Origin of the sequence: Mucilaginibacter rubeus (assembly GCF_003286415.2) — a bacterium.
Classification (GTDB): domain Bacteria; phylum Bacteroidota; class Bacteroidia; order Sphingobacteriales; family Sphingobacteriaceae; genus Mucilaginibacter; species Mucilaginibacter rubeus_A.
This window is the reverse complement of sequence record NZ_CP043450.1, coordinates 4,094,673-5,017,418: the sequence shown is the minus strand read 5'-3', so window position 1 is coordinate 5,017,418 and position 922,746 is coordinate 4,094,673. Positions and strand designations below refer to the sequence as shown.

746 protein-coding genes, 8 tRNA genes and 3 pseudogenes (2 of these 757 running past the window's edge) are annotated in these 922,746 nt (G+C 42.9%); 457 read left to right on the top strand and 300 right to left on the bottom strand.

Annotation, left to right across the window (positions count from 1 at the left end; translation table 11 throughout):
* Positions 1-1,476, top strand: the 3' portion of a protein-coding gene (locus DEO27_RS19785) for a hypothetical protein (protein ID WP_112572883.1). It extends 93 nt beyond the left edge of the window; only the last 1,476 of its 1,569 coding nucleotides appear in the window; its start codon lies beyond the left edge, outside the window; the stop codon is at positions 1,474-1,476.
* 660 nt (positions 1,477-2,136) lie between these two features.
* Positions 2,137-2,439, top strand: a complete 303-nt coding sequence (locus DEO27_RS19780) for a hypothetical protein (RefSeq protein ID WP_146750057.1) — start codon at positions 2,137-2,139, stop codon at positions 2,437-2,439.
* 167 nt (positions 2,440-2,606) lie between these two features.
* Here DEO27_RS19780 and DEO27_RS19775 read toward each other — a convergent pair whose 3' ends face one another.
* The gene (locus DEO27_RS19775; protein ID WP_112572887.1) at positions 2,607-3,008 is read right to left on the bottom strand and encodes a hypothetical protein; all 402 of its coding nucleotides are present in this window, start codon (positions 3,006-3,008) and stop codon (positions 2,607-2,609) included.
* A gap of 428 nt (positions 3,009-3,436) precedes the next feature.
* Between DEO27_RS19775 and DEO27_RS19770 the strand changes: the two genes are divergently transcribed.
* The gene (locus DEO27_RS19770; RefSeq protein ID WP_112572890.1) at positions 3,437-5,242 is read left to right on the top strand and encodes a glycosyl hydrolase family 28-related protein; all 1,806 of its coding nucleotides are present in this window, start codon (positions 3,437-3,439) and stop codon (positions 5,240-5,242) included.
* A gap of 64 nt (positions 5,243-5,306) precedes the next feature.
* Here the strand turns inward: DEO27_RS19770 and DEO27_RS19765 are convergent, their stop codons facing one another.
* Positions 5,307-5,768, bottom strand: a complete 462-nt coding sequence (locus DEO27_RS19765) for a helix-turn-helix domain-containing protein (RefSeq protein ID WP_112572892.1) — start codon at positions 5,766-5,768, stop codon at positions 5,307-5,309.
* A complete protein-coding gene (locus tag DEO27_RS19760) occupies positions 5,746-6,372 on the bottom strand; it encodes an AAA family ATPase (protein ID WP_223818000.1) in 627 nt (208 codons plus the stop codon). The genes DEO27_RS19765 and DEO27_RS19760 overlap by 23 nt, the downstream gene beginning before the upstream one ends.
* 442 nt (positions 6,373-6,814) lie before the next feature.
* Here DEO27_RS19760 and DEO27_RS19755 point away from each other — a divergent pair, with 442 nt between their 5' ends.
* Complete coding sequence (locus DEO27_RS19755) at positions 6,815-7,387, top strand: REP-associated tyrosine transposase (protein WP_112572896.1); 573 nt, start codon at positions 6,815-6,817, stop codon at positions 7,385-7,387.
* Positions 7,388-7,517: 130 nt separating this feature from the next.
* Positions 7,518-7,721: a DNA-directed RNA polymerase subunit alpha C-terminal domain-containing protein gene (locus DEO27_RS19750; protein ID WP_112572898.1), complete on the top strand. Its 204-nt coding sequence runs from the start codon at positions 7,518-7,520 to the stop codon at positions 7,719-7,721.
* 41 nt (positions 7,722-7,762) lie between these two features.
* Here DEO27_RS19750 and DEO27_RS19745 read toward each other — a convergent pair whose 3' ends face one another.
* The 4 genes from DEO27_RS19745 to DEO27_RS19730 all read right to left on the bottom strand — a co-directional run bounded on the left by DEO27_RS19745 (position 7,763) and on the right by DEO27_RS19730 (position 12,134).
* On the bottom strand, positions 7,763-8,695 hold the full coding sequence (locus tag DEO27_RS19745) for a bestrophin family protein (RefSeq protein ID WP_112572900.1): 933 nt from the start codon (positions 8,693-8,695) through the stop codon (positions 7,763-7,765).
* A gap of 31 nt (positions 8,696-8,726) precedes the next feature.
* Positions 8,727-9,218 (bottom strand): hypothetical protein, encoded by a 492-nt coding sequence (locus DEO27_RS19740; protein WP_112572902.1) that lies wholly within the window; start codon positions 9,216-9,218, stop codon positions 8,727-8,729.
* Positions 9,219-10,089: 871 nt separating this feature from the next.
* Positions 10,090-11,454, bottom strand: coding sequence for a sensor histidine kinase (locus tag DEO27_RS19735; protein WP_112572905.1), 1,365 nt, complete (start codon positions 11,452-11,454; stop codon positions 10,090-10,092).
* A complete protein-coding gene (locus DEO27_RS19730) occupies positions 11,451-12,134 on the bottom strand; it encodes a response regulator transcription factor (protein WP_112572907.1) in 684 nt (227 codons plus the stop codon). Before DEO27_RS19730 ends, DEO27_RS19735 begins: the two co-directional genes overlap by 4 nt.
* A 443-nt stretch (positions 12,135-12,577) precedes the next feature.
* Here DEO27_RS19730 and DEO27_RS19725 point away from each other — a divergent pair, with 443 nt between their 5' ends.
* Positions 12,578-13,561 carry a hypothetical protein gene (locus DEO27_RS19725; RefSeq protein ID WP_149301879.1) on the top strand — a complete coding sequence of 328 codons (984 nt, stop codon included), beginning with the start codon at positions 12,578-12,580 and terminating at the stop codon, positions 13,559-13,561.
* A 240-nt stretch (positions 13,562-13,801) separates the two neighbouring features.
* On the opposite strand, the gene DEO27_RS19720 is transcribed toward DEO27_RS19725, so the two are convergent.
* A complete protein-coding gene (locus DEO27_RS19720; RefSeq protein ID WP_112572911.1) occupies positions 13,802-16,939 on the bottom strand; it encodes a DUF2723 domain-containing protein in 3,138 nt (1,045 codons plus the stop codon).
* Positions 16,940-17,152: 213 nt separating this feature from the next.
* Between DEO27_RS19720 and DEO27_RS19715 the strand changes: the two genes are divergently transcribed.
* The 8 genes from DEO27_RS19715 to DEO27_RS19680 all read left to right on the top strand — a co-directional run bounded on the left by DEO27_RS19715 (position 17,153) and on the right by DEO27_RS19680 (position 26,244).
* Positions 17,153-17,223, top strand: a tRNA-Gln gene (locus DEO27_RS19715).
* Positions 17,224-17,387: 164 nt separating this feature from the next.
* On the top strand, positions 17,388-18,332 hold the full coding sequence (locus tag DEO27_RS19710; RefSeq protein ID WP_112572913.1) for a ribose-phosphate pyrophosphokinase: 945 nt from the start codon (positions 17,388-17,390) through the stop codon (positions 18,330-18,332).
* 188 nt (positions 18,333-18,520) lie between these two features.
* Positions 18,521-19,105 carry a 50S ribosomal protein L25/general stress protein Ctc gene (locus DEO27_RS19705; protein ID WP_112572915.1) on the top strand — a complete coding sequence of 195 codons (585 nt, stop codon included), beginning with the start codon at positions 18,521-18,523 and terminating at the stop codon, positions 19,103-19,105.
* A gap of 272 nt (positions 19,106-19,377) precedes the next feature.
* On the top strand, positions 19,378-19,938 hold the full coding sequence (gene pth, locus DEO27_RS19700) for an aminoacyl-tRNA hydrolase (protein ID WP_112572917.1): 561 nt from the start codon (positions 19,378-19,380) through the stop codon (positions 19,936-19,938).
* A gap of 104 nt (positions 19,939-20,042) precedes the next feature.
* Positions 20,043-22,478 (top strand): outer membrane beta-barrel family protein, encoded by a 2,436-nt coding sequence (locus DEO27_RS19695; RefSeq protein WP_190295144.1) that lies wholly within the window; start codon positions 20,043-20,045, stop codon positions 22,476-22,478.
* A gap of 114 nt (positions 22,479-22,592) precedes the next feature.
* Positions 22,593-25,064 carry a TonB-dependent receptor domain-containing protein gene (locus tag DEO27_RS19690; RefSeq protein ID WP_190295142.1) on the top strand — a complete coding sequence of 824 codons (2,472 nt, stop codon included), beginning with the start codon at positions 22,593-22,595 and terminating at the stop codon, positions 25,062-25,064.
* 108 nt (positions 25,065-25,172) lie between these two features.
* Complete coding sequence (locus DEO27_RS19685; protein WP_112572923.1) at positions 25,173-25,523, top strand: Spx/MgsR family RNA polymerase-binding regulatory protein; 351 nt, start codon at positions 25,173-25,175, stop codon at positions 25,521-25,523.
* Between the two features lie 193 nt (positions 25,524-25,716).
* The gene (locus DEO27_RS19680; RefSeq protein WP_112572925.1) at positions 25,717-26,244 is read left to right on the top strand and encodes a transposase; all 528 of its coding nucleotides are present in this window, start codon (positions 25,717-25,719) and stop codon (positions 26,242-26,244) included.
* An 88-nt stretch (positions 26,245-26,332) separates the two neighbouring features.
* On the opposite strand, the gene DEO27_RS19675 is transcribed toward DEO27_RS19680, so the two are convergent.
* Positions 26,333-27,295 carry a phytanoyl-CoA dioxygenase family protein gene (locus DEO27_RS19675; RefSeq protein ID WP_112572927.1) on the bottom strand — a complete coding sequence of 321 codons (963 nt, stop codon included), beginning with the start codon at positions 27,293-27,295 and terminating at the stop codon, positions 26,333-26,335.
* 264 nt (positions 27,296-27,559) lie between these two features.
* Between DEO27_RS19675 and DEO27_RS19670 the strand changes: the two genes are divergently transcribed.
* From DEO27_RS19670 to DEO27_RS19660, 3 genes are all read left to right on the top strand, one after another.
* Positions 27,560-29,554, top strand: coding sequence for a M1 family metallopeptidase (locus tag DEO27_RS19670; protein ID WP_112572929.1), 1,995 nt, complete (start codon positions 27,560-27,562; stop codon positions 29,552-29,554).
* A 182-nt stretch (positions 29,555-29,736) separates the two neighbouring features.
* On the top strand, positions 29,737-30,579 hold the full coding sequence (locus DEO27_RS19665; RefSeq protein WP_112572931.1) for an oxidoreductase: 843 nt from the start codon (positions 29,737-29,739) through the stop codon (positions 30,577-30,579).
* 287 nt (positions 30,580-30,866) lie between these two features.
* Positions 30,867-31,184 (top strand): hypothetical protein, encoded by a 318-nt coding sequence (locus DEO27_RS19660; protein WP_112572934.1) that lies wholly within the window; start codon positions 30,867-30,869, stop codon positions 31,182-31,184.
* Positions 31,185-31,195: 11 nt separating this feature from the next.
* On the opposite strand, the gene DEO27_RS19655 is transcribed toward DEO27_RS19660, so the two are convergent.
* On the bottom strand, positions 31,196-31,930 hold the full coding sequence (locus tag DEO27_RS19655) for a LytR/AlgR family response regulator transcription factor (protein ID WP_112572936.1): 735 nt from the start codon (positions 31,928-31,930) through the stop codon (positions 31,196-31,198).
* Positions 31,927-33,042, bottom strand: coding sequence for a sensor histidine kinase (locus DEO27_RS19650; protein ID WP_112572938.1), 1,116 nt, complete (start codon positions 33,040-33,042; stop codon positions 31,927-31,929). Before DEO27_RS19650 ends, DEO27_RS19655 begins: the two co-directional genes overlap by 4 nt.
* Positions 33,043-33,281: 239 nt before the next feature.
* On the opposite strand from DEO27_RS19650, the gene DEO27_RS19645 reads away from it, so the two are divergent.
* The gene (locus tag DEO27_RS19645) at positions 33,282-33,593 is read left to right on the top strand and encodes a hypothetical protein (RefSeq protein ID WP_112572940.1); all 312 of its coding nucleotides are present in this window, start codon (positions 33,282-33,284) and stop codon (positions 33,591-33,593) included.
* Between the two features lie 885 nt (positions 33,594-34,478).
* On the opposite strand, the pseudogene DEO27_RS32025 reads toward DEO27_RS19645, so the two are convergent.
* The 5 genes and pseudogenes from DEO27_RS32025 to DEO27_RS19625 form a co-directional block, all read right to left on the bottom strand.
* Positions 34,479-34,544 (bottom strand): annotated as a pseudogene (locus tag DEO27_RS32025) (hypothetical protein); the annotation flags it as partial.
* Positions 34,538-34,987, bottom strand: a pseudogene (locus DEO27_RS32020) (ATP-binding cassette domain-containing protein); the annotation flags it as partial. The pseudogenes DEO27_RS32020 and DEO27_RS32025, both read right to left, overlap by 7 nt.
* A 129-nt stretch (positions 34,988-35,116) precedes the next feature.
* Positions 35,117-35,947 (bottom strand): outer membrane beta-barrel protein, encoded by an 831-nt coding sequence (locus DEO27_RS19635; RefSeq protein WP_112572946.1) that lies wholly within the window; start codon positions 35,945-35,947, stop codon positions 35,117-35,119.
* 33 nt (positions 35,948-35,980) lie between these two features.
* Positions 35,981-36,775, bottom strand: a complete 795-nt coding sequence (locus DEO27_RS19630; protein WP_146750058.1) for a hypothetical protein — start codon at positions 36,773-36,775, stop codon at positions 35,981-35,983.
* Positions 36,765-37,334, bottom strand: coding sequence for an RNA polymerase sigma factor (locus DEO27_RS19625; protein WP_112573023.1), 570 nt, complete (start codon positions 37,332-37,334; stop codon positions 36,765-36,767). Before DEO27_RS19625 ends, DEO27_RS19630 begins: the two co-directional genes overlap by 11 nt.
* 156 nt (positions 37,335-37,490) lie before the next feature.
* On the opposite strand from DEO27_RS19625, the gene DEO27_RS19620 reads away from it, so the two are divergent.
* Both DEO27_RS19620 and DEO27_RS19615 read left to right on the top strand, forming a co-directional pair.
* The gene (locus DEO27_RS19620) at positions 37,491-37,670 is read left to right on the top strand and encodes a type II toxin-antitoxin system VapB family antitoxin (protein ID WP_091166939.1); all 180 of its coding nucleotides are present in this window, start codon (positions 37,491-37,493) and stop codon (positions 37,668-37,670) included.
* Positions 37,670-38,074: a PIN domain-containing protein gene (locus tag DEO27_RS19615; protein WP_112572950.1), complete on the top strand. Its 405-nt coding sequence runs from the start codon at positions 37,670-37,672 to the stop codon at positions 38,072-38,074. Before DEO27_RS19620 ends, DEO27_RS19615 begins: the two co-directional genes overlap by 1 nt.
* Before the next feature lie 4 nt (positions 38,075-38,078).
* Here DEO27_RS19615 and DEO27_RS19610 read toward each other — a convergent pair whose 3' ends face one another.
* From DEO27_RS19610 to hemC, 8 genes are all read right to left on the bottom strand, one after another.
* On the bottom strand, positions 38,079-38,612 hold the full coding sequence (locus DEO27_RS19610) for a CopD family protein (RefSeq protein ID WP_112572952.1): 534 nt from the start codon (positions 38,610-38,612) through the stop codon (positions 38,079-38,081).
* A gap of 200 nt (positions 38,613-38,812) precedes the next feature.
* Positions 38,813-39,838, bottom strand: a complete 1,026-nt coding sequence (gene hemE / locus DEO27_RS19605; protein ID WP_112572954.1) for a uroporphyrinogen decarboxylase — start codon at positions 39,836-39,838, stop codon at positions 38,813-38,815.
* A gap of 119 nt (positions 39,839-39,957) precedes the next feature.
* Positions 39,958-40,521: a hypothetical protein gene (locus DEO27_RS19600; RefSeq protein ID WP_112572956.1), complete on the bottom strand. Its 564-nt coding sequence runs from the start codon at positions 40,519-40,521 to the stop codon at positions 39,958-39,960.
* The gene (locus DEO27_RS19595; RefSeq protein ID WP_090529686.1) at positions 40,521-41,228 is read right to left on the bottom strand and encodes a response regulator transcription factor; all 708 of its coding nucleotides are present in this window, start codon (positions 41,226-41,228) and stop codon (positions 40,521-40,523) included. Before DEO27_RS19595 ends, DEO27_RS19600 begins: the two co-directional genes overlap by 1 nt.
* A gap of 14 nt (positions 41,229-41,242) precedes the next feature.
* Entirely contained in the window at positions 41,243-42,118 is an 876-nt protein-coding gene (locus tag DEO27_RS19590) for a sensor histidine kinase (RefSeq protein ID WP_112573025.1), read from the bottom strand.
* Positions 42,119-42,204: 86 nt separating this feature from the next.
* Complete coding sequence (gene hemL / locus DEO27_RS19585; protein ID WP_112572958.1) at positions 42,205-43,572, bottom strand: glutamate-1-semialdehyde 2,1-aminomutase; 1,368 nt, start codon at positions 43,570-43,572, stop codon at positions 42,205-42,207.
* A 167-nt stretch (positions 43,573-43,739) separates the two neighbouring features.
* Entirely contained in the window at positions 43,740-44,711 is a 972-nt protein-coding gene (gene hemB / locus DEO27_RS19580) for a porphobilinogen synthase (RefSeq protein WP_112572960.1), read from the bottom strand.
* 162 nt (positions 44,712-44,873) lie between these two features.
* Entirely contained in the window at positions 44,874-46,448 is a 1,575-nt protein-coding gene (hemC, locus tag DEO27_RS19575) for a hydroxymethylbilane synthase (protein ID WP_112572962.1), read from the bottom strand.
* A 381-nt stretch (positions 46,449-46,829) separates the two neighbouring features.
* On the opposite strand from hemC, the gene DEO27_RS19570 reads away from it, so the two are divergent.
* Together DEO27_RS19570 and DEO27_RS19565 are read left to right on the top strand one after the other, a co-directional pair.
* Positions 46,830-49,199 carry an ABC transporter permease gene (locus DEO27_RS19570; RefSeq protein ID WP_112572964.1) on the top strand — a complete coding sequence of 790 codons (2,370 nt, stop codon included), beginning with the start codon at positions 46,830-46,832 and terminating at the stop codon, positions 49,197-49,199.
* A gap of 51 nt (positions 49,200-49,250) precedes the next feature.
* Positions 49,251-49,781, top strand: a complete 531-nt coding sequence (locus tag DEO27_RS19565; protein WP_112572966.1) for a hypothetical protein — start codon at positions 49,251-49,253, stop codon at positions 49,779-49,781.
* A 120-nt stretch (positions 49,782-49,901) separates the two neighbouring features.
* Here the strand turns inward: DEO27_RS19565 and DEO27_RS19560 are convergent, their stop codons facing one another.
* The gene (locus DEO27_RS19560; RefSeq protein WP_112572968.1) at positions 49,902-50,348 is read right to left on the bottom strand and encodes a hypothetical protein; all 447 of its coding nucleotides are present in this window, start codon (positions 50,346-50,348) and stop codon (positions 49,902-49,904) included.
* 214 nt (positions 50,349-50,562) lie between these two features.
* Here DEO27_RS19560 and DEO27_RS19555 point away from each other — a divergent pair, with 214 nt between their 5' ends.
* Both DEO27_RS19555 and DEO27_RS19550 read left to right on the top strand, forming a co-directional pair.
* A complete protein-coding gene (locus DEO27_RS19555) occupies positions 50,563-51,624 on the top strand; it encodes a sensor histidine kinase (protein ID WP_190295140.1) in 1,062 nt (353 codons plus the stop codon).
* 8 nt (positions 51,625-51,632) lie between these two features.
* The gene (locus DEO27_RS19550) at positions 51,633-52,355 is read left to right on the top strand and encodes a LytR/AlgR family response regulator transcription factor (protein ID WP_223817999.1); all 723 of its coding nucleotides are present in this window, start codon (positions 51,633-51,635) and stop codon (positions 52,353-52,355) included.
* 318 nt (positions 52,356-52,673) lie between these two features.
* Here DEO27_RS19550 and hemA read toward each other — a convergent pair whose 3' ends face one another.
* A complete protein-coding gene (gene hemA / locus DEO27_RS19545) occupies positions 52,674-53,900 on the bottom strand; it encodes a glutamyl-tRNA reductase (protein WP_112572970.1) in 1,227 nt (408 codons plus the stop codon).
* Positions 53,901-54,068: 168 nt separating this feature from the next.
* On the opposite strand from hemA, the gene DEO27_RS19540 reads away from it, so the two are divergent.
* From DEO27_RS19540 to DEO27_RS19520, 5 genes are all read left to right on the top strand, one after another.
* Positions 54,069-54,458, top strand: a complete 390-nt coding sequence (locus tag DEO27_RS19540; RefSeq protein ID WP_112572972.1) for a MauE/DoxX family redox-associated membrane protein — start codon at positions 54,069-54,071, stop codon at positions 54,456-54,458.
* A 156-nt stretch (positions 54,459-54,614) separates the two neighbouring features.
* Positions 54,615-56,141, top strand: a complete 1,527-nt coding sequence (locus DEO27_RS19535) for a carbon-nitrogen hydrolase family protein (RefSeq protein ID WP_112572974.1) — start codon at positions 54,615-54,617, stop codon at positions 56,139-56,141.
* A gap of 237 nt (positions 56,142-56,378) precedes the next feature.
* Positions 56,379-57,209 (top strand): alpha/beta hydrolase family protein, encoded by an 831-nt coding sequence (locus DEO27_RS19530; RefSeq protein WP_112573030.1) that lies wholly within the window; start codon positions 56,379-56,381, stop codon positions 57,207-57,209.
* Positions 57,210-57,287: 78 nt separating this feature from the next.
* Positions 57,288-58,286, top strand: a complete 999-nt coding sequence (locus DEO27_RS19525) for an MBL fold metallo-hydrolase (protein ID WP_112572976.1) — start codon at positions 57,288-57,290, stop codon at positions 58,284-58,286.
* Positions 58,287-58,422: 136 nt separating this feature from the next.
* The gene (locus tag DEO27_RS19520) at positions 58,423-59,034 is read left to right on the top strand and encodes an RDD family protein (RefSeq protein WP_112572978.1); all 612 of its coding nucleotides are present in this window, start codon (positions 58,423-58,425) and stop codon (positions 59,032-59,034) included.
* A gap of 11 nt (positions 59,035-59,045) precedes the next feature.
* On the opposite strand, the gene DEO27_RS19515 is transcribed toward DEO27_RS19520, so the two are convergent.
* Positions 59,046-59,861: a hypothetical protein gene (locus DEO27_RS19515; protein WP_112572980.1), complete on the bottom strand. Its 816-nt coding sequence runs from the start codon at positions 59,859-59,861 to the stop codon at positions 59,046-59,048.
* A gap of 144 nt (positions 59,862-60,005) precedes the next feature.
* Between DEO27_RS19515 and ispG the strand changes: the two genes are divergently transcribed.
* On the top strand, positions 60,006-62,078 hold the full coding sequence (gene ispG, locus DEO27_RS19510) for a (E)-4-hydroxy-3-methylbut-2-enyl-diphosphate synthase (protein ID WP_112572982.1): 2,073 nt from the start codon (positions 60,006-60,008) through the stop codon (positions 62,076-62,078).
* A 183-nt stretch (positions 62,079-62,261) separates the two neighbouring features.
* On the opposite strand, the gene ilvA is transcribed toward ispG, so the two are convergent.
* The 12 genes from ilvA to ilvD all read right to left on the bottom strand — a co-directional run bounded on the left by ilvA (position 62,262) and on the right by ilvD (position 75,934).
* Positions 62,262-63,512 carry a threonine ammonia-lyase IlvA gene (ilvA, locus tag DEO27_RS19505; protein WP_112572984.1) on the bottom strand — a complete coding sequence of 417 codons (1,251 nt, stop codon included), beginning with the start codon at positions 63,510-63,512 and terminating at the stop codon, positions 62,262-62,264.
* A gap of 2 nt (positions 63,513-63,514) precedes the next feature.
* Positions 63,515-64,681, bottom strand: a complete 1,167-nt coding sequence (locus DEO27_RS19500) for a 2-isopropylmalate synthase (RefSeq protein ID WP_112572986.1) — start codon at positions 64,679-64,681, stop codon at positions 63,515-63,517.
* A 142-nt stretch (positions 64,682-64,823) separates the two neighbouring features.
* Positions 64,824-65,579, bottom strand: a complete 756-nt coding sequence (locus tag DEO27_RS19495) for a methyltransferase domain-containing protein (RefSeq protein ID WP_112572988.1) — start codon at positions 65,577-65,579, stop codon at positions 64,824-64,826.
* Between the two features lie 188 nt (positions 65,580-65,767).
* The gene (locus tag DEO27_RS19490; RefSeq protein WP_146750059.1) at positions 65,768-66,157 is read right to left on the bottom strand and encodes a hypothetical protein; all 390 of its coding nucleotides are present in this window, start codon (positions 66,155-66,157) and stop codon (positions 65,768-65,770) included.
* A 15-nt stretch (positions 66,158-66,172) separates the two neighbouring features.
* Positions 66,173-67,243 carry a 3-isopropylmalate dehydrogenase gene (leuB, locus tag DEO27_RS19485; protein WP_112573032.1) on the bottom strand — a complete coding sequence of 357 codons (1,071 nt, stop codon included), beginning with the start codon at positions 67,241-67,243 and terminating at the stop codon, positions 66,173-66,175.
* 57 nt (positions 67,244-67,300) lie between these two features.
* On the bottom strand, positions 67,301-68,107 hold the full coding sequence (locus DEO27_RS19480) for a methyltransferase domain-containing protein (RefSeq protein WP_112572992.1): 807 nt from the start codon (positions 68,105-68,107) through the stop codon (positions 67,301-67,303).
* 69 nt (positions 68,108-68,176) lie between these two features.
* Positions 68,177-68,767 (bottom strand): 3-isopropylmalate dehydratase small subunit, encoded by a 591-nt coding sequence (leuD, locus tag DEO27_RS19475; protein ID WP_112572994.1) that lies wholly within the window; start codon positions 68,765-68,767, stop codon positions 68,177-68,179.
* 133 nt (positions 68,768-68,900) lie between these two features.
* Positions 68,901-70,319, bottom strand: coding sequence for a 3-isopropylmalate dehydratase large subunit (gene leuC, locus DEO27_RS19470; RefSeq protein WP_112572996.1), 1,419 nt, complete (start codon positions 70,317-70,319; stop codon positions 68,901-68,903).
* Positions 70,320-70,447: 128 nt separating this feature from the next.
* Positions 70,448-71,506 (bottom strand): ketol-acid reductoisomerase, encoded by a 1,059-nt coding sequence (gene ilvC / locus DEO27_RS19465; protein WP_091213120.1) that lies wholly within the window; start codon positions 71,504-71,506, stop codon positions 70,448-70,450.
* Positions 71,507-71,722: 216 nt separating this feature from the next.
* Entirely contained in the window at positions 71,723-72,325 is a 603-nt protein-coding gene (ilvN, locus tag DEO27_RS19460) for an acetolactate synthase small subunit (RefSeq protein WP_112572997.1), read from the bottom strand.
* 22 nt (positions 72,326-72,347) lie between these two features.
* Positions 72,348-74,084 carry a biosynthetic-type acetolactate synthase large subunit gene (ilvB, locus tag DEO27_RS19455; protein WP_112572999.1) on the bottom strand — a complete coding sequence of 579 codons (1,737 nt, stop codon included), beginning with the start codon at positions 74,082-74,084 and terminating at the stop codon, positions 72,348-72,350.
* Between the two features lie 143 nt (positions 74,085-74,227).
* On the bottom strand, positions 74,228-75,934 hold the full coding sequence (ilvD, locus tag DEO27_RS19450; RefSeq protein ID WP_190295138.1) for a dihydroxy-acid dehydratase: 1,707 nt from the start codon (positions 75,932-75,934) through the stop codon (positions 74,228-74,230).
* A gap of 706 nt (positions 75,935-76,640) precedes the next feature.
* On the opposite strand from ilvD, the gene DEO27_RS19445 reads away from it, so the two are divergent.
* A complete protein-coding gene (locus tag DEO27_RS19445) occupies positions 76,641-77,420 on the top strand; it encodes a Fic family protein (protein ID WP_112573001.1) in 780 nt (259 codons plus the stop codon).
* 110 nt (positions 77,421-77,530) lie between these two features.
* Entirely contained in the window at positions 77,531-77,755 is a 225-nt protein-coding gene (locus tag DEO27_RS19440; RefSeq protein WP_112573003.1) for a hypothetical protein, read from the top strand.
* Positions 77,756-78,019: 264 nt separating this feature from the next.
* Here the strand turns inward: DEO27_RS19440 and atpC are convergent, their stop codons facing one another.
* The 3 genes from atpC to DEO27_RS19425 form a co-directional block, all read right to left on the bottom strand.
* Positions 78,020-78,271: an ATP synthase F1 subunit epsilon gene (atpC, locus tag DEO27_RS19435; RefSeq protein ID WP_091174059.1), complete on the bottom strand. Its 252-nt coding sequence runs from the start codon at positions 78,269-78,271 to the stop codon at positions 78,020-78,022.
* An 83-nt stretch (positions 78,272-78,354) separates the two neighbouring features.
* Positions 78,355-79,860, bottom strand: a complete 1,506-nt coding sequence (atpD, locus tag DEO27_RS19430) for a F0F1 ATP synthase subunit beta (RefSeq protein WP_112573005.1) — start codon at positions 79,858-79,860, stop codon at positions 78,355-78,357.
* 174 nt (positions 79,861-80,034) lie between these two features.
* Complete coding sequence (locus DEO27_RS19425) at positions 80,035-81,021, bottom strand: NAD(P)H-quinone oxidoreductase (RefSeq protein WP_112573006.1); 987 nt, start codon at positions 81,019-81,021, stop codon at positions 80,035-80,037.
* A 658-nt stretch (positions 81,022-81,679) separates the two neighbouring features.
* Between DEO27_RS19425 and DEO27_RS19420 the strand changes: the two genes are divergently transcribed.
* Positions 81,680-82,492: a GGDEF domain-containing protein gene (locus DEO27_RS19420; protein WP_146750060.1), complete on the top strand. Its 813-nt coding sequence runs from the start codon at positions 81,680-81,682 to the stop codon at positions 82,490-82,492.
* 75 nt (positions 82,493-82,567) lie between these two features.
* Here the strand turns inward: DEO27_RS19420 and DEO27_RS19415 are convergent, their stop codons facing one another.
* Positions 82,568-84,970: an ABC transporter permease gene (locus DEO27_RS19415; protein ID WP_112573010.1), complete on the bottom strand. Its 2,403-nt coding sequence runs from the start codon at positions 84,968-84,970 to the stop codon at positions 82,568-82,570.
* A gap of 198 nt (positions 84,971-85,168) precedes the next feature.
* On the opposite strand from DEO27_RS19415, the gene DEO27_RS19410 reads away from it, so the two are divergent.
* The 4 genes from DEO27_RS19410 (at position 85,169) to obgE (ending at position 87,561) form a co-directional block, all read left to right on the top strand.
* Positions 85,169-85,630, top strand: coding sequence for a redoxin domain-containing protein (locus DEO27_RS19410; protein WP_112573013.1), 462 nt, complete (start codon positions 85,169-85,171; stop codon positions 85,628-85,630).
* Between the two features lie 62 nt (positions 85,631-85,692).
* Positions 85,693-85,766: transfer RNA gene (locus DEO27_RS19405), tRNA-Arg, on the top strand.
* 97 nt (positions 85,767-85,863) lie between these two features.
* Positions 85,864-86,442 (top strand): adenylate kinase, encoded by a 579-nt coding sequence (locus DEO27_RS19400; protein ID WP_112573015.1) that lies wholly within the window; start codon positions 85,864-85,866, stop codon positions 86,440-86,442.
* Between the two features lie 111 nt (positions 86,443-86,553).
* Positions 86,554-87,561: a GTPase ObgE gene (gene obgE / locus DEO27_RS19395; RefSeq protein ID WP_112575031.1), complete on the top strand. Its 1,008-nt coding sequence runs from the start codon at positions 86,554-86,556 to the stop codon at positions 87,559-87,561.
* On the opposite strand, the gene DEO27_RS19390 is transcribed toward obgE, so the two are convergent.
* Together DEO27_RS19390 and DEO27_RS19385 are read right to left on the bottom strand one after the other, a co-directional pair.
* The gene (locus DEO27_RS19390) at positions 87,554-89,125 is read right to left on the bottom strand and encodes a hypothetical protein (RefSeq protein ID WP_112575032.1); all 1,572 of its coding nucleotides are present in this window, start codon (positions 89,123-89,125) and stop codon (positions 87,554-87,556) included. The genes obgE and DEO27_RS19390 overlap by 8 nt on opposite strands.
* Before the next feature lie 28 nt (positions 89,126-89,153).
* Positions 89,154-89,705 (bottom strand): WcaF family extracellular polysaccharide biosynthesis acetyltransferase, encoded by a 552-nt coding sequence (locus DEO27_RS19385; protein ID WP_112575033.1) that lies wholly within the window; start codon positions 89,703-89,705, stop codon positions 89,154-89,156.
* A 351-nt stretch (positions 89,706-90,056) separates the two neighbouring features.
* Here DEO27_RS19385 and DEO27_RS19380 point away from each other — a divergent pair, with 351 nt between their 5' ends.
* The gene (locus DEO27_RS19380) at positions 90,057-91,160 is read left to right on the top strand and encodes an MraY family glycosyltransferase (protein WP_112575034.1); all 1,104 of its coding nucleotides are present in this window, start codon (positions 90,057-90,059) and stop codon (positions 91,158-91,160) included.
* Between the two features lie 90 nt (positions 91,161-91,250).
* A complete protein-coding gene (gap, locus tag DEO27_RS19375) occupies positions 91,251-92,258 on the top strand; it encodes a type I glyceraldehyde-3-phosphate dehydrogenase (RefSeq protein WP_112575035.1) in 1,008 nt (335 codons plus the stop codon).
* A 15-nt stretch (positions 92,259-92,273) separates the two neighbouring features.
* Here gap (DEO27_RS19375) and DEO27_RS19370 read toward each other — a convergent pair whose 3' ends face one another.
* Positions 92,274-92,924 (bottom strand): hypothetical protein, encoded by a 651-nt coding sequence (locus DEO27_RS19370; RefSeq protein ID WP_112575036.1) that lies wholly within the window; start codon positions 92,922-92,924, stop codon positions 92,274-92,276.
* A 198-nt stretch (positions 92,925-93,122) separates the two neighbouring features.
* On the opposite strand from DEO27_RS19370, the gene DEO27_RS19365 reads away from it, so the two are divergent.
* The 4 genes from DEO27_RS19365 (at position 93,123) to DEO27_RS19350 (ending at position 97,219) form a co-directional block, all read left to right on the top strand.
* Positions 93,123-93,557 carry a GNAT family N-acetyltransferase gene (locus tag DEO27_RS19365; protein ID WP_112575039.1) on the top strand — a complete coding sequence of 145 codons (435 nt, stop codon included), beginning with the start codon at positions 93,123-93,125 and terminating at the stop codon, positions 93,555-93,557.
* Between the two features lie 101 nt (positions 93,558-93,658).
* Positions 93,659-94,849 (top strand): phosphoglycerate kinase, encoded by a 1,191-nt coding sequence (locus DEO27_RS19360; protein ID WP_112575040.1) that lies wholly within the window; start codon positions 93,659-93,661, stop codon positions 94,847-94,849.
* A gap of 130 nt (positions 94,850-94,979) precedes the next feature.
* The gene (locus DEO27_RS19355) at positions 94,980-96,695 is read left to right on the top strand and encodes a GMC oxidoreductase (RefSeq protein ID WP_112575037.1); all 1,716 of its coding nucleotides are present in this window, start codon (positions 94,980-94,982) and stop codon (positions 96,693-96,695) included.
* A 140-nt stretch (positions 96,696-96,835) separates the two neighbouring features.
* Positions 96,836-97,219: a GNAT family N-acetyltransferase gene (locus DEO27_RS19350; protein WP_112575038.1), complete on the top strand. Its 384-nt coding sequence runs from the start codon at positions 96,836-96,838 to the stop codon at positions 97,217-97,219.
* 123 nt (positions 97,220-97,342) lie between these two features.
* Here the strand turns inward: DEO27_RS19350 and DEO27_RS19345 are convergent, their stop codons facing one another.
* Positions 97,343-98,572 carry an endo-beta-N-acetylglucosaminidase H gene (locus DEO27_RS19345; protein ID WP_223817998.1) on the bottom strand — a complete coding sequence of 410 codons (1,230 nt, stop codon included), beginning with the start codon at positions 98,570-98,572 and terminating at the stop codon, positions 97,343-97,345.
* Between the two features lie 391 nt (positions 98,573-98,963).
* Here DEO27_RS19345 and DEO27_RS19340 point away from each other — a divergent pair, with 391 nt between their 5' ends.
* From DEO27_RS19340 to DEO27_RS19325, 4 genes are all read left to right on the top strand, one after another.
* On the top strand, positions 98,964-100,835 hold the full coding sequence (locus DEO27_RS19340; RefSeq protein ID WP_112575004.1) for a CocE/NonD family hydrolase: 1,872 nt from the start codon (positions 98,964-98,966) through the stop codon (positions 100,833-100,835).
* Positions 100,836-100,931: 96 nt separating this feature from the next.
* Positions 100,932-101,357, top strand: a complete 426-nt coding sequence (locus DEO27_RS19335) for a hypothetical protein (RefSeq protein WP_112575003.1) — start codon at positions 100,932-100,934, stop codon at positions 101,355-101,357.
* Positions 101,358-101,502: 145 nt separating this feature from the next.
* On the top strand, positions 101,503-103,965 hold the full coding sequence (locus DEO27_RS19330) for a TonB-dependent receptor (protein ID WP_112575002.1): 2,463 nt from the start codon (positions 101,503-101,505) through the stop codon (positions 103,963-103,965).
* A 55-nt stretch (positions 103,966-104,020) separates the two neighbouring features.
* Positions 104,021-105,253: a PepSY-associated TM helix domain-containing protein gene (locus DEO27_RS19325; RefSeq protein WP_190295137.1), complete on the top strand. Its 1,233-nt coding sequence runs from the start codon at positions 104,021-104,023 to the stop codon at positions 105,251-105,253.
* A gap of 195 nt (positions 105,254-105,448) precedes the next feature.
* On the opposite strand, the gene DEO27_RS19320 is transcribed toward DEO27_RS19325, so the two are convergent.
* Positions 105,449-106,756 (bottom strand): alkaline phosphatase family protein, encoded by a 1,308-nt coding sequence (locus tag DEO27_RS19320; RefSeq protein WP_112575000.1) that lies wholly within the window; start codon positions 106,754-106,756, stop codon positions 105,449-105,451.
* A gap of 110 nt (positions 106,757-106,866) precedes the next feature.
* Positions 106,867-107,478, bottom strand: coding sequence for a GNAT family N-acetyltransferase (locus tag DEO27_RS19315; protein ID WP_112574999.1), 612 nt, complete (start codon positions 107,476-107,478; stop codon positions 106,867-106,869).
* 305 nt (positions 107,479-107,783) lie between these two features.
* On the opposite strand from DEO27_RS19315, the gene DEO27_RS19310 reads away from it, so the two are divergent.
* From DEO27_RS19310 to DEO27_RS19235, 16 genes are all read left to right on the top strand, one after another.
* On the top strand, positions 107,784-108,245 hold the full coding sequence (locus tag DEO27_RS19310; protein ID WP_091213347.1) for a division/cell wall cluster transcriptional repressor MraZ: 462 nt from the start codon (positions 107,784-107,786) through the stop codon (positions 108,243-108,245).
* Positions 108,242-109,144: a 16S rRNA (cytosine(1402)-N(4))-methyltransferase RsmH gene (gene rsmH, locus DEO27_RS19305; protein ID WP_112574998.1), complete on the top strand. Its 903-nt coding sequence runs from the start codon at positions 108,242-108,244 to the stop codon at positions 109,142-109,144. The genes DEO27_RS19310 and rsmH overlap by 4 nt, the downstream gene beginning before the upstream one ends.
* Positions 109,141-109,551, top strand: coding sequence for an FtsL-like putative cell division protein (locus DEO27_RS19300; RefSeq protein ID WP_112574997.1), 411 nt, complete (start codon positions 109,141-109,143; stop codon positions 109,549-109,551). The genes rsmH and DEO27_RS19300 overlap by 4 nt, the downstream gene beginning before the upstream one ends.
* Entirely contained in the window at positions 109,541-111,640 is a 2,100-nt protein-coding gene (locus DEO27_RS19295) for a penicillin-binding protein (protein ID WP_112574996.1), read from the top strand. Before DEO27_RS19300 ends, DEO27_RS19295 begins: the two co-directional genes overlap by 11 nt.
* A complete protein-coding gene (locus DEO27_RS19290; protein ID WP_112574995.1) occupies positions 111,637-113,097 on the top strand; it encodes a UDP-N-acetylmuramoyl-L-alanyl-D-glutamate--2,6-diaminopimelate ligase in 1,461 nt (486 codons plus the stop codon). Before DEO27_RS19295 ends, DEO27_RS19290 begins: the two co-directional genes overlap by 4 nt.
* 29 nt (positions 113,098-113,126) lie before the next feature.
* On the top strand, positions 113,127-114,368 hold the full coding sequence (mraY, locus tag DEO27_RS19285) for a phospho-N-acetylmuramoyl-pentapeptide-transferase (protein ID WP_112574994.1): 1,242 nt from the start codon (positions 113,127-113,129) through the stop codon (positions 114,366-114,368).
* A gap of 93 nt (positions 114,369-114,461) precedes the next feature.
* Entirely contained in the window at positions 114,462-115,853 is a 1,392-nt protein-coding gene (murD, locus tag DEO27_RS19280) for a UDP-N-acetylmuramoyl-L-alanine--D-glutamate ligase (protein ID WP_112575007.1), read from the top strand.
* Positions 115,854-115,943: 90 nt separating this feature from the next.
* Complete coding sequence (locus tag DEO27_RS19275; protein WP_112574993.1) at positions 115,944-117,128, top strand: FtsW/RodA/SpoVE family cell cycle protein; 1,185 nt, start codon at positions 115,944-115,946, stop codon at positions 117,126-117,128.
* Positions 117,129-117,210: 82 nt separating this feature from the next.
* Complete coding sequence (gene murG / locus DEO27_RS19270) at positions 117,211-118,359, top strand: undecaprenyldiphospho-muramoylpentapeptide beta-N-acetylglucosaminyltransferase (RefSeq protein ID WP_112574992.1); 1,149 nt, start codon at positions 117,211-117,213, stop codon at positions 118,357-118,359.
* Positions 118,360-118,413: 54 nt separating this feature from the next.
* Entirely contained in the window at positions 118,414-119,772 is a 1,359-nt protein-coding gene (murC, locus tag DEO27_RS19265) for a UDP-N-acetylmuramate--L-alanine ligase (protein WP_112574991.1), read from the top strand.
* Positions 119,765-120,628 carry a cell division protein FtsQ/DivIB gene (locus tag DEO27_RS19260; protein ID WP_190295135.1) on the top strand — a complete coding sequence of 288 codons (864 nt, stop codon included), beginning with the start codon at positions 119,765-119,767 and terminating at the stop codon, positions 120,626-120,628. The genes murC and DEO27_RS19260 overlap by 8 nt, the downstream gene beginning before the upstream one ends.
* Position 120,629: 1 nt before the next feature.
* A complete protein-coding gene (gene ftsA, locus DEO27_RS19255) occupies positions 120,630-121,973 on the top strand; it encodes a cell division protein FtsA (protein WP_112574990.1) in 1,344 nt (447 codons plus the stop codon).
* A gap of 130 nt (positions 121,974-122,103) precedes the next feature.
* Positions 122,104-123,711 (top strand): cell division protein FtsZ, encoded by a 1,608-nt coding sequence (gene ftsZ / locus DEO27_RS19250; protein WP_112574989.1) that lies wholly within the window; start codon positions 122,104-122,106, stop codon positions 123,709-123,711.
* A 395-nt stretch (positions 123,712-124,106) separates the two neighbouring features.
* A complete protein-coding gene (locus DEO27_RS19245; RefSeq protein ID WP_112574988.1) occupies positions 124,107-125,351 on the top strand; it encodes an aminotransferase class I/II-fold pyridoxal phosphate-dependent enzyme in 1,245 nt (414 codons plus the stop codon).
* Positions 125,352-125,615: 264 nt separating this feature from the next.
* Positions 125,616-127,052 (top strand): glycoside hydrolase family 125 protein, encoded by a 1,437-nt coding sequence (locus tag DEO27_RS19240; RefSeq protein ID WP_112574987.1) that lies wholly within the window; start codon positions 125,616-125,618, stop codon positions 127,050-127,052.
* Positions 127,053-127,366: 314 nt separating this feature from the next.
* On the top strand, positions 127,367-127,546 hold the full coding sequence (locus tag DEO27_RS19235; RefSeq protein ID WP_090529881.1) for a histone H1: 180 nt from the start codon (positions 127,367-127,369) through the stop codon (positions 127,544-127,546).
* 201 nt (positions 127,547-127,747) lie between these two features.
* Here DEO27_RS19235 and dapA read toward each other — a convergent pair whose 3' ends face one another.
* From dapA to DEO27_RS19215, 4 genes are all read right to left on the bottom strand, one after another.
* Complete coding sequence (gene dapA / locus DEO27_RS19230; RefSeq protein WP_112574986.1) at positions 127,748-128,644, bottom strand: 4-hydroxy-tetrahydrodipicolinate synthase; 897 nt, start codon at positions 128,642-128,644, stop codon at positions 127,748-127,750.
* Between the two features lie 232 nt (positions 128,645-128,876).
* Positions 128,877-130,715 (bottom strand): UbiD family decarboxylase, encoded by a 1,839-nt coding sequence (locus DEO27_RS19225; RefSeq protein WP_112574985.1) that lies wholly within the window; start codon positions 130,713-130,715, stop codon positions 128,877-128,879.
* 47 nt (positions 130,716-130,762) lie between these two features.
* Positions 130,763-132,067, bottom strand: a complete 1,305-nt coding sequence (locus DEO27_RS19220) for a M16 family metallopeptidase (RefSeq protein ID WP_112574984.1) — start codon at positions 132,065-132,067, stop codon at positions 130,763-130,765.
* A 13-nt stretch (positions 132,068-132,080) separates the two neighbouring features.
* Positions 132,081-133,448 carry a M16 family metallopeptidase gene (locus DEO27_RS19215; protein ID WP_112574983.1) on the bottom strand — a complete coding sequence of 456 codons (1,368 nt, stop codon included), beginning with the start codon at positions 133,446-133,448 and terminating at the stop codon, positions 132,081-132,083.
* Between the two features lie 153 nt (positions 133,449-133,601).
* Between DEO27_RS19215 and DEO27_RS19210 the strand changes: the two genes are divergently transcribed.
* From DEO27_RS19210 to DEO27_RS19200, 3 genes are all read left to right on the top strand, one after another.
* Positions 133,602-134,438 carry a sulfite exporter TauE/SafE family protein gene (locus DEO27_RS19210; protein WP_112574982.1) on the top strand — a complete coding sequence of 279 codons (837 nt, stop codon included), beginning with the start codon at positions 133,602-133,604 and terminating at the stop codon, positions 134,436-134,438.
* Between the two features lie 103 nt (positions 134,439-134,541).
* Positions 134,542-134,925, top strand: coding sequence for a DUF1634 domain-containing protein (locus tag DEO27_RS19205; protein WP_112575006.1), 384 nt, complete (start codon positions 134,542-134,544; stop codon positions 134,923-134,925).
* A 44-nt stretch (positions 134,926-134,969) separates the two neighbouring features.
* On the top strand, positions 134,970-135,194 hold the full coding sequence (locus DEO27_RS19200; protein WP_112574981.1) for a KTSC domain-containing protein: 225 nt from the start codon (positions 134,970-134,972) through the stop codon (positions 135,192-135,194).
* On the opposite strand, the gene DEO27_RS19195 is transcribed toward DEO27_RS19200, so the two are convergent.
* Positions 135,191-137,635 carry an outer membrane beta-barrel family protein gene (locus tag DEO27_RS19195; RefSeq protein ID WP_112574980.1) on the bottom strand — a complete coding sequence of 815 codons (2,445 nt, stop codon included), beginning with the start codon at positions 137,633-137,635 and terminating at the stop codon, positions 135,191-135,193. The genes DEO27_RS19200 and DEO27_RS19195 overlap by 4 nt on opposite strands.
* 286 nt (positions 137,636-137,921) lie before the next feature.
* Between DEO27_RS19195 and DEO27_RS19190 the strand changes: the two genes are divergently transcribed.
* The gene (locus DEO27_RS19190; protein WP_112574979.1) at positions 137,922-139,238 is read left to right on the top strand and encodes an alpha/beta fold hydrolase; all 1,317 of its coding nucleotides are present in this window, start codon (positions 137,922-137,924) and stop codon (positions 139,236-139,238) included.
* Between the two features lie 111 nt (positions 139,239-139,349).
* Here the strand turns inward: DEO27_RS19190 and DEO27_RS19185 are convergent, their stop codons facing one another.
* Positions 139,350-139,820, bottom strand: coding sequence for a DinB family protein (locus tag DEO27_RS19185; protein WP_112574978.1), 471 nt, complete (start codon positions 139,818-139,820; stop codon positions 139,350-139,352).
* Between the two features lie 101 nt (positions 139,821-139,921).
* Here DEO27_RS19185 and DEO27_RS19180 point away from each other — a divergent pair, with 101 nt between their 5' ends.
* The gene (locus DEO27_RS19180; RefSeq protein ID WP_223817997.1) at positions 139,922-141,703 is read left to right on the top strand and encodes a DUF885 domain-containing protein; all 1,782 of its coding nucleotides are present in this window, start codon (positions 139,922-139,924) and stop codon (positions 141,701-141,703) included.
* An 86-nt stretch (positions 141,704-141,789) separates the two neighbouring features.
* Here the strand turns inward: DEO27_RS19180 and DEO27_RS19175 are convergent, their stop codons facing one another.
* The gene (locus DEO27_RS19175; RefSeq protein ID WP_112574976.1) at positions 141,790-142,032 is read right to left on the bottom strand and encodes a hypothetical protein; all 243 of its coding nucleotides are present in this window, start codon (positions 142,030-142,032) and stop codon (positions 141,790-141,792) included.
* A 154-nt stretch (positions 142,033-142,186) separates the two neighbouring features.
* Here DEO27_RS19175 and DEO27_RS19170 point away from each other — a divergent pair, with 154 nt between their 5' ends.
* Complete coding sequence (locus DEO27_RS19170; protein WP_112574975.1) at positions 142,187-143,104, top strand: DUF6263 family protein; 918 nt, start codon at positions 142,187-142,189, stop codon at positions 143,102-143,104.
* Between the two features lie 46 nt (positions 143,105-143,150).
* On the opposite strand, the gene DEO27_RS19165 is transcribed toward DEO27_RS19170, so the two are convergent.
* The 3 genes from DEO27_RS19165 to DEO27_RS19155 form a co-directional block, all read right to left on the bottom strand.
* On the bottom strand, positions 143,151-143,501 hold the full coding sequence (locus DEO27_RS19165) for a hypothetical protein (RefSeq protein ID WP_112574974.1): 351 nt from the start codon (positions 143,499-143,501) through the stop codon (positions 143,151-143,153).
* A 19-nt stretch (positions 143,502-143,520) separates the two neighbouring features.
* Positions 143,521-144,117: a TNT domain-containing protein gene (locus tag DEO27_RS19160; protein ID WP_112574973.1), complete on the bottom strand. Its 597-nt coding sequence runs from the start codon at positions 144,115-144,117 to the stop codon at positions 143,521-143,523.
* A gap of 157 nt (positions 144,118-144,274) precedes the next feature.
* Complete coding sequence (locus DEO27_RS19155; protein WP_112574972.1) at positions 144,275-144,904, bottom strand: TNT domain-containing protein; 630 nt, start codon at positions 144,902-144,904, stop codon at positions 144,275-144,277.
* A gap of 152 nt (positions 144,905-145,056) precedes the next feature.
* Here DEO27_RS19155 and ligA point away from each other — a divergent pair, with 152 nt between their 5' ends.
* The 5 genes from ligA (at position 145,057) to DEO27_RS19130 (ending at position 153,876) form a co-directional block, all read left to right on the top strand.
* Positions 145,057-147,072: an NAD-dependent DNA ligase LigA gene (gene ligA / locus DEO27_RS19150; protein ID WP_112574971.1), complete on the top strand. Its 2,016-nt coding sequence runs from the start codon at positions 145,057-145,059 to the stop codon at positions 147,070-147,072.
* A gap of 442 nt (positions 147,073-147,514) precedes the next feature.
* Positions 147,515-149,965 carry a DUF5686 and carboxypeptidase regulatory-like domain-containing protein gene (locus tag DEO27_RS19145; protein ID WP_112574969.1) on the top strand — a complete coding sequence of 817 codons (2,451 nt, stop codon included), beginning with the start codon at positions 147,515-147,517 and terminating at the stop codon, positions 149,963-149,965.
* 350 nt (positions 149,966-150,315) lie between these two features.
* Positions 150,316-151,014 (top strand): hypothetical protein, encoded by a 699-nt coding sequence (locus DEO27_RS19140; protein ID WP_112574968.1) that lies wholly within the window; start codon positions 150,316-150,318, stop codon positions 151,012-151,014.
* Positions 151,015-151,147: 133 nt separating this feature from the next.
* On the top strand, positions 151,148-152,527 hold the full coding sequence (locus DEO27_RS19135) for a M16 family metallopeptidase (RefSeq protein WP_223817996.1): 1,380 nt from the start codon (positions 151,148-151,150) through the stop codon (positions 152,525-152,527).
* 17 nt (positions 152,528-152,544) lie between these two features.
* Positions 152,545-153,876 (top strand): M16 family metallopeptidase, encoded by a 1,332-nt coding sequence (locus DEO27_RS19130; RefSeq protein WP_112574967.1) that lies wholly within the window; start codon positions 152,545-152,547, stop codon positions 153,874-153,876.
* A gap of 156 nt (positions 153,877-154,032) precedes the next feature.
* Here the strand turns inward: DEO27_RS19130 and DEO27_RS19125 are convergent, their stop codons facing one another.
* Positions 154,033-155,178: an AI-2E family transporter gene (locus DEO27_RS19125; protein WP_223817995.1), complete on the bottom strand. Its 1,146-nt coding sequence runs from the start codon at positions 155,176-155,178 to the stop codon at positions 154,033-154,035.
* A gap of 378 nt (positions 155,179-155,556) precedes the next feature.
* Positions 155,557-157,038 carry a glycine--tRNA ligase gene (locus DEO27_RS19120; RefSeq protein ID WP_112574965.1) on the bottom strand — a complete coding sequence of 494 codons (1,482 nt, stop codon included), beginning with the start codon at positions 157,036-157,038 and terminating at the stop codon, positions 155,557-155,559.
* A 1,007-nt stretch (positions 157,039-158,045) separates the two neighbouring features.
* Here DEO27_RS19120 and DEO27_RS19115 point away from each other — a divergent pair.
* The 12 genes from DEO27_RS19115 (at position 158,046) to DEO27_RS19060 (ending at position 175,494) form a co-directional block, all read left to right on the top strand.
* On the top strand, positions 158,046-158,711 hold the full coding sequence (locus DEO27_RS19115) for an FAD-binding oxidoreductase (protein ID WP_112572720.1): 666 nt from the start codon (positions 158,046-158,048) through the stop codon (positions 158,709-158,711).
* A gap of 306 nt (positions 158,712-159,017) precedes the next feature.
* Positions 159,018-161,609, top strand: a complete 2,592-nt coding sequence (locus DEO27_RS19110; protein ID WP_112572718.1) for a gliding motility-associated C-terminal domain-containing protein — start codon at positions 159,018-159,020, stop codon at positions 161,607-161,609.
* A 431-nt stretch (positions 161,610-162,040) separates the two neighbouring features.
* The gene (locus tag DEO27_RS19105; RefSeq protein WP_112572715.1) at positions 162,041-164,710 is read left to right on the top strand and encodes a gliding motility-associated C-terminal domain-containing protein; all 2,670 of its coding nucleotides are present in this window, start codon (positions 162,041-162,043) and stop codon (positions 164,708-164,710) included.
* Between the two features lie 398 nt (positions 164,711-165,108).
* Entirely contained in the window at positions 165,109-165,816 is a 708-nt protein-coding gene (locus tag DEO27_RS19100; RefSeq protein ID WP_091173745.1) for an ATP-binding cassette domain-containing protein, read from the top strand.
* A gap of 36 nt (positions 165,817-165,852) precedes the next feature.
* The gene (locus tag DEO27_RS19095; protein WP_112572713.1) at positions 165,853-166,362 is read left to right on the top strand and encodes a hypothetical protein; all 510 of its coding nucleotides are present in this window, start codon (positions 165,853-165,855) and stop codon (positions 166,360-166,362) included.
* Between the two features lie 70 nt (positions 166,363-166,432).
* Positions 166,433-167,023 carry an outer membrane beta-barrel protein gene (locus DEO27_RS19090; protein WP_112572711.1) on the top strand — a complete coding sequence of 197 codons (591 nt, stop codon included), beginning with the start codon at positions 166,433-166,435 and terminating at the stop codon, positions 167,021-167,023.
* A gap of 579 nt (positions 167,024-167,602) precedes the next feature.
* Positions 167,603-169,999, top strand: coding sequence for a gliding motility-associated ABC transporter substrate-binding protein GldG (gene gldG, locus DEO27_RS19085; protein ID WP_112572734.1), 2,397 nt, complete (start codon positions 167,603-167,605; stop codon positions 169,997-169,999).
* A 33-nt stretch (positions 170,000-170,032) separates the two neighbouring features.
* Positions 170,033-171,157, top strand: a complete 1,125-nt coding sequence (dnaN, locus tag DEO27_RS19080) for a DNA polymerase III subunit beta (RefSeq protein WP_112572709.1) — start codon at positions 170,033-170,035, stop codon at positions 171,155-171,157.
* 114 nt (positions 171,158-171,271) lie between these two features.
* Complete coding sequence (locus tag DEO27_RS19075; RefSeq protein WP_112572707.1) at positions 171,272-171,973, top strand: DUF4397 domain-containing protein; 702 nt, start codon at positions 171,272-171,274, stop codon at positions 171,971-171,973.
* Between the two features lie 8 nt (positions 171,974-171,981).
* On the top strand, positions 171,982-172,722 hold the full coding sequence (locus DEO27_RS19070; protein ID WP_112572706.1) for a DUF4397 domain-containing protein: 741 nt from the start codon (positions 171,982-171,984) through the stop codon (positions 172,720-172,722).
* 45 nt (positions 172,723-172,767) lie between these two features.
* Entirely contained in the window at positions 172,768-173,421 is a 654-nt protein-coding gene (locus tag DEO27_RS19065; RefSeq protein WP_112572704.1) for a DedA family protein, read from the top strand.
* Between the two features lie 222 nt (positions 173,422-173,643).
* Entirely contained in the window at positions 173,644-175,494 is a 1,851-nt protein-coding gene (locus DEO27_RS19060) for a sialidase family protein (RefSeq protein WP_112572702.1), read from the top strand.
* 139 nt (positions 175,495-175,633) lie between these two features.
* Here the strand turns inward: DEO27_RS19060 and DEO27_RS19055 are convergent, their stop codons facing one another.
* The 7 genes and pseudogenes from DEO27_RS19055 to DEO27_RS19030 all read right to left on the bottom strand — a co-directional run bounded on the left by DEO27_RS19055 (position 175,634) and on the right by DEO27_RS19030 (position 183,016).
* Positions 175,634-177,001: a vWA domain-containing protein gene (locus DEO27_RS19055; RefSeq protein WP_112572700.1), complete on the bottom strand. Its 1,368-nt coding sequence runs from the start codon at positions 176,999-177,001 to the stop codon at positions 175,634-175,636.
* Between the two features lie 3 nt (positions 177,002-177,004).
* A complete protein-coding gene (locus DEO27_RS19050) occupies positions 177,005-177,952 on the bottom strand; it encodes a hypothetical protein (RefSeq protein WP_223817994.1) in 948 nt (315 codons plus the stop codon).
* A gap of 81 nt (positions 177,953-178,033) precedes the next feature.
* Positions 178,034-178,240, bottom strand: a pseudogene (locus DEO27_RS32015) (hypothetical protein); the annotation flags it as partial.
* 48 nt (positions 178,241-178,288) lie between these two features.
* Positions 178,289-179,116: a LamG domain-containing protein gene (locus tag DEO27_RS19045; protein WP_112572698.1), complete on the bottom strand. Its 828-nt coding sequence runs from the start codon at positions 179,114-179,116 to the stop codon at positions 178,289-178,291.
* 386 nt (positions 179,117-179,502) lie between these two features.
* Positions 179,503-180,462 (bottom strand): zinc dependent phospholipase C family protein, encoded by a 960-nt coding sequence (locus tag DEO27_RS19040; protein WP_112572696.1) that lies wholly within the window; start codon positions 180,460-180,462, stop codon positions 179,503-179,505.
* 34 nt (positions 180,463-180,496) lie between these two features.
* Positions 180,497-182,170 carry a MutS-related protein gene (locus DEO27_RS19035; protein ID WP_112572694.1) on the bottom strand — a complete coding sequence of 558 codons (1,674 nt, stop codon included), beginning with the start codon at positions 182,168-182,170 and terminating at the stop codon, positions 180,497-180,499.
* A gap of 87 nt (positions 182,171-182,257) precedes the next feature.
* Positions 182,258-183,016, bottom strand: coding sequence for a class I SAM-dependent methyltransferase (locus DEO27_RS19030; protein ID WP_112572692.1), 759 nt, complete (start codon positions 183,014-183,016; stop codon positions 182,258-182,260).
* A 246-nt stretch (positions 183,017-183,262) separates the two neighbouring features.
* On the opposite strand from DEO27_RS19030, the gene rpsT reads away from it, so the two are divergent.
* Positions 183,263-183,517 (top strand): 30S ribosomal protein S20, encoded by a 255-nt coding sequence (gene rpsT, locus DEO27_RS19025; RefSeq protein ID WP_112572690.1) that lies wholly within the window; start codon positions 183,263-183,265, stop codon positions 183,515-183,517.
* Between the two features lie 84 nt (positions 183,518-183,601).
* Positions 183,602-184,300 (top strand): RadC family protein, encoded by a 699-nt coding sequence (radC, locus tag DEO27_RS19020; protein ID WP_112572688.1) that lies wholly within the window; start codon positions 183,602-183,604, stop codon positions 184,298-184,300.
* A 21-nt stretch (positions 184,301-184,321) separates the two neighbouring features.
* On the opposite strand, the gene DEO27_RS19015 is transcribed toward radC, so the two are convergent.
* A complete protein-coding gene (locus tag DEO27_RS19015; protein WP_112572687.1) occupies positions 184,322-184,768 on the bottom strand; it encodes a DUF1572 family protein in 447 nt (148 codons plus the stop codon).
* 222 nt (positions 184,769-184,990) lie between these two features.
* Between DEO27_RS19015 and pheT the strand changes: the two genes are divergently transcribed.
* The 7 genes from pheT (at position 184,991) to DEO27_RS18980 (ending at position 195,986) form a co-directional block, all read left to right on the top strand.
* Positions 184,991-187,390 carry a phenylalanine--tRNA ligase subunit beta gene (gene pheT / locus DEO27_RS19010; RefSeq protein ID WP_112572685.1) on the top strand — a complete coding sequence of 800 codons (2,400 nt, stop codon included), beginning with the start codon at positions 184,991-184,993 and terminating at the stop codon, positions 187,388-187,390.
* A gap of 124 nt (positions 187,391-187,514) precedes the next feature.
* Positions 187,515-187,805: a hypothetical protein gene (locus DEO27_RS19005; protein WP_091173696.1), complete on the top strand. Its 291-nt coding sequence runs from the start codon at positions 187,515-187,517 to the stop codon at positions 187,803-187,805.
* Positions 187,806-187,826: 21 nt separating this feature from the next.
* Complete coding sequence (locus DEO27_RS19000; RefSeq protein WP_090529762.1) at positions 187,827-188,117, top strand: cell division protein ZapA; 291 nt, start codon at positions 187,827-187,829, stop codon at positions 188,115-188,117.
* Between the two features lie 243 nt (positions 188,118-188,360).
* Positions 188,361-189,926 (top strand): ribonuclease Y, encoded by a 1,566-nt coding sequence (gene rny, locus DEO27_RS18995; RefSeq protein ID WP_112572683.1) that lies wholly within the window; start codon positions 188,361-188,363, stop codon positions 189,924-189,926.
* 63 nt (positions 189,927-189,989) lie between these two features.
* Complete coding sequence (locus DEO27_RS18990) at positions 189,990-190,523, top strand: DUF962 domain-containing protein (protein ID WP_112572681.1); 534 nt, start codon at positions 189,990-189,992, stop codon at positions 190,521-190,523.
* A 314-nt stretch (positions 190,524-190,837) separates the two neighbouring features.
* The gene (locus DEO27_RS18985) at positions 190,838-194,116 is read left to right on the top strand and encodes a TonB-dependent receptor (protein WP_112572679.1); all 3,279 of its coding nucleotides are present in this window, start codon (positions 190,838-190,840) and stop codon (positions 194,114-194,116) included.
* Positions 194,117-194,420: 304 nt separating this feature from the next.
* On the top strand, positions 194,421-195,986 hold the full coding sequence (locus tag DEO27_RS18980) for a hypothetical protein (RefSeq protein WP_112572677.1): 1,566 nt from the start codon (positions 194,421-194,423) through the stop codon (positions 195,984-195,986).
* Between the two features lie 66 nt (positions 195,987-196,052).
* Here the strand turns inward: DEO27_RS18980 and DEO27_RS18975 are convergent, their stop codons facing one another.
* Positions 196,053-197,807: a lysophospholipid acyltransferase family protein gene (locus DEO27_RS18975; protein WP_112572675.1), complete on the bottom strand. Its 1,755-nt coding sequence runs from the start codon at positions 197,805-197,807 to the stop codon at positions 196,053-196,055.
* 74 nt (positions 197,808-197,881) lie between these two features.
* Here DEO27_RS18975 and DEO27_RS18970 point away from each other — a divergent pair, with 74 nt between their 5' ends.
* The 46 genes from DEO27_RS18970 (at position 197,882) to rfbD (ending at position 245,334) form a co-directional block, all read left to right on the top strand.
* On the top strand, positions 197,882-198,751 hold the full coding sequence (locus DEO27_RS18970) for a helix-hairpin-helix domain-containing protein (RefSeq protein WP_112572673.1): 870 nt from the start codon (positions 197,882-197,884) through the stop codon (positions 198,749-198,751).
* A complete protein-coding gene (locus tag DEO27_RS18965; protein WP_112572671.1) occupies positions 198,748-199,275 on the top strand; it encodes an adenine phosphoribosyltransferase in 528 nt (175 codons plus the stop codon). Before DEO27_RS18970 ends, DEO27_RS18965 begins: the two co-directional genes overlap by 4 nt.
* Positions 199,276-199,473: 198 nt before the next feature.
* Entirely contained in the window at positions 199,474-199,614 is a 141-nt protein-coding gene (locus DEO27_RS31505; RefSeq protein ID WP_190295133.1) for a hypothetical protein, read from the top strand.
* 169 nt (positions 199,615-199,783) lie between these two features.
* Positions 199,784-200,965 (top strand): acyl-CoA dehydrogenase, encoded by a 1,182-nt coding sequence (locus tag DEO27_RS18960; protein WP_112572669.1) that lies wholly within the window; start codon positions 199,784-199,786, stop codon positions 200,963-200,965.
* A gap of 572 nt (positions 200,966-201,537) precedes the next feature.
* Positions 201,538-204,741: a SusC/RagA family TonB-linked outer membrane protein gene (locus tag DEO27_RS18955; protein WP_112572667.1), complete on the top strand. Its 3,204-nt coding sequence runs from the start codon at positions 201,538-201,540 to the stop codon at positions 204,739-204,741.
* Positions 204,742-204,755: 14 nt separating this feature from the next.
* Entirely contained in the window at positions 204,756-206,255 is a 1,500-nt protein-coding gene (locus DEO27_RS18950) for a SusD/RagB family nutrient-binding outer membrane lipoprotein (RefSeq protein ID WP_112572665.1), read from the top strand.
* A gap of 162 nt (positions 206,256-206,417) precedes the next feature.
* The gene (locus DEO27_RS18945) at positions 206,418-206,702 is read left to right on the top strand and encodes a hypothetical protein (RefSeq protein WP_112572663.1); all 285 of its coding nucleotides are present in this window, start codon (positions 206,418-206,420) and stop codon (positions 206,700-206,702) included.
* 66 nt (positions 206,703-206,768) lie between these two features.
* On the top strand, positions 206,769-207,197 hold the full coding sequence (locus DEO27_RS18940) for a hypothetical protein (protein WP_112572662.1): 429 nt from the start codon (positions 206,769-206,771) through the stop codon (positions 207,195-207,197).
* A 100-nt stretch (positions 207,198-207,297) separates the two neighbouring features.
* Positions 207,298-207,489, top strand: a complete 192-nt coding sequence (gene rpsU, locus DEO27_RS18935; RefSeq protein ID WP_022833144.1) for a 30S ribosomal protein S21 — start codon at positions 207,298-207,300, stop codon at positions 207,487-207,489.
* Between the two features lie 80 nt (positions 207,490-207,569).
* Positions 207,570-208,481, top strand: a complete 912-nt coding sequence (locus tag DEO27_RS18930) for a tyrosine-type recombinase/integrase (RefSeq protein WP_112572660.1) — start codon at positions 207,570-207,572, stop codon at positions 208,479-208,481.
* Between the two features lie 12 nt (positions 208,482-208,493).
* Complete coding sequence (gene hpf / locus DEO27_RS18925; protein ID WP_091213553.1) at positions 208,494-208,841, top strand: ribosome hibernation-promoting factor, HPF/YfiA family; 348 nt, start codon at positions 208,494-208,496, stop codon at positions 208,839-208,841.
* A gap of 243 nt (positions 208,842-209,084) precedes the next feature.
* Positions 209,085-209,157, top strand: a tRNA-Thr gene (locus DEO27_RS18920).
* A 66-nt stretch (positions 209,158-209,223) separates the two neighbouring features.
* Positions 209,224-209,304 (top strand) — tRNA-Tyr (locus DEO27_RS18915).
* Positions 209,305-209,443: 139 nt separating this feature from the next.
* Positions 209,444-209,516: transfer RNA gene (locus tag DEO27_RS18910), tRNA-Gly, on the top strand.
* 84 nt (positions 209,517-209,600) lie between these two features.
* Positions 209,601-209,672, top strand: a tRNA-Thr gene (locus DEO27_RS18905).
* 60 nt (positions 209,673-209,732) lie between these two features.
* Positions 209,733-210,920: an elongation factor Tu gene (tuf, locus tag DEO27_RS18900; RefSeq protein ID WP_090528682.1), complete on the top strand. Its 1,188-nt coding sequence runs from the start codon at positions 209,733-209,735 to the stop codon at positions 210,918-210,920.
* An 84-nt stretch (positions 210,921-211,004) separates the two neighbouring features.
* Positions 211,005-211,075: transfer RNA gene (locus DEO27_RS18895), tRNA-Trp, on the top strand.
* 18 nt (positions 211,076-211,093) lie between these two features.
* The gene (gene secE / locus DEO27_RS18890; protein WP_112572730.1) at positions 211,094-211,288 is read left to right on the top strand and encodes a preprotein translocase subunit SecE; all 195 of its coding nucleotides are present in this window, start codon (positions 211,094-211,096) and stop codon (positions 211,286-211,288) included.
* Positions 211,289-211,305: 17 nt separating this feature from the next.
* A complete protein-coding gene (nusG, locus tag DEO27_RS18885; protein ID WP_112572658.1) occupies positions 211,306-211,848 on the top strand; it encodes a transcription termination/antitermination protein NusG in 543 nt (180 codons plus the stop codon).
* Between the two features lie 193 nt (positions 211,849-212,041).
* Complete coding sequence (gene rplK / locus DEO27_RS18880) at positions 212,042-212,482, top strand: 50S ribosomal protein L11 (protein WP_090528676.1); 441 nt, start codon at positions 212,042-212,044, stop codon at positions 212,480-212,482.
* Between the two features lie 28 nt (positions 212,483-212,510).
* A complete protein-coding gene (gene rplA, locus DEO27_RS18875; RefSeq protein ID WP_091213558.1) occupies positions 212,511-213,209 on the top strand; it encodes a 50S ribosomal protein L1 in 699 nt (232 codons plus the stop codon).
* 2 nt (positions 213,210-213,211) lie between these two features.
* Positions 213,212-213,730 (top strand): 50S ribosomal protein L10, encoded by a 519-nt coding sequence (gene rplJ / locus DEO27_RS18870; RefSeq protein ID WP_090528670.1) that lies wholly within the window; start codon positions 213,212-213,214, stop codon positions 213,728-213,730.
* Between the two features lie 67 nt (positions 213,731-213,797).
* The gene (gene rplL / locus DEO27_RS18865) at positions 213,798-214,181 is read left to right on the top strand and encodes a 50S ribosomal protein L7/L12 (RefSeq protein WP_022833154.1); all 384 of its coding nucleotides are present in this window, start codon (positions 213,798-213,800) and stop codon (positions 214,179-214,181) included.
* A gap of 230 nt (positions 214,182-214,411) precedes the next feature.
* Positions 214,412-218,215, top strand: a complete 3,804-nt coding sequence (rpoB, locus tag DEO27_RS18860; RefSeq protein WP_112572655.1) for a DNA-directed RNA polymerase subunit beta — start codon at positions 214,412-214,414, stop codon at positions 218,213-218,215.
* Positions 218,216-218,325: 110 nt separating this feature from the next.
* On the top strand, positions 218,326-222,615 hold the full coding sequence (rpoC, locus tag DEO27_RS18855) for a DNA-directed RNA polymerase subunit beta' (protein WP_112572653.1): 4,290 nt from the start codon (positions 218,326-218,328) through the stop codon (positions 222,613-222,615).
* Positions 222,616-222,840: 225 nt separating this feature from the next.
* The gene (locus tag DEO27_RS18850) at positions 222,841-223,152 is read left to right on the top strand and encodes a DUF3467 domain-containing protein (protein WP_112572651.1); all 312 of its coding nucleotides are present in this window, start codon (positions 222,841-222,843) and stop codon (positions 223,150-223,152) included.
* Positions 223,153-223,450: 298 nt separating this feature from the next.
* A complete protein-coding gene (locus DEO27_RS18845; protein ID WP_223817993.1) occupies positions 223,451-224,128 on the top strand; it encodes a polysaccharide biosynthesis/export family protein in 678 nt (225 codons plus the stop codon).
* 189 nt (positions 224,129-224,317) lie between these two features.
* A complete protein-coding gene (locus DEO27_RS18840) occupies positions 224,318-226,705 on the top strand; it encodes a GumC family protein (RefSeq protein ID WP_112572647.1) in 2,388 nt (795 codons plus the stop codon).
* A 50-nt stretch (positions 226,706-226,755) separates the two neighbouring features.
* Entirely contained in the window at positions 226,756-227,718 is a 963-nt protein-coding gene (locus DEO27_RS18835) for a glycosyltransferase family 2 protein (protein WP_112572645.1), read from the top strand.
* Positions 227,719-227,748: 30 nt separating this feature from the next.
* Positions 227,749-228,426 carry a cytidylyltransferase domain-containing protein gene (locus DEO27_RS18830; protein ID WP_112572643.1) on the top strand — a complete coding sequence of 226 codons (678 nt, stop codon included), beginning with the start codon at positions 227,749-227,751 and terminating at the stop codon, positions 228,424-228,426.
* A gap of 22 nt (positions 228,427-228,448) precedes the next feature.
* A complete protein-coding gene (locus tag DEO27_RS18825) occupies positions 228,449-229,384 on the top strand; it encodes a phosphoglycerate dehydrogenase (RefSeq protein WP_112572642.1) in 936 nt (311 codons plus the stop codon).
* Positions 229,385-229,388: 4 nt separating this feature from the next.
* Complete coding sequence (locus DEO27_RS18820; RefSeq protein WP_112572641.1) at positions 229,389-230,126, top strand: SDR family NAD(P)-dependent oxidoreductase; 738 nt, start codon at positions 229,389-229,391, stop codon at positions 230,124-230,126.
* Positions 230,127-230,178: 52 nt separating this feature from the next.
* On the top strand, positions 230,179-231,612 hold the full coding sequence (locus tag DEO27_RS18815) for a hypothetical protein (protein ID WP_112572640.1): 1,434 nt from the start codon (positions 230,179-230,181) through the stop codon (positions 231,610-231,612).
* 8 nt (positions 231,613-231,620) lie between these two features.
* Positions 231,621-232,895: a hypothetical protein gene (locus DEO27_RS18810; RefSeq protein WP_112572639.1), complete on the top strand. Its 1,275-nt coding sequence runs from the start codon at positions 231,621-231,623 to the stop codon at positions 232,893-232,895.
* A gap of 14 nt (positions 232,896-232,909) precedes the next feature.
* A complete protein-coding gene (locus tag DEO27_RS18805) occupies positions 232,910-233,431 on the top strand; it encodes a serine acetyltransferase (protein WP_112572637.1) in 522 nt (173 codons plus the stop codon).
* Positions 233,432-233,438: 7 nt separating this feature from the next.
* Positions 233,439-234,560: a hypothetical protein gene (locus DEO27_RS18800; RefSeq protein ID WP_112572635.1), complete on the top strand. Its 1,122-nt coding sequence runs from the start codon at positions 233,439-233,441 to the stop codon at positions 234,558-234,560.
* Positions 234,557-235,513, top strand: coding sequence for a glycosyltransferase family 2 protein (locus tag DEO27_RS18795; protein WP_112572633.1), 957 nt, complete (start codon positions 234,557-234,559; stop codon positions 235,511-235,513). Before DEO27_RS18800 ends, DEO27_RS18795 begins: the two co-directional genes overlap by 4 nt.
* A 193-nt stretch (positions 235,514-235,706) precedes the next feature.
* Complete coding sequence (locus DEO27_RS18790) at positions 235,707-236,825, top strand: glycosyltransferase family 4 protein (protein ID WP_112572631.1); 1,119 nt, start codon at positions 235,707-235,709, stop codon at positions 236,823-236,825.
* Between the two features lie 2 nt (positions 236,826-236,827).
* Complete coding sequence (locus tag DEO27_RS18785; RefSeq protein ID WP_112572629.1) at positions 236,828-237,823, top strand: NAD-dependent epimerase/dehydratase family protein; 996 nt, start codon at positions 236,828-236,830, stop codon at positions 237,821-237,823.
* A 124-nt stretch (positions 237,824-237,947) separates the two neighbouring features.
* On the top strand, positions 237,948-239,696 hold the full coding sequence (locus DEO27_RS18780) for a right-handed parallel beta-helix repeat-containing protein (protein WP_190295131.1): 1,749 nt from the start codon (positions 237,948-237,950) through the stop codon (positions 239,694-239,696).
* A complete protein-coding gene (locus tag DEO27_RS18775) occupies positions 239,693-240,451 on the top strand; it encodes a WecB/TagA/CpsF family glycosyltransferase (protein WP_112572625.1) in 759 nt (252 codons plus the stop codon). The genes DEO27_RS18780 and DEO27_RS18775 overlap by 4 nt, the downstream gene beginning before the upstream one ends.
* A 98-nt stretch (positions 240,452-240,549) precedes the next feature.
* Positions 240,550-241,665 carry a GDP-mannose 4,6-dehydratase gene (gene gmd / locus DEO27_RS18770; RefSeq protein ID WP_112572623.1) on the top strand — a complete coding sequence of 372 codons (1,116 nt, stop codon included), beginning with the start codon at positions 240,550-240,552 and terminating at the stop codon, positions 241,663-241,665.
* 4 nt (positions 241,666-241,669) lie between these two features.
* Entirely contained in the window at positions 241,670-242,617 is a 948-nt protein-coding gene (locus tag DEO27_RS18765) for a GDP-L-fucose synthase family protein (protein ID WP_112572621.1), read from the top strand.
* Between the two features lie 10 nt (positions 242,618-242,627).
* Positions 242,628-243,521, top strand: a complete 894-nt coding sequence (locus tag DEO27_RS18760) for an SMP-30/gluconolactonase/LRE family protein (protein ID WP_112572619.1) — start codon at positions 242,628-242,630, stop codon at positions 243,519-243,521.
* 354 nt (positions 243,522-243,875) lie between these two features.
* Positions 243,876-244,430, top strand: coding sequence for a dTDP-4-dehydrorhamnose 3,5-epimerase (gene rfbC / locus DEO27_RS18755; protein ID WP_112572617.1), 555 nt, complete (start codon positions 243,876-243,878; stop codon positions 244,428-244,430).
* Between the two features lie 40 nt (positions 244,431-244,470).
* Positions 244,471-245,334: a dTDP-4-dehydrorhamnose reductase gene (gene rfbD, locus DEO27_RS18750; RefSeq protein WP_262714147.1), complete on the top strand. Its 864-nt coding sequence runs from the start codon at positions 244,471-244,473 to the stop codon at positions 245,332-245,334.
* A 127-nt stretch (positions 245,335-245,461) separates the two neighbouring features.
* On the opposite strand, the gene DEO27_RS18745 is transcribed toward rfbD, so the two are convergent.
* From DEO27_RS18745 to cysD, 5 genes are all read right to left on the bottom strand, one after another.
* Positions 245,462-246,640 (bottom strand): FimB/Mfa2 family fimbrial subunit, encoded by a 1,179-nt coding sequence (locus tag DEO27_RS18745; protein ID WP_146750052.1) that lies wholly within the window; start codon positions 246,638-246,640, stop codon positions 245,462-245,464.
* Positions 246,641-247,869: 1,229 nt separating this feature from the next.
* The gene (locus DEO27_RS18740) at positions 247,870-248,889 is read right to left on the bottom strand and encodes a hypothetical protein (protein WP_146750051.1); all 1,020 of its coding nucleotides are present in this window, start codon (positions 248,887-248,889) and stop codon (positions 247,870-247,872) included.
* Positions 248,890-248,941: 52 nt separating this feature from the next.
* Positions 248,942-249,874: a hypothetical protein gene (locus DEO27_RS18735; RefSeq protein WP_112572607.1), complete on the bottom strand. Its 933-nt coding sequence runs from the start codon at positions 249,872-249,874 to the stop codon at positions 248,942-248,944.
* A 359-nt stretch (positions 249,875-250,233) separates the two neighbouring features.
* The gene (gene cysN / locus DEO27_RS18730) at positions 250,234-251,475 is read right to left on the bottom strand and encodes a sulfate adenylyltransferase subunit CysN (RefSeq protein ID WP_112572728.1); all 1,242 of its coding nucleotides are present in this window, start codon (positions 251,473-251,475) and stop codon (positions 250,234-250,236) included.
* 58 nt (positions 251,476-251,533) lie between these two features.
* Positions 251,534-252,439: a sulfate adenylyltransferase subunit CysD gene (cysD, locus tag DEO27_RS18725; RefSeq protein WP_112572605.1), complete on the bottom strand. Its 906-nt coding sequence runs from the start codon at positions 252,437-252,439 to the stop codon at positions 251,534-251,536.
* A 275-nt stretch (positions 252,440-252,714) separates the two neighbouring features.
* Here cysD and rfbA point away from each other — a divergent pair, with 275 nt between their 5' ends.
* Complete coding sequence (gene rfbA, locus DEO27_RS18720; RefSeq protein WP_112572603.1) at positions 252,715-253,578, top strand: glucose-1-phosphate thymidylyltransferase RfbA; 864 nt, start codon at positions 252,715-252,717, stop codon at positions 253,576-253,578.
* A 4-nt stretch (positions 253,579-253,582) separates the two neighbouring features.
* Here rfbA and miaA read toward each other — a convergent pair whose 3' ends face one another.
* From miaA to DEO27_RS18690, 6 genes are all read right to left on the bottom strand, one after another.
* A complete protein-coding gene (gene miaA / locus DEO27_RS18715; RefSeq protein ID WP_112572726.1) occupies positions 253,583-254,500 on the bottom strand; it encodes a tRNA (adenosine(37)-N6)-dimethylallyltransferase MiaA in 918 nt (305 codons plus the stop codon).
* 92 nt (positions 254,501-254,592) lie between these two features.
* Positions 254,593-255,258: an IS1096 element passenger TnpR family protein gene (locus tag DEO27_RS18710; protein ID WP_112572600.1), complete on the bottom strand. Its 666-nt coding sequence runs from the start codon at positions 255,256-255,258 to the stop codon at positions 254,593-254,595.
* 41 nt (positions 255,259-255,299) lie between these two features.
* A complete protein-coding gene (locus DEO27_RS18705) occupies positions 255,300-256,712 on the bottom strand; it encodes a CCA tRNA nucleotidyltransferase (protein ID WP_112572598.1) in 1,413 nt (470 codons plus the stop codon).
* Positions 256,713-257,082: 370 nt separating this feature from the next.
* A complete protein-coding gene (locus DEO27_RS18700) occupies positions 257,083-257,652 on the bottom strand; it encodes an L-threonylcarbamoyladenylate synthase (protein ID WP_112572596.1) in 570 nt (189 codons plus the stop codon).
* Positions 257,645-258,772, bottom strand: a complete 1,128-nt coding sequence (locus DEO27_RS18695; protein WP_112572594.1) for a glycosyltransferase family 4 protein — start codon at positions 258,770-258,772, stop codon at positions 257,645-257,647. The genes DEO27_RS18700 and DEO27_RS18695 overlap by 8 nt, the downstream gene beginning before the upstream one ends.
* Before the next feature lie 140 nt (positions 258,773-258,912).
* Positions 258,913-259,728, bottom strand: coding sequence for a 2,3,4,5-tetrahydropyridine-2,6-dicarboxylate N-succinyltransferase (locus tag DEO27_RS18690; RefSeq protein WP_112572592.1), 816 nt, complete (start codon positions 259,726-259,728; stop codon positions 258,913-258,915).
* A gap of 559 nt (positions 259,729-260,287) precedes the next feature.
* Here DEO27_RS18690 and DEO27_RS18685 point away from each other — a divergent pair.
* Together DEO27_RS18685 and DEO27_RS18680 are read left to right on the top strand one after the other, a co-directional pair.
* Entirely contained in the window at positions 260,288-260,482 is a 195-nt protein-coding gene (locus DEO27_RS18685; RefSeq protein ID WP_112572590.1) for a hypothetical protein, read from the top strand.
* A 147-nt stretch (positions 260,483-260,629) separates the two neighbouring features.
* Positions 260,630-261,046 carry an RNA-binding S4 domain-containing protein gene (locus tag DEO27_RS18680; protein ID WP_112572588.1) on the top strand — a complete coding sequence of 139 codons (417 nt, stop codon included), beginning with the start codon at positions 260,630-260,632 and terminating at the stop codon, positions 261,044-261,046.
* Between the two features lie 139 nt (positions 261,047-261,185).
* On the opposite strand, the gene DEO27_RS18675 is transcribed toward DEO27_RS18680, so the two are convergent.
* Together DEO27_RS18675 and DEO27_RS18670 are read right to left on the bottom strand one after the other, a co-directional pair.
* The gene (locus tag DEO27_RS18675) at positions 261,186-261,665 is read right to left on the bottom strand and encodes a nucleoside deaminase (RefSeq protein WP_112572586.1); all 480 of its coding nucleotides are present in this window, start codon (positions 261,663-261,665) and stop codon (positions 261,186-261,188) included.
* Positions 261,666-261,784: 119 nt separating this feature from the next.
* Positions 261,785-262,381: an OmpH family outer membrane protein gene (locus tag DEO27_RS18670; protein ID WP_112572584.1), complete on the bottom strand. Its 597-nt coding sequence runs from the start codon at positions 262,379-262,381 to the stop codon at positions 261,785-261,787.
* A gap of 316 nt (positions 262,382-262,697) precedes the next feature.
* On the opposite strand from DEO27_RS18670, the gene DEO27_RS18665 reads away from it, so the two are divergent.
* The 3 genes from DEO27_RS18665 to gyrB all read left to right on the top strand — a co-directional run bounded on the left by DEO27_RS18665 (position 262,698) and on the right by gyrB (position 266,349).
* Entirely contained in the window at positions 262,698-263,381 is a 684-nt protein-coding gene (locus DEO27_RS18665) for a hypothetical protein (RefSeq protein ID WP_223817992.1), read from the top strand.
* Positions 263,382-263,386: 5 nt separating this feature from the next.
* Complete coding sequence (locus DEO27_RS18660) at positions 263,387-264,127, top strand: PEGA domain-containing protein (RefSeq protein ID WP_112572582.1); 741 nt, start codon at positions 263,387-263,389, stop codon at positions 264,125-264,127.
* 263 nt (positions 264,128-264,390) lie between these two features.
* Positions 264,391-266,349, top strand: a complete 1,959-nt coding sequence (gene gyrB, locus DEO27_RS18655; RefSeq protein ID WP_112572580.1) for a DNA topoisomerase (ATP-hydrolyzing) subunit B — start codon at positions 264,391-264,393, stop codon at positions 266,347-266,349.
* A 147-nt stretch (positions 266,350-266,496) separates the two neighbouring features.
* On the opposite strand, the gene DEO27_RS18650 is transcribed toward gyrB, so the two are convergent.
* From DEO27_RS18650 to DEO27_RS18640, 3 genes are all read right to left on the bottom strand, one after another.
* On the bottom strand, positions 266,497-266,958 hold the full coding sequence (locus DEO27_RS18650; protein WP_223817991.1) for an aspartyl protease family protein: 462 nt from the start codon (positions 266,956-266,958) through the stop codon (positions 266,497-266,499).
* 109 nt (positions 266,959-267,067) lie between these two features.
* Positions 267,068-269,350: a BamA/TamA family outer membrane protein gene (locus tag DEO27_RS18645; RefSeq protein ID WP_112566997.1), complete on the bottom strand. Its 2,283-nt coding sequence runs from the start codon at positions 269,348-269,350 to the stop codon at positions 267,068-267,070.
* Between the two features lie 4 nt (positions 269,351-269,354).
* Positions 269,355-274,526 (bottom strand): translocation/assembly module TamB domain-containing protein, encoded by a 5,172-nt coding sequence (locus DEO27_RS18640; protein WP_112568095.1) that lies wholly within the window; start codon positions 274,524-274,526, stop codon positions 269,355-269,357.
* Positions 274,527-274,738: 212 nt separating this feature from the next.
* On the opposite strand from DEO27_RS18640, the gene dnaE reads away from it, so the two are divergent.
* Positions 274,739-278,323: a DNA polymerase III subunit alpha gene (gene dnaE / locus DEO27_RS18635; RefSeq protein WP_112567000.1), complete on the top strand. Its 3,585-nt coding sequence runs from the start codon at positions 274,739-274,741 to the stop codon at positions 278,321-278,323.
* A 123-nt stretch (positions 278,324-278,446) separates the two neighbouring features.
* On the opposite strand, the gene DEO27_RS18630 is transcribed toward dnaE, so the two are convergent.
* A complete protein-coding gene (locus tag DEO27_RS18630; RefSeq protein ID WP_112567003.1) occupies positions 278,447-278,857 on the bottom strand; it encodes a winged helix-turn-helix transcriptional regulator in 411 nt (136 codons plus the stop codon).
* A gap of 132 nt (positions 278,858-278,989) precedes the next feature.
* Here DEO27_RS18630 and DEO27_RS18625 point away from each other — a divergent pair, with 132 nt between their 5' ends.
* The 3 genes from DEO27_RS18625 to DEO27_RS18615 all read left to right on the top strand — a co-directional run bounded on the left by DEO27_RS18625 (position 278,990) and on the right by DEO27_RS18615 (position 281,592).
* Entirely contained in the window at positions 278,990-279,754 is a 765-nt protein-coding gene (locus DEO27_RS18625) for an SDR family oxidoreductase (RefSeq protein ID WP_112568097.1), read from the top strand.
* A 489-nt stretch (positions 279,755-280,243) separates the two neighbouring features.
* Positions 280,244-280,564 carry a thioredoxin gene (gene trxA / locus DEO27_RS18620; RefSeq protein ID WP_090531998.1) on the top strand — a complete coding sequence of 107 codons (321 nt, stop codon included), beginning with the start codon at positions 280,244-280,246 and terminating at the stop codon, positions 280,562-280,564.
* A 107-nt stretch (positions 280,565-280,671) separates the two neighbouring features.
* Complete coding sequence (locus DEO27_RS18615; RefSeq protein ID WP_112567006.1) at positions 280,672-281,592, top strand: DUF58 domain-containing protein; 921 nt, start codon at positions 280,672-280,674, stop codon at positions 281,590-281,592.
* A gap of 281 nt (positions 281,593-281,873) precedes the next feature.
* Here DEO27_RS18615 and DEO27_RS18610 read toward each other — a convergent pair whose 3' ends face one another.
* Both DEO27_RS18610 and DEO27_RS18605 read right to left on the bottom strand, forming a co-directional pair.
* Positions 281,874-283,193 (bottom strand): sensor histidine kinase, encoded by a 1,320-nt coding sequence (locus DEO27_RS18610; RefSeq protein WP_112567009.1) that lies wholly within the window; start codon positions 283,191-283,193, stop codon positions 281,874-281,876.
* 13 nt (positions 283,194-283,206) lie between these two features.
* Positions 283,207-283,884: a response regulator transcription factor gene (locus DEO27_RS18605; RefSeq protein ID WP_091221836.1), complete on the bottom strand. Its 678-nt coding sequence runs from the start codon at positions 283,882-283,884 to the stop codon at positions 283,207-283,209.
* A 199-nt stretch (positions 283,885-284,083) separates the two neighbouring features.
* Between DEO27_RS18605 and DEO27_RS18600 the strand changes: the two genes are divergently transcribed.
* On the top strand, positions 284,084-285,523 hold the full coding sequence (locus tag DEO27_RS18600) for a glycoside hydrolase family 130 protein (protein WP_317132968.1): 1,440 nt from the start codon (positions 284,084-284,086) through the stop codon (positions 285,521-285,523).
* A 323-nt stretch (positions 285,524-285,846) separates the two neighbouring features.
* Complete coding sequence (locus DEO27_RS18595; protein WP_112567015.1) at positions 285,847-286,515, top strand: hypothetical protein; 669 nt, start codon at positions 285,847-285,849, stop codon at positions 286,513-286,515.
* Here DEO27_RS18595 and DEO27_RS18590 read toward each other — a convergent pair.
* Complete coding sequence (locus tag DEO27_RS18590) at positions 286,512-287,192, bottom strand: phosphatase PAP2 family protein (protein WP_112567018.1); 681 nt, start codon at positions 287,190-287,192, stop codon at positions 286,512-286,514. The genes DEO27_RS18595 and DEO27_RS18590 overlap by 4 nt on opposite strands.
* Positions 287,193-287,271: 79 nt before the next feature.
* On the opposite strand from DEO27_RS18590, the gene DEO27_RS18585 reads away from it, so the two are divergent.
* Together DEO27_RS18585 and DEO27_RS18580 are read left to right on the top strand one after the other, a co-directional pair.
* Positions 287,272-289,206 carry an amino acid permease gene (locus DEO27_RS18585; protein ID WP_112567021.1) on the top strand — a complete coding sequence of 645 codons (1,935 nt, stop codon included), beginning with the start codon at positions 287,272-287,274 and terminating at the stop codon, positions 289,204-289,206.
* A 5-nt stretch (positions 289,207-289,211) separates the two neighbouring features.
* Positions 289,212-289,625: a DUF5655 domain-containing protein gene (locus DEO27_RS18580; RefSeq protein WP_223817990.1), complete on the top strand. Its 414-nt coding sequence runs from the start codon at positions 289,212-289,214 to the stop codon at positions 289,623-289,625.
* 179 nt (positions 289,626-289,804) lie between these two features.
* Here the strand turns inward: DEO27_RS18580 and DEO27_RS18575 are convergent, their stop codons facing one another.
* Complete coding sequence (locus DEO27_RS18575; protein ID WP_112567024.1) at positions 289,805-291,754, bottom strand: KUP/HAK/KT family potassium transporter; 1,950 nt, start codon at positions 291,752-291,754, stop codon at positions 289,805-289,807.
* A 197-nt stretch (positions 291,755-291,951) separates the two neighbouring features.
* Between DEO27_RS18575 and DEO27_RS18570 the strand changes: the two genes are divergently transcribed.
* From DEO27_RS18570 to DEO27_RS18515, 12 genes are all read left to right on the top strand, one after another.
* Positions 291,952-292,467, top strand: coding sequence for a T9SS type A sorting domain-containing protein (locus DEO27_RS18570; RefSeq protein ID WP_112567027.1), 516 nt, complete (start codon positions 291,952-291,954; stop codon positions 292,465-292,467).
* 226 nt (positions 292,468-292,693) lie between these two features.
* The gene (locus DEO27_RS18565; protein WP_112567030.1) at positions 292,694-293,305 is read left to right on the top strand and encodes a fumarylacetoacetate hydrolase family protein; all 612 of its coding nucleotides are present in this window, start codon (positions 292,694-292,696) and stop codon (positions 293,303-293,305) included.
* Positions 293,306-293,307: 2 nt separating this feature from the next.
* Positions 293,308-295,029, top strand: a complete 1,722-nt coding sequence (locus DEO27_RS18560; RefSeq protein WP_112567033.1) for a M23 family metallopeptidase — start codon at positions 293,308-293,310, stop codon at positions 295,027-295,029.
* A 15-nt stretch (positions 295,030-295,044) separates the two neighbouring features.
* A complete protein-coding gene (gene bcp / locus DEO27_RS18555) occupies positions 295,045-295,506 on the top strand; it encodes a thioredoxin-dependent thiol peroxidase (RefSeq protein ID WP_091221880.1) in 462 nt (153 codons plus the stop codon).
* Between the two features lie 52 nt (positions 295,507-295,558).
* Positions 295,559-296,404, top strand: coding sequence for a transketolase (locus DEO27_RS18550; RefSeq protein WP_090531971.1), 846 nt, complete (start codon positions 295,559-295,561; stop codon positions 296,402-296,404).
* 102 nt (positions 296,405-296,506) lie between these two features.
* Positions 296,507-297,472 carry a transketolase family protein gene (locus DEO27_RS18545; protein ID WP_112567036.1) on the top strand — a complete coding sequence of 322 codons (966 nt, stop codon included), beginning with the start codon at positions 296,507-296,509 and terminating at the stop codon, positions 297,470-297,472.
* Between the two features lie 31 nt (positions 297,473-297,503).
* Positions 297,504-298,058, top strand: a complete 555-nt coding sequence (locus DEO27_RS18540) for an RNA polymerase sigma factor (RefSeq protein ID WP_090531966.1) — start codon at positions 297,504-297,506, stop codon at positions 298,056-298,058.
* Positions 298,059-298,121: 63 nt separating this feature from the next.
* Positions 298,122-299,153, top strand: coding sequence for a hypothetical protein (locus tag DEO27_RS18535; RefSeq protein WP_146749957.1), 1,032 nt, complete (start codon positions 298,122-298,124; stop codon positions 299,151-299,153).
* Positions 299,154-299,169: 16 nt separating this feature from the next.
* Complete coding sequence (locus tag DEO27_RS18530; RefSeq protein ID WP_146749958.1) at positions 299,170-299,676, top strand: hypothetical protein; 507 nt, start codon at positions 299,170-299,172, stop codon at positions 299,674-299,676.
* A 330-nt stretch (positions 299,677-300,006) separates the two neighbouring features.
* The gene (locus DEO27_RS18525; RefSeq protein ID WP_112567045.1) at positions 300,007-301,200 is read left to right on the top strand and encodes an aspartate aminotransferase family protein; all 1,194 of its coding nucleotides are present in this window, start codon (positions 300,007-300,009) and stop codon (positions 301,198-301,200) included.
* A gap of 667 nt (positions 301,201-301,867) precedes the next feature.
* On the top strand, positions 301,868-304,144 hold the full coding sequence (locus DEO27_RS18520) for a glycosyltransferase family 4 protein (protein ID WP_112567048.1): 2,277 nt from the start codon (positions 301,868-301,870) through the stop codon (positions 304,142-304,144).
* A gap of 1 nt (position 304,145) precedes the next feature.
* The gene (locus DEO27_RS18515; RefSeq protein WP_112567051.1) at positions 304,146-305,153 is read left to right on the top strand and encodes a glycosyltransferase family 4 protein; all 1,008 of its coding nucleotides are present in this window, start codon (positions 304,146-304,148) and stop codon (positions 305,151-305,153) included.
* A gap of 149 nt (positions 305,154-305,302) precedes the next feature.
* Here DEO27_RS18515 and DEO27_RS18510 read toward each other — a convergent pair whose 3' ends face one another.
* The 6 genes from DEO27_RS18510 to yihA form a co-directional block, all read right to left on the bottom strand.
* Positions 305,303-307,006 carry a M3 family oligoendopeptidase gene (locus DEO27_RS18510; RefSeq protein ID WP_112567054.1) on the bottom strand — a complete coding sequence of 568 codons (1,704 nt, stop codon included), beginning with the start codon at positions 307,004-307,006 and terminating at the stop codon, positions 305,303-305,305.
* A 232-nt stretch (positions 307,007-307,238) separates the two neighbouring features.
* Positions 307,239-308,165: an NAD-dependent epimerase/dehydratase family protein gene (locus tag DEO27_RS18505; protein WP_112567057.1), complete on the bottom strand. Its 927-nt coding sequence runs from the start codon at positions 308,163-308,165 to the stop codon at positions 307,239-307,241.
* A 254-nt stretch (positions 308,166-308,419) separates the two neighbouring features.
* Positions 308,420-309,025 carry a Crp/Fnr family transcriptional regulator gene (locus DEO27_RS18500; RefSeq protein ID WP_112567060.1) on the bottom strand — a complete coding sequence of 202 codons (606 nt, stop codon included), beginning with the start codon at positions 309,023-309,025 and terminating at the stop codon, positions 308,420-308,422.
* Entirely contained in the window at positions 309,013-309,867 is an 855-nt protein-coding gene (locus tag DEO27_RS18495; RefSeq protein WP_112567063.1) for a UbiA-like polyprenyltransferase, read from the bottom strand. The genes DEO27_RS18500 and DEO27_RS18495 overlap by 13 nt, the downstream gene beginning before the upstream one ends.
* Positions 309,868-309,906: 39 nt before the next feature.
* Complete coding sequence (locus DEO27_RS18490) at positions 309,907-310,200, bottom strand: endonuclease domain-containing protein (protein ID WP_223817989.1); 294 nt, start codon at positions 310,198-310,200, stop codon at positions 309,907-309,909.
* 568 nt (positions 310,201-310,768) lie between these two features.
* Entirely contained in the window at positions 310,769-311,413 is a 645-nt protein-coding gene (gene yihA / locus DEO27_RS18485; protein WP_112567066.1) for a ribosome biogenesis GTP-binding protein YihA/YsxC, read from the bottom strand.
* Positions 311,414-311,561: 148 nt separating this feature from the next.
* Here yihA and DEO27_RS18480 point away from each other — a divergent pair, with 148 nt between their 5' ends.
* On the top strand, positions 311,562-312,050 hold the full coding sequence (locus DEO27_RS18480; RefSeq protein ID WP_112567069.1) for a VOC family protein: 489 nt from the start codon (positions 311,562-311,564) through the stop codon (positions 312,048-312,050).
* Between the two features lie 216 nt (positions 312,051-312,266).
* Here the strand turns inward: DEO27_RS18480 and DEO27_RS18475 are convergent, their stop codons facing one another.
* Both DEO27_RS18475 and DEO27_RS18470 read right to left on the bottom strand, forming a co-directional pair.
* Positions 312,267-313,004 (bottom strand): DUF1080 domain-containing protein, encoded by a 738-nt coding sequence (locus DEO27_RS18475; RefSeq protein WP_112567072.1) that lies wholly within the window; start codon positions 313,002-313,004, stop codon positions 312,267-312,269.
* Positions 313,005-313,027: 23 nt separating this feature from the next.
* A complete protein-coding gene (locus tag DEO27_RS18470; protein ID WP_112567075.1) occupies positions 313,028-314,398 on the bottom strand; it encodes a Gfo/Idh/MocA family protein in 1,371 nt (456 codons plus the stop codon).
* 206 nt (positions 314,399-314,604) lie between these two features.
* On the opposite strand from DEO27_RS18470, the gene ubiE reads away from it, so the two are divergent.
* The 6 genes from ubiE (at position 314,605) to DEO27_RS18440 (ending at position 319,329) form a co-directional block, all read left to right on the top strand.
* The gene (gene ubiE / locus DEO27_RS18465; RefSeq protein ID WP_112567078.1) at positions 314,605-315,336 is read left to right on the top strand and encodes a bifunctional demethylmenaquinone methyltransferase/2-methoxy-6-polyprenyl-1,4-benzoquinol methylase UbiE; all 732 of its coding nucleotides are present in this window, start codon (positions 314,605-314,607) and stop codon (positions 315,334-315,336) included.
* Positions 315,333-316,067 carry an outer membrane beta-barrel protein gene (locus DEO27_RS18460; RefSeq protein ID WP_112567081.1) on the top strand — a complete coding sequence of 245 codons (735 nt, stop codon included), beginning with the start codon at positions 315,333-315,335 and terminating at the stop codon, positions 316,065-316,067. Before ubiE ends, DEO27_RS18460 begins: the two co-directional genes overlap by 4 nt.
* Before the next feature lie 251 nt (positions 316,068-316,318).
* On the top strand, positions 316,319-317,077 hold the full coding sequence (locus DEO27_RS18455) for an SDR family oxidoreductase (protein ID WP_112567084.1): 759 nt from the start codon (positions 316,319-316,321) through the stop codon (positions 317,075-317,077).
* Positions 317,078-317,225: 148 nt separating this feature from the next.
* Positions 317,226-317,675, top strand: coding sequence for a GatB/YqeY domain-containing protein (locus DEO27_RS18450; RefSeq protein ID WP_091221950.1), 450 nt, complete (start codon positions 317,226-317,228; stop codon positions 317,673-317,675).
* Positions 317,676-317,892: 217 nt separating this feature from the next.
* On the top strand, positions 317,893-318,666 hold the full coding sequence (locus tag DEO27_RS18445) for an alpha/beta fold hydrolase (protein ID WP_112567087.1): 774 nt from the start codon (positions 317,893-317,895) through the stop codon (positions 318,664-318,666).
* The gene (locus DEO27_RS18440) at positions 318,667-319,329 is read left to right on the top strand and encodes a CBS domain-containing protein (protein ID WP_112567090.1); all 663 of its coding nucleotides are present in this window, start codon (positions 318,667-318,669) and stop codon (positions 319,327-319,329) included.
* 116 nt (positions 319,330-319,445) lie between these two features.
* Here DEO27_RS18440 and DEO27_RS18435 read toward each other — a convergent pair whose 3' ends face one another.
* The gene (locus DEO27_RS18435; protein ID WP_112567093.1) at positions 319,446-320,108 is read right to left on the bottom strand and encodes a response regulator transcription factor; all 663 of its coding nucleotides are present in this window, start codon (positions 320,106-320,108) and stop codon (positions 319,446-319,448) included.
* 273 nt (positions 320,109-320,381) lie between these two features.
* On the opposite strand from DEO27_RS18435, the gene DEO27_RS18430 reads away from it, so the two are divergent.
* From DEO27_RS18430 to DEO27_RS18345, 18 genes are all read left to right on the top strand, one after another.
* Positions 320,382-321,263, top strand: coding sequence for an NAD kinase (locus tag DEO27_RS18430; RefSeq protein WP_112567096.1), 882 nt, complete (start codon positions 320,382-320,384; stop codon positions 321,261-321,263).
* Between the two features lie 9 nt (positions 321,264-321,272).
* Positions 321,273-322,058, top strand: a complete 786-nt coding sequence (locus DEO27_RS18425; RefSeq protein ID WP_112567099.1) for a DUF6089 family protein — start codon at positions 321,273-321,275, stop codon at positions 322,056-322,058.
* Between the two features lie 174 nt (positions 322,059-322,232).
* A complete protein-coding gene (locus tag DEO27_RS18420) occupies positions 322,233-322,751 on the top strand; it encodes an ExbD/TolR family protein (protein ID WP_112567102.1) in 519 nt (172 codons plus the stop codon).
* A 372-nt stretch (positions 322,752-323,123) separates the two neighbouring features.
* Positions 323,124-323,864: an isoprenyl transferase gene (locus DEO27_RS18415; protein ID WP_112568101.1), complete on the top strand. Its 741-nt coding sequence runs from the start codon at positions 323,124-323,126 to the stop codon at positions 323,862-323,864.
* A 63-nt stretch (positions 323,865-323,927) separates the two neighbouring features.
* Positions 323,928-326,480 carry an outer membrane protein assembly factor BamA gene (bamA, locus tag DEO27_RS18410; RefSeq protein WP_112567105.1) on the top strand — a complete coding sequence of 851 codons (2,553 nt, stop codon included), beginning with the start codon at positions 323,928-323,930 and terminating at the stop codon, positions 326,478-326,480.
* Between the two features lie 16 nt (positions 326,481-326,496).
* Positions 326,497-327,027 (top strand): OmpH family outer membrane protein, encoded by a 531-nt coding sequence (locus DEO27_RS18405; protein WP_112567108.1) that lies wholly within the window; start codon positions 326,497-326,499, stop codon positions 327,025-327,027.
* Positions 327,028-327,075: 48 nt separating this feature from the next.
* Positions 327,076-327,588, top strand: a complete 513-nt coding sequence (locus DEO27_RS18400) for an OmpH family outer membrane protein (protein ID WP_112567111.1) — start codon at positions 327,076-327,078, stop codon at positions 327,586-327,588.
* Positions 327,589-327,811: 223 nt separating this feature from the next.
* Complete coding sequence (locus tag DEO27_RS18395; RefSeq protein ID WP_112567114.1) at positions 327,812-328,324, top strand: OmpH family outer membrane protein; 513 nt, start codon at positions 327,812-327,814, stop codon at positions 328,322-328,324.
* Positions 328,325-328,390: 66 nt separating this feature from the next.
* The gene (murI, locus tag DEO27_RS18390; protein WP_112567117.1) at positions 328,391-329,239 is read left to right on the top strand and encodes a glutamate racemase; all 849 of its coding nucleotides are present in this window, start codon (positions 328,391-328,393) and stop codon (positions 329,237-329,239) included.
* Positions 329,240-329,432: 193 nt separating this feature from the next.
* Entirely contained in the window at positions 329,433-330,503 is a 1,071-nt protein-coding gene (gene nuoH, locus DEO27_RS18385; protein ID WP_112567120.1) for an NADH-quinone oxidoreductase subunit NuoH, read from the top strand.
* A 127-nt stretch (positions 330,504-330,630) separates the two neighbouring features.
* Positions 330,631-331,221: a NuoI/complex I 23 kDa subunit family protein gene (locus DEO27_RS18380; RefSeq protein ID WP_112568103.1), complete on the top strand. Its 591-nt coding sequence runs from the start codon at positions 330,631-330,633 to the stop codon at positions 331,219-331,221.
* A gap of 26 nt (positions 331,222-331,247) precedes the next feature.
* The gene (locus DEO27_RS18375; protein WP_223817988.1) at positions 331,248-331,766 is read left to right on the top strand and encodes an NADH-quinone oxidoreductase subunit J; all 519 of its coding nucleotides are present in this window, start codon (positions 331,248-331,250) and stop codon (positions 331,764-331,766) included.
* The gene (nuoK, locus tag DEO27_RS18370; protein ID WP_112567126.1) at positions 331,763-332,068 is read left to right on the top strand and encodes an NADH-quinone oxidoreductase subunit NuoK; all 306 of its coding nucleotides are present in this window, start codon (positions 331,763-331,765) and stop codon (positions 332,066-332,068) included. Before DEO27_RS18375 ends, nuoK begins: the two co-directional genes overlap by 4 nt.
* Before the next feature lie 93 nt (positions 332,069-332,161).
* Positions 332,162-334,222: an NADH-quinone oxidoreductase subunit L gene (nuoL, locus tag DEO27_RS18365; protein ID WP_223817987.1), complete on the top strand. Its 2,061-nt coding sequence runs from the start codon at positions 332,162-332,164 to the stop codon at positions 334,220-334,222.
* Positions 334,223-334,227: 5 nt separating this feature from the next.
* The gene (locus DEO27_RS18360; RefSeq protein WP_112567129.1) at positions 334,228-335,832 is read left to right on the top strand and encodes a NuoM family protein; all 1,605 of its coding nucleotides are present in this window, start codon (positions 334,228-334,230) and stop codon (positions 335,830-335,832) included.
* Positions 335,833-335,840: 8 nt separating this feature from the next.
* Positions 335,841-337,820, top strand: a complete 1,980-nt coding sequence (locus DEO27_RS18355) for a DUF4139 domain-containing protein (RefSeq protein WP_112567132.1) — start codon at positions 335,841-335,843, stop codon at positions 337,818-337,820.
* A gap of 7 nt (positions 337,821-337,827) precedes the next feature.
* On the top strand, positions 337,828-339,321 hold the full coding sequence (locus tag DEO27_RS18350) for an NADH-quinone oxidoreductase subunit N (protein ID WP_112567135.1): 1,494 nt from the start codon (positions 337,828-337,830) through the stop codon (positions 339,319-339,321).
* 95 nt (positions 339,322-339,416) lie between these two features.
* Positions 339,417-340,724: an ammonium transporter gene (locus DEO27_RS18345; RefSeq protein ID WP_112567138.1), complete on the top strand. Its 1,308-nt coding sequence runs from the start codon at positions 339,417-339,419 to the stop codon at positions 340,722-340,724.
* Between the two features lie 403 nt (positions 340,725-341,127).
* Here DEO27_RS18345 and DEO27_RS18340 read toward each other — a convergent pair whose 3' ends face one another.
* On the bottom strand, positions 341,128-343,125 hold the full coding sequence (locus DEO27_RS18340; protein WP_112567141.1) for a KUP/HAK/KT family potassium transporter: 1,998 nt from the start codon (positions 343,123-343,125) through the stop codon (positions 341,128-341,130).
* A gap of 313 nt (positions 343,126-343,438) precedes the next feature.
* Between DEO27_RS18340 and DEO27_RS18335 the strand changes: the two genes are divergently transcribed.
* The 4 genes from DEO27_RS18335 (at position 343,439) to DEO27_RS18320 (ending at position 348,785) form a co-directional block, all read left to right on the top strand.
* Positions 343,439-344,047: an alpha-ketoglutarate-dependent dioxygenase AlkB family protein gene (locus DEO27_RS18335; RefSeq protein ID WP_112567144.1), complete on the top strand. Its 609-nt coding sequence runs from the start codon at positions 343,439-343,441 to the stop codon at positions 344,045-344,047.
* Between the two features lie 378 nt (positions 344,048-344,425).
* Positions 344,426-346,405 carry an amidohydrolase family protein gene (locus DEO27_RS18330; RefSeq protein ID WP_190295129.1) on the top strand — a complete coding sequence of 660 codons (1,980 nt, stop codon included), beginning with the start codon at positions 344,426-344,428 and terminating at the stop codon, positions 346,403-346,405.
* A gap of 23 nt (positions 346,406-346,428) precedes the next feature.
* Positions 346,429-346,788 (top strand): hypothetical protein, encoded by a 360-nt coding sequence (locus DEO27_RS18325; RefSeq protein ID WP_112567150.1) that lies wholly within the window; start codon positions 346,429-346,431, stop codon positions 346,786-346,788.
* An 89-nt stretch (positions 346,789-346,877) separates the two neighbouring features.
* Positions 346,878-348,785, top strand: a complete 1,908-nt coding sequence (locus DEO27_RS18320) for a class II glutamine amidotransferase (protein ID WP_112567153.1) — start codon at positions 346,878-346,880, stop codon at positions 348,783-348,785.
* A gap of 248 nt (positions 348,786-349,033) precedes the next feature.
* Here the strand turns inward: DEO27_RS18320 and DEO27_RS18315 are convergent, their stop codons facing one another.
* Positions 349,034-349,690, bottom strand: coding sequence for a LysE family translocator (locus DEO27_RS18315; protein WP_110587194.1), 657 nt, complete (start codon positions 349,688-349,690; stop codon positions 349,034-349,036).
* A gap of 167 nt (positions 349,691-349,857) precedes the next feature.
* Between DEO27_RS18315 and DEO27_RS18310 the strand changes: the two genes are divergently transcribed.
* Together DEO27_RS18310 and DEO27_RS18305 are read left to right on the top strand one after the other, a co-directional pair.
* Positions 349,858-351,492, top strand: coding sequence for an MFS transporter (locus tag DEO27_RS18310; RefSeq protein ID WP_112567156.1), 1,635 nt, complete (start codon positions 349,858-349,860; stop codon positions 351,490-351,492).
* Positions 351,493-351,583: 91 nt separating this feature from the next.
* Positions 351,584-352,054 carry a deoxycytidylate deaminase gene (locus DEO27_RS18305; protein WP_112567159.1) on the top strand — a complete coding sequence of 157 codons (471 nt, stop codon included), beginning with the start codon at positions 351,584-351,586 and terminating at the stop codon, positions 352,052-352,054.
* Between the two features lie 63 nt (positions 352,055-352,117).
* Here the strand turns inward: DEO27_RS18305 and cmk are convergent, their stop codons facing one another.
* On the bottom strand, positions 352,118-352,795 hold the full coding sequence (gene cmk, locus DEO27_RS18300; protein WP_112567162.1) for a (d)CMP kinase: 678 nt from the start codon (positions 352,793-352,795) through the stop codon (positions 352,118-352,120).
* Between the two features lie 71 nt (positions 352,796-352,866).
* Here cmk and arfB point away from each other — a divergent pair, with 71 nt between their 5' ends.
* Positions 352,867-353,277, top strand: coding sequence for an alternative ribosome rescue aminoacyl-tRNA hydrolase ArfB (gene arfB / locus DEO27_RS18295; protein ID WP_112567165.1), 411 nt, complete (start codon positions 352,867-352,869; stop codon positions 353,275-353,277).
* Positions 353,278-353,437: 160 nt separating this feature from the next.
* Here the strand turns inward: arfB and DEO27_RS18290 are convergent, their stop codons facing one another.
* A complete protein-coding gene (locus tag DEO27_RS18290; protein ID WP_112567168.1) occupies positions 353,438-354,397 on the bottom strand; it encodes a lipid A deacylase LpxR family protein in 960 nt (319 codons plus the stop codon).
* A gap of 406 nt (positions 354,398-354,803) precedes the next feature.
* A complete protein-coding gene (gene lon, locus DEO27_RS18285) occupies positions 354,804-357,278 on the bottom strand; it encodes an endopeptidase La (RefSeq protein WP_112567174.1) in 2,475 nt (824 codons plus the stop codon).
* Positions 357,279-357,646: 368 nt separating this feature from the next.
* On the opposite strand from lon, the gene DEO27_RS18280 reads away from it, so the two are divergent.
* Positions 357,647-358,297 carry a tetratricopeptide repeat protein gene (locus tag DEO27_RS18280; protein ID WP_112567177.1) on the top strand — a complete coding sequence of 217 codons (651 nt, stop codon included), beginning with the start codon at positions 357,647-357,649 and terminating at the stop codon, positions 358,295-358,297.
* Positions 358,298-358,317: 20 nt separating this feature from the next.
* Here the strand turns inward: DEO27_RS18280 and DEO27_RS18275 are convergent, their stop codons facing one another.
* Complete coding sequence (locus tag DEO27_RS18275) at positions 358,318-358,884, bottom strand: hypothetical protein (protein WP_112567180.1); 567 nt, start codon at positions 358,882-358,884, stop codon at positions 358,318-358,320.
* The gene (gene gpmI, locus DEO27_RS18270) at positions 358,871-360,394 is read right to left on the bottom strand and encodes a 2,3-bisphosphoglycerate-independent phosphoglycerate mutase (RefSeq protein ID WP_112567183.1); all 1,524 of its coding nucleotides are present in this window, start codon (positions 360,392-360,394) and stop codon (positions 358,871-358,873) included. Before gpmI ends, DEO27_RS18275 begins: the two co-directional genes overlap by 14 nt.
* Before the next feature lie 195 nt (positions 360,395-360,589).
* On the opposite strand from gpmI, the gene DEO27_RS18265 reads away from it, so the two are divergent.
* The 6 genes from DEO27_RS18265 to DEO27_RS18240 all read left to right on the top strand — a co-directional run bounded on the left by DEO27_RS18265 (position 360,590) and on the right by DEO27_RS18240 (position 365,695).
* A complete protein-coding gene (locus DEO27_RS18265) occupies positions 360,590-360,988 on the top strand; it encodes a DUF4783 domain-containing protein (RefSeq protein ID WP_112567186.1) in 399 nt (132 codons plus the stop codon).
* Between the two features lie 170 nt (positions 360,989-361,158).
* Positions 361,159-362,004, top strand: a complete 846-nt coding sequence (gene nadC, locus DEO27_RS18260; protein WP_112568107.1) for a carboxylating nicotinate-nucleotide diphosphorylase — start codon at positions 361,159-361,161, stop codon at positions 362,002-362,004.
* A gap of 103 nt (positions 362,005-362,107) precedes the next feature.
* Complete coding sequence (gene plsY / locus DEO27_RS18255; protein WP_112567189.1) at positions 362,108-362,758, top strand: glycerol-3-phosphate 1-O-acyltransferase PlsY; 651 nt, start codon at positions 362,108-362,110, stop codon at positions 362,756-362,758.
* A gap of 5 nt (positions 362,759-362,763) precedes the next feature.
* A complete protein-coding gene (locus DEO27_RS18250) occupies positions 362,764-363,564 on the top strand; it encodes a M48 family metallopeptidase (protein WP_112567192.1) in 801 nt (266 codons plus the stop codon).
* A 51-nt stretch (positions 363,565-363,615) separates the two neighbouring features.
* Positions 363,616-364,347: a YqjF family protein gene (locus tag DEO27_RS18245; RefSeq protein ID WP_112567195.1), complete on the top strand. Its 732-nt coding sequence runs from the start codon at positions 363,616-363,618 to the stop codon at positions 364,345-364,347.
* Between the two features lie 550 nt (positions 364,348-364,897).
* Positions 364,898-365,695 (top strand): DUF3050 domain-containing protein, encoded by a 798-nt coding sequence (locus tag DEO27_RS18240; RefSeq protein WP_112567201.1) that lies wholly within the window; start codon positions 364,898-364,900, stop codon positions 365,693-365,695.
* A gap of 207 nt (positions 365,696-365,902) precedes the next feature.
* Here DEO27_RS18240 and DEO27_RS18235 read toward each other — a convergent pair whose 3' ends face one another.
* Positions 365,903-366,739 carry an aminotransferase class IV gene (locus DEO27_RS18235; RefSeq protein ID WP_112567204.1) on the bottom strand — a complete coding sequence of 279 codons (837 nt, stop codon included), beginning with the start codon at positions 366,737-366,739 and terminating at the stop codon, positions 365,903-365,905.
* Positions 366,740-366,812: 73 nt separating this feature from the next.
* Positions 366,813-367,850: an RluA family pseudouridine synthase gene (locus tag DEO27_RS18230; protein ID WP_112567207.1), complete on the bottom strand. Its 1,038-nt coding sequence runs from the start codon at positions 367,848-367,850 to the stop codon at positions 366,813-366,815.
* A 75-nt stretch (positions 367,851-367,925) separates the two neighbouring features.
* On the opposite strand from DEO27_RS18230, the gene DEO27_RS18225 reads away from it, so the two are divergent.
* Complete coding sequence (locus DEO27_RS18225; RefSeq protein WP_112567210.1) at positions 367,926-368,816, top strand: 1-aminocyclopropane-1-carboxylate deaminase/D-cysteine desulfhydrase; 891 nt, start codon at positions 367,926-367,928, stop codon at positions 368,814-368,816.
* Between the two features lie 3 nt (positions 368,817-368,819).
* On the opposite strand, the gene DEO27_RS18220 is transcribed toward DEO27_RS18225, so the two are convergent.
* The gene (locus tag DEO27_RS18220) at positions 368,820-370,832 is read right to left on the bottom strand and encodes a PAS domain S-box protein (RefSeq protein WP_112567213.1); all 2,013 of its coding nucleotides are present in this window, start codon (positions 370,830-370,832) and stop codon (positions 368,820-368,822) included.
* Between the two features lie 350 nt (positions 370,833-371,182).
* Between DEO27_RS18220 and lat the strand changes: the two genes are divergently transcribed.
* Both lat and DEO27_RS18210 read left to right on the top strand, forming a co-directional pair.
* Entirely contained in the window at positions 371,183-372,514 is a 1,332-nt protein-coding gene (gene lat, locus DEO27_RS18215) for an L-lysine 6-transaminase (RefSeq protein WP_112567216.1), read from the top strand.
* Between the two features lie 223 nt (positions 372,515-372,737).
* Entirely contained in the window at positions 372,738-373,175 is a 438-nt protein-coding gene (locus tag DEO27_RS18210; protein WP_112567219.1) for a hypothetical protein, read from the top strand.
* A gap of 100 nt (positions 373,176-373,275) precedes the next feature.
* On the opposite strand, the gene bshB1 is transcribed toward DEO27_RS18210, so the two are convergent.
* Genes bshB1 through DEO27_RS18195 form a run of 3 tightly spaced genes read right to left on the bottom strand, consistent with a single transcriptional unit; the run spans position 373,276 to position 375,140 of the window.
* Positions 373,276-374,001, bottom strand: coding sequence for a bacillithiol biosynthesis deacetylase BshB1 (gene bshB1 / locus DEO27_RS18205; protein WP_112567222.1), 726 nt, complete (start codon positions 373,999-374,001; stop codon positions 373,276-373,278).
* Between the two features lie 13 nt (positions 374,002-374,014).
* The gene (locus tag DEO27_RS18200; RefSeq protein ID WP_112567225.1) at positions 374,015-374,521 is read right to left on the bottom strand and encodes a glutathione peroxidase; all 507 of its coding nucleotides are present in this window, start codon (positions 374,519-374,521) and stop codon (positions 374,015-374,017) included.
* A 4-nt stretch (positions 374,522-374,525) separates the two neighbouring features.
* Positions 374,526-375,140, bottom strand: coding sequence for a DUF4294 domain-containing protein (locus DEO27_RS18195; protein WP_112567228.1), 615 nt, complete (start codon positions 375,138-375,140; stop codon positions 374,526-374,528).
* A gap of 109 nt (positions 375,141-375,249) precedes the next feature.
* Between DEO27_RS18195 and DEO27_RS18190 the strand changes: the two genes are divergently transcribed.
* The 6 genes from DEO27_RS18190 to DEO27_RS18165 all read left to right on the top strand — a co-directional run bounded on the left by DEO27_RS18190 (position 375,250) and on the right by DEO27_RS18165 (position 383,211).
* A complete protein-coding gene (locus tag DEO27_RS18190) occupies positions 375,250-377,472 on the top strand; it encodes a RelA/SpoT family protein (RefSeq protein ID WP_112567231.1) in 2,223 nt (740 codons plus the stop codon).
* A 134-nt stretch (positions 377,473-377,606) separates the two neighbouring features.
* Positions 377,607-378,074 carry a Fur family transcriptional regulator gene (locus DEO27_RS18185; RefSeq protein ID WP_112567234.1) on the top strand — a complete coding sequence of 156 codons (468 nt, stop codon included), beginning with the start codon at positions 377,607-377,609 and terminating at the stop codon, positions 378,072-378,074.
* A gap of 6 nt (positions 378,075-378,080) precedes the next feature.
* Positions 378,081-378,383: a DUF6922 domain-containing protein gene (locus DEO27_RS18180; protein WP_112567237.1), complete on the top strand. Its 303-nt coding sequence runs from the start codon at positions 378,081-378,083 to the stop codon at positions 378,381-378,383.
* Between the two features lie 42 nt (positions 378,384-378,425).
* The gene (locus tag DEO27_RS18175) at positions 378,426-379,703 is read left to right on the top strand and encodes an adenylosuccinate synthase (protein ID WP_112567244.1); all 1,278 of its coding nucleotides are present in this window, start codon (positions 378,426-378,428) and stop codon (positions 379,701-379,703) included.
* Positions 379,704-379,911: 208 nt separating this feature from the next.
* Positions 379,912-381,186, top strand: coding sequence for an anthranilate synthase component I family protein (locus tag DEO27_RS18170; protein WP_223817986.1), 1,275 nt, complete (start codon positions 379,912-379,914; stop codon positions 381,184-381,186).
* A gap of 66 nt (positions 381,187-381,252) precedes the next feature.
* Positions 381,253-383,211: a M1 family metallopeptidase gene (locus DEO27_RS18165; protein WP_112567249.1), complete on the top strand. Its 1,959-nt coding sequence runs from the start codon at positions 381,253-381,255 to the stop codon at positions 383,209-383,211.
* Positions 383,212-383,420: 209 nt separating this feature from the next.
* Here the strand turns inward: DEO27_RS18165 and fmt are convergent, their stop codons facing one another.
* Entirely contained in the window at positions 383,421-384,338 is a 918-nt protein-coding gene (gene fmt / locus DEO27_RS18160; protein ID WP_112567256.1) for a methionyl-tRNA formyltransferase, read from the bottom strand.
* A 32-nt stretch (positions 384,339-384,370) separates the two neighbouring features.
* Positions 384,371-385,612: an exo-beta-N-acetylmuramidase NamZ domain-containing protein gene (locus DEO27_RS18155; protein WP_112568111.1), complete on the bottom strand. Its 1,242-nt coding sequence runs from the start codon at positions 385,610-385,612 to the stop codon at positions 384,371-384,373.
* A gap of 86 nt (positions 385,613-385,698) precedes the next feature.
* Between DEO27_RS18155 and DEO27_RS18150 the strand changes: the two genes are divergently transcribed.
* Entirely contained in the window at positions 385,699-386,919 is a 1,221-nt protein-coding gene (locus DEO27_RS18150) for an ABC transporter permease (RefSeq protein WP_112567263.1), read from the top strand.
* A gap of 1 nt (position 386,920) precedes the next feature.
* On the opposite strand, the gene DEO27_RS18145 is transcribed toward DEO27_RS18150, so the two are convergent.
* The 5 genes from DEO27_RS18145 to mazG form a co-directional block, all read right to left on the bottom strand.
* Positions 386,921-387,673, bottom strand: coding sequence for an outer membrane beta-barrel protein (locus DEO27_RS18145; RefSeq protein WP_112567268.1), 753 nt, complete (start codon positions 387,671-387,673; stop codon positions 386,921-386,923).
* Positions 387,670-389,199: an outer membrane beta-barrel protein gene (locus DEO27_RS18140; protein ID WP_112567272.1), complete on the bottom strand. Its 1,530-nt coding sequence runs from the start codon at positions 389,197-389,199 to the stop codon at positions 387,670-387,672. The genes DEO27_RS18145 and DEO27_RS18140 overlap by 4 nt, the downstream gene beginning before the upstream one ends.
* On the bottom strand, positions 389,192-389,746 hold the full coding sequence (locus DEO27_RS18135) for an RNA polymerase sigma factor (protein WP_112567276.1): 555 nt from the start codon (positions 389,744-389,746) through the stop codon (positions 389,192-389,194). Before DEO27_RS18135 ends, DEO27_RS18140 begins: the two co-directional genes overlap by 8 nt.
* A 175-nt stretch (positions 389,747-389,921) precedes the next feature.
* A complete protein-coding gene (locus tag DEO27_RS18130) occupies positions 389,922-390,350 on the bottom strand; it encodes a hypothetical protein (protein ID WP_112567280.1) in 429 nt (142 codons plus the stop codon).
* Positions 390,351-390,427: 77 nt separating this feature from the next.
* Positions 390,428-391,231 carry a nucleoside triphosphate pyrophosphohydrolase gene (mazG, locus tag DEO27_RS18125; protein ID WP_112568113.1) on the bottom strand — a complete coding sequence of 268 codons (804 nt, stop codon included), beginning with the start codon at positions 391,229-391,231 and terminating at the stop codon, positions 390,428-390,430.
* A 139-nt stretch (positions 391,232-391,370) separates the two neighbouring features.
* Here mazG and DEO27_RS18120 point away from each other — a divergent pair, with 139 nt between their 5' ends.
* A complete protein-coding gene (locus DEO27_RS18120; protein WP_112567283.1) occupies positions 391,371-392,201 on the top strand; it encodes a hypothetical protein in 831 nt (276 codons plus the stop codon).
* Between the two features lie 6 nt (positions 392,202-392,207).
* Here DEO27_RS18120 and mnmD read toward each other — a convergent pair whose 3' ends face one another.
* The 4 genes from mnmD to DEO27_RS18100 form a co-directional block, all read right to left on the bottom strand.
* Positions 392,208-392,885 (bottom strand): tRNA (5-methylaminomethyl-2-thiouridine)(34)-methyltransferase MnmD, encoded by a 678-nt coding sequence (mnmD, locus tag DEO27_RS18115; RefSeq protein WP_112567286.1) that lies wholly within the window; start codon positions 392,883-392,885, stop codon positions 392,208-392,210.
* Positions 392,886-392,996: 111 nt separating this feature from the next.
* Positions 392,997-394,343, bottom strand: a complete 1,347-nt coding sequence (locus DEO27_RS18110) for an MBL fold metallo-hydrolase (protein ID WP_112567289.1) — start codon at positions 394,341-394,343, stop codon at positions 392,997-392,999.
* Positions 394,344-394,459: 116 nt separating this feature from the next.
* Positions 394,460-394,906 (bottom strand): DUF1569 domain-containing protein, encoded by a 447-nt coding sequence (locus DEO27_RS18105; RefSeq protein ID WP_112567292.1) that lies wholly within the window; start codon positions 394,904-394,906, stop codon positions 394,460-394,462.
* 153 nt (positions 394,907-395,059) lie between these two features.
* Positions 395,060-397,135 (bottom strand): M13 family metallopeptidase, encoded by a 2,076-nt coding sequence (locus DEO27_RS18100; RefSeq protein ID WP_223817985.1) that lies wholly within the window; start codon positions 397,133-397,135, stop codon positions 395,060-395,062.
* A gap of 825 nt (positions 397,136-397,960) precedes the next feature.
* Between DEO27_RS18100 and DEO27_RS18095 the strand changes: the two genes are divergently transcribed.
* Both DEO27_RS18095 and DEO27_RS18090 read left to right on the top strand, forming a co-directional pair.
* Positions 397,961-400,609, top strand: a complete 2,649-nt coding sequence (locus DEO27_RS18095) for a valine--tRNA ligase (protein ID WP_112567295.1) — start codon at positions 397,961-397,963, stop codon at positions 400,607-400,609.
* 90 nt (positions 400,610-400,699) lie between these two features.
* Positions 400,700-402,511: an ATP-binding protein gene (locus DEO27_RS18090; protein ID WP_112567298.1), complete on the top strand. Its 1,812-nt coding sequence runs from the start codon at positions 400,700-400,702 to the stop codon at positions 402,509-402,511.
* Between the two features lie 538 nt (positions 402,512-403,049).
* On the opposite strand, the gene DEO27_RS18085 is transcribed toward DEO27_RS18090, so the two are convergent.
* From DEO27_RS18085 to DEO27_RS18075, 3 genes are all read right to left on the bottom strand, one after another.
* Positions 403,050-404,861 (bottom strand): glycoside hydrolase family 2 protein, encoded by a 1,812-nt coding sequence (locus DEO27_RS18085; RefSeq protein WP_112567300.1) that lies wholly within the window; start codon positions 404,859-404,861, stop codon positions 403,050-403,052.
* A gap of 68 nt (positions 404,862-404,929) precedes the next feature.
* Positions 404,930-405,256 carry a hypothetical protein gene (locus tag DEO27_RS18080; protein WP_149301878.1) on the bottom strand — a complete coding sequence of 109 codons (327 nt, stop codon included), beginning with the start codon at positions 405,254-405,256 and terminating at the stop codon, positions 404,930-404,932.
* A gap of 141 nt (positions 405,257-405,397) precedes the next feature.
* The gene (locus tag DEO27_RS18075) at positions 405,398-405,850 is read right to left on the bottom strand and encodes a type I restriction enzyme HsdR N-terminal domain-containing protein (RefSeq protein WP_112567303.1); all 453 of its coding nucleotides are present in this window, start codon (positions 405,848-405,850) and stop codon (positions 405,398-405,400) included.
* A gap of 136 nt (positions 405,851-405,986) precedes the next feature.
* Here DEO27_RS18075 and holA point away from each other — a divergent pair, with 136 nt between their 5' ends.
* The 5 genes from holA (at position 405,987) to DEO27_RS18050 (ending at position 409,913) form a co-directional block, all read left to right on the top strand.
* The gene (gene holA / locus DEO27_RS18070; protein ID WP_112567306.1) at positions 405,987-407,009 is read left to right on the top strand and encodes a DNA polymerase III subunit delta; all 1,023 of its coding nucleotides are present in this window, start codon (positions 405,987-405,989) and stop codon (positions 407,007-407,009) included.
* Positions 407,010-407,029: 20 nt separating this feature from the next.
* Entirely contained in the window at positions 407,030-407,413 is a 384-nt protein-coding gene (locus tag DEO27_RS18065; RefSeq protein WP_112567310.1) for a hypothetical protein, read from the top strand.
* Between the two features lie 280 nt (positions 407,414-407,693).
* On the top strand, positions 407,694-408,260 hold the full coding sequence (cysC, locus tag DEO27_RS18060; protein WP_112567313.1) for an adenylyl-sulfate kinase: 567 nt from the start codon (positions 407,694-407,696) through the stop codon (positions 408,258-408,260).
* A 23-nt stretch (positions 408,261-408,283) separates the two neighbouring features.
* The gene (locus tag DEO27_RS18055) at positions 408,284-409,114 is read left to right on the top strand and encodes a sulfotransferase (RefSeq protein ID WP_112567316.1); all 831 of its coding nucleotides are present in this window, start codon (positions 408,284-408,286) and stop codon (positions 409,112-409,114) included.
* A gap of 211 nt (positions 409,115-409,325) precedes the next feature.
* Complete coding sequence (locus DEO27_RS18050) at positions 409,326-409,913, top strand: hypothetical protein (RefSeq protein WP_146749959.1); 588 nt, start codon at positions 409,326-409,328, stop codon at positions 409,911-409,913.
* A gap of 139 nt (positions 409,914-410,052) precedes the next feature.
* Here DEO27_RS18050 and DEO27_RS18045 read toward each other — a convergent pair whose 3' ends face one another.
* Positions 410,053-411,915 (bottom strand): ATP-binding protein, encoded by a 1,863-nt coding sequence (locus tag DEO27_RS18045; protein WP_112567322.1) that lies wholly within the window; start codon positions 411,913-411,915, stop codon positions 410,053-410,055.
* A 409-nt stretch (positions 411,916-412,324) separates the two neighbouring features.
* Here DEO27_RS18045 and DEO27_RS18040 point away from each other — a divergent pair, with 409 nt between their 5' ends.
* The 3 genes from DEO27_RS18040 to DEO27_RS18030 are packed head-to-tail and all read left to right on the top strand — an operon-like array spanning position 412,325 to position 414,944.
* Positions 412,325-412,732 carry an EVE domain-containing protein gene (locus DEO27_RS18040; RefSeq protein ID WP_112567325.1) on the top strand — a complete coding sequence of 136 codons (408 nt, stop codon included), beginning with the start codon at positions 412,325-412,327 and terminating at the stop codon, positions 412,730-412,732.
* Complete coding sequence (locus DEO27_RS18035) at positions 412,729-413,850, top strand: carbohydrate-binding family 9-like protein (protein ID WP_112567328.1); 1,122 nt, start codon at positions 412,729-412,731, stop codon at positions 413,848-413,850. The genes DEO27_RS18040 and DEO27_RS18035 overlap by 4 nt, the downstream gene beginning before the upstream one ends.
* A 5-nt stretch (positions 413,851-413,855) precedes the next feature.
* The gene (locus DEO27_RS18030; protein WP_112567331.1) at positions 413,856-414,944 is read left to right on the top strand and encodes a family 10 glycosylhydrolase; all 1,089 of its coding nucleotides are present in this window, start codon (positions 413,856-413,858) and stop codon (positions 414,942-414,944) included.
* A gap of 176 nt (positions 414,945-415,120) precedes the next feature.
* Here DEO27_RS18030 and DEO27_RS18025 read toward each other — a convergent pair whose 3' ends face one another.
* The 9 genes from DEO27_RS18025 to DEO27_RS17990 form a co-directional block, all read right to left on the bottom strand.
* Positions 415,121-415,570 carry a MarR family winged helix-turn-helix transcriptional regulator gene (locus tag DEO27_RS18025; RefSeq protein ID WP_112567334.1) on the bottom strand — a complete coding sequence of 150 codons (450 nt, stop codon included), beginning with the start codon at positions 415,568-415,570 and terminating at the stop codon, positions 415,121-415,123.
* 57 nt (positions 415,571-415,627) lie between these two features.
* Positions 415,628-415,804: a DUF5522 domain-containing protein gene (locus DEO27_RS31500; protein WP_190295122.1), complete on the bottom strand. Its 177-nt coding sequence runs from the start codon at positions 415,802-415,804 to the stop codon at positions 415,628-415,630.
* Positions 415,804-416,742 carry an MBL fold metallo-hydrolase gene (locus DEO27_RS18020; RefSeq protein ID WP_112567337.1) on the bottom strand — a complete coding sequence of 313 codons (939 nt, stop codon included), beginning with the start codon at positions 416,740-416,742 and terminating at the stop codon, positions 415,804-415,806. Before DEO27_RS18020 ends, DEO27_RS31500 begins: the two co-directional genes overlap by 1 nt.
* A complete protein-coding gene (gene coaE, locus DEO27_RS18015) occupies positions 416,742-417,338 on the bottom strand; it encodes a dephospho-CoA kinase (protein WP_112567340.1) in 597 nt (198 codons plus the stop codon). The genes DEO27_RS18020 and coaE overlap by 1 nt, the downstream gene beginning before the upstream one ends.
* Positions 417,338-418,288 (bottom strand): YbbR-like domain-containing protein, encoded by a 951-nt coding sequence (locus tag DEO27_RS18010; protein ID WP_112567343.1) that lies wholly within the window; start codon positions 418,286-418,288, stop codon positions 417,338-417,340. The genes coaE and DEO27_RS18010 overlap by 1 nt, the downstream gene beginning before the upstream one ends.
* 163 nt (positions 418,289-418,451) lie before the next feature.
* The gene (yajC, locus tag DEO27_RS18005) at positions 418,452-418,778 is read right to left on the bottom strand and encodes a preprotein translocase subunit YajC (protein ID WP_112567346.1); all 327 of its coding nucleotides are present in this window, start codon (positions 418,776-418,778) and stop codon (positions 418,452-418,454) included.
* Positions 418,779-418,794: 16 nt separating this feature from the next.
* Positions 418,795-419,235, bottom strand: coding sequence for a DUF1573 domain-containing protein (locus DEO27_RS18000; protein WP_112567349.1), 441 nt, complete (start codon positions 419,233-419,235; stop codon positions 418,795-418,797).
* Positions 419,236-419,244: 9 nt separating this feature from the next.
* A complete protein-coding gene (nusB, locus tag DEO27_RS17995) occupies positions 419,245-420,192 on the bottom strand; it encodes a transcription antitermination factor NusB (protein ID WP_112567352.1) in 948 nt (315 codons plus the stop codon).
* A 58-nt stretch (positions 420,193-420,250) separates the two neighbouring features.
* Complete coding sequence (locus DEO27_RS17990; protein WP_112567355.1) at positions 420,251-421,336, bottom strand: Glu/Leu/Phe/Val family dehydrogenase; 1,086 nt, start codon at positions 421,334-421,336, stop codon at positions 420,251-420,253.
* 144 nt (positions 421,337-421,480) lie between these two features.
* Here DEO27_RS17990 and DEO27_RS17985 point away from each other — a divergent pair, with 144 nt between their 5' ends.
* From DEO27_RS17985 to DEO27_RS17970, 4 genes are all read left to right on the top strand, one after another.
* Positions 421,481-422,035: an antitoxin Xre/MbcA/ParS toxin-binding domain-containing protein gene (locus DEO27_RS17985; RefSeq protein WP_112567358.1), complete on the top strand. Its 555-nt coding sequence runs from the start codon at positions 421,481-421,483 to the stop codon at positions 422,033-422,035.
* Entirely contained in the window at positions 422,032-422,493 is a 462-nt protein-coding gene (locus DEO27_RS17980; protein ID WP_112567361.1) for an RES family NAD+ phosphorylase, read from the top strand. Before DEO27_RS17985 ends, DEO27_RS17980 begins: the two co-directional genes overlap by 4 nt.
* A 355-nt stretch (positions 422,494-422,848) precedes the next feature.
* Complete coding sequence (locus tag DEO27_RS17975) at positions 422,849-424,636, top strand: ABC transporter ATP-binding protein (RefSeq protein ID WP_112567364.1); 1,788 nt, start codon at positions 422,849-422,851, stop codon at positions 424,634-424,636.
* 373 nt (positions 424,637-425,009) lie between these two features.
* Positions 425,010-425,342, top strand: coding sequence for a DUF3276 family protein (locus DEO27_RS17970; protein ID WP_090528014.1), 333 nt, complete (start codon positions 425,010-425,012; stop codon positions 425,340-425,342).
* 89 nt (positions 425,343-425,431) lie between these two features.
* Here DEO27_RS17970 and DEO27_RS17965 read toward each other — a convergent pair whose 3' ends face one another.
* Positions 425,432-425,929: a DUF5362 family protein gene (locus DEO27_RS17965; protein WP_112567367.1), complete on the bottom strand. Its 498-nt coding sequence runs from the start codon at positions 425,927-425,929 to the stop codon at positions 425,432-425,434.
* A gap of 92 nt (positions 425,930-426,021) precedes the next feature.
* Positions 426,022-427,392, bottom strand: coding sequence for a magnesium transporter (mgtE, locus tag DEO27_RS17960; protein WP_112567369.1), 1,371 nt, complete (start codon positions 427,390-427,392; stop codon positions 426,022-426,024).
* Positions 427,393-427,630: 238 nt separating this feature from the next.
* On the opposite strand from mgtE, the gene ychF reads away from it, so the two are divergent.
* Positions 427,631-428,734, top strand: coding sequence for a redox-regulated ATPase YchF (gene ychF, locus DEO27_RS17955; RefSeq protein WP_112567372.1), 1,104 nt, complete (start codon positions 427,631-427,633; stop codon positions 428,732-428,734).
* Positions 428,735-428,985: 251 nt separating this feature from the next.
* Here the strand turns inward: ychF and DEO27_RS17950 are convergent, their stop codons facing one another.
* The 3 genes from DEO27_RS17950 to DEO27_RS17940 all read right to left on the bottom strand — a co-directional run bounded on the left by DEO27_RS17950 (position 428,986) and on the right by DEO27_RS17940 (position 432,239).
* Complete coding sequence (locus DEO27_RS17950) at positions 428,986-429,792, bottom strand: helix-turn-helix domain-containing protein (protein ID WP_112567375.1); 807 nt, start codon at positions 429,790-429,792, stop codon at positions 428,986-428,988.
* A gap of 388 nt (positions 429,793-430,180) precedes the next feature.
* Complete coding sequence (locus tag DEO27_RS17945) at positions 430,181-431,065, bottom strand: oxidoreductase (protein WP_112568117.1); 885 nt, start codon at positions 431,063-431,065, stop codon at positions 430,181-430,183.
* A 358-nt stretch (positions 431,066-431,423) separates the two neighbouring features.
* Positions 431,424-432,239, bottom strand: a complete 816-nt coding sequence (locus tag DEO27_RS17940) for an SDR family oxidoreductase (protein ID WP_112567381.1) — start codon at positions 432,237-432,239, stop codon at positions 431,424-431,426.
* 76 nt (positions 432,240-432,315) lie between these two features.
* Here DEO27_RS17940 and DEO27_RS17935 point away from each other — a divergent pair, with 76 nt between their 5' ends.
* The 3 genes from DEO27_RS17935 to DEO27_RS17925 all read left to right on the top strand — a co-directional run bounded on the left by DEO27_RS17935 (position 432,316) and on the right by DEO27_RS17925 (position 435,386).
* Positions 432,316-432,678, top strand: coding sequence for a winged helix-turn-helix transcriptional regulator (locus DEO27_RS17935; RefSeq protein WP_112567384.1), 363 nt, complete (start codon positions 432,316-432,318; stop codon positions 432,676-432,678).
* A 79-nt stretch (positions 432,679-432,757) separates the two neighbouring features.
* Positions 432,758-434,146 carry a sulfatase gene (locus DEO27_RS17930; protein ID WP_112567387.1) on the top strand — a complete coding sequence of 463 codons (1,389 nt, stop codon included), beginning with the start codon at positions 432,758-432,760 and terminating at the stop codon, positions 434,144-434,146.
* Positions 434,147-434,561: 415 nt separating this feature from the next.
* Positions 434,562-435,386, top strand: a complete 825-nt coding sequence (locus DEO27_RS17925; protein ID WP_112567390.1) for a helix-turn-helix domain-containing protein — start codon at positions 434,562-434,564, stop codon at positions 435,384-435,386.
* Between the two features lie 22 nt (positions 435,387-435,408).
* Here the strand turns inward: DEO27_RS17925 and DEO27_RS17920 are convergent, their stop codons facing one another.
* Complete coding sequence (locus DEO27_RS17920; RefSeq protein WP_112567393.1) at positions 435,409-435,900, bottom strand: DUF6265 family protein; 492 nt, start codon at positions 435,898-435,900, stop codon at positions 435,409-435,411.
* A 191-nt stretch (positions 435,901-436,091) separates the two neighbouring features.
* On the opposite strand from DEO27_RS17920, the gene DEO27_RS17915 reads away from it, so the two are divergent.
* Positions 436,092-436,520, top strand: coding sequence for a pentapeptide repeat-containing protein (locus tag DEO27_RS17915; RefSeq protein WP_112567396.1), 429 nt, complete (start codon positions 436,092-436,094; stop codon positions 436,518-436,520).
* An 89-nt stretch (positions 436,521-436,609) separates the two neighbouring features.
* On the opposite strand, the gene DEO27_RS17910 is transcribed toward DEO27_RS17915, so the two are convergent.
* Positions 436,610-438,487, bottom strand: a complete 1,878-nt coding sequence (locus DEO27_RS17910) for a M1 family metallopeptidase (RefSeq protein WP_112567399.1) — start codon at positions 438,485-438,487, stop codon at positions 436,610-436,612.
* A 142-nt stretch (positions 438,488-438,629) separates the two neighbouring features.
* Between DEO27_RS17910 and DEO27_RS17905 the strand changes: the two genes are divergently transcribed.
* The gene (locus DEO27_RS17905) at positions 438,630-438,866 is read left to right on the top strand and encodes a hypothetical protein (RefSeq protein ID WP_112567402.1); all 237 of its coding nucleotides are present in this window, start codon (positions 438,630-438,632) and stop codon (positions 438,864-438,866) included.
* Positions 438,867-439,084: 218 nt separating this feature from the next.
* Here the strand turns inward: DEO27_RS17905 and DEO27_RS17900 are convergent, their stop codons facing one another.
* Positions 439,085-439,846, bottom strand: a complete 762-nt coding sequence (locus tag DEO27_RS17900) for an NUDIX hydrolase (protein ID WP_112567405.1) — start codon at positions 439,844-439,846, stop codon at positions 439,085-439,087.
* Positions 439,847-440,035: 189 nt separating this feature from the next.
* Between DEO27_RS17900 and bglX the strand changes: the two genes are divergently transcribed.
* The 9 genes from bglX (at position 440,036) to DEO27_RS17855 (ending at position 461,168) form a co-directional block, all read left to right on the top strand.
* On the top strand, positions 440,036-442,342 hold the full coding sequence (bglX, locus tag DEO27_RS17895; protein WP_112567408.1) for a beta-glucosidase BglX: 2,307 nt from the start codon (positions 440,036-440,038) through the stop codon (positions 442,340-442,342).
* A gap of 935 nt (positions 442,343-443,277) precedes the next feature.
* A complete protein-coding gene (locus DEO27_RS17890; protein WP_112567414.1) occupies positions 443,278-446,526 on the top strand; it encodes a SusC/RagA family TonB-linked outer membrane protein in 3,249 nt (1,082 codons plus the stop codon).
* A gap of 28 nt (positions 446,527-446,554) precedes the next feature.
* The gene (locus DEO27_RS17885) at positions 446,555-448,324 is read left to right on the top strand and encodes a RagB/SusD family nutrient uptake outer membrane protein (protein ID WP_112567417.1); all 1,770 of its coding nucleotides are present in this window, start codon (positions 446,555-446,557) and stop codon (positions 448,322-448,324) included.
* A 79-nt stretch (positions 448,325-448,403) separates the two neighbouring features.
* Positions 448,404-452,018 carry a VCBS repeat-containing protein gene (locus DEO27_RS17880; protein ID WP_112567420.1) on the top strand — a complete coding sequence of 1,205 codons (3,615 nt, stop codon included), beginning with the start codon at positions 448,404-448,406 and terminating at the stop codon, positions 452,016-452,018.
* A 10-nt stretch (positions 452,019-452,028) separates the two neighbouring features.
* On the top strand, positions 452,029-453,351 hold the full coding sequence (locus DEO27_RS17875) for a vanadium-dependent haloperoxidase (protein ID WP_112567423.1): 1,323 nt from the start codon (positions 452,029-452,031) through the stop codon (positions 453,349-453,351).
* 15 nt (positions 453,352-453,366) lie between these two features.
* The gene (locus tag DEO27_RS17870) at positions 453,367-454,932 is read left to right on the top strand and encodes an FG-GAP repeat domain-containing protein (RefSeq protein ID WP_112567426.1); all 1,566 of its coding nucleotides are present in this window, start codon (positions 453,367-453,369) and stop codon (positions 454,930-454,932) included.
* 19 nt (positions 454,933-454,951) lie between these two features.
* On the top strand, positions 454,952-456,505 hold the full coding sequence (locus DEO27_RS17865; RefSeq protein ID WP_112567428.1) for an FG-GAP repeat domain-containing protein: 1,554 nt from the start codon (positions 454,952-454,954) through the stop codon (positions 456,503-456,505).
* Positions 456,506-456,857: 352 nt separating this feature from the next.
* Positions 456,858-459,647, top strand: a complete 2,790-nt coding sequence (locus DEO27_RS17860) for a glycoside hydrolase family 2 protein (protein ID WP_112567430.1) — start codon at positions 456,858-456,860, stop codon at positions 459,645-459,647.
* A gap of 210 nt (positions 459,648-459,857) precedes the next feature.
* Complete coding sequence (locus tag DEO27_RS17855) at positions 459,858-461,168, top strand: flavin monoamine oxidase family protein (RefSeq protein ID WP_112567433.1); 1,311 nt, start codon at positions 459,858-459,860, stop codon at positions 461,166-461,168.
* Between the two features lie 52 nt (positions 461,169-461,220).
* Here DEO27_RS17855 and DEO27_RS17850 read toward each other — a convergent pair whose 3' ends face one another.
* From DEO27_RS17850 to DEO27_RS17835, 4 genes are read right to left on the bottom strand one after another with little or no spacing between them, the layout of a single operon-like run.
* On the bottom strand, positions 461,221-461,529 hold the full coding sequence (locus DEO27_RS17850; protein WP_112567436.1) for a type II toxin-antitoxin system RelE/ParE family toxin: 309 nt from the start codon (positions 461,527-461,529) through the stop codon (positions 461,221-461,223).
* Positions 461,522-461,749, bottom strand: coding sequence for a hypothetical protein (locus tag DEO27_RS17845; RefSeq protein WP_112567439.1), 228 nt, complete (start codon positions 461,747-461,749; stop codon positions 461,522-461,524). Before DEO27_RS17845 ends, DEO27_RS17850 begins: the two co-directional genes overlap by 8 nt.
* Positions 461,750-461,784: 35 nt before the next feature.
* Positions 461,785-462,963 carry a glycosyl hydrolase family 8 gene (locus tag DEO27_RS17840; RefSeq protein WP_190295120.1) on the bottom strand — a complete coding sequence of 393 codons (1,179 nt, stop codon included), beginning with the start codon at positions 462,961-462,963 and terminating at the stop codon, positions 461,785-461,787.
* A gap of 25 nt (positions 462,964-462,988) precedes the next feature.
* Positions 462,989-463,942, bottom strand: coding sequence for a LysR family transcriptional regulator (locus tag DEO27_RS17835; RefSeq protein WP_161964356.1), 954 nt, complete (start codon positions 463,940-463,942; stop codon positions 462,989-462,991).
* A gap of 89 nt (positions 463,943-464,031) precedes the next feature.
* Between DEO27_RS17835 and DEO27_RS17830 the strand changes: the two genes are divergently transcribed.
* From DEO27_RS17830 to DEO27_RS17820, 3 genes are read left to right on the top strand one after another with little or no spacing between them, the layout of a single operon-like run.
* Positions 464,032-465,435: a TolC family protein gene (locus tag DEO27_RS17830; protein ID WP_112567448.1), complete on the top strand. Its 1,404-nt coding sequence runs from the start codon at positions 464,032-464,034 to the stop codon at positions 465,433-465,435.
* 18 nt (positions 465,436-465,453) lie between these two features.
* Positions 465,454-468,699 carry an efflux RND transporter permease subunit gene (locus DEO27_RS17825; protein WP_112567451.1) on the top strand — a complete coding sequence of 1,082 codons (3,246 nt, stop codon included), beginning with the start codon at positions 465,454-465,456 and terminating at the stop codon, positions 468,697-468,699.
* The gene (locus DEO27_RS17820; protein ID WP_223817984.1) at positions 468,692-469,819 is read left to right on the top strand and encodes an efflux RND transporter periplasmic adaptor subunit; all 1,128 of its coding nucleotides are present in this window, start codon (positions 468,692-468,694) and stop codon (positions 469,817-469,819) included. Before DEO27_RS17825 ends, DEO27_RS17820 begins: the two co-directional genes overlap by 8 nt.
* A gap of 202 nt (positions 469,820-470,021) precedes the next feature.
* On the opposite strand, the gene DEO27_RS17815 is transcribed toward DEO27_RS17820, so the two are convergent.
* The 7 genes from DEO27_RS17815 to DEO27_RS17785 form a co-directional block, all read right to left on the bottom strand.
* Positions 470,022-471,452, bottom strand: a complete 1,431-nt coding sequence (locus tag DEO27_RS17815; protein WP_112567457.1) for a serine hydrolase domain-containing protein — start codon at positions 471,450-471,452, stop codon at positions 470,022-470,024.
* A gap of 101 nt (positions 471,453-471,553) precedes the next feature.
* Positions 471,554-472,096, bottom strand: coding sequence for a hypothetical protein (locus DEO27_RS17810; protein WP_112567460.1), 543 nt, complete (start codon positions 472,094-472,096; stop codon positions 471,554-471,556).
* A gap of 16 nt (positions 472,097-472,112) precedes the next feature.
* Positions 472,113-473,045: an aspartate carbamoyltransferase catalytic subunit gene (locus DEO27_RS17805; protein ID WP_091163068.1), complete on the bottom strand. Its 933-nt coding sequence runs from the start codon at positions 473,043-473,045 to the stop codon at positions 472,113-472,115.
* A 170-nt stretch (positions 473,046-473,215) separates the two neighbouring features.
* Positions 473,216-473,764, bottom strand: coding sequence for a bifunctional pyr operon transcriptional regulator/uracil phosphoribosyltransferase PyrR (gene pyrR / locus DEO27_RS17800; protein ID WP_090531558.1), 549 nt, complete (start codon positions 473,762-473,764; stop codon positions 473,216-473,218).
* Between the two features lie 211 nt (positions 473,765-473,975).
* Entirely contained in the window at positions 473,976-474,371 is a 396-nt protein-coding gene (locus tag DEO27_RS17795; RefSeq protein ID WP_112567463.1) for an ACT domain-containing protein, read from the bottom strand.
* 231 nt (positions 474,372-474,602) lie between these two features.
* Positions 474,603-476,567 carry a 30S ribosomal protein S1 gene (gene rpsA / locus DEO27_RS17790; RefSeq protein ID WP_112567465.1) on the bottom strand — a complete coding sequence of 655 codons (1,965 nt, stop codon included), beginning with the start codon at positions 476,565-476,567 and terminating at the stop codon, positions 474,603-474,605.
* A gap of 242 nt (positions 476,568-476,809) precedes the next feature.
* Complete coding sequence (locus DEO27_RS17785; RefSeq protein ID WP_112567468.1) at positions 476,810-477,484, bottom strand: hypothetical protein; 675 nt, start codon at positions 477,482-477,484, stop codon at positions 476,810-476,812.
* Positions 477,485-477,645: 161 nt separating this feature from the next.
* Between DEO27_RS17785 and tyrS the strand changes: the two genes are divergently transcribed.
* The 3 genes from tyrS to DEO27_RS17770 all read left to right on the top strand — a co-directional run bounded on the left by tyrS (position 477,646) and on the right by DEO27_RS17770 (position 480,035).
* Positions 477,646-478,929, top strand: coding sequence for a tyrosine--tRNA ligase (tyrS, locus tag DEO27_RS17780; protein ID WP_112567470.1), 1,284 nt, complete (start codon positions 477,646-477,648; stop codon positions 478,927-478,929).
* Between the two features lie 159 nt (positions 478,930-479,088).
* On the top strand, positions 479,089-479,583 hold the full coding sequence (locus DEO27_RS17775) for an antitoxin Xre-like helix-turn-helix domain-containing protein (RefSeq protein ID WP_112568119.1): 495 nt from the start codon (positions 479,089-479,091) through the stop codon (positions 479,581-479,583).
* Complete coding sequence (locus tag DEO27_RS17770) at positions 479,583-480,035, top strand: RES family NAD+ phosphorylase (protein WP_112567472.1); 453 nt, start codon at positions 479,583-479,585, stop codon at positions 480,033-480,035. The genes DEO27_RS17775 and DEO27_RS17770 overlap by 1 nt, the downstream gene beginning before the upstream one ends.
* 119 nt (positions 480,036-480,154) lie before the next feature.
* On the opposite strand, the gene DEO27_RS17765 is transcribed toward DEO27_RS17770, so the two are convergent.
* Positions 480,155-480,871, bottom strand: coding sequence for a PH domain-containing protein (locus DEO27_RS17765; protein ID WP_112568121.1), 717 nt, complete (start codon positions 480,869-480,871; stop codon positions 480,155-480,157).
* Positions 480,872-481,018: 147 nt separating this feature from the next.
* Entirely contained in the window at positions 481,019-482,005 is a 987-nt protein-coding gene (locus DEO27_RS17760; RefSeq protein ID WP_112567474.1) for an acyl transferase, read from the bottom strand.
* 216 nt (positions 482,006-482,221) lie between these two features.
* Between DEO27_RS17760 and DEO27_RS17755 the strand changes: the two genes are divergently transcribed.
* Together DEO27_RS17755 and DEO27_RS17750 are read left to right on the top strand one after the other, a co-directional pair.
* Positions 482,222-482,701: a DUF1203 domain-containing protein gene (locus DEO27_RS17755; protein ID WP_112567476.1), complete on the top strand. Its 480-nt coding sequence runs from the start codon at positions 482,222-482,224 to the stop codon at positions 482,699-482,701.
* A 97-nt stretch (positions 482,702-482,798) separates the two neighbouring features.
* Positions 482,799-483,479, top strand: a complete 681-nt coding sequence (locus tag DEO27_RS17750; RefSeq protein ID WP_190295119.1) for a lipid-binding SYLF domain-containing protein — start codon at positions 482,799-482,801, stop codon at positions 483,477-483,479.
* 57 nt (positions 483,480-483,536) lie between these two features.
* Here DEO27_RS17750 and DEO27_RS17745 read toward each other — a convergent pair whose 3' ends face one another.
* The 4 genes from DEO27_RS17745 to DEO27_RS17730 all read right to left on the bottom strand — a co-directional run bounded on the left by DEO27_RS17745 (position 483,537) and on the right by DEO27_RS17730 (position 487,529).
* Entirely contained in the window at positions 483,537-483,875 is a 339-nt protein-coding gene (locus DEO27_RS17745; protein ID WP_112567480.1) for a hypothetical protein, read from the bottom strand.
* Positions 483,876-483,882: 7 nt separating this feature from the next.
* Positions 483,883-486,318 (bottom strand): penicillin acylase family protein, encoded by a 2,436-nt coding sequence (locus tag DEO27_RS17740; protein WP_112567482.1) that lies wholly within the window; start codon positions 486,316-486,318, stop codon positions 483,883-483,885.
* 30 nt (positions 486,319-486,348) lie between these two features.
* On the bottom strand, positions 486,349-486,927 hold the full coding sequence (locus tag DEO27_RS17735; RefSeq protein ID WP_112567484.1) for a thermonuclease family protein: 579 nt from the start codon (positions 486,925-486,927) through the stop codon (positions 486,349-486,351).
* Between the two features lie 251 nt (positions 486,928-487,178).
* Positions 487,179-487,529 carry a VOC family protein gene (locus tag DEO27_RS17730; protein WP_112567486.1) on the bottom strand — a complete coding sequence of 117 codons (351 nt, stop codon included), beginning with the start codon at positions 487,527-487,529 and terminating at the stop codon, positions 487,179-487,181.
* 165 nt (positions 487,530-487,694) lie between these two features.
* Here DEO27_RS17730 and DEO27_RS17725 point away from each other — a divergent pair, with 165 nt between their 5' ends.
* Positions 487,695-488,846, top strand: coding sequence for a DUF3095 domain-containing protein (locus DEO27_RS17725; protein WP_112567488.1), 1,152 nt, complete (start codon positions 487,695-487,697; stop codon positions 488,844-488,846).
* A 77-nt stretch (positions 488,847-488,923) separates the two neighbouring features.
* A complete protein-coding gene (locus DEO27_RS17720) occupies positions 488,924-489,184 on the top strand; it encodes a (2Fe-2S) ferredoxin domain-containing protein (RefSeq protein WP_112567490.1) in 261 nt (86 codons plus the stop codon).
* Between the two features lie 222 nt (positions 489,185-489,406).
* On the opposite strand, the gene DEO27_RS17715 is transcribed toward DEO27_RS17720, so the two are convergent.
* Both DEO27_RS17715 and DEO27_RS17710 read right to left on the bottom strand, forming a co-directional pair.
* On the bottom strand, positions 489,407-489,937 hold the full coding sequence (locus tag DEO27_RS17715; RefSeq protein WP_112567492.1) for a ferritin: 531 nt from the start codon (positions 489,935-489,937) through the stop codon (positions 489,407-489,409).
* A gap of 133 nt (positions 489,938-490,070) precedes the next feature.
* Positions 490,071-490,430: a hypothetical protein gene (locus DEO27_RS17710; protein WP_112567494.1), complete on the bottom strand. Its 360-nt coding sequence runs from the start codon at positions 490,428-490,430 to the stop codon at positions 490,071-490,073.
* A 639-nt stretch (positions 490,431-491,069) separates the two neighbouring features.
* Between DEO27_RS17710 and DEO27_RS17705 the strand changes: the two genes are divergently transcribed.
* The 9 genes from DEO27_RS17705 (at position 491,070) to DEO27_RS17665 (ending at position 505,667) form a co-directional block, all read left to right on the top strand.
* On the top strand, positions 491,070-492,932 hold the full coding sequence (locus DEO27_RS17705; RefSeq protein WP_112567498.1) for a glycoside hydrolase family 13 protein: 1,863 nt from the start codon (positions 491,070-491,072) through the stop codon (positions 492,930-492,932).
* A 45-nt stretch (positions 492,933-492,977) separates the two neighbouring features.
* On the top strand, positions 492,978-493,628 hold the full coding sequence (gene pgmB / locus DEO27_RS17700; RefSeq protein WP_112567500.1) for a beta-phosphoglucomutase: 651 nt from the start codon (positions 492,978-492,980) through the stop codon (positions 493,626-493,628).
* A 129-nt stretch (positions 493,629-493,757) separates the two neighbouring features.
* The gene (locus DEO27_RS17695) at positions 493,758-496,067 is read left to right on the top strand and encodes a glycoside hydrolase family 65 protein (protein WP_112567502.1); all 2,310 of its coding nucleotides are present in this window, start codon (positions 493,758-493,760) and stop codon (positions 496,065-496,067) included.
* A gap of 95 nt (positions 496,068-496,162) precedes the next feature.
* Complete coding sequence (locus tag DEO27_RS17690) at positions 496,163-497,881, top strand: alpha-amylase family glycosyl hydrolase (RefSeq protein ID WP_112568123.1); 1,719 nt, start codon at positions 496,163-496,165, stop codon at positions 497,879-497,881.
* A gap of 270 nt (positions 497,882-498,151) precedes the next feature.
* Positions 498,152-499,531, top strand: a complete 1,380-nt coding sequence (locus DEO27_RS17685; protein WP_112567504.1) for an MFS transporter — start codon at positions 498,152-498,154, stop codon at positions 499,529-499,531.
* Between the two features lie 98 nt (positions 499,532-499,629).
* Complete coding sequence (locus tag DEO27_RS17680) at positions 499,630-502,107, top strand: glycoside hydrolase family 31 protein (protein WP_112567506.1); 2,478 nt, start codon at positions 499,630-499,632, stop codon at positions 502,105-502,107.
* Between the two features lie 232 nt (positions 502,108-502,339).
* Positions 502,340-502,645, top strand: coding sequence for a GIY-YIG nuclease family protein (locus tag DEO27_RS17675; RefSeq protein ID WP_317132967.1), 306 nt, complete (start codon positions 502,340-502,342; stop codon positions 502,643-502,645).
* Between the two features lie 441 nt (positions 502,646-503,086).
* Positions 503,087-505,369, top strand: coding sequence for a 1,4-alpha-glucan branching protein GlgB (gene glgB, locus DEO27_RS17670; protein ID WP_112567508.1), 2,283 nt, complete (start codon positions 503,087-503,089; stop codon positions 505,367-505,369).
* Positions 505,370-505,475: 106 nt separating this feature from the next.
* A complete protein-coding gene (locus DEO27_RS17665) occupies positions 505,476-505,667 on the top strand; it encodes a hypothetical protein (RefSeq protein ID WP_112567510.1) in 192 nt (63 codons plus the stop codon).
* Positions 505,668-505,669: 2 nt separating this feature from the next.
* Here the strand turns inward: DEO27_RS17665 and DEO27_RS17660 are convergent, their stop codons facing one another.
* Both DEO27_RS17660 and DEO27_RS17655 read right to left on the bottom strand, forming a co-directional pair.
* Positions 505,670-506,227 (bottom strand): STM3941 family protein, encoded by a 558-nt coding sequence (locus DEO27_RS17660; RefSeq protein ID WP_112567512.1) that lies wholly within the window; start codon positions 506,225-506,227, stop codon positions 505,670-505,672.
* Between the two features lie 461 nt (positions 506,228-506,688).
* Positions 506,689-507,465 (bottom strand): DUF6348 family protein, encoded by a 777-nt coding sequence (locus tag DEO27_RS17655; protein ID WP_112567515.1) that lies wholly within the window; start codon positions 507,463-507,465, stop codon positions 506,689-506,691.
* 633 nt (positions 507,466-508,098) lie between these two features.
* Here DEO27_RS17655 and DEO27_RS17650 point away from each other — a divergent pair.
* The 5 genes from DEO27_RS17650 to DEO27_RS17630 all read left to right on the top strand — a co-directional run bounded on the left by DEO27_RS17650 (position 508,099) and on the right by DEO27_RS17630 (position 514,146).
* Complete coding sequence (locus DEO27_RS17650) at positions 508,099-510,516, top strand: ABC transporter permease (RefSeq protein WP_112567517.1); 2,418 nt, start codon at positions 508,099-508,101, stop codon at positions 510,514-510,516.
* A 628-nt stretch (positions 510,517-511,144) separates the two neighbouring features.
* Positions 511,145-512,050, top strand: a complete 906-nt coding sequence (locus tag DEO27_RS17645; protein ID WP_112567519.1) for a helix-turn-helix domain-containing protein — start codon at positions 511,145-511,147, stop codon at positions 512,048-512,050.
* Between the two features lie 51 nt (positions 512,051-512,101).
* Entirely contained in the window at positions 512,102-512,827 is a 726-nt protein-coding gene (locus DEO27_RS17640; RefSeq protein WP_112567521.1) for an SDR family oxidoreductase, read from the top strand.
* 368 nt (positions 512,828-513,195) lie between these two features.
* Positions 513,196-513,711, top strand: coding sequence for a GNAT family N-acetyltransferase (locus DEO27_RS17635; protein WP_112567523.1), 516 nt, complete (start codon positions 513,196-513,198; stop codon positions 513,709-513,711).
* A 6-nt stretch (positions 513,712-513,717) separates the two neighbouring features.
* On the top strand, positions 513,718-514,146 hold the full coding sequence (locus tag DEO27_RS17630; protein ID WP_112567525.1) for a MarR family winged helix-turn-helix transcriptional regulator: 429 nt from the start codon (positions 513,718-513,720) through the stop codon (positions 514,144-514,146).
* A gap of 498 nt (positions 514,147-514,644) precedes the next feature.
* Here the strand turns inward: DEO27_RS17630 and gap (DEO27_RS17625) are convergent, their stop codons facing one another.
* Genes gap (DEO27_RS17625) through pfkA form a run of 3 tightly spaced genes read right to left on the bottom strand, consistent with a single transcriptional unit; the run spans position 514,645 to position 517,489 of the window.
* Positions 514,645-515,640 carry a type I glyceraldehyde-3-phosphate dehydrogenase gene (gene gap, locus DEO27_RS17625; protein WP_112567527.1) on the bottom strand — a complete coding sequence of 332 codons (996 nt, stop codon included), beginning with the start codon at positions 515,638-515,640 and terminating at the stop codon, positions 514,645-514,647.
* 6 nt (positions 515,641-515,646) lie between these two features.
* On the bottom strand, positions 515,647-516,495 hold the full coding sequence (locus DEO27_RS17620; RefSeq protein ID WP_112567529.1) for a hypothetical protein: 849 nt from the start codon (positions 516,493-516,495) through the stop codon (positions 515,647-515,649).
* Positions 516,496-516,502: 7 nt separating this feature from the next.
* Positions 516,503-517,489 carry a 6-phosphofructokinase gene (gene pfkA, locus DEO27_RS17615; RefSeq protein WP_091211996.1) on the bottom strand — a complete coding sequence of 329 codons (987 nt, stop codon included), beginning with the start codon at positions 517,487-517,489 and terminating at the stop codon, positions 516,503-516,505.
* Between the two features lie 129 nt (positions 517,490-517,618).
* Here pfkA and DEO27_RS17610 point away from each other — a divergent pair, with 129 nt between their 5' ends.
* Entirely contained in the window at positions 517,619-518,311 is a 693-nt protein-coding gene (locus DEO27_RS17610; protein WP_371328320.1) for an NUDIX hydrolase, read from the top strand.
* A gap of 916 nt (positions 518,312-519,227) precedes the next feature.
* On the opposite strand, the gene DEO27_RS17605 is transcribed toward DEO27_RS17610, so the two are convergent.
* Both DEO27_RS17605 and DEO27_RS17600 read right to left on the bottom strand, forming a co-directional pair.
* The gene (locus DEO27_RS17605; RefSeq protein ID WP_112567531.1) at positions 519,228-520,088 is read right to left on the bottom strand and encodes an N-acetylglucosamine kinase; all 861 of its coding nucleotides are present in this window, start codon (positions 520,086-520,088) and stop codon (positions 519,228-519,230) included.
* Positions 520,089-520,416: 328 nt separating this feature from the next.
* On the bottom strand, positions 520,417-521,346 hold the full coding sequence (locus tag DEO27_RS17600; RefSeq protein ID WP_112567533.1) for a Nif3-like dinuclear metal center hexameric protein: 930 nt from the start codon (positions 521,344-521,346) through the stop codon (positions 520,417-520,419).
* A 110-nt stretch (positions 521,347-521,456) separates the two neighbouring features.
* On the opposite strand from DEO27_RS17600, the gene DEO27_RS17595 reads away from it, so the two are divergent.
* From DEO27_RS17595 to DEO27_RS17580, 4 genes are all read left to right on the top strand, one after another.
* Positions 521,457-522,638 (top strand): glycosyltransferase family 87 protein, encoded by a 1,182-nt coding sequence (locus DEO27_RS17595; RefSeq protein ID WP_112567535.1) that lies wholly within the window; start codon positions 521,457-521,459, stop codon positions 522,636-522,638.
* A 276-nt stretch (positions 522,639-522,914) separates the two neighbouring features.
* On the top strand, positions 522,915-523,880 hold the full coding sequence (locus tag DEO27_RS17590) for a glycosyltransferase family 2 protein (protein ID WP_112567537.1): 966 nt from the start codon (positions 522,915-522,917) through the stop codon (positions 523,878-523,880).
* A complete protein-coding gene (locus DEO27_RS17585; RefSeq protein WP_112567539.1) occupies positions 523,861-524,667 on the top strand; it encodes a polysaccharide deacetylase family protein in 807 nt (268 codons plus the stop codon). The genes DEO27_RS17590 and DEO27_RS17585 overlap by 20 nt, the downstream gene beginning before the upstream one ends.
* Before the next feature lie 141 nt (positions 524,668-524,808).
* A tRNA-Arg gene (locus DEO27_RS17580) sits at positions 524,809-524,882 on the top strand.
* 144 nt (positions 524,883-525,026) lie between these two features.
* On the opposite strand, the gene DEO27_RS17575 is transcribed toward DEO27_RS17580, so the two are convergent.
* Entirely contained in the window at positions 525,027-525,479 is a 453-nt protein-coding gene (locus tag DEO27_RS17575; RefSeq protein ID WP_146749960.1) for a hypothetical protein, read from the bottom strand.
* A 772-nt stretch (positions 525,480-526,251) separates the two neighbouring features.
* Here DEO27_RS17575 and DEO27_RS17570 point away from each other — a divergent pair.
* The 4 genes from DEO27_RS17570 (at position 526,252) to DEO27_RS17555 (ending at position 534,728) form a co-directional block, all read left to right on the top strand.
* Positions 526,252-529,506 carry a SusC/RagA family TonB-linked outer membrane protein gene (locus DEO27_RS17570; protein ID WP_146749961.1) on the top strand — a complete coding sequence of 1,085 codons (3,255 nt, stop codon included), beginning with the start codon at positions 526,252-526,254 and terminating at the stop codon, positions 529,504-529,506.
* Positions 529,507-529,528: 22 nt separating this feature from the next.
* On the top strand, positions 529,529-530,965 hold the full coding sequence (locus DEO27_RS17565) for a RagB/SusD family nutrient uptake outer membrane protein (RefSeq protein WP_112567543.1): 1,437 nt from the start codon (positions 529,529-529,531) through the stop codon (positions 530,963-530,965).
* A gap of 12 nt (positions 530,966-530,977) precedes the next feature.
* Positions 530,978-532,183 carry a TlpA disulfide reductase family protein gene (locus DEO27_RS17560; protein WP_112567545.1) on the top strand — a complete coding sequence of 402 codons (1,206 nt, stop codon included), beginning with the start codon at positions 530,978-530,980 and terminating at the stop codon, positions 532,181-532,183.
* A gap of 235 nt (positions 532,184-532,418) precedes the next feature.
* Positions 532,419-534,728 carry a sensor histidine kinase gene (locus DEO27_RS17555; RefSeq protein ID WP_112567547.1) on the top strand — a complete coding sequence of 770 codons (2,310 nt, stop codon included), beginning with the start codon at positions 532,419-532,421 and terminating at the stop codon, positions 534,726-534,728.
* A 43-nt stretch (positions 534,729-534,771) separates the two neighbouring features.
* Here DEO27_RS17555 and DEO27_RS31495 read toward each other — a convergent pair whose 3' ends face one another.
* Entirely contained in the window at positions 534,772-534,927 is a 156-nt protein-coding gene (locus DEO27_RS31495) for a hypothetical protein (protein ID WP_190295117.1), read from the bottom strand.
* 431 nt (positions 534,928-535,358) lie between these two features.
* Here DEO27_RS31495 and DEO27_RS17550 point away from each other — a divergent pair, with 431 nt between their 5' ends.
* Both DEO27_RS17550 and DEO27_RS17545 read left to right on the top strand, forming a co-directional pair.
* The gene (locus tag DEO27_RS17550) at positions 535,359-537,092 is read left to right on the top strand and encodes a glycoside hydrolase family 71/99-like protein (protein WP_146749962.1); all 1,734 of its coding nucleotides are present in this window, start codon (positions 535,359-535,361) and stop codon (positions 537,090-537,092) included.
* A gap of 283 nt (positions 537,093-537,375) precedes the next feature.
* Positions 537,376-537,993: a phosphatase PAP2 family protein gene (locus DEO27_RS17545; RefSeq protein ID WP_112567551.1), complete on the top strand. Its 618-nt coding sequence runs from the start codon at positions 537,376-537,378 to the stop codon at positions 537,991-537,993.
* A gap of 377 nt (positions 537,994-538,370) precedes the next feature.
* On the opposite strand, the gene DEO27_RS17540 is transcribed toward DEO27_RS17545, so the two are convergent.
* The 3 genes from DEO27_RS17540 to DEO27_RS17530 form a co-directional block, all read right to left on the bottom strand.
* A complete protein-coding gene (locus tag DEO27_RS17540; RefSeq protein WP_112567553.1) occupies positions 538,371-538,751 on the bottom strand; it encodes a putative quinol monooxygenase in 381 nt (126 codons plus the stop codon).
* A gap of 415 nt (positions 538,752-539,166) precedes the next feature.
* On the bottom strand, positions 539,167-540,288 hold the full coding sequence (locus tag DEO27_RS17535) for a TlpA disulfide reductase family protein (protein WP_112567555.1): 1,122 nt from the start codon (positions 540,286-540,288) through the stop codon (positions 539,167-539,169).
* 487 nt (positions 540,289-540,775) lie between these two features.
* Positions 540,776-540,994 (bottom strand): hypothetical protein, encoded by a 219-nt coding sequence (locus tag DEO27_RS17530; protein WP_146749963.1) that lies wholly within the window; start codon positions 540,992-540,994, stop codon positions 540,776-540,778.
* Between the two features lie 12 nt (positions 540,995-541,006).
* Between DEO27_RS17530 and DEO27_RS17525 the strand changes: the two genes are divergently transcribed.
* Positions 541,007-541,543: a pirin family protein gene (locus DEO27_RS17525; RefSeq protein WP_112567558.1), complete on the top strand. Its 537-nt coding sequence runs from the start codon at positions 541,007-541,009 to the stop codon at positions 541,541-541,543.
* 266 nt (positions 541,544-541,809) lie between these two features.
* Here the strand turns inward: DEO27_RS17525 and DEO27_RS17520 are convergent, their stop codons facing one another.
* Positions 541,810-542,040 carry a hypothetical protein gene (locus DEO27_RS17520; RefSeq protein ID WP_112567560.1) on the bottom strand — a complete coding sequence of 77 codons (231 nt, stop codon included), beginning with the start codon at positions 542,038-542,040 and terminating at the stop codon, positions 541,810-541,812.
* Between the two features lie 128 nt (positions 542,041-542,168).
* Between DEO27_RS17520 and DEO27_RS17515 the strand changes: the two genes are divergently transcribed.
* Positions 542,169-542,492, top strand: a complete 324-nt coding sequence (locus DEO27_RS17515; RefSeq protein ID WP_112567562.1) for a hypothetical protein — start codon at positions 542,169-542,171, stop codon at positions 542,490-542,492.
* Positions 542,493-543,040: 548 nt separating this feature from the next.
* Here DEO27_RS17515 and DEO27_RS17510 read toward each other — a convergent pair.
* From DEO27_RS17510 to DEO27_RS17480, 7 genes are all read right to left on the bottom strand, one after another.
* Positions 543,041-545,881 carry a M16 family metallopeptidase gene (locus tag DEO27_RS17510; protein ID WP_112567564.1) on the bottom strand — a complete coding sequence of 947 codons (2,841 nt, stop codon included), beginning with the start codon at positions 545,879-545,881 and terminating at the stop codon, positions 543,041-543,043.
* Positions 545,882-545,929: 48 nt separating this feature from the next.
* A complete protein-coding gene (locus tag DEO27_RS17505) occupies positions 545,930-546,508 on the bottom strand; it encodes a TlpA family protein disulfide reductase (protein ID WP_112567566.1) in 579 nt (192 codons plus the stop codon).
* A gap of 6 nt (positions 546,509-546,514) precedes the next feature.
* Positions 546,515-547,687: a DUF4369 domain-containing protein gene (locus DEO27_RS17500; protein ID WP_112567568.1), complete on the bottom strand. Its 1,173-nt coding sequence runs from the start codon at positions 547,685-547,687 to the stop codon at positions 546,515-546,517.
* 16 nt (positions 547,688-547,703) lie between these two features.
* A complete protein-coding gene (locus DEO27_RS17495; RefSeq protein WP_112567570.1) occupies positions 547,704-549,173 on the bottom strand; it encodes a RagB/SusD family nutrient uptake outer membrane protein in 1,470 nt (489 codons plus the stop codon).
* Positions 549,174-549,184: 11 nt separating this feature from the next.
* Positions 549,185-552,838, bottom strand: coding sequence for a SusC/RagA family TonB-linked outer membrane protein (locus DEO27_RS17490; RefSeq protein ID WP_112567572.1), 3,654 nt, complete (start codon positions 552,836-552,838; stop codon positions 549,185-549,187).
* Between the two features lie 114 nt (positions 552,839-552,952).
* Complete coding sequence (locus DEO27_RS17485) at positions 552,953-554,074, bottom strand: FecR family protein (RefSeq protein ID WP_112567574.1); 1,122 nt, start codon at positions 554,072-554,074, stop codon at positions 552,953-552,955.
* A 292-nt stretch (positions 554,075-554,366) separates the two neighbouring features.
* Entirely contained in the window at positions 554,367-554,960 is a 594-nt protein-coding gene (locus DEO27_RS17480) for an RNA polymerase sigma factor (RefSeq protein ID WP_112567576.1), read from the bottom strand.
* A gap of 852 nt (positions 554,961-555,812) precedes the next feature.
* Between DEO27_RS17480 and DEO27_RS17475 the strand changes: the two genes are divergently transcribed.
* The 10 genes from DEO27_RS17475 (at position 555,813) to DEO27_RS17430 (ending at position 566,692) form a co-directional block, all read left to right on the top strand.
* Positions 555,813-556,217 (top strand): nuclear transport factor 2 family protein, encoded by a 405-nt coding sequence (locus DEO27_RS17475; RefSeq protein ID WP_112567578.1) that lies wholly within the window; start codon positions 555,813-555,815, stop codon positions 556,215-556,217.
* 340 nt (positions 556,218-556,557) lie between these two features.
* Positions 556,558-557,487 carry a sensor histidine kinase gene (locus tag DEO27_RS17470; protein WP_112567580.1) on the top strand — a complete coding sequence of 310 codons (930 nt, stop codon included), beginning with the start codon at positions 556,558-556,560 and terminating at the stop codon, positions 557,485-557,487.
* 17 nt (positions 557,488-557,504) lie between these two features.
* Entirely contained in the window at positions 557,505-559,433 is a 1,929-nt protein-coding gene (locus tag DEO27_RS17465) for a sigma-54 dependent transcriptional regulator (RefSeq protein WP_112567582.1), read from the top strand.
* Positions 559,434-559,585: 152 nt separating this feature from the next.
* Positions 559,586-560,320 (top strand): peroxiredoxin family protein, encoded by a 735-nt coding sequence (locus DEO27_RS17460; protein ID WP_112567584.1) that lies wholly within the window; start codon positions 559,586-559,588, stop codon positions 560,318-560,320.
* Positions 560,321-560,574: 254 nt separating this feature from the next.
* Positions 560,575-561,486: a VOC family protein gene (locus tag DEO27_RS17455; RefSeq protein WP_112567586.1), complete on the top strand. Its 912-nt coding sequence runs from the start codon at positions 560,575-560,577 to the stop codon at positions 561,484-561,486.
* Positions 561,487-561,666: 180 nt separating this feature from the next.
* Entirely contained in the window at positions 561,667-562,128 is a 462-nt protein-coding gene (locus tag DEO27_RS17450) for a nuclear transport factor 2 family protein (protein WP_112567588.1), read from the top strand.
* A gap of 574 nt (positions 562,129-562,702) precedes the next feature.
* Positions 562,703-563,614, top strand: coding sequence for a sensor histidine kinase (locus DEO27_RS17445; protein ID WP_112567590.1), 912 nt, complete (start codon positions 562,703-562,705; stop codon positions 563,612-563,614).
* A gap of 13 nt (positions 563,615-563,627) precedes the next feature.
* Positions 563,628-565,562, top strand: a complete 1,935-nt coding sequence (locus tag DEO27_RS31945) for a sigma-54 dependent transcriptional regulator (protein ID WP_112567592.1) — start codon at positions 563,628-563,630, stop codon at positions 565,560-565,562.
* A 42-nt stretch (positions 565,563-565,604) separates the two neighbouring features.
* Positions 565,605-566,189: a Crp/Fnr family transcriptional regulator gene (locus DEO27_RS17435; RefSeq protein ID WP_112567594.1), complete on the top strand. Its 585-nt coding sequence runs from the start codon at positions 565,605-565,607 to the stop codon at positions 566,187-566,189.
* A gap of 125 nt (positions 566,190-566,314) precedes the next feature.
* Positions 566,315-566,692, top strand: coding sequence for a hypothetical protein (locus DEO27_RS17430; protein ID WP_112567596.1), 378 nt, complete (start codon positions 566,315-566,317; stop codon positions 566,690-566,692).
* A gap of 5 nt (positions 566,693-566,697) precedes the next feature.
* Here DEO27_RS17430 and DEO27_RS17425 read toward each other — a convergent pair whose 3' ends face one another.
* From DEO27_RS17425 to DEO27_RS17415, 3 genes are all read right to left on the bottom strand, one after another.
* The gene (locus DEO27_RS17425) at positions 566,698-567,075 is read right to left on the bottom strand and encodes a VOC family protein (protein ID WP_112567598.1); all 378 of its coding nucleotides are present in this window, start codon (positions 567,073-567,075) and stop codon (positions 566,698-566,700) included.
* A 182-nt stretch (positions 567,076-567,257) separates the two neighbouring features.
* Complete coding sequence (locus DEO27_RS17420) at positions 567,258-567,872, bottom strand: Crp/Fnr family transcriptional regulator (protein ID WP_223817983.1); 615 nt, start codon at positions 567,870-567,872, stop codon at positions 567,258-567,260.
* 85 nt (positions 567,873-567,957) lie between these two features.
* Positions 567,958-568,785: a nitroreductase family protein gene (locus DEO27_RS17415; RefSeq protein WP_223817982.1), complete on the bottom strand. Its 828-nt coding sequence runs from the start codon at positions 568,783-568,785 to the stop codon at positions 567,958-567,960.
* On the opposite strand from DEO27_RS17415, the gene DEO27_RS17410 reads away from it, so the two are divergent.
* From DEO27_RS17410 to DEO27_RS17380, 7 genes are all read left to right on the top strand, one after another.
* A complete protein-coding gene (locus DEO27_RS17410; protein ID WP_112567600.1) occupies positions 568,747-569,808 on the top strand; it encodes a transporter in 1,062 nt (353 codons plus the stop codon). The two genes, DEO27_RS17415 and DEO27_RS17410, sit on opposite strands and share 39 nt — an antisense overlap.
* Before the next feature lie 230 nt (positions 569,809-570,038).
* Positions 570,039-571,118, top strand: a complete 1,080-nt coding sequence (locus DEO27_RS17405) for an alpha/beta hydrolase (protein WP_112567602.1) — start codon at positions 570,039-570,041, stop codon at positions 571,116-571,118.
* Between the two features lie 22 nt (positions 571,119-571,140).
* Complete coding sequence (locus DEO27_RS17400) at positions 571,141-572,133, top strand: alpha/beta hydrolase (RefSeq protein WP_112567604.1); 993 nt, start codon at positions 571,141-571,143, stop codon at positions 572,131-572,133.
* 544 nt (positions 572,134-572,677) lie between these two features.
* Positions 572,678-573,535: an SDR family oxidoreductase gene (locus DEO27_RS17395; RefSeq protein ID WP_112567606.1), complete on the top strand. Its 858-nt coding sequence runs from the start codon at positions 572,678-572,680 to the stop codon at positions 573,533-573,535.
* A gap of 51 nt (positions 573,536-573,586) precedes the next feature.
* On the top strand, positions 573,587-574,582 hold the full coding sequence (locus tag DEO27_RS17390; protein WP_112567608.1) for a VOC family protein: 996 nt from the start codon (positions 573,587-573,589) through the stop codon (positions 574,580-574,582).
* A 30-nt stretch (positions 574,583-574,612) separates the two neighbouring features.
* Positions 574,613-575,671 carry an alpha/beta fold hydrolase gene (locus DEO27_RS17385; protein ID WP_223817981.1) on the top strand — a complete coding sequence of 353 codons (1,059 nt, stop codon included), beginning with the start codon at positions 574,613-574,615 and terminating at the stop codon, positions 575,669-575,671.
* 233 nt (positions 575,672-575,904) lie between these two features.
* Positions 575,905-576,123 carry a hypothetical protein gene (locus tag DEO27_RS17380; protein WP_146749964.1) on the top strand — a complete coding sequence of 73 codons (219 nt, stop codon included), beginning with the start codon at positions 575,905-575,907 and terminating at the stop codon, positions 576,121-576,123.
* 135 nt (positions 576,124-576,258) lie between these two features.
* On the opposite strand, the gene DEO27_RS17375 is transcribed toward DEO27_RS17380, so the two are convergent.
* The 4 genes from DEO27_RS17375 to DEO27_RS17360 form a co-directional block, all read right to left on the bottom strand.
* Positions 576,259-576,600 (bottom strand): hypothetical protein, encoded by a 342-nt coding sequence (locus DEO27_RS17375; RefSeq protein ID WP_112567610.1) that lies wholly within the window; start codon positions 576,598-576,600, stop codon positions 576,259-576,261.
* Between the two features lie 74 nt (positions 576,601-576,674).
* Entirely contained in the window at positions 576,675-577,433 is a 759-nt protein-coding gene (locus tag DEO27_RS17370) for a hydrolase (protein ID WP_112567612.1), read from the bottom strand.
* A 292-nt stretch (positions 577,434-577,725) separates the two neighbouring features.
* Entirely contained in the window at positions 577,726-578,754 is a 1,029-nt protein-coding gene (locus DEO27_RS17365; protein ID WP_112567614.1) for an LLM class flavin-dependent oxidoreductase, read from the bottom strand.
* 188 nt (positions 578,755-578,942) lie between these two features.
* Positions 578,943-579,635, bottom strand: a complete 693-nt coding sequence (locus DEO27_RS17360) for a Crp/Fnr family transcriptional regulator (RefSeq protein WP_223817980.1) — start codon at positions 579,633-579,635, stop codon at positions 578,943-578,945.
* A gap of 361 nt (positions 579,636-579,996) precedes the next feature.
* Here DEO27_RS17360 and DEO27_RS17355 point away from each other — a divergent pair, with 361 nt between their 5' ends.
* From DEO27_RS17355 to DEO27_RS17345, 3 genes are all read left to right on the top strand, one after another.
* Complete coding sequence (locus DEO27_RS17355; RefSeq protein WP_112567618.1) at positions 579,997-580,920, top strand: cytochrome P460 family protein; 924 nt, start codon at positions 579,997-579,999, stop codon at positions 580,918-580,920.
* Position 580,921: 1 nt separating this feature from the next.
* Entirely contained in the window at positions 580,922-581,395 is a 474-nt protein-coding gene (locus tag DEO27_RS17350) for a hypothetical protein (protein WP_112567620.1), read from the top strand.
* Between the two features lie 306 nt (positions 581,396-581,701).
* Entirely contained in the window at positions 581,702-582,091 is a 390-nt protein-coding gene (locus DEO27_RS17345) for a hypothetical protein (RefSeq protein ID WP_146749965.1), read from the top strand.
* 126 nt (positions 582,092-582,217) lie between these two features.
* Here DEO27_RS17345 and DEO27_RS17340 read toward each other — a convergent pair whose 3' ends face one another.
* Positions 582,218-584,530: a sensor histidine kinase gene (locus DEO27_RS17340; protein WP_112567624.1), complete on the bottom strand. Its 2,313-nt coding sequence runs from the start codon at positions 584,528-584,530 to the stop codon at positions 582,218-582,220.
* Positions 584,531-585,135: 605 nt separating this feature from the next.
* Here DEO27_RS17340 and DEO27_RS32010 point away from each other — a divergent pair.
* The gene (locus DEO27_RS32010) at positions 585,136-585,582 is read left to right on the top strand and encodes a Crp/Fnr family transcriptional regulator (protein ID WP_410505401.1); all 447 of its coding nucleotides are present in this window, start codon (positions 585,136-585,138) and stop codon (positions 585,580-585,582) included.
* A gap of 60 nt (positions 585,583-585,642) precedes the next feature.
* On the opposite strand, the gene DEO27_RS17330 is transcribed toward DEO27_RS32010, so the two are convergent.
* Together DEO27_RS17330 and DEO27_RS17325 are read right to left on the bottom strand one after the other, a co-directional pair.
* Positions 585,643-586,017 carry a hypothetical protein gene (locus DEO27_RS17330; protein ID WP_112567628.1) on the bottom strand — a complete coding sequence of 125 codons (375 nt, stop codon included), beginning with the start codon at positions 586,015-586,017 and terminating at the stop codon, positions 585,643-585,645.
* Between the two features lie 296 nt (positions 586,018-586,313).
* A complete protein-coding gene (locus DEO27_RS17325; protein ID WP_112567629.1) occupies positions 586,314-587,207 on the bottom strand; it encodes an AraC family transcriptional regulator in 894 nt (297 codons plus the stop codon).
* 888 nt (positions 587,208-588,095) lie between these two features.
* Between DEO27_RS17325 and DEO27_RS17320 the strand changes: the two genes are divergently transcribed.
* The 7 genes from DEO27_RS17320 to DEO27_RS17290 all read left to right on the top strand — a co-directional run bounded on the left by DEO27_RS17320 (position 588,096) and on the right by DEO27_RS17290 (position 602,378).
* Entirely contained in the window at positions 588,096-591,371 is a 3,276-nt protein-coding gene (locus DEO27_RS17320; RefSeq protein ID WP_223817979.1) for a SusC/RagA family TonB-linked outer membrane protein, read from the top strand.
* A gap of 10 nt (positions 591,372-591,381) precedes the next feature.
* The gene (locus DEO27_RS17315) at positions 591,382-593,292 is read left to right on the top strand and encodes a RagB/SusD family nutrient uptake outer membrane protein (RefSeq protein WP_112568137.1); all 1,911 of its coding nucleotides are present in this window, start codon (positions 591,382-591,384) and stop codon (positions 593,290-593,292) included.
* Between the two features lie 21 nt (positions 593,293-593,313).
* Positions 593,314-594,555, top strand: a complete 1,242-nt coding sequence (locus DEO27_RS17310; protein ID WP_112567631.1) for a DUF4959 domain-containing protein — start codon at positions 593,314-593,316, stop codon at positions 594,553-594,555.
* A 9-nt stretch (positions 594,556-594,564) separates the two neighbouring features.
* A complete protein-coding gene (locus DEO27_RS17305; protein WP_112567633.1) occupies positions 594,565-595,785 on the top strand; it encodes a DUF4998 domain-containing protein in 1,221 nt (406 codons plus the stop codon).
* A gap of 198 nt (positions 595,786-595,983) precedes the next feature.
* Positions 595,984-598,128, top strand: a complete 2,145-nt coding sequence (locus DEO27_RS17300; RefSeq protein ID WP_190295435.1) for a glycosyl hydrolase family 95 catalytic domain-containing protein — start codon at positions 595,984-595,986, stop codon at positions 598,126-598,128.
* 24 nt (positions 598,129-598,152) lie between these two features.
* Positions 598,153-600,147 carry an SGNH/GDSL hydrolase family protein gene (locus DEO27_RS17295; protein WP_112567637.1) on the top strand — a complete coding sequence of 665 codons (1,995 nt, stop codon included), beginning with the start codon at positions 598,153-598,155 and terminating at the stop codon, positions 600,145-600,147.
* A gap of 35 nt (positions 600,148-600,182) precedes the next feature.
* Positions 600,183-602,378 carry an alpha-galactosidase gene (locus DEO27_RS17290; RefSeq protein ID WP_112567639.1) on the top strand — a complete coding sequence of 732 codons (2,196 nt, stop codon included), beginning with the start codon at positions 600,183-600,185 and terminating at the stop codon, positions 602,376-602,378.
* 308 nt (positions 602,379-602,686) lie between these two features.
* On the opposite strand, the gene DEO27_RS17285 is transcribed toward DEO27_RS17290, so the two are convergent.
* Positions 602,687-603,199, bottom strand: a complete 513-nt coding sequence (locus DEO27_RS17285; protein ID WP_146749966.1) for a TIR domain-containing protein — start codon at positions 603,197-603,199, stop codon at positions 602,687-602,689.
* 689 nt (positions 603,200-603,888) lie between these two features.
* Between DEO27_RS17285 and DEO27_RS17280 the strand changes: the two genes are divergently transcribed.
* Positions 603,889-604,467, top strand: coding sequence for a hypothetical protein (locus DEO27_RS17280; protein ID WP_112567643.1), 579 nt, complete (start codon positions 603,889-603,891; stop codon positions 604,465-604,467).
* A 430-nt stretch (positions 604,468-604,897) separates the two neighbouring features.
* Here the strand turns inward: DEO27_RS17280 and DEO27_RS17275 are convergent, their stop codons facing one another.
* The gene (locus tag DEO27_RS17275) at positions 604,898-605,365 is read right to left on the bottom strand and encodes an Lrp/AsnC family transcriptional regulator (RefSeq protein WP_112567645.1); all 468 of its coding nucleotides are present in this window, start codon (positions 605,363-605,365) and stop codon (positions 604,898-604,900) included.
* A 166-nt stretch (positions 605,366-605,531) separates the two neighbouring features.
* On the opposite strand from DEO27_RS17275, the gene DEO27_RS17270 reads away from it, so the two are divergent.
* The 9 genes from DEO27_RS17270 to DEO27_RS17235 all read left to right on the top strand — a co-directional run bounded on the left by DEO27_RS17270 (position 605,532) and on the right by DEO27_RS17235 (position 615,251).
* A complete protein-coding gene (locus DEO27_RS17270) occupies positions 605,532-606,611 on the top strand; it encodes a PLP-dependent cysteine synthase family protein (RefSeq protein ID WP_112567647.1) in 1,080 nt (359 codons plus the stop codon).
* 12 nt (positions 606,612-606,623) lie between these two features.
* The gene (locus tag DEO27_RS31750) at positions 606,624-607,070 is read left to right on the top strand and encodes a protein-disulfide reductase DsbD domain-containing protein (protein ID WP_112567649.1); all 447 of its coding nucleotides are present in this window, start codon (positions 606,624-606,626) and stop codon (positions 607,068-607,070) included.
* 306 nt (positions 607,071-607,376) lie between these two features.
* A complete protein-coding gene (locus DEO27_RS17265) occupies positions 607,377-608,774 on the top strand; it encodes a protein-disulfide reductase DsbD family protein (RefSeq protein ID WP_112568139.1) in 1,398 nt (465 codons plus the stop codon).
* A 504-nt stretch (positions 608,775-609,278) separates the two neighbouring features.
* The gene (locus tag DEO27_RS17260; RefSeq protein WP_190295115.1) at positions 609,279-611,735 is read left to right on the top strand and encodes a histidine kinase dimerization/phosphoacceptor domain -containing protein; all 2,457 of its coding nucleotides are present in this window, start codon (positions 609,279-609,281) and stop codon (positions 611,733-611,735) included.
* Positions 611,736-612,180: 445 nt separating this feature from the next.
* Entirely contained in the window at positions 612,181-612,750 is a 570-nt protein-coding gene (locus DEO27_RS17255; protein WP_112567653.1) for a Crp/Fnr family transcriptional regulator, read from the top strand.
* A gap of 72 nt (positions 612,751-612,822) precedes the next feature.
* Positions 612,823-613,236, top strand: coding sequence for a DUF4267 domain-containing protein (locus tag DEO27_RS17250; protein WP_112567655.1), 414 nt, complete (start codon positions 612,823-612,825; stop codon positions 613,234-613,236).
* A 3-nt stretch (positions 613,237-613,239) separates the two neighbouring features.
* Positions 613,240-613,707 carry a DUF1772 domain-containing protein gene (locus DEO27_RS17245; protein ID WP_112567657.1) on the top strand — a complete coding sequence of 156 codons (468 nt, stop codon included), beginning with the start codon at positions 613,240-613,242 and terminating at the stop codon, positions 613,705-613,707.
* Between the two features lie 231 nt (positions 613,708-613,938).
* Positions 613,939-614,841 carry a VOC family protein gene (locus DEO27_RS17240; RefSeq protein WP_112567659.1) on the top strand — a complete coding sequence of 301 codons (903 nt, stop codon included), beginning with the start codon at positions 613,939-613,941 and terminating at the stop codon, positions 614,839-614,841.
* Positions 614,842-614,855: 14 nt separating this feature from the next.
* Positions 614,856-615,251: a VOC family protein gene (locus tag DEO27_RS17235; RefSeq protein WP_112567661.1), complete on the top strand. Its 396-nt coding sequence runs from the start codon at positions 614,856-614,858 to the stop codon at positions 615,249-615,251.
* A gap of 49 nt (positions 615,252-615,300) precedes the next feature.
* Here DEO27_RS17235 and DEO27_RS17230 read toward each other — a convergent pair whose 3' ends face one another.
* Positions 615,301-616,800, bottom strand: coding sequence for a hypothetical protein (locus DEO27_RS17230; protein WP_112567663.1), 1,500 nt, complete (start codon positions 616,798-616,800; stop codon positions 615,301-615,303).
* A 133-nt stretch (positions 616,801-616,933) separates the two neighbouring features.
* Here DEO27_RS17230 and yiaA point away from each other — a divergent pair, with 133 nt between their 5' ends.
* Positions 616,934-617,401 carry an inner membrane protein YiaA gene (gene yiaA, locus DEO27_RS17225; protein WP_112567665.1) on the top strand — a complete coding sequence of 156 codons (468 nt, stop codon included), beginning with the start codon at positions 616,934-616,936 and terminating at the stop codon, positions 617,399-617,401.
* A gap of 225 nt (positions 617,402-617,626) precedes the next feature.
* On the opposite strand, the gene DEO27_RS17220 is transcribed toward yiaA, so the two are convergent.
* The 4 genes from DEO27_RS17220 to DEO27_RS17205 all read right to left on the bottom strand — a co-directional run bounded on the left by DEO27_RS17220 (position 617,627) and on the right by DEO27_RS17205 (position 621,877).
* Positions 617,627-619,210: a GMC family oxidoreductase gene (locus DEO27_RS17220; RefSeq protein ID WP_112567667.1), complete on the bottom strand. Its 1,584-nt coding sequence runs from the start codon at positions 619,208-619,210 to the stop codon at positions 617,627-617,629.
* A 144-nt stretch (positions 619,211-619,354) separates the two neighbouring features.
* Positions 619,355-620,143, bottom strand: a complete 789-nt coding sequence (locus DEO27_RS17215) for an alpha/beta fold hydrolase (RefSeq protein WP_112567669.1) — start codon at positions 620,141-620,143, stop codon at positions 619,355-619,357.
* Positions 620,144-620,353: 210 nt separating this feature from the next.
* Positions 620,354-621,307 (bottom strand): alpha/beta fold hydrolase, encoded by a 954-nt coding sequence (locus DEO27_RS17210; protein WP_112567671.1) that lies wholly within the window; start codon positions 621,305-621,307, stop codon positions 620,354-620,356.
* 153 nt (positions 621,308-621,460) lie between these two features.
* A complete protein-coding gene (locus tag DEO27_RS17205; RefSeq protein WP_112567673.1) occupies positions 621,461-621,877 on the bottom strand; it encodes an acyl-CoA thioesterase in 417 nt (138 codons plus the stop codon).
* Positions 621,878-622,098: 221 nt separating this feature from the next.
* Here DEO27_RS17205 and DEO27_RS17200 point away from each other — a divergent pair, with 221 nt between their 5' ends.
* Both DEO27_RS17200 and DEO27_RS17195 read left to right on the top strand, forming a co-directional pair.
* Complete coding sequence (locus DEO27_RS17200) at positions 622,099-623,013, top strand: alpha/beta fold hydrolase (RefSeq protein WP_112567675.1); 915 nt, start codon at positions 622,099-622,101, stop codon at positions 623,011-623,013.
* A 153-nt stretch (positions 623,014-623,166) separates the two neighbouring features.
* Entirely contained in the window at positions 623,167-624,582 is a 1,416-nt protein-coding gene (locus DEO27_RS17195; protein ID WP_112567677.1) for an aldehyde dehydrogenase family protein, read from the top strand.
* 120 nt (positions 624,583-624,702) lie between these two features.
* Here the strand turns inward: DEO27_RS17195 and DEO27_RS17190 are convergent, their stop codons facing one another.
* The 4 genes from DEO27_RS17190 to DEO27_RS17175 all read right to left on the bottom strand — a co-directional run bounded on the left by DEO27_RS17190 (position 624,703) and on the right by DEO27_RS17175 (position 628,132).
* A complete protein-coding gene (locus DEO27_RS17190) occupies positions 624,703-625,311 on the bottom strand; it encodes a LytR/AlgR family response regulator transcription factor (RefSeq protein ID WP_112567679.1) in 609 nt (202 codons plus the stop codon).
* Positions 625,312-626,006: 695 nt separating this feature from the next.
* Positions 626,007-627,278, bottom strand: coding sequence for an epoxide hydrolase family protein (locus tag DEO27_RS17185; protein WP_112567683.1), 1,272 nt, complete (start codon positions 627,276-627,278; stop codon positions 626,007-626,009).
* A 134-nt stretch (positions 627,279-627,412) separates the two neighbouring features.
* Complete coding sequence (locus DEO27_RS17180) at positions 627,413-627,826, bottom strand: hypothetical protein (RefSeq protein ID WP_112567685.1); 414 nt, start codon at positions 627,824-627,826, stop codon at positions 627,413-627,415.
* A gap of 6 nt (positions 627,827-627,832) precedes the next feature.
* The gene (locus DEO27_RS17175) at positions 627,833-628,132 is read right to left on the bottom strand and encodes a hypothetical protein (RefSeq protein ID WP_112567687.1); all 300 of its coding nucleotides are present in this window, start codon (positions 628,130-628,132) and stop codon (positions 627,833-627,835) included.
* Positions 628,133-628,370: 238 nt separating this feature from the next.
* On the opposite strand from DEO27_RS17175, the gene DEO27_RS17170 reads away from it, so the two are divergent.
* On the top strand, positions 628,371-629,618 hold the full coding sequence (locus DEO27_RS17170; RefSeq protein WP_112567689.1) for an MFS transporter: 1,248 nt from the start codon (positions 628,371-628,373) through the stop codon (positions 629,616-629,618).
* A 114-nt stretch (positions 629,619-629,732) separates the two neighbouring features.
* On the top strand, positions 629,733-630,164 hold the full coding sequence (locus DEO27_RS17165; RefSeq protein ID WP_112567691.1) for a Rid family detoxifying hydrolase: 432 nt from the start codon (positions 629,733-629,735) through the stop codon (positions 630,162-630,164).
* 23 nt (positions 630,165-630,187) lie between these two features.
* Here DEO27_RS17165 and DEO27_RS17160 read toward each other — a convergent pair whose 3' ends face one another.
* Positions 630,188-630,646 carry a hypothetical protein gene (locus DEO27_RS17160; RefSeq protein WP_112567693.1) on the bottom strand — a complete coding sequence of 153 codons (459 nt, stop codon included), beginning with the start codon at positions 630,644-630,646 and terminating at the stop codon, positions 630,188-630,190.
* A 437-nt stretch (positions 630,647-631,083) separates the two neighbouring features.
* On the opposite strand from DEO27_RS17160, the gene DEO27_RS17155 reads away from it, so the two are divergent.
* From DEO27_RS17155 to DEO27_RS17140, 4 genes are all read left to right on the top strand, one after another.
* Entirely contained in the window at positions 631,084-631,872 is a 789-nt protein-coding gene (locus DEO27_RS17155; protein ID WP_112567694.1) for an alpha/beta hydrolase, read from the top strand.
* Positions 631,873-632,080: 208 nt separating this feature from the next.
* Positions 632,081-635,164: a sensor histidine kinase gene (locus DEO27_RS17150; protein ID WP_112567695.1), complete on the top strand. Its 3,084-nt coding sequence runs from the start codon at positions 632,081-632,083 to the stop codon at positions 635,162-635,164.
* A 51-nt stretch (positions 635,165-635,215) separates the two neighbouring features.
* Positions 635,216-635,863, top strand: coding sequence for a response regulator (locus tag DEO27_RS17145; protein ID WP_112567696.1), 648 nt, complete (start codon positions 635,216-635,218; stop codon positions 635,861-635,863).
* A 121-nt stretch (positions 635,864-635,984) separates the two neighbouring features.
* The gene (locus DEO27_RS17140; protein ID WP_112568141.1) at positions 635,985-637,319 is read left to right on the top strand and encodes a glycosyltransferase; all 1,335 of its coding nucleotides are present in this window, start codon (positions 635,985-635,987) and stop codon (positions 637,317-637,319) included.
* 218 nt (positions 637,320-637,537) lie between these two features.
* On the opposite strand, the gene DEO27_RS17135 is transcribed toward DEO27_RS17140, so the two are convergent.
* Positions 637,538-638,233 (bottom strand): response regulator transcription factor, encoded by a 696-nt coding sequence (locus DEO27_RS17135; RefSeq protein WP_223817978.1) that lies wholly within the window; start codon positions 638,231-638,233, stop codon positions 637,538-637,540.
* 302 nt (positions 638,234-638,535) lie between these two features.
* Here DEO27_RS17135 and DEO27_RS17130 point away from each other — a divergent pair, with 302 nt between their 5' ends.
* From DEO27_RS17130 to DEO27_RS17065, 14 genes are all read left to right on the top strand, one after another.
* Entirely contained in the window at positions 638,536-639,135 is a 600-nt protein-coding gene (locus DEO27_RS17130; RefSeq protein ID WP_112567698.1) for an RNA polymerase sigma factor, read from the top strand.
* Between the two features lie 81 nt (positions 639,136-639,216).
* A complete protein-coding gene (locus DEO27_RS17125) occupies positions 639,217-640,359 on the top strand; it encodes a FecR family protein (RefSeq protein WP_190295114.1) in 1,143 nt (380 codons plus the stop codon).
* 77 nt (positions 640,360-640,436) lie between these two features.
* Positions 640,437-643,811 (top strand): TonB-dependent receptor, encoded by a 3,375-nt coding sequence (locus tag DEO27_RS17120; RefSeq protein ID WP_190295113.1) that lies wholly within the window; start codon positions 640,437-640,439, stop codon positions 643,809-643,811.
* Between the two features lie 8 nt (positions 643,812-643,819).
* Positions 643,820-645,250, top strand: a complete 1,431-nt coding sequence (locus tag DEO27_RS17115; RefSeq protein WP_112567702.1) for a RagB/SusD family nutrient uptake outer membrane protein — start codon at positions 643,820-643,822, stop codon at positions 645,248-645,250.
* Between the two features lie 54 nt (positions 645,251-645,304).
* Positions 645,305-647,563 carry a sensor histidine kinase gene (locus tag DEO27_RS17110; RefSeq protein WP_112567704.1) on the top strand — a complete coding sequence of 753 codons (2,259 nt, stop codon included), beginning with the start codon at positions 645,305-645,307 and terminating at the stop codon, positions 647,561-647,563.
* Positions 647,564-647,895: 332 nt separating this feature from the next.
* The gene (locus DEO27_RS17105; protein ID WP_112567705.1) at positions 647,896-649,278 is read left to right on the top strand and encodes a sigma-54-dependent transcriptional regulator; all 1,383 of its coding nucleotides are present in this window, start codon (positions 647,896-647,898) and stop codon (positions 649,276-649,278) included.
* A 112-nt stretch (positions 649,279-649,390) separates the two neighbouring features.
* Complete coding sequence (locus DEO27_RS17100) at positions 649,391-650,578, top strand: sensor histidine kinase (protein ID WP_112567707.1); 1,188 nt, start codon at positions 649,391-649,393, stop codon at positions 650,576-650,578.
* Between the two features lie 156 nt (positions 650,579-650,734).
* A complete protein-coding gene (locus DEO27_RS17095; protein WP_223817977.1) occupies positions 650,735-651,574 on the top strand; it encodes an AraC family transcriptional regulator in 840 nt (279 codons plus the stop codon).
* Positions 651,575-651,592: 18 nt separating this feature from the next.
* Entirely contained in the window at positions 651,593-652,390 is a 798-nt protein-coding gene (locus DEO27_RS17090; RefSeq protein ID WP_112567709.1) for an SDR family NAD(P)-dependent oxidoreductase, read from the top strand.
* A 253-nt stretch (positions 652,391-652,643) separates the two neighbouring features.
* Positions 652,644-654,296: an ATP-binding protein gene (locus tag DEO27_RS17085; RefSeq protein ID WP_112567711.1), complete on the top strand. Its 1,653-nt coding sequence runs from the start codon at positions 652,644-652,646 to the stop codon at positions 654,294-654,296.
* A 45-nt stretch (positions 654,297-654,341) separates the two neighbouring features.
* A complete protein-coding gene (locus tag DEO27_RS17080; RefSeq protein ID WP_112567713.1) occupies positions 654,342-654,791 on the top strand; it encodes a response regulator in 450 nt (149 codons plus the stop codon).
* Positions 654,792-654,840: 49 nt separating this feature from the next.
* Positions 654,841-656,304, top strand: coding sequence for a hybrid sensor histidine kinase/response regulator (locus tag DEO27_RS17075; protein ID WP_112567715.1), 1,464 nt, complete (start codon positions 654,841-654,843; stop codon positions 656,302-656,304).
* Positions 656,305-656,451: 147 nt separating this feature from the next.
* Entirely contained in the window at positions 656,452-657,249 is a 798-nt protein-coding gene (locus tag DEO27_RS17070; RefSeq protein ID WP_112567716.1) for a carboxypeptidase-like regulatory domain-containing protein, read from the top strand.
* 851 nt (positions 657,250-658,100) lie between these two features.
* Positions 658,101-660,248, top strand: coding sequence for an alpha-L-fucosidase (locus DEO27_RS17065; RefSeq protein ID WP_146749968.1), 2,148 nt, complete (start codon positions 658,101-658,103; stop codon positions 660,246-660,248).
* Between the two features lie 224 nt (positions 660,249-660,472).
* On the opposite strand, the gene DEO27_RS17060 is transcribed toward DEO27_RS17065, so the two are convergent.
* Positions 660,473-661,423 (bottom strand): Smr/MutS family protein, encoded by a 951-nt coding sequence (locus DEO27_RS17060; RefSeq protein ID WP_112567720.1) that lies wholly within the window; start codon positions 661,421-661,423, stop codon positions 660,473-660,475.
* 151 nt (positions 661,424-661,574) lie between these two features.
* On the opposite strand from DEO27_RS17060, the gene DEO27_RS17055 reads away from it, so the two are divergent.
* The gene (locus DEO27_RS17055) at positions 661,575-662,081 is read left to right on the top strand and encodes a DUF892 family protein (RefSeq protein WP_112567722.1); all 507 of its coding nucleotides are present in this window, start codon (positions 661,575-661,577) and stop codon (positions 662,079-662,081) included.
* A 278-nt stretch (positions 662,082-662,359) separates the two neighbouring features.
* The gene (locus DEO27_RS17050; protein ID WP_112567724.1) at positions 662,360-664,225 is read left to right on the top strand and encodes a M1 family metallopeptidase; all 1,866 of its coding nucleotides are present in this window, start codon (positions 662,360-662,362) and stop codon (positions 664,223-664,225) included.
* Between the two features lie 69 nt (positions 664,226-664,294).
* On the opposite strand, the gene DEO27_RS17045 is transcribed toward DEO27_RS17050, so the two are convergent.
* The 3 genes from DEO27_RS17045 to DEO27_RS17035 form a co-directional block, all read right to left on the bottom strand.
* Positions 664,295-664,681, bottom strand: a complete 387-nt coding sequence (locus tag DEO27_RS17045; RefSeq protein ID WP_112567726.1) for a YtxH domain-containing protein — start codon at positions 664,679-664,681, stop codon at positions 664,295-664,297.
* 187 nt (positions 664,682-664,868) lie between these two features.
* Entirely contained in the window at positions 664,869-665,063 is a 195-nt protein-coding gene (locus tag DEO27_RS17040; RefSeq protein WP_090533335.1) for a cold-shock protein, read from the bottom strand.
* A 121-nt stretch (positions 665,064-665,184) separates the two neighbouring features.
* A complete protein-coding gene (locus tag DEO27_RS17035) occupies positions 665,185-666,321 on the bottom strand; it encodes a GAF domain-containing protein (protein WP_112567728.1) in 1,137 nt (378 codons plus the stop codon).
* Positions 666,322-666,788: 467 nt separating this feature from the next.
* Between DEO27_RS17035 and DEO27_RS17030 the strand changes: the two genes are divergently transcribed.
* Complete coding sequence (locus tag DEO27_RS17030) at positions 666,789-667,439, top strand: HAD family hydrolase (RefSeq protein WP_112567730.1); 651 nt, start codon at positions 666,789-666,791, stop codon at positions 667,437-667,439.
* A gap of 80 nt (positions 667,440-667,519) precedes the next feature.
* Complete coding sequence (locus tag DEO27_RS17025; protein WP_112567732.1) at positions 667,520-668,284, top strand: hypothetical protein; 765 nt, start codon at positions 667,520-667,522, stop codon at positions 668,282-668,284.
* A 122-nt stretch (positions 668,285-668,406) separates the two neighbouring features.
* On the opposite strand, the gene lysA is transcribed toward DEO27_RS17025, so the two are convergent.
* Both lysA and DEO27_RS17015 read right to left on the bottom strand, forming a co-directional pair.
* Positions 668,407-669,576: a diaminopimelate decarboxylase gene (gene lysA, locus DEO27_RS17020; protein WP_112567734.1), complete on the bottom strand. Its 1,170-nt coding sequence runs from the start codon at positions 669,574-669,576 to the stop codon at positions 668,407-668,409.
* A gap of 123 nt (positions 669,577-669,699) precedes the next feature.
* Positions 669,700-671,010 (bottom strand): aspartate kinase, encoded by a 1,311-nt coding sequence (locus DEO27_RS17015; RefSeq protein WP_112568145.1) that lies wholly within the window; start codon positions 671,008-671,010, stop codon positions 669,700-669,702.
* Between the two features lie 282 nt (positions 671,011-671,292).
* Here DEO27_RS17015 and DEO27_RS17010 point away from each other — a divergent pair, with 282 nt between their 5' ends.
* From DEO27_RS17010 to DEO27_RS17000, 3 genes are read left to right on the top strand one after another with little or no spacing between them, the layout of a single operon-like run.
* Positions 671,293-671,838: an RNA polymerase sigma factor gene (locus tag DEO27_RS17010; RefSeq protein ID WP_112568147.1), complete on the top strand. Its 546-nt coding sequence runs from the start codon at positions 671,293-671,295 to the stop codon at positions 671,836-671,838.
* Positions 671,819-672,091, top strand: a complete 273-nt coding sequence (locus tag DEO27_RS17005; protein WP_112567736.1) for a hypothetical protein — start codon at positions 671,819-671,821, stop codon at positions 672,089-672,091. The genes DEO27_RS17010 and DEO27_RS17005 overlap by 20 nt, the downstream gene beginning before the upstream one ends.
* A gap of 12 nt (positions 672,092-672,103) precedes the next feature.
* A complete protein-coding gene (locus tag DEO27_RS17000) occupies positions 672,104-672,799 on the top strand; it encodes an ATP-dependent Clp protease proteolytic subunit (protein ID WP_112567738.1) in 696 nt (231 codons plus the stop codon).
* Positions 672,800-672,903: 104 nt separating this feature from the next.
* Here DEO27_RS17000 and DEO27_RS16995 read toward each other — a convergent pair whose 3' ends face one another.
* The 5 genes from DEO27_RS16995 to DEO27_RS16975 all read right to left on the bottom strand — a co-directional run bounded on the left by DEO27_RS16995 (position 672,904) and on the right by DEO27_RS16975 (position 677,694).
* Positions 672,904-673,776, bottom strand: coding sequence for a creatininase family protein (locus DEO27_RS16995; RefSeq protein WP_112567740.1), 873 nt, complete (start codon positions 673,774-673,776; stop codon positions 672,904-672,906).
* 106 nt (positions 673,777-673,882) lie between these two features.
* A complete protein-coding gene (locus DEO27_RS16990; protein ID WP_112567742.1) occupies positions 673,883-675,748 on the bottom strand; it encodes an ATP-binding protein in 1,866 nt (621 codons plus the stop codon).
* Between the two features lie 213 nt (positions 675,749-675,961).
* On the bottom strand, positions 675,962-676,663 hold the full coding sequence (locus DEO27_RS16985; RefSeq protein WP_112567744.1) for an NUDIX hydrolase: 702 nt from the start codon (positions 676,661-676,663) through the stop codon (positions 675,962-675,964).
* Between the two features lie 167 nt (positions 676,664-676,830).
* Positions 676,831-677,253: a secondary thiamine-phosphate synthase enzyme YjbQ gene (locus DEO27_RS16980; RefSeq protein WP_112567746.1), complete on the bottom strand. Its 423-nt coding sequence runs from the start codon at positions 677,251-677,253 to the stop codon at positions 676,831-676,833.
* Positions 677,254-677,358: 105 nt separating this feature from the next.
* Positions 677,359-677,694 (bottom strand): hypothetical protein, encoded by a 336-nt coding sequence (locus DEO27_RS16975; RefSeq protein ID WP_146749969.1) that lies wholly within the window; start codon positions 677,692-677,694, stop codon positions 677,359-677,361.
* A gap of 156 nt (positions 677,695-677,850) precedes the next feature.
* Between DEO27_RS16975 and DEO27_RS16970 the strand changes: the two genes are divergently transcribed.
* Positions 677,851-678,261: a VOC family protein gene (locus DEO27_RS16970; protein WP_223817976.1), complete on the top strand. Its 411-nt coding sequence runs from the start codon at positions 677,851-677,853 to the stop codon at positions 678,259-678,261.
* A gap of 2 nt (positions 678,262-678,263) precedes the next feature.
* On the opposite strand, the gene DEO27_RS16965 is transcribed toward DEO27_RS16970, so the two are convergent.
* Positions 678,264-678,659: a hypothetical protein gene (locus DEO27_RS16965; RefSeq protein ID WP_121809328.1), complete on the bottom strand. Its 396-nt coding sequence runs from the start codon at positions 678,657-678,659 to the stop codon at positions 678,264-678,266.
* A 142-nt stretch (positions 678,660-678,801) separates the two neighbouring features.
* Here DEO27_RS16965 and DEO27_RS16960 point away from each other — a divergent pair, with 142 nt between their 5' ends.
* From DEO27_RS16960 to DEO27_RS16945, 4 genes are all read left to right on the top strand, one after another.
* Positions 678,802-679,740, top strand: a complete 939-nt coding sequence (locus DEO27_RS16960) for a sugar phosphate isomerase/epimerase family protein (protein WP_112567752.1) — start codon at positions 678,802-678,804, stop codon at positions 679,738-679,740.
* A 51-nt stretch (positions 679,741-679,791) separates the two neighbouring features.
* Positions 679,792-680,004: a hypothetical protein gene (locus tag DEO27_RS16955; protein WP_112567754.1), complete on the top strand. Its 213-nt coding sequence runs from the start codon at positions 679,792-679,794 to the stop codon at positions 680,002-680,004.
* An 82-nt stretch (positions 680,005-680,086) separates the two neighbouring features.
* Positions 680,087-681,043: a TPM domain-containing protein gene (locus DEO27_RS16950; RefSeq protein ID WP_112567756.1), complete on the top strand. Its 957-nt coding sequence runs from the start codon at positions 680,087-680,089 to the stop codon at positions 681,041-681,043.
* 47 nt (positions 681,044-681,090) lie between these two features.
* Entirely contained in the window at positions 681,091-681,342 is a 252-nt protein-coding gene (locus DEO27_RS16945) for a hypothetical protein (RefSeq protein ID WP_112567758.1), read from the top strand.
* Between the two features lie 29 nt (positions 681,343-681,371).
* Here the strand turns inward: DEO27_RS16945 and DEO27_RS16940 are convergent, their stop codons facing one another.
* Positions 681,372-681,761, bottom strand: a complete 390-nt coding sequence (locus DEO27_RS16940; RefSeq protein WP_112567760.1) for a response regulator — start codon at positions 681,759-681,761, stop codon at positions 681,372-681,374.
* Positions 681,762-682,021: 260 nt separating this feature from the next.
* The gene (locus DEO27_RS16935; protein ID WP_112567762.1) at positions 682,022-682,375 is read right to left on the bottom strand and encodes a hypothetical protein; all 354 of its coding nucleotides are present in this window, start codon (positions 682,373-682,375) and stop codon (positions 682,022-682,024) included.
* 222 nt (positions 682,376-682,597) lie between these two features.
* Between DEO27_RS16935 and DEO27_RS16930 the strand changes: the two genes are divergently transcribed.
* Both DEO27_RS16930 and DEO27_RS16925 read left to right on the top strand, forming a co-directional pair.
* Complete coding sequence (locus DEO27_RS16930) at positions 682,598-683,692, top strand: acyltransferase family protein (RefSeq protein WP_112567764.1); 1,095 nt, start codon at positions 682,598-682,600, stop codon at positions 683,690-683,692.
* 287 nt (positions 683,693-683,979) lie between these two features.
* Positions 683,980-684,561 (top strand): RNA polymerase sigma factor, encoded by a 582-nt coding sequence (locus tag DEO27_RS16925; protein ID WP_112567766.1) that lies wholly within the window; start codon positions 683,980-683,982, stop codon positions 684,559-684,561.
* A 24-nt stretch (positions 684,562-684,585) separates the two neighbouring features.
* Here the strand turns inward: DEO27_RS16925 and DEO27_RS16920 are convergent, their stop codons facing one another.
* The 5 genes from DEO27_RS16920 to DEO27_RS16900 form a co-directional block, all read right to left on the bottom strand.
* The gene (locus tag DEO27_RS16920; RefSeq protein WP_112567768.1) at positions 684,586-685,386 is read right to left on the bottom strand and encodes an SDR family NAD(P)-dependent oxidoreductase; all 801 of its coding nucleotides are present in this window, start codon (positions 685,384-685,386) and stop codon (positions 684,586-684,588) included.
* 145 nt (positions 685,387-685,531) lie between these two features.
* Entirely contained in the window at positions 685,532-686,359 is an 828-nt protein-coding gene (locus DEO27_RS16915; RefSeq protein ID WP_112567770.1) for a helix-turn-helix domain-containing protein, read from the bottom strand.
* Between the two features lie 57 nt (positions 686,360-686,416).
* Positions 686,417-687,463 (bottom strand): SDR family oxidoreductase, encoded by a 1,047-nt coding sequence (locus DEO27_RS16910; RefSeq protein ID WP_112567772.1) that lies wholly within the window; start codon positions 687,461-687,463, stop codon positions 686,417-686,419.
* A 107-nt stretch (positions 687,464-687,570) separates the two neighbouring features.
* Entirely contained in the window at positions 687,571-689,958 is a 2,388-nt protein-coding gene (locus tag DEO27_RS16905; protein ID WP_112567774.1) for an ABC transporter permease, read from the bottom strand.
* A 214-nt stretch (positions 689,959-690,172) separates the two neighbouring features.
* On the bottom strand, positions 690,173-692,599 hold the full coding sequence (locus DEO27_RS16900) for an ABC transporter permease (RefSeq protein WP_112567776.1): 2,427 nt from the start codon (positions 692,597-692,599) through the stop codon (positions 690,173-690,175).
* A 302-nt stretch (positions 692,600-692,901) separates the two neighbouring features.
* Between DEO27_RS16900 and DEO27_RS16895 the strand changes: the two genes are divergently transcribed.
* From DEO27_RS16895 to DEO27_RS16865, 7 genes are all read left to right on the top strand, one after another.
* Positions 692,902-694,113, top strand: a complete 1,212-nt coding sequence (locus DEO27_RS16895) for a FecR family protein (RefSeq protein WP_112567778.1) — start codon at positions 692,902-692,904, stop codon at positions 694,111-694,113.
* A gap of 228 nt (positions 694,114-694,341) precedes the next feature.
* Complete coding sequence (locus DEO27_RS16890) at positions 694,342-697,872, top strand: TonB-dependent receptor (RefSeq protein ID WP_223817975.1); 3,531 nt, start codon at positions 694,342-694,344, stop codon at positions 697,870-697,872.
* 15 nt (positions 697,873-697,887) lie between these two features.
* Positions 697,888-699,747, top strand: coding sequence for a RagB/SusD family nutrient uptake outer membrane protein (locus DEO27_RS16885; protein WP_223817974.1), 1,860 nt, complete (start codon positions 697,888-697,890; stop codon positions 699,745-699,747).
* A 34-nt stretch (positions 699,748-699,781) separates the two neighbouring features.
* Positions 699,782-702,619 (top strand): SusC/RagA family TonB-linked outer membrane protein, encoded by a 2,838-nt coding sequence (locus DEO27_RS16880; protein ID WP_112567784.1) that lies wholly within the window; start codon positions 699,782-699,784, stop codon positions 702,617-702,619.
* 23 nt (positions 702,620-702,642) lie between these two features.
* Positions 702,643-704,328 (top strand): RagB/SusD family nutrient uptake outer membrane protein, encoded by a 1,686-nt coding sequence (locus DEO27_RS16875; RefSeq protein WP_112567786.1) that lies wholly within the window; start codon positions 702,643-702,645, stop codon positions 704,326-704,328.
* Between the two features lie 79 nt (positions 704,329-704,407).
* Complete coding sequence (locus tag DEO27_RS16870) at positions 704,408-705,439, top strand: DUF1735 domain-containing protein (RefSeq protein ID WP_112567788.1); 1,032 nt, start codon at positions 704,408-704,410, stop codon at positions 705,437-705,439.
* 343 nt (positions 705,440-705,782) lie between these two features.
* Positions 705,783-706,751: an alpha/beta fold hydrolase gene (locus tag DEO27_RS16865; protein WP_112567790.1), complete on the top strand. Its 969-nt coding sequence runs from the start codon at positions 705,783-705,785 to the stop codon at positions 706,749-706,751.
* Between the two features lie 8 nt (positions 706,752-706,759).
* Here the strand turns inward: DEO27_RS16865 and DEO27_RS16860 are convergent, their stop codons facing one another.
* Positions 706,760-707,929: a hypothetical protein gene (locus tag DEO27_RS16860; RefSeq protein WP_146749970.1), complete on the bottom strand. Its 1,170-nt coding sequence runs from the start codon at positions 707,927-707,929 to the stop codon at positions 706,760-706,762.
* A gap of 309 nt (positions 707,930-708,238) precedes the next feature.
* Here DEO27_RS16860 and DEO27_RS16855 point away from each other — a divergent pair, with 309 nt between their 5' ends.
* The 8 genes from DEO27_RS16855 (at position 708,239) to DEO27_RS16820 (ending at position 721,748) form a co-directional block, all read left to right on the top strand.
* The gene (locus DEO27_RS16855) at positions 708,239-710,737 is read left to right on the top strand and encodes a glycoside hydrolase family 9 protein (protein WP_112567794.1); all 2,499 of its coding nucleotides are present in this window, start codon (positions 708,239-708,241) and stop codon (positions 710,735-710,737) included.
* A 3-nt stretch (positions 710,738-710,740) separates the two neighbouring features.
* The gene (locus DEO27_RS16850; protein WP_112567796.1) at positions 710,741-712,309 is read left to right on the top strand and encodes an AGE family epimerase/isomerase; all 1,569 of its coding nucleotides are present in this window, start codon (positions 710,741-710,743) and stop codon (positions 712,307-712,309) included.
* Between the two features lie 645 nt (positions 712,310-712,954).
* Positions 712,955-713,545, top strand: a complete 591-nt coding sequence (locus tag DEO27_RS16845; protein ID WP_112567798.1) for an RNA polymerase sigma factor — start codon at positions 712,955-712,957, stop codon at positions 713,543-713,545.
* Positions 713,546-713,623: 78 nt separating this feature from the next.
* Complete coding sequence (locus DEO27_RS16840; protein WP_112567800.1) at positions 713,624-714,646, top strand: FecR family protein; 1,023 nt, start codon at positions 713,624-713,626, stop codon at positions 714,644-714,646.
* A gap of 218 nt (positions 714,647-714,864) precedes the next feature.
* Complete coding sequence (locus DEO27_RS16835) at positions 714,865-718,323, top strand: TonB-dependent receptor (RefSeq protein ID WP_112567802.1); 3,459 nt, start codon at positions 714,865-714,867, stop codon at positions 718,321-718,323.
* Positions 718,324-718,341: 18 nt separating this feature from the next.
* A complete protein-coding gene (locus DEO27_RS16830; protein ID WP_112567804.1) occupies positions 718,342-719,838 on the top strand; it encodes a RagB/SusD family nutrient uptake outer membrane protein in 1,497 nt (498 codons plus the stop codon).
* 105 nt (positions 719,839-719,943) lie between these two features.
* A complete protein-coding gene (locus tag DEO27_RS16825) occupies positions 719,944-721,176 on the top strand; it encodes a cytochrome c3 family protein (protein WP_190295112.1) in 1,233 nt (410 codons plus the stop codon).
* A gap of 215 nt (positions 721,177-721,391) precedes the next feature.
* Positions 721,392-721,748, top strand: coding sequence for a hypothetical protein (locus DEO27_RS16820; RefSeq protein WP_112567808.1), 357 nt, complete (start codon positions 721,392-721,394; stop codon positions 721,746-721,748).
* Between the two features lie 407 nt (positions 721,749-722,155).
* Here the strand turns inward: DEO27_RS16820 and DEO27_RS16815 are convergent, their stop codons facing one another.
* Together DEO27_RS16815 and DEO27_RS16810 are read right to left on the bottom strand one after the other, a co-directional pair.
* Positions 722,156-722,575, bottom strand: a complete 420-nt coding sequence (locus DEO27_RS16815; protein WP_112567810.1) for an OsmC family peroxiredoxin — start codon at positions 722,573-722,575, stop codon at positions 722,156-722,158.
* Between the two features lie 112 nt (positions 722,576-722,687).
* The gene (locus tag DEO27_RS16810; protein WP_112567812.1) at positions 722,688-723,758 is read right to left on the bottom strand and encodes an NADH:flavin oxidoreductase/NADH oxidase; all 1,071 of its coding nucleotides are present in this window, start codon (positions 723,756-723,758) and stop codon (positions 722,688-722,690) included.
* A 214-nt stretch (positions 723,759-723,972) separates the two neighbouring features.
* Here DEO27_RS16810 and DEO27_RS16805 point away from each other — a divergent pair, with 214 nt between their 5' ends.
* Both DEO27_RS16805 and DEO27_RS16800 read left to right on the top strand, forming a co-directional pair.
* Positions 723,973-724,509: a GNAT family N-acetyltransferase gene (locus tag DEO27_RS16805; protein ID WP_112567814.1), complete on the top strand. Its 537-nt coding sequence runs from the start codon at positions 723,973-723,975 to the stop codon at positions 724,507-724,509.
* Between the two features lie 61 nt (positions 724,510-724,570).
* Positions 724,571-725,140, top strand: coding sequence for a hypothetical protein (locus tag DEO27_RS16800; RefSeq protein WP_112567816.1), 570 nt, complete (start codon positions 724,571-724,573; stop codon positions 725,138-725,140).
* A gap of 143 nt (positions 725,141-725,283) precedes the next feature.
* Here DEO27_RS16800 and DEO27_RS16795 read toward each other — a convergent pair whose 3' ends face one another.
* The 4 genes from DEO27_RS16795 to DEO27_RS16780 form a co-directional block, all read right to left on the bottom strand.
* Positions 725,284-726,171, bottom strand: a complete 888-nt coding sequence (locus DEO27_RS16795) for an alpha/beta hydrolase (protein WP_112567818.1) — start codon at positions 726,169-726,171, stop codon at positions 725,284-725,286.
* A gap of 88 nt (positions 726,172-726,259) precedes the next feature.
* On the bottom strand, positions 726,260-727,144 hold the full coding sequence (locus DEO27_RS16790; RefSeq protein WP_112567820.1) for an alpha/beta hydrolase: 885 nt from the start codon (positions 727,142-727,144) through the stop codon (positions 726,260-726,262).
* Between the two features lie 18 nt (positions 727,145-727,162).
* Positions 727,163-728,125, bottom strand: a complete 963-nt coding sequence (locus tag DEO27_RS16785) for an MBL fold metallo-hydrolase (protein ID WP_112567822.1) — start codon at positions 728,123-728,125, stop codon at positions 727,163-727,165.
* Positions 728,126-728,476: 351 nt separating this feature from the next.
* Positions 728,477-729,571, bottom strand: coding sequence for an AI-2E family transporter (locus tag DEO27_RS16780; RefSeq protein WP_112567824.1), 1,095 nt, complete (start codon positions 729,569-729,571; stop codon positions 728,477-728,479).
* A 271-nt stretch (positions 729,572-729,842) separates the two neighbouring features.
* Here DEO27_RS16780 and DEO27_RS31490 point away from each other — a divergent pair, with 271 nt between their 5' ends.
* Positions 729,843-730,019 carry a DUF6496 domain-containing protein gene (locus DEO27_RS31490; RefSeq protein ID WP_190295111.1) on the top strand — a complete coding sequence of 59 codons (177 nt, stop codon included), beginning with the start codon at positions 729,843-729,845 and terminating at the stop codon, positions 730,017-730,019.
* Positions 730,020-730,077: 58 nt separating this feature from the next.
* On the opposite strand, the gene DEO27_RS16775 is transcribed toward DEO27_RS31490, so the two are convergent.
* From DEO27_RS16775 to DEO27_RS16725, 11 genes are all read right to left on the bottom strand, one after another.
* Positions 730,078-730,590, bottom strand: coding sequence for a hypothetical protein (locus DEO27_RS16775; protein ID WP_112567826.1), 513 nt, complete (start codon positions 730,588-730,590; stop codon positions 730,078-730,080).
* A 16-nt stretch (positions 730,591-730,606) separates the two neighbouring features.
* Positions 730,607-732,703 (bottom strand): M48 family metallopeptidase, encoded by a 2,097-nt coding sequence (locus tag DEO27_RS16770; RefSeq protein ID WP_112567828.1) that lies wholly within the window; start codon positions 732,701-732,703, stop codon positions 730,607-730,609.
* A complete protein-coding gene (locus DEO27_RS16765; RefSeq protein WP_112567830.1) occupies positions 732,704-733,681 on the bottom strand; it encodes a Gfo/Idh/MocA family protein in 978 nt (325 codons plus the stop codon).
* Between the two features lie 985 nt (positions 733,682-734,666).
* On the bottom strand, positions 734,667-735,659 hold the full coding sequence (gene mgrA / locus DEO27_RS16760; protein ID WP_112567832.1) for an L-glyceraldehyde 3-phosphate reductase: 993 nt from the start codon (positions 735,657-735,659) through the stop codon (positions 734,667-734,669).
* Positions 735,660-735,831: 172 nt separating this feature from the next.
* Entirely contained in the window at positions 735,832-737,163 is a 1,332-nt protein-coding gene (locus tag DEO27_RS16755; RefSeq protein ID WP_223817973.1) for a bifunctional folylpolyglutamate synthase/dihydrofolate synthase, read from the bottom strand.
* Positions 737,164-737,287: 124 nt separating this feature from the next.
* On the bottom strand, positions 737,288-738,106 hold the full coding sequence (locus DEO27_RS16750; RefSeq protein WP_112567834.1) for an energy transducer TonB: 819 nt from the start codon (positions 738,104-738,106) through the stop codon (positions 737,288-737,290).
* 206 nt (positions 738,107-738,312) lie between these two features.
* Positions 738,313-738,714, bottom strand: a complete 402-nt coding sequence (locus DEO27_RS16745; RefSeq protein ID WP_091219820.1) for an ExbD/TolR family protein — start codon at positions 738,712-738,714, stop codon at positions 738,313-738,315.
* Entirely contained in the window at positions 738,711-739,424 is a 714-nt protein-coding gene (locus DEO27_RS16740) for a MotA/TolQ/ExbB proton channel family protein (protein ID WP_112567836.1), read from the bottom strand. The genes DEO27_RS16745 and DEO27_RS16740 overlap by 4 nt, the downstream gene beginning before the upstream one ends.
* Entirely contained in the window at positions 739,421-740,485 is a 1,065-nt protein-coding gene (locus tag DEO27_RS16735; RefSeq protein ID WP_112567838.1) for an SPOR domain-containing protein, read from the bottom strand. Before DEO27_RS16735 ends, DEO27_RS16740 begins: the two co-directional genes overlap by 4 nt.
* A 40-nt stretch (positions 740,486-740,525) precedes the next feature.
* On the bottom strand, positions 740,526-742,400 hold the full coding sequence (locus DEO27_RS16730; RefSeq protein ID WP_112567840.1) for a hypothetical protein: 1,875 nt from the start codon (positions 742,398-742,400) through the stop codon (positions 740,526-740,528).
* A 28-nt stretch (positions 742,401-742,428) separates the two neighbouring features.
* Positions 742,429-745,521 carry a tetratricopeptide repeat protein gene (locus tag DEO27_RS16725; protein ID WP_112567842.1) on the bottom strand — a complete coding sequence of 1,031 codons (3,093 nt, stop codon included), beginning with the start codon at positions 745,519-745,521 and terminating at the stop codon, positions 742,429-742,431.
* A 322-nt stretch (positions 745,522-745,843) separates the two neighbouring features.
* On the opposite strand from DEO27_RS16725, the gene DEO27_RS16720 reads away from it, so the two are divergent.
* The 3 genes from DEO27_RS16720 to DEO27_RS16710 all read left to right on the top strand — a co-directional run bounded on the left by DEO27_RS16720 (position 745,844) and on the right by DEO27_RS16710 (position 748,058).
* Entirely contained in the window at positions 745,844-746,890 is a 1,047-nt protein-coding gene (locus tag DEO27_RS16720; RefSeq protein ID WP_112567844.1) for a hypothetical protein, read from the top strand.
* A 215-nt stretch (positions 746,891-747,105) separates the two neighbouring features.
* Positions 747,106-747,612, top strand: coding sequence for a GbsR/MarR family transcriptional regulator (locus tag DEO27_RS16715; protein WP_112567846.1), 507 nt, complete (start codon positions 747,106-747,108; stop codon positions 747,610-747,612).
* Between the two features lie 74 nt (positions 747,613-747,686).
* Complete coding sequence (locus DEO27_RS16710; protein ID WP_112567848.1) at positions 747,687-748,058, top strand: hypothetical protein; 372 nt, start codon at positions 747,687-747,689, stop codon at positions 748,056-748,058.
* A gap of 71 nt (positions 748,059-748,129) precedes the next feature.
* Here DEO27_RS16710 and DEO27_RS16705 read toward each other — a convergent pair whose 3' ends face one another.
* Together DEO27_RS16705 and DEO27_RS16700 are read right to left on the bottom strand one after the other, a co-directional pair.
* Positions 748,130-748,477 (bottom strand): PleD family two-component system response regulator, encoded by a 348-nt coding sequence (locus tag DEO27_RS16705; protein ID WP_262714145.1) that lies wholly within the window; start codon positions 748,475-748,477, stop codon positions 748,130-748,132.
* Between the two features lie 1,103 nt (positions 748,478-749,580).
* On the bottom strand, positions 749,581-749,937 hold the full coding sequence (locus tag DEO27_RS16700; protein WP_112567852.1) for a response regulator: 357 nt from the start codon (positions 749,935-749,937) through the stop codon (positions 749,581-749,583).
* Positions 749,938-750,288: 351 nt separating this feature from the next.
* On the opposite strand from DEO27_RS16700, the gene DEO27_RS16695 reads away from it, so the two are divergent.
* The 5 genes from DEO27_RS16695 to DEO27_RS16675 all read left to right on the top strand — a co-directional run bounded on the left by DEO27_RS16695 (position 750,289) and on the right by DEO27_RS16675 (position 755,622).
* Positions 750,289-751,605, top strand: coding sequence for a gluconate:H+ symporter (locus DEO27_RS16695; RefSeq protein ID WP_112567854.1), 1,317 nt, complete (start codon positions 750,289-750,291; stop codon positions 751,603-751,605).
* Positions 751,606-751,619: 14 nt separating this feature from the next.
* Positions 751,620-752,432 (top strand): alpha/beta fold hydrolase, encoded by an 813-nt coding sequence (locus DEO27_RS16690; RefSeq protein ID WP_112567856.1) that lies wholly within the window; start codon positions 751,620-751,622, stop codon positions 752,430-752,432.
* A 108-nt stretch (positions 752,433-752,540) separates the two neighbouring features.
* On the top strand, positions 752,541-752,891 hold the full coding sequence (locus DEO27_RS16685; RefSeq protein WP_112567858.1) for a glycine zipper domain-containing protein: 351 nt from the start codon (positions 752,541-752,543) through the stop codon (positions 752,889-752,891).
* 145 nt (positions 752,892-753,036) lie between these two features.
* Positions 753,037-754,254 (top strand): hypothetical protein, encoded by a 1,218-nt coding sequence (locus DEO27_RS16680; protein ID WP_112567860.1) that lies wholly within the window; start codon positions 753,037-753,039, stop codon positions 754,252-754,254.
* A gap of 129 nt (positions 754,255-754,383) precedes the next feature.
* Positions 754,384-755,622, top strand: a complete 1,239-nt coding sequence (locus DEO27_RS16675; RefSeq protein WP_223817972.1) for a multidrug effflux MFS transporter — start codon at positions 754,384-754,386, stop codon at positions 755,620-755,622.
* A gap of 127 nt (positions 755,623-755,749) precedes the next feature.
* Here the strand turns inward: DEO27_RS16675 and DEO27_RS16670 are convergent, their stop codons facing one another.
* Complete coding sequence (locus DEO27_RS16670; protein ID WP_112567862.1) at positions 755,750-756,157, bottom strand: lipocalin family protein; 408 nt, start codon at positions 756,155-756,157, stop codon at positions 755,750-755,752.
* 162 nt (positions 756,158-756,319) lie between these two features.
* Complete coding sequence (locus tag DEO27_RS31485) at positions 756,320-756,481, bottom strand: hypothetical protein (RefSeq protein WP_190295110.1); 162 nt, start codon at positions 756,479-756,481, stop codon at positions 756,320-756,322.
* A 288-nt stretch (positions 756,482-756,769) separates the two neighbouring features.
* On the opposite strand from DEO27_RS31485, the gene DEO27_RS16665 reads away from it, so the two are divergent.
* On the top strand, positions 756,770-758,659 hold the full coding sequence (locus DEO27_RS16665) for an SPFH domain-containing protein (protein ID WP_112567866.1): 1,890 nt from the start codon (positions 756,770-756,772) through the stop codon (positions 758,657-758,659).
* A 525-nt stretch (positions 758,660-759,184) separates the two neighbouring features.
* Here the strand turns inward: DEO27_RS16665 and DEO27_RS16660 are convergent.
* From DEO27_RS16660 to DEO27_RS16650, 3 genes are all read right to left on the bottom strand, one after another.
* Complete coding sequence (locus tag DEO27_RS16660; protein ID WP_112567868.1) at positions 759,185-759,739, bottom strand: DUF1572 family protein; 555 nt, start codon at positions 759,737-759,739, stop codon at positions 759,185-759,187.
* A gap of 94 nt (positions 759,740-759,833) precedes the next feature.
* Entirely contained in the window at positions 759,834-760,331 is a 498-nt protein-coding gene (locus DEO27_RS16655; RefSeq protein ID WP_112567870.1) for a hypothetical protein, read from the bottom strand.
* On the bottom strand, positions 760,315-760,779 hold the full coding sequence (locus DEO27_RS16650) for a hypothetical protein (RefSeq protein WP_112567872.1): 465 nt from the start codon (positions 760,777-760,779) through the stop codon (positions 760,315-760,317). Before DEO27_RS16650 ends, DEO27_RS16655 begins: the two co-directional genes overlap by 17 nt.
* 247 nt (positions 760,780-761,026) lie before the next feature.
* On the opposite strand from DEO27_RS16650, the gene DEO27_RS16645 reads away from it, so the two are divergent.
* A complete protein-coding gene (locus tag DEO27_RS16645) occupies positions 761,027-762,190 on the top strand; it encodes an acyltransferase family protein (protein WP_112567874.1) in 1,164 nt (387 codons plus the stop codon).
* Between the two features lie 448 nt (positions 762,191-762,638).
* Here the strand turns inward: DEO27_RS16645 and DEO27_RS16640 are convergent, their stop codons facing one another.
* Genes DEO27_RS16640 through DEO27_RS16630 form a run of 3 tightly spaced genes read right to left on the bottom strand, consistent with a single transcriptional unit; the run spans position 762,639 to position 765,253 of the window.
* Positions 762,639-763,628, bottom strand: coding sequence for an MlaD family protein (locus DEO27_RS16640; protein ID WP_112567876.1), 990 nt, complete (start codon positions 763,626-763,628; stop codon positions 762,639-762,641).
* 30 nt (positions 763,629-763,658) lie between these two features.
* Complete coding sequence (locus DEO27_RS16635; protein ID WP_112567878.1) at positions 763,659-764,432, bottom strand: ABC transporter ATP-binding protein; 774 nt, start codon at positions 764,430-764,432, stop codon at positions 763,659-763,661.
* An 11-nt stretch (positions 764,433-764,443) separates the two neighbouring features.
* Positions 764,444-765,253, bottom strand: coding sequence for an MlaE family ABC transporter permease (locus DEO27_RS16630; protein WP_112567880.1), 810 nt, complete (start codon positions 765,251-765,253; stop codon positions 764,444-764,446).
* A 505-nt stretch (positions 765,254-765,758) separates the two neighbouring features.
* Here DEO27_RS16630 and DEO27_RS16625 point away from each other — a divergent pair.
* The 11 genes from DEO27_RS16625 to DEO27_RS16575 all read left to right on the top strand — a co-directional run bounded on the left by DEO27_RS16625 (position 765,759) and on the right by DEO27_RS16575 (position 786,033).
* Positions 765,759-769,877 carry a hybrid sensor histidine kinase/response regulator transcription factor gene (locus DEO27_RS16625; protein ID WP_223817971.1) on the top strand — a complete coding sequence of 1,373 codons (4,119 nt, stop codon included), beginning with the start codon at positions 765,759-765,761 and terminating at the stop codon, positions 769,875-769,877.
* A gap of 828 nt (positions 769,878-770,705) precedes the next feature.
* Complete coding sequence (locus tag DEO27_RS16620) at positions 770,706-773,867, top strand: SusC/RagA family TonB-linked outer membrane protein (RefSeq protein WP_112567884.1); 3,162 nt, start codon at positions 770,706-770,708, stop codon at positions 773,865-773,867.
* 18 nt (positions 773,868-773,885) lie between these two features.
* A complete protein-coding gene (locus tag DEO27_RS16615) occupies positions 773,886-775,550 on the top strand; it encodes a RagB/SusD family nutrient uptake outer membrane protein (protein ID WP_112567886.1) in 1,665 nt (554 codons plus the stop codon).
* 7 nt (positions 775,551-775,557) lie between these two features.
* Positions 775,558-776,718, top strand: a complete 1,161-nt coding sequence (locus DEO27_RS16610) for an IPT/TIG domain-containing protein (protein ID WP_162996800.1) — start codon at positions 775,558-775,560, stop codon at positions 776,716-776,718.
* Positions 776,719-776,777: 59 nt separating this feature from the next.
* Positions 776,778-777,323: a hypothetical protein gene (locus DEO27_RS16605; RefSeq protein WP_146749971.1), complete on the top strand. Its 546-nt coding sequence runs from the start codon at positions 776,778-776,780 to the stop codon at positions 777,321-777,323.
* Between the two features lie 85 nt (positions 777,324-777,408).
* On the top strand, positions 777,409-778,287 hold the full coding sequence (locus DEO27_RS16600) for an AraC family transcriptional regulator (RefSeq protein WP_223817970.1): 879 nt from the start codon (positions 777,409-777,411) through the stop codon (positions 778,285-778,287).
* A 246-nt stretch (positions 778,288-778,533) separates the two neighbouring features.
* On the top strand, positions 778,534-780,366 hold the full coding sequence (locus DEO27_RS16595) for a sodium:solute symporter family protein (protein WP_112567894.1): 1,833 nt from the start codon (positions 778,534-778,536) through the stop codon (positions 780,364-780,366).
* Positions 780,367-780,377: 11 nt separating this feature from the next.
* Positions 780,378-781,574: a glycosidase gene (locus DEO27_RS16590; protein ID WP_112567896.1), complete on the top strand. Its 1,197-nt coding sequence runs from the start codon at positions 780,378-780,380 to the stop codon at positions 781,572-781,574.
* A 281-nt stretch (positions 781,575-781,855) separates the two neighbouring features.
* A complete protein-coding gene (locus DEO27_RS16585; protein ID WP_112567898.1) occupies positions 781,856-783,079 on the top strand; it encodes an AGE family epimerase/isomerase in 1,224 nt (407 codons plus the stop codon).
* Entirely contained in the window at positions 783,076-784,833 is a 1,758-nt protein-coding gene (locus DEO27_RS16580; protein ID WP_112567900.1) for an alpha-L-arabinofuranosidase, read from the top strand. The genes DEO27_RS16585 and DEO27_RS16580 overlap by 4 nt, the downstream gene beginning before the upstream one ends.
* Positions 784,834-784,908: 75 nt before the next feature.
* Positions 784,909-786,033, top strand: a complete 1,125-nt coding sequence (locus tag DEO27_RS16575) for a glycoside hydrolase family 26 protein (RefSeq protein WP_112567902.1) — start codon at positions 784,909-784,911, stop codon at positions 786,031-786,033.
* Between the two features lie 55 nt (positions 786,034-786,088).
* On the opposite strand, the gene nhaA is transcribed toward DEO27_RS16575, so the two are convergent.
* The gene (gene nhaA, locus DEO27_RS16570; RefSeq protein ID WP_112567904.1) at positions 786,089-787,390 is read right to left on the bottom strand and encodes a Na+/H+ antiporter NhaA; all 1,302 of its coding nucleotides are present in this window, start codon (positions 787,388-787,390) and stop codon (positions 786,089-786,091) included.
* Positions 787,391-787,424: 34 nt separating this feature from the next.
* Here nhaA and DEO27_RS16565 point away from each other — a divergent pair, with 34 nt between their 5' ends.
* Complete coding sequence (locus tag DEO27_RS16565; RefSeq protein ID WP_112567906.1) at positions 787,425-787,775, top strand: hypothetical protein; 351 nt, start codon at positions 787,425-787,427, stop codon at positions 787,773-787,775.
* Here DEO27_RS16565 and DEO27_RS16560 read toward each other — a convergent pair.
* The 3 genes from DEO27_RS16560 to DEO27_RS16550 form a co-directional block, all read right to left on the bottom strand.
* A complete protein-coding gene (locus DEO27_RS16560; protein WP_112567908.1) occupies positions 787,738-788,976 on the bottom strand; it encodes an MFS transporter in 1,239 nt (412 codons plus the stop codon). The genes DEO27_RS16565 and DEO27_RS16560 overlap by 38 nt on opposite strands.
* A 197-nt stretch (positions 788,977-789,173) precedes the next feature.
* A complete protein-coding gene (locus DEO27_RS16555) occupies positions 789,174-789,875 on the bottom strand; it encodes a hypothetical protein (RefSeq protein ID WP_112567910.1) in 702 nt (233 codons plus the stop codon).
* A 117-nt stretch (positions 789,876-789,992) separates the two neighbouring features.
* Positions 789,993-790,703 carry a DsbA family protein gene (locus DEO27_RS16550; protein WP_223817969.1) on the bottom strand — a complete coding sequence of 237 codons (711 nt, stop codon included), beginning with the start codon at positions 790,701-790,703 and terminating at the stop codon, positions 789,993-789,995.
* A 210-nt stretch (positions 790,704-790,913) separates the two neighbouring features.
* Here DEO27_RS16550 and DEO27_RS16545 point away from each other — a divergent pair, with 210 nt between their 5' ends.
* Positions 790,914-792,152: a DUF3179 domain-containing (seleno)protein gene (locus DEO27_RS16545; RefSeq protein ID WP_112567914.1), complete on the top strand. Its 1,239-nt coding sequence runs from the start codon at positions 790,914-790,916 to the stop codon at positions 792,150-792,152.
* A gap of 12 nt (positions 792,153-792,164) precedes the next feature.
* On the opposite strand, the gene DEO27_RS16540 is transcribed toward DEO27_RS16545, so the two are convergent.
* From DEO27_RS16540 to DEO27_RS16505, 8 genes are all read right to left on the bottom strand, one after another.
* Positions 792,165-792,458 carry a hypothetical protein gene (locus tag DEO27_RS16540; protein ID WP_121809395.1) on the bottom strand — a complete coding sequence of 98 codons (294 nt, stop codon included), beginning with the start codon at positions 792,456-792,458 and terminating at the stop codon, positions 792,165-792,167.
* A 239-nt stretch (positions 792,459-792,697) separates the two neighbouring features.
* Positions 792,698-792,919, bottom strand: a complete 222-nt coding sequence (locus tag DEO27_RS16535) for a heavy metal-binding domain-containing protein (RefSeq protein ID WP_112567918.1) — start codon at positions 792,917-792,919, stop codon at positions 792,698-792,700.
* A 3-nt stretch (positions 792,920-792,922) separates the two neighbouring features.
* Positions 792,923-794,371, bottom strand: a complete 1,449-nt coding sequence (locus DEO27_RS16530) for a PepSY-associated TM helix domain-containing protein (RefSeq protein ID WP_112567920.1) — start codon at positions 794,369-794,371, stop codon at positions 792,923-792,925.
* A gap of 2 nt (positions 794,372-794,373) precedes the next feature.
* Entirely contained in the window at positions 794,374-796,731 is a 2,358-nt protein-coding gene (locus tag DEO27_RS16525; protein ID WP_112567922.1) for a TonB-dependent receptor, read from the bottom strand.
* Between the two features lie 287 nt (positions 796,732-797,018).
* Positions 797,019-797,390: a hypothetical protein gene (locus DEO27_RS16520; protein WP_112567924.1), complete on the bottom strand. Its 372-nt coding sequence runs from the start codon at positions 797,388-797,390 to the stop codon at positions 797,019-797,021.
* Between the two features lie 137 nt (positions 797,391-797,527).
* Positions 797,528-797,884: a hypothetical protein gene (locus tag DEO27_RS16515; RefSeq protein WP_112567926.1), complete on the bottom strand. Its 357-nt coding sequence runs from the start codon at positions 797,882-797,884 to the stop codon at positions 797,528-797,530.
* Positions 797,885-798,053: 169 nt separating this feature from the next.
* Positions 798,054-798,416, bottom strand: a complete 363-nt coding sequence (locus DEO27_RS16510) for a glycoside hydrolase (protein ID WP_112567928.1) — start codon at positions 798,414-798,416, stop codon at positions 798,054-798,056.
* 118 nt (positions 798,417-798,534) lie between these two features.
* The gene (locus tag DEO27_RS16505; protein WP_146749972.1) at positions 798,535-798,891 is read right to left on the bottom strand and encodes a glycoside hydrolase; all 357 of its coding nucleotides are present in this window, start codon (positions 798,889-798,891) and stop codon (positions 798,535-798,537) included.
* Positions 798,892-799,185: 294 nt separating this feature from the next.
* Here DEO27_RS16505 and DEO27_RS16500 point away from each other — a divergent pair, with 294 nt between their 5' ends.
* Positions 799,186-801,405, top strand: a complete 2,220-nt coding sequence (locus DEO27_RS16500) for a putative Ig domain-containing protein (RefSeq protein ID WP_112567932.1) — start codon at positions 799,186-799,188, stop codon at positions 801,403-801,405.
* 188 nt (positions 801,406-801,593) lie between these two features.
* Here the strand turns inward: DEO27_RS16500 and DEO27_RS16495 are convergent, their stop codons facing one another.
* The 9 genes from DEO27_RS16495 to DEO27_RS16455 all read right to left on the bottom strand — a co-directional run bounded on the left by DEO27_RS16495 (position 801,594) and on the right by DEO27_RS16455 (position 812,877).
* The gene (locus DEO27_RS16495) at positions 801,594-802,502 is read right to left on the bottom strand and encodes a hypothetical protein (protein ID WP_112567934.1); all 909 of its coding nucleotides are present in this window, start codon (positions 802,500-802,502) and stop codon (positions 801,594-801,596) included.
* 137 nt (positions 802,503-802,639) lie between these two features.
* Positions 802,640-803,083, bottom strand: coding sequence for a hypothetical protein (locus DEO27_RS16490; protein ID WP_112567936.1), 444 nt, complete (start codon positions 803,081-803,083; stop codon positions 802,640-802,642).
* Positions 803,084-803,212: 129 nt separating this feature from the next.
* Positions 803,213-804,250 (bottom strand): fatty acid desaturase, encoded by a 1,038-nt coding sequence (locus tag DEO27_RS16485; protein ID WP_112567938.1) that lies wholly within the window; start codon positions 804,248-804,250, stop codon positions 803,213-803,215.
* Positions 804,251-804,380: 130 nt separating this feature from the next.
* Complete coding sequence (locus tag DEO27_RS16480; RefSeq protein WP_112567940.1) at positions 804,381-805,382, bottom strand: YncE family protein; 1,002 nt, start codon at positions 805,380-805,382, stop codon at positions 804,381-804,383.
* Positions 805,383-805,438: 56 nt separating this feature from the next.
* On the bottom strand, positions 805,439-808,531 hold the full coding sequence (locus DEO27_RS16475; protein ID WP_112567942.1) for an efflux RND transporter permease subunit: 3,093 nt from the start codon (positions 808,529-808,531) through the stop codon (positions 805,439-805,441).
* A 168-nt stretch (positions 808,532-808,699) separates the two neighbouring features.
* Positions 808,700-809,626 (bottom strand): efflux RND transporter periplasmic adaptor subunit, encoded by a 927-nt coding sequence (locus tag DEO27_RS16470; RefSeq protein ID WP_112567944.1) that lies wholly within the window; start codon positions 809,624-809,626, stop codon positions 808,700-808,702.
* A gap of 1 nt (position 809,627) precedes the next feature.
* Positions 809,628-810,875 (bottom strand): TolC family protein, encoded by a 1,248-nt coding sequence (locus DEO27_RS16465; RefSeq protein WP_112567946.1) that lies wholly within the window; start codon positions 810,873-810,875, stop codon positions 809,628-809,630.
* A gap of 77 nt (positions 810,876-810,952) precedes the next feature.
* Entirely contained in the window at positions 810,953-812,200 is a 1,248-nt protein-coding gene (locus DEO27_RS16460) for a sensor histidine kinase (RefSeq protein ID WP_112567948.1), read from the bottom strand.
* Positions 812,200-812,877, bottom strand: a complete 678-nt coding sequence (locus DEO27_RS16455; protein WP_112568155.1) for a response regulator transcription factor — start codon at positions 812,875-812,877, stop codon at positions 812,200-812,202. The genes DEO27_RS16460 and DEO27_RS16455 overlap by 1 nt, the downstream gene beginning before the upstream one ends.
* A 157-nt stretch (positions 812,878-813,034) precedes the next feature.
* Between DEO27_RS16455 and DEO27_RS16450 the strand changes: the two genes are divergently transcribed.
* Together DEO27_RS16450 and DEO27_RS16445 are read left to right on the top strand one after the other, a co-directional pair.
* Positions 813,035-813,448, top strand: a complete 414-nt coding sequence (locus DEO27_RS16450; protein WP_112567950.1) for an EamA family transporter — start codon at positions 813,035-813,037, stop codon at positions 813,446-813,448.
* A 146-nt stretch (positions 813,449-813,594) separates the two neighbouring features.
* Positions 813,595-816,081: a TonB-dependent receptor domain-containing protein gene (locus DEO27_RS16445; RefSeq protein ID WP_112567952.1), complete on the top strand. Its 2,487-nt coding sequence runs from the start codon at positions 813,595-813,597 to the stop codon at positions 816,079-816,081.
* A 158-nt stretch (positions 816,082-816,239) separates the two neighbouring features.
* Here the strand turns inward: DEO27_RS16445 and DEO27_RS16440 are convergent, their stop codons facing one another.
* The gene (locus tag DEO27_RS16440; protein WP_112567954.1) at positions 816,240-816,887 is read right to left on the bottom strand and encodes a DUF47 domain-containing protein; all 648 of its coding nucleotides are present in this window, start codon (positions 816,885-816,887) and stop codon (positions 816,240-816,242) included.
* 291 nt (positions 816,888-817,178) lie between these two features.
* Here DEO27_RS16440 and DEO27_RS16435 point away from each other — a divergent pair, with 291 nt between their 5' ends.
* The 7 genes from DEO27_RS16435 (at position 817,179) to DEO27_RS31480 (ending at position 825,501) form a co-directional block, all read left to right on the top strand.
* A complete protein-coding gene (locus tag DEO27_RS16435; RefSeq protein ID WP_112567956.1) occupies positions 817,179-817,385 on the top strand; it encodes a hypothetical protein in 207 nt (68 codons plus the stop codon).
* Between the two features lie 117 nt (positions 817,386-817,502).
* The gene (locus tag DEO27_RS16430) at positions 817,503-819,902 is read left to right on the top strand and encodes a carboxypeptidase-like regulatory domain-containing protein (protein WP_112567958.1); all 2,400 of its coding nucleotides are present in this window, start codon (positions 817,503-817,505) and stop codon (positions 819,900-819,902) included.
* 273 nt (positions 819,903-820,175) lie between these two features.
* The gene (locus DEO27_RS16425; RefSeq protein WP_112567960.1) at positions 820,176-820,691 is read left to right on the top strand and encodes a DUF2911 domain-containing protein; all 516 of its coding nucleotides are present in this window, start codon (positions 820,176-820,178) and stop codon (positions 820,689-820,691) included.
* A gap of 135 nt (positions 820,692-820,826) precedes the next feature.
* Positions 820,827-821,942, top strand: coding sequence for a DUF3810 domain-containing protein (locus tag DEO27_RS16420; protein WP_112567962.1), 1,116 nt, complete (start codon positions 820,827-820,829; stop codon positions 821,940-821,942).
* A gap of 444 nt (positions 821,943-822,386) precedes the next feature.
* Positions 822,387-824,624, top strand: coding sequence for a penicillin acylase family protein (locus DEO27_RS16415; protein ID WP_223817968.1), 2,238 nt, complete (start codon positions 822,387-822,389; stop codon positions 824,622-824,624).
* A gap of 26 nt (positions 824,625-824,650) precedes the next feature.
* Entirely contained in the window at positions 824,651-825,139 is a 489-nt protein-coding gene (locus DEO27_RS16410; RefSeq protein ID WP_112567964.1) for a hypothetical protein, read from the top strand.
* 224 nt (positions 825,140-825,363) lie between these two features.
* A complete protein-coding gene (locus DEO27_RS31480) occupies positions 825,364-825,501 on the top strand; it encodes a hypothetical protein (RefSeq protein ID WP_190295109.1) in 138 nt (45 codons plus the stop codon).
* Between the two features lie 156 nt (positions 825,502-825,657).
* On the opposite strand, the gene DEO27_RS16405 is transcribed toward DEO27_RS31480, so the two are convergent.
* Together DEO27_RS16405 and DEO27_RS16400 are read right to left on the bottom strand one after the other, a co-directional pair.
* Positions 825,658-825,930 (bottom strand): GIY-YIG nuclease family protein, encoded by a 273-nt coding sequence (locus tag DEO27_RS16405; protein ID WP_262714144.1) that lies wholly within the window; start codon positions 825,928-825,930, stop codon positions 825,658-825,660.
* 52 nt (positions 825,931-825,982) lie between these two features.
* The gene (locus tag DEO27_RS16400; protein WP_112567968.1) at positions 825,983-827,116 is read right to left on the bottom strand and encodes a glycosyltransferase; all 1,134 of its coding nucleotides are present in this window, start codon (positions 827,114-827,116) and stop codon (positions 825,983-825,985) included.
* An 86-nt stretch (positions 827,117-827,202) separates the two neighbouring features.
* Between DEO27_RS16400 and DEO27_RS16395 the strand changes: the two genes are divergently transcribed.
* Entirely contained in the window at positions 827,203-828,186 is a 984-nt protein-coding gene (locus DEO27_RS16395; protein WP_112567970.1) for a sugar phosphate isomerase/epimerase family protein, read from the top strand.
* A gap of 323 nt (positions 828,187-828,509) precedes the next feature.
* The gene (locus DEO27_RS16390; RefSeq protein WP_112567972.1) at positions 828,510-828,947 is read left to right on the top strand and encodes a DoxX family protein; all 438 of its coding nucleotides are present in this window, start codon (positions 828,510-828,512) and stop codon (positions 828,945-828,947) included.
* Positions 828,948-829,071: 124 nt separating this feature from the next.
* On the opposite strand, the gene DEO27_RS16385 is transcribed toward DEO27_RS16390, so the two are convergent.
* The 5 genes from DEO27_RS16385 to DEO27_RS16365 all read right to left on the bottom strand — a co-directional run bounded on the left by DEO27_RS16385 (position 829,072) and on the right by DEO27_RS16365 (position 834,592).
* A complete protein-coding gene (locus DEO27_RS16385) occupies positions 829,072-829,338 on the bottom strand; it encodes a UBP-type zinc finger domain-containing protein (protein ID WP_112567974.1) in 267 nt (88 codons plus the stop codon).
* A 23-nt stretch (positions 829,339-829,361) separates the two neighbouring features.
* Entirely contained in the window at positions 829,362-831,023 is a 1,662-nt protein-coding gene (locus tag DEO27_RS16380) for an FAD-dependent oxidoreductase (protein ID WP_112567976.1), read from the bottom strand.
* Positions 831,024-831,076: 53 nt separating this feature from the next.
* The gene (locus DEO27_RS16375) at positions 831,077-832,495 is read right to left on the bottom strand and encodes an ATP-binding protein (RefSeq protein ID WP_112567979.1); all 1,419 of its coding nucleotides are present in this window, start codon (positions 832,493-832,495) and stop codon (positions 831,077-831,079) included.
* Positions 832,496-832,775: 280 nt separating this feature from the next.
* The gene (locus DEO27_RS16370; RefSeq protein WP_112567981.1) at positions 832,776-833,522 is read right to left on the bottom strand and encodes a LytR/AlgR family response regulator transcription factor; all 747 of its coding nucleotides are present in this window, start codon (positions 833,520-833,522) and stop codon (positions 832,776-832,778) included.
* Positions 833,519-834,592: a sensor histidine kinase gene (locus DEO27_RS16365; protein WP_112567983.1), complete on the bottom strand. Its 1,074-nt coding sequence runs from the start codon at positions 834,590-834,592 to the stop codon at positions 833,519-833,521. The genes DEO27_RS16370 and DEO27_RS16365 overlap by 4 nt, the downstream gene beginning before the upstream one ends.
* Positions 834,593-834,876: 284 nt before the next feature.
* Between DEO27_RS16365 and DEO27_RS16360 the strand changes: the two genes are divergently transcribed.
* The gene (locus DEO27_RS16360) at positions 834,877-837,726 is read left to right on the top strand and encodes a TonB-dependent receptor (protein ID WP_112567985.1); all 2,850 of its coding nucleotides are present in this window, start codon (positions 834,877-834,879) and stop codon (positions 837,724-837,726) included.
* Positions 837,727-838,035: 309 nt separating this feature from the next.
* Here the strand turns inward: DEO27_RS16360 and DEO27_RS16355 are convergent, their stop codons facing one another.
* A complete protein-coding gene (locus DEO27_RS16355; RefSeq protein WP_112567987.1) occupies positions 838,036-839,304 on the bottom strand; it encodes a hypothetical protein in 1,269 nt (422 codons plus the stop codon).
* Positions 839,305-839,437: 133 nt separating this feature from the next.
* Here DEO27_RS16355 and DEO27_RS16350 point away from each other — a divergent pair, with 133 nt between their 5' ends.
* The 10 genes from DEO27_RS16350 to DEO27_RS16305 all read left to right on the top strand — a co-directional run bounded on the left by DEO27_RS16350 (position 839,438) and on the right by DEO27_RS16305 (position 851,400).
* Complete coding sequence (locus DEO27_RS16350) at positions 839,438-840,319, top strand: AraC family transcriptional regulator (RefSeq protein ID WP_112567989.1); 882 nt, start codon at positions 839,438-839,440, stop codon at positions 840,317-840,319.
* 346 nt (positions 840,320-840,665) lie between these two features.
* Complete coding sequence (locus DEO27_RS16345) at positions 840,666-843,086, top strand: ABC transporter permease (protein ID WP_112567991.1); 2,421 nt, start codon at positions 840,666-840,668, stop codon at positions 843,084-843,086.
* 301 nt (positions 843,087-843,387) lie between these two features.
* Entirely contained in the window at positions 843,388-843,720 is a 333-nt protein-coding gene (locus tag DEO27_RS16340) for an L-rhamnose mutarotase (protein WP_112567993.1), read from the top strand.
* A gap of 12 nt (positions 843,721-843,732) precedes the next feature.
* Positions 843,733-845,085, top strand: a complete 1,353-nt coding sequence (locus tag DEO27_RS16335; protein ID WP_112567995.1) for an alpha-L-fucosidase — start codon at positions 843,733-843,735, stop codon at positions 845,083-845,085.
* Between the two features lie 48 nt (positions 845,086-845,133).
* A complete protein-coding gene (locus DEO27_RS16330) occupies positions 845,134-846,795 on the top strand; it encodes a UxaA family hydrolase (protein ID WP_112567997.1) in 1,662 nt (553 codons plus the stop codon).
* Between the two features lie 246 nt (positions 846,796-847,041).
* Positions 847,042-847,806: an SDR family NAD(P)-dependent oxidoreductase gene (locus DEO27_RS16325; protein ID WP_112567999.1), complete on the top strand. Its 765-nt coding sequence runs from the start codon at positions 847,042-847,044 to the stop codon at positions 847,804-847,806.
* Between the two features lie 13 nt (positions 847,807-847,819).
* A complete protein-coding gene (locus DEO27_RS16320) occupies positions 847,820-849,109 on the top strand; it encodes an alpha-L-fucosidase (protein WP_112568001.1) in 1,290 nt (429 codons plus the stop codon).
* A gap of 12 nt (positions 849,110-849,121) precedes the next feature.
* Complete coding sequence (locus DEO27_RS16315; RefSeq protein ID WP_112568003.1) at positions 849,122-849,973, top strand: fumarylacetoacetate hydrolase family protein; 852 nt, start codon at positions 849,122-849,124, stop codon at positions 849,971-849,973.
* Positions 849,960-850,790, top strand: a complete 831-nt coding sequence (locus tag DEO27_RS16310; RefSeq protein ID WP_112568005.1) for an amidohydrolase family protein — start codon at positions 849,960-849,962, stop codon at positions 850,788-850,790. The genes DEO27_RS16315 and DEO27_RS16310 overlap by 14 nt, the downstream gene beginning before the upstream one ends.
* Positions 850,791-851,193: 403 nt before the next feature.
* A complete protein-coding gene (locus DEO27_RS16305) occupies positions 851,194-851,400 on the top strand; it encodes a hypothetical protein (protein WP_090528232.1) in 207 nt (68 codons plus the stop codon).
* Positions 851,401-851,488: 88 nt separating this feature from the next.
* On the opposite strand, the gene DEO27_RS16300 is transcribed toward DEO27_RS16305, so the two are convergent.
* The gene (locus DEO27_RS16300) at positions 851,489-851,986 is read right to left on the bottom strand and encodes a DinB family protein (protein ID WP_112568007.1); all 498 of its coding nucleotides are present in this window, start codon (positions 851,984-851,986) and stop codon (positions 851,489-851,491) included.
* Between the two features lie 648 nt (positions 851,987-852,634).
* Here DEO27_RS16300 and DEO27_RS16295 point away from each other — a divergent pair.
* The 5 genes from DEO27_RS16295 to DEO27_RS16275 all read left to right on the top strand — a co-directional run bounded on the left by DEO27_RS16295 (position 852,635) and on the right by DEO27_RS16275 (position 856,506).
* Complete coding sequence (locus DEO27_RS16295; protein ID WP_112568009.1) at positions 852,635-853,432, top strand: HipA family kinase; 798 nt, start codon at positions 852,635-852,637, stop codon at positions 853,430-853,432.
* Positions 853,419-853,793: a DUF3037 domain-containing protein gene (locus tag DEO27_RS16290; protein WP_112568011.1), complete on the top strand. Its 375-nt coding sequence runs from the start codon at positions 853,419-853,421 to the stop codon at positions 853,791-853,793. The genes DEO27_RS16295 and DEO27_RS16290 overlap by 14 nt, the downstream gene beginning before the upstream one ends.
* Before the next feature lie 189 nt (positions 853,794-853,982).
* A complete protein-coding gene (locus tag DEO27_RS16285; protein ID WP_112568013.1) occupies positions 853,983-854,477 on the top strand; it encodes an SMI1/KNR4 family protein in 495 nt (164 codons plus the stop codon).
* 223 nt (positions 854,478-854,700) lie between these two features.
* Positions 854,701-855,546: a ThuA domain-containing protein gene (locus DEO27_RS16280; protein ID WP_223817967.1), complete on the top strand. Its 846-nt coding sequence runs from the start codon at positions 854,701-854,703 to the stop codon at positions 855,544-855,546.
* Positions 855,547-855,654: 108 nt separating this feature from the next.
* Positions 855,655-856,506, top strand: a complete 852-nt coding sequence (locus DEO27_RS16275) for an alpha/beta hydrolase (RefSeq protein ID WP_112568015.1) — start codon at positions 855,655-855,657, stop codon at positions 856,504-856,506.
* Here DEO27_RS16275 and DEO27_RS16270 read toward each other — a convergent pair whose 3' ends face one another.
* From DEO27_RS16270 to rhaT, 5 genes are all read right to left on the bottom strand, one after another.
* Entirely contained in the window at positions 856,507-857,289 is a 783-nt protein-coding gene (locus DEO27_RS16270) for a polysaccharide deacetylase family protein (protein WP_112568017.1), read from the bottom strand.
* A gap of 64 nt (positions 857,290-857,353) precedes the next feature.
* Positions 857,354-858,739, bottom strand: coding sequence for an FGGY-family carbohydrate kinase (locus DEO27_RS16265; protein ID WP_112568019.1), 1,386 nt, complete (start codon positions 858,737-858,739; stop codon positions 857,354-857,356).
* 4 nt (positions 858,740-858,743) lie between these two features.
* The gene (locus DEO27_RS16260) at positions 858,744-860,018 is read right to left on the bottom strand and encodes a TIM barrel protein (protein WP_112568021.1); all 1,275 of its coding nucleotides are present in this window, start codon (positions 860,016-860,018) and stop codon (positions 858,744-858,746) included.
* A 275-nt stretch (positions 860,019-860,293) separates the two neighbouring features.
* Positions 860,294-862,414 (bottom strand): bifunctional aldolase/short-chain dehydrogenase, encoded by a 2,121-nt coding sequence (locus DEO27_RS16255; RefSeq protein WP_112568023.1) that lies wholly within the window; start codon positions 862,412-862,414, stop codon positions 860,294-860,296.
* Positions 862,415-862,466: 52 nt separating this feature from the next.
* A complete protein-coding gene (rhaT, locus tag DEO27_RS16250; RefSeq protein WP_112568025.1) occupies positions 862,467-863,546 on the bottom strand; it encodes an L-rhamnose/proton symporter RhaT in 1,080 nt (359 codons plus the stop codon).
* A 260-nt stretch (positions 863,547-863,806) separates the two neighbouring features.
* Between rhaT and DEO27_RS16245 the strand changes: the two genes are divergently transcribed.
* On the top strand, positions 863,807-865,300 hold the full coding sequence (locus DEO27_RS16245; RefSeq protein WP_112568027.1) for a gluconokinase: 1,494 nt from the start codon (positions 863,807-863,809) through the stop codon (positions 865,298-865,300).
* Between the two features lie 121 nt (positions 865,301-865,421).
* Here the strand turns inward: DEO27_RS16245 and DEO27_RS16240 are convergent, their stop codons facing one another.
* Positions 865,422-866,060: a phosphatase PAP2-related protein gene (locus DEO27_RS16240; RefSeq protein ID WP_112568029.1), complete on the bottom strand. Its 639-nt coding sequence runs from the start codon at positions 866,058-866,060 to the stop codon at positions 865,422-865,424.
* Positions 866,061-866,205: 145 nt separating this feature from the next.
* Here DEO27_RS16240 and DEO27_RS16235 point away from each other — a divergent pair, with 145 nt between their 5' ends.
* From DEO27_RS16235 to DEO27_RS16140, 20 genes are all read left to right on the top strand, one after another.
* Positions 866,206-866,622 carry a MerC domain-containing protein gene (locus DEO27_RS16235; RefSeq protein WP_112568031.1) on the top strand — a complete coding sequence of 139 codons (417 nt, stop codon included), beginning with the start codon at positions 866,206-866,208 and terminating at the stop codon, positions 866,620-866,622.
* A gap of 214 nt (positions 866,623-866,836) precedes the next feature.
* Entirely contained in the window at positions 866,837-867,283 is a 447-nt protein-coding gene (locus DEO27_RS16230; protein ID WP_112568033.1) for a Fur family transcriptional regulator, read from the top strand.
* Positions 867,280-868,092 (top strand): N-acetylmuramoyl-L-alanine amidase, encoded by an 813-nt coding sequence (locus tag DEO27_RS16225; RefSeq protein WP_112568035.1) that lies wholly within the window; start codon positions 867,280-867,282, stop codon positions 868,090-868,092. Before DEO27_RS16230 ends, DEO27_RS16225 begins: the two co-directional genes overlap by 4 nt.
* Before the next feature lie 157 nt (positions 868,093-868,249).
* Entirely contained in the window at positions 868,250-870,562 is a 2,313-nt protein-coding gene (locus DEO27_RS16220; protein ID WP_112568037.1) for a family 20 glycosylhydrolase, read from the top strand.
* A gap of 237 nt (positions 870,563-870,799) precedes the next feature.
* Positions 870,800-872,230 carry a serine/threonine protein kinase gene (locus DEO27_RS16215; RefSeq protein WP_112568039.1) on the top strand — a complete coding sequence of 477 codons (1,431 nt, stop codon included), beginning with the start codon at positions 870,800-870,802 and terminating at the stop codon, positions 872,228-872,230.
* 18 nt (positions 872,231-872,248) lie between these two features.
* The gene (locus DEO27_RS16210) at positions 872,249-873,214 is read left to right on the top strand and encodes a hypothetical protein (protein WP_112568041.1); all 966 of its coding nucleotides are present in this window, start codon (positions 872,249-872,251) and stop codon (positions 873,212-873,214) included.
* 90 nt (positions 873,215-873,304) lie between these two features.
* The gene (locus DEO27_RS16205; RefSeq protein ID WP_112568043.1) at positions 873,305-874,732 is read left to right on the top strand and encodes a PP2C family protein-serine/threonine phosphatase; all 1,428 of its coding nucleotides are present in this window, start codon (positions 873,305-873,307) and stop codon (positions 874,730-874,732) included.
* 3 nt (positions 874,733-874,735) lie between these two features.
* Positions 874,736-878,812 carry an FtsW/RodA/SpoVE family cell cycle protein gene (locus DEO27_RS16200; RefSeq protein ID WP_112568045.1) on the top strand — a complete coding sequence of 1,359 codons (4,077 nt, stop codon included), beginning with the start codon at positions 874,736-874,738 and terminating at the stop codon, positions 878,810-878,812.
* A 25-nt stretch (positions 878,813-878,837) separates the two neighbouring features.
* Positions 878,838-879,629, top strand: coding sequence for an FHA domain-containing protein (locus DEO27_RS16195; RefSeq protein WP_112568047.1), 792 nt, complete (start codon positions 878,838-878,840; stop codon positions 879,627-879,629).
* Positions 879,630-879,896: 267 nt separating this feature from the next.
* Entirely contained in the window at positions 879,897-880,832 is a 936-nt protein-coding gene (locus DEO27_RS16190) for a ring-cleaving dioxygenase (RefSeq protein WP_112568049.1), read from the top strand.
* Between the two features lie 4 nt (positions 880,833-880,836).
* Positions 880,837-881,460 (top strand): alpha/beta hydrolase, encoded by a 624-nt coding sequence (locus DEO27_RS16185; protein WP_112568051.1) that lies wholly within the window; start codon positions 880,837-880,839, stop codon positions 881,458-881,460.
* Between the two features lie 284 nt (positions 881,461-881,744).
* Positions 881,745-882,329 (top strand): RNA polymerase sigma-70 factor, encoded by a 585-nt coding sequence (locus DEO27_RS16180; RefSeq protein WP_112568053.1) that lies wholly within the window; start codon positions 881,745-881,747, stop codon positions 882,327-882,329.
* A gap of 125 nt (positions 882,330-882,454) precedes the next feature.
* A complete protein-coding gene (locus tag DEO27_RS16175; protein ID WP_112568055.1) occupies positions 882,455-883,615 on the top strand; it encodes a FecR family protein in 1,161 nt (386 codons plus the stop codon).
* 270 nt (positions 883,616-883,885) lie between these two features.
* On the top strand, positions 883,886-887,236 hold the full coding sequence (locus DEO27_RS16170; protein ID WP_190295108.1) for a TonB-dependent receptor: 3,351 nt from the start codon (positions 883,886-883,888) through the stop codon (positions 887,234-887,236).
* A gap of 50 nt (positions 887,237-887,286) precedes the next feature.
* A complete protein-coding gene (locus DEO27_RS16165; protein WP_112568059.1) occupies positions 887,287-888,783 on the top strand; it encodes a RagB/SusD family nutrient uptake outer membrane protein in 1,497 nt (498 codons plus the stop codon).
* A 301-nt stretch (positions 888,784-889,084) separates the two neighbouring features.
* Positions 889,085-891,727 (top strand): alpha-L-rhamnosidase, encoded by a 2,643-nt coding sequence (locus tag DEO27_RS16160; protein WP_223817966.1) that lies wholly within the window; start codon positions 889,085-889,087, stop codon positions 891,725-891,727.
* A 14-nt stretch (positions 891,728-891,741) separates the two neighbouring features.
* Complete coding sequence (locus DEO27_RS16155) at positions 891,742-892,902, top strand: acyltransferase family protein (RefSeq protein ID WP_112568063.1); 1,161 nt, start codon at positions 891,742-891,744, stop codon at positions 892,900-892,902.
* 21 nt (positions 892,903-892,923) lie between these two features.
* The gene (locus DEO27_RS16150) at positions 892,924-895,191 is read left to right on the top strand and encodes a beta-N-acetylhexosaminidase (protein ID WP_112568065.1); all 2,268 of its coding nucleotides are present in this window, start codon (positions 892,924-892,926) and stop codon (positions 895,189-895,191) included.
* 172 nt (positions 895,192-895,363) lie between these two features.
* Complete coding sequence (locus tag DEO27_RS16145; RefSeq protein ID WP_112568067.1) at positions 895,364-897,670, top strand: glycoside hydrolase family 3 N-terminal domain-containing protein; 2,307 nt, start codon at positions 895,364-895,366, stop codon at positions 897,668-897,670.
* A 4-nt stretch (positions 897,671-897,674) separates the two neighbouring features.
* Positions 897,675-899,849 (top strand): GH92 family glycosyl hydrolase, encoded by a 2,175-nt coding sequence (locus DEO27_RS16140; protein WP_112568161.1) that lies wholly within the window; start codon positions 897,675-897,677, stop codon positions 899,847-899,849.
* Between the two features lie 121 nt (positions 899,850-899,970).
* On the opposite strand, the gene DEO27_RS16135 is transcribed toward DEO27_RS16140, so the two are convergent.
* The 4 genes from DEO27_RS16135 to DEO27_RS16125 form a co-directional block, all read right to left on the bottom strand.
* Positions 899,971-900,738, bottom strand: a complete 768-nt coding sequence (locus DEO27_RS16135) for a VOC family protein (RefSeq protein WP_223817965.1) — start codon at positions 900,736-900,738, stop codon at positions 899,971-899,973.
* A 3-nt stretch (positions 900,739-900,741) separates the two neighbouring features.
* Positions 900,742-900,939 (bottom strand): SRPBCC domain-containing protein, encoded by a 198-nt coding sequence (locus DEO27_RS31745; RefSeq protein WP_223817964.1) that lies wholly within the window; start codon positions 900,937-900,939, stop codon positions 900,742-900,744.
* Entirely contained in the window at positions 900,936-901,256 is a 321-nt protein-coding gene (locus DEO27_RS16130; protein ID WP_112568069.1) for an ArsR/SmtB family transcription factor, read from the bottom strand. Before DEO27_RS16130 ends, DEO27_RS31745 begins: the two co-directional genes overlap by 4 nt.
* Positions 901,257-901,591: 335 nt before the next feature.
* Positions 901,592-903,835 carry a sodium-translocating pyrophosphatase gene (locus DEO27_RS16125; protein WP_112568071.1) on the bottom strand — a complete coding sequence of 748 codons (2,244 nt, stop codon included), beginning with the start codon at positions 903,833-903,835 and terminating at the stop codon, positions 901,592-901,594.
* 158 nt (positions 903,836-903,993) lie between these two features.
* Here DEO27_RS16125 and DEO27_RS16120 point away from each other — a divergent pair, with 158 nt between their 5' ends.
* Positions 903,994-905,460, top strand: a complete 1,467-nt coding sequence (locus DEO27_RS16120) for an APC family permease (protein WP_112568073.1) — start codon at positions 903,994-903,996, stop codon at positions 905,458-905,460.
* Positions 905,438-906,844: a D-alanyl-D-alanine carboxypeptidase/D-alanyl-D-alanine-endopeptidase gene (gene dacB, locus DEO27_RS16115; RefSeq protein WP_112568075.1), complete on the top strand. Its 1,407-nt coding sequence runs from the start codon at positions 905,438-905,440 to the stop codon at positions 906,842-906,844. Before DEO27_RS16120 ends, dacB begins: the two co-directional genes overlap by 23 nt.
* 28 nt (positions 906,845-906,872) lie before the next feature.
* Here the strand turns inward: dacB and DEO27_RS16110 are convergent, their stop codons facing one another.
* On the bottom strand, positions 906,873-907,739 hold the full coding sequence (locus tag DEO27_RS16110) for a restriction endonuclease (RefSeq protein WP_112568077.1): 867 nt from the start codon (positions 907,737-907,739) through the stop codon (positions 906,873-906,875).
* 216 nt (positions 907,740-907,955) lie between these two features.
* Here DEO27_RS16110 and DEO27_RS16105 point away from each other — a divergent pair, with 216 nt between their 5' ends.
* On the top strand, positions 907,956-908,357 hold the full coding sequence (locus DEO27_RS16105; protein ID WP_112568079.1) for a hypothetical protein: 402 nt from the start codon (positions 907,956-907,958) through the stop codon (positions 908,355-908,357).
* A 254-nt stretch (positions 908,358-908,611) separates the two neighbouring features.
* On the opposite strand, the gene DEO27_RS16100 is transcribed toward DEO27_RS16105, so the two are convergent.
* From DEO27_RS16100 to DEO27_RS16090, 3 genes are all read right to left on the bottom strand, one after another.
* The gene (locus DEO27_RS16100) at positions 908,612-909,073 is read right to left on the bottom strand and encodes a lactate dehydrogenase (protein ID WP_112568081.1); all 462 of its coding nucleotides are present in this window, start codon (positions 909,071-909,073) and stop codon (positions 908,612-908,614) included.
* Positions 909,074-909,157: 84 nt separating this feature from the next.
* Positions 909,158-910,201, bottom strand: coding sequence for a response regulator (locus tag DEO27_RS16095; RefSeq protein WP_112568083.1), 1,044 nt, complete (start codon positions 910,199-910,201; stop codon positions 909,158-909,160).
* On the bottom strand, positions 910,201-911,385 hold the full coding sequence (locus DEO27_RS16090) for a PAS domain-containing sensor histidine kinase (RefSeq protein ID WP_112568085.1): 1,185 nt from the start codon (positions 911,383-911,385) through the stop codon (positions 910,201-910,203). The genes DEO27_RS16095 and DEO27_RS16090 overlap by 1 nt, the downstream gene beginning before the upstream one ends.
* 186 nt (positions 911,386-911,571) lie before the next feature.
* Here DEO27_RS16090 and DEO27_RS16085 point away from each other — a divergent pair, with 186 nt between their 5' ends.
* The 5 genes from DEO27_RS16085 to DEO27_RS16065 all read left to right on the top strand — a co-directional run bounded on the left by DEO27_RS16085 (position 911,572) and on the right by DEO27_RS16065 (position 921,054).
* Entirely contained in the window at positions 911,572-912,813 is a 1,242-nt protein-coding gene (locus DEO27_RS16085) for a YdcF family protein (protein ID WP_112568087.1), read from the top strand.
* An 11-nt stretch (positions 912,814-912,824) separates the two neighbouring features.
* A complete protein-coding gene (locus tag DEO27_RS16080; protein WP_112568089.1) occupies positions 912,825-913,703 on the top strand; it encodes a hypothetical protein in 879 nt (292 codons plus the stop codon).
* A 379-nt stretch (positions 913,704-914,082) separates the two neighbouring features.
* The gene (locus DEO27_RS16075) at positions 914,083-917,364 is read left to right on the top strand and encodes a SusC/RagA family TonB-linked outer membrane protein (RefSeq protein WP_112568091.1); all 3,282 of its coding nucleotides are present in this window, start codon (positions 914,083-914,085) and stop codon (positions 917,362-917,364) included.
* A 22-nt stretch (positions 917,365-917,386) separates the two neighbouring features.
* Entirely contained in the window at positions 917,387-918,919 is a 1,533-nt protein-coding gene (locus DEO27_RS16070) for a RagB/SusD family nutrient uptake outer membrane protein (protein ID WP_223817963.1), read from the top strand.
* A 56-nt stretch (positions 918,920-918,975) separates the two neighbouring features.
* Positions 918,976-921,054, top strand: coding sequence for a glycoside hydrolase domain-containing protein (locus DEO27_RS16065; RefSeq protein ID WP_112568093.1), 2,079 nt, complete (start codon positions 918,976-918,978; stop codon positions 921,052-921,054).
* Positions 921,055-921,106: 52 nt separating this feature from the next.
* Here the strand turns inward: DEO27_RS16065 and DEO27_RS16060 are convergent, their stop codons facing one another.
* The gene (locus DEO27_RS16060) at positions 921,107-922,279 is read right to left on the bottom strand and encodes an IS4 family transposase (protein WP_112576068.1); all 1,173 of its coding nucleotides are present in this window, start codon (positions 922,277-922,279) and stop codon (positions 921,107-921,109) included.
* 149 nt (positions 922,280-922,428) lie between these two features.
* Between DEO27_RS16060 and DEO27_RS16055 the strand changes: the two genes are divergently transcribed.
* Positions 922,429-922,746: the start of a glycerophosphodiester phosphodiesterase family protein gene (locus tag DEO27_RS16055; RefSeq protein WP_112575140.1), read on the top strand. The gene runs 537 nt beyond the window's last position; 318 of the gene's 855 nt are visible here — the first part of the coding sequence; it begins with the start codon at positions 922,429-922,431; the stop codon falls past the right edge of the window.

Genomic DNA, 922,746 nt, shown 5'->3' with positions numbered 1-922,746 from the left:
TACTATAACCAGGAGAGCCTGTTTTATATCGAAAAAACCAAAATAGTGTTTGAAGGGCTTGGCAACCGCCTTAAGGTAATGGGCCTCACTGCCCCGCTGTTGCCCTTTTACTCCACGTTTATATTTTCATCAATAAACAGTTACCTGGCGCCGGTAATAGCATCGGCAATAGGTACGGCAGGTTTGTTCTACCTTATTTCGCGTTCGTTTTTAATCAGGGTGAAGGATGATTTTTACCTGTTTATGGTAGCCATTCTGTTTGTGCTGCACCCTGGTATTATTTATATGGCCTGCTCGGGCAAAGCCATTTACCTGGTAGTTACGTTTTTGTACCTGTTTTTCCTTAACCTGCTTAAGTTTTACCGCTCCAATACCACGTTTCACGTATCGGTAGCCAGTATGTGTTTGGTAACGCTTATTTTTTGCGATTATCGCTTTATCTGGCTTACGCTGTTCTTTATTCCGCTGGTGTTGTCTATAACGCTGGCCAGCCTTAACCTGGGCGAAAAGGAATCCATTTTCAGGTTGTTCATGAGCTTTAACAGTCCCTCGTTAAGGCGTAAGCTCATCAATAAAACCTTTGCCATTTACGTGATATTGTTTATACTGCCAATAGCGTCATTGATATGCTACAAGCTGCTTAACCAAACCCACGCCAGCGATCTTAATTACTTTATTGAAAGTCCGCTGGCTACCTGGAATGTGTTGGTTGATAAGCTTAATTACGATACCGTATCAACCGCGGTAAACTACCAACTACCCGAACTCAGCATCCTGATATCATTAAGGGTAATTTATTTTTGCCCGCTCATTTTGTTTGGCATGTACCTGCTGCGCGAAAGTACCTACCAGGTGCTAACCGTTATTACGCTGTTTGCCTTTGTAGAGTTTTTGCACATTAAGTACGATAAGCTGTTCCTCACTTACCAGTATTACCTGATCTTTTTGTTTGTGTCGTTACTGTGCATGGTATTTAAGGTGCATACCATCAAAAACAAGCTGGCAGTTAAATTAGGACTTGCCTTTGTTATTGTATTGCAGCTATATACAGGCTATATTTTTTTAACCCATTCGCTAATTACCGACGAGCGCCGCTTTATTACCACGCTAAACCGCCTCAACCCAAATACCGATCAAAGCGAAAGCAAGGAGATGGCAGAGTATATCAACAAGCTGCCCGATGAAACGCACATCCTGATGGACGATGCCGTATCATACCCCATTGTAGCATTTACCAATAATGTAAAAAAGCTAACCCTGCCATACCAGCTTGATACGTTCCTGTCGGCCATTGAAACCCCATACAAATACGACGACTATATCCTGATAGCCACCCCTAAAAACCCATTCACCGGCTACACGCAGCTCAACGACAGATACATCCCCGAAATCCGTAGGCTAAACAGCGGCGTAAACTACAAACGCGTTTACGAAACCGATAGCTGGATTTTGTATAAGGTGGTATCGTTGCAGTAAGGGGGAGTGGCAGTGAGCAGTGGCAGTGGGCAGTAGTTTTTTAGTAGCAGTGGTGGCAGCAGTTGCCCTGGGCAAAGAAATTCCCCTCTTGAGAGGGGGCGCGGTGGAAATGCGCGGTAGCAGGGGTGTGTCTATACGCGCGACAGGTAAACGCTTTGATCTGCAAGCGGCTTAGCGAATGGGATTTACAACTTGTCATGGGTAGCCGTAAACACCCGTTTTACGTTATTATCCTGGGTGCAAAGGCCTGTCATCCTGAGCCTGTCGAAGGACGCGCGCAGAGGCCGTGCCCGCCATGCTTCGAGGGCCTCAGCATGACACCCGTTGTAATATCCACCACAACCCCTTAACCCCGAAATCAAAAATCCCTATTCCGAAATTAAAACAATGGCGTTGCCTGCGGCCCGGGCTTTACACTCCAAATCCTCGCCCCGGGCATTGCGCGCGAAGGCCTGTGCGGGCTGTGGGTTTTCCGTTGCAATCCCTAACGCGGCCCATGCTCAGAGGCCGAAGGAGGGGGGAATACAATTGCCGGCTTTGTTTACCGCTTAGCCCTGCATGCAGGCCACAAGGTACAACCTTGCGGTAGCGTTTTTGATTTTTTGCTACCGCAAGGCTGTGCCTTGTGGGCTATTTGCTAAGTGTTAAATTTGTATGGATATGAAGAAAATACTTTTAGTAGGAGGACTTGCTTTACTGTTCTTTATAATAGCAATTTATTCCTACAATAATTTGGTTCGAAAAAATTTTCCATTAGCATTTAATGGTAAGGTGCAAAACGTTGTCTATAGCGTTAAAGGTGAACCAACGGTTTCGATCAATAATAAAACTTTTATTCTTCCTGTGAACCTGTGGAATTTTAATCACAAAATTGAAAAAGGGGATTCATTGATTAAGTTTAAAGACTCGATGGTTGTCAAATTAATAAAAAGTAGATCAGGACAAGCGATACTGTTTAAATAGATAGCAAGCGGCTCATGATTGACAAAGAATGAATTACAGCTATTAAAAATTGGGGGTGCAACAACTGTATCGTCCTAAAAAAAGTTTACAGATTAAATGCTTGCGATAGCATGACGAAAAACATCTCCTACCTCTCAACCCCGAAATCGAAAATCCCAATTCCGAAATCAAATGAGTTTATCCGTCCGCTTCGGGGATGGGTATCTGTGAGACATTAGTCGGACACCTTGCTTCCTAAATCGTTCCGGACCTAAAGTAAGCCGTTCCATCGCCTTAATGCTATCGTGCGTATTAATTATAAACCTTGCAGCATCCACATTATCACAGCATATACTGCCGAGGCCGCTGTTGCTAATGCCCACATCGTTATATCCGTTTCTGTAAACATGCCTTATAATAAACTCGGCAGGCGAAAGCCATTCGGGCAAATCGGTAAGTTTGGCGGCCACCTTGCAGTTAATAAGCCTGATATTGGGGTTATCATCTTCGGTGGTTATTGAATACAATACTGGTATACAGGCCGATTGCCCTCTGCTAAGGTCGGTTACTACCCATGCTATTTTTTCCACGTGCAAAATTATTGTTTGGTTTACTTCGTAAAAAATGCTAAAAATATTAGTAATTTTACAACTCAAATCTTATCTTTTTTATGGACCTGAATACTATAGCAACTATTGGCAACCAGAAAACCATTAAGCTGTCACTAAAAAGTTGGCAACGGTTTATTCATACTTCTGTATTACACTTAATGTGGACCCCAATCAAAACAAGTTTCTGGAAAACTTGCCCGGGCTATGTCAACTCTCAAAGCATAACCCGGTACGCAGAAAGCCGAAGCAATCTGATATATTATGTTAACAATTTAATAATATGAGCTGCGTGAATGCTATAAACCCTTTAAATAACTTACACAATAGAATCATATTCACCAGCGTGGTAAACAGCAGTCGATACGTTCAATCGTAAATCTTTAAATCTTAAAATAAATCTTAAATCTATGACAACAATTGCAAATTATGGTGTGCTTACAACCTACGTGTACACACCAGGTAATGAATCTGTTTTTCTTCTGGGCTATTATTCAACTGGAGATGGAGGCGAAGGTCTTTTTAATTGGGATACATCAGGAAGCCATTCTGCAGATGGCGGAACTGTTGTTGGCAGTGGCTCGGGCAAATGGGTAAGACAATATGAAGGTGCCATGAATGCCAGGTGGTTTGGTGCAAAAGGTGATGGTATTGCTGATGATAGAATTACTTTAACTAGTGCTATTACCGCTGCCAAGCTTGCCAATAAATCCTTATTTATACCAGCAGGCACATATTCTATACAAACTGTACAAGCTGGAACTACAACAAGTATACAGGTTAACGGAAGCAGTGCGGTTGATGGATTGGAGCTTTTGGGAGAAACAGGGACAAAAATAACTTCGTCTGTGACCCCCGCTGATGGTAGCGGTAATACACTTTTGAGGTTTCAAGACCAATTCATGAATGTTAAGATAATGAATATAGAATTCGAGAGCACCCATGGGCTAACTACAGGCTCTACTCATTGTATTGGGCACAATGGTAATGGAACGAGAACCGGCACTCAAATAATTGACTGTAGTTTTACAGGATTTAGCCAGGCGTTGTTTATTAATGGCTCAGAACAATTAGTTGTAAACAGGTGCAAATTTTATTCGCCACTTGGACATAATAACGCACAAACCAATAGAAGCCCTGCAGCTTATATTCTTTTTACTGATAACGACAATGGTGTTAACATTAACCCGACTATTACAGAATGCTATGCTGAAGGATTTAGCGGTACGGTTGATAGTTCATTTCCCGGGGCGCTTGACGGGTTTATTTTTGGCAACCCAAGTGGTGCGGTAATTGCTTTAAATACCATGAAGAATTTTTCGCAGGAAGCGATATTTATTCAACCTAATACCTTTACCACCAACAGACCAACCTTTATTATTAATAACACCATACAATATGATCTTTCTGCCGGATCAGGGTATTACGGTATCAGATGTGATGCCAGCAATATTGATATTAGCAACAACACAATCATTAATGAAAATTATGGTATTCTTTGTCGTGGAGCGGAAGCAACGGATCCATATAAGCAAAAATTTACCAATTTGCGGATTTCGAACAACGATATAAATATTTCTCCAAACGCTACGCTTGCACAACGGGCTGTTTATATACAGGGAAACACCACAGGAAAAACTGATAATTTTATCGTATCAAACAATCACATTACCTTAAGTGGGGTTACATTAACAAATACCATTAATTTGATCACCATTGCCGATTGCGAAAAATCTATAATTGATAAAAACACGGTTAGTATTACAGGCACTACCGGAATGGATGCAACTCATCAACTGAATATTTATGCATTACTCAATAGTAATGATTCTGTAGTATTTGGTTCGTTGGATATTTCAGGGAGCTACAGCAATCTTTTTACGTACGGTACCGGAAGCAATACTAATATCACATCTTTAAACCCTACAAAAGGAAATGTATTATTTAAAAATGCTTCATACACTGTACTTGCCACCGATTTTTCCATTCAGGAAACATCTTCATTAGTGATTTTTGCCGATGCAACTCCGGCAGGCCTCACTATCACTCCGCCGGTTGGAGCAGCCTTTGCAGGTTACAAGATTGCAGTTATAAAAACAGATTCAACCTCAAATGTAGTTACAGTAGCCAATGTTACGGGTACGAATACCTTAACTGCACAAGGGCGATTAGATTTCGTTTTTAACGCTACGACTAACACCTGGTGGACAATATAATTTCTGTATAACTAACAGCGTAAAAGATCGGGAGAGATACTCCCGATCTTTTTTATTATTCGATTTACAACCGCCCATTCAACATCCTATTCACACTCCCCACGCTCATGCCAAGCCGTTCGGCTATCTGCCGCTGGCTTAAACCTTCATCGCTTAATTTTTTAGCTTCGAGGTTCATACGTTCGCGCTCTTGTCTGGAGGTATCGCGCAGGTGGTTTTTCTCGCAATCCTTACCCGTAAAAATAAACTTTAAAAAGCCGTTGTGCCGTTCCAGCTGGGCAAGGCATATATTATCGGCACCATAAGTTTCGGCCGTGCTGCGCTGCTTAATCTGCTTTAAGTACCGTTGGCCGGGGGCGGAGTGGCTCTCGCCCATGGCAAAGGCGCTGTCGTAAAAATTGATGAGCATTTTACTGCCCTGCAAATCGTTACGACTAAGCGGCAGGCGTGGGTTACGCTTGGGGGTATGGGCCAGCACCAGGATGCTGATACCGTGGCGGGTTTTAAGCTTTTTCAGTTCCTTCATCAGGGTGAGGGCAGCCCCGGCGCTCTCGGTTCCGTTGCGCAGGCAGGTAATGTTCAATAATGAGCACTTCAGCGCCGGTACGCTTAATGCCCCGCGTTAAAGCCTCAATCACATACTTATCGAGCTTTTGGTAGTGCGAGCTGGCACGGTTAAACTGGTTGTATTCGCCGCGGTAAAATTCGGTGGCAAAATGATAGCGGTTTTGTCCGTCGGTATAACGTTGTTCAAACTGCTTGCCGCTAAGCTCAAAATCAATATACAATACCGGCGAGGCGTCGGCCCCAAGCGCAAAAGGAGCAATAGGTTCACCGCGACTAATGCTGTCGGCCAGTTGTACAGCCAGCAGACTTTTGCCCATATTGGTATCGGCAAACAGAATGCACAACTCGCCCTGCAACCAAAAGTTGCCAAACAGCATCTGCGGCGTTTCGTGTTCGGTTTCCATAACCATCCACTCATTGGCCGGGTAAATATCAAATAGCTCAACCACGGCATCCGGGTCCGAGAACACAATCTGCCCCTTACGCGCGGCTGCATCCGCCATATCCCTCACATGCTTTTGAATCATTTGAACAACCAAAGGTTTCTCCGAAGTATGGTACATAAAAGTTATCGCCCCGTCCCGCAGATCAAGCAGGACAATCCATCGCTATTTGCCGCAAACCTGCCGGCAATCATGAAGGGCACTCAAATTTATCTACTAAAAAGTCCGCGGTTGGTGGTGCTATTTTGTCAGTGTTCAATTTTTAAAAACGAGGTGTTCAATGTTTTTTAAATAGGTATTGTAAGTGGTTGATTATCAATAGTAATTTGTTTAGATGATATTTTTGAACAGGCTTGTTGGTTTGTAAGTTATTGATTATCAGATGTTAAATTTTGGAGCAAAATGCAAAGTGTTTACACTTTTAAAAATTGAACAGCGAGGTTTGCAAGAGATTATATGAGTGTTTTTATTTTTTTTCTTGCGCTCGTTTGCAACGAGCGCTTAACATGGTCTTGCGATTGCATCGCATGATCGTTAATTTAGCCTAAACCTCTTTTTCACAATGTCACATCAATACAGGGTCAGAAACCATGAAGAAATTCATTTTATAACTTTTACGATAGTAGACTGGATTGATGTATTTATACGGCCCGGTTACAAGCAACTTATTATTGACTCACTTATTTATTGTCAGAAAAATAAAGGTCTTGACATATACGCATTTTGTTTGATGAGTAATCACCTGCATTTGTTAGTATCCGCTGTAGCGCCCAACAGGTTACCCGACATTGTGCGCGACTTTAAAAAGCATACCAATAAACAGATCATCAAGCTCATTGAAACAGAAAATGAAAGTCGCAGAGATTGGATGTTATATCGGTTCAAGTACCATGCAAAATTTGACGACCGTATACAAAATCATAAAGTATGGCAAGATGGTTATCATTCGATTGAATGCGACCGGGAAGACATACTTTTCCAAAAATTAGATTACATTCATGACAATCCGGTCAAAGCAGAGATTGTAAGCTATCCTGAACATTATATTTATAGTTCGGCGGCTAATTATGCCGGGCAACCGGGTTTATTTGAAGTTACCTTATTGGAAAGAGGCTTTATAACTGTAAGCTTTTAGTTTGCTTACGTTACAAACGTAAGCCCATGTTAAGCGCTCGTTACAAACGAGCGCAAGAAGTTGCATTGCTGTATGACGTGGCTTTTATTAATTTGATCATTAAATTTGATCATCAATTAAACCGTTTGTTATGAACACTGAAGAATTAAACAGCCCCTTTGGTAAACTGGGTAACCCGGCCCGGCGTGCGTTGGCCAATGCGGGTATTACATCGTTGCTTGAGTTATCAAAACTAACCGAGAAAGAGTTTTTGCATTTGCATGGCGTGGGCAAAAGTTCGGTGCCTATAGTGAAGGAGAAAATGAAAGAAGAAGGTTTAGGCTTTAAGGAATAAATAAGTGAACCCCTGTGCCTTCCCGCACAGGGGTGTAAAGCTTACAGTATATAATACACGTTTGCTTTAGCGGCAACAGGTTGAACTGCTGCCTTTTCACTCTCATGTTTATCGTTAAGCATCTGCTTCAAATCGCGTTCAATGGTTTGCGAAATGGCAGTTGTTGGGGTGTCTGTTGGTTTGCTTTCAAATGGGTCTTGCAGATGAATAGCCATTTTTTCTACCAGTAAAAATGCAGCTGCTATAGCTATGATCAGCGGTACTTCAAACATACCGAAGAATTCGATAAGGCCGAAGGGCAGCAGGATAATAAACAGGTACAGGCAAAAATGAATGTATAAGCTATACGTAACCGGGAACACCGTGTTCTTGATCCGCTCGCATTTACCCATGGCATCGCACAGGCGGGTAAGCGTACCATCTATCTGCACTTGCTGATAATCATTAAGCCATCCGTTTTTGTAGGCCAGCTTCAGGTCGAGCCCGTGCAGTTTTAATAGGCTGTTAGGTACGTTGCTGAAACGATGGGTAAACTTCACTTCTTCGTCAACTAACAGATGGGCGTTTTTGGCGTAAGGATCTTGCTTGCGCAGCGACTGGCTTAAGCCGTAGCACCAGGCTATCTGGCGGTAAACAAAGCGCTTTTTGAAACCTTCTATTTCTTCGCAAGCGTCATCGCCGCCATCTAAAAAGCTGATCAGCTCGCGGGTAAGCGATCTCGAATCGTTCACAATAGCTCCCCAAATACTGCGGGCTTCCCACCAGCGGTCATAAGCCTGGTTTGAGCGGAAGGCCAGCAACAATGATATGATGGTTGCCAGTATGGCCGGAACAGCAATAGGGATTGAAATGCGGTATTCAGGGAAAAAGCGATGGAACAGGGCGATAGTTATGGCATAACCGGCAACAAGTAAAAGCTCGTTCTTGATTTTTCCCACCACATACTTTACCGGGATATTTTCTTTTAGTAACATAGATAAATGTTTTAAATGATATTAATAAATATTAAACCTCCAGAAGCTCATGCTCTGCTTCGTTCTTAACTACGGTTAAAGGCTGTTTAACCTCAGTTTTAATGGTAACTATCTTATACCCGCTTCGTTGCATGAGTATAGTAGGGTCGAAACTGTTGGGTGTTAGCCTTGCGTAGCTATGATTTTCGGGCATGGCAATCAGTTCGGTTTCTTTTGCCTCGAGATAGTTTTTGAATACGGCTACTGTGTTGCCATAAAAAAAGTCGGGCGTAATGTTTTCTATCTGATCTGCATAGTCGTTTTTCAGCATGGTGCAACCCGCGTAAAAATCGTCGTCAATCAGTTGGTATTCCCGGCTGCGGCGGGATAGCAATAACAGGTCGGATATAGAGTCGGATAGTTGCAGGAAGTGAACAAGCGATATATTCAGTTTTTGCTTTGAATAGCGCTCGGCTAAAACAGGTATAATGTTTAATGATGATAAGGTGAAATCAGACGGGATAATGATGTTTAATGTTTTCATGATGATACCTTTTTTGTGTTTACTACTGTTTGTTGATACAATAGTAGGTACCGGGCATTAAAGCGGTTTAAGAAAGAAATTAGAATGTGATTAGAATTGATTTTTGTTGCATCACCACCGCGTCATTGCGAGGCACGAAGCAATCGCGAACTGTACAGAGGGATTTGCATAGCTGCGCTGTAAGCTGGGGATTATTGATTATAGTTTGCTTTTTACAGGTATTAATGAGCACCCTTCAGCCGGTTATCTTAGTGTTTTATAAAAACGTATTTGTGAGTTATTACCTATTAAGTTTTCGTTTTGTGACTATGGGCGTTGCCTCCGGCCCGTGCTATCCGCTCATACTGCACAGGCATTATCCACAAGGCCGGTATCCGCTACTATCACTAACGCGACCCCCGCACAAGTAAATGTGCATGGCGTATACATCAGGATCCTCTGCGAGAGACCTTAATGAGACGTTAAGATCCTTCGTGCCTGCCCACGACATAATTAAAACCGGATGTTTTTCGCAGCAGATCAGCTTCGGGTGAAAACGGGCAGAACAATGTAGGGAATGTGTGGCTGCAGGGGCATAGCGAGTTTTTGCAGAAGCTGGGGATAGGGCGAATCGGGGCAAAATAATTGCAGCCCGTGGTTCTGTTCGTTTTGCAGGGCAAAGGCCGGGCGGCGGGTTGGAGGGAAGGATGAGCGCAAAGAAGCCTTTCTGCTGTAAGCCTTTTTGGATACTTTTGTGGCGACAAAAGTATCTGGCCCTCGCGCGGCCAAGAGCGCGACGATGTAAATTCATTACAACAACAGTCGTTACCTGCCTCTGTGCGATTATTAATATTATAATTTGTTTTTATAGGCATTAATGAACTCCCTTTTTCTACGCCTTATAAACCGGCAGCATCACCCTGATCTCGGTGCCTTCGCCCTCTTTAGAGATAATGCCGATATTACCCTTATGCAGCCTTACAATATTCAGTGCCAGCGGCAAACCTACACCATGCCCCTCATACTTGCCCGTGTTTGACGCGCGGAAAAATGGCTCAAAAATATGCTGCACATCGCTTTCGGGGATGCCTATGCCCTGATCTTTTATGCTGAAGATGATGCTGTTATTTTCGGTATACACCCTAAGCGTTACAGGCTTGTTTTCAGAATATTTACAGGCATTAAGGCCTATATTACTTATGGCCAGTTTAAGCAGGTTGATGTTTCCTTGTGTTACCAGGCTATCCACATCATCGGGTAGCGACGAAAAATCGATGCTGAGGTTATTGGTGGGGATGATATGGTCAACAGCATCTTTTACCATAAAGGCCAGCTCATCGGCACGTATCTGTTCCCAATTCTGCTTTTTACCATCGAAACCACTTTGAGCCAGGCCTAATAAACTGGTGATAATATCCTGCAAGCTTTGGGTGCCTGTCAGGATTTCTTTAAGGTTTTTATGCAGATCGGCCCCCGGTGTATCAATGTTTTTGAGCGAAAGTTCGGCTTCGCCCTTAATGATAGCCAGCGGGGTACGCAACTCATGCGAGGCATTGCTGATAAAGTTATTCTGGGTTTCAAAGGCGGTTTCCAGCCTGTCGAGCATGTTGTTAAACGTTTGGGTAAGCTCGGCTATCTCATCTTTACCGCTGTAATCTTCCAAACGCAAGTGCAGGTTGCTTGCTGTGATGGTATTTACCTTTTTTATGATTTTGCGTACCGGTTTAAAGGTATGGTATGAAAACCGGCGACCGATGATATAAACTATAAGTATCGAGGTAAGGAAGCAGATGATTAACACCTGTTCAAGGTCATTAAGTTCGCTTAGGCCCGATGGGTTGGTTGCCGAAACAACAATAATGGCGTCACCCTCCGGAAAGCGGAATATATTACCCGCATAAAATATGTTATCGGCTTTAAACCTTGATTTTCCGTTGTAGAGGATATTATTTATCAGTTCGCGGGGAACGCCTTTTACAGTTTTGCCTTTGGTATAAACTTCGGGTTTAATAACGTACTGCTTTTCGGCAATGAGGCGTTCAAGATAGCGCTGCCTGATCTCCTTGTACATACCAAGGCTGTCGCGGTCATTAAGGTGATGGATTTGGGATGAGATGTTTACCCGGGTTTCAAGCCGTTTATAAAAATCATCAAAAGTAAACTGATGTACAAAGTAAAAAACAGCGCTGCTCAATATCAATATTACCGATACTGTTAGCCCAAAAAACAGCAGCGCTACTTTTTTCTGAATGGTCATGCGGCGTTATTTTTTAAAATATAGCCCATGCCAATAACCGTGTGGATAAGCTTGTTGTCAAAATCCTTATCCACCTTTTTGCGAAGGTAGTTGATATACACATCAACCACATTGGTACCCATATTAAAATCAATGTTCCAAACGTGCTCCAGTATTTCGATGCGGCTAAGCATGTGGTTTTTGTTTTTAGCCAGAAACTCCAGCAGGCGGTATTCGGTGGCGGTAAGGTCGATGATCTTATCGCCGCGTTTAACCGATTTTTCGTCGCCGTTGATGACCAGGTCGGCAATTTGGATCACGTTTGCCGGTTGCGCAAGATTTGAATTGCGACGGGCGAGGGTACGGATGCGAGCGTTAAGCTCGGCCAAACTGAAAGGTTTAACCATATAATCGTCGGCACCGCTGTCAAGGCCTACCACCACGTTTTCGGTAGTGCCCAGGGCGGTAAGCATGAGTATGGCAGCGTTTTGGTTGGCCTGCCGCAACCGTCTGCAAACCTCAATGCCATTAATGCCGGGTAGCATAATATCCAGAATGATCAATTGAAAATCCATTTTCATGGCCATATCCAGCCCGGTTGTACCATCAAGGGCAACACTTATTTCGTGACCTTCGGCAGTAAGGTCGCGCTGGATAATGGATACCAGTTTGGGTTCATCTTCAATTAACAGGATCTTCATTGTGGCAAATATATATTACGCTTAGTATAAACAATAAATAAGCATGATGTTTTAGTTAAACTCAACAGGAATACCGGCATTTTTTCAACTTCGACCAGTTATTGGCAAGCTACTGTATCAGCACTTCTGTCCGCAAGGTACCGCCCCCGCTACCGGACGGACACCATCCTTATAAACTTCAACCACTTATGTGATGTTTTAGTTAAACTGATCAGGAATATCGTTAAATTAAAGCGATATTAATTGTAAACCCACTCATGCCTAATCCTTTCAAAATCATCAGTAACGCAGCTTACCTTATGCTACTTTTAGGCATATTAGGCTGCCATCATGAAAGCAAGCCGATACATAAAAAGCCGCCTAAAAAAGCGGTTAAGGCAAAAGCAAAGGAATATGTAGAGGTTAAATACGCCGAGCCGCAGCTTATTGCTTTTTTTGATAGCGTGGGTAGGTTGCCTGTTGAGCCTTTAGCTAATAGTGCTGCTTTTTGGGCTGATTCTGTTTTTGAGAATTTTACTGAGCCGATGAGCAGGGTGCTGTCTGATGCTGATTTCACGTTATTGAAAAGCTGCATACGTAAGGGGATGATAAAACCAGTTGATGCCAGAAGCATATTTGGCGAACTGAAAGTTGATAGCACCTGTACAGCGAAAGGGCTGTTTGATTCTGTTAAAAAAGGGAATGTTTATTTGCAATATTATCCTTTCGGCGGTAATAAAAGCAAGTTTGACGAATTTGGAATATTAGTAGGGGATGCGGGACATTGCGACAGCTCAGAACTGTATTTTTTTAAGGGTAATAAAATAATAGCAAAGCAAAGTGGCTACAGTAGGTATACTGATAATGTGCAATACTTTAAAAATGTGGATGGCGAAAGTATAGTTTACCGGCGAATGGAATTTAATGAGGGTTCGGGTATTTGGTGGTTTAATTCTTTCTTCTATAAATACGATGGCGATAAATTAATTCCTGTATTAAATGAATTGAAGAATTCAAACTTATTACAGCCTTCTCCATGGGGGATACGTGAGATATGGCTGGAATCGACCATTCAACATACTAACCCTTTAGTCATGAAAGTAGTTTATCACCAACAATTTCAGGATACCACCGAATTTGATCATTATGAAGCTGACCCTAAACGGGGACCTATGATAGTTAATGATTCAACATTGGTAAAATATACCTGGAATGCGCAAACAAAAAAGTTAGAAGCGCAGCTTGAGTCATCTAAAATAAACACGCCTCAGGTATTGTCATACTACCTTGTTGATAATGAGCTTTTGTTTATAAATGCCTATCATCAGAGGTTGAAAAAGATGATGCTCAACAAAAAAAAGAAAAGATATATACTTCACTATTTGAATAATATAAAGAATTATCAAAACGAACCTCCTGAACACCTAAGCATAAATGATACTCTGTAAATATCACTGGTCGAAGTTTAGCGAAGCGTAACTTCGTCCTAAAACCCCGGAAGCATTCTGCTTCCGCAATTCCGGTTAAAATTTATTTCAAATAGTATTCAGATAAAGGCACTCAAGCTGAAAGCTTGGACTATTTTAGGACGAAGTTACGCTTCGCTAAACTTCGACCAGTATAAAGACCGCTAAAAACAAAAAATGCCCGCTCATTGGCGGGCATTTTCAAAATATCAAAGAAGCAATCTATCTCTTCCCTGTCACCCCAAATTTCTTTTCAAAGCCACTCAGTTGCGCACTGAATTTGTTGAACAGTTGCGGCTGCTTGTATTGCTTGCTAAATTCAACCAGGCCACCCAGTATCTGCATAGAATATTGCAGATCGCGGTTTTCGAGGTTGGTTTCGCCCTTTTGCAGCAGGGCATAGCTGTAATTAAGCTGATTGTTTACATAATCATCAACCAGGTTAGCCAGTTTGTTGCCTAACGGAATATCGTTTAAACGGTAAGCGTTTTCGATCATGTAATATTTACGTACCGCAATCTCCAACGAGTTAATGGTGGTTGGCATTACCTCATCATATTTCTTCAGCACTTTACGGGCCGAATCAGGTTTACCTGCTTTTGCAAGGTCATCGGCCAGGGTTGAGTAAAGCCTGGTGATAAGCGGGTAAAACATCGTCATTGATTCATGATCAAGGTAGCTGGCGTTTTTCATATTGCCCCACCTGTATTTGGTCATCATGTTTTCGTACATTTTACCGGTATTGCTGGCTTCAAGCGGCCCAACAGCTGTATCCGGTTTCAGCGGCAATAAACGATACGCAAAACCTTCGTTATACATATACTTATCCAGACCAATCATGTTGCTGTTTGGCACGGTAACCGAAAAATAAATAGGGCGTTTCCAATCATTATGGGTCAGGATATCCATCATGGCCAATACATCTTTAGTAACATAACGACCGCTAAATGTCCAGTCCATTTCAGGGGCTATCTTGTCTTTATCGGCTGCTGCCACGGTGCCTGTTTTAACAACCTCATCGGCATTAACCGTTAATTTGAATTTGTTGGTTGGCAGATAGTTGGCAACATCACCGTTATTGTACTCAACCATAGCTTCTTTTTTGTCAGAAGTGATAAAGTCAAAAACATCTTTTAGCTCGGTTGCTTCGGGAATCTTCTGGTCGTTGAAATAGATCACATCGCGTACACCGGGTTTAAACTTATCGTTAGTCATGCTGATAGGCAATGGTTCCGACTCGTTCATCTTATTTTTCATACCGCGGATGTACCAGTCGGTACCCAGCAAGCTCAGGTTTACGATACGTACATCCGGACGGACGTTTTCAACCTCCTGAATGTACCAAAGCGGATAGGTATCGTTATCGCCATAAGTAAACAAAATAGCATTTGGCGCGCATGAGTTAAGGTAATTGTAAGCCATATCATGCGGGGTAAGCTTGGTTGAGCGGTTATGATCGTCCCATTCCTGGTTAGCCATCAGTAAAGGAGCGGCAACTAAACAAACTACTGTAGAGATGATGGCGCTTACCCTTGCATTCAGTTTTTTACTCAACACATCGGCAATACCTATCACGCCCAAACCTATCCATATTGCAAAGGCATAGAAGGAGCCTGCATAAGCATAGTCACGCTCACGAGGCTGCAGCGGATCCTGGTTCAGGTAAAGTACAATGGCTAAACCGGTGCAAACAAACAGGATGGCCACAACACCGGCTTCGCGCTGATTGCGGGCAAAATGAAATACCGCGCCAAAAAGGCCTATGATAAGCGGTAAAAAGAACAGGCGGTTATAGCTTTTGCTTTCGGTAACCGAGTAGGGAAGGGGCTTGCCGAAATCCCATCCGCTGATCCACTCGCCATCGGCTCCGGAGCCAAGGCTTTGGCCGTCAAGGTCATTAGAACGACCAACAAAGTTCCACAAGAAGTAACGGGTGTACATCTGGTTAATTTGCCATTTAGCAAAAAAGTTAATGTTTGAACCGAAGGTTGGATGCTCGCTTTCGCCAAGGCCTGTCCATTCACGGTAAAATTCCGGGTGACCAGGTTTATCGCTAAACATACGCGGGAATATGGTATTGCGGTCGTAAACCGTATTTAATTTTTTACCTGCAACCTCATATTTAGTTGCACCGCGACGGTAAATATTAGCACCCTCGGTTTGTGCTGTAGCTTCCGAATCAAAAAACTGACCGTACAATAATGGGGTATCGCCGTACTGGTCGCGGTTAAGGTAGCTGTTCAGGGCGAAGGCATTTTCCGGGTCGCTGTTGTTAAGGTTAGGGTTAGCTTTTGCACGTACCACGATCATCACAAATGAGCTGTAACCAAACAGGATAAATAGCAGGCAGATCAAAAAGCTGTTGAGTGCAAAACGCTTTTCGCGGATTTTTACACCATACTCTAATAAGGCTAAAATACCTACGCTTACTATCAGGCCAATAATACCGCCGCTTATACCTAATATCAGAACAAAGCATGCCGCCGCTAAAATAATGGCAGGTTTAACAGGGTTTATGGTGTAATAAATACCCGCTACAATAGTGATGATCAATAAAATAAAGAATACCACAGCGCCGCTGCCAAAGCCCATGCCCAGGGTATTTACAAAAAGCAGATCGGAAAAAGCCGCGCCTTTTACGGTGTATTGTATCACTCCCCAAAGTACAAATGCCAGTGCCACAACGCTTGCCAAAAAGGTAAGCAATGTACCTTTGGTAGTAACGCTTTTAGCCTTGCGGAAATAGATCACCAGGCCAATAGCCGGGATTACCAGCAGGTTTAATAAGTGGATGCCTATAGAAAGGCCCATTACATAAGCGATAAAAACTATCCACCTGTTGGCATGAGGTTCATCGGCATGGGCATCCCATTTCAATATAGCCCAAAATACTACGGCAGTACAAAGCGATGATTGCGCGTAAACTTCAGATTCCACCGCCGAAAACCAAAAAGTATCCGACCAGGCATAAGCCAAAGCACCTACAAGGCCCGAGCCAATGATCAGGATCAGGTTGGTGTTGTTAAGTTGCTCCTCTGTTTTAACCAAAAGTTTTTTGGCGAGGGCGGTAATGGTCCAAAACAGGAACATGATAGTAGCGCCGCTTGCCAGTGCCGATGCCATGTTGGCCCAATAGGCCACTTTAGTATTATCCCCCATAGATAACAGGGTGAATACTTTGCCTATCATGGTAAATAATGGGGCTCCGGGTTGGTGAGCTACCTGTAAGCGATAGATACAGGCAATAAACTCGCCGCAATCCCAAAAGCTTGACGATGGCTCAAGGGTTAAAATGTAGGTTACTGTGGCAATAATAAAGGCTACCCAGCCAAATATATTGTTGAGTTTTTTGTAATTCATGTTTGAATGCTATATAAAAAACAGGATTAATGCAGCCGAAAATAACAAAACTATTGGGATGTTGCCATCAAAAACGGGCTTTTGAAGCGTGTTTGAATTTTATTTTGCTGTATTTGAGGTGTTAATGAATTTTTTTAAAATTCTATTTTGACTTTCAAATCTTAGCGCTATATTTGCATTCCTTTTCGGGGAGTAATACAAACCAAAGGAGATTGCCTGATAGTATAATGGTAGTACGACGGTTTTTGGTACCGTTTGTCTAGGTTCGAATCCTGGTCGGGCAACAATAAAAATTCGGATTTCGGATTTTCAATTTCGGATTTATTCTGATTGGAAAACTTGAAATCCGAATTGTGTTTTAAGGCGTTTGTGAAGCGGGAAGGCCTTATTTTAATAAGGCAGAGTAATCAATCCGAAATCGAACATCCGAAATTCAAAATCAAAGAAAATGCCCTTACAATTTAACCCGGTTAAATTATTTACAGGATCAGGCTCGCCGGAGCTTGCGCGTCTGATAGCTGATGCATATGGTCGTGAATTAGGAGAAGTTGTAATATCGCGTTTCAGCGATGGTGAATATCAGCCGCATTTTAACGAATCTGTAAGGGGGAGTGATGTTTTCCTGATCCAGTCTACCCATCAGCCTACCGATAATTTAATGGAATTACTCATGATGATTGATGCCGCCCGTCGTGCATCAGCTCATTATGTAACCGCCGTTATACCTTATTTTGGTTTGGCCCGTCAGGACAGGAAAGATAAACCACGTGTTGCCATTGGTGCAAAGCTGGTAGCTAACCTGTTGGTTGCAGCCGGTATTAACCGTATCATGACCATGGATTTGCACGCAGCGCAAATTCAGGGCTTTTTTGATGTTCCGGTTGATCACCTGGATGCTTCTATCATTTTTGTGCCTTACATTAAAAGCCTTGGCTTAGGTCACCTTACCATTGCATCGCCTGATATGGGCGGTTCATACAGGGCCCGTAGTTTTGCCAAGTTCTTTAACGCCGAAGTGGTAATTTGCGACAAACGCCGTAAACGCGCTAACGAAATTGAAGCCATGACACTGATAGGCGATGTTACCGATCAGGACATAGTATTGATTGACGACATCTGCGATACTGCAGGTACATTGGCAAAAGCAGCCGGACTTATCATGGAGCGTGGTGCACGCAGCGTACGCGCCGTTTGTACACACCCGGTATTATCAGGTAAAGCATATGAAACTATCGAAAACTCGGCGTTAACCGAACTGATAGTTACAGATACTATACCGCTGAAACAACAAAGCTCAAAAATAAAGGTACTTTCAACTGCCGAACTGTTTGCCAAAGCGATAAGCAACGTAAACGAACACGGTTCGATAAGTACCTTGTTTAAGGTGGAATAGTAGGTAGTTCATGGTTGATGGTTCATAGATCATAGTGAACATTTATCATGGAAAATAAAAAAGAATAAAGTAATTGGGAAATTAGGCCATGAACAATGATCTATGAACCATGAACTAAAAAAGGCTTTGTGGAAAGTAGAACAATGATCTATGAACCATGAACTAAATAAATAAACAAATAAATAAAAATGAAATCAATTGCTATTAGCGGTTCTCTAAGAGAGAACGTAGGGAAAAGAGACGCGAAAGAGCTGCGTTACAATGGCCAGGTGCCTGCAGTTCTTTATGGTGGTGCTACCCAGACCCACTTCTATGTGTCCGCAGCTGATTTGAGAGCCGTAGTTTACACTCCGGTTGTTCATTTCATCGATCTTGAAATTGCTGGTGTTAAATCACAAGCTATCATCCAGGACATTCAGTTCCACCCACTAACTGAAAAAATCACTCACGTTGACTTTTTATTGTTAGACGAGAAAAAACCTATCTCTATCGAGATCCCTGTTAAATTAACCGGTACTTCTCCAGGTGTAAAAGTAGGTGGTAAACTGGTTCAAAAATTAAGGAAACTGCGTATCAAAGCGCTTCCTAAAGATCATCTTGATGCTATTGAAGTAAGCATCGAGTCTTTAGAAGTTGGTAAATCAGTAAAAGTATCTGATATTAAATTAGATAACTTAACTATCACCAACGCTAAAGAAGATACCATTGTTTCTGTAACTACCTCACGTGCTTTACGTCAGGCAGAGCAAGAAGCAGCTCAAGGTAAAAAATAATTTTGCTTAGCAAATTATCAAAACAGCGATAGGGAAACTTATCGCTGTTTTTGTTTATTTTGAAATAGAAAACGGCGAGGCTTTTTTAAAAGCGTAGGCTTGTGCGATTCCCCTCTTGAGAGGGGAGGAGGGGTGTGTTCTTCAGCATAATGCATAACACACCCCTGCTACCGCACCGCCAGGCGCACCCCCTCTCAAGAGGGGAGCCAAAACCAAGCCCGTTCAATAATAATTAATCAAATTTCTCCGCTGATTAGCGGAGCCAGGGGCTTATGAAATATTTAATTGTAGGTTTAGGTAATATTGGTCCGGAGTATGCGGATACCAGACATAATATAGGTTTTATGGTATTGGATGAACTGGCTAAGCAGGAGGGAACAAGGTTCCAAAACTCGCGCCTGGCTTATTATACCGAGGTATCGTTCAAAAGCCGTACCCTTTGCCTTATTAAACCTACTACTTATATGAACCTGAGCGGAAAGGCCCTGAGCTACTGGATGAAGGATCTGAAAATTCCGGTTGAGAATGTTTTGGTTATCGTAGATGACCTTGCCCTGCCGCTGGGCACCCTGCGTTTGAAACCTAAAGGCAGTGCCGCCGGGCACAATGGCCTTAAAAATATTGAGGCAGTGCTTGGCAATAGCAACTATGCGCGGTTGCGTTTTGGTATTGGCGATAATTACCCCAAAGGTCGTCAGGTTGATTTTGTACTTAGTGCTTTTGATAAAGATGAACAGCCCGAACTTCCCGCACTTATTGATCGCTCGATAGAAATGGTAAAGAGTTTTGCTACCATAGGTACCGAACTTACCATGACACGTTACAATAAGTAACATGGCTGTTACAAACTAATATTTTAGTTAAATTCCCGTTCAAATCATGATTCGCGTTGTAACGCGGCATGATGTTCTTACGTCTTGTAAACCTAAATAACCTTATGAAACAAATCTTACTAACGGTACTTTGCTGTTGCTTTTCCACGCTCTTATTTGCTCAAACAAAAACTCCCGCTGCTCCGGCAGTTCCCAATATTATTGTAAAAGGTATTATCATTGATTCGGCAATAAACAAACCAATGGGTTATGTTACTGTTGCCCTGCAGGATGCTGCTACCAAAGCTCCCGTAAAAAGCACCCTGGCAAAAGACGACGGTAGTTTTGAACTGAAAGCACCCGAAGGTAAAACATACCAGTTGGTAGCTGTATTTATAGGTTACGCAACTAAAACCATCGCGGTAAAGCTTACCGGTAATACATTTAACGCGGGCAGGATCCTGCTTTCGGCATCAAGCAAGCAATTGAAGGAGGTTACCGTTACCGCGGTAAGGCCCGTAATGAAACAGGAGGTTGACCGACTGAGCTATGACGTACAGGCCGACCCGGAAAGCAAATCTATCACCGCTTTGGATATGATCCGTAAAGTGCCGTTGTTGTCTGTAGATGGAAGTGATAATATTAAGCTCAGAGGTAACGATAACTATAAGATCCTGATCAACGGTAAAGAATCGGCCATGATGGCGAAAAATCCGTCGGACGTATTAAAATCGATGCCGGCTGCCAATATTGAAAAGATAGAGGTGATCACTACTCCTCCCGCAAAATATGATGCCGAAGGTTTAGCGGGTATCATCAACATCATTACCAAAAAAAATGCCGACCAGGGTTATAACGTAAATATTAACACCGGTTACAACAATGTTTTTGGCGAACGCGCTAATGTGAACGTAACTGTTAAGCAGGGCAAGTTTGGTTTTAGCGGCTACGCTGGATACAATCACAGGCCGGTGCAAACTTCAACTTTTGAAAACATTAGCAACTTTTATCATCCGCCATCATCACTTAGCCAAACCGGTACAAGAGGTAACGGAGCCAATAACGTTTATGGTAGCGGAGAGTTAAGTTATGAAATTGACAGCCTTAACCTGATTACCGGTATGTATGATTTTTATGACGGTAAGGGTAAGCAGCAAAACAACCAGGTTACCAGTATTAAGGATAGCGTTGACGCGGTTACCCAGTTTTACCGCTTATTTAATGCCGGAACCAGCACTTTTCACGGGTCGGATTTAGGCTTGAACTACCAGATAGGTTTCAGGAAGTATAAAGACCAATTGCTTACCGTATCTTATAAATACAATAACAATAATAATGGCCAAAACAATGGTGCTACTGTAGCTGCCGACTCCATTGGTAAAGCACCTACCGATTACAGGCAGTATAATAAATCGGGTTCAAAGCAGCATACTTTCCAGCTCGATTATATTCAGCCCCGCAAAGTATTAACGCTTGAAGCCGGTGGTAAAATTATTTTAAGGGATAACTACAGTAACTTTTTTACCGACCTGAAACAGTCTGACGGAAGCTATAAAACCGATGATAGCCAAACTAATGATTTTACCTACAATCAGGATGTTTACAGCTTGTACAACTCATACTCGGTAAAGCTTAGTAAATGGGCTTTTAAAGGTGGCTTGCGATTGGAGCACACCAAAGTAAATGCCGATTTTTCAACTACTAACAGTACCGTTAACCAGAATTACAATAATCTTGTTCCATCGGTATCTATTCAACGCTCGTTAAAAAGCAGCAGCCTTACCTTAGGTTATACCCAACGGATCCAGCGCCCGGGCATTTACCAGTTAAACCCTTATACCGATAGGACAAACCCACAATACGTTAACATGGGTAACCCTAATTTGAAAGCCGCGGTTACCAATAACTTTGAGCTGGGATACAGCAATTTTGCCAAAGGTTCCATTAACTTAAGCACCAATTACTCGTTTGCCAATAATACCGTGCAAAACCTGGCACGAGTTGATTCGGCAGGGGTAACCACCAATACTTACGATAACGTAGGCTCCAACAAAAACTGGGGCTTTGATGCTAATATCAATTATCCTATCACCCCCAAATTAAATGTAAATATTAATGCCGAGTTGTTATTTGTATGGCTTAAGGGTTACTATAATGGTTCGTTATACAAGAACAGCGGTAACCAGGGGCATGTTTTTACCTATACCAGTTACAAGTTTGATGGCGGTTACCGCGCGGGTGTAAACATAGGTTACGACAGCCGTTATGTATTGTTGCAGGGAAAGGATAATTATTACTTCTTCAGCTCCATCAGCGGAACCAAAACCATGTTTAAGGAAAAGGCTACCTTATCAGTAAATGTTAACAATCCCTTCAAAAAATTCAACAAACTCGACTTCTACACCAAAACTCCCGACTTTGATACTTACACTGCTAACAACAACTTTTACCGCACCATTAACGTGAGCCTGAGCTACAAATTTGGCAGGCTTAACAGTAGCATTAAGAAAAATCAACGTGGTATTAACAACGATGATACCAGCAGCGGAAGCCGCAATTAAAAAATATACAATTAACCCGTTGGGTGACAGAAATAAACGTTAAAAAGTGTTAAACGCATATTTTTCGCTGTCACACACGGGTATCTTAAACGTCTTATGACCAAAATCGCAATTATGAAACAATTTCTACTAACAGTGCTATGCTGTTGTGTCACGGGCATGGTGATGGGGCAGGCAGCAACACCGGCACCTGTTCAAAATATAACAGTTAAAGGTATCGTGATAGATTCGGCAGCCAACAAACCATTGGGGTATGGTACGGTGGCCTTGCAGGATGCCGCTACCAAAGCGCCCGTAAAAAGCACACTCGCCAAAGATGACGGCAGCTTTGAACTGAAAGCACCCGAAGGTAAAACTTATCAGTTGGTTGTTGCTTCGGTTGGATATGCAACTAAAGTACTTCCTGTAAAAATAACTGGTAAAACGTTTGATGCCGGACGCATTTTGGTAACAACATCAAACAAGCAGCTAAACGAGGTAACCATCACAGCCGTAAGGCCGGTAATGAAGCAAGAGGTTGACCGCCTTAGTTATGACGTGACTGCCGACCCTGAAAGCAAGGCCATTTCGGCATTGGATATGATGCGTAAAGTGCCCCTTTTAGCGGTAGATGGTGACGATAACATTAAACTGAAAGGCAGCGGCAAATACAAGATATTGATTAACGGTAAAGAGTCGGCATTGATGGCCAAAAATCCATCGGATGTGTTGAAGGCTATGCCTGCTACCAATATCGAAAAAATAGAAGTGATCACTACGCCGCCGGCAAAATACGATGCTGAAGGCTTGGCCGGTATCATCAATATCATTACCAAAAAAAATGCCGATCAGGGTTATAACGGCAGTGTCAACATGCGTTATAACAGTGTATGGGGGCCGGGTTATAACCTGAACATGACGGCTAAGCAAGGTAAGTTTGGTGTTTCGGGTTATGCCGGTTTTGGTAATCAGAAACGTAATACCAATACATCAAGCATAAAACAAACTTTCTTTAATCCCGAGTCAGAGATCCTGCAAACGGGAGAAAACTCGTTTGGCGGTAAATATCGCTATGCCAATGCCGAGTTGAGCTATGAAATAGACACCCTGAACCTGCTTACCGGCTCGTTTGAATACTTTCATGGCGAATTTGACCAGGATGGCTCACAACGGTCGGCTCAAACAAATGCAGCCGGTGCCCTTACCCAGGGATATAACCTGTTGAGCAACGGCTACAATCACGATCAGGGCCTCGACGCGTCTATCAACTACCAACTGGGCTTTAAAGGACATAAAGATGAGTTGCTGACTTTATCGTACAAATACAGCTACGGGCCAAGCAAAAACTTTACTGATAACCAATTTTCGGAGAGGGTTAATTATTATAACGCCCTTCAGCCCGATTTCAGGCAGTATAATAATGCCGGTAACCGTGAACATACATTCCAGTTAGATTATGCCTACCCGTTAAAAAAAATCAGTATTGAGGCCGGTGGTAAAGTTATCCTCCGTAACAACTTCAGCGATTACAGGCGTGAGGATAAAGATTCAACGAGCTCTGTTTATAACGTGAATGCCGGGCAAACCGGTGAGTTTGATTATCACCAGGATGTGTACAGTGCCTATAACTCGTACCAGTTAAAATTTGATAAATGGACAGGTAAGGCCGGTGTACGTTTAGAACATACCCAGGTAAGCGCTGTGTTTACGGGTACGCCGCTTGATAAAAACTATAACAACCTTATTCCGTCGGTATCTATCCAGCGCTCGTTGAAAAGCAGCAGCATTAGCTTAGGCTTTACCCAGCGTATTCAAAGGCCGGGTATTTACCAGTTGAACCCTTTTATTGATAAATCGAACCCTAAATTCATCAGTACCGGTAACCCGGATCTGAAACCTGAACTGAACAATACTTTTGAATTAAACTACAGTAATTTCTCAAAAGGATCTATCAACGTAGGTTTGAGTTATGCATTCTCTAATAACGCCATCCAGAATGTGACCAGCCTGATTCAAAACAACATGGGCGATCATATTGATACGGTTACTTTTACTACTTACCAAAATCTGGGCAGCAACCGCTCGTTAGGATTAAACCTCAATACCAATATTTCCATTACTAAAAAGTTTACGGTTAATATCAACGGACAAATTTCACATATCTGGCTAAAAGGTACCTATAACGGCCAGTTTTATAAAAATGATGGCTATACAGGTAACGCTTTCGCCAACATCGGCTATAAGTTTGACGGTGGCTACCGTGTTGGTTTGGATGCTGGTTTCTTTAGCGGCGATGTTACCTTACAGGGTAAATCAAGCAATTTTATTTATAACTCTTATGTTGTTTCAAAAGAGTTCCTGAGTAAAAAGCTGACAGTATCCTTAGTGGCCAACAACCCATACAGCAAGTACCGTACTTTCCGGTCGACTACCCACACAGTTGATTTCGATCAGGAATCGTTATATCATAACCGCTACCGCCATTTCGCTATCAGGCTTAACTATAAGTTTGGTAAGCTGAGCAGCGATATTAAAAAGAACCAGCGCGGTATTAACAATGATGATACCAAAGGCGGCGGCAAAAGCAGCAGCGGTGGCAATGGATAATTGTTAACAGATATTTGTTAGCAAGCTGTTCAAAGTCTCCGGACTTCGAACCAATAAGCCTGTAGTTACAAACTACAGGCTTATTGGTTTAATCAGTAAATTTACCCCATGAAAGTTTACGGAATAACCAATTGCAATACAGTAAAAAAAGCCCTCGACTGGCTTAAAGAAAATAAGGTAGCTTACGATTTTCAGGATTTTAAAAAGCTGGGTGTAAGCACCGAAAAGCTACAGGAATGGGATACTAAGGCCGGCTATGAAAAGTTCATGAATAAACAGGGCCTCACCTGGAAACAGCTTGATCCCGCTGTTAAAGAAAGCATTAAAACTAATACTGATGCGCTGCAATTATTACAGCAAAAAACCAGTATGATCAAACGCCCTGTTATTGAAGATAATGGTTTCCTTTTCTTCGGCTTTGATGAAAAGGTTTATGCTGATCATTTTTTGGGGAAGTAATTTAATTGGGGTAGGGTTCATGTTATGAACGCCTAATAAAAAGCAAGTCATTACAGCTCCTGCAATGACTTGCTTTTCTTTAATTCATTATTCCTTTTTGAATACCGCTCCGCCGTTGTTGGTGTTGTCACCAACAACTAACCGTCATGCATAATATTAACTCAATTAAATTCGGTCAGGTATCTAAATGTCTATGGACAAAATAAACTTTGATTATCACCCGCAATTCTTTACGGCGACAATTTTAGAATGGAGGCCATTGTTAACGGAGGATGTGTATAAGGATATTATTATAAAAAGTTTGTTGTTTCTAAAAAACGAAGGAAGCATAATTATTTATGGTTTCGTGATAATGCCTAATCATATCCATTTGATATGGCAGATACAGGATGGGCATACTCGTGATTTAGTTCAGATGCGTTTCTTGAAATTTACTGCTCAGCAAATGAAATTCAGGCTATTGGATACTGATGACGATAGGTTATCCTTATTTCTTGTTAATGCTAAAGATAGGAAATATCAATTTTGGGAACGGAATTCATTGAGCATTGATCTATGGAGCCCCAAAGTTTTTATGCAGAAATTAGATTATATACATAACAACCCTTTGCAGGACAAATGGAAATTGGCTCAATACCCGGAAGATTATAGATATTCATCTGCAGGATTTTATCAGAAAGGTGTAGATGAGTTTGATTTAGTTACTCATTATGCCGGATAGGTAGTTGTTGGTGACAACACCAACAACGGCAGGAAGACCTATAAAAAGCAAGTCATTACAGATACTGCAATGACTTGCTTTTCTTTAATCATTTTTCTTTTTTGAATACTGCTTTGTATAACAGCTTAAGCAGGGCTTTCTTATCCCGGGTTGGGTTAAATATATATTGGGTTTTATTTACCCTTAAATAATCAATTTTTTCGCCGTTATAATTCGGTACAACTTTTTCGCCGGTTGCAATGTTGGTAATGTTATTTCTTAAGAAAAGCTCATCGGTAACCATGTTGCTTAGCATGGGGGTGTAGTAATAGCAATCCTCAAAAAAGTAATGCGTCACCTGCGACCATCTTGATGAACCTTCCTTTAAAACCGGCATACCGCCATGCAGGATATTGCTCGACCAGATTAGCATATCACCCTTTTTCGCGTGAAAAATTTTCCTTTCAAAAGGGCTTACCTTTACTATTTCTTCTATAAAGTCTTCGTATTCATTATAATTGTCATAGTTGTTGCTGGTGGCATTTTCTTTAATTTGAGCAAAATTGTATTCAGGTAAACGGTGTGAACCCGGGTAGTAAAATAGAGGGCCGTTTTCGTCATTTATATCTTCCAGAGCTACCCAAACACCACACATAAACTTGGCCGGTAACGAGCTAAAGTGGATGGTATCAGAATGGGCGAGTTGTTGTGTACCCTCACTAAAATTTAATGTTTGAAAGGGAATAGGCTTCCTGCCATATAAAGTTTCCAGCAATTTAAGGAGGGGAGGGTAAGAAGCTAAATCTTTGCAAGGTTCTGAAACCTCCCAAAAATCCTGGACCCGGGTTTTGGTGCGATGCGTTTTTATAGGGAAGTTGGTGTCGAAAGCCTTATTTTCTGTTTCTTGTTGAACTTTATCAATAAGGTCGGCAGGGAAAAAGTTGCTTAATGCCGTAAAGCCATTTTCGTGATAATCAATACACAGTTTTTTTTCTTCGGCACTTAGATTTTTTGTCTCGAGGATCTTATAAAAAAACGGCGATTCGATCCAGGGGAAGTTCGATTTGATCATAGGTAATTAGGATGGTTATGGTTATTTATTTTTTAACCTTTACGTTTTCTATGGCACAAACGTAACATAAAAAGTTAAAGTATATGTTTTGAAATAATAATTAGACCTGCCGATGATAGACAACTTCTGGTTAAATCTACTTTACATATAGATATTGCTGACGAATTAAATTATTTAATAAAACCGTAACAATCGTTTTACCAGTCCCTTGCATTTACCTAATTTGTAGTATACTTGTTCTTTTACTCAATAGATTGACTGAACATGAAATTAAAACTGATGGCAGGTTGCAGCCTTGCCTTTATGTTGGCCGCGAGCGCCACTTACGCGCAACAGCCAGCGCCTCCCACCACTACAACACCCGCCGGATCTGTTTATGATTATCACGAAACTTTTGGTCCTGGGTTTTATACTAAAAACGGTACCGAATTTCGCGCAGCAAGCGGAGAACCAGGATATAAATACTGGCAAAACCGTGCCGATTATCAGTTGGCTGCCAAACTGAACGATCAAACCAATGAAATTACCGGTTCAGAAGTTTTAACTTACACCAACAATAGTCCGCAAACATTAGGTTTTATGTGGATGCAACTGGATCAAAACTTGTTTAAGCTTGATTCACGTGGTACTGCCATTGTTCCGCCTGCGGGTAGCCGCAACTGGGGCCGTGGCGAAGCATTTGACGCCGGTTATAAAATTAAGTCGGTTAAAGTTGCAGGCCTGAAAGGCGAGTATGTTGATGTGAAGTTCCTTATCACTGATACCAGGATGCAGGTTTTCCTTCCAAAGGAAATTGCAGCCAACGGTGGCCAGGCTAAATTGAAAATTGAGTATTCATTCGTTTCTCCAAACTACGGATCAGACCGTATGGGTTACTTGCAAACTAAAAATGGTAAAGTTTATACCATTGCACAGTGGTACCCACGCGTATGTGTATATGATGATGTAATGGGCTGGAACACCTTACCGTACAGCGGTCCGGGCGAGTTTTACCTGGAATATGGTGACTTCGATCTGAACATTACTGCTCCTGCAAACCACATCGTTGTGGCATCTGGCGAATTATTGAACCCACAGGAAGTATATACCCCTGAACAATTGAAACGCTGGGCAGCCGCCGAAAAAAGCGAAAGCACGGTGATCATCCGCTCGGCTAATGAGGTTACCGATCCAAAATCACGCCCTGCCGGTAAAGCCGAATTAACCTGGCACTTTAAAATCAAAAACGCGCGTGACGCATCATGGGCTTCATCTGCCGCGTTTATTGTTGATGCTGCAAAGATGGATTTGCCAAGCGGTAAAAAATCAACCGCGATTTCAGCTTACCCGGTTGAAAGCGATGGTAACGATGCATGGGGCCGCTCAACCGAGTATGTAAAAAAATCTATCGAGTATAACTCGTCAAAATGGTTTGAGTACCCTTACCCTGCTGCTACAGCAGTTGCCGGTATTGTAGGTGGTATGGAATACCCTGGTATCGTTTTCTGCGGATCTAAAGCTAAAAAAGCAAGCCTTTGGGGCGTTAACGACCACGAGTTTGGCCATACTTGGTTCCCGATGATTGTGGGTTCAAACGAGCGTATGTACGGCTGGATGGACGAAGGTTTCAACACTTTCATCAACACCCTGTCTACAGCTAATTTCAACAATGGCGAGTACAAAAGCACCCGTGTGCCTGATATGCATGCCACTGGCAGTAACTTCACCAGGCCAGATCTTGAGCCTATCATGAGCCAGCCGGCCAACCTGAAAGAAAGAAATACAGGTACCCTGCTTTACTCAAAACCAAGTGCTGGTTTAGTATTACTGCGTGAGCAGATTTTAGGCCCTGAGCGTTTTGATTTCGCGTTTAAAACGTACATCAACCGCTGGGCATTTAAACACCCAACTCCTGACGACTTTTTCCGCACTATGGAAAATGCTGCCGGCGAAAACCTGCAATGGTTTTGGAGAGGCTGGTTCCTGAACGACTGGCGTTTAGATGTTGCCGTGAGCGATGTGAAATATGTTGATAACGATCCGACTAAAGGCGCGTTGATCACTTTAGATAACCTGGGTAAAATGGCAATGCCGGTTATCCTGGAAATCAAAACCAAAAGCGGTAAAGTTGAGCGTATGAAACTTCCGGTTGAAATCTGGGAACGTTACGCGTCATGGACATTCAAATATCCATCAACCGAAGAAATTGAATCGGTTACTTACGATCCGGACAAAGTATTGCCTGACTACAATCAGGACAATAACGTTTGGAAAAAATAACTTCTTTCTAAATTCCATTAAAGGGAGAAGATTTCGAAGAAACGGCGGTGAGTTAAAAACTCATCGCCGTTTTTTGTTGGTTATATCGGGGATTTTGGACGGCTATAGTGTAACAATGAAGTTCAGCTGACAAACAATTACGGCTGCTACTGTTAATTTTACAATATCAAACACAAACTATTATGAAAAACAAAGTATGGTTAATAACAGGCTGCTCAACCGGTTTCGGCCGGGAACTGGCAAAACTTGTTTTACAGCTGGGTTATAAAGCAGGTGTTGCTGCCCGTAATACCGATGATGTGAAGGACATTGTTGAAGGTTATCCTGAAACCGCGGTAGCATTAAAACTTGATGTAACAAAGCCAGAGGAAATTAAAGCTGCTGTTGAAACCGTTACGCAGAAATTCGGCACTGTTGATGTATTAGTTAACAATGCCGGTATCGGTTATTTCGGCGCTATTGAAGAGAGCGAGGATGAGGAAGTACGCCGCATGTTTGAGATTAACTTTTTTGGCCTTGCAGCCATGACCAAAGCTGTATTGCCAATTATGCGCGCTCATAAAAGCGGACATATACTTAACATAGCTTCTATTGGTGGATTGGTTGGTTTCCCTGCAGTAGGTTTTTATAATGCTACTAAATTTGCTGTCGACGGGTATTCTGAAGCCTTGGCTAAAGAAACAAAACATTTAGGCATCAAGGTTACAGTTATCGCTCCAAGCGGTTTCCGTACCGATTGGGCAGGCAGATCAGCTAACAACAGCAAAATTGTTATCGATGATTATAAAGAAACTGCGGGTACCAACAAAAACAATATCCGTGGCTACAGTGGCAAACAACCCGGCGATCCGGAACGTGCTGCCAAAGCTATTGTTGATGCTGTTGAAGCCGAAAATCCGCCGTTACGTTTGTTGTTAGGTAAGGCGGCCTTGAAAGGCGCACGTAACAAGCTTCAGGAATTACAAAAGGATTTTGATACCTGGGAAGCAACTACGGTAGGTGCTGATTTCCCTGAAGGGGAATAAAGGTTTTACTTTAACCTTTACAGATTTAAATATCTTCTTCATTTTAAAAATCCCCTCTTGAAAGGGGGCGCGTAGGAATGAGTGGCAGCAGGGGGGTGTTTCTGCATGCGATAAGCAAAGCACAGTAACACACCCCTCCACCCCTCTCAAGAGGGGAATCACACAATTCCGCGCTTTTTTCATATGACGTGGACAACCTACTAATGTCTGAATTCAAGCCATAGACGATTAAACCTATATTAGGTCTTCAGTTTTTCGTAAATTACATTCATAAAAAACTGAAACTCATGGGACTGATTGTAATTGTAGCTTATAAGCCCAAACCGGGCAAAGAGGAAGCACTTAAACAATTAATGAAAACGCATCTACCGCGTCTTAAACAGGAGGGTTTGGTAACCGACCGTGAATCTATCATCATGGAAGCAGCTGATGGTACCATCATTGAAGTTTTTGAATGGTTAAGCGCCGAAGCTATTGCCAATGCGCATAGCAATAAAGCCGTGCAGCAAATGTGGGGAGAATATGCCGAGGTGTGTGATTACGTTCCTTTAAACACGCTGAAAGAAGCCGGCGATATGTTTGCCGGGTTTAAGCCTGTTAATTGAGGTAACACCCTTTACCCCATTTGCAGCCGTTCGCTCTTTAGTTTCTTCTGCACGTCCTGCTTATAATTGCGACCGATAGGCAACTCATACCCGGCAACATCTATACTATAGGCATAAAAAGAATCTATTTTGTTGAGCGCAACTATAAATGAGCGGTGAATGCGTACAAACCTGTTTTCGGGCAGCATTTCTTCCAACAAGCTGATCTTTTGCCGTGTGATATGCGTCTGATTATTTACGGCCACTACTTTCACATAATCGCGCAGGCTTTCTATCCATAGAATATCATTGATATTTACCTTGATCGTTTTTCTATCTACCTTCAAATAAATGAATGTATGCGCATCGCTTACCGGCTCCTCATGAGTGATCAAGGGTTTACTCTTATGCTCGTTAAGCTGGTAAATTTTATCAACTGCCCGCAAAAACCGTTCGAACGAAATAGGTTTGAGCAGGTAATCAACAGCGTTTAATTCAAAACCGTCAAGTGCATATTCGCTGTAGGCTGTGGTGAATATTACCTTGGGCGGATTCTTTAGGCTTTTCAGCAAATCTGTTCCTTTTATTCCAGGCATCTGGATATCGAGGAACATCAGGTCGATAGGTTTTTGTTGTAGCAGCCTGAAAGCCTGGATACCATCGGTACAAGTGGCGGTAACCTCCATTTCGCCGAAGCGCGCAAGGTAGTTTTTCAACACCTCAATGGCATGGGGCTCATCATCAACTATGAGGGTACGTATTTTCATGCGGTTATCATTTGTTGTGTTGCGGATTGTTTTACGGTTTTCAGATCGAGATCGAGCGCCACAAAAAAAGTATCATCTTCGTTTACAATCTTCAGCCGTGACGAATGAGGATAAAGCAGGTCGAGCCTTTTGGTTACATTTTTTAAACCGATATGCCCGGGCGTATTGCTTGTATCAACAGGATGATCGGGTTTGCTGTTGGCTACCTTTAGCTTAAAATGGTTTAACGTAACACTTATATCAATATTGATCCAGGTAGCGCCAACTTGCTCGCTGGTGCCATGCTTAAAAGCGTTTTCAATAAAAGGCAATATCAGCAGCGGTGCTATGGTTTTATCCTTCAAATTACCGGTTATGGTAAAGTTTATATCTATGCGGTCTTCATACCGGAGCTTTTCCAGTTTTACGTACTGCTGCATCATAAACACTTCCTTCTCTAAAGGAACTTCATTATCGGAGCATTCATAAAGCATATATCTTAACAGATCTGATAGCCCGATGATAGCTTGTGGTGATTTTGGCGAGTTGTTAAGACTTAAAGAGTAAAGGTTATTAAGCGTGTTAAATAAAAAGTGTGGATGTATCTGGGCTTTCAGCGCATTGAGCTCGGCTTCCAAAGCGGCTTGTTTGCGCTCATACCACATTTTAAACAGCTTAATTGCAATCACAAAACCCGTAAACAGGTTGGTACCTTTAAACGAATTTACCAGGCTTTGTCCGTCCATTAACTGCTCAAAAAACGGACGCTGGGTCGATGCTATATAACCGGCATCGGTAACATGCATCACCCGGATGAGGTAAGGAGCAACAAAAAAGATCCCGATTGTGCGGCTGATGAACATACAAGCAAACACCAGCGGGATCAGCATCAGGAAAAACATCACATAGCGCTTTTCAAAAACATATTTGGGGATCAGCCAATAGGCAATGGCATAATAATAAGCAATTTGTATAGGCATATACAAAACGTTATTACGCATGGAAACCCAAAAGTTGGTTTGGAACGAATAAAGTGTCGTGATGAAAAACGATACAATCACCCAAAATATCACATGCTGCCAAAAACGCGGCAGCCTGACATTGTTGAGTATGATATCGAAGCCATTATTCATAATGCTAATTTACTGTAAAACAGTTTAATTGAATGATTTCTTAACCAGAAGTGCGACAAACGGCAATCAACTAATGACGAACAGCCGGGAAGAAGGCAGTTACCATCGCTTTCTACTGTCGAAAGTTTATTCGTCGTGTTAAAATGCAGTTTATCGTAACTGGAAGGTAGTGTGCATACATTGCTTTTATACCATTTTAAAGCCGCTTAATTTTAGTTTATAAATTAAAAAATAACGCCATGAAGAAGTTAATTATCACAATTTGCATCCTGGCATTTGCAGCAGCTGCAGTGCAGGCTCAGAATAAAATAACAAATACACACGGTTTTTGGGTGGTAGAACACAACGTTGATTTACCCCGTGTACAAACCGTTAGATTTTATAATGATAACAATAAGCTGATGTACGAGGAAACGGTTTACAACAAGCTCAATATCAAAAGGAAAAGGACCCGCCTGGCGCTTGATCAGATATTGGACAGACTAAATGAGCGCACCGCATATATCGAAAACAAAAACCTGGTAATGCTAAGCCTTAATTTAAGGAATTAAGATTTTTTTAAATATACGTTTAAGAAAACCGGTAGCCAACGCGAGGTATGGCGCCGGTTTGTTTTTTACCACCGTTTTGTCTTTCCGCTTTCCGTCGGCAGGTAAGCTTCGGGTGAAAGCGAGCAGAACAATGGTGGGCTGTGTGGCTGTAGGGCATAGCAAGTTTTTGCAGAAGGAAGGCAATGAGCGAGCGAAGCAGGGCAAAATAATTGCAGCCCGTGGTTCTGCCCGATTTGCAGGGCAAAGGCCCAGAGCGTAAAGAAGCCTATCTGCCGACTTGATTTTTGGTTCTTTTTATCAAGAAAAAGAACAAAGCCAACCCGCGGCGATTGAGCGGGCCAATGATATCGTATACAGCTAAATTTGTTGTTTATCTTGAAGTCCCGCTAACAGGGTTAATATTCCAGGTATTTCTCCACCCGGACGGCTACCGAATCTCCTTCAGCATATTTCCCTGTTTCTTCGCTCAAAACCCGTAGGATAATATCACCATGCTCAAGGATCAGATCTTCATAAAAACCTTTAAATAATACCTGTTTAACAACCCAACTGCGGGTAGCCGCTATTAATTTGATTTTGATATGTTCAGGGTAAATAACCGCGTATTCTTTTGATAATTCAATGCCGCAGAGTTTTGCTTCAGCAGCATTAAGTACGTTGCAGTTGCTGAGCAACTGGGCGGTATAAAGAAATTTAGGATGTTTATATAGCGCTTTCGGATTACCGTGCTCAACTATTTCACCTTTGTTGAGTACAATAAGTTCGTCGGCCATTGAGAGTACTTCGGCTGGATCGTGCGATACCATGATTACCGTTAAGCCGGTTTCTTTAACAATCTGCCTGATATCATGCTGTAAACCTTCCCTGAATGACGTATCAACCTGGTTAAAGGGCTCGTCGAGCAGTAATACTTCTGGGTGGGTGATAATGGCGCGCGCAATGGCTACACGTTGTTTTTCGCCACCGCTCAGATCGGCAACCCGCTTATCAGCCATAGCAAACATATTAAGTTGCTTTAGTACCCTTTCGGTTTTTTCTTCTTTAGCTTTAAGATTGGTTGCGGGGAGCATGGCCGCTACGTTATCCCAAACTTTTGCAAAAAGGTTGAGATCATCGGTATGCTGGGTAACCATTTTCATGGCGTCATGACCGGGGATCAGCTTCTCTTCTGGCCCCCAAATGCGTTCGCCCTTAAAATAAACTGTACCCTCATCAGGAGAAAGTAATCCGTAAAGTAACCGAAGTAAAGTGCTTTTACCGCTTCCGCTTTCGCCAATAATCGCGGTGATCTTGCCCTGTTCTATAACCAATCCGGTCTTTTTTACACCGGATTGCTGTTTCCCAGGATATATTTTACTTACGGCAACCGCCTGCAAAAAAGGAATATCTGACATCAAGGGCAAAGATAAACGTTTGAACCATGATTTGCCTGATTTAAGGATTAAAGGATGGAGCAGGTCATTTACCTATCATGATAATCCTTAAATCCTAAAAATCATGGTTCAGCATAATGGTTCAGGAGCTTAAAAACCAAATGTTAACCCAAACGAGAAGTTCCTCAGACCTTTTTGATCGGGACTGTTTTCAAACATATCGTTGAAGTAATATTTGGCATACAGGCCCATAATACCGTAACCCATGCGTACAAACACCCCTTTGCGAAGTTTGGCAAAATGGTAATCATCATTAAATTTCTGCTTACCATTTTCTTCACTGATCTGTTTTACGCGACCGTTTAGCAAGATCCCGATCTCCGGACCTGCAACTAACCTGAAGTAATTTCCGCGGTCGTCTTCATGGCTACGGTAGTAAAAGGATAGGGGGATACGCAAATAGCTTGATGAAAAACGGTTTTTGCTGTAATGGATACTGTCCTGTACGTAGGTTAAAACAGGGGCGTTACGCTGTATGGTAATATCATTACGCAGGCGGATATGCGTCCAGTCGAACCCGCCGGAAACATAGATCTTGAAAGCGCTGTTAAAACGGTAACCAAATTGCAGCACATCAAAACCAAAATTGCTGGTTTTCCACTGGCGATAGCTCAGGAACTTATTTTTGTCAGACAGGGTAAAGCTGCCGTTATCCACCAAAGTAGCAAAGCCAAGGTCGATCCTTGAAAAGGTTACACCGAATGAAAAGCCAGGCGCTTTGTGAGCATGGTAAGCGGTATCGGACCTGTCATTGTTAATATTAACCTGTGCCACATCATCACCAAAGCCAAGCTTTACTTTGACGTGCTTTTTATGGGTGGTAGTGTCTGTAGCGCTTTGTGAAGAATCGGCTGGGGTGCTTTGGGCGAAAACAAAACTCGCAGCAAGGCACATTATGATGGTAAAAGTCAGGCGTTTCATATTATTGTGGTATAACTATCGTTCGCTAAAATATTATTTGTCTTTGTCTTTTTTTACTTTAATAAAGCCGAGGTTTAAGCCGGTAATGGTGGCATCGTCTTCATCGGTATTGCTAAATTCAATCACTTTGTCTTTACGTTTATCAACAGCGGCAATTACCACATTAAAAACATCGCCGAGGCTACGGATCCGATGTTTTTTAACAGGTTTTGCAGTTGCCGGAGCAGGCTGTACAGGTGTTTGGGCTATTAACACGGGCTGTGTTTTTTCGCTGTTGATAAGGGTTGCCTTTGGGCTGATCTTTGTTGTTGTATCCGGGGCGGCGGTTTTAACAACATGATAATCTGCGGCAGGGTCGCTTGCAAATAAAGGTTCACCTTCATGGGCGATTACAGGTGGTTGAGCAGAGGTTGCTGGCTGTGGTATGGCTGGCGTCAAATTGTTTTTTGATTTAATTTTCCTGGTTTGTGCAATGTTGTTAACTGGTGCTATAACCGGATTTGCAGGTACTTTGTTTTGGGCCGGGGTTGGAGGCACCACGGGCTCAATTTTAACTGCTACAGGCTGTTTTATTGGTTCATGTGTTTTAGCTATTTCTGTTGAATGATGCTTGTCGTTATCCTTAACCGGCTGCTTAGGAATAAACAGGAGCCCCGCGGTAATCAGCAATATTACACCAGCTGCCGCGCTTAGCAATGGCAATAATATTCTTTTACGCTTATCGGCGTTTAACTCGGTGCTGATATCCTGCCACACCCGGGCCGATGGTTGTATTTCCAGGTTATCAAGCTTTTGTTGAAACAGCCTGTCCAGTTCCTTATCCTGCATATCCATAACTTTTGCCCTCCATTTTAGCAATTTGTTCTTTCAATATTGTACGAGCCCTTGATAGCTGCGATTTAGAGGCACCCTCGGTAATGCCAACAATTTCTGCTATCTCCTTGTGTGAATAACCTTCCAGCGCGTAAAGGTTAAACACTATCCGGTATCCCGGCGCAAGTTGCTGTATCATGCCCATCAGCACCTTTGCATCAAGATTGGCCGCGGCCAGGGGATTAACAGACGGCTCATGCCCTGCCTCTTGAATATCAATTACCTGCATCATTTTGTGATGTTTACGATAATACTCAATTGAACTGTGAACCATAATGCGCCTAACCCACCCCTCGAATGATCCGTCACCCCGGTAATCATCCATCTTTTTGAACACCCTTATAAAACCATTTTGCAACATGTCTTCGGCCTCCATGCGGTCGGTAGCGTAGCGCATGCATACCCCCAGCATTTTTGAGGCAAACTGTTTATAAAGCAGTTCCTGCGCCTTTCGCTCGCCGGCCCGGCAGCGGTCTATCAATTGCTGAATGGTATATTTAGGTTCCAAAAACATCATTTATAAGTAAGATGGTAGAGTGATGTAAATGGTTGCATGGTGGTGTAAATATTTTGATAAATAGTTTCAGTGGTAGAAAATCGAGTTAAATAGAAATGTAAGAATAGATATTTTATTTGATGCTTTTGTGTATATTTATTAAAATTTGTGTGTATGAGGACGAATGTAGATATTAATGATGAGCTAATAGCTAAGGCTCAGAAATTGGGTAATATAAAAACGAAAAAAGCTGTAATTGAAGAAGCTTTGAAATTATATGTAACAATCGAAAATCAAAAGAAGCTTGCTGAATTATGGGGAAAGGTTGAACTTGATGATAAGGCTTTTGAATAATGGACATCATTTTGGTAGATACGTCCGTATGGGTCAATTTTTTTAAAGGAATTGAAACAGAATCGAGCAAATACTTGAAGAATAATCTTGCGAATATTGTAGTAGCAACATGCCCTACAATAGTACAGGAAATCTTGCAAGGTATTGTTTCTGAATCAGAATTGAGGAAAGTAAAATCTTACTTTGATAGTATGACAAAATTGGTTGAAGATCCTTATAAAATTACTGTTCAAGCGGCAACTTTATATAGGGATTTGAGAAGAAAAGGGGTTACCATTCGTAAAGCCAATGATTGCTTGATAGCTTTATATGCAATAAATAATAAGATAGCTTTACTCCATGACGATAAAGATTTTCACTTTATAGCCCAGAACTCAACTTTAAGAACAGTAGAGTTCAATTAGCCTTTTATTTCTTCTCCCTATACCTTTTATAAATCTTAACGGCGATCATCAAAATCACACCTAAAGAAACTATTCCTACTACGCCAAACACCCAGCTTAAAGTATCTTTTTTTACAGCGAGGAAAACAATGGCAAATAGAAAAATGGTTGCGAGTTCGTTCCAAAGGCGTAACTGGTTTGACGTCCATTTGAAAATGCCTTTACGCATTTGTTTTATTTTGGATTCGCAAATGTGATGATAGCCTACCAGGCCAATTACGAAAGCCAATTTGATATGCAGCCATGGCATTTTTAACCATGCCGGATATAAATACAGCATGGTACAACCCGCCAATATGGTAAGCAACATGGATGGTTTGGCTATAACGTTCCATAGCCTGCTTTCCATAATTTCAAATTGTTTGGAGAGAATGGTGCGCTCGGGTTCGGGTTTATCCTGTGCTTCGGTATGATAGATAAACAGGCGCACAATATAAAACAGCCCCGCCATCCAGCAGACTACAAAAATGATGTGTATAGCGAGAAAGTATTGGTACATTTGCCCCCCGGCCCCCTAAAGGGGGAGTTTTTTAGCGTTAAAATTACTGGCGATTAGAATCCCCTTTTGAGAGGGGAGCTATAGAAAAGAGCGTTAGCAGGGGTGTGTTTCGTCCGCGTTCTTATCGCCTGGTTAACACAACCCTACACCCCTCTCAAGAGGGGAATCGCACTTCCCAGCCCTCGCCGGATTATTTATTCTTAGTTTCTGTATTCTTTTATCACTTCCACCGCGTACTTCACATTATCAAACGGGATATCAGGCATAATGCCGTGACCCAGGTTAAAGATGAAGCCATTTTCGCCTTTCATACGGTCGAACAGGCGATAGATGCGTTCTTTAATTACTTTTTTATCGGCATAAAGAATATGCGGATCAAGGTTGCCTTGCACCGCTACGCCTGCCGGTAAACGTTTTTTGATATCTAACAGATCAACATTCCAGTCGATTGAAATTACATCCGGTTTAGCTTCGGCCATTAACGGTGCGAAAACCGAACTGCCTTTACAGAAAGAGATCACCGGGATATCTTTACGGTTTAGCTTGCTGATGATCTCGGCAATATAACGGTGACTAAATTCTTTATAATCATCCCATGCTAAAGCCTGTGCCCAGCTGTCAAAGATCTGTACTGCATTTACACCAGCTGCAATCTGCATATTCAGGTAATCTGCTGTAACAGTTGCTATTTTTGATAAGAGCTGATGGGCCATTTCCGGCTCATTGTGCAGCATTAATTTGGTGCGTTTAAAATCTTTTGATGATCCGCCTTCAACCAAATAGCTCATTACGGTAAATGGCGCTCCTGCGAAACCGATCAAAGGAATACGACCTGCAAGACGTTGCTGAATAACTTTGATAGCATTGCCAACATATTGAAGTTTGTCCAATACATCTGTTTGCAGGTTATCAATATCTGCCTGTGTACGTACCGGATTAGCAAACAGCGGACCAACGCCTGCGTTAAAGCTCAGGTCGCCGCCCATGGCTTCGCCTGTTACCAGGATATCTGAAAATAAAATTGCACCGTCAATTCCCAACAGGTCAACCGGTAGCATGGTAACATCGGCAGCAATCTCCGGTGTTTTACACATTTCAAGGAACGAGTATTTGTTTTTAATGTCCCAATACTCTTTCATAAAGCGGCCTGCCTGCCTCATCATCCAAACCGGCGGGCGTTCTGTTTGCTCCGAAAATGCCGCTTTTATTAATAACGAATCTCTCATATTTTGGTTAGATACAAGAAGTCAAGAATCAAGAGCCAAGAAGATAACGTGTTTCTTCCTAATTCTTGCTTCCTGACTCTTGCCGTCTTGTTTTCTTACTTCCTTGTCTCCCGACTTTTTTATCTTGAATCCTGTCTCTTAAAGTCTTGACTCTTCTTTCCTGGCTCTTTTTTCAATTCCTGCTGAAGGCGGCTTATCACCTCCTTCATTTTGGCGGTTATTTTTTCTTTGTGCTTTTCGGCTAATTGCAGGTAGGCTTTGGCTTTTTCAAGGTTGCCGCGCCTGATGCTGATATTAGCCACGCTAACTAAGGCGGCTACGTGATCATTAACCGAACGTAAAGGGTACTGTGCCGCAATTTCATAATGTTTCTCGGCCTCCTCAAACTCCTGCCTTTGCAGACATAAACCGCCGTATATAAACTCATAATATCCCCTGCGGTTTTTGCTGAGCCATTCGGGTTTCATAATCTCCTTTAGTGAGGCAGCTGTTTTGTCATAATCCTTTACATGAAAATGTTTGGATGCAACAATTAAAGTACCCTGTCTGAAATAATCCCAGATAAGCAGGATGATCATCATTGCCGCTACTGCTGCAAGCTCATAAACACGGAAATACATCAACACACCTAACGACAGCAGAAATATAAACGCAATGAAAATACGTATCCTGTTACTGAACATTAATGCTGGTTATCGGTAAATTTATAGCCTACACCGCGGATAGAGTGAAAATAAACCGGGTTTTTAGGATCTGGTTCAAAATACTTGCGGAAGGTTAAGATAAAGTTATCGATAGTACGGGTTGACGGATAAACGTCATAGTTCCAAACGGTTTCCAGGATCTGCTCACGTGATACGGCGTCATTACGGCGCTCAATCAACAATTTAAGCAACATGGTTTCCTTTTTGGTAAGGGCGGTAATTGAGCCATCTTCATTAACAAGTTCAAACGAGTTAAAGTGGATGGTTTTATCGCCAATCTTATAGCTGTTAAACTCTTTCAGGTCTTCACCTTTCAGGCTGCGTTTTACCAGGTTGTTCACCCTTAAAATAAGTTCCTCAAGGTTAAATGGTTTGGTAAGATAATCGTCAGCTCCTTTTTTCAGACCCGAGATCTTGTCCTCATTGGTGTTTTTTGCCGTAAGGAACATGATAGGTACTTCTGTATTTTCAAGCCTGATGGTTTCCGCAACAACGAAGCCGTCAATTTCGGGCATCATTACGTCAAGTATTACCAGGTTAAAACGCTCTTCTTTAAACAGTTGTAAAGCTTTTTTGCCGTTTTTAGCCGGAGTTACCTTGTAGCCTTCCAGCTCAAGGTTAAGCTTAATTGCTTCTAACAAATGCTCTTCGTCTTCGGCCAATAAAATCCTTTTTTTGTTTGGCATGCTCATATTCTAATTTAGGTTAATCCAAATGTAACTTCAAAAATACTACCAGCAGGGCGGTTATCCTTAACCCTGATGCTGGCCTGGTGTTTATCCAACACCTCCTTAACAATATAAAGGCCCAGTCCGGTGCCTTTAGTGTTACGGGTTTCTTCGCTGCCTACGCGGTAAAAGCGATCAAAAATGCGCGTCTTTTCCTCGTCGGCTATACCGATACCATGATCGGCTACCTGTAAATAAACTTTATCATCTTTCGAAAACAGCTTTACCCCCACAGATGAGCATGGGCTTGAATATTTCACAGCGTTTTCTATCAAATTGGTCACAACCGATGTAAGGGCAAACTTATCGCCAACAATCTCAACCTTAGGTTCTATCTCAGCTTCGATGATCTGCTGGTTGCAATCGCATTTGGTGATCTGCAGGCGGTTAACAATGCTATCAACCAAAACCGAAAGATTAAAGCTTGCCTTAGGAAAGCTGTATGAGCGATTTTCTATTTTAGACGCCAGCAGCATGTTTTCAACCATATCATCCAAGCGTTCAACGTCGTTTAACGATTTGTCGATAAAATCAAGGATCTGCTCCCTGCTCAGTTGCCTCTTTTGAATGGTTTGCAGCAGGATCTTGATAGATGCCAGCGGCGATTTCAATTCATGCGTTACCGAAAGCAGGAAGTTTTTTTTCTGCTCTTGCAGTTTACGTTCTTTGTTAAAAGAACGGTGCAGGTTGATTGCGCCAATTAAAAATACGGCAACAAACATGGCCCCTTCGCCCAGGATCATGCCAGTGCGACGCGGTTGCAGCGTAACCAGCATATAGCCCCACCATACCAGTTCGGCAACGGCATAGGTGATAAGCGCGTAAAAAATAACAAATGACTTTTTCATTCGAGTTTTCAGTTTGCGGTTTGCTGTTGGCAGTATTTTTTCAGTTTGCATATTCAATTGCAAACTGCCTACCGGCAACTGCCAACTTATTTACCGTTAAATACTAAATCTAAACTATCAAATATAGCACGTTTTGTTTTCTCCAGGTCAATCTTGGTATGTGCCGATGATATAAAACCAACCTCGTAGCCCGACGGACCTAAATAAATGCCCCGGTTAAGCAACTCGCGGTGGAATTTCTTGAATTTTTCCATGCTTGAAGCATCAATATCTTCGGCTTTACGAATATACTCTTTATCTGTAAAAGCAAACCAAAATATAGAGCCTATGCCAAACACTTTGAATTTATAATTACGAGCCGTAGCAAAACGCTGAATTGCTTCTACGAACTCTTCTGTTTTATTGTTCAGATCTCGGTAAAAGCCTATGCGCAAAAGCTCGCTAAGCTGGGCGATACCGGCACCCATAGCAACTGGATTACCTGATAATGTACCTGCCTGGTAAACCGAACCCTCTGGCGAAATATTGCTCATAATTGCCGCCGATGAGCCATAAGCACCCACAGGCATACCACCACCGATAATTTTACCATAGGTGATGATATCAGGTTTGATCTGGTAGTAACCGGCCGCGCCTTCAAAGCCAACACGGAAGCCTGAGATCACCTCATCAAATATCAGCATAGTGCCATTTTGAGTACAGATATCGCGCAGGTATTGCAGGTATTCTTTTTCCTGCAATAGCAGGCCGTTGTTTGCCGGTACAGGCTCAATAATTACAGCCGCAATCTGGTCTTTAAACTCTTCAAAAGCTTTAGCCAAAGCTTCTTTATCATTAAGCGCTACCACAATGGTTTCGTCGGCAACTGATTTAGGTACACCGGCAGATGAAGTTTCGCCGAAAGTAACCAATCCAGAACCTGCTTTTACCAATAAGGCATCGGCGTGACCATGATAGCAACCTTCAAATTTTAATATCTTATCGCGTTTGGTATATCCTCTGGCTAACCTGATGGCCGACATTACAGCCTCAGTACCCGAGCTCACAAAACGAATTTTTTCAATAAACTTATTGTTTTTCAGGATAAGCTCGGCCAGTTCATTTTCCAGCGCGGTAGGAGCACCGAAGCTCATGCCGTTTTGCATTACCTCGATAACTTTTTCCCTTACTTTGGCATTGTTGTGGCCAAGGATCAGTGGTCCCCATGAGCAGCAGAAGTCAATGAACTCATTGCCATCCGCATCCCAGATATGGCTGCCATCACCTTTTTGAATAAACAGCGGCGTGCCATAAACAGACTTAAAAGCCCTTACCGGCGAGTTTACCCCACCTGGAAAGTAAGTCTGGGCCTTAGCATAAAGCTCGGCCGATTTTTCACGACTGATATCGGGCTTGCCCGTTGTATTTACCGGTTCATCCTCTGCAGAAAACATCTTTTTTATTGAATCGAACATATTGTAAGCTTAAAGCTATTTTTTTCAAAACCGTCATTGCGAGGAACGAAGCAATCGCGAACTATACAGGGCGGAACTGCTTATTGGGGATTGCTTCGTGCCTCGCAATGACGGTTATTTTAATATTTTAATTTCCTAACCTCTTATCTCTAACCTCTAATCACTAACTACAACCACTTATTCTCCAAAACCTCTTTGGCATGGTAAGTTAAAATAGCAGTAGCTCCGGCACGACGGATGCTGGTAAGCACCTCGGTGATGGCACGTTGCTCGTTTAGCCAGCCACGTTGTATAGCGGCTTTGATCATGGCATATTCGCCACTTACGTTGTAGGCAGCAACAGGCAGTTCGGTATTATCTTTTATCAGCTTAATAACGTCAAGGTAGGGCAGGGCTGGTTTTACCATCAGGAAGTCCGCGCCTTCAATCTCGTCCAGTTCAGCCTCAATCAGGGCTTCGCGCTGGTTGGCGGGGTTCATCTGGTAGGTTTTTTTATCGCCAAATTTAGGTGCCGAGTTAAGGGCGTCCCTGAACGGGCCATAAAAAGCGCTGGCATATTTAGCGGAATACGACATGATAGACACATTGGTAAAGCCGTTATCATCCAAAACATTGCGGATGTAACCCACACGACCGTCCATCATATCTGATGGGGCAATGATATCAGCACCTGATTGTGCGTGCGCCAAAGCCATCTTGCCTAAAACGTCAAGCGTTTCATCATTCAGGATCACGCCGTTCTCTACAATACCATCATGTCCGTCGCTGCTGTACGGATCCATCGCTACGTCGGTAATTACGCAGGCTTCAGGGAAGTTTTTCTTTACCTCGCGAATAGCACGTAAATAAAGGCTTTCATCACGGTAACTTTCAGTAGCGAACTTGTCTTTCAGTTCTTCGGAGATATTTGGGAACAGGTCAAAAGATTTTAAGCCCAGTTTAAGGCAGCTTTCAATTTCGCGCAGCAGGTTATCAATAGAATAACGGAAAATGCCCGGCATTGAGGCCACTTCACTTTTCTGGTTTACGCCGTCAATAATAAACAGCGGGAAAATCAGGTTAGCAGCGCTAACATGTGTTTCCTGCACCATCTGGCGTATCACTTCGCTTTTACGATTCCTTCTTGGTCGTTGTAACATATTTACTCATTATGTCATTGGGTCACTATGTCATTGCTCGTCGCCTTTAAAAAAGACTGAATAACCTACTACTCAACAACGTTTTGTAATGTCATTGAATCATAAGGGCATTGTTCGTCATTAAAAAAAATGACTCAATGACCAAATGACTCAATGACGTTTTTAAAGTCCAAACACTGCCTCTGCCAGCCCAACTTCGTCGGGTGAGTAGGGGAGCGTGTATTTTACACCCATTTCGTCAAATTTTTTGCCGGTTGATTTACCTATGGCCACCACCTTTTGATATGGGTCCAGCAGGTTATCGGCAAAGTAGGCCTCTACGTTTGATGGGCTGGTAAACACCATCACATCGGCACCGCTGGCTTCTACATCTTCTTCCAGTACAGTTTCGTAAACCGGCAAGTCGATTATCTTGGTATCGGCAGATAAGCCTTGTTGTATGCTCCTCATTGGGCTTTCGGCACCCGGGAACAGTACGATTTTGCCGTTGGCCAGTTTGGCAAATTCTTCAGCAACTTCGGCGGTATCAGTACCTTCCCCAACATAGTCGGTAAAGTGACCTTTACGGCGAAGCATTTCTTCGCTGCCACTGCCCATTACCCCAAATTTCACTTTTTTAGGGAATTGAGGGTTTAACTGGAAAAAGTATTCAACAGCATTTTTGCTGGAGAAGAATACCCAGTCGATATTTTTTAATATGTATGAGTCAAAGCGGGTGATTACGGGCACAGTACGGATCAGTGAACGATCTTCAATTGCAATGCCGTGTTTTTCAAGCGCTTTGCGGAAGTAGCTTTGTTCGCCAAGCTCACGCGAAATAAATACGCTTGCAGGGTGTTTACGACCTTTCGCAAATTTAGCTACTACTTTTTCTGCCAGGCCTTCAGTAGTCGGCGCTTCTAAAAATAACCTGTCAGGAAACTCATCGCCTTCGTTGGCTTTAGAGGTAAATACCTGGAAAAGACCATCTTCCTTACGGCAATAACAACCCAAAGGCAAGTGGCAGCCACCGCCAAATAATTTCAATACGGTACGCTCAACAGCAAGCTCTTCGGCAACATTGGTATGATGCAGTGCTTGCAGGGCTTCAAAAAGCTCATGGTCGTTTTCGCGGATCTGGATAGCCAGCGCGCCTTGTGCAGGTGCCGGAATGAGCTCAACCGGGGTGATCTCTTCCACATGAAACTCGCTCAGGTCAAGGCCTAAACGGGTAACGCCGGCTTTAGCCAGCATAATAGCATCATATTTTTCATCGCGGAGCTTACCAATACGGGTGGGCACGTTACCGCGAAGATCTTCAATTTCAAGGTCGGGGCGATGGGCCAATAGCTGCGCTTTGCGGCGGTTTGACGATGTGCCCACAATGGCGCCATATTTAACAGATAGCTTTTGGTGCACATCAACGCAATCTTTCAAGATCAACAACAGTTCAGCCGGATCTTCCCGTTCTGAAACTGCTGCGATAATGAGTCCCGGAGGATTTTCGGTTGGCAGGTCCTTATGTGAGTGGACCGCGATATCTATAGTGCCTGCAATTAATTCTTCTTCTAATTCTTTGGTAAAAAAGCCTTTACCTTCCAGCTTATCAAAGCTGAGGTTCAGGATACGGTCGCCCTGGGTTTTAATGATCTTTAACTCGACGGTAATGTTAATGGCAGCAAGGCTGTCTTTAACGAAATTGGCCTGCCATAAAGCCAATTCGCTGCCACGGGTTCCTATAATCAGTTTTCTGTCCAAAAGAATGAATGTTTTACAGCTGCAAATTTAATTTTTTATGCCGATGATAAGGCACAACAACATAACGAATTATTGTTAATTGCAACAAAATGACTGTAATGTGTGGGTTAGGTGCAGTGTAAAATTACCTTGCATATCGCATAGACGGCAAACAAGTCCCGCGCCCGGATATTTGTGCGGTGAAAGGATCATAATCGTCGTTGCCGACTGCCGCTGTATCGGGCAAAAACGCACACCGGTTGTAACGTTTCCGAACGATATAATAGGTTGTGTTTATTTAAATTATTGTTTATCAGTATTTTAAATAGATGGCATGAGTTTTAAGTATTCAGCTGTATTAAATAAAGGTTTAAGTTTAACATCTCTGCAATTAACATACCTATGTTCAAAACATATTTTAAACTGGCTTACCGGAATATTTTAAAAGACAAGGCATATTCTATTATCAATATATCGGGTTTAGCGATAGGACTTGCCTCAAGTATCCTGATTTTGCTTTGGGTGCAAAATGAATTGAGTTACGATAAATTTAATAAAAATGCCGCGCAGATTTACCGTATCGACAGTGATTTTGGCGATTCTAAAACGGCGGCAAGTTCGGCAGGAATGCCCTTTGGGTTAAAAGCGGAGATACCTGCTGTTAAAAACGCTGCCCGGTTGTACCCGGGTTTTCCTTCTGTTTTATTTGATGTTAACAACCGGAAATTTCAGGAGGAGCATGTTTTTTACGCTGATCCGGGATTTATGGATATATTTTCATATCCTTTAATAAAGGGCGATCGTGCCACGGCTTTGAACCTGGCCAATGGTGTTTTAATAACACAAGATATTGCTACAAAATACTTCGGGAAAGAGAATCCTATTGGAAAAATAATCCGAAAAGATAACAAAGATAACCTGGTTGTAACGGGTGTTATGGCCAATATTCCGGGCAATTCCGATCTGCAATTTGACATTCTGCTTCCAATGGCTTTGATTGCTCAAACCAACAACGATCTGAAAAATAATGAATGGAGCAATTTTAACTTTTATGGGTATGTTCAATTAGATGAAAATTTCGATCCCTCTTCAGCTAACATAGCTAAACTTGAAACACAAGTTGGTCAGATTTTTCATAAACATAGCCCTGATACCAAGGCAACATTTAAATTACAAGCCTTAACCCAAATACATCTTGCTCCTGAAAGATTAGGAGATTCGCCGGGGCACGGGAATTCACAGTATGTAAGCATCTTTTTTGTGATTGCCATATTGATACTTGTTGTAGCCTGTATCAACTTTATGAACCTGGCTACCGCGCGCTCAGCACGAAGAGCTAAAGAAATAGGCTTACGCAAGGTTGCAGGTGCTGTGCGCGGCCAACTGGTGATTCAGTTTTTAAGTGAATCGATATTTATTGCTTTTCTTTCCCTTTTGCTTGCGCTTGTTATCGTTCGTATGTTTTTGCCGGTGTTTAATGGTCTGGCTAACAGGAAGCTCGTCATTAATTTGTCGGACGCGAAACTTTGGTTTAGTCTTGCCGGTATTGCATTGGTAACCGGTATCATCTCGGGTAGTTATCCGGCCTTATTTCTTTCAGGATTTAACCCCGTTAAAGTGCTTAAGGGGAATATGAAGTCGATGGGAGGTAATTTGTTTTTCAGGAATACTTTGGTCGTAGTTCAGTTCATGGTATCTATTGTATTGCTGGTGGGTACGGTAGTTATCTATAATCAGCTTAAATTTATTAGGGACAGAAACCCAGGTTTCGAGAAGGCTAATCTTTTATATATGCCAATGACAGGTGAGATGTGGCATAAGCAGGAGGCTTTGAAAAATATATTGAGACAAACCTCGCTTACGAGCGATTTTACCACAATTACCGATTTGCCAACTGAACTTGGCGGCTGGACACTTAATGTGCAGTGGAATGGCAAAGATCCGCGTTCGCAAATGTCTGTCCCGGTAATGGCTGTCGACGGAGATTTTACGCGCACCTTCAGAATAAAATTAGCCGCCGGCCGCAGTTTTTCATCGGCTTTTAAAACCGACTCGAATAATTATATGATCAACGAAAAAATGGCGAAGGTAATGGGCCTTAATGCAAGCACTGCTGTAGGCAAACCATTAGCGGTTTGGGGCAATAAGGGTACAATTGTTGGAGTTGTAAAAGATTTTAATTTTAAGCCCGTTCAGCAAGCCATTGAGCCTTTGGTTATACCTTTTAATAAAGTTGGTGGCTATGTGGTGGTACGGACATTGCCTGGAAAAACCGAGGCTACTATTAAGATTTTATCAGTAATTAGCCAGCAACTAAACCCGGCCTATCCTTTCAAATTTGATTTTATTGATCAGGAGCTATCCAAACTTTACAAAGGTGAACAGCAGATGGGTAATATCTTTAACCTTTTTTCAGGTTTGGGTATCTTTATTTCCTGCCTGGGTTTATATGGTTTATCGGCATTTATGGCCGAGCAGCGCACCAAAGAGATTGGCGTGCGTAAAGTATTAGGTGCATCTGTAGTAAACCTGGTTTATTTACTATCATCAGGGATTACGAGGTTAATCCTCATTGCCATAGTGATAGCTATCCCGCTTTCCTGGTACGCGGCAAATAGCTGGTTATCGGGTTTTGCTTACCACATCAACGTGGGTTGGACCGTGTTTTTCGTAGCCTCTGTAGCCGCGTTAGCAATCGCCTGGATCACGGTGGGCTATGAATCTGTAAAAGCCGCTACGGTTAATCCGATAAAGAGTTTAAGGACGGAGTGATGGTGTGCTTATTAATGTTAACTTAGTTTAACAATTAAGCCGTATATCACAATGCTCCTGGCGAAAAGACTCAGCCTTTTATTAATAATACTTAGCCTGGTTTTTCCTGGAACAGTTCGTTGCCAGGTGCAGGATAGTTTAAAGAAGCTGGCAGGTAAATATATACAGGCCAAACTTGATAGTGCTACAACAATTGAGCTTCAGGAAAAATTGTTTAATGCCGGGAAAAGCGCCGTCCCTTTTTTGATCGACAAAATTGACTGGAACGAGAAACTTGTTTTTGGTGAGAAAGATGATTTCCAATCATCGTTTGCTAATCTCAAACGCCGCGATTATGTTGGTCTGTGGGCCATGTACTTAATCGAGCATATTCAGAAAGGGAGTTTAAACGGAAAGCCGGATGAAACTGTAGAGATAATATTTTATAAGCATCTGCAACTGGAGTATACCGATATGAAAGAGATGAAGGCTTTATATCAAAAATGGTGGGACAGGAATAAGTATAAATCTCCTGCTCAGTTAGCAAAAGAATGGAAGAACGATAAACGCCCTTTATCAGGTTCGTTTTATTATTGGAAATGATGGTGAACCAATGATTAGTGCCGGGCTTATAAAGCCCTTGGTATTTGAACTACCCAAATAAAGGCCTGCTACATATTGTTGTTGATGGATACAATATGTAGCAGGCAAATAACCATGTCTTTACTTCAGCATTGCCAGCATCTCGCCATTAGGTCGCTCGCGCGATGTATAATGTAAACTGAGTTCATGATTGTTATTCTTCTTTTCCAGCTGCAACAAGTCTTTTACGGGTACCACCATAGCAAAATCAGAGGCATCGGCAAAGTCCCATTTTTTCAATGTGTTACCCTTTTCGTCCTGAAGGGTAAGGCTGCGCCCTGTACCCGGGCCTTTGGTTTGGCAATGGTTATACTTAATGCGCAGCTCATCGCCCTCATTTGCCTTAGTGAGTTGTAATACTCTTAAATTAAGGGGCTGGTTTACGTATTGTTTCAGGATGAGCTTGTTGTTTAAGTAGATCTCGTAACCGTCCAGCCCAAATTTGCTTGCGAACCCCGATTCGGTAAAACTTAGCGTTATCAGCGTAAATAATCCTATAAACGCCTGATAAAATTTGATGTGTTTCATGATTAAAAAGTTTTAAATGAAATACTTATTTGTTTGTGCATGCAATATTAAGGCAACCGGAAATGAGGCCGAAAATTAGTAGACCAACAACCTGAAAAATAGATATCAGCCCTTTTATCCGTATCTTCCTCTATTATTTGCGCAGTTTGTCGATATAATTTTGCGGGCGAAATGCTTTTAGTTTCTTTTATGCTAAATGATATGAAACATCAAAATGGATGCGTTGGATAAACCACTTAAACTGCCGTTTTCAAAACGTAAGGTTACGTTAAGACATATCTTAATGCATGGCGCTTATTGGGTGCTGATCACCGGCTTTTTTATTTACGAGAAGAGATACCTCATATATAAAGCCAGTATGCCTTACTTTGTGGCCTGCGTTACCGGGCGTATCGTATTGCTTATTATTATCGCTTATCTTAACCTGCAATACTTTTTACCCCGGTACCTGTTAAAAAGACGATATCTGGCTTATTTTGCAGCAATCATCCTATCGGTTATTGGCTACTTAACCGCGCAAAGCCTGTTCGATTTTTACTTATATGGTTATGTAGTTGGCCCCATGCGTAACAGCAACCTGGTCGAATCGTTATCCTACAACTTTTTCAGCACACTATGGTACCTGGGCTTAATGCTCGCGCTAAAGTTGAGCATGGACTGGTATGGGCAGCAGTTGGTTATTCAGAAAATTACCGTTGAAAAGCTAAATGCCGAGGTTAATTTTCTGCGGGCGCAGGTAAACCCGCATTTTCTGTTTAATATCCTGAATAACCTTTATGCCCTGACGCTTAAAAAATCAGAACTCGCCCCGGATGTAGTACTGAAACTATCAGAAATGATGGAATATATGCTGTATGACAGCACCGGTGAAAAAGTACCGCTGGGAAAAGAGATCGGCTACCTCCATAATTACATGGAACTGGAGCGCTTGCGGTTTAGCGATGAGGCAGCCATAAATCTGAATATTAATGCTGAACCAAACGGATACGAAATAGCTCCTTTGCTTTTGTTGCCGCTGGTTGAAAACGCTTTTAAGCACGGACTGGGTAAGCAAACTAAGGGCGGCTGGTTAAAGGCGGACATCGCCATGGAGGGACATACGCTGGAGTTTATTATAGAAAATGCCAAGCCAGTTTTAATGATTGGCCATACTAAAGGCGGCATTGGTCTTGATAATTTGCGGAAACGGCTGGACCTGCTTTATCCGAATAGGTATACGCTGCTGCTGGAAGATAGAAAAGATACCTTTTGGGCAAAACTGTTAATTGATTTATAATAGAGATAATGGAAGCCTTGCTGAAATATGTGGTAGTAGATGATGAGCCGCTTGCGCTTGAAATATTGGATAGTTACCTGGAAAAAATTGATCACGTACATTCGGTATTCTTGTTTAGTAACGCGGGTGATGCGCTGCGGCATTTGCAAGATCATCGGGCCGATGTGTTGCTGTTGGATATTGAAATGCCCGAAATGACTGGCATCCAGTTTCTGAAAACGCTGGCAGATCCACCGGTGACCGTTTTTATTACAGCTTATCGTAACTACGCTTTTGAAGGCTATGAACTGGGCGTAATTGATTTTTTGCTGAAACCGATACCTTTTAAACGTTTTGAGCAGGCTATTAGCAAAATCAAAGAATTTCTATTGCTGAAAGCACAATATGACCATGCGGAGGAGCTTTTATCTGACAAGAGCACCGATTTTATTTTTGTTAAAAGTGGTGTTCAGCGTATTAAGCTTTATTTTAATGAGGTTACACACATCCAGGGGTTAAAAGATTATGCTATAATTTATACAAGCAAAGAGAAGATCCTGTTAAAAGGATCGATCAAGGCGATGTTGGATATTTTCCCACCGAAACGTTTCGTCCGGGTTCATAAATCTTTTATTGTATCTATTAATAAAATAACTCGTTTAGAAAGTAACCGTATTATTTTGAGTGGCCAGGAGATTCCGATTGGAAGGAATTTTAAGGATGATCTGGAACAGGTCTTATCGGCACGATAAGGAGGGCATTGGCTGGTTGAAGTTTAGCGAAGCGTAACTTCAACCTAAAATAAGGCAAGCATTCTGCTTGCGTGTCTAATATCTAAAGTTGTTGTTTACACCTGGCTTGCAGGTAACAAGATATATCCAGATACAGGGCTGGTTAAGCTGAAAGCTTAAACCATCTTAGGACGAAGTTACGCTTCGCTAAACTTCGACCAGAGATAAGGATTTCTCCTCGTGCCTCGTTCGAAATGACATTTTTTTTAAATGCATATCGATATCTTAAAACAAGATTCTTAAAGAAAATTTTTAGTGCTTGGTTGCAAAATACTTCAATCAATTTTCATTGATCAATATATCCTTCGCCATGATCATGGGTACACTGATATATTTTTTCTCCATGTAGTTGATCACCTTTTCTAAAATCTCGCGTGATTGCTCATCCAGGCCCTGTACCTCGTCGGCAAAAACGGTGTTGATGGCATTGTTGCGGATCTCTTTGATTTTTTCAGGTACCTGGCGCATGGCTACTTCAATACGGCGCTGTTTAAGCTGCTGTACAAACTCGGCAATGTTTTGCTCAATAATAGCTTCGGCGTGTACCAGTTCGTGGTAACGTTCCTGCAGGTTCTTTTTGGCAACCTCGTTAAGGGAATGTACTTCGATAAAGTTAACCGGGAATTGCTCCAGTACTTCGGGAGCGGTATCGTTAGGGATGGCAAGGTCAACTATGGTTTTCCTGCCTGTTTCGCCGTTTAACAGCGATTGGTAAATCTCGGTAGTGATGATAGGCTCAACTGCAGATGTGCAGGTGATAATAGCATCAAAACCTTTATTGTAGGTTTTCAAAGCTTCCAGGTCAAAGGCCTCACCACCTAAATCGGCAGCTAATTTTTCGGCATTGGCCACAGTACGGTTAAATACCGCGAAGTTTGAAAATTTATGTTTTTGAAGATATTTGGAAATGTTGCGGTTGGTTTCGCCTGCACCGATGATGAGGATTCGGGCATTTGAGCAAAGATTAAGGTCTTTAAGCTTGCGGTAAGCCAGCGATACTACCGAGATTGGGTTTTTGGAGATGTTGGTATGTGTGTAAACCTCCTTGGCTGTTTTTACCACGCAATTCATGATCATGCGCATGGCATCGCCGGTTAGGCCAGCCTCTTTGCAATGTTCATATGCTCTGCGTAACTGGGCAAGTATTTCCTTTTCGCCCACGATCAAACTCTCTAACGAACAAGAAGTACGTAACAGGTGAACCATGGCTTCCTGATCTTCATAAATAGACGCGCTATTCATGAAAGTGCTCAACGAATCGTGGCAAAGCTCTGTGTTAAAGGCTTCTATGAATTTTTTGGCAAAATCCTTATCAACCGCTTGTGGGGTTGTCATCACAAACTCGACACGGTTACAGGTAGCCAGGTAAAAAATTTCGGGGATGTTAAACTGCTCTTTAACCTGCGCAAGTTTATCTGTCAGATTTTCCTGGCAAACCACCAATCTACCCAATTCCTTCAGTTCAATCTGTTTGTGCGTAAAAGCTATTACCTTTAGATACTTCAAAGCAGTTTTAAAATTTGACCGAACAAAAGTATCACTATTCGGCACATCCTATGTCAACACTTTGTCAAACAGGCTTATTTGGAATGGTTATAAATTATAAAAACGGCTTGCTTTGCAGTATTTAAACTGTTTTGTGGTGCGTATAACAAAATATTTGTAAATTAAATCATGAATAAGTTTAAAAAAATAAGCCTGATAATACTTATAGCATTTTACGTGCTTGCCGGCCTTAACCACTTCCGCGATCCTGGTTTTTACTACGCAGTAATGCCTCATAACCTGCTATATCCGAAAGCGTTAAATATGGTGGCGGGTGTTGTGGAAATAACGCTTGGTTTATTACTTATCTCAACAAAAACAAGGTATTGGGCGGGCTGGGGCATTGTGCTTATGCTGATTGCCTTTCTGAGCGTGCATATTGGGATGATATTTGACGCGCCTTTTAAGGTTGAGGGGATGACAATTACGCCTTTTTTCGCCTGGCTCAGGCTCGCGGCACAATTTGTACTGATCTATTGGGTTTGGTGGCATACCAGCGATCGCGAAAAATTACTTTAAACCAATTGAGCTTTTGGATGTTGGGAGTACAGTGATGGGGTAGCTTGTTGGTTTGCCCTGCACTGCAATAAACAAACTTTGTCTTGTTGGGCGTTTGAAACACCTCGTTCGAGACAGTTCAGCATAACATAAAAATACTGATCGTAACAAAAAACTATGGATCTGCAAAGTGTAGAACTACGTAACCTGGAAGTACAGGATTATCAGGAACTTAAAAAGTCGATGAAGTCGGCTTATATGGATATGGATGAGGACTATTGGGATGCCAATTCCATCAAAAAGCTCATCAAACTTTTCCCTGAAGGACAGATCTGTGTAACCGTGAACGATGTGGTAGTCGGCTGTGCGTTATCTATTATTGTTGATTATCAAAAATTTGGGGATAACCACACCTATAAGCAAATTACAGGAGATAGCACCTTTAAAACCCATAACGAAAAAGGTGATGTGCTTTATGGTATCGATATTTTTATACACCCCAATTATCGTGGTCTTCGTTTGGCGCGCCGCCTTTATGAAGCACGGAAGGCACTATGCGAAAAGCTAAACCTAAAAAGTATTATAGCTGGGGGACGCATCCCCAATTATCAGAAATATCAGAACGAGCTTACGCCACGACAGTATATCGACAAGGTGAAATACAAGGAGATTTATGATCCTACACTATCGTTCCAGCTATCTAATGATTTTCACGTACGTAAAGTACTGAAAAACTACCTGCCGGAGGATAGCCGTTCAAAGGGTTTTGCTACGCTTATAGAGTGGAACAATGTTTACTATGAAGAAGTAAGTGATGCTATTAATCATAAAACGGTAGTGCGTATTGGGCTGGTGCAGTGGCAAATGCGCTCTTATAATAATATCAGCGAGTTGCTTAAACATGCCGAATACTTTGTTGACGCGGTGAGCGACTACCAGGCCGATTTTATTCTGTTCCCTGAGTTATTTAACACGCCGCTCATGGCCGATTATAACCACATGGATACGGCCAAGGCCATGCGCGAGCTGGCAAAATATACCCAGCAGATTGTTGAGGAATTTGGCAAACTGGCCGTATCCTATAACGTAAATATCATAGCGGGCAGCATGCCTAAAATTGATGAAGAATCGTTGTATAACGTATCCTACCTGCTGCGCCGCAACGGTAGCATGGAGGAGGTTTACAAGATCCACCCAACACCATCTGAAATTAGCTCATGGGGCATCCGTGGTGGTGATGAAGTGAGGGTGTTTGAAACCGATGCCGGTAAAATAGGCATTCTGATCTGTTATGACGTGGAGTTTCCGGAACTGTCGCGCATTATGGCCGGGCAGGATATGCAAATCTTGTTTGTACCCTTCCTTACCGATACCCAAAACGGATACAACAGGGTTAAGTTTTGCGCGCAGGCCCGTGCCGTTGAAAATGAATGTTATGTGGCTATAGCCGGCTGTGTTGGCAACCTGCCTAACGTAAATAATATGGGAGTGAGCTACGCGCAATCGGCGGTATTTACACCATCTGATTTTGGTTTCCCAACCAATGGTATTCAATCTGAAGCCACACCTAATACCGAGATGATTGTGATTGCTGATGTTGACCTGTCGTTATTGGACGAGCTGCATGAATACGGCAGTGTGCAAAATATCAAAGACAGGCGCACGGATTTGTATAATATCACTTTTAACGGGAAAAGGGTGTAGGGAAACAATATTACAAAAAGCGTCATTGCGAGGTACGAAGCAATCCCAGATAAGCAAATCCGCTCTGTATAGTTTGGGATTGCTTCGTACCTCGCAATGACGCTTTCTTTTGAATAGCTTGTGTTTTTCATTGCCGGTGGCTTTAGCCAACGGATCGGGTTAGCAAAGAAGGGCTTTAGCCTAATTACTTCAGACTGCTCCCGAAATAATATCCCGGTTAATACTAACTTAGCCGCCATGATCAGGAAAGATAATTTTACCCTTCCCGGCGCTAAAGGCCGACCAATGCTTATTGATGTTACCTATGATGATGCTTTTAAAAATGCGCCACTGGTAATTTTCGCTCATGGTTTTAAGGGCTTTAAAGATTGGGGTACGCATGATCTGCTGGCCCGGTACTTTGTCAAAAATGGCTTCCGTTTCCTGAAATTCAATTTTTCGCATAATGGCACAACGCCTGCACATCCTCAAGATTTTGCAGATCTGACTGCTTTTGCAGATAATACCATCTCTATCGAACTGGAAGACCTGGATACCATCATTGATTTTGCCTGCAGCGGCGCGAGCATACCCGTTGCCGATGGCGTATACCTCATTGGCCATAGCATGGGTGGCGGTATAAGTATCATCAAAACAGCCGAAGATGCGCGGATCAAAAAATTGGTGAGCATGGCTTCCATATCCGGTTTCCGTAACCTTTGGCCTAAACAGATAGAGCCCCAGTGGCGACTGCAGGGGGTTTTTTACTTTGAAAATAAACGCACCGGTCAGCAAATGCCTGTCAAATCAACCTTGTTGGATGATCTGGATAATAACCCGATTAGGTTAGATATTTTAAAGCAGGCCGCTAAAATCACCCAGCCATGGCTCATCATTCATGGTGATGCCGATCCTACGGTACCGGTTAGCCATTCGCAGCAGTTGCACGAAGCTAATCCTGCTGGCCAATACATCGTACAAAAAGAGGCCGATCATACTTTTGGCGGTTTGCACCCTTTTGATGGGGATGTTTTGCCTGCTCCGTTAATTGAGTTTTGCGATACAGCAATATCATTTTTAAGTAAATAAAGGTACCGGACATTCAACCAATCGTAACTTTTTTGCGTTACTTATATCATACCTGTTTTAAGTACTATAATTGCTGTTATGAGTTTACCCGCATCGCGAAAAAAAGGACAAAAATATCAAAATACTATACCTACCGACGAGGCTGGCTTTGGCAAAATGATTCCCATTTTGAGGGAATATGTGAATAACAAAGCCGAGAATACGCCTAAAAAAACTTTAGGTCCGTTTAAAACAGATCCATCGGTTTACAATACGCCGCCCGCATCTGGTTTGCGTATCACCTGGATTGGGCACTCCAGCATCCTGATTGAGATAGATGGAAAACGCATCCTTACCGATCCCGTTTGGAGCGACAGGGTTTCGTTTTCGCAATCATTTGGGCCTAAGCGGTTTTTTAAACCGCCTATAGCTCTTGAAGACCTGCCACCGCTGGATGCCGTGATCCAGTCGCATGACCATTATGACCATTTGGATAAAGCTACGATCAAGTTTTTTGCCGATAAAAATATTCCTTTTTTCTGCTCGGTGGGTGTGGCCCAGTATTTAACCCGCTGGGGTATGGCTGCCAATTTTATCACTGAAATGGATTGGGGTGATAGCGCGATGATCGGCAATGAAATTGTTCTTACTTCAACGCCATCCCGGCATTTTTCTGGCAGGGGGATTACCGGGAGAAACGAAACGCTTTGGTCGTCATTTGTGATTAAAGGCCCTGAACATAATATTTATTTTGGTGCCGATTCGGGATATTCGCCCGAGTTTAAAGCAATAGGAGAGGCTTTTGGTCCGTTTGATTTAACCATGCTTGAAATAGGCGCATATGGAAAATTCTGGCCCGATATTCACATGGGGCCGGATAATGCGTCTAACGCGCATCTTGATCTGAAAGGTAAACTGATGATGCCCATCCACTATGGTACATTTAACCTGGCCCCGCATGCCTGGTACGAGCCTATTGAATGGTTGGTACCTATGGCAAAACAAAAACATATCAATTTATTTGCCCCCAAACCTGGCGAACCGACCGAGGTAAAAGGCGCTTATAATTCTGATTGGTGGAAGGAATATCTATCTTAGAGGGATAAAAACACAAATAGAATATGTCACTGCAAGCGAAGCGTGGCAATCGCACAGAGGCAAGCCGGCCCTGTATAGTATGCGATTGCTTCGTCGTTCCTCCTCGCAATGATATGGTTATGTAATAGATCGCCTCATGTCCCAATCCTACATATTAGTCATTAACGGTAAACCCGAAGGGCCATTTACCATCCCCGAGCTCAAAACGCGCGGCATCAAACCCGGCGATTTTGTTAAGACCGATGACATGGTGGATTACAAGGAAGCCCAGGAAATTACCGAGTTACGGGAACTGTTCGGCTTTGCCCGGCCAAAGCTGCTCATGCAATATTACGGCAGCTTTGATCAGCGCTGGCTGGCATCAGCGCTTGACTGGTTTATAGTGTTTGGGGTATTTGTAATGCTTGCGGCTGCGGCGGTGTTCCTGTTCGTTACTGATAAGCAGGCCCGCATCTATACCTCTATCGGTATTATTGCTTTTACACCCATTGGCAAATTTATTTATCATGTGGTAATGGAAAGCTCGGTTAAGCAAGCTACTTACGGTAAGCAAATGCTTAATATAAAAGTAGTGGATATGGATGGCAACCGGATCAGCGTTGGAAAGGCGATCGGTCGTAACCTCGCCAAGTTATTTTCAGTATTAACCCTTTTTATCGGTTACTTGATAGCGTTTTTTAATAAGCAGCAACAGTGTTTACATGATATGATTGCCGGGACTTTGGTGATTAAAGATAGGTTGATATGATGGGTTTGAGCTTACTTTTGCTTTACCAATTTGTACTTTAATTTATCCAGAATCAATAAAGACGAATCTGCGTTGGGTTTGGTATCATAAAGCTTCAGTGTATCGCCATCAAACTTAAATGAGTAGCTGGCATGATGTTTTATATCATTCCTAAATCCGATCTCGTCAAGATTATCCATTGCGTCCGAGTTAAGGTCGATGTTTATGGTGTAGTTTTTAAAGCCACGAAATCCTTGCACTTTGCCATCAATACTAAACATTACCACGGAATTTGCTGTGGAATCTTGTAAATTATAGGTTCCGGCAATAAGCACCTTATTAATCAGGCGGTACATCCCATCTGCAATTTGCATTATCTCTTTGGAGTTTGCCCTGATAAATGGAGTGGTTTTAATCTGACCCTTATTATTAGGATAATAAACAGTTATGATAGTATCACCGTGATCAACAGTAGCACAAAGTTCGCCTGCTCCAAATATTAACGACGAAGGCCGCTTCCCTTTCTTAAATGATAACGTAACGTCACTTCCGTCATGATTATCCCAGCCAACGGGTACAATAATACTATCGCCTTTCATGTCTGCGGTATTGATGCTAAAAGATGATATGCCGTCAGCTTCTTTCACTGCCGCCAATGGCGATCTTGTTTTTGCCACCTTATCAATATAGGTCTTGTTTACCCAGGTGCCTTGCAGTAGTGGCTTGAATTTTTTAATGAGTAAATTAGAGTTTCCGGCATCTGCATCTATCGAAGCATTGTCTTTTTTAGTATTACTCTTGCACGAAAAGATGAAACAAAGCGTAATAAGCAAAATATAGTTTCTCATTGTGAAGAGATAAAGGTTTTATTTAGCTAAAATATATAAATTCAATTTAAAGTGATTGACTTTACTATGAATTTATCGTTTACATGCAGGTAGCCTAATCCCAACATATTCACTAAATTTGCATTATATTAATTTCCATCACTGATGAATACTGATGCTGTTAAAGTGCTGCCCGGTCGTTATTGTAACTCATTAACCGAATATTCGCGTTTTATTACCCGCGAGGTTAATATCGGCGATATACCTATGGGCGGGAATAATCCAATCCGCATACAAAGCATGACCACTACCGATACCATGGATACCATTGGTACGGTTGAGCAAACCATTCGTATGGTTGATGCCGGTTGCGAGTATGTGCGGATCACAGCGCCCAGCATTAAAGAGGCCCAAAACCTGGCCGAAATTAAAAAGCAACTTCGCGCCCGTGGCTATACAGTGCCATTGGTTGCTGATATTCACTTTACCCCAAATGCTGCCGAGGTAGCTGCCCGCATAGTTGAAAAGGTGCGTGTTAATCCCGGTAACTATGCCGATAAAAAGAAATTTGACCAGATAGATTATACCGACCTGGAATATCAGGGCGAACTGGAACGCATTCTCCAAAAGTTTGCGCCGTTAGTAAAAGTGTGTAAAGAATATGGCACTGCCATGCGTATCGGTACCAATCATGGTTCGCTGAGCGACAGGATCATGAGCCGTTACGGCGATACCCCACAAGGTATGGTTGAATCGGCCATGGAATTTATGCGGATGTGTGAGCAACTCAATTACTATAACCTCGTGATCTCAATGAAATCGAGCAACCCGCAGGTGATGGTACAGGCCTACCGTTTACTGGTTGAAACTATGGTTGCAGAAGGCATGAACTATCCGCTGCACCTTGGTGTGACTGAAGCCGGCGATGGTGAAGACGGCCGCATTAAATCTGCCGTAGGTATAGGAACGTTATTGGAAGATGGTCTCGGCGATACCGTGCGTGTATCCCTAACCGAAGAGCCTGAAGCCGAAGCCCCGGTTGCTATTGAGTTGGTTCGTCGCTATTCTTTGAGGGAAAAGGCGAAAGGCGAAAGGCAAAAGGCCGAAGCTTTAGGTGAAGATAAAAATATTTCGCCTTTAACATTTGACATTTCACCAGCTCAACATAATCCATACGAATACAAAAAACGCGAAACCTACGAGGCCAACGCTTTTATAGGCGGACATTTGGTGCCGAGGGTAGTGGTTGACTTATCGAAAAAGAACCTGAAAGATCCGGCTGTGTTGAACGAAGCAGGCTACCTGTACTCGCCGCTGCTGGATAAATATAACATGGCCGAACAATCAGTTGATTTTGTTTACCTGGCCGATGAATTGCCTTCGTTTACTTTACCAGGCAACTTAAAGCAGCTTTATAATTACAATACCTGGCTTAAACTGGCCGATAAAACCAATTGCCACCCTGTATTTACCCTACAGGAATATATTGGCGATGTCGACCGGTCTTCAAAACTAAACTTAGTAAGGTTGCAGCCAGCTGATATTGACTCAGATGCTTTCGGATCTATCCAGTTGGATAATTCGCTGGTGCTGGTGCTCGAAACCGAGGCCCTGCACGGTATGGCTGAGCAACGCGCTTTCTTCTTTAAAATGGAAGAGCTTGGTTTGGATGTGCCGGTGATTGTGAAGAGAAGCTATTTATTCGAGTCCGGAAGTCCGGAAGTCGGAAAGTCCGAAAGTGAAGTTGATCTCAAATCTCAAATCTCAGATCTCACATCTAAATTACAACTCTACGCTTCAACCGATCTTGGCGCTTTATTGGTTGATGGTTTTGGCGATGGTATCTGGATAGATGCTCCTGAACTACCTACTAATGTAATTACCTCTACCGCTTTTGGTATTTTGCAGGCTACCCGCTCACGTATCTCCAAAACAGAGTATATTTCCTGCCCAAGCTGCGGCCGTACATTGTTCGATCTGATGGTTACTACCCAGATGATTCGCAGTCGCACAAGTCACCTTAAAGGATTGAAGATTGGTATCATGGGCTGTATCGTAAATGGCCCCGGCGAAATGGCCGATGCCGACTATGGTTATGTTGGCTCAGGTACCGATAAAATCACCCTTTACCGTGGTAAGGAAGCCGTGAAGAAAAATATTAGTTCGGCCAATGCGCTTGATGAGTTGATCAATATCATTAAAGGGGATGGTAACTGGATTGATGTGGTGCAGGAGTAATTTCTGAATCAGAATTTACAGAATTTTAGAATTTACAGAATAAAAAAGAGGCCTAAAACTTTCAAGTTTTAGGCCTCTTTCATCTCCACCACGTCATTGTGAGGCACGAAGCAATCCCCGATTGGCAGAGCCACTCTGTATAGTTTGGGATTGCTTCGTGCCTCGCAATGACGAGCGGGAGACTCACACCAAATACTCAAACAAAGTCTGGTCTTTATTCAATTCAATAACATTGAAACGGTGCGCGTGCATCCGTTGCAACAGGGCAGGGTAGTCCTCAGCATTTTTTAGCTCGATGCCTACCAGTGCCGGGCCGTTTTCTTTTTCATTCTTTTTAATGAACTCAAAACGGGTAATGTCATCACCAGGGCCTAATACACTATTTACAAATAACTTCAAAGCCCCCGGACGTTGCGGGAACCTTACGATGAAGTAATGTTTTAAACCTTCGTACAGCAGCGATTTTTCTTTGATCTCCTGCATGCGGGCAATATCGTTATTACCACCGCTGATAATGCAAACTACCTTTTTGCCTTTGATTTGCTCTTTGCAGGCATCAAGCGCGGCTACAGATAATGCACCGGCCGGTTCAACTACAATAGCATCCTCATTATAAAGTTTGAGTATGGTGGTGCATATTTTACCTTCGGGTACCAGCAGCATATCGTTCAGGATATCTTTACAGATATCATAGGTTAACGCGCCAACACGTTTAACAGCGGCGCCATCAACAAAACGGTCTATTTCATCTAATGTAATAGGTTTACCATGGTTTATGGCACCCAGCATTGATGGGGCACCTTCCGGCTCAACGCCTATCAGGTGAATGTTCGGAACGTTATTTTTAAGATAGGTACCTGTGCCAGAAGCAAAACCGCCACCGCCAATAGGCATGATTGCAACTTCAATGTCCGGCAGGTCCTGCAGTATTTCAACACCTACGGTTCCCTGGCCTTCAATAACGCGGTAGTCATCGAAAGGAGGGATGAAAGTCATCTGGTGTTTTTCGGTATAGGCAAGGGCTTCGGCCAGGCAATCATCAAAGGTATCGCCGGTAAGCACAATCTCTATATTACCGTTGCCAAACATGGCGGTTTGTTTAACCTTTTGCTTAGGCGTTATTTCGGGCATAAAAATTACACCCTTAATATTTTTTTTGTTGCATGAAAAAGCTACGCCCTGGGCATGGTTACCCGCACTGGCGCAAACTACACCGCGGCTCAACTCATCGTCATTTAACTGACTGATCATGTTGTACGCGCCGCGCAACTTGTATGAACGCACAACCTGCAGGTCTTCGCGTTTTAAATAAACATCACACTCATATTTTGCCGAAAGACCGGCGTTATATTGCAGCGGGGTACGTTTCACAACGTCCTTTATCCGCTGGTATGCCGCTTCAAAATTAAGCCGGCTTTTTGTATCAGTTTCCATTGTTAATTTTTTACCAGTCGGTGCGCCATAAGGCCTTGCAAATCCTGGTCATTTATGTCAAGCTTACTATCAGCAAGCGTTAAAAAGTTATTGTAAACAAAAGCAAGTTCTTCCTTATCCAGCGTATATCCTAAACGCTCCAGATGGAATTTCAGAGCATGCCTGCCGCTGCGCGCGGTTAGCACTATTGTGGCGCTCGGAAAGCCTACATCTTCAGGGCGAATGATCTCGTAGTTTTCACGCATTTTCAGGAAGCCGTCCTGGTGAATACCTGAGCTGTGGGCAAAGGCATTGGCACCTACAATAGCTTTATTAGGCTGTACCGGCATACGCATTTGTGTGCGGATCATCTGGCTCAGTTCATAAAACTTTTTAGAGTCGATGTTAGTATGCAAGCCTAAAGTTTGGTGTGTTTTCAGGATCATCACCACTTCTTCGATAGAAGTGTTACCTGCACGCTCGCCAATACCGTTAATAGTACCTTCAATTTGGCGGGCACCGTTTTGTAAGCCGGCTATAGAGTTGGCGGTAGCCAAACCAAGGTCATTATGACAATGTACCGAGATAATAGCTTTATCAATATTTTTAACGTTCTCTTTCAGGAACTTGATCTTGGCACCGTACTGATCTGGTAAGCAGTAACCGTTGGTATCCGGAATGTTTACCACAGTTGCACCGGCGGCAATAACAGCCTCAACCATCTGGGCCAGGTAAACCACATCGGCCCTGCCAGCATCTTCGGCGTAAAACTCAATATCCTCAACAGATTTCTTAGCATATTTAACCGCTTCAACAGCGCGCTCTAAAATCTCTTCGCGGGTACTGTTAAATTTATGCTTGATGTGCATATCAGACGAACCGATACCCGTATGGATCCGTGGACGTTTGGCATATTGCAGAGATGCTACAGCTGCGTCAATATCACCTTTGTTAGCGCGGGTAAGCGCGCAAACAGTAGGCTCTTTAACAGCTTTTGAAATTTCAACAACGCTTTGGAAGTCGCCCGGACTTGAAACCGGGAAACCTGCTTCAATAATATCCACGCCCAGTAGTTCCAGTTCCTTAGCTATCTCAATCTTTTCGGGGGTTGTTAACTGGCAACCCGGTACCTGCTCGCCATCGCGAAGCGTGGTATCAAAAACATAAACGCGGTTGGGATCGTGTAACATATCTTTTTATTTTGATTTGAGATGTTGGATAGGAAATTAATGCCCTTATCCTTCATCGGTGTTTATTTCTTTGTTTTTTTATCAAAAAGCAAAATTCAAGTTAGAGAAAAAAATCTCATATCTCAAATCTCACGTCTCCTATCTATTCTTTTACTGCAATAAACCGTAACCTTTTGTAGTCGGCATACCATTCGCCGTTCTCATTATAAAAAGGTTCAAGCTTTTTGGTGATCTCGGCCAGGATCTGTTGTTTTTCGTCATCCGGGATACCATCTAAAAATTGAGCGCCAAACATGGTGATCCATTTGGCTACACCCTGTTCACCATCCTGAAGCGCGGTTTTGCGGTCATAGTGGATAACATACGTTACCCTGAAACCATGCTCTTCCAGTTTGGTGGTATATTCGCCTACCGATGGAAAATACCAAACTTTTACATCGGCTTTTTCATGGTAACCATGATTATGAAGCACCTGTTTAGTAGCTTCTATCAGGCGTTCAACATTGCCTTTGCCACCCATTTCGGCAACAAAACGCCCGCCTTTTTTGAGGCTGTTAAACACACTACGAATTGCGCCGTTAGCATCAAGCACCCAATGCAGGGCAGCGTTTGAAAAAACAGCGTCGTATTTTTCGTCGGTAAAGAAATCGGCAGCGTTTTCAACTGCGAAATCAACATCCGGGTAAAGTTGTTTAGCCTGGGCTATCATTTCGGGCGAGTAATCGGTACCTTTTACTACCGCACCTTTATCTTGTATTTGTTTGGTTAAATGGCCTGTACCGCAACCCAGATCAAGGATGTGCTCACCCGGTTTCACATCCAGAAACTCCAGCACATCTTCCCCGTATTTGAATACGAAGGCATGCTTTTGGTCGTACAAATCAGCGTTCCATTTCATATTTCTTAGATTACACCGATGCTTTTGATTACACCGATTATTTTTGTAATTCCCTCCCTTGGGAGGGGTGCGGCAGATTGTGTAGTGGCAGGGAGGGGTTTCTGCAACATGCATACTTTCCGCACGCTTATCTAACCCCTTCCTCCTCCTTCCCCAGGGAAGGAATCGCACTTGCCCGCGCTTTTATTTTATCCGGTTACCTCGTTAGAGGTAATTGATATTTTTTTGTTTCTAAAGTGCAATGCGATATAAACTACTGCACTCACCACAAACAAGCTGTTAACCCATATCACTTTACCAATGGCATCTGCCGAAGCAGCGGTTACAACTATTACCGCCAGGCTCAGGGCTATAATTACCCATAGCATCAGCTTGCTGTTTGAGCGGATGATGGCATAAACTCCGGCTACCTGGGCTGCTATTGCGAACAGCAATACCAGGTTTTCGAGCTTTTCATTATCATCCATGCTCATGGCCATCAGCACCTCGATAAAGGCAAATGTCCCTCCTCCGTTATTGGCTCCGTAGCCACAAAAGAGGAACAAGATCATCATGAAGATGCTGAACTTAGTCATCATGACAATGGCTGTCTACTATAAATATTCAAGCACTTTTTGGCCCATTGCCGTAGTGCCTAAGATTTTAGCTTTGTCGGTATTGGCATCTGCTATATCGCCGGTACGGTAACCGTCTTTCAGCGTTTCATCAATGGCGTCGGTTATCTTTTTAGCTTCCTCTTTAAGGCCGAAGCTTATTTCAAGCATCAGTGCTACTGATAAGATAGAGGCCAGCGGATTTGCTTTATCCTGACCGGCGATATCATGTGCCGAACCGTGGATAGGCTCAAAAAATCCTGTGCCATCACCTACCGAAGCTGAAGCCAGCATACCCATTGAGCCTGCAATTTGCGACGCTTCGTCGGTTAGGATATCACCAAAAAGGTTAGCGGTTAATACCACATCAAACTTTTTAGGGTTTTTAACCAACTGCATGGCCGCGTTATCAATAAACATGTGCTCGGTTTCAACATCCGGATATTGTTTGGCAATTTCCTGTACCACCTCGCGCCATAAGCGTGAAGCCTCCAATACGTTTGCTTTATCAACAGAGCATAACCTTTTACCACGTACGCGGGCAGCCTCGTAAGCTTTGATTGCTATACGCTCAACTTCGTAACGTGAATAGATCATCAGGTCAGAAGCGGTGTTACGATCTTCGCTGCGTTTTTTCTCGCCGAAGTAAACGTCGCCGGTTAACTCGCGGAAGAAAAGGATATCCGTACCTTTCAATATTTCGGGCTTAAGGCTTGACGCATCCAAAAGCTCATCAAACAACATAATAGGACGCAGGTTGGCGTATAAACCAAGCTCTTTACGGATCTTTAATAATCCCTGCTCCGGACGTACTTTGGCCGACGGGTCATTATCATATTTGATGTGACCGATAGCGCCAAACAGGATAGCATCGCTTGCTTTAGCTTTAGCCAGAGTTTCGTCAGGCAGCGGATTGCCGGTTGCCTCGATACCCGCATGGCCCATCAGGGCTTCGTCAAAAGTAAATTCGTGGCCAAAATCCTGACCGATTTTTTCTAAAACTGCTTTACCCCAAGTGGTAACCTCCGGGCCTATCCCGTCGCCGGGTATTACTAATATATGTTTTTTAATTCCCATAACCCTAATCTCTGCCAGAGGCAGCGGTTTTTTGTTTTATAGATGTTTTATTTATTCGGGTTTTACGCCGCATACTTCTTTTAGTTTCATCACCATTTGCTCGGCTTCATTTTCTACCCAGTTGGTGTACTCATCAATAGCCAGCAAGCGCGATTCATCATCAATATAGCCTTCCTCAACCATTTGCTTTGACTGGGCTACTTTTGCCCAGATGCCTGCTTTGCCTTCAAAGTTATATTCGCCTTTTTGATAAACCTCATCGGCATTAAATACTTCGATATTGGCAAAACCTGCTTCCTGCAAATATTCGGGCAGATCTTCGGCAATGTGGTTGTTCATACCGGCATCGCCCCGCCACCTTAAAAAAGTAGCGTAAAAGCGCTGCATGCTTACCGGTGGTTGCGGCTGCCATTGTAAAGCCTCGTGGTTATAATCCAAAATGGATACTGTGCCACCTGGTTTTAACAGCGAATACATTTTCTTTAAAGCCTCAACTGGATTGCTCAGCCATTGTAACACACGGGCCGAAACGATGAGGTCGTACTTTTCTTCAGGCTCAAAGCTGAACAGATCAGTGTAGATCAGTTCCAGGTTTTGAACCGAAGCGTAAGTCTCCTTACCGCTCTGGATAAAATATTCGGTATTGTCAATGCCCGTAACATGACCGCTTTCGCCAACTAACGCGGCAATATCTTTGGAGATAGCGCCCGTGCCACAACCCACATCCAGCACTTTCAGGCCAGGCCTGAGCAGGGGGGCAAGGGTTGCATAATCATTCGCTAAACTCCGTTCGTCGAATAATTTGGCGGTACCTTTACCTTCTCGCTGAATTACTTTATTGGTTGTTGACTGGTTCATTAGTTCATTTGTTCAATGGTTCATTAGTCTGGTCGGGTTTCTGACCCTTCGCCTTTAACCTTTCAGCTTTTACCTTACAGATTCAAACTCCTCAATCTTGCCTTTTTGGCTCAGGATGTAGTCGATATCATCATAGCCGTTTATCAGGCAGGCTTTTTTGTACGGGTTGATCTCGAAGCTTTCTTTTTCGCCGGTTGATGAGATGGTGATGGTTTGGCTTTCCAGGTCGATCTCTATCTCAGCTTTATGGTCGGCATAAACGGCGTCGAAAATCTTTTTCAGAAAATCTTCGCTCACTTGCACCGGTAGTAAACCGTTGTTAAGGGCATTGCCTTTAAAAATATCAGCAAAAAAGCTGCTCACTACCGCGTCGAAACCATAATCAGATATGGCCCATGCAGCGTGCTCACGACTACTGCCGCAGCCAAAGTTTTTACCGGCTACCAGTACTTTACCGCTAAAGGTTGGGTGGTTGAGTACGAAATCAGCTTTAGGATTATCGTTTTCATCAAAACGCCAGTCGCGGAATAAATTATTGCCAAAGCCATCGCGGGTAGTAGCTTTCAAAAACCTTGCAGGAATAATCTGGTCGGTATCGATATTCTCGATAGGCAAAGGCACTACGCTGGTTTGGATGTGTTTAAATATTTTAGTTGCCATTTTGTTTTTCTACTTTATGTCATTGCGAGGAACGAAGCAATCGCGAACGCTGTAGGTTCGCTCTGTACAGTATGCGATTGCCGCGCTACGCTCGCAATGACATACTGGTTTTCGCTCTTTTTAATGATGGTTATTAACCTACCAACTCCTCTTCGTTTAAAAACTGACGTATATCCGTAACCACACCTGTAATAGCGCTTGCTGCCGCGGTTAGGGGGCTGGCAAGGAAGGTACGGCTGTTTGGTCCCTGGCGGCCTTCAAAGTTGCGGTTTGAGGTTGATACGCAGTATTTACCTGCCGGTATCTTATCTTCGTTCATGCCAAGGCATGCGCTGCAACCTGGTTCGCGGAGCGGGAACCCGGCTTCGTTAAATATTTTATCAAGGCCTTCGGCAATAGCCTGCTGCTGTACTTGTTTTGAGCCGGGAACTACCCATACAGTAACATTATCGGCCTTGTGTTTACCTTTTACAAACTCGGCAACCTGGCGCAGGTCTTCAATGCGCGAGTTGGTACAGCTGCCGATGAATACATAATCAATTGGTTTACCCAATAGCGTTTCATCATCGTGCAGGCCCATGTAATCAAGGGCTTTTTTGTATGATCCCTGTTCTTTAGCTTCAAATGAAGCAGTTTCAGGAACGTGTTGTGTAACACCGATGCCCATACCCGGATTGGTTCCGTAGGTGATCATCGGCTCAATATCTTCGGCTTTAAAGGATAATACTTCATCAAACTGAGCGTCAGCATCAGAGTATAAAGTTTCCCAGTAAGCAACTGCTTTATCCCACTCTTCGCCTTTAGGGGCAAATTCGCGACCTTTTACGTAGTTGATGGTGGTTTCGTCGGGAGCAATAAGCCCGCACCGTGCACCCATCTCGATACTCATGTTGCAGATGGTCATGCGGCCTTCCATGCTCAGCGAGCGGATGGTATCGCCTGCATATTCAACAGCATAACCGGTACCACCGGCAGCCGAGATATGCGCAATGATGTAAAGGATAATATCTTTGGCGCCAACGCCTTTTTGTAATTTGCCGTTCACTTCAATTTTCATGCGTTTTGGGCGCGACTGAAGTAAACATTGCGTAGCCAATACCTGCTCAACCTGCGATGTACCAATACCAAAGGCAATGGCACCAAAAGCGCCGTGGGTTGAAGTGTGACTGTCGCCGCAAACATAAGTACCACCCGGACGGGTGATGCCCAGCTCGGGGCCTATAACGTGAACGATACCCTGGTACGGGTGGCCTAAGCCATATAGCTCAACACCAAACTCTTTACAGTTTTTGGTGAGCATATCTACCTGGTAGCGTGAAAGTTCTTCTTTAATGGGTAAGTGCTGATCAATGGTTGGAACGTTGTGATCGGCAGTGGCCACAGTTTGTTTTGGCCTGAAAACGGGTAAGCCTCGCTGACGCAAACCATCAAATGCCTGCGGACTGGTTACCTCGTGAATGAAATGTGTATCGATGTACAAAATATCCGGGAACCCCTCGCTGCTGCTGACGACGTGCGCATCCCAGATCTTATCAAATAATGTTTGTCCCATTTTATTTTAGTTTTAAGTGGCAATAGCAGTGTTGTTGTTAGTTTTTAAGTGGCAGTAGCAGCTGCAGTTTATGTCCTGCTACTAAAAAATTGCTGCTGCCACTTTCAACTGCTACTGCCACTAAATTATTAAGCTTCTACAACCTGGTTTTCAGGACGTAAGCTGCGTACGGTTTTGCCTGCTTGCCATAATTCGCTTTCGCGTAATTCTTTCAGTTCGGCATCCAGTTTTTCGCGGTAATCTGGCTGGCTATTTGAATCGATAGAACGTTGTGATTCTTTACCGGTAGCAACACTTTCGTAAAGCTCTTCAAACACAGGTTTAGTAGCGTCACGGAATTTTTTCCACCAGTCAAGTGCACCACGTTGAGCAGTAGTTGAACAGTTTGCGTACATCCAGTCCATACCGTTTTCAGCAACAAGCGGCATTAATGATTGGGTAAGCTCTTCAACAGTTTCGTTAAATGCTTCAGATGGTGAGTGACCATGGCTACGTAATACATCGTACTGAGCAGCGAAGATACCTTGAACGCAACCCATTAAAGTACCACGCTCGCCGGTTAAATCGCTGTATACTTCTTTTTTGAAGTTGGTTTCGAATAAGTAACCGCTACCTACAGCGATACCTAAAGCGATAACACGATCAAATGCTTTACCGGTAGCATCCTGGAAGATAGCGTAGCTTGAGTTTAAGCCACGGCCTTGCAGGAACATACGACGTAATGAAGTACCTGAACCTTTAGGAGCAACCAGGAACACGTCAACATCAGCAGGAGGCACAATGCCTGTTTGCTCGTTGAAAGTGATACCAAAGCCGTGAGAGAAATAAAGGGCTTTGCCTGGAGTTAAGTGTTTTTTAACAGTTGGCCATAACGCGATCTGGGCTGCATCGCTCAATAAGTAGCAAATTACAGTTCCTTTTTCTAAAGCTTCTTCAATTTCAAAAAGGGTTTCGCCCGGTACAAAGCCATCGCTGATAGCTTTATCCCAAGTTTTGGTGCCTTTACGCTGACCAACAATTACGTTGATACCGTTATCTTTTTGGTTCAGGGCCTGGCCCGGACCTTGTACACCGTAGCCAATTACCGCTACTACTTCATCTTTTAATACTTCCTGAGCTTTTGATAAAGGGAACTCTTCGCGGGTTACTACGTTTTCTTCAGTGCCGCCGAAATTTAGTTTTGCCATTGTTTTTTGATTTTTGTGATTTCACCGATTGCGGGCGATTTCACCGATTTTATTGTATTAGTAATTTAAGTTTTTGTTTCTTTTTATTAATCCCGTCATTGCGAGGCACGAAGCAATCCCCGATAAGCAGATCCGCTCTGTATAGTTTGGGATTGCTTCGTGCCTCGCAATGACGTTTTTTATAAGCTTTCGGCTTTCAGCCTTAAGCTTTGTGCTTTACATCGTAAACACCTTCTCGCCCTGGTTCAGGTATTCGTTTTCGATTACCTCTTCGCCTGGTTCGAGCCTTTCAAATTCGCGCAGTTTGCTGTTAAAGCCTTCGCTATCTTTAATGATAGCAACGCGGGCGCTGCGTACAAACTCAATCAGGCCATAAGGTTGTAATATGCTGATCAGGTTATCGGTTTCCTCGCGGTGACCGGTGGTTTCAAACACCGTGTAGTCCTTACGGATCACTACCGCGCGTGCACCGTTTTCGCGTAATAAACGCTCAACGCTAACCTTTTCGGCAATTACATCGGTTGATACCTTATATAACGCTAATTCCTGCCAAATCACATCTTCGTTGGTGTGATAATATGCTTTTAACACCTCAACCTGTTTTTCAATCTGGCGGGTAAGTTTACGCACTACCTCTTCATACTCGTTAATCACGATATTGAAGCGGTGAATACTGTCAATCTCCGACGGAGAAGTATTCAAGCTGTCGATATTGATTTTACGGCGCGTAAATATAATAGCTATCCTGCTTAATAAACCAATTTGGTTTTCGGTATATATGGTGATGTTAAATTCCTGTTTTTTTTCTGCTTCGCTCATGATTTTGTCTTTTTTAGAGGGCTTACTTTAACCTGATCTCGCTTACACTGCATCCTTGTGGTACCATCGGGAATACGTTATTCTCTTTGGTAACCATTACTTCCAAAAGGAATGATCCCGGCGTGTTTAGCATTTCATTTAATGCTGCAGTCAAATCTGCGCGATCATCAACTAATTTGCCCGGTATGCGGTATGCTGCGGCTAATGCCACAAAATCCGGACTTTGAATATCAACAAATGAGTAACGGCGCGAATTGAACAGCTCCTGCCATTGCCTTACCATGCCCAGGAAACGGTTATTAAAGATGATAATCTTTACATCGATACCGCTTTGCATAATAGTACCCAATTCCTGGCAGGTCATCTGGAAACCTCCATCGCCAATAATAGCTACTACTGTACGATCCTGAGCGCCAAATTTAGCGCCTATAGCAGCAGGCAATGCAAAGCCCATAGTGCCTAAACCTCCGCTGGTAACGTTGCTGCGGGTATTGTTAAACTTAGCGTAACGGCAGGCTACCATTTGATGCTGACCTACGTCGGTCACAATAACGGCTTCACCTTTGGTGATCTCGTTAAGTTGTTTGATCACCTCGCCCATGGTCATTTCAGGCGTGGTTGGGTTAAGCTCGTTATGGATAACTGCTTCAACTTCCTGACGGGTGTAGTCGTTAAACTTAGCCAGCCATTCAGTGTGTTCTTTCTTTTCGATGGCTTTGGTCAGCAACGGAAGTGTTTCCTTGCAATCGCCCCAAACCGGTACGGTTGATTTTACGTTTTTGTCGATCTCGGCAGGGTCGATATCCAAATGAACAACTTTAGCCTGTTTTGCATATTTATCCAGACGACCGGTTACGCGGTCATCAAAACGCATACCTATCGCGATCAATACATCGCACTCATTGGTTAATACGTTAGGGCCGTAGTTGCCATGCATACCCAACATACCTACGTTTAACGGATGGTCTGACGGGATAGCGCCTGCGCCAAGCACTGTCCACGCTGCAGGGATACCGCTTTTTTCAACAAACGCTTTAAATTCCTGCTCGGCACCGCCCAAAATAACACCCTGACCAAACAGGATGAAAGGTTTTTGAGCGCTATTGATCAGCTCTGCAGCCTGTTGAATGTATTGCGGGCGAACAATAGGTTTCGGCCTGTAGCTGCGGATATGATCGCATGGTTTGTAACCTGCAAAGTCAAATAGCTGAATCTGCGCGTTTTTGGTAATGTCAATCAATACCGGACCTGGCCTGCCGCTGCGGGCGATATAAAATGCCTTGGCAATAACTTCCGGAATTTCGGTAGCATCAGTTATCTGGTAGTTCCATTTAGTAACCGGGGTAGTGATGTTGATCACGTCGGTTTCCTGGAAAGCATCGGTACCTAAAAGGTGCGCGAATACCTGACCTGTAATACAAACCAATGGTGTGCTGTCAATCTGGGCATCGGCCAAACCTGTTACCAGGTTGGTAGCACCCGGACCGCTGGTGGCAAATACCACGCCCACTTTGCCCGAAGTACGTGCATAGCCTTGGCCTGCGTGAATGCCGCCCTGCTCGTGGCGTACCAGTATGTGGTTCAGTTTATCATTGTAATCAAACAAAGCATCATAAATTGGCATAATAGCGCCACCCGGATAACCAAAAATGGTATCGGTACCTTCGGCTATTAATGCTTCCAATAATGCTACCGATCCTGAAACATTTACGGTTTCGGCGGCGGCGGGTGCGGTTAGTGTATCTTGTGCAACTTCCATACCTGTATTTTTTTATGTTTATAGCACATTTTGAGGGTGCTAAATTGATTTTACTCTATCTTTCTCTAATTTGCTAAAATGAACGCGTTTAGTTTGTGTTCACTTTATTCATGGCTTTTTTAACAAGCCATTTTGTTCATTAATTATTCGTCGGTAACGCAGCCTTCAGCAGCGGTAGTTACGTTTTTAGCGTAACGGTATAACACACCCTTGGTAACCTTCAGCGCCGGTTTTTGCCATGCGGCACGGCGTGCGGCTATTTCTTCTTGCGGCAGCGAAACGTTTATCTTATTTGCAACAGCATCAATCTCAATTATATCATCGTCTTTCACCATCGCTATAAACCCGCCATCGTAAGCCTCGGGCGTGATGTGACCGACGACGAAGCCGTGCGTACCGCCACTAAAGCGTCCATCGGTAATTAATGCTACTGAGCTACCCAAACCTGCACCAAATATGGCCGAAGTTGGTTTCAGCATTTCGGGCATGCCCGGGGCGCCTTTAGGGCCTACGTTACGAATTACCACAACATCGCCTTTTTTAACACGGCCGCTCTGGATACCGGCAATCAGTTCAAACTCGCCGTCAAATACACGGGCCGGGCCGGTGAAACGCTCACCCTCTTTACCTGTGATTTTCGCAACGCTGCCACCTTCTGCAAGGTTTCCGTACAGGATCTGCAGGTGACCGGTAGCTTTGATTGGGTTTTCAACAGGTTTGATGATCTTTTGAGCTTCAAATTCCAGTGCAGGGATGTCTGCAAGGTTTTCGGCAATGGTTTTGCCTGTAACAGTGAGGCAATCGCCATGCAGCCAGCCTTGCTCCAAGCAATATTTCATTACAGCCGGAACGCCGCCAATATTGTGCAGGTCTTCCATCATGTATTTACCGCTTGGCTTCATATCGGCCAGTACCGGGATACGGTTACTTACAGTTTGGAAATCATCTTGAGTTAATTTAACATCAACGCTTTTAGCCATTGCAATAAGGTGCAATACCGCGTTGGTTGAACCGCCCAGTACCATGATCACAACAATAGCATTTTCAAATGCTTCGCGGGTCATGATGTCTGATGGTTTAATATCTTTCTCTAACAATACCTTAATGGCTTTACCGGCCGCAAGGCATTCTGCTTTTTTCTCTTCGCTTAATGCAGGGTTTGATGACGAATATGGCAAGCTCATACCTAATGCCTCGATAGCTGCGGCCATAGTGTTTGCAGTGTAAATACCACCACAGGCACCTGCGCTTGGACAAGCGTTTTTAATTACGCCCATGAAATCAACATCATCTATCTGGCCGGCAATTTTTTTGCCTAAGGCTTCAAATGCTGATACTATGTTCAGGTCTTCACCTTTCCAGTGGCCCGGTCTAATGGTACCACCGTAAACCATGATTGACGGACGGTTTAAGCGGCCCATAGCCATTATAGAACCAGGCATGTTTTTGTCGCAGCCAGGCAGGGTAATTAAACCATCATAATATTGAGCACCGGTAACAGCCTCAATTGAGTCGGCAATGATATCCCGGCTTACCAATGAGTAACGCATACCCTCGGTACCGTTGCTCATGCCATCGCTTACGCCAATGGTGTGGAAAATGAGGCCCACCATATCTTCATCCCAGATACCTTGTTTAACCAGTTTTGCCAGATCGTTAAGGTGCATGTTGCAGGTATTACCATCGTAACCCATGCTGGCCACGCCGACCTGTGCTTTGCGCATATCGTCGTCGGTTAAGCCGATCCCGTAAAGCATAGCCTGTGCTGCAGGCTGCGTTGGGTCCTGGGTAAAGGTTTTGCTATACTTGTTCAATTCTATAGCCTTGGTGGTATCTGATGATGAACTCATTTTATTAATTATGTAGACAGTTTTAGTACTTTAATTTTGTTGATGATACAGGTTTACTTGGTATCGAAAATCAATATATGTAAGGTAGCCATCGCATCAGGTAATAGCAATAGCCGCCACGGATTTTTTGAAATAAGAATTATATTTTAATTATTAATTATTTAAAAAATTTTATTCTGTTAAATTAAGATATAAAGATATAAAATATTTAATGAAATATACCAAAGTTCAAAACGGTATTCGGTATGTTTTTTATGCATGCATAGTAAGTTGTCGATTTTCTGCCTGAAATGGGAAAAAGGAGGAGTGAAGTTAAGAAAAATAGGCTTGCACTCGCAGCTTTAAGCATCTGCGCTTAAACGATAATAAATAGGGGTGTTCACGCTCCTGGGGGATAGTAAGCGTGGAAGCTTGACCTGCATTAGTTTTTAAATTCCTCTCTTGAGAGGGGCGCGGAGGATAGCGTGGTAGCAGGGGTGTGTTTATACGTTGGTCTATCCAAGCAGAAACACACCCCTACACCCCTCTCAAGAGGGGAATCGCACGATCCCCCGTTTTTGTTTTTCAAGTCAATAGTTATCAAACTGGCGCTTAAATACAGGTGCTTATTACTCTTGTTATATTATAAAGTATCTACATCACGAAATTATTCCAATTTAGAAATTGATAAAAGTAAGACGTAGCTTTGTTATTAGTTATTCTCCGCATGAAGGATCTCGCTTTTGAAATCTTACCCGTTGATTTGTTGGATGATTATCTCCGGCAGGTGCCTCAAACTGTGCTTCAAAGTTTTGAGCAATTAGCGGATAGTGAACTATCTACAAATACCTTTAGTTTTTATACAGCTCTCTCGGCAGTTTACTCATCTAAGATTGAAGGAGAGGATATTGAGCTTGATTCGTTCACAAAGCATAAAATGCTTGGTGTTCAATCTTTACCGAAATATATCCAGAAAGCAGATGATCTGTACGAATCATATCGGTTTGCCAAAAAGGCTAAACTCAATTATCATTCAGTTCAGGAAGCCCACCGTTTGCTTACCAAGCATATCTTAAAGGAAGACCGCCGCGGGCAATTACGCACCGGCAGCATGCTGGTAACAGCGCCGGACAGAAAGGAAGAATATATAGCCTGCTCTCCGGGCCTGATAAAGGAAAAGCTTGAAATGCTTTTTAATGATATCAACCTGCTGCTAAAAACAAAGTTAATCGCTACTGAAGTATTCTTTTGTGCAGCTATGCTGCATCTGGTATTTGTAAAGATCCATCCTTTTGAAGATGGTAACGGGCGCATGGCGCGTTTATTAGAAAAATGGTTTATAGCAGAAAAGCTTGGCCCGAAAGCCTGGTTTCTGCAATCAGAAAAATACTACTATGATCATCATCAGGATTATTACCACAACATCAGGTTGCTGGGGCTTGAGTACGACCTGTTGGATTACTCGGCTGCTTTACCTTTTTTGCTAATGTTGCCTGATTCTTTTTAGCTTATTTTATTCTGGCTGTTTAAAGAAAGTGCCTGATCCTGAATTATAAAAATAGGATTTGAATTTATTTTTTTTATACCTTTATACTAATCTAAATCTTATCAGCCTGAATGAAAAAACTCCTGCTTGTAGCCCTGCTGTTTTTGACGGTAAATCTTTCTGCCCAAACAAAAAAGAAACCCGTTGAAACAACTTCTGTAAGTAAGTCTGCTTTTATTTCTGCTGTTAAGACTACTATCGTAATTAAAGGAAACATTAAAAATTTTATTGGTGATATAGCCGGTATCCCGCATTATGTAACCATTGGGTGCCGATGGAAAAATAGGGGAGAATAACAGTGCAAGGCTGTTTTACGGTGATGCGCTTATTGCCTGGGCCTGACAAGGCATTGAAATAATATTTATAAACGTCGTCATGTATTGTGAGGTACGAAGCAATCCCCAGGGCAATTACAGGGTAGTTTTTTGCATGGGCCACTCTGCTAATAGGAGATTGCTTCGTACATTACAATAATGATGTTTACGTATAACCCCGGAAAAAGGGTACAAAAAAGCCCGGATAAAACTTATCCGGGCTTTTTAATTTTTAATAAATACCGCTTATTTGTGCTGAATGCCTTCGGCTAAAACAGTTACTTTATTGTTTAATGCTTCTACAACACCGCCTTTAATAAAAAACACTTCTTCTTTAGCTGCACCACCGCGTACGGTAAGTTTGCCATCCTGAAGGGTGGAAATAATAGGGGCGTGGTTGTTCAGTATTTCAAATAATCCCAAAGCACCAGGTAAGGTTACCGAGGTGGCCTCGCCTTCGTAAACTTTTTTATCGGGAGTAAGAATTTCTAATGTCATAGTTTAATGTGCCTATGTGCAGATATGCAGATGTGCAGATGATGTTTTAATTTGCACATCCGCACACTTGCACATTTGCATATTTATGAATTAGCCTCAGCTAATAATTTTTTGCCTTTTTCAATAGCATCGTCAATGCTGCCAACTAAGTTGAAAGCTGCTTCAGGGTACTCATCAACTTCACCGTCCATGATCATGTTGAAACCTTTGATGGTATCTTTAATGTCAACCAGTACACCTTTTAAGCCGGTGAACTGCTCGGCAACGTGGAACGGCTGTGACAAGAAACGCTGAACACGACGAGCGCGTGATACAACTAACTTATCTTCTTCAGAAAGCTCGTCCATACCCAAGATGGCGATGATATCCTGAAGCTCTTTGTAGCGTTGTAAAGTTTCTTTAACGCGTTGAGCGGTATTGTAGTGCTCATCACCTAAAACAGCTGGGCTAAGGATACGTGAGGTTGAATCCAAAGGATCCACCGCAGGATAAATACCAAGCTCGGCAATTTTACGTGAAAGTACGGTAGTAGCATCTAAGTGGGCGAAGGTTGTAGCCGGCGCCGGGTCAGTCAAGTCATCCGCAGGTACGTAAACGGCCTGTACTGAAGTGATTGAACCACGTTTGGTTGAAGTGATACGCTCTTGCATGGTACCCATCTCGGTAGCAAGCGTTGGCTGGTAACCTACCGCTGATGGCATACGACCTAATAGCGCTGATACTTCTGAACCTGCCTGGGTAAAACGGAAGATGTTGTCGATAAAGAAAAGGATATCACGGCCTTTACCATCTTCATCACCATCACGGAAATACTCGGCAATAGTTAAGCCTGAAAGGGCCACACGTGCACGTGCACCCGGCGGCTCGTTCATCTGACCGAACACGAATGTTGCTTTTGAATCTTTCATGGCTTCGGTATCTACTTTAGATAGATCCCAGCCGCCTTCTTCCATTGAATGCATGAAAGCGTCGCCATATTTTATAATGCCTGATTCAAGCATCTCACGTAAAAGGTCATTACCTTCACGTGTACGCTCGCCAACACCTGCAAATACAGATAAACCTGCATAAGCTTTCGCGATATTGTTGATCAGTTCCTGGATCAATACTGTTTTACCTACACCGGCACCACCAAACAGACCGATTTTACCACCTTTTGCATAAGGCTCTAAAAGGTCGATAACTTTAATACCTGTAAAAAGTACTTCAGTTTCGGTAGATAGGTCTTCAAACCTTGGAGGGGTTGCGTGAATAGGACGACCATTTGATTTGTCAAGATCAGCGATACCGTCGATAGCATCACCTACCACGTTAAATACGCGGCCTTTGATGTTGTCGCCTACCGGCATTTTGATAGCAGCTTCGGTATCTAAAACCTTCATACCGCGTAACAAGCCGTCAGTCGAGTCCATCGCGATAGCACGTACACGGTCTTCGCCTAAGTGCTGCTGAACCTCTAAAATAACTTTTTGGCCATTGTCTTTAGTGATCTCTAACGCGTCATAAATTTTAGGAAGATGAGCGTCATCAGCGAAACTTACGTCAACTACCGGACCAATGATCCTTGAAATTTTTCCAATGTTTGGCATATATAACCTGGTGTTTTTTAAAAAATGCTTTTACTGAACAGCCACATACATCATTTGTAACAGGAATGTATAAGATGCTATTTCAGAGGCGCAAAGTTAAGATTTCTATCCAATTATTTAAATAGTGTACTAAGTTTTTTAAAGGATAATTTCAACATTGTTAATTGTTTGCCTTTATTGCGCAAAAGTCAATACAATTTTGCCCGTATGAGCGCTACTTTCCATCAGTTTATGAGCTTCGGAAGCCTCTGCCGCATCGAAAGTTTTATACACTATGGGGCTGATTTTTCCTGATGAAAGCAATGGCCATATTTTTTGTTCGAGGTTTTGGGCAATCGCGGCTTTAAATGCAACCTCACGGCTTCTTAACATGGAGCCTGTAATGATGAGCCTTTTCGCCATCACTTTAGCCAGGTCAAGCTTCACTTCGCGGCCATTCATGGCGTTGATCATCACCAGTCGGCCTTCAATAGCCAACGAATCGATGTTGCCCGGCATATAGTCGCCGCCAATCATATCCAGGATCACGTTAACACCAATGCTATGAGTAAGCGATTTGATCGCATCTTTAAAGTCGGTTGTTTTATAATTGATGGCCTTATCCGCGCCGAGCTGCTCGCAGAAGCTGCATTTTTCATCGGAGCCGGCTGTTACATAAACGGTGCTGCCCAAAGCTTTGGCCATTTGAATGGCCGTAACACCAATGCCACTCGATCCGCCGTGTACCAAAAGTGATTGGCGGGGTTGGAGCTTGCCACGATCAAATACATTGCTCCACACGGTAAAAAATGTTTCGGGCAGTGAAGCAGCCTCAGCAAAGCTTAAGTTAGCAGGCACGGGCAGGCATTGGCCTTCGGGTGCTTTGCAATATTCGGCATAGCCGCCACCTGTAATCAAGGCACAAACCTTATCGCCTGGTTTCCATTGGATAACGGCATCGCCCACTTCGACAATTACACCTGCCACTTCCAGTCCGGGGATATCTGCAGACGCTCCGGCAGGCGGGGGGTAGTTCCCTTTGCGCTGAAAAATATCGGGCCGGTTAACACCTGCCGCCATTACTTTAATCAGTACTTCGTCGGCTCCATATTGGGGTTTGGGCCTTTCGGCAAGCTGTAAAACTTCCGGGCCGCCGGGTTGAGTAATTACTATTGCTTTCATTTTGTTAAATATCAGCATTAGTAGGAGTTATTTGACTTTTATGTCGACATTCATTTAGAGTAATTATACAAGCATATTAAACAATAGTATTAATTAAATTGTATAATTAAATTAATTGAGTTAAATTTGTTTGTTATTAAATTTTAATAACAAGAAAGCCCCCGGAGTCATTACCTCCGAAGGCTTAAAATACAATGGCTTCGACGCCTCTAATGGAACTCAGACCTCTGATATGATATCGAAAGCTAAAAAGGCCTTCTTGTTGTATTGGAGGTTTTCCTTTGTATCTATAACAAATGTAGATAAACATATCCGTTTCCAAAAATTTCCTCCTAATAATATTAGCTAAATATGCGTTTTTAGCAACACTTTATTGTGGTACTTTACTTTTTGCTGACTAATTATAAATTTAGTTTAATAGTGTTTCAAAAAGACACAGGTAGCCGATGCTCTATTTGGCCTGCCCTTCATAATTGCGCAAGGAAAATATCTTATTCTTATAGCTATAAGCTGGATATAGGCTTCGGATTAAAACTAATTGTTATAAATTTATATCATCTTAAATTATTAGAAAGTTTGATTGTTTAACAGCTCAAATATCGTGGAACCCCGAAAACTCATAACATCACTCGGAGTAATACTGACAACTATTACCGGTGTGATTTTATTTTTTACAGAGTTTGATAAAATTAAAGGTTTCTTTTTTCCTGCCGGGATAGCTATCAGTGTTCCCTTGTATGTTTTTTCGTTATTGGGTATTGGTATATTGGTGTTTTACAGCGTATATATCTTTTATTTCAAAGAAGTTACCAGTCATAAAAAAACCAAAACCGAATTGGAAAATGTGAAGGCGCTATTACTGGATTCGGAAAGAATGCGCTTGATTGATTTTGTGACCGGAATAGCCAATCAGGAAAAATTCAAAATAGATATCCAAAACAGGCCCAAAGAATTATTTCATCTGATCTTGATAGACTTAGATGGTTTCGGGGAAATAAATAAAAAGCAGGGTTTTCAGAAAGGCGATGAAGTGATCAGGACTATTGCTCAGGACCTGTTTGCCAGGATGAGGAGGGATGAAGAAATCTACAAAAGAGATTATAAGCTTGAAAATAACTTCATGAAACGCATCTACCGAAAATATACAGGGGGCGATGAATTTATTTTTCTGATAAAAGGTCCGCAATATGAGTCTGTTGGTTTTTTAGCGAGGATTCAAAAGCAGTTGGAAGAGCTTAATACTGAATCTCCTGTTTTTTCAAGTTACAAAATAACCTTTCACGGCGCTATCGTGCCACTATATCCGTCAGATACCTATGAGCAAGCTTATGATAAGTTGCAAAGAGGGTTTGTGCAGGCCGCGGAAGAAAGTAACGGGCTACGGGTGTATTGGGATAAAAGTGAAGAAGATACATTTGTGAAATACAAATCTTTGTATGATAATGCAAGAAGGATTTTTAAGATCCAATAATTGGGGAGATGTTAGTTTGCTGCCCGTACTGCCACTTTTTACATAGGCACATAAGCAAAAACAACCCTATATTACTTAATCCCCATCCCTCAAACTCTGAACCGGGTTGGCAGCGGCGGCCCTGAATGATTGCAGGCTGATGGTAGCAAAGGCAATTAGTATCGCTCCCGAACCAGCTAATATCACCATCCACCATTGGATATTTTGACGATAAGCAAAACCCTGCAACCATTTATTCATGGTTAGCCACGCCAATGGCGCCGCTATGGCGAATGATATGATCACCAGTTTTACAAAATCTTTTGATAGCATGGTTACAATAGCGGTGATGCTTGCGCCCAGCACTTTCCTGATGCCAATCTCCCGGTTGCGTTGCTCGGCCGCGTAAGCTGCAAGGCCGAACAGGCCAAGGCAGGCAATTACAATGGCTAAGCCTGTAAACGTTATAAAAAGCTGCCCCATACGTTGTTCCGTACGATATAGGGCGTCAAAATCGGCATCCATAAACGAGTAATCAAAATGTTCATTGGGCGCAATTGTTTTCCAGGTTTTTTCTATCCCGGCCATCAGGGCCGGCAGGTTATGGGTGTTTACGCGGATACTTAAACGAGCCAGCCAGTCGTTATCAAGAGTCATCACCAACGGGGTAACATTATCACGCAGCGAACTGAAATTGAAATCTTTTACTACACCTATCACATGATATTTTTTGAGGTCTTTCGCGGTACCTGTGGTAATGGTTTTACCATTGGCGTTATCGCCATAGCCAAATACCTTTGCCGCAGTTTCATTAATAACCATAGCTGTCGAATCGGTTCTAAACTCACCGGAAAACCCGCGACCTGTTTTCATTTGCATGCCCATGGTGCCGATGTAGTCTTCGTCTATTTTCCAGAACTGGGTAGATTGCCCTTCTTGCTTCTCGCCCGGCGATACATAGTTTAAAACCTTGTTGTTGGCAGTAGGTAAAAAGCTGGTTAGGGTGGCATTAACAACTCCGGGTAACTTTTTAATTTCCTGTTTTAGTAGTTCGGGGTGTTCAAGTGTGTTAACATTGTTGAGAATAAGCACCTGATTGCGGTTGAAGCCGAGATCTTTATTCTGGATATAATTAAGCTGGTTATAAATAACCAACGTACCTATCACTAAAAATATGGAGATAGAAAACTGGAAGACCACCAGCGTACTCCGGAAAGCCCCGCCTTTAAAACCCGTTGAGATTTTTCCTTTTAAAACGTTAATAGGCTGAAACGCCGAGAGGAAGAAAGCAGGGTAAGAACCAGCTAAAATGCCAACGATGATGACAATGCTTAACAAGGCAGGCAGTATCCAGGTTGCAGTTTGAGCGTTTATGGCTAATTGTTTGTTTGATAAATGATTGAATAATGGGAGTAAAGCCCAGGCAGCGAGTATCGCTATAACGGCTGCCGCAAAGGTTACGATCAGCGATTCTGCCAGGAACTGGAAAATGAGGTGACTGCGGGATGAACCTAAAACTTTACGCACACCAACCTCGCGGGCGCGGTTGGCCGAGCGGGCTGTGGACAGGTTCATGAAGTTAATGCAGGCCAGCAGCAGGATAAAAATCGCTACCGCTGCAAAAATGTAAACGTACTGACTATTACCATTGGCACCCAGTTCCATTACCCGGTTTGATTTAAGGTGGATATCTGTCACCGGCATCAGGCTCAGCTTAAAATAATTGCCGCCTGCGGTAAATTTGCTGTAGTTCATGGTGCTTGAACCTTTGAGGCCCTCTTTCATCACGGCATTAAGCTTTGATTCGAGGCGGGGAACATTTGAATTGGGTTTAAGCAGCACATAGGTGGCAAAGGCGGTTAACCTATTCCACGGAGCATCATTGCTAACCGGCCCGGCCGACAGTAAAAAGTTGGCCCTGAAATGTGATTGTACCGGCATATCTTTCATTACCCCGGTTATTTTGAGCGGTGTGCTGCTTGTTACCAAAAACAGAGTTTGCCCAACTACATTGACGCGGTTAAAATATTTTTGAGCCATCGACTCGGCAATGACCACCGTGTTGGGCTCTTTTAAAGCCGTTTTTGCATCTCCGGAAAGTAGGGGAAGGGTAAATACATCGAAAATATTGGGCTCGCTGTAAAAAGTTGAGCCGTCTTCCCGCACAATTTCATCACCTTTTTTGAATCGGATATTTAAGGCTGGTGTAATGCGCACTGCTGTTTCAACTTCGGGGCATTCGGTTTTTAAAACGTTGGCAACCGGGATGGCGGTTATGGCATATTCGGTAAGCGTACCGCTAAACTTTAGGTCGGTATTTACCCGGTATACACGCTCGTGTTTGGTGTTATACCGGTCATAACTTAATTCATCTACCACATAAAAGGTAATAAGCAAGCAAATGGCCAAGCCCAGTGCCAGGCCTAAAATATTGATGAAAGTGAATCCCTTATTTTTAAGCAGACTGCGAAAAGCGGTTTTAAAATAGTTCCTGATCATAGCATAAAAGGTTTATGTCATAAAGTTATAACTAAATTTTTAGTTATACAAGGCGGTTAACTAATTGTTTAGTTTTAGGATTGTTTAATCAGGCTTTATATAAAGGAGGCAGGCATTAAACATCTTAATGTTAAAAAAGAATATGAGTTTACTTAACTCGTTTTATTTTCCTTTTTTTGTCACAAACAAGCAAATACTATGTCATTACAAATTGGCCAGCCGGCCCCTCAGTTTATTTTAATTTCATCAGCATTAAAAAGTGTTTCATTGGCCGATTTTAAAGGTCGCAAAGTGGTTATCCATTTCTTTCCTCTGGCTTTTACGGGTGTTTGTACCACGCAGCTTTGCACCATGCGCGATAGCTTTGGCTATTATGACGGCTTAAACGCTACCATATTGGGTATTTCTGTTGATTCGCCTTTTACCCTGGCTAAGTTTAAAGAAGAGAACAATTATCAGTTCGATCTGCTTTCTGATTTTAACAAAGATGTATCTACTGCTTACGGCGCCATTTACGACCAATTTGTTATGGGACTTAAGGGCGTAGCCAAGCGCGCAGCCTTCGTAATTGACGAAGAACAGAATATCATTTACGCTGAGGTTCTTGAGGATGCCGGACAGCTGCCTGATTTTAAAGCTATTGCAGAAATTGTAAAATAATTTTGAATAAAAATTTGCAACGAAAGTTTTAAAACCTATCTTTGCATTCCATTTCGGAACAGGCACTCGTAGCTCAATTGGATAGAGCATCTGACTACGGATCAGAAGGTTAGGGGTTCGACTCCCTTCGAGTGCACAACAAAGCCTGCAGCCCGGGATTTTTCCACCGCAGGTGCAAATTAACTGTAAGCCTTTCTGTTGTATTACCGAAAGGCTTTTAATTTATCAAGAGCATGCTAAATCTGGTTTTGTTTGGCCCTCCCGGAGCCGGGAAAGGTACTCAGTCGAAAAAACTTATTGAAAAATACGATTTGATCCACCTTTCAACTGGAGATTTGTTACGTGGCGAAATTGCACAAGGTACTGAGTTAGGTTTGGAAGCCAAAAAACTGATGGACGACGGAAAACTCGTTCCGGATGCTGTAGTTATTGGCATGATCAGCAATAAGCTTGACGCTAACAAAGACGCTAAGGGTTTTATTTTTGACGGCTTCCCGCGTACAGTTGCGCAGGCCGAAGCTTTAGATCAATTACTGGAATCAAAAGAATCTGCCATTTCGGGTATGATAGCACTTGAAGTTGGTGATGATGAATTGGAGCGCCGCTTGTTGGAGCGTGGTAAAGAATCTGGCCGCCCGGATGATGCCAACCCCGAAGTGATCCGCAAACGCATTAAAGAATACAATGACAAAACCGCTCCTGTAGCTGGTTTTTATCAACAACAAGATAAGTTTACAAGTATAAACGGTGTGGGCTCGGTTAATGAGATCTTCGCCGAAATTGTTGATGTGAACGAATCATATAAAAAATAGTCTTAAAGTCTTAAGACCGAAAGTCAGTAAAGTCCGCAAGTTAGGAACGTTAAAAATTCTTAATTTTGCGGACTTTACTGACTTTCGGACTTTCCGTCTAAATCAAAAATTATGTCTCAGGGTTCAAATTTTGTTGATTATGTAAAAATCTGTTGCCGCTCGGGCCACGGAGGTGCCGGTTCTGCCCATTTGCACCGTGATATATTAACTTCAAAAGGTGGTCCTGATGGCGGTGATGGCGGCAGGGGCGGCCATGTTATTGTTAAAGGTAACGCCCAGTTATGGACTATGCTGCACCTCAAATATCGTAAACACGTAATTGCAGGTGATGGCGATTCGGGAGGTAGCTCATTACGTTCGGGCAAAACCGGTCGCGACGAAATATTGGAAGTTCCCCTTGGTACAACTGTAAAAAATGCCGAAACCGGTGAAGTGCTTTTTGAGATAACGCAAGACGGCGAAACAAAAATTCTTACTCCGGGTGGTCGTGGTGGTTTAGGTAACTGGCATTTTAAAACATCAACATTACAAACACCTCGTTTTGCCCAACCCGGCGAAGAGGGCCGTGAAGACTGGAATATCCTTGAGCTTAAAGTATTGGCCGATGTTGGTTTGGTAGGTTTCCCAAATGCGGGTAAATCAACCCTGCTTTCGGTAGTTTCTGCTGCTAAGCCCGAAATTGCCGATTATGCCTTTACTACACTGGTGCCTAATTTGGGTATAGTGTCATACCGCGGAGGCCGTTCATTTGTAATGGCCGATATCCCGGGCATTATTGAAGGTGCATCGCAGGGAAAAGGTTTAGGACTTCGGTTTTTAAGACATATCGAACGTAACTCGGTATTGTTGTTTATGGTACCTGCCGATACATCACGTAGCATCAAAGAAGAGTATGACATATTACTGCGCGAATTGGAAGAATACAACCCCGAACTAATGCACAAGCCCCGTGTGCTGGCTGTAACCAAAACCGATATGCTTGATGATGAATTGCAGGCCGAAATGAAAAAGGAGATCCCTGATGGCATCCCCTTTGTATTTATATCATCTGTGGCCCAGAAAAATATCGATCAGCTAAAAGACCTCCTTTGGAAAGAGATCAATGCCAGCGTTATTTAGCTTCCCACAAAATATAATCGTTACTCAGCATCGTCATTTTAAAGCCCTTATATCCCGGAAAGCATTTGCGCATAATGGTTGATTTTGGGCCGAGATAATTGGATGGTAACACAATGTATAACGGGCCGGCGTGGCCTTTGTATACATAATCATCATAATCAATTGCTACTTCGGGGCCGATATCTTCAACCGTTATGGTACGGTTATGTTCAATCTCGAGGCTCAGATCAGGGCTGTTGAATACAAAAATGGCATTGGTGTTTTGCTTATCCAGGTTGCGGATATAATTTAACGATGGCTGATCAATAAAAAGCTGCGCTATTCCTGAATACCCTCTCGCGCTGATATTTTTATTTTGGAAATAGCTCGGTACAAAATATTTATAGCTTGAATAGGCTATTACAAAGCACACAAAATAAAACAGGTATTTGAAGCCTCTTTGCAGTTCACTTACCAGGTAAATGATGCCCGGAGCGGCAATAAGTCCTATTAATCTTAAGTGCCTTGCCTCGTATGAGATATTGGCCTGCCTCAGGAATGATTGCCCAAAAAACAGCACCGCTACCACATAAAACACTGTTAATAGCAGTGCGTAGTGTTTGTACGGTACTTTTTTCACAACAAACCTGATCAATAAAATGCTCAATAAAGCGCAAACCAATACAATTATTACACCCCAAACGTAGGAGAACATAGGCGTATCGTCATGGAACAGCAGTCCGTTGGTTAAATCATCTATAGAAAAGGCTGTTAATATTGGCGATGCCAGCGGAAAGCCAAAAGTTTCCCAGGCCAGCTTGACGCTCCCGTGTACTGTTGATGGGTTGCCGCCCTTAGAAAGGTAAAAATGATTGATGGTAAGTAATGAAAGTATCGCGGGGATACTTATCCAGATGCCGTTTTTTATCCAGGTAACAATGTCTTTTGTTCCTACAGAAAACCTGATCCATAAAAAGCAGCAGGCAGCCGCCAGCATCCATAAAAATGATGATTTACAAATAAAGCCAATGATGCCGGCAGCAAACAGAAATACCGCCATTTTCCAACTGATTTTTTCAAAGGCAACGCATCCGTATAAAAACCAGCCTGTATATCCTAAAAGCAATACCTCGCCTCCGTTATAAAATACATAAGGTGTAAAAAACGATACCTGGATAAATATGAACAGCACGCTTAAGGCCGATATCATAGGCGTAAAGCCGGCCTTTTTAAAGAAGTAGTAAAAGCCAAAAATTCCCGATAACGAAAATAACAGGGTTACTATAGAGGAAGCCCGCCCGGTATTCACGCCTAAAATCAGCTTAAAAAAATAAGGTACCAGGTATTGCCCCGGCGACCACCACGCTAAAAATTCAGATGTGTTTTTGCTGATATCGTTTTGGTCGGGTTTTACGCTGATATTAAAAGCCGAGCCCAGCTCCATTGAGCGCATTACCTGGAAGCCTTTGCTTGGGTCGGGGTAGATGGCTGCCGGGGCGATGATCAGCATGATGCCCATAATGAAAACAATCCCGCTGATAACCAATAAAATGATTTGGTGGGCTTGTAGTTTTTGTTTCAGCATATAATTATTTTAAGCAGATGACATATAGTTAACTGATTTCGCGTGTCCGGATCTTTACCGCTGGGTTACCCTGGTAAATACCGTACGCGTCAAGATTGTTTGTGGCGATGGAGCCACTGGTAAGTACCGCGTGCGATGCTGCTGTTACGCCCGGGTTTACCATGGCTCCGGCACAGATCCACACCCCATCTTCCAAAATTATGCCTTTGGTTATTAAGTCAAAGGATTTTTTCTTGTAATTGTGGCTGCCGGTTAGTAATATCGCCCCCTGCGACAGGCACACATTTGCCCCGATATCAATCAGCACCAGGCTATCTATCCATACGTTTTCGCCAACCCAGGTTTCATCGCCTATACGGAGGTTCCATGGATATTTGATATTTACGCAAGGTTTAATAGTAACGTGCTTTCCTATCCGTGCTCCAAACAGTTTCAGACAAAATACCTTAAATGCGCTTGAGGGTATAATGCTGGTTTTAAAAAATACAGCATTAAAATAATACCATAAAACGCGTTTTAAAACATTGCCGCCAGGATTATAAGGATAGTTATTATAGATTGAAAGGTCTGTTTTTAACATCTGCGGCGCTAAGCTTGTCGTTACGTTTAGCCCAAATATACAGGCTAAGCGCTATAATAGTGCAGGGAATGATATTAAATATGGCAGGATGGTCAATCACAGGGTTGACCTTTTATCTTAACGAGTTATAAAAAAAGCAAATGACAGATTGAACGATAAAGTCTCCCACACTGATTTGAAGGCAATATGCTGAAATGTTGTGTTTTGCAGGTTTTAGCTATAGTATTAAAGTTGTTACCAGAAAAATCTTAATTCTTTTAATCATTAGTTAACCTTTTCCGGTCGTCTTCGTATAAAGGCTTTATAAACCCTTAAATGAATAGACCGGTCACTAAAACACATTTATAGCATATGCTTGAATTTCTACGCTCTTATCATTTTGTTTATAATGTGCTCATAGTCGTATTTTCAACACTGGTAACACTGCTATGTATACCTTCAATTTTACATGTTGCGCGTGCCCGCCATTTGTATGATGATGTTGGCCATTTCAGGAAACAGCATGATCAGGGTATTCCGCGTTTAGGCGGCGTAGCCATTTTTGTGAGTTTTACCATTACCGCTTTATTATTCAGCATTATTGATAAAGCGCTGCCGGTTAGTTACCTGCTAACAGCTTGTATCATTTTGTTTGCCATGGGATTAAAGGATGATTTGTCGGGAGTTAATTCCAGTACAAAGTTCTTGATCCAGTTTGTAGTTGCCGCTATATTGGTTATCCCAGGAGATATCCGGATCAGCAGCATGTATGGTGTGTTTGATATTTTTGCCCTGCCATATATTCCGAGTGTAATACTGTCTATATTGGTTATTATGCTTGTCATCAATTCATTTAACCTTATTGATGGTATTGACGGATTGGCTGCAACCACAGGCATTATTGCCAACAGCACTTTCGCCGCGCTGTTTATTTATATGCAACAGTACGAGCTGGCTGCAATTTCACTTGCTATGGTGGGTGCGGTACTTGGTTTTTTACGTTTTAATATAACCCCTGCTAAAATATTTATGGGCGATACCGGAGCCCTGCTTATTGGCTTGGTAACGGCAGTAATGGCTATTAAATTTATTGAGCTAAGTAAGATCTCAACAGTTAAATTACCTTTTATATATACAGCTCCGGCCTTAATTGTTGCCATACTTATAGGTCCTGTTTTTGATACCCTCAGGGTTTTTACTATCCGTATCTTAAACGGAAAATCGCCGTTTGATGCAGACAGGAACCATATCCATCACCGCATATTGAAAATAGGTTTAACACATCTGCAAACCACTATGGTTTTAGCGTGTCTAAACCTTGTTTCGATAGTAATGGTGTTAATTTTCAATGGTTTAAATAACTCTTTACTTATCGTATTGATATTTTTATTATCGCTATCCTTTAACTGGGCGATCACTTATTTTATCCGTTTAAAAAGACGCGGGTTCCTGATGTTCCGCAATTTTGGCGATTGACGGTCAATTGTAACCTGCAGGTAGTAATCATACAAACCTGGAAATTAACCATCCATCTTCATTAACTTTGTTGCACTATAATACTTTGCGATGAAGATAGCTATAAACGGGTTTGGCCGCATTGGCCGTATATTTTTAAGGAACATTCTATCGCACCCCGAAATACAGGTGGTTGCTATAAATGACCTTACCGACACGCAAACTCTTGCCCATTTATTTAAGTATGATTCTGTTCACCGCGGATTTAAAGGCGAGGTTAGCGCTGATGATAACGGCCTTATCATTAACGGTAACCACATACAGGTACTTGCCGAACGGGACCCGCTTAACTTACCCTGGAAAGCGCTGGATATCGATCTGGTTATCGAATCTACCGGTAAATTTACTTCCAGAAAAGGCGCCGAAGCCCATTTAACAGCCGGGGCACGGCAGGTTATCATATCTGCCCCTTCAACAGATAAAAATGTACCCACTGTTGTGCTTGCAGTGAATGACGGGCAGGTTGACCTTCAGTCGCCGATATTGTCAAACGCTTCATGCACAACCAACAACGTTGCCGCGATGGTGAAAATACTGGACGAAAACTGGGGTATTATTGATGGTTATATTACGACTGTGCATTCCATGACCGGCGATCAGAACTTGCATGACGCTCCACATAAAGACCTGAGACGGGCACGTGCCGCGTCTGCCTCTATCATACCTACAACCACAGGTGCTGCCAAAGCCATAACAGCTATATTCCCGCATTTAGACGGACGGTTGGGTGGTGCCGGCATTCGTGTACCGGTGCTTAATGGTTCGTTAACAGATTTTACCTGCAGCCTTAAAAAGCAACCTACCATAGCCGAAATTAACGAGGCTTTTAAACAGGCGGCTGATGGGCCAATGAAAAACGTACTGGAATATACTGAAGATCCGATTGTGTCAACAGATATACTGGATAACCCGCATAGCTGCGTTTTTGATGCGCAACTAACCTCTATAGTAGGAGGGCTTGTAAAAGTTGTTGGCTGGTATGATAATGAAATGGGCTACAGCAGCCGATTGGCCGATTTGGTAGTTCAGATAGCCGAATTGAAAAAGCAGCCGGCCTAAGCCGGCTGCCTGCAATTATTTATTGTAAACAACTTTAGCGGTTGTAGATGTGGCATCGGTGTTTTTGCCGTTCATATAGTAATATGAAGAAAAGCCAATCACATCAGTAGTTTGTTTCAGAATATTATTTTGTGCTTCAATAGCAAGGTCTTGCTGTTTATAGGCTTTTGAAAATTTTATTGCCCTTTCTAATACCAGTTTGGTAAGCTGTTTACCATTAACAGTTGAGGTTGAAGCCGATTTTATAACCACATTGTTAAGGTTATCATCAAGATAGTTGGTTGCTACCTGGTTATCTTTGTTAACAGTAGTAAAGTCAAAATTGGCCAGTCCTGATTTTGAAAAATCCTCCTTGAAATGTACTGCTGATGACTTCTGATAATCATCAGCGTTTAGAATCAAATTAACAGTTTCGGTATAATTTAGATAAAGCGTATTGTCGCTTACCTTGGTAGTTACTATTTGGTCGGCTATGTCAAGCTTTACAGTACCGGCTGCCGGAATGCTTGCATCCGTATTTGAACCGGTGTTTGTACCTGAGTCTGAGCCGGTATTGGTGCCTGTATTTATACCCGTAGCACCTTTTGTTACTTCGGGTACGATATCAGTTTTTTTACAGCTGGCGAAAACGGTGATAAGGAAAATGTAGGTAATATATTTTTTCATTTTTGTTGTGTTGCTAATTTTCTTCTTTCAGAGGCAACAACTATGCCTTACTCCCGATTTGTTTAATAGTAAGTAATAAGAAAATCCTTTTAATTGAAGGTTGGGGTTAGTGGGCGAGGCAGCGAAACATTAACCTGCAGTTATTATTTTTATGGGATAAAAATTCCCCATTCGGGGAAAATTGCCAATTTTGCGGCTATGGTCAGGTTTATTAATGTTGATGAGTTGCTTCATGTACGCAACGAAGTACTGCGTGAGGGCAGACTCACCCTTGATGAATGCCGTTTTCCTTCAGATAATGTCGAAGGCAATTTTCATCTTGGTTATTTTGTTGATGATGAGCTGGCATGCGTGGCTTCTTTTCACCCCCAAAGCTATGGTGAATTTAATGGTATGGGTTACCAATTGCGTGGTATGGCAACCATTGAAAAATACAGAGGAAAAGGTTTCGGCAACCAGCTGGTTAACTTTGCCCTGGTATACCTGCGCGGGCAAAAGGCAGATTACCTGTGGTGCAACGCCCGTAAAAGCGCGATACGCTTTTATGGTGGCCTTGGCTTTGAGATTGTTTCGCCCGAATTTGAGGTGCCGGGCATAGGGCCTCATCATGTAATGTATGTTAAAATAAGATGAAATTTCGGCGGAATGAAACAGCTTTTTTCCATTTTAGTTAAGTATTTTGAATTAAAATGCTCAATTTGCGCCCGTTCATAACAAATGACCCTTTAATAGATATGAAAACAATAGATCAAATTAGTTTTGCCGGCAAAAAAGCCCTCATCAGGGTTGATTTTAACGTGCCTCTTGACGAGAATTTCAATATTACCGACGATAACCGTATGACGGCAGCTTTGCCAACCATTAAAAAAATATTAAAAGATGGTGGTAAAGTTATCCTGATGTCGCACCTTGGCAGACCGAAAGATGGTCCTACTGATAAATATTCTTTAAAGCATATCGTATCTCATTTGTCAGATCTGCTTGGTCAGCAGGTTCAGTTTGCTGATGATTGCATCGGCGAGCAGGCTGTTGAAAAATCAAAAGCGCTTGGTAACGGCGAGGTTTTATTATTAGAAAACCTTCGTTTTTATAAAGAAGAAGAAAAAGGTGATGTAGCCTTTGCCGAAAAATTATCAAAATTAGGTGACATATATGTGAATGATGCATTCGGCACTGCTCACCGTGCTCACGCTTCAACTGCTATCATTGCCCAGTTTTTCCCTGAGGCTAAATACTTCGGTTACCTGATGGCCGCCGAATTAAACAATGCTGAAAAGATCCTGAACAACGCACCTAAGCCTTTTACAGCTATTATGGGTGGTTCAAAAGTATCTGATAAAATTGAACTGATTGAGCGTTTGCTTGATAAAGTTGATAACCTGATCATTGGCGGTGGTATGGCTTATACCTTTGCTAAAGCTGATGGCGGTAACATTGGTACTTCATTGGTTGAGATGGATAAACTTGATCTTGCATTAAGCTTAAGGCAAAAAGCTAAAGACAAAGGTGTAAACCTGTTGTTGCCTTTAGATAACATTATTGCTGATGCATTTTCAAATGACGCTAACACTGATATAGCTAAAACCGGCGAAATAAAAGATAACTGGATGGGCCTTGATATCGGTCCGGAAACTGTTGCTTTATTCAGCAAAGTAGTTGAAGAATCAAAAACCATTTTATGGAACGGCCCGATGGGGGTTTTTGAAATGGAGAAATTTTTAGGTGGTACTAAAGCCATTGCCGAAGCGGTAGCTAAAGCTACTGAAAACGGTGCATTCTCACTGATTGGTGGTGGTGATTCTGCCGCTGCGGTTGCTAAATTTGGCATGACCGATGAGGTAAGCTACGTATCAACCGGTGGTGGTGCTTTGCTTGAGTACATGGAAGGTAAAGAATTACCTGGTGTAAAAGCAATAAACGACTAATACATACTAAAACGAACAAAAAAAGCTCCGGTGACGGAGCTTTTTTTGTTTACAGGCCATCAACTTATTCTTTATAATTATTTAACTTCAAATTGAGTTTTTTCAATATTGTCTTAACCAATTATAAAGTATGGTCAACATTAACTCCGGAGGGACGGCTCAACACACTTTTGATGCTATCGTCATCGGGTCGGGCATTAGCGGGGGATGGGCGGCCAAAGAGCTTTGCGAAAAAGGGTTAAAAACGCTGGTGCTGGAACGCGGCCGGAATGTTACGCATTTAAAAGACTATCCAACCGCTACTAAAAATCCCTGGGATTTTCCTCATCGCGGACATTTACCTGAGGCGATAAAAAGCGAAAACCCAATAGCCGGAAAATGTTATGCTTTTAGCGAGGCCACAACTCACTTCTTTGTTAAAGATAAAGAGCATCCGTATGTTCAGGAAAAGCCCTTCGACTGGATTCGCGGGTATCAGGTAGGCGGGAAATCATTGCTCTGGGCCCGGCAAACCCAACGCTGGAGTAAGTTTGATTTTGAGGGCCCGGCAAGGGACGGATTTGCTACTGCCTGGCCTGTTAGTTACCAGGATATTGCACCATGGTATAGCCATGTAGAGCTATTTGCAGGAATTGCCGGCAACAAGGACGGCCTGGAAACACTGCCCGACGGAGAGTTTTTACCACCCTGGGAAATGAATGTAGTTGAAAAGCATATTCAAAATAGGATTATGGATGCATATAAAGACCGATACGTTGTTATCGGAAGATGCGCCCATTTAACCAAGCCGCAGCCCATTCATTTACAACAAGGCCGGGGCCAATGCCAGGCCCGTAGTTTATGTGAGCGAGGTTGTCCGTTTGGCGGATATTTTAGCTCAAATTCTTCAACCTTGCCATGGGCTGCAAAAACCGGTAATCTTACACTCCGGCCTGATTCTGTTGTGCATTCTATTATATATGATGAACAAAAGGGAAAGGCAACCGGCGTCAGGGTTATAGATGCACATACCAAAGTAGCAACCGAATATTATGCCCGCATCATTTTTGTAAATGCTGCCACCTTAAATTCCAATCTTATTTTACTGAACTCAAAATCATCCAGGTTTCCAAACGGATTGGGAAATGATAATGATTTGCTGGGCAGGTATATCGCCTTTCATAATTACCGAGGATCATTAACAGCAACTATCGACGGATACCTGGATACCTATTATTATGGCAGAAGGCCTGCGGCGGTTATGATGCCAAATTTCAGAAACGTTTATAAACAGGAAACCGACTTTTTAAGGGGATATATGACGTTTTACACCGCCACCAGAAGTAGCTGGGGCCATGCTGTTGGTGGCGATCAGATTGGAGCAAACTATAAAAAAAATATCGCTGAACCCGGAGGCTGGAGCGTATACATGATGATGCAGGGTGAAACAATTCCGAAGGCTGCGAATAGGGTGAGCCTAAGTAAAGACCAAAAGGATGAATGGGGGATACCATTATTATCAGTTTCGGTAGATTATGACGATAACGATGTAAAATCATTGAATGACTTTTTGCAGCAGGGAGCTGAGATGCTCGATAAGGCCGGTTGTAAAAATATAGCCCCTAATGATAGCAAGCAGGCGCCAGGGCTGGATATTCATGAAGTGGGAGGGATAAGGATGGGAACCGATCCGCGAACATCATTGCTAAACAAATGGAACCAGCTGCATGCATGCCCGAATGTGTTTGTAACCGATGGGGCTTGTATGACATCTACCGGAACTCAAAACCCTTCGCTAACTTTCATGGCCCTAACGGCAAGGGCCGCAAATTACGCGGCAGATGAATTGCGGAAAAACAATATATAGTTTTTTCGATAATTTGATGTGCTGTAGGCTTAATAAGGAAGCGAAGCGTTTCGGTCTTCAATAATTAATAAACAGTATTTTCGCTGGTCTTGAAATCAAATAATTTACATATCCGGCCATTTAATGAAGCAGATCGTGATATGCTTAGAGAAATCTACCTGCTTTGCCGGATCCAGGTTTTTCATTGGGCGGATAGTGCCTTATTTACATTAAACGATTTTGATGCTCATACAAAGGACGAAGATATTTGGGTAGCCGAATGCGATGATGAAATAGCAGGCTTTATGACTGTTTGGTCGCCTGATGCTTTTATTCATCATTTATACGTTGATGCTGCTTATAGGGGAAGAGGTATTGGCAAGGCCCTGCTGGATTTGGCAGCTCAAACTTATCCTTCGCCGCTCAGTTTAAAATGCCTTGTTAAAAACGAGGCAGCGTTGCAATTCTACCGGGCTTTGGGATGGCAAGTTGTGGAAGAAGGCCACGATGCTTTAGGCAATTATTTTTTAATGAAAAGCGTATAATAAAAAGGCGTTTTCGGATAGAAAACGCCTTTTTATTATACGAACGGCTATCCGAAGTCTCTGACTTCGGATAATTATGCTTGTAGTCTTCAGACTACAGTGCCGGGTATCGTTCCGGAAAAATTATTGAATTTTAACAGAAGTTACCACATCATTCGCGTTAGGCGATAGTGTGGTGAAATTAGGTGTATTTGCGGTCCGTGTCCATGACGTACCTGTCGAATTATCGTTCGAATACATCGTTACCGTCCATCCTGTCGGGATTTTCATTGATGAAGCCCAGTTATCTACAAAACCATAAGCCTGCAGTTGGGCAAGGGTATAGGTACCTTTAGGTATGGCGCTTGTAACTGTGCCCGCGTAATTGATATCCTGGTAAAAAGTTACGCCTGTAGTACTTGTTCCTGTATAAACTGTAGGCTTACCGTACAGCGCGTTTGATACGCTTGTCAGGTAAGTGTGCGAGTCGGCATTGGGAAGGTTGTAATATAGGTAAATGCCATAGTTGTTGTTGACTGTTTGTGTAGCCAATGATGCTGCAGTTGATGAGCTGGTGCTTTGAATATCAATAGCTGCAGGGCCAAGGTTGGCAGCAGTTAATCCCGGAACGTTTGGAACTGAGTAGGTGCCATAGATAGCGTTCCAGCTATAGTTTACCTGCGAGCCAACAGTTACACCGTTATAGCTTAAGCGTGAAGCAGCCGGGCCATAGTAATAAAAGGAAATTATTTTGGTAGGCATCAGATTGCGAAGCGCGGTAACCAAATAAACAAACGAGCTTGCATTTGGCTGCCCGGTACCATTGGTGCCATAATCGGCATATTCATCGTCAAAGTCGATACCATCCAGTCCGTAAGTAGTAACCGCGTTACTAAGTTGCTGAGCGAAATCATTTGCGGCGGCCTGAGTTGGAAAATTGGAAATACCTGCCCCCTGGTGATTACCCAAAATAGACAATAGTACTTTAATACCTTTAGCCTGTAAGCTTTGAATGTAAGTGGCTTTGTTGTTAAGTACATTGGTTACCTGCGGATTAAAGTACAAAACTGCCTTTTGAGTACCAGTATCATAATTGATATTGGCCGCGAATATGATAGCGATATCAAAAAGCTGTTGCCCGGTTGACAGAGTGTAGTTGCCCACATTACGAATGTCGTTGTTGTTTACTTCCACATAGCAAACACCTTTTGGCCCGGCTACGCCAATGGCATTAGTGCTTAGTTTTGAAGAGCCACCGGCTGCGTCGGCTGGTAGCGCGGCTTTTTCCTTTTTACAGGCGGACGTGACAAGCATTACAACACCGAGTAAGGCGGTCAGTGTTTTTGCAAGGGGCAGATTAAGGTTTGTTCTCATAATTGTTGTGTTTGTTAAATTGTTTATAAAAGATAAATTGTTTTAGCATTTTGGTTCGCGTAACGTCAGCCCATAGCACGGCCATAGGGATTTACTATCTCTTAAAAAAAGCTGTTTAAAATATTTAGGTTACCGCCGCGTTTTAGGTCCCCGCGTTGGTGTTATATCGGTTCAAGTGTATAGACCATTAAACGGGGGAAATTGCCTACAGGTTTTAATTATTATTTTATAAAAAATCCACCATAGTTAATAAAAGTATTTTTTACACTTATTTTTAACTTTAACAAAAACCTTTATTCTGTAACAAAAAAGCGGCTTTTATTAAATTAGGGTATCGCCTGTTGTCCTTTTTATTTTATTCGGCTACATTTGATTGACTGACAAAAAATTTATGAAGAAAACTTTACTGCTCGCTTTTTGCCTTTTGCTTTCCGCATTAGGTATTTACGCTCAGCCCAAAGGGCCCGATGCCGATTATATCAAAGCCAATTACCAGAAATACGAATACCAGATCCCGATGAGGGACGGTAAAAAACTATTTACCTCGGTATATGTGCCAAAAGATCAATCGAAAAAATACCCCTTCATGATGGACAGGACCCCATACAGTGTTGCACCTTACGGTACAGAACTGTATAAAGGCAGTCTTGGCCCATCGCCTCTGTTTGCCCATGATGGTTATATTTTTGTTTACCAGGATGTACGTGGCCGCTGGATGAGCGAGGGTATCTACGAAGAAATGACTCCGGAAAAGGAGGATCATAAAACCAATAAGGATGTTGACGAAGGAACCGATACTTATGATACCATTGATTGGCTGCTGAAAAACATCCCGAACAACAATGGCAAAGTAGGGGTATGGGGCATTTCATATCCGGGCTTTTATACCACAACGGCTTTGTTAAGCCGTCACCCGGCTTTAGTTGCAGCGTCACCGCAGGCTCCGATTGCCGATTTGTACCGTGATGACGCGTTCCATAATGGCGCGTTTATGCTGGTTGCCAACTTTGGTTTTTATCCCGGCTTTACCAACAGACAGGATGATAAACCAACCCAGCGTCGCGGCAAAGGCTTTGATGCCGGTACCGAGGATGGCTATGACTTTTTTATGAAGATGGGTTCGATGAGAAACTCAAATGTTAAATATTATAAGGATACCATTCGCCTATGGAACGAAATGCTTGATCACCCTAATTACGATCAGCATTGGAAAGATCGTAACGTGCTTTATCATCTGCATGACATCAAAACTGCGGTATTGGTAACAGGTGGCTGGTATGATGCCGAAGATTTATATGGCGCTATCAATACCTATAAAACATTGGTAAAGGAAAATCCTAAAACCCCGGTTTACTTTGCCATGGGGCCGTGGGTGCATGGTGGCTGGGCGCGTGGCGAGGGCGATCATCTGGGCGATGTTGGCTTTGGCGGTTCTACCGGTCCGTTTTACCGTGAAAAAATTGAGTTCAATTTCTTTAGTCATTATCTAAAAGGTACTGCAGATTTCGACCTGAAGCCTGTATCTACCTTTGAAACCGGTGTTAACGAGTGGAAAACATATAACACCTGGCCTCCAAAAGAAGCCACCGAGAAAAACCTGTACCTGCTGCCGGGTGGCAAATTATCATTTACCGCACCAACCGCTGTAGCCGATAGTCATGACGAGTTTGTATCAGATCCTAATAAACCAGTGCCCTTCATCAACAGCATTGATATGGATATGAAGCGCGAGTATATGACCGCCGATCAGCGGTTTGCATCACAGCGTCCGGATGTGCTTAGCTATGAAACTGGTCTGTTAGATAAGGATATAACTATTGCCGGTAATATCTGGGCTAACCTTAAAGTTTCAACCACGGGTACCGATGCCGACTGGGTAGTTAAAGTAATAGATGTTTATCCTGATTCGACAAAAAATACCAAATGGGCAGGTAAAGATGTTTACCTGAGCGGTTATCAGCAAATGGTACGCAGCGAAGCTATGCGCGGTAAATTCCGTAATGGTTTTGATAAACCTGAGCCTTTTGTGCCCGGTAAAGTAACGTCGGTGAACTTTGAGCTGCAGGATGTGCTGCACACTTTCAAAAAAGGCCACAAAATCATGGTGCAGGTACAAAGCACCTGGTTCCCGCTTATCGACAGGAACACACAACAGTTTCAGGATATTATGAAAGCTAAGGATACCGACTTTAAAAAAGCCACTCATAAGGTTTATACTTCAAAAACAAACCCGAGCTATTTAAAGGTTAGGGTTATTGAATAAAATACTGCAATGTAAACGTAACAGCCTCATGTATTTGATGGGGCTGTTACGTTTTACACCATGGCGCCGTAAAGGTTATTAGTTAAACCTATAACCATGTACAAATACATTATCTTTTTTATGGTAGCGGCAGTCTTATCAGGCTGTAAAAAACATAACCAGCAAGCGGGCTGCCCAAGCCAGGCCTGCACGCAGGAATTTGCTTCAATAACCGTGCACTTTGTTACCAAAGATGGCCTGCCTACACCAGGTAAAAATGTAACTGTGATAAATTTGCGAACTCACGAGGCTATAATTGCCAAAGGTAACGGTGGTGCTGTTGTACCATCTATCGGTCCTAACTTATTTACTATTGCTACTGATAATAATAAAAGTGAATTTTCGACTGAAGGCGATGATGTTGAACTTACTGCAACTGACGTAGTAACCAATATTACCAAGACCGCCACTTTTAAAATTTCGGGTGGATGTAATTGTCATATCTCTAAAGTATCCGGCCCGGATAAAATAGTTTTCAATTAATAGTTTCCTCAATTAATTAACGGCTGCGTAATAATCATTGCGCGGCCTTTTTGCATTTACTGTTATTTAAACTAATTATAAATAAAACTTGCAGAGAGGAAGTCTTTTTATATTTTTGCGCTTAATTAGACTTAATCTAAATAGAATGTTAAATAACCTTTACTACTCCCTGCGCACAATCCCTTTTTTAATTTTATTCCTGTTTTTAAATGTATCGGTACTGAAAGCTGAAGACGAAGGCAATAACGGCAAAATAACCGGTGTTGTTAAAACCAGCGATGATAAACCGGCTTCATTTGTAAATGTTGCCATTAAAGGATTAAACAAAAGTACTACCACTACCGACAACGGATCCTTTGCCTTCCATAACGTTAAACCAGGCACTTATACCCTGGTTACTTCATATGTAGGCACCAAAACCGAAGAGCAAACCGTAACTGTTACCGCAAATAAAACTACTGTGGTATCTTTTAAACTTAATGAAAGTTCGGCCCAGTTAGATGAGGTTGTGGTTTCATCAACCAAAACCATCAACCGAAAAAAACTAAACATTGGCAAAATGAACGTATCGCCAATGGATCTGCCTCAAAGCGTTACCGTAATAGGCCGCGATGTGCTTGATCAGCAACAGTCATTACGTTTGAGCGATGTTATTAAAAACGTTAACGGCGTATACCTGTATAGCAGCCGTGGTAATACCCAGGAAACTTTTGGCGCCCGCGGTTATAACTTCGGAAGCAACAACATGTTTAAAAACGGTTTCAGGGTTAACTCTGGCGTTGTGCCTGAGATCAGCTCGCTGGAGCGGGTAGAGGTACTAAAAGGAAGTGCCGCGTTATTATACGGAAACGTTGCACCCGGCGGTATCCTGAATATGGTGACTAAAAAACCTTTATTTGAGCAGGGCGGCCAGGTATCCATGACCTATGGCAGCTATGACCTTTATCGCCCATCGTTTGATGTTTACGGTCCTATATCTTCCAAATTAGCTTATCGAGTAAACGGTACTTATGAAAATGCTAAAAGCTACCGTGATAATGTAAAATCAGAAAGGGAATATATCAACCCATCATTCCTGTATAAAATAAGCGATAAAACAACTTTGATTGTTGAGGGCGATTATCTTAACTATGATTTTACCCCCGATTTCGGAACAGGACAAATCAACAACGTTATTGCCAAAGTGCCGCGTAACAGGTATTTAGGTGCCTCATGGTCAACCGGTAATACCAAACAAACTACAGCTACGGCAACTATTAACCATCAGCTCAATAGCCTTTGGCAGTTAAGCGGTGGTTTTTCATACCAGCATTTTAACCGCCAATACCAAACAACCGAGCGTGTATTGCCAGATGCCAATGGCGATTGGGGCCGTACCCTAAACAGGGCTAAAACGCTTGAAGATTATTATACAGGACAATTCAATATTACCGGCCAGTTTAACACAGGTGCTATAAAACACAATATTTTAGCCGGTGTTGATGCCGATTGGTATCGTAATAATGCTTATACCTATGTTGCTACTGTAAATAAAGTATCAAGCTATCTTGATCAAAATAATGCGCCACAAAACGCAATTTATGACAAGATCAACATTTTTGACCTTGATAAATACACGCTTCGCACTGATAAACCACAGATGAATCCGTTTTATAGCATTTTGACGCCGACCAATCGTTTTGGCGCTTATGCCAATGACCTGATCAGTTTATCTGAAAAAGTTAAAGTACTTGCAGGTATTCGCTGGTCATATCAATATGTATCACCAACATCGGTTAGCAATTATAACACACTTGCTACCGCAACTCAGGCAGCCGGTAAAGAAGATAAAGCATTTTCACCGCGCGTGGGTGTAGTCTATAAACCAATAGCCAATACCGCCCTGTTTGCAAGCTACTCTAATTCATTTGTAACCAATACCGGTACTGATATAACTAACAAGCCGCTCGATCCTTCAATGATCGATCAGTATGAAGTTGGTGTTAAAAACGATTTCCTGAATGGTAACCTGTCGGTAAACGTAACAGCTTATCGCATTAAAAATAATAACCTGGCCCAAACAGCACCATTTGCTGCTGATGGGGTTACACCTAACATCAATACCAACATTAAAGTACTAAGTGGTGAAACAAGGAGTGATGGTGTGGAGCTTGATATCGCCGGTCACCCGGTAAAAGGCCTGGACGTATTGGCCGGTTATAGTTATACCAATGCCAAGTACACTAAAACCGGAACCGCGGTTGGCAGCAACATAGCGGGACAGCCATTGTTGAATACTCCAAAGCATACCGCCAACACCAGCGTATTTTATACTTTTTATAATGGCGATTTAAAAGGCTTTAAAGTTGGTGCATCGGTTTATTACCTGGGAGATCGTGTTGCGGGTAATGCAAATACAGTAGGCCAAACCCAAACTATATCAAGGTTAGTTAATGTACCGGGCTTTACCACGGTTGATGCTTCGGTAGGTTATACTTATAAAAAGATCTCTATTATAGGTAAGATCTCTAATATTGGCAATGTGCTTAATTACAATGTGCACGAAAACTATAGTATTAACCCTATACCGCCAAGGCAGTTCTTAACTACATTGAGTTATCGATTTTAATTAATTGAATTTAACCGGGCATGGGAACATGCCCGGTTTTTATGCTTATAAACTGATGAAAGTATTTTTCCGCACCATCCACCTCTACTTAAGCCTTGCGGCAGGAGTAATCATTTTTTGCTCGTGCTTAACCGGTACCATGCTGGTTTTTGAAAAGGAAATTCAGCAGGCACTTAATCCGCAGCGGTATTTTGTAAAACCCCAGGATAAAAGGCTGCCGATATCTGCGCTGACTGCAGGCGTTTTAAAGCAAATTCCCAAATCAAAACTGGCAACTGTCACTGTTTATGAGGATCCTGAGCGTACTGTAGAGGTGGCCCTTATTGTACCCGAGAAGAAGGATAAGAAAGCAGTTGGTGCTCCCAAAGCCGAAAAACATGCCGGCGCGCATGCCAAAAAGGATGCTAAGCCAAAAGAAGCGGAACGCTCAAACCTTACCGCTTTTGTAAACCCGTATACCGGGCAAATAGTTGATCAGTTTAACCGCAGGCAAACTTTTCTGTATTCGGTAGAGATGTTTCACCGCTATTTACTGGGCGGCAAAAATAGCCTGGGCGATTGGGTGATCAGCCTCTCAACCTTATTTTTTCTGTTGATTTTGATAACCGGTGTAATACTTTGGTGGCCTAAAACCAAGGTTATTATGAAGCAGCGTCTTAAAATAAAATGGGGCGGCAGCGGAAAGCGTTTAACACACGATCTGCATATCGTTACCGGTTTTTATACTTCTATATTTTTGATCATCATTTCGGCCTCCGGCTTGGTCATGACCTTTAAATGGGCAAACAGTACTTTGTTTTTCCTTACCAATTCAAAAGTTGTTGCCAAAGAAGATATCAAAACCCCGCTTTCAGTCTATCAGTCGGGCGTTACTGCTATTTCACCTGAAGCTGCTATTGGCGCTTTAGATAGTAAAATAACCGATGCCGAAAATTTCACTATCCGTTACCCGAAGGATACAGCAGCGGTTTATACTTTTAATGTGCTCAAAAAAGGTTCGGTTGAACTGGCTACCGATACTTATTATATTGACCAATACAGCGGTAAAATAGCAGGTTCAGCTTTATATGCTAATAAAAGCCTCGGCCAGCGCATCAGAGGTGTTATTAAACCCATTCATACAGGTTCTATTTATGGCTGGCCTACTCAGGTTTTAGCCTTTTTGATCACCTTGGTTTCACTCATTTTCCCGGTAACCGGTGTAATGATGTGGCTTAACCGTACGAGCAAGAAAAAGAAAAAACAGGTTCGTAGCAGGTCGAAGGTATTGCCTGTTGAGGTTGCTTAAGTAAGAAAACGTAAGCATATAATAAAGTCACGTCATTGCGAGGTACGAAGCAATCCCCGATCAGCAGATTCACCCTGTACAGTTCGGGATTGCTTCGTACCTCGCAATGACGTTATATTAAAGTTATTACACTTTAACTCCTTCCAGTGATGGTCTCCTTGATAAAGTAACGGTGCGCTGCAGCTTATATATCGCTTACTTCAACAACCCCGCCGGAATTTTCCCATCCACCTTTGGAAAAGGTATACCCAGGAGTTTAACCATAATCGGCGTCATATCGCGCAGGTTCATTTCTTCTATCACTGCACCTTTACGGATGCCTGGTCCGTAAGCTATTAGTCCGGTGCGGATATTTTTTGTATCAGGAAAATGGCCGTGTGTGCCTCCTTTGCCAGGCTTCACGGCATTGCCTGTAATGGCTGAGCTAAATGCAGCGTCGTGTTCTCCGGTAATAGCAAAAGCAACATTCGGGTTATAGCCACCTTTATCTAATTGTTCCCTGCTGATGATGCGGTAATATTGCTTCACGCTATCGGGTTGCGCTTCCAGTATTGTTTTTACTTTATTGGCTGTAGCTTTATCAGCAGGATTTTTCAAGTACAGGTAGGCAGATCCGCCAACTGCATTAAATTGCGCTTTCCAGTCGCCGGTTTTCAGGTCGTTGATTAATCCGGCTTCTTTCAGCCACACGTTAGGCGAAATCGTTTTATTTACATCATAAAACCCGTGGTCGCCGCCAATAAGCAATACGGTGCTTTCCCATATACCGGCAGATTTCAAAGCATCAATGATAATGCCCACCGCGGCATCCGCGTCGGCTACAGCTTCCTGTACCCTTGCCCCGGAACGTCCTTCGGCATGCTCTGCTCCATCGACAGAAAATACGTGAATGGTCATCAATTCAGGCTTGCTTTTTTTGATCACGTACGCGGCAATTTTGGCAATGTTCTGATTTTTTCCTGCATCTATTTTGTCGACACCGCCAAACACTTCTTTTTTTACTTCGGCATAAAAACCCTGCGGTAAAGAATACTGCTCACGAACCGCGTCGCCCAGGCTACCTATATCCGGGATGTTGTAATCGACAGGCGCATTGGCAGATACCGGCCAGTAAAGTGAGGCAACGGTCATGCCTTTGTCTTTGGCAGCTTTCCAGATGGTAGGGGCATGGATGGAACTGTCCTGCCAGTAAGGCTGTTGTGGTGCTCCGTCTGGCGTAAATACGTTGTTGTAAAATATGCCATGCTTTGCGGGCTGTACACCGGTAACTATGGTAGTATGCGAAGGATAGGTCATAGATGGGAACACGCTGTTTACGCCTTTGGCGTAGGCACCCTCTTTCATGAGCGCGTGAAGGTTAGGTGTTTGCCATTCGCTGTCAAGATAAAAATCCGGGCGAAACCCATCGATGGTTACGAAGATAACGTGTTTGGCAGTTTGCGCCATTATTTGTCCTGTTGTGATAAACAGGGCGAGTAATGCTAAGGATAATTGCTTTTTCATGGTAGATATGTAGAGTTTCCGGGGAGTTAAAAGCATTTAGCAACCGGAATGAAACGGCGGTAAAAGTGCTCGTAATTTTGTTAACTCCCTGTGAAGTTATAGTTACGTAATCAGCCTAACGGCTCCCTGACCATGATCCAGTAAGGGTAGCCGGTAAGCGGCTCAGCTACTTCTTTTGTTGTTTTATACCCCATCCGCTCATAAAATCGGATGTTGCGTGGGGTGAATGTTTCAAGGTAGGTCGGTATCCCGTTTTTGTCTGTTTCGTTAAGTACTTCCGTTAACAGGCCAGCGCCCAGTCCTTTGCCCTGGTAATCGGGCTTGATCCCTGCAATTGATAAATACCAGGCATCTTGCAGTGTTACGTCAAGCTGTTCGCTCATAAACGAAACAATGGTTTGGTATGCATTGAGCGAGGTTTCGCCCATGTATGTTTTTATAAAATCTTTCTTTTGCAGGCTCTTTTCGTTTTCGGTGACCGGGTCTAAGGGCTTACTCCAGATGGCAGCGCCATAAGGGACGTCTCCGGCAATGGTTAAGCGGCCGTACTTTTCAGCTTCTGTCATGGAATAATCCATGTATCTCATCAATATTTCCTGCTTTTCCTGCTCGCTGCCGGTAATATCGCGTAACAATTCTATGTAAAAAGGGTCGGGGATGAGGGCTTCGTATAGGGCCGAAGCCAGGTCCTGGTATTTATAGGTATACATGTAGTTTGTCATATTCAACGGCTTAATATACAAAATATTAGTCCGGCAGGCTCAGGCAAGCAGTTGTAGTTTGCCGGTGTTATGCTTTCGTGATAATTGGTTTTTTCTCCCACTTTTTAATCTCCCAGTATTTATAGCTAAAACCCGATGTAACTATCTGTCTATTAGTGGATTTTATAGAGGGTGAAATTTCTGAAAAACTTTAAAAAACATAAAACAGAGCCGTCTAAAAATTGTTGAAAACTTTTAGTGGGGGAAAGTGGTAGAAAGTGGTAAAAGTATTTACTTTTACGTTACAAAATTGCCCAAGTCATACAATGTCGTTTTTAACCGGTGAATTTGAGTGTAAGCTTGATCCTAAATTTAGGATGATGATCCCGGCTGGCCTTAAGAAAAAGCTTCCTGAACTGGAATCTGAAGGCCTGGTGATCAATCGCGGGTTCGAAAAGTACCTTGTCATATACACTAAAAAGGAATGGGATAAACGACTTGAAGATTTGAGCAAACTTAATGAATACGAAGAGGATAATATAGCCTTTATACGATATTTTACCCGTGGTGCCACCGAGCTTATGCCTGATGCTGCCGGTAGGGTATTGTTGCCGAAATTCCTGTTGGAATATGCGGGTATAAAAGGTGACGTTGTGCTGGCTTGCCAGTTAAATAAAATTGAGGTTTGGGATGCCGAAGCGCACCGCAAACTGATGGATGATGAGCCAAAAAGCTTTAGCGCACTGGCTAAAAAAGTAATGGGCGGTAAAAATAAGGAGCAGGAATGAGTGAGTACCATGTACCGGTAATGCTGAAGGAGTGTATTGATGGGCTGAATATTGATCCGGACGGTACTTATGTGGATGTGACTTTTGGAGGTGGCGGGCATTCGCGCGAGATATTAAAACACCTGGGGCCAAAAGGCAGGCTGATCGCTTTTGATCAGGATGCTGATGCGCAGCGGAATATTATTGATGATGAGCGTTTTGTTTTTGTAGATCAGAATTTTAGATATCTCAAAAACTTTTGCCGTTTACATGGTGCTATCCCTGTAAATGGTATACTGGCCGATCTGGGTGTGTCATCGCACCAGTTTGATGAGGCCGATCGCGGGTTTTCCATCCGGTTTGATGCCGAGTTGGATATGCGCATGAACCAGTTGGGCGAGCTGACTGCTAAGGATGTGGTAAATAATTATTCGGTTGCCGACCTGCACCGGATTTTTGGCATTTACGGAGAAATTCAAAATGCTAAATCATTGGCCGAAACCATTGCTACAGCAAGGTTAAATGTGCCTATAATTACCATTGCTGATCTGAAAAATGTGATCAGTAACCGCATCCCTAAAGGAAAAGAAAATAAATACCTGGCACAAGTGTTCCAGGCATTAAGGATAGAGGTTAACCAGGAGCTGGAAGCATTGAAAGATTTTTTAATGCAATCGGCAGATGTTTTGGCAATTGGCGGCAGGCTGGTAGTAATGTCATACCACTCGCTGGAAGACAGGCTGGTAAAAAACTTCATAGCCAAAGGCAAGTTCAGTGGCGAGGTGGAGAAAGACCTTTATGGAAACGATAATAAACCGCTTGATGCTGTAAGCCGCGGGGCTATAACGGCATCGGCAGAGGAGATAACCAAAAATAATAGGGCACGGAGCGCTAAATTAAGAATAGCTGTAAAAAAATGACCAATCGTTTACGTACAGAAATTCAGGAGGAAGAAGAAGTAGAAGAAGTTGTTGAAGAAAGGCGACCTGCAAGGGAATTGCCCGATAACTTTTTTACGCAGCTTTTCACCAAAGGCTTTCTTACAACCGAGAAGGCCACCAATGCTTTGCCCTTTGTTTTGTTTTTAGCCTTTTTAGGTATGGTGTACATTGGTAACATGCACTATGCCGAAAAATCGGTACGCGAAATTGACGCGCTTACTAAGGAGGTTAAAGAGTTGGGCTGGGATTATAAATCGACTAAGGCCGATATGGCATTCAAAAGCACGCTTACCGAAGTGGCCAAGCGTGCAGATACATTGGGTTTGAGTCAGTCGGTTGATCCGCCGGGAAAAATAACAGTGAAGGAGGTGGCAGATGGGAATTAGGACTAACATACTGGCCAGGGTTTATTTAGCCTTTGGTCTTGTTTTGCTTTTGGCCATTGCCGTTGTTGTGCAGCTTTGCCGCCTGCAATATGTTCAGGGCGACAAGTGGAAAGCTATGGCTGCCGATCTTTCTGCTCAATATCAAACTGTTGAAGCTGCAAGGGGCAATATTTTTTCTGTTGATGGAAGTCTGCTGGCTACTTCGGTACCAGAGTACGAATTGCATATGGATATGCTGGCCGGTGGTATTGCATCAGATACGGCATTTAATAATAATATAGACCTGCTGGCTGCAAAGCTGTCGGGTATGTTTGGTGATAGGTCTGCAAGGGATTATTCACGCATATTGCGTGAGGCCCGCAGGGATAGCTCACGTTATGTGCTCATCAGGCGTAAGGTTTCATACCAGGATTTGAAAAAGATCCGTCAGTTCCCGGTGTTTAACATGGGTAAGTACAAAGGCGGATTGATCGTTATTCAGAAAAATAAAAGGATCCTGCCATTCCAGTCGCTGGCGGCACGTACCATCGGTTACAAAAACGAAAACGTTAAAAACCCGGTTGGTTTGGAAGGAGCTTATGCTTCATATATCAACGGCGAAAGCGGCAGGCGTTTAATGCAGCGGATTCCGGGCGGCATCTGGATGCCGGTTGATGACGATGATGAAGTAGCACCTAAAGACGGCGCTGATATCATTTCAACCATCAATGTAAACTTCCAGGATGTGGCACAGGATGCATTGAAGAAACAACTGGTAAAAAGCGCTGCCGATCATGGCTGTGTGGTGCTGATGGAGGTATCAACAGGAGAGATCAGGGCAATTGCCAATTACACACGCACTAAAGATGGCGATTACAAGGAGCAGATGAACTACGCTATCAGTAACGCCATCGATCCGGGTTCAACCTTTAAGCTGGCATCGTACATGACCATGCTCGATCAGCATAAGATTGATACCAGCACCATAGTTAATGCCGAGGGTGGTAAATATAAGTTCCCGAAAGGGCCAACTATTACCGATACCGAACATGATAATTATGAAATGTCGGTTAGGCGTGCTTTTGAGGAGTCATCAAACGTGGCTGCGGCAAAACTGGTTGATAAGTTTTACCATAATAACCCATGGCAGTACATCAATAAGCTGTACAGCTATCATCTGAATGAAAAGCTTGGGCTTCAAATTCAGGGTGAAGGCAGGCCGGTAATAAAAAATCCGTCAAACCGCAGCTGGAACAAAAATTACAGTTTGCCCGAGATGGCTTACGGTTACGAAATGAATATCACGCCGCTGCAAATGCTGGCTTATTATAACTCGGTAGCTAATAACGGTAAAATGATTGCTCCGCTGCTGGTTCGTGAGATCAGGAGATTGGGTAATCCTATTGAACAGTTTCAGGCAAGGGTTATTACCGAGCAGGTTTGCTCGGAGGCTACTTTAGGTAAAGTAAGGGGTATGCTTGAAGGTGTAGTGATGAATGGTACCGGTAAAAATGTTATTAAAAACAAGCTTTACAGCGTGGCCGGCAAAACCGGAACAGCGCAGGTGGCCAACGGAACCAAAGGCTATAAGGATAAAAAATACCAGGCTTCGTTTTGCGGTTATTTCCCTGCCGATCATCCTAAATACTCGATGATTGTGGTGATCAATAACCCAACACAAGGCGATTACCTGGCGGCGAAGGTTGCCGGTCCGGTGTTTAGGGAAGTGGCAGACAGGGTTTATGCCAATGATCTGGATATTAACCAGAATTCACAGACCCATTATGTAGGCAATACGGTATTGCCGCAGGTGAAACAAGGTAATATGAAAGCCTTGAAAAAAGTTTATTCAAAACTGGGCGTTAAACCTTTGTACGCGTCGGCCAATAGCACGGTTGATACGAGCAATGGTATTCCGTTTGAGGAAGTAAAATATAAAAATGGTACTGTGCCGGCGGTAACGGGCATGGGACTTAGCGACGCGTTGTACGTAATGGGTAACGCGGGTTATAAGGTAACTGTACGCGGAAGCGGTGTAGTTGCCAATCAATCGGTTACCGGTGGAAGTGTTATACCAAAAGGATCACGAATTTTATTAGAGCTGCAATGAGGTATTTAAGCGATGTAATTGATGGACTGGCCTTCACTGAGTTGCAGGGAAGCGCCGATGTGGAGATCACAGCGATTGCTTTTGATTCAAGAAAAGTAATCCCGGGGGCGATGTTTGTTGCTGTTAAAGGTACTGTTGTTGATGGACACGATTATATCGATCAGGCCATTAAAAAAGGTGCTGTAGCGGTAATTTGCGAAGACCTGCCTGCTCATACCACCGGCGAGGTTGATTTCCTGATGGTGGCCGATTCGGCTGTGGCCTTAGCTCTTGTTGCTGCTAACTTTTACGATAATCCATCGGCTAAATTAAAATTGGTTGGAGTAACAGGCACTAATGGCAAAACCACTATCGCTACGTTGCTTTACCAGTTGTTCCGCGATTTGGGATATAAATGCGGTTTACTATCAACTGTTGAAAACCAGATCAACGGCAAGGTGATCCCATCAACCCATACTACACCAGATCCGGTTGAGCTGAACAATCTGCTGGCCGAAATGGTGGACAGCGGCTGCGATTATTGCTTTATGGAAGTAAGCTCGCATGCTATTTCACAAAAACGCATCGAAAGTTTGGTTTTTGCAGGTGGTGTGTTCACCAACTTAACGCATGACCATTTAGATTATCATAAAACCTTCCTGAGGTATTTGAATGCCAAAAAGGAATTTTTTGACGGCTTGCCGAAAGAGGCTTTCGCGCTTACCAACAGCGATGATAAGAATGGTAATGTAATGCTGCAAAATACGGCGGCGCATAAAAAAAGTTATGGCCTTAAAACCATGGCCGATTATAAGGCCCGCATCCTCGAAAATCAGTTCAGCGGTTTGCTGCTGCAAATTGACGGCGAGGAAGTATGGTTTAAAATGGTGGGTACATTCAATGCATACAACCTGTTAGGGGTTTATGCTACTGCTATGCTGCTTGAACAGGATAAAGCTAAAGTGCTTACCAGCTTAAGCAAACTGACCGGTGCCGAAGGCCGATTTGAATATATAACCGCGCCAAACAAAGTAGTAGGTATAGTTGATTATGCCCACACACCGGATGCTGTACAAAATGTGTTGAGTACTATTCACGATATCCGCAAAGGAAATGAGAAAGTGATCACGGTAATTGGCTGCGGCGGCGATAGGGATAAAACCAAACGCCCCATTATGGCCAAAACAGCCTGTGAGTGGAGTGATAAAGTGATCCTGACATCAGATAATCCGCGTACCGAAGATCCGGCGCAGATCATCAAAGAAATGGAAGAAGGTGTTGATCCGGCATTTAAAAGACATACGGTAAGCATTATCGACAGGCACGAAGCAATCAAGACCGCCTGTATGCTGGCTAACCCCGGTGATATTATCCTGGTAGCGGGCAAAGGGCACGAAAAATACCAGGAAATAAACGGAGTGAAAAACCACTTCGACGATATGGAAGAATTGGAGAACCGGTTTAAAGATTTGGTATAAGAAGATACTATTAGTAAAAGAGAAGAGCAATGTTGTATTACCTGTTTAACTACTTAAGCAAAAATTACAGTATCCCCGGGATAGGTGTATTTCAATACATCACCTTCCGGATGGCGATGGCTGTAATTACATCATTGCTGATCACTACGGTTTATGGCAGAAGGCTGATTGATTACCTGCGCTTTAAACAGGTTGGTGAAACCGTAAGGAATTTGGGACTGGAAGGGCAGATGCAAAAATCGGGTACCCCTACAATGGGTGGTGTCATCATTTTGCTGGGTATTTTAATACCAACGCTGCTGTTTGCCAAGCTGGAGAACGTTTATGTGATCCTGATGATAGTTACTACCGTTTGGTTAGGCGCTATCGGCTTTTTGGATGATTATATTAAAGTATTTAAAAAGAACAAAGAAGGTTTAGCGGGAAGGTTCAAGATCATTGGTCAGGTTGGTTTGTCGCTTATTGTTGGGTGGACGATGTATTTCAACAGCAGCATCATCATCCGCCAGGAAGTGGTTTTGCCGGTGAAGGACGATGCCCCGGTTGAGTTTCATATGAAACGTAATACCCCGGTTTATACGCAGGATGTGCATTCTACCAAAACAACCATGCCGTTTTATAAAAACAATGAATTTGATTACGCCAAGGTGTTAAAGTTTTTAGGTAAAGGTTATGAGCAATATGCGCTTGTGGTGTTCCTGTTTTTTGTGATCCTGATCATCACGTTTATATCAAACGGAGCAAATATAACCGATGGCATTGATGGCCTGGCGACGGGTACTTCTGCTATTATAGGCATCACGCTGGCTATACTGGCTTATGTATCGGGTAACACGGTTATTGCCGATTACCTGAACATTATGTACATCCCTAACTCGGGCGAGCTGGTAGTTTTTGCCGGTGCTTTTGTTGGTGCGTGCGTAGGCTTTCTATGGTATAACTCATACCCGGCACAGGTATTCATGGGCGATACCGGCAGTTTGGCCATAGGCGGTATCATCGCGGTGTTTGCTATCATGATCCGCAAGGAACTGATGCTGCCGCTGTTGTGTGGTATTTTCCTGGTAGAGAATTTTTCGGTAATTATCCAGGTGTCGTGGTTTAAATACACCAAAAAGAAATTCGGCGAGGGCAGGCGTGTGTTTTTAATGGCCCCGCTTCATCACCACTATCAGAAAAAAGGGTTCCATGAAGCAAAAATTGTTACCCGCTTCTGGATCATTTGTATCATACTGGCGATAGTTACGGTGATAACGTTGAAGCTTCGTTAGAGGTTAGTGATTGAAGATTAGAGGTTAGGAAAGAAGAAATTGGAAAATGGAACCGGTGGAGTGAAAAACATCGGTGAAATCAAAAAAGTAAAAATGGATCAGGACAATAAAATATCAAACCAATCAACTCCCTCTCCTTCGGATGGGGCTGCGAGGTTAGTTATCCTCGGTGCAGGAGAAAGCGGTGTTGGTGCTGCATACCTTGCGCAGCAGCAAGGCTTTGATGTTTTTGTGTCGGATTTCGGTGGCATTGCCGATAACTATAAAAAACAGCTTGAAGATTGGAGAATTCCTTTTGAAGAGAAACAGCATACAGAAGAACTTATCATGAACGCGGCCGAAGTGGTCAAAAGCCCCGGTATTCCGGATAAGGCACCGATCATCAAAAAGCTGCACGAAAAGGGAACGCCTGTAATATCAGAGATTGAGTTTGCCGGGAGGTACACTGATGCAAAGATCATTGGTATAACAGGTTCAAACGGTAAAACTACTACTACCAGCCTAACCTACCACATTTTAAAAGATGCGGGGATGAACGTTGGTTTGGCAGGCAACATAGGCAAAAGCTTTGCTTACCAGGTTGCTACCGAAAAGTTTGACTGGTATGTGCTGGAGCTAAGCAGCTTTATGCTTGACGATATGTTCAGGTTTAAGGTTGACATAGCGGTACTACTAAACATCACACCCGACCATTTGGACAGGTATGACTATAAACTGGAAAACTATGCCGCATCCAAATTCAGGATAACGCAGAACCAGACTGTAGCCGATTATTTTATTTATTGTGCCGATGATCCGGAAACAATAAAGGGAATGAAAGAGCGAACGTTCGGGGCACAGCTGTTGCCATTTTCCATACAGCAAAAATTTGAACCGGGCGCATACCTGGATAACAACGACAATATTGTCATTAACACAACACAAGAACATTTTACAATGTCAATTCAAGATTTAGCCCTGCAAGGCAAACACAACATTTACAACTCCATGGCATCGGGTATTGTAGCAAAGGTGTTGGAGCTGCGTAACGAAACGATGAGGGAGAGCATGGGCAACTTTAAAAGCATTGAGCACCGCCTGGAGTTTGTTGCCAATATCTCCGGCATCCGCTTCATTAACGATTCAAAGGCTACCAATGTTAACTCAACCTGGTACGCTTTGGAAAGCATGACCAGCGATGTAGTGCTGATCTTAGGTGGTGTTGACAAAGGAAATGATTACACTATGCTTAATGATCTGGTTAAGCAAAAGGTAAAAGCCATTGTGTGTTTAGGTAAAGACAATAAACGCATTCACGAGGCTTTTGACGATATGGTTGAAATTATAGTAAATACATCATCGGCCCAGGAGGCTGCAACTGTGGCTTATCACCTGGCAACCAAAGGTGATACGGTATTACTGTCGCCGGCCTGCGCCAGCTTCGATCTTTTTAAAAATTATGAAGACCGTGGCGATCAGTTCAAAGCGGCAGTGAAGGAATTGTAAAATAGTTCATAGTTGATAGTTCATGGATCATAGTGAAAAAATCTAAGCCATGATCTATGAACCATCAACCATGAACCAAATAAAAAAGAAATGCATAGGATATTAAACAACACAAAAGGAGATCGCTGGATATGGCTCATAGTCATATTGCTTTCTGTTATATCCTTGTTGGCGGTATATAGCTCGGTGGGTACGCTGGCATTTAAGCAGGGTAAAGGAGTTGAGATCATTCTCATGAAACACGTGTTTATGATAGTGGGAGGTATAGCGCTAATGTATTTTTCGCATAAGCTTGATTACCGCTATTATGCAGGTATCTCTAAGGTGATGATGATCGTAACCATTCCGTTATTGTTGTATACGCTGGCTTTTGGTAGTCATATCAACAACGCAAGTCGCTGGATAGCCATCCCCGGAACCGGGTTAAGCTTCCAGACTTCGGATTTGGCTAAGCTGGCATTAATTACTTACCTGGCCCGTACATTATCGCGCAAGCAGGAAAATATTAAGGATGTTAAAGAATCCTTTTTGCCTATCATGGGCTCGGTTTGCGTGGTGTTTATCCTGATTGCGCTGGCCAACCTTTCAACAGCCTTGATGCTGTTTGGGGTTAGCATATTACTATTGATCATTGGCCGTATCAGTATCAGGCAAATAGCCATCACTTGCGCTGCAGGCTTTATATTGTTACTGGGCGTTATATTCCTTGGTCCGAGGCGGCATACTTACGTATCGCGTATGAAGGTGTTTATGCATCCCGAACTGGCGAAGGCTGATAAGTCCTTCCAGAGCGACCATGCTAAAATTGCTATCGCTACAGGTGGTTTATTTGGCAAGGGCCCCGGGAACAGTACCGAGAGAAATTACCTGCCCGAATCATACTCCGATGAAATTTACGCCATTATTGTTGAAGAGTATGGTTTGGTAGGTGGTATAGTTGTAGTGGGGATCTATGTGTTCCTGCTGTATCGATGTATCAAGATTATAACCAAAGCACCAAAAGCCTTTGGGGCCTTACTGGCCTGTGGTTTAAGTTTCAGCTTAACTATACAGGCTTTTGCCAATATGGCTGTAGCCGTTGGTTTGGGGCCGGTAACAGGTGTGCCGTTGCCGCTGGTGAGTATGGGGGGTACTTCGATATTGTTCACCAGTATAGCCTTTGGGATTATCCTGTCGGTAAGCAAGGATATTGAAGAGCCTAAAAAAGATAAAACTATAAAAGAAGATAACGCAGGGCCGAATAAAATTATAGTAGGAGAGATCAGGACGGCGTGAGCCGCCCCCTAACCCCCTAAAGGGGAAATGATTGAGATGGTTATATAAACGTTAACAAAAAGTGACAGATAAAAGCAAGGATATGAAAGACGCAACTCAAAAGCACTCCCTTCAGGGGGCGGGGGGGGCGTCGCCGCGTATCATCATCAGCGGTGGCGGAACAGGAGGACATATCTTCCCGGCTATCTCTATTGCCAATGCTTTAAAAAATATTGATCCCAATACCGAGATTCTGTTTGTAGGCGCTAACGGTCGTATGGAAATGGATAAAGTTCCGGCGGCGGGTTATAAAATTATCGGTTTGGATATCCAGGGGATTCAGCGTGGTTCCATTGTCAAAAACCTGATGTTCCCTGTCAAGCTTGCCAATAGCGTGCGCAAGGCTATCAAAATCATTAAAGATTTTAAACCTGATGCCGCGGTTGGTGTCGGCGGATATGCTTCAGGGCCGCTGTTATATGCCGCGTCGCTAAAGGGGATTCCATACCTCATACAGGAGCAAAACTCGTACGCGGGTATTACTAATAAATGGTTAGGCAAACACGCCCAAAAGATCTGCGTGGCCTTTGATGGTATGGAGAAGTTTTTTCCTGCCGATAAAATCATAAAAACCGGTAACCCCATCCGTAAGGATGCCGTGAACATTGCCGGTAAACATATGCAGGCTTTGGAGTTGTACCATTTGTCGCACTTTAAAAAAACGATACTGATAACCGGTGGCAGCCTTGGGGCACGTACGCTGAACAATAGTATCATGAATGGTATTGATAAACTGCTGGCTGCCGATGTACAGGTGATATGGCAAACCGGCAAGTTTTATTATAAAAGCATCATCGAAAAGCTGGGCGAAAACTATCACCCCGATCTGCAGATCAGGGAGTTTTTAACCCGGATGGACCTGGCTTATGCCGCTGCCGATGTTATTATATCAAGGGCAGGGGCCGGCACTATTGCCGAGTTGTGCGCCATCAAAAAGCCGGTGATCCTGGTGCCTTCGCCCAATGTGGCTGAAGATCATCAAACCAAAAACGCTTTGGCCCTGGTACATGAAAACGCGGCCGTTTTTGTGGCCGACCGGGACGCCGAAGCAAAGCTGGTTGACAGGGCGCTTGAATTATTTGAAGACCGCGACCTGCAGAAAAAATTGAGCAATAACATTGGTAAAATGGCCATGCCAAATGCCGATGAAGTTATAGCAAAGGAACTTATCCAAATAATAAGTAACAATTAAGATGATGGTCCTCCTCTTCCAAAGGGAGGAGGGCCTTTTTTAAACAAATTGAAAATGGAACTGCACGACATAAAAAGAGTTTATCTCATAGGCATAGGCGGCATCGGTATGAGCGGCCTGGCACGCTATTTCCATCATTTGGGTTGCATTGTTTGCGGATATGATAAAACGTCGACTGATTTAACAAACCAGTTGCACAACGAAGGCATCCAGGTTGTTTTTGAAGACCATGCGGATTATATCCCGATGAGTTTCCAAAAGCCGTGCAGCGATACGTTGATCATTTATACGCCTGCGGTGCCAAAGGATTCACATATCGTTAATTATTTCAAAAGTCACGGCTTCGAGTTGTTCAAGCGTTCGCAGGTTTTAGGTTTGATCAGCAAAAGCTCGTTCACCATCGCTGTTGCCGGTACGCACGGCAAAACTACCACCTCAACCATGGTAGCGCATTTGCTAAAGGCATCGGGCAATGATTGCTCGGCTTTTTTGGGTGGTATTTCATCAAACTACCAAACCAATGTGCTGTACGGTAAAAACAATGTAATGGTGGTTGAGGCCGATGAGTATGATCGCTCGTTCCTTACGCTGTTTCCTGATGTGGCTATCATTACATCAATGGATGCAGATCACCTGGATATTTATGGCGATCACGCGCATCTGACCGAATCGTTTAAGCTATTCGCCTCGCAGATAAAACCGGGCGGTACGCTGGTGCACAAAAATGGTTTGCCGTTAGATGGTGGTTATACTTACGCTTTTGAAGATGAAACTGCCGACGCGCATGCTTCAAACGTGAGGATCATTGACGGCGATTTTTACTTCGACTACAACAGTGCCGCGGTAAATATCACCGATATAAGAATGGGTATAGCAGGCACTCACAACGTGGAGAATGCTGTAGCTGCCATTGAAGCTGTGTTGAAGCTGAATATTTCGCCTGAAAATATTAAAGCGGCGCTGGCATCATTCAGAGGTGTTAAACGCAGGTTTGAATACATTGTTAAAACACCGGAGCATATCTACATTGATGATTATGCGCATCACCCTGAAGAATTGAGGGCATGCATATCATCAATTAAGAGATTATATCCGGCTAAAAAATTAACGGCCATATTTCAGCCGCATTTATTTACCCGCACCCGCGACTTTGCCGATGGTTTTGCCGAAGTGCTGGACATGGTAGATGAGCTCATATTGCTGGAAATTTACCCGGCGCGCGAATTGCCGATAGAAGGAGTTGACTCGCAGATGCTGCTTAACCGTATGCATTTGCAAAATAAAAGGATATTAAGTAAGGAGGCCGCGGTAGCTGCGATAGCTTCCGAAAAACCTGAACTATTGTTAACAGTAGGAGCCGGTGATATTGATACGCTGGTGCAGCCATTAAAACAAGTATTAAGTAATGAATAAAAAACTCATTTGGAAGCGCCTGCTGATAGGTTGTGCCTGGGTAATATGCCTTGGTGGCCTTGTGGTGCTCATGAGTTTTATTGAAACAAAAAAAGCGGATGTTAGGTGTACTTCGGTAAATGTGAGCATTCCTGGCGGTCAGTATTTTATTGACAAGCAGGAAGTTGATCACATTATTGAAGTTACCAGTCACTCGCTGGTAGGCAGACGTGTCGAGAATATTAATATCCAGGAGCTGGAGGATAAGCTTAAGGCTAACCCTTTTATTGAGTTTGCCAAGGTTTATACCGAAATGGACGGGGTATTAAGGGTTGAGGTAAGTCAGCGCCAGCCGATACTGCGGATCATGAACCGTTATGATATGGATTTTTATGTAGATCAGCATGGTTTAAAAATTCCGCTATCATCAAACTTTACCGCAAGGGTATTGGTGGCAAATGGTTTCATTGACGAGTTGTTTACTAACCGTGTTGATTCATTGCATACCAGGTTGGCGAAAGATTTGTTCAGGGCAGCAGATTATATCCGTAAGGATTCGCTTTGGGACGCGCAGATAGCACAGATGTATGTGAACAACGAGCGTGAGATTGAACTGATCCCGAGGGTAGGCAACCAAAGGATCCTGATAGGTAACGCCGACTCGCTTAACGTGAAGCTGAACAACCTCCAGGCTTTTTACAAGCAGGTGTTGCCAAAGGTAGGCTGGAATACTTATAAAGTGATCAATGTAAAATATACCAACCAGGTTATTGGTATAAAAAATGAAAATATAAAAGCAGATTCGATTAAAGCGGCTAAGACTGCCAAAGAGGATTCGCTCAGGACGAAAAGGGATACATCTCAAATTAAATTGTAATATGGACAAAAGCTCAACTCAGGAAAAAAGTTCGCCAATTGTAGTAGGATTGGATATCGGGACTACCAAGATATGTGCCATTGTCGGGCGCAGGAGCAAGAACGGGAAGATTGAGGTTTTAGGAATTGGCAAGGCCGAATCTGCCGGCGTAACGCGCGGTGTGGTTTCAAATATAGATAAAACAGTACAGGGCATTCATCAGGCGGTGGATGTAGCAGGATCGCAATCAAATGTGGAGATCAGGGTAGTGAACGTGGGTATTGCGGGTCAGCACATTAAAAGTTTACAGCACCGTGGTTTAATCACCCGTCGCGATCTGCAATCAGAGATCGGTCGTAAAGATATTGATAAACTGATAGAGGATATGTATAACCTGGTAATGCCTCCGGGCGAGGAGATCATCCACGTATTGCCGCAGGAATTTACGGTAGATAATGAGCCGGGTATCAAAGACCCTATTGGTATGGCGGGTGTTAGGCTTGAGGCTAACTTCCATATTATATCTGGTCAGGTAACCGCTATCAAAAACATTGTAAAATGTGTTAACAAGGCCAGCCTGGAAAGCCAGGAACTGATCCTTGAGCCGCTGGCATCTTCAGAATCTGTTTTGAGCGAAGAGGAAAAAGAAGCCGGTGTGGTTTTGGTTGATATTGGTGGCGGCACTACCGATGTGGCTATCTTCCACGAAGGCATCATTCGCCATACAGCCGTTATCCCTTTCGGCGGTAATAGCGTAACTGAGGATATCCGCGAAGGCTGTTCTGTAATGCGCAACATCGCGGAGCAATTGAAAGTAAGGTTTGGATCTGCCCTGGCCGATGAGAACAAGGAAAATGAGATAGTATGTGTTCCGGGTTTACGTGGCAGGGAGCCTAAAGAAATTTCGGTGAAAAACCTGGCTTATGTAATTCAAGCCCGTATGGAAGAGATCGTAGAGCATGTTTACTACGAGATCAAATCATCAGGCTACGAGAAAAAGCTGATTGCAGGTATCGTGATAACCGGTGGTGGCGCACAGCTGAAACACTTGCGTCAGTTGGTTGAGTTTGTAACCGGTTTGGATTGCCGTGTGGGTTACCCTACCGAGCACCTGGCTAAAAACGAAGTGTTGCCAAAAGGAACATACGAAGAATTGCAAAGTCCGACTTTTGCTACCGGTATTGGTTTGTTGATTAAAGGTATCCAGAAAATGGAATACATGAATGAAGCGATCCCTGCTGAAGTAAAAACGGCTAAGCCAAAATTTGATACAAAAAGTAAAGAAGGTGGTTTGTTAGACAGGCTGCTGAAAAAGAGTATAACATTTATTAAGGATGACATTAAGGATGAGGACTTTCTGAAATAATATTTATTCACAAGGGTTAAACTTATTCACATTGCTCACAAATGTGGATAAACCTTGTTGAAAAAGTGTTATTATTACGATGGTAAAATCTAATGTTGGGTTGAATTACATATAGCTGAAAACGAAGATTATGCATTTTGAAATGTTAAAAGAAAAATCGTCAATCATCAAGGTAATTGGTGTTGGCGGTGGTGGTGGTAACGCGGTAAACCATATGTACAGGCAAGGAATTACCGGTGTTGATTTTATAATATGCAACACTGATGCCCAGGCATTGGAGCTGAGCCCTATACCTAACAAGGTGCAATTAGGTGCCAGTTTAACCGAGGGCATGGGTGCAGGCTCAATACCCGAAGTAGGCAAAAATTCGGCTATTGAAAATATCGACGATATTAAACAGATGTTGGGCGTTAATACCAAAATGTTGTTCATTACAGCTGGTATGGGCGGTGGCACGGGTACAGGCGCAAGCCCTATCATTGCCAAAGCAGCGCGCGAAATGGATATATTAACGGTGGGTATCATAACCACACCTTTCTCTTTTGAAGGTAAACGCCGTAAAATGCAGGCTGATGCAGGTTTGGAAGAACTGCGTAAGTATGTCGATTCGTTCCTTGTGATCTCGAATGACAGGCTTCGCCAGATTTTCGGTAACCTGACCATGAGCTCGGCATTTGCACAGGCTGATAACATATTGACCACGGCAGCCAAAGGGATAGCCGAGATCATCACCTTACCGGGTTATATCAACGTCGACTTTAAAGATGTGCGCACGGTAATGAAGGATAGCGGTGTATCTATCATGGGCAGCTTTAGCGCCGATGGTGAAAATCGTGCTCTTAAAGCCGTTGAAGGTGCATTGGCGTCGCCATTGTTAAAAGACAATGAAATTGAAGGCGCAAGGTATATATTGCTTAACATCAGTTCGGGCCTTAAAGAGGTTACCATGGATGAGATCAGCGTAATTACTGATTACATCCAGGAAGAAGCCGGTTTAGCTGCCGACCTGATCTGGGGTAACTGTATCGACGAAAACCTGGGCGAGCAATTATCGGTAACTATCATTGCTACCGGTTTCCAAACTAAAGATGAGCGCGAAAAAGAAAACAGCAACAAGAAAATAGTTTCGATGCTGGTTCCGGAAGAACCTCAACCAGTGCGCCCGGTTAATGAGTTTATTAAACCTGTTAAAGCGGATGCTCCTGCCGAGCCTTATGCTAAAGCCCCTAAAGAGGATGCTAAACAAGCCGGTTTATTTGACATGTTTGCCGGTAGCCGCCAGGAAGAACCTGCTGTTGTGAGACATAGCTTAATGCATGAAGATTTGGAGGCTGATAATGAGCCGGATACTGCTGGTTTTACTTTTAAAATGAGCGAACCGGTAAGCTACGAGCAACCTGTAAGGGAACAACCACGCATGCCGGAACCCGAGCCAGAGCCTACTCCGGCACCGCAACCGGTTGGTGCTGATGACAACAAAACCAACGAATCGATAGAAGAGCAGTTGAAAAAATCGCGCGAGCGCATTATGAGGCTGAAAGACCTGAGCATGAAGCTGCGTACAGGTAATATCCAGGAGTTGGAAAATGTACCGGCTTATAAACGTAAAGAAATAGCATTGCAGGATACCCCTGCATCTGACGAAAGCCAGATTTCACGTTTTTCCCTGATGCAGGATAGCGAAGGTAACGTGGAGATTAGGAATAACAATTCTTACCTGCACGGGAACGCGGACTAAAAGAGTCAGGACTTTTAGAGTCAAGAAGTAAGAAGAAAATGGAAAAACCACAATAATTGAATGGGAGATCAACAAAAGAATTACATCTGAGCGTTGATCTCCCTTTTTTTGTTTGAAGCCCAATAAGCTGCATGAAAATGAACAACCGTCATTGCGAGGTACGAAGCAATCCCCGATAAGCAGGTCTGCCTTGTATAGTTTGGGATTGCTTCGTACCTCGCAATGACGGTTTGAGATCTATTTTCCAAAGTCTTGAATCTCACCATCTTGGTTCTTGACTCTTAATATCTTGCTTCTGTTCTCTCAGGTTATAACCTATTCTAAAAAGTTATAGCTATTGTTTGAAGGTGTTTTTACGGCTATATTTGCATTTAAATTTATAAAAACAATTCATTTTGGATTTATTTGATAAAATAACAAAAAGCTTAGGTGGGCCGATAGGGCAGCACCAGAAGTGGTCGCATGGTTATTTTTCTTTTCCTAAACTGGAAGGCGAAATAGGCCCTCACATGCAGTTTAATGGAAAAGAGCATTTGGTTTGGAGCCTTAACAACTATCTTGGCTTGGCTAACCATCCCGAAGTAAGACAAGCCGACGCGCAAGCCGCCGCAGATTACGGTATGGCTTACCCAATGGGCGCGAGGATGATGTCAGGGAACTCAATCCATCACGAGGAGCTTGAGAATGGCTTAGCCCAATTCGTTGGTAAACAATCGGCCTTTTTGCTTAACTACGGTTACCAGGGTATGGTATCTATCATTGATGCTTTGGTTGACAGGAATGATGTTATTGTTTATGATGCCGAATCGCACGCTTGCATTATTGATGGCGTACGTTTACATATGGGTAAACGCTTTGTTTATCAACATAACGATATCGAAAGCTGTGAAAAACAGCTGGAGCGTGCAACCCGTTTAACAGAACAGACCGGCGGTGGTATATTACTTATTACCGAAGGCGTTTTTGGTATGTCGGGCGCGCAAGGCAAGCTTAAGGCAGTTGCCGATCTTAAAAAGAAATTTAATTTCCGTTTATTGGTTGATGACGCTCATGGTTTTGGTACTATGGGGAAAACAGGTGCCGGCACACATGAAGAGCAGGAATGTATGGATGAGGTGGACGTGTACTTTGCTACCTTCGCCAAATCAATGGCCGGTATTGGTGCTTTTGTAGCTGCCGACCAGGATATCATCCACTATCTGCGCTATAACATGCGTTCTCAAACATTTGCCAAAGCATTACCAATGCCAATGGTTTTAGGTTTGAAAAAGCGTTTCGAAATGTTGAAAACCCAGCCAGAGCTTCGCGAAAAACTATGGTTAATTGCAAACACTTTGCAAGCCGGTTTAAAAGAACGTGGCTTTGACCTGGGTGCTTCAAACACCATGGTTACCCCGGTATTTTTAAAAGGCGACTTATTTGAAGCGACAGCACTAACCCGCGATCTGCGTGAAAACTATGGTGTTTTCTGTTCGATAGTGGTTTACCCGGTAATCCCTAAAGGATTGATCGTGCTAAGGTTAATCCCAACAGCATCACATAGCCTGGAAGACGTACAGCGCACCCTTGACGCCTACAGCGCTATCGGCGAAAAGCTGAAAGCTGGGTATTACAAAGAGAACAAACTGGAAATTGCCTAACAGCATTTGATGATATATTTAAAAGCCCCGGAGATATCCGGGGCTTTTTTTGTGTTTTAGAATCTGATGTAGAGACGCATTATATGCGTCTCCCGTGAGCAAGGCCGCTATAGTAAATAGACACGTAGTTGCTTGTCCTGGCGGAGACGCATGTGATGCGTCTCTACATTTAAAAACCTTGATAAAACGTTTTCTAAATTATTTTAGCAAGCTTTTTTGTTTAACTAAAACCTTTTCTATTTTTACGGCTACCATATCAAAACCATGAAATTAACCAGACGACATTTTATAAAAATTAATAGCGTTGCAGCAGCCGGCATCGGCTTAGGTGTAACCCCGGTATTTGCTTCAGCTGTGGCCCCTGCCTTTGAAAGCCAACGCCCGAAACTTGCCGACCGTAAATTTACCAGCAAGGCTGTTGAAGCCATCATTAAAAAAGTTAAAGCCGATATCAAAGACCCTGAAGTTGCCTGGCTTTTTGAAAACTGCTATCCCAATACTTTAGATACTACGGTAAACTATTCTGAAAAAGACGGTAAGCCGGATACTTTCGTGATTACTGGCGACATCAATGCTATGTGGATGCGCGATTCATCGGCACAGGTTTGGCCGTACCTGCCGCTCATTAAAAATGATCCGGCATTGAAGAAATTAATCCAGGGTGTGCTGAGCCGTCAGGCTAAATGCGTGATCATTGATCCGTATGCAAACGCCTTTAACGAAGGCCCAACCGGTAGTGAGTGGGATAGCGACCGTACTACCATGAAGCCCGAGTTACACGAGCGTAAATGGGAGATCGACTCACTTTGTTACCCTGTAAGGTTGGCTTACAACTACTGGAAAATCAGCGGCGATACCAGTTTCTTTGACGAAAATTGGCAAAAAGCAGGTAAGATCATCCTGGCTACCTTTAAAGAGCAGCAACGTAAGGACGGTAAAGGTCCGTACTTTTTCCAGCGTAAAACCGAAACACAAAGCGATACTGCCCCTAACAGGGGGTATGGTAACCCGATTAAACCAGTTGGTTTGATCTGCTCTATCTTCCGCCCGTCGGATGATGCTACTATCTATCCATTCCTGATCCCGTCAAACTACTTCGCGGTAGCAAGCTTAAATCAAATGGCCGAAATGTACAGCACTATCGGCCATGATAATGCTACAGCTGATGCCTGCAAAACCTTGGCAGCAGAGGTTCAGGCGGCACTTAAACAATACGCGGTTGGACATCATCCGCAATTTGGACAGGTGATTCCGTTTGAAGTTGATGGTTATGGGAACCAGTTGTTCATGGATGATTCAAACGTGCCGAGCTTGTTGGCTTTACCATATCTTGATTCGGTAAAGGTTGATGATCCGTTATACCAAAGCACCCGTAAGTTTGTATTGAGCGATAGCAATCCTTACTATTTTAAAGGCACAGCTGCCGAAGGTATTGGCGGTCCGCACGTAGGTATTGGCTATATCTGGCCAATGGCAATTATTATGCGTGGCATCACTTCAACCGATAAAGCGGAGATTGTACAGTGCATTAAATGGCTGAAAAGCACTCATGCGGGCACCGGTTTCATGCACGAATCATTCAATAAAGATGATGCAAAGGACTTTACCCGTAAATGGTTTGCCTGGGCTAACACTTTATTTGGCGAATTGATACTAAAAGTGCACGAACATTACCCAGATATACTGCAGCAGACTTTTTAAACCTGTAAATATATTAATACCTGAAAGTATTTTAAATACTATGTTATAGTTGTATAGATAGCTATAGATATTATTTATACTTCGATATGATTTGTATTTTAATTATTAATCAAACTTATTTTAAAATATAAGTTTGATTTAAACTTTTTAATAGAAAATAAGAGGTGGCTCATAAATAGAAACCGGCAAAAATGTGGAAAAAAACCACTGTTAAGGCCGTATTTTTTGGCTTCAAAAGTTTTTAATTAACAAAAAACATTTTAGCTTAGCTTTAATTAAAACAATAAACCTCAAAATTTAAAAGGAGTAATTAAATGAAAAAATTTACTGAAGTAAAAGAGCTTGTAGCTGCTTTAGAGGCTGATGCCGACAAATTCTACAACAAAGGAAACAGCGCTGCCGGTACACGTGTACGTAAAGGCATGCAGGATCTAAAAAACCTGGCACAGGCAATCCGCCTTGAAGTTCAGGAAGCTAAGAATAAAGAAGCTTAGTAAGATTTTTTATCATCTTATTCCAATAAAAAACCCGGTCCATGGACCGGGTTTTTTATTTTATGTGGGATTTTGAAAAGTACCGCACAAAAGAAACGTCATTGCAAGGTACGAAGCAATCCCAAACTATACAGGGCGGACCTTCTAATCGGGGATTGCTTCGTGCCTCGCAATGACGCTTGTTGGGAAATCTGTATAAGGTTACGCTTTTACCGCTACCGGGGCAAGCTTTTTAAGTTCAGTTGCAATAGCATCGGCAGTTTTTTCGCTTACCTGTACCAATGGTAACCTAACAGTATCACCACAGATGCCCAATTGCTTTAAAGCGGTTTTAACACCGGCAGGGCTACCTTCGGTAAACATTAAGCGGGTAAACTCTATCAGATCAAAATGTGCAGCATGTGCGCCTTTGTAATCGTTATTAAGTAAAAGCCTAACCATGTCAGATAACTGACGCGGAAGGGCATTGCCAATAACAGATATTGCACCAACACCACCTAAAGCCATCATTGGTAAAGTAACCGGATCATCGCCCGAAATAAACAGGAAACCTTCAGGTTTATCACGCATCAGTTGGTTAAACAGATCGAAATTGCCTGATGCTTCTTTGATACCGATAATGTTTTTAAACTCTTTTGCCAGGCGTACCGTTGTTTCGGCGCTAACCGTGCTGCCTGTACGGCTTGGTACATTATATAATATTATAGGCAATTTACTGTTTAGCGCAATTGCTTTATAATGCTGATAAATGCCCTCCTGGGTAGGTTTGTTATAATGCGGACTTGCTGAAAGTATAGCATCATAACCATCAATATCAAATGATTTTATTTGTTCAACAACTTCATGAGTATTATTACCGCCTATACCGGCCACCAGGCCAACGCGCTTATTTACCACTTCGGCAGTGAAAGCCCAAACCTGCTTTCGTTCGGCCTCGCTCAATGTGGCGCTTTCGCCGGTTGTACCTAACGATACCAGGTATTCCACCCCGCCATCAATCAAATGTTCAATCAGGTTTCTCAACCCGTCGTAGTCAATTTGACCATCCGCATGAAAAGGGGTTACCATAGCTACCCCTGTTCCGTAAAATATATTCATGAGTAAAATTAAAAGGATGCTAATATAGTGATTAGTGATTGGAGATTAAGGTTTTATTAGAGGTTTATTTTGGGGAAAAGTGCCTTGGTTGAGTTTAAAGTTGGATTTTGGGTGGGGAATTGCATTTTAACGCATCCGTCATTGCGAGGCACGAAGCAATCCCTGATGAGCAGGGCCGACCTGTATAATTTGGGATTGCTTCGTGCCTCGCAATGACGCGGTGGAGATATTATCAAATCACCCCAAATAATGAGCCGCCTTTTTCGCCAAGCTTATCAACTGTTTTTTCCACCTCGGGCACACGTTCAAGCACAGGGGCGTGATGTGGTTTTATCCGGGCATCTATAATCAACGTACCTTTACAGCCCCAATGTTTGTGCTCGGTAAAGCTGCCAACCCCATAAATATCATGCGACGGGTTGCTGCGGGTAAAGGTTACCCATACAAAATTATTGATAGTTTGCGCCGCGAAGCCTGCGTCGTCGCAAAGTACCATTAATGGTAAGCCGGTGAGGTCTTCGTCCTGCAGGCTATATTCAAGAATACTGATAACATTATCGATATCCTTGTGATTTACATGCTTGGGGACTTCAACCATCAGCACGCCGGGCATAGCCATTTTGTAGCCGGTTATAGGGCGGGGGAGGTTGAACCAGTCGGGCAATTCAGTCCATAGTTCACGTTTAATATCCCCGGCAGCGGTAACGGCTAATTTACTGCCGGAGTTAAGACCTTCGCCACTATAGTCGAGGGTGTCAATGGTAGTATTAGTGTGAAAATGCAGGTCGCGGGTAAGGTCAATCCTTTGCAGGATGTGTTTCAGGAAACCGCCGATGTCGTTAACATTCAGTTTAGGATCGTCCTCATGCGCCGCAATAAAGAGGTATTTGGCAAGACTTAACTGACCTTTACCCAATATATGATTGGCGATAGTAACTATCTCCTGCGGCTTGCGCTCTTTAAGGTAAGGAGTGTACCGTTCGCTGCCAATGGCGAAGAGCAGCGGGTGAACACCCGCGGCATCAACCGCGTTAACCGCATGAAGGCCAGGAATCTCCTTAGGAATGGCCGAGCCGGTAATTTCATGGATGAGCGCCCCAAAGCTGGTGTCCTCCTGTGGCGGGCGACCAACCACAGTAAACGACCAAACGGCATCTTTACGGTGATATACGTTGTGCACTTTCATCAATGGAAAAGGGTGTACCAGGCTATAGTAACCCAAATGATCACCAAAAGGCCCTTCCGGTTTATTTTCGTGCGGCATAACTGTGCCGGTGATCACGAAATCGGCATCTGCCGAAATACAAAAACCTTCATTGTCATAAAAATACCGGAAACGGCGATTGCCTAATGCGCCGGCAAAGGTCATCTCTGATAAACCTTCGGGCAGGGGCATTACCGCGGCTACTGGATGTGCTGGAGGTCCTCCTACAAATATGCTCACTTTTAACGGCTGTCCTTTGGCATTGGCTTTGGTTTGATGCACGCCTATACCCCGGTGGATCTGGTAATGCAAGCCAATCTCCTGGTTTTGAATATAATCATTGCCGGCCAGTTGGATGCGGTACATACCCAGGTTGGCGTTCATGATACCTGGCTGATCTGCATCTTCGGTATATACCTGCGGCATGGTAACAAATGGGCCGCCGTCCATTGGCCAGTTTACAATCTGCGGAATATCGCTGATATTACATTTGCCAAATTTTATGGGCGCGCCTGCACCGCTTTTCATAGGCAATGCAGAAAGGGCTGTTAAACCAACACCCGCATATTTAAATGGGTTTTTTATCGCTTTTATCGGGTCGTTCTTGATATCAACTAAAATCTTGATCTTTTCGAGCGTGTCCCTGAAAATAAACTTTGACCTGTCGAGGGTGCCGAAAAGGTTAGACACGGCCGGGAATTTACTGCCCTTTACGTTCTCAAATAATATAGCAGGCCCTTCGTTCTCAAATACGCGTAAGTGTATCGCTGCCATTTGCAGGTAAGGATCCACTTCTTCCTTAATACGAATAAGGTGGCCTTTTTTTTCGAGATCGGTAATGCAGGCTTGTAAACTTGAGTAACCCATGAGCAACTAAAATATATTAATTGGCCAAAAGTAAACAATAGTTCAATTTAATATGCTGGAATCTTGAAGCCCTCAATCGCGTCGGGGTTGCCAAGAAATGTCCATCTTAAACCAACAATATAAGTATTTAAAGCTTTAGCAACCTGGTCTGTTGTGGCCATATATACCAACTGCGGAAAATCGTCGGCATACTGCCATCCGCCATTTATTTCGGCCAGGCCAAGCCGGTTAGTAACCGATGCCGCGCTCTGATCATTAATAAAATTACTGATCAGGAAGCCGTTCTTAATCCGGGTAAGCCATTCATTATTAACACCTGTCGCTTGTAGATTTTTTAATATGTTGAGCATGGCGGGAATAGCTTCCTGCGGTTTGTCGGTACTTAAATGCATATGTGCAAAAGGCATTTGGTATGACCATGTGGAGGCGCTTGGATCATAAGCCAATCTGCGTTGGTTGCGTAATTCATAGTAAAGGGTATTGGCCAAAGCCGAGATCCCTAACCTGAACGGAACATTATCGGCACTATTAACTGCCGGTGAGTTCATGATAGCCGATATATAATTGGTTGGCAGGTCACGTCTTTCACCAACCAGTTTATTATCTGTCCAGGCCGGAGAAGGGTAATCAGGCTTTGCATAAAACGCCGATGGCATGTTACTGAAGGAAGCCAGTACCTTTTCAAATATCTCCTGCTTGGTTAAATTACCTACAACCACTATGAATATCTTGTTTTTATTTAACAGGGTTTTATAGTACTCTTTTAAATCGGCTGCTGTTAAGTTGCGTAAGGTAAGTTCGTTGCCTTCGGGCTGTGTGGCATAAGGTGTTCCGCTAAAGGCATTTTGCATTTGTAACTGCTCCAACCTGGTATCGGGATAAGCCTGGGCATTTTTAGTTTCTGAAATCAATTTAGTTTTTAGCAGTTCAACCTGTTGGTCTTCAAATACCGGGTTCATAATGGCCTCGGTAAACAGGTCCCAGGCCTGATTCAGGTATTTGGAAACAGTGTTGACTTGTACATAACCACAATCGTATGACGAGTTGCCGTTCATAAAAATCTCGTATTTATCAGCAGTGTCTTTTAAGGCCGAAGAACTGTATTTTTTAGTACCGCAATCAGTAAGCGATTGCAGGGTAAGGGTTTCGATACCCGCTTTGTTAGGCTTGTAATTGGTTACGCCACCACGGTAATACATGCGTACGTTAACTACATTTTTAGGGCTGGGTTTAAAAATTACTTTGATGCCGTTCACGTCAAATGAGGTTGCTGTTGGAGCTGCTGGCACCTGGGCAAAAGTTGCAGAAAGGCCGGTGAGCAATAATATGATGGATAAAATAGCTTGTTTCATGATAAAGTTTGAGTTAATTGGCCTTGAAAAAATCGTCTGCGTTAACCTGTGCTTTTAAATCGGGATTGATTAGCAAGCCGGCGCAATATGGTTTTGCTTTAATGTATTTGCGTACATAGGCTTGTACATCGGCTTTGGTTATCTTGTCTATTTTATCATTATAAGTAAAGTGATAATTGAGGGATGCAGATGCCCACCAGAAAGTTAGCGTTTGTACGTATTGCGTGGTGATCTCGGCCTGTCGTTCCTGGCTTATCTGAAGTTTTCGTTTGGCAGTCTGGATTTGCTCGTCGGTAATATAATCGTCGGTATCAAACAAGCTGATCTGTTTTTTTGCCTCGTCCAGGCATTCTTTAATTTTTTGCGGGTTGGGCTGTATGTAAAACGAGATTTCGCCGCCGTGTGCCAGTGTAAGGTAATTAAAGTTGATTTCCTGGGCCAGGCCTGTTTCAACAAGGGCTTTACTCAATTTTGACGATCGCTGGGTAAGTATATATGAAAAAATATCGGCAGCATAGGTTGAGGGAATATCATGCCGCGTATCGGGGCCCTGCCAACCCATATAAATTGACGGTATGGTTGCCAGGTTGGATTCTGTGATAAAATAGTCGGTTTTTTTGAGTGGTTCAAACTCCGGTACTATCCACTTTTTTAAAGGGCTAACAGCCGAAGCCTGCCAACTGCCAAACAACGGTGTTACCTGTTTGAATATAGCATCATGGCTTACTTTGCCTGCAACTATGAGTATGGCATTATTAGGATGGTGATATTTTAGCTTTACCGAATCAACCATGCTTAACGTAGCTGCATTTATGGCATCGCGCGTGCCAATGGCAACTTTTCGGTTGGCGAGTTTACCCCATAAGTGCTGTAGTATAGCTAAGTTAAATTTGAATGATGCTGATGATTCTTTCTGTGTTAACTGGGCAAGTGTAATGGTTTTTTCACGTTCAAGTTCTTCATTATTAAGTACCGGAAAACGAATAGCCGAATTCATATACTTTAACCCTTCTTCTATATTAAAACTTGGGAGCGTAAAAAAGGAACTGCCATATTCTTGCTGCACAGTGCTGTTTTTTTGAGTGCCTAATACACTTGTACGATAACCAACCTGCTCGGCATTACCATAGTCTTTATTGGCTTTGAAAAGCATCATCTGATACAAACCGGTAAGTCCGCTGTATTTTATGGGTTCTGTAAAGGCACCGGTTTTAAACGCTATGGCAACTGTTGCTAACGGAACGCTGTTGTCTTCAACTACCAATACCGTGAGCCCATTTTGCAGGGTTTTTACAAACATGTTTGCGGGGATTTTGACCTGGGCCAATGCAGGTATCGAAGTTGTGAAGAGTAATAATAAAACGTAAATTTTCTTTATCATGGTTAACGCCGATAAGGTTTTTAAAGGTTAAAATAATAAAAGAAATTTACTCGGTATAAATTTATTGCCGAAGGCGGCAAAATGTTCTGTTAACTTAAAAATTGAATCATCCTAAGAAAGTAATCCGTACTTTAGCGTCATTATTATTCCCCTATGTCGGTTACCATACTTACGCTTATTATACTTGTTGGGTCGTACTTAGCGGGTTTATTGGGTTCATTAACGGGTTTAGGCGGAGGTGTTGTTATTATTCCGCTGCTTACCATTTTACTTGGTGTTGATATTCAGTATGCCATAGGCGCATCACTGGTATCAGTAATTGCTACCTCTTCGGGTTCGGCGGCGGCTTATGTTAAAGAGGGGATAACCAATATCAGGTTGGGGATGTTCCTGGAAATAGCTACCACCATAGGCGCTATGGTAGGCGCGCTGATAGCGGTTTATATCCCTACAAATTTCATCGCCATTTTATTTGGTGTTATCCTGATCCTGTCGGCGGTAATGTCATTAAAAAAGAAAGCCGAGCATATTCATCAGCAAAAAAGCGTACTGGCCGAAAAGCTGAAGCTTAATGGTAGTTTTCCTACTCCGGCGGGCGCTGTTCCTTATACTGTAAGAAATGTTGGCGGCGGTTTTTTCATGATGCTTTTTGCCGGAGTGATATCGGGCTTACTTGGCATAGGCTCAGGAGCGCTGAAGGTTTTGGCGATGGACGGGATTATGCGGATCCCTTTTAAGGTATCAACCACTACCAGTAATTTTATGATAGGGGTTACCGCTGCTGCAAGCGCGGTAGTTTACCTGCAAAGGGGTTATATCGACCCGGGACTTTCCATGCCGGTTGCCATAGGTGTTTTATTAGGGGCTTTAAGCGGATCAAAAATATTGGTGCATACCTCATCATCCGGATGGCTGCGTGTGGTTTTTGCCGTGGTGGTTACGTTTTTGGCGTCGCAAATGATATATAAAGGAATTACTGGTAATATATAGTCATTAGGTCATTGCGTCATTAAGTCATTTTTTTATGACGTTGAATACAATGGCTGTTCGACATGATGAGAAGAAATGACTTAATGACCAAATGATTGAAAAAATGACTAAAAAGTTCAAAGATACCGATATGCAGGCCGTGATAGGCTGGATACTGCGCGCAGGGGTGCTGGTATCAATGAGCGTTATTTTTATTGGTGGGGTTATTTACCTGTACCGTCATGGGTATACGCATGTTGATTACAGCAAATTTGTTGGTGTACCCGATTTTGTGAGTAATCCGGCCGGAATCATACATGGCATAATTACATTACGCGGGCGGGCAATTATACAGGCCGGGATAGTGCTGCTGATAGCCACGCCGGTTATCAGGGTGGTATTTTCGGCTATTGGTTTCATCATGGAGAGGGATTTCCTGTACACCGGCATCACTATGCTGGTACTGCTTATTATTCTGGCAAGTATGATAAGCGGCCATGCCGGATAATATTTTTGAAAACTTTTTTGTATTTATTATAGTATATATAATAAATGCAGAGACGCCCCGTACAATCATCGGCTTTAAGCAGCGTTGGCTATGACCCGGACGCCCGGATCCTGGAACTTGAATTCAGGGAAAATGGTGGTGTATGGCAGTACTTTGGTTTTCCTTCCGCTACCTTCAAAAAATTCATTAATGCCGAATCGTTGGGGAATTTCTTCGCTACCCGTATAAAAGGCAAATACCCCGAACTAAAAGTAAAGTTCGCGCATTAATTTCCGGTGCGGCGGCGCTCATCATCATTTCCAGTATTGCGCTTATTGGCCGATTTAATGGTGCTTTTACCAAAACGATAACTAAAATTAAGCCTCACAATGCGGGTATCGCGCTTGTTAACTTCCGAAAGATCGATGTTTTGGTAAACGGCTCTGTTGCGCCCCCTGTCTGTATTAAAAATATCATTCAGCGTTAGTTTAAGGGTAGCCCGCTTATCTAATATTTGCTTGCTGATACCGGCATTTACAGCATAGCTGGCCTTTAATTCATTGATGCCGTAAATGGTTGGGGTTTCATATCTGCCGGATAATTCGCCGAGCAATGTACTTGTGATAACAAAGTTTTGTGTGCTGCCGAAAATGATATCTTGCTTGCCCCGGTTAAAATCGCCATTGCGGGCATAGGCCTTGTAGCGTACGTAAATGGCATCAAGGTTAAAACTGGCCGACCACCATTTGGTGAACTGCACAGGTGCGTAAAACGAAGCGCCGTAAACAAATATCTGCCCAAAGTTTTTGCGATAGGTTACATTAACCTTGGTAGAGTCGTTTTGGTAATAAACCGGGAAATCATAAGCATCGTTTGTAACGGTATAATATAGTTCGGTCGAAAAAGTCTGATCGTACGTATGCGATATTTGTATGGTATTGGTGTATTCGGGTTTTAGCTGGGGATTACCTGCGCGATAGTCATATAGGTCGGTGTAGTACAAAAATGGGTTGATATCCTCATAAAGCGGCCTGTGGATGCCTCGATTGTAACTGATGCCAATGATATTCTTTTTATCAGCCTCGTAACTTATTTGCGCCTGCGGAAAAAGGTTGAAATAATTATAAGTGTTTACATCCGGTGTGTCATCATTTAATCCCCATGATTTGCCAGTTGCATGAGTATTTTCGGCGCGCACGCCTGCCGTAATATCCCATTTCCCTATTTTATTAACATAGTTCATATAAGCAGCGCTCACTGCTTCTGAATACAGGAACCTGTTGCTGAAATTTTCGTCGGGCAGATATCTGCCACTTACTTTTGGGCCAAAAATAAGATTATTGTTACTCCGCGCATTATTGTATTTGATGCCGACCTCTAATCGAGAAGTTTTATTCAGCGGATTTACAAAGTCCATTTTTGATGTCCAGATATGGATATCCGATGGCGAAAGGTTTTCCAGGTCCAGATCATTGCGGTAAGTATTGCCTGCCGGAGTGAAAAAGCTATTGGTAATAAACTCATTTGAATGGCGCTTATACGTTGAATAATTACCATCTACCGAGATACTTCTGCCGGTTTTATCCAGCACCGCGTTATAATTGATATTGTAATTTAAATAGCTGCTGCCCCTGTCAAGGTTTGATTGCGCCCTGATAATTGAGTCGAGCTTACTTTGATTGCGGATGTACAGATCGTTGTTTTTCGCAAAATCATCTTTCCTGATAATGCCGCTTACCAAAAAGCCTATGGTCTGCTTTGTGTTGATGGAATAATCGGCGCCTAACTTAAAGTTGTGGTTCCGGGTTTTCTGAATGTTATTATAATCAACATCGTAGTTGCTCAGGATATCGTTATAAGTAATGTTCCGGTTGGTGGTAATAGTGCGGGTGCCTTTGTTGTTATCGTAAGTGTAATTACCAAAAATATTGAGCTTGCTGGTGCGGTTGTTGAAAACGATACCGGCCGTACTTTTATAATACTTGCCGTAGCCTGCCATGGCTGTAATTGTTCCGTTTGTACCCAGATTTTTGCCTTTTTTTAGAATGATATTGATAATGCCTCCACCAGATGCATCATATTTTGCCGATGGGCTACTGATCATCTCAACCTGATCAATAGTGCTGCTTTGCATACTGCGGAGCAGGCTGGTAAGGTCATCGCCGGTAAGGTTGGTAGGTTTACCATCTATGGTGATTAACGCGGCTTGCCTGCCGTTAATGCTCAAGGTTTCATTACTGTTAACCCTAACCCCCGGCGATTGCCTCAGGATATCAAATGCCGAATTACCCTCGGCCAGGATACTGTTTTGCACGCTTAATACAATTTTGCCGGGTTTAACCTCGATATAAGGTTTCCTGGCCACTACTTTAACTTCCTGCAGCTGGTTATCCGAAAGTTTTAAAATAATATCCCTGGTAATTGTTTTTTGACCTGCAGTTACTTTGTATGGCCCTGTATAAACTTTAACATAACCTATTTTACTAATGAGTATGATGTAACTATCGGGTTGAAGTCCTGTAAACTCAAACTGTCCATTTTTATTTACCAGGTTTGATTTTAGGATGGAGGAGTCGGCGGCAGAAAGTAAAACGGCGGTCGCGGCTTCTGCTGTCTGGTTATTTTCAGTTAAAACCTTTCCCTGTATTATTGAGGATTTTGTTTGGGCAAAAGAAAAACAATACATTCCCGTCAGGAATGCAAAAAAAAAGCCTGCTGTTAAACCCCTCATTAATCAGTAGATGTAGAAATTTGCTATAGTTTAAAAATTTATAAAATGTACCGCAATATAATACAATATATATTAAACTATATGTATTGTATTGATATTTTAACGTTATAATATAAAATAATGTTGCAACATGAGTATTGAATTGTAAGGGTAAAAGGTTTTATGCCGGTGTAGTAATATATTGTTTGCAAAAACGCCCACAATAGCATAAATAAACAAAACAACCTGATTTTTTCTTTATTTTCGGCCTCGGTACATCATCGCACTGTATATTGACCATTATAACATGAAAAAAATTTATCTGTTTATATTAGTTACCTGTTTTGCGGGTAAATTGTTTGCGCAAACTCCTCCTGCCAATTATGCCACGGCTTTAAATAAGTTTAAGCAGCTATATAACAATAACCAACCCGACAGTGTTTACAGCATGTTTGGGCCCGAAATGATGAAGGCACTTTCTCAAGCCGACTTCAAAAGCACCACCGTGCAGTTAAAAACGCAGTTAGGCTCACTATTGCAGGCAGATCTGGAAAGCTATGAAACTCCTATAGCGCACTATAAAGCTACATTTCAAAAAGCTGTTTTTTTATTAAACATCTCGTTAAATGCTGACAATAAATTTACAGGGCTTTCATTAACACCATACAAGGCAGAAAACAATGCTACAGCATCAACTTCGGCTGGTAGTACAGCTTTGGCAACCGACCCTTCTTTAGTTGAATCTCCTGTAACTGTTAAAACTTTGCTGGGTTCAATATCAGGAACCTTAGCTATGCCAAAGGATGCAAACGGAAAAGTACCATTGGTATTGATCATTGCAGGCTCAGGCCCTACGGACAGGGACGGCAACAGTCCTAAATTGGGCCTTTATGCCAATATTTATAAAATGATCGCTAATGAGCTGGGCAAAAAGGGTATAGCATCATTACGTTATGATAAACGTTTGGTTGGTAAAAGCACTACTTCAATCAAAGAAAACGAGATCAGGTTTGAAGACTATGTGGAGGATGCCGCAGCCTTGCTTAACATGTTTACTGCCGATGAAAGATTTTCGAGGGTGATTATACTCGGGCACAGCGAAGGCTCATTGGTGGGTATGATGGCTGCTTATGATGAGCCTATAAAAGGCTTTATATCAGTAGCCGGTGCAGGCGATTCGGCCGATAAGATCCTGACCGAGCAGATGAAATCACAGCCAGCTTTTATATCTGACGGATTTAACCGCATGCTTGACAGTTTGAAACGCGGTAAAACAACTGACAATATCGACCCTGCACTGTACTTTATTGCCAGGCCAAGTATCCAGAAATACCTGATGTCGTGGTTCAGGTACAATCCGCAGCGCGAGATCAGGAAAGTGAAAGCACCGATATTGATCATCCAGGGAACAACAGATTTACAGGTAACTGTTGGTGATGCCGAGAAACTGAAAAAAGCAAAATCAGACGCGATACTTGATATTATCCCTAACATGAACCATGTGCTGAAAGAAGCCCCAGCAGATAAGGAAAAGAATAAGGCTACCTACAATGAACCCGACCTTCCGCTGAAACCGGAGTTTGTTACGGCGATAACTAATTTTGTGTTGAAAACAACGAGATAATATACAAAAAACCATGTCATTGCGAGCGAAGCGTGGCAACCGCACGGAGGCATATTCGCCCTGTAAAGCATGCGATTGCTTCGTTCCTCGCAATGACACGATAATAATTTCTTACCAAGCTCCCAACAACCTCCTGATCACAATGATCTCGGCAATGTGATAGGCATTGTGATCTGCAGCCTGTAATGCCTCACGAAGAATAGTTTGCCCATCGCCATGAAGGATTTTTCCATAGATATCCCCGGTTTTGACCAATTCAATTAGTTCATTCAGGTCGTCGTCAATTTGTTTTAGGCTGTTATTCCAGGTTTGGTCATCTTGTGGCTCAAGTTCTTTTGGCCAGTAAGCCTCCGGCCATTTTGGTGATTGATGATTTCCATCCTTACTAAACTCCAGCATATCCCATTGCGCTATCCGGATATGTTCAACCAATTGCCATATGGTATACGGGAGTTTATCAACCTTAGCTCCGCGAAGTTGTGGTGACAGACCGTCAACTGCCTTTTTTAAATCGGCATGGGCGTTACCGCCTTGCAATAAATGGATGATTTCATCGACTAAAATCGTATGTTCATTATTCATAGGTAAATCAAATGTTTGATAAAGTAACAAATTCGTCGCCGGTTTGATTTATTTGGCTTAAATGTTTTAAGTTTATGCTTCATTGTAAAACCCCATCAGTTGTGATCAGAAATATATTCTTAAAATTAACACTCGCCGTTGTTTTATTTATGGTAGCCTTTACCGGTTGTAAAAAAGAGGGGGGAAGCGGTACCGGTCCGCTTTTGGGTAAGGATGATGCCGCTTTTCTGAAATATGAGAATACATTTCTGGATAATTTCTGGAAGCTGAACCCCGATTGGGCTACATCGGCAGGATATCATAAATATGATAGTTTAATGGTGATCCCTAACGATCAAAGCCGCGATAAACTGGTAACCTTCGCCAAATACCAGGTAGATTCGTTAAGCCGCTTTGAAGTGAATACGCTGTCAGAAGCTAATAAGATAGATTACAAGATTCTCCAAAACCAGCTTGAATACGTGCAATGGCAGGTTCGTCAGCTAAAACAGTACGAGTGGGACCCATCATCATACAATGTTATAGGTACGTTTGCTTACATCCTGAATGAGCATTACGAGCCATTGCCTAAACGTCTGCGCCATTTTTATCAGCGCATGTCATTCATTCCGCAGTATTACAAGGAAGCCGAAAAACAGATCAAGAATCCGGTAGTGGAGCTTACCAGCCTGGCTATTGAGCAAAATCTGGGCGGCATGGATGTAATAGGAAAAGATTTTGCCGATTCGCTCAAGAAAACCAATATCCCTAAAGCCGAACAAAAATTAATGACCGACAGGGCTGCCCAAAGCGTTGTTGCTATTAAAGCATATGCCGACTGGCTAAAAGCACTGAAGAATGATCATCCAAGAAGTTTCAGGTTGGGCAAAGATTTGTATGAGGATAAGTTTAAATACGAGATTGTAGCATCTAACACTGCCGATAAGATTTACAATGCTGCGGTTGAACGTAAGAAATTCATTCACCGCGAAATGGGTAAGATCAGCAAGCAGCTTTGGCCCAAATACTTTGTTAAACAAGCCGCTCCTGCCGATAGTTTGCTGATGATAAGCCAGCTGATAGATACGATATCAACTAAACACGTTAAGCCTGAAGATTTTCAATCATCAATTGAGCAAATTATTCCTAAGCTTAACGCCTTTGTAAAATCTAAAGACCTGTTAACACTTGATCCGTCAAAACCATTGATTATCCGTAAAGAGCCGGGTTATATGGCCGGTGTAGCAGGTGCATCTATGAGCGGGCCTGGTCCGTATGATAAAAATGGTAACTCATACTACAACGTAGGCAGCCTTTCTGGTTGGAGCAAGGAAAAAGCCGAAAGTTACCTGCGCGAGTACAATAACTATATTTTACAGATTCTGAGCATCCATGAAGCTGTGCCAGGGCATTATGTGCAGGGTGTATATTCAAACAAAGCACCAAGCATTATTAAAGCGGTATTTGGTAACGGCGCTATGGCCGAAGGCTGGGCGGTATATACCGAGCAAATGATGCTGGAAAATGGCTTTGGCAACAACGAGCCCGAAATGATGCTGATGTGGTACAAATGGAACTTACGCTCGGTATGCAATGCTATATTGGATTACAGCATACACAGCGGTAGCATGACCAAAGATGAGGCTATTAAATTATTAACCCGCGAGGCATTTCAGCAACAGGCCGAAGCCGATGGTAAATGGAAGCGTGTTAGTGTAACCAGCGTACAGCTTACCAGCTATTATACCGGTTATAAAGAGATTGTTGATTTAAGGGATGCCTATAAAGTAAAAATGGGCGATAAGTATAAACTGAAAGAGTTTAACGAAAAGTTTTTGAGCTACGGCAGTGCCCCTGTTAAATTTATAAGGGAAGCCATGCTGGCCAAAACCAGCGGAAATTAATTGATAGTCCATAGGTATAAACTCATGGACTATGAAACCATGAGTTTATTTCCTTATGAACTATCAAAAATCTTTTTATTAACAGCTTAGGCGTAGTGGTTTTTTATCTGGTGCTCAAGCTGGGTCATCACGTTTTTCTTCAGTTTGCCCTTGTAGCAGGTGCAGCATCCCTCGTTCAGGTTAAGCTCGGCAATTGTTTTACCCTGGTACACTACGCGGAAATTCCCGGCTTCGTTGGGTAAAATGGCCAAAATACGTTCATCTTCTCCCGAAAAATTGATAAGCACATGAAACTGGTGCTGTGGCATAAATGCTATCTGCTGTAACATAAAACCTCTCCTTCGTAAAATTAGGTGTGTGAAAAAAAATAAAGAGTTGAGCGTAGTATAAAGTTAACGAATTTGTTTTTAATTAATTGTTAGGAATTTTCAGTTTTTTGCGAGATATATTATAATATATTTAGCGCTTACATCTTTGCATACTATGAAGAAGATTTTGTTGGCTGGCGCGCTGGCTATGATGGTATTTGCAGGTTATGCCCAAAAGGTAAAACCGGCACTGAAACTGGTTAAAGGAAACACCTATTACCTGTCAACCCTGGCACATTCGGTTGTAAAGCAAACTATAAACGGGCAGCTTAACAATATTGATATGACCATTGAAGGCAAAATGTCATTCAAGGTGCTTAATGTTGATTCGTTGTATTACATGGAGGTTAATTACACCAAAGTAGGTATGAATATGCAGTTACCTAACGGTAATGTAGCTTTTAATTCTGACGATAAGGATACTACCAATATTATGGCACGGATCATGGCAGGCATAACCAATAAGCCGTTTACCGCTACGTTAAGCAAAAGCGGCAGGATCAGGTCGATTGAGAATGCCGAGAATATGATCACATCCATGATAGATGGTTTTAAAGAAGTTCCGGCAGATAAGAAGGAGCAATTAAAAACTCAATTGAGCCAATCATTTGGTTCCGGGGCGCTTAAAAGCAATCTGGAAATGGCTATGTCCGTCCTTCCGGAGGTATCGGTTGTTAAAAACGATAAGTGGACAATAAAAAATAACCTGCAGGGGGCTATGAGCGCTAAAATGGTTTCGGTTTATCAACTGATGGATATTACGCCGCAAAGCTTTGTAATTCATGGCAACGCCACTATCGAAACCGATAATACCGCTGGTTACAAAACAGTTGGAAACTTACCCATGAAATACAACATGAAAGGAACTATGGTATCAGATGTTGTTGTTGATAAAGCTACCGGCTGGATCTCAAGCTCAAAGGTTAAACAAAACATTGATGGCGCGGTAGAAATAAAGGATAGCCCGCAGGTGCCGGGCGGTGTAACTTTCCCTATGAGTGTGGTAAGCGAGACCTCAACTACAGGTCATTAATTAAACACATAAAAAAATCCCTGCCGAAACCGACAGGGATTTTTTATTATTTTCCGGGATTATAGATCCAAACACCTTCAAGGTAAAGCTTATACCGGGTGGGTTGAAATTCGCCATAGGCAAAAACAATTATCGCGTCTTCCTTTTTTGCGTAATAAAGCCTGAGCCTATCGCTGCCCTGGTAAAGGTTAAGGAAGCCACCGGGGGTAAAGCCGGCTGTTTTTATTATGGTATCGAAATCACCAGGGGTAAGTATCTTTTGCAGATCTTCAAAATTGTTATTGGCAAAATCACTGAACTTTATGCTTCCGGCTGGCAGACTGAAAGATTTATGCACTGCCTCTTCTTCATCTCCATCAAATAATAATGATTTTGTTACTTCATATTTTGTGATCATATTTTAATATATATCGTTTTTACTGTTTTACTTCTTCAATGAAACCACCGGCCTTAAGGTCATTAACAGTGGCTGGTACTTCATACTGTATACCTAAGCCTGGTTTGCCAAACCATGGGATGATTTTGCCTTCCCTTACTTTGGCTATCGGTTTCAGTATCTTATAAATTTTATAGGGCTTGCTCAGGGTGTTATCCGGCAAAGCACGCATGGGGAAAGGTACACCTTTTGGCGATACAAAGGTGCCTTTATCCTGAAAAGCGCCTGAATCATCTGTGTAGCCGCCATAACGGTCTATCAGCACGCCTTTTTTAAGGGTAATAATGATCAGGTTTACAGCACCGCGGTTTGGTGGCCAACCGCCGTTAAGGTTGTTCCTGGTGAAGAATTTTTCAAGGTCATCCCATTTCTCTGTTTTGAAGAACACCCAGGCCGAATCGGCAAGTGGCTTTTTGGTGCTGTCGGCGAAATCGGCTACGGAGCTTTTAAAATCTTCGTAGGTAACGCCACGTACCGGCAGGTGGTGTGCCTTTGCAGCATGATGTGGTTTGGTTTGCGCTGTCGCCAAAAAAGGCATCAGCATTACGGATAGGATCAGCAGTTTAAGTGTTTTCATTCGATGTAGTTTTTTGTTGGATAAAACTACATTACCCGGTGCTTTTATGAAAGGGTATTTATGTATTTATTTTATTCATATTATATGTTAGATAATAAACTGAACAAGAGTGGCTCTGCCCAAAATAGGCAAAGCCACTGTCATGATAGCATTGGGTTTAAAGCTTTTTTTCCAGAATTGAACCATCGGCTTTTAATGTTTCAATTGTTGCGCCATCTGATAATCTGAATTGTACGCCTTGACCTGGCTGTTTACTCCACGGAATAGTTTGCCCTAATTTGGCATGGATATCTTTTTTTATTAGATATCTTTTGTAATATTTATTGTCGTTATTTTCCTGTGGGATAGAGCGTTGTTCAAAAGGTATACCAGAGGGAGCTACGAAATCGCCGTTTACATCGCTGAAATTACCTAAGTCGTCATATTTGCCACCGTACCGATCAATCAACCATCCGGCTGGAAGTATGATATCTACTTCTTCTGATATTGCACCATAATTAGGTGGAAATTTTATTTCGAGGTTTTTGAACAGCGTGTCAAGTTTTCCCCATGCCTCATTCTTCCAAAGTGTCCACGATAAAAGGACGAGTTTTTTAGGATATTCGCTGTTTCGAAATTTCTTAACAGTGTATCTAAAATATTGATAGCTTACACCTCTCGTAGTAGAAGTATCCGATTCAGCGGAATACGATTTTAAAAGATTTTCGGTATAGTCATTTAATTTCTGAGCATTTACCAGGAAAGGCATAAGCAGCATTCCCAATAGCAGGAGGTTTAGTTTTTTCATGGTTTTAAGGTTTTATATAAAGTTAACAACCATTTAGAGCTTTTGGGAATATTTTCTTGATTTTTATATGTTATTTTATTGCTTATCAGTTTGTTGCAGCGTTTTGGATTGTTTGAAAAAAACGAATAAAGGAAATTATTACCTTCGTACCTATGTCATCAGCTGAAGCAAAGAAACAAATAGAGGCATTAACAGCCGAACTTAAACAGCACAATTACAACTACTATGTGCTGGCTATGCCAACCATTTCTGATTTTGATTTTGATAAAAAACTGGAGCAGCTTAACAAGCTCGAAAAGGAATACCCGGAATTTGCCGACCCGGATTCGCCAACACAAAGGGTAGGCGGGGATATTACCAAGGAGTTTGTAACGGTTAGGCACCGATGGCCAATGCTGTCGTTAGGTAATACTTACAATGAGCAGGAACTGCTTGATTTTGATCAGCGTATCCGTAAAGCCATTGGCGATAATTTTGAGTATGTATGCGAGCTTAAGTTTGACGGCCTGAGTATGAGCCTTACCTATGAGGACGGCAAACTGGTACGCGGTGTTACCCGTGGCGATGGCGTACAGGGCGATGAGGTAACCACTAATATTAAAACTATCCATACCATACCAAAGCGTTTACACGAAGGTGAAGGCTATCCTGCTTACTTTGATATTCGTGGTGAGGTGTTTATGCACCGTAAAGCTTTTGACAGGCTTAATAACGAACGCATTGAAAACGGAGAAGTGCCTTATGCCAATCCCCGTAATTTTGCTTCGGGTACCGTAAAAATGCAGGACTCGGCCGAGGTAGCTAAACGCCCGCTTGATTGCTTCCTGTACTTTCTGTATACCGAAAAACCATTATTTAAAACCCATTGGGAAAGCCTGCAGGCTGTTAAAACCTGGGGTTTCCATACCAATGAGCATAGCGAGCTTTGCCCGGATATTAATTGCGTAATGGAGTTTATTAATAAATGGGATAAGGAGCGCTTTAATCTGAGCTATGATATTGATGGCATTGTTATTAAAGTAAATAACTACTCGCAGCAGCAGGAGCTTGGCTTTACCGCCAAATCGCCACGCTGGGCTATCTCCTATAAGTTTAAAGCCGAAAGGGTGGAGACCGAACTGCTTGAGGTAAGCTACCAGGTTGGCCGTACAGGTGCCGTTACCCCGGTTGCCAATTTAAAGCCTGTGCTGCTTGCCGGTACTACGGTAAAGCGTGCTACGCTGCATAATGCCAATGAAATTATCCGTTTGGATTTACATGAGGGCGATACTGTTTTTGTTGAAAAAGGCGGCGAGATCATTCCTAAGATCATCAGCGTAAATCCCGAAAAGCGGAAAGCCGATGCCGTTCCTGTTATTTACCGTACTACCTGCCCTGCTTGCGATACCCCGCTTGAACGTAAAGAAGGTGAAGCCGCGTTTTATTGCCCTAACGATGAAGGTTGCCCACCGCAGATTGTTGGCAAAATGCAGCATTTCATCGGGCGTAAGGCTATGAATATTGATGGTTTGGGCGATGAAACTATCGAAACCCTGTATAATAAAGGATTTATTAGTCATATCAGCGATATCTATGAACTGCATACCCATGCCGCCGAGTTAAAGCAGATGGGCCGCTTTGGCGAAAAATCTATCAATAACATGCTGGAGGGTATCGAGGCATCTAAAAAAATGCCTTTCGAAAAAGTGTTGTTTGGTTTAGGGATCCGCTATGTGGGTGAAACGGTAGCCCGTAAGCTGGCGTTCCATTTTAAGTCGATTGATAAGTTGATGGCAGCATCGGTTGAAGAACTGACTGCTGCCGAAGAAATAGGCGAACGCATAGCCCAAAGTATCACCGAATATTTTGCAGGTGATATCCATCGCCAGGAAATACAAAAGCTTAGGGAGCAGGGCCTGCAGTTTATAGCCGAAGAAAAAGAAGTGGTACTGGCCAGCGAAAAGCTCGCCGGGATGAACTTCATTATCTCGGGAACGTTCGAAAAATTTTCGCGCGATGAGCTGAAAGATATCATTGAGCAAAATGGTGGGAAGATTTTGAGCAGCATTTCGGCTAAACTTAATTACCTTGTTGCCGGCGACAATATGGGACCTGCAAAGCTCGAAAAAGCCAATAAACTTAACATCCCCATTATTGGCGATGATGAATTAATTGCGTTAATAAATTAACATCTGTGTTTGGTTCATTTTATTCATTGGGTTAAATTTTTACTTTTTTAACTCAAAAATTAGTTACTTTGTAGTACCCAAAGGGCCCCCCATAATTAATTAAACGTACTATGTCCGAATAATTTGCTATGGATAAATTTATACAGATACAGCCGAATATTTTTTGTGAACCGTGTAAGGATTGTGGTGAAAGGCCAGTAATACAACAGGTTAAAGGGAAGTTTGTAGTGAGATGCCCTAAAAATAAATCACACTACCAAACAAAGTCAGGTTTGGTTGATATCAACGACTGGAACCTTAAAAATAAACAGCATCCGCCTCTTGGCAATAAAGAAACTTCAAAGAAAAAGGCATCCTAACCGGGTGCCTTTTTACATTATTTAACAATTTGGGGCTGTAACAATCAATTAATAAACTTCATCTTAGCATAAACATCTGCTAAATGAAGCAAGCCCTAATCGCGCTATTTTTACTCCTTAATTTTTCCTCATACGCCCAGCAATTCAGCATTAGCGGTAAAATAACCGGCGACGACGGTAAGCCCATTCCTTTCGCTTCTGTATTTATAAAAAATACCACTACCGGCGTATCTGCCAATAGTGAGGGAACGTACTTGTTGCGTTTAAATGGCGGCAGGCAAGAGATCCAATACAAGGCGGTAGGTTATGCCCAGCAAAGTAAGATTATTGACCTTGCTGCCAACCAGGTGATCAATATCAGCCTGCAAACAGAAACTTACCAGCTTAATAATGTTACCGTACATGCCGGGGGCGAAGACCCTGCCTACGCCATTATGCGTAAGGCTATTAAGAAGCGCAAAACCTACCTTAACGAAGTAAAGGCTTACACCTGCGATATCTACATTAAAGGCCTGCAAAAACTATTGGCAGCGCCTAAAACCTTTATGGGTTTTGATGTGCAAAAGGCTACTAACGAGGCCGGGCTTGATTCAAACCGCCGCGGGATAGTTTATCTTTCCGAATCAGAATCAAAATACAGTTTTATCAGGCCCGATAAGGTTCATGAGGAGCAGGTATCCTCAAAGGTGTCGGGCCGTAACAGGGCGTTCAGCTTTAACCGGGCGTCGGATATGGCGGTTAACTTTTACCAGAACTATGAAACCTGGCAGGGCATGAGCAACCGCCCGCTGGTATCGCCTGTTGCCGATAATGCCATGTTTTATTATAACTACAAATACATAGGCACATCGGTAGAAAACGGCGAAACCATTAACAAGATAGAGGTAATGCCCAAACGGGCGCACGACCCATGTTTTGAAGGGGTTATTTATATTTTGGATGATAGCTGGCGTATTTATGGCCTGCAGCTTTACATCACTAAAAAGGCTAACATCAATTTTGTTGATACCCTTAAAGTTAATCAGCAGTTTTTCCCGGTGAACGACAAGGTATGGATGACATCATCCATTAAGTTTGAATTTACAGGAGGCTTGTTTGGTTTTAAACTGGGCGGCTATTTTATCTCGATCTATAAAAACTACAACCTTGATCCTGATTTAAACAAATCCGATTTTAACGAGGTACTCCGGATTACCAAAGGCATCAGCAAAGATACCGCCTACTGGAGCCAGGCTCGCCCAATACCGCTTACCGGTGAGGAGGTTACCGACTACACCAATAAAGATAAACTCGCCAAAAAACGCGAATCAAAAGAATACCTCGACTCGCTGGATAAAGCCAATAATAAATTTAAGCCGGTAAACCTGCTCTTTACAGGTATCAATACCCGCAACCGCTATAAAAAAGAATATTTTCATTACGATCCCATCATCGGGGCCCTGCTTTATAACACAGTAGAAGGTTTGGCCATTGATTACGGAGCATCGTACAGTAAGCTGATAGATACGGTTAATAACCGATATTTTATGCTGAACGGTAAGGTGCGTTATGGTTTCGCCAATCATTTGCTAAACGGATCGGCAGGTGTGGCTATCCCGGTTATGCAGCGGTTTACGCTGGGTTTAAGCGGAGGATCGGATGTGGTAGATCTGAATAATCTGGCCCCGATGTCGACTTTTGTGAATACGGTTCATAGCCTGCTTTCACAGCAAAACTTTAAGAAATTATATCAAAAGCAATTTGCATTGGCATCGCTTTCGGGCAGGGTAACCGGTGGTTTGCGCGGTAGCGCTTCGGTTGAATGGGCTAACCGCAAAGCGTTATTGAACACGGCTTCGTTCAGTGTTTTTGATCCGCACTCGCACCAGTTTGATTCAAATAACCCGTTTGATCCTAATCATAATACGCTCTTGTTTCCCGAAAACCAGTCGTTCACGGTAAACCTGCAGGCCAGTTATGATTTCAGCAACCGATATGAAACCTACCCGTCGGGCAGGCGTTATCTGCCATCAAAATATCCAACCATCAGTGTAAATTATACCAAAGGCATCAGCAATGTGTTAGGCTCAGATGTTAACTATGATAAGATCAGCGCGGATATCTCCAAATCAGATATCAGTATGGGCTTTTATGGCAGCAGCTCGTTCTTTATTGGTGCCGGTAAGTTTTTGAATACCAAAAGCGTATTCTTTCCCGATTATTTTCACTTTGCAGGTAACGAGGTGCTTTCATACAAACCAAGGCTAAACCGCTTCCTGATGCTGGATTATTACGATTTCAGCACTCCGGATAAATACATAGAAGGGCACTTTGAGCACAACTTTTCCGGCTTTATTACCAATAAGCTCCCGCTCATCCGCAAGTTTAAACTCCAGGAGATCATCGACGTGAATTACCTGTACACGCCTACACTTAAAAACTACACCGAGCTTGGTTTCGGTCTGCAATACCTTAATATCCGGTTGATGTATGGTGTATCCTATAATGGCGGCACCGAGGCAAAATCGGCGATAAGGTTGGGGATAAGTCTTTGATTTAGGTGAGTAGTTGGTTTTTGGGTGAATGCTTGTGCGACCAATATAACTTTATCAACTACTCATCTAATCAACCATTCACTTAATCAACTCTTGTGCGTCCGTCCGTTTAGGGGAGTAAGACATTTTACGGCCAACAGGTGGACAAAAATAAAAAGCGTCATTGCGAGGAACGAAGCAAACCCCGACTTTACAGAGTGGCTATGCATGTGCCCCTGTACAGTTCGCGATTGCTTCGTGCCTCGCAATGACGGATTGGATAATGATAGCACCCCCTCCAAAAATCAACGAAATCAACGTAATCAAAAATCACCAGCATTAAATTCAAATCAACGGTTTACCTTTGCCACATGATCAAGAATATCTTTCCCTGCTTAATAATCATGCTTGTGGCTTTTGGCTGCACTAAAAAGAATGTACCGCATTACACCATATCAAGGGTTACCAAATCAGATACTGCTACCAGTCTTACCGTTAAAATTGACGGCAGGCTTAAATGGGCCGAGCTGTTGAGTATAACTTCGCAAATTAAGGCTGATAGCGCTAAGCTGAGCAACCTGCAGCTTAACTTTTTACTGCCGGGCCATAATGATAAAAGTACCGGTGCCAATACTTTTTATGCTGTAGCCCGCTATCCAAAGGGCGATAACGTTACCATGCAGGATACCACTAAAGATGCTGACGGAAATACTGTCAGGTTAAACATCACAGGTATCTCGGCCGAGAAAGCTAAATACCTGCTGGGCTTAAACCCAACCGATTTGGATGGAAAAAACATCATTGGCCGGTTCATTGATGATAATAACCATACCGTTATTGTGCCATTTACTGATATGGCAGGCGGTAAAAAGGAAACTTATATTATTGAGCTGGATACCACCGGCACTGTAGTATCGCGCACTATACCGCTTATGGATAACCGCGATGGCGTTGAAAAACTGCATGTAAGCCAAAGTGGCGACTATATCACCATAAAAGATAGTGTACTTACCCAATACGCTGCCCATGATATGGGTTTGCCTTATAATAGTATTAAAGCCGGTATTTAATTGCCGGTTTGCAAATATGCCAAAATCACCACAGGCTTAATTTGATGTTAAAAAATTGGGGATAAGCGGTTAAATCATTCATTTGTTTGAGATTATACCGATATATTTATAGTGTTAAAAATATTGTAAATATATGAACCGAAATTTTATCAAAATTTTTGCATTAGGCGTAGCCGCGGTATTTAGTGCCTGCATGGCTACTGCCCAGGTGAGGCTGCCGGAAGGCTACTTCCTTAAAACATTGCCAAACGGGCTGGATGTGCTGGTTATAGAAAACAGCAAAGTGCCTTTAACCACTATCGAAATAGCTGTTAAAAACGGTGCTTATACCGAAGGCCCTGAGTACAGCGGTCTGTCGCACTTGTTTGAGCACATGTTTTTTAAAGCTAATAAGGACTATCCAACCCAGGAGAAGTTTTTGAAACGCACGCAGGAGCTTGGCGCCATCTGGAATGGTACCACCAATACCGAGCGTGTAAACTACTTTTTTACCTTTGACAGGGATAGCCTTAAAGCGGGTTTAAAGTTCATGAACGCTGCTATCCGTTTCCCTATTTACCGCGAGGAGGATATGAAGAAGGAGCGCCCTGTGGTTGACGGCGAGTTTCAGCGTGCCGAAAGCGACCCGGGTTTCCAGCTTTGGTATGGTATGCAGCAAAAGCTTTGGGGCGATCTCATCACCCGTAAAAACCCTATCGGTATCCACGAAGTGATCAACACGGCTACGCCCGAAAAAATGATGATCATTAAGGATAAATACTATTTCCCTAATAACAGCTTGCTTACTATATGCGGCGATGTTAAGCATGACAATGCCTTTGCCCTTGCCGAAAGCATTTTTGGCGACTGGGCCAACAGTGGTTTCGATCCGCAAACCAAGTTTCCCATCCCGGCATTTAAGCCTTTAACCAAGCCCGAGTATTTTGTTAAAGAAACAACCATTGCCCAAACCCCATACATGGAGTTTACCTGGCAAGGCCCTTCATATCCAACAGACTCTGCCGGTACGGTTACTGCCGATGTGTTTTCGACCATTGTGGGTTTAAACTCATCAAAACTACAGCAAGCTTTGGTTGATAAAGGTTTGGCCAGCGGTGTTTATGTAAACTACACTACAAGCCGTTATGTAGGCCCTATTGATATTTTTGTGGTTCCTAACCCCAACAAGCTTAAAGAGTGCTATACCGAACTCATGAACCAGGTAAGCATGTGGAACAAGGATGATTACTTTACCGACGAGCAAATGGCTACCGCTAAAGCTATCCTGCACCGTAATGATATCCACGCTAAAGAAAAACCTTCATCGTTACCAAGCCAGATCAGCTACCAGTGGTGCAGCACCTCGTTTAACTTTTATACCGATCTGGATGCCAACTATCAGAAAGTTACCCGTGCCGATATTAAAAAGTACCTGGAAACTTACATCGTTGGCAAACCATACGCTGCCGGGTTGATCATAGCGCCTGAGTTAAATAAAACAGTAAACGCGGCTTCATTTTTTGCAGCCAAGTAATTTAAAACTACCTCATCATGATGAAAAAATATATAATTGCCCTGCTGGTAGCAGCGGCTATAGGAAATACCGCTAAGGCGCAAAAACAGGCCTATGAAACCACGGTAGATGGCGTAAAGGTTATTGTACAGCCAAGCGGTAACGATATTGTTGAGATCCAAACCATTATAAAAGGTGGTGTGCAAAACTACCCGGCTACCAAAGCGGGTATCGAATCGTTGGCCATGAGCGCCCTTACCGAGTGCGGTACCTTAAAGCACGATAAAAACAGCTTTAAAGATGAGCTGGATAAGGTAAGCGCCACCGTTTACGGCAGCAGCAACAAAAACTACTCGGTAGTGCGCATGAACTGTATTAAAGGCGACTTTGACGTGGTTTGGCCTTTATATGTTGAGGCTATTACCCAGCCTAAGTTTGATGAGAAAGAGTTTGCCCGCATTAAGCAGGATGCCATCAACAACATTAAGCAGGAAGACTCGCAGCCCGATAACGCTATTGATAAATATGCCGATAAGGTAGCCTTTGCCGGTACCAACTACGCTAAAGACCCAAGCGGAACAGTGCCTATTGTTACAGCCTTAACCCCGGCCGAAACCAAGGCTTATTACCAGTCGATATTAACTAAATCACGTATGGTGATTGTTGTGGTTGCCGATTTGGATCAGGCTGCTATTGAAGGTAAGGTAAAGGCGATGCTGAGCGGTATTAAACAAGGTTCGGCTTTCGCGTTCAAGAAATCTACCTTCCGTACCGAGAAAAACAGTATCGCCGTTGAAAAACGCGATCTGGCTACCAACTATGTTGAAGGTATTGCCAGCGGTCCTGCTGCCGGTACGCCCGATTTTAACGCCTTTAACGTAGCTATGCGCATTTTCTCGAACATGCACTTTTTAGAGGTACGTACCAACAACGGCTTATCATACGCGCCTCAGGCATGGTTTAGCGCCGGTCAAACATCAACAGCCCGTTTCTCGGTATCAACCACCGAGCCCGATAAATACATTGCCGTATTTGATAAACTGGTCGAAAAAATTAAACGCGAGGGCTTTAAAGCCGATGACGTTGCCGACATGAAGGTTACTTACCTTACCGGTTTCTACTATAAAAACGAAACCAACAGCGCCCAGGCATCGTCAATAGCAGCAAACGAAGTATTGCACGACAACTGGAAACGTTCACTAACCATGGTTGACGACGTAAAGAAGCTAACCCCGGATGACGTAAGCAACGCCTTCCGCAAGTATATCAACAACATAGTATGGGTATATCAGGGCGATCCTAAAAAAGTAAACCAACTGCTATATATCAACGGAACGCTGCACAATGGCGATAACCCGGTGATGCATTAATTTTTTAGGAGGTGAAAGGTTAAAGGCGAAAGGTAAAAGGTAGCGCACTCGCGTGGAATCTTTAATTTAGGCAAAAGGTGAAAGGCGAAAGGTAAAAGGTAGCGCACTTGCGTGGAATCTTTTATTTTTTGCCTTTCGCCTTTTACCTTTTACCTTTCACCTTTTACCTTTCGCCTCCCCCTCCGGTAGCACCGCTTTTTTCCTTGTTCTGCTCCAGCCGGGGCCTTTTTGTCTGGTGGGGAGGGTATCGCCGAGGAGTTTTCCCCATGGTTTGAGGGTATCTATCCTGTCGAAGATGATTTTGAGTACTGCCACAAAGGGGATAGAAAGGAACATGCCCGATAATCCCCAGAGCATGTTGCCCAGCAATACCACCACAATAGATATCAGCGCGTTGATCTGCACTTTTGATGATACTATGCGCGGCACCAGGATATTGTTATCAATAAACTGGATCACCATATAAGCAATGATCACCCCTAATTGCGTGCTGTAACCATCTTTAGTTACCGTGGCCATCAGCACGGGCAAGGCAATAGCTATGATACCGCCAATGTAGGGCAGCAGGTTAAGGATAGCACCGATAACGCCTATCAGGATGCCATATTTAACACCTAACAGCATCAATGCCGCCGAGTTCATGATAGCTACTATCAGCATCTCAATCAATAAACCCTGTATATAGCTCTGTATGGCTGTTTTGGTTTCTTTAAGCACCTCGGCAACCTGTTTGGAGTTTTCTTCAGAAAATACCTCGAACAGGAAATTAAGGATCAGTATTTTATAAAACAATATCAGGAATACATACACAGGCACAACAAATACCAATCCAAAGGTGCTCAGCACATTGCCCAGTGTACGCCCAACCAGCGCCTGGCTGTTATCCATAGCATCTTTAATAAGCTTATCTTGCTTTTGAACAGAGTAGTTGAAAGTAGTGGCAACCCAATCTTTAAAGGTGATGAACAGCTCGGCAAACTTCTTTTTAAGCATAGGCAGCGAGTCGCCAAACTGGATGATTTGGGTAGAGAGGAAATAGAACAATCCCGCCAGTAAAACAGCGCCGAGCAGCATGGCTAAGCCTATGGCTAATATCTTGGGTACCTTACGCTCTTCCAGCCAGTTGGTTACCGGGTTTAGCAAAATGGCAATAAAAGCGGCAAAGGCCAAAGGGATCATGACATCTGCCAGTTGGGCAAACACATAAACCAATAAAATCAATCCGAAAAGTATAACGGTACTTTTAAGGTAAAAGGGGTATTCTTTAACAGCAGGCATTGATGCAGGGGGTTTATCACTCAAAGGAACAAGATAAGCAATTGTTTGCTTCGCAGATAATTAGGCTGGTTTTATGCTGATTGGGTGTCCGTCCGTAAAGGGGAGTAAGGGTGATGATGGACTGGGAGTGGACGGGAAAAAGAAAAATTCCCCTCTTTAGAGGGGGCGCGGAGTTGCGAGCGGGAGCAGGGGTGTGTTTATACTGCGTTTATTTTCTGGCGATGAAACACACCCCTCCACCCCTCTCAAGAGGGGAATCGCGCTATGCCCCCGCTTTTCTCCTCGCAAACAAAAAACGTCATTGCGAGGTACGAAGCAATCGCGAACTGTACAGGGCGAACCTGCTTATCGGGGATTGCTTCGTGCCTCGCAATGACGCGGTGGAGATTTTTTTGAAGCTACTTACGCCAGCACATTCCTCCAGCTAACCTGATCGCCTATGATCTTGTCAAGCTCATCGGCAGGAACACGTTCCTGGGCCATGCTGTCGCGGTAACGGATGGTTACGGTGTTATCTTCTAAAGTCTGGTGATCTACAGTGATGCAGAAAGGTGTACCAATAGCATCCTGACGACGGTAGCGCTTGCCTATAGCGTCTTTTTCTTCGTACTGTATGTTGAAGTCAAGCTTCAGTTTATCCATGATCTCGCGGGCTTTCTCTGGCAAACCATCTTTTTTGGTAAGCGGGAAAATAGCGGCTTTAACCGGTGCCAGGCATGGGTGCAGGCGTAACACGGTACGGCTGTCTTGCTTGTCTTCGGTGCTCAGGTCTTCCTCTTCGTAAGCGTTGATCATGGTAAGCAGGAACATCCTGTCTAAACCTATTGATGTTTCAATTACGTAAGGGATATAGTTGCCGTATGGCTTGCCTGTTTCAGGATCAACCTCCGGATCAAAGTATTGCATTTTTTTGCCCGAAAACTCCTGGTGCTGACTTAAATCGAAATTCGTGCGGCTGTGGATCCCTTCAACCTCTTTAAAGCCAAACGGAAACTCAAACTCAATATCATAAGCGGCATCGGCATAATGGGCCAGTTTGGTGTGCTCATGGTAACGGTATTTAGCGGCATCGGTACCCAGGGCAAGGTGCCATTTTAAGCGGGCCGCCTTCCACTGGTCAAACCACTCTTTTTGTGTGCCGGGGCGAACAAAGAACTGCATCTCCATTTGTTCAAACTCGCGCATGCGGATGATGAACTGACGGGCAATAACCTCGTTACGGAAAGCCTTACCAATTTGCGCTATACCGAAAGGGATTTTCATCCTGCCCGATTTTTGCACGTTTAAGTAGTTTACAAATATACCCTGAGCGGTTTCGGGGCGAAGGTAGATGGTATCGGCATCATCAGCTACAGCGCCCATCTGGGTGCTGAACATGAGGTTAAACTGGCGTACATCTGTCCAGTTGCGGGTACCGCTTATAGGGTCGGCAATTTCGTGTTCAAGGATCAGTTCTTTCAGGCGCGGCAGGTTTTCGGCTTTCAAGGCCTCATCCATATCGTGCTGTAGTTTTTCGGCCTTATCGGTTTTGCCGTCTTTGCTGTAGCGCTCTATTTTATCTTCCAGCAACTGATCGGCACGGTAGCGTTTCTTTGAATCTTTATTGTCGATCATCGGGTCGCTGAAGCCATCAACGTGACCACTTGCTTTCCAGATCTTAGGGTGCATAAATATGGCCGAATCAATGCCCACAATGTTATCATTCATTTGCACCATGGCTTTCCACCAGTATGTTTTGATGTTGTTTTTAAGTTCGGCGCCGTTTTGGCCGTAATCATAAACTGCACTTAAGCCATCATAAATCTCGCTGGAAGGGAACACAAAGCCATATTCTTTGGCGTGTGAAATAACATTTTTAAAAAGTTCGTCGGTTGATTTGCTCATAATAGCTGCAAAGATAATTTTTGATTTCGGAATTGAGAATTTTTTAGGGGGTGCAATCCTCACGGCGTCATTGAGGTAGGAAGCAATCCATTCACCACGGCGTCATTGCGAGGCACGAAGCAATCCCCTACTTACAGAGCAGCTATGCAAGTACCTCTGTACAGTTCGCGATTGCTTCGTGCCTCGCAATGACGTGGTGGTGTAGCGTCATTGTGTCCGTCCGTCTCCAGGTGCCCGTTGCTAATATTCGGCGCGAACACCCGAGGGCTTGTCCATTTATGATTTTAGGAGTTGGACTCAACCAGACGGACGGACGTACAGATATGTTGCGAATGGTTCTTTAATATAAAGAAATTTCTGTATATTTGTATTGCCGAATATTATCTCCAATAATAAGGCTGTCCATCATTGTCCATCAGGAGGAGTGTTACCCCCCGGCGGACGGACAGGTCAATCCAGTTCGGTTTACCCACTCATATTCTACAGGTCGGTAGCATCCGCTTACGGTCAAGGTTAATATTAATATACTAATATTAGCTAATGGAGGGGTATTTTCTAAAAGCGTCATTTCTTTTTTTTACGTCATCGTCATTTTTAAAATAAGCGTCATTGCGAGATGCGAAGCAATCCCCTACTTACAGAGTAGCTATGCAAGCACCTCTGTACAGTTTGCGATTGCTTCGTACCTCGCAATGACGTTGCGTTGAGCTATGCAAGTACCTCTGTACAGTTTGCGATTGCTTCGTGCCTCGCAATGACGTGGTGGTGAGTTAGGCAAGTACCTCTGTACAGTTTGCGATTGCTTCGTGCCTCGCAATGACGTGGTGGTGAAAATTGCTTCGCATCTCGCAATGACGTATTCAGTTCACAACTGCTTCCTGCCTTATTATGTCGCAGTGTTGAGTTAATTTCTCTCCCATTTGTAAATCACCTGCAATTATTAACATCAAATAAAACTATTAACCGTTTGCTGCATTAATATTGTTAAACCAATAACACGCAAAGCCATGGAACAGATAGTGAAAATACTTTCGGCAAAATATGTTACCCATAATGTAAGGCAGTTCAGGCTTGAAAAACCATCGGGCTATGGCTTTATACCTGGGCAGGCTACTGAGCTATCTATCAATACCGAAGGATGGCAGGATGAAAAACGACCGTTCACCTTTACCTGCCTTAATAGCGATGATTACCTTGAGTTTACCATCAAAACCTATACCGACCATAATGGCGTTACCAATCAGTTAAGTAAGCTTAACGTTGGCGATGAGGTTATTATACGTGATGTTTGGGGTGCTATTGAGTATAAAGGCGAGGGGTACTTTATTGCAGGAGGTGCAGGCATAACACCATTTTTGGCAATATTAAGGCAGCTCAATAATGATGGCGCCATAGGCAATAATAAACTGTTTTTCTCAAACCGAACCGATAAGGATATTATTTTGGGCGATGAACTGAAAAGCATACTTGGCGAAAATGCTCACTTCAGCATCACCAATCAAAAGGATAGCATGTACGATCAGCGACGTATTAATGCCGATTTCCTGAAAGCCGAAGTAAAAGACTTTTCAAAACATTTTTACGTATGCGGTCCTGATGCTATGGTTGAAGAGATCAGCAGTTTATTAAGCGATCTGGGAGCTGATACCGAATCGGTAGTATTTGAGCGATAGTTAAAAAAGCGTCATTGCGAGGCACGAAGCAATGACGCAGAGGTGAAGATACCTCGTACCTGGCAATGGCTGTGCGTCCGTCCGTCTGGGTGAACCCAACTCCCGGAAATTGAAAGCAGACAGATGCGTCCCCCTGTGGTTCCTGTCCGTAAGTGCAACGGGCATACCTTTCCGGACGGACGACATCGGTCAATACTCCGTTTTTTTACAGCGTTTAAATCCAACATCTTGCATCTTTTCTACGTATGAAGTAAAGGTTAGTTTTTACAAGCTTTTACTTTGACACCGTATCTCATCAGAATAATAATGTACCGGATGTTTTCCGTTGCACGAATCACTGCGTTTCTGCTTGTTTCGCTAAGTTTTTATGCTCCAAATTTATTTGCCCAGGCACCCGTTATAAAATATACAACGCCGCATCTATATAAGATCAATAAGCCTATAACGCCTTTAGTACCTGCTAATACAGGTGGGGCGGTACCTGCAACCATTTACGGGCAGGTGAGTATTAAGGCTGGGCGTGGTATTTTCGGCTATTTTAGTACGGTGACGGGTGTTGCTGCTGATAAGAATGGGAACGTATTTTTTGCAGATTGGAATACTAATAAAATTTATAAAATAAACGCAGCGGGAAGTTTATCGGTAATAGCCGGAAGTGGAGCTACCGGGTGGAACGATGGATTAGGCCCCAAAGCATCTTTTAACCAGCCCGATGCACTGGTTTTGGATGCTGTAGGTAATTTATACGTTGGCGATCAGTCAAATAACCTGATCAGGAAAATAACACCTGCAGGTTTAGTAACCACGCTTGCCGGTACACCAAATGGGGTTGGTGCTACAAATGGTACAGGTTCAAACGCTACGTTTAATGGCCCAAGGGGTATGGCTGTAGATAATGCCGGAAATGTTTATGTTGCTGATGAGGCAAACAACCTGATCAGAAAAATAACGCCTGCGGGTGTGGTTTCTACGTATGCGGGTAGTGGTGCATCCGGGGCGGAAAATGGAGCTTCAAACTCAGCCTCATTTAACACGCCAACAGGTGTTGCGTTAGATACTGCGGGTAACCTGTATGTTTCCGATTCGGGAAATAACATGATCAGAAAAATAACGCCTGCAGGGGCGGTTTCTACAATAGCATCGGGGTTTGATTTTCCGCGCGAACTTAGGGTAGATGGCACGGGCAATATTTATGTAGCTGAGCAGGGGCGTAATTTTATAAAAAGAGTAAGCCCCTCTGGCGCAGTAGCAATTGTAGCCGGAACAGGCAGACCTGATGCCAGCGGTGTTAAAAATATCGAATTTAACAGCCCCATTGGATTGGCCCTGGACGGAAACGGCAATCCATATGTTGGCGAAGGTGGCGGTGATGTTATAAAGATTGTGCTAACAGGCTACACCATTAACCATGTTCCATTGCCTTCGGGGCTGGTATTTGATCCTAAAACAGGCATTATTTCGGGTAAACCAACCGTATTGTTTCCGCCCGCCGTTTACACTATAACGGCCTACAATAGTTATGGAAGTAGCACAACTACCATAACCATTGGGGTAGCCGGGTCGGTTACGCCCCAGTCCTCGGTTATTACTTTTTCGTCTCCTGCAATTGTTAACATAGATGTTGATGATATCCTGCATCCTAATGCTACCAGTACCAATGCCGTAACACCAATCACCTATACCAGCAGCAACCCTGCTGTAGCCATTGTGGGAGCCGATGGGCGAATTAAGGCGGTGGCACCCGGTACAACTGTTATTACTGCTCATCAGGCCGGCAATGATGACTATACCGCCGCCGAACAGGTGTCCCAAACATTTACCGTGATGAAAAATCAGGAGATCACCTTTCCTACACTGGCCGATAAACCTACCTGTAGTGCTGATTTTGCGGCAGGGGCAACAAGTTCCAATTCCACCATTTCGCTTACTTATGTAAGCAGCAATACAGCGGTTGCCACGGTTTCGGCAACAGGTATTGTTCATATCGTTGGGGCGGGTTCTGCAACTATTACAGCATCGCAAAGCGGCAACACCTTGTATAATCCGGCTACGCCTAAGTCGCAATTGTTAACCGTTACTCCCCCGGTTTTGCCGTCGGTAACCATATCACCAACGGGGGTGTTGGGAGGCTGCGATGGCCTGGAGGTTAAGTACACTGCCGATGCTCAAAATGCCGGTAATAATGCAACCTATCAATGGATGGTAAATGGTCAAAACAGTGGCGATCATTCCAAAACTTTTACCAGCAGCGCATTACACACAGGCGATATCATTACCTGCGTGGTAATTAATAATGACGGATGTGTACCGCTAACTTCGCCGGTATCTAACGAGGCTACCATCAAAGTTGATCCCTCTGCTACGCTTACCCTAACCATCAGCTCATCAGTTAGCGGCACAATTACTTCGGGGGCACCGGTTACCTTTACGGCTGTATCTCCTAATACATTAAATAATCCTGTTTATCAATGGTATGTTAACGGGCAAACCGTGGGCACCAACAGCGCTACATTTACCAGCAAAACTTTAGCAAATGGCGATGTAGTTAACTGTAATATGACCTCGGGAGGCAAGTGTATTGCTAACCCATTGGTAAATTCAAATACCATTACGGTTGCAGTTATAGTTCCTGAAAAAGTTATAATACCCAATGTATTCACACCTAACGGCGATGGGCATAACGATAACTGGTATATTGTCGGGTTGCAGTCAAATACCCAATGCATTGTAAACGTTTATAACCGTCGGGGTGTCATCATATATCACTCGGTAGGCTATCCGCGTCCCTGGGACGGTACCAGCAATGGTATAACAGTACCTGCCGGAGCGTACTACTACATGATAGATACAAAAAACAGCAGCGGAAAGCTAACCGGGGAAGTAACGGTGTTGAGGTAGGGGGGAGTGGTTGGTTTTTGAGTGAGTGGTTGGTTATCGATAGAGAAAAGCGAGGCATAGCGCGATTCCCTCCCCCGGGAGGGTGTAGGGAGGGGTTTCAGCGTAATGCCTGGGCGTTGCAAAGGCGTATAAACCCCTCCCTGCCAAATCACAACCAAACACACCCCTCCCAAGGGAGGGAATATTAATAATTCCCCCTGTACAGTTCGCGATTGCTTCGTGCCTCGCAACGACGGGTTGTAAAGGGAGTAGCTAAGCAAATGCCCCTGTCTGCCCTCGTCCATCACCATTCGTGTTACCCCTTTACGGACGGACACCCGGATCTCAACTGATTCAGCGGCATTCTTATATCTCATATCTATTTCAGGTATCAGGTAAAAAGCTTAATTTTCGCCAGCTTTTACTTCATCACTTATCTGATCAAAACAATAATGTACCGATTGTTTTTTGCTTTACGAATTACTGCGTTTTTGCTTGTTTCGTTAAGCATTTATACTCCAAATCTATTTGCCCAGGCACCCGTTATAAGCTATACAACACCACACACGTATAAGGTTAATGCGTCTATAACGCCTTTAGTGCCAACTAATATAGGAGGGGCGGTACCTTTTAATGCTTATGGCGAGGTAAGTACCTTAACCGGGCTTGGAGGTCCCGGAGGGTTGATTAACGGGCCGGTTGCAATTGCCAAATTTAATGGCACACGTGATGCAGCAGTGGATGACCAGGGAAATATTTACGTAGTTGACGATAATAATAGAATAAGAAAAATTACCCCGGCAGGTATTGTAGAACCTTTTGCCGGAAGCGGCGCAATTGGTTTTGTTAATGGTACGGGTGCAGCAGCAAGTTTCGCCTACCCAACGGCAATTACTGTTGATAATAATGGTAATGTGTATGTATGTGATAATAATAACCACGCTATCAGGAAAATTACGCCTGCCGGGGTAGTAACTACAGTTGCCGGTAATGGAACTATAGGGTTTTCAGATGGTTTGGGAGCAGCGGCTATGTTTCATACGCCTTGTGGTATCACCGTTGACGCCGCCGGCAATCTATACGTTGCAGATCAGTTTAATAACGCCATCAGAAAAATCACACCGGCTGGCTTGGTCACTACTATGGCCGGAAATGGTAGTTACGGCGCGATAAACGGAACGGGTAGTGGCGCCACTTTTTCTCAACCTGTTGATGTAGCTGTAGATGCTGCCGGGAACGTGTTTGTTGCCGACGAAGGAAATAGCCTGATACGAAAAGTTACACCAAATGGTGTTGTTACTACGGTTGCAGGTAGAGGTTCATCAGGATTTGCCGATGGTGTTACAACATCAGCCGTTTTTAGCTTTCCTTCCGGGATTGTTATTGATGCCGCTGGTAACTTATATGTTGCCGATGCTGTTTACAATCAGCGTATCAGGAAAATAACTCTCGACGGAATGGTCACAACTTTGGCGGGCAATGGCAATATCGGTTTTACCAATGGCATAGGTACTTCAGCAACGTTTTCTTACCCATATGGTATAGGTATTGATAAAAATGGAAATTTATATATAGCAGATTGCGCAAATTCGGCTTTTAGGAAAATTGGGATAACGGGCTATACCATTGATAAGCCATTGCCGGCAGGTTTGGTATTTGATGCCAAAACGGGCACTATTTCGGGTACGCCAACTGCTCTATCGCCGCCTACGGTTTACACTATAACAGCCTACAACGGGAGTGGCAGCAGTAAAACTACAGTAAATATACAGGTAGCCGATATTGCATTGTTACCATCGGTTATTACTTTTCCGCCTCCTATGGTTGTTTACATTGATGCCGATAATATATTACATCCCGACGCCACCAGCACCAATACTGACCCCGAAACGCCAATCACTTATACCAGCAGCAACCCCAATGTGGCATATGTAGGGCCCGACGGGCAAATTCATGTAATAGCTCCCGGTTTAACTACCATTACGGCCCACCAGGCGGGCAACGAAAACTATTCGCCCGCCGTTCCTGTAGCTGTGCCATTTAACATTACCCAGGATCAGGTGATCACATTCCCGGCCCTGGCAGTTAAAACCACCTGTAGCTCTGATTTTCCGGTAGGGGCAACAAGCTCTAATAACACTATTCCGCTTACTTATGTAAGCAGCAATACGGCGGTTGCCACGGTTTCAGCCACAGGCAATATTCATATAGTAGGGCTTGGCTCTGCAACTATTACAGCATCGCAAAGCGGAAACAATTTGTATAACGCCGCGGTGTCTAAGTCGCAACCGTTAACCGTTAGCCCTCCGGTAATGCCATCGGTAACCATATCGCCGCCGGGTGTAATGGCCGGGTGCGATGGCATGGAATACACATATACAGCCGATGCGCAAAACGCGGGTAATAATGCAACCTACCAATGGATGCTAAACGGGCAAAACAGTGGTGATCATTCCAAAACTTTTACCAGCAGCACATTACAAACCGGCGATATTATTACCTGTGTAGTTATAAATAACGATGAATGTGTACCACTAACTTCGCCGGTATCCAATCAGGCTACCATAAAAAACAGCGCATATACTACCCTTTCGTTAAGCATCAGTTCATCAGTTAGCGGTACAATTACTTCAGGTACTCCGGTTACTTTTAAGGCGCAACCATCAAATGTGCAGGATAACCCTACATATCAGTGGTATGTTAACGGGCAAACCGTTGGTACCAACAGCGCTACATTTACCAGCAATACTTTGGCCGATGGCGATATGGTTAGCTGTGATATGGCTTCGGGAGGTATGTGCATTGTTAACCCATTGGTAAATTCAAATGTGATTACAGTAGCTGTAATAGTACCCGAAAAAATTATAGTACCAAATACATTCACGCCCAATGGCGATGGGCATAACGATACCTGGTATATCCCCGGCTTGTTGTCATACACCAACTGCATCGTAAATATATATAACCGCTATGGCGCCATCATGTACCGCTCGGTAGGGTACCAGCACCCCTGGGACGGCACTGCCAACGGCAAAACCGTACCTGCCGGTGCGTATTACTATGTAATAGATACAAAAAGCACCAGCGGAAAGCTGAGCGGGGAAGTGACGGTGTTGAGGTAGGGGGCGGTGAATGGGTGAGTGGTTGGTTAGGTATGAGGCACTCTTCACTACCACATGATTGCTTCATGCATCAAAATAAAAACGTAAGGGATTGTGCGATTCCATCCCCTGGGAGGGTGTAGGGAAGGGTTTCAGCGAGATATTGGGAAGATGCAAAGTAGTATAAACCCCTCCTCGCCAACACTCATCTCTGTCGCACCCCTCCCAAGGGAGGGAATAAAAATTCATCCGTGTACTTATGTTTCCTCAATGATACGGTAGAGCGTGTGCGTCCACTGCACGTCCATCACCCCCAGTGGTTCCCCTTTCCGGACGGACACTCGCAATCTCATATCTCACGTCTCAAATTCTCACATCACATGCCCCACATCTCAAATCTAAAATCTATTTTTACAGCCATGAGTATCAGTGTTGAGGCATTAACCAAGGTTTATGGCGTACAAAAGGCTGTTGATGGCATTAGTTTTACTGCCCAGCCGGGTGTATTGGGCTTTTTAGGGCCTAATGGCGCAGGTAAATCAACCACCATGAAAATCCTTACCGGCTTTATTCCGCAAACATCGGGTACTGCATCGGTATGCGGGTTTGATGTGGCTAAACAACCGCTTGAGGTTAAACGCCGCATAGGTTATCTGCCCGAAAGTAATCCGCTGTATACCGATATGTATGTTAAAGAATCATTGGGCTTTGTTGCGGGTATCCATAAAATTCATGAGCCTGCCAAACGCATTGCCGATATCATTGAGCAAACAGGCCTCGGCCCCGAGCAGCATAAAAAAATAGGGCAGCTATCAAAAGGTTATCGCCAAAGGGTAGGGCTGGCGCAGGCCATGCTGCATAACCCTGAAGTACTGATATTGGACGAGCCAACTTCCGGCCTCGATCCTAATCAGTTAATTGGTATCCGCCAGTTAATCCTCGATCTGGGTAAAACCAAAACCATTGTACTTTCAACCCACATTATGCAGGAAGTTGAAGCTGTTTGCAGCCAGGTTATCATCATTAATAAAGGCACCATTGTAGCCAACGATACCTTACAGCAACTCCGCAAAAACAACGGAGGTAAATCGCTGGAGGAGGTGTTTATCAGCCTTACCAATAATTAAAGAAGATCTAAAGCAATATCGTATTTTCGGCCCGTTATGAAAAAACTGTTATTGCTGCTGCTTATTCTCCCCGCTCTTAAAACCTATGCCCAGGATGCACCGAAACCTTCAACCGCTTTTAATGCGGGGATTGAGTTTGGTATTCCATCTCGCAGTTTGTATAATGTGGGTGTTGGGGCATCGCTTAAACTGGAGCAGCCGATAGTAAGCCCGGTAAGTTTGACGCTAACCGCAGGTTTCAATAGTTTTTTTCGTAAAGATTCTCCTTTTAGCAACGGCCACTCGGGTGGCGATATTTTTGTGCCCCTTAAAGCCGGGCTAAGATACAGTGTTAGTTCCGGCGTTTTCCTGGAGGCCGAGGCTGGTAGTGCTGTCGAACTTAATTATGATGAGCGTAAGCTGTTCGCCTTTTCCGTTGGACCTGCAATTCTGATCCCTACGGGTACTGATAACCGTAACTTTGAATTGGGCCTGAGGTACGAAAGCTGGTCGGCCCATACATTGCAGCAAACGGCTATCAGGTTTGCTTACCGCTTTGGCCGATAATAATATTTTTGTAGCGATATATTGCTGAAAAGCGTATCATCGTTAAATAACACCTGTAATCTTATACAACATGACTAACAAACCTATCCGCATCACATTCATTTTATTATTTACTGTATTTTCATTTGCCGCTAAAGCCCAGCGGGGCAAACAAACATCGTTAAGCATAGGGTCTGGAATAATTGCGCCGCTTAATATGAATAATCGCAATGATAGCGGCACCGACATTAATATAAATTCCGGCTTTAGCATTAACTTGACGATGGAAAAGCCCATAACTGAAACCCTGCATTTTACAGCAGCTACCGGCTTGGTTTTTACCGAATCAAACGCAGATTATTTATTTTCAAGTAGTTCGTCAAATGTTTTTTACGATAACAGCTATCATAATCTTTACGTTTACCTGCCGGTAACTGCAGGCTTAAAATATTACTGGGCAAAACACTTTTATGTAAATGCCGAAGCCGGCAGCGCTTTCAGTATCAATAGCAGGGCCCGTACCTCGTTTATTTATGCGGGCGGGGCAGGAGCTGTTGTACCAATAGGTCCGCATCATGGGCTTGATTTTGGTTTGCAGTTTGAAAGAGGCTATAAAAATACCGATTACGACCACGCCATCAGTCAGTTGGTGTTAAATGTGGCTTATAAATATAGGTTTTAGGCTTTTGTAATTGTCCAACTGTTGTCTGCAGATGTTGGATTCCCGGAGCGGACGGACGTTTTAATATTTAATACTGAAAGTTCAAGCATGTTTAAATCCCCCCTCTTGAGAGTAATAGCCCGTGAAAAGGCAGTCATAAGGTTTTAATTTTAAGAGTGGGGATTGCGCGATTCCCTCCCCTGGGAGGGTGTAGGGAGGGGTTTCATCGACAGGTTTATTCACTAAATGACGTATAAACCCCTCCCTGCCAATACGCAATCCTAACGCACCCCTCCCGGGGGAGGGAATTGTCGGTACGTGGGCTATTACTCTTCTGCAAGTTCAAGCGTCTCTCGCTTGAACTGTGTTTTAGCAGGAGCGTCCACGCTCCCGATTTAAAGTAAGCGTGGACGCTTACCTTAATTTTGATTCAAGCGAAGACGCTTGAACCTGCAGAGACGCTTGAAGCTGCGAAAGAAAAAAATAACTAAATCCGAAATCGAAATTCCGAAATCCGATATCCTGTACCCGATATCCAAACGCACTTTGCTTTGGCGCAATATTGTTGTAATTTCGGCGCTTAACACAATATATTATAACGTGCTGAGCATCCTTAAAAAAGAAATAATATCATACCTGAGCTCGTTGGTGGCTTGTGTTACCATAGGTGTATTTTTACTGGTGCTGGGTTTGTTTTTATGGGTATTCCCCGAGTCGAGCATATTGGAATATGGTTACGCCGGCCTCGAAGGCTTGTTTAGCACAGCGCCATACCTGTTCATGTTCCTGATCCCGGCCATTACCATGCGCTCTCTTGCCGAGGAGCGGAAAGAGGGTACTTTTGAGCTGCTGTTTACCCGCCCCTTAAAAGATTGGGAAATAGTGCTGGGCAAATACCTGGCCTGTTTATTAATAGTGCTTTTTGCTTTGCTGCCAACACTGGTTTATTACTACTCGGTTAGCGCGTTGGGTATGCCGCAAGGGAATATCGATACCGGGGCGGTAATAGGTTCATACATCGGTTTGTTTTTGCTGGGCGCTGTATTTGTGGGGATAGGTTTGTTTACTTCATCGGTCACCAAAAATCAGATCATCGCTTTTACTATCTCCGTTTTCCTGTGTTTCTTTTTTTACAGCGGGTTTGATTCTATCAGTCAGCTGTTATCCCTGCAGGATCTGGGATTGCAGAATTTAGGTATCACCCAGCATTATGATTCGGTAAGCCGTGGCGTACTGGATACCCGCGATCTGGTTTACTTTATCATCACTACCGGTATTTTTATATGGCTTACCCTGTTTGTACTGGCAAAGCAACGCCAGGCAGGTTTAGGTAATGCTACGATGATAGGCATACCCCTGGTATTGTTTGTTTTGGCGATGTTATCGGCATTCACCTTCACCCGTTTTGATTTTACTGCCGAAAAACGCTTTACCCTTTCGCCCATCAGCACGCAAATTATGGATAAGCTGCAAAAACGTGTAAAGGTGGTGGTGTATTTACAGGGCGATAACCTGCCGGGCGGTTTTAAACGCCTGCAAAGTGCCACCCGCGATATGCTGAGTGATCTGCAAGCTTATAGCCATGGCAAAATCCAGTTTGAATTTCGTGACCCCTTGAAGGGTTTAAATAATGATCAGCAAAACGAGGTGATCCAGAACATGGCTGCCGAAGGTGTTGAGCCAACAAACCTGAGTGTTAAAACCGATAATGGCGTAACGCAAAAGCTGATATTTCCATCGGCATTGGTATCGGCAGGAGGGAAGGATATCCCGGTAAAGCTGTTATTAAGCCGTATTGGTCTTTCGCCCGATGAAGTGCTGAATAACTCTATCCAAAATCTTGAATACGCTTTTTCATCAGCCATAAAAAAAGCCGATGCCGGCGGGCGACCGCAAATAGGTTTCACCGAAGGGCATCATGAACTAACCGACTTGCAACTGAACGACGCTATGAAAACGCTTAGCGAAGGTTTCCAGGTAGGCAGGGTAGACCTCAGCGCTATTTCCTTTGCCGATCTGCAAAAGATCAAATTGCTGGTAATAGCCAAGCCCGATCAAAAGTTTAGCGAGGTAGAGAAATTTAAACTCGACCAGTATATCATGTACGGAGGCCGGGTATTATGGGCAATAGACCAGGTAAGCGCCGAACTGGATAGCCTCAGAGGGCATGGGGGCGAACAACTGGCTTTCGCCAAGCAGCTTAACCTCGATGATCAGCTTTTTCGTTATGGCATCCGCATTAACTATGATCTGATAGCCGATATGAACTGCTCGCAGATACCGGTAAGTACCGGCAACGTGGGCGGGCAGGCGCAGATACAGATGCTGCCATGGTTATATTACCCGGTATTTATTCCGCTGAGTAAACACCCGGTAGTGAAAAATCTGGATGGTATCAGCAGCGAGTTTGCAAGTTCTATCGATATCCTCGATACCAAAAATGTTAATAAAACGGTGTTGCTGACATCATCGCCCTATAATAAAAAGCTAACCGCCCCGCACATATTATCATTGCAGGCCCTGGAGCAGGAGCCAAACCCTAAGGAGTTTCAAAGTACACCTAAAATAACCGGCGTACTGTTAGAAGGCCGTTTTACCAGCGACTGGCAAAACCGTCCGCTGCCCGAAGGCTTAAAAGAGCAGATTCCTGTACTATCACAAAGCGAGCCTACAAAAATGATAGTGATAAGCGATGGTGATATTTTAAAGAACCAGGTAGGTAACGATGGTTCGCCATATCCGTTAGGGTATGATCATTATACGCATCAAACTTACGGTAACAAAAATCTGCTGCTCAACATAGCCGATTACATGACCGATGATTCGGGCCTGATAGCCTTGCGTACCAAGGAAATTAAGATCCGCCTGCTTGATAGGGCGCGTATTCGGAGCGAAAAAATGTATTGGCAGTTGGTTAATAACATTGTTCCGTTGGTATTAGTGTTAATATGTGCTATTTTTCAACATTATCTCCGCAGGCAAAAGTATGCCCGTTAAATTTTATATTTTTGATTGCTTAATTACAACCACATGAGATTTATTGTTTCTACCTCAACATTACTCAAACAACTGCAAGCGGTGAGCGGCGCATTGAGCAGCAGCACTGTGTTGCCTATATTGGAAAACTTTTTGTTCGAGATAAAGGATGGGAACTTGACCATTTCTGCTACCGACCTGCAAACCAGCATGACCACCTCTTTGCCTGTTGAGGCTAAAGAAAACGGCAGGATTGCTATCCCGTCGCGTATATTGTTAGAGACCCTGAAATCGTTACCCGAGCAGCCTGTTGCTTTTTCGGTTGATGATAAAACCTTCGCCATTGAAATTAACGCTGGTGATGGTAAATACAAACTGAGCGGCGAAAACGGTGAGGATTTTCCTAAGATCCCGGTTGTTGAAAACGCTTCATCGGTAAACCTGCCTGCTTCTGTTTTAGCCGAAGCTATTAACAAAACCATTTTTGCGGTAAGTAATGACGAGTTGCGCCCGGCCATGACAGGTGTATTCTGCCAGCTTACCACATCGGCACTTACCTTTGTATCAACCGATGCGCACAAACTGGTAAGGTACCGTCGTAAAGATGCCAAAGCAGCAAGCACAGCATCATTCATTTTACCTAAAAAAGCTTTAACCCTGCTTAAATCATCATTACCAAGCGATGATGTTAACGTATCGGTTGAATATAACAACACCAGCGCTTTCTTTAAGTTTGGCAACATTAACCTTGTTTGCCGTTTAATTGATGAGCGTTACCCGGATTATGAGGCTGTTATTCCTCAAAACAATCCTAATAAATTAAACATCGACAGGCTTACCTTCCTGGGTTCGTTAAACCGTGTGGCTATTTACGCTAACAAAACCACCCACCAGGTAAGGCTAAAAATAAATGGCAGCGAGTTAAATATCTCGTCAGAAGATATCGACTTCGCTAACGAAGCTCACGAGCGCCTGAGCTGCCAATATGAAGGCGAAGACATGGAAATTGGCTTCAATGCAAGATTTTTAATAGAAATGTTAAAGAACTTAAGCTGCGAAGAAGTATCTTTGGAAATGTCGACTCCAAACCGTGCGGGCTTATTGTTGCCACAAGGCGGAGATGAGAATGAAGATGTGCTGATGCTGGTAATGCCGGTGATGCTCAATAGCTATGCTTAAGTGTAAACTTAAATTATAAATCCAAAACTAAGTCCGGTAACATAAAACCGGACTTTTTTTGTTCAGCACCCGATACCAAAAGTTACACTAAGCAGTTATAGCATATAATTGTATATGAAGATAAAGGTTAAAGTTTTATTGATGATTGCCGCGGCGGCAGGTTGCATAGCATCGTGCAAAAAAAATAATGATAAGCCCGATGCAGTGGATTCATCAACATCATCATTAAACGTAATCAACGCCACATTTAATAATGTTAATGTTTACCAGAACGGTATCCGCATCAACAATACAACAACTTTTTATCCCGGAGGCACATTAGGCTATATTCTGGTAAAAGCCGGAACACAAAATTATTCGGTTAAGTTAGATGGGCCAAGCAACCCTAATCCACTGTTCAGTTTGCCGTTGACACTCAGTAAAGATTCGGTGTATTCATTTTACATAGCAGGTAATACTGCCGATCAGGTATTTAAAACTACCGACGTCATAGCTGGAGATACAAGCAAGGTACCATCAGCCAAAATCAGGTTTGTAAATGCTTCGCCAGACGCGGGAAATATTAGCGTGCATTTTGAAGGGACAACTAATAAAGTTGCCGTAGATACCGAAAAAGTAAGTAACCTTGCTTTTAAAGCCACCTCTACTTTTTATTTAGTGGCGCCGGGAGAACACAATATGGCCATGCATTCGGCCGCGTTTCCGGGTACTATTGTTAGGGATACGGTGCAGCTGGTAGGTGGTAAGGTGTATACCTATTATGGTTTTGGTAATAAAAGTGCCGGCCTGGCAACAGGTTTGTTCACTAATCAATAATTACATTAATGGTTAATAAAAATAAAAGCAAGGTCCTGGTTTCGTTTTTTGCAACTGTGATAGGCGTCCTTTTTTTATGCGGGGTATCATCATGCGGCAAGGGAGGGAACGCGTCGTCGGTAGGCCTCAATACCCAGTTTCAGATAGTTAATTTAAGTCCCGATATTCAGCCGGTATATCTTTATCAGCATTATATCAGGTATAGCTCAACTACATATACGTATCCTAACAGCTCGGGGTATTTTTATCTTTCAACATTGGAAGCGCCTTTACAGTTACGAACTGCAACTACTGCACCTACAATTTTGCTTCAGTTTGATAATACGCTCAAAGCCAACCGGAAATATACCATGTTTGTAACCGGTTACCGGAAGGACAGTTCTTTTGTCAGTTCGTTTATATTATCTGACAGTACCAGTTTGCCGCCTATAGGTAAAGGAAAAGTTAGGTTTGTGCATACTTCTCCTGGTACAGCCGCCCTTGATTTGAGGGCAAATGATACGCTTATGGTAAGCGGCACCACGTTTAATAAGGTTACCCCCTATTACGATCTTACTGCCGGTAACTATAACTTTACCATCAGGGCAACGCGTACCCCTACCAAAATTGAAACAACCCTGCAAAATATAACTATACAGGACGGACGCGCTTATACCATTTATACCAAAGGTGTTGTTGGCGCTGCCGATTCATTGGCCTTTGGTGCCGGTGTACTCACTAATAATCTGCTAAGTAAGACACTTCAGTAGCGGCTTTCTGTTTAATATTTATATTTTTGGGCAAAATTTACGCCTGTGGAAGTAATAAAAAGCATCATCGACTTTATACTGCATATTGACAAGCACCTGGTACAAATCACCAGTGCTTACCAGGGATGGACCTATCTCATCCTTTTCCTGATCATATTTGCCGAAACTGGCTTTGTTGTAACTCCCTTTTTACCCGGCGATTCACTGTTGTTTGCAGCCGGTGCTTTAATTGCAGGTGGCAGCTCTGGTTTAGATATCTGGTTGCTGGGTATTATACTTATTGCAGCTGCATTTATAGGTAATACCGTAAATTACCTTTTAGGTAACTACCTTGGCCCCAAGGTATTTAAGGAAGAAAATAAGATCCTGAAGCTGGAATACTACCTTAAAACCAAAGCATTTTTTGACAAACACGGCGGCAAGGCGGTAATATTTAGCCGTTTTATGCCTATCATCCGTACCATAGCACCTTTTGTTGCCGGTGTTGGCAGGATGCCTTTTTTACGCTATAGCCTTTATAACATCATCGGCGGCGCATCGTGGATCATCGTATTCCTGTTTGCAGGTTACAAATTAGGCCAGGTAGATATCATAGCTAAAAACTTCTCATTGGTGGGAGTAATTATTATCCTGATATCAATATTGCCTCCAATTTTTGCCGCTGTAAAAGGACGCGCTGCTAAAAATCCGACTGCTTAGCCGCAAATTTAAGCTGGTCGTTATAGCTATATAAAAATAAGTTTATTGTTTTATTAAATTTAAGATTCTGTGACTGAATTAAATAAGGAAGCTTTATCTTTGATATTGTTAGTAATACACCCCCTATATTAATTAATAACTCTGTAAACGAAAGATATTTGTTTATGGCCGAAGTTTTATTGATTGAATATTGAGTGTATTTATAAGAATATATAAGATTTAATGAAACACTCTTTACGAATCCGCCTTATCATCTCTTCCTTGTATTTTATTTTAGCTGTTTTTGGTTGCAAAAAACATGAGATGGCTAATGCTCAAACGCCTTCATCTCCGGGTAATCCTGTTGCTGATAGTCTTTCCTTTATACCCGACATAAATGCCGAAGATTTTATAGATCAAAGATCTATTACTTTAGGTAACATCATTTATAAGGCCCCGTATCTCGATCAGCCTTATATTGTTCAAGCCAGGGATAGCTCATGGATTTGCGTATTTACTACTGGTCGTGGTGCCGAAGGCACCCCCGGGCAGCATGTTATGAGTAGTAGAAGCACCGACCTGGGAAAAACATGGGGCCCAGCCGTTGATATCGAACCATCCTCTGGCCCGGTAGCTTCCTGGGCAATTCCCTATATAACTGCTTACGGGAGGATATACGTTTTTTACGATTATAATGGAGACAATATTTCAGAATTAAATGGCAAGCATATAAAAAACGATCTTTTAGGATGGTATTGTTATAAATATTCTGACGATATGGGGCAAACCTGGTCTGATAGGTACAGGCTTTCCATAAAAAATACACTCGTTGATAATAACAATAATTTTAAAGGTCAGGTACAAATGTTTTGGGGGATTTGTAAACCAATACACTCTACAAATGGTTTATTATTTTCGTACACAAAAATTGGTGCATATATAAGTGACCGGGGTGAAGGTTGGTTGGTTAATTGCCCAAATATCGAAACAGAGAAAGATATTAATGCCTTGCAATGGAATATTTTACCAGGCGGGGATGTGGGAATAAAAAACCCAACCTGGTCTCTTCAAGAGGAACACAATCTCGTGCAGTTGAGTAATGGCAGCTTATATTGTGTAAACCGTACGTATTTGGGCTTTCCTGGTTTTGCAATTAGTACAAATTTAGGTACCTCCTGGAATACGCCGGCGCCTATGCGTTATGGTAACGGAACTCCCAGCGACCGCATATTCAAGCATCCAACTGCCTGCCCGAGAATATTTAAGTGCTCAAACGGAAAATACTTATTCTGGTTTCATAATTATGGAACTCCTGGATATAACAACAGAAATCCTGTTTGGGTATCGGGTGGAATTGAAAGAAACGGAACTATCTGGTGGTCGGAGCCCGAGATCCTTTTATACAGCGGCAATGTAAATGAAGGCATGAGCTATCCGGATTTAATAGAGCAGGAGGGTAAATATTTCATTACAGAAACTCAGAAAAATACAGCAAGGGTACATGAAATTAGTCCTCTGCTCCTGAACGATCTTTGGTATCAGCGTTTTAGAAAAGAGAAAGTAACCAGAGGGCTCATAAATGAATATGAGGCTCCCAATGACTTAACGCTGCCATCTAATAATAAGTTTTTCCCAAGTCTGGAAAACAATGGTGGCTTTACTGTAGATTTTTTTGTTACGCTTAATAATCTAAATTCAGTAGGGCATATTTTAACAAATAGTACAGGTAATGGCCCGGGTTTGGATATTGCTACAACAAATAACGGAACTATTGCTATCTCCTTGAATGACGGTGTTAAAAGTGTTAGTTTAGAAACTGACAAAGGCACCATCGTTCCAAATAAGCTTCATCACGTTGCCTTTGTTGTTGATGGGGGAGCAAACATTATTATGGCAATGGTAGATGGAAAACTTTGCGATGGTGGAGCGAATGCTCCTGCCGGTTGGACAAGATTTTTTGGAATTAATAACATAAATACCGATTCGCCTGTTACGTTCGGTAAAAATCTGGACGGTACAATATCTAATTTAAAGATTTATTCAAGGGCTTTGCGCACATCAGAATTAGTGTCTAATTACCGGGCAGCTAAATAAGCTGTTAAACGGTCAGCGATTATTTATCCCGAGATTACTCCAAGAAATTATTAAAAATACTTCAAGAATAAAAGCCGGAACCTGGATTTAGATCAATCCGGGTTCCGGCTTTTGCATATTAAACGGAAGTTTGGTTTATTCAATCACCATCGGTAACTACTACGTTAAAACGATGAGTCCTTGAAAACGGGGTTTTAGACTTGTCAGAAAATCCTGTTACCTCCAGTTCAACCGTGTAGCTTCCGGCCTCATGGGTTTCATGTATTGTACCCGAATAGCCGCCATGCTTTGCTTCTGTCAGTACAGCACCACTTTTCAGGTGTGGTAAAAGGTCTTCTTCATTTTCATTTAACCGCTGCTTGTAAAGCAGATCAAGCTTCGCCAAATCCGGATATTGTATTGTATCCATTGTTTCATCAGACAGCTTTATTGTTTTAAGCTGGGCGGCATAAGTTTTTAAGGCACTTTGCTGACTGAATTTAGGACGGGTAATAACTGCATGTACATGTTGCCCTGTTATAGGTTTGCCGTCATCGGTTAAATGCGCGTGATAGGTAATGGGCTGCCCTTTGCGTACAGCCGCCGGGGCATCAACTGTGAGCTGAAGCGGGGCCGCATTGCCTGATGGTGCATATTCAAAGGCGCCGCCTGTTAAACCCTGTGGAGTTGTACCTCCGTACATGATCTGGATGTACCACAGGCCTACGGCCGGGTTAGGGATGTTAAACACTACGTAGGCTCCCCCCTGTAAAGTAGGCATTGGCGTAATTACCACACCGGCCGGGGTTACCAGTGTTACACTTAATTGATTAAGCCCGGGCTGGCCATTTGTGAAGGTGTATTTAGTATCGCTCCATACAACCGAAAACTGTCCGACATCGTTACCTGCAGACACGGTAGCAGGAATCATCAGGTAATCGTAGGCCTGTGCTACTTTATACCCGTTGGCAAGCAATTGTGCCGAAGGGGTTTGTGCCCTGATCTGGTTATAAATCTGCATCATGTTGTACACATATGGCGCATAGTAATATTGCCCACCGCTTTGGGTAGCAATTTGCTGCATCAGGTTTTGGTCAGATGACGGCCCCATAGCACAAGAATACACAGGTGGGGTTCCGGCTGGTAAGGGCAAGGGATTGGTGCCGCAGTTTTGATAACCATCAGATAGCAAAACCAAGCCTTTGTTTACACCGGAGGGGGCACTGGAAAGCATGTTTACTGCTGTTTGAAGCCCACCTCCCATATTGGTGCAGCTCCCGGTAAAGTTAAGATTTTGTACGGCAGCGGCGGCGGCAACTGGTACGGTTAGGTTTTGATCAACCTGCGTTAGATTATAAGTTACTCTGCCGCTAACATCGTAAGAGGCAACTCCGATATAATCGCCCGGCAGAGCGTTATTCAAGAATGCTTTTGTATCTATAACAGTAATTGCAACGTAGTTGTAATAGGTCATACTATTTGAAGTGTCTACTATAGGTATAGCGACAATAGGTGTTGAAGTCGGCATGGCTTATGAATTAAAAGAAGGTGAAACTTTGGTTGATTGAAGAAGTTGTCCGCATGCGGTATTGTATTTAAGTGAAAGTATGGTAAGCTGAGTAGCCCATACAATAAAGCCGGCAAGTATGGCTGCCGCCTCAAGGCCTGTTACAATAGCTATCACTTTGCGGAGGATCCAGAATAAGGCATACCATCCTGCAGATGTCAGTACGAATTTGATGATAGTCCACATTAGTCCCTGCTGATATACTACACCAACAAACCCGATAGCAGCGGTAGCGCTGATTGCTTTTCCGGCCATTGAGCTCATCGCGTTCATTACCGTTTGGTTTGCACGCAGCAGGTTATAAATGCGGGTGGCTATATTGCCGGTAGTAGGCGCCAGCCCCACAGCCTGCAGGAAACCTACAGTAAGTGCGAAGATGAATTGGATCCACCACAACGTACAATCTGATTCAGCACCTACGGCCCCTTCATAAACAAGCATATCCGCTTTTACGCCGTGGTAAATAATGCGGGTTATGCCATTGGTGTCGGTTCGGGTAAAAACACGGGATAAGTTGGCATTTTCATCAAACATTTGCCTGGCCTTTTCATAGGCGTTATCAAACTGCTGACGAAAACCTTCGGTTGCCGGGCCTCCATTTTTACTGCCAAACCATTCCTCGAACTGTGCCCAGCTTTCTTCTTTATGATCTTCGGTAAATACCTGGGGCTGGTTGCTAAATAATATGTCTGTTGGCGGCGGTACCGGTGTTTCAACGTTTTGATTAAGATAGATGGCATTGATGGATTGTGGTATTCCCAAAAGTGCAATCTGCTCGGTGGTTAAAACGTTTACGGTTTGGAGTTGCTGTACAGCACCGTTATCCAGCTCCAATGTCGATTTATCGGTGGTATCTATAGGAGGGTTAACGGTAAAGTCAAAATTGGAAATTAAACGGTTGTCGGTTATCACATCGTTATACATCCATTGAACAATTTCCGATTGCTCAAGGCATACATTCCAGATCCGGAGGTTTTGAATAGAACCGTTAAAATTATTGATAATATTTCCATTCGAGTCGTACTGAGCGCCAACGAGTACATGCCCGTTCGGAACTGCAGTAACCGGCGAAGGAAAATAATCGATAGCCTGAAGGTTGCCATTTACGTACAGGCTCAGTGCCTTAACATCGCTGTCGTAGCTAAGCGCGAAATGATAATAGCTAAGCGGTAATACAGATGCGGCTGATGATAAAGAGATGGTGTCGCTGTTGCGCTGGCCTGTAACCTGGTTGTTTTGATAGCTTACCTAGTATTCCCATGCGCCGTTTAATCCATAGCTTAGTAAAATGCCGTTGCTGCTGCTGCCAGGGAAAAACCATCCTTCAATGGTGTAAGGTGCATTTCCGGAGATGCTGTATTCGGGGAAGGAGCCGCAATCAACATAACCATCTGCTCCCAATACCACCGATGGAACGTTAAATGCGTATTGTACATTGTTTTTGAAGTTAAGGGTTATATTGTTACCTGAACTGTCAACTCCCGGCATTTCGGAAAAGTCGCTGTAAAAGATAAGGTTTGGATTTTGGACGGCGCTGTAATTATTTACCTGTACCGAATCATTAAGGATATCTTCAGCATCGCGAGTGCTGTTCCAGATCATGATCCGGCCAATCTGGCCCTGTAGGTACCAGATCGGGCTGCCCTGTTGCATTACAGCGCCCAACAGTACATTGGTACCATTAGTTGGCAACGTTCCTGAAAAATTGCTTTGTGCAACAGCTACGCCATCTACATATAGTGATAAGCTGGATGTTGTACTGTCAAATACCGAGGCCAGGTGGTGCCATTCGTTAACAGTGATAGGTAAGGTGGATTTGATCAGGTATGGAGCAATGCCTACATAGGCATAAACATAACCCGATTCAAGAAATAATTGGTACTGTCCGCCAACCGCATTGTCGACATTTCCTACTACAGATTGAAATCCGTTCAGGCTCGATACATTTACCCAGGCCTCCAGTGTAAAGGAGGTTAAATTGTTAAGTACGGTTGGTGTACCGCAATCAACATATGCGGTGTTTCCGAGTTGCAGCACACTCGATGCCCATCGTGGTGCTAAAGTTAAGTTTGCCATAAGATAATAGTTTATAGATGTAAATATTTAGTGATAAAAAACGCAGTCACTTGATATGGTCTCCTGCTTACTTTAAATCTTCTTCCAGGCTTTTGGCCTGAAACGACAAGGAGGGAGGTCAAATCAACTTCCTGATTGATTTAACTAAGTTAGGAGGGCTGTAAACCGGCTTATAGCGTATAAATACCTAATGGAGAAACTGCGTATTAGTACCGTGATAATGCAAAATGAGGTAATTAAAGAATGAACTTTTAAGAGTTGATCGCGTTATCACGTCACGATTGTTTCAGTGATAGTCGGTGTTATCTTTTCGCTGTTTTAGCGAAGTTTATTTTGAGGAATGTAGAGGAAGATAAGAGGGGAGAGGTGCTGTTTTTTAGCGTTAATTATTTTATTACCGGTGCTTTGCCTGAACGGTACAGTGCTTCTTCTTGCAGGAGTTTTGTTTTTTGCTCATTGCTTAAAGGCGTAGCGATAAGCTTATCCAGGTCCGGTTGCCCGGCATCAACCCAGGCCGAATACCAGAAACTGCCTACAGAAAGTATGGAGGCACGCATTTGCCTTGCAACCATTCCTTTCAGCATTTTATGGTAAGCCTGGCTGTAGGCTACGGAGTAATCGCTGATCTGCCTTTTGCCGTGCTGCACCAATTCGTATTTTTTATCCTGCGGGTAGGCTTTGTTTAGCATGCGCTCAAAACGCAAAACAGTATCCACACGTTTATAGGTAGCCTTGCATATACGGAAAGCCTCGTTAAGCGGGTTATCAATATACCGGGCTTTGCCAACATAATAATTATAATGATCGGCGAACAATTCGGGCAAACGGCTTTCCCAAAGGGCATGAATGCCGGTTTGCCCGGAAAGCTGACCATTGTAGTTTTGGGTTAAGTGCAGGGGTACATGGGCATCGGCAATATAATGCCCTAAATATGCCGAGGCATTAAGTATATCGATGGTATCATGCGCTTTGAAAGCTCGCACCAGCCGGTAATATTGGTATTGGATAGCCCAGGGAACGGTGCCGTATTTAATGATGGTATCTTTAGGGTATTTGGCTACCGCATCCTTCCATTTTTTAGGCATGGCCTCAAATGGTTTTTTGCCATAACGGTCGGCATCAAAGAAATGGCGGGGCGCTTCTGATGAGTCAACATAGCGGCGTTTGTCGGGGCTCACAGCATGTTCTGTTATATAGTCGATATTGGCCCTGTAAAAGCCCGACATGGTCTTAGGTAGCGTGAAAACAGCCAACCGGTTAATGCGGTAATGCGCAAAGAACCCCCATGATGAGCATAACATGATTAAACAGATTCCTGTTATGCTTAAAATAATACGGCGGTTCATGGGTTAAAGATGCAATTTAAAGGGGAGTTTTAAATTACAAATTATACTTCTTCCGCAATTGGCTGCTTACTTTATTGGCATCATCAATGATACTCTCCGGGAAACCTACGCCTTTTAAAACCGCTATGCCATTTCTGTTTTTAAGCAGGCCCTCTTTAATTTTATAATCAAATACCAGCCGGTCATCACCTATCACTTCCTCAAACGAGAAAACTTTATAATCGCTGCCTAACAACTCGGCCAGCTCCAGATCATGTGTTGATACAAACACAAAACTTTGGTTTTGGATAAAATAGCTTAATACAGCTTTGGCAGCTGCTATCCGCTCAATGGTGTTGGTTCCTCGGAAAATTTCATCAATAATCACCAGGCTGTTTACGGGCTTACTGGCTATAGTTTGCGAAACTATATTTTTTACAGCCATTGCTTCGGCCTGGAAATAGCTTTTATTATCACCCAGGTCATCGGCCATATCAATGCTTGTAAATATTTTAAGTGGAGGCGCCTGGTATACTGTAGCAAAACTGGTGTTAATAGTTTGCGATAGCAAGGCGTTAATTGCAATAGCCCTGATGAAAGTGGTTTTACCCGACATGTTAGAGCCGGTCACCAGAATGCCCTGTGTATTATCAATGGAGATAGAATTTGATACACAGTTTGGAATAAGGGGATGATAAAGATCGTTAATAACAATATTGACGTTACCCGTTGTTATTTGTGGCTTGCAATAATGCACCGCCCCCTCACGTACAGATTGGATAGAAATAGCTATGTCCACCTCGGCTACCGCTTCATAAATAACCTTAATGTCATCCAGGTATTTGTTCACTTTGCCGATGGATTTGATAAATACCAGCGGCTCAATAAGCAGGAACATTTTCAGCCATTCGGTAACAAGATAATAGATATCGGTTGGGTCGATGGCTGCCTTATTTTGCAGGGTTATATAGTTCAGCGACTTTTTGAGTTTGCCCATATTAACCATGCTGGCGCGCGTATGTTCATCATCCCGAAGCAGGTTGTGATTTTTAAGCCAGTTTGCAACCCGGAATAAAATCAGCAGCTGTGGTAATGAATGCGTGTAATTAAGCATTTGGGTTTTATTGCTGTAATGAATAACAACATTGGTTATCATTAATACCAGCAATAGTATAAACATAAACTGATTAGGAACTATAAAAAGGCTGAAGGCCACGCCAATGATCAAAAATGGCGCTATGTTGATATAAACATTGCCGAGAGCAGGGAAAATGGAATAATGGGGCTTTTTGAAAAGTTCGGGTAAATAATAGGCGTCATTACTGCCCAATTCCGATAGTTTAAGCTCGGTTTGCTCTCTTAGCTCTCTGTTGGTTGTGGCAAGATCGATTCGTTGCTCAATCGTTTCAAAATAATCTTCCGAAATTTGCGGCGAACGAAGTTGTTTGTATAAGTATTGCTGACCTGGTTTTGAGTTTGTTCGGTCGATATATTCAAATACGCTATCGATATCCAGGTCACTTGCGGTGTCTGTTGAGATCTCGTTTGAGCCCTTATAGGTTGTTAAATAGTTGCTGATCGGTTTGAAATTCCTGCTCGCAATTATGGGTTTTCCCCAGCGTTGTTTAATCTTAGCAAGTTTCTTTTTTTGTTGTGCTTTGCTTTTTAAATGGCTTATTAAAATAAATATGAAGGGCAGTAATATTATAATGATGATCCAGTATATCATGTTTAAAAGTGGTATTTATAAGCTATGTTTTGCTTATTAGATAACACCTGCACACAATTGTTTCACCAATACGAAATAATGCTCAATTTATAATTTACCCGAATATACTTTGGTATCGTAATTAATTACAATAACCCCATCGTGCTGAAATTTATGAAAAAGCGCCTGTAAATCATTGATCATCGGCTGGTAACCCGCATCGTCGCGCGTAGGCATGTATGATGATGACAGCAGTCTGCCTTTCAGGCCTTCAAAATCAAATACCTGTTTATTGGTAAAGATTTCCAGATGAACGGGTTCCGGGGTAAAAAACGCTTCAATATCCTCAGTATCGATATTGCGGTGATCAACCTTTACATAATCGTTGCCATGTTTTATGATAAGCTCATCATACTCCTGTTCAAAAGCCGATGTTGTTTTTCTTTCATTCCAGATAAGTGCAACGATGCCATCCGGCTTTAAGATTCTTTTAAACTCGATGCGGGTTTTTTTTGCGTCAAACCAGTGAAAGGCCTGTCCGGCTATAATGGCGCTAATTGTATTGTCTTCAATGCCTGTGTTTTCGGCTGTGCCGTTTTTGGGGATAAAGCCGTGGTATGAGCCTAACAATTCGATAGCTTTTTCGCGCATCTCGAGGTTGGGTTCAACGGCAATTACCCGGTAGCCTTTATTCAGGAATAAGGCAGTAGATATACCTGTGCCGGCTCCAATGTCTGCAATAAGTTTGTCCTGGGTCAGGTTATAGGTGTCATGTAAAAATTTAACAATTTCGGCAGGGTAGCCGGGGCGATATTTTACATAATCTTCAACCCGGTTGCTAAACCTGGTGGTGCTGTTGATAACCATGATGCGATAACTTTAGCTATTAATAACGCTGCAAAAATCAATGTGTTGTATGAACACTTTGTAAACCTTACGTTAATAGCTTATTAAAAAAGGGTATGGCGGAGGTTGTAAGGTAATAGATAATCCTGCACATTATCAATTCAATTACTTCAAAATATAAATCAAAAAACCATTTGCATATTAAATTTAATCGCCCTATATTTGCAGTCCTTAAAATAAGTAGAAAAGAATAACAAGCTATACGAGATGGCAAATCATAAATCATCATTAAAAAGAATCAGGGCAAACGCTGCGAAGCGTCTGCGTAACAGGTACCAGGCTAAAACAACCAGGAACGCTATTAAAAAATTAAGAAACACTACTACCAAAGCCGATGCAACTGCATTGTTAGGTAAAGTAATTTCTATGCTTGATCGTTTGGCTAAAAAGAACGTTATTCACAAAAACAAAGCTTCGAACAATAAATCAAAGCTTACTAAATTTGTTAACGGCTTAAGCTAATCTTAGCTATTTAAAATATACTAAGGGGATAGTGTACCAACACTGTCCCTTTTTTTGTTTGGTGCTTTTTCATACTTTCAGGGCGTGGAAAACTACGAAAGCAAGATCAGTATCAAATCATGGGCCGAGGAAGATCGCCCGCGGGAAAAACTAAGCGGACAAGGGCGTCGTGCCCTTACCGATGCCGAACTGATAGCGATATTGATTGGCTCGGGCAGCCGTACCGAAACAGCGGTTGAATTAAGCAAACGCATTTTGCACCACTATGATAACGACCTCAATAAACTGGGTAAGGCCTCAATAACCGAGCTATCCAAATTTAAAGGAATAGGAGAGGCTAAGGCTATATCTATTATAGCGGCGCTTGAAATCGGTCGCCGTCGGAACGAATCTGAATCGGGGGCCATTGAGGTGATTACTTCGAGCAGGGATGGTTATAATATTATGCGCAGGCACCTGATGGATTTGAACCATGAAGAGTTCTGGATTATACTATTAGGGCGTTCCAATAAAGTATTAGGAAAAGAATTGATTAGTAAGGGCGGGTTATCGGCAACGGTGTGCGATCCTAAAATCATTTTTTATTCGGCCCTGCAATACCAGGCCAGCGGACTAATCCTCGTCCATAATCACCCGTCTGGTAACCTGAAACCCAGTAACGAAGATATCCAACTTACCAAAAAAATAAGCGCCGCAGGCCGGATGCTTGACATCGGCGTGTTTGACCATTTAATTATTACCGATGGTGGCTATTTGAGTTTAGCCGACGAAGGGATGATGTGATTGAAGGTGTGCAAATTATAGTCAATTATCCAGCAGCCGGCGATGGTAGTTTATTTGACCCAAATGGTAGCTTAAATGCATGGCAAGGTGAACAAAAAAGTATTCGGTAGATGCATCTTTTAGGATTATTTCAGCCGGGTATTTTTCGTTCAACTGATTCTCTGAAATCATATCGAAGGTTTTTTCGATCATAAGGATCGTGCTTTTTATTTTATCCACCAATTCTGAGCGCGGTACATCTTTTAACGCAAATTCATCAACGCGGTTTCTTACATAACCGGTTTTTCCAAATTCTGCACCGATATAGGTATTAAGGTTGCCAACCAAATGTAAACAAAGGTTGCCCGCAGAATTTAATATACTCTTTTCAATATGCCAGAGCTTCGTCTCGTTTTGGTAAGCTTCTATTTCCTGCTTTAATTTTTCAAGGTCACGGATGATCAATGCTTTGAGCGTATCTTTTATCATAGTTTGATGGAAATGGTTGAAGTTTATTCCGGGAAAATCTTTGGATTAACAATGCAATGTAAGTTATTTTATAATTGATTGCCAAGATTTCGATTCAGGGTTTAGCTTTATTTGTTGAGCAAGTAACATTGGTTTGTATAATCAAGAATCATCTTAAATCTGCATATCTACCAACCCCACATCCGAAATCTTTATATCTTTGCCGATTATCATTTCGGAATAATGAAAATATCTTATAACTGGCTTAAAGAATTTATTGATACTGATAAAACGCCTCAGGAAATTTCAATCATCCTTACCGGAACCGGTTTGGAAGTTGAAAGTCTGGAGAAAGTACAAGCCGTTCCAGGCGGACTGGAAGGCCTGGTGATTGGCTACGTAAACGAATGTGTTGACCATGCCAATTCTGACCACCTGCATGTTACTAAGGTTGATGTTGGCACCGGCGAAGACCTGCAGATTGTTTGCGGTGCTGCTAACGTAGCTGCCGGACAAAAAGTAGTGGTTGCGGTAGTTGGCTCAACAGTTTACCCAACCAGCGGCGAGCCTTTTGCTATCAAAAAATCGAAGATCAGGGGTGAAGAATCTCACGGGATGATCTGCGCTGAGGATGAGATAGGTTTGGGAACCAGCCATGCGGGTATTATGGTATTGCCGGAAGATGCGCCTGTAGGTACTCCAGCTAAAGAATATTTCAAGCTGAACGACGATTACATGTACGAGATTGGCTTAACCCCTAACCGTGCCGATGCGGCTTCGCATTTGGGTACTGCAAGGGATATTGCCGCTTTTCTGAAAATAGGTATTCACAAGCCCGATGTAAGCGCTTTTAAAGTTGATAACACAAGCCGTACGATTGAGGTTATTGTGGAAAACGAACAGGCTTCACCGCGTTATTCAGGTTTAACCATCAGTGGTGTTGAAGTTAAAGAATCACCACAATGGTTAAAAGAGCGTTTGGCTGTTATCGGCATCCGTGCTATCAATAACATTGTGGATGTTACTAATTACGTGCTGCATGAGCTTGGACAGCCGTTACACGCTTTTGATGCCGATGAAATAACCGGCGGCAAGGTATTGGTAAAAAACTATGCCGAAGGCACCGTATTCAAAACACTTGATGAGGTTGACAGGAAGTTATCTGCCGATGATCTGATGATTGGTAATGCTGAAGAAGCAATGTGTATAGCCGGTGTATTTGGCGGCGCGAAATCGGGTGTTAAGGAATCAACCAAAAATATTTTCCTGGAGAGTGCCTACTTCAATCCGGTATCTGTTCGCAAAACCTCAAAAAGGCATGGCTTAAAAACCGATGCTTCGTTCAGGTTTGAGCGTGGTACCGATCCGGATATGACCGTTTTTGCATTAAAACGTGCTGCATTGTTGATTCAACAGGTGGCGGGTGGTCTGGTATCGTCAGAAATTTCTGATCATTATCCGGCTCCGGTTGCACCCTTCGCTGTAGAGATCACTTATAACACCATCGATAAATTGATTGGTAAGAAGATTGGCAATGATGAGATCAAAGGTATCATCACGGCACTTGATATTAAGATAGTGAATGAAACTGCGGATTCGCTATCGTTACAAGTACCGCCATACCGCGTGGATGTTACCCGCGATGTGGATGTGGTTGAAGAGATCCTGAGGATTTATGGTTATAATAACATCGAGATCCCTACCCAGATCAGGGCATCGTTAAATAACTCTACCCGGCCGGAGAAAGATACTGTTCAAAATCAGTTATCTGATTTGCTGAGCGCGAATGGATTTAATGAGATCCTGGCTAACTCGCTTACCAAATCTGCTTATTCGGATAACCTGGATACTGCTGTGAAGATCCTAAACCCGTTGAGTAGTGATCTTGACGTAATGCGTCAAACGCTGCTATATTCAGGTTTGGAAGCCATTGCTTATAACCAGAACCGCCGGAGCTCAGATTTGAAATTTTATGAGTTTGGCAAAGTGTATAAACTGGAAAATGATAAATACATCGAAACCCAGCGTTTCAGTATTTTTATTACAGGGGCTAATGCCGGCGAGCAATGGAACCAAAAATCGAAACCTGTATCATTCTACAATATCAAGGCTGTAGTTGATGGTGTTTTACAACGCCTGAACATCAGTAACTTCACTGTTGAGGATGCAACCTGCAAAAAAATGTCGTTTGGCATTCAATACATGCTTAATGGTAAGCAATTGGTAAAATTTGGTTCGGTTGCTGGTACTTCATTGAAAAAGGCTGATGTTGATAAAGAGGTGTTCTACGCCGATTTTAATTTCGATCTTGTATTGACCGCCATTCGTAAAAATAAGATCGTTTTCCAGGAGGTTTCAAAATTTCCGGCTGTAAGGCGCGACCTTTCTATGCTGATAGACCAAAGCGTATCTTTTGGTCAGTTGAAACAAATTGCCCTGCGTACCGAGCGTAAATTGCTGAAGGAAGTTGATGTGTTTGACGTTTACCAGGGCGATAAATTGCCTGCAGGTAAAAAGTCATATGCCTTAAGTTTCATTATCCAGGATATCGAAAAAACGTTAACGGATAAGGCAATTGATTCTATTATGCAGAAATTAATTTATAATTTAGGAAAAGAAGCCGGAGCGGAAATCAGGAAGTAATTCGGATTTCGGAATTTCGATTTCGGATTTGGTGGGGATGTTGAATTATTTAATTAATAAATTAGTATTTCAATTATTGCAGAACTCACCAATTCATTAATTCAATAATTCACTAATTAAAAAGATGCCTTCTTTAGCAGAGCAGTTAAATAAAATTGTAGATAAAACCGAGCGCCTGATTGAACTGTGCGCTGCTTTGCAGGAAGAAAATGATCTTTTAAAACTGGAAAGCGAGGCGCTTACAGTAGCCCTAAATGCCAGTAAGGCTAAGACAAAAGAACTGGAAGAAAAATTAAAAGTTGTTAAAGTTGCCAAGTCTTTTTCTGAAACAAATGAAAAAAGTGTTGACATTAAGCAAAAAATTAACGACTTTGTGCAGGAAATAGATAAGTGTATTGTATTATTGAAAAAATAGTACAAAAAGTGAAAAGCTCAAATGGGAGAAATCTCAATAAAAATAAATATTGCTGATCGTGTTTACCCCTTAAAGGTTAACATGGAGGAAGAAGAAATAATACGCAGGGCGGCTAAGCTGATCAACGACCGGATAAAAGAATATCAAGAAAATTATGCGGTTAGGGATAAGCAGGATTTACTTTCAATGTGTGTATTGCATTATGCTACATCATCATTGAAGGCTGAAAAGAAAGTTACCGTGGAGGATACCGAGGTAACAGAAAAAGTTTATCATTTAGATCATTTGTTGACCGAATTTTTTTCGAAGTAATAAACGTTCTTTACATAATATACAAGAGCACATTAAGATTTAACCGCAGTTAAATTTTAGGTTTCACTATTAAAAACTTAACGCTTCAATATTAAGCGGATCAAGAGGCATGCGTTAGTTGCGATTAACGTTAACCAACCCATGGTCCCCAATATCCGAAATGAAGTTTTAAATACATGATACTTAAAAGTTAGTTGCGGTTTTTTTATTTACATACATATATACAACACCACCAAACCTAAAATGGACATATTACTATACGTTATCATCGGCCTGCTTGTAGGCGCCATCATTGGCGTTTTAATTGGCCGCTTCCTGCTTCGAAAGCTTTTCAAAGACCAGGAAGCCTCAGCTCAGAATAAAGTGAAAAAGATTTTAAAAGATGCTGAAAATAATGCCGAGATCCTCAAGAAAAACAAACTGCTTGAAGCAAAAGAGAAATTTTTGCAGATGAAAGCTGAGCACGAGCAGGAAGTTAACAATAAAAACAACGCTGTAAACCAGCGCGAAAACAGCGTAAAACAAAAGGAGCAATCATTAAATCAGCGCCTGGAAAATGTTAACCGCAAAGAGAGCGAGCTTGATAATACCCGCAAAAACCTTGAGAAACAAACAGAGGTAGTAGTTAAAAAACAGGACGAAGTTGAGCACCTGAAAAACCAGCACATCCAGCAACTGGAAACCATCGCCGGCTTATCTGCCGATGATGCTAAAAACCAATTGGTGGATACCCTGCGCGAAGAGGCCCGCACAAAAGCCATGATCCAGATCAAGGATATTGTTGATGAGGCTAAGCTTACTGCTACAAAAGAAGCTAAGAAAATAGTTATTCAAACTATTCAGCGTACTGCTACTGAAAGCGCTATTGAAAATACAGTATCTATTTTCAACATCGAAAACGACGAGATCAAAGGCCGTATCATTGGCCGCGAAGGGCGTAACATCCGTGCTTTGGAGGCTGCTACCGGTATTGAGATCATTGTTGATGATACCCCGGAAGCCATCATTTTATCAGGTTTTGACCCGGTAAGGCGCGAGATTGCCCGTTTGGCAATGCACCGTTTGGTTACCGACGGCCGTATTCACCCTGCCCGCATTGAGGAGGTGGTTGCCAAAACCAAAAAGCAAATTGAAGAAGAAATTGTTGAAATAGGTGAGCGTACTGTGATCGACTTGGGTATTCATGGTTTACACCCTGAACTGATCCGTATGGTTGGCCGTATGCGTTACCGTTCATCATACGGGCAAAACTTGTTACAGCACTCGCGAGAGGTGGCAAATTTTTGCGCTACTATGGCCGCTGAGTTAGGCCTTAATGTAAAACTTGCTAAACGTGCCGGTTTACTTCATGATATTGGTAAAGTACCTGATGATAACCCGGAGTTGCCTCACGCTATTTTAGGTATGCAACTGGCCGAAAAATATAAGGAACATCCGGAAGTTTGTAACGCTATTGGTGCTCACCACGATGAAATTGAGATGACCTCAATGCTGTCACCAATAATTCAGGCTTGTGATGCTATCTCAGGTGCACGTCCTGGTGCCCGTCGCGAGGTTGTTGAAAGTTACATCAAGCGTTTGAAAGAGTTGGAAGAATTAGCGCTTTCATATCCGGGTGTAGAGAAAACCTTTGCGATACAGGCAGGCCGCGAACTGCGTGTTGTTGTTGAGAGCGAAAAGATCAGCGATGCGCAATCAGAAGTATTGGCTGCTGATATTTCAAACAGGATCCAGACAGAAATGACTTATCCAGGTCAAATTAAAGTTACCGTTATCAGGGAAACCCGTTCGGTAGCATTTGCCAAGTAATCATTATAAAATTAAACAGCACCCTTCCGGTACAAAGCCGGAGGGGTTTTTTATTTTTACAGCGTGGCAACAAAAACAAACAACAAACAGAAAGCAACGGTAAATATTGATGAACGCCTGGTTGATCAATATTTTAGGGAGTATCAAGAAGCTCACCAGGATGAGGTTAACAGTATGATACATTATATCTGCATCCCAACTTTAACGTTTAGCCTCTTTGGATTGATCTGGGCTATCCCTTTTCCGCATTTGGGCTTTTTAGGAATCTACAACGGATATTTTAACTGGGCTTCATTTGTGATAGCTATTGCCATCTATTTCTATTTAAAGCTATCGCCAATTATATCTTACTTTATCTTATTTATTTTATTGGGGTTTAGTTACGGTATAATGGAACTGGTAGCCTGGCAACAAACGGGAGGGCCTGCTATGTGGCTGTTATGTGTTTCTATATTTATTCCTTCTGTAAGCGCGTTGCTCATAGGCAATAGCCGCGAACCGGAATTTGCAAAAAACAAACTCAATATCAAATCATTGGCTATAGCACCGGCATACCTGCTGAATCAATTGCTTAATAAGCTGAGAATCAAAAGTTGATCTTATCCTATTGCTTATTAAGTATTTGTTAAAAACCTAACTATTGTTAGTTCGGCAGATTGACTTAATAGCGTCAGGTTTTTAGTCTTAATGTGCATAGTTGTGTAATTTATGCTCAATCTATAGTTGCAGAAAATTTAACATTATGCCATAGGGTTGTTTTTTATGTTGTTTATAATCAGCATGTTATGTTTTTATTCGAAGGCTTTCATGTTAAGCAAAAAAGAAATTATTAAGCAGTTGTTAATATAATAATCTGGTGTTAATGTAAACTTAACATTGTCTGGGCAATTTTGTGCAATAAAAAATCACAAATGAAAAAGCTCTACTTCATTATTTTAACACTAATAATTATTGGGGTTGGGGGCGTTGCAAACGCTCAGATCACCACCTCGGTACTTAATGGTAAAGTTACAGATCAGAAAGGTGCTACCCTTCCGGGTGTTACCATTACTGTATTAAATACCAGCACAGGTACCAGGTATGGCGCTCAAACCAATGCCGAAGGCCGCTTCTCGGTTAATAACATTAACCCGGGTGGTCCTTACACTGTAACCGCTACTTTTATCGGTTATAAAAAAGACGAAAAAAGTGACCTGACACTTCAATTAGGCAACGCTACTTTAAACTTTATCCTGCAGGATGAAACTACTACGCTGCAAGAGGTTAAAGTAAAAGCATCTGCAGGGCCTGCTAAAACAGGTGCAAGTACCCGTATCGGTCAAAACCAGATCCGTACTGCTCCTTCAATTAACCGCAGCTTGCAGGATTTAACCAGAAATACCCCCCAAAGTAACAATAACTCATTTCAAGGTACCAACTTCCGTTACAATAACGTAACGCTTGATGGTGCTATCAACAATGACGCTATTGGTTTTAGCCCTTCATTGGGTGGTCAAACCAACGCTTCAGGTCAGGTAGGTAGCAGTACCCGTACAAGCCCAATCTCTCTTGACGCTATCCAGGACATCCAGGTTTATGTTGCTCCTTACGATATCAAAATCGGTAACGTATTAGGTGGTAGTATCAACGCTGTAACCCGTAGCGGTACAAATGATTTTAGCGGCGCTGTTTATGGTTACGGCCGTGGTTCATTTATGGTTGGTAAAAACAATGTACCAGCAAACTTGGGTGGCGATGGTTCAAAACTTACCGATTTTCATGATTACCAAACCGGTATCCGTTTAGGTTTCCCTATCGTAAAAAATAAATTATTCTTCTTTACTAACGAAGAGCTTGCACGCAGGCAGGATCCGGTTATCCGTGGATTGGATCACAATGGTTCGGCTAACATCTTAAGCCAGGCCGATGGTGATAAATTGGTTGCCGCATTTAAATCGTTTACAGGCGGTATTGATCCGGGTACTTACAACAACACTACGATATTTTCTAACTCAAACAAGTTTTTTAACCGTTTGGATTGGAATATCGACGATCACAACCAGTTAACTTTACGTAACAATACTATCAGCTCAAAAGCAACAAATTTAGAGCGTGACCAACAAAACTTCCGTTTCAGTGGTATTGATTATACCTCTCACAACAACTCAACATCAACAGTTGCTGAGTTAAAATCAAGGTTTTCTGGCGACTTAAGCAATAGCTTAGTATTAGGTTATTCTGCTGTTCATGACTACCGTGACCCTAACTCAAACCCAGCGTTGCCGCAAATTGAGATCACCGGCCGTACTCCGGGTACAACTATATTTATGGGTACCGACCGTGAGGCCGCTATTTTTGATATGCACCAGAAAACTGCTGAGTTTACCGATAACTTAACCTTGACAAAAGGAAGGCACACGTTTACATTTGGTACGCACAACGAGTTTTATAATATCACTTATAACTTCGTAAACGCATGGAACGGTCGTGTTGCTTATAGCAGCATCGAGAATTTTGTCAATAACAACCCTTCTCGTGTACGTGCTAACTTTAACTATATAAACAATACTCGCGACTATATCTTAGCAAATCCTTCAGCTAAGTTTAAAGTTAACTTGTTTAGCTTCTACGCACAGGATGAAATCCAGATAACAGACGCTTTCAAATTGACAGCAGCTATTCGTTTGGATTATGCAGACGTACCTAATAAACAACCACTGAGCGATAAAACTACTAACGCTACAGTTGACCCTAACTACGGTAATACGTTTACTTACACCAAGCCAAAAGATATCAAACAAAATTATCTTGGTAATGCAGAGATCAACCCACGTGTTTCATTTAACTATGATGTGTTAGGTGATCAAAGCGTTATATTACGTGGCGGTAGCGGCTTCTTCACTGGCCGTGTTCCTTTCGCATGGTTTGGTTATTCATTTTATAATAACGGTACTACTTATGGTGCTTATGATAACCAGCCGTCAAAATCAAATACTCCTTTTGTTGCCGGTTCTAACCCTGTTCAGGCACCTGCCAACGGTGGTTTAAATTTTGTTAATCAGCAAAATTTCAATACCTCATCTGCAGGTAAAACTCAGGTCGATTTGATCGATAATAACTTCAAAATGCCACAGGTATGGAGAAGCAGTTTAGCGGTTGATTATACAACTGATAACCAATGGAAATTCACTGTTGAAGGTATCTACACTAAAGTTATCCACGATTTGAAATTCCAGCAGGTAAATACTACCGACCAGGTAACTTATTATCCTTATGATACACAGCATTTACAGCCAATCTTTGTAAATAAAGGTGTTAATGCTACATATACAAACGCTTATCTGTTATCAAACACAAGCCAGGGCTACCGTTACAGCACTACAGCGCAGGTAGGTAAATTTACCCAGTTTGATTCACAGAGTGCCTTGAATTTCTCAGTTGCCTATACTTATGGCCATTCAAAAGATGTTACCAATGGTATCCGTAACTCAATGGAGTCAAACTGGCAGCTTAACCAGGCTTTAAATCCTAACAACCCAGGTTTAGCTAACTCAAACTTTGATATCCGTAACCGCATCGTATCAAACGTTAACTTTAAACATGATTGGGATGGTGCTCACAACTATACTGCTAACTTTACTTTCTTCTTTAGCGCGCAATCAGGTAATCCATATACCTATGGTTTCTACCCAAGTGCTATCGATGGTACTGGTCAGCAAGTTAGCTTAGCTTACATTCCTAACAGGGGTGAAACTGCTAAATTCTTCCAGGATATTGTTGGCGGACAAACAGCAGTTCAGCAAGCAGCAGCTTTTGATGCCTTTATCGATGGTGATAAATACCTGAGCACTCGTCGTGGTAAATTCACTGAGCGTAACGGCGCGTTCACTCCATGGAATAACGACCTTGACTTCCGTTTCACTCAAGACTTTAAATTTGGTGGTGGTAAGCACAAACAGATGATCACTTTTACTTATGACATCATCAACCTTACTAACCTGTTAAACAAAAACTGGGGCCGTTACTACTTCTCAGCTAATACTTATAACTCAACTGCAAGTGTAGGTTTATCTCCAAAAACAACTCCTTCGTTTGCAAATGCGTCAAGCACTTATCCAACTTACACATTCCAGAACCCTGGTGTGCCGTACTCAGTTGATTTGTTTTCTTCACGCTGGCAAATGCAATTTGGTGTACGTTACAGCTGGTAATTGTATAACAAAACATAGTTAATAACAAAAGCGCCCTGTCGGTATTCGGCAGGGCGCTTTTGTTGTTTATAGAGGATTTTTAATTATTTAATATATGTTATAATCTTTTTATTTGAGACGATGATAATTCTTTTATGTTAATATTGTTGTGTGTTTTTTATCTTTTGAGTAATTTTTAATTGTGTTTACTGTTTATGTTTCTTTTTAGGAAATAATTAACAATTATATAATATTGGAATATGCGTATTTGTTGTCTTATTATGTATTTTTATAATATATAATAAACCAATATTCACAAATCTGTATGAAAAAACAATTAAAACCGATTTATTTTTTGATTTTAATAGCTATTGTGTTATTAAATAGCTGTAAAAAGAACCCAGTGGAAGATTTGAAGAAATTTGACAATAATTCTTCAAAGAAAACTTTAGGTGTAAATGCTATAACGCCTTATAATTTTAATTGGGAAGTAGGTGATTACATGCCTGCACCAACCGGAACGTCGATTTTGAAACCATGGGCAAGTGGATCAAATCAGTCATTTCCACTTCTTTATGCTACCGATATAAAAGCTACCGATGGTTGGCAATTAGTTTACAATACTTTTAATACAACGCAGTTGACACCTCCTTTATATTTTGTTTTATATAACAGGTATAGGGGAGTTTTAAGAGCTTATTTTTACTTGAGCCCAATTACCCCTATACCGAGCAGTAATATTATACATACTTTGGTACAACGGGCAGCAAACAACGCACATGTACTCAGTTATTCGGCCGCCAACGCTGTTGATTTGAATGCAACCAGTAATACAACCTCATTGGCACAGCCTTTTAAAACCACCGCTACCGGCACGTGGTATGCTGCAGAATTTGAAATGGCTTACGATCCTAATGTTGGTACGAAGGACGCTGGCAGCAATTTGATGAGCTGGGAAGTTAACTCTATCAATGTGAGCAACCTAACCCTTAATGGTACATCTCAAGGTAGCATAACAGGCACAATAGCTCAACCTGCACCGCCTTCACCAGGTATGTTTGGAAGTCTTTTAAGCGGTGCGTTAGAAGTTGGGGGCTTAGCCGCATTAGGGCCAATAAAAGAGGGCGCGACGTCGCTGCTTAAATCGGCGCTCCATGACGCTTTGAAATCTGGATTGAGCGGGTCTGTGAAAAATGTTTCTAACGGAATTTTTGGTGGGGTAGCGGGTGCCGACAGCACCAGGCAATATGTTCACCTGACTACTAATACTACTTATACATTTACAGGGGCTTCTACAGACGTTTATTCATTGGCCAATATGAGTATGATTATACCTGGTAGTAAAAATCAGGAGAGCACAACAGGTTATGTGCCGTTATATCCTTCTCCGTTGGGTTTGATGACCTTATCGGCAGCGCCAACTGCTCAATTGGTTTATCTTCAATACAGTTGGGGGCATTTTCCTGTTGCGCAGCTCAACCCTAACTCTTACAATATTGTTTGGAATCAATCTATCATTAATAACACTTCAACAGGGGCAACTATTGCTAATCTTAAACAAGAAATTATTAGTTATGAAAATACTAATGATGATGGCACAGATCAGCCCTGGCCAGTTGGTTCAGAATACGACGGAGCTAATCGTTATGTAAACCTCGGTTATCCGAGCCCAAGTAATAATAATTATTTTGCGATACGTACAGTTAACACATGCTATGGCTGCGATTTTAGTAATTCTGAGGCATGGGCCACTTTTACGATAGGACAAAAAATGCCAAACCATGTGCTAAGGATTTCTTTTGATGTTGTTCCTAATAATGGAACGCCTAAAATTAAAATTGTCAAATCCTTTAACATCACATTGTCGGGTGTTACAACTATAGACGGATAACATCAATTAAAAAAAATGCCCTGCCGGTACCGGCAGGGCATTTTTTTTCGTTTTTCTTTTTGAATATTATAAATTTTTCCCGAGCTTATCCAATATATCCTGTGGTACTTTTTCAAGGTCGAGTACCAGGAAGCCATCAAGGCAATCGGCGAACTTAGGGTCGATGTTAAAGCTGATGATCTTTGCATTAAGAGCAATATACTGACGAAGCAATACCGGCACTTTCATGTTACGGGTTTCCACTTCAGATATCAGGTTATCGAGGCCTTTAAAGCTGTCTTCGCCGGCCATGAGCAGGTCGGTATCAATTTTGGCAAAATCAACCTTAAATTTTTTGCGTGGTTTAACGTACTGCGCCATTTCATGATCAAAGTGATTGCGGTTGATATAATCGACAATAAGTGATTTCGAAAATTTAGAGAACGAGTTACTGATACTTACAGGGCCGATCAGGTAACGGTACCTCGGGTTATCGATCAGGAATTTCAGGATGCCTTTCCACAACAGGAACAGCGGCAGTGGTTTAGTCTGGTATTCTTTACGGATCCAGGAACGGCCCAGTTCAAGGCTGCGGCGCAATACCGGGATAAATTGCGTTTTAAGCTTAAACAGCTCATTAACATAAAAGCCCTTTTTGCCCACGCTGTAAAAGATCTCATCCCCCAAACCAATGCGGTAAGCCCCTACAATCATTTTGGCTTCAAAATCCCAGATAAACAGGTGATGGTAATAAATGTCATACTCATCCAGGTCGATGCTTTTATTGGTGCCTTCGCCCACCTGCCTGAAAGTAATCTCCCTTAAACGGCCAATCTCGCGGATTACGTTCGGAATGGTTGAGGTGGGAACAATAAATACTTCGTAGTTTTTTTCGGTCCAAACCTTGTAATTTTCCCTTAGCGGCTCTATTTCCTTTTCAAGGATGGCACTGTCAATTTCAGGAGCAATTTCTTCAGCGTCACGTTTAATTTTAAACAGGTTACGTGGGCTAAAGATTTTCTTTTCTTCTTCCAAGCCGGTGCCTAAAGCATAAGTACGGGCACGCAAAAAGTTAAGGAGCTTTGTACTGTTAGTATAATCCGGAATTTCGGTTACGTTGATAGGCTTGCCTATGCGTAACTTAATAGTATGGCCATGCTTGTTAAATAGTTCTGATGGCAGTTTGGCTGTACGTAGAGTAGGGTGCAGCAAACTCAGGAAGTTAAATAATAAGCCATTATTGCCATGGAAATAGATTGGCACAACCGGTACTTTGGCTTTAGCTATGATTTTTCCCACAACGGGGTGCCACATGCGGTCGGTTACCTGTTTTTGTTCTACTTTAAAGGTTGATACCTCGCCGGCAGGGAAAATACCTATCGGCGTACCCTGGTTTAGTAATTCAAGGGTGTTTTTTAAACCGCTTATGCTTGATGAATGTTCAACGTTTTCAAACGGGTTTACGGCAATAAAATAATCGGCAAGATTTGGGATTTTTTTGAGTAGAAAGTTGGCCATCAACTTCGAGTCGGGACGGGCCATGCAAAGGATTTTTAACAGCACCATGCCTTCAATACCCCCGTAAGGATGGTTGGCTATGGCTACAAAGCTTCCCTCTTTAGGTATGTTGCGCAGCTCGCGCTCGTCAAATTCAATGTCGATGCCGCATCCCTCTAATATAGCGTCAACAAACTCAGGCCCTTGCTTGGGTTGCGCCTGTGCAAACAGGTCGTTTACCTGGTTTATCTTCATTAACTCCATCAATAAAGCGGCCAGGCCCGGCATTTTCAACTTATCCAGTTTGGTGGCTTTGGCAAACTCTTCGGTGGTTATAACTTTCATTGTTTATAAGCAGTATGTTTTAACAAATAAATATCCTAAATTTTTATTTAATTTAACGGCAGGAATGTATATAAATGAGCCCGCAACTTAAAAGCTATCTGTCCATCACAAAAAAGGAGTGGAACGGAATGGTAGTGTTGATTATTTTAATAGCGATGGTTTTGTTGGCCCCCTATGTATTCCTGGCAAACCACAAAGATAATACAATAAATTTTAAGGCTTTTGATAAAGCAGTAGCCTATGCCAATAAAACGGGCGATCTCATAGCTGATGAGCATACTTCAGCAGCAAATCACACAACGTTACCCATTACTCTTTTTAAGTTTAACCCCAATAATTTAGCTGTTACAAGCTGGATAAAGCTTGGCCTTACAGAGCATCAGGCACAGGTAATTAAACATTACGAAGAAAAAGGTGGTCGGTTTTTTACCAGGGGAGATGTGCAAAAAATGTATAGTATTAGTCCAACAGAGTATAAGCGTCTCGAGCCTTATATTGATTTGCCTGATGGCCCGGCCTTGCACATCAATAAGGTTAAGCCGGGCGAAGTAGTTGATATCAACAGTGCCGATTCAGCAAGGCTTACCATGATCCACGGAATAGGTCCCGCGTTTGCCCGTCGTATTGTTCGTTATCGTCAGCGGGTTGGCGGCTTTTACAGCAAGGAGCAGTTAAAGGAAGTTTATGGCCTCGATCAGGAAAAGTACGACCAGATAAAAGACGAGGTTGCGGTAGATGGCAGGCATATTATCAAAGTGAACATTAACAGAGCTACTTTTAATGATCTCAGGCGTTTTCCATATATGAGCTTTAAGCAGATGGATGCCATTATTGCTTACCGCGATGAGCATGGTAATTACAATACCTTGACCGATCTGAAAAATATTGCCATACTTAATGACGGAATTTTGCGTAAAATTGGGCCTTATTTAGTTTTCAAATGATAGCTCAGCAAATAAAAGCAGCCATAAGGGATATTCCCGATTTTCCGAAACCAGGAATTATTTTTAAAGATATTACCCCCATACTTAAAAACCCTGAGCTGTGCGAAAACATTGTTGACGCTTTTGTTGAGCAGTTAAAGGGTACCCGTATTGACGTTGTGGCAGGAATTGAAAGCAGGGGCTTCCTGTTTGGGCTTACGTTAGCTACCAAATTAGGTGTGCCTTTTATTCCAGTGCGAAAGGCCGGCAAGCTACCGTTCACCATAAAACAAAAAGCATATAAACTGGAGTATGGTACCGCGACTATCGAACTGCATACCGATGCCTTTGAACCGGGCCAACATATATTATTGCATGACGATTTGCTCGCAACCGGCGGTACCGTAACCGCGGCAAGTGAACTTATAAAAGAAATGGGCGGTATTGTTGCCGGTTTCTCCTTTGTAGTTGGGCTCGGTTTTCTGAATGGAAGAGAGCGCATAACGCCTATTTGTGATAAGCTGGTTGTGCTGGCCGATTATTAAGCAGTATTTTCATTATATATAAGATTCCCGCGTTAGGGATGGAAGCGGATACCGGCCATGCGCCTAAGGCCTGTGCAGTATGAGCGTACAGCCCGGGCTGAAGGCAACGCCATGAATATGTGTATTTATAGCGATGTTAGGTAAATAATTATATGTATTTATCCGGGTTGATAAATCGAGCACTCTTGTATTAAATTTATGGGGATTGAACAGAACGAATCTGGAATGCCCGAATGGCAGGTAGATATTATAAGGGAACGTGTTGAGAGTTACAATAATGACCCGAAGCAAATTCTTGATTTTAACGATGCGATGGATGACATCGAAAACAATTTGTAAGATTTCCTGAAAAATATTTTCCACCAATTTTTCTACCCCAAAACCACCCTATTTAAACTAAACCTATAATTCATACCCAATACCAAAGCGTTCTTGATTTGCAGGCTTTTACGGGCAAACCAATGTCATTTTTTATACGTTATTTTGTTAGTAACCAATTATAAAATGTATGGATGCGATGTTGACTGATACCCCTCATACCGATGGGTATAATTTTGCTATGAACGAAAATCAGCAAATGGTAGGCCAGATGGCCAAAGACTTTGCCGAACGCTATATTAAACCTCATGTAATGGAGTGGGACGAGGCCCAGCACTTTCCTATCGACTTATTTAAGCAACTGGGCGAGCTTGGCATGATGGGTGTTTTTGTGCCCGAACAATACGGTGGTTCTGGTTTCGGATATTTTGAATATGTAACCGTAATAAGTGAGATAGCCAAAGTTTGCGGCGCTATAGGTTTATCTGTTGCTGCGCATAATTCGCTTTGCACAGGTCATATCCTTGCTTTCGGTAATGAAGAACAGAAGCTAAAATGGTTGCCTAAACTGGCTACTGCCGAGTGGCTTGGTGCCTGGGGACTTACCGAGGCCAATACCGGGTCAGACGCGTTGGGTATGAATACCACCGCTGTTTTGGATGGTGATCATTATGTTGTTAATGGTTCTAAAAACTGGATAACTCATGGTAAATCGGGCAATGTTGCCGTGGTGATGGTACGCACCGGCAACAAAGGCGACTCGCACGGTATCTCGGCTTTGGTGATTGAAAAAGGTACGCCAGGATTTACCCATGGTAAAAAGGAAAACAAACTGGGGATGCGCGCTTCAGAAACTACCGAACTTATTTTTGATAACTGCCGTGTGCCTAAAGAAAACCTGCTGGGTGTTGAGGGTGAAGGTTTTAAGCAAGCTATGAAAGTGCTGGATGGTGGTAGGATTTCGATAGCGGCGCTGTCGTTAGGAATTGCTAAAGGGGCCTTTGATGCTGCCGTGGCTTATGCCAAAGAACGGCACCAGTTTGGGCAGCCGATAGGCAATTTTCAGGGGATAGCATTTAAACTGGCCAATATGGCTACTGAAATAGAAGCCGCAGAACTGTTAATTATGCAGGCTGCCGATTTAAAGAACAGGCATTTGCCGGTAACCAAACAATCGGCTATGGCTAAATATTTCGCCTCTGAAACGGCGGTTCGTACAGCTACAGAGGCCGTGCAGATCTTCGGCGGATATGGCTATACCAAGGATTTCCCGGTTGAGAAATTTTACCGCGATGCCAAACTCTGTACAATAGGAGAGGGGACAAGTGAAATTCAGAAAATAGTGATCAGCAGGGAAGTGTTGAAAGGTTAGTAAACGATCAAAAAGGCCTGGCAGTTGATAATTTTACAATCGTCAACTGTCAGGCTTTTGTCATTTAGTGTGCGGTTAAAGACCATTTATGGTGGTTTTTATCACGTAAATATATTGTTACATCGATTTTTTAAGCATCAAAACATGATTTTGGTAATGTTTTTTAATGCTTTTTCAGGGAAATAATTTCTTCTTAGGGGCGGTTTCGCCGGGCTTTTTCGGCCAAAACTGACGCGGTTTTATGCGTCTTGGTACCTTAATTTTTCTATTTAACTTCTCGTTGCAGTTAATTTTATTGCAGTTTGATATACAGACGCTTATAAAGCAAATTAGGAAAATGCCTCGCGCATTTTCCTAATTTATAATTAACAATATTAACTGACTTATTACCGGCCGGATCTAATCGGCCATGTGGTATTAACGTTGGCAAAGGTAATTTCTTGTTAGTTATTTCCTAAAACATTCTCTATGGTTAAATAAATTCCTGTAAAGGAAATATTACATTCTGCTGTTGTTTTATTTTACCCTTCTATATTAAGTTTGCCATCTTAACTATTAGCTAAATTTTTTCTATGAAAAAACGATTACTACTAATTTTGTGCAGTTTCGTATTCGCTGTAACACAGCTTTTTGCGCAAAATCACACTGTTACCGGCACGGTAACAGCCAAAGAGGACGGTCTTCCTCTGCCGGGTGTATCGGTTAAAATAAAAGGTACAACAACCGGTACCCAAACTACCGTCGACGGTAAGTTTTCACTCAGCGTTCCTAACAACGCAGTATTATCATTCAGCTTTATCGGTTATGCCACTCAGGATGTTCCTGCCGGAGCTTCAGCAAACCTTAAAGTGGTTTTAGAAGCCTCAAGCCATGGGCTTAATGAGGTAGTTGTAACCGCCTTAGGTATCTCAAGGCAGCAAAAATCAATAGGTTATGCTGCACAACAGATTAAGGGCGATGACCTTACGGTTACCAAGCAATCTGACCTTAACACTGCTCTTGCCGGTAAAATTGCAGGTGTACAGGTGTTAGGCGGTTCTGGTGCAAAATTTGGTACCTCAACTATCCGTATCCGTGGTGTTAACTCATTATCAGGCGCTAATCCTATTTACGTGGTAAATGGTGTTGTTACTGATGCTAATGCTATCAACAATGACGACATCGAATCGGCAACGGTGCTTAAAGGCCCCGCTGCTACAGCTCTTTATGGTCAGCGTGCATCTGAAGGTGCGGTTGTTGTTACCTTAAAAAAAGGTGTTGATAAAGGAGTAGGAGTTTCGTTGAATCAATCAACAACTTTCGAAAAAGTATACCAACTGCCAGAGTATCAAAATGAATATGGTGGTGGTACCAGCACGCAGTGGGATACTTACACTTATGATCCTGCAAATGGCTCTCCTGCTTCGTTTGCTAAATTCAACGGCGTAAAAATTTACGATTATGGTGTGGATGAAAGCTGGGGTCCTAAAATGGATGGCACCCTTTATGCTCCATGGTATTTCTGGGATCCTTCAAATCCAGACTTTGGCAAGCTAAAACCGTTTGTGGCCCAGCCAAACAACGTACGTGATTTTTACCGTACAGGTGTTACCTATAACACTAACGCTGCGTTTTCAAAAGCTTCTGACAACTATAATTTCAGGGTATCATATACTAACATCGATCGTACAGGTATTACTCCTAACAGCGCTCAGAAACGTAACAATGTTGGTTTAAACGGCGAACTTAAATTAACCAAGAAGTTAACTGTAAGCGCCAACTTTAACTTTTCGCAAATCAACTCAAATAACGTACCTCAGGAAGGTTACGGTACACAAACTGCCGGTTCATTTAGCCAGTGGTTTCACAGGGATGTTGAAATCAGCAAACTTAAAAATTACAGAAGAGCTGATGGTACCTATACTTCATGGAATATTACCGGTCCGGATGATTTAACGCCGCACTACTGGGATAACCCTTATACCGAAGCTTATGTGAATACTTCGCTATCAAACAGCAATCGTGTGTTTGGTAACTTAACAGCTACTTACCAGTTTACTAAAGATCTTTCTTTGTCGTTAATTGCCAGGGAAGATTTGTTAAACCGTGATGATAACTCAAGGGTTGGCTCAGGTACTATCAACACCGATTCATATTCACAAAGCCAGTATACCTACAAAGAAAATAACTATGTAGCTAACTTAGCATATAGCCACAACTTTAAAGACCTTTCTGTAAAAGCAGGTTTATATGCCGAAACACGTCAGGACCGTTACCTGTATACAGGTGGTAATACCAATGGCGGCCTTGCTATTCCTGAATTGTACTCGCTTGCAAACTCTTTGAACGCGCCTACATCTATCAGCTACAACGGCTTATCAAGGGTAAATAGCTACTATGGCTACACTTCATTCGGTTACAAAGATTTCTTGTACCTTGATTTTAACGCCCGTAACGATATTTCATCAACCTTGCCAATAAACAATAATTCATATTGGTACGGTGGTTTATCTGGCTCATTTGTGTTTACCGAGCTAATGCCTAAAAATGACATTCTTAGCTTCGGTAAATTGAGGCTTTCTGCTGCAAAATTAGGTTCGGATGCTGCTCTTTATTCAATTTATCAAACGTACAACTTAAGTACTACACCGTACAGCCCTACTAAAACAGGTAGCTCACCGGTACAGACAGTACCTAATACATTACCTAATGCCGACTTGAGGCCATCACTTTCAACTTCGTATGAAATTGGTACCGAATTGCGTTTCCTGAGAGACAGGGTTAAATTTGATTTCAACTACTATACCCGTTCTCAAAAGGATCAGATCCTGCCATTGCCTATCAACGGTACATCTGGTTACTCAACTGCAGTAATCAATGCCGGCCAGATCAGGAACAGTGGTATCGAGATCAGCCTTGGTGGTACCCCGGTTAAATCAAAAGACTTTACCTGGAATACTGATTTCAACATTTCATTTAACAGGAATAAAGTTATATCACTGTACCCTGGTTTAAATAACCTGAAAGTTACTCCTGATGGTTTAGGTGGTTATACTGCATCTGGCGGTAACCAGGCTGCCGGTACACAAAGCTTTGGCTTTGTTGGTTCGCCAAGCTTTGGTATTAACGGTATTGTTGGTAAATCTTATGGTCAAATTATTGGCTCTGGTTTTACCCGCGACAAAAACGGAAATATCATAGTTGGTGATGACGGTTTACCTATTGTAAACAGCACAGTTAACTTGGGTAGCATGCTGCCAAGCTACACTGGTGGTTTTACCAACTCTTTCAACTACAAAAACTTCATATTAGCTTTCTCTCTTGATTTCCAGAAAGGCGGCAAATTTGTGTCAGTTACTCAACAAAACTTAAACGGTTCTGGTTTGGGTATCGAAACTGTAGGCAACAATGCTAAAGGCAATCCAAAACGTAACTCAGTTGCCGATGGTGGTGGTGTTTTAGTAGCGGGCGTTCATGAAGATGGCACTCCTAACACAACTTATGTTGAAACCCGTACTTTGTATGAGCAGGCATATAGCCAGATTTGGGAAAAATGGACTTACGATGCTTCTTACATTAAATTAAGGGAAGTTAGCGTCGGCTACTCGTTCCCTAAAAAGATGCTGGGTAAATTACCATTCCAAACTGCTTATTTCGGCATAACTTCTCAAAACCCATGGATGATCTATTCTAAACTTAAAGGTGTAGATCCATCTCAATTGCAAACCTCTTTCTACGAAGGTGGTCAGTTACCAAACACAAGAAACTTAGGGTTTAACATCAAGTTAACGTTCTAATTAGCGCACAAATCATGAAAAGAATATCTAATATTAGTAAATATATAGCTGGGGCGGGTATGATTATCCTTGCTTCGTGCAAAACCGGCGGCGACGTAAATGTTAGCCCTAACCAATCGCCTAACGTGCAGTCGGGCTATTTGTTAACCAGCGCCCTTCAGTACCTTGGAGGTGTTAGCGGTGCAGGCGCTACTACCAATATCAACTCTTTTACAGGCGAACTGTATTCACAATACCTGGCAGAAACTTTTTATACCAATGAATCATTGTTTTCATTGAAGCAATATGATTACCAGGGATATTATACCGGCCCGTTAAAAGACCTTAAAACAATCATCGACGTTAATACCGATCCGACAAAGAAAAGTCTTGTGGCTATCACAAAGTTTGGTTCAAACGCTAATCAGATAGCCTCGGCCCGTATTCTTAGCGCTTTTATTTTCCTTACTGTTACTGATAGGTGGGGCGATATACCATATTCACAGGCTTTAAATGGCAAATCAAATCTTTCGCCTGCATTTGATGCTCAAAAAGATGTCTATGCGGCATTGATGAAAGAACTTGACGAGGCGCAAGCTCAGTTTGATAGTGGTGCCGCAATGCCTGCACAACAGGATATCTTATTTGGTGGTAACCTTACTAAATGGAAACATTGGGCAAATTCATTGCATGCTATTATGGCATTAAGGCTTTCAAAGGTTGATCCAAACACAGGCAAAGCTGAGTATGCTAAGGCTGTAGCCGGCGGTTTAATGACTTCTAACAGCGATAACGCTGTTTATGCCTACCTGGCCGCTCAAACTAACGAGAACCCTTATTTTACAAACTACCGTAACCGTTATGATTATGCGGTAAGCAGTTTAGTTGTTAATACGTTAACTACCCTGAATGACCCGAGGTTGCCTGTTTACGCTGCTCCGACTGTATCAAATACATATGTAGGTTTACCTTATGGTACGTATGGTGATGCCTTAGGTAATTACAGCAAAGGAACACGTAGCAAACCAGGTAACATCTCTTTAATCGGCTTAACCGTATCTAATCAGGGATCGCCAACTGTATGGACATCATATGCCCAAATCATGTTTACACAGGCAGAAGCTGCCCACCTTGGCTGGATAGCCGGTGGTGACGGCGCCGCTGCTGATTACTATAATAAAGGTGTAGCTGCATCATTGGAACAAAACGGTGTTAGTACTACTAACGAATCCGCTTATCTTGCGCAGGCAGCAGTTCAGTTTTCGGCTGCAACAGCTATGGACCAGATCATGACCCAAAAATGGATTGCCGGTTTCTTAGGCAATGGTTGGGAGTCATGGGCAGAGTACCGTCGTACAGGTTTGCCTAAATTGCTTGATCCGGTTCCTGGTTCATTAAGCCCGGGCCAGAAAATTCCACGCAGGCAACAATACCCGCAAACAGAAAGTGATCTTAACACCGCTAATTACAATGCTGTAATAGCCCGTCAAGGTCCGGATGCACTTAATACAAGGGTATATTGGGATAAACAATAATTATTCAACCCAAAGTACATTTAAAAAACAACAAAGGCTGCCATTGGCGGCCTTTGTTGTTTTTAGCAGATTGCTTCAAAAGCGGGGCGTGGTGGATTTAATACTATTTAACAAACAGTATTCATTAAATAAGCTATCTTAGTTTAATGTGATAAACCTGTCATGTATTTTAAACCTATCCTGTTCTCGTTTATTTATCTTTTTTTTCTTAATCAGACTATTGCCCAGGAGAAGCACCCAGAGGGAGTTGAATTGAGCAAGTTTATCAAAGAAGGCGCCGGGTTATATCAAAGGCAATTCATTATACCATACGCCCCAATCGGCACTTGTACAGATTCAAATTATAAGAATGCGAAATTAATTCGCACAGGATGGGATGATGGAATATTTAAAACCAACCCTGGCTATTACAGGTATGATCTTGCAAGTACTGTTCCGGTAGGGTAGGCAGCGCTATCAGAAGCCGACAGAGAGATGTTTGTAATAAGTATTAATCAAGACTCTGTCAGGCAAATGAAAGATACAGTATGCTATACCGATGGCAAGTTTCACAGATGCCTTTACGGGATAATTCCGGTGGCTTTAAGCAATCAATCTACTGATACATTAAAGTATATTAATATGTCATGCTTATGGATAGATGTTTTTAAAACTAATGCAGAAAACGTAAAACTTCTACGCACCGCCTTGATGGAAGAGTGTTGGAAAAATAATCCTGCTGTTTATGGGGTTGCACCTGGCCAACAAAATGTATTTTATATACCGGTAGGTTTTTTAACGGACACAGGTAAAGGGGAATTATTTATGCCAAAAGTGTTTAAAATAGGAATGAGCTTATACAGATATATTGAAGGTGCGCGGCTTCCTGTAGATATACGCTGGTTAACGCTCCGCCGGGAAACAGATAATGTGATATGGAGCAATGAGATTGCTGTGCGGTAGCTATCTGAGTTTAAGTTAAAAATAATTCCTGCTCTCTCTTTGATATTCAAAACATTGTGATTATCTTTGCCCTCCCTTGAAAGGAGGTATTTTAGGAATTATGATCATTATTAACGTAAAAGACGGCGAATCATTAGATAAAGCATTGAAACGCTTCAAAAAGAAATTCGAAAAAACAGGTGTTTTAAGAGAACTACGTAGTCGTCAGGCTTTCGAAAAAAAATCTGTAACCCGTCGTCATGTTGTTAAACATGCTATCTACAAACAAGGTTTGAATCAAGAAACTGTTTAATTGTAAAATTTTATAGTTTTCTTAACACTATATTAAAACTATTTGTACATTCATAATCCCGGATGTATAAATAGTTTTTTATGTTTTTAGAGCGTTTTATCCAGTACATCAAGTATGAAAAGCGGTATTCAGTCCATACTGTGTCCGCGTATCAGTCAGACCTGGATCAGTTTGTGCGCTTTTTAAACAATCCCGGCGGTGCCAATCCTGGGTCCGAGCCGGTTATCACCCATCCATCGCAGGTAAGCTATCATGACATCCGTAACTGGATGGTTGAACTTCTTGACCAAAAACTTACTGGCCGTTCGGTTAACCGGAAAATGGCTACGCTGCGCAAATACTTTAAATTTTTATTGCAGGAAGGCATTGTTGAAACTAATCCAACATCGCGCATTCATTCACAAAAAATTGCAAAAACCCTGCCTGTGGTGGTTGAAGACGCCCGGCTAACAAAAATGTTAGATAGTGATGACGTTTTTACAAACGACTTTCCGGGGCTGCGCGATAAGCTTGTTATTGAGATGTTGTTTGGCACCGGTATACGCCTTGCCGAATTGTTAGGCATTAAAGAACAGGATCTTAACCTTGATGGGGGAGTAGTGAAGGTATTGGGGAAACGTAATAAAGAACGTATCATCCCTATCAATAATGAGCTGAAGATCCTGCTGCCCCAATATTTGGAGTTAAAGAAAAATCAAAATTTTAATAACAATTCCTTTACATTTATCGTTACAAATAAAGGAGCCGATGCTTATCCGAAATTGATTTATTTAATAGTGCAGAAATATCTCTCCAACATATCAACTCAAAATAAACGGAGCCCTCACGTGCTCAGGCACACGTTTGCAACCACCATGCTAAACAACGGGGCCGACTTAAATTCAATTAAAGAACTTTTGGGTCACGCTAACCTCAGTGCCACCCAAATTTACACGCACAACTCAGTTGAACGACTAAAATCTATTTATAAACTCGCCCATCCAAAGGCTTAAAAAGGAGGAAACATGAAAATTACAGTGCAGTCAATTCATTTCACCGCAGACAGGAAACTTTTAGATTTTATTCAGAAAAAGGCAGATAAGCTTGATACGTTTTATGATCATATTATTAGCGGTGAAGTTTACTTAAAGCTTGAGAATGTGGAAGATGAATGTAATAAGATAACGGAGATCAAATTATTGCTACCAGGAAACCAGATCTTCGCTAAAGAGAAATGTAAGAGTTTTGAGGAAGCTACCGACCTGGCAGTTGAGAGCCTGAGGAAGCAAATTGAGAAGCATAAACAAAAGAAAGCCATTGCTGATGCTACGGCCAAAAAAGCTGTTTTAACGGCAGCAGAGGACGGTTTTTAGTGATATAGAGGGGCTTACATCAAGTCAAATTCGGCAGGTTTTTAGCCTGCCGAATTTTTTTTATAAAAAATTTTGACGTGGTGTTATTTTTTGTAGATTTGCAGTCCCTTTCGGGGAGGTATTTAACGCCTCAAAAAAAAGTTAAAATAGTTCTTTAAAATATCAAAAAGCTTATTACTTTTGCGCTCCGTTACCGAAAGCCACACACGGTTTAAAATAACGAAAAGGCAAATTTAAATATAAGCCTCCTTAGCTCAGCTGGTAGAGCAACTGACTTGTAATCAGTAGGTCATTGGTTCGATCCCGATAGGAGGCTCAGTTTTTTTCGGAAAGATGATGTTTAGCTTCAATTTTGGACATTGTTAATCCGGGATAAACTACTGGGGGGATACCAGAGCGGTCAAATGGGACGGACTGTAAATCCGTTGCTTCGGCTACGAAGGTTCGAATCCTTCTCCCCCCACATATTAAGTAGGCAGTTTATAGTTCGCGGTTAGTATAAAGCTAACGGGATTGTAAACTGCTGACTTGATTAAGGAGGTTTGAGGAATGGACTTTTAGTACTTAGAAGGTATAAAAAAAACAAACCAAAAGCTTAACAAGCGGAAGTAGCTCAGTTGGTAGAGCGATAGCCTTCCAAGCTATAGGTCGCGAGTTCGAACCTCGTCTTCCGCTCGGTTGCAGATAGCAGTAGGCCGTAAGCAGTAAAGTAACTGCAAGCAAACAACTGATAGCTGTAAACTAAAAAAAAGAAAATAAGCCGACGTAGCTCAGGGGTAGAGCACTTCCTTGGTAAGGAAGAGGTCATGGGTTCAAATCCCATTGTTGGCTCGGTGTTATTGAAACATTACATATAAAGTTAAAATTAACCTACAAAATAATTTATAGATCATGGCAAAAGAAAAGTTTGACCGCAGTAAACCGCACTTAAACATCGGTACAATCGGTCACGTTGACCACGGTAAAACAACCCTTACCGCAGCTATCACTAAAGTTTTGGCTGATGCAGGTTTATCAGAAGCTCGTTCATTTGATTCAATTGACTCAGCTCCTGAAGAAAAAGAACGTGGTATTACCATCAACACTGCCCACGTTGAATATTCAACAGCTAACCGTCACTACGCACACGTTGACTGTCCAGGTCACGCGGATTACGTGAAAAACATGGTTACTGGTGCTGCCCAAATGGACGGTGCAATCATCGTAGTTGCTGCAACTGATGGTCCGATGCCACAAACTCGTGAGCACATCCTGTTAGCTCGTCAGGTAGGTGTACCTGCACTTGTTGTTTTCATGAACAAAGTTGACATGGTTGATGATCCGGAATTATTAGAGTTAGTAGAAATGGAAGTTCGTGAATTATTATCATTCTACGAATTCCCAGGTGATGATATTCCAGTTATCCAGGGTTCTGCATTAGGTGGTCTTAACGGCGATCCTACCTGGGTTGGTAAAATCATGGAATTGATGGACGCTGTAGATAGCTACATCCCAATTCCTCCACGTTTGACAGATCTTCCTTTCTTGATGCCTGTTGAAGACGTGTTCTCAATCACTGGTCGTGGTACTGTTGCTACTGGTCGTATTGAGCGTGGTGTAATCAACTCTGGTGAGCCAGTTGATATCTTGGGTATGGGTGCTGAGAACTTGAAATCAACCGTAACTGGTGTTGAGATGTTCCGCAAAATCCTTGACCGTGGTGAAGCTGGTGACAACGTAGGTTTATTGTTACGTGGTATTGAGAAAACTGATATCCGTCGTGGTATGGTTATCTGTAAACCAGGTTCAGTAACTCCTCACACCGATTTCAAAGCAGAAGTTTACGTATTATCAAAAGCAGAAGGTGGCCGTCACACTCCATTCTTCAACAAATACCGTCCGCAATTCTATTTCCGTACCACTGACGTTACTGGTGAGATTTCATTAGAACCAGGTGTAGAAATGGTTATGCCAGGTGATAACGTTACAATCACTGTAAAGTTGATCAACGCTATCGCAATGGAAAAAGGCTTACGTTTCGCTATCCGTGAAGGTGGTCGTACCGTAGGTGCTGGTCAGGTAACTGAAATCTTGAAATAATTGATATTTCAATAAAAGGTTAATTTGAAAACATAAGTTTAGCCTTCAACGGCAAACTTATGTTTTCTTATTATAAAATAACACACGGGAATAGTTCAACGGTAGAATAGAGGTCTCCAAAACCTTTGATCAGGGTTCGAATCCTTGTTCCCGTGCTTAAGCACAATATAAAAATGGCAGGCGTAGCTGAATATATTAAAGAGTCATACATCGAGTTAACCGAGAAGGTTACCTGGCCTACATGGCGCGAGCTGCAAAGCAGCGCTGTTTTGGTATTGGTTGCCGCTGTAATTATTGCGCTGGTTATCTTAGGTATGGACCAGATCATTAATTATTTGCTTAAACTGTTTTACACATCACTAACATAATATCAGGGGAGAAGCAGATGAGTGATCAATTGAAATGGTATGTAGTTAGGGCTATTAGTGGTAAGGAAAAAAAAGTTAAACAATATATCGATGCCGAAATTAGCCGTTTGGGCATCGGTCATTTGGTACCACAGGTATTAATACCTACTGAAAAGTACTACCAAATGCGCGATGGAAAGAAGATAGCCAAAGAGCGTAACTACTTTCCAGGCTATGTGTTGATGGAAGCTGTTTTAGATGGCGAAACCGAGCACATTATTAAAAACATAAACAGCGTAATAGGTTTCCTGGGTGATAAAGCCGGAAATGCTATCCCGCTTCGCCAGTCAGAAGTTAACCGTATTTTAGGTAAGGTTGATGAGATGAGTGCCCAGGGTGAAACTATGAGCGTACCTTACTATGTTGGTGAGGCTGTTAAAGTTATGGACGGGCCTTTCAATGGTTTCAGCGGCGTTATCGAAGAGGTTAACGAAGAGAAAAAGAAACTGAAAGTAATGGTAAAGATATTCGGGCGCCGTACGCCGCTTGAATTGAATTACATGCAGGTAGAAAAAGAATAGTTTTTTTATCATCAGTACCCGACTGGAAGGCGGGTATTATCACATGATAAATTAACAGGTAAAATATTAAATACAAAAGGTTTAAATATTAAGAAAGCGTTAAATAAGCTACATTGATATCAAACCATAAAAATCTTAAATGTTACTAAGCTTCCACGTACTAACATTGAGTTTATAATTAAAGTAAATTAAAATGGCAAAAGAGATCGGTGCAATGGTTAAGCTGCAAGTTAAAGGCGGCGCCGCAAACCCATCACCACCAATTGGCCCTGCATTGGGTGCAAAAGGTGTGAACATCATGGAGTTTTGCAAACAATTTAATGCACGCACCCAGGACAAAGCTGGAAAAGTATTGCCTGTTTTGATTACTGTTTATGTTGACAAATCATTCGAATTTATCATCAAAACCCCTCCCGTTGCTATCCAGTTATTGGAAGCTACCGGTTTAAAGAGTGGTTCTGCTGAGCCTAACCGTAAAAAAGTTGCCAGTGTTAACTGGGAACAGGTTGAGACTATAGCAAAAGATAAAATGGTTGACTTGAACGCGTTCACAGTTGAATCGGCCATGAAAATGGTGGCAGGTACTGCCCGCAGCATGGGAATTACCGTATCAGGTACAGCTCCCTGGAATTAATTAATTTATACAAATCAGTTTAAAGACAGTGGCAAGATTAACAAAAAATCAAAAAGTGGCACTCTCCAAAATTGAGGCAAACAAATCGTACACATTAGAAGCTGCATCAGCTTTGGTAAAGGAATTAACCTTAACTAAATTTGATTCATCAGTTGATATAGACGTTCGTTTAGGTGTTGACCCGCGTAAAGCCAATCAAATGGTGCGTGGTATTGCAACATTGCCTCATGGAACCGGTAAAACTGTACGTGTATTAGTACTTTGTACTCCTGATAAGGAGCAAGAAGCTAAAGACGCTGGTGCAGATTACGTAGGTTTGGATGATTATATTGCCAAGATTGAAGGCGGATGGACTGATGTTGATATTATCATCACTATGCCAAGTGTTATGGCTAAAGTTGGTCGTTTGGGTCGTATTTTGGGCCCGCGTAACTTAATGCCAAACCCTAAATCAGGTACAGTTACCCCAGAAGTTGGTAAAGCTGTAACTGAGGTAAAAGGTGGTAAAATCGATTTCAAGGTTGACAAAACCGGTATCATCCACACCTCAATAGGAAAAGCATCTTTCTCTGCAGATAAAATTTATGAGAATGCATTAGAAGTATTGCAAACAATCTCTAAATTAAAACCTTCTGCAGCAAAAGGAACATATTTCAAGAGTATTCACATCTCTTCAACTATGTCGCCAGGAATTACAGTTGAAACTAAATCAGTAGCGGGGATCTAATCATGAATAAAGAAGAAAAATACGACCTTGTTGTAGCCCTTACTGAGCAAATCAAAGAGTATGGTAATTTTTATATCACTGATACCTCTGATTTAACTGTAGCCAAGATCAACAATATCCGCCGTAAATGTTTCGAAAATGACATTACAATGCAGGTAACTAAAAATAGCTTGATCAAAAAAGCTATGGAAGCTGCTGGCGGTGATTTCAGCCCGATATATGATGTGTTGAAAGGTTCATCATCAATCCTTTTCTCAAAATCAGCAACTGCACCTGCAAAGCTGATCAAACAATTAAGGAAAACAGGTGAAAAACCAATCTTAAAAGCAGCTTATATTGATTCGGCAGTATTTATTGGTGATAACCAACTGGATACTTTAACCAAGCTGAAATCAAAAGAACAATTGATCGGCGAGATTGTTGGCTTACTTCAATCACCTGCCAAAAACGTTCTTTCTGCTCTTCAGTCAGGCGGAACTACAATTGCAGGCCTCGTAAAAACATTACAGGAAAGAGGTTAACGAACGCCTCCATAATAAGGTTCGATAATAACAAACAAAAAGCATTAAAAGTAAAAATTTAAATAAAATGGCGGATTTAAAAGCGTTTGCTGAACAGTTGGTAAACTTAACAGTAAAAGAAGTAAACGAATTAGCTCAAATATTAAAAGACGAGTATGGTATTGAGCCTGCTGCTGCTGCTGTAGCAGTTGCTGCTCCTGCTGCTGACGGTGGCGACGCTGCTCCAGCTGCTGCTGAGCAAACTGCATTTGACGTTATCCTGAAAGAAGCTGGTGGCGCTAAATTAGCAGTTGTTAAATTAGTAAAAGACTTAACTGGCCTTGGTTTGAAAGAAGCTAAAGATCTTGTTGACGGTGCACCAAAAGAACTTAAAACTGGTGTAACTAAAGAAGAAGCTGAATCTTTGAAAAAACAATTAGAAGAAGCCGGAGCAGTAGTTGAGGTTAAGTAATTTAACCTACTAAAATATAGCATCAAGACTCCGACCATATTGGTCGGGGTCTATTGCTGTTTATAAAGGTTTGGATGAAGAAGATAATAGATATGAGATATGAGATATGAGATCTTCTTCCTGCAGGTTTAACAGGAACACAGATCTTCAAAACATATTTTTTAGTCTCAAATCTCACATCTCAGATCTCACATCTATCAAGTTTATTAATAAACTAAAATTTAAATACCTTGGCAAACAATAATAATCAAAGAGTAAACTTTGCAACCAGCAGAAAGGTACTTGATTACCCTGATTTTCTGGATGTTCAGTTACAATCTTTCCAGGAATTTTTTCAATTGGAAACCACTTCCGACAACCGTTACAAAGAAGGGCTGTTTAAAGTGTTTGCCGAAAACTTTCCTATTTCAGATTCAAGAAACATCTTTGTCCTGGAGTTTCTTGACTACTTTATTGATCCGCCACGTTATGATATACAAGAGTGTATCGAACGCGGATTAACTTACAGCGTACCGTTAAAAGCCAAGCTTCGCCTGTCATGTAATGATGAGGAGCACGAAGACTTTGAAACAATTGTACAGGACGTATACCTGGGTACTATCCCATACATGACGCCAAAAGGTACATTTGTTATTAATGGTGCTGAGCGTGTAATTGTATCACAGTTACACCGTTCGCCAGGTGTGTTCTTTGGTCAGAGCCGCCATACCAACGGTACAAAATTATACTCTGCCCGTGTTATCCCTTTCAAAGGTTCATGGATTGAGTTTGCTACAGACGTTAACAACGTGATGTACGCTTATATTGACCGTAAAAAGAAATTCCCGGTTACTACGTTACTTCGTGCCATTGGTTATGACTCTGATAAGGATATATTAGAGTTGTTTGAACTGGCCGACGAGGTTAAAGTAAGCAAATCTGGTCTGAAAAAATATATCGGCCGTAAGCTTGCTGCAAGGGTTCTTAAAACCTGGATCGAAGACTTTGTGGATGAAGATACCGGTGAGGTAGTTTCTATCCCTCGTAATGAGATCATCCTTGAGCGTGAAACCTTACTGGAAGACGACCATATTGATATGATCATCGACTCTGGCGTTAAAACTATCATCCTTAATAAGGAAGATGCTTCAACCAGCGGTGATTACACTATTATATACAATACCTTACAGAAAGATACTTCCAACTCTGAGAAGGAAGCGGTTGAGCACATCTACCGCCAGTTACGTAACGCTGAACCACCTGATGAAGAAACAGCACGTGGTATCATCGACCGTTTATTCTTCTCAGATAAAAGATATGACCTGGGTGATGTGGGCCGCTACCGCATCAACCGCAAGCTTAAATTAACTACCTCTGAAGATACAAAGGTGTTAACTAAGCAAGATATCATCGCCATTGTTAAATACTTGATCAAATTAATCAACTCAAAAGCCGAGGTGGATGATATCGATCACTTATCAAACCGTCGTGTACGTACCGTAGGTGAGCAGCTGTATGCTCAGTTTGGTGTAGGTTTAGCACGTATGGCCCGTACCATCCGTGAGCGTATGAACATTCGTGACAACGAGGTGTTCACACCAACCGATCTGATCAACGCGCGTACATTATCATCTGTGATCAACTCGTTCTTCGGAACAAACCAGTTATCACAGTTCATGGACCAAACCAATCCACTGGCAGAGATCACGCACAAGCGTCGTCTGTCAGCCTTAGGCCCCGGCGGTCTGTCGCGTGAGCGTGCAGGTTTCGAGGTTCGTGACGTTCACTACACCCACTACGGTAGGTTGTGTACTATCGAAACTCCGGAAGGCCCGAACATTGGTTTGATCTCTTCACTTTGCGTACACGCCAAGATCAACAACTTAGGCTTTATCGAAACTCCGTACAAACGTGTGGTTGAAGGTAAAGTTATGGTTGACGAGCCGGTTATCTATTTATCTGCCGAAGATGAAGACGGTAAAACCATTGGCCAGGCAAACGCGGTGTATGATGACAAAGGTGAGTTTGAATTGCCACGTGTAAAAGCACGTTTCGAGGGTGACTTCCCGGTTATCGAGCCAGAGCGTCTGGACTTGATGGACATCGCTCCAAATCAGATCACTTCTATCGCGGCTTCGCTGATTCCGTTCCTGGAGCATGATGACGCTAACCGTGCATTGATGGGTTCAAACATGCAACGCCAGGCCGTACCATTGTTACGTCCTGAAGCGCCGATTGTTGGTACCGGTTTGGAAGGCCGTGTGGCAAAAGACTCTCGTACCCTGATCAACGCCGAAGGCGATGGTGTGGTTGAGTATGTTGATGCTAACGAGATCCGTATTAAATATGACCGTAATGAACTTGATCGTTTGATCTCGTTTGAAGGAGATAGCAAAAGCTACCGCTTAACCAAGTTTAAGAAAACCAACCAAAGCACCACCATGAACCTTAAGCCTATTGTTAAAAAAGGCCAAAGGGTTGAAAAAGGTGAGGTACTTTGCGAAGGTTACGCTACCCAAAATGGCGAGCTTGCATTAGGCCGTAACCTTAAAGTAGCGTTCATGCCTTGGCAGGGATATAACTTTGAGGATGCGATTGTAATTTCTGAGCGTGTTGTATCGCAGGATATATTTACTTCAATCCACGTTGAAGAGTTCGAGCTTGAAGTTCGTGACACTAAACGCGGTGAGGAAGAGTTAACACCAGATATCCCTAACGTATCGGAAGAAGCTACCAAAGACCTTGACGAAGACGGTATCATCCGTGTTGGTGCCGAGGTTAAAGAAGGCGACATCCTGATTGGTAAGATCACCCCTAAAGGTGAATCTGATCCTTCTCCGGAAGAAAAACTGTTACGTGCTATCTTCGGTGATAAAGCAGGCGACGTTAAAGATGCTTCATTGAAAACCCCACCGTCAATCGCCGGTGTTGTTATCGATACCAAATTGTTCTCTCGTGCTAAGAAAACTTCAAAAGCTGAAGAAAAAGCACAGTTAGAGAAATTGGATACAAGGCATGAAAAAGCTGTAAAAGATCTGAAAAATACCTTGATCGACAAGTTATTTGAGATCGTTAACGGTAAAACTTCGCAAGGCGTTTACAACGTTTACAAAGAGTTACAGGTTCCTAAAGGTGTTAAATTCACCCAGAAAATATTAGTTGAGCTTAATTACGACAATATTAACCCAACTAAATGGACTACTGATGACGATAAAAACGATCAGATCAAGATCCTTCTTCATAACTTCAACATTAAGTACAATGAAGAGCTGGGTGCTTACCGTCGTGATAAATTCGCTATCAGCGTGGGTGATGAGCTTCCATCAGGTATCGTACAAATGGCTAAAGTTTACATCGCTAAAAAGCGTAAGCTTAAAGTAGGTGATAAAATGGCCGGTCGTCACGGTAACAAAGGTATTGTTGCACGTATTGTACGTGACGAAGATATGCCTTTCCTTGAAGACGGAACACCGGTTGATATCGTGTTGAACCCGCTGGGTGTACCTTCACGTATGAACTTGGGTCAGATCTACGAAACCGTATTAGGCTGGGCCGGTAAAGAGCTTGGTGTTAAATTCGCTACTCCTATCTTCGACGGTGCAAGCCACGAAGAAGTAGAAGAGTGGATCAAGAAAGCCAACTTACCAGAATCAGGCCGTACTTACTTATACAACGGTTTAACAGGTGACCGTTTTGATCAGCAAACTACTGTAGGTATTATCTACATGCTGAAATTAGGTCACATGGTTGATGATAAGATGCACGCCCGTTCAATCGGACCGTACTCGTTGATCACTCAACAGCCATTGGGTGGTAAAGCACAATTCGGTGGTCAGCGTTTTGGTGAGATGGAGGTTTGGGCACTGGAAGCATTTGGTGCATCAAACATTCTGCAGGAGATATTAACCGTTAAATCGGATGATGTTATCGGCCGTGCCAAAACATATGAGGCTATTGTTAAAGGTGAAAACCTGCCAACGCCATCAGTTCCTGAATCATTCAACGTATTGGTTCACGAGTTACGCGGCTTAGGTTTGGATATCACATTAGAATAAGGTTAAAGCTTAAAGGCTAAAGGTGAAAGGTTAGGACAGGTTCCGAAACCTTTTACCTTTCGCCTTTTACCTTTCGCCTAAAAATTACCTTTAAAAAATCAAAGTAGACTATGTCTTACAAAAAGGATAATAAAATCAAAAGTAACTTTACCACCATTACCATCAGTTTAGCCTCTCCTGAGTCTATCCTTGAGCGTTCAAGCGGTGAAGTTTTAAAGCCGGAAACCATTAACTACCGTACTTACAAACCTGAGCGTGATGGTTTGTTCTGCGAGCGTATTTTTGGTCCGGTTAAGGATTATGAGTGCCATTGCGGTAAATACAAACGTATCCGTTACAAAGGTATCGTGTGCGACCGTTGCGGTGTTGAAGTAACCGAAAAGAAAGTACGTCGTGAGCGTATGGGCCACATCAACCTGGTGGTGCCTGTTGCGCACATCTGGTACTTCCGCTCATTACCAAACAAAATAGGTTATTTATTAGGCCTGCCTACAAAAAGGCTTGACCTTATCATATACTACGAGCGTTACGTAGTTATACAGCCAGGTATTAAAGAAGCAGACGGAATCAACAAAATGGATTTCCTTACTGAAGAAGAATACCTTGACGTATTAGATACCCTTCCAAAAGAAAACCAGTACCTTGACGACAAAGATCCTCAGAAATTTGTTGCCAAAATGGGTGCCGAGGCCTTGGAAGAATTATTAAAACGCCTTGACCTTGATGAATTATCATTCAGCCTGCGTCACCAGGCAGCTAACGAAACTTCTCAGCAACGTAAAAACGAAGCTTTAAAACGTTTGCAGGTTGTTGAAGCTTTCCGTGATGCTAAAACCAGGATCGAGAATAACCCTGAGTGGATGATCGTTAAGATCGTTCCGGTTATCCCACCTGAACTGCGTCCGTTGGTACCATTGGAAGGTGGCCGTTTTGCTACTTCAGATTTGAATGACCTTTACCGTCGTGTAATTATCCGTAACAACCGTTTAAAACGTTTGATCGAGATCAAAGCACCAGAGGTGATTTTACGTAACGAGAAACGTATGTTGCAGGAAGCTGTGGATTCGTTATTCGATAACTCACGTAAAGTTAACGCGGTAAAAACTGAAGGTAACCGTGCTTTGAAATCACTTTCAGATATCCTGAAAGGTAAACAAGGCCGTTTCCGTCAAAACTTATTAGGTAAACGTGTGGATTACTCTGCGCGTTCGGTAATTGTTGTAGGTCCTAACCTTAAATTACACGAGTGCGGTTTACCAAAAGATATGGCAGCCGAGTTGTTTAAACCATTTATCATCCGCAAAATGATTGAGCGTGGTGTGGTTAAAACAGTAAAATCTGCCAAAAAGATAGTTGACCGTAAAGACCCATTAGTTTGGGATATTTTGGAAAACGTGTTGAAAGGACACCCTGTATTACTAAACCGTGCGCCTACGCTGCACAGGTTGGGTATCCAGTCGTTCCAGCCAAAACTGGTTGAAGGTAAAGCGATCCAATTGCACCCATTAACCTGTACAGCATTCAACGCGGATTTTGACGGTGACCAGATGGCCGTTCACGTACCACTTGGTAACGCGGCAATTTTGGAAGCCCAGATCCTGATGCTTGCTTCGCACAACATCCTTAACCCTGCCAACGGTACACCTATTACTGTACCATCTCAGGACATGGTGCTTGGTTTGTACTACATAACCAAAGGCCGTAAAACCGACGAAACACGCGTGGTTAAAGGACAAGGCTTAACTTTTTACTCTGCAGAGGAAGTAATTATCGCTTATAACGAGAAAAAACTTGACCTGCATGCATTTATCAAGGTTAAAGCTTTGGTTAAAGAGCGCGATGGCAAAATCGTAAATAAAATTATTGATACTACTGTAGGCCGCGTGTTGTTTAACCAGCATGTACCTGTAGAAGTAGGTTATATCAATGAGCTGCTTACCAAAAAATCACTTCGTGATATCATTGGTGAGGTAGTGAAAATCACCGGTATGGCACGTGCCGCCCAGTTCCTTGATGATATTAAGGAGTTAGGCTTTAAAATGGCATTCCAGGGTGGTTTATCATTTAACCTGAAGGATATCAATATCCCTGCAGAAAAAGTAACCCTGATTGATACAGCTTCTAAGCAAGTTGATGAGGTAATGAACAACTATAACATGGGTTTCATTACCAACAACGAGCGTTACAACCAGATCATCGATATCTGGACACGTATCAACAACCGCTTAACTGCTAACGTAATGGACATCCTGAGCAACGATAACCAGGGCTTCAACTCTGTTTACATGATGCTTGACTCAGGTGCCCGTGGTTCTAAAGAGCAGATCCGTCAGCTTGCAGGTATGCGTGGTTTGATGGCGAAACCTCAGAAATCAGGTTCAGGTGGCGAGATTATCGAAAACCCGATCCTTTCAAACTTTAAAGAAGGTTTGTCGGTATTGGAGTACTTTATCTCAACCCACGGTGCTCGTAAAGGTTTGGCGGATACGGCGTTAAAAACAGCGGATGCTGGTTACTTAACACGTAGGTTGCATGACGTTGCCCAGGACATGATTGTTGGTGAGGTTGATTGCGGTACTTTAAGAGGTATCTACACAACTGCACTGAAAGATAACGAGGATATTGTTGAGCCATTATATGACCGTATTTTAGGTCGTACTACGCTTCATGATGTTCATGACCCTATCACTAACGAACTGTTAGCAGTAGCCGGTCAGGACATTACCGAAGAGGTTGCCAAAAAGATCGAGAATTCTCCGTTAGAAGGTATCGAGATCCGTTCGGTATTAACCTGCGAAAGCAAACGTGGCGTATGCGCATTGTGCTACGGCCGTAACCTTGCAAGCGGTAAACGTGTGCAAAAAGGCGAGGCTGTTGGTGTAATCGCAGCACAGTCAATCGGTGAGCCGGGTACACAGTTAACACTTCGTACATTCCACGTGGGTGGTACCGCGTCAAACATCGCGGCTGAATCTCAGATCAACGCTAAGTTTGATGGTATCATCGAGTTTGAGAACGTACGTACTGTAACTTATGAAACTGCTGAAGATGGTGCTGTTGATGTGGTATTAGGCCGTTCGGGCGAGTTCCGTATCATCGAAGCCGGAAGCAATAAAGTAATTGTTACCAACAACATTCCATACGGTTCATACCTGTATGTGAAAGATGGTAGCAAGATCACCAAAGGCGACCGTATCTGTTCATGGGATCCGTACAACGCGGTAATTATCTCTGAGTTTGCAGGTATTGCCCAGTTTGATGCTGTATTGGAAGGTATCACTTTCCGTGAAGAATCTGACGAGCAAACAGGCCACCGCGAAAAAGTGATCATCGATACCAGGGATAAAACAAAAAACCCTGCTATCCAGATTGCCGATAATAAAGGGAACATCATTAAAGGATATAATATCCCGGTAGGCGCCCACATCGCTGTTGATGAAGGCGACAGGCTGCAAACAGGTCAGGTTATTGCTAAAATTCCTCGTTCAACCGGTAAAACGCGAGATATTACAGGTGGTTTACCACGTGTAACCGAGTTATTTGAAGCACGTAACCCTTCAAACCCTGCTGTAGTAACTGAAATTGACGGTGTGGTAACTTTAGGTGGTGTTAAACGTGGTAACCGCGAAATTACAATCGAATCAAAAGACGGCCAGGTTAAAAAATACCTTGTACCACTTTCAAAACACATCCTTGTACAGGATAATGACTTTGTTAAAGCTGGTATGCCATTGTCAGATGGTTCAATTTCACCTTCAGACATCCTTGCTATTAAAGGACCTGCGGCGGTACAGGAATACCTTGTTAACGGTATCCAGGAAGTTTACCGCTTACAGGGTGTGAAAATTAACGATAAACACTTTGAAGTTATCGTTCACCAGATGATGCAGAAAGTATCTATCGAAGATGCGGGCGATACCCGTTTCTTAGAGCGTGAAGCTGTTGACGGATGGGATTTCATGACCGAGAATGATGAAATTTACGACAAGAAAGTTGTTACTGATCCGGGTGATTCAACTACGTTGAAATCTGGCCAGATAGTTTCATTACGTCGTTTACGCGATGAAAACTCGGTATTGAAACGCCGCGACCTTAAACTGGTTGAAGTGCGTGACGCCATCCCAGCAACATCGAGCCCGATATTGCAAGGTATCACCAGGGCGTCGTTAGGCACCAAGTCGTTTATCTCGGCAGCATCGTTCCAGGAAACTACCAAAGTACTGAACGAAGCAGCTATCGCAGGTAAAAAAGACAACATGCTTGGCCTGAAAGAAAACGTTATCGTAGGTCACTTAATACCTTCAGGTACCGGTTTACGCGAATACGAAAATATCCGTGTAGGTTCACAAGAGGAGTTTGACCGCCTGATGGCTTCAAAAGCAGAAGAGTTGGAAGCTTAATTGCCAGCTACTTAAATAATTTATTAAGCCTCCCGGTTATCCGGGAGGCTTTTTTTATGATTATTTTTAAAATAGTTAAAACAAAAGCGAAATACTTCTGTTCTACGTTCGGCACTTTGAAAGCATAATGTAGGATGGAATATATTCTTAAAAGCTATATTTGCCGCAGCATTTACCGCGCAAAAAGACAGTTAGCGAAGAACGTCTTTTTGCTAATTTAGTAGCATGGAAGAACAAAATGAAAATCAGCTCAATATTGAGCTATCAGAAGAAATTGCAGAAGGTGTCTATTCAAACCTTGCTATTATCACTCACTCAACCTCTGAGTTTGTATTAGATTTTATCAGGGTTATGCCCGGTGTTCCGAAAGCCAGGGTAAAATCGCGGATTATACTGACTCCCGAACACGCCAAACGTCTTCTTTCGGCATTGCAAGACAACATCGAAAAGTATGAATCTATTAATGGTCGTATCAAAGTACAGCCCGACCACCCTGGTTTTCCGATGAATTTTGGTGGCACAATGGGGCAGGCATAATTTTCAATATTATATTAAAACGCACTTTTGATTAATAAAAAGTTATGCTAAAGGCGGTTTTATAAAAAAATTAATAAAAGTGTGTTGCATTTGAGAAAAAAGTGTATATATTGCAACGTTTTTAAACTTATACCTATAAAAACATGGGAGTCCTAATTTTATGAGAAAAATTTTTCTATATAACTCGTATCTGGTTTTATTCCTTTTTGTAATTTCTTTTAGCTTTTTTTCTTGCGATACGACAAAAAAAGTAAAATATTTTCAAGATATCCCTGATTCCGGGCGTTTGAATACGATCTTGAAGTCTGAGTATATTGAACCTACGATCAAGGTTGATGATATTTTAAATATCTTCATACAAACAATTGATCCACAGGCAACTATATCCATAAACGCAGCTAATGTGCCACTTAGTACCTCTGGCTCGGTTTCAACTCCGGCGTTGAATACTGTAACTCCTACCGGTTATTTAGTGAATAAAGAAGGCTTTATTGAGTTGCCTGTTTTGGGGAAATTGAATGTTTTGGGGTATACTACATCTCAATTGCGAGACAGTATAACTAAAATAGCGGCCGCAAAATATTTTAAGGATCCAACGGTGATTGTAAGGTTTGCAAATTTCAGAGTAAACGTTACCGGGGAAGTATTGAAGCCTGGTCAGTATGTTATGCCAAATGAAAAGGTTAGTATCATAGATGCGTTAGCCATGGCCGGTGATCTGACCATTTATGGAAAACGCGAAAATGTGTTGTTGATAAGGGAGAATGCCGATGGCACGAAGACACCATACAGGGTGAATTTGACCAGAAGTGACATTATGAGCGCTCCGTATTACTATTTAAAGCAAAATGACGTAATATATGTTGAACCACGGAAAGCAAAATCCGATGCCAATGATGCATCGCAGGCCAGGTATGTTACTATAGCCGCATCTCTACTATCAATTTTGATAATACTTGCTACCAGGCTTAAATAAGCAACGTAATCTTATAAACCCCTAAAATATTTGCTAATTGAAAAGATAGTAATCTTGAAATGTTTGTAGAAGAAATGGCACTGTAGCCAGGTTATTTACAAACTGATTCCGGATTTACGATCTGTGAATGCTTTTTTAGGGGATTTATTAACTACTATAATTCACACTATTTACCAGAAGATTTAATTTATGGCGAATTCGGATCAGGCACTTGATCAGGCTTTAGGAAAAGAACAAAGTTTTAATGTTAAGAAACTCGTAGGTAACTTTCTGGGTCATTGGTATTTATTTCTGCTAAGCACTCTTGTTTTTGTAGCACTTGCTGTTATGTTTGCAAGATACAGTACTCCTTCTTATAAGATAAACAGTAAGATCACCATCGATGACGGATCATCAGGAGGTGCGTTAACCGGAAAATCTGGTGCTAACTCGTTAATGGATTTTTCCGATCTGTTGGATATGTCCAGTAACGCTTATAACGAGATCGATATATTAAAATCAAGAGCTTTAATGACCAGTGTTGTTAATGATTTGAATTTAAATGTAACAATCTTTAGAAAGGGAAAGATAAATGCAATTGAATTATACGACGAAGCTCCTTTTAAAGTAAAGCTAATACCCAGAATAGACTCTATACAACTAAGGAATTATGACGTTGACTTAGTAGGCGAGAAAATTCATATTAAAAATGGTAAAGACGATGTTGATACAACAGTTAATTATAACACTAACGTTGTGTTGCCTCAGTTTGTACTTGTTTTTACTAAGGTACCGGGTGTTGCAATTTCGGGAACCGAATATAAGCTTCTTTTACAATCCATTGATGATAAGGTTGAATCAATTAGTAAAGGACTTGACGTTGATTTAACAGACAAAAAAAGTACAACTTTAGCAATCACGCTTCAGTACTCAAATTCAAAAAAGGGCGAGGCCATTTTGAAGAAGATGATGGAGTTGTATTTGAAGGGAAATCATGAAAATAAAATAGCGATAGCAGATAGTACTTTAGCCTTTATACAAGACAGGTTATCGGTGGTTAGCCAGGAATTAACCGGCGTTGAAAGTAAATTTGAGAAGTTTAAGGAGCAAAACGGTCTTGCAAATGTGCAGGCTCAAGGTGAGGCGCTTATAACCAACGTTACGGAGTATGCTAATAAATTGAATGAACAAGAGATTCAATTAACATTGGCAGATGATATTTCAAAATATATCAGCGATCCGGCAAATAGGAAAATTATACCTAATACTGTTGCTATTCAAGACCCGGTATTTATTGCTGCTATTCAAAAGTATAATGAGTTATTAATTAACAGGGATAATTTGATGCTTTCTTATAAAGAAGGTAACCCTGTAATACAAAATATAGATGCGGAAATAAACAGCGTTAGGAGTACATTAGTTAAGAGTTTTGATAATTATAAAAAGAGTTTGGTTGTAATAATAAAACAACTGAAGCAAAATAATTCGACACTAAATGGCAAAGTTGGAAATATACCAAAGCAAGAACGTGTTTATCTTGACTTTTCGCGTCAGCAGGATTTGAAACAGCAATTGTACTTATACCTGTTGCAAAAGAAGGAAGAAACCGCTATATCAAAAACCTCAACGCTTTCAACTGCTCGAATAATTGATCCGGCTAAGAGTGATTATTTACCATTTAAGCCGAGCAAACCATTGGTATATGCTATTGGCCTGATATTAGGTTTATTAGTTCCCGTAGCTTATTTGTACGGTAAAGAGTTATTGAACATAAAAATTGTTAATAAGGACGACATTTTATCCAATACCAAGATCCCTGTAGTTGGCGAGATAGGTAACAATCAAAATAATGATTCTTTGGTAGTTGGAACAAATTCAAGATCCGTTATATCGGAAGAGTTCAGAGCCTTAAGAACAAACCTACAATTTGTATTGAAGCCTGGACAACCGAGTGTGATCATGGCAACCTCAAGTATGAGTGGTGAAGGTAAGTCGTTTATTTGTACCAATTTAGCCAGTGTAATAGCATTGAGTGGAAAAAAGGTGGTGTTGATTGAATTGGATTTGCGTAAACCTAAGTTATCAAGTAACCTTGGCTTGAGCAACGACCACGGGTTTACCAACTACATGGTTTCTGAAAACATGAATATAGATGATATAATTAAGCCTACGTTCTTTTCTCAGGATTGCTTTATTATATCATCCGGCCCGATCCCTCCAAATCCTTCAGAACTTTTGTTGGATGAAAAGCTGGGCTTAATGATTGAATACCTAAAAAAGAAATTTGATTATATCATCATTGATAGTGCTCCAATCGGGCTTGTATCCGATGCTCAACTTATAGAAAAGCACGTAGATGTGGCATTATATATTGTTAGACAAGAATATACCCTCAAATCTCAGCTAAATATTATTAATGATTTGGTAAATGGTCATAAATTCAGGCGGGCCTTCCTTGTTATCAATGATATTAAGACTAAAAAAGGTGGTTATTATGGTTACGGCTATGGTTATGGCTATGGTTACGGCTATGGCTATGGTTATGGAGAAGAACCAAAAGATGCTGGTTTCTTTAGTAGGCTTTTTAAAAGGAAGTAAAACCGTCTGCAAATGTTTATTAACAGATAATTGGTTTAAAAGTACAATGCATGTCCCCTATTTGCACCTTAATTATTCGTTCATATAATGAACAGAAACACATAGGAAAATTACTCGAGGGTATAAAGAAGCAATCTATTTATAACCAAGTCGAGGTAATTTTGGTTGATTCTGGTTCGACAGACCAAACCGCTGCTATAGCGCGGGAGGCTGGTGTAACGGTTGTAAATATTAATCCTGAAGATTTCTCTTTTGGACGAGCATTGAACGTAGGTTGTAAACATGCTAAGGGAAAGTTTCTTCTGTTTGCGAGCGCACACGTATATCCTCTTTATACTGATTGGATCGAAAAGATGGTTAAACCCTTCGAAAAAGAGAAGGTTGCTTTAACGTACGGGCGACAGGTAGGAAATGAAATAACAAAGTATTCGGAAGAGCAATTGTTTAAAAAATGGTTTCCTGATAAGTCAAACTATGATCAGAAAATCCCTTTTTGCAATAACGCGAACGCCATGATCAGGAAATCGCTTTGGGAAGAGCTTCCTTACGATGAAGAATTAACAGGCCTGGAAGATTTGGATTGGGCTACCAAGATAATGCAAAAAGGACACGCCATAGCTTATGAAGCCACGGCTACAATAGTTCACGTGCATGAGGAAACACCAGCCCGCATAAAAAACAGGTACCGCAGGGAAGCTGTAGCATTGAAAAATATCTATCCAGATGAAAAGTTTAACTTTTTTACCTTTTTAAGATTATCGATTGGTAATATCTGGTCAGATTCGGTTCATGCTTTACATGATGGTAAGTTCATAAAGGAGTTTAGGTTTATTGTCATTTTCAGAACGTTACAGTTCTGGGGAACATACAAAGGTTACAGGCAGCAAGCTGTACCTGATGAAACCCTTAGGATGCGTTTTTATTATCCCAACGATTTTAAAGATAAGCTCTTTAAAAAGAAAACAGAGAAGGTTACATCCAATCTTGGCGAGAAGATAGTTTATAGCTCGTAGTTTCTAATTGAAAAAATAACTAACAAAGATATGTCTGCATATAAATTAACAGCAATTATACCGATGCGTCATTCCAGTGAAAGGGTTCCTGGAAAAAACTACCGCGATTTTGCCGGTAAACCTTTGTTCCACTACGTTGTTGAGGCAATGTTAAATTGCCCTTTGGTGGATAAGGTTGTTATTGATACAGATAGCCCTATCATTATCGAACAAAGCGCTAAGGCATTTCCGCAGGTATTGGTGTTGGAGAGGCCTGAGCATCTAAGGGATGGCAGCATCCCGATGAATGATGTTTTGTTGAATACCATTAACCAGGTGCCTTCTGAATTTTATTTGCAAACACACAGCACAAACCCCATTTTATCAACAAAAACCATTACAGAGGGTATTCAGAAGTTCTTCTCTTTATATCCGATGTATGACTCATTATTTTCGGTAACACGTAAACAGGTAAGATACTGGGACCCGTTAGCAAGGCCAATAAACCATAACCCGAATATTTTATTGCGTACCCAGGATTTACCTCCAATTTACGAGGAAAACTCTTGTATGTATTTGTTTACTAAAGAGATACTTGAAAGAAAACATAACCGCATCGGTGACAGGCCGTTTTTATTTGATATGCCTGAGGTTGAAAGCCAGGACATTGATGTTGAACTTAATTTTATAATGGCCGAGTTGCTTTATAAAAACCTTAATAAGATATAAATCTGTAATCCCCCTTATAAGAATGAAAGTATTAGTAACATGCCCTCCAATGCTTAGGGCAATTGATCAACTCAGATACCTGTTTGAAGAAAAAGGAATTGAGCTAATAACCCCTAACGTTGTACAAGTACTTACTGAAGACGAATTGGTTGAACTTGTACCTACAGTTGATGCCTGGATTATCGGTGATGATCCGGCTACAGAACGTGTATTCACTGCAGGTAAAGCAGGGAAACTTGTTGCTGCTGTGAAATGGGGAGTAGGTGTTGATAACGTAGATTTTAAAGCTTGTGAAAAGCTTGGTATACCTATTTCAAATACGCCAAGAATGTTTGGTAATGAGGTTGCTGATATGGCCCTTGCCTATTTTACAGGTTTGGCACGCGAAAGCTACCTTGTTGACAGAGAGGTAAGAAAGGGAAACTGGATTAAGCCTCCGGGTATGTCACTTGAAGGAAAAACTGTAGCCCTTATCGGTATTGGTGATATAGGATTGGCAACTGCACGCAGGCTTAAAGCGTTTGACGTGAAGATTAATGCCTATGATCCGTTTACGAAGCTAACACCAGCTGAGGCTAATGTTGATGAAATACTTGCTTTCCCTGACAAATTGGGCGATGCTGATTTTGTTATCCTTACCTGCGCATTAACCCCGTCTAACTACCATCTTATAAATAACGATTCTATTGGTCAGATGAAGGACGGTGTGATAATTATAAACGTTTCGAGAGGGCCGCTTATTGACGAAAAGGCATTAACTGAAGCTTTGCTTTCAGGTAAGGTTAAATCTGCCGGATTGGACGTTTTTGAAGTGGAGCCACTACCTGCCGACAGTCCATTACGTCAGTTTGAGCAATGTATTTTTGGTACCCACAACGGCTCTAACACAAAAGAAGCTGTGATCAGGGCCAGCTTGAAAGCTGTAGATTTACTATTTGGCTATTTAAATATCAAATAATTTAATGGATAAGAAGACAGTTTTAATAACAGGCGTTTTAGGCGGTATCGGTAGCCAGCTGGCACGTACTTTTAGCGAAAACAACTATCGTGTTATAGGACTTGACCTGGTAGATGAGCCATCTCCTTATTGCGAGAAATTTATCAGGTTTGATTTAAACAGATATTGTGCAGATCCGGATTATAAAAGCCATATGGAAACAATCCTGAATAAGGAAGTTCCTGAACTTTTTGTCCTGATAAATAATGCCGCTGTACAAATATTAAGCAGTCTTTCGGAAGTTAAGATTCAGGATTGGAATCAAACCCTTAATGTGAATTTAACCGGGCCACTTATGCTAAGCCAACTGTTTTTAGATAGGCTTGAGAAATCGCAAGGTTCTATTATTAATATAGCAAGCATCCATCATCAGCTTACAAAAAAGAGGTTTTTAGCATATGCTACTTCAAAAAGTGCGCTTGTTGGCTTAACAAAGTCGCTTTCGGTTGATCTTCAGGGTAGGGTTAGGGTAAATTCAATTAGCCCTGCAGCCATTGACACCCAAATGCTGAGAGACGGATTTAATAACGACGAAACAAAAGTTAAACAGCTTAATGAATTACATCCAAGCCAGCGCATAGGTAAACCTCAGGAGGTTTCTCAATTGGCTTTGTTGTTAGCAGAAGATAAGCTCGGCTTTATTAATGGCGCTAATCTTAATATTGATGGCGGTATAAGTAACGTTTTGAAGGATCTGGATTAGTTGTTTGATTTTTTTTATTGATATCTACTGAGATATAACTCTATATATAAATATGCTGAAGCGCGCGTGGAATTCTCCTACTTTAATGACTTGGTTGAGCTATTCAACCAAGACACTCACACTATTTGGGGTTTTACCGCTAATCTTAAAGCAGTTTTCATCAGGTGATGTTGTTTTGTGGTATTTATTTTCTACAATAATTTCATTACAAGCCATTGCCGATTTTGGCTTCAGGCAGACATTTTCGCGGGTAATTTCATACGCTTATAGTGGCGCAACCGACATAGGTATCCTTTCGGGGAGCAGCTCTGAGGCAACTATAGAAAGTCAGGAGGTTAATAAAAAGCTGTTGTCGAGTATTGTTTCAACCATGAAAACAATATATGTGTGGTTAACAGCTTTTGCGTTTGTTGCAATGGGGATTTTTGGCACATGGTCAATGGTAAAGCCGGTTGGAGGTGCAGCTAATGTTCATCAGGCCTGGTGGTGCTGGGTGATTGTGTTACTGGTATCATGTATAAGTTTTTACGGGAAAATCTATATGAATTTTCTGGAAGGCTTATTTAAAATTGCATTGGTAAGACGAATAGAAACGCTTACCTCGGTAGGTAGTATAATAACAAGCATCATTGTTTTATTTATAGCACCATCGTTATTGAACCTGGTTATTGTTAATCAATTGTGGGTAATGGTGGTAACTATAAGGGACTGGTATCTGTGTCGCAAAATAGATGACGGACTTTATAAGGAAGTCTCAGTTAAGGAACCTTTTAATAAAGAGATCTTCGCTAAGATATGGCAACCCGCCTGGCGTAGCGGAATATCCGGTTTTATGTCGGCCGGATTAACTAATTTAACGGGTGTTGTATATGCGCAGTTTGGTTCTGTTGAAGCAGTTGCTTCTTATTTGCTTGCTTTACGTATCATAAATCAGATCAGGGATATTTCCATGGCCCCTTTTTACAGCAAGCTGCCGTTATATGCTATGCTTAGGGTTAAAAACGACATGAAAAACCTGGTGAAGATTATTACCAAAGGAATGTTTTTAAGCCATATGGTTTTTATCATAGGCTTTATAATAGTAGGGTTATTTTCTGATTATCTGCTGAAAGCAATTCACAGTCAGACACAGTTTGTAAGTCAGCCATTATGGATTATGCTTGGATTAGCATATTTTATAAATAGATATGGAGCCATGCACATGCAGGTTTATTTATCTACGAATCATATCATATCTCATATTGCAGACGGCGTTTCTGGTATTTTATATGTTGTTTCAACGCTAATATTAACTCACTATGTTGGTATCTACGCCATTCCTATTGGCATGATTATCGGCTATCTTGGTTTTTACTCGTGGTATGCAGCTATATATTCATACCGATCAATCAACATCAACTTTTGGACTTTTGAGAAGCAAACTACATTATTACCGCTTTTGGTGACAACTGTTTACATTCTTATTGTTTGGCAATATCACATATAGTACCCCCTATGACAACAATTTTTTTTAAAAACGGTATCGATCAGGTAATCAAACTCATTGAAAGCATCGAAAACAGTACAGCGTTTTGGTATTCCCCTGGTTTGCTATCATATGAATACCTGGATGATGCGTTAGTTATAACTGAGCTTCAAATTGAAGAAAGTATCTTTAACGATTTTAAAAAAGATTACCCGCGTCTTATAGCTAAATATCCGCATAGTACCTTTAAAGGTACAAATACTTCGGCACCGGTTGCGCCAAGCAAGATAGCGCTTTATGCATCAAGCGATACCATTGTTAAATCGTATAAACCGCTATTGGGTAGTTTGAATATTGACAGTGACGTGTATTGTTCGCCGATAGAAAATGCTTTGCCGGCCGCTCAAAAACTTGGGATTAAAGCAACCGTTGCTAAGCATTCAATCTCGCCTCGCAATTACTCTCTGCTTGTAGTAGCAAACGATTGGGGATTTCGTGAACGAAAGTTCAGTCTTGATTTTATGAAAAATGGAAAAAATGCTGTTTGCATACAGGAATCAAGTATTGATTTAAGACCAGTAGACGGTAGAATGCGTACGTGTAGTTTCCCCATTTTTCAGGGTACAGCTACGCTCGAAAACATAAGCGTAAAAAATAAGATAAGTGCCGTAATAGGTAACCCACGCTTTGAGGACTTAAAGCCTGCCCCCGCTCCGGATTATGAAAAGGCTCTGATTAACGTAAATTTTACTTACGGTATTTTTGAGGAAGTTCGTAATTCATGGGTGAAAGATATAGTTGATGTTTGTACAGATCTTAACATTGATTACTTGCTTTCTCAACATCCACGTGATGCAGGTGTTTTTGAAAACTACAAGGTGGAAAAATCTAATCCACTAAGTGTTCATGACTCTATCCGGAATTCATCGGTGCTCATATCGAGATTTAGTGCATTGTTAACCGAGGCCATTTGCCTTGGACGGCCGTCTATATATTATAATCCGCATGGAGAAAATATGGGCTACAAATTTGAGGCTGATAACAAAATGTTTTTCGTTGCAAAAAATAAGGAAGAATTGCTGACAGCATTACAAACTATAAGGGAACTGAAAACCAGCAATACCACAGTTGATTCTCAGTTCCTGTTTAAACACCTGGGTAATACCACCGCCGGAAAGGCCTCTAAATACATCGGTCAGGCGTTAAAAGATGTTGCAGGATTTCCTTTATTAAAAAAAGTAACCTTTTATGATAGAATGATCGCTTCTTTAAAACTATACAAGCGCACATACATAAAAGCATAAATTAAAGTATTGTCATGAGGTTACGCGAAACACTAAAAAAGGATATTAAAGCAAACAAGGGTAACCGAAAAGGCCAGTTTGTAGTTTGTTTTTATAGGATTAGTAGCATGTATTACTTTTCTGAAAAGAAATGGGTTAGGATTTTATCTTATCCTGTTGGCAAATTTTATAATTGGATTTTTATATGGATAATAGGCATTGAGTTGCCTATAAACACTAAAGTCGGGGCCGGCTTGCAAATTTGGCATGGCTCAGGTTTGGTTGTAAATTTTGAAAGTGTGATAGGTGAAAATGTATTGTTACGTCAATCAACTACGATAGGTAATAAATATTACGGCTCAAAATGCCCTCGTATTGGAAACAATGTTGATATTGGGGCACATTGTGTAATTATAGGTGACGTTGAAGTGGGAGATAACAGTGTAATAGGCGCGGGAACAATAGTTACTAAATCTATCCCTGCAAATTCTGTAGCTTACGGTAATCCCGTTAAAATAAAGCCTAATTTACGTGTAACAGATCAAGAGGTTAAATAATAGACGAATGAAAATAAGTATTCGAAATACTGATATCAATATTTTACTTTTTTTCCTGCCGGCTATTACCTGCTTGTTTTTTTTTGTAAATGCTGTTAGCCACGGTAATATTCAAATCGGGTCATATTTTAATCTTGCCCTTACTCTTTTTCTTTTTAATAAATTTTTTAGGGCAGACAAAAATGTCGTTCTGGTTAGTGGCTCAATTTTGGTTACCGCTTGTTTGGCATATTCGGTTCTGCTTGGAACGCCAATAAACTCAAGCTTTTCCTACATCGTTATATTTTTTAATATAATATTTGCCTTTAATTATTTACCCAAATGCGATTATTCTCAAGTTGATCTTAAAAAATTCCGAAAGCATCTTACATGGTTTGTAATAATTTTCATTGTTTTTTATGAACTATCGGCGCCGTTTGCACAAAATAAGAATTCGGAGGAAGAATTTTATGATGTGCACCGCGTATATAAAGAGGGCTTCGTAATCTCACATATTGCCTGTTATTATCTTGGCGTTGCCGGATTCTTCCTGTATTTATTACGGAGACGTTTGGTAGCATTACTTATTTGGGCGTATGCTGTAAGTCTGGGAGCTCGTATAGGGTTAATATATGTGGCTATTGCCATTGTCATAATAGCTTTAAAAAGCTTGCCGAAGGTTTTTAACCTGGTAGCAAGATATAAGTATTTTATTGTACTCGTAATAATTGTTATAACAACTATAGCAGCGCGGATTACCATAAGCAAGATAGGTATAGAAGGGCTTATGGTGTTCACTTCAGGAAGAAGTCTTTTTTGGTTTAAAGCGATTTCACAAGTCGCGGATGACGGTTTAAGTTTTATAAACATATTTGGACGGGGACCTAAATATTCAAATACTTACAATAAACAGTATTTCGGTTTGGATATTTGGATGCATAATGATTTTATTGATATCCTTTTCAATTTAGGTTTTGCGGGCCTGATAACGTATTTGAGTAGCTTTTATAATTATATAAAGCAGAGCCGGACGTTGTTTTTATTGTTTGTCTTTTTATTCACCGCGTTCTTTAATGGTTTCTTGCTCTATGACGCTTTGTTTATTATAGTCCTATCAACCTTATTTTCAAAAAAAAATATCACTACATGAAAAATGAACCTCTTGTTTCGGTACTTATACCAACCTATAACGTTTCTGAGTTCATTGATGAAGCAATAGAGAGTATTTTAAACCAGACTTATAAGAATTTGGAGGTCATTATAGTTGATGATGGCTCTGGCGACGAAACATACCAAAAATTACAGATACTTGAAAAGGCAGATAGTAGGATCAAATTGTTTAAAAACCCCACCAATCTGCGCATTGCCGAAACATTAAATTTTGCTTTGAGCAAGGCATCTGGCCAGTATATAGCCCGTATGGACGGTGATGATATAAGCTTGCCCGAACGAATCGAAAAACAGGTAAGTTATCTTATTGAACATCCTGAAATTGATTTGCTGGGTTTACAGGTTATAGCTGTTGATGAGGCAGGAGTAGAAATAAAGCGGCTTAAATTTAGCACCGATCCTGCAATATCAAGAACGCTTATTGAGTATTTTTCTGCAGTACCGCATTTTTGGATTGCTAAAAAGTCGGTTTATGATACAGTTGGCAATTATCGGATTGCTACTGCCGAAGATTATGATTTCCTTTTAAGGATGGCTACGCTGGGTTTAAAGTTTTGTAACCATCCCGAATTTCTGTATAAACAGAGGATAAGGGGAGGAAATACAACTACTGCCAGTGGCCTGGTTCAGCGTAAGTATATGAGCTACATAAGAGAATTATATAGAGAGCGCTTAAAAAGCGGACAGCCTAATGATTCTTATTCAGATGCTGAACTTTTGAAACGGAAAAATACCGGTAACGTTGAACGCTCTTTGTTTAATTTTTCTAACAAGTTCATGTTTAAGTTTGGGGTATATATACAGCAAAACAAGATGAAAGCCGCTTTATATTTCATTTTGGCTATGGTATTTAGCCCCATTCACCAGGGACGATATTTTTTGAATAAAAATAAATACAATCAGATATTACGTGCGCAAGCTGGAGCTAATTAAAGCTTTTTGTAGGTAAATAATTAAGATTGAGTTTAACAATAAATATATTAAGGCGGGGGAGCTGAACTAAGACAGCCATCCATGTCTTTTCAACTTCTGTTAAATTTCATAGTGGCGATATAAAGCTACACAACATAACATATTAGTATTAGCTGGTAGCCCCGGATAATTAAAGTTCAACTGTTTAAATCTGATGTCAAAAAAAGACCTACGTATTCTGGTAATCGGACAAACGCCACCGCCATTCGGTGGTCAGGCCATGATGATAGAATACATGCTAAATAATAAATATGAAGGAGTACAAATGTATCACGTACGAATGTGCTTTTCAAGAGAAATGAACGAGCGTGGAAAGATATCGTTGTATAAGATAACCCATATTTTTTGGATTATAAAGCAAGCCTATCTTTTAAAATTTAAGTATAAAATTGACGCACTATACTATCCACCAAGTAACTCGCCAAAGGTGAGCGTACTCCGCGATATTATATTATTATTGTTTATTCGCCCGATTTTTAAAAAGACTATTTTTCATTTTCATGCGGCCGGTATAATGGAAGAAATTCCTAAAATGAATCCCATTATAAAAATGCTGGCACTGATAGCCCTAAAAAAGCCAGATTTAGCAATCACAAGTTCGGTATTCAACCCGCAGGATGGAGTTTTTCTGGAGGCGAAAAGAAATGTAATAGTTCCTTTAGGTGTTCCGGACGAATATCCTCAAAATTTAGCTGCACTACAGACTGACCTACCAGAGATAAAAATATTATTTGTAGGCCTTTTGAATTCTACCAAAGGTGAAGGGGTGCTTTTGGAAGCTGTGCACCAATTGCATGAACAAGGATACAAAATACAATTGCAGATAGCAGGTAAATTTGAAAGCGAGGAATATCGGGAAGCTTTCTTTGCCGACGTAAAAAAATATGGTGTTGAAAATAATGTAGAATATCTTGGAATTATAAAAGGAAAGGAAAAAGAAAAGGCCTTTTGTAATGCGGATATTTTTTGTTTCCCAAGTTACTTTGTGTCGGAATCATTTGGAGTGGTGTTGCTTGAGGCTATGCAATATAAGCTACCCATTGTGGCAACAAGGTGGCGAGGTATTCAAAGCATAGTTGAAGATGGTAAAAGCGGCTATTTAGTGGATATAAAAAATGCAACACAGGTTGCCGCGAAAATCAAGATACTTATAGACGATCCGGAATTCAGGAAAACTATGGGTGATTATTCCCGGGAGGTGTTTTTACAAAAGTATACCATAGAAAAATATATTGAGAATTTAAACGAATCATTTTTGTTAATCAACGATTAAGTATGAACATATTAATAACCGGCGCATCTGGATTTATCGGAACCAATCTAATTGATTTTTTACACGCAAAGGGATTTAACAAAATTATTAATTTTGATAAAGTAAAACCAACAAACCCGCTGCATGTTAAACTTTGGGAGTCAGGGAATATCATGGACGAATCAAGATTAACCGAGGTATTTGAAAAATACGAGCCCGAAATAGTTATCCATTTGGCTGCCAGAACGGATACATTGAGTGATAACCTGGAAGATTATATCGAAAATCACGAAGGTACGCAGCATCTTTTAAACGTTATAAAAAAGACACCGTCGATAAAGCAAGCCATAATTACGTCTACTCAGTATGTATATAAATCCGATGAGAAGCCGTTCCCTTCTGCTGATAACGAGTTTAAACCACATACTATTTACGGCCAAAGTAAAGTTTTAACAGAGCAATACACACATAATGCCAACCTTGCGTGTAATTGGACAATTATAAGGCCTACTAATATCTGGGGGCCATGGCATATGCGTTATCCTAATGAGTTGTGGAAAGTTATTGATAAAGGTATATACTTTCATCCTGTTAAGCACGAAGTGATCAGGACATACGGCTATGTTAAAAACATCGTGCACCAGATTTATCAGATAATGATTGCGGCTCCGGAAGTTGTAAATCACAAAATGTTTTACGTGGGGGATCCTTCTATCGATTCTTACAAATGGTTGAATGAACTTTCATTGCAACTAACCGGTAAAAAGATAAAAAGATTGCCGAAATTTATATTTAAAGGTATAGCAATCTGTGGAGATGTACTAAGAACCTTAAAAGTACCGTTTCCATTATATTCAAAGAGATTTAAAAATATGGTTGAAGATTACCCGGCACCTACAGAAATTACTGTTGAGCTATTTGGTCAGGCCGAGCCGGATCTGAGCAAAAACGTAGCTGAAACTGTACTTTGGTTAAAGGGAGAGGGTAAGCCATATTTTGAATATTGGAAAAGTAAATAAAGCTATTATGAAAAAGGCACTCTATATTATTATCGGTCTGTTTATTATTACAAACAGCTGTTTTGCTCAGCAAGTAACGAAATGTTATGTTTCTTTAAATGGATCAGATGATAATCCGGGGTCTTTGAATAAGCCATTTGCAACAATTTATAAAGCCCAGCAGTACATAAGGGCGGCTATAGCCCAGGGACAAAAAGGCAGTTACCAGGTTATATTTAGAGGCGGCACGTACAATCTTACCAAGCCCTTAACTTTTGACGACCGAAACGATATTGATTCATCAAGCTCGATAGAGTTCACCGCTTTTAGCAACGAAAATGTGGTTTTGAGTGGAGGTAGAACATTAACCGGAAGTTGGGCAAAAACCGCCGACCCTCATATATGGAAACTTAATTTGCCGGCTGCTTTTAATGATAACTCATCTTTTCAATCTCTTTTTAAAAATGGGAAACGGTTAAAAAGGGCTGCTTCTGACACCTTGTTTACCCAGGGGCCCGCACCTGAGTTTGCAAACTCGTACAAGGTTTTTGATTTTAAGGCATTGAGCAGGCTGGTAAAGGACTCATTGAACGTGTTTTGTGCTTTCAGTTATTCTGGAACTGATTTAGATAACCTGAAGGATATAGCAGCAGCCGACGTTATAATTTATAATAGCTGGGAAGCATCCTGGCTTCGGGTATATAAAGTTGATAAGGCAAGAAAGGTAATTTATTTTAGGAATCCATCTGCTTACCCTGTTGGTTTTTATCAGCCTCACATGCGGTATGTAATTGAGAATTCTTTAGATTATTTGGATAAACCGGGTGAATGGTATTTCGATTCGGCAAATAAACAAATATTATATTATGCTGCAACAGGTGAAGATCCTAATAAAGCAACCTTTATTGCTCCTGTTTTAGATCAACTTGTTGCTGCCAAAGGCAATGCAGGCATTAACAGGTATGTATCGAATATTAAATTTTCTAATATTAATTTTAGTTATACCAAATCGGCTTGGGGGGTTAATTTGAATCAGCAGGCATATGGTTATAAAGCCATGTTGGCAGGTTTCAAAAAAAATAATTTGCAAAAATACCCGTGGATGGACCTTAATGTGGGCTTTTCGGCTTCACAAATGGCTCTTGATTGTGGTGCTGCAATCACATTGGAGGTTTGTAAGAATTGGTCGTTCGATAATTGCTCATTTACCCATTTAGGTAATTATGCGGTTGGCATATTAAATTACTCCAGCAATAATTCTATAACAAAGTGTTCTATAAATGATGTAGGCGGCGGCGGCGTTATGATTGCCTATAATAATCTCGGTGGTAAAAGAACAGATGTTCCTGACAACATATCGCCCACTGCCAATAAAGTTATCAATTGTACAATTACCAATTGCGGGCTGGTTTTTCCATCAGGCGTGGGTATTGCAGTAGTTCAGGCAAATCATAGTTTGATAAGCAAAAATTTAATATCAAATTTGCCCTATTGCGGCATAAGTGTAGGTTGGACATTTAGTGCTACCGATGATAACTACACTTCTTACAACATTATACAGTACAATAACATACATGATGTGTTGCAGGCATTAACCGATGGTGGTGGTATTTATACCCTGGGTAAGCAGGTCGGCGCTGTTTATAAAGGTAATTATATCTATAATATATATAGAAACAAGAATGCTACAGGAGCACATTGTAATGGATTTTTCTTTGATGAGGGATCTTCAAGTTTAAAACTGGATAGCAACGTTGTATTCAATGTTAAAGATGAAGCGATGAGATTTAATAAAACAGATGTGTCAAAAATTTCACGTGGATTTAATTCTTTGGAAAGGGTTAACAGCAGCAGTACCCTGAAGAGTGAGATTTATAAAAAAATCATAAAGTGAAAAAACGAACTTTCATTTCATTAAAAATTTCGGTTGGGAAGTATAGCGAGTTTATAAATGAAATTATAGACCTGGCGCTTCTTAAAAAATCATCATATGTATGCGTTGCAAATGTTCATATGTTAATAGAGGCCTACAATGATGATAATTTTGCCGATGTAGTAAATAACGCTGATATAGTTACCCCTGACGGAATGCCCTTGGCATTAGCCATTAAGTTTAAGTATGGTACAAAGCAGGACAGGGTTGATGGCATGAGTTTGTTGCCCGACTTGATAAAAGAGGCTACTCAAAAAGACGTTTCGGTTTATTTTTACGGGGGAACCGAAGAAGCCATTAAACAAACTAGGGATTACCTTGACCAACATTACCCCAATCTTCGGGTTGCCGGAATGTACTCGCCGCCTTTCCGCCCTTTAACTTCTGATGAAGAAGAAGTTATAGTAAAAAATATAAATGATTCCGGTGCACAAATATTGTTTGTAGCATTAGGATGTCCTAAACAGGAAAGGTGGATGGCATCTATGAAAGGACGTGTTAACTGTGTTATGGTTGGCATAGGAGGGGCATTACCTGTGTTTGTTGGATTGCAAAAGCGGGCTCCTGTGTTTTTACAAAAGCTAAGCCTTGAATGGTTATTCCGTTTATTTCAAGAACCCAAACGCTTATTTAAGCGATATTTTCTCACTAATACACTTTTTATATACCTGGTAAGCAAAAAGGGTTTGAAGCGAATTTTTATAAAAAACAATTAATTTTAAAATTGATTGTTGAATTGTGGAATTTTTGCAATATTTTTATGGAAACTTCTGTTTATTTACTTTTTTGTTAATCGTACATCTCGAAATCACTAATGAAAAAAATTGCCTTATTAACAGGTGTAACCGGACAAGACGGTGCATACCTTACAGAATTACTTTTATCTAAAGGATATGAAGTTCACGGTATAAAGCGCCGTAGCTCTTTATTTAATACCGATAGGATTGATCACCTATACCAGGATCCTCATGAAACCAATGTAAGGTTAACGCTACATTATGGAGACTTGAGCGATTCTACAAACTTAATTCGCATAATTCAACAGGTACAACCGGATGAAATTTATAACCTGGGTGCTATGTCTCACGTTAAAGTGAGCTTTGACACTCCTGAATATACCGCAAATGCTGATGGTATTGGTACCTTACGCTTGCTGGAGGCGATCCGCATCCTTGGTCTTGAGAAAAAAACCAAAATATATCAGGCTTCAACATCTGAGCTTTATGGTTTGGTTCAGGCTGTTCCTCAATCTGAAACAACTCCGTTTTATCCACGTTCGCCTTATGCTGTAGCAAAAATGTATGCTTATTGGATTACAGTAAACTATCGTGAAGCTTACGGCATTTATGCTTGTAACGGTATCTTGTTTAATCACGAAAGCCCGCTGAGAGGTGAAACTTTCGTAACCCGTAAAATAACCCGTGCAACCGCTAAAATTGCTATGGGCTTACAGGATAAATTGTATTTGGGGAACCTGGATGCTCAGCGCGACTGGGGCCATGCCAAAGATTACGTTGAAGCAATGTACCTGATATTACAACAGGAAACACCTACTGACTATGTTATTGCAACAGGCGTAACAACACGCGTACGCGAATTTGTTCGGATGGCTTTTGCAGAGGTAGGTATAACAATTGAGTTTAAAGGCGAAGGTGTTGACGAAAAAGGATACGTAGTAGCTTGTGAATCACCAGATTTTCAGGTTGAAATTGGTAAGGAAGTAGTAGCGGTTGATCCAAAATATTTCCGCCCAACAGAAGTAGAGTTATTGATTGGTGATCCAACAAAATCAAAAACATTACTTGGATGGTCGCCTAAATATGATTTGAAAATGTTGGTTGAAGATATGATGAATGCCGACGTTGATCATTTCCGTAAAGAAAAATTATTAAAAGAATCTGGCTATACTATTAAAAATCAATTTGAATAATTTGATGGAAAAAGATGCCAAAATTTATATTGCAGGCCACCGTGGTATGGTTGGCTCTGCAATATATCGTAAACTCGTAAAAGAGGGGTATAGCAATTTCATTACCCGTACATCAGATACACTTGATTTAAGGAACCAACAGCAGGTAGCAGACTTTTTTGAGGTTGAAAAGCCCGATTATGTATTTCTTGCTGCGGCAAAAGTTGGAGGTATCGTGGCAAACAATACTTATCGTGCCGAATTCTTGTACGATAACCTTCAAATCCAGAATAATGTAATTCACCAATCATACCTGAATGGGGTTAAGAAACTGATGTTTCTTGGCTCAAGCTGTATTTATCCAAAAATGGCACCGCAGCCATTGAAAGAAGAGTACTTGCTAACAGGTTTATTGGAAACAACTAACGAGCCTTATGCAATTGCAAAAATTGCAGGTATAAAAATGTGCGACGCGTATCGTGCGCAATATGGTTGTAATTATATTTCGGTAATGCCTACCAATTTATATGGTTACAATGATAATTATCATCCGCAAAACTCACACGTTTTACCGGCTTTGATACGCCGTTTTCACGAGGCAAAGGAACAGGGGTTGCCTGATGTTACCATTTGGGGTACAGGATCGCCTAAACGCGAGTTTTTGTTTGCCGATGATCTTGCTGAAGCGTGCTACTACTTGATGCTCAATTATGACGAAGAAGGTCTTGTAAATATTGGCACCGGCGAAGATGTTTCCATCAAAGAATTAGCACTTTTGATTAAGGATATCATAGGATACACCGGTGAAATCAAGTTTGATACTTCTAAACCTGATGGCACGCCTCGCAAGTTGATGGATGTATCCAAACTGCACAGTAAAGGTTGGAAACATTCTATCGAATTGGAAGATGGCATTAAAATGGCCTATCACGATTTTTTGGATAAAACTAAAGCCGACCTTATAAAAAGCTAAGCAAGGATAGATGAGTACTATTATTGATGCCACCGTTGCTTTAAAAGTAAACGCGAAGTTGGGCGAAGGCTCGATATGGAGTGTTGAAAACCAAAAGTTGTACTGGGTTGATATTGAAGGCAGATGCTTAAATGTTTTTAACCCTGTTACCGGCGAAAACAAAGTATTTGATGTTGGCCGGCGAATTGGCACAGTGGTACCTGTAACTAAGGATACTGTTTTAACTGCTCTTGAAGATGGTTTGGCAACAGTAAATCTTGAGAACGGTGCCGTTGACTATATCCTGAATACCGAAATTCATAAAGAACATAATAAGCGATTTAATGATGGTAAATGTGACCCTCATGGTCGGTTTTGGGTTGGCACTTTATCTATGGATGGTGTCAGTAATGTGAGTTCACTGTATTCCGTCGATAATGGGCTTGATCTTAAGGAACAAGTTAGCCAGGTGTCAATATCAAACGGTATAGCATGGAATGCCGATGGTTCAAAAATGTATTATATCGATACCCCGACAGGAGAAATCGTACAATATGACTTCGACTCAAAGCACGGCAATATTTCAAATAGGAAATTGATCTTAAAAATAGCCGAAGAGAACGGCTATCCTGATGGAATGACTATTGATAGCGAAGGATTATTGTGGGTTGCTTTATGGGATGGATTTGGTGTGATCAGGGTTGATCCATCAACCGGAAATATTTTGCAGAAGATCAATATCCCCGCGCCTAAGGTAACTTCATGTGCTTTTGGAGGGCCAAATCTCGACCAGTTGTACATTACTTCGGCAAGTGTTGAAATGTCGACCGGGGAGTTGGAACAATATCCGCTAAGCGGCTCAATATTTGTTGCAGACTTAGATGTTGCGGGCGTACCGGCCAATTACTTTAAATTCCTGAACTAAACAGGGTATTTGTATTTAATTTATAAATTTTCCTAAATATTGTTATCCTTCCTGTTGGTTGGGTAATTTGAAGCGAAAGGCTGATAGTTAATATTAACCCTTTCGCTATATTTTTTTAAGATAGTGCAACAAATTGCCAGTTTTTAAGTATAAGCTTTAAATATGGCTATTGGGTGAGTTTAGTTGATACCGGGCATTTTAGCGCTTCGTATCATCTTTTAAGCTCTCCTGTAAGTATAATTTTTTTTTGATTGTATTTCTGTGATATTTGAATAAAAAACACAATCGTATGCTCCTAATTAGCTGTTATCTATTTAATATCGGGCTTATTGGGAGTTTATCTTTATAAACACTATGACTATAATACCAACCCCGCTCGAGGGATGCCTGATCATAAAACCACGTATTTTTAATGATGACCGTGGTTACTTTTTTGAATCTTTTAACCAGCAGCGATTTGCTGAGGCTACAGGCTTCAATATTTCTTTTGTACAGGATAATCAATCATATTCAACAAAGGGTGTACTACGTGGCCTTCATCTGCAAAGGGGCGAATTTTCACAGGCTAAACTGGTGAGGGTAACTAAAGGTGCGGTATTGGACGTAGCTGTTGATCTGCGTAAAGGTTCGGCAACTTATGGCCAGTATTGCAGCGTGATCTTATCAGAAGAAAATAACGAACAGTTTTTTATACCAAGAGGGTTTGCACATGGATTTATTGTGTTGAGCGATGAAGCCGTGTTTCAATATAAATGCGATAATTATTATGATAAAGCGTCGGAAGGCGGCTTGCACTATGCCGATCCCGACTTAAATATCGACTGGCAACTAAGCGGCAGTGATGTGCTGGTGTCGGACAAAGATATTGAGCTGCCCTTTTTAAAGGATGCTCCTGATTTTGGTTTTTAACCCTATCTTCCATAAGTCAAAAAAAATAACACGAAGTAAAATGCAAAACATCATTGTATTCGGTGCATCCGGACAATTGGGTAACTGTTTAAAAAAAGTGGCAGAAGAAAAAGGGATAAATTATATCCATTTTTTGCCAGAAGACGAGGCTAATATTCTTCGCGAAGACCTGCTTGATATAGTTTTTGAAAAGTATAAACCAACTTTTGCTATCAATTGTGCTGCCTATACAGCTGTAGATAAAGCCGAGGACGATGTTGACCTTGCGCGTGCCATTAATAAAACAGGGGCCGCTAACCTGGCTAAACAATGTAAAACTTACGGTACTGTCCTTGTACAGATCTCGACAGATTTTGTTTTTAAAGGAGATGTGGCGTTACCGCGTACGGAAGAGGATGCTGCTGACCCTATTAGCATATATGGCCTTACCAAGTTGGAAGGCGAACAGGATATCACAGCAATTATTGATCAATACTATACCATCCGTACAAGCTGGTTGTATTCTGAATATGGCAACAATTTTGTAAAAACCATGTTGAAGCTTGGGGCCGATCGGGACGAGCTTAAGATCATTGCCGACCAGGTTGGTACCCCAACCTATGCTATTGACCTTGCAGGTGCTATTCTTGATATAATTAAGTCAGATAAAAAGGCTTATGGCATTTATCACTACAGTAACGAAGGGGTAACTTCATGGTATGACTTTGCCAAAGGCATTTTTGATATTTCGGGTACCAATGTTAAAGTATTCCCGATCCGTACTGCAGAGTTTCCAACAAAGGCACAGCGCCCTGCCTTTTCGGTGATGGATAAGGCTAAAATCAAATCCACATTCGGGATGGAAATACCGTATTGGAGAGACAGTTTGGAAGTCTGCATCAAACGATTATCGGATACACAATGAATTCCTTGAAAATGCAAGCTTTTTAACAGCGCTAAAAAGATATTTTTAAAATAAAAGAGGCTCCCTGCACGGGAGCCTCTTTTATTTTGTTCTCTCAGGAAACCTGCTTTTTGCTATGGATTTGTCTTTAAAAAGATCTGTTAATGGTGGTACTATTCCAGCTTGTATCTGCAACCAAATGAAAACCGTTGCCCGCTGGTTTACCGGCACCCCCAAATAAATTGCCGGTTAAAACTGTTTTTTTATTAGGTAAGCAGCTTACGTTTGGTATAGTTAACGAGGCAATATCAGGCGAAAGATTATTGATTGTTGTGCCAGATGAGCAATAAATTGATTGGGTTGAAGAAGGCATAGCCAAAAAAACTCCGGTATTAAAGCTGTAGTTAATTTTACCGATATCGGTCGGGGTTAAAAAACTGTAAGTCTCATATGTGTTAAGTGTTATTGTTTTAGGGGTACCACTACCTATGTAATACTTTTCACCTATAGAGGAAATTTCAAGCGCTAAAGTTTTTGCATTTGCAGGTATCGCATCTTCTATAACCACCTGCACCTGTGACGTTATCCTATCTAAACTGACATTTATAGACCCGGTTTGCGGAATGGTTAATGCTAACTTTTTATAAAAAGCATCTTTGTTAAAATTGGTTATGTAACCAGTGGGAGTATCGTTGCTTTTATAAAGCAGGATATCGGTACTTAATTTGTGTAGATAAGCATACTGACCACCGGTTTCACCACCAAACCAAGTGTAATCTGTTGATAAAACTAAGCCGGTTTTACCCGCAGCAACAACGGCTGTGTAATTCCCATAATTTAATGTGTCTGTAAAAGAGCCAAACCCACTATCTGTTGATAATTTCTTGAGTAAATGTACGAAGGTCCCATCCGGATTATAAATTGCTAAATACATCACATCAACCTGATCGGTAAGCGCATTGGTAGCAGTGCTATTGGTTTTTAATGAATTGACTTTGAAATCACTTGTTTGCTGTGAAAAGCCCACGTTAAAGGTAATTACGTGTTGTTCTTTATCCGGTTTAGGATTGCTATTGTCAGAGCTTTGCTTTTTGCAGGATAAAATAACCATACAAGTTAGCGCAAGGCCTAAAAGAGATCTTTTCATTTTTTTTAATTTAAGTTTATCACTTAATGATTTTACCGTATTGCAATTTGCTTTAATAATGGATAATAATAGGACTTGGGTCCCAGTCATTATTAATACTAATGGTGAACGGTCCAATGGCGCCATAGTTAAACAACTTGCCCGATAATATGGTCCTTGTGTTTTTTTGGCAGGTGACATTGGAAAGAATAATACCAGAACTTACCAGGCTTTGATTCGCATCGTAACAGGTGATTTTTACCGTAAACGGACTCGAAGTATTGGCCATAATACTGGTTATTTTAAAGTTGGGCTTTCCTTTCGCGGCATCAGGAATGACAGTGGTAAGCGTCATTGCGGACGCATAATCAAGGTTTTCAGTAGCAATAAAGAATCCAGTATACTCTTTGCTTATTTCAACAACAATTGTTTTAGCATTAGCCGGTATAGCGTCTTCAATATTAATTTGTAATTGCCCAACTATTCTGTTCAACGTTATATCCTGGTTGATGTCTCCGGATACAGTTAATTGAAATTTATCGAAAAATGTATCCTTCCATAATGGCTGATAAGAAGCATCTTTTTTATAGTTTAAATACATCCGGTCATTATATTGGAATCCTGTTAAACCGGCAGCAATAGAAATGGTATAAGTACCGGCGGGCAAACGATCTGAAATGACACCGAAGTTACTGGCAGTAGAATCGATAGCTATGCTATGAAATATTGAAGGAGTACCATTTCTATCAGGAACTAAAACAAAGTATTTTATAACTTTAAAATAGTCGGCGGTAATAGGTGTGGGCGTGGCATTTGTTTGTAAGCCGTTTGTTTGTGTTTTTTTGCCGGCCGTGTTTTCTATGGATTGTGTAAAACCATTCAGCCCCAATTTTACATTATATTCTTTAGCATTAGGGTCTGTAACAGGGTGATGGTCCTTTTTACAGGAAAATGCAAAAAAATACACACCAAGCAAAAAAGGTAGATATTTTTTCATAAGGTTAAGTTTTTTTCAAAGTTAAATTTAATTTATAAAGTATACTAACTAATTTTAAATTAGCCGGTTGCGGTAGCATCTAAACTGCAGGAATCATTTATTTGATTAAAGACAAAGAATAGCACAATAGTATTCATGCCTTTTGATTTATTCTATCCAAGTAGGAGTACAGGGTATGATTGAAGCGAGGCTACTTCAAAATTCTATTAATATTTGAGGCAAAAAAATGAACAAAAATAGCTGAGTCTAAAATATAGATTAGCTCGGAACGGTTCTTAATAAAGTAAAAGAGGCTCCCTAAGTAAGGAGCCTCTTTTACTTTGGAATATTTGCTTTTTTACTATTTCCTAAAATAGGAATTTGAGCTTATGAAATCTTTTATGGTATTTTATAACAACAACCTGCTTTTCTTTTGCCTTGCGGTGTTTTTACATTAAAAAGGTTTACTTACAATTGTACTATTCCAACTTGTATCTGTAACTAAATGAAAACCATTGCCGACGGGTTTACCCGCCCCACCAAATAAATTACCTGTTAAAACCGTTTTTTTATTGGGTAAGCAGGTTATATTGGGTGCAGTTATTGAAGCAATATCCGGGTTAAGGCCGTTGTCTACCCCGCTGTTATTGATTGTTACGTCAGACGAACAAACAATAGTTTGGGTTGACAAAGGTATGGCCAAAAAAATGCCCGTATTAAAACTGTAATTAGTTTTACCAATATCGGTCGGAGTTAAAAAACTGTAGGTATAAATTGTGTTACGGAATGTTGTTTGAGGTGCACCGCTGTTTACATAAAACATACTGGCTACGTAAGAAATCTTAAGTTCCAGGGCTTTTGCCTTTGCCGGTATCGCATCTTCTACAACTACTTGCTCCTGCGAGGTTATCCTGTCTAAATTAATAGTTAAAGCCGCGGTTTGCGGGATGGTTAATGCTACTTTTTTGTAAAAAGCATCTTTGTTAAATAGGGTTGGGCCAATCACGGGACCGGTTTCTGATCCATAAATCAGAACGTCAGTGCTTAAATTGTGTTCTACAAAGAAACCACCGGTTTCTTTACCAACCCAATGATATTCTGGTGTTAAAGATAACCCTGTTTTCCCGGCAGCAAAAATAGCTGTGTAATTTCCATAATTTAGTGTGTCAATAAAAGAGCCAAAACCATTATCTGTTGATACTTTTTTGAGTATATGTAACAGGCTTCCATTCGTATTATAAATTGCCAAATACATTACATCAGCCACATCGGCCAACGCCGTGGTGGCCGTCGTACTATTGGTTTTTAAGGAATTGGTTTCTAAATCACCCGTTTGCTGTGAAAACCCCACATTAAAAGTAACTACGTGTTGTTCTTTAGTTGGTTTAGAGGGAGTATTGGTATCAGAGCTTTGCTTTTTGCAGGATAAAACAACCATACAAATTAGCGCAAGGCCTAAAAGATATCTTTTCATTTTTTTAAATTTAAGTTTATCACTTAATGATTTTACTGTATTTATGTAGGCTTTAATAATGGGCAACAACAGGGGTTGGATCCCAATCGTTATTAATACCAATAGTAAACGGATCAGTGGTGCCATAGTTAAACAGTTTACCCGATAATATCGTCTTCGTGTTTTTCTGACAGGTAACATTGGGGACAGTGACTCCTGAGCCCACCGCGTTTTGATTAGCATCGTAACAGGTTATTTTTACCGCAAACGGAGTCGAGGTATTGCCCATAAGACTGGTTATTTTGAAGTTGGGCTTTCCTTTCGCGGCATCCGGAATGACGATAGTGAGCGTCATTGAGGACATCTGGCCGGATTTTTCAGTACCGATAAGATATTGACGAGATTCATCGCTTATGTTAACAATAATTGTTTTGGCGTTGGCCGGGATAGCGTCTTCAATATTAATTTGTAATTGCGCAACTATTCTGCTCAGCGTTACATCCTGGTTGATGTCTCCGGATACAGTTAATTGAAATTTATCAAAAAATGTATCCTTCCAGAATGGTTGATAAGAAACATCTTTTGTATAATATATCTGTTTGGGATTACTGTTACTGAATTGAAGGCCCGCTTTACCAGCCGCGACAACAACGGTATAAGTACCGGCAGGTAAGCGATCTGAAATAACGCCGAAGTTGCTGGCTGTAGAATCGATTACTATGCTATGAAATATGGGGCCTTCCTCGCTGTAATCACCAGGGCCAAAAACCAGATACCGGACTACTTTTAAATAATCGGCGGTAACAGGTGTGGGTGTTGCATTGGTTTGTAAGCCGTTCGTTTGTGTTTTTTTGCCGGCCATGGTTGTAATGGATTGCGTAAAACCATTGAGGCCAAATTTTACGTCATATTCTTTTGCATCAGGATCTGTACCGGGATGATGATCCTTTTTACAGGAAAATGCAAAAAAATATACACCAAGCAAAAGAGGTAGATATTTTTTCATAAGGTTAAGTTTTACTCAAAGTTAAATTTAATTTATAAGGTATGCTAACTGATTTTAAATTAAATAGTTGAGGAGGTGTCTAAACCGAAGGAATCACTCCGGCTTTTTATTTACTCTCCTAAAGTAAGAGTAAGCTGTATGGTAGAAGCGAGGTTGCCTCAAGAATTTTATTATAAATAGGGGGAAATCTGAATCTAAAATAAAGCTCAGCTCAGAACAGCCCGCGGTAAAATACTATGATAATAAAAAAAGCGATCAGGTAAAACTCATCTTTTACCTGATCGCTTTAATGACTTTTGCATTTTTAAGAAGAGATTTTTTAATTGTATCCCCTTTAAGAGTCTGGCTTTGGCCGTAGTTTACAAAAATGTACCCGCCGCCACAGTTTCATTGGTTGATTCATCAACCAGGATCAATGAACCGGTAATTCGGTTTTTGCGATACTCGTCAAACACTACCGGTTGGGTAGTGCGTAAACGTATCTTCACCATTTCGTTCATCTTGATATCGGTATTTTCTTCCTGCTTTTCAAGTGTGTTGATATCCAGCTTATAATAAACCTCTTTGATGATCGACATTACTTCGCGCGTGGTAGTTTTAAGGTGGTATTTTGCCCCCGGGCGCGGTCCGCGTGTTGCCATCCAGCAAATCATGGCGTCAAGGTCCTGGCTTACCTGTGGTTCGCTGTCATCTTTTACAATCATATCGCCACGACTTACGTCAATGTCATCCTCTAAAGTAATAGAAACCGACATCGGCGCGAAAGCTTCCTCAACCGGGCCCGAATAGGTATCGATAGATTTAATGACTGATGTTAATCCCGATGGCAATACGGTTATCTTATCGCCAGGCTTAAAAATGCCTCCGGCTATACGCCCTGCATAGCCCCGGTAATCATGATATTCATCAGCATGCGGACGGATCACTGTTTGTACAGGGAAACGTGCGTCTGAGTGGTTTTCATCACTGGCAATATGGATAGTTTCCAGGGTATGCAACAAGCTCTCGCCTTTGTACCATGGCATATTTTCTGAATCGTTTACTACATTATCGCCGGCCAAAGCGCTCATGGGTACAAAACGGATATCTTTAACATCAATTTTGGCTGCAAATGCCTCGTATTGCTCAACTACTTTGTTAAAAGCCTCTTCACTGTAATCAACCAGATCCATCTTGTTTACGCAAACAATAATGTGGGGGATCTTTAACAGTGAAGCAATGAACGAGTGGCGGCAGGTTTGCTCAACCACACCTTTGCGCACATCAATAAGTACAAGTGCAAGGTTAGCAGTTGATGCGCCGGTAACCATGTTACGAGTATATTGGATATGACCCGGAGTATCGGCAATAATAAATTTGCGTTTAGGGGTTGCAAAGTAGCGGTAAGCAACATCAATAGTGATGCCTTGTTCACGCTCAGAGCGTAGGCCATCGGTTAACAACGATAAATCAACATGCTGAAGACCTTTGCGTTCGCTTGATTGTTTTACAGCCTCCATCTGATCTTCAAAGATGGATTTTGAATCGTATAGCAAGCGCCCTATAAGGGTACTTTTTCCATCGTCAACACTACCGGCTGTAGTAAAACGTAATAATTCCATTGTGGTGGTATGTTTTTTGCTCCGGGCATTGGGACCCAAAGGCTTATTGAATCAAATTTTAAAAATAACCTTGCTTTTTCCTGTCTTCCATTGAAGTGTCCGAGCGTTTGTCATCACTGCGGTTACCACGTTCGGTACTGCGGGTGGCCGATACTTCGGCAACTATCTTCTCCAGCGTGTCGGCATCAGATTCGATACCGCCGGTGATGGTGATATCGCCGAGGGTACGGAAACGCATCAACTTGTTTTCGATAGTCTCACCTTCGCGAAGCTGTAAAAACTCAGAAGCAGGCAGCCAGGTATTATCGCGGTAAACGGCATCACGCTGGTGTGCAAAGTATAAAGAAGGTATGGCTATGTTTTCCTGTAAAATATAGTTCCAGATATCCATCTCAGTCCAGTTGCTGATCGGGAATACACGGAAGTGCTCGCCCATACGCTTGCGGCCGTTGAAGATATTCCAAAGCTCGGGACGCTGGTTTTTAGGGTCCCATTGACCAAATTCATCGCGGTGGCTGAAGAAACGCTCTTTAGCGCGTGCTTTTTCTTCATCACGGCGGGCACCGCCAATGGCTGCATCTATTTTATGGTTTTCAATGGCATCAAGCAGAGTTACTATCTGCAACTCGTTGCGGCTGGCATTAATACCGCTTTCTTCAACTGCGCGGCCTTTATCAATTGATTCCTGAACCGAGCCTACAATAAGTTGTACGCCAAGGTTTTCAACCAGCTTATCCCTGAATTCCATGGTTTCCGGAAAGTTGTGGCCGGTATCAATATGAATGAGGGGCATAGGAATTTTGGCAGGCCAGAATGCCTTTTTTGCCAGGTGTGTTACAACAATAGAGTCTTTCCCGCCCGAAAACAGGATGGCAGGACGATCAAACTGCGCAACCACTTCCCTGATAATGTAAATGGCTTCCGATTCTAATTCCTGCAGATGAGTAAGATAATATTTATGCATGTTACCGATAAAACACTGCTAACCCCACCTAAGTAGTAGAGTTTTGCATTTAAACTGCAATTATACGCAATTATGGCAACTATCATGCTATCTATTTGGAATTTAACTTTTGTGTTTTATTATAGCAATCAGGCATAAATTAAACAAAGCGGTAATATTTTACGTAAACCATAAAGCTGAAAAAAATATTTATTTTAGCTGTAGGTAATTGAAGGATTTTAGCAATAATTATAACATATCACGTTTATAGGCATACCAAAAAAACATACATATTTATGAAAGGAATTATTTTAGCGGGCGGTTCAGGTACACGTTTATACCCTATAACCAGGGCCATAAGCAAACAATTGATGCCTATTTACGATAAGCCGATGATCTATTATCCGCTGTCTGTTTTGATGCAGGCCGATATTAAGGAAATATTGATTATCACCACTCCGGAAGATAATCCGGGGTTTAAACGCCTGTTAGGAGACGGTGCTGAACTTGGGTGCAAGTTTGAATATGCAATACAGGAAAAACCCAATGGCCTTGCCCAGGCTTTTGTAATAGGCGAGCAGTTTATTGGCGATGACAAGGTAGCCCTGATATTGGGGGATAACATATTTTACGGTACCGGCTTTGCCGAACTGATCCGCAGTTTCAATGATGTTGATGGTGCTGCCATCTTCGCTTATCATGTAGCAGATCCGGAGCGTTATGGTGTGGTTGAATTTGATGCTGAATTTAGAGCGTTATCAATTGAAGAAAAGCCACTTCAGCCTAAATCAAAGTTTGCTGTGCCGGGTCTTTACTTCTACGACAACTCTGTGATCCAAATAGCCAAAGATCTTAAACCATCTCCGCGTGGCGAATACGAAATTACCGACGTAAACAAGTTTTACCTTGAACAGGGTAACCTGCATGTTGGCGTAATGGATAAAGGTACGGCCTGGCTTGATACAGGAACCTTTGATTCACTGAGCGATGCTACCGAATATGTGCGTGTGATTGAAAAACGCCAGTCCACAAAAATTGGCTGTATAGAAGAGGTTGCTTATCGTCGTGGATTTATCAATGATGACCAGCTGCGGTTATTGGTTGAGAAGTATATCAAAAGCGGTTACGGAAAATACCTGCAAAGCTTATTGCCGCAATAAACATTTATGCCGGTGTTTCTATTGTTTTGATCATTTGGTCAATGACATTTGGGGCACCGGCATCAAACCAGATAAAATCTTTATCTTTTCTGAACCAGGTAAGCTGCCTTTTGGCAAAGCGCCTGGTATTTTGTTTTATGAGTAACAGTGCCTCATCAAGGCTTATTTTCCCGTCGAAGTAATCGAAAATTTCGGAATAGCCAACTGTATTTAAAGCATTCAAATAGCGATAGGGCAGGAGGGATTGTACTTCCTGTACCAGTCCTTGTTTAACCATGAGGTCAACACGGAGGTTGATACGCTCGTATAGCTTTTCGCGCGGCATATCAAGCATCAGTTTAATTACATTAAAAGGCCGTTTGTTAACTGTTGCGTTGCGATAAGAGGAAAACGTTTTACCCGAAGTTTCAAAAACCTCTAAAGCCCGGATGATGCGTTGGGGGTTATTCAAATCAACCTCGTTATAATAATCAGGGTCAACCTGTTTTAGCTTTTTTTGTAATACCTCGAGGCCTTTTTCTTCAAGCTCGAGGTTTAGTTTTTCCCGCACAGCCGTATCGGCCACAGGCAAATCATCGAAGCCTTCGCAAATGGCTTTAATATACAGGCCCGAGCCCCCGGCGAGAATCACCTTGTTGTGTATTTTAAAAAGTTCGTCTAAAAGTGCAAGTCCCTGCTTTTCAAAATCGCCGACAGAAAAACTTTCAGATATTGAGTGCGAATTGATAAAATAGTGTTTGGCCGCAGCTAATTCGTTTTCATCGGGCTTGGCGGTACCAATACTCATCTCCCTGAAAAACTGCCTTGAATCTGCCGAAACTACAGCGGTATTGAAATGTTGCGCCAGTTTAATAGCTGCTGCTGTTTTACCCACAGCGGTAGGCCCGGCAACTACTATAAGGGTTGGGATGGAAGTGTTCATAGATGATGATTCATAGTTCATAGTACGGAACCTAATTGAAAAGTGGTTTAGGAAATACCATAAACCATCAACTATGAACCATCAATTAAAATTTAATAGTCGTCGCTGTTGCCGCGGCCTGGTCTTTCATCGTCATCAAAGCCTTCATCATCACTAAACTCGTTGCCAAACTCGTCTTCCTCTTCCTCCTCATCGCTATGACCGCCGCTTTGTTTTTCTTCCGGTAGATCATCGCTATCGGTAACTTCTGAAAAATCTTCGGCATCTTCAGGATTAAAGGCCATCTCGTTCAGGAAGTCAAAGTCTTCGGTAGTAGGAGGTAGGATGGTAGGGTTAAAGGCGTTGCCAAATTGTTTAGGAGCTTCACCAACTGATTTTACAACAGCAGGGTAGCTTGTGGCTGCGTTTTCATCAAGAATGATCTTAAGCAATTCGACATGAAAATCGAATGGGCGATCAAAATTAAATGTATAGTAAAATTTCTGGTGCGGATCATCAATAAAGCTTAACAGTTTTACTTTATTCATTAATGACACGCCCCGGTCAATACGTCTTTGATTGGGCAGGTAAGTAATTTCTTCACCTTTGGTCCACTGATCGTTGCTGATATAAAATGATGACGGAAATTCCGGATTGTAGCCGGTTGACTGATGAATTGCGCGGTGAAGGTCTTCGAAAGTTTGGTTTGATTTTACATCAATTTCTCTCGTAACGTCATCGTAGTCTTCAAAAGTAACCCTGAACCTGTATACTGCCATTGCTTATTGTAGATTTTGGACAAAAATAATAATGTTTTAATTTAATTTGGGGTAGTCACAACTTTTAAGCCAATTTCAAGGCCCTTTGCAATTGTGAATGTTAAGGCAGCCTCGCGGTTGTTGGGGATTTCGCCTTCCAGTATGGCTTCACGGATCTGATTTTTGATTATGCCAACCTCGCGCCCTTCTTTTATACCAAATATGGTCATGATATCGTTACCGGTAACTGGTGGCTGCCAGTTGCGGATGCTGTCGCGCTCTTCAACATCTTTTAGTTTTTGTTGAACAAGCTCAAAATTGTTACGATATTTTTTTACCTTATATTCATTTTTGGTGGTGATGTCTGCTTTACACAACAGCATGAGCCCTTCAATGTCGTCTCCTGCCTCAAAAAGCAAACGCCGTACAGCCGAATCGGTAACTATTGATTGTGAGAGCACTATGGGCCTCAAATGCAATTGTACCAATTTTTGAACCTGCTTCATTTTTTCATTAAGCGGCAGTTTAAGCTGAGCGAAGATCTTGGGCACCATGCGCGCGCCGCGGTCTTCATGGCCGTGAAAGGTCCAGCCGTGGCCCGGTTCAAAACGTTTGGTGGCCGGTTTGGCTATATCATGTAAAATAGCTGCCCAGCGTAGCCAAAGGTCGTCGGTAGTTTCGCAAATGTTATCAAGTACTTGCAGGGTATGGTAAAAGTTATCCTTATGGCCTTTACCATCTACATAATCAACGCCGTAAAGCGCTGTCATTTGCGGGAATATCTTGTGCAGCAGCCCGGTATCAAACAGATAATTAAAACCGATGGATGGCACCGGCGATAGAATGATCTTGTTCAGTTCATCGGTAATGCGCTCCTGCGATATAATGCTGATCCTGTCGGCAGTGTTTTTAATAGCTTCAACGGCAATATCGTCAATCCTGAAATTAAGCTGCGTGGCAAACCTGATGGCCCGCATCATGCGCAACGGATCGTCAGAAAAAGTTTCATTGGGGTTAAGCGGTGTGCGGATCAATTTGTTTTCCAGATCGACAATACCATTGAAGGGATCAAGCAATTCGCCATAGGTGTCTGGGTGAAGCGAGATAGCCAGTGCGTTGATGGTAAAATCCCGGCGTTTCTGGTCGTCTTCTAAAGTGCCGTTCTCCACAATAGGCTTGCGCGAATCACGGCGATACGATTCCTTACGGGCGCCTACAAATTCGACCTCAAGGTCGCGGTATTTGAGTGATGCGGTACCGAAGTTTTTATAAACCGCCAGTTTAACTTTAAGCGTGCTGGCAACTACTTCGGCAAATGCGATGCCGTTACCGATAACAACAATGTCAATATCTTTTGATGGGCGGTTCAGGAAGATATCGCGTACAAAACCACCTATAGCATAAGCCTGTACATTTTGTTCGCCCGCCAAACGGGATATTACAGAAAATACGGGATGCCTGAGGTGTTGCTGCATAGTTGGATGCTTAAAAACGCTAATAAGGGTACAAAGGTAAGATTAATTGGTAACTATGCTTTGTAAAGTCAAAAGTCTTAAGTTAAAAGTGTTAAGAATTGGCCTTTTAAGTTAAAAATGGAGTTGCAACCGGAGTCGCAAACTCCGGGCATAATTATCGGAAGTTAAAACTTCTGACAGTGGTCTGATAGTAACGGCAGGGGTTAACAGGGTTAACACTATTGGGATTATTAACATTTAAATAATTTATTATCAATTATTTAAATGTTAATAGGGGTTACGCGAAAGATTTTATAAAAATGTTTCTGTTAAAAGATATTTTCAAAAATGCCTTTTAACTAATCACTAATCTCCAACCTCTAATCTCCCGTTAACGGCGCAAAAACTCAAACCGGCCATCGGGTGCCAGTTTCATAATAGTTGATGGCGTTTTGATTTCTTTACTATGTTGCTCCAAATCAACAACGTAATCAACACCATCAATAATTTCCTGGTCTATCTGTGAAAAATACTGTGGCGAAGGTTTCCCGCTGATATTGGCCGATGTTGACACCAATGGTTTGCGTAAACGCTGAATCAGTTGTTGGCAAAACGGAGTATCTTTTACAACCCTGATTCCTACGCTGCCATCTGTAGCGATTAAAGCCGGTGAAATATTTTTAGCGCCAGGCATTACCAGTGTTAACGGGTTTTCGGCATACTCAATCAACTCAAAGGCCAGCGGATTTACTTCGCTGATATAACTTTCCAGCTTGTTTTCGGTATCCAGCAAAATGATCATGCTTTTAGCCTCATCACGCTGTTTAAGTCGATAAATTTTTTGAATGGCCTCGGTATTGGTGGCATCACAGCCTATACCCCAAATGGTATCGGTAGGGTAAAGGATAATGCCGCCTTCCTGTACTACTTTTAAAGCTTTGGCTACTTCGTCTTTAATCATGGCTCAAAATATTTTGATAAAGCCGCATTAACTGCCGGCTTAGTTTATCTTCAGTAAAATTGGTTGCGTAAGCGCAACCTTTAGTTATCATGTTTTGCCGCAATAAATCATTGGCAAGTACGCTGTTTATTTTTTCGGCCAGACCGGCATCATCATCCGGGCTAACGTACAAGCTATCTGGGCCGCCGGCTTCTTTAAGGCATGAGCCCGTTGTAGCTATAGCCGGGACGCCTGAGTTGAGTGCCTCTAATATCGGGATGCCGAAACCTTCGTACCTGGAAGGGTAAACAAATACCGATGCCAGCTGATAAACAGCAGGTAATTCTGCAAAAGTAACGTCTTTTAAAAATATTACCCTTTGGTTTAAATTGCTGGCTGTTAAATAAGCTTTAACCTGTTGGGTATATTGGGTTTCTTTACCAACAACAACCAAAGGTATATCATCGACTACGTTTTTTAAAGCTTTGACAATTAACAATAGATTTTTGCGCTCTTCGATAGTACCTACACTCAATATATAGCTATCAGGCAAATTGTATTTTTCTTTTACGGTCAATTTTTGCTCAGCTGTCTGTTCAATTGCAAAAGCAGGGTCGCATCCCTGGTAAATAACTTCGATTTTTTGGGGATCGATGCCGAGCAGTTCAATTACATCATCTTTTGTTTTTTGACTTATGGCGATGATCTTATCCGCAACCAGGCAGGCGTGTTTTACCTTGGCCAGGTAAATACGGTAATTAACCGGGCCAAATTGTTTAGGGTAACGCATGAAGATAAGATCATGTATGGTAACAACCGACCTGATGTTTGTTTGCCCAATACCTGAAGGAAGCTCATGACTTAACCCGTGGTATAATTCAATACCATCGCGCTTAAGATCTTTAATAATGCCTTTACTGCGCCACCATGAAGTAAACCATTTGCTTTGTGGCGTAACGATTTGAATGTTGGGATAACTGCCAATGAAATTAAGCCGGGAATTGGCTTTTGCTTTTGGCGTATATAGGTATAAAATGTTTGACAGATTGAGCGATGCGATGCCTTTTAATAGCCAGCGGCTGTAATTACCTAAGCCGGTATTATTATAAAAAGCCCGTTTAGCATCGTATCCTATCTTCATGTTTTAGATATGGGATGTGAGATATGAGACGTGAGATAATCAGTAATGTCTCTCTGGTAGGTATATCAGATGTGAGTTGAGCTTATTGTTTATTCAAAATCTCATATCTCATATCTCACATCTGATATCTCATATCTATATTAAACCGCTACGTTATTTTCACGCAGGGCGTCATTCAACGACGTTTTTTTATCGGTTGACTCCTTACGCGTACCGATGATCAGGGCACAAGGCACCTGGTATTCACCAGCAGCAAATTTTTTGGTGTATGATCCCGGAATTACTACCGAGCGGGCAGGTACACGGCCTTTATACTCAATAGGAGTGCTGTGGGTAACATCAATAATTTTGGTTGATGCTGTTAATACCACGTTTGCACCTAATACTGCTTCGTGTTCAACATGTACGCCTTCAACAACAATGGCGCGTGAACCTAAAAAGCAGTTATCTTCAATAATAACAGGAGCAGCTTGTAATGGCTCTAAAACACCACCAATACCAACACCACCACTTAAGTGGACATGTTTGCCAATCTGCGCACATGAACCAACAGTAGCCCAGGTATCAACCATGGTACCTTCATCAACATAAGCGCCGATGTTTACATACGATGGCATCATGATAACACCTTTAGCCAGGTGAGCTCCGTAACGGGCAATACCGTGAGGTACCACACGGACACCGGTTTGTTTGTAATCGGTTTTGAGTTTCATTTTGTCATGAAAAACAAAAGGACCGGTTTTAATTTCTTCCATCTGCCTGGTTGGGAAATACAGAACAACCGCCTTTTTAATCCACTCATTTACATGCCAGCGTGAGCCAATTGGTTCGGCCACACGGATTTCGCCTTTATCCAACCGGTCTATAACGGTTTCGATGGCGTTGGTATATTCATTGTAGTTAAGCAGGTTCCTGTCCTCCCAGGCCTCTTCAATCAGTTTTTTGAGATCTTGCATTGGTGAAATTAAACTTTTGGCAAATTAAAGGATTTTTAAGGAAATATGTTTGATTTTAAAAGATTGAATGTATGATGAATGAAACGCATTGGGGTTAAAAGATTCAGCGCTATGGCCACATTAATCATTAATACTTAAACCGGATCGCAACGCATTGAAACTCGATTTTGATGTTATATGAGCGATATTTTGAGAAAACTGTGGGTATATTTGACTGATTGCGTATAATAATTTGATTGTCAGTGTATTGGTTTACACATAGGTATACAAAATCCGGACAATCAGTTAACAGCATATAAAAAAACGTTAAGTAAGCCTTAATTTTATATAAACGAAAACCAACGTTTAAACTAATTAGGTGTCAAAAGCCTTCCGGACAGCGAGTGTCGGGGAGGCTTACTTGTTTTAGCGACATAGTATTTTCGGGGAGATAAGTTATAAAACCGGTAAACATTGATGCGTTATTTAGCGTATAAGAGTTTTCTTTAAATAGTAAGAAATTACTTTATTGAATTTTACCTTTTAATTTATCACTATTAATCCCCCACTCCCCCAACGTATGAGCCATCTTGCGTCATTTGCTGTTATTTTGCTTGGATTTGCATTGCTGCTTATTTTAGGTGTTTTGTTTTTTGGTACGCTTAAAAGTATCAAAAAACGCTATTACCCCACCTGGAAATTTCCTGATTATATAAGCGTTGGTTATGCCGAATATCTTTATCGTAAATTCATAAAAAGAGACCTGCCTAAATAAGTTATTGAATTTATTAGCTATTAAGGCTTGCTTACTACGGCGAGCTATGGCGAAGCCATGCAAAATTTTTAGATTTGAGGCTTAATCCTGCGAGGAGTAACAGTTACCAGTTGGCCGGCAGGTTTATTAAGGAAAGGGACTGATAAAATGGGCGAAAAAGAGAAGCTAAGAATAGATAAATACTTGTGGGCCATTCGTGTTTTTAAAACCCGTACGCTGGCCTCTGATGCCTGCAAAGCCGGGCGCATAAAATTGGATGGTAAAAACATCAAACCATCATACGAGGTGAAAATTGGTGATGTTTATCACGTTGCCAAAGGTATTGAACGTAAAGTGGTAAAGGTAACCGGCCTGCTCGAGAACCGGGTTGATGCCAAAACCGCTGTGAATTTTTATGAAGATATAACCCCGGTTGAGCAAACTCAGGCATTTAAATCCATGTTCCATGCTCCGGTACTGAAACGCGACCGCGGCACCGGCCGCCCTACCAAGCTTGAAAGGCGTGAGATTGATGACTTGAAAGATAACTTTTTTGAAGAGCAGGAAGAAGAGAACCAGGATTAAGCGGATTTTCGGGATTAATGGATTTTGATTTGCAAATGTGACCGTTAAATTGGATATAACGCTGAGCAATTCAAAATTCTGCCCATCTGATAAATCCTTCTAATCCCGGTTCAGACAAGATGTTCTCGCCAAATCCTGGTTAATAATGTTCCTTATGCTCGGTAGTTTCCCAAAGCTTAAAGGCGGTTTGTGCTTCCTCCCTGAGTATTTGTACAAAAGGTACCCTGCGTTTTTCCATAGTGCAGCCCAGTTCGTCATAAATAAAATGATCGTCGAAGCCTATGGCAGCGGCATCCGCTTTTGTATTGGCGTAGTAAATTTTATCAATGCGGGCCCAGTAAATAGCGCCCAGGCACATAGGGCAAGGTTCGCAGCTGGTATAAATTTCACAGCCGGCTAAATTATAGGTCCCCAACTCCTGGCAAGCCAGGCGAATCACCGAAACTTCGGCATGCGCGGTAGGATCATTAGTGGGTACAACACGGTTGGCGCTGCGGGCTATAATCATACCATCTTTAACTATAACAGCCCCAAAAGGGCCGCCTATGCCGCGCTTTACATTGTCTTCGGCCAGCTCAATGGCTATGCGCATAAATTTTTCGTGTGCCGTGTTTTCCATATTGTCCTAAATTAAAAAACCTCAACCGAAGTTGAGGTTCTAATTTGAAAATGTGACAATTTGATAATTTGAAGATGATATTAATTTTTAATAGCATATCATCAAAATTTTCAAATGTTTTATTTTTTGTCTTTAGCGTAAGCGTCGTTCAGGCGTTTAGCAACATCAAGCGTGACGTCTAAAGAAGGATCGCCATATAATACAGTTGGGTTAGCTTTTGAAAAAGTTAATACCATTTTATAGCCTTTTTCTTTAGCATAAGCTTTTACAAAATCGGCGATTTTGTCATACAACTTAGCATTCTCAGCAGCTTGTTCGTTTTGAAACTCAGCACCGGCATTTTGTGAGTAGGTTTGCAGTTCCTGTTGTTTACGCTGTAACTGCTGTTCTGTAGCCTGACGCTGATCGGCAGGCATGGTAGCCTGGTTTTTTTGGTACTCAGCAACCTGGCGTTGAAAAGCCTGGCCGCGGTTTTGCAAATCAGTTTGTGAAGCTTTGCCTTTATCTTCCAAACGTTTTGAAAGATCTTTAAAGTAATCGTATTTGTTCAGTAAAGAATCTGAATTTACAAAAACGATAGTTTCTTTATCGGGTGTTGCTGTAGTTGAAGCAGCAGCCGGTTTATCGGCAGTTTTATTTTGGCTACAAGCGGCAATGCTGCCTGCAATGGCTAATCCTAAGGTGAGTTTGGTTAAAACTGAAGCACTGGTTTTCATTCTGTTAATCTGAAAAATATTATAAAATTTTGACAAAGATAATCTTTCATAGCAAGTATCCTAATCAGATGTGCAGATAATATGCCAAGGCAATGGGATTGGCTATTGGCGCAATTAATTGCGGATTTCATAAAAATAAGAATCCTCTAAACCTTTTAAAGTATTCTCCGTAATAGGGTGTAATTTAATAATAGTTTATTTTATTTCTTTAAATGATTTAAAAAGTAAATTAAAATTAAACATTTTTCAAGTGTTTTTTTAAAAGCTCTCCTAAGCCGCGCAATTGATCTCCTGAATAATTAAAACTATTTTAAGTATGAAGAAGCTGTTTTTATTGCCGCTTTTGGTATTTGTACTGGGTAAAAGTTCAAAGGCTCAGAATGCCGACTGGCGCGATCAGGTTACCAATCAGAAGTCCCTGCACTTTAATGTGGGCACACAAGGGGTAGGAGCCGAGTTTGCATATGGCGTTTTGCCCAAAATGTCGTTACGGTTAGGGGCTAATATTATCCCGGTATCGGCCGATAACGTTTTCAGTGTTTCGGGGTTTAACTCCAACTCGAGGATGTCGGCCAATTTCTCAAATATCCATTTACTTGCCGATTTTATTCCGTTTAAAAGCGCTCCCGGTTTCAGGCTGGTAGGCGGTGCGGGCTATTTTATTAATGCGAAGGGTAAAATAGCTGTACAACCTAAAGACAATTATACATACGGCGATATCGTATTGAATAATGAGGAGGTTGGTAATCTTAACATGAATGTTAACTGGAGAGGCTTTGCACCATACGCCGGTATTGGTTTATTAAAGCCTTTTTCAAATCGCACGTTTAACGTTAACCTCGATTTAGGTACTTACTTTTTGAAACAACCCGACGCAAATATCACAGCCTCAGGTATTCTTTCGGGCAATACCAGTCAATCGGCGCAGTTGCAGCAGAATTTAAAAGGGTACAGGTTTTTACCTGTTGTTCAACTAAACTTCAATTTTAGGATACAATAAAAACTATGATGAAAAATATAAAGAAATTGCTTTTTGTATTATTGCTGCTACCGGTGGCCTGTAAAAAGCCAACGGAAGATCTTAAAATAGTAGTAGATACTGACATAATAAAATATACCGCGCTTATCCATGTCACCGATGCCTCAAACCCCGAAGTGGTGCTCAAAAGCGGCACTTTAAGCGTAAGCGGTGATAATGCCGACGATATTTATGAAATATCGGGTAATAAGCAGTTAAACATTAGTAATGGTGTAATTACCATTGGTCCTGGGCCTGCGGCTGTACCTGTAGCGGGCAAGCCTGAAACTTATTCGGTCCAGGTAAAAGTACCGGGTTACAACACCGCTACTAAATCGATAACTTTTACGGCCGATCAAAAGCAGCAGGTAATAAATGTTGCCTTGTCTAAAACAGGTTCGGTTAACAGTATTCCCGTTACGCAGAAACCGCTGCCGGTTTATGATGCGGTTAGTTTAAACTTTACCGGCACCTGCTCCTCAAGGCCCGACCTGGTAATACGCCCGAGTATGTATGTGTTTTTCAGGGAAACAGGCTCCGGCGCGGCTTATCAATATCTTGGATATATGGAAAGTGGTAATATGACTGTTACTGCATTGGAGAAAGGGAAGACCTATGATTTTCAGGTTACTTACGATGGCCAGAATTACGGTACTACCCAACAAATCAACAATGAAAGCGAAAGCCTGACTATAAATATGGGATCGGCTATTTGTAATAATTTTTAAGTGAGGAGCGATAGGTGTTTATCCGCTACCGGTCGTAAAATTGGTAGCGGTTTTTTTGTTTCTGAACCAGGATTAAACGGATTTATCTAATTTATGGATTTTATATTGCAACTCCAGCAATGGTCAAAATCCCCCCAAATCTATCTTCAGCTATGAACCATGATATTCATCACGAATCTATTCCACAACGGTACTTTTATCCACAAATAATCGTTAATCCGGGGTATTTTTTGTAATTTTGAAGATTGTTTCATTAAATAAATATGAGCGAAGAAATTCAGGATAAATCCAATTATTCAGCAGATAACATACAGGTTTTAGAGGGTTTAGAGGCGGTGCGCAAGCGTCCGTCGATGTACATTGGTGATACAGGCGTTAAAGGTTTGCACCACCTTGTATATGAAGTAGTTGATAACTCTATCGACGAAGCTCTTGCCGGTTATTGCGATGATATAAAAGTTACTATACATGTTGGCAATTCCATAACCGTATCTGATAACGGTCGTGGTATTCCTACGGGTATTAATACAAAAGAAGGTAAATCGGCGCTTGAAATTGTAATGACTGTTTTGCACGCCGGTGGTAAATTTGACAAGGATACCTACAAAGTATCGGGTGGTTTGCACGGTGTGGGTGTAAGTTGCGTTAACGCGCTATCTACGCATGTTGCTACTGTTGTTCACCGTGAGGGCAAGATCTTTACCCAGGAATATGAGCGCGGTAAGCCAATGTTTGATGTTAAGGAGATTGGTGTATCTGATAAAACAGGTACTATCCAAACCTTTCAGCCGGATCCGGAAATTTTTACCACTACTACCGAGTATAAATACGATACACTGGCCGGCCGTTTGCGTGAGCTTTCGTTCCTGAACAAAGGTATCCGCCTGAGCTTAACTGATGAGCGCGAAACCCTGGAAGACGGAACTTTCCGTTCGGAAGAGTTTTATTCACAAGGTGGTTTACGTGAGTTTGTTAAATTTTTGGACGGTACCCGTGCGCCCATCATTCCTGAACCTATTTATGTGGATGGTAATAAAGGCGGTATCCCGGTTGAGCTTGCTTTACAATATAACGATACCTACAGTGAGAACGTTTTCTCATACGTAAATAACATCAACACCATTGAAGGTGGTACCCACGTAGCGGGTTTTCGCCGCGGTTTAACCCGTACTTTGAAAGCATATGCTGACAAGGAAGGTTTGCTGAAAAACGTAAAAGTTGAGATCAGTGGTGATGACTTCCGTGAAGGTTTAACGGCGGTAGTATCGGTAAAAGTTGCCGAGCCTCAGTTTGAAGGCCAAACCAAAACCAAATTGGGCAACAACGAGGTAATGGGGGCTGTTGACGTAGCCGTAGGCGAAATTTTAGGTAACTACCTTGAGGAAAACCCTAAAGAAGCGCGCCTTATTGTAAATAAAGTGATCCTTGCTGCTACTGCCCGTGCCGCCGCCCGTAAAGCGCGCGAAATGGTACAGCGCAAAAGCGTGATGACAGGCTCAGGTTTACCGGGTAAACTGTCGGATTGTGCCAATAGCGATCCAACCCTTTGCGAGTTATTCCTTGTCGAAGGTGACTCGGCGGGTGGTACCGCCAAACAGGGCCGTAACCGCGAGTACCAGGCTATTTTACCATTACGTGGTAAAATCCTGAACGTGGAGAAAGCCATGGAGCACAAGATTTATGAAAACGAGGAGATCAAGAACATGTTTACCGGTTTGGGCGTTAGCCGCGGTACACCTGAAGATGATAAAGCCCTTAACATGACCAAACTCCGTTACCACAAGATCATCATCATGACGGATGCCGACGTGGACGGTTCGCACATTACTACACTGATCCTTACTTTCTTCTTCCGTTATATGAAGGAGCTGGTTGAGGCCGGTTATGTATATATTGCTTCGCCGCCGCTTTACCAGGTTAAAAAAGGTAAGGAACATGAATACTGCTGGAATGATGTACAGCGTGATGCCGCTATTCAGCGTCTTAAAGGTTCTGGTAAGGAAGATAGTGTACACGTACAGCGCTACAAAGGTTTGGGTGAGATGAATGATATCCAGCTTTGGGATACTACCATGAACCCTGAAACCCGTACCCTGAAACGTGCTACCATTGAAAACGCCGCCGAGTGCGACCATACCTTCAGCATGCTGATGGGCGATGAGGTTGCTCCTCGCCGCGAGTTCATTGAGCGCAACGCCAAGTACGCTAAGATAGATTCGTAAGTTACGCCCTCCGGCCCTAACGGGGGAGGAATAGTCTGATAAAATTTAAAACGCCCGATTTCTTTTGAGAACCGGGCGTTTTTGTAAAAAAAACCGCCGCAGGTTTTTAACCTGTGGTGCTTTATGGTTTAAGCTTTCAGCTTAAATTTAACTAACTATTTTAAGCTTTGGCTTTTGAAATGCACGGGTTTTTAGCGTCAACGTTTTCCGCCCATAGTCAATAACCGCTTTGTATTTCATTAAAATATCGCCGCCCAAAACGCCTAATACCCGTGGATGACCCATCTGTTCATAAGCCATATTGATAGTAGAAAGGTCAAGCACTGCGGCTTCAAGTTCGGCGATGGGCAGTTCGCCAATGTACATGTCACTTACCGTTGCGGTGAACGATTCCATTGTATTAGTACCAAGGCCGGTTGAGAGTTTCTCGGTGGCTAATATGTTCATGGTTTCGTTAGCTTCTGTTAACGATGTTTGATCAAAAGCGGTTTTAGATGCGCCTGTATCCAGCACCATGGTAAAGGCTTTGCCAAACAAGGTGACTTCAATCAGCGGATGAAAACCATCGCCATGCAGATCGATGATTTCTAAAGGAACAGATATAATCATGGTAGGTGTGAAAATTACGAATTACAAATGTGCAGATTAAAGCAGTGGATTCAAACAGAAAAGCCCCGGTTTGCTGACCGGGGCTTTTCTGTTTGAATGTTATGTTAAGTTAGAACGGATACCCGATAGCGAGGTTAAATACGCTGCGGTTAAAGTTAAAATCCCAACGTGGTTCATTGGCACGTACATATGGTGTACGTAAGGGGATACCCAGATCGGTACGTAACACCAGTACCGTTAAATCAAACCTTAAACCAAAACCACAGTCGACAGCGAAATCATTATAAAATTTATTGCTGAACACTGCTCCGGGTTGTTGGCTATTTGAGTGCAGCAACCAAATGTTACCTGCATCAACAAATAATGCACCCCGTACAATACTGAACAGTTTAGGCCTGTATTCAACGTTAGCTTCTATTTTGATATCGCCCGATTCATCTGCCAGGAAACCACCGGTACCTACACCGGTTTGCGGATCAAATGAACCTGGTCCTATAGCCCTTGCCCTAAAACCACGTAAGCTGTTTGGTCCGCCTATGAAAAACTGCTGACTGTATGGTAACTGTGTGGAGTTGCCATAAGGTAAACCAACGCCTACTATAAATCTTGTAGCTATAGTACTGTTTGGTCCGGTTTTATGAAAATACCTGATTTCGTTTTCCAGCTTTACAAACTGGTTAAATATAGCTCCGAAAAGTTTTTTGGGCTTGCCGCCCGCGCTATCGGCTCCGGTTACTAAGCCATATATATTGTTGGAGAGGGTGATCTTTCCATTGTAATAAAATGTGTTGGTACGATAATCCTCATTGGTATTGGTAAAGGTGTAGCTGTAGCTTGGGCCTAATATAAATTGCTTGTCGATAACGTGTTTTAAAGCAGGATTGACCGGGCCATTAGCCGGATTAATACTTGCCTTATATTCATCAGATACGCTTAGCGGATTTACGAACTGAAAGTTGATGAGGTTAAGCTCGTGCGAACGGTGTTCAGTCTCGCGCCATTGGTAACCAAATGATAGGTTATAGGAATTTAAGTTGTACAGCTTTTGACGGTTTACAATGGAGTAGCCCAGGCTTAAGTTTGTATGCGGAATATAGGCATCAGCCGCTTTAGGATATATCGGCCCTATAAAGCGGGGCCAGGAAAGTGTGGTTTGAATACCTGCCTGGTACACATTATAACCGGAGTTTTGTCCGCCCGCTTGTACGTCGGTACTTCCAAAAAGCGTTATTTTTAAAGATTCTGCTCCTTTAAAGGCATTACGGTTAAGCCAGTTAAGGTTTACCTGCGTACCGGTAAAGTTGGCCGATGTTGTGCGACCCAGCACATCAAGCGAGAGTGATTTCTTTTTGTATTGAGTTAAAAAGTAGTAAACATCCAGTTTTGATGAATCGGCAGATACATCCTCAAACCTGTTTTTTACAAATTTGTAAGGGCCGAGGTTAATGAAGCGGTTAAGTGAGTTGTTATGCGCGGTACGGTTATAAACCTGACCAGGACGCATCAACACTGTATTGGCAAAAGTATAGGTATGCACCGTATTGCGGCGCTCAACAATATTATACCATTTATAAAAAACGGCTTTATCCTTCATCAGCGAAGTATCCCTTAATGAGTAGCTTGGATAAACGTAAATGTTGTTGATGGTATAAATATTTTGCGCGCGCCCAGGGGTCTCATTTTTTACAGCCACAAATATATCAACCTGGTGCCCGGCTATGGTACTATCCACGTGCATGATCAAGTCTTCGGGCGAGAAGTAGTAAAAGCCTTCTTCCTTCAACCTTGCGTCAATGCGCAGGCGCTCTGTTTTGATCACATCAAGATTGTATTTATCACCAACCTTTAACAGTGTTTTTGCCGATGTTCCTGTAACTGCGGTATCGATAGTTCTGTTACCCGGCGGGAATACTACCTTCCTGATTTTGTAGCCCGGTCCGGTTACTGCCGTATAAACCGCCTTGGCAACTTTTGATGTCGGTTTTTTGCTTACTGTATCTCCGCTTACCTGTGCCTGGAAATAGCTTTCATTTTGCAGCCTGTTTTGGAGGATCTTGCTGTTTTGATCGAGGTTTACAGAAGTGATAAGCACAGGAGGTTCTCCTTTTTTATTAAGCCAGTGGGCAAGGCCTTTAGTTTTATTGGTTTTAGTTTTAAAGTACAGCCATAATTTAAAACGCATTCCTAATATGGTACTATTGGGTACAGGTCGTAATAAAGCGCCAAGTTCTTCGCTAAGGGCGTTCTTTTCGCTCTTTTTCAAAACCGAATCTTTGATCACTACCTCGCCGCCTGTGTATAACTTTTGGCCCGGCGCCAAAAACTTAGTGGTACTGCAGGCACTCAGTAAAACACATGATGAAAGCAATATATATTTTAAATGTTTGGTCATGGGCTTAGTTTGAAGTAGTTTGCGGTTTGTTGTCCTGTTGCTGCTGCATATTCTTTTGCTCCATCGCTTTATCCGCCTCGTCCTGTTTTTCTTTTTTCTCTTTTTGTTCCTGCTGATACTGGCGGCGTAACCTGCGTTCTTCAGGAGTACGTTTGCGGAAGATCTCCCTGAAACGGTTATAATCAACAGTTAGGGTAAAGCCTACGCCGGTTTCAATGATCTGGCCTTGTATCACTATAAATTCGTCGCGGCGGTAGGCGCGCAGGGTGTAGCGGCCATCCTTACTTAGTTTATAGGCTATAGATACGTCGCCGGCTATGTTTGATGCTTTTTGTCCTGGCTGGTTACCTTCCAGGTTAAAGTTATTGCCCACGCTAACCGTCAAACGGTCGCTCAGGAAACGCTTGGACAATCCCACGTTCAGATCCGTACGATTAGTCGCCGTTCCCGACGAATAATCTTCACCAGAGCTCAAACCGAAATTAAGGTCAACTCCCGAGATCAGGCTACCTGCCAAACGGTTCAACTGATCGGACAGCAAGCTGCTCACACTATTACGGATAGTACCTTCTATAGATGTGCCTGCTCCCTGGCTTTGCAGCGGGTTATCGCCAATAAAGTGGCCCAATACTAAAACGCCCAATACTTGCTTGTTAAGCTCATTAGGATCCTGCCGTATCTGGGTGAGGCGTGTATTAACGGTGTTCACTACATCCGATGATACTGAGTATGTGCTATCGGGCAATACGATATCAAAACTGATGTTTGGAGTAAGCAGCTGATCTTTCAGGTTCAGATTAACATTAAAAGGCAGTTTTTGCTTATACATCGTACTGTTTTGCGCATCCGAAAGCTGGTTGGCTACCAGGTCTATCGGCGGTACATTGGCAACATAAATGGCGGTAAGGTCGATATTGGCACTGGTTGGGTCGCCCGTCCAAACTATGGTACTGCCTTGTTTAAAATTAAAAGTACGTTTAACAGTAGCATAAGCCAGGTTGTACGATCCTGAGTTAACCACATAGGTACCGGTAAGGTTGATCTTGCCGCTCGGGTCGATACCGCCGTTTAGGTTGGCTTCGCCTTTCAGGTGAACGATATCGCCGTTACGTTCATCTACCACAATGGTAAACGCGGCGTTTTTATTTACGGTGATGGTAGCCGATACATCGAGGCCTGTAACATCCGATTTTTTGAGCGAATCCAGCTGCCTTGCCAGCAGGATGGAATCCATTTTTGGCGCGTCCTTGTCAATAAAGTCAACCACGCCCTTACGGTCTTCCACCGCCGGGTCATTGGTTGGCAGCACAAAGGTCATATCGGTTTTATCGTTCACGGTGAGGTTGGCGTCAACAACCGGTTTAGCCATATTACCGCGGATTTTGATGCGGGTATCCACATAAAGCTTACCATAGTAAAGTTTATTATCAGCTTCGGTAGAGTTGGTCACCCTGAAGTTATCGGCATTGATATCCATACCAAAGGCAAAGTCGGTGTAGGTTTTGGTGTAGATGCTGCCGCTAACCACAGCCTTATTGCCGGTTGAATCAACCAGCGTGAAATCATTAAAGCGGATGCCCTCGTTATTGAACGTAATGCTTTCCTGCGGCATCCGGAAGTAGGAGTTGAGCATGGAAACATTGAAGCCTACTTTGTTGAAGTTAATATCACCCCGTACAGATGGCGCCGTGGTGGTTCCCGATATTTTGAGTGCCCCGGTAATATTACCCGTTGCATTGCGCAAACTGCCAAAGCTGAAACCTTCGATACTCTTCATACTCAGGTTTACGATATTCAGGTCGAGGTCAAAGCGGCTCTCGGGCGATGTATAGTAAGTGCCGTTCAGGTCAACCTGGTTGCCTTTACCGGTGATGCTCATTTGGGCGGCGTAGGCATTTTCGGTTTGGTTATTTACCTTGAGGGCTATGTTGCCTACCGTATCTCCTTTAAAGTTAAAATCGTTAACGTTGATGGCTGCAGTAAATACCGGCGAGGCCTGGAAATTACTAACTGTCGCGTCGCCATTAATGGTACCGCCTACCTGTAATGAATCCTGTTTGGCCATTTTGGTAAGCGCCTCGATATGGAAGTTGTTGAATTTGATATTCAGCGGACTGTTAAACTCCTGTGTGCTGCTATTAACGCTAAGGATTTGGTTGTTGTTGCTAATAGTGAAGTTATGCGCCAGGACCCCTTTTGGCCCATATTGTAAAAAGTTATCATCACTAACCGCCCATGGCAGGTAATCAAGCAACAGACCATCTTTATTAAAGCTAAACTGGTACTCATTAGGCAATAAGCTAAAGGTACCCGCGATCCTGAAACGCTCCTTCTTGGCCGCATCGCGGATTTGAACGCTTAAACCCGCTTTGTTGTCCTGTGCCGAACCGGAGATACTGGTGTACAACAGATCGACGGAGGAACCAACTTTGACTTCATCAACAGAGAAATTATAGTTAAGCGCATTGTTATTGGTATTGATATTAAGCGATGCCTTATTAACAGTGTTGGTGCCGTAAACCACTTTGGGTATCGAGCCTTTAACAATCAGCTCGCCAGTTTGGCTATTGAAACTGCCGTTCAGCAAAACCGGATCAAGCTGTTTTAGGTCGGGAGCAAACTGGTTGAGCAGCGGGGTTTTAACCAGGCGGGCTTCAAACTTAAATTGCTGCGCATCATATTTTACCACTGGGGCAGGTTTGGTTTTAACGGTTTTACCGCCCTTGGTTTTTACAGCAACCTGCTGACCGCCGGCAATTGCGGTGTTGAAATATTTATTGATCACATCCTGCAGGGCCGGGGCTATTTGGGTAAGTTTATACTTACCGGCCATATGGGCAGACATGATAGGAGTTTTCAAGCGCAATGTGCTGCTGTCGGCACTGGCTGTCGAGATGAGGCTGATGGTATCCATCTGGATCCGCTGGCCTTTGTTTACTACCAGCAGGTCGGTTGCCTGAATATTGGCATTCAGGTAGTCCGGATCGGCGGTTGGTACATCGGCCACAACTTTGCCATGAAAACGCATATCATCCTTTACAAAATTCAGGTTTTTAAGGTTGATGCTATCCACATTCAAAGTAGCCTTAACTGCCGGGTATTTTTTATTGAGATTGGCTTTAGCATCCAGGCTAAAGTTGATGTTAGGATCTTTCATAGTGGCAACGGCGGTATAAGCGCCATTGCTTGATGTACCTTTCATGGCCAGGTTTTGATAAGTGTAACCCTTAACATACGCTTTGGCTACATTACCGTTGAAGGCTATGCTGGCCTTTTTAGGGTCGAGGCTTCGTCCTTTCAAATTAGCGTTCATGGTAATGCGGCCAACCATTTGCGGCTGTTTGGTAAGCGCGCCAACATTTAGTTCGTTAACTTTAATATTGGCGGTGTAAGTTGCCGCGTTTTTGTTTTGCCCATTCTTTAAAGCAGCTACCAAATCAATCGCGCCATAGCTTGAGCGCAGGCCCATTTTAGTATTAAAGGTGTACATGCTTCCTTTAAAGTTACCTTTAAGGTTCATTTTTTCGGGAATGCTTACGTTTGATGGAATGCTTCCGGCAGGGGCAAGTTTATCTATATCGCTGCGGCTGGTACTGAAATCGGCGATGTTAACATCAAAGGTAGCCTTGTTAACATCGGGAAGGCCTTTCATTTTGGCCGAAGCTTTAATATGGGTACTGTTTAAGCCGGTAACTTCCAGGTTAGGGATATCAAGATTATCAACCTGGCCGTTTACCCGGCCGTTAATTTTGAATACTGTACCCGGCGATGATTTAAACGGCTCCATACTCGCCATGGTTGGCATCAGCAATAAAACATCTTTCAATCCTAAACGACTGCCATCTAAATTGGCATTGATACCCAGCGCGCCAATGTTTTTGGTGATTGCATCAATAGATGGGTAACGCACCTGAACTGATTTTTGCAGGGTGGTATTCGGCGTTTCCAGTAGCAGGTCATTCATGTAGGCTGTAGTTGGCCCGTACAGAAATGCTGTATGGAATTTGTTGATCTTTAAACCGCTTTTTTCGGTAAAGGTAAACGTGTTGATCTTGCCAGAAATGGTATCAGGGCTGTAAGAGATATTTTCGGCTTCGGCATTCAGGTTGCGGATATCCATGTGGCCAAAATCAAGGCCTTTGGGTATAGCTTTTTGCGCTTCATTATCAAACTTAATATCATCATTAGTGAAAGTGACCTTACCAATGGTAGCCCGCCATGCCGATTTGGTAGGAGAGGATACCAGTGTATCCAGTTTTTTAACGGTTTTAACAACCTCTTTAACTACGGTTTTGGGCTTGGCTAAACTGAGCCCTGCTTTGGTATCACTTAGTTCGATGTTTTTGATGCCTACCTTTTGGTTTTTCAGGTCGATCTTGTCCATTTCCACCAGAAACTTGCTTAAATCTACCTTAGCGCCCATCTCGGCACTTTGATAATCAACCTTGATCTTGGAGATGTCGATCACCCCTAAATTCAGATCCATATTAAGTGGAGTAGTTGCGGTGTCAGGTGCTGGGATTGCTTTGGTTGGTGTTTGGATGATCCTGGCGTTAACATCACTCAACGTGATTTTGGGTATGGTAAACTTCATTTTATCCATATCAAAATCCTTAACCCGGGTATCAAAGTGGCCCAGCAAAAACTTAACATCGTTGCCGGTAATGGCGTCCTTATATTTTACGTTGATCTTATCGAGGATGATCTTATCAACAGAAAACTTCATAGTTGATGTGGTATCCGTAGGCTTAACCTCTTTCTTTTGTTCGCCAACAAAAGCTTTCATAATATAGTCGAAGTTGAACACGCTGTCGGCACCGCGGTTTACGTTGGCTGTAATGCCTTGCAGGTTTATTTCATTTACCTCAACCTGGCTGTGCAACAGCTTGAGCATACTGATATCAACCTTTAGTTTTTCGCCGGCAATGAGGGTGTCTTTCTTTTGGTCTTCAAAATACACATCCTCCAAAACCAACAGCTTGGGCAAACCAAGGCTTATATGACCAATCTTAACCTTGGTATGTATTTTATTCTGTAAAAAAGTTACTGCTTTATCCTTTGCGAAGTTTTGAACAGCAGGTACCTGTATTAAAATTACTACAAGGATAACCAGCAGAACTACACTAACCAGTATCCAAAGTATCGTTTTAAGGGTTATTCGTAGTATTTTTTTCAATTGTATATGTATTTCAAAGGTGATGATAGGGTTGCTTAATATATGCAAATAACATGCTAAGTATAGCAGTTTGCTGTGTGTAGCTATATAATTTACAAAAGGGCGGGACCGGCTTTAATTAAAAATTTCCACAGCGCTACTTTTTAACAGTCTACATCCTTAACTTGTTTTAACTTTGTACCTCATAAAGATTTTGTTGAAACGGATTTACTATGCCTGATTTTTCTCACCTCCACGTACATACCCAATTCTCCCTGCTTGACGGTGCAGCCGATATATCCAAGCTGTATAAAAAAGCCGCTAAAGATGGGATGAAAGCCCTTGCTATTACCGACCATGGTAATATGTTTGGCGTATTTAAGTTTGTGGCCGAAGCCGGTAAACACAATGTAAAACCCATTGTAGGCTGCGAGTTTTACGTGGTTGAAGACAGGCATAAAAAACAGTTTACCAAAGAAAATAAGGACGTACGTCGCCACCAGCTGATGTTGGCCAAAAATCCTACAGGTTACAAAAACCTGGTTAAGCTATGCTCATTAGGGTATATGGAAGGCTTGTACAGCAAATGGCCACGTATTGATAAAGAATTAATCCTGAAATACCACGAAGGTATCATCGCTACTACTTGCTGTATTGGTGCATCAGTACCGCAGGCTATTTTAAAAGATACGCCCGAAAATGCCGAGAAGGAATTTAAATGGTGGCTTGATTTGTTTGGTGAGGATTTTTATATCGAGATTCAGCGCCATGAGATCCCCGAGCAGCAAATCATCAATAATGTGTTGCTCACCTACGCTAAAAAGTATAATGTAAAAGTGATCTGTTCAAACGATTCGCATTATGTGGATCAGCAGGACTCGAACGCACACGATATTTTGCTTTGCGTAAACACAGGTGATATGCAAAGCACCCCGATAGCTACCGATGAAGAGGGTGGTAAAGGCTATCGTTTTGGTTTTCCTAATGATCAGTTTTATTTTAAAACCCAGGAGGAAATGGGACGGCTGTTCCATGACGTGCCAGAATCATTGGATAATACCAACGAAATTGTTGATAAGGTAGAGACGCTAAAACTTAAGCGAGATATCCTGCTACCTAACTATATCATCCCCGACGAATTTAAAATTCACAATACGCCCGATGCAGATACCCTTAACCAATGGGAGTATCTGAAGCACCTTACGTTTATGGGTGCCAAGGAGCGCTATATAGATATTAGCCCAGAGACTGAGGAACGCATCAACTTTGAGCTATTCACTATCCGTACCATGGGTTTTGCGGGATACTTCCTCATTGTGGCCGACTTTATCAGGGCAGGGCGCGATATGGGCGTATTTATTGGTCCGGGCCGTGGTTCGGCAGCCGGATCGGTGGTGGCTTATTGTACAGGCATCACCAATATCGATCCTATGAAGTATAACCTCCTGTTTGAGAGGTTCCTTAATCCCGACCGTAAATCGATGCCCGATATTGATACGGACTTTGACGACGCGGGCAGGCAGCGGGTTATTGACTATGTGGTTGATAAATATGGTAAAAACCAGGTAGCGCAGATCATTACCTATGGTTCCATGGCTGCCCGTACCAGTATTCAGGACGTAGGCCGTGTGTTGGATATGCCATTGGCCGATGTAAGTGCCATGAAGAAGCTGGTGCCCGAAACTTTGGGTATCACCCTTAAAGATGCCATTGAACAGGTTCCGGAATTAAAAGAGATCCTGAATGGTAACGATCTTAAGGCCCAGGTACTGCGCGAGGCCGAAAAGCTGGAAGGATCGGTACGTAACACCGGTGTGCACGCCGCGGGTATCATCATTGCCCCTTATGACCTTACCGATATTGTTCCGGTAGCTACGGCTAAAGACTCGGACCTGTTGGTTACCCAATATGACGGCCGCGTAATTGAAGATGCCGGTGTAATCAAAATGGACTTTTTGGGTCTGAAAACCCTTACCATTATTAAGGACGCCCTGCGCATGATCAGGCAAAATCATGGTGTAGTGATAGATATCGACTACATTCCGCTGGATGACCTTAAAACTTATGAGCTTTATCAGCGTGGCGATACCAACGGCACCTTCCAGTTTGAAAGTGACGGTATGCAAATGTACCTGCGCGAGCTTAAGCCCGATAAGTTTGAAGACTTGATAGCCATGAACGCCCTTTATCGTCCGGGCCCAATAGAGTACATTCCTAACTTTATTTCCCGTAAACACGGTCGCGAACCTATTGTGTTCGACTTAGAGGATATGGAGGAATACCTGGGCGAAACTTATGGTATTACCGTATACCAGGAACAGGTGATGCTTTTATCGCAAAAGTTAGCAGGCTTTAGTAAAGGTGACGCCGACGTTTTGCGTAAGGCGATGGGTAAAAAGCAGATTGAGGTACTGAACAAGATGGAGGCCCAGTTTATGGACGGGGCAGTTGCCAAAGGCCATCCAAAAGATAAGCTTACCAAAATCTGGACCGACTGGAAAGCTTTTGCGCAGTACGCGTTCAATAAATCGCACTCCACATGCTACGCTTTCGTGGCTTACCAAACTGCTTATTTAAAAGCGCACTATCCGTCAGAATATATGGCGGCGGTTTTAAATAACCAGAATAACATTGAAAAAATTACCTTCTTTATGGAAGAGTGCCGCCGCATGGGTGTTGAGGTATTAGGTCCGGATATAAACGAGTCGGACATGGCTTTCGCGGTGAATAAGCGTGGCCAGGTACGTTTCGGTTTAACCGGTGTAAAAGGTGTGGGTGATAAGGCGGTAGAAAGTATTATTGAAGAACGTACCGCTAACGGGGCTTTTGAAACCGTTTATGATTTTGCGAGGCGATCAAATACGCGCAGTGTAAACCGTAAATCGTACGAAAACCTGATTTATGGTGGCGCGTTTGATGGTTTTGGAATTCCCCGCGCGCAGTTTTTTGCTAAGACCGAATTAGGTACGCTGACAGGAGTTGAGCGTCTGATCAAATATGCCAACGATTATCAGAACGTGCAAAGCAGTTCACAGTCGTCATTATTTGGTGGTTCGGTAGCTTCTTACGTACCTGAACCTGCCATGCCAGATGTTGAGGAATGGGCGCTGATAGAAAAGCTGAAGTATGAGAAAATGGTTATCGGGATCTATTTAACCGGTCACCCTTTGGATAATTATAAAGTTGAGCTGAAACGTTTCTGTAACGCCAACATCAGCGATTTGAAATTGATGCAAAAGGCCCGTTCAGGTGAAGGAGGCGAGGATGTGACGGCGGCATTTAACGAACTGCGCCGTCGTGGTGAGTTGAGGATTGGCGGCCTGGTATCAAGCGTTCAGCATAAAATGACCAAAACGGGTAAGCCATTTGGTACGTTTGTGTTTGAAGATTACAATGAATCGTACGAGTTTGCCCTGTTTGGCGACGATTATGTAAAATTCCGTAATATGATGATGGAAGGCTACTTCCTGCATATTAAAGGAAACATCGAAGAAAAATTCCGCCAGAAAGATAACTGGGACCTGCGGATCATGGTAATGGACCTGTTATCAGAAATGCGCGATAAGCTTACCAAATCATTAACGGTTTGTATTGACGTAAATAATCTAAATAGTAAACTGCTGGATGATATTCAGCACATGATTGACGATAATAACCAAAAGTACCCGGTAAAAAACTGCAAGCTCCGTTTCCAGATCAGGGACAGGGAAGAAGTGATGCTGGTAGAACTCTCATCCAAATCATTCAAAGTAAACCCAAGCGATGATTTCATGGCCGGGATATTGAGCTTGACAAATGAGGAGCCGGTTTTGAGTTAAGATATGACGTGAAAATCATGTCATTGCGAGCGAAGCGTGGCAATCTCATAGCCAATGCATGTCCGATCTGCATTGCTACGAGATTGTTTCGTCGTTCCTCCTCGCAATGACATCTCAAATTGATTATACTTCCGCCTTCACCACCTCATCATCCTGTTTCACTAAAGTATAACAAGTATAATCAGGCTGAATCACTTCGCCGTTGGCGTTAGTGACGGTCATGTAGTGGCTGCCCCATCTTTCAAGAGTATAAAATATAGACGATAGTTCCTGGCCAATGGGAGTGAGGGAATATTCTACCCTCGGTGGCACTTCGGGGAAAATATGGCGGCTTACAATACCATCCTCTTCCAGTTCGCGGATTTGTTGTGAAAGCATCTTTTCGGTCATGCCAGAAATAGCGCGATTTATCTCGCTGTAGCGCTTCTGTCCGGATAATAATTGGTTTATTATACTCAGTTTCCACTTCCCGCTGATCACGCTCAGGGCCGCTGCCATAGTGCAGGAATGATCGGAATGTCTGTTTTTTGTCATAATGAAAAAGGCGATATATCGATTGCATCAAACCGGCCCATAACCTACCAAAAAGTACGTTCCGCACAAAATGGTGCATTCTTGACCGGCCTCGCAACTCACTGTACCTTTGATGTATCAATAACAAAGATAATGAAAAAGTTACAAGGAAAAACAGCAGTAATAACAGGCGGAAACAGTGGTATAGGCCTGGCCACAGCACAGGAGTTCATTGCACAAGGTGCTAAAGTGATCATCACCGGCAGAAATCAAAACTCAATTAATGAGGCACTTGAAATACTTGGTGCTGATGCTAAAGGTGTAATTGCCGACAGTGGTGACATGAACCAGGTAAAACAATTAGGCGAAAAAGTAAAAGCCGTTGCCGAAAAAATTGACATTGTGTTTATCAACGCCGGTATTGGTCAGTTCAATTCAACCGAACAAATGAGCGAGCAAATGTTTGATGATATCATGAACATCAACTTTAAAGGTGCTTACTTCAGCATTCAGCAATTGTTGCCTTTAATTAATGATGGTGGCTCTATCATCCTGAACACTTCAATCAATGCGCACATTGGTATGGCCGGTGCAACTGTTTACGCAGCAAGTAAAGCAGCTTTGCTTTCATTAGCTAAAAACATTTCTGCCGAATTATTGCCACGTCGTATCAGGGTTAACTCTGTAAGTCCCGGCCCGGTTGTAACACCTTTACATACTGCCGATAAATTAGGCTTAACCCAAGAACAACTGGAAGGTATGGGAGCCGAGTTGGTAAAACAAATTCCGGTTGGCCGTTTCGGTTTGGCCGAAGAAATCGCCAAAGCCGTTACTTTCTTCGCTTCAGATGATTCAACCTTCGTAATTGGTGCCGAACTGATTGCTGATGGTGGAATGGCAACCATGAAAGGTGCTTAATTCATAAAAGAGAATATTTGTCCGGGTCCTCACAAATTTGGGTATTGTGAGCGTTGTTATTGAGGACACGGACAATTTATTAACTGATGACCGGCGGCTGTGGCTTCCGGTCATTTTTTGTTGTCTGAACTCGAATTTTAAGGAATCGAACGAATTAGCAGAATAAAAGTCCAATTCAATAAATTCAAATAATTCTTTAAAATTCGAGTTCAGACATCAATATAGTGTACATCCGTAATGTTAATTAATACCCCCAATGTTAAAAAGTAACCCGCCGCTACAGTTGTAAATATGCTCCGGAAATAGGTTATTTGTGTAAATACGTCATGTCGCAAAGTGGTGTTTTGAGGTGCGAATGCGACAAATGGTCATACATGCGTTAACTGCGCGTATTATAATAATATAATTGTCACAATGTCAGTAACGCACTTGTGGCAAGCAATTTGAATAGCATATATTTGTAAGTACAAAATTTAAAAAATAGAAATCATGGCTTTAGAAATAACTGATGCAAACTTTGACGAGCTTGTCCTGAAATCAGACAAACCGGTATTAATTGACTTTTGGGCAGAATGGTGCGGTCCGTGTAGGATGGTAGGTCCGGTAGTTGAAGATATTGCTAAAGAATATGAAGGCAAAGCTGTTGTTGGTAAAGTAGATGTTGACAACAACCCAGGTATATCTGTAAAATACGGTATCCGTAACATCCCTGCCTTATTGTTCTTCAAAAATGGCGAAATTGTGGATAAACAAATCGGTGCTGTGCCAAAATCAGTATTAACTGATAAACTGGTAAAACAGTTAGCATAACTCATAGATGCTTATTTGATGCTACGCGCTGTAGCATTAACACAACATATTTTAGTGAAAAAGCGTTGCAATTTTGCAACGCTTTTTTTATGTCCCTATATTAGCCTATGCCCAAATTAAATGAAGATCAGCAGATAAGGCAACTGGCCAATCTTGAATTACTGGCCCGGCAGGTGGTAGAAGGTTTTATTACCGGCTTGCACCAAAGTCCCTTTCATGGCTTTTCGGTTGAGTTTGCCGAACACCGCTTGTACAACAACGGCGAATCGGTGAAAAATATCGACTGGAAGCTGCTGGCCCGTACCGATAAATTGTTTGTTAAGCAATTTGAAGAGGAAACCAATTTGCGTTGTTTCCTGTTGCTGGATACATCATCATCAATGAACTTTCCTGAAACAGGCACCAATAAGCTACAGTTTTCGGTTTATGCAATTGCTTCGCTGATGTACCTGTTTAAAAAACAGCGCGACGCGTTTGGGCTTTGCCTGTTTTCGGATAAGATAGACTGGATCAGCGCGGCTAAATCAACCACTACACACCTGTTTTATTTATATGCCGAACTGGAAAAAATGTATGCCAGTCCTAAAGTAAATACACAAACCAATATCACCAATGTACTGCATCATATAGCCCAGGAAATTCACCAGCGCTCCTTGGTGATTATTTTTAGCGATATGTTGGAGAATAACCTGGATGCTGAAAAACAGCAGGCTTTATTTGCTGCTATTCAGCATTTGAAGTTTAATAAACACGAAGTGGTAATCTTCAATGTTACCGATAAGCAAAAGGAACTGGAGTTTAATTTCGATAACCGTCCGCATCATTTTGTAGATATTGAAAGCGGCGAAGAGCTAAAAGTAAACCCGGCCCGGATCCGCGAGGCCTATAAAGCATCATTAAAAGAGTACCGTCATCAATTGGAACTCAAGTGTGCTCAATATAATATCGACCTGGTTGATGCCGATATTCATGAGGGCTATCATCATATCCTGAACACCTATCTGGTTAAGCGGAATAAGATGATATAAATGGAAAAAAACGTCATTGCGAGGAACGAAGCAATCGCGAACTATGCAGAGCAGCTCTTCTTATCGGGGATTATTAATAATTATAATTTGTTTTTATAGGTATTAATGAGCTCCCTTCGGTCGGTTGTCTTCGTTCCTCGCAATGACGCAGTCATAAAATCTTTCTTGAAATAAAAAAGGCCATCTCCATCGGGGAAACAGCCTCTATGATTAATTAGGGGATCTACTTATAAAATAAACTTTGTAAAGGTATTGATACAATGTGAAGATTAGGTGAAGCCCTACTCACGGTGAAAGATGAGGTACACGCTTGTCCCCTTGTCTTTCATCGAATCTATTTTCACCCTGATGTTGTGGAATGTGGTAATACTTTTTACGATAGCCAACCCAAGTCCATAGCTTTCCTTTTCTTCCGTTTCAAATTTTTCAAAACGGTTAAAAGCGTTTTCTATTTGCTGCTGGTCCATGCCTGCGCCGGTATCGGTAATTTCCAGTATATAAACGTCTTCCTTTAATTCGTCGGCAATAATAATACTGCCTTTAGGTTTGTTATACTTAATGGCATTGTTAATAAGGTTGAACAGCAGGGTATGCATCAACGGGCGGTTGCCCATGAGCGAATAAATGTATTTGATGTTGTTGTTAAAAACGAGATGTTTTTCTTCCAGCCGGTCCTCCAGTTCCTCCTCAATCTCCATAATTACACCGGCTATCATCACCACATCGGTTTTTGCGTATTGGTTGTTTTCAACTTTTGATATCAGCAAAAGGCTGTTAATGATAGATTTAAGCCGGTTTAACGTTTTCAGCGAAGCGTGCATTTTGTTTTCGCTGGCTTCGCTAAGCTCTTCCTGTAGCAGGATATTCTCCAGCCGGGAACTGATAATTGATATAGGCGTAAGCAGCTCATGTGATACATTGGCAATAAACTGTTTTTCGAGACTGAACAGGTTACTGATCTTTTTCATCAACGTGCTGATGCTATCGTCAAGCAGCTCAAAATCCTGTGTGGTTGTCTGGATTTTTTCGTAATCAAAGTTCATGGGGTCATTTACCTTGATCAGTTTGCGGTCAATGATCTTATAAAACGGGGCAAGCAGGAATTTGGTAAACACCAAATCGCTCACCAGTGTAAGGGCAAGTGCTATTACCAATGTTAAAAGGGTAAATCTTTTTATGATTGATTTTAACTCTTCAATGGAAGTAATTGCAACGCCAATTTCAAGCAAATAGGTATGATTGTTAAAATTAAACTGATGGGTTAGTATGCGATACGTTTGCGTAACCTGTTCGCTTGTTCGGGTTTCGGTTGTAAATCTGGCACCCTGGGTTTCCGTGGGTTGAAATTTAACCGGTTTAATTATAATGAACTCCTCTTTTAATATATTATAATCAGTATAGGGTTTTTGATCTGAAAGTTTACTGTTAATCTCTTTTGAACTGAGATTTTTAAGCGTTTCACGTTCATTCTCCTCAAGTCTCAGCTCTACGTGGTCATATGAAATCTTCTCGATAGAAAGCAGGATAAGCAGGCCCGTAAAAAGTATAATGGCTAATTTGGTTAGGGTATTATAAAGGGCCAGTTTTACCTGTAATTTCATAACGTTGCTTGCTTCAGATGTTGATACGGTAGCCGATACTTCTTACGGTTTCAAACCAGTCGATAGGGATATATGCCGACAGTTTTTTGCGCAGGTTTTTAACATGCACATCCACAAAGTTCGAGTCGGAGTTAATTTCCAGTACATCGCCCCAAACGTGCTCGGTGAGGTTGGTACGTGATATTACCCGGTTTTTATTTAAAACGAGGTAGTTAAATATCTCAAACTCTTTTTTGGTGAGCGCTATCCGTTCGTCGTTATAAGTAACGGTGCGGTTTTGAATATTGATCTTTAGGCCTTTTACATTAATATCATTACTCTCCAGGCGGTGCTTGCGGCGGGTAATGGCGTGCATACGGGCAAGCAGTTCGTTGAGGGAAAATGGTTTTGCAAGGTAATCGTCGGCACCCTGTTCAAGGCCGGATACCCGGTCGTCAACAGCGCCCCGGGCGGTTAATATAATCACGGCGTCTTCACGGTTGTTCATGCCTTTCAGCATTTTAAGCAGGTCAAAACCATCGCCATCGGGCAAACCGAGATCGAGCAGGATAAAATCATAATTGTTTACGAAGATTTTTTCGGACGCCGACTTTTTGGTACGGGCATGCTCAACGGTAAAACCTTCATGGCTCAAAAATTCATCAACTTCAAGCGCAAGGCCTTTTTCGTCTTCAACAATTAACACGTTCATAACTGTGCATTCAATATGGGTTACAGGATCGGGATTGTTCACGGCAGGCAAAATACCGTACCGAAGATTAACAAAAGATGAAGATAGGTTTTTATCCCGGCCTGTGGAATGTCATTTTTTAAATGTTGCGTTTAAATTAAAAAAGCATAAATCAATTTACGCTAATTACTGTTACAATTAAAAGCTACCACTTCATAGTATGAGACTTTCTATCGAACGCAAACCCATCCGTGTAAATCCAGATCCGAAACGTGTAATTGCAAGGTTTTTTTTTAACGGAAACGACCGCGCTAAAGAAGTTATTGAGCGTGTGATGCTCATCAGCGAGGATGAGGCCTTCGGCATAGTATCGCCAATATTGCAGGAATACTCCAAAAGGCACCGTAATATCACCCGCGTACTAAACAGGCATTGCAGCAAACTCAAGCCCCTGTTTTTGGAGTTGAATATTGATTTTGATACCTTAACGGTTAACCGTAAACTGCTTATCGGGTCGTTTTTTACGCATGAATATTCTATCGAGTCAGCAGCGTTTTTTAATCCATCAATAATTGAAGATCCCGACCAAACCGAACTTGAAGACGGGCAGCGCCGGGTAATTATCAGTTTCAGGGCGGTAGGTGAGGGGCACATCTCATCCATCACCTTTCGCCGGGCCATGATTGATAAGGATAATAACATCAGCATACAACCCGCCGGAAGCTATATCGACGAAGCAGAAATTGTACGGAACGCGGTTTACAATAAAAAACTGTTTTTTGAAAAGGCGGCTATTACGCAGATCAGCATTGATGTGATCAATGAGCTGGAATCAAAGCTCGATCATCATTTTGAATACGCGAACCTGCGCCGTATCATCATGGACTCGCAACGGTTGCAGGAAAACGATATGAAGCGCCTCGAGTACGACAAAGTGCTTTGGCTGGCCGATTCCTATTATGAAATTGTTTTTTCGCTGGATACAGATATATCCGATAGGGTGATCTTCCCGATATCCGAATATGAACGCAAGGGTATTGAAGATGCCCGCTTTGTGCAGTTTACCAACGATGACGGAAGCAAGCTCTATTATGCTACGTATACTGCCTATGATGGCTCACTGATTATGCCTAAGCTACTGCAGACAACCGATTTTTATAATTTCAAGATCATGCCTTTGTACGGTGCCGGCGCGCAGAATAAAAACCTGGCCCTGTTTCCGCGGAAGGTGAACGGTAAATATGTGATGATATCACGGATAGATGGTTGTAATAATTACATCATGTATTCGGATAAGATCAATATCTGGGAAAAGCCGGTGATGCTGCAGCAACCAAAGTTTAGCTGGGAGTTTGTGCAGATAGGCAATTGCGGTTCGCCAATTGAAACTGCCGATGGCTGGATCATGATAACCCATGGCGTTGGCCCCATGAGGCGTTATGTATTGGGGGCAACACTGTTGAAACTTGATGATCCTGCTGTTGAGATAGGACGTTTAAAAGAACCTTTGCTCATCCCCACCAGCGACGAACGGGAGGGCTATGTACCAAACGTACTTTACTCATGCGGGGCAATAGTGCACAATAATAAACTCATTATCCGTATGGTGTATCCGATTCATCAACCGCCTTTGCTGAGGTATCCTTGGATGACCTATTGAATAAGCTGAAGGAAGCTTAAAGCCGAAGGCTGAAAGCAGAACGCTATTAAATGTAAAGAAACTTCTTCACTCGTCATTGCGAAGTACGAAGCAATCCCAAAGAGGCAGAGGAGCTGAGCAAATCCCCCTGTACAGTCAGGGATTGCTTCGTACAATAATGACGGTTTCGGCTAAAACTTATGCCTCAAGAAAAAGCTTAGAGCCTTCTGCTTTAAGCTTTTTGCTTTTTCATTAACTGTTGATTTTAAGTCATTTAGCTATCATTTGAAACTCATTATGTATTATTAGTTAAAACTTATTCTTCTTTTTTAAGTTAAATAAATATGAAAAAGATAATTTTAAGCTTAAGCATAATGCTGATTTCGCTTGCAGGTTTTAGCCAGGCACTTAAACCTGTAAAGATAGATAGCCTCGTTACGGTTTCATTGCCACAAGGCTTCATAAAAAAGGATACATTAGGTCAACAGATATACCAGGGTACCGGATCATTAGGTAATATTCTTGTTTTACGCGTACCAAACGCTAACAACAAACCCTTAAATAAAGAGAAAGACCTGAAAGATGTATTTAAAACCTACATCAATGGTATCCAGAAACAATCGGTTAATGGTAGTGTAATGTATCCGCGTGATACTACCATCGGCAAATTGGAAGGTAAAGTATTTACCCTAAGGATTGATAACAGCGGTTCAACAGGCGAGTCTCCTGAGTTAAGGAATTTTATCCTGCTTTATACCCAGGATGCAACCTATACTTTTGAGTATAACTACCCCGAACAAAGGGCCGACCTTGCCAAGGCAGAACTGAAACAATTTTCAAGTTCTATTCAGATCGCACCAACTTTAGATCGTCGTGACCAGTATTTGTCTGACGCTAAAGGTATGTCTGCTCCAGCCAAAATAGGTATTTATGGTGGCGGCGCGGTCATCGTGCTGATCATTGTATTAACCGTGATCAAACGTAAAAACAGGCAATTAGAAGCGGGAGTTTAATTAACAACAGGGGCTTTCTTCAATAAATGGAGCAGGCCCCTGTTCCATTTGGCCGACTGGATGAATTGTTTACCATCAAGCCAGGTAAGCCAAAAAATAGTAACAAACACGCCGATAGCCGAGCCTGCAAGTACATCCTCGTAAAAGTGCTCGGTTAGGTACATTCTTGAATAGCCAACCATAATGGCAACAAACAAGGCTGGGGACCCCCAGCCTTTGTTTTTACAAAGGTAAGTTATAACAAGCGCTGCAGAAAAAGCACTCACCGTATGCCCTGAAGGGAAGCTGTATTTTTCCAATATATAAACACCTTCTACTGTATGCACCCTGCTCCACTGGCTTTCAAAGTAAAGCTTTGGTCGTGGTGCTATGTAAATGTATTTTAGGATCTGCGCAACTATAGATGTTATAGCATAACTTGATGCCAGCAACAGCCAGCTGCGATAGCTGAACAGCAGCATAAAAAGCGACAATACTACGGCTGTGGTGCCATCACCAATGTCTGTAATGTAGGGTTCAATGGCATCAAGCCAGGGTTGGTTCCAACTGTTAACTGTGAAAAAAATAGTTTCACGGCTGTATAGCAGTTTGATAGTTAAGCAGGTAGCTAAGAGGATAAGGTAAAGGATAAAAAAAGGGCGGATCCTGTACAACACGTCTTTTATTCCTATCTTCATGCTGCAAAGTAAGCATATACTTATTCAATGCAAAAAAATGATTAATTTTGAGATTGATTAGACTTATTAATTAAACTACATGTCGAAAAGTATCTTTCGTAAAAAGTCAGTAGCGAAAATTTTAAATGATGTTGAGTGCGGTTTTAGTGATAGTGAGCATCCCGGTACAACATCATCCCAACTCAAAAAAGAACTTAATGTAAAAGACCTGACCCTCATGGGCATAGCAGCTGTTGTAGGGGCCGGTATATTTTCGACAATTGGTGAAGCTTCATTTCATGGTGGCCCCGCGGTTTCCATCTTATTTATTTTAACAGCCGTTACCTGCGGTTTTTCGGCGCTTTGCTATGCCGAATTTGCCTCGCGCATCCCGGTTGCGGGTAGTGCCTATACTTATGCTTATGCATCGTTCGGCGAGCTGATTGCCTGGATCATAGGCTGGGACTTATTAATGGAATACGCCATCGGAAACATTGCCGTAGCTATTTCCTGGAGCGAGTATTTTGTAAACCTGCTTGAAGGTTTTCATATCCACATGCCTAAGTTTTTAACTATGGACTATGTTTCGGCCTTACGTGGCCATGAGCAGGTTCTTGCCGCGGGCAAAAATCTGGCTGATATCAGTGATAAAGTAAAGTCAGAAGCGCTGGCCTGGGATCAGGCGCCGGGTTTGGGCAGTTTTAAACTGATAGCTAATTTACCTGCACTTTTGATTGTAATCATTATCACATACCTTGTTTATATAGGCATCCGCGAAACTAAAAAGGCTACCAATGCCATGGTGGTGCTTAAAATTGTAATAGTAATAGCTGTAATAGTGGTGGGATTCTTCTATGTGACGCCTGCTAACTGGCACCCGTTTATGCCTAATGGTTTCAGCGGTGTTATGAAAGGTGTATCGGGCGTGTTTTTTGCCTATATTGGTTTTGATGCGATATCAACCACCGCCGAAGAATGTGTAAAGCCTCAGCGCGATTTGCCCCGCGGCATGATTTATTCATTGGTAATTTGTACGGTATTATATATTTTGATTGCCCTTGTACTTACCGGTATGGTAAGCTATAAAGATCTCCAGGTTGGCGACCCGCTGGCCTTTGTTTTTGCAAAGGTTGGTTTAAATAAAATAAGCTATGTGATCTCTATAAGTGCGGTTATTGCAACAGCCAGTGTATTACTTATTTTTCAGTTAGGTCAGCCCCGTATCTGGATGAGCATGAGTCGCGATGGTTTACTACCTAAAGCTTTTTCACGTATCCACCCAAAATACCAAACGCCTGCTTTCGCTACTGTGGTAACAGGTTTTGTGGTTGCTATACCGGCGCTGTTTATGAACCTTACCGAGGTTACCGATTTGACCAGTATAGGCACCCTTTTTGCTTTTGTATTGGTTTGCGGCGGTGTGTTGCTACTTCCCCGTCAGGAAGCAGAGAAAGGTAAATTTCACTTACCATATGTAAATGGCAAATTCATTGTGCCAATTCTTACGCTTATCATTTTGGGTTCGGTGGCTTATTTTAAGCCGGCTGCTCAAGTTGAAATGATGCAGTTTAAAAAGCTTAAGGACAGGAGCGACATTATTGACAATATGGATAACAATGATAAGCTGAGCCTGCTTAAAACCACCAATCAGCTTTACAGCACCAACATTGTCTCCCAGCCAGATTCCGCCAAAAAATATTTTAAAGATATAGAAGAGGATAAATTTAATACTGCGTTAAGGCAAACCAATGATATCAGCGACGCCAAGAAATACTATCTTGGTTTCGATGGTTTCCTTTACAATTTTCCTAACTATCTTTTCTTTATCCTAATCATCATCATAGCGGTTTATAGCTTTATGAAAAACTTCTCCCTGATCCCGGTTTTAGGGCTGATGAGTTGTTTTTATCTCATGACCGAACTTGGTTATACCAACTGGCTAAGGTTTTTAATTTGGCTGGTAATTGGATTGGTTGTTTACGGTACCTACAGCTATAAAAACAGCGCCTTAGGCAAAGAATCTGTAACCGCGTAAATACCATGTGGACCTGCCCCTTATGCGAACGTGAATTTACAGCCACTAACCAGGTACACTCATGTCGCGACAGGGAATTATCAGAAGCGCTAAGCGGTAAATCGCCACATACGGTAGCTTTGTTTGATCATTTGGTTGATGAATATTTGCAAATAGGCCCCGTCAAAGTTTATCCTACCAAAAGCATGATAGCTTTAGGGGCGAAGGTAAACTTTGCTTATATCTCCCAATTGGGCAAAAACTTTATTGACGTGGTATTTCCCTTTAAACAGGCTTATGACGATAACCTGTGCTTCAGCAAGATAAAGCAGGTACCGGGCACCAATCAGTATAACCACTACTTCAGGATGTATTTTAAGGAAGATATTAATGATGAAGTGCGGAAGTATATGCGAATGGCCTGGGGAATGGGCGCATAAAAAACTACACTACCTCAGATGAAATTTTATGTCATTGCGAGCGAAGCGTGGCAATCGCACGGAAGCATAGCCGCCCTGTATAGCATGCGGTTGCTTCGTTCCTCGCAATGACAAGTTAATTAATATCAAAACAAAAAAGCCTCCCGTTTCCGGAAGGCTTTCAATATTAAAAAGGCTGTTTAATTAACCCTGTGTATTTCAATTGCTTCGGGTATGGCAAGTACCAGCGGCACTTTCTCAACTGTTACAAAGCTCAGATCGAGGCCGAAACCGCGCTCTTCTGATAAACTTACTTTCTTAAGCTGCTTGTAGTAGTCCATAATAAAGCGCTCAACAAACGACAGGTTATGCGAACGTGAGAAGATCTTCTCAATCACCACAAAACGGAAGTCGCCTACTATTTTGTGCTTATTTAGCGATTTGTAAGTACTGGTAATATCAACCTCGCCTTTTTTAACCAGGTCTTCCACTACTTTCCTGAATAGCAGGTTTATCTGCTGCTCAACACGGAAACCGAGTTTAAAGTCAATGCGGATCAGTTTGTTTGGTACCAGGTGGTCAACCTCATATTCGCGTTTATAGGGTTCATCCACTACGTCAACGTGTACCAGCCAGTAAACGTCGGCACGTTTAGGTTGCTTTTGCAGTATCGAGTAAACAATTTTTGATTCAATTTCCGAGTTGAAATTAGCGCTGGTTAAGTACACCAATTGCGAAGCATATTTAGGTACGCTCTCGTCAGAGCTTAATTCTTTAATGATATCAAAATAGTCTTCTATCTCAACAAACTTAACGTAGCGGTTCCTGATTTTACGGGCCGTATGCCAGGTCCACATTACGGTGAACAACAGGAAGCCTATTGATAGGGTAAACCAACCGCCATCTAAAAACTTGTGCAGGTTACCGGTAAGGAAGGTGCCTTCAATAAGTAAGTAAACGGCCAAAAACAAATTGATAATGTAGTTTGGTACCTTTTTGCGTTTCAGGAATTTAGATACCAGTATGGTGGTCATGAGCATGGCTACGGTAATACTTAAACCGTAAGCAGCTTCCATTTTGTCGGAGTGTTTGAAGATAAGCACCACACCTAAACAGCCTGCCCACAGCAGCCAGTTAACACTTGGCACGTAAAGCTGTCCTTTTTGCTCAGATGGGTAGTTGATCCTCACTTTTGGCCAAAGGTTAAGCCTTACAGCCTCGGCAATAAGGGTAAATGAACCCGATATAAGCGCCTGGCTGGCAATGATAGCAGCCACGGTAGCGATACCGATACCGTAGATCAGGAACCAGGTTGGCATGATCTGATAAAAAGGGTTTTGGGCGTTAAGGTCCATAACGTGACCATTGCGTTGTAATAACCATACTGCCTGGCCCAGGTAGTTTAAGATCAAACATATCTTGACATAAATCCAGCTTACACGGATGTTCGCTTTACCGCAGTGACCCAGGTCGGAGTATAAGGCCTCGGCACCAGTGGTACACAGGAACACGGCACCCAGTATAATAAATGCGCCATCGCTTGAGCTGGATGTAAGTAATTTAAACGCATAGTACGGGTTCAGGGAACGAATAACCCATGGATCATGCACAATATAAGTGACACCCAAAAAGCCCATCATGGTAAACCAGATAAACATAATAGGTCCAAAAGCTTTACCCACCAGCGATGTACCAAACTGCTGTATAATGAATAAGGCCGTAATAATGGCCATTACCACATATACAGTTGGTAAATTAGGGTAATAAGTTTGCAAACCTTCAATAGCCGATGATATGGTAATTGGCGGGGTAATGATACCATCGGCAAGCAGTGCGCAACCGCCCACTACCGCGGGTACAATTAACCACTTTGCTTTGCGACGCACCAACGAGAACAGCGAAAAAATGCCACCCTCACCTTTGTTATCGGCCCTTAGCGTGATCACTACATATTTTAAAGTGGTTTGCAAGGTTAATGTCCAGAAAATAAGCGAAACACCTCCAAGAATTAACGTTTCTGAAATTTGACGTTGGCCAACAATGGCCTTAAATACGTATAGTGGGGAGGTACCAATATCACCGTAAATTATTCCTAAACTGATCAGGAAGCCAGCGGCCGACAGTTTATGCAGATCTTTATGATTTGACACTTTTATGATTTAGAGATGGCAAAAATATTAATTTTTTTGGTTAAACCATTATACTGATTAAACGTATAAGGAAATAATGTGTCTATGGTACAATAAGGTTACACATTTTGTTAAAATTTGTTAAAAAGTTTTACAAAAACATTAATATTTAATGGGATGAGGGCATTATTTATACTTTTGTAGAATCATACTAAATAATGAGGCGAAATTTTACATATTCTTATGTTTACACCTACACCTGGGTCGTGATGATTGCGATGGCAATTTTCATGAACTTCGCCTTTGTAGTTGATGGCCATACGCTGAAGTCTGATACCGTGTATCTCAGGGGTAAAACCAAGGGCACCAAGACCTCTTATTTAAAAAATGGCCTGCATCTTTCGCTTCCTCCGCTAAAACCTGCTGTTACTTCAAATGTTAAATTAAATGTATCAAGACCGGATGATAAACTGTTAAGTGATGTACAGTTGTATCCTAACCCGGTTACCGATCAGATCAATCTTAAATACTCTATATCACGCAATACCAATGTTACCATTAAAATAATGGATGTGTTGGGTAACGACATTTCCACCCTGTTTTCGCAAAGGGTTGAATCTGGCGATCATAATCTGAACTATCCTATCAGCAATAAGCTGGTCCGCGGTTTTTACTTTGTACGCGTAGTAGCCGGCACCGAATCGGTTATTAAAAGGATTTCGGTTATTAATTAAAGACTTTCTATTTCTGAGTTTCACCCCGCCGTTGTTGGTGTTGTCACCAACAACTCTGTGCCTTGAAATGATTTTGTGCTGACAACAAACGGATAGAAAGAAAAGTTGTTGGTGACAACACCAACAACGGCATTGGCTTAAAAAGCGTCAAATAATTAATACAACATTACAAACCTTCTCCCAAACCCATCAAATTTTTTAGCTTTGGCGATTATAGCGTTCATTTATGAAAATTATTGCCATTGGCCGCAACTATGCCGAACACGCCAAAGAACTCAATAACCCGGTACCTACCACTCCGGTTATCTTCATGAAGCCCGACACGGCTTTGCTAAAAGAAAACAAGCCTTTTTACCATCCCGATTTTTCGGAAGATGTTCACCACGAAATAGAACTGGTTTTAAAGATCAGCAAGGAAGGCAAGCATATCAGCGAAAAATTTGCCGCTAACTATTACGAAGAAATTGGTTTGGGGATTGACTTCACCGCGCGCGATGTTCAGGCCCGTCATAAAGAAAAAGGATTGCCCTGGGAATTGGCCAAAGCTTTTGATGGTTCTGCACCTGTCAGCAATTTTGTGCCTAAAAGCAAGTTTGAGTCGGTTTATGATATCAACTTTAAGTTGGATATCAACGGCGAAACCCGCCAGCAGGGCAATACCCGCGATCTGCTTTTCTCGTTCGAGAGCATCATCGCTTTTGTTTCAAAATACATCACCCTTAAAAAGGGCGACTTAATATTTACCGGCACCCCACCGGGTGTATCAAAAGTAAAAATCGGCGACAGGCTTGAGGGATATCTTGAGGATGAGAAAATGCTTGATTTTTACGTTAAATAAGCATGATCAAAAAACTATTGGTTACAAGTGCAATGTGTTTAGCGCTTTATTCAAACACATTTGCACAGAATGATATTATACAAAGCAGGCAATACCCGCAAAACTATTTCAGGTATCCGCTTGATCTTACACCTCCCACCACAGCAGGCTCATTTGGCGAGCTTAGGCCTTCGCATTTTCACTCCGGCCTGGATTTTAAAACCAATCAACGTACCGGATACCCTGTACACGCCGCTGCCGAAGGTTATATATCAAGGGTACGTGTGCAATTCGGCGGTTTTGGACGGGCTATCTACATCACCCATCCTAACGGATACACAACCGTTTATGGCCATTTGGAAAGTTTTAGCCCGGCGGTTATTGATCTGGTTAAAAAATACCAGTACGAGCATCAAACCTATGAAGCCGATTTTAACCTGACACCAACGCAGGTTCCGGTTAAAAAAGATGAGGTTGTGGCTATTTCTGGTAATGCAGGCGCATCGGCCGGCCCGCATGTGCATTTTGAGATCCGCGATAGCAAAACCGAAGAAACCATCAACGCGCAGCTGTTCGGGCTAACCATTCCGGATAAAGTACCGCCGACGATCACTTCTATCGGGATCTATCACCTTAATGGAAAACCTTTCAGCGAAAAAACACCGAAAGAGTTTTTAGGCGTTACCGGTGCAGGAGGAAATTACCATCTCATTAAACCGCAAACGCTGGAACTAAGCGGCAATATCGGGTTTGGTATTAACACCACCGATATGAACAGCACATCGTTTAATCATAACGGCGTTTATTCTATCGAACTAAAACTGGATGGTAAAACGGTATACACCTTCGCTGTCGAGCGTTTCGCGTTTGATCAAACCCATGCCATCAATGCTTATATCGATTACCCAGCTTTCGAATCATCACGCAGGTGGATGCAGAAATGTTTCATTCTGCCCGGAAGCCGTATTTCGTTGTATCCGCAATCGGTAAATAACGGTATCATCACGTTTGATGACAATGCTACCCACGATGTGGAATATGTAGTGAAAGATGTTGCGGGCAATACATCATCGCTGAAGCTGAAAGTTAAATCGGCTCCGTTTACAAATCCTCAGCCTGTAAAACCTACGGGTACCATGTTTTACTATGATAAGCGCAGCGAGTTTAGTAACGACAAGGTGAAGGTGATCATTATGCCGGGTAATTTGTATGATGATCTGGATTTTCAATATTCAGTGTCGGCCAAACCAGCAGGTGCTTATTCGGCCATGCACCATATCCATAACCACTTAACACCTATTCATGATAGCTATGAGATCTGGATCAAGCCAGATGTTGACCTGGGCAAGTATGCCGATAAAGCCGTTATTGTAAGCTCATGGGGAGGCTGCCAGGGAGGTTATTTTAAGGATGGTTACGTGATATCGCAGGTGAGTGCCTTTGGCGATTATTATATTAAGGTAGATACAGTAGCACCGGTTATCCATCCGCTTAATATCAAAAACGGGAGCAATATGAAGGCTGCACGCAGTATTAACTTCAGGATGAGTGATAATTTATCCGGCATTAAAAGCTATACCGGCACAATTGATGGTAAATGGGTGCTAATGGAGCACGATTATAAAAGTAAAATATTAAGTTACACGTTTAATAACGATATTGCGCCCGGTAAACACGTGTTTAAGTTGACTTTAGTTGATAACAAGAATAATTTTTCGGAATTTTCCGCCGATTTTTCCAGATAAGTACCTAAATAAAACATGACAACATTAAAAGAAGGCGATAAAGCACCCGCTTTTACCGCTAAAGACCAAAACGGTAAGGAAGTATCCCTTGCCGATTACAAAGGTAAAAATGTGATCCTTTATTTTTACCCAAAAGATGATACCCCAGGCTGTACCGCCGAATCATGCGATTTCAGGGATAACTATCAGTCGCTTTTAAGCAAAGGGTTTGAAGTAATAGGTGTAAGTACCGACGATGAAAAATCGCACAAAAAATTTGAAACCAAATACAGCCTGCCATTTACACTTATTGCCGATAATGAGCTTAAAATTGTTGAAGCTTATGGCGTTTGGGTTGAGAAGAATATGTACGGCAAAAAATACATGGGTACGGCACGTACTACATTCATAATTGATGCAGAAGGAGTTATTACGCACGTGATTAGCAAGGTTGATACTAAGGCCTCATCACAGCAGGTGCTTGATCTTGTAAAATAAGTGTTAAAAACACAATCATAATAGCTACTTTAGCAGTTCCTAAATTCCATTAATGAAAGCAGACTTACAAACATTAGAAAAAACCGCGTCACAAATAAGGCGCGACATTGTACGTATGGTACATGGCTGCCAATCAGGTCACCCTGGTGGCTCATTGGGCTGTACCGATTTCTTTACCGCACTGTACTTTTCGGTAATGAACCACGATCCTAAATTTAATATGGATGCTGTTGGCGAGGATATCTTCTTCCTGTCAAACGGCCATATTTCGCCTGTATTTTACAGCACACTGGCACACGCAGGTTACTTCGATAAAGCAGAACTTGCTACTTTCCGTAAGTTGAACGCGCGTTTACAAGGTCACCCAACTACACATGAGCACCTTCCGGGTATCCGTATTGCTTCGGGTTCATTAGGCCAGGGCTTATCGGTAGCTATTGGTGCCGCGCTTGCTAAAAAATTAAATGGTGATAAATCATTGGTGTTTACCCTGCATGGTGATGGAGAGATCCAGGAAGGCCAGATTTGGGAAGCCGCGATGTTTGCTCCTCACAATCATGTTGATAACCTGATCTCGACTATAGATGTTAACGGTCAGCAAATTGATGGTCCAACCAAACAAGTACTTTCATTAGGCGATCTTCGCGCTAAATGGGAAGCTTTTGGCTGGGATGTATTGGATATGAAAGGTAATGATATGGCCGATGTGGTTAGGGTGCTTGAAGAAGCAAAAAGCCGCACAGGTCAGGGCAAACCAATCATGATCCTGATGCATACTGAAATGGGTTATGGTGTCGACTTTATGGTAGGCAGCCACAAATGGCACGGTGTTGCTCCAAATGATGAGCAGCTTAAACTGGCGTTAGATCAGTTAGAGGAAACACTGGGCGATTATTAGCCCTCCGGGCCCCTAAAGGGGGAGAGTCAAAAAAACATCAATTTAGTTATCACGATTTAAAATCCAAATTCCTTTCCTTGAAAGAGGGGAGGGGTAGGCAAAATGAAAAAATACACTTACACAGATAAAAAAGATACCCGCTCGGGCTTTGGCGCCGGGTTGCTGGAAGCAGGCCAGAAAAACGATCAGGTTGTTGCCCTTTGTGCCGACCTTATCGGTTCATTAAAAATGAACGATTTTATTAAAGCATTCCCTGAGCGTTTTGTACAGGTAGGTATTGCCGAAGCTAACATGATCGGTATTGCTGCCGGTATGACCATCGGTGGTAAAATCCCTTTCACCGGTACTTTCGCTAACTTTTCTACAGGCAGGGTTTATGACCAGATCCGCCAGTCGGTAGCTTATTCAAACAAAAACGTTAAAATTTGCGCTTCACACGCTGGTTTAACTTTGGGCGAAGACGGTGCTACCCACCAGATCCTGGAAGATATTGGCCTGATGAAAATGTTACCAGGCATGACCGTTATCAACACCTGCGATTATAACCAAACCAAAGCTGCTACTATCGCGATAGCTGATTATGACGGCCCGGTTTACTTACGTTTCGGTCGCCCGGTTGTTCCTATCTTTACCGATCCTGATCAAAAATTTGAAATTGGTAAAGCATGGATGGTGAACGAAGGCGCTGATGTAAGTATCTTTGCTACCGGTCACCTGGTATGGCAGGCTATTTTAGCCGGCGAAATCTTGGCTGAGCAGGGTATCGATGCCGAGATCATCAACATCCACACCATTAAACCGCTGGATGAAGAGGCTGTATTAAAATCAGTTGCTAAAACCGGTTGCGTAGTTACTGCCGAAGAGCATAACCGTTTAGGTGGCTTGGGTGATAGCATTGCGCAGGTACTTGCGGTACACAACCCATCACCACAGGAGTACGTAGCTGTTGACGATAGCTTTGGCGAAAGTGGTACACCAGAACAACTGATGACAAAATACGGCTTAGATGCCGAGCATATTGTGGCAGCGGTTAAAAAGGTGATAGAAAGAAAAAACAAAAAAGGTTAATTAAACCTTTAACATTAATAAAATTCTAAAAATGTCGGTACAGGTTGAAGATTCAGAGATATTAAGCAAGTTTCAGGACGAAAAGACCCGGAATGAGGCATTTAACCTGTTGTTGAAAAAATACCAGCAGAAAATATACTGGCACATCCGTCGTATGGTTGTTGATCATGACGATGCCGATGATCTGGTTCAGGATGTTTTTGTAAAGGTTTGGAAAAACCTGGCTGGTTTCAGAAACGACGCGCAACTGTACACCTGGATGTACAGGATAGCATCCAACGAATGCATTACTTTTTTGAATAAGAAAAAGCAAAAAAATAATGTTTCGTTGGATGATGTTGCTTATGAGCTGGCCGATACACTGGCCGACTCAACCTATTTTAACGGCGACGCCGCGCAGCGTAAACTGCAGGAAGCATTGCTTACCCTGCCCGAAAAACAACGGCTTGTTTTCAATATGAAATACTATGAAGACATGAAGTACGAGGAAATGTCGCAGGTTTTGGGTACCAGCGTGGGGGCTTTAAAAGCATCTTTTCACCTGGCAGTCAAAAAGATAGAAGCTCATTTGCTTGGCAGAGATTAATTTTTTAATTTACGTTAAACCTTTTAGCACAATAGTAATCTATAGTTGTGTATGAAAAGCGATATGGACAATAGGGAATGGCTGGATGATTTCATCGCGCTGAAACAGGTTAGCAAGACTAACCCGTTCACGGTGCCTGATGGCTATTTCCATGAGTTGGCGCAGCACATTACAACACGCATAAGGCTTGAGGGATTAAAGAACTATCCATCTGCAGGGTACACGGTACCTGAAAACTACTTCGACGAGTTAAATAGCAATATCCGGAGCCGCATAAATATTGAAAGTGCTTTTAGCGCAGGTGATTCGGGGTTTACCGTTCCCGAAAATTATTTTGATGAGCTTAGCAGCAACATTCAAAGCCGTATTGTGGTAGATGAAGCCATGGATGCGGGCGCGGGTTTTACGGTGCCCGAAAACTATTTTGACGAACTGAGCAGCAACATCCAAAGCCGCATTGTGGTTGAGGAAGCCATGGGTATGGCTGATGAAGGTTTCACGGTTCCTGAAAATTATTTTGACCAACTGAGCGGTAATATCCAAAGCCGTATTGCGGTGGAGGAGGCCATGGGCGATGAAGGCTTTACCGTTCCTGAAAATTATTTTGAGGAATTGAGTGCCAATATCCAAAGCCGTATAGCGGTTGAGGAAGCCATGAATATGGAGCATGAAGGTTTGGAAGTACCTGCAAACTATTTCGACCAGCTTAGCCAGCGCATTTTGGATAAAACCGTTAATGCGGAGATTGAAGAAGAGCAGGAGATTGATAACGTTGTAAGCATTAACAAAGCTAAGCCTGTACAGAAAAAAGGTATGGTAAGGAGGCTTTGGTCATCACCAACCATCAGGTATGCTACAGCCGCTTGTTTTGCCCTGATACTTGGCGTAGGTGTTATTTTCAGGGGAGATTTACAGCCATCAGATCATAACCACTCTTATTTACACGAGCAGGTATCATCAGTTCCGGTTGATGAAATAAAAAGCTACCTTCAGTTACATATGGACGCGAGCGACACCCGTACACTGATGGATGCTAATCAAAAAAGTAATACAAGTAATGCAGACGAAGATCTGTCGGATTATATAGATAATTAAACAGAGGAAATATTTAATGAGTAAATTGATCAGGCATATTTGTATTGTGCTATTTGTTATGGCTATAGGCTATGAAGCTGTGGGGCAGGTTAACCGCTTTGTTCCGGCTCAAACGCCCTCAAGGCCCGAGCTTAATCCCGTTCGCCCTAATGGCAATAAAAAAGGTGCTATGGGAAAAAGACTTGAGGCTGCCCGTAACAGGTATATCAGCCGCCAGCTTGATCTTACCGATGATGAAGCGACCAAATTCTGGCCGCTTTATAATCAATATCAGCAGGAGCTTACTGCTGTACGCATCCTGAAGCGTTTAAACAACTCAACCTCATCAACCAACGGTACCGAGCAAATAGATAAAGAAATTTATTACGAAAGCCAATTGGTTGGGATCCGTAAACGTTACCGTGATTCATTCTCCAAGATCCTCCCGCCCGAAAAGGTGAGCGTGCTTTACAAAAGCGAGCAGGAATTTAACGACGAACTCATCAAACAACTCAGCGAACGCAGCGAAAGAGCGGGGAATTAGGGGAGAGATTAGAGGTTGGAGTTTAGAGATTAGTTACCTCACTGTCTTAAAAATCTAAAGTATTTCAAATAACATTTGCAGATGGATTTTCGTCCATCTGTTTTAGTTTATCTTTGTCGCTAAAATTTAAGTAAGCGTCATTGCGGATCTAAGACTTACGAAGTTTTTAAAACTTCGTAAGTCTGGGTTCTACTACTCGTCATTGCGAGGTACGAAGCAATCCCCGATTAGCAGAGCCGCTCTGTACAGTTCGCGATTGCTTCGTACCTCGCAATGACGCCATTTAGGCAATAACTTCTAAAGGCGACTTAATACTTATAACAAAACATCATGACAACTCTTCGCCAGCTTTTTTTAGCCAACAACGCTCAAACTACAAATTTCCCTTTATTGCTTGAATTTGAGCGTGCCGAAGGTATTTATATGTACAATGCGGAGGGCAAACCGTTTATCGACCTGATATCGGGCATTGGTGTTAGCAGTTTAGGACATAGTAATCCTTATGTTATTAACGCCATAAAGGAGCAGGTTGATAAATACATCCACCTGATGGTATACGGCGAATATGTGCAAACCCCGCAGGTCCGTTTTGCCGAAAAGTTGGTGTCTGTACTGCCGGATACCCTGCAATCGGTTTATTTTACCAATTCTGGAGCTGAAGCTGTTGAGGGCGCATTAAAGTTGGCCAAGCGCTTCACTGGCCGGCAACAGATTGTAGCCTGCCATCATTCCTACCATGGCAGTACCCAGGGTGCTTTAAGCGTAATGGGTAATGAAGAGTTTAAACAGGCATACCGACCATTATTACCCGGAGTAAACTTTATCCGCTTTAATAATCCTGAAGATCTGGATTTGATCACTGAGCAAACAGCTTGCGTGATCATCGAAACTATCCAGGGGGAAGCCGGTATCCGAGTGCCGGATTTGGCTTATATGAAAGCTTTACGTGCCCGCTGTACCCAAACAGGCACTTTGCTGATACTGGATGAAATTCAGGCCGCTTTTGGGCGCACGGGCAAGCTTTTCGCTTTTGAGCATTTTGATATTGTACCTGATATTCTCTTGCTTGCAAAAGCCCTGGGCGGTGGAATGCCGATAGGAGCGTTCATCTCATCAAACCAGATTATGGATGCGCTGAAGGAAAATCCTATCCTTGGTCATATCACTACCTTTGGAGGGCACCCGGTATGTTGCGCGGCGGGTTTGGCTGCCTTAGAATTTCTGCTGGATAATGACCTTGTATCTGCCGTTGCAGAAAAAGAAGCCTTGTTTCGTGAATTGCTTGTACACCCTGCCATACACCAGGTTCGGGGCAAAGGCCTTATGATGGCCGCTGAATTAGAAGACTTCGATCTTAATAAAAAAATAATTGACCGCTGTATCGAAAACGGCGTGATTACCGATTGGTTCCTGCATTGCAGCAACTCTATGCGCCTGGCCCCGCCGCTCATTATTACCCCAGATGAGATCAGGAAAGCTTGTGATGTGATTATAGAGGCGATTGATTTCTATACGAATAAATAAAAGAATTAACCCCTCGTTGTCATTTCGAACGAGGAACGAGGAGAAATCTTATACAATATGATAAGCAACTATGCAGGTTGAATTTGCATGACGTATAAGATTTCTCTTTCGCCCCACCAGGCAATCCCATCTCCGCTCTATCGAAATGACATAAAGTGTACTTTCCTCATCCTACAGTATACCTCAGGGTACTCTCCGAGAGACCCTGAGGGGACAAAAAGCTTGTGATGTTATTATTGAGGCTATTGATTTTTATACGAGATAAAGAATATAATACCCCGATGTCATTTCGAACGAGGAACGAGGAGAAATCTTATACAATATGATAAGCAACTATGCAGCTTGAATTTGCATGACGTATAAGATTTCTCTTTCGCCCCGTCGCGTAATCCCCCAGCCATGCTCTATCGAAATGACAACATTTATAACAATAACTCCTCCCTGTAACTTGCCTGTTACAACTGTTGAAAATTGTCGCCGAATTATAGTTTGAGTTAAATTGGTATAGTTTGTGCATTTATACCTGTATCTATGAAAATAGTGCCTTGTGTGTATCCGAAGCAATAATTCAGGTCACTTATTGCACTTTTTTGTAGTCATTCTGTTTTTACAATTAATTAAATTTTGTAAAGCAGATCAATGCAATGAATCTATACACAATCTACTTATGAAAATAGCATATATATCAACCTATCCTCCCCGCGAATGCGGTCTTGCAACATTTAATAATAATTTGATGCACGCCATCAACTCAAATTTTCCGGAAAGGCGAAACCTGGCACAAAATGGCTTTGTTGTTGCCCTTAACGATTCGGAAAATTTACAGGAATACGAGTACCCGGAGGAGGTGAAGTATGTTATCCGGCAAAACCACCAAAAGGATTATATCCGGGCCGCCAATTATATCAATACCAGTGATGCTGACGTATGCATTATGGAACATGAATTTGGTATTTATGGCGGCGAAAGCGGCATTTATATTCTCCCGCTGATCAATCGCCTGGAGAAGCCTTTAATCTCTATCCTGCATACCATATTAAAAGATCCGAGCTATGTGCAGCGTATCATCATCCGTGAAATAGCCGAGCAATCCTCAAAAATTGTGGTGATGAGTAAACGTGCGGTTGAGTTTCTGACTAACATTTATGAAATCCCTGCCGATAAGATCCAGATCATAGAGCATGGCGTACCCGATGTTGAAGCACCGGTTGAAAACCCGGTTAAGAATCTTTCATCATTCAAAAATAAAAGGGTAATGCTCACTTTTGGCTTACTGAGCCGGAATAAAGGTCTGGAAACGGTGGTTAAAGCACTTCCTAAAATAGTTGAGAAACATCCCGATGTGATGTACGTGGTGTTGGGCAATACCCACCCGGGCGTTATTAAAAGTTCGGGCGAGGAATACCGCGATCACCTGAAGTCGCTTGCGGCACAGTTGGGCGTTTCCAAAAATCTCGCTTTTATAGCCAAGTTTGTTTCTGAAGAAGAACTGGTGAACTATCTTACCGCCTGTGAAATATATGTAACCCCATATTTGAACGAAGCCCAAATCACCAGTGGCACACTTTCATATGCTGTTGGTGCAGGGGCGGCGGTGGTTTCGACGCCGTATTGGCATGCCACCGAATTGCTGGCTGATAAACGCGGCAGGTTGTTTGATTTTAAAAATTCAGATGCATTAGCCGACACGGTTATCGAATTGCTTGACCAGGATCGAGTACTTGCTGAGTTAAAAGAGAATGCTTACCAATACGGCCTGCACTTGCGCTGGCCGGTAATTGGTGCCGAGTTTATTAAAGTGGCTCAGGAATCATTGGTACGTTATGACTTTAGCGACAAGATCCTTCGCAATAGTATCGTAGATCCGGAGATACTTCCAAAATTCAGTTTAACCCATGTTTTGCGCCTGACCGACGATACCGGTATCGTGCAGCATGCCAAGTATGGAATTCCAAATTTGAAAGAGGGTTATTGTTTGGACGATAATGCCCGCGCGCTGATTATGGCACTCATGGCTTACCAACGCAATGGAAGCCGGGAAGCTTTTGAATTGCTGCCAATATACCTGAGCTATATCCACTACATGCAAACCGATGATGGCAATTTTCGCAACTTCCTGAGTTTCGACAGGCGATATCTGGATGAGGTTGGATCTGAAGATTCATTTGGCCGTACAATTTGGGCCTTAGGTCATTTAATTGGCTGTGCCGCAAGTAATTCATATCGTGAATTTTCGTTAGAGATCTTTCATAAATCCGTGCCACATTTCGCAGCATTGAAGCATTTGAGGGGTATGGCCAATACTATTATTGGTATCAGTCTTTACCTGCAGGTCTATCCTACCGATGAGGGCATGGTAAAGATATTAGCCAATTTAACCCAGCCGTTGATAGATGCGTACAACAATACTCAATCTGATGATTGGCAGTGGTTTGAAGAAAAGATGACCTATGATAATGCCATTCTTCCGCTGGCTTTACTGCATTCGTGCGAGATAACGGGAAATGAAGAGGCAAAGAAAATTGCTTTGGCAACCATGGCTTTCCTTGATCAGCTTACATTGTCAAACGGGTATTTGAGCCCGGTAGGTAATGACGGCTGGTATTACCGTGGTGGTACCTTCCCTACGTTTGATCAGCAAGCGATAGAAACTATGGCTATGGTACTAATGCATTTCCAGGCTTACCAAACCTTCAGGATTCCGCAGTATATCGAAAAAATGTTCCTGAGCTATAAATGGTTTTTAGGTGAGAATACCCTGCGCGCTCCACTTTACGATCATGAAACTAAAGGCTGTTGCGACGGCTTGCTGCCGGGAGGCATAAACCGTAACCAGGGGGCAGAGAGTACGCTGGCCTACCTAATATCGCACCTTACCGTATTGAAAGCTTTTGAGCTGGAATACGAATATAACAAGTACGGTCAAAAATTACAGACCTGCTAAAATGAAAGTAGCTGTATTAGCCCCTGTTGCCTGGCGCACACCGCCCAGGCACTACGGGCCATGGGAGCAAATAGCATCAAACATAGCCGAAGGTATGGTTAAGCTGGGCGCAGAAGTAACACTCTTCGCCACCGGCGATTCCATAACCAAAGGTACGCTTGATGCCATTTGTGCCGCCGGTTACGAGGAAGACCGAACTCAAGATGCCAAAGTGCTGGAATGCCTGCACATCAGTAACCTGATGGAAAAAGCGGATCAGTTTGATATCATCCATAATAATTTCGATTTTCTACCGCTTACCTATTCGGGTTTGATCAAAACACCAGTTATTACTACCATACACGGCTTTTCATCGCCAAAGATCATCCCGGTATATAAAAAATACAACAGCAGGGGACATTATGTATCCATCAGCAATGCCGATCGTAGTCCGGAACTGGATTATCTCGCTACAGTTTACAACGGCATAGACACCCGGGATTTTAATTTTTATGAGCAACCGGATGATTACCTGCTGTATTTTGGTCGCATCCATCCCGATAAAGGGACGTCAGAGGCTATCGAGATCGCCAAAAAAAGTAAATGGAAGTTGTTGATAGCGGGCATAGTGCAGGACGCTAAATATTTTAAAGAAAAGATAGAACCGCAGCTTTCGGCAGGTATAGAATACATTGGTCATGCAGGTCCTGAAAAGCGCAGGGAGCTTTTAGGGAAAGCTTATGCTTTGTTACATCCTATTAGTTTTAATGAACCATTTGGTTTAAGTGTAGCGGAAGCCATGCTTTGCGGCACACCGGTTATTGCTTTTAATCGCGGATCGATGCCGGAACTGATTAAGGATAGACAAACCGGTTTTTTGGTTGATGGTGTTGATGAAGCGGTGGAAGCGATTGCTGCTGTTGGTGAGATTAACAGGATTGATTGTTACAACTGGGCTAATGCTCAGTTTTCGAGCGAGAAAATGGTGAGTGATTATTGGGCGTTGTATAAGAGGATATTGGCAAAATAAATAGCTGCCGCGGGTTTAACGAAGCGTGACCCGTGGTGATAAAAAATATGTCATTGCGAGGAACGAAGCAATCGCACGGAAGCACGGCCGCTCTGTAAAGCATGCGATTGCTTCGTTCCTCGCAATGACATAAAGTATTATCGAATTATTTAATTCAACTTATCCAACTCCGCTTTCACAAACTCCGCCAGTTCTTTTACGTAAGCCGCGCTGAAATCAAATTTGATCCCTGCAGTTTCATAAATTTCCTTGATGGTTTTGGTGTAGCCTAACTTAAGAGCGTTAAGATATTGCTGTAAACCTTTTTCGGGGTTTTCTTTATAGTTTTTCCAAACGGCTATAGCGCCTAACTGGGCCATGCCATATTCAATGTAATAAAAAGGTACTTCGAAAATGTGCAGTTGTTTTTGCCATAAGTTTGCCAATGCTTCGCGATGTTCGCTCCAATCGGCAAAGTTTGCGCCGAATGGTTCAAAGATCTCGATCCATGCCGTTGTGCGGTCGGCATCGGTGTGACCAGGATTGGTATAGATCCAGTGCTGGAACTGATCAACAACAGCTACCCATGGCAGGGTTTTCAGTACATCCACCAATTGGTCGCGTTTGGCGCGTTTCAAGTCTTCCTCATTGTCAAAATAAACATTCCAGTTATCCATCGAGATCAACTCCATTGACATAGAAGCTAATTCGGCGACTTCAGATGGGCAATGTTTAAAGTCATTCAGCTCGAGGTCCGCAGTAAGGAAAGTATGTACCGCGTGGCCCCCTTCGTGTAGCATCGTGGTTAAATCGCGGAATGTATTGGCCGAGTTCATGAAAATGAACGGAGCGCCTGTTTCTGCCAGGGGATAGTTGTAGCCACCTGGTGCTTTACCTTTACGGCTTTCAACATCAAACAGGCCGTTATCTTTCATGATCTCCAAACGCTCTCCCAAATAGCGGTTAATATTGCTGAAGCACTGGATTGATTTTTCGATCAGGTCTTCACCATTTTGGAATGGCTTAAGCGCTGGCTTGCCCGAAATATCTACATCCATATCCCATGGTTTAAGGGCAGGTAGACCTAAAGCCTCACGGCGCTTTTCGGCCTGGGCCCTTAGTATTGGAACAATTTCGGTTTCGATAGCCGCATGGAAGGCGTAGCAATCCTGCGGGGTATAATCAAAACGGCCTAAAGCCTGGAACATATAATCGCGGAAGTTTTCAAAACCTGCGTTGGTAGCTACTGTATGACGAAGCTTGCGCAGATGGTCAAAAAGCTCGTTCAGCTTTTCTTTATCCTGTAAACGGCGGTTGGTGATCTTTTCCCAAACTTCCTGGCGCTTGACACGGTCGGTACCTTTTAAAAATACTAATGCCTGCTCTAAGGTAAACTCCTTATCGTCAACATGCACCGACATAGAACCGGTTATCGACTGGTATTTCTGCTGCTCAACCTGGATCTCGGTTTGTACCGGGATATTTTCCTCGCGGAAAAGTTCCAACGCTTTTTTTACAGCACGGAGGAAAACGAAATACTTATGGCTGTCCAGTTTGTCAACATACTCGCTGGCAACCAGCTTTTTATTGAGTTCGTTACTGAAGGGGGCTATTTTAGGCTCAATTTCGGTAGCAAAGTATTGGAATTTCTGAAGCAGCTCCTCGCTGGTAGTATCGCAGGTCATGCGGATGTAGCGCCAGGCAAAATCTTCTTCCAATGCAGCCTCAAGCTCACTTTTATCGCGCAGCCATTTTTCCAGTTCTTCAACCGAATGAATAGGACGATCAAGCAGTTCTTTATAAAAAGGTTCAAGCGTTTCCCATTTAATATCAATGGAAGCCGGGATATATGTTCTTGTTTTTTTGTGGATCATAATTTTTAGATGTGCAGATATGCTTATGTGCAAATGTGCAGATTATGGTTGGAGATGTGCAAATAATACACGTTTAAATGTGTTTTATTTGATAAACGAAAAGTATATCCACCACGTCATTGCGAGGCACGAAGCAATCCCCGATTTGCAGGTCCACTCTGTATAGTTCGCTATTGCTTCGTGCCTCGCAATGGCGTTTTTTGTTTTTAAACAGCTATTTACAACTCCATACTTAAGACTTATGAAGAGTTTTTGATATTTCGGTTATGCCATCCTCATAGCTTGTTGGTTTAAAGTTGAATGCTTTCTCAAATTTGCTGCTGTCGAAAATATAATCGTGATCGTATTGATAATACATCTCCACTGTGCCCATTACTACCTTTTTAAATAAACCGAACAGCCACAGCATTGCTTTATTAACGCGCGTATATTTTGGTTCAACTTTATAAATCCTGGCGGCAATATCCAAAAACTGTTTACCGGTAATGGCCGGCGGAGTAGGGAGGTGCCAGATCTGGTTGCCGCTATCGGGGGCCTGACCAAGCATGAACATAGCCTTACCTGCGTCGGGCACATAAATAAAATTGTGTTTACAATCCGGATTGCCTATCCATTGTGCGTTTTGTTTTTTGGCGTAATTGCTCAGCACCATCATATCAACAAAGCTGTTAATCGGGGCGCCATAAAAATCAGGTGCACGGGCTATAGTCGCGTTGATATTTCCTGCCTCGACTTCGTTCATGAGCATTTCTGCAATCCCTGCACGAATCTCGCCTTTAACACTGCTGGGTTTGTAGGATGTGTTTTCGGTCATGGCACCGTTAACCAGGCCGTACATGTAAACGTTATCAAAAAATATTAAACGCGCACCGGTTGCTTTGGTAGCATTGATCACGTTTTGCATGATCACCGGCCATTGCGCGCGCCAGATATCTTTATCATAAACCAAGCCTGCAACAAGATAAATTACTGTTGATCCTTGTGCTGCGGACAGTACTTCATCATAATTTAACAAGTCGGCTTTTTGCCAGGTTACTTTGTTGTTGTTATTGGTATTAACCGGTTTGCGGCTAACTAAGCGGATAGTTTCGTTATGGTTGATTAACTCTTTAGTAAGGGCGTTCGCTACCGGACCGCCAGCTCCTAATATAGTATGCATGATCTTTTTCGTTTTGTGTATAACAAAGGTAGGTGCCCTTTGTAAATCAAAACGTTAACAAAAGATAAGGAATTGGGGGATTTCGGAGTTCGGAATTTCGATTTCGGATTTAGGTGGATTTTTGAATTTTATCTGCTTTCGGCTTTAAGCCTTCAGCTTTGGGCTTTTTTCTTTTCGACTTTTTGCCTACGGCTTTTAAGAAAAACCTTTAGCCTTTCGCCTTTTACCTTTCGCCTTTAAACTTTCACCTCAAATCAAGCGCTTATTTTCATGATCCTTCGCCTGATCCGCGATAGCGAAACCGGGGTAATTCCTAAAAAGTTGGCGATATAATGTTGCGGAATTCGGTACAGTGCTTCGCCACCGGTTTCAAGTAGCTGGCTGTAGCGTTCTTCGGGCGATTGTGTGATAAATGAGGTAACACGTTCTTCGTAGCAAATAAGATAATGCTCGGCTATTAACCTGCCAAAACGTTCCATCTTAAAACCGAGCAACTCATTCATGCATGCTTGTTGCAGGTTTTTGTAGCTCAGATTTACGATAACTGAATCTTCAAGTGCCTGAATATAGTTTACAGCAGGAGTACGTGTAAGGAAACTTTTGTATGAGCTCAGCATTTCATCTTCAAAGCTGAAATAACCGGTTATTTCCTCACCATCCTTAACGTGGTAATAACGTACCGATCCCTTTACAACCAGGCCGATTTGATCACAGACCTTACCGGCTTCTACATAAAACTTTTTCTTTTTTAACGGATCTACCGTTAAATACTGCGATAAGGCTTGCCACTCTTCGTCATTGAGCGGAACAAAGCTTTCAAAATATTTCCTGAACTTGTTAAGGGCGGTTAGTGTATCCATATCCTATCGAGCAAGAACAATACGGCAAATACTACGCTGGCAATGCCATTGGTTGTCATAAACGCAAAGTTAACGCGGCTGAGGTCGTTGGGTTTTACAAGCAGGTGCTGGTAAATCAGCATGGCGCAAAAGAACGCGATACCCACGTAGTAAAGGATACCTACATGCGTTTCGATAGCCGGCATCATGATAAAGATAGCCGAAAGCACATGTAAAAAGGTAGAGAGTCTCAACGCATTCACCTTACCCAAGTAAGCGGGGATAGAGTGCAGGTTTTGGCTGCGATCAAAATCTTCGTCCTGAAGGGCATAGATAATATCAAAGCCGCTTACCCAGCACAATACTGATAATGAAAAGAATATCGGGGTAATGGCAAACTGACCGGTAACCACCAGGTAAGCTCCAATAGGGGCAAGTGATAAACCCAAACCTAAAACCAAATGGCACAGCGCCGTAAAACGTTTGGTAGCGCTATAACCCATCACCACAAATAAAGCCACCGGCGACAGGAAGAAGCAAAGCTTATTGATAAACCAGGTTGCTGTAATAAACAACAAGCAGTTAATAATCACAAATGTTAAAGCTGCTTTTGGCGTAATACGCCCTGCCGGGATATCACGTTGTTTGGTGCGCGGGTTTTGAATATCGATATCCCTGTCCAGGTAGCGGTTAAAGGCCATAGCCGAGTTACGCGCAAATACCATACACAGCACCATTAAAACCAGCTTAAGCCAGTCAAAATGATATTGGGTTGTAGTCACCGCCAAAAAGAAGCCGATAAATGCAAACGGCATGGCAAAAATGGTGTGGGCAAAAGTTACTAAGGATAAGTATTTTTTCATGATATGAAATTCCTTTTCTCTCAAAGAGGAGGAGGTATATTATAAGTTGTTCGTGTTAAGTTTCTCTATGTGTTGCTCAATTGTTCTTAAAACATTAGGCATATCTTTTCTTACTTCCATTTCGGTAAACCGAATAATTGTTAAGTTGTATTTTTCAAGTTCCTGTTGTCGTATCATGTCCAGTCTGTAAACTTCTTCATGGTTATGATATTGGCCATCAATTTCAATTATCAAATTTAACTCGAAACAATAGAAATCGACAATATAATTTAGCAATGGCTTTTGGCGATGAAAATCATAGCCGTAACCTTGCTTGTCTTTCAACTCTTCCAAAGCAATATTTCGCCAATTGTGCTATCATTTCTCAATCGCTTGGCTAACTCTTTTAACCGGGGATTATATGGGATAATAGTACGTGGCAATAGTTTAGGATGAGTTGTTTATTGCAATTTTACTTTATATTATTCAAAAGCGCGGCCCAGTGCGATTCCCCTCTTGATAGGGGGGAGGGGGGTGTTTCTCCATGTGTTATACAATCATTGTTGCTAATCGCTTGCATAACACACCCCTGCCATCACGCTATTCCTTCGCGCCCCCTCTCAAGAGGGGAGCTTCTTTTAATTCGTTCAAAAGCTCGGACCTGAGCGATTCCCCTCTTGAGAGGGGTGTAGGGGTGTGTTTCTTCATTTGTTATATGAACGATGTCGCTTGTCGCTTGCATAACACACCCCTGCCATCACGCTATTCTTCGCGCCCCTCTCAAGAGGGGAGCTTCTTTTAATTCGTTCAAAAGCTCGGACCTGAGTGATTCCCCTCTTGAGAGGGGTGTAGGGGTGTGTTTCTTCATTTGTTTTATAAGCGATGTTGCTAATCGCTTGCATAACACACCCCTGCCATCGCGCTATTCTTCGCGCCCCCTCTCAAGAGGGGAACCTAAAAATGTTGGTACCTCAAAATTCTGATTTACTACATCAATAAACTCCAGTATTTCTTCGCGACCGAGTTGCGTTTCTGATGATGTGATGAAAAACTGCGGCGCTTCCTCAAATGTAGCCATCAGGGCTTTCCTGAACTTGGCAATGCTTTGATCGGTTTTAACGCTTGATTGTTTATCAGCCTTGGTAAACACCAGCACAAATGACAGGCCTTTTTCGCCAAGCCAGTTGCAAAATTCAAGATCAATCTTTTGCGGCTCCAGTCTGCTGTCTATCAGCACCATTACACATTGCAGACTCTCGCGTTTATCCAGATAAGTATGAATAAACTTATCCCATTTGGCTTTTTCGGTTTTGGAGGCACGGGCATAACCATAACCGGGTAAATCCACAATGTACCAGCTCTCGTTAATCAAAAAATGATTGATGAGCTGTGTTTTACCGGGAGTTTGCGATGTTTTGGCAAGTCCTTTTTTACCCGTAAGGGTATTGATAAGGGATGATTTGCCCACATTTGAGCGCCCAATGAAAGCATACTCTGCCTTTACGGGGGGCGGTAACTTGCTTACCTGGCTATTGCTGCAAATAAATTCGGCCGATTTTACGATCATTCTGCAAAGGTAGTATTTTTACTCAATGCGTTCACTGTGGTAACATCCATGCATAAATTGCCTCCGCGTATTTATAAGCTTGTTTTACAATAGGAAAACAAAAAGTAATGCAATAATAGTTAAATTTGATGTTTAAACATGTAATATTATGAACGATTATAAAATACCCGCTCAAACACGCATAGGCCATGTTCATTTAAAAGTGAGCGACCTCCAAAAGTCCCTTGATTTTTATTGCGGTTTGCTGGGCTTTGAAAAAATGGTGATGTATGGCGATCAGGCTGCATTTATTTCGGCGGGCGGTTATCACCACCATATAGGCTTAAATACCTGGCACAGCAAAGGCGCTTCACCGGCTCCGGAATATGCACCGGGATTATACCATACAGCTATTTTATATCCTGAAAGAAAAGATCTGGCTATTATACTCAAAAGGTTGATTGATGCCCGCTATCAAATTACGGGCGCATCTGACCATGGGGTGTCTGAAGCTATTTATCTGAACGATCCGGATCAAAATGGTGTTGAATTATATTGGGATAAGCCCAAAGAAGAATGGCCGGTAGACGAAAATGGTAATTTAACGATGTTTACCCGCCGTTTAAATATAGAAAATTTGTTACAACTCGCTAATTAACAGATAAAAACAAACAAAAAAACTCATTGCGAGTTATATTTGCAACGGGGGATCAAAAGATTATTTCTTTCCCGATCATTGGGAGGTGGAACGGCGAAGTAATCCACTGCCGGCGATATTGCATGGTTGCCTGCTGTTAAGGATTGCTTCGTACCTCGCAATGAGTCTTTTTAAAAAACTGTTATACGCAGGCACGAAGCAAAAAGTTATAATGCTTTATAATTCCTTAATTTTAATACTCCGAAAATAGGCTTTGTGGCCATGATCCTGCAAGGCAATCAAACCGGTTTTTGCGGTGCCGTAGTCAGGATAGTCCTTCCATTTGCCTTCGGTTTTTTTCTTTTTCCAATCATCTGTCCAGGCTTCAAAAGCAATGATCTTTTTGCCGTTGAGCCAATGTTCAACATGACCGTTATTGAAAACGATTTTGCTTGTGTTCCAGGTGCCAACAGGCGCTACTTTTTTTGAAGCGTTTGGCAGGTACATGGCGTAATCACAGCCGGTTTTTTGCCAGTCTTCCAGTTTTTCAGGCCAGCCGGCATCATCAATGATCTGGTACTCGGGGCCGGTTTCGTAGCTTGCGTGATATTTAGGATCCTCAACTACATGGTACATCACGCCGCTGTTGCTGCCTTTATCTATTTTCCATTCCCATGAAAGTTCAAAATTAGTATAGGCTTTATCGGTTACTATATCGCCACCGGTATCACCCTGTGCCGCACCAAGACAAACAAGGGCTCCGTCAATAATGGTCCAGTTTTTTACCGGGCCTTTTTTATTAAAGCCATGCCAGCCTTTTAGTGTTTTACCGTCGAAAAGGTTTACCCAACCGCCTTTTGCAGGGGTAGCCTGTTTAGCAGGTTTATGATCCTTAACAGGAATGGCCGACGTTTGTACGCAAACCAAACCCGCGGCAGCCAGTACTAACCCGAGTTTTTTGAGTTGTTGTTTCATAATAAGGTATTTGCTGTGAGCGGTTATTTTTTGATAAGCTGCATTTTTTCAGGATCCCAGAACATAGGGGTATTATTATAATAGCTATCGTTACATAACAAGGCAGGCGCTGCGGCCCGATAGCCAAATATGGCATCTTCGGTTACTTTGCCTTTGTTACGGATGGCAGTGAAAAAATTGTTCATGTGATCGTATGGTCCGCCGAGGTAGCCTTTTTCGGCATCGTAAACAATTTCTTCGGGTGGAAGCATTTTTTTACGTTCGGCGTAGCCGCTTCCAGCCTTTTTGAGCTTATCAAGGTAAAACGGATCGTCAGAAGTTAATACCTTGTTGCGTTTTAAGGTTACTTTATCCCAGGTTATATCCATCGAACCTTCGCTGCCTACCAGTTTGAGATAAGTAGTGCCACTGGTGCCGTCAACAAAGTTGCACCTTAATGAAAGGTTAAAAGCCGGATGAGCCTGTGTTTTCCCATAATCAAAAGTTCCTAAAAGCACATCAGGCACTTCGCGGCCATCGTTCCAGAAACGTAAACCGCCCGAAGCGTAAATTTTATTAGGGCCAACAGAATCGGTTATAAAATGTAGGCTCGAAAAAAGGTGGACAAAAAGATCGCCCGCCATGCCGGTGCCATAGTCGGTATAGTTTCTCCAGCGGAAAAAGCGTTTCTCATCAAAGGGGCGCTTTTTAGTATTGCTGATGTAAGTTTCCCAATCAACAGTTTGTGGCGATGCATCTTCAGGAATGGGATATTGCCAAACCTCAAGGGGTGCTCTTCGCGCCCAAAAACCTTCGGCATAATTTAATTCGCCAATGGCTCCGCTTTTTAACAGTTCGTGCGCTTTTTCATTACCTAATGACGATACGCCCTGGCTACCCACCTGGAAAATCATGCCTGTTTCTTTTTGCGCCTTGATCACTGCCGGGCCTTCGGTAATGGCATGCACCATTGGTTTTTCGCAATACACGTGTTTACCGGCATGCATGGCATCAACAGAAATTTGTTGGTGCCAGTGATCCGGAGTAGCGATGATCACCGCGTCGATATCTTTGCGGTTCAGGATCTCTTTATAAACCCGGGTAGTAAAAATGTCGGCGCCCCAGCGGGTTTTGGCATCTTTCAGTCGGCCGTCATACAAGTCACAAACGGCTACCAGTTTTACGCTTGGCACCTGAAGGGCGGTAATTGTATCCTGCGTGCCCATGCCACCGGCGCCAATGAGGGCGATGTTTACCTGGTCGTTAGGACTGTTGCCTATAAGGCGTTTCTGGATAGAAAAAGTTTTGGCCTGGCTTTGGTTGGCTAAAAGGCCCGATCCGGCAGCTACGGCCGCGGTTGCAGTGGTTAGTTTTTTAATGAAACTACGGCGCGAGGATTCTTGTTCGTCTTTCATAAGGATAAGGAAGCAAATTTTAAATGTGATTTGCCGGCATATGCCGGCAATAATTGGTTTCTAAAAATAATGAATTGACTTAACATTTACATATTCAGGGTAATTTAATGTCGGGGTGAGTTAACTTGTCAGCGCTGTTTCAGTATTCATTTTTCGGCTGTCTTAATATTAAAGCATTCAGTATACAATCATTATCTTTGCCCGCGATGAGCAAAACCATAACACCGTACCATGACCAGCAGGCTACCAAAAAAGAACAGGTAGCGGATATGTTTAATAATATATCAAAAACATATGATTTCCTGAACCATTTCATGTCGCTTGGTATTGATATCATCTGGCGTAAAAAAGCCATCAACGAGTTGAAAAAAGACAAACCAAAACTGATACTGGATGTTGCTACAGGTACAGGCGATTTTGCTTTTGAGGCTTTATCTATCCTGAAACCTGAAAAAATTATTGGTGTTGATATTTCAAGGGGCATGCTTGACATTGCCGAGCAAAAAATAGCTAAGCGCGGTTTAAGCGATAAATTTGTTGTAAAACTGGGCGATTCGGAAAAACTGCCATTTGAAGGGGCGGAGTTTGATGCAGTTACCGTAGCTTATGGAGTCCGTAATTTTGAAAACCTGGAAAAGGGTCTTGCAGATATCAACCGAGTGCTTAAACCGGGGGGCAAAGTAGTGGTGCTCGAGTTTTCTAAACCCAAGGTATTCCCGGTAAAGCAGCTATATAATTTTTATTTCAGCTATATTACACCAGGAATAGGCAAGTTGTTTAGCAAGGATGCAAGGGCTTATAGTTACCTGCCCGAGTCGGTAGCAGCTTTTCCTGATGGACCTTCTTTTGTGGCTTTGATGGATAAAGTAGGCTTTAAGAATACCAAATGCAGGCCTTTAACGTTTGGTATCTGTTCAATATACACCGGTATTAAATGATTATAAACCGTTACCTGCTTGTAGTTGTACTTATTTTTAGCAGCAATTTATTGCTTGCTCAGCGCGTACCTGCATGGGGGGGCGGTGCCGATCAGCAGGATTTGAGCTTTGGCTTTAGCTTTACTTATGTAAGCAGCGATTTCAAAATTGTTAAGCAGCCTTATTTTCGTAGTGCGTTTTTAGATGAGAGCGGTGTGCAGATTAAAGGGCCGCTCAACAGCATCAGCTCAAAAAGTTCATCAGGCTTTGGCGTGGGCTTTTTAACAAGGTACAGGCTTACCGAGCATTTAGAGGTGCGTACCACGCCATCGTTAATTTTTGCCGATAGATACCTGCATTATTCATATGTTGACCCATCGGAAGATGTGGATAAAAAAGTGCAGACCACTTCGGTTGATGTACCCCTGCAAATAAAATTAAAATCTGACAGGTTGGGCGATTTCAGAGGTTACGTAGTTGGTGGATTGAAATATAGTCAGACCATCGGCTCTAAGAAAAACTCAGATGCCAATCTTGATCTTTCCGAAAAACTGGTGAAAAATGTTAGCGGCTACGCCTCGTATGAAGCAGGTGTAGGTTGTGATATCTATTTCGAATTTTTTAAACTCTCGCCTGAGATCAAGATTTCTAATTCGATAGGTAATGTGCTGATCAGCGAAAATAACCCGTATTCCGCGCCTCTTAGCAGATTGGGTTTACACACCATTATGTTCAGTCTGATTTTTGAGTAGGAGAGAAGCATAAATTATAATTAAAAATGCCTGTCATTCTGAGCGGTAGCAAAGAATATTCTTCAATATTCAGAATCACTATGCCAGGCGAGAAGATCCGTCGTTCCTCAGGATGACAATTCGTTTATGATATCTTTTCAGATTTTGATAGGGGAAGAATGTTTTAACTTACATTCAAAAACAACCTTACTCCCAACCGACAATATTTCAAACTAAAAAACATAATTTCGCTGTTTAGAGTTATCAACCCTATGAGTAAGATTGCCTTAATTACAGGAGCTACCGCCGGCATTGGCGAAGCATGTGCACACGTTTTTGCCCGCGAGGGATATAACCTGGTATTAACCGGCCGGCGGTTGGAGCGGCTGGAGAAGCTGGCCAAACACCTGAATGATAAATATAATGTAGAAGTAGCGATTTCATCATTTGATGTTCGTAATCGCGAGGATACCATCAGTAACCTGGAGGCCTTGCCCGAAAAATGGAAAAAAGTAACCGTATTGGTTAACAATGCAGGCTTGAGCCAGGGACTTGATCCCATTCAAAAAGGTAATATCGACGATTGGGAAACCATGATTGATACCAATATTAAAGGCTTGCTGTACGTAAGCCGCGTGGTATCAAACTGGATGATAGCAAATGGAAAAGGTCATATTATAAACCTGGGGTCAATTGCCGGTAAGGAAGTTTACGCCAACGGAAACGTATATTGCGCTACCAAGCATGCTGTTGACGCCCTAAATAAAGGCATGCGGATTGACCTTTTACCACACGGTATTAAGGTTACGGCGATACATCCGGGTGCGGTTGAAACCGAGTTTTCAGAAGTACGCTTTAAAGGCGATAAGGAACGTGCAAAAAAGGTATATGAAGGTTTTGAACCGCTTGCAGCCGTAGATGTGGCCGAAACGATATGGTTCATTGCATCGCGCCCGGCGCATGTTAACATCAATGATATGTTGATTATGCCAACAGCACAGGCAAATGCAGGAACTATATTCAGGGGGTAAATTCGTAGATGTTCAGATTTCAGATGTGCAGATTTTTATTTGATAATTTGCTAATTTGAAGATTTGAAAATGCAGACTATAATAACCTGCACATCTGAAATCTGCACACTTGAAGTTGCACATCAAAAACAACTCACTAATTAAAGATATGTCATTAATTACACAAATAGACCAGGACATTAAACTGGCTATGCTTGCTAAGCAGGCAGATCGTTTACAGGGCTTACGCGCCATTAAATCGGCATTGTTATTGGCTAAAACCGAAAAAGGTGCTGCTGATGAACTTACCGAAGACGCGGAGATCAAAGTATTACAAAAGCTGGTAAAACAGCGTAAAGAGTCGGCAGATATTTATAAAGAACAAAACCGCGAAGACCTTTACCAGGTTGAGATAGCCGAAATGCTGGTTATTGAAGAGTACCTTCCGCAACAAATGAGCAAGTTTGAAATTGAAGGTTATCTTGAAGAACTCATTGGCAGGATAGGCGCTACATCGGTAAAAGATATGGGCCGCGTAATGGGTATGGCCAGTAAAGAACTTGCGGGCAAAGCCGATGGTAAAACAATATCAGAGGTGGTTAAACAGTTGCTGGGCTAAGCTATCAGCATTTAATTATTACTGAGCTTTTTAAATGTTTATGTTGTTTTAATGTTAACTTGTTTAATAAAAGCTTAACATTACTACATTGATAAATAATTACTATACTTGCTAAATGCCGTTAGTAATAAACTAATTTTACAGCGGAATAACGGGAATTTATACTGAAAGTGATTTTGGTATAGGATAATTTAGAAAATTAATTTTTGATATTTATATGGAGTTCGTGCTTAAAGAGGAACACGGTTTTAGTTACATCGATGAGGGCGAAGGAGAAGTGCTGTTACTACTGCATGGTTTAATGGGGGCGCTGAGCAATTGGGATGGCGTTATCAATGAATTTAAATCAAGATACAGGGTTATCATTCCCATATTGCCGGTTTACGACATGCCGCTGATCAGCACCGGGGTAAAAAGTTTATCGAAATTTGTACATAAGTTTATAAAATTTAAAAAGCTTAGTAATATTACTTTGCTGGGTAATTCGCTTGGCGGACATGTGGCACTGGTTTATTTAACTACACATCCCGAAAATATAAAAGCATTGGTTTTAACCGGAAGTTCGGGCCTATACGAAAACGCCTTTGGTGGTTCATTTCCGCGTAGGGAGAGCATTGATTTTGTGCGCGAAAAAGTGCAGTTCACTTTCTACGATCCGGCTATAGCTACTGATGATCTGGTGCAGGATGTTTTCCAGACCATTAACGACAGGCATAAAGTGATCCGCTTGCTGGCGATGGCAAAATCGGCCATCAGGCACAATATGAAAAAAGATCTGCATAAGATCACTATCCCGGTATCTTTGATCTGGGGCCGTAACGATAAAATCACGCCGCCAGAGGTAGCTGTTGAATTTAACGAACTGCTTCCGGATTCAGAGCTGCATTGGATTGATAAATGCGGTCATGCCCCAATGATGGAGCATCCTGAAGAATTTAATGTTTTACTTAAACAGTTTTTAACTAAATTAGAGACCAAAGTAAATGCGTAGATGATAGCACTTGACCTGATAGCTGACTCGATACCACCGGTACACACCTCTGATACCATTCAGAAAGTGCTGGACCGTATGGTTGAGTTTCGCCTCAGGCATTTGCCTATTGTAAATGAAGAGCAGTTTTTAGGCTTGCTTGCCGAGGATGACCTTATAGGCGAAAGCGATTACCAGGCACCAATAGGATCATTGGCACTTTCGCTGGTGAATCCGTACGTACTGGAAGATCAGCACATCTATGATGTTATCCGCTTGTTTTATGAACAGCAGCTTACTGTAGTACCGGTACTTGATGCCAAAAGCAATTACCTTGGCCTGATATCTATAAACGCTATTACAGAATATTTTGCACAGATAACCTCGGTAGCACAGCCGGGAGGGATCATTGTGCTCGAGATTAATAATAAAAATAATTCGCTGGCGCACATGGCTCAGATAGTTGAGTCAGATAATGCGCAGATCCTGAGCTCCTACGTTCAGGCTTTTCCGGATTCAACCCGAATGGAGGTTACGCTTAAAATCAATAAGCAGGATATTTCAGGCATTGTAGCCAGTTTCCTGAGGTATGAATATGATATCAAAGCTACCTTCAATCATAAAGATATCAACGATACCGCCCGCGACAGATATGATTCGCTCATGAATTACCTTAATTTGTAGACTTAAGCTTAAGTCTTAAGTCATGAGTCGCGCGTACATGTCTTTTTACGCAATTTAAACTATTGCCTTTTTTACTCAGATTTCAACTTAGAACTTAAGACTCCCAACTTAGGGCTTCAGACTAAATTATAAGCTTGTGCAAACCGCACGGCATCATAATGATTTTTTAACCGCAGTTTGTTCTTGATATTTTTACGATGAGTTTCGGCGGTGGCCGGGGCAATGAATAGTTTGGCGCCTATCTCTGCCGAGCTCATGCCCATGGCAATGTATTTTAGTACTTCTTTCTCGCGCCGGGTAAGGGTTAAAAACAGTAGGTTGTTTTGCCTTAAAAAAGAAATATCGTCCATCAGGCGGTTCACTTTGGTAGTAATGTGATGAACGGGATCCAGCATACTGGCTAAAGTTAAGATATGGGTGGCATCACCGGCTTCATTTCGGGCAAAAACGTTAGTAGTACTAACAAAAAGCTGCCATTCTGCATGTTGTGAGGCGCGGGCCTGCTGAAAATAAGATATATGTTCCTGGGTGCGGCTTTTTATAAGATGTAATATTTTAGGCACATATTCGTCGCTATCTTCAGTGTTGAAATATTTTATGTGATAGGTTTCCGGCCCCATGGCCTTTAGCTCGTCAAGCGTTGTACCCAATATATTAAGGCCTACACTGTTCATATATACTATTTGCAATGTTTCAACCTCATGTATTATCAGGGCGGAGGGAAGCTCATCTGCAATTGACTGTATATTGGATAATTTTTGGGTAAAGGTTTGATCCATCTATAAATAACCGTTGTTTAATCTCTGTAAGATAGGCCAAAATAGTTAAACTTAATTATTTTACTTTGAAGTTATTTATCTGTTAAAGCAATTAAAAAGGCCTTATTCGGAAATATAAGCAAACAATAGCATGGGGTTTGTCCTTATAGTGGTATAGATTATATAACAGGCAAATCAGGAGGTAATTGGAGCGAAAGGGTTGTGCCGGTATTAATTATTTATGCCTTGCTGCATTAATGTACTTTCAAAGTTCGATATTCGCTTTTTTAAAAAATGAAAATAGCAGTTTACGGCAGGCCCTTTAATGAGCCATCTGTTTTACCTTTTATACAGCAGGTTTTTGATAGCCTTGCACAGCACGGTGTTGATATTTATGTACACCAGCAACTTCACGAATATTTGCAGGATAAGCTAACCACGGTACAATATAAAGTACTGCGCCCGGCCGAAACTTTAAAAGGCTTTATTGATATTTTTATTACGCTTGGCGGTGACGGAACCCTGCTTGATACGGTTACCTTGATCCGCGATTCAGGGATTCCCGTTATAGGTATCAACTTTGGGCGTCTTGGTTTTTTGGCCAGTGTTAACAAAAGTGATATTACCGCAGCAATTCATGCTGTAGTGAACAGGCAATTTACCTGCGACTGCCGGGAGCTACTCACTGTCGACTCCAATCCTAACGTTTTTGGCAGTAATAATTTCGCCCTTAATGATATAACTATTCATAAGCGCGATGATGCCGCCATGATCATAACCCACGTGTTTTTAAATGATGAGTTTTTAAATTCGTACTGGGGCGACGGGCTTATTATTTCTACATCAACCGGCTCAACAGCTTATTCTTTAAGTTGCGGTGGGCCTATTATTTTCCCGCAGTCAAACAGTATTGTGGTAACCCCGGTATCACCGCATAACCTTAACGTGCGGCCTATAGTGATCCCGGATACCAGCAAGCTTTGCTTCGAGGTTGAAAGCCGGAGTGCCAATTATATTATTTCATGCGATTCGCGGACAGAAGTTTTAGATCAAACAGTTAAATTTCATGTACAAAAAGCCAGTTTTCAGTTAAATTTAATACGGCTTAGTAATGAAAGTTATTTAACTACGTTAAGAAATAAATTGCTTTGGGGCCTTGACGCCCGTAACTACTAAATTTGATTAATGCCTAAATATTTACTTTTAGCTATATTCTTGTTTTTTACTTGTCAGCTGCAGGCCCAAACCTGGGAAATAGGCGGCTCGATAGGTGGCGCGGGTTATATTGGGGATCTTAACCCCAATAACCCTGTTAAAATAAGCGGTGTATCAGCAGGCATATTTGGTAAAAGAAATTTCGACGGCTATTTTTCGGCTAAGCTTAATATTGGCGTTGGCACCATCGCTGCTTATGACAATCGCTCCGGCTATGCTCAGTTTCGCGAACGCAACCTCAATTTTAAAGATCAGCTACGGGAGGTTAGCCTTACAGGCGAATTTAACTTCATGAATTATATTCCTGATGCAGGACGAAATAAATATACACCCTATATATTTACAGGTATAGGCGTAGCATCTTATGCCCCCAGGGCGCAGGGTTATCATGGTCGGGAAGTTGGCTTAAGGCAGCTTAAAACAGAGGGGCAGCTAAAACCATATGGCAACAATACCGTTGTGATTCCTTACGGTTTAGGTATTAAGTACAACCTTTCAGGTAAATTTACGATCATGGCCGATATGGGATATCGCTATGCCTTTACCGATTATCTTGACGATGTAAGTGGGGTATACGCCGATAAAACCAAAATGAGTGCGCTTGCTGCTGTACTTTCTGACCGCTCGGGTGAAAAGACCGGCGTTTATACCGGCACTGTTGGCTCCCAACGCGGCGATTTTAAATCGCATGATACTTACTTTTTTCTCAATTTTACCATTTCATTTACTTTCGTAACCGCCAATTGTTACTTCTAATAGGCTAAGTCTCTCGGTTACAGCATAAACCCGTCTTGGAATTATTGTGCCTTTTTTAATAATAAAACAATATTTAATTCGTTTTTTAATTAAAATACAATATTTAATTCTGTTTATGTGTTGTGTTTTGTAGTTTAGTATTGTGATTAATTATTAACCTTAAATCTTAAAGTCATGGCCGAATTAAATTCATCTCCCCAAAATGGTGGCGGAAAACACAAATGCAAAAAAATGAACGCCCGTGTTGATCTTACTGCAATGGTCGATCTGGCATTCCTGCTCATTACCTTTTTTATTATGACAACCACCCTGGCCAAATCAAAGGCGATGGACCTGGCTATGCCGGTAGGGGAGCAAAGTGAACCGGTGGGGGCCAGTCGTACCTTAACCGTATGCCTGGGTAAGAATAATAAGGCAATGTACTTTTTAGGCGAACTCAAAAATCCGATTATCGCGCCTTCTATAACAGATTTTAAAGCCGATGGTATTCGCAAAGCCCTTATCGATGTAAATAAAAAGGTACGTGATAAAACAGGAAAATCCATGATTGTGTTGGTAAAGCCCGGCGATAAATCGCAATACAGTAATTTGGTGAGTACACTTGATGAGCTGGCTATTACCGGCATCCAGCAATATGCCATAGTTGATATTAAACCCGAAGACGTTGACGCGCTTAAACAAAAAGGAATATAATAGTGTAACGCTATTGTAAGCAAATTTACAGGTAGCTTTTCATGGCCGGCGGCTTTCATTATCAAACAGATAGTGGCCGCCGGTTTTTTATTTTATTCTAAATATTACGAAAAATGATGGTTTTTATAGCTGTTTAGCTTGTTTTAATGTATTATTCGCAATAACATTTTCTTTTAGTGCGGGATACTAAAAAAATACAAAGTAAGTTTTACCTTTGTACCCTGAAAAATCCGTCAATTTGCGTGGTAAAAATGGCAGATGCGGGTTAATTTTAATTGATTAGTCTAACAACCGAATATAGCAGACCATAAGTATTGATGGAAAATTTTACACAAGTGTGTTTGTACGGGGTGGTTTTTGATAATGAGTAATATGGATTATTTGGATCAGATTGATTTGTCGAAACTACCACAGCACGTGGCTATCATTATGGATGGCAACGGGCGCTGGGCAAAAGGCAAAGGCAAATTAAGAATATTTGGCCATCACAACGGTGTAACGTCTGTTAGGGATGTTGTTGAGGGTGCCGATAAGTTAGGTATTAAATATATCACCTTATATACATTTTCGTCCGAAAACTGGAATCGTCCTAAACTGGAGGTTATGGCGATCATGGAGCTGATGGTAACTACCATTCATAAAGAAGTTCCCGGCTTTATGAAAAATAACATCAGGCTTAACGCCATTGGCGATTTGGATATGCTGCCCGAAAAATGTCTCCGCGAACTTAATAGTGCTATCGATACAACTTCCGGCAATACCGGCGTGGTGCTTACGCTGGCTTTGAGTTACAGCTCGCGCCGTGAAATTGTGAGTGCGGCAAAAAATATCGCCATAAAAGTAAAAAATGGCGAACTTGATGTGAACGATATTAATGAGGAGGTTTTTGAGCAAAACCTTTTTACCGGCGATATGCCGAACCCCGAACTGCTGATCAGAACCAGTGGTGAATACCGTATTAGTAATTATTTATTATGGCAGATTGCCTACGCCGAGTTGTATTTTACAACTAAATTATGGCCCGATTTCAGGAAGGAGGACCTGTATGAAGCAGTGATTGATTTCCAGAAACGCGAGCGCCGTTTTGGCCTAACAAGCGAGCAGGTGAACTAAATTTTTACTTTTAACAAATTTTAACAACTGTATAAATTATTTTTAGCCCACTAAAATATTCGAATGTATAAATTTCTTTTTGCTATTCTTTTCTCGGTTTTGGCTACTACGGCTTTCGCCCAGATATCCAACGGGCCGAGGCCTACACTGTCAAAATCGATACCGGCTGATAGTTTAAGTTATCTTAATCCTAAAGATTATATTATTGGTGGTATTTCTGTTAGTGGCGCAAAATATCTTGATAAAGACATCCTGATCCAATTATCCAAATTAACCAAAGGCGACCGTATCAACCTTCCGGGCGAGCGTAATGCCGAGGTAATTAAAACCTTGTATCAACAAGGTTTGTTTGATGATGTTCAGTTAAACATCACCAAAATTAATATGGATACTGTTTACCTGGAGATTGCTGTATCAGAACGTCCGCGTTTGTCACGCATGCACCTGACCGGTATTCGTAAAGGCGAGATTGAGGACGTTCAGAAAAAACTGAACGACCGCGTGGGCAAAATCGTAAACGAAAACCTCATCAGTACAACAACTGCTATTATTAAAAAGCATTTTAACGAAAAAGGTTTCTTAAATACTACAGTTACCATTACCCAGCGTAAAGATCAGGGTGATGTTAACAGCGTTATTTTGGATGTCGCCATCGATAAAAAGACCAAGGTTAAAATTAACGACGTTATTTTTGAAGGAAATAAAGCATTTAAAACAGGTACCCTGCGCGGATTTTTAAGTAAAACCCGCAAGCGTAAATGGTATAACCTGTTTGGCTCAAAGAAATTTAAGCAGGATAAATACGAAGAAGATAAACAGAACCTGATTGAAAAAATGCAGGGCAGGGGATATCGCGATGCCGAAATCCTGAGCGATTCTGTTTGGAAACACGATGATGAAACTGTAAACGTAAAACTTAAAGTATACGAAGGCCCTAAATATTACTTTGGTAATGTTAAGTTTTCGGGCAATGCTAAATATAATACTGATCTGTTAAACAGGATCCTCCATGTTAAGAAAGGCGACGTATTTAGCGAGGATGAGCTTAACAAACGATTAAGTGGCCCAACCCCGGGTAACGATGACGTTTCATCACTTTATTTGAATGACGGTTACTTAACCTTCAATGCCGATCCGGTACAAACAAGGGTATATAATGATACTGTTGATGTTGATGTTAGGATTTACGAAGGCCCGCAGTATACTATTAACCGCGTTATGTTAAAAGGTAACGATGTTACCAATGATAAAGTGGTAATGCGTGAGATCCAGACTAAGCCAGGTCAAAAATTCAACAAAGAATTATTGATCCGCAGTGCGCGTGAAATTGGTCAGCTGGGTAACTTCGATGAGCAAAAAACAGAGCCTAAGCCAACCAATATCAATCCGCAGGATGGTACTGTTGACCTGGTTTATAACGTAGTTGAAAAACCTTCAGACCAGATCGAGCTTTCGGGTGGTTTTGGTGGTGGCCAGCTGGTAGGTACATTAGGTTTAACCTTCAACAACTTCTCCATCCGCAATATCTTCCACCTTAAAGCTTACAAACCACTGCCAAAAGGTGATGGTCAAAAACTGAGCTTAAGGGGACAGTCAAGCGGTCGTACTTATCAAAACTTCTCGTTCACATTCTCTGAACCATGGTTAGGTGGTAAAAAACCAATTTACTTTGCGTTATCAGCTTATACGCAGGGAAGTTCAACCGGTCAGTACTATCCAAAATCAAGCCCTTACTATAACAACCTGCGTATTAATGGTGTGGGTGTTACATTGGGTAAACGTTTAAAATGGCCAGATAACTATTTCCAGTTAAACTACTCACTTAACTTTGACCACTATAGCCTTGATAACTATACCGGCTACCTGTTTACAAACGGTACCTCTTATAACATCAAGTTAACCCAGGAATTGACCCGTAACTCGATAGATGCGCCGATTTTCCCAACACAGGGTTCAAACATTAAGCTAACTATCCAGGCTACACCGCCATATTCATTGTTTAATAATATCAACTACCGTATTGCTACTCCAGAGCAGCGTTACCACTTTGTTGAGTATTATAAATTTAAATATGATGCGCAATGGTTCTCGAAACTGGTAGGTAAGTTTGTATTGATGTCGCAGGTAAGGTTTGGTTTCCTTGGTCAGTACAACCACGAAGTAGGTCCTTCACCGTTTGAGCGCTTTAAATTAGGTGGCGACGGTATGCAGAGCTACCAGTTTTTACAGGGTAGCGAGATCATCGGTTTACGTGGTTACCAAAACTTCTCGATTGTGCCTGAAGGTTCAAACGAAAATCAGAATACCAACACCGGTAGTGCTATCTACAATAAATACACCCTGGAGCTTCGTCACCCGGTTATCGCAAGCCAGTCGGCAACTATCTTCCTGTTAGCTTTTGCTGAAGGTGGTAACGCCTGGAACCAGTTTAGCCAGTTTAATCCGTTTAACGTAAGACGTTCGGTAGGTGTGGGCGCAAGGATATTTTTACCTATATTTGGCTTACTTGGGTTAGATTATGGTTATGGCTTTGACAAAATACCGGGACAACCGGATGCAAATAAAGGCCAGTTCCATTTTACAATTTCTCAGAGTTTATCCGGCGGATTTAATTAATTTGCGTACCGAATTTATGAAGAAGATAATTTTAGTAGCCTTTTTAACGTTAACTGCTTTTGCAGGAGCTTATGCGCAACGTTTTGCTTATGTCGACTCGGAGTATATATTAAAGCACATGCCTGAGTATGCATCGTCACAAAAGCAACTGGCTGCATTATCTGATCAGTGGCAAAAAGAGGTTGATGGCCGTTTTCAGGAAATTGACCGTTTGTATAAGGCTTATCAGGCCGATCAGGTGCTGATGACCCCTGACATGAAAAAACGCCGTGAGGCCGAAATTGTAGATAAAGAGAAGGCGGCGAAAGATTTTCAACGCCAGAAATTTGGCCCGGATGGTGAGCTTTCGCAAAGAAGCACAGCGCTGATTAAACCAATTCAGGATAGGGTGTCTAAAGCTGTACAAGCAGTTGCTGAAGGCGATAACCTGGATATGATTTTTGACAAAAACAGCGAGGTAATCATGTTATATGCAAGCCCGCGATATGATAAGAGCGCGGATGTTATAACCAGGTTAGGATTAAAGCCGGGAGTATTTGCTAAATAATTTGAATTAAGATAAATCGAACTATTATTTAAACACAGAAAAAGGAAAATGAAAAAACTATTTAAAGTTGCCTTGGTTGCAGTAGGTTTATTATTTGCGGGCAGCTTTGCAAATGCTCAGACTAAAATCGGCCACATCAATTTCAACCAGCTGATTGATTTGATGCCCGAAACTAAAACTGTGACAGCGTCTATCCAGGCTTACCAGAAAACGTTCATTGATCAATTGACCACTATGAACAATGAGTATCAAACTAAAGGCCAGGATTACCAATCAAAAAGGGCGAGCATGACCGATGCTGTACGTGGCGCTAAAGAAAGCGAACTGCAGGATATTCAGAAACGTATGAATGATTACCAAAATAATGCCCAGCAACAAGTTGATGCTAAAAGGCAGGAATTAGGTAAACCGCTTATTGATAAAGCTACTCAGGCTGTACAGGCTGTAGCTAAAGAAAAAGGCTATGCTTACGTATTAGATTCATCACAGATCACTTTATTGGTATCTCCTGATGCTGATGACCTGATGGCTGCTGTGAAGTTAAAATTAGGCTTGAAATAAGAATTGCCAATACTAAAAAAAGCGCCCTGATTAAACGGGACGCTTTTTTTATGTTTACCAATCGAGATTACTTGTAATTAAGCCGGGGTAAAGATAGCTGCCAATGTTCCTGTTCATTGTAAGCTGTTTCCGGGGTAATTGATAAAGTAATTTGCTGATACACGTTACAAAAACAAAACAGATAATTATTATCCATTATTAAAACACAGGACACAAAATCAAAATGAAAAAACTATTTAAAGTCGCCTTAGTTGCAGCAGGTATGTTGTTCGTGGGTAGTTTTGCTAAAGCGCAAACAAAAATAGGTTATGTTAATTTTAGCCAGGTTATTGATCAGATGCCTGAAACTAAAACCGTTTCTACAACATTACAGGCCTATCAAAAAACATTCATTGATCAGTTAACTACTATGAACAATGAATTGCAAACCAAAGGTGCCGATTTGGATAAAAACGCAGCTTCAATGACTGACGCTGTACGTCAGGCAAAAACTTCAGAATTGCAGGACATCCAAAAACGCATGAATGATTACCAGAACAATGCACAGCAACAGGTTGACGCTAAAAAACAAGAATTGGGTAAACCTATTATTGATAAAGTTTCTACCGCTGTACAAGCTGTAGCTAAAGAAAAAGGCTATGCTTACGTATTGGATTCATCACAGGTTAGCATGATCGTATCTCCTGCGGGCGACGATTTAATGGCTGCTGTAAAATTGAAATTAGGTTTAAAATAAGATCACCTTTAAGTAAATTATATAAGAGCGTTCCGTATATACGGGACGCTTTTTTTATGTTTGTGTATGTCAAATCAACCCATTGGTATTTTTGATTCGGGCTTTGGCGGGTTAACCGTATTTCGCTCCATCATAGAGCAATTGCCCGGCTATGATTATATTTATATGGGCGATAACGCCCGCGCACCTTACGGCAACCGCTCGTTCAGTACCATACATCAGTATACCTGGGAGTGTGTGCAGTGGATGTTTGATCAGGGATGCCCGTTGGTAATCCTGGCATGTAATACGGCTTCGGCCAAGGCGCTGCGCACTATTCAGCAACAAGACCTTAAAAATATAGCTGATCCTACAAAAAGGGTGTTAGGGGTAATCCGCCCAACAGCCGAGATCATTGGCGACTACACGAAAACTAATGAAATAGGAGTGCTGGGCACAAAAGGCACGGTACAATCAGGATCATATCTGCTCGAAATCAATAATTTTTTTCCTGATGTTAAAGTACATCAGCAGGCCTGCCCACTTTGGGTGCCGCTGATCGAAAACGGCGAGTATGATAACCCCGGTGCCGATTTCTTTGTGCAGCTTTACCTGGATCAGATCATGGCGCAATCGTCAAACATTGATACCATTTTATTGGCCTGTACCCATTATCCCATCATCCAGGATAAAATTAAAGCGTATTTGCCCGAAAGCATTAATGTGGTTGGCCAGGGTGATATAGTAGCAAAAAGTCTGGTTGATTACTTGAACCGTCACCCTGAAATTGAACAAAAGGTAAGCCGTAACGGTGAAAGCAAGTTTTACACCACAACCGATGATACTGCCGACTTTGATCACCATGCGTCGCTGTTTTTCTCGGCCCCGGTAAAATCAACATTTATATCGGCCAATGATTTGGTTGTTTGTAAGTGAGTGGTTGATTATGTGAGTAGAGAGTGGTTGCCCGGACGGATAATCTATGTGTGCCGTATCGCAGCAATTCAACCACTATCCTAATCAACTCAATTAACCATTCACCAACAATCCCTATCAACTTAATATATAATTTAATCATTCTAAATAACTCAACATTTAGTAAGTTTGCACCCTTAAGCAAATATTCCTGTTGAACTATTATATTACATATTTTATCGCGGCAATCGGGCTATTTAGTTTCTCAGCTTTCTTTGCATTATTCGGTGTATATGCCGAGCGTAAAATATCCGCTTTTATACAGGACAGGCTTGGCCCAACCGAGACAGGTAAATACGGTACCCTGCAAACGCTGGCCGATATTCTAAAAATGCTTCAGAAAGAACTGATAATTCCGGCAGCGGCGGATAAATGGTTATTTATGCTGGCTCCCGCGGTGATATTCATAGCTGTATATCTTGGCTTTGCCGCGCTGCCATGGGCACCCGGACTTATTCCTTCAAAAACAAACATCGGTCTGTATTACATCTTCGCCATTATCTCCATCGAAACGCTGGGGATCCTGATGGCCGGATGGGGATCGAACAACAAATATTCTATACTGGGCGCTATGCGGTCGGCTGCGCAGATCATTTCGTATGAGATTCCTGCCGGTTTTGCTATTATATCTGTGGTGATGATTGCCCAAACGCTGGATTTGCAGGCCATCTCGGCTCAGCAAGGGATCCTGGCAACTGAAAAAATTAAATTCGCCGGCTTTTGGGATGTATCACAGATAGGCGGATTATTTAGCTGGAATGTATTCAGGGCTCCACATTTACTTGTGGCGTTTGTGATCTATTTTATAGCTTCACTGGCCGAAAGTAATCGTGCACCGTTCGATATTCCGGAAGCTGAATCCGAACTGGTTGCCGGTTTCCATACCGAGTTTACGGGGATCCGTTTCGCATTAGTATTTTTGGCCGAATATTCGATGATGTTCCTTGTATCCATGATAGCAGTAATATTATTTTTAGGTGCCTGGAATACGCCACTGCCTAATATAGGCGGTGTTAAACTGGCTGCATGGACAACCGGGGTAGCCTGGGGCATACTATGGGTGGTATTAAAAACACTGGCACTGGTAGCCGTACAAATGTGGATCAGGTGGACATTGCCTCGCTTAAGGGTTGACCAGCTGATGAACCTTTGCTGGAAAGTATTAACCCCGCTGGCTTTTGCCTGTATGTTGATATCGGGCGTTTGGCGGTTGTGGCTCATGTGATTTTTAATTTCGGATGTCGGATGTTCGATTTCGGATTTAGAAAATTGAGATTTGTAATTAATTAAATAAAAAAGGGAATTAGCAGGTTAGCATGAAACATCATGGTAATCCTAAAATCCTAAAAATCATGGTTCAAAGAGTAATAAACGCGTTTACAACAGCATGGAAAGGTTTAAGCCTTACCATTCGTCACCTTTTTGTGGGTAACACGAAAAGGGTGGTTGCGCCTGTAAGTGCCACAAATTACTTTAAACAACTTGAACATGGTACCAATACCATTCAATATCCTAAACAGCAGTTGCCGGTACCTGAAGTAGGCCGCTATCAGCTGGATGTTGAAATGGATGACTGTATTGTATGTGATCTGTGCGCTAAAGTGTGCCCGGTTAATTGTATCGATATTGAATCGATCAAGGCTACGGAAGCTATCGGGCAAACATCCGACGGTACTACCAAACGTTTGTATGCCGCCAAATTTGATATTGATATGGCCAAGTGTATGTATTGCGGCCTGTGCACCATTGTGTGTCCAACCGAATGCATTACCATGACTAACCAGTATGATAAAACCGTTTTTCAGCTTAGCGACCTGGTTTACCAGTTTTCGGATATGACGCCCGAAGATGCCGCAGAAAAACGCGCTTTATTTGATAAGCAGCAGGCCGAAAAACAAGCTGCCAAATTAGCCGCCATGAAACAAAAGGAGGGCGGAGCATGACCTTAGTGCGCTTGTTGTTTTATGTCATGAGTTTTATTGCCATTGGTTCGGCGCTGTATGCTGCTTTAAGCAAAAACCTGGTCAGGAGTATTTTTATTTTTTTTGTGACCTTGTTTGCACTTGCCGGGTTGTATGTAATGGCCCTTGCCGACTTTGTGGCCGTAACGCAAGTAGTAATTTATGTAGGCGGTATTTTGGTGCTGATCCTTTTCGCCTTTATGCTTTCCGGCAGGGAAACACTGAATGTGATCCAGCAGCAAAAAGGGAAATTTGTTAATATGGCTAAAGTACCGGCAGTTATTCTGGCTGTGTTGTTTTTAGCTGTGATAGTAAACATTATCCTTAAAACCGATGCCGATAACCTGCCATGGGTAAAACAGGCTATTGCGCAAAAAAATGAAATAATGCCTGCCAACTCCACCATCGAAAACATAGGTGTTAATTTAATGACAACCTACCTGCTGCCTTTTGAGGCTATTTCTGTTTTACTGCTGATGGCATTGGTAGGTGCGGCGCATTTATCACGTAAGGAGGGCAGGGCATGATCTCGCTAACCGATTTTTTACTGGTAGGCGCGTTGCTGTTTTGTACAGGCATATACATGATTGTATCCAAACGCAACTCGATACAGGTATTGATTGGGATTGAGCTCATGTTGAACGCCGCTATTTTAAACCTGGTGGCTTTTGGTAAATATGATAAACTGAATAATGGGGGACAGGTATTCGCGCTGTTTGCCATTGTGCTGGCCGCTGCCACTACCGCTGTGGCCCTGGCAATTGTCCTGAATGTTTACCGCAGATATAAAACCATTGATCCGGATGAGATTAAAAATTTGAGGGATTAAAAAGCGTAGAGACGCATCACATGCGTCTTCATAAAGTAGATACAACAGAAAAGACGCATGTGATGCGTCTCTACAAAAAGATAAAAAAGATAATTGAACAACGCGATACCATATACAGATCCTTCCATCTTCTGCTATGCTATATTAGCTGTGGCTTTGCCGCTGTTTGCCGCGTTGATCAATTTTTGCCTGCCGGTAAAAAGTAAAGCAGCAGGTTGGGCTTCAACGCTGGCTATTTTGGTAGGATGCGTGCTATCCGCTATGGTATTTGCAGCAGTTTGGAACCAAAAGCCCTTACACACGCAAACCTTATGGTTTACCATTGGCACTACTAAAGTTTTTGCGGGGATCTTGCTGAATAACCTTTCGGTGATGATGTTGCTGCTGGTATCGCTGATTGCTTTGCCGGTGCATATCTATTCTACCGCGTACATGAAGCACGACGACAGGTATAGTCGCTATTTTACTTACCTCAGCTTTTTCTGTTTCAGCATGCTGGGTTTGGTCATAGTAGATAGCCTGGTGCTGTTTTATGCTTTCTGGGAGTTGGTGGGCTTTTCATCATACTTGCTTATCGGTTTCTGGTTTACCAGGGATAAGGCGGTACAAGCCAATAAAAAGGCCTTTATCATGAACCGGATAGGCGATATTGGTTTACTGAGCGCCATCATTATTCTTTTCGCCAAGTTCCATACATTTGATATCGCCACACTTTTTATTAACGATAACCTGGTGTTTAAATCGGTTATCCATGATGGTTTGTGGATTTCTGCTTCAGGCCAAATTCCTGCGATGTGGCAATATGTTGCCTGTATTGGCGTGTTTATGGCTGTTGCGGCTAAATCGGCACAGTTTCCCTTGCATACCTGGTTACCTGATGCCATGGAGGGGCCAACTTCAGTTTCGGCATTAATTCACGCGGCTACCATGGTGGCTGCCGGGGTATTCTTGCTGGGCAGGGTTTATCCATTGTTTACCGATAGCGAGTTAACCATCCTTGCCATTATCGGCTGCTTTACCGCATTTATGGCAGCTACCATAGCATTAACGCAAAACGACCTGAAACGTGTACTTGCTTATTCAACCATATCGCAATTGGGTTACATGATCCTGGCTATGGGGGTAGGAGCTTATGGTTCATCGTTATTCCATTTAGCTACGCATGCCTTTTTTAAATGTTTACTGTTTTTGGTGGCGGGTGTAGTGATCCACGAAATGCAGCATATCAAGGAGGAAAATAACCTTGATATCGATCCGCAAAACATCCATCACATGGGTGGCCTGCGCAAAAAGCTACCAGTAACATTTATTGCGACTGTGGTGGGTTCGCTGGCGCTTATAGGTATACCGCTTACATCTGGCTATCTGTCAAAAGATGGTATCCTGATCCAGGCCTTTGAATGGAGTGAGGGACGGAGCGCATGGCTTAAACTGATCCCGGCAGGAGCGTTATTTACCAGTTGGCTCACCGCTTTTTATGTATCAAGGCTCATAGTAAAAGTATTCTTTGGCGAATTTCGATTGTTAAAAAAGCATCCCGAAATAAAACTCCATATCAGCGATGGCGGCTGGCAATATCGCGTACCTTTGATATTACTGGCTATATGCAGTTTGTTCCCGCTGTTTTCGCTCAATCCTTTCTTTTATGAAAAAGCCTGGCTGTTCGAGAGCCTAAAGCCCGCCGAATTCATGGCCCGCGAAAATATCTATCATACCATTATCCCTATAGGGGTAAATATCTTAAGCGTATTTGTGATGTACGCGGCTTATGCCATCTACGTAAAAAGAAATACATTCTCGTTCCCGCAAACCGGTTTCCTTTATCGCTTATCTTATAACCAGTGGTACCTGGATAAGATCTACAGAAAAGCGATTGTAAAACCTATACTTGGTTTGGGTAAAACCTGTTTCTGGTTTGACAGGAATGTTATAGATGGACTAATCCACCTGATTGAACGCTCAAGTCGGATGGTAGCCGCCCTTACCGCCTGGAGCGATAAACATATTGTCGACGGATTTTTGCATTTGATGGCCGCATTAGTGCAAAGCATTGGCAATTTTGCACGTAAATTTCAAAACGGTAAAGTACAGTATTACCTGTACAGCATGTTATTGATAGTATTGATACTGTTTGTTTTAAAAATATTGATCTGAATTTAATGAATCTTTTAACCCTGCTCATATTTATACCCGTATTGTTTGCGCTGGTTATTGTACTGTTGCCATCGTCGCAGCGGGGCAGTTTTAAATATATTACGCTGCTGGCTACATTGCTGCAGCTGGGCATCAGCATATATATTTATCTCAATTTTAAAACGGGGGCGGCTTCGGCGGGGATAAACCATGAAGATCAGTTTCAGTTTGTACAGAAACTGCCATGGATAGGCCTTAACCTGGGCAGCATGGGGAAATTGCAGATAGATTATTTTGTTGGGATAGATGGGATTTCGGTAACGCTGCTGGTAATGTCGGCACTGGTGATGGTTGTTGCTACGCTGGCCTCATGGGAAATCAAGAGTAACCTGAAAGGTTTCTTCCTGTTGTTCCTGTTGTTGGATATGGCCGTAATGGGCGTATTTTGCGCATTGGATTTCTTCCTGTTTTACCTGTTTTATGAGCTGATGTTGCTGCCGCTTTATTTCCTGATAGGGATGTGGGGTGGTGTACGCCGGGAGTATGCAGCTATTAAGTTTTTCCTTTATACCTTGTTTGGGTCGGTATTTATGTTGCTGGTGATGGTAGGTTTATACCTTTCGGTAAATGATCCGGCAACGGGTAGCCATACGTTTAATATTATCCAGATGATGAACCCCGCCAACTATACTCAGGGTTCAGTATTTTCCGCCGCCGCCCATCAAACTATATTGGGGATGCCGGCACGTACGGTTGGTTTTGTTGTGCTGTTCATTGCCTTTGCCATCAAAGTACCAATTGTTCCTTTACATACCTGGCTGCCTGATGCTCACGTTGAAGCGCCTACACCGGTATCTATTATTCTTGCAGGTGTATTGCTTAAAATAGGTGGTTATGGTATTATCAGGATTTGCCTCGGGATTTTCCCGGAGATAGCCTCGTCAGGAGCGTTTTGGCTTGGCTTGATAGGTGTTGTGTCGATATTATATGGCGCCTGCAATGCGCTGGCCCAGCGCGACCTGAAGCGTTTGATCGCTTATTCATCAGTATCGCACATGGGTTTCGTATTGCTGGGGATTGCCTCGCAAACTGCCGAAGGTGTAAGCGGCGCCGTAATGCAGATGGTAAGTCACGGCTTTTTGTCATCAATGCTGTTCTTTTTAGTGGGTGTGGTTTATAACCGCGTGCACGACAGGGATATTTATCATTTCCGCGGATTGGGTACCCAGATGCCACAGTATACAGCCTTTGTGATGGTCGCTTTTTTTGCCTCATTAGGTTTGCCCGGCTTTTCGGCATTTGTGGCGGAAGCATTTACATTGGCAGGTACATTTAAATCGCCAACGGTTAACGGTTTGTTGCCATATTGGATGGCTATATGCGGCTCGGTAGGTATTTTATTAGGTGCCGCCTATTTTCTGTGGACGCTGCAGCGCATGTTCTTCGGAAAAGTATCGCTTAAAGGGGGGGAAGTTTGGAAAATAGCGCTCACCGATGTAAGCATCCGCGAAAAACTGGCACTAATACCAATGGCTGCTGCGGCACTTGCTTTAGGTTTAATGCCATCGTTGGTATTTGGGAAAATCAATGATTCGGTATTGGCATTGATTCAGTTTTTACAGGCTAAATAAAAATAATAGTGTTTCAACATAAATTCTTTTATGGAAAAGTGCATACCCCTGCATCTTTTATTTACGCTGCCCCCGGCAACCCGGGCCTAAGCGAAATAACAGATGGTGTGTATTTAACCGAAGGAATTATGTTTAACAAATTATCTATCGCCGCAGCATTATTTTTTATCGCTGCCGCAACAAGGGCAAACGAAGGTCAGCACGTAGCCTCAAAAGTTCAAAAAGTAACCGTGTTTTTAAACGGGGCACAGGTTAACCGCACCGCATTGGTGAATATCAGTCCCGGCACCTCAACATTGGTATTTGAAAACTTGTCGCCGGGTATTGATGTGCAAAGCATCCAGGTAAACGCAGGTGGCGATTTTACCATTCTTTCCGTAAATCACGAACTTGATTTTGCCGACAATGATATCAGGCAGAAAAATATACAGGCTATTGAGGCAAAACAAAAACTGGTAAGGAACAAGATAGCCCTGCAAAACAATATGCTCTCCATATACCAGGAAGAAGCCAATACCTTAGCTAAAAACCCGATAAGCAACGGTACCAATGTTGCATTGGATCCGGTTAAGCTGAAACAGACGCTCGATTTTCAGACTGCCCGTTTAAATGAGATCAAGAAAAACCAGCAGGTGGTTAATGATCAGATTGACCTGCTCAATGACGAACTTCAAGGTTACGACAAGCAAATTGCCGAAATTAACAGGACAGGTTCCAAAACTACCAGCAATGTTTTGGTAACGGTATCTTCAAAAGCAGCATTGCAGGCAAATTTTACATTGAGCTACCTGGTTCGTAACGCAAGCTGGTTCCCAACATATGATATTCGTGCCAAAAATGTAAACAGTCCGATAACTATTGTTTACAAAGCCAATGTATCGCAAAAAACAGGGGAGGACTGGAAAAGCGCTAAGCTTACTTTATCAACAGGCAACCCAACAGTAAACGGCGCCAAGCCCGAACTTACACCTACTTACCTTAATTTTGGTATGTACTACTCCGGCTCTACAACCCCTATAACTAAGGTAATGGGCAGGGTGGTGGCCGGTGATGATGGCCAGGCATTACCGGGCGTTGCCATTCGTGTAAAAGGAACTTCAATAGGAGCGGTAAGTGACGCCGGTGGAAATTACAGCATCCAGCTACCTAATGTTAATGCTGTACTAACCTATAGTTTTATTGGCTTCGAAACAACTGAAAGACAGGCTAACGCACCGCTGATTAACGTATCCCTAAAATCATCTTCGCAACAGCTTAATGAAGTTGTTGTTGCGGGTTATGGCACGGAATATAAAAGGGATTTGACTGGAGCTGTTGCAACGATACGCCCGCAAAATATTGTTAACACAGTTCCTATCGAAGTAAAAAAAGAAGAAAACCAAACCAACATTGAGTTCAATATCGCTAACCCTTATACAGTGCCAAGCGATGGTAAACAATATGCGGTTGAAATAAGCCAGTACAGTATAGATGCTACTTACCAATATTATGTAGCGCCTAAACTAAGTACCGATGTTTTCCTTACAGCCCAGCTTACCAACTGGAATAAATACAGTTTCCTCTCAGGCGAGGCTAACCTGTTTTTTGAAGGTACTTATATCGGGAAATCGCTTATTAACACCGATGCCACTACCGATACGCTGAACCTATCCCTGGGTACTGATAAAAATATTGTTGTAACCCGTAGCATGGAAAAAGGCCTGGCTATGAGGCAGTCGTCAGGTTCAAACCTTAAGGAAACGCGCAACTGGCTTATCGATGTAAAAAACAGGAAAAGCCAATCGGTTAATTTGTTGGTTGAAGACCAGGTACCGGTTTCGCAAAATAAAGATATCGAGGTAGAGGCTCAGGAAACATCAGGCGCTAAACCCGATGCCACAACAGGCAAGGTTTCATGGAATTTCGTTTTAAATTCGCTTGATGAAAAGAAGGTGAAGCTGAAATACCAGGTAAAATACCCAAAAAATCAATCAGTAATAGTACAATAAAATATAGATGCACGATCTGCTACCCCATATATCAGCTCAGTTAACCAATGTTTTTGGCAGTATTCCCTATTTCATGCCTGAAATTTATTTAACCGTGCTGTTTTTGGTAGTACTGATAACCGACTTGATATTTGGGCGCAGATCTGTAAAGCTTTGTAAAATTGTAGCCTGCGCAGGCCTGTTGCTGGTATTGTTTAAAGACTTGCAGCAGGTTGCCCTGATCCTTGATGGCGATCATGTCATCTTCGGCAATATGTTGCTGCTCAGGCGCTCGGCAGTATTTTTTAAAATTATTATCGATCTGCTCTCGTTTATCCTGTTATTGAATTTTACCTGGGATGATAAGCTTAAAGCCCACACAAAGGGAGTATCTGATCTTTATACTATTTCCATCGCATCGGTATTAGGCCTGCATTTAATGACTATGGCAATTAACCTGCTGTCGGTTTATCTTGCCATCGAGATGGTTTCAGTAGCGTCATACCTGATGGTGGCTTATCGTTCCGAAACGGCTTTGAGTACCGAGGCCGGTTTAAAATACGTACTGTTCGGCGCAGCCTCATCAGCCATCATGTTGTATGGTATCTCATTACTGTATGGCTTTAGCGGCTCGCTTGATCTGTTGAATATTGTAGCGCAATTGCCAAACGTGAACCCGCTGAGTGTTTCCTTCGCTTTAGTATTGGTACTTATAGGAGTTGGTTTTAAGCTATCATTTATGCCGATGCACTTTTGGGTACCGGATGTTTACCAGGGGGCACCTACACCCGTTACAGCATATCTTTCAACCGTTCCTAAAATAGCCGCTTTCGCGTTACTGGTAAATGTGATGCCTTTGTTCCTGTTCTCGGCAGATTGGAAGGGGATTGATTTTGGCATCGTTTTATCGGCCATTGGTATTATCACCATGATTGCCGGAAACTTTGCTGCCGTTTTGCAGAACAATGTGAAAAGAATGCTGGCTTATTCAAGTATTGGCCACACCGGTTTTGCTATAATGGCCATAGTTACCTTTAATGTACAGGGTTTATCGTCACTTACCTACTATCTGGCAGTGTATGCATTGGCAAATATCGGCGCTTTGGCCCTTGCATCGTATTTTAATAACGTTGTTGATGCCGAAGAAGTAGAAGATTACAAAGGTTTGGGCTTAAAATATCCGGCTGCATCGGTTTGTTTTGTAATTATCCTCATTTCCCTTACCGGAATCCCGGTTACGGCAGGTTTTACCGGTAAATTGTTTGTGTTTTCGGCAGTTTACAGCGCTTATGAGCAAACACACAACATCTGGTTAATGGCTTTGATGATCACCGGCGCGTTAACTACGGTAGTGTCGTTATTTTATTACCTTAAAATTCCTTTGTATTTATTTCTGAAAAGAACAGAAAATGCAGAAGTTGCAAGTGAAAGATCATATAATCTTCTTGTTTTAGCTATTGTTATTAGTTTTCTGCTTGTTTTATTGGGGATTTTCCCAAATTCTATCCTTAAATATTTATAACTGATGTTTTTTTCAACAAAAGTCAATTAATTTCTTTTGTTTTTAGAAAAAATCATACCTTTCATGCAGATTTAAAACATATTTTTTCTGAATACATGAAGAGGTATATCCCTTTTTTCCTGATCTTAATTATACTTTCCCTTACTTTCCTTTTTCCGTCAGTAGATTTCAAGGATTCCGGTCACCCTAACTTTAATACGGGCGATATTGCCTGGATGCTGATGTCAACAGCGCTGGTTTTGATCATGACGCCTGGTCTTGCATTCTTTTATGGCGGTATGGTTAACAAAAAGAACGTAATATCAACCATGCTGCAAAGCATTGTTTGTATGGTGATCATTACGGTAATGTGGGGCATTTTCGGTTTCAGCTTAGCCTTTGGCGATAGTTTCTACGGAATTATTGGTAATCCATCAACCTTTTTCATGATGAAAGGCATGCTGGGTAATGCTACCTGGAAAGCGGCGCCAACCATTCCGTTGTTGTTATTTGCTATGTACCAGTTAAAGTTTGCCATTATTACCCCGGCGCTTATTACCGGTGCATTTGCCGAGCGTATCCGTTTTAACTCGTATATCATTTTCCTGGTACTGTTTTCGATATTCATATTCTCACCTTTGGCGCATTGTACCTGGCACCCTGATGGCATATTAGCCAAATTTGGCGTGCTTGACTTTGCGGGCGGTACCGTTGTGCATATGTCGGCGGGCTGGGCTGCCCTGGCATCGGCTTTATATCTGAAACGCCGTACTGAAGCTAATCATGCGCCTGCCCGTATTACTTATGTGATGATTGGTACCGGCTTATTGTGGTTTGGTTGGTTTGGCTTTAACGCGGGTTCTGCGTTTGGCGCTAATGCTTTAGCTGTTACCGCTCTGGCAACCAGTACAACCGCTTCGGCTGCCGCAGGTGTTACCTGGATATTTTTTGACATGCTGCTTGGTCGTAAACCATCTGCAATGGGTACCTGTATTGGTGCTGTTGTAGGTTTGGTGGCTATTACACCTGCCGCGGGCTTTGTATCGGTACCACACTCAATGGCTATAGGTATTATTTCGGCAGTGGTAAGTAACCTGGTGGTTGAATGGCGTACACGTACCAGCATTGATGATACGCTTGACGTATTCCCTTGCCACGGTGTAGGCGGTATGGTGGGTATGTTACTGACCGGTGTATTTGCCAGCCAGCAAGTTAACCATGGTAATACAACAGGTAACGGTTTATTCTTTGGCGAAACCCACTTATTTATTGTGCAACTTGTAGCACTTGTGTGCGTATCTATATTCGCTTTCTTTGGCTCGCTGCTTTTATTGAAGATCACCGACATGATCTCGCCATTAAGGGTATCTGCCGAAGAAGAAGAACAAGGTCTCGACCTTAGTCAACACGGCGAAAAATTATAATAATACTTTCAAACCAACCACCAAACCTAAGAAACTTCCGGCCCAAAAGGCCGGATTTTTTTGTTTTGGGGGAATAAAAAATCATGTCATTGCGAGGGCAGCGTGGCAATCGCACGGAGACAGAGACGCTTCGTAGAATATGCGATCGTTCGGTTGGAGTCAAGCTGCGGAAGGAAGCTGTAAAGTAAAAACTATGTCATTGCGAGGAACGAAGCAATCGCACGGAGGCATAGCTGTTCTGTATAGTATGCGATTGCTTCGTTCCTCGCAATGACATAGTTTGATAGTCGCACCGCTCTCACAAATAATGGTTTAATATCGCTTCTCAAATAATGATAAAAATAAAACCCCTCTTTGCGAAGCAAAGAGGGGTAATACGCGCAGCGACGTTGGGTGCATTGCTTTAGTCAGCAAACTCGGAAACCAAATTGTTTACCGGGTCATCCACCCGCTTGATATGAATGTTATTAACCGGTTTTACTACCAGTGGGATCTTTTCAACGCGTGTTTCGCTGGTATCCAAACCAAATGCTTTAGCTTCAGACTGGGCCAATTTTTTGATGGCAAAATAGCTGTTCAGAATAAAACCTTCGGATACGCTGAACAGGTTATTGTACGACAGGAATTTCTCCATGATCACAAACCTGAAATCGGCAGCCATATGATATTGTTTCAGCGATGGGTAATTGCTGGTGATATCGATCTCGCCACGCTCAACCATATCTTCAACTACCTTGCGGAACAGTACATTTATCCTCGGCTGGATCCTGAAACCTAAACGGAACTCTACACGGATAACTTTGCCCGGCTCAATCTGGTCAACGCTATACTCCATGGTATAAGGCTCATCGGTACGCTCAATATGTACAAACCAATAGGTGTCGGCACGTTTTGGCCTGCGGCTCATGATCGAATAAATGATCTTTTCTTCAATTTGCTTACTGTTATTAGCCTTGGTTAAATAAATAAGGTGAGTAGCGTATTTATTTACCGTAGTATCGTTACTCAACGCATTAAGCAAAGGGAGTTTCTCTTTAATATCAGTAAAGTGAAGGAAGCGGTTGTTGATCTTACGCGCCTTAAACCAGGTGTACATGGTAAAGATGAGGCCAACCTCGAACCCAACAAAGAATAAACGTTTTAATATTTTAACCGCGTTTGCTACAAAGAATGAAAACTCTACAGTTACAAACACGCACAGGATAATAGTAACCAACCAAACAGGCCAGTGCTTTACATAACGCATGAAGTAGTACATCAAAATAGTGGTGCTCAGCATGGCAATGGTGATACTAAAACCATAGGCGGCGGTCATGGCGCTTGAAGTACGGAAGTACAACGATACCAGGATACAGCCAATACATAACATCCAGTTGATGCTTGGGATATAGATCTGTCCGCGAATGTTTGACGGGTATTTAATAGTGATCCTCGGCCAGAAATTCATGCTCACCGCCTCGCTGATCAGCGTAAATGAACCACTGATTAAAGCCTGACTGGCAATAATGGTGGCCAATGTAGCCAAGGCAACAGCCGGCAGCAGGAAAAAGTGAGGAACAATTTCAAAGAATGGGTTTACACCTGCAAAATTTTTGCCCGGTGCCTGTGACAGTACCCAAGCGCCCTGACCAAGGTAGTTCAATATCAGGGTAGTTTTTACAAAGATCCAGCTTACCTGGATATTGCGCCTGCCGCAGTGGCCTAAATCAGAATATAGGGCTTCGGCACCAGTGGTACATAAGAATACAGCGCCTAACAGCCAGAAACCTTTAGGGTGATCCATCAGTAAACGGGCGCCATAGTAAGGGTTAAGGGCTTTAAATATAGAAGGGAAATGAGCTATCTGTAAAGTGCCCAATACGCCAAGCATAATAAACCACATTAGCATAACAGGTCCGAAAGCCGAGCCAACCACCTTGGTGCCAAACTGCTGAAAGAAGAATAGCAATAAAATAATGGAAATTACAATGATGAGGATGAGGTTATTACCGGGCACGATAACCGTTGAAAACGCCGGAACCAAATTCAAGCCTTCAATGGCTGATGTTACCGAGATAGGGGGGGTAATGATGCCATCGGCAAGCAATGTGCCTGCACCTATAATAGCCGGAATGGCCAGCCATTTTCCATAACGCCTTACCAGCGCGTATAGTGAGAAAATGCCGCCTTCGCCTTTGTTATCGGCCTGCAGTGTAATAACGATGTATTTAAAAGTGGTTTGAAGGGTTAATGTCCAAAAAATACAGGAAATTGAGCCCAATACCAGCGCTGTGTTCACTTTACCACCTTCAACCAACAAGGTTTGAAAAACATAAAGGGGAGAAGTACCAATATCGCCAAAAATAATACCGAGGGTAACGATCATACCCGCGAAAGTGAGTTGCTTAACGTGCGAATTCATGAATTGTATAAATTATTAGGGGAAAAAGAAAGGATGTAAAAGGCTGCGGCGGGGACGTTTGTGGTCCGTTGTGCAAATTTTGCTGCTGCCGCGATAAACAATGCCATCGTAAATTATATTTTGATTACGGAGGCACATGGCCAAATAGCATGCCATTAGCTTTTTGAATTTGCTTATGTTTTGATTCACAATTGTTTATCATATTGAGAAAGCTTTTCTCAATATGAGGTAATGCTATCAAAATGATAGGTTTTATCATTTTGAGAACCATCGCGGTATGGTGCATTTATCGTGATATTACAGATATTTGAGCATGGATCTATTCAATAATGATCAGTTGAGCTTATTCGGGGCTTCAAAAAACTTGCTGCCTTTTGATGGCGAGGTGCTGTTTTACCCGCATTTTTTTAAGCAGGATGTGTTTGAGCAACTGGTTAATGAAACGCCATGGAAACAGGATAAAATGAAGATATACGGTAAGGAGGTAAACTTCCCCCGGCTTACAGCCTGGTATGGCGAGAGCGACGAGGTTTATGTATATTCTGGTGTGGTGAATGTGCCGGTCAGGTTTAGTCCGCTGTTGTTGGATATCAAACAGGCAGCTGAGCGACAAAGCGGTCACAGGTTTAATACAGCGTTGCTCAACTATTACCGTGATGGTAACGATAGCATGGGCTGGCATAGTGATGACGAAACTGAACTGGGCGGTAACCCGGTCATTGCTTCGGTATCATTTGGTGCTTCGCGGGTTTTCCAGTTTAAGCATAAGCGGGACAAACACGCAAGAGTTTCTATAGCACTTAACAATGGCGATTTGCTCATTATGCAGGGGCAAACACAACATCACTGGCTTCATCAGGTTCCTAAAACAAGCAAGATGCAGGGCGCGCGGATTAATATTACATTTAGGTTTATTGGGTAAACTAATCAGGTTTTAAAAATCAGAAAGACTGTTTGTGAAGAGCTTTTATTGTTTTTTGGGCTTAAGCCCCTTGCTATTTTAAAGTTATCCGTCGGTTAAAACCGACGGCAATGAATCGAATTTGTAATTGCTCTACTGCAATTGTCTGTCAGGGTAGTACCGCTCTCTAATTGATTGAGGTCGAATGATGTAAGGGCTTAGATTTAAGGCTAACTGGTTTCAAATTTGTTATGGAATTTATCTTATAAGCGATATTCATTGCCGTTGGTTTTAACCAACGGTTGATATTGAGCAATTTAAGGGCTTAAGCCAAAATCTTAAAGTGGGTTTTGTAAGATGTCCGGCAAACTACTATCTTACATTAACTTTACTGACCTCATGAAACGACATCTATTACTATTGGCAGCTTTTTCTGCTCTGATAACAAATGCCCGGGCACAAACCGATTTGCCGACCGACAGCGGAACATTTTTCCTGCACAAATTTGAACAGCATATAGGCAAGGAAACATACCACGTACATAAATATAAAGACGCGGTTCATTATACTATCGATTTTAAGTTTGTAGACCGCGGATCACCAGTACCCCTTAAAGCCGAATTAAAAGTAAACCCTGTAGTTGAGCCGCTTGAATTGACGATTAAGGGAAGTACTTCAAGATTTTCGACCATTGATGATAAAGTGACCACCCGCGGCGGGGAAGCGTCAATCAGCGTTAATGATTCATCATATACTCAAAAGTTATTACCCCTGAGTTTCCCGGTAGCCGGATATTCGCCGGGCACTGTGCAGCAGGTGCTCATTCAGTATTGGAATAAGCATAAACAGCCCGAAAGTATCCACACCTTGCCATTCGGCGCGGTTCAGATCAAAAAAGCGGGCGTTGATCAGCTTACTTTTAACGGTAAGCCACTTGTGTTAAACCGGCTTACTATTAGCGGCCTGGTTTGGGGTAACGAACTGGTTTGGACAGATCAGGACGGTAAACTCATCTGTCTGATCACCAATGACGCGGAAGGCGACAAGCTGGAAATGATGCGTGTGCCTTATGAAGAATTACTGCCGCAACTGATCAGTAAAGCTGCTACTTATGGTATGGAGCTATTTGCCAAAGCTGCCGCGCCAACAGGTAAGGTTGATAAAGTGATAGCCATTACCGGCGGAAACCTTGTTGACGTAAATACAGGCACAAGTACGCCTAATGCTGTTGTTTTAATAGAGAATGGCATTATTAAACAAACCGGTAAAGTTGGCGAAGTGAAAATTCCGGCAGGGGCGAAGATCATCGACGCTAAAGGAAAATCTGTTTTGCCGGGCCTTTGGGATATGCACGCGCACTTTGAACAAGCCGAATGGGGACCCGCCTATCTCGCTGCAGGCGTTACCACCGTACGCGATTGCGGTAATGAGTTTGGTTATATCAACGCTATAAAAGCGGCTATTGATGGAGGCAAAGGTGTGGGGCCTAATATTATTAAAGCTGGTATTATTGATGGTAAAGGGCCTTATGCATTGGGCATTATTCAGGCTGATACTAAAGAAGAAGCCATAAAGGCAGTTGATCGTTATAAAGAAAATGGTTTTCAGCAGATCAAGATCTACAGCTCGGTAAAACCGGCTATAGTAAAAGCTATTTGCGATGAAGCACACCGGTTGGGTTTAACCGTAACAGGCCACATCCCGAATGGTATGACCTTGCAGCAGGGTGTGGACTCGGGGATGAATATGGTTAACCATGTTCAGTATGTGTATTCCATCATGAAACGGAATAAGGACAGGTCGATTATTTTTGATGATTCTGTTAGTATTGCGGCAATTAAATTTATAAAAGACCATCATGTGGTTATTGACCCTACAGTTGGTGTTTTTGAACTGGCTTTCCGGAATGTTAAAGATGATATAACCAAACTGGAACCTAATTACTACAATCTGCCACTACCACTTCAGGCCTTGTTTAAAAATATGGGCGAGGAGCCTGCGCAGGCAGCTAAGCTTAAGCCCTTGTATGAAAGTATGAAGAAGGCAGTTAAGGTATTGTATGACGCAGGAGTGCCGATAGTTGCCGGTACAGATATGGGTTTCCCGGGTTACAGTGTAGACCGTGAGCTTGAACTTTATGTAGAAGCGGGCTTAACTCCGGCACAGGCTATTAAAACAGCAACGATAACACCAGCTATAGTAATGAGCCTTGATAAAACAACCGGTTCAATTGCAGTGGGGAAACAAGCCGATCTTGTGATCATCGACGGTGATCCGCTGAAGAATATCAGCGACATCAGGAAGGTATCGGGAGTAATAAAGGAAGGCCGGATCTATGACCCGGTTAAGTTGCACCAGATGGTTGGGTTTAAAAAGTAGGTGAGTGGTTTATTAAGTTACGGATGGAAGAATTAACGATACTTTACAGGCCAGTTGGGCCAAAAGAATTAAAACTGATAGAAGAATCGGGTTTTAAGCGTTTTCCCAAACGCTTAGCTCAGCAACCTATTTTTTACCCGGTGATGAACGAGGAGTATGCCATTCAAATAGCAAGGGATTGGAATGTGCCTGCGTCTGGTTCGGGTTTTGTGACTAAATTTAGTTTGCCTGCTGAATATTTGAAACGCTACGAGGTGCAAAATGTGGGTGGTGTTGTACACGATGAGCTTTGGGTCCCGGCCGAAGAACTTGAAGAGTTTAACGATCATATAGTTGGATATATTGAGGTTACGCGTTCTTTTTACCCTAATAAAGCGGATTAAACAGGGTTGCAAATAAATGCAATGTTATGACAATAGATTTTACTGATACTTCATTTTAAAATGATACCTTTGCAGCCTCATTCCGAATCATGAGCGATCAGATTAAACATGAATGCGGTGTGGCATTTATCCGCTTACTAAAGCCACTATCTTATTATCAGAAAAAGTACGGAACTGCACTGTACGGCCTGAACAAACTTTACCTTTTAATGGAAAAACAGCACAACCGCGGCCAGGATGGCGCAGGTGTTGCTACCATTAAGCTGGATATTGAACCGGGCAAAAGATACATCAGCCGTCACCGTTCAATGGCTTCAAATGCTGTTGCTGATATTTTTGAATACATCCAAAAGAAATTTGCGGATATTCAGAAAGAAGCTCCCGAAAAACTGGCCGATGCCGAATGGCTTAAAGAACACGTTAGCTTTACCGGCGAGGTTTTGTTAGGGCACCTGCGTTATGGTACCCATGGCAAAAACAGCATTGAAAGCTGCCACCCGTTTTTAAGGCAAAATAACTGGATGACCCGTAACCTGGTTATTGCAGGCAACTTTAACATGACCAATGTTGATGAGTTATTGCAGCAGTTATATGCTTTAGGCCAGCATCCAAAAGAAAAAGCCGATACCGTTACCGTGCTCGAAAAAATAGGCCACTTTATTGATACCGAAAATCAAGGCTTGTTTGATCAGTACAAACGTGAGGGATTGGACGATAACAGGGAAATTAGCAAACTTATCGCTAATGATATGGATGTTGCCAAGATCCTTCGTAAATCGGCCAAAAACTGGGATGGCGGTTATACCATTGCCGGGATCCTTGGTCATGGCGATGCCTTTGTTATGCGCGACCCTGCTGGTATTCGTCCGGCTTATTATTATTATAATGACGAGATCGTTGTTGCTGCTTCTGAGCGTCCGGCTATCCAAACCGCCTTTAATATACCGATGGAACAGATCAGGGAAATTCGCCCTGGTCATGCCTTGATCGTTAAAAAGAACGGTAAGATAACTGAGGATATGTTCAGCGAGCCACAGGAAAGAAAAGCCTGCTCGTTCGAGCGGATTTACTTTTCGCGCGGCAGCGATGCGGCTATTTACCGTGAGCGTAAACAATTAGGTCGTTTGCTTTGTCCACAAATTCTGGATTTTGTTAATCACGATATCAAAAACACGGTATTCTCGTACATACCAAACACCGCCGAAGTTGCTTTTTACGGTATGGTTGAAGGTATGCACAAGTATGTGAAGAAATATCAGCATGAAGAATTAGTGAAGCTTGGAGCCGATATTACCGAAGAGAAGGTTGCCGAAATACTTCAGGTTGCGCCGCGTGTTGAAAAGATCGCCATTAAAGATGTTAAGCTCCGTACGTTCATTACACAAGATGCCGACCGTACCGAAATGGTAGCCCACGTGTATGATACAACTTATGGTCTCATCAAAAAAGGCACCGACACCTTAGTGGTATTGGATGATTCAATTGTTCGTGGTACTACGCTGAAACAAAGTATCCTGAAAATTCTTGACAGGCTCGGCCCTAAAAAGGTTGTTGTGGTTTCATCTGCTCCGCAGATCCGTTACCCAGACTGCTATGGTATCGATATGTCGCGCATGGGCGAGTTTGTTGCTTTTGAGGCAGCAATCAGCCTGTTGAAAGAAATGGACAGGGAAGATGTGATCCTGGATGTTTACCAAAAATGTAAAGACAGCCAGAAATTACCGAAAGAAGAAGTTCAAAACTACGTTAAAGAGATTTACGCGATGTTTACCGATCAGCAGATCTCTGACCGTATCGCCCAGATCATCACCCCTAAAAATGTGAACTGCGAAGTACAGGTAATTTATCAAACATTAGATAACCTGCACATCGCATGTCCTGATAACCTTGGCGACTGGTATTTCAGCGGTGATTATCCAACTCCAGGCGGTAACAAGGTTGTTAACCGCGCCTTTGTTAACTGGATGGAAGGTAAAAATCAAAGAGCTTATATGTAAAACCCCTTAACCCCCCTAAAGGGGTATTGATATACAAGGCGATGAATTTTTCATCGCCTTTTTTGTTTTAAACAATTTAATATCTAAGCGCGTCATTGCGAGGTACGAAGCAATCCCCTATTAGCAGATCTGCCCTGTAAAGTCGGGGATTGCTTCGTACCTCGCAATGACGATGCGGAGAAGTCTTTTCTTCCAAAAGAAATCAAGTATTAAGTAGGGATTCGATCTTATTTACGACAGCTGAATTATTATGACCCTGCCGGCGCTGCAAACACAAAGTGTGTAACCAGCTTATCAATCAACACTAACGAGGCGATAATAAGCGCGATACCGGCAACTTCATTTAACCGGTGAATAAATTTAACCGAAATGCGTGCCCGGAGTTTATTAGCGTAGAAAGCTTTGAGGGTATCCATACCGAATTGAATAATAAGTATGGTAAGAAACATGACAGCGATATGGAACGACCTGTGCGGCGTACCTACAAGGAAGGTTGTACTGGCGGCACCAATTACCACCGTCCAATGGAATAGGAGGGTAGGGTTGAAAATGCACATCAAAAAACCCTTGAGTACGTAACCAAAGCGGTCGGCACTTGAGGGGACTTTATTTTCGTAATTGATCTCGCTTTTTTTGAACATATAGTACAAGCCAAGCGCGAATAGTATGGCGCTGCCTACAACGCCGGCTATGACTTTGGTATGGTCGGATACATCGATATATTGCGAACCAAACAGGATTGCACCAACAAAAACCACATCGCTGCAAACTACACCAAGAGCAAGCGAAACACCGGCATGAAAGCCTTTTTCGATACTGGTTTTAATAAGCGCAAAAAAAACCGGGCCGGTTATAAACGTAAGTACTAATCCAAACCCGATACCCGAAACAATGGCTTTTATCATTAAGTTAAGCTTTGTTCTTTTTTGAACATTGCGAATATGCAATTTTATCAGTTAAACAACGAAACATAAAATTGTGATTTAATTTATTTAAAAAAGAGTGGAGACTTTTACCAAAATTGAATTATGTTTAGAGATTCAAAAATCAAATCAGTACAACCTACTTTAAAATGGAACAAAACAATGCTAAAAACTACGGTACAGCCCTGTATACGCTGATTACCGTGTTTTTTTTCTGGGGCTTTTTAGCGGCCTCCAACGGTATTTTTATACCCTTCTGTAAAGAGCACTTTCACCTCACCCAGTTCGAATCACAATTAATTGACTTTACCTTTTATGGTGGGTATTTCATTGGTTCACTGATACTTTATTTTGCATCTCAGGCAAGTAAGGTTGATATCATGAACAAGTTAGGTTACAAAAATGGTATCATTTTAGGCCTTATTATTTCGGCTGTTGGTGCTTTGGGTATGATCCCTGCTGTAGCTTCAGGTGCATTTGGCTTTATCCTGGCTGTTTTCTTCATTATAGCCGTTGGTTTTTCATTACAGCAAACAGCTGCAAACCCTTTTGTGGTTGCGTTGGGCCCGCCCGAAACCGGTTCAAACCGATTGAATTTTGCAGGTAGTATTAATAACATAGGTGCTTTATTGGGTCCTGTTGTAGTAGGCGTGGTATTATTTGGTTCGGCAACAGCTAAAACTGCAGCTGCCGATGTTAAAATTTCATCAATTAATAACCTGTATTATTTGTTAGCAGGTTTGTTCATTGCAGTTGCATTGTTCTTCTGGTTCTCAAACCTTCCAAAAGTTACCAGCGACGAAAAGATCGAGTCAAGCTCAAAAGCAAATACACCATTGCTGGTTATGTTTGTAGCGTTTTGTTTGATACTTGCTGCCGATCCTATCAGCAAGACTACCGGCGTACCAAGTCAGTATTTTGTGTATGCTTCGTTAGCAATAATCATTTTTACATTGGTAGGTACTATTTTCGCCGCCAAAAAGAACAAAGAAGGTTGGGGAGCTATGCAGTACCCACAGTTGATATTAGGAATGCTGGCCATATTTACTTACGTAGGTACCGAGGTAACTATTCAAAGTAACATGGGCGCTTTATTAAAAACCCCTGAATTTGGTTCTTTTGCCGAGTCTGATATCGCTCCTTATATTTCTTTATACTGGGGTAGTTTGATGATTGGCCGTTTTGCGGGTTCTATTGACGCTTTCAACCTTTCAAAATCGGTTAAATACATATTATATGTGTTAATTCCATTCCTTGCTTTTGGCATTGTTTTATTAGTGAATGCTGCCACTGGCGTTAATGTAAGCAACTTGTATGCTTATGCAATTTGTGTAGCTATCCTGGTAGTGGCTTTCTTCATCGGTCAGCAAAAGCCAACCCGTACATTATCGGTACTTGGATTGTTAGGTGTAGCGTTCATGCTTGCAGGTTTATTTACTACAGGTAAGGTTGCTACATTCGCATTCATCAGCGGTGGTTTATGCTGCTCTATCATGTGGCCATCAATTTTCTCATTAGCTATTACCGGTTTGGGTAAGTACACCAGCCAGGGATCTGCATTTTTAATTATGATGATCCTGGGTGGTTCAATTATTCCACCGCTACAAGGTAAAATTGCCGATGGTGCAACAGGTGTTATTCCGGGCGTGAGCGGTATCCACTTCTCATACATTGTACCTGTAATTGGCTTTGCATACCTTGCTTATTTTGCATGGAAAGTTAGCCGCGAGCTTCGCAGTCAGGGTATCGACCTTGACCACGTTGAAGTTAAAGGCGGACATTAATATTTAATCAGTCATTAGATCATTGGGTCATTAAGTCATTTTTAAATGAAGTAATGACCCAATGGCGTTTAATGATATAATGAATTAAACTATGAACCCCAGCTTTGATCATATTTTCATGAACCTGGCCAATGACCTTTCGTTGCGCTCACACTGCGTTAAAGCACACGTTGGAGCGGTTTTAACGCGCGATACCAGGATTATATCCATTGGTTATAACGGCCCCCCTGCAGGCACGCATAATTGCGATGAGGAATGGCCGGGAGTTGGGTGCGCACGCGATTCAAAGGGTAGTTGTTCGCTTGCCCTGCATGCCGAGGAAAATGCTATACTTTACGCTGTGAAAAACGGGGCCCGACTTGAAGGTGCTACGCTGTATACCACGCTATCGCCGTGTTTGCCATGTGCAAGGCTTATCTATTCGGCAGGAATAACGCATGTTTACTACGATAAATCGTATGCAGAATATAAAGGCCTGCCAAGCGATGAGGGGGTGGATTTTTTAAACAGGTTTGGCGTTAAGGCAGAGAAATTTAAACAGAACCATGATGCGCTTGATTAAAAGATTTCCTGATGTTGTTTGATATATCAGGAAATCCTCTAATCCTAAAAATCAAGGTTCAAATTACTCCGCAATAAATGGTTCTATATGGCTTATGGCAAACATAAGCTGCTCGTCCTGGCTCAGGTCGGTGTTATCTAATATAATAGCGTCTTCGGCGCGGGTAAGAGGGCTTTCCTCACGGGTTGTATCCTGGTAATCGCGGTGGGCAAGATTATCAAAAACTTCTTCTAAGGTGATGGTAGGGTTTGTTGGCAATAATTCCTTATAACGGCGTTCGGCGCGAATCTTCGGATCGGCTGTCATGAATAGCTTCACTTGTGCATCCGGGAACACTACCGTACCGATATCCCTGCCATCCATAATGATATTTTTTGAACGGCCTAAACGCTGTTGCTGTCTTACCATAGCTACGCGCACCTCTTTAATGGCAGCTACCGAACTAACTTTTTCGGCAACATGCATCTGACGGATCTCATCAGATACATCCTCTTCATTTAAAGTGATAAAGGTTTTATGATTTTGCGTATGAAAGTTAAGATGGATGTTATGTAAGGCTTCAGCTATCTGCGCATGGTTCTCCAGATCGATCTTATGTCTTAAAAAGTATAAAGTTACTGCACGGTACATGGCACCGCTATCTACATAAATGAAATGAAGCTCTTTTGCTAAAGCTTTTGCCAGGGTGCTTTTTCCGCACGATGAATAGCCGTCAATAGCTACTACGATATTGTTGTTCATAGAGCCGCTAAGTTAGCAAATAATCATTAAATGCCCTGCCGGAGCTAACGCAATTAGGCTTATTTTTGGGGATGAATTTTACCAAAGCCGATCTCCAGAAGGAAACAAGCTACAAAACATCAAGAAGCGGAGGAAAGGGCGGCCAGAACGTAAACAAGGTTTCGAGCAAGGTTGAACTGTTATTTTCGATAGCCTCATCTGCATTATTTACCGATGAAGAAAAGTTGCTGCTAACCGATAAGTTACAAAACAGGCTTAATAAAGATGGTTACGTGCAGGTGATATGCGATGAGGAGCGGAGCCAGTATCTCAATAAAGAAAAAGCAATTGAAAGATTAATATCATTGCTGACAAAAGCCCTCCAAAAGCCTAAAGTACGAAAGCCGACTAAAGTAAGTAAAGCCGCTAAAGCCGCGAGGTTGGATAATAAGAAAATGCAGTCGGCTAAGAAGGAGAATAGGAAAATTGATTTTAGAGAATAGTTTGAGGATTCACTAAAACTACGCCATTGCGAGCGAAGCGTGGCAATCGCATACTACACAGAGCGGCAATGTTTCCGTGCGATTGCTTCGTTCCTCGCAATGACATGGTGGTTGATGTAGCGCGTTTCTCCTAATCACTAATCTCCAACCTCTAATCTCTTTACTTAAACCTATAAAACCCGGTAATTGACCCCCATTGGTGCGAGCGGATCATTTCCTTGGCATCTTTGGTATGGAATACCGCAGCAATATCAAACGCGAAACGACTGGTGGTAAAAGCTACACCAACCTGCTGACTAAATATAAAAGGTTTTTTTTCTGATGTAACCTCCAAACTGTTAGGGTCATCATGTTTGCGGAACAGGCTGCCTTGTATAGTTGCGTCATAGCCAACTACATTGGCTAAAGGCTTATAATAGAAAAAGATCTCGTGTTTATGTAACAGTTTATCCTCGCCTCCGGTTGATACCGTACTTTGGGTACTGATGGAATTGAATAGTTGGTTAAAATTGCCTATACGTACCATTCCTCCGGCACCGGCACCGGTAAAACCATTGCCCAGGTTAGCATATGAACTAAATGTAAGGTCGATCCATGAAGCGCGGGCTAACAGCTTATTATACTCGGCCGAAAGGTTAAGCTCTACATCGTTTTTGATCTGGTATTGCCAGCCGTTAAGCTGATAAAAGCCAAACGTATTGTGGATAAGCTTTTGCACCGGTTCGCCGCCTGCAGCGGGGCCTACAACGCCCAATTGAGCGCCAAACTTCAGGTTGCTTTCGTTTTTATAAAGGAAGTTGAGTGTTGAACCTAAATAAGTATATGCGGCAAATGGCCTGTCTATATCAAATGGCCCGCGCACATAGCCCGATTGCGGGTTAAACATTTTTTGCCCCAATTCAAAGCCCAAAACTTTGTTTGCCAGGTCCTGATCAGTAGATTTAACCGGCAAAGCTTTGCGATAATAAAAGAAAATACCGTTGGTGTAATACCTGTCAGATCCCTGGGCAAGGAATGAATCATTATCAGATTGGATACCAAATTCGTGACCGCGGGTTTGTGCAAATAAACAGGTAGCGCTTAGCAGGCATACCAGTGTTAAAAATAGTTTATTGGGCATTGGGGTTTATATAGTATATGTGCGCTAATATATAAAAAACCCAATGCAAATAAAGTAGTTATCAATTTGTGTGTTTGAAATCGTATAACCGTATCAAACTTTTAAAATCCCCTCTTGAGAGTAATAGCCCATCAAAAGACAGTCAGAAGTTTTTAAGAGTGCGCGCTGTGCGATTCCCTCCCCTGGGAGGGTGTAGGGAGGGGTTTCATCGACAGGCTTATCCGCTAAATGCCGTATAAACCCCTCCCTGCCAACTCGCGATCCTAACGCACCCCTCCCAAGGGAGGGAATTGTCAACCCATGGGCTATTACTCTCGAGAGAGGGGAATCGCCCTTTTTCATTCGATTTAAAATAAAAAAGCTTCACAGCATGCTGCGAAGCTTTTTTATTTGGTAAGTAAACTGTTTAATTAATCACAGTTTTTTCATCTTCTTTAACGGTAAGATCTATCGGTTTTTTAACTTTTTCGTTAAGTAAAGCAAGGGTTATCACATCCTTCATGTCAGTAACATAGTGGAAATTAAGGTCTTTTATATAATCTTCTTTAATTTCCAGGATATCCTTTTGGTTTGATTTACACAGGATGATCTCCTTGATATTGGCACGTTTGGCAGCCAGGATCTTCTCCTTAATACCACCTACCGGTAACACACGGCCACGTAATGTGATCTCGCCGGTCATGGCCAGATTAGGTTTTACTTTACGCTGCGTAAATGCCGATACCAACGCCGTAAGCATGGTAACACCAGCCGATGGGCCATCTTTAGGGGTAGCGCCTGCGGGTACGTGCACGTGTACATCCCATTGATCAAACAGCTTCGGGTTGATATCAAAATCGGCAGCATGGGCCCGCAAATAGGCGAGTGCAATTGTTACCGACTCTTTCATAACATCACCAAGGCTGCCTGTTAGCGTTAAGCGGCCTTTTCCGGGACTTAAGCTTGCTTCTATGAACAAAATATCGCCACCAACCGAAGTCCAGGCCAGGCCTGTTACAACACCTGCCACGTCATTGCCCTCATAAAGGTCTTTATCAAAAATAGGAGCCCCTAAAATCCTCTCGATGTCTTTTTTGCTTACAACGCTGTTGTAAGGCTCTTCCATGGCGATGCTCTTGGCTACACCACGAACAACCGAACCTATTTTTTTCTCCAGTGAGCGCACGCCCGATTCGCGGGTGTAATCAACTACTACTTTTTCAAGTACATCGGCCTTAAGGCTAACATCTTTTATTTTTAAGCCATGGGCCTCTCGCTGTTTTGGTACGAGGTGCTGTTTGGCTATTTCAATTTTTTCTTCAATGGTATAACCATTCACCTCAATGATCTCCATCCTGTCTAACAAAGCAGGCTGAATAGTACTCAGAGAGTTCGCGGTAGCAATGAACATAACGTTCGACAGGTCGTAATCCATCTCAACATAATGGTCAGAAAAAGTACCGTTTTGCTCAGGGTCAAGCACCTCAAGCAGGGCTGATGAAGGATCTCCCCTAAAATCGTTACCTACTTTATCTATCTCATCCAGAATAAACACCGGGTTTGATGCGCCCGCTTTTTTTATCGACTGAATAATACGGCCCGGCATAGCACCAATATAAGTTTTACGGTGACCGCGAATCTCCGCTTCGTCACGGATGCCGCCTAATGCCATACGCACATATTTACGGCCCAAAGCTTTGGCTATTGACTTACCTAACGATGTTTTACCAACTCCCGGAGGGCCCACCAAACAAAGGATAGGGGCTTTCATGTCATGCTTTAACTTAAGCACAGCCAGGTATTCGATAATGCGCTGTTTTACTTTATCTAAGCCAAAGTGGTCTTTATCCAGGATCCTTTGCGCACGTTTAAGGTCAAAATTGTCTTTGGTGAACTCGTTCCATGGCAAATCAAGTAATAGTTCAAGATAGTTGATCTGTACCGAGTAATCGGCCGCGGCCGGGTTGGTACGCGCCAGTTTTTCAAGCTCTTTATTAAAGTGATCTTTAACTTCTTTAGCCCATTTCTTTTTACCTGCACGCTGGCGCAGGCTCTCAATTTCCAAATCGGGGGTGTTGCCACCCAGTTCTTCCTGTATGGTTTTAAGCTGCTGGTTCAGGAAGTAGTCTCGCTGCTGCTTATCCAGGTCAACGCGCACCTTGGTTTGGATCTGGTTTTTCAGTTCCAACATCTGCAGGTCAAGTGTCAGGTGCTCCAATACAAGGTTGGCACGTTCGCGCAGGTTAGCAATTTCAAGCAGGTGCTGCTTGGCACTCATATCAGCATTCATGTTTGATGATATGAAGTTGATCAGGAAAGAAGTGCTCTCGATATTACGGATAGCGATACCCGCTTCGCTCGGGATGTTTGGCGAAAGCTGGATAATGTTCATGGCCATATCCTTAATGGATGATACCATGGCTTTAAACTCCTTATCTTCCTTGCCTTTTATTTCATGGAAGGGCTCAACTGTAGCTTTTATATAGGGTTCGCTTTGTACTTCTTCTTTTAAATAAAAACGTTTTTTACCCTGGATGATAACGGTAGTGTTACCATCAGGCATCTGCAACATTTTTATGATGAGTGCTATGGTGCCAACTTTATTAAGCTGATTAAAGGTAGGGTCTTCAATACCCACATCCTGTTGCGAAACCACCCCAATCATGCGACTGCCTTTATTGGCATCGCGGATTAGTTTTATTGATTTATCCCTGCCAACCGTAATTGGGATAACAACACCCGGAAAAAGAACGGTATTGCGCAAGGGTAAAATAGGCATTACATCGGGAAGCTCCTCATTATTCATCTCCTCCTCATCTTCCGATGACATTAACGGGAAAAATTCTGAATCCTCATTTATAACCGGTAAAGCATTTTTAAAATCAAACGGATCGAAATTCATTAATTATATTTTATAGAATAAAACGCCATGTTGTCAGCCTGCAAAACGACAATTACGCCAATTACAGGTTATTGCGCGATTATGAATCGCACCTGTGTATGGTTCAAGAGCTGTGCCAAGTTACGCCGATTACCAGCAACAAATAATTCGTTGATTTAACGTATTGGTTATATGTTTGTTACAAATTTATGGCAAGTATTGTAAATAAATAAGATTTTATTGGTAAAGATGAAAAAAAGTCATAGTATCGCTGTTCACAATTTTATGCACATGTGAAATTTATTTTCACAAAACTGCCATATTGCATAATATTTTGATGTATTGATAGTTAATATAATACCATTTTTGTTTTACCAGTAATCCGTTTAATGAAGTTATCAGTTATCCTGCCCCTTCTGATCATGTCTTCGCTTGAGTCGGCTATGGCACAAAACGCTTACGTGCGTCTTGGCCAGCAGGCACTTATGGATGGCGATTTCCGTTCGGCGGTATCGCACCTGGAAAAGGCATGCATAACTGATTCAACAAATGCCAATGCTATGTGGATGCTGGGGTATTCCTATTATCATAGCGATAACTATAAAAAATCGATACTGGCATACACCAAGGTAATTGCTGTAAAACCTGCCGATGCTACTGCGTATTATTACAGGGCCAGGGCAAAAAGCTATCTTGGCAGAGATAACCAGGCATCGCCGGCTGATAAGGAATTATATCTGTTAGGAGCAATAGTTGACCTTACCAAAGCTATCTCAATCAACAGCGATTTAAAAGATAATAAATACTACCAAAACCGGGGTATAGCCTACCGTGAATACGGCGTATTTAAACTGCAATCGACTTCGCGTTTTTTTGACAAGGCGAGGGGTATAAACTCGTTGAAGGCTTCCATTGCCGATCTGGAAAAAGTACTTGCCGATAATCCAAGCCGTATGGATATCGCCGCTTTGATTGATCAATCAAAAGAGAAACTTATCCAGGCCACTACCGGCGGCAGTACATTAGTGAAACAGCACTAAATTTTATAAAACTTTTCTTTTTACCTTTTGGGTAAAGTCCCCTGCACTTTATAGTCATTACGTCCCATCAGTTTTACATGCTGTGTTTTCTGGATCATGTAAAGCGAATCGGGAAAATAACTCAACTTTTCGTTGGTTTCGTACAGTAGGTTTTTGGTGTGGTTGTAAATCAGGATCCATTCCACTTTATCGCCTGCTTTTTTAATGATAATACGACGGGTTTTTAACTCCGGTGTACGGGCCCTGTAAACGATAGCGCTATCGCTGGTGCTAACAATGTAACTGTTTTTCCAGGCAGGACGGTTAATGTCCGACTGGATAAATAAATTGAGCTCCTGGTTCCAGTTGCCAATGTGTACCGTTTTAGTTTCGGTAACGCCATTGTGGGTAACTGTTTTAACAACAGCGGGATTTAACTTAGTAAGCCGTGCAGAGTCGGCCCTGAAAAATTCTTTCAGATCGAAATAAGCCAGTTTAGCACCGCTTTGCTTGTTATCGGGCCTGCAGGAATATAAAGTTGCTATTAATAACAAAAAGCCGCCCATGAGGGCGGCTTTGCTTATGTTTTTTGGATTATACCAATACATTACCAGTCATTTCGGGAGGTATGGCAACACCTAATATGTTTAATATTGTTGGCGCCACATCGCCCAGTTTTCCGTCTTTTACTTCTTTTACGTCTTTATCAATCACAATACATGGTACCAGGTTGGTAGTGTGTGCTGTGTTTGGCGAACCGTCTTCGTTAATCATGTAATCGGCATTACCATGGTCGGCCAGGATAATGAACGAGTAGCCATTGGCTAAACCAGCCTCAACAACGGCTTTGGTGCAGCTATCGGCAGTTTCGGCAGCTTTAACTACCGCGCTGAATACACCGGTATGGCCAACCATATCAGTATTGGCAAAGTTAAGGCAAACAAAATCAGGCCAGCCTGTTTCCAATTCAGGGATGATGGCATCGCGGATACCAGCAGCATTCATCTCAGGTTGCAGATCATAAGTTGCAACTTTTGGAGATGGCGCTAATAACCTTTTTTCGTTTTCAAATTCTTTTTCGCGGCCACCCGAGAAGAAGAACGTTACGTGAGGATATTTTTCAGTTTCTGCTATCCTGATCTGGGTTTTTCCGGCATTTTGCAGGATCTCGCCCAGGGTTTTGGTCAGATCTTCTTTGTTGAAAACAACCTGAACATTTTTAAATGTTTCATCATATGGGGTCATGGTGATGTAACGGACAGACAGCGGGTGCATGTTGTACTCTGGGAACGATTTCTGGGTAAGCGCAATGCTGATCTCGCGGCCCCTGTCTGTACGGAAGTTGAAGCAGATCACCACGTCGCCATCTTTAATAACAGCTAATGGATTTCCTTCAGCATCTGTAGCAACTATTGGTTTTACAAACTCGTCGGTAACATCTTCAAGGTATGAATGCTTGATGAGGTCGGTAACATTTTGAGTTGGCGTACCAATGCCATTCACCATCAGGTCGTAAGCCAGTTTCACGCGTTCCCAGCGGTTATCGCGATCCATGGCATAATACCTGCCAATTGCAGAAGCAATTTTAGCGCCGGTACCGGCAATGTGCTCTTCAAGATCGGTAATAAAGCCAAGTCCTGATTTAGGGTCGGTATCACGGCCATCCAAAAACGCGTGGATATATACGTTGTTAACATCCAGTTGTTTGGCAGCATCGCAAAGGCCTTTTACGTGCCTGATATGTGAGTGAACACCACCATCAGATACTAAGCCAATGAAGTGTACATCTTTATTGTTTTGTTTAGCGTATTCAAAGGCATCTTTCAATACCGGGATGGTTGGCAGTTCATTATCATCAACTGCTTTATGAATACGGCCAAGTTCCTGGTAAACCACGCGACCAGCACCAAGGTTCATGTGGCCAACTTCAGAGTTGCCCATTTGCCCGGCAGGTAAACCTACTGCTGTTCCTGAAGCTTCAAGTTTTGAATTTGGATATTGTTCAATCAGGCTATCAAAAAAAGGAGTTTTAGCTGCTATTATAGCGTTTGATTGATCATTACGGCCGTAACCCCAGCCATCAAGTATTATTAATGCGAGTTTTTTTTTGTTTTCCACAATGCAAATATAAAGGCAACGGGGTACTTTATATATAATTTTTTAATTTAGGTTAGCGGTCTGAAATAAAAGTGCCACTTCCGTGTTAGTATGTAGTATACAAGGTTTTGAAATACCATTTTATCTTACATGAAAAACAACTAAACAGTTAGTGGCCCTTTGTAACTTTAACACCTATTAGTACGTTATTATAGTATGAAATTGAAATACTTGCCATCGTTAGTTTTGTTGTTGCTGATCCCATATGCTTCGTCGTATGCTGATGTGATAGATAACGTGGCTAATCTTTTAAAAGCCGGTAATACCAAAGAACTTTCCAAACTATTTGCCAACAATGTAGAGATAACCATCATGGAAGATGAGAATGTTTACTCTCAAACCCAGGCAGCGGTAATACTGGATAAGTTTTTCGCCAAGAATAAACCTCAGGGCATCAAATTGCTGCATAAAGTAAACTCAGGCGGTAATTACCATTTTGGAGTATATATTTTAAATACAGACAAAGGTGAGTTCCGCGTTGCAATAACCCTTAAAGACGCAGGCAAAAGCACCAATGTTGTTGAGTTGAAAATTGAAGATGAAAAGGTGAAGTGATCTGTAGTTCATGGATCATAGTTAATGGTTCATGGCACCTGTTTGAGCCGAATAGTTTTCATAGTCAGTGATTTGCCATGAACTATGAACAATGAACCATTATCTTTACCGTAATCAAACCCCCGCATTTGAAAATTGTTGTTACTTTTGACACTATAAAAAGTACACAATTGGATAAGGAACTAATACATCAGTTTATAAATAATGCTTTAAGTGAGGATGTTGGCGATGGCGACCATACTTCACTTTCAACTATCCCTGCCGACGCTACCGGCAAAGCAAAACTTTTAGTTAAGGACGATGGAATACTGGCCGGTGTTGAGCTGGCTGCCGAAATATTTCATGTGGTTGATCCAAACCTTAAAATAAACGTTTTTTTGCAGGACGGCGTTCCTGTAAAATATGGCGACGTGGCTTTTGAGGTTGAAGGTAGTTCGCGCAGTATTTTAACTGCCGAGCGTTTGGTACTGAATTGTATGCAGCGCATGTCGGGAATTGCTACAAAAACCCGGCAGATTGTCGACCTGCTGAAAGGCACTAACACCAAAGTTTTAGATACCCGTAAAACTACTCCGGGGCTTCGCTACCTGGAGAAATGGGCAGTGCGTATAGGCGGCGGCGTAAACCACAGGTTTGGTTTGTATGATATGATCCTGATCAAGGATAACCATGTTGATTACGCCGGCGGAATAAGACAAGCCATTGAAAGCGCTAACCAATACCTCACTGATAACGGAAAAAAACTGGCTATAGAAATTGAGGTTCGCAACCTTGATGAACTGGAGCAGGTTTTACAAATCGGTAACGTAAACCGCATTTTGATAGATAATTTCAATTTCGATAACCTGCGCCAGGCGGTAGCCATGAACAAAGGGCGTTTTATTACCGAAGCTTCGGGCGGAATTACCATTGATAACATCCGCCAGTATGCCGATTGTGGCGTTGATTATATTTCGGTAGGCGCGCTTACTCATTCTGTTAAAAGCCTTGACCTTAGTCTTAAAGCTGTAAAATAGGGGTAGTTAAACAACAGATAACATATTGTTAAACAAAGTTTAGTGGTAAAAGCGCTGAGATTAAAACGCTTTTACCGCTTCAATTTTGTAATATTGCAGGAGAATGATAACCGTTTACTCTGTTACAGCACTCATAATGGCTTATCTGTGCGGCTCGATACCTACGGCTGTTTGGATAGGTATGGCCTTTTACAAAGTGGATGTACGCGAGTACGGAAGCGGTAATGCCGGTGCTACAAATACTTTTCGTGTTCTTGGTAAAAAAGCAGGTATCCCTGTGATGCTGCTTGATATATTTAAAGGCTGGGCAGCTACCAACTTCGCTTATTTTATTGGCGCGTCTGCCACAGGCGCCATCAACTCAACCGCATATACCAACTATGAGCTTGCTTTGGGCATAGCCGCGGTTATGGGCCACCTGTTCCCGATCTTTGCAGGTTTCAGAGGGGGGAAAGGTGTAGCAACCTTGTTTGGAATGATTTTGGCTATACATTTTCATGCCGCTTTGTTATGCATAATTGTTTTTATAACGGTGTTATTGATTTCAAAGTACGTGTCGCTTAGCTCAATTGCAGCAGCCTTTACTTATCCTATTGGCGTTACATTTGTTTTTCCGACGCCTATCCGGTCGATAGTGATTTATGGCATGTGCATTTGTGTACTTGTGTTGGTAACGCACCAAAAAAACATTGAACGCTTAATAAGAGGCAAAGAATCAAAAGTCAATTTTTTTAAAAAGAAAGCAACTGCCTGATCATTATGAAAAAATTTAAACCTGCATTAGTCCTGATAGCCATCATGGCTGTCTTTTCATGTTCAACCGTGCCGCTTACCGGCCGTAAACAATTAAGTCTTGTTGGTGATGCCGAAGTAAACCAATCGGCGGCGGCAAGCTACAAACAACTCCTTACAGATCCTAAAACCAAAGTTGTTGCCAGTGGTAATGACGCGCAGCGCGTTAAGGTTATTGGTAACAGGCTGGCAGCCGCAATTGAAAAATATCTTAAAGAAAATGGCTACGGCGATCAGTATAGCTTTCAGTGGGAGTTTAACCTGATCCAGAGCAGCGAGGTTAATGCCTGGTGTATGCCTGGTGGCAAGGTTGCTGTTTACAGCGGCTTATTACCTGTTGCTAATACCGATGCTTACCTTGCAGTAGTTATGGGGCATGAGATTGGTCACGCCATCGCTCGCCACTCGGCCGAGCGTATTTCACAGGAAATGCTGGTGCAGGGCGGCGGACAATTGGTTGGCGCTGCAACAAGTCAGCAATCACAAGCTACACAAACGGCAATCAGCACTTTGTATGGCGTAGGGAGCCAGTTGAAGTTGTTGGCTTATTCCCGTAAACAAGAGTCAGAGGCCGACCGTTTAGGTTTAACTTTTATGGCTATGGCCGGTTATGATCCGCATAATGCCATTGCTTTTTGGCAACGTATGGCAGCTCAAAACAAAGGCGGCGCTCAACCCGAATTTTTGAGCACCCACCCGGCTGATGCTACCCGTATTGCCGATATCCAGAACCTCATACCTGAGGCCATGAAATATTATAAAAACTAATTACCTCATTACAATAAATCCTGCCCCGCAAAAGGCGGGATTTTTCTTTTTATGGCTAAAAGTGAATTTTTAAAAGCACAATGGAAAAACCTGGTGATGCTCAATTACGAGGTTGATGCCGCCGTATTAAAACCTTACATACCTGCAGGTACCGTACTCGATCTTTGGGAAGGCAAAGCCTTGGTGAGCATGGTTGGCTTTATGTTTCTGGATACACAGGTTATGGGCATAAAATGGCCATGGCACGTGAACTTTGAAGAGGTGAACCTGCGTTTTTATGTGCGATACTTTAACGGTACCGAATGGAAACGCGGCGCTGTTTTTATCAGCGAAATTGTGCCAAAACAAATGATCGTGCTTATTGCCAATAATCTTTATAAAGAACATTACCGTGCGTTGCCTATGCGCAGTTCTATTATTGCAACCGAAGATCATCATACCGAATTTTTGTATGAATGGAAGCTCAAGGGGCACTGGAACAAGCTTGGCGCTACGGCAAGTAATGAGTTAGTGGATATTAAGCCGGGTAGTCCCGAAGAGTTTATTTTAGAACATTATTGGGGATACAACGGGCTAAGCACAACAAAAACCATGGAGTACCAGGTTGAACATATCTCCTGGCAAACCGGCCTGGTTCGCGATTATGTTTTTGATGCCGATGTTGCCGCCTTGTATGGCACCGAGTTTAAACCGTTTCTTGAAAAAGAACCTGTTTCGGCTTTTTACGCGCTGGGATCGGATATTGTTGTAAGGATGGGGGAGAAGATAGTGGTGGGGAAATGAAGGGAGGCATCGAATGAGGTTTGTTGAAAATAATATGTTATAAAGAAACGTCATTGCGAAGAACCAATAGGAGGGACTGAAAAAAACGTGATGAGGTATAGCGTATATTTTAGCGATGGTGTGCGGGGGCGCGTTAGTGATAGGAGCGGATACCGGCCTTGTGGCTAATGCCTGTGTAGTATGAGCGTATAGCACGGGCCGCAGGCAACGCCAATATTTAGAAAATTGAATTAAAAAATATCGTTAACAACCAACAACTTACAACTACGTCATTGCGAGGAACGAAGCAATCCCCAATAAGTAGAGCCGCTCTGTATAGTTAGGGATTGTTTCGTGCCTCGCAATGACGGCGTGGTGAAAGATTGCTTGGTGTCTCGCAATGCTGTCTTCGTAATTTCATTTTCCTGTTTCCAACTGATTCTGTTGTGTTTTGAAGTTCTATTTATATAAACAGCTTTAATTTCCCTCATCACCGTCCCGTCAAAAAAAATAATCATTTCATTAGTAATCACCTTGTTTACTATTTTTGCCACCCATATAATTTTGATACATGGCAAATTACAGTAACCGCATTGCACATTTAAAAAACGAGATCCAGCCTTTACGCGACCAGCTTATCAATCACGAGCTTTATAAAAATATTACCTCGCTTGAAGAGCTTACCGTTTTTATGGAGCACCATGTGTTTGCTGTGTGGGACTTCATGTCGTTGCTAAAAGCTTTGCAGCAAAAGCTTACCTGCACCGTTACCCCCTGGATGCCTACAGGAAACGCTAATACCCGTTACCTGATCAACGAAATAGTGGCCGGCGAAGAAAGTGATATTGACGAGCAGGGTAACCACGCAAGCCATTTTGAACTTTACCTGCGTGCCATGCAGCAAGCAGGAAGTGTCGCTAACGGTATCAATAACCTGTTTAACGAATTGAATTTCGGCAAGCATATTGATGAAGCCTTGATCATAGCCAATATTCCGGTAGCAGCCCGCAACTTTGTGCAACATACTTTTGATGTTATAGATACTAATAAAGATTATCTGCAGGCCGCGGTATTCACTTTTGGTCGCGAGGACCTAATTCCGGATATGTTTGTGAGCATAGTAAAAGAGCTAAGCCAACAATTGCCGGGCAAAGTTGATATCCTGCTTTACTATCTGGAGCGTCATATAGAAGTTGATGGCGATCATCATTCACAATTAGCCTATCAAATGACAGCCGAACTTTGCGGCGACGATGAAAGCAAGTGGAGCGAAGCTACCGAAGCTGTTAAAGAAGCGCTACAGGCGCGTATTGCGCTTTGGGATGGGATATTGGAGGCGATAAAAGTACAGGAAGTAAGTTCCTTCTAAGCATACACTCTATAAAAGTTGTCATTTCGACAGAGCATGGGGAGAATCTGAGCGCTGGCGCGAAAGAGAAATCTTATACGCAAGGAAAGATTATTATGCACGATTTACAATAAGGCGCATAAGATTTCTCCTCACCCTATGCACATTATTCCCCACCGGTTCGTCGAAATGACAACGGGTTTTATTGAATAAGAACGCTGAAAATCCCTACAACTTATTTAACTCATCCATCAGCACTTTGCTGTACTGGTTAAAGTAACGCCTTACGCCAAAACCCATAACGGTTTGTATGCCGCGGGTAGCGTTGGTTAAAAACACTTCATCAGCCTCATATAAAATATCTGGATTTATCTGGGCTTCGGTTATTTCGATGTTGTTTTCATTCGCCAGCTTAATCACTACCTGGCGCATAACGCCTTCAACACAGCCTTCGCTTAATGCCGGGGTATACAGGTGATTTTGATAATTGATGAAAATATTAGAGCTGCTGGCTTCGCAGAGGTTGCCGCTTTGGTTTAGTAAAAATACATCATCCAGCTTGTTCTGGGTTTTGTATAGGCTGGCCATTACGTAAATAAGCGAGTTGCAGGTTTTAATGTTCGATAGATAATTGGACGGTTTGGGCAGCTCGGTAAACACATCCATGATCAGCCCTTTCTCGTTTAAAAAGTATCTTGGCTCTTCTGATGCGGTCAGTTCCAAACAATAGCCCATTTTATTTTGGGTAGGGGTATACAAGCCTTCAGCATCGCGGTAAACGGTTAAACGCAATCTGCCGTGCTTTACCTTATTTCTGCGGGCAAGTTCGTTAACTATATCGTTTAAAAACCAGGTATCCATTTGCGAATAGCCGTCAATTTTAAGGGCTTTCATACCCCGCTGAAGCCGGTCGGCATGCAGTTCGGCAAATTTTAGTTTCCCTTTCATCAGCCGCATGCTTTCAAACAGGCCGTCGCCATATTTAAAGCCCCTGTTGCCAATGGATAGCAATGGTGTATTTTGAGGAAGATATTCGCCGTTAAAATTGATGAATACGGGCATCATGGGACAGGTAGATATTGTAATTTGATCGTGCTTATTTGTTTACCGGGTATTGTTTGTATGCTTTATCTAACGTCTATTGCTTCGTATCTGTATCACTGTATTTTCGCCATTTTGCAAGTACTGCTTCAAAATCGGCCGGTAAGGGCGACTCAAAATGTACCCGCTTTTTTAACGTGGGATGTAAAAAGCCGAGCGTTTGCGCATGTAGTGCCTGCCGTGGCATTAGCTCAAAACAGTTTTCAACAAACTGCTTGTACTTACTGAACATGGTCCCCTTTAAAATTTTATCGCCGCCATAAGTGGCGTCGCTGAACAAAGGATGACCAATGTGCCTCATATGCGCCCTGATCTGGTGTGTGCGACCGGTTTCCAGCTGGCATTCGATCAACGTAACATAACCCATGCGCTCCAATACCTTATAATGCGTTACCGACCATTTGCCTTTTTCAGGATCCTCATATATCGACATTACCCGCCTGTCGGCTACGCTGCGGCCAATGTAGCCGGTTACGGTGCCATCTTCAGGCAAATCACCCCAGACTAATGCGAGGTATTTACGGGTGATGGTATGCTCAAAAAACTGTTTAGCGAGCCAGGTCATGGCACGCTCATTTTTGCTGATGAGCAGCAAGCCCGAGGTATCTTTATCAATGCGGTGTACCAATCCCGGGCGGCCATCATTACCCGGCAGGGTTGGCAATTGCTGAAAGTGATACACCAGCGCGTTCACCAATGTTCCGGTATAGTTGTTATAGCCGGGGTGCACCACCATACCTGCTTCCTTGTCAACAACCAGTACATCATCATCTTCATAAATGATTTTGATGGGGATGTTTTCGGGATAAACTTCGGTATCACGCGGCGGATGCGGCAGCACTACGGAGATTACATCAAGCGGTTTTACTTTATAGCTTGATTTGATGGTTTTATCGTTCACCAGCACGTTACCCAGTTCAATAGCATTTTGAATGCGGTTGCGCGAAGCGTTCTCTACGCGGTGCATCAAAAATTTATCAATCCGCAAAAGCGACTGGCCCTTGTCAACCACTATACGTAAGTGTTCATACAAGTCCTGTTCTTCCTGCTCAATAAGTTCGGGTTCGTGTGCCATTTGAGGCGCAAAAGTAATCGTTTTTTGTGGTAGGTTAAACGTAATATTGCAATAGCATTAACGCCGTATTATTTTATGAACATTGATCTTGAAATTTTTAGCCCGGTGCAGCAAATCAACAGCCCTTTGTTTGATGCTCGGGGTGTAAAAGTTTTTATCAAGCGCGATGATCTGATCCATCCCATGATATCAGGAAATAAATGGCGTAAGCTTAAATACCTACTTAAACAGGCGCAGGCTGAAGCGAAAACGCACCTTGTAACCTTTGGAGGTGCTTACTCAAACCACCTGATGGCTACAGCCGCTGCAGCCGCGAAGTTTGGCTTTAAATCAACAGGCATTGTAAGGGGGGAGGAAGTTGATAACGATACTTTGTTTTTGTGCCGCCTGCATGGCATGGAACTACTGTTTACAGATCGGGATAGCTATCGTGATAAACCCGCCTTGTTCAATCAACATTTTGGCCACGATGAGCAAGCTTTTTTTATTGACGAAGGTGGTGCATCTGCCGAGGGAGCTAAAGGTTGCAGCGAACTGGTTGACGAGCTGCCGGAAAGTTATGATCATATTTTTTGCGCTTGTGGCACAGGAACCACCGCGGCAGGCATCCTTAACGGATTAAACCGGCATCAGCTTAAAACAAAATTCAACGCGGTACCTGTGTTTAAGAACGGCGGATTTATTAAAGATGAGATCGACCGCTTTTTAACGCAACAAACGGACTACGACCTTCATGTCGGTTACCATTTTGGAGGTTATGGTAAAGCCAATGGTGAGCTCATCAGCTTTATTAAAGAATTTGTACCTGCTACAGGCATATTGATTGAGCCTGTATATACGGGTAAAATGATGTTTGCCTTATATGATCTGATTACTAAAGGGTATTTCAAATCGGGCAGCCGAATCCTGGCTATTCATAGCGGTGGCATTTGGGGATTACTGGGGATGAAGGAAAAGTTTAAATAAATCCTAATTAGTCGGTGTATTTAACGGTAGCTCGAAATAGAAGGTAGACCCTTCGCCGTAGGTACTTTCAACCCAAAGCCTGCCTTGATGTCGGTTAACAATTTCCTGGCAAATGTATAAGCCTATCCCTAATCCCGACATATGCGAAGCAAGGTTCTCAACCCGGTAAAAGCGCGAGAACACGCGTTCTAACTGATCTGGCTGAATGCCGATACCAAAATCCTGTACCGAGATCCTTAATTTATTATTGATAACAGCACCTGTAATGATTACTTTATCCCCCTTGGGCGAATACTTAACTGCATTGGTTACAAGGTTAATGATCACTTGTTCGATACGCTGACTATCAGCATGAATAATTAACCGTTCAAGGGGAAGGTTTAAAATGATCTGGTGCGATGATTCTGTCTGTTGCAGGATCTCGCGTAAATCGGTAATTGATTTTATGATATCATAATCCGCATAGGTAAAAGGTAGTTTACCGGTTTGGATTTTGGTAACATCAAGCAAATCTGATATCAACGTAGTTAATCTGCCTACCTGTTCGAGCGCGCGGTTTGCCAGTAACTTGTTTCTATCATCAGCAGGTAAATTGCGGGCAATGATTTGCAAATACCCTTTCAGGCTGGTAACCGGCGTTTTTAACTCGTGGCTTGCCAAACCTATAAACTCATCCTTTTTTTCGTTGAGTTGTTTGATATCCTCGTATAGTTTAGCATTGTCCAGCGCCACGGAAGCCTGGGCAGCTACGGCCAATACAAGCTGCTCATGCTCCTTGGTAAACCTGGCTGGTTGCTCATGGCCGAAAAATAATCCGCCAATAACCTCGCCCGATTTACCCCTTACTGGGACAGCAAGGTAACTTACTACGGGCAAATGCCCTGCCGGCTTACCGAAATGAGGTGCATTTTTTCCGTAGCGGGGATCTTTGGTAATGTCATCCACCCGTACTGTTCCCTCACCGCTGAAGGTTGGATGAAACACTGCTGTGTTGCGGGGCATCCCAAATTTCTCAAAGGCCTCCCGCGGTGCGCCCGAAAGCGTAAATAGCATATATGATTCGCCCTGCTCATTAACCAGGTTGTGAAAAAAAGCACCAAACTGCGCCCCGCACAACTGAGTAGTGGAATCGGTAACTTTTTGCAAAATGCTTTGAATATCAAGCTCTGCCGAGATAACCTGTCCTATCGAATTTAATATCTCCAGGCGTTCGGCGTACTGCTGCAGCCTGTCTTCAGCTTTTTTTTGTTTGCCTATATCACGTATTATTTTTGAAGCCCCTATTACCTTATTGGCCTTGTTCATTATAGGAGATATGGTAAGCGAAATTTGAACTTCTTCGCCGCTTTTTGTTTTGCGAATGGTTTCAAAATGTTCTATCCGCTCGTTGGCCCGTATTTTACTGATGATCAGTTCTTCCTCATCATAACGGTCTTCCGGAATCAGCGTTGTGATGTGCTTGCCAATGATTTCCTCATCAGTATAGCCAAATAAGCGTTGCGCGGCATTGTTCCAGCTTGTAATTATGCCATCAAGGTTTTTGCTTACAATGGCATCTTCGGATGATTCAATGATGGAAGCCAGCATGCCTTGTTTAGCCTCGGCATTTTTTTGTTCAGTAATATCTATTAACGTATTGACCACGCCTGTAAGCTGGCCGCTTTCATCAAAAAGGGGTTTAGGATTTGATAATATATAACTAATACTGCCGTTGGGACGTTTGATAAGTATTTCCTGCTGTTTTACGGCTTTGCCGTATTTTAACACTCTGGCTGTAGGAGTTTCTTCAAGATTCAGCGGTGTGCCATCAATATTAAATATCTGCCAGTTTATATACCATTTGTCTTTATTAGCTTCCGGCGTTTTACCCCAAAGCTTTACAGCAGCTTTATTAAACGAAGTTACACAGCCATGCTTATCGCAGGTATAAACGGCTACGGGCAGGTCTTCAAGCAAATCCCAGGCTGCAATATTATTAAATGCTGCTTTTGGAGCATGTAATGGTTCTTCTCCCATGTTATTATATAATACCTCCCTTTGGTTGTATGTTGTACGAATTTAATATTTAAATAGCCAACCTCAGGGCTTTAATCAAAAAGAAATATTTGTTATGAAAATGCGGCGAATTTTTAATTATCGCGTTACGGCAGCAATGGGCGGTTTTTGATCATAATTGCGCGGTAAAGGTGATTTTGGCTCATCGTTTTTTGTGCGTTTTAGAATCAGGAACAAGTGTACCGGATTTAAGTTTGGTACAAAAAGTAACTTTAAACAATTTAAAGTTACTTTTTGGTCAATCGGTTCAAAAACCGCTTAAATTTTGATTTTAGGCGGTTTTTGCTAAATTTGTAATAAACCCAATTGATATGTACAACCTACTTATTTCTCCGCAGAATGTCCAGGCTTCACTTCAGAAGCATGTACTGGCCGATGGCTTCGACCTCACTTTTGATATGGAAAAAAGTAAGGGTGTTTATATTTATGACGCAAAATATAACCGTACACTACTTGACTTTTTTACCTGTTTCGCTTCGGTGCCTTTGGGCTATAATCATCCCAAAATGCTGAATGACGAGGAGTTTAAGAAAAACCTGATGCTTGCAGCTTTAACTAATCCGTCAAACTCAGATATATATACAACCCAATACGCTCAGTTTGTTGAAACCTTCGATAGGATAGGTATTCCCGACTATTTGCCACATGCTTTTTTTATAGCAGGCGGCTCATTGGCCATTGAAAACGCGTTAAAAGTGGCTATGGACTGGAAAGTGCAGAAGAATTTTGCCAGGGGATACACTAAGGAAAAAGGATTTAAAGTATTGCATTTTGAACATGCTTTTCATGGGCGTTCGGGTTACACGTTGAGCCTCACCAATACAGTGCCCAATAAAACCAAATGGTTTGCCAAGTTTGACTGGCCGCGGGTATCTGTACCTTATATCAATTTCCCCTACAGCGATGCCAATCACGAAGATCTGTTAAGGCGCGAGCAATTATCAGTAGCGCAGATCAGGCAGGCATTTGAGGATAATAAGGATGATATATGTGCTATAATAATTGAGCCTGTACAATCAGAAGGCGGTGATAACCACGTGCGTAAAGAGTTTTTAGAAAAGCTGCGCGAAATCGCCGATGAATATGAGGCGTTACTGGTATATGATGAGGTGCAAACAGGTGTGGGGTTAACAGGAAAATTCTGGTGCCATGAACACTTTGGTGAAAAAGCACGCCCCGATATTATTGCTTTTGGCAAAAAGATGCAGGTTTGCGGTATATTGGCCAGCCGGCGTATTGATGAGGTTGAGGATAACGTATTTAAGGTATCGTCACGCATAAACTCAACCTGGGGAGGTAGTTTGGTTGATATGGTACGCTCATCAAAAATAATGGAAATTATTGAAGAAGATAACCTTTGTGATAACGCTGCGGTGATGGGCGAATACCTGCAAAACGGCTTAAGCGAAATTGCCGGGCGGCACCCAGTTGTAAGTAATGTGCGTGGAAAAGGGCTGCTTACAGCCTTTGATTTTCCGGACAAAACCATAAGAGATAATTTTATTAAAAGAGGTTTTGAGAATAATATTATGTACCTTGGCTGTGGCGAAAGGAGCGTACGTTTCCGCCCTGCGCTAATCATTGAAAAAAGCCATATTGATACCGGTCTTGAAATGCTTGAACAGCTTTCGGCCACTTTTTAACAAATAGGTAAAGAAGATCAATACCGGCTACAGCTAAATCCTGCTCATGAAACGTGTGGAATTAACTAATATTTAATAAGGTAAAAACAACATCTATTATTTGTAAAAGGAAAAACATATTAATATACGCTACTTTTTTTCCAAAATAGGCCATATTTTTTGTTATTATTCCGATTAGATTTGTTGCAACCCTATTAAAGTAACTCAGTTCTATTCAATCACCATGAGCAAACACATAGAGAAATTAAAGAAGCAACTGGTTGAAGTAGCCGAGGTTGTAAATTCATTCAAATCTGAAGCTGTACAGGTTCGAATAATTGACCGTTTACTGGAAGTAATGATCGAGTCGGAGAAGGTAGATGCCGAAGGTGTTGAAATGTTTGGTAAAAAAGCAAGGAAATTACGTATTGAGGATGAAGGTGGTGCTATTGCGGGACGTAAGAAACCGGGTGCTACCAAAATACTTAATCAATTATTAAATACCGATTTTTTTGATAGTCAGCGTTCTATATCATCTATTGCCAATTACTGTAAGGATCAGTATGACTCTGATTTTAAAACATCTGAACTTTCAGGTATCCTTTTAAAATTAGCTAACGAAAACAAGCTGAGAAGAGAGCGAAGCAATGAGAATAACCGCTTTGAATACATCAGGGCTTAAGTATTGCTCATATTAAAGTTAATAAAAAAGGAGTCTGAAAAATCAGGCTCCTTTTTTATTGGAATAGATTAATTATATATAATCTATAGTTAATATGGCATTATTTTAGGTTAAATAAATTATCCACCCCTAAAATTTTTCTACTGGTGAAGCCCTCGGCGTATTTTGCCCCGATGCTTTTGCCAAACTCACGTGCCCTGCCTGTAACTATTTCAATAAAATCGGGTGTTGAAATATAGGTTTGTGGCTCACCTTCCCAGCTTGGGTTATGAAACTGCGATCCGTAAGCATAAATGCTCTCTATTTTTTTATCCCAATATCCGGTTACGTCAATTAATATATCAGGAGTAATATAATTGTCCTGTATAAAATGAAGTACCATATCTGGTCGCCATGCGTCTTGTGGGGTGCCTTCGGCATCAAACGTTTCTATTTTGCGAAGGCCGGCTAAAAATGCCGAAGTTTCAACAAGCTCATTGGCGCGGCCGTGGTCAGGATGACGGTCATGGTACGCATTTGTGATTACTATTGAGGGGCGAAATTTGCGGATAGCTTCAATAACCTTTACCTGGTGCTCGCGTGTGTTTTCAAAAAAAGCATCGGGTAAACCCAGGTTTTCGCGTACGGCTAAACCCAATATTTCGGCAGCGGCGGCAGCTTCCTGTTTACGGATCTCGGCCGAGCCACGGGTGCCCAGCTCGCCACGGGTAAGGTCGACAATACCAACGTTATAACCAAGGGCAATATGTTTTGCAATTGTACCAGAGCAACCTAACTCAGCATCGTCGGGATGTACCGATAAAACTAATATATCTAATTTTAGCATGCGCAAAAATAATCTATTGGTCAGACGCCGTTGTCAACAGGCGGTCAATCTTTCGCCTCACTTTTGATGAGTTTGGTTTGGTGAAAGGGTAGTAGAAATCAACTACATGGCCGTTCCTGTCAATTAAATATTTGTGAAAATTCCAGCGTGGCGCTGAGCCTACATTTCCATTTTCCTTTTTATCTGCCAGAAATTTATACAGGGGATCTGCATAAGAGCCACGCACCCTTATTTTTTGAAAGATGGGATAATTTGCTCCAAAATTTTCGCAGAAAACGGCGATAGCTTCGCCATCTAAAGGCTCCTGGCCACCAAAATCATTTGAGGGGAATGCAAGAATTTCAAAATCCTTGCCGGCAAGTTGGGCTTTTAAAGCGGCAAGTTCTTTTAACTGCGGGGTGAAACCGCATTGCGATGCTGTGTTTACAATTAAAAGGACTTTGTTTTTATATTCGGAAAGACTGATCTCTTCACCGTTTAACTTGTGAATGTTAAACTGGTAAATACTTTTATTATCCATTAAACTAATTGCTGTATGAATTATATCCGGCCTGGTTTAAAATGGCCTCGATATCTTTCTGTTCTTCAGGGTCGTAAGTTTCTTTAAGATTATGGCCAAATATGCTGGCGACCGACTGGAACATAAAAGCCTTAAAGCCGCCCTTTAATTCCTTAACCATGGCAAAGCTGGTTTGCCCGGTTTCGCGGTCAATAAGTTTAATTAAAACCTCTCCCTGACTAATTGTCAGGTTTTTTATTTCCTTGTTAAAAAGGTTTTTGATTTCACCCTCGCAGGTGCTCACTAATTCTTTTTGTTTTTTCCTGTCGGCGGTAACAGCCAGATCGCGTTGTAACTGACGGTACCTTTGCCCTGCAAAACGTGCATAAGGCAACACTTTCATTACATTATAGCGCAAACGGCGATAGTTTTGCCTGTCGGCCTCGCTGGCAAAAATACGGGTATCAACTATCTTAACTTCGGGTTCAACTATCCACGGCACAAGTTCACCGTCAAGGTTGGTCATGGCTGTTCTGATGGTATCATTTTTGCCAAGCTGTACTGGAGCAGGAGTAACTGTTTGGGCCTTTGCAGCACCCATCAAGCAACATAACAGTAACAGAGAACCAATAAATTTCATATTTTTACTTAATACAAAAATAATGTAATTTTTTTTGGTATTTTACTAATACCTGCAATAATATTTATTTGCTGCATGTTTATGATTAGATACCGCTAATACCCCGTACATGAAAGACTTAGTGATAGACCTGGAAGCCGAGAAGAACGAGATACTAAAAAGATACCGTGCCCTGCTGCGTGCCTGTAAATCAACCCTGCAAAAGGGCGATAAACGCATGATACGTAAGGCATTTGATATGGCCCTTGAAAGCCATAAAGATATGCGCCGTAAAAGCGGTGAACCCTATATATATCACCCTATTGCAGTAGCCCAAATAGCCGCCGAAGAAATTGGCCTGGGTACAACATCGATAGTGTGCGCCCTGCTGCATGATGTGGTTGAGGATACCAACATGACGCTTGATGAAATTGAGATGGAGTTTGGTAAAAAGGTTGCCAAAATTATTGATGGCCTTACCAAAATATCAGGTGTATTTGATACCAACAGCTCATTGCAGGCCGAAAACTTCCGTAAAATGCTGCTTACCCTTGCCGATGACGTAAGGGTAATACTGATCAAGCTTGCCGACAGGCTGCATAACATGCGTACCATGGAGTTTATGCCGAGGGACAAGCAGCTTAAATTATCGTCAGAAACAGTATATCTGTATGCGCCCCTGGCACACCGTCTGGGCTTATACGCTATAAAATCTGAACTGGAAGACCTCTCCATGAAATACATGGAGCGCGAAACCTACCAGTTTATCAAAAATAAGCTGAACGAAAAAAAGGCCGAACGTGAGCGTTTTATTCGCGATTTTATTGAGCCTATCAATAAATCATTACAAAGCCAGGGACTTGAGGCCGATGTATTTGGCAGGCCAAAATCTATCCATTCCATTTGGAATAAAATGAAGAAGAAATCGATACCCTTTGAAGAGGTATATGATCTTTTCGCCATCCGTATCATCTTGGATAGCGCCCCTGAACATGAAAAGGCTGATTGCTGGAAAGCTTACTCTATAGTAACCGATCAGTACCGTCCAAATCCCGACAGGTTGCGTGACTGGATCTCATCGCCTAAGGCTAACGGTTATGAATCGTTGCATACTACAGTGATGGGACCGCGCGGCCAATGGGTAGAAGTACAGATCCGTACCAAGCGCATGAACGAGATTGCCGAAAAGGGTTTCGCCGCGCACTGGAAATACAAGGAAGCCAGCACCGACAGCGGGCTTGATCAATGGGTAACCAAAGTGCGCGAGATGCTTAAAAATCCGGATACCAACGCGCTCGACTTTATCGACGACTTTAAGATGAACCTCTTCAGCGATGAGATCTTCATTTTTACGCCTAAAGGCGCGCTGATCCAGTTACCTTTAAATGCTACAGCGCTTGACTTCGCTTTCGAGATCCACACCGATGTGGGCGCAAGCTGTATTGGTGCTAAAGTAAACCATAAACTGGTGCCGCTGAGTTATAAGCTGCAAAACGGCGACCAGGTGGAGATCATTACATCAAGCAAGCAGACTCCTAAAGAAGACTGGCTTAACTTTGTGGTTACCGCAAAGGCTAAGGCCAAGATCAAATCGGCGTTAAAAGAGGAGAAACGTAAAATCGCGGAGGATGGTAAAGAGATCCTGGAACGTAAAATGAAATCGCTCAAGATCACTTATAACTCTGAAAACCTGCAAAAGATAGCTTACTTTTTTAAGCTGCAGGCCACCCAGGACCTTTTTTACAATGTTGCCAAGGGCATTCTTGATATGAAGGACCTGAAAGAATATCAGGCCTCAGAAAAAATAATTGAAAGCAAACCACAGGATAAAATTGACCAGGAACAGGTTCAAAATCTCATCAAAAATATCAAAGCTAAAGACAGCGATATATTGCTCATTGGCGAGGATATGCAAAAGATAGACTATAAACTGGCCAACTGTTGTAATCCTATCCCTGGTGATGATGTTTTTGGATTTGTTACCGTGAGCGACGGCATCAAGATTCACCGCACCAATTGCCCTAACGCGGCCAAACTCATGGCAAATTACGGCTATAGGATAGTAAAAGCCCGCTGGACAAACCAGCAGGAACTTGCTTTCCTTACCGGTTTACGCATCACAGGTATTGATGAGGTAGGGTTGATTAACAAGCTTACCACGGTAATATCAAACGATTTTAAAATAAATATCAGGTCTATTACAGTTGACAGTGATAATGGTATATTTGAAGGGTCGCTGATGTTATATGTTAATGACACCAGCCACCTTGACACCCTGATTAAAAACCTAAAACAAGTAAAAGGCGTAACCGCGGTTAACCGTTTTGATTCGGCAATCGAGAAAGCATCTTGAGGTGAATTGTTGATTGAGTTGATTTGGGGAGTAGTTGCTTTGTGCAATGAAAGTCAACATAATCAACCATTCACATAATCAACTACTCACCACTTAACAAATTATTAATAACTTTGCCCCGTTAATACATCATTATGTCACAGCAGGATACCATACCAATGGTTAAGAAAATTTTTGAGGCTTACCTCGAAAATAAAAACCTCAGGAAAACCCCCGAGCGTTTCGCTATACTCGAAGAGATATATTCCCGTACAGATCACTTTGATGTGGAGTCGTTGTACATCCACATGAAAAATAAAAAATACCGCGTAAGCCGTGCTACGGTTTACAACACACTTGAGCTATTGGTTTCATGCGATTTGGTTACCAAACACCAGTTTGGCAAAAACATGGCCCAGTTTGAAAAATCATACGGCTATAAACAGCATGACCACATCATTTGCATCGACTGCGGTAAGGTGGTTGAATTTTGCGATCCGCGCATCCAGCAGATCCAGAGTATGATGGGCGATATCTTAAAATTTGACATCAAACACCACTCTTTAAATCTTTATGGTAATTGTACCAAATTAAGAGAGGGTTTTTGTGACAGAAAAATTTAACTGTTAATGGACAAACCTATTTTAAGCAAACAGGCATTTTGGGATGTTGATATGGATAGTATCGACTATAACAAAGATGCTCTATTTGTTATGGAATCGGTTATTAATAACGGCTCATTAGAAGATTTCTATTCTATTAGAAAGTTTTATGGCGATAAAAAAATAAGCAAGACAGTTATTAGGACTAAAGAACTTGGACCTAAAGAAATTAATTTTTGTTGCCTTGTATTCAAGCTCAAACTACAAGATTTTATTTATCCCATAAAAAAGTATCCGTCTACACAATCGATGAATTATTACGGTGCTTAATCACTCAAAAATATTCAATACATATATACAAAATAAAAATTAATGGCTGTTGACGTATTATTAGGCCTCCAGTGGGGCGATGAAGGAAAAGGAAAAATTGTTGATGTGCTTAGTGCAGGTTATGACCTGATTGCACGTTTCCAGGGCGGGCCAAATGCCGGTCACACGTTGGAGTTTGACGGTAAAAAGTTTGTTTTAAACACCATTCCTTCAGGTATATTTTTTGAAAACACCATCAACCTTATCGGTAACGGTGTGGTGATTGATCCTATCACCCTGAAAAAAGAACTGGATAAATTAAAAGATGCCGGACATGACCTGTTGGCTAAAAAGAATCTTTTAATTGCTAAAAAAGCGCACCTGATATTACCAACTCACCAGTTGCTTGACGCTGCTAATGAAAAAAAGATGGGCGAAGGCAAAATTGGTTCAACCTTAAAAGGTATTGGCCCAACTTATATGGATAAAACTGGTCGTAACGGTTTACGTATTGGCGATATCACCCTGCCCGATTTTAAAGAACGTTACCAGAAACTGGTTGATAAGCACGTATCCATGCTGCAACAGCTTTATGGCGAAGTGGCAGATTTTTCGGAGCGCGAAACTTTATTTTTTGAAGCGCTTGATGTACTGCGTCAGTTCCCGCTTGTTGACTCTGAACATTTGGTTAACAGCTACATTAAAGACGGCAAAAAAGTTTTGGCCGAAGGTGCTCAGGGAGCAATGCTTGATATCGACTTTGGTTCATATCCGTTTGTTACTTCTTCAAATACTACCGCCGCAGGTGCTTGTACTGGTTTAGGTATTGCTCCGCAACAAATTGGCGATGTAATAGGTATTTTTAAAGCTTACTGTACCCGTGTAGGTGGTGGTCCTTTCCCAACCGAACTGGAAAACGAAACCGGCGAAGAGTTGCGTAAAGTAGGCCATGAATTTGGCGCGACTACAGGCAGGCCACGCCGCACCGGCTGGATTGATCTTCCTGCTTTAAAATACGCGATTATGCTTAACGGCGTTACCCAACTGGTAATGACCAAAGCAGACGTGTTAAGCGGTTTTGACAAGATCTATGCCTGCACGCACTACAACTATTTAGGTGAGCAGATTGATTATATGCCTTACGATATCTGCTCGGTAAGGCCAGAGCCGGTATATAAGGAAATTGATGGCTGGAACGAAGACCTGACCGGTATCACCGAACTTTCTGAGATCCCGGCTAAACTACAATCATATATTGATTACCTTGAGGCCGAGCTTGGCGTACCGGTAAAATATTTATCTGTAGGTCCGGACAGGAAACAGACTTTAACATTACATTAATAATATATACGTTGCCCGTGCCTTCACGGCGTAACTATTTATTGCCCGTGGAGACACGGGCAATAGGATAAGAAAATGCATAAGGCCGGCTACACCGGCCTTATGCATTTAGCTCCCTCGCGGTTCGTGTCCTCACGAACCGCATTTGATGATGCAAATTGAAAAACATTAAACCACCTTATTTCATTTACTTGGTTATTTTTGCAGGGTGATTGTACAGGTAAATGATTTGCCGGAGTTTAGGAAAAAGGCGTTGCAATGGGCTGCAACTTTTGATACCCTGTGTTATCTTGATTCAAACGGGTTTAATGATCCCTATTCCAAATTTGATACACTGATAGCGACGGATGCCCGTGCTCAACTTACTGCAAATGCAGGTAACGCTTTTGATCAGCTTGAGCAATTTAGGGAGAGTAATCCCGGTTGGATGACCGGCTTCCTGGGCTATGACCTTAAAAACGAAATAGAAGCTCTTACATCTGCTAATCCGGATGGTTTGAATTTTCCGGATCTGTATTTCTTTGTTCCCGAACATCTTATTTTGATAAAAGGGGATAAGGCGGAAATCATTTCGGATCATCCGGATCAGGTTGCAAAAGCAATAAATGAGCAAGTCTTAGTCCGGTCTGCCCAACAATCTGTTATCAACCTAAAACCTCGCTTTAGCAGGCAGGAATACATTGATACGGTAAACAAGATAAAAGAACATATCACCCGTGGTGATATCTACGTCACCAACTTTTGCCAGGAGTTTTTTGCCGAAGATGTGGTTATTGAGCCGCTGGAGATCTTCACAAAGCTTAATGAGGTTTCGCCTAATCCATTTTCCACCTTTTTCAAATGGAATGGGAATTATATTCTTGGCGCCTCGCCCGAACGCTTTTTGGCTAAAAGAGGAATCAAGCTGATATCACAGCCCATAAAAGGTACCGCCAAAAGACTTGACGACATTAAAGCCGATGAGCAGGCAAAACAAATCCTGCGTAATCACCCTAAAGAGCTACAGGAAAATGTAATGGTGGTTGATTTGGTGCGTAATGATCTTACCCGTTCGGCCAAACCCGGTACAGTTAAAACCGAAGAGCTTTTTGGCATTTACAGCTTTAAGCAGGTGCATCAAATGATTTCAACCGTGGTTTGCGAAATAGAAGATAATCTTTCAAATGTACAGGCCATCAAGAATACCTTTCCTATGGGTAGCATGACGGGCGCCCCAAAGGTAAGTTGCATGCAATTGATGGAACAATATGAGCGTAGTAAGCGTGGCGTATATTCGGGTGCTATAGGCTATTTTAGTCCGGATAATGATTTTGATTTTAATGTGGTGATCCGTTCGTTACTTTATAATTCTTCCAACAAATACCTTTCGTTCCATGCCGGAGGGGCCATTACTTACCATGCAATTGCCGAAAATGAATATGAAGAATGTTTGCTGAAAGCCACCGCGGTGATGGAGGTTTTGGGAGGGACTCGCGTGTTGTAGCAAATCATCAATTTTTTACTATATTGGCTGTAAAAGTACCATCACTATTCGCTTTTAATTGTCAATATGTTAAGACCCCTACAAAACATAAAGCTAATTATCGTTTCCCTGTGTTTATTAGCAACCGATGTTGCCTCAGCCCAAACTAAGTATCATCCTTCAGATTTATTCCCGGCACAACCCTTATTACCATCGGGTAATTCCTATCGTACAGCAACCGGCGAACCAGGTCCCGCTTATTGGCAAAATAAGGCCGACTACGCGATTGATGTGGCGCTTGATGATAAAACCAATATCATAACTGGTACTGCTACTATCACCTATACCAATAACAGTCCCAAACCGCTTTCGTTATTATGGTTGCAATTGGAGCAAAATGTATTTAAAAAAGATTCGCGTGGGATTCAATCTAAATTGTTCCTTTACCAGGATCCTGAAAAAACTACTCCGGATGGTGGATATCAGATAGAAGGTGTGCAACTTGCAGATGGCAAAGGCGGAAATATTAAATACCATATTTATGATACCCGCATGCAGTTGGAACTGGCGCAGCCGCTCCTAAGCGGTCAGTCTATAAGTTTCAGCATCCGTTATAAGTATAACTTCCCGGTAAATTATAAAAATGCCGACTTCCTGGTTAACCGTACCGATATCCTCCCAACAAAAAATGGGAACATCTATGCCGTAGCGCAATGGTATCCGCGGATGTGTGTGTTAGATGATGTTGAAGGCTGGAACACGCTCCCATATTTAGGTAATGGCGAGTTTTACCTGGAATACGGCAATTTTAAGGTTAATATTACGGTACCATCGGGCCTTATTGTTGAAAGCTCCGGCGACCTGCTAAATCCTGAAGAAGTGCTAACCCCAACAGCACTTAAGCGCTGGCAGGCTGCTAAGCAAAGCGATGTGCCGGTACAGATCAGAACGGCGAAAGAAGTAACCGATCCCTCATCAAGGCCTGCAAAAGCTACCTGTACCTGGAAGTTTAAATTAGATAACGCCCGGGATTTCGCCTGGACGGCTTCCCGTTCCTTTGTTTGGGAAGCGGAGAGTTTTAAGCTTTTTGATGGCAAAAGGGTGATGGGTAGTTCTCTTTATCCGGTAGAGTCGGATAAGCAGGGCAGTTGGAGGCGTTCATTAGAGTACATCAAATTTACTTTGCAGCATTTTTCTGAAAAGTGGTTTCCATATCCTTATAACAAAGCGGTTAACGTGGCTTCAAATCTTGATGGGATGGAGTATCCCGGCATGGTATTTTGCTCGGCGAAAGATACCGGCAATATGTATTTTGCTGTGGTAAACCACGAGTTGGGGCATACCTGGTTCCCGATGGTAGTGGGCAGTAACGAGCGTAAATACGCCTGGATGGACGAAGGGTTCAATATGTTCATTGACAAAATTGCTACCAAAGCTTTTAACAAAGGCGAGTTTATAGGCTACGTTGAGATCGATAGCCCCCTTGATTCATTGTTTACCGAGCAATTGTTGCCTATCGTTACCCGGCCAGATGCTTTGCCTGGCAACCAGGTTTATCCGTTACAATATCAAAAGGTAGCTTATTCATTGGCGCTTCTGCGTAACCAGATATTGGGACCTGAGCGCTTTGACCGTGCTTTCAGAAAATACATCCGCGACTGGGCCTACAAGCATCCAACTCCGTGGGACTTTTTCAGGAGCATAGACAGTTCGGCAGGGGAGGACCTGACCTGGTTCTGGAAGTCCATGTTTCTCGAAAACTATCGCCTCGATCAGAAAATAACTAAAGTAGATAGTCCGGCAGATGGCCTGCCTGTTATCACAATCGAAAACATGGATAAGGCTGCAATGCCGTTAGTGGTTGAAATAACCTATGCCGATGGATCAAAAGAGCATCGTGGGTTTCCGGTTGAGATTTGGGAATACAGCAGTGTTTATACTTTTACCGGCGATAAAAAAGCGGCTGTCGCCAAAGTGATTATCGACCCGGATAAGATCTATCCGGATGTGGATAGGAGCAATAATAGTTACGAGGTGAAGAAGTAGACTGTTTTATGTAGGAAACGAAGAGTATGCTGGCTCATTCTTCATCATGTCATTGCGAGGAACGAAGCAATCGCACGAAAGCAAATCTGCTCTGTATAGCATGCGGTTGCCACGCTTCGCTCGCAATGACATTTATATATTATTAGTTCGCTGCGTTTTTTGTCCTATCAGGGTCTCTCGAAGAGGACCCTGATGTTCTGTAAGAAGCTTTACAACTTCACGCCCCTTAAAAACTCCTCGATACCCATGCGTTTCTTACCTTCTAACTGAATGTCTTTTAATAATACAAAACCATCTTTAGCGGCAAACTTTAAATAAGTTTTGTTATCACTTAAAAAGCCGCCCGGTTGAATAGCCGGTTCAGATACCTGGTATTCAGAAGCGAAAACTTTCAGGCTTTTGCCATTAAGCTCGGTATAAACAGTTGGTACCGGACTAAGTCCGCGGATTTTGTTATAAATAGATTCGGCTGTCTGGGTCCAGTCAATCCGGCAATCATCTTTAAAAATCTTGGGAGCGTGTTTTAATTCGGTTCCCTCGGCCAGTTGCGATTGCGGGTGCTCATTGTAACGGCCGCTTTCAACCGCTTTAACAGTTTTCACCAGTAAGCCTGCGCCTTTGTTCATAAGGCGGTCGTGCAGCTCGCCGGCATCTTCATGGCCGGTAAGGGTTATTTTTTCGGTAAACAGGATGTTACCGGTATCGATATCGTGCTTTAAAAAGAAGGTAGTTACACCGCTTTCTTTTTCGCCGTTAATGAGTGCCCAGTTAATTGGGGCCGCGCCACGGTATTGCGGTAGTAACGATGCATGTAAATTTATGGTGCCCTTAGGTGGCATGTTCCAAACAGCTTCGGGCAGCATCCTGAAGGCTACTACAACCTGCAAGTCGGCTTTTAATGCTTTTAGTTCAGCAATAAAATCTTCGTTCTTCAATTTTTCGGGCTGCAGCACTTTTAATCCGTTGGCTTCGGCATATTGTTTCACTGCCGATTCACTAACCTTCTGCCCTCTTCCGGCCGGTTTATCGGGCGCTGTAACAACGGCCACAATATCACTCCCGGCTTTAATTAAAGCGTCTAACGAGGCAACGGCAAACTGGGGGGTACCCATAAATATAATTCTCATAGTATGTTTAGGTATTAGATGTCTTTATTATGTTATTCGTATAGTAAATATTTTTTTCTTGTTTCTTTAAAAGCAGCTAAACCTGGCTGCCAGCTGGCACGGATCTCCTCTTCAGTTTTGCCTGCTTCAATCTGTTTCCTTAACTCGGCTGTGCCGGCCAGTTTTATAAAATAACCGTTAAAGAAATGATCTTTATCCGGGAAAGCCTGGTATAACTCTAAGAGCCATTTCAGGTTGATAGCGCCCATGCCGGTAATGTCATTTGGCGAAATATTTTGCAGATCGATGCCAAAACATTCCTGGTCTTTCTGCGGCGGGTTTTCGCTCATACCAGGGATACTTTTGGGCGTAAACGAAAAACTGTATTTACCTTTTAGCGCCGGATGCCCCAGCACAGCAAAAGGAGCAAGCGTCCCCCTGCCTAAGCTAAAGGTTGTACCTTCAAACAGGCAGGTGCTTGGGTATAATAAAACTGATAGCGGCGTATTTAAGTTTGGCGACGGGTTTACCGGTAAGGTATAAGGCAAATTATGTTTGTAATTAGCAACTTTAATGATCTTTAGCTTGCATTTTACGCCATTTTTTAGCCAGCCTTCGCCGTTTATCATTTGGGCATATTCGCCAATGGTCATGCCATGGGCAATAGGGATGGGGTGCATGCCAACAAATGAGCGGTTAACCGTATCAAGGATTGGCCCGTCAATTAAATAACCGTTGGGATTGGGGCGGTCAAAAACCATTAGCTCTACGTTGTTCTCGGCGCAGGCCTCCATAACATAGTGCAGGGTTGATATATAAGTATAAAAACGGGTGCCAACGTCTTGTATGTCAAATATCATCAGGTCGATACCCTTCAAATCGGCCGTTGTTGGTTTGTAGTGTTTGTTGCCGTAAAGCGATATTACGGGTAAGCCTGTTTTAGGGTCTTTGGCATCGCCAACGGTAGCGCCATTGCTGGCATTGCCCCTGAAACCATGCTCGGGGCCGAAGATCTTTTTTATACTAACTCCGGAATGAACCAAACTATCTACACTGGCAGTTAAATTTTTACCAATAACAGAAGTTTGATTAATCACCATCCCGATATTTTTTCCCTTAAGATAGTTAATATACAGCGGAATTTGATCGGCTCCGGGAATAATAGGGCCGATTTTTTTGTTTTTTTTGACAGATGTTGTTTGGCAGCTTTTACAATCGGTTGCCTGGCTGCACGCAGTGTTTGCAAGTAAAACTGTTATAAGGGCAAATCGTAAAAAAACACAAATCTTATTCATAAAATATTGAGTTGAAACAATTTTAAAAGTGGCAGGTTTAACAGCAAAACCGCATATTTGCGAAGGTACAAAAAAACAGTTTGCCATTGAGTTTCGCCTCTTTTATATCAGCCCGTATAACATTTAAATCAAAACGCACTTTCTCTAAACTGATAGTGCGCATTGCAATTATAGGTATTATGCTGGGCCTTGGCGTAATGATACTGTCACTTGCTATCGTTAAAGGATTTAAACACGAAATCCGCAATAAAGTTCGAGGCTTTGCGGGGGATATCCGCGTGGTTAAGTTCGATCTGAACAATTCATACCAAAGTTCTTCCTTCCCTGCCGATAAGGAATTTGTTAAGCGGGCACTTAAAAGTCCGTTTATTACCCATGTAATGCCTGTGGCTACCAAGCCGGGTATAGTTAAGGCCAATAACGAAATTGAAGGGGTAGTACTTAAGGGCGTTGATAAAAGTTACGACTGGGGCTACTTTAAAAAAATGATGGTTGCCGGCGACGTCATTAGTTTTGCCGACTCGGTTGAGGCGCAAAAGGAGATCATGATCTCACAAACAACCGCCGACAGGCTTAAACTTAAAATAGGGGATAAGCTGCTGATGTATTTTGTGCAGGAACCATTGCGTAAACGTCAGTTTAAAATAAAAGGGATTTTTAACATCGGTGTTGAGGAAGTAGATAAAACCTTTGTTATAGGCGCGCTATCACTTATTAACCGTCTTAACGACTGGAAACCGGATGAAATTGGCCAATACGAACTGCGCGTATCAGATTTTGAACACATTAACGATGCCGCCAACGCGCTTGACACTGTTTTGCCGGTAAAACTGAAAGAGTATACCATTGAAGAAGATTATCCAACCATATTTGAATGGCTCAACCTGCTGGATGTTAATTCGATAGTGATGCTGGTATTGATGGTAGCCGTGGCTGTTATCAATATGATATCGGCACTGCTGATCATGATCCTTGAACGGACTGCCATGATCGGCATGTTTAAAGCCATGGGGGCATCCAACTGGGCTATCCGAAAGGTATTCCTCATCAATGCTACTTACCTGATAGGCCTGGGCTTATTATTAGGTAATCTATTAGGCATTGGTTTAGGCTACTTCCAAACGTATACCCACTTTTTTAAACTCGACCAGGCATCTTATTACATGACCTTTGTACCGGTTGAGTTTGATAGCGTTGATATCCTTCTGCTCAATATTGGTACGCTGATCATCTGTTTGCTGGTGCTCATCATACCATCAACGTTAGTAAGCCGAATCTCGCCGGTGAAAGCTATCCAGTTTAAGTAATTTAAAGCAAGCGGTAACTTAATCCCAACCTGAAATATTCGCTGTGCGTGTTAAACGAAGCATCGCCAACCATGTCTTTCATGTAATTGCTTATTCCATGGGCAAAGCTGGCATTTAAACCATAGCGACCGTAACTGGCAGCAGCGCCAAGGCGTAAGCGGATATCGGTTGGTGCTTTGCTTCTCTTGTAGTCAACTTTATAAATTTTACCATCTTTGTCCTTAACCTCTCCCTTGTCCTTACTGTTCAATATCAGGCCGATATCCATCCCCGGTAAAATATCGAGGTTAACTTTGCTAAGCTGAAAACGATAACCGATGTATGGATTAAGGTTTATGCTTTGGCTTTGGAAAGCTACGTGTCCGGTTACCGTGAAACTGGGATCGTTTGCTGCGATGGGTAGATAATCCCCATATAAAACGGTTGTAATAGGTGAATATTTATCTACCTCAACTTTACTGCGCAATAATTCATAACCTCCCTGTAAACCAACAATAAATCCACCTTTTGAAATAGTTTGAACCTGGAGACCGCCGCCGTAGCTTAAAGCGTTTTCATTACCATAAGGATTATTGGCCCGGTTCATCGGATCGCCGGTGATTGAACCTTGTAATACCTGGGTAGTAGCTGTTGATGAGTTGCCTGCGAAATGGAACAAACCGGTATTGGCCTGTACAGAAACTTCTAATTTTTGGGCGCAAAGCTTTAGCCCGCTAAACATTAACGGGGCAAGGATAAGGAGGTACTTTTTCATTTTTTATGAGTTGTAAAGTTCAGTTTTAGGTTTAAACCGCCTGCTCCAAATTTTATCTGCTGTGACCCAAGCCCATCAAGCGGGTATTTCAAAAATGGTTCAATAATCAGTTTATTTGATTTGCCCAAAGGGTATCCAACTCCAAATGCCACATTCAGGGTTTTGGCAAAGTAAAAGCTGTTAAAGCTTTTGTGTGTTGTTTCGTCGGATGTTTGCGCCTGCACGCCTGCCGCCATTGCCAGGCCAGGGTAACTGTAACTTGCCGTATAGGCTTCGTTAATGAAAGTACCGGAACTTACACCTGCCGATATATAAGTGTCGTTTTTTTGTGGATTAAACTCATATTTAAGGTTAACCGGGATATCTAAGCCAACCAGTTTAGCATTGTAATTTGTAAACGTTGGTGAAGCGGATACTTTGCTAAAGTCAGACAAGCTATTGTACCCGGCAGTTAAGGCCGGCGAAAAAGATACCGCCTCACGTGTGTTTGTCGGCTGACTTTTATCGTAGTTAAGTGTGTTTTGGGCCAGTGCCAAGCCCGTTGATAGTTTAAGGTTTTTGCTCAGTCTGATATCAGATGTAAAACCCGCGCCTGCATTTACCTGGTTCTGGCTGCCCTTTGCATAGTTGAAGAAGGTAGCAGCATAAACACTGAATTTCACCCTGCGCTCGCCCATATCGGCATCAGGCTTTTTAGGCTGATCGTGATCGCTGGCCAGCAATGCCTCCATTGAATTAGTCTTCGGTTTAACTTTTACAACCGATGGGACAGCGTTTGCCGGAGCTGTTTTTACCGGGTTATTATTAACCGGGGACTGCACAACCGGGTTGTTGGCAAGTTGCTGTGTATTTGTTTGCGGCAAAACAGTGTCAACACTGTCGGCCTTTTTACCTGCAGGCACGTTGATTACTCCGTTGTTGGCCGGTTGGGTAACAGGCGGCACATTGGTTTTAGCAATGGTGTTAAGCGGGTTTGCAGCCAAAGGATTTGTCTGTACCGGGGTAAAGGCAGGCACTTTTATTCCCGGCTGATTTACAACAGGGTTAGCAGCCGGTTTATTTGAGCCATTATTCTTTGCAAGCGTGTTAGTGTTGTTTGATGATATACCACTAAGCGGGTTGGTTTTTGCAGCAGAAGATTGCGTGTTGCTATTATTGCTTGCAAGGTTTGTTGCAGGCGATTGTTTAGCTGTTACAGGCGACTGTACAGGTCCAATGTCTTGAGTAGCACTATCAACTGCAGCGTTGTTTTGAGGTTGCGCAGATTTTGACGGTTTTACAGAAAATGTTTGGGTGTTATTATTGACTTTGGTTTTGTTTGTTGCAAACCAAATTCCTATACTTAAAAACAGCAACAGGGCAGCGGCCGCGCTTGCCCACCATAGGTAAACCGGGCGGCGCTGTTTTTCCTGAGCAGGGAATCTCTCCCTGAGCAGCAGCCAGCCTTCATCAGCAGTAGTGTCTTCGTAATTATCAAACACTTCCCTGATGCGGTCTCTTAAGTCGTTATCCAACTGATCATCCATGGTTTTGTGCTTCTTTTCTTAAAATATTCCTTAATCTTTCTTTCGCCCTGCTCAGGTAAACGCGCGATGAGCTTACCGGTATGCCGAGCGTAGTGGCTATTTCATCATGATCGTAGCCGTCTATTTCGTACATGTTAAAAATGGTTCGCTGAATAGCCGGGAGCTCCACCATCAGCTTTAAAATATCCTGTGCATTTAAATTATCAACCGGCCCCATATTACTCCTTATTGGGGCGGCATTTTCCAATTCAACATTAAGCTGGAATTTAAGGTCTTTACGCCGTCGGTCGATGGCCGTGTTAACCAAAATGGTGCGGAGCCAGGCTTTAAACGGCTTATCGGTATTGTAGCCGCCAATTGCGTTAAATACTTTTATAAAAGCATCATTTACAGCCTCAAGAGCGTCATCGCGGTTTAAGCTGTAACGCAAACTTATACCCATAGCGTAGCCATAGAACTGCTTATATAGCAATTCCTGGTGTTTTAAGCTGCCTTTTTTGCATTGCCTTACGATCTCTTCTTCGGTAATGCGAGGGGGTGGATGCATTAAATGTACTTAGTTCCGCTAAATGTTGTTTTAAAAGCCTTTACGCAGCAGAAGATTTAAATGATACAAAATAAATAAAAAAAATCTGCTGGTATGGTCTGCCTCTTGTAATCAAAAAAAGCCGGTACCCCGAGTAGGGGCACCGGCACGGTAATTAAAACAATAGGACTTTTAGTTAATTAGTTTTCTTTAAATTGTACTGAACGGTAAGTGTATCACCATTGCTGTTACGTTGCAATTGAAATACGCTACCATCATAATAGTACTGGTAAACACCTTTAAGGTGGAATTTATTAACACCAGGCACCACTGCAGTTGAGTCATTAAACTGGATATAATATCCGTTATAAGCAAATGCTCCATAGCTGGCCACATGCTTCCTGGTTTCGGCACCTACTTTAAATAAAGAGGTAGCAGAAAGATTTAGCGCTATAGTATCCCGAATAGTATCATAGCCGGTGCCGGTTGTTTTTTTAACCAGCGCGCCAAATGTTCCGGTAAAACTACCTTGTGGTTGAGCAACCGGTACAACCTCGTTTTTTGGTGAACAGGCAACACCTAATGTTAACAGTAATGGCAGCAGGTAAAATAAATTACGTTTCATATATCTTATCTCGTTATCAATTTTTTTTAACCATTACGCACGTTTTTAACTAAACGCTACACCTCGCCGCGGTATTTTTATAGTTTTTTTGCCTCATCCCAAAAAACATCCATCTCGGCCAGGCTCATATCGTGCAGTTGTTTACCGTTTTCCTGAGCTTTAAGTTCCAGGTACTGAAAGCGTTTGATGAATTTTTTATTGGTTTTTTCCAGGGCGTTTTCAGGATTAATGTTAATAAAGCGGGCATAATTGATCAATGAAAACAGCAGGTCGCCAAATTCGGCTTCGGCCCTTTCATGATCAATGGTGCTTTCATCTTCGGCATTAAACTCGTTTTTAAACTCCTGCATCTCTTCCTCAACCTTGGCCCAAACCTGGCTTTTCTCTTCCCAATCAAACCCAACCCCACGGGCCTTTTCCTGAATGCGTGATGCTTTTACCAACGCTGGCAAGGATGCAGGCACACCACCTAAAACAGATTTGTTACCTTCTTTAAGCTTGATCTGCTCCCAGTTGCGTTTAACATCCTCTTCATTCTGCACCTCAACATCGCCATAAATATGCGGGTGGCGATTGATCAGCTTATCACAAACACCGTTCAAAACATCGGTGATTGTAAAATCATTGGTTTCGGAAGCAATTTTGGCGTAGAACACCAGGTGCAGCATAATATCGCCAAGCTCCTTTTTTATTTCGGGCATATCGCCGCCTAAAATGGCATCGCTTAGCTCATAAGTTTCTTCAATGGTAAGGTGGCGCAGGCTTTCAAGCGTTTGCTTTTTATCCCAGGGGCAATTGGCCCGCAGGTCGTTCATGATAATGAGTAATCTGTCAAACGCTATTGCAGCGGTAGGCGCGGTTTCAGGGGCTTTTAAAGGCATAAAATATTTATAATGAATGCTTATACCGCAAAGGTATGATAACATCTTTAATGAAAACTTACAGTATCATTAATTTTAAGCTAACATTAATTAATTTTATTAGCCAATTGTTAATGCTACCTGATAAATACATTTTACCATGAGAAAAACTTACCTGTTTATTCTTCTTTTTGTTTCGATATTTAAAACAAGCTATGCGCAGCAACAGCCTGTTGGCGATATGGCTAACAGTACTTTTAGTCAGCCACAGCCTTTCCTGTTTACTGTGAGTACGCTTAACCCACAAGGCCGTAACTGGAGTTTAAACTATTCGGGCGGTTATGGCGAGCGCACCGTTACCCCATTGGGATTTGATGGTGTCGATCAAAATTTTTCGGCTAAAGGATACCTTGGCAATAAGTTTACACTAATGGCCATGCTGGGTACAGGTTTTAGTAATAATGGTGGCGTACGCACGCTGCAACAAGCCGAAGTATTGCGTGACTTTATCGGCGGTAACCAGCCGATGGGTTTCAGGGCAGGTGCCAGTTTGGGTTTCAGAAGAGAGTTTAACAGCGATGCCGTAGCATTTAGCCGTATTACTGCAGCTTACGAAGTATCAAATTGGAAACTTGGTGCTAACCTTCGCTTTGAAAAAGCTTTCGCGACCAATCGCGATGGCTTAGATCTGATCACCAGTGTAGGTGTACATCGTCATATCTCCGGACAACTATTTGGTGGTTTTGAAGCCGTAGGGCAAGATCTGGAAGGCTTTTGGGAAGCGGATGAAGCCGAAGGCGGCGCCCGTTTATTGATTGGCCCATCGCTTAATTATGCTCCTGTTAATTCGCGTCTGGCGTTTTCGCTTTGCGGGGGTCCAATTATTTATGCTACCCGTAGTGCCGCCACCCAGGGCCAGTTTGCTTACCGCGAATTGCCTACTACCAATGGTTTTACATTGAAGTTTAATGTAGGCTTCAGGTTCCTGTGATATAAATTAAAGCTTTACCGCCCTGAGCATTTCGCGTTTACCGGGTGCTCCGGGCGCTTTTTCTACTTTAAAGCCCATGCTTTTGAGCATACGCTTCAGGTTGCCGGTAATGGCATAGGTAACAAACACGCCACCCGGTTTTAAAAAGCTAACGGTATGACCAATAGCTTCCTCGTTCCACATTTCGGGTTGATGAATGGCGGCAAATGCATCAAAATAGATGATATCAAACTGCTCGTGCGTTCTAAAATCTAAAAGCTTGCTATGAGCGATATGCAGTTGGGTGGTTGCGTTAAGCTCAACTTTACCGGTTAGGGCATTAGCGTAACTCTCATTGAACTGCTGCCACAGCAATTCCGGAATGTATTGCTGATAGCCGGTTTGCAACATCATACCGGCATTTACCGGGTAAGCTTCAATGCCGGTGTAGTTTAACTGTATCTGCTTATTGTTGCAGGCATCGGCAGTTAACAAAAAATTGAGGCCGGTACCAAAACCTACTTCAAGGATGCTTACTTCGGCGGTATCATTCCGTTCCAGAAAATATTGCAAACCCGATTTAACAAATACGTGCAAACTCTCCTGCAAGGCCCCATGACGCGAGTGGTAATGTTCGCCTACTTCGGCATTGTAAATGGTATTGGAGCCGTCGGCTGTGGCGACTATTGTTAGTTCATGGTTCATGGATGATGGTTCATAGTTTTGAGTGGCATTCTTAGTTTATGATTTATAGATGATAGCTCACCGGTTCATGGCTTTATTGGCCATGAACCATGAGCTATCATCCATGAACTATTAGTGCACTTCCTTCATCATCTCCGTTACAACCTCGCCCAGGTCATAAACCGGTACAGTTGTAATAGCTGCCGAAACAATGCTTACACCTGCAGCTGAACGGTAACCGGCCGCACAGTGTACTACAATTGGTTTATCAGCAGGGATCTCGCCAACCCGTTCGCGTAGCTCAGGCAGGGGAATGCTGATGGCATTTTTAAATACCTTGCCTGCGGCAACTTCGCCATGATTACGAACATCAACCACTGTATAGGAGTTTTCGTTTGCTTTGAACAGTTCTAAATCCAGATCAACTGATACTTCATCGGTAATAGCAGGGGCTAATAGCGCGGCTTTGATATTTTGCTCATAGCCAATTTTAGCTGCTTTTTTAATCAGGGTATCAAGCTTGTCATCACTCTCGGCAATGAGGTAAAATTGCTCATCCGGACCGATAATAGAACCCAGCCAGGTTTCAAACTTTTCACCGTCCTGCAGGTTAATGGCACCATGCAGGTGACCACTCCTGAATTGTGCTTTGGGGCGACTATCAACTATCAAAATACCGTTTTCCAAAACACTGTCTGCATCAATACGTGGTACAGCAACAATGCTGCCCTCAAAGCCGGATACACCATTTTTATTCAACTCCACATCACGGCCGAAGTATTTTGGCATAAAAGGCTGATCGGTAGTGAGGGTTTTAACAAACTCCAGCTCATCCATCAATTGTAAGGCATAGTTTTCACGCAATTCGCGGCCAATGGTGCTTTCCAGATCGGGGCTCATGCTTTTGCCACATAGTGAGCCGGGGCCGTGCGCCGGGTAAACTATTACGTTTTTAGGCAAGGTCATGATCTTTTGCCGGGTGCTCTGGAACATCTGACGGGCAAGCTCTTCTTTTTTAGCAGTGATATTGCCCACGTTTTCCCTTAAGTCTGGGCGGCCTACATCACCAACAAACAGGGTATCACCGGTAAAGATGGCTGTTTCGCGGCCCTCTTCGTCTATTAGCAAAATACAGATTGAGTCGGGCGAGTGGCCAGGGGTATTGATGGACTTTAGTTTAATATCATTGAGTTGAATAACGTCGCCGTCATCAAATGTTTCGTGCGGGTACGCCGCACCTGTTAATTTACTGCAGTAAATGACAGCGCCCGTGGTTTCATGAATTTCGAGATGCGAACTCACGAAATCGGCATGAGGGTGGGTTTCTATAACACCCACAATGTCGGCATCATGCTGGGCCGCGAAATCATAATAAGGCTGCGGATCACGCGCCGGGTCAATAACTATCATTTTGCCTGTGCGGATCACGGCATATGAACCATGCGCCAGGCCTTTATCGTAAAATTGTTGAATGATCATATTTTGCCTGCAAAGATAATGCTTAGGCAATATGTTTTATTTGCACAATGTTTAACTGGTGTAAATATTGATCGGCTTTGTGTAAACTTGTGAAACTGGTTTATGATAGTTTATCTCTAATTACTAAACTGCCTCAAATGGTGGTCGATATGTTTATAAGCTAATTGCCCCATTTGCTCCCTGGTCATTTTTCCAAAAAAGGTATGTTCAAAATCAGTTTTGGGAGTCCTGCCGTATTCTTCAACCAGATTAATCCACTGCTGTTTCTGCGCTGCTACATCACCACCTGGCTCTGTTACTTTGCATTGCGGAACGGTGGGATTGTTTTTTGCCAGCGGACTATCATCCTTGAGCATCCCCTTCAGTGCTACTTTGCCAAATAGCCTGCCAATAAACGCGCGTTTATAATGGGTAATGCCCAGGTACATCTCATCAGAAAGGGTGCAATGTTTCAGCATTTGATAAACATTCATTTTACCCCATTGCGGCTGGCTATTTTCATTAACTGAATTGATCCGGGTTATCAGGCCGTCGCGGGTTTCTTTATCAAATATTGTTTTCATTTGTTTTAAAAGGTTTATACCATAAAGTTATCACGAAATTACAATATGGCATAGGCGTTTTTGAGCCATATACAGGGCGGATTTATGCCAATAAACTATAAAACAAAACAGGCCCGGTTCATCACCGGGCCTGTCATTATAAAAAGGGTTTGATTACCAGATTTTAGTCCTGTCCTCAGGTTTTTTATACATTTTATCGCCCGGCTTTATATCAAAGGCTTTGTACCATGCATTGATATTGGTTATAGGCGCATTGGTGCGGAAACGCTCAGGCGAGTGAGGATCTGTCAGGATCCTTTGGGCTGCCGATTCCGGAGTTTGCGAAGAACGCCATACCTGTGCCCATGACAGGAAGAAACGCTGATCGGGCGTAAAACCATCAATGGTATTAGCCGACTGGCCCTGTTTGGTTTTGCTGAACGCCTCGTAAGCAATGTTTAAACCGCCAAGGTCAGCAAGGTTTTCGCCAAGGGTAAGCTTACCGTTTACGTGCAGGGTATCAACTACAGTGAAAGCATTGTATTGGTTAACTACCTGGTCGGCACGCGATTTGAATTTATCGGCATCCTCTTTGGTCCACCAGTCGCGCAGGGTGCCATCGGCATCGTACTGGCGGCCCTGGTCATCAAAGCCGTGGGTCATTTCGTGGCCAATTACGGCACCAATGCCACCATAGTTAACAGCATCATCAGCCTTAAAATCAAAGAAAGGAAACTGCAGAATACCTGCCGGGAACACGATCTCGTTATTGGTTGGGTTGTAATAGGCATTAACTGTTGGCGGCGTCATACCCCAGCGGGTTTTATCAACCGGTTTGCCTAAGTGGCTCACGTTAAAATTGTAACGCCATTTGCTTGCGGCACGCAGGTTACCGAAATAATCATCACGGTTAATTACAATGCCGTTATATTTTTCCCAATTATCCGGGTAGCCAATTTTTACGGTAAAGGCATTTAGTTTTTTAAGCGCACGTTCTTTGGTTGCCGGGCTCATCCAGTCAAGGCGTTTAATGCGATCGCCAAGGGTTTCTTTCAGGTTATTCACCAGTTCAACCATATATTGCTTTGCGGCTGGCGTAAAGTATTTTTCAACAAAAAGCTGTCCCAATAATTCGCCAAGGTAGCTATCAACCAGGGCGCTCATGCGCTCAGTACGCGGAGTTTGTACTTTTTGACCGCTTAACGCACTGGTATAAGCAAAGTTTGCATTAACAAAATCAGAGCTTAAATGAGCTGCACAGCCCCTTAATATATTCCAGCGCAGGTAAACTTTCCATTTGGCAATGGGAGTAGCTGCAAATGTTGAATCCATGGTTTTGAAAAACGAAGGCTGACCAACTATGATGCTGTCCTGACCACCCATATTAAGGGCCGGTAATATTTTCGACCATTTTAAGTGTGGGGTTTGCTTCTCAAAATCGGTCACCAGAAACTTGTTGTAAGTAACATGCGGATCGCGCATGGCCACACGGCTCCATTGCGCCCTGGCCCAGGTATATTCCAGGTCGTAAACTATGGCGGTGTTTTTCGCGGCCTCATCGGCGCTGCTTCCGCTAAGGGTAAATAAAGTGGTGATCAGCTTTTTTAAGGCATCCTGCGCTTTTTTCGACCGGGGATCGTTTTTGAGGTAATAGTCCCTGTCGGGTAGGGTAGTACCCCCCTGGCCAAGGCTTATTACATATTTATTAACGTTTTTATCGTCCTGATCAACTCCTGCCCTAAAAATTGGTGAGCCAATTCCATTAACACGTTCATAAGTAAGCTCGTTAATAAAATCGTCGAGGGTTTTTATCTTATCAATACGCTGCAAATCGGGTTTAACGGGATCATAACCGCGTTTTTCGATAGTTAAACTATCCATGCCACTGGCGTACAGGTCGCCAACACGCTGTTTCAAACTTCCTTTAGGTTCCGACGCTGAAGTTTGGCTAACTTCTTTCAACAGACCAAGCAGTTTATCCGTATTTTCCTGGCGAAGAATGTTAAAACTTCCCCAACGGGTTTCCTTAGCTGGGATGCCATTTTGTTTTAACCAGCCGCCATTGGCATATTCAAAAAAATCGTCGCCCGGCTTTACGCTCAGGTCCATATTGGCGGGATCAATAAACTTTTGAGGAGGGGTAGCAGTTTTATGCCTGGTTTTTACGGGTTTAGGCCCGTCAGCAGCGAAAACATTTACCGACATACCAAGGCCGGCAGCCAGCAATAAATAGTTAAACTTTAATTTCATGTCAATACTTAAAAATTAAAGTTAATAAATAGCAGGTATTACGCAAAAAAAGGCGGGGGCTGGCCTTTAATGATTGAACCAATTAATGATGGCTTCGAGTTTGGTTTTTTTCAAAACATCAAGCCAAAAGCGGTGAAAAGGCATTGTTTTCATGACAATTTGAATGTTACATTTATTATAACTGGTTAATTGTAAAAATATTGTGGGAGTGATAGTTCATGGTTGATAGTTCATAGATCATGGTTATGGGGATAGGTGTATGGTTGTATAGATAATGTTTAAAAAGAAAACGTTTTTGCGTTAGGGATGGTAGCGGATACCAGCCATGAGCGTAATGCCTGCAGGTGTATGAGCGTACAGCCCGGCCCGTCAGCTGACGGGAACGCCCACGTCTGAACTCGAATTAAACGAATTTTGAGAATTTACTGAATTTACCTGGCATTCTGTTAATTCTTTAATTCAAAAAAATCGAGTTCAGACAAACCCGCTAACCTTAAACCATCACCATTTATTTCTTTATGCGGGCGTTCCCGTCAGCTGACGGGCCGGGCTGTACGTTGCATGTCCTCGCCTTGCCCCGCGCATTTCCTCCACACGCTGCGGGCTTTCCACTACCATCCCTAACGCAGCCTCCGCATTTATCCTTCTATAAACAATCAGATCAAACCTATCTTCTGCGATGAACCATGATCTATGAACAATGAACTACCTTCTACCTTCTACCATGAACCATGATCTATCGACTATGAACCATCAACAATCAACCCACAAAAAAAACCGTCAACCTTTGGCTATGAACCGCTAACTATCGTATTTTTGCGCGTTATGAGTATTGCTAAAACATATATCCCCAAAGAAACCGAAGAAAAATGGTACAGTTACTGGTTGCAGCACGGCTTTTTTAAGTCGGTGCCTGATGAGCGCGAGCCTTATACAATAGTCATTCCGCCGCCAAACGTTACCGGGGTTTTGCACATGGGCCACATGCTTAACAATACGATACAGGATGTGCTGGTTCGCCGCGCCCGTATGAAAGGTAAAAATGCCTGCTGGGTTCCCGGTACAGATCACGCCAGTATTGCCACTGAAGCTAAAGTTGTTGCCATGCTTAAAGAGCGAGGCATCAGCAAAAAAGACCTTACCCGCGAAGAGTTTTTAACCTACGCCTGGGAGTGGAAGGAAAAATACGGCGGCATTATCCTGGAGCAGCTTAAAAAATTAGGCGCTTCGTGCGATTGGGACCGTACCAGGTTTACTATGGACGAGAGCCTTTCGGAAGCGGTTATTGATACTTTCATTCACCTGTATAAAAAAGGATTGATCTATCGCGGTATCCGAATGATCAACTGGGATCCACAAGGTAAAACCGCGGTAAGTGATGAGGAAGTTAACCGTAAAGAGGTAAATCAGAAGCTTTATTATATTAAGTATAAAGTTGTAAGTCAAACTTCGGACTCAGAACTTCAGGCTTCAGACTACCTGACCATCGCTACCACGCGTCCGGAAACCATTATGGCTGATGCAGCGATCTGTATCAACCCTAATGATGAGCGTTACCTGCACCTGCATGGTAAAAAGGTATACATCCCGCTTATCAACCGCGAGATACCGGTGATACTGGATAACTACGTAACTATGGATTTTGGTACCGGCTGTTTGAAGGTTACCCCTGCTCATGATTTAAATGACTATGAACTGGGTCAGCGCCATAACCTGCCCGTTATTGATATTTTAAATGACGACGGTACGCTGAACGAAAAAGCACAGATACTGGTTGGCGAAGATCGTTTTGCTGCCCGTAAAAAGATAGCTGTTTTATTAGAGGAAGCCGGCGTACTGGATAAAGTTGAAGAGTATAAATCGCAGGTTGGTTTTTCGGAACGTACCAACGCGGTTATTGAGCCTAAGCTATCAATGCAATGGTTTTGCAAGATGGGCGAGATGGCTAAACCAGCTTTAGATTATGTATTGAATGGCGAGATTAAACTGATTCCCGAAAAATTTGTAAATACCTACCGCCACTGGATGGAGAATGTAAGGGATTGGAATATCAGTCGCCAGCTATGGTGGGGACAACAGATCCCGGCCTGGTACCTGCCAAGTGGTGAGTTTGTGATTGCGAAAAACGCTGATGAGGCGTTGACGGAAGCACAGACGAAAAATCCGGAACTTACCGCTGCCGACTTGAGGCAGGATGAAGACGTGGTTGATACCTGGTTTTCATCGTGGTTATGGCCAATTTCGGTATTTGATGGTTTTAAAGATCCTGATAATGCCGATATCAATTACTATTACCCAACCAATGACCTGGTTACAGCACCCGAAATCCTGTTTTTCTGGGTAGCGAGGATGATCATGGCCGGTCATGAGTTCAGGGGCGAAGTACCGTTCAGGAACGTATACCTTACCGGTATTGTAAGGGATAAGCTCGGTCGTAAAATGTCGAAGTCGTTAGGCAACTCGCCAGATCCGCTCGATTTGATTGAGAGCTATGGTGCCGATGGTGTACGTGTAGGTATGCTGTTATGCTCTCCTGCCGGTAACGACTTAATGTTTGACGAAAGTTATTGCAAGCAAGGCTCGGGCTTTGCCAATAAAGTTTGGAATGCCTTTAAACTGGTAAAAGGTTGGGAAGTTGATGAAAGCCTTGCTAACCCCAATGCTGTAGCCATTGAATGGTTTGGCAACAGGTTTAACCAGGCGCTTACCGAAATTGAAGCTAACTTTGCGCAATACCGTTTATCGGAGGCCCTTATGGATACCTATAAACTGGTATGGGACGATTTTTGCGCATGGTACCTGGAGATGATCAAGCCGGCTTATCAGCATCCGATTGATAAAACGACTTACACGGCTACTATCCAATTTTTTGAAAATATATTAAAAGTGTTACATCCTTTCATGCCTTTCCTTACCGAAGAGTTATGGCATGACGAACTATTTGGCGAACGTGCTGAAAAAGACTGCTGTATTGTAGCGCAATTGCCCGCTATTGGGGAAATAAATTCACGCTTATTGGCTGAGGTTGAGATAGTAAAAGATATCGTTACTTCTATCAGGAATACTCGTAAAACAAAACAAATATCGGATAAGGAACCGCTTGAATTATTTGTTAAATCAAATTCTGGTATCGAATATAACCAATATCAGGCCATCATTACCAGGCTTGGTAATATCAGCAAGTTTGAAACCGTTACCGATAAAGTTGACGGAGCTATAAATTTCTTAGCTTCAACCGACGAATTCTATATTCCGTTCAGCGAAGAAATTGATCCGGTTGCTGAGTGCGCGAGGTTGAAAAAAGAGCAGGAATATCTGCTGGGCTTCCTGAAATCTGTTAATGCTAAACTGGGCAATGAGCGGTTTATGGCCAACGCCAAACCCGAAGTGGTTGAGGTTGAGCAAAAGAAAAAGGCAGATGCCGAAGCCAAATTAACTATCATAGAAGAAAACCTGGCAGCTTTGGCTTGCTAATTGCAGAACTTACCGGCTTTGTATAACAAGTTAGCGTACAATACGTATGCTAACTTGTTCAAGTTACATGGCCAATGTTAAGTTCTGAATATGAGTAAAAAAGTAAGTTTCTTCAACTTATCAATTTATAAAATCTTGTCGAAGGAGCAGCCGTTCCTTGACCAGGCCCGTATCCGTTTATTGTATTATGGGTTCTTCCTTATTTTTGTAGCCCTTGGGGCGCTATACCTCAACGTTTATTTCCAGGGCCAGCGGATGCTTGCCCAAACCGCCCTGGTTTTAATGGGATCGGTAGTATTGTTATTTAAATATTTAACCTGGCGGCCCGACTGGCGTGGCGCGGCACATGCCCTGCTTGTGGTAGGTACTCTTGTTAATGCCAGTTTGGTTTATGTTTCTATACAAACTGTAAATATCATTACAGTACAGGTAATTATCATTGTTATCGTATTTAGTTATTACATGCTGGGGCAGCAATGGGGGCTTATTTATTCGTTGCTCAATACGGTGCCGGTGCTGGTATTTATGATCATTGAATATAACAGCGGGTACGTTATCGGTATTAAGCCTAATAAAATTGACCAGTCGACTATTATCATTAGCCTGTTTGCCAATTTTATACTGCTCATATTTATCCACAGCCATTTTTATACGGCTTTCTTAAAAAATATCAAGCATCTTAAAGATAGCAGTGCGGAACAAGCCCGGCTTTACAATAAAATGGAAACCGCTATTGAGAAGGCAGAAAAATCGGCCCAGGCAAAATCCGAGTTCCTGTCAACCATGTCGCACGAAATCCGTACGCCTTTAAATGCTGTTATAGGGATGAGCAACTTGCTCATGATGAGCGGCCCTCGGCCCGATCAGCGCGAGAACCTTGAAGTACTTAAGTTTTCGGCCAATAACTTACTGGCTATTGTTAATGATGTGCTCGATTTCAGCAAAATAGAATCTGGCAAAATAGTGTTTGAAAACATCAGGTTCAATCTTATTGAGCTGATGAACAATATTTGCGGCGGTCAAATATTAAAAGCCGAAGAAAAAGGATTGTTGTTTAAGCTTGATGTTGATAGCTCGCTGAAAAATAAAGTGCTTTTTGGCGATCCTACCCGTATTACCCAAATCATTTTTAACCTGGTGAGTAACGCTATAAAATTTACGGCGCAGGGAAACATATGGGTGAGGGTTACATGCGTGGAAGACAGGCACAACATGGTTACCGTTAATTTTTCGATAAGGGATACGGGTATTGGTATTAAAAAGGAAAACCTTGAAAATATATTTGAACCTTTTACGCAGGAATCATTAGCTACTACACGTGAATATGGTGGCACCGGTTTGGGGCTGGCTATTGTTAAACGATTGCTTGAGCTGCAAGGCCTGCAAATGACGGTTAACAGCATGACGGGGCACGGATCCGAGTTCTCGTTTAATATGGAATTCCCGGTATCAACAGAAGTAGTGCCTGAAGCAGTTGCCGCGCCGCAGGCAAAGCAATCGGCGGAAGATACGCTTGCCTCCCTGCGTGTGCTTATTGCTGAGGACAACATGGTGAATGTAATGTTGATGAAAAAACTGCTGAGTAAATGGAGCATTAACCCAACCATTGCCGAAAACGGTGAACGAGCGGTTGAGTTTATGCAATATGGTAATTTTGATATTGTATTAATGGATTTGCAGATGCCGGTGATGAACGGTTTTGATGCCTCAAAAGAGATCCGTAAAATGGCCGACCCGAAAAAATCAGGTGTGCCTATCATCGCGCTTACAGCTTCGGCCCTTTTTGATATCAAGGAACAGGTTTACGAGGCCGGCATGAACGACTATGTAGCAAAACCATTTAAACCGGATGACCTGCTGGAGAAGCTTAATAATTACGCCGTGAGGAAAAGGGTGGGGTAAGATTTTAATGGCCTGATAAAATGGTGCGTGTGCGATTCCCTCCGTCGGAAGGGTGTAGGGAGGGGCGCAGCGAGAAGGCCGATCATTGAAAAAGCGTATAAACCCCTCCCTGCCAGTACTTAATCCCAACGCACCCCTCCCAAGGGAGGGAATTGTTGATTCATGTTTTTCTACTTATTCAACTTCTCACCTTCCTTAATCACCGCCTGATTTACTTCCCTTACCCTTTCTCCTGCCGTTGTTGGTGTTGTCACCAACAATTCCTCTCACGTATACATATCATAAGTCAGTGACCAAAAAGTTGTTGGTGACAACATCAACAACAGCGTAACTCTCTCTCTTAAATAATAAAAACCATGTCATTGCGAGCGCAGCGTGGCAATCTCGTAGCCAATGCATGACCGACCTGTATCGTTACGAGATTGCTTCGTCGTTCCTCCTCGCAATGACATGATTTTTCAAGCCAGCGTTTAACTGATCTGCATCTTTCGAACAGTTGTAGTGTTGTCAATAACAACGGCTTACGTAAAATATTCTTCTACTTATTCAATTTCTCACCTTCCTTAATTACCGCCAGGTTTACTTCCCTTACCCTTTCTATTTCCATTTTTTCAACGGCCCTGTCGTAGGTTAAAACGCCGTTTACCTCGTGTTCAACGTCGGTGGTTTGCGTGTATATGGCAACGCTTAATCCTTTATATTTCATAAGTTGCTCTACTTCATCCAGCAAAAACACATAACGATCGGTAAGTCGGGCTTTGGTTGGTTCATAATCATAGGCATTGTTGTGTACCGGCCACATGTGCCCACGCACAAACAGGCCAACACCTCCAAATTCGCCCAGCGAGGCAGCCCTGTGATCATCAGGGACAGACGCGCCGTACGGCCCCACGTAAATGTGGGTATCCACATAATCTCCGTTGCCAGGGTCGCCATAAGGCTTTTGATAATCGGGATTATTATTAAAGCCAGAGTTTCCGTTAACCAGGCGCGACGGATCGTACTGCTTAACCCAATTGGTGATATTCTTTACATCAAATGCACCCCAGTTTTCGTTAAAAGGTATCCAGGTAATAATAGATGGCGAGTTATAATGATCGTCGATAATAGCTTTTAACTCTTTACGATAAACTTTTCTGTTTTGCGTGGTATCTTCATTTTGGTACCATATGGCAGGCATATCCTGCCAAACCAGCAAGCCCATTTTATCGGCCCAATAGTAAAAACGCTGCGGCTCGGTTTTCATGTGTTTGCGGATCAGGTTGTAGCCAGCCTTTTTAGTATACTCCATGTCAAACTTCAGCGCCTCTTCCGTCGGCGCGGTTAAAACACCATCGGGCCAGTAACCCTGATCCAGCAGGCCAAGCTGCATAATGAATTTGCCGTTAATAAGCGGACGGATCACACCGTTAAGCTTGCCCAATTTAATATCGCGCATGCCGAAATAGCTTTTAACCTCATCGGCCTCGCTGCCATCGGCATTGTAAAGCGTAAGTTTCAGATCATATAAAAAAGGGGAATCAGGCGACCATAAAAAAGGGTTTTCGATGAGAAGATAAAAATAGGTTCCCCCGGTTGCGCTAACCTGCGAAACCTCTTTGCCGTTGTTTAAAGCAACTGCTTTGATCTTGCCCGAACCAACTGCATTGACAAATACTTTTAAGCGCTTGCCCTCTAAATCGGGCAAAAGGCGGATATCTTTTATGTACGATTTGTTCACCGGCTCCAGCCAAACGGTTTGCCATATGCCAGATGAAAAAGTATAGTCGCCACGCGGTCCGTTTTTACCTGAAGGCGTTTTACCGTCGTTAGAGTCATTAGCGGCAACAATAAGGGTATTACTGCCTTTCTTCAAATATGGGGTGATATCAAAGCTGAATGAATCATAACCGCCCGAGTGCGAGCCAGCCTTTTTACCGTTCACAAAAACGGTAGCATCATGATCAACCGCGCCGAAATGGATAATAACCTGCTTGTTTTGCCATTTTGAAGGAATCTCAAAGCTGCGGCGGTACCACATGTTGATCTCTTGCTTGCGCTGAACACCGGATAGCACTGATTCTGGGCAATAGGGTACCAATATTTTATCCGCTTTACCCTCAAATGATGCCGGCGTTTCGGGATTTAAAGCATTGGGAGCGTCTTTACCACCGCGATAATCCCATTTGCCATTGAGACAAAGCCAATCGGTACGTTGTAGCTGAGGCCTTGGATATTCTGCTAAAGGGATCTCGGCCTGCATGGCGGCGTTTGTCCACTGGGTAGGCAGTTTTGCTTCCTGGGCAGATGTGATGCAGCTGCCTGCTATCAGCATGGAAACCAGCATAATTGCTTTGCTGTAAATTTTCATGAGTAAAATGTTATAATTGATGAGGTTATGCCGCCCAAAATAGGGAATAAATAACTGTTATCATAACATTAAAAAGCGTTTGTCATGCTGAGGAACGAAGCATCTTCTTCACCATACATGGCGGCCCTGTATATTGAAGAAGATTCTTCGCTTTCGCTACCCATGGTATAATTAAAACCGGATGTTTTTCGCAGCAGATCAGCTTCGGGTGAAAACGGGCAGAACAATGCGGGGAATGCTGCGGCTGCAGGGGGCATAGCAAGTTTTTGCAGAAGCTGGGGATAGGGTGAATCGGGGCAAAATAATTGCAGCCCGTGGTTCTGTTCGTTTTGCAGGGCAAAGGCCGGGCGATGGACTTTGGGTAGGGTGTGCGCAAAGAAGCCTTTCTGCTGCAAGCCTTTTTGGGCACTTTTGTGGCTACAAAAGTACCTGGCCCTCGCGCGGCCAAGAGCGCGACGATGTAAGTTCGTTACAACAATAATCGTTACCTGCCTCTGTGCGATTGCTCCGTGCCTCGCAATGACGACCTTATATATCTACCCCTTAACATACACCGGCAACTCTTCAATAAACTGATAGGTGCAGTTTTCATGGTCGATGGTGCAGTAATAATGCTGCAAGCCATTGCTTACTGCAAGCAGGGATACCTTATGTACCATATTATACCGGGCTATCTGGTCGAAGGTTTTTTGATCGATAGTTACTGAAGGCGCTTTGCATTCCACCATTAAGATGCGTTGACCATCGGGATTGAATACTACAATATCGGTGCGCTTTTGCAGGGTATTAAGCTTAAGGCCGCCTTCCAGTTTGATGAGCGAGCGGGGGTATTTTTTTTGTTTAATGAGATATTGTACAAAATGCTGGCGTACCCATTCTTCGGGTGTAATGACGATGGTTTTCTTACGGATCTCGTCAAAAAGGGTTAATGTGCCGTTATCGTCGCTTATTTTGAAGGGGTGAGGGGGCAGATTAAGCGGTTGGAGCATTTTGAAAAGTCTGAAGTATTAAGTTATTAGTCTTAAGTCGGGGTTCAAAATTAACAAATATATCGTTGGGCATTCTTCTAAATAAAAATACATTCCACTTTTTGGCTCGGTACTTAGTACTTTTGAAGTTCAAAATATGACTGCTGCCGAGATATTAAAGGACCTTAAGAACCGTAAGTTTAAACCGCTGTACCTGCTGCATGGTGAGGAACCTTATTTTATCGATCTGGTTAGTAATTATGTTGAACATCATTTGCTTCCGGAGCACGAGCGCGGTTTTAATCAAACCGTGGTTTATGGCAAGGATACCGATATCATGACCGTGCTTAACGCGGCCAAGCGCTACCCTATGATGGCCGATTACCAGGTTGTACTGGTAAAGGAAGCCCAGGATATGAAATGGGGTAAGGAAGATGATAACAAAAAAAGTATCGACCCTGTATTAAGTTATCTCGAAAATCCGCTGCCCAGCACCATCCTTGTTTTCTGCTACAAATACGGCAAGTTTGACAAGCGTAAAAAAACCTACAAAGCCATCGAAAAAAAGGGGCTCATTTTTGAATCGGCAACTTTGTATGATAACAAAGTACCGGCTTGGGTTGAAGGTTATGTAAGCGAAAAAGGCTATAAAATGAACCAGCAGGGATCGGCCATGATTGCCGAGTACCTGGGTAACGACCTCGCCAAAATTGCCAATGAGCTTGAAAAGCTGATGCTGAACGTTAGCGCGGGGCAGGAAATCACGCTGAAACACATTCAGGATAACATTGGCATCAGCAAAGAGTATAATGTGTTTGAGCTGCAAACCGCGCTTACTAAAAAGGATGCCTACAAGGTAAACCAGATCATCAACTACTTTGAAGCCAATCCCAAATCAAACCCCATTGTGCTGGTATTAGGTAACCTGAACAACTTTTTCAGTAAAGTACTGGTTTATCATTATGTAAAAGATAAAACCCCGCAAAACCTGGCTAAAGAGATGGGGGTAAATCCGTATTTCATAAAAGATTATGAACAGGCTGCCCGCAACTATCCGCTTGGTAAAGTTTTCCAGGTGATCAGTTACCTGTGCGAATATGATCTGAAAAGCAAAGGTGTTGAATCAAACGCCCCGCATGGCGAGTTGATGAAGGAACTGATGTTTAAGATTTTGCATTAATACCTACTCAATTAACCGTTATGACCCTATCATCACTATCAAGAGCCAATACGGCATCCACACTTATTCGTATTTCAGCGGCTTTATATTTGGTTTATTACTATTTAAGCGGTAGCAGATCGGCTTCTTTTAATCTTGCCTTAGCTACCTGTATTGCACTGGGGATATTACTGCTGCTTGCGCTTTTTATCAGGCAGGGACACAAATGGGCTAAATGGGTATTACTGGGTTTATTGCTTTTAACCATAACGCCCGATGTTATCAATCTTCCCGCTACGTTCAAGACAAACATTATTGCGGGTTGCATAGCTATCATTATTGATGTGTTGCAAATAAGCGCGCTTGTTTTGCTTTTTAAAAAGGATAAAGAGGGGCCGGCGGCCGAAGATACCGGGGCGTTATAAAAAGTTCTCCAAAATCATTTCTAATTAATTAAATCCCGTAACATTTTTGTTAAGTGTAGCGCTACTTAGTGTTTGACCGTATACACGTATTTATTCATGAAAACTTCATTTTGGGCCGGTACACACCGTTTTTTCGCCTGACTTTCTATTATCCTGACTTTCATGTAATTGATTATTTACAATGTAACAAAAATATTCAGCCTATTAATCTCTAAGTTCACTTGTCCTAAGCGCTTTTTGGGGCTAATTAACAAGCTTAACTAACTTAGAAATTACGGTCATGATACTTTTATTTTGCGGATTATCGGGTGCGGGCAAAACAACTTTAGCAAAAAGTGTAGCCGCCGAATTAAAGAGTCTGAATATTAAAATTGAGATCATTGACGGTGATGAATACCGGGCGGCGCTTTGCCGCGATCTGGGCTTTAGTAAAGAGGACCGTAATGAAAACATTCGCCGCCTGGGCTTTGTAGCCAGTCGCTTTAGCGCGCAAGGCATAGTTACTATTGTTAGCGCCATAAACCCGTATGATGAGATCAGGCAGGAACTTGCCGAAAAATATGATCATGTAAACATTGTTCATGTAGACTGTCCGGTTAATAAACTTATAGACCGCGATACCAAAGGCTTGTATAAACGAGCACTGCTTCCCGACGGGCATCCCGATAAATTAAATAACCTGACAGGGATTAATGATACGTTTGAAATACCTGTTAACCCCGATCTGTATATTGATACCTGCAATTATACCATACAACAAAGTACCTCTTCACTGCTATATTATATTATAAACAATCTGCATCCTGTTAAAAAGCAGACACAAAAAATACCAAGCTATACCTCATAAAAAAGGACGCTTATAACTGATTTATGCAAAAAAGAGTACTGATCATTACCGGAATGCACCGTTCCGGCACCTCGCTTATTACCCAGTGGTTAAGTAAATGCGGCCTGCAAACCGGCGAAAAACTTGTACCCGGGAGTTACGGCAATGTAGAGGGGCATTTTGAAGATATCGAGTTTTTGAAAATGCACGAAGAGATTCTTGCCGATCATAACCTGCCATCATCGGGGCTTACGGTTGAGCACGTGGCCGAGTTTACCATTTACGAAAAGGAAAAGCTTAAAAGCATTATTAAGGTAAAACAGCAGCTGTACGATCAATGGGGATGGAAAGATCCGCGTACCTGCTTGTTTTTAGATGTATATAAAGAGTTATTACCTGATGCCTGTTACCTGGTTATCCTGCGCGATTATCAATCGGTAGTAAGTTCGCTTTTAAGACGCGAATTTAAATGGGTAGATAATAAATACATGGCCCGCAAATATTTTTCAAGATTGGTGTGGACGAAGTTCAGGCGGGCGCGTCGCATAGTACAGTTTTGTAATGATCATGCTACCGAATATCTAAAAGTCTGGATAGCCTATAACCAGGATATCCTGAAATGTATTGAAACTTTACCGCGCGATGCTTTTGTTGTGGTTAACTACTCCATGCTGAAAGATGAGGACGAGCAGGTTTTTGAGTACCTGAAAAACAAGTGGAACCTGGCTTTAAAATACTCCAGGTTCAGGGATATTTTTAAAGAAAACCTTATTGGGCCGGATATCGATTTAAATCAATTTATCACCGATAAAACCCTCGTATCCCAGGCCACTGCATTGCAGGATAAACTTAAAGGATATATGCTTGCTGATTGACAGGTAAAAATCCTTTGCATTTAATTATACACATTGGTGAAAAAATTGAACAGATACCTGTGTAATAAATTGTAAAGGCAATCCAATTTCTTGTACAATCGTTCTTATGATTTGATAATCAGCTGATTATTTCTTCAAATTCGTTTTACGCAACATTTTTAAGCGCTGGTTGCGGCGCTTAGTTTAACCAACGTAAAACTGGGAGGGGGATATGAAAGCTAAGTTTCTTTGCTACTTGCCCTACAGGGTAGTCACAGGGCTTTTGATCATCATGTGTTTACACTCGCCGGGCTTTTCTCAAGCCGGGAAGGTTGGGTCGTTGGCTTATTTGAAGGCCCGCAACGGTATTGGCGGATTTACTTTGGGCGGCGTATTAACCGGCGAGCAGGAGCAGAGCCTGGCCTATCTTGACGGTGAGGGCAGTAAACCGGATGCGGATAGCTGCATTACCTATGAGTATCATTCCGAAAAACCAATAGAGCTGGAAGGCGGCTTAACTGCAAGCCATATTTGCGTACGCACCTATGACCATAAGGTGGTGAATATTTACGTTTTTTTTAACCGCGACCAGGGATACAAAATGCTCAGCAAGTTTTTGCACTGGTATGGCACCTTCACGGCAAAGCCCAATGATTACCAGGACGTTTATATGTGGGAGTCGCGCACGGTAAAACTACTGCTAAGCTTTCATCCCGATGATGAACAGGGGATAGCGGTTTACACCTCGGTCCCGCTAACCAATACCTTAAATGCCAGGAATGCTAAAAGGTTATCGCAGTTGTTGACGAGTAATCAGTAAATTGGCCCTTTTAAATTAATATTCTTTTATTGCCTGGCATTTACTTCAGAAAAGCCCTTTCAATTATTATAGTTTGTGCCATGGTAAAGGTGTTAGACATTAAAGCCGATTGGTTGTTGGGCAAATAAAGAAAAGCTATCTAATTAACGGAGATAGATTGAAGTTTTGAGAATGGTTCAATTATATCGTCGGGCAGAAACCTGTAATGTAGCTTAATTACTTTATTTACTATCTCCTTTTTTAACTTATCAGGCTTTTGATTAAATCCATTTAGCTTCGGAAACGCTGCAATACAGCTTTCTTCAAGAGCGTGTCCGGGAGATATCAAATACCATTTAGGTAACATTATATAATAGCCATTTAATAGTGTAATCCTGGTAGGTGTATCATCTGGCGATATTTTTTTTACTCGATGTTCATAAACTCTATCTACTATTAGATTAACACAGTTCTGTAGCTTTTCTTGGCTAATGTTCGTGACTGTAATAATGTTATCAGTCAGATCGAAACCAATTTTACAAACATCCTCTGCTTGTTCAAGAAGTAAGAAAAATGCTAAGAAAGTAGGGTCAAAAACGTAATTTTCAACAGTATATCTTTTGTTTAGCCCGAATACGATAATTCTATCTGTTTCTCTATTTTTATTTAAATCCCAGTCTATTAAACCGCAGATTGTTTTATTGCCATTTGCTGAAATTAGGTTGGTATATTCTATTACTTTATCGCAACCCGCCTCGTTTTTCTTGCCAGATGCCATAAATGTCAAAACTTTATCCGGATTCAAATAATCATTCAAAATAAGATTATACAAAGTCTGATAAAAATATACATCAAACTCCGCTTCGACGAAGACTTGTTTAACATGTTCATATAAGATTGTTAAATTACTTAATCCTTCGGTTAAGGATATTATGGCATCGTCTTTGTTTACTAACTCTAAATTTCCATTTTTCATCAAAAAGATAGAGTCGATGGGGGATAGCGCTATTGTAGATGGTGAATGTGTTGTCATTATTACTTTAACCTTATTGTCTTTTATAAACACATCCTGTATAACTTGTAGAAAATTTTTGGTTAAAGAGGGGTGCAAACTGGCGTCAGGTTCATCAAATAAGATAACCTCGGGAAATTGACTCTCGTTGCTGTTCTTTTCCAATTCGGAGTTATATAACGCAAACACCAACGACATAATAGTTTTTTCCCCGGATGACAGTCCTTCAAATTTTAATTGTTGGCCAGTATCTTTATCTAATAAAAGAGCTTCCACATAACCGCTTTCATTGAGTTTGGGGTAAACAAGGTTAAAAGGTAGTTTTCCTCTTTCCAGTATTTTTTCGAAAGTAATCCATGGCGCTACTTCTTCATCAGCTTTATGTGGATAATACTTCTCTTTTTGCAAAAACTGCAAGAATAACGTTGTAAGGTTAGAAGAAAAAAGGCCAGATTTTGGAATAGGACTGTAAATTGTAAAATCGTGGAATTTTAAATCGCCAAGAGCTTTGCCACTTTTTTTTGCAACAATATCAATTACCTCTAACTCTACTCGTTGCAATTCTCGAAGAATGCTTGGGTTATAAGTAGCTTCAGGAGTGATGTATATACGTAGAAACTCAGTATTGAAGTTATTGGGATTTAAGACATCGACAGCCGGATTGAGCTCAATCTCACTTGCAATGATATTAGAAATTGAGAGAAGCCGCTGAAAGTTTGCCTTATCTTCTATAATACTTTTAGCATTACCGCTATGTGGTTGAAATTGATTTAGACCTATTAAACTTATTTTTTCCCTGTCATATGGCACTTCGTCTGCATTTTTTAATGTTGAACTCGGATAAAAAACTTTCTCCTGCATTGAGTCAATTTTGAAGTTAGTTTTTATAGATTCGAGTAGTTGAGATTTCCCTGACCCATTTGCCCCTGTAATCACGACGAAATCTGGAAGGTAAATATCTGTAGTAGTGTTTTTTAATCTTTTCTGATTTTCAACTATTTGCAAATACATCTTTAATAAGATTTAGATATCATAAAAATAGTAAAACAATATTATTGTATAAAGTATTTGATGATTACTATAATAAACAGTATCAATTATATACCTTTGTTGATTGCCAAGTTCAATTCTAAATTAAAGCGAAGAGCAATGCGATAATAGCCTATACTTGCCATATAATTGATAGTGCTTTCATTTTCTTTTCTTAAAAAGCTTTCCTGTCATACTATAGACTTAAAGCCTACCGCTCGATAAGGTTTGTGACATCACCTATTTTTACTTTTACCCATAACAAGCTCCCCCTACATCACCACTCCAACCCGTAATATAATTGTAACAATGCCCTGTATGGCTTGCCGGGCATTTTAGTTTCTGCTGCCTTTTTTACATTTTTACGTAACAATAAATTTATACCGTACAAATGCAACATTGGTTAGTTAAGAGTGAACCCTTTAAATACAGCTGGGAAAAATTTAATAAGGATGGTCGTACTTTTTGGGATGGTGTGCGCAATTACCAGGCACGCAACAATCTCAGGGAAATGAAAGAGGGCGACCTTGTTTTATTTTATCACAGTAACGAGGGAAAAGAGATTGTAGGCATAGCCAAAGTAGTAAAAGAAGCTTACCAGGACCCTACAACCGATGATACCAATTGGGTGGTGGTTGACCTGTCGCCGGTTGAGGCCCTCAAAACCCCGGTAACCCTTGAGCAGATCAAGGCCGATCCTCAATTGCAGGATATTGGTTTGGTAAGACAGGGACGCCTGTCGGTAATGGGCGTTAAGCGCGAAGAGTTTGATCATATCTTAGCGCTGGGCAGCAAATGAAATCACCAGGTAGTTGTCTTAATAGTTTTGCTAAATCAGGCCTAACAGCCGCATTATTGATATTACCCGGACTTGTAAGCGCACAGGAGGCTTTTAAGGAGTTTCCGGATTTATTTACTGTTCCGTACAGTTATGTTGCAAAGCATGTAAAACAGCCGCCGGTAATTGATGGCGATGTGGAAGATGCCGTATGGCAGCAAGCTCAATGGACGCAGGATTTCCAGGACATTGAAGGCAGGCTTAAACCGGCACCACCATTGCAAACCAATGTTAAAATGCTTTGGGATGATAATTACCTGTATGTTGCCGCCCGAATTAAAGATCCGCATGTATGGGCCACGCTTACCCATCATGATGATATTATTTACCTGGATAATGATTTTGAGCTGTTTATTGACCCCAATAACAGCACACACAAATACTTTGAAATTGAGGTAAATGCCCTCAATACCATATTCGATTTGTTTTTGACCAAACCTTACCGTAATGGTGGCGCTGCTGTAACCGGATGGGATACGCACGGCTTGCGTTCGGCGGTAAAAGTTCAGGGCACATTGAACAACCCTTCGGATACTGACAAGGGCTGGACAGTTGAAATGGCTATCCCTTTTAAGGCCATAGCCGGCGGGTTTAACAGGGCGAAAATAAAGGACGGCACCCTATGGCGGATCAATTTTTCGCGGGTGGAGTATGATACAAAAGTGCAGAACGGTAAATATGTAAAGCTGCAGGATAACAATGGCAAAGACTTACCCGAGCATAACTGGGTGTGGAGCAACCAGGGGCTGATTAACATGCATTACCCCGAGCGTTGGGGCTACCTGCTGTTTACCGAGCGTGATGATGCGAAGTTTGAGATGCCTTATAGTGAAGAGCAAAAGAAGCACCTCTGGTTGGTTTACTACAAACAGAAACAGTGGTTTAAAGATCATCACGAATACCTTTCTTCATTAAAAGATTTGGGTATCGAAAATAAAGTAACCGTAAGTGGCAATGCCAACGAGCTTAAACTGGAAGCTACCCCTCATCAGTTTATAGCTTATATTACCGATACTAAAACCAATGCTACCTATTCAATTGACCAGGATGGCCTGGTACAGCAGCTGATAAATCCCTAAACTCCATGAATAAGCGCGAATTTTTAAAAGCCGGTTTACTGGCGGGTGTGGCCGCCCAGTTACCTTTAGTAAGCAATGCCGCTGCCGAAGCCGCCAAAAGCAGCAAGAAAAAGGCTATGAAAAACTGGGTATGGATCAATCCTAACCCAAAAGATACCGATGATGAACTGGCTACCCGCTATGCATCATACAAGGCATCGGGTATAACGGGCATATTTTTTGAAAACGACAGCGAGCGTCATTTTCGCGCTGCCAAAGCTAAGGGATTAGAAGCCCACCGCTGGATGTGGACCTTTAACCGTGCCGAACTGGTAAACGAGAAACCCGAATGGTACAGTAAAAATCGTAAAGGTGAGTCATGTGCCGATCATCCGCCTTATGTACAGTATTATCGCTGGCTGTGCCCATCGCGCCCCGAAGTGCAGGAGTATTTAACCAAAACCGTTGATGATATTTTAGCTAAAGATTATATCGATGGTATCCACCTTGATTATGTGCGTTATTGCGATGTAATACTGCCGGTAAACCTTTGGGATCATTACAAAATTGACCAAACCAAAGAGCTGCCCGAATATGATTTTTGCTACTGCGATGTTTGCAAAGCCAAATTCAAAGAAGAGTATAATCAGGACCTTGATCAGATTCAATATCCAGAGGCCAGCCTTTCATGGCGTTTATTCAGGTATAACAATATTACCCGCGTAGTTAATGGTATTTCGACTGTCGCGCATCAGCATAAAAAACAAATAACCGCGGCTGTATTTCCTACACCTGAAGTGGCCCGCCGTAACGTAAGGCAGGATTGGACAAATTGGAACATGGATGGTATTTGCCCTATGATATATCATGGCTTTTACAAAGAAGGCGTTAGTTGGATAGGCAATGCCGTAGCAGAGGGTGTACATTTCCTGGCTGGCCGGTTCCCGCTATATGCAGGTTTATACTTATCCGATTTTAAGAGTGATGACGAGATCCGCACCGGTATCCAGGTGGCATTGAAGAATGGGGCTATGGGGGTGTCTTTCTTCGGTAATGTAAGGCCTGAGGTGCTGGCGATACTGAAGGATGAAGTGGCGGCGTTTAAGGCATCATAAAATCAACAGCAACAAAAAGATATGTCATTGCGAGCGAAGCGTGGCAATCGCACGTAAGCAGATCCGCTCTGTATAGCATGCGATTGCCACGCTTCGCTCGCAATGACATTTTTTATTCTTCTTGACTTCGGCAGTAAACCTTTCGCCCTTAACCTTTTCCCGTTCGCCTTAAAAGCTTATCCCCGCATTTTGTCCAATAGGTCACTTAACGTAGTCGCTTCGGCTTCGGTGAGATTATTACTCAGGATTTCTTTTGTTTTAAACTCAGCATCCATTTTTGAGAGCGTTGCGAGGCCTTCGTCGCTGATACGGATATCAACGGCGCGCCTGTCTTTATTGTTTGTGCAGCGCGAAACCAGGCCTTTTTGAACAAGGCGGTCAACAATGCGCGACGCGTCAGACATTTTATCAATCATCCGCTCCTTTAGCAAATTGATAGTAGCAGGCTTGGGGTATTGGCCGCGTAATATCCTTAGTATGTTGAACTGTTGTTGGGTAATATTATGTTTCTCAAAGTGACAACGGAAGTAGTTAGCCAACCAACCCTGCGTGTAAGCCACGTTAATGGCCACTTTATGATAGGCATCTTCAAAATTTGTACTTTGTATTTCGTCTTCTATCCGCATAGTAGTAGTAATGAATGGGATACAAATATGTTTAAATATTTTTAATTTAACATCGATTTATTTATCGTTGTCGCCTGATTCTGTGTCGTTTCCGGCTAATTTGACCTTGCCGTAACCCCAGGGACAATGCTTGCATTTGTTTTTACAACAGTAACCACGTTTTAAATGATAGGCTTCGGTAAAAACAAAATTGCCATCTTCATTAATATAATAATCAATGCCTTCCTGCAACATCAGTTCAGAATTTTTACAAAGATATCATCTTTAAAATAAGCTTTCAGATGATCGCCCTTACCGTGAAGTGTCCAAACCTGTTTAGGCCTGGTGTTGGCAATGGTTTGCAGAATATCGTTCCAATCCACGTGGTCGGAAATAAAGAGCGTATCCTGGTTGTTCACCTGTAGGTTTTTCCAGCCCGATGCAAAAAGTCGTTTAACACCTGTCGCACGGATATAACTATCAAAGGTAAAAGGAGGCACTATGTACACAAACTCGTCCTGTACCTTCATCAGTTTGCGCCCGTAGATCTGGTACTTACCGGGATGGAACCCCATTTTTTCATAAATGGCATTAATGGGCATTATTTTATGATGCACCAGGATCTTTTTTTGCGGTGCATGTTCGGTGATCAAATTGATAAGCCGCTGACTTTTGCCGAGCGCGTAAGCCCCAAGTAAGATATTGCTTTTGATATCATTGATCTTGCGGATCTCGGCAACAGGATCAGGGTGGATAATTTCCGGGTTAGCAAAGGTGCTTTCGGTGATCAGCACATCAGTTGTAACCCATTCAATAGGCTCACAGGTAGCGTCGGGCTGCAGTTTATAGTCGCCCGTGTATAAATACCTGGTACCCTCATATTCCATTAGTATCTGCGCCGAGCCAATCATGTGCCCGGCGGGGATCAGGGTTACCGTAACCTTGCCTATTTTAAATGGCTCATTAAAAGCCGCTATGTTAAAAACTTTGGCGGCTGTGCGGTCATACCTCAGCTGCATAATGCTTGCGGTGGCACGGGTGCAATAAACATTGTTATTGCCGCTTATGGCATGATCTGCATGGGCATGGGATATTACAGCCGTTGTTGCAGGCAACTGCGGGTCGATATAAAAGTCGCCGTATTTGCAGTACAGCCCTTTTTCGTCAAAAGAAACAAAATCGTCGAGTATCATTATTGGTGGGCGATCGATAAATACAGTTCATGCAGGGCTATTACCTGTGGTATAACCAGCTGTTTACCGTCGTTAATAATTATATCATTGGCCAGCTTAATTTTTTCATCCTGCGATAGCTGGCGGGCCTCCCGGCTTTCAACATCGGCACGACTGATGCCATCACGTTCTATAACACGGGCAATGCGCGTTTCAAGCGGCGCGGTGATCATGATGGCCCTGTCGCACATTTTATAGGAGCCGCTTTCAAATAGGATAGCCGCCTCGCGGATTACGTAAGGTGCATCTTTATGCTTATTATCAAAGCTGTCAAATGCCCTGAATACGGCAGGGTGTACCAGCGCGTTTAGTTTTTCCAGTTCGGCTTTATTATTAAAAACTATGGCAGATATGTACTTGCGGTTAAGGCTGCCATCTTCAAAATAGGCTTCGGCTCCAAAAGTTTGTTTGATGCCTTCAATCAGTACCTCGTCGGTAACCATTACTTTTTTTGCCTCGTCATCGGCATAAAAAACAGGGATGCCAAGTAATTCAAATACTTTGGCTACGGTTGTTTTACCGCTGCCTATGTTACCTGTTAAACCTATTTTGAGCATTATTTTTTTATAAAGAAATCAATGTTTGATGGGGCAATCTTCACCACCCGGCAAAACGGTGGCGTGTGAATGAGTTTTACCGGCAGGTTACTGTAGCCTTTATCGCGCCACAGGTCAAGATCGGCAACTGCCTCAAACAAGTCCTCATCCATATCGGCATAGCGGCTTAATGAGGTAGTAAAAGTCACCTTTATCTTTTGCGGAAATACCTTTACGTTATAATAGCTATTGTTATTGATGAGCTTTACCGGGATCTCAAGTGTTTTCTCGGTAAACTCGTCAACAGGGATAATAGCCTGTACCGACCGTGGATAAACATTGAGGTTGCCTTCGTTACTGGGTTTTAAATTAACCCTGGTATTGATGGTTTCGTTAACGTTATTGAATTTAAGCGAGTCGGTTTTCCATGAGGTTATGTCCTTTAAGCGTTCGATAGGGCCGCTTACAGTTACATAAGCAGGTCGTACGGTAATATTACCCGACACCGCGAATTGTTTTTGATAATTGATGCCCATGGTAAGCTGCACAGGCACCTTTTTTACGAGGCGGTTGCTGAAATCAAAGTAAAGGGTATCCGGATCAATGGATGAAACACGGTTGGCCGGGTCTTTTCCTTTGTTAATCTGCTTAAGCTGCATGCTGTCGATAACCACGTAATTACGGGTTTCGAGCGAGCGGAGATCGACAACTAATGGTTTATTATCGCTGTTGATTTTTGAAAACAGCATTTGCCATCCGTTACCTTGTATGGTAGCATCAACCGTATCAGGCTGCAGCGAGTGAAAGGCGCGTTTTTGTGGCGCGTTTTTAAAGGTTAAAACCTTTTTTACCTTATAGGGAAGAGGGTCGGATAGCGTAGTAAAAATCCAGGCAACAATAGCCAGCGACAAACAGGTAAAAAATACCGAGAGCCGTCTGCGTTCTGTTGCCGATAATTTTACTATTGCCATGTCTAAGGTTAAAGGCGAAAGGTTAAAGGTGAAAGGTCATGCACTTTCGTGTATTCCTTTACCTTTAACCTTTCATCCTGTTTATTTTATTTAAGTGAAGTTTTCTGGTGTCAGAACGAGCAGCTTCTACCTTTCGCCTTTAACCTTTTTCCTTTCACCTCAACTATGCTTTCTTTTCAACCACCGGTGTATTCAAAGCTTTTGAAGCTTCCAGTGATATAGCCGATTTGTCAAAACGGATTTTACCGTTTTCAACCTCAACTAAAAAAGTGGTATCGTTTAAGTCGACGATGCGGCCGTGGATACCGGCTGTGGTTATAACCCTGTCGCCTTTTTTCAGCTCTTCAACGTATTTCTTCTGATCTTTTTGCTTTTTAACCTGCGGGCGGATCATGAAAAAATAAAACACTACAATGATCAGTACCATTGGTACCAATTGCGTGTAGCTGCCCAAACCGCCTGAGGCTTGTAATAAAATAGTAGCTATCATTTGTTTAAATTAATTGTTATTTTTTTAAAACCTCGCCAATTAAATGTACCATAGTTTCGGCAGGCTGGGTGTTGGCTGTAATGGTTATTTGTTTATCCTGTAAGCCACTTTTACCGGCACTGTTAAAAGTAACCCCAATAATGGCGCTTTCGCCAGGTTTAACGGGGGCTTTTGGCCAGGTAGGAGTAGTGCAACCGCAAGTAGCACGGGCGTTGGTAATAATCAATGGCGATTTACCGGTGTTGGTAAACTTAAAATCATATGATACCTTATCGCCTTCTTTGATCTTGCCAAAATCATGGCTTTCTTTTTCAAATTTAGCTACGGGCGCGTTGGCTGCTGTTGCAGTGCTATCCGCATTAGTTGCCGACGCGTTATCAGCTGTGCTGCCATTGCTGCTGTTGCAGGCTGATAATAACATGCCTGCTGCTACTAAGCTTAAAAATAGTTTTTTCATTTTTTAATATTATTCTATTAAGCCGCGGCCTATCTTTTTGATCTTGTTTTCGGCTTTAAGCTCTATTAAAATCTTGTCCAAGATACCGTTTATAAATGAATTACTCTTAGGCGTACTAAACTCTTTTGATATTTCAAGATACTCGTTTATGGTAACCTTAACCGGGATCGAATTAAAGTTAATAAACTCGGTAATAGCCATTTTCATCAGCAAGGTATCCATCATTGCAATACGCTCCGGCTCCCAGTTTTGGGTTTTGGCGGCTATAAGCTCATGGTAAGCGGCATCGTACCTGATGCTCTGCTGAAACAGGTTTACAACAAACTCACGGTCTTCAACCCAGTTGCCGGTAATTTCGGCAAGCTGGTTAAGCTTGTAATCATCGTGCGAAAAGTTTTTGAACGTTTTGGCAATAAGCGCCTGAAGCACATCTTTATCAACAGGCCAAAAAATAAACCTGTCTTCAAAAACCTGCTCGGCCAGTGATGATTTAAGAATAACTTTTTTGAAAATGAATTTGATGATATCCTTGTCTGTTTGCAGGGTATCGCCTGTTTTGGCAAGATACTCGGCATACTCAGGCGAGTTTTTAAGGATAATAAAAAGTGATTTAGCAAGTTCCGGCTCAAAGGTCCAGTCAACTTTGTACTTTTTCCAGGCTGTAATGTATTCCTTATTATCATTCAGGCTCAGGATAAACCTGTTGGTGAGGATTTTAAGGTTTGCATTTAAGTCTTCGGCGGTTGGGAGGTGTTTGTTGGCGCGTTCCTCTGCGTCATTAGCGGCAAAACTTACCACTTCATTAATTAATGATAGCATCCAGATATACATTTCGTAAACCTGGTCTATGCTGCTCAGCATATTTTTTTCAAATAGCTTAACGTCTTTAGTATCCGACTGATGATACGCGTACAGTGCCTGTAATACCTTTACCCGGAGGTGCCTTCTGTTTAACATTTTTGTAAGAACGATTTGGTTTGCTTAGTGCAAACGGTTTATATAAAATTTAATTGTTTTAATAGGATGATTTTACTTTCCTGATATCCTCAATACGTTTTTCGGCTATTTTATTAGCCGCGTTAATGGTTGGAATATTTTCGGCCTTTGAAAGCTTTAGCACATTACGCGTGGCCTCGTAAATGTTTTCGGTAAGCTGTAATGTGCGCTTTTTATTAAAGTTCATCAGCTCCGAATAACCGGTGATGATACCACCCGCGTTGATCACATAATCAGGGGCAAAAAGTACACCTTTATCAAGCAGCATTTTACCGTGAACAGCTTCATCAAGTAACTGGTTATTTGCCGATCCTGCTATAATGCCACATTTTAGTTTAGCAATGGTTTGTGTATTTACGGTACCACCCATAGCACACGGAGCGTAAATATCGGCATCAATATCAAAAATGTTATTATTTGATACCGCCTGCGCGCCATATTTCTTCGAGATCTGGATCACCCGTTCCTCGTTAATATCGCTACAGTAAACCTTTACGTTTTCGTCCCTTAACAAGCGTACCAGGTTTTCGCCCACATGGCCAATACCCTGAACTATTACCGATTTTCCGGTTAAGCTATCGCTGCCATACATTTCACGCACACAAGCTTTAATCCCCATCAACACGCCCAAAGCAGTAATAGGAGATGGATCGCCACTGCCACCAATGTTTTCCGGCGCGCCGGTAACATGGCTGGTTTCCATTTTAATGTACTCCATGTCGCGCGGGTTGGTGCCCATATCTTCCGCAGCAATGAATTCGCCGTTAAGGTTTTTTATAAACCTGCCGAATTTGCGCAATAAAGCTTCGGTTTTATCCTGGCGGGAGTCGCCGATGATAACCGAATAGCCGCCGCCGAGGTTAAGACCCGCGATAGATGCTTTATAGGTCATGCTTTTGGCTAAACGCAATACATCATTAAGCGCATCGCCTTCGGTTTTGTAAGCCCACATGCGCACACCGCCAAAAGCCGGGCCCAACGTTGTGTTGTGGATAGCGATAATAGCTTTCAGATTGGTGTCAGGATCGGTACAAAAAACAACTTTTTTATGCCCAAAAGCGTCAAGCTGGCTAAATATGGATTCCGTTGGATGTTGTTCAGGCATTAGTACGCAAGTAAATGTCTATAAGCGCACAAAAGTAGAGGTTTTTTTTAATACTGACAAAGATATTAAGTTACGGTATGTATGAAAAAGCTATTAAATACAAAGTAAGGGCCTTTTATGGGATATTAAAATTTATGATTTCAAATGGGTTATAAAATAAATTTTGAAATTGGGACATTTGTCTGTATATTGGTGGTCATTATGGCAGAAGTAGCTAATCGTCCAAAAAAATTAAGTATAGCAGATCTTAAAATAGCATCGCCTGATGCAGGGTATGTTTTTTCTTTTCTTTTTCCTGAGGATTATGTTAAAAACAAGATAAATTGTGATAGGGATAGCAATATAATTGATTGTATCAGAGGCGGTATACCAAGACTGGCAGTTGATAATATTTTGGAAAAAACCAATGTTTCAAAAACTCAACTTTCTAACATACTCCATATTAGCGCCAGGCAGCTTAATCGTTATGGGAAAGATGATCTTTTATCGCCTGAACAATCAAATTTTCTGTATGAGTTTACGCGTATTTATGTTCGGGGGCTTGATATTTTAGGAGATACCGCAACTGTTGATAAATGGCTTGTGCGTCCAAATATGGCATTGGGAGATAAACAACCGTTAGAGTTGCTTGATACAAGTGAGGGTTTAAGGATGGTTAACGATGTGCTTTCGCAAATAGAATATGGTTTTTATTCATGATTCTTTACCGTATTACAAGAGAAAAGTATGCTCATGACCTTTCGGGCAGGGGAGGAGTATTATTTTCCGCTCGCTGGCACGACCATATCCCGGTTATATATTCGTCCGTTAATTCATCAACAGCTATACTCGAGGTATTGGTGCATTTGCAGCCTGAAGAAATTCACAATGATCTTGTGATCATGAGCATTTCTGTTCCGGATACAGTCAGTAGTGAAGAGTTAGATCCTGCCGAATTACCTCTTGGCTGGAACAGCTATCCGGCACCTGCAATCCTAAAAAGGATAGGTAATGCCTGGCTTACATCAAAAAGCGCGTTGTTGCTTTATATTCCGAGTGTGATAGACCCTTTGGCCAAAAACGTGCTGATAAACCCCATGCACCCCGACGCTTCTATGTTGAAAATTGAGGAAGTGCAGCCTTTTACCTTCGACAAGCGATTGATCAAAAAGGGATGATCGTACTGACAGTGTTATGTCAGTGTTCAACTTTGTGAAAACGGGTGTTCAACTTGTTGTTTTGTAATTTTATAACTGTCTGATTATTAGATCGTGTGTGTTTAATTAGGGTTTTAAGGCGCTTTGTTGTATTTGTAATTTGTTGATTATCAAAGGTGTCTGTTTTTGAAAAATCTGCAAGCGTTCATACTTTTAAAAATTGAACACTGACAAGATTGTAACAGATGCATCAATGTAACATTCTTACATCCTCCCGACTTTTCAATCCAAGCACTCTCCTCAAATTTTAATACTTTTGATTATTATGTCAGGGCTTTCCGACTTTCGGACTTGCCCGACTTCCGGACTATAATAAATGAAAGACCTCGCATACCTTAATAAATTCTTTTACAAATACCGCTGGCGGCTTATTCCCGGTGTGATGTTTGTGATTATATCTAATATTTTTGGTGTATTGCCTGCGCAGGTTGTTCGCGTGGCCTTTGATCTGGTTACTGAAAATATCGGTGCTTATCAGCTTTTTTCAGGTTTCGACAGGCAAAGTTTTATCTATGATATTTTTGGTACCAGCCTGTTTTTGTTTGGTACGCTGGTATTGGTGCTGGCATTGTTACGGGGCTTGTTTCTGTTTTTTATGCGGCAAACCATTATCCTGATGTCGCGACATATCGAATATGATCTAAAGAACGAAATCTACAACCACTACCAGGAATTATCACTTGCCTTTTACCGCCGCCATAACACCGGCGACCTTATGAACCGTGTAACCGAGGATGTGAGTCGGGTACGCATGTATCTTGGGCCGGGTATCATGTACACCATTAATACGGTGGTATTATTTGTTATGGTAATATATGCCATGCTTACGGTTAATGTACAACTGGCTATTTTTTCGGTATTGCCGCTTCCCATTTTGGCTGGAGTAATATATTACGTAAACAACGTGATCAACCATCGCAGCGAGATGATCCAGGAACGCCTGTCGGCTTTGTCCAGTTTTGTACAGGAAAACTTTTCAGGCATCAGGGTGATCAAATCATATGTGCGTGAAAGTTTTGTGCGCGAAAGTTTTGCCAAAGAGAGCGAAGACTATAAAGTGCATTCCATGGAGTTGGCTAAGGTACAGGCCCTGTTTTTCCCGATCATGTTATTATTGGTAGGCCTGGCCAACGTGATAACCATGTACGTTGGCGGTGTTGAAGTAATAAAAGGCAATATCACCTCGGGCAATATTGCCGAGTTTATCGTGTACCTCAACATGCTTTCGTTCCCGGTTATTTCATTGGGTTGGGTAACTTCATTGGTACAGCGCGCGGCGGCGTCACAAAAACGGATCAATGAGTTTTTGCATGAAAAACCGGAGATTATTTCGCCGGTTGCAGATAATCATCATGTAGAGGGATTGATTAAGTTTGATGACGTATCGTTTGTTTATCCTGATACCGGTATTCAGGCCTTAAAAAATGTTTCTTTTACGGTAGAGCCAGGTCATATGCTGGCTATTATAGGTCGCACGGGTTCGGGCAAATCAACTATTGCCAATTTGGTAATGCGTATGTATGATACTACTGGTGGAGAGATCACAGTTGATACTAAGTCGATAAAATCACTTAGTCTCGAAAATTACCGCTCGCAGATTGGCTTTGTACCGCAGGAGGTTTTCCTGTTTTCGGATACCATAGCCAACAATATAGCCTTTAGTGCCGATGTGCTGGATATGCCGGTTGTTGAACAAGCTGCCAAAGATGCTGCAGTGTACAATAACATTATTGAACTGGAAGAAGGTTTCACAACCTTGATTGGAGAGCGTGGCGTTACCTTATCAGGTGGACAAAAGCAGCGTGTATCTATTGCCCGGGCCATATTTAAACATCCACAGATTTTGATTTTTGATGATTGCCTTTCGGCAGTTGATACCCGTACGGAGGAAGAGATCCTGAATAATCTTGGCAGGGTAATGCAGGGTAAAACCAGTATTATTATAGCCCACCGCATTTCAACCATAAAAAATGCCGATAAGATTCTGGTGATGGATAACGGCGAAATAGTTGAACAAGGTAACCACGAATACCTGATGCAGCTTAAAGGTACCTACTTTGAGCTTTACGAAAAGCAACTGCTGGAAGAAGAACAGGATGCTTAATGGCTTATAGAAATCGGATTGCATACTAAACAAAACGCGATGTCATTTCTACGAATTGCATGGGGATGTGGAAAAGGAGTGAGGAGAAATCTTTTACATCATGCATGTCGGTTGGTATAGCGTATAAGATTTCTCTTTCGCTCCAACACACGTTCCTCCCCATGCTATATCGAAATGACATGATTTTTTAAAAGGTGTTCTGCGAAATGCTCTTCCATAACCATTCTCTTTTCACAACACTGCCTCGAAAGACCACCCACACAAAAAAATGACACTTTTGTTTCAAAAAATTCAATAATAACGAATAAAATACTTGCACTTTGAAATTTTATTTATATTTATGCCAACCAAAACTAATTACAGGTAAATATATATGGGAGATTTTGACAATAGAGAGCGTGAAGAGGTTTATTCAAAGAAGGTGAGAGCTGGGAAGCGGACCTATTTTTTTGATGTAAAAGCAACCCGTTCAAACGATTATTATGTTACTATTACTGAAAGCAAAAAGCGTTTGGAAGATGGGGTGTTTGTGAAACACAAGATCTTTTTATATAAAGAAGACTTCGAAAAGTTTGCTGAAGGTTTGAAAGATACCATCGACTACATTAAATCAAACCAGGAAGTAGTTGAAAAACGCTATGAGTACAGCGAAAATCCTGAAATTGCCAGAGCTTCTGCTGATGAGGATTTTTCTTTCGAGATCTAATACAGAACAATACTAAACTAAAATAAAATTAAAGCCCTGCTCCTTATTAGGAAGCAGGGCTTTTTTATAAGCTCAATATTTAGAAAATGTTATTGGTGCATAGCTGCTCCCATGCTGGCCGCAAAAGCAATAACACATATAATACCCAGTACATACAGCGCTATAATAACTATGGTTACAATACCCCAAAGTTTAAAAAACGACTTCAGTTTTTTCAAACCAGCTGTAAGCTGAATGGAATCGCTGAAGTTGATGGCCGCTTTTATCTTAGTTGCAAACTGATAAAGGTATAATGCAAAGAAAAAGTAAAGCAGATCCAGCAAAACATAAACTGCTGTTAAGCCTCCACCCATGCCTGCCATCATTGCTGTGGCGGGGTTATATGGCTGCATTGAGGCAACTTTGCTCATAATTGTACCCATTGAAAGGGCAAGTAGCAAAAATAAGCCACAAAATATAAAGCCAAGGATTCCCAGGAAGGTAGCCCATTTGCCTGCTGTTAGTAAGTAACTTTGCGCCTCTGGCGTTAAAATAAGCTCGTTTTTTGGTGTAAGTGGGGCTTCGTAGGTTTCTACCGGAGTTTCCATTTTTAGTGTTAAGGTTTTAATTATTTTAACACTAAGATAAATATTATAACCAAATACTCAAATCTGCTGTTATTTAATTCTAAAACCCTGTTTTATAAAAGAATGCCCCGCATAAATAATACCGCAATGGTAAAGTAAATGATCAAACCGGTAACATCTACCAGCGTAGCTACAAACGGAGCTGATGATGTGGCCGGGTCGGCGCCGAGTTTTTTAAGTAATAGCGGCAACATCGATCCGGATAATGATCCCCATAAAACAATACCAATAAGCGATGCTCCAACTGTAAAACCTACCAGCATCCAGTGCGGGCCGTAAATGTTACTGAACATGCTCCATGCGGCTATGCGTAAAAAGCCTATTAAACCCAGGCAAACACCCAGCATCAGGCCTGATAAGATTTCCCGGCGCATAACCCGCCACCAATCGGCAACGGTTACTTCGCCAAGGGCCATGGCTTGTATAATTAATGTTGAGGCCTGCGAACCGCTGTTGCCTCCGCTCGAAATAATGAGTGGGATAAAATAGGCCAATACTACAACTTTAGATATCTCATCGCCAAAATAACCCATAGCGGTTGCGGTAAGCATTTCGCCTAAAAACAAAATGATAAGCCAGCCAACACGTTTTTTTACGAGTTTAAATAAGTTGATATCAAGATAGGGCTCATCCAGGGCTTCGGTACCACCTATTTTCTGGATGTCTTCTGTATATTCTTCGTTGGCTATCCAGAGGATATCATCAACAGTCACGATGCCAAGCAGTACATCATTGTTATCAACAACGGGTAGAGCTGTGCGGTTATTCATCCTGAAAACGTTGATGGCTTCTTCCTGCGGGTCGCTGGCGCTAAGAGAAATCAGACGACCGTCCATCAGTTCGCTTACCTTGGTTTCGGGTTTTACCAATAATATCTCACGGATCCGGATATCATCAAGTAATACACCGTGCTCATCAATTACATAAATAACATCAATGGTTTCGGAGTTTTTACCGTAACGGCGGATGTGCGAAAGTACGCGGCTTACATCCCAGGTACGTTTTACGGCAATATAATCGGGCGTCATCAGGCGGCCAACACTTTCTTCTTCGTAACCCAAAAGGATTAGCGCTTCTTTCCTGTTTTCGGGCGAAAGTTTCTGGATGAGTTTTTGAACAGCGTCGCCGTGCAGCTCGCTGAAAAGTGCGGTACGGTCATCCGGTGGAAGCTCGTTGATCAGATCTTCAACCTTTTGGCCCGAAAGTTTTTTGATGATACGTTCCTGTACCGGGAACTCGAGGATGCGGAACACATTGATCGCCCGGTTAAGCGACAGGATTTCGATGAATTTGGGGCCATGTTCAGGAAGTTCGCCAATCAGTTCTTCAACATCCGATATGTTGAGGTTGTTCAAATATTCCTGTAATTGGGTGTCGTCTTGTTTTTCCAGTAAAAATTCTACTTGCTCAACCATTTCTTCCATATATAGGCCCTCCTTTTTTACATCGGTTATAAAATATTTTATCCTGTTTTTTCCGAGCGCAAAAGTCGTTTATTTTTTCAAATTATAAGGCAAAATTTTCTGTTATCTTTGCGCTTTTTAGTCCATGGCCTATTGTTCATGGTTCATAGCCTTTTAGGTATAATTTAGGAGGGTTTTAAACTATGATCTATGAACTATTAACCATGAACTACAATATAATTTAGATAAAAACACAAAAATGGGTTTACAATGTGGTATAGTAGGTTTGCCGAATGTGGGTAAATCGACACTTTTTAATTGCTTATCAAATGCTAAGGCGCAGGCGGCTAACTTTCCGTTTTGTACCATTGAGCCAAATGTGGGTGTAATTACAGTGCCGGATGAGCGCTTAACCAAGCTTACCGAAATAGTTAACCCGAAAAGTATAGTGCCAAACACTATCGAGATAGTTGATATTGCCGGTTTGGTTAAAGGTGCCAGTAAAGGCGAAGGTTTGGGTAACCAGTTTTTAGCCAACATCCGCGCTACCAATGCTATTATCCACGTGTTACGCTGCTTTGATAATGACAACGTGATCCACGTTGATGGTTCTGTCGACCCGATTCGCGATAAAGAGATCATTGATACCGAATTGCAACTGAAAGATCTTGAATCGATAGAGAAAAAGATCCAGAAGGTTGAAAAGATGGCTAAAACCGGTGGCGACAAAGAAGCTAAGAAAACCTTTGATGTTTTAACGATTTATAAAAATCACCTGCTTGAAGGTAAATCGGCCCGTACCGCTGCCGTTGAGGAAGAGGATAAAGAATATGTAGCTGATTTGTGGTTGCTTACCGCTAAACCTGTGTTATATGTTTGTAATGTTGACGAAGGTTCGGTAAGCACAGGCAACGCTTATGTTGAGAAAGTAAAAGCTGCCGTTAAGGATGAAAATGCTGAAGTGCTGATCATCTCTGCTCAGATAGAATCTGAAATTTCGCAACTGGAAACTTACGAAGAGCGCCAGATGTTTTTAGATGATCTTGGCTTAACAGAATCTGGTGTGAATAAACTGATTAAAGCGGCTTACAGGTTATTAAACCTGGCTACTTACTTTACCGCAGGTGTGCAGGAAGTGCGTGCATGGACAATCACTCAGGGCTTTACCGCGCCACAGGCAGCAGGTGTTATCCATACCGATTTTGAAAAAGGCTTTATCCGCGCAGAGGTTATTAAATACGATGATTTCGTGAAATTTAATGGCGTTGAGGCTACCATAAAGGAAAACGGTAAACTTGGTGTTGAAGGTAAAACTTACATTGTGCAGGATGGCGACATTATGCACTTCAGATTTAATGTATAGGGAACAGATTCAAGACAGCAAGAGTCGAGAATCAAGATAATAAGAAAAGTCAGGAAAGAGGTTAGGATTTGATTCCGGTCTCTTTTCTGGCTTTTTTATGTCGCGACTTTCATAAGCCGGCTAAAAATAAATAAGTCGGGGATTGCTTCGTGCCTCGCAATGACGTCTTTTTGAGTTATATGATTTGCAGCCATATTTAAAACAGTCCTCCCTTCTTGTCTCCTGAATCTTGCTGTCTTAAATCTCGGCCGTTATACGGCCGATGGTGCTACCCCATAAGTCTTTTTAAAAGCGAAAGAAAAATGAGAGAGATCTTTAAAACCTACGTCCATATACACATCTGATACCTTGTGTTTCTTTTCCTTGATCAGGAAGTAGGCATCTTTTAGTCGCTGGTTTTGGATCCAGCGGTTGGGTGACGTGTTAAAGATCCGTTCGAAATCACGCTTAAATGTTGCCAGGCTGCGACCGGTTAAGTAGGCGAAGCGGTTAAGATCAACATTGAAACGATAGTTTTGGGTCATAAAGGCCTCAAGGTCTATTTTGCCTGGCTCACTAAAATCAAACAGTATATTTTTTAACTCAGGATTGGTTTCCAGCAATATCATTACGGCTTCTTTAACCTTGTGCAGCGTAAGTGCCGGACTAATCTCATCGCTGGTTTTATCCATATAAGGGCTTAATGATCTGATGTAATTGTTGAACAGGTCATTAGGTTTCAGCAATAATGCGCTTTCGCCGGTATAAGGGCCATCTGCTTGTAAGTCAAGCTCGGCGCTCATACTTTGCAGGGTAGCCTGATCCATACCAATGGTAATGGTTTTAAACTCGCCGCCCTTAGGAGGATGCTTTACAAACTTTGCCAGCTCGTTCCGTTTCAGAAAACGGTAATCACCCTGTTTAAAATAATAGTTTTTACCGTTAACATAAATCTCAGAATCGCCCGAGAGGATATAGCCGAATACATGGTCGGCAATGAATTGCTCGCCGGTCCTGCTCACCTGTGAGTAACAGGAGTAAAGTATGCGTGGTGATGTTTTTGGATTTGACAAAGGCATGCTGCTCAAATTTATATAATATTTCTACATACCCCAAGGGCATGTTGTCGCGCCAGTGTTTGTGCTTGGGTATTAGATGCCGTATGTACGACAAAAATAGCGGTTGTGGGGACACGACCGCTGGAAAATGTTGATTTGCTTTGCTGAAAGTTGCCCGGAAAAACAAATAACAACCATGTCATTGCCGAAGCGTGGCAATCTCGTAGCCAATGCATGTCCGATCTGCATAGCTACGAGATTGCTTCGTCGTTCCTCCTCGCAATGACATGGCTTTTTATGTTAATATTCCCGGCAATTCCTCATCTTCCCAATACCTATAATGAGGGCACAACCGCTGGGAAATGTTGATTTGCTGATGCCCGAGAGGACACGACCATTGGCGGATATATTAGCTTTTTTGAGCGGCTATTGCCTTACCATAATCGGTATTCATAAAATCACCTGCTTCGTCATGGTCTGTTGATTTGGTAATCGGCAACCATTTCTCAAACTCTGCTTTACGTGCTTCGTCGGCAAGAGTTAGCAAGGCGGCAGCTTCACTACCCAATACCAGGTGCATTGGTGGTTCAGGATGTTCAACCAGGTCGATCATCACTTTGGCTGCCTTTTCAGGATCGCCAACCGGAACGAACTTACCGCTCGACATGTAATCCGCACGTGCATCCACAGTTTGCTCATAGCCTTCAACCTTTGGCGCATAGCTCATTGAATCGCCCGCCCAATCGGTACGGAAGCCGCCGGGCTCAACACTGGTAACCATTATGCCAAGCGGTTTTACCTCTTTATACAAAACTTCACTGAAGCCACTTAAGCCAAACTTTGCGGCCTGGTACATGCTTAAACCTGCATTGCCTATACGACCTCCAACCGAGCTGATCTGCAAAATACGGCCCGAACGCTGTTTGCGCATATAAGGCAATACCGCACGGGTTATCTCGATAGGAGCGTAAAGGTTTGTTTCGAGTTGGCTACGCACCTGCTCATCAGTAAACGCTTCAGTTGCACCAATGATACCGAAACCGGCGTTGTTTACCAATACATCAATTTTGCCAAAGTGTGCTACTGTATCGGCAACTGCTTTATGAACTGCCGGGTAATCGGTAACATCTAATTTTATAGGATAAATCTGACCGGGATATTTATCTGCCAGATCTTTTAATTGTTCAGGGTTACGTGCTGTAGCGGCAACACTATCACCTGCTGCTAAAACTGCTTCTGTAAGGTTGCGACCTAATCCACGGGCGCTGCCTGTTATAAACCATACTTTTTTCATAGTCTTTATCTTTATTTTGATAACACAAAGGTAGGCTGATAGGCAGCGCAGCGTTTTGTTAAAAAGCTCAAGTTGCTTTGTTAAAAAGGTCATGAACCATGATTAGCTTGATTGAAGAATTTCTTGATGTTCGTGTTGGAAACGCTTTTAATTCCCTCCCAAGGGAGGGGCGCGCTGGGATGTGTAGTGGCTGGGAGGGGTTTACACGCAATTAAAACAAATGGACTGGCGATAAAACCCCTCCCTACACCGTCCCAAGGGAGGGAATCGCACAAACCCTCCCATTTTTTTCGTCCAAACATTGGTTACACTTAAAGTTAGGTATCAGGAAATCCTTAAATCAGGTAAATCAGGGTTATTAAAAGAAGCTGCTCATCTTATCCATATATTCCTCAATAGGCATGGTGCCGCGCATGTTCATGAGCATGTTACCCATATTGCCTATTACCGTGCGGAACTTGTTGCTTTTGCCGGTGGCAAGATCATCTATGGCGTTAACAATCTCCATGGGGTCGTCCAGCTGTGATTCATCCCTTGAGCCCATCAGGTTTTGAAGCTTGTTGGTAAGCGCGTCGTAAGCCGTTATATCCGGATTTTGATTCCAAACAACGCTTTCAACAAAGTTATTGCCTTTTGAACCGCCCTGTTCTATCAGCCTCAAATGGATGTTAAGCGGTTTCAGTTCGTAATAAAGCCCTTCGGTAAGGCCTTCAAGTGCAAATTTCGACATGTTGTACAATGAGCCAAGTGGCACAGCAGTCGTGATCCCCATAAATGAACTGATGTTAATGAACGTACCACCACCATTTTGCCTGAAGTGAGGCAAAAACGCGCGGATAATGTTGATTGGTCCACGGGTATTTACGGCGAATTGCCAGTCGATATCTTCCTCCTTAGCCAGCTCCAGTGCACCATAAGTGCCCATGCCGGCATTGTTCACCACAATATCAATTTTACCGAAAGCGGTAACGGCTTGTTCGGTAGCGGTTTTTACCTGCTCCAAATTGGTTACATCCAGTTTAAATATTTTGATGTTAGGGTATTGAGTTAGCTCGGTTTCCTTTTCAGGAGTGCGCATGGTAGCGGCTACGTTCCAGCCCTGGTTTGCAAAATGTTTAGCGGTTAATTTGCCCAGCCCGCTGCTGGTTCCGGTTATAAAAACTGTTTTTGACATGGTATTTTACTTTTTTTATGCAAAAGTATAATGGAATTGGTATAATTTTGTAACCAGTTACACGGAGTATACCAGTATGGAAGCGGGAATAACGTCACACCAACGTAATCATGCCGATGAGCGGCAGGCATTACAAGACACCATGTATGTTATTGGCGGTAAATGGACACTGCCAATCATCAATTCTATTTGCAACGGAAACAAGCGTTTCAGGGAAATTGAGCGGAGTATCCCTGGTATCACCACGCGCATGCTATCGCGCGAGCTAAAGACCATGGAAATGAACAAGCTCGTTAAACGTACCGTAACCCCAACGTCGCCGGTTTTAATCGAGTATGAATCTACAGAGTATTGCCGCAGTTTTGGTAATATCATTTTGGAGATGATAAAATGGGGCAAAGAGCACCGGGAGATGTTACGCAATACCGATAAGCAGTAATTGGCGATTTTATTACAAATTGTAACAGTTAAGTTATCTTTAACAGTCATCTGTAATAAAAACCTATTTTCACCGGGTAATGAAACATCTCATCCAATTAACCTGCAAAGGCCTTTTCTTTTTGGCTTTTATATTTTTAATTACACCCGTATCGGCACAAAAAAAGCAATTGCCTAATATCATTTTTGTACTGGCCGATGATATGGGATACTCCGATTTAAGCTGTTATGGCAATCCGGTAATCCGTACGCCGTTTTTAGATAAGATGGCGCAAAAAGGGGTGAGGGCGACAAATTACGTGGTAAGCAGTCCAACCTGTACGCCATCACGTGCTTCATTACTTACCGGGCGTTATGCCTCAAGGATGAATTTGCCTTACCCTATCGGGCCGGGCTCCTCATTGGGTATTCCGGATCAGGAAGTTACCATTGCTGAAATGCTGAAGCAGGTAGGTTATAAAACAGCCATGATTGGCAAGTGGCACCTCGGTGACCATGCAGCCTATAACCATCCGATGGCCCAGGGTTTTGATTCATATTATGGCTTGCTGTATAGCCATGATTACCGCTCGCCTTATGTAAAAACAGACACAACAATTAAAGTATTTCGTAATCATAAGCCGGAGATCTTGAAACCGGCAGATTCATCGCTGATTGAGTTGTACCAACGCGAAGCTATTCGCTATATAAAATCACAGAAAAAGGGTGATAAGCCATTTTTCTTATACCTCGCTCATAACATGCCGCATTTACCGGTAGCATTTGCATCATCTGCAAAAAATAAAAACCGAAGCGATGGAGGACATTTGGGAGATGTGGTTGAGCAACTGGACGAAAGCCTTGGCCAGGTTTGGGCCGAGCTTGAAAAACAGGGTTTGGCCGATAATACCATATTTATGTTTTCGAGCGATAATGGCCCGTGGATAGATTTTCCGGATCGCATGCTGGGCGATAGCGCCACCAGGCACTGGGATGCAGGTACGGCGGGAGTTTTTCGCGGTAGCAAAGGATTAACATACGAGGGCGGTGTCCGTGAGCCGTTCATTGTATACTGGAAAAACCATACCCCGGTTGGCGCAAGTATAACCAGCATGATGAGTAATTTGGATGTGCTGCCTACGCTTGCCAAATGGACAGGCGCTCCAATGCCGAAAGGCCGTACACTGGATGGACAGTCGATAGCCGATGTGTTAACAGGCCAGGCACCTAAGCATCCCGAACACCGGCCTATTTACTACTATAATAACAGCGTTTGTGAAGCTGTTCGCTTGGGCGATTGGAAGTATCGTGAAGTAAAGGCCAACAATAATGTTGGTGGTGTGGCAGGTTCACCGCTACCCGCAAAAACCGAGTTGTTTAACCTGGCCTACGATCCCAGTGAACGTACCAACGTAATCAAAGATTACCCTGAAATTGCCAGGAAACTAAAAGCTCTTTTTGATCAGTATCCGGGGATGAAAGAAAATTAAGAAAGATAAAGAGTCGTATACTTAATAGCATGTTATTATGTAATGATACTTGCTATTAAGTATACCTTGATTTTGGTAGTATAAACCTTCGATCCTTATTAATGCCGGCCAACAGATTGCCTGCCACCTTCCTTATCCATAGGTGAAGAATTTACAATGCCTGTATCTCATACAGGGCCTCCGGTATTCATCAATAATTCCATATTGCCGCTGTGTTTTACCTCAACATGGCACAACTCCATTTTTAAAAGTTGACAGGACTGACATTTTAGTGAAAAATCCTGCCACCCGGCAGTAAAAATCTAATAGTATCGTAAAAAATAGCTTCTTTTGAATTTGCCTTTTCACAACCTGTAGCTATTGTTGTTAACCATTAAGCGTTGACATACCCCTGCAAGCAGAAACAGAAATTTATATGGAAAGTATAAACGAGATTTTTGATTTGGAATGTTTCTTTCACCTGTCGCCCGATTGGTTGTGCGTGGCCGGGTTCGACGGGTATTTTAAAAAGATTAACCCTGCCGTTTCAAAAACCTTAGGCTACACCGAAAGTGAACTGTTTGCAAAACCTATTGATTCGTTTGTTTTTGTTGATGACAGGAGCATTACTGCCGCCAAACGGGAGAGCATCATTAAGAATAATCCGCTTTATGATTTTGAAAACAGGTATGTAACCAAAAGCGGGGAAATTGTCTGGCTCTCCTGGACATCGATGCCGGTGCAAAATCAGCAATTGGTTTTCGCCATCGCCAGGAATATTACTGATAAGAAGAAGCTGGAAGAGTTTAGCAGGACGTCTGTAATATTTAATAACAGGGAGGAGAGAAAATCAGCTTCACTTCAAAATAGTGATGCAATAAATGGGGGGAATGGTTCTGCCTTTTTTGCTAATTTAAAACCAATCAGCGAGCTTTCTATCGCCGATCAGTTATGGCTTTATGAGCTTGAAACATTGGTAAGGAAATATATTGGTAAAGTTGATTTGAGCATTGTATTGCTGAGCAGCGAAATGGGTTTAAGCGAAAGGCAGCTGCACCGCCGCATAAAAAATACCACAGGTATTACACCCAATAATTACATTCGCAGAATCCGTTTACATATGTCTATGGAAGCTATAAACAGTGGTAAATACCGTACTGTTGCCGAAATATCTTATGTTGCCGGCTTTGAAACACCTGCATATTTCAGAAAGCTGTTTAAAGAGTTCTACGGTCGCGATGTAGCCGAACTACTGCAATAATTTAAAAACTGTGCAGTAGTTATTATTTAACCCTTTTCATGGGGAATGGTATGGCTTTTTGCCTACCCTTCCGTATGCCTGATATTTCGGCTACTAATGAGTCCTTACTGATTTGCGTATAAGTTATTTTTTGCGGAAAGTCGTGCTCCGGATTTTCAAAAACGAGGTGTTTGCTATCTGACGAGGTGAGGGTAAAGGTTACAGCTTTGCCATCGTTTTGATTTTTTACCGTTGGGATATAATAGAGTTTACCGGAATGCTGTTCTAAACTGATATGTTCGGATGATACGGTGTCTGTGCCTGCTAACGAATAACTCCGGCCAAGAAAAGTGGAATCATTTAGTTTTTTCCAGGTTTCGATATCCAGTGTTTTTTCCGATTGGTTTTTCCAACTGCCGATAAGCCATTTAGCTTGCGCGATAGGCGTAGTTTTTTTCTGCCCGAAAGCACTATGTGAAAACGCTATGCAGGCTATAACAAATAGCTGTAATTTGGAATGACGAAGCAGGTTCATTGGGTTTGTGACTAAGTGATGGAAGGTACAATTTAAAATGAAGATATCAAAGATGAGCCCGTGTATTGGGTTTGGCTTTTGTCCTCAAAACTAAGATTTGATTGTCGCAAATGCCCCTGATGTTTGTCGCTTACATAGCCCTGCTTTACTGTTTATTCTCAGGATATTTGATATAAACCAATAGCTATATCATGGAAAACGCAGCAAGCAACAATAACGAACGTATCACGATAAAAGAAAGCCAAAAGATCCTTGATGTTAAATGCGCCATGCTCAATGGTTCAACCCTTGAACAGGTGATGATGAACAATGCAAGTTTTAAGGATGTATGCATTACCGGGCTTAAGATTGAAGATGCCAACCTGAGCGATCTGGAAATAAAATACGCGCAACTCGGCGGAGCTTACATTCACGATATAGGTATGCCGCCCGAAGGGCACCCGGCTTATGACCCAAACGCGAAGCAACGCCCACTTAAATTTGAAAACTGCGATTTGCAGGGCAGTACCATAACTGATTGTAACCTGAGTAATGTCAGCATCTCTGATTGTAACCTGAGCGGCATGAAAATTAATGGTATCGAAGTTACTGACCTGCTGAAAGCATATCAACAGAAATAGACATTACTATAAATAAAAAGCCCTGCTAAGTTTTTAAACTTAACAGGGCTTTTTATTGAGCTTAGCTTTGCGCTTCATGCGTTCAGCTCTTAATTACTGCTTGTCCACACGTTATCCTTTTTATTACTATCAGGATCATAAGTGGTACCCAATACTATTTTCTTAACCGCTTTTTTTGCGGTGAAGTTGACAGTTGTTGATTTATTGCCGTTTGCCCAAACAGCTATGCTTTTATGTACCAGTTCGGTAGTGCCGTCGGCATAGTTAAGGGTTAAGTTAACCGGGATAGGTTTGCTGCCAACTTTGGTAATGGTAGCGGTGTATTTTAAACCGGTGTTGGTCACTTTGCTTAGGGCCAGATCGGTTACGCCATTATCAAAAAACCAGGCTTTCCAAAACCAGTTAAGGTTCATGCCCGAGCCGGTGTTCATACAGTTAAAAAAGTCATAAGGCATGGGGTGTTTGCCGTGCCATTGTGCTATATAGTAATGCAGGGCTTTGGTGAACAATTCGTCGCCAAGCATATCCTTTACATATAAATAACCCAGGCCAGGTTTCGGATAGCTATCGGTAAAGCTGGCTGTTCCGGTAAGCATAGGGGTGAGGGTCATTACAGGAACATCAACTTCATGGCCGGCGCTTTGCTCAACAGCAGCTACGCCATATGGGTCAACAATTGAAGGATCTATCTCCGGGCTCACCAGCCATTCGCCAATGGTTGCCCAGCCTTCATCCATCCATCCGTATTTGGTTTCGTTAATACCCATATAAAAAGGGAACATGGTATGGAAAATTTCATGATCGGTAAGTTCAATGGCGTCGGCTTTGTCTTCAAGCGGATTATCATTTACCATCATTGGGTATTCCATCTGATCCAGGCCATCAAAAACAGTTTCGTGCTGATATGGATAAGGCCATTTCGGGAATTTGTAGCTCATCACTTCAACCGTTTTACGGGCGTAGTCAACTACCGCGTAATAATCTTTGTGTTTTTCATTAAACACGGCATCTACTCGGGTACGTCTGCCGGTTTTAGGATCAACTACCAGGCTCGATGCTTTCCATAAATAATGATTGCTGGTGGCAAAAACAAAATCGGTAACATCATCGGCCTCAAACTTCCAGGTGTTGGTTGTATTGTTTTTAGTGATGTTGCCTGCTTTGATATCTTGTTCAGTAATAATATCGGTTACCTTATCACTTGCGCCGGCATCGGTAATACGTTTAACAATGCGGCTGTCGTAAACATCATCGGCGTTTTTCAGATCTCCGGTTGCCCAAACTTTGTAATCGCCCGGAACGGTGACTTCGGCGCTGAAATGGCAAAAATCGTTGTAAAACTCTTGCGGACCTGTATATGGATAGTCGTTCCATCCATCAATATCATCATATACTGCTATTCTCGGGAAAAAATAAGCGATAAAGAACGCGCCGGTATCAACCTGGCCGGTACGGATATGCGAGCCTTTGTTTAAAGTATATGCATAACTGATATCAAAATGCACTTTTTGTTTGGGAGCGATAGGTGTAACCTTCTGCGTCATGTTTGTGCCGTTGATACGACGGGTTTTGGCGCTATCTGGCGTTTTATTATCAATAGTAAGGCTTTTGATCTGCACGCCATCGGTTAAGTCCTCGGCCGAAACCGGCATTTGGCGTACCACTCCTTTTTTATACAGATTAGGATACAGTTTAAATTGTACCCGTTTTAAAGTATCAGGACTATTATTGATATAATCGATGCCAACGGTACCGCTCACCAGCCGGGTTTTAGGATCGAAATTTACCTTAATCTTATAGTCGGCAGTGTTTTGCCAGTAGTTTTTACCGGGAGCGCCGGTTGCGGTCCGTGTGCCTTTGGTATAGGTTTTTTGCAGGTTTACGGCTATGGGTAAAGTTTGTTGAGCCGATACAATGCTTGCGCCAAATAGTAAAATAAATGGCAATAATTTTTTTATACTGATCATTTATGCAGATGTATATAAGTTATATTTGAGGTAAATATAATAAACCGTTACTGAACCTGGTAGGCGATAATTTTGTATCACCGGTGTGTTACAGAATAATTCAGTACGGTTTTGAGGAATTTACCATTTATAAATAATATCCATGACTGCCGAAAAAATGATCATCGTAACCGGTAAGCAATACCTTCAGCTAAAACAAAATTTAGAGAGCAGCGAAGGGCTTACCTATAATATAGGCACCGATAAGCACCCGGAAGTAGTTAAGATCACGAACATTTATATGGATACTGATCCCGACTTTACCCGTAATCCGCGCCAGTTTGCCAGCATGCACGAGGATTTGAATGTGCAGGTGAAACTGGAGTATGTAGTTGAGTAAACCGCAGATATTCAACGCTACAATGTTACGCCTGTTTTATTTGTATGCACCGTTAGGTGCTACCTGTTTGTAGGATATACACAAAAAAAAATGCGCCGTAGGTGCTACCCGGTATACTATATGTAAATGGGTAACGCCTACGGCGCAAATTTTTATTACTTGTTTTGCTACAAATGAGTATTCCCTGCGGGGAATCAGAACTTTTTAGCAAGAACTATTTACCATCCCCCCTTAAATCCCTCAGTAAGGGCATTCTGATAATTTTCCATATCAAACGAATACAGGTAGGGCGCCTTATGCGCGCCTCCTTTACGCGGTTCTTCAGAACGGTTGAGAATACCGAAGCCCAGTATCCTTCGCTGAAAATTACGCCTGTCCAGTTTTTTACCTAAAATAGTTTCATACAGCTTTTGCAACTCGGGCATGGTAAATTCCCGCGGCATCAGGTTATAGCCTATAGGCTGATAGTTGAGCTGAAGGCGCAGGGCATCTAAAGCACTTTTATAGATCTTTTCGTGATCGAGCTGCATTTCGGGCATATCGTCCAGATCGCGCCAGGCGCAAAGCTCCGAAAATTGGTCGGGGTGAGGCGTAACGTCAAAAAAATCAACCAGCGCATAATAGCCTATTGAAATAAAACGGCCCGAAAACCAATTTTCTTCTTTAGGCAGCATACCGACGTACATATCATTGTGAAACTTTGAACGGTCTGGGTCGCCAAATACACGGAATTGCTGCAGGAATATTTTATCCAGACCCGTACGTTCCTGCAAGATCCTTACAGCGGCATTATCTATATGTTCTTCCTTAAGCACGAAGCCACCAGGCAGGTACCATTTTTCTTCGTCGTTGGTTTTTAATAGCAGCACTTTCATTTGCCCTTCGTGAAATCCAAATACAACACAATCAATAGAAATGTGGTTCACGTAGTTTTTACGGGCGTCCTCGCTATACTCAATAAGTTGCTGTTTACTTAACATTTGTGCTATTGTACAAATAAAGTTTGATTTTTTAATTATAATATTTACAATTGTGTACTTAATACACTATGAAAAATGCCATAGTATGCCATTTTAAAAAACGTCGAAAATATTTGCAGGCGCAATGAAATGCCCTGATTATTAATCATATTTGTTAACCAATTATCTACTACCCACATAATTTAAAAAATGAAAAAGTATTTTTCAAGGCAGCTTGTTATAGCTGCGATGCCGTTTTGCGTGGCATTGATGCCCCTTAACAAGGTATGGGCACAATCCCAATCCGAAGACGCGAAAATGAACGCCTACGTTAAAGGCCTGATGAGTAAAATGACCCTTGATGAAAAAATAGGGCAGCTTAACCTGGTAACCATTGGGGCAGCAACAACAGGATCGGTAGTAAATAAAGGTGTTGAAGAAAGCATTAAAAAAGGATCGATAGGTGGCGTATTTGGTGTGTGGGGCACAGCGCAAACCCGCCAGATCCAGGATATAGCCGTTAAAAACTCAAGATTACATATTCCGCTTATTTTTGGTTTGGATGTAATTCATGGTCACCGTACCATTTTCCCTATCCCTTTGGGTATGTCAGCAACCTGGGATATGGCTTTGATCAAACAATCGGCACAAATTGCAGCTAAGGAAGCTACCGGCGAAGGTTTGAACTGGGTGTTTTCGCCAATGGTTGATATTGCCCGCGACCCACGCTGGGGCCGTATCTCTGAAGGTTCGGGTGAAGACCCCTGGTATGGCTCGCAGGTTGCTAAGGCAATGGTGCAGGGTTACCAGGGCTCAAACATGAAAGATGCGGATGCTGTGATGGCCTGCGTTAAACACTTTGCACTGTATGGCGGCGCGGAAGCCGGTCGTGAGTACAATACTGTTGATATGAGCCGCATTAAAATGTACCAGGATTATCTGCCTCCTTATAAAGCAGCGGTAGATGCCGGCGCAGGAAGCTTTATGAGCTCATTCAATACTGTTGATGGTGTACCTGCAACAGGTAATCAATGGTTACTAACCGATTTGTTAAGGAAACAGTGGGGCTTTAAAGGCTTTGTAGTGTCCGACTACACCGCCGTTAACGAAATGACCGCCCATGGTCTTGGCGATTTGCAAACCGTATCGGCCCTTGCGCTTAAAGCAGGCCTTGATATGGATATGGTGGGAGAGGGCTTTGTAAAAACCTTAAAAAACTCGCTTACCCAAAAGAAAATAACCCAGCAAGACATTGATCTGGCTTGCCAGCGTGTATTAGAGGCAAAGTATAAATTAGGTTTGTTTGCTAACCCATACAAATCAATGGATGCTGACAAGGAAGCTAAAGAAGAATTATCTTCGGCCAATCGTGCTGCCGCAAGGGAAATTACCAAACATTCCTTTGTTTTATTAAAGAACGATAATCAAACCCTGCCGCTTAAAAAAGGTGGAAGTATCGCGTTGGTAGGCCCATTGGCCGATAACCACCGCGATATGCTGGGTACCTGGGTTATTGCCGGTGAGTGGCAAAAATCGGTAAGTGTAATGGAAGGCATCAAAAATGTTGTGGGTAACAATGTTGCCATTAACTATGCTAAAGGCGCTAACATTACTGAGGATAGCCTGTTCATTAAAAGATTGAACTTTGGTCCGGGTATGGTGTCTTTGGATGCCAAACCTGCCGATGAATTGTTAAAAGAAGCGGTTGACGCTGCAAAAAAATCAGATGTGATAGTTGCCGTAGTTGGCGAATCACAAAGTATGTCTGGCGAGTCATCAAGCCGTTCGGATATTGATATTCCTGAAAGCCAGAAAAATATGCTGAAAGAGCTTTCAAAACTTGGTAAACCGATGGTAATTGTATTATTTAATGGCCGTCCGCTTACTTTAACCTGGGAAGATAAACATGCCAACGCCATACTTGATGTTTGGGCGCCGGGAACCGAAGCAGGCAATGCGATTGCCGATGCATTGTTCGGCGATTATAATCCGGCAGGTAAACTTACTGCTACCTTCCCGCGCAGCGTAGGGCAGATACCTATTTACTATAACCACAAAAACACCGGCAGGCCATACAGTGGTGGTCCGTCAAAATTCAAGTCAAATTATCTTGATATTTCAAATGATCCGCTATACCCGTTTGGTTACGGTTTAAGTTATACCACTTTTGGTTATAGCGCAGTTAACGTAAGCAAAAACAAGTTAAAAGGTAATGAAACTTTAACCGCGACTGTTACGGTGACCAATACCGGTAAATATGCTGGTGAGGAAGTAGTACAATTATATATAAGCGACCCTGTGGCAAGCATCAGCCGCTCGGTAAAAGAGCTTAAAGGTTATCAAAAAATAAACCTTCAGCCAGGCGAGTCAAAACAGGTGAGTTTTTCAATTACACCAGAGCAATTGAAGTTCTATAACAGCCAGCTTAAATACGATTGGGAATCAGGCGAATTTATTGTACAAATAGGAACAAGTTCGGCCGATACGAAAAGCGCATCAGTTTGGTGGACTAAATAATGCCATTTTTAGTGTAATACATTTTTAGCACTTTGTTAAAAATAGCAAAGGTATTTTTTGATAAAGAAAAATATCCAGACAGCCCCGGTAAATAAATTTTACCGGGGCTGTTTTACTTTTGAGAAAATGTGTAAAATGCTGTCCTAATGATGTGAAATCGATTGCAATAAATGTTGTTTGAACATTTATTGATAGAAAAGTATAGGTTGTGTAAATGTATATTTAACATTTATTATTGATGCTTTGATAATAAATGTTGGCATGACAGTATTTGCATGGTATGATGATATTTTAACACTTTGATAAATTATGCCAACTATGCCTCTTACATTAAAATCAGATTAAAATTTTGAAAAGCAGGGGCCGGTTTTACCAATATCTATTGCTTCGATAACTTTTGGAGAACTGTTAAGGAATAATAGCAACATTTTTACAATGCGATATTTTTAAAAAAAATATTATTTTGTTAATGAAGTGTTAATGAAATGTTTGCAGTTTGTGATTTTAGCGGTTAAATTGATCTATAAATAATTAATTTGTAAATCTGCTTTTTTTACTTGTGTATACAGTACACACTAATTACATTAGTTCCATAGCCAATATAAATTTCTGTTTTAGCAGAAAGCGTTCAAAATCTAATATTATTATAACATTTTAACTTTGATGTTGCTTCAGCAGCGGGAGCACAGAAAAGAAGGTAACACGGATAAAAAGTTTAAAATTTATACGAGAGAAGATCATATGATAAAACCTTTACATTTTTTACTTTCCGGCATTTCATCTTCAATCAATCTGTTTAACAGGGCCCATCTCACAACAGCCCCGTTCAAACCGGTTGCCCGCAAGTGTGCAATTTTTCATTTTAAAACATAGCCACTCCAATTATCGACCAAAAAGCTTAAATCAAATATATTAATCAACTAAATCTCAATCTCATGTTTAAAAGTTTACTCCTAAAAGGAAGGTACTTGGGTTTGCTGCTATGCTGCCTGGTATCTTCATTGGTAGTTACAGCACAAACAAAGTACAAAGGTAAAGTTATCGGCTCCGACGATAAGTTACCTATCGTTGGCGCATCTGTACGCGTCAAAGGTACGAGCACTGGTACTGTAACTGACGTTAATGGTGATTTCACCTTAACACTGAGCCCGGGCAATACCCTGGTAGTTAGTTATATCGGTTACCAAAGCACCGAAGTTAAAGTAGGTACCGATTTAAACCTGCGTGTTACATTACAATCGGGCAGCAGTACACTTAACGAAGTTGTGGTAACTGGTTACACCGCTCAGCGTAAAAAAGATATCACCGGTTCGGTATCGGTGGTTAACGTTGCAACAATGAAATCAGTACCTGCATCAAACACTGCCAGCTTACTTCAAGGTACAGCAGCGGGTGTTACGGTAGTAAACTCTGGTAACCCGGGTGCTAATACTACTGTAAACGTTCGTGGTGTGGGCTCTATTTTCAGCACTGCACCACTTGTGGTGATCGACGGTGTTCAGGGATCGTTAAACGACGTAAACCCTAACGATATCGAATCGATCCAGGTATTGAAAGACGGTCAGGCATCAATTTACGGTGTACGTGGTTCAAACGGTGTTGTTGTTGTTACAACTAAAAAAGGCAAAAGCGGCGCTGCAACTATCTCTTACGACGCTTATTACGGTACTCAAAGGCCATTAAAAGATGGTTTCAAACTTGCGGATACCAAAACTTATGTTGAGGCTATTTACGAATCATATAAAAACAGCCCTAACGCTGATGGTAGCAGCCCTTTAGCCGGTGGTAACCCACAATATGATCCAGGAAAAACCGGTACCTGGACAATTCCAGATTATATTACGCCAGCTGGTGGTAAGGAAGGTGATCCAAAAACCAACCCATCAACTTATTTGTTAAATCCCTTCACTACCGACAATCAAATCACCCGTGCCAATAAACAAGGTACCGACTGGTTTCATGAAGTGTTTAAACCAGCTCCAATACAAAGCCATAATATTACTGCAAGCGGTGGTAGCGATAAGTCTACTTACTTGATGTCTATTAGCTACCTTAATCAACAAGGTACTTTAATTGACACTTACTTTAAAAGGTATGCAGCCAGGATAAACACCAATTTTGCTGTTGGCCCGCACATTCGCGTAGGTGAAAATGCTTACATCTTCTACAAAAGAAGCCCTAACCTTAGCAATAACCAAAACGAAGGTAACGCTATATCATACATTTATCGTGAACCACCTATTATCCCGGTTTATGATATCATGGGCAACTTTGCCGGTACCCGTTCAGGTAGCTTAGGTAACTCAAGCAACCCGGTTGCCGTTCAGGAACGTACAAAAAACAACAGGAACAATAACTGGGATATAACCGGTAACGTTTATGCTGAAGCTGATTTCCTGAAACACTTCACCATCCGTACCCAGTTTGGTGGTGCAGTTGATAACTATTATTACTATTACTTTACCGTACCTGCATACGAAAACTCTGAAGGTAACACTTCAACTAATGGTTTTACCGAAGTTGCAGGCTACAATAGCCAATATACCTGGACTAACACTTTAAACTACAAACAACAGTTTGGTAAACACAATATTAGTTTATTAGCTGGTTCTGAGGCTATTACTACTTATAGACGTGGTATCCGCGCAGGTGGTGGTAACTATAATATCTCGTTTGACCCTAACTATGTAACCGTAGCTAACGGTGCTAACCCACCAAGTAACGGTGTTGATCAGCTTTTTGATTCTGGCCTGCTTTCATATTTCGCAAAATTGGATTACCAGTTTGACGAAAAATATATCATAGGTGCAACAGTACGTCGTGATGGTTCATCATACTTCTCTCCTGGTCACCAATGGGGTACCTTCCCTGCGGTAACTGCTGGTTGGAGGATCTCGAAAGAAGCGTTCCTGAAAGATGTAAGCTGGCTTAATGACATGAAGATTCGTGCAAGTTATGGTAGCTTAGGTTCACTTGCAGGTGTTGAAACCCGCTTAAGCAATGCTTATAGCTTATACGCTCAATCAAACGGCAATGCCAACTATGATATTACCGGTACAGGTAACTCAACCGTTACTGGTTTATATCGTATACAACAAGGTAACTTAGCAACTACATGGGAAACTGATAAAATCAAGAACATCGGTTTTGATGCAACTTTGCTTAACAATAAGTTGGATTTCACTTTCGAGTATTTCCAGAAATCAGTTACCGGTTTATTATTCCAATCAGGCGACCCTGCAATTGCACTTGCTCCGGCTGCTGTTTCAAACTTACCATATGTTAACGGTGGTAATATTAAAAATAAAGGTTTTGAGATTGTTACCAGCTATCACGGCAATGTGGGCAGCGATTGGAAATATGATCTAAGCTTAAACGTGAGCCACTACTCAAACATGGTTACCAATTTGAATGGCCTTAAATACCAGGATCGTAATAGCGGTGGTTCAACCCGTTTACAAAACTTTGTAAGGTTACAGCCAGGCCAGCCAGTAGGTGAGTTTTATGGATATAAAGTTATCGGTTTGTACCGTGATGCTGCTGATATCGCTGCTTCACCAACCGATGTTAACGCAAGACCAGGTTTGTTTAAATATGCCGACGTAAATGGCGATGGAAAGATCACTTCTGATGACAAAACATTCATCGGTAACCCTAACCCTAAATTTACAGGCGGTTTTACATTTAACCTTAGCTACAAAAACTTTGATCTGAATGCGTTTGTTTACGGTTCATTCGGTGGCAAGATTTTCAATTACATTAAATACTGGACTTACTTCCCACAAGTATTTACCGGTAACGTAAGTGCTGATATATTAGGTCCTAAAGTTTGGAAACCAGGTGCTGATAACAGCCAGGCAACTATCCCGGTATTAACCCGTACTGCTAACGCAGATAACACCGGTGATCCAAACTCATGGTATGTTGAAAGCGGTACCTATGTTAGGTTAAAATCATTAACATTGGGTTATACTGTACCTAATTCACAAATCAAAGCTTTGGGTATTAAGAGACTAAGATTTTATTTGTTAGCTAACAACTTATTCACCATTACTAAATACAGCGGTTTAGATCCTGAGCTTCAGCCTTCAACCTTGACAGATAATACCAGCTTCGGTATCGACTTTGGTAACTATCCTGCCGGTCAGAAGATATACAACATTGGTGTTAACGCCTCTTTTTAATGTGTGACAAATTTTTAATATAAAAGTTATGAAAAAAATTCAAATGAAACTGATCATACCAATAGTGTTACTGTTGGTGTGCCTGGTGTATGCGTGCCGCAAGGATATGCTTAACAGGCCGATACTTCAGAGCTTAAGCCCGAATATTGTGGCCAATAAAACAGGTGTTGAAAGTTTATTGATTGGTACATATTCTTTGCTTGACGGTGTGGGTGGTAACGGTGGCGGTATTGATGCTGCCGGTTCAAACTGGCTGTTTGGTAGCGTTGCCGCAGGCGATGCTTACAAAGGTTCAGAACCATCAGACGGTGGTAATGACGCTTTACCTGTTGGTAACTTTACCTATTCTACTTCTAACGTTTACATCAAATCAAAATATCAGCTTTGCTTTAACGGTGTAAGCCGTGCTAATGACGTTTTACGTACACTTCCTTTAGCAAAAGATATCGGTGCCGATGACGTTAAAAGGATTACAGGTGAGGCTCGTTTCTTAAGAGGCTATTACTACATGGAGCTTAAGAAAATGTACAACATGATTCCTTATATCGATGAAACACAAGCCGATGCTAACCAGCCTAACGATAAGGACATCTGGCCTAATATCGAAGCTGATTTACAGGCAGGTATTGATAATATCCCTGCTACTCAATCACAAAAAGGCCGTGCTAATAAATGGATTGCTATAGCTTACATGGCAAAAGCCAAAATGTTCCAGCACAAATTTGCAGATGCCAAAGCGTTATATGACAACCTGATTCCTAACGGTACAAAACCAAGCGGCGATCATTTTGCATTGAACGATAACATGCAGAAAAACTTTAGCCCTCAGGCAGGTCAGAAAAACAGTGTTGAATCAGTTTTTGCTGCTCAGGCTTCTGTTAACGATAACTCGGGTGGTAATAACGGTAATACGGGTGATGAGTTGAACTTCCCTTACAACAGCGGCCCTGGTGCATGCTGCGGTTGGTTTAACCCTTCACAATCATTAGGTAACTCTTTTAAAACCGACGCTAATGGTTTACCATTGTTTACTTCATACAACACTGGTAAAAAAGTAAGTGGTAAAACTGATCCATATACTGGTACAGTAGATCCACGTATTGACATCACTATGGGCCGGCCTAATGTACCATACCTTGACTGGGGTAATCCTCCTGCAAGCTGGATCCGTGACCCTACGGATGGTGTTTTCAACCCACGTAAAAATGTTTACTCATCTGCCGAAAAAGGCACTAACTCAAGTACTGAAAACTATTGGGCTGCTAACGAGGTTACCTCAAACAACGTAAACTTAATGCGTTGGAGCGATGTGCTTTTAATGGCTGCTGAAGCTGAGGTTGAAGTTGGAAGTACCGATAAGGCACTACAATACGTTAACCTGGTACGTGCCCGTGCTGCAAATCCGGTTTGGTGGGTTTACTTAAATTCTCCTTACGATCCGTCAAAATCTGAGTATACAGTAAAAACCACTCCTGCTGATAATTATTTGGTTAAACCTTATCCTGCAGGCGCGTTTTCTGATAAAACTTATGCCCGTACGGCTATCCATTTTGAGCGTAAGCTTGAACTGGCTATGGAAGGACAGCGTTTCTTCGACTTACAACGTTGGGATCAGGGTACAGGCAGCATGGCTGATGAGATCAATGCTTTCTTTGCATATGATATTAACACTAACTCACAGCTTAACGGTGCCCACTTTACTAAAGGTAAAAACGAATATTACGCAATACCTCAAAGTGAAATTGACCTTTCTGGTTCAACCGGTGCATCAAAACTGAAACAAAATCCTGGTTATTAATTAACCATTGATTTTAAAATATTTAACTTTAGGTGGAGATATTTATCTCCACCTTTTTTTATAGTTTACTAACCAAATAATGAAGTACACCTTTCCCCTTGTTTGCCTGGTTGCCGTTTTATTTAGTGCATGTAAAAAAGCTACACTTTTTGAACAGATCCCTTCCTCGCACTCTGGTATTACCTTCAATAATAAAATTGTTGAAAACGATGCCATTAATCCCTTAACCAAGCTTAACTTGTATAATGGCGGTGGAGTAGGGATAGGCGATTTCAATAATGATGGTTTGCAGGATATTTACTTTGTGGCCAATACTACATCAAACAAGCTATACCTCAACAAAGGAGACATGAAATTTGATGATGTAACCACGGCGGCAGGTGTTGGCGGCAGCGGCGGATGGGGCAGGGGAGTGGCCGTTGTTGATATTAATAACGACGGACTCATGGATATTTATGTGTGTTATACCTTGCTTGATGATTCGGTTAAGCGCACTAACCTGCTTTATGTAAACCAGGGTATAGGTAAGGATGGTATACCGCATTTTAAAGAAATGGCTAAGGAATACGGGCTTAATGTAAAGCTACACTCCACTATGGCATCGTTTTTTGATTATGATAATGATGGCGACCTGGATATGTACCTTACCGTTAATGAGGCTGTAGCGGGTGATAATCAAAGCACTTTCAGGCCAATAATTACTAATGGAACCCACCGCAGTACGGGGCAACTTTTCCGTTGCGACTGGGATCCGGTGCTAAAGCATCCCGTTTATACCAATGTATCAAAACAGGCGGGTATAGGCACCGAAGGATATGGCCATGCGGCTACCATTGTTGATATTAACCGCGATGGATGGAAAGACATTTACGTAACCAACGATTTTTTAACAGATAACATTTTATACATCAATAACGGTAACGGTACCTTTACCGATAAGGTACAGGAGTATTTTAAACACACTGCATTCAGCTCGATGGGGCAGGATATTGAGGATGTGAATAATGATGGCCTTGCCGATGTTTTTGAGGTTGACATGAACCCCGAGGATAACTACCGGAAAAAGATGTTCATGCCACCAAATAACTACCAGATATTTCAAAATTTTGATAGGTATAAATACCAGTATCAATATACCCGTAATACGCTGCAATTAAATAATGGTCCGCGAGTTGGAGGCAATGATTCCATTGGTGATCCCTCATTTAGTGATGTGGCTTTTTTAAGTGGTGTAGGCCAGACAGACTGGAGCTGGGGCCCTATGATAACTGATTTTGATAATGACGGCTATCGCGATATTGTGATAACCAATGGTTACCCGCGCGATGTAACCGATCATGATTTTATAACCTTTAGGCAGATGGCCTATTCTGTAGCGTCAACCCAGCAAGTGCTTGACCAGATTCCGGTTGTGAAAATACCTAATTACGCGTTCCGCAATACCAATGGTGTACAATTTGAGGATGTAACCAAAAGTTGGGGACTGAGCGTTCCGTCGTTTTCAAACGGTTGTGCTTATGCCGATCTGGATAATGATGGCACCATGGATATGGTGATTAACAATATTAACGACGAAGCATTCATCTACAAAAATACTTCCCGTAAAAACGCGCTAAACAATAGCAATTACTTTCATATACAATTTCATGGCCGCGCTAAAAATCTGAACGGCCTTGGTGCCTTTGCCGATATCTATTATGATCATGGCAAACATCAGTATTATGAAAATACACCATATCGCGGCTATTTATCAACCATCCAGAATATTGCCCATTTTGGCTTAGGTAACGTTTCCAGGCTCGATTCGGTGGTGATTCGCTGGGATAACGGTAAAAAGCAGGTGCTTACCAATGTTAAAACCAATCAAACAATCCAGGTTAAAATTGCCGATGCAAAGCTTGAGTATAGTAACAAGCAACTGGCTATAGATAATGTTGCGTTATTTAAAGACGTCACCAAATCGGCAGGGATAACTTATAAACATAACGATCAGGACTATATCGACTTTAACGTTCAGAAGCTGCTTCCGCATAAACTATCTGAATATACGCCGGCTGTAGCGGTTGGCGATGTGGATGGCAATGGTTTTGATGATATGGTTGTAGGAGGTACAACCAAATATCCTGCTCAGTTATTGTTGCAGCAAGCCAGCGGTAAGTTTATTCAGCGCGATCTGGTACCTCAGCCTAATACTATTGCACCTGTTGGTAACCCTAATGATATGGCGCATATGATATCGCCGGTGCGGATTAAGGACGAAGGCATGTTGCTTTTTGATGCCGATGGCGATGGCGACCTTGATTTGTATGTAGCCAGCGGCGGCTATGAAAGCGAACCGGGCTCATCAAATTACCAGGACAGACTTTATGTTAATGACGGAAAAGGTAATTTTAAATTACAGCCGGATGCATTACCTAAAAATCTGACCAGCAAATTGTGTGTAAAAGCAGCAGATATAAACCGCGACGGTAAAATGGACTTGTTTGTATCAGGTCGCGTTGATCCATGGAATTATCCTAAGCCGGTATCAAGCTTTATTTTGCGTAATGATAGTAAAAACGGTGTTGTTAAATTCACGGACGTATCTGCGTCGGTAGCTAAAGAATTAAATAACATCGGCCTGGTTTGTGACGCCACTTTTACCGATTTTAATAACGATGGCTGGCCCGATCTGATCCTTACAGGCGAGTGGATGCCGATCACTTTCCTTAAAAATGATCATGGCGTTTACAAAAATGTAACGCAAAGTACTGGTGTTGAAAATAAGCTTGGCTGGTGGAATACTATTGCCGCCGGCGATTTTGACCACGATGGTGATACCGACTATATTGTAGGTAACACGGGTTTAAATACTTTTTATAAAGCAAGCGATCAGTACCCGATTTATATCACAGCCAAAGATTTTGACAACAACGGTAGCTATGATGCTTTCCCGTCTGTTTTTCTGAAAGATCAGGAAGGTAAACTACAGGAATTCCCGGCTTTTGGTCGTGATGATATTGTTAAGCAGATGATCAGCATGCGTATCAAGTTCCAAAACTACCGATCATTTGCAACCGCTACAATGGATTCGGTAATAACACCCAAAATGCGCGAAGGAGCAATTCGTTTAAAAGTGAATTATTTGCAGTCGGTTTATTTACGTAATGATGGAGCTGGGAAATTCACCGCCATTCCGCTACCTGTTGAAGCACAGATGTCTGAGTTATGCGGAATTACCGTTGATGATTTTGATGGGGACGGCAATCTTGACGTTGCACTAAACGGTAATGACTACGGTACCGAAGTGGCAACCGGCCGTTACGATGCATTTAACGGTTTGCTACTTAAAGGCGATGGCAAAGGAGGCTTTAAACCACTCAGCATTATGCAAAGCGGTATTTATATTCCTGGTAATGGTAAGGCATTGGTTAAGCTTAAGGGAGCCAGGGGCAATTACCTGCTGGCCGCTACCCAAAACCGTGACGCCATGAAACTATTTGAGTTGAAAAGGCCGGTTAAAACATACAGTCTGCAGCCGCTTGACGCGTTTGCTACTGTAAAATACAAGAATGGTAAAACCGCCAGACAGGAATTTTATAATGGCAATTCTTTCTTGTCGCAGTCGGGCAGATTTATTAATATTGATGATAACATGGCTTCGGTAACCATAACCGACAGCTATGGCCATCAACGAAATATTCCAATTAATTAAACTATTATAAATGAGAATCTTGAGGATATTCATAGCCGCTGCAAGTTGTGCCCTTATTTTAGGTTGCGGAGGTAAGGCTAAAAAGATACCACTGATTAAGGATGAAGACGTTATTCATAACAACGTTGATCAGCTTACGCAGGTTATTATATATGATGTTTTTACCCCTCCGGTAGCCAGTCGTATTTATGGATATGCTACACTTGCTGCCTATGAGGCGCTTCGTTACGAAAAGCCTGAATATAATTCTATCACTGCACAGCTTAAGGCTTTTGGCCAGCCGCCACAGCCTCAGCAAGGAGTAAAGTATAATTATACACTTGCCGCTACAAACGCTTTTTTTACGGTGGCGCATAAGGTTACATTTTCGATAGATTCATTGAAAAAATACGAGGCCAAGGTTTACGCCATGTATAAAGATAATCTTGATGACTCAACCTATGCCCGTTCCATGGCGTTTGGCGAAAAGATTGGTAAGTATATATTAAAAAGGGCATCGGTTGATAATTATCCTCAAACCCGTGGCAAACCCAGGTTTTTAGGTAACGATAATCCCGGTAACTGGCATCCAACACCACCCGATTACCTGGACGGAGTTGAGTTTTGCTGGGGTACTATGCACACTTTCGCGGTTGATACTTCAACTATGTTCCCGTTGCCGCCTCCTCCTGCTTTTAGTGAAAGCAAGGATAGTCAGTATTTCAAACAAACCATGGAGGTGTATAACCAAAGCAAAAACATCACCCCGGAGCAAAAAACGATTGCTAAGTTTTGGGACGATAACCCTTTTGTTATTGAGCACAACGGGCACATGATGTTTGCTAATAAAAAGATCACCCCAGGCGGTCACTGGATTGGTATAACCGCCATTGCCTGCAAGCAAACCCATGCCGATGTGGTAAAGACCGCGCAGGCTTACGCGCTTACATCAATAGCCTTGTATGATGCTTTTATTTGCGGCTGGCAGGTTAAATACGAAACTAACTACATAAGGCCGGTAACCATCATCAACGATAAAATTGACCACGACTGGCTGCCTATGCTGCAAACCCCTCCGTTCCCTGAATATCCAAGCGGGCATAGTGACATCAGCGGCGCTTCGGCAGTAGTGCTTACGCATTTATTTGGCGATAACTTTGCCTACCAGGATACCAGCGATCTGCGCTATATTGGGATGCAGCGCCACTTTGATTCTTTCTTGAAAGCTGCCGATGAAACTTCTGTTAGCAGGTTTTATGGAGGTATCCACTTCCGTAACAGTGTTGACCAGGGCGCTGTGCAAGGCCGTCAGGTGGGTGAGTATATCTGGAAAAAACTGAAACTAAAAAAATAGCGGCTTAACCATCTTATGACTATTAAAAAAAGCACGTTAACCATATCATCCCTGTTATCATTTTCTGCAATAATTGCCGGTTTGGCACTTTTTAATAGCTGTAAGCATAAGCAGGCTTACCAACCATATAAACTTACCGGCGATGTTATAGTTGATGGTAAAAACCTGGTACAGTTAAAATGCACCCGTTGTCATTCGTTGGTACCTGTTGATGCATTGCCAAAAGATGTTTGGCTTAATCATACGTTGGTTAACATGGCGCCGTCGCTGCATATTTCAACTTATGGTGGCTCGTCTTATTTTAAAAATGATCCGCTTGATACTGCAGGAGCTACCATTGCCGAGTGGACTGCTATTTTAGATTATTATAAAAAGGCAGCTCCTGACACAGTGCTTCCTGCTAAAAAGCCCATTCCGCTGATGAATGATTGGGCGGGTTTCACACTTAAAAAGCCTGCACCGGTAAGTTATACAAGCTTCACTACCATGGTAGCCACCAATCCGGCTACGCATAAATTGTACAGTGCCGACGCGGTTGATGAAAAACTGAATATCTGGGATAGCAATTTAAAAATGGATTCTATTGCCAAACTTCCATCGGCAGCCGTTGATGTAACTTTTGGCAAGGATAGCTTGGGACATAATGTGGGCTTTTTCTCCTGCATAGGCCGTATGGCGCCAATTGATTTTCCAAATGGCAAGGTAGTGAAGGTTAATCTGGATGCCAAAGTGGTTAATAACGATCAAACTTATATCGCGTCAGATCTGCCACGTCCGGTTGGCACTGCAGTCGGCGATTTTAATAAGGATGGATTGCAGGATATTGTAGTTTGCGGTCAGGGTAAGTTTAAAGGCGGGGTTTACCTGCTTAAGCAAAATAAGGATCATACTTATGATCAGCAGACCATTTATGACAAGCCGGGTGCCGCACAGGCTTTAGCCGGCGATTTTAATAATGATGGCTGGACGGATGTTATGCTCCTGACAGGGAGTGGCGATGAAGGCCTTTGGCTTTTATTAAATGACAAAAACGGAGGTTTTACTACCCGCAACCTGCTGCATTTTCCACCTGTATACGGTTCAAGCAGTTTTCAGCTGGTTGATATGGATCATGACGGTAAACTCGACCTGGTATTAACATGTGGCTATAATTATCGCGATTCGCGGATTTTGAAACCTTACCATGGCTTATATATTTTCACCAATACCGGCAATTGGAATTTTAAACAGCGCTGGTTTTACCCGATAAACGGTTGTACCAAAGCAATAGCTGCCGATTTTGATGGCGATGGTGATATCGATATTGCTACTATAGCCTTCTTTGCAGACATGAAGAACACACCTGCCGAGGAATTTATTTATTTTGAACAAAGCAAGCCGTTTGATTTTAAACCGCACGCCCCGCCAATTAGTCAATACGGCCACTGGATGTGCATGGAAATGACAGATCTGAATAATGATGGCCAACCCGACCTTGTTTTAGGTAACTATGCTGATGGCTTTATGTTTCAGGATGGCTTTAAGCCTAATTGGGACAAGCACCTGCCGCTGGTAGTACTTGAAAATCACACCAAAAAGTAACGCTATATCCAAATTGAAAATGAGGGAAGCCGAAGGTGGGAAGATAAAGCGACTTAGTTTATTATTGCTCATAACTATGATGTTTGCAGCTGTGATAGCTGCCTTGAACAGCTGCGGTGATCATGAAAAGACCGACGAGGAACTTTTGGCTGATGCCAGAAAAACGGCTGTTAAATACTGTGGCAGTTGTCATGAAGCTCCTGATGCCTCATTATTGGATAGTGCAACCTGGGATAAATATATTTTGCCCGCTATGGGCACAAAACTTGGAATGCGCCCCTTTATGGATCAATACATAGCCGGGCCAAATGCGGTGCTTTCCCTTGCCGACTGGACAAAGATTGCTGTTTACTACCGTTATGCTTCTCCTAAAAAGCTGAAAATTCCAAAGCCTGATGCTGTAATCGATTCGGCTATATTTTCGGTGAAACGACCTGCGTTGATTGATACGACATCGGGAGAGGCCATGACCACAATGGTTAAATTTAATCCGGTTGATAAGCATTTTTATACAGGCGATGCCGGTAATAAGCTTTATCGCTGGAATGCTGATCTCTCGGCCACGCTTGTCAAAAAGTTTCATTCACCCATTACCGATGCTATTTTTTATCAATCGGCAAGCGAGCCTAATAGCGCCGTAATTACCTGCATAGGCATACTTCCGCCAAACGATCAGCTTAAGGGGACGTTAACACACATTGATCTCAGCAGGAAATCAAAAGATACCACCTTAATGGAAGATAGTCTGCCTCGTCCCGTTAAAAGTGCAGCAGCTGATTTTAATAAAGATGGTCTGATGGATTACGTGAGTTGCGGTTTTGGTCGTGACAGAGGGGGCTTGTTCCTGTTGCAGCAACAGACCAACCATTCTTTTAAAAGGAAGATCATTCGAGCAATTCCTGGCGCTGAAATAGTTTATACGGGCGATTTTAACGGTGACGGCTGGCCTGATATAGCCTGTTTATTTGCCCAGGCCGATGAAGGTATCTGGCTGTTTTTAAATGATAAAAAAGGTGGTTTCATTACCCGTAATATCATGCGTTTCCCTCCGGTATATGGCTCAAGCAGTTTTCAGTTGGTTGATTTTAACCACGATGGTAAATTAGATATTGTATATACCTGCGGCGATAATAATGATTACTCGCCTGTATTTAAACCCTATCATGGGGTTTATATTTTTATCAACCAGGGCGACTGGAAATTTAAACAAACCTATTTTTACCATATCAACGGCTGTTCAAAAGCCATAGCCGCCGATTTTGATCACGATGGCGATCTTGACCTGGCTGTGATCGCATTTTTTCCTGATTACAAGTATCATCCCACCGAAGGTTTTACTTACCATGAGCAGCTGAGTCCTGGTAAATTTAAAGTTCATGAGGTGCCTGTAAATTTGCTGGGCCGCTGGATCTCAATGGAGGCCGGTGATATTGATGGCGATGGAGATACCGATCTTGTGCTGGGCAATTTTTCGGTAGGAGCGCAGGGGCTTATGAACCAGAAAGATTATAAACCCAATTGGGATATGTTTGAGCCCATTATTGTGCTACAGAATAAGACGGTTCATAAGTGATACGCCAGACTTGGCCGTTGTTGGTGTTGTAATTACAGTTGTTCGGAAGAAATAGAAAAGTGCGGGATTGTGTGATTCCCTCCCCTGGGAGGGTGTAGGAAGAGGTTTCTAAACTATACCTATTCGTTAATTAGGCATATAACCCTTCCCTGCCAACACGCATTCCTGCCGCACCCCTCCCAGGGGAGGGAATTATAAAATCTTCCGAACACCGCAGGTGTTGTCACCAACAACTAAATTGTTTTACCAAAACCTGAAATCGTATCATTTGTACCACAAATTGATAAATAAGTACAGCTGTATCTGGTTGTATGTTAAGTAGTTTTACGATACCTATTTATCAATATTCTACATGAACAAAAGTATCCGCTCTGCTTTAAGTTTTATGGCTGTCTGCCTTTTGCCCGCCATTGTTTCGGCACAATCAGGGGTTGTAAAACAAGTTAAATTAAGCAATTTCGATCTGCAATCCTCGGCGTTGGTAAGTGCTTCAGGCACCGAACTTTCCAGTATACAATACCATTCGCCAGTATACTGGTTTCCGGTAAAAGTACCTTCAACCGTATTAACCGGGCTGGTGGCTAATCATATTTATCCCGATCCATACCAGGGACTGAATAACATGCTGATCCCTGACGCTTCCGATCAGTTCAATAAAGAATATAACCTGGAGCAATACAGTCATTTGCCTAATGATCCCAATCCATGGAAAAAGCCTTACTGGTACCGCACCACTTTTAAAGTTCCGGCTGCAGATAAAGGGCGCCGTTTCCAGTTGATATTTAAGGGTATCAACTATAGGGCAGCTGTATGGCTTAACGGTAAACAAATTGCCGACAGCACCCAAATGGCCGGAATGTTTGCCGAACATAATCTTGATGTAAGCAATGCAGTTAAAGCCGGCACAGAAAATGCACTTGCAGTAAAAATCTACCCCCTCGATTATCCGGGCTACCCCGCGAAGGAACAACTAAAAGCGCTCGGTCCGTTTTATGAAAATGGTGGCCCAACAGGCGATATAGGTAAAAACGTAACCATGCTGTGCTCTTCTGGCTGGGACTGGATCCCGCCGGTGCGGGACCGTAATATGGGGATCTGGCAGCCTGTTTTTCTGCGTACCAGCGGCGCAGTAACTATCGGCAGGCCAAAACTGGTTACCGATTTGCCAAATCTGCCCGATACAGGCCTTGCCAGGCTTTCGCTGAATTTAACTTTAACCAACAATACAGCAGCAACGCATGGAGGAAAGTTAACCATCAGCATAAAGCCCGAAAACTTTGTTGGCGTCGCGGTTCAGTTTAGTCAGCCTGTGGTGGTGCCTGGTGGTTCAGAAAAGGGTGTTGAGTTAAACGCCGATAAGATCAGCCAACTGATCATTCGTCAGCCTAAATTATGGTGGCCTAATGGTTATGGAAAAGCAAACCTGTACCGTATTCGCCTGCAATATGTCGAAGGAACTACCATAAGCGACGATACAACATTTGTATTTGGTATCCGCAAGGTTGCTTCAAAAGCCGAAACTACAGCCAATGGCTTTGTACGCCGTAAGTTTTACGTAAACGGCAAGGAAGTCCATCTGGTGGGTGGTGCCTGGGTGCCGGATATGATGGTAAACCGCGATTCGGCCCGTTATGACTATGAAATGCACCTGTGCCGCAATGCCAACGTAAATCTGGTGCGCATTTGGGGCGGTGGCGTTACTGAACCCGACGCTTTCTGGAACGCAGCGGATAAATATGGCCAAATGGTATGGTCGGATTTTTGGATCACGGGCGATACCCAGGGCGAGTTTAAAGGTTCGCCGGATTGGCCGCTGGAAGGTAATGTATTTATTAAAAACGTAGAAAGTACCATCTATCGCATCCGTAATCATCCAAGTTTACTGGTGTGGACCGGTGGTAACGAAGGGCATGCCCGTAAGGAATTATATGACGTGATGCGCAATGATATCATCACTTTAGATGGTACACGGCCGTTCATCCCAAGCTCGTCGGGCTTTGCCAAGCTGCCTGCCGGTTGGAAGGGTTCATGGCCAGATGATATGCCATCCGGCGTTTACAGCGGTGGCCCGTATGAATGGAAAGATCCTAAAGATTATTACAAACTGGCTAATGACGCCAGAGACTGGGTGTTTAAGGACGAAACCGGCTTGCCGTCGCAACCGCCATATACTACCTTACCTAAGATAATCCCTAATTTAGTTTGGGATACTAATTTGCCGTTCCCGCTTAATAATTCGTGGGGATATCATGATGCTGCTACTGGCGCGGGTAAGTATGATAAATACTATGAAGAAATGGCCAAAAGGTATGGCAAGCCGAATAGCATCGTCAATTTCTCCGACAAAATGCAGCTGATGAATGCTACTGGCTACCGGGGCATTTTTGAAGCTGATGGCCATAAGCTTAATGAAACCGGAGGCGTTATGCTCTGGAAGTTAAATGCGGCCCTGCCAAGTGTTATCTGGCAAATTTATGACTGGTACCTGGAGCCCAATGCCGGCTACTATGCCATGCAAAATGCCTGCGAACCTATCCACATTCAATATAACTATGATAATTCATCAATAGCTATCATCAACCGCACACATCATGCAACCGGTAATTTAACTGCTACTGCGGATATTTATGATATCAACAGTAAACTCATCAAATCGGCAAAAATTAGCAATGTTGGATTGGCACAAACCGGTGTTAAAGAAGTAATTCAACTTAAAGATGTGCTTGACGCTACCAAAGGCGTAAGTTTTGTGGTGCTTAACCTGACCGATGCAACTGGTAAAACGATATCGCATAACGCGTACTGGTTATCGGCCACTGACGACTTTACATCACTGAATGATATGAAGCATGCGCAGGTACAGGCCAAGGTGCTCAAGGCCGAAAAAGGTACGAGTGAAAACAAATGGACCATTCAGTTTACCAATAACTCCAATCAACTCGCGTTTTTTGTTCGCCCGCAACTAATGAAAAAAGGCGAGGAAGTGATGCCAAGCTATTGGACAGGTAGCTATTTCACTATTGCACCGCATGAAAGTACTACGGTAGCTGTAAGTGCCCCGGTAGCTAAACTGGGCACTGTAAAGCCCACCATATTGCTTGAAGGCTGGAATTTGGATAAGCAGGTGATTGCACTGCAGTAAACTTATTGATTTCAAAATTACAAGGCCGGATACTCCATCCGGCTTTTGTCGTTTTGTTAAATACCGGTTTTAGGTGTAAGTATTGCGTGTTGAATTGTGGGTAGGATGACTTATGTCAGGTTGTTTTTAAAGTTAAATTTTGTTTAAGAATGACTTACCATACAGGCACTGCTTTAAAAATCTGCTTATCTTGCTCAACACATTTTGCATATGGAAAATACAGATGTAATTATCATAGGAGGGGGAGCAGCAGGTTTGATGGCGGCCCGTACGCTTGCCAAAGCTGGGAAGAATGTTGTGTTGCTCGAAGGACGTAACAGGCTCGGCGGTCGCATTCATACATTGGAGCATGGCACATCGTCGCAACCCGCTGAATTGGGTGCCGAGTTTATTCACGGTAATTTGCCCGTGACCCAAAGTTTGCTTAACGAGGCTGGTATTAAATACACTCCGGCTTCAGCTTCAATGTGGAGGTATGACGATGGAAAGTTTATAGCAGAAGGGCATGTTATTGAGCATTGGGATGAGTTTCTGGAGCGTATTATGCAGCTTAAAAATGATATGAGTATGGAGGCTTTTATGCAGCATGAATTTTCGGGAGAACGGTATGAAGGTCTCCGGGAATCGGTAAGGGCATATGTGTCGGGCTATGATAATGCCGATCCTAAAAAGGCGAGCGCTTTCTCCATCCGTAAAGAGTGGCAAAATGAGCATGAGGACGCGCAATACCGTGTAGAAGGCGGTTATTGTGAGTTGATCAGCTATCTGGCAAATGAATTTAAACAGGCAGGCGGGCATATCTACCTTAATGCTGTAGCAAAAGATATTGACTGGGGGCAGCATCATGTTACCGTAAGTACAGATATCGGCATAACCTACCAGGCCAGGCAATTGTTGGTTGCCGTACCGCTTGGCATCTTGCAGGCCGAAGCGGGGTTGAAAGGCACCCTGAGTTTTGATCCTCCGGTTGATTATTATATAAATGCTCTTAAATCGCTTGGTTTTGGTGCTGTAATCAAAGTATTACTGGAGTTTGACGATGCCTTTTGGTGTAGTGATGAAACGCGGCAAATGGCCGGAGTCAACCTCGAAGACATGGGTTTCCTGTTTTCGAAGGAAGCTATCCCTGTTTGGTGGACACAGATGCCGGTACATCGCCCGTTGCTTACCGGCTGGCTTGGCGGGCCTCCAGCTGCTGCCCGTTTGAATACCAGCGATGAAGATATGCTGATAGAGGCGCTGGGTTCCATCTCCAATATTTTTAAGATAGATATCGCGAAGCTAAAAGAAAAACTCCTCACCTGGAATGTTATAAACTGGACGGTCGACCCTTTCTGCCGCGGGTCATACAGCTACGATACCACAGAAACTGCCGAAGCAAGGAAGGTCATAAGTCACCCGATAGGTGATACCCTATTTTTTGCAGGCGAATACCTATATGAAGGTACCGCCATGGGTACGGTTGAAGCGGCACTTACCAGCGGGCTAAGGGCGGCTGAGATGTTGTTGGGGTATAATTAAGATATTAAGATTTCACGCAAAGGCGCTAAGTTTTTTTACCGTCTTTGCTATATTATTCTATTTTCAATCTTTCGGAATCCTGACGATTATCCCAAAAGGTGAGGAGAAATATTATTTTTTGATCGTCGGTTACTCGATACAGCAAAGAAACATTGGGATGAAGTACGGCTTGCCTTATTGAGGGATCGTTTTTGTGTTGTTGAAATAAAAACGGATTCGTCCTGATTTTTATTAAAATGGAATCTGTTCTCGAAATAAAATCATTGATTTCTTTTATTGTCCACTTGTACTCTAAATACTCTATAACTTCAACAAAGGTTTTCCTGGCTTCGTCCGACCAGAAAATCTCAAATTCATCCATTATAGTTGTACCGGGCTTTTATATCATTCATTACAGCATCGCTTGGTGTTATTCTTCCGTTCTTGACATCCTCAAGCCCTCTCTCTATCGATTGTTGCAATGCGATATCGTTTTTGAACTCGGCAATAGCTTTTTGAAGCTTATCAATTTCTTTAGCCTCCAGATTTGATAAGGAGTTGATAATATCTTCTACCGATAATTTTACTTGTACTGTAAGCATAATCAAATTTAACTAATTTATTCGTCTGTATCAATTTATTCCACCCGCCAGTAATTCCCGCTCACGATGATCATATCCAGCATTTTGATGGTATTATCGTAATAATCATAATCCTTCAATTTAAACGCTACAAGGTAATCCCAAACTTTGTTAAGCCATTGCTGATTGCTTTGATCAACCGTTGCTGATACGGCGAATGGTGCTATAAAACTCAGCGCTTCAAAGTATCGGCCTTTAATGTCATTACCTTCAAGCGTATACCCTGCCGAAATATTATCAGGATTGCCATTGGTAGTCTGCCTTATCCAACGGTTTATCGGGGTTACAAAAGTTTTTGCGCGTTTATCACCGTATAACAAATAATCAGTAGCTATCCGCCACGGAACACGGCACGCATTGTAGTTATAATAGCTATCATACTTTGACTCCATATAGTTAGCCTGGGCAGGCCGGGTTTTTGTATTTATGCCTCTTATAAAGTCGGGTACCAAACCCGCATCCGGACTGTAAGTTTTCTGCATATAACTAAATAAGCGGTAGTTGTTATCAATGGCTTTTTGCCATTTACCAGTTTTTGACGCGCTTTCAAATGCTTTAAAGTTGGCAGGCATAAAATCGGACGCGCGCATGTCATAATAATCGTCGCTATCTCCGTCGCTGCCGTCGCTCAGTAAAACAGAATATGTTTTAGGGTTGATCTCATAGCGCATAATAGCCGCCATTGCATTTTTAGCCTCCTGCAGATAGTTGATATGGCCTTTGCTTCCCCATTGCTTATCAGCTAACAAAAGAGAGTATGCTATATCCATATCACCGTCTGTGGCAGCATCCCTGTCGTGGTTTTTACAGTTTTTTAGCTGGGCCCAGGCCATTAAATAAGGAGATGCTTTGGCCGGATGGGCTTTGTAGTAATTATATAAGCCGTCATAAACGGTTTTTGCCCGCTTATCATACCCGGCCATCAGCGCGGTGATGATCATGCCATAGCCTTGCCCTTCGGATACGCATTCCTTGCCGGGTTTTTCAAACCAAACGTAAAATTGATTCTTGTTGCAGCCAGGTTTTATATAGCGGCTTTTCCACTGATCGTAAAAAACGGTTACTTGTTTATCCAGTTGTTGTTGGCTGACGTGATTAGGTTTAATAGTACCGGCAGTATACCTGCTATGTTGCGGAAACGGCCTTAGTGCAACCTGTGCATTAAGGCCGTTCATGATAAATATTATGAATAGCGTCAGGCTATATCGCACGTAGTTCGGGATAAGAGTCGGCAACGTCGTCAAATTCATTACACAGCATTTCGGTTTTGCAGAAATGGTTTTTGAGGCAGCTCAAAAAGTTCTGAATTGCGGGTGTATCCTTACAGGTGGCGGCGTACCAGGTGCGTTTTGCAATGCTATGGTGCAGCGGCTTTGTAACAATGTGTTTACCGGGTAGGTATGGCTTCACAATCCAGTCGGCCATAACGCTAATTCCGAGGCCTGCATTTACCATCTCAATGGTGGCATCAGTGTAGTGGATCCGGCTCAATGTTTTGGGCTTTACATGCTGCTCCTGGATGAGTGTTTCGATGATTGGAGTCTCCTGGTAAGAGGGGTCATAAAGGGCCAGTATCAGCTCCTGATCCTGGAAGTCGCAGATGTCAATAACGGCCTTTTTTGCCAGTGGATGATCGGCCGGTAAGATGGCTATCAGACGGTCTTCAAAAATGGGTTCGTAAACGATTTGTGTGTTTACCATTTGGGTGCGCACAATGCCCAGGTCAAGGTCGCCGCGCATCAGGTATTCAAGCGGCCGGCGGCTTGCGTCCGAAACTATATTTATGTTAATATCAGGCCATTGGCTTTTAAAATCCTTAATTACACCGGGTAGCCAGTGGTATGCGGTATAGCATTGCATGCTGATATTTAGCTTGCCGGTTTTACCATTTTTATAGTTGTTAATATCTTCTTCAAGAGTACGTATTTCAGCCAAAATTTTTTCCGAACTTCGTAAAAAACGGTAGCCTACTTCGGTTAATTGAAGCCTCTTTCCCTGGCGATGGAACACCTCTATATCCAGTTCCTTCTCCAGCTCTTTTAACTGGTGGCTCAGGGCCGATTGAGTTAGGTGTAAAGCACTCGCTGCTTTAGTCAGCGAACCCTCTTTTGAAATGGTGTCAACTAACCTGAAATGATGTAATGCGATATTCATTATTAGTTTTGCTAATGATTTGCACAAAATTAATTCATTTTTTTCATGAATCATATAGGCATACATTTGCCGTGTATAAAATACACCTCATGTTAAACACAAATTCAAAAAAATTACTCCTGTTTTTTTTGAGTGTTTTATATGTCTTACACGTACAAGCGCAGCAAAAAGTCCTTTCCATTAAGGATGCTGAACAAATGGCCCTTGCTAACTATGCTTCCATCAAGTCGAAGGCAAACCAGCTTAACGCCTCTAAGGCATACCTCAAAGAAACAAAAACGGAGTACCTGCCGGATGTTAATTTCTCCGCGCAGCAGGACTACGGCACAGTGAACGGCCAAAACGGACCATCTTATGGTTATCGTGGCCTGTCGGTATCCTCATCGGGGCCAGCTTTGGCCAAACAGAACTGGAACGCTGCATTTGGCGCTCTGTATTTAACCAACGTTAGCTGGGACTTTTTCGCCTTTGGCAGATCAAAGCAAAGGATTGGCGTACAAAAAACCATCGTATCCCGTGATGAAACAGATCTTGCACAGGAGCAATTTCAGCACCAGGTACGCGTTGCAGCCACGTATTTAAACTTACTGGCGGCACAGCAGCTTGCCAAGGCGCAGCAGGATAACCTTAACCGCGCCATGGACTTACAAAAAGTAGTGGTTGCTCGCGTAAAGAACGGCTTAAACCCAGGCGTAGATTCGTCATTAGCCAATGCCGAAGTGTCTAACGCTAAAATTGCTTTAACCAACGCGCAGCAAACGGTACAGGATCAAAGTAACCAACTTTCTGTTTATCTCGGGATCCCTGCGCAGGAGTTTCAACTGGATAGCGCTTTCATTACTAAACAGCCGAATAACCTTGAGGCTGTAAGTGCTGTTGCCACTACAGATCATCCAACTTTGAAATTTTATCAAAACAGGGTAAACGTGAGTGATCAGCAAGCTAAATACCTCCGCACATTCGCTTTGCCAACTTTTAGTTTGTTTGGTGTTTACCAGGGCAGGGGATCGGGCTTCAAATCTGATTATGGCACTAACCAGGATAGCTACACCAGCAGCTATGGCGCAGGTGTTGATCCAACCCGTTACAACTACCTGTTTGGTATAGGCATGGTTTGGAATTTTACCAGTGTGTTCAGGACCCATTACCAGGTACAATCGCAAAAGTTTACATCAGAGCAATTGAAAAACGATTACGAGCTGGTTGATAAACAACTGGAAGCGCAACGCTCCCTGGCCGAAACACGCATAGGCAACGCCCTTAAAAATGTAAACGAAGTACCGGTTGAAGTTTCGGCCGCCAACAACGCTTACATTCAGAAATATACCCTGTATAAAAATGGACTTTCAAACATAGTTGATTTTACGCAGGCGCTTTATACCCTTAACCGGGCCGAGGTTGACAAATACATAGCCCTTAACAACGTATGGCAGGCGTTGCTGTTCAAATCAGCAGCCACCGGCGATTTTGGGTTATTCATCAATAATTTTTAACAGTTACACACATATACAATGGGAATGATAAAAGGGGCGCTGCAGAAACCAATTACCATATTGGTTTTAGTAGCCGGGCTGTTCTTCTTCGGTATAAATGCGGTACGGACTATCAAGATCGATATATTTCCCGATCTTAACCTGCCGGTTATATATGTATCGCACCCATACGGCGGTTTTACCCCAAACCAAATGGAGGCTTACTTTGGTAAGCAATATGTTAACCTGTTGCTTTTCGTATCGGGCGTAAAAAGTATCGAAACGAAAAATATTCAGGGTTTAACTTTAATTAAAGTTACTTTTTACGAGGGCACTAATATGGCCCAAGCCGCGGCGGAGGTCACGGCGTATACCAACAGGGCCCAGGCCAGCTTCCCGCAGGGGTCGCAGCCTCCCTTCATTTTGCGCTTTGACGCTTCAACATTACCGGTTGGTCAGCTGGTGTTGAGCAGCGCCACCCGAAGCAATAACGAATTACTCGATTATGCTTTGGTTTATGTACGTTCGTCATTTACCTCAATACCGGGCCTTGTTGCTCCGGCGCCTTTTGGTGGTAACCAACGTACAATCCTGATCAAGGCAGACCCTAACCTGTTACGCTCGCACAACTTAACGCCCGACCAGATCGTGGCCGCCCTGCGCGAGAATAACCAGAACACGCCTGCAGGTAACGTTCGTATCGGCGATTATAACTACCTGTCGCCGGCTAACACTACCATTAAAAAGGTTCAGGATTTTGGAGATATCCCGCTATATAAAAACGGCATTCAAACCGTGTTTATGAAAGATGTAGCCACCATTGAAGATGGTGCCGATATCACCAACGGTTACGCGCTTATCAACGGCAAACGGTCGGTTTATCTGCCTATCACCAAATCGGCTACAGCTTCAACATGGGAGGTGGTGCAAAACCTTAAAAAAGCGCTTCCCCGCTTCCAGGCTTTGTTACCAGAGGATGTGAAACTTTCGTTCGTGTTTGACCAGTCGGTTTACGTAATAAACGCGGTAAAAAGTTTGGCCGAAGAAGGCGCTATTGGTGCCGTACTTACAGGTTTGATGGTATTGTTGTTTTTGGGTGATAAACGCGGCGCGCTTATCGTGATCCTGACCATCCCTACCTGCGTTATCTCGGCAATATTTTTCCTGTCGCTGGCTCATCAAACCATCAATATCATGACGCTGAGCGGTCTGTCGCTGGCTATCGGTATTTTGGTGGATGAATCGACGGTAACTATCGAGAATATTCACCAGCATTTTGATATGGGTAAACCTAAAGCATTAGCTATATGGGATGCCTGTAAGGAGATCGCATTCCCTAAATTGCTGATCCTGTTCTGTATCCTGGCGGTGTTTGCACCAGCCTTTACCATGAACGGTATCCCGGGAGCGTTGTTCCTGCCGCTGGCGCTTGCTATCGGTTTCTCCATGATCGTATCTTACTTCCTGGCACAAACCTTTGTTCCTATCATGGCCAACTGGATCATGGTCAACAAACACGAAGATCATAGCCACAAAGATGGTTTCGCTTTAGAAGATGAAGGTGAGCCATGGGAGCAGAAAGAGAAAGCCATGAAGGCTGTGCTTGAGCACAAAGGTCATAAAGCAACTAAGTTTGATAAATTCAGGGATAGCTTTATGCGCCTGATGGACCGCATGCTGCCTAAACGCGCATTGATCGTATCGGTATATGCAGTAGCTGCAATAGCGCTGGCTGTATTACTGCTCAATACTATTGGGCGCGACGTATTACCAAAAGTAAACTCAGGCACTTTCCAGGTGAGGTTACGTGCACCAGACGGTACCCGTTTAGAGCGTACCGAGCTTGTAGCAGTTAAAGCACAGCGTATTTTAGGGGATATTGTAGGTAAGAATAATATTGAAATTACATCAACATTTGTTGGTTCACACCCGTCATCCTTCTCAACCAACCCGATATACCTGTTTATGGCCGGTCCGCAAGAGTCGGTTATGCAGGTAAGTTTGAAAGAAGATTATAAGGTCAATCTTGATGATCTGAAAGAAAAATTCAGGTATCAGATGGCTAAACAATTGCCGGATATTAAATTATCGTTTGAGCCTATTGAGCTGACCGACAAGATCCTGAGCCAGGGTTCGCCAACGCCTATTGAGGTTGCGCTTACCGGTAAAAACAAAAAGCAAAACGTTGAGTACGCTTTTAAGATCATTGAAAAGTTAAAAAGCATCAAATACCTGCGCGATGTGCAGATAGGACAATCATTTAACTATCCTACTATCGATATCAATATCGACAGGCAGCGTGCTGCGCAATTAGGTGTGGGCTTAAATGATATATCACGTTCATTGATCGCGTCAACATCCTCATCAAGGTTTACCGAAAAGAATAACTGGATAGATGAGAAATCGAACTTAAGCTACCTTGTACAGGTACAGGTTCCGGAATATCAAATGGCCAGCCTGAACGATGTGAAAGAGATCCCGGTACTGGCAAACCAGGCCCGCCCGGTACTTGGCGACGTTGCCGATGTTAAAACAGGTACTACCTTTGGTGAAGACGATAACGTAGGTGCTGTACCAACGCTTTCGGTAACTGCCAACATCAACAAAAAGGACCTTGGTACCGCCACCCGCGATGTACAGAAAGCCCTTGATGAATTGGGAGCTCCTCCGCGTGGTCTGACAGTTGAATTGCACGGTTTGAGCCAAACCTTAATAGCTACGCTTGATAGCTTACAGGGCGGTTTAGTTGTGGCTGTATTGGTGATATTCCTGATGCTGGCAGCTAACTTCCAATCGTTTAAAATATCATTTGTGGTACTCTCTACCGTACCTGCGGTATTGTTTGGTTCGTTGTTACTGGTTAAAATAACAGGCGCTACGCTCAACCTGCAATCATACATGGGTATGATTATGTCGGTGGGTGTATCTATATCAAACGCGGTATTGTTGATCACCAACGCCGAGGAGCTTCGCAAGCACAATGGCGACGCGCTGAAAGCAGCACGTGAAGCAGTAGCGTTACGTTTACGCCCAATTTTAATGACCAGTTTGGCGATGGTTGTAGGTATGATCCCTATGGCATCGGGCTTAGGTGAAGGTGGTGATCAAACATCACCATTAGGTCGCGCAGTTATTGGTGGCCTTATCGCTTCAACCTTTGCGGCACTGTTGATATTGCCATTGGTTTTTGCCTGGGTACAAGGTAACGCCAGCACCCAATCTGTTTCATTAGACCCAGAAGATAAAGAAAGTAAATTTTATGTCCCTTTGCACCATCATGAATAAGCTAAAAAATAAATCAATATTACTGCTTGCTGTTTTAGCTATGGCAGTAAGCTCCCTGAGTGCCTGCCACTCAGATGATAACGAAAAAAAGGAGCAGCAGGAAGAGGAACAACAGCAGGCCGCTGTTGAAACCCCAACCGTACAATTAGTACCGGTAACTAAAGGCAGGTTAAGCAGCGTCATCACTATTCCGGGTGAGCTGATCCCTTACCAACAGGTTGACCTGTATGCCAAAACCAACAGCTACGTTAAAAAGCTTTTGGTTGATATCGGTTCGGAAGTTAAACAAGGCCAGCTATTGGCTGTGCTTGAAGCGCCTGAAATTAACTCGCAATTGGCATCGGCCCAATCACGTATTAAGCAATATGAGGCTGTTTACTTTGCCAGTAAAGCTACTTACGACAGGTTGGTAAGCACCAGCAAAACTCCGGGTACGGTTTCTCAAAACGATCTGGAGCAGGCGGAAGCTAAAAAGAATGCCGATCAGGCTAATGTTGATGCCGCTAAATCTGGCTTGAAAGAAGTATCAGCTAATCTGGCTTACCTGGAGATCCGTGCACCATTTGATGGCGTGATCACCAGCCGTAACGTTAACCTGGGCGCCTATGTTGGTCCGGGTGGTAAAACTACTGATCCGTTGTTTACAGTACAGGATCAAAACAGGATGCGTTTAGTGGTATCTGTACCGGAAATTTATACCGGCGCGCTAAGCAACAAAAGCGAAGTTAATTTTACCGTAAGGGCATTACCAAGCGAAAAGTTTACCGCCCAGGTAAAACGTATAGCAGGCGCGCTTGATGAAAAATTACGTGCAGAACGCCTGGAGATGGACGTTTACAACAAAAGCAAAAAACTGATCCCGCATATGTTTGCCGAAGTGAGTGTTCCACTACCTGATGGCGACAGTACTTACGTAGTGCCTAAATCAGCAGTAGCAACTTCAACCGAAAAGGTTTTTGTTATCAAGGTTGTTGACCATAAAGCTGTTTGGGTTGATGTTAAGAAAGGCCTCACCAACGGCGATAGCGTCGAGATCTTCGGTGGCGACCTTAAAGCCGATGATAAATTGGTAAAATCAGCATCAGACGAGATCAGAAACGGATCGACCCTGAAATATTAATGATTTGAAAGTCGATTAGATTCGACCACATGGATAGTGCGAAGGGATAAACAGAAGCCCGAAAGCTGAAGAGCTGTCGGGCTTCTGTTTTTATAAAAACTATGTCATTGCGAGGAGGAACGACGAAGCAATCGCATGCTATACAGAGCGGCCCTGCTTCCGTGCGGTTGCCACGCTTCGCTCGCAATGACATGGTTTTATACTATTTATTTTCTGCCTGCAACTTCTTAATAATCCCTGTCCCCACAGCATCCGTACTTTCGGCTGCATTGGATAGTACAACCACTGCAAGTTTCTTATCAGCATTAAAAGCCAGGAAACTGCTGCTGCCATAAGTGCCGCCATTGTGAAAAATGTAATCTACGCCATCAACCAGAATGATGTGCCAGCCGAGGGCTATTTTCGCGTCCTTGCTGTAAGTGAGTTGATGTGTAAGTTCAAAAGCCTTTGATAGCTTATCTGTGCCATTTGTCATGTTGGCTTTTGCGTATATCAACAAATCATTTATTGTTGAATGCAGGGCTCCGCAGGCGGCAAGAGCGTCAAAATCCCAGGCAACTGTAGCATCGCCATACTGGCTGTATACTTTGGTAAAATGGGGCATTTGTAAAGCGCTTAAATGCTGTACAGTATTTTTCATACCTAAAGGCGCGCAAATTACTTCCTGAACCATTTGATCAAATGTTTTGCCGCTTATCTGCGATAATATCGTCCCTAATAAACCTACGCCTAAGTTGGAATATGCGTATTGCTCTCCCGGTTTGCTGTTGAGTTTACAGGTTTTCAGATAGCTGTATAATAGTGGCTTATTATAACTTTTATAAGGATTTGCCGCACTGGTCGAGTCAAACTGAAGGTTTTCAGGGATGCGGGCCAAACCGGATGTATGGTTACTTAAAGTTTGCAGTGTTACGGCATTTAACGCGGTATTGGTTTTTACCGAATCGGGCAAATATTTGGTAATAGGGTCGGTCAGTTTCACTTTACCTTCGTTAACATAGTATGCCAGGAGAGTGGCTGTAAATGTTTTGGTGATGGAGCCGATCTCAAAGAGCGTATTAGCAGTTGGGAGCTGGTTGTTGCCGCGTGCCGTTTCGCCATAATTGTAAACGCTGATCTGGCCATCTTTAAATATACCTATACTTAGGCCAACCGTATTAGCTTTTTGAATGTAAGGGCGCGCAATTTCATCAACCTGTTTATCTGCAGCGGTAAGCAATTTATTTGATGTTGGCATTTGTACGGTCTTATCGGCAGTGATGTCTTTGTAGGGTTGGAAGAGGAAAAGCTCTATCTTATTACTTGCATCGAGGCTCATGAGCAGCTGTAGCGTCACCGATTGAAATACCAGTTTGTACGTGCTTACTTTGTTATTAACAAAGCTGATCACGCTTGAACCCTTGATTGCATTCAAAGGAAACAATTGCTGTTCACTAAGGCTGCGGAACTGGCCCGCGCTTACTGCATGCCTGAAATTTGCCCCGGTTAAAGTATAAATGGAATCGGCCTGCTTGGTATTGAAAAACTTTTTCACCAGTACAAACACCGAATCGGTTTTAAACTGCTGATGACTTTGTGCGAAAGTTATGCCCGGGATAAAGAAAAGTAAGATAAAACAGAACCTGAGTTTCATAGATAGCTATTAGTGTTATAGGTAGCATCATTTGATTTTTAGCTACAAGTTCTAAGTCTGGAAAAGATTCGACTTAAGACTGCTGACTAAAAACTTTTGACTTATATATCCTGATAATCTTTGGCGAAGTAATTATCGGCCAAAGGGTCGGTTAAGCGCACAAAACGTTTTTCATTATATTTCCATTTCATGCGGAATATGATAACGGCAATACCGGCGCCAATCATATAATTATAACCGATAAAAGCAAACATATCGCCCGGTTCGGAAAGCAGCGTATGAAGATCGGTCTTGCCGCTTAATTTAAACCATATGATACTTGTGATTAATGATAAAGCCAAACCGAAGATAAACCCGCCATCGATGACGCAGTAATTCCACATGCCACGTTTGCGTGAATGCTCCCACTTTTTTACAAAGCTGATGTTTTCGATATCCTCTTCGGTAAGGCCACGGGCTTTGAGTTTTTCTGCCTGGGTTAGTTTGTATTGATAACGGTAATAGCCCTGTATAAACGAGAACGGGAAAAATAAAAGGAAAATAAGATTGCTGTTGTCGTAAAAATACAACGCCGCAATAACGGCAAGATAAACCAGTTCGGTTTTATAAGTATGTTTCAGATATGTTTTAAAATTGAATTTCATACCTGAAACATGCTGCTTATATAGTTGGTGTTTGACCGGCCAGCAGGTAAAGTACTGCCATACGTACGGCAACACCGTTTTCTACCTGATCCAGAATAATGGATTGTTTGCTGTCGGCTACATCGCTTGTAATCTCCACGCCACGGTTGATAGGCCCTGGGTGCATAACGGTGATCTCTTTATCCAACGAATCGAGTATGGTTTTATTGAGGCCGAAAAGCATGGTGTATTCCCTTAGTGAAGGGAAATATTTAATGTCCTGACGTTCCAGCTGAATGCGGAGCATATTGGCCACATCGCACCAGTTAAGGGCTTTAATGAGGTTGTGCTCAACTTTTACACCCAGTGAACCAATGTATTTAGGGATCAATGTAGTTGGTCCGCAAACCATTACCTCCGCGCCAAGTTGTTTAAGGCACAAAATGTTTGAAAGCGCAACGCGTGAATGCAGGATATCACCCACTATCACCACTTTTTTGCCAGCCACATCACCGTATTTCTCACGGATAGAAAAGGCGTCAAGCAGGGCCTGGGTAGGATGCTCGTGTGCACCATCACCTGCGTTTACAATCTGTGCTTTTACGTGTTTAGAAAGGAAGATCCCCGCACCGGCATAAGGGTGGCGCATCACTACCATATCAACTTTCATGGCCAGAATGTTGTTCACCGTATCAATCAGTGTTTCGCCTTTGCTTACAGATGACGATGAGGCCGCGAAGTTGATTACATCGGCCGAAAGCCTTTTTTCGGCCAGCTCAAATGATAAACGGGTACGGGTTGAGTTTTCAAAGAAGATATTGGCAATGGTAACATCCCGTAATGACGGCACTTTCTTGATCGGTCGGTTTAAAACAGATTTAAAGGTATCGGCAGTTTCAAATATCAACTCAATATCTGCCCGGTTCAAATCTTTTATACCCAATAAGTGTCGTGTGCTCAGTCCTGCCATGTTATTTTGATTTCGGATTTCGGATGTTCGATTTCTGAATATTTATTTTTAAGTCCGTCATTGCGAGGTACGAAGCAATCCCCGACTTGCTGAGGCGCTGTACAAAGCCTCCCTGGATAGTTTGGGATTGCTTCGTACCTCGCAATGACGTGTTGTTTATGCTATATTATTTATTCCTGTACTTCTGAAACAAGAACTATCTTATCTTCTCCATCTGTATCTTTCCAGCTTACCACCACTTTTTGCGACGCGATAGAATCAACCTCGATACCTACATAATCGGCAGATACCGGGATGTGGCGTGAATAGCGGCGATCAACCAAAGCCAAAAGCTCTATTTTCTCCGGGCGACCGAATGCCTGCATGGCGTCCATAGCAGCACGGATGGTACGGCCTGTCCATAGTACATCATCCATCATGATCACTTTTTTACCTTCAATAATAAAATCTATTTTGGTTTGATTTGGCACCAATTGTGATTCGCGGCGGCGGAAATCGTCACGATAAAAGGTAATATCAAGATCGCCTTGCAGTATATTTTTATCCGGAAGTATTTTTCTTAGTTCTTCGGCAACGCGTTTAGCCAGATAAATACCACGTGGCTGAATGCCAATTAATACCGTATTTGAAAAGTCGTTATGATTTTCAATTAACTGGCGACATAAACGTTGTATGGTGATTTGAAACTTTTGTCCGTCGAGCAGTGTTAGATTTTGCATCGTATGGGTGGATTTGGGCAAAAGTAATAATTTGTTTTGAGTTTTGGAGGATGAGTTTTGAATAGGGGACTGAGTTTACCTTTTTGTTGTTAGCTCAAACCGTCATTGCGAGGTACGAAGCAATCCCCGATTTGCAGGGAACCCTTACAAGTCCCTCTGTACAGTTTGGGATTGCTTCGTACCTCGCAATGACGCGAATGATTGAGTGTTCCTATTCCGATAACTTCTTCAACGCTACCATCGCTTTTTCAGCATCTTTTTTCGCTACAAAAATATGATCATGATAATAGGCCGCTACCACATTGCAGCTTATATTTTCCTGGGCCAGTGCGGTTGCAAATGCCGCTGTGAGTCCGGTTGCTTCAAGCGATGAATGGATGGTTAAAGTGATCCAGGCTGCAATGTATGTGTAGGCTAAGTTTAGCTTATCGGCGGTTTCTTTTTTAAGGATCAGGGTAAGCGATTCCGCTTCTTTAAAAAAGGCTATAATATCATCGGTATTGATATTGCTCAGCGAGGGCGTTGTACAATAAACATAATCACCTGCATTGAGTACAGGTATCATGTTTTTGAGTAAGGTGTTGAGGTTGGTTTCTCCGGTAGTCATTGGGCAAAGATAAATGAAAAGGCGACTTGAACATAAACCACGTCATTGCGAAGCGTGGCAATCGCATGTAAGCATAGCCGATCTGTACAGTATGCGGTTGCTTCATGCCTCGCAATGACATGGTTTGATAGATTCGCGCTCGTTACAAGTAAGCATAAACTAAAAACTAAACTCAATAAAAAAGCCCCTCCGGATAACCAGAGGGGCTTATGTAAAGCGGTTAAGCTAAAATTATGCTTCTTCTTCAGAGCTGTTAGCGGCTGGAGCTTTGCGTGCTTTGTTTTCAGCACCTTCCATTTGCTCTTTTAATTGAGCTAATACGCTAAGATCACCTAAAGTTGATTTTTCAACCGAATCTTTCACTTTTTTCACCGCGTTAGTAGCAGCTTTTGCTTCTTTTTTACGGGCTTCAAATTCTTGTACACGAGCATCAGCGCGAGCTTCTTCCCAGATACGTGAGTGTGAAATAACGATACGTTTGTTTTCTTTGTTAAATTCAATGATTTTGAATTCAGCAGCTTCTTCAGCTTTTAAGCTCTTACCGTCTTCTTTAACCAGGTGTTTGGTTGGCGCGAAGCCTTCAACACCGTAAGGTAAAGCTACGATAGCACCTTTGTCGGTTACTTTGATAACAGTACCTTCATGGATCGAGTCGATAGTGAAGATAGTTTCAAAAGTATCCCAAGGGTTTTCTTCAAGCTGTTTGTGGCCTAAGCTTAATTTGCGGTTTTCAACATCAAGTTCAAGTACAACCACGTTTAATTTTTCACCAACTTTAGTGAATTCGTTAGGGTGGTTAACTTTTTTAGACCAAGAAAGGTCAGAGATGTGGATCAAGCCGTCGATGCCGTCTTCCAGTTCAACAAACACACCAAAGTTGGTCATGTTTTTAACTGTAGCTACATGCTGAGTACCAACTGCGTACCTTTCAGCAGCGTTTTGCCATGGATCAGGAGTTAATTGTTTAACACCTAATGACATTTTACGCTCTTCGCGGTCTAAAGTCAATACTTGAGCTTCGATCTCGTCACCAACTTTCAGGAATTCCTGAGGGTTGCGCAGGTTTTGTGACCATGACATTTCTGATACGTGGATCAAACCTTCAACACCAGGGATGATTTCAAGGAATGCGCCGTAATCAGCAACGGTAACGATTTTACCTTTAACTTTTGAACCAACCTGAATTTCTTCAGAAAGGCTTTGCCAAGGGTGAGGGGTTAATTGTTTCAAGCCCAGAGCAATACGTTTTTTCTCGTCATCAAAGTCAAGAACAACAACGTTGATCTTTTGATCCAATGCCAAAATTTCGCGTGGGTGCTCAATACGGCCCCATGAAATATCTGTAATGTGCAGTAAGCCGTCAACACCACCAAGGTCAATGAATACACCAAAGTCGGTAATGTTTTTAACGGTACCTTCCAATACCTGACCTTTTTCAAGGCGTGCAACAATTTCAGTTTTTTGATTTTCCAGATCGTCTTCGATAAGCACTTTGTGCGATACCACAACGTTCTTGAATTCGTGGTTGATTTTAACAACTTTGAATTCCATAGTTTTACCTACATACACATCGTAATCCCTGATAGGTTTGATATCGATCTGTGAGCCAGGTAAGAAGGCTTCAACGCCCATAATGTCAACAATTAAACCACCTTTAGTACGGCTCTTAACAAAACCGGTGATGATTTCATCATTATCAAGGGCTGAATTAATGCGCTCCCATGATTTTTGAGTTTTTGCACGTTTGCGTGAAAGTACTAACTGACCGTTAGCATCTTCCTGCGACTCAACAAAAACGTCAACTTTGTCACCGATCTTCAGATCAGGTGTGTCACGGAATTCTGATACTGATACTAAACCGTCTGATTTGAAACCTACGTTAAGTACAACATCTTTGTTGTTAACGTTAACAACAGTACCGGTGATGATTTCGCCTTTGGTGATAGAGCTGAAAGTTCCATCATACAATTTTTCAAATTTCTCACGGTCGTCATCGCTGTAGTTACCAAATTTTTTGTCGTCAGCATCCCAGTCGAAATCTTCGCTTGGTGTAGCTGCAATTTTTGATTTGATCTCTTCGATAGATATTGAATCAGCTTCTGATTCAATTGTTTCTTTTTCGCCAGCCGCTTTAACTGTACCCAGTTCAGCTTCTTTCGCTTTTAATTCTTTTTCTGCTTCTTGTTTTTTTGCCATTAAATAATTTTTCTCCTTTTCCCAATTTGTTAATTGGGACTGCAAAGGTACGGATATATTTTATTGAAAAAAGAAATTTTTTAATGTTAATTGCTTATATTTTAGGTGCTTTTATAAGTTTTTTGCTGGATTAAGCAGGTAGGGGCGAAAATAGGAGGGGATTTTACGTTTAGTAAACCATTTGATAACGTGTTTGTATCGCTATATATCCTATCAATTAGTGAGTTATGGTAGATGAAAGTTTAATTCCCGGCAGTTAATTTTGCATCTATCTCCTCAAAAATATGCATAAAATCATTCAGCATTTCCTCCCGGTAGTTGCTTAATATCTCATCCATGATCACTTCTTGCTCAGGTGTGAAGGGATTTTTCCAAACGCGCATGCAGATCCTTTTAAGCGCATAGGCAATCTGGTGGGTTTCGGCATAGGTGTGCAGATACTGGCTTTTTTTAAAGCCTTCGTAAAACTTGAAGAAAACGGCGGTATCCTCAAGCCCGGCAAAAGTTAAAAAACTCTTTATTTTATCGTCCTGGCAGCCATCTAAATGATCATAAAACTGCGCAACACTTATTTTATCTGTTGTTAGCAGTAAGTTATCGATAATTAACTCCAGGGCAATGTGTCCTAAAAAGAAAGGTTTAACCGGTGATCCAATTAGGGCCGGGGCCAATAGTTTTTTTAGTTGATGTGAACGGGTAGTAAAAAAATCAGATGAGTGAAAATACCGGTCTACATCAAGGTGCTTGTTCCATCCCGCTATGATCGAATTTACCTCGTTATCAGTATGGCGTAGTTTTTCGGGATGAAGGATGATGTTTTTATCGGCATTTTTCAACAGGTCGGGCAGTACTGTTCCCAGTACATGGTAGCAGTTGGTAGTATCCCTGTCGAAATAAAAATGCGATAAAAAATTCATAAGCCTTGCCTTGCAAAATACCCGGTTTTGCTCAAGATACAAAATATAAGTAATTATTTGAAACTGATTTTACCTGTAGTTAACCTTTGGTTAGTTAATAAACACTGGCTATCCACCCAATTATTCTTTTATATTTGCACCTTTTTGAAACAGAACTTGATATGAACTTTGTTGAAGAATTACGCTGGCGCGGTATGCTGCATACCGAAATGCCCGGAACCGAAGATATGTTAAATAAAGGTATGGCTTCGGGATATATCGGGTTTGATCCAACTGCCGATTCGCTGCATGTTGGCCACCTTACCCAGATCATGACCCTGATCCATTTTCAGCGCGCGGGCCATAAACCTTACGCCCTCGTTGGCGGTGCTACCGGCATGGTGGGAGATCCGTCAGGTAAATCGGCCGAGCGTAATTTATTATCAGAGGATGTGCTTCAGCATAACCTGGAGGCGGTAAAAAAACAGCTTACCCGTTTCCTTGATTTTAACACCGGCGCCAATAGTGCCGAAATGGTTAACAATTACGATTGGTTCAAAAACTTTACTTTCCTTGACTTTATCCGCGATGTAGGCAAACACATTACGGTTAACTATATGATGGCCAAAGATTCGGTAAAGAAACGTTTGGAGGGCGACACCGGTATGTCATTCACCGAGTTTACTTACCAGTTGGTTCAGGGTTACGATTTCTACTACTTGTGGAAACATCATAACTGCTCATTGCAAATGGGTGGCAGCGACCAGTGGGGTAACATCGTTACAGGTACTGAATTTATCCGTCGTAAAGACAGCGGTGAGGCTTTTGCCTTAACCACCAACCTGATCAAAAAAGCTGATGGTACCAAGTTTGGCAAAACCGAAAGCGGCGCTGTTTGGCTTGATGCCGAACGTACCTCGCCATACCAGTTTTACCAGTTTTGGTTAAACACTACCGATGTTGACGCTAAATCATACATCCGCATTTTTACACTGCTTGATCGCGAGGTTATTGAGGCGATGGAAGTTGAGCATGATGTCGCGCCACATACCCGTATATTGCAAAAAGCATTGGCTAAGGATATTACCATCCGTGTACATGGCGAAGCTGAATATGAAAAAGCGATAAAATCATCTGAATTTTTATTTGGCAATGTGGGTATCGAGTTTTTAAATGAATTGAGTGAAAACGAAGTGTTGGGCTTGTTTGCAGGTGTACCTAATTATACAATAGCGTTAAGCGAACTGGAGCAGGGTATTAACGCATCTGATCTGTTAGCTGCTAAAACAGCGGTATTCCCTTCAAAAGGCGAGGCTAAAAAGATGATACAAGGTGGTGGCGTTGCTATTAACAAAATTAAAATAGGTACCGTCGACGATGTTTATAACACTGAAGCTTTGATTGGTGGAAAATTCATCGTAGCACAAAAAGGTAAAAAGAATTATTTCTTGATAGTTGCAGAGTAATACTTGATTAAACTTACGAAGTTTTTAAAACTTCGTAAGTTTTAAAGCAAGCGGGTCAATGATCTTGACGCCCAATGATATAAAAGCGACAGGCTAAAGCCGTCGCTTTTTGTTTTGTAATAGTTGTAAATACGACAAATGGTAATTATATTTGTATATATGTCGTACAAATCAAAGCCGGAGGCAAAAAATGAGGTAAATGAACCAATGGCGGCTTATGCTGTTCAGGGTGCTATGCCTGCATTTTATAGTTTATTGAATGGTTCAAAATCTGTAAAAGCATCTTCTGATTTTGATATCATTGGCTTGGCACGTAAGGGTTTCGCTAAAAGCGCGTTACTTTCCTTCGCCAAAAAAATCTCTTTAAATATCCAGGAGCTTGCTAATATATTGCATATTTCCGAGCGTACCTTACAACGCTATGAGGATGATGCCATTATCAAAACCGAATATGCCGAAAAGGCTATTGAACTTGCGCGGCTTTATACCCGCGGCGAGGAGGTTTTTGAATCGATGGATAAATTTAAGATCTGGATTAAAACACCATCTGTTGTTTTCAGGGGCGAAGCGCCTGTAACTATCCTTGATACCTCTGCCGGCTTTGATATGGTTTTTAAAGAGCTTGGCCGGATAGAGCACGGTATTTTTGCCTGATGATACTTTACCGTATTAGCAAATGCAATTACGCTGCTGACCTAAGTGGCACTGGTGCACGCCTGTATGGCGGCCGATGGAATAGCGAAGGAAAACCGATGCTATATCTTGCTTCATCGCGATCATTAGCGGTACTTGAAGTATTGGTACATTTAGATCCGCTGACAATCCCAGGTAATTATTGCCTTACCGAAATTGAAGTACCTGATGTTAAAATAGTCACCATTGAAGTTGAACAATTACCTGCAGACTGGCGCGATATTTCCGGTCCTGTGATTTTGCGTCAACTTGGTGATGCTTTTCTCAAGAAGCAGAAATATTTATTAATGAAAGTGCCTTCGTCAATAGTACCGGCAGAATACAACTACCTGCTCAATCCCCTGCATCCTGATGCTTTAACAGTAAAGCTTTTAAAAAGAGAGCCTTTCAGTTTTGACAGGAGACTTCTTTAATTTAATCACTGAGTCATTCGATAAATCGTCATTAAGTCATTGGTAACATGTAAATCACCTAATGACAAAAAAAGCGATGGATGCTAATCCATCGCTTTTTTTAATGACCCAATGACAAATTATAGGTCGCTCAGCAAGTCCAGTTTCTTGGCGTTATATTCTTCTTGAGAGATAAGGCCGTTATCAAACAAGGTTTTTAGTTTCTTTAATTTTTCGGTAAGCTCATCTGGTTTAGCAGCCGGGGCTGGTGCCTGTGCAGGTGTTTCTTGTACAACCGGTGCTGGTGCTGCCGGAGGCGGAGCAACCGGAGCCGCAGGTGCTGCATAACCATTTGGCTGAGAAAATGGCTGCGGTGAGGCTGGCGGTACAAAAGCACGGGCTGGCGAGTTTTCAAACTGAACAGCGCCTGATTCGGCACGCTTTTGTTCGAGCTCGCGCTGGCGACGGGCTTCGCGTTCAATCTCTTTACGTTCCTGGGCATACTGGTAAAGTTTACGTCCCTGAATTTTAGGAAGGTAATCAACCGCCATTTCGCCACCACCAGTAGTTTTTACGCTGAATACCGCACCAATGATCTCCTCTTTGGTGTGTACGTCAACAATATCTTTCCAAACAAAATCAACAAACTTGATGGATAAACCCAGGTTTGCCGGGGTGAAAAACAATACACGTTTGTTGGTTATAGCTATACAGTCGGGAAAAAGGTTAACCAGCGGCTTTTTCTGAACGGCTATGTAAATAATTTCCTCGCCGGTTGATAGCAGATCAACAAGACGTGAATAAACCTTTTCAACTGCTTTAGGATCCTGTTCCTCTGTTAAAAATTTCTCAATCATGTTTTTAGCAATTATGATGCGCGCAAAAATAACAATTATACCGGTGAAAGAGTCAAGAATCAAGTGTTAAGAATCAAGAAAAAAGATGAAGTCCTATCTAATAGCTTCTTGCCTCTTGATTCATGACTTCCTGATTCTCAAATAATACTAAGCGATCAGCAAATTGCAGCCACGAATATCCGACTGATCAAACCTGCCTAACACCTCAAAAGAACCATCAGCATAAATCCTACCTAAATCCTGCGTGGCAATAAATGCGCAGGAATTGATATTGGCCAGATCTATAACGCTGATACCGCCTGTTTTACCTGTTTGTAACGTACTGAGAGGATCGTTAGTATCCCGAATGATGATCTTCATCCAGGGCGGACAATCGAAAATACCATCGCCTTTAGAGTAGGCTTGCGATAATAATTCGGTCATCCCGTATTCGGAATGGATATGTTTTACGCCAAATCCTTTGCCTAAAATATCGTGCAATTCCTCGCGGATCATTTCTTTGCGCCTGCCTTTCATTCCTCCTGTTTCCATCACTACCAATTCGGGAAAGTTCACCCGGTAGTTTTCAATAAAATCAAGCAGACCGAAAGTTACGCCTATTAAAAGTGTCGGTTTCCCGGCCGCTTGTTGTTTTTTAAGCTGATGAAACAGTTCATCGTGATTGTACAGGAAGAAGCCGCTATCGGGATTGTTTGATTGTTTAATCAGATCGTCGACCATGTAAATGAGCGATGAACCTTCGCGCTCCAGGTAGGATGGGAGCAAGGCTAAAACAGTGTAATCCTTAATATCGCCATAAAAAATAGCAAATGCCTTACGAAAACTATCCCCGTACCAGGATGTATCTGTTACCCGGTGACTGCTGGTGATCATACCTGTAGTACCCGAACTTGTAAAGGTAACCTCAACAGGGGCATCGGTACTTAATATGGTATGCGATTTAAAAAACTCGATAGGTAAAAAAGGGATTTGCCCATATGAGGTAATGGATGCCGGATCAATTTTTAGCCCTTCAATAAACTGCCTGTAAACCGGGTTATGCCTTGCCTGGTAATTGAAAACCTGCAACGCTGTATCGTTAAATTGCTCATTGGTACTGATAGAAAATACCTGCTGTTTACCGGGTTTATTCATTTGCGGCAAAGATAAGGAAAACCGAGAGTTGAACCATGATTCGCTTGATTATAGGATTTACATGATACAGCGTGAACCATGATTTGCCTTATTATAGGATTTACATGATATCAGGCTAATCCTATAATCAGGCAAATCAAGGTTCAAAACACCGCAAGTTTCGGGTTGAATGGCCTTGTTTACCGCCCGACCTTTGATCTATCAAAAACAATAATCATGAACACATTTAAAATTGTACCATTATCCAACTCATTTGCCCAAAGAATAAGAACCACCATGACCGACGATTTTGGAGGCGAAGTAGTTGAGCAATTGGCTACCGGGCTTGGGCCATGCCGGGTTTCGCTTATGCCTTTTGAACGTAATGTAGATAAACGACTGTTACTAAAACATTCGCCGTTTGAAATTGAAAACGCCTACAACCAACCAGGACCAGTTTTTATCAATGCCGATGATGTTGAAGAATACAGTGATATTTATCGCTTTCCGCCCGAGATAAAAGCTAATAAAAAGAGCTTTCCGCTTTCACTTATCGGTTATAGCAAGGCCCAGCAAATGGTTTTAAGCCGACTTGTTGGCGATGCCGATGTAGATGAATTGATTTCCGAAATATTTGCCGAAAATGATAATGTGGAATATTTGCATGCCAGAAATGCCCAGGCATGCTGTTTTATATGCAAAATTGAGCGTGTTTGACTTTGAGATTACATAAAATTAAAAAACAAGTACGTGTTTTGGGGGTTAGTTAAGTATAGAAGCAGACAACAATTAATTATATTAATCATCCATCCCCATGAAAACATTAAAATTTTTGAGGCTCCCGGTTTTGTTAGGCCTCTTTTTTGTAATGATATCGGCAAAGCCGGCCGATGACGACAGCAAGCAAACGGAGCGTATTCATAACGCATCAAATGTGCTTAAAGAGTTTGCCAAAATGAAAGAAAGTATTCCGCACCAGTTGCTGGAACAATACGAAGGTATTGTGATCATTCCAAAGATGATTAACGCAGGTTTTGGTATAGGCGGCAAACGCGGAAAAGGTGTAGCTATGGTGAAACTGGGCAACGGTAAATGGAGCGATCCGGTGTTTATTACCCTCACCGGCGGTAGCTTTGGTTTGCAGATCGGTGTACAATCGGTAGACCTGGTATTGGTGTTCCGTGATAAGGGCGTGTTAACCAAGGTTAAAAATGGCGATTTCACCATCGGCGGCGATATTTCGGCTGCGGCTGGTCCGGTTGGGCGTAGTTCAACCGCGAGTACAGATTATAAATTGCAGGCCGAAGTATATTCTTATTCGCGCAGCAAAGGCTTATTTGCGGGTATAAGCATCAATGGTTCAAACCTTGGTATCGATAAGGATTCGAACGCGGCTTATTATGGGGCAAAAGCAACTTCGCAGGATATTTTTGCCCAGGCAACCAGCACTACGGAGGCAGTTAAAACATTAAAAGAAACTTTAGCATCGTTTTAATAAATAAAATGGAGCTGAATAAAAAATGCCCGGCGTTTTCCGCCGGGCATTTTTTATTTAATGCTTTTGAAAGGCCCGTTTGAGCAGCAAGCCTGATAGTGCCGACATTCCGCCGACTAATCCGCCTAAAATCCCGGTTATTGCCAGTATAAAGCCCCAGCCCGGCAAATGAAACAAATGAGCTATCCTTGTAGCCATAATATGGTCATTAGGAATGCTTTTAAACAGAGCCAGTACTATCCATACAATTAAAACCGCTACAAATGCCTGCCAAAAGGAGCTTTTTGCCGTAGTGCCAATAAAAAGGGCTGTTAAAAATGATATGATGGCAATTATCCACCAGGGTAAAAAATATCCGCTGGCAAATGAAAGTATAAGTATAATGAGGAATAACATGTTGCTATTATTTAGCGGTTAATGTATAAGTTGATTTAATACGGGGCGACTGTTCACTGGCCGATTGCATGAATAGCAATTCTTTTAACTGTCCTTCATTCCAGGTTTTAAACATATCGTTATAAAAGAAACTGCCGGGATTGCCCGATTCACCACCGGGGAAAATACCATACCCTTTTACTTTTGGGCCCATTTGTACCACCATGCGCCATGAGGGGCCGTGGCCATCATTTAAAGCGTTAACAGTAGTTCCCGTACCTCCCGATTCAAAGTTACCCGAACCAAAAGCGGGTTGGCGTAACAGACTGGCTATCTCCATTTTTTTAAACTTTCCCCATTGCCAGCCCGGTCCTGGTTTACCACATCTTTCCACAATTTCTTTTACAGCTGCAGCAAAAGCCTTGTTAACGATATCTGCCGCATTTTCCTTTTCCGGCGTACGGGTATCGTCAAACCATTTGGAATCGGGCTCTTTTAACAATAGGCGCTCGGTGCGGTCCATCGACGGGAAGTTGTTCTGCATGTTTTTATCTGCAAAGTCATCGGCCCAGATGGCGGTATATAATTGTGACCACCAATTGCCAAATACGGTAGCCCCGATTGAATTGGCCGAAACATTTTTGTCCCATTTGGTAATCTCGTGATAAGCTATAAGCTGAGTGGCATTAAGTTTTTTAGGGTCGATATATTTCAACAGCGTTGGTAAAATGTCCTGAGCGCGGATGCTGTATACATCGGTTTGCAGCATCCGCATGCTATCAACAGTGGCTTTAGTCATAGCGGTAAGCCTGTCGTTAATACGTTTGCCGCGTTCATAAGAGGCAAACGACCAATCGATGTAATAAGGATAGCTTGGGTCTGTTGATGACTGATTAGCCGAGCTCACAAATCCTCTCGGCGGATTTTTTACCGTTGGATCCTGCTCAAATGGGATCCAGCCATGCCAGTCGTCGGCAGGGTCGGTTCCATCTAAAATAAATTTACCCTGATCTTTATATTTAAGCGGGTATTTACCATTAGGGGTAATGGCTATATCATCTTTACTGGCAAAAACAAAATTTGATGCAGGTGCGCTGAAAAAGGTGAGCGCTTTGCGGTAATCGTCATAGTTTTTACCGGTATTGAGCAGGTACATAGCCATAAGCTCATTTGATGGTTCGTGAGCTATCCATCGCAGTGAATGCCCTATCGGAACAAAATCAGGGCCATCTGCTTTTTGAGCATCGTTTTGATACACTACCGGGCCATGATGGGTATAAACCACGGTATCATAAATCGGTTTTTTACCGAGCACCTCAATTTTTTCAACGCGACGGGTGGTTTTATTCCATTTGTTGTTATACCAGTACTCATCCATTTTTGAATCTCTGAATTTTTCCTGGTACCAATCCAGTACATCGGCGTCAACATTGGTAATGCCCCAGCTGATATTATTGTTAAAACCCAGGATAACGCATGGTGCCCCCGGTAGCGATACGCCATAAACATTCAAGCCCGGCGCCGAAAGCTGTATTTGATACCAGATAGAAGGAAGCGTGAGGTTAAGATGCGGATCATTGGCCAAAATAGGATAGCCGCTTGCAGTTTTACTGCCGGCAACGGCCCAGTTGTTACTCCCTATGCCTTCAACACGGGGTTTGGTATTGCTGCTATCAGTCATGCTCGCCAGAAAATTGGCCGATGGTTTAGGAATAGTGAGCGGTTTAAAATAATCCCACTTTGTTCCTACCGGTATGATGGGATCTTCATGCATTGGATAATCCGGGAAGAGGTCATTTGTAGTAGTAGGGCCAAATTTGCGCAGGATATTGGTCATGGCAAATTCGTTTGAACCTCCGGCTAATGTTTCTGACATCAGTTTAAGCAAAAAGGCGCAATTGATCGGCTTCCATTCTTCAGGGGCATAGTTTAGTAGCTTAAACTCTATTGGATAATCACGTGGGCTTAACTGGTGGATATAACTGTTGATACCATCGGTATAAGCCAGGATCATGTTCCGGATCACAGGATCAGCCATCATGGCTTTTATAGTCTTTTCTGCACCGTAAACCATGCCCATACGGCGGTGGTAGCGGTCGATATCCAGTACTTTGGGGCCAATAACTTCAGCCAGTCGGCCAGCGGCCTGCCGGGTTTGAATGTCCATTTGCCAAAGACGGTCGGTAGCGGTCATGTAGCCCTGAGCAAAGTACAGGTCGTGTTCGTTTTCGGCAAAAATGTGCGGGATGTGGTTTTCATCAAACTTGATGGTAACCTTGCCTTGCAAGCCTTTAAGTTTTAAATCGAGCTTGGGCAAAATGTGTTTGCTTTCGGCATTTTGCCAAAAGCCATCTGCCGGGCTCAGGAATTTACCCAAAGGTGGAACAGTGCCGATTTTTGATTGCAGTGCCCAGATCAGGGCGAGCGTTATAAAAATGGATATGAATGCTTTAGTGAATTTCATTGTTGTTGATATGCCCCTAAAGTTAACTATTTAGGCTGCATATTCAAGCTTTGGCTTACGCTTGTGGTAATGTTTTTTGGGTTTCGGAGTTTGAAGCGAATCTGCTTTGGGTTGTCTCTTTTCCCGGCGGAAATCCCAGGGTGGGGTAGGGTTGGCATCCTGCCATAGGCCCAGTTTGTTTTCGCGGGCCTGCTGTTCTAAAGCAGCAAGTTCCGTGCTTTTGGAATAGGCTTTATAGTGCCAGGCGTAACCGTTTTTTACCAATGCGTAATTTACGTTCGTCCCGTCTGTAAGTACCACTTGTGCTACGGTACGGCCATAGCGGTCGTGCTCGTTGCCAATTAGTTTTACATCTTTACCAAAGCACAGATCCGAAGTGAATTTTTTAGCTGCCTGCCCAAACGCCTGCGATTTTTCGGGGCAGTCTATTTCGGCCAGCCTAACGGTAACCTGTTGGTTATCGTTACTGAGTAAGCCCAGAGTATCTCCGTCCTTTACTTTCACAACTTTATAAACATCTGCATCGGGTTGTTTGGTATTGTTGGAATTACAGCCGGCAATAATGATGATTAAAAGAGCGAATAGTAAGAAAGAGTATTTTTTTAGCATATGGTAAAAATGCGGATTTTTTTTCTGAACCAGGATTAACCTGATTAAGCGATTTATTGGATTTACCTGGAAAAAAGCGAACTGGAATGAAGAGACTGGTCAGATTAAGAAGGGAAATCCTGTAAATCTGAAAAAAACGGATTAAGTGATTTATTGGATTGATGTTTGAAAGAGCCGAATTGGAATGAAGGGATTTATCAGATTGGATAAGAAAATCCAATGGATCCGAAAAATCCCCCCAAATCCCGGTTCTATTTCCCATGCAAACTCAATGTGTTACCGTCCGGATCTTTAATGGTGGCAAACCGGCCCCATGGTGTTTTCTCGGCGTCGGCTACCTCAAGGCCTTTTTCACGAAGTTCTTCAATTTCTTTATCCAGGTCATCGGTTTTAATTACAAAACCACGCACGCTTCCTGCAGGCATTTCAGGAAACCAGTTTACCAGTGTAATGGAAACCGGCGAACCGGGGAATGACATCTGGATCCAGGTTTGTTTGTCAAAGTTGGCTTCAACCATAATTTCAAAACCTAATTTCAGGTAAAAGTCTTTAGCTGCCTGTTGATCAGTTACGGGGATAGAGATAATTTCGATAGCTTTCATTTGTTTGGTGTTTATAAGTGGTTGGGTTAACCCTTGTTGAATGTCGAATTTATCTTTGAGATATCACACCAATAAAAAAACTTTTTTGCATTGGGCAAGTGCCATTTCTCGTAATTGAACACGATCTTTAAAACATAATACGCTGATTTTTTATTTAAGGAGAAGATGCCCGCCACCGATCAAAAGTTTTATTCCGATTTGAAAGTGAATACCATACCCCTTGGTGAGCTTTTTGTTAAAGACGAGTTATTTTATAACGTGCCTGCCGACTGGCACATCATCATTACTGATATTAAGGGAAGCACACTTGCCGTAAGCAGTGGACAGCACGAAAATGTGAATTTTGTGGCAACGGGCAGTATCGTATCAGTACTCAATATTGCTTTTAAGAACAGTATAACCGTGCCTTTCTTTTTTGGTGGAGATGGCGCGACATTTATTGTTCCCGGAGTTATTGTTGATGCGGTAATGCAAGCGCTTGTTTTGTATAAAGACAATACCCTCAAAAACTTTGATTTTGAGCTGCGTACTGGTATTGTGCCGGTTAAACGTGTTTATGACGAGGGGTATAAATTGTGCATCAGCAAATATTGTACTTCGGGCAATTTTACTATCCCTATTGTTTTGGGCAATGGTTTAAGTTATGCTGAAAAGATAATTAAAGGGAAGGAAGGCGAGTCATTTGATTATATGGCGCAGGAGGGTGAGCTTGACCTTACCGGTATGCAATGCCGCTGGGATAAGATTCCCCCGCCCGAAAATACCGATGAGGTTGTTTCGCTGCTGGTAGTGGCCCGCGATGAAAGCAAGCAGGCAGCAGTTTTCAGAAAAGTGATCGGTTATATCGATGAAATTTATGGCAATCCGGAGAAAAGGCAACCAATCTCAGTTCCCAAGCTGAAACTTAAATCAACTTTTGATAGATTGGAGAGGGAGATGAAAGTAAAGCTCGGCAAAATAAAAGTAATGGAGTTATTTAAAGATTGGGTTATAATGCTTTACAGTTATATTTGGTTCAATACCAAAAAAGGGAAGCACTATTTAAACCGCCTGGTTGAAATGTCGGACACACTGGTTATTGATGGTAAGATCAATACCGTGATATCCGGAACATCAGCCCAAAGAAAAAAGCTACAGGATATTTTAGTACAGCTTGAAAATGAAGGTGAGCTGTATTTTGGATTCCATGTAAGCCGTGAATCGGTAATGTCATGCTACGTACGTGATCTGGAGGATGGCCATATTCATTTTGTTGATGGGGCCGAAGGTGGATATACCAAGGCGGCTGGTTTTATCAAAAGGAAGCTGGCCGGATAATTACACTATTGTGGTTTGTAATTGCTTAAAAATCACATAACATATCCTTAACTTTGTAGTCATTTAAATTTAATCCCATGAGCAAATTTACCATACCTGATAAAGTGCTGTACGTATGTGTAGGCAGTAAATGCGGAAAACGCGGCGGCAAGGATATGTATAAACTGGCCAAATCCTATATCAAACATTACCATGGCCGGGAAGAATTGGAAGTGATTGAAACCGAATGTACCGACAGGTGCAAATACGCTCCGATATGCAGTATTCAGCCCGGCAATACCTGGTTAAAGGAATATCATCCCAAAGAGGTTCTGAAATTGATGGATTTGATAGATTAAAAAGATCCAACAAAAGACGTTGTTATTTCGACGAACAGTGAGGGTTGTGAGCGCAGGGTGAGGAGAAATTTTATACGCCCTGTAAATCAATTTGCAGGGTGTATAAGATTTCTCACTCGTTCCTTGAATCGATGACAATCATTCTTGATAATAAAAAAGGTTCTTTTGTAACTCAAAAGGACCTTTTTTGAACCCTCTCCTTTGGAGAGGGCAGGGTGAGGCTTACGCCTCGCTGTCATATTTTATCTGACCAACATGTTTGTCGATCTGCCACCTGCCGGTACCTTCTTCGCCAATAACTTCGAATAGTTCGAGGGCACGACGGGCTTTGTATTCTTCTTCGCGTTGCTCTTTCAGGAACCAGTTCAGGAACTCCATAGTAATAAAGTCCTGCTCTTTCATGCAACGGGCGTAGATATTTTTGATAGAGTTAGTTACGCTAATCTCCTGGTCAAGGGCTTCTTCAAACACTTCGCGGAACGAGTTGTATTCCTGTTTGATGCCTGTTATTTCAGGAGATACGGCATTGCCACCCATATCAAGGATATATTTGTAAAATTTTAATTGGTGATGGCGCTCTTCTTCTGCTTGCTTAAAAAAATATTCAGACGAAAAATCATAACCATTACGATTGCACCATGAAGCCATGGCTAAATATACTGATGAAGAAAATGCTTCTTTCTTAACTTGCTGGTTTAAAAGTGCTTCGATATCTGATGATATCAGGCTTTTTATGCGGAGTAGGTCTTTCATGGGCTATCTGAATTTAAACGTTATATAACTATTGCGTGAAATTATAATGCAATAATAATGCAGTTAATGCATAATAGTTTAATAAAAAGATAATATGAAATTGATCTAAATTATCAGCGATAATTAGTCTAAATTACAGTGAGTTACTGAAAAGACGGTCATGAATAATATGGTTGAGTTCCAGCATCACAAAAGTACCTTCTAAAAGCTCTTTCAGGTTGATGATCTGAGCGAGTGAAAGCACATAACAATGATCGCAGGCGCAGATGAAAATGATCTCCACATCCGGATCGGTAGTAGTGTTAAGCAGTTTCTCCTCGATGTCGATAGCGTAAACTGCTTTGCGCAATTTCAGGAAATTACGATGATCAAACCTTGCAACTTTACCGGCAAAATCAACATACCAGCAACGCTCCGCATCGCACTGGTAAACTGCACCTGTTTTGGTGCTGAAAACGTCGGTCCATAAAGTTAGTTCGGTGGTCGCAATCATATAACGGATACAAATATTGGTATTATTTGTAATCAATCCAAATAAAGATAGAAAAAATTTATTAACAGATTTGGGGAGCTTGGGTTGTAAGAACTTTAGCTGTAGTTAATTGTCATTGGCCCGGTCAATTGCCGCGGGAAGAAAGGATAGAAATAAGACAGTTAGATTCAGGAAACAAGACAGTCGGCATTCAAATCACGTCATTGCGAGGAACGAAGCAATCGCACGGAAGCTTAGCCGCCCTGTAGAGCATGCGATTGTCACGTCGCGTCGAGCTCATTTCCATTGTGCTCCTCGCAATGACATATTTTTAGTATCCAAACAAAAGCGCGCTGGCCCGACAAAAAAGCGGGCCAGGGAGTATGGCCTGTGGGGGGAAGCATTTTTTTGTCTTGATGTTTGGTTACTTTGCATCTAAGGTAAAGTAACTGGCCCCGCCCGGCCAAGAGGGCGTCGATGTAAGTTATAAAAGCACAAAGTTTGTTAACAGCGTCTTTCGAGTGTTTTAAATCCACCCATCATTACCCAATTAACTTATCTGTAAATTTTTCATACAAGCAATTAATTTTATTATAAATTTGAAACGCGGTTACGGACTTTTTCGCAACCCAACCAATTATCCTTTTATCATTTTTTTATATGAGAAAAACCTTACTATCCACCTTATACTGCTTGCTGGCTGCTTTGGGTGTAAAGGCACAAACGCCTGCACTTGAGCGCATTGAGCCTATGTCATGGTGGGTTGGCATGAGCAATCCAAACCTGCAACTGGTGGTTCATGGCAACAACATCGCGCAGCGCAGCGTATCTTTAAGCTACCCTGGTGTTAAGCTTAAAGCAGTGCACAAAGTCGAAAATTCAAATTATTTATTTGTCGATCTGCAAATTTTTTCATCGGCTATTCCGGGAACGTTCCCGATAAAATTTAAAAAAGCAGGCGAAAAAGATCTTACATACAGTTATACGCTTAACAAACGCGATAAGTCGGCGGGTAGGGCACAGGGTGTTACTAATAAAGATCTGATCTATCTGATTATGCCTGACAGGTTTAGCAATGGCGATGCCGCTAACGACTCCTTCAATAACCTTCGTGAGCAAGGCATCCACCGCGATTCTATGTTCAGCCGTCATGGTGGCGACTTACAGGGCATCATGAACCACCTTGATTATTTGAAAAATTTAGGTGTTACCGCCATCTGGCTTACTCCAGAAATTGAAAACGATGAGCCCCACGCCTCATATCATGGCTATGCCGTTACCGATTATTATAAGATAGACCCCCGTTACGGCACCAACGATCTTTATAAAAAGTTTGTTGAAAAATGCCACAGCATGGGCTTAAAGGTGATTAAAGACCTGGTGCACAACCATGCCGGTACCGAAGGTTACCTGATACAGGATATGCCGATGAAAAGCTGGGTACATCAATGGCCACAATATACCAAATCAAACTTCCGCGACGCTGCGGTGATGGATCCGCATGCTTCGCCTATGGACCGCAGGCTGATGCAGGATGGCTGGTTTGATCACCGCATGGCAGATATGAACCAGAACAATGTTTACGTACAAAACTATCTCACCCAAAACCACATCTGGTGGGTGGAGTACGCCGGTATAGATGGCTTCAGGCTGGATACTTATCCATATAATGAACCTGTTTATATGGCAAAATGGGCAAGGGATGTTAAAGCCGAGTTTCCTAAACTTTCCATATTTGGCGAAACGCTGGTATGGTCGGCTGCAAACCAGGCATTTTTTACGCAGGGTAATACGGTTAACAGGGGTTTTGATACTCAACTGCCCGGCATTACCGATGGTGTGTTAAAAGATGCTATTTATGAAGCTATCAACGGTAAAGATGGTTGGACTGACGGTGTTGGTCGCCTGTATTCGGTTGTAGCGCAGGATTTTTTATACCAGGATGCTACCCGCAACACCATATTTATGGATAATCATGATATGAGCCGTTTATTATCCATGGTGGGCGAGGATATTCCCAAATACAAATCGGCTATGGCTATGCTGCTTACCATGCGTGGTGTACCGCAAATGTATTATGGCGATGAGATCCTGATGAAAAACTATTCCAACCCTGATGGTTTGGTGCGTGAGGATTTTCCGGGTGGTTGGGCAGGTGATAAACAAAATAAATTTACTGCCGAAGGCCGGGATAAAAAAGAGAATGATGCTTTTAACTATGTGAGCAAACTTGCTAATTACCGTAAGGTTACTACAGCCCTGCAAACCGGTAAAATGATGCAGTTTGTACCCGAAAACGGCATTTATGTTTATTTCAGGTACGATGCTCAAAAAACCGTGATGGTTATTTTCAACAGCAGCGAAAAGGATCAGGAAACCACTACCTCAAGATATTTTGAGCGTGTTGGCGATGCCAAAAAAGCAAAGAATGTGCTAACGGATGAGATGGTTGGTCTGGATAAGGTAACAATACCGGCCAAGACAACTTTAGTATTAGAATTAATACCCGGCGTTACTCATTAAAATAATATCTTTAGGGGACTAATTCCCTGTGTTTTACCCAAAAAAATGAATACTATAAAAGCCTGTATTTTCGACCTTGACGGCGTAATCGTTGATACTGCCGTTTATCACTATAAAGCCTGGAAAAGGCTGGCTAACTCGCTCGGTTTTGATTTTACCGAACATCAGAACGAGCAGCTGAAAGGCGTAAGCCGTGTGCGTTCGCTGCAACTGATATTAGGTTGGGGTGGCGTTACTAAAACCGAAGCCGAGCAGGAGCAACTGGCTACCCAAAAAAATACCTGGTACATGGAAATGGTAAACCAGATGAAACCTGAAGAGATTTTGCCCGGTGCCAAAGAGTTTTTAAAAAGCTGCCGTGCGGTGGGGCTTAAAACAGCACTTGGTTCTGCCAGTAAAAATTCCATGACGATATTGGAAAAAATTGGCATCACCGATATGTTTGACGCTGTAATTGATGGTAACAAGGTAAGTAAAGCCAAGCCCGACCCGGAAGTATTTTTAGCCGGCGCGCAAGCCCTGGGCGCATTACCCGAAGAATGTGTGGTTTTTGAAGATGCCATTGCAGGTGTCGAAGCCGCCATTGCCGGTGATATGAAAGTGGTAGGCATCGGTTTGCCGGATGTGCTTAAAGGCGCCAACCTTGTTATTAAAGGTTTGGATGAAATGACACTGGATAAATTGTATAAACTGTAATAAAAAGGAATGTCATTGCGAGGAGGAACGACGAAGCAATCGCATGCTATACAGGGCCGCTCTGTATAGTATGCGATTGCCACGCTTCGCTCGCAATGACATGTTGGGCATTATAAATAAAGTGACTAAATGAAAAACTACATAAAAGCTGATGAGTGGAAGATAATTGAAGAAGGCTTCGATGCTCATTACAATAAAATTTCTGAAAGCATATTCAGTTTGGGTAATGGCCGTATGGGGCAGCGTGCCAATTTTGAAGAAGCTTACAGCGGCGATACCCTGCAAGGTAACTATGTGGCCGGGGTTTATTACCCGGATAAAACCCGTGTAGGCTGGTGGAAAAACGGCTATCCCGAATATTTTGCCAAAGTATTGAATGCCGCTAACTGGATAGGTATTGACGTTGTAATTGATGGCGAGCAGCTTGACCTTGCCAAATGCGAAGTGTTCAGTTTTCGCCGGGAGCTGAATATGAAAGAGGGGTACCTTAAGCGCGATTTTCGTGCTAAAACCGCCTCGGGTAAAGAAGTTAAGGTAGAAGCCATCCGCTTTTGCAGCATGGCCGATGATGAAACGGGTGCCATCAAATACACCCTTACTCCATTAAATTTCAGTGGCGCTATCACCCTAACCCCATCAATTGATGGCGATGTAGTGAACAAAGACTCTAACTACGATGAAAAATTCTGGGATGAAGTAAGCAAAGCCACACAAGCTGATGGCGGTTACATTGTAATGCGCACCAAAAAAACAGGCTTTGTGGTTGCTACGGGCATGAAGTTTAATATCCTGCAAAATGGTGCAGCTATTGAACCAGCTACCGAGGCTATCGAAAAAGAAAAATATGTAGCCGCTAAGGTTAGTTTAGAAGCCAAACAAGGCGAAAGCATTACGGTGATCAAATACGCCGCTAACCTATCGTCACAAAACTATAAACAGGAAGAACTGGTAGGCGAGTTAAACGCTACCTTAACCCGTATCAGCACCAAAGGTTTTGATACCATGTTGGCAGAACAAGCCGCTGCTTGGGCCGAAAAATGGAAACATAACGATATTATCATCGAAGGTGATATCTCGGCTCAGCAGGCTATCCGTTTCAATATTTACCAGCTTAACCAAACCTATACCGGCGAGGATGATCGCTTGAACATAGGCCCTAAAGGCTTTACAGGCGAAAAATACGGAGGCTCTACCTATTGGGATACCGAGGCTTATTGCGTTCCTTTCTATCTTTCAACGGCACCACAAAAGGTTACCCGTAACTTGCTGCTTTATCGTTATAAACAATTAGGTAAAGCCATTGAAAACGCGCAATTGTTAGGCTTTAAAGATGGAGCGGCTTTATATCCAATGGTTACCATGGATGGTACCGAATGCCATAACGAGTGGGAGATCACCTTTGAGGAGATCCACCGTAACGGGGCTATTGCTTTTGCTATTTATAACTACGTGCGTTATACCGGCGATGAAGCTTACCTGGGCGATTACGGTTTTGATGTATTGTTGGGTATAGCCAGGTTTTGGTCACAAAGGGTTACATGGTCGGATGATAAGCAGCAGTATGTGATGCTGGGTGTAACCGGTCCTAATGAGTACGAGAACAACGTAAACAATAACTGGTATACCAGCACCATAGCTACCTGGTGTATGCAATATACCATTGATGTTGCTGATAAGATAAAAGATACTGAGCCGGAGAAATATGCCGCCCTGGTGAGCAAGCTGAACCTGAATGAAGAAACTGAGTTTGGCCGTTTCAGCGATATTGTTCAAAAAATGTACTACCCGTACGACGAGAAACGCCAGGTGTTTTTACAACAGGATGGTTATTTGGATAAAGAACAGATACTGGTGAAAGATCTGCCAGCGTCAGAGCGCCCTATCAACCAAAAATGGAGCTGGGACAGGATCTTGCGTTCATGCTATATTAAACAGGCCGATGTATTGCAGGGAATCTACTTTTTTGAAGATCAGTATGATATAGATACCATTCGCCGCAATTTTGATTTCTACGAGCCGCGTACCGTGCATGAGTCATCATTATCGCCATGTGTGCACGCTATTTTGGCTGCCAAGCTTGGCGATGAAGCACGTGCTTACGAGTTTTACCTGCGTACCGCCCGTTTAGACCTTGACGATTATAACAATGATACCGAGGATGGTTGTCACATCACCTCTATGGCCGGTACCTGGATGGCTGTTGTTGAAGGCTTTGGCGGTATGCGTGTTAGTGATGGCAAACTTTCGTTCCAGCCGTTCATACCAGAAAAATGGTCGTCATTCTCGTTCCATATCGGTTTTCGTGGCGCGTTGCTTAACATTAAGGTGAGCAAAGAGGGCGTGCAGATTAAAAATGCATCTGACGTAGAAACCACCGTGTTAGTTTATGGTAAAGAACAGTTGGTGAAAGCCAATGATGAATTACTGGTTGAGGCGTAATGAAAAGCAATAAACTATTTACTTGTTTTATTGCTGCAACAATGTTGCCCGTTATTACGTTGGCACAGGTAAAAACACATCATACTAAAAAACACATGGAACAAACTACCAATCACAAGCTCATTATATATCAGTTACTACCACGGCTATTCGGCAATACCAAAACGCTTAATAAAACCAATGGCTCGGTTGAAGAAAATGGTGTTGGTAAACTGAACGACATTAACGATAAAGCCCTTCATGAAATTAAAAAGATGGGTTTTACCTACGTTTGGTATACCGGTGTTATTGAGCATGCTACCATGACCGATTATTCGCAGTTTGGCATTAAAGCCGATGATCCGGATATTGTGAAGGGTAGGGCAGGTTCACCGTATGCTATTAAGGATTATTATGATATCGACCCCGATTTGGCGGTTGATGTACATAACAGGATTGGCGAATACGAAGCGCTCATTAAACGTACCCATAACAATGGCTTAAAGGTACTGATGGACTTGGTGCCAAACCATGTGGCCCGTACCTATGCTTCGGATGTTAAACCTGCCGGTGTACGTGATTTTGGTGAGGATGATGATAAAGGCAAGGGTTTTAGCCCCAAGAACGACTTTTATTACATGCCCGGTCAGCCCTTTGTGGTGCCATCGGGCTATAATCCCGGGGGGGATGAATTCAAAAGCCCGTTGAAGGATGGAAAGTTTGACGAGAATCCTGCCAAAGCTACCGGTAACGATGTTTTCAGCGCGGCGCCGTCAATTAATGATTGGTTCGAGACCATGAAACTAAACTACGGGGTTGATTATATGGATCATCGTCGTGGTTATTTCGACCCCATTCCTCCACTTTGGAGCAAGGTTTATGACATCCTGCATTACTGGAGCGAAAAAGGTGTTGATGGTTTCCGTTGCGATATGGTGGAGATGGTGCCCATTGAGTTTTGGGGATGGGTTATACCTAAGCTTAAGGCAGAGCATCCCGGTTTAGTATTTATCGGCGAAGCTTACGACAAAGGCAAATACAACGATTATATTTTTAAAGGCAAGTTCGATTATCTGTACGATAAGGTAGGCCTGTACGATGCCATTAAACGCCTTACCCGCGATGAGCCCAACTCATCAACCTGGGAAATTAACGCCGTTTGGAACCACGATAGTAAAGGCATAGATGAGCATATGCTCCGCTTTATGGAAAACCACGATGAGCAGCGCATTGCCTGTAATGATTTTGCAGGTAACCCATGGCTTGCCGTTCCTGGTATGATTGTTACCGCCACGCTGAACACCGGCCCGGTAATGGTTTATTTTGGTCAGGAAGTGGGGGAGCCCGCCGTCGGTACCGAAGGCTTCAGCGGTAATGACGGTCGCACTTCTATATTTGATTATTGGGGAGTGCCTCAGCATCAAAAATGGGTGAATAACCATGAGTATGATGGCGCGCAACTATCTGCCGATCAGCAAAAGCTTCGTGGCTTTTATCATAACCTGCTTACGGCGGTGCATAACAGCGAGGCGCTTAAATCGGGCGCGTTTTACGAGCTGATGATGGCTAATGAGCGGCAGCCGGGGTTTGATACCCGTTTGTATATCTACGCGCGTTATACCAATAACCAGCGTATATTAGTGATAACCAATTTTAACCGGAGCGATCGTAAACTAACCGTAAAGCTTCCGGATGACCTGTTAACAAAATTAAACCAAAGCGGCCATAAACAATTCACCGACCTATTAAGCGGCACTAAATTCAATACCGATGATATACGCAACGGTGTTGAAGTAAGCCTGCCGGCCATGAGCGGATTGTTGCTGGAGTTTTAGCCACTCCCTTTACGTCATTGGGAGGAGGAACGACGAAGCAATCGCGAACTGTACAGAGGAGCTTGCATAGCCGCCCTGTACAGTTCGCGATTGCTTCGTACCTCGGAATGACGTGGGAGTAGAGGGCGTGTTATTGCAACGCTTCCCTCGTAATGACGGGATGGTGAGGGTTGTCGTCCGTCCGTAACACTGTGTTACTGTACTTTTAGACAAGTGTGGACATACCAGTGAACCAATGAACCAGTGAACTATTGAACCAATAAACCAAATATGAGTAAACCAACCATCGCTCAAAAGCCACGATTAAGCTTTTGGCAGATCTTTAACATGAGCTTCGGCTTTTTGGGCATCCAGTTTGGCTTTGCCCTGCAAACAGGTAACGCCAGCAGGATCCTGCAAACTTTCGGGGCCGATGTTGAGCATCTGTCGTGGTTTTGGTTGGCGGCTCCTATAACAGGTATGATAGTGCAGCCTATCATTGGTCATTACAGCGACATGACCTGGAACCGCCTTGGCAGGCGCAGGCCTTACTTTTTAACCGGGGCTATTTTATCGGGATTGGCTTTGTTCTTTATGCCTAACTCATCTATGCTGGCGGCGCTCATTCCACCTATAGTGGTAGGGGCGGGCATGCTCATGATCATGGATGCATCGTTCAACGTAGCTATGGAACCCTTCAGGGCTTTGGTGGCCGATAACCTGCCCGATAGTCAGCATACCACCGGTTTCTCCATGCAAACCTGTTTGATTGGGGTAGGCGCGGTTATAGGCTCATGGTTGCCTTACGTTTTTGCCGAATGGTTTGGCATTGGAAAAACTGCCGAACAAGGCATCGTACCCAATAATGTGTTGTATTCTTTTTATATAGGCGCGGCGGTGTTGATAGGTGCTATTTTATGGACTGTTATCCGTACTAAAGAATACCCGCCCGAGGTTTATGCTACCTTTCATGAAAAGGACGAATCAGATTCGGGACATAAAGGTGGTTTATCCGAAATTTTCAGCGATCTGGCCAATATGCCTAAAACCATGAAACAATTGGGACTCGTGCAGTTTTTCTCCTGGTTCGCGCTTTTCTCTATGTGGGTATTTACCACCCCTGCCGTTGCCGATCATGTATACCATATCCCCGCGGGCGATACCACATCGGTAGCCTATAACGATGCCGCTAACTGGGTAAACGTATTATTTGGTGTGTATAACGCGGTATCGGCAGTTTACGCGCTGCTGTTGCCCCGTATCGTAAAAAAACTAAGCCGCAAGCGTGCGCATGCTTTTTCTTTAGTTATGGGAGGGGTAGGGCTTATCTCTGTATTTTTTATAACCGATCCTAAGCTGCTTGTGCTTTCAATGGTGGGGATAGGCCTGGCCTGGGGAAGTATTTTGGCTATGCCTTATGCCATTTTATCAAGCTCGATACCTGCTTCCAAAATAGGGGTATATATGGGGATATTTAACTTCTTCATCACTTTTCCTCAAATTGTAAATGGTGTCATAGGCGGGCCAATAGTGAAATATGCTTATAGCGGACATGCTGTTTACGCCTTAGTAATGGCGGGGGTATTTATGTTTTTGGCGGCTATAGCTGTACTGTTTGTTAAGGATGGCCGTAAAATTCAGATTATTGAACCTGCTGTGAATAAAAGTTAAGTAATTGGCACGGTTAATGATTTTTGGTTAACCAATTGTTTGTATCTTGCGTACTAAGTACACTATATACATATTTGCGGAACCACTAATACATTTAAATGGAAAGTAATACCCCACCAAATCCGGAGCTGATAACCAGTAAGTTGGTTGAAGTTGAGAACCTGATAGAGGAAGAAGAGGAGTTTCACCATCTTAACAACCCTGCCGATGGTATTAAGCCAGTAGTTAAAAAATACCTTGGTATACCTACCCGGGCTTCACAATCGGGGAATAAATTCTACTTTACTGATGGCGACGCCAAAGTTGAGGTAATAGTTGTAGCCGATGAAATTATCCGGGTACGGTTAGCGCCTCACGGCGTGTTTCTTGATGATTTTTCGTACGGTGTACCCAAGTTGCCTAATAAACATGTAGATTATAATTTGCATGAAGACGACAACGAGTTCAGGGTATCAACCTATAAAGTAAATTGCCATATCCGTAAAAAAGACTTTTTTATTTCTTTTTCGGATAGCAGCAACCATGTTACGAGCATGGATGCTGTGCCTATGCACTGGGAAGAAAACGTTCAGGACGGTGGCTACTATGTGTTTTGCACCAAAACCTGTGCAACCGACGAAAGCTTTTTTGGCCTGGGTGATAAACCTACCGAGTTTAACCTACGTGGCAAAAGGCTTAAAAACTGGAATACCGATGCTTACTCGTTCCAGTGGAACCAGGACCCCCTTTACCGTAGTATCCCTTTTTACATCAGCGTAAATGAGGGCATAGCACACGGGATCTTTTTTGACAATACATTTAAAGCGCAGTTTGACTTTGGAGCCGAAGACAGGACTAAAACAAGTTTCTGGGCAGATGGCGGCGAACTGCAATACTACTATATCCACGGCCCGCACATGATGGACGTGGTAAAAAGCTACCATACCTTAACCGGTACGCACCCCATGCCGCCGCTTTGGGCCTTGGGTTACCACCAATGCCGCTGGAGCTATTATCCGGAGGCTAAGGTGAGGAAGATAGCCAGAGGTTTCCGCGAAAACCAGATTCCTTGCGATGGTATCTACCTTGATATCGATTATATGGATGGTTACCGCTGCTTTACCTGGAACCGCAAGTACTTCCCCGATCCTAAAAAAATGATCAGTGAGCTTGCTGCCGATGGCTTTAAAACCGTGGTAATTATTGATCCGGGTATCCGTGTAGATGATAACTATTCGGTGTTTAAAGAAGGTAAGGAAAAGAAATATTTCTGCCGCCGTAGCGATGATTACTTTATGGAAGGCCACGTATGGCCGGGCCGTTGCCAGTTCCCCGATTTTACCAACCCCGAAGTTCGTGAATGGTGGGGCGGTTTGTTTGACGAACTGGTGCAGATGGGCGTTGCCGGTGTTTGGAACGATATGAACGAGCCTGCCGTATTTGGTGCAGGTACCTTCCCCGATGATGTGCGCCACCAGTATGATGGTTACCGCGGTTCACACCGTAAGGCACATAATATTTACGGCATGCAGATGGTGCGTTCAACCTATGAAGGTTTACGCAAAATCATGAAAAATAAACGCCCTTTTACCATTACAAGGGCAGGCTACTCTGGCGTACAGCGCTTTTCATCGGTGTGGACTGGCGATAATGTGGCCTCTTGGGAACACCTGAAATTGGGTAATATCCAGTGCCAGCGCTTATCTATATCAGGTATACCATTTTGCGGTACCGATATTGGCGGCTTTAGCGGCGAGCCTGATGGCGAACTGTTTACCCGCTGGATCCAGATGGGTACCTTCTCGCCGTTTATGCGTGCGCATTCAGCAGGTGATACCAAAGAGCGTGAACCATGGAGCTTTGGCGAACCGTTTACCGCTATCAACCGTAAATTTATTGAGTTACGTTACCGCCTCATCCCATACCTGTACTCCATATTCTGGGAGCATCACCGTTACGGTTTCCCTATTTTGAGGCCGATAGTAATGCACGAGCAGGATACGCAATTGAACCACTTCCGCCAGGATGAGTTTACTTATGGCGATAAGATTTTGGTTTGCCCGGTGATGGAACCTGGTCAGCTTAAGCGTAATGTTTACCTGCCAAAAGGAAAATGGTACAATTTCTGGACTTACGAGGTTGTTGACGGTGGTAAGGAGGTTTCGGTTGATACCCCGCTTGAAACCATGCCGCTGTTTGTAAAAGCAGGTTCGGTAATTCCCGAATACCCGGTAATGCAATACGTTGGTCAGAAGGAAATTGAAGAAGTAAAACTGAATATCTACTATACAGATTATGAAGTAAATTCATTCCTGTTTGAAGATTACGGCGAAACTTTTGCCTACGAGCAGGACATTTACCTCGAAAAGAAATTTGTGGTAAATGGAAGTTCAAGAGCCGTAACTATTGATCAGAGTATGGAAGGTTTGTATACCCCTCGTTACGATGGTTATCATTTTAACCTGATAGGCCTGCCATTTGCGCCAACTAAGATAACTGTTGATGGTAAGGATGTAAAAGAGTTTCAGGTAAATGAGGATAAAACTGTTGAGTTTAAATACACTAAAAACTTTAAACATATTGAAATAAGCAAGTAACCTGAGTTGAGGTTATCATTTGATAACGCCATTGCTGTAGTAATACATAGCAATGGCGTTTTTTTGTTTGCTCCCTCTCCACCACGTCATTGCGAGGTACGAAGCAATCGCGAACTGTACAGAGCGGATTGGCATGGCAGCTTCCTCTCCACCACGTCATTGCGAGGTACGAAGCAATCCCTAATATGCAGAGCCATCATAAAAAAATCTCTAATATTCCTATTATTGTATTATGGTTATGCATCGCGGTGGCTGTGTTTATATCGTCACAAACAAAACGCATTCAGTATTATATACCGGAGTAACATCAGATATTGTCGGCAGGATCTGGGATCATAAAAATAAAACTTATCCGCAAAGTTTCACTGCTAAATACAATTGTAGTAAACTGGTGTATTACATTTTCTATTCTCATATTGAAGAAGCAATAGCGGCAGAAAAAGCGATAAAGGGTGGAAGCAGGCAAATGAAAACCGATCTGGTTAATCAATTGAATCCCGAGTGGAAGGATCTATATGATGGTTTGTTAAATGAATAACCTACCTGGTCACTCTGTAAGTCGGGGATTGCTTCGTGCCTCACAATGACGTGGTGGAGAAGATTGCCGTCCGTCCGTAAACCTGTGTCACTATGCTTTTTGGACGGCGGTGGACAGTGGTCGAGCAAATCACCCTGTAAGTCGGGGATTGCTTCGTTCCTCGCAATGACGGTTTGGTGGTGAAGATTGTCGTCCGTCCGTAACACCGTGTCACTATGCTTTCTGGATGGAGGCGGAGAGTGGCCGAGCAAATCTCCCTGTACAGTTCGCGATTGCTTCGTGCCTCGCAATGACGGGGCGAAGATTAGAAGCAGGTTATCCAAAAATAAATCTCCAAAACCCTGCATAATATATTAATCCTGTTATATTTGATTGCATATAAACCAAACTCATTCCTGTGATTTGGGTTATCTATTAACACCCTAACAGGTTATCTATATCATGGCCAAAAAAACAACTCAAACCGAAAATCCCTTACCGGAAGCAAAACCCGTAAAGGAGACAAAAGCCGTCACTAAGGTCAAAGCCGATAAAGTAACGCCTGAAACAGGAAGTCCGGAGCCTAAAAAAGCAGCTAAAACTAAAGCCGTTGCCGCCGAAAAACCAGCTGCAACAGCTAAAGCAAAAACCGTTGCCACCGAAAAGCCTGCTGCAACAGCTAAAGCAAAAACCGTTGCTGCCGAAAAGCCTGCTGCTGTCAAAAAAGCTCCTACACCGGCAAAAGCCAAAGCAGTTAAAGCTGAGAAACCTGCAGAAACCACTCCCGTACAGCAGCCTGTAAAGCTTAAAGCTGTTGAAGCATATAGTCGTTTTACCGATTTTGACATCAGTTTATTTAAGTCGGGAAAGCATTATAAGCTGTATGAAAAACTGGGTTCGCATGTGGTGGAATACCAGGGTGTTGTTGGTACTTATTTTGCAGTTTGGGCTCCAAACGCGCAATATGTATCGGTAATAGGTAATTTCAACGGCTGGAACCGTGGTTCGCACAGTTTGAATGCCCGTTGGGATTCGTCGGGGATTTGGGAAGGTTTTATACCTAATATTGGTGTGGGCGAAACCTATAAATATTTTATTAATTCATCAAGCGGCGAAGACCTGGAAAAAAGCGATCCCTTTGCTTTGCGCTGGGAACTGCCGCCGCGTACAGCATCAATAGTTGCTGATACCTATTACGAGTGGAAAGACCAGGACTGGATGAAAAACCGCCAGGAGCATAACGGGCTGGATAAACCTTATTCGGTTTATGAGGTGCATTTAGGCTCGTGGGCACGCAACTGGGAAAGCCCCGATGAGTTTTTGACCTATACACAACTTGCCGAAAAAATGGTGCCTTACGTTAAGGAAATGGGCTTTACGCACGTGGAGTTTATGCCGATAATGGAGCACCCGTATTACCCAAGCTGGGGCTACCAGGTGAGTGGCTACTTTGCAGCTGCATCGCGCTATGGTACGCCACAGGAATTGATGTACCTGATTGAAGAGTTTCACAAAGCTGGTATTGGCGTGATACTGGATTGGGTGCCGTCGCATTTTCCGGGAGATATTCACGCGTTATACAGGTTTGACGGTACGCACCTTTATGAGCATGCTGATTCAAGAAAAGGTTTCCACCCCGATTGGAAATCATACATATTTAACTACGGTCGTAACGAGGTTAGGGCATTCCTGATCAGTAACGCCCTGTTTTGGCTCGATAGGTACCACGCCGATGGCTTGCGTGTAGATGCGGTAGCATCAATGCTGTACCTCGACTACTCCCGCAAGCATGGCGAGTGGGAAGCCAACATGTATGGCGGTAACGAAAACCTTGAAGCCATATCATTCCTGAAGGAATTTAATGAGGCGGTGTACAGCCATTTCCCATCGGCACAAACCATTGCCGAAGAGTCAACTTCGTTTACAGGCGTTAGTCGCCCGGTTTATTTGGGCGGATTGGGTTTTGGGATGAAGTGGATGATGGGCTGGATGCACGATACCATTGGCTACTTTAAAGAGGATCCGATACACCGGAAGTATCACCATAACGAAATTACTTTTAGCACGATATACGCCTTTACCGAAAACTTTATGCTGCCATTCTCGCACGACGAGGTAGTTTATGGTAAAGGCAGTATGCTGCGCAAAATGCCGGGCGATGAGTGGAGGCAATTTGCCAACCTGCGTTTGATGTACAGCTACATGTTTACCCATCCGGGTACCAAGCTGTTGTTTATGGGTGCCGAGTTTGGTCAGGGAGATGAATGGGATTTCAGCCGCTCGTTACAATGGCATGTGCTGCAGTATCCAAACCACCGGGGTATTAGCGAAACGGTTAAGGCGCTTAACCACCTGTACCGCGATGAACCTGCATTGTACGAAAAAGCATTTGCTTTTGATGGTTTTGAATGGGTTGATGGCGGCAATGCCAACGATTCGATACTGGTATACCGCCGTAAGGGGCATGACAGTAAAAACGACCTGATGATTGTGCTGAACATGACGCCGGTTATCCGCAGGGATTACCGCATAGGCGTACCTGCGGCAGGTAAATGGAAGGAAATATTTAACTCCGACCAGGAGAAATACTGGGGCAGCGGCATCATCAACTACGACGCGCTAAGTACCGAACCTGTTAAATGGCATGGAAAAGCGCAGTCAATCAAGATCACGATACCGCCATTGGCAGCAGTGGTGTTTAAGTTGTCGCCCGATGTACCTGCCAAATACGAATTGAAGAAATAGCGATATCCTTGTTATTCTCAAGCCTTACGAAGTTTTTAAAACTTCGTAAGGCTGTTATTTCCAGGTGAACAAGTTCAGAGCGATGTTGTTAAGTGTATAAATAATAATGAACCCCAAATTCAAATATCTTTATCTGATAGGCGGCATAGTAGCTACCATACTGCTTATTGTTCAAATTGTTACTACGTATCCTACGCCCAACACGGTAGGGATAATCCTTGGCGCATTGCCCGCTTTGGCTTTGTTTTACCTGTCGTACAAGGCATATCATGTTAAAAAGGATAATGAGTTGATGTGATTTTACTCCGCTGAAACTTCCCCCGATTTTTGCTTTGCTATTTTATCTTCGATCTGGGCTTTTAGCTCATACAGGTTGCATTGAAGGGTATTGGCCGAAATTGCGATAGGCGATCCGTAGTTTTTATAATTAAAGCCAAAGCTTTTCTTCTTAATTAGGTTTGTTTGCGCCGCTATATATTGCTCGGGATTTTTTAGGCAGATAATCAAAAATTGCTGGTTCATTACGCTGGAAACACTGACGCCGATAATATCGTCCCATGGAATTAAACCAATTGCTGCAGCACTTGAGTTATCATATAGGCCATCGTTATTAATAATCATCCCCGGTTTTTTATCGCCCAGTTTTTTCAGGAAGAAAAAGGCAGCAAACCCAAAAAAGATAATAGAAGCGATAGAGGCGCCATATTTAACCAAAGCGTTGTCAAAAACAGGATTGCCAATATGCGGCTGACGAATCAATAACCAAAGCCCAATGGCCACGAAAGCCGTCGACCCCAAAAGGCCTTTTATTATTTTGCTTTTACTTAAGGGAATTTCGATAGGGGCATTTGTTGTCATGATTGAGTTAGGTTGTTTGTGTTGAGATTGGCCTAATTGACACCAAGATAATACAGTTGCAGTTTATTATCAATGGTTTATAAACAATTACATTAGCTCTTTTATTGCGGTTTTGGCTTAATGGGATAGCAAATCCTCCATAGTCACAAGTTATCCATCCACAGGCAATCGCTCAAGACCTGCGCCAGAAAGTGAGTGAGTCTATTCCTCTTTGATCAGCAAAACAAATTGTCATTTCGAACGAACGGCTATGGGAATGTGTAGGAGGGTGAGGAGAAATCTTATACGCCTTGTTTAGCACATGCATGGCGTATAAGATTTCTCATTCGCCCCAGGGCCCGTTCTCCCTCGCTGCTCATTCGAAATGACATTTTATTTTAGCTTGTGATTTCGTATCAATACCTTATGTGATCAACATGCCCTGTATGTCGTCCGTCCGTCTACCTGTGTCCAAGTCGTCTTTAGATGTTATCATAAGCATCACAGCTTCTGAACATAATAAACTGCTTTAAAGCCTTAAACTCGCCCTTCATTATCCAGGCTTCGGCAAGTTGGGTAATGTCATCAAGCGCATCATTCAAGAGCTGGTTGTTAAAAACGCACTCACCAATTATAGCGCCGTCGGCGTTTTTGGAGATGTAAATTTTTAGCCAGTTGAATTTATTATCGGTTAAAAGAGGTTTAATTTTCTCCCTTAAAATTTCAAAAAGACATTTTCCATCCGGCATTTCTTCCCATTGTCCCTGTACCATCAAGTCGCCTAATTTAGGATGCCAAAGTACCTCCCGGTTGTTTGTTGTTATTAGCAAATCAACATCCGGATCATGTGTATCTGAAAAGCCCGCCATTATTGGCGAAAATGTACTATCAAGATAGTTATCTAACGCCGAATTTATCCTTTTATCAATCGTTTCGCCAAAACCAACAAGACATTCATATATCCCTTTTGGAAAGTATACAGGATGTATTGTTAAGACGTTAACCTGCATAATAAAGGGGTGAGCACCGTGAATATCAACAATCGCAGCGGCAATTTCTATTTCCGAATCAACTATTAATGCAAGATATTGCGGGTGCCGCTCGATCTGATAACCCATATTGAGTAACCGGCTTTCAAGTGCTTCTGTAAGATAACCATTGTATTCACTTTGCTGCATAGCAGGCTTTTCTTGCTGGGTTTGCGCAGTTGGTTGGATTGGTTCTGTCGGTTTTTTCTTAAAAAGGTCGAATAGCCCCATGGTAGCTTTTTGTAATTTCCGGTTTAGTTATAAGCTGTGAATAAGTTTCATAAAGATAATATAATTGATACAACCTATGAAGTGATGATGCCCGTCCGTCCGTAACACTGTGTCACTGCACTTTTAGACCATGGCGGCCATACATATCTTTTTGTCTGAACCGGGATTTGTGATGGATTTTTTGGATGAACAGGATTTTCTTTTCCTGTGTGTTAAAATCCATTAATCCTGTGAATCGTAAAAATCAAGGTTCAGACAATTTTGCGTTAGGGATAGGAGCGGATACCGGCCTTGTGATTAAGGCCTGTGCAGTATGAGCGAATAGCCCGCCCGTCAGCTGACGGGAACGCCCATATCCTTCACTACCACGTCATTGGGATGACGCTTTTTTTTTATTGCTTAAGGCACAAGTAGCCTCCGCTTTAGGCCCGCCTGTCATACTTGCGCCAGAGAAAAATAATAAATCCGAAATCGAACATCCGAAATCCGAAATCAAACTAACCCAATACCGCACAATCACTGTTCGAAAACGAACAGTTTCGTAGATTGTATTTTGATGTAAATAATTGATATTCAATAAATTAAAATTAAGGCATGCAATTGGCTGACTTTCAGGCATAAACCGTTACAATTATGCTTAAAAATTACCTGCTGGTTGCTTTCAGAAACCTATCTAAAAATAAAGCCTTCTCGGCTATCAATATAGTAGGATTGGCCATTGGTATGGCTGCATGCCTGCTCATATTGCAATACGTTAGCTTTGAACTGAGTTATGACAATTTCCATGTTAAAAAAGATCGTGTATTCCGCATTAACCAGGATAGGTACAACAACGGTAAGTTAAGTACCCAATGGGCAGGTGGTGCTTTTGCCCCGGGCAACGCCTTTAAAACCGAACTCCCGGAAATTGAGGAGTACGTAAAAATTGTAGGGGCGGGGCAAACCATTGCTACCCACAAGGAGCAGAAAATGGTGATCCAGAATGTGTACTACGTAAGCGATGCCTTTTTCAAAACGTTCAGCTTCCCGCTATTAAACGGCGACCCAAACACAGCACTAAAAGAGCCAAACACAGCGGTAATTACCCAACAAATTGCCGATAAGCTTTTTCATGGCGTAAACCCGGTTGGCCAAACCCTGTACATCAATACAGATAAGCCGCTTAAAATTACGGGCGTGATGAATAACATGCCTGCCAATACGCACATGAATTTTGATATCATGCAATCATATGCTACGCTGCTGAAAGAAAATCCGCCTAATAAAGATTATAACATTGATAATGCCTGGCTAAACGACGGCTGTACAACTTACCTGCTGCTAAAGCCTGGTGTTGATCCACGTAAGCTGGAGGCTAAGTTTATCCCGATTGTAAAAAAGGCTTATGATAAGTATCCGGGTTCGGGCGAGGGTGGCGTTTACACGCTGCAGCCGGTTAAGGATATCCACCTGTACTCTAACCGCATGCTGGAGTTTCAGCCCAATGGCGATGGCAAATCGGTGTACCTGCTGTTGGGTATCGCCATTTTTGTGATTGTTATTGCCTGGATCAATTATATTAACCTGGCTACTGCCCGTGGCATTGGTCGGGCTAAAGAGGTTGGCGTACGTAAAACCCTGGGCTCGGCAAAAGCGCAGCTCATTGCCCAGTTTATGTTGGAAGCCATGATGCTTAATGCCATGGCTATAGGGCTTGCGTTGCTCATCATTATGGCCTGCCTGCCTGCATTTGCCAGTATTTCGGGTATGCAGATGGGCTTTACGTTGTTTGCCAAACCGGCTTTCTGGCTGGCGGTGTTAGGCATATTTGTGCTGGGCTCATTCTTCAGTGGTTTTTATCCGGCACTGGTGCTATCGGCCTTCAGACCGGTTGAAATAATGAAGGGCAAGATCCTGGCATCTCCGGGCGGAGTAGTGTTGCGTAAGGGTATGGTGGTGTTCCAGTTTGCGGCATCTATATTTTTGCTGATAGGCTCACTTACCGTGTTCAAGCAGCTTAAATATATGCAGAGCCAAAAGTTAGGGGTAAGGATAGATCAGACTATTGTTATCAAAGCGCCGCTAACTAAGGTAGATTCGTTTTACCGCAGCATGAGCTCATTCAAGCACGAATGCCTGGCGCAAAGTGCCGTTAAAAGCGTAACGGTATCAACCTCAATCCCCGGTCAGCCGGTTGGCTGGAATGCCGGCGGGATCAAACTTGTAGGCTCTGATCAAAGTACCAGCAAGCAATACCGCATTATTGGTGCCGATTATGATTACCTCAACGCTTACAATATTAAACTGATTGCCGGTCGTAAGTTTTCAAAAGCGTTTGGCGATGAGCCGCACAAGGTGGTATTTACCAAAAAAGGGGTGGAGCAATTAGGCTTTAGCAAGCCTGCCGACGCCCTGGGCAAACGCATTGACTTTTGGGGACAGGTTTATGAGATAATAGGCGTAGCCGACAACTTCCACCAGCAATCGTTACATGATGCTTACGATTCCATGATCTTCCGTTGTATCCCGGATGTGCGGGGGCCGGTGTCGGTAAAGGTGAGCACCACCAATATGCCACAAACCATTGCCGACTTAAAGAAAACCTGGGCTGCCTTTTTCCCCGGCGATCAGTTTGATTATTTCTTTTTAGATCAGTTTTTTAACAAGCAATACCAAACCGACCAGCGCTTTGGGCAGGTGTTTGGCGTATTTACCGGCATAGCCATTTTTGTGGCTTGTTTAGGCTTGTTCGGCCTGGTATCGTACACCATTGTGCAGCGCACTAAGGAGATAGGTATCCGCAAGGTGCTGGGTGCTTCGGTAAATAGTATTTTGGGCTTGCTGTATAAAGATTTTGCCCTGCTGGTAGTGGTTTCCTTTGTAATATCGGCACCTATAGGCTGGTATGCCATTCACCAATGGTTGCAAACCTACGCCTTCAGGATGGATATTAACCCTTTCCTGTTTGTTATTCCATTTTTCCTGGTACTGCTGGTAGCCTTTGCAACGGTATCATTCCTGAGCGTAAAAGCAGCCTTAATGAACCCGGTAAAGAGTTTGAAAACGGAGTAGGGAGGGAAGTCAAGAGTCAAGAGGTCAGGATTTAAGAGGCAGGAATCAAGAGTCAGGAAGCAATCCCTTCACCACCACGTCATTGCGAGGTACGAAGCAATCGCACGGAGGCAGAGCGGCTAAGCAAATCCGCCCTGTACAGTTCGCGATTGCTTCGTGCCTCGCAATGACGGGTTTTATTGGGGTGTCCGTCCGTTCCCTTGTGTCCAATACCCAAAAAGAACCTAAGGACATGCAGGTCTTTTTGTCTGAACTCGAATTAAACGAATTATTGGAATTTATTGAATTTGCCAAGCATTCTGTAAGTTCATTAATTCCATGAATTCAGGCTCAGACAATTTTGCGTTAGGGATAGAAGCGGATACCGGCCTGTGGTTAAGGCCTGCAGGCGTATGAGCGGATAGCCCGGGCCGGAGGTAACGCCCATATTTTTCACCACGCCGTCATTGCGAGGTACGAAGCAATCGCACGGAAGCAGAGCGGCTATGCACCATCTCCCTGTACAGTTCGCGATTGCTTCGTGCCTCGCAATGACGTGGTGGCGGTTGGTTGATATTAAAACCAAACATTTACAATTGGCTGTTGGTTGGCTGTTTACACAGTATTAACTAATTGCGTTATTTGCTTTATGCCTGTTTTAACTGCACCCGAAAAAACTGTAATTCCAACCTTTGCCCTGCAACAAAAAGATGGGCAGGGCAACACCATGATTGATGTGCGCGAGGCTGGCGGGCAATGTGGCGAGTTTAAGCTCGACCCTGCCTTTCTGCAACCTCACCGTAAGGATTATTACCTGTTTGTACTGATTAAAAGCGGAGCTAACCGCCACTGGATAGATTTTGTACCCTATACTGTAAAGCCCGATACCTTTTATTTTACCGTACCGCAACAGGTACACCTTAAAGAGCACGCGGGCCCTACTGAGGGCCTGATGATGAGCTTTACCGACGAGTTTTTGCAGTTGGAAGATAACCGCATACTCAAGCAGCTCCCCATTATTCAAAACCCGGCTGCTGCTCACGAAATAAAGCTTAACCCTGCCGACCTGGTTTTTATTGAAGACACCATGCGCAAAATGCTGGTTGAGTTTAATGCCGATGGCACCTGGCGCAACCAAATGCTTACCTCGTGGTTGCGGGTACTGGTGATATACCTGAGCAGGCTGTACAGCGAGCAGTATAACGAAACCTGCGTTACTTTAAACTATTGCCTGCTTAAAAGCTTTCAGGCGCTTATTGGCGAGCATTATGCCACCCAGCACGATGTTGCCGCCTATGCAGAACAGTTGAACCTAACGCCCGGTCACCTAACTGATGTTATTAAACAGCAAAGCGGCAAAACGGCCATCACCCACATTCACGACAGGCTTATTGTTGAAGCCAAACGCCGCCTGCTGCACACCGGGCTATCGGTAAAGCAAATTGCCGATGAGCTTGGCTTTGAGGATTCGGCGTACTTTAACCGCTTTTTTAAACGCCTCACCAGTACCACACCCATAGCTTACAGAATGCAAATCCGGGAAATGTACAGTTAATGCCCTGCTATGTGCAGCGGTATAAATAGCTGCCCTCCATAGCTTTGTGTTATGGAAAAACAAACAGTATTAATAACCGGTGCCAACAAGGGTATCGGGTTGGAAAGTGCCCGTCAGCTGGCTAAGGCCGGTTACTACATTTACCTGGGCAGTCGTGATCAGGATAGGGGCCAAAAGGCTGTTGAGCAGCTTAAAGCCGAAGGGATAAACGATGTTGAACTATTGCTGATAGATGTTACCAGCGAGGCATCGGTACAAAAAGCTCATGATGAGCTGGCAGCTAAGATCAATCATCTGGATGTGCTGATCAATAACGCCGGCATCCCCGGTTCATTTCCGCAAAAGGCAGATACCGTAAGCGATGATACCATGAAAGAGGTTTTTGAAGTAAACTTTTTCGGCGTGATCCGCACGGTGCGTATCTTTATCGATCTGGTTAAAAAATCGCCAAACCCACGCATTGTGAACGTAACATCCGATCTGGGTTCGTTAACCTACCATAACGATCCTGAATGGGAGCATTATGAAATTAAATCTGCAGCGTATGGGCCGTCAAAAACAGCGCTTAACGCTTATACCGTTGCCCTGGCCTATGACCTTAAAGACCAGGTTAAAGTAAACATGGTAAACCCCGGCTACACCAATACCGAGTTTAACGGCAACCGCGGCCCCAAACCGGTAGAAGACGGCGCGGCACCAATAGTTAAATACGCCATGATAGGCACCGATGGCCCTACAGGTAAATTCTTCAGTGATTATGGCGAAAGCCCGTGGTAAGATTTGAGAGTCAAGAAGTCAGGAATCAAGATTTAAGAGTCAGGAAGTAAGAAGCTTCACCCCGCCGTCATTGCGAGGTACGAAGCAATCGCACGGAAGTAGAGCGGCTATGCAAATCCGCCCTGTACAGTTCGCGATTGCTTCGTGCCTCGCAATGACGAGTTGGAGAAGCCGAGCGGCTATGCACCCTCCCCCTGTACTCACCACGCAATGACGTGTTGACGATGCCCCGTCCGTCACGCTGTGTCAAACATCTTTTAAACACAACCAGACGTTAGGCTCAAATTTACATTGGTGTGTTGTTATTTAGTTGACAAAGTCAACCAAATAACTTTATATTTGTTGATATAAATATTGCAGCACACATTATGGATACGATATTAAAACCAGATCTGGCTTCTATAAAAATCAGAAATAAACTGCTCCCCGGCGATTTGGGCTACATTGCACACGTTCATGGCGATTTGTACGCGAAAGAATGCGGCTACGGGCTCGATTTTGAAGCTTACGTACTTCAGGGTTTAAAAGACTTTGCTCTTGAATACGATACCGCAAAAGATAAAGTTTGGATCTGTGAGCATGAAAACAGGATCATTGGTTTCCTGGTTGCGCAACACCGCGGAGGTGATGTTTTGCAGTTTAGGTATTTTATTTTTTTGCCCCAATACCGCGGCATTGGTTTGGGAAAAAAGCTGATGCAGGAATTTCTGGATTTCATGAAGCAGGGAGGCTACACCAAGGCCTACCTCTGGACAACCGAAGAACAACATTCGGCAATTGCTTTGTACACCAGGTACGGCTTTAAGCTTAGCGATGAAAAGCCCTCCAACGCTTTTGGCAAGGAGCTGATTGAACGCCGATACGATTTAACGTTAAACCGGTAAGCAGATATGGGCACTCAAAAACATATTCAGGAAATACGAACGTTTAACCGTTTCTATACCGATTTAATTGGTTTGCTTGATAAACATTTGCTCAACAGCGATTATTCCCTTGCCGAAGCCCGCATACTTTATGAAATATTTACGGCAAAAGAGCTAAGCGCATCAGACATCATTTACCGTTTAAGTATTGATAAGGGCTACCTGAGCCGCATATTAAAAAAGTTTGAAAAGGAAGCCCTAATAGCCCGCCAACCCTCGGCAGATGACGCCCGTGTATCGCTGCTTTCGCTTACCGATGCCGGTTTGGAAGTTTTTAACGGGCTAAACGAGGCTTCTGAAAAACAAATTATGACATTGATCTCCACCATGTCGGTTAAACAACTGGATGCGCTGATTGGGCACATGAAAGCCATAACCGGTTTGCTGGGGAAATAAGGCGGATGGGAGAGGGCGCTGTCGTCCGTCCGTCTTCCTGTGTCCATTACTGTGAATCAAAAAGACCAGCAAATTCCTTCACCAACCCGTCATTGCGAGGAACGAAGCAATCTCATTGCTGCCGCAAGCGTCCTCGCTTGTGGGCATCATGCTAAGCTATGCGAGCGGCTCATCAGGCTGTATACCTAAACGCGGGCCACAAGCGAAGACGCTTGCGGCAGCGGGGGCAGTAGTAACAAATTGTCTGAACCGAAATTTTTTGAATTAAATGAATTTATTGAATTTGCTAATGATTCTGCCCATTCTTCAAATTCCATAAATTCGAGTTCAGATAATTGAATTTACTAAGCATGCTGTGTGTTGCAACAATCCTATAAATCCGCCAAGGCAAACAAAAATCCTGTCTATCCGAAAAATCAACCCAAATCCCGGTTCAGACAAACAAAAAACGCCCTCCGGTTATCCGAAGGGCGTTTTTATATCTGATAAAATCAGCAATTATAATTTGCCAATTTCCTGAACAAGGTCAATCAGTTTGTTTGAGTAACCCCACTCGTTATCGTACCATGATACAACTTTAACAAAGTTATCGTTCAGACCGATACCGGCTTTTGCGTCGAAAATTGAAGTACGTACATCACCTTTAAAGTCTTCAGATACAACTTCGTCTTCAGTGTAGCCAAGGATGCCTTTTAATTCGCCTTCAGAAGCTTCTTTCATTGCAGCTTTGATGGTTTCGTATGAAGCACCGTTTTTCAGGCGTACAGTTAAGTCAACTACAGAAACGTCGGCAACCGGAACACGGAAGCTCATACCTGTTAATTTACCTTTTAACTGAGGTAAAACTAAACCTACTGCTTTAGCTGCACCTGTTGATGAAGGGATGATGTTTTGGTAAGCACCACGACCGCCTCTCCAATCTTTTGCAGATGGGCCGTCAACTGTTTTTTGAGTTGCAGTAACAGCGTGTACAGTAGTCATCAAACCTTCTTCGATACCAAATTTATCGTCCAATACTTTAGCGATAGGCGCTAAACAGTTGGTAGTACATGAAGCGTTTGAAACGATGTTTTGATCGGCTTTTAACGCTTTGTGGTTAACACCCATTACGAATGTAGGGGTATCGTCTTTAGCTGGAGCACTCATTACTACTTTTTTAGCACCGGCGTCGATGTGTTTTTGAGCAGTTTCCTGAGTTAAGAACAAACCGGTTGATTCGATTACTACCTCAGCACCTACTTCATTCCATTTAAGGTTAGCAGGATCTTTTTCGGCAGTAACGCGGATGGTTTTACCGTTAACAACCAAATGACCGCCTTCAACAGCAATAGTACCTTTGAACTGACCGTGAGTTGAATCGTATTTTAACATGTAAGCCATGTAATCTGGCTCAACAAGGTCATTAATACCAACAACTTCAATGTCTGGTCTTTCAATTGCAGCCCTGAATGCCAGGCGGCCAATACGGCCGAAACCGTTAATTCCTATTTTCATGATTTTTTAATTTTTACTTGAATAGTAGGTTAATAAATTATTTATGGGTTCTTTAATTATGTTAGTGATTTGCAGATCAGCTTCGGCGGCAGCTTCATACAAGTGTTCCTGGAAATTAAAAGCAACAGAGCCTGCAAAGTGAACAGACGTACCCTGGTGTTGCTGATATAAAGGTAACAAATATGTAGAAATTAGCTTGCTAAATCCTTTTTTTATGACGTTTTGCAGATGATGATCGTTCTTGTTATCGAGGTAAAAATCGGTAAAAGAGCTTAAAAATAAAGCGGGTTGTTTTTGGCGATAAACCTTTTCGAGCAGGTTTTTACGGTCGGCATCGTACTTGTGGATAAACTTTTTACGAAGCGATGGGGGCAGGGTATCGTTCATGAACTCCTTGATGAGTTGTCGCCCCAGCCAGTTGCCCGATCCTTCATCGGCCAGGATATAGCCCAAACCATAGTTGTTTGGCCAAACGCGTTTACCATCATACCAGGCGGCGTTAGTGCCGCTACCACAAATGCTGATAATGCCCGGTTCGTTTTTACAACAGGCAATGGCAGCCCCGGCAATATCGTGCTCAACAGATATTTTACCAAATTTGAAGAATGCCTCAAAAGCGTTTTGTACTATCTTCTTCCGCTCATCTGATGATGCACCGGCGCCGAAGAAGTAAATGCGTTTTATTTCTTCGGCGTGGTGTATGAGGTTAATGTTTTTGTTGAGGAGCTGAAGGATATGCTTCTCGTCGTTAAAATAGGGGTTTATGCCATTGGTTTTAAAGGAAGCCACAGTTCTTCCCTTATCAGTGAGCCTCCAATGTGCAAAGTACGATCCGCTATAAACAACTGCAATCATTAATAATCTATATCGATAATATATCCATCATTTGTAAAAGATCTTCTTCAAGCTTAAACTCATGGTGGTTAAGTGCTGCTTCAAGGTCTGTCATCAGGATATGATTTGCCTGCAAACCTACCATTTTTTGTGATTCGCCGGCTATCAAAGCGTTAACTGCTGCAAAACCAAGCCTGCTGCCCAAAATGCGGTCAAAGCTTGATGGTGCACCGCCCCGTTGCAAGTGGCCTAAGATAGTAACTTTTATGTCGTAATTCTTAACTTCCTCTTGTACAGCTTTTGCCACGCCATAAACGCCACCATTTTTGTCACCTTCGGCAACAATTACAATGCTTGATGATTTTTTGTTCATGTGCCCTTCTTTAAGGTTGGCTATGAGGTCATCAATGGCGGTAGCACGTTCTGGCAGTAAAATAGCCTCGGCACCGCATGATATACCGGCACGTAAAGCGATAGCGCCCGAATCACGGCCCATTACCTCGATAAAGAAAAGACGGTCGTGCGCATCGGCAGTATCACGGATTTTGTCAATAGCCTGAATAACGGTATTGGTAGCGGTATCAAAGCCAAGGGTATAGGTTGAACCGCAAAGGTCGTTGTCGATAGTACCCGGAACGCCCATTACGGCAATGTCGGGATATTTGCGCGAAAAGCGCAGTGCACCGGTAAAAGTACCGTCGCCGCCAATAACTACAAGGGCATCAATGCCACGGGCTTTAGCGTGTTGGTAAGCCTGCTCCATACCTTCGTCGGTTTTAAAAGGCAGGCAGCGCGCGGTTTTTAAAATGGTACCGCCCAGGTTAAGGATGTTACTTACCGAGCGTCTATCCATTTCGTACATATCGTTGTCAATAAGGCCTTTATAACCTTGCCTTATACCTACAACTTCCAGTCCGTTGTATAGTGCAGTCCTAACTACGGCACGTATACAAGGGTTCATTCCGGGGGCATCACCACCTGAAGTTAAAACCCCTATTTTTGATATTTTACGCATCTTTCACTCCTTAAGTTTACGGTACGAAGATACTGTGTGTAAATTACACCATTAAATTTTATTTATTTTTTTTTGGATTAGAGATTAAGGCTATATATTTAAACTTATTAACTAAATCTCACTAATAGTTTGGAACTAATGTTACCCAAGTTTGATTCCGTATTCTCTATTGACTGCGTGATATTCGGCTTTGAAGCCGGCGAGCTTAAAATTTTGCTTATTGAGAGGAATGAGGAGCCGTACAAGGATTGGCTGGCGTTGCCCGGCTATATTGTAGAGCAGGACGAAAGCATTGATGATGCCGCCGAGCGTATATTATACGAGCTTACGGGTTTGCGCGATTTGCATATGCAACAGTTCCACACCTTTGGCGAGGTAAACCGTCACCCGCAGGGCCGTGTAATTACGGTAGCCTATTACGCCTTGATCCGCATAAACGGTCAGAAAGAGTTGCGCCCGGTAACGCAGTACGCCAAAAAAGCGTTCTGGCACCCGGTAAGCGAGCTGCCCAAGCTGGCGTTTGACCACAGCGAGATATTCAAAACAGGTTTCAATAAAATAAAGCGCAGGTTGCACTATCAGCCGATAGCGTTTGAATTACTGCCCGAAAAATTTACTTTAACGCAGCTACAGTCGCTTTACGAGGCTGTGTTAGATAAGAAACTGGATAAGCGTAACTTCCGCAAAAAAATGCTGAGCTACGGCTTTTTGAAAGAGCTTGACGAGAAGCAGAAAGGCGTATCATACCGTGCTGCCAAACTGTACAAGTTTGACAAACGCAAGTACGGTAAGATTTTTCAGGGAGAGATGAACCTTGTGTGATAGAATCAGGAAGTCAAGATTCAGAAAGCAAGAAAGAAATAGAATTATAGAAGAGAAGGGTTGGAAGATTTTCCAGCCCTTTTTGTTTTTAATAGATCTCCGAGGCCTCTCCTTGCATCATTGAGGAATGAAGCAACCCTTCTCCGCGCGTCATTGCGAGGCACGAAGCAATCCCTCTCCGCGCGTCATTGCGAGGTACGAAGCAATCGCGAACTGTACAAGGGGATTTGCTTAGCCGCTCTGTAAGTAGGGGATTGCTTCGTGCCTCGCAATGACGTGGTGGATATAGTGGTTGGCGCTGTCCACCGAATGTCCAAAGATGAAGTAACACAGGTGTACGGAAGGACGACAGAAAAGAATACGAAGCAATCCTTCTCCGCGCGTCATTGCGAGGCACGAAGCAATCGCGAACTGTACGAGGGGATTTGCTTAGCCGCTCTGTAAAGTAGGGGATTGCTTCGTGCCTCGCAATGACGTGGTGAGAATATGGGCGTTCCCGTCAGCAGACGGGCGGGCTATTCGCTCATACTGCACAGGCCTTATCCACAGGCCGGTATCCGCTACTATCCCTAACGCAAAATTGTCTGAACTCGAATTTATGGAATTAATGAATTAACAGAATGCTTAGCAAATTCAATAAATTCCAATAATTCGTTTAATTCGAGTTCAGACAAAAATCCTGTTCATCCAAAAAATCCACCTAAATCCCGGTTCAGACAAAAAGAAGTGCGCTGTCCACCATATGTCCAAAGATGTAGTGACACAGGTATACGGACGGACGACAGTACCATCATTTGTCCCGCAATGATGAGGCGATTGGGGAATACATATAAACAAAAAAGGACCGGAAAATATTCCAGTCCTTTTTGTTTGTATGTAAACTGCAAACTGCCCAATGGCAACTGCAAACTTCTAATTATAAAGAAGAAGGCGCTAATTCCAAATGGTATTTCACCAGGTTATCTATAGGCGAGCGGATGATGTTGCCAACAACCATACCGTTTTCTGTAACTACTTCTTCCAATACGTTGCGGAAGTTATAACCTACCGAGCCAATGCAGTTGAAAGTATATTTTTGATAATCAGGGTAGTGGGTTACCAGGTTACGGAAGAAATCCTCAAACGAGGTACGTACCAGGTTGCGTGAATATTCGATGTGTACGTTGTTGTCGTAAACAAATTTGCTGAAGCTTGCGCAAAAACGGTTTGCACGTGGCTGGGTATAAACCTGCTCGTTGATATCATCAGGAGTAAGTTTGTAAGTTTCCCAGAAAAGGGCACGTACAGGCTCTGGCATATAACCACGCAGGTAATCTGTTAACAGTTTTTTGCCGATGTAGCAACCGCTGCCTTCGTCGCCAAGAATGTATGCACCTGAATCAATATTGTGAACTACTTCTTTACCATCATAAATGCACGTATTGGTTCCGGTACCTAATATAGCAGCAAAACCTTCGGTGTTGCCAAGCAGGGCACGGGCAGCAGCAAGCAGGTCATGGCCAATATTAACTTTAGCGCCAACGAAAACTACTTTCATAGCTTCTTCAACAATTTTGCGCATTTCGGGGGTTGAACAACCTGCACCGTAGTAATTTACCTCTGTGATCTGGTTTTTTTCAAGATCGGTTGGCAGGCTCTCGTTCAGTGACTGTATAATATACTCTGTACTTGAAAAGTATGGGTTGTAACCCTCGGTATTAAAGTAAACTTTTTTTCCCTCTTCGGTAACCAGGCACCAATTTGTTTTGGTTGAGCCACCGTCAGCAATTATGATCATAAATTTTTGTTTTTTTAAAAATCGGTTAAAAGTAGGATTTACTTATTGTAAAAAAAACACTTAGTAATTCAAAAAATAAAAATTGCGATTTTTATTCAATTTAAAGCTACTTTTTTATATAATTTAAACTTTAAATGGCGCTTTCGTGCCAATGTTATCAATAATTAATCAGGTCAACTATACCTTTTTTTAACTGTAAAGTTTACATATAAGCAAGCTTGTCGACGGTTAAAAACAGAGTAATTTACAATTGTACGTAATGTTACCATATTTAGCAAAATATTGGCTTTAATTAATGCTAAAACGTGTATTTAGTATTACAAATGTGTTACATAAATGATAGTGAATTGCCCGGATGGATGTGTGTAGCTTTAATGCCGGGTACATTTTGCTGAAGCCAGCCTATCATAAACTCTGAGCCGGGTTCTTCGCTGGCGATATGGCCCAATACAATGAGCGAAAGTTTATCGCCTTTGGCCTGGGCATCGCGTACGTATTCGGCAGTTTCCCACTCGGATATTTCACCACAGATTAGTACGTCGGGCTTTTTGGTGCTCATCTCGGTGATCTGCCTTTTACCGCCCGCCGCCCCCGGAAGCAGCAATACCTTCTGGCAGCTTTGTGCCGGATTGCCTATGTAGCGCACCTTCTCAATCTTCAGTTTCTTTTTAAGGGTATCAATAAGGGAGCTTAACGATGTAGCAGGGATGCTGAGCAGGTTGCCGGTTTCGGGTTTGTAATAGTTTACCCAATCCAACTGTTTTAACAAGCCCAGGCCAACACCATCGGGCTTAAGGCTGTGGATGGTATCGTGATTACGCCATACGGCTATGTTGTGCTTATCAAGCAGTTGTTTTTTATACTGATATACATCATCATTGGCCAGCCAGGTGGTTTCATCGGCATGGTTATAAAACGTTGGTTCGTGAGCAATGATAAAATTAGCGCCCAGGCTTATGGCTTTTTCAATAACGCCAATGGTGGCAAACATGGTGGTAACTATGCCGGTAACCACAATATCGCGATTGCCTGATTTTAAGGTATCAACCGTGTTCGGGAACGGAGCGCCGGGCACCTGTTTCATAAACAGATCGATGATTTGCCCCACGGTCATATTGTCTTCGGGCCTGGTAAGTGTAACGGCATCGGCAGCAAATGGCGTTGACAATAATGCGGCAGCGCCTGCTACTAAGCCTAACTGACCGATAAATTTACGGCGATTGGGATTATGATTAATGGGAGAGAGGTTTGAATTCATGGTAATGATTGGGTTTGGTCAAATATAGTGCAGCTAAGTTAATTTCTGGTTTTGTAATAATTGTGTGACATATTTATATCTTCGCATAAATTTTAAAGACCCCTAAATCCGTGCAAAAACTTGCTAAACTCATCAGCAACAAACCTTTTGTTTATTCTTTATGGTTTGGCCTCAGTCTATTTTTAGTTATCAAAGGCGTTTTAACCCATCAGGGGTTCAACAATTACACCATCTTTAAATATAACTTTTTAAACACCATCCATCAGCACAACCTGTACGCTTATCAGCCCGAGCATTATTACGACCTGAACCACTACGGGCCGGTATTTTCAATAATCATGGCCCCGTTTGCTATCCTGCCCGATGGCATCGGCGTTATTTTATGGGTGCTGTTTAACGCGTTTGTACTGTTTAAGGCTATTGAGTTATTGCCGTTAAAAAAAGATCAGTATGTGATTGTGCTTTTGCTGTGCGCCCATGAGTTAATGACGGCATCGGCCAATGTGCAAAGCAACCCCATGATAGCGGCGCTTATTATATTAGGGTTTAACTTTATAAAGCGGGAGCAGGATTTTTGGGCTGCGCTGATGATAGCCCTTGGCGCTTTCATTAAGCTTTATGGCATAGTAGGGCTGGCTTTCTTTTTCTTTTCGGCTAACAAGCCCAAATTTGTATTGAGCTTCATATTCTGGTCGGCAGTATTGTTTGTTTTGCCGATGGCTATTTCATCACCATCATTTATAGTACAAACTTACCACGATTGGTATACCGACCTGGTGATTAAAAACTCGGATAACCAGCATTCATCTATGCAGGAAATATGTGTTACCGGCTTTATCCGCAAAACTTTCAATTACCAGGATCTTAAAAACATGTACGTGATAGGGCCGGCACTGATGCTGTTTGGCTTATCGTACCTGCGCATCGGGGCATATAAGTTTGTACAATACCAGCGCCTGATCCTCTCATCGGTATTGATCTTCGCGGTCATCTTCAGCAGCTCGGCCGAGTCATCTACTTATATTATCGCTTTTGTTGGCGTGGCTGTTTGGTTTATGAACCTTAACCGCCCGGTTACCGGCTTTGAGATTTTTCTGTTGGTGTTGGCGCTGTTGGTAACAAGCCTTTCGCCATCTGATCTGTTCCCGTCCTTTATCAGGAAGCAGTATATAGTGCCCTATAAGCTAAAATCGATCCCCTGCTTTTTGATCTGGCTTAAAATAGTTTACGAAACACTTACCCGCAATTTTTCTAACGAAGAAGAAAATAAGCTAAGTTCTGCGGCTGTTTAAGGGCAAAAAAGTACAAAAATCTTCAAATTGTCATTTTTCGATATAAAAGGATGATGACTTGTATGTTAATAAATAATTATTAACTATTTTCGTAACAGAAAAGTTACGTTTGAGGTGTTTTGTACTTTGATTAAAACCGACTGTGGAAGTTACGTTTTATATCAATTTACCGTAAAGTCATATTATGCGATATGAAGTACACGGAAACAGCTTCAAATATAAGCTTTAACTGCAAATACCTCCTGTTACAATTAAAAAAAATTCCATAGTATAACTATGACATACCTTGATAAAAAGATATCTATTGTTATTCCTTCGCATAACGAGGAGAAAAACATTAGTTATTTGATTGAGCAACTTCGCGAAACACTTTCTCCTACAGGATATTCCTATGAACTAATATTTGTTGATGACGGAAGCCGGGATAATACGCTAAATGAATTAAAGATCAACGCCGAATTGCATTCCAATGTTTTTTATGTAGAGCTTTCGCGCAATTTTGGTAAAGATTATGCCCTTAAAGCAGGTATAGCCATGGCCCAGGGCGATGCCGTGATAACAATGGATGCCGATTTACAGCACCCGCCGCAACTGATCCTGAAGATGTTAAAGCTTTGGGAAAATGGTTATGACATTGTTTATACCTATCGTGAAGGCGAAAATCCGCACGGCAAAGGTTATCAGAAGGTTACCTCAAAATTATTCTACAAGGGCCTCAACATGCTCTCGGATATCAAAATGGAAAACGGCACTGCCGATTTCAGGTTGATTGATGAGAAGGTAGTAAAGCAGCTTAAACTGATTGATGAATACGAGATCTTTTTCCGTGGTATCATCAAATGGGCTGGATATAAACAAATAGGCATCCCATATGTACCATCAAAACGCCATACCGGCGAGGCAAGTTATTCATTCCCAAAACTGGTTAAGCTTGCAGTTGGCAGCATTGTAGCGTTTAGCGCAAGGCCGCTTTATATTGTATCGTTAATTGGGTTGTTCTTTTCGTCGCTGGCTATTTTGTATATACCGTATGTATTGGTGAGTTACTTTTTAGGCTACGCGGTTTCGGGCTGGGCATCCATTATTGCCACCATTGCCTTTTTTGGCGGGCTTCAGTTGCTTGTAATGAGTGTTATTGGTGTGTATGTAGGTAAGATATTTATGCAGTCTAAACACAGGCCTCATTATATTATCCGTTCGTCAAACGTTGTTATTGTAAATAATGATCTTATTAGGCTTTGATGTTGAAGAATTTGATATGCCGTTTGAGTACGGTAAATCAATATCATTTGATGAGCAGCTTGAAATTTCGACAAAGGGCACCAATATCATCCTCAACTTATTGAAAGAAAGAGGTATTAAAGCTACCTTTTTTTGCACAGCTAACTATGCCATTCATAAGCCCGAAGTTATCAAAAGGATGGTAGCCGAAGGGCATGAGATAGCATCGCATGGGTATTATCATTCAGATTTTAAGGCCGAACATTTAAGGCAGTCGAAACTGGCATTAGAGGACATTTCAGGAACGGAAGTAACCGGCTTCCGGATGGCCCGGATGATGCCTGTTGACGAAGCCGAGATTGCCAAGGCCGGTTATGAATATAACTCGTCAATAAACCCAACCTGGCTACCGGGGCGGTATAATAACTTTGATAAACCACGTAGCTGGTTTTATGATCATGATGTACTGCAGATCCCGGCTTCGGTATCGCCTGTGGTACGTTTCCCACTGTTTTGGCTAAGCTTTCATAATTTGCCGCTATCTTTATTAAAGAAGATGGCTTCGGCAACGCATAAAAAGGATGGCTATTTGAACCTATATTTTCACCCCTGGGAATTTACCGATCTGCACGATAAAGACAAGTTTGGTTTCCCCGGCTATGTTTCAAAAAACTCGGGTGAAGCTTTTGCCCGGCGGATAGGCAACTTCATTGACTGGGCAACGGACAACTGTTACACGTTTAGACGGACGGACGCCTTTTGCAGCAGTGTTAAAAACAAAAATAAACCGGAGCCTGTTTTGCGTTAATAGGCTGTTAAACAGCTTGTAGCAAATCAATTAGTAAATTGATTGTTATTTTCAGCATAAATTTGCATATTTGCACCGCAAAAAAATATATAGTATATCATGGGTTCGAAACCATGTGTATATTTGTAATTAAATTGCGATGGTCCTATAGCTCAGCTGGATAGAGCAACAGATTTCTAATCTGTAGGTCTTTGGTTCGAATCCAAATGGGATCACATCTCGTATAGCCTCTTAGTTTATCTAAGGGGCTTTTTTGTTGCGTTTATTGCCTTTTTAGACACGTAGTGAGGGTTTTACATTCTGTTAATTGCTTACATTGGCTTGTTTATCATTAATTAGTTAGAAATAGAAATTAGTTACTATCTTAAAAATGAATCTTGCTTCAGCGAAATCTTATGCTTTGATTCTTCAACGCGATCAATGAAGCTTATCAAACTATCATGGCTCATGTTTGATGTGGCAAATACAATTCTCGAACCTCCACTTGAGGCAATCACGCAAACATGTTTTCTGGTTACGAAGTATATAGAAACTAATATAATTGCTAAGACAATGGCAAAGGAAACACCGTATGAAGAATTGTTCTGATTGCTAAGGATAAAGCCAGCGATGGCAATTATAGCGGCTATAACCAGTAGGACTGGATAACTATTATAAGTTGTTTTAATCGAACTCACCATATCGAGCATTATAGAGGTCGTTTCCCGATGGCCCCAACCTAAACTGTTGGTAGATCGAATGCGATGAGTTGTAAGAATAATAATATTGTCGTCAGTCGTGGTGATGATCTTCTCATCTTCGAATAGGTTCATAACGTGATATTGTTTGGTGATACAATATAATAAGTTGTGAAATAATATGCAAGTGTACTTTATGAGCCAGACATTTAAAACTTGATTTCATCAACACAACTCATTGGTCAAATGGGTACAGAACAGCACGATCAATCATGACGGAATATCCACAATAACTAATAAACTACCTTTATCTGAATTTGAACGATAGTTTAATTTGGGTGTTTGAAACTTAATGAAAGAATATTTGCCGGGATTAAGATTTTTGATCTTATGGATGCTTTGCATGTGCATTTCAAATGCCCGGTCCTTTTCATTTCGACTCCATCCGGACACTTTGGTCCATACGATTTACGGGTATACCGTCAGATTTTAGTTATCCGATCTGAATAAATTCAGGCTGAAAGCGTATAGGCAAGAAATTCAATTGTTTTAGCTACTACACCTTGGTTAAGAAGCTGCATTGATATTGATCAAGTGCAATTATTGACAAGATTCATTTAGATCAAATGAATACCGTGGAACATGCAATCAGTATCAAGTGGTTCCGTGCTCATTGGATGCCGGCTTAATGGGTTCTCGAAATGTCGGGAATTGTCGATATTTCGAGAATTCCTTTTAGGTTAATTGTTAATATGTTGACAGCCAGTGGTTAGATTAATGGGCGCTGAATTTGTTCAAATATCTGTTAACGGAACAGGTTGGGACCATAGGCGCTAATACGCTGCAGAGCATTCCTAATTCCTCCTTTTTCCGGTTGATCAACCCAACTGAAAACTGCCGGAAAGCAATGAGCAAAAATATGATCCGTTTAATGAGCAGCCTCGGCTTGCTTAAAAGAAACCTGTTTTATAGTCTAATCGCTTTCATTGCTGTAATCCTTTCCTTTTCTGAAGCTAAAGGCCATTCTGCAGCTGCGCATAAGATTTCAGGGATCGTAAGCGGTTCGGATGGGCCGCTGGAAGGAGTTTCAGTCAAAGTCAAGGGAAGCAGGCAAGCATCGATAACGAACGTTAAGGGCTTTTACGAAATAGTAGCAGAAGAGGGTGAAATAATCGTATTTACCTGCATCGGGTACAAACCCCTGGAAGTTGCGGTTGCTGCAAAGTCAATGATCAATGTATCGCTGGTTCCGGATGTGTCCGGGCTTAATCAGGTTGTGGTTGTGGCCTATGGTCGCCTTAAAAAAAAGGATCTGACAGGATCTGTGTCCTCCATCGATGCACAAAGCATTCAGGATATCCCATTTACAACTGTCGACAATGCTGTCGCCGGCAAAGCAGCGGGTGTTCAGGTCACCAAGTCAGACGGCTCTCCGGGGGGGAGCGTTCGCGTTCGCATACGAGGTTCCAGTTCGTTGCTTGGCGGTAACGATCCGCTGTATGTCATCGATGGTGTTCCCGTTCAGGTCAGCAGTAATTTTATTTCACCAGGGTATGATGTTAGCAGTCCGGTAGGTAATAATGTGACGGCCTCCGGTGGCGTCAGTGCTGGCCTTTCGACCTCTTTTGTCAACGGTCTGAACAGCTTGGGGGGACTAAATCCGGATGATATAGAATCTATTACCATCCTTAAGGATGCTTCATCTACTGCTATATATGGATCCAAGGCAGCCAATGGTGTGGTCATCATTACAACAAAACAAGGTAGAAGAGACCAGAGTCCACAGATAAATGCAAGTTATTATACAACAGTATCTGCTCCTAAAACGCCTAAGGTCCTCAATGCTTCGGAATATCGGTTGCTGATGACTGAGGCAGCCCGTAACGATTACGATGCACGGACAGCAAATGGTTCGGCTATTCCGGCAGTGGTTAATACATTATTGAACAATCCTTCCGCATTTTTTGGAAATGCCAGTACCAATTGGATAGAACAGGTTACCAGGACAACGGTTTCTCATAATGCAGAACTCTCCCTTCAGGGAGGAAGCGCGAAATCCCGTTATTTTAGTTCGCTTTCATATAACAATACACCCGGAGTTGTCGCCGCTACTGCTTTCCAGCGAATATCCGGAAAGCTTGATCTGGAAAATAATATCAGTGATAAATTCAGGTTCAGCTCAAACTTTATTATGGGATATACGAATCAGGATATTGGTGACGGTGCCTATGGGCAGGCATTGAGCGCAAGGCCTGATTATGCTGTCCGGGATGTGAACGGGAATTTTACAGATTTTTCTGCTGTTGGCGCGGCTTATCAAGGTTATTTGAATCCCGCGGCATTGCTGACTGCAACGAACAACGCGAGTACCTTCAGCCTATTGGGTTCCGTATCTGTTTCCTATGAAATCTTACCGGGGCTAAGTTTCAAATCTATGGCTTCACTCAATATGCAGGCTTATAACCAGCGGAATTATACTCCAAGTTACGTGCAGATTGGCAGTTTTTACGGTAATGTAGCCAATACCGGCGGTATAGGAGGGAATTCGAACAGCAGGCTGGCTAACTGGTTTTTTGAAAATACGCTGAGTTATAACAAGTCATTTAACGGAGGGCATAAACTTGATCTGCTTGCAGGAACATCCTATGAAACAAAGAAAACCAGCTTTTTCAGCGCGACAGCTACCGGGTATCCAAATGATAACCTGCTGAACAACCTATCCTCAGCCGTTACGCCGTTATACGTCCGCGGCGATGATCCATCCAAGCCACAAAGTTATCTGCTGTCATTTTACATTCGGGCCAACTATGCTTACCTCGATAAATACCTGTTTACAATTACGGGACGGACGGATGGTTCTTCCAAGTTTGGCCCGAACAATAAATTTGGTTATTTTCCTTCAGGGGCCGTCGCATGGCGCGCTTCACAGGAGAGTTTTCTGAAAAATGTTTCCTGGATAAGTGACCTCAAGATACGTAGCAGTTATGGCGTTACCGGTAATCAGAATATAGGCGATCAGATGTACCGTACACTTTATACCCCTTATGCTTATAATGGATCAAGTGCGCTGATTCCAACCCAGTTAGGCAATCAGGCCATCAAATGGGAAACTACAAAAGAATTTGATGCCGGCAGCGATCTTTCCCTGTTCAGGGACAGACTGCAGTTGGTCTTTGACTATTACGATAAAAGAACTAACGGAGCCTTGCTGGCATTGCCGATCGCACCGGGAAGCGCCTATTCCACCTTACTGAGCAACGCCGTAAATATTAAAAATTCCGGTTTTGAATTCACAATACAGGGAGATATTATAAAGAGCCCGGATTTTAAATGGAGTGCCTCTTTCAATATTTCTTTTAACCGGTCACTGGTCACCAAGTTGAACGCCAATGCAGACCTGACACAGCTAGGCAACCTAACCGGATTGGATTACGGCAATACGACCCTGATCCAGGGAAAACCGCTGGGGTTGATCACCGGCTACACGGTTACCGGAATTATTAAAAACCAGGATCAGCTGGCAGCGTATAAGCAGCAGCTCGGTGCGTACGCCAGGGTTTATTTCCCTTATCTCGGCATTGGTGATCCGATGTACAAACTGGTTACCAGCAATGTTACGAACAATGCTATTGACAGCAAATCGATCATAGCAGAAGCTGCGACTAAGTATTACGGCGGATTTTCACAGGGCGTGACTTACAAGCGTTTTGACCTACAGCTGTTCTTTACTTATTCACAGGGCGGAAAGCTTCTTTGGGGGGACCATATTTCCAGTGTACAGTTTGTCGGTACTGCAAATGCCAATGCGGTCATGCTTGATCGTTTTAATCCTGCCAATACCGGAAGTAACATGCCCAGGCTCCTATTTGGAAGTGATGCCAATTACTATAAATCCAGTCTGGATGTTTTCAGCTCTTCCTATGTAAAACTGCGTTCTGTATCATTTACTTACCACCTCAATAAGGGAGCCTGGATGGAAAGGTCGGGATTGAAAAATGCGCAGCTTTTTGCTTCGGCTACCAACCTTTTTACCTTCACAAAGTATCCTGGTAACGATCCGGAAACTGCAGAAGATCCGTACAGTGTGAACGGCGGCTATCTTGATGTAAGTAATTACCCGACCGTGAGAACCTTTAGCCTGGGATTAAAGGCTGGATTTTGACAATGACCCATTCGATCAGATTATGACAGTTAAATATACACGCCTTTTCATTTCCGTATTTTGCTGCTGTTTCCTTGCCTGCAAAAAGGAATTGGATGTTTATCCGACGACCTCTGAGGTTGACGGAAACGTTATTATTGATACCAAAAGCGCCGCAACTGTACTCAACGGAGTTTATTACCGATTCGCAAATGCCGGGGCGGACTACAACAATATTCCATCGGTGAAATGGATAGATGTCAGTGAAAGTTTCCCTTCGGAACTGGCCGGATCGCTCAAGAATTCAGGCGGGGACGATCAGATCTATTCTTTATCCTATAATGCGGCAACACCTGGAATCGATCGTGTCTGGAATTATGCCTACCTGCTGGTCAATGCCGCTAATGGATTTATAAAAAATATAACACCTGTATCGTCGATCCCTGCAGCGGTCAAAACAGAAATGCTGGCGGAAGCGAAATTCCTGAGGGCCTTTGGGGATACGGAGCTCCTGTTATATTATGGAGAATATAATAACCCCAATAGCAAGTATGGCATCATGCTGCGCGATGAATTCGTAAATTCTGCTAATATCAATCTTCCAAGATCAACGGTAGCTGCGTCCTACGCGGCAATTCTTGCAGACCTCGATGCCGCTATCAGTGGCCTTCCCTCGCAAAATACGCAGAACGTTTATGCCTGTGCTGCCGCAGCCAAATTATTGAAAGCACGGCTGCTGATCAACAGAGGAGGTCAGGATGATTATGCTCAGGTGATCAGCCTTGCCGACGATGTGATCAGTAACGGGCCGTTCGACCTCGAAAATAATACCAAAGATATTTTTTTACTGAAGGGATTTTCCAGTAAGGAGGTGATCCTGGCCATCCAGCCATTTACCAACGAAAATTATAAATTTAATACCAATCAGTACTATGGACAATTCCCGGTTTCTACTACATTCGTCGATTTGCTGAACAATGATCCCCGCAGTCAGTGGGTATATAAAGATGATCAGAAGGGAACCATTTATGGTTATTACTATGGAAATATAAATGAAATCACCAAGTATTACTCCGGCCCGGTAAATCCGGCCGTAAAAACCAGTTTGTCAGAAAATGGCTATGCTTTTCGTCTTAGTGAGGCTTACCTCCTGGAAGCGGAGGCTTTAACGTTGTCCGGGGGCAGTTTGTCGCAAGCCAAAATACTGCTGAAAACGGTCCAGGGTCGTGCAGGCGTAACCGATTTTACAGCGGTTGACAATACGGCCGCTGCTGCTGAACTGCAACTACTGGTCGTAAAGGAAGAAATTAAAAGCTTTTTTGCGGAAAACGGGGCAGATTGGTTCGCGCTCCGCCGTTTACCATTAACTGCTGCCCAGACTATTCAACCCAGCCTGAAAACCGTGGCACAGTTCATCCTTCCTGTGCCACAATCTGAAATCATAGCCAATAATCAGATGATTCAAAATCCCGGCTACTAAGCATTAAATACTATGAAAGACAGATCTTTTATCAATAGTTCGCTCCGTTTACTCTTTTGCTTACCGCTGCTGCTGATTACCCTGCAGCAGTCCTCAGCGAAACCACCTGGCAACAGGTTTGTCCTGAAAGGAATGTTGTCTGCTAACCGGGACTCAGCGATTTTAACCTATATCGATAAAGACGGAAAATACACCTGCGCCGTGACTCCCGTCATAAAGGGCGCTTTTCAATTAGAAGGCCGGATCGCCTTACCCGAGATGGCAAGTATCCTATTTAAAAACAAGAACGAACATATACCGCAGGCGCTTCTTGAAAACCATTCCAGACGGTTTTACCTGGAAGCTTCGCCGATGATGATCAACGGCGATCCGGGACGGGCGGCAGAACTAAAGATCACCGGTTCCCAAACTGAAACCGAATATGAGATATTGGAGGCCAGAACACGGCCCATAAGAGAGGAGATGAAGCCGTTGGTTGAGGCTTACAGGAAAGAAGGCGATCATGAAAAAGCTGCGTTAATCGAGGAGAAATTTACCTCCTTCAATGATCGTATCAAAAAATTAACATATGCCTTCTTCCTGGAATACCCGAATTCATGGGTCACCCTTGACCAAATGCGTTTTTATGTTTCACAGGTAAAGATAGACAGTGCAGAAAGGATTTACCGGAATATGAGTAAAGAGCAAAGTTCGAGTAGCCTGGGAGTGATGATCGCTGAAGAAATTCAGCAGATGAAACAAGGTTTGCCGGGAAACATGGCTGCACCTTTCACCAAAACAGAGCTCAGCGGGCACCCTTTATCACTCAGTGATTTTAAAGGAAAATACGTGCTGCTTGATTTTTGGGCAAGCTGGTGTGTACCCTGCCGGAAGGGTAACCCGCATCTGCTCGAATTGTACAGGAAATACGGGAAAAAAGGCCTGGTTATTATCGGTATTGCAGATGATGATCGTACGCTTGGCGCGTGGCGCAGCGCTGTAGAAAAAGATCAAATCGGCGTCTGGCATCAGATTCTCCGGGGATATGCTCCGAAAACAGGTAATACTTACAAAACTAACCCCGATGATCTTGATTACGCTTACGGTGTGCATGATATTCCCACTCAAATACTGATAGATCCCAACGGCAGGATCGCAGGTCGTTTTGGGGATAATCAGGGTGGAACCCAGCAGGATATGGATCAAATGCTGATGTCAGTCTTTGAAAAATTACCCTGATTTATATTTATTGAGCGTTTTAATTTTTGTCAATTAAAAAATTGATGTGTGTTCATCAATATCATAAAATGAGCAGAACAGCGCCTGAACCTGACGGGTAAGAAATCACGGGGTTATATTTGCCGCGTTTTCATAAATCTTGCAGTCTCTGTTCGGGGCTTGAAAATCAGCACGCCGAGGCTAAAATTGCCGGCCTATGATGTGAAAAGTAAAATGTATCCAGATTCAGTTGTTCATGGTTATTCATATAAAATATAAATTTCTTTTTTTTACCGCATTGCTTTCCATAGCCGGTTTCCTGCCAGTTAAGGCACAGGTACGACCGGATGTACAGGAACAAGGTCTGCTTGCTGCCCTGCCTGTCAGTAATGACACAGCGAAGATCAAAATACTATTAGATTTAGCTGGACATCTCGTCAATAACCGCAGAACCAAAGCAGAGGTGAAAAAAGCCAATGCCTATTGTATCCAGGCATTATCCTTAGCTTTTAAACTGAAGGATGAAACTGCCAAGTCGCTGGTTTGGAAGGAACTGGCTGATATCAACCAGGATAGTGAGGATTACAGGCGACGGCTGGCAGCGGAAAAGGCCTTGAAAGAAGCCAGGAAAAACCATGACAGTAAACTTGAAGCTGCCGCGCAGCTGGAGAAGGCGATTTCCTATAGCCATAACACGGAAGGCATTACCCAGGCCGAAAAGGAATGCTCCAAAGCCATAAATATTTTAAAAGCCACGGCACCCGGAAGCCTGCTATATGCGAAGTCACTCCGGTTGGAGGGGGTTCTGCATGCCAATCTGGCTCATGCCGAACTATCGTTAAAGGAACTGGACCTGGCGTTAAGGATCGCCAAAAATAATCATGTTGATTCGCTACAGTCCTATTATGCGGCATACGTGGTTACTTATCAAAATCTGCGAAACTTCAAAGAGGTCTTTCGTTATTCGCTGCTCGCGTTAAAATTTGCTGAAAAATATCGGGACACTGCCATTTGTTTTGATCAGTACACCGTACTTGCCTATTATTATTCCCGAAGCAGCAACATTGGAAAAGAGATCAGTTATTTGTTGAAGGCAAGGTCTAATTTGAATGCAAAGAAGAACACGAACTATGCGGTTTATATTGCTGCAGCTTTAGGGCATGCCTACAATCAGATAAGCCAGTATGCAGAAGCGGTCAAGATATTAAAAGAAGGCCATAGAAAAGGCTCTTATGAAGAAGATGAATATTATCCGGACGTGCTCGCAGAACTGCTCAATAGTTATTTGAATCTTAAACAATATGATGATGCCTGGAAAGTATATCATATCCTGAAAAACGGGACTTCTCCGCCGCAGTCAAATATTGCCAATTTTATTCATAATATGAACCATGATATTGGCAGTTTAACTGCAATGACCCGGTTGACCATAAAAACGCACCAGCTGGCTCTTGCCAAAATAAATCTGGAACTATTGCGGAACAGGATAACCACCATGTATCCGGTTCTGGAAAACCTGATGCCTTATGAATATCTCGCTTTTCAAATGGATTCGATAAACGGCAATATATCCGGAGCCCTTCAACATTTCCAGCTTTATAAAAAATACAATGATTCACTGACCAGGGAAGGAAATGCCCGGGACATCAGCCAGCTGCAATTGGAATACGAAACGGAAAAAAAGGACGAGGATATTGCTTTGAAAACCCGGAATATCAGCTTGCTGGAAAGGCAGAGCCGGCTGCAGCAGCAGGCAATCAAGAGTGAAGCGATGGTGAAAAATCTCTCTGTCGCAGGTATTGCAATGCTGAGTTTGTTGCTGGTAATCAGTGTTAACAGGTACAGGATCAAGCAAAGGTCCCTGATACAAATTTCGGCGGCTCACCGTGAATTGGGTGAACAAAAGGAGGAGATCAACACCCAGAATGAATCACTAAAGCAATTGCTGGAAGAACGGGATTGGCTTTTAAAAGAGATCCATCACCGGGTAAAAAATAACCTGCAAATCGTGATCAGTTTGCTGAATTCGCAGCTGGCGAACATTAAAGATGTTGCTGCCAAAAATGTGATCAGGGAAAGTCAGCTCAGGATGCACTCTATATCACTGATCCATCAAAAATTGTATCAGAATGACAACATTACACTGATCAATATGGGAGAGTATGTCCGCAGTCTCGTCGCTCACCTCCAGGATAGTTTTGGCACGCACAGCCGGATCGATTTCTCCATTCAATCCACAAACTTATCTCTTGATGTTTCCCAGGCTGTACCTCTCGGCCTGATCCTTAATGAATCTATTACCAACGCCATTAAATATGCTTTCACGGATAGGACTGTTAAAGGCCGTATCAGCATTAGCATGGATCAGGATCAAAGTGTTTTGACCGTGAAGATTGCTGATAATGGCAAAGGAATGCCGACAGAAATTGATCCAAAAAACACCAGCTCGCTGGGCATGAGTTTAATCGCAGGATTAACAAGGCAGCTCAAAGGCGAAGTCAGGTTATACAATGACCAAGGGTTTCATATCAATATTACCATACCTGTAGACAGCCGGTATAAATAGTTTATACAACCCATTAGAGACCTGAAACGCTAAGCTAAAGTTATTAGGTAAGGTAGGCTATGCCCGGGGCTAATGCTGTTAATATAAAGACCTCTTCCAAAAATAGTTTGGAGCAGGCTAAAGACTGCCCATCTGCTGCGGACTGCGCCGTGGAACGCCTTAAACCTTCCAACAGACCGGCTGCCGGTCTTGCTATCATTCTTTTTTAATACCAGAATTGACACAAAGCATCTGTAAATATTTTAATAATTGACAAATAATATAAATCGTCAATATTAACGGGACGTCAACCAGGATGCTTGAAAGCACCGGTTTCTTAGTAAAGTAGTATAAAAAACAAAACAAATTGATTTTCAATAATATATGTGTCCACTCATTCCGTGCTGTTGCATTTTCTTTCTTTTCTTAACTAAAGCAATAAAAACAAATCGCTAAACAATATTGCCTCGTTAGTATTTAATTAATAAATAATTAATACTTGAAGTTAATTTGGTTTGCGCCCTGATTATTGAGAGCAAGGTGGTGAGGCAAAGTCCCGCCGAGCTGATTGCACTTTATGGCCCGCCCGATCACAAGAGGTGCGTTTTTTATTGTCTATTAAATATTATATAACCTATAAATTCAAACCAAATGAGAAAAATGATCATTTTATGCCTGGCAGCGATGATAGGCGCATCAATCAGTTGTACCAAGAAGAATACGCTGGCTGATATGGAGCATGTTCAGGGCACGGATAAACTAAAAGTACAAGGTTCCCCGCCGGGAGACGTAGTAGGGAAACTGGTTGTGGGCTACCAGGGCTGGTTTTCTGCAACGGGGGACGGATCACCCAATAACCATTGGGTACACTGGGCGGGCAACGCCGGCGGCGCAGCTCCTTCACCAGGACATCAAACCTTCGAACTATGGCCGGATATGCGTGAATATACCAATTCATATCAAACGGGTTATGCCAATCTGGGTAATGGACAGCCCGCAAAACTTTTTTCTCCATGGGATGTACAAACAGTCAATGTGCATTTCTCGTGGATGCAGCAATATGGCATTGATTGTGCAGCTTTGCAACGTTTCGGCGCAGGCAATGCCCAACTTGACGGCATTGCAAATCGTGTAAAAAATGCCGCGGAAACTTATGGGCGTAAATTTTATATCATGTATGACATCTCCGGATGGAATAATTTCCAGTCGGAGATTAAAACCGACTGGACCAACGATATCGTGGGGGCGCTACACCTTACTTCGTCAACAGCCTATGCTTTTCAGAATGGAAAGCCTGTGGTATGTATTTGGGGCTTCGGCGTAGCCGGGCGACCGGGAGACGTCAATGCATATATTGATGTCATCAATTATTTTAAGAACCAGGGATGTTACGTTATTATAGGAGGGCCTCGTGACTGGCGGTCCCAAAGTGCTAATTTGCCTGCCTTTAACCTGGCTAATATGATCATGCCGTGGGCTACCGGAACATTCGGGGACTTGCCCGGAGCTGATTCATATGTTCCGACACTGAGCGACGATTTTGCTTATTGCAATTCGCACGGTATTGATTATCAGGCAGAGGTTTTTCCAGGCTTTGCATGGTCGAACTGGAACGGCGGGGCACCGAATCAAATCCCACGCCAGCACGGCGACCTGATGTGGGAGCAATTTGCTAATATTCGAAATCAGGGCATAGGCAATGTTTATGTAGGGATGTTCGATGAATTTGACGAAGCGACTGCTATAGCCAAAGCAGCAGAAGATGCCTCAATGAAGCCGACAAACCAGTATTTTTTAACACTCGATGCAGATGGTGTGCATGTATCTTCGGATTATTATTTGAGATTGACCAATGATGGAGCGAAAATGGTCAAGGGACAGATCTCTTTAACATTTTCCCATCCCACCCCCTTTATAGTTAACGGAACTACAACGACAACCTATATAGACCATTGCGACGCCGCAACAGGCTGGACGTCGGGAAATACCCTGTCGATCAATACTGCTGATAAAAAAGAGGGTACGGGGGCTTTGCAATCTGCGGGCAGCGCCACCGATGAATTCAGAAAGAGTTTTACAGCGATAAACACAGGGGCCACCGCGACAAATGGCTCACTACAATTTTGGTACTACGTTTCTGATGCAAGTAAATTCGGCAATGATAACCAGATTGAACTTGGCAGCGGCGGCGCTGCGGACATTAATGAATACAGTTGGAACATCGGCACGTTGGTAAACGGATGGAATTTAATAACGAAATCCTTTAATACGGCTACAGTAACTGCGGGAACACCAAACTTAAGTGCGATCAACTGGTTCCGCATATATCACACAAAGACAGCGGGCATCACCACAAAGGTAGATGCCATCACCGTAATACATTAATCACCGACCGGCTTTTCTGAGCACAATAAGCCTGATCAGAGATTTTTTCTAAAGCAAACTCCACCGAAGCCCCCGCTTTTCGGTGGAGTTCTTTTTTAGGCGCCAAATACATTGGGTTATCGAAATGTCGCAAAAAGACGCCCCGTCGAGATTATTATCTCCCAATAAATCGGTACCCCCTCATTAACAATGGTTTAATACAAGGTATGTCATTTGGTTTAGAACAAGTACCGGTTTTCAAGAAGAATCCGGGACAATCAAAAAACCATTATAAACACCTGCCATGAGATTTTTCAATTTTACAACTTCGATAATCTTGATCTTTTTCCTTTTTCTGCATAACCGTTGCATGGCGCAGAACTGGGACATTAATTTGCTAAAATCTATTAACCCGACGAATCCGAATTCCACCTATTGGAAAACTACCAGTCAGTCCACCTATTTTCTTCCTGGTGCTGTGGCTGTGGGCACTTTAATCTGTGGATTAGCAAATGACTCGGAAACGGCAAAACATCATTCGGCGGAATTGTTTTTAAGTATCGGCTCCGACATTGTAATAAGTGAAGTTATCAAAAGAAGCATTAATGAGGAACGCCCTGGGGACAAATATCCGAACGAAGTATTTGTTAACGGTAGTACCCATGGGCGATCATTTCCATCCGGGCATACCTCCCTGGCTTTCACCACAGCGACCACGCTATCTCTGCAATATCATAAATGGTACGTGACAGTACCAGCCTACCTTTGGGCATCCTCCGTTGGTTATTCAAGGATGTATTTAGGGAAGCATTACCCCACAGACGTACTTGCCGGTGCTGCGTTGGGTATTGGAACCGGTTATCTCAACCATTGGCTCACTCGCGCAATCTACAAACCATACCGAAAAAAGTCTAAGGAGTGAATGCCCTGTTTAGGGCTCTGAAGGCACATAGGCAAAGGCCAGCGGTGGGAATATAACGATACGATATACGTATCCGGTGATGTTGGAAAGGCTGACCTTTGTTTTATATTACGTTGTAGCTTCTGTTTCGAACAGGCTATATTAGATAACACCGGTTCATTTTAACAGATATCTGTTTTCTACGCTAAAAGGTTTTCGAGCGGTCGATTGCTTTTAAGAAACCGGATCAGGCTTCTTTCATATTTTCGGGATAATGACCGGAACGGCTTACCACGTTAACCTTGATAAGGGGTGGTTACTTGTTCCGGTCATTTTGTTAGCAAACAAAAAAGCAGCCCGTGAAGGCTGCTTTTTTGAGACTTGTCAATGGAATTCCTTTACGAAACTTTTTCCCTCGGGTCATCAATATGAATCTTCGCGATGTCGTAGCGTACCCCCTGACGATCAAGAATACGGACGTTTTTTACCACGGTACTTAGCGCGGTTAAAAAAGTATCCGCGTTTTCATGACGCTCGTAAGCTTCTTCGTCGGCCCAGCCTTCGAGCAGATGGAAGGTATTGGGATCGGTGAGGTCCTGTGAAAAAGCATAATAAATACAGCCAGGTAGTTTATTTGCCGCGGTCATTTCAGGAATTACAGCGTCAATGAATATCTGCCTGTCATCCGGGTGTACGCGGTAGTAAGCGCTTACTGTAATTCCGGTGGGAAGTGTTTTATCATGATCGGTTGATGTTCCGGCTTTAAGTGAATTTTCCATAATTTTAATTGTTAGATGAATTGTTAATTGTTGTGCTCGAAAAAGCAGGTTAGTTATTGCAATACGGCACCAAGGTGCCAGCTACCCCGGTTTTTTCCCTGGTAAGATCACGGTCGCAGCGGAACTGTGAATGATCTTACTTACCATTTTTGCAGATGATATACGACGCGGAAGGGCGCATGTATCTCATTTCCGGTATATAGTAAAGCTCCCGGATCACCTTTTCGTTTTCAGAGTTTGCTGGTGTTTTCATATGGTGCTTTTATCAATTGCATTGCAAATATTTGGAATAAAAGCTCCCCGTACATTGATCTGGAATAAAAAAAAACGTTGATAAATGTCAATTATGGAGGCTGATGACTGCCTGGAAACAATGGGCTCCGGACTGAATAAAGTTTAGCCCGAAGCCTGCTGTTTAATGTAACAATTGTTCAAGTTTGATCTTGAGGGCGTCTCCACGCAGGTTCTTCGCGATCACGCGGCCTTCCGGATCGATCAGGAAATTTTGCGGGATCGCATTGATGCCATAAAGTTTCGCTGCCGTGCCACTCATGAATTTTAGTTCGGATACCTGGGTCCAGGTTAAATTGTCATCCTGGATCGCTTTTATCCACTTCGCCCTGTACTTCGGGCCATCCATAGAAACCCCCAGTACCGTAAAGCCTTTGTCGCGAAAATGCTCATAGGCCTTTACCACATTAGGGTTCTCCTGACGGCATGGGGTGCACCAGGAGGCCCAAAAGTCGATAAGCACGTACTTGCCGCGTAAAGAAGAAAGTTTGATCAGGTGGCCACTGGTGTCCGGTTCGGCAAAGTCGGGTAATATTTGACCGATGGCCGTACTTTTCAGTTTTTCCATTTTTACCGAAAAATCCCTGCCCTCTTTACTTGCCTTTACATCTGCCGCATACCTGTCAAATATGGGTTGCAGCAATGAATAATCCGCAGTATATGAATAATCATTTAAGGCCTGGATACCAGTTATTGAAGTTACGTGGTTTTCAGCGAATCGCCTTTTTGAAGAAAAATAAGCGGAATCGATCGCCTCCTCTTTCGCCCGCTGACCTGCCTTAAAAACAGCTGATCCACGTTGTTCATCGGTGGCGGCATTTGTTTCAGCTTCCAATGCCTGATATCTTTTATCAAAGGACTTCTCTTCAGCGCGGAGCAAAGCATAATCTTCATTTAATTTTGTCCCGGTAACGGAAGCGTTTTCGATCGTTGATTGGCCTTGTACCATAGTAGTGCCTTTTACAAGATAGATCTCCAGTTTATCTTCTTTGCCATCGGCAATTGCATTGTGTCTGACAGAAATTTCCGCTTTCACAGGCTCATTGATGACGCCGTTAAATATAAAATGGCCGTTTTTGATCTGTGTAGCTTCTTTTCGACGAATATTTTCCGGAGAAACGTATTGAAGGAAAGCACTGTCTTTGGGGTTTGAGTTTTGAAGGCTCCCTTTAATCATGAATGCATTGGTTTGAGCCATAGAGAGCAACGGTGCAACCGTTAAAAGCGTAATTAGTGATTTTTTCATTTTAATTGTATTGTATAAAGCTACAGGGACGATCACGAGCGACTATGTGATCGCTGTTATACTGTAGTGTGCGATATTTTCGCAGGGGGTAAAGCGTTGTTTTTGTGAATTTATGATACGCGGGATGCCACATAATGAGAAGCGGTATGCCGCGTTTCTGCCTGGAATTTATTTGATCTTGATACGCATGCGCTTTCAATGATGATAATCCATCAAAGATGAGACTGTTTATGGTCAATATCCGTTGATCTTTATCAAGTAAATTCTTTATTGGATAGAGTTTAAGATAATTTTAAAATTGATCTGTTTGTAAAAATGTCAACTTGTGGGAGCTTGATCATAAGGTTCCGGAGGGGACCCTTTGGGGAGGCGGCCTTTTATGCCGTGGTCTTTTGCGGATGATAACCAGGTCCTGATGACGCGGGCAAAACCTTCGCTGGCCTTTTTATCCGTTTCTGGCGAAAACAGCAGGTAGTGTACAGTGTATTCAGATCTTTTCTGACAGGGTTCTTGATCCGAAAGGCATACAACCCGGATGGGTCAGGTCTTCTGTCGGGCTTAACCACTTCTTAGCCGATGTGCGGATCTGGCGAAGCAGTAAATGATAGCTAACAGCAGCGCCTGGAACAACTTGATCTATGTCAATTTGCTTTTTATCATAGATCAACGCTCCGCGCATGGACAACAGGGATATTTGCTGTAACAAAATAAACAAGCTATGGAACCCCAGTTATTTAAAGCCGCGGACCGCGGAATATTTGGAAACGATAAATTCAGGATACAGTCTGTACTCAGCAACAGAAGACCGGGTACAGGAAGGCCTGATAACTTTGGGCGGTTGATCGTATTTAATGATGATATCGTAAGCCCGGGTGGCTTTCTCGGGATGCATCCTCATCAGAACATAGAAGTGATCACCATCCTGCTGGAGGGCAGTGAGTATCAGGAGGACGACCTGGGCACGAAAACAGAACTGCTTACTGACCATGTACAATTGATCAGCAGCGGCAGCGGTATCATGCATTCCAGCGGAAATCCATCAGGAGCATCGAATGCAAGGAACCTACAGATCTGGTTTGAACCAAGGGTGCGGGATACAAAACCTGAAGTTCAGTTGAAGGCGATCGATCTGCGTGAAAAAACAGATCGCTGGCATCTCCAGATCTCACCGGACGGAGCGCATGGTTCGCTCATTATCAAGCAGGATGCCTGGCTTTCAAAAGGCCGCTTCTCAACAGGTACGTCACCTTCGTAACAATTGAACCGAAGCGGGAATGGCGTGATGGTTTATCTGATCGAAGGAAGGGTCAGGATCGGGGAACAGGAGATGGAGCGCAACGATACCCTTTTTCTATATCCCGCCACCGATGTGGTCATCGATATTATTGAGGATGCTCATATTCAAATCATCGAAACACGGACCGGAAAAGATTGAGCAGGAACGGAAAACCGGATCTTATGGTGAATGTTGAAAGTAAAGCCTCCTGAACCGCAGGATTAAGGGAGCTTTATTTTTAATATTTAAATCGCTTTCTTCAATAGATAGGGTGCCGATCTTTTTGCCTGTCGTCTTAACTTGGATTGGCAGAATCCCGGTGTTTTACCGGTATCGGCAAAATGAAACTTGTTATTGATGCCGGTGGTTAATACCTGGTAGGTAGTACCTTTCCTGAATCCCCGTGCGTCTTGCCGCAACATGTTCACTTCTTTATTTTCGCAATTGCCGGAAGGGTGCATGAGGATTTTCGGCATATAGAGAATTGGCGGTATTTCGGTTTTTATATGATCTGTTGCCGGTCAATGTTTTTGATTGTTAGTTGGTTGCGCATTGGGTTTGCGCTTTGCCGATAGAGGTTCAAACAGTGATACCTTTAACGCTCATGAATTTGCTGATACGCCTCAAAGTCCGGTACGGATTTCCTGTGAATGCCCTATATGGATTCCTTAAGAACAATGATTATGAGATCTGGAAGAATTATCTCAAAAACATCTCCTGTGAGTTCTGTATCAACCAGGAGGAGGGGCAGATATTCCTTTTCGTAAGGGATTGTGCAGACATCCTTGAAGTTAAAAATGAACTTGCCGCCCTGCCGCTAATCACGGAGGAATTTATGGATATAGCGTTTCTGGAGTTCGCCAATTTTAAATCCCTCACACGTCTTTTCGAAAGTGCGCCCTATACCGGATGCGGAATAACTAATTAAGATCCGGATGATCCCGATAAATGATCGCACGAAGTCCGGTGCCTGATCGGGGGAAGCCACCGGAAAACTAAACGAAGTTCCGGGGACGGTATCACCGGGAAGTGATCATATCAGGTATTTGGAACTTGGTGTCAGGTACCCGCGAGAAAAGACAAACTTCTCTATGAAGAACAGATGCTTCAGATATCTTTCAGCAATTACCGTGCGGCCGGGCTCAGACAAGCGGACATACATCGGGAGCTTACAGGTCAGGAAGTGCGGTTGAGTATCTTCTGTCCTGTTCACCATTTTTTATCCAGCTGATACAGGATTTCATCGTTCGGCACAAAGCTTTAGTATTTTGAGTGCGTCGTTGCCCGGAATTCCTGACTTTCAAACGGGGGGCGTGCCGGTCGAACAATCACGCATACCAATGGTGAGAAGCGACAGCCCTACACGGAAGGTAGTGCAACCGTGCCCTCAGAACAAAGCAAGGCTTTACGTTGTCGTAAAGCCTTGCGGGAAAGTGAATGTACACCGTACCGATTGAGGATCTTGTGAACTCCCTGTTATGGATTGTTTTTCTTTGTTTCGGGCAACAAGATGACTTCGATCAAATTATTCCCTGACAGATATTGAGTCGCTGCATTTTGAACGTCAGCGGCTGAAATATTGTCGATCATACGCGAATGAGCAAGGATCTCATCCGGATTTTCCCGGTTCTGCGCCTGCAAATTCAAGTAAGCAGCCCAGAAAGCATTGGTTGTTAGCGTTGCTTCCATTGTCCGGTTAGATTCAGCCTTAAACTTTTCAAGTTCTGCCGGAACAGGACCTTTCAGACGAAGCTTTTCGAGCTCATCTTTTACCGCCGCAGTTAATTTTGTGACGTTTTCCGGCGCGCAGCCAAATGATATTATCAGGCTATATCTGGACTCTGGATACTTATTGTTATTAAGTACGGCCCGTGGGGAGTAAACGCCGCTTTCCTCTTCGCGGAGCCGCTCGATCAGTCTGAATTGGATGATGTCTTTCAGGGCATCGAGCCTGAGCTTACTGTCCATACTGTAATCAAAAGTCCCGGAATAAACCATTGTTACGGTGGATTTTTGCTCCTGTCCTTTGAATACTGTTTTTTCTATAGTTCCGGTAGGAATAGCATTGTTCAGATCTTTCGGACGGGTTACATTAGACGAGGCAGGGAGCCCGCCAAGGTATTTTTCAAGTAGTGGATATAGGGTCAGCGAGTCGATGTTGCCTGCGAAAAAGAACTGGAATCCGGCAGCGTCGGCAAACCGTTCCTTATAGACCCCGAATGCCCGGTCAATATCGATCTTGTTTAGCTTTTCAATTGAAGGACCGGTTTTTCGCGGGTTGTTATTGGTCAGTACGGCATTTAATGTATCCTGATAGACGCTTTCCGGGTTGCCCGAACGGTTGATGATACCTGCACGGGTACGTGAGATCAAGCTTTTGAATGCCGCCGTATCCAGCCGTGGTTCCGTAGCATAGGCATAAACGAGCTCGAGCGCGTCAGTGGCTGCGCCCCTGGTGGTCACACCGGTAAAGCCCTGCGCCCGTTCGTTGATAAATGGCTGGACCCGCATCTGTCTTTCATTAAAATAATTGGCCATCGCAGTTGTTCCGTAATTTCCAGCGCCAAATGAGGGGATGAGATTCGCACTGACAGCTGACTGGTATTCTTCGTCTTTATACAGCGAAGTCCCGCCTGGTGCAAAGCCATTGAATACGATCTCGTCATTTTTAAAATCAGTGGGTTTGATAAATACTTTCACTCCGTTGCTTAACACCAATTGTGTTACGTTGATCTTGCCGTCGTAGCTGCGGTTCACGATATGGCCGCCCTTCGGCTGCTTGATCAGTAACGCGCTGGCGTTGTTTTGCGGATGATAGGGCTCAAGATGCGCTGTTTCCGCACTTTTCATCAGGCTCAAGACATCAGACTGGGTAAGCATGTTTTCTTTGTTCTTTTCCGGACCTGTTACGACAATGTCCATATCCTGGCCTGTGATCTCGCGTTTTACCAGTTCATTTACGTCTTTGAGTGTAATTGACGTGGTCATGTCTTTGGCAAGGAGGTATTCTTTCGCGATCCCGGGTGCCGCGGTGCCATTTAAAAAATAGTCGGTGTATTCCCGGATCAGCGCAACCGAGGCTGTTTTATCCTTTTCTTTGAGGGCGGCTGACATGGTTTCCATGAGGCTCCGTTTACAACGGTCAAGCTCTATCTCGTCAAAACCGAAGCGTTTTACCCGCTCGATCTCCTTCCATGCAGCGAGTATCCCACGATCCAGTTCGCCCGGATTAGACGAAACAGAAACCGAGAAGTTTTCCAGGCCGCCAAGGCCGTCTTCTGCACCGGCAGAGCCTGATGCGAATGGCAGGTCAGCTGAACGTAACAACTCCGAAAAACGTGCGGCCAGCATTTGGTTCATGAATTGAGTAGTGAGCATCCGACGGTAGTCATTAACCGTTTTCAGTTTACCCGCGCGGTGCTTGATGATGATCTGTGCCGATTCTATATTGATCTCCTTGTCGGTTACTGAAACAAACTGGGGTTTTCCGGTCAAAGGTATGGTGAATTCAACACGGGGGATTTCGTTTACAGGGTTTTTAAGATCGGCGAATTTTTCTTTCACCTGGCGTTCCATTTCGTCGGGGTTGATATCTCCGACAATGAGTACCGCTTGAAGGTCGGGACGGTACCATTTACTATAGAATTTTTTAAGCACCTGTGGCTCTGCATGCTGGATGACCTCTTCCGTGCCTATGGGAATGCGGGAAGCATATTTGGAAAAATTGAGGAGCGTTGGAAGATATACATTTCGCATTCGCTCGGCAGCGCCTTTACGGAGCCGTTTTTCTTCCAGGATAACCCCGCGTTCGCTGTTGATCTCGCTGGTGCTTAAGGTAGCATCCTGAGCCCAGTCACGTAAGATCTGCACGCCATTCCTGATCAGTTGTGGATCATCTGACGGCAGCGGAAGCTGGTAAACAGTTTCATTAAAGCTGGTATAGGCATTGATGTCCGCTCCAAATTTTACGCCTGATCTTTCGAGATAAGCCACCAATTCGTTTTTAGGATAGTGTTTGGTACCGTTAAAACTCATGTGCTCAATGAAGTGGGCCAGGCCGCGTTCGTTGTCATCTTCCAGGATAGACCCGGCTTTGCTTACCAGGTAAAACAGGGCGCGTTTTCGTGGTTCGGTATTGTGTTTGATGAAATAGGTCAGCCCGTTCTTTAGCTTACCGGTACGTACAGAAGGATCGAGTCGTAAGACAGTATCGGGAGCGTTTCCCGCGGATAACGTTTGAGCCGATGTCTTCGAACAGGGCAAAACAATAGCCAACAGCGCGAGGGCGAAGCTCCCGCATCTTAAATTTAAATGCATTTTCTGAAGATTTAAAAATGCCCGGCATTGCCGGGCATCCAGTCTTAATTAGTTTTTAGTTTGGTTAGCAGCTTCAGCCGCCTCTATACTGAATTTGCCATCAACAAGGAGTTGAAGAACCTTTTCGTTCAGTTTGGTAGGACCGGTTTGCCACATAATGGTATTGTTCTGGATGATGAACGTTTGGGGTATTGAATTTATACCGGCGGCTTTTATCCAGTGCTGATCAAAATCACTTCCATCACCGCCGCTGTAGCCGATATTGAAATTTTTCATTTCCGGATGCTGGTCTACGAATTTCTCGACATAACCTTTGTCCTTGCCTTTTTCCATAACATCCTGGGCGATAAAAACGATGTCCTTGTCCTTGAATTTTTCCGCTAACTGATTCAAGTGGGGCATAGCCTGGATGCAGGGCACGCACCAGGTAGCCCATAATTCGATGATATAGATCTTGTTAGGGTCAAAACTGGTTACAGGGCCGCCTTTTATCCATTCAACCTTGGGATAGTTTTTGACATTCGTACCGATATCCAGGTAAGCCGGGTAAGTGTTATCACTCTGTGCTTTTACACTAAAACCAGCGATGATCAGCACAGCCGATAAGATATATTTAAAGATTTTCATGATATTTTATTTTAATTTTTTTTCAAGAGATAACGCTACCTGCGCATCGAAAAGATTGATACGGTTCTCAATAATATTGCCGTCAGGACCGATCAGCAAACCTAACGGAAGGACGCCTGACGGCAAGATACCATAAGCTTTTGCGGTCGGGCTCAACTTGGCACCATTAATGCCTTCCGCATCTTCCAGATTGACCGTATTGATAAACTCACTGCTGATCACCTGTTTCCAATCCTCGGTACCGTGTTGTCTTTTATCATAGTTATAATAAACTGAGACCATGATGAAGTTCTTATCGTGTAAACGTCGGTTGATCCGGCCGATATTAAAGGCAAACTGATCGAACCCCATGAAATTGGAAAACCAGAACAATAGCATCACGTTCTTCCCCTTAAAAGAGGACAGGGCTACCTGCTTACCTGAAGAATCAGCAAGCGTAAAATCAGGGGCTGGCTTTCCCGGTGCCAATCTTTTGGCGGTTTCAACCTTGTTCGCTACCAGTTTTGCGCTCTGGGTTTCGCGGATCCGTTTTGAAAAACGGTTCAGATCCGCCAGCGTATTATCATCAGGTTTTCTGAAATATTTCGACCAGAGAAAGAATCCGAAGTAGCTGTCCCTGTTTTGGGCTGCATAGGTAGAATCCATAGCCCTGACCTTAAGGTTAATATCCTTGTATTCGGTTTCGTATTGCTTGTACTCCGGAGACTCTTTGCTCTCGCGCAATTCACTTAATTTGACCCTGACTACCTGATAGCGGTTCAGTATAGGCGTGATGTTTACGAAATACTTATTGAGTTCCTTTTGTCCCGGTCCGCCGTCAACTGATGCTGCTTTTAATGTTGAATCGCTTTTAACAGTTATCTTACCTGCTTCGAGAAAGATATCATGCGAATCGAAGCCTCTTTTGGCTTCTTCCGCATTGTGTGGAGGATTCAGCATCAGGGTGGCATACTGAGGGTCGATTATTTCACCCTGGAAAGCGAATTTGCCATTTGTTACCGCACTTGAATCGAAATAATTTCTGCTGTTATTCTTATACTGGAGAAAGATCTTTCCTTGTTTATTCGCACCAAGCTGACCGGTTATGGTAAATACCTGCTGAGCGAAGACCTGAGTATTAAAAAGCAGGGATCCTATGATTGAGATGACGAATGTCATTCTCTGTGTTATATTCTTCATTTTTTTTACGTTAGAATTATGGATTATTTTGGAAAGATGGATTAGCCTGCATGATGGCAGGAGGTAAACGAAGGGTCAGGCGATCTGCGGTCAGCGTAAACGTCGTTGTATTGCTGAAGGTATCGTCCTTGTAAAGGATATGGGTGTATGTAGCACCGCTGAAAAGCGGATCAACGGACAACCTGCGCATATCCAGCCAACGATAGCCTTCAGTAGCGAATTCGCGGGTGCGTTCATCCATAATGAACCTCAGCATAGGGGTTTTAGCCGCAGTTGCACTGGCCGGAATAACCGCATCTGACTGCGGCAAGCGGTGCTGGCGAAGGTATAACAGGTCCGCAGCTGCTCCCGCCAGGTCATTAAGCCTGGCTTTAGCTTCGGCGCGTAGTAGATAAAGCTCTGGCAGTTGTAGTCCGTATTTTACATATTGCTCACTATATTTTGAAAGACGCCCTGATGGGTTCGGTTCCTGATAAGGGAACTGCGCTGCATAGAAATTCAATCGCAGGTCCGCGGCTGAAAAAAGTGCCTGTGCGCCCGGTGATAAAACGATAAAATCATTATTGAAAGTATTACCGTTATCGGGCCCGTTGTAAAACGTTCTCGAAAGCACAGATTCTGTATTATCAGTGTAGTCGAGGCCTGGTGAATTAGCGGGGCCATCACTGCTGATCGGCACAAACCTACCACCAGGACCGAATTCCTTATTGAGGTCATACAGTACAGCCGGGTTATTCTGTGCGGCGATGTCCTTAAAGGAAGCGTTAAACAGATCCAGCGCTTGCTGATCTTTCCCCATGAACAGATATATCTTGCCTAAAACACCTTCTGCTGCAGCCTTGTTCCAGCGTGTTGAGCCGATGGCATTTTGGAGCGGTAGCGCACTTGAGGCTGCAGTAAGGTCCTGGATCATAAAATCGTAGACTTCCTGAACTGTATTGCGCGTAAAGCTGTTAACCGTGATGTCCGCTGTTTTGATGATCGGAAATCCAAGATCTTGCGCGGCTGAAGAGGAAAGATAAGGCTTGCCGTAAAAATTAATGAGCGTAAAATATATCCACGCCCGGTTGGCCTGCGCCTCAGCAAGTATCGCTTTTTTGTCCGCATCTGACCCTTCAGTTGAATTCATGACCTCATTGATCACTTTGTTACAGGTGTAAAGGCTTGTCAAAGCTTGTGAGAGGTCGTAACCTTGCCCTGACTGAAACAGATCGGCACTCCATTTAAATGCATTTTGAGAAGGTAACTTTGCCGACGCAAGATAGGAGTCCTCCGCTGCTACGTCGTCTCCCATCAGCGCTATCGCCCGCCAGCCGCCGCCAATTTCATCTGCATACAATGAAACGCTGTTCATCAGCAGGGCATAGTCATTGGTTGTTCTGGCAACTAAGCGTCCTTTGGGAGTGATCTCCAAAAAGCTCTTCTTGCAACCGCCGGCAGTGATTGCCAGCGTTATCATTAATAAGTATATAATGTTTTTTTTCATGGCCTTACTGTTTAAAATGAGGCGTTAATGCCGATGGCGAAATTGTGTTTATAAGGAGGCAGACCTCTTCCTCCGCTCCTGAAGTCCTGGTATTCGGGATCTATATTGTATTTGTTGGCCTTCCAGATCATAAAATTGCCCGTTTGAAGATAGATCCTTGCCGAGCTGATCTTTAATGATTGAATGGTTTTTGCAGGCAAATTGTAAGCAAGGGTAACATCGCGAAGTTTAATATAGGATGCGCTTACCACGTTGATATCAGCCATGGTATAATAAGCCGTATAGCGACGTGTGAAATCTGTAAACGGATCGGCTACATAGGAAGGAATGTTGGTAACTGCTTCGTCACCCGGTTTCTGCCATCTGTCCAGGAAAGCGGTGGTTATATTGCTGTAAAAGCCACCGTTGGTCAGTCTGCCCGTATAGAATTGATTCACATCGCGACGCATTACCGCACCTAAATTATAGATCAGGTTGGTGCTCAGTGTGAAACCTTTGTATTCAAAGCTGTTGGAAATGCCCCCGTTAAATTTAGGTATCTGACTACCCATATAGACCAGGTCTTTTGCACTGGCAGCACCATAAGTTTTGACGATCTTGCCGTCGGCCAGTTTGATCTGAGGATCCCCCAAATTATCCAAACCTGCAAAGCGATAGGCAAATAAAGGGTTTAATCCGTACCCCGGAAGCGGGGCACCTGTAGGCGACTGGATACGGTAGGTATCTGTCAGCTGAAATGGAAGCAGATCAGCATAAGAATCCACCTTATTGCGGTTATAGGCGAACGTGGCGCCGACAGACCATTTGAAATCAGTAAAGTTAAGTGCGATCGCACGCAGGCTAACTTCAATTCCTTTGTTGGTCAGGCTTCCGATGTTGCCGGTGGTTGAGGTGATCCCAACAAGCGGATTTACCGGTTGGTTACCTAAAAGATCAGTGGTGTGCTTGTTGTAAACATCTATACTGCCGCTGATACGGTTATTCAGAATTGCAAAGTCGACTCCGATGTTAACGGTATGTGTGCTCTCCCAGCTGAGCCCGATGTTAGCGGGATTCGCGATCGAATAGCCTGCTCCTGTATTAGCGTTAATATCATCAGCAAACAAAATATCCTGAAGCGCTGCCGCTCCTATATATGGTGAATTACCTGTAACACCATAGGTGGCGCGTAAACCAAGATCGTTCAACCAGGTCAATTGTTTGATGAATGCTTCCTGTCCCATTAACCACTTACCACCAATACTATAGGCCGGTTTTTTCTGACCTGATTTGGAAGAGCCAAACAGGTTACTCTGATCTTTTCGGATACTGGCATCCAGCGCATACCTGTTGTTCAGCGTATAATTGAACAAGCCGAAATAGGATTTAAACCTCGATTCGGTTTCAATGGACGTAAATGGCGCCTCAGTGTAAACAGACCTACCGGAAGATACCGTGCCAAAAACACCGTTGGATAATCTGGCATAATCGAGCAGGGGATAGGTCTGAAGGTTCAGGTCATATCCAAGGACGCTGTTCGTACGGTTGGTTACCAGGACATCCTGTGCTTCCTGGCCGATCTGCACATTCATCCGGTCTTGCCCTGAACGCAGGGTAGTCGAATAAACCAACTGATTTCGAACGGTCCAGTTCCTAGTGTCTGTATGGGTATCCTGATATTTTCCGCCTGTGTTGGGTAAATAATAAACCGGGGTGGATCCAACGGTTGGCGCAACAGTGAAGCTCAGGAGCTGTTTCCGCATGGAATATTCGGAAATATCATCATACGATTCAGTGGTAGCAGGTGATCGCTGGTAACCATAGGTCCCCACGAAACTCAACCCTTTCCAGATATTTAAAGTGAAGGTACCTGTTACGTTAGCGTTAATGGCATTGGTTTTTGTAAAACCGGAGTTGATCTCATTTAAAGGATTGTACCCGAGGTTTATCCCACTTCTGGCTTGATAGTCAGCTCGTGTTTCAGGACTAAGGCCCTGCACATAATCCATGTTTAAATTATTTCCATTGGCGTCCTGGAACAACTGATAAGGCAGAATGCTTGACAAAACAGACATCGGTCTTTTGGCTGATGCAAGATTGTTGCCGATCGACGTAATTAAACTAACTTTCAGGATTTTTGCAGCATTGAAATTCTGATTAAGTGTTAATTGGTACGTTTTATTAGTTGAACCTACCTCTTTGGAATGCGTGTCAGCAAAAGAAAAAGAGGTATAAAAATCGTAACCGGCACTACCACCGGAAGCCGAGATCGTATGATTGTTCGTATAAGCATTACTGTATCCGAATTTTCTAAGCTGATCGGTGTTATTGATCCTCGATAAGCTGTCCAGGCCTGCATTGGCCTGGGCGGCTGAGATCAAACCCCTGCTTTGGTCATACAGTAATTGTTCATGGGGCGCGATGAAAGAGGTCCCAAGCGAACGGTAAGGGTAAAGTGTGGGATTAAATGTGCTTTTTGCTACCTCGATGTACTGTGCACTGTTCAGCCAGGGTTGATAATTAAAATCCGGTTTACCCTGATAGTTGAGATAGCCGCTGTAGGCTATTTTGACTTTTTGGTTTCTGCGGCCCGATTTTGTGGTGACCACAATAACGCCGTTGGTTGCCCGTGCTCCCCAGATGGCAGCAGCGGATGCATCTTTCAATACGGTAATATCGGCAATGTCGTTAGTGTTGATGTTGGTCAGATCGGGAACCTGTACACCATTTACTACATATAACGGCTGCGAAGTGATCGATACGCTGCTGGTTCCCCTGATCAATACCTGTTGCACAGGTTGGCTACCGCGGTTGATCGATGCCATGCTACCTGTGCCGGTCAATACCGTCAATCCGGGGACCAGCCCATCAAGTCGGGTTAACACATCGGTGCTTCCTGCCCTGTCGTTAAAGATCTGCATATCCGGCTTTGCAAAAGAGCCGGTTGCCCTCTCCTTACTTAAGGTCTGGTAGCCGGTTGAAACGACAACTTCTTTCATTTCAGTAGCCGCCAGTTTCAGGGTGAAGTTAACTTCATTACGTCCGGCTATGTCTACAGTATCGCTTTTGTAACCGACATAGGAAACAGTGAGCCTCGCGTTGGCCGGGATCTCCATAATAACGTAATTGCCACGCTCATCACTTACCGCACTTACCCGGCCATCGATTATTCGGAGCGTCGCTCCCGCTAATGGCTGATTTCTTTCATCATAAACATGGCCATGAACCAGTTCCTGTGCTTCGCTGTTTGGCCCCTGCGTTATCAACGGGTCGTTTTTTCCAGTGATAATGATGGTTTTGGCTACTATTTTATAGGAGAAAGGCTGTCCTTTAAAGCATTGATCAAGTACTTCCGCCAGGCTCTTTTTACTGGCATTTATAGAAACCCGATGCCCGGATTTCAGCACCTCAGAGGTATAGACGAAATCATATCCGGTCTGTTTTTTGATCTCTCTGAACACTTCGGGAAGGGTTGCCTTTTTAACGGAGATCGTAACAGTCTGCGCGTTGACCGTAAAGCCGGCGATCAGCAGAAATAATAATATCAGGATTCGCGGATGAAACATGCTCTTCCGCCATTCATTGAATAAGTCCGGTAGACCTGGAGGTGGACCTCCCGGCTCAATTACCCGGCCCGGAAATGAGCATCCGGCACCGCCATTTGTTTTAGAGTAAAATCGATACATTTGTAATGGGTTTAAATAATTAGAATTGTTAACAGCAATATGATGAACATGCCCTTTGGGCCGGGAGCGCGCCAACGCTTCCGGCTTATTTTGCAGTTCATGGAGCGTAGAAAATTATCGCATCACCATGATCCTCCTTCCTGTTATTTTAAAGTGCACTGCTCCTGTTACTTCCAGTACTTTTAGTACGTCGGTAATATCTTTAGATCTCGAAATAGAGCCCCCGAACTGGACATCCCCGATATTCCCCTGGTAGGCGACGTCAACGTCATACCAACGGCTGATCTGCCGCATAATAACGTTAAGGGATTCGCCGTCAAATATAAAATCTCCGTTTTTCCAGGCCATGACCTGCTCTATATCTGCTTTGACGACATCAATTTGATCCTTCCCGATGACGGCCTGCTGCCCCGGTTTAAGTAAGCGGTTCCCTTTTTCGCTGCCGATCTGGACAGCGCCCTCCAGTAAAGTAGTTTTTGACGCGGGCTCATCAGCGTAACTGTTGATATTGAAATGCGTGCCGAGTACGCGGACCATGTGGTCTCTTGTTTTTACAATAAAGGGTTGGGCGGCCCGGTGCGCCACTTCAAAATAGCCCTCACCTTCCAATTCTACTTTACGCTCCTTCGCCTGAAATGCTAAAGGATAGCGAATGGACGAACCCGAATTTAACCAGACCTTTGTGCCGTCTGTTAAAATGACGCGGTAATAGCCGCCTTTCGGTGCTTGTACGGTATTAAATGCATTTACTTCATCTTCACCACCTGCGCCGGCCGCAGCGTAGACAAGTTGTCCGTTAGTCTTAGTCGCCTTGATACCTGTCCCCGCAGCGATCTGCCCGTCCGGGCTTTCGTTCAGGATAACCTTTTTTCCGTTGGCCAGGATCAATATCGCTTTGTTGCTGCCGGGGATGATCTTAGCTGCCATTTGCTGTGGTGGCTGCTGTGGACCACGACCGAAGTACAGGTAGGCTGCAGCACTTATAATGAATAGGATCATCGCCGCAATACGATAATATAGTGCTTTTTGCTTTCTGTGACTGGTATCGGCAAAGGTGTTTTCCGACACCTTATTCCAGATCTCGGTTTTTAATGTTGTTAAATATTCCTTTTCAGGGAGCTTTTTTTCAATAAATTGATCCATATAGAATCTTTCGACCAAAAGTTTCTCCCGTTCTGAGCATTTTCCGTCGAGATATTTGTCAATAAGCTTTTTTGAGTACTCTTTTTCGTTCATGGGGTGGAAATTATTAGTAAGACACGGCTCGGACGCCAAGGATGTATAAGAATTTAAAATATTTTTAATAATTATTTAATCAACATTCAGAAATTGATTCGAATAATCGCGTTAATGCCACATATGTTATTGATTCATGATGGAAGGAGCTGTGAAATCGGCAGCGCCAATAGTAAAACTCGGTTAGTAGCACACATTCTGTGGGGAAGGATAGCTATCAGCTACTAAAATAATAATGAAGAAGTTTGCCGGATTATTCCGTGGCGGCGGAGCAATTTTGCCGAAACGGCGATCAATGTCCCTTGATCGATTGCAGAAAAATAATTACGATCAGGTTTTCCGGCTTATCCAGCCGATCTTTCAGAATGTATAGCGCATTGCTGATCTGCCTTTTCACAGTCCCCGTCGAGATATCCAGTTTATCGGCTATTTCTTTGTGTGATAAATGCTCGGTCCGGCTCAGTTCAAATATTTCTTTCATCCGTGGCGGGAGAGAATCGATCACGAGGTTGATCGCTGACAGCAATTCTTTTTCATGAATGGCATCCAGAATTATGTTTTGATGCTGCGCACAGTAGATAGCGAACAGGTCCATATATTCTGAACGAACCTTTTGGTCCCGGATATGGTTAAGCGTTCTGTTGCGCACTGCCGAAAAAATGTACGCGCGAAGATTCGTTTCACCCGTCAGGCTGCCGGACTGGTTCCAGATACTGGTAAATACTTCCTGAACAATGTCCTTGGCTTCATCTTCATCATTCAGTAGTTTCAGCGCGTGCAAGTAAGCAAAACCCCAGTGACGGTTGAAAATTTCTGAAAATGCGGCGTCATCGTTCTGCTGAAGCAAACTTATCAAATCTTTTTCCGCGAGATCTTTATATGCCATATTCTTCGTTAACGAAAATACAACTTTATGTTAATATGTTCCTATTTCGTATCGATCTGCTGTAAGCTGCTTTATATTTTAGGAATTTAACGAATGATAATGTTTCAGCGCATCTCTACACCGTTAGTATGCTGAGATTTATGTCACGACGTCATCGATCACCTGTGGCAGAACGTTTTAGGGGCGATATAGCAGTTTGTTGAAAGGCATTGCCAGATCAATACAGGTCTACCATGAAAGTCAGTTCGTCCGCTGGCCGCCAGCGCATAGGATATGTTTGTCTGGAATCCTGGATCCATTGGGCATAATAAAAGATCTTGTGATCTCATTCGATTCAGGGCTCATTTTGAATTGAGCGGCTATCTCCAAACAATTCCCTGTTGAGGGTATTAGCGGAAGTGCTGCGATTGGGCCGGAAAGAGGGATGTTTTGATCTTTATATTGTTAAATTTTTGTTTGGGTTCAACCTGTTGGTCGTGCCGTTGATCTTAAAGACAAGTTCCGGAGTTCCGGGGAAGCGTGGTATAAAGCGATCTGGGCAGGTGTGGGTATTGGCGTTGGAGATTGATGGTCGTTACTGTAGCCTGCAAAAATTACCCCAGTCAGAATTGGTGAGGTGTGAACAGGGATAAGGCCCCCGCAGCGCTAATGTTGGATATTTCCCGAACGCGACAGCCGTGAAGTATGCCTAAACTTCGTAAACCAGTTACTGGAGATTGAGACTCCGTTTTGTTTCGAACAAGAACACTTGATAAATGTCAATGCGATTTCTTAAGGAAGGTCAATTATCAGGTGCGGCTTATGCGGCAAATTTGTTTTGTCTGAACGACCAAACTTAAACGAAACAGAAAGATGAAAACTGCAAAAGAACTGTTATTGGATTATCTGGAGAACGCGGGTAACCCCGACCTTCAAATAGAATTGTTTGCCGATAATGCGGTAATTGAATTGCCCTATCTTACCAGCCTGGGAATGCCAGGGCATTGGGAAGGCAGAGAAACATTGTATAATTTCCTCGCTAACCTGCCGAGAACTTTTCCGGGTTTTAAATTTAGGAACATACAGATCCACATCGATACACCGGAGCAGGCTTTCGGCGAGTACGAGGCCAGCGCAACTATCGCCTCGAACGGCAAGCCATACGCACAGCATTATATGGGCCGTGTCGTTGCGGAAAATGGCAAGATCAAACTGCTGCGTGAAGCTTTGAACATGGTACCTGTACTTCGTGATATCAGGGGTGTGAACATCGGCTGATCTATTGTTCAAGCGATCTTACACCAAGCTTCAACACGGACCGGGTGTTTTTGAATCAGGTTCCTGAATATTTGATAAAGCAATGAAAAGTAACCTATAAGTAGTAGGTCATGGCCTACTGGAAACCTCAGAAGGTTTTCACCGGGATACCTGGGCGGGATATACCGAAAATTCTCGAAATTTCGAGAAAAGGGCAGTTTCTTTAAACGCAAACTGCTGTAATTCAGCAGTGATTTATTTGGCCTTTGCTTTGACACCCCGATGCCACGGTTCCGGACTGACATTTTAAAGATCGTGTCGGCAGGCGCCAGAGTTCGCAATACACATCTTTTTATTCTTGATGGAAAGCGACGAAGTAAGTTCAAAAAGAATGGAAGGAATAGTACATATGATATGCGGCGGTTTGCCTGTTACCGGGCTGATAACAAAAATAAGCGTGGCGGACGGGGCGACTTTGAATTTAACGATGGTAGGAGGATTTGCGCTTGCGCTGGTCGTATGCCTTATGGTTATAATTGTTAGGTTGCGGAAAAGATTTGATCTGTCCGGACGTGCTTTGAACGACCGCGATCAAATTATCAGCAGGCAACTTGTTTTATTAAAGGATTATGAGACCTCTATGAACCTGCTCTCAGAACAGAATGACTGGCTGGTTACAGAAATGCATCACCGGGTCAAAAATTATCTGCAGATCGTTAATAGTTTGATCAACAGCCAAATGGCTTATATCAAAGATCCGGCTTTGAAGGAGACGCTAAAAGGCAGCCGGCACAGGCTTTACGCACTCTCCCTGGTTCATCAAAAGTTGTTCCAGACCTCGATGATATCCAATCTGGAGGTCCCCTGTTTTATTGTTGAATTGGTGGATTATCTGGTTGATGAGTTCGGTGTTCAGGACAATGTCCAGTTTGAATACGACATGACACCGCTGTCACTGGATATAAGCCTTGCTATCCCGCTGGGGCTGATCGTCAATGAGCTGGTGTCGAATGCGCTTAAATATGCGTTTCCAGCTAAGGCTTCCGGAAAGGTTAGAATTTCCCTGGTCCATATAGATGACGATAATTATCGCTTCGAGTTTACCGACAATGGTATCGGTTTCCCGGAGGGGTTTAATATGAATGCTGGCGGTTCCCTTGGGACCAGCCTCATTTCCGGCCTGACCGGTCAGATGAAGGGCAGGATCGAAGTACGCAGCGAGAATGGCGTGATGGTAAAGATAGACTTTAAAGCCAGGCATAAAAAAGAGCTTCACCTGATTGCTTCTTGAGTGCTTAATAATTTGTTATGAAAGAAAATTTGTTAATCGTTGAAGATGAGTTTATAGTAGCAAATGACCTGCGTTTGATGCTGGAGAGTGCCGGGTATCATGTGTGTGGTATCGCGGCCTCAGTGGACGCGGCCAAGCAGGCCGTTGATAAATTTAAGCCAACATGGGTCCTGCTTGATATTTTTCTTCAGGACGATTCGGTGGGAACCGACCTCGCTCCCTACCTTCAGGAAAAGAATATAGGCTTTATCTATATATCCGCCAACCAGAACCAAAGCATCCTTGAGATCGCAAAAGCGACACAGCCCTACGGCTTTTTGGTAAAACCGTTTAAAGAAAGGGACTTACTGATGATGCTGGATATCGCCAGGGGTAAACATGAAAGCAATGTGCAATTTGCCCATCAGCGGGAATATGCGCTCAAAAATCAACTCCGTGTTCTTGTGGAGAGCAATTTTGATTATGAGCAACTTTTAGAAAAGGTGCCTGCTATCTTTCAATCTGTACTGCCTTTTGATCTGATGCGCTTTGAATGGTTCCCGGATGGCCAGGAAAAGCCTTCTGGGTGCGGTTTTATTCGTATTGCCTATGATGAATACCAGCTGCTACCCGCCCAGGGGGCACCATTTTCGCCCATTTTTGATAAAGCAGCCGGTCCCGCTCAGCAATCAATAATATATAATGAGCTGGATTTCAGTGAGTATATTGAGAGTGAAGCTGTTTTTGCCGCACTCGGTGCAAAGTATGGGCTTGAATCATTTTTAAGGTTTGGGACCAAGAATACAGCAGGCCGGCTGTTGATGGGTTTTTTCAGTAAAAAGGCGGATCCTTACAATTATGCTCATTTAAATACGCTCGAGCGGAATGACACACTGATCCTTCAACTTTTTCAAATGGTCGTTAAACAGGGTCTTTTAGCAGATCAACCCAGCTTAAGACGCGCCAATCGCGTTCAGGTAGAGCATGAACCCAAAGCCAACACGAAGTTTGACGGTATTTATGGCAGCAGCCCGGCGCTTCTTCAGGTGCTGGATAATATAGAAATGGTTGCCGCTACACCTGTATCCGTCCTGATCCTGGGAGAAAGCGGTACCGGTAAGGAGATGGTCGCCCACAATATTCATTATCTGTCCAGCAGAAAGGATAAACCTTTCATTACAGTCAACTGCGCGGCACTGCCAGCAGAACTGATCGAATCAGAACTGTTTGGGCATGAGAAGGGGGCTTTTACCGGTGCAGTTGAAAAACGTCTGGGGAAGTTTGAAATGGCTGAAGGAGGTACTATATTTCTTGACGAGATCGGAGAGATGCCGGTCGAATCGCAGGTCAAGCTGCTTCGGATGCTTCAGGAAAAAGAATTTGAGCACATCGGCGGAAGCAAGACGATCAAGGTTAACGTCCGTGTGATCGCTGCTACGAACCGAAATCTGGAAAAGGAGGTTTCGGAAGGACGTTTCAGACTAGACCTCTTTTATCGCCTTAATGTATTCCCGATCGAATTGCCGCCACTGCGGGAAAGGCCGGAGGATATTTTGATCCTGGCACAGCATTTCCTGGCCAAGAGTTCCAAAATGATGGGGCGCGGACAAGTACCTGTACTAAGCAAGCAAGCCGCACAGCAATTGATGGCTTATAACTGGCCTGGCAATATTCGGGAACTGCAGCATCTGATGGAGCGCACAGTGATCAGGTCTAAAGATGACGTCATCCAAAGTGTCGCAGTTCCGGCTATGGCTCCGGTTACAGCTACTGAATCAAGTGCTTCTGCTACTCAGAAAACCCTCGAGCAGATTGAAGCCGAACATATCCTGAAAGTACTGAAGAGTTGTAAAGGAAAGGTTTTTGGCTTGGGTGGCGCCGCGGAAATTTTAGGGTTGCCACCAAGCACGCTTACTTCAAGAATGAAAAAGCTGGGCATCAAAAAGGAATCTTATCATGAGCGATAATACAAATCATCGGCTGGTCAGAAACCAGAAAATGGGACTTCAAACCACGCCTATGTGCATGTGGTACTGACCGAGAGTGGAACATCGAACCCCGTTCTGACAGATAAAACTAACTAATCGTTATTAACTAACTCTATCAATAAATAGATCCTATGAAATCCGGAAAACAGTTGACGGCTTTACTGACAATAATAAGTCTCCCAATTTTATACTGCCAGCAGGGTTTGGCACAAACCATCCCTGATCGGTCACAGCTGGCGGTAAAAAATGTTGTAAAATACATGCTGCCCAATGGATCGGTGATCGGGCCGGAGAAATTGGACAGTGTAAAAAAGATCTGGGGCGCTGACCGCGTAATGATGAAGCACACGGATGTTGATGACGCCAGAGGAATAGTACATCTGGAGCAGTTGACTGATGAAATGATCAAAAATATGGCAGCCAATGTGGAGGCGCAGGGTAAATGGCTGGAAGACATGAAGGGAAAAGCCGCCCTTGATTTTACGGCCTCCGACATCAATGGCAGCCCGGTTTCGCTTTCAGCGCTGAAAGGCAAGGTAGTGGTTGTGAATTTCTGGTTCACAAATTGCCCGCCATGTATCGCGGAAATGCCTGATCTGAATAAGCTCGTCGATAAGTATCAGGGTAAAGATATCGTTTTTCTGGGGCTGACGTTCAATGACGGGAAGACCGTTGAGAAATTTCTCGGCGCCCACCAGTTCAGGTACCAGGCCCTGGTGAAAGCGAATGAGGCCATTGCTGCCTATAAGATCCACAACTATCCAACCCATCTGGTTATTGATAAGAAAGGCATTCTGACAGCATATTATTCTGCGTCATCTGATACTTTCAGCTTGCTCTCGGTCGAGATCGATAAAAGTTTGTGAGTTTTATTGGGGTTTGTGTTTGATCAAAAGCATGTCCGTCGGGCATGCTTTTTTTGCGTTGGTCTGAACGCTGCCTGATCCAGGTTGACGTGGCGGGATAACTGTTATCCATAAATGATTGATGAGTCTGTTTTTTTATCAATTGTTGGATTGATATAGGTCAACGTGTCTTTTTATTTTACATCAATGTACGGTCAATTGATTTACGCCAGTTTTGTGTTCATCAAAAATAATAATCACATAAAAATAAAGCTATGTCGACAAAAGCTAATATTTTAGGTATAGATCACGTTGGGATCAACGTTCCTGACTTGCAGCAGGCCATGGAATTCTTCAGCGACATCTTCGGATTCAGCGAGGTGACCCGACTTGGTCCGTTCCCCCTGGATGAGTCCTGGAAGAAAAATAATAATATGCACCTGAATACAGGAGCAGTTACCATTAAAATGGTGCACGCCGGCACCGGGGCAAGTATCGAGGTATTCTCCTACCAAGATAACCATGGCAATAAAGTACATCCCGGGAGTGATGACATCGGTGCCAGTCATATCGGTTTTTACACCGCTGATATGAACGGCGCCGTAGCTTTTCTGAAGTCCAAAGGTATACAGTTCCTCGGGGAGCCTTTTACGATGCCTTCAGGCGATACGGCAGGCGAAACATGGGTGTATTTCCTTGCGCCATGGGGGGCAAAAATGGAACTCGTATCGTACCCGGATGGTAAGGGATATGAGAAAAACGATCCTGAAAAGGTACTGTGGTCGCCTAAGAACGGAGCCGGAAATTCTCATTTGGAAAAAGTACCGCTGACGGAAGAAGAGATCCGGAAAATAGTTGAACAGCACCTGGTCTTATGGAATGAGCGGGATGAATCAAAGCGCAAGATCATCATGGAGCAGATATATGCTCCCGACATGGAAATGGTAGATCGTCATTTTGTTGCAGTGGGGCATAAGGCAATATCCGGGTTCGTCGCTGGTCTTCAGGAAAAGTTCCCGGACTCCTTTTTTTCCCATGCCGCGCCTGTCAACGTTCACCACAATATTGCCAGAATGTTCTGGCAGTTAAGCAACGAATCAAAGACAAATTCGGGAAGCGGTATGGATATGTTCGTTATTGAGAACGGAAAAGTTCAGAAGCTATATGTTTTTGTTGATCAGGCATAAGGTCTTGACAGTTTAGCAGGTATTAGGACAAAGCCGGAGAGCACACGCTTTTCGGCTTTGTTATTTACCCTTGTTTATCATCCGGTAGCATTGACTTTTATCAATAGGGCTTTCTGTTATAGGTCAAGAACAGCGGCTTTTTATTTTCAAATCTTTGTATCAAACAGAATAAATAATCATATGAAAAAAGCAACCAATTCAGAGAACGAAAAAGTTATACGTGAGTTATACCGCCGCGCAGAGGTGCAGGACAGCAAAGGTTTCACCGCTCTATTTGCTGACGGAGGTTATTTCTGGGACGTATCCGCAGGCGTTAAGTATTACGGTGAAGATATCGGCAATACGGTTGATATTTATGCTAAAGCTTTTCCTGACATGCACCGGGAGTTGTATGAATTTTATGTAAGAGACGAAGAAGATGTAGTAGTTGTTGAACTGGCGCTACAGGGAACACATCAGGGGCCTTTGCATTTACCTGCGGGTATTATTGGAGCAACAGGACAAAAGATCGATGCTCCATGCTGTGACGTTTTTCATCTGAAAGACGGGAAAGTAACCTCGTTTCATTGTTACACCGCCGCTACGGTATTATTGGGACAACTGGGGGTATTTGGTAACCTGAGCGCGGCCTTACAGCAATAAACGCGCGGTCGGTTTGTATACAGGCTGATGTGCTAAAGCCGGATATTATAATTCTCTGCGATAGTCCTCCTGCACGTGCGGATGTTTCCTGAGACAAAGTTTCTCAGGATTTTAATGTGATCGAAAAATCTGAGGCAGCCTATGGCTGCCTTTTTTATAACGCTGGATGACAGGGTTAAACTTGATAAAGATCAATTATACAATTTACCATGGATCAATCTTCAGTTTTCCAATTATGCAGAGTTTTGAACCATGAAATAAAAGCCCCTGATCATTTATGTACGGCGATCATCAGCTACCAAAAGTTCCCGGGTATCCAATCCGGGATTGACCGGTTGGATGAATAGATGTAGCGGCGAACGATAAGTGCCGGAGGTTTTACAAATAACCGAAAATCACTCACGAAATATCGAGGTTTCTCGAAATGTCGAGAAATTGAATTCTTGTTTTTTTTAATTAACTGATTGTCAAATGCTGCTGCATAGGCATTTGATTTGTTAGCAAAGCGAATAATCGTTCTTTAAGATGATTATGATTAACCTGGGGTTACGCCGCCTTGACTAATGCGAAAAAGATGCAAAACACTGTAAGCATGGAAATGACAGCGAAAAGCGTATACCTCATAGGGGTATCTGATACATCAAATGATCCGGTATTGGTAACTATTGGTTTGCAAGCCCTAAAAGTTGGTCCTTTACTGTTGGCTACCACATTCCTATGCCTCGTTTGTTTATACCTGATGGGACTTCAAATGGTAAGAAGGATCAGGCGTCAGCATGAAAAGAGCATGAAGATACTGGAAACGGAAAAACGGCGTTTGGAAAACGAAGTGGCGAAGCTAGGGCAGAGGAGTGAATGGCTTGAGGCGGAAATGCATCACAGGGTAAAGAATAACCTTCAGATCATGAGCAGTTTGATTAACAGTCAGTTCTCGTTCACTAATGACAGGATCGGCAAAGAGACTTTGACCAGCAGCAGGCACCGGCTTTACGCGCTTTCACTGGTCCATCAGAAATTGTTTTTGCATCCTGCCGGAACTGAAATAGAAATGTCCTGTTGCATCAAGGATCTCGTGGATTACCTGGTGGATGAATTTAACAAGGGAACGGGCGTTCAATTCGAGATGGATCTGGTTTCTTTGAAAATAGATCCGGCGACTGCTATACCGTTCGCGCTCATTATTAATGAACTTGTAACGAACTCGTTGAAATATGCCTTCCCCGGAGACAGGACAGGGATTGTGAGGATCAGGCTTTTGTCCGGCGATGATAATAATTACCAGCTGATATATGCAGATGACGGGATTGGCTTACCGGAAGACTTTGATTTTTATGCTTCAGGATCTTTGGGAAAAACACTTATACTTGGTTTGTCCCGCCAAATTCGGGGCAAGGTGACTATAAATAAAATGAATGGCCTTGAAATCGCTATCGATTTTAAAATTAAAAGCAGCAGCCCCGGGATTTTGCGGTATGCTGATGAATAGTTAATTTGAGTTTATGAATGAAAAACTTTTAATTGTTGAAGACGAATTCATAGTAGCCAATGACCTGACCAATATGATGGAAAATGCCGGTTACAAGGTATGCGCTACAGCGGATACAGTGGAGTCGGCAAAAGCGGCGATCGAAAAGCATCAACCGACCTGGGTTCTGCTCGATATATTTTTACAGGATGATTCAATGGGAACGGAGCTTGCTCCTTTTTTACAGGAAAGGGGTATCGGATTTATCTACGTTTCAGCCAATACCAATCAAAGTATACTTGAAGCGGCCAAGGCGACACAACCTTACGGTTTTTTGGTCAAGCCGTTCCGCGAAAGAGATCTTTTAATGATGCTGGAAATAGCCCGTAGCAAACATGAAAGCATATTGCAGTTCGCAACGCAGCGGGAATCGATGCTACAGCAGGGATTAAGGTCGTTGTCGGATGAGCAGATCCCTTTTGAGAGCAAACTGAGCAAAATACCGGCTGCGTTTCAGTCCCTGATCCCATTTGACTACCTGGCTTACAATTTTATTCCTGCCGATGGTCATGAAACTGAATCGGGCGCTTTTTTTAGGATCGGTTTCAATGAATACCAGATATTACCCTCACTGTCCCGGCAGAACCTGGGGCAGCTATTTTATTTTGATCAGGTGCCGGACGGAAAAAGGAACGCTGACGCTAAGATCATAACTGGTCCGGCCTTTTCCGAATTAACGCGTCCGGGAGGAAATGGGACTAACCCTTTATCGCAGTACCGCTTCAATTCGGCGCTGCAGTTTATAAGCCGCGGCAGCGAAGGTATGCTTCAGTTGGGTTTCTACAATAAGAACGAAGATGCCTATGACCATACCCACAGGGCATTATTATGTAAAACTGAAAGGTCCGTTTTGAAGTTGTTCAGCCAACTTCATCATGCTGCTTCCGGTGATACGAAAGTTATGCGTCGTGCCGCCAGGTTTCAACCGGTTAAGGCGGTTCCAAAATTTGATGGAATATATGGTAACAGCGCTGCGTTGCTGCATGTACTGGATAATGTGGAACTTGTTGCGGATACGCCTGTCTCCGTATTGATCCTGGGAGAAAGCGGAACCGGGAAAGAGAAGATCGCGCACAATATCCATCTGCTTTCATCCAGAAAATCAGCACCGTTTGTAACGGTCAATTGTGCGGCCATGCCGGCGGACCTGATCGAGTCAGAGCTTTTTGGGCACGAAAAAGGCGCATTTACGGGTGCCGTGGAGAAACGTATCGGGAAATTTGAGGCGGCTGACGGGGGAACGATCTTTCTGGATGAGATCGGGGAACTGCCCCTGGAGTCGCAGGTTAAATTACTTAGGGTATTACAGGAGAAGCAATTTGAACATATTGGCAGCAGCAAAACGATAAAAGTAGATGTTCGTATCGTCGCAGCTACTAATCGTAATCTTGAAAAAGAAGTGGGCGAAGGCCGTTTCCGGCTTGACCTCTTTTACCGGTTGAATGTTTTTCCGATCAGTCTCCCTCCGTTGCGGGACCGTAAAGAGGATATTCCGATACTTGGCAAATATTTTCTCGCGAAAAGTGCAGGCAGTATGGGTCGGGAAACTGTGCCCGATCTGAGCGAAAATGCCTTAAAACAGCTGGCCGGATATCAGTGGCCCGGAAATATCCGCGAATTGGAGCACCTTATAGAGCGCAGCCTGATCAAATCCAGGAGTTCAGTGATCGATGCAGTAGAGTTGCCGGCACCTGTCCGCGAACAGCCAAGTATGCGGCCGTCCGCCAACGGAAGCAGGAAAACACTCGAAGAGATCGAAGCGGAACATATTCTTACTGTACTTAAAAGTTGCCATGGTAAGGTCACTGGTCCGGGTGGCGCCGCCGAGATTTTAGGGCTACCTCCAAGTACGCTGACCTCAAGAATGAAAAAACTGGGCATCAAGAAAGAGTCATACCACGATCGGTAAAAAAGGGCCGGACAGATTTTACAATGATCATATTATTATTAAATGGCGACAGATCAATTTAAAAGATATTTGCGTGAAAAGAGCGACGTAACGGAAGCCGACCTGAACGTTATTATGTCCGCTTGTCAGGTCAAAAGACTGAGGCGGAAGCAGTACCTGCTTCAGGATGGTGATATCTGGAAGTTCCATTGTTTTGTCGCTAAAGGATGCCTCAGGACCTACACTGTTGACCTGGCCGGTAATGAACACATTATTTATTTCGCGATAGAGAACTGGTGGGCCGGTGACCGCGAAAGTCTGACGACCGGGAGGCCGTCGATATTTAATATTGACGCTTTGGAAGATTCCGAGGTTATTCTGATCTCTGACGCAAACTTCGAAAGGATCTGCAGCGAGATACCTTCTTTTAAGAATATGGTCAATGGTATCCTGCAAAAGAGCTTTTTGGTCGCGCAACGACGTATCCACACTTATATCAGCCTGACCGCCGAAGAGAAATACCTGCAATTTCTGGAAACTTCACCTCATCTGAACACACGGGTGCCGCAATCCATGATTGCCTCCTATTTAGGTATAACCAGGGAAACACTTAGCCGGATAAGGCGGCAAACGGTTAAGAAGAATTGATTATTGATCTTTGGTTATTCCTGTCAAATCCTTATTTATTATTTATCAATCGTTATCAGTCCCCGGTTAAAGAACTTTGTATAAGCGCTCGCTTTTAACCGCAGTTGCTTATTATAAAGATAAATATGAAAAATTTCGCGTTCGCTAAAAAGATAGCCGTTAAATCAGGAACAGGGGATGCTGATATTTTTAGAGCGTTACTGGAACAGGATCCGGGTACCAGGAAAGTACTTGTCGAGCCAAGCCTGTCTGCTTACGTTATGGGCGACGGTACCACCGTTGAGCTGTACGGAACCGGTTTTACTTTCCCTGAATATTTATTTGCGCACGGTAACGTGGTCGTGAGTTACCGCGTTCCCGACATTGATACCATGTTACAGGAGTTGCTTCCGAAAGGAGCCGAATTGTTGGGACAGGTCGAAACAATCTGTTCGTCATATCGGTACTGCCACGTGCTCACTCCTGAGAAAACGGTTATCGGGATCTATGAAAAAAGTAATTGAGGCGTTTATACGTTGTCTTCGAATATGCCAAACACAGCCTGGCCTTCCACTGAAAGATGGCAGTACCTGTAAGCATTACAGACCTGTTCGATCGGGCTTAAGATCCTTGCGCCTGCTTTTCTCAATTCGGTGACCGTTTTTTCGATATCAGCTACTTTATAGGATGTGACCACGTCAGATTCGGCAAAAAGGTAATCGGGATAAACGGATCCTGGTCCGTATAGCTCTATGGATGTCCCGTCCGGAAGCAGGTACACTGTCAATCCCGGGCTGATCAAGAGTTTTTTTGAGCCGGCAACTTCCCGGGCAAGAGTTTGATAGATCATCAATTCGGGGCCTTTGATCCTGATCGCTATCTTTTTTAAGCCTGTTGATTTTTTCATGTTGTATCTTAACCGGCGTTCTCTGCCGGTCGTACAAATCTCCTCTTTGAAAAAATATCCTCACTTGATTTAAAGTAAGAAATGCCATTGACATTTATCAATAGCACGGGCGTGTCAAGTTGTTCAGCCAGCCGGTCCGGGGAATTTATATATCAATATGCCGGGCCCCGTTTCAACGAGATCTATTTTTTGGCTGTCTGGTTTCGGATCCTGCTTAGTGTTTCAGGAGTGATACCAAGATAGGATGCGATCATTCCCTGGGGGACACGCATAGGCAAGTGCGGGAATTTTTCCAGGAATTTTAAATATTTCTCCTCCGCTGATAAACTGATAAAAGTGTGTATCCTGTTTTGAGCGACAATGAAACTTTTCTGCAGAACGCTGTTGATCAGGTCATTGAAAGCGGGTATCAGTTCGCATAACTGATCAAAATTCTTTTTGGGGATCAATATAAGCTCTGAATCTTCCAAAGCATCGATATTGAAAATGGAGGGTTCTCCCGAGGCCAGGCTTTCACGGTCACCTGTCCACCAGTTCTCTACAGCGAAATTAATGATATGCTCATTCCCCTTGTCGTCAAGCGTATAAGTGCGGACACAGCCTTTCGTCACAAAAGCGTTAAATTTCCAGACATCGCCTTCCTGTAGCAGATATTGACGTTTCCTTAACCTTTTAACCTGACAGGCGGCTACAATTTGTGCCAAATCTTCGTCCGTGACCTTGCTTTTACTGCGAATGTATTGTTTGAAGACCTCAATCACTGTTTTCTGTTTTACGATGTGCTTTTGAAGTTTCAAATATACATATTACGCTTAGCATTTAGTTTTGTTAACAAAGGGGATATCGGTGTCGATTTAGATGAGAACGATATCCCGTCGGCAATTACCGGTACAGCGTTATAAATTCGGATTTTGGTTTTCTCACTTTTTTCAACGGAAGGTTCCAGTCATTGGCCGTATCCCGGTAACCGATGGCCATGAGCATGGAACTGCGCAGGCCTTTCGATCTAAGGTCCAGAAATTCGTCGAGTGCTTTGGCATTGAATCCTTCCATGGGTGTGGCATCCACCCGTTCAAGCGCTGCCGCCGCTACCGCGATCCCAAGGGCGATATGTGCCTGCTTGGCAGCGTGGTGAAAGTTCTCTTCGCTGGTAAATTTGGAGAAATAATTGATGGCAAACTGGCGCTGGCGATCCGAAGTGGTGCTGCTTGTGCCGCGTTGCTCATTCAGGTGGTCAAACACCTTATTGATCCGTTCGGGCGTATAATCGTTCCATGGGGCAAATACAAGAAGGTGTGAGGATTCCACGACCTGCAGCTGATTGCCGGCGATGGGTAGCAGCTGTTTTTTCAATTCGGGGTTCGTAATTACCAAGATCTCGTAAGGTTGAAGGCCGATTCCTGAAGGTGCAAGCCAAGCGGCTTCCAGTATGCGGTCAATAATTTCCTGAGGCACAGTAGCTCCTGTCATCCTCTTTGCTGCATAACGCCAGTTCAGCGCTTCAGTAATATCTAAAATGTCGGTTTTCATAATATGTTTAATTTTTATAAAGGTCCGTTGGCGGATGGTGTTTCTCATTGACATAGGATAAAAAGTTGCATTGATAAAAATCAACGCCTTTTCTTGTTTTTCATCATTTAGCGCCGTTGCGGTGAGCAGTAGGTTTGCGTTATGAAAACGGATATCAAGAAGCCAATCAGTGATCGTCAACGCCAGGAACCGGAAAGTCCGGCAGCCGGCAGCGTGCAAGGTCTGAAACAACCAACAAAGCCAGATCAACAAAAGGACAGAGGATGGAAAAGCAGAAAGCCATTGCTTACGATATTGCTTTGTCTGGCAGCAGGCCTTAAACTTTACGCACAGGACCCTGTATTGCCGCCGACAAATCTCGGTCTGGCGAATGTTTTTGACGGTATTGCCGGCAAGCCAGGGTTCGTTTATCAAGGTTACGCCCAATATTTTCATACGCGGGATGTATATGACGGCGGGGGTCATGCCCTGCACTCCGACCTGAAAATAAACTCCCTTTTGCAAATGAACCAGCTGATATACCTGTCACCGGTACGCGTACTTGGAGGGAACCTGGGATTCACGGTATTGGTGCCTATTGTTCAGATCAATTCTTCCAGCGCAGCTGGACAGGCACCCAATGCTAACCCCGGTGTATTGGGCGATGTTGTTCAGGGTACCGCTGTTCAATGGTCAGACAAGAAGCTCTTCGGAAGACCATTTTCCCATAGGGTAGAATTTGACGTGAACCTGCCGGTCGGTAATTATGATAGTCATTATGTTATAAATCCATCTTCACATTTATGGGCCTATGGGGTATACCACGCTTTTACAATGATGTTGGATGACAAGTTCAGTATCAGTTCAAGGAACCAGTTCAATTATAATTCGCACTATGTCGGACAAAAGGGGAAGCCCGGCGCATATTATAACGGGAATTACTCCATTGATTATTCGGTTTTCAAAAGCCTGAAAGTGGAGGCGGCCGCTTACTATCTCACACAGTTCAATCAGGACAGCTATGGCGGGGACCATCATTATTATTCAGATCACTATGGGATCGGTGATACTAAAGAGCGTGTGTTCGGCTATGGCCCGGGACTGGCCTATTTTGCACCGAATGGCGTGTTGATTGAGACTAAAGTGTTTTTTGAGACCGCGGCAAAGAACAGGCTGGCAGGTAGCCGCCCGACCTTGCGGATAGCTATACCGCTTTCCAAATAGTCAGCAAGGATCATAGACTATCTGATCCGAGTTTTCGTACGATGCTCATATCATCCGGCGTATACAAGAAGGAGCTTCAGGCTCCTTTTTTAATGGTGGGTGAACGGCCTGCTGCTTTGAGATCATCTGCTGCCGTCTTTTATTGACTTAAGTCAATATGCTTTTTTAACACAGGTCAACACTGAATAGATCCTGGGACGCCACCTTTGTAATACAAAAAACATAAAAACATGAAAACAAAAATGACCATTAAAGCAGCCCTGCTGTTCGGCGCTTTAACAATAGGAACAGAGCTTAAAGCACAATCAAGCGATCCGGCAACCGATCCGCAGATCGAATCCGGTACCAAAGCCTTTTTAAATATTTTAAATTCAGGAAACGGTAAACCGATCGAGAGCCTGTCGCCGAAAGATGCGCGCGCTGTGTTGTCCGGTGCCCAAAGTTCAGTTAAAGTAGACCTTTCCGGAATTACTATTGCAGAAAAAACGATTTCGGAGGATGGTCAGCAGATCAGGATCAATATCGTAAAGCCTGCCGGGATAAAAGGAACCTTGCCTGTGTTCATGTTCTTTCACGGCGGAGGTTGGGTTTTGGGTGATTTTGACGTGCATAAACGTATGGTGCGTGACCTGGTGGTAGAATCCGGTGCGGCAGCTGTGTTTGTGAACTATACACCATCGCCGGAAGCACATTATCCGGTTGCGGTGAATCAGGGTTACGCAGCTACCAAATGGGTTGCAGCTCACGGTAAGGAAATCGGCGTGGATGGCGGCAATCTTGCAGTGGTCGGTAATAGCGTAGGGGGTAATATGGCGGCGGTAGTAGCATTGATGGCCAAAGATAAAAAGGGCCCGAAGATCAAGCTACAGGTATTGTATTGGCCGGTTACTGACGCCAATTTTGAAACGGAGTCCTATAACAAATATGCTACCGGACGTTTTTTGAGCAAAAGTATGATGCAATGGTTCTGGGATAATTATACCACAGATCCTGAGAAACGTAAGGAAATTTATGCATCACCGTTACAGGCCGGTGTTGATCAGTTGAAAGGTCTCCCTCCGGCGATCGTATTAACAGCAGAGAACGATGTTCTGCGTGACGAAGGGGAAGCTTATGCCCGCAAGCTTGACGAAGCTGGTGTACGCGTTGCTGCCGTGCGTTATAATGGCATGATCCATGATTGGGGCATGCTGAACGCGCTGGCATATATCCCGGGAACCCGTGCTGCGATGACACAAGGCGCAGCTGAGTTGAAAAAAGCTTTCCGGACCAAAACTATTGATATCACCGAAATCACAGCAAGTAAATAACAACTTAAAATACAGTTCTATCATGTCAACAAAAACATCCAATGGCCCGATCAATTTCTCAGAAGATCCGGCCATCTCTAAAGAAACCAAAGCATTTCTGTCAGCATTGAACAGTGGTACAGGGCCCGCACTGGAAACCATGTCTCCCGTTGAGGCGCGGGAAGTTTTGATCGGCGCACAAAAATCTGTGGAAATTGATTATTCAGGTATTCAGGAAACGGAAAAGATGATCACCGTTGATGGGTACACTTTAAAATTGAACGTCGTTAAGCCAGAAGGGACTACTGAGATTTTACCGGTGTTTATTTTCATTCACGGAGGAGGCTGGGTGCTGGGCGACTATCCGACACATAAACGTATGGTGAGGGACCTGGTCGTGCTTTCAGGGGCGGCCGGCGTATTTGTAAATTATACGCCATCGCCCGAAGCACATTATCCCCAGGCGATCAATGAGATCTACGCTGCAACTAAGTGGGTTGCCGAAAACGGTGCGGAGATCGGCGTCGATGGTAAAAACCTGGCCATCGTGGGCAACAGTGTCGGCGGAAATATGTCCGCTGTAACTGCCATCAAGGCTAAGGAAAATAATGGACCCGAGATCAAATTACAGATCCTTTTGTGGCCGGTTACCCATGCGACTTTCGATACTGAATCTTATAAAGAATATGGCGTGGACCGTTTTCTCACTACACCATTAATGCGATGGATGTATGATAATTACACGACTGACGCAGCGGCCAGAGAAAGCATTTATATATCACCGCTTAACGCGACCATTGAACAATTGAAAGGTCTGCCGCCGGCTTTGATCCAGATCGCAGAAGCTGATATATTGCGGGACGAAGGCGAGGCTTATGGCCGTAAGCTCGACGAAGCCGGAGTGCCGACCACCACTATCAGGTACAATGGCATGATCCACGATTTTGGATTGCTGAACCCACTTGCACACTTGCCTCAGGTTAAATCTTTGTTTGTTCACGCGGCTGCTGAACTGAAAAAATATTTGGGTTTATAAAGTTGGGTTGGGTTTGTGGCCCCGGGTGGATTAAATCCTGCCCGGGCTTTTTGCGTTTCCTGGTAAACCAATGAGCCCCCATATTTATTTGTCGGTCCGGGCTATAAATGTGGCAGCAACCAAATTGCGTTACGTTCCCCATGGGCGGAAACAGGTCAACAACAAGCTGATCTATTCCATTTTTGCAATTTTTATAAATACCGATAGAAGGCTGAAAGTATGGTACCGGACATAGTCAATGTCGGTGCATAAATCCTGACGTTGGATATTCGTCTGCAGAACGCTGTACTAAGGATAGGGATTGTTGCAAAACTATCATGTCATCATTATCTGCTGACTTATTGTTTTTATTGAATTATTGGCGTTATTCAGATGGTCGTTTGCGCAGTAGTGATTACATCGCCAGTGCGTAATTTGTTTATAATTAATTGTTTATAAAAAAGGCATTGACATTTATCAATGCCTTTTTTTATTTCAGATCAATGCACAGATAAGCGCGATAGGGGAACTTTGAAATATCAAAAAACAATAAAAACTAAATAAAATGTCACAGATAGTATTCATTACAGGAACAAGCACCGGATTCGGTAAATTAACAACTACAACCCTTTCAAAAGCCGGTTACACCGTGATCGCCGGAATGCGCGATATAGACGGTAAAAATGCACAGGTTGCGAACGAATTATCCCAGCTTCCCAATGTGGATGTTGTAGAGATAGATATCACTAAAGATGATTCTGTAAAAAATGCATTTGCCAATATGCTTGCCAAATATGGCCGGATCGACGTACTGGTGAATAATGCAGCTGTTGCAGGTTTCGGCCTGTTAGAGGCTTACAGCCTTGACCGTATCCGCCAGATGTTTGAAGTAAATTTTTATGGCGTGATCCGTACTTATCAGGCAGTGTTGCCGGCCATGCGCGCAGCAGGTCAGGGATTGATCATCAACATTACCTCAGGTGCCAGCGGCCACACCATGCCTTTCATGATCCCTTACCTGGCTTCAAAATTCGGTGTTGAAAGCATTACCGAGGGGTTGCAGGACGAACTTGCGGAGTATGGTATCGATAACGTAAGTATCCAGCCGGGCGTTTACCCAACAGAGATGAACACTGGTCAGAAACCTGGCGTAAATTCAGATAAACAGGAAATTACTGACGCGTACGGAGAAGCTGCCACCCAGAAATTTAATGCCATCGGTGCTGGTCTGTTTGGCAAGATGCAGGAATTCAATATGGATCCCCAGGTAATTGCCAACGGCATTCTGGAACTGATCGAAATGCCTGCCGGTACCCGCCCGTTGCGTAAACCGCTCGATGCGATCGCGCAGGGCACAGATATCGAGTTCGTGGAAGCCAGGGCCGCTATTAAAGCTAAATGGCTTGGAAAATACTCCGCATAATTTATCAATATACTCCGAAAAGGTTCCCTTTTCCATATCTAAATAAAAACAATGAAAACAAATATCAAAATCAAGTTCGCGGTCCTGACAAGGACAGCGCTTGCCACTTTAGCAATCATATTTACCTTATCAGTTAACCGGGTAAACGCACAGGCTCCCGGCCTTGTTGGGATCGACCATGTGGGCATCAATGTACCCGACATGGACCAGGCAGTAAAATTCTTTCATGATATGTTCGGATTCACCCCAGTGACGCAACTCGGTCCATTTTCAATGCCTGCTGAATGGAAAAAAACATTCCATATCCATGAGAACGCAGACCAGGTAGAACTCAAAATGCTGCGTGCAGGCGACGGGTCCAATATCGAACTGTTTGCCTATAAGCCCAATGCCGGGAGTCAGGAGCAACCTTACCGCGATGACCTAAGTGCCAGTCACTTTTCAATCTATACCAGCGATATCAAGGCAACCAAGGCTTACCTGGAGGCTAAAGGTGTAAAATTTGTTTCCGATATCCAGTCAGGCGGTGGCGATACCGAGGGTGAGAACTGGGTTTATCTGGAGACCCCATGGGGTTCAACCATCGAGCTGAACAGCTATCCAAAAGGCAAAGGTTATGAAAAACACAACCCCGCTGTGAAGTTATGGACAGCTTCGTCAGAGGTGGAATTGAACACCGTGTCCCTATCAAAAGAATACCTTAAAAAAATGGTAGACCTGCAGATCAGGATATGGGATAACACCGATGCGAAAGCCCGTTTTTCACAACTAAGTGAACTGTATGCAGACAACATCCTGTTTTTTGATCACGAAGCGGTAGTTAACGGCCTGACTGACCTCAATAACCGGATCACCCAACTACAGGAACAAAACAAAGGTTTTAAGTTTAGCTTCATCAAGATCGATAACAGCAATAATGTTGTAAGGTATTACTGGAACTACGGACCAAAATCGAACCCTAAACTGATCTCAGGTATGGACTTGATGATCGTGGAAAATGGTAAGGTTCGTTCATTACATGTTTTTCTTGATAAGCTCCCTAAATAAAAGAAATCAATAATAATTAGATTCAATGTTATGAAAACTAATCAAAAGTTCATCGATCAGGTGTCTTTTGCAGAGCGGGAACAACAGATAGCCGGTGCCTCTAAAAGGGGTGCCGGCATCATGATGTGCTTGCTTGCATTATTGATCACTGTGTTTTTTTATACACCTGTTTCCGCTCAGCGTTTCAGTAAAAAGGCACTTTCCGATGAAGAACTTGTAAAAAAGATGCCGGGTTTCAAAAACGGTTTTGCGACGGTCAACGGTGTAAAACTCCATTATGTAGCTGGTGGGACCGGTAAAGCACTGGTCTTGTTGCCCGGCTGGCCGGAAACATGGTGGTCCTACAGTAAGATCATGCCCGCGCTTGCATCGAAGTATCACGTGATCGCAATAGACTATCGTGGCATGGGTACTTCAGATAAGCCGGCTGAGGGATATGATAAGAAAACTATCGCTGGTGATATTTACGGGTTGCTTCACCAACTGGGTTACGAGAAGGCCTTTATCGCCGGTCACGATATTGGGGCGCAGGTCGCATTCAGCGTTGCTGCCAATCATTCCGAGCTGGTTGAAAAATTGATCATCATGGATGTTCCCCATCCCGATGAATCTTTCGCGGCCGTTCTTATGTTGCCGGCGTTGGGAACTCCCACTGATAAGCTTGATCCGGCAAGGCCTTTTCTTTGGTGGTTCGCGTTTAACCAGATGAGGGGGCTTCCGGAAGATCTGCTGGAAGGACGGTTTGAAATGGCACAGAAGTATATATTCCATTACCTTCTTGCTGATGACAGATCAATCGGTCCCTTTGATCGTGCGGTGTATGCAAATGCTTATAACACGAGAGACGCGATCAGGGCCGGCAATGGCTGGTATCAAGCTTTTTCAAAGGATATAGCTGACTATAAGACCTATGAAAAACTGACAATGCCTGTACTGGGTATCGGGGGACCGGGATATGATTGGCTTCGTTTTACCTTGCCGAATAAGACCACTGATCTTAAGATTGAAAAAATAGAGAACAGCGGGCACTTCATTGCTGAAGAGCAGCCGGAAACGGTGATCCGTGATATCCTCCAGTTTCTGAATTAATGATCACAGCCCTGTCGGTAACATTCCGGCAGGGTTATCCCATGGTCGTATCTATACTGTCTTTTCGCTACCTTTTTAATAAAAGGCAGATACCTCAGGTTTAGACTGATGGATTCTCCGAAAGTTTTGATCCCGGAAACAGGGCGGATAAATTAATATTCGCACAAAAGACCGAGAGCCAAGGGGAAGGGTCTTCAATCTACCAGTCCTGTATCGGTGAAAAATATACTGGCATGTATAAGCAATCCTTTGATCCCCGTTTCTGTTTCAACGGTATGAACGTAATAGCACTTTTTCTGCAGATGTTCATAGAATTGATCAATAACCCTGATGCTGATGTGCTCGGATTGAAAGTGTTGGCTGTTTTGCAGACAGACAATCTCCTGCGGTCGGCTAACCCAAAAATCATGACAGAAACCTTCATTATGAAGCTGAGTAATACACTTCGTTAGTGAAACCTTGAATAACCGGTAATTGAACTGTTTCATCGTTTGGTTTCTGAAACTTTCGAAAATATCGTGCCTTTTATTTAATTTATTGAAAATTAGATAGTTGATTGTATTGTTGGCAGGATAGTTACCGAAATATCAACAATCCTTTAAATACCGATAGTATCGATAGCTGTTCATTGGCGGAATACCATTACTATCCTGCGGGCCAATGCCCCACAGGTAATTTTTGAAATATTCGTATACCTCTCTGATGGATCCCCCTGTTGATAAAAAACCTTTATGTCTGCGGATGGGAATGTGTTTTAATCCTTCGAAAAATGCACGGTTATTTCCAGTATCTGCCGGCCAGTCCTCTTCGGCGGCGTCGGGCAAATAACCCGTTTTTGAAGGAGCTGACCCCTGCCCAAAGGCGCATGGGTTGTGAAGCAGTACCAACAGAAACCAGAACGAAACGATCAGGATACATATCCTCTGCATTTGACATTTTTAATGCGATGTTTCATCCTGATTCCTGTTAAGAAGAAGAGATTTAGGGACTTTTATCGTTCCTTTTATTTTTTGCTTTGTTCAGCGGCCTTTAACAATTGAAACTCCCATTGCAGGCTTGTGCCTATCGATCCCTGATGTTCGAAGATCAGGGGCACTAAAGCGCCTGCAGTTTCAGTGCGGGCCCAGTCGCGCTGCAGTTCAGCCTGGAGAACAACGGTTGTTATAGGTACAACGCCGGCCTGAACCATTCGCTGAACGGCCATTTCATGCGCTTCTGTGGACACGCCACCCGAAGCGTCGGTGATCACGTAAACCTCATAGCCTTCGCCCAATGCTTGGATCGCTGGCATGGCGACACAAACCTCAGTCCAAAGACCAGCAATAACGATCTTCTTTTTTCCTGTTTTTTTCACCCAGTCAACTACGCGTTGGTCCTGCCATGCGTTGATGAAAGTCCGGTTGATCGGTTTCTGATCCGGATAAACGTCCTGGATACCCTGGGCGATCTTGCCGCCACGTTCTTCAGTCACGGTAGTCAATAAACAAGGCACTTTGAATACTTTCGCTGTTTTCGCAACAAGGATCGTATTGTTCAGGATCATCTGGGTGTTATGGCTACCGATGGTCGCAAATTGGAACGGTTGATGATCGATCAGCAATACCGCGCAATTCTCCGGCGTGAGCAAGGCTCCCAAACCTTGTTTCGGGTTGCCCTGTGCTTTGGCATCTCTGCAAGACAATAAAATAACAACCGCGGTGCAAGTGAAACAGGCCAGCTTTCTAAAAGCAGTGGCTCCAAAAAAGTTAAGTTTTATTTTCATAATCGATAATTTGATAGCCGCAAGTTGGGAATATCGTTATGGATGGACATTGACCTGTTACAAGAAATAGCGTTGACATATTACAACCTGAATTTTTGACATGGGAGCCTCTATATCAATTGATCCTGGTATGGCAAAGCGTATCTACGCATGGTCATATTCCGTATGAACAGGAATGTTAATGGTCTGTACAGATCGATCCTGGGATTACGACCGGAAGTTGACGGTAGTCTGATGGAAAGAAAAAAAGAAAATAAGTTGATCGCAGGCGATCAACCGGGTGGGAGCAACATTAAAGGTGTTTTAAAAGAGGTACGATCTCCTTACCGATCATTTCTATTGCATTTGATAGTTGCTGATGACTAAGGCCCGCGTTATCCATCTGGAATGTCAGTCGTTGAATACCTCCCAGGGCTATGCTGTGTCTGGCAATTTTTTCGGCGATCTCTTCCGGCGCCCCGACCAGCAATGCGCCGGTAGGTCCGTTCTGAGCGTCGAAATGATTACGGGTGACAGGTGACCATCCGCGCTCTCTACCTATTTTGGTGAAAGTCTCAGCATAGCCCGGAAAAAAATCCTGAATTGCCTTTTCCCTGGTCTGGGCTAAATAACCGAGGGAATGAAGGCCGACTTTAAGTTGCTCAGGCGGATGCCCTGCTTTCAGTCCGGATTCCCGGTAAAGATCAATGAGCGGTCTAAAACGATGTGTTTCTCCGCCGATCACTGCCACCATAAGCGGTAATCCAAGTCGACCGGCCCTTGCGAAGCTTTGTGGCGTGCCCCCTACACCAACCCATACCGGAAGCTTGGATTGAACTGGCCTCGGATAAATGGTCTGCCGATCAAGTGGCTCACGAAATTTACCCTGCCAGGTAACTTTTTCTTCCTGGATGATCTTAAGCAAAAGATCGAGTTTTTCTGCAAATAAAGCATCATAATCCTGAATGTTAAAGCCAAAAAGCGGGAAGGCCTCAATAAATGAACCGCGTCCCACAACCAGTTCCGCACGCCCTTTGGATATGATATCTAATGTGGCATAACTCTGGAATACTCTTACAGGGTCAGCTGCGCTGAGAACGGTAACAGCGCTGCCCAGTTTGATCTGGGTTGTCCTCGCAGCGGCAGCAGCCAGGATAACTGGAGTGGCAGCATCAAGAAATTCTTTGCGGTGGTGTTCTCCTATGCCAAAAAAGTTTAACCCGGCTTTATCGGCCAGAGCGATGCGCTCCAGCAGTTGTGACATGGCCTGGATGTTGCCATCGGCATTCAGGGCCGAATCAAGCGCGCCGGTAGCGGCGAAGCTGTCTATTCCAATTTCCATAATTCGCGGTAGTCGATCGTTTACAAATCCAAATTCAAAATTAACATATCCGGTGCCCGAACGGAACCCAAAAAATTCCCTCTTTCGATTTCTTATTGTTAAAGACTGTTGATAAGACAGCAAGGATACAGGAAAAAGAGATCCCCCTTGTCAGCACAAATAAAAACTGATACATAGCCGGCCTCCTTTTATAAATTACTTTTTCGTATTCTGCTTAATGTTTCCGGTTTAACGCCCAAATAGCAGGCGATCATGTTTTGAGAGAAACGCTGCGAATACTGGGGCTTATTTTTTAAGAGATCGTAATAACGTTCTTCAGCGGTCATACTCAGCGCGGCGTTGATCCTTTTTTGATTGTAAATGAGTTGCTGAAGCTGAAACTGCGAATACATGGCGGCAAAAGGAGGAACGGTACCGGTGAGATATTCCAGTTGCGTCAGGTTCATGATCAGCATTTCAGTATCCTCCATCGCTTCAATGTGATAAGCGGAACAATCCGTGTTCTTAAAACTTTCCTGATCCACGATCCATGAATTTTCGAGGCCAAATGCGACTATGGATTCCTGTCCTCGTTCGTTAACAGAAAACATTCGGGTCGCACCTTTGATGATGAACCCGATGTATTTACATACATCCCCTTCCTGTAAAAAATACTGACGTTTCCTGAGTTTTTTTAGTTTGACGGTTTCCGTGATCAGGGATTTATGATGATCATTCAGGGGCATGCCGGAAACTGCAGAAATATATTTGAACAGATCCCAATGGGCCGGACCTGCCATGGTTATAACTGTTGATTCTCCTGTTTTCCGGAAATCAACTCCGCGCTGGAAATGAGGGATCATTTCAGTAGCCGTTTGAGGGGTAATGCTGTTTGGATACATAGGATATTCGTTTTGTTGATCACCTTGTGCCAAAAAAATACCTTAAAAATATTGTACTGATAGTCAATGTGTTGTAAATAAAGTTGCCGAAATAGTCGATATATCGGGAATTGTCGAAAATGAGATTTGCGATATATGGGTAATGCCCTGGGTGATCAAGGGCAAGAGGTCTTCTTGATAATTATCAATGATCTTTATTGCGTGAGGTCAATTGAGGAAAAGGCGATGCTCCGGATCTTTGCTTTTACGATGGAGGTCAAAATTAGACGGTTCAACGGCTGTTTTGCCGCCTGCACGTTTTTGCATTACGACAGTTTTTGCAAGCGCGGTTATTTGTTCAATCAGTTAATTAATTAAAGGAATGAAAAAGTACTTTCTTATTACATCGGTCTGTATAGCCGTTGTCGTTCTCGGTCTGCAATTATTCAGGCCCGCAGTTGAAAACCCTCCGGTAACGCAAGACTTTGAGGCACCGGCAGCAGTAAAAAAAGTTTTAGTCCGGTCGTGTTATGATTGTCATTCCAACCAGACGAATCTACGCTGGTATGACAAGATCCAGCCTGTATTCTGGCAAGTCGCCGGGCATATCAGGGATGGTCGTAAAGGACTCAATTTTTCGAATTGGGATAAACTGGCACCGGCCGACCGGAAAGCGAAGTTATGGGAGGCTGTCAATCAGATAGAGTCGGGCGCTATGCCCATCCACAGCTATGAAATAGTGCATTCTGATGCGAGAATTTCGGCGGGCGAACTCGCAGAACTCAAAGCGTATCTTATGGGAATGGTCCATGATATGCCGAATGATACCGGTAAAATTCAAGATCTGAATAGGCAACTACGCGCAAAACCAACAGCGGCAGCTTTACCGGTATCTCTTAACGGTATTACCTATATTCCCGACTACAAAGACTGGCAGATCATCAGTACTTCTGACCGGCTTGATAATGGAACGATGCGTGTTATTTATGGGAATCAGATCGCTGTCAGAGCAGTTAAGGAAAACAGGATCAATCCCTGGCCTGATGGTACCATATTCGCTAAAGTAGCTTGGGACCAACTCGAAGATAATAACGGTAATGTTAATACAGGTGCGTTCAAGCAGGTCGAATTTATGATCAAGGACGCTCAAAAATACCGCTCAACGAACGGGTGGGGATTCGCACGCTTCAAAACCCCCAAATTAGTTCCCTACGGTAAAACAGAAATGTTCACTACGGAATGTATCAGTTGTCATAAGCCTATGAAGGATAATGATTTTGTATTCACTTTTCCCATTAAGAATTAATATGAAAAAGAGCACACTTTTCTCCATTTTCGCATTGCTGATCCTGGCCGGTTGTGATCGCCAGACGGCCCCGGAACAACTGATAAACCAAAAAGCTTCGCTGCCAGCCTCATTTAAACTGTCTGATCTTCACGAACAGGTGATCACATCATTTATGAACAGAAAAGACAGCACCATGAGCGTCCTCTATGGGAACAAAGAGGCGGCAGCTCGCGCGGGCAGGAGTGATGTTCCGGATCGGAACGGTCTGTCTTTTACCTTGATCACCTGGCGGCAGCAGGAGGATCCCCATTGGTTCGGAGCCCGGATCCCAGGCGACCTGCTTTCTGTCGAACAATTGAAGGTCGGATCCGGGGATGGGGCGATCAGTTACGACCGTTTTTCGGGGACCGGACTGAATAGGAGCTCGGACACTTCGGGACGATCAGCAAGGATACATTTTATCCTGGCTCAAAAAGCATCCGTCATTCCATGATCTTTAAAAGATAGGGCTATCCGGGAGCCGAAAGGGTATCCATGATATCTCAATGGACTGTTTGGCTTTCTGCATTTTTTATGGGCATACCTGATAGCTGGTCAGGTCCGGCGCGATCAGGAACGTTGAGCATTGTTTTGCTCGCAAAATATTAATTGAACAGATCAGGCCTGCAGGAAAAAGCTGTCGGTTGGCAAGGATAAGACCACATTTTTTCCAAAACAGGTAGGAAATTACGAATCATATATGAAATCAAGGAACATACTTATAATCGCCGGCTTTACAGCCATTACTATCAATACGATAATGCTGAAGGTTTCGAACCTAATCGGTATCAAGGCGGAAAGTGGAGGATTGCTCAAACTCATACTGCTATGGTTGCCGAGACCCATCAGCGGTCTGGACCTCTTCAAAACACAGTTCTTCCGGTATCTCTTCCACTTCGCCACTGGGGCCGCAATGGTCTTTGTCTATCATTTGACATTAGAAAAGAGCACTATACGTGTGTTTTGGAAAGGCGTTGTATTCTCCTGCTTTCCCTGGCTGGTCAACGGGCTTATCGTATTGCCATTACTTCATCAGGGAGTGCTTGGTATCGGGCAGCTATCGGTAAGCGGGATAATTTATTTCTTCTTTGCCAATCTCGCTTTTGGATTGTCTTTGGTGTATGTTATGAAGATATTGAAGCATCCCTGAGCCAGCTGAGGTTATGATTGAGTGATTTAAATTTAAAATGGTCGATTAAATAATCGACCATTTTAAATTAATGCCAAAAAAACCGTCCGTTGTTCAATATGAATGTCAGTCCTGTTTGCACTTCTTTCAGTTTGAATATAAATTGTTTTGCACTGCGCCTTCCGGGTGGAAAGATAGTCCCGGGTTAATGGGGACCTGCAAAATCATACAAAGCCCCTGGTCATTAACGAAGTCAACACTTCCCTTAAGCTGACCAGTAAGGCCGGTGATCAGGCGCATACCCAAAGAAGCGCTCTCTTCCGGATTGAAACCCGGAGGCAGACCGCAGCCGTTATCATGGATGATGAGTTCTAAAATTTCTGCTCCGCATTGCTTAAGTGATATCCGGACATTACCTTTTTGGTCTTTATCGTTAAATGCGTATTTGATAATGTTTGTGATCGATTCGTTCAGGATAAGTCCGGCCGGTACGGCCTGCGAAACATCCATATAGACCGGATCGATATCCAGCGAGAATTTGATCTTGCCGTAGCTGTCAAAGCTGTCCTGCAGAAAATTGACCATATCGTGGATATATTCTTTCATATTGATGCTTGACACATTCTGATGCTGATAAAGCTTTTGGTGGATCAGTGAAATGGAATGCATGCGCAGCTGGCTTTCCCGGATAACGTGTTTTGCTACGACATCCTTGACGTTGAATAGCTCAGAATTAAGCAGGCTGATCACGATCTGCAAATTGTTCTTTACGCGATGATGTATCTCTTTCAATAGCCACTCGCGTTCACTGACCAGTTGTTTGAGGTAGTCGTTTTGCGTGTTGATCTCTTCCTGTTGCTCTTTAAGGTCCTCATTAGCACGCTTCTTGATCTGATAGCGGTTGAAAAGAAGAATTAAAAATAAGGATAGCAAGGCTGCTCCTGCGATGATGAGGTTGCGGATAAGCCGCTGGTCATGAAGCGCGTTCTTTTGCAATTCATTTTTGCGTGTGAGCAGGCCAATACTTTTTGATTGAAAGGCGATATCCTGATCTTTTTTATTCAGATCGAATTCGACCTGAAGCTTTCCTACCTGATCGTCGTAGTTACTCTTTAATGCGGCTATCTTCAGATCCATCGCCTTTGTCAGGTGGAGCATGGCACTTTTATAGTTTCCTTGTGCTGAATCCGCCTTGTATGCTAATGTCTCAAGATTGAGGTGAAATGCCGGCCTGCTGTTGATCAGCGGCAAAGCCAGCAGCCGGGGTAGCTGATCATTTACCTCTTTGAACTGTTTGGTATCAACCAGATATTCCAGTAAAACTATACGCGCATTCTGAACAAGGTCAAAAGTAATATCGTGGCCTTCTATATCTTGAGTAAGTTTTTTGTAGTAAAGTGCCGCCTTTTCAAATTGTTTAGCTTCATTGTAGATCTTTAACCGGAGCATGGAAAACTGCATCTGGTGTTTTTCAGCGGCAGGCCAGTTTTCTATCCCATTCATCAGCCGGAGTGCTTTCTGTGGTTGATGAAGCCATCGGTACGTGTTTCCGATCTCAATATCTGTGACGATTGCAGCCGTTGAATCCTTATTACTCAGGGCTACTTTATTCGCTTTTAACATATAGATTAAAGCATTATTGTAATCCTTGAGCGTACCGTAAGCAAATCCGAGGTTAAAGTAGGCCTGGCACGCGGTCATTGTTGAATCTTTTGCGTCTTCCAGGAGCTTTACGCCTAATAGATTGTATCGGATCCCCTCCTTCATGTCGTGAAGTTCAATGAGCACATTTCCCAAAAGGGCATAAATGTCCTGGAGGTTCTTAAAACCAACTTGCCTGTAAAGGGCCAGGGAACGTTTGAGGCAGGGTAAAGATTTTGTGTATTCTCCATGAAACTGATAAAGATCCCCCATCATTTTCAGCACGTCAGCGAGCCTTGCTGTCGGCGGGTTGGTTGCCTCGAAATACTTGAGCCCGGTTGCGTAAAATCCTATTTTTTTTACCAGTGAAGTGTCAGCGTAGATCGTGTAATAGTTGGCTATTTCGAAATAGGCTTTTGATGCGGATGCGGGAGCCGGATGTTTATCAATGATACGAAGGGCCTTTCTGATATATCGCAGGCCTTCGGTCTCACGGTTACTTTCCCTGCTGATCTGCGAGAGTACGGTATAGCACTTTGCTTCCCCTTCCGCCGTCTGGAGTTTTAAAGAAAGCTTCAGCGCCTGATCTGCATAGTTGGTTGCCGCCCGCATGTCGGCAACCTCACTGCCCGGTTTATTGACATAATAACTACTAATAAACAAAAGAGAGTCGATCTTGGGCTCTTTTTCCGAAAGTGAATTGGTATTTCTGATCGAATTAACGATACCGTCCTTACCTGCGGAATTATAGGGTTGAGCGTTTACCTGAACTGCCCATAGTAAAAAAACGAAGAATACAGGCAGAATACTTAGACGCATAATTTTATAGGGGAAACCCAAAAGTATGACTTAACTGCGGTCATTCATTGGTGGTTAGTTGTTTATTATCCGTTTTTATTTGCGTCAATTTTAATTTTGATTTCAATTGAATTGTATCAATTGTTAAGGTGGTAACCATATCTGAGATAGTGTATTCTTTGCTTCTTGATAATGAACATGAAATATGGGGTGATCAACTTTATCGACAATTCGGAATTATATTTGAGGCGCTGAGGGTATCGATCTGGAAAATATTTATCCGGTAAACGAACGCTGTCGGTTACCGGCCCGGCAGCAAGCTGGTATAAGGGTGATTAGAATTTGAGCTTTCCTCATAGCATGGCTTCGTTTTTAAATTATTCCCTTTGATGGGTTATTCCTGTGATGGCCGTAATTCTTTTGGTTGGAACGGAGATCGCAGGGAGGTAATCACTATATTTACATTTTGCAATTAACCTCTGTAAACCCCTTAACCAGTGATTGATGTTTTTAAGCGATATCTGACCGACCGAGGACTGGAAGAGCCTGAAATAAAGCAGTTCGACACTGTTGTCCGTCTGCAAAAGATCGCCAAAAAAGAGTACTTTCTTCATGAAGGCGACATTATGAACTGTTACGCTTTTGTGACCGAAGGCTGTTTTCGTACTTACACTATCGATGAGGACGGAAATGAGCTCACGGTGAAGTTCATTGTTGCCGGTATGTGGCTTGGTGATGATGAAAGTCTGGAATCCGGAAAACCATCCGTATTCAATATTGACGCGCTGGAGGACAGCGAAGTGCTTATCATAAATCGCAAAGATTTCGCCTGGCTCTCCGAAAAAAGTTCCGCCGTTCGCTGCATGATCGACCTCGTTTTTAATGAATCTTTTCAGATGGCCCAATATCGGATCCATGAACTGATCAGTTTATCTGCGGAGGACCGGTACCTTAAATTTCTCGAGACCTATCCTCTATTGGTAAGTCGGATACCCCAGGGTATGATCGCATCTTACTTGAGGATAACACCTGAAACACTTAGCCGGGTGCGGAAACTGTCTAAAAATAAGTGATCCGTAAACTTTCAGATTCCTCTCCATATGCCAGTGGACGTCTTTAATGGCGGACAGGTTTTAAGATTCCTCATATAGGCCAACGATCGTCCCATCTTCGAGTTCGAAATGGCAGTAAGCGAAATCTTTGGAAAGCCGTTCAATGCGGTTGATCAATTGGGAGCCGGTATTCTGGAGCCGATGTACGGCTTCGGTCAGGTCGGTTACTTTGAAGCTAAGGACCACGCTGTTATACTCAAAAAGAAAACCCGGGTGATGGGCACCTGTTCTGTAGAACTCCATCACCGTTCCGTCCGATAGCTGCCTGACCTGCAGCCCCGGCTCAGCGAGGATCTCTTTCGCGTTCAATAAGTGGTTAACTAAAACGTTAAAAAACCTTTCGTTACCGTTCCTTGTGTTGATCGCTATTTTTTTCTGAACCTGTGAAGATCTCATTAACCGACGTTTGATTTAGTTTATAGTTCGAATGACCAGCTGACTGCTGTCCGGAATTTTTAACGTTCCGGAATTCTATAACCAAAATTGCAATTCCCGTAACAGACCGGGATTGACATGTGATAGAAAAAAACATTGATATATGTCAATGCTTGCTTGTGATCTGTATAACCGTTTGATCACAAAAAACGACTGAAAATGTGTATCCGTTCCAAAGGCCATCTATTGGACGGCTCTTGGCGGTTGGCTGACCCAAATGCATCACTCAACAAGAGCGGGGCACTTTTTGAGGAGACTCATTGAATATCCTTCCGGTATTGCGCAGGAGATAATCCCACCACATTTTTAAAGATCCTGGAAAAATAATAAGGATCTTCATATCCGATATCACTGGCTACTTCCCTTACTTTATTATTTTGATCCCGCAGCAATTCGCAGGCCCGCTGCATTTTCATGTTTATAAAGTAATCAATGGGAGATATGCCCTGTCTTTTTTTAAAGAAGGTGGCGAAGTAAGAGGTTGAAAGATTCACTTTTACCGCAATCTCCTCCAGGGAAAGTTTCAGATGGAGGTTGCTTTTCATGATATCTATGGCCTGCTGAATGGAGTTTTCAACCGGGATCTCCTTTTCTTTGTCCTCGTGTTGCGGGTAAAGGAAAGTGGAGATCAGATGCTGCAGGCAAAAATTCGCGTTACATAAGCTTTCCATTCTGAAGCTTACGGATAGGATAGAAAAGATTTTCTGCCAAACTTCGATGCCGGTATCATTAAAAGGAATCGGGATAGGCCCCTTGGTGGTTGTAAGGTTAAGTGACCTGTTAAATTCTCCGATCTGGTCGCCTGTGAAATGTATCCAATAGATGGTCCAGGGAGATTCGGTATCTGCCCAATAGCGGATATAGCGGTCCGTTGCCGGGATGATAACATATTGCCCGGCATTTACTTCGTATCGTTTCTTATCCAGAATGTAATGGCCTTTTCCCCGAATGCAATAAATAAGGATATTGTCTTCGCATCCGTTTCTCCGTTCGCGGTAATGATGTGACGCCTGCGGGAAGTACCCGATCTGGGTAATATAGGTATTAAACAAAATAGGTTTCCGATCTTTCGCATCCCTCAGGATCTTCAGCGGGATATTGATTAACCTTTCGCCGGGAAAGCCATCTCTTCGTTTTAGGCCATTACTCATGATACTTCCTGATTTAAAATTGGTACGGAATTTTTAACGAGGCGATTATAGATATTCAGCCTTGTATTTGCAATGAAAAAGAGGCCGGTAATTGAAAAAACACATCGTTTTGCCAAAATAATTGAATTATTATAAGGAGTATTATCCATCTTTTATCTTTTGAAGGGAAGTAATCCTGGATTTTTGAGTAGCGAGCACCATGTTTAACGTGAAATAAATAAATGTTATGTCTTTAAAGTGCTTTATAATAATGGATTGTGATTTTTTTAAAATGCCGTATGTGCTGCGGTCCTGTCCAGACTCTAATTTGACGGAATCTTATTTTCGCCACGATGTCTGCAAAAAAGGCATTGTTGAGCAAAAGTGCTATTATTTGAAATTTGTATTTAAAATGACTTATTTTTTAAATTATGTTAAAAAATAAGCAAAATGTTCACGTTTTTTGATGGTTTTATTTCCTGCTCCTGATGCCGATTGGTAATTTGTTGCTTATTATAATTGCCATTGAGTGTGTTTTTTTTGCAAAAGAATGGAGTGATATTGGCAAAATTGATTTAAAAAAAAATAAATCAAGAAATATAATCCATCTTTTCTATTGTCATTGTCCATTTTATACCGATCAATAGCCGGTTAGTTTTACAGAACCAATTAATCAACAAAATTAACCTTAAACTATGGAAGAAATTTACTCTGCTCAAGGGTGTTCCAGGCCCGGCCAATCAAGAAGTTTACATACAAAAGTTTGCGGATCCAAAGAACCCGGATGTTTCGCGGTTTTTTTTTGCCTGAATGAAAAACTGTAAAACATACAGTTTATAACACAGCGCGTGTTCGCTCTGATCATTCTCTGTATCAGTAATTTATTGCAACCAATTATACTTCATTCATATGCGAAAGTTTTACGAATTAACGCGGTACTTTATTGTACCCCAAAGCCTCCATGTTCATTGGAAGCCGGCCCTCATCATTATCCTGCTGGGAATGCTTTGCGGGTTGAACAGGGCTGCTGCCCAATCTAAAATAACGATAACAGGTTCTGTAGTAGACTCCCTCGGAACAGCGATCGTGGGCGCGAATATCATACCTGTGGAAAAGAAAGGGAACAGTACCAGCACGGATGCCAATGGTAAGTTCGTCCTGGACGTAGAGGCCGGTATATCGCTCAAGATCAGTTATGTTGGTTTTATCTCGCGTCAGATCACCGTTTCCGCTTCTCAAAAAGTTTATAGAATTGTGCTGACCGAAGCAAAAAGCCAGTTTGACGATGTGGTTGTGACGGCCTACAACCGGAAGCAGACCCGCGAGGCCATCGTAGGGTCCGTGACTACGGTAAAGCCGGGGAACCTGAAAGTACCCGCGAGTAACCTCACCAACGCGCTTGCCGGACAGGTAGCGGGCCTGATCGCCTACCAGCCCAGCGGGCAGCCCGGTGCCGACAATTCTAATTTTTTTATAAGAGGGGTTACGACATTCGGCTATAAGCAAAGTCCGCTGATCCTGATCGATAACGTTGAGCTTACAGCCTCGGATCTTGCCCGGCTGAACGTTGACGATATCGAGAGCTTTTCCATACTGAAGGATGCAAGTGCGACCGCATTATATGGCGCACGCGGCGGCAACGGTGTGATCCTGGTGAAAACGAAGGAAGGGAAGGTTGGTAAGGCCCAGATCAATGCCCGGATCGAAAACTCATCTTCACAATCGGTTAAAAACCTCACGCTGGCCGATCCGATCACATACATGAACCTCTTTAATGAGGCTACCCGGACACGTTATCCGCTTAATCCATTGCCTTATACGCAAAATAAGATCACCAATACGCAGGCTACCCTGGCACATGCCCCGGGCAGTAATGAGTATGTTTATCCTGCGGTTAACTGGCTGGACATGCTGTTCAAAAAAAGGACAAGCACTCAGCGTGCTGATCTCAGCCTGCAGGGAGGCGGTGGTGTGGCCCGGTATTATGTGGCCGGTTCATATAGTAATGATAATGGTATACTGCGTACAGATATCCGGAATAACAATAACAACAATGTTAAATTTCAGAATTATCAGCTGCGTTCGAATGTGAACATCAATGTGACGCCGAAAACGGAACTGATCGTTCGTTTGTCGGGAAATTTTAACGAGTATAACGGGCCCCGTACGAACGACGCTTCCCTTTCTACCGACCTGTACAACCTTGTGATGCACACGAGCCCGGTTGATTTTCCGGCCTACTATCAGCCGGACTCGGCGAACCTTAAAACAAAGCATATATTATTCGGCAATGTTCCCAACGCTACCGCCAATGATGGCAGTACGACCTATATAAACCCATACGCCAATTTGCTTTCCGGCCACCAGAATTTTTCCGAATCGAGATTACTTGCTCAGTTGGAACTGAATCAGAACCTTGATTTTTTGACCTCCGGTTTAAATTTTCATGGCATATTCAGCACCAACAGGTATTCCTATTATAAGTCCACTTATTACTATAATCCTTTTTATTACAACATCCAGACCTATGATAAATTATCCAACACTTATACCCTGAACTGGATCAATTCATTGCCAAACCAGGCGCAGGAATACTTGTCGTATAACCGGGATTCGAACTCTGACAATATGCAGACGTTCATTTACCTGCAGGGGGTGGTGGATTATAACCGGAGCATAGCGAAAAACCATAATATCAGTGCTTCACTGATCGCTACCAGGCAACAGCAATTGTATTCCAATAATATCAACCCGCAGACGAATACCTATGATCTTCAGTATTCACTTCCTTACCGTAACCAGACACTGGCCGGTCGCGCAACCTACTCTTATAAAAGTAAATACTTTTTAGAGTTCAACTTCGGGTATAACGGATCAGAGCGTTTCTTCGACACGCACAGGTTCGGTTTTTTCCCGACCATCGGTGGTTCCTGGATCATTTCCGAGGAGAAATTCTGGGGTGATCTGTACAACGTGTTCGATCGCTTCAAATTGAGGGCAAGTTACGGTCTGGTCGGGAATGACCAGATCAGCAACCGCCGGTTCTTTTATCTGTCCGATGTCAACCTCAACGGAGGAAATTCGGCTTATTTCGGAATAAATAACGGTTATGGCCGCAATGGCGTCAGGGTCAATAATTATGAAAACGACGATGTGACCTGGGAAACCTCGAAGCAGACCAACCTGGGCATCGAGTTCACATTCATGAAAAATTTCAATGTGATCGCGGAAGTATATAATAATAACAAATACAATATTCTTCAGAACCGCTCTTCCATCCCTACGACCATGGGGCTTGAAGCCGGTATTGCAGCGAATCTTGGAAAGGTAAATTCAAAAGGTATCGATATTTCCGTAGACGGTCATCAGAACATCGGCAAGAACTTCTCGCTGGGGATGCGTGCTAATTTTACTTATTCTGCCAATAAATTCACGCAATACGAGGAGCCTGACTGGAAGGAACCTTACCGCTACAATGTAGGGCAGCCGCTTAACCGTTACATGGGTTACGTGGCAGAACGCCTGTTCGTTGATGACCAGGAAGCTAAGAACTCGCCGTCACAGGTTTTCAGTACCAATGGTTTTGCTCCTATGGGCGGTGATATCAAATACCGGGACCTGAACGGCGACGGCAAAATTGACGGGGCTGATATGACCTTTATCGGAAACCCTACAGTTCCCCAGATCGTGTATGGCTTTGGTATCTCAGCATCTTACAAGGCATTTGACCTGTCGGGCTTTTTCCAGGGGCAGGCCAAGGTTTCCTTTATGATCGACCCTCAGCGTACGGCTCCTTTTATCAAGAGCCCGGATTCGTATTTTAACGGGAATACGCAATTGCTGAAAGCTTATGCTGATGATCACTGGTCAGAAGATAACCAAAATCTGTACGCCCTGTATCCGCGTCTCGGGCCGGACGGCGCTGTGATCGAGAATAACAGGCAAAGCAGTACCTGGTGGTTACGTGACGGCAGTTTCCTGAGGCTTAAATCGGCAGAGATCGGTTACAGTCTGCCATCGAGGTTCGCAAAGGCGATCAATGTCAAAAAACTGAGGGTGTATTTTAACGGGTTGAACCTCATCACCTGGAGCCCATTCAAGTTGTGGGATCCGGAGCAAGGCGGTAATGCGTTCGCCTATCCGGTCCAAAAAGTATTTAACGTGGGTCTGAATGTTAATCTCTAAGCTTATTCATATGAAATCATATTATAAAATCATATACATCTGCATCCTGACTTCCTGCATTTTTTCCTGCAAGAAGTACCTGGACGTAACGCCCGATAATGTAGGGACGATCGATTATGCCTTCCGGAACAGGAACGAGGCGGAAAACTATCTTTTCTCCTGCTATTCTACACTTCAGCAATTGGTTTACCCGCAGTTCGACCCGGGTTTTACGACATCCGGGGAAGTAATATTCCCGAATACGCTCACCGATAACCAGGGTATCGACCCAACAGGTTTTAACCTGATCAGGGGCACCCAAAATTCGGCGAACCCAGGTTTGGATTACTGGGACGGCTATAACGGGGGGCAGGCACTGTTTACGGCTTTGAGGCGCTGCAATACCATGCTCGAGAACATCGATAAGCCTGTGGACCTCACTGCAGACGAAAAAAAGAGATGGATCGCAGAGGTCAAATTCCTCAAAGCTTATTATCATTTTTATCTGTTCCGTTTGTATGGTCCCATTCCGATCACCGATGTAAACTTGCCTATCAATAGTTCGGAAGAAGCCGTTAAGGTAAAAAGAGCGCCGGTAGACTCTGTTGTAAATTACATGGTGCGGCTGCTTGATCAGGCTACCCCGGACCTGCCTAAAGTTATTTTAAACCAGGCCAAAGAACTGGGCCGGATCACGCAGCCGATCGCGCTGTCGGTCAAAGCACAGATCCTGGCTACCGCCGCCAGTCCGCTATTTAACGGAAACCCAGATTATAGCAGTATTAAGAACAAGGACGGGCAGGCTTTGTTCAACTCGACCTACGACGGGACGAAATGGGACAAGGCGGCCACCGCCACATTAGCAGCCATCAACAGTGCCGAAGCGAACGGTAACGCCCTTCATAAATTTATACCAACCTCGGCCATCGGGAAACTTTCAGATTCATTGACGACAGTACTTGACCTGCAGACCGCGATAACCGAAAAATGGGAGCTGAATACGGAGATCGTATGGGCATTGAACCCGACCTTTAAAAACCAGCCGAACTGTACGCCAAGGCTTACCGCAAAGGCAGCGGCAAATCCTTCTTTTCCCGGAACCTTTGCTGTGCCTATCTCAGAGCAGGAGCTGTTCTATACCAAAAATGGTGTGCCCATCAATGAGGATAATACTTTCGATTATAATAACCGTTATGACCTGAGAACGGGCGACTACGCCAGCCGTTTTTACATCGGGAATGGCTACACGACTGTAAAAGCCCATTTTGACCGTGAACCGAGGTTCTATGCTGACTTGGGGTTCGATGGCGGGATCTGGTTCGGCAATGGTATGGTGAACCAGGAAACTTTATACTACGTACAGGGAAGGGGAAGTAGTTCCCTGGCTGGCCCGACAGATAACATCAGGATCAATGTCACTTCCTGCTGGCCAAAAAAGCTCGTGAACTATCAGACCGTACAGGACGATGGTAATACCGTGGTGGATTTCCGGCTTCCTTTGATACGTCTGGCCGGTTTGTACCTGCTTTACGCCGAAACGCTTAATGAACAGGGAAAACCTGCTAATGAGGTTACGCCGTGGCTGGACAAAGTAAGGACACGTGCAGGACTTCCCGGAGTTGTCGATGCCTGGAGCAAATATTCCAGGAACCCAACCAAATATACCTCGCAGGATGGCATGCGTCAGATCATTCACCAAGAGACGAGGATTGAATTGGCATTTGAGTGCGAGCCGGGATGGGATCTCCGTCGTTGGAAAGAATTGCAATCTGTACTGAGCAAGCCTATGCAGGGATGGAATGTGTACGAAAAGGACCCGATAAATTTCTATCGTCCGACCACTATAGTAACTCCCGTATTCAATGTCCGCGGCTATCTGTGGCCGATACATGACTACGCTTTACTGGTCAATAATAACCTGGTGCAAAATTTAGGATGGTAAGCTGTTTAGAACAATAAGAAAATGAAAAAATATTTGAACCATTACCTGTTCATGCTTTTTAGCCTGGCAGTAGCCTTTATAACATCCTGTAAACGCGATGATGGCGACAGGATGCCTATATCCAAGGATGGCACCAAACCTGGTGTGATCACCAATGTCAAAATAGATAACTACAATGGAGGGGCACATATTACCTACACGCTTCCCAAGTCTGATAACCTGCTATACGTGCTGGCCAAGTACCAGATCAGGAACGGTGTTTCCCGGGAGACGAAAGCTTCCTATTATACAGACACGGTTAATGTAGAAGGCTTTGCAAAGGAAGCGGATTACGAAGTTACGTTGTATGCTGTATCCCGGTCGAATGTAATGTCTGATGCGGTCAAGGTTACAGTACATCCGAAGACGCCTCCCTATTTGCTGATCAGGGACCAGCTGAATCTACAGGCTGATTTCGGAGGCGTTAATATCCAGTCCTTAAATCCGCTGAAAGCCGAAGTAGGCGTGATATTGACTGGTTTGGACCAAACTACCAAGGCCATGGAGGTGCAGGATCAGCACTATACCAAGCTGGATACTGTTGACTATTCGGTGCGGGGTTACAAATCAGAGCCGCAAAACTTTGGTGTATACGTTACCGATCGTTTCGGCAATATTTCTGATACGTTATCCAAAACATTAACTCCGTTGCCTGAAGAATTGCTCGATAAAAGTAAGTTCAGTACTTATCAACTCGCATCCGACTCCAAGATCGGCTTTGGCTGGATCTTATCCAATATATGGGACAATAATATCAATCCAAGTTCTAGTGGCTGGAGTACCGAGCCCGGTGCGGCACCTGCGCCGTATGTTGGCAGCTGGGATGTGGGAAGGAGCTATAAAATGAGCAGGTTCATCCTGTATGAAAAATCAGATTCCGATCTGAAATTCTCTTTTGGCCATGGCAATCCTAAGTTATTTACTATCTGGGGCTCTAATGTGGACCGTCCGAAAGACGTACAGTTACCGTTGGCCTCACCTGTAGGCACAGTGGTTGGCGATTGGGTGAACATGGGCAATTTCAAATTCCCGGACCCACCATCGGGCCTGCCCCCGCTTGCCCATAACTCTGCCGATAATGCTTTTGTCGCAGCCGGCGTAAACTTTAACTTCCCGCTGTCTGCCCCTCCTGCCCGCTATCTGCGTTTCGCGGCAAGAGAAACCTGGTCGGGCGGTAATTTTGCCCTGTTCCTGGAAATTTCACTATATGGCCAACCTCAATAACTCAAGAAGATGAAAAAGATATTGTTTGTTTTATTCTGCTGTACGGTGCTGGCCACCTGGTATGGATGTCAGAAAGATCATGCTAAAGATTACAAGAAATTCCTTGGTGATCACGAAGTTGTTTACACAGGTGCCGCGCAGGGGGCGATCGTTCAGTCGGGGAACCTCAGGCTTGGTCTGAAGTGGAAAGCCAGCTCGGATCCAAGTATCGTCAAATATGTCGTGTATTACAACAACAACGCGGATTCTGTAGTCGTAAATACGGATTCCAAAACAGATTCGGTCAGCACAGTGATCAATAATCTGGCAGAATACACCTATTCATTTACGATATATTCTTTTGATGCCAAAGGGAATAAGTCCATTCCGTATGAGGTCAACAATGCCAAGGTATATGGTCCTATCTATACCGCTACGTTGCTGAACAGGGGATATGACGCGACAACCCCCTATACTTTTACCGATGACGGTTATCTCAAACTGAACTTTATCACCCCGGATACCATCAATGTCGGGACGACTATCAGTTATACGGACAAGAACGGTGAAAGCGTACAAAAGGTACTCAGCGGAGACAGCACTTCCATTACGATCAAAGATTACAGGATCGGTACACCGATCACCTATAATTCATCTTATATACCGGTAAGGAATGCGCTGGATGTGTTCAAAGCGCAAAAAAATGATGTGTTTCCGACTATTAACAGTATCATACAATGTGACAAGTCGCTGTTCAAGGAGTCGCCGCTGCCCAATGACATGGGTTTGTACAGTGGAGATACAAAAGTTTCAAACCTATGGAACGGCAGTACGACGCCGCAGGCTTATCCGAACATCTTCCACAGCGATGATCATGATTACCTGCCGAGAACCATAACATTCGATATGGGACGCGTCTACAAGCATCTCACGTCTATCGAAGAGATCGGACGGAACTGTTGTAATAATCCGGATGATTTCGAAGTTTGGGGTATCACAGATATTACCAATGCCGCTACGACGAAAGCTTCGAATGACCCGGGATGGACAGCCGAAGCGATCTCAAAGGGATGGAAACTTTTAAAGGAAGTTAAGCGGAACGATGACGGGGCAGCCCCTTTCAAGGTTGATTTTGATGCCAACGTGGCTCCGGCGCGTTATATCCGCATAAGGGTACTGCATAACGCGAACGGCGATAACCGGAACGTGAATATGAGCCAGATAACCTTCTGGGCCAGTATGCTGAATTAGCACTTATTTTTTAAGAACCCCTCAGTAAATTGGGGGGCTTCTTTTTTATTTTTATATGATCAAATGTTAAAAAGCCGGACTATTCAAGCAGTATTTATATTACAACTGATCTGTTGCCAGGTATACGCGCAGCGACCGGGCCCTTCATCTCCGTCCGGAGCTCCTGTCATCTGGGACAACAAGCCAGCGAACGTATGGATGACGGAAGCTTACCCGATGGGAAACGGGCGTATGGGGGGGATGGCGTTCGGTGGTGTAAAGCAGGAGCGTATCCAATTCAATGAAAGCAGCCTTTGGACGGGAGATGAAAACGAAACAGGGGCATACCAGCCCTTTGGCGATCTTTTGATCGATTTTGAAAGTGCTCCGACAACGGTGCAGCAATACCGTCGGGAGCTTGACTTATCCGACGCTGTACAGCACATCGGTTACAAGGGCGAGGGAGCCAGTTTCAGTCGTACCTATTTTTGCAGTTTTCCCGCGAAAGTTACCGTTCTGCGGTTCTCAACAAGTCAGGATCATCCTTCGGCTGTGACGCTTACATTAAAAGATGCCCATGGTTCGGGGACCTTCGCAGAGGGGAACATGCTACAGTTCGGCGGAAAACTGGAAAACGGGCTTTCCTATTTTGCAGCCGCTGCTGTTAAGGCCGATAACGGCCGGTTAAAGATAACAGCGGGTGCCGACGGAGTCCGGCAACTTCGGATAGAGAGCCCTTCCTCTTTTACGATCATTTTAACTGCCGCGACTGATTTCAGCAATCTGCGTGCGCAACGATGGCGGGGGGAGGATCCCCGTGTAAAAGTGAACCGGGTTTTAAAAGCAGCCCTTTCAAAAAGCTATGATCAATTGCTTTCGGAGCATCTTAACGATTACCGAAAGCTTTTCTCCCGCGTTTCCTTGGACCTCGGTGATGATGCGGCCAGGACCGCTTCGGTCACGACACCGGAACGGGTAAAAAGGTATAGAACGAACCCCGATCCCGGGCTCGAAGCTTTGCTGTTCCAGTATGGAAGATATCTGTTGATCAGCGCGTCACGAAAGGGAGGCCTGCCAGCTAATTTGCAGGGCATATGGAATGACAGCAAAAATCCCCCATGGCGAAGCGATTACCACTCCAATATCAATATCGAAATGAACTACTGGCCGGCCGAACCGACCAATTTGCCGGAATGTGATTTTCCCTACCTGGACTATATCAATAGTATAAGAGAAGTAAAACGAGAAAGTACGTTAAAAGCGTATCCCGGGGTAAGGGGATGGACGGTCAAGACGGAAAATAACATTTTCGGTGGTTCCAGTTTTACCTGGAATACACCTGGAAGTGCCTGGTACGCGCAGGGGATATGGGAACATTACGCGTTCACGAAGGATACGGTTTATCTGCGTCAATTTGCATATCCTATCCTGAAAGAGATCACCCAGTTCTGGGATGACCATCTGAAACGGCGCCCTGACGGAACGCTGGTCTCCCCATTGGGATGGTCTCCGGAACATGGTCCGACAGAAGATGGCGTGACTTACGATCAGGCTATCGTCGATGATCTGTTCGGTAATTATATAGAGGCCGCGACCGTTCTGCGTGTGGACAAGCTATATCGTGACAGCATTGCCGATATGCGCGCTCATCTTCTTAAGCCCAGGATCGGGCGATGGGGGCAACTGCAGGAATGGGAAACGGACCGCGATGATCCGCAAGACAAACATCGGCATTCCTCCAATCTTTTTGGACTGCATCCCGGAAGGAGCATCAGCATGCTCCGGACGCCGGAACTGGCGCGGGCTGCCAAAATCAGCCTGCTGGCAAGAGGTGACGAATCTACCGGCTGGTCCATGGCGTGGAAGATCAATTTCTGGGCCAGGCTGCAGGAAGGGGAACACGCGCACAAGATCATACACAACTTTATCAATCTTGCCGGAAACGCGGGTGTCAATTACGATGAGGGGGGAGGTGTTTATGCTAACCTGCTCTGTGCGCACCCGCCGTTCCAGATAGACGGGAACCTGGGTTACACTGCAGGGATAAGTGAGATGCTTGTCCAGAGCCAGACCGGGGATATCCAGTTGCTGCCGGCGCTACCCGGGGCCTGGCGGAACAGTGGAACAGTAACCGGTCTTTGCGCAAGGGGAGGCTTTGTTGTTAAAAAGCTCAGCTGGAGAAAGGGAAAGGTAACCGAGTTGGTGATCAGCTCCAAAGTAGGGGGGGATTGCAGCATAAGAGTGCCTTCAGCGATCAGGGGAGATGGTCTGAAAACCGGCCTGCCTGGAACTGACGGAGCATTCAGCTATAGTTTTAAAACGCAGGCAGGACATGATTATGCTTTCCGGGCGTCCGGCAATTGATCCTATTATCCTTTATTTTATACTATGATCTTGAAAAATATTTGTGCTGTATCTTTTATATTCATGTTTTTCTCCGCGGCCCGGGCTCAGCAATCCCAGGAGAGAACCACCGGCCCCCGGGCACGGGATTACGTGTTAAATTACGGGAGGACAGATACCTGGAAGGGGTTTACCAGGTTTAACCTGAATATCGGCGAATATCATGCTTATTATGTAAGTCCGGTAAAGCCGCTTCCCGGTAATCCATGGATCTGGCGGGCCTCCTTTCCGGATTGGCATACTGATATTGACAGCTTATTGCTTGCAAAGGGATTCCACGTGGCCTATGTGAATGTCGACGACCAATACGGCAGCCCCGCCGCATTACAGGTCTGGGACAGGTTTTACGATTATCTGGTGAATGAAAAACGGTTTGCCGCCCAGGTTTGTCTGGAAGGCGTCAGCCGGGGCGGTTTGTATGTTTATGGCTGGGCCAAACGCAACCCGGATAAGATCAGCTGCATATACAATGAAGCGCCGGTTTGCGATATCAAAAGCTGGCCAGGGGGGAAGATGTCGGGACAGGGCGATCAGAAACTTTGGCAGCAATTACTCGGAATATACCATATGACTGAATCCCAGGCAATGGCCTATAAAGATAATCCTGTGGATAATCTTGAGGGGTTAGCGGCTTTTAAGGTGCCGGTCATACATGTGATCGGTCCTGATGACCGGATCGTACCCAATTCTGAGAATACTTATGTTCTGGCCGCGCGGTATAACGCTGCCGGGGGCTCCATGATGATCAGTCCCGTAACAGACGGGCCGCAGGAGCTTAGCGGGCATCATTTTCCCATCCCTGAACCCACGCGCTGGGCGGATATGATCGTTCGATACAGCTACCCGGTGAGGCCGCGCTTGCCCCACAGCGATTATTTTAACAGGCGAGGGGGGCTCGATAACAGCCTTAAGGTGTTTGAAGCAAAAAAAAACGCGACCGTTGCTTTTTTAGGTGGATCGATAACATTCAATCCTGGCTGGCGGGAAAAAATAAGCCGTTATCTAAGGGAAAGGTTTCCGGAAACCGCGTTCCATTTTATCCAGGCGGGGATCCCTTCGCTCGGCAGTGTGCCGCACGCTTTCAGGTTGAAACAGGACGTACTTGATTCGGGAAAAGTGGACCTGATGTTCGTAGAGGCGGCCGTGAACGACCGGGTCAACGGGCTTGACAGTCTTACCGAGGTCCGGGCGCTGGAAGGGATCGTAAGGCATGCCAGAAAAAGTAATCCGGTGATGGATATTGTACTGATGTCTTTCGCTGACCCGGACAAGCTTCATGATTACAGCAATGGAAAGATACCGGTGCAGGTTCAAAACCATGAACTGGTCGCTGACCGTTATGGTCTGCCATCGGTCAACCTGGCAAAAGAAGTAGCGGACAGGATCCACAATCATGAATTTTCCTGGGATTGGGATTTCAAAGATCTACATCCCGCGGTGTACGGCCAGGAACTCTATTACACGGCTATCAGGACCTTGCTGGACAGTTGTTACAGGCCCCATGATCAGAAGACCGGGCAACGGATTGAAAAGTTACCCAAGGTGTTGGATCCGTTCTGTATAGAGAACGGCAATTATTACTCCATCAGGAACGTGAAGATCGTGGAAGGCTGGACGATCGATCCGGACTGGTCTCCGGTTGATCAGACCGGAACCCGTGACGGCTTTGTACACAGGCCGATGCTGATAGCCACTAAACCGGGGGCTTCGCTTATCCTGCCGTTCAAAGGGACAGCTATCGGTATATCCATCGTGTCTGGTCCTGACGCAGGAACCATAAGCTATAGCATTGACAACGGGCCTGTGAAGAACGTTGATCTGTATACCCAATGGAGCGGCTGGCTCTACTTACCCTGGTATATTACTTTCGATACAACCTTAGGTCATGGAAATCATACGCTTAAACTGGCGGTGAACGAGCGGCGTAACAAAGACAGCAAGGGGAACACCTGCCAGATTATTAATTTTCTGACGAACTGATCATCCTTACCAACATATTTAACTTCAAGATCGAAATGAATAAAAAAAGACCATATCCGGATCGTCTCGCGGTCTGTTTGCTATTTCTGTTCTTAACAGGAGCTTTTGTCCTGATAGCCGGGGAGGCACGTGCACAATACTCGGAAAAGATCAGGATCAGTACCCGGGACAATCTTTTACTAATAGGGGTTAAAGATAACAAACTGCAGCAGATCCGCTATGGCAGGAATATTTCGGAACAGGATATCCATAACTTGCCGTCCATGGAACCTGCCGAACTGTATCCCGTATTCGGGGTTAACGTATCGACAGCGGGACTGCGAATGACGCATGCCGACGGTAATCCTACCACTGCCCTGGTGTATCAGAACTACAGCGTTGAAAAGGCAGATTCCAATACGGTCATTACCAGGATAAAAATGAAGGACAGCTATTACCCGGTCGAGGTAACGCTTTGCTTCAAAGCTTATATCGCGGAGAATATTATCGCGCAATGGGTGGAGATCAGGCATCACGAAAAAGGCGCTGTTACGCTCTTCGATATGGCTTCTTCGAACCTGTCCTTTGATCGGTCGTCCTATTTTCTGACCTATTTTAATGGCGACTGGTCCAATGAGTTCAATCATTATGAGAACCTCCTGGAGCCCGGTATCCTGACCCTGGATTCCAAAGAGGGGATAAGGACAGATCAGAAAACGAATCCGTCCTTCCTGCTTTCGCTGGACCGCCGGCTGGAGGAGAACAGCGGTGAGGTACTTGGCGCGAGCCTGGCCTGGCCGGGAAACTGGCAGATCCAGTTCAATGTTGATAACAATCATAAATTGAGGATAATCCCAGGTATCAATCCCTATGCTTCAGCTTATCAACTTCCTGCCGGGCAACTGTTTCAAACGCCGTCGTTCCTTTATACCTTCAGTCAAAACGGGGCCGGAGAGGTCACCCGGCGGTTCCACAGATGGGCCCGGAAATATGGTATGCAGCATGGTGCTGGGGACCGGGATGTTGTATTGAACAATTGGGAAACTACCGGTTTTGACTTTGATGAAAAAGGTCTTCATGACCTCATCCGACAAGCAGGGGAACTCGGTTTCGACCTGTTTCTGCTTGATGATGGCTGGTTTGGTAATAAATACCCAAGAAACAATGATCAGGCTGGGCTCGGGGACTGGCAGGTCAATCGAAAGAAACTTCCACATGGTTTGAACGACCTGGTCAGGCAGTCGGCCGATAATAAAGTGAAGTTTGGTCTGTGGGTCGAACCGGAAATGATCAATCCCAAAAGTGAATTGTACGAAAAGCATCCGGAATGGGTACTTACGGCGCCCAACCGGTCTCCGGATCTGCAACGGAACCAGTTCATCCTTGACCTGTCCAACCCTGCGGTCCAGGATTTTGTGGTCAGTAGTCTTTCCTCGATACTGGATCAAACCAAAGGGTTGAATTACCTGAAGTGGGATTGTAACCGGTTCTTATCCAATGCCTGGTCAAACTACCTTGGTAAAGAAAAGCAAGCCAATCTTTATGTGGACTATACCAGAGGATATCTGAGTGTGCTCCAAAGGATAAGAGCAAAGTACCCGGAGCTGACCCTGATGCTGTGTGCAAGCGGAGGAGGTCGTATGGATTATGGAAGTATGCCGTTCTATGACGAATACTGGCCGAGTGATAACTCGAATGCACACGACCGGGTATTGATCCAGTGGGGCATGAGCTACTTTTTTCCGGCCATAGGCTTTGCCGCCCATGTTTCAGAGATGGGGCAGAAAACGTCTCTTAAGTTCCGGCTGGATGTGGCCATGGCCGGGAAACTCGGTATGGATATGCAGCCAGATCATTTGAACGGGGAAGAGAAAGCATTTTTAAAGGATGCGATAAAAGCCTATAAGCAGGTCAGTCATATCGTATATTATGGAGATCAGTACCGGTTATTGTCCCCATACAGCTGCGACCGTGCGGCTTTGATGTATGTAAGTCAGGATAAAAAAGAAGCGTTGTTATTCTCCTACCAGGTCAAAAAAGGCTCGGGAGCCGATTATAGCACGATCTATCTGAACGGTTTAGATCCCAATGCTTCCTACAAACTGACCGAGGTCAACAAGGGGAGCTACAGCAGGGTGGAGGCTTATGAAGGAAAAGTTTTTACTGGCAAATATTTGATGGAAGAGGGGATCAGGTTTGCGATGTGGAATGTCGATGAAAGCAGTGTGATGCTGCTGCAACAGATACAATAATTAGATAGTTATCCGATGTATATCAATTAATTTATCGGCAATAATATTATCATCCTTATAAGTAAGCCACTCTTTAGTGGGTTATCGGATCAGCTAAAGGGAGGCTTTGGTTCGCCTGATACCACTTAGTCATCGCCAAAGCCCGAAGTAATATGCTTGTAAAAATTAGCAAGTTCGCTGATCAATTCCGTTTTTAAACGCTGATAAGTCTTTTTTTTTAATTTCTTTAATCGCTTTTTTAAGACGTGCTTTACGGAATTTTAGCAGACCGTCGGCCGGTAAGTTGAAAGTTTTTTTCGATGATCTTATTAGCACCTTACTTTATCATCAGCCATCTCCGACATTACCCGGGCAACTTGGTACCGGAATAGTTTTACCTCATCCAATGGAGCAGGATAATCATCCCCCAGGAACGCGCCGGAAAACTTTCGGACAAAAGCCGTGAACGAATTGGTATCGTTGATCACTGCCGATTCGAAAGGTTGTTTAAAGTCGGTCCGCAGTAACCGAAGTTCTTCTGTTTGCAAAATATACAGGCCTTCGCCAGATAGTCCCTGGCTTTTCCAATCCATATAAAGCCAGGGCTGATCCAATGAGTTCGCCGTCATCAATGCAATCACAGCATGACTTTTTTCCAGATAAGTTCTAAGCTTAGCATTGGAAAACTGGTTTAGTTGCATTTTGCGGGATGGGAGGTAAACGCCTATTTTACCTTTAAATTTCTTGATTATAAAAGAGCGTAATGCCTTAGCCAGTTTGGCATCGGCTGATACAAAGCTGATAAAAACTTTCTTTTTGTCTTTTGAGTATGGTTTTATCATCAAAACAGAAGAATTCAGCAGGGGGTAAACATATCCGCTGATCAACCGGTAATTTCTACATATTTTGATTTTTTCGAAATGGACTATCTTTTTAATGCGATGGATTATCTCTCTTGATCACAGCACGTTGATGTTAATGGATATTAGGTACCAGGATCAACGATCTTTTATGACGGATCGTCTTTTATCTTTTGAACGAACGTTCCCTGAGCCATCTATACTTGCCCGCGGGCTCAGTATTTCCTAATCGGTCCCTGCATGTGCCCATATTCCCAAATACGCAAATGAAAGAAGTTGTTCAGTTTATGATATGAACTTATGTGATCATATAAAATGGCTCGTCTAAAAGATCTCCGGTAAAAAGCCGGGGTTGAGCATTTGATTTTTTATTGTAGTTCTCGAGAATTAACGAAATAACGCCGTGGTATAAAGGGGTGTAATTGTAGTTGTTTGATAGCCAGTCTATTGAAAATGGGTATGAGTTTGGCATTTACCATGCCAAATGATTGGTACAACCTATCGAAATGAAGGACGACTATGAAAAAATCAGCGCTAAAAACAACGGGATTAAATCTGATCACCCTGCTCAAGGCAAAATACTTCACGCTCTTCTTACAGGGTATCGACCTGTTCTATATGCTTTACAAATAACACATCATAATTAATAACAATTAAAAACAACAGAAACCATGAAAACTAACATGACAAAAGCAGTATTGATCGCAGCATTATTCGGTATCAGTTTAGGCGCAAAGGCGCAAAGTTCAAAAGGACCGGGTGCCGATGGCATTAAGCTCAGCATCGGCGCGGAGACCGGTCTTAGTACCGGCAATTTTAAGGATACACATAAAGCCAACTTTGGTGGCTCTGTCCAGGCTGACATTCCTGTTGCAAATCAGTTTTATGTCAATGTGAACGCCGGATACGTGGATTATTTTGGTAAGAACAACTTATCAGGTACAGGAATTTCCGCACCGGATATTCATGTTCTGCCGGTAATGGCGGGCTTGAAATACTTCCCTGTCGGTAAGCTATACGTTCAGGCCGACGCTGGGGCTGCATTCGCATTGAACAAGGGCAGTGTAGGGTATGCGAAAAGTACAGCATTCCTTTACGTGCCTCAGGCAGGGTATGAGTTCCAGCTGGGCGGTAAATCTTTTATTGATGCGGGTATACGATACGAAGGCACAACTTCATTTAATGGGAATACAGCCTATGGAAAGATCAATCAGGTTGGGTTAAGGGTAGCTTACGGACTAGGTTTGTAAGCCAGTAGCCGGTTGGGAGCGCTGTATAAGCGATCTCAGCTGGCTTTTACAATGTTACACCAAAATATAGACCTCAAAAAAATGAATTATGGGATACCTCATCTATATTATCACGAGAGCAATGCTTTGCCTTAGCCTGATCGTGATCATTTATACGATCGCCGTTCGCGATAAGGAAACTATCGATATCTGAACAAATCCACGTTCGCGTGTTCAGCTGTTCATTTTATTAACTATAAGACCTATCACGGTGTATGTTCTTGCAAGTTACCTTCTTATGCATGTGCTTTTACAGCAAACGGACTGATTTAATGCTAATTGAGATAACGTATTATGATTAGTATGCCGGGTAGTGGTCTTTTGAAGGGGGCGAGATATTCGCCAGGACCGTTCTTGTTTCCGGCCCCTTGATGGTAAGACGGGGGCTTTTCTATATCGGGTAAGCGGTATCGCTTTTAGTTTCAGACAATACAAAAAAACTTTGGATGGAGGTAATGTTAGCAAGGGTAGCCAGCTTATGCCTGTAAAAGTGGTGGTAGGCGTCCATGTCACTGGTCGCAATGCGAAGTATAAAATCAAAAGTGCCGGTCATCTGGAAACATTCCATCACCTCCGGAAATTTAACAACATCCTCTTCAAATTTCGCTAAGGTAGTACTGGTGTGATCGTTCAGCAGCACTTGACTGAAAGCGATCAGGTTCCGGTTGATCTTTTTTCGGTTGAGGATAGCAACAGAGCGTTCGATATAGCCCTGTTCTTTTAATCTCCGTATCCTTTCATGAATGGTCGCTATGGATTTGCGGGTCGTAAAGGAGATCTCTTTATTCGTGAGCAGGGCGTCCTTTTGCAAAAGTCTCAAAATTTCGCGATCCAGGTTATCTATTTCTGTCGTGCTCATAAATTATGTGGGGTTTTTCTGTTGTAAAAATATATAATATCAGCTTTGAAATCCAGACCTCACAAGAAAAATATATAAGAAAAATAAAAATATCCGGATAATTTCTGGATTTATGACAGATCATTGCTATTAATATCGGTAGTTGAGAGCTTTGTTGTCTCAAATGATGAAAATGGTGAATACTTCTGAGTACCGTGGTTTAAGCGGGGTGCTTGAACAAAAGTTTGAAAGCCTATGGCTCATGGTCGGCAACACCCCCATGCTTGAACTACAGTATCTGTACAGGGGCAAACCGGGTAAAATTTTTGTGAAATGCGAACACTATAACCTCACCGGCAGCCTGAAGGACAGGATGGCGCTTTATATCCTGATGCAGGCCTATAAACAGGGGAAAATAAAAGCAGGCGACACTATTGTCGAGGCTACTTCAGGCAATACGGGGATCGCTTTTTCGGCAATAGGGAAAGCGCTCGGCCATGAGGTGATCATTATCATGCCTGACTGGCTGAGCAAAGAGCGTAAGGACATCATTAACAGCCTCGGTGCTAAAATTCATCTGGTAAGTAAAGCTCAGGGCGGTTTTTTGGGTAGCATCAGGCTGGCCGAATCCATGAATAAGGCCAGCGACAGGTTCTTTCTGCCCCGTCAGTTCGAGAACCAGTATAATGCGGAAGCACATGAGCTGACCACCGGGCCTGAGATCTGGAAGCAATTACAAAATGCAGGGCTTGTGCCTGACGCTTTTGTCGCAGGTGTGGGAACAGGAGGGACAGTAATGGGAACTGGTAAATACCTGAAGGTCATGAACCCTAAAATAAAGGTACATCCGCTGGAGCCTGCAGAATCACCTACGTTGACCACCGGGTATAAGGTCGGAAGTCACAGGATACAGGGCATCAGCGATGAGTTCATACCCGCGATCTTGAAACTTGATGAGCTGGACGAGGTGGTACAGGCCTGTGACGGTGATGCCATTATTATGGCGCAAAAACTGGCAAGGGAGCTTGGTCTCGCCGTCGGTATTTCCTCTGGAGCGAATGTCATCGGCGCAATAAAACTAAAAGAAGCTTTGGGTAATGATGCCGTGGTCGTAACTATCCTGTCAGATAGTAACAAGAAATACCTGAGCACGGACCTGGTCAAGGACGAACCCGTGAAAGAAAGTTACCTCTCTACCGATATCCATTTTACCGGCTATCAACCGATCAGCAGGCTTAATGAACCGGTTCTTGATCGAATCAAATAAATAAGGAATCATATGAAAAAAGTACTTATGGCGCTTGTTGTTCTACTGGCGTCCCTTCAAACCAAGGCGCAGATACTCGAGCCCGTGCACTGGAGCTATGCCGCTAAATCAATAAATGCCAAAGAAGCTATGATCTATATCAAAGCATCCATTGACAATGGATGGCATGTGTATTCACAAAATGTAAAAGACGGGGGACCGGTCAAGACCACGATCACTTTCGCGCCATCAAAGGCTTATACGCTCATAGGCGGCACCACAGAACCCAAACCCATCACCCGTATGGAAAAGGCTTTTGGGATGGACGTAAGCTTTTTTGAGACCTCGGTCATATTCCAGCAAAAGATCAAACTCAATGCTGGACAGACGACCGTAACCGGGAAGCTGGAATACATGACCTGTAATGACCAGAAATGTTTACCGCCTGCCGAGATCGCGTTCAGCATCCCCGTTAAATAATCATACATAGTGAATAACATAGCATTTAAAATAAGATCGTTCGTGTTGATCGTTCTCGCACTCTTTCTTTGCCTATCGGGCAAAGCGCAGGATACGGTATCAACAAAAGATATTGAGTTCACGCCCATTGAGACCCAAGCGCCTGCCGCAAAAGCCACCGGGACATTACAGCATCGTGGCAGGAGCAAAGCCGAAGAAAAGCAAAAAGTGAATGACGTGTCGGGACCGGCAGGAAAACCTCAGCAGCATCAAGCGCTCTGGGCCATATTCCTGTCCGGTTTTATCGGCGGGTGTGCTGCTTTCTTTATGCCCTGTATATTTCCTATGGTGCCGCTTACTATTAGCTTTTTTACAAAAAGCTCGGAGAAAAAGAATGGCGGTGTTATCAAGGCCCTTATTTACGGCATCAGTATCATGGTTATTTACGTAGTGCTGGGTTTGCTGATCACCGTCAGTTTCGGGGCCGCCTCGCTCAATGATCTGGCAACTAACGGTATATTCAATATGGCCTTTTTTATAGCATTGGTCATTTTCGCAGCTTCATTTTTAGGTGCATTCGAAATTACCTTGCCATCCGGGTGGGTAAACGCGGCCGACGCAAGATCGGAAAGGTCCGGTATGGCTGGACTCTTCTTTATGGCCGCGACGCTTGCGCTGGTATCATTTTCATGCACCGGACCGATAGTCGGGACCCTGCTGGTACAGGCAGCCACGACCGGAGCATTGCTCGGACCTGCTATTGGTATGCTGGGCTATTCGTTCGCCCTGGCGAGCCCGTTTGTGGTCTTCGCCATGTTCCCCACCTTGCTAAGCTCGCTTCCCAGATCGGGAAGCTGGCTGAACAGCGTCAAGGTCGTATTGGGTTTTCTGGAGCTGGCGCTTTCGCTCAAGTTCCTGTCCAACGTTGATCTGGCCTATCACTGGCACCTTTTTGACAGAGAGGTTTTCCTGGTATTGTGGATCGTGATCTTTGTGCTGATGGGGCTCTATTTGCTCGGTAAACTTAAATTCAGTCATGACAGCGAGTCCTCTTTTGTATCGGTGCCCCGCCTGTTCATGGCGATCATCGTACTCTCCTTTGGACTGTATATGGTGCCTGGCTTATGGGGAGCGCCACTTAGATCCATAAGTGCGCTGTTGCCCCCAATGGCCACGCAGGATTTCGATCTTTCGGCCATGAATGAAGGCCGGAGTACCACTGGACAATTACAGGATACCGGAAAGCAGCATAAATATGCCGACCTGTTCGACAAGCCAAAGGGTTTTGACCCGTTCTTCGATTATGATGAAGGCCTGGCCTTTGCCCGGAAGATGCATAAACCTGTAATGATCGACTTTACCGGGCACGCCTGTGTGAATTGCCGTAAGATGGAAGCAGACGTATGGACTGACAAGCAGGTCCGCCGGGTGATCACACAGGATTACGTGCTTGTTCAACTTTATGTGGATGACAAAACCGAACTGGATGCGGCCGAACGATCTGTTACGGCTGAAGGTAAACAACTTAAGACCATCGGCGCTAAATTGAGCTATTTGCAAACCAGCAAATTTGTCTCCAATTCACAACCTTTTTACGTGCTGCTTGATCCTGACACCCAGAAACCTTTGGTCGCTCCTCAGGGTGCTGAATATGATCCCTCAATTTATCGGGCTTATTTAAACAGCGGATTAAAGGCCTTTAACGATCAGATATTACACGAGTGATATAGAAAGTCTTCAATTGTTCTTAAAAATCAGTTATTAGTTAGTTAGCAAAAAGCATCCCCTGAAGCGGATGCTTTTTTTATACGCCGAAGAATTTGAAGAGATGTCCCGGTGCCGGGGCATATAACCAGAAAAATGAAATATGATCTTCATCGAATATCGGAATCAAGCAAAGCCACTTTCAACTTATGAAGATATACCTCCCCAAAAAATCAAAGATAGCGTGCTGCATAGGTCATGCACGCTATCTTTATTTTATTCGTAAATTTGGTTTAAAGTCATCGGAAGATGGTTTAATTAGTCTGGAAAAAATAGGAGACGGAAATTGTTGGATTTTCGCAGCGAAAATATTTTTCACATATGAAGCATTTGCCTCTTTTTACAATGCGTAAATGGATTTGTACTCTTACTTTCCTTTTGCTCTTTTCCCTTACATGTTTTGGACAGGCTACCAGAGGGGGATTACCCGTTAAAAAAGAAACTGAAAAAGATCCTTCGCCTTTGTTGGAAAAGATCGCTCAGATGCCTGCTGATACCAATAAGGTCAACTTATTGCTCAAGGTTTCCCATATTTACTGGTTTGCCCGTACTTTGACCAATGAGGCCGTTGACAGTGTTGCATATTATGCGGGGCAGGCTTTGCAACTAAGCTATGTCTTGGGTTTCACAGAAGGTGTCAATGAAGCAAAGTTTCTGCAATGCAAAGTTGTTTTGGAGAGGAGCCAATTTAAAGATGCGCTGGAGATAGCCGGAAGCACCTATGGTGAAGAAAAAGTACGTCTGTTACTGCTGATCGGAGAGCGCGGCGTTTTCAACTTCCCGGCAGACAGCAAGGAATACAAACAGGCTTTGCCGCTGATCGGACAGGCTGCTGCGATCGCTGAGAAAGCAGGCTCAGACAAATGGTTGAATGAATGTTCTGTCCTGACCGCCAAATATTGTTTTAACCGGGGGGATGTTGCCGGTGGCCGGAGAGCTTTTATGGATATTATTCAACGTTTTCATCGATACAGAGATCCCGGAAGCGAGGCGCACGCCTGGTCACAGCTGGGTACCTGGATGCCCGAGAACAACAGCACCTATAGCGATATTATTCATAGCCATGAAATGGCGGTTAAATATTATCGCCAGGCAAATAATCTAAAAGAGGCTGGTTATAGCTTACGAGATCTGGTCATTGTACGGGGAAATCACGAGCAAATAGCGCAAGCTGAAAAAGACATGTTGGAAATGTTGAGGCTTTTTTCGTTGATCCATGAGACGCTTTCCATGACGACCTATTATATTGTGAGCGATTTTTACCGGTTTAACGGTCGCTATGATAAGGCGCTCTCCTGGGGATTTGCCGGACTCAAGGCGGCCGGGGATGATCCCGATAAACAGATCAAACCTTATGTTGCTCTCGGAAATACATACGCTGCGTTAAAAAGATATGATAAAGCTATTCAGTTTTATCAGATAGTGCTCGAATATGAGGCCAACAGGTCGAATCCCGATAAATATATGGACGGGTATAAGATAGCCAATTTTATGGCTGCCGGAGGAGAACCTAAAAAGGCGCTTAGGTTTCTCAATGAGTTCTTAAATAAGTATCCCACTAATTCCCTGAATAACAAAGAACTCTTTGCCTCTACCTATGGTTATATTTATGACCTGCTCGGAAACCAGAAACTGGCGGAACAGAACTATTTGGAAATGCTCCGGCTTGATAAAGCTGCTGATCAGGAAAACGGAACAAATATGAATGACCGTTTAACTTTGACCGGCGGCGGCGCGTTATTTATCATAGGTAGGTATTATACACAGCATGCCCGGTACAAAGAGGGAAAGAAATATCTGGACGCTTCATTAAAGGATCCACAATATTTTGACAGGGACCAGGAATTGGAAACCCATAGCTTACTTTTTAAAGCGGATTCCGCCCTGGGGAACTATATTCCGGCTATCAGGCACTTTGCGCGGCATAAAATATTAAATGATTCCATTAACGGTTTAGCCGCCACGCAGAAAATATCCGAATTGAATATTAAATATGAGGCGGATAAAAAATCTAAGGATATTAAGTTGTTGGAGAATAAACAGAAACTCCAGGAAGTGGTGATACAGCGTTCAAATACGATTCGGAATGTAATGATAGCGGGCGTACTTGTTCTTTTGCTTGTGGCGACATTGGCCATACTCGCCTTTAGAAGCAAACAAAAAATCAACAAGAAACTGGAGTTTCAACAGGAAGCTATCAATTCGCAAAATATAATTCTGCAAAGCTTATTATATGAAAAGGACGGGTTGCTGGCGGATAAAGATGGACTTTTAAAAGAGAAAGACTGGTTATTGAGAGAAGTACACCACAGGGTTAAGAATAATCTTCAGATCATTATGAGCCTTCTAAGAGCTCAAGCAGGTTTTTTGAATAATACAGATGCTAAGGAAGCCATTGCTGAAAGTGAGAACAGAGTAAATGCTATAGCACTCATTCATCAGAAACTTTATAATAATGCACAGATCGCGAGTATAAACATGCCCGCATATGTTTCAGACCTGGTCAACAATCTTTCCAGTGGACTTGGGGCAGAAAATATCAAGTTTATCCAAGCTGTCGATCCGCTGAATGTTGACCTTTCGCAAGCCGTTCCGATCGGGCTGATCTTAAATGAAGCTATTACCAACGCTGTCAAGTATGCTTTTGATAATGAGCCGGGGAAGATCATGATATCGTTCAAAAAGGGTGATCATGACCGGGTAAACCTCGTTGTTAAAGATAATGGGAGGGGGTTACCGGAAGATTTCGATGCTATTATGAACAAATCTCTTGGTATGCAGATGATGAATGGCCTTTCAAGGCAATTGAGAGGGGTATTTGAGATATCCGGTAGAGAAGGGGTTATGGTATCTGTGCAGTTTAAACTTTCATCTACTTTAAATAATGGGAGCGCGATCAAACCGGTTTTTCAGAACAGTTGATACTGTTAGTTCTGATTAATGATCATATAGCTCAATAAAAAGATGGATTGTAAAGAGGATATTCTGTAGCCGTTGATTAATGAGTTCCGGAAAATGGCTCATCGTATTCTATTACACCTTGATCATGCTATCAACCCAAGCAAGATATTTAAATTTGATTTCATTAACACTACTCAATGGTTAAAATGACAATTGACTTTCGCAGTATAATAAGAATGGTACAAATATGGTACAAAAAATTTTGACCGTATTGAAATTGTTCGTAAATTGCTCACTGTAAACATGATACGACGCATTTTTTAATATAGCCTAAAGATTTCTAATCTGTAGGTCTTTGGTTCGAATCCAAATGGGATCACCTAAGGAAATTTGTATAATGGCAAATTTCCTTTTTTTATGCCCGTAAAAATCTCATAGGCAAATAGTTATTTCTAAAAATCTTCTTATGGAAAAGCTCATCGATAGGCTCAGGCAAATCATTCACCTTTCGGATGATGAGGCGTATCTGATCAAACAGATCTTCAGTGAAAGGAGCATCAAAAAGGGGGATTTTTTTTTACGGGAGGGACAGGTATGCCGTTCGGTAGCCCTTATGGAGAAAGGCCTTGTCAGATATTATATGAACGAGGACGGCAACGAGGGCACTTACTATTTTGGCAGGGAGGGAGATTTTGTTTGCGATTACGAGAGCTTTCTTCCGCAGGTACCATCTAATAAGAATATCCAGGCATTGGAGGATACTTTATTTTACGTTGTTAGTTATGACGGCCTGCAGCAAATTTATCGTGAAGTGGGGGAAGGCGAGCGCCTGGGCAGGCTCGGTATCGAACAGGTTTTCGTCAGCGTACTGCAGCAGTTATCATCTTTTTATAAAGACTCGCCTGAAATACGTTATCAGCGTTTCCTCAAAACATTTGCCGACATTAACCAGCGTGTACCACAGTATTACATCGCTTCTTACGTGGGCATCAAACCCCAATCTTTATCCCGGATACGGAAAAGAGCGGCCCTGTAGCATTTATTAACCTGGGTGAATGCATAAAAAATTGGATGGGGCGAAATTTGCTTAAACGAATCAATAAAGCAAATGAAAACTCAAACTATCAACTCCTGGGGCCCTCGCTCGGCCTCTTACTGGCTTACTGCTGCAGTAGTTGCAGGTATTATTTTCCTCGGCGCGCGGTTTATACTCGCGCCTGAAGTGGGTGCCGAAGGATTTGGCATCCCATTAGTACATACCAGGGAAGCTTTGGCTTATGGGTGGATCAAGGGCATCCGGGACATCTTTTCTGGCATCGTAGTGCTCATTTTTCTTCTTATACGTAACCCCAGAGCTACTGCTTTTACATTCTGCGCGGCGATCATTATCCCCGTATCTGATTGTCTCACTGTTCTGGCAGTAAATGGGCCCCAAGACCTAACTCATTTACTGATCCACGGTATTACTGCAATGTATATGGCGGTTACAGCCATCTTTTTATTCAAAGCAAAATCTAACTAAGCCATGAACACTTCCGTATTACATATTTTAAACGGGTTAGCGATAGTCACTACCGCCGTAGTCTTCGGAACCGATGTGTTTTTTGCCCTGGTTGGCAAAAAGGCCGCTGCTAAAAGTAAAGATGCATCCGTAGCCGATGTAATGGGCCATTTTCATGAAGTGGCAGATGCCAGGATGCCCTTAGTCGGCGTTACAGCAATCCTGAGCACCTTATTGCAAGTAATGATTGCCGGTTTACACACTTTTCACGGGCAATTAGCCTCGATATCATTAGCTGCCCTGCTAACGCATCTTGCTATATACTTTACCATTGCCAGGCCGGTTAATAATATTATGGTTGATGCTGTGAAATTCGGCAGGATAGTGGATAATATCAGAGAATTACAGCAACGCTGGGACAGGGTGATCGGCTTGCGGGCAGCACTACTTTTTATAGCCATCGCCGGTCTTGTTGTGGTTAATTATTACTGAAGCGTTTTTTGTAATTTTTACTCGGAACTATCCTTCATGAAGTGGTTAAACATTTCTTTTTATTAAAGTTCTGTTGACAATTTACGCTTTTAATTGCACAAACGCCTCTTAGATTTTCTAAGGGCGTTTTTTAGAAAAAGAGTCGCAAATCACCCTTAAATTTGGCGCTAATGCCCCCGAAGCCTGAAACCTACCGTGCTTAACTTTGTTTATCATCAAAAACAATTGCCTATGTTACCCATTAAACCTCACCTTTGGTTTGACAACCAGGCCAAAGAAGCCGCCGAATTTTACACTACCTTAATGCCGGATTCGGCTATTAGCTTTGGTAGCCAGTTGCATAACACGCCATCCGGCGATTGCGATATCGTAGAATTTACCATAGCGGGGCAACCTTTTATGGCTATTAGTGCCGGGCCGTTATTTAAGTTTAACCCTTCAATTTCGTTTATGATCAATTTTGATCCTTCGCGCAACCCGGAAGCGGCCCGACGTATTGACGAGATATGGAGCAAACTGGCAGATGGAGGAACAGTAATGATGCCACTTGATCGTTACCCATTCAGCGAGCGCTATGGCTGGGTGGCTGATAAATACGGTGTGTCATGGCAACTGATCCTGACAAACCCTGCAGGGGAACCAAGGCCGGTTATTATACCGTCCATGATGTTCACCGGCGCGGTAGCGGGCAAAGCCGAAGAGGCTATCGATTTTTATTGTTCGGTATTTAAGGAAAGTAAAAGGGGAACTACCGCTCCTCGGCCCGAAGATATGGGGCCGGATAAAGCAGGTACATTACTCTTTGCCGATTTTTATATAAACCAAACCTGGCTGGCCGCTATGGATAGTGCTCATAATCATGGTTTCGGATTTAATGAAGCTGTTTCGCTGCTGATAGAATGTGAAACCCAGGAAGAGATAGACTATTACTGGTTGGCACTTTCGGCCGATCCTAAAGCCGGGCAGTGTGGCTGGCTGAAGGATAAATACGGCGTATCATGGCAAATATCATCAACCTTTATGTCTGAAGTGCTTAAAAGCGGTAGCCCTCAGCAGATCGACCGGGTAACACAAGCATTTCTCCCTATGAAGAAATTTGACATAGCAGCTTTGCAAAAAGCTTATCAAGGCTAATAAACATCAACAATATGAAAACAAAGAAAATCTGGGCTAATTTCAGCGTAAAAGACGCAGAGCGCACTAATCAATTTTATACACAACTGGGTTTTACCCCTAACGGAACTAACAAATACCCTAAGTTGGCCAGCTTTCTTTTTGGCGATGATAATTTCGTGATCCACTTTTTTGAAGAGGGTTCACAAATAGATGAATATTTAACGTCTGGTTCAATAAGGGGTGGCGAAATTATTTTTACCCTTGCTGCCGATACTGAGGCTGAAGTAAATGAATGGGCAGAACGGGTGAAAAACGCCGGGGGCACTATATTAAAGGATGTTGAACGTGATGAAGCCAATTATTACGGATTTGCATTTGCTGATCCCGATGGCCATAAATTTAATGTGTTATTAATGGATAATATGTGAGGTGCATTTATCCAAACTTAAGGAAAAACGTAAGGCATGTCTGTCAGTATTATTGCGTATGGTTGCTGTTTTGCATGAGGGGGAGCACCACTTTATGAGCTGTTTTTTTCTCCCAGCGCGCTACCAGCCAGGCTATAAAACTTAAAGTAAATATGTCATTATTTTCGGCCTTGCTTAGCATGTTTAAGACAGTTTTTTGGTATGCCAGATCAAAAGCTATGTCGGGTTTTAGCAGGTATTTCTCTACCAGGCTAAGAAACAATAGCACACGTTCCTCCGAAGTTTTCAGCAGATACTTCTTATATCGCCGCCGGAAGCTGCTTATCCGGGACATGGCCAGCTCGATGTTGGAAAACTGTGCTTGTATCAAAATTTCCATCAGGTTTTTTCGAATGGTCCATAACATCCCCATCTTTTTTTCATACCAGGCATCAGTGCGTGTCAGTAAAGTCAAATGTTTTAAGCTTTCACGGTTATTACAGAGGGCTAAAAACATGGTCAGGCATATTCTTAAATCCTCTATTTCTTCTGGTTTAGATGTATGTTTGGTATTGGATATCGATTTCTTCAACAACTCAATGGCCTCGTCGGCAAAATTTGTAAAGAACAGGTTAAGTGCTGAGAGTAGCTGATGGCGTAAATAAAACAAGGTGTAGTACCGGCTATCCGTCAACATGAGATCCATCATTTCTTTAAGATAGGATGCACTCCTTACAAAATCCTTGCGCCTTAAATGAAAGTTGGCCAAAAAATATAAGATGGACATATGGTAAAAAAGATAAGATTGTTTATACACATGGCTCTGTATAAATTGATTCGTCCGGTTTACGTAACGCTCTATCAATCCATAATTCTGCTGTATTGCGGCATATTCATTGGCTATGAAAAGAATCTGGTAAATGGATTTATAGGTCATCAGGTCCTGCGCAGAAATTTTGTATTTCCGGATGGTAGTTATCATCAGGTCCGTCAAATTAACGATTTTCCCTTTCAGGTGTATCTCCTGCAGTTCCTGCCTCAAAAAGGCATAAGCCATATTGAGCTTAGCCTCACGTTGCATATCCGCCTGGTTTCGTAAAAGGCGCGCGGTCAACGCTTCAAGGTTTTCTGCTCCCGGCAGATGCGCATACTGGAGTTTTAACAGTAAAAGCTCATTCAATAAGTTAAACTGCTCCAGATGTTCAGCCAGTCGTTCGGCCTTATCCAAACATTTGAACGCTATTTTGATTACATCATTTTCTAATAAAAAGCGTCCCACTACCACCAGGCGTAGCGCGTCGTAGGTGTCGGAATGACTGCTTTCAAAAGTTTTCTGCGATAGGAATAGCAGCAAATTATCCTGTAGACGTTTACGTAGAGCATAATACGCATCGTTATTTTTCTCCGATTCGTAGAGATTATTTAAACCATCTATATCGTCAGTTTCTATTAAATCAAGTAGCTGTAGATTTTTTACATCTGTTCGTTTGTTTTTTCGCTGTAAAAATTGTTTAAAAAGCTTTTTATCAGTGCTATTGAATAGGCGTGTTAACTCAGAAAGCGAGTCCATATTAGCTATTTTGTTTCAGTTAAAGATAAGATAATGATAAATTATATCGTCAGTAATTTTGATATTATGACTTTTTTACCTCTGCTTTCCGCCCGACATTTGGTTCCATATTAATCAATAAAACAAAACAAACATGGAACCGCTACAAAACAAAACAGAAGAAACTTCAACCAATGTAAAATATGGTGATAAGGTTAGAAATCCATTTAAACCAACCGCCGCGTTTATTGGCGCCTCCTGGTTTGCTCTATTAACCGGAATGGTAGGCTATTGCATAGGCCTTTGGAATGCAACTATGGCGTTAAATGAAAAGGGCTATTACTTCACCATATTATTATTTGGCTTATTCGCAGTAATCTCGGTACAAAAAAGTGTTAGGGATAGGTCTGAAGGGCTTGCCGTAACAGATCTTTACTATGGCCTGAGTTGGTTTGCCACCATCGCGGCAATAATCCTATTGACTATTGGTCTGTGGAATGCAGATCTGGCCCGAAGCGAAAAAGGTTTTTATGCAATGGCATTTTGCTTAAGCTTGTTTTCGGCCATTGCCGTACAAAAAAATACCCGCGACGCAAAGATGTTTGAGGATAAAGAGTTGTAACGTAGCGGTTGCCGCCCCGCAGTGCCTTGCCTGGCAAGCCTGTGGGGCTTTTAATTTACCGCCCCGCCCCAATATCGTGAACCCAATCTGGATTCTTTATTGGCATTTTAAATTGTACTTTTTATTTAATATATAAAGACTCATGCGTATGTTTTCGACAGTCTTTTATGATACAAGCCAAGGCCCGCCACGATTTATTTTAGCGGGCCTTTAAATAATTAAGGCTTATAACCCGTTAATAATAGCTTGCGATACAACTTCTCCAATCATCATGGTAGCCGCATTGGTATTAGCGGATGTTATAGTCGGCATAACCGAGGCATCGGCAACTCGCAGCCCGGTAATACCATGCACTTTTAGCTGGCTGTCAACAACAGCATCTGATCCTACGCCCATTTTACAAGTGCCTACCGGATGGAAATAGGAGGTAAGGGCATCCCGGATAAAACCTTCGATGGCTTTTTTACCGATAACGTTTTTAGGCGCGATCCATCTTTTGGTGATGTTTTTGAAAGCTGGCTGCGAAATAAGATCCATCCCAATTTCTACGCCTGCAACCAGGGCCTGCAGGTCTTCAGGCTCGGAAATAAAGTTTGGCTGAATTTCAAGAGGGCCATCATGACGGGCTGTTTTCATTTTAAGATACCCTTTACTTTTCGGCCGTACCAAGCCTGGTACCAGGCAAAAAACATTTTCGGGTACATCGTATTGTTGTGCAATCTCGTGAGTTAAGTAAGGCACCTGTAATGGTAAATACATTAAGTCCGGGACTTGTAATTCCGGTTTGCTTTTCCATAGCGCGGTACTTCCTGCCAGGTTATTATTGCGGATACCGAGTGGAATATTTGCTTCAAAGCACAAACCTGCAACCAGGGGATGATCCTGCAGGTTTTTACCTACTCCCGGCAAATTAATTACACTTTTTATACCGAGCTTTTTAAGTTCTTCGCTGTCACCTATCCCCGAAAGCATCAGGATCCTGGGCGTGTCTATAGCACCTGCAGATAGTATAACCTCCTTATCGGCAAATACAGTATGCATCTCGCCATTTAATTCAAAGTCGAGGCCCTGGCAATGTGTATCATGAAACTTAAGCTTTAAAACTTTGGCGTGCGTTAGGATAGTCAGGTTATCATGATCCATCACCGGTTTCAGGTATTCGGTTGGGCTCGACCGCTTGCCATCGCGAACATTCAGAACCATTTTTCCTACACCTTCGGGGGCTGGTCCGTTGGTATCCTCAAGTACCGGCATTCCATAAGTTCGGCCGGCCTCAATTAAAGCAGCGGGCACAAAATGAAGGTTTCTGGCATTTTCAATAGCAATTGGGCCGCCTGCTCCGTGGAAGTCGGTCGCTCCTCCTTCCCAGTCTTCAATTTTTTTGAAGAAAGGTAACACCGAATTGTAATCCCAATCGGTATTTCCTGCGGCTGCCCATCCATCATAATCGGCTTGGTTTCCCCGCGTCCAGGTAATGGCATTAATACTTCCGGATCCACCAAGCACCTTGCCTCGCGGAACAGGTATAACTCTGTTATTGATAAACGCTGTTGGCTCATAAGCATAAAAATAATCATGAGGGGCGCCAATATTGTGCACCCATTGCATCGGCTCTGCAATGCTTTCTATTCCGGCGTCTGAGCCACCTGCTTCCAGCAATAGTACAGAAACGCCTGCGGTATCCGCTAAACGGCGCGCGATAACGCAGCCTGCAGAGCCGGCACCCACAATAATGAAATCGTATTTGTTTTTTATTGGGGGCAAAGCCCCTTTGGCGCTCTCACTGTACCTTGATTTTTCGTTTGTCATAGGAATGAATTTTAATAATGCTCAAAATTAAATCTGCCAGATCGCACTATCTATACCGCAAAGCGGTGGAATATATCCTCTGTTTTGGGGAGGCTATCAACATGTAATTCCGTTGTTAATCAACCAGCGCAAGCCACCTGTCTCTTATCGAAAACCGTCCGAGGCGAAAGCCCCGATAAGCGTGGCAAGTGCAGCAGGTTGATCCAGTTCAATACAATGACCAGCCTTCGGAATCTTAAAAATCTCATTCCTCCATTTTGGGAGACCTGATTGTTCAAGATAATCAGTTTGAATAAGGCGTTCCTGCGAGCCAAAGGCCATGGCGGTTGGTAGGTTAGCCGCAATAAGATTGGCAATTTTATCTGTAGCGTTGTTGGGCAGTCTAAGCGAATTGCCAAGCGCTGCTCTAAACTGGGGATCTGTTTTTTTGAATACCATTTTGTAATGATCCTTTATAGGTTGATTGTCTTTGAAGATAAAGTGGTCAATCAAAAAGTCTATTTCTTCATCAGCAGGAGTTGCTTTGAAAGCAGCCGCAATTGAAACGCCGGGCCGGATCATATCTTTTACCATTATATTCCGGGATGTAAGCATCGCCCCGCATAAAAAGATTCCCTTACAGTTAAGCGGAAAAGCTTTTATCTCGCCAATGATGCTTGTGCCAAGTGATGTTCCTACCAGGATAAATTCTTTTTCATGTATCTGGGCTAAAAATGTATTGAGGTGCTGTGCGAGCCCTTTTATTGTATAATCTGCATCCGGGTTATTACTTCTGAATGATAAACCAAGCCCGGGCAGATCGACAGAGATGAGCGTATACTTTTGAAGTGCATTTTGGATAACTACGCTGTCCCAGGTATGCAACGATTGTGAATTGCCATGGACGAAAATGATAGCACTTTGGCTATGGCCGGTTTTTCTATAATTAAGCATATGGTGATTGTGTTTGCTATTGCCAAATAAATTGTGGTTGTAATAGCTTTTTTAGAGAGGGGCTCCATTAGTGGGATATAAATACCGGCGCCAGGCACAAAAAGATTTATCTTTTTGTAACCTGGCCGCGGTTTGTGAACCTTTCTTGAACATGACCTTTTTGACAGGAACCACAGGTGCCGCTATACCGGTATTTTAATTCAATTCAACTTATTTGGCGAGGAAGTTTATAGCTTCCTGCACAAACTCATCATGATATTGGAATACTGCCGCGTGCCCGGCATCAGGATAAGTAATTAAGTCGGCGTTTGGGATGTTTTTATAGAGGTTTACCGCATTAATTACTGGAACAGGAATATCTTGCTGTCCCTGGGCTATTAACACCGGTTGCTTTATTGTTTTTAGTTCGTTAAACGCGTTTGGATAAGGTTGCGCCCATCCCAACACTGCTGTTAACTGGGCCCCGCCACTTTGTTCGTTTACAGGCAGGTCCCGGTCGGTAGTACGTTTTTGTGTTCTGGCATAGGATTCTTTTCCTGCCTCTATGCTTTTTGCAGAGCTTGTGAAAGCAAAACGTAACAGGCTTTCTTCCGGAGTTAAGCCGGCAGCGGCAGCTAACAAATTAGGCAGGTTTGAAAGCCCTTCACTTCCTTTAGGGCCTGTTCCTGTAAGGATAATTTTATTGATCAGTTCGGGATGCGTCAGCACCAATTGCTGGCTGATAAAACTTCCCATCGAAAAGCCCATAATATTAACCTTGGTATAGCCCAATGCCTTAATGAAATTAGCGGCATCGCTGGCCATTGCAGCAATATTATCCGGTGTAGTTCCTTTAGATGAGCCTACGCCCTGGTTATCAAAGATGATCACTTTATACTTTTGAGCCAGACCGTTTGTGATTGCAGGATCCCAATCATCCATTGAACCACCCAATGCCGATAACATAACCAGGGGGATGCCGTCGCTATCTCCCAAAATCCGGTAAGCATAGCTGTTGCCGGCTACATCAATAAATTTAGTAGCAGCGGTTTGATGATAATCAACAATCGCGGTTGATGTTCCTTTACCCGGTCCGTTGTCTTTCTTGCAGGATGCAAAGCCGAGAGCCAGGATGGATAAAATGATCAATTGTTTTGTGTACCCGAATAGCGTTCTGTTTTTCATAGATAGATTATTTTATGCCTTAATTGACGCTGCAAAAGTATTTTTTGAGGCAGCCTTGCCTAATCACGACTTGCCGAACTATACAAATTGGATGCTGAAACAGCCAACTTTGGCAGCCGAATGGGACCGTGACAGGGGCGGGATCATAAAAATTTACTGCTCAAGTACCGGGGCATCCGTTATTTTTTCAAGCACCGATGCGGGCAGATAAGGCCTTCCGCCGGTTGCCGGGACGCAGGTGCCCGTGAAAACGGCCTGCGTCATTAATTTGTTATTGCAAACGATAGTTTGTTTAAAATGTAGCTTTGGCAAGCCCTCTTTATCTTTATATAGGGTACAGGTAACCTTGAACTCGTCGCCACGCTTCAGGGACCTGATAAAACTGATGGTATAACCTGAAAGTACCATATAGATGCCGTTTTTAGCCTCCGTTTCAAAATCGAAACCCAGTATTTCCCTGATATAATCATGCCTGCAGTATTCCATGTAAAAGGGATAGTAAAGGCCATCCATGATTTCCTGAACATCTATATGTTCGTCTTTGGCAACGTAAGTTTTTGAATATTCCATGATTTTTTAATTTCTGACGGGAGCAAAAGTATCCGTCGCTCCTGTTTGGGGAAATCACCAAAATGAGGGATATCAACTCACCGCCAATTCCGGCAACGTCCCCGAATTAGGTGATAGCCGATTTGTTCTGAAGCGCTGAATTTTGCATTCACCATAACTAAAGTTCTGGAATAGTCCGATTTGCCGGACAAACAGAACTTTTCAGATACCTTGAAAATAATATGACAACTAAAATCACCATTCCAAATCGCCTTGCGGAGGGCGAACACTTCGCGGAAGTAAACGACATTATCATACATTATTATGTGGCCGGAAATGGCCCCGTATTACTGCTTCCATCACCGGGTTGGGGGCCATCGGTAAATTATATTATGCCTTTGCCGCTTTTTGAGCAATATTTTACCATGGTGTATTTTGATACGAGGCACAGCGGAAGATCGACCGGGCCGGAAGACAGTACACAATATGCACTCGATAACTTTATAGCCGATATAGACGCGCTCAGAATTTATCTCGGGCAATCCAAAGTTTATATCGCAGGCCATTCGGGGGGCGGCCACCAGGTACTTGAGTATGGGATTCAGCACAGCGAAAATCTGTCAGGGATTATTGCCATCGACGCGATTGCAGCTACGGATGAATTGCGCGCCGAAGAAATGATGAAACGGATCATGAAGAAAAAGACAGAGCCCTTTTACCTTGAAAACCCGGAGTATTATGAAAAGGCTACCGCGTTTATGATGGGAATGGGAACAGATAAAACGCCGCGTACATTGGAAGAGATCATCGGCACCATGGGCGGATTTTATTTTCATGACCCAAGCCTCGCCGCGAAGACCTTTCAAAATCTCGACCTGAATGATACCGTTTTCGCATACACCAATTCAAACGGCTTCCAGGGAAAGAATTTGCTTGGTGATTTGCACCGCATCACTGTGCCTGTATTGATAATTGTTGGCGATGATGATTTCATTTGCGATCCTGTATCGCAGGCCGCCAGGATCCGTGCAAATATTTCCGGTTCAAAATTGGCTGTTATCAGCAATTGCGGCCACATGCCGTGGATTGAACAGCCAGCCGAATTTTACGAACAGTGCGAAATTTGGTTTAGCGAACAGCAATTGAAGAAATCATGAAGTGGCATTTGCAAATCAGCGCCATGCTGGGTCAGGCCATCATGCTTAATGTCTGGTTCAGCAGGTATTTTGCCTGTTCTGAAGTGAAAACATTATACTTTCCGGCGCAGAGATACCACCTTCGTTTCATAATTCTATCTTAAATATTTAATTATGAAAACGATAAAAAGTGTTTATGTGAACGGAGCGTTCATTGAACCCCACGGTACCGAAATTGTAAGTGTTATTTCTCCGCTTAACAAAAAAGAAATAGCCCAAATTGTTTATGCAGATGAACAGGATACTTTGGCTGCAATTGAGGCTGCAAAGGCCGCGTTGCCAGGATATAGCAAAAGCACAATAAACGAACGTATTGAATATCTGACAAAAATTAGCATCGAGATTGAAAAGCGGATAGATGATCTTATCAATGCGACAACTTTGGAATATGGAGCTCCCGGTGAAAGAGCAAAGTGGGCTAATCTGATTGCTGCTACAACTTTTTCAAACCAGGCTGCAATGCTTCAGCAGTATTCATTTTCAAAGCAGGTGAATGAATCAATAGTTATTATGGAACCGGTTGGGGTGGCAGCATTGTTTACCCCCTGGAATGCTGTAGCCGGTTCAATTGCTATTAAAGTTGCGGCGGCGTTGGCGGCCGGTTGTACCATAATCCTTAAACCGAGTGAATTTGGATCATGGCAGGCCGAGATTATTATGGAATGTATTGCTGCTGCAGGTTTGCCGAATGGTGTTGTTAATATGGTTAACGGGAACGGTGCAGTTATTACCAAGCCAATAATGGAAAGCAGTGAGGTTACTAAAATTTCGTTTACCGGTTCTACTTTAGTTGGCAAAATCCTGGCAAAGCAGGCGGTAGATACCATGAAAAGGGTAACACTGGAGCTTGGTGGAAAATCGGCCAATATTTTATTGGAAGATGTGGATCTTGCCAAAGCTATCCCTATGGCACTACAAGCCGGATTTATGAATAATGGTCAGGCCTGCATTGCCGGAACAAGGTTGCTGGTGCCGGAATCAAGACTCAATGAAGTTAGGGATTTACTGATTCGCGAATCGGCGAAATTTATTGTTGGTGATCCTTCTTCGGCAGATGTCAAAATAGGACCGCTTGCAAGTCAAAAACAATATGATCGTATCCAGCAATATATTCAAACCGGAATAAGTGAAGGAGGAGAGCTACTTACAGGCGGTTTAGGTCATCCCGAAGGTTTGGATCAGGGCTATTATGTAAAGCCAACAATCTTTATTAACGTCAATAATGAGATGACCATTGCCAGGGAAGAGATCTTTGGCCCTGTACTGTCTGTAATTGCTTATAGTAATGAAGAAGAAGCGATACAAATTGCCAATAATTCTGAATATGGTTTGATGGCCTACGTTAGTTCTGCTGATGAAAAGCGGGCGGCAAATGTTGCTTCTCAGCTTAAGGCAGGCAGGGTACTTATCAATACACTAAAACATGATCCCATGGCCCCGTTCGGTGGTTATAAAAACTCAGGAATCGGCCGGGAAAATGGTGTCATCGGCCTGGAGGAATTTCTGGAAGCTAAAACACTGATCAAATAAATTTCTGGCAAGTATTAGATATTTAAGGAGCACCCGAGGCTAAAGTAAACAGCTGGAATAAATGAAAGGTCATTCTTCAATACAGAGGAATGACCTTTTAGGTAGGTAGATGCAGGTGTTTTAGCGGTTCTCCATCCAGGACAGAAAGAACGGCGATTTTTCTTTATTAATAAGCAGTTTTTCAGGTGTTTCAATAACCAACCTGATATGCAGTTTACGCATGAAATAAAGTTCCGCTTCTTTAATTGCCTTGAAATTAATAAGATACTGACGGTTGACGCGAAAAAACTGATCGGGGGAAACCGAACCAGTGATCTGATCCAGTGACTGGCTGAGCACATATTCATGCTTATCAAAACACACCATCGATACAGAGTTATTTCTGATGTAAAAGAAAGCGATATTATCTGTTGCAACAGTGGTGTATTTGGGGTTTTTGAATACTAAAAAACTTTGTTTCCAACGCTTTGCTTTCTGTTGATAAACAACATCATCCGGGTCCACCCGATCTGAATGATGTTCATGAGGTTTTATAGCGTACACGATATGGTTTTCGTGCAGATTGTTGTTTTGTTTGAGCGTAATCTTATTGTGATTTAATTCATTATGATAAATTGTGTCATTGCCTCCAATGTAAAGGAGGCAGTCTTTAATTAAAATAAAGTCCGAATCAAATCCTTTTTTCTGGAAGTCGGTAACCGTGTTTGTTTTAGCGTTGTAGTTTTCCATTGCACAAATTCATTTTAGTTTATTAAACCGATAGCTTTCCCGGCGAGCCCTCATCAGGTACTTCGCCATAAACATTTTAATAGATAACAGGAACCACTTATCAGCCGATTTAATTCCTGTTTGTTTGTAATCTTTATTTTGATCGAGCAGTGAGTGTATAACGATAATTGAACAGCAGCCTGTGATCAAATGGGTGGAAATAAAGATTGCTTCCATTTATTTTATATTTTAAAATTCTGATACAAAGTTTTAGCGCGCCAAGGTAAAGCCGGATAAAACCATAAAAAGCCCTATCGAAGTGGCTGGTTTCTCCGGATCGGGTAATCGGTATTTCGCTATAAGGCGCTGTACCGCGCTTTTGTAAAGCGATGCCCGGGCTAATATTCCATTGTTTTGTTTTCATTGCAGATGCGGGTTTTGTGGTGTAAACGATAACCCATAAATGCAAATGATATACCAATAGTATTAAGTTGTTGATTGTTAGGATTTTGATTTGTTTTTGCGTTGGCGGAAAATCGAGGCTATTTCATGAAATCATGAGATTTCATGATGGGGGTTATGATGCAAAAAGGCAATCCCGGGTAGCAGGATTGCCTTTTTATGAAGTATCAGATCTTAGGTGTGCTTTGAATGCCTTGTATTAGCTATTCCATAGCATTTTAGTTGTATCGGTTCACTAAGAAACCTATGACTTTTTAACGGACCGATTTAAATGCCGCCCTGATCTCTTCTGCTAATATTTGTGGTTGCTCCCAGGCTGCAAAATGGCCGCCATTGTTCACTTCATTAAAGTAGATCAGGTTGTGGTAGCAGCGTTCGGCCCAGGTTTTAGGTGCCTGATATATTTCGCCAGGGAAAACGGTAATGGCAACCGGTGTTGAAATTTCACGTGCGTTGAAATTATTGGAGTGATCTTCCCAATAAATCTGAGCAGCGGAAGTAGCGCTGTTGGTTAGCCAGTATAGTGATATATCGTCAAGTATCTCGTCGCGGGTAAGTACTTTTTCAGGTTCACCTCCGCTGTATGTCCACTGAACTATTTTGTCATACATCCAGGCAGCCTGGCCAACTGGCGAATCCGCAAGCGCATATCCCACAGTTTGCGGACGGGTTACCATCATGGCAGAGTAGCCGCAATTGTTTTTATAGAAATTGTTCAATGATTCATAGGCGGCTTTTTCTTTGTCGGATAATCCGGCTGGAGCATCGTCTCCATTAGTCAGGTGCGCAGCGATATCTGGAGGTACCGTAGCAGGCATATTGATGTGAATGGCTAAAAGGCCCGGTACATGTTGCAATGCCATACGTTGCGAGATCACGGAACCGCAATCACCTCCTTGTGATACAAATTGTTTGTAACCCAGTCGGTTCATTAATTCGCCCCAGGCGCGTGCAATATGGTCAGAATCCCAGCCGGTATCAGCAGGTTGCCCCGAAAAGCCAAAGCCTGGTAAAGACGGGATCACAACGTCAAAAGCATCTTCGGCTTTACCTCCGTGTGCTGTTGGATTAGTAAGCGGATCAATCACTTTCAGTAGTTCAAATATCGAACCAGGCCAGCCATGCGTCATGATCAGCGGCAGGGCTTTAGGGTGTTTGGAACGCACGTGAATGAACTGGATGTCAAGACCGTCGATATTGGTCACAAACATAGGCAGCGCATTTAATTTGGCTTCGCCTTTGCGCCAGTCATAGTCAGATACCCAGTAGTTCACCAGGTTTTGAAGTTGTTGTTTACGCAGGCCTTGCGATTCGTTATTTACAGTTTCGCGACCAGGCCAGCGCGTGGCAAGCAATCTTTTTTTAAGGTCGGCGAGTTGTTCATCAGTAACATGAACATGAAAAGGGCGAATGCTTTTATCATTCTTATTTACGGCAGATTGGGTTTGGGCTTTACTTTGCAAAGTAAACAGCCCCATAGCAGCGCAAAAAAACGCGGACAGCAAGGTGGTTTTTAGGTTTCTCATAGTAATTTATTTAATTAACTATGCGAAAGTATCCCTTAACGATACCTGTAACCACCGATACATAGCTTAACCAGACAAATTGGACGCTGACTTAGACATCTCAGTCCCTATCTTTAAGGCTTGTTGCCGTGGTACTACCGACTTGCCGATTCTTTTTTCAAATCAGCAACTTGTTGCTTTAATTCGGCAATTTGGGCTTGCTGTTCCTGCATGGCCGCAATCAATACCGGCACAAGTTGCGCATAGTCTATCGTTTCAAAATTGAGTGCTTTTTGTGTGCTTTTGCCTTGTGCATACCAGTTGCTTCCGGTGCGTATAACATCCGGCATCAAAGACTTTGTGCTGGATAAATCAAGGCCAAACTTATAATATGGGGCTGATCCCTGAGAAGTTGTTTCAATGAACAGCGGATTTAGCTTATCGATAATAGCTGACGCGTTTTTTAATGGTGATGAAGCGCCTGAATTGTTAAGAGCATTATTGCTTTGCGCATTTACTGATTTGAAAATACCAATCAGTATTAAAGTGGAAAATAGTATCCGGTACATTGTTATTTATTTGATCTTAGTTTCTATCCAATAGTTTCTGTTGTAGTCTGCATTTTGTCCGGTTTCCTTTTTGGGTATAATCCGGTAAAGGGTTTCCTCCAGCACACAGGTGTTATCCCACTTCTCAAAGCTTACTACAACATGGAGGCCTTGCGCTGAAGCTAACGCAGAAGCGATAAATGCCTTGACCTGTTCGCCGAGGTCATCGGCCGAAAAAAGTTTAATGGTTTCAGTATCCTTATCGTCAGCGGGTATGGTCCTTATGTTGATATTGAAACCATTGCCATCGCTTTGGTTAATTTGCATGTCATCGTAATTTTAGAATGCAAAAGTATTAGTCAACAAAAAGCCCGTACATCCCCTAATCCGGGTAGGAGAGCCTAAAAGCGGTTAGATTGCCTATGTGCTTGCGACAGGTGGTTAAGCGTCTTATCTCCCCATTTTTGGTAATACCCGCCAGCATGTTATTCCCCGACTTTTGTGCCTCTGAAAATTTTAAAGGTTTTTAAAACCGGCAGGATTTACGCTTAAAAAATTAATACATATGAAAAATAGTCAAGGGAACATCTCCTTAAAGAGTGCGCTTCCACTTGCCGCTATTATAGTGGCATCATTAGGTTACTTTGTAGATATTTATGACCTGCTTTTGTTCAGCATTGTAAGGATACCGAGTTTAAAATCATTAGGTTTTACCGGCGCCGGGGCGGTTGCGCCGGGTATTTTCTTATTAAACGTACAAATGGCAGGTTTAATGATAGGGGGGATATGCTGGGGAATATGGGGAGATAAGCGCGGGCGATTAACCGTACTCTTCGGATCGATCCTGATATATTCACTTGCCAACATCGCCAATGCATTTGTGGATACAGTTAGTTTATACGCTGTATTCCGGTTCATTGCCGGATTCGGGCTTGCGGGCGAGCTTGGCGCAGGTATTACGCTGGTTGTTGAACTGATGCCGGCACAAAAACGTGGTTATGCCACCACCATTATTGCCGGGGTAGGGATCAGCGGTGCTATTGCGGCCCATTTTGTTGCGGTTTATTTTGATTGGCGTACCGCGTTTATCATAGGCGGTGTGCTGGGCATATTGCTTTTGCTGCTTAGGATAAGTGTGTCGGAATCCGGTATGTTCAGCGAGTCGAAAAAGCCGGGAATCAGGCGGGGCGATTTTTTTGCTTTGTTTACAAGCCGTGATCGGTTTGTAAAATACCTTAAATGTATTTTGATTGGCTTGCCACTGTGGTTTGGTGTAGGAATCCTGATCACCTTATCGCCCGAGTTTAGTAAAGAACTAAACGTAAAAGGCATAGTAAGCGCCGGAACAGCTGTAGCGGTAACCTATGGCGGTACTGTAATTGGCGATATCTGCAGTGGTTTGCTCAGTCAGTACCTGAAGAGCCGTGTAAAAGTGGTTGCTATATTTTTGACACTTACAATGGCCGCCATTTCGGTTTACTTGTTTCTCCAGAATCTCAGTTTGTTTCAATTTTATGTTGTGTGCGCGTTCTTTGGGTTCGCTGCCGGTTATTGGGTGCTTTTTTTAACCATTGCCGCAGAGCAATTTGGCACCAATATCCGGGCTACAGTAGCCACCACCGTGCCTAATTTTGTGAGGGGAGCGGTTGTTCCTCTGCTGCTTTTCTTTCAATATTGCAGGGGGCTTTTTAATGGTTCACTGGTATCTGCCGGAATAGTTATAGGCGCGCTTACATTGATCCTTGCATTTTGGGCCCTGTTCGGGATAAAAGAAAGCTTCGGAACCAACCTGGATTACACCGAAGATATATAACCTGTTTTCAATGATTTGATAAGGCAAGCATCCCCCAAAGTGGGGATGTTTTCTTTTTGTACGAAAAATGAATTTTGCCGGTTACAATTCAGTTAGAATTTAAATTACGATAACATGATACGATCAGGTTTAATACTATTATTCTTTTTGGCGACTTTCTCCATCAACGCGAGTGCTCAATCTGTTAACACGGTTAGACCTTACAGCGTTTACAAGGTAAGCAACGGGATTGTCTACACATCCGGTCAGGTAGGGATATCCGCAACAACCGGTAAGCTGGTTACCACAGGCTTTGAAGCCGAGGTAAATGAGGTTATGCAAAACATCTCAAGACTATTGAAAGAGTCAGGATCTGATTTTTCTTCGGTAATTAATGTGGTTATCTATCTGAAAGATATTAACCGCTATGCCGAATTTAACAAGGTTTACACCAAATATTTCAACACCCCATACCCGGCCCGGACCTGCATTGCCGTGGCTGATCTGCCATTGGGTGCGAGTGTTGAAATTGCGGTAACCGCAGAGCAAAAAAAGCACAGTAATTAAGCGCCGACAATCTGGGTTTGAAATCAGATTCCGGCTACCATATTCTCTAAGCGATAATTGTGGTTTTCGGAGAAATGATTGCTTGCGAAAGTCGCTTTAGCTGATTGACCTGCAAGGCTATTTAAAGGGAAAATAACTTTGAGCCTTTCGGTTAGTTCTCTATTATCCTGGGTTTTGATGAATGCGTGATTTGGCATAGCATAAAGGTTGATACGGATATCTTCATTGCTATAAGGGTTACTAAACGACGAAGATTGTTGCTGATTAGTGAATTTATAATACGGAAGTGTTGTATAAGCAGTTGCTAATTTTGCGGTTTCGGCCTGGCCAACACGCGGCATGGTGATCTTCAGCATCGAAGTTACGTTGACACTAAATGTAACCGCCTGTTCTGTGGTGTTTAATGTTTGAGGTTGCGCGATTTGAGCATTTGTATTTATTGCAAATAATGAAACTACTGCGGCTAAGATTAATTTTTTCATGACTGTTTTGTTTAAGGTATGTTCTGGCGTTTAGCGCCTGTTTTGTTTAAATAACTTGGTCAAAAGTATTGTTGCAGCCTGTTATACTCAATCTTTAACATGGTTAAACAGACAAACCAAACCCTGGAATGGCCAATGCGTGCGCCGAACAGACAGGGAACGTGGCTGATATTATAATAAGTGAAAATTGAGGACTGCTGGTTGAATATATATCAGATTTGAACTGTTATTCCAGGTAATAGTGGCGGGCCGAAATGAGTGCGTACGCTTATATAAAGTAAACGGGTAGGCGCTTCCGTGATAAGACCGGTCTCCGGAATCATCCAATATTTAAAATGTCTAATTCAATGACGAGTTTGTCGGGTTGACGGAGATAGATTGATTACAGGCTGTGGCGGATCATAATTTTGAGTGAAAATTAAGAAAAACACAACAAAATGAAGACTCAAACTAATTTCGCCAAATTAACTTTAGCCGCTGCAGCAGCGCTTTTATTTGCATTTAGCCCTAAAAACAGCGTAGCACAAACCACAGCCCCTGTAAAAAATATTGTTATAGTACACGGAGCCTTTGCAGATGCATCTGGTTGGGAGGGCGTATACAAGATCTTGAAAAAAGATGGTTATAACGTAACACTTGTTCAAAATCCGCTTACCTCCTTAAACGACGATGTTGCTGCTACTAACCGCGCCCTGGAAAAACAAGATGGCCCGGCTGTATTAGTAGGCCATTCATGGGGTGGTTCGGTAATTACCGAAGCCGGTGTATCTCCAAAAGTAGCAAGCCTGGTATATGTTGCGGCTTTTGCTCCTGAGGTTGGTCAATCAACTTTAGACGCTTACCAATCTGGCCCGGCGCTTCCAAAAAATGGTATCCTGCCTGCCGATAAAAATGGTTATGCCTATTTTGACAAGGCACTTTTCCATGAATGTTTTTCTGCCGATCTAAGCGAGGCAAAAGCAGCGTTTATGTTTGATTCTCAGCAACCAATTGTGGGTTCAAGCTTTGTTGCGCCTTTAACACAGGCCGCCTGGAAAAGCAAACCAACTTACGCAGTTGTAGCTACTGAAGATAAAGCCATCAATCCTGAATTGGAGCGTGCTATGTACAAACGTGCCGGTGCCGTAGTAACCGAGGTTAAGGGAAGTCACGTTATATTTATGTCGCAACCAGCGGCTGTAGCACGTGTAATTGAAGCAGCCGCCAAAGATCAGGGTAAAAAATAATCTCTTTTTGCTTTGTAATAGAAAACCGGGGCGGCTGTTTTGCAGGCCGTCCCGTGTTTTAAATAAATATTCCCCAGACAGCCCCTGATAAGTTTTGTCATTTTTACCGGCTGTAATCTCCCCACTATTGGTTATGAAACTTTCATTATATCAACTGCAATTTTGCTTTTTCAATTCCTGTAGAACCCACTAATAAATCATATTCGCCGTGAAGCCGTTTGTTCTTTTTATCGCTGAGATTTTTCTCTGGTTATTACTGACCGGCTTTTCTATTTCATGCCCGGCTTCAACTCCTTTTTTCAGGAATATCGGAACAGAATACGGCCTGTCGCATCCTAAGGTTAATTGTATTCTGCAGGACAAACGCGGCTTTTTATGGTTCGGAACGGAAGACGGGCTGAACCGTTATGATGGCCACTTTTTTACCGTATATAAAAACCAGCCCAATGATACTACTTGCGTATCAGGCAACATCATTACCGATCTTCTTGAAGACAAAGCAGGCAACCTCTGGATTGCTACTGCCGACGGAGGTATAACACGGTATGACTACCATTTGGAGGCATCAAAACAATTTAAGCAATACAAGTTTAATGCGCACAAGCCGGGCGGAATCCCCGAAAATCATATCAATAAAATCGCGGAGGATAATGACGGTAATTTGTGGCTTGCCACAAGTAACAGCTTTGTGGTACGGCTAAATAAAAAAAGCGAAAGATTTGATGTGCCCGTTAAATCAGGCGGCAGAGATATCCTCTCGCTGGCTATGGCCGGGGCCGATACTTTGTGGGCAGGTCGGGAAGATGGCGGTTTGCTGAAAATCAATACGCATACCCTGGGTTTCCGTATTGATAAGCACTACATTGGCACCGACGGTAAATTGCCCCGCAGTTCAATAGCATCGATCTTCAAAGACCGCAGCAACAGGATGTGGTACGGCGACAGGGATAAAAAACTATATACTTATCAGTTACACACTGGAATTGAGCAGGTATTTCTTCCGGGTGGGGCCGAAAAGAAAATCCCCCGCGACGTCATCGCTTCCTTCGCCATAGACAAACAGGGTAAGATCTGGATGGGCACACAGGGTAGCGGCGTAACCACATTTGATCCCGCCGAAATGCAATTTATCACCTACCGGCACACCGATCAGGAGGGTTCGCTTGTTGACGACCATATCAACGTGGTGTTTACCGACCGGAGCGGAATTATATGGATAGGTACGGATAATGGGATCAGTATTTACGACCCGGTTTATTCGCCGTTCAATCAGTATAATTTGCCAAAACCAGCAAAGAAAGATATCTATATCTTCGATTTTTACCGTAACCCTAAAGATAATGCCCTTTGGATAGCAACAAGTGAAGGCATTTATATCAAGCACAGTAAAAGCGATAATTACGAGCATCGGATTGTAGCCTACAAGGGAAATGCCTTGTCGGTAACCAAATTTTATGTAGATAATGATGGTACTTTCTATTTAGGTACCGATTATTCCTTATTCCGGTACAATCCTGTTTTAAATCGGGCGACGCTATTGCCAAATACCAATGATGACATGTTGATGAAAAGGCTGATGGGGTCGAGGATAGTATCTATTGTACGCGATACCATCGGCAATCATCCGGCATTGGTTGTATCGCCCTATGGCCATTATCTGACATATTATGATTTCGTGGACAAGAAATGGATTTCGGGGATAGCGCAGGAGGGAATAAAAAGATTAAATGTTAAGGACAACGTAGTAAAGAAATTTTACAAGGATAAAAATGGTACCCTGTGGCTGGCTACGGATAAATATGGTTTGGGCGCTTTGCAGCAGGGGGCTACTATCTTCAGCTATTTTACAAACGATATATACGATCATGAATCCATAAGCAGTAATGATGTTTATGACATTGAGGGGGATAGAAAAGGAAACCTGTGGATAAGCACCTATGGCGGCGGCCTTAACTATTTTAATAAAAATGAGCTGCGTTTTTCTCATATTCCCGGATCAAGCAACCTGACCGAAGGTATATGCTCAGATGCCCGCGGAAATTTATGGATGATATGTAATGGTCATATGCATGAGTATAACCCGGAAACCCGTGTGTACAGTTGCTATGATCTGCCGGATTTAAAATCGAACGGCGGTGTTAAAGGTTATATGTACCGTGATTGCCGCGGAAACCTTTATGCAGCCGGCAGAAACTTTTATATAGAATTTAACCCCGTAGGTATAGGAAAGATTGAAAATGAGCCGGACGTATATTTTACCGATTTTAAGATATTCAATACCTCATACAGCCATTTGCTTGAAAACAAAACCATCAGGTTAAATCATAACCAAAACTATTTTTCTCTTGAGTTTTCGGCCCCGGAATACAGCAGCAATCACATGCATTACGATTATATACTCGAAGGTGTAGACAAAGATTGGGTAGATGCTGATAAGCGAAACTACGCCAGCTATTCAAACCTGGCCGGCGGGCGTTATCGTTTCAAAGTCAGGGCATCTAACTGGAAAGGGAGCGTTGTTAACAAATTTGCATCAATAGTTATTGTTATAAACCCTCCGTTTTGGCGTACCTGGTGGTTTTATACATTGATCGTTTTAATTATCGGGCCGCTTTGCTATTTATTTTATCGTTACCGTATTAATGAGTTCTTGAAGCGTCAATCCATCCGGAATGGGATAGCGCAGGACCTGCATGACCAGATCGGTTCAACCTTAAGCAGCATTTCCATTTATAGTAAAGTCGCGCGCATCTATCAGCAGCAGCAAAAGAAAGAAAAGCTTAGCGAGGTTCTGCAAACAATAGGAGAAACCGCCGATGATACCATTTCGGAGATGTCAGATATTGTTTGGTCAATCAATCCCAAAAATGATCATATGAGCAGTATCATACAAAAGATCCGGTCTTATGCGCAACCATTATGTGTAGCCAAAAATATCGCATTCTCCCTGGCCTGCGATCAGCGGTTGTTGAAACTGACGTTGGAAATGGAAACAAGAAAGAACTTTTTCCTGATCCTCAAAGAAACTTTAAATAATGCCATCAAGCACTCACATTGCAAAAAAATAGCAGTGGATATACAGCTAAAGGGGAGTAAAATTAATTTAAAGGTATGCGATGATGGCGTAGGTTTTAATTACGAAGATAAACTGACACAAGCAGCTTCTGCTGCTGAAGGAGGAAATGGATTACGCAATATAAAATGCCGTGTCACTGAACTTAACGGAGCACTGGTTGTGAAAAGCTCGCCCGGGCGGGGTACAACCATAAATTTCACCTTCGGTAATTTGTGACTATGGTATTCAGCAGATTTTGAACCGATTAAATAATAAATATATAAAACTATGAGTATCAGGGTGGCCATATTTGATGATAATAAGAATATTCGGAGCAGTGTGATCATGTTATTAAACACCGACCCGGATTTTGAAGTGGTAGGTACGTTTAGTGACGCAAAACATTGTGTGGATAATGTACTAACCTCAAGACCGGATGTTGTTTTGATGGACATAGAAATGCCCGGCATTAATGGTATAGAAGCCGTGAGGATCTTAACCCGGGAGTTTCCGCATGTTCCGATTCTTATTCAAACGGTTTTTGAGGATGACGAACGCGTTTTTGACTCCATTTGCGCTGGGGCTGCGGGTTATCTCCTGAAAAATCAGCTTAATAGCTCCCTTACAGAAGCTATTAAGGAACTGAAAACCGGTGGCTCCCCCATGAGCCCGTCCATCGCCAGGAAAGTACTTCAACTACTTCAGAGCAGCGGCGAAAGAAGTCGCCGCAGGCCCAGCGAAGAGTATAATCTTACTCCGCGGGAAAAAGAAGTACTAAGCGCCATTGTAAACGGCCTTAGCTATAAAATGATTGCTTATGAGCTGAATATATCTTACGAAACGGTTCGCAGCCATATCAAAAAGATCTATGAAAAATTGCATGTAGCCTCATTGACAGAGGTGGTTGCAAAAGCCATCAATCAAAATATTGTATAAACTGATACCTGCCCGTTGATACTTTGGGTTATTATACTCACCACATTAGGGGATAGCTGTTTTGGATGCGTCGGGCCATATTTGCTGCAAGTAAAAGGTGTTGACAAATACAAAGCGTTATATGAATCAGACAACATTAAATGGATTGACAGGAAAGAAGATCCTGATAGCGACGGTAGCGGCAGACGGACATTTTAACCCGCTCACCGGCCTGGCGAAATTTTTAGCAGATAGCGGCGCTGATGTGCGTTGGTATACCTCGGTAGTTCATGAAAACAAATTAAGACAACTGGGTATCCCACATTTTCCTTTTTTGAAGGCTATCGATATCAATGCAAATAACATCCACAATTTGTTTCCGCAGAGAAAATTTTTAACCGATGCAGGGCAGAAGGCAAATTTTGATATGATCAATATCTTTATTAAGCCAGGGCCCGATCATTTTGAGGACATCAGGGACATTCAGCAGGAGTTTTCGTTTGATGCCATCGTAACCGAAAGTATGTTCCCGGCTATTCCATATCTTTCTGCCAGGCTGGATGTTCCGGTGATTTCAATCGGCATTATTCCATTGGCCGAAAGCTCGGACGATTTAGGACCTTACGGCCCCGGTTTCTATCCCCCTTCAAACGCCGACGAACAGGAGAACATAGCCCGCCTGAATAAGGCGTTTAATGAGGAAGTTTACAAAGAACATATTGATTGTCTTTCTTTGCTTTTAAGTCGCTATGATATCCAGCATCAAAGGACAAATGTATTTGATATGCTGATAAAAACATCTGATCTATATCTTCAGATCGGTTCTCCGTCTTTTGAATATACCCGTAGCAACATGGGGCAAAACGTCCGTTTCATAGGCTCCTTACTTCCTTATTCGGCACGGACGAGCGAAAACCGCTGGGATGACCAAAGGCTTGATGAATATCAAAAAGTAGTACTTGTTACACAGGGCACTATCGAAAATGATATTACGAAACTGCTGGAACCTACTTTAGAAGCCTTTAAAGGGACTGATACCCTTGTCATAGCAACAACAGGTGGAAACCAGACACAAGAGTTAAGAACTAAATACCCTTATAACAACCTGATCATTGAAGATTATATTCCTTTTGACGAGGTGATGCCCTTTGCACATGTTTACATCACTAACGGAGGCTACGGCGGAACACTATTAGGTATTAAAAACAGGCTGCCTATGGTTGCAGCAGGTTTATTTGAGGGTAAAGCCGAAATTTGCGCACGGGTAGGGTACTTTAAATACGGTATAGACCTGAAAACAGAAAGACCAACCCCGGATGAGATCAGGAACGCCGTTGTAAATGTACTGGCCGATCCTGTTTACAAGAATAACATTACTGCTTTGGCAGATGAGATGGAGCAATACGACGCCAGGGAACTTTGCGCAAAATACCTGGTTGAGTTGTTGAACCAATATAATACGATCAATGTAGCATAACCTAAAATGTGATGAATGCTAAGGGCGGCACAAATAAGCAAATTTGTGCGCCCTTTTTTGTTTTAAAAAAAGAATGCGGCTTTGACACCGCATTCTAAACCAAACAAACAAAACTCAACAAAAAAGATTTTTCTTTAACAGCGGCTTACATGGCGTAAATAATGCCATTTGTGAGTTATTATCTTATGGGTGATGGCCAAAGGATTTCGCCTGGTTATTTAAACAATATTAAAGTTGATAGATTTGGCAACCAATTCTGTAAGTGATGCAACCTTTAGCTTTTCATAGATGTGTTTCATATGGCTGCGAACGGTTTCATATGATATGTTCAACTCATAGCCGGTCATTTTATAGTTTTTGCCTTTAACAATGCAGGCCAAAACTTCCTTTTCTCTTCCGGTTAGCTTATAGTTTGCCGCTTGTTCAACGGGACTGAAATGACACATATTATGCTTGACCATATTGATTACCTTGCGGGCGACGGAAGGGCTCATTGGTGAACCTCCGTTCCTTAATTCTTTAACAGCCTTAACTAAAGTTAGCTTCAAACCGTTCTTTAAAATATACCCTGAAGCCCCGGCCAGGATGGATTGATATATCAGCGCGTCATCCTCAAAGTTTGTTTGTACGAGGATTTGGATGTAGGGGAGCTCGCGTTTTAGCCGTTCAATGGTTTCAATTCCGCTAAAGCCAGACGCGGCGATATCTATGATCACCAGGTCTGTTTTGGTGCTCATCAGGTTTTTGATACTGTTTTTAGAACTGTCATACACACCCACAACGTTAAACATGATCTCCGAATTGAGGATCATTACCATGGTGTTCCTTATGTTTTTGTTATCGTCAAAAATGGCTATCCTTAACGAATGATCATTGTTTACAAAGCTCATTCGTTCATTAACATTATTCATCATAGTAAATACTTGTTAAGTTTTTTCTTTCAAACAAAATGCGTAACAGCCATAGAGTGATCGTTGCTATAATAGTCTGTTCGCGGGGTTAATTTTATTTGCATGTTCAAATTAAGCCCATTAAAGGCGCTGTTGAAATGGAAAGGTTGTTGAATTTGGCAAATTAGCCTTTGAACAGGACAATGTAGTTCGCGGTATGCTGACTATCCCAGTTGTAAGTTTTATCATCTAAGATCATGGAAATCTCATGATGTAATGCGTGAAACCAATGGCCAACAGGATAATTTTTATATTTGGCGATCAGAATGTTAGCTTACACCGTATATAACGATGCCGAACTTACCGACTTGCTCAGATCGGGTGATGAGCCGGCTTATACCGAAATTTACCGGCGTTACTGGCGCTTGATGTATGCTCATATTTATAAGATGCTGCGGGACGAAGAAGACTCCAAAGATATCTTACAGGAACTTTTCGGCACGTTATGGACAAAAGCAGATAAGATTCCGGCACAAGGCAATTTAGCCGGCTATTTATATGTGTCGGCACGTAACATGGTGTTAAACCATATTCGTCAGCGTAAATTCCGGAACGATTACCTGAGTTCATTAGCGCAATTTGCGAACGAAGCAAGTAAAGACACGCTTCATTACCTGGAAGAGCGTGATCTTTTGGCGGCCATTGACCGGGAAATTGAAGCGCTGCCACCAAAAATGCGCCAGGTATTTGAGATGAGCCGCAAGCAGAATTTAACCCATAAGGAAATTGCCGAAAGTTTAGGTACATCCGAAGAAACGGTAAAAAAACAAATTCATAAATCGCTTAAAAGGCTCCGGGCTAACCTCAAAGACCCGGATACGGCGGTCAGTCTCCTGATGCTTCTTTCTTTTTTTAAAAAAGTGTAATTTTTTTTCAGCTACGATACCCCCCAGGGCATTTTCATGTGTTTTTGCTTTAAATATGATTTTTTTAAAGTATTAAAAACGATGAATCACCAAGACGCTGATCAATTAATAGCAAAGTATCTGGATAATACAGCTACTCCCGAAGAACGCGCGTTAGTTGAAAACTGGTACATCTTTGAATCAGATAAAAGGAAGCTTTCAGATGACGACAAGTTTGATCATTTGGCGGCCGAGCTTTGGGCCGGAACGCGGCAGCGTGCAGGATTGCAAACCCAACCTAAGGTGAGGAGTTTATGGCCAAGGATTGCAGTCGCGGCTTCAATTGTATTTATCTTATCTGTTGGTCTCTTCGTTTTGTTAAAACACAATGGAACAGGGCAGCCGGGTGATAACGACCAAAACCGTATTGGTGCGATAACGGAGAGGTTCCCTACACTGATCCTCACAGACGGGAAAGAAGTACCCCTGCATAAATCTAAAAACGAACAGCTGATCAGTCAGAATTCTGGTTTAGTTACCCGGTTGACCAACGGTGTATTGAATTATCAACAAGGCGCTGATAATCAGATTGATAATAAGGTGATCGCCTATAACTCACTGCTGGTGCCAAGCGGGGCTCATTACCAGGTTGTGGTGCTGTCTGATGGAACCAAAGTCTGGATCAATGCTGCTTCATCGCTGCGGTATCCTACTGCGTTTAACGGTGATGAACGCCGGGTTGAGTTAAAGGGAGAAGCTTATTTTGAGGTGGCACATAATGCCGCAAAACCGTTTAGGGTGGCCAGCAACAACCAAACGGTAGAGGTTTTAGGAACGCATTTTAATATTAGCGCTTATGATGATGATCCTGCTGTTAAAACAACACTGCTTGAAGGCAAGGTAAAAGTAACCGGCACGGTAAATCATGCCACTCGTTTCCTGTTGCCGGGGCAACAGGCTGTGCTGGGTAAAAATGCCTTCACTGTAAGTAAAGCTGAAACCGCTGAGGCTATAGCCTGGAAAAATGATCAGTTTGAATTTCAGGATGATAATATCCAGCATATTATGCGGGTAATTGCCAGATGGTATGATATGAAGGTAACATATGAGGGGCCAATCCCCGATGATAAGTTTGGAGGGACAATTAACCGGAATTCGGATGTGACAGAGAGTTTAAATATCCTGGAGCTTACCGGGAAGGTCCGCTTTCATGTTAAAGGAAGACAAATAGTTGTATCTAAATAATCTCTCAGTACTTAAAACCGGATAAAGGTTTCTCAATAATGAAAATACGCATCTTCCTAATCTTAAATATATTGATCATGTTTAGCGCTTATGCTTATGCTCAGCAAATAAATCTCTCGGTTAACAAAGCACCGCTTAAAGAGGTTTTTAAGGAGCTTAAAGCCCAAAGCGGTTATAATTTTGTTTATGCCGAGAGCGACTTAAAACAAGCCAGGTTAGTCACCTTAAAAGTGACTTCAGGGAAGTTTGAAGATGTGCTGGTACAGGTTTTCGCCGGGCAACCACTTACTTATACCATCAGGAGCAAAACAGTTATTGTTAAAGCAAAGCCTGCCGAATTTATGGAAAAGGTCAAATCCTTTTTCAGATCACTTACCGGGGTAGTAAAAGACGAAAGAGGAAAGCCCCTGCCTGGAGTTACGGTTTCTGTTGAGGGCTCCGCAAACCGGACCATGACAGATGAAAATGGCCGTTTTTTTTTGAAGGATGTGGATAAGGATGCTGTTATTTCATTTGATTATATCGGTTATAAAAGCCAGCGTGTTCAGGCCAGGAATTTAGAAGGTAATGACATTGCCATTCAGCTGGACCCAAGTATAAACGAGCTTGAAGAGGTTGTGATGGTTGGTTATGGCACATCAAAAAGGAAAGACCTTACCGGTGCCATATCCTCGGTGAATATGGACAATATCAAAAACACCACCTTTACTACTATAGATCAGGCTCTTTCCGGACAAGCCGCAGGTGTTGAGGTTGTACAAGGTGATGGTTCACCGGGAGGCCTGGCTAAAATCCGGATAAGGGGAGGGGCATCAATTATTGGCGGTAACGACCCGCTTTATGTCATCGACGGAGTTCAGCTTAATATCGAGAACAGATATATCCAGGCAGCGGCCGATCTGATCAACCCGGTTGAAAGTTTGACTTCCGATCCTTCTACGCTAACCACCGTTGGGTCCTCGTTTTCCCGTGGGTTGAATACGCTTGCCGGTTTAAATATTAACGATATCGAATCTATTGATATTCTTAAAGATGCATCGGCAACCGCCATTTATGGTTCGAAGGCGGCTAACGGTGTGGTTATTATCACTACAAAAAAAGGTATAAATAACCAGCAGCCATCTGTAGATGCAAGTTATTTTCAAACCTATAGTATGCCCAGGACTATAAAGGTGCTTAACGGAAGCCAATATGAATCGATACTTAAAGAAGGGGCAGCCAACTTAAATAAGCAGATAGCGCCTTATTCGGATATATATGCTGATTCTATCCTAAATGTCCCCTCTTATTTTCGCAACAACACCAACTGGATTGATTTGGTTACCCGTACCGGTGTCAGCAGGAACGCAAATGCAAGCGTTCGGGGAGGTGGCCGGGATACCAGGTATTATACTTCATTATCATATGATGACCAAACAGGCACGGTGCTGGGTACAGATTTTAGCCGTGTTACGGGAAAAGTAAACATTGACAACGAGCTTACTAACCGGATACGTTTGAACGCCAGCCTCAATTATGGTTTTATCAGAAACAACATTAGCAACGGGGTGTACACCTCTGCGTCGCTTGCTCCGCCTAACTTAGCGCCTTTTACCGCGGATGGCTCGCCGACGCAATTTATTCCCGGAATTTTGGCCGGTACTGTAGCCCAGGGCGTTCAAAATCCGTTTAGCTTGTTGCAGGGCAGGAACCATGCCACCACCGCCCTGCTTTTGGGCTCTGCTTCCTTGGAATATACTATTTTAAAATCGTTAAGGTTTAAAAGTACTTTTTCAGTTAATCATACTACTTACCGTCAGCAAAACTACGTGCCGGACGCGCTCTATATCGCTACAATTGATCCCCGTTCAAAAGGTGGGATCTCCACGACCGGGCAAACCCAGGAAACTACTTTTTTTTATGAGAACACACTGACCTGGGATAAGCAGTTTGACGATGATAACCATTTCACCTTATTAGGCGGTACATCCTGGCAGCAATCAAAAACAAATACCTTTTCTGTTTCAGGTATGGATCGCCCAAATAGCGGAACGCTTCCTGACGGAACTCCTGCAACAATATCTTCTTTGCCTGTTAAACTCAATGATCGTAGTGCTTTATTAAGTTTTTATCTCCGCGCCAACTACGCTTTTAAGAATAAATATTTGATAACAATTACAGGCAGGGCTGATGCATCATCCAAATTCCCGGCAAATAACCGGGTGGGTTATTTTCCTTCAGCCGGTTTGGCCTGGCGGTTAAACCAGGAAGGCTTCCTGAAAAATGTTTCCTGGCTTAACGAGTTAAAGCTTCGTGTAAGCAGCGGATTGACAGGCACCCAAAATATTCGCGATAATCTCTTTTATACTTTTTATTCATCGGCTACTTATGCGGGTAGCAACGCCTTGATTGCCTCAAAACTGGGCAGCGATCTTACAAAATGGGAAACTACATTTCAGAAAGACGCGGGGATTGATTTCGCGCTATTCAATTCCAGGGTTCGGGGCAGTATCGGCTATTATGATAAAAGATCGGCAGACTTGCTGGTAGCATTACCTGTTCCTACCAGTACTGGGTTTTCATCGGCGCTGCAAAACTATGCCACTATTGACAACAGGGGGCTGGAAATTGAACTGCGTGGCGACATTATAAAAAACAAGAATTTTAGGTGGAGCACTGCCCTGAACATATCAGGTAACCGGTCTAAAGTACTTAAGTTGAAAGAGGCGTTATCAGATCCCTTAGCCGGACCGCTGACCTCTGACGAACAACTCAATTCACTTTATCTTGGAAACACGATTTTAACAGTTGGGCAGCCGGTAGGATTAATTTACGGATATAAATATTTAGGTGTCCTTAAAAAACAAGATAAAAATAGTTCTTATCCGCCATTGGGAACCCCAATTTACCAATTAATTGAAACCGGCTCTTATGCGGGGCAGGCCGAGCGTATGGTCATAGGGCATGCCGAACCTAAATTTTTTGGCGGGCTTACCCATTCGTTTACTTATAAAAATCTTACGTTAACAACCTTGTTCAGCTTTTCATACGGAGGTGACCTCATTTATCTTCCCAGGCTGAACGATATAACCCTGCTTGATCAATCAAATCATATCACAGCTATTTTAGATCATTACAGCGCTACAAATACTACTTCAAATAATCCGGGGCTGACCCTTAAAGGGAATGCGAATTTGCCGGGTATTTCCAATTTCGCGGTATTCAGCGCCTCTTATCTCAAGCTTAAGTCGCTAACGGTCAATTATCAATTGCCTCAAAAGATCACCGGCAAATTCCATATACATGATGCTACTCTTTTTCTGTCGGGGAATAATTTATTCATTGTTTCAAAGTATCCCGGGCCCGATCCGGAGGTTAGTAACGATCCCTACAGTTTGATTGGCGGGTATACCGATGACGCATCCTATCCTACGGCGCGTCAATATAGTTTTGGTTTAAGGTTGAAGTTATAATTACAAGCATGATCAAAGGAAAAATCAATATAACAATCCTGGCGCTTACCGCGGCAATTGCACTTGGAGCATGCTCAAAGGCATTGAACCCTGTGCCGGCAAACCAGGTGGTTAACGTGAACGCAATTACCGATCAAGCCTCGGCTCAAGCAGTTCTAAATGGCGCTTATCTTCGTTTTGCAAACGGGAATGTCAATAACTTTACAAACTGGACATATAATGAAATTCCCGGAAGCGTATTTGCCGGTTTTATTGGTGATGGCTATACCACGGTTGATCCCAATGAAACTAATAATTACAACAACACTTTTAGCCAGGCCATCTGGGATAACTCTTATAAGCTGATTGAAGCTTCGAATGAAGTTATCAGTGGGGCAACCAATCTCAATGCCGGCGCATTTACCGGGAACAGAAAAAATGAAATACTTGGCGAAGCCCGTTTTTTACGAGCATACGGCGCTTTTCGGGTGATGGGCTATTTTGCACAATGGTGGGATGTTTCCAGCAAGTTTGGCATCATTATACGTGATCAGCCTTCTGCCGTAAGTAATATTGCTAAGGCAAGGAGCGATGTGGGTACAAGCTACGATTTTATCCTGGCCGACTTGGACTTTGCTATTGCCAACGCGCCGGCAACAAATCCGCGTTATTATGCAACCAGATGGGCTGCCATGGCTTTAAAAATGCGCGTACTAATGAGCCGCGGAACTTCGGGTGATTATGCCCAGGTTATTGCGTTAGCTCAGGCGATCCAGCAATCTGGCTTCTATTCGCTGGAAAATAGTCTGAAGGATATTTTTTATGTTAAAGGTCTTGCCAGCTCAGAGGTGATTTTAGGTATTCAGCCCTTTGCCGGACAGGAGAAGTATATTGCGAGCCTTAGCCGGGCGTATTATCCGGGCACAACCGATCTATGGGTTGCCAAAAAAGCGCTGAAAGATCTACTGGCCAATGATCCGAGAGGGCAGTGGATGCTTAATAAAGAAACTATCTATACTGTATTAATCCCCAACACCTATCATTTTCAGAAATACATTGCCTATGGCGCTATGCCAACTCAATTATCTGAAACCGCTTATGCTTTCCGTTTAAGCGAGGTTTACCTGCTGGAATCGGAAGCGATAATCAGGTCGGGTGGAAGCCTTGATCAAGCCAGAACTTTACTCAAAACAGTAATGAGCAGGGCTGGTGTGACAGATTTTTCGGCGGTTGACAATGCAACCACTACCGAAAGCATGTTACTCCAAAACTACTATGAAATTGTAAGGAATCTTGTAGGTGAGGATGGCGCAGACTGGATGGCTCTGCTGCGGTTCCCTTTGGCAACTGTAACCCAACTAAGGCCAACAATTACATCAAATCAGCAATATATTCTACCAATTCCTTTAACTGAGTTTAAGGCTAATCCGGGTATCGGGTTGCAGAATCCAGGCTATTAATATTACCAGACTAAAGATGGAAGTTCAGTCACACGGATCTAAACATAAAGCAATATGAAAGTTAGGGCTCTTGTTTTTTTATTATTCATGTTTATGGCGAGTACCATTCATGCCCAGAAAGTAGAGGAGAGGCCCGAACATGAATTGGTTAGACTTAAAACGATGCCTGCTGATACCGCGCGGATAGCTACACTGATAGATCTGGCCGAGGCTTACGAATATATGCCCTACCAAAAGAGCCGGACAGACACTATCGATATGTTTTTAAAAGAGGCCCAAATGCTGAATGCAAAGTTCAGGGTGAATAAGTTCCGGGACAGAATTGACATTTTAGCCGCGCAAACCGCGTACGACCGGAATCAGAGCCTTGACCTGAAAGAGCTTTTTCTTCCCATCGTTGATAGGTGCAGGAAATCAGGAGATACCTTGGGAGAGTGTCTCGCATGGTCGCAGCTGGCGGTGAATATCGTTCGCGGAAAGGAAGAAATACAGTTTAAATTGTATTGCTTTGAACAGGCGTTACAACTGGCTAAAAAGCTAAACGACCGGGAGAGGGTATTTGACATAGCTACTAACATTGCGGATATCCATATCTGGCAGGGTAACTTTAGTTTGGCCGAAAAGGAACTGTTGCAAATAATCAATCCGGATCAGAAAGCTTCATATATGAGCCTGCTATTTGCATATTACCGCCTGTCGCTGGTTTATGTGAAAGAGGGTAATTATCCCCATGCCCTGGACTACGCGCTGAAAACAGAGCAAACAATGCGGCTTGCAGCAGATTCGTCCTATGCTTATGACTTTTATATCCGGATTGCCGAGATCCAGAAGGATTTGGGCAACTTGTCTGAAAGCTTGAAATGGGCAAAAAAGGCTTACGTTTTTGTTGTGAATGGTCATGAAAACCCGGACATAATTATCAAAGCTAAAAGTGAGGTCGCAGAGCGACTTTTAGATTTGGGAAAACCGGATGATGCTTTGAAATTTGTTTTGATAGCGCCTGATGAATACAAAATACTTGATCCCTCTTCACGGCTACTGTACCTTTCGTTAGTTGGCGATTGTTACCAGCAACTCAAAAAGTATCCGCTTGCCGAAAAGAATTATCTGGATATGATTGCTTTGGTACGCAGGCAAAAAGACGACTTTTCTGCCCGGGAAATTGGTTCCGGATTTCAGAGTATCGGATCTTTTTATCTGAACATACATCAGCAAAACATCGCAAAGCCTTATCTCCTTGAAGCCTTAAAGTACCTTAAGGTCTCCGGAAAAAAGAACGATTTAAAACGTAACTATCTGATGCTTTTTCAAGCTGATTCTGCTGCCGGTAATTACCAAAGTGCCGTGTCTTATCTGCAATTAAGCAACCAATTAAAAGACTCCATCTTCAATACCGAAAAGAACAAGCAAATACAGGAATTGCAAGTATCCTTTGATACCGAACAAAAAAACAGGGACATAAGCGAGTTACAGGCTGCCGCAAAACTGCAAAAATTAAGTTTGAGAAACCTTGAGGCATCAAGAAACTGGGTTGTTTTAGGTTCCTGCCTGCTCCTGGTTGTAGCGGTGTTACTTTATAGAAACTCGTTAGTAGCAAAAAGGAATAACCAGCTTATCCAAAAGAAAAATCAATCCTTGCAGCGGTTTCTCCAGGAAAAAGAATGGTTGATCAAAGAAGTACATCACCGGGTAAAAAATAACCTGCACACGCTTATCTGTTTATTGGAGTCACAAGCTAAAAACCTGAAGGATGACGCACTGAAGGCCATTGAAACCAGCCAAAACCGGATTTTTGCGATGTCGTTGATCCACCAAAAGCTTTACCGGTCGGATGATGTAAAAACCATCAATATGGCCGAGTACATTCCCGAACTCATTTTTAACCTGGAGCGGAGTTTTGATCTTGCAGACCGGGTTTCCTTTAATATCGATATAGCCCCTGTGTTTCTTAATGTGGCCTATGCTATACCCTTTGGGCTGATCATTAACGAAGCGGTAACCAATGCCATCAAATATGCTTTTCCTGTGGGAGGTGGCACTATCTCGGTTATATTATATCAATATAACAACGAGGTGGTTTTGACAATAGCTGATAACGGGATAGGAATGCCCCGCAATTTCAATGAGCATACTAATCAATCATTAGGCATCGAACTGATGAGGGGCTTGTCGCAGGATATAGATGCCGAGATCAGTTTTGAGACGCATGACGGAACCCGGATCATAGTAACCTGTCTCCCCCGTAATAATTTTGATAAGGAAGCATTGATAGTAACCGGTAACGGAGCGCTCGCAACATTGATCGAACACTGAAGAAGCCGAGGTATGGCCAGGGTATCATAAGACGAGGTTAAAACAGAGGGGCATCTGTGGGAATAGCTAAAATAGGGGGATAAGTGTTCTTATCATTAAATCTCATGTTGAAATCATGATACTTCGTGATTCTATGATTTCAGTATTGATACACTTTTTTGACTATTAGGCAGATACCATCCGGCATAGCATTTGTATTTACCGCGAGTCGGTTTTAGGCAGTGCACTAAATAATTAGCGCGCTGCAGGTGATATTATATTTTTTAAAGCAGTCCGGTTTGTCTCCCTAAAACAGGGAATACACACAGGGCCGGAATTCAGAAAACATCGACATGAAAAGTAAAATATTAATAGTAGAAGACCAGTTTATAGAGGCAAATAATTTACGTAAAGTATTAGAGGGAGCGGGCTATGCTGTTTGCCCTGTTGCCCGCTCTTTTGACGAAGCGCTGAACACCCTTAATTCCGATCTGCCGGATCTTGTGCTGTTGGATATCTTTTTAAAAGGTGAAAAGACAGGCATTGATCTGGCGCCGATAATTAAGGAACGTAATATACCTTTCATTTATCTTTCGGCCAATTCGGACGAACGGACTTTTAGGCTTGCAAAGCAAACCTCGCCATACGGATTCCTGGTTAAACCTTTTCGCGAAAAAGATGTACTGGCCATGCTTGATATAGCTACCAACCTACATGCCGAGCATCTTTCGCTTGCCAAAGTTTCCAAGGTATATAAAAGCCCTACTGATTTAAAAGGCGCCGGCACGGGTAATTTCGGAATGGCGGGAAAAAGCTCAGGCTTGAAAGATATTACAAGGCTGATACAGATAGCAGCGACAGCAGAAAGCCCGGTGCTGATACTGGGTGAGAGCGGAACAGGCAAAGAGTTAGTAGCAAGGGCTATTCATAACCATTCGGCCCGCAGTAAAAAACCGGTCATTATTGTTGATTGTGCCGCCGTATCGCCTACACTTATCGAATCTGAGCTTTTTGGGCATGAAAGGGGAAGCTTTACCGGGGCGGTAGATAAACGGATAGGTAAGTTTGAACAGGCAGAAAACGGTACCATTTTTTTGGATGAGATAGGTGAGATGCCGCTGGAAATTCAATCTAAACTACTTCGGGTTTTGCAGGAAAAAGAGATCTGCCCGGTTGGTGGAAAGCGGAAGAATGTCAATGTCCGGATCATTGCGGCAACCAACAGGAACCTGGAAGAAGAGATTGCCGCGGGCAGGTTCAGGCTTGATCTTTATTACCGTTTGTACGTATTCCCGATAGAATTATCGCCATTGCGGGAACGAAAAGCGGATATTATGCCAATTGCGGAGCATTATCTTAGTGTGTTTGCAGCTGCCAATAAAAAAAATATCACGGGATTTTCTGATCCGGTTAAGAAGGTGCTGCTCGGTTACCCATGGCCAGGCAATATACGGCAACTTATTAATCTTATTGAACGTTCTGTGCTGCTTTGTGACGGGCACATCATAAACCAGGTGAACCTGCCCGTATTGAAGCCGTCGCCCGTAGCCGGTAATGCTAAAGAACGAGGCATCAAAACCTTTGCTGATAATGAACGTGACCATATCCTGGATACACTGGCAAGGTGCAACTGGAAAGTATACGGTACCGGAGGTGCCGCGGAACTACTTAACATCAATTCCTCAACGCTTAAATCAAGAATGATTAAACTGGGTATTTCCAAACAGTTTGGTTAATGCTTAAAAGAACGCTGATTTTACTAAAAGCAAATTTTCTGATCGAAAAGAAATTTATACCTAAACCTATAAAGCTCGCAGGCAGAAACAGGTCAGCATTCCGAAAACCACCATGAGAACATTTATCACAATCATTTTCTTACTGTTATTCGGCATAACCGGGATGGCACAAAAATGCCATTCCTGCCTGCTGGCAGATAGTGAAGCGGAGAAAAATCAATCTGCCGGGAACTTCTATCTCCTGAAAAAGCAATATGGCACAGCAAAATCCTACCTGCTGAAGGCGCTGAAGCAATATGAAACGGGTGGTAATGCAAAGAATATTCGGGATGTTACCCTCTTGCTTTTCAGGGTAGATTCTGCCACAGGGAATTACCAAAGTGCTATTTCCTATTTACGGCGGAGTGATGCGATAAAAGACTCGATGTTCAATTCGGTCAAGAACAGGCAGATTAATGCGTTGCAGATCGCATATGCTACAGAACAAAAGAATAAGTATATCAAAGAGCTGAAAAACTCGGCCCGGGTTAGGCAATTGAACCTGGCACATGCCAGTTCTGTCCGGATCCGGACTGTCATCGGTTCAGTGTTGTTGTTACTCATTGTGGTACTTATTTACCGGCAATGGGCGGCTACAAAAAGAAATAACGAGCTGATTGACCGTAAAAATGAAATGCTTCAGTATTTGATCCGCGAGAAGGAATGGCTGTTAAAAGAAGTGCATGACCGCGTAAAAAACAATTTGCATACCGTTGTCTGTTTGCTGGAATCTCAGGCGAAATATCTTGAAAATGATGCCTTACAAGCTGTTGAAAGCTGTCAGCACCGGATCTTCGCGATGTCTCTGATCCATCAAAAGTTATATAAAACAGATCATGTCAAAACAATTGATATGGCTGAGTACATACCCGAGCTTATCAATAACCTGGAAGAAAGTTTTGGCGTTGAGGGTTTTGTTAATTTTAAGTTTAACATCGACCCGGTGGCGCTTGATATTTCCTATGCTATCCCTCTGGCCCTGATCATCAACGAGGCAGTTACCAACGCCATTAAATATGCATTTCCGGGCTACAAATCAGGTGAAGTTCAAGTTATGCTGATTGACGACAACGGCCGGATAAAACTTCAAATTTGGGATAATGGTATAGGCCTTGCAGACGATCCTTTCAGCAAAGATTATAACTCGCTCGGGATGGAGTTAATGAAGGGGTTGAGTGCCGAGATCAATGCGGCTATCAAATTTGAGAATTTAGGCGGCACCCGAATCTCCATTACATTTATCCCGGCTTTGCCGGTTTAAATAGCCCCTTTAACAACTTACAGTCCTTTCTGAAATCTTCAGGATAGCCATCGAATTACGCCTGTAAATCTACTGTTGGACTTTTCAACAAAGCAATCTGGGCTTTCTAACAAAACGCCGTGGCACGCTATTGCCGAACTTTGTTCCCGAAATCAAATGAAAATCATGGAATGTCAGAATAAAAACCCGGAAGGCCATGAAAAGCAAGCGGGCCGCGGCCCGAGATTGTTATTAAATTCTTATTCGGGGAATAAAATAGAGGGTGAGGCTTTTGTCACCGATCATATTTTCAGTTACATCATTAGCGGGACTAACGAGGTATGGCTGGGTGATAAAAAATACATTTTTAGTGCCGGCGACTTCCGGTTTTTCAAAAGAAACCAGTTGTCCAGGTATGTCAAGAGCCCGGTTGGCGGTAGTTTCAAATCCGTCGCGGTGCATATTGACCAGGCCACGCTACGCGAAATGAGTGGTCTATATGGCTTGGTGGCCGATGAAGGTGATCAATCTGGCGGGTCTATGCTGATTAGACCAAGTAGCCTGCTCAAAGGCTTTGCCGATTCCCTTGTACCATACCTGCAACAGGGGCAACCAGATGAGCGGATTGTAGCACTGAAAACACGAGAGTTGATCTTATTGCTCATTCAAAACGATTCTGCATTCAAAAATATCCTGTTTGATTTCAGTGAGCCCGGCAAAATAGATCTGCAGGCATTTATGAACAGCCATTACCGGTACAATGTGAGCATTGATCGGTTCGCGTTTTTGACAGGGCGGAGCCTTTCCGGATTTAAGCGTGATTTCGAGAAGCTGTTTCAAATCAGCCCGAGCCGTTGGCTTGTCCAAAAACGATTGCAGGAAGCTCGGTTCCTGATTGAGGAGAAACGGGAAAAACCCTCAGATATCTACCTCGATTTAGGATTTGAGGATCTGTCGCACTTCTCATTTGCTTATAAAAAGTCGTTTGGTTATGCGCCAAACAAGAAATATCTATAAACTAATAAAAATAATAAAATGGATTTAAAATTAAAGGGCAAACGTGCCCTGGTTACCGGCTCAAGTTCCGGATTAGGTGAAGCAATTGCAAAACTGCTTGCAAGTGAAGGCGCAACAGTTATTATTCATGGCCGTAACAGCGAAAAGGCAGGCGAGGTGGTAAATGCTATATTGAATGCGGGTGGATTAGCTGAATTGGCAATAGGCGACCTTTCGACAGATGAGGGTGCCGATGCTGTGGCAACAGCCGCGCTTAAATCAGGGCAAATAGATATCCTGGTTAATAATGCAGGTGAAACTTCCCACAAATCATGGGGGGAAGCCACCACCGAAGACTGGTTGTCGATATACAATAATAACGTAGTTTCTTACGTGCGGATGGTACAGCGGATAGTTCCGCAGATGAAGAAACTCGGATGGGGAAGGGTGATCCATATCGGCGGGGGACTTGCCATACAACCGATAAAGGAACAGCCTCATTATAACGCTACACTGGCTGCCCGCCACAACATGTCGGTTTCCCTGGCCAGGAGCCTCAAAGATTCTGGTAGTACATCCAATGTTGTTTCGCCGGGTGCAATCATCAACCCGATGGTTGAGGAGTGGTTACAAAACGCGGCGCCAAAATTTGGCTGGGGAACCGATCCGGAAGAAATAAAATATAAAGCCGTGCAGGAACTGATCCCTAACGATACCGGCAGGTTTGGTGAACCTCAGGAAGTTGCAGGTGCCGTAGCCTATCTGTGCAGCTCTTTTGCCGACTATATCAGCGGTTCGGTACTTCGTGTAGATGGCGGAACGATTCGCTGCCTTTAAGGGAATGTTTTGATTCTTGGTAATTATTTACCTGTTAACGTCATGACTCCTTGTTAGCAATAAATCCAACCGCTATCACATAAAAATCTCACAAAAGGGAAAACGGCTAACTTTATAATTTAACCCCGGTAAAAGCACTTTTACCGGGGTTAAAATTGATTTAGCTATCTCATTAAACAACTATAGGTTGTAACTTAAATTTAGCTTCATTTTGAAGGTGTTCTTATCTTAGTACCCAACACCTTTTTAGTCTATGATTACAAGTGAGAGCCAATTCCCCCGCTCTGCTAATGAGAAATTGCCGAAGGGGCAGGAGCAATATATTGCTTATTTTGAAGATAATTCAGATGGTATCCTGGTCCACGATGACCAGGGAAATTTAACGGATGCAAACATAGAAGCCTGCAGGGTTTTGGGCTATACAAAAGAAGAGTTGCTGCGTATGAACATCGCAGAACTTGAAGTAGGCCTGGAGATCATAACCACACAAACCGATTGGGCAGGTTTTCTGAAGGAAAACTCGCTTATCCTTCAACGCGACTTCCGAAAAAAAGATGGTGCAACATTTCCTGTCGAGATCCATTACCGCAGCTTCGATAAAGATGGGAGCGCTCTTTATGAATGCACCATAAAAGACGTAACCGAACGTAATCTTTTACGCATGAGGGAACGTAACAGGGCTCATATCCTGGAGCAACTGGCCGGCGATATAGATATCTTCACCATCATGCAGTCGATTGTGCAGTCTATTGAAGAAGAGGATGCCACATCCATCTGTACCATTTTGTTGTACGATAAAGCTACAAACACATTAGGTACCGGAGCGGCACCAAACATGCCCGACTTTTACAATGAGGCCATTGATGGCATATCGGTAGGGGATGGGATAGGTTCTTGCGGTAGTGCCGCTTTCTTTAAGAAGCTAATATGTGTTGACAATATCGGCACGCATCCATACTGGGTCGATTTTAAAGAACTGGCTTTTAAAGCGGGCGTGCAATCCTGCTGGTCGCAGCCTATATTATCCAGTACAAATGAAATGGTGGGTACGTTTGCCATTTACCACCGCGAACCAAGAACGCCTAATGAAACTGATCTTGCAAGGATAGCCTATGGCGCGCGTTTTGCCAACCTGGCAATCGAGAACAGGCGTATCAGGGCAGAGATATTGGAGCATAAAAATCATTTGGAACAATTAGTTACCGAACGGACAGAAGCGCTTATTCATGCCAATGAAGAACTGGAGGCGTTTTCTTATTCGGTAAGCCATGACTTAAGGGCGCCGTTGCGTGCCATTGCCGGTTTCAGCAATATTATGCTCGAGGATTATTCGGATAAATTGGATGCTGATGGTCAAAAAACCTTAAATACCATTGTTCACAATGCGCTGCGCATGGGTATGCTGATCGACGATATTCTTTCGTTCTCTAAACTGAGCCGTGCCGAAAAAATAAATACGTCGCTGGACATGAAAGCTATCTTCAGAAATGTGTTTGATGAATTGATACGGCAGGAGCCTGCAGGCCATAAAGTGGTTTTTGAACTTGGCGAGCTTACGCCGTCGATAGGTGATCAGGCCATGATTACCCAGGTGGTGACCAACTTTATCTCCAATGCATTGAAATACTCGCGCAATACAGCCGAAACCAAAATCATTGTAACCTCAACAATAGCCAACGGTAGTACCATTTATGCTGTAAAAGATAATGGTGCCGGCTTTGATGAAAAATACAGGAACAAGCTGTTCAAAATATTCTCGCGTCTGCACAATGATAAAGATTTTGAAGGCACGGGCATAGGCTTAAGTATCGTAAAGAAAGTGATTGAACGTCACGGAGGCGCGGTAACTGCCGAAGGGGTATTAGGAGAAGGGGCCACCTTTAGTTTCAGTCTGCCTATTGTTTAATCAGGCAATTTTATACAAAATCATCTAATTATAATTTTCAACATTATGACTATCAAAGAATATCCTGAGGTTTTATTAGTAGAAGATCGCGAAGAAGATGCAACACTTACCATACGCGCATTAAAAAAATACAACCTGATAAATGACATTAAATGGCTGGAGGACGGACAATATGCCCTGGATTACCTTTTTGGTACCGGGCCCGAGAAAGTTTTGCAGGCCATTCCTAAACTGATCCTGCTCGATCTTAAACTTCCGCGTGTTAACGGGTTAGAGGTGTTAGAACAGATCAAAGCTTCGGAAGCCCTGAAATCGATACCAGTGATCATGATGACCTCTTCAAAAGAGGATGTTGATATTCAAAAAGCATATCAACTGGGTGTAAACAGTTACATAGTAAAGCCTATTGATTTTATGAGCTTTGCTGATTGTGTAAAGCAGTTAGGTATGTACTGGCTTATGCTTAACCAGCCCCCCAAGCCAACACAACAATAGGTTTCATAACTATCGCCGAATACTTTATTATCCCCCAATACTACTCACGATGAATAATCTGAGAATTGCTATTATTGCCGATCAACAAGAGAAAACACTGATCAGCGAGACGCTTAACGCCGCGTTTCAGCAGCTACAAATCGCTTACTATGAGAGCCAGTATGATTTTGAAAAATCTGTAAAGCTCTATAACTGCGATTTTTTTATTGCCGAGGAAAGCCTCGTAAACCGGGGGTTTTACACCCAACTTTCCCCTTTCCTTGAATTGACAAAGATCCCGCTCTTGATACTTAAGGATCCGGGTTCGCAATCGTTCAATAATCATGTTGTAAAAGAGCTAACTAAAGACGCTGACAATGATTATTTACAACAGTTGCCAAACCTTATTTCGCAGTTGATCAATAAGCAAATTGCGGCAACCGGTCAAAACAAGATCTTGTTTCTCGAAGATGAGGAGATAGATATCACGTTCATCAAACGGAAATTCATCAAACTGAACCCGCAGTATGAATGCGATGTTGTATCCAGTATTGCCGACTTAAGAAAACAACTGGGAGAGAAAGAATATGATCTGGTAGTTTCAGATTTTCACCTGCCCGACGGGAACGCCTTTGACTCCATTGCTATTGCAAAGGCAGCAGACATTCCCATTGTAATTGTTACAGGTCAGGGCTCGGAAAAAACGGCGGTGGAATTGATGAAATCCGGCGCGGCAGATTATTTGATAAAAGATAAAAGCATGGGCGAGCACATGCTGCTATTGCCCAGCATCGTGAAATCGGTACTTAACTTCAAAAAGCTGGAAACATACAATAGCGGGTTATTGAATATGTTGCAGACAAAAAACCAGGACCTGGAACGTTTTGCACACATTATTGCGCATGATCTGCGTTCACCAATCGCCTCTTGTTTGTTATTAATCAATACATTGCAAATACTGGGTGAAGACTTACCGCCCGATGTACAGGAAACTATGGAGATGCTTACAGAAGTATCCCAGAATATGACAAACACTATTGAAGGGATCTACCAGTACACGGTATTGGATTCGCAGGCAGATGCTTTTGTAAAGGTAGATATGAAAAAGGCTGCTGAAGAAGCCTTACAAAACCTGAAGGTGAAAGTAGCCGAATGCGGGGCGATTGTAAACATCGAACCCATGCCCGAAATAAACGCCAATTATGTAGCCATGGTGCAGCTTTTCCAAAACCTCATGGGGAACGGCATTAAATACCGTGGAGATAAAACGCCGGAACTTACGGTGCGTAGTTTTAAACAGGCCGATGAACAGGTATTTGCAGTAAGCGATAACGGTATTGGTATAGCAAAGGAAAATCATAAAAAGATCTTTGATATTTTTAGCCGGCTCCATAGCAGCACCAGTCAATACGAAGGCGTAGGCATGGGCCTTACAATTGTAAAAAGGATTATTGAGCGTCATAACGGCCGCATCTGGGTTGAGTCTGATCTGGGTATGGGAACTACTTTTTTCTTTACTTTTAAGATGGCATAGGATAGTTTTAAGAACGCTGTCAAAGCCTTTAGTCGAAAAGACTGAAGGCTTTTTTGCTGGGTATTGTTAATTTTTGTTAAAGGCGTACACCTTAGCAATTTATGTGTTATATTTAGGTACCTACTTTACCTGTTAACTGAACCCGTCATGAAAACATTGAAACTTACCTTAACAGTAATATTGATGCTCCTGTCAGTAAGCCTGTTTGCTCAGCGTATTAAGGGAATTGTGATTGATAAGGCTACTTATTTGCCGGTAGCCAATGCTTTTATCAGCTCAACGGCATCAAAAAGTATAAGTAATCAGCAAGGGAAATTTGTGTTGGCCAGCGTAAAGCCCGGCGATACTTTAAGGATCAGCAGCATAGGATACAAGCCATTCAGGCTCATTATCAGTTTTTTAAAGTTTGATACTTTGAGGTGTTACATCGAACCGGATGCAACTGTTTTGAGTGAGGTGAAAATCAGGGGCAGGCGTAACGCCAAAGCCGACTCATTACGAAACCGGAGGGAGTTTGCTTCTGTTTTTGCCTATCGCGGCTCAACCATAAAAGATGCGTTTATAACACGCCCGGCTGATCTGGATTTTGGTAAACCCAGTAATCACATCAATGCAGATAAAAGTACTGCAACCATTTTAAGCATCAACCTGCTTTCGGTAATTGACATGCTGAGTAAAAACAAGGCCCCTCAATCAAAGCTGCAAAAGATCCTGCTCAAGGACGAACAAGATGAGTATGTAGACAGGTTTTTTTCGCCGGAAAAGGTTAGTTCGATAACCAGCTTAAAAGGCGATTCACTACAGAACTTCATGAACCAGTATCATCCTGATATTAAAAAAGTGAAAAAGATGAGCGATTATGATATGATCAGCTACATCAGGAAAAGCTACGCCGATTATCTTAAATCTGGAAGTAAACAAACAGCACCCCTTTTTGGCAGATAGAGATTGAATTGGGCGCTAAGAATTGTGCTTGAAGTTTTCTTTATTTTTCAAAAACCAGATACTTTTTGTTGCAGTTGTAGCAAAAATACCTTTTAACTGGTAGCCAAAATGTTAATAGCTTTAACAGTAGCGGTCTTTTTATTCTTTGACCGGTATTAGTTTGGCATGTTGGGCAAAATGTGCGTCTATGCCTTTTTTTTAAAGGGTCATTTTCAGTATCTACAATATGCATAACATGAATACAATTAATGCCATTGTATCCCCATGGTTGGTTTTGTTATTGGCTAATACACAAAACTAAAAAAAGTTTACTCGTTTTTGAGAGTCGTTTTTTATGAGGCTTTACTATTATATGTCGGTCCTGTAAGCACCGGCGATTTTTTGTTAAACCTATTCCACTCGTCTATATTTACCAGACCGGGAGCAGTTGAATAGTGTTTTTTACTTGTAGGGCAAGCAACTGAAAAACCTTTACGGCTTTGTTCAATTACCGGGCGTGCTCCGCACTCTTTGCAAGGTTCACAATGGATATTTGGTTGAATTTGTATAGATCCTGCCATATTGTTTTTTAAAAGGTTATATAAGTACTTGCCCCAAGGCAAGCATATTCTTTATTATGTTTTAGGATTTGGTGGTGTTGTTACAAAGATCGGAATAAAATTTTTATTAAAAAATTGCAATATGGGAAGGTAATTTCACAATTGGGCGGCACTTTTATTGACAAAAGTGTAAAATGTGTTGAGCTGGTGTGTAAAAGTGTGAAATTGTGTAAACCTGCAAACAACTTTAAGTTGTGACCTTTTTTGTTTATTAACAACTTTTTTACACTTTGGGCCATTGAATCAATTACCATGAAAAAAACTATACTCCTTTTGCTGTCCCTATTAGTTTGCGCCCATTTTGTATATGCACAGCCGTCTTCAGCGTCGGTAAAGCAATGGCAGGATCAAAAGTTTTCCATGTTTATCCACTTCGGCGGCATTTACTCGGTTTTAGGAGGTGTATGGGATGGCAAACCTGTAACCCGTGGTTTAAGCGAACAGATACAGGCGCACGCGGGCATCTACAGCGATACTTACGCTAATCTGGCTAAGAACTTTAATCCTGTAAACTGGAACGCAGATAGCATTGTTCTGTTAGCAAAGGCCGCTGGAATGCGCTCAATAGTACTCACATCTAAGCATCATGATGGTTTTTGTATGTTTAAAACAGCCACAACTGATTTTAACGTGGTTGATGCAACCCCTTTTAAACGTGATGTGGTAAAAGAAATGGCCGAAGCCTGCAAAAGACATGGTTTGCGGTTTGGGTTATATTTTTCATTGATCGATTGGCATTACCCACAGGCATCGCCTATATCAAGCCATAATTCAGATTATGTAACGCCGGAGCATCATGAGTATAATAAAAAGCAGGTAACCGAGCTGTTATCAAACTATGGTATCATATCCGAGCTTTGGTTTGATATGGGATCTCAAAGTCCTGAGCAAAGTAAGGAACTTTATCAGTTAGTACATCGCCTGCAGCCCGATTGTATGGTAAGTAGCCGCCTTGGTAACGATCAGGGCGATTTTGCTGTTATGGGCGATAACCAATACCCAGATTATTCTATAGGCGTGCCATGGCAATCGCCGGCCTCATTTTTTGATGAAACCTGGAGTTACCGTTCATGGCAAAAGCGCGGCAGCGAAGATGAAAAGTACAAAGAGAAACTGGAAAGCCTGATCCGCGTGATTAGCAGGGGAGGTAATTACCTGCTCAATATCGGCCCTAAAGGCGATGGTTCGGTAGTTGGTTTTGAAAAAGATGTATTGTTGAAGATAGGTGCCTGGCTTCATAAAAATGCCGACGCTGTTTACGGTACCACTGCCGATCCTTTTTTTACCTCCTTTAAATGGGGTAATATAACCAGCAAACCTAATAAGCTTTATCTTTTTGTAACCTCGGTACCGGCTGATGGCTTGATCACTTTGCCCGGCCTTGAAGGTAAAATTAATAGTGTATCTGTTTTAGGCGAACAGCAATCGCTTAACTTTAAGCAGACTGCCAATGATGCTGTAATAACTTTGCCTGCTGATTTTGATAACGAAAAACAGATCAAGGTAATAGCCGTTGACGTTGCTGAAGGCTACAAGGTACAACCTGTTCATATTGTCAAAAGCAGCTACGGTCATATGAAACTGGATGAGCATAACGCTTATAATTACTACAGCTCATCGGGTATCGACTATAACAGCAATTACCAAAGCACTGTAAAGCAAGCCTGGACAATAAAACCTACCGCGACAGGTAAATATCGCCCCTCTATCAAATATACAGATGAAGAGAAAGGTAATGTGATTGATCTGGCCGTTAACGACGTAACTACCACGATTAAGCTTGATAACGACAGATTGATGAAATACAAGGTTGATACCGCTAAAATCAAATGGGGGGCCTTATATATCAGCGGTCCATATTCGGCAGGCTTAGGTGGTTTAAATGGCAGTGCTGATAAAATTGATATTAGCAAACCCTATACTAATGATACCGATAAACCATGGCAGCGTATGGATAGCTACAAAAACGGGCAGCTCCTTGATTTGCCGGCAGGGATGGATAATGCCTATTATATACTGCAGAATATTACGGTAGAGAAAGGTTTGATTTATGCACAGGTTAAAATCACCAGTGGTGATGGTATTGTTGTTATGTTCAATGGCAAACAAATGCTCATTAATAATAACCCGGGCAAGGCCGGATCTGTAGATCATATTATTGGCTTTGATTTGATGCCCGGCAATAACCAGTTATTGATAAAGGTGTTCAATAATTTTAAAAAGAATGTACCTTTTGCCATCAGCCATAGTATTCCGCAAAATATTTATGTAAAAGATCTTGATCCCCAAACCTTCGAGGCAAACAGGCTTTACCCGGTAAGTTTAAAGCTGCATAATCCGGCTTCACCACATCAAACGTTGAAGCTGCCAAACCTTGAAATTTGGTTTGCTAAAAGATGAGGAAATAAAATATTTCTTAAGTGCGTATGTTGTCCTGGGTAAATTAAAGCGAGAGCAAACAAGCCCAGGAACTCAAAGTTAAAACCCTGGCCGTAAAGCCAACTGATATCGCCGTGGTGTATTAAGTTGGAGGATCGATAGGCTACGGCGATTTTTATTGTCGATAGCTATCAGACTTACGAAGTTTTTAAACCTTCGTAAGTCTTTTGAAGCATAATCATTGCCTACTTCAACAGCACTTTGGTTGCTCCGTAACCAAATTTCTCTTTACGGGCATCCATAAAGGTTTGTACTTTTTTATGCCTGCCCAGTTGTTTATGCAGTTCATTGCGCAAGGTTCCGTTGCCGGCACCATGTATAAAAGTAATATCGGGTAACTGGTGAACAATGGCGGCGTCCAATGCCTTGTGGAAATGGGCCAGCTGAATCTCCATAATCTCCGAACTGCTCAAAAACTGGTAATCGTCGCGCAGTTTTTCTATATGCAGGTCAACCTCGCTAACCGGTTTTTCAATTACTATTTTTTCGGTAGGTGTTTCAAAAAAACTTTCCTTTAGTTTTTGCGCGTCAATAACCAGTTCGGGTTCGTCAAGCCTGATCAGCCATCCCGGTTGGTTAAGCAATGGGATGTTCTTTTTAGTGGTCGAAAAATCTTTGGCTTTAAATTTTTCATGAACAGCCAAAGGTGCCGGCGGTTCAATGTTTTGTTTGGTGCTGAATAAAACGCTGAAGATAAATTTGGGCCACACCTGCAAATCGGCCAGTTGCGCCGAATACATGTTTTCAGTTGATTTAGGGGCTACTATCCCTGCAAATTCGCCTTTAAATACTTGCTGTTTATCTGTTGTTAAAGTAACCAGTAACTGAAAAGATGTTTCATTGATGATGTGGAAATGAACTACCGAACTTGCCCGGGTATCGGTAACTACACCTATATATACACCTTTCTGTACAAATTCACCCGGTGTTACAGGCTTTTCATCGGCTGTATTGGTGCTTTTTGTTGTTCCTGCGGGTTGGTACCCATGTACGTAAGTTACCTTGCTGGCCAGCACCGGGATCTCAAAATCGTCATCGCCGGTAACGCCTATCATTTGCTCATCGATGATGCGGGTAACAAAACCTTCCATTTTTTCATCAACAAACCGAACAAAATCGCCTAATTTATATTTCATAGCATAATGTTATTACTGTGCAAAGTTAATTTATCCGGGCACATCCGGCCGATAATAAAACTTGCTTATTTTTAATTAGGTTTAGCAGTAATTGAATGATTAACAGCTTTTAGAAATATCAATTTTAACCATATACATTTATTTTCATACCATGAGCAACAATACCCCTAAAACACTGGATAATGATTTGTTAAAACAAGTATTTGTCCACAATCTAAACCGGATCTATTTTGGTAAATGTTACCTCGATAAACATCTTGAACATCTGAAAAGTCTTGCTTCATTTACGGCACTACAGCAGGGGATACAGGAGTTTTGGGATGATATCAAAAAGCAGATCGACCGGATGAAACAGGTTTATAAACTGATTGACGAAATTCCTTCAGATAAAAACTGTAACCCTATAAAGTCCATTGTTAAAGATGAGTTTTGTCTTGATGAAGCGCAGTCTATTCCTGTATTGCTGGATATGGATATTATGATGTATCTGCAACTACTTGAGCATATTAATATAACCTCATGTCATATGCTTATTATGGTGGCCAAACAGCTTAACTATACTGAGGCTCAGCAACTACTTACCGAATGTAAAGACGAATCAATTGATAATGACGAGCTTTTTACGCTCATTATCAAGGAATATATAGTTGCCGATTAATTATTTGAAAAAAAAGAAAGCCATCCGCATAGCGCAGATGGCTTAAATGTTAGTTATTTAATACCCCTATTAAAATAACTGATAACAAAGTAAAAAAAAATATATCCGATACCGCAAAATATTTATTCATAAATATTCATTGTGACAGCTTTGTTACAAATATGGTATGATATAACGATTTATTAGTAGTTTTTTATCATTGGTTGTATTGATAAATGCTTCCCGCATATCGTTATTTAGTCCAATTGATTTAAATTGGCCACTGAAATTTAAGACTCATGATCAGACCCATTATTTTATCTGCCTTATCCTGCATGGTATTTGTTCAGGTTAAGGCCCAATCCCTGTATATGCCACGCGATATACAGAAGGCATTTAAAAACGAAACCCGATCGGCCGACGGTCGCCCGGGCAAAAATTACTGGCAAAATTACGGCCGCTATAATATCAGCATTACAGCCGTACCTCAAAACCGTACTGTAAAAGGAACAGAACAGATCACTTATGTTAATAACAGCCCTGATACCTTAAAAAAACTTAACATGAAGCTGATCCTGAATATTCACAAACCAGGTTCGGCGCGTTTTGGGGATGCTGGGGCAGACTATCTGACACCGGGTATTCAGTTTGATAATTTTGCAATTAATGGCGAGGTTAAAAAAGTTCCATCTGCCTCAACAAATCAGTATGTAAGTCTAAGTAAACCATTGATGCCGCATGATTCGGTTAAGCTGGATATCGGCTGGCATTTTGAGCTATCTAAGCAAAGTGGCCGCGAGGGTATGATTGATTCAACCACCTGCTACCTGGCCTATTTTTATCCGCGCGTATCGGTGTATGATGATTATAATGGCTGGGACAGGTTGCCTTTCCTTGATGCCCAGGAGTTTTATAACGACTTTAATGATTATACCCTGCACGTAACCGCCCCTAAAAACTATGTGGTTTGGGCTACAGGTACACTGCAAAACCCTAACGAGGTATTGCAGCCGGAGTATGCAAAACGCCTGCAGGCTTCCTTCACCAGCGATTCAACTATTCACGTTGCTTCGGCGGCAGAAATGGCCGCGCATAAGGTAACAGCGCAGAAAGATATGAATACCTGGACCTGGACTGCTAATGACATCAGTGACATGGCCGTAGGTATTAGTGATCATTATGTATGGGATGCAGCAAGTGTTGTCGTTGATGACGCTACAAAACGCCGTGCAAGCATGCAGGCTGCCTTTTTAGATAGCTCTGAAGATTTTCATCACGCCGTACAGGCAGGGCGCCATTCATTAGGTTGGTTGTCGCACAACTGGCCGGGTGTACCTTATCCATTCCCTAAAATGACCTCATTCCAGGGCTTTGCGGATATGGAATACCCAATGATGGTAAACGATAGCCATACCAATGATATCCGTTTTTCGCAATTTGTGCAGGATCATGAAATAGCGCATACGTATTTCCCTTTTTACATGGGTATCAACGAAAGCCGCTACGCGTTTATGGACGAAGGCTGGGCTACCACCTTTGAATTGCTGATAGGGGCCTCAGAAGTTGGTAAGGAAAAAGCTGAAGCATTATACAAAGATTTCCGTGTTGACAGGTGGATCCATGATGCCTCAACTGCCGAAGATCAGCCGGTTATTACACCTTCAAGCGAGCTAAGGGGAGGTTATGGTAATAACTCTTATGGCAAGCCATCATTAAGTTACTTTGCCCTGAAAGATATGCTGGGCGACGAGCTGTTCAAAAAAGCTTTACATGGATATATGGATCGCTGGCACGGTAAACACCCTATTCCGTGGGATTACTTTAACTCTATGAGCAATATCACCGGTAAAAACCTCGATTGGTTTTTTAATAACTGGTTCTTCACCAATTACTACATTGATCTGTCGTTGAAAAGCGTAAGCAAATCATCAGGCGGTTATACCGCAGCAATTAAAAATGTTGGTGGCTTTGTAGTGCCGTTTGATGTAAAGGTTACTTATGCGGATGGCTCAACAGAAAGCATTCACGAAACTCCGGTAGTTTGGGAAAAAAATCAAAAACAGATTTCGGTAGATATCAAAACCACTAAAGCAATCAAATCGGTTACGTTAGATGGCGGCATATTTATGGATGCTGATGAAAGCAACAATACCTGGAATAAATAATAAAAATGTTTATAAATAATAAAACCCGGTCATTGGCCGGGTTTTATTATTTTATGATAGTACTAAATATTATGCGTTTTGTACAGAATTGTTCCAGTCATTAGCAGTTGCTTTAACTTTATCTTTTGCGTTTTCAGCGGCATCGCTGGCTTTGTCTGCAAGATCATGAGCTTTTGATTTTGCAGCATCAACGGCATTATCTTTTGCATCCCAAAGATCGCTTACCGTGCCGCTAAACTTGGTTTTAGCTTTATCAATTACATTACTGCTGTAATCTTTGATTTCACCGGCTGTGTTTTGAGCTTTGGTCTTGGCTGTATCAACCAGGTCATTTATATAGTCTGCAATGTCGCCCCTTAACTCGGTGCCTTTTTCAGGCGCTAACAATAAACCCAAAGCAGCACCAGCTGCAGCACCTACTAATAATGCTGCTATAATTTTTGCTTGATCTTTCATGTTCTTTCTTTGTTTTATGTGTAATCGATTTATGATATTATTGGTTAAACAACAACAATGCCAGTTTTTATTTGAAGATAGTATCCAAATATTAAGTTTATACACATAGCACATTAACAAAAAGTAAGGCAACAAAAAAGGCACCCAAAAAATTGAGTGCCTGGTAGGCTTAATGATTATATTATAATTATATAACTTTTACATTTACCGCGTTAAGACCTTTACGGCCATTTTCAACTTCGTACTCAACGGTGTCGTTTTCGCGAACTTCGTCGATAAGGCCTGTTGAATGAACAAAGATATCCGGACCGCCATTGCTTGGCACGATGAATCCGAAACCTTTTGTTTCGTTGAAGAATTTTACTGTTCCTTGATTTTGCATTATTTTATTTATTAATGCCGCCAAGGTAGATATAATTTACCAAAATCATGCAAGCCCCCGGGCGCAATTTAGATACAAACTAAATAATTAAACAGGATTTATCATGTTAAAAGATTGCCGGTCAGGCTACTATTGCCAAATGATGGCCTTGTATGGTATCCTCCGAATCTTTTACTATCCCTCTGATCTTTTCATCCAGCTCGTTAACGGTATGCTCAATCATATTGAAATAACCAAAGTCGATGTTTTCCATCCGCATCAGGTCTAAAATGCCAAGTAATGATGCCACCGGCCTTCTCAATTCATGCGATTGGATGATGGCTATCCTGTTAAGCGCCTCGTTTTGAATGCTGATTTGTTCCTCGTGCCTTTTGCGTGTGGTAATATCAGTAGAATTAATGGCTACGCCGATAACTTCGCCGTTATTGTCTTTTACCGGGATAAACGAAGTCTCTTTCCAGCAGGCATTAGGTGTATTGGTCTGCAGTTCCCATTCTCGTTTTATAGAACGGCCGGTTAACGCCACTGCAAAATATTTTGAAAAGCTGTGGATCATCGTCGGTTCTGTATAGGCAATGATGTTATCGCCATTGGCCAGTTTTTTATTGTATACACTTTTGATGAACACCGAAGCCGATTTGTTGAATGCCATAACCTCCAGGTTACGGCCAACCAGGATATGAGTATCTTTTGAGCTATCGAAAATTGCTTTCAACTTCATCTCCGATTCGCTGATGGATGCCTTTTGCGATTGGGAATGCTGGTGTTGCTGCTCAAGCGAACGCAGGCTTGAATTAAGCTCCATAAGATTTACCACCTGTTTTGCCAGCGTTTTTAATGACTTGGCCTGCTGATGATTGAGGTCATTGGGTTTAAAATCGATAACGCATAAGCTGCCAAGGGCGTGGCCATCCTTGGTGATTAGCGGAGCGCCGGCATAAAACCTGGTAAGGGGCTCATTAACCACAAGGGGGTTGGTATTGAAACGTTCGTCGTTAAGCAGATCTGGCACTACCAGCACCTTGTTTTGGGCTATGGTGTGGTTGCAAAATGCAACCTCGCGCGGGGTACAGCTAATATGGGTACCGGTGGAGGCTTTAAACCATTGCATATCCGAATCAAGCAAGGTAACCAGGGCAACGGGGGTGCCGCAGATCTGAGCTGCTAATCCTACTATGTCATTTAAATCGACTACAATATCGTTATCCAGATCCTTAAATCTCTTAACGGCACGCAGACGCAGGGGTTCGTCATTCATTGTATAAGATTAGTAGATTTTTAAATATCTAATTCAAAACAGAAAGCATATACACCGGTAAAATATAAGCCTGTTTGTAATGAAATACGCAATGATTTGGCCAATAGATGTATAAATGACAAAAAAAATGAAAATAATTGAGAGTTTAATTATTGCTTAAAGTAAAGATTCTTTGTGATTAAAATATTTCGGATAGAGCACTTTTTTAACCAAACGGTAAGCGGGGAAATGGCAGTAAAAAGCCCTTTAGCTTTTAGGCCAACGGGCTCGCTAAAAAAATAGATCACAGCAAAACAACGCCCACATTATCCGTCTTATTTTTTAGCCACACTCTGTATCGCGTATTCTACATCACATGTGTTTTAAAGAATATACGATGCAGTTAGAAGTTTAGTTTTTAAAAAGCTAAGTTTGCACCGGCAATCGCGATTGTGGTTTGCATCTTCTTATAAAATTGAACAATACAAATGAAGGCCTTTATATTCGACCTTAACGGCACCATGATCAATGATATGCCGTTCCACACTAAAGCTTGGCAATACCTTTTAAATAATGATCTGGGCGGCAATTTTACCTGGGATGAAGTAAAGCCGCAGATGTACGGCAAAAACCAGGAGGTACTGGTGCGTATGTTTGGCCCCAACCGCTTCACTACCGAGGAAATGGATCGTTTATCTATTTTGAAAGAGCAACGCTACCAGGAAGAGTTTTTACCACACCTTGCGCTACTACCCGGCCTGCATGAGTTTTTAGAGAAAGCTTATCAAGCCGGCGTCCCCATGGCAATCGGTTCGGCGGCTATTCCTTTTAATATTGATTTTGTACTGGATAACCTTAATATCAGGCATTATTTTAAGGCAATTGTTAGTGCCGATGATGTGGTATTAAGCAAGCCTCATCCCGAAACATTTTTAAAAGCCGCAAAACTGTTAAACACACTGCCAACTGATTGCCTGGTATTTGAAGATGTGCCCAAAGGCGCGGAGGCTGCCGCTAATGCGGGTATGAAAGCTGTTGTATTAACCACCACGCATCAACAGGATGAATTTGCGGCTTTAGAAAATGTGATCCACTTTGCCGAAGATTTTACAGATGGTTTTTTTAGCAAACTGATATAATAAATCTGCCAGGCTGTTATTTTATTAAAGGATTCATCGTATCATTGTTTAGTTATAAACCTTGATCTGAACCTGTTACGATGAACCTTAAATTAGTTTTTTGCCTATTGGGCATAGCCGCACTGGCCAGTTCCTGTAGCGATCATGTATATGCGCCGGCCCTGCATCGCAGTGATATAGCTTATTTACCTAAGCCGGTATCTGCTGATACCAGCAAATCTGCCACTTATATTACGGCAGGTATTACATATGATACCAATATTAATCCGGCAGACAATCTCACAAGCGGGCAGTTTAACCTGAGCCATGCCAATACCTTTGATCATGTTAACCTGGCCTATGGTGCTTTCGGTGTTTTAGGGAGTTATCATAACGGAGAACTCCAGCCCGGTGATCCATATTATTTCCAGGATAAATTTTTCGGAGCGGGAGGGTTACGCTTATCGGGAGATTATTTTATAAAAGGGAGGAATGTTGATTTTCGCATCATTGGTTTTGAGGCGGTTTACAGTCATGAATTCGGTGATTATGCACGTTTCAGAAAAACAGTAACAAATCAGCCGAATTTTTTCACCGATACCCGTACTGATTTGTTTACGCTTGGCGGAACTACAGAGGTTGTTTTTCATGCAGGCTATAATGCCGAGAAAAAGTTTGGCTTCCGCGTTTTTGCAGGAGGTACTTTTGGTCCCGATAATATTTACAGGAATAAAAACTCCAATTATACCTATTCATCCTTAAACCACGGGATAGTTACCGTAGCCTACTTTATGCAGCTAAAAAGATATGTATTGATAGCCGAGGGTGGGTACTATTTTCAGTTCAGGCTGGGATACCAGTTTTAATTGATAAGCAACGTCATTGCGAGGCACGAAGCAATCTCAAACTATACAGGGCGCACCTGCTTATTGGGGATTGCTTCGTGCCTCGCAATGACGTTGTTTGTGGTTTGAACTACTTAAATAGCTTATTCTGAGTAAACACTACCAACCTTATCACGAAGGTTATAGCCTGAAGCCATTACCTCGCCATAAGCGCCTGCGGTACGCACAGCTATCAGGTCGCCGCGGAATGACTCGGGTAAGCTTACATCTTTCTGAAAGCAGTCGGTACTCTCGCATATCGGCCCAACTACATCATACTTTAAACTTTCGGACTTACCGACTTCCGGACTTTCGGACTTTCTACTTAAGTTTTCTATCTGGTGATAAGCCTGGTAAAGCATCGGGCGAATCAGTTCGGTCATGCCGGCATCCAGTATCAGGAAGTTCTTTTTCTGACCGTTCTTAACGTATAAAACACGTGAGATCAAAGATGCGCTTTGTGCAACCATAGCGCGACCAAGTTCAAAATGTACTTCCTGGCCTGGCTTAACATTCAGGAAGCTTTTAAATACCTGGAAGTAGGCTTCAAAATCGGCTATGTTGTTATCCGGGTTATAGTAGTCAACCCCAAGACCGCCACCTGTATTAAGTACTTTGATAGGGAAACCACGATCTTCAAACCAGTCCTGCATTTCGTTGATGCGGGTACAAAGATTTTTGTAAACCTCCAGATCGGTGATTTGTGAACCAATATGGAAGTGAATGCCTAAAAATTGCAGGTTATCGCATTTACGCAAAGCGGCGGCCACATCCGGCAACTGCCAGGTATTGATACCAAACTTGTTTTCATCAAGGCCGGTTGTGATGAAATGGTGCGTATGGGCATCAACGTTTGGGTTAATGCGGATAGCAACACCTGCCTTTTTGTTTTTGGCTTTGGCAAGGCCATCAATAATAAAAAGCTCCTGAATAGATTCCACATTGAAGCAGAAGATATCGGCATCAAGTGCCAGGTTAATCTCACGGTCGGATTTGCCTACGCCGGCAAATACCACTTTGCTTTTATCAAAGCCATGCTCAATGGCAGCCTTTACTTCGCCACCACTCACGCAATCGGCACCAAAACCATAGGTTTGAATAGTATCAATAACCTTTGGATTAAAGTTTGCCTTCATGGCGTAATGTACATGGAAGCCATGCTTGGCAGAAGCGTCACGGCAGGCACTCAGAGTGTTTTTAAGCACCTCCAGATCGTAATAATAAAACGGAGTATCTAAGCCGTTAAATTTATCTATAGTTTTACTTGTGAACATTGTAGTATATCATCAAATCATGCTGAACCATGCAAATCAGAGAATGCCTGGCCCCTCGCACTGACGTTTAAATTAAAAATTTCAAATGCCCTAATTCCGAAATCAAAAATCCGAGATCCGAAATTAAAACAACCTGTTATGTAAGCTCCTTAATGCTTCTATTTTATCCTCGGTTTTTACCAGTAACGATAGGTTATGATCGCTGCCACCGTATGATATCATCCTCAACGGGATATGTTTAACAGCTTCCAGCACACGTGCCGCGTAACCATGCTTTTCGGCGCCAAAATCACCAACCACACAAATAATGGTTTGGTTTACGTCGATCTCTACCGAGCCATAAGCGTTTAGTTCTTTGGTGATATCGCCAAGGTAAGTAGTATCATCAATAGTTACGGATACACCAACCTCTGACGTGGTGATCATATCTATTGATGTTTTATAGCGCTCAAACACTTCAAATACCTTGCGTAAAAAGCCGTGGGCCAAAAGCATCCTGCTCGATTGGATCTTGATAGCGGTAATGGCATCTTTAGCGGCAATAGATTTGATCTTGTCCTTTTCGCTGGTGTTGGTGATCAGGGTTCCCTGAGCTTTAGGATCCATGGTGTTTAGTAAACGAACAGGGATCTTGTATTTCTGGGCAGGGAAAACACTCTGCGGGTGCAGGATCTTCGCACCAAAATAAGCTAACTCGGCGGCCTCATCAAATGACAACTGGGCTATGGGCTGAGTACCTTTAACAATCCGAGGATCGTTATTGTGCATGCCGTCAATATCCGTCCAGATCTGTACCTCTTCGCTGCGGATACCTGCACCAATCAGTGATGCGGTATAGTCGCTACCACCGCGACGCAGGTTATCAATTTCGCCGTAAGCGTTGCGGCAAATATAACCCTGGGTAATAAACAGGTTCACTTCCGGGTGTTTATCAAGCAATGGAAGCAGGTTTTCGGTAATGTGATCAACAATAGGCTCGTTATCCTCATCTATTTTCATAAAATCCAAAGCAGGCAGCAGTACCGATGGTACGCCAATCTCCTTTAAATAAACATGATAAAGAGTTGTTGACAGCAGTTCGCCCTGTGCAACAATGATCTTATCTTCGATATTGGTAAACAGGTCATTAGCCAGATTGCTCAGCAACGAAAAATGGTAGTCGATAACCTCTTTGCCCTGGGCTAAAAACTCGGGCTTGACAAACAATTCCTTAATAAAAATTTCGTACTTATCCTTCAGGATAGTAATAAGCTGTGCCGCCTTCTTCTTATCGCCGGCGATGTATGCTTGTCCAATTTCTACGAGGCTGTTTGTTGTGCCTGACACTGCCGATAGCACCACCACCTGGCGCTCGGCCGGGTTAATGATGTCAAGCAGCGCTTTCATCCGGGCGGGGCTACCTACTGATGTCCCACCAAATTTTAAAACTTTCATTTTTATGTTGCTGTTACCTTGTTTGAATTGATGTTTGATAATATCATTTTGCTGATTTTCAAGCATCAATATTTGAGGCGCTAAAAATAGCGTTTTAAACTGCTTATCGGTAATTTAATTTAAAGAGCATTGTCCTGCTTCTCCAAAGAAAAGGGTTTAGCATCTTTTTTTGGCGAAGAAAGAAGCCCTCTCCAAAGGAGAGGGTTGGGTGAGGCAATATTTTTTCTAAATTCACGGTGATATATCATCTGTTTTGCGCACTTACTATTAAACGCAATGATCATGGCAAATGAGATAGTTTTTGACGAACCGGTAATGCAAAGGGAAAAACTCATTACAGCGCTTTACAAAAGCGCTTTCCCTGCGGTGGCAAAATATGTAAGCAAAATGGGCGGCTCTTTTGATGATGCAAAAGATGTGTTTCAGGATGCGCTTGTTATCTATTATGAGAAAACAACTACCGGCGAACTTTCCTTAAATACCACTGAAACAGCTTACCTGTTGGGTATAGCCAAACACCTTTGGTTTAAAAAGTTCAGGGATGATAATAACAATCTGCCGCTTGATAGTTATGGGTTTGACATCAGCGATGAAGCCGAAGAACAACCATCGACCAATAAGTTGATGCGCTACCTGGAAACTGCCGGTAAAAAGTGCATGGAGTTGCTAAGTGCTTTTTACTACCACAAACTATCAATGAACGAGCTCGCAGTGTTATTTGGTTATGGTAGTGAGCGCTCGGCTACTGTGCAGAAATACAAATGTATTGAGAAAGTAAGGGAAACAGTTAAAGAACAATCACTGGCTTATGAGGACTTCATTGAATGAGATAAAGGCCATTGATGATCATGTGCTCGGACAGGCCGCACCTGATGAAACGCTGTTGTTCGAAGCCAAACTGATCATCAATCCCGAACTTAAACAAGAGGTGATTTGGCATCAGCAAACCCTTAGCCTGGTGCAGCAATACGGTCGTAATAATTTCAGGGCCGAGATTGAGGCCGTGCATCAAAAACTATTCAGTCAGCCCGAGCACGAAGGTTTCAGGCAAAAGATCATGCGTTTATTTCGCAAACGCTAAAAGCTAAATTTTATGAATATCAATCAAAATGAGTTCCGCAAATACGCGGTGGGGCACCGCCGTGTCCAAAGTTTACATGTCGACAAGTTTATTGCGCAGGTAAATAACAGCAAAATAAACATGGGTATGACGCCTTACATTATGGAAGAGCGCCAGATGAACATTTCGCAAATGGATGTTTTTTCGAGGCTGATGATGGACAGAATTATTTTCCTGGGTACTGCGATAGATGAACAGGTGGCCAACATTATCCAGGCGCAATTACTGTTCCTGCAATCGGCCGATGCCAAAAAGGATATCCAGATCTATATCAATTCGCCGGGTGGTTCGGTATACGCCGGACTGGGGATCTATGATACCATGCAATTTATCTCGCCCGATGTTGCTACCATTTGCACCGGCATGGCCGCCTCCATGGCTTCCACGTTACTTTGTGCCGGTGCCCACGGCAAGCGGGCAGCGTTACCACACTCAAGGGTGATGCTTCACCAACCATCGGGCGGAGCTCAGGGGCAGGAGTCGGATATTGAAATAGCTGCTATACAGATAGCCAAAATGAAAAGGGAACTTTATGAAATAGCAGCCAAACACAGCGGCCAAAGCTATGAACGGATCCACGAGGTATCTGACAGGGATTACTGGATGATAGCCAAAGAAGCCAAAGCTTTTGGAATGATAGATGAGGTGTTGGGAGGGAAGGAGGAGTAACATTAAAAAATGTCATTGCGAGCGAAGCGCGGCAATCGCACGGAGGTATAACCGCCCTGTATAGCATGCGATTGCTTCGCGCAATGACATTTTTTATCTAACTTTTACTTATTCAACGCATCCACTTTGTCAAAAAACTCGTTTTGCAGTTTAATGGTGCTGGTATCTGCCTTGATTGCTTTAAGGGCCTGGATAAAGCTGGCTATTTCATGCTCTGCTATAAATTTACCAAACTCCGGTGTGGCTTTAGCGCCTTCGCCCGCATAGTGGTTGGGGTAAGCGGCATACCACCAGATGGGGGTATAAACATTGGTTAGGTTTAAACGGTGTTGGTTTTCGCCCGATTGCGATGCAGCCCTGTCCATCTTCATTAAATCAGGACGGTAATATAGCATTGAGGCGGTTTCACTTTCACCGGCATGTTGATCTCCCTCAATTGCCGATTTATGCATTTTGCGGTATTGATCTGTGTATTCTTTATCGGCACCATGCGGGTTGTAAAAATACACCGCGTAATTATGCCTTTTGTTGAGTAAGGATTGCATAAAAAACTGAATAAACTCCGGGTTTCCGCCGTGTCCGTTCAGGATTACTATTTTATCAAAGCCATTGCGGGCAATCTCGTCGCAGGTGGCTTCCAGCAAATCCCAGATCACTTTGCTTGGCAGGGCGAATGTTCCGGGTTGGTGACGGGCTTCATTGATCTGCCCGTAAAAATAATCAGGAAATACCACGGCATATTCAGATTTAACCGCGTGCGCCGCCCATTCACGTACATGGATCAGGTCGGTGCCGAGCGGGGAGTGGGGACCATGTTTTTCGAGGATGCCGATAGGCAGGATACAGGTTTTTGAAGATTTTTCGAGTGCTGCCGGAAAATCAGAAGCAACAAGCTCGTCCCAGCGGACGGGGATTTGCTGGGCAAAGGAATAAGCAGAAAGCAGCAACGCTGCAAACAGTAATAAGTACTTTTTCATAAATTATAGGTTTTATAACAGGTTTATAGCAAAAGCATTTGCCCCCGAAATTTACGAACTTAAACTACTGCTTACCAGTGGGTAATTTAAAAATTACAATAGTATATCAACGAACGTTAGGCAGGGAGTAACAGAAAGCCGCGCCCTTTATACGGTTATTCTCCACCCAAATGCGGCCGTTCATTTTTTCGGTAAAATCCTTACAGATCATGAGGGCCACGCCGGCGCCTTTTTCCTTTTCGTTGCTGTACTGCATATTGGCTTTAAAATTAAACAGCAGCTGAAGTTTATCTGGCGAGATACCTTTGCCTTCATCCTGTACGCAAACGGTTACATCCTTATCACTCGACGCGCTTATGGTAACGGTTGAATTATCGGGCGAAAACTTGATGGCGTTATGTATAAAGTTGCGGTGTATAAACTGTACCAGTTCTTTATCGGCATGAATAATAATTGAGGGATCAACTGCATTTATCAGCTTAAGCTTATGATCTTCGCTTATGAGGTTAAAAGGTTGGATGGCTTCATCAATAAGCTCCTTTAATGGCAGCGGAACGGCTTTATAGTCAAAACCCGATAGCTGCTGCTTGATCCATTGCAAAATGTTCTCAAAAATTTCCAGCGAAATATTGGATGAATGCTCCATGGTATCAACCAGTTCCATTAACTCATCCCGGGTAAACGAATCAGCGTCTTTTAATACCGTTGCCAGTGTTTTGAGTGCACCTATGGGTTGCCTGAAATCATGCGCCAGGATAGATACCAAGCGGTTGTTAAATTCATGGTCTATTTCCAGTTTCTCGTTCCTGAGTTGAACGGTACGGTTAAGCTCTTCCAATGTTTGGCCGTGCTTTTTCTTGAGGCGATATAAACGATAGGTGAATATTACAGTAACAGCGGTAATTATGAATAAAATCCCCAGCACAATGGCCAATACCTGCCTGTTCTGGCTCCGGATGGTGATGGCTTCCAATTGCTGGTCTTTCAGGGCATAATCAATATAATCAAAGCCCGATGTATTGGTATATTTCTCTTCATCGTCATATAATTTCAACAGTTTTGAACTATAACGCTGTACCTCAGGCAGGTTGTTTTGAGCGATATAGATATCATACAGTTTTTTTCCGAAGATCTTTTCGTAATAATGATAACCGCTTTTTTCGGCTATGGAAAGTCCTTGTTTATAATAGTCAATGGCTTTGTTGATATTAGGTTCCAGGTACAGATCGCCAAGGTTCATCACTATGTCAAGGCTCAGGTAATAGAGCTCCATGGTCAGGCCATTATTCACAGCTTTTTGTAACAACGCAGCACCTTTTTCGCGTTCGTTGTTTTGCAGGTATAATAAGCCTTGTACCTGGTCGGCTTCAACCAGCATCCGGTTATCTTTAAACCTGGTGCCTATTTCGCGGGCTTTATCTAAATAAATCTCAACCGAATCTTTAGGGATCTGCTCCGGGTACAAGAGCAGGTAATTGCATAATACCAGCGACATGATAGAATCGCGCTGCAGGGTTTTACCCATGTTTATTGCCCGCTTAAAAAAGTTAATCGCTTTTTTATCCTCCCTCTTTTCGTTAAATACCAGGCCAATATTCATTAATCCCTGTATCGTGTTTGAGGTGTCATTTAACTCTTTATACAGGTTATAAGCTTCATTGTAATAGCGCAGCGAAAGCTGCAGGTTGCCCTTGAGGTCGTAAACAATACCTATAGCGTTAAGGGCATCGGCTTTGCCTGCTTTGTAGTTAAGCCGCTCGGCTATGCTTCTGGCTTTTTTAGCATAGTAAAAAGCACTGTCGATGTTTTGTTCGTACATCAGCATGCCCAGCCGGTTAAGCGCGTTTACATACTTAGTACTATCGTGAATTAAAGGCAGGTCTTTTTTTAGCTTATTAACTTCCCTCGACTGGCCGAAACACACGGATACAGCAAGAAGTAGCAATACTAAAAAGCTTAAGGTTTTTTTCATCAACGGATATCAGCAAACAGGCTTTGGGTTTAAATTTAGCCTAAGCCGTTATACGTATCAAAAAACAGTATGGTTGGAAAATATTAAATAAAATAAGAATTGGCTACGGTTAATTAAACTGTTGCACAGCATTATCCAGTTATCGGCAGGTATAAACTGCGGATATTGTTGATATATTATTTAGTTTAAGTTGAACGTTTTACCTGCAAAAGCTTATAAAGAATCGGGATTAGGAATAAAGTTCATAAACGCCTGGAATTTGGCATAGTAGTTTTGCATGTTTAGCTGGTAGTAATAAGCACCTCGTTTTGAGCCTGCCTTATCTTTATCTGCCAGTTTAATAAGCAGGCCGGTGGCCAGTACCCTTTTGCTAAAGTTGCGTTTATCAATTGTGGTATTAAACACACTTTCGTAAAGGGTTTGTAATTGAGGAATGGTAAACTTGGTAGGCAAAAGCTCAAATAAAATAGGGTGCATAGCCGCCTTATAACGGATGCGTTTGCGAGCTTGCTCAACCATTTCCTGCTGGTCAAATATCAGTTTGGGGGCACGTTTAAGCTGAAACCATTCGGCCTGGTAATCGTCGCTGATCTGGGCTTCGTATTTATGGATATCAACCAGTGCAAAGTACGCTACTGATACTGTACGCTCAATAGGATCGCGCTGGGGCTGTCCAAAAGTATATAACTGTTCAAGATACACGCCCTCCAGGCCTGTTAGCTGCTTCAGAATGCGATTGGCACTTTGGTCAAGGCTTTCATCGGGCTGAACAAAGCCGCCCATTAAACTCCAGTTTCCCTTTTCAGGCTGAAAACCTCTTTTTATCAGTAAAATTTTTAAAACTTCGCCATCAAAGCCAAAAATGATACAATCAACAGCTAATAATAACCTTGTTTGCTTGGAGTACTTGAGCATTTATAACAGTAATAAATTTATGGTAAAAACAAATATAAAATAACATTTGATATAAGCCGACAAATTTGCCGGGTTATACCGGTTAAAAAAGTATTAATTTACAATAGTTAGTCAAATGTGTAAATTAATTGTCCTTTTTACAATCATAAATGCTATTTATAATTATTTTATTCTCCCCAGGCGGTTATGATCAGCATGCGGTTGCCGCCATGGTTACGGTGTTCGCACAGATAAATACCCTGCCACATACCTAAGGCAAGCCTGCCGTTGCGGATAGGGATAGTTACCGAACTGCCCAGCATAGCCGCCTTCAAATGAGCGGGCATATCATCGGGCCCTTCGTCATCATGTAAATAATCCGGGTCGTTTTCTGGTACAGCTTTACTAAAGTACATTTCAAAGTCCTGCCGTACGGTAGGGTCGGCATTTTCATTAATGGTTAATGAGGCCGAAGTATGCTGTATAAATACCTGGCAAATGCCGGTTTTAAACTCATGTAGCTGTGGTAGTGCATTGGCCACTTCGGAGGTGATGAGGTGAAAACCCCTTCTGCGTTCCCTGAGCTGAAGCATTTGCTGAACAATTTTCATAAACAGTGTGCTTTATAACGATGCTGCAAACATATCTATAAAGATTGTTCCGTTTTTGTTTTGAATGGCTCGCGTTACTAAAATTATTTGTTTGTTTTATGGCGATCAGGCAACAATTGAGGGATTTATGCTTACAGTTTCGGCAGTAAATAGCCGGTTAATGAATGCCTTTATTTTTTCAAGGAAACTTTTCCTGACTGGTTTTTCAATAGTTTGAATTTGATCATTATCCGGGGGCTTGGGGCTATCCGCGTCCTGCATTTCTTCCAAAACAATTTCGCGGATCTCGGGGTCACGGTTTACAATCTCGTCCAGTTCACTAAGCTCGTTAAACGTAGCTGTACCGTTTTTTTGCCGCTTAATAAGTATCTCAAAGCGGTCCTGGTTAAACGTACGCCTTTCTAATTGCTTGCCGTATTTCATGACATTTATAGTAATCATTTTTATAAACTCAAATTAAGTGCCATGTATATATATTGTTGATTATCAGTATTTTGATTTTGCGTTGAGTTTTAGACTTGCATCATTCTGACACAGGTGTCGTTCGTTTTCGTGCAGGGGGGATTAATGTGTATCTTTAAGTAAAATAACTGTTAGATGAATAGCATCACAAAACAAATACAAGGCTTAGCCCCACTCTTGCAGGTATTTGACATGCCCCTTGCTTTAGGCTTTTACCGGGATGTGCTGGGTTTTGAAGTAGTACAAGCCTCGGGTGAAAGAGATGATGTGGATTGGGTGTTACTGAAGCTCAATAACATAGAACTTATGCTTAACACCGCGTATGAAAAACCAAACCGGCCATCAGAACCAGATGAGTGGCGCATAGCGGCTCATACGGATACGTCGTTGTATTTCGGCCACCCCGATATCGATAAACTGTATAGTTATTTATTAGATAATGGTATGCATCTTAAAGAGCCTCAAATTACAGGTTATGGCTGGAAAGCTATTTACCTGCTTGATCCCGATGGGTATTTGCTGTGTTTTCACTGGCCTGTAAATTAGCCCTACAGCTTTTCGTAATGGTCTTCCGGGCCGTCGGCGGCCAGAGGGACTGTCCCGTAAAATGTTAATATCTTACCATCTATTTTGAAAAATGTGATGCTATTGGCCGCGGTATCGTTATCAAACATGATCTGTTCGTGCGCATTATCATACCTGCGGGTGCGGTAGGTGCCGCTTTTTTTCAGCGTATCTTTATTTAATCGCTGATAAGTGGTTGCTGTAAACACAATAATGTTACCATTGCCTGGTTTTACAGCATTGTAATTTTGAGGAGTAGCGCAATAACAGCTTGAACCGCGATACTCCCATTTGCCAATAAGCTGTTCATTATTAGGTGTTTTATCTTTTTTACAGCTTAGTAAAGCGGCAAACACGCAAAATAAAAGTAGCCTTTTCATATCCTAATGTTTATAATGCTTTACGAAAGGCTGGTAAGAAACGCTACATGTAACCTTAGATAGTAACAGTTTCAATACATAATTTGCAGCGTTGGTTTAATTAAGTATTTTGGTGTAAACCAATCTATTCTCCTAATAACTCATGAAACAACAAAACTTATCAAGGCGCAGGTTTATTGGCAATAGCGCCCTTGCTGCTGCCGGATTCTTAGCATTTTCAAAATCATCATTTGCCGGTAGCTTTTTGAACAGCACCGATAAACCTAACTCGCTTATTAATGGTGTGCAGATAGGGGTGATCACCTACTCATTCCGCAGTATGCCGGGCACTATCGATGATTTGCTGAAATACTGTATCGACTGCAATATCAGCGCTATTGAATTGATGGGTGACGCTGCTGAAGCTTATGCCGGAGCGCCCAAGCGCGAAGCCAATGAGGATTGGACTGCTTTTGGCAAGAAGATGGCTGAATGGCGTGCCGCAGCCCCCATGGATAAGTTTAAGGAGATCAGGAAAATGTACAATAATGCAGGTGTAAGCATTTACGCCTGGAAACCCAACGCCCTCGGCACCAAGAACACCGATGCTGAAATTGATTATGCCTTTAACGCGGGAAAAGCCCTTGGAGTAAACCACGTCACTGTTGAACTGCCTGATGAGGCCCAGACTAAACGACTTGGTGACATAGCCGCAAAACATAAAATGATGGTTGGCTATCATGCCCATACCCAGGCCACACCAACGCTTTGGGATACGGCTTTAAGTCAGTCAAAATATAATGGTATTAATCTTGATATCGGTCACTACGTAGCTGGTACCAGCAGCAGCCCGGTGCCGTTCATCGAAAAATATCACGACCGTATAACCAGTATGCATATTAAAGACCGTAAGTTTAAAGACGGCCCAAATCAGCCATGGGGACAAGGAGATACACCTATAAAAGAGGTATTACAACTGCTTAAAAGCAACCGGTATAAATTCCCGGCTACAATTGAGTTGGAATATAAGATCCCTGAAGGATCAGACGCCGTAAAAGAAGTGAAAATTTGCAGGCAGTTTGCAGCAGATGCTTTGGCATAGTAAATACATTTTGTAATTGATGAATGTGTGCAGCCCGCCGTATTTACATTTATGTTTGTTAAATTTAAACTGTTAATAAACGGATGTATGAACGCGGGTTGCAAACTTAAATTAGAATGGGTGCCTGAAGCTTATAAGGCTGGGGTTGATATTGGCAGCCAATCGAACAGCGTTACAGAAAGGCAGCCATTATCTGATAAAAGCTTGTTATACGGTCATTCGGTAAAAAAGTATTTGGGCAAACAGCTCTATCCAAAGAAATAGAATACGTTTTTACAGGATTGTATGTACAGCTAATAAATTATTTTACCTTAGATGAGCTGTATTTGACACCGGCCTTATCATCATGAAAAAAATACTGTTTTGCGCATTGCTGTTAGTTCAGTCTGTGTTTGCACAAATACCTAAACCACAAAAAAATACTTATGTAAACGATTTTGCGCACGTATTAACCGCCGATCAGGTTTATGGCTTAAATAAAGAAATTTATCGCATCGAAAAAGCGTCTACCGTACAGATCGCTATAGTATTGGTAAAAACTGTGCCTGCTAAATATACCATCGAGAAATACACAAAACTTATAGGGAAAAAATGGCATGTAGGTAAAGCGCATAATGGTATTGTGTATGTTGCTGCTATTGATCAGCACAAACAACGGATAGAATTGGATAGCATGGCACTGGTCCGGTTAACTATAATCGAACGTGAGGGGTTACTCAGTGCCATCAAGCCATACTTCAAGACAGGCGATTATAATGGTGGCTTGCATGATTTTGTCGGTAGGCTCAGCCAATATTTTGTGCCTCCCCCTCCAGAACCTGTTAAGGCAGATAAACTGGCAGTAGTAGAAAAGCCTGACAACGCAAAGGTTTCGGACGGGACTGTTATTTTGATTGTTTTGATAGTTTGTGTCGTCACAATGCTCACGTTTTTAGGTTTGGTATGGTTGATTATTAAAGGGATAAAGTCAATAACCACCGGGCGTGGAAATAGCACGGTTGTATATGAATCGGATGATTATTCATATTCCCGCCCTTCATGGTTTTGGCGCTGGCGGCATCGTCATTATCACGGCGGTAATTATTACAACAACAGAAGTTCTTCGGTTTTTATAAGCGGTTCCGGCAGTTCCCGACAGGTTGATGATGAAGAAGATAATAAACCATCTAACTGGGGAAATTGGGGCGACTCATCTTCGGATGATAATAACGATTCTGATGATAGCTATAAACGTAGTGGAGGCTCGTCATCCTCATCAGAGGGGAGCTTTTCAAGTAGTGGGGGCTCTACCTCAGATTGGTAAGCTGTATCGGGATAGCGGACTTGTGAAAGAAATTCTATCTTTAACAAATGGAGTCAAAAATATTCTCATATAAGGTAGATGGCGTGGCGCTTGAACCGGTTGATGATCAGCTAAGTGTAAGCCCTGTGTTTGATCGTAAGGAGCTGCTTATCAAACTGAAAGATTTTTTTAAAGATGACGATTATAAGTTAGATGAACGTAGCCTCGATTATAAAATTAAAGATGGCCAGCTTTACATAGAGGGTGTAGTAACCAAACATGTGGAAGCTAAGTCGATAGGGTTTATGACCGGAAAATAAAAGAAAATCACTTGTTTCAGGGTTGGTTATTAATTAACCCTGAAACTTGTAAAGGTTTCCCTGGTAACAGGTTTGGTATAGTATGATTTTACATGCTGATACTGTTTTGAGCGTATCAGGTCCTTTGGCAATATTGAGAAGGTTACAATGTAAATTTCAATAGTTTTAGCTATCAGGGAATGTATTTTTTTAAACTCATCCAGAAATTCCCAGCCGCTGAACGGACTCATATAAAGATCAAGAAAAATAACATCGGGCAGCTCATCTGCATTTTGCAAATGCTCCCTGATATATCGGATAGAATGCTCGGCGTTGGTACTGTATGTTACAGCGTCAAATGCAAGATATTTTTCCTGCATTCCTTTAATAATGGCAATATCTATTTGATTGTCATCTATATATAAAAGCGTTTTGGCCATTAGGTCAGATTTAGATCACCACTAATATAGCTAAAAGCTATAATGGTATTTTGTAAGTGGCAGATATCTACAGCTGATTAAGCCAAAGTGTGAAAAATGTGATGCTGTTTAATTGGTTGATTATTAGGTTTTTGATTTTATTTTTTCAAGCACTTTCCCATTATTGTACAATTTTATTTTAGGTTAATAATACCTCTTATAACCTATAAATTGTTCAGGGAGAAAATATGTTATAAAAGGTAAACTGTTATAGCGATAGGTTATTGCTCTACAAAATGCCAGCAAACCCCGGCAATATCTATAATGTTAAACTCTTTGCCGTAGGTTTCCTGACTGATTTCGCCTATCCGGATACTAAAGCGTTGAGGCAGTTGCTTGTCTATAACCATTTGTCTGAAGGCCGATACGTCGGTTACTTTGACGCTGAGCATAAAGTTTTGAGCAAAATCGGGCTGATCATAACGTTGCAGGATAAAGCGGCAGCTGTCTTTTTGAAATCCGATATAGTCGCCCGAATCCCAGTTGATTTTAAATCCCAGTTCCTGGAAAAGCTGTTTTGAACCTTCAAAATCGCTGCCTGAAGGTACGAAGGGCTCAAGTGATAAAAATTCCATATGGTTTGGTAAATGGTATATGTGTATGTAAACATAATAAATGCGATTCGGAATTAACAGAGTAAAAAGCTTCTGCCTTATAAGCCTTAAATCGTATCAATTTTTCTTCAATTCATCTCAATGTGGTGTTTGGATAAAAAGTGGAAAGGTTATTTTATTGATGTTTGCCGCTGTTTTAACCTGCAACGCCTGCCAATTACGGGCGTTTGAATTAAATAACCAATGGAAATAGCAGAACCTGTAGCAGCGCCACCAGTAGTAAAAACCAAACAGCATTTCGAAATTTTAGATGGCCTTCGCGGTATCGCCGCCATCGCGGTTGTAATATTCCATTTTATGGAATTTGTTGTTCCTGATTATAATAAAAGCTTTATCGCGCATGCTTATCTCGCGGTTGATTTCTTTTTCTGCTTGTCTGGTTTTGTGATAGCTTACGCCTATGATAGCAAACTGAAAAGTTTAGGCCTCCCGCTGTTCTTTAAGCTCAGGCTTATTCGTTTGCACCCACTGGTGGTTATTGGTTCGGTTATTGGGTTACTTGCTTTTGTTTTTGATCCGTTCAGTAATCTTTATGCAACTTATGGTATTGGGCAAACTTTGCTGATGTTTTTGAGTTCCTCTTTACTCATTCCGTACCCGCTTATTCACGAGCGGTATTTTAACCTATTCCATCTTAATCCGCCAACATGGTCATTGTTTTGGGAGTACATTGCCAATATCGTTTATGCTTTGGTATTGGTTAAAATCCGGAATAAAGGATTGTGGTTGTTAACAGTAGTTGCAGCTATTTTGCTGTGCTATGAGGCCTCAACGGCAAAATGCCTCGCGGTAGGTTATGGCGGCGATAATTTTGGAGGCGGAGCAATCCGGGTTTGCTATTCCTTTTTAGCGGGGATATTGGTGTATCGTTCAAACTTTATCATTAAATCACGTTTAGGCTTTTTAGTTATCGGGTCATTGTTGTTGATGGCTTTCCTAGTGCCTTTTTCAGATGAAACAAACCATATAACCGATCCGCTTATCGTGATCTTTTATTTCCCGTTTCTGGTGGCGCTTGGTGCAGGGGCTGGGCTGCATACCCGCTTTGCTAAAATTTGTAAATTTTCCGGCGATATCTCATATCCGCTGTATGTGATCCACTATCCGTTTTTATGGCTGTTTTTGAGTTATCTGGAAGCTAAGAAACCTTCAATGAGCCAGATGATAACTATGATCCCGGTGGGGGTGATACTGTTAACTGGCTTAGCTTATGTGGTCATGATTTGCCTTGATATCCCTATCCGTAAGTATCTGAAAAATAAGTTGCGGAAAGGGTAGCCGCATGGTAACATGTTATTTACAAACTGGAATTATTTAGTTTCGGGGCAATAAAACGCACAAAACTTCGTTTTATTTTTCCACAAATTATAGCTTTCGTGAAAAGATTCTACATGTCTTATAGTGTAGTTTTTACACCTTAGGTGCTGATTATCAGTTGTAAAAGCATAATGCTTTGTTAAAAAAGTACCACTACAACAGCACTACTTCAATTTATTATCATGTTTTTGATATGTTAAATTAAAATTTACTTTTTACTTTTATCTCACCAATTATATTAAACTACAGTGGGTAAGAGTATTAACAACAGTCATATCCAACAATTGATAGCAGGTGATGAGGCTGCTTTCGATTTGATTTATGAAACGTACAGCAGTAAGGTTTACCGCCTGGCTTTTCGCTTTCTGAAGGATGCGCAGCAGAGCGAGGAAATAGTGCAGGAGTGTTTTATTAACCTTTGGACCAGTCGCGAAAAACTTAACGCCATGGGCGATATCTGGCTATACCTTTATGTTATTGCCAAGCGCCTCTCATTAAACTCCCTAAGGCAAATGTGCCAGTCGCGGGAGCTTTCCGGTAAGCTGGTAAATCACATAGCAACTGTTCATAACGATACGGAAGAAGATTTGCTGGTAAGCGATCTGGAACAATTTACCGAACGGATCATCAATAAGCTTCCGCGTCAGCAACAGCTTATTTTCAGGCTGAGCAGGGTAGAACATCTTACCCATAAAGAAATAGCCGATCAGTTGCAGATTTCGCCAAACACAGTAAAAAACCACATGGTTGAGGCATTGAAAACCCTCAAATCGCAACTGCAATATTCCGACCTTATTTTTATGCTTGCCTTGTTCTTCTGGATCAATTAAAGGCAATTCCTTCACCTAAACCTTTCAATCAAGTCTGTTTACCCTGTAATTTAATGCTGCCGTTGTACCGCCGGTTACATCGATAGTGACGCCTGTTATTTGTCCTGCCAGGTCTGAGGCCAGGAAAACCGCTGTATTGGCGATATCGGCCATTAATGGTAACTTTTTAAGCATGGTATCGCCTTCCATTTTTTTGATGATAGGATCCATAACATCGGGCATGGCATCAATGGCGCTTTTAAATACCCTGGAATCCGGCGAACCTCCTGAACGGATATTAACCACCCGGATACCGTAAACGCCCAGCTCGGAAGCAAGTGTACGTGAAAAACTTTCTACAGCGCTACAAGCCGGGCCAAAGCCGCCTGTAAGCGGATAACCGATACCTGCAGGTGTAGCTGTCAGCGATAAAATTACGCCCGATTTTTGCTTCATCATCACTCTGGCTGCTGCAATTGCGGTCATGAAACGGGTTTGCATGGTTAGGGTAATGGGGTTTACAAAATCGCCGGCAGATATTTCGGTAAGGGGGATATTCTGTACTACATCAACACCAACCGCATTAAAAGAAATATCAACTATACCGGCTATACTTACCATTTGCTGTAAATGCTGTTCAATCGCAACCTCGTTAAAGGCATCCACGATGGCTGTTTTGGCTAAGCCGCCGGAAGCAATAATTTCGTCCGCTACCTTTTTGATGGATTGCTGATTGGGGCCGGTTAAAAATACCTTTGCACCGGCAGCCGCAAGTGCCTTTGCCACTGCACCACCCAACGAGCCACCGGCTCCGTATATCACCGCGTTTTTGTTTTTCAGAATCATGATATTTTTTGATTAAAAACGGTATCTGAAATGCCAGATTACATAACAAACATAGTTGTAAATATTCTTTTCAGGAAGGCGCTAAGATGACAAATGCAGGGCGGATTTAGGACAATACCAACCAGAGTGTCAGCATACATTAACCTTACTTTTCACTTATCTCCCTTTTACTTTTTGAAAGCGTTGGATTATACCCAAACTGCTTTTTAAAAGCGTATGAAAAATGCGAGAGGTTTTCAAAGCCTAATTCAAAGTACACTTCGGATGGTTTGCGGTTTTGTTCAACTATTTGGTAATGGGCGGTTTCCAGTCGCTTTTTGGTGAGCCATTTTTCAGGAGTATTGCCGAAGGCTTTCTTGAAGTCTCGTTTAAAGGTGGTTAAGCTCCTGCCAGTGAGATAGCCGAACCTGGCGGCGGTGAGGTTAAACATGTAATTTTTCTCCATAAAATCGGTCAGGTCAATTTTACCGGGCTCTTCAAAATGTCCCAGCAAGTTATCAACCGATTTATCAATGGAACGAAGCACCGCAATTGCTTCGGTTATTTTGATGTTCGCTATCTCTTCAGGCAAATCATCGGCCACTTCAAAATAGGGGAGTAAAGACCCAAACAGGCTTTCGAGTAGCGGATGTTGATCGAAATATTTAACCTCGGGCTCTGCCGGGGTAACATGAACCTGCGTAAGCGTGGCGTAATAGCGCTGTAATGCTTCCTGCGGAAAACAGATAGATATCGATTTAAAAAGCTCTCCGTTTAGGGGCACTTTACTCATCCTGCCCAACTGGTTACGCGGCAACAGGATGATATCTCCCGAATGAAAAACAAATAGCCGGTCGGCCGAAGCGATCCTCATTTCGCCCGATAGTACGCACACCAATGCATGCCACGGAAGGATCACTCCCCGACTGTAATGCTTTTCCCGTTTACAGGATACGAATACCATCGACCTGCTGGCCGCTCCCGGTTGTTCCATTAATGTAAAAATAGCTATTTATTGAGGCTGAAAGCAAAATGCATAAAGCTGAAAGCTTTATTTTACTATTCCCAGTTGTATCAGGCTTTCAGCAGTAGCAACAATCGCTTCTTCTGCCGGGCGGGGCGACCAGCCAAGTAGGCGCCGTGCTTTTTCGCTTGTGGCATTCATGTTTTGATCAAGCATAGGCGCGATAACTTTTGCGGTGGGGTTCCACAGGGCGGTTAAATGTATTAACCAGTTGGGCACGTTTTTCGCCGTAACTTTATCTGCATAATGACCCAGGCGTCTTTTCAGGATCTGTGCTATGTCAATAGTCCATAAGCTTTCGCCCGAAATTGCCAGAAAACGTTGCCCTTTTGCTGCCGGGTTGGTCATGGCCCGTAAGTGAAGGTCGGCCACGTCACGTACATCTACTAAACCAGTGTTTATCCTCGGGCAGCCTTTTAATTTGCCAAATAACATGTTCTGTATCAGTTGTATTGAATGCGAATAATCGGGCCCCAAAACAGGGCCTGCAACCGCAACCGGATTTACCGTAGCCATTTCCAGCCCCCCGCCTTCGGTTTTAATAAACTCCCACGCGGCTTTTTCTGAAAGTGTTTTTGATTTTTGATAAGCCGGTACCTTATCATTTATCGGTGTCCAGTCGTTTTCATTGAATGGGGTAGTGCGTGGTTTGTGGCCAAAGCCAACCGCGCCAAATGCCGAAGTAAACACAACACGTTTAACACCGGCATCCCTGGCCGCTTTCAGCACCCTTAATACACCCTCCCTTGCGGGTATGATCATTTCGTCTTCATGTTTGTAGCCTTTAAGCGGGGTAGGAGAGGCTACATGTATCACGTATGTGCAATCTTCAGCCGCTTCGGCCCAGCCGGCATCAGCGCTCAGATCGGCAGCTATAAAAGATAAACGATCTCCGGCTTCAACGCCACCGGTTTTGAGCATATCGCGTACTTCGGCTTCACGGTTTAAGGAACGTACCGTTGTTTTTACCTTATAACCTGCTTCAATAAGTTGCAGAATGCAATATACCGCAATAAAGCCTGAGCCGCCCGTTACCAGTACCTGGGTATTGCTATTTAAATTTGTTGTTGTCATTTGCATTAAAAATTTATAATGCAAAGTTCTCGCAAATAGCTACACGCAGGTTTGTTTAAAAGCCCTAAGATGCTTTGTTTAAAAGGCCACGTTTGTTTAAATTATGCTTACTCCGTTCTTAAACTTTTTACCGGATTCATTAACGCTGCTTTTATAGCCTGAAAGCTGATGGTTAGTAAAGTAAGCATGATTGCCCCTGTTCCTGCTAATAGGAATACACCCGGCCCTATGCTAATGCGGTATTGATATTTTAACAACCAGGCATGGAGGTAGTAATAAGAAACCGGACTTGCTATCAGGCAACTGATAACTACAAGGATTATAAACTCTTTAGATAATAGCATCCAAACCTGTGGTACGGTGGCGCCCAATACTTTCCGGATACCAATCTCTTTGGTGCGTTTTTCGGCCATATAGGCTGCTAAGCCGAACAAGCCTATACAGGAGATCATGATGGCAAGCGATGCAAATAAACCGGCCAGCTTCCCTATCAGCGATTCAAAATCAAACTTTGAGGCGTAGCTTTCATCCACAAAACTATACTGAAAAGGAATGGTTGGATTATAACGACCGAATATTGGAGCAAGCTTAGCCAATGCCGTATGGGTATTTGCTTTTGGAGCAAGCCGGTATGTTACCACGCTCGACCAGCCTGGCTGGTAAATGAAGATAGTTGGTACCGAGTTTGAATATGGCGAGGCCATCAAGGCATCCTTAACCACCCCGATTACCGTAGCCCGCTGCTGTACGGTATGCCAGGTGATAACCTCGTTAACAGGGGATTTATATCGCATGCGTTTAACAGCAGCCTCATTGAGTATCACACTCAGAGAATCGGCCCCGAGGTTGCCGGTGAAATCACGCCCGCGCTCTATTTTCATGCCCAGCGTTTTAAAATAATCAGCATCAGATACGCCAATGATAGCAAGGCTCAATGTTTCGCCGGGTAACCTGCCCGACCAGTCTGTTACGCTATTATTGGCCCAGATATCGGTAACAGGACTTGAGGATTTGGTAACGCTGCTCACCATGCCTGATGCCAGCATTTCATTCTTAAAAGCATCGTAATTACGTGTCAGGTCGCCGGTGGCATCGGTCATTACCAAACGGTTGTTATCGTAACCTACAGGCCTGTCTTTGGCATGATTTATTTGTTGATAGATAACTATAGTACTAATGATGAGCGCTATAGAACAGGTAAATTGAAGCACCACGAGGATCTCGCGCGGAAGGTTACCCGCTTTGCCCGTTTGCAAAGTTCCCTTTAAAACTTTTACAGGGTTGAAGGATGAGAGGTAAAAAGCAGGTCGCCCACCTGAAAGGAGCCCGGTTAAAATAACAAAGCCCATCATAAGTAACCAGAAAGTACCATTAGTGAATGGAATGCTGATTTCTGTATGGGTGAGGTTATTGAAAACGGGTAATGCCAGGGAAACAAAAAGCAGTGATAACAAAAAGGCCAGAAAGGTTAAGGTCATGGATTCGGTCAGGAACTGGAAGATCAGGTTTTTGCGACTGGAACCGATGGCTTTACGCACGCCAACCTCACGGGCCCTTTTCTCTGATCGGGCGGTAGCCAGATTGGTGAAATTGATACAAGCGATGATCAGGATCAGCGTGCCGATGAGCGCGAACATCCTCACATAATCTATCAAACCTCCTGATACTATGCCATTCCTGTATTCTGAAAATAAATGCCAGTCTTTCAGCGGTTCCAGGAAAAGCTCGGCCTTGGTTTGTGCATAATATTTTGGACTGTGCCTAACCATAGCCCCTTTTAATTTGGGTGCCAGTTCGGCATATGATACGTTGGGCTGCAATGCCACAAAAGTCTGGAACGAGTTATTGTCCCAATTGGTAAGTGATTGCTTAACCTCATCATTAGTAATTGAATAATAGGTAAAAGGTACAACAAAGCTAAATTGAAAGGTTGAATTGGCAGGTACATCTTTCAGGATACCGGTAACCCGTAGATCGTGGAAATTATCAATCTTTACCATTTTACCAACTGCTTCGGCTTTGCCAAATAATGCTGTGGCGGTGGCCTGTGATAGTACGATAGAATATGGATCATTTAATACAGCATCCGCATTACCTTTTATAAGCGGGTACTGAAAAATTTTCAGAAAATCGCTGCCTGCCATTGCCCCGTTAACGTTTATCCTTTTATCACCCACCATAAGCGGGTGCGAACCCATCCAGTCTGTTTGTGCTACATATTTAATCTCCGGAAAGTCTTTTTTTAATGCATCAGCCAACGGCAAATTGGTAGAGCCAACAGTGTTGATCTCCCCGTTATTATTTACGTTGAATTTTACCCTGTAGGCCAGCTGATATCCTGGCAAAAAGCGATCGTACGAAACCTGGGCATAAATCCACAAACCAATGAGCATGGCTACAGCCATACCTGTAGCTAAACCTATGATATTCAAAGCGCTGTAAATTTTATTGTTCACCAGGTTGCGCAAAGCGATTTTGAGGTAATTTCTGATCATAACCGGGAAGTTTTAAATTGATACGAAATTATTCGTAAATATAATGCCAATTATTTATGTTGTTGATTATTAGTTATTTGAATAATTTTTGAACTTTTGTAAGTGTATCAAAAGAGAACAGCAACCGTGCATTTTTGATCGGTAATTTTACAGATTATAATTAGCGTAAGTGTAATAGGGTAGCGCCCTGATGCTCCAAACTTTTTGCCACGAATCACTCACTTCGCAAACTCTTTACCGGATTTGCCAGTGCGGCTTTAATGGTTTGATAGCTTACTGTAAGTAAGGTGATCAGGACGGCGCCTATACCTGTAAGTACAAATACCCACCAGGTTATCTGTATACGATATTGATAACCTTGCAACCATTTCGACATAAAATACCAGGCCATTGGTGTTGCTATGATGAGCGAAATAATTACCAGCGCCACAAAATCCTTTGATAATAACCGCCATAGCGTGAATGCAGTAGCACCTAATACTTTGCGCAGGCCAATTTCTTTAGTGCGTTGTTCGGCCATGAACATTGCCATGCCGAAGAGCCCGAGGCAGCTTATGAAAATGGCAAGGCAAGAGAAGAATTTTGTCAGCTTGCCGATATGCTCTTCGGTTGTAAATTTTTTAGCATAGTCTTCATCGGCAAAGCTGTAGGTAAAAGGAACGGAAGGGACGATTTTTTTGAAAACGCCGGCTATTTGGGGCAATGCCTTACTAACGCTTGCCTGCGGACTTATCCTGATAAAAATCCAGTTGGGGTTACCTCCCAGGCGGAAAACAACAGGCCTTATCGCATCGTAAGGCGATTCCATCACCATGTTTTTTATTACACCGATAATTTTATAATCCTTATCAACATTGTTCCATTTGCTTTTCCAATGGATGGTTTCGCCTACCGGGTTTTTGAAGCCCATATACTTTGCGGCAGCCTCATTGATCACGAAACCGGACGAATCAGCGACAGACCCGGCGTAAAAATCGCGACCTTCTTTAAATTGCCAGCCAATTGTTTTTCCATATTCTGCTGTAACGGTTAGTGTCCCAAATTTTTCTTCTACACCGGGGGCCTTACCTTGCCAGTTAAAGCCGCCGTTATTTGATGAAATCCCTGTAACCGGGCTTTCTGATTCAGCTACTTCGGTCACCAAACCTGTATTTTTTAACTCGTTGCGGAGAACGTCCTGTTTCCCCTGATAGTCAATTGACTGCATTGGTACTATAACCAGGCCATCGCGTGTGTAGCCAACAGGTCGGTCTTTGCTAAAGATCAACTGGTTATATATAATGACGGTACAAATGATTAATACAATCGAGATCGTGAATTGCATTACTACTAATACTTTGCGCGGAAGAGAAGCCATACGGCCTGCACGAAATGCCCCTTTTAAGACTTTGACAGGCTGGAAGGAAGACAAGTATAAAGCCGGATAAATTCCGGCAAGCAAACCCGTAAATACGATAAAGCTGAAACAAAAAAGCCAAAACCAAATATTGGTGTAGGGTAGCGAGATTTGCTTTGCCGACAAATCATTTAATGTTGGCAAAGCAAGTATGACAAACAACAGCGCTATCATAAATGCCAACAGCGCCACCAGTAGCGATTCACTAAAAAACTGGATGACAAGTTGTACCCTGGCCGATCCTATGGCTTTGCGTATGCCTACCTCCGTTGCTCTTTTTTCGGAACGTGCGGTACTGAAATTCATAAAATTGATACATGCCAATAACAACACGAAGCCACCGATAATGCCAACTATCCACACAAACCGGATAGGCCCTCTATCGGCAACACCATCCTTAAAGGTTGAATAGAGGTGCCAGTTCTTCATCGGATTTAGCAGTATTTCGGGGTTTGCCGCAACCTCATCCCGCATATTGTCCAGATGCCTGATCACATTAAGCTCAGCATCTTTGACAGCGGCCGATACTTTATTTAAATCGGCGCCCGGCCAGATCTCGCCATAGATCAAAAAACGATGATCGTCCCAGCCCATTGTGCTTAGCCGCGTATCTGTAGCCGCATACAGTTCCCAGGGCATGAAAAATTGAACATCGTGAAATTGAACGTTTTGCGGAAGGTCTTCATAGATCCCCGTTACTTTCACATCTGTGGTTGAATGTACATCCCAGGTGTCGCTCACTTTCACCGTTTTATCCATAGGATCGGTATTACCAAAAAGCTTTTTTGCAGCAGATGCCGAAAGCAGTACCGAACGCGGATCATTTAATGCCGCCCAGGAGCCACGGAGCATTTTCAATGTTAGCATTTCCGGCGCGGCGGCTTCAACGTATTGTCCCGTCTGCGCTATTTTATTTTCACCTTGTGACAGGTAGTATTCGCGGGTTTCAGTTGCCGTTACTATGTGTTTAAAATCATTGTGGTAATTTGTTTTGAGTTCATTAACCAGTCGGTAAGGCATATGGTCTGTTACAGCGATATTGCCGAGAAATTTTTCCCGCTGCATCACTGCTACAATGCGGTCATAGTTTTGATGATATTTATTGAATGATAGTTCGTCCCATATCCATAAGCCAATCATCATAGATACTGCCATACCCACAGCAAGGCCTCCGATGTTAATGAAAGACGACGCTCTGTTCCTGGTGAGATTACGCCAGGCGATTTTGAAATTGTTCTTGAACATAATCTTAGGTTTTGTTAAATGACACCGGTGTTGCGGGGTAGTTGCATCTGATAAAAAAAAACTTTTTCATCTTAAACAGAGGGGTTTAAGAATACAGATGAGGATTTTTCGGAGCCGACTCAATTGCTGCTGTAGCGTACAAGAATGTATGGTCGGCTTTGAATAATTTGTATGATAGCCTGCGAATAATGACAATAATTAGATTTTTGAAAAATATTTCACATTCGGGTAGTCCTATGCTTTGAGTTGTGTGTTCTATACACAAATGCCCCTCCCGGGGAATTTGTATATAAACCAAAAACATGAATAACGATAGGCTCAGGAGTTTACTTGAACAGTATTTTAACGATGCTATAAGCGATGCCGACCGTGACGAGTTGTTCAGTTATCTGAACAATAATCCGGATGATGTATCGGGCGCTGTTGACGAAGAAATGCTGAACCTTGAGGGTGCTCCCGGATTTGATAATACCCGTGCTCAAAAAGTATTAGCCGATATCAAGGCCGATCCACGTTTTAAAGATGATGCCATTATTCCCGTACCTGTTATCGGGAAAAGTAATATAGTGAAGCTATACGCCGGCTGGGTTAAAATCGCGGCTGCTGTTTTAATTTTTGCGTCGGTAGGGTTTTACTTTGTCCGTCGTCAAAAAATGGGAGCGGTTAAAAATGAAGTAGCGGCCAATAACATGGCCAAAATTGTTCCCGGAAGCAACAAAGCCATCCTCACGCTTGCCGGCGGTAAAAGTATAGTATTGGATAGCGCGGCTAATGGCGCATTGGCCAGCAATGGAAAATGCAAAGTGAATAAAGTTGGTGACGGTAAGTTGGTTTATGATGTGCTGCCCAATGCTACCCACGCTGGTGTTAACGCGGTATTATATAATACCTTAACCATACCGCCGGGCGGCCAGTACCAGGTAGTATTGCCTGATGGCACACAGGTTTGGTTAAACTCATCATCGTCATTAAGTTATCCAACCGAATTTACCGGCAACAGTCGTACTGTAAAACTTACCGGCGAAGCTTACTTTGAAGTAGCGAAAAATAAAGACAAGCCTTTTTATGTAGAAATGAACAATGTACAAGTAAAAGTACTTGGTACACATTTCAATATCTCCGCTTATGCTGATGATAAAGATTTAACTACCACGCTGCTTGAAGGCTCCGTACAGATCAGTAAAAGCGGTAGTCTGGCATTGTTAAGGCCTGGACAGCAGGCTGTTATAGGTAGTGATGGCAATGCTATTGATGTTTCCAAAGCAAACATCAGTCAGGCGATGGCCTGGAAAAATGGCTATTTCATGTTTAATGATGACAATATAGTGGATATCATGAAAAAGGTATCCCGCTGGTATGATGCAGATATTGAATACCAGGGCAACTTTGCTAACCAACGTTTTGGCGGTACGTTTACCCGCTCAAAAAGCATAACAGATCTATTGAAAAACCTTGAACAGATAAGTAATGTGCATTTTAAAATTACAGGAAGGAGGATCACCGTTATGCAATAGATCTACACTCTTCAATATCCCCAACCAATTATCTATCAGCATAAAAAATAAAGCCAGGAGCGTTTCGGACCGCCCCTGACCTAAGCCGTTTTATGGCAATGCCAGATAGTAAAACTAATTGCAGCGATTACAACCACTTATTAATAAACTGACATTCAAATGTATAAAAATTTTACTGCATTTACTTGCGGCAAACATCGTGGGCGCCTATATAAACCTGTGCTTATTATGAAACTGACACTCATTTTGCTAACAGTTACCTTCTTACAGGTGTCTGCTGCAACTTATGCACAGAAAGTTACTTTAAAGGTTAAACAAACAACTTTAAAAGAAGTTTTTGAAGAGATCAGAAATCAAACCAATTATGATTTTCTGTACAACTCTGAAGACATTAAGTTGGCTAAACCGGTAACTGTTGATCTTACCAACGCTACTATAAACCAGGTTATGGACCTGTGTTTAAGCAATCAGTCGTTAACTTATACCATCGACAACAAAACCATTCTTATCCGCAGAAAAACAGCGGCAGAAAGCAATGCGCCTAAAAAGATCAATGGTAAAGTTGTTGATAGTAAGGGATTACCCTTACCTGGTGTAACTGTGAAACAGAAAGGTTCAACGGCTGCCGCCATAACCGATATTAATGGTAATTATTCCATTAACGTTGCCGAGCCAAACGCCACTCTGGTATTCTCCTTCGTTGGCTTCAGAACTAAGGAAGTTGCCCTTAACGGCCGATCTGAAGTAAGTGTAATACTTGAAGATGCCCCACAAGACCTTACCGAGGTTGTGGTTGTGGCCTACGGCGTACAAAGAAAAGAAACCGTAACCGGCGCTATTACATCAATTGGCACCAAAGACCTGGTGCAGTCGCCGGTTGCTAACCTGAGTAATGCGCTGGCCGGTCGCTTGTCGGGCTTAACTGTAACCCAAACCAGCGGTAAACCTGGTGCAGACGGCGCTACGTTATATGTACGTGGTGTGGGTACATACACCGGTCAAACGGCGCCGCTGATCATGGTTGACGGTATTGCCCGCGATAGCTACAACGATATCGACCCTAACGAGGTTGAATCTATCAGCATCCTGAAAGACGCTTCGGCAACAGCCGTATACGGTGTGCGTGGTGCAAACGGTGTTATCCTAATTACTACCAAACGGGGTAAAGAAGGCGCGCCAAAAGTGAGTGCTACATTTCAGACAGCGATTTCGCAGTTTTCGAGCATGCCAAACTTTGTTAACTCGTACCAGTATGCCACGTTGTTAAATGAGCAGAGCTACGAAAACTACTGGATCCAGCATTCAAGGGATGCCGATGTGAAAACCTGGAACGACTTCGCTACCAAACGTGACGCTAACTGGATCAAAGACGCGACGATATACTACTCGCCAGAAGACCTGAAGTATTATCAAAACGCGCATACGCCAACTATTAACGGACAGGCAAATCCTTATTATGATCCGTATGGTCACCCTGATCAGGACTGGAAAAAACAGATCTTCAATAAGTTTGCTCCTCAAACACAGGTAAACGCCAACATTACCGGCGGTACCAAGGCAACCAAATACTTTGTATCGTTAGGCTACCTGGCACAAGGCGGTTTGTTCAATACCGATTATATGCCTTTTTCGGATGAGATGCAGTTTAAAAAGAAACGCTATAACTTGCGCTCAAACCTCGATTTTGATGTAAACAGCGATTTTAGGGTATCTGTAGATGTATCAACCCAGTACGTAACCATCACCGGTATGGATAACGATGGCTACACCTGGGAAAAACGTATTTTATGGTCATCGCCGCTTGGTTCTCCCGGTATTATAAACGGCAAGTTTGTAGTGCCTTTCTCTAATCAAAACGATCAGCTTAACCCGCTGTACGCTATCGCAAATAGCAACAACTATAATATTACAACCAATAGTACTTTAAACTCGGCCATCAAATTAACCTATAAATTAGATGATATTACCCCTGGTTTATCGGTAAACGCCCGTGGTGCTTATGATAGTTATTTCCAGAGCCGTACTGGTGGTAAATACACTCCGTTATTGTACGGTTTACGTCCAAATCCTAACGGCAATAAGCTTGATCCTATCCTGGTACAGCTAACCAATGACGTTGCGCCAGCCCGTTGGACAGATTTTTATACCGATAAATGGCGTAAAGTATATGGTGAGTTCTCTATCAACTATAACCGTGTATTTGGTAAAAAGCATACGGTTACCGGTTTGATCCTTGCCAATGCCGAGAAAAAATACGATCCGAATTTGCTGTATGACCTTCCGCACGCTTACGAAGGCGTATCGGGTAGGGTAACTTATAATTATGCCGACCGTTACCTGGCCGAATATAACATGGGTTATAACGGTTCAGAAAACTTCCCTGAAGGTAAAAGGTTTGGTTTCCTGCCTGCATATTCATTAGGATGGATTGCCAGCAACGAGTCGTTCTTCCCTAAAACCGATTATATAACTTATTTAAAAATTCGCGGATCATTGGGTAAAGTAGGTAACGACGGCATCAATATTCCCGGTACTACAACATCGGCCCGTTACCTGTACCTGCCTGATACCTGGCAATATGTAAACGGTTACAATGCCGGCGGTGGCTACACATTTGGTACGCTTAATGATCGTAACAGGATCCAGGGAGCACAGGAAAACGTGTTGGGTAACCCTAACGTAACCTGGGAAACGGCAACCAAATCAAACATAGGTTTAGAAACACACCTGTTTAATGATCGTCTTTCGCTTATTTATGATCACTATAATGAACATCGTAAAAACATCCTTTCATACAAAGGCAGTGTACCAGGCATAGTGCAGGCAACCCTGCCTCCTTACAACCTGGGCGAAGTAAAGAACTGGGGCGATGAGATTGAATTGAGCTATACCAGTGCTCCTGGTAAATTTACCTGGTGGATAAAAGGTAATGCCTCAACAAACCACAACAAGATCCTGTTTAAGGATGAAGCCATTGCGCCGGGCTTAGAGTACCAGGCAGCTACCGGTCGTCCTATTAACCAGGGCTCATACCTGCAGGCCGATGGACTTTATACTTCATGGTCGCAGTTGTACAAAATTGATGGTAACGGTAATCCGATACTTTCACAACCTGTTTTGGCTGTTGGTGCCGATGGCAAACCGTATAACAACGCGGCCGGTAACCCGGTTTATCAAAAAGATTTGGGTTACGCCGGTGCTCCTTTACAACCGGGTGAGGTTAGGCTTAAAGACGTTAACGGTGACGGTGTCATCAACGAAAAAGATTATGTACGCTCTGGTAAAACCGATCTGCCTACGTTGAGCTACGGCGTATCGTTTGGTTTTAGCTTTCATGGGTTTGATTTTTCGGCCTTATTCCAGGGGCAATCAGGTGTGGCTAAATATGCTATGCAGGAGCTGCACTTCAACAAACAGCAATCATTGTTTGATGTGGATTTGAACAGGTACACCCAGGATCGTTACGATCATGGCGACCGTATTGATTTCCCTATTGCCGCGTACAACCAGGATGCAGCTTATAACACCTTCTTTTTGAAAAGCACTGCTTTTGTACGATTGAAAAACGCGGAAATAGGCTATACGCTTAAACCCGAGCTTCTGAAAAAAGTAGGGATCCGCTCGGCCCGTTTTTATATCAACGGATATAACCTGTATACATGGTCGCCAAACAAAATCTGGGGCGACCCTGAAAACTTAGGTTACATCGGTTATCCGCTTACCCGCACCTATAACGTAGGCGTTAATGTTAATTTTTAATCATAAAATATAGCAATGATGAAAAGAACAAATATTATTTTACTGCTTGTGGCTTGTTTCATAGGTGGTATGCTTTCAACAAGCTGTAAAAAAACTTTTCTTGAAAAGCCTAAAGGCGGTGCGGTAACAGTTGATACCATTTTTGATACCCGCAACCAGGCGCAATACGCGGTAGCCCAAATGTATATGTTATGTGTAAGGGGATACTTCCCTGAAACTTATGACGGCTGCCGTCCCGAAGCACTTACCGATCAACTTTATATCATCCACCCGGCTTATGATTGGGCTTCAAATACCATTAACACAGGTTCATACATTACCGGTAACATGAGTGCCGATAACAACTGCGATTATGGTTTTGGCCAGGATAACGGGGCCGGTTTTTACTGGCACTATAAAGGCATCAGGCAAGCTAACCTGGTATTGAAAAATATAGACAAAGTAGCCGACGCCGATAATGCATGGAAAACCGATACCAAAGGCCAGGCTTTGTTTTGCCGCGCTATGCAGCATTACGAGTTGTTCAGGTATTATGGTGGTGTGCCTATTGTAACCAAACCACTTGATGGTACAGTGAAAATTGCAATCCCACGTAGTTCGGTACAATCAGTTGTTGATAGTGTGGTTAAATGGTGCGACCAGGCTGCGTCAATGTTGCCCGCCACTCGTCCAACTGCCGATTTTGGTCGTGTTACCAAGCTGGCAGCCATGGCTTTAAAAGCAAGGATTTTACTGTATGCCGCAAGTCCGCTTTATAATACTCCTGCAGGGATGAAAGGCGACGTATCTGGCGCAAGGTTTAATGATACCCGCGATACGGTATTGGCCTATGCCAGCTATGATAAAGAGCGCTGGAACAGAGCTGCTAAAGCTGCTAAAGATGTAATTGATAATGCTGCAGCCGGTGGTGTTTCATTGTACAATACAGGTCATCCGTTAACAACCGGCGAAACTTACGCTACACTGGGCGATTACGAATCGGTGTGGAACGTGTTTGCCAACCAGGAGTTGATTTTAGTTAATACATCAAACCAGGTTCCAGGAGCAGGTGGCGGCTGGGGCGATGGCTCGGCATGGGGCCAGTACCTTTCATCAAAATTACGTTTAGCACAATGGGGTGTTAAAAACAACGTACCTATCGAATTTATACAACAGTATGAAAAAATTGATGGTACTAAATGGACAATGCCTGCAAGCGGTTCCGATTTACCGGTTGATGTTGCGGCATGGAACCTTGACCCCCGTTTTTATCAAACTATTGCTTATGATGGTAAATACTACAGCAGCCAGCGCGGTATCCTTGCTTACTACAAAAAAGGCGATTATAGTACAGATGGTAACCTGGCCAGCAGCGATGCCGGCGTAGATGGTTATGCTACGGAAACCTACAAGTTTGTTGCAAGGGTTGATAACATGACCGATAACCACTTTGCATGGCCGGTTTTCCGCCTTGCTGAGTTTTACCTTGGTTATGCCGAAGCGCTTAACGAATACCAGGGCCCAAGTGCCGAAGCTGCAAATTATTTGAACAAGATCAGGCAACGTGCCGGAATGCCTGATAAAAATCCGGCCACTATTGATGCGTTCAGGGACGCGGTTCAGAATGAGGAAACCATTGAGTTTGCTTATGAAGGACACCGCTATAATGACCTGAACCGCTGGTTAAAAGCCAAAACTGTATTGAATACGGTGTTGCACGGTATCCAAACTACTGCCAGGAATGTTGGCGGACAGTTGAAACGTACGTGGACAACAGTTCCATTTGTTACAAGGGTGTTCCCTGCCAAATACTACTATGTGCCATTCCCAAGTACCGAGATCAGTTTGAGGTATTTAGGTAACAGTAGTTGGGACGGACAAAATCCAGGTTGGTAATAGGCTTTTACACATTAACAATTAGTGAAAAACAATGAAAAAAGATTATAAAAACTTTTTGGCCTGGATGCTTGCGTTCTGCAGTTTTTCGGCGGCAAACGCCCAAACTGCAGTTACGGCACCGGCCGATACCATAAAAAAAGCAAGCTCGTATAAAGACTTTGTTGACGGCGGCTTGAGGATAGACAAAGCATGGCGTAATACCGGCGCTGTTTTCACTCTTTCGGGCGAAGACTTAACCCGCATGACCTCTGGAAACCTGCTTAATACATTACAGGGCCGCATTCCGGGTTTAACCGTAGTTACCGGATCAGGAGAGCCGGGTTATGATAACCCAACCTTTTATATGAGAGGGGTGAGCAGCTGGAACCTTCAGGGTAACCAGGTGTTGATCTACCTTGATGGTTTCCAGGTTGATATGGGCGCAATTAGCGGTCTGTCGGCTTATGAAATTGAATCAGTTACTTTATTGAAAGACGCTGCTGCACTGGCAGTTTACGGCCTTGAAGGTGGTTCGGGCGTGTTAAGCATCCGCACCAAAAAAGGCGCTGTTTTAAATAAAACACAGGTATTTGTAAACGGTAAATATGGTATACTAAGCCCTATCGACCTGCCTAAAGTGATGGATGCTTACGGTTATACCACAAACTATAACAATGCGCTAACAAACGATGGTTTGCCAATTAAATATGCTAATCCGGAGTTGTATAAAGCTGCTAATGATCCTTTTCACCCAAATGTGAACTGGTATGATGAACTGCTTAAAAAGACGTCGGCTATTCAGGATTATAACTTCGGTTTCCGCGGTGGCAATAACACAGCCAAGTTTTTTGTACTGATGAACTATACCAATTTTGAAGGTTTATACAAAAACGCCGACATCATTGATAAAGACTTTGGTACTAACGCCAAATACACCAAGTTAAACCTCAGAGCAAACATTGAATTGCAACTGAATAAAAACCTGGTAGTAACCGCCAACATCAGTGGCATCACTGAGGATAGAAATACGCCTTCAGGCTTTACCGCAGATCAGTTGTTCAACAATATTATGGCTATCCCGGCTGCTGCTTTCCCGGTTAAAAACCCTAACGGCACCTGGGGTAACAGCTCGGTATATAAATTCAACCCTATACAGCTTTTACAGCAAAACGGCGTTTATCAGTCACATACCCGTAACCTGCAAACCAATTTCAGCTTTGTGCAAAAACTGGATAAGTTAACTAAAGGTCTCGACCTTAAAGGTGAAGTTTCTTTTGCCAACCAGTACGTAGGGATCTACCAGAAACAATTCTCGGTAAACTCGTACGAAATTACCGGTCAGGATGCACAGGGTAATGCTATTTATGGCTCAACCCCGGTAACACCTATCAGCCAATCGAGCAGCGATGGTGGTGGTGCACACTGGAACCGTACAACGGTAAGGATGGGGTTTGATTACGATCGCACTTTTGGCAAATCAACCTTTACCGGTATGATCCAGGCACGCAGGCAGGGCTATACGCATGATGGCATTGTTTACCAGGTGCGTACACAGGGCATTGCCGGTAACGTAACTTACGATTACGATAAAAAATACATCGTTGACCTTTCAGGTTCATACAGTGGATCTGCTGATTTTGGCCCCGGTCATCGTTATGGCTGGTTCCCGGCTGTTGGTTTAGGATGGATTGCTTCAAAAGAAGATTTCCTGAAGGATAACTCAACCATTAACTTCCTGAAGGTACGTGCATCCTACGGTACTGTGGGTAACATTAATGAAGCTTACCGCTTTTTATACCAACAGTTTGCAGTTGGCGCACCAGGTTGGATCACAGGTACAGGTAACACCGGGCACGGAGGCTTGACCGAAGGCCCTTTTGCCAATCTTGATTTTGCCTGGGAGAAAAAAACAACCCTTAACGTTGGTTTAGATTTCACCTTATGGAAAAACCTTTCGGGTACATTAGATGTGTTTACCGAAAAACGTACCGGCATCCTTGAAGTTCCGACAGCAAGTGTGCCTGATTATACCGGCTTTAACTTGCAATATGCTAACACCGGCGAAGTACACAACAAAGGTTTGGAAGCATCATTGAAGTATGAGCAAAATGATAACAAATTCAAATATTATGTAGGCGGTTCATTTGCTTATGCCCGCAACAAAATAGTTAAGCGTTCGGAAAATCCGCAGCCATATAGCTACCTGTATACCCAGGGCTATCCTATTGGCCAAATGAAGGGACTGGTATACACAGGTTTTTACCAGCAGTCGGATTTTGATGCCAACGGTAACCTTAAACCGGGTATTGCAGCATCATCATATACCAATGTTAAGCCAGGCGACCTGAAATTTAAAGACCAGGATGGTAACGGTATCATCAATGATTATGACAAGGTGCCAATGAAGTATTCGGTACTCCCTGAAATTACTTTAGGTTTTAACCTTGGTTTCAAATACGCGGGTTTTGATTTTGACGCGTATCTGCAGGGCGTATTGCACCGTACTGTGAGCTTGTTAAATTCTGCTTATACCTATACCCATCCTTTTGTATTCAATAATAACATCTCTGAGTTTTCGGCAAATAGTTGGACACCTCAAAACGCGGCTACTGCCACTTCTCCACGGTTATCAACCCTTGCAAATCCTAATAACGACCAACAATCTGATTTCTGGATGCGCAACGGCAACTTCCTGAAACTGCGCAGTGTTGAATTAGGTTATACGCTGCCTCAGCGCGGATTTTTAAGGAAGCTGGATGCTGTAAGGGTTTTCGTGAATGGTACCAACCTGTTTACATGGGATAAAATAGAAGGCCTTGAAGCCGAGCGCCTTTCAATGGGCTATCCTTTGGTAAAAGCAGTAACATTTGGTATGAAAGTGAAATTGTAGTATTAAAATTTGATTGCAAGGAAATGAAAAGAAATCGATATACAATAACAATGCTGGCCCTGGGTACCCTGCTTTATTCATCATGTAAGCACGATTACCTGGAGGTGCAAACCATTAAGGCCGACATTACCACCGATAAGTTGTACTCAAACTATACCTATGTGCAGCAACAGATGTGGAACACATACAGTTACCTGCCCGATGGCATAAGTAATCTTAACCTTGAAGGGGCTACTGATGAAGCGGAAGCTACCAACTCGGTTGATCCTGTACAGGTATTTAACTACGGTACCTGGAACCAGTACACCAACCCCGACAATGTTTGGGCAACTAATTTCGATGGCATCCGCCAGGCAAATCTTTATCTTAAAAATAAGGACAAGGTTGATATCAACTACATCAAGGATAAAATTACATCTACAGATTCAACCACTTATTATAACGCCCGCAATAACGTTAAGTTTATGGAAGGCGAGGCCCTGTTTTTAAAGGCCTACTTTTACTTTGAGCTGGTAAAACGCTATGGTGGTGTCCCTATTTTTGAGCAGCCGCTTGATTATAATGATCCAAACTCATGGAAAAACGTACAGCGTAACTCGGTTGATGAATGTATCAAATACATTGCCTCATTGTGTGATAAGGCTGCCGCTATTATCCCGGCCAACCTTTCGCCGTATTCATGGTATGAGTCTGGCCGTGTAACCAATGGCGCTATCAAAACTTTGAAGGCAAAAGCCCTGCTTTACGGTGCAAGTCCGCTGTTTACCGCAAATGGTTCAACTACTACCTGGGCACAGGCTGCTTCGGCGGCGCACGATGTAATTGCAATGGGCAGTTATTCGCTCGATGCTAATTACTCCAACCTTTTTGGCGCCAATAATACTTCATCGGGTGAGGCTATCTTTTTCCGCAGGTATGGCGCCATGAATCTGATCGAATACAATAACTTCCCTATTGTATTTCAGAACAGTAATGGTAACAGCATTACACCGGCCGAAAACCTGGTTAGCGATTACGAAGTACTTGTGAAATCAGGAAGCACCATTACCGGTTCGGTTCCGTTTGACTGGACTAATCCGGCCCATGCTGCTGCTCCTTATACTAACCGCGACCCACGTTTTGCGGCAACTATTGTGTACAATGGTGCAACCTTTAAGGGTACTGCTATCCAAACCTATTTTGGCGGTAACAGTGGTTTGCCTAAGCAAAATGCTACCAAAACAGGTTATTACCTGTCAAAATGGGTTAACCAATCTGTCGATCTGATCAACAATACAACTACCAATCATGCCTGGATGTATTTCAGGTATGCCGATGTTTTGCTGAGCTATGCCGAGGCCATGTTTAATGCTTACGGTCCAAGTGCCGATCCGCAGGGGTATGGTATGACAGCGCTTCAGGCTATTAACAGGGTAAGGCAGCGTGTACAGATGCCTGCGCTTACTGCGGCCCAGCTAAATCAGCAGGCTATTGAGCATGAGCGTAATGTTGAGCTAAGCTTTGAAAATAACCGCTTATGGGATGTGCGCCGGTGGAAAAAAGGTGTAAGCTATTTCAGCAAGCCGGTTAACCGCATTGACATAACCAGTGCAGGTGTTTACACGGTTAAGAAACTTGAAGACAGGGTGTTTTCTGCCAAAATGGAATGGTATCCTATACCGCAGTCAGAGATTTCAAAAACAGGCTGGACACAAAATCCGGGCTGGTAGATACGTGCAGTCCCATTGCTTTTAAATCAAGGCGATGGGCTGTTGAATGATTTAAATTAATAATGTAAAAAATATTTTCATGAAAATTAATGCATCATTAGTAAGGCTTTCGGCAGCATGCCTGCTGCTGGGAGTTGCAGGCTGTAAACAGGAGCACCTTAATGGGGTAAAGTCAAACCCCGATGTAAAAGTATACCTGCCCGATTCTGAGAAACCTGATGGTTTGGTTGATGTTATGGCCGGAAGCTCACTTAAAGTTGATAGCGCAACCAGTACAGTTAATTTTTCTATCCCGGTTTACCGCGGTGGCGAGTCAAACTTTGAAACGCTGACAGTTGATGTAAGTGCCGATAATACGACTATAGCAGGTTTGGTTACAGCAGGTAAATTACCTGCCAACACGGTTGCGCTTGATCCGGCTGATTTTACACTGGCCGCAAAGGATACCGTAAAGCTGGATAATAATATTATGAAAGGGAGCATCACCCCTAAAATAAAAATTGCCAGCCTGAGTAAGTATGATGGCAAAATAGCTGCCCTGGGTATCAAAATTGCAAACTCATCAAAGCAGGAAGTAAATACCGATATGAATAAGGCTATCATTTACTTCAGCGCAGCCGACCTGATTGACGCCATTACCCCTAAAACCAATTTGATAGATAATACCAAATGGCAAATTTACCACCGGGGTGACGGCGTAACCTTTAAGGTAAACGCCGACGGTAGTGTACTGGCAACAGGCGGTAACTGGGGCCAGCAAGGTATAGTTCAGCCTGTTCAGGTAAGGGCCAACAAAAAATATAAAATTGATATGACCGTAGCCGGCTCAGGTGCTACCGATTGCTGGTTTGAGGTTTATGTAGGCCAGGGTGTACCTTCTGAAGCAAGTGATTATGCCGATGGCGGTACCCGTATTGCGTTGAATACTTGGAATGGTTGCGGTAAATCGCCCTTTAATGGATTATTGTCGGCAATATCATGTGCAGGTAGCGGTAACGTGGTATCATTTCCTACAAGTGGTACTGCTTATGTGCTTATCCGTTCGTGTGGTTCAAGTCTGGGAACAACAGGTATCAAAATCACTAATGTCGATTTCCGAAGGGTGAACTAAGATTGTTATAAGAAATAGCCAACCGATTCTCAATGATAAATTGAGATTTAGTTGATTAGTATAAGCTCTATACTATGAAGCGCCCCGGGATGAGATCCGGGGCGCTGTTTTTTTAGGGGGAAAATGTCGTTTTGACACTGGGGAATCTTATACTACAAATTGGTAAACCAGCAAGCAGGCTTTTATAGCCCATAAGATTTCTCACTCGTGCCTCGTTTCGAAATGACAATTCTTATTAATAATGTAAATTTCTGTCCCTTGGGACACTCTCGCAGAAACCCGTGAGGTTCCTTGCAGCATAACTATCATTTAAATTTCTATTTTAGTTGTTCCAAACAAAAGCATGAAACACTTATACATCATCATAATATTATTCTTAACTGCAACCCTTGCAAAGGCTCAGGTAAAACATGTTGACAGCTGGACCGACGGCAAGTACGTTACTGTAAATGGAGCCAAGCTATGGGTAGTTACGGTGGGAGAGGGGGATCCGATTATTTTTATAGCCGGTGGCCCGGGTGGTACCCATTTGGGGTTGCGTAGTTTTGATTCGTTGGCTAACAATCATCACCAGTTAATTTATTTCGACGCATTGGGGCGTGGAAAGTCTGATTCGGCTAAGAATGTTACAGAATATAGCCTTGCGCGTGACATTGATGACATAGAAGGCTTGCGTGTAGCTTTAAAATTGGATAAAATCACCGTATTGGGTCATTCGTATGGTGGGGTGGTAGCACAGGGCTATGCCATTAAATACCCTGCACATTTGAGCCACCTTATTTTGGCCGATACCTTTCATAGTTTTGTAATGTGGCAGGAAAACGATGATAACTCCAACCATGAAATAAAAACCAACTACCCCGAAGTTTGGGAAAGATTGATGAAGATCAGGAATGAAGGAGCTGTATCCAGCGATCGGGATCATCAGGCCATATACAGCGAAGTGCCTTACGGGTTTTTATATGCGTATAACCCCGGCAATTTTGAACCCAAGAAAGGAGTAAGCCACCGCTATTATCCCAACCCGCACTATAGCCAGGTTTACTATCAGATGGTTGGTAAAGACGGCGATTTTATTGTAGGCAGCGATATAGGCAACTTTGATTACCGCAAACAGCTTAAAGATCTGAAAATGCCGATCCTGATTGTAACCGGCCGCTTTGACCGGGTGGCAACACCATGGATGGCGGTTAAATACAAAGAGTACTGCCCGCAGGCCCAATTCGAGATTTTTGAAAAATCCGGCCATAACCCACAGGTTGAAGAGCCGGAAAAAGAATTCGCGGTTATCAACGAGTTTTTGGCTAAGTAAATACCGGTTTAACCTGGCTGAGCCGTACCTCCATTACCGGTATCTCCTGTAGGTTTGTCCGCGGGTGGTGGCGGCGACGGCGGCTCATTCCCAACCGTGGTAGAATCGTGTTGCTCTGTCGGCTGATCTTTGGTAGGCTCAGTAGCTTTCAAACCTGCATAAGTACCGGCGCTTATCCCCATCATTAACAGAATATTGTTGTCAAAATCGGCCAGTAGGTTTGATGATATTGTTCTTTGGATAAAGATCAGTCCAAACAAAACATTAAACATCACATTTTGGAGACGCTGGATGTTGATGCTGCTCCTGTCGGACAGGATATCATGAAAAAAGCCTTCGCTGTGTGCTTTGGGATCAATATCTGTTTTAGGTTTCTGGTCGTTTTCGATAACCTTGCCCGCGGCCATAGTTGCGGCACTGATACCCAGGATAGCCAGTAATGAACCCGGAATATCGGGCAGAGCCCCGGTTTCGTTACAGATGTACAGATACGCGCCGGAAAAGATCACCGTCCAGTATAATAATTGTGTACGGCTGAGGCTGTAGTAAATATTGGCATCGTCTTTTAAAATATTATTCTTCAGGCCCATCGCCAGGAAGCCGGCCATAACAACAGCCATTATCCATACCCAAACCCGGTTTATTTTTTGTTTAACCTCAAGCTGGGTTTTAATCAGGCCTTTGGTGATATAGCCATGCGAATCGCCGACCGAAAAATATACGGGGATACGGGCCTTATCAATAGATTTGCTGGCTAAAAACTGAACGGCAAGGTTTTGTACAGATTCATCGATCTTAAAATAAATGATCTTTTCATAGTCGTTACTGCTCCAGAAGGCAGTTTCTCCTACCTTAATGTCATCTACATAAAGTGTTTTGAATGAATCGATAGGCAGTTTGGTTTTTATCCTGATGGCAATGATCTCGTTAAGCCTGGCCGAATCCTTTCGTCCACTTAAATTAGTAATGCTTAATATCGAATCGGGGAGAGTGGCAGTTTTAAGGGAATCTACTTTAGTTGAGGCAATTTTTGTACTGTCCCCTGCTCCTGTTTGGGCGCAGGCACATATGGGAATCGTCAATAACGCACTTGTTGATAGCTTAATTAGTCGTTTTTTAAGCGAGCGGGGAATTAGTGACAGCAGCGCCACTAAGGCAAAAACTAATAATAAGGCCATGGGTTGGATGATTGTTGCCTACTCTTTGATCCCTTTTTCGGCACACAGGTATTATTGGTAATCAAATTTAATTAATAAATGCACAAAATGAATACCCGGTGATAGGTATTTTTATTTTTAAATATCTGGTATTTAGTATTTTGTGTTGGTGTTTTTTCGTTTTGCTGGCCGCGACGGCATGTAAAATCTGTGTTATCGTATAAAATCAGCAACAAAAGGTTAATATATCATTACATGGTGCCTTTACTGTGGCGTTATTTTTAGCCGTGCAAAAATCGTATTGCATATTACCGGCTAACCATTATCCCCATGAGATTTAAATTTACCTTCACCGCCATTGTTGCTGCCTGCTGTTTATTTCCCTGTTTTTTGAGTGCGCAGGTTAAGCCTGCTGCTAATTTAATGAAGCTTAACGCGCAGGAGTATCTTGAATATAAGGGCGTAAACGTGATGCTTGCCCATGATTTTTATCCCGAAGGGCATCAGGGCGGTGTAGGCATCATCCAAAATGGGCAGCGTGTAGCTACCAATGGCGATATCAGGCTGGAACCTACACCCGGGCAATGGTCGCCTATACCTAAGGTAGGTAAGCGGGTGGTAAACAAAAACACCGGCGAGGTAAGCGTACGCATGGAATTCCCCAATCCGGATATGAACCGTCATGGCTTTAATCCTATTATTTACCCCGATCTGAATTTTGCTTATAACATCAGGGTAATTCCTGCCGGGAAGGCTTTTAAAATTATAGTGGATTTAGATAAATCCCTACCCGATAACTGGATTGGTAAGATTGGTTTTAACCTGGAGCTGTTCCCCGGTATCCTGTTTGGCAAATCGTATTATATGGATAAGCAGTTTGGCATTTTTCCTCAGCAGGCCAACGGGCAAACCTATACTGATCAGGAGGGAGAAATCCAGGTAAAGCCGATGGCAGAGGGTAAAAAGCTTACCATAGTGCCTGAAACTGATATGCAGCGAATGACCATCGAAAACCTTTCGGGAGGTAACCTGCAACTGCTTGATGGCAGGGCTAAGCACAACAATGGCTGGTTTGTGGTAAGATCATTAGTGGCTAAAGGAGCATCGAAAAATGCTGTAGAATGGCTGGTTACCCCAAACGCGGTAGATGGCTGGCAATCGGAACCTGTGATACAGGTATCGCAGGTAGGATATCACCCTGCACAGCAAAAGATAGCGGTTATCGAGCTGGATAAGAATGATAAAAAGGTGCTGCCCGTATCATTATTAAGAGTAGGCGAAAACGGCGGGTTGATCCCGGCATTAAAAGCCAACCCTACCAACTGGGGCGACTTTTTAAGGTATCACTACCTGCAATTTGATTTTACAAAGATCACCAAACCGGGCATGTATGTGGTCAAATACGGTAGATATCAAACGGAGCCCTTCCAGATTAGCACTGACGTGTTTAAGAATGATGTTTGGCAGCCAACGCTTTCATACTTTTTGCCAATACAGATGTGCCATATGCGTGTTAACGAAAAATACCGTGTATGGCATGGCCTATGCCATATGGACGATGCCCGGATGGCGCCAATTGATTCCAATCATTTTGATGGTTATATCCAGGGGCACAGCACGCTTAATAAATATAAACCGGGCGATAATGTGCCTTTTCTTGATCGTGGGGCCTGGCATGATGCCGGTGATTTTGATTTAAGGATTGAATCGCAGGCCGAAACGGTGCACGGACTTACATTGGCTTACGAAGCTTTTGATGTAAAATATGATAACACCACCATCGACCAAAAGAACCACATTGTAGAGATTCATCAACCCGATGGCAAACCGGATATGCTGCAACAGATTGAGCATGGTTTACTGGCCATAACAGGTGGCTACCAGGCTATGGGGCGCTTTTATCGCGGTGTTATTGAGCCAACCATAAGGCAGTACACCATTTTGGGCGATGCCGCTAATATTACCGATAACAAACCTTTTGTAACCAACGCCAACAATACCGATCCCGTATTGAAAACCCCTGCCGCGGCAGATGACAGGTGGGTGTTTACAGAAGATAATCCCGGTCGCTCATTGGAAACTGCCGCCGCGCTGGCCGCTGCAAGTCGCGTAATGAAGGGGTATAACGATACACTGGCAACCCAATGCCTGCAAATAGCGCAGGAGGTTTGGAAAAACACAGCAGATCAAACCTTACGCCACCGTGTTGCTTTGGCTGTTGAGCTATTCATCACCACAAAAGATAAAACTTATGCCGATTATTTGGTTAGCAATACCGATGCGATAGCCGCTAACATTGACAACACCGGCTGGCTGGTTGGTCGTACCATGGGGTTAATTAGTGATGCAAACTATCATAACAAAATAACCGAAGCGGTTAAAAAGCTTTATGCCAATATTCAGCAGCAGGGGGCTAAAACACCTTATGGAGTACCGTACGAACCCAATATTTGGGGCGCCGGTTGGGGGATCCAGAATTTTGGGTATAAACAATATTTTCTTTACACCGGGTTTCCAACGGTTTTTAGTGATACGTATATGCTGCACGCTATTGATTTTGTGCTGGGCTGCCATCCGGGTTCTAACACGGCTTCGTTTGTATCCGGTGTTGGCGCAAGGTCAATGACTACGGCTTATGGCTTTAACCGGGCAGATCGTTCTTATATTCCCGGGGGGATCACATCTGGCACGGCGCTTATCCGTCCCGATTTTCCTGAACTGTTGAACTGGCCTTACCTGTGGCAGCAAGGCGAATATGTTTTGGGTGGAGGCACAACCGACTACCTGTTCCTGGTTTTAGCGGTCGATCATGTTTTAAATAAAAAGTAAGTTATGAAATTGAAGATCAGTTTGCTTGCAACTTTGATAGGCACTTCAACTATAGCATTTGCACAAAATCACAAGAGCGAAAAGCATAAGATAGCCCAAGAAATGCAAAAATCGATGGTAGATGAGTTGCTTAAACCCTGGTATCCGGCTGCTATTGATACTGCCGATGGTGGGTTTTTAAGTGCATTTACCTATGATTTTAAACCAACCGAAAACCAGGATAAAATGATTGTGACCCAGGCACGCCACGTTTGGAGCAACAGTAAAGCTGCTGAGCTTTTCCCCAGTAAAAAATATTACATAGAGGGTGCACGCCATGGCTACGAGTTTTTGCGGGATAAACTTTGGGATAAGCAATATGGTGGCTTTTATATTTTTACCGATAAACAAGGGAGCCCTAAGCAAGGTGGTTTCGCACCTAAAGAAGCTTATGGTAATTCCTTTGCTATTTACGCGCTTGCGGCGTATTACCAGGCATCTGGCGATACCAGCGCCTTAAACCTGGCTAAGCAATGTTTTTGGTGGCTGGAAAAGCATGCGCACGACCCGGTTTATAAAGGATATTATCAGCACATGGAGCGTGACGGAACGCCCATAGTGAGGGACGCAAGCATAAAATCAACTGCTGAAACGGGGTATAAAGATCAAAACTCATCTATCCACCTGCTGGAATCGTTTACCGAACTGTACGGCGTATGGCCTGATGCACTGCTCAAAACCCGTTTGAAAGAAATGCTGCTACTGGTGCGCGATAAGATCACCAACGACAAGGGTAACCTCATACTTTTTTTTCAGCCGGACTGGACACCAGTATCTTTTCGTGATTCGAGTTTGGCGGTTTATAAACAACATCATAGCCTCGACCATATCTCGTACGGTCACAACGTAGAGACGGCTTACCTCATGCTCGAAGCATCTCATGCCCTGGGTTTGGAGGATGATGCCAAAACATTAGCGATAGGTAAAAAAATGGTTGACGATGCCCTGGAGCACGGCTGGGACAATAAAGTGGGCGGCTTTTATGATGAAGGCTATTATTTTAAAGATAAACCAGGCGTTACCATTACCGAGGATACCAAAAATTGGTGGGCCCAGGCCGAAGGTTTAAACACCCTGCTTATTATGGCCGCTAAGTATCCTGCCGATAAGCACCAATACTTTGATCAATTTAAAACCCTTTGGCAATACACCCAAACCTATCTGATAGATCATGAACACGGCGACTGGTACCAGGGCGGCATAGATAAGCAACCTCAATATAAAACAGCCCTCAAAGGCCAGATCTGGAAAGGGACTTATCACACTTTCCGAGCCTTGATGAACTGTGTGATGCAGCTCGACCCTGATAAAATGCCACCGACAGCCCCAAAGCAGGTTAAGTTGATAAATGGCGTTTTGAAGTGGCAGGTATCTACGGATAATAAACGGATACTGGGTTATAACATTTACAGCAATGGCAAAAGGATAGGGTTTACACCACTTAACTACTTTGTGGCAGGTAAAAATGGTAAATTGAGTGTGAGGGCGGTGGATTTGGCAGGGAATAGTTCGGCACTGGCTAAAGCTTTATGAATGAGTAAATGAGAAATTACTACGTGGATAGATTGTAGTCAGCACAGTTTTATATAATACGCTCTCCATTTGCGTTAGGGATAGGAGCGGATACCGGCTTGTGGCTAAAGCCCGTGCAGTATGAGCGGATAGCCCGGCCGCAGGCAACGCCATTATTAAATTAAAATAAGTAATATCAATTTTGAGCAACCTCCAAATTGATATTATGTGAACTTTAAATAGTTGACATCTATTTGGTACCTCCTAAACCAGGTATATTACATTAACCTAATTACTGTTATTTCTCTTGTAAAGTTTATTTATGAAAAATCCCCACAAAATAAATATTAGATAAACACTCAACCTCCCGTTATTAAATCAAATTGCCCTATCTCCTTAACGATATTTTATCTCACTAAGCGGCAAAAATATTTGCTTTGCGTCAATTTATGGTCAATATAAATTCGCTTAAAATCGAATGAAATAACCGGAAATTCTCAATTTATTCCCTGTAAAATCAACATAGTAAATCTATTATCTCATTGTGTCAAAGCTACATAATGAGGGCTTTTATGTTAAAAGTATTACAATTCACATCTTGTTAGTTGACATAATTATTTTCAGTTTTGCCAATCATTTAACATTAATTGCCACGTTATTTAACAAATGAACGATTTTACCAGGCTGACTGAGGAGGATTTGTTGGGATTGCTGCAGCAGGATAAGCTTAGTGCGTTCAGAGAGATTTACCAGCGCTATTGGAAAAAACTGTACGGTGATGCCTACAAGCGCCTGAAAAACAAGGAGCTGTGCGAGGAAGTTGTCCAGGAAATATTTTCAAACCTTTGGCATAAAAGGCATACGCTGCAAATTAATACTACTATTGGCGGTTACCTGCACCTGGCGGTTTTAAATCAGGTGGTTGATCAGTACCGCAAACAAAGCATCCGCGCCAAACACACCGAGGCGCTTAAATTATTAAGTACCGAGACCGATACCGGAACCGAAGACGCGATCATGCTGCGTGATCTTACCCATACCCTCGAAACCGAAATCAGCCACCTGCCCGATAAGTGCCGTTCAGTCTTTGAGTTGAGCCGTAAAGAGTATAAAACTAATAAGGAAATAGCTCAATTGCTTGGCATATCAGAAAAAACTGTTGAAAACCAGATTACTAAGGCTATTAAACGATTACGCTTAAGCATGAGCCATCACTTGCTTATCACTATAGCCACACTTCTGCATAAATTTTTTTAAAAAAAATATTACATAGGTGTAGGGGGTACACTATCTCCCGTACGTCATGTGATTTATAAACCGGAATTATTTTCTTTCATGAAAGAACCTATACGCATTGATTTGCTTGAGAAATACATTAAAGGCGATTGCACCGAGGCCGAGATAGCTTTGGTAAAGCAATGGTATTTCAGCTTTGAGCAGGAAAATGATCATGTTTCGGATCTTTCGCCTGCCGAGGAAAAGCAACTGGAAGAGAATATCTATTTCAGTATTATTAGCAACCTTAATCTTGTTAACCTGCCGGCAACTGAAGAGCAGCCAAAAGTTAGGCCGTTACGCAAATGGTATGCTGCCGCGGCTGCCGCTGCAGTTGTTTTCGCCCTATCTGCTGTGGGCGTTCTATATACTCAAAAAGCAAAAGACCAACACCTGGTTGCAACCACAATAAGCGACGTGCATTTGTTTAATGTTGCCAATAACACCGGTCATATTTATAAAGTTACCCTACCCGATAGCAGCGCCGTTTGGTTAAGCCCATCGGCAAAAATTAGCTATCCTAACGCGTTTGCCGCCAACTCGAGGATGGTAAGCATATCTGGTGAATGCTTTTTTGAGGTGACTAAAAATCCTCAGCGTCCTTTTATTATCAGCAGCCGGTCGATAGTTACCAAAGTTTGGGGTACCAGTTTCCTGGTACGTGATAACGAGCAGAGTAATGTAGCCGATGTATCTGTATTGACCGGTAAAGTTTCGGTAAGCGCTAAGGGGAGTGCTATTACAACCAGGCTGACCAAGAATGAGGTGATGATCTATCCGCACCAAAAGGCGGTTTATCTGAACGATAAGCATACTCTGACTGCGCAGGCTGTTGAAGAAAAATCAACGGTAAAGCAATACCAGCGTACCCGCCTGGTGTTTGATAATAAACCGTTGAGGGATATCATCCCGGTGCTTGACTCAAGCTTTAATGTGAACATCAAGGTTGCCAGCGAAAAGCTTAACCATTATATCCTGAATGCCGATTTTGAAGGGTTTAACCTACCTGATGTGCTTGACGCGCTAAAGAAATCGCTCAACGTTGACTACGCTATTGTAAACAACCATATTGAACTTAAATAACCAATCCTATTAAACGCTCAAAATTATAAGATGCACAAAAAACTACAAACCTAAAGAAGAAAGCAAAACACACCCGAAATGATCTGCATAAAAAAACTTAGAAGTGTTGCGAGCACCCCTAAGTTTTAAGGATCAAAAGCCCGTTCCGCTAAGAACACCTCAAGGAGGTGTGCGGGCTATTAATTGTCTCATTTTTAACAAAGAAACATAACAAATATATGAATTTTCGTTTACGAAGGCCCATCCCATGGGGTAAAATCATGAAGATCACTTTTAGCCAGGTCCTGATAGCAATAATGGTAAGCAGCATGACTTACGCAAGCCCAATTAAAGCTCAGGGTATACTTAACAAAAAGGTAAATGTTACGCTCAGCAACACAACTATGCTTGAGGCTTTACAGTACCTTCAAAAAAACAATGATGTAAAGTTTATTTACAGCGCCAGCTCACTGGATGCTGATAAGCACTTTTCATTAGATATCAATAACCAAACATTAAAAACCGTACTTGACCAGGTGTTTAAAAACAATGGCATCAATTACGATGTAATGAACGATAGGGTAGTGCTTGAAAAAAAGGCTGCTACCGCGCCAACTGTTAACGCCGCTGAGCCAGGTGTGGTAATCACCGAGCAGGCTGCCGCTAACGTTACCATTACAGGTAAAATCACCGATAACACAGGTCAGCCTGTTCCGGGAGCTACCATTACCGAAAAAGGTACTACAAATGGTATCACAGCCGGTGCCGATGGTGGCTTTAAATTATCGGTTGCTGGTCCGCAATCTGTTATCGTGGTGCAGTTTATCGGCTACGCCAAACAGGAAATTGTAGTTGGTAACCAAACTGTTATCAATGTTGTATTGGCCGAAGATGTGAAAGCCATTAACGAAGTTGTAGTTGTAGGTTATGGTACCCAGAAAAAGGTAACGGTTACCGGTGCTATCAGCAGCGTTAAAGCCAGCGATCTGCAGGACCAGCAGGTTACCCGTGTTGACGACGCGCTTCGCGGTCGTGTAACTGGTGTTAGCGTTGTACAAAGCTCTGGTTCGCCAGGTTCTTCGCCTCAAATCAGGGTGAGGGGGGTTACTTCAAGGTTAAACAGCGACCCGCTTTATGTTATTGACGGTATTGTGGTTGATAACGGCGGTTTAGATAACGTTAACCCTAATGATGTTGAATCAATTGAGGTATTGAAAGATGCTTCTGCTGCTATTTACGGTTCTCGTTCGTCAAACGGTGTAATTATTGTAACCACCAAAAAAGGTAAAAAAGGTGATGCGCAGATCTCTTACAATGGCTATGTAGGTATCCAGTCGCCGGTAAGCAAAGTTAAATTGGCTAATGCTTCTCAATATGCCGCTTTAAGAAATCAGTCCAAAATAAACGATGGCGGAACAGCAATTTTCGCTAACCCTGCGTCATACGGTACTGGCACCAACTGGCAGGATCAGATTTTTGATAACAATGCGCTTATCCAAAATCATAACCTGAACATCAGTGGTGCATCCGATAAAGCTAACTATTATACTTCATTCGGTTACCTTGATCAGCAAGGTGTGGTAATGCCGGATATTTCAGGTTACAAAAAGTTTAACTTTACAGTTAACACTTCATACAAGCCTAAAAAATGGTTAACCATTGGCGAAAACTTTACTTACTCATACACCAAAAACAAAGCTTTCGGTAATACCAACAGCGTATTTGGCGGTCCGTTAAGTTCATCGTTAAACCTTGACCCTATTACTCCGGTTACTGTTAGCGATATTAATGGTCAGCCAAATGTGGGTGATTATCAGAAAGCAAACATCATCCGTAACGGACAAGGTTTACCTTACGGTATATCTGGTTATGTAGGTCAGGAAATCACCAACCCATTGGCTTATGCTCAAACTGTTTTGGGTAACTACAGCGATGCTACCAACTTATTAGGTAGCGCTTTTGTTGAAGTTGAACCAATTCAGGGCTTAAAATTAAGGTCGCAGATTAGTGCAAAACAAGCTTACTACGGCTCTGACGGTTTTACGCCTTTGTACTATCTTAACTCAAGTACATCAAATACTACAACCAACCAAACCCAGGCCTACAACAGGAACTTATCATGGAACGTAGATAATACTATTACCTATACCCGTTCTTTCGGTAAAAACAACCTGACAGCTTTGGTTGGTACAAGCGCTCAAAAAACTACTGCTTCAGGCTTGCAAGGCTCATTCTTGGGCGAACCTGCAACTTCACTTGCCGACGCGTCGATACTTTATGCTCTGCCTGCAGCTAACAGGATTGCGGCAAGCGCGCTTGGTTTAGATGATGTGCAGCCACATACCCTTGCTTCATACTTTGGCAGGGTTACTTATGATTACGATCAGAAGTATCTGTTCTCTGGCATTATCCGTCGTGACGGTTCATCTCGTTTTGGTGCTAACCACCTTTATGGTACATTCCCTGCTGGTCAGGTTGGTTACGTAGTAAGCCGTGAAGATTGGTTCCCTAAAAACACCTTTGTTGATTTCTTCAAATTACGTGCTTCATACGGTTCTGTAGGTAATGAAAGGGCACTTGGTCCGTTCAGATATGCTGCAACCATCGGTAGCGGTCGTAATGCTATTTTCGGCGATGCTGTGGGTATTGGTTACAGCCCTAACCAGCCACCTAACCCGAACCTGAAATGGGAAGAAACCCACACTACAGATATCGGTTTCGACGCGACATTGTTCAATAACCTGAGCGTAACGTTTGACGTGTACAAAAAGCTTACAAAAGGTATGTTACAAGATGTGCAGTTGCCTTCATACGCGGGTTTTGCCGGTCAGCCATCTGATAACGTTGGTGACATGGAAAACAAAGGTGTGGAGTTAAGTCTTAACTATGCTAACAAAATAGGCGAGTTTAACTACAGCGTTGGTGGTAACATTTCATATAACAAAAATACAGTTGTAAGCTTAGGCAACCAGATTGATCATTTTGTACAAGGTACAGTGCAAAGCACTACTTACGAAATTGGACGAATCACTCCGGGACAACCTATCGGCGAGTTTTACGGTTTCAAAGAGTTGGGCGTGTTCCATTCACAGGCCGAGATCAATGCTTATACCAAAAATGGTCAGCTGATACAGCCAAACGCTAAACCAGGCGATTTTAAATGGCAGGACACTGATGGTGATGGCAAAATCACCCAGGCCGATCGCCAGTTCCTGGGCAATCCGCTGCCTACATTTACTTACGGTATTAACTTTAATGCTAACTACAAAAACTTTGATATCAAATTATTTGGACAAGGTGTTTGGGGCAACAAAATTTACCAGGCTTACCGCAGGTTAGATATCCCATCTGCAAACTATCCTATTGCTGCACTTAACGCATGGACACCTGATAACAGTGGTAGTAACTACCCTCGTTTAAGTGATGCAGATCCGAATAATAACTTTAAAAATCCGTCAAATTTCTACCTGCAGAGCGGTGCTTACTTCCGTATCAAAACTTTGCAGTTAGGTTACAATTTACCGGCATCATGGCTGAAATCAGCTGATATTAAAAAGGTAAGGTTTTTCCTGAGCAGCAATAACCTGGTAACTATTACAGGCTACAAAGGCTTTGATCCGGAAATAAGCGGCGGCATTGATATGGGGCTTTATCCTCAGGCCCGCACGTTTATGGCTGGTTTGGATATCACTTTATAATAACAAATTACAATTATCATGAAATCGAAACATATTATATATACAGGGCTGGCGTTGATGGGAATGGGTGCCATGGTATCATGCAAAAAATCATTCCTTGAACTGCAGCCTAAAGGGCAGTTCTTAGAATCAAACTATTACGCAAACCCCGATGAGGCTTTTGCAGCAGTAATTGCTGCTTATGACCCTTTGGTTACCGAAACAGGTGGTATCGATAATACCTATTCAGATCCGCTTGGTGCATTAAACTCAGCTTCTGATGATTGCTTTGCAGGTGGTGGTAGTGCATCAGACGTTACTCCTTGGCAGGTGATCAACAACTATACGCTTACACCGGCGCAAGGACCGCAAAACCAGTTTTGGGCTATCAACTTTCAGGGTGTTAACCGTACCGACGTATTGTTGGAAAACTTACCTAAGGTACCGGGCCTGAGCGCCGATTTATTAAAACGTTACACTGCCGAAGGCCAGTTTTTACGCGCACACTATTATTTTGACCTGGTTAGGTTGTTTAAAAACGTGCCGTTGATCCTAAATTCATTAAACCTGACTAACGTATATGACCAGGTACAAGCTACTCCTGAAGCTGTTTATACTCAAATTGAAAACGATTTGAAAGCGGCTATCCCGGGTTTACCTGCTACCGTACCTACAAGTGATGGTGGCCGTGTAACACAGGGGGCGGCTAAAGCTTTATTGGGTAAAGTTTATCTGTACGAAAAGAAATGGGCCGATGCAGCTACCATGCTGAAAGATGTGAATACTAATTATGGCTATAAACTGTTAACTAATTACGGTGCTATTTTCAGCCCGACAAACAAGTTCAACAGCGAGTCGATATTTGAATTGGTTCACTCAGGTTCACAAAGCTATACCTGGAGCAACTGGAACCAGTTTAAATCAAACATTTATACACAAATGATTGGTCCGCGTAGCTATACAGGCCCGGTATATTACAGTGGTGGTTATGGTTTTAACCCGGTTACAACGCAGCTGGCTACAGCTTTAAAAGGCGACCCACGTTATGGCTACACGGTTGTTAATATCGATAGTTTAACAAAAGCTACTAAAACAAGCTATTCACCAAGTTATCAGAATACCGGTTACTTTATTCAGAAGTATGCGCCTGTGTTAGCTAACAAAGTTACAACCGGTACCACCGATTTGAACTGGCCTAACGACTATATTGAGATCCGTTTGGCTGATACCTACCTGATGGAAGCTGAAGCTGAACTGAATGGTGGTGGCGATCAGGGTCGTGCGCAAACTTTGCTTGATGCTGTACGTGCCCGTGTTGGCTTAGCTTCAAAACCCGCTACACTTCAAAACATCTATGATGAAAGAAGGCTTGAGCTGGCTACTGAAGGCCACCGCTGGTTTGACTTGGTACGCTGGGGACAGGCGCCAAGTGTACTCGCATTTAAAAACTTTAAAGCAGGCGTGAACGAGATATTGCCTATCCCGTTAAACGAAACGCTTAACGGTACAAAGCTTAAACAAAACCCGGGTTATTAATTAAACCTGTTTAATTAATAAAAAGGCTGTCATGTTACATGGCAGTCTTTTTATCTTTATATGGAGGGGTATCACATTGCCTCATCAATTTTTACACGTACTATTATGCTTAAGCAGCGCACATTCTTTTTGGCTTTGTTGTTACTGATTCCTTTAAGTTTCTTACTGGTACAGTGCTTTAGTGACAAACCGGAGGATCCAAGAGCTGAGATCTTCGCGGGATCGGCAAGTTGCCAGAAATGCCATAAGGATGTTTATGATAGTTACCTGCATACAGCACATTATCTTTCTTCACGGCCAACATCTGCCGAAATTGTACACGGGAGTTTCGATCCGCATAAAAACACGCTGCAATATGCTGATGGTACTGTTGTTAAAATGGAAAAGCGCAACGGCGAACTTTACCAGGTAAGCTACACCAACAATAAAGAAACTGTTGCCCATAAAATGGATATCACTTTTGGGGTAACCAAGGCGCAAACCTATATGTACTGGCAGGATAAGCAGTTGTTTGAATTGCCGGTATCTTATTTTAATACGGTACATGGCTGGGCAAATAGTCCGGGTTATGACGGCGCTAAACCGGATTTTAACCGGCCAATTTTGCAAAGATGTTTTGAGTGCCACGCATCATTTATCAGGCAGGCATCTCAACAAAATATAGATCTGCAAAACCGCAAGATCGAGTTTGAACCGGCATCCATCATTTATGGTATTGACTGTGAACGATGCCACGGCCCGGCTGCCAACCACGTGAATTATCATGAGGCTTATCCCGAAGAAAAGACCGCTAAATATATAATCCGTTTTGCGTCGCTTACCCGCGCTCAAAAAATGGATGCCTGCGGGGTGTGTCACTCAAGCAGCAAACAGGCGTTCCAGCTATCAATCTTTAAATTTAAAATGGGAGATACCCTGGCCCGATTCAAGGAGCCCGATTATTTAAATATACAAACCAACGCGGCTTCGCTTGATGTGCATGGTAACCAGAACGGGCTATTGACCGCCAGCAAGTGTTATTTAATGAGCAATATGGATTGCAGTACCTGTCATAATACGCATGTGAATAATGGCGGTAATCTTGCCCTGTACTCTAAAAAGTGTATGAGCTGCCATACCGAAGCCAATCATAACCTGTGCAAGGTTGCGCCCAAATTAAGCGCGATGATGCAAAATAATTGTATTGACTGCCATATGCCGCTTAAACCCTCAAATACTATTGCCGTTAATGATACTTCCGGTAAAAGTTCATCACCTTACCTGGTGCGTACCCATCGCATCGCTATTTATCCAAACGAGACTAAGAAGATCCTTGCATTTCTGAATACAGCCAGGTAAGAGCTTTTGCCTTGTAAATAAACAAGGATTATTGCATTGCAAAGAAGTACGACTGCCCTGTATAGCATGCGATTGCTTCGTGCCTCGCAATGACATTTTTTTTCTGCGGAACGTGACTTGTGCTAAAAGTGATTACGATCACTTTTTGAACGCGCTATCGTCATGGCACAGCTGAGTCGTTCAGGCCATCTTTGTATCAATAAAAGATAACAATCATGGCAACTTTAAAAATAAATGCTCCTGAATGGACCGCTGCAAATACCAATACCGCTAACGTTAAAGCCAATAACAATATCTGGACTAAATTAATAGCCTTTGCCGATAGCCAAGCCCCTAATAAAACCATCTGGTTTATGTTTTCTCTTGTTTCACAGGGTGTTCTTTTTTTACCTATACCTGCTTTTTTGCTTTATTACTATAATGCTCCGATAGCTATACTGGCTGTTACACTTGTGTTATTCTTTGGCAACATTATAGCCGGCATGGGTGGTTTAGGCATCCGCAGCTTACTTGGCTTGTTTGCATTCAGCGTTTTGGTACATATTACCATGTTGCTGGTATTCATGCTATAAATATCGCTTATTTTACCCCTAATTAAATAATGTGCTGAAAAGCCGCCGGGAGCGAAACCGGCGGCTTTGTTATGTTAAAAACTATAATACGTATTTTATGGTTTCAAATTCCCCGTAGGGGATACCTGTTTGTAGCAAAAATCAAATAATAACCTTTTGCCTCGTAGGGGCTACCCTGGCGAATTTGGTGAATATTGGGTTGCACCTACGGCGCAAAGTATTTTTCGAATGGTGGGCTACAAACAGGTAGCGCCTAACGGCGCAAGGTATTACTGCTTATATGTTATCGGTTTTATAGTAGGCAGGCGTTAAGGCAGGACAAACGCAAGATCTTGATGTAGAAGTAATAAAAAGGGGATTGCGCACCGCACAATCCCCTTTTTATTGCTCTATTAAATTAAATTAAATTAAGCGTAAGTAACTTCTAAGGTAATTGGTACGCTCAATGCTTTTGAAATAATGCAATTAGCTTTAGCGCCTTCTGCAATTTCTTTGAACTGCTCTTCAGACACACCGTCAATTGCCGCTCCTTTTAATTGCAAAAGGATGCCTGTTACTTCTAAAGCCTGCATATCCAGATCAAGGATAGCATCAGTAGTTAGGTCGTTGGGAGTGAAGCCTGCCTGTGTTAAAGCAGCGCCAACAGCCATGGTGAAACAGCCTGCATGAGCAGCAGCCAATAACTCTTCAGGGTTGGTGCCAATGCCATCGGCAAAGCGGGTTTTAAATGAATACTGGGTTTTGTTTAATACAGTGCTTTGGGTAGTGATTTCTCCCTGACCAGCCTGTAATGTACCGTTCCAATGTGCGTTTGCTGTACGTTTCATAGTGTGTGGTTTTATATTAGTTCATAGTTTATGGTTCATAGTTCATGGTTTGGTTTTTGGGGTAATAGTTTCAGGTATTGCTATGAACCATGAACTATTAGCCATTAACCAATTAGTGCCATTTGGCCCGCTCATATTGTACCGGCCATTTTATTTCTTCGCCAAGCTCGTGTGCCGCGCGTAGGGCAAAATGCGGATCACGGAGCATTTCTCTTGCAAAAAACACCAGATCGGCACGTTCATTTTTTATAATTTCATTGGCCTGGTCCGATTTGGTGATCAAACCTACGGTACCTGTAAGTATACCGCTTTCTTTTTTAACTTTCTCAGCAAATTCAACTTGATAACCTGGTATTAATGGAATTTTAACATTTGGTATGTTACCGCCTGTTGAGCAGTCTACAAGGTCAACGCCTTTATCTTTTAAAATTTTGGCCAATGCTACCGAATCGTCGGCAGTCCAGCCGCCCTCAACCCATTCAGTTGCCGAAATGCGAACAAAAAGCAGGTTTTCTTCGGGCCATACCTGCTTGATATCTTCGATGATCTCCAACAGTAAGCGGATCCGGTTTTCAAAACTGCCGCCATATTCGTCGGTACGCTGATTGCTGAATGGCGAAAGAAACTGGTTGATCAGGTAACCATGGGCGCCATGCAGTTCAATTACCTGGAAACCTGCGGCTATTGCCCTTACAGCTGCGGCTTTAAAATCAGCTTTCACTTTTTCAATACCTGCCTTATCCAACGCTATTGGAGCTTCTTCACTTTCTGTAAAAGAAACGGCACTTGCCGAAACACTTTGCCAACCATTGGGCTGATCAGATGGTATTTGTTTACCGCCATCCCAGGGCCTTTGATGACTGGCCTTGCGACCGGCATGAGCTAACTGCGTACCAGGAACAGCACCCTGAGCTTTTATGAAATCGGTGATCTGTTTTAGCTTTTCGATGTGTTCGTCTTTATATAGCCCCAGATCGGCATAGGTAATACGGCCTTCGGGCGATACAGCAATGGCTTCGGTAATGATCATTGCCGCACCTCCGGTAGCAAAACTGCCAAGGTGTACCAGGTGCCAGTCGTTAGCAAAGCCGTCCTGGCTTGAATATTCGCACATAGGTGATACTACGACGCGGTTCTTAAGTTCGATGTTCTTTATTTTCAGAGGAGAAAAAAGTGTAGACATACTTTTTGTTTTTTTACAAATATGCTGACTAACAAGCAGTGTGCATGTACGGTTTTTGTAAAATATTAATAGCCCGGATAAAATGATTTTACGGTGAGGTTTGGGCAGAAAAAACTGTCTAAATCAGAATTTACAGGATTATTGAATTTTCAGAATGAGGTAAATCTTTAATGCCGAATGTTTAACTATTGGCTAAAGTATTACATTTACCGGCATGTCTGCAATTATTACCCGTTTAGCAACCTATAAAGATATACCCGAACTGCAGGAACTGATCGCCCTTTCGGTTCGTGGATTAAGCATTAATTATTATAGCCAGCAACAAATTGAAAGTGCTATTAAATACATTTTTGGAGTAGATACGCAGCTGGTTATTGATGGTACTTATTACGTTGCCGAAATAGATGGTATTACTGTTGGCTGCGGCGGCTGGAGTAAACGCAACACCCTTTATGGCGGCGATCAACACAAGGAAATTGAAGACCCGCTGCTTGACCCCGAACATGATGCTGCAAGGATCAGGGCATTTTTTGTTCATCCTGATTACGCCCGGAGGGGGATAGGAAGTCATATCATGAAGGTTTGTGAAACAGCCGCGCAGAACAATGGCTTTAAAAGCCTGCAATTGGGTGCTACATTGCCTGGTGTACCCCTTTATGAAGCCATGGGTTATAAAGCCATAGAAAATATTGATCAGCCGATGCCCGACGGTGTGATATTACCTTTGGTAAAGATGTTCAAAGTTTTATAGACCGGTGGCTTCATATTAAACCACTTTTTTCGGCGTTATAGCTAAAACCAAGCCCGCAATCATGTTCAGAAAAATAGTGGTAGCCATAATTTTATTAGTGAGTGTTACGTCAGTATACGCTCAAACTGCCGAAGAAGCCTACAATAAATATCTCGACTTTAACCTGGCGCGCTTGCAGGGTGAACAGGATAAGGCGATGGATTTATCCCGGCAGATCATGCAGGATACGGCTAAGCTTTCTGCCAAAGTAAAAATCAATTTTTTCAATTCACTGGCCAGGCTTTATGAAGATGATGATCAAAGCGTAAACGCCATACCTTTATATGAACGCGTTATTGCTGCGGAGCCAGATTACTATGTGGCTCATCGCGCTTTAGGATATCTCTATCTCAAAAACTTCCCTGATGCGGATAAGCCGCTAAATAGTCCATCTGCCGATGCTGAATATATTAAAGCCGCTAAGAAAGCACTGCCACAATTAGAAAAAGCCCAGGCTTGCGATGCTGATGATAATACGCTTGCCCTTATAAAAACACTTTATAAAAACATTGGAGATGATGCCGGGTTAAGCGGGCTGGATAAGCGATTGAAAGCTTTGAAGGGGAAGTGTGAGGATATTTTGAGCGATTGATATAAAAAATATGTCATTGCGAGGAGCCTTGCGGGTAGTGCCTTTTGGGGGCGACGCGGCAATCGCATACTGTAGAGAGCGACTACGTTTGCGTGCGGTTGCCACGCTGCGCTCGCAATGACATGGTTGGTCAAGGGTTTCTCTTACTTCTGTCTAAAACTATCCCCAATAAATGCCAACGCGTCGGTAATACCGGTGCGCCAGTAAGTCCAGTTGTGGGCACCATCACGGATGCGGAACTCATGGGGTACTTTCTTTTCTGTTAGGGCTATATGCAGCAGGCTATTTCCTTTGCTCAGGGCATCGTCATCACCGCAATCTATCCAGTACCTAACGCTTTTCAGTTCATCGGTCGTTTTGATTTGCACCAGCCCTAATATAGAGTTAGCCTGCCAGGTAGCATTAAGGCGTTCTTTCCCTTTAAGCTCGGGGCCAAATACTTTACTGTATGCTTCTTTCCAGCGCTCGTCGGTCACGGCCATAAAATCTTCATCGGTGCGTACGGCCGCGCTTAGAGCTGCTGCTGCAGAGAACATGTCGGGATGTTTTATGCTGTACTCCAAAGTGCCGAAACCACCCATAGAAAGACCGGCTACACCGCGATATTGTTTGGTGCCTTTGATCCGGAACTCATTTTCGATAGCCGGTATAAACTCTTTAAAAAAGAAATCTTCGTAACTCTGTTTGCCATTATAGGCATTGATGTACCAACTTGTTCCTGCATCGGGCATAACAATGATCATTGGAGGGATAGTACCATCGGCAATGGCTTTATCAGCATAGCGGTTAACTTCTCCAAACTGAAGCCAGCCGGTATGATCATCACCGTAGCCATGCAACAGGTATACCACCGGATAGGTGCGGTTAGATGTTTCATAATCGGCAGGCAAGTAAACCGCGTATTTTACGTTGTGATTTAAAATATCGCTTTTTACGTATTGTTCCTCAATCACTTTGCCGGTAGTTTGCGCAAATGCATTTACCGAAATAAATAGTAAGCAAAGCAGCAAAATCCTTTTTATAGTACTCATATTCTTGTAAAATCAATTAAATGGCCAATTGCAGATTTGAAATATTCAATTGCATATCTGCACATCTGAAATCTGCACATCTACCTAATTATTTCTGTCTGAAGCTATCTCCAATAAATGCCAGCGCATTGATGATACCGGTACGCCAGTAAGTCCAGGTGTGGGCTCCGTCGCGCACCCGGAATTCATGCGGTACATTTTTTTCAGTAAGAGCGATATGCAACAAACAATTGCCTTTGCTCAGGAAATCGTCGTCGCCGCAATCTATCCAGTACCTTACAGTTTTTAGTTCATCGGTAGTTTTGGTTTGTACCATGTTTAAAACTGAATTGCTTAACCAGGCATTGTTAACCCGGTCTTTCCCTTTTAAGCCCCGGCCATAAAGCTGGGCGAATATTTTATCATAGGTATCGTCTGGAGTGCTGATCAGTTGATCATCGGGAAATACAGCGGCACTTAAAGCCGCTCCTGCCGCGAACAGGTCGGGATGTTTAAGTGTATAGATCAACGTACCATAGCCGCCCATCGAAAGACCAGCTACGCCGCGGTATTTTTTTTCGGCTTTAACGCGAAAGATCTTTTCAACATGAGGCATAAACTCTTTAATAAAGAAGTCCTCATATTTCTCTTTACCATCGTACGAGTTGATATACCAGCTCGAATCGGCATTTGGCATTACGATGATCATTGGGGGGATAGTACCATCGGCAATGGCCTTATCCGCATAGCGGTTAACCTCACCAAATTGTAGCCAGCCGGTATGGTCGTCTGTATAACCGTGCAATAGGTAAACCACCGGGTAAGTGCGGTTAGCCGATTCGTAATCGGGGGGAAGGTACACTGCGTAGTTGACGCTGCGCTTTAAAATTTTGCTTTTTATATTTTGCTCTTCAAGTACTTTGCCTTGCTGCGCAAACAAGCTGGAGCTGCCTATCATCAGCAGAAATAAAAAAACGGGTCTAAGTATTTTCATAGTGCAGATATTTCAGGTTTAAAAATTAAGTGCTTTGCCTTGTTGCGGATATATCAGGTTTAGCTGTAATTTATTGGCGTCCTTTAGCTGGACTTTAATTTTACCGATGCTGGTAACTGGTGGTTTTAAATGCGTTACCACAACATTTAAGCCTTTAATGGCATCCGTACCGGTAAATGAGGCCAGTTCGTCCATCTCGGTCATTAGCCATTTTGGGGTAAGGTGACCGAAGAGTGTTTTATCAGGCTGCTCATTGGGGAACGATACCTCAATTAATATGGCTTTCAGTTTTTTGCTTTTTACCAATGGGGCGATGGCCTGCCACAGGTTTTGCATATTACTGCTTTTTTCTATTTCATCCGGACCCGTATCGCCCAGGTAAAGCAAGTAATTATCATTACTGTTTACTAAAAAGGCGGTACTTGTTAAATTGGAATGGCTAAGTGGGAATGCCTTTACCTTAAGTTCGGTATTTTCGATGGCGGTTTCTGCGCCAGGCTCTAATACTTTATAGTGGTATTTTTTGAGGGCGGGAGTTTCGCCCTGATCAGCAAAGTTGGCCCAGCTTTTCCAGGTAAAGTAGTGGGTTTTTATAGTCTCAATGCAGTCGTTTAGCGCATAGATGTTTTTGGTACTATCCTCGGGTGAGTTGATGATAAGCCCGGCAATATGGTCAAGGTGCGAATGGGATATAAAATACCCTTTAATGTACTGCCTCATTACAGTACTTGCAGGTACATTAAAACTTTTATTGGCTACTGCCTTTTCAAGGCCGTAATGCAATGTACCGGCATCAAGGCAGATATAATTATTGCTACCCGCAGGTGCAAGCATATATGCCGACAGGTTACTTTCATCGATACCGCCCAATACACCTAAAGGAACAAGCTTAAAAGCCGTGCCTTTTGATGTTTGTGCTGATACAATTGCAGGGAATAGTAAAATATATAAAAGCGGCAGTAATTTACGCTTGAAATTCATTTTTAGGTAGTTTAGCTTTAATGTGCTACGCTACTAAATTAAGGATATGCCTAAATAAACAAAGTAAAATGCTACCTGTTTTTATAAACAGCTTACATCACGTACCGCGTTTTAAGACAGCGTTCGCAAAAAAACTTGCGGATAGGAAGCCAAAATAGCGTTGTTTTTAATAATAGGCCGCGTTTCTGTCTGTTTTGTAGGGGTTCGTTACACTTTTTACACTTGTAAACAACCCGCGGGGTGTCTCTTACAATTTCCATTATTATAGGGGTATCAATAGTTTTGCAAACTTAGAAGTTTAGTTTATTTAAACGAAAGTTTATAACTCTTGGTTACCCCTTTTAGGAATTTTTATTCTGTTTTCATGGCCTTTGCCGCCGATTTTTTGTACTCATAATCACCACCTAACAAATATCCCCATGGTTTGAGGGTTTCTATCCGGTCAAATATAATTTTGAATATGGCAATAACGGGGATAGACAAGAACATGCCCGAAAGTCCCCAGATCATTTCGCCCAAAATGATGCCAATAAAGGAGATCAGCGCGTTGAGCCTTACTTTTGAACCAACAATAGTAGGCAGCAAAAAGTTAGCGTCTACTGCATGAATACCAATAACACTTACCGCAACTGTTATAGTATTGCTGAGACTGCCAGTAGCAAAAGTAATTACCGTACTTAGCAATAGGGCCGTAAAGATGCCTATATAAGGGATGATATTGAAAAGCCCTACAATGATGCCCAATAATGCCGCGTATTTTATACCTATCATCCAGAAAACGGTTATGGCCACGCCGGCAACTATTACCATCTCCAATAACAGGCCTAAAATATACTGCCTTAGAATGCTTTGAATATTTTCAACAATGTCCATTACCACGTGCTCATTTTCATCCCTGAAAACCCATACTATAAAACGAATGAGCAAGCGCCTGTATAGCAATATGAAAAAAGTGAAGATCAGGATGAACACGTAAAATAACATCAGCGATGAAATTGCCCCGAAGGTGGTACCCAATACATCGGTACCCGATTCCATCAGTTTTTTAGCTGTGTCATCCACGTAGGCCATTTGTTTGGCGGCGTTAACGTGAAAAGCATGCTGGATCCATTCCTGGAGGTCCTGTATGGATTGTTTTACCTGTTTTTGAAGCATTGGCCAGTCATTGGCCATATTAGAAATCTGTGAGCCAACAAGGTATAGGATTCCCGCGATTACTCCAACCAATAGCAGGATTGAAACCAATGATGCCATGCTGCGGGGAAGCCTCAGTTTTTTTTCCAAAAACTCGCATACAGGAAGTAGGAGTATCGCGAATATGAAACCAAAGATCATGGGATCGAGCAGGTCTTTACCCACAATAACCAGGTAGCCCAGGGCGATGAAGCCGATAAGTACTAAAGCAAGACGTTCGTAAAATGGAGCTAAGAGTTTTTTTGTTGGCATATGGGCAAATGTTGGGGTATTTATGATGGCTTAACACGCAATTATTTCAGATGTTTTGAAGATAAGTAATAATTAGGAACAGGCCGGATGAAAAACGAAAACATTTGATTTATGGATACCGGCAGACTTAGTAGCAGTTGCAGTTTAAAGTAGCAGTTTTACTATTGTAGCAGGATGAATAAACCGCCACTAACACCTGCCACTGCTACTAATTTAAATTTTGGCAATTATTTTGCATCGTGATAATATCATTTACTTAAAAATTAAGACTATGGCAAAGTATTCAGAAAAAGCAGGGGAGAAGGTTGAGAAAACCATGCACGAAATGAAGGAGGGCAAGCTGAAAAGCGGTAGCGGAAAAAAAGTAACCAGCAAAAAACAAGCTATAGCGATAGGGCTTTCCGAGGCCAGGAAAGAGGGGGCCAGGGTGCCTAAAAAGAAAAGTTGATAACGGGATATAGGCTCATTGAAAATGTTTACAAGTTTTTCAATGAGCCTGAACCTCGCTATTTCGTTTTATTAAAATCAGAAGCCATCCAATCGGCCAGCTTACCTTCTTTGTCAATTTTGGTTAGCTTGTTAAGGAGGCTGTTGTTTTTATGATCTGTTTCAAGAACATATTTATCAATAACTGATTTTACACCTGCCTGGTTTGCCTTGTTTTTATCAAAGGCACTTTTGTTTTGCAAAGCATATTTGGTAAAGCCGCCCATAAAGGTCATGATCAACTGCGGATTCTTTTCGGTCATTTTTGCAACGCTGTTGTTAATTTCGATGTTTACTGAGGGGCTGCCCTGTATCCATTTCATCAGGAAAGCGTTGGTTTCCATGCGCTTTTGTTCTTCAAGTGCCCAAGGCGTATCCTGAAGCCAATCAATACCTTTTATTACATCTTCTTCGTATTTGGCGTAGTCTGCCTTTTCTTTCAAGGTATAATTTTCAGGAACGTGGAATGTCTGGGCTTTTGCTGTAAAGGCAAAGGCTGCTATTGCTACAAGCAGGATAATGATCTTTTTCATTGTGATTAGGGTAAGTTTAACTAATTAGTGTAAGCTGAAAATTAAGCAGACTTTTCTTGATTTCAAAATTGCGTTTAGCAATACCAGAAACGTAAGCATCCATGGCCTCGTTAAAGTTTTGTAAAGCTTTGTTATCGTATCTTGGTTCAAGATAGTACGTATGTTTGGCTGCGAGATATCCCTCTAAAGTTTTGATTTGTTCGTCGTTAAAGTATTCGCGGGTCGTTTGGTCGGCAATGATTTCGTTTATGCGGTTTTTAACATGCCGTTCCTGTTTATAAACCTCCGCAAGGGTGTCATGAATTTGATCAACGGTCATTTTATTATAAACAGGGGCCAGGGCGCGCATGATGTTATTGTACATATCATAATCTGTAATGGCTTCCTGCTGGTACTTAAACAGACTATTATATTGTGAAATAAGCGCTTCACGTTCAGCGCCTGCTGACCGCGTATAAAAGAACAGGAAGAGTTGTTTGTCAAGCTCTTCTACGCGCTTTTGTACGGCCTCATTTTCTTCTTTAAGTGATGCCTGAAGATTATAAACATCATCTGGGTGGTACTTGGAACCGCGAAAATCAAAAGTTTTGATATGGTCGGCTGTATTAAGCTGATCAAATATATCGATATCTCCCTGCATACGCTTTGCCCTTGTTGGCAGGCTGCTGTTTTCAGCATTCAGTAATTCTTCGAAAGTGATATCTCGCTGGATAAGCGCGTGGTTCGCTATTGTTTCATCGATATTAAAAGTGGTGATGAGCCTGTCGTCAAAGTAGTTATTGTATCTTGGGTCAAAAGAGTTTTCGCTGATCTTACCATAAAAATCCTGTTTGAAAGCTTCCAGCGTCACTGTTTCGGCATTTTTATCTGTATTAACAATTTCATACAGATGATTGGTAAGCTGCATTTGTACTTTCAACGGGTCTTCAAAAAGCGCCCAGGCCGACTCAGTTACGGGCTGGGTTATAAGGTTTATGTGATTAACATTCAATTCGCGTTCTTCGTTGGTGGGGTGTGAAGACCATTGATTTTTAATAACAATTTCACTGCTCCCCGGAAAATTCCAGCCATTTGATATGATGGGTAGCGAAGTGTCATCAATCGCTATCTTGTGGTAGCCTGCAAAATGTTTGATCATTTCGAGGTGCTGAGGATAAAGATTATCTGCCCGTTTATTTTGTTTGAGGTTGGTGCGCGAGTAATTAATAAGGTTATCGTAACAAGCCTGTCCGATATCGATACGTTTCAGAGAGCTAATAATATGGTTTGATCCGCTTACATACGCGGCAACAGCGTCGGCTTGAAACTCCATTTCGCGGGATAATGCGAGGTGAGCCTTATTCACTACGATGTATACCTTACGGAGAACGTACTGCATGCCTTGTATAAGCTTGATATTAAGAGAAGCCGCCAGGCTAAATACTCCGTGTACCCGCGCAAATCCGCTTATAAGTTTGCTATAGTCATCGGTATCATATAGCATATCGTAAATCACTTTATTGAAGTTGTACACATAACTGCCAACTTTCATGCTTCGCTGAGAAAAGTGGCCAAATTCGTGTGCCATCACGGCTTTAAATTCCGAAAGGTTTATAGAGTTTATCAGGCCCAAACCTATCTTCAGGTTTTTTTTTACCGGCAGAAACATACTCCAGAAACTTGAACTGTAAAATACACCTGCGTTTACATCGGCCGAGAGGTAGATCCGTTTGGGTTTTGGAGCCTGTGCTTCGGTAGTGATTTTGGAAATAAAATCAAACAATGCGGGGTGCTGATCTGCTGTTATTTCGATCATGTCCGAATTATCGATACGCGTGCGTTTAAAGATAAACTTGATCACAAAATAGACCAGCATAAGCCCTGATAATATCAGCGCGAGCCCCCCAGCCAGTGTTATAAACGCTGGATGGGCCATCATTATAGCTACACCTATATATCCGAATGCGATAGCTATTCCAAGCGAACCTAAAAATAGAAGCAGGTAGCAAACTATAAATAACAGAATAGCGCCCACCGCAAGATATACACGGTTTTTAAAAGCCTTCGAGGGCTTAACTACATTTTTATCCGCCCCTGCTGGCATGGGCGGATACGATAAGGTTAGGTTTTTCATTTATTTCTTTAAAGTAAACGCGTCGATGATATCCATCAGCGTTACAGCTTCTTCAATAGGGCAGGGGTTAGGTCCTTCGCCTTTAAAGTAAGCTACTATTTTTGTGATAAACGGTTGTTGGATATGCTCCGGATGGGTAAATGTTATGGTTTCTTCTTCAGTGTCGGTTTTCCAGTTGATGTAGTTGCCAAAAAACGGGAAGGTTATTTTTCCTTTGGTACCAACTATCTCGCAGGTATCGGTAGTTTCACTTTCGGCTACATTAAAGCACCATGACCCATTAACCACCACCTTGTTTTTAAACAGGATCTGCCCGCATACATGATCGTCGGCAGGTGTTGAATTTGATTGGTTAAGCGAAAAACCATGATACATTTCAGGCTCGCCGAAAAAATATAACATGAGGTCGAGCTGATGAGGGGCAAGGTCATGAAAATAGCCACCGCCTGATAGTTCGGGCAGTACACGCCAGTTGGTTTCCACGTCGGCAACCGGGCTGGGTTTACGGCTTTGCCACATCCTGATCTGTGCAGTACGGATATCGCCTACAAGCTGTGTATCTATCAGTTCCTTAACTTTTAAAAACATTGGCAGGGCCCGGCGATAGTGCGCAACGGTAAGCTTTGAACTGCTTTCATTTACGGCCACCGCCATAGCCTTTGCTTCGGCCGAGTTGCGGGTTACCGGTTTTTCTACGTAAACATTAAAGCCTTTTTTAAGCGCATCAATTGCATAGCTGAGGTGCGACGCAGGAGGCGTAGCGATATAGACTGCGTTCAGTTCCGGATCATTTAGCAATGCGTCGGCATCGTTGTACCATTTGCCAACACCGTGGCGTGCCGCATAATCGGCTGCTTTTTCAGCATCGCGCCGCATAACGGCCACAAGGTTACTGTCTTCTACTTTTTTAAATGCCGGTCCGCTTTTTTTTTCGGTTACATTGCCACAGCCTATAATACCCCAGTTTATTGTACTCATATTAACCTTTTAAATCGCCCCGTAAAGGGGACTTGAAAATAGGTATTTTTTATGATTTGAAATACCCGTCGGCTTCTATCTATATAATTTTTACCGATGCACTGTAGGCGCTACCTAATTATAGAACCACGTTAAACAATTGAAATGCGCCATTAGGTGCCACCCGGTTGCTTATGCATATTAAACTGTGGAGGGTAGCCTCTACGAGGCAAAAAGATGTTTGTTTATTTTTCTACAAACAGGTATCCCCTACGGGGAATTGTAATTGTAGAAGCAGACGGAAAAAGCTATTAATTTTTACCGACGCGCCGTTAGAGGTTACTTATTTGTAAAATGGGGTTAAAATAGCTGAGATGCGCAGTTAGGCGCTATGCATATTAAACTGTGGAGGATAGCCTCAACGAGGCAAAAAAACGTTTGCTTGTTTTTCTACAAACAGCTACCCCCTACGAGGAATTCTAATTGTAGAAGCAAACGGAAAAAGTTATTGATTTTTACCGATGCGCCGTAGGCGCTACCTATTTGTAGAATCACAATAGTTGAAATCTGGAGTTAGGCGCTACCAAGTCGCTTATATATATTAAACTGTGGAGGGCAGCCTCTACGAGGCAAAAAAAACTTTGATTATTTTGCTACAAACAGGTATTCCCTATGGGGAATTCTAATTGTAGAAGCAGACGGAAAAAGATATTAATTTTTACAAATGCGCCGTAGGCGCTACCTATTTGTAGAATGAAGTTAAAATAATTGAGATGCACCGTTAGGTGCTACCCTGTGGCTGATGCATATCAAATTGTGAAAGATAGCTTATAGAGGCAAAAAAATTGTTTGCTTATTTTGCCACAAACATGTTCCCCCAATAAGGAATTCCAATTGTAGAAACAGACGGAAGAGCTCCTCATCAGGGGTACTTTAGGAGAAACCCTGATGAGAAGCTTTTCAAAAAGCGAAAGCAGTCATCCGCAATTATTCCCCTTTTAGGGTGTTAGGGGGCCAAAATTTCTTCTATCCTCGTCAATTCTTCGGCCGAAAACTGGATATTATCCAGGGCTTTCAAGGAATCAGATAGTTGTTCCGGTCTGCTTGCGCCAATCAATACCGATGTTACGCGCTCGTCTTTCAGGATCCAGGCCAGTGCCATTTGGGCCAGTGATTGCCCGCGCTGCACTGCCAGGTTGTTCAGGTCCCGGATCTGGCTCAGGCGTTCGTCGGTGATGTGGCTTTTTTGAAGGAAACCTGTTGGCCGTGCCGCTCTCGAATCTTCAGGGATGCCGTGCAGGTATTTATCGGTTAACAATCCTTGTGCTAACGGCGAAAAAGGGATACAGCCAACACCTTCATTACCTAAAACATTAAGCAAGCCACCTTCAACCCAGCGCTCAAACATGGAATATTTGGGTTGATGAATAAGACATGGCGTGCCCAGTTCTTTAAGTATTTTAATAGCTTTAGAAGCCAGTTCGGCAGGGTAATTGGAAATACCAACATACAAAGCTTTCCCCTGGCGAACGATCAGGTCCAACGCAGCCATGGTCTCTTCAAGCGGTGTGTTTGGATCGGGACGATGGTGATAAAAAATATCTACATAATCAAGCCCCATACGTTTAAGACTTTGATCAAGACTGGCCACAAGATATTTCTTTGAACCCCAGTCGCCATAAGGGCCAGGCCACATGGTATAACCGGCTTTGCTTGATATGATGAGCTCGTCGCGGTAATCACGGAAATCTTCTTTCAGGATCTTGCCAAAGTTTTCTTCGGCCGAGCCCGGAGGCGGACCGTAATTGTTGGCTAGATCAAAATGGGTGATGCCGCTATCGAAAGCGAGGTGTAGTATTTTACGGTAGTTATCGGCAACATCAACGTGACCGAAATTGTGCCAAAGGCCTAATGAAATAGCCGGTAGTTTGATGCCACTGTTACCACAGCGACGGTACTGCATGGTTTGATACCTATTGGCAGATGCGATATATGTCATATTTTAAGGTAAGGATTGGACGAGTAAAAATAGGACTTTAAGTAATTAATAAAGGTATTTTTGACAGTTTTTATCAGTGCCGGAATTTTAAAGAATTTATTGAATAGACAGAATAATAATGTTTTCTATCGAAATTCAATAAATTCTTTAATTCGATGAATTCGAGTTCAGACTATACCACCTCCGCCACCACAAAAGTGCTTCCCCCAACAAACACCAGATCATCACTACCGGCATTTTTTTGTGCCGATAGTAGTGCCTCTTTTACAGAAGGGTAGGCTTCGCCAGTTAAACCATGAGCCAGTGCCTGAATTTTCATGGTTTCAGCATCCAGTCCGCGGGGGATGTCCGGTTTGCAGAAGTAGTAGGTTGCGTCTTTAGGAAACATCGGCAATACTTTACCTGTATCTTTATCGTTCACCATTCCGATAACCATATGCAGGCGATTGTAATTAACAGACGCGATATTTTTCATTACTTCCTCAATACCATCCGGGTTATGCCCCGTGTCGCAAATGGTGAGTGGATCATGACTTAAGGTTTCCCAGCGGCCATGCAAGCCGGTAAGGGTTTTAACCTGCTTTAATGCTGTTTGGATATCATCGTCGGCAATAGTGAAACCTTGCTCACGTAGCTCATCAATTGCAGATAAAACCGTTTTTATATTTTTAAGCTGATAGGTGCCGGGGAGGTCAAGTGCTAAGTCGTAAGTCTTGAGTTCGGAGTTTTTACTTTGGATGTGGAGCTCCAATAATTCGGCGTTACCTTTCTCCTTTTGCTTTTCACCTTTCACCTTTTCTGTGATCCATTGTTCTGATGCAAACCGGATTTTGCTATTAGTTTCGCCCGCTTTATCAGTGAAAATCTTGGCTACTTCTTCTTGTTTCTCGCCTATAACAATCGGAATGCCCGGTTTAATTATGCCCGCTTTTTCGCCTGCTATAAGCGGGAGGGTGTTACCCAGCATATTCATGTGGTCCCATCCAATATTGGTAATTACCGACAGGAGCGGGCTGATCACATTGGTTGAATCCAACCTGCCGCCCAAACCTACTTCAATGATGGCGATATCTACTTTTTCCTTTGCAAAAACGTCAAAGGCAAGCGCTACGGTCATTTCAAAAAAGGATGGAGCTATTTCTTCAAAATCGGCCTTATGATCTTCAACAAAGTCAATAACCGTTTGCTCGCTGATCATTTGCCCGTTAACACGGATACGCTCACGAAAATCTTTAAGATGCGGAGAAGTATAAAGTCCGGTTTTATAGCCGGCTGTTTGCAAAATGGCAGCCAGCATGTGCGATGTTGAACCTTTGCCATTGGTGCCGCCTACGTGTACGCTTTTAAATTTATGCTGGGGATTATCCAGCCGCCTGCAAAGTTCAAGCGTATTGGTAAGGTCTTTTTTAAATGCCGAAGCTCCGTCACGCGTAAACATGGGGAGCTGAGTGTAGAGGTATTGGATGGTTTGTACGTAGTTCATGGTTGATGGTTCATAGTTCATAGTTTGAACTACTACTTGACCAGGCAAAAATAGTACTGAAGCTTAGTAAATGACAACGGGTAATTGTAATATTATTTCGACATCGCTATGAACCATGAACTATGATCCATTTGCTAATACCGAATTAATTTACCTTAAATACAAAAACAACGGTACCCTGTTGTTGGTCAGGGGCGTTATCAAGCGGATTTAGCTTCGAGTTGCGTACAGCATCTTCGCATTTTTGAAGTAATGCATCGTCTGATATCGTAGTTCCGCGGGCACCTGCACGGGCATAAGTAACATTCCCATCTTTATCAACCCTAATATCAACAACGATTTTCCCGCTTTGACGATTGGCATCACTCACAGAAGGACGGCTCACAAAGTTACGTTGCGCCATGTTTAGGCTACCACCATTACCCGAGCCTGTGCCATTATAGTTATTGGTAAGCGTAGTACCCGTAGTTTTACCCTGGTTACCCGGAGTTTTGCCAGTACCGTCACCTTCGCCAGTACCGGTTGAGGCCTTGCCTTTGTACAGGGCGTTTTGATTAACCGTAGGTTTAGCCGGCGGTGTTTTTACCGGAGGAGTAGGAGCTACATTCTGGCTTGGTTTTTTTGTAGGTGCAGCTACTTCCGGCGCGTCTTCATTATTTTGAGTAACTACAGTTTTTTCGCTGCTTTCGGGAGTCGGTTTTTCTTCGGTAGGTTTTGATTCGGTAACCTTATCGGGTTTGGTGTGATTAGCTTTTTCGGCTACAGAAGGTTCTTCTGTGCTCATATAATCATCGCCCATACCTTCATCAACCGTACCATAGTTTACAAGAATACCACCGGTACCATTCTCTTCAACCGGTGGATTTTTAAACACAATAAAATAACATGCCGCTATCAGCACAGCCATGATAATGCCTGTTGCTATAAATGCTTTCGGATAGTTATTTTCTTCCCTGTACTCCATTTTTAAATTAGTGCAATTTTTAATTAGCAGTTTTTTTTAGTAGCAGTGGCAGTTTACAGCGGCAGTTGAAAAGGTTACAAAGCCATAAAATGTAACTGCTACTGCAAACTGCAACTGCTACTTTTACAAAGTGGCAGTTTGCTTAAACAATTTACAGTAACTTACTGCAATAAGCTACTGCAAATCTTAAACCGAAACTGCCACTGTTATCCCTTAGGTTCTGTTGCCAAAACCAGTTTAATATTCAATTTTTGTGCTACGTCCATTACCTGTACCACATCCTGTATGGCTACAGTTTTATCAACATATAAAACTATGGTAAGTTCGGTGGCCAGGTTTTTATAGCCTGCCAGTGTGGTTTGCAGGGCATCTACCGGGATCTCTTTTTTATCTACGTAGTATTTCAGGTCCTTGGTTACCGATACCGTTATCGTTTTTTTAGATACCGATTGCCCGGTTGACGATTTAGGCAATACCAGCTTAATAACGTTAGGGTTGGTAACTGTTGATGCTATGAGGAAAAACAGCAGCAGGAAGAACATAATATCGTTCATTGCCGATGTATGTACCTCTGCCGATGCGCCCCTGTGTCGTTTCCTTAAATTCATTTGCTCGGCTCCTCTAACAAGTCAATAAATTCAATGGCATCGGTTTCCAGTTTCAGGATCACTTTATCAACCATCATATTTAAAACATGGTAGCATACGTAAGCAACAATACCTACAAACAAACCTGCCGCAGATGTCACCATTTTTACGTATAAACCGCCCGAAATTACACCCATGCTGATGTTATCGGTTTTTGAGATATCATAAAAGATCTTGATTACCCCGGCAATAGTACCCAGGAACCCGAACATAGGCGCGATACCGGCTACGATACCTAAAATACCAATGTTTTTTTCCAGTTTGGATACTTCCAGCTTACCAACGTTTTCGATTGCTCCTTCAATATCTTTTATTGGGCGACCAATGCGCAACAACCCTTTCTGTAACATGCGGCCAAGTGGGGTGTTGTTGTTACGGCAAATAGCTATAGCCGATTCAAGGTTACCCGAGTGAATACTTGAACGGACTTGTACCATCAGGTTTGATTCGTCGCGTGATGCTTTACGGATGGTAAAGTAACGCTCAAAAAATATAACCAGCCCCAATACAGCCAAAATACCTATCGGGATCATTACCCAGCCACCTTTGATCAGCAGGTCGCCAAAACGAAGTTCTTCGACAGGTGCGGCTGCAGTTGTTACGGCGTGATTTGCGGTGTCTGCCAGATGTTTGGCGGTATCTGTAAGTTGCTGTATTAATAATAAAGTCATTTCGTAGAATCAGTAATTTGTTTTGAGTATGTGTCTTTAGTTATTTTTCCTTGTGATACGAGTTTTTTTCTCGCGGTTTCAGCTTCATCAGATGATGCAAATCCTCCGATGATTATTTTAATACGCGGACCGGTGCCTGGACCTTTCAGTATGCGGGCATCAATGCCTTTTCTCTTATAGTCTTTAACAGCCTCTTCGCTTTTAGTTTCCGTTTTAAATGATCCTAAGAAAATAGCGTATTCAGTTTTTGCAACCGTATCAGCATTGGCGGTTGGCTTATTTAACGCTTCAACAGGTTTGGAAATTGCCTTGGTCGTATCTACGCTTGCCGGAGCTGAGTCCTTTTTGGTACTATCCTGTTTAACTACAGGAGTTGCTTTCGGAGTTTCAACCTTTGGTTGTTCTGTTGTGTCCCGGTCATTAAGATGTAACAATGCCGGGTTATATTTATAAACGCCAAATAACGCGGCGGCAAGGGCGACTATTACCAGCGCGATAATAATCCAGATGTTTGAGCTGCGTTCAACTTCCGGCTCATCGGCAATATACTCCGGCTCATTATTAAGCGGAACTGTAGCTACCGGTGGCGGTGTAAAAGTTTGCTGTAACGGTATTGCACTTGGTAAAGGCGGCGGCGGAGGAGGTGGCGGTATATAGTTTACCTTGTTGATTTTAATTGCAGGCAAACCAAAAAATAAAGGATCTATACCCTGTTCCTGCGCCCTGAACGCTACTTTTCCATCCTGTAAATAAAACCAACCCAGTTCGGCAAAAGGAACTTCGCGTAGGGCAAGCTCCTGTTTAAGGCTGTTGATATATTTTTCGGTGAAATATTTGGATGATGCCAGTGAGATCTTCTTTTTTTCGGCAATGTAACGCGTCAGTATCTCATCGTCTTTTAGCTGCTGATCAAAATGCAGTTTATGACCGGGAGGGTGCAATGTTGCCTGGGCATCATCATAATAGCCATTTACACGGAGGCGCGAAAAGCAGCCCAGGCCGGGTACACTTACTTCAGTGTACCGGCCAAGTAGTTCGCTTAAATAATTGGCTATATCCATCCGGTAAAAATACAGTTAATTTTAAAACATCAAACAGGGCTTAAAACGCATAGCCTACACCGCCAAATATATTAAATCCGTAGTTAGGGTAGTACAACCAATTTTGGTATGAGCTGCTAAGAATATTATTAGCCTGTGCAAATACCGAAAACCTGCTGTTGATCCTGTATTCAACGCTGCCGCTTAAATCACCAAAGCCTTTAATTGGTTGTTTAACCTGGTTGTAAACCGGCGAACCACTTGAAATGCTTGTAGGATCTAATACCAATAATCTATCGGTAGTTGATCCGCGGATAAGCAATGAACCGCTAACAGTCAGTTTGCTATCAATGTGTATTGAAGTACCTGCAGTTAATAAAAATTTAGGCAGGTTCCATGGTTCCTTTTCTGATGCCAATTGGTAATCTTTGATTTCAACACGGCCGAAAATGTTAAAGTCGTCGGTCGCTTTAAAGTCCAACTCGCCGTTAAAGCCATTTACGCGGGCTTTGCCATCGTCATAAATAACAGTGAACTTATTGCCTTCGGCTAAGAAATTACTCACCATTAAAGGCATGTTTTTAATGCTGTTACGGTATACGGCAGCTTTAAAGCTTAAGCCAGGAGCAAGGGTGCCTTTTAAACCAGCGCTAATATCCAGCTGATCAACCGAGTTTTTGATGTTGATATTTTGGCCAAGGAATGGGTTGATCATGGCAAAATCATGCAATGAAGAACGGTTTACATCACCTTTAGCTTCAACAAACAGGCGCACATATTTAGGAATTACCTGAACCTCTAATTTAGCTGCCGGGAAAATGTAAAATTTGCCAAAATCGCCAAATTCTTTAACAATGTTAACACCTGCATCAATCTTATAGTTATCGCCCTGAAATTTGATGTAAGGGTTAATCCTTGCTATATTATTACCAAGGTTGTACAGACTGTCTTTCTGAGTAGCAAGATCTAATGATCCGCTTAAGCCGGCGTAAAACTGTTTAACAGTTTGGTTCAGGAAACCGGAAATTACGATGTTGTTTTCACGTGCTTTGTAAGCATTGCTGAAAGCATAGCCTTTTAGTTTTACGGCATAGGTGAAATCATTTTCAACATCTTTATAGTTTTTTGCCAGTTCAACCTCACCACTAATGGTGTTGAAGTGCTGTTTGGTTGGCACAAAATTATTGTCAGGGGCATCCTGGTTGTAACCGTAAAAATAGGTACCTAAACGGTTGTAGTTGATACGACCTGAAATGTTGTTATCGCCAATAATGCTTTTACCAAATACACCAATGTCATCGCGGCTCTGGGTTTGTTTTTGCAACGAACCTGACTGCGATAGGTGCTTGATAAAACCGCCAAATTGTAAAGCCTCGTCACGACCATTTGCAAAGTAACCTTCGCCATAAATGCTCTTCAGGTTTCCGAAACCAACTTTAGCATAGTTGTTGGTTAAGATCGAATCCTGCTCAGCCGGTCTTTTCATTGGATCCAGCTGCCTGATTTCGGAGTTTTGCTCCTGGCGTTTATCCAAAGGAGCATAGGTTAATGGCGCTTTAAACGGCACTTTATCCTCCAGGTCCGGGTTACGGCGGATTTTTACCGCATCGGCCAGTACCGGTTTATATGCTGTGGTCACTACAATCTCTTCTGATAAGCTGCCGCCGTTGGCAGCGCTATTAGCGTTGTTGCCACCGCCTTTTTTAGTTGTATCAGCCGCAGCTTTTGCAGCGGCATCACCTAAGCCTTTGCTATCTGTAGCTTTTTTAGTTACCGGTTTGGGAGCTGCCTTTTTAGGCGCTGGTTTGGCAGCCGGTTTCTTAGTAGCGGTTTTTACAGTTGCTTTCTTCGCGGGTTTCTTTGTTTGTGCCTGCGCAGGAACAAAGTATAATGCTATTATTAAGGTAAGCAGCGTATATGTGTATCTTGAGTTCATTGCTTGTCTTTTTTTATATTACTCTTTGTTACTGTTTGTTAGTTGTATCTGGCTGGGTAGTTTCTTTGGTACTTGCAGCAGGTGCCTTGGTTTTGCGGCCACTCAGTTTATCCAGCTTTTCTTTAGCAGTAGGTAATATGTCGTCATCGGCTTTATAGTTATCAATGATACTTTGCAGGGTTGCTTTTGCCTGGAAGCTATCTTTTAAGCCCACATAGGTGTCTGATAACAAAATGTATGTTTTTGCAACCCAGTAATCGTAGTTAGGCATTTCCTTGGCCAGGTCAAAACACATTTTTTGCGCTGTTTTATAACGGCCTTTTTCATACTCAATAAGGGCAAGGTTATAACGGGCTTCGGCAGCGGCAACAGTTTTAGTGTTTGTAGCGGTATAAGTAAATTGCTTAACAGCAATAGCGGTATCACCGGTTGCCAGATAGGCTTTACCTTCATACAAACCGGTTTTAAATTTATCTTCCTGCGATGTTTTATCGTTAGTTTTCACCAATTCGGCGTACTTGATGGCATCGTCGGTCATCAACATTTCCGAGTAGCAATACATCAGGTTGGTGATGGCGAACGTATAATCGGCCTTGTATTCGGCATTGGTTTCCAAACGTTTCAGGAACACAACGGCTTCATTGTATTTCTTTTGCTGCATGTATAGTTTAGCCATGCTGATCAACGCTTTTTCGCTGTAAGCGCTTGTCCAGTCGTTCAGGATCACGTTGTAATCAACAACAGCCTCGTCTGTACGACCTAAAGCTGCTAAACCTTGCGCGCGGATAAAGCGTGCTTGTTTTTCGTAGATCTGTTTGCCCGGGAACTTATCAAAGTAAGCGTTCACAGCGCTTACAGTACCTTGCCAGTCGCCTTTAAGGTAAAGGTTATTGGCTGCAGTGATCATGATGCTTTCCTGATCAGATGTAGTATAGTTACCGATAGGAGTAGTGCCTGCATAGTTAATAAATGTTTGGGCATCGCCTTTATCGGTATAGATCTTTTCAATCTGTTTTAAAGATTGTTTAGCCTCATCGGTTGATGAATAATCCTGAACTACTTTTTTAAATGATTCAACTGCCAGGTCATCATTGCCGGCATTGTAATCAATCAAACCAATAGTAACCAATGCACGTGGTACGTAGCTACTGTTCGGATATTTCTGGATCATAGCCTGTAGGTCGGTCTTTGCTTTCTCTCCGTCGGTTTTCAGGAAGTAAGTGTAAGCAATCTCGAACGACGCGTCATCGGCGTAATCAGAGTTAGGGAATTTATTCAGTACATCATTCAAAGTACTGATCTTGGTATCTAACGAACCCTGTAAGCCCTGGATCATACCACGCTGAAACAACGCGTAATCTTCGCCCTGGTTGTGCATGGCTATAATACGGTTATAATAGGTCATGGCATTACCGTAGCTCTTCATTACAAAGTAGCTATCGGCCAGGCGGGTGATGGCGTCGTTTTGGGTGTTCGCGTCTTTTACATCACCCTGTAAAAACTTTTCGAAATAGGTAGCCGCTTTTTTGTATTGCTCGTCGCCAAAGGCAGCGTAAGCTAAAGCGTAGTTGGCATAATTAGATACATCGGTTTCTTTAGCCTCAGGCATGCTCAGGAACTTCTCAAAGGTTTCAACAGATTCACCGTATTTACGAACCTCAAACATAGCCTCCGCCATCCAGTAATTAGTTAACGCTTCGGTTTTGCTATCAACCGGATCTTTTAACGAACGCAAGAAAATACCTATCGCGTTTTCAAAAGCGCGCTCATTATAAAATTCCAGACCGCGGTAATAGGTAACTTTCTGATACGCTAAACGGGCGCTCTGGTTTTTGTTAGGGATAGGCTCCAGGATCTCAACAGCTTCTTTGTAGCTGCGCGAGTTCAACAACTCTTCGCCTAATAATACCTTAACCTCGTCAATACGTTTTGAACGTGGATAAGTAGCCAGGTATAACCTTGTAGCACCTAAGGCCTGCAGGTTAAAGTCAAGCTCGTATGATAGTTTAGCGTACTCATAAAGCGCGTCTTCCTGTAATTGCTTGTCGTAATCCAATTTTGATGCATTAAGGAAAGCGTTACGGGCACTTTGTTTATTGTTCATTTTCAGGAACACATCGCCCAGTGTATAGTTACCGCTTTGGCTGTAAACGTCATGCTGCTCAACCAGTTTTTCCAACTCGCTGGCTGCCTTGGCATAGTTACCTACCTTAAAATAGGTGTAACCCATCTGGTAGCTGTCCTGCGTGTTTTGGGTACGGCCCTGATCGCGGTCTTCAAAGCGGCCATAGTATTTAACCGCGTTATCATAATCGGCCTTGGCAAAGTATGATGCAGCTATGATGCGCAGCATTTCAGTTTCGTTTTGCTGATGTGTGCTGTTCACGATAGGTACCGCGTAGTTGATCACATCATCATAACGTTTATCTAAAAAGTAAACAGCCGAAATATAGTAAGGATAGCTGTTTTCGTATTTTTTAGAGTTTTTAAGCTTTTCAAAGTTTACCAGAGCAAGGTGATAATCCTTATTTAGGTAAGCGATATAGGCAAAGTAGTAAGTAGCGTCTTCGGTAAACTCGGTGCGCTTATTTTTAACCTCGCCAAAAAGTAACTGGGCATTTTTGTAATCTTTTAACTCAAAGTAAGCGTAGCCTTTACGGAATTTATACTCGGTATTGTCGTGCCCGTTAAGCTCACCTGCTTCAACCTTATTAAACCAGCGGATGGCATCTTCATATTTACCTTGTTTAAAATATGATTTACCTATCTGGAAGAAAGCTTGTTTAGTAAGCGGGTTTTCGGGATGTTCTTTTATAAACCGAAGGAACATGCTTTCGGCATCATCATTACCCAGATTAAGGGCACAATAGGCTTCGTAATACTGGCAGTTTTCTTTGGTGAGCGATAGCTCGGTTTCAAACTGAGGTTGGGTACTTGTTTTAATTTTGTAAGCTTCAACCAGGCGGAATTGTTCGGCAGCCGACGAAAATTTTCCTTTGTCCATCAGATCCAAAGCCGCATGATAGGTGCGGTAGATTTGAGTGGAAGGGTTTTGCTGGGCTCGTGCTGTTGAAACTAAAAATACGGGAATGAGCAGGGTGATGTATCTTGTTTTGATCATAAAGCGCGTACTAACGATAGTGCGAAAATAGCTAAAGCAAAAAGAGGCTTTTCACATTAGAAATTAACAATTGTGGATAACACTTCTTTTAACGAAGGTAATACTAAAGATAATATCCGTGTGGAAAACTTTAAAATTGTTGAGTATTGCCGTGGCACCGGCAGCGGATAATCAAAGGTAATGATTAAGCGTTAAACGGTGCAATTTATTTGTATTTTGAGCATTATAGCAACTTAGGAGTAATGTTCTCCATCTTTTATTTTTATAAGTTATGAATGGTGTTTTTAACAGGGTGGGACTGTGGTTGCCGGTGATTTTGTGCATGCTTGTATTTTATCCGTTAAATTCAAATGCACAAAAAACAAACGCCGAAATTGTTTTAACAAACAGGGCTTTAAATGAAAAAGCAACCGAGTTTTATGTAGCCAATGTTATTGATGACAGGCCCGACCGAATTGCTGTTGCCTGGCTATTGCCCACTCCTGGTAATTCATTGACTCAGAAATATAAAGCTGATTTTCGGGATGGGGCCGCTGCCGTTATTAAGCAATTTGCCGATTATGCCATTCCCGCTAATAAAACTTTACGCCCGGTTGTTATCCGCGTTAAAAAATTGAGGCTTAATGAAACGGCTATGGCAGATGGCCGTGTAGAAGGGCGGCTGGAAATACAGTTATGGTTTGAATTGAAAAAGGATGAGGGAAATGTGCATTTGATTGATTATCCCGCCGCCACAACTTATTATCGTAATGCAGCGCAACAGTACGATACCGGTCAACTGATAAGCCGCTCGCTTGAAGCTGGCCTTGAGTTTTTTAATAAATGGATAAATCGCGAAGCGGATACTAATATTAAGCTTGCTAAAGGAGTGAAGCTGATCTTCAGTGACTACTCGGAACAGTCCGAAGGCGATACCATCTATTACTCGGCAAAGCGGCCGCTGACCTGGGATGATTTTAAGGATAAGCCACGTAGTGAAAAGTATATTGCCGAAGTGCTGCCCAGTCTTGGTTACACTGAGCAAGTAGAAGTAATAAAATCGATAGTTGTTGTGCGGATAAGTATGCGTGTGTTTTTACCTAAAAGTGCCGCCTGGGTGAAACCAGAAGGCCGAACAAGTTACGCGCTAAATCACGAACAGCGTCATTTTGATATTGTGAAAGTGGTTGCCCAGCATTTTAAACAGGCACTTATGGATATGAAACTCCCGGTTGGTAATTATGATGGCTATATTAACGTACAATACCTCGACTCGTACCGGGAGATGAACCAACTGCAGGATCAATATGACGCAGAAACTACCCATGGCACAAACCAATATTATCAACAGGAGTGGAACAGGAAGATAGATGGGTGGTTGAGGAATTAGATTTTAGATGTGAGATTAGAGATATGAGACGAAAGAGTAGATCGTTGTTGATAATGTTCTGAAACCTGAATTGTATTAGTTCGTTCAACTTTAGCCTTTAGCCTTTAGCCTTTAGCCTTTAGCCTTTAGCCTTTAGCCTTTAGCCTTTAGCCTTTAGCCTTTAGCCTTTATTTTCATTTTTTTTTGAAAGTTTAAAAACTTATCTATATTTGTGCATGGAATTGGCAGAGGCAAAGCTGAAGTTTATTGAAGCCTGGGGTAAGCTGGGATCGGAGTGGGGGATTAACCGCACCATGGCCCAGGTACATGCCTTGCTAATGATTTCGCCGGAAGCTTTGACTACAGAAGAGGTAATGGCCGAGCTAAGCATCTCACGCGGAAACGCCAACATGACCCTGCGTGATTTGATTGACTGGGGACTTGTTGAAAAACAACACAAAACAGGCGAACGTAAAGAGTTTTTTTATGCCGAGAAAGATGTGTGGACTATTGCCCGTCGGGTAGCAGAAGAGCGTAAAAAACGTGAGCTTACACCTATTATTAAAATACTTGATCAGTTAGGGGCAGTTGAAGGTGATGCAAAAGATCCGGCCTATAAAACATTTAAAACAACGGTTACTGATATCAACAAGCTGGCAAACAACGTGAATAAAACATTGGATACCATGCTTAAGGCCGAAGAGAACTGGTTTTTTGGTTCGATATTGAAAGTGTTCAAATAAAATTTTTTTAAATATAATTTTCAGTTTTTACTGAAAATTCTAAATTATTAATAATAACTAAATCCTAAAACGTCATGAACTACTTTATTTTAACTTACGTGATTTACCTGTTGGTAAGTATTGCATTAACAGTATGGGTTGCCCGGGTACTGTTTAAAAATGGTCGAATATTTTTGGTGGATATTTTTCACGGCAACAACGAACTGGCCGATTCTGTAAATAAACTGTTGGTGGTTGGCTTCTACCTCATCAATATTGGCTACATGAGCCTGGCGCTTAAGGAGTATGGCGCTGTTGGTAGTATGCAGGTAGTGGTTGAAGTACTAAGCTATAAAGTAGGCTGGATAATTTTAATATTGGGTGGTATGCATTTCCTAAACCTTGTCATTTTCTTTAAGCTGCGTAACCGCGCTAAACGGGAAAAGGCATTTGATATAAATGTTTAATTTTTAGTTTTTTGTTTTGATTTGACGGGGTGGGCGAGTATTTGCCTGCTCCGTTTTTTGTTAACAATATATCAGGCGGCGCTCTTTAATTGCCGGCTTACTGCGCTTAGCAACACATCAATATCAAAGGGCTTGGCTATAAAGTCATCAGGTGATCCTGTCTGGGTAAGAATGCCGGGATTATGGCTGGCTGAGATTAAAATAACGGGTATATTTTTAGTTTCCTGCTGATTTTTAAGGGTTTTGCAAAGCTCGCGGCCATCTAAATTCCCCAACATAATGTCGAGCAAAATTAAATCTGGTTCATGTTGTTTTATGCGGTCGAATAGACTTCTGCCTTCAGCTAAGGTTTCTACCTCATAGCCTGAATCTTCCAGTATGTATTTTATTATCTCTAAAATATCTTTATCGTCGTCCACCGCTAATATCCGTCGCATATGTAAAAAATAAAATGATTCAGCAAAAAAGTTTGATCTTCAGTAAGATATTGCGTCTTTTCAATAACTAACAATTATTTGCAAGCAAATTTTATACCAAGCGTTATTTATTAATTGCTTGAATTTTATTACAGATATTTATACGCTTTATAACTATAGCGCCCTCTCAGCGGTAAAAACAACTATACAGTTTATTGTACACAAATAAGGTCGGTGTCAAAAAAAGCAGAATAATTGGTCACGCACAGGCAGTGCCTTTTATTGCTTAAAAGATAGGGACGGAGGAGGCATGAAGGGGAATTTATAGGTTAGCTTTTGTTTATGAAAATGTGTGCTGACTTTTTGCATTTAGCACAAAAATATTTCCTGACTGGTATAAAAAATAACACATTTTTCAAAAACCAACTCCTTTTCATCTGGAAATGGTAAGGATGTCCGCACTTTGAACAGTAGTATCTTTTTCTCGAGGTAACTTCGCTTTCTTCCACAAATTTTTAATAAGACGGATGCAAAATACAATATCCGTATTATTAGAGGATAGGAAAATATAGAAAAATACTTTTAAGTAGGTAAAAGTTTCTTTTTTTGAAATTTATTAAACTAACTATCTCAATACATACCGTTTGCGCTGACATCTGTAGCACATATATCTTTTTAAAGGAAGGAAAAACAGCAGATTTTTAACAAGAAATCCTCTCGGAACCCGGTTGTCGAGTTCTGACTTACATCTTGGGCATACCGGAGCCTTTTTTAGTTCCGTTTTTTCTTGTTCATTTATCGATAGTACCATAATACAATCAGGGGTTATTGTATTTAACTAATTGTTTAATATTAACTTATATATCAAAGTTAAGATAATTGTCAATATTTTAATCAGCTTGGTGAAATATTGATAAAAGCTTAAATAATAGTCGGAAATAGAGTCTTATTTACAACCGTAGGTTCTTTTTTCTCTTTTTTTTAATTTTTTTATAATTACACCTGAGAAACAGGTTGAGAAGGCAGATAATAAAAGTTAAAAATTATTAACGCAAAGAAGAGAATAAATCGATCTGATGCCTAAAATTGAGAAATTGCCCCTGGTATTAAAGCAGGTTATTAACTTTCTCGACAAGTTCGGCCAGGTCAAAAGGTTTATTGATTATGGCGTCACAACCATAGCTAATTAACTCGCTATCGTTACTAACATAAGCCGAAAAGATAATTACCGGAGTATTGCCAAACCGGGGATGAACTTTAATGTTACGGCAAATTTCGCCGCCGTTTGTGCCGGCAACCCGATAGTCCAGAATAACCAAATCAGGCTCAAAACTTTCAAGCAAGGGAAGTACATCGGTACTTATAGATGTACTTTTAACTTCAAACTGCTCGTAAGTAAGGGTTTCGTGAACAATATCAAGGATGTCCTGGTTGTCATCCAATACTAAAATACGCTTTACCATAATAAAAATTAAAGAAATAAATGCCGAAAAGGTATTAAAGTATGCTCGTTAAAAAATACAGAATTCTGTAAATAATGGTTTGGGCTTAAATCTTAATCGGATAAAACTTTAATGCAAAATTAAAACTATTTTTTATATAATTATATGAAGCCGATAAAAACATGTTGTGGTTATTATCATGTTATCTTGTGTTTAGGTGAATAATGATTAAAAAACACCAGTAATTTAGCTAATATCGCTATAGTTAAAAGCATTTACCATTTAAAATCTTAAACCCAAAATTTGTTATTACTTTAGTTGGCACCAGAACAGCATGTTGTGGTGTAAAGCCCTAACCTAATATATAATTTAATGGTATTGTTAACTATCCTTTTTTGTATCATCTTATTGGTTTTGCTGGTGAGCCTCATTAAGGTAAACCCTTTTATTGCGTTCCTGATTGTATCTATAATTGCAGGTTTATTGCTGGGGATCCCTATTAATAAAGTAACCGCCTCTGTACAGAAGGGCATGGGCGATATTATGGGACAGTTGCTTATCATTATTTGCCTGGGCGCCATGCTTGGGAAACTTGTGGCAGTAAGTGGGGCTGCGCAAAAAATAGCCGGGGTACTTGTTCATGCCGTAGGCGAAAAATATATTCAATGGGCGCTGGTTGTTGCCGGGTTCATTATAGGTATCCCGCTATTTTACGGCATTGGCTTTGTGCTTATGGTGCCGCTCATATTTTCGGTAGTTTACAAATACAAACTGCCTGCGGTTTACATCGGCTTACCTATGCTGGCCTCATTATCTGTAACTCATGGTTTTTTGCCCCCGCACCCTTCGCCATCGGCATTAGTTGCGTTGTTCCATGCTAATATGGCAACTACCTTTATTTACGGCCTCGCGATTGCAATTCCGGCCATTTTATTGGCCGGTCCTGTGTTTGCCCAGTTTCTTAAAAAGATCCCGTCCGAGCCGCTGGCCACCTTCAGGGCCGAGGAATTACCTGCCGAAAAACTTCCCGGCGCGTTTAACAGCTTTTTTACCGCTCTGCTGCCGGTTTTACTTCTGATGCTTACCGCGTTTTTCCCATACCTCAATATTAAAGACCCGGGCATATCAAAAGTGGTTACTTTCCTTGGTGATCCTTCAATAGTTATGTTGATAGCCCTTTTAGTGGCTACTTATACCTTAGGGGTAAAACAGGGTAAAAGCATGGGGCAGCTTGCAGGCAGCTTTACCGACGCTGTAAAAGACGTAGCTTTAATATTATTGATCATAGCCGGTTCTGGTGCGTTTAAAGAAGTTTTAACAGCCAGCGGCGTAAGCAGCCAGATAGCATCGCAATTGGAAGCGCTTAATTTACCTCCTTTGCTGCTTGGGTGGGTGATAGCCGCTATTATCCGTATTAGTCTGGGCTCGGCTACTGTGGCAGGCTTAACGGCTGCAGGCATTGTAGCGCCGCTGGTTTTACAAAACCATGTTAACCCCAACTTAATGGTGTTATCTATTGGTGCAGGTAGTCTGGCATTCTCGCATGTAAATGATTCGGGGTTCTGGTTATTTAAAGAGTATTTTAATTTGAGTATTAAAGATACTATCAAATCCTGGTCGGTAATGGAATCACTTGTTTCTGTTATCGGGCTTGCAGGCGTAATGATCATTAACTTGTTTGTTAAATAAAAACTCTACCTGTTATGAAAAAGCTATCGGCAAGTTTATGCCTGTTTGTTTTTATGCTGATGATCGGCAATTGTGTTAGGGCGCAACAGGTTGCGGCAGCCGGCAACTATTACAACTCTTTTGATGGTGCTAAGATCTATTACGAAGTAAAGGGCGATGGCTTCCCGGTAATATTGGTGCATGGCTTTTCGGGGACAGGTGAAGGCTGGAAAAAAGGACAGCTATATAATGATCTGTTGACAGCAGGCTACAAAGTGATCATATTAGATCAACGAGGTAACGGACGATCGGATAAGCCACATACCGATGCCGGTTATGCCAATGATGCAGAAGCTAAGGACATTATGGGCCTGGCCACCAGCCTGGCGCTGAAACAGTATGATATAGTTGGATACTCACGCGGATCTATCATTACTTCGCGGGTATTTGTACTGGATAAGCGCGTTCAAAAAGCTGTAATGGGCGGTATGGGCGATGCTTACACCAATCCCGAATGGCCGAGAAGAATTCATGCGTATAAGGCTTTAATGGGCGATACCAGTTTTCATGATGTTGACGGGATGATCAAATACATCCGCAGTAATCCTTTTGATGAGCTTGCGTTGGCCTATCAACAAAAATGGCAACCATCTACCAGTAAACAGGAATTGGCCAAAGTGAAAATTCCGGTGCTGCTGATTGACGGAACCGAAGACCATGATAATGGTGATGAAGTTGCCCTTAATAAACTTATCCCCGGCTCAAAACTGGTACACGTTCCCGGCGATCATAACAGCGCCAGTCGTACTGCCGAATTCTCAAAAGCGGTACTGGATTTCCTGAAATAACCATTGTCAGCTAACAATCAGTTTGTTTAATTTTTAAACGGCTATTTTCAATAACGGCCTGCTATTTGCATAAGTGTATTTGTTAACACTTATTAAATACATACCACAATGAAAAAGTTAGTGATATATATGTGCTTTTTAATTGGCCTGATGCTAACTATCAGTATTAATGCCGATGCACAAACTACTCAGAAAAAAGGGATCAGCAAACAAGGTAAGGGTGCCATTATAGGTGGTGCCGGTGGTGCCATTGCCGGCGGACTAATTACACATAGTGCCGGTGGCGCTTTGGTTGGTGGCGCGCTTGGTGCCGGTGGTGGTTACATTATTGGTAATGAAGCCCGCAGGCGCGAGGAAAAAAGGCAACGCGCCGCCCGCATAGCATGGCGCAGGGCACATCCTCACCATCACTACACCACAACAAAAACAACGGTAACTAAAACTACAACTTACCATTAATTTAACTGCTTGTAAAAAAGGCCTGTAATTTATAATAGTTACAGGCCTTTTTATTTTAAATTAAAATTTAACTAAATTGAAGCGATTGGGATGTTTTATCCGTTATTAACATTATTAACGATCAAACAGAAGGCTTAGTAACACGATGGGGAAAGGATTATTTGTAATTGTTTTATGCTTTATTCCGGCTATGTTGCTGGCGCAGGAACCAGTTACGGATACCATTATTAGTACTAAAAAAGATACAGTACCGCAGCGGGATGTTATTGATATTGTGCGTTCGTTTTTTAAAATTAAGCCCCGGCAGCAAACCACCGAAAGAAAAAAGATCTACTTTTCTGTTTTTCCCACCTCAACAACTGACGGCCGGAGCGGTGGCAAGGCACTGTTCACTTCAACAACTGCCGGCTTTTACCTTGGTGATGCGGCTACCACAAACTTGTCAAGCTTTACTTTTACCCCTTATTTTAATTTGAAAGGGAGATACGGCTTACCTATCCGCTCAAATATCTGGCTCAATAATAATGAATGGAATATCCAGGGTGATACCCGGCTGATGGTTTATCCGCAGTATACCTGGGGCTTGGGAGGTAACCAGGGGCCACAGGACAAATTTTTGGTGAATTACAATTACCTCCGCTTTTATCAGAGTGTGTTAAAACAAATCAAGCCTTATTTCTATGCCGGTTTAGGTTACAATCTTGACTACTACATGGACATAGAAAGCAACGGCGATCAGAATTTGCGAAAGTTTACCGGCTATAAATATGGTACCGCTGCCGATCAGGATGCTTTTTCATCGGGCATTACGCTCAATTTACTATACGATTCCCGCAGAAATTCGATTAATCCATTACCCGGAGCTTATGCCAATATAGTTTACCGTGTTAATGCCAAAGCTTTTGGTAGCCATACCGATTGGAGATCGTTGTACATCGATACACGTAAGTACGTGCAATTAACCAACTCCGGCCCTAAAAATGTACTGGCTTTCTGGGCTTTTTTCTGGACAACACTTACTCCCCGAACACCATATCTCAACCTGCCCAGTCTTGGCTGGGAGCCTTATCAACGGTCGGGTAGGGGATTTCCGCAAAGTCGCTACCGTGGCGATAGGCTTGTTTATTTTGAAACTGAATACAGGAGGGACATTACCCGAAACGGCTTACTTGGCTTTGTGTTATTCGCAAATGTAAACTCGGTTACTGAGCCAGAAAATCATGCTTTTGTATACTGGCACCCTGCTGGTGGCACGGGCTTGCGTTTCAAGTTTAATAAAAAAGCAGGCACCAATATTAGTCTCGATTACGGAGTAAGTAAAAACTTCTCGTCAATAAGTCTTAATTTAGGCGAGGCATTTTAGCGGCTTTAGTTCATGAATCATAGTTCATAGAGAGAAACCTATGAACGATTGCCTGAACGTTAAAAATCACTACAAACTATAATCTAACATTTCGATGATTCATGGACTATGATCTATGAACTATCAACCATGAACCAAACACGCATGACCAAACAAAAATATACTGTGCTGATCCTGATATTAGGATCGCTCACAGCCCTTGGGCCTTTTTCTATCGATATGTACCTGCCGGGGTTCACGGCTATTGCTAAATATATGCATACCAGTACTGATGAGGTAGCGCTATCGTTATCAAGTTATTTCGTTGGCATAGCTGCCGGGCAATTGCTTTACGGACCTTTGCTCGATAGGTTTGGTCGCAAAAATCCATTGTACTGGGGGCTTGGCCTCTATATCGTATCATCGATGGGGTGTTTCTTCTCAACATCGCTTGAAATGCTTATTGTGCTTCGCTTTTTTCAGGCGGTAGGCAGCTGTGCGGCAAGTGTGGCAGCCATGGCTATGGTGCGCGATCTGTTTCCCGTTGAGGATAATGCCAAAGTATTTTCATTGCTGATACTGGTACTTGGCGCATCGCCCATGTTGGCCCCTACGGCTGGCAGTTATATTGCCGCCGCTTTTGAATGGCAAATCATTTTCCTGGTGCTAACCATTATAGCCGTGTTGATATTGGTATCAGTAATATTCTGGCTCCCCGAAAGCTATCAGCCTGACCCTTCGTATTCCTTAAAGCCCGGGCCGATAATAGGGCATTTTATAACTGTTTTAAAAGATGCACAGTTTGTAACGTATGCCATAGGTGGGGCGTTCGCGTTTGCCGGGCTGTTTGCCTACGTTTCGGCATCGCCTATTGTGTTTATCGATGGTTTTAAAGTGAGCGGAACTCAGTTTGGATGGATCTTCGCCGGGCTTTCGGTTGGTTTTATCGGCTCAAGTCAGCTAAACAGCGTGCTGATTAAAAAATACAAAAGCGAACAAATGATTGGCGCAGCACTGATTTTAATGGTAATAATCTCAGCTGTGTTTTTTATAGGCTCATTAAATCACTGGTTTGGGATAGCTGGCACTATCGCTATGATATTCGGCGTGTTATGCTGTATAGGTATAGCCGCACCAAATACTTCCGCGTTATCACTTGCTCCGTTCACAAAAAATGCCGGTTCGGCTTCGGCAATATTAGGTGCTTCGCAGATGGCTGTTGGGGCGCTGTCATCTATTGGTATCTCGGTAATAAAACAACATAGCTCGCTGCCTATGGCGGCTGTTATGATTTGCTCATCAATATTGGCGCTTTTAATTGTGTTTATAGGCAAACGGTTTATCAAACACAAAGTTGAAGCCAGTGGTGATGTTATGGTTGCGCATTAGGAACCTTGATTTTCTTGATTACAGGATACACATGAATTAAAAATTACTTGCAAACGCTGCCGCAAGGCTGTGCCTTGTGGCAGCGTTTGCAGAATTTACGCCATGTATGTTGACTCCCTGCTTTCGCTTAAAACTTGCTTGCCCTTAACGCTGTAACTTTTGATCCTTCAGGGCCGGTACTTTCAAACACTATTTTGTTTTCGGTTAATTCAGATATTGTAAAAACAAAGTTTCGGGTTTTCCCATCGGGTAGTTTCTCGGTTACATTCATGTTGCTGCCATCAAGGGTAAATGTTCCGTGCGAAAGGAATTTGCCGCCCCAAACTATCAGGAACTTCATTTCGGGAGTAAACTGGATATAGGGCACGTTTTCGTCTAACTCGGCTTTCTTCACAGTATCCGGCGGACTGGCATTTGGATGTTCAATTTTTACGTACTTCCATTTGCCGGTAAGTGTAGTAACCGAAACTGTTGGTTTGCATGATGTCAGGAATAACACTATGGCCGCAAACAATAAAAAGCCTTGTTTTATCATAACAGAAAATGTTTGGATAAAACTATACAATTGCTTTTAAAATTGGAAGCATAAACCAAGAGAGTGAGATTGAAATTTACTCTTTCAAAAGCCGCATGGTTCATATATCAGGAAGTGAAAAACCAGGCTTGTGACTCCCGGCTCAGAACTATCGACTTTATACTATTTATTCTTAACTCTTTTTCTTGCGCGTTCTTCGGCTTGTTTCACTTCGTCTTTTTCACTCAATGGGCCTTCAGTTTTGAGCTCTTTAGATTTTTGAGCCCCGGTTTTAGTAGTATCTGCCTTGCTACCTTCTTTTTTGATGTCATCGGCGGTGTTCATGGCTTTATAAGTTAAGTTTATATTAAACAACCTGTATTTGTTTAACTACGGGTATTGTTAAATGTTTTTACAAAAAATGATCTAAAATTTACTTTCTGTGTATCAAATAATTACATGGATTTGATGTGCCCCGAAAAATATTTTTAATTTTTTTCGTAACAAAGCATAATTGCAACTGTCTTAATGACACTATATAGCCAAGGTACTCTTCCAGGTAAGCTATAAGTATTGTGAGGGCCCGCACCTTAAGGGTTCCGTTAAAAAAAATCAAAAACAATCTTTAAAAAAATGGACAATCTAATTGTTAGTCTGTGGTGGGTTATACCTGTCATAGTGTTAGTGCTGATGTACAAATTTGTTTTGCGCGTATTTTGCGGCATGGTCATCGTTCCTGACGACCGTATTGGTTTGGTGATCAAAAAGTTTGCCTTAACAGGTAACAGCCGATTGCCAGATGGCCGTATCATTGCTACACAAGGGGAAGCCGGTATGCAGGCCAAAGCGCTTGCCCCGGGCCTTTACTGGAAGATGTGGCCATGGCAGTATACCATAGTAATGCAACCCTTTACCATCATTGAGCAGGGTAAACTGGGCCTGGTGAAAGCTAAAGACGGTGCACCGTTTGATACCGGCCGTGTGCTGGGTAAGCCGGTTGAGTGCGATAAGTTTCAGGATGCTATAGCCTTTTTGGATAATAATGGTCAGAAAGGGCCGCAGGCAGCTTTTCTTACCCCGGGTAGCTACCGTATCAATGCCTTTTTGTTTGAAATCGAGATGGTGCCTATCACCCAGATCCATGAAAACAAAGTGGGTATTATTACTACCCTTGATGGTGAGCCGCTGAATAAAGGTGAAATAGCCGGCGAATCGGTACATGGGCATAAAAACTACCAGGATCCTATAGCTTTCATTAATGCGGGAGGCCGAAAAGGTTTGCAGGAGGATGTGATACTGGCCGGTACCTATTACCTTAATCCATGGTTTGTGAGTGTTGAACAGGTAGATATGATCTACATACCTATTGGTTACGTGGGCGTTGTGAACTCATTCGTTGGTCCGGAAGGTAAGGATACCAGCGGCGATAATTTTAAGCACGGTAATATTGTTAAACGCAACGAAAAAGGTGTTTGGGATGAGCCGCTTGACCCTGGTAAGCACCCGGTTAATATTTACACCCACGCGGTTGAGATTGTACCAACAACCAATATCGTATTGAACTGGGCCGATAGCCGTACCGAATCGCACGAGTTGGATAAAAACCTTTGTACCATTACCGTAAGGTCAAGCGATGGTTTTACCTTCAACCTTGATGTGTCACAAATTATCCACGTGCCACGTAACGAAGCACCAAAAGTGATTGCAAGGTTTGGTAAAATGAAAAACCTGGTATCGCAGGTGTTGGAACCAACCATTGCCAACTATTTCCGTAACTCGGCCCAAAAAAGTGATGTGATCGGCTTCCTGGCCAACCGTATCCAAAGGCAAACAGATGCCCGCGAACACATTGGTCGTGTGCTGGAAACCTATAACGTAATTGGTGTAGATACCCTGATAGGTGACATAGTGCCACCTGCAGCGCTAATGAAAACCCTTACCGACCGTAAGTTGGCCGAAGAGGAAAAGGTTACTTACGAGATCCAGCGCCATGCGCAAATTGAACGTAAGGAATTTGAAAGCGCCCGTGCCGGTGCCGATATGCAGCCAGAGGTAGTAAAATCAACCCGCCAGGTTGAGATCAATACCCAGATGGCCGCTTCAAGGGTTGCCGCCTCAAAAGGTGAGGCCGAAGCTAAAACCATCAACGCTAAAGCTGATGCCGAAGTAAGGATCACCATAGCAAAGGCTGATGCCGAAGCTAAAACTGTTAACGCCAAGGCTGATGCTAATGCTACAGAGGTTAACGGTTTGGCCGAAGGTGCTAAAATCAAAGCCATAGGTTTATCAGAAGCAGAGGTTACCAAACAAAAAACCGAAGCCATGGGTACCGAACAATATGCCATAGTGCGTGTGGCCGAGGCTTTGGCTGCCGCGGGCATCAGGTTGGTACCTGAAATACTGGTAAGTGGTAAAGACGGCGGTAGCGGCGGCATGATAGATGCCCTTATAGGCACAGAAATGCTGAAAAAATTGCAGATCGAAAACCAGGGCAAAAGCGACGCCACCACTAAAGGCGAATAATTGAAAGATCCTGTTGCATAAAAATTGTGATTGGATTATGTAATCCTTACAAATTATGCATCATGGCTAAGGTTTGTGATTGGAGATTTTTAAGGGAGAGTACATATAATTTCAAATCCTAAACCTTTTGTTGAAGAGAAATCAGAAGTTGGAGATTGGCGCGTAGTAGCCATCTCCAAATCAAGATAACGCGTTCTTTATACCTAAACCTTATTTAAAGACATCAGGGGTTGGAGATTCGGGGATTAGCGGCTGCGATAGCATCTGGTTTCACGAGCTAACCGTGCTGATAAATTGACGAGGCTTTTAACCTAAACCGATCAATTGAGCAAAGGCATTCCGCGAGGGGATGCCTTTTGTGTTTTATGGTAACAGGCGTTGTCATTTCCGACGAGCGAAGCGTGGGGTAAAAAGAAAGGCGAGGAGAAATCTTATACGCCTTGGTAGGCAGCCATGCTTGTTGGAATGGCTTATCGTATAAGATTTCTCACTCGTTCCTCGTTTCGAAATGACAATTTTTAGCTGTTACTTCTCATCCGTAAAATGCACCTTCCGTTTTTCCTGGGCAAATTTATCGGCGTTATAATTTTCAGATTGGCCTCTGGGTATTGATAACGAATGCCAGTTTTCGTTGCAGAGCATTTTCCCTAAAAAAACGATCTGCCCAACGTGGTAGGGGTAGTGCGCTAACTGGCGGTTAATGGCTTCCATAACGGTATGCCCCTGGTTACGGATATAGATAATCCTCTCGAGATCATTAATAGTTAGCGCGTCGAGTGTATCAAACAGGCATTTCCAGCCCTGGTTCCAGGCATCTAAAATAACCTCCCGGGTAGGAGTACCGGTTGCAAATTCGGCATCGCGGTTACGGGTTGGTTTTTCTCCGTCGGTGGTGAAAATATCCGTCCAACGGGAAATCATGTTGCCCGACAGGTGGTTCACGATCATGGCAATACTGTTCGACTCAGGGTTGTACTGCCAGCTCAATTGCTCGTCGGTAAGTTGTTCAAACGTTTTTTCGCCCAGTGATTTGTAATAGGCGAATTGCTTTTTTACGCTGGTTATATAATCGTTTTCCATAAGTTAAAGTTAGCGTTAATAGGTAATAAAAAAAGGCACCCTTATGGATGCCTTCAATATTTAAGCAAAGTGACGGAAATCTAATCTCTGGTCTCTATTTCTTTTTCAACTCCCTGATCTCCGTTTTTAATTCCTGCAATTGTTGTTGAGTTTGGCGGTTTTCGAGGTAAAAATATATCGCGAAGCCTAAGAAGATCTTTCCTAATACAAATACTGCGGCAAATACCCAGCGCCATGATTTATGCAGGCGCATGTGGTTTGATTCAGATTCAATGGAGATGAACTGATCTGGCGGAACTGTTCTTTCATAGCCATTATGTCCATGATCTGTCCGGAATTTTACAGGCTGTGCTGTGTAGGTATCCCGGCGAATAAGATCATCAATTTCGTTTTCAATCTTATCCCAAATTCCCGGAGGAGGAGCAATGGCCATATTGCCGGCAATTCTCTCCATATCTGTTTCCAATTGCTTCAGGGCTTCATCTACTTCAGGGTATTTCGCTTTCATGTACATCAGCTCCCTCACTTCCTCGTCGGTAGCTGCGCCCATTACAAAAACCTCCAGTATGCCACTATCAATGTACTCTTTCATTGTTTCGCTCGTTTCTGATAATGGTAAAACACTCTTTTAACGTTTTTCTTATTTGCTCTTCCGAATTATTGAGCTCTTTGGCAATATGTGATGTTGTTTTGCATTGATAATAAACACCAAGAAAAACCTGCTGTTGCAGTGGTGTCATCAATGCGATATGTTTATTGTTCACCCATGACATATTTTGCCAGGCCCGCCTGTCTGTTTCATTATCAAAGGTTTCAAAAAAATCAGCCAGTTTCTGTCGCGCCATAACCTGCAAGCGACAAAGCGCATTTACACCGGTTTTTGAAAGCTCCTCAATTTCGTTTGGAACATCATTAAAAACGGCTTGCAAGTATTGCTCTGCTACCTGTTTATCTTGTACTACCTCATGAATATATCCCAAAAGCTTCGCAGCGTAACTGTTATATAAGTTTCGGACGGCCACCGACTTGCTCTGGGCCATGGATGCAGATATTGATAGCTGCGAGTTCAAATCAGGGGTCAATTAAAGTGATATATTTTTAGTATTCAACGAAATATATAAAAATTATGTTACAAATTTAAAATAAAATTGTGCAAAATCTGTGAAGTAGGATATCGTATTTTACACTCCTGTATGTTGTAACTGGTTATGTAATAATTTACTACAACGTTGATTTGGGTGTAACATGTAAAAGTTTATACTGTCTTATTAATCGAAAAATAAGCCTATGCAGTTAAACAATATCCAACCTGCTGAAAATAATATTAAATATTCGGCGATACCAAAGTTGCTTTACATAGATAATTTAAAAATCGCGCTAACTATCCTGGTGGTATTGCATCATGCTTTTATCACTTATGGCGCGCCCGGAGGCTGGTACTTTGCAGATAAAACCACGCATACCGCAGCACTTATTCCCATGACGTTGTTTGTTGCTGTTAATCAGTCGTTTTTCATGGGGTTCTTCTTTTTTATTTCGGCCTATTTTACAGCGTCGTCATTAGAAAAGAAAGGTGCTGCGCGTTTTACTGCCGATAGGTTAAAACGTTTAGGAATTCCGCTGTTATTTTATTCGTTTATCCTGTCGCCGGTGTTGAGCTATATTGTTTATCGCTTCGCGGATGGTCACCAAATCACTTATTTCCAATACCTGAGTGGTTTTGACGGCTGGATAGATTTTGGAGTGCTTTGGTTTGTGGCTGCATTACTGTTATTCAGTTTGGTTTTTGTACTGATTGATCCAATTACAAAACCTCAAAGACAGCTTCAAAAAGCACCATCAGCTTTTGCTATTATATTATTTGCCGGTGGATTAGGGGTAGCCTCCTATATTGTACGCATAGTGTTCCCGATAGGGTGGGTGCTCAAGCCTGTAGGCTTCCAGTTAGGGCATTTTCCACAATATGTGGCCATGTTTTGTATGGGGATAGTGGCATCCCGAAGCAACTGGCTCAGCAGCTTTAATCTAAAAACAGGCCGGGTATTTGCCTGGCTGGCAGCTTTCATGATTTTGATCATGTTTCCTGCGCTTTATTTTGTGAAGGAAATCACCCATAGTTCAATAGCTACTTTGAGCGGAGAAGGGCACTGGCAGTCGTTAATGTATGCCTGCTGGGAACAGTTTACAGGTGTGTTTATTATGGATGCGTTATTGATTATTGCAAAGCACAGGTGGGCGAGGCAATCAGCAACGGGCAAAAGCATGTCACGGGCTGCATTTGGAGTATATATTTTTCATCCTTTGGTACTCATCTCATTATCAGTTATTGCTATAGGCTGGCCAATGGATCCGGGCTATAAATTGTTGATTGTTGGTCCGCTGGCTGTTGCCGGTAGTTTTCTATTATCGGCGGTGCTGGTGAAGATACCCGGAGTAAATAAAATTATATGATCCGATATTGGACAATGTATGTGCGTAATCGGACATTTTAAGAAGTTGTGATTTGTTTAATAAGTTGATTTTTAATTATTTAAAACAATGGCACGATATGCGTGTATAGTAAGATACAGGGTGAGATTTACCTGATTTAGTTGATCGATATCAGTGAGATGTTGTCGAGACTGCGTTCCGGGGTGAGATACGGAACGCATTTTGTTTTTTAGACTTCAAATGCGAGATCTGAAAGTATCGCTCTATTCAAGTAAAAACAGTTTGTCATTTCGAACGAGGTACGAGTGAGAAATCTAACACATTCGGTAAACTCAACAATACTCGTTCGTTAGGGCGTATAAGATTTCTCTTTCGCTCCCAATGCTTTTACCCACTTCTGCTCAGTCGAAATGACATTTTTTGTAAAACAGTAAGGAAAGCAAGATCTACTCAAAAAATAGCAGGCTCTTTATTGCTTCCCTTTCAAACTATCAGCTTTTGCTTTATCACGTTTTTTGAAAAAGCCACGCAGCAAAAAGTTATGTTGAGCTGCCTCAAGATCATCGTTTAATTTGATAGATGCCGCTTGCAGGTTATTAATGGCCGATTGTGTTTGTACTGCCGCTTTCGGATCATTTAGCAAAACGCCAAGGGCATTATCAGTACTGTTAAGCTTGTTGCTTGCCTTGGTAAGGTTGTTGGTAAGTGTTGATGCATTTGCCGCAGTTTGCTGTAGCTGTGTTACCGCTTGTTTGATCTGGCCGAAAGTAGCCGTATCTGTAAGCATTTTATCGGCAAGGCCACCCTTTGTATTCATTTTACGGCTAAACTGATCAAGTTGTACTGCCATCAAAGCTGCGCTTTGGGTGGTGGCCTGTAGGTTACGCATAGCACCTCGTAATTGTATAGCCATAGTACTATCAGCTAATAATGCGCCTACAGTACCTTTGCCTTGTAGTATATTGCGGCTTAATGATTTAAAATCGTTGGTGATGGCCAACAGGTTTTGGTTGTTATCCTGCAGGGTTTTAAGCATATCATCGGTCGAAAGCATTTTTTCTGATTGCAGTACATCGCCATCTTCAATTACCGGGGCTTGTGCAGTGCCGCCTTCTATTACGATGAGTTTATTACCTATTAAACCGTCCGATCCAATTTTGGCCATAGCGTTACGGCGGATGTATTGTTGGGTTGCCTCGTCAACATTCATATTAACCTCAACCTTTGATGGGCCAATGAATTTGATAGCACTGATGGTGCCCACTTTAACGCCCGAAAACCAGATAGCGTTACCTTTTTTTAAACCGGCAACATCGGTAAATATGGCGCTTAGCTTTATATTTTTAACAAAGGCTTTTTGCTGACCACCCAGGGTAAATACGCCCAATATGAACAATATAAGGCCGAGTGCCAGGAATATGCCTACTATAATTGATTTTCTGTTTTCTGCTGGATCCATATTAATGGTATATATCTTATCTAAGTGTTGTTATTCAATAAAGTTGTAGTCGTAAAAAGGTTTCACCCGGCTGTCGGTGGTATTAAATACTTCTTCGAAAGTGCCGGTACGCTGAAACTGCCCGTCTAAGAGCATAGCAATCCTGTCGCCGGTTTGTTTGGCGCAGGTAAGGTCGTGTGTTATGATGATAGATGATGTATTGTAACGCTGTTGTACCTCGTTAATGAGGTCATTGATCTCGATACAGGTAATAGGGTCAAGACCGGCCGTTGGCTCGTCATACAGCATGATCTCCGGATTCAATATCAGTGTACGGGCAATACCGATACGCTTACGCTGACCGCCGGATAGTTCAGACGGCATCTGGTTAATAGTTTGCGAAAGGCCTACCGCGTCAAGTACAGTTTCAACCGCGGTGTTAATCTCTCCGCGGGTGAGGTTACGTTTATTACGTACCAGCGGAAACTCCAGGTTTTTACGTACGGTCATACTATCGTACAAGGCGCTATTCTGGAATGAAAAGCCTATCCTGATGCGGAGTTTCTGTAGATCATCCTCGGTAACATGGGCAATATCCTGTCCAAATACCTTTACCATGCCTTCGTCGGGCTTCAGCAGGCCCGATATGATCTTGATCAATACCGATTTTCCGGTACCTGAGCGACCAAGTACAACAAGGTTCTCACCCTGGTAAAGGTCAAGATCTATACCGCGAAGTACGGCATAATCCTGGAAAGCTTTTTTTAAGCCCCTTATGCTGATAACCGGGTTATTTTGATCTGCCTGTACTGCTACTTTCTTCATATTTCAGTTAATTAGCGGAACCAGCCGGTTATCTGTACAATAATAACTTCTTCAATAAATACCAGGAACATGGCGGTAATTACCGCGCCATTTGCAGCTTTGCCCACACCCTCGGTGCCCTTATTGGAGTTGTAACCCTGGTAGCATCCAACAATACCAATGGTAAAGCCAAATACAATTGATTTGATGAGCGATGCTACAAAATCAGTAAAAGTTAATGGTTCAAAAACTTCCTGTATAAAGGTAGTCCAGGTGGTGCCCTCGTTTTGAGTAACGTTTAAGTAGCCGCCAAACAACGCTACAAAGCCGGTATATGTTGATAAAATTGGAATGGTAAGCGTGGTAGCCAAAACGCGCGTACATACAAGGTATTTAAAAGGTTTGGTGCCCGATACCTCCATGGCGTCTATCTGCTCGGTCACCCTCATAGAACCCAACTCGGCGCCAATGCTTGAACCTACTTTTCCGGAGGCTATAAGCGCGGTAACCAATGGGGCAAGCGCGCGCATAATGGCAATAGATACCAGCGAAGGTAGCCATGATTCGGCTCCAAATTGCGATAGCGATGGCCTTGATTGCTTGGTGAAAATCACACCAACAATAAAGCCTGTAACAGATATCAGTGTAAATGAACGTACACCGACCTCGTAGCATTGGCGTACCACTTCTTTAAGTTCAAAAGGCGGTACAAAGGCCTCTCTAAAAAAGCGAAGAATAAATTTATTAATATTATAAAGCGTCAAAAAAAAGTCGCTCAGGCTTTGTTTAAGCTTCGCTAATCTTTTGTTTGTGTGCTTTGGTATGCTTTGCGTATTGTCCATTCAATAGGTACTTGTATTAATATACGGTTACTTCTACAAAACCCGGCCGGAGTTTGTTTGCCATAATCGTTTTATTTGATTGAAATACTTTTTAAATCGTTTTAAGAACTTTTGTTTGATAAGTAAAATGAAATAAAAGTATTATATATCAGTGCTGTATTTTGATGCTATTAACGGTGATTTTAAATGTTTTTGTTAATTTAAAACTAAATATTGTAAAAAAAGTATTATATCTTACCTCGGTATAAAAAGTAAATTTGATAATAAACCAATTATAAATGCTGTAGCAAAACCCCGGCCAAAAAACACACCGGTTTTAAGCGGGCAAATTATCAAATACAGTGTTAATGGCAGATTAAATTACAGCTAATTAAATCCTTTTGACCATTTGGGTTAAATGTTTAAACTTATTTGCCTGCAAACCTAAAAGTTAAAATTTATATAGCGTAGTATAGCCCCTAAAAAATCGTTAATGAAGTGTAAAATTTTGATATGTTGCCTTTTTATGCTGTGTTTATCAGCATCATTGAGGGCGCAGTCAAATTCATTTCAATTTTCACGACTTGATATTAATAGCGGATTATCGCATAACCAGGTTAACTGTGTTTATAAGGATGATAAAGGTTTTATGTGGTTTGGCACCCTATCCGGGCTTAATAAATATGATGGTTACAAGATCAAAACTTTTAAGCATGCCAGCAATGATACTACCACTTTAGATGACGATTACATTGTTAGCATAAATCCCGGTCCTGAAAATAAACTATGGATAGAAACCCGGACGGGCTTTAACATCTATGATCCTGCTACCGAAAAATTTACCCGTAATTACAAAGATTTCCTGTACAAAATAAAGCTGTACGATCCTTATATCGCAGCTATTAAGAATGACAGGTTTGGGAACTTCTGGTTTTTGCACCGCAACAAAAATCAGGGGGTGTACAAGTATGACCCTAAAACAAAACTGCTTACCAATTTGGTGCATAAGGATAATGATGACAAATCCATTTTCACCAACATGGTCACTGATCTTTCAGTCGATTCGAAAAAAGGTATCTGGCTGGTATCCAACACCGGTGTTTTGGAAAGGCTTGATCCGGTTACTTACAAGGTTAATTATCGTAAAGCGCTGGGCGAGTTACCGCCCGGCTTGAGCTCATCATACAAAATATATATCGACAGTCAGGATGATATTTGGGTGTTTGTTCCAAGCTATTCATCTGGGGTGTTTTACCTCAATATGCAAAAAGGCGTATTTAAACATATTGGCAAAGGCCCGGCAGGTACCGGCTTAAATACTGATGTGGTATCTGATTTGGCAGAAGATGATCAAAACAGGATGTGGATAGCCACAGACCATGGCGGTATAAACCTGCTGGATAAGCAAAGTTTTAAATTAAGCTACCTGCTTAATCGCGAGGATGATTATAAAACCGTTGGACAAAACAGCGTAACCTGTGTTTACCGCGATTATTCGGGTATTATGTGGTGCGGTACCTACAAAAGGGGGCTCAGCTATTATCATCCCAGTATTATCAAATTCGCGGGGTATACTCATCACCTGAGCGATCCAAATAGCCTGCCTTTCAGCGATGTAAACAACTTTGCCGAGGATAAGCTGGGTAATATCTGGATAGGTACAAACGGCGGCGGACTTATTTATTGGGACCGTAAAGCAGGCAGCTTTAAGCAATATCTGCATAACGTGGGTGATAGTAATAGTCTCACCAACAATGTGATAGTTTGCCTGTTCATCGATCATGAGCAAAAACTATGGATTGGGACTTACTACGGCGGGCTTGATTGCTACGATGGCAAAACCTTTAAACACTATAAGCACATCGACGGCGCTGCAAACAGCATTTCTGAAAACCGGATCTGCTCCATTATGGAAGATAGCGGCCAAAACCTCTGGGTAGGTACTCTGTCTGCCGGTTTAAATAAGCTTGACCGGAGCCGGCAGGTAGTGACCAGCTATAAATTTGATGGCGACATCACTAAAAATACCATTCATTCAAACTACGTAAGCGCCCTGCTTGAAGACAGGCAAAAAAACATATGGGTGGTAACGGCCTATGGTGTTGATATGCTAAATCAAAAAACGAACAGGTTTACCCATTACCTGCATGACGATAAAGATCCCAATAGCCTCGTAAACAACAATACCAATAATATTTTAGAGGATAGCCGGGGGCTGATATGGATCAGTACACGTGAGGGGCTCAATATTTTTAATCCGGCCACTAAAAAGTTTACGGCGCTTACCAAACAGGACGGCCTGCCTGATAATACTACGATAGATATCAGGGAGGATGAAAGTCATAATATCTGGGTTAGTACGCCTAATGGATTGTCAAATATTGTGGTTGACAGGAGTAAACCTCAACTGCGATTCCATTTTATAAACTATAACGAAGCCGACGGGCTACAGGGGCGCGAGTTTGCCGAAAATTCATCGGTAAAAACCCGCGAAGGCGAACTGATTTTTGGCGGTGGTAACGGCTTTAATATTTTTAAACCCTCGGCCCTGCAGTTCAATAAAAGTAGCTCGGCGTTGTTGTTTACCGATTTTCAACTGTTTGATAAAAGTCTGGGCGTAGGCGAAAAGGTGAACGGACGAGTAATATTGCCCGAATCTATTTCCCAGCTTAAGGAAATAGTGCTTAATTATGATCAGAATGTGTTTTCGATTGAGTTTGCGGCGCTTACGTTCTTCAATCCCGATAAGGTAAAACTGCAATATGCCATGGAGGGTTTCTACGATGGCTGGATCTCGGTTGATAACAAGCTTCGTAAAGCCACCTACAACCTCGAGCCTGGCAACTATACCTTTAAAGTACGGGCAACCAATAACGAGTTCTGGAACGGAAAGGAGATAGCGCTGCATATCCGGATCCTGCCTCCATTCTGGAAAACTACCTGGGCTTATGTGTTTTATGCTTTGCTGGGCATTGGCGCGCTGTTTTATTTCAGGCAAAGGGGCATTAAAAAGTTAAGGGAGCAGTTTTCCATCGAAAAGGAACGTGAAGAGGCCCAGCGTATGCATGAACTCGACCTGATGAAGATCAAATTCTTTACCAATGTAAGCCATGAATTCCGTACCCCGTTATCGCTGATCATGGCCCCGGTTGATAAGATCCTGAAACAGGTAAGCGATCCCGAAACCCGGCGGCAGCTTACCATGATCACCCGGAATGCCAAACGTTTGTTGAATTTGGTTAATCAGCTAATGGATTTCAGGAAAATGGAATACCAGGAACTTAAACTATATAAACGATCGGGCAATATTATCAGTTTTATTAAAGAATTGTCGTGGTCGTTCACTGATATTGCCGATCAAAAGCATATCAGGTTTGTTTTTGATACTGATGTTGATGAGTTTGTTACCAGCTTTGATCATGATAAAATTGAGCGGATCCTGTTCAATCTGCTTTCAAACGCTTATAAGTTTACGCATGAGGGCGGACAAGTAAGTGTGCTGCTTAGCCTGAAGCAGGGCGATGAAGAGGAAGGATATCTGCTGGATATCAGGGTGGTAGATACAGGTATAGGCATCCCGGCGGCAAAGCGAGAGCGAATCTTTGATCCCTTCTTTCAGCATGATATCCCGGGTTCTATGTTAAACCAGGGCAGCGGGATAGGCCTTGCCATTACCAAGGAGTTTGTAAAGCTACACCAGGGAGAAATCTTTGTAGAGAGTGAGCATAACCAGGGGAGTTGCTTTACGGTGATACTGCCATTGCAAAAGGTTGACGAAGCATTGTTTACCGATACAGAATATCACCTGCAACATGATACGGAGTTCACCGCTGATAGCGATCTGACAAAGACCGTTCAACCAAAGGAAGCTCGTGATATCAAAAAGCCGACGGTGTTGCTGGTAGAGGATAATGAAGATTTCAGGTTTTATATTAAGGATAACCTGAAAGATGCTTTTAATATCATTGAGGCCGAAAATGGCAAAAAAGGCTGGCAAAAGGCATTGGCCCAGCATCCTAACCTGGTAGTAAGCGATATCAGCATGCCCGAGATGAATGGCATCGACCTATGCCGTAAAATTAAGGGTGATTCGCGTACATCACATATACCGGTGATATTACTTACTGCCCAAACCGGGGAAGAGCAGCAGATTAAAGGTCTGGAAACCGGCGCTACCGATTACATGACCAAGCCTTTCAACTTCGAGATCCTGCACTCAAAAATCAAAAATATACTCAGCCAGCAGGAAAAAATGCGTAAAACCTATCAGAAACAGGTTGACGTTACGCCAACCGAACTGCAGGTTGATTCGCCGGAGGAGCTGTTTATTAAAAAGGTTTTGATGCTGATAGATGCCAATATCGCTAACCCCAATTTCTCGGTAGAGGAGTTAAGCAGCGAGATGTTTGTAAGCCGGTATACCCTGTATAAAAAAATCCTTCAAATGACCGGTAAAACACCAAATGAACTTGTGCGGTCTATGCGTCTTAAACGTGCTGCGCAGCTGCTTGAAACCGGTCACCTTACCATATCTCAAATCTGTCATAAAGTAGGCTTTAAAAGCCAGAAATATTTTGTGCGCACTTTTAAAGCTGAGTTTAACAGCATCCCCTCAAAGTACCTGGAAGCCATGAACCAGGAGTGACCGTTGATTTTTCTGATGACGTTGATTACGCTGATTTTTTCACTGCCGTGGGTTTAAATACTGCCGCGGGTTTAGCGATAGTGTAACCCGGGTGTGGCATTGCTAAAGCTTCCAGCTTTAGCATTTAATATGGGTAAGTTTCTGGGAATGTTGGTTAAAAAAAACTATGTCATTGCGAAGATGTACGACGAAGCAATCTCGTAGCTATATCAGATCGGACATGCACTGGCTACGAGATTGCCACGTTTCGCTCAATGACATGGTTTTTGTTTGTTTTTTCAGGAAACTTTCGTCCTCCCAACGGCTGCGAGTAGGAGCCGAACCATAGCGGGCGAAAATTACAATTCTTTCCATTTTCAAAATTACCTTGTTTTATCACCTGATAAATCGCTCCTGGTGATACTATTATCGCATCCAAATGTCTTCATAAGTAATATTAACAGGTACACATTTGTAACTATTAGTGCCTTTTTATATCAATATTTTATATTAAATAATTGATAATGAGTGATTTGATTTAAGTTGACATTTGTGCCCCCATTTATCCACAACCGGGCTGTTGGTTGCGTATAATTTTACCATCGTTATGATAAATATTAACCATAAACATTTGCTGAGGCAAGGGTTGATATAAGCCTAAAAGATAACAAACCAATTTACAGGACAGGATAAACCCTCGGGGTTGAATGGTGGAACAGATGCTTTCAGAGGCGCAGATGAATTATTTTCTGTGCGCGGGGCATCGGCAAGGGGATGAGCGGTATTTCCGGTCTGTATATATAAACGCTGAAAATCTAAATAAAATCAAATACTAACTAACAATCAATTATGGGAAAAATTCTACGAATAGCCTTGCTGTTCTCCTTTATGTTTGTGTGCATCCGGGGGATGGCACAAAACCAGGGAACGGTGGTGCAGGGAACGGTTTCAGACGAAAAGGGCGTTACCCTGCCAGGCGTTACAGTTGCTGTTAAAGATAGTAAGACAACTGTTATTACCGATGTTGACGGTAAATTTCGCCTAACCTTACCGGCCAACGCCAAAATGCTTGTTTTTACCTTCATTGGTGCCGAAAAGCAGGAAGTTGCCATAGGTAGTAAAACCACATTTACCATCACCCTTAAGTCAACCACTACGGCGCTTACGGATGTTAATGTGGTAGCTATCGGTTACGGCTCGCAAAGGCGGCAGGACGTTAATGGTGCCATATCATCAGTAAAAGCTGCAGATATTGCCAACATTCCGCAGCCGAGTATTGATCAGTTACTGCAGGGTAAAGCAGCGGGTTTAACCATTACCCAAAACTCGGGTGCGCCGGGCAGCTCAACCTCGGTTAGGGTGCGTGGTGTAACTTCTTTAAGTTTATCAAACGAGCCGCTGTATGTAATTGATGGTGTGCCAATTTCGGGCGATGCTACCAATAAATCAACCAGTGGCCGTTCGCCTCAGTTAACTACCAATAATGATGAGAACGCGGTAAGTCCGCTTGCACTTATCAATCCAAGCGATATCGAATCTATCGACGTGTTGAAGGACGCATCGGCGACAGCGATTTACGGTAGCCGGGCATCCAACGGTGTAATCATCATTACTACCAAACGCGGTAAAAATGGTAGCGCCCGTGTTAATTACGATGGTTATGTAGGTTACCAGGAGCAGGGCAAATTTTTAAAAATGATGAACCTGCAGCAGTATGCAACGCTGCAAAACGCCATGGCCGATGTAATAGGTACTCAAAAACGTGGTGAATTTGCCGATCCGAGTTTGCTTGGTAACGGTACCAACTGGCAGCACGAGATTTTCAGGAACGCGCCTATGCAAAGCCACCAGGTTTCTATTTCGGGTGGTAAGGAAGGTACAGATTATTACATCTCGGGTGGTTATTTGAGGCAATTGGGTACCATTCTGGGTAACGACTTTACGCGTTACACTATCCGCACCAACATTAACTCGCAGGTAAAGGACTGGCTGAAAGTTGGTACAACTATTTCTGGCAGCCGCACCAATCAAAATGTTTCAATCGGCGATAACAATGGGGTTATCTATGGTGCTTTGTTAAGCGCTCCGGATCAGTCCGTACGTAACGCGGATGGATCATTTTCTGGTCCGTTGCCACAGGCTAACCAGCAAGGCGGACAAATCAATCCCGTAGCACAGGCCTTGGATATTTACAATAACCTGGTACGCAGTAATTTTAATGGCGGTGTTTATGCCGAAATGAAATTTACCCGCGACCTGTCATTAAGAAGCCAGGTAAACGGCGATTTTAACTGGTCAAACGCCAAGATCTTCCAGCCATCGTATACCTACGGGCCGCTGTTTGTTAACCCAACCGCGAAACTTAACGAATACATTGCCAATACTGTTTACTGGGGCTGGCAGGAGTATTTAAACTACAATCACACTTTTGGTAAAAAGCATAATGTTGTAGGCTTGCTGGGTTATGAGGTTAATGAATCAACCTGGGGTGGTGTTGACGCCGGCGTTCAGAACTTTTTAGGAAACGATCTTAAAACATTGAACCTTGGCGATGCCAAAACCGCTACCAACGGTGAGTATAAAGACGGTCAGGCACTCGAATCGCAGTTTGCGCGGGCTATTTATACGTACAACAACAGGTACAGCATCACAGCTACTATTCGCCGCGATAAATCATCCAAGTTTGCCGAAGGACACCAGGTGGGTTATTTCCCGTCGTTCGCGGTATCATGGCGGTTGTCTGAAGAGCCTTTCTTTTCGGGGATAAAAACTTTTGCCGATAACGTGAAGCTGAGGGTAGGTTATGGTCAGGTTGGTAACCAGGCTGTACCAAATTACCTGTATGGTTCGGCCTTAAACTCGTTAACTACCGGTTTAGGTACAGGTTTTACTATTGATAAGGTAGCTAATCCTAACTTAACCTGGGAAACTGCAATTCAAACCGATATCGGTATCGATTTCTCTTTATTCGGCAGGATAGATGCCAGTGTTGATTACTTCGACAAAACATCAAAAAACTTCCTGTTCCAGGCTTCGTTACCGGCATTCTTGCTGGGGCAAAGTGCAGAGTACTCGGGCACCGGCGTAATTGCTCCGCCATATGTTAATGGTGGTAAATTATATAATCGTGGTGTTGAGTTTACTATCAATTCAAGGAATATTGCCACAACAAATTTCAGGTGGAATACTACGCTCATCTTCTCGAAATATAAAAATAAGGTGGTGTCGCTTGCTAATGGCGTGCCGTTCATTAATAGGAGTGTTGGCGTAAGCTTCCTTTCATTGCCGGTTACCCGCACAGTAGCAGGTGGTCCGGTGGGTGAGTTTTATGGTTACGAAGTTCAGGGCATTTTCGAAACTGCAGATCAATTACGTAACGCGCCAATTCAGTTTGGCCGCCCTGTAGCTAATAATTCGGCAGGCACCTGGCTTGGCGACGTTCAATATAAAGACCTGAACCACGATGGCAAAATTGATGAGGCCGATCAAACCAGTTTAGGCAGTGGTAACCCTAAGTTTACTTATGGTATCACCAACTCGTTCAGTTATAAATCGTTCGATTTGTCTTTCTTCCTTAACGGATCATACGGTGCTAAGATCTTTAATGTGCTTAACTACTCTATCAGTGGGTTATCAGGCTTGTACCAAAATCAACTGGCTTCAGTAGCCAATTTCTGGACACCTCAAAACGCTAACTCAAATATCCCGGCACCACGCGGTGGTGATAATCCTAACCTGAAAAATTCTGACAGGTTTATCGAAAGCGGATCATTTCTGCGGGTGCAGAATGTAAGTCTCGGCTATAATCTGCCTTTATCGTGGATCAGGCATATCAAGCTTAACCGCCTTAAAGTTTATGTGAGCGGTCAAAATCTGTATGTATTTACCCCATACAAAGGCCTCGACCCGGAAATTGGATCAATAAACCAGGACGCGTTTTTGAATGGTGTTGATATCGGCAGGTATCCTTCGCCACGTACCATCACATTTGGACTTAACGCTGAATTTTAATTTTTGGATGAACCTGATATGAAAAGATATATAAAATATTTATTAGGGCTAACGGTTGTAACAGGCGTTACTACAAGTAGCTGTAAAAAGGACTTCTTTAATCGTCCGCCACAAAGTGCCATTACACTGGATAACTACTATAAAACTAACGACCAGGTGGTTGCCAGTACTAATGATCTGTACAGCGCGGTTTGGTTTGGCTGGTGCGGTAAAGCCGGGTGGTCAATAACCGAGCTGATGGGCGGCAATGGCCGTACCTACTCATCGGATGTGGTGAACTTTGAAAACTTCTCGGTTACCGATGCTAACTTTGAGTTGGGTGGCGCATGGAACTCGTTGTACATTGTAGTAGCCCAGGCCAATGCGTTGATCAATAACCTGCCCGTAAAAGTAGGGGCAGGCGTTGATAAAGCAGTAATTAACAATGCCCTCGGTGAAGCGCACCTATTCCGTGCCCTGGCTTATTTCCACCTGGTACGTACCTGGGGGCCGGTACCTATCATCGAAAACAGTTTGGATTATGTGTCAAACTACCAGATCAATACTAACCCAATCCCCGATGTATACAAGTTTATTGTAAACGATTTGAAATTTGCTGAGGATAACCTGACCAAGATGGGGCCACGCAGTGGTAAATCATCCGGCCGTGTTTCAAGCGGATCAGCATCGGCATTGCTTGCCAAAGTTTACCTGTATATGCAGGATTATCAAAACTCGCTTGCCGAAGCCAATAAAGTCATCAGCAGCGGTGAGTTTAAGCTATACGGTGTTGATGTTGCCGGTAAGACTTTTGCCGATTTGTACTTAACCGCGAATAATAACAACGAAGAGTCAATTATCCAATTGCAATGGTCGGCAACCGGTGGGTACGGAAAGGGTAATCCGCAACAGGCCTCATTCGCGTACAATTCAATCATAACCGGTACAGGCGACGGTTACGGCGTATTAGCGCCAACATTCGACCTGCAGGATATGTATGAATCGGGCGATCTGCGCAGAAAAGCTACCATTATGCTCCCTGGCGATCATTATCCCGAAATAAACCAGGCTGCCGGAGGTTACACCCTGCCCGATAACGCGAACTCACAAGGTACGCATGCCCAGGTTAAAAAATATGTAGTTGGTACCCCTGCAGATAACGGAGGTTTGGGCGCGGCGCAATCTGCCGCGAACAATACCTACATGATGCGTTACGCCGAAGTTTTCCTGATCAAGGCCGAAGCCATTATGGCCGGTGCTAAAACCAGCAGTGATCCGGAAGCTTTGGCGGCCATCAACAAAATCAGGAACAGGGCCGGTTTAGGTAATCTTACTACTATCAAACGCGGATATTATTTGCCAAACCCGGCGCTTAAGCTGGCCGGCGCACCGGCTAATACGCCAAAAGAGCTTTATCGTGATGATATCCTGGACGAAAGAAGGCGTGAGTTTGCTTTTGAAAATGATTTTTGGTTTGATCTGGGCCGCCTGGATGGGTATAACGTAACCTCGCACCCGATAGCTATCAGCATTATCAAAAATCAGGATAGGGGAACATCTGATAACAGCACACCGCCGCAGCGTTACGGTAACGAATATAATTCGACTGTTACGGATGCTAATTTCCGGTTGGCGTATCCGGCTACCGAAGTAGCATCAAACCCTAAGTTAAAAGACGCACCGGTACCTTATGTATTTAAATAATCAAACCATGAAAAAGATATTTCAACAATCTAAAACATATTACTGGATGCTGTCGGTTTTGATGGTATTTGGTATGGCCTCGTGCCGTAAATATAACGATAGGGGTACCGGTGGTACCGGCGCACCTAAAATTACCAGGGTAAGGTATATCAGTAAAACAGATACCATTAAAAATGTTTCGCACCCGGTAAACCTTGATTCGGCCAACGTTTATGACGATATCAAGCTGGTTAAGTTTGATTCGACAGTAACGCAGGGTCGTTTAAATACCCAATATGCTATTATTGGCGAAAACCTGCTGAACACCACGCATGTATACTTTAACGGTACCGAGGTTTATTTTAACCCTGCCCTGGTAAGCGATAAAACCATTATTGTTACCATAGGCTCAAATGTGCCATTCGGACCAAGCCAGTCAAACAAGCTTACAGTTGTAACCACGCAAGGTAAGGTTGATTATGATTTTAGCATAGCGCAGCCACCTCCGGTAATTACCACATTTGCGCCACTTGCAGCCGGCGCGGGCGATATTGTGACTATAACCGGCAGCGTGTTCAACGATGTTATCAGCGTTAAGTTTGATGATACCCCGGCCGAAATTGTAGGCACGCCAACAGCTACCGAAATAAAGGTTAAAGTGCCCGCGGGTATTGTTCAGGCTTACGTGTATGTAACCACAGCAGGTGGTACAACCAAGTCTGCAGCTTCATTCGGCTTTAAGTATTTGATTTATGGCGATGACCTTACGCTGTATTGGGGCGGCAATGGTGGTGGCTATGACGGATACGGCAGTACCCGCGACTATGCCAGCACAGCCCATGTAAAACGTGGTACACATGCTATTGCAGTTAATGTTGATAACGGCTACGGCGCATTGCAGTTGGGTTATGGTGGCGCTACTTTAAACGTTGCAGCATCGGGCTTAACCTCAATAAAAGTATCAATTTATGGAGGTGCCAACTTCAAAACCGGCGATAGGGTGCAGTTGGTTGTAAATGGCGGTTATGATAAGGCTGTACCGCTTACTATTGTACCAGGCGCTTATACGGATTTTACCATCCCGCTAAGCAGCTTAGGCAATCCATCAACCATATCCGAAATTACTTTCCAGACATTAGGCGTTGCGGCACCAGCAACTTTCTATGTTGATGATCTTGGATTTATTTAAATTCTATCGGGTCGCCGGCGTGCAAGCAACGGCGACCCATGTTTTCAAAATTTAACAGTATGAAAGTTTATAGCTCAATAGCCTGTATGTTACTATTGCTGCTGGCGGCGGGCAAAGTGCAGGCTCAAAAGAACTTGATTACCAACGGTGGCTTTGAAGATGAAATGTATGGTTGGAATGATGGCGGTGTTAAACTTACTCCATGGGATGTGAAAACAGGGAAAAACAGTTGCGCTATCATCGCTACTAATGCTGCAAACTGGTTGGGGATTGATCAGCTGGTGGTGATTCCTAAAAAGGTTGGTAAGCTGGAAGTAAGCGCATGGCTTAAAACCATCAACGTAGTAAAAGGCAAGGATGACTGGAATGGCGCGGTTTTTAGTGTTGAGTTTTTAGATAAAGCAGATAAAAAGGTTGGCGAGGGTATAAATATAGTTACACTAACCGGCGATCACTCCTGGGAGCTGGCTTCGAAAGAGGCTTTAATCCCGGCCGGAGCCGTGCGTTTTAAATTGCTTATGGCGATGGGGTATGCTACGGGTACATTTTTGATTGATGATGTTGCCGTGAAGGCGATAATGAGCGATCCGGTAACAAAAAATTAATATTTAATTGTGTGATTGACATTTTGTAAGTATAAAAGTGTTAAATTAGTATCATCAATTAGTAAACTTATTTTAGTGGGATTTTATGATGACAAGTAATGTAATGCGAGAGATAACTCCGCTAACTCCAAGTGATTGTTTTACTATTTTTTCGAGGGTAAAAAAGAAATTCGACTTTCCGCTTCATTATCATGACGAGTATGAGCTTAACTTAATTATCAATGCCAAGGGCGCCAAAAGGGTAGTAGGTGGTCATATTGAGGTAATTGAAGAAGTGGAGCTGGCGCTGATTGGTCCTAATTTATATCATGCCTGGTTTACGCACCAATGCCAGAGCGAGGATATAACTGAGGTTACCATTCAGTTTCATAAAGATCTGTTTGATGAAAAGTTTCTGAAACGCAATCAGTTGAGTTTTGTAAAAAGCATGTTAGAGCGCTCGCAACGGGGGATTTCTTTTTCGGCGGAGACTATCTACGCGCTTAAGGACAGGATAACGCAGTTGGATAAAAAAACAGGGTTCGACTCAGTGTTGGAGCTATTATCTATCCTGCATGATCTGTCTATCTCCCGTAACATGAAAATGCTGTCGGATCCAAGCTTTACCAACGAAAAGTTTTATTACAATAGTCGTCGTATCGAGAAGGTATTTGAGCATATGAACCTCAACTACAATAAGCAAATAACACTTGCTGAGGTAGCCAAAATTGCCAATATGCCAGAAGCTTCGTTTAGCAGGTTTATAAAAAAACGCACCGGTAAAACCTTTATCGATAGTTTAAACGAGATCAGGCTTGGTCACGCCTCCAGGATGCTTATTGATTCAACTACTACTGTGGCCGAAATAGCTTACAAATGCGGTTTTAATAATATCTCAAATTTCAACAGGATCTTTAAGCGCAAAAAGATGTGTATCCCCAAAGAATTCAGGGAAACCTACACTGGGAACCGAGTATTTATTTAACTGGTATTTATTTGACCGGGTAGTTGGTTAAAAATATATCATCCGGTTGATAAAGTTAAATATAAGGTTAAAAAAGTATTATAAAATTGCTGATAATAAATTCATTTTTGGGTAAGGCCAATTAAGGTGTCTGAACTCGAATTTTTGGAATTTATGAATTCGTCGAATTTATTGTATTTGACCATTTTTAAACCAGGATTAATATTCTGACAATTATTTAATTCAAAAAATTCCGGTTCAGACAAGATGAAGTTACACCTGCTTGATGTTGCTATTATAGTTTTATACCTGTTAAGCACCATTTTTATTGGTTTATGGTACCGTAAAAAAGCCCGCGAAAACAAGGAAAGCTATATGCTTGGCGGCAAATCTTTACCCTGGTATAAGTTGGGTTTAAGTGATGCCTCCGATATGTTCGACATCAGCGGCACCATGTGGATGGTGAGCCTGTGCTTTGTCTACGGCATGAAAAGCATCTGGATCCCCTGGCTTTGGCCCGTATTTAACCAGGTGTTTTTAATGATGTACCTGTCGCGCTGGCTTCGCCGGTCAAACGCGGCTACCGGTGCCGAATGGCTGGCAACACGCTTTGGCAAAACAGGGCCGGGTGTAACAGGCTCAAATGTAGTGGTTATCGCGTTTGCGCTGTTAAGCTGTTTTGGTTTTTTAGCTTACGGATTTATTGGTTTAGGCAAGTTTATAGAAATATTTATTCCCTGGGATTTGGTTAAAGCTTATGTGCCTTTCAGCGTTGCGCCTCAGTATGTGCCGCATGTATACGGTATCATATTTACGCTGTTTGCTATGTTTTACTCTATCATAGGCGGCATGCACAGTATTGTACTTGGCGATATGATCAAATACGGGGTTATGACAGCAGCCTGCATATGGATTGGTTTTATAGCAGCCGATAAGCTTAACGGGAATCACCTCAATGTGCCTGATGGCTGGTATAGCCCCTTCTTTGGTAAAAACCTTGGCTTAAGCTGGACAGGGATTATCGACGAGGTAAATAATAAGATCAAAGCAGATGGTTACTCACTGTTCGGTTTGTTTTTTATGATGATGACCTTTAAGGGGTTCTTTGCGGCAGTGGCCGGGCCGGCACCCAATTATGATATGCAAAAGATCCTCTCTACACGTTCGCCCGAGGAGGCCAGCAAAATGAGCGGCTTTGTAAATATCATATTGCTGCCTATCCGCTATTCGCTTATTGTAAGCCTAACCATATTGGGGCTGCTGTTTTATCACCAAATGGATTTGAAAGATGCCCATGGTGCTATCGATTTTGAACGCATTCTGCCGGCCGTGATCAATAACTTTTTACCTGTTGGTTTAGTCGGCTTATTGCTGGCCGGTCTGCTGGGCGCTTTCATGAGCACTTTCAGCGGCACTATGAACGCCGCACAGGCTTATATCGTGAACGATATCTACCTTAAATACATTAATCCTAAGGCATCTACCAAAAAAATCATTACGGCCAATTATCTGGTAGGTGTTTTTGTGGTAGCAGTAGGGGTAATCCTCGGCTTTTTTGTAAAGGATGTGAACAGCGTACTGCAATGGATAGTATCGGCGCTTTACGGCGGTTATATAGCGAGTAATGTGCTTAAATGGCATTGGTGGCGCTTTAACGCCAACGGGTTCTTTTATGGGATGCTTTCGGGGATCTTATCTGCTATGATCTTCTCGCTCATTATCCCGTCTGTTGAGCTGTTGTACTGGTTCCCGGTGCTGTTTGCTATTTCGCTGGCGGGTTCAATTATCGGCTCTTATGCTACAGCACCAACAGATGTGGCCGTGCTGCGGTCGTTTTATACCACGGTGAGGCCATGGGGCTTCTGGGAACCTGTAAAGGCTATGGTGCTGGAAAGTGATCCATCCTTTGCGCCTAATAAAAACTTTAAGCTGAATATGTTCAACGTGGTTATCGGCACTATAACACAATGCTGCCTAACCATATTGCCCATGTACCTGATACTGGCACAAAAAACATCCCTCATAGTTACCGTAGCCATACTGGTGGTTACCATAACCATACTGAAAAAAACATGGTGGGATAAATTAAAAGACTATTGATAGAAAATTATATGACGCAGGAATTTAACCAAAGACTAAGCCAATTACAAGCCGAACAAGAGCAATTAATTAACCGGAAAAATCAGGTTGAGGAAACTGGCAACGGTATTTTCAGCCGGTTTAAATATCCTGTGCTTACAGCCGCCCATACCCCGCTTGAGTGGCGGTACGATCTTGATGCCAAAACCAATCCGCATTTAATGGAGCGCTTTGGTATCAACGCGGTATTTAATGCCGGAGCTATAAAGTTTAACGGCAAATACCTTATGGTAGCCCGCGTTGAAGGGGCCGATCGTAAATCGTTTTTTGCTGTAGCTGAGAGTGAAGATGGTATCAATGGTTTTAAATTCTGGGATTACCCTATCGAGTTGCCTCAAACCGAAGATCCGGATACCAATGTATACGATATGCGCCTTACCCTGCATGAGGACGGTTGGATCTATGGGCTTTTTTGTACCGAGCGCCGTGACCCTGAAGCCCCATCACATGATCAGTCGATGGCGGTTGCAGCCTGCGGTATTGCCCGTACAAAAGACCTGGTAAAATGGGAGCGCCTGCCCGATCTGAAAACCAATTCGCCCCAGCAGCGTAATGTGGTTTTACACCCTGAATTTGTCGACGGTAAATATGCTTTGTATACGCGTCCGCAGGATGGTTTTATAAGCGCCGGTACCGGCGGTGGCATAGGTTTTGGCTTGTGCGATACTATGGAGAACGCAGTAGTTGATACAGAAACCATCATTCATAACAAAAGTTATCATACAGTTTACGAAGCCAAGAACGGTCAAGGGCCTGCGCCAATCAAAACGGCAAAAGGTTGGCTGCACCTTGCTCATGGCGTACGTAACACTGCCGCGGGTTTACGCTATGTACTGTATCTGTTTATGACCGATCTGCATGACCTTACCAAGGTAATTTATCAGCCCGCAGGATACTTTCTGGCCCCGGTTGGTGACGAACGCGTAGGCGATGTATCAAATGTGGTGTTTTGCAATGGTTGGATAACCGATGAGGACGGAACGGTATATGTTTATTATGCGTCATCTGATACCCGCATGCATGTAGCTACCACTACAGTTGATAAGTTGATTGATTATGCGATGAATACACCTGCTGATGGCTTGCGTTCGGCCTCGTCGGTACAGGCGGTATATAACATCATTGATAAAAACAAAGGTTTGGGTCAGTTACAGGAAGCCAGCGCCTGAAGCTGAAATCGGAAAGAGCGGTGTTTTCGCACGAAGAACACACCCCTGCCACAACGGTGCCCAATGCGCCCCCTCTCAAGAGGGGAGTTTAAAATATGGCTATAAAATAAACCTTTCGAGCAGGGGTGGTGCGATTCCCCTCTCGAGAGGGGGGTAGGGGTGTGTTCTCTGCGCAAATAATGTATTCTCACAATTACTAAACATCTAAAACCTAACACTACTTAACAGCATGCTAAAAAGCTGTTATGGGAGGCGTGTGCCTGTAAACTACGATAAATAATATGGCTCAATCATTAAACATCATTTCAGAAGATCGGCTTAATACCTTCAGCAACGAGCTAACAGATGAATTAAAAAACATCCTTAGCTATTGGCTCAATTATACAGTTGATGAAGTGAATGGTGGTTTTTGGGGCAAGATTGATAATGATAACCAGGTTACAGCATACGCGGCCAAAGGTTCGGTGTTAAACGCCAGAATCCTGTGGAGTTTTTCGGTTGCTTATAATCAAAACCCCCAAGGGGATTACCTGCGGGCAGCCGGCAGGGCATATGATTATATCAAAACATGCTTTGTTGATAATGAGTTTGGTGGTGTTTACTGGTCAGTTGATTATAAAGGCGGTAAGCTCGATACCAAGAAACAGGTATATGCCAATGCCTTTGTTATTTATGCGCTAAGTGAATACTATATCGCCTCAAAGCTTGAAACTGTAAAGGAAGAGGCCATCGGTCTGTATCAGCTTTTGGTAGCTAAAAGTTATGATCAGGACAAAACCGGGTACTTCGAAGCCTTCACGTACGATTGGCAACCGCTTGGTGATTTGCGGCTGAGCGCCAAGGATGCCAACGAAAAAAAGACCATGAACACCCACCTGCACGTACTTGAAGCTTATACCAACCTGTACCGCATCTGGCCTGATGGCGGACTTAAAGCGCAGATAGAAACCCTGATCAATAACTTCTTTGATCATTTTATTGATGCTGTAACGGGCCACCTTGTGCTGTTTTTTGATGAGGACTGGAACCGCCGCTCGGATACGGTATCGTATGGACATGATATCGAGGCTACCTGGCTTTTGCTGGAGGCTGCCGAAGTTATCGGTAACAATGAAATGATAGCAAAGATCAATAACGTTTGCATCGCGATAGCAGAAGCAACTATGCAAGGTTTGGATGCAGATGGCGGCTTATGGTATGAATATGAGCCGGTAGAAGATCATCTCATTGAAGAAAAACATTGGTGGGTACAGGCCGAAGCTATAGTTGGTTTTTACAATGCATGGCAGGTGAGCGGTAATGAAAAATACCTTCAGGTTGCCCTCAATAACTGGGCTTTTGTAAAAGATAAAATATTAGATAAACAAAACGGCGAATGGTTTTGGGGCATTAAAGCAGATGGTAGCATTATGCCCGGCGAAGATAAAGCCGGTCTCTGGAAATGCCCATATCATAACAGCCGGGCGTGTATAGAAATTATTAAACGGATAAAAACATTGAAATGAAATTAATAAAGATGTTCATAACGGTTTTGCCTTTTGCCCTCGTGATGATGGCTTGTAAAAAAGGCAACAAGCCCGCGCCTGATCCAACTCCGGTTGTTGTTGACCAGGGTAATGGCGGCGCTACCGGGCCTATCACAGCGCCAACTGATCCTTCAGTAGCTGCAACACAAGGTTTTTTTCTTGACGACTGGCAAGGTAAAACCTTCACTAAACCGGCTACTGTTGATGCCGCAAAGCCAACAATCAGTACCTCAATAACTGTTACTGCCGATTTTAGCCAGGTGGTTTCAAAAGTGTCTAAATACCTGTTCGGCAATAATATCAACCCTTTTACGGGGCAGTATACCGATGCCGGTACTGTAACCAATATTGCTAACTTGTCGCCAAATATTATCCGTGCACCGGGGGGAAGTATCTCGGACATCTATTTCTGGGATTTGGCCGCTTCCGCCAAACCTGCTGATGTGCCCGATCATCCTTTGAAAGCGGATGGTTCGGTTGATAGCGGAACGGGTTATTGGAGTGGTAATGTGAATGATAGCTGGTCGTTGAGTTTAAGCAATTATTACAATCTGCTTCAAAAAACAAATACTACCGGTATTATCACGGTAAATTATGCCTATGCAAGGTATGGTACCAGCGATGATCCTGTTGCTACCGCGGCGCATCTTGCTGCGCAGTGGGTGCGTTATGATAAGGGTAAAACAAAATATTGGGAGGTTGGCAATGAGTGTTATGGCAATTGGGAAGCCTGTTACCGTATTGATGTAAGCAAAAACAAGGACGGGCAGCCTGCGATTATTACCGGCGATTTGTACGGGAGGCATTTTAAAGTTTTTGCCGATTCGATGCGTAAAGCTGCCGCTGATATCGGTGCAATCATAAAAATTGGCGCTGTGCTGCATGAAAGTGCCGATAATTCAAATCCAACTATTGTAGCTAACTGGAATCCCGGTGTGTTGGGGCAGATAGGAGACAAGGCCGACTTTTTTATAGTTCATAACTACTACACCAACTATAATGAAAACTCAAACGCCTTAACTATACTTAATACTGCTCCGGCATCATCAAAAACAATGATGGATTATGTTAAAGGGGCCATACAAATGGCAGGAGTGCTGCAGAAACCGATAGCGCTTACCGAATGGAATATATTTTCGTCGGGCTCAAAGCAGCAGATTTCCAACATTGCGGGTGTACATGCTGTAATGGTTTTAGGCGAAATTATTAAAGACCAGTACGGGCAGGCCAGCAGATGGGACCTGGCAAACGGTTGGAGCACCACGCCTGCTGGTGACGATCATGGCCTGTTTAGCTATGGACAGCCCGATGCACCGGATTTTACGCCACGCCCGGCATTTTATTATATGTACTATTTCCAGAAGTTCTTCGGCGACAGGATGATCAGTTCGTCGGTAAGCGGAAGTTCGGATATTGTAAGCTATGCCTCGTCATTTAATTCGGGCGAAGCAGGTGTGGTGTTGGTTAATAAAAGCACAGCCGACCAGGTGGTGAATATCAGTTTTAAAAACTATTATACAGGCAATAATTACTATTACTACACCCTAAAAGGAGGTACAGATAACGGCGAGTTTTCGACTAAGGTAATGGTGAATGATAATGGCCCGGCCATTGCGTACGGAGGCCCTTCAAATTATAAAACCATCGCCGCAAGCTCAACTGCTACCAGTGGTGGCATCAAAGTAAATGTGCCGGCAAGGGCGGTGGTCTTCTTGGTAGCCGATAAGAAATAATACGGGCAGAAGTTTAGCCGGAAAGCTTTAATTTCAAATGCTGAATCATAAGCATCAATAAGAAGATAAGTGCCAATGAATAGTTTTTTTAAAGGAATAATTATTTTATGCATGCTGGTTAGTAGTTCAACTGTCAATGCGCAACTATTTGAACCTGCTGATAAAAAAGCCACTGCCGAAACCCGGCAGCTTTTCTATAGTATGCAGCGTTTGTTAAACGTGGGTGTCATATTTGGTCATCATGATGATTTGACTTATGGTGTTGGTTGGCGCGATGACGCTGGTCGTTCAGATGTGAAAAGCGTTACCGGATCATACCCGGCGATGTATGGCTGGGACCTGGCCCGGATTGAGCATGATAGTATTCACGATATTAACGGTATTGCTTTTAAACAGCAAAAGCAGTTTGTAAAAGATGTTTACGCGCGTGGAGGTATCAATACTTTCTGTTGGCACCTGGATAACCCTGCCAATGGTAAAACGGCCTGGGATACAACGCAGCATACGGTTAAAGATTTGATTTCTGGTGGTGCGTTTAATAGTGTTTATGTTGCCTGTCTGGATCGGGCTGCAAACTACCTGGCCGATATGAAAGGTTCTGAGGGCGAAGCGATCCCGATAGTGTTCCGCCCCTTTCACGAGCTTACGGGCAATTGGTTTTGGTGGTGCAAAAATACCAGCACGCCCGAGGAGTTTAAAACGCTGTGGCGCTTTACCATCGATTATTTGCGGGATAAAAGGAAATTACACAACCTGCTCATTGTGTTTTCGGCGGCTGATTTTGAATCGGAAGATGAGTTTCTGGAACGCTATCCGGGCGATGCTTATGCCGATTTTATAGGTTTCGATAATTATTGCACACAAAGTGTAGATGGTTACCAAACTAAACTGGATAAACGCCTGGGTATTATTGATGCCATTGCTGCTAAGCATCGTAAAATATCATGCCTGCCCGAAACCGGCTATGAAGGTATTCCCATGGCTAACTGGTGGACAGATGTGTTACTGAAAACCCTCGCTAAACATAAAGTTTCATATGTAATGGCGTGGCGCAACGGAAATGATCATCATTATTATGTGCCTTATCCCGGCCAAACCAGTGCCTATGATTTTATAAAGTTTTATAACAGTCCGCAAACCATTTTTCAAAATCGCATAGCTCCGCTGGGTATTTACGGTAAGCCGAACTGGAAATATTAGTTCATGGTTCATGGATGATGGTTCATAGCAAAAAGAAGGCGTTTTGCTTTTAGCCTTACGCTTTCTGCTTTAAAACAACCAATCCCGATATTCCTGCTAATAATGAAGCTAACAAGATTCCATATTTAGCCTGATCAATCATTTCGGCCTGGTCAAAAGCCAGTGCCGAGATAAACAACGACATGGTAAACCCGACTCCTGCCAATAAAGCCACGCCGGTCATTTGTTTCCATGTTGAACCTGCGGGGAGTTGAGCGCCAAACTTTACCATGAGCCAGGTAAATAACAATACGCCGGTAAACTTACCGGCAAGCAAGCCAATGGTTACACCCATGCTCACCGGATTAATAAGCGACGAAAAAAAGTCATGACCAATCACAATCCCCGCGTTAGCTAAAGCAAAAAGCGGCATAATTACAAAAGCTACCCAGGGGTGCAGTGCATGCTCAATTTTTTGAAGAGGAGTTTCGGCATCAAGACTTAGTTTCTTTATGTTGTCAATCAGATGGTGCTGTTCGGGAGTAATAAGGGTGCTGTTATTGGGTATTTGTTTTTCGAAATCGGTCAGGTATTGTTTTACCGATTGAGCGTAGCTTGCCTCGTTGATGCGGGTGCGCGCGGGTATTGTAAAGGCTACCAGTACACCCGCAATGGTTGCATGAACGCCCGAAAGTAAAAAGGCTATCCAAACTGCAAAACCTATGATAAGGTAAAAGGCCGTACTCCTGATCCCCATTTTATTGCCGATAAGTAGCAGTACCAATAACCAAACTCCAACGGTAAGCGGCATAAGCGCTATGTGGCTGCTATAAAACAGGGCAATAACCAAAACAGCCCCAAGGTCATCGGCTACTGCTAATGCAGACAAGAAAACTTTTACCGACGAGGGAATATGTTTGCCGGACATAGACAATAAGGCCAATGCGAAAGCAATATCGGTAGCCATCGGGATGCCCCAGCCATGGGCCGATGGTTTACCTGCGTTGAAAAGGAAGAAGATCAAAGCAGGTACCAGCATTCCGCCTAAAGCGGCAAACATAGGGAGTGATGCTTTTTTTATAGAGGACAATTCGCCGGCCATAAACTCACGTTTCAGTTCGAGGCCAATCACGAAGAAGAACAAAGCCATGAGGCCGTCGTTGATCCAGAGGTGCAGGGGATGGTCTAAAGCATATTTATCAAAACCTAAGGACAGTTTGAGATCCCAAAGCTCATGATAACTATGCTGAAAAGGCGAGTTTACCCATATAATGGCTACGATAACGCTGATGAAAAGTACTATGCCGCCGGTATGTTCCTGGTTTATGAATTTGCTTACCGGCTGTGTAATTTTATCAATAGGGTAGCTTTGTTTCATAGATGACCTAAAGTAAGAAATTAAGTTTGATTTTTTGGCGAAATGGCCTTTCGGTTATGATCCGGGTAAAACAAAAAACGGCAATAAAGTATTTACCAATAAAATATCAGCTATGAACAACTATCAGCAAAAATGGATAAATACATTGCAAAACGCCCATATACACGGTTGGGAAATAAAGGCGCAGGGAGATGATATTTTTGTAGAGATGCCCCACGTTACCGATCTGAAACTGATCAGGGATAACCTGCCCGAAACGTTGGCGCTGATGGCTTTGGATATTAATTTACCAAAGGAAAGGCTGAAGTTTATTTTTCATAACGGATATGAGCAATTTGAATACCTGCTTAATCCTGCCGCTGAGGATCTGGAACGGGAGGGCTAAAATCAACGGTTGCTGTTTCGTCGGGCAATTTTTCCTGGGTTTTATCCGAATCGATTTTAGCCATGGTTGATACCACAACTACCGAGATTCCCATACAGGCAATCAGGATAAATGAAGCCCTTAGTGTGGCAATACCTGCTATAAAACCAATAACCGGCGGGCCAACTAAAAAGCCCATGAAACCAATGGTCGATACCGCTGCCAAAGCTACTCCCGGCAGCATAGTTTTTGATTTGCCGGCCGCGCTGTAAACCATTGGTACTACTGATGATACACCAGCGCCAACCAGTAAAAAACCCGCCATGGCAGTATAAACATGAGGGAAAGCGACTGCTATCAACAACCCTGTAGCAGTTAACGAACCACTTACCTGCAAGGTGCGTTTCAAGCCAAATTTATGCGCGAACCAGTCGGCAACAAAGCGCCCGCCCGCCATGGTGAACATAAAGGTGGTAAATCCTATACCAACCAATGCCTGCGGAGCAAGTACAACCTTCTTAAAGTAAATCACGCTCCAGTCAAACATAGCCCCTTCGCAAATCATCGAACAGAAAGCTATAATACCTAATTTGATAAGTGATTTATCCGGCATTACAAATACGGGGCCCGCATCAGTCACTTTATCATCTTTCAGGTAACGGGCTGCTACTGCAACACCAATGCCAATCACTACCAGCATTAGTGAAAAATGATGAAATGGGGCAATCCCCTTGGCTATCATAAAAGTGCCTATACCGGCACCGGTAAAACCGGCCAGGCTCCATAAGCCGTGAAAAAATGCCATGATAGGCCGTTGGTAAAGCTGCTCGGTAGCTACAGCCTGCGTATTTACGGCTATGTTTACAGAGTTACTTGCAAAACCAAAGCACAGCAAGCATATGATAAGCTGGAAGGTATTTTGCGCCAGGCCTAAGGTTACCAGTGCTATAGCATAAACAAGTAGAGCACCAATAACCAGTTTTTTACTGCCTATTTTGGTAATGATCCAACCTGAGAAGGGCAGGGAACACATTAACCCAACCGGCAACGCGAATAATACAGCGCCTAAACCGGCTTCGGATAAGCCCATATTTTGCTGAACGGTAGCAATGCGCGATGCCCAGCTTGAAAAACTTAATCCCGCCATAAAAAACATGGCCCCCACGGCAATGCGCAGCGTAAGTTTGTTGATGGTATCTTTTGAATCGGGTAAGTTGTTCATGTTAAAATAGTATCCATAGTGTCATTTTGACACTATGGATAGGCTGCACAAATATAAGGTAATTAATTATACTTTTTACTAAGCTAAATCGTTTTTTACTTTTAGGTGAGTTAAGCGCCCTGTTAAAAGCAAAAGCGGTCATTTTAACCGTTTTAGGGATAAATGACCGCCTCCAGATAATATAGCCTCGGTTTATTTTAGCCTTTTATGTTAAATGAACCAACAATGGTATGCATATCACCAGTACCCAGATCCTTAAATTCAGCTTTAAACGTGCCCACTGCATTCCCTTTGGTAGGGCTTGAATGGTTTAGCGTAGTGAATTTAATTTTACCGCCCCAAAAAGTTCCCGGCGCATCGGCATTTATAGCTGTAATGTCGAAGGTTCCGGCAGATAATGTGTTGGCACCTATTTGAAATATATCTGAGCCATTGCCATTAATGTATGAAATCATAGTAGTTCCGGTAGTAGATATCGGACTTTGATCGATAGACGTGAGCATAGGGCCATTTTTAACAACTGTGGCACCGCCATCAACCCGGTAAGAAATTGTTCCCTGCGCAGCAGCCGGGTAATCAGAACCATCGTCGGCAGTACTGGTTCCTGTGCCAGTTCCCGTGCCTGTCCCGGTACCAGTTCCTGTACCTGTGCCAGTTCCTGTTCCTGTACCGGTTCCAGTTCCAGTACCTGTGCCAGTTCCAGTACCCGTTCCAGTACCCGTTCCAGTACCCGTTCCAGTACCAGTTCCCGTGCCAGTACCAGTCCCTGTATTTGTAGTAGGACTTACATCAATAGCCTTGGTTTCTTTGTCGGGTCCGAGAGGGGGATCGAGTTTGCAGCTGCTTACAGAAGCGGTTATTAAAAGCAGGGTAAATACTTTATAGTAGATTTTTTTCATATACAAAGGGCTAAGCAATAGTTTTAATGCCTTAAATATAAATAGTTTAGCCCTTTGTACGTGTATTTGAAAATATTTGATACAAATATTGTTAAGAAAAGTTTACAACCTTTTCAATTATTCACAGTCTCCATCCGGACTGCATGATTCTCCTTCGATAATATCAAATGCAGCTTTGGGGTTTTCTTGCTGCCAGCCGGCAAAAGCTTTGGTAAGTGTGTCTTTAAAAACCGCTACTTCCTGCGCGCCGGAAACCGCGTATTTTCTGTTCATTACAAAAAACGGAACACCGCGTACGCCTAAGTATTGAGCCTCTGCAATGTCATGTTTTACATCATCGGCATAGCTGTCGGTTTCAAGCGTTAGTTTAATTTCATCGGCGTTGAGGCCTATGGCTGTACCCAGTTCAATAAGGGTTTGGTTGTCATCAATATTGCGGCCTTCAGTAAAATATGCTCTAAATAAAGCCTCTTCAGCAGCATCGCCGAGGCCATGTTTTTTTGCCAGATGAGCCAGCCTGTGCGCGTTAAAACTGTTTGCTACTACCGATTTGCTGAAATCATAGGTAAGGCCGGCCTGAGCCGCCATTTGGGTAACATGATTATTCATCTGTTCGGCATGATCAAGTGTCCAGCCTTTTATATCGGCCAGATATTGATTAATGCTGATGTTGGGGTTGGTTTTAAGATCGGGATTGAGCTGGAAGCTTTTCCATTCAATCTCAATTTGATCCTTTCCGTCCAATCCGGCAAGTGCTTCCTCAAACCTGCGTTTGCCTATATAACAAAACGGGCACATCACGTCCGACCATATTTCTACTTTCATCATTTCTTATTTAGTGTTTAAACAAATTTAATAGCTACAGGTGCTATCCCCGTAAGGGCAAAGTAAAATTTAAAAGCCTCCCCTTAACATCTAATTGTTTTTTTATTTCAGCGATAGTTTTTTGTATTTGTAAATTTTTATAAATTAGGAAATTATAAACCGATTATAAACTTTTTGAGATTAAACCCATTGCTCAAGATTTATTGACTAAGCATGAGATGGAACAGTGCTAAAATATTCTGGATAGGCGTTATCCTGCTGGTAGTGCCGGGTCTTATTCATGCTTACCTGTTAATGCCTTTTCCCGGCAGTCAGGATCTAAATGCCATAACTGTTTGTTATTATCTTGAAAAAATAGTTATGCCCCTGCGCCTGATCGGCATGTTGTTTATTGTTTGGTACCTGTTTAAATTCTACAATAAAAATACCTTTAAACAAAAGGCCGTTAAAGCTGCTGTTTTTGTACTTTGTTTAGGCAGCTTTTACATCACCGATTATATGTATAAAGCCGAAACCATGTTTAAAGAAACAGAAAAAGCTGTTTTTGCAAACGGTTTGAGCAACCATGTGCCACTAAACTACCTGGTGGTTGGTGTAGTAAGTAACGGCGTGGCAAAGGCTTACCCACTCATTTATCTCGGTTATCATCATAAGTTACAGGATGAGGTGGGTAATAAACCTGTATTGGTTACCTACTGTACAATGTGCCGTACCGGCAGGGTTTACAGTCCGCTTATCAACGGAGTGAGGCAAAACTTCAGACTGGTGGGGGCAAGGCATTATAACGCTATTATTGAGGACGAAAGCACAAAAACATGGTGGTATCAGGCTACTGGTAACGCCGCTGTTGGTAAGCTTAAAGGGCAGCAATTAACCGAATTACCCTATGAGCAAATGACGCTTGCTTCGTGGTTACAGAAACATCCCGAAACACTTATTCTGCAGCCTGACAGGTTATATACTGCCGATTATGCCGACTTGAAAAACTATGACCGTGTACAGTTTGTTGATCGCGACAGCACTTTAAAAAATAAAGATTCCCTGATGCGCAAAAGCTGGATTATCGGGGTGATCATCAACGGAAAAGCGAAAGCCTACGACTGGCGCCACATGTATGCCAAACGCCTGCTTAACGACGAATTAAACAAAAGCTCGCTACTTATTGGTATTGAAAAGGATAGCCTAAGCTATCACGCCTGGAATACTTCGGTAAACGGCAAAACGCTTCATTTTAAATTGGACGATAAAGGTATGCTTACCGATGAAGAAACAGCTTCGGTTTGGGATTGGGATGGTTTATGCCTTTCCGGTTTGCAAAAAGGGCAGCGCCTTGCCAAAATACAGGCTTACCAGGAGTACTGGCATTCATGGAAACATTTCCATCCCGGTACTACTTTCTGGAAAGGAGACGAATCGCTGGAGCAAACGGCATCTATTTACCCGCCATTTTAATAAACAGCATTATTAAATAGCTGTCGCTATTTTACTGATATCATCATTGCTGAGCAGGCTATCTTCAGACACATTAGGGTAATACTTATTCAGGATTTTTTGAATAAGCTGATAGCTTTCAATGGATTGAATAGGGGCAGAGGCCAGTTCAGTAATGGTTGAGCCGATGAGCTTAAGCTTTTTAGCCTCGTATTGATTGATCACGAAATCAGAAGTTTTCTTACTGCGACTTTGTTGTATGAGTTCATCAAGTTTCTTGATCTCTTCAACCAAGTCAATAAGTTTTAATACTTCCACCTTTTTCATCAGCGCCAAAATTAATGATTTATTTGTAACAAGGGGTATAACCGCGGATAAGTTGATTTGTTTGTAGGAATGAGACCGGTAAACCGGGTGATTGTTACGAACTTTCAAAAACGCCCAAAAAGCGTCATTGCGAGGTACTAAGCAATCCTCAATATACAGAGCGGCTGTGCAGGTGTCCCTGTACTGCCGGGGATTGCTTCGTGCCTCGCAATGACGAGTTGGAAAAGAATTAAAAGAAATTATTTCTCATCCTCTATAGTATCCCTTTCAACCAAAGCCATGCCGCATTTAGGGCAGGTGCCAGGTTTATCAAAAGTAAGATCGGGGTGCATGGTACAGGTGTACTTACCTTTTTTCTTTACGGTGGCGGTACTGTCGGTTTTGCCGGTGCTTTTAACCGAGCTACTACAGGCGCCAAGTGCAAGGCTGGCTAAAGCCAAAATGATAAAGCTTTTTTTCATTGATTATTTGTTTTTAACGAATGAGGCAAGGCCGAATAATGATACTACCAGCACACCTAAGGCAGCCAGCATACTCACAATGTCACGGATATCCTTACCCGCCCAGGTCATGCCGAAATACTTGTGTAAAAATATAAAAGAAAGCCCCTCGGCCCTGTCAATTCCTGCAACTTTTGTAGCCAGTTTTGACGATGTTGTTTCAATGTACCAATTGCTGCCATCGGCATAGCCCACCCGCTCAACTGGCAGGCGTTTATTGATAAACCCATACTCGTTATCAAACTGCTTTACCTGGCTAACTTTTACCCGGCCATAAAACTTATCAGGATCTTGATGGGTGTGATAATAGGTGCTCAGAAAGCGGGCATAGTCCTCGTCGCCATTAATTTGTTCTTTACCGGTAAAGGTATTGAAATAGGAAATCCGCTTTTTGTTATCGGTTACCTGGTAGTAAGTATTATTATTAAAACTTACTATGGCCAGTCTTTTTACAAGACTATCGGCAATAGGCAGTTGTAAATTTGATATCGCTAACTGTTTCATGTCTATAATCCGCCCGTAATCTGGTTTAGGTGTTTCGGTATTATGCAACTTTACCGCAAGATGAAATGCACCGCTGATCACAAACGTAAACATCACAAAGGAAACGATAATCCCAATTTGCCGGTGATAACGATATACTACGCGTTTATCCTCGCTATCATTTTCTTTACGCTTTTGAGCGATGGATTTAAATTTCTTCCACATTAAACCATAAACAGTGAGGCCGCTAATCAAGGCAAATAACATCACTGTCATGATGATGAGCAACACTACATTCCGGAAAGTATCGCCGCCAATCTCGGCCAAAAACTGCCAGGTATGAAACTGCTCAAACAGCCACAGGAAAACCTTACGGGTATTATTATTGAACGTGCCCATGCGGCTCTGCGAGGTCTCAATGTAAATATCCATCCCATCCGGGCGGTCAAAACTGATTTTCCAGACAGGTAAAAGGCGATTGATGGGCTGGTATTGCCCATCAAAGGTTGTCTGGTAATCTATCTTTTTGATTTTGGATGTCGAATCCTGCGTAAAATAGCGTGCCAGGTAAGTGGCATATAACCTGTCGCCATCTTTTAGCAATACGCCATCATTGGCCGAGTAATAATTGTACACACTATCTTTATCCAAAACCTGGTAATAGGTGTTATGATTAAAATTAACCAGGACAAAATTCCGGATAGCTGTAATGCTGTTTTTATCCAGCACCTGCTGAATGCTTAGTACCGGTTTCATCTGGCTTTGCGGCAATGGTTTAAACACCTCCTCCGCAATAGATGGCCTGAACCAGTTAGACATGAACGGGTGTGAAAGCCCGCTCAATGTCCAGAATATTACCGGGATGAGGGCTATTAAGCCCAACACCCGGTGCCATTTATAAAACTTGCTTTTTACTGCTGCTGATGCCATGATCAATATTTTGAAAATGAATAACTGATGCCAAGGGTATATGTACGCGGCGGCGCGGCGTTATAAGTATCGCCGTATTGGCTGCTGGTTACCGTTGTAGCATAAAGCTTATTGGTTAAATTCAATACATTGAACCAGATGCCCGCACCTTTCAATACGCTGCTTTTTACGTCATAACCTAAACGCAGATTATAGATATCATAACCCGAATAAGTTTTGGTATTGGCTGGGTTGGTAAAATATTGGTTAATGTGCTGCCACTCTGTTGCTATCCTGAAACCGGGCAGGTATTGCGGTTTGTACGTAAGCTCGGAGTTAGCTATCCAGGCCGGAGCATTATTCATGCGTTTGCCATCATAATTGGTTACCGTATTGGCGCCCGTAGTGTAATTGGTGGTTACTTCGCTGTACTCAACGTATGTATGTTTGGCATTGGTGCCACTAAACCTGAAGGTTAGCTCTTTAACAGGGGCTACGGTAAGCGAATATTCGATGCCGCGGTGACGTGTAGCACCGGCGTTTTGGTTTTGGGTGGTGTTATCAGGCAGTAACTGGTTAATGATCTCGTTATGGCCTTCCAGATCAAATATGCTCAGCTCAAAGTATAGCTTTTTGTTAAAGGCCGAGAACCAGCCGCCTGCCTCGTAATTATCAAAAGTAGCTTGTTTAAGTTGTGTAAGCTGACGAGAGCTGTATAAATCGCCGGTTTCTGGTGGTTGGAAACCTACGCTGTAGTTGGCATAAATACCTTTGTTGTTACCAAAGTTATAGGTGATGCCCAGCTTGGGGGCCACAATATTAAAATTGTTGGTTTCCTGCTGTTTGTATTTGGTTTGCCCTGCCGGGATCTCATTGTCAAAATTATAATGAACCCTGTCGTAACGTAAACCGCCTACTATGCGTAAAGCTTCTACAGGCCTAATCTCGTACTGAACGTAAGCAGCTGTGTTGAATAATTTGATCTTGTAATTATCAATGTATCTGCCGGTATTGTTGAAGCTGGTGTAATAGTTGTTGGCTACATCTTTGGTGATATCAAGGTATTGAGCATAGTACGAGCTCGGGCTGTCATCCATATAAACACCACCAATCAACCTTGAGTGCAGGAAATCAAAATCAACACGGTGCTGTGCCAGTAAGCCGTAGCTGTTAAATTTTTGATCGTTCACCTGTCCGTTGCTGCTTTTGTAAACACCGTTGGCATCGCGAACATCAGATATATAATAGCTTGGCAGTTGCGCGGTTGAATTACCGCGGAAAAACAGGGTTACAAAAGTGCTGTTCTTATCATTCCACTGATGATCTAAACGTGTACTGGCACGGAACGATTTTACCTTACGATAAGTAAAGCGCTGGTTTGATCCATAGCTACGGTCATAAAAACGGGCGCTATCTAAACTACCGGGGGTTTGGGTATTAAGATAGTTATATGCAGCCGAGGTTGTGAGCTTGGTTTTGGCGCTGAAGTCGTAAGTAGTTTTGAAGTTGGCCGAATATTTATCAAAATCAGAATAATCCTGCCAGCTATCAGCCTGGTGGGCTACATAGCCACCTAAATACAAGCCAAACTTACCTTGCGTGAAACCACCATCAGCATCTACACGACGGTAATGGTAATTATCACCCTGAACAGAAACATTGCCTGCATAACCGGTAGGCGGTCCCTGGGTAATAAAATTAACCGCGCCGCCGATGGAGTTACTGCCGTAAAGTGATGATGCCGGTCCTTTGATCACCTCGATATCTTTAACCCCCGACATGTTGATCTCGTAAAGCGAGTTATGGTTAAAGATCCCTGTAGGGCGAATAGGTACACCATCTTCCATATACAAATAAAGCGCATTATAAGTAATAGGCTGGCGAATAGCCATGGTATGTTGCTCGTTGCCCAGGTTCACCATGTAAACGCCAGCTACTTTGTTCAGCAACTGGTAAAGGGCTGTGGCTTTGGTATCCTTGATCTGGGTTGAATTAATTTTGCTGATGGCAATAGGAGCGTCTTGCCTTGCCTGCCCTTCACGGCTGGCCGTTACTACAACAGGTTGCAAATCCACAGTTGAAGGCTCTAATGCTACGTCAAGTTTTTGGCCTTTTACGACAGATACTTCAACAATGCGGGCGCTGTATCCCACCATGGCAAATTTGATTTGGGTGATGCCTTGTACATTGATACTGTAATGACCTTTGGCATTGGTCATGCCCAGCTTTTCGCCTGTTTTAGCATCAGTTTTACAGATAGATGCGCCTGCGATGGCCTCATGGGTAATTGCATCTGTAACGGTACCCTGGAGTGTTGTTTGGCCGTAAGTCAGTGTTTTAGTAAGTATAAAAGTTATAAGTAGGATTAAATATCGTTTCATTATATAGTATTACAGGAGTTGCCTCCCGGTGTAAAAAATGGGTAGAGTAGGGTACTATATGTCATTGCTAGGAGGAACGACGAAGCAATCGCGAACTATGCAGATTCAGTCTACAGGGACGCGATTGTCATTTTTCAAATCCAATGACAATTGTTTTTTGATTTAGGGAATGGATATATGCCATACGTGCGCAATTACCACGTAGATATAACAACAGCATAGTTGTAGCTGTATAACTGACATAGCTATCCTACACCATCAATCAAAAACCAATAAAAATGAAATGATTATCCTAACTGGGGAGGCTGGAATATCGTAACCGGGCGATCGGCCGGTACGGTTGGGGTGTAGGGGGTTGAAATAACCTGCAACAGGCTGGAGTGGAATTTAACATCAGTTGAACTGATGACATAAACCTCCTGAAAGAGGCTCTTTTGCGACTGCCTTTCGTCGCTGGCCTGCTTGTCCTCTGCCTGTTTGATCTTTTTCGCGAAGTAACATTTACCATCGCAATGCAGCCAGGGTCTGTTCCTGTTTTCGCAAAGCTTGGTGGCAATGTAGTTCCTGTTCAGTTCAAAACCCGCGAAAATGAATAACCGCGAGAAATTGACCGTTATCAGTGAAAAGATGATTAAATAGGCTGTAATACGTTGCAGCATGGCGCAAAGGTAACCCCTGCAATCTTAATACGCAACTTTAGTTAAAAGTCGGTAGGCTTAAGTTCTAAGTCAAAAGTCTGAAGTCCAAAGTCTCCATTCGAAACTAACTTGCGACTTAAGACTTTCGACTTAAGACTTTATTGTCCCCGTTTCAGCGTAGCATGCATGTGCTGGCCTTTGTAAACCAGGTTCATGCCGATAGAGTCCTGGTAAACCTTACCGGTATGGGGCGAACTGCCGCCCGGTACCGGGATACTGAACGAAAAATTATCGCCGTTGATCATGCCATCGGTAATGGCAACATCGCCTTGTGGGGCATGGGCTGTACCTGTGAGTTTACCGCTGTCTATTTTAAAAGTATAACTTAAGGGAAAATGGTCATCGCCGGGCAGCTTTAATGAACCTATCCATTTGCCGTTGATATCGGCCATTGAAATAAAACTAAAAACGGTAATAATAACAAACGCACTAATCGCCAGGAACTCCTTTTTCATTGTTGATATAGTTTAAGCAGATGCCTATATGCAGTAATTTTAAACTATATACAATTTTGTTGCCTTTAAGTTTAAATAAAAAAGAAAAACCTTACCGGTTGGGTAAGGTTTTTCTTTTTATCGTGCCAGAGTCATCCTGAAACAAGTTCGGCATGACCATGGTGTTTTATTACTTCTTCTCAACCGGCCTTTTTAATACCGAGCTGCTTTTTGAACCGTTGATATCCAGTTCAACACTGATTGAATCGCCCATGAATTTACCGGTATGTGGGATCACGATACCGCTGGTAGCTACGGTAAATGAAAAGTCGGTGCCGTTGGTTTTGCCCTCTTTAATATCTACATCACCTTCTGGGGTTAAAGCTGTTCCGGTTAATTTATCGCCGTCAACTTTAAAGTTGTATAATAATGGATATTCCTGGCCATCGCTTGTAACCAGTTTACCTGACCATTTGCCATTTAAATCAGCTATAGCTGCAAGGCAAATCAAAAAGCAGCTTACCAGTAAAGTAGTAGTAAAAATCTTTTTCATAAAATGTGAATTTTTGGTTGAGATAAATATAAGAACCTTGATTTATAGGATGAAATGATTACACGATATTTTATGTGATTTAAATATCATATAATCCTTGAAATTGGAGAAGTTAGGGCTATTGAGCTCTTTTTAAAGTACTATGTGCTTTTGAACCGTTAGCCTCGATATCCACACCAACAGAATCGCCATAAAATTTACCTGTGTGGGCTATATGAATATTTTCGATACTAACTGTAAATTTAAGACTATCACCTGTTATTTTGCCATCTTCGATAGGCATGTCACCTTTAGGAGTTTTGGCAGTGCCAGTAAGCTTATTGCCATCTATCTGAAAATTATAAAGCAACGGATAAACCTCGCCGGTTTCTGTTTCAAGTTTACCTTCCCATTTACCCGCCATTCCGGCAATGGCTGCAAAGCATGCCACAAAACAAACTGTTACAAGGGCTAAGGTTAAAATAGTCTTTTTCATAGCTGTTGTTTTCAATGGTAAATGTATCATCGATATTAAACCAAAATGTAAACTGTACATTAAGTTTACCGTCGGTATCTTTGATAATTACATGGCAAAAACTGTACTATAAAGGTTGTAGAATGACTGTGAGACAGACTTTTTACTTTTAAATGTATTTATGAGGTGATTAGTATGTAATTTAATATAAATGTTAACAATACATTTCTAATTATTCAAAATGATTGTACCTTTAAAAAGCATACACTAACCTGGCGAAATCCTGTTTCGCTATACACTATTAAACAACCTATAATGATAAAAAAGATTTTTACCGTGCTGCTTTTGCTGGGCGGTAGTTGCCTGGCCGCTTCGGCACAGGATGTTCAGCTTAACAAGGGCTGGAAATTTGCCGTGGGCGACTCTGCCCAATGGTCGTCGCCAACGTTTAACGATCAAAACTGGCAGAATATTGATGTCGCCCATTCCTGGGAGCCACAAGGGCATCCAAATTATGATGGTTTTGGCTGGTATCGTATTCATGTGGTGATCCCTTCATCACTCAAAGAAAAGGCGTATTTAAAAGATAGTTTGAGGTTAAACCTGGCCAGTGTTGATGATAATGACGAGGTATATTTGAACGGAAAGCTGATCGCTAAGTATGGCGGTAGAAGCGGAACTATCAAAGATGGCAATTACGGTCCGCGCACTTATAATATTTCAGCTTCCGATCCTGCTATTTTGTGGGATAAAGAGAATGTGCTGGCCATTCGTATTTATGATACCGGTGGTGATGGTGGCATTTATGGTGATAATTTTAGTATTGGCATGGCCGATGTAATGGATCACGTGTTGGTAAATACCGATGGCGATTTTACTTTCGGTGAAAATAACAGCCTGGCCAAAGCGGTTAAACTGATCACCACCAATAAGTATCAATACCAGGGAACCTTGGCTTTTAAGGTGACCGATCCGGAAACCGGTGCGGTGATCTACGAAAAATCTAACCCTGCAAACTTTACTGCTGGTAAGCCATTCACGTATTCGTTCGTGATTGCCCGTTTAGCTAAAAAATCGTACACCATTACCTATACTTTCAACGATCAAAAATCGGGTAAGGAGATTGTCAGAACCGAAACAACTCCTTATGTACTTACGCCTTATCCATCGGCTAAACCAAAAATTAACGGTGCCGATGTTTATGGTGCGAGGCCGGGAAACCCGTTCCTGTATCTGATCCCGGCCACCGGTAAAAAGCCGCTTACCTATAAAGCTGATGGATTGCCGGAGGGTTTAAAACTTGACGCCGCGACCGGCATCATTACAGGTGTGGTAAACCAGAAAGGTGATTACCCGGTAACGCTTACTGTTACCAATAAATTAGGTAACAAAACAAAAACGCTTACCATTAGCATTGGTGATAAAATTGGCCTTACTCCGGCTTTAGGCTGGAACAGCTGGAACGCCTGGGGTTTAAGCGTAAATGATGAAAAAGTAAAGATCTCGGCTAAAGAAATGTCAGATAAATTGAGCGCTTATGGTTGGAACTATATTAATATTGACGACGGATGGGAGGCCGAAAACCGTGCTGCTGATGGCGCTATTGTAGCTAACAGCAAATTCCCCGATATGAAAGGTTTAACGGATTATGTGCATAGCCTTGGTTTACATACCGGTATTTACTCATCGCCAGGTCCACGCACCTGCGGTGGCTTTTTAGGCAGCTGGCAGCATGAAGACCAGGATGCCAAAACTTATGCCGACTGGGGATTTGATTATTTGAAATACGACTGGTGTTCATATTCAGAAGTTACTCCGCCACATCCCGACCTGCCTGCGCTTAAAAAACCTTATGAACTGATGCGCTCATCATTAAACAAGGTAAACCGCGATATCATGTTTAGTTTTTGCCAATATGGTTGGGGCGATGTTTGGAAATGGGGTGCCGAAACCGGCGGTAACAGCTGGCGTACTACCGGCGACATACAGGATACCTGGAGAAGTATGAGCGATATTGGTTTTGGACAAGATCCTGCGTCACCTTATGCCGGTCCGGGACATTTTAATGATCCGGATATGCTGGTGGTGGGTAAAGTAGGATGGGGCCCAAGCCTCCACAATAGCCGCTTAACTTACGATGAGCAATATACTCACATCAGTTTATGGAGCTTGCTATCAGCGCCTTTATTAATTGGCTGCGATATGGGACACCTGGACAGGTTTACACTTAGCTTATTGACCAATGATGAAGTGTTGGCCATAGATCAGGATGCTTTAAGTAAAGGCGCGAGGCAGGTTTCTAAAACGGATGAGCAGCAGATTTGGGTAAAGGAACTTACCAAAGGCGAAAAGGCTATAGGTTTCTTCAATACATCTGACAAATACCAAACTGTTAACCTTGATGCTAATGACAAGTTGTTAAATGGCTTCACCAAAGCACGCGATGCCTGGGAGCAGAAATACCTGATAGCAGTTAATCATAAATATACTTTCAAAATACCACCACATGGCGTTAAGCTTATACGGGTGATGTAAAGAAATTGAGAAGAAACAAATATGAACACACGTCATTATAAGGTATGAAGTAATCCCCTGTAGCAGGTTCGCCCTGTATAGTTTGGGATTGCTTCGTGCCTCGCAATGACGTTTGTGTTCTATAAATAGCAAAAATGGCCTTTGTCGAATAGATAAAGGCCATTTTGTTATGTTGTGATTACCGTGGATCAATTCGGTACATCGTAATGATATATTGGCGCAAAAACTCCCTCGCTGGTGGTGTAATAGCCTTTACCATCGGGCTGAAAACCTATAGCCTCTCCCTGTTTTTCAACTTTGTATTCCAATTCACGTGGTTGGCGAACCATGGTTTCCCAAATAGGCTCGTTATGCTGGCGGCGCCAATAGTAAACCTTGTCGTAGCTTTTCAGTAGTATCTGTTGCCCGTCTTTGGAGATATCACCGGCTGTGATCCATTTAAAAGGCTTAAAACCCGAAAAGAAAAGTTTGCAGCGTTTGGTTAATACAGTTGTTGTATTGGCTTTATAATTTAATGGGGTAGTATAAACGCCAACGGTATCACCTCTTTTGCTAACAATGATCAATTGCTTATCAATAGGGTCAATCATCAAGGTTTCCGCGTCTTTAGGGCCGTCGGGATATTTAAAGTTTGCGCTCGCAACCGGGGTATTTACATTTGCAGTGTTGTCTGTAGCCCACGATTTTTTTTCGATTGCACGGTAAATCGTAATGAATGGCCTGTTTTGCGCATTATCGCCTATATCGCCAATGTAAACGTAGCTTTTGCCTTTTTCCGGGCCCGGGCCAACGTCTATATCTTCGCAATCCTGTACGCCAAGCTGGTGGATACTATCACCTTTAAAATAGATAGTTGATTTTAATTTGCCTCCGGAACTTATTGCAAAAAAACGGCTGGTATCGCCGCTGTCATTATGTACATAGTAGGTATCCGGGTTGATGGATGAGGCCGCAATGCCCGAAGTTTCATCCATCTCCTTGTTATTGAGGGTGCCCGTAATATCCTGCTTGTCGAGTAGCCTGTGCTTGGCAAAGGCTCCCATAAAAAGCAGGGATATGATGGGAAGTAATATATTTAATTTTTTTGATCGGCTCATTCTGTTTCTTGCAAACAATAACGCAAATAAAGCGCATTAGTATGAAGTTGACATTAATTATTTGATTTTGTTACGACTATATGAAAATTTAACGGTCGACAACAGGCAAAATGAGCAATATTCGTACCATGAAGCATTTATGCCGATTCAAAAGCATGTAATAAGGCGTTTTGCCGGAATATTTCTGTCGGGCTACGGTAGTCTGCCAGTTCAATTTCCTGAACATATTTGCAATTGCAGGGGTGTCCGGGTTCAATAAAAACAGGCATGTCATAACCCTGTTGCTGGTAATACGGGGTGATGAATGCTTTTACCGGGAGATCATTGGCAGCAGAAACAACTTCGGGCGTTAATTTCTTTAATGGCTTCAGAAGCAGTTTAATTTCGCAAAGCTTGAAATTATCATAAAGCGGGATCCAGCGTATCACATCATCAATATTAACAGCTATGGCATTATGTTTTACACCTATAAGCGTACCGATATTAACGTCGCTGTTATTTAATAAACTAATGATTACAACCTGCTGACCAATATAACGGCTAAAAATCAGGAGTTGATCGGCTATGCTTATATGTTTCATTTTGCTAATTTTATTAGCAAAATACGGAATTTAGTTGATGAAATACAAGAAGTATTTGAAACGAAATATAGTTTTTATGTAAACCTATGTTAACAAAAAAGGGCCTTTTTGAGGCCCTTTTTGATTTTCTTATTTTTCAACTTCCACAAGTTCCGACTTCGTTGGCTCGGCTTTGGTGAGGTCGATATCCGGTTTTGAAATGTCTGTTAACGCTACGCGACCGCGGTCCTTACGCAGGATACGGTTAAACAGCGAGATCTCCCTATCGAACAAAAACTGGAAAAACAGCTTAGTCCATGAGGTATGATAGTATAAAGTATCGTAGTACTCAGGAGCGGTTTTCCTGATCTCCGGAAGTTTGTTCCATGGGATAGAAGGAAAATCGTGATGCTCATTGTGGAAACCTACGTTAAAGGCTACCGCGTTGAAATTGCCGTAATAGCTGTATGTTTCCTGCTCTTCGGTAACAGTAAGGTAATGCTCCTGGATCCAACGGGCACCCAGTGGGTGAAGACCAACTGAAAATGAAAAGCTTAATAATAAAAACGCTACTGCATGCCATCCCATAAAGTAAGCTATAGCTGTTGTAAATGCGGCCTGTAATAACCAGTTAGTAAGGATCCAGCCATCAAACGGATGGATTTCTCTTAAACGTGATAAACGGAACAACTGGAATACCGGGAAAAACAGCAGCCAGATTGCTTTGCCAAAAAATGAATTACTGATCAGTTTTGCTTCCCAGCGGTTTGGTAAATCGGCATCAAGCTCGTGAACGCCCTGAAAAGAATGGTGTTTGATATGATATTTTTCGAATGAAATTGCGCTTGGCAGTATTTGCGGCAAATTCGCAAACATGGATGCCCAACGGTTAGCGTTACGGTTTTTAAACAGTAACTGGTGTGTACATTCGTGAATCATTACAAATAATGCATGATCGGCAAAAGCGCCAAGCAAATAAGCCGCCCCGAAAACTATCCACCATGATTGATCGCGTACAAACCAGGCTAAAACTACCTGGAAGGCTACTAATCCAATAATGGCCCATATGGTTTTCGGATTTTTACCGATAAGCTTACGCAGTTGCGGAAACTCTTTCAGGATTTTTTTTGTACGGATGCGATGAGGTTCAGACTCCTGGGAATAAACAAAATCAGTCTTTTTAATCATATAGTGTTAAAACGTTAAATATAGCGATAACGTGCGCAAAACTTCATTTTTTTGTAAAAATTAATTAGCAATATCAGGAATACGTAGAATCTTCACGATTGTTTCATGTAAATTTTATATAGAATTCACGTTAGTTTTGTTTGAAAACAATTACTTTAAAGGTATTAGGGATGGTTTTACGTGTGCCGGGTTCAAATTGTGCTACGCTTAAATAAATTTTATGCGTTTTAGCGTCCAGGGCCATTGTTCTGGCTCTTTCAGCTGTTTTTAAGGTTTGGACCACCTCATAGGCATCTGCCGATTTTTGTTTGATGATAGTTGTAACACCATCGCCACATGAGCAAAAAATCAGTTTAGTTTCCGGATCATAAGCTACCGCGTCAACGCCGGCTCCAATTGGCAGGGTTGTGGTTACTTTACCTGTTTTGATATCGAAAACGCTTACGCCTTTATTTTCACGGCAAACAGTAAACAGTTTTTGATTAACAGCATCAAGCGCCAAACCTGTAGGACCGCCACAAGGGGCAAGGGGATAGTTTTTAATTACTTTAAGGCTTTTGCTATCGATAACATCAAGGCTGCTTTTATCTTCAAGGTTGTTGTAGATTTTCCCTTTTCCGTCGGATACCGCAAATTCAGGTGCGCCGCTCAGGGCTACCGAACCAACTTGTTTAAGTGTAGATGGGTTAATTACTGACGAATTGTTGCTTTCGCCATTAAAAGTAAATACGCGATCGGCAGAGGGATCATACATAATAGCATCCGGCCCGTTAGCGCCCGTAAGAGCAATGGTAGTGATGGTTTTAAACGTTTTCAAATCGAAAACCACTACCGCGTTTGCCTTGCCATCGCTAATAAAACCACGGTTAACCTTGTTTACTATAGCTATGCCGTGCACGCCTTTCATGTTCTCGATAGCGCCAACCGGTTTTTCGGTATCCAGGTTAATGACATTTACAGTAGTGCCGTGAGACACATAAAGATTGCGGTTAACCTTATCAATAGATAAATAGTCATAACCGCCATCGCCCGGAAGCGCGATAGTTTTATCGGCTACATAGGTTTGCGCGTTCAGCTTAAAAGGAGCCAAGCCTGCAATAAGCATAGCCACAGCCAGAATTTGTTTTTTCATTTCTCGGGATTGTTTATTGCCATGAAATTAAATCCCGAATCTGTAAAAATGCTGTGTTAACCGTTGTGGCTTTCATTAACTTCATTTAAATGGGCATCAAACCCTTTGCGGTACAATATACGCAGCATAGCCGGTAAAACAATAAGTAATAATGGCAATGCCGCTAAAAAGCCTCCAATAACCGCAATAGCCAGTGGCTGATGCAATTGTGCCCCCGCGCCTATGCCTAAAGCAAGCGGCATCAACGCTATAATAGCCCCCAAAGCAGTCATTAGTTTAGGTCTTAAACGGGTACTGATAGCAAAAGTTATGGCCTCATCAATGTTTTTGTTTCCATTTTCGATGGCGCTCTCTTTAAATTGCAGGAATGTGAAAATGGCATTTTCTCCAATGATGCCTACAATCATGATTAGTCCGGTATAGCTGCCCACGTTAAGCGGCGTACCGGTAATGAATAAGGCCAGAAAACTGCCGGCAATTCCCAAAATGCCGATCACTAAAATAAGCAGTGCTATCCTGAATTGCCTGAACAGGAATAATATCACCCCAAAAACCAGCAAACAAGCAGTTACCAGGATAATAAGCAATTCTTTAAAAGACTGTTGTTGTTGGGCATAAGCACCGCCATATTCCACATGATAGCCAGTTGGCAGGTTTACATTATCGTGTATGGCTTTCTGAATTGCGGTTATCACAGTACCCAGGTCGCTGCCTTCCAGCCTGGCGCTTACCACGTTCATGCTTTGCAGGTTTTCACGGTTTATTTCGGCGTCGCCGGGCCTCAGCTCAACCGCGGCAAGTTCGGTTATAGGGATAAGCTTTCCGTTGGGCAAAAATATATGCAGGTTATGGATATCATTTACGTTAAGCGAGCGATTGCCCGGGTAAACCATGCGGATAGGGGATAGCTGTTCTTTCTCCAATAAATTGCCTATCACATTACCTTCAAGCGCGGTTTGAATCTGCATTTGCAAATCGGCGGCGGTAATTCCATACTGAGCAATTTTGCTGTAATGCGGTTGGATACTTACCGTAGGGCCGGCAATGATGATGCCTGGTAGTACGTCGGCTGCACCTTTAACTTTTTCAACCAGTCCGGCTATTTGGCGGGACAGGTTTTGCAGCGTTTGCTGGTTATCGCCAAATACTTTAATTTCGATAGGCTCGGCCGATGTGGTAAGGTCGCCAAGCATATCGGTTATCACCTGGCCAAATTCTACCTCCAGCGCCGGTTGAGTTTCTTCAACAATTTTACGCAGGTCACTTATTACCTCTTCTGTACTTTTGGTGCGATCTTTTTTAAGCTGGATAAGATAATCGCCGCTGTTGGGCTCTGTAATAAAAAAGCCCATTTGTGTACCTGTACGGCGCGAGTATGCTGTTACGTCAGGGTGTTTTACAATCTGTTTTTCAATCTGACGCAGCATGCGGTCGGTTTCTTCCAGCGAAGTTCCGGGAGGCGATTTGTAATCAAGCACAATGGCGCCCTCGTCCATATCAGGCAGGAAGCCGGTTTCCAGCATCGGAGGCACTATCACAATAACCGCTGCTAAAACTGCAATAATAATAATGCTTACATAAGGCCTGAGGATAAAAAAGCTTACCCATTTTTGACGCTTTACGGTATGTACTTCCTCTTTTTTAGTTTTTGCAGCGGCATTTAATTTAGGCTTAGGTGTAACCAACAGGTAAATTACCGGTAGACCGATCCATGTTACAAAGAAGGAACTTAGCAACGTAATGATCATGGTATCGGTAAGCACCTTGAAGTATGCCCCTGCAACACCGGTCATCAGCACAAAAGGAATAAAGATTACGATGGTACTAATAGATGAGCCCACCATTGCCGGGAAAAGGTAATCAATGGCTTTCCTAACCAAATGGCTGCTCAGCTCATCGGGGTGTTCTTCGTGTACCCGGTGAATCTGCTCAACAACTACAATGGCATCGTCAATAATTAAGCCTATGGATGCCGCAATAGCGCCAAGGGTCATGATATTGAAGGTATAGCCAAGCCAGTATAGTATAAGCAGGGTGAGCCCAAGCGTAACCGGAATAGTAATTAATATGGTGATACTTGCTTTAAACGATCTTAAAAAGATCACCGCTACGATAATGGCCAACAACAGACCTATCCAAAGGCTGTCGCTCACACTCTTTACCGAATCGTTCACAAAATCGGCCTGAATGTAATACGGCCTGATAGTTACGCCGCGTGGAAGCAGTTTTTTTAACGCGTCAACCTTATCGGCCATGTCATTACTAACCGATATCAAGTTAGCATTAGGTTGTTTTATAACAGCTATAAGTACCCCGTCGTGCCCGTTGGCGTTAATGCGGGTGTACTCGATACCTTCATTAACCTGTATGCTTGCAAAATCCTTGAGTCTTACTATCCGTTTGCGGTTATTGCTGATCACCAATTGTTCCAGCTGATCTTTGGCATTAATGGTGGCATCGGTAACGGTAAGGTACATGCGCTTATAATCAGACAAGTAACCTTCTGACTTTACAAAGTTGGTGGTAGCAAGCGTAGTGCTGATAATATCAGGCGTAAGGCCTAATGAAGTCATTTTTTGCTGATCGAGCGTGAGCCAGTATTCCTTCAGCTTACCGCCAATCACCCTGATCTCAGATACCCCATCAACCTGCGACAGGAATGGTTTTACTGTGTAAGTAGCCAATTGCCTAAGCTCAATAGGGGACAGGTTATGACTTTCCAGCGTGTAACCACTTACTGGTAAAATGGAAGGATTCATTTTAGCCACACTGATATTTACATCAGCAGGCAGGTCATTTTTGATCTGATCAATACTTGATTGGATGCGTTGCTGGCTCAGATCGATATCAGCACTCCAGTTAAACAATGCAGAAATTTCACAACTGCCCCGGCTTGTGGTACTACGTACCAGTTGCAAGTCGGGCACCTGTTTAATAGCATTCTCTAATGGTTTGGTAACCGTAACCATCATTTTGTTTACCGGCTGAAGGCCTTGATCGGCAATGATCTTTATTTTAGGGAAAGTGATTTCCGGGAAGAGAGAGGTTTGCAGTTTAGAATAGGCAAACAAACCGCCCATAATAAACAGGGCCAGCACCAGGCCTAATGGCTTGCGATGGGTTATGAAGTAATTTTTGCGCTGGTTCATAGTATAAAACCCCACCCAATCCTCCCCAAAAGTGGAGGGCTTTTGAAATATCTCTCTGATTGTGGGATATTCAGAGCGATTTTATTGTAATTATTTAAATCCGGTTAGCCTTCATATTGTATGCGAAGCCATAATAAAGTCTCCCCTTTAGGGGAGATTTAGAGGGGCTTACTCCGTAATTTTCACTTTAGCCGTATCTGCAAGTCCGTAATTACCCGTTGCTACAATCTTATCGCCCGGCGAAAATTTAGGTGTTAAGATCTCTATCCGGTTGCCCGCTTCAATACCTTTTGTTACCGGTGTTTTTACAGCGGTTGTAGGGTTAATAAGTTTCATTACCCAAAACTCGGTTTGGGTTTCGTTACTCAATATGGCCGATTTGGGCAGCGATACCGTATGCGGCCTTACCGATTTAATGATGCGCGCTTTGGCTACCAAATTTTCGGGGATTTGATAGGTGCTGTTCACTTTAAGTACAATGCCCTGTGTTTGCGACAACGAATCAACAGCGGGCATTGTTGAGCTTACCTGTGCTGTTAGTTTTTCTCCTCCGGGGAGTGTCAATTGTACATCCTGGTTGTTTTTTACATAGGAGCGAAGCTCGTAAGGCAACTGCATTACAAATACAAAACTTGAGCGGTCGCTGATTACGGCAAGTTGCTCACCGTCCTGTACATAATCACCCTGCTGATGGTTTAGCTGGGTAACATAGCCATTACCGGCGGCTTTTATTTTGTTAATGCCCGAAAACTTAAAGGTAGTATCCAGCACATTGATGCTGTTGCCAATACTTTGCGCTTCTTTTGTTTTGATGCTGAATAAAAATTCGCCCCTGTTTACAAAGTGTCCCGGCAGGATATTTACCTTTTGGATATAGCCGTTGGCATTGGCCTTAACAATGTTTTTTTGCTGAAATACAGATGTGGCGCTCAGGTCAATATAATCAACCATGGCACTATCGGCAACGGTGGTTACGGTTACCGGTGTTTGGGCAGCGCCGCCGTCGCCTGCATCATCTGCAGGTTGGGTATTGCCTTTGCAGCTATACAGCAGTGTTAAAATCCCGGCAGCCAGGTATATGTGTTTAAATTTCATGTTATTTATTCCAGTAATTGAACTGATTAATAAGTTGTAGCTTATTAATAGTGGTTTGTGTTTTAAGGTTCTTTATAGCAAGATAATTGTTAATAGCCAATACGAGGTCGGCCATGCGTACGTCGCCGGTTTGCAGCAATTGGGTATCAACCTTTACAAGACTTTCGGTATATTTCATTTGCTCGTCTATCTGCGCAATCAGTTTTTCGGAGCCATCTATTTGCTGATTTAACTGTGCAAGCTGCTGGCGATACTGTGTGTCAAAAAATGCTTTATAGTTACGTCGGGTATCTTCTTCTAATGAAAGTTTGCGGTACTGGATCTTGCGCTGACCACCATCATATAATGGAAGGGTGAAACTGAATCCAACACTTACACCAAAGTTTTTGTAGGCCGGTCCGCTCAAAAAGTCGGAGTTGTAACCGCCATCGGCCATCAGGTTTATCTTGGGTTTGTAACTAAAATCAAGCAGTGTACGGCTGTTTACCAGTTTAAGACTATCCGTTTTATACTGGCTGAAAAAGATGCTGTTACTGATATCTGCCCGCATGTTTTTTTGAATGCCGGGGTCCTGAAGCTCAATATAGCTGGTATCGGCAATGCCGGTTAAATAGTTGAGTGTGGTATAGTCGTTTTTATACTGTAAGCGCGCTTGCGATAACGTAAGTTCTTGCTGCTTAAGGGTAACTAAAAAAGTAAGGTAATCGCTTTGACGATAAACGTTGGTACGGGTCAATTTCTTAAGCAGCTCTTCTTCGCGATTTAGCAGGCTGATCACCTCCTGGTTAAATTTTACCTGCTGCAGGCTACCAAAAGCGGCTATATATTGCGCGGTAACAGCCTTTCTCAAATCCTGTTCGGATATTTTGGAGGTATTGAGCACCGATTGCGATTGCAGTTTAACTGCGTCTATCTGCGCGGCGATATTTTTCTTGCTATCCAGCGACTGATTAATACCCAGCAAGGCAGCAAGTGTATGTTCATTGGTAATAGCAGGAGCATAGCCGTAACCGCCTGCAACAGGAGCATAAAGCCCGGTGCTGTTGGCGCTTACCTGGGGCCTGTAACCGGCTTTGATACGGAGACTATCTAACTGACCAGAGGCTATCTGGTTTTGGAGATCTTTTAATAGCGGACTATTGCTTTTGGCAAGCTCCAAATAATGTTCAAGATTGTAGGTTTGTGCCTGTGTAACAGCACTAAGCAGGCAAAATAAAAAGCCGAAAACCCATTTTATCCGGATGGTCAAAATAATATATGTTGTGTTAAATAATAGCTAAGCTACAGGATAATTCTGGAAAAAATTAGGACTGCCATTGTAACAAATTAAAAGTTAACCGTGAAAATGTGGTACGGTGCTTCATAACTGTAAATGAGCTGATAACCCAGGCTTTCGCAGATTTGTTTGGAGATGGTAAGCCCAAGTCCACTGCCCTCGGAATGGGATGATTTATGGAAGCGCGTAAAGATATTTTCAGCGTTGAGGGCGATGTTCTCCCCTGTGTTTTTGATGGTTAAGTTTTCGGTTGTGAGGTTGATGATGATCTCTCCGCCTGCAGCATTATGCCGAACAGCATTAATGATGAGGTTATTGAGCAGAATGTCAATTAAATAAGCCCCGGCCTCCACCTCCTTTTCGCCGAGGATTGAAGTAACCGTTATTTCTTTATCACTAAAAATATCCTCCAGTTGATATAATAATTCTTCTATCAGTTCATTCAAATCCAGATGCTGGCGGTCGTTTAATAGTTTGTTTTCTATTTTAACCAGTAATAATAACGATTGGTTAAGCCTGCTCAATCGTGATACAGCACTGTAAAGGTCGTTAAGTAGTTTACTTTGATGTTCGCTAAAGTTTTCAGTCTGGATTAGTGTGTCCAATTTAGAATTGATCACAGCGATAGGGGTAAGCAGTTCATGCGAGGCGTTTTCGGTAAATGTTTTAAGATCTTTGTAGTCTTTTTTTACCCTTTCGGCCATTGCGGTTACTTCGGCCTGCAACTCATTAAACTCATCGATAGACGTTTTGGGTGAAAGCATTTCCCGGCTATCGGTAACGTTGAATAGCTTTAGTTCGCTAAGTATGCTATAAAAAGGTTGCCAAAGCCTACCCAGGATAAGGCGGTTGGTGATCACCAACACCAGTAGTAATAATAGAATAACACCAATGGTGATAGCGAAGATGATCTGGATCAGATCTTCAGTTTCTACTTTCGATTCAACTATCAGGATCTTATAATACCTGTCGGCAACGGTTACCGAACTAACCAGGCCCCTGCCAGATTCGGGTTCATCTTTTTCGCGATAGTAAGTGGTATTAAAAAACTCACGTTTAACGGAGTTCGGTTCGGCCGAAACAAAAGTGATCTGCTGATCTTTTGATTCAAAAACCTGGGGCAGGTGACGATTGAGCTTCACATAATCAAAAACCTCCTGCTCTTCAACCTCAAGCGATTTGTCCTTTTGGTTGGTAAGAATAAGGCTGATAGCCTGGTAGTAAATAGCGCCTGTTATCAGCATGATAACAATGGTGGCTATTAAGTTTACCCGGTTATACCTTTCGGAAAGCTTCATTATTGATCGGCGAATTTGTAGCCCATACCGTAGGCTGCATAAATATAGTCCTTACCGCCGGCTTCCATTATTTTTTTTCGGATGTTTTTGATGTGCGAATAAATAAAGTCGAAATTATTGGCCAGGTCAATTCCATCGCCCCATAAATGCTCGGCAATGGCGTTTTTGGAGATTACCTTGCCTTTATTAGATATGAAATAGATAAGCAGGGCAAACTCCTTACGGGTAAATTTTACAGGTATTCCGTTTACAGCTACGGTTTTGGCCATCAGATCGATGCTGAGCTCATTAAAGTTAAGCACGTTGCTTCCATTAAACATTTTACGCCTGATGATGGCCGATACCCTTGCCTTAAGTTCGGAAAGGTGGAAGGGTTTTACCAAATAGTCATCGGCACCCAGGTCAAGGCCCTGCAGGCGGTCATCCAATGAGTTTTTGGCCGAGATGATAAGTACACCATCCGTATAATTATTGTTTTTAAGTACTTTTAATATATCTATACCATTGCCGCCGGGCAAGGTAATATCCAGCAGGATGCAATCGTATCTGTACAGTTCAACCTTGGCAAGGGCAGCTGTATAGCTGGCCGCGGTTTCGCAGATATTGCCGGCTTCGGTAAAGTATTCTTCAATACTTTCGCGCAGGCCTTCTTCATCTTCAATGATCAGTAATTTCAAATCTTTTTTTGAGTAAAGGTATATGGTGAATTTGTACGGATTTTGGATTTTTTGGTTAGTGCTTAGCTTCACGAAATTATGCTCACAGATTTTATACAGAATACGTAAGCAAATTTGCCTTTAGCTTGTTGCAAGTTAAATACAAAATCTGATCATTATGTGGTGGATCTACGCATTACTTTCGGCACTGTTTGCGGCGCTTACCGCAATTTTTGCCAAAATAGGTATTAAAGGGGTTGATACGGATTTGGCGACAGCCATTCGTACCGTTGTTATCCTGATACTGGCCTGGGGCATAGCGCTTTTCAAAGGCGGGCATGCTGGTATTGGCAGCCTCACTAAAACCAACTGGACATTTTTAATCTTGTCGGGCTGCGCTACAGGGCTTTCATGGATTTGTTATTTCCGCGCCCTGCAACTGGGCAAGGTAAGCCAGGTTGCCCCTGTTGATAAATTGAGTGTGGCTTTAGCCATCGCGCTCTCTGTTATTTTCCTGGGCGAACCTTTAACCTTGAAAAACGCCATAGGCGCTTTGCTTATTATTGGGGGCACAATTGTATTAATTTTCTAATTTTTTTGTAACGGGCTCATATACAATGTAACAAGCATGCATACATAGCAAAATCATATTGTAACAAATACACTTCAATACCACATAATTCAGATTTAATCCAATCTTTCTTATAAAATTTGTGGTTCAAATACCCACATCATATAATGAAGTCTGTTTTTTTGATATTATTTTCTTTTGTTTTTATAACCGCCTTACACGCCCAAACCGCCTCCGGAGCTAAGGGTAAAATCACAGGTAAAGTAACCGATGCTACCACGAAACAACCGGTAGATTATGCCACCGTTTCTGTATTTAAACAAGGTGCCACATCTCCGTTTAATGGTATCAGTACCGATCCTAAAGGAAATTTCTCTATTAACAATATCCCCGCCGGGGAGTACAAAATAACCGCCGAATTTTTAGGCTATCAAAAAGCTGTTATTGAGCATGTGATAGTTAAAGATGGCGCTGTGTCATTGGGCGAGATCAAACTGGCCCCTACCGCTAACGAGCTAAAAGGGGTAACCATAACCGCCAAAGTGCCAACCGTTGAAAACCGGATTGATAAAATGGTTTATAATCCTCAAAACGATTTAAGTGCGCAGGGTGGTGTGGCTATCGACGTTTTGAAAAAGGTTCCGCAAATTACCGTAGATATTGACGGTAACGTAGAACTGCAGGGAAATGCCAATATCCGCTTCCTGATCAACGGAAAACCATCAAGCATTTTTGGCGCCAGCCTTGCTGATGCTTTGGCCAGTATTCCTGCCAGCCAGATCAAAAGTATTGAGGTTATTACCAGCCCGGGTGCAAAGTATGATGCAGCCGGCACTGGAGGTATCGTAAACATTATTTTGAAAGATAGTAAAGTGCAGGGCGTTAACGGTAGTGTTAACCTATCGGCAGGTACCCGCCGCGAAAACGGTTCATTTAACCTGAATGCCCGCAAAGGCAATTTTGGGGTGAACGCATTTTTTAGCGGTAACGCCCAGATCAATACTAACGCGCCTAATACCCGTAACCGCGTATCAACCGATAGTGCCGGAAGACAAACTACCCTTTTTCAGCAGGGCAGCAATAACTTCAGGCGTAACGGTTACGAATCAGGCATTAATTTTTCATGGGATATTACCCCTAAAGATCAATTAACAGCCGGCGTTGGTTTTAACCATTTTGGCAACCATGGTAACGGCATCACCAACCAGGATCAAAGCGTGGTTGACGCAGCCGGTAACACGGTATCTGATATAAGGAGCATCCGTAACTCAAGCAGTAAATTCAACGGTACCTCAACCGACGTAAATTTGAACTATAAAAAGACCTTCGCCAAAGAAGGGCAGGAGCTTGATGTATTATATTCATCAAGTTTTGGCAGTAACTCATTCAGCTCATTCCAGCGCCAGGATTATGAATCGGGTATAACTTCATCAGGCATTTCTAACAATAACCCCGGTAAAGACAGGGAAACCGATATCTCTGTTGATTATACTCAGCCGGTAAGCAAGAGCTTTACACTTGAAACAGGTGGTAAACTGGTATTTAACCATATCAATAATAATGTAATAACCGATACCCTTTTTGGTGGTAACGCGTTTGTGCCTAACCCTAATCAAACGTATGGTTTTACTTATGATCGTAAGGTGTATGCCTACTATGTTTCGGCCTCAGCATCGGTATTTAACAAGTTTTTAGATATAAAGGCCGGTTTGCGCGACGAGTATACTACCACCAAAGCCGATTTTCAGGGCGTAAGCATTCCGTCATATAATATCCTTGCGCCGTCACTGGTGTTTTCGCACAAGTTTGGTGATGGCAGCGAATCACTTAAATTAAGCTATATCCGCCGCATCCAGCGTCCGGATTATGGCGATTTGAACCCTTTCCTGAATATCAGCGATCCGCACAACATCAACACAGGTAACCCCAATTTAAGGCCCGAAAAAGGCGATAACTTCGAGTTAGGCTACAACAAATCATATGACAAAGGTGCTAATATCAATATAGCCGCTTTCTATCGTCGCAACACCGATGATATCCAGCAGTTCACTACATTTTACTCTACGTTTGATGCAAATGGCACCACTTATACCGATGTTTCGTTAACCCAGCGTTATAATATTGGTTCGGAAGAGCGTATCGGCATCAACCTTTATGGTTCGATACCGGTAACCAGTAAACTGAGCCTGCGTACTAACATGATTTTCAGCGACAGGCGCAGTACCAACCCTGGTTTTGCCAATGTAAGCGCTTTTGCTTATCGCCTTAATCTTAACGCACAATATAGCTTTGGCCATGACCTGAGTGCTGAGTTTTTTGGTAACTATAACTCATCACAAAAAGGTATCCAGGGAACGAATCCAAAATTTGTGTTCTACAACTTTGCTATGCGCAAAATGTTCTGGAATAAAAAGGCAAGCATTGGTCTTACTGCTACCAATCCATTCGCGAAATATGTTAGCCAAAGCTCATCAACATTTGGCAGCAATTTTTACCAAACTAACGTAAGGTTGGTACCGGTACAATCGTTCGGTATAAGCCTGAGCTATAAGTTTGGTAAACTTGAGTTTAAGAAAGACAGGGAGAAAGATAAAAACAATGACCAGGATAATGGCGGCGGAGATAATGGCCCTCAATCCGAAAAAGGAAAATAACACCTCACCCAGCCCTCTCCAGATGAGAAAGAGCCTCACCCAACCCTCTCGAAAGCAGAGGGCTTTATAATAAACGGTATTAAACAAAAAAAGCGATGACAATTCATCGCTTTTTTTGTTTTTAAAGTCCTCTCCTTTGGAGAGGATTTAGGTTGGGTTTACCCGTTCTTGATCAAAATACTTTCAATGATCAGGGTTGTATCTTCGCAGCTATCGGTAGCTGTTTCCATGGCTGCAAAAACATCGGTGTATTTAATTAGCTCAATAGGATCTTTTTCGTTGTTAAGCAGATCGGCAAAGGCTTTATTATGAACTGAGTCGGCCTGAGCTTCCAGCTTTTTAATATTGCTGCAAAGCTCAAAGATGATAGCAGATTTGCTAAGATCATTCATTGCGTTTACTGCTTTTTCAAGCTCGGTACTGGTTTGCAGGATCAGCGCGGCCAGCTCTATCATTGGCTGTGTAATAACAGGTACGTTATATAGGTTTATCCTGCGGGCAGCCATAGTGATCCTGTCGGCTACGTCATCAATTGCCGATGCCAGATCGCACATATCCTTACGGTTAAACGGCGATATCAGCATCCTTCCAGATTCAGAAAATACCCTGTGCGTTATCTCGTAGCTTTTAAATTTTAATTTATCAATATGGGCGAAATTGAATTTCTGCTCATATGAAGTTGGTGCATTTACGGCTTCGTCTAACAGCCTGGCCATTTCGGTAACGTTAGCCACAGCTGTGTTGAATAAATCGTAAAAAAGCTGGTTAGAATTCGGAAATATCGATTTTGAGTTAGTGCTCTTCATTGATCTGTTTTATCAGTCGTGAATTTACAGTAGTTATATTAAGTGGATTTTAAAATATGTCACTATAAATTATTCAGCATGTAAAAGTAACTATTAATACAATGCAAAATGTTAAGTTAATGTTAAGAATGGTTAAGCCAATGTAATAAACCAGTCATAATATCGATGTAAGTTGCTGATTTAAAGTAAAAAGAAACCTGCTGGTAATATGAAGAAAATTGTGTAACATTTAAGTTTAATTAAAACAAATCCCGGCGCTTGCTACTTGTGATTATATTAGTTAATCCGATTATGAAAGCCGGGGATAAACATTTTAAATGCGTAAACAGCAAAACCGGTTACGCTATTTATTACCATTCGCTGGGCCGGGAGCTCAGCAATGAAGAAGTTAAGGCTGAATTAGAAAAAATACGTGCACGCGTAGCTATTCAAAACGGTATTTATCTTGAAACACTTTACTGGGAAGAAATGAAACAGGACGCCGAGCTGACGCAATAGCGGTAAGGTTATAGGTTTGAAATATAACTGGTTTTAAATAAGTACTTTATTTGGAAATAAATACCTACATTTAATTACTCTTATATAACCAGTTTAAACCTATCATTATTCCTTGTTATGAAAAAAATAATATTACTGCTGTTAGCGGCATTGTGCTTTTCTGTGCCTGTTTTATCGCAAAATAGCCAACGGTTATCACCTGTTATCTCTTTGGATACAGCCGTATCGCGCCTGCAAACTTTGTCTGCAGATAAAGCAATTGAAAAACCTTACCTGCATTTTGACAAACCTTATTATAACGCCGGCGATACGCTTTATTTTAAAGCTTATGTTACCCTTGGCGAACAGCATGAGTTATCAAAATTAAGCGGTATACTACATGTTGATCTTATCAGTCCCACCGGTTCTCTCTTGAAATCCATTTCGCTACAACTGGCTAATGGTTTAGCGGTAGGTGATTTTAGCCTCCCCAATACATTGCCCGGGGGGAGCTATCGTATAAGGGCGTACACCAAATGGATGCTGAATAACGGCCAGGTGAATTTTTTTGATAGGCGGATAAACATTAATAACGGGCCGCCTGCAGGAAATAAAGCGGGGATCGCAAAAGCCGGGGTCGAATTCTTTCCGGAAGGTGGACGTTTTGTGAGCAGCATACCGGCCAAATTGGCCTTTAAGGCCGTCGGAACAAATGGATTGGGCGTTAATGTTAAAGGTGTTGTGGTTGATAATACCAATGCGGAAGTAACTAAATTTGAATCGACTCACCTTGGTATGGGACTTATATTTATTACTCCTGAAGCCGGTAAAACATATAAGGCCAATTTAACTTATGCCGATGGCACTAAAGCTACAGTTGATTTGCCCAAAGCTGATAACGAGGGGATCTCGTTAATGGTTAACAATGATAGTGCTGATAAGCTTGGTATTGAAATAAATGCCAATAAAGCTTATTACCTTAAAAATAAGAACAAAGAGATAGGGGTAATCATATATTCGGCTGGTGATGTCAGGTCGGTAAAGGCGGTTCTTGATAACCAGGTGCTTGATTTAAATCTCAATAAAAAAGATTTTAAAACAGGAGTGGTACAGGTAACACTTTTTTCGGCACAAGGTGAACTGCTTAATGAGCGACTGGCCTTTATCCAGAATCCCGATTTACTAACAATTGCTCCAACCTGCGATAAGACTTTATATTCGGAAAGAGGAAAAGTGCATATTTCCATTAATACAAAAAATAAAAACGGAGAAGCGGTTAAAAGTTATCTATCGGCAACAGTAGTGGATGCTGGTAAAGTACCCAGCGCTGAAGATGACGAAAATACGATATTATCGAACCTCTTATTAACCTCCGATCTAAAAGGAAAAATTGAGCAGCCCAATTACTACTTTGTTAATGTTAACAACGATACCCGGGCCAACCTGGATATCCTGATGCTTACCCGAAACTTTAGCAGATTTGAATGGAAGCAACTACTGAGCAATGAAAAACCGGCCAAAGTGTACAGTGCCGAAAATGGGTTTGATATATCCGGGCAGGTAAAAACAACAACGGGAAAGCCGGTTGATGGCGGTATAGTTACATTAATGCCCCGGGCTGGTGGAGCTTTACTGTCCCAAAACACCGATCATGAAGGGAACTTTGCTTTTAGGAACATGGTATATAGTGACGAAACCACTTTTGTGATACAAGCTAAAACAGCTACAGGGGGAAATAATACTCATATATCCGTTTATCTGGAGCCAACGTTAGCAAACATTAATACTGAAGATATCATTAGTCCGGTGAAAGATTCAAATATTACAAGAAATGATCAAACAATGCAACAACCTGTTTATTTAGCTGATGCAAATAAGAGAGGGTTTAATGCTGTTATAAATAGTGATAAAAGAGCTGGTGAACGGCAACATACTACGGAAACATTGGACGACAAAAACGTGCGGGATCAGAGTTTGTTGACTACCGGCTTGGAAGGACGCTTACCTGGAGTTATATTGAGGGATGGGGTGCCTTTTTTGGCAGATAAAGCAAATGCTGTTATGCAAACCGGACCGATGCTTATCATTGCTGATGATACCGCCATGCCTGCAGGAACGAGTGTTAATAATTACAATCCAGTTGATGTTGAAAGCATAACAGTGTTAAAAAATAGTGATGCTGCCATATATGGCATAAGGGGAGCAAACGGTGTATTGATAATAAAAATGAGAAAGTCAGCATCTTCAGGAATGGTAAAGGACATTGCTTTGCCAGGTTTGTTGTATTATACAGCACAGGGATTTTATAAGGCACGTACATTTTATTCGCCTGTTTATGAAGGCTCGCAACAAACAGCTAACAAGCCCGATACTCGAAGCACTATATACTGGAACCCTGATATGGTGACAGATAAAGATGGCAATGTTTCGCTTGATTTTTTTAATGCAGATGGCAAGGGTACTTATCGCGTGGTGATAGAAGGGATTGATGAGGCGGGTAATATAGGGCGTAGTGTATTAACGTATAAGGTACAGTGATGGCGGTAAATAAAAAACCCTGCCATGGTAGGCAGGGTAAAAAAACCACAACAATTGTTTAACCTTTGGGCTATGAATCCCTCCGGTCTATTCCTAACTGCAATATGATCTTTCAATTAATTAAACAATATAAAATTCAAATGGTTTAAACACCACATGTTTATTTTCAGTGTTTTATGTGTTGAAATCACCTCTTACAGGTATTTGAATGAATAGTTGTTTTTAAACCAAATTTCAATCTATATTTATACTTAAATAATTATGAGAAATCTTATGAAAAAATCATTTCAGCTTAAGGCGGCATTCCTGTTCGCTTTTGCCTTATTGTTATCAACAGTAACTTTTGCTCAAAACAAACCAGCCAGCCCGCGCGATAGCGTAAGTGGTAAAGCTGCAGGTTCAACCATTACTATTAACTACGGAAGCCCTTCAGTAAAAGGCCGTAAAATTTGGGGCGGACTTGAAGCTTATGGCAAAGTTTGGCGTGCCGGTGCTAACGAAGCTACTACGTTTACAACAACAAAAGATATTAAAGTTGAAGGTAAATCACTGGCTGCCGGCACTTATGGCTTTTTTCTGATCCCTAACGAAAACGGTACCTGGACAGTTATTTTTAACAAGGTTGCTAAACAATGGGGCGCGTTTAAATATGATGAATCAAAAGATGCCCTGCGCGTAGATGTTAAAACCAAAGCAGCGCCAATGCACGAAAGATTAGTTTATACTGTAGACGCAAAAAGCTTCTGCATGTTCTGGGATAAAATTGTAGTTCCGGTTTCTGTAAAATAAAAATATTAGGTAACCTTAGTTTTCACAATTTTGAAGGCCCCCGGAAACGGGGGCCTTTTGCATGAAAAAGGTCATTGCATGTGACAACCCAGCTATTTTTAAGATGCCGGTAAAGCACTATATTTACCCGATACAATGCGTAGCCGAACCAATAAAAAGCCCGTACTAAAAAGGATCATCATCATATTATCGTTGGCATTAGCTATCTTTTTGCTGATGCTCTTTGCAGATCATCCTGCCGCCGTTGAACGCTATTACGCCAATGGCTTTTACATCATTGTTTGCCGGATTTTTCATTCCATTCTAAATGTATTTCCGTTTAGCGTTGGTGATATCGTATATATAGCTGTAGTACTTTATTTGATTTATGCGGTGATCAGGTTGATAGTCTTGTTGTTTAAAAAGCAGTTTCAAACGGCAGGCAGACTTTTTTTAGGACTAATTATAGGCGTACAGGCCGGTATTGTGGCTTTTTATCTTTTATGGGGGATGAATTATTTCAGGCTGCCTGCTTCCGAGCGATTTGGACTCCGTGATACCGCTTTTACCACTGCCGATCTTAAAGCCGTAACCCGGACGCTGATAGACAGCGCCAACATAACCCGTTCTCGGTTAACACCTGCAGATTGGGCCCAAAACAATACGCATATTTATAACACCGCCCGTCACGCTATTTACACCATCAGTAAAGATTCGGCTAATTTCAGGGCATATAATCCGGATATAAAACCGTCAATACTTACGCCTTTGCTAAATTATATAAGTACTTCGGGGTATTATAATCCTTTTACTTCTGAAGCGCAGGTAAACTACCAGATGCCCGTTTTTACCAGGCCATTTGTGGTTTGCCATGAAATGTCGCACCAGATGGGGTATGGGGCAGAGGACGAGGCTGATTTTGCAGGTTTTATCATCGCTGTAAAATCGCACGACAGGTTATTGCGCTACTCGGCCTATCACCTTGCCGTTCAGGAATTTATGCACTCGCTGGGCGTGCGGGATACAGTTGCTCATAAGGAGCTTAAAGCTTTGATCAGCAAAGAAGTGCGCAGCGATTATATCACCGAGCGAAACTACTGGCTTGCCTATGAAAATAAGCTGGGTGCCATAAGCAGCATTTTTTATGACAACTTTCTGAAAGCCAACAATCAACCGCAAGGACTGGAAACCTATAACAGGATGGTGTTACTGGCAATGGCGTGGTACCGAGACCAGTGGGCGTCATCAGATCATTCTGCTTCGCGTCATTAGGTCATTTGCTTTGCATTATTCTATTTTATGTCATTGGGCGGTTTGCTACATGGCAATTTTTGCCAATTAGCAAAATGACTGAATGACCTAATGACGCGAAGCAAATGACAAACAAAGAAATGAGCGCAGCAGATAAAAAAATGCGTTCCGTATCTCACCCCGGAACGCACACAATATCACGTCTCAAATGATATTGAATCAACTAAATCTCAGATATCATATTAAATGCGTACCCAAGCTCTTATATTCGGATACCGGAACAGAAACCGGTACAGAAAATTCAATAACAAACAACTATACCGTTTTAGCAGTATAGTAATAATTACTCTCCAGAAAGCCGATTGTAAATATTTGAATGAAAACGGCGGTGCGATGTAATTATTATGAATTAATTTTCAAATTTACCTCAAAATCTTTAAAAAGCCTCGTTTACTTCACATTTATATGGATAATTTGTTTGGTAAAATTGCTGTTACTATGAAAGCTGTTTTTGTGATTGTTTTGATGTTTCTTCCGGTATTGGTTTTTGCTCAAAAAATTAATCAGAAAGAAATAAAACGGGCGGAAACATTAGCAAAGTCGGTAACTATCATTCGTGATAACTGGGGAGTTCCTCACATTTATGGAAAAACAGATGCCGCTGCTGTTTTTGGATTGATGTACGCCCAGTGTGAAGATAATTTTAAAGGTATTGAACGCAATTACCTTTACCAGATGGGCAAACAGGCCGAAGTTGATGGTGAGGCCAATTTGTACACCGATGTACAACTGCAATTAATTGCCGATAGCGCAGACGCTATTAAGGATTATAAAACCAGCGCCCCCTGGTTCAGGAAGTTATTGGATGCTTTTGCCGATGGCGTTAACTATTACCTGTACAAGCATCCCGAAGTAAAACCGCAGGTATTTAAGCATTTTGAGCCATGGTATGCGTTAATGTTTACTGATGGCAGTGTTGCCGCAACAGAAACCGGCGGACTTAAGCTAAGCGAAACAAAAGATTTTTATAGCATAGGGCCCGAAAAATTGGGCATGCTGACTGGTAAACCTGAAAACAATATTTACAATATGGTAAATGAGCGCGAAACAGGGTCAAACGGTTTTGCTATAGCGCCATCCAGATCGGCATCCGGTCATGCTTTGTTGTACATTAATCCGCATGTCCCGTTTTATTTCCGTAGCGAGGTTGAATTGGTGAGCAACGAAGGGCTTAATGCTTATGGCGCGGTTACCTGGGGACAGTTTTTTATTTACCAGGGTTTTAATCAGCATTGTGGCTGGATGCATACCAGTGCCTATGCCGATGTAGCCGATCTGTATGCCGAAAAGGTGAGCAAGAAGGATGGAAAATGGTATTATGAATATGATGGCAAGCTAAGGCCGGTGGTTCCCCGGGAGCTATTGCTTAATATAAAGAATGGAAACCAGATTGAGCATCGAACCATTACTGGCTATTATACGCATCATGGTCCGGTATTGGGTGCAAGGAACGGTAAATGGCTGGCGCTTAAAGCTAATAATCGCTCATACAACGCGCTGGTAGAGTCGTGGCTGATAACTAAAGCCAATAGCCTCGCCGAGTATAAAAAAGCGATGAACCTGCTATCAAACGCCACTAATAGCACCGTTTATGCCGACGATAAGGGAAACATCATTTTTTGGTACGGAAACTATATTCCTAAGCGCAACCCCAAATATGATTGGAGTTTACCGGTTGATGGCAGCATATCTGCGACTGAATGGCAAGGAGTTCACAAACTGAGTGAGATTATTACTAACGCTAACCCTGCTACCGGTTGGATCCAGAACTGTAATTCGTCGCCGTTTACCGGATCTGGCCCGTCAAGCCCGGATAAAAATAAATATCCTGTTTACATGGGGCCGGATGGAGAAAACTATAGGGCGATAACGGCTATTAAAATCTTAAAAGATGCAAAGAGCCTTACGCTTGATGACCTGATAGCCAAAGGTTACGATCATTATCTTGCCGCATTTGATGACTTGCTGCCGTCACTGTTTAAAGCCTATGATGCAGCTCCGGATTCGGTGAAACAATCGCTTGCCGAGCCGATAAAGGTCTTGCAGGAATGGGACAGGAATACTGCCATTCAGTCCGTAGCCAGCTCACTTGCTATTGAATGGGGCACCTTGATGATGAAAGCCCTGCCTCCGCCTCAAACCGATCAGGAGGGTACGTTTATTGTGAGGCGTTTTCAAACGCTGATTAAAACGATGCCCCCTGCACAGCAATTGGCTTTGTTGAATGATGTTGTCAAAAATCTGCAAAGCCGTTTTGATACCTGGAAAGTAGAGTGGGGGAATATGAACTGCTACCAACGACCGGACGATGGCATTACCTTTGATGATAACAAGCCCAGTATCCCCGTTGGTTTAACCGGATCTGGCTTCGGACAGCTGCCGTCGTTCCAAAGTCGCACCATGAATACCAATAAACGTTATGGATATTCGGGTAATAGTTTTATCGCTGTTGTAGAATTTGGTACACGGTTAAGGGCAAAAAGTATTGTGAATGGTGGCAGTTCCTTCGATCCGGCGTCAAAAAATTTTACCGATCAGGAGCAGGGCATAATAGATGGTAAGTTTAAGGATGTGCTGTTTTATAAAAAGGATGTTTTAAAACACGCTCAACACACCTATCATCCGGGCGATTATTTTAAATAGTAAAAAGTATATTTGGTAAGTTAAAAATGAAGAGAATCCTGTTAGTTGCCTTATTGTTGTTTTGTGGTGCGGGTTTGTTTGCCCAAAGTGTAACCGTTAATGATTTGGCAAATATCTCCAACCTTTCCAACGCCGAAGCGCATAACTATCTTACCCTCGGCAAAAAATTCAAACGTCAATATATCCAGGATGTTGACGGCAACAGCATTGAACACCTGAACAAAATAGGGCCTGATAATAAGGAAGAAACTGTGGTAATAGGTGTTGGCAGTAAACTCAGCAGCGGTGCGGTGTTGCGCACGGTTACTTATACTACGTCCACCTCGCAACATATTATTAACCTGATAGGGCAGGCCAAGCACATGGGGCTCAAAATGCGTCTTCAGGGAGCAGATGCCAAAAACGATATCTACATTTTTGATAACGACTTTTTTCATATCGTGATGTTCCTCAATCACGATAATGTATCCGGCTCGGTTGAAGTACACCAGAAAGAATATTTAGGGTTTGATTAAGGAAAAGCACTTTGTTATGCTGAGGTACGAGGCATCTTCTTCGCCCTGTAAAGCGGCCCTGTATGTTGAAGAAGATCCTTCGCTGTCGCTCAGGATGACAAGTTAAAAGGGTATTTTGTTATGCTGAGGTACGAGGCATCTTCTTCGCCCTGTAAAGCGGCCCTGTATGTTGAAGAAGATCCTTCGCTGTCGCTCAGGATGACAAGTTAAAAGGGTATTTTGTCATGCTGAGGTACGAAGCATCTTCTTCGCCCTGTAAAGCGGCCCTGTATGTTGAAGAAGATCCTTCGCTGTCGCTCAGGATGACAAGTAAAAAAAGCTTTTGTCATGCTGAGGTACGAAGCATCTTCTTCGCCCTGTAAAGTTGCTCTGCCTATCGCAGAAGACCCTTCGCTATCGCTCAGGATGACAAGTAAAAAAAGCTTTTGTCATGCTGAGGTACGAAGCATCTTCTTCGCCCTGTAAAGCGGCCCTGCCTATCGCAGAAGATCCTTCGCTATCGCTCAGGATGACAAACTTTATTCATTAAGTTTTGGTGGCCACTCCATTATATCTTTATTCAAAAAATGCCAATTAGGATTTTCTTGTTCTATTAACGCTATCTTCTTCGTTCTAACCCATCCTTTTATTTCTTTTTCGCGTTCAATTGCGTGATTAATATATTGATGCCTTTCATACCAAACTAAGTGGTAGCATTTATACTTAGCGGTAAAACTATCCACTTGGTCAATACCGTAATAATGTTCCTGTAGACGACGTTCAAGGTCGTTGGTTACGCCGGTATACAACACTCTTTTGGTATAGTTAGTTAATATATAAGTGTAAAAATTGTACTGCCGCATCCTACTCTTCCCCCTTCAACACCTTCAGCGAGTAAAAACTATCCCGCCAGTAAATGCCGCCCCGGGCAACGGTCAGTATTGATGCTTTTAAAAAATGCCAGGCTAAAAAGAAACCCGAAAAGGGGATCATAAATGCGTACCACCACTTGTTGGGCGGTACCATCATCATGTAAATCATATGAAACAGTAGCATGATACCGGCCATGATACGGATTGTTGTATCGCCAAAAATGAACATCAAAGGCATTGGCAAGGCTACCGACAACAACATATTGATCACGTTAAAAATGGCTTGTGCCAGGCTATAGTTGGCTACGGCAAACGAGTTTTTCTGTACACCGCGGCCAAACTCGCCAAGGTTTTTGTACCATTCAAGGCAAACATATCCAAGGCCGGCCAAAACATCCTGACGGAAACCATCGTGCTTCATGATCCGGCCAAGCTGCAGGTCGTCATCCGGGCGGAGCTTAATGCGCTGATGAGTGCCAAATTTTTCGTAAGCTGTACGCCTGACCAAATTAAATGCGCCTATACCCGATGACGCTTTTGATTTTGGATTTTTAGCTTCCCAGGGTTTCATATCAATCATGAGCATAATGCCGAAGGTTGCCAATACACTGTTTAAAATCGAGGAGCGCGATACCACTTCGGGTAATATGGTTAAATGATCAAGTTGTTGCTTAACCGCGTAACCAACCGCTTTGTTGATAGCATCAGGATGAAAAACAATATCGGCATCGGCAAAAAGCATCCATTCGTCTGTATTGCTAAGGTACCCCTGGTATAGAGCATTGTTTTTACCAAGCCAGCCCTCGGGTAAAGTACTGATGGTAGTAACCTGTAATTGTGGATAGTGTGAGGCAAAGCTTTCCAGGATTTCGGCAGTCCGGTCGGTTGAGCGGTCATTAATTACAATAATTCTGTGGTTGGGGTAGTTGATGTGGCAAACACTCTGCAACGCTTTTTCAAGATCTTCTTCCTCGTTACGCACCGGTATAATGATGGAAAGGGACGGCGGATTATCCATCAGCGGCTGCTGGCTTACCTGTTTAATTTGACTAAAACCCCATAATAGATAAAAGTTTAAACCTAAGGTTGTTACAAACAGTATTACACTATACCAGAAAAGTATCATGATAAAATAGGTTTGGATAAAGGTGAGTAAAAATCAGGAATAATAACAGCAAAAATCTACATATTGCATTACCAATTTTATACCTCATGGAAAATATTAGCCGCAAAAAATTCATTGCTTCAGCCGCGTTGGCCGCTGCCGGTTTACCTTTTGGATTAAGCGCCTTAGCTAAAGAGGCAACTCCTTATCCAGGGGAGTTTGCAGGCAATCCATCGCCCGACGAAAAAATAAAGCTGAGCATATTTTCAAAGCATATGCACTGGCTTAATTATACTGATATGGCTGCTTTAACAGCCCAACTCGGCTTTGATGGTATCGACCTTACCGTAAGGCCCGACGGTCACGTATTACCAGAGCGTGTGGCCGATGATTTGCCCAAAGCGGTTGAGGCTATTGAAAAAGCCGGACTTAAGGTATATACCATAGTAACCAATATTAAAACCCCAGATGAAAAGGATACAGAACTTATCCTGAAAACAGCTTCGGCACTTGGGATAAAATATTACCGCACGGCCTGGTTTAACTATGATAAGACTATAAGTATACAAGCCAACATCAAAGCTATCAATAAACAGCTGGCCAGTCTTGCCAATCTTAACAAGAAATATGGTATGCACGGTGGCTATCAAAATCACTCCGGCGATTTGTTTGGGGCGTCTCAATGGGATTTGTGGCTGAGCCTTGAAGGACTTGATCCTAAAAATATCGGTTGCCAGTACGATGTACGGCATGCGACCACCGAGGGCGCCGACACCTGGCCGGTAACGCTTGACCTATTAAAAGCTTATTCCAAAACCGTTAATGTAAAAGATTTTTACTGGGAAAAGAAGGGCGACAAATGGCAGGTAAAAAGTGTGCCGTTGGGAGAGGGGATGGTTGATTTTAAAAAGTACTTCAGTTTGCTAAAACAATACAACATCAACGGCCCCATGAGCCTGCACTGCGAATATCCATTAGGCGGGGCAGAAGATGGCGCTCGTAAGCTAACTATCAGTAAAGAGGAATTTTCAGCAGCATTAAAAAAGGATTTGGTTAAACTGAGAGGCTGGCTGGCGGAGCATGATTTGTAATTGCTTTGCGGGGCATTGCCAAAAACACTGATAAACAGAAAAGTAACCAGCATCGTCATTGCGAGGAACGAAGCAATCCCCGATTTACAGAGTAGCTATACAAGTGTCCCTGTATAGTTCGCGATTGCTTCGTGCCTCGCAATGACGGTTGTAGAGGCATTCCTTCACCACCCCGTCATTGACGGGGTGGTATTTTTCCTTTCTAAAAACTTGTTTTATAACAAATTTGTTACTAAATTTAGTAAAGGCACCCAGGTAGTTTAACCTCTCCGGTTTAACTCCAGGCTGCTGGTAACCAATTATTAAACTAAAAGGAGGGCTTTATGAATCTGGTTCATAAAATTGAACATTGGGGCGATACTCATCACCCTAAAGCTTTGGATATTGTGCGTATTGTTCTTGGTATGTTTTTGTTGGTAAAAGGCATAACCTTTATGGAAAACACTTCCTATCTGCGGGGCATCATCAACGATCAAAACGTTATTGATGTATCGCCGGACATGCTGATGATCCTGGTATATTATGTGGCATTTGCCCATATGGTAGGTGGCATATTGATAGCCATGGGCATCTTAACCCGCCTTGGTTGTATAATCCAGATTCCGATCCTGGTTGGGGCGGTATTTCTGATTGGTATTTTTCAGGAGCCCATCAATGCCATGTTGTGGCCAACGGTTACAGCGCTCGGCTTACTTATACTCTTTACCATTATAGGTTCCGGCCCATGGTCGTTAGATAAGGTATTATCATTTAAAGGGTAGCTGGGGTAGAGATTAGTGGGCAGTGATTGGCGATTAGGTAGTATCCCTTTACAAAAGAAATAAAAAAGTCAGGAACCTCTGGTTATGAGACTCCTGACTTAAAACTTAAGACTTCCGACTTAAATTAATATCCTTTAACCGCTTCATCCACATAGCACCAAAGCCAGCGTTCACCGGGCTCGGCAGATATAACTACAGGGTGACCTGTAGCGTGAAAATGCTTGGTCATGTGGGTATTTGGCGAACTGTCGCAGCATAACGTAACACCGCATGTTTGGCAGGTACGCAGGTGTAACCAGGTTCCGTGATGTTTTACGCATTCCTCGCAAACGTAATCTTTCGGTTCGGTTATGCTTTCAACAGCTTCAATGTGGGCGCAAGTTTCTTCCATAGGTATAGGTGATGTTTGATGATTTATACTTCAGCCAGGTATTTGTGTACAAAGCTTATTGCCATTGAGCCTTCGCCTACGGCAGATGCCACACGGTTCATTGCTCCTGCGCGTACATCGCCGGCAGCAAATATGCCCGGGCAACTGGTTTCTAACAAGAACGGGTCGCGTTTAAGCTTCCAAACCTTGCTGAAATTTTCATAGCTGCGCAACTCGCGACCTGTTTCAATAAAATCTTTATTGTTTTTAATGATATCGAGCTTGATCCAGTCGGTATAGGGTTTAGCGCCAATAAATATATACAATGCATTGGCTGTTTTAACCTCAGTTTCCTTGGTTTTGCAGTTTTGTATAGTAATTTTTTCAAGGCAATTAGTGCCTTCGGCCTCAATTACTTCGGTGTTGGGCAGTACCTTTATATTAGGCGTATCACCTATTTGGGTAATAAGATAAGCCGACATAGTATCCGTCAAATCATCCCTGCGGATAATGATATGCACGTTTTTTGCAAATTTAGACAGGTACATAGCTGCTTGTCCGGCCGAGTTACCTCCGCCAATTACAAATACCTCTTTACCTGTACATGCCGAAGCTTCGGTTGTAGCTGCACCGTAATAAATACCTGCACCGGTAAAATTATCAACACCTTTAACTTCCAGCTTACGGTAATCGACGCCTGTGGTAATTACTACCGTGCGACTGATGATCTCCGGCCCATCATCCAGGATAATGGTTTTGTAGCCATCTTTTTGTTTGATATCGCTAACAGATTGCGGCGATAAAAACTCAGCACCTAAACGCATAGCCTGGCTTATAGCACGACGCGTAAGATCGGCCCCGCTCAAGCCTGCCGGGAAACCCAGGTAGTTTTCAATACGCGAACTGGTACCGGCTTGCCCGCCCGGAGCCTTGCGCTCTATCAATAAAGTTTTTAATCCTTCAGACGAACCATAAACAGCAGCAGCTAACCCCGCGGGGCCAGCACCTATGATTACTACGTCATAAACATCGGTAAGCTCGGTGGTGTTTTTGCCCATTTTATCGGCAATATCCCTGATGCTTGGCTTGGTTAAGCAACTGCCATCCTCAAATATCACCATTGGCAAATCGTCGGTAGTGCGGTTATTGATGGTCAATAAATTCGCCGAATCGATATTTTTTTCGATATCGAACCAACGGTAAGGGATCAGGTTACCGGCCAGGAAATCTTTTATAACATGCGATTGCGGAGAGAACTGGTATCCTACCAGTTTCATGCCTACAAACTCAGGGATGTAATGACTGTGCCAGTCGTCGAGCAGATCGTTAATTACCGGGTAAAGCTTTTCTTCTGGTGGGTTCCAGGGCTTCATCAGGTAATAGTCGAGCTGTACATCGTTGATGGCTTTGATAGCAGCATCGGTATCAGAGTAGGCGGTAAGCAGTACCCGTTTTGCTTCGGGGAATACTTTTTTGGCTTTCTCTAAAAATTTAACGCCTTCCATTTCGGGCATGCGTTGGTCGCACAAAAACAGGGCAACCACTTCCGAACTGTTTTTTAGTTCAATAAGGGTTTCATAAGCTTCCTTTGCCGATGTTGTGCTTAAGATCTTATATTCTTTACTATACTGCGATTTTAAATCGCGGCTTATTGACCGCAATACCTGCGGATCATCATCTATAGAAAATATTATCGGACGGCTCATAGGGGTAAATATGCAGGCAAATTAACTAATATTTTTGGTAAAATCAGTTTTTGCTAACCATTTATCGGGAAGCAAACTATAAACTCGGTATGGCCGGGTTTTGATTTTACTTTTATTGAACCGCGGTGCTGTTTCACTATGCGATGCACCACTTCAAGGCCCATACCGGTACCTTTGCCCATTTCTTTTGTTGTGAAGAAGGGATCATAGATCTGGCTGATGTTATCTTCCGGGATGCCGGGGCCATCGTCAATAATGGTCACTTCAACAAATTCATTATCTTTTTTAGTACGGATGATAAGCGTGCCTTTTTCGTTGATTTCCATAGCATCAAGGGCGTTATCAACTAAGTTGGTCCACACCTGGTTAAGCTCGCCGATAAGGGCCTTAACCTCGGGCAGGGTATCATCAAATTCTTCAATAACGGTGATGTTTTCCTTCCTGATCTTGTAGCCCAACATGGTAATGGTATTGCGGATACCGATGTGGATATCAGCATATTGCTTATCCTGCGCACGGTCCATATGGGTAAATGTTTTAACTGAGCTCACCAACTCGGCAATGCGGCGCGCCGATTCCTGGATATCCTCAATCATTTTTTCGCCCATAAGCTTACTGCTTAGCCAGCCCATTATGATAGGTACGGCATGTTCGGGGATGTGTGATTTTAACGCTTCAAGATTTTCGGTAGTAAAACTAAAATCAACAAAACTTTCGGCTATATCATAAGCATCTTCAACACCGTTGTCTTCCAGCCACTCAGATATTTCATCTTCAAGTTGGGTGCGTTGTTTAAGCGTTAAACGGGTATAGCATTCTTTTTTATTCAGGATCCTAAAAAGTTCGTCGGTAAGGCCATCTACCTGTTCATCACTGGCCCTTATAGCAAACATGTTTTTCAGATGGGAGGGTACCATACGCAGGTGCTTTCTTAACGATAAAGAATCGCGTACAATGGCCGATGCCGGGTTGTTAAGTTCGTGGGCCAAGCCTGCGGATAACTTACCCAAAGCCATCATCTTATCGTTTTGCTGCTGCATGGCCGTAAAATCACGTACACGGGTAGTCATGATATGCACCAGGGCCTGGGTAAGCTCAAAATGGTGCTGGATCATTTCCATGATATCTGCTGTGGGATAGCTTAGTAGCGTTAATTCGCCAACCGCCTGGGCATAACCTTTGGCTATCAGGCCGCGCGAGTAGGGCATATAGCCGGTGATGCTGCCTTTTTCAACCAGGGTATAATCACGGCGCGATCCCTGTTGCATCATAAAAAAGCGCATATTGCCTTCCAGTAAAAAATGCGGACCTGAAAGGTCCTGTCCCGGTTCCATGAGGTACTCACCATCTTCAAATGTTTGTACTTCACTTTTATCTATCAGCCACTGTAGCTGATCGTCGGGTATATTGGCCAAAGCTTCAAAAGCTTTTAAGTCTGATACGGTTACCTGTAGTTCACTTACCTTTTGCATAACTTAAAAGTAGGGAATATTATTTAATGATGTAAAAATGAGGCAAAAAATTGCAATCAGGTGAACTGCGATGGAAGTGATTTTGTTTGCCTGAACCGAGATTTGGGGGGGATTTATTGGATTCCCCCGATTCGTGTCCTCACGAATCTTTTGCTATTATGAACAGTTGACATGCCTGATGGCGATCGTGGGGACACGATCGCGGGGGAATCACAGAGTTTGGGTATCTTCAAGCGGCATTCAAAAATCCAGGAATCATGAAAATCCTATAAATTCCGGTTCAGTTCCATTTGCTCAGGAAAGCGCCAAAGGCCTCTTTATACTGATCGCCAACAGTAATATTCACCTTGCCTATCTGCAAGGCATTGCGGGTAATAGAATTGATTTTATTGAGTGATACAATGAACGAGCGGTGTACGCGCATAAACCTTTTAGACGGGAGTTTTTCTTCCAGCGCTTTTAAGCTGGTGAGCGACAACAGCGGTTTCTCCTTATCCTGCAGGTAAATTTTTACATAGTCCTTTAAGCCTTCAATATAAAGGATCTCGTTAAGGGCTATCCGTACCAATTGATATTCGATTTTTAAAAACAGATATTCCTCTTCTTCGGCAGGCGCAGCAGAGGCTGTAACAGTACTACTGTTTGAACGATTTATCAATTCAAAATAGCTTAATGCCTTGTTTGAGGCATGCAGAAACTCCTCATAATTAAAAGGTTTAAGCAGGTAGTCAAGTGCATCTACCCGGTAACCCTCAATAGCAAACTGGTTGTAGGCTGTGGTAAAAATAATGCGTGGTTTGTTTGCTCCGCGACTGTCAAGTACACGAGCCAGTTCCATGCCGTTAAGGTTAGGCATCTGGATATCAAGAAAAATCAGGTCCACTTTTTGATCCTGTAAACCTACCAGGGCCTCAACAGCACTGCTATAGCGGCCAACCAGTTTCAGAAAAGGGGTTTGTTCAATAAAGGCACAAACCAATCCCAGTGCCAGGGGTTCATCGTCAACGGCTATACAGTTAATGATCATGACAGGTTAAGGGTTAAGTGAACAGTGTATGTGTTGGCGGCGGCATTTTCGTTAATATCCAATTGATACTTACCGGCATAAAGTAGGTCAAGCCGGCGAATGGTGTTGGTTAGACCGATGCCTTTATTTTCGCCGATATTGGGGCTATGATCTTTGTAGATGCCGTTTTCTACTTTCAATTCCAACACATCGTCATGCTGATTGACATCGATCAGGATGGTACTTGGTTCTGTGGCGCTGATGCCATGTTTAAAGGCGTTTTCTACAAAAGGTAAAAAAAGCATAGGGGCAATGGTTACATCATTAGCCTGTTCGGGCGGTGTAAAGGTAACTGTTACTTTTTCGGTAAGCCGTAGTTCCATCAGGCTGATATAATCTTTTATAAAAGCTATCTCCTGGCTCAATAAGGCAGTACCATGCTGTGTATCATATAGCACATATCGCATCATGCGCGATAATTGGTGCAATGCCTTGCGCGATGTTTCGGCGTTAACATGGGTAAGCGCGTAAATGTTATTAAGTGTATTGAAAAAGAAATGCGGATTTATCTGGGCTTTCAGGAATGATAGCTCGGAGCTTATTTTTTCCTGCTCAAGGGCCGCGCGTAGCCTGATATCTGATTGCCACTTTTGTATGGCTGTAATACTGGTGCTGATACCCAAAACCAAAGCTATGATAACCGTGCCGAAAATATCCCAGCCTCCCCCACGCCCCTTTGGTTTGGGCGGACGGTGGTCTTTATGGAATATGGCTTCCATATGCTCATGCATATGAAGTGCCTTATCTGCCCATTGATTAAGCAGTAAAAAAGCGATCACCACTACTACCACCGTAATCAGGTACATGGCGGTACGGTCATGCAGTAAAAAACGTGGCACAAGTATCCGGTTATTAAAATAATAGGCAGCAACAAGCAGGAAAAATGTAATGGCTTGTTTTACCCAAAACTGGTATGGAAACTCAACATTCCAGGTGAGCGGTTGATAGAAAAATAGCAGCAAGCCAAACACCACCCATATCAAAATATGGATAAGTACAGTAATGGTATTGCTTTTTGATTTAAGGCTCATTTAAACTACTTTATGACATTACGCCGAATGATAAATCTACACATATAATTCAGCAATATTACAAACCAGCCACGCTTAAAGGCAAGCGTAATCGCCGGGCAGACAAAAAATACCGACGAAGGGTTTAAATCCATCTTTGAAAGGTATATCCTGCTTTTGGCGTGTTGACCACCCTCATTTATAGGTAAAAAAGCTATTCCCGTCGATACATATATGGTACCGGTCTATTCTGTTTTTTACACTAAAATGAATGCTATTGTTTTGCGGCTGTTAATCAGCATAAAATGAAAATCCTATACTCCTTAGCAGTAATCATTGCCTTAGCGTTTACAATACCGTTCAACGCAAAAGCCGAACCCGGTCGTACAATTAAAGGTGTCGTAAAAGACTCAACTGGTTACCTGGTTGCCGGCACCAGCGTAAAAATGCTTACCGGAACCGATAGCACTACCGTTATTACAGGCGCCGACGGTACCTTTACCTTTAACAACGTAACGGTAAACCAATTTAGTTTGGTTTTTAGTTCGATAGGTTATCAACCGCTTAGACGCAGGTTTGTATTGGCTAATGATAATAAGCCGGCCAATTTGCCTCCTGTTGTCCTGAAGATAGAAACCACCATGCTTAAAACCGTTGTGATAGCGGATGTGAACCCGGTGAAGCTTAAAGAGGATACCATTGAGTTTAACGCGGATGCTTACAAAGTGCGTGATAATGCCCCGGTTGAGGATGTGATTAAAAAGCTGCCGGGTATGGATGTGGATAAAGACGGCAATATCACCGCCCAGGGTAAAAGCGTAACCAAAGTAAGGGTTAACGGGAAAGACTTTTTTGGAGGCGATGTTAAAACAGCAACCAAAAATCTTCCGGCCGATATTGTGCAAAATATCCAGATCATTGATGATTACGGCGATCAGGCCAATCTTACCGGAGTAAAAACCGGCGAACCCGATAAGGTGCTGAACATTACCATTAAGCAAAATAAAAACTATGGATACTTTGGGCAGGCCAGCGTAGGTGGCGGCCATGATGCTATTCCGGGTGTATCAAGCGATAAGGAGAGCAACAGGTATGTAGCGTCGGCAAATGTGTTTAGTTTTAATGGTAACCGACAGCTTGCCTTTTTGGGTAACCTGAATAATACCAACACCAACTTATTTACTTTTGGCGGCGGCGGACCGAGAGGCGGTGGCCCGGGTGGGCCTCCGGGAGGCAACAGCAGTTCATCAAACGGAATTACCACTGCCCGTTCTTTTGGTTTCAACTATCGCGATAGCTGGGGCAAAAAAATCACTGCTTATGGTAGTTATAGCTTTGCCGATAATTCGGTGAATACTATCAGCAGTACTATTCAAAATAACCTTTCGTCGAGCAATCCAAGTACCAATACGCAAACCAATAATCAGCAGGACGAAAAGCTAAACCACAGGGTTAATTTCAATATCGAATACAAGCCCGATACCGTAAATTATGTAAAAATTACGCCAACGTATGCTTACGCAAGCACCAATACCACATCTGACGCTACCAGCTTACTGCTCCGGAATTCCGAAACTATTTCAAACTATTCGCTTGCCAATCTGAGCAAATCAACCGAGCCTAATTATGGGGCTAACGTGTTGTTTAATCATCGCTTCAATAGCCACGGCCGAAACTTTAGTGTAAATGTTGGTGCTGGCAGTTACAGTATCAATAAATATCAAAACCCGGTTTACACTTATATTGATGGGGCCCGAAACGCGCCTTTAAACCAGTTCATTAATACCGATAGCCGTACCGATAGTGTGGGAACTACCGTATCATACATGGAGCCCATCAGCAAAAAAGGATATCTTGAACTTAACTATGCGTACCATTACGCTTACACCACTGCCGACAAGGCAACAGATACCCTGGCCGATGACGGTGCAAGAAACAGGTATGACCTGCTAAGTAATAATTATGCTTCAACCTTTATTACCAACCGCTTTGGGCTAAACTATCGTTTTATCGAAAAAAAGTATAATTATACCTTAGGTATAGTTGCACAGCCAACAATTTTACGCGGTTCATCTGTTGTTGACGCGCAACCGTTTAAAACCAATAACAATACCTTTAACTGGGCGCCAACCGCACGGTTCATTTATAACTTTTCGCGCAATCAATCGCTCAGTTTAAATTACAACGGCAGCAGCAATCAGCCAACGTATACCGAATTGCAGCCGGTTACCGATTTCAGCAACGCGTCGTACCCGGTACAGGGTAACCCCGATCTGAAGCCGGAGTTTAACAATACCCTTTCCTTAAAATATAACAAGTTCAATTTTGAAAGTGGAAATGTGTTTTTCAGTAACCTGTCGTTCATTAAAACAGATAATAAAATAGTAGCCAATACCATTACTTATCCGAGAAATTACGCGCCTAACAGCAAGCTTGCAGGGAGTATTTTAACGCAATATCTGAACGCAGATGGCTATTACTCGGCACAGGGATTTTATGTGTTTGCCAAGCCCTGGGAAAAAAGAAAATATAATTTGTTCATGATTGGTAACATTTCGTACAATAACAACGTCTCATATATTAGTAATGTCGATTCTGCTACCTATAACATGACAACCGAGAAGAATATAGCCAAAAATTTGGTACTATCTCAAGGCGCGCGCTTTAGGGTAAGCATTACCGACGTTATTGACGCCGAAGCAAGCACTACATACAGCGTTAATACCTCAAGCAATTCTATCAAGCAGGCAAACGTTAACAGCAATTTTCAAACCCTTAACCTTGGTGTTAATGGCAAAAGCTATTTCAAAGACTGGACTGTAAGTTATGATTATTCAAAAATGATCTATTACGGCTATACCGGCGCTACAAACCCTAATATTTTGAATACCTACGTAGAGCGCCGTTTTTTGAAGGGGAACGCGGGTACGTTGCGTTTTTCGGTAATGGATGTATTTAACGAAAATACCGGCTACACAACCACGCAGAACGGTAGCTATATAACCCAAACCAACAGCAACAGGTTAGGGCGTTACTATTTGCTATCCTTTACACTTAAGCTACAGAAATTTGCCGGTAAAAGGCCCACTCCTGAACGTGGCGGACCTGGTGGTCCTCCTCCGGGCGGCGGCCCCGGCGGACCGCCACCGTTTTAAAGAATGGCAAGGTTCATAAAATATTAAAAACCTTCCCATCCCTGAGAAAGATGGTGAGATCAGATCAAAGCATGATGATCTGAGATTTAGTTGAGATGTTATCATTTGATAACTACAGGGCGTTTCGGGGTGAGATACGGAACGCCCCTTTTTATTTAATTATACGTTAAGTTGCTCGTCCGGGTTTTATTGTTTTTTAGATTTATATTAAAATAAATAAAGGTTATACATAATAAAATGGTAGTGTTTGCTTAAAAATACCGCTCTTGTATACTAATACGCTTTAATTGTGGATTAATATTAGTGATGTTAAAAATGATAGTTTAAACCACCTTTGATACTACTTACTTTGAGCGCATATTTATAAGGAGAGTTTGAAGCGATGTCTGTTATTGATGATGGGAAGGCATAAGATAAAGCTACCTCAAGCTTCTTATTTATAAGTAATCCGGCTTTTACCGGATATGATAACCATCTTTTATCAAGCTGAATTACATTGACCATTACTTGCGAAGCATCAGCATTATTTGTGGTAGTATTGCCACTATAGCTGGCCAAATTTATCAAAAGGCCTGCTCCGAGGTAAACTTTTAGATCTTTCGTATTATATATGAAATATAAAACTTCAGGGCCTAAGCCAATTTCGTGTTGTTTAAGTCGGTATGTGCCCTTTGGTTTCTCGGGCTGAGCGTAATAAAGGTCAACCTGAGATTCGTATGAGCTTGATGTGTATAGTATTTCAGCCCTAAATGCAAATCTGCCCGCATCATAGTTAGGGTAAAAGTTAAGGCCAGCTGTTATAAAAGGCGCTACGGATGTTTTGTTTGGGATACTATATAAAAATGGAGCTGCGCCTGAATAAGTGTAGGTAGTAGCATCAGCTCCTGCACCGACAAAGAAATCAATTGATGGTGAGGTTCCATAATGAGTATTATCGACAGAAAGATTATTAATTTGTTGGGACACTTTTTTTAGATCAGACAGGCTATATCGTGCATTTTCTATAAGGCGCTTCAACTCAGCCGAACCTGGGTTATATTTTGCGGCCAGATCATATAATTGCGGAACATATTCATTTTCGCTGTGGGTAGTTGTACTCATTTCCGGTAAAAAATACTGTCTGAATATTAGTTCCGCGGTTTTGCCGGCTTTGTTGTCCGTTATAAAATACCGCATTTTAATAGCGTCGTTATAGGAGTAAAGAGAAACATTAGGCCCCTTTTGTTGCAGTTTTAGGAATACAACATCTTGTTTTTTACTTGAATCGCGTCCGGTTGACAGCTTCGCTGTATTTGTTTCATCTGTACTAATAAAGCCACTGTAACGTTGATAAGCCACCGAATTGGTTATTTCAAAATAGGAGATATTGTTCGGCGTGTAGTCTTTTACTTCTGCTCCGCTTAAGGCGGTTTTAAAAGTGATAATGGCAGGATTGGTATCCCACTCTTTTTCGTTAATAAAGCCCTGAATGGTTTGGCCGTTAATAGTAATAACATAACCAGGCTTGAAGTTACTTTGGGCTTGTAAAATAAATGGAAATAGGATCAACAGGGAAATTAAAAGGTACTTAGGTTTCATTATAAAATTGGTTCGGGTTTGATTGGTAGTTGAAGATAATCTAAAAAATAGGATACGCTTTACACTTTTTTGAAATTGAGCAATTTTTACACTTTTTTACTACATTTAGCCCGTTGTTTGTAAATAAAACTGAATGAAACCGCTTTTACTCAAAGTATCTGCCGATCCGGCGCATTCCTTCAGCGTAAGGCATGATGTATTGCCGGATATCAATAACCGTTGGCATTGCCACCCGGAACTGGAGCTCATTTATTTTACAAAGGGTGGGGGAACGCAGTTTATAGGTGATAGCATTAAACAGTTTGAAGCCGGTGATATGGTACTTGTTGGATCAAACCTGCCGCACTACTGGCGCTTTGACGATGTACACTTTGGCCATAGTGGCGACCACGTGCCGGTTGATACTATTGTAGTGCATTTTTGTGAAAACTTTTGGGGCGATCAGTTTCTTCAGCTTCCCGAAAACAAGCTGATTAAAGTATTGCTTGAACGCTCCAAACGTGGTTTACAGATAACGGGCGAAACAAAAACACAAGTAGCTAATATTTTGGTCGCCATGCTCAATACCGATGGTGCGGAAAGAATTATCATGCTGCTCAAAGCGTTGAATACCATAGCGGGTAGTTCGCCACTTAATTATTTAACATCAATTGGGTTTAAGTATGATCATAACGAATCGGAAAGCGACAGGCTCAATAATATCTACGAGTACTCGGTACGCAACTTCCGTAAAAAGATCTACCTCGAAGAAATTGCCGATATAGCTGGCGTAAGCGCCAATTCATTCTGTCGTTATTTTAAATCAAAAACCCGCAAAACTTATTCGCAGTTTGTGATCGAAATAAAGGTGGGCTACGCCTGTAAACTGCTTATCGAAAACAAGCTCAATATCAAACAGCTTTGCTACGATAGCGGCTTTAATAACTTTTCTACATTTCATAAGCATTTTAAACAGGTAACCGGTAAAAGTCCGCTGATGTATCAGAAAGAGTTTACGAAGAAGGGTGCAGCATAAAGATCGTCATTCTGAGTAACCATCAGTGAAAATGTATCTTAGCTTTGGTGCGCAGGCCGCGTTAGTGATAGTAGCGGATACCGGCCTTGTGGCTAATGCCTGTGCAGTATGAGCGAATAGCACGGGCCGCAGGCAACGCCCATATTTATAATACCAATCAAAAACATATTTAATAATCAACGGATTAGGATTACGTCGTTATCAATGGCGTAGCAATTGCACGGAGATATGGCCGTTCTGTATAGCATGCGATTGCCACGTCGCGCCCTGGCTCACTCCCGTTTCGCTCCTCGCAATGACATTTTATTATTATATCCTTATATTGTAAACCTCAACCTTTTACGATATGATCCGCAATATTCTGCTTGTTACCTGGCGCAACCTTGTTAAAAACAAAACTTACACTTTTATTAATGTTACCGGGCTTGCCTTAGGTATGGCGGCGTTCATATTGATATTTGCATACGTAAATTTTGAAAAAAGCTTTGACCGCATGCATCAGGATGCTGCGAACATTTACCGGGTTGAAAGCCAGTTTTACCGCGGCGATAACCTCAGTGATAGCTGGCCAACAAGTACCAACGGCTACGCCACAGCTATGAAGGCTAACTTTCCCGAAATTGAATCATTTGCCCGTATCGACTGGCATAATGCCGAGCGGGTGGTGAAATACAATAACATTAAATTCAGGGAAGAGCATGTTTGCTTTGCCGATAGCAATTTCTTTAACTTTTTTGCTTACCCTATGCTTAAGGGCGATAAGCTTACCGCGCTTAATGAAGTTAATTCCATAGTAATTTCGCAGTCGGCGGCTAAAAAGTATTTTGGTAATGCGGAGCCGATGGGTAAGTTTCTGGATATTACCACGCTGAGCGATAGCTACCATTGTATGGTTACCGGTGTGTTTAAAGATCTGCCCGCTAACTCAACTATGCAATTTAATTTCCTGGTTTCATGGGCTACCATACCCAGGTTTGAAAAGGATTTTTGGTACCTGCATGAAAGCTACACTTTTGTGAAATTGAAGCCACATGCCAGCCCGGCGGCGGTTGAGGCTAAATTTCCGGCACTGGCTGAACGGTATAAAACCGGTCTTTCCCTGAAAGATTTGAAGTGGACAATTAAGCTTGTTCCGCTTACCGAGATTCATTTAAATCCAGCCAAACCCAATGAAATTGAGGTAAAAGGCAACCGTTTCGCGGTTGATTTTCTGAGCATCATAGCCTATATCATTTTGCTCATTGCCTGCATTAATTACATCAACCTGGCTACCACTAAATCGGTGGACAGGGCGCGGGAGGTAGGTATCCGCAAGGTAAGTGGCGCACATGCCCCGCAACTTATTATGCAGTTTCTTGCCGAATCTGTGATCATCAACCTTGCTGCCCTGGCGGTTGCGTTGATATTAGTATTAGTGGGCCGCTATGGCGTCATGAACTACTTATATGGTGAAGGGGCGTACGGTTTGTTGTTTGATGGCGCTTTATATTTGAAATTGGGGTCAGTATTTATTAGCAGTATCTTGCTTTCGGGGATTTACCCGGCAACGGTACTGGCCCGAATGAAGCCTATTGCGGTATTAAAAGGTCGTTTTTCATTTTCAAAAAGTGGGATACTCCTGCGCCGCGGCATGGTGGCGTTCCAGTTTATGGCTTCGGTATTGCTTATTGCAGGCACCTTCGCGGTTTACAGGCAGATAGTTTACATGAACAGCCAGAGTACCGGCGTTAACATCGATCAAACCATTGTTGTGAAAATGCCTGTCAATACGCCAAATTATAACCAGAAAACAGCCATCTTTAAAACCACGTTGCAGGCTTTTGCCGGTGTAAAGGCTGTTACGCTTTCAGGCGCGGTACCGGGCAAGGAAGTAGGTAAGTTTTTAGCCGACAGGCGTTTCGGAGCCCCTAAATCGGAGGAACGTACTTATGAAATGCTGCGTGCCGATCATGATTTTATTAAAACTTATGGCTTGCAGGTAATAGCCGGCAGGGCGTTTGACAGAAACCGACCTACAGACTCTGTTGGTTTGGTGATGAACGAAGCTGCTGTAAAACAGTTTGGTTTTGAATCGCCTCAGGATGCCGTGGGTAAAAAGGTATGGATCGAAACATTAGAGAAAGAGCCCAACGAGATCATTGGTGTAGTGAAGGATTATCACCAGCAATCATTACAAAAAAATTATACGCCTGTTATCATGTTCATGGATCCCAAACTACCATGGATCCCGGCCGATTATATCTCCATAAAAGTGAATGGCAACAACATGCGCCAGATGGTTGAGCATATCAAAGCCACCTGGAATGATACCTTCCCGGAGTCGTCATTCGATTTCTTTTTCCTTGACGATTTTTACAATCGTCAATATGCGCAGGATACGCAGTTTGGGCATGTGTTTACGCTATTCGCTTCGCTGGCAATATTTATCGCCTGCATTGGTCTGTTCGGCTTAACGGCTTATTCAGCTGCTCGTCGTACTAAAGAGATTGGCGTGCGCAAAGTACTCGGCGCATCGGTACAAAACATTATTTCTCTGCTCACCTGGGATGTAGTGAAGCTCATCTTTATATCAAGCCTTGTGGCTATCCCGCTGGCGTACATTTTCATCAATCAATGGCTTAATCGCTATGCTTTCAGGGTTCAACTTACCTGGTGGCAGTTTGTACTACCGGTTTTCGCCTTGGTGGCGATAGCTGTAGCAACTACTTTTTATTTGACGTTTAGGGCTGCACTGGCCAATCCAACAAATTCGTTGAGGAATGAATGACCGTTGATTGTTTTGATAACGCTGATTGCGTTGATTTTTTCTGAAAACGAATTTATCAAATTTTACGTTCCCCGCTGCCGCTTGCTGATTGATTAGCATTTTGAAAATTTTCTAATTCTGAAAATTCTGATTCAGACAAATTCCGGTTGCAGATAAGAATCCTGACAATCCTTTAATCCTAAAAATCATGGTTCAGATCTATGCCAAAAAAGCTGAACGTTTTGGCCAATTTTAGATACTTATTTACCTGTAAACCTTATTTCTTTGTATTACCGATATAAACTTTTTTGAGAGCTATTCTATGAGCCAACGATACTGTTTAACCCTCGATCTGAAAGACGACGCGGCACTCATTGCCGAATACGAAAAATATCACGAAGCCATCTGGCCCGAAATTCATGACAGCATTACTGCCAAGGGAATCACTAATATGGAGATTTACCGTTTTGATACCCGCATGTTCATGATCATGGAGGTTGATGATACTTTCAGCTTTGAAAAATCGGCAGCAATGGATGCGGCAAATCCAAAAGTACAGGAGTGGGAAGATTTGATGTGGGGCTACCAGTCTCCGGTAAAAAATGCGCCGGTAGGTGCTAAATGGGTTTTAATGGATAAAGTTTTCTCATTATAAAACAGGATAGCTATGCTAAAGAAACTACAATTACTACTGATGTTCGCGTTACTGATGGCTCCATCTGTATTCGCGCAAAAGATGATAGGCACCGAAACTGATGCCCAAAAAGAGAAACGCATGGAATGGTGGAAGGACGACCGCTTTGGTATGTTCATTCACTGGGGCCTGTATTCGCAGGCGGCCCGTCACGAATGGGTAAAGCACAACGAAAAAATTGATAATGCCGGTTATCAGAAATATTTCGACCAGTTTAACCCCGATCTGTTCGACCCACAGAAATGGGCTAAACAGGCCAAAGCAGCTGGAATGAAATATGCGGTGCTTACCACCAAGCATCACGAAGGCTTTTGTTTGTTTGATTCAAAGTTTACCGATTATAAAGCCCCCAACACCAAGGCTAAACGCGATTTGGTGCGCGAATATGTGAACGCCTTCCGTGCGCAGGGTTTAAAAGTTGGCTTTTATTATTCGCTGTTAGACTGGCACCACCCACAATATACTATTGATGAGATCCATCCGCAGTCTCCCGCTGATAAAAGTGATGCGTCATATGCTAAACTGAACAAGGGAAGAGACATGGCTAAATACCGCCAGTACATGCGCGATCAGATCACCGAGCTGTTAACCAAATACGGCAAAATCGACATCCTTTGGCTGGATTTTTCATTTCCACGCAAAGATGGCCATGGTAAAGGCAAAGACGAATGGGGATCTGTTGAGCTGCTTAAACTGATCAGGAAATTGCAGCCCGGCATTATAGTAGATAACCGCTTAAATTTAGAAGAATATAAAGACGGAGCCGATTTTGAAACACCTGAACAGGTAAGCACCGCCGAGCTGGCTAAATACCGTGGTAAAACCTGGGAAACCTGCCAAACATTTTCAGGTTCGTGGGGATACTACAGAGATGAGCATACTTGGAAAACCCACCGTCAATTACTCGACCTCTTAATTACTTCGGTAAGCAATGGCGGCAATCTGATATTAAACGTTGGGCCAACCGCGCGTGGCGAATTTGATTATCGTGCTACTAATGCGCTGGATAGTTTGGCTTACTGGATGCATGCCAACAGCAAATCTATCTACAATTGCACATTTGCTCCCGATACCTATAAAATACCCGAAGGAACTAAACTTACTTATAACAAAGCCGCCGGTAAATTGTATGTACAATTGTTCAGCTACCCGCAGGGTAAATTGATATTGCCAGGTTATAAAGGAAAAATCAAATACGCGCAGTTTTTGAACGACAGCTCAGAGCTTTTATATAAAGAAACTAACGGCGACGATCTGGAGTTAACGCTGCCCGCGCAGAAGCCTAATTACGAAATACCGGTAATTGAACTTACGCTTCAGCAATAAGCTAAAAAATATTGTCCTTATTAAAAAAAGGACCGATCATATAAAATAATGTCAACACAAAAAGAAACATATTTAAGGATCCATCCGCATGACAACGTACTGGTAGCCTTACAAGATTTGGCACAAGGAACAGTTATTACGTTTGATGGGCAGACTTTTCCACTGGTAGATAAAATAGCGGCAAAGCACAAGTTTGCTATTAATGAATTGCCCGAAGGCAAAGAAATTTACATGTATGGCGTACTGGTAGGCAAGGCCTCTGCAACTATACCGCAGGGTGGTTTGCTTACTACCGAAAACGTACATCACGCTGCCGAAGGTTTTCACCTTGGCGAGCGTAAACTGAACTGGCACAAACCCGATACCGGCAATTTTGATGGCAAAACCTTTATGGGGTATCACCGTGCCGATGGTTCGGTTGGTACAGGCAACTATTGGATAGTAGTACCGCTTGTTTTCTGCGAAAACAGAAATATTAATGTGCTGAAGGAAGCATTGGTTGATAAGCTTGGTTATAAAAAAGCCAAGAGCTATGAGGGCGATGTTGAGCAGCTGATGGAGCTTTACCAGGCAGGTAAATCTGTAGAGGAGATCCTGAATGCCGATATCCAGGGTACTGAAGAGAAGCCAAACTCCAAACGATTATTTAAAAATATCGACGGCATCAAATTTCTGAGCCACAGCTTGGGCTGCGGTGGCACGCGTGAAGATTCTGACGCGCTTTGCGGTTTAATAGCTGGTTATATCACGCATCCTAACGTAGCTGGTGCAACTATATTGAGCTTGGGCTGCCAGCACGCGCAGGTAAGTATTTTACAAAATGAAATTGCCAAACGCGATGCTAACTTCAGCAAGCCGCTGGTTGTTTTGGAACAACAAAAAGTTGGTACCGAAAGTGAACTATTGAAACAAGCTTTAAAGCAAACTTTTGCCGGTTTGGTAAAAGCTAATGAAACTATACGTCAGCCTGCGCCTCTATCAAAATTGTGTGTTGGTTTGGAGTGCGGTGGATCAGATGGTTTTTCTGGCATTTCGGCCAACCCTGCATTGGGTTATTTATCCGATCTGCTGGTTACCATGGGCGGTTCGGTGATCCTGTCGGAGTTTCCGGAGCTTTGTGGTGTAGAACAGGAGCTGAGTGACCGCTGTATCGATGTAGACACAGCCAACCGCTTCATGCACCTCATGACCACTTACAATGCCCGTGCAGAGGCAGATGGTTCTGGCTTTTACGCTAACCCATCGCCGGGCAATATCCGTGATGGATTAATTACCGATGCCATTAAATCGGCAGGGGCAGCAAAAAAAGGTGGTACATCACCAGTGACAGCCGTATTGGATTACCCTGAAAAAGTAACCAAGCCAGGTTTAAACCTATTATGTACTCCGGGCAGCGATGTTGAAAGCACCACTGCCGAGGTAGGAGCCGGTGCTAACATCGTATTGTTCACTACCGGTTTGGGCACGCCTACAGGTAATCCTGTTACGCCGGTTATTAAACTATCAACAAATACGGCTATGTTTCAGCGCATGCCCGATATTATAGATATCAACTGCGGAACCATCATTGAAGGCGCTGAAACCATACAGCAGGCCGGCGAGCGCATCCTGGATTACGTAATAAAAGTTGCCAGCGGCGAAGCAGAACCGAAATCGGTAAAGCTTGGCCAGGACGATTTTATTCCGTGGAAGAGAGGGGTATCGTTGTAAATAAAGAAAGTTGTTGGTGATAATATCAACAACGGCAAACTATAAAAAGCTCCCCTCTTGAGAGGGGGAGCGATGGAAAAGAGCGTTAGGAGGGGTGTGTCTATGCGAGCAGAATATAAACATAGAAACACACCCCTACACCCTTTCAAGAGGGGAATCGCACTTGGCCACCGTTTTGAATGACGAAATATTTAATAACCATAAAATAAAAGTCTCCCCCTTCAGGGGGAGATTTAGAGGGGGCTTATGTTTAAACTAACCAATAAATCAGTAATTGTAACAGGTGGCGGCAGCGGCATAGGTAAAGCTATGGCCGTATTATTTGCACAACAAGGCGCCGAGGTTCATATCATCGAATTAAACGATCAGGCAGCGGCAGATACCGTGACCGAAATAACCACGGCTGGCGGAAAGGCTACCGGCTATGCTTGTGATGTAAGTAATCAACAACAAGTAGTTGATACTTTCACCAAAATAGGTAAGATAGATATCCTGATCAATAACGCGGGTATAGCGCACATCGGTCGCGCGGATAATACCAGTACCGAAGATTTTGAACGTGTATTTAATGTAAACGTTAAAGGCGCTTACAACTGTCTTTACGCGGCAATCCCGGTATTGAAAAATAATGGTGGCGGCGTAATCCTGAACACCGCTTCAATAGCAGCCAGTGTAGGTATCACCGACAGGTTTGCTTACTCTATGAGCAAGGGCGCTATTCACGCCATGACTCTGTCCGTAGCACGCGATTATCTGCATGATAATATCCGTTGTAACTGTATCTCGCCGGCAAGGGTTCATACACCTTTTGTTGATGGCTTCATCGCTAAAAACTATGCAGGCCGCGAAGAAGAGATCTTTGAAAAGCTATCAAAAAGCCAGCCGATAGGCAGGATGGGGAAACCGGAAGAAGTAGCAGCTTTGGCACTTTACCTGTGTTCGGACGAAGCTGGTTTCATTACCGGTACCGATTATCCTATCGATGGCGGCTTCATCACCCTGAACAATTAAAACCTGATTTGATATGATAAAAAAGCTATTATTAATGGGTATGCTGCTTGGCGCGGTACGCGCGGGCGCTCAAACCTACACACCAACTGCCGATAACCTTGCCGCAAGGAAAAACTTCCAGGATATGAAGTTCGGTCTGTTTATTCACTGGGGCATTTACAGTGAGCTTGGCGCAGGTGAGTGGGTAATGAATGAAAAGCATATTCCTTATGATAGCTATAAACGCCTGGCCGATTTTTTTTATCCGCAGGCTTTTAACGCCCATGAATGGGTGATGTTTGCAAAAAAAGCAGGCATGAAGTATATCACCATTACTTCGCGCCATCATGATGGCTTCAGCATGTTCGGTACCAAGGCATCGCCATATAATATTGTTGATGCTACGCCTTACCATAAAGACCCATTGATGGAACTGGCGCAGGAATGTGTTAAGGAGGGGATCGAGCTGCATTTTTATTATTCATTGCTGGATTGGGGACGTAAAGATTACGCTTATGGTAGCCCGATTGCCGATGGTAAACCTGTAAACGGCGATTGGGACAGCTACATCAATTTCATGAAAGCCCAGCTTACCGAATTGATTACCAAATATCCGGGTGTTAAAGGCATATGGTTTGATGGCCATTGGGAGCGTGATGTTAACTGGCATTATGACGAGATCTATGGCTTAATCCATAAGCTGAACCCGGCGATACTGGTAGGCAATAATCACCACCTTGAACCAAAGGAAGGCGAAGATTTTCAGATGTTTGAAAAAGACCTGCCCGGAGCCAACACCACTGGCTTCAGCGGCAAATCAAAGATCGGCGCACTCCCTTTAGAAACCTGCGAAACTATCAACAATAGCTGGGGCTTTAACATTACTGACAGGAGCTTTAAATCATCCAAACGTATTATCCATTACCTGGTGAACGCGGCAGGTTTAAACGCCAACTTTTTATTAAACATTGGCCCTATGCCTAATGGCAAAATTCAGCCTGAGTTTACCGATACGCTGGCTATTGTAGGCGCATGGGTACAAAAAAATGGCGAAGCTATTTACGGCACCCGGGGTAGCGGTATCCCCGCACAGCCCTGGGGAGTTATCACGCAAAAAGATAAAAACCTTTATGTGCATGTGATGACGCCACCACAGCAACCGTATGTTTTCATTCCGCAATTAAAAGGTAAGGTAACTAAAGCCGCCTTACTGGCCGATGGCAGCGCGGTAAAATTTAAACAACAAACCGAGGGCGTGTTTGTATATCTTAACGGTGTTGCAACCGACCCTAACGATACTATTATTAAACTGACAACTAACTAATACAACGATAATATGAAACTTATACGATTTGGCGAGCCAGGTAAAGAGAAACCGGGAATTATACAAAACGATAAAAGATATGATGTATCTGCCTTTGGCGAAGATTACACCGAGCAGTTTTTTGAAACTGATGGACTTAGCCGCCTTGCTGATTTTGTAAAAGATAACCTGTTGCCTGAAGTTGCCGAAGATGTACGCTTAGGAAGCCCTATCGCCCGCCCCTCAAAACTGGTTTGTATTGGTTTGAACTATGCCGATCATGCAAAAGAAACCAATGCACCGCTGCCACCGGAGCCAGTTATCTTCATGAAATCAACTACTGCTATTGTTGGTCCGTTTGATGATATTATGATCCCTAAAAATTCGGTTAAAACCGATTGGGAAGTGGAATTGGCTGTGGTTATCGGTAAAAAAGCCTCATATGTTGAAGAAGCTGAAGCTATGGACTATGTTGCCGGATACGTATTGCATAACGACGTGAGCGAGCGTGAGTTTCAGTTAGAGCGTAATGGTACCTGGGATAAAGGTAAAGGTTGCGACACTTTTGCGCCGCTTGGTCCGTTTTTGGCTACGCCTGATGAAATTGCCGACCCGCATAACCTGCGTCTTTGGTTAACTGTAAACGGCGAAACCATGCAGGACGGTACTACATCAAACTTTATATTTAACCTGCCGCACCTGATCTCATATACCAGCCAGTTCATGACCTTGTTACCAGGCGACATTATCTCTACTGGTACACCTGCAGGTGTTGGTTTAGGTATGAAGCCGCCAATTTATTTAAAAGCGGGCGACGTGGTTGAATTAGGTATTGAAGGCCTTGGCCAATCAAAACAAAATGTAATAGCGTATGCTAAAAATTGATGCACATCAGCATTTCTGGCAATACAACCCGGTAAGGGATAGCTGGATTACTGAAGATATGCAGGTAATAGGTCGGGATTTTTATCCGGAAGACCTTTTACCTGTATTGCAAAAACACGGCATGGATGGCTGTGTAGCAGTTCAGGCCGATCAGTCGGAAAAAGAAACCGAATTTTTGCTTGACCTGGCTTCTGTCAATCCTTTTATCAAAGGGGTAGTAGGCTGGGTTGATTTGAAGGCTGATGACCTGGATGAAAGGTTGCATCATTTTAAAAAGTATGAAAAGCTTAAAGGTTTCAGGCACATCTTACAGTCGGAACCCGATGAGCAATACATGCTTGCCCCTGCATTTAAAAAAGGGATTGCTGCTTTGAGCAAATACGAGTACACTTATGATATCCTGATCTTCCCCAACCACTTGCCTTATGCCGCACAGTTGGTAGCCGAATTTCCGGATCAAAAATTTGTGCTCGACCACATGGCCAAACCGTACATCAAAGCCGGTAAAATTGACGGCTGGAAACAGGATATCGAAAAGCTGGCAAGCTATCCAAATGTGTTTTGCAAAGTATCCGCCCTGCTTACCGAAGCCGATTGGCACAATACTCCGGCTGCTGATTTTATTCCATATATCAATATAGTTTTCAATGCTTTCGGTATCAACAGGGTAATGTTTGGATCTGATTGGCCGGTATGTTTACTGGCTGGCGGCTATGAAAAAACTATGGAGGTGATGAACCTTTATGCAGAAAGCCTGTCTGCTACTGAACGGGAGTTGTTTTTTGGCGGAAACGCGATAGCGTTTTACGGGTTATAAAGAACAGTCGATCTGTGGGGACACGGATCGGAGAAATAAAATTGCTTGATCCACCCCGCGTCCGTGTCCTCACGGACGCTTCTCAAACCATCAAATTTCGTACTTTCACGATACTTCGCTACTGTACTAAAATCACGAAACTGTACTGTATATTATTTATTTCAAAACGATAGGCGCTATTATCAATATGATAGTGCAGCGATTAGTTCATTTCGTTATAAATCAATTAAATATCAACTTAAGTGTAATATTAAGGTAACATACAACGTCAGATATAAGTATGGCACACATTTAGCTATACATACAAATGATTGATACAAAATATCACTAAAAAGGTGAACCATTTGGCCCCCAATAACGTTATATAGGTACCAATCAGACTTAAATTTTTATGTTAGACGTTATGTACACAACCCTGTTACAAGTTGTAGTCCTGCTTGCGGTTTTCATTTTGCCGATGTTCATTTTTGGCAAAAGGATCAGGAACAAAAAAGTAAAGACCGTTAATTACAAAATAGATACCGATACCTCAGAGGCCCGATATGCTATTAACGAAAATGGCTTCCTGGAAGAAATTAATACAGGCAAGCTCTCAAAGCACCGTAGTTGAGTGCAAAAAGAAATAAAAAAGCAAAGCTTGCTTTTGCCCGCTTTGCTTTTTTATTAACTATTAACTGATCTTATTTTTCCTCGTCTTTTTAAAAGCCCTGCTCATCCGCGCTCGGGCCATAACTTCCCGGAATAGGAATATCCAGCAAACGCAAATAAACGCCCAACTGTGCCCTGTGGTGCACTATCTGGCAATACGTCATTCTGATTACGTCGGCTTTCGAACGTTGATTCAGAATTTGTTCTCCGTTGCGCAATGTCCAAATCTTATCAAAAGTGCTGACATCGGCCTTTTGCAGGTTTGAGTAGCCATCGGCCAATGAATCTTCGAATAGTTTCATTAATTCGGCTGTGCCGCTTACTTTTTTTGGTTCATAGGGTACGGTAGCAAAGTCAAGTCCATCGGTATGTAGGGTCAGGCTTACCCAGGTAGGTAATTCAGCAATGTGGGTAGATAGTTGTTCAATGGTCATGCTTTTTGGGTGCGGTTTCCATTGGTATTTATCGTCGGGGATGCGGCTCAGCATTTTTTCGGTGGTTTGAGCTTCCTGTTCCATCTCCTGCAATAATGATTTTAAAGTGTCCATAAGTGTTGTGTTTTTGTTTTCTGATGTAAAGTAACGGCAGGCTAATGACAGCCCTATGTCAGCAGGTATCACTGAATTTTTTGATTTCGCTGATTTTTTTTCTGAACCATGATTTTGGGGATTTAAGGATTGACAGGATAGTTGTTTTAGAATCTTATTATTGTAATGAGATATTGTTTCTCCGTCAGCAGATAAGTTTCGGATGAAAGCGGGTAAAACAGTGGTGGGTAGTGTAGTGGCAGGGGCATAGCAAATATTTGCAGAAGGGTTGGGCACGAGCGAACGAAGTGGAGCAACTGTTTGCAGCCCGTGGTTTTATCCGCTTTGCCGGGCAAAGGCCAGCGGTGGGCAGTGGGCGGACTTGTGCGGCAAAGAAACCTCTCTGCTGACTTGATTTATTCGTTAAGTATTCTGTTTTAATAGGTACTCATGAGCTCGTTTCACTCGGTTTTTGGTTACTTTTGTATCAAGACAAAAGTAACAGCCACCGCGGCAATTGAGCGGCGAATGATTGTTGGTTGAAACCTAAGCTCAATTAAAGAATAATTAGGGCGTAGGCCGGGCTTTCCGCTCATACGCCTGCAGGCATTACGCTCGGGCCGGTATCCGCTGCAATCCCTAACGCTGGCTTTTGCTTAACTAAAAACTATGAATTACACACCACCACAGCTCCGCACCATTAACGTGATCCGTTACGTAACGCCGTTGCGCGAGGGCGGGTCATTGCCGGCCATTGCCGAAGCTGATGACGAATTTTTATATGTACTAAAGTTCCGCGGAGCGGGGCAGGGCGTAAAAGCCCTCATTGCCGAATTAATTGGCGGCGAAATAGCACGACTGTTAGGTTTTAAAGTGCCTGAATTAGTTTTCGCCAACCTGGATGAAGCTTTCGGTCGTTCGGAGGCTGATGAAGAGATCCAGGACCTGCTGAAATTTAGTGTAGGGCTTAACCTCGCGCTGCATTATCTGTCAGGCGCAATTACATTTGATCCTGCTGTTACCGTGGTTGAATCTAAACTGGCGTCGCAAATAGTTTGGTTTGATTGCTTGCTTACCAATGTTGACCGTACCGCGCGCAATACCAATATGCTGATATGGCATAAAGAGCTATGGATGATTGATAACGGTGCCGCACTGTATTTCCATCACTCCTGGAACAACTGGCAGGAAATGGCTATCCGTCCGTTTTTGCAGGTGAAAGATCATGTGCTATTGGCCCGTGCTAATCAGTTAGATACTGTTGACGCCGAATTTAAAGCGATATTAACGCCCGAAAAGATCCGTGATATAGTAGCGCTGATTCCTGACGAATGGATCACCTATAGGGATTTTGAAGAAACGCCTGACGAAGTACGGAATATCTACGCCGAGTTTTTAATAACCCGGCTGGCCGCTTCAGAAGTATTTGTTAACGCCGCAAAACAAGCCCTATATGCAGGTATTTGAGTACGCAGTTATCCGCGTTGTACCGAGGGTGGAGCGCGAAGAGTTTATCAATATCGGGGTGATATTGTTTTGTCCAAAACAAAAGTTTTTAAAAGTACTATTCAAACCTGACGATGAACGGCTGGCTGCTTTTTGTGGTGACCTGGACCTGGATTGCCTCAAGGAAAATATCAATTCCCTCGAACGGATTTGTAATGGCGAGAAGGATGCAGGCCCTATAGCGCAGTTGGATCAGCCATCGCGCTTTCGCTGGCTTACGGCAACACGTAGCACAGTGGTACAGGCATCAAAAGTGCACCCTGGCATGACTACCGATGCCGAGGCTACCTTGAACAGGTTGTTTGAGCAGATGGTGTTATAAGGTACGTGTTGCCCGTGGGGACACGGGCAAGGGGAAAAGGCAAAAAAAACTCGCGCTCGTTTTGTAACGAGTGCGTAACTGGGTTTACGTTTGTAACGCAACGAGCGATGCAATGGCCAAACCATATTAAGCGCTTGTTGCAAACGAGCGCAAGAAGAGGAATTAACAACAGTCTATATTGAAAATAATATGATTGAAAAACTTAAGTTAATTGGAGGAGTTGAAAAGAATCTCTTTTGTGCCGATGATGAGCAACAGATACAGAACGCCTTTCTAAATATAGAAGCAATATTTAATTCACATTTGCCTCAATCTTACAAAGACTTTTATATAAATATAGGTGCTTTTTCCTTTTTAGAACTTGTTTGTGCAAAATGTATTGACGTAAATCCCGTTATGCTAAAGGGAAATAAAATAAGCGTTGGCGATTTTTATTGTATTACCGGAAATGATGGATCGTCAATAACTGAAGTTCTTTCAACTTTTGAAGAACAATTGCCCGTTGGCCTATTACCAATCTGCGATGGCGAATTAGGAGATATCATATGTATGAGCCTTCGAGAGGCTGACTACGAATATGTTTATTATTTCCATCACGAAAGTCCGCTTGGTAATGACTTATTTCTAATTGCAACAAACTTTGTAGCTTTTGTAATGAAATTGGAAATTTATGAAGAAGGTTAGCATCTCAAGAAGCATTGATTAATAGTCCGCACATCCGCAACTGTTCTCGTTAATCCCTTAGTTGGGATACAATCGCAAAACCATATTAAGCACTCGTTGTAAACGAGCGTAAGAACACCAACATCATTATTCCCCCTACATCACCTCTCACTATATCGTTTTCTTAACATCATAAAATCAAATCCCTTAGTTTTATAATCACAATTATAAACACACGATTATTATGATCAACCGGACTATGATTAACAGGATGATGCTGTTTGCAGCTCTCATCGTTATGGCTGTTTTTACTGCGGTAAATGTTAATGCCCAAAGCAAGAAGAAATTTAAAGTAATAGCCTTTTATACCGGCCGGAATGATCTGGCGCATATCAGCTTTATGCATGAGGCTAACCGCTGGTTCCCTGAAATGGCGAAGAAGTATAATTTCACTTACGATAGCACCAATAACTGGGCTAATATGAACCCCGAATTTCTGGCCAAATACCAGGTGGTGATATTTTTAGATACCCGTGCCGATAATCCTGAGCAACGTGCGGCTTTTGAGCAATATATGAAAAAGGGTGGCGCCTGGATGGGTTTTCACTTCTCGGCCTTTGCGCTTACGCCTTCGGATTTTCCGCAAAATTGGGACTGGTATCACAACGAATTTTTAGGCTCCGGGCAATATGTAAGCAATACCTGGCACCCAACCCCGGCCATATTAAGGGTTGAAGATCCTAAACATCCTGTTACCAAAGGTTTGCCTAAGACATTTAAAACAAATCCTAATGAATGGTACCGCTGGGAACACGATCTGCGCAAGAACCCGGATATAGACATCTTGTTATCGGTTGATTCAACAAGTTTTCCTTTAGGCACAGGCCCAAAGCAATACGAGATCTGGCATAGCGGCTATTACCCTGTAGCCTGGACAAACAAAAAATACAAAATGGTTTACTTTAATATTGGTCATAATGCTATGGACTATGATGGTGGTACCAATAAAGAACTATCGCAAACCTTTGCCAATGATGATGTAGATAAGCTGATCATCAATTCGCTGCTTTGGCTGGGGCGAGGGAAGTAGTTCATCAACTCATTTACAGGATTTCGTCGGGAAAATGTAAACAAAATACCTTTCGGTATATTTTGAAGGGTAATTGTTTACTTTGCAGACAAAATCCTGTATCTATTTATGAAAAAGTTTAAGACGGTATTTAATCAGGTAAAATCCCTTAACGGAGCCGAAGCGCCAGATATGGCAAACCTGTTGTGGCAGCTTATCTGTTACTCGCCTAAAATGCCGGTACGCCTGCAGCAGCAACATTTGCTTGACGAAGCTAAACCTTTTACGCTTGAAGTTGATGATCCTCATTTTGCAAAATCAGTGTTAAAGTTCAATGGTTTTGTCTGGGGCGAAAGCAGCCGAAAGATTATGATCACACATGGTTGGGGTTCAAAAGCTGCCGATTTTGCCGAGCTTATTACCGCTTTAAAAAATATTACAGATACACAGGTCATCGCTTTCGACGCGCCGGGTAATGGCAGTTCGGAAGGGGAACTGTCAAATCTGTTACTCTTCGCCAAAGCAGCGGAAGCTGTGATCAATACTTTTGGTGCGCCGGATATAATTATCGGTCATTCGTTAGGTGCCATGGCCAATGCCATCGCTGTAAAGGAAACCGCTATCAAGCCCGCTCTGCTCATCAGCATCGCGCCGCTTATAAACCTTAAAGAAAACTTTGTTGCAAGCCTCAATGCAGCCGATGTTGCGCCGGCGATTCAGGATAAGTTTTTTGCCGATTTTGAACACCTTTTTGCTATGGAGGCATCAGGTTTTACAATGGATAGATTATACCCTTCAGGTGCTATTAAACGGCACTGGCTTGCCTATGATGAGGATGATAAAACTGCACCGTACAAGTTTTTGAAAGATTTCCTTGCCGTATATCCATCTATCCAGACTAAAGCCTACGATGGACGTGGCCATGAGCGAATTATCAAAGATGAGGCGGTGATAGCTGATATTGTTAATTTGATAGCCTGATTATTTAGTGGCCATTACCTCATCCATCGCTTTCATAAACGTTGTTACTTCAATCTCGTTTCGGTGGGCTGCGAGGTAGGTCAATAACTTTCTGTGGGCATCAGCAGGGGTGATCAGGTAGTCGCCGCCTACGCCGTGAAACATGAAAATGCCCAGGCCCCCGCTTTGCTGTACTTTTTTAACAAAATCTATCAGAGCATCTCCTGTCACCGGGTTACCCGTTACACCCCATGAAGGTACTTTTAACGGATCGAGGTTTTTAAAGTCGGTGATCACGGCATCTGGGCCACCGCCAATACGGGCATATTTTGCCAGCCCGGCTTTGCGTAATGTGTCAACATAGTTTATACCGCCAACCTCAACTTCGGTGCATGGATAAGCGTAAGTACGCCCACTTGTTTTGCCATCAAGGGCAAAAAGCAGGGTATTCATCTCGTTTATTTCGCGAAGCATCATGTATGGTGTATAAATGGCCGAGTTATTTGCGGGGTTGGCCTTTACGTTGGTAAGCAGACAAGGATGATATAAAGTGTGATTAGCCAACTCGTAACCTTTTTTACCAACCTCGCGCCAGCGGGGTAAAGTAGCTTCGGTCATGTTGCCCATTAAAAAGAATGTGGCAGTGAGATGTGCCGAATCTAACTGGGGAATAGCGATGTTTAACTGCGAATTGATGCCATCATCATAAGTAAGTACAATAATCGCTTTTTTGCGTTTAGTTTGTTGCGCGTTGGCAACAAATACAAAGTTGAGCAATAACAGAAACAGCGCTAATTTTTTCATGAGGGGGGCCTTTGATTGGTTGCCCTAAAATAAAAAAATCCGGCTGATAACCGGATTTTTAAGTTTAATATACTTCGCTCTGCACTCCCGAGTAGTATTTCAATTCGATCAGGTCATGCGGCAGTGTTTTCGTGTTCCATGCATGATGAATAGCAAGGGCGGTACCAACAGCCGTTGCCTGCGCCATTGACGCGGCATAAACTTCCAAATGAGGGAATGCCAGCGCCAGTAAGTGCATAAATACACTGTTTTTGCTAAAACCGCCATCAACAAAAATGCGTTTTATCTTACAGCCATTTAAAACATAATTGGTTGATATGGTTTGCTGGGCAACAATATCAATCATGAGTTGATGATAGGCTTCAAGATCATCGGCAAAGCTGTTTAAATCACGCAGCTCAAATACCGATTTCTGTAATCCCTCATTTTCGTCGGCCTGTAATGTTGGCTGATTATTTAGCCGTACTGCAATAGCCGGATCATAATTTATGGTACGGTACCTGATCTCGTCCTGGTTAAAATGAGCGGCTATCCGTTTTACCTGTTGCTCATACTCGTAGCCGGTAAACAAGCGCGATGCCTTTACCGGACTGCCTTTGTATTGCAGGTAGTTGAGGCAATCATGTTTCAACTCATCGGGGGTAAGCGGCGTTTGGTTGAATGGATTTAAGCTGATAGACCATGTGCCGGTAGAGATCAGCACAAAAGGCATATTAAAACTCACGAGGTAGGGGATCAACGCAGCCGAACTATCATGCAACCCGATGCCAACCTTATAAGTACTGCCCGGAAATTCGGCAGACAAGACACTATCGGCAGGGTGAAGGGGTGCCATTTTAGGCAGGATTTCTTCATCGCTTAACCAGTTGTGATAGGTGTTTTTACTAAAATCCCAGAGCGCAGTGTGGCAGCCGATGCTGGTTAAATCGCTTACCATTTGCCCGCTGATGAGATAGCTCATGTATTGCGGCAAATGGAGGGCATACTTCACCCGTTTAAATACTTCGGGTTGCTCATATTTAAGCCTGTATAACTGTAACCCCGAATTAAGGTTGCCCAGAACGGGCGAAGCAGTTTCGAGCGCAAACCTGGCTTCATCGCCATAGTTTTCATAAAACTGCTTGCCCAGTTCCGGCGGATATAGCTTTAGGTAATTATACAGTGGTGTTAGCGGCTTCCCATACTCATCAACATAAACAAAGCTGGCTCCATATGTTGAAAAGTTAACCGCTTTAAGATCAAATTCCTTATGCTTAAAAATTTCGCGCAATGAGTCAAACACCGATAGCCTGAGGCTGTCGAGGTTTTCACATGCGTCGCCATCCTCGTCGTGGGTTTCCAGGAAGCGGGCCGTACGTTCAAAAACTATCTTGTAGTTCTGATCGAACAGGAACAGCTTCTTGTTGGTTTTACCCACATCAAAAACGGCAATAACGGGTATTGGCTCCATAGGCTTACAATCCGGTTGATACTGCTTTAGCTCCTCTTTCGTTAATCAGTTGCTGCCTGATGGTTTGCTGTCTGTAAACAGCCAGCGGGTTTAACGCGCCGCCTGCCCTTAAACGGGCCTCGGCCAATAGCGAACGAACATCGGTGCGATAAGCCTGTTGTAATATTTCCTGGGCCAGCACTACATCATTATCTTGTTGTGCCTGTACCAAGGCAGGAGTATCAACTAAAAGGGCTTGTGCATAAGCTATCTTAATAGCCTCAACAGATTGCAGCAGATCTTCAATCGGATCTTTAATGTTGTGTGATGCATCGATCATCCAGCCTATAGAGGTAGCGTGTGTCATGCCTCGGGCGTCCATGCCTTCAACCAGTTCGTTAAAGATCAGGAACAACTGGTATGGGTTGATGCTGCCAACGGTAAGGTCATCATCGCCATATTTTGAATCGTTAAAGTGGAAACCTGCAAGCTTTCCTTCCATCAACAGCAATGAAACTATCTGCTCAATATTCGCGCCCTGTAAGTGGTGCCCCAAGTCAACCAGGGTTTGTGCTTTTTGGCCCAATTTAGACGACAATAAGTATGATTGCCCCCAATCACCTATAGTGGTTGAGTAGAAGTTTGGCTCGTAAGGTTTGTACTCAACCCAAACTTTCCAGTCATCGGGCAGGGCATCATAAATTTCCTGTAAGCTTTCCAAAGTACGTTCAAAAGCGCCACGCATATTCAGCTGACCGGGGAAATTGGATCCGTCCGACAGCCAAACCGATAATGCTTTGGAGTCAAGCTCAACGCCGTATTTAATTACCTCGATATTGTGGGCTACAGCCTGTTTGCGTACCGCTTTGTCCACATGGTGAAGCGAGCCAAATTTGTAGCTAAATTCCTGATCCGGTTGATCCTGAAATGTATTGGAGTTAACCGCGTCAAAATGCAAACCCAATTGAGCTGCATGCGCTTTGATAGCCGAAGCGTTAGATGGGATATCCCATGGAATATGCAATGATATGGAGTTACTGCTGCGGTTAAGTGCATGGATTAAACCTACGTCTTCTATCTTTTCTTCCAGGCTGCGGGGCTCACCACCACCCGAAAACCTGCCGAAACGTGTGCCACCCGTACCTAAAGCCCAGCTTGGTATAGCGATATTAAAATCGATCAGTTTTTGCAGGATAGTATCCAGGTTTTTCACATCACCGGCAACAAAATCAAACTTGCGCTGATGATCTTTCAACTGTTGATGATTGGCTTCATCAATTTTATATTTTTCTAACTGCATAATTGGTATTGGTTATTAGTTATATGAGCAGGTTTGAGCGTCCATGCTTGAACTTGCTAAATTTATAAATATGTCATTGCGAGGAACGAAGCAATCGCATGCTATACAGAGTGGCTACGCATGGTGGCCACGCTTCCGTGCGATTGCCACGCTATCGCTCGCAATGACATGGTTTTATTTTCTTTAAAGCTAAACGATTAACCAGACTTACGAAGTTTTTAAAACTTCGTAAGTCTTTAAGCTAAGACCATGAACCATGATCTATTAACCATGATCTATCTTACAAAGGCCATGGCCACGCCACCATCAACATTCAACACGTTGCCGGTTGATTTGTTGAGCAAGCCGCCGGTAAAGGCGAAACAAGCGTTAGCAATATCGGCGGGTAAAATTACCTCGTTTAATAAAGTACGTTTAGCGTAGTAAGCAGGTAGCTCTTCAACAGTAACGCCATAAGCTTTAGCACGACCTTCGGCCCATCCGCCGGCCCAAATATTGCTGTCGCTGATTACGGCATCCGGGTTAACCACGTTCACACGGATCTTATCGGTACCAAGCTCAGCAGCGTTCAACCTGCTCAGATGTAACTGGGCTGATTTTGCCGAACCATAGCCAGCATTGTTCGGTCCGCTGACCAAAGCGTTTTTACTTACAATGTTAATGATATCACCGCCAATGTCTTGTTTTTTCATCACAGCTACAGCAGCCTGGGTAATGAAGAACTGACCTTTCACTAATACATCATACAACAGGTCCCAATCTTTTTCGGTATGATCGGCAATTGATTTAGAGATAGATAAACCGGCATTGTTTACCACAATATCAACCCCGCCAAAAGCTAAAGCAGCAATTTCAAGGGCTTCGTTGATCTGATCGGCTTTGGTAACATCAAGTATGGCAGTAGTGTATGAATCTTTGCCATATTGTTTTTTGAACTCTTCGCCCGCACCATCCAAACGCTCGGCGTTCATGTCATTTAAAATAACAACCGCGCCCTCGTCGACAAATTTTTTGGCGATAGCTTTACCAATGCCGCCTGCGCTGCCGGTAATCAGGGCGATTTTACCCGATAGGGCTTTGGGCTTAGGCATACGCTGTAATTTGGCTTCTTCCAATAACCAATATTCGATATCAAAAGCTTCCTGGCGTGGGAGAGAGGTGTATTCAGAAATTGCCTCAGCACCTTTCATTACGTTGATGGCGTTAGTATAAAACTCGGCGGCAACACGGGCTGTTTGTTTGTCTTTCGAGAAAGAGAACAAACCTACACCCGGATACAGGATAATTACCGGGTTGGTATCCCTGATAGCTGGGCTGTTATCATGTTTGCAGGTATTGTAATAATCGGTATACATTTGGCGGTAGGCCTCAAATGCCGGGGCTAAACGTGCTTTTAAAGCAGTAACATCGCTCAGGTCTTCACCCGGTGCAAGGTCAAGTACCAGCGGACTGATCTTGGTACGCAGGAAGTGATCCGGACAACTGGTACCCAGCGGTGCTAAGCGATCAAGATCATTTGAATTGATAAACTCCAATACGCGGGCATCATCCGTAAAGTGACCTACCATGTGCCTGTAGCTTGAGCAAAAGCCGCGTAATACTGGTGCAAGGGCCGCAGCTTGTTTTTTACGGGCAGATTCGTCAAGGCTTTCAACTTTTTGTCCGCCAAAAACAGGGGCTTTTTTGCCGTAGTTTTCTTCAAGATATTCTGCACAACGCTCAATAACCTCAAGGGTATTCATGTAGCTTTCGTAAGCGGTATCGCCCCAGGTAAATAAACCGTGCGAGCCCAGCATAATGCCACGGATACCCGGATTTTCATCCAAACATTGTTTTAATTGCAGGCCAAGTTCAAAGCCGGGTTTTTTCCATTCAACCCAACCGATTGTACCGTTAAAAAGCTCTTGAGTTATCTTTTTACCATCTTTTGCTGCCGCGATTGCAATGGCTGCATCCGGGTGCAGGTGATCGATATGTTTAAATGGCAGGAAGCCGTGTAACGGCGTATCAATTGATGGCGCTTTTGAGTTGAGATCGTAAATGCAGTGATTGAACAGTTCAACCATCTCATCTTCAAATTCAACCCCGCGATAGATATTTTTCAGGCTGCGTAAACGATCAACATAAAGGGCCGCGAGACCGCTTTTTTTCAGCGTACCAATATCACCGCCCGATCCTTTAATCCACATCACTTCAACCTCATTACCGGTAAGCGGGTCTTTGCTCATCAGTTTGCATGAGGTATTCCCACCACCATAGTTGGTAAGGCGCAAATCGGCACCCAAAAGGTTTGAACGGTATATAAGCAGGGCAACTTCATCGCCTTCCAGTTCGGCGGCTGTAGCATCATCCCAAAGGTAGCTTACATGCTTAAATTGTGTTGTTTTGACAGACATATGTTTAATTACTGAATTGTTGAGTTAATGAATTATTGATTTATTTTGATTGTTATTTAATTGAATTTCCGTAGCCTACAACCAGCACCGATAGTACAATGACTGCTATACCCGCTATTACAGTTGCGAAGGCTTTTTTACTTACACCTTTCCATTCTTTAAGAACAAGCCCCCAGGTATTGGCTATCAGGATAATGAATGCCATGTGCAAGATCCACGAGCTTGCGCCGTTACCCATTTTGCTTTCGCCCATGCCGTAAAAAAAGAATTGTAAAAACCAGGTAGTACCGGCTAATGCCGCAAACAGATAGTTTTTAAGCAATGGTGTTTTTTTATCGGTATAATTATCAAACGTTTTGTTGCGGGTGTTTAGCACCATGCACCATATAAAGTTAGTGGTAAGGCCGCCCCAAAGAATAATAATATAGGTCACATTATTGGCATAGAGAAAATTACCTTGCCCCGGATGCCCAGCCTGCCACGCATGGTTAGCTGTATCGGCCATGGTTTTACCGGCTTCGATACCAAAATTGAAACAGGCGCTAAGTATACCTGATATTATTGCTACCACAATACCCAAACCAAATCGGTAATCTTTGTTTTCCTGCGCTATAGTTTTATCGGCTGATAGTTCTTTCTCTTTCATTGTGCCGGCTTTACCACATATAATGATTCCCACTACGCAAAGTAAAATGCCCAGTAAAACCATCTGCCCCCATTGGGTATGCAGCATTAGGGTAAAAGTGTCTTTCCCTTCTTTCGGGAAAAAATCGTAATACACCGATGGGATTATCGACCCAAAAACTGAGCATAAACCCAGGATAATGGTGCTCCCTAATGACACTCCTAAATAGCGTACGCCAAGTCCGTATGTTAAGCCACCAACACCCCATAACAATCCCATAAGGTATGTCCAACCGAGGGTTGCCGTATCGGTATGGCTTATAATATCCGCGAAACCCGGTATAGTTAGCCATGCCGCCAGCGGTGGTACAATAAGCCATGAAAAAATGCCACCTACTATCCAGTAGCTTTCCCAGGCCCAGCCTTTTATTTTTTTGTAGGGGATGTAAAAGCTCCCCGAAGCAAAGCCACCGATAAAATGAAAGATGACCCCTAAAATTACTTGCATATTCTCTAATTGGTTTATATTGGTAAGGCTAATGTAGATAATAAATATACCCGAACTGTCCCCTGCTGTCGGTTTTGACCGTTGATTTTGTCTGAACCGGGATTGTCTGAACCGGAATTAACGAATGAAATGAATTTATCGAATTTTTTAATTTCTGGTGATTCTATAAATTCGTTTAATTCGAGTTCAGACATAATTCAGACAATTCTGATTCAGACAATCCCGGTTCTGTTTATTATTTTGGCGTAAAATACATCACCATGCAAGCATATATTTTAGGGATTGATATTGGCACGGGCAGTACTAAGGCCGTAGCTATTAGTTTAATGGGCGAACCATTGGGTACGGTATCCAATCATTATCCTATAAACAGTCCTGAACCTAGTTACAGCGAGCAGGATCCACTGTTGATCTGGGATGCTTTTGTAAAATGCCTTGCTGGTATTACCGCCAAATTAGGAGCGGCTCCACGGGCTGTAAGTTTGAGCAGCGCCATGCACAGTATTATTCCTGTTAATGAGCATGGCGAAGCACTACTACCTATGATAACCTGGGCCGATGCCCGGAGCGAGAACATAGCGCAGGCTTTGAGGAAAACTGAGCAAGGCGCATCATTATATCATAACTGTGGTACAGCTATTCATGCTATGTCGCCTTTAAATAAGTTGCTGTGGCTGCGTGCTAACCGGGTCGATGTTTTTGAAGCGGCGCACAAATTTATTTCGATAAAAGAGTTTATCTGGTTCAGGCTTTTTGGTGTTTTTGAGGTGGATTACTCCATAGCTTCAGCAACAGGTTTGTTTGATATTGTAAAAAAAGAGTGGAACGAGGAGGCTATGAGGGTAACGGGCATTACAACCGCAAAGTTATCTATCCCGGTTAATACTACTTATTATCGTAAGGATGTTAAGCCCGAAGTTGTTTCATTGACCGGTATCAATGCTGATACGCCATTCGTGATCGGCGCGAGCGATGGTGCATGTGCTAACCTGGGCAGCCATACAAATAGCCCCGGTGTGGCCGCGCTTACCATTGGCACCAGTGGCGCGGTACGGGTTACCAACCCAAAGCCGGTTTACAATTACGAAGCCATGATTTTTAACTATCTGCTGGACGAACAAACTTATGTTTGTGGCGGTGCCGTAAATAACGGCGGGATAGCGGTAAATTGGTTGCTGAAAAACTTTTTGCAGAAGGAAAACCTTACTGCTACCGATTACGATGCTTTGTTTGCTGAGATCGCATCCGTACCGGCAGGTAGTAACGGACTGATATTTTTACCTTACCTGTACGGCGAACGTGCCCCGCTTTGGGACACCAAAACCAGCGGTACTTTCTTTAATATCAAACCGGCACACACCCGTTCGCACTTTTTACGCGCAGGATTGGAGGGCATCTGTTTTGCGCTGAACGATGTACTTAAAACACTGGAAGATGCCTCGGGTGAAATTACTCAGGTAAATATCAGCGGCGGTTTTACCAGTTCGGCGGTGTGGACGCGGATTTTGGCTGATATCACAGGTAAAAAGCTGGCTGTACTCCAGTCTGAAGATTCATCGGCATTGGGCGCAATTTACCTCGCAGCACGCGTATTATATCCTGAAAGTTATGCAACGCTCACCCGGGTGGAGCAGCAGGAATTTATTGAACCTAATATTGATAACCACACGCTTTACAGCAAAATGTTCCCGGTATTCAAAAAACTATACGGTGATTTAAAGGACAGTATGCATCTGGTAAATGGATGGGAGTGAAATTCAAAATTTCGTCATGCCGAATTTATTTCGGCACCTCACTCGCTAAGCCGATTTGCAAGGAGTAAACCTGGCTTGTGGGATCCTGAAACAAGTTCAGGATGACGGGTTATCGAGTAATTTAATCCAGTCCAAGCCACTTAACCAATCTCCAGCAACCATATACAAAAAATGGTGCGGCAACAACGTCAATAGTATAATGAATGTGCTGTATGAGTAACAACACTACTAATACTATAGCGCAAATTAGGGCGATTAGTTTATCAACAGGTTTTTGCAGGTGCAGGTATACCAGTACCATGGTTGCTGTATGGCCCGAAAAAAACAGGTCTTTAGTGATAAACGTATGTCCGTAAAAAACGCTGGTACTCGGATCAATAAGAGGGACGAGCCCAACCGGTGGATTAAGCTTTACCAAACTGATGGTAACAAAACGTGCTATGCAAACAAGGTTCAGCGTCCAGATGTAGCTGATGCATACCCTTGGGTTATATAATCCTCGCCACATCATGAGCAGGCCCATACTCCAGATGAGTATAAAAATCGGTACCGAAAGATCGTAAGATGGCAAATGGGCCAATACCCAATCGTGCAATACAACGCCATCTGTGCGGCGTTCAATGTACTTAAAAAATGAGGGTAGCAGGTTGATGATAGTAACTATGACAATAGTGGCGCTCAATAATTTAAGCCTGCTGGCCTTGGTATTGTAAGCGCTTTGCCAAAGTTGTTTTATATGATAAATGCGGGATAAATTCAAACTGTATTTTTATTATAAGGCCGCAAAAATACGGTTTGCTGATTAATATTAAGTAATTGTCAGGTATTTGTTAATTTAAGAAGCTGTCGCAAGTATAATAAAATCAGATGCAATTTTGTTGCATTAACTTATTTATATTTGCGTCATGGATTTTCAAAAGCTTTCGCCCCGGCTGGATAATATCGGTATAACCGCGTCAACACTTTGTGCCGTTCATTGTGCGGTTGTGCCTTTGTTGTTTACCAGTTTGCCCCTCGTTGGGCTTGGTTTTTTGGCCAATGCCTGGGTAGAGTGGGGGATGATCATTTTTGCATTGGCTATAGGTGTATATTCCATAGGCTTATCATACAGGCGTACCCACCACCGTACTATGCCCTTAATCATGCTGGTTTTGGGTTTTGCTATCATTATGAGCGGGCACGGGTTGGCTACAGGAAAAACTGAGGCGATGATTGTTCCATTTGGAGGTTTATTGATAGCTGCCGCGCATTATGTAAACTATAAGTATACAGGAGCCTGCAGCCATGATCATAAAACTTATAAACTGAAAAAAGTTGAATAATGGACAAGAGCCACAGGAAATTCTTTTATGCATTTTTGATATTCAATTGCTTTTTGAGCCCGGCTTGCAATCATGAAAAGCATAACGTTTTGATATCTAAGCATCATACTAAGCCAATAAAAAATACCGTTATAAAAGCCGGCAACTAATAGCGCATATTATACGTACCATTATTAAATTAGCGGCCTTATAAAAATAAAGACCTGATTAATACATGACACAAACCCGGGATATCCATCATTTTGAGCATTTGCTTGATAAGCATCACCTGAAAAAAACCGCGCCACGATTGCGGGTTTTATCAATGATGTCGTCAAGGCATACGGCTACCTCCCAGCCCGATCTGGAAAGCCTGATGCATGATATCGACAGGGTTACCCTTTACCGGATCCTTAACGCTTTTGAAGAGAAGGGAATTATTCACAAAGTATTTGATCTTGACGGGACGGCAAATTACGCGCTGTGCTCATCAAACTGCAACGAGCACGATCATCATGATGAGCACCTGCATTTTAATTGTACCCAATGCAAAAATGTATATTGTTTAAATGATCTGAACCTGCCTGCTATCAATCTTCCGGTAGGTTTTGAGCCGCATGGCTTTACTTTGTACGCTCAGGGCCTTTGCCCAAAATGCAGTAAAAAGGCGGTTAAGAAATGAGATACACCGCTTTCCTGGGGATAACCATCCTGTTGTTTTTGTTTCAAAGTTCATTCGCGCAGCAAAAAGATACTATACCGGCTGCTGTTTCAACATTTAAGTTTAAAACGGTTGTTATAGATGCCGGGCATGGCGGTAAGGATGCCGGTGCACGCGGCTCGCATTCGTTTGAGAAAAATGTAACGTTATCGATAGCCCTGAAACTCAAGGCAGCATTGGATACAGCCATCACCGATGTAAAATCTATCCTTACCCGTACCGACGATACTTTTATTCCATTAAACCAGCGGTCGGCTATTGCCAATCAAAATCATGGCAATTTGTTTATCTCCATCCACTGTAACTCGTCGCCGGAGGGTACCGCTGCCCGTGCGCATAAGCAAAAAGGAGTGCTTTTGCTGGTATACGGTTTCCATCGCCTTAAAGAACAGGAAGAAGCTGTGCGTGAAAACTCTTCTATTTTCCAGGAAAAGGATTACAAGCAAAATTACGAGAGCTATGACGAAAGCGATCCCTCTAATCTCATTATCCTTAACGCCTATATTCAGAAATACCGTAAGCAAAGCATCCGTTTCGGCGATTTGCTTGACGACGAATTTACCGGGGTAGATGGGCGCGAGAGCAATGGCGTAAAGGAACAGGGCGTATTGGTGCTGGCCCATAGTGCTATGCCCGCTGTACTCATAGAAACAGGTTTTATCAATAATCCTGAAGAAGAAGAATATCTAAATTCGGACGAGGGACAGCATGAAATTGTAATGTCGATCATCCGGGCGCTTCGTAATTACAGGAAAGCGATAGGATCATAAGTATACCGTTTTATTAATGTAGAGACGCATCACATTCGTCTCCTATACCGTACCTGTCTGTAAGACGCATGTAACGTGTCTCTACAAAAAACGTTTTAACGAGATTCTTCCCTTTCCATCATCAAAAAAAGTATATTCGGTTTTACATTTACTTTTGATGATCAGTTATAGCTTACCCTCGCGCAAACGCATAAAAATTGTTGCTTTAATTCTGTTGTGTATTGGCTTTGTTTTGCCAGGTAAAGCGCAGACCGGAACACAGGGCATTATCCCCCAGCCGGTCAAAATAAAAAGTGATAATATTACTTATGTATTTTCCCGGGAATTTAAAATTGGTTTAGGGCCTGGCATAAGTGCAAGTAATGTTACCTTTTTTAAGGATTATATACGTTTGGTAAGAGATATTCATAAAACTACGCCGTTTGTAAATCACAAGATGGCTGCTTCAAATTTGTGGCTTCAGATCAATCCGAAACGCGTTAGCCAACCTGAAGGATATACCTTAGAAGTTAAACCTCATAGAATAACCATCACAGGGCATGACGAGGCTGGTGTTTTTTATGGCTTGCAATCGCTTGTTCAATTGTTGGATATCAATAAAAGTGAAATAGCGGTTAAAGGTTACTCCATTACCGATTACCCCCGTTTTGCCTACCGGGGCATGCACCTTGACGTAAGCCGCCATTTTTTCGATCCTCAGACCATAAAAAAATGGATAGACCTGCTGGCATTGTACAAGATCAATACCTTCCATTGGCACCTTACTGATGATCAGGGCTGGCGCATCGAAATAAAGAAATATCCTTTGCTGCAAAGCGTATCTGCTTACCGCGATGAAACCATCATCGGCCATAAAAAAGATAGTCCGCACAGGTTTGATGGTAAACGCTATGGCGGCTATTACACGCAGGACGAGGTAAAAGATATTGTAAAATATGCTACCCAAAGACATATCACCGTGATCCCGGAAATTGAAATGCCGGGCCATGCATTAGCAGCACTGGCCGCTTACCCACAATTGGGCTGTACCGGCGGACCGTATAAAGCAGCCACTTACTGGGGCATTTTTGATGATGTGTATTGTGCCGGTAACGACGAAACTTTTACTTTTTTACAAAACGTAATGGATGAGGTGTTGCCTTTGTTCCCTTCAAAATACATCCATATCGGTGGTGATGAATGCCCTAAAACCAAATGGAAAGCCTGTCCCAAATGCCAAAAACGTATTAAAGATGAGCATCTGAAAGATGAAAAAGAACTGCAAAGCTATTTCATCGGCCGGATGGAGAAATACCTGAACAGCAAAGGCAGGCAGATCATTGGCTGGGACGAGATATTGGAGGGAGGACTTACACCCGGCGCAACCGTAATGAGCTGGACGGGCGAGGAGGGCGGGATAGCTGCCGCCAAACAGCATCATGAAGCCATCATGACGCCCGAAAAATATGTGTACTTGGACTATTACCAGTCGCTTTATCCGGCTGAGCCATTATCCGGCGGCGGTTACACGCCATTAGGCAAAGTTTATAATTACGAGCCCGTAACCAACGAGCTCAATGGCGAGGAAGCTAAATATATAAAAGGTGTACAAGCCAATGCCTGGAGCGAATACATGGCCAGTCCGGCGCAAGCTGAGCGGCAGTTATTTCCCCGAATGCTGGCTTTGGCCGAAGTAGCCTGGAGCCCAAAGCAAAGTAAAAACTATGATGGCTTTTTAAAACGACTGAGGTATCATCAACCGTTACTCAATCTGAATATAAACGCCGCTGAAGTTTATGACGAGATCACCGATTCTGTAGCCGAAACAGCGGATCATCAGGTAGCCCTAAATCTGCAAACAACTTTACCCGGTGCTAAAATATTTTATACTACAGATGGTACTGACCCTGGGGTAAATGCCAAAGAATACGGCGGCCCTATCATTGTTGCTTCAACCGGATCGATTAAAGCGGCAGTTTTTATGAAAGATAAACAGGTTGGGCGCGTTTATGAAAAATCGTTTACTATTCATCAGGCCATTGGCAAAACGGTAACACTTAAAAACCAGCCGCAGGGGGGCTATAATCCCGGCAATACATTTGGTTTGGTAAACGGTGTTTTCGGCAGTAAGCTTTATAATGATGGACAGTGGTACGGCTTCAGTGGGGATGACTTGGAAGCCGTGGTTGATTTGGGATCGATGCAAAACGTATCGAAATTAGGGATCAATATATTAAAATACCACTGGCAAAAAATGTGGGAACCTACACTGCTAACCTTTGAGGTATCGGCCGATGGTACTAACTACACCGAGGTTTACCGGCAAACAGATTTCCCGGATAATGGCATCAACGCGGTGCGAGCCAATATCAAAATACAGCAGGCACGTTACATCAGGGTAAAAGCAACCAACAAAGGCATTATTCCGCCGGGCGAGTACATCGCCGGAGCAAAGGCTTGGTTAATGGTGGATGAGATAATTGTTCAATAAGGAACCATGATTTTTAGGATTTAAGGATGCCCATGATAGTTAAATCATATTTCTAATCTTTATATCAAGCAAATAATGGTTGATATTTACATCATGTAATCCTTTAATCAGGCAAATCAAGGTTCAGATTTGCCGAACTTTTTTTTATATTTTTATACCAAACACTAATGCCTGCGTTATGTTGAGTAAAAAGTTTTTAATATTTGTCACGAATACTCATTCCCCAAGTATAACTCAATGAGCAAAGTATTTACTATTACCGAAGGTTTGGAAAACATGGGGGCTTTACGAACGGGCGGTCAGGGCTCTGTTTATAAAGGTCGCCGTTATGGGCCTATAATTACCGCGGTAAAACTCCTGCCAACACCTATTCATACCGAAAGTACCGACGATAAAAATTTTCGTAATTTCCAGAATGAGGTCGAAAAATTAAAAAAGGTAAACGAAGAACCTAACCCCAATGTGGTTAAGATCCTTAATTCGGGTATTACCGAAAGCGGTTCGTTCCCGTTTATTGAGATGGAATATATTGATGGTCCCGATCTGGAAGATCTGCTGAAGCCGCCTCATGAGGCTATCTTTAATATTAAAGAGATCATTAAACTGGCCGATCAGCTGGCAAATGCTTTATCGCACTGCCACAAGGTTTCGGTAAAGCACGGCGATATCAAAAGCAATAACGTTAAGTTCAACGTACACACCGGCAATTATGTGCTGCTTGATTTTGGCCTTTCAGCTATGTCTGATGATCAGCGCCGCACCAGCATCCGTCATGCCGGGGCTATTGAATTTATGGCCCCCGAACAAAACGAGGGCTTGATGTATTTCCAAACGGATGTATATAGCTATGGTATTATCCTGTATGAACTGATAGGTGGCCAGGTGCCTTTCCCGTTAAAAGATAATGGAGAAACCGCTCGTACAGCAGTAATGCTGGCCCACATGGAGGCAGAAGTTCCGGACGTGATGGAATTGCGTCGTAAAAACTTGCCCGAAAGCTGGTCGGAAGAACAAAAGGAAATGCAAATGCAGGTTCCGGCCTGGTTATTAAAGGTAGTTGCAAAATGTTTGCAAAAGGATGTTAGTAACCGGTATGCCAATGGCATCGAGCTTCAGGAAGCTTTAATGCAGGGTAGCATCGGCGCTATCAGCCCAACTCATCCGGATGAATCATGGAATACCGAGGTTTTATTGAAAGAAAACGAACGCCTGCAAGGTCTTGTTTTATATTACCAGGAAAACGAAAACAAGCAGCCTGCACAGGTAATTAACAACGCCCCGGTTGATAATAAAGCTGTGCGTATGTCAAAGCCTATTTTTGTTTTGTTCATGATATTGCTTTGCGGTTTTACCGTGTTTTCGGCAGTGGTGATGGATAAGTTTGGTGGTCGCATTTATCATGGCGTGGTGAACAGGTTGTTTAAATCCTCGAAAAAGCAGACCGATTCAGCGGCAAATAATAAAACTATTTTGCCCGAAAAAAAAGACTCTGTTACGCAGCAACCAAAGGCAAATGATTTTAGGGATGAAAGTAATATCCCACCCGAAGTGGATTCCACTGCCGATTCGATATTGCGCAATATCCAACGTGCAAAGCAACAAAAACAGGATACCCAGTTTTACCGCGACAGCGTAAAAAGGGCTGATACCTCTAACTTAAATTTTTAATGATTTAGCAAATACGGAATGGAACCTAAATCAACTTTTTGGAAACGCATTGGTCTGCAGGACTGGTTTTTGCCCAACGGAAAACCGGTAAATGAAGAGGCCGTTAAAATAAAAGCCCTCACGCCCGATGACGTGTACATGTACATCATTGAAAAATTCAAGGAATCAATCAAACAGTTGTCTTTTGCCGATAGGGTAGTTTTTTACCATGAGTTTATCATCAGCTTTAACGAGGAAGACTATCAGGATTTTGTGAATAATAGATCGGGCTTGTTCGGTATCATTGTTAACGAGTCGGTGAAGAAATTTTATGAGTTGCTGCGCGAGTATCAGGAAGTAGGCAAAAAGGTGGAGCCTTCAAGTTCAAAATGGGTATTCAGGCTGGTATCCCATCCCGATTACAAACGTGGCGATAAAGGCTTTATAGGAAAACTACTGCCCGGCACAAGCAATAAAAAAGAAGAAAACCTGAGGGTAACATTCATTCCCCGCCAAACAGGGGTTGCCCAAACGCTGGATATCAGCAACGATGTTTTAAAAGGCTTTACTTATTACAGCGAGGGCTATTACGAACTGCCTTACGCTAACGATCTGCATTATAACGAAAAAGAGGTAAGCAAGCCCGGAACCAAGGTATTGGCTCGTTTGGAAACTATTATGCCTGATAAGCAATTTGTTGGCCGTAAGGTGGAATACCTGGTAAAGGACGACGATATCGTAGTATCCGGCGAGGATGAAGAAAGGGACGAACAGGCGGTATTCAAAGTGCCGTCTGAATGGGTAAATACGCCGCACCTCCGCATCAGGCTAAATAAAGCCGACGGTAAGTTTTACCTGGCATCATTTGGCGAGCGTACACTGATCAATGAAATGGAAGTAGCCGGGAGCGATGTAAACTCGCCGCAGTGGGTGGAGTTGCCCTTCAATTCCAGGATATTGCTTAACGGTATAGTAGGTATTAACATATTTAAACCCGAACCATAATGTCACAAATATTATCAATAGGGCTGCTGGCTATATGTGTGCTGTTATTGGTAGCTCATTTTATCGACATAAAAAAATCCAGTTAAAACCATGGCAAATAATTTTTTCGGGATAACAGATACCGGTAAGCAAAGGCAAAACAATGAAGATGCCTTTATTGCCGAAAAATCGGGCGATGGTAATTTTATCATAGCCTGTGTGGTTGATGGGGTAGGAGGTTACGCCGGCGGTGAAATAGCTGCCGAAATTGCCCGCGCCACCATCCTGGAGCAGCTGCAATACATAGCGGGCGATATTGTTCCGTTGCTGGTAAATACGTTCACCATTGCCAATCAGCGTATTTACGAAGAAAAAGTACAGAACAAAGAGTTGGAAAACATGGCCTGTGTGCTTACGCTGGCCGTTGTTGATGTGATCAATAATAAATTTTACTATGCCCACGTAGGGGATACCCGCCTTTATTTGCTTCGCGATTATTCACTGATCAAGATCTCAAAAGATCACTCTTTTGTTGGCTTCCTGGAAGATTCCGGCAGGCTGACCGAAGAAGCGGCTATGGATCATCCAAAACGAAACGAGATCAATAAGGCACTTGGTTTTGCAGGACAGATCAGTAAAGACCCTGATTTTGTAGAAACAGGTAGTTCGCCGTTTTTGCCGGGGGATATCCTCTTGCTTTGCAGCGATGGCCTCACCGATCTGGTTGATAAAAGTAAGATCACCGATATCCTTACAAGTAGTGATAACCTGCCTCAAAAAGGTAAAAAACTGATTGATGCTGCCAATAGCCGGGGCGGCAAAGATAACGTGACCGTGGTTTTGGTTCATAACGATAAAGAACGCAAACAACACAGTGCCACCAAGCCCGTAGCTACCGCAAAAACGGTAGATCAGCCAGAAGTAGTTCCTGCGCCGATAAAGAAGCAGGAAGAGCCCGAACCTGTAGTGAAAACCAAAGGCAATGGCGGTACAGTAGCCATACTCACACTGCTCTGTTTCATTTTTTTAGGCGGATTTATCTGGCAGTTTAAAAAGAACGCCGATCAGGCTGCTATTCCTAAAAAAACAGATACACTGGTAGCCCAGCCGGTAAAAAACGCAGTAGAACTTAAGCTGCAGGACACCATCAATAAATTAAAAGGCCATACGCTATTGCTTTCGGCAGCCGATTTTCAGCAGCCAATTGTATTGAGCGATACTTTGCATATCAACAAGGATAGTCTTTACATCAAAACCAAAGGCGCTATCATATTTAAAAAAGATTCAACCTATAAGGGACCTGCTATAACGCTTGCTGCCAATTGTAAATATGTGGTGCTGGATAGTGTTGCCTTTGATGGTTTCCCCACAGCTATCGTGACGCATAATGATGCTTTGGTTTTGAAAAATGTGCAGTTCAATAACTGTTTAACACCGGTACAGGTATCGTACCTGTTCCCTAATAAGAAATATATCTCAGGCAGGTTGTTTGGCAGTATGTTCAAAACTGATTCTGTCCCAACTAAAGCTACCCACTAATAAATGGCCCAGGAAAAACCAAAAGTACCCGGCAGAGGAATGGAACGGCTGTTCCTGTTGCTTACAGGCATACTGCTGGCCGTTTTATTTGTAAGGCTTTACAGTGTGCTGCAACTTAAGTTTACCGATGTTGATAAACGCCTGAAAGATGGTACCATCGTAAATCTTAACTCGCCTAATACAGCTCAAAATGTTAAAGCGTTATTAAAAAAAGGCTACTATTTTGATGACCCGCGTGATGTGGATTACATAGAATCGGTAATTGCATCGCGTAAGGCAGCCGGCGACCTGGTTGATAATACCGGCGAACTTAATAAACGCAAATATTATGTAAATGCTGATGAGGCTTTTGAAAAAGGCGGCGAAACGTTTAAGAAACGTGTACTTACATCCCGTACGCTTTTAGGCTATACGGGTGATGACTCCACACGCTTTGAGCAGGAATTGAAAAATCCGCCATCATTAGGGGCCCAAACAGACCTCAACCTCGGCGAATACAGCATCAAAGGAACTATAGCGCATAAAGGCGAACCCGTACCCGGCGTATTAGTGAAACTGACCATGATATTGCCACGTGATAGTATTTTCAGTGACGAGGAAACCGGTGCGAAAACATCTTTTTCGGAGAATGGGGCGTCGTACAAAAAACTGTATGTGCTTAACGATCAGAAAAAGAAGGTATTACAGTCACTAACAGCCTTTGCCCGTACCGATGCCGAAGGCCGGTTTGTGTTTGCGCAATTGCCCACGGGTAAAGCATTTTCGGTGTTGCCGATGCAACCAGGTTTTGAATTTGGCCGCTCGCAAGGCATTGATGAGCTGGATAAAGATGTAAGCTTTAAGTTTAGCCAGGCGCCACATAGCATCAAGCTGCTTTCTACCCGCGATTTTAATATCCTGAAAAAAGAAGGCGCGTTCATAGTACGTTACCAGGATGAGTTTAATATGTGGTACTGGATTATAGCCGGCAGTTTTTTTGCCGGGTTTATCATCGTGCACTTATTACTCAGCGCGCGGTATCCCAACGCCGATCAGATCATTTTACCGCTGATCATGATGCTTACCGGGATCTCGTTCCTTACCCTTTTAAGTTTGCAGGACCCACTGCGCGACAGGTTTTTGGCTAAGGATACGCTTATTTATCTTGGTATAGGTATAGCAGGCATCTGTATTATTCAGTTGTTTAACCTGCGTAAGCTCAATCCGGATTCGGGCTTTTACCGTTTGCTTGTTTTTAAATGGAGCAGGAGCGCTGCCAACGGCTGGCCATGGGCTATTGTAGCAATGGCTATACTTTTCTCTACTATTTTATTCGGCTCCGGTCCGGAGGGTAGCGGTGTAAAAGTTAATCTGCTGGGTTTTCAGCCGAGTGAAATTGTAAAGTATCTCATTGTTATTTTCCTTGCAGGATTTTTTGCCACTAACGAAAAATTCATCAGTCAGTACGCCAGCTGGAGCAAGCGTTGGTCGTTCTTTTCGTTCGCGCTTATCGCTACTATAATCACGCTGTTACTGTTTTTGGTTTTGGGCGATTTGGGCCCGGCCATGGTAATTTGCTTCACTTTCATTATCCTGTTCTCGTTTTCACGGGGCGATTTCCTGTACATGGCGGGTTTTGTGGTGCTGTTTGTGCTTACCACATGGTTTTTTGATAGTGTGTGGCTTAGCGCGGTTATCACGTTTTGTTCGCTTGGTGGCGTTGTGTTTTTCAGGCGCAGGAGGCTCAGCGAATCGGCCATTATGGCTTTGGTGGTGATCACCGCGTTTTTAACCATCGACAAAATTCCTGGTCTTGATAAAATTATCCCCGGTCCGGTGGAGCGTTTGGTTGAACGTAAAGCCATTTGGCAGGATGCCTGGAATAACGAGGTATATGGTGGCGACCAGGTAGCCAACGGCCTTTGGGCTATGGCCAGCGGTGGTTTAAGTGGGCAGGGTGTAGGGCAGGGCTTCGCCAAAACAATTCCTGAAGCACATACCGATATGATCCTGCCATCCATAGGCGAGGAGTTTGGCTGGGCCGGTATGGCAGCCGTGTTCATCCTGTTTTTATTGTACCTGCATCGGTCTATAATCATAGGCAGGCAAACGGGGATGCCACTACTATTCTACCTCAGCGCAGGCATAGGGGTATGTACCTTTGTGCAGTTTTTGCTGATAGCGGGCGGCTCTATTGGCGCGTTGCCATTATCGGGTGTTTCCCTGCCTTTTGAAAGTTATGGTGGCTCATCGCTGGTAATAAACCTGTTAGCGGCCGGTTTCCTGTTATCTGTATCGTCGGTACGTGGTACGGCAGTGCAAATGGATTATATCACCAAACAACAGGACAAAAACCTGGTGCCTGCATTGGCGGCTGCGTTGGCCGGAGTGATATTGCTGGTAACCAATGTTTCACGTTATACAACTGATAATAAACAGTGGGTGGTAAAACCTGCTTTAGTTGCCGATAAAAGCGGACTGCGCATGTTTAGCTATAATCCGCGTATAGCCATATTAATGAACAGATTGCAGGCCGGTACTATCTATGATCGTAACGGACTTATCTTGGCTACCAGCAAGCCCGAGCTTATCGAAAAACAAAAGAATAAGTTAAGCGCTTCGGGCATGCTGCATTATGACCTGGATTCTGCTATGCACAAGCGTTTGGACAGGTTTTATCCTTTTGAAGAGCAAATGTTTTTTTGGACGGGCGATCAAAATACCGGGGTATTTAACGGGAGCACCAATGGTTATTTTGCCGAATATGAACATGCCGCCGAGCTTCGCGGCTTCCATATGCCTATTACCAATTATAACGTTAAGGCATCACGCTACCAGGAAGACCGGTTTTTGCCCCGCGGCATGAAGGAAATGACCGTAGCTAAAAAAGATTACAGCGCTTTGGCTAACCTTCTTATCAGCGACATCAACGGACCGGAAGTAGAGGCGTTTAAAAATAAGAATCGCGATGTAAAGCTTACGATGGATGCCGATTTGCAAACCAGTATCCAGCAATCTATAGCGTCTGACACTTCGTTGTATGATAACCGGGTTTCCGTTGTGATTGTTGAATCAAATACCGGCGATGTGCTTACCTCTGCACAATATCCGTTGCCTCCGGTGCATAACTGGGATCAGCTTACTATGCCCCTCGCCGATCAGAATAAGCTGGCAACATGGTTAACCACTACCGATCTGGGTTTTACCTATGCCAGTCAACCGGGTTCAACAGCCAAAGTTTTAACGGCGATGTCGGCATTTAATAAATTGGGAATAGCTGCTGCTGAAGTACAGTATCACGTAAGCACCGAAGAGCGGATCCGTACTAAAGGTATCGAGCCCGATGAAACCGGGATGATCACGATGGAACGGGCTATCGCCAAATCAAACAACGTTTACTTTATTAAGCTGGCCAATCAGGAGCACCTTGAAGAATACATGGCTACGCTGTATCTTAAAACAGGTATGTTTTTGCATGGGGTAGGTGGTTATTATTACAATAAGCCAGTGCTAAACGTCTCTCAGGAAGATAAGTGGCGCGCTTTATGGCGTAAAACCGAGTTTAATACCAAGCCACGGTACGATCCTAATAATATCCATAAAACAAGGGCCAAGGGTATTTCGGGTATGGCTTGGGGACAGGGCGAGTTGATTGCTACTCCGGCAGCAGTGGCGAGACTGGTATCCGGCGTAGCCAATAGCGGCGTATTGATGCCTAACAGGTTTGCGCTTAAAATTGCCGACTCGACAGTGAATGTGAAAAGCGGCATCAAACTGGCCGATGACCCGCGTTATGCCGCTTTGTTAAAACAATATATGATTGAGCAAAGTGCGCCTAAAACACCTATATTAGGTATAAAGGTTGCGGGTAAAACCGGTACGCCCGAGCGTATTGTCAGGAATCAGAGTGTTAACGATGGCTGGTATGTTTTCTTTGCACCAAAAGAAAAAGGCAGCGGTTACATCGTAGTTTGTATCCGTGTTGAATCTACCCGGGGATCATCAGACGCGGTGCATTTGGCCGGGAACCATGTGATACCATTCCTGTTAAAAAAAGGGTACATAAAAAGCATGGAAGCGGAAACCACCACCGAAGAATAGTATTTAAACAGAAAGGAAAGAGCAAATGGCATTTAGTTTATTTAAAAGAAGCGGCGAAAAGCAACCCTGGGATGTAAAAAGCTTACGTGAAGCGATATTGCGCTTCATTAAAGAATCCTTACAGAAGATAGAAGGTGGGGAAGGTGGCCATATTAAAGAGCTGAAGCTTTATATAGCTGCCGATACTGAGGATAAACCTATTTATGAAGGGGCGGTTTATGTACATGATAAACAGCTGTTCAAAAACGAGGTGCAAAAAATAGCCGACGATTTTGCTATCAATCTACCATCCGACTGGACGCTTGATGTTGAATTTACAGAACAGTTTCCTACAGATGCCAAACGAATGCACGACCTGGATGTGGCCTTTGTCATGAATACCCGTAAGCAGGTTGCCCATAATGCAGCCTCCTTTACCGCTTATTTGCGCATCCTGAGCGGCGAGGCCGAAAAAGAAGAATACCAGATCAAAGCTGCCGACCCTAAGCTCAACATCGGTCGGGATAAAAAGGCCGTGACCGAAAATGGTTCGTTCAGGCTAAATCAATTGGTTTTTCCTGGTGAGAGCCGGGACGAAAGCAACAAATACATCAGCAGGCAGCACGCTCACATTGAATGGGATAATGAAAGCGAACGTTTCATGATCTTCGCCGATGAGGGCGGGGTTCCTCCACGCAACAAAACCAAGATTCATATAGCCGCTGATGGCAAAATGATCAAGCTTAATTCAACCCAGATAGGCCACCCGCTTAGTGAAGGCGATCAGGTTATATTGGGTGAATCGGCGGTGTTTTTGTATAGTACGGTGGCGTCTTAAGTTAGTGTTATTGGCCATTGTTAAAATTATGTCATTGCGAGGCACGAAGCAATCGCACGGAAGCAGGGCCGCCCTGTAGAGCATGCGATTGCTTCGTCGTTCCTCCTCACAATGACATAATGAAGACCGTTACTTAGAAATTCTTTTCAAATAAAAATCTCTCTCCCCGTTTTTCTTATCCTACATCAAGTGCCGCCGGCTAATTTGACCGTAATTTTGAATCATAATAACACAGCAAGTATTAAAAGATTTAAAACAAGGACAACAATGGAAAACACTATAAACGGCATTCACCACATCACTGCAATTGCAGGTAATGCCAAAAAAAACTATGATTTTTATACCCGTATATTAGGCTTAAGGTTGGTTAAAAAAACCGTAAATTTTGATGATCCCGGTACATATCACTTATACTATGGTGATGGAAACGGTACTCCCGGCTCTATCCTTACTTTCTTCCCCTGGGAAGGTATAACAAGCGGTCGTCGTGGTGCGAGGCAGGTAACCGAAATTGGTTATTCAGTACCGGAAGGAAGTCTTGATTTCTGGTTGAAAAGGTTTGAAGACAACAACGTAATCTATAACAAACCGGCTGAAAAATTTGGCGAACAGTATCTTACTTTCCTGGATCCCGATGGTTTGAAATTTGAGCTCATCGTACCAAAAACAGCCGATAACCGCAAACCCTGGGAAACAGCCGAAGTAACCGCTGCTAACGCTACAAAAGGTTTTCACAGCATCACTATAACATCAAACAAAATTGAGGCGACTGCCAAAATATTAACCGATGTATTAGGCTACCGTTTGTTAGAGCAACACGTTAACCGCTACAGGTTTATTACCGATGCTGTTGAAAATGCAGCAATTGTTGATCTGGTTGAAGTTGCCGGAGAAGTTGCCGGTCATGTAGCCGGTGGCTCTGTTCACCACGTTGCATTCCGTGTACCTAACGAAAAAGTGCTGATGGAATACCGTGAAAAGATAGCCAACCTTGGTTTGCATATCACCGACAAAATAGACAGGAACTATTTCTATTCACTATACTTCCGCGAACCAGGCGGTGTTTTGTTTGAAATTGCGACTGATAACCCAGGCTTCGCGGTTGACGAACCGGTGGAATTATTGGGTACAGGTTTAAAATTGCCTGCACAGTATGAAAACCTGCGCGGCGAGTTAGAAAAAGCATTACCATCATTAGTTTAATCAGATGTACAGGCACACAAAACAGGTTGTTTCGGCGGGAGTTCCCGCCGAGCAGGCCGATAAAGCCATCATTATGCTACATGGTCGCGGAGCATCGGCAAACAGTATAATCTCGCTTAAAGACCATCTTGAACTGGATGGTTACGCCATCTTTGCTCCACAGGCTAATGAACATAGCTGGTATCCTTACAGTTTTATGGCTCCGGTTCAGAATAACCAGCCTGCATTGGATTCGGCCCTTGAGGTAATTGGCGAGTTGGTTGAGGATATTAAACAAAAAGGAATAGCGCAGGAAAATATTTATTTCCTTGGTTTTTCGCAGGGAGCTTGTTTAACGCTTGAATACATTACCCGTAACGCGGGCAGCTATGGCGGAGCAATCGCTTTTACAGGAGGATTGATAGGAGAGCAGTTAGTTAAAGAAAACTATAAAGGCGATTTTAATAATACCCCAATACTTGTTACCACCGGCGATCCGGACCCACACGTACCTGTGAGCAGGGTTAATGATAGCGTTGAAATATTAAAAACTTTAAACGCGGATGTTACCCTTAAAATTTATAAAGGCCGCCAGCATACTATCTCACACGAAGAATTAGTATTGGCAAATGAGATATTGAAGAATTGATTGTTTTCAAAGTTGAGTGTTTTAAGAGTGGAGAGCCGCCCGGAGGGGTGGCTCTTTTTTTATGTTTCGATAGAAAGACTGGTTGATAATGGTTGCTTAACAAATAAATTATATCCGCATTTTTTGTTAATCTTTAACTTATTTTATATGAATATTTGATAGATGGGATTTGTAATTAACTCATTGGTAAACAGCAGTTAAGCTTATTTTTACTTTTTAAATATAATAACTTAATATTTAAGTAATTTTAGCCTTTGTTTTTCTGATAACTTAATTGGTAGACTATGTCTGATAAAATTGTGATGAGCGATACGGTGCTCATTAGCCACTTAAAGGCTGATGATGAAGCGGCGCTAACAATGATTTACAGGCGATATTGGGCTTCGCTTTTTAAGGCAGCATATAATATTCTGAAAGACAGGCAGGCCTGCGAAGATATCATCCAGGAGCTGTTTATAAAACTTTGGGATTGCCGTGCTGAAGTTCAGATCAACGTATCGTTAAAAGCCTATTTGTATGCATCGGTACGGTATGGTGTTTACAGGCAGATCCGGACAGGCGCACCCGTTAGAAACGAAATTTTTGATGATCTGATTGAACGCTTGCATACCCCTGCCACACACAACAGCATCGAACATAAAGAACTTTTATTGCAAATAAACCAGGTAATTGATACCCTGCCCGAAAAATGCCGGGAAGTGTACAAACTTAGCCGTGAAGAATGCCTGAGTCATAAAGAAATTGCGCTGCAACTAAATATCTCCACCAAAACCGTCGAAAATCACTTAACTAAAGCGCTTCGTGAGCTCCGAGGCTCTTTGAGTACTGTATTTATCGTGGAAGCGCTAATGTTTCTGTTGGATAAATAATATTCAAGTTGCTGATTTTCAGCATGTATTACTGCGGTTAATGCATCTTTGAAAATATTTTTAATTTTTTTTCACTTCGGCGTAGGGGATACCCCCATTTTTTTACTCTCCCTCACAAAACCACTATGGTGCAAAAGCAAGAATTTTTACAGCTGATAGATAAATACCTGACCGGGCAAACAACTGCCGCGGAGAAGGAGCAGCTGTTGAATTTTTTTGAAAGCTTTCAGGGCGATGCCGACGAGTGGGATGAAACAGTTCTTGGCGTTAAACAGGAACTGGAAGACCGTATGTTAGGCAATATCAGGCAAGCTATAGCCGAACCGGTATCTAACAAAAGCCCGAAAGTTGTAGGGCTTCACTTTTTCAGAAATGTAGCCGCTGCTGTAATACTATTGGCCGTATCAGGTACCGCTGTTTATCACTGGTATCATAAACATGATCAGCAGCAATTGACGGCGCAAAATAAAGCGGTTGTAAAACACGATGTGGATCCTGGTGATAACAGGGCTATTTTAACCCTGGCCAACGGTACCAAACTGATATTGGATTCGGCAAAGATTGGTTTGTTGAGCCAGACGGGCAACATCAGCGTAAATAAAATCAGTGATGGCCAGGTAGTTTATTCTGCCGATAAGGATCAGCAAAACGGACCTGTTGCTTATAACTCTATCAGCACCCCTGTAGGAGGCCAGTACCAGGTTGTACTGCCCGATGGTTCAAAGGTTTGGCTTAATTCGGCCTCTTCCCTGAAGTTTCCCACAGCGTTTACCGGTAACGAACGTGAAGTAGAACTTACCGGCGAAGGTTATTTTGAAGTGGCCAGAAATAAAGCAAAACCTTTTAATGTGAAGGTTAAAGATATTAACGTATCTGTATTGGGTACCCATTTTAACATCATGGCCTACAATGACGAGGCCGCGGTTAAAACTACGCTGCTTGAAGGCCTGGTGCGTTTAACGCATGGCAATGTAAGTGGTACGCTTAAACCCGGTCAGCAGGGTGTTATAAATGATAAAGGCATTAAAATTATTGATGTTGATACCGACGAAGCGGTAGCCTGGAAAAATGGCTTTTTTGACTTTGAGCGGGTAAACATACAAGATATTATGAAGCAGCTTTCGAGGTGGTATGGTACCGAAGTAATTTACGAAGGTAAAATACCTGATGATGAGTTTGTAGGTAAGATCAGGAGGGATGTAAAACTATCGCAGGTGTTGCATATCCTTGAATTAAGCCACGTGCGTTTTAGGATCGAGAACAAAAAGATAATTGTTACCCCTTAAAATAACCGGCAACTGATTTTTAACCGCTAACCTCAATCTATGAAGAAACACTGACTATAAGACCTCAAAATATTCCAACCTAAGTTCCCTTATCCAAATTGAAAGAAAAGCCGGAAGCGCTGCAACGCTTCCGGCATAATGAATTGGATCAATCTTTCCTGAGTTTTCAATAACAGATTTTTTTAACCCAAACATCACGAAGTTATGCATTTAAACTTTACTGGTAAAGTATTTAGTGCCTTTGGTACACATTCAAAACTGTTTTTGACGATGAGATTAACCGTCTTATTACTAACTATCGGCTGCCTGCAGCTAAGTGCTAAAAGCTTTTCACAATCTATAACTCTGAATGAGAGGAATATAGCTATCGATAAAGCTTTTAAAGCAATTGAGAAGCAAAGCGGCTACTATTTTTTCTACAGGTATAAGGATATCTCAAAAACCAAACCGGTTAATCTTTCACTTAATAACGCCACATTACAGGAAGCTTTACAACAGTGCTTTAGGGATGAACCTTTAACTTATGTTATTGATGATAAAAATATCATCGTGAATAAAAAGAATGCTTCAGATGGAAGCGCGGCACAAGCACCTATAACCATAAGCGGTACTGTGGTGGATGATAAAAATCAACCGCTGCCGGGTGTTAATGTTAAAGTGAAGGGTACCAATGTTGGTGCTATAACAGGTGTGGATGGAAAGTACACGCTCAGCGCTGAAGACAATGCTACGCTGGTTTTTACATTTATCGGTTTTCAAACCAAAGAGGAAGCAGTTAATAAGCGGACAACTATCAACGTTGTTTTGGGTGAGGATAACAAAGAATTAAAAGAGGTTGTTGTTGTTGGCTACGGTAATCAGGAACGTAAAGATGTAACAGGCGCAGTCGGTACGGTAAAAATGGCCAATATTAAAGAGATCAAGGCTGCAAGTGTTGATTTGAAGCTGGCCGGTCAGTTGGCTGGCGTTACTGTAAACCAGGTTACAGGTACTCCGGGCGGTGGCGTATCTGTTAATATCCGGGGCGCAGGTTCAGTAGGTGCAGGTGATGATCCGCTATATGTTATTGATGGTTTCCCTATTTCGCCTGGGTTTGATCAGTATTCTAACCCTTTAAGTACTATTAACCCGGATGATATTGAAAATATCAGCGTACTAAAAGATGCCGCCTCTACGGCTATATACGGTTCGAGAGGTTCAAACGGGGTTATTTTGATCACTACAAAAAGGGCAAAAAAAGGCGAATCAAGTGTTACTGTTAATACCTCGACAGGTGTGCAAACGATATTGTCGGGAACCAAGCTTAAAATGATGACTGCCCAGCAGTACGCGCAATGGCGTATTGAGGCTTTACAGGATCTGGATAAGGTAAACAATGTACCTTTTAGTACAGATCAGGTACCCGAAGCGTTCAGAAACCCACAAGCATTGGGTAAAGGTACCGATTGGTATGACGCCGTTACCCGTAACGCACCTATGCAAAATTATGATGTTACCGTAGCAAACGGTACTGATAAGATGCGTTCCTTATTTTCATTAGGATACTTTGACCAGGAGGGCACGGTGCTTAATACCGGCTTCAGAAGATATTCTGTAAAAGCCAATATGGACGCAGACCTTTTTAAAAATGTTACCGCAGGGCTTAGTATAGCGCCAACTTATAGCCAACGTAAATTACAGCAAACCGATGGTCACTTTGACCAGGCTATACTAAGCCAGGCTTATCTTGAAAGTCCACTTACACCGGTGAAGCAACCCGATGGATCATATACAAGTGTGGTGGGTTCGGCGGGCAACGGAAATATTGCCGGTACAGCATTGAATGCCAATCCTGTAAGCGAGTTGTTAAATACCACCAACAAGTATGCTCAGTTCCGCACATTGGCCAATACGTATGTTAACTGGGAAATAATTAAAGGGCTTGATATCAAGTCTACTTTTGGTATCGATTATCAGAACAGCAATGGCGACTACTTTCGTCCCTCGTTTTTGGGCGGCTTCCGGAATGCCAATAAAGATGGAACACAGGTAAAGGCTGTTGGATCATTTAACTCGTCAAATTCATTTAACTGGTTAAGTGAAAACTCAGTTACCTATAAAAAAACCTGGGGTAATCACTCTTTAACTGTTTTGGGCGATTATTCAATACAGCAGGAAACCAATCATTATCGTTTAACCTATGGTACAGGTTATCCGGATGATGTGATCCAGTCTGTGAGGGCCGCTACAATAATTACAGCAAGCTCAACCGATGAAGAGTGGAGGCTATTATCATTAATAGGCAGGGTAAATTACGCGTTTAAAGACAAATACCTGCTAAGTGCATCTATACGCCGTGACGGATCTTCGAGGTTTGCACCGGGGCACAGGTGGGGCACTTTCCCATCGGTATCAGGCGGTTGGCGTATTTCAGACGAATCATTCTTTCCGAAAACAAATGTGATCGATCAGGTTAAATTTACAGCCAGTTACGGTCATGCCGGTAACAATAGCGTTGGTAACTATGATTACATTGCTACGGTAGATCAAACTAATTATACTTTTGGTGGCGGAATAGCTCCCGGTAAATCAATTACCTCCCTTGGTAACGCCGAAGTAGGCTGGGAAACTACCAAACAGTTTGACGTTGGCATGGACCTTTCATTATTCAAAGGTCGTGTTTACTTAATTGCCGAGTATTATAACCGCTTTACCGAAAGGTTATTACAATATATACCTATCCCGACTGTTTCAGGCTATGGATATGCGTTATCTAACGTCGGGAATGTACGTAACAGGGGTTTTGAATTTACAGTAACCACCAAGAATATCGTTAGCAAAGCTTTTAACTGGAGTACAGATTTTAACATTTCGTTTAATCGTAACAAGGTTATGAGTCTTGGCCCTACACCTCAAATCTATGACGCGCCCCTGAATGACAACCCAACCAGCATTACTATGGTAGGGTTGCCTCTCGGGCAGTTTTACGGGTATATTTTTGAGGGTATATTTCAAAGTCAGGCCGATTTGGACAAGTATCCTCACTTTGATGGCGAAACGGTTGGCAATATCAGGTATAAGGACGTAAATCATGATGGCGTTCTTGACGGGAAAGACCAGGTGCCAATTGGCAACCCGTGGCCTAAGTTTACATTTGGCTTTAATAACCATTTCAGTTATAAACAATTTGATTTGAATATCATATCAGCCGGCTCGGTAGGGGGACATGTTTTTGACATGTACAAGCAGTTTACTACCAATCTGGATGGTATTTTTAATGTTGAACAAAGCGTTATAAACCGCTGGCGGTCACCGCAACAGCCTGGAGCCGGGTTAATACCAACCACAACATCAAATACTGGCCTGGCCCGCGATTTTTACCCCTCATATTGGGTGGAGAGCAATTCCTACTTGATGGTAAAGAATATCGACTTTGGGTATAATTTCAAAACTAAGTTCAGCAGAAATTTCAGGGTGTATTTCAGCGCTCAGAATGCCATTCTTATAACCGGATACAAAGGAGGTAATCCCGAGGTTGGTATAGAGGGGCAGCAGGGTAACCGTTCGTTATCGCCAAATGTGAACTTTACAGGCTATCCTGTTTCTGCAGTTTATACTTTGGGCTGTAACGTAACCTTTTAAGCGCTGTAATTATTAAAAACTCAATTGAGCAACATTAAGAATCGGAAAACATGAAAAAAAGCATATACCTTTTTCTTACCCTGGCAGCTGTTGGTTTTTACGGCTGTAAAAAAGACTACCTGAACCTGCAACCTACGGATACACAGAACAGCGCCAACTTTTATAAATCAAAAGCGCAGTTTGTACAGGCTATAAATGGCGCTTACGAACCGCTTCAGGGACTATATACGGGCTCGTTCTGGGCGTTGGGCGAAATGCGGTCTGATAATACATCATACGAGTTTGACCCTTATGACCGTTCGGGTACCAGTAAAGAGGAACTGGATGAGTTTCGCGAATTAAATAATAATGATATTGTAGAAACCTACTTTAATACCTCATATACGGATATCGGCAGGTGCAACGTGATCCTTAACCGTTTGCCACTTGCCAAGCTCGATGCCGCAACTACGGATACTATTGGCGGGCAGGCTTTGTTTTTACGTGCATTCAATTACTTTAACCTGGTACGTATGTTTGGTGATGTACCGCTGGTGCTTACCGAGCCAAAATCTGTAGGGGATGCTTACAATCTGGCTACTAAGTCACCGGCCGCATCGGTTTATATGCAGATTATTGCTGATGCTCAGGCTGCCATTACTAAATTGCCTTTAAAATATGAGAATACATCGGATAAAGGCAGGGTTACCAAAGGCACCGCCGAAACCATGCTTGCCGAAGTATACATGACCCAGAAAAAATTTGATCTGGCTATTCCACTTTTACGTAGTGTGATATCATCAGGCGTTTACAGTTTGAACGCTAATTATGCGGACAACTTCAATCTAAGTAAGGAAAATGGCCCCGAATCGATCTTTGAAATTCAATACATCGAAGGTCCCAATGGTTTGGGTAGCGATTTTATCGACACATTTATCCCCTGGGATTATTATGATGAAGATGTTACAGGTTATTCTATTGATAACAATGCCCAAAACGGATGGAATATCCCCACCCAGGACCTGGTGAATGCCTTTGAAGATGGTGATGAAAGAAAAGACGCGTCGCTTATTGATTTCACTTCGGACGAGTATGGTATCGATTTACCTTTCATAAAGAAATATACGGGGCCCAAAACAGCAGTTAAAGGTGTTACGCCTAACAACTTTCCGGTTTACCGCTATGCTGATGTTTACCTGATGCTGGCCGAATGTTTAAATGAACAAGGTTTTGCAGGCGGCGGGGACGCTTTTAAATATCTTAACCTGGTTAGGGAACGTGCTGGTTTAGAGGATAAAACAATGGGTAACTCAAACGCAGATCTGAATGTTTCCAGCCAGGAGGAGTTTCGTGCGGCTATAGCGCATGAGCGCCAGGTTGAGCTTGCTTTTGAAAACCATCGCTGGTTTGATTTGCTTCGCACAGGTAAAGCTACCGAGGTGATGAAAGCTCATGCCGTTAGCGAAAGGGCATATAAAAATAGTTCATGGCAAATTAATTCAGCAGCATATAACAATATTCGCCTGTTGTTCCAATACCCTTTAAACGAGGGCAACCTTGAGCACTGATAATGTTACATGGCCCGGTCAAAACTTTTACCGGGCCATATTACGTTTATAATGTGTATTGCAATGATCACATCATTTTTAAGGCCTGCTTAATAAAAATTAGTGTTGCATATCAAAACAATATCGCTGTTAAAGTATATTTAATAGCATGAACTATTAAACCCAAAAAGGTATGTGTAAAAAGGTATGCACACGCATCACTATATTGCTTTTTTTGTATCTGCCGATAATTGCACAAGCGCAAAAAGCGCCGCCGGTTCCCCCACCGTTCCGGGTTGATAACCTGATTTGTGAATACAAAATGAATCCCATCTCCATAGACCAGGCTACACCCCGCCTCGGCTGGAAACTCATAACGCGCGACCGGAATGTACAGCAGGTTGCTTATGAAGTAAGGGTGGGCACTAATGCGGTATCGTTACTTAAAGGCAAAGAACTGCTCTGGACTTCAGGTAAGGTTGCCTCAGGCGAATCGCTTCATGTTTATTATGCTGGCCCGGCGCTTGCCTCACGTCAAAAAGTTTACTGGCAGGTGCGTATCTGGAACAACAGGCAGCAGGTTACCCCCTGGAGCATGGTTAACTCCTGGAAAATGGGCTTGCTTAAACCTGCCGATTGGAGCGCCAAATGGATTGAAGATAACTACCTGTCGGATACTACAGGCGGCCCAAGCCCTATGTTCCGGAAAACATTTAAGCTTGATCATAAAGTACGTGCCGCTCATTTATACATCACAGCACACGGCCTTTACGAGGCACAATTCAACGGAAAACGGATCGGTACAGACTACTTCGGACCGGGATGGACGAGCTATAATAAACGCCTGCAATACCAGGTTTACGATGTAACTGCCGATTTGCTGAAAGGCGATAATGCCGTTGGGGTTACCCTGGGCGATGGCTGGTACCGCGGCTACACTTACAACCGCAGAAAAAATGTTTATGGTACCAAGCTCGGTTTGTTGTTTCAGTTAGAGGTTGTGTACACCAATGGCAAACGGGTACTCATTAATTCCGACAAAACATGGAAAGTGGCTTATGGGCCAATCCGCTCGTCATCGTTTTTTGATGGCGAGGTTTACGATGCCCGTAAGGAGAAGAAAGGCTGGTCGACCATTGCTTACAAAGATCTGAACTGGGATTCGGTGCGTACGATTGATACCGTTAAAGATAATTTAGTGGCAACCCTTGGCCCGCCGGTGCGCAAGCACGAAATGTTTAAGCCGCTTAAGGTATTTACTACCCCTGCAGGTGAGCACGTGGTTGACTTTGGCCAGAACCTGGTGGGCTGGGTACAATTTAAATTGAAGGCCAAGGCAGGCGATACCATAAAACTATTTCATGCCGAAGTGTTGGATCAGAAAGGTAACTTCTATACCAAAAACTTGCGTACAGCCAAACAGGAGAATGTTTACGTCTTCAAGGGGGATAGTGTGGAAACCTTCGAGCCGCATTTTACCTTTCAGGGCTTTAGATACCTGAAGATAGAAGGATATAACGGACAACTGGATTCAACAAACGTAGCTGCTTTTGCCTTATATTCAGATATGGCGCAAACTGGCATGTTCTCAACGTCCAATCCGCTTATTAACCAGTTACAGCATAATATTCAATGGGGACAAAAAGGTAATTTTATTGATGTGCCTACCGACTGCCCGCAACGCGACGAAAGGATGGGCTGGACAGGTGATGCCCAGGCGTTTTGTCGCACTGCAACCTTTAATATGGATGTGGCCGGATTTTTTACCAAATGGCTAAAGGACCTTGCTGCAGATCAACATAAAAATGGGGCTGTGCCTTACGTTATTCCCGATATGCTGGATAGCGCATCAGCAGCAGCTTCGGGTTGGAGCGATGTGGCAACAATTGCTCCCTGGAATATTTACCTGGCTTATGGCGATAAGCAGGTTTTAGAAAATCAATATCCAAGTATGACAGCCTGGGTGGGGTACATTACCCGCCATACCCGTAATGGTTTATGGGACACAGGTAATCACTTTGGCGACTGGCTGTTTTACGCGGGTACCGACTATGCTGATGGCGCCGCCCTTACCGATAAAAATCTGATAGCCCAGGCATTTTATGCTTACTCAACCCAACTGGTTATCAATGCGGCTACCATATTGGGTAAGCTGGATGATGTTAAAAAATACACCGATTTGCTGGCAGATGTTAAAAAGGCTTTCCTGGCAGAATATGTTACGCCTAACGGCCGCATGATCTCCGGCACGCAGACATCTTATGTACTGGCATTGAACTTTGATCTGCTGCCCGAAAATCTGCGCGAATCTGCAGCTAAAAGGCTGGTGAACAATATTGAGGATTATGACGAGCACATTACAACAGGCTTTTTAGGCACACCCTACATCTGCCACGTGTTAAGTCGTTTCGGTCACACCGATATCGCCTATGACCTGTTGATGAAGGAGTCATACCCCTCATGGCTTTATCCCGTAAAAAACGGGGCAACTACAATTTGGGAACGCTGGGATGGTATAAAACCCAACGGTACCTTTGAAGATCCGGAAATGAACTCTTTTAACCACTATGCCTATGGTGCCATAGGCGATTGGATGTACCGCGTTATAGCAGGTATCAACACCGATGAGGGTTCGCCGGGTTTTCATAAAATCAATATCTTCCCGCATCCGGGAGGTAAATTAACCAATGCCAACGCCGAGCTGGAAACCCTTTACGGAAAGGTAAAATCGGCATGGAGTATTGATAACGGCATTTTTACCCTTGATGTTATTGTGCCGCCAAATACCACGGCTACTATAACTTTGCCGGCAGTTGACGGGCCGGTTACCGAAGGTAATATCGATATTAACAGCAATAAGGATATTGCCAACATCAAACCTGTTGGCGGCGATATGCAGATGGACATTGGTTCGGGCACTTACCAATTTAAATACATCTTAAAAACACATAAAAAGAATAGCTAACAGGATAATAACATATGGCAGCTTCGGTAATCAATCAGCAGGAACCACTTAAAAATACTGGCGCCGCAAAGGCGAGCCGTCCAAGGCTGTTGTCGCTTGATTTTTTCAGGGGTTTTACTGTAGCCGCCATGATCCTGGTAAATGATCCCGGCGATTGGGGACATATTTACTGGCCACTTGAACATTCCAAATGGAATGGCTGTACCCCGACGGATCTTGTGTTCCCTTTTTTCCTTTTTATGGTGGGCGTATCCATCGTGTACGCCATGGAAAGCAAAAAGGCTGACACAGTTAACCATAACAAATTGCTCTTATCAATATTACGGCGTACGCTAATTATCATGGCCCTTGGCGTTTGCTTACCCCTGATAAACGATTTTCAATTCGCGCATCTGCGTTTTCCCGGTGTGTTGCAGCGCATCGGGCTCGTATTTGGCATAACTGCCTTGCTCTACGTTAAAACAGGTATCCGTACGCAGGTAATTATCGCTGTAAGCTGTCTTATCGGCTATTACCTATTAATGACCCTGGTACCTGTACCGGGTTTCGGAACGCCAAACCTCGAACCTGCGACTAATTTAGGAGCCTGGATAGACAGAGCGGTTTTTACCGAAAATCACCTTTGGGGTTCATCCAAAACCTGGGATCCGGAAGGCTTGCTGGGAACTATCCCATCTGTTGCCACCTGCCTGCTGGGTGTATTTACCGGTACCTGGCTTAAAACAGGAAAATTTAAAACCAGTGCTGAGCTGTTTAAAATGATGGGTGTGGGTATTTTGTTGATAGCGCTTGCCTTAATTTGGAATACTTTTTTCCCTATAAACAAACAACTGTGGACAAGCTCGTTCGTGCTGCTTACTGCAGGTTTAGCTATTAATATCCTTGCGCTTTCATACTGGTTTATTGATATTAAAGGGAATAAAGCTTTACTGTCGCCATTTTTGGCTTTTGGCCGTAATGCCATTGCTGCTTATGTTTTGGCCGATATCATTCCTGCTTTAATAGCTGCTATTCCGGTGCAGAAAACTAATTTATGGTCGTTTACCTACAATAATCTGTTCGTGCCGTATCTTTCGCCCGAAAACGCCTCACTGGCCGGAGCCATCCTGACCGTGCTGATCATATTTATCCCGGTTTGGATCCTTTATAAAAAGAATATCACCGTTAAGGTATAACCTCATTCATTGTCTGCCGAAATGAAGAAAACACCATCTCTGAAATATATTTTACTATTCGCTTCACTGCTTTTATCGGTAACAACAAAAGCGCAGTTTCATATTATTCCGCAGCCTGTGAGTTTAAAAGCAGGTAAAGGGAGTTTTATACTGAGCAAGAATGCTGTAATTGGGGTTAATAAAGAAACCGAACCGGTAGGTAAATACCTTCAGGATTATCTTAATCAAAACTACGGTCTGCAAACAACGGTGAAGGTATTTGAAAAGATCCCTGTCAAAACAGCTATCAGGTTAAACAATGTTTGGTCTAATGCCGAGAGCGCTTACACCATGAATGTAAGTCCTGCATCTGTAAGCATTAGCGGCAGTGGCGCCGGCGTTTTTTATGGAGTTCAAACGCTGATTCAATTATTACCGACAGATAAAGCGCCTACTTTAAAAGTAGCTGCCTGTAGCATTGCCGATCAGCCGCGCTTTGGCTGGCGGGGCTTAAGCTTGGATGTAAGTCGCCATTTTTTTACGGTTGATGAAGTGAAAAAGTACATTGATGTAATGGCGCATTATAAGCTCAATACCTTTCACTGGCATTTAACCGATGATGAAGGCTGGCGCATCCAGATTGATAAATATCCACGCCTTACCGAAGTGGGTTCAAGGATTAGTTACTACGCCAAACGCGGTGAATTTCGTAAACTGGACAACCTGATAGATGACGGTCGCGACGGTTTTTATACCAAGGACGAAATTCGTGATGTGATCAAATACGCGCAGGACAGGTTTGTAACCATTTTGCCCGAAATAGAAATGCCGGGGCACAGCGAGGCTGCTATTTTTGCTTACCCGCAGTTGGGCTGTCAGGACTCGACAGGTGCCAAGCACCGGGTACGGATGCTGGACCCAAGCGAGTACACCTTCAAATTTATGGAGGATGTATTGACTGAGGTAATCGGGTTATTCCCGAACCAGCACGTACATATCGGTGGTGACGAGGCCGAGATGGTTGACTGGCTGAAAAGCCCCACTGCCGTTGCCCTCATGAAACGGGAGCATCTGAAAAGTGAAAAAGAGGTACAAAGTTATTTCATCAAGCGAATAGAGAAATTTCTGCTGTCAAAAAATAAACGCCTGGTAGGCTGGGATGAGATCCTTCAGGGTGGCCTTGCCGAATCGGCCACGGTAATGAGCTGGCAGGGCGAGGCTGGCGGCATTGCCGCTGCCAAGATGCGCCACCACGTAGTAATGACGCCCTTACCCTACATGTATTTTGATGCCCCGCAGGCCAATGAAGATCTGGAGCCAATAGGCTGGAACCCGCCGGTGACATGGCAAATGGTGTACAATTATGAGCCGCAATCAAAAGAGCTTACCAACGCCGAAGCTGAATACATTTTAGGGGCACAGGGCAATATCTGGAATGAAAAGGTACCCAATGCACAACACCTGCAGTACATGGTTTACCCACGCGCCCTTGCCGTGGCTGAACTCACCTGGAGCCCCAAAAATGAAAAGAACCTTGATCGCTTTGGCTGGAAAATGAAAAACCAGTACGGCTTGTTTAAGCTATGGAATTTTAATGCCCGCCTGCCTGATATTGATGGCGTAGATAACATCATCACCAATAAAAGCAGGTTTAAATTAACGCTGAATTACCCGTTGACGGGAGCTAAAGTTCGTTATGCGCTAAATGGTAAAATGCCGGACGCTAATAGTGCCGCTGTGGCGTTTCCAGTTAATATTAATGTGCCTTTGAAAGACAGCATTGGCCTGAGAACATTTACTACCTGGACGCTGAATGATCAGCATATCCGTCAAACGGCCAATATCAAACGGGTAACCATCAAACCATCCCGCGAAAAAGTGGCTAACCTTAAACCGGGAATGTTCTACGAGATTTTTAAAACTAAAGAACACGATATAGATAAGTTGACAAGTGAAAAGCCAACGGAAACAGGAGAAACAAGCCTGATTGTACCGGTGAGGCCATTAGGCGAAGGATTTATCAATTGGGTGAAAATTAAGGGGTTTATCAAGATAACCAAGGAAGCGGATTATGAATTAACTACCGGGTTTGAGGTTAGTCCCGCTTTGTTTTTGGATGACGAGCCGGTAATAAAAATGGGGTTAAATACCTATGTTGAACCGCAAAAAGCTTTACTGCACCTAAAAAAAGGTGTTTACGCATTAAGCGGATATTATATTGCTGATAAGGCCAATGAAAATCAAACCCTGATAGCATTAAAGATTGCGGGAGGAGAGAAGCTTTATCCGAAGTTTTATTTGATGCATTAGAATGTTCAAATTTAAATTCCCCTCTTGAGAGGGGGCGCGGAGGAAAAGTGTGATAGCAGGGGTGTGTTATGCGATTGATTTGTTAAAGCAGAAACACACCCCTACACCTCTCTCAAGAGGGGAGTCGCGCAATCCCCCATTGTGGGTTAATAAACTACCAAACCATACACCTATGCAAAAGAAATTATACTTGCTTACCGCGTTCGCTTTTGTAATTAACGTTGCCGGGGCACAGGTTTACAAAGATCCCAAAGCGCCTGTAATCGAGCGCGTGAAGGATTTGCTGGGACGCATGACTTTGGAGGAAAAAGTGGGTCAGATGAGTATGAATTCGTTAAAAGGCTCTATGCAAAACCCAATTGCGTACGGCGTTTGTGAAAGCCCGTTTACCAATATCAATGATATAGCATCACTCTCAATTGCTGCCAAAAAATACGCTAAGGAAAAAACAAGACTCGGTATCCCACCCATCCAGATAGGCGAGTGCCTGCATGGCCAACTGGCGGCCGGCGCTACTATTTTTCCGCAGTCCATAGCACAAGGCAGCACCTGGAACCCTGCATTGATCGAGAAAATGGCTTCGGTAATCGCTTATGAAGCCTCCTCATCGGGCGTTGACCAGGCACTTTCACCCTTGTTTGATTTAATTCGCGACCCACGTTACGGCCGAAACGAAGAATGTTACGCCGAAGACCCTTACCTCGTAAGCAAAATGGGTACTTCCTTTGTAATAGGTATGCAGGGTGATCCCTCCCAAACCATAAATGGTATAGGCAAAGATAAGGTGATGTGTACAGCTAAGCATTTCGCGGCTTACAGCATCCCGGTGGCCGGCATTAACCTGGCCCCGGCATCGGTAGGGGAACGAGAATTAAGGTCGATGTTTTTACCGCCTTTTAAAGACGCTGTGCAAAAGGCAAATATCTATGCCATAATGCCCGCCTACAATGAGATTGACGGCGTGCCTGCACATGCCAGTCATTTCCTGCTGCAAACTATCTTAAAGCAGGAGTGGGGTTTTGAGGGTTATGTGTTTTCGGATTATGAAGGGCTCAAACATCTGTATACCTTTCACCATATCGCTAAAGATGCTGAAGGTGCCGCGCCCATAGGCCTGAGTGCAGGTGTTGATCTGGAAGCACCAAGCTCAGATGTTTATGGCAAATTGATCGGTTTGGTAAAAGAAGGTAAAGTGAGAGAAGCACAGATCGACAGCGCTGTTGCCCGTATCCTCACTATAAAATTTAAAGCAGGCTTGTTTGAAAAGGCATTGCCTGATACTTCGGCATTAAAAAAACGGGTGCATACGCCGGATCACGTTGCATTATCACAACAAATAGCCGAAGAATCGATCATTCTCCTTAAGAACGATAAACAGCTCTTGCCACTGCATATGAATAGCCTGAAATCGCTGGCTGTGATTGGCCCCAATGCCAATCAGGTTCAGTATGGTGATTACAGCTCCACTCGCGATAGCCGGTCGGGCACAACCGTGCTTAATGGTATTAAGCAATTAGTTGGCAGCAAGGTAAAGATCAACTATGCAAAAGGTTGTGCGCTTTCCGGCTCCGATAAAAGCGGTTTTGCAGATGCCGTCGCAGCCGCAAAAAATAGCGACGCTGTGGTTGTTGTTTTGGGCACAACAAGCGTTGTGTTTTCTGGCGTAGGCTGGAATGGCCACGCACCAGAGAGCGAGCCTAAAGACCCTTTCACCTGCGGCGAAGGTTATGATGTTACCGATGTTAACCCTGATGGCGTACAGCGTGAACTGCTACAGGCCGTTTATAAAACCGGTAAACCCGTGATATTGGTGCTGGTACATGGTCGCCCACAAAGCATCAAATGGGAAAAGGAAAATATCCCAGCCATTGTGGAAACATGGTATCCGGGTGAGCGAGGCGGTAATGCCATTGCCAATGTACTGTTTGGTAAAGTAAATCCATCGGGCAGGCTTACGGTGTCCATACCTCAATCAACGGGCCATATCCCGGTATTTTATAATCATGTAGCATCCAATAAAGGTTTTTATCACAATCCGGGTTCGCCCAAAAAACCAGGGCAGGACTATGTTTTCTCCTCGCCCGATGTATTGTTTCCTTTTGGTTATGGATTAAGCTATACGTCATTTAAATACAGCAATATGCAGGTATCCGCTTCGTCATTCACTAAGAATGAAGTTGTGACTGTATCGGTAGATGTAACTAATAGTGGTGGTATCGTGGGTAAAGAGGTGGTGCAGATGTATCTCGGCAATAAGGTAAATTCAGTAACAACACCGGTGATGGTCCTCAAGGGTTTTGACAAGATCAGCCTTAAACCCGGCGAAACCCGGACAGTAGAGTTTAAGGTAAAACCTGAAGATATTTCCATCTGGAATAACAATATGAAACAAGTGACTGAATCCGGGACATTTGATGTAATGATAGCCCGTTCGGCCGAGGATGTGGTGCTCAAAAAAACAATCGAATACAAGGAATAAGTGTATGAAAAAGCTGGTAGGTGTTTTAATGCTGTTGATTTCGGTTGTAGTTGCCAATGCTCAATACGGCAAATACGTAAATACGTTTATTGGCACATCCGCAACCGGGCATACCTTTCCGGGCGCTACGGTGCCATTTGGCATGGTACAGCTCAGTCCCGAAACCGGTAATTTCGGCTGGAACTATTGTTCAGGTTACCGCTATGAAGATACCGTGATCACAGGTTTTGCGCACACCCATCTAAGCGGTACAGGAGGTGTTGATTTGGGCGATGTACTGTTTTTTCCATTTCAGGGCAAAGATCCGCAGAAGTTTCAAAGCAGGTTTTCTCATCAGCAGGAAAAAGCTTCTCCAGGTTACTATGAGGTAATTTTGAGCGATAACAATATCAAGTCTCAGCTAACGGCTTCCGCACATACTGGTTTGCATAGGTATACTTTTAATAAAGCCGGTAAAGCCCACCTGCTTGTTGATATGCAAAGCGGACTGGTGGAGAGCGCCGAGCAACTGGCCGAGCATGTATCAGAAGGAGAGATTACTGTCGACAGCAAAACTGCTATAAGCGGCTATGCCTTTTCGAGCCAGTGGGTTGATAAGCAGGTATATTTCAATGCCATTTTTAACCGCCCGTTTACCGGTCACCATTTTATCGACGGAGAAAACAAACGCCGTTTGGTGCTTGATTTCGACCTGAAACCCGGCGAAGCTGTAGAAGCTAAAGTTGGCATTTCGGGAGTAAGTATTGCCGGCGCACGTAAAAACCTGCTGGCCGAAACACAATACAAAACATTTGAACAGGTAAAAACCGAGGCGAGTCAGGCCTGGGAACGAAATTTTGCTAAGCTTAAAGCTGAAGGCAGTGAAACAGAGAAGACCGCTTTTTATACGAGCCTGTACCATGCACTTATCCAACCCAATAATATTGCCGATGTTGACGGACAGTATCGCGGAGCCGATAGCCTGGTGCACCATTCGGCCGATAAAGTGTTTTATTCCACCTTCTCGCTTTGGGATACTTACCGGGCGGCTCATCCATTGTATACCATTATTTGCCCGGACAGAGATGGGCAAATGGTTGAAAGCATGCTGCAGCACAATGCTATTGCCGGCATGCTGCCCATCTGGACACTTTGGGGCAAGGAAAGCTACGCTATGATTGGCAACCATGCCATACCTGTAATTGTAGATGCCGCCCTGAAAGGTATTAAAGGCTTTGATAGGCAAAAGGCCTTTGAGGCAATCAAAAACACGCTCACGCATAACAAAAATCCTAAGTACGATTGGCGCCTGTACATGCATTACGGTTACCTACCATCAGATACCGTACGGCGTGAAGCCGTTTCCCGTACTTTGGAAGCCGCTTATGATGATTGGTGTGCCGCTCAACTGGCCAAAGTGCTAAATAAACAAAGCGACTATAATTATTTCATTAAACGGTCGCGGTTTTATAATAACCTGTTTGATAAAAGTACCCGGTTGATGCGCGGCCGCAACTCAAACGGCGAATGGGTACGGCCCTTTGCCAACCTTGATAGTGGTCAACTGGCCATAGGGGGCGACTATACCGAAGGCAACGCCTGGCAATACACCTGGCAGGTGCAGCATGATATTCCGGGCCTAATCAAATTGATGGGAGGTAAAAAGTCGTTTTCGAGCAAGCTTGATTCATTATTTTCAATGGATTCGAAGGTGTTTGGCAAAGGATCAACGCTTGATGTTACCGGGTTGATAGGGCAGTACGCTCATGGAAACGAACCTAATCATCATGTAGCTTATTTATATACGCTTGCAGGTAATCCAGCCAAAACGCAGGACCTGGTAAGGCAAATTGCTGATCAATTTTATATAAATAAACCCGATGGCCTTTCGGGCAACGATGATTGCGGACAGATGTCGGCCTGGTATATTTTTACGGCGATGGGTTTTTACCCGGTAAACCCGGCAGATGGTCGTTACGTTTTTGGCGCGCCATTGCTTGATAAAGTGAGTATCGCTTTGGCGGGTGGTAAAAGCTTTATGATAGAAGCCAGAGGATTATCGAAGGAGAATGAGTATGTGCAAAGTATCAGCTTAAACGGCAAGCCTTATATTAAAGCATACATTACCCACAAGGATATTATGAAGGGCGGGAAACTGGTATTTATAATGGGAAGCAAGGCGAAAGAGCCAGTGTATTAAAAAAAATTGTCTGAATCAGAATTTACAGAATTTTTAAATTAACAGAATTAGCCTCATTCAGATATTTGAGTATTTCTATTCTGAAAATTCTTAAATTCTGTAAATTCTGATTCAGACAGTCTTATTCCTTTGTCTGGTAATTCAGCATCCAGTTAATACCATACTTATCCGTAAACTCTGCGAAGTACGCTCCAAAGAACATATCCCGCAACGGCATGCTTACCTTTCCTTCGGCCGAAAGTTCATTGAACAGGCGTTCTGTTTCCTCGCGGCTTTCGGGTTCCACGTTGATATGCATATTATTACCGGTATGCAGTTTAAAACCCATGCTTTCCGGCGCGTCTGTCGCCATAAGTACATGCCCTCCCATAATGGTAAGCTCCGCATGTATGATCAGCTTTTTATCGGCTTCGTTCATCTGAACCTCGGGAGGCAGCTCTATATCACTAAAACGGGTAAGCTTTTTGCCGGTAAATTCGCCTTTAAAAACCTCTTTGTAAAACATGAAAGCTTCTTCGGTATTACCCGGAAAGTTTAGATAAGTGGTGACCCTTGCGGCGTTGCTTGTTTTGAGTTCTTTCCTGATCTTGAAAGCGGTGCTCAGGTAATGATCCAGGTTGCTTAAACCGGCGGTGAAACCTTCCTGGAAGCCCATACCAACAATAGTTTGCATATCCTCTACTTTATCAAAATAGATATCGATGTTAACGGTGGTATGTTCACCCTCGCCGGTAAAATTTTTTTCCCAGTTCATGACGGGGAAGTTGGTGTTTGTTACACCGTTTTCGTCACAAAATGAAACCGCGTTGGCTATTTTTTCAGGAACTACAATAGTTTTGAATTCTTCCTTACACCATGTTGGATGTTCCGTATGTTCAGGGCCAATCATCTGCTACAGCCAATAACCACCTTCCCTGAAATCCATAGTTTTGGTTTCGGCACGATAGGGTTTAGGTGCCCACCATTGGTCAAGGATCTCGCTTTCTGTCCATGCCTGCCATACTAAGTTAATCGGTGCGTCAAAAGTCCTAATTACATTTAGCTTTTTGTTTTGCAGGTCTTTGGTAAATACGGCTTCGTTTTTTGTCATGACTGTTTGTTTTTTAGGTTTTGTAATACATTATCTAATTGGCTAAAACGGGTTTCCCACAGGGTGCGGAACTGATCCATCCAAACATCCACCTCTTTCATTTTTTGAGCATTAAAATGATAATAAATTTCGCGGCCGGTTTGTTTTTGACTAACCAGCTGGCATTCGCTCAGGATTTGGATATGTTTGGATACAGCTTGTCTGCTGCTCTGAAAATGTTCGGCAATGGCATTGGGCGTCATGGCCTGTAAGGCCAGCAAACTAATGATGGCCCGGCGGGTAGGATCGGCAATGGCCTGGAATACATCTCTTCTCATAAAATCAATTTTGCAATCGTTTGATTGCAAATATATACGCAATTAATCGGTTGCGGAAATTTATTTGAAAAAAATGCTGTTTCGCCGCGTCATTGCGAGGTACGAAGCAATCGCGAACTTTACAGAGCAGCCCTGCATAGCGACTCTACCAATAGGGGATTGCTTCGTACCTCGCAATGACGTTGGAGAACAGCACTGATTTTGCAATCCCTAACACGAAACATAAAATGTAATCTGTAAATCCAATAATCCGGCAAATCCCATAAATCCCGGTTCAGACAATAACAAAAAAGCCGCCCTTAACAGGCGGCTCTTCTCATTAGATATAAAAACTATTAAACACTTTTCTCTGCTTTAACAACCATATGAATGCTCATAGGTTGTTTATTCATCTCCTTTTGAACCCTGGCGGCGGTTGCAGTTTGATGGCTGTTAAGGTGAGGTGCGATAACCAATGAAACAATCGACATTAACTTGATCAAAATGTTCATCGATGGGCCAGAAGTATCTTTAAACGGATCACCCACGGTATCACCGGTTACTGATGCTTTATGCGGTTCAGATTTTTTGTAAAAGATCTCGCCGTTAATATCGCAGCCTTTCTCAAATGATTTTTTAGCGTTATCCCACGCGCCACCGGCGTTGCTTTGGAAAATACCCATCAGTACGCCCGATACCGTAACGCCCGCAAGCAGGCCGCCCAATACTTCGGGGCCAAATGCAAAGCCGATAATAACAGGAGTGATCAGGGCTATTAAACCCGGCGCCACCATTTCGCGGATAGACGCTTTGGTTGATATGGCTACGCATTTCTCATACTCGGGTTTGGCTTTATATTCCATAATGCCTGGTATCTCGCGGAACTGACGCCTAACTTCTTCCACCATAGCCATGGCCGCACGGCCTACCGCCGAAATACACAGGGCCGAAAATATGAAAGGGATCATTCCGCCAACAAATAAACCAGCCAGTACATCTGCTTTGTAAATATCAATATGCTCAATGCCTGCAACACCCACAAAGGCAGCGAATAACGCCAGCGAAGTTAATGCTGCTGAAGCAATAGCGAAGCCCTTGCCTGTAGCGGCTGTAGTATTGCCCACAGCATCAAGGTTATCGGTACGGTGACGAACTTCTTCGGGCAGACGGCTCATTTCAGCTATACCTCCGGCATTATCCGCAATTGGTCCAAATGCGTCAATAGCCAGTTGCATAGCAGTGGTTGCCATCATGCCTGCAGCGGCAATAGCAACACCGTATAAACCGGCAAAATAATACGAGCCATAAATACCTGATGCCAAAACAAGAATAGGAAGTACGGTTGATTCCATGCCTACTGATAATCCACCAATAATATTTGTAGCATGCCCGGTTGAAGATTGCCTGATAATGCTTAGCACCGGGCGTTTCCCCATAGCCGTATAATACTCGGTAATAATAGACATTAAGGTACCTACCACAAGACCAACCACAATTGCGCCAAAAACACCATTTTTAGTGAAAGGTATTACTGTTGCTTTTACAACGCCATTAACTTCATCACGTACCATGTGAAAATCACCAGATGGCAGCATCCACTGCACAACAAAATAAGTAGCGATAGCAGTTAGCACAATAGATGCCCAGTTGCCTATATTCAACGCGTTTTGCACACTATCGGTTTCTGATTTGATTTTCACCATAGCGGCACCAACAATTGAGAATATCAGACCAAGGCCTGCAATTACCATCGGTAATAAAACCGGTGCTATCCCTCCAAAATTATCGTGAGATACAATTTCGCGGCCCAATACCATGGTAGCAAGCATGGTAGCCACATAGGAGCCAAAAAGGTCGGCACCCATACCGGCAACGTCGCCCACGTTATCACCCACGTTATCGGCAATGGTAGCGGGGTTACGAACATCATCCTCAGGGATGCCTGCCTCAACTTTACCTACAAGGTCGGCACCTACGTCGGCCGCTTTGGTATATATGCCGCCGCCAACACGTGCAAACAGCGCTATAGATTCTGCACCTAACGAAAAGCCGGCTAAAACATCAAGCGCTTTTGCCATGGCCTCGCCGTTAACGGTGCTACCTGTTACCTTAACTACATAAACCTGGTAAAAAACAATAAACAGCGACCCTAAACCAATGATAGCCAAACCGGCAACGCCAAGGCCCATTACTGTTCCGCCGGTAAATGATACTTTTAACGCTTGCGCCAGGCTGGTACGGGCAGCCTGTGTAGTTCGTACGTTAGCTTTTGTAGCAATACGCATCCCCAGGTAACCGGCAAATGCCGATAAAAACGCGCCAATCACAAAAGAGATAGCTATAACCGGGCTTGATGTAGCAACTGTTGTACCCGACCATGCCAGTAAAATACCGGCAACGGCAACAAAGCCTCCAAGTATTTTCCACTCGGCACGTAAAAAGGCCATAGCACCATCTGCAATGTAACCGGCCAGTGTAGCCATGTCGCCGTCGCCGGCGTTTTGTTTGGTAACCCAGGCGGCTTTAATTGCCATAACAAGGATCCCGATAAGTCCAAAAACAGGAATTAAATAAATTAAGTAATTGTTCAGAAAATCCATATCACAAATTTGGTTTAGTAAGTAGGCACTGTGTTGGTTTTTACACAGTGTGTAAATAATAATTGGTATTGCAAAATAGTAATTTTATTTATTTACAATAGTGATCCTTAATATTAAAGTTTTTGAATAGTTTAGAGATTTAAACTCTAAAATTATATATGGCGAAAAACTCATCGCAACCCAAAATGAAACATGAGCTTAGCCTGCTGGATGGTACCATGCTGGTATCAGGCTCCATGATAGGCTCAGGTATTTTTATTGTTAGTGCAGATATTACCCGTAACGTGGGCTCGGCCGGCTGGCTCATAGCAATATGGCTTCTTACAGGCTTCATGACCCTTACTGCCGCTCTGAGTTATGGTGAATTGAGTGGTATGTACCCAAAAGCAGGAGGCCAGTATGTTTATTTAAAAGAGGCCTACAATAAGCTTATCGCTTTTTTATATGGATGGAGTTTTTTCGCGGTAATCCAAACCGGGACTATCGCCGCGGTAGGGGTGGCTTTCAGTAAATTTACGGCTTATTTGATCCCGGCTTTTAGTGAAGACAATATATTATGGAAATTGCAAACCGGGGCAACATCAACCGGCGATCCGAAATTTTTTACCATAAGTGCCGCGCAGGTGGTATCTATTATACTGATCATTATTTTAACTTATGTAAATACCCGGGGTGTGAAGGGTGGTAAGGTGATTCAAACCGTGTTCACCTTAACAAAGTTGATTAGTCTTTTCGGTCTGATAGTTTTTGGATTATTCGCTTTCAAGGCAGATATATGGCATGCCAACTGGACAAATGCCTGGGATTTACATAACCTGAATAAAGACGGCAGTATTACTACACTCACAACAGGTACCGCCCTTGGCGCTATCGCAGCGGCCATGGTGGGTTCAATCTTTAGCAGCGATGCCTGGAACAGCGTAACCTTTGTTGCCGGCGAAATGAAAAATCCAAAACGCGATGTTGCTTTAAGCATGATGTGGGGTACTATCATTGTAACCTTTATTTATGTAATGGCTAACGTAGTTTATACAGGTGTACTATCATTACACGAAATTACTGTCGCCGATAAGGACAGGGTGGCTGTGGCGGCTTCGCACGTTATTTTTGGTAATATCGGTACTTATGTAATTGCGGTAATGATCATGATATCAACGTTTGGTTGCAACAACGGTTTGATCCTTTCAGGAGCAAGGGTATATTACACTATGGCTAAAGACGGATTGTTTTTTAAGCAAACCGGTAACCTCAATAAATTCGGCGTGCCGCAGTTTGGTTTGTGGATCCAGTGCGTGGTTGCTTCGTTATTGTGCCTTAGCGGTAGATATGGCGATTTGCTTGACATGATCTCATTTGTAGTAGTAGTATTTTACGTGTTAACCATATTGGGCATATTTATTTTACGTGCTAAGCTGCCCAATGCCGAGCGCCCTTATAAAGCTATTGGTTATCCAATTTTGCCCGCCCTTTATATTATTATGGGCGTAGCGTTTTGTATATTGTTGTTTGCCTACAAACGGGATTTCGCTTTGTATGGCCTTGTAATTGTATTGATAGGGATTCCGCTATATTATATTTCGCAGCGGAACGTTAAGAATGAGGATGAAACGGTTACTGTTAGTTAGTTTTTTATTTATAGGAGGATCTGTTGCGGCACAAACGCTTCAGCAAAAAATATCAAATGCATTTGGCAGGTTACAGGCCGATAGCCAATGCAGTTATGCTTCGCTATCGTTAACTGTACTTGATGCCAAAACCGGCGAACAGGTGTTTGCAGGCAATCCAAATATGGGCCTGGCTACGGCTTCAACGTTAAAAACTATTACCAGTATTACGGCCTTTAACGTTTTAGGTCCTGATTTTCAGTATCAAACGCAATTGGGTTACACCGGCGATATTGGTGCCGATGGAACCCTGAACGGCGATGTCATCATAAAAGGTGCCGGCGACCCAACCCTGGGCAGCTGGCGCTATGAACAAACCAAAGAGGGGCATGTTTTAGCTCTGATGGCCGATGCTTTGCGAAAGGCAGGCATTAAGAAAATTACCGGCCGAATTATTGGTGATGACAGTATTTTCGGAACACAATCTATCCCCGAAGGATGGATCTGGCAGGATATAGGCAATTACTATGGAGCAGGTACATCCGGCCTTTGCTGGCGCGAAAACCAGTTTGATATTAAACTGCGTACAGGTGTTGTTGGTAACCCGGTTGGTGTGTCCCGTACTGTTCCGCTAATGCCTTATCTCTCATTTAAAAGCGAACTGATCAACGGCTCATCAGGCTCGGGAGATAACGCTTACGCGTTTCTGCCGATTGGCAGCAAAGTAATGTACCTGCGTGGCAGCTATGCCGTTGATCAGGAAAAGAAAAGTATTTCTGCAGCCCTGCCCGATGCTGCTTATGATGCTGCTTTACGCCTTAATGATACGCTCAGGAGCTTAGGTATTATCATTAGCAATGAGCCGGAATCGGCGGCGACATTAAGCGCTAAGAATCTGCCATTACCGGTTATCAGTAAAAATCTGGCGACTATATCTTCACCTGCTTTAAGCAAAATAGTTTACTGGCTTAACCAGAAAAGTATAAACCTGTATGCCGAGCAATTACTCAAAACCATTGCCTGGAAACAGGGGCGGAAGCCAACAACTGCTAATGGCGTTGATGAGGTGCAAAAGTTTTGGGCCGCAAGAGGGATAGATACGCGGAGTTTAAATATTTATGATGGCAGCGGTCTTTCGCCGGGTGATAAGGTAACTACATTGACGCTGGCCCGTATCCTGCAATCGGCAAAAAAAGAAAGCTGGTTTGCTGATTTTTATACCAGTTTGCCGATTTATAACGATATAAAAATGAAAAGCGGAAGCATCAACAATGTGTTGTGCTATGCCGGTTATCAAACCAAAAACGGGCGAGAGCTTTGTTTTTCTATCATGGTCAATAACTTCAGCGGATCGAGCCGGGGGATAAAGGAAAAAATGTTCAGGGTGTTGGATGAGTTAAAGTGAGCCCCCCAACCCCCTAAAGGGGGAGCTGTTATAAATACGGTTCGAAAAAGGAATAATCTACTTCGTAGACTATCTGCGGTTTAACTCCCAGTTCAATTTTTTGAAATAATTCAACTAATTTCTCGCCGTCTACCAATTCAATGTTACCCACTCCGTCTCTGGAAGCTTCTCTTTTAGCTTCTTCCGAAAAACGGCCTGTTGTTATTACAATGCCCTTTTCAGCTCGGCCGCTCATAGCTCCTCGAAAATCCCTTAGGTGGCTGGAGCTAACCGGTGTTGTCGAGTACCGCTTACACTGAAATAATACACGATTAGTTACAAACGCATTAAGGGCAATTATACCAACCCCATCTATACCCCCATCGTTTGAACGTCCTGTAATGGTGACTTGTTCAAAACCTGATTTTCTTAATAGTAAGCCACAAATCTGTTCAAATCCTTTGGGTGATAGTTTTTTTAATATTTCCAGTAATGTAGGAGTATAATCTTGTTCAATGATTTCAGGTTCAATTTCATTAACATCGTCAATTATGTCTGTGGTTGACTTGGATTTTCTTCTTTCCTGATAGATTTTAACCCATTTCTGAAATATTAGTCGAGAATCGGATTCCGAAACGTCATTTTCCCAGCCCTTTTTCGTCAATAACCACGTTCCTCTTTGAGAATCATCCAGGAATTTCTCCCACACCAAATATTGTCGTGCCCATGCCACCTGATTATGAAATTTTGATTCACCGGATTTGAGGGTTTGTTCAAGGATAGAATCTGATAGCTTCAAATTCTGTGCGATTTTTTCCGAAACCTCGCGGGGTTTTCCCGATCCACCCAAATCTCTTAGTGCATGTAATAATGGGCCAAACCACTTCAGGAAATCAGCTTGCTTTCTTTTAGACATATCGTTCTTGTATATATAAGAACTTGCAATTTACAACCAAATCTTAATAAATAAACTTTAATGTAATGATTATAAACAACAAGGCGAAAGCAGCGCATTCGCATTAGATGCATGCTTTTTAAAGTTAAAAATCATAGCCTGAATAAAGTCGATTAATTTTGATTGCTGTATTAGTTTCAGGATATTTTGTAGGTTTATGTTAATATTAAAACCTTTATGAAAAAGAGTAACCTTTTAACATTCTTTTTTATTGCTGTTACGTTTGCAGCCTGCAAAAGCAAAACCGCTTCAAATGATGATGTACAATCCATCAAGTTCAAGTTTACTGAGCTTGGCCGCGAAACACAATTTAGGATTACCTGCGATAAGTTTGATTATTACTTTCCCGAAGGTAAAGAAAAACACTTTGACAAAAAGCCTGGTATCGACAGCGTGATGCAATTGCTAAGCGGTATGAAAATGGTAAATGACGGCACCGAGCCGGATGTGAGGGGAAAAATCTACATCACACATGCTGCTAAGGTTGTAGATACCGTATGTGTTGGCGTTAAAGCCCTTAGCTACAAAGGTACAACCTACGAAACCCCACAGCAATTGCTGGTGTTGATACAGAAGTAAGTCTGTTTGTTTTTTTATTGAAACGCATATGCTTTATAACTCTTCATTTACAATTCCCCGTAGGGGATACCTATTTGTAGTAAAATAGGAACAACAATCCTTTGCCTCATAGAGGCTACCCTTACAATATCGATTATAAACTTCATTAATAGGGTAGCACCCACGGCGCATATCAGGAGATATACCAAGTACTTGTTTTAGATAGAGTAAAAGGGCAACTTTAGAAATATAGGTTAGAGGGAAACTTTCGATGGCTATACCGTTTCCTTTATTTCATCCTCTACTACTGCCCTGCACCCTTTAGCACAAACACAGGCCTTGCCTACACATTTATTTAACTGCCACAAATCCAGGCAGCGGATGGTTTGATTGGAAATCTCTTGTAATTCGTCATCGCCACTCTGGATATGTTGTGGTGAGGTTAAGGGAATATTGGCGAGTTTAATGCCAAATAGCCCGGCTGCTTCTTTATTAATATGACCTGTTTCGGATGAACGGGTAACAATGTATTTAATACCTGCTATGGCCAGCTTCTCCATAACATCGGCTGATACTTCATCGTCAACGGTTATGATAGCTGCCGTTTTCCCTTCCGCAAATATGGCGGTATCTGTTGTGAGATTGTTTGATATCAATGTAATCTCATGCTTTTTATGATTGGCTATCGCCAGAAACTCTTTTTCGAAGGGCTTAATATTGTAGGCTATCGCTTTCATCCTTAATTTACTTAACCAAAGGCAAAGCTACCCTTAAGCCATCGTTGCAGGAATGAGCAATATCAGCTAAAAAAGTGACGACGGTCAGTTTTTCATTTTGCCAAGCCGCTCGGGTGAAAGCACTGTGATCTGGCTGCCTTTTTTATCAATAAGGTTTTCATCTTTAAAATCGGTAAGGGTGCGGCTTACGGTTTCTGTCGCGACACCGGCCATGGCTGCAAGGTCCTCGCGGGATACTTTGAAATCGCCTCCCTGTTGTTTATATAAACGCATCAGGGTATCGGCCATTCTTTTCCGTACCGAGTTATAGGCCAGTTGCAAAAGCTGTTCTTCCCTGTCGCGGATATGGTTGGAGAGTAACTTGATAAACTCACGGGCAACGTCCGGATATAAATTAAGCAGGTTATCCAGCTGGTCTTTCGGGATCAGGCAGAGCAGGCTATCCTCCATCGCGGTGGCAGTATCGGTATATGCCTCGTTGGAGAGCATGGCATTTACACCCAGGTACTCTTCGGCCGAGTGGATGCCTGTCATCAGTTCGCGGCCATCGTCGGCCAGTTTAACGGTTTTAACCCTGCCTCTCAATATCAGGTACAAGCCAGTCCCTTTATCGCCATCATAATAAATAACCTGGTCTTTTTTAAACAGGCGCGCCTTACGTTCGGCAATAATGCGCTTTAGTTCGGCGAGACCGGTGTTTTTTGATACGATAGAACTTAAGCTATCAAGCGATTGGCTATAAAAGTTTTGCTGGGCAGTTTTTTTCCGGAGCCTGCTTTCAATAGCGCTCAACAATTCCATATCATCAAAAGGCTTGGTCAGATAATCATCCGCCCCCATTTCCATGCCCTTGCGTTGGTCTATTCGTTCGGCTTTCGCTGTTAAAAATATGAAAGGGATGGTTGCCGTTTCCGGATTTTTGTTCAGCATGTATAAAACGCCATAGCCGTCAAGCTCGGGCATCATAATATCGCACAAAATCACATCGGGTAGGTTTTTTATGGCGAGGTCGACACCGGTTTTGCCATTGTCCGCTTCAAAAACAGTGTAACCGGCCAGGCCCAGTATTTCAACCACGTTTTCGCGGATGTCGGTATTATCTTCTATGATCAGGATCTTTTGGCTCATTATGCAGGGAATGAAATGGTGAATGAAGTACCTTCGTTTACATTGCTTTCAAAATCAACCTTACCGTTCATGAGCGCGGCATACCGGGCAACAATGTTTAGTCCTAAACCAGTGCCGGGAATATTACCGGTATTATGCGCCCTGAAAAAAGCCTCAAATAAGTGTTTCTGATCGCTCTCCGGTATCCCTATACCGTTGTCCTTGATAGTTACCGAACAGCCGGATTCGTTAATTTCAGTATTAAATTCAATAAAGCTGTTTTCGCCCGAATATTTGATGGCGTTGGTAATAAGGTTGATAATGCAGTTTTTAAGCAGGTTGATATCAAGCTGTACCATGCTGGTGGTACCGGTATGCTGGTAAAGGATATTTTGATTTTGCTTAGCCATGAGCTGCATTTCTTCAGTTATCTCCTCGGCCAGCTTAACGATATCAAAAGAAGTATACGACGGTTCAACACGCCCGGCCTCTAATTTTTCAAGTGAAAGAAAATCGTTCAGGATGGTGGTAAGGTTACCTACGGCGTTCTTGATCTTATTAACATGCTTGCCTATTTGCGGGCTATGCAGCGGTTCGGCATATTTATCAATAAGCGAGGCTGATAGCTGCACAGCACTCAGGGGGGTACGAAACTCGTGCGAGGCCATGGATACAAAGCGGCTTTTCAGCTGTCCCAGTTCTTTTTCTTTTTCAAGGGATTGGCTTACTTCTTCTTTTGCCTTTTGCAGTTCCCGTACAGATTGCTTTAATGACAGCGTACGCTCTTCTACAACATCTTCCAGATGGGCGGCGTATTCTTTCAGTTTTTCCTCAGCTTCTTTTTCGCGGCTCAGGTCATGGATAAAGCCGGCATATATTTTGCGCCCCGAAAAATTTACATTGCTAACCCCAAGCCTGAACGGGAATTGCGTACCGTCCTTGCGTAAACCTGTTACTTCACGACCAATTCCTATAATGTGCGCCTTGCCGGTAGTTTGGTAACGGTCAATGTAATGATCATGCTCCTGCTTGTAAGGTTGAGGCATCAATATGGATATATTTTTACCAACAACCTCACCTGGTTCGTACTGAAAAAGTTTACATGCCGAAGGGTTGATGGTTTCGATATTCCCCCGTTCATCAATGGTGATAATACCATCAATAGCGTTTTCAATAATGGCTTTCAGTAAGGCGGCATTTTCCATGAGGGATATTCGGTATAATTATCAGCTTTTGCAAATATCAAAATTGACATGGATTATTTTGTCCAAAAGGTGGCATATCTTATTTTAAATCAAAATTAGGCCTGTTTTGTAAGAGGAAAGTTACCGGTAGTTAACCTTGAGTTTATCTGCTTAGGCGTTATTTGCGCCTTGTTAAAAAACAGCTCAATGAAAAAACTCCTGCTATTAGCAATGCTTGGTTTAGGCGGTTTAAGCGCCTCCGCGCAAGCCCCGGCCACAGTTAAAAATACCCCGACAGATTATGTAAAAACAAAAAACTACGGCCTGCTTACTTTTTTTGAGCAGGATGCCGAAGTACGCGCTTTACTCAAAAATGATCCGGAACTGTCGCAACTTTTACAAAAGAAGCTAAGCGCCCTTAACGCTTCACTTACCGATTGTAAAGATGCCTCATGCCTTACAGCAGCCGTAAAACTGACCGATGATGATATCAAAACGGTGAGCGAACGCCTTGCTGCTTTGTATAAAGCAGGTAACGCGCTTGATAAGCTGGTTAAATTAAAACTGATCCCATCGGGCTTTTATAACTTGTATAAAAAGCTATCGCCCGGGCAATTGCTTGTAAAAGCCTGGGAGCAGGATGCAGGTAGTATTAACTACACAATAGGTGTTTATGCCGAAGGTAAAAAGCCTAACTATCCGCAAATAGATTCCATTAGCTATAATGTTAGATCGAGGGCGTATTATACGCTGATGTATGATGCCAGCGCTACATTGGTAGGTGATATTAAAGGAACAAAGCTGTTTTTTGAACCTGCCATGCAGGCTGCTCTGCTTTATCTGCAAATTAACGAAAGGCAGGATCCAGCCAATTACGAGCCGATGGAGCTAAACGCCAATAAAGCTGCGGTAGCCCGTGTTAAAACCATTAAGTGGGCCGATTATCCATATTCAAACATCCTGGTGCCTGGTGCTGGTCCGGATAATTTAACATCGCCGCTGAGCGGGGAGGGGATGTTGCGCTGTAGGTTGGCGGTACAGGAATATAAGGCTGGCAAGGCACCTTTTATTATTGTATCGGGCGGTAAGGTACATCCTTATAAAACAAAATATAACGAGGCCGAAGAAATGAAGGTTTACCTGATGAAAACGCTTCATATGCCGGAAAACGTGATCATCATTGAACCGCATGCTCGCCATACAACTACCAACATGCGTAACAGCGCAAGGTTGCTTTATAAGTATGGTATCCCTGCTGATAAGCCGGGGATTGTGGTAACCGATAAATCACAAACTGATTTTATCATGACCATGGACGCCCGTTGCCAAAAGGAACTCAACTATGTGCCTTATAAACTGGCCAAGCGTAACTCTGAAACCGAAGTTGAATATTACCCGGTTGAAGAAGCAAAACAAATTGACCCGGACGAACCCCTTGACCCTCGTTAATATTTAAACACATGCAAAAACTTACTTTAACTATAATAGCTGCTGTTTTAGGTATCGGCAGTATCACCACCGGGACAATTGATCAAAAACTTGATCGCGCCATCACCGTCGATTCGTTGGGCGCCTGCCAGGGCATCTCTTACCAAAACGGTCGTATATTTTTATACGGCGACAGGGAAGTAGGGATGATCCGCGAGTTTAAACTGGATCACGATAGTTTAATATATCAGCATAAAGAATATAAGCTAACCCAGAACGGGCAGGATGTTATTAACCATCCAACCGGTATTGCTTATAATAATGATAAGGGGCCAACTTTTATAGGTAATTCTATCAGGCTAAATGCTGCAGGAAGTCAATGGCGCGCTGTAATTTATAACGTAAACTGGAAAGGCTTGCTTAAAACAGGTACGCTTGATGGTAACCTGATCAACACCATTGAGGATGACGCCTGTATACAAGGCACCCGGCCGGAGTATGTTAAATATAATAATAAGTGGTATGTAGCCACTGCCGATTATGGCGATCACGGCAACGAAGTGCGTTTATACGACCCGGAAAAACTGGCTAAAGCCAAAAGCACCAAGGAGCCCGGCGTACTTTACAAAAAGTTTACATGCACACCGTGGGTACAAAACCTGTTTTGGAAGGCTGATAAAGGCGTTCTGGTGCTTATTCAGAATAAGCTTGAAGGGAGGCAGTGGCGGTTTACTTACGTTGATCTTAAAAAGTCGATTGAGACGGGTAAGCAGGTGGTGCTTAGCCAGGTTGACGGCATAGACAGGGGCGACGAGTTGGAAGGTTTTTCATTGCTTGGCGGCGATGTTAAGGGGATAGCGGTTACCTCATCACGAAAAAATAACGTGAATTTTACCACTACTTCATGGTAGTGTTAAAGACTTTACTAAAGTAAAAATGCTTGCAAAAAAGGCAGGTGTTTTTTATTGTTTGTTAATATAAACTTAACATTAAGGTATCCTTTGGTTAAGATAACTGGTTTAGCTTTGCTGCAATTATTACAATATTAACAACTCTATATTAATATTGTTTAATATTAACGCAATAATAATTATGAAACTATTAATTATTTGCTCACTTCTTTAAAAAAAGTCGCCTATGTAACATTAACTTCAACTTAACATCGAGCTCGGCGATAAAACTAAGAACCGGTGAATGCGCTAACACTCACCTGGTCCGGGAAAATTGTCAAATAACTCAAAAGCGGTCCAAGGCTTTAAGTCATTTCTTTCAACAATCAATTTTAAAAGTATGAATAAAAAGATTAATCCAAATCTTTTGAGCAGGTTTTTTTTAATTCCTGTATTATTTTTACTGGTTTTGCTAAAACCTTTTATCTCAAACGCTTCGGCAAAGAATATAGTATTTAACGCCGCAAAGCCAATTACCGGTACGGTTACCGACGAAACTAATCTTCCATTACCAGGCGTATCTGTTAGAATTAAAGGTTCTGACAAGGGTACTGCAACTAACACAAACGGTAAATACACCATTTCGGCCGAAGAAGGCGCCGTGTTGGTGTTCAATTTTATTGGTTACGATCAGCAGGAAGTAACTGTTGGCAGTTCATCAACTATTAACGTTAAGATGAAGCCAAAGGCAAACATGCTAAACGAGGTTGTAGCCATCGGTTACCAAACTATCCGTAAAAGTGATGTTACCGGTGCTATTGCCAGCATAAAACCGGGTGATCTTAATCTTTCGGCTCCTTCATTAGGTCAGGCCCTTGCAGGCAAGGTAGCAGGTGTGCAAATATCACAAACCAGTGGTGCACCTTACACAAGCACCAAGATCAGGGTAAGGGGCGTTGGTTCGTTAAATGCCAGCTCTGATCCTTTATATGTAATTGATGGCTATCCTGCGGGCAATGATATTTTCATTAACCCTGATGATATCGAAAGCATCGACATTTTGAAAGATGCTGCATCTGCTGCCATTTACGGTTCCCGTGCATCTGGTGGTGTGGTATTGATCACTACCAAAAAAGGCAAGGAAGGCAAAGGCCGTTTTGAATATGATGTACAAACCGGTGTTGACCAGCTTGCGCACAAAGTGAAATTGTTAGATGCCGATCAGGCTGCTTTATTGGTTATTGATGGCCGTAACAACGCTTATCATGACCTTTGGATAAATAGCGGTCACACCTGGAACGATGCCATGTACTCTGATAACAACGCAACCCGTGTTGCCAATGTTGGTAATACCGGTAGCGTGAGTATCCCGGATGGTTTATACAATTTTGCAACACAAAGCCCTATTAAGCAAACTGTAAATACCGACTGGCAGGACGAATTATACCGTAACGCTATTTTCCAGAAACATACCCTTTCCTTCTCTGGTGGAGCAGCTAATAATGTGCGTTATTATGTTAGCGGTTCTTACCAAAACAACCCTGGTATTATCGTATCATCAGGTCAGCAGCGTTATAACTTCCGTTCAAATGTTGAGGGCGATGTAAGCAAACGTATCCACATTGGTGCAAACGTATCATATACTCAAAATACCAACCAGGAAATTCCTGAAGGTCGTTTTGACCACGGTCCGGTGTTGGGCGCTTTGATCTATATGCCATATCTGCCGGCTTATAACGCCGATGGTACATTGGCAACCAATGCCGAAGCTGCTGGTTCAACTCAATACGGTTACCAGGGAATTGAAAACCCGGTTGCCCTTGCAGAGCGTGTTAAAATTAACAGGAAAGGTTACCGCAGTACTTATAATGCTAATGTAACGTATAATATATTACCTGGCTTTAATTTTAAAACTAACCTGGGTACTCAAACTTACACTGAAAAGTATGATTATTATTACCCTACTACATTGAGTAGCGGCACTTTCCCTCCGGGTTCTCAACAATCAATATTGGCAGCCAATGCCCAGGCTTCAAACTTAACAACGGTTGATAAGCTTGCCGAGTTTACCTTAAACTATAACAAACAAATTGGCAAACACCATTTTGACGCTTTGGCTGGTTACACAGCGCAGCGTACTACTAATGATTATTTTAGTGTTACGGCTAACGGTTTCCAGAATGACAATATCCCCGAAATATCAAACAAAGGAGCTTTGGCGGCTAACTTTAGCTTAAACTCAGCTTACAAAAATGCTTTCACTTTGTTGTCATATCTTGGTCGTGCCAACTATAACTACGCTGGTAAATATTTCTTAACCGCTTCGTTCCGTGCCGATGGTTCATCACGTTTCGGACCGGCGAATAAATATGGTTATTTCCCTTCTGTTGCTGCAGGCTGGAACCTTTCTGACGAATCGTTCTACCATAGCTTTCTTGGTGATCAATCAACAGTTAAAATCCGTGCAAGCTGGGGTAAAAGTGGTAACTACAACATTGGTAACTACAACATCCAGCAAACATTGGCAACTCCTACAGGTGTAGTACTTGATGGTAACAGTGCTGTAACAGCTACTTATCCTGGTGGTCTTAAAGACAACACCCTGAAATGGGAAACTACTTCACAGTATAACTTTGGTACAGATATAGGTTTATTTAACGGCAGATTGCAGGTTATTGCCAACTATTACCTAAGTTATTCATACAACCTGTTGTACAACCAGCCAATATCGGCTATTTCAGGCAGTACAACCATCCTTACCAACCTGCGCGATTCAAAGATCCGTAACACTGGTTTTGACCTGCAGTTAGACGGTAAGATCATCAACAATAAGGACTTTACTTTTGGTGCAAGCGGTAACATTTCATTAAACCGCAACAAGGTAGTTAAATTGCCTGCACAAAATACAATCATCATTAACGGCGCTGAGCGTTCATACTTAACCAGCATCACAACACAAGGCCAGCCTTTAGGTATGTTTTATGGTTTTAAAGTTGGTGGTATAATCAATGCTTCAAACTTAGGTAAAACAGCACCATCGGCATCACAAACCAACCCTGCCAAAATTGGTGACCTTTGGTTTGTTGACACCAATAAAGACGGTATTGTTAACGATGCTGATAAAACCGTTATCGGTTCACCATACGCCAAATTCACTTACGGCTTTGCTTTCAACAGTACCTGGAAACGTTTTGACGCAAGTGCTTCTTTTAACGGTTCATATGGTAACCAGATCCTTGACGGACAGGATTATTACTTGTACAATGGGGAAGGTTCAGGCAACCAGTATGCTAACGTTGCACAACGTTACCGTAACGAAGCCGATCCTGGCGATGGTTCATTTTACCGCGCTTCACGTGCCGGTACGCAAAGTAACAGTACCCGTTTATCAACCTTTTACCTGCAAAGCGGCTCATACCTGCGTTGTACTAACCTTACTTTAGGTTATACGCTGCCTAACTTCTTACAACAAACTTTAGGACTGAGCAAAGCACGTGTATTTGCAAGTGTGGTTAACGCGTTTACCATCACCAAGTACAAAGGTTATAACCCTGATGTTGATTACAACTATTCGGGTTCTGCTTCAAACAACACTCAAAACCCTAACCTTGCTCCAGGTATCGATTATGGTACTTATCCACTGGTTAGGTCGTACAACTTAGGTGTTAATGTTACTTTTTAATAAATTTTTTAAAGAGATATAGATGATGAATAAGAAATTTATAGCCATGGCCTGCCTTGCTGCAGTTGTGGCGATAGCCCCGTCTTGTAAAAAAGACTTCTTGAATGAAAGCGATCCGAACGCCATATCAGTTGACGCGAGCTATAAAACTCCTAACGACGTTTTGCTGGCCGTAAACGGTATATACCAATCATTGCGCAGCGGCAATAACGTTGGTGAAGGCAGCGACCTTTGGACAGATCAACGTTCGGATGATACCGGTACACAGGATAACCAGTCAAACTCAGGTGAGCCTTTCCAGTTTGGTAACTTTTCTATATTACCAACCAACACTTACCTTAAAAGCCACTGGGTATCGTTGTACACTACAGTTAGCCGTGCAAATTCTGTGTTGTCGCATATTGATCAGGTTCCTTTTCCTGATAACTCAGTAAAACTGAAATATGCTGCTGAAGCTAAATTTTTGCGCGCCTTTATTTATTTCGATCTGGTACGCACCTGGGGCGATGTGCCTTTGGTAACAAAAGCGTTATCATCAGCAGGCGATGTTTCGGCACAAACTTTCCGCGAAAAACAGGCAACTGTTTATCAGCAAATTGTTACCGATTTAACCGATGTGATTGCCAGCCCGCTGCCTAACTTGCAGGCTTCAACCGGTCGTGCTTCAAAAGCTGCTGCCAACTTCCTGTTAGGCCAGGTTTACCTTACCATGGCTACTACACAGGATCAGGCTAACCGTACAGCTAACCTTAACAATGCTAAAACATTTTTAATGAATGCTTACAACATGCGCACTTTCGGCGCGTTGAATGCTGTTCCTTATACCGATGTTTTTGATGTTTCTAAGAAAACAACATGTCCGGAGCTGATCTTCCAGATCGTGAATATCCAGGGCGACTTAAACTATAGCTCATCAATAGCTGCCAATTTCCAGGCTAAAGGCGAAACTATTAACTCGCAAAAAGTGTCGACAGGTGCAGGTTATAACGTTACTCATGATTTGATTAACGAGTACGAAACCGGCGATCCGCGTATGACTTTCTCTGTAAAATTTGCAAATGACCCAATTGTAAAAGATTGGTTTGTTACCAAGTTCAGAGATGTTAGCACTGCTGCAGGTATTAACGGTTACGGTGGTAACGACTGGATCCTGATGCGTTATGCCGACGTGATCCTTTCATTGGCCGAAGTTAACAACTACCTTGGCGATCAGGCTACTGCTATCAGCTTCCTTGACCAGGTGCGTACCCGGGCAGGTATGCCAACCTATGCGGTATCAATTACTAACAGCGATTATGCTACAAGGTACCCAACGCTTAAGCTTGCAATTTTACACGAGCGCCGTGTTGAGCTTGCATTTGAGCACCACCGCTGGTTTGATTTGCTGCGTACGTTTACAACCGACGAACTTGTTGCTTACTTCCACGCTAAAAAACAAACCGATTTTGGTTTGGCTTCATTGGCAAACTTTACTACTAAAGATCGTTATTATCCAATTCCGTTTGATGAGTACAAACTTGACCCTGTTAAGATGTACCAAAACCCGGGTTATTAATATTGATGTTACATAGAAAAGGAGGGGCCCAGCCCCTCCTTTTTTTATTTTGCGCCATGAAAAATACGTTCATCATTCTATCTGTATTCTCTTCGTTATTTATTGGTTTTAAGGCTTCATCCCAAACTAAAAAGCCTGCTGAAACCGGTCCTGCCAGCCAGGTAAATGTTTTTGTGGGTTCATCCGGCGATCACGGGCAAATGTCGCCTGCCGCTTCGTATCCTTTCAGTATGTTAAGTATAGGGCCTCAAACTTACCCTAACCTGCACATGGGTTATGAACATAAGGCTAAGGTGTTTTTAGGCTTTACTCACAACCGTTTTGAGGGTGTGGGCTGCCAGGGCAGCGGCGGTAATATTTTAATCAAACCCTTTTTAGGCGATGATGCAGGCGCTTCTGTTCTTAACAAAGTAACAGAACAAGCCGGACCTGGATTTTACCAGGTAGCTTTCAGCAATCATATTTCAACAAAAATTGCCGTTTCCCAAAACGCGGGTGTTGAAAGTTATAGTTTTCCGCAGGGCAAAAAGGGATTTTTTATTGATTTAAGCCATACACTCGCCAACCGTTTTGTTGCCGAAGAGCATGAGCTTGGAAACAACGAAATCACCGGCTGGATAGACTCGCGAACAACTTGTAATGTGGGCACTTACCGGGTTTACTATTGTATCAAATTTAACCAGCCTGTAACTTTTGTTCCGGGCGACGCACATAAATTAATAGCGAATGCCAATGCAGATCAGGTGCAGTTAAGTGTGGCTGTTTCTTCGGTTGATGTAGCGCATGCTAAGGCATCGGTTAAAACCACCGGCTTTGAGCAAATGAAAGTGCAAAGCAATGAAGGATGGAATAAAGTATTAAACCATATTAAGGTAAAGGGTAATACCGAACGCGAAAAACTTTTTTATTCCATGCTTTACCGCACAGTTCAGTCGCCTTATGTGGTTTCTGAGACTGATGGTAGCTTCCGGGCAACTGATGGCAGTTTGCAAACTACTAAAAATAGTATTTATAATGGCTGGGCTATTTGGGATAATTACCGTACGCAATTACCGTTGTTGTCCATTTTATATCCCGACAGATATCAATCCATAACTACATCGCTTACTAATCTTTATCGCTTCGGTAAAAAGGATTATGCTACAAAGCATGAGCCCTCGAATACAGTACGTACCGAACATGCTATTGTTGTATTGCTGGATGCTTACCGCAAAGGTTACAAGGTTGATTTTGCGGGTGTTTTGGATTCGCTGAAATCAGATGTAGATAAGCTTGATTTTTCGCACCCGGACAAGGCTTTGGAATCAAGCTATGATACCTGGGCATTTTCACAGATCCTGGCTATTGCCGGTAAGACTGAGCTTGCTAATCAATACAAACAAAAAGCATTAGGTTATAAGGAATACTGGAACAAAGATTTTAAGGATATTACCAAAAACGATGTCGACCGTGTTTCTGCGCGTGGCCTTTACCAGGGTACTATCTGGCAATATCGCTGGTTTGTTCCGTTCGATATTAAGGGCCTGACCGAACTGATAGGCGGCGAAAAGGAATACATTCGTCAGTTAGATCAGTTTTTTGATAACGACTATTATAATCACGCAAACGAACCCGATATCCAGGTACCGTTTATGTATAATGCATCGGTACAACCCTGGAAATCGCAAGCAGCAGTCCATAAGTATACAGCAGATACCGTAGTGCAATATTACTTTAATGATAATAGCCGAGGTATTGATCCCTTTGTTGATGTTATTTACCAGAATAAGCCCGATACCTATGTACGTACCATGGATGACGATGCCGGTGCTATGTCGGCATGGTTTGTTTTCGCAGCTACAGGCGTTTCACCTGCCTGCGTAGGCTGGCCGGTTTATTATTTGAATGTGCCGCTGTTTAAACAGGTGCAATTTGTATGGCCGGGCGGCAAAACTTTTAATATAAGTGTGCCTAACTATGTGGAAGGGCGAAAATATATCCAGTCGGTAATGTTAAATGGTAAAAAGTTGAACCGTAACTGGCTTACCCATCAGGAAATTATGAGCGGCGGAACGCTGGTGATCATCGCCGCTGATAAACCAAATGAGCAATTTGGAGTGAGTGATCAGTGGATATCGGATATTGATATGAAGTAAAAAACATAAAACCTGCCGCCGCTCGGCTCCAGCCCACAGGTGTTGGGAAGAGTTACCAAAAAGGGATGTGTCCATTTGTGGGAGGTTTATCGGGATCTCCACCATAAAGTCTTACAATAAATTTCATGAGTTCGGCTTCCATTTCCAAGGCAAACTGTTGTTTAGCAGACTTACTACTTTTAATTCGATTTAACTTTTGGTAAGTTATTATTAACAGCGATAGGATCATCCTGACATACAGTACGGCTTTGATGCCGTTTATGCTTCTGGATAGTAGATGTGAGAAGTTAAGTTCTTGTTTGATGAATTTGAAGAACACTTCTATATCCCATCTTTTCTTATACAGTGCGGTTATTTCATAAGCTTGAAAATCAAAGATATTGGTCAAAAAAGCGAGTACTTCTCCATTGGGTTTGACTGCTTCGATATATCGATAAACGTTCTTTGTCTTTTTTCCCTTCCTGTTATATAGGTAAAGCTTACGGTCTGTTACCAGCCTAAGCTTATAGTCATCAGGAGTAGCTTCAAATAAGTTATTCTCTTCAACAACTACACTACGTGGGTTCGGATTGATTCGTGTAATAAAATTGATTCCCTGGTCAAAGAGCTCATCATAGGCGTCTCTTGATTGTAGGCCGGCATCGACTATAACGATACTTTTATTAGATGCAGGACAGCCAACAATGGCTTGTTTCAAAGCTACGTTCTCACTGTTAAATGTAGCCTGATGATGAAAAGCCACATACTCAGGTATTTCTGAATAGCCTATAGTAAATTTAAGCTGTTTTACATGTTCCTGGCTTCCTCCGGAACGAAATCCGATCCTGATCAGCTTGGATGAAAGTGATATCAGCGTTGAATCAAAACGCAACAACTGATGCTGTTTATTATCTTTCGAAGGTAATTGGGCTGAAAAACGTTCAATACAATCCTGGTATAAAGCTTCAAAAAAAACCGCGTCCGCACGGCTTAGGCGTTCGCTGATTGAACTGTAATGTATCTTTTGCGCTTCGGATTTGTCAGATAAATGACTGAAAGCATACGAATTAAAGATATTCTCCATTACCCTGAGGCTATTGTGCTTTACTTCGAACTGACTGTAAAGTAATAGCTTAAAAAGGACTGAGACCGGTAGTTTCTTTACCTTATGGTCTGTTTTATGATAGTCAGCCAAAAACGCAAGACGCTCCTCTGGAATTAACTTTAACAAGTCGGGCACACGCATATGCCACTAAAAATACAATTTCTATTTCTCTTCCCAACACCTGTGGGCTCCAGCCGAGTGGCAACTATCAATCGGGCCTCTGGCCGCCGATTAAAGGGGGAATAGCCACTTGGCCGAAGCCGAGCAGCGACGTTTTAAAATAAAATAACATGAAACTAAAACTATTAATACTGGCCTCAGCTATTTCATTATCTGCGGCAGCACAAAACAAGATTCAGGTAACCGCCCACCGCGGCGATTGGCGTAATGCACCCGAAAATTCATTGAGGGCTTTTCAATATGCTGCCCAAATGGGTGTTGACATTGTGGAGCCTGATCTGAAAAAAACTAAAGATGGCGTTGTGGTGATCATGCACGATGGTACCATTGATCGTACAACAAATGGCAAAGGCAAACCTGCCGATTATACTTTTGAAGAGATCAGGAAATTTGGCTTGAAGAATGGCATAGGGCGTGTAACTAAAAAT

What these genes read in the sequence shown, in the direction of transcription:
- DEO27_RS19780 (WP_146750057.1), top strand. Translation starts at nt 2,137, where the DNA reads ATGAAGAAAATACTTTTAGTAGGAGGACTTGCTTTACTGTTCTTTATA.
- DEO27_RS19770 (WP_112572890.1), top strand. Translation starts at nt 3,437, where the DNA reads ATGACAACAATTGCAAATTATGGTGTGCTTACAACCTACGTGTACACA.
- DEO27_RS19765 (WP_112572892.1), bottom strand. Translation starts at nt 5,768, where the DNA reads ATGAAGGAACTGAAAAAGCTTAAAACCCGCCACGGTATCAGCATCCTG.
- DEO27_RS19760 (WP_223818000.1), bottom strand. Translation starts at nt 6,372, where the DNA reads ATGTACCATACTTCGGAGAAACCTTTGGTTGTTCAAATGATTCAAAAG.
- DEO27_RS19755 (WP_112572896.1), top strand. Translation starts at nt 6,815, where the DNA reads ATGTCACATCAATACAGGGTCAGAAACCATGAAGAAATTCATTTTATA.
- DEO27_RS19750 (WP_112572898.1), top strand. Translation starts at nt 7,518, where the DNA reads ATGAACACTGAAGAATTAAACAGCCCCTTTGGTAAACTGGGTAACCCG.
- DEO27_RS19745 (WP_112572900.1), bottom strand. Translation starts at nt 8,695, where the DNA reads ATGTTACTAAAAGAAAATATCCCGGTAAAGTATGTGGTGGGAAAAATC.
- DEO27_RS19740 (WP_112572902.1), bottom strand. Translation starts at nt 9,218, where the DNA reads ATGAAAACATTAAACATCATTATCCCGTCTGATTTCACCTTATCATCA.
- DEO27_RS19735 (WP_112572905.1), bottom strand. Translation starts at nt 11,454, where the DNA reads ATGACCATTCAGAAAAAAGTAGCGCTGCTGTTTTTTGGGCTAACAGTA.
- DEO27_RS19730 (WP_112572907.1), bottom strand. Translation starts at nt 12,134, where the DNA reads ATGAAGATCCTGTTAATTGAAGATGAACCCAAACTGGTATCCATTATC.
- DEO27_RS19720 (WP_112572911.1), bottom strand. Translation starts at nt 16,939, where the DNA reads ATGAATTACAAAAAACTCAACAATATATTTGGCTGGGTAGCCTTTATT.
- DEO27_RS19710 (WP_112572913.1), top strand. Translation starts at nt 17,388, where the DNA reads ATGCCCTTACAATTTAACCCGGTTAAATTATTTACAGGATCAGGCTCG.
- DEO27_RS19705 (WP_112572915.1), top strand. Translation starts at nt 18,521, where the DNA reads ATGAAATCAATTGCTATTAGCGGTTCTCTAAGAGAGAACGTAGGGAAA.
- pth (WP_112572917.1), top strand. Translation starts at nt 19,378, where the DNA reads ATGAAATATTTAATTGTAGGTTTAGGTAATATTGGTCCGGAGTATGCG.
- DEO27_RS19695 (WP_190295144.1), top strand. Translation starts at nt 20,043, where the DNA reads ATGAAACAAATCTTACTAACGGTACTTTGCTGTTGCTTTTCCACGCTC.
- DEO27_RS19690 (WP_190295142.1), top strand. Translation starts at nt 22,593, where the DNA reads ATGAAACAATTTCTACTAACAGTGCTATGCTGTTGTGTCACGGGCATG.
- DEO27_RS19685 (WP_112572923.1), top strand. Translation starts at nt 25,173, where the DNA reads ATGAAAGTTTACGGAATAACCAATTGCAATACAGTAAAAAAAGCCCTC.
- DEO27_RS19680 (WP_112572925.1), top strand. Translation starts at nt 25,717, where the DNA reads ATGGACAAAATAAACTTTGATTATCACCCGCAATTCTTTACGGCGACA.
- DEO27_RS19675 (WP_112572927.1), bottom strand. Translation starts at nt 27,295, where the DNA reads ATGATCAAATCGAACTTCCCCTGGATCGAATCGCCGTTTTTTTATAAG.
- DEO27_RS19670 (WP_112572929.1), top strand. Translation starts at nt 27,560, where the DNA reads ATGAAATTAAAACTGATGGCAGGTTGCAGCCTTGCCTTTATGTTGGCC.
- DEO27_RS19665 (WP_112572931.1), top strand. Translation starts at nt 29,737, where the DNA reads ATGAAAAACAAAGTATGGTTAATAACAGGCTGCTCAACCGGTTTCGGC.
- DEO27_RS19660 (WP_112572934.1), top strand. Translation starts at nt 30,867, where the DNA reads ATGGGACTGATTGTAATTGTAGCTTATAAGCCCAAACCGGGCAAAGAG.
- DEO27_RS19655 (WP_112572936.1), bottom strand. Translation starts at nt 31,930, where the DNA reads ATGAAAATACGTACCCTCATAGTTGATGATGAGCCCCATGCCATTGAG.
- DEO27_RS19650 (WP_112572938.1), bottom strand. Translation starts at nt 33,042, where the DNA reads ATGAATAATGGCTTCGATATCATACTCAACAATGTCAGGCTGCCGCGT.
- DEO27_RS19645 (WP_112572940.1), top strand. Translation starts at nt 33,282, where the DNA reads ATGAAGAAGTTAATTATCACAATTTGCATCCTGGCATTTGCAGCAGCT.
- DEO27_RS19635 (WP_112572946.1), bottom strand. Translation starts at nt 35,947, where the DNA reads ATGAAACGCCTGACTTTTACCATCATAATGTGCCTTGCTGCGAGTTTT.
- DEO27_RS19630 (WP_146750058.1), bottom strand. Translation starts at nt 36,775, where the DNA reads ATGCAGGATAAGGAACTGGACAGGCTGTTTCAACAAAAGCTTGATAAC.
- DEO27_RS19625 (WP_112573023.1), bottom strand. Translation starts at nt 37,334, where the DNA reads ATGTTTTTGGAACCTAAATATACCATTCAGCAATTGATAGACCGCTGC.
- DEO27_RS19620 (WP_091166939.1), top strand. Translation starts at nt 37,491, where the DNA reads ATGAGGACGAATGTAGATATTAATGATGAGCTAATAGCTAAGGCTCAG.
- DEO27_RS19615 (WP_112572950.1), top strand. Translation starts at nt 37,670, where the DNA reads ATGGACATCATTTTGGTAGATACGTCCGTATGGGTCAATTTTTTTAAA.
- DEO27_RS19610 (WP_112572952.1), bottom strand. Translation starts at nt 38,612, where the DNA reads ATGTACCAATACTTTCTCGCTATACACATCATTTTTGTAGTCTGCTGG.
- hemE (WP_112572954.1), bottom strand. Translation starts at nt 39,838, where the DNA reads ATGAGAGATTCGTTATTAATAAAAGCGGCATTTTCGGAGCAAACAGAA.
- DEO27_RS19600 (WP_112572956.1), bottom strand. Translation starts at nt 40,521, where the DNA reads ATGTTCAGTAACAGGATACGTATTTTCATTGCGTTTATATTTCTGCTG.
- DEO27_RS19595 (WP_090529686.1), bottom strand. Translation starts at nt 41,228, where the DNA reads ATGCCAAACAAAAAAAGGATTTTATTGGCCGAAGACGAAGAGCATTTG.
- DEO27_RS19590 (WP_112573025.1), bottom strand. Translation starts at nt 42,118, where the DNA reads ATGAAAAAGTCATTTGTTATTTTTTACGCGCTTATCACCTATGCCGTT.
- hemL (WP_112572958.1), bottom strand. Translation starts at nt 43,572, where the DNA reads ATGTTCGATTCAATAAAAAAGATGTTTTCTGCAGAGGATGAACCGGTA.
- hemB (WP_112572960.1), bottom strand. Translation starts at nt 44,711, where the DNA reads ATGTTACAACGACCAAGAAGGAATCGTAAAAGCGAAGTGATACGCCAG.
- DEO27_RS19570 (WP_112572964.1), top strand. Translation starts at nt 46,830, where the DNA reads ATGTTCAAAACATATTTTAAACTGGCTTACCGGAATATTTTAAAAGAC.
- DEO27_RS19565 (WP_112572966.1), top strand. Translation starts at nt 49,251, where the DNA reads ATGCTCCTGGCGAAAAGACTCAGCCTTTTATTAATAATACTTAGCCTG.
- DEO27_RS19560 (WP_112572968.1), bottom strand. Translation starts at nt 50,348, where the DNA reads ATGAAACACATCAAATTTTATCAGGCGTTTATAGGATTATTTACGCTG.
- DEO27_RS19555 (WP_190295140.1), top strand. Translation starts at nt 50,563, where the DNA reads ATGGATGCGTTGGATAAACCACTTAAACTGCCGTTTTCAAAACGTAAG.
- DEO27_RS19550 (WP_223817999.1), top strand. Translation starts at nt 51,633, where the DNA reads ATGGAAGCCTTGCTGAAATATGTGGTAGTAGATGATGAGCCGCTTGCG.
- DEO27_RS19540 (WP_112572972.1), top strand. Translation starts at nt 54,069, where the DNA reads ATGAATAAGTTTAAAAAAATAAGCCTGATAATACTTATAGCATTTTAC.
- DEO27_RS19535 (WP_112572974.1), top strand. Translation starts at nt 54,615, where the DNA reads ATGGATCTGCAAAGTGTAGAACTACGTAACCTGGAAGTACAGGATTAT.
- DEO27_RS19530 (WP_112573030.1), top strand. Translation starts at nt 56,379, where the DNA reads ATGATCAGGAAAGATAATTTTACCCTTCCCGGCGCTAAAGGCCGACCA.
- DEO27_RS19525 (WP_112572976.1), top strand. Translation starts at nt 57,288, where the DNA reads ATGAGTTTACCCGCATCGCGAAAAAAAGGACAAAAATATCAAAATACT.
- DEO27_RS19520 (WP_112572978.1), top strand. Translation starts at nt 58,423, where the DNA reads ATGTCCCAATCCTACATATTAGTCATTAACGGTAAACCCGAAGGGCCA.
- DEO27_RS19515 (WP_112572980.1), bottom strand. Translation starts at nt 59,861, where the DNA reads ATGAGAAACTATATTTTGCTTATTACGCTTTGTTTCATCTTTTCGTGC.
- ispG (WP_112572982.1), top strand. Translation starts at nt 60,006, where the DNA reads ATGAATACTGATGCTGTTAAAGTGCTGCCCGGTCGTTATTGTAACTCA.
- ilvA (WP_112572984.1), bottom strand. Translation starts at nt 63,512, where the DNA reads ATGGAAACTGATACAAAAAGCCGGCTTAATTTTGAAGCGGCATACCAG.
- DEO27_RS19500 (WP_112572986.1), bottom strand. Translation starts at nt 64,681, where the DNA reads ATGTTACACGATCCCAACCGCGTTTATGTTTTTGATACCACGCTTCGC.
- DEO27_RS19495 (WP_112572988.1), bottom strand. Translation starts at nt 65,579, where the DNA reads ATGAAATGGAACGCTGATTTGTACGACCAAAAGCATGCCTTCGTATTC.
- DEO27_RS19490 (WP_146750059.1), bottom strand. Translation starts at nt 66,157, where the DNA reads ATGATGACTAAGTTCAGCATCTTCATGATGATCTTGTTCCTCTTTTGT.
- DEO27_RS19480 (WP_112572992.1), bottom strand. Translation starts at nt 68,107, where the DNA reads ATGAACCAGTCAACAACCAATAAAGTAATTCAGCGAGAAGGTAAAGGT.
- leuD (WP_112572994.1), bottom strand. Translation starts at nt 68,767, where the DNA reads ATGGCAACTAAAATATTTAAACACATCCAAACCAGCGTAGTGCCTTTG.
- leuC (WP_112572996.1), bottom strand. Translation starts at nt 70,319, where the DNA reads ATGGGACAAACATTATTTGATAAGATCTGGGATGCGCACGTCGTCAGC.
- ilvC (WP_091213120.1), bottom strand. Translation starts at nt 71,506, where the DNA reads ATGGCAAAACTAAATTTCGGCGGCACTGAAGAAAACGTAGTAACCCGC.
- ilvN (WP_112572997.1), bottom strand. Translation starts at nt 72,325, where the DNA reads ATGAGCGAAGCAGAAAAAAAACAGGAATTTAACATCACCATATATACC.
- ilvB (WP_112572999.1), bottom strand. Translation starts at nt 74,084, where the DNA reads ATGGAAGTTGCACAAGATACACTAACCGCACCCGCCGCCGCCGAAACC.
- ilvD (WP_190295138.1), bottom strand. Translation starts at nt 75,934, where the DNA reads ATGAGTTCATCATCAGATACCACCAAGGCTATAGAATTGAACAAGTAT.
- DEO27_RS19445 (WP_112573001.1), top strand. Translation starts at nt 76,641, where the DNA reads ATGAAGGATCTCGCTTTTGAAATCTTACCCGTTGATTTGTTGGATGAT.
- DEO27_RS19440 (WP_112573003.1), top strand. Translation starts at nt 77,531, where the DNA reads ATGAAAAAACTCCTGCTTGTAGCCCTGCTGTTTTTGACGGTAAATCTT.
- atpC (WP_091174059.1), bottom strand. Translation starts at nt 78,271, where the DNA reads ATGACATTAGAAATTCTTACTCCCGATAAAAAAGTTTACGAAGGCGAG.
- atpD (WP_112573005.1), bottom strand. Translation starts at nt 79,860, where the DNA reads ATGCCAAACATTGGAAAAATTTCAAGGATCATTGGTCCGGTAGTTGAC.
- DEO27_RS19425 (WP_112573006.1), bottom strand. Translation starts at nt 81,021, where the DNA reads ATGAAAGCAATAGTAATTACTCAACCCGGCGGCCCGGAAGTTTTACAG.
- DEO27_RS19415 (WP_112573010.1), bottom strand. Translation starts at nt 84,970, where the DNA reads ATGATCAGGAACTATTTTAAAACCGCTTTTCGCAGTCTGCTTAAAAAT.
- DEO27_RS19410 (WP_112573013.1), top strand. Translation starts at nt 85,169, where the DNA reads ATGTCATTACAAATTGGCCAGCCGGCCCCTCAGTTTATTTTAATTTCA.
- DEO27_RS19400 (WP_112573015.1), top strand. Translation starts at nt 85,864, where the DNA reads ATGCTAAATCTGGTTTTGTTTGGCCCTCCCGGAGCCGGGAAAGGTACT.
- obgE (WP_112575031.1), top strand. Translation starts at nt 86,554, where the DNA reads ATGTCTCAGGGTTCAAATTTTGTTGATTATGTAAAAATCTGTTGCCGC.
- DEO27_RS19390 (WP_112575032.1), bottom strand. Translation starts at nt 89,125, where the DNA reads ATGCTGAAACAAAAACTACAAGCCCACCAAATCATTTTATTGGTTATC.
- DEO27_RS19385 (WP_112575033.1), bottom strand. Translation starts at nt 89,705, where the DNA reads ATGTTAAAAACAGACCTTTCAATCTATAATAACTATCCTTATAATCCT.
- DEO27_RS19380 (WP_112575034.1), top strand. Translation starts at nt 90,057, where the DNA reads ATGCTTGAATTTCTACGCTCTTATCATTTTGTTTATAATGTGCTCATA.
- gap (WP_112575035.1), top strand. Translation starts at nt 91,251, where the DNA reads ATGAAGATAGCTATAAACGGGTTTGGCCGCATTGGCCGTATATTTTTA.
- DEO27_RS19370 (WP_112575036.1), bottom strand. Translation starts at nt 92,924, where the DNA reads ATGAAAAAATATATTACCTACATTTTCCTTATCACCGTTTTCGCCAGC.
- DEO27_RS19365 (WP_112575039.1), top strand. Translation starts at nt 93,123, where the DNA reads ATGGTCAGGTTTATTAATGTTGATGAGTTGCTTCATGTACGCAACGAA.
- DEO27_RS19360 (WP_112575040.1), top strand. Translation starts at nt 93,659, where the DNA reads ATGAAAACAATAGATCAAATTAGTTTTGCCGGCAAAAAAGCCCTCATC.
- DEO27_RS19355 (WP_112575037.1), top strand. Translation starts at nt 94,980, where the DNA reads ATGGTCAACATTAACTCCGGAGGGACGGCTCAACACACTTTTGATGCT.
- DEO27_RS19350 (WP_112575038.1), top strand. Translation starts at nt 96,836, where the DNA reads ATGCTTAGAGAAATCTACCTGCTTTGCCGGATCCAGGTTTTTCATTGG.
- DEO27_RS19345 (WP_223817998.1), bottom strand. Translation starts at nt 98,572, where the DNA reads ATGAGAACAAACCTTAATCTGCCCCTTGCAAAAACACTGACCGCCTTA.
- DEO27_RS19340 (WP_112575004.1), top strand. Translation starts at nt 98,964, where the DNA reads ATGAAGAAAACTTTACTGCTCGCTTTTTGCCTTTTGCTTTCCGCATTA.
- DEO27_RS19335 (WP_112575003.1), top strand. Translation starts at nt 100,932, where the DNA reads ATGTACAAATACATTATCTTTTTTATGGTAGCGGCAGTCTTATCAGGC.
- DEO27_RS19330 (WP_112575002.1), top strand. Translation starts at nt 101,503, where the DNA reads ATGTTAAATAACCTTTACTACTCCCTGCGCACAATCCCTTTTTTAATT.
- DEO27_RS19325 (WP_190295137.1), top strand. Translation starts at nt 104,021, where the DNA reads ATGAAAGTATTTTTCCGCACCATCCACCTCTACTTAAGCCTTGCGGCA.
- DEO27_RS19320 (WP_112575000.1), bottom strand. Translation starts at nt 106,756, where the DNA reads ATGAAAAAGCAATTATCCTTAGCATTACTCGCCCTGTTTATCACAACA.
- DEO27_RS19315 (WP_112574999.1), bottom strand. Translation starts at nt 107,478, where the DNA reads ATGACAAACTACATGTATACCTATAAATACCAGGACCTGGCTTCGGCC.
- DEO27_RS19310 (WP_091213347.1), top strand. Translation starts at nt 107,784, where the DNA reads ATGTCGTTTTTAACCGGTGAATTTGAGTGTAAGCTTGATCCTAAATTT.
- rsmH (WP_112574998.1), top strand. Translation starts at nt 108,242, where the DNA reads ATGAGTGAGTACCATGTACCGGTAATGCTGAAGGAGTGTATTGATGGG.
- DEO27_RS19300 (WP_112574997.1), top strand. Translation starts at nt 109,141, where the DNA reads ATGACCAATCGTTTACGTACAGAAATTCAGGAGGAAGAAGAAGTAGAA.
- DEO27_RS19295 (WP_112574996.1), top strand. Translation starts at nt 109,541, where the DNA reads ATGGGAATTAGGACTAACATACTGGCCAGGGTTTATTTAGCCTTTGGT.
- DEO27_RS19290 (WP_112574995.1), top strand. Translation starts at nt 111,637, where the DNA reads ATGAGGTATTTAAGCGATGTAATTGATGGACTGGCCTTCACTGAGTTG.
- mraY (WP_112574994.1), top strand. Translation starts at nt 113,127, where the DNA reads ATGTTGTATTACCTGTTTAACTACTTAAGCAAAAATTACAGTATCCCC.
- murD (WP_112575007.1), top strand. Translation starts at nt 114,462, where the DNA reads ATGGATCAGGACAATAAAATATCAAACCAATCAACTCCCTCTCCTTCG.
- DEO27_RS19275 (WP_112574993.1), top strand. Translation starts at nt 115,944, where the DNA reads ATGCATAGGATATTAAACAACACAAAAGGAGATCGCTGGATATGGCTC.
- murG (WP_112574992.1), top strand. Translation starts at nt 117,211, where the DNA reads ATGAAAGACGCAACTCAAAAGCACTCCCTTCAGGGGGCGGGGGGGGCG.
- murC (WP_112574991.1), top strand. Translation starts at nt 118,414, where the DNA reads ATGGAACTGCACGACATAAAAAGAGTTTATCTCATAGGCATAGGCGGC.
- DEO27_RS19260 (WP_190295135.1), top strand. Translation starts at nt 119,765, where the DNA reads ATGAATAAAAAACTCATTTGGAAGCGCCTGCTGATAGGTTGTGCCTGG.
- ftsA (WP_112574990.1), top strand. Translation starts at nt 120,630, where the DNA reads ATGGACAAAAGCTCAACTCAGGAAAAAAGTTCGCCAATTGTAGTAGGA.
- ftsZ (WP_112574989.1), top strand. Translation starts at nt 122,104, where the DNA reads ATGCATTTTGAAATGTTAAAAGAAAAATCGTCAATCATCAAGGTAATT.
- DEO27_RS19240 (WP_112574987.1), top strand. Translation starts at nt 125,616, where the DNA reads ATGAAATTAACCAGACGACATTTTATAAAAATTAATAGCGTTGCAGCA.
- DEO27_RS19235 (WP_090529881.1), top strand. Translation starts at nt 127,367, where the DNA reads ATGAAAAAATTTACTGAAGTAAAAGAGCTTGTAGCTGCTTTAGAGGCT.
- dapA (WP_112574986.1), bottom strand. Translation starts at nt 128,644, where the DNA reads ATGAATATATTTTACGGAACAGGGGTAGCTATGGTAACCCCTTTTCAT.
- DEO27_RS19225 (WP_112574985.1), bottom strand. Translation starts at nt 130,715, where the DNA reads ATGGGTTACTCAAGTTTACAAGCCTGCATTACCGATCTCGAAAAAAAA.
- DEO27_RS19220 (WP_112574984.1), bottom strand. Translation starts at nt 132,067, where the DNA reads ATGAAACAAGCTATTTTATCCATCATATTATTGCTCACCGGCCTTTCT.
- DEO27_RS19215 (WP_112574983.1), bottom strand. Translation starts at nt 133,448, where the DNA reads ATGATAAAGAAAATTTACGTTTTATTATTACTCTTCACAACTTCGATA.
- DEO27_RS19210 (WP_112574982.1), top strand. Translation starts at nt 133,602, where the DNA reads ATGTCGGTTACCATACTTACGCTTATTATACTTGTTGGGTCGTACTTA.
- DEO27_RS19205 (WP_112575006.1), top strand. Translation starts at nt 134,542, where the DNA reads ATGACTAAAAAGTTCAAAGATACCGATATGCAGGCCGTGATAGGCTGG.
- DEO27_RS19200 (WP_112574981.1), top strand. Translation starts at nt 134,970, where the DNA reads ATGCAGAGACGCCCCGTACAATCATCGGCTTTAAGCAGCGTTGGCTAT.
- DEO27_RS19195 (WP_112574980.1), bottom strand. Translation starts at nt 137,635, where the DNA reads ATGAGGGGTTTAACAGCAGGCTTTTTTTTTGCATTCCTGACGGGAATG.
- DEO27_RS19190 (WP_112574979.1), top strand. Translation starts at nt 137,922, where the DNA reads ATGAAAAAAATTTATCTGTTTATATTAGTTACCTGTTTTGCGGGTAAA.
- DEO27_RS19185 (WP_112574978.1), bottom strand. Translation starts at nt 139,820, where the DNA reads ATGAATAATGAACATACGATTTTAGTCGATGAAATCATCCATTTATTG.
- DEO27_RS19175 (WP_112574976.1), bottom strand. Translation starts at nt 142,032, where the DNA reads ATGTTACAGCAGATAGCATTTATGCCACAGCACCAGTTTCATGTGCTT.
- DEO27_RS19170 (WP_112574975.1), top strand. Translation starts at nt 142,187, where the DNA reads ATGAAGAAGATTTTGTTGGCTGGCGCGCTGGCTATGATGGTATTTGCA.
- DEO27_RS19165 (WP_112574974.1), bottom strand. Translation starts at nt 143,501, where the DNA reads ATGATCACAAAATATGAAGTAACAAAATCATTATTATTTGATGGAGAT.
- DEO27_RS19160 (WP_112574973.1), bottom strand. Translation starts at nt 144,117, where the DNA reads ATGAAAACACTTAAACTGCTGATCCTATCCGTAATGCTGATGCCTTTT.
- DEO27_RS19155 (WP_112574972.1), bottom strand. Translation starts at nt 144,904, where the DNA reads ATGAAAAAACTAAACCTCCTGCTATTGGGAATGCTGCTTATGCCTTTC.
- ligA (WP_112574971.1), top strand. Translation starts at nt 145,057, where the DNA reads ATGTCATCAGCTGAAGCAAAGAAACAAATAGAGGCATTAACAGCCGAA.
- DEO27_RS19145 (WP_112574969.1), top strand. Translation starts at nt 147,515, where the DNA reads ATGAAGCAAGCCCTAATCGCGCTATTTTTACTCCTTAATTTTTCCTCA.
- DEO27_RS19140 (WP_112574968.1), top strand. Translation starts at nt 150,316, where the DNA reads ATGATCAAGAATATCTTTCCCTGCTTAATAATCATGCTTGTGGCTTTT.
- DEO27_RS19135 (WP_223817996.1), top strand. Translation starts at nt 151,148, where the DNA reads ATGAACCGAAATTTTATCAAAATTTTTGCATTAGGCGTAGCCGCGGTA.
- DEO27_RS19130 (WP_112574967.1), top strand. Translation starts at nt 152,545, where the DNA reads ATGATGAAAAAATATATAATTGCCCTGCTGGTAGCAGCGGCTATAGGA.
- DEO27_RS19120 (WP_112574965.1), bottom strand. Translation starts at nt 157,038, where the DNA reads ATGAGCAAATCAACCGACGAACTTTTTAAAAATGTTATTTCACACGCC.
- DEO27_RS19115 (WP_112572720.1), top strand. Translation starts at nt 158,046, where the DNA reads ATGGAACAGATAGTGAAAATACTTTCGGCAAAATATGTTACCCATAAT.
- DEO27_RS19110 (WP_112572718.1), top strand. Translation starts at nt 159,018, where the DNA reads ATGTACCGGATGTTTTCCGTTGCACGAATCACTGCGTTTCTGCTTGTT.
- DEO27_RS19105 (WP_112572715.1), top strand. Translation starts at nt 162,041, where the DNA reads ATGTACCGATTGTTTTTTGCTTTACGAATTACTGCGTTTTTGCTTGTT.
- DEO27_RS19100 (WP_091173745.1), top strand. Translation starts at nt 165,109, where the DNA reads ATGAGTATCAGTGTTGAGGCATTAACCAAGGTTTATGGCGTACAAAAG.
- DEO27_RS19095 (WP_112572713.1), top strand. Translation starts at nt 165,853, where the DNA reads ATGAAAAAACTGTTATTGCTGCTGCTTATTCTCCCCGCTCTTAAAACC.
- DEO27_RS19090 (WP_112572711.1), top strand. Translation starts at nt 166,433, where the DNA reads ATGACTAACAAACCTATCCGCATCACATTCATTTTATTATTTACTGTA.
- dnaN (WP_112572709.1), top strand. Translation starts at nt 170,033, where the DNA reads ATGAGATTTATTGTTTCTACCTCAACATTACTCAAACAACTGCAAGCG.
- DEO27_RS19075 (WP_112572707.1), top strand. Translation starts at nt 171,272, where the DNA reads ATGAAGATAAAGGTTAAAGTTTTATTGATGATTGCCGCGGCGGCAGGT.
- DEO27_RS19070 (WP_112572706.1), top strand. Translation starts at nt 171,982, where the DNA reads ATGGTTAATAAAAATAAAAGCAAGGTCCTGGTTTCGTTTTTTGCAACT.
- DEO27_RS19060 (WP_112572702.1), top strand. Translation starts at nt 173,644, where the DNA reads ATGAAACACTCTTTACGAATCCGCCTTATCATCTCTTCCTTGTATTTT.
- DEO27_RS19055 (WP_112572700.1), bottom strand. Translation starts at nt 177,001, where the DNA reads ATGCCGACTTCAACACCTATTGTCGCTATACCTATAGTAGACACTTCA.
- DEO27_RS19045 (WP_112572698.1), bottom strand. Translation starts at nt 179,116, where the DNA reads ATGGCAAACTTAACTTTAGCACCACGATGGGCATCGAGTGTGCTGCAA.
- DEO27_RS19040 (WP_112572696.1), bottom strand. Translation starts at nt 180,462, where the DNA reads ATGAACCGCCGTATTATTTTAAGCATAACAGGAATCTGTTTAATCATG.
- DEO27_RS19035 (WP_112572694.1), bottom strand. Translation starts at nt 182,170, where the DNA reads ATGATATACTGGATCATCATTATAATATTACTGCCCTTCATATTTATT.
- DEO27_RS19030 (WP_112572692.1), bottom strand. Translation starts at nt 183,016, where the DNA reads ATGGTTATCAACAGCACCACCAGGTTTAGCAACCGGGTTGAAGATTAT.
- rpsT (WP_112572690.1), top strand. Translation starts at nt 183,263, where the DNA reads ATGGCAAATCATAAATCATCATTAAAAAGAATCAGGGCAAACGCTGCG.
- DEO27_RS19015 (WP_112572687.1), bottom strand. Translation starts at nt 184,768, where the DNA reads ATGATAAAAGATACGCTCAAAGCATTGATCATCCGTGACCTTGAAAAA.
- pheT (WP_112572685.1), top strand. Translation starts at nt 184,991, where the DNA reads ATGAAAATATCTTATAACTGGCTTAAAGAATTTATTGATACTGATAAA.
- DEO27_RS19005 (WP_091173696.1), top strand. Translation starts at nt 187,515, where the DNA reads ATGCCTTCTTTAGCAGAGCAGTTAAATAAAATTGTAGATAAAACCGAG.
- DEO27_RS19000 (WP_090529762.1), top strand. Translation starts at nt 187,827, where the DNA reads ATGGGAGAAATCTCAATAAAAATAAATATTGCTGATCGTGTTTACCCC.
- rny (WP_112572683.1), top strand. Translation starts at nt 188,361, where the DNA reads ATGGACATATTACTATACGTTATCATCGGCCTGCTTGTAGGCGCCATC.
- DEO27_RS18985 (WP_112572679.1), top strand. Translation starts at nt 190,838, where the DNA reads ATGAAAAAGCTCTACTTCATTATTTTAACACTAATAATTATTGGGGTT.
- DEO27_RS18980 (WP_112572677.1), top strand. Translation starts at nt 194,421, where the DNA reads ATGAAAAAACAATTAAAACCGATTTATTTTTTGATTTTAATAGCTATT.
- DEO27_RS18975 (WP_112572675.1), bottom strand. Translation starts at nt 197,807, where the DNA reads ATGAAAGTTATAACCACCGAAGAGTTTGCCAAAGCCACCAAACTGGAT.
- DEO27_RS18970 (WP_112572673.1), top strand. Translation starts at nt 197,882, where the DNA reads ATGAGCCCGCAACTTAAAAGCTATCTGTCCATCACAAAAAAGGAGTGG.
- DEO27_RS18965 (WP_112572671.1), top strand. Translation starts at nt 198,748, where the DNA reads ATGATAGCTCAGCAAATAAAAGCAGCCATAAGGGATATTCCCGATTTT.
- DEO27_RS31505 (WP_190295133.1), top strand. Translation starts at nt 199,474, where the DNA reads ATGGGGATTGAACAGAACGAATCTGGAATGCCCGAATGGCAGGTAGAT.
- DEO27_RS18960 (WP_112572669.1), top strand. Translation starts at nt 199,784, where the DNA reads ATGGATGCGATGTTGACTGATACCCCTCATACCGATGGGTATAATTTT.
- DEO27_RS18955 (WP_112572667.1), top strand. Translation starts at nt 201,538, where the DNA reads ATGAAAAAACGATTACTACTAATTTTGTGCAGTTTCGTATTCGCTGTA.
- DEO27_RS18950 (WP_112572665.1), top strand. Translation starts at nt 204,756, where the DNA reads ATGAAAAGAATATCTAATATTAGTAAATATATAGCTGGGGCGGGTATG.
- DEO27_RS18945 (WP_112572663.1), top strand. Translation starts at nt 206,418, where the DNA reads ATGTATTTTAAACCTATCCTGTTCTCGTTTATTTATCTTTTTTTTCTT.
- DEO27_RS18940 (WP_112572662.1), top strand. Translation starts at nt 206,769, where the DNA reads ATGAAAGATACAGTATGCTATACCGATGGCAAGTTTCACAGATGCCTT.
- rpsU (WP_022833144.1), top strand. Translation starts at nt 207,298, where the DNA reads ATGATCATTATTAACGTAAAAGACGGCGAATCATTAGATAAAGCATTG.
- DEO27_RS18930 (WP_112572660.1), top strand. Translation starts at nt 207,570, where the DNA reads ATGTTTTTAGAGCGTTTTATCCAGTACATCAAGTATGAAAAGCGGTAT.
- hpf (WP_091213553.1), top strand. Translation starts at nt 208,494, where the DNA reads ATGAAAATTACAGTGCAGTCAATTCATTTCACCGCAGACAGGAAACTT.
- tuf (WP_090528682.1), top strand. Translation starts at nt 209,733, where the DNA reads ATGGCAAAAGAAAAGTTTGACCGCAGTAAACCGCACTTAAACATCGGT.
- secE (WP_112572730.1), top strand. Translation starts at nt 211,094, where the DNA reads ATGGCAGGCGTAGCTGAATATATTAAAGAGTCATACATCGAGTTAACC.
- nusG (WP_112572658.1), top strand. Translation starts at nt 211,306, where the DNA reads ATGAGTGATCAATTGAAATGGTATGTAGTTAGGGCTATTAGTGGTAAG.
- rplK (WP_090528676.1), top strand. Translation starts at nt 212,042, where the DNA reads ATGGCAAAAGAGATCGGTGCAATGGTTAAGCTGCAAGTTAAAGGCGGC.
- rplJ (WP_090528670.1), top strand. Translation starts at nt 213,212, where the DNA reads ATGAATAAAGAAGAAAAATACGACCTTGTTGTAGCCCTTACTGAGCAA.
- rplL (WP_022833154.1), top strand. Translation starts at nt 213,798, where the DNA reads ATGGCGGATTTAAAAGCGTTTGCTGAACAGTTGGTAAACTTAACAGTA.
- rpoC (WP_112572653.1), top strand. Translation starts at nt 218,326, where the DNA reads ATGTCTTACAAAAAGGATAATAAAATCAAAAGTAACTTTACCACCATT.
- DEO27_RS18850 (WP_112572651.1), top strand. Translation starts at nt 222,841, where the DNA reads ATGGAAGAACAAAATGAAAATCAGCTCAATATTGAGCTATCAGAAGAA.
- DEO27_RS18840 (WP_112572647.1), top strand. Translation starts at nt 224,318, where the DNA reads ATGGCGAATTCGGATCAGGCACTTGATCAGGCTTTAGGAAAAGAACAA.
- DEO27_RS18835 (WP_112572645.1), top strand. Translation starts at nt 226,756, where the DNA reads ATGTCCCCTATTTGCACCTTAATTATTCGTTCATATAATGAACAGAAA.
- DEO27_RS18830 (WP_112572643.1), top strand. Translation starts at nt 227,749, where the DNA reads ATGTCTGCATATAAATTAACAGCAATTATACCGATGCGTCATTCCAGT.
- DEO27_RS18825 (WP_112572642.1), top strand. Translation starts at nt 228,449, where the DNA reads ATGAAAGTATTAGTAACATGCCCTCCAATGCTTAGGGCAATTGATCAA.
- DEO27_RS18820 (WP_112572641.1), top strand. Translation starts at nt 229,389, where the DNA reads ATGGATAAGAAGACAGTTTTAATAACAGGCGTTTTAGGCGGTATCGGT.
- DEO27_RS18815 (WP_112572640.1), top strand. Translation starts at nt 230,179, where the DNA reads ATGCTGAAGCGCGCGTGGAATTCTCCTACTTTAATGACTTGGTTGAGC.
- DEO27_RS18810 (WP_112572639.1), top strand. Translation starts at nt 231,621, where the DNA reads ATGACAACAATTTTTTTTAAAAACGGTATCGATCAGGTAATCAAACTC.
- DEO27_RS18805 (WP_112572637.1), top strand. Translation starts at nt 232,910, where the DNA reads ATGAGGTTACGCGAAACACTAAAAAAGGATATTAAAGCAAACAAGGGT.
- DEO27_RS18800 (WP_112572635.1), top strand. Translation starts at nt 233,439, where the DNA reads ATGAAAATAAGTATTCGAAATACTGATATCAATATTTTACTTTTTTTC.
- DEO27_RS18795 (WP_112572633.1), top strand. Translation starts at nt 234,557, where the DNA reads ATGAAAAATGAACCTCTTGTTTCGGTACTTATACCAACCTATAACGTT.
- DEO27_RS18790 (WP_112572631.1), top strand. Translation starts at nt 235,707, where the DNA reads ATGTCAAAAAAAGACCTACGTATTCTGGTAATCGGACAAACGCCACCG.
- DEO27_RS18785 (WP_112572629.1), top strand. Translation starts at nt 236,828, where the DNA reads ATGAACATATTAATAACCGGCGCATCTGGATTTATCGGAACCAATCTA.
- gmd (WP_112572623.1), top strand. Translation starts at nt 240,550, where the DNA reads ATGAAAAAAATTGCCTTATTAACAGGTGTAACCGGACAAGACGGTGCA.
- DEO27_RS18765 (WP_112572621.1), top strand. Translation starts at nt 241,670, where the DNA reads ATGGAAAAAGATGCCAAAATTTATATTGCAGGCCACCGTGGTATGGTT.
- DEO27_RS18760 (WP_112572619.1), top strand. Translation starts at nt 242,628, where the DNA reads ATGAGTACTATTATTGATGCCACCGTTGCTTTAAAAGTAAACGCGAAG.
- rfbC (WP_112572617.1), top strand. Translation starts at nt 243,876, where the DNA reads ATGACTATAATACCAACCCCGCTCGAGGGATGCCTGATCATAAAACCA.
- rfbD (WP_262714147.1), top strand. Translation starts at nt 244,471, where the DNA reads ATGCAAAACATCATTGTATTCGGTGCATCCGGACAATTGGGTAACTGT.
- DEO27_RS18745 (WP_146750052.1), bottom strand. Translation starts at nt 246,640, where the DNA reads ATGTCACCTGCCAAAAAAACACAAGGACCATATTATCGGGCAAGTTGT.
- DEO27_RS18740 (WP_146750051.1), bottom strand. Translation starts at nt 248,889, where the DNA reads ATGAAAAGATATCTTTTAGGCCTTGCGCTAATTTGTATGGTTGTTTTA.
- DEO27_RS18735 (WP_112572607.1), bottom strand. Translation starts at nt 249,874, where the DNA reads ATGAAAAAATATCTACCTCTTTTGCTTGGTGTATATTTTTTTGCATTT.
- cysN (WP_112572728.1), bottom strand. Translation starts at nt 251,475, where the DNA reads ATGGAATTATTACGTTTTACTACAGCCGGTAGTGTTGACGATGGAAAA.
- cysD (WP_112572605.1), bottom strand. Translation starts at nt 252,439, where the DNA reads ATGCATAAATATTATCTTACTCATCTGCAGGAATTAGAATCGGAAGCC.
- rfbA (WP_112572603.1), top strand. Translation starts at nt 252,715, where the DNA reads ATGAAAGGAATTATTTTAGCGGGCGGTTCAGGTACACGTTTATACCCT.
- miaA (WP_112572726.1), bottom strand. Translation starts at nt 254,500, where the DNA reads ATGAACACTTCCATCCCAACCCTTATAGTAGTTGCCGGGCCTACCGCT.
- DEO27_RS18710 (WP_112572600.1), bottom strand. Translation starts at nt 255,258, where the DNA reads ATGGCAGTATACAGGTTCAGGGTTACTTTTGAAGACTACGATGACGTT.
- DEO27_RS18705 (WP_112572598.1), bottom strand. Translation starts at nt 256,712, where the DNA reads ATGCAGCAACACCTCAGGCATCCCGTATTTTCTGTAATATCCCGTTTG.
- DEO27_RS18700 (WP_112572596.1), bottom strand. Translation starts at nt 257,652, where the DNA reads ATGATTAAAGACGAAGTAGCCAAAGCTTTAAAAGTAGTACAGGAAGGC.
- DEO27_RS18695 (WP_112572594.1), bottom strand. Translation starts at nt 258,772, where the DNA reads ATGAAGATAGGATACGATGCTAAACGGGCTTTTTATAATAATACCGGC.
- DEO27_RS18690 (WP_112572592.1), bottom strand. Translation starts at nt 259,728, where the DNA reads ATGCAAGATCTCAAAAAACTGATTGAAGAGGCCTGGGAGGACAGGAAC.
- DEO27_RS18685 (WP_112572590.1), top strand. Translation starts at nt 260,288, where the DNA reads ATGAGCCATCTTGCGTCATTTGCTGTTATTTTGCTTGGATTTGCATTG.
- DEO27_RS18680 (WP_112572588.1), top strand. Translation starts at nt 260,630, where the DNA reads ATGGGCGAAAAAGAGAAGCTAAGAATAGATAAATACTTGTGGGCCATT.
- DEO27_RS18675 (WP_112572586.1), bottom strand. Translation starts at nt 261,665, where the DNA reads ATGGAAAACACGGCACACGAAAAATTTATGCGCATAGCCATTGAGCTG.
- DEO27_RS18670 (WP_112572584.1), bottom strand. Translation starts at nt 262,381, where the DNA reads ATGAAAACCAGTGCTTCAGTTTTAACCAAACTCACCTTAGGATTAGCC.
- DEO27_RS18665 (WP_223817992.1), top strand. Translation starts at nt 262,698, where the DNA reads ATGAAGAAGCTGTTTTTATTGCCGCTTTTGGTATTTGTACTGGGTAAA.
- DEO27_RS18660 (WP_112572582.1), top strand. Translation starts at nt 263,387, where the DNA reads ATGATGAAAAATATAAAGAAATTGCTTTTTGTATTATTGCTGCTACCG.
- gyrB (WP_112572580.1), top strand. Translation starts at nt 264,391, where the DNA reads ATGAGCGAAGAAATTCAGGATAAATCCAATTATTCAGCAGATAACATA.
- DEO27_RS18650 (WP_223817991.1), bottom strand. Translation starts at nt 266,958, where the DNA reads ATGATTATATCTGTTCCTTTAGAAATCATCGATCTGCATGGCGATGGT.
- DEO27_RS18645 (WP_112566997.1), bottom strand. Translation starts at nt 269,350, where the DNA reads ATGACCAAACATTTAAAATATATATTGCTTTCATCATGTGTTTTACTG.
- dnaE (WP_112567000.1), top strand. Translation starts at nt 274,739, where the DNA reads ATGCCTGATTTTTCTCACCTCCACGTACATACCCAATTCTCCCTGCTT.
- DEO27_RS18630 (WP_112567003.1), bottom strand. Translation starts at nt 278,857, where the DNA reads ATGACAAAAAACAGACATTCCGATCATTCCTGCACTATGGCAGCGGCC.
- DEO27_RS18625 (WP_112568097.1), top strand. Translation starts at nt 278,990, where the DNA reads ATGAAAAAGTTACAAGGAAAAACAGCAGTAATAACAGGCGGAAACAGT.
- trxA (WP_090531998.1), top strand. Translation starts at nt 280,244, where the DNA reads ATGGCTTTAGAAATAACTGATGCAAACTTTGACGAGCTTGTCCTGAAA.
- DEO27_RS18615 (WP_112567006.1), top strand. Translation starts at nt 280,672, where the DNA reads ATGCCCAAATTAAATGAAGATCAGCAGATAAGGCAACTGGCCAATCTT.
- DEO27_RS18610 (WP_112567009.1), bottom strand. Translation starts at nt 283,193, where the DNA reads ATGAAATTACAGGTAAAACTGGCCCTTTATAATACCCTAACCAAATTA.
- DEO27_RS18605 (WP_091221836.1), bottom strand. Translation starts at nt 283,884, where the DNA reads ATGAACGTGTTAATTGTTGAAGACGAAAAAGGCCTTGCGCTTGAAGTT.
- DEO27_RS18600 (WP_317132968.1), top strand. Translation starts at nt 284,084, where the DNA reads ATGAGACTTTCTATCGAACGCAAACCCATCCGTGTAAATCCAGATCCG.
- DEO27_RS18595 (WP_112567015.1), top strand. Translation starts at nt 285,847, where the DNA reads ATGAAAAAGATAATTTTAAGCTTAAGCATAATGCTGATTTCGCTTGCA.
- DEO27_RS18590 (WP_112567018.1), bottom strand. Translation starts at nt 287,192, where the DNA reads ATGAAGATAGGAATAAAAGACGTGTTGTACAGGATCCGCCCTTTTTTT.
- DEO27_RS18585 (WP_112567021.1), top strand. Translation starts at nt 287,272, where the DNA reads ATGTCGAAAAGTATCTTTCGTAAAAAGTCAGTAGCGAAAATTTTAAAT.
- DEO27_RS18580 (WP_223817990.1), top strand. Translation starts at nt 289,212, where the DNA reads ATGTGGACCTGCCCCTTATGCGAACGTGAATTTACAGCCACTAACCAG.
- DEO27_RS18570 (WP_112567027.1), top strand. Translation starts at nt 291,952, where the DNA reads ATGAGGCGAAATTTTACATATTCTTATGTTTACACCTACACCTGGGTC.
- DEO27_RS18565 (WP_112567030.1), top strand. Translation starts at nt 292,694, where the DNA reads ATGAAAATTATTGCCATTGGCCGCAACTATGCCGAACACGCCAAAGAA.
- DEO27_RS18560 (WP_112567033.1), top strand. Translation starts at nt 293,308, where the DNA reads ATGATCAAAAAACTATTGGTTACAAGTGCAATGTGTTTAGCGCTTTAT.
- bcp (WP_091221880.1), top strand. Translation starts at nt 295,045, where the DNA reads ATGACAACATTAAAAGAAGGCGATAAAGCACCCGCTTTTACCGCTAAA.
- DEO27_RS18550 (WP_090531971.1), top strand. Translation starts at nt 295,559, where the DNA reads ATGAAAGCAGACTTACAAACATTAGAAAAAACCGCGTCACAAATAAGG.
- DEO27_RS18545 (WP_112567036.1), top strand. Translation starts at nt 296,507, where the DNA reads ATGAAAAAATACACTTACACAGATAAAAAAGATACCCGCTCGGGCTTT.
- DEO27_RS18540 (WP_090531966.1), top strand. Translation starts at nt 297,504, where the DNA reads ATGTCGGTACAGGTTGAAGATTCAGAGATATTAAGCAAGTTTCAGGAC.
- DEO27_RS18535 (WP_146749957.1), top strand. Translation starts at nt 298,122, where the DNA reads ATGGACAATAGGGAATGGCTGGATGATTTCATCGCGCTGAAACAGGTT.
- DEO27_RS18530 (WP_146749958.1), top strand. Translation starts at nt 299,170, where the DNA reads ATGAGTAAATTGATCAGGCATATTTGTATTGTGCTATTTGTTATGGCT.
- DEO27_RS18525 (WP_112567045.1), top strand. Translation starts at nt 300,007, where the DNA reads ATGACAACTCTTCGCCAGCTTTTTTTAGCCAACAACGCTCAAACTACA.
- DEO27_RS18520 (WP_112567048.1), top strand. Translation starts at nt 301,868, where the DNA reads ATGAAAATAGCATATATATCAACCTATCCTCCCCGCGAATGCGGTCTT.
- DEO27_RS18515 (WP_112567051.1), top strand. Translation starts at nt 304,146, where the DNA reads ATGAAAGTAGCTGTATTAGCCCCTGTTGCCTGGCGCACACCGCCCAGG.
- DEO27_RS18510 (WP_112567054.1), bottom strand. Translation starts at nt 307,006, where the DNA reads ATGATCCACAAAAAAACAAGAACATATATCCCGGCTTCCATTGATATT.
- DEO27_RS18505 (WP_112567057.1), bottom strand. Translation starts at nt 308,165, where the DNA reads ATGCATACTATATTAGGAGCTGGCGGTCCGGTAGCGAACGCCCTTACT.
- DEO27_RS18500 (WP_112567060.1), bottom strand. Translation starts at nt 309,025, where the DNA reads ATGGATACACTAACCGCCCTTAACAAGTTCAGGAAATATTTTGAAAGC.
- DEO27_RS18495 (WP_112567063.1), bottom strand. Translation starts at nt 309,867, where the DNA reads ATGAAAAAATACTTATCCTTAGTAACTTTTGCCCACACCATTTTTGCC.
- yihA (WP_112567066.1), bottom strand. Translation starts at nt 311,413, where the DNA reads ATGATCGTAAAATCGGCCGAATTTATTTGCAGCAATAGCCAGGTAAGC.
- DEO27_RS18480 (WP_112567069.1), top strand. Translation starts at nt 311,562, where the DNA reads ATGAACGATTATAAAATACCCGCTCAAACACGCATAGGCCATGTTCAT.
- DEO27_RS18475 (WP_112567072.1), bottom strand. Translation starts at nt 313,004, where the DNA reads ATGAAACAACAACTCAAAAAACTCGGGTTAGTACTGGCTGCCGCGGGT.
- DEO27_RS18470 (WP_112567075.1), bottom strand. Translation starts at nt 314,398, where the DNA reads ATGAAAGACGAACAAGAATCCTCGCGCCGTAGTTTCATTAAAAAACTA.
- ubiE (WP_112567078.1), top strand. Translation starts at nt 314,605, where the DNA reads ATGAGCAAAACCATAACACCGTACCATGACCAGCAGGCTACCAAAAAA.
- DEO27_RS18460 (WP_112567081.1), top strand. Translation starts at nt 315,333, where the DNA reads ATGATTATAAACCGTTACCTGCTTGTAGTTGTACTTATTTTTAGCAGC.
- DEO27_RS18455 (WP_112567084.1), top strand. Translation starts at nt 316,319, where the DNA reads ATGAGTAAGATTGCCTTAATTACAGGAGCTACCGCCGGCATTGGCGAA.
- DEO27_RS18450 (WP_091221950.1), top strand. Translation starts at nt 317,226, where the DNA reads ATGTCATTAATTACACAAATAGACCAGGACATTAAACTGGCTATGCTT.
- DEO27_RS18445 (WP_112567087.1), top strand. Translation starts at nt 317,893, where the DNA reads ATGGAGTTCGTGCTTAAAGAGGAACACGGTTTTAGTTACATCGATGAG.
- DEO27_RS18440 (WP_112567090.1), top strand. Translation starts at nt 318,667, where the DNA reads ATGATAGCACTTGACCTGATAGCTGACTCGATACCACCGGTACACACC.
- DEO27_RS18435 (WP_112567093.1), bottom strand. Translation starts at nt 320,108, where the DNA reads ATGGATCAAACCTTTACCCAAAAATTATCCAATATACAGTCAATTGCA.
- DEO27_RS18430 (WP_112567096.1), top strand. Translation starts at nt 320,382, where the DNA reads ATGAAAATAGCAGTTTACGGCAGGCCCTTTAATGAGCCATCTGTTTTA.
- DEO27_RS18425 (WP_112567099.1), top strand. Translation starts at nt 321,273, where the DNA reads ATGCCTAAATATTTACTTTTAGCTATATTCTTGTTTTTTACTTGTCAG.
- DEO27_RS18420 (WP_112567102.1), top strand. Translation starts at nt 322,233, where the DNA reads ATGGCCGAATTAAATTCATCTCCCCAAAATGGTGGCGGAAAACACAAA.
- DEO27_RS18415 (WP_112568101.1), top strand. Translation starts at nt 323,124, where the DNA reads ATGGATTATTTGGATCAGATTGATTTGTCGAAACTACCACAGCACGTG.
- bamA (WP_112567105.1), top strand. Translation starts at nt 323,928, where the DNA reads ATGTATAAATTTCTTTTTGCTATTCTTTTCTCGGTTTTGGCTACTACG.
- DEO27_RS18405 (WP_112567108.1), top strand. Translation starts at nt 326,497, where the DNA reads ATGAAGAAGATAATTTTAGTAGCCTTTTTAACGTTAACTGCTTTTGCA.
- DEO27_RS18400 (WP_112567111.1), top strand. Translation starts at nt 327,076, where the DNA reads ATGAAAAAACTATTTAAAGTTGCCTTGGTTGCAGTAGGTTTATTATTT.
- DEO27_RS18395 (WP_112567114.1), top strand. Translation starts at nt 327,812, where the DNA reads ATGAAAAAACTATTTAAAGTCGCCTTAGTTGCAGCAGGTATGTTGTTC.
- murI (WP_112567117.1), top strand. Translation starts at nt 328,391, where the DNA reads ATGTCAAATCAACCCATTGGTATTTTTGATTCGGGCTTTGGCGGGTTA.
- DEO27_RS18380 (WP_112568103.1), top strand. Translation starts at nt 330,631, where the DNA reads ATGGTTCAAAGAGTAATAAACGCGTTTACAACAGCATGGAAAGGTTTA.
- DEO27_RS18375 (WP_223817988.1), top strand. Translation starts at nt 331,248, where the DNA reads ATGAGTTTTATTGCCATTGGTTCGGCGCTGTATGCTGCTTTAAGCAAA.
- nuoK (WP_112567126.1), top strand. Translation starts at nt 331,763, where the DNA reads ATGATCTCGCTAACCGATTTTTTACTGGTAGGCGCGTTGCTGTTTTGT.
- DEO27_RS18360 (WP_112567129.1), top strand. Translation starts at nt 334,228, where the DNA reads ATGAATCTTTTAACCCTGCTCATATTTATACCCGTATTGTTTGCGCTG.
- DEO27_RS18350 (WP_112567135.1), top strand. Translation starts at nt 337,828, where the DNA reads ATGCACGATCTGCTACCCCATATATCAGCTCAGTTAACCAATGTTTTT.
- DEO27_RS18345 (WP_112567138.1), top strand. Translation starts at nt 339,417, where the DNA reads ATGAAGAGGTATATCCCTTTTTTCCTGATCTTAATTATACTTTCCCTT.
- DEO27_RS18340 (WP_112567141.1), bottom strand. Translation starts at nt 343,125, where the DNA reads ATGAATTCGCACGTTAAGCAACTCACTTTCGCGGGTATGATCGTTACC.
- DEO27_RS18335 (WP_112567144.1), top strand. Translation starts at nt 343,439, where the DNA reads ATGGATCTATTCAATAATGATCAGTTGAGCTTATTCGGGGCTTCAAAA.
- DEO27_RS18330 (WP_190295129.1), top strand. Translation starts at nt 344,426, where the DNA reads ATGAAACGACATCTATTACTATTGGCAGCTTTTTCTGCTCTGATAACA.
- DEO27_RS18325 (WP_112567150.1), top strand. Translation starts at nt 346,429, where the DNA reads ATGGAAGAATTAACGATACTTTACAGGCCAGTTGGGCCAAAAGAATTA.
- DEO27_RS18320 (WP_112567153.1), top strand. Translation starts at nt 346,878, where the DNA reads ATGAGCGATCAGATTAAACATGAATGCGGTGTGGCATTTATCCGCTTA.
- DEO27_RS18315 (WP_110587194.1), bottom strand. Translation starts at nt 349,690, where the DNA reads ATGATAAAAGCCATTGTTTCGGGTATCGGGTTTGGATTAGTACTTACG.
- DEO27_RS18310 (WP_112567156.1), top strand. Translation starts at nt 349,858, where the DNA reads ATGGAACAAAACAATGCTAAAAACTACGGTACAGCCCTGTATACGCTG.
- DEO27_RS18305 (WP_112567159.1), top strand. Translation starts at nt 351,584, where the DNA reads ATGAACCCCAGCTTTGATCATATTTTCATGAACCTGGCCAATGACCTT.
- cmk (WP_112567162.1), bottom strand. Translation starts at nt 352,795, where the DNA reads ATGAACAACAATATCGTAGTAGCTATTGACGGCTATTCATCGTGCGGA.
- arfB (WP_112567165.1), top strand. Translation starts at nt 352,867, where the DNA reads ATGAATTTTACCAAAGCCGATCTCCAGAAGGAAACAAGCTACAAAACA.
- DEO27_RS18290 (WP_112567168.1), bottom strand. Translation starts at nt 354,397, where the DNA reads ATGCCCAATAAACTATTTTTAACACTGGTATGCCTGCTAAGCGCTACC.
- lon (WP_112567174.1), bottom strand. Translation starts at nt 357,278, where the DNA reads ATGAATTTCGATCCGTTTGATTTTAAAAATGCTTTACCGGTTATAAAT.
- DEO27_RS18280 (WP_112567177.1), top strand. Translation starts at nt 357,647, where the DNA reads ATGAAGTTATCAGTTATCCTGCCCCTTCTGATCATGTCTTCGCTTGAG.
- DEO27_RS18275 (WP_112567180.1), bottom strand. Translation starts at nt 358,884, where the DNA reads ATGTATTGGTATAATCCAAAAAACATAAGCAAAGCCGCCCTCATGGGC.
- DEO27_RS18265 (WP_112567186.1), top strand. Translation starts at nt 360,590, where the DNA reads ATGAAATTGAAATACTTGCCATCGTTAGTTTTGTTGTTGCTGATCCCA.
- plsY (WP_112567189.1), top strand. Translation starts at nt 362,108, where the DNA reads ATGATAACCGTTTACTCTGTTACAGCACTCATAATGGCTTATCTGTGC.
- DEO27_RS18250 (WP_112567192.1), top strand. Translation starts at nt 362,764, where the DNA reads ATGAAAAAATTTAAACCTGCATTAGTCCTGATAGCCATCATGGCTGTC.
- DEO27_RS18245 (WP_112567195.1), top strand. Translation starts at nt 363,616, where the DNA reads ATGGCTAAAAGTGAATTTTTAAAAGCACAATGGAAAAACCTGGTGATG.
- DEO27_RS18240 (WP_112567201.1), top strand. Translation starts at nt 364,898, where the DNA reads ATGGCAAATTACAGTAACCGCATTGCACATTTAAAAAACGAGATCCAG.
- DEO27_RS18235 (WP_112567204.1), bottom strand. Translation starts at nt 366,739, where the DNA reads ATGATGCCCGTATTCATCAATTTTAACGGCGAATATCTTCCTCAAAAT.
- DEO27_RS18230 (WP_112567207.1), bottom strand. Translation starts at nt 367,850, where the DNA reads ATGGCACACGAACCCGAACTTATTGAGCAGGAAGAACAGGACTTGTAT.
- DEO27_RS18225 (WP_112567210.1), top strand. Translation starts at nt 367,926, where the DNA reads ATGAACATTGATCTTGAAATTTTTAGCCCGGTGCAGCAAATCAACAGC.
- DEO27_RS18220 (WP_112567213.1), bottom strand. Translation starts at nt 370,832, where the DNA reads ATGGGAGAAGAACCATTACATGCTCCAAAAGCAGCATTTAATAATATT.
- lat (WP_112567216.1), top strand. Translation starts at nt 371,183, where the DNA reads ATGTACAACCTACTTATTTCTCCGCAGAATGTCCAGGCTTCACTTCAG.
- DEO27_RS18210 (WP_112567219.1), top strand. Translation starts at nt 372,738, where the DNA reads ATGAGCAAACACATAGAGAAATTAAAGAAGCAACTGGTTGAAGTAGCC.
- bshB1 (WP_112567222.1), bottom strand. Translation starts at nt 374,001, where the DNA reads ATGCTAAAATTAGATATATTAGTTTTATCGGTACATCCCGACGATGCT.
- DEO27_RS18200 (WP_112567225.1), bottom strand. Translation starts at nt 374,521, where the DNA reads ATGGATAATAAAAGTATTTACCAGTTTAACATTCACAAGTTAAACGGT.
- DEO27_RS18195 (WP_112567228.1), bottom strand. Translation starts at nt 375,140, where the DNA reads ATGAAATTTATTGGTTCTCTGTTACTGTTATGTTGCTTGATGGGTGCT.
- DEO27_RS18190 (WP_112567231.1), top strand. Translation starts at nt 375,250, where the DNA reads ATGAAAGACTTAGTGATAGACCTGGAAGCCGAGAAGAACGAGATACTA.
- DEO27_RS18185 (WP_112567234.1), top strand. Translation starts at nt 377,607, where the DNA reads ATGTCACAGCAGGATACCATACCAATGGTTAAGAAAATTTTTGAGGCT.
- DEO27_RS18180 (WP_112567237.1), top strand. Translation starts at nt 378,081, where the DNA reads ATGGACAAACCTATTTTAAGCAAACAGGCATTTTGGGATGTTGATATG.
- DEO27_RS18175 (WP_112567244.1), top strand. Translation starts at nt 378,426, where the DNA reads ATGGCTGTTGACGTATTATTAGGCCTCCAGTGGGGCGATGAAGGAAAA.
- DEO27_RS18165 (WP_112567249.1), top strand. Translation starts at nt 381,253, where the DNA reads ATGTTAAGACCCCTACAAAACATAAAGCTAATTATCGTTTCCCTGTGT.
- fmt (WP_112567256.1), bottom strand. Translation starts at nt 384,338, where the DNA reads ATGAGAATTATATTTATGGGTACCCCCCAGTTTGCCGTTGCCTCGTTA.
- DEO27_RS18155 (WP_112568111.1), bottom strand. Translation starts at nt 385,612, where the DNA reads ATGAATAAGATTTGTGTTTTTTTACGATTTGCCCTTATAACAGTTTTA.
- DEO27_RS18145 (WP_112567268.1), bottom strand. Translation starts at nt 387,673, where the DNA reads ATGAAAAAGTACCTCCTTATCCTTGCCCCGTTAATGTTTAGCGGGCTA.
- DEO27_RS18140 (WP_112567272.1), bottom strand. Translation starts at nt 389,199, where the DNA reads ATGGATGATCAGTTGGATAACGACTTAAGAGACCGCATCAGGGAAGTG.
- DEO27_RS18135 (WP_112567276.1), bottom strand. Translation starts at nt 389,746, where the DNA reads ATGCATCCACCCCCTCGCATTACCGAAGAAGAGATCGTAAGGCAATGC.
- DEO27_RS18130 (WP_112567280.1), bottom strand. Translation starts at nt 390,350, where the DNA reads ATGAAACGTAATTTATTTTACCTGCTGCCATTACTGTTAACATTAGGT.
- mazG (WP_112568113.1), bottom strand. Translation starts at nt 391,231, where the DNA reads ATGCCTTTAAAAGCCCCTGAAACCGCGCCTACCGCTGCAATAGCGTTT.
- DEO27_RS18120 (WP_112567283.1), top strand. Translation starts at nt 391,371, where the DNA reads ATGAGAAAAACTTACCTGTTTATTCTTCTTTTTGTTTCGATATTTAAA.
- mnmD (WP_112567286.1), bottom strand. Translation starts at nt 392,885, where the DNA reads ATGAACCATGAACTAACAATAGTCGCCACAGCCGACGGCTCCAATACC.
- DEO27_RS18110 (WP_112567289.1), bottom strand. Translation starts at nt 394,343, where the DNA reads ATGATCATTCAACAATTTTACGATAAAGGCCTGGCGCATGGTTCATAT.
- DEO27_RS18105 (WP_112567292.1), bottom strand. Translation starts at nt 394,906, where the DNA reads ATGAAAACAATATTTGATAAAGAAACCCGCGACGGCCTGATAACCCGG.
- DEO27_RS18100 (WP_223817985.1), bottom strand. Translation starts at nt 397,135, where the DNA reads ATGAAATTAAAGTTTAACTATTTATTGCTGGCTGCCGGCCTTGGTATG.
- DEO27_RS18095 (WP_112567295.1), top strand. Translation starts at nt 397,961, where the DNA reads ATGAGTATTGCTAAAACATATATCCCCAAAGAAACCGAAGAAAAATGG.
- DEO27_RS18090 (WP_112567298.1), top strand. Translation starts at nt 400,700, where the DNA reads ATGAGTAAAAAAGTAAGTTTCTTCAACTTATCAATTTATAAAATCTTG.
- DEO27_RS18085 (WP_112567300.1), bottom strand. Translation starts at nt 404,861, where the DNA reads ATGAAAATTTACAGCAAAGCAATTATGCTGGTTTCCATGCTGATAGCA.
- DEO27_RS18075 (WP_112567303.1), bottom strand. Translation starts at nt 405,850, where the DNA reads ATGCTCCAACCGCTTAATCTGCCCCCTCACCCCTTCAAAATAAGCGAC.
- holA (WP_112567306.1), top strand. Translation starts at nt 405,987, where the DNA reads ATGACTGCTGCCGAGATATTAAAGGACCTTAAGAACCGTAAGTTTAAA.
- DEO27_RS18065 (WP_112567310.1), top strand. Translation starts at nt 407,030, where the DNA reads ATGACCCTATCATCACTATCAAGAGCCAATACGGCATCCACACTTATT.
- cysC (WP_112567313.1), top strand. Translation starts at nt 407,694, where the DNA reads ATGATACTTTTATTTTGCGGATTATCGGGTGCGGGCAAAACAACTTTA.
- DEO27_RS18055 (WP_112567316.1), top strand. Translation starts at nt 408,284, where the DNA reads ATGCAAAAAAGAGTACTGATCATTACCGGAATGCACCGTTCCGGCACC.
- DEO27_RS18050 (WP_146749959.1), top strand. Translation starts at nt 409,326, where the DNA reads ATGAAAGCTAAGTTTCTTTGCTACTTGCCCTACAGGGTAGTCACAGGG.
- DEO27_RS18045 (WP_112567322.1), bottom strand. Translation starts at nt 411,915, where the DNA reads ATGTATTTGCAAATAGTTGAAAATCAGAAAAGATTAAAAAACACTACT.
- DEO27_RS18040 (WP_112567325.1), top strand. Translation starts at nt 412,325, where the DNA reads ATGCAACATTGGTTAGTTAAGAGTGAACCCTTTAAATACAGCTGGGAA.
- DEO27_RS18035 (WP_112567328.1), top strand. Translation starts at nt 412,729, where the DNA reads ATGAAATCACCAGGTAGTTGTCTTAATAGTTTTGCTAAATCAGGCCTA.
- DEO27_RS18030 (WP_112567331.1), top strand. Translation starts at nt 413,856, where the DNA reads ATGAATAAGCGCGAATTTTTAAAAGCCGGTTTACTGGCGGGTGTGGCC.
- DEO27_RS18025 (WP_112567334.1), bottom strand. Translation starts at nt 415,570, where the DNA reads ATGCGGATAGAAGACGAAATACAAAGTACAAATTTTGAAGATGCCTAT.
- DEO27_RS31500 (WP_190295122.1), bottom strand. Translation starts at nt 415,804, where the DNA reads ATGTTGCAGGAAGGCATTGATTATTATATTAATGAAGATGGCAATTTT.
- DEO27_RS18020 (WP_112567337.1), bottom strand. Translation starts at nt 416,742, where the DNA reads ATGATACTCGACGATTTTGTTTCTTTTGACGAAAAAGGGCTGTACTGC.
- coaE (WP_112567340.1), bottom strand. Translation starts at nt 417,338, where the DNA reads ATGCTCAAAATAGGTTTAACAGGTAACATAGGCAGCGGTAAAACAACC.
- DEO27_RS18010 (WP_112567343.1), bottom strand. Translation starts at nt 418,288, where the DNA reads ATGGCAATAGTAAAATTATCGGCAACAGAACGCAGACGGCTCTCGGTA.
- yajC (WP_112567346.1), bottom strand. Translation starts at nt 418,778, where the DNA reads ATGATAGCTACTATTTTATTACAAGCCTCAGGCGGTTTGGGCAGCTAC.
- DEO27_RS18000 (WP_112567349.1), bottom strand. Translation starts at nt 419,235, where the DNA reads ATGAAAAAACTATTTTTAAGCTTAGTAGCAGCAGGCATGTTATTATCA.
- nusB (WP_112567352.1), bottom strand. Translation starts at nt 420,192, where the DNA reads ATGTTAAACAGAAGGCACCTCCGGGTAAAGGTATTACAGGCACTGTAC.
- DEO27_RS17990 (WP_112567355.1), bottom strand. Translation starts at nt 421,336, where the DNA reads ATGCCTGAACAACATCCAACGGAATCCATATTTAGCCAGCTTGACGCT.
- DEO27_RS17985 (WP_112567358.1), top strand. Translation starts at nt 421,481, where the DNA reads ATGGGTTATAAAATAAATTTTGAAATTGGGACATTTGTCTGTATATTG.
- DEO27_RS17980 (WP_112567361.1), top strand. Translation starts at nt 422,032, where the DNA reads ATGATTCTTTACCGTATTACAAGAGAAAAGTATGCTCATGACCTTTCG.
- DEO27_RS17975 (WP_112567364.1), top strand. Translation starts at nt 422,849, where the DNA reads ATGAAAGACCTCGCATACCTTAATAAATTCTTTTACAAATACCGCTGG.
- DEO27_RS17970 (WP_090528014.1), top strand. Translation starts at nt 425,010, where the DNA reads ATGGGAGATTTTGACAATAGAGAGCGTGAAGAGGTTTATTCAAAGAAG.
- DEO27_RS17965 (WP_112567367.1), bottom strand. Translation starts at nt 425,929, where the DNA reads ATGGAAACTCCGGTAGAAACCTACGAAGCCCCACTTACACCAAAAAAC.
- mgtE (WP_112567369.1), bottom strand. Translation starts at nt 427,392, where the DNA reads ATGGAAGAAATGGTTGAGCAAGTAGAATTTTTACTGGAAAAACAAGAC.
- ychF (WP_112567372.1), top strand. Translation starts at nt 427,631, where the DNA reads ATGGGTTTACAATGTGGTATAGTAGGTTTGCCGAATGTGGGTAAATCG.
- DEO27_RS17950 (WP_112567375.1), bottom strand. Translation starts at nt 429,792, where the DNA reads ATGCCTTTGTCAAATCCAAAAACATCACCACGCATACTTTACTCCTGT.
- DEO27_RS17945 (WP_112568117.1), bottom strand. Translation starts at nt 431,065, where the DNA reads ATGAAAAAAGTATGGTTTATAACAGGCAGCGCCCGTGGATTAGGTCGC.
- DEO27_RS17940 (WP_112567381.1), bottom strand. Translation starts at nt 432,239, where the DNA reads ATGTCAAAAACAGTTTTTATAACCGGAACCAGCAGCGGGCTGGGCAAA.
- DEO27_RS17935 (WP_112567384.1), top strand. Translation starts at nt 432,316, where the DNA reads ATGGAAGCGGGAATAACGTCACACCAACGTAATCATGCCGATGAGCGG.
- DEO27_RS17930 (WP_112567387.1), top strand. Translation starts at nt 432,758, where the DNA reads ATGAAACATCTCATCCAATTAACCTGCAAAGGCCTTTTCTTTTTGGCT.
- DEO27_RS17925 (WP_112567390.1), top strand. Translation starts at nt 434,562, where the DNA reads ATGGAAAGTATAAACGAGATTTTTGATTTGGAATGTTTCTTTCACCTG.
- DEO27_RS17920 (WP_112567393.1), bottom strand. Translation starts at nt 435,900, where the DNA reads ATGAACCTGCTTCGTCATTCCAAATTACAGCTATTTGTTATAGCCTGC.
- DEO27_RS17915 (WP_112567396.1), top strand. Translation starts at nt 436,092, where the DNA reads ATGGAAAACGCAGCAAGCAACAATAACGAACGTATCACGATAAAAGAA.
- DEO27_RS17910 (WP_112567399.1), bottom strand. Translation starts at nt 438,487, where the DNA reads ATGATCAGTATAAAAAAATTATTGCCATTTATTTTACTATTTGGCGCA.
- DEO27_RS17905 (WP_112567402.1), top strand. Translation starts at nt 438,630, where the DNA reads ATGACTGCCGAAAAAATGATCATCGTAACCGGTAAGCAATACCTTCAG.
- DEO27_RS17900 (WP_112567405.1), bottom strand. Translation starts at nt 439,846, where the DNA reads ATGTTAAGTAAACAGCAACTTATTGAGTATAGCGAGGACGCCCGTAAA.
- bglX (WP_112567408.1), top strand. Translation starts at nt 440,036, where the DNA reads ATGAAAAAGTATTTTTCAAGGCAGCTTGTTATAGCTGCGATGCCGTTT.
- DEO27_RS17890 (WP_112567414.1), top strand. Translation starts at nt 443,278, where the DNA reads ATGTTTAAAAGTTTACTCCTAAAAGGAAGGTACTTGGGTTTGCTGCTA.
- DEO27_RS17885 (WP_112567417.1), top strand. Translation starts at nt 446,555, where the DNA reads ATGAAAAAAATTCAAATGAAACTGATCATACCAATAGTGTTACTGTTG.
- DEO27_RS17880 (WP_112567420.1), top strand. Translation starts at nt 448,404, where the DNA reads ATGAAGTACACCTTTCCCCTTGTTTGCCTGGTTGCCGTTTTATTTAGT.
- DEO27_RS17875 (WP_112567423.1), top strand. Translation starts at nt 452,029, where the DNA reads ATGAGAATCTTGAGGATATTCATAGCCGCTGCAAGTTGTGCCCTTATT.
- DEO27_RS17870 (WP_112567426.1), top strand. Translation starts at nt 453,367, where the DNA reads ATGACTATTAAAAAAAGCACGTTAACCATATCATCCCTGTTATCATTT.
- DEO27_RS17865 (WP_112567428.1), top strand. Translation starts at nt 454,952, where the DNA reads ATGAGGGAAGCCGAAGGTGGGAAGATAAAGCGACTTAGTTTATTATTG.
- DEO27_RS17860 (WP_112567430.1), top strand. Translation starts at nt 456,858, where the DNA reads ATGAACAAAAGTATCCGCTCTGCTTTAAGTTTTATGGCTGTCTGCCTT.
- DEO27_RS17855 (WP_112567433.1), top strand. Translation starts at nt 459,858, where the DNA reads ATGGAAAATACAGATGTAATTATCATAGGAGGGGGAGCAGCAGGTTTG.
- DEO27_RS17850 (WP_112567436.1), bottom strand. Translation starts at nt 461,529, where the DNA reads ATGGATGAATTTGAGATTTTCTGGTCGGACGAAGCCAGGAAAACCTTT.
- DEO27_RS17845 (WP_112567439.1), bottom strand. Translation starts at nt 461,749, where the DNA reads ATGCTTACAGTACAAGTAAAATTATCGGTAGAAGATATTATCAACTCC.
- DEO27_RS17840 (WP_190295120.1), bottom strand. Translation starts at nt 462,963, where the DNA reads ATGAACGGCCTTAATGCACAGGTTGCACTAAGGCCGTTTCCGCAACAT.
- DEO27_RS17835 (WP_161964356.1), bottom strand. Translation starts at nt 463,942, where the DNA reads ATGAATATCGCATTACATCATTTCAGGTTAGTTGACACCATTTCAAAA.
- DEO27_RS17830 (WP_112567448.1), top strand. Translation starts at nt 464,032, where the DNA reads ATGTTAAACACAAATTCAAAAAAATTACTCCTGTTTTTTTTGAGTGTT.
- DEO27_RS17825 (WP_112567451.1), top strand. Translation starts at nt 465,454, where the DNA reads ATGGGAATGATAAAAGGGGCGCTGCAGAAACCAATTACCATATTGGTT.
- DEO27_RS17820 (WP_223817984.1), top strand. Translation starts at nt 468,692, where the DNA reads ATGAATAAGCTAAAAAATAAATCAATATTACTGCTTGCTGTTTTAGCT.
- DEO27_RS17815 (WP_112567457.1), bottom strand. Translation starts at nt 471,452, where the DNA reads ATGAAACTCAGGTTCTGTTTTATCTTACTTTTCTTTATCCCGGGCATA.
- DEO27_RS17810 (WP_112567460.1), bottom strand. Translation starts at nt 472,096, where the DNA reads ATGAAATTCAATTTTAAAACATATCTGAAACATACTTATAAAACCGAA.
- DEO27_RS17805 (WP_091163068.1), bottom strand. Translation starts at nt 473,045, where the DNA reads ATGGCAGGACTGAGCACACGACACTTATTGGGTATAAAAGATTTGAAC.
- pyrR (WP_090531558.1), bottom strand. Translation starts at nt 473,764, where the DNA reads ATGCAAAATCTAACACTGCTCGACGGACAAAAGTTTCAAATCACCATA.
- DEO27_RS17795 (WP_112567463.1), bottom strand. Translation starts at nt 474,371, where the DNA reads ATGACTACCGGAGAAACCAACCTCAACACCTTACTCAAAAACATGATA.
- rpsA (WP_112567465.1), bottom strand. Translation starts at nt 476,567, where the DNA reads ATGGCAAAAAAACAAGAAGCAGAAAAAGAATTAAAAGCGAAAGAAGCT.
- DEO27_RS17785 (WP_112567468.1), bottom strand. Translation starts at nt 477,484, where the DNA reads ATGAATTTTTTATCGCATTTTTATTTCGACAGGGATACTACCAACTGC.
- tyrS (WP_112567470.1), top strand. Translation starts at nt 477,646, where the DNA reads ATGAACTTTGTTGAAGAATTACGCTGGCGCGGTATGCTGCATACCGAA.
- DEO27_RS17775 (WP_112568119.1), top strand. Translation starts at nt 479,089, where the DNA reads ATGTCGTACAAATCAAAGCCGGAGGCAAAAAATGAGGTAAATGAACCA.
- DEO27_RS17770 (WP_112567472.1), top strand. Translation starts at nt 479,583, where the DNA reads ATGATACTTTACCGTATTAGCAAATGCAATTACGCTGCTGACCTAAGT.
- DEO27_RS17765 (WP_112568121.1), bottom strand. Translation starts at nt 480,871, where the DNA reads ATGATTGAGAAATTTTTAACAGAGGAACAGGATCCTAAAGCAGTTGAA.
- DEO27_RS17760 (WP_112567474.1), bottom strand. Translation starts at nt 482,005, where the DNA reads ATGAATAAACCCGGTAAACAGCAGGTATTTTCTATCAGTACCAATGAG.
- DEO27_RS17755 (WP_112567476.1), top strand. Translation starts at nt 482,222, where the DNA reads ATGAACACATTTAAAATTGTACCATTATCCAACTCATTTGCCCAAAGA.
- DEO27_RS17750 (WP_190295119.1), top strand. Translation starts at nt 482,799, where the DNA reads ATGAAAACATTAAAATTTTTGAGGCTCCCGGTTTTGTTAGGCCTCTTT.
- DEO27_RS17745 (WP_112567480.1), bottom strand. Translation starts at nt 483,875, where the DNA reads ATGTTATTCCTCATTATACTTATACTTTCATTTGCCAGCGGATATTTT.
- DEO27_RS17740 (WP_112567482.1), bottom strand. Translation starts at nt 486,318, where the DNA reads ATGAAATTCACTAAAGCATTCATATCCATTTTTATAACGCTCGCCCTG.
- DEO27_RS17735 (WP_112567484.1), bottom strand. Translation starts at nt 486,927, where the DNA reads ATGCTAAAAAAATACTCTTTCTTACTATTCGCTCTTTTAATCATCATT.
- DEO27_RS17730 (WP_112567486.1), bottom strand. Translation starts at nt 487,529, where the DNA reads ATGAAAGCTATCGAAATTATCTCTATCCCCGTAACTGATCAACAGGCA.
- DEO27_RS17725 (WP_112567488.1), top strand. Translation starts at nt 487,695, where the DNA reads ATGCCCGCCACCGATCAAAAGTTTTATTCCGATTTGAAAGTGAATACC.
- DEO27_RS17720 (WP_112567490.1), top strand. Translation starts at nt 488,924, where the DNA reads ATGAGCAAATTTACCATACCTGATAAAGTGCTGTACGTATGTGTAGGC.
- DEO27_RS17715 (WP_112567492.1), bottom strand. Translation starts at nt 489,937, where the DNA reads ATGAAAGACCTACTCCGCATAAAAAGCCTGATATCATCAGATATCGAA.
- DEO27_RS17710 (WP_112567494.1), bottom strand. Translation starts at nt 490,430, where the DNA reads ATGATTGCGACCACCGAACTAACTTTATGGACCGACGTTTTCAGCACC.
- DEO27_RS17705 (WP_112567498.1), top strand. Translation starts at nt 491,070, where the DNA reads ATGAGAAAAACCTTACTATCCACCTTATACTGCTTGCTGGCTGCTTTG.
- pgmB (WP_112567500.1), top strand. Translation starts at nt 492,978, where the DNA reads ATGAATACTATAAAAGCCTGTATTTTCGACCTTGACGGCGTAATCGTT.
- DEO27_RS17695 (WP_112567502.1), top strand. Translation starts at nt 493,758, where the DNA reads ATGAAAAACTACATAAAAGCTGATGAGTGGAAGATAATTGAAGAAGGC.
- DEO27_RS17690 (WP_112568123.1), top strand. Translation starts at nt 496,163, where the DNA reads ATGGAACAAACTACCAATCACAAGCTCATTATATATCAGTTACTACCA.
- DEO27_RS17685 (WP_112567504.1), top strand. Translation starts at nt 498,152, where the DNA reads ATGAGTAAACCAACCATCGCTCAAAAGCCACGATTAAGCTTTTGGCAG.
- DEO27_RS17680 (WP_112567506.1), top strand. Translation starts at nt 499,630, where the DNA reads ATGGAAAGTAATACCCCACCAAATCCGGAGCTGATAACCAGTAAGTTG.
- DEO27_RS17675 (WP_317132967.1), top strand. Translation starts at nt 502,340, where the DNA reads ATGGTTATGCATCGCGGTGGCTGTGTTTATATCGTCACAAACAAAACG.
- glgB (WP_112567508.1), top strand. Translation starts at nt 503,087, where the DNA reads ATGGCCAAAAAAACAACTCAAACCGAAAATCCCTTACCGGAAGCAAAA.
- DEO27_RS17665 (WP_112567510.1), top strand. Translation starts at nt 505,476, where the DNA reads ATGAACCCCAAATTCAAATATCTTTATCTGATAGGCGGCATAGTAGCT.
- DEO27_RS17660 (WP_112567512.1), bottom strand. Translation starts at nt 506,227, where the DNA reads ATGACAACAAATGCCCCTATCGAAATTCCCTTAAGTAAAAGCAAAATA.
- DEO27_RS17655 (WP_112567515.1), bottom strand. Translation starts at nt 507,465, where the DNA reads ATGGGGCTATTCGACCTTTTTAAGAAAAAACCGACAGAACCAATCCAA.
- DEO27_RS17650 (WP_112567517.1), top strand. Translation starts at nt 508,099, where the DNA reads ATGCTTAAAAATTACCTGCTGGTTGCTTTCAGAAACCTATCTAAAAAT.
- DEO27_RS17645 (WP_112567519.1), top strand. Translation starts at nt 511,145, where the DNA reads ATGCCTGTTTTAACTGCACCCGAAAAAACTGTAATTCCAACCTTTGCC.
- DEO27_RS17640 (WP_112567521.1), top strand. Translation starts at nt 512,102, where the DNA reads ATGGAAAAACAAACAGTATTAATAACCGGTGCCAACAAGGGTATCGGG.
- DEO27_RS17635 (WP_112567523.1), top strand. Translation starts at nt 513,196, where the DNA reads ATGGATACGATATTAAAACCAGATCTGGCTTCTATAAAAATCAGAAAT.
- DEO27_RS17630 (WP_112567525.1), top strand. Translation starts at nt 513,718, where the DNA reads ATGGGCACTCAAAAACATATTCAGGAAATACGAACGTTTAACCGTTTC.
- gap (WP_112567527.1), bottom strand. Translation starts at nt 515,640, where the DNA reads ATGAAAATAGGAATTAACGGTTTCGGCCGTATTGGCCGCCTGGCATTC.
- DEO27_RS17620 (WP_112567529.1), bottom strand. Translation starts at nt 516,495, where the DNA reads ATGATTGCAGTTGTTTATAGCGGATCGTACTTTGCACATTGGAGGCTC.
- pfkA (WP_091211996.1), bottom strand. Translation starts at nt 517,489, where the DNA reads ATGCGTAAAATATCAAAAATAGGGGTTTTAACTTCAGGTGGTGATGCC.
- DEO27_RS17605 (WP_112567531.1), bottom strand. Translation starts at nt 520,088, where the DNA reads ATGATCATAATTGCTGACGGTGGCTCAACCAAAACAAATTGGTGCCTG.
- DEO27_RS17600 (WP_112567533.1), bottom strand. Translation starts at nt 521,346, where the DNA reads ATGAATTCAAACCTCTCTCCCATTAATCATAATCCCAATCGCCGTAAA.
- DEO27_RS17590 (WP_112567537.1), top strand. Translation starts at nt 522,915, where the DNA reads ATGACATACCTTGATAAAAAGATATCTATTGTTATTCCTTCGCATAAC.
- DEO27_RS17585 (WP_112567539.1), top strand. Translation starts at nt 523,861, where the DNA reads ATGATCTTATTAGGCTTTGATGTTGAAGAATTTGATATGCCGTTTGAG.
- DEO27_RS17575 (WP_146749960.1), bottom strand. Translation starts at nt 525,479, where the DNA reads ATGAACCTATTCGAAGATGAGAAGATCATCACCACGACTGACGACAAT.
- DEO27_RS17570 (WP_146749961.1), top strand. Translation starts at nt 526,252, where the DNA reads ATGAGCAAAAATATGATCCGTTTAATGAGCAGCCTCGGCTTGCTTAAA.
- DEO27_RS17565 (WP_112567543.1), top strand. Translation starts at nt 529,529, where the DNA reads ATGACAGTTAAATATACACGCCTTTTCATTTCCGTATTTTGCTGCTGT.
- DEO27_RS17560 (WP_112567545.1), top strand. Translation starts at nt 530,978, where the DNA reads ATGAAAGACAGATCTTTTATCAATAGTTCGCTCCGTTTACTCTTTTGC.
- DEO27_RS17555 (WP_112567547.1), top strand. Translation starts at nt 532,419, where the DNA reads ATGGTTATTCATATAAAATATAAATTTCTTTTTTTTACCGCATTGCTT.
- DEO27_RS31495 (WP_190295117.1), bottom strand. Translation starts at nt 534,927, where the DNA reads ATGATAGCAAGACCGGCAGCCGGTCTGTTGGAAGGTTTAAGGCGTTCC.
- DEO27_RS17550 (WP_146749962.1), top strand. Translation starts at nt 535,359, where the DNA reads ATGAGAAAAATGATCATTTTATGCCTGGCAGCGATGATAGGCGCATCA.
- DEO27_RS17545 (WP_112567551.1), top strand. Translation starts at nt 537,376, where the DNA reads ATGAGATTTTTCAATTTTACAACTTCGATAATCTTGATCTTTTTCCTT.
- DEO27_RS17540 (WP_112567553.1), bottom strand. Translation starts at nt 538,751, where the DNA reads ATGGAAAATTCACTTAAAGCCGGAACATCAACCGATCATGATAAAACA.
- DEO27_RS17535 (WP_112567555.1), bottom strand. Translation starts at nt 540,288, where the DNA reads ATGAAAAAATCACTAATTACGCTTTTAACGGTTGCACCGTTGCTCTCT.
- DEO27_RS17525 (WP_112567558.1), top strand. Translation starts at nt 541,007, where the DNA reads ATGGAACCCCAGTTATTTAAAGCCGCGGACCGCGGAATATTTGGAAAC.
- DEO27_RS17520 (WP_112567560.1), bottom strand. Translation starts at nt 542,040, where the DNA reads ATGCCGAAAATCCTCATGCACCCTTCCGGCAATTGCGAAAATAAAGAA.
- DEO27_RS17515 (WP_112567562.1), top strand. Translation starts at nt 542,169, where the DNA reads ATGAATTTGCTGATACGCCTCAAAGTCCGGTACGGATTTCCTGTGAAT.
- DEO27_RS17510 (WP_112567564.1), bottom strand. Translation starts at nt 545,881, where the DNA reads ATGCATTTAAATTTAAGATGCGGGAGCTTCGCCCTCGCGCTGTTGGCT.
- DEO27_RS17505 (WP_112567566.1), bottom strand. Translation starts at nt 546,508, where the DNA reads ATGAAAATCTTTAAATATATCTTATCGGCTGTGCTGATCATCGCTGGT.
- DEO27_RS17500 (WP_112567568.1), bottom strand. Translation starts at nt 547,687, where the DNA reads ATGAAGAATATAACACAGAGAATGACATTCGTCATCTCAATCATAGGA.
- DEO27_RS17495 (WP_112567570.1), bottom strand. Translation starts at nt 549,173, where the DNA reads ATGAAAAAAAACATTATATACTTATTAATGATAACGCTGGCAATCACT.
- DEO27_RS17490 (WP_112567572.1), bottom strand. Translation starts at nt 552,838, where the DNA reads ATGTATCGATTTTACTCTAAAACAAATGGCGGTGCCGGATGCTCATTT.
- DEO27_RS17485 (WP_112567574.1), bottom strand. Translation starts at nt 554,074, where the DNA reads ATGAACGAAAAAGAGTACTCAAAAAAGCTTATTGACAAATATCTCGAC.
- DEO27_RS17480 (WP_112567576.1), bottom strand. Translation starts at nt 554,960, where the DNA reads ATGGCATATAAAGATCTCGCGGAAAAAGATTTGATAAGTTTGCTTCAG.
- DEO27_RS17475 (WP_112567578.1), top strand. Translation starts at nt 555,813, where the DNA reads ATGAAAACTGCAAAAGAACTGTTATTGGATTATCTGGAGAACGCGGGT.
- DEO27_RS17470 (WP_112567580.1), top strand. Translation starts at nt 556,558, where the DNA reads ATGGAAAGCGACGAAGTAAGTTCAAAAAGAATGGAAGGAATAGTACAT.
- DEO27_RS17465 (WP_112567582.1), top strand. Translation starts at nt 557,505, where the DNA reads ATGAAAGAAAATTTGTTAATCGTTGAAGATGAGTTTATAGTAGCAAAT.
- DEO27_RS17460 (WP_112567584.1), top strand. Translation starts at nt 559,586, where the DNA reads ATGAAATCCGGAAAACAGTTGACGGCTTTACTGACAATAATAAGTCTC.
- DEO27_RS17455 (WP_112567586.1), top strand. Translation starts at nt 560,575, where the DNA reads ATGTCGACAAAAGCTAATATTTTAGGTATAGATCACGTTGGGATCAAC.
- DEO27_RS17450 (WP_112567588.1), top strand. Translation starts at nt 561,667, where the DNA reads ATGAAAAAAGCAACCAATTCAGAGAACGAAAAAGTTATACGTGAGTTA.
- DEO27_RS17445 (WP_112567590.1), top strand. Translation starts at nt 562,703, where the DNA reads ATGCAAAACACTGTAAGCATGGAAATGACAGCGAAAAGCGTATACCTC.
- DEO27_RS31945 (WP_112567592.1), top strand. Translation starts at nt 563,628, where the DNA reads ATGAATGAAAAACTTTTAATTGTTGAAGACGAATTCATAGTAGCCAAT.
- DEO27_RS17435 (WP_112567594.1), top strand. Translation starts at nt 565,605, where the DNA reads ATGGCGACAGATCAATTTAAAAGATATTTGCGTGAAAAGAGCGACGTA.
- DEO27_RS17430 (WP_112567596.1), top strand. Translation starts at nt 566,315, where the DNA reads ATGAAAAATTTCGCGTTCGCTAAAAAGATAGCCGTTAAATCAGGAACA.
- DEO27_RS17425 (WP_112567598.1), bottom strand. Translation starts at nt 567,075, where the DNA reads ATGAAAAAATCAACAGGCTTAAAAAAGATAGCGATCAGGATCAAAGGC.
- DEO27_RS17410 (WP_112567600.1), top strand. Translation starts at nt 568,747, where the DNA reads ATGAAAACGGATATCAAGAAGCCAATCAGTGATCGTCAACGCCAGGAA.
- DEO27_RS17405 (WP_112567602.1), top strand. Translation starts at nt 570,039, where the DNA reads ATGAAAACAAAAATGACCATTAAAGCAGCCCTGCTGTTCGGCGCTTTA.
- DEO27_RS17400 (WP_112567604.1), top strand. Translation starts at nt 571,141, where the DNA reads ATGTCAACAAAAACATCCAATGGCCCGATCAATTTCTCAGAAGATCCG.
- DEO27_RS17395 (WP_112567606.1), top strand. Translation starts at nt 572,678, where the DNA reads ATGTCACAGATAGTATTCATTACAGGAACAAGCACCGGATTCGGTAAA.
- DEO27_RS17390 (WP_112567608.1), top strand. Translation starts at nt 573,587, where the DNA reads ATGAAAACAAATATCAAAATCAAGTTCGCGGTCCTGACAAGGACAGCG.
- DEO27_RS17385 (WP_223817981.1), top strand. Translation starts at nt 574,613, where the DNA reads ATGAAAACTAATCAAAAGTTCATCGATCAGGTGTCTTTTGCAGAGCGG.
- DEO27_RS17380 (WP_146749964.1), top strand. Translation starts at nt 575,905, where the DNA reads ATGTATAAGCAATCCTTTGATCCCCGTTTCTGTTTCAACGGTATGAAC.
- DEO27_RS17375 (WP_112567610.1), bottom strand. Translation starts at nt 576,600, where the DNA reads ATGCAGAGGATATGTATCCTGATCGTTTCGTTCTGGTTTCTGTTGGTA.
- DEO27_RS17370 (WP_112567612.1), bottom strand. Translation starts at nt 577,433, where the DNA reads ATGAAAATAAAACTTAACTTTTTTGGAGCCACTGCTTTTAGAAAGCTG.
- DEO27_RS17365 (WP_112567614.1), bottom strand. Translation starts at nt 578,754, where the DNA reads ATGGAAATTGGAATAGACAGCTTCGCCGCTACCGGCGCGCTTGATTCG.
- DEO27_RS17360 (WP_223817980.1), bottom strand. Translation starts at nt 579,635, where the DNA reads ATGTATCCAAACAGCATTACCCCTCAAACGGCTACTGAAATGATCCCT.
- DEO27_RS17355 (WP_112567618.1), top strand. Translation starts at nt 579,997, where the DNA reads ATGAAAAAGTACTTTCTTATTACATCGGTCTGTATAGCCGTTGTCGTT.
- DEO27_RS17350 (WP_112567620.1), top strand. Translation starts at nt 580,922, where the DNA reads ATGAAAAAGAGCACACTTTTCTCCATTTTCGCATTGCTGATCCTGGCC.
- DEO27_RS17345 (WP_146749965.1), top strand. Translation starts at nt 581,702, where the DNA reads ATGCTGAAGGTTTCGAACCTAATCGGTATCAAGGCGGAAAGTGGAGGA.
- DEO27_RS17340 (WP_112567624.1), bottom strand. Translation starts at nt 584,530, where the DNA reads ATGCGTCTAAGTATTCTGCCTGTATTCTTCGTTTTTTTACTATGGGCA.
- DEO27_RS32010 (WP_410505401.1), top strand. Translation starts at nt 585,136, where the DNA reads ATGAACTGTTACGCTTTTGTGACCGAAGGCTGTTTTCGTACTTACACT.
- DEO27_RS17330 (WP_112567628.1), bottom strand. Translation starts at nt 586,017, where the DNA reads ATGAGATCTTCACAGGTTCAGAAAAAAATAGCGATCAACACAAGGAAC.
- DEO27_RS17325 (WP_112567629.1), bottom strand. Translation starts at nt 587,207, where the DNA reads ATGAGTAATGGCCTAAAACGAAGAGATGGCTTTCCCGGCGAAAGGTTA.
- DEO27_RS17320 (WP_223817979.1), top strand. Translation starts at nt 588,096, where the DNA reads ATGCGAAAGTTTTACGAATTAACGCGGTACTTTATTGTACCCCAAAGC.
- DEO27_RS17315 (WP_112568137.1), top strand. Translation starts at nt 591,382, where the DNA reads ATGAAATCATATTATAAAATCATATACATCTGCATCCTGACTTCCTGC.
- DEO27_RS17310 (WP_112567631.1), top strand. Translation starts at nt 593,314, where the DNA reads ATGAAAAAATATTTGAACCATTACCTGTTCATGCTTTTTAGCCTGGCA.
- DEO27_RS17305 (WP_112567633.1), top strand. Translation starts at nt 594,565, where the DNA reads ATGAAAAAGATATTGTTTGTTTTATTCTGCTGTACGGTGCTGGCCACC.
- DEO27_RS17300 (WP_190295435.1), top strand. Translation starts at nt 595,984, where the DNA reads ATGACGGAAGCTTACCCGATGGGAAACGGGCGTATGGGGGGGATGGCG.
- DEO27_RS17295 (WP_112567637.1), top strand. Translation starts at nt 598,153, where the DNA reads ATGATCTTGAAAAATATTTGTGCTGTATCTTTTATATTCATGTTTTTC.
- DEO27_RS17290 (WP_112567639.1), top strand. Translation starts at nt 600,183, where the DNA reads ATGAATAAAAAAAGACCATATCCGGATCGTCTCGCGGTCTGTTTGCTA.
- DEO27_RS17285 (WP_146749966.1), bottom strand. Translation starts at nt 603,199, where the DNA reads ATGATAAAACCATACTCAAAAGACAAAAAGAAAGTTTTTATCAGCTTT.
- DEO27_RS17280 (WP_112567643.1), top strand. Translation starts at nt 603,889, where the DNA reads ATGAAAACTAACATGACAAAAGCAGTATTGATCGCAGCATTATTCGGT.
- DEO27_RS17275 (WP_112567645.1), bottom strand. Translation starts at nt 605,365, where the DNA reads ATGAGCACGACAGAAATAGATAACCTGGATCGCGAAATTTTGAGACTT.
- DEO27_RS17270 (WP_112567647.1), top strand. Translation starts at nt 605,532, where the DNA reads ATGAAAATGGTGAATACTTCTGAGTACCGTGGTTTAAGCGGGGTGCTT.
- DEO27_RS31750 (WP_112567649.1), top strand. Translation starts at nt 606,624, where the DNA reads ATGAAAAAAGTACTTATGGCGCTTGTTGTTCTACTGGCGTCCCTTCAA.
- DEO27_RS17265 (WP_112568139.1), top strand. Translation starts at nt 607,377, where the DNA reads ATGCCCTGTATATTTCCTATGGTGCCGCTTACTATTAGCTTTTTTACA.
- DEO27_RS17255 (WP_112567653.1), top strand. Translation starts at nt 612,181, where the DNA reads ATGGAAAAGCTCATCGATAGGCTCAGGCAAATCATTCACCTTTCGGAT.
- DEO27_RS17250 (WP_112567655.1), top strand. Translation starts at nt 612,823, where the DNA reads ATGAAAACTCAAACTATCAACTCCTGGGGCCCTCGCTCGGCCTCTTAC.
- DEO27_RS17245 (WP_112567657.1), top strand. Translation starts at nt 613,240, where the DNA reads ATGAACACTTCCGTATTACATATTTTAAACGGGTTAGCGATAGTCACT.
- DEO27_RS17240 (WP_112567659.1), top strand. Translation starts at nt 613,939, where the DNA reads ATGTTACCCATTAAACCTCACCTTTGGTTTGACAACCAGGCCAAAGAA.
- DEO27_RS17235 (WP_112567661.1), top strand. Translation starts at nt 614,856, where the DNA reads ATGAAAACAAAGAAAATCTGGGCTAATTTCAGCGTAAAAGACGCAGAG.
- DEO27_RS17230 (WP_112567663.1), bottom strand. Translation starts at nt 616,800, where the DNA reads ATGGACTCGCTTTCTGAGTTAACACGCCTATTCAATAGCACTGATAAA.
- yiaA (WP_112567665.1), top strand. Translation starts at nt 616,934, where the DNA reads ATGGAACCGCTACAAAACAAAACAGAAGAAACTTCAACCAATGTAAAA.
- DEO27_RS17220 (WP_112567667.1), bottom strand. Translation starts at nt 619,210, where the DNA reads ATGACAAACGAAAAATCAAGGTACAGTGAGAGCGCCAAAGGGGCTTTG.
- DEO27_RS17215 (WP_112567669.1), bottom strand. Translation starts at nt 620,143, where the DNA reads ATGCTTAATTATAGAAAAACCGGCCATAGCCAAAGTGCTATCATTTTC.
- DEO27_RS17210 (WP_112567671.1), bottom strand. Translation starts at nt 621,307, where the DNA reads ATGAAAAACAGAACGCTATTCGGGTACACAAAACAATTGATCATTTTA.
- DEO27_RS17205 (WP_112567673.1), bottom strand. Translation starts at nt 621,877, where the DNA reads ATGGAATATTCAAAAACTTACGTTGCCAAAGACGAACATATAGATGTT.
- DEO27_RS17200 (WP_112567675.1), top strand. Translation starts at nt 622,099, where the DNA reads ATGACAACTAAAATCACCATTCCAAATCGCCTTGCGGAGGGCGAACAC.
- DEO27_RS17195 (WP_112567677.1), top strand. Translation starts at nt 623,167, where the DNA reads ATGAAAACGATAAAAAGTGTTTATGTGAACGGAGCGTTCATTGAACCC.
- DEO27_RS17190 (WP_112567679.1), bottom strand. Translation starts at nt 625,311, where the DNA reads ATGGAAAACTACAACGCTAAAACAAACACGGTTACCGACTTCCAGAAA.
- DEO27_RS17185 (WP_112567683.1), bottom strand. Translation starts at nt 627,278, where the DNA reads ATGAGAAACCTAAAAACCACCTTGCTGTCCGCGTTTTTTTGCGCTGCT.
- DEO27_RS17180 (WP_112567685.1), bottom strand. Translation starts at nt 627,826, where the DNA reads ATGTACCGGATACTATTTTCCACTTTAATACTGATTGGTATTTTCAAA.
- DEO27_RS17175 (WP_112567687.1), bottom strand. Translation starts at nt 628,132, where the DNA reads ATGCAAATTAACCAAAGCGATGGCAATGGTTTCAATATCAACATAAGG.
- DEO27_RS17170 (WP_112567689.1), top strand. Translation starts at nt 628,371, where the DNA reads ATGAAAAATAGTCAAGGGAACATCTCCTTAAAGAGTGCGCTTCCACTT.
- DEO27_RS17165 (WP_112567691.1), top strand. Translation starts at nt 629,733, where the DNA reads ATGATACGATCAGGTTTAATACTATTATTCTTTTTGGCGACTTTCTCC.
- DEO27_RS17160 (WP_112567693.1), bottom strand. Translation starts at nt 630,646, where the DNA reads ATGAAAAAATTAATCTTAGCCGCAGTAGTTTCATTATTTGCAATAAAT.
- DEO27_RS17155 (WP_112567694.1), top strand. Translation starts at nt 631,084, where the DNA reads ATGAAGACTCAAACTAATTTCGCCAAATTAACTTTAGCCGCTGCAGCA.
- DEO27_RS17145 (WP_112567696.1), top strand. Translation starts at nt 635,216, where the DNA reads ATGAGTATCAGGGTGGCCATATTTGATGATAATAAGAATATTCGGAGC.
- DEO27_RS17140 (WP_112568141.1), top strand. Translation starts at nt 635,985, where the DNA reads ATGAATCAGACAACATTAAATGGATTGACAGGAAAGAAGATCCTGATA.
- DEO27_RS17135 (WP_223817978.1), bottom strand. Translation starts at nt 638,233, where the DNA reads ATGATGAATAATGTTAATGAACGAATGAGCTTTGTAAACAATGATCAT.
- DEO27_RS17130 (WP_112567698.1), top strand. Translation starts at nt 638,536, where the DNA reads ATGTTAGCTTACACCGTATATAACGATGCCGAACTTACCGACTTGCTC.
- DEO27_RS17125 (WP_190295114.1), top strand. Translation starts at nt 639,217, where the DNA reads ATGAATCACCAAGACGCTGATCAATTAATAGCAAAGTATCTGGATAAT.
- DEO27_RS17120 (WP_190295113.1), top strand. Translation starts at nt 640,437, where the DNA reads ATGTTTAGCGCTTATGCTTATGCTCAGCAAATAAATCTCTCGGTTAAC.
- DEO27_RS17115 (WP_112567702.1), top strand. Translation starts at nt 643,820, where the DNA reads ATGATCAAAGGAAAAATCAATATAACAATCCTGGCGCTTACCGCGGCA.
- DEO27_RS17110 (WP_112567704.1), top strand. Translation starts at nt 645,305, where the DNA reads ATGAAAGTTAGGGCTCTTGTTTTTTTATTATTCATGTTTATGGCGAGT.
- DEO27_RS17105 (WP_112567705.1), top strand. Translation starts at nt 647,896, where the DNA reads ATGAAAAGTAAAATATTAATAGTAGAAGACCAGTTTATAGAGGCAAAT.
- DEO27_RS17100 (WP_112567707.1), top strand. Translation starts at nt 649,391, where the DNA reads ATGAGAACATTTATCACAATCATTTTCTTACTGTTATTCGGCATAACC.
- DEO27_RS17095 (WP_223817977.1), top strand. Translation starts at nt 650,735, where the DNA reads ATGAAAATCATGGAATGTCAGAATAAAAACCCGGAAGGCCATGAAAAG.
- DEO27_RS17090 (WP_112567709.1), top strand. Translation starts at nt 651,593, where the DNA reads ATGGATTTAAAATTAAAGGGCAAACGTGCCCTGGTTACCGGCTCAAGT.
- DEO27_RS17085 (WP_112567711.1), top strand. Translation starts at nt 652,644, where the DNA reads ATGATTACAAGTGAGAGCCAATTCCCCCGCTCTGCTAATGAGAAATTG.
- DEO27_RS17080 (WP_112567713.1), top strand. Translation starts at nt 654,342, where the DNA reads ATGACTATCAAAGAATATCCTGAGGTTTTATTAGTAGAAGATCGCGAA.
- DEO27_RS17075 (WP_112567715.1), top strand. Translation starts at nt 654,841, where the DNA reads ATGAATAATCTGAGAATTGCTATTATTGCCGATCAACAAGAGAAAACA.
- DEO27_RS17070 (WP_112567716.1), top strand. Translation starts at nt 656,452, where the DNA reads ATGAAAACATTGAAACTTACCTTAACAGTAATATTGATGCTCCTGTCA.
- DEO27_RS17065 (WP_146749968.1), top strand. Translation starts at nt 658,101, where the DNA reads ATGAAAAAAACTATACTCCTTTTGCTGTCCCTATTAGTTTGCGCCCAT.
- DEO27_RS17060 (WP_112567720.1), bottom strand. Translation starts at nt 661,423, where the DNA reads ATGAAATATAAATTAGGCGATTTTGTTCGGTTTGTTGATGAAAAAATG.
- DEO27_RS17055 (WP_112567722.1), top strand. Translation starts at nt 661,575, where the DNA reads ATGAGCAACAATACCCCTAAAACACTGGATAATGATTTGTTAAAACAA.
- DEO27_RS17050 (WP_112567724.1), top strand. Translation starts at nt 662,360, where the DNA reads ATGATCAGACCCATTATTTTATCTGCCTTATCCTGCATGGTATTTGTT.
- DEO27_RS17045 (WP_112567726.1), bottom strand. Translation starts at nt 664,681, where the DNA reads ATGAAAGATCAAGCAAAAATTATAGCAGCATTATTAGTAGGTGCTGCA.
- DEO27_RS17040 (WP_090533335.1), bottom strand. Translation starts at nt 665,063, where the DNA reads ATGCAAAATCAAGGAACAGTAAAATTCTTCAACGAAACAAAAGGTTTC.
- DEO27_RS17035 (WP_112567728.1), bottom strand. Translation starts at nt 666,321, where the DNA reads ATGAATGACGAACCCCTGCGTCTGCGTGCCGTTAAGAGATTTAAGGAT.
- DEO27_RS17030 (WP_112567730.1), top strand. Translation starts at nt 666,789, where the DNA reads ATGAAGGCCTTTATATTCGACCTTAACGGCACCATGATCAATGATATG.
- DEO27_RS17025 (WP_112567732.1), top strand. Translation starts at nt 667,520, where the DNA reads ATGAACCTTAAATTAGTTTTTTGCCTATTGGGCATAGCCGCACTGGCC.
- lysA (WP_112567734.1), bottom strand. Translation starts at nt 669,576, where the DNA reads ATGTTCACAAGTAAAACTATAGATAAATTTAACGGCTTAGATACTCCG.
- DEO27_RS17015 (WP_112568145.1), bottom strand. Translation starts at nt 671,010, where the DNA reads ATGAAAGTTTTAAAATTTGGTGGGACATCAGTAGGTAGCCCCGCCCGG.
- DEO27_RS17010 (WP_112568147.1), top strand. Translation starts at nt 671,293, where the DNA reads ATGGCAAATGAGATAGTTTTTGACGAACCGGTAATGCAAAGGGAAAAA.
- DEO27_RS17005 (WP_112567736.1), top strand. Translation starts at nt 671,819, where the DNA reads ATGAGGACTTCATTGAATGAGATAAAGGCCATTGATGATCATGTGCTC.
- DEO27_RS17000 (WP_112567738.1), top strand. Translation starts at nt 672,104, where the DNA reads ATGAATATCAATCAAAATGAGTTCCGCAAATACGCGGTGGGGCACCGC.
- DEO27_RS16995 (WP_112567740.1), bottom strand. Translation starts at nt 673,776, where the DNA reads ATGAAAAAGTACTTATTACTGTTTGCAGCGTTGCTGCTTTCTGCTTAT.
- DEO27_RS16990 (WP_112567742.1), bottom strand. Translation starts at nt 675,748, where the DNA reads ATGAAAAAAACCTTAAGCTTTTTAGTATTGCTACTTCTTGCTGTATCC.
- DEO27_RS16985 (WP_112567744.1), bottom strand. Translation starts at nt 676,663, where the DNA reads ATGCTCAAGTACTCCAAGCAAACAAGGTTATTATTAGCTGTTGATTGT.
- DEO27_RS16980 (WP_112567746.1), bottom strand. Translation starts at nt 677,253, where the DNA reads ATGAAAATTGTTCAGCAAATGCTTCAGCTCAGGGAACGCAGAAGGGGT.
- DEO27_RS16975 (WP_146749969.1), bottom strand. Translation starts at nt 677,694, where the DNA reads ATGATTACTATAAATGTCATGAAATACGGCAAGCAATTAGAAAGGCGT.
- DEO27_RS16970 (WP_223817976.1), top strand. Translation starts at nt 677,851, where the DNA reads ATGAATAGCATCACAAAACAAATACAAGGCTTAGCCCCACTCTTGCAG.
- DEO27_RS16965 (WP_121809328.1), bottom strand. Translation starts at nt 678,659, where the DNA reads ATGAAAAGGCTACTTTTATTTTGCGTGTTTGCCGCTTTACTAAGCTGT.
- DEO27_RS16960 (WP_112567752.1), top strand. Translation starts at nt 678,802, where the DNA reads ATGAAACAACAAAACTTATCAAGGCGCAGGTTTATTGGCAATAGCGCC.
- DEO27_RS16955 (WP_112567754.1), top strand. Translation starts at nt 679,792, where the DNA reads ATGTTTGTTAAATTTAAACTGTTAATAAACGGATGTATGAACGCGGGT.
- DEO27_RS16950 (WP_112567756.1), top strand. Translation starts at nt 680,087, where the DNA reads ATGAAAAAAATACTGTTTTGCGCATTGCTGTTAGTTCAGTCTGTGTTT.
- DEO27_RS16945 (WP_112567758.1), top strand. Translation starts at nt 681,091, where the DNA reads ATGGAGTCAAAAATATTCTCATATAAGGTAGATGGCGTGGCGCTTGAA.
- DEO27_RS16940 (WP_112567760.1), bottom strand. Translation starts at nt 681,761, where the DNA reads ATGGCCAAAACGCTTTTATATATAGATGACAATCAAATAGATATTGCC.
- DEO27_RS16935 (WP_112567762.1), bottom strand. Translation starts at nt 682,375, where the DNA reads ATGGAATTTTTATCACTTGAGCCCTTCGTACCTTCAGGCAGCGATTTT.
- DEO27_RS16930 (WP_112567764.1), top strand. Translation starts at nt 682,598, where the DNA reads ATGGAAATAGCAGAACCTGTAGCAGCGCCACCAGTAGTAAAAACCAAA.
- DEO27_RS16920 (WP_112567768.1), bottom strand. Translation starts at nt 685,386, where the DNA reads ATGATTCTGAAAAACAAAAACGCGGTGATATACGGAGCCGGTGGCTCG.
- DEO27_RS16915 (WP_112567770.1), bottom strand. Translation starts at nt 686,359, where the DNA reads ATGGAACAACCGGGAGCGGCCAGCAGGTCGATGGTATTCGTATCCTGT.
- DEO27_RS16910 (WP_112567772.1), bottom strand. Translation starts at nt 687,463, where the DNA reads ATGACAACAACAAATTTAAATAGCAATACCCAGGTACTGGTAACGGGC.
- DEO27_RS16905 (WP_112567774.1), bottom strand. Translation starts at nt 689,958, where the DNA reads ATGATCAGAAATTACCTCAAAATCGCTTTGCGCAACCTGGTGAACAAT.
- DEO27_RS16900 (WP_112567776.1), bottom strand. Translation starts at nt 692,599, where the DNA reads ATGTTCAAGAACAATTTCAAAATCGCCTGGCGTAATCTCACCAGGAAC.
- DEO27_RS16895 (WP_112567778.1), top strand. Translation starts at nt 692,902, where the DNA reads ATGAATAACGATAGGCTCAGGAGTTTACTTGAACAGTATTTTAACGAT.
- DEO27_RS16890 (WP_223817975.1), top strand. Translation starts at nt 694,342, where the DNA reads ATGAAACTGACACTCATTTTGCTAACAGTTACCTTCTTACAGGTGTCT.
- DEO27_RS16885 (WP_223817974.1), top strand. Translation starts at nt 697,888, where the DNA reads ATGATGAAAAGAACAAATATTATTTTACTGCTTGTGGCTTGTTTCATA.
- DEO27_RS16880 (WP_112567784.1), top strand. Translation starts at nt 699,782, where the DNA reads ATGAAAAAAGATTATAAAAACTTTTTGGCCTGGATGCTTGCGTTCTGC.
- DEO27_RS16875 (WP_112567786.1), top strand. Translation starts at nt 702,643, where the DNA reads ATGAAAAGAAATCGATATACAATAACAATGCTGGCCCTGGGTACCCTG.
- DEO27_RS16870 (WP_112567788.1), top strand. Translation starts at nt 704,408, where the DNA reads ATGAAAATTAATGCATCATTAGTAAGGCTTTCGGCAGCATGCCTGCTG.
- DEO27_RS16865 (WP_112567790.1), top strand. Translation starts at nt 705,783, where the DNA reads ATGAAACACTTATACATCATCATAATATTATTCTTAACTGCAACCCTT.
- DEO27_RS16860 (WP_146749970.1), bottom strand. Translation starts at nt 707,929, where the DNA reads ATGGCCTTATTATTAGTTTTTGCCTTAGTGGCGCTGCTGTCACTAATT.
- DEO27_RS16855 (WP_112567794.1), top strand. Translation starts at nt 708,239, where the DNA reads ATGAGATTTAAATTTACCTTCACCGCCATTGTTGCTGCCTGCTGTTTA.
- DEO27_RS16850 (WP_112567796.1), top strand. Translation starts at nt 710,741, where the DNA reads ATGAAATTGAAGATCAGTTTGCTTGCAACTTTGATAGGCACTTCAACT.
- DEO27_RS16845 (WP_112567798.1), top strand. Translation starts at nt 712,955, where the DNA reads ATGAACGATTTTACCAGGCTGACTGAGGAGGATTTGTTGGGATTGCTG.
- DEO27_RS16840 (WP_112567800.1), top strand. Translation starts at nt 713,624, where the DNA reads ATGAAAGAACCTATACGCATTGATTTGCTTGAGAAATACATTAAAGGC.
- DEO27_RS16835 (WP_112567802.1), top strand. Translation starts at nt 714,865, where the DNA reads ATGAATTTTCGTTTACGAAGGCCCATCCCATGGGGTAAAATCATGAAG.
- DEO27_RS16830 (WP_112567804.1), top strand. Translation starts at nt 718,342, where the DNA reads ATGAAATCGAAACATATTATATATACAGGGCTGGCGTTGATGGGAATG.
- DEO27_RS16825 (WP_190295112.1), top strand. Translation starts at nt 719,944, where the DNA reads ATGCTTAAGCAGCGCACATTCTTTTTGGCTTTGTTGTTACTGATTCCT.
- DEO27_RS16820 (WP_112567808.1), top strand. Translation starts at nt 721,392, where the DNA reads ATGGCAACTTTAAAAATAAATGCTCCTGAATGGACCGCTGCAAATACC.
- DEO27_RS16815 (WP_112567810.1), bottom strand. Translation starts at nt 722,575, where the DNA reads ATGAAACGTACAGCAAACGCACATTGGAACGGTACATTACAGGCTGGT.
- DEO27_RS16810 (WP_112567812.1), bottom strand. Translation starts at nt 723,758, where the DNA reads ATGTCTACACTTTTTTCTCCTCTGAAAATAAAGAACATCGAACTTAAG.
- DEO27_RS16805 (WP_112567814.1), top strand. Translation starts at nt 723,973, where the DNA reads ATGTCTGCAATTATTACCCGTTTAGCAACCTATAAAGATATACCCGAA.
- DEO27_RS16800 (WP_112567816.1), top strand. Translation starts at nt 724,571, where the DNA reads ATGTTCAGAAAAATAGTGGTAGCCATAATTTTATTAGTGAGTGTTACG.
- DEO27_RS16795 (WP_112567818.1), bottom strand. Translation starts at nt 726,171, where the DNA reads ATGAGTACTATAAAAAGGATTTTGCTGCTTTGCTTACTATTTATTTCG.
- DEO27_RS16790 (WP_112567820.1), bottom strand. Translation starts at nt 727,144, where the DNA reads ATGAAAATACTTAGACCCGTTTTTTTATTTCTGCTGATGATAGGCAGC.
- DEO27_RS16785 (WP_112567822.1), bottom strand. Translation starts at nt 728,125, where the DNA reads ATGAATTTCAAGCGTAAATTACTGCCGCTTTTATATATTTTACTATTC.
- DEO27_RS16780 (WP_112567824.1), bottom strand. Translation starts at nt 729,571, where the DNA reads ATGCCAACAAAAAAACTCTTAGCTCCATTTTACGAACGTCTTGCTTTA.
- DEO27_RS31490 (WP_190295111.1), top strand. Translation starts at nt 729,843, where the DNA reads ATGGCAAAGTATTCAGAAAAAGCAGGGGAGAAGGTTGAGAAAACCATG.
- DEO27_RS16775 (WP_112567826.1), bottom strand. Translation starts at nt 730,590, where the DNA reads ATGAAAAAGATCATTATCCTGCTTGTAGCAATAGCAGCCTTTGCCTTT.
- DEO27_RS16770 (WP_112567828.1), bottom strand. Translation starts at nt 732,703, where the DNA reads ATGAAAAACCTAACCTTATCGTATCCGCCCATGCCAGCAGGGGCGGAT.
- DEO27_RS16765 (WP_112567830.1), bottom strand. Translation starts at nt 733,681, where the DNA reads ATGAGTACAATAAACTGGGGTATTATAGGCTGTGGCAATGTAACCGAA.
- mgrA (WP_112567832.1), bottom strand. Translation starts at nt 735,659, where the DNA reads ATGACATATATCGCATCTGCCAATAGGTATCAAACCATGCAGTACCGT.
- DEO27_RS16755 (WP_223817973.1), bottom strand. Translation starts at nt 737,163, where the DNA reads ATGAACTATGAACCATCAACCATGAACTACGTACAAACCATCCAATAC.
- DEO27_RS16750 (WP_112567834.1), bottom strand. Translation starts at nt 738,106, where the DNA reads ATGGAGTACAGGGAAGAAAATAACTATCCGAAAGCATTTATAGCAACA.
- DEO27_RS16745 (WP_091219820.1), bottom strand. Translation starts at nt 738,714, where the DNA reads ATGAATTTAAGGAAACGACACAGGGGCGCATCGGCAGAGGTACATACA.
- DEO27_RS16740 (WP_112567836.1), bottom strand. Translation starts at nt 739,424, where the DNA reads ATGACTTTATTATTAATACAGCAACTTACAGATACCGCCAAACATCTG.
- DEO27_RS16735 (WP_112567838.1), bottom strand. Translation starts at nt 740,485, where the DNA reads ATGGATATAGCCAATTATTTAAGCGAACTACTTGGCCGGTACACTGAA.
- DEO27_RS16730 (WP_112567840.1), bottom strand. Translation starts at nt 742,400, where the DNA reads ATGAACTCAAGATACACATATACGCTGCTTACCTTAATAATAGCATTA.
- DEO27_RS16725 (WP_112567842.1), bottom strand. Translation starts at nt 745,521, where the DNA reads ATGATCAAAACAAGATACATCACCCTGCTCATTCCCGTATTTTTAGTT.
- DEO27_RS16720 (WP_112567844.1), top strand. Translation starts at nt 745,844, where the DNA reads ATGCTTGTATTTTATCCGTTAAATTCAAATGCACAAAAAACAAACGCC.
- DEO27_RS16715 (WP_112567846.1), top strand. Translation starts at nt 747,106, where the DNA reads ATGGAATTGGCAGAGGCAAAGCTGAAGTTTATTGAAGCCTGGGGTAAG.
- DEO27_RS16710 (WP_112567848.1), top strand. Translation starts at nt 747,687, where the DNA reads ATGAACTACTTTATTTTAACTTACGTGATTTACCTGTTGGTAAGTATT.
- DEO27_RS16700 (WP_112567852.1), bottom strand. Translation starts at nt 749,937, where the DNA reads ATGGTAAAGCGTATTTTAGTATTGGATGACAACCAGGACATCCTTGAT.
- DEO27_RS16695 (WP_112567854.1), top strand. Translation starts at nt 750,289, where the DNA reads ATGGTATTGTTAACTATCCTTTTTTGTATCATCTTATTGGTTTTGCTG.
- DEO27_RS16690 (WP_112567856.1), top strand. Translation starts at nt 751,620, where the DNA reads ATGAAAAAGCTATCGGCAAGTTTATGCCTGTTTGTTTTTATGCTGATG.
- DEO27_RS16685 (WP_112567858.1), top strand. Translation starts at nt 752,541, where the DNA reads ATGAAAAAGTTAGTGATATATATGTGCTTTTTAATTGGCCTGATGCTA.
- DEO27_RS16680 (WP_112567860.1), top strand. Translation starts at nt 753,037, where the DNA reads ATGGGGAAAGGATTATTTGTAATTGTTTTATGCTTTATTCCGGCTATG.
- DEO27_RS16675 (WP_223817972.1), top strand. Translation starts at nt 754,384, where the DNA reads ATGAACCAAACACGCATGACCAAACAAAAATATACTGTGCTGATCCTG.
- DEO27_RS16670 (WP_112567862.1), bottom strand. Translation starts at nt 756,157, where the DNA reads ATGATAAAACAAGGCTTTTTATTGTTTGCGGCCATAGTGTTATTCCTG.
- DEO27_RS31485 (WP_190295110.1), bottom strand. Translation starts at nt 756,481, where the DNA reads ATGAACACCGCCGATGACATCAAAAAAGAAGGTAGCAAGGCAGATACT.
- DEO27_RS16665 (WP_112567866.1), top strand. Translation starts at nt 756,770, where the DNA reads ATGGACAATCTAATTGTTAGTCTGTGGTGGGTTATACCTGTCATAGTG.
- DEO27_RS16660 (WP_112567868.1), bottom strand. Translation starts at nt 759,739, where the DNA reads ATGGAAAACGATTATATAACCAGCGTAAAAAAGCAATTCGCCTATTAC.
- DEO27_RS16655 (WP_112567870.1), bottom strand. Translation starts at nt 760,331, where the DNA reads ATGAAAGAGTACATTGATAGTGGCATACTGGAGGTTTTTGTAATGGGC.
- DEO27_RS16650 (WP_112567872.1), bottom strand. Translation starts at nt 760,779, where the DNA reads ATGGCCCAGAGCAAGTCGGTGGCCGTCCGAAACTTATATAACAGTTAC.
- DEO27_RS16645 (WP_112567874.1), top strand. Translation starts at nt 761,027, where the DNA reads ATGCAGTTAAACAATATCCAACCTGCTGAAAATAATATTAAATATTCG.
- DEO27_RS16640 (WP_112567876.1), bottom strand. Translation starts at nt 763,628, where the DNA reads ATGGATCCAGCAGAAAACAGAAAATCAATTATAGTAGGCATATTCCTG.
- DEO27_RS16635 (WP_112567878.1), bottom strand. Translation starts at nt 764,432, where the DNA reads ATGAAGAAAGTAGCAGTACAGGCAGATCAAAATAACCCGGTTATCAGC.
- DEO27_RS16630 (WP_112567880.1), bottom strand. Translation starts at nt 765,253, where the DNA reads ATGGACAATACGCAAAGCATACCAAAGCACACAAACAAAAGATTAGCG.
- DEO27_RS16625 (WP_223817971.1), top strand. Translation starts at nt 765,759, where the DNA reads ATGCTGTGTTTATCAGCATCATTGAGGGCGCAGTCAAATTCATTTCAA.
- DEO27_RS16620 (WP_112567884.1), top strand. Translation starts at nt 770,706, where the DNA reads ATGGGAAAAATTCTACGAATAGCCTTGCTGTTCTCCTTTATGTTTGTG.
- DEO27_RS16615 (WP_112567886.1), top strand. Translation starts at nt 773,886, where the DNA reads ATGAAAAGATATATAAAATATTTATTAGGGCTAACGGTTGTAACAGGC.
- DEO27_RS16610 (WP_162996800.1), top strand. Translation starts at nt 775,558, where the DNA reads ATGAAAAAGATATTTCAACAATCTAAAACATATTACTGGATGCTGTCG.
- DEO27_RS16605 (WP_146749971.1), top strand. Translation starts at nt 776,778, where the DNA reads ATGAAAGTTTATAGCTCAATAGCCTGTATGTTACTATTGCTGCTGGCG.
- DEO27_RS16600 (WP_223817970.1), top strand. Translation starts at nt 777,409, where the DNA reads ATGATGACAAGTAATGTAATGCGAGAGATAACTCCGCTAACTCCAAGT.
- DEO27_RS16595 (WP_112567894.1), top strand. Translation starts at nt 778,534, where the DNA reads ATGAAGTTACACCTGCTTGATGTTGCTATTATAGTTTTATACCTGTTA.
- DEO27_RS16590 (WP_112567896.1), top strand. Translation starts at nt 780,378, where the DNA reads ATGACGCAGGAATTTAACCAAAGACTAAGCCAATTACAAGCCGAACAA.
- DEO27_RS16585 (WP_112567898.1), top strand. Translation starts at nt 781,856, where the DNA reads ATGGCTCAATCATTAAACATCATTTCAGAAGATCGGCTTAATACCTTC.
- DEO27_RS16580 (WP_112567900.1), top strand. Translation starts at nt 783,076, where the DNA reads ATGAAATTAATAAAGATGTTCATAACGGTTTTGCCTTTTGCCCTCGTG.
- DEO27_RS16575 (WP_112567902.1), top strand. Translation starts at nt 784,909, where the DNA reads ATGAATAGTTTTTTTAAAGGAATAATTATTTTATGCATGCTGGTTAGT.
- nhaA (WP_112567904.1), bottom strand. Translation starts at nt 787,390, where the DNA reads ATGAAACAAAGCTACCCTATTGATAAAATTACACAGCCGGTAAGCAAA.
- DEO27_RS16560 (WP_112567908.1), bottom strand. Translation starts at nt 788,976, where the DNA reads ATGAACAACTTACCCGATTCAAAAGATACCATCAACAAACTTACGCTG.
- DEO27_RS16555 (WP_112567910.1), bottom strand. Translation starts at nt 789,875, where the DNA reads ATGAAAAAAATCTACTATAAAGTATTTACCCTGCTTTTAATAACCGCT.
- DEO27_RS16550 (WP_223817969.1), bottom strand. Translation starts at nt 790,703, where the DNA reads ATGATGAAAGTAGAAATATGGTCGGACGTGATGTGCCCGTTTTGTTAT.
- DEO27_RS16545 (WP_112567914.1), top strand. Translation starts at nt 790,914, where the DNA reads ATGAGATGGAACAGTGCTAAAATATTCTGGATAGGCGTTATCCTGCTG.
- DEO27_RS16540 (WP_121809395.1), bottom strand. Translation starts at nt 792,458, where the DNA reads ATGAAAAAGGTGGAAGTATTAAAACTTATTGACTTGGTTGAAGAGATC.
- DEO27_RS16535 (WP_112567918.1), bottom strand. Translation starts at nt 792,919, where the DNA reads ATGAAAAAAAGCTTTATCATTTTGGCTTTAGCCAGCCTTGCACTTGGC.
- DEO27_RS16530 (WP_112567920.1), bottom strand. Translation starts at nt 794,371, where the DNA reads ATGGCATCAGCAGCAGTAAAAAGCAAGTTTTATAAATGGCACCGGGTG.
- DEO27_RS16525 (WP_112567922.1), bottom strand. Translation starts at nt 796,731, where the DNA reads ATGAAACGATATTTAATCCTACTTATAACTTTTATACTTACTAAAACA.
- DEO27_RS16520 (WP_112567924.1), bottom strand. Translation starts at nt 797,390, where the DNA reads ATGCTGCAACGTATTACAGCCTATTTAATCATCTTTTCACTGATAACG.
- DEO27_RS16515 (WP_112567926.1), bottom strand. Translation starts at nt 797,884, where the DNA reads ATGAAAAAGGAGTTCCTGGCGATTAGTGCGTTTGTTATTATTACCGTT.
- DEO27_RS16510 (WP_112567928.1), bottom strand. Translation starts at nt 798,416, where the DNA reads ATGAAAAAGATTTTTACTACTACTTTACTGGTAAGCTGCTTTTTGATT.
- DEO27_RS16505 (WP_146749972.1), bottom strand. Translation starts at nt 798,891, where the DNA reads ATGAAAAAGACTATTTTAACCTTAGCCCTTGTAACAGTTTGTTTTGTG.
- DEO27_RS16500 (WP_112567932.1), top strand. Translation starts at nt 799,186, where the DNA reads ATGATAAAAAAGATTTTTACCGTGCTGCTTTTGCTGGGCGGTAGTTGC.
- DEO27_RS16495 (WP_112567934.1), bottom strand. Translation starts at nt 802,502, where the DNA reads ATGAGCCGATCAAAAAAATTAAATATATTACTTCCCATCATATCCCTG.
- DEO27_RS16490 (WP_112567936.1), bottom strand. Translation starts at nt 803,083, where the DNA reads ATGAAACATATAAGCATAGCCGATCAACTCCTGATTTTTAGCCGTTAT.
- DEO27_RS16485 (WP_112567938.1), bottom strand. Translation starts at nt 804,250, where the DNA reads ATGATTAAAAAGACTGATTTTGTTTATTCCCAGGAGTCTGAACCTCAT.
- DEO27_RS16480 (WP_112567940.1), bottom strand. Translation starts at nt 805,382, where the DNA reads ATGAAAAAACAAATTCTGGCTGTGGCTATGCTTATTGCAGGCTTGGCT.
- DEO27_RS16475 (WP_112567942.1), bottom strand. Translation starts at nt 808,531, where the DNA reads ATGAACCAGCGCAAAAATTACTTCATAACCCATCGCAAGCCATTAGGC.
- DEO27_RS16470 (WP_112567944.1), bottom strand. Translation starts at nt 809,626, where the DNA reads ATGAAATTTAAACACATATACCTGGCTGCCGGGATTTTAACACTGCTG.
- DEO27_RS16460 (WP_112567948.1), bottom strand. Translation starts at nt 812,200, where the DNA reads ATGAAGCTTTCCGAAAGGTATAACCGGGTAAACTTAATAGCCACCATT.
- DEO27_RS16450 (WP_112567950.1), top strand. Translation starts at nt 813,035, where the DNA reads ATGTGGTGGATCTACGCATTACTTTCGGCACTGTTTGCGGCGCTTACC.
- DEO27_RS16445 (WP_112567952.1), top strand. Translation starts at nt 813,595, where the DNA reads ATGAAGTCTGTTTTTTTGATATTATTTTCTTTTGTTTTTATAACCGCC.
- DEO27_RS16440 (WP_112567954.1), bottom strand. Translation starts at nt 816,887, where the DNA reads ATGAAGAGCACTAACTCAAAATCGATATTTCCGAATTCTAACCAGCTT.
- DEO27_RS16435 (WP_112567956.1), top strand. Translation starts at nt 817,179, where the DNA reads ATGAAAGCCGGGGATAAACATTTTAAATGCGTAAACAGCAAAACCGGT.
- DEO27_RS16430 (WP_112567958.1), top strand. Translation starts at nt 817,503, where the DNA reads ATGAAAAAAATAATATTACTGCTGTTAGCGGCATTGTGCTTTTCTGTG.
- DEO27_RS16425 (WP_112567960.1), top strand. Translation starts at nt 820,176, where the DNA reads ATGAAAAAATCATTTCAGCTTAAGGCGGCATTCCTGTTCGCTTTTGCC.
- DEO27_RS16420 (WP_112567962.1), top strand. Translation starts at nt 820,827, where the DNA reads ATGCGTAGCCGAACCAATAAAAAGCCCGTACTAAAAAGGATCATCATC.
- DEO27_RS16415 (WP_223817968.1), top strand. Translation starts at nt 822,387, where the DNA reads ATGGATAATTTGTTTGGTAAAATTGCTGTTACTATGAAAGCTGTTTTT.
- DEO27_RS16410 (WP_112567964.1), top strand. Translation starts at nt 824,651, where the DNA reads ATGAAGAGAATCCTGTTAGTTGCCTTATTGTTGTTTTGTGGTGCGGGT.
- DEO27_RS31480 (WP_190295109.1), top strand. Translation starts at nt 825,364, where the DNA reads ATGCTGAGGTACGAAGCATCTTCTTCGCCCTGTAAAGCGGCCCTGTAT.
- DEO27_RS16400 (WP_112567968.1), bottom strand. Translation starts at nt 827,116, where the DNA reads ATGATACTTTTCTGGTATAGTGTAATACTGTTTGTAACAACCTTAGGT.
- DEO27_RS16395 (WP_112567970.1), top strand. Translation starts at nt 827,203, where the DNA reads ATGGAAAATATTAGCCGCAAAAAATTCATTGCTTCAGCCGCGTTGGCC.
- DEO27_RS16390 (WP_112567972.1), top strand. Translation starts at nt 828,510, where the DNA reads ATGAATCTGGTTCATAAAATTGAACATTGGGGCGATACTCATCACCCT.
- DEO27_RS16385 (WP_112567974.1), bottom strand. Translation starts at nt 829,338, where the DNA reads ATGGAAGAAACTTGCGCCCACATTGAAGCTGTTGAAAGCATAACCGAA.
- DEO27_RS16380 (WP_112567976.1), bottom strand. Translation starts at nt 831,023, where the DNA reads ATGAGCCGTCCGATAATATTTTCTATAGATGATGATCCGCAGGTATTG.
- DEO27_RS16375 (WP_112567979.1), bottom strand. Translation starts at nt 832,495, where the DNA reads ATGCAAAAGGTAAGTGAACTACAGGTAACCGTATCAGACTTAAAAGCT.
- DEO27_RS16370 (WP_112567981.1), bottom strand. Translation starts at nt 833,522, where the DNA reads ATGATCATTAACTGTATAGCCGTTGACGATGAACCCCTGGCACTGGGA.
- DEO27_RS16365 (WP_112567983.1), bottom strand. Translation starts at nt 834,592, where the DNA reads ATGAGCCTTAAATCAAAAAGCAATACCATTACTGTACTTATCCATATT.
- DEO27_RS16360 (WP_112567985.1), top strand. Translation starts at nt 834,877, where the DNA reads ATGAAAATCCTATACTCCTTAGCAGTAATCATTGCCTTAGCGTTTACA.
- DEO27_RS16355 (WP_112567987.1), bottom strand. Translation starts at nt 839,304, where the DNA reads ATGAAACCTAAGTACCTTTTAATTTCCCTGTTGATCCTATTTCCATTT.
- DEO27_RS16350 (WP_112567989.1), top strand. Translation starts at nt 839,438, where the DNA reads ATGAAACCGCTTTTACTCAAAGTATCTGCCGATCCGGCGCATTCCTTC.
- DEO27_RS16345 (WP_112567991.1), top strand. Translation starts at nt 840,666, where the DNA reads ATGATCCGCAATATTCTGCTTGTTACCTGGCGCAACCTTGTTAAAAAC.
- DEO27_RS16340 (WP_112567993.1), top strand. Translation starts at nt 843,388, where the DNA reads ATGAGCCAACGATACTGTTTAACCCTCGATCTGAAAGACGACGCGGCA.
- DEO27_RS16335 (WP_112567995.1), top strand. Translation starts at nt 843,733, where the DNA reads ATGCTAAAGAAACTACAATTACTACTGATGTTCGCGTTACTGATGGCT.
- DEO27_RS16330 (WP_112567997.1), top strand. Translation starts at nt 845,134, where the DNA reads ATGTCAACACAAAAAGAAACATATTTAAGGATCCATCCGCATGACAAC.
- DEO27_RS16325 (WP_112567999.1), top strand. Translation starts at nt 847,042, where the DNA reads ATGTTTAAACTAACCAATAAATCAGTAATTGTAACAGGTGGCGGCAGC.
- DEO27_RS16320 (WP_112568001.1), top strand. Translation starts at nt 847,820, where the DNA reads ATGATAAAAAAGCTATTATTAATGGGTATGCTGCTTGGCGCGGTACGC.
- DEO27_RS16315 (WP_112568003.1), top strand. Translation starts at nt 849,122, where the DNA reads ATGAAACTTATACGATTTGGCGAGCCAGGTAAAGAGAAACCGGGAATT.
- DEO27_RS16310 (WP_112568005.1), top strand. Translation starts at nt 849,960, where the DNA reads ATGCTAAAAATTGATGCACATCAGCATTTCTGGCAATACAACCCGGTA.
- DEO27_RS16305 (WP_090528232.1), top strand. Translation starts at nt 851,194, where the DNA reads ATGTACACAACCCTGTTACAAGTTGTAGTCCTGCTTGCGGTTTTCATT.
- DEO27_RS16300 (WP_112568007.1), bottom strand. Translation starts at nt 851,986, where the DNA reads ATGGACACTTTAAAATCATTATTGCAGGAGATGGAACAGGAAGCTCAA.
- DEO27_RS16295 (WP_112568009.1), top strand. Translation starts at nt 852,635, where the DNA reads ATGAATTACACACCACCACAGCTCCGCACCATTAACGTGATCCGTTAC.
- DEO27_RS16290 (WP_112568011.1), top strand. Translation starts at nt 853,419, where the DNA reads ATGCAGGTATTTGAGTACGCAGTTATCCGCGTTGTACCGAGGGTGGAG.
- DEO27_RS16285 (WP_112568013.1), top strand. Translation starts at nt 853,983, where the DNA reads ATGATTGAAAAACTTAAGTTAATTGGAGGAGTTGAAAAGAATCTCTTT.
- DEO27_RS16280 (WP_223817967.1), top strand. Translation starts at nt 854,701, where the DNA reads ATGATCAACCGGACTATGATTAACAGGATGATGCTGTTTGCAGCTCTC.
- DEO27_RS16275 (WP_112568015.1), top strand. Translation starts at nt 855,655, where the DNA reads ATGAAAAAGTTTAAGACGGTATTTAATCAGGTAAAATCCCTTAACGGA.
- DEO27_RS16270 (WP_112568017.1), bottom strand. Translation starts at nt 857,289, where the DNA reads ATGAAAAAATTAGCGCTGTTTCTGTTATTGCTCAACTTTGTATTTGTT.
- DEO27_RS16265 (WP_112568019.1), bottom strand. Translation starts at nt 858,739, where the DNA reads ATGGAGCCAATACCCGTTATTGCCGTTTTTGATGTGGGTAAAACCAAC.
- DEO27_RS16260 (WP_112568021.1), bottom strand. Translation starts at nt 860,018, where the DNA reads ATGCAGTTAGAAAAATATAAAATTGATGAAGCCAATCATCAACAGTTG.
- DEO27_RS16255 (WP_112568023.1), bottom strand. Translation starts at nt 862,414, where the DNA reads ATGTCTGTCAAAACAACACAATTTAAGCATGTAAGCTACCTTTGGGAT.
- rhaT (WP_112568025.1), bottom strand. Translation starts at nt 863,546, where the DNA reads ATGCAAGTAATTTTAGGGGTCATCTTTCATTTTATCGGTGGCTTTGCT.
- DEO27_RS16245 (WP_112568027.1), top strand. Translation starts at nt 863,807, where the DNA reads ATGCAAGCATATATTTTAGGGATTGATATTGGCACGGGCAGTACTAAG.
- DEO27_RS16235 (WP_112568031.1), top strand. Translation starts at nt 866,206, where the DNA reads ATGGATTTTCAAAAGCTTTCGCCCCGGCTGGATAATATCGGTATAACC.
- DEO27_RS16230 (WP_112568033.1), top strand. Translation starts at nt 866,837, where the DNA reads ATGACACAAACCCGGGATATCCATCATTTTGAGCATTTGCTTGATAAG.
- DEO27_RS16225 (WP_112568035.1), top strand. Translation starts at nt 867,280, where the DNA reads ATGAGATACACCGCTTTCCTGGGGATAACCATCCTGTTGTTTTTGTTT.
- DEO27_RS16220 (WP_112568037.1), top strand. Translation starts at nt 868,250, where the DNA reads ATGATCAGTTATAGCTTACCCTCGCGCAAACGCATAAAAATTGTTGCT.
- DEO27_RS16215 (WP_112568039.1), top strand. Translation starts at nt 870,800, where the DNA reads ATGAGCAAAGTATTTACTATTACCGAAGGTTTGGAAAACATGGGGGCT.
- DEO27_RS16210 (WP_112568041.1), top strand. Translation starts at nt 872,249, where the DNA reads ATGGAACCTAAATCAACTTTTTGGAAACGCATTGGTCTGCAGGACTGG.
- DEO27_RS16205 (WP_112568043.1), top strand. Translation starts at nt 873,305, where the DNA reads ATGGCAAATAATTTTTTCGGGATAACAGATACCGGTAAGCAAAGGCAA.
- DEO27_RS16200 (WP_112568045.1), top strand. Translation starts at nt 874,736, where the DNA reads ATGGCCCAGGAAAAACCAAAAGTACCCGGCAGAGGAATGGAACGGCTG.
- DEO27_RS16195 (WP_112568047.1), top strand. Translation starts at nt 878,838, where the DNA reads ATGGCATTTAGTTTATTTAAAAGAAGCGGCGAAAAGCAACCCTGGGAT.
- DEO27_RS16190 (WP_112568049.1), top strand. Translation starts at nt 879,897, where the DNA reads ATGGAAAACACTATAAACGGCATTCACCACATCACTGCAATTGCAGGT.
- DEO27_RS16185 (WP_112568051.1), top strand. Translation starts at nt 880,837, where the DNA reads ATGTACAGGCACACAAAACAGGTTGTTTCGGCGGGAGTTCCCGCCGAG.
- DEO27_RS16180 (WP_112568053.1), top strand. Translation starts at nt 881,745, where the DNA reads ATGTCTGATAAAATTGTGATGAGCGATACGGTGCTCATTAGCCACTTA.
- DEO27_RS16175 (WP_112568055.1), top strand. Translation starts at nt 882,455, where the DNA reads ATGGTGCAAAAGCAAGAATTTTTACAGCTGATAGATAAATACCTGACC.
- DEO27_RS16170 (WP_190295108.1), top strand. Translation starts at nt 883,886, where the DNA reads ATGAGATTAACCGTCTTATTACTAACTATCGGCTGCCTGCAGCTAAGT.
- DEO27_RS16165 (WP_112568059.1), top strand. Translation starts at nt 887,287, where the DNA reads ATGAAAAAAAGCATATACCTTTTTCTTACCCTGGCAGCTGTTGGTTTT.
- DEO27_RS16160 (WP_223817966.1), top strand. Translation starts at nt 889,085, where the DNA reads ATGAATCCCATCTCCATAGACCAGGCTACACCCCGCCTCGGCTGGAAA.
- DEO27_RS16155 (WP_112568063.1), top strand. Translation starts at nt 891,742, where the DNA reads ATGGCAGCTTCGGTAATCAATCAGCAGGAACCACTTAAAAATACTGGC.
- DEO27_RS16150 (WP_112568065.1), top strand. Translation starts at nt 892,924, where the DNA reads ATGAAGAAAACACCATCTCTGAAATATATTTTACTATTCGCTTCACTG.
- DEO27_RS16145 (WP_112568067.1), top strand. Translation starts at nt 895,364, where the DNA reads ATGCAAAAGAAATTATACTTGCTTACCGCGTTCGCTTTTGTAATTAAC.
- DEO27_RS16140 (WP_112568161.1), top strand. Translation starts at nt 897,675, where the DNA reads ATGAAAAAGCTGGTAGGTGTTTTAATGCTGTTGATTTCGGTTGTAGTT.
- DEO27_RS16135 (WP_223817965.1), bottom strand. Translation starts at nt 900,738, where the DNA reads ATGATTGGCCCTGAACATACGGAACATCCAACATGGTGTAAGGAAGAA.
- DEO27_RS31745 (WP_223817964.1), bottom strand. Translation starts at nt 900,939, where the DNA reads ATGACAAAAAACGAAGCCGTATTTACCAAAGACCTGCAAAACAAAAAG.
- DEO27_RS16130 (WP_112568069.1), bottom strand. Translation starts at nt 901,256, where the DNA reads ATGAGAAGAGATGTATTCCAGGCCATTGCCGATCCTACCCGCCGGGCC.
- DEO27_RS16125 (WP_112568071.1), bottom strand. Translation starts at nt 903,835, where the DNA reads ATGGATTTTCTGAACAATTACTTAATTTATTTAATTCCTGTTTTTGGA.
- DEO27_RS16120 (WP_112568073.1), top strand. Translation starts at nt 903,994, where the DNA reads ATGGCGAAAAACTCATCGCAACCCAAAATGAAACATGAGCTTAGCCTG.
- dacB (WP_112568075.1), top strand. Translation starts at nt 905,438, where the DNA reads ATGAAACGGTTACTGTTAGTTAGTTTTTTATTTATAGGAGGATCTGTT.
- DEO27_RS16110 (WP_112568077.1), bottom strand. Translation starts at nt 907,739, where the DNA reads ATGTCTAAAAGAAAGCAAGCTGATTTCCTGAAGTGGTTTGGCCCATTA.
- DEO27_RS16105 (WP_112568079.1), top strand. Translation starts at nt 907,956, where the DNA reads ATGAAAAAGAGTAACCTTTTAACATTCTTTTTTATTGCTGTTACGTTT.
- DEO27_RS16100 (WP_112568081.1), bottom strand. Translation starts at nt 909,073, where the DNA reads ATGAAAGCGATAGCCTACAATATTAAGCCCTTCGAAAAAGAGTTTCTG.
- DEO27_RS16095 (WP_112568083.1), bottom strand. Translation starts at nt 910,201, where the DNA reads ATGAGCCAAAAGATCCTGATCATAGAAGATAATACCGACATCCGCGAA.
- DEO27_RS16090 (WP_112568085.1), bottom strand. Translation starts at nt 911,385, where the DNA reads ATGGAAAATGCCGCCTTACTGAAAGCCATTATTGAAAACGCTATTGAT.
- DEO27_RS16085 (WP_112568087.1), top strand. Translation starts at nt 911,572, where the DNA reads ATGAAAAAACTCCTGCTATTAGCAATGCTTGGTTTAGGCGGTTTAAGC.
- DEO27_RS16080 (WP_112568089.1), top strand. Translation starts at nt 912,825, where the DNA reads ATGCAAAAACTTACTTTAACTATAATAGCTGCTGTTTTAGGTATCGGC.
- DEO27_RS16075 (WP_112568091.1), top strand. Translation starts at nt 914,083, where the DNA reads ATGAATAAAAAGATTAATCCAAATCTTTTGAGCAGGTTTTTTTTAATT.
- DEO27_RS16070 (WP_223817963.1), top strand. Translation starts at nt 917,387, where the DNA reads ATGATGAATAAGAAATTTATAGCCATGGCCTGCCTTGCTGCAGTTGTG.
- DEO27_RS16065 (WP_112568093.1), top strand. Translation starts at nt 918,976, where the DNA reads ATGAAAAATACGTTCATCATTCTATCTGTATTCTCTTCGTTATTTATT.
- DEO27_RS16060 (WP_112576068.1), bottom strand. Translation starts at nt 922,279, where the DNA reads ATGCGTGTGCCCGACTTGTTAAAGTTAATTCCAGAGGAGCGTCTTGCG.